Raw genomic sequence first — 906,997 nt, 5'->3', positions numbered from 1 at the left:
GCCGGCCAGTTCGACGAGGCCAAGTTGCGCTGGGTGAACGCACAGCATCTCAAGGCCATGGAAGATGCACAGTTGGCAGCACTCGTGCGGCCCTTCGTCGTGCAGGCGGGTGTTCCAGAGGCGCAGTTGGATGCTGATGACCGCTTGCCGCGCATCTGCGCGCTGTTCAAAGACCGCTGCGAAACGCTGGTGGACCTGGCACGCTGGGCGCGCGTGTTCTATGTGGACGCCATCGAGCCCGATGCAGACGACTTCGCGAAGCACGTGACCGAGACAGCCGCACCGGCGCTCGACGCGTTTGCCGCCGCCATGGAGACCGTGGCGTGGAACAAGGACGCGATCAACGCTGCGATCAAGGATGTCCTCAAGCAGCTGGGTTTGAAGATGCCGCAACTCGCAATGCCCGTGCGGGTGCTGACCATGGGTACCGCGCATACGCCGTCGGTGGATGCCGTGCTCGAACTGCTGGGTCGCGAAAAAATCCTCGCGCGATTGAAAAGTCGTTAAAAACCTGTCTATAATTCAAGGCTCAGGTGATGACGACAGATAAGAAATTAAATGTCGAAGTCGAAGGGGGTATAGCTCAGCTGGGAGAGCGCTTGCATGGCATGCAAGAGGTCAGCGGTTCGATCCCGCTTACCTCCACCACCTGATGATTTGAACGGAAGTTCTTAGGTTTTGACCCTATCGTCTAGAGGCCTAGGACATCACCCTTTCACGGTGAGTACCGGGGTTCGAATCCCCGTAGGGTCGCCAAGTTTGGCTGCACTTGATTCGCAAGAATGCAAGCAGCTACCGACGCGGAGTGGTAGTTCAGTCGGTTAGAATACCGGCCTGTCACGCCGGGGGTCGCGGGTTCGAGTCCCGTCCACTCCGCCATCTTGGGGGTATAGCTCAGCTGGGAGAGCGCTTGCATGGCATGCAAGAGGTCAGCGGTTCGATCCCGCTTACCTCCACCAAGATTTGTTGGTTTACAAGTTTCTAGGTTTTGACCCTATCGTCTAGAGGCCTAGGACATCACCCTTTCACGGTGAGTACCGGGGTTCGAATCCCCGTAGGGTCGCCAAGTTTTGTGGCACTTGGCTCGGTTGCATTAGCAGCAGGGCAAAAGTCACACCGACGCGGAGTGGTAGTTCAGTCGGTTAGAATACCGGCCTGTCACGCCGGGGGTCGCGGGTTCGAGTCCCGTCCACTCCGCCAATATCAAAAAAGCCGCTGCAAATTATTTGCAGCGGCTTTTTTTCTGTGTTTTCAGAATTTATTGCGACAGCCAAGCAGCTATGCGGACATAGGGCGTAGCTCCGCTACGTGGCTGAATGTCCATGGTTCCATTCCCGGCATGTCCAATTAGGCTACTGAGAATTTGCCCGTTCGCATCAATAAAAGCGCTAAATCCTACGTTGTTTGCACGTACTAGCGGTTTTTGTGCTTCGGCCGCGCGCACGCCGCTTTGCCAGGACACACGCTCGTGATCGTGCAACCCGATGATGATGGGCGCCGCGCGATCCTGAACCATGAACTGGACAAGGAGCGCGACGCCTTGCGGCGCCTGCAGACGCAGGAGGGGGCGGGCGGTGCGGATGCGCAGTTGGCGGTGAACCGCCACCAGAGTAACATCCGCGCCTTGGAGATTGAACTGCAGCGCTTGCCTGCGTCCGTGCGCCGCCAGCCCTAACCGCAGTTACTCACCGACTGCGTCCGCGTTGGTTTCGTTAGGAAAATATACGGAATCGGGCTCGAGCCCAATACAGACAAGCGCAAGGCGCTATCAAAAAATCACTTCGGTGCAAGGCGGATCGCGCCATCCAGACGAATCACTTCGCCATTGAGCATGTCGTTCTCGAAGATGTGGCGCACCAGCTTGGCGTAATCCTGCGGGGTGCCGAGGCGGCTGGGGAAGGGGACGCCGGCGGCCAGCGCGTCCTGTACCTCCTGGGGCATGCCGAACAGCATGGGGGTGCCGAAGATGCCGGGGGCAATGGTCATGTTGCGGATGCCGTTGCGTGCCAGGTCGCGGGCGATGGGCAGTGTCATGCCCACGATTCCGCCCTTGGAAGCAGAGTACGCCGCCTGCCCGATCTGCCCGTCATAGGCCGCCACACTGGCGGTGGAGATCATCACCCCGCGCTCGCCGGTGGCTTCGGGTTCGTTCTTGCACATGGCCTCGGCGGCCAGGCGGATCATGTTGAAGCTGCCGATCAGGTTCACCGTGATGGTCTTGCTGAACGAAGCCAGCGCGTGCGCGCCATTCTTGCCAACGGTCTTTTCCGCAGGGGCGATGCCGGCGCAGTTCACCAGGCCCATGAGCTTGCCCATCGATACCGCTGCGGCCACCACGGCTTGGCCATCGGCCTCGCTGCTCACGTCGCAGCGCACGAAGCGCCCGCCGATCTCGCGCGCGACGGCTTCGCCCTTGTCGGCCTGCATGTCGGCAATCACCACCAAGCCGCCCGCTGAAGCCAGCATGCGTGCCGTGCCTTCACCCAGGCCTGACGCGCCGCCGGTGACGATGAACACCTTGCCCTTGATTTCCATGGTCTGTCTCCAAAGTTACGTTAACGTAAACGTTAATTATCACCGAGCGATCCGGCACTCCCTAGAAAAGCAACAGCCCGGCAGGGCCGGGCTGTGCGCAAGGGGCAGAGGGCTTACCGGAAACCGACGCGGTCCAGCATCTGCTGTACCTTGACGGTGTTGGCGCCGACCGCGCCAATGGGGATGGTTTCACTCTTGAACGGTTGGCCGCCCGTCATGGCCTTGAGGGCCGGGTTGCCCGGATCCACGCCTTTGGCGGCGGGCCATTCGTTGTTGCCGTTGGCAAAGTAGTTCTGAGCCTCAGGGCTGGCCAGGTATTCCAGGAACTTGATGGCGTTGGCTTGGTTCTTGGTGTGGCGGGCCACTGCGCCGCCTGCGATGTTCATGTGCGTGCCCCACGATTGCTGGTTGGGGAACACCACCGCCACCTTGTCCACCACGGCCTTGTCTTCGGGCTTGTCCGAGCGCATCAGGCGGGCGAGGTAATAGCTGTTGGTCACGGCGATATCGCATTCGCCTGCTGCGACGGCCTTGATTTGATCGGTGTCGCCCCCCTTGGGCGCGCGGGCGAGGTTGTTCACCACGCCCTTGAGCCATGCTTCGGCTTTCTGTTCACCCACGTGTTCCATCACGGCGCCGAACAGGCTCAGGTTGTAGGGGTGGGAGCCGGAGCGGATGCAGACCTTGCCTTTGTTTTTGGGGTCGCCCAACTCTTCGTAGGTGTCCACATCGTCCTTGTTGACCTTGGTCTTGTTGTAGACAACCACACGCGCCCGCGTGGACAGGCCAAACCAGGGAATACCACCGTCGGCGACCGGTGTTGCGCGCAGGTTCGCGGGAATGGCGTCCTCCAGCACCTTCGAGCGCACGGGCAGGAACAGGCCGTCGGCCTCGCCACGGTAGAGGCGGGCGGCGTCCACCAGGAGGATCACGTCGGCAGGGGATGCGGCTCCTTCTGCCTTGAGACGGGCCATGATCCCGGCATCATCAGAATCCACGCGATTGATCTTGATGCCCGTGGCCTTGGTAAAGCCGCTGTACAGCGCTTCATCGGTGGCGTAGTGGCGGGCGGAATACAGGTTGACCACCTGGTCCTGCGCACTTGCGGCGCCTGCAGCGGCCAGAACACATGCAACAACCAAGGATTTCATAGGCATGGACATGAGGCTCAAGTCTTTCTCGGCAATAAGGTGGTGGGATGATAAAGCAAACGAGAATCGTTATTAAAAATCCATCTTTGCGCCGGGAGAATTTCCGTCGTGCACCCTCAGTAATGCGCAGGCGTTCGGTTTGAGACGAAAAAAATGCCCGCGGACGCGGGCATTTGCTTGTCGAGCAGCGGCTGGCTATTTCGCCCAACTGTCCTTCAGTCCGGTGATCTTGTTGAACACCGGGCGGCTGGCGCTGTGGTCCACCCGGTCGGCCACGAAGTAACCGAAGCGCTCGAACTGGAACTTATCGTCGGGCTGGGCGGCCGCCAGTGATGGCTCCACATAGGCAGTCACCACCTTCAGGCTGTCGGGATTGAGCAGGGCCAGAAAGTCTTTACCACCCGCGTCGGGTTGGGCGTCGGTGAACAGGCGGTCGTAGAGGCGCACCTCGGCCTGCACGCCGTCCTGCACCCCCACCCAGGTGATGGCGGCTTTTACCTTCACGCTATCGGCGCCGGGCGTGCCGCTCTTGGTGTCGGGCACCACGGTGGCGAGCACGCGGGTGACGTGGCCGCCCGCATCTTTCTCGCAGCCGGTGCATTCGATGACGTAGCCGCCCTTCAGGCGCACGGTGTTGCCTGGAAGCATTTGCCCGTCCGCCCCGAGCCGGGGAGGATAAAGACGCTTGTAGCCCTTGGGTGGCACTTCGGCGAAGTCTTCGCGTTCGATCCAGACCTCGCGGCCCAGGGTGAAGTGGCGCTCGGGAACAGCCTGGCCTTCGTGCGCGTGCGGCAGGGCGGGTAGGCTGCAGGCCTCGACGTGGCCGTCGCTGCCGAAGACTTCGGCCCAGTTGGTCAGCGTGAGCGGGAGCGGGTCGAGCACGGCCATGGCGCGGTGGGCCTTGGATTCCAGGTCCTCGCGTAGGCAACCCTCCAGCGTGCCGTAGTCGATCCAGCTGTAGTCCTTGGTCACGCCAATGCGCTCGCAGAACATCTGGATGGAGGCCGGCGTATAGCCGCGCCGGCGCAGGCCCACGATGGTGGGCATGCGCGGATCGTCCCAGCCGCTCACGATGCCGCTGTCCACCAGGTGCTTGAGCTTGCGCTTGCTGGTGATGACGTAGGTGAGGTTCAGACGCGCGAACTCATACTGGCGCGGCTGGGGGCGGGCGATCAGGCCGCCTTCCCCCAGACGGTCCAGCAGCCAGTCGTAGAAGGGGCGCTGGTCCTCGAACTCCAGCGTACAGATGCTGTGGGTGATGCACTCCAGCGCATCCTCGATCGGGTGCGCAAAGGTGTACATGGGGTAGATGCACCATTGGTTGCCGGTGTTGTGGTGCTCGGCGTGCTTGATGCGGTAGATGGCCGGGTCGCGCAGGTTGATGTTGGGGTGCCCCATGTCGATCCTGGCGCGCAGCACGGCGGCGCCATCGGGGAGCTTGCCGTCACGCATCTCGCGAAAGCGCGCCAGGTTCTCCGCAGGGGTACGGTTGCGATAGGGGCTGTCTACCCCGGGCTTGCCGAAGTCGCCGCGGTTGGCGCGCATCTCTTCGGGCGTTTGCTCGTCCACGTAGGCGTTGCCGGTCTCGATCAGGTACTCGGCCGCGCGGTACATGAAGCCAAAGTAATTGCTGGCGTAGTACAGGTTCTCGTGGCCGTCGGGGTCTTTCCAGTCGAAGCCCAGCCAGCGCACGGCATCGATGATGCTGTCTACGTACTCCTGATCTTCCTTCTCGGGGTTGGTGTCGTCAAAGCGCAGGTGGCAGACGCCGCCGTAGTCGCGCGCCAGGCCGAAATTCAGGCAGATGCTCTTGGCATGGCCCACGTGCAAGTAGCCGTTGGGTTCAGGCGGAAAGCGCGTGCGGATCTTGGCAGGGTCAACCGCTGCGGCGGCGTGGTGGGCTGCGTCGCCTGGGCTGCCCGCCCAGTGTTTTTGGGCATGCACACCGTGCGACAGGTCGGATTCGATGATCTGGCGCAGGAAGTTGCTGGGTTTTGCGGCTTCCGCAGAAGTGTCGTGATGGACGGGGGTGCTCATGCGGGGGATTTTAGGCGGCATAGATGCGTACTACCGGCGCGAGCGCTTGTTGAGCGGCCGCTGCGGTTACGCATGGAAACGGCGCGGGGTACGTTCGGAAACAACCTGAACATCTGTTCATGCCATCCTTTCACGGTGCTGGCGCGTTAGACGTCCAAACGCTTTGTGTTCAGGCACCGGGGTGCCGCGGCACCCCTATATAGGAGATTTTCATGATCCAACATCGCTCTTGGTTTGCCGCCGCCGCCTCGGCCGGCGTGGCGCTGGCCCTGTTGGTGGGCACAGGCACCGCCCAGGCACGCAGCGACGTGTACTGGTCTGTCGGCGTGGGCGTGCCCGGCGCCGTCGTGGGGGTGGGCAACGCCGCTCCTGTGTATTACTCGCCTCCACCCGTGTATTACGCCCCGCCGCCCGTGGTGTACGCACCGCCCGTATACAGGGCTCCGCGCCCGGTCTATTACGCGCCACCCGTGGTCGTGGCACCGCCCGTGGGGTATTACCGCGGATACGGGCACGGGTACCGCCACGGCCATCGGCACCATCGCGGCCATCGCGATTGGCGCTGACACGGGCACGCCAGCCGGAGTGCTGGCCGCGATAATGCGCATTCGCGGGTCCGTTGCGGCGGGTAGAACCGCGCTAGCACTCCATGACGAAAACCGTTTACGTTCTCAACGGCCCCAATCTCAACCTGCTGGGCACGCGCGAGCCGCAGGTGTATGGCTCCCAGACTCTGGCGGATGTCGAGCAGCTCTGCACGGCCGCATGTGCACGCCACGGGTTGGCGCTGGTATTTCGCCAGAGCAACCATGAAGGCGCTCTGGTGGACTGGATCCACGAGGCCGGCCGGCTGCATGCGGCGGGCCAATTGGCCGGCGTCGTGCTCAATGCCGCTGCCTACACCCATACCAGCGTGGCACTCCTGGATGCCGTGAAGGGCACGGGAGTGCCCGTGGTAGAGCTGCACATCAGCAACGTGCATGCGCGCGAGAGCTTTCGCCACCACTCCTATCTGGCCGGCGCGGCCCGCGCGGTGATGTGCGGGTTTGGAGTGCAGGGCTACGCCCTTGCCATTGATGGGCTGGCCCAATGGTGAGGGAGCCATCGCTCGCCACGCTGCCCTTGCCTCCTGAAGTCACCGCGTTGCAGCAACGCGCACGGCGCGAGTCCACCCCCTGCGGTACCGGCGACATCGTCTGGCATGTCTGGGGGGCATCCCAGGATGGTGCGTTGCCTCTGGTACTGCTGCATGGCGGCAGCGGCAGCTGGACGCATTGGGTGCGCAACATCCACGATCTGGAGGACAGTGGTCGCGAGGTCTGGGTCCCCGATCTGCCGGGATTCGGAGATTCGGCCGCACCACCCGCGGGGGGCGATGCGGACGCCCTGGTGGAGCCGCTGGCCGAAGGCTTGCGTACGCTGTTCGGGCCACGGCCGTGTGACCTGGTGGGATTTTCCTTTGGTGGATTGACGGCGGGCCTGCTGCTCGCAGCCCACCCCGAACTGGCCCGCCAGCTCGTATTGGTGGGAGCCCCGGCGATGGGGGTGGTGCCCCAACGGCAATTCGAGCTCAAGGCCTGGCGCCACCTGCCGCAGGAAGGGCAGATTGCGGCGCACCGCTACAACCTGGCGGCGCTGATGCTCCAGGACACTTCGCTCATCGACGGTTTGGGCGGCCTGGCGTTGAAAACGCACGTGGCCAATGTAGTGCGCGACCGCATGCCCCGCCGCCGCCTGGCGCACACCGATGCGTTGGCGCGCGCTCTGCCGCTGGTGCCTTGCCCCGTGCATGCGATCTATGGCCGCAGCGACGCTCTGTATAAAGAGTGGATTGGTGCATTGGAGGGCGCTTACGCGGCGGCGGCTCCGGACTTTCGCGGCATGGCGCTGATCGAGGAAGCCGGCCACTGGGTGCAGTTTGAGCGCCCGCAGCGCTTCCTGCAGGCGCTGGACGACGCCCTGCGCGCCGGGGCCGCCTGACGGACGGGCATGGCCTCCGGCAATCCTTCTTCCGGCGTGCGCGTGGACCCGGCCGAGGTCGAACTTACTGCCATGCGCGCCCAGGGGGCGGGCGGGCAGAACGTGAACAAGGTGTCCAGTGCCGTGCACCTGCGCTTCGACATCGCGGCCTCTTCATTGCCTGAAGATGTGAAACAGCGCCTGCTGGCCCTGCGCGACAGCCGCATCACCCAGCAGGGGGTATTGGTCATCAAGGCCCAGCAATACCGCACCCAGGAGGCCAACCGCCTGGATGCGTTGGCGCGCCTGCAGGCGCTGGTGGACAGCGTGGCGCGGCCGCCGCGCGTGCGACGTGCCACGCGGCCCACGCTGGGATCGCAGCAGCGGCGGCTGGAGTCCAAAAGCCGGCGCGGAGGTGTCAAGGCATTGCGCGGGCGGCCCCATCTGGGAGAGTGACGCTGCTTTCACATCGCATTGGTGTGATGGATGGGACGCTGTGATGGGGTCTATGGCGCTTGGCATCAAGCGTGTCGCTCCCACATGATTGCAACCTGGACTGAGGTTTTGCCATGAACACCCCCCATACCCCTTCTGTCACCTCTTCGACGACCGCTGCCGCGCTGCCCGTGCTGTTCGTCTCGCACGGCGCGCCGCTGTTTGCGCTGGAGCCCGGCAGTACCGGCCCGGCGCTCACCCGCTGGGGCGCTGAACTGAAGGCGCAGTACCCCCGATTGCGCGGCGTGGTCATCATGTCGCCGCACTGGGTGGCGCGCGGCGCCACCGTCATGACCGGGGCGCAGCCCGAGACCTGGCACGACTTCGGCGGTTTTCCTCGTCCGCTCTATGCGCTCCAGTACCCGGCTGCCGGAGCACCCGCCCTGGCACAGGAGGTGTTGGCCCTGCTGGTGCAGGCTGGCATTGACGCGCGAGGCGACGCGGCGCGCCCCTTCGACCATGGCGCCTGGGTGCCGCTGATGCATCTGTTCCCGCAGGCCGACGTGCCCGTGGTGCAGGTCGCGCTGCCCGTGGGTGCCGGTCCGGCAGAGGTGTATGCGATGGGTGCGGCGCTGCGCGGCCTGCGCGAGCAGGGCGTGCTGGTCGTGGGCTCCGGCAGCATGACGCACAACCTGGCCGAGTTCTTTGGCGGCGCCGACCAGCCCGCATCCTATGTGGTGGAATTCAGCCGCTGGATCGAGGCGCAGCTGGAGCAGGGCGACACCGCGGCCCTGCTGGACTACCGCGCCCGTGCGCCGCATGCCCGGCGTGCGCATCCCACGGAAGACCACTTCCTGCCCATCTTCTTTGCGCTGGGCGCTGCCGGCGAAGGCGCCGAGGCGCACTATCTGAGCCGCGAAGTCATGCATGGCATGTTGGCCATGGACGCCTTCGCGCTGCAGGCTGCCTGACACTTCCCCCATCACGACGTTGCCCATGCTCGACCTACCCCTTTCCTTCCTTCACCGCCCCGCGACGCCCGGCTCCGAGCCGTGGCTGCTGGTGCTCATGCACGGCGTGGGCAGCAACGAACAGGACCTGTTCAGCCTGGCCCCGTATGTACCCCCGCAATACCACGTGCTGAGCCTGCGCGCACCGTACCGCATGGGGCCGACGGCCAATGCCTGGTTCGAATTCACCGTGGCAGCGGATGGCGCGCGCAGCATCAACGAGCCGCAGGAGGCCGCCAGCCGCGCACTGGTGGCGCAGACCGTGGACGCCGCGGCGCGCCAGCTGGGTATTCCCGCCGCGCGCGTGGTGGCGGGCGGCTTCAGCCAGGGCGGCATCATGGCGCTGACCCTGCTGCTCACGCGGCCTGAACTGCTGCACGGCGCGATGGTCTGGCACAGCCGGCTGCTGCCGCAGGCGCTGCCCCATGCGGCGCAGCCGGCCGCGCTGGCGGGGCGCCAGCTCTGGGTGAGCCATGGCGTGCAGGACAACGTCATTCCGCTGGCCAGTGCCCAGGCAATACGCGACCATGTCCGGACGCTGCCGCTGGCGCTGAGCTACCGCGAGTACCCGGGCATGCACGAAATCCGCCCGGAGGAACTGCGCGATTCCATGGCCTGGCTGCACGGCCTGGCCGCAGGCGCCGCCGGTTGACCCCGGTGGTAAGCCTCGTAACCTCTGGTGGTTTAACGTGGTTTTATATGAAACAGGGCTGTAGCATAGGCGGATCAAGCGCTAATAGCTATCAATATTGAAGCGAAGGTGCCCCTTGCACGGTGCGAGGGGGCCTCGTGGAGAAAGGACCGCCATGCCTGTACGAGACCCCGCCGAATTCCATCCCCGGCAGGAGTCCTCGGTCTCTGTCTGGACCGTCATTGCCCTGGTGGCGATCGCCGCCGCGGGCGCCGCCTGGTGGTTCGGGTGGCGCCACACCCAGGCCCCCGAACCTGCGCCCGCGGCCCCCGCCGTCGAGGCCGCACCCCCGCCGCCGCGCCGCAGCTACCCGCGTCCGGTCCGCAGAACCCGGTGGAAGTGCTGGAACCCCTGGCCGACGCGCTGCCCGCGCTGGCCGATTCCGACGCCTACGTGGCCCGCGCGCTGGCGGAACTGCTGGGGCCGCAGGCGGCGGCGCTGCTGCAGCCCGAGGGGCTGGTGCGCCGCATGGTGGCGACCATCGACAACCTGGCACGCGCCCAGGCACCCTCGCGCATGTGGCCCGTGCAGCCCACGCCCGGCCGTTTCACGGTGGAAGGGGCGCAGGATGCGCCTGCGCAGACCATCGCACCGGCCAACGCGGCGCGTTACCAGGCCTTCGTCACGCTGGCCGAAGCCGTGCCCGTAGACGCCGCGGTGAAGCTCTATGCCCGCATGTATCCGCTGTTCCAGGCGGCCTATGAAGAATTGGGTTTTCCCGGGAGCTACTTCAACGACCGCCTGGTGGCGGTACTCGACCACCTGCGCGCCGCGCCCGAGCCGGCGGGGCCCTTGCAGGTGCGGCTGGTTCCCGTGGTGGGCGAGGTGCCCTCCACCCGGCCCTGGGTGCGCTACGAATTCGTGGACCCCCAACTGCAGGCACTCTCCAGCGGTCAGAAGATGCTGGTGCGCATGGGCCCTGAGAATGCGCGCCGCCTGAAGGCCGTGCTGGCCGAGCTGCGCCGCCGCGTGGCCACTGGAGACATGGCGGCGGGCAACGTCGCGCGCATACCGGCGCAGGCGACGCCGCCTGCCAGCCGCTGACCGCTACGGCGTTGGCAGAGGCAACGCCGTCTTGTAGCGCACCTGCTTGAGCGTGAAGCTGGTGCGGATCTTCTCGATGCCCGGGATGGGCGTGAGCTGCTCGAGAATGAAACGTTCCAGCGCCGCGATGTCGGGCAGCGCCACGCGGATCAGGTAGTCGCTGTCGCCCGTCATCAGGTAGCACTCCATCACCTGGTCATGCTCGGCGATGCGCTGTTCGAAGGCCGAGAGCGCTTCCTTGCTCTGGCTTTTCAGGCTGATGTTGATGAACACATTGAGCCCCAGCCCCAGCGCCGTGGCATTGGCCAGCGCCACATACCGGCTGATGACGCCAGCGGCCTCCAGCGCCTTGACCCGGGCGAGGCAGGGCGAAGGCGACAGGTGCACGCGCCGCGCCAGCTCCACATTGGACAGCGCGCCATCGGCCTGCAATTCGGCCAGGATGCGCAAATCGGTAGCGTCAAGCTTCATATGCTGAAAATCATTCCAGGAACGGCATATTGTGCCGATGGGGGGTGAAACATCGTGTGAATCGGCATCCTATTTCGGTATGCGGGGCCTACAGTGGCGCGATGAACGCCCCCACACCCCTCGCAACACTGGCTACCCTCGCTGCCGCGGCCAGCCCCGATACCGACCCCCAGGAAACCGCCGAATGGCGCGACGCCCTGCAGGCCCTGGTGGCCACGGCAGGGCCTGAGCGCGCGCGCTTTCTGCTGGACGAGCTGAACCGGCTGGCCGGCCAACTGCGCGTGGACTGGCGCCCCGGCCTGAACACGCCCTACGTGAACACCGTGTCCGTGCAGGAGCAGGGGGTGTTCCCCGGCGACCTGGCGATCGAGGAGCGTCTGGCGTCCATCATGCGCTGGAACGCGCTGGCCATGGTGGTGCGCGCCAACCAGGCGTACGGCGAACTGGGCGGCCACATTGCCAGCTACGCCAGTGCGGCCGACCTGTTCGAGAGCGGCTTCAACCACTTCTTCCGCGCCCGCGAGGGTCTGGGCGAAGGCCAGCACCGGGGCGACCTGGTGTTCTTCCAGCCGCACAGCGCGCCCGGCGTGTACGCGCGCGCCTTCCTCGAAGGGCGTTTGAGCGAGCAGGACCTCATGCACTACCGCCAGGAGATCACCGCCCCGGCGCAGGGCGCGCGCGGCCTCAGCAGCTACCCGCACCCCTGGCTCATGCCGGACTTCTGGCAGTTCCCCACCGGCTCCATGGGCATCGGCCCCATCAGCAGCATCTACCACGCGCGCTTCATGCGCTACCTCACGCACCGCAACCTGCTGGATTGCTCCGCACGCAAGGTGTGGGGCGTGTTCGGCGACGGCGAGATGGACGAGCCCGAGAGCATGAGCGCGCTCACGCTCGCGGCACGCGAGGGTCTGGACAACCTCGTTTGGGTGGTCAACTGCAACCTGCAGCGCCTGGACGGCCCGGTGCGCGGCAACGGCCGCATCATCGACGAGCTGGAGCGCCTGTTCGCCGGCGCGGGCTGGAACGTGGTCAAGCTCGTCTGGGGCAGCGACTGGGACGGCCTGTTCGCCCGCGACCTCACGGGCGCGCTGGTGCGCACGCTCGAAGGCACGGTGGACGGCCAGATGCAGACCTTTGCCGCCAAGGATGGGCGCTACAACCGCGACCACTTCTTCGGCCAGACCCCCGAACTGGCCGCGCTGGCCCAGGGCATGACCGACGAGCAGATCGACCGCTTGAAGCGCGGCGGGCATGACCTGGTGAAGATCCACGCGGCCTATGCTGCCGCCGCGCGCCACCGCGGCCAACCCACGGTGATCCTCGCCCACACCAAGAAGGGCTACGGCATGGGCCAGGCCGGCCAGGGCAAGATGACCACGCACAGCCAGAAGAAGCTCGACGGCGCCGACCTCATCGAATTCCGCAACCGCTTCAACCTGCCCTTGAGCGACGCTCAGGCCACGGGCCTGGCGTTCTACAAGCCGGGGGACGACAGCCCCGAGATGCAGTACCTGCGCCGCCAACGCCAGGCCCTGGGCGGCTACCTGCCCCGGCGCGAAACGGTGTGCGACGTGCTGCCGGTGCCACCGGTGGCAAGCTACGCGCAGTTCGCATTGCAAGCGGACGGCAAGGAGATGAGCACCACCATGGCCTTCGTGCGCATGCTCGGTACCCTGCTGAAGGACGCGACACTCGGCCCGCGCATCGTCCCCATCGTGGCCGACGAGGCGCGCACCTTCGGCATGGCCAACCTGTTCAAGCAGGTCGGCATCTACAGCAGCGTGGGCCAGCGCTACGCGCCCGAGGACATCGGCTCGGTGCTTTCGTACCGCGAGGCGCTGGATGGGCAGATCCTGGAGGAAGGCATCAGCGAGGCCGGTGCCATCGCCAGCTGGACGGCCGCCGCCACCAGCTACAGCGTGCACGGCCTGGCCATGCTGCCGTTCTACATCTACTACTCGATGTTCGGCTTTCAGCGCGTGGGCGACGCCATCTGGGCCGCCGCCGATCAGCGCGCCCGCGGCTTCCTGCTGGGCGCCACCTCGGGCCGCACCACGCTGGGCGGCGAGGGCCTGCAGCACCAGGACGGCTCCAGCCACCTCGTGGCCGCCACCATCCCCAACTGCAAGGCCTACGACCCGGCCTTCGCGGGCGAGTTGGCCGTGATCGTGGACGCCGGCATGCGCGAGATGGTCACCGAGCAGCGCGACGTTTTCTATTACGTCACGCTCATGAACGAAAACTATGCCCAGCCGGACCTGCCGGCCGAGGCGCATGCAGGGGTGCTGCGTGGATGCTATGTATTCAATAGCTATCAGCGCTTGCTGGACGGGCGCGATGGCTCAAATTCATCTCAAAAAAACGTGACCCTGCTGGGCTCCGGCGCCATCCTCACCGAGGTCATAAAGGCGGCGCAGCTGTTGGCCGATGAGGGCATCGCGGCCACCGTGGTCAGCGTGACGAGCTGGAGCGAGCTGGCGCGCGACGGCATGGCCTGTGAGGCCGGGCGTGACAGGGGGGATGCAGGCGATGCCAAGCCCTGGCTTACGCAGGTACTGGAGGTAACGAGCGGCCCGGTCATTGCCGCCACGGACTATGTGCGGGCCGTGCCCGAATCGGTGCGCGCCTATGTGCCCGCGGGGCGCCGCTACCGCGCGCTGGGCACGGATGGCTTTGGCCGCAGCGACACGCGGGCGGCGCTGCGTGCGTACTTTGGGGTCGATGCCGCCAGCATTGCGCAGGCGGCGCGGGCCGCGCTGACGGGCGGTTAAAGGGCGGTTGAGGGGCGGGAACGAAGCCGCCTCAGCCGGACAGTGGCCGGCCGAAGAACGCATCCAGCACGTGCAGCAGGGTGGGGAATTCCTGCCCGAAACGTTCACGGTGCACGAAGTACGCCTCGCAGGCCACGGCGAAGAACTCCGCGGGCGCGGTGGCGCCGTACGCATCCAGCCACGGCCATGCGCCGCCGAAACGCTCGGCGATGATGACCTGCTCGCGGAACTGCTCGTACGCGGGCTCCCAGGCGTCGCGCCAGGCCGCGTGCGCGGCGCGCGCGCCCCGCGTGCCCATGAATCCCGGAGGCAAGGGCGGGCAGCCGTCGGCCGGGCCGTTGCGCATGTCGATCTTGTGCACGAACTCGTGGATCACCACGCTGGTGGCGACCGGCTGCCCGTCCGATCCGCCCTGGCCAGCCCCGTCCACGGCGGGCCAGCTCAGCATGACGGGGCCGCGCTCCATGGCTTCGCCCAACAGCACCTCGTCGTAGTGGTGCACCACGCCGGCGGCATCCACGGCCTGGCGGCGCGCCACGGCCTCGGCCGGATGCACCACGATACCCACGAAGTCGTCGTACCAGGCCAGCGCACGCTCGGGAGCGCCCCAGTGCAGCAGCGGCAGGCAGGCCTGGGCCGCAATCGAGACCGCCATGGCATCGGTCACCACCAGCCCATGGGCGCCGGTGAACTCCTTGCGGTCCAGGAACAGCGCACTCAGGGCGCGCAGCTTGCCTTGGTCATGCAGTGGCAGCGCCTGCAGGAATGGGTAGCGCCGCAGGGTCTGCAACCACAGTTGCGCGGAGATGTCGGGGAGGGGGGCCACGGTGGCGCGTACGCGCAGGGCCAGTTGGCGAAGGAAGTGCAGGGGTGCGCGGGTACGTGCCATGCCGCTACGTGGGGACGAGCGGCAGGCGCTGCAAGCCCTCGGCCGTCAGGCGCAGCACGCCGGCGCGCGGCGGGTGGGCGTCCAGGTCCCAGTCCGTGAGCACGTGGCGCGCCAGGCCGGGGGCCAGTACATGGTCCGCAGGCAGATGGGTGTGGCCGTGGATGAGCGCCTGGGCCCCCGCGGCGCGCAGCCACTCGATGGCGGCCGGGCTGTCCACATCGGCATAGACCGCGGCGCCGGCCTGCTTGCGCGCCTCGCTCTCGCTGCGGGCGCTGCGGCCCTGTGCGCGGCGCTCGTGCAGCGGGCGCGCCAGCAACTGGGCCTGCCATTGCGGGTTGCGTGCCAGGATGCGAAAGCGCTGGTATTCCACATCGTTCAGGCACAGCGCATCGCCATGCGACAGCAGCCAGCGCCGGCCAGCGAACGTGAGCACCGTGGGATCGGCCAGCACGGGTATACCGGTGTGGCGCGTGAAGCCCTCACCCACGAGGAAGTCGCGGTTGCCGTGCATGAAATACAGCGGCCTCGCGTGCGTGGCCTGGGCCAGCAGGGCGCAGCAGGCGCCTTCGAAGCTGCCCGGCTCGTCGATGGCGTCGTCGCCCACCCAGACCTCGAACAGGTCGCCCAGCAGGAACACCGCGTCGGCGGGCGTGCTGTGCAGGTACTGCCGCAAGGTCTGCACCGTGGAGGGCTGGGCTGGCTCCAGGTGCAGGTCGGAGATGAAGTCCACCGTGCGCCACGCGGCTGGCGCGGCCAGCTCGTCCATCGGCGGCACGGATGGTGTCATCGCAGGGCTTACAGCGCCACAGCCTTGTCGATCACCACGGCGTCGAAGGGCACGTCGTCGTGGAAGCCCTTGCGCGTGGTGCGCACCTTCTTGATGGCGTCGACCACGTCCTCGCCCTTGACCACCTTGCCGAACACGGCGTAGCCCCAGCCCTGTGGTGTGGGGGAGGTGTGGTTCAGGAAGGCGTTATCCACCACGTTGATGAAGAACTGTGCCGTGGCGCTGTGCGGGTCGCCGGTGCGGGCCATGGCGATGGTGTACTTGTCGTTCTTCAGGCCGTTGGCGGCCTCGTTCTCGATGGGCGCGTCGGTCGGCTTTTGCTTCATGTCGGCCGTGAAGCCGCCGCCCTGGGCCATGAAGTTCTTGATCACGCGGTGAAAGATCGTGCCGTCGTAGAAGCCCTTGTTCACGTAGTTCAGGAAGTTGGCGGTGGACTTGGGGGCGTTCACGGCGTCCAGTTCCAGCGTGATGACGCCTTGGGTGGCCGTCTCGGCAACGTTGATGGTGACGTGCAGTTCGACTTGCGGGTTGCTCATGGCGGGTGTCCTTTCAGGTTACTTGACCAGGGTTGCAGATTGGATGACCACGGGGGTCGTGGGCACGTTCTGGTGCATGCCGCGGTTGCCGGTGGCTACGGCCTTGATCTTGTCCACCACCTCGGTGCCGCTCACCACCTTGCCGAATACGGCGTAGCCGTGGCCGTCGGGCTGGGGCGCGTTGAGCATGGCGTTGTTCGCCACGTTGATGAAGAACTGGCTGGTCGCCGAATTGGGGTTGGCCGTGCGGGCCATGGCGATGGTGTACTTGTCGTTCTTCAGCCCGTTGGCGGCTTCCAGCGGGATCGGGGCCTTGGTGGGCTTTTGCTGCATGTCGGCCGTGAAGCCGCCACCCTGGATCATGAAGCCATCGATCACGCGGTGAAAGACCGTGCCGTCATAGTGCTTGTCGGCCACGTAGGCCAGGAAGTTCTCCACCGTCTTGGGCGCCTTGGCCGGGTCCAGTTGCACCACGATGTCACCCAGGCTGGTGGCGAGCTTGACCTGGGGTGCTGCGGCACCGGCGGTCTGGGCATTTGCTACTGTAAAAATAGCTGCTAGCGCACATCCAGCAAGCGTTTGGGTGATATTTCTTCTGGAAATCATGGTTGCTCCTTGATCGAAAGGGATAGGGGGCCCGCGGCGCCCGGCTATGCGGGGTCGGGGCCGGCGCGCAAGACGGCGCGCCTCAGCGGCTGGCCGGGGTGGCGGCCTGGGGTGCGGCGGGTTTCGATTCGGCGGCGAACAGCTCGCGCAGCAGCTTGAGCTTGGGCGCCACCGAGGCGGCCGTGGCACGGTCCAGCTGTTGCGCCCGCAGATACGACTGGCTGGCCAGCTTGGCGTGGATGTCGCCCAGGTTCTCGTGGGCGGTGGCGTAGTCGGGCTTGGTGCGGATCGCCGTCTCCAGCGCCGCGCGGGCTTTTCCCAGTTGGTTCTGGCTGGCGTAGAGCACGGCCAGGTTGTTGTAGGGCTCGGGCAGCTCGGGGTAGTCCTCGGTCAGCTGCACGAAGGCATCGATGGCTTCGGCCAGCTTGCCGGAATCGGCCAGCGCCACGGCGCGCAAGAAGCGCAGCTGCGGATCGCGCGGGGTGGCGGCCAGGCGCTGGTCCAGCTTCACGATGGCTTCGGCGGGCTTGCCCAGCTGGAGCAGGCGGGAAATGTCGGCGTACTCGTCCGCCTGGGCCCATGAAGCTGCGAGCAGGGCCACAGTGGCGGCAAGCAGATGCAGGCAGCGGAGGGCGGGTCGGCGTGCAGGAGTCATGGAGGAGGGGCTGGAGAGACGGAGCAGCGCGGTCGGGCCGCGGTGCGGGCTTATACTGCGGCCGATTGTAGCGGAGGGGTTTTGTCATGCCGGTACGCTGTTGCCGCTCCTGATGGCGGGCCCGCCGCCCTTGCGGCAGACCGCCTGCACGCCCCGCGGCACCGCCCATCGCGCGCACTCGCTCTGAGTCGCGCGCCGCACCGGGCGCGCACCGCACCCATCCGCCCCCACCGATTCCCTGGACCCGTCATCCATGAGCTTGCGTATCTACAACACGCTGTCGCGTGCATTGGAGGAGTTTTCCCCGCTCGAACCCGGCCATGTGCGCATGTACGTGTGCGGCATGACCGTGTACGACCTGTGCCACCTGGGCCACGCGCGCTCCATGATCGCCTTTGACGTAGTGCAGCGCTGGCTGCGCGCATCCGGCCTGGCGGTGACCTACGTGCGCAACATCACCGACATCGACGACAAGATCATCAAGCGCGCGGTGGAGAACGGCGAGACCATCCGCAGCCTGACCGACCGCATGATCGACGCGCTGCACCAGGACGCCGACGCGCTGGGCATTGAGCGTCCCACGCACGAGCCCCGCGCCACCGCCTATGTGCCGCAGATGCTGGACATGATCGGCACGCTCCAGGGCAAGGGCCTGGCCTACCAGGCGGGCAACGGCGACGTGAACTATGCGGTGCGCAAGTTCCCCGGCTACGGCAAGCTGTCGGGCAAGTCGCTGGACGAGCTGAATGCCGGCGAGCGTGTGGCCGTGCAGGACGGCAAGCACGACCCGCTGGACTTCGTGCTGTGGAAGTCCGCCAAGCCCGAGGAGCCAGCCGATGTGAAGTGGCGCAGCCCCTTCGGCGAGGGGCGCCCGGGCTGGCATATCGAATGCTCCGCCATGGGCTGCGCGCTGCTGGGCGAGAGCTTCGACATCCACGGCGGTGGCGCCGATCTGCAGTTTCCGCACCACGAGAACGAGATCGCCCAGAGCGAGGGCGCCACGGGCAAACCGTTCGCGCGGCTGTGGATGCACAACGGCTTCATCAACGTGGACAACGAGAAGATGTCCAAGAGCCTGGGCAACTTCTTCACCATCCGCGACGTGCTCAAGGAATACGACGCGGAGACTGTGCGCTTCTTCGTGGTCCGCAGCCACTACCGCAGCCCGCTGAACTACAGCAACGTGCACCTGGACGATGCGCGTGCCGCGCTCAAGCGCCTGTACACCGCGCTGAGCCTGGTGGCACCGGCCCCGGTCGAGGTGGACTGGGCCGAAGGCTACGCCGCCCGCTTCAAGGCGGCCATGGACGAGGACTTCGGCACCCCCGAAGCGGTGGCCGTGCTGTTCGACCTGGCCGGTGAGGTGAACCGCAGCAAGTCGCCCGCCGCGGCGGGCTTGCTGAAGGCGCTGGGCGGCCACCTGGGGCTGCTGCAGGCGGATCCGCAGGACTTTCTGAAAGCAGGCGCCGGGCTGGACGAGGCGGCCATCCAGGCGCAGATCGCCGCGCGCGCCGCCGCCAAGGCGGCCAAGAACTTCGCCGAGGCCGACCGCATCCGCAATGATCTGCTGGCGCAGGGTATCGTGCTCAAGGACTCCGCCGCGGGCACGACCTGGGAGGCGGCTCAGTAAATGGGTTTCGATTCAAATTGGCATGTAGGGCTTGTGGGGTAAGCGGTGGCAGCTACTAAAAAAATAGCGGATGCACCTCCGTCCCTCACGCCCCCCAGCTATTGGGAAGAGGCCTGCCGGCATCTGACCAAGAAGGACCGTGTGATGCGTCGCCTGATTCCCCAGGTAGGCAACGTGGCCCTGAGCCAGCGCGGCGACGCCTTCACCACGCTGGCGCGCTCCATCGTGGGCCAGCAGGTGTCGGTGGCATCGGCGCAGCGCGTGTGGGACCAGTTCGCCGCGCTGTCGCGCAGCATGACGCCGCGCAGCGTGCTCAAGCTCAAGGTGGACGACATGCGTGCGGCCGGCCTGTCGGCACGCAAGGTGGAGTACCTGGTGGACCTGGCGCTGCACTTCGACAGCGGCCGGCTGCACGTGAAGCAGTGGGACCAGATGGACGACCAGGCCATCGTTGCCGAGCTGGTGGCGATCCGCGGCATCAGCCGCTGGACGGCGGATATGTTCCTCATCTTCCATCTGGCGCGGCCGAACGTGCTGCCGCTGGACGATGCCACGCTGATCCAGGGCATCAGCCAGCATTATTTTTCGGGCGACCCGGTCAGCCGCAGCGATGCGCGCGAAGTGGCTGATGCGTGGAAACCCTGGTGCAGCGTGGCGAGTTGGTATATTTGGCGGTCGCTCGCCCCCCTGCCGGTGGACTACTGAACAACGCAGGGCGGCCGGTACCGGGCACCGCCCCGAGGAGAAAACAAGTTGGCGAAAAAGACCTTTCTGGACTTCGAGCAGCCCATTGGCGAGCTGGAATCCAAAATCGAAGAACTGCGCTATGTGCAGAACGAGAGCGCGGTGGACATCTCCGAGGAGATTGACCAGCTCAGCAAGAAGAGCCTGCAGCTCACCAAGGACATCTACAGTGACCTGACCCCCTGGCAGATCACGAAGATCGCGCGCCATCCGGAGCGCCCGTACACCATGGACTACGTGCGCGAGATCTTCACGGATTTCGTGGAAATGCACGGCGACCGGCACTTCGCGGACGACCAGTCCATCGTGGGGGGCCTCGCGCGCTTCAACGGTCACGCCTGCATGGTGCTGGGCCACCAGAAGGGCCGCGACACCAAGGAGCGCACCGCGCGCAACTTCGGCATGAGCCGGCCCGAGGGCTACCGCAAGGCCCTGCGCCTGATGAAGACGGCCGAGAAGTTCAAGCTGCCCGTGTTCACTTTCGTCGATACGCCCGGTGCATACCCCGGCATCGACGCCGAGGAGCGCGGCCAGTCCGAAGCCATCGGCCGCAACATCTACGAGATGGCCCAGCTGGAAGTGCCGATCATCACCACGGTGATCGGCGAAGGCGGATCCGGAGGTGCGCTGGCCATCAGCGTGGCCGACCAGGTCATCATGCTGCAGTACTCGATTTACTCGGTCATCAGCCCCGAGGGCTGCGCGTCCATCCTCTGGAAGACCAGCGACCGCGCGCAGGACGCCGCCGAGGCCATGGGCATCACGGCGCACCGCCTGAAGGCCCTGGGTCTGGTGGACAAGATCGTGAACGAGCCCGTGGGGGGCGCGCACCGCGACCACAAGCAGATGGCCGCCTTCCTCAAGCGTGCCCTGGGCGATGCCTACCGCCAGCTGTCGGACCTCAAGCCCAAGGAACTGCAGGACCGCCGCTACGAGCGCCTGCAGAGCTACGGCCGCTTCACGGACACCAAGGCGGACAGCCGCTAAGGCGAGGCGCACGCGCGCTCAGCGTCGCGCCGATCCTTGAAAAAAGGTGGGGGAATCCCCGCCTTTTTTTGTGACTTACTTGTATCAAAACGTATTATCTTTCCTCGTGCGGACGCGCATCGCTGCAGGAAGAAGGGTTACGTATGTCTCTGTGGAAGTCTCTCACGATGCGGGCACCACCATGGCGGACATCGTGCAGTCGGTGCAGCGCGTCACGGACATCATGGCCGAGATCACCGCTTCCACAAACGAGCAAAGCACCAGCATTGGCGAGGTAGGCCAGGCCGTGGCGCAGTTGGATCAGATGACCCAGCAGAACGCCGCACTGGTGGAAGAAAGCGCCGCAGCGGCGGCCAGCCTCAAAGACCAGTCCGTACGCCTGTCCGACGTGGTGGGTACCTTCCGGCTGCACGACGAGGCCGCAAGCGCCGGTCGGGCGGCGCCGCTGGCACTGCAGCGCTAGCGTGGCGGGGGGGCGCTGGCGCGCGCCGATAATCGGGCCGCCATGCCTGCCCATACGCCACCGCGCCCGCACTGCCGCCGCAGGAGGGACGCTTGACCCAGTCGTTCGACGCCGCAGTCGCGGCCTTCCGGCCCCGTCTGCCCCTGGCCGTGGCCCTCAGCGGCGGCGCAGATTCGACGGCACTGCTGTTGGCCTGCGCAGCGCGCTGGCCGGGGCAGGTGGTGGCTTTCCACGTGCATCATGGATTGCAGGCGGCGGCCGACGGGTTTGAGCAGCATTGCGTGGCCTTGTGTGAGCGGCTGGGCATACCGCTGTGGGTGCGCCGCGTGGATGCGCGCCATGCTGCCGGACAAAGCCCCGAGGATGCGGCACGCCAGGTGCGTTACAAGGCTTTTGAGGCGTTGGCGCTTGACTGTCAAGCGCAAATAGCTATAAAAACAATAGCGATGGCGCAGCATGCGGACGACCAGGTCGAGACATTGCTGCTCGCCCTATCGCGGGGCGCGGGCGTAGCCGGGCTTGCCGCCATGCCGGCGCAGTGGCAGCGCGCGGGCATGGACTGGTGCAGGCCGCTGCTGCGCGTGGCAGCCGCCGACGTGCGCGCCTGGCTGGTCGCGCGTGGCGAGCGCTGGGTGGAAGACCCGACCAACGCCGACGAGCGCTTCACGCGCAACCGCATCCGCCGCCAGTTGTTGCCGGCGCTGCAGCAGGCGTTCCCGCAGTTTCGTGACACCTTTGCGCGCAGTTGCGAACACGCGGCGCAGGCCAGCGAACTGCTGCAGGAACTGGCCGCCGCCGATGCAGCGGCCATCGGCCAGCCGCCCCGCATCGCGGCGCTGCGTGCATTGGGAAGGGCGCGCCAGGCGAACGTGCTGCGCCACTGGCTGCGTGTGCACCACGCCACCACGCCTACGGCCGCACAGCTGAACGAATTGCAGGACCAGTTGGCCGCATGTGCCACGCGCGGGCACCGCATTCACCTGAAGGTGGGCGGGGGCTATGTGGTCCGCGAGGCGGAGGTGCTCGGTTGGTACAATCAACAGGTTTTGGTCCCCATTTCCGCACGGGACGGCGGCGCGCCAGAACAGCTTTTGCAATAGCGCCGCGCATCTGCGTCCCTGCCATTCCAGAAATTCCATGGCACTGATCGTTCATAAATACGGCGGCACCTCGATGGGCTCCACCGAGCGCATCCGCAATGTCGCCAAGCGCGTGGCCAAGTGGGCGCGGGCCGGCCACCAGATGGTGGTGGTACCCAGCGCCATGAGTGGCGAGACCAACCGCCTGCTGGGCCTGGCCAAGGAGCTCACGCCCTCGCGCATTACCTCCGCCTACCACCGCGAGCTCGACATGCTGGCCGCCACGGGTGAGCAGGCCTCGTCGGCCCTGCTGGCCATCGCGCTGCAGGCCGAAGGCATGGAGTCGGTGAGCTACGCCGGCTGGCAGGTGCCCGTGCGCACCGACAGCAGCTACACCAAGGCGCGCATCGAGTCCATCGACGACAAGCGCGTGCGCGCCGACCTGGACGCGGGCAAGGTCGTCATCGTCACAGGCTTCCAGGGCATCGACGAGGGCGGCAACATCACCACGCTGGGCCGCGGCGGCTCCGACACCTCGGCCGTCGCCATCGCCGCCGCGATGAAGGCGCACGAATGCCTGATCTACACCGACGTGGATGGCGTGTACACCACCGACCCGCGCGTGGTGCCCGAGGCGCGGCGCCTGACGACGCTGAGCTTCGAGGAAATGCTGGAGATGGCCAGCCTGGGCAGCAAGGTGCTGCAGATCCGTTCGGTGGAGTTTGCCGGCAAGTACAAGGTGCCGCTGCGCGTGCTTTCCAGCTTCACGTCCTGGGACATCGACATCAATGAGGAAGCCAAGTCCGGCACCCTGATCACCTTTGAGGAAGACGAACAAATGGAAAAAGCCGTCGTATCCGGCATCGCTTTCACCCGCGACGAAGCCAAGATCTCCGTGATCGGCGTGCCCGACACCCCCGGTATCGCCTACCAGATCCTGGGCGCGGTGGCCGACGCCAATATCGATGTGGATGTCATCATCCAGAACATGGGCAAGGAAGGCAAGACCGACTTCAGCTTCACGGTGAATCGGAATGACTACCAACGCACCATCGATCTGTTGAAAGACAAGGTGCTGCCCCAACTGGGCGCCGAGGAAATCGTGGGCGATGCCAAGATCGCGAAGGTCAGCATCGTTGGCATCGGCATGCGCAGCCATGTGGGCGTGGCCAGCAAGATGTTCCGCGCACTGAGCGAAGAGGGCATCAACATCAAGATGATCTCCACGTCGGAAATCAAGACCTCCGTGGTGATCGACGAGAAGTACGTGGAACTGGCCGTGCGTACGCTGCACAAGGCGTTCGAGCTGGACCAGGCTGCCGCCTGAAGTTTCGCCGAAATGGCCTTGAAATGAGGCTACAATAGCGGGATTGGAAACGTGACCGAGTGGCCGAAGGTGCTCCCCTGCTAAGGGAGTATGGGGTGTAGAGCCTCATCGAGGGTTCGAATCCCTCCGTTTCCGCCAGATACCGCTATAAGTTGTTGATTTTAAACGGCTTTTTAGCAAGTCATCAAATCGTTATACGGCTGGTTATACGGTTGCTTTCAGCCAATTCAAGGCATAGAAAGTGGCATTACCAGCATGAAGAAGTTCTAGAGCCCCCGGTCCTAGAACTTTTTTTCATTGGTGGCTTCCCTTTTTACATCACCAGCCACCAGCTCGGCAGCAGGTTCCAGCGGCTTTCCCGCCAGCGCCACCATGCCGCGCATCAGCAACCAGTGCTCGGCAGCGTTCAGCGCCGTATCTTGCGCCCAGCGCCTGACATCGGTCACCGCCATGTCGCGGGACATCCACACGGTTTCTTCCCAGTACCATGTCGCCAGCCATGTGGCGCGTTCGCCGCTGACAGCATTCACGTACCGCAGCTGCGGCGCCTGGTGCCCTGCCGCCTCAAACCGCTCGGCAATCGCCGCTTGGTGCGCAGCCGACAGCCGCCCTTCGCCCTCAATCTTCAGCCAAAGCCTCAATCCCTGCGCCCAGCTGTTTTGGCCCAGTCGCATCGCCGTGGCCATTGGCACATCGGCTCGCAGCGCCCGTGCCGTCGGCTCCAGCACCACGCCCGCTTCGGCATAGCGCAAAGCCGCAGTTGGTGACAGCTCGACGCGCCATTCATCGCTGTTGCCCTGCTCCTGGTCGATATGCGCTTGCAATGCTTCAGCCACACACTGCCACCACAACACGTGCAGGCCCGGGGCATCGTCAATGCCCATCGTTGCCCGTTCCAACTGAGCTACCTGCCGCGCCAGCACCAGTTGCGGCACTCCCATCGCCTCGGCCGCATCCCGAAACGCTAGCATGGCGTGGCCCTCGCTGACCGAGCGCCCCAGCGCCCTCCGGGCAAACCTCAGCACCCAAGCATGGTCTGTTCGCCCCGACTTGGCTTGCCACAACAGCACCACAGCCACAGCGCCCAGCGTATCGAGCGACTCGCGCAAGGCCTCCTCAAACCCTGCGGTGCCCATCCACGCATGCCACTGCACCAGCTCGGTGATGCCGTACGCCGCCATGAACCACACCAACACGCGCAGCGCACGCACAGGCTCCCGGGCTTCTACGTTCCAAAGCAGGCGAGCCAGCTCGGCATCGCCTTCGTCGCTTTGCAGGTACTGCTCCAGCAAGGCCTGCAGATCCCGCAAGGAATCCAAGCCCAGGCGGGGTCGGGCATGTTTGCAGAAATACCGCACCGCCGCCATGCGCTGCGGCCACGCTGGTGGTGTGTGCAGCGCCGTGTCGATTACCTCCAGCATCAGTTGCGCGGCACCATCACCACAGTCATGGGGCGACTGCTGCATTGGTAGCTCCAACAGCGCGGTTAGCAGCCGCTCAAAAGGCCCGGTCGTCAAGGAATCGTCGAGCATGGAAAGCACCTCCAAAGAAGCGAAATAACGCACAGAAGAAACTCCCGCCCATGCAGTAGCGGCGCCTTGCACAAAGCTCGGCGCGACCAAAGGCGGAAATCGAGAAAAGAAATGGAGAAAGAAAAACCGAAAGGAGGAACGAGCCGAACGGGGCTACTCGTCCTCTTGCGCCTGCGCCACAGGCGACAGCACCAGCACCAGCACCGCGTCAATGTTCACGCGCTCACTGAACGTGGCCACCACACGCCGTGGCTGCTTGCTCGCCCAGCCGGTCAGCATGGCATTCCACGGCACCAGCGGTATCGGTGCCATGGCGGGATCGAGCACCAGCAAATCGCTGCGCTCTCCCGCCTCGCCGCGTACCCCCACGGCCAACACCCAGTGCATGTAGCGCTCGGTAGAAAAGCACACCAAACACAAGTTGCCTTCTTCCAGCGCATCGAAAGTACGTTCGGCCACGCGCGAGCGCAGTTCCTTGCAGTGCACCCGCTCTGCATAGGGGGCCAGTTGCTGCTGAAGCTCTTCGACCTCGCAGCCATCGAAGTAGTAGCGCTGCGCCACTTTTCGCAACGCTTCGAGCCGCGCATCCTTGGTGTCCCAAATCAGCGCATTGCGCCGCACTTGGCCCAACACCATCAGCGCCATCAAAACACAGTGGTAGCCGCAAGTGGCATCCACCTCTCCCTGGCGAACATGCAGCCGCTGGTTGCCCACCATGGGGCCGTGCATGCCAGCACTGATACGTGGGTGGCAATGGTAGGAATGCTGCATTGCTCAGTATTCCTCCGGCAGTAGCAAGGTGGTCGAGCGCCGGTCGGCCTCGGTGATGATCCACAGCCGGTGGTTAGTGGGAATGTCGTAGGTGGACAGCACGCGGCTGCCATACGTGAGCGCCGCCGCATTCGCTTGCTTGTCCTCGTCGCACAAGTCACCCCAATCCCCAGCGACGTGACGCAGCACAAACGGCAGCGGTGCCAGCTGCAGTGCTTCGAGCATGTCGAGCGCACCGGGCGTGATCAGCACTTGGCCCAAGGGAAATAAGGGGCGGCGTTGTTGTTCATAGCGCGCCAATGCAGCGGCCTGACCAGGCGAAGAGGTCATGGAAATGCTCCTGAAAAGAAAAACAGAAAAGGAAGGGACGGGCGCTGCGCCCAGTGCGAAGCACCGAACCACGCAAAGCGCGACGGTGCACTCGCGCCTTCCCGCTACAGACCCTGACGCGATACATCGCCATCCCGCCACGACCACAGCGATGACCACGGCCACGGCTGCGCCAAGCGTGCTGTCATGGCGACAGCCGCGCGCAAGCGAGCCACCGTGGTGGCACGGCGTTCGGTGGAATCAAATGGGGGAAATAGGCCCGGGCATGCAGGCAGGAAGAAAGTTGATATTGCTTTTTCGACAGCTTGCCAAATCAAACCAAGCCATCAAAAATCAATATTAACTCAGTGGCATTATATCACAATGCCGGCATTATAGATTTTGGTCGTCAATATCAGCGATATTGCGAAAATATTTCCATTTGGTTTTCAATTTGTAAAATCAGGAAAATTGCCAGAAATGAAAAGCGCGCAGAAAAGCCATTCATATCAGAATGACGGAGCCCGTCGCTTTGCCAATCTAATTCACGGATATTTATTGGTTATATGTGTGAATAAAATTGAGAAGGCGCATTTTAATTGACAGGCGCAACTTAATAAATTATTTCGCCTTTGTTTCAACAAACTCCGACACCCCTCTTGTGAAAATGCTTTCTTTGGTTTTTAACCCATATTTTTTTACCAGTTCTCGATAAAGATCGGCTCTATTTCCACTGTACTTATGTCGAGCATTTTTTCTTGTGGATTTTCTAAGTCCCGCAATTTTTCCTGAATTGATTGCCTTATCTATAGCTAGTTTAATTTCTCCGAGATTTTTTCTGCCTATTACTTCGATGATGCCCTTCTTGGTTGTTTTCTTGATTGGTTGATGTGAAATTAGGGGAGCGATCAATTCAATTTGGGTATCCATTTCTTCTTTTGATGGAATGCCGCGCAGCAGAAAAATATCCATGGGAGTTGACTTTTGGTTAGTTGCTTCATTTTTGGTGATGCATAAAACTTCAAAATACTTCGATCCCTTTGATTCTCTCCAGCCGGTGTAGTGCTCAGTGAAATAATCTTTATTCAGTACGCCGCGAAGAACAAGATAAAGCCATATTCTGTACCAAACTATTTTATGAAGATTTGTTTCGGGCTTAATTGCTGGAGCTTCGTTCGCTAGTGCATTTTGAACTATTTCTCTTGTTTTGGGCTCGCCTTTTGATTTAATCGAAGTGGATCTAATTTTCTGCAGGCCCAAAAGTCCCGCTATATTATTGGGTGCTTTTTTATTTTTTGGTTCAATATCAGGATTCGCAGAGTTGCCCCTGGGTTTTTCATATTTTGAAACTAATTCAATAAAGAAATCGCAAGTCCAATTTGTGTGCAATTTTGATAATATTTCATGCTTTCTCATGGGTATGACGATTGGTTGATTTATTTGGTATTAGATAAGCTGAGCTTTTACCCGTCTGATAGCCGCCATAGGCTTCGCCTTTGAAAGGGCTCGCCAAGAGTGAGTGCCGCCACTTTCCTCGTGCCGCTTGCGTCATCAGTGGCGCCTCGTTCCTCTCCTTGTTTGTACACCAGCACGGCACCGGGTGCACCTCTTTCCTCCGAACTGGTGTCGCGTCTTCGCTTCCATTTTCCTCTTTCCTCTCGGTTTAGTCACGGCGCAAGCTGCCGTTTACCTTCTTCCTCTCGACTGCGCGCGCTGCATTGCGCACCGTCAGATCAGACGCAGCTCGGCGCACATCGCATAGTCTGCAAAGCCAGCATTGGCGCGGCTTTGCGGGGAGTTGATCACATTCCAAAAAAAGAAATGTAAAGACTTTCAGCTGGGCATGCGCATGTTGCGTTCTGCCCGTAGCACTTTGATGGAGTTCGTCCATGAACGAAAAGATGCTGGCTGTAGTGACTGATCAAGCGGCGCCGTCGCGGGGATGCATGAGGTCTGTTCCTGCCCTTCCCGATCCCCTGCGCAACTTCAGCGGCCTTCCCGATGAGGCTTTTGTTCGCCTCCCCGTGGTGCTGATGCTGCTGGGAGTATCCCGCGCGACCGTCTGGCGGCTGTGCAAATCTGGCGCTTTACCTGCTCCTAAAAAGCTGGGCAGCCGAATTTCGGTCTGGAATGTGGGCGCGTTGCGCAATGTTCTGAATTCAGGTTCGCTTTGGAAGGGTTCTGCCCCGGCATAAAACGAGGATTTATCAACTGAGCATGACGTCAATAAAAACCACATTGACGTCAAAAAAGCGCTTGTTTTTGAGCATTTATAGGGTCGGTTGACGAGATCGAGCACCACGCAAATGCACTGTTTTGTAGTAATTGAGTAGCTATGACCAACCAATAGTTGAGCAGCTAAACCTAACCAATCCTGTAAACAAATCAAGTGACCAAATGGCAAAGCAATGAAGTGTCGAGCATATGAGTGGGGCAGCACTGCACTGGTCATCATGGACGCACCCATGAGAAGCCAACTGGTCACACACCAACATTTACGAAATAATTTTTATGTCTGATTCCCAAAAGCTGATCATCCGCCTTCCAGAAGTTCTTCCAGAGCATGGGCCCATCCTGTTTCCCGCAAAGCACTTACTCATCATTGATGAGAAGCGTGCTCTTACCCTTAAGTCCGTTGAGGGTGATATTTGTGGACTGACCACTGCCAATAACAAGATTACAGCGATTACCAACGCTGTGCATGAGGTGTGTGCCTATGGTTTTTCGCAAAATCACCCAGCAACTCTGGTTGGGAGTAATGTGGTTATGCACAACCTCGTATATTATTCGGCGCCTACCTGTCTCTATACGCTGCAACGCTTATTGATTAAGAAGGGGGTAAGCCCGAGCTATGTGAAGACCATCCGGGTGGAGCACTGCAGCTTTCAGGAGATCACGCTAACCTTTTGTTTGCAGTTTGAGTCTGCAAAACAGGCTAGAACTCTTCTGAAGCGGCTCAAGCGCTACGCAGGCATTGTTTTGAAGTCGCCGCGCAGCCAATCCGAAAAGGCATCGAAGAAGATTGGCTTTGCAGGCTCTGGGGATAGCGAGTCTTGGTATATCAACAAGACAGATCATCGCTCAACGCTGTTTTATATCAAGGATCGAAATCAGGCCGGAAAATACTCTTCCTTCGAGTCTCCTGAGGTGGCGAAGAAAATCTATACGCTGGGTCAGAGCCTGCTCCGCATTGAAATCACGTTGAACTCCAACTACCTGGTTGCCAACGGTCTCGATGACCCTCAGGCCTGGCGGGGCACCAAGGGTAAGGAGATCTGCGAGCGCGAGTTCAACTGGCTGCGCAAGTTGCTGAAGGTGGATGTGGACTATCGGGTCAACAAGCCTCAAAAGCGCCATATGGAGGGGCTGGGTGAGCGCGAGCAGTCTGTCCTCGACTGGTATCTGATGGGCAAGCCCGTAAATCGGCACCCGAAATTCCAGTCAGGCGAGTGGAAGAAGTCGCCGATCAAGCGCCGCATTCAGGACCGCCTGCGCATTGACATTGACATTCCTTGGAAGGAGCACTGCCGCATGGCGATCCCTGGGCTCAGCGGGTTGTTGTCGCTTGATCGGCTCGTTGTACCCCCAGCGGAGTTGCTCGATCACTGCCATGTGTTATCGACAGTCAAGCGCAAGAATCGTGAGCTGAAAGAACTGGCGAAGGCGGAAATCGCTGCGGCCGAAGCAAAGCTTGCGATGCAAGCACGCGCCAAGGGCAAGCGTGGTATTGCCCGCCGCGCTGCGGCATCTGCCGATTCGTCTGTGCTGGAGGTGATTCTTGCAGCACTGCGGGAGAAGGGGGTGGAGCTGTGTTTTTCCATGGGAGCGGGTAACGGGGACGGCACAACGGCCGATATCTCTGACTTGATGGGGTAGTGTTTGTGGCCCCGTGGCTCTGTCTTTCCGAGCCACGGGCTCTCGCTTCGAACTCAACAAGACAGATCTGGGCGCACCGTCCGGGCAAGCCGTTCTCCGCAGCAAGCCCCTTCATACTGTGACGCCTCCCAGAAAATGAGCGTCATGGCGCCATCTGAACACTACGGCACTCTCACAATAGCGCTTTTTCAATCACCGATTCTTTGTGCCCATCTACAACGCAGAAATCTCCGCTGGATCGCTCATGCCGCTCGAAAGCAAGCGCATTGCTGCGCTGTTGCTTACGCAGCCGGACGAAACTGCCTGGCGTCACGCCATCGAGATCGACAACATTCTGCAAAAGAAGACCCCCGCCACCGCCCGGCGTCAGGCTACGTTGATTCGCAAACGCCTGATGACTCTGGATGTACAGGGTTGGAGGATGGTCGCGGAGCGCGAGAGTGAGGTGCAACTTCAGCTTCTGCTCGCGGCTGCCATCAAGCACAGTCCGTTGCTCGGTGATTTCCTGCGCAACGTTTACGCCCTGCGACAGCGACGGCTCGAACCTGCTCTGGCGCCGCAAGACTGGCCAGACTTCTTGGCCGAATGCGCCCACAACGACCCTGCGGTTGCACAGTGGACAGATTCCACGCGGGCCAAGCTGTTCCAGGTCATTGTTCGCGTGCTTGCAGAGGCCAAATACCTGGACAATGCCCGCAGCATGCGACTCACCCCCCGATCGCTGCACCCCGATGTGCGGCGCTACCTTGGTGAACGCCATGAAACCTATGTCCTCGAATGCCTGGAGCGCGCGCAATGACGCTGAGCCTTGAAGAACGCCTGAATCAGATCTTGCCGCGTGTCACTTCGCGGGACTTCCTCGACAGCAAGGGGCTCGGCAACGAAATTGGCTTCTGGATCTTTGACTACCCGCCTGACCGTGAAATGGATGTGCGGGATTTCCTCTCAGGCACGGTGGTGCCTGCCCTGGGCAAGCAGTCACCAGCCATTCGCTGCGCTGTAGTCGATCTGTTGACTCTGGTGACGGAGTTATTGGAAGAGCGCAAGTTGCTCGACAAAGCCATCGCCATGCAACAAACCAAAGGCAATGATGGCGCCCTGGCCGCTCTGCGCTCTGTGCTCAAAGAAGACAAGCTGGCCCAAAAAATTGCAGATCGGCATGACATCGCTGCACTGGATTTGCTCGTATTAACTGGCGTGGGCGCCGTCTACCCCATGCTGCGCACCCACACGCTGCTTTCCGCGTTGCACCCGATCATGGGCAAAACCCCGCTGCTGATGTTCTTTCCTGGTCGGTACGATGGCCACTCGCTGCGCCTGTTCAACACGCTGGCCGAAGACCACTACTACCGGGCCTTCCGCCTGGTCCCCGAAACCACTTGAGTTCGCGCCCCCGTCTTCGCTCACCCGCTGCACCCCATCCCATCACAGTCCCATGATCATTCGCGACCTGTTCCAAAAGCCCATCGACCGCCCCATCAACGGCGTCATCAAAGCCGACCAGATGGACGCAGCCAGCGTGTGGCAAGAGCTGGAGGAATACGTCGTCACCAAACAGATCAGCGAATACCTGCGCAGATTCTTTGACGCCTATTTGGCCGCCATCGACCGTCCGCACGACGCGGCGATCACTGACCGCATGGGCGTCTGGGTCAGCGGGTTCTTTGGCTCGGGCAAATCGCACTTCATCAAGATACTGTCGTACCTGCTGGAAAACCTGCAGGCGCAAAACCCCGAGACGGGAGAAAAGCGCAGCGCTGCCCAGTTCTTCGATCACCACAAGATCAAAGACGCCATGCTTCAGGCCGACATCCAGCGCGCCGTGGAGGGCAGCGCCGACGTCATCCTGTTCAACATTGACGCAAAGGCCGACAGCAAAACAGACCGCGACGCCATCCTGCAAGTGTTCCTGCGCGTATTCAACGAAAAGCTGGGCTACTCGGGCGACGCTCCGCATATCGCCGACATGGAGCGCCATTTGGTTTCCAAGGGAGCGTTGGATGCCTTCAAGACTGCGTTTGCAGCGTCCAACGGCAGCACCTGGGAGCAAGAGCGCGACGCCGTGGATTTCTTGCGTGACGACATCGTGGTGGCGCTTGCTCAAGCTCTCAAGATGACGTCCGAGTCTGCTGGCCAGTGGTTTGACCGTGCCCGCGATGACTTTAGCATCAACATCGAAAGCTTTGCCAAAGTCGTCAACGACTACCTTGCTACCAAACCTGCCAACCACAAGGTGATCTTTCTGGTGGATGAGGTGGGTCAGTTTATCGGTGCCAATTCGCAGCTCATGCTCAGCCTGCAAACCATCACCGAGCAGTTGGGCACGCAGTGCAAGGGCCGTGCCTGGGTTATCGTCACCAGCCAAGAAGACATCGACGCCGCCATTGGCGAGGCGAACAAGGCCAAGTCGCAAGACTTCTCCAAGATTCAGGGGCGTTTTCATACGCGGCTGTCTCTGGCAAGCAGCAACACCGACGAAGTGATTGGCGAACGCTTGCTCTCCAAGACCGAGGCGGCCCATGTATTGCTGCGCGATGCCTTTGCTGGCAAGGGCGATGTCATCAACAACCAGCTCAGCTTTGTCGGCAATGCCGTCAGCCTGCGCGGCTACAAAGACGCTGCCGAGTTTGTCGTCTGCTACCCCTTTGCGCCGTACCAGTTCACGCTGCTGCAAAAGATCTTTGAGACCATCCGCAAAGTGGGCGCCACCGGCAAGCACCTCTCGCGCGGCGAACGCTCATTGCTCGACGCCTTCCAGTCGGCTGCCGTGCGCAACGCCCCCAACGGCATCGACGTGCTGGTGCCGCTGTACGACTTCTATCCGTCCATCGAAAGCTTCATCGACGGCATGGCCAAGCGCTCCATCGACGAGGCACCGCTCAACCCAGCCCTGCAGCCTTACGACAGCCAGCTGCTCAAGGCGATGTTCCTCATTCGCTACATCCCCGACATCGTCAAGCCCAACATCGACAACCTTGCCACCCTGTGCATTGACCAGATCGACGCCGACAAGCTGGCTCTCAAGCGCCAGATTCAAGAGAGCCTGGCGCGGCTTGAACAGCAACGCCTGGTCAGCCGCAACGGCGACCAGTGGTTCTTCCTGACCAATGAAGAGCGCGACGTCGCCCGCGAGATCGGCCATGTAGACGTTTCCGCCGCAGAAAAGGCCCGCCTGCTGGCCGAAATCGTGTTCGATGAAATCCTGGGCAGCCAGACCAAGGTGCGCCACCGCGATACGAAGTCAGATTACGAATTCAACCGCCTGCTCGACGGCGCACCTTGGCGCCAGGCCAGCCATGCCCTCAGCTTTGAAGTGCTCACCCCGCTGGGCGACGACTACGACAAACTGCACAGCGCCAGATGCATCCTGCGCAGCAGCGAAGGCGCCGGGCGTGCCATCGTGCGCTTGGCTGAGGGCGACCGCCTCGACATCGAACTGGCCACCTACCAGCAAATCGAAAAATACATCGTCAGCCCCAAGGCAGACCAAGCCACGCCATCGCTCAAACGCATTCTGGCCGACCGCAAGGATGAAAACCGCGAGCGCCGTCAGCGTTTGGTGCACCAGCTGTCTGAACTCATCACCGCTGGCGACTTCTACGCCCTGGGCCAGCCGGTGCAAATCAAGGCCAGCAGCCCGGCCACCGTGCTCGATGAGCTGCTCAACTACCTCATCACCAACACCTACAGCAAGCTGCCCTACCTGAAGGTGCGCCAGGCCGACCCCATTGCAGAAATCAAAGCCGTGCTCAGCGCGGGCGACCTGGCCCAGCATGCCCTGGCACTGAACGGCGAAGCGGGCAACCCCCTGGCGGTGCAAGAACTGCGCGACTACCTGCAACTGGCCGCCAGCCAGTCCCGTGTGCTGCTGTCCGATGTGGTGGACCGCTTTGCTGGCATCCCCTGGGGCTGGAAGCCCGAGTGGGAAACGGTGCTGCTCGTGGCCCGCCTGTTCATGGCGGGCGAGATCAAACTCATGCTTGAAGGCAGTGACCTGGACCCCGCCAGCGCCGCCGACCCGCTCACCAAATCGGCCCGCTTCAAGCAAGTCTCCATCCTCAAGCGCAAAACCGCCGACGCCACCACCCTGCGCCGTGCGCGCGAGCTCTACAAAGACTTGTTCAGCCAACTGGGCCGTGAAGACGAAGACAGCCTGGTGGCCGACTACCGCACCCGCCTAGGCGACTGGCAGTCAGACCTTAAAAGTTACGCCCACACCGCTGCGACCCCCCACCATCCGGGCAGGCCCACCATTGACGCAGCCCTGACCCGCATCGGCCAACAGCTCGCCATCCGCGACAGCTTTGCCTTCATCGAGGCCTTGCTCTCCGCCAAGGACGACTGGCAAGACACAGCCGACGACATCCACGACCTGGTCAACTTCTACAAGACCCAGATCACCGCTTGGCGCAAGCTGCTAGCCGCTCTCAGTCAGTTTGCAGACAACCGCGAAGCCCTGAACAAGGTGTCCCAGGCGGCAACGGCACTGGCAGAACTGACCCAGATCCGCGACAACCCCCAGCCCTACGCCTTGGTCAACCGCATCGAACCGCTGGTGGCCGCCGTCACCACCGTCAACGAGCAACTGGCGCAGGACAAGCGAGAGAAAGCCCTCCTCTCCATCGACGACAAGCTGGCCGAGGTACAAAAACAGCTCGCTGCTTCTGCCGCTACGCCCGAGATGTCCAACAAGGCCTTGAAACCCTTGCAAGACCTCAAGGCGCGCATTGCAGGTCTAACCGGCATTGCGCAAATCCTGTACCTGCAAAGCCAAGGCGGCGACGCCATGGACGAGGCAATCACCCTCATCGAAGCCGCCGTGGCCGCAGCTGCCGTCAAGCCCACCACCCCCAGGGTAGCCAGCCCCGGCGATACCACCCAGCCCCTGCAAACCGGCCAGCCCAACGCTTTGGCAAGTCCAGCACAGGCCCCTAAAACTACCCGCGTGGTGCGCGCTGCCGAGTTCTCCAATCAGCCATATTTGGAAACCGAGGCTGAGGTGGATGCTTACCTCACCCGGCTCAAGTCCGAACTCTTGGCCGTGGTGTGGGCCGGGCAAAAAGCGCGCGTGCAGTAAACGGCGACAACGCTGAGACAGCAATTTTTAACTGATGTGGGGAGCGTCGAATGTTCAAAATCACTGGCCTCGACGAGGCAATGAAAAAGCTCAACGACTTGCAGAGGAAGGCCGAGGCGATAAACAAACAGTCAGTAGCCGTCGGTGAAGTCCTCACGCCTGATTTCATGCTGCGTCATACACCGTTTGGTTCCGCTGACGAGATGTACCAGGCAAGTGGTTTCAAGATCGAAACCCCTGAAGATTTTGCAGCCATCCCCGACGAAGATTGGGACGCTTTCATTCGTTCAATATCAAGTTTTGCGGACTGGAAGTCCATGCTAAACGAAGCCGGAAAAGAATGGGCAGCCCAAAAGCTGGGCCTGAAATGACGCAAGCCGAAGTGGCCGCGAGTTCGGCGCTTAGCCTCGCTTTTCAAGATCTGGAAGACGCAAAAGCAGACTTCCAGCAAGCCGAATTCAAGGATGCGGCACACGTACTGAACCGGCTGGTGGCCGTGTTTGACCGCGAACCATTGGCGAGCTTTTTATCCGAGGCTCTCCCAACTGTCGATTTCGACAACTGGTTGAAGCGCGCGGAAGCCTCAGCGGGGTCGTTTGTTGGCTCAGCGGCTCTTCACTGGTCTCATGACCGCGCAGAGCGCGTGTCCATGCAGATAGCACTCTGCCGCTCCATTGCCGCTAAAAAAGTCGATTTGCTGAACTTTGTACACAGCCATTTCCAAGCAGGAAATTCTGGCGCGGCCCACGTATTCGTTTTTCAATCCAAGATTCTTGCGCCGCTGCTCAGAGACATACGCAGGCTCAGCGAGCTTCGCCAAGTTCCATCCATCTTGACCCAGGCCATTGGTCGCATCCCCCAGAGCGGTGACGTCACCCTTGATAACTTGTTGCAACTGGCATGCGAACGCTTCCGAGATCCCGCACCATCCGCGCGTAACGATGCCATCGAAAAGCTGTGGGACGGGTGGGAACGCCTAAAAACCCTTGCGGGCGGCAACAAGGGAGAGTCCGCCCAAGCCATGCTTGACGCCGTCGCTTTGCCAGGCAGTCGGTTCAGAGAGCTTGTGGAAACAGAGGCCCGGGCGCTGACAAAAATCGGGAACGAGTTTCACATCAGGCACTTCGAGACAGACAAAACCCCGCTGCTGCCTGCCGAGGTGGACTACCTTTTTCATCGCATGTTTGCGCTCATCAATTTGATTCTGCAAGCCCGTAGCCACACAGCTTCAATGCAGCCTTTGCCATTTCTTCTTCATCGCAGGGCATGAGGTCATAGTCCACGTCGCTGATGATGCTGTGACCTCCCTTGACCATCAGCGTTTCCGCATCAACGGCCTGCAGCTTGATGCGTCCGTCTGGCAGCTGAATGAATTCCACCTTCGTCATGCCCCACTCTCCATTGCAACATGCTTGGACTGCAAGGCTGCGGCTTACCAGTTTGGGTTGCGCAACGAAGCCAGGCTTCATTACAAAAATACTTGTCATGAATATTTTTCCTGTTTTGAGTCAGTCAGGTCCGATAGCTCCCCAACCCGAAGGGCAAGCGCCTTGTCGGGCAGTCTCTGATAGATCTTAAACACGTTCTGACAGCAAGGCGCGCTCATCGCAGAGCTGCATCTACGGCTCCGGCGGATTGACATTGCACTTTAAATGTATATACTTTGTGTATATATTTCATGGGGAGATCCACATGACCTACGCCCGCGTCTTTCAGTCCGGCAACAGCCAGGCTGTGCGCCTGCCCAAAGAGTTCCGTTTCAACGCCGAGCAGGTGGAGATCTTTCGGCAGGGCAACGACATCGTCCTGCGCGAACGCCCCACCAGTGCCGCTGCCATCTTTGATGCCCTGGCCAGCCTGCCTGCCGACTTCATGCAAGCAGGCCGCGATGACACGGCTCCTCAAGAGCGGGAGGCCTTCTGAATGGCCGTCCGCTACCTGCTTGATACCAATATCTGCATCTACATCGCCAAACACAACCCGCCCGCCGTGAGAGCGCGGTTTGAGCAGCTCAGCGCAGACGCACTGGCTATGTCGGTCATTACCCTGGGCGAGCTGCAGCACGGCGCAGAAAAAAGCCAGGCCCGGGCCAAAGCCCTTGCAGCACTGCAGCAGCTGCAAAGCGCCATCCAGGTGATGCCCTTGACCCATGCCGTCGGCGAGAACTACGGCCAGATCCGTAGCAGCCTGGAGCGCACCGGGCAGCCCATCGGCAACAACGACCTTTGGATCGCAGCCCACGCGCGTGCCGAGGGCTGGGTGCTGGTGACCAACAACGAGCGTGAGTTTTGTCGTGTGGAAGGGCTGGCGGTAGAAAACTGGGTCACCCCAAAGCAACCGGCAAAAACACTATCAAACAAATAGCTGCTTGCGCTTGCTGCATAAGCGCTAGAGCCACTTTTGAGCATAATTTCAGGTTGTCTCTCTCTTTTTACGACGCCCAAAATATGGCAACAGGCCGTTGCCAAAACCCTGAAACCCCATTGCGATATAACGTATAAAGAAGAACAATTAACGTTAATCAAGCGCACGCTACGCCATGCAAACCCTCACCCAAACCCAATTTCAGGCCGCCTTTGCCCATGGGGCCGTGCAGTCGGTGGCACTGGAGCCTGTGGGCTCGCAGTTTGCTGTGAAGGTGACCACCCTCACCGGCGAGGCTTCACTGGTGCAGGCGCGAGGCACGCAGGCACGGCTGTTTGGCACCACCGACGCCGCCTTGAAGCTGCTGCACAAACTGGGCGTGCGCCGCATCGTGCTCGAAGGCTTGGAAAATTGGCAGCCGGATCAGGCACCCGAGCACAAACGCAGCCGCCCCGACCGTGCCCAGGCACTTGCCCACGCTGCCGAGTACGACCGCTGGGTGCGCGCCAAAGTGCAGGCCAGCCGCGACAGCACGCAGCCCGCCATCACGCCCGACGAATGGCAAAGCATCCGCGCTGAAAAACTGGCCCAACAACAAGCATTGCAGGCCCGGCAGCCGCAATGACGTGCGCCGCCTACCGCGTGGAACGGCGGCCCGAATACCGGCAAGACCTCGACGCCATTGAAGCCTGGATCGCGCAGGACAACGCCAGCGCAGCCATAGACATGTGGCTTTTGATCGACGGGCAAGCGGACCACCTGGCCGACCCCAACTTTCCCCGCCGCACCAGCACACGGGTCAACGGGGCGCATGAACTCGTCGCGCACGAAAACTACATCGTCTATTTCGACCAGAACGAAGACCAGTGCGTCGTCACAGTGCATGCCGTGGTGCATGTGGCCCGCATCACCCCACCCCGATTCCATCGGTGATGCACATCCACGCCTCGACAGCATTCAAAAATAATAGCTGCTAGCGCTTGCTAGATAAGCGCAAGAGCCACTTTTGACCATAAAAACATGAACAAGTCCAGCCTCAAGTCCTACGCCCCCCAGGCCCGTAAAGATTTCATCGCCGCAGTCACCGCCCGTGCCAACTTGCTGGGCCTGTCTGACAAGTCTGGCACGCTGGAGGTCGCCCCCGCCCAAACCCAAGGCGACGTCACCGTCATCGCGGGCCAAGCTTGGCCCGCCAAGGTCAGCGGCCAGCGCGACCAGCTGATCGTGCGCATCCGCAAAGACGGCTTTGCCCACACCATGGAAGCCGTGGCCTACACCTGGTTCAACCGCTTTGCCGCGCTGCGCTACATGGAGCTGCACGACTACCTGGGCCACGGTCACCGGGCACTGTCGAGCACTTCTGGCGGTCTGCCAGACATCCTCACCCACGCCACGGATCTGACGAGCGAGCTCCCCGGCCTGAACCCCACCAAAGTCACCGAACTCAAACTCGCTGGCAACCGCGATGGCGAGCTGTACCGCATGCTGCTGGTGGCCCAGTGCAACGCCTTGTCCCGCGCCATGCCCTTTTTGTTCGAGCGCATTGACGACGACTCCGAGCTGCTGCTGCCCGACAACCTGCTGCGCAGCGACTCCGTCATTGCCAAGCTGGTGGCAGAGATCCCGGAAGAGGACTGGGCCGAGGTTGAAATCATCGGCTGGCTGTACCAGTTCTATATCAGCGAGAAGAAGGACCAGGTCATTGGCAAGGTGGTCAAAAGCGAAGACATCCCCGCCGCCACCCAGCTTTTCACGCCCAACTGGATCGTGCAATACCTGGTGCAAAACAGCGTGGGCCGCCTGTGGCTCATGGCCAACCCGCACAGCACATTAATGTGGAAGACACCCGCCACCGGACGTGCCGACACCTGACCTGAGGCTGGCCAAGGCCGATGGTCAGCGGGCAAGCGCGTCTCAGGCGGCAGCGGGCGTGGCGATGAAGCCGTGCTTGCGCAGCATTTTGATCCAGCGCGGCGCGTTGCGCTGAACGTTCAGCGCCTCGTAATCGACCTCCTTGTCCTGGTAGTGGCTTGCGTTGCTGAGCATGGCGTAGATGGTGCGCAGCATCTTGTGGGCCAGCGCCACCACTGACTTCTTGTGGCCCTTTCGGATGGTCAGCGCGTCGAACTTGGCCTTGAGTGCGCAGCGCGTTCGTGCTGCAGCCTGGGCGAACTCGCACAGCAGCCTTCTGACCCAGGCGTTGCCCTTGCGGATGCGCCCGGTTTTGCGCTTGCCCGCGCTCTCGTTGTTGCCTGGGCAGATGCCCACCCAACTGGCCAGGCGCTCTGCACTGCCAAACACGCTCATGTCCGCACCAATCTCCACCAGCAGCATGGCCGCCCCTGCTCGTCGATGCCCGGCAGGGTCTGCAGCAGCCTGAGCTGTGGCTGCCAGGGTTGCAGGCCCTGCAGCAGGTACTGGTCCATGCGGGCGATGCGCTGCTCGATCTGCTCAATGTGCTGCACGATCTCCTGGGCCACAAAGCGGTGCACTGCGCTGAACTGCTCGGTGCTCAGGGCCTCGCACAGTTCTTGCCTGCTCGCTCGCAGCCGCCCCTTGTGGTTCAGCACCTCGTGCATGGGCTGTCCCTCGATCAGGGCTTTGACCATGGCACGCGCGCTCTGTCCGTGGATGTCGGCCACCAGCACGTTGATGCGAATGCCCGCGTCCACCAGCACCTTGTGCAGCCGGTTCTTCTCGGCGCTGCACATGCCCACCAGCTTTTGCCGCTGGCGCGCTACCAGGCGAAGCTGGCGCATCTGCACCGGTGGAATGAACGAGGCGCGCAGCAAACCCGCACGCGCCAGCGTGGCCAGCCACTGTGCATCGGCCATGTCGGTCTTGCGACCGGGCACAGCCTTGACATGCCGCGCGTTGACCACCCAAGCAATAAGGCCCACCGCCTCCAGCGCCGCAAACGGGCTTTTCCAATACACCCCTGTGCTCTCCATCACCACGACCTCAGGGGCCATCTCCAGCGCCCACTGCGCCAAGGCGCGGCGGTCGCGTTTGAAGGCGCCGAAGTCTCGCTTGGTGACCTCTACCCGGCCATCGTCATGTTCGACAACGGCGCAGGCCGTGATCTTGGCCTGGTGAACGTCCAGCGCAATGACGCGCTTGTGCATCGGGGTCAAATCCATTGCGGCTCTCCTGCAGCTTGAATGACAATCACAAGCGTGCGGACCAGCCAAGGTGCCGCCGACCAACGGCCTGCCGGGCAAGCCCGGCGGCTCTCTTTAATGTGGGCTGTCAGGCGCGCTCTGACCCGGCTGGGTCTGGGCAACGCCCGCAGGCAATCCTGGGTACGAGTGGTCGGCAGCGGGTCAAGTTAGCGATCGCGGTCGAGTGCCATCAAAGAATTGACCGACCTCTACCCGCGCTGGCCCGCACGCCCCCAGTGTCTTCCATCATCCAGGGTGAACCGCAAGGGTCATGACAGTTAGCCAAAGAATGGCCGTACTACATCACCCCTGCCGAGCAAACGCCCGAGGTGCAAGCCCAGCTTGATGCCCTCATCCTGACCCGAGTGCGAGAAGATGGCGACACGCTCAACCCCGAATCCATCACCGTGCTGGACCCCGCCTGTGGCAGCGGCCACATACTGGTAGTTGCCTATGACGTGCTCAAAGCCATCTACCTGGAGCGCGGCTACCAGCCCAGAGCCATCCCACGCCTGATCCTGGAAAAGAACCTGTACGGCCTGGACATTGACGACCGTGCCGCCCAAATGGCCGGCTTCGCCCTGCTGATGAAAGCCCGCGCGGATGACCGCCGCCTGTTGAGCGACGAAAGCAACCCGCCCCGCCTCAACGTGCTCAGCCTGCAGGAAAGCACGGGGCTGGACGCCGACGCCCTGTGCGCCGCGCTGACCCCCGTAGGTCGGGTTAGCCCGCAGGGCGTAACCCGACAAGCAGAGGCCGCTTGGGCCAGCCCCGACCTGTTCCCTGCCACCCAGCCGCAAATGACCCTGGGCGAACAGGATTTACTCCCTCTCCCCCTGAGAGAGGGCGGGGGTGAGGGCTGCCTCCGCGCCACCATCGCCGAGCTGATCACCACCTTCGCCCACGCCAAAACCTTGGGTTCTTTGATACAAATCGGCCTCCAGCGCTTACCCAGCTTGCGCGAGCAGCTGTCAATTTTGATAAACACCGAGCACACCGGCGACCTCTACGCCCAGGCCGCCGCCAAAGACCTGCTGCCCTTGGTGCGCCAGGCGCTGGTGCTGGGGATGCAGTTTGATGCGGTGGTGGCGAATCCGCCATACATGGGCGGCAAGGGCATGAACCCCGCGCTGAAGGATTACGCCCGCGCCACCTTCCCCGACAGCAAAGCCGACCTATTTGCCATGTTTATTGAGCGTGGCTTTGGCTGGTGCAAGCCCAGCGGCTTTAACAGCATGGTGACGATGCAGAGCTGGATGTTTTTGTCGTCGTATGAGGCCATGCGGGAAAAGCTGCTGACTCAGCGCACGCTGTCTTGCATGGTGCATATGGGCAACGGGGTGATGGGTATTGCCTTTGGCACCGCTGCCACAGTAATGCTGCGCCGCCATGTCTCGGATTACGCGGGCAGCTTTTCCTATTGCGAAAATGAGGATATTGGCGAAAACGAAAAGCCCAAAGCGTTCCCTGTGCAAAACGAGCGCCTAAAAAATTCGAAGCCGGATGATTGCAAGAAAATTCCGGGGAGTCCAATTGCGTATTGGATTTCAGATAAAAGTCGATCTGCATTTTCTGATTTTGGAAGAGTGTCTGACCATTCTGAAACCCGTATTGGATTGATAACAGGTGAGAATCACAAATACATCAGGTTTTGGCATGAAGTGAGCATTGTCAATATTGGATTCGGTTTAAATCGCGACGGTGCTAAACAATCTGGCAGGCGTTGGTTCCCGCAATCAAAGGGTGGGGATTTCCGTCGGTGGTATGGAAACAATGAAACTGTTGTCGACTGGAAAGATGACGGCAACGAACTTCAAACACGACTCCATTCGTCTGGCGAGCGCGTGTTAGCTCACAACTTCAATTTGGATAAGATTTTTGAGCCAGCCATCACTTGGACAAAAATTTCTTCGGGAGATTTTTCCGTCCGATTGCAGCCTCGGGGATTTCTATTCAATGATGCTTCCGCCAATGCCTTTGTTGAACAAGACGACGCAAGGCTGGCAATTTTGGGATTTTTGGGTACAAAGCTTCCAGGTGAGTTCTTGAAGGCACTGAACCCAACGCTGAATTTCTTGCCTGGCAACATATCCAGCCTCCCTGTACCCGCGAGCCTATTGCAATCCAAGGAGTTGGTTGGAACTGTCAGCCGATTGGTTAATTTAGCTAGGTCGGACTGGGATGCATTCGAAACCTCTTGGGACTTCAAGTCGCCGCCATTGACCATGCTTGGCACCGAGCGAAATCTAAAGGACTCGTGGGCAAAATGGCAAGATAGTTCTTCGCTTAAGTTAGCTGAAATGAAAGCATTGGAGGAGGAGAATAATCGTATCTTTATCACCGCCTACGGCCTTCAAGATGAACTAACCCCCGAAGTCCCCGAATCCCAAATCACCCTGGCCCGCGCCGACCGCGAAAAAGACAGCCAGCGCCTGATCTCCTACGCCATCGGCTGCATGATGGGCCGCTACAGCCTCGACGAGCCCGGTCTGATCTACGCCCACGCGGGCAACGTCGGCTTCGATCCTGGCCGCTACGCCACCTTCCCCGCAGATGCCGACGGCATCGTCCCCATCACCGACGAACTCTGGTTTGCCGACGACGCACCCAGCCGCATCCGCGAATTCCTGCGCGCCGTCTGGGGGCCTGACACCCTGGAAGAAAACATGGCCTGGCTGGCCGAGAGCGTGGGCACGAAAGCGTCTGAGACCCCAGACGAGACCATCCGCCGCTACATTGCCGACAAGTTCTTCAAAGACCACCTGCAAACCTACAAAAAGCGCCCCATCTACTGGCTCTTCAGCAGTGGCAAGCAAGGCGCCTTCCAGGCCCTGGTCTATCTGCACCGCTACCACGAGGGCACACTCGCCCGCCTGCGCGCCGAATACGTCGTACCCCTCACCGGCAAAATCCAAAGCCGTATCGAGATGCTGCAAAAAGACGCCGAGTCCGCCAGCAGCACCGCCGCCCGCAACAAGCTGGCCAAAGAAGTGGAAAAGCTCAAGAAGAAGCACGTAGAGCTACTGGCCTACGACGAACAACTCCGCCACTACGCCGACATGCGCATCACCCTGGATCTGGATGATGGGGTGAAGGTGAACTATGGGAAGTTTGGGGATTTGCTGGAGGGGGTGAAACTGGTCACGGGTGGGGCGGGGGATGACTAAGATCGACGGTTACAGGAGCACACCACATGCTTGACTCTTTATTGATCAAAAATTTTCGTTCGCTGGAGCACTTGGAGGTGCCCACGCTGGGGCGCGTCAACTTGATGGTAGGCAAGAACAACTCGGGCAAGAGCACGGTGCTGGAGGCGCTGCGCCTGTATGCGGGCAACGCACAGCGGCCATTGCTTGAAGCCATTGCGCAAGAGCACGACGAACGCTATCGAGTGCGAGAGTCGGAGGCCTTGGATGCTGAATCATTGCTGCCTTTTCAGGACTTCTTCCCGGGGCGGTCCTTTCCTATGGACGACACGGCCATCGAAATTGGCAGTGGCACGTCAGAGGATGATCGCTTGCAAATCTCTCATGCCATGATGGAAGAGAGCATCGGCGAGCCCGAGTTGCTTGAAGGCGAATTGATCAACAGGATTCGCCGTCGATACATCCAAAAGTTTGAAGCAGATTTGTTTCCTGGTGAATTGCAGCAGGTCATCCTGGTGCGCAAGGGGGAGCGGTTATTTCCTCCCGTCAAGTTGCTGAACGGTGCACGTCGATCATCTGCGTACGACGCGACTTCAGTGCCTTGTAGTTTTATCCCCACCCAATTCATTTCAATGGATGAATTGGCGGACGAGTGGGACCGGATCGTTTTCACCGAGCAGGAAGCAGTTGTCAAAAAGGCGCTTCTAGTCATCGAGCCCGACTTTGACAACCTCACTTTTGTGCGTGCTGATGGCTACTCGCCATCCGGCGTGAGGACAAGGCCTTCTCGTACTGCCATGGTGAAGCTGAAAGGGGTTGATCGACCTGTTCCGCTCAACAGCATGGGGGACGGCATGCTGCGTGTGCTGCAACTGGCATTGAAGCTCTTCGCTGCCAAGGGTGGTTTCTTGCTGATCGACGAGTTTGAAAACGGTTTGCACTACTCGGTGCAAGAGAAGGTGTGGGGTCTGTTGTTTGAAGTGGCAGAGCGGCACAACATTCAAATCTTCGCCACCACGCACAGTTGGGATTGCATTGAGAGCTTCACCAAAGTGGCCGTTGCGCGCACAGAGACCGATGGTGTGCTGTTCCGTTTGGGCCGCAGCGTGCGCACCAGTGATCAAGGCCGGGTGATTGCCACGGTGTTTGATGAGGCTGCATTGCAGAACATTACTCAGCAGGATGTGGAAGTGCGATGAGCGCCAAAAATGTTCTTTTGGTTGAGGGCGAGTCCGATCGTGGTTTTTTTGAAGATCTGTGCAAACTTTGGGGAGTGTCTGTCCAACCGATTGCAGTTCGCACGCCTCGCGACGCCGGGCACGCAAAGGACACGAAGCAAGCCGCGTTTGATGTTCTGGAAAAAACGTATTTGCCCCAATTGGCGGATGGCCAGATTGAGCGGCTGGCTATCGCTGTTGATGCAGACCAACACGCTAACGGCGGAGGCTTTGCACGCACGCGGGACCAATTGACTCAGCGCCTCACTCTTGCGGGTTATCACCTGCGGGCTGGCTCTGGAGCTGGGGGTTTTCTTTTTGGCCACAGCGATGGACTAAACGACCTTGGCGCTTGGTTGATGCCCAACAACGCCGACGATGGCATGCTGGAAGACTGGATTCAGTTGAACCTTCATCCTGGTGAAGCAGCGTTGATGCAGCACGCCAAGAGTTCGATTGATCAAATTCCGGGCGGCCCCAAGTTCAAACCGTTGCGGCGTTCAAAGGCCGAAGTGGCCACATGGCTGGCATGGCAGTCCGAACCTGACCATGGGCTGTGGCAAGCAGCCAAACCCGGCCTGCTGGATAACGCGGCGCCGCAGCTGCAAGCGTTGAAGACTTGGCTGATGAGAGTGTTTCCCGCAAATTGATCTGTCAAGTTGCTGCTATTCCAATTGGTTAACTGGCTGTTGACCAATTCGTGGGGTGAGCATGAGGTTGCCCAAAAAAAAGCGGAAACGTCGTTTCTTTTCACCCTTCGGCAGCACTGCTCTGAAGACCTGCAGTAGCTCAATTTACCTTGCGTCCATCATTTAAAGGGGCTTTGAATGGCTTGGCTTGATTCGCTTTTTGCAGGTGCAAAGGCCTTTTTAAAAGGCGCCGTGGTCGCGGTCAGGGAGACCGTGAAGGCCGTGCTGGAGGAGATTGATAACTCGTCATTTGGTAAGGCTGCCACGCAACTGGTGCGCGGGGTTGCCGAACGCCATTTCAACGTAGCGAAGGATCTTGCCGATGAAGAGCAAGAGTTGGCTGAAAAGAGACGACGTGATGGGCGCTTCACGGAGAACGATCTCGATCGCTTGCGTGAGATTGAGGCTGAGCGTGACCGTTTGCGGCGCGAACTGGATGAAGCCAAAGCGGCGCGTTCTGCCCAGGAGCTGCGAGAGGCGCAGGGCGATGTCATTGCAGCGGCAGTGACAGGCGACGAGGCAGCGGCTTCAATTGGCATCCTATCAACAAAGGTATGCCCTGAGTGTGGAGGCGCCATGCGTATCCAACTAGGTGGCTTCAATACCAAGACGGATCGGCAGACCTTTTATTGGCAATGCACTTCGCCCAACCCGCTGCCATGCCCAACGCTGAAGCTCGACCCTGAAGCTGAGCGCACATCTGTGTTGCGCCGACCCGATGCCGACTTGGATGGATCTCGCAAGCAGCGCGAGGAGATCTGGACTCGCCCGGATGTGCTGAACAAGGCGCATGGCCGATTGCGTGCGAGTCTTGATGAAGAAGACGAAGAGATCGTTTGCCCTGCCCACATGCTCCCCATGAAGCTCATGCCCAAGCCTTCTGCTGGGGGCCGCATGCTGGACAGCTACGAGTACATCTGCCTGGGCATTACGCCCGACGGCCGTGCTTGTGGCCATAAAGTGCCGGTCAAGAGCTTTCCACAAGTGTCAGCGGCGCTCAGGCGGCGTGAGGGGCGCGGCATTATTGATGGCTAAATTGCGCAAAGGGCTGTTGCACTATTGCCTCGGTTGATATCGGCTAATGCCCGCCGCTGCAGCCCCCTCGAAGAGCGCCAGTGCTCGCCAAGGCCACCGAGCGCGGCTGCCTGACCAAATAAGTGGGCCCGGATTGATCAGCATCCAGGAGCCAGACAACGGAAATTTATGAGCCAGCAACGTTTAATGGAAAGTTTAACCAGCCTGTTCAGCACACGTCCGGTGGTGTTCTGGCACGACGTGGAGGCGGAGTTCGCCTCCGTCGTAGATGGCCTGCAACTTGACGGCGTACAACTGGTGCGCCTGGACGAAACGCCCTCGCTGCAAGTGAAAATTGACATTGAGCGCGCGCCAGGCCGGCGCTGGCTGATCTACAGCACCCAGCCCGAGCCGGAGCCTGCGCAAGACTGGCTGCTGGACGTGCGCCTGCGCAGCAAGTCATTTCGGGCCGACACCACGTCCATCCTGCTGGAAGACCTGGGCCTGACCACGCAGGCACTGCGCCACCATCTGAAAGAGCGGGCCAAGTTCCTGCGCGCCAAGGATCGGGTGGAGCGCCTCAAGCGCCTGGTGCTGCCCGGCGACGGTGCGCGCGACCTGGACTGCAAGATGATGGCCGTACTGACCCGTGCCGACCAGCCAGAGCTGTTTGCCATGCTGCAGCGCTTGTTTGCAGCACTGGTGGTGGATGGCGAGGCCGACCTGGCTGCGCAGCCCAAGGCCTGGCAAGACATTGCAGCCAACGATTTGGCGCCTGCGTTCTGGGCACTGGTGCGCTCGCAACTGGGCTATGCCGACGCAGAGCCCAGCCTGCGCGACCTGCTGGTGCGTGTGTTGGTGACGGACCTGTGCCGGAACCTCGACGGTGCGCCACCGCGCCAGTTGGCGCACTTTGTGTTGCCCGACCGTGCGCTGGCAGCCAATGCCTCGGTGTTTGCGGCGCGGTGGCGCTCTGACCTGGCGTTTTTCAGCAGCTACAACGTACTGGCCTGCGCCACCGCGCAGGAGTTGAACCTGGCGCAATTGCTGGCCAGCTACACCGCAGAACAACTGGCCGAATGCATGGCTTTCGAGGAGGTGGAGCTGCGGGTCGTGCAGGACCTCAAGCAACGCATCGTGGCGGGGGCGGGTGCCAACATGGACGTGGTGCATGGTTTGATTGCACGGCGGCGTGATGGGCATTGGGCCAACCCTTTGCTGGCCAGTGCCAGCGAGCGCACCCGTGCGCTGGCGGCTTGCTACGACGCGCTCACGGCAGCGGCGGACTTTTTCAGCCTCAAGGCCAGCCATGCGGCGGGCTTCAGCTTCGCCGATGCAGCAACGGCCTTTGGCCAGTACCGCGAGCACCTGTACCGCTTTGACCAGCTGTACCGCCACTTTCACACGGCAGCGGATGCCGTCGAGCCTTCAGGGTGGGCGGTGCTGCATGAGCTGCGAACGTCCATCGAGAATGTTTATTCAGGCTGGTTTGTACCGCAGCTGGGTGCCGCCTGGGGCAAGGTGGTGGAAGGCGACCAGGGCTTGCTGCAGCATTGGGTCATCCCTGATGTAACGCCGCAGCAGGCGTTTTATGAGCGCGAGGTGCAGCCGTTGTATAGCGGCGGAGCCAAGCGCGTGTTTGTGGTGATTTCTGACGCTTTGCGCTATGAGGTGGCACACGAACTGGTGCAGTTCACCAATGGCAAAAACCGCTTCAAGGCGTCGCTGGGCGCCATGCTGGGTGTGCTGCCCAGCTACACCGCGCTGGGCATGGCGGCACTGCTGCCGCACCAGTCACTTGTATACAAGGAAAGCGCCAACCTCGATGTGCTGGCCGACGGCCACCTGGTGGCAACGCTGGAGCAGCGCAATGAGCACCTGAAGGGCGTCGGCGGCATGGCCATCAAGGCCGAAGACCTGATGGCCCTGGGCAAGGAAAGAGGCCGAGAGCTGGTTCGTGACCGCCAGCTCATCTACATCTACCACGACCGCATTGACATGACGGGCGACAAGCAGGCCTCAGAGTCCAAGACCTTTGAGGCGGCGGCGCAGACGGTGCAGGAGCTGTCGCAGTTGCTGGGCTTCATCATCAACTCGCTCAACGGATCGACCGTGCTGGTGACGGCGGACCATGGCTTCATCTACCAGGAGTCGCCCCTGGATGGCGCCGACAAATCGACGCTGGAAGACAAGCCCGCAGGCACGCTCAAGGCCAAGAAGCGCTATCTGATCGGCCGCAACTTGGGCACGACCGCCAAGGCCTGGGCGGGCAATACGGCGGTGACGGCGGGCACCACACCTGAAGGTAGCCTGGATTTCTGGGTGCCCAAAGGGGCTAGCCGCTTTCACTTTGCCGGTGGCGCTCGCTTTGTGCACGGCAGCGCCATGCCGCAAGAGGTGGTGGTACCAGTCATTACAGTGCGTGAAAGCGAGGCCGACCACGCCAAGACCCGACCAGTCAGCATCAGCGTGCTGGGCAATGTGGGCAAGATGGTGACCAGTTCGCAGCGTTTCGAGTTCATACAGACCGATGCGGTGTCCGAGCGGGTGCTGGCGCGCACGGTGGTGGTTTCGCTGCGCGAGGGCGACGCGCCGATCAGCGACGAGCAGACACTGACGTTTGACAGCACCTCTCAGCTGCTGGATGAGCGCAAACGCTCGATGTTTTTGACGGTGCTGGCCGGTGCGCATGACCCCCACCGCCGCTATGACCTGGTGATGCGTGATGCCATCACCAAGGTGGAAGTGCTGCGCCTGCCCATCAAGGTGGACTTGGCGTTTGGCAGTGACTTTTAATGCAATGCGGTTTTTTTTAGAACGCGAATGACACAAGAACTGAACACCCCCACCGCCGCGCCACCATCCGAAGCATTGGAGTCTGCTGCAGGCGCGAGCCTGGACGATCTGCTCAACACGCACTTCGCTGGAAAGGTCGTCCGCAAGGATCTGACCAAGCTCATCAAGGAAGGTGCCAATGTGCCGGTGTACGTGCTGGAGTACCTGCTGGGCATGTACTGCGCGAGCAACGACGAGGCCACCATCCAGAGGGGGCTGCAGATGGTCAAGCGCGTGCTGGCTGAAAATTATGTGCGCGCTGACGAGGCAGAAAAGGTCAAGTCGAAAGTGCGCGAGAGCGGCACCTACAAGGTGATCGACAAGATCACCGTCAAGCTCAACGAAAAGCGTGACCTGTACGAAGCGCTGCTGTCCAACCTGGGCGTGAAGAACGCCGAGATTTCTGACTCGTACGTGCGGCAGTTTGAGAAGCTGCTGGTAGGGGGCATCTGGTGCATCGTCACGCTGAAGTACCACTTTGAGGAAGACCAGCGCGGATCGCCTTTCACTGTGACGGAGCTCAAGCCCATACAGATGCCCAACATGGACATGCAGGCACTGTTTGAGGCGCGCAAGGCGTTCACCGATGCGCAGTGGATCGACGCGCTGATCCGCTCCACCGGCATGGAGCCCACCTGCTTCAAGGAGCGCGAAAAGTGGCACCTGCTGGCGCGCATGGTGCCGCTGGTGGAGAACAACTACAACTTCTGCGAGCTGGGCCCGCGTGGCACCGGCAAGAGCCACATCTACAAAGAGATTAGCCCCAACAGCATTCTGGTGTCGGGCGGGCAGACCACCGTGGCCAACCTGTTCTACAACATGAGCGCGCGCAAGGTGGGGCTGGTGGGCTTGTGGGACGTGGTGGCTTTTGATGAAGTGGCAGGCATCAACTTCAAGGACCACGATGGTGTGCAGATCATGAAGGACTACATGGCTTCGGGCTCGTTCAGCCGGGGCCGTGAGTCCATCAATGCCAGTGCAGCTATGGTATTCGTGGGCAACATCAACCAGAGTGTGGAGTCTCTGGTCAAGACCTCGCACCTGCTGGCCCCGTTCCCGGAGGCCATGATCGACTCGGCCTTTTTTGACCGCTTCCATGCCTATGTGCCGGGCTGGGAAATCCCCAAGATGCGGCCTGAGTTCTTCACCAACCAGTACGGTCTGATCGTGGACTACCTGGCGGAGTACCTGCGTGAAATGCGCAAGTACAGCTTTGCCGATGCCATCGACAAGTGGTTCAAGCTGGGCAACAACCTGAACCAGCGTGACACCATTGCCGTGCGCCGCACCACGTCGGGCTTGCTCAAGTTGGTATGTCCGAACGGCGAGTACACCAAGGATGCGGTGCGCAAGTGCCTGGAATATGCCCTGGAAACACGACGCCGCGTGAAGGAGCAGCTCAAGAAAATCGGCGGCATGGAGTTTTACGATGTGCATTTCAGCTACATCGACTTGGAAGACGGTGTGGAGCGCTTTGTGACCGTGCCGGAGCAGTCGGGCGGCGCATTGGTACCGGAGGGGCGCCTGCAACCAGGCACCTTGCACACCATCAGCATGGGCGCATCGGAAATGCCGGGCATCTACCGGCTGGAGATCCAGTCCATATCGGGCGGCGGCAAGGTCAACGTGTCCGGGGCAGCGCCACGAGAAGCCGTCAAGGTGGCCTTTGACTACTTCAAAGCCAACTCATCGCGGGTGAGTGCCTCCATCAAGCCAGGCGAGCGGGATTTTCATACCCACTTGGTGGAGCTGCAGAATAGCGGCGCCCCTCAAGCACTGACACTGGCCAGCTTCATTGCGCTGTGCTCTGCTGCCCTCGCCAAACCCGTTCAGTCGCAGTTGGCTGTGTTGGGCGACATGAGCCTGGGTGGCACCATTGTTCAGGTGCGTAATCTGGCGGAGAGCATGCAGGTGGCCTTTGATGCAGGCGCCAAACGCATCTTGCTGCCGATGTCGAGCGTGACGGACATCCCCTCCGTGCCGGGCGAGTTGTTCGCCAAGTTTCAGACCAGCTTTTACTCAGATCCGGTGGATGCTGCGTTCAAGGCCTTGGGGGTTGAATAAGCGCTCTGTATCGCCTTGTCTTTCAGCCAGTTCTTCGTGACCGCTCCTGAAAGAAGCTGTTGCGCCCAGCCTCATTTTCAATTCCCTCGAATTCGAGGGAATTGATCCAGGGTTTACTTACCGCCGTATATCCAGCGATTCGGCTAGGCAACTATGGGCTATTGATGTGGAACGGGAGTCGCGTTTGGGCCGAGCTGCGTCGGTTCGGCGTGTACCGCCCAAGCCTCCATCATCGCACGCCGCTTTTCCAACATATCACCGCGTCGATACGCCGCCTCCACCTTGTTGCCAACGGTGTGTGCCAGTGCCATTTCGGCCATTTCCTGTGGGTAGTCCGTGGTTTCCGCCGTCCAATCCCGGAAGGTAGAACGGAAGCCATGAACGGTTAGATCGTCACGTTTCATGCGTCGCAGTACAGCAGTGAGCGTCATGTCGGAGAGGGGTTTGTGGTCACGCACGCCGGGGAATACGACATCTACGTCATCGAGCCTCAGTGCTTTCATTCCCTGCAGGATGGTCATCGCGGCGTCTGACAAAGGTACGCGGTGTTAATGTGGAAGACACCCGCCACCGGACGTGCCGACACCTGACCTGAGGCTGGCCAAGGCCGATGGTCAGCGGGCAAGCGCGTCTCAGGCGGCAGCGGGCGTGGCGATGAAGCCGTGCTTGCGCAGCATTTTGATCCAGCGCGGCGCGTTGCGCTGAACGTTCAGCGCCTCGTAATCGACCTCCTTGTCCTGGTAGTGGCTTGCGTTGCTGAGCATGGCGTAGATGGTGCGCAGCATCTTGTGGGCCAGCGCCACCACTGACTTCTTGTGGCCCTTTCGGATGGTCAGCGCGTCGAACTTGGCCTTGAGTGCGCAGCGCGTTCGTGCTGCAGCCTGGGCGAACTCGCACAGCAGCCTTCTGACCCAGGCGTTGCCCTTGCGGATGCGCCCGGTTTTGCGCTTGCCCGCGCTCTCGTTGTTGCCTGGGCAGATGCCCACCCAACTGGCCAGGCGCTCTGCACTGCCAAACACGCTCATGTCCGCACCAATCTCCACCAGCAGCATGGCCGCCCCTGCTCGTCGATGCCCGGCAGGGTCTGCAGCAGCCTGAGCTGTGGCTGCCAGGGTTGCAGGCCCTGCAGCAGGTACTGGTCCATGCGGGCGATGCGCTGCTCGATCTGCTCAATGTGCTGCACGATCTCCTGGGCCACAAAGCGGTGCACTGCGCTGAACTGCTCGGTGCTCAGGGCCTCGCACAGTTCTTGCCTGCTCGCTCGCAGCCGCCCCTTGTGGTTCAGCACCTCGTGCATGGGCTGTCCCTCGATCAGGGCTTTGACCATGGCACGCGCGCTCTGTCCGTGGATGTCGGCCACCAGCACGTTGATGCGAATGCCCGCGTCCACCAGCACCTTGTGCAGCCGGTTCTTCTCGGCGCTGCACATGCCCACCAGCTTTTGCCGCTGGCGCGCTACCAGGCGAAGCTGGCGCATCTGCACCGGTGGAATGAACGAGGCGCGCAGCAAACCCGCACGCGCCAGCGTGGCCAGCCACTGTGCATCGGCCATGTCGGTCTTGCGACCGGGCACAGCCTTGACATGCCGCGCGTTGACCACCCAAGCAATAAGGCCCACCGCCTCCAGCGCCGCAAACGGGCTTTTCCAATACACCCCTGTGCTCTCCATCACCACGACCTCAGGGCCATCTCCAGCGCCCACTGCGCCAAGGCGCGGCGGTCGCGTTTGAAGGCGCCGAAGTCTCGCTTGGTGACCTCTACCCGGCCATCGTCATGTTCGACAACGGCGCAGGCCGTGATCTTGGCCTGGTGAACGTCCAGCGCAATGACGCGCTTGTGCATCGGGGTCAAATCCATTGCGGCTCTCCTGCAGCTTGAATGACAATCACAAGCGTGCGGACCAGCCAAGGTGCCGCCGACCAACGGCCTGCCGGGCAAGCCCGGCGGCTCTCTTTAACAGGCCGTTGAAAAAGTGGGCATCGAACGCATCAGGGACGCTGTTTTCGAAGAAACGAGTGGCCCAGACGCGTCTGCGCAGCGATTGCAACGGCCCATCTGGCCGGTTTGCAGGCCCTCCCGCCCATTTCGGGCGCACGTATCCCTGGGCTCACGCATGATGCGCGTCCCACCAGCCGCCGATGCTGCCCATTCGCACAAGGTTGTAGGTGGCAAAGCACAGCAGCGCCTGGCCCGTGAGCTTGGCCTGACCGATCAGCTTGGTCTTTGCCAGACCACCGACGGTCTTGATCCAGCCAAAGGCCTCTTCGATGCGCTTGCGCACCTTCAGGCTGGTCTTGTAGCCCTCGTGCCGTGTCACTCGCGCATCCACCGCCGAGTGTTTGTCCTTGGCCGCCACGTGGGGCGTGACTTTGAGCTTTCTGCAGCCTTTGATGAAGGCCTTGCTGTCGTAGCCCTTGTCGGCACCGACCGTGGCCCGTTTGTTCCTGTTGCCCCGACGCTCCAACATGGCCAGCGCCGCCTCGCGCTCGGCCGTGCCGCTGGCGTGGGTGATCTCGACATCCACGATCAGCCCGTTGCGGTTCTCCATGAGGATGTGCCCCATGTGGCACAGGCGGGATTTGTCGCCCTGGCTCTTCTTGAACAGCCGGGCATCGGCGTCCGTGGTGCTCTCGTGGGTGTCGTTGCAGCGCTCCTGCCCCTTGAAGTCCACCTCGGGGTTGCGCCCAGGCGGCGTGCCGCTGTCGTCGTCTTTGCGCTTGAAGCTCTTGTGCGAGGCCCAGGCGTCAATGAGCGTGCCGTCCACGCTGAAGTGCTCGTCGCTGGCGAGCTTGCCCCACTGGGCACTGAGCTTGACGCGCTCGAAGAAGGCGCGGGCGAGGTCTTCGTTGAACAGACGTTCGCGGTTGGCGCTGAAAGTGGAGTGGTCCCAGACCTTGTCTTCGATGTTCAGGCCCACGAACCAGCGGTACAGCAGGTTGTAGTTGATCGCTTCGACCAACTGGCGCTCGCTGCGGATGGAGAACAGGATCTGCAGCAGCAAGGCCTTGAGCAGCATCTCCGGTGGCACCGATGGGCGGCCACGGCGGGCGTACACCGCTTCGAACTCGCGGTTCATGGTTGCCAGCAGCGCATCAACCACCGCGCGCAACTTGCGCAGCGGGTGTGCCTGCGGCACGCGCTCTTCAAGGCTGATGTAGCTGAACATCGCCCCCTGGAAATCTTGACTGCCTCTCATCGTCCTCGTCTGGGTCGTTCACCGATGGCTTCAGATCGTAGCGGCCAACGCGGGCGTCGGCGGGGGATTTTTCAACGGCCTGTTAATGTGGGCTGTCAGGCGCGCTCTGACCCGGCTGGGTCTGGGCAACGCCCGCAGGCAATCCTGGGTACGAGTGGTCGGCAGCGGGTCAAGTTAGCGATCGCGGTCGAGTGCCATCAAAGAATTGACCGACCTCTACCCGCGCTGGCCCGCACGCCCCCAGTGTCTTCCATCATCCAGGGTGAACCGCAAGGGTCATGACAGTTCGCGGTGCGCTTTCATGCGCTCGGCTGGGACGATCCAAAGGCGGTTGTCCAAGTCCAGTTCGTCCCATGTCATGCCGCGCACTTCGCCCGAACGAGCAGCCGTCAGGATGGTGAATTGCACGGCCAGTGCCCCGATACCAGCTTGAGCACGTAACTCGGCCATGAATGGCTTCATTTCCTGCCAGGGCAGTGCCGGGTGGTGTTTGACCTTGGCCACCTTGGAACGGGCAGGTAAGAGGGAGTCAAGGTGGCCTTTCCAGCGAGCGGGGTTCTCCCCATTGCGATACTTGTGCACAGTGGCCCAGTCGAGGATGGATTCGACGCGGCCCCGCAGGCGAGAAGCGGTTTCTGATTTGATGTGCCAAATAGGCTCAAGCAAGCGCATGACATGCGCCGTCTCAATCAGGCCTACATCCATCTTTCCGATGACGGGACTGGCATAGGTATTCAGGGTGCTGGTCCACTGCTCTGCATGTTTGGCACTTTTCCACCCTGAGCGATGAGATTCGACGTACTGCGTGGCGCACCAGTCAAACGTGACCGCCTTAGCATCTGCCACACGTGCTGCCGCCACGGCTTCTTGCTTGACTTTCATTGGGTCAATGCCCTCGCGCACTTGCTTGCGCCATGCACTGGCTTTTTCACGGGCTTCGACTAGGGAGACATCGGGGTATGGCCCCAGCCCAGTCCAGCGCTCACGGCCATTGAATGCATAGCGCAGAATCCACGACTTGGAACCCCCTTCGGTGACCTTGAGCCACAGGCCTGCACCGTCGCCATGCATACCGGCTTCCTTGAGCTTGGTAGCTTGCAGTTGAGTGAGTTTGTTGGCTTTGACCATGGGCAGAGTTCGACGGAGGTGAGACCCGAATTTTGGTCTCGTTATACGGAAAAGTATACGGAAAAAACGCGAGATTGAGGGAAGTCATTGGAAACAACGTGAGACGATAAAACATCATAAGTTATTGTTTTTATTGGTTTTTTCGTTGATTAATGCGATTTCATGATGTGATGTGAAACGCAGATTCGACTTCCTCCGTTTCCGCCAAATAAAAAACGCGCCTTCACGGCGCGTTTTTTTATGCCGGCGGCGATGTGGTGCCGCCGCGCGTCTCACATCAGCAGCGTCAGCACCACAATCACTACGCCGATGAGCAGGTTCACGCCAACCCAGGTGCGGATGCTTGCCAGCGCCAGGCCGCCTGCCGGCCAGTCGGAGGCGGCGACGGCCTGCTCCAGGCGGCTGAGCAGCGCGAAGTAGATGTGGGCGAAGATGCCCATCATCACGATGCCGAGGGTCGCCATGATGGTCCAGTCCAGCGGCATCGAGAAGGCGCCGCCCGCGCCGATGCTCACCGCGCCGATCATGCCCAGTCCGCTCGTCAGCACGGCCACGATGGCGATGGCGACCGCGCCCAGGAAGCGCTGCAGCACGCCGTGCATCAGCGCCACGCGCTGCGGCGGCTCCAGCATCTGTACGGCGGGGCGCAGGAAGAAATGGGCGAAGACCATGCCGCCGATCCAGACGATGATCGACAGCACGTGGGTGAGCTTGAGGGCGTTATAGAGCATGGCGGCGCATTGTGCCGCCATGCCAGCCGATGCGGGTCATGCACTGACGCGGCGCAGGGTTGATGGTTGCCCGCCGTCAAGCGGAGGCCATGGCGGAGCGCAATGCCCGCGCGGCCTGCACCATGTGGCGCAGCGCGGCCTCGGTCTCGGGCCAGTTGCGGGTCTTGAGGCCGCAGTCAGGATTGACCCAGAGGTTGCGTGCGGGCACCACCTCGGCCGCCTTGCGCAGCAGGCGCGCCATCTCCTGCGGGCCGGGTATGCGTGGTGAATGGATGTCGTAGACGCCGGGGCCGATCTCGTTGGGGTATTTGAAACTGCCGAAGCCACGCAGCAGCTCCATATCGGAGCGGCTGGTCTCGATGGTGATGACGTCGGCGTCCATGGCGGCGATCTCGGGCAGGATGTCGTTGAACTCGCTGTAGCACATGTGGGTGTGGATCTGCGTCGTGTCCTGCACGCCGCAGGCGCTGATGCGGAAGGCCCGCGTGGCCCAGTCCAGGTACGGTTTCCAGCCTGTGCGGCGCAACGGCAGGCCTTCGCGGATGGCGGGCTCGTCGATCTGCACGATGGCGATCCCGGCCGCCTCCAGGTCCGCCACCTCGTCACGAATGGCCCAGGCAATCTGCTCGCAGGTGCGGCTGCGCGGCTGGTCGTCGCGCACGAAGGACCATTGCAGGATGGTCACTGGCCCCGTGAGCATGCCTTTCAGGGGTTTGTCCGTGAGGCTTTGGGCGTAGACGGTCCAGTCGACCGTCATGGCATGCGGGCGGGCCACGTCGCCGTAAAGCACCGGGGGCTTGACGCAGCGCGAGCCGTAGCTCTGCACCCAGCCATTGGCCGTGAAGGCGAAGCCGTCCAGCTGCTCGCCGAAGTACTCCACCATGTCGTTGCGCTCCGCCTCGCCGTGCACCAGCACGTCCAGGCCCAGTTCCTCCTGCTTGCGCACGGCGTGTTCGATCTCGGCGCGCATCTGTGCCTGGTATGCGGCCTCACCCAGTACGCCACGGCGGTGGGCCGCACGTGCTGCGCGGATGGCCGGGGTCTGAGGGAAGGATCCGATGGTGGTGGTGGGCAGCGGCGGCAGACGCAGGCGCGCGCGCTGCGCCTGCTGGCGTATGGGGAAGGGCGAGCGGCGCCGGTCGCAGCCCTCGGGTGCCGCCTCCAGGCGGGCGGCCACGGCGGGGCGGTGCACGCGCGGGCTGGCGCGGCGGCTGGCGATGGCGGCGCGCGCGGCGGCCAGGCGCGGGTCGCTGCCGGCCACGCGGCCGTCCAGCAGGCCGGCGATCAGGGCCACCTCGTCCAGCTTCTCGGTGGCGAAGGCGAGCCAGCCGCGCAGCTCGGGGTCCAGCGCATCCTCGCCCGCCAGGCTGACGGGCACATGCAGCAGCGAGCACGAGGGCGCCACCCACAGCGGTCCGGTGTGTTTGGCGGCCACGGGGCGCAGCAGGGCCAGGGCCGCGTCGGGGTCGGTACGCCAGATGTTGCGACCGTCCACCACGCCCACCGACAGCACCTTGTAGGCCGGCAACCAGTCGGCCACGCCCGTCAGCTCCTGCGGGGCGCGCACGGCGTCCACGTGCAGGCCGGCCACGGGCAACTGGCAGGCCAGGCGCAGATGGTTCTCCAGGGGCGAGAAGTAGGTGGCCAGCAGCACCTGTGGGCCGGCCTTGCCGAGCTGCCAGTACGCGGGCTCGAAGGCCTGCGTCCAGCTGGCAGGCAGGTCCAGGCCCAGGATGGGCTCGTCGATCTGCACCCACTCCACGCCCTCGGCCTTCAGGCGCGCGAGTATCTGCGCGTACACGGGCAGCAGGCGGTCCAGCAGGTCCAACCGGTCGAATGGGGCTTCGCCTTTCTCCTTGGACAGCCAGAGGAAAGTGAGCGGCCCCACAAGCTGCGCCTTTACGCGGTGGCCCAGCGCCTGGGCTTCGGCCACTTCGGCGAACAGGCGCTCGCTGCCCAGGCGGAACGCAGTGTCGGCGTGCAGTTCGGGCACGAGGTAGTGGTAGTTGGTGTCGAACCACTTCGTCATCTCCAGCGCGGGCTGGCCTTCGCCGGGATGCGGCGCGTGCGCACAGCCTGCGCCGCAGGTGCCACCGGGGGCGTGGTCGCCATGGCCCGACAGCGTCTGCACGCCCCGCGCCATGGCGAAGTAGCGTGCCAGCTCCGGCGTGCCGGGGGTGAAGCCAAACCGCGGGCTTTCGCAACCCAGCAGTTGGATGTGGTGGGCCATGTGGTCGTAGTAGGCGAAGTCGCCCACGGTCGCGAAGGCCAGGCCTGCGTCGCGCTGGGCCCGCCAGTGGCGTGCGCGCAGTTGGGCGCCCACGGCTTCGAGCGCGGCGGCGTCGATCTCGCCGCGCCAATGGCGCTCCAGCGCCAGTTTCAGTTCGCGCTGCGCGCCCATGCGGGGAAAGCCCAGCGTATGGGTGAGGATGGGGGAAGCGGCCATGGTGCGGAAGTCCTTGTGCAAGAGAAAACCGCGATGGTCGGCTAAGCGTGTTTATGATTCAAACGAAAGTTTTGTCTTGTCGGCTTGAATATTTCTAATGATGCAATCCATCCTGGAGATCCGCCATCTGCGCACGCTGCAGGCCCTGCGTGATAGCGGCAGCCTGGTGCGGGCGGCGCAGCTGCTCAACCTCACGCAATCGGCGCTGTCGCACCAAATCAAGCTGCTGGAGGACCGCTACGGCACGCCGCTGTTCGAGCGCAAGTCCGTGCCGCCGCAGTTCAGCGCCACCGGCGCGCGGCTGCTGCAACTGGCCGACGCCGTGCTGCCGCAGGTGGAAACGGCTGAGCGTGACGTGGCGCGCCTGTCCCAAGGGGAGGGTGGGCAGATGCGCATCGCCGTGGAATGCCATACCTGTTTCGACTGGCTGATGCCCGCCATGGACGCCTTCCGCGCACGCTGGCCCGAGGTGGAACTGGACATCGTGAGCGGCTTCCACGCCGACCCCGTGGGCCTGCTGCACCAGGGCCGGGCGGACCTGGCCATCGTCTCCGAGCTGGACGCCGGGGAGGCGGGCGCCGTGGACTACCACCCCCTGTTCGGCTTCGAGATCCGCGCGTTGCTGGCCCAGGGCCACCCGTTGCTGGACAAGCCCTTTCTGCAGGCCCAGGACTTCGCGGACCAGACCCTCATCACCTATCCGGTACCCGACGAGATGCTGGACCTCGTGCGCCAGGTGCTGGAGCCCGCCGGCGTGCGCCCGCCCCGGCGCACCACCGAGCTGACGGTGGCCATGCTGCAGCTCGTGGCCAGCGGCCGGGGCGTGGCCGCACTGCCACTGTGGGCGGTGCAAGGCTACCTGGACCGGGGCTACGTGGCCGCGCGCCCCATCGGCGCGCGGGGCCTGCGCGGCGAACTGCACGCGGCCTGCCTGCCGCAGCTCTCGCCCAGGCCCTTCCTGCAGGACTTCGTGCGGGTGACGCGCGAGACGAGTTTCGTCACGCTCAAGGGGGTGGAGTTGCTGTAGTTTTGATAGCTGCTCGCGCTTGTCAGGTAAGCGCTAGCGCCTGATTTCATGCGTATTTCTTTTCGAGCGCATCCCAGAATGGTTTGCCCACCAGCCGCTGGCGTTCGGCGAACGGGGCGACCAGCGTGGGGTCTTCGCGCACCTCGCGCGCGTCGCGCAACTGGGCCAGCACTTTTTGCATGCCGGCCACGGCGCCTTGCAGCGCGGCGTTGGCGTACAGCACGAAGCCGTAGCCCAGGCGACCCAGTTCGTCGGCACCCACGATGGGCGTCTTGCCGCCGATCACCATGTTCATGAGCTGGGGCACTTGCAGGCGCTGGGGCAGGGCGCGCACCTCGTCGGCGGTGGTGACGGCCTCGACGAAGAGGATGTCGGCGCCCGCCTCGGCGTACGCCTGCGCGCGCTCCACGGCGGCGTCGAAGCCCTGCACGGCGGCGGCGTCGGTGCGCGCCATGACCAGCAGGCCGTCGCGCCGCGCATCCACAGCGGCGCGGATCTTGCTCACCATCTCGCTGGTCTCGATCACGGCCTTGCCGCTGAAGTGGCCGCAGCGCTTGGGGCTCACCTGGTCTTCGAGCTGGATGCAGTCGGCGCCGGCGCGCTCCAGCGTGCGCACGGCGTGGTAGGTGTTGAGGGCGTTGCCGAAGCCCGTGTCCGCGTCCACGATCAGCGGCAGCTCCACCGCGTCGCGGATGCGGGCCGTGTGGTCGGCGATATCGGTCAGGCCCATGAAGCCCTGGTCGGGCAGGCCGAACCCCATGTTGGTGACGCCCGCGCCGGTGACGTAGAGGGCCTCGTAGCCCAGATCTTCGATGACCTTGGCCGACAGTGCGTTGAACGCGCCCGGCACGATGACGCCGCGCCGGGCTTCGGCCAGGGCCTTGAGTTGATGCTTGGTGGACTGCATGGCTGTTTCCTTCAGGGAGGGTGCTCTGCGCGCGCATGGAACGCATTGCTGAAATCGGGTGCGCCCCCGGCCGGGGCTAGCGGCCGCGGCGCGGGGGCCTGTGCCGGCCGCGCCGCGCTGCCGCGCTGGCGGCGTCCCCCATGCCGCGCGAAGCGTGGGAGAAGGGGGACATGACGAAGTTGCTCACGGGGTTGGCGGCACTCTCACCCAGCCTTCCATCAGGGTGCGGGCGCTGCGGCTCATGAGGGCCTTGGTGACGCGCCACTGGCCGTTCACCAGCGCGGCCTCGGCCCCCACGCGCAGCGTGCCCGAGGGGTGGCCGAACCGCACCGATCCCGGCACGGCGGTGCGCGGGCCCCCGCTGGCCGCCTGGTGGACCAACGTGCCGGGGACGGCGGCAGCGGCGCCGATGGCCACTGCCGCCGTGCCCATCATGGCGTGGTGCAGCTTGCCCATGGACAGTGCGCGCACCAGCAGGTCGATGTCGGCCGCGCGCACCGCCTTGCCGCTGGAGGCGACGTAGTCCGCCGGCGGCGCGACGAAGGCGAGTTTGGGTGTGTGCTGGCGCGTGGCGGCCTCTGCCACGTCGTGGACCAGGCCCATCTTGACTGCGCCCCAGGCGCGGATGGCCTCGAAGCGGGCCAGGGCCGCGACATCGCCATTGATCGCGTCCTGCAGCTCGGTGCCGGTGCAGCCGACGTCCCTGGCGTTCAGGAAGATGGTCGGGATGCCCGCGTTGATGAGCGTGGCCTGCAAGCGGCCCACGCCTGGCACGTCCAGCGTATCAACCAGCTGGCCGGTGGGGAACAGGGCACTGCCGCCGCCTTCGCCTCCTTCACCGCCATCGGCCGGGTCAAGGAATTCGAGCAACACCTCGGCGGCGGGGAAGGCCACGCCGTCCAGCGCAAAGTCGCCCGTCTCCTGCACCTGGCCACCTGCGACGGGTACGTGGGCGACGATGGTCTTGCCGATGTTGGCCTGCCAGATGCGCACGGTGCACACGCCGTCGTGCGGAATGCGCCCGGGCGCGACCAGGCCGCTGGCGATGGCGAACGGCCCCACGGCGGCCGACAGGTTGCCGCAGTTGCCGCTCCAGTCCACGAAGGGGCTGTCGATGGCGACCTGGCCGAACAGATAGTCCACGTCATGCCCGGGCCGGGTGGAGGGCGAGACGATCACCGCCTTGGACGTGGACGAGGTGGCGCCGCCCATGCCGTCGATCTGTTTGCCGTAGGGGTCGGGGCTGCCGATCACGCGCAGCAGCAGCGCGTCGCGCGCTGCGCCGGGCTGCTGCGCCGCCGCGGGCAAATCTTGCAGGCGAAAGAACACGCCTTTGCTGGTGCCGCCGCGCAGGTAGGTGGCGGGGATCCTGATCTGTGGTGCCATGTTTGCTCTTGTTTTAATAGCTGGTTGCGCTTTTCAGACGGGCGCTGGAAGCTGATTGGGCCAGAAAGTCCTGGGCGAAGCGCTGCAGCACGCCCCCCGCTTCGTAGACCGAGACTTCCTCGGCAGTGTCGAGCCGGCAGGTGACGGGCACCTGCTGCGTCTCGCCCTGCGCGCGGCGGATGGCAAGGATGACGGTGGCGCGCGGCGTGAGGGCGCCGGCCACGTCGTAGGTTTCGGTGCCGTCCAACTGCAGCGTGTGGCGGTTGGTGCCGGGCAGGAACTCCAGCGGCAGCACCCCCATGCCGATGAGGTTGGTGCGGTGGATGCGCTCGAAGCCCTCGGCCACCACCGCCTCCACCCCAGCCAGCCGCACGCCCTTGGCGGCCCAGTCGCGGCTCGATCCCTGGCCGTAGTCGGCCCCGGCAATGATGACCAGTGGCTGGCGGCGGTGCAGGTAGGTCTCGATGGCCTCCCACATGCGCGTCACGCGGCCCTCGGGCTCGATGCGGGCGAGCGAGCCCTTTTGCACCTGGCCGTTCACCACCGCCATCTCGTTGACGAGTTGCGGGTTGGCGAACGTGGCGCGCATGGCCGTGAGGTGGTCGCCCCGGTGCGTGGCGTAGGAGTTGAAGTCCTCCTCGGGCACGCCCATGCGGGCCAGGTATTCGCCCGCCGCGCTGGCGGGCAGGATGGCGTTGGACGGCGAGAGGTGATCGGTGGTGATGTTGTCGCCCAGCAGCGCCAGCGGGCGCATGCCCTGGAGGGTGCGCGGGTAGGCGGCCAGCGCGCCCACGCCTTCGGCGTCCCAGTAGGGCGGGCGGCGGATGTAGGTGGACTGCGGGCGCCAGTCGTACTGCGGCGCGGCGCGCTCGCCATCGCCCTTGCGCAGGGCGAACATGGGTTGGTACACGGCGCGGAACTGTGCGGGCTTCACGGCGCTGGCGACGATGGCGTCGATCTCCTCGTCGCTGGGCCACAGGTCGTTCAGGCGGATTTCGCGGCCCTCCACCACGGCCAGCACGTCGCGCTCGATGTCAAAGCGCACCGTGCCCGCGATCGCGTAGGCCACCACCAGCGGCGGCGATGCCAGGAAGGCTTGGCTCGCATAGGGGTGGATGCGCCCGTCGAAGTTGCGGTTGCCCGAGAGCACGGCGGTGGCGTAGAGCTTGCGGTCAAGGATCTCCTGCTGGATGCGCGGGTCCAGCGCGCCGCTCATGCCGTTGCAGGTGGTGCAGGCAAAGCCCACGATGCCAAAGCCCAGCGCCTGCAGATCAGAGAGCAGGCCGGCCTCCTGCAGGTACAGCTCCACCGCCTTGGAGCCGGGCGCGAGCGAGGTCTTGACCCAGGGCTTGCGCCGCAGGCCCAGGCGGCGGGCGTTGCGCGCCAGCAGGCCGGCGGCGATCACGTTGCGCGGGTTGCTGGTGTTGGTGCAACTGGTGATGGCGGCGATGACGACGGCACCGTCGGGCAGCAGGCCCCTGGCTTCCTCGGCGCGGGCCCTCTCCAGCATGCTGGCGTCGGCAATGCCGCGCTCCACCAGCGCGGTGGTGGGCAGGCGCCGGTGCGGGTTGCTGGGACCGGCCATGTTGCGCACCACGCTGGACAGGTCGAAGTGCAGCGTGCGCTCGTACCGCACCTCGCGCAGGGTATCGGCCCACAGACCGGCGGCGCGGGCGTAGGTCTCCACCAGCCGCACCTGGTCTTGCGCGCGGTCCGTCAGGCGCAGGTAATCGGTGGTCTGCGCGTCGATGTAGAACAGCGCGGCGGTGGCGCCGTATTCGGGGCACATGTTGCTGATGGTGGCGCGGTCGCCGATCGAGAGGCTGTCCGCGCCCTCGCCGAAGAATTCCACATAGGCGCCCACCACCTTTTGCTGGCGCAGGAACTCGGTCAGCGCCAGCGCGATGTCGGTCGCGGTAATTCCCGGCTGGCGTTTGCCGCGCAGTTGCACGCCTACGATGTCGGGCAGGCGCATCCAGCTGGCGCGGCCCAGCATCACGGCCTCGGCCTCCAGCCCGCCCACGCCCACGGCGATCACGCCCAGCGCGTCCACATGGGGGGTGTGGCTGTCGGTGCCCACGCAGGTGTCGGGAAAGGCGACCTTGCCCTGTCCATCGTCCTGCACGTGCACGACGGGCGACATTTTTTCCAGATTGATCTGGTGCATGATCCCGTTGCCCGCCGGGATGACCTGCACGTTGGCGAAGGCCTTCTTCGTCCACTCGATGAAGTGAAAGCGGTCCTCATTGCGGCGGTCCTCGATGGCGCGGTTCTTGGTGAACGCCTCGGGGTCGAAGCCGCCGCACTCCACGGCCAGCGAGTGGTCCACGATGAGCTGTACCGGCACCACCGGGTTCACGGCGGCGGGGTCGCCGCCCTGCTGGGCGATGGCGTCGCGCAGGCCCGCCAGATCGACCAGTGCGGTCTGGCCCAGGATGTCGTGGCACACCACGCGCACGGGGTACCAGGGAAAGTCCAGGTCGCGCCGGCGTTCGATCAACTGGCGCAGGTAGTCCGGCAACTGCGCCGGGTCGGCGCGGCGCACCAGGTTCTCGGCGTGCACGCGGGCGGTGTAGGGCAGCGTGGCCCAGGCGCCGGGGCTGAGCTGCTCGACGGCCTCGCGCGCGTCGTAGAACTGCAGCGCCGTGCCGGGCAGGGGTTTGCGGTGGGCGGTGTTCGTGGTCATCGTAGTGCTCTTGTTGTGATAGCTGCTGGCGCTTGCCTGTCAACAGATTTCATGCAAAAAGTGCTGGGAATCCAGTAACGGCAAGCGCTGCCAGCTATGGTTTTTGTCAAACGCGTTCCTCGATGGGCACGAACTTCTGGTCGTCGGGGCCGGTGTAGTGGGCGCTGGGGCGGATGATCTTGTTGTCCGCGCGCTGCTCGATCACGTGCGCCGCCCAGCCGCTGGTGCGGGCGATGACGAACAGCGGCGTGAACATGGCGGTGGGCACCTGCATCATGTGGTAGCTCACGGCGCTGAACCAGTCCAGGTTGGGGAACATCTGCTTTTCCTGCCACATCACGCGCTCCAGCCGCTCGGCGATGTCGTACATCTTGGTCGAGCCGGCGGCATCCGACAGGCGCTTGGCCACGGCCTTGATAACCCCGTTGCGCGGGTCGCTCACGGTGTAGACCGGGTGGCCGAAGCCGATCACCACCTCCTTGGCCTGCACGCGGCGGCGGATGTCGGCCTCGGCCGCGTCGGGCGTGTCGTAGCGCTTCTGGATCTCGAAGGCCACTTCGTTCGCGCCGCCGTGCTTGGGCCCGCGCAACGCCCCGATGGCGCCGGCGATGCAGGAATACAGGTCGCTGCCCGTGCCGGCGATCACGCGCGCGGCGAAGGTGCTGGCGTTGAACTCGTGCTCGGCGTACAGGTTCAGCGACGTGTGCATGGCGCGCACCCAGCCGTCCGAGGGCTTGTCGCCGTGCAGCAGGTGCAGGAAATGCCCGCCGATGGAGTCGTCCTGTGTCTCCACCGCGATGCGCCGGCCCGAGTTGCTGAAGTGGTACCAGTACAGCAGCATGCTGCCCAGCGATGCCAGCAGCCGGTCCGCGATGTCGCGGCTGCCGGCCAGGTTGTGGTCGTCTTTCTCGGGCAGGGCGCAGCCCAGGGCGGATACGCCGGTGCGCATCACGTCCATGGGGTGGCTGGCCGCGGGCAGTTGCTCCAGAGCGGCCTTCACGCAGCCGGGCAGGCCGCGCAGCGCACGCAGCCGGGCCTTGTAGGCGCGCAGTTCGGCGCGCGTGGGCAGCTTGCCGTGCACCAGCAGGTGGGCGATCTCCTCGAACTCGCAGACCTCGGCGATGTCCAGGATGTCGTAGCCGCGGTAGTGCAGATCGTTGCCGCTCCTGCCCACGGTGCACAGCGCGGTGTTGCCGGCGGCCACGCCCGAGAGGGCGACGGATTTCTTGGCCCGCGGGAGGGCGGTTGCGGTGTCGGTGGTGCTCATGGAGTCTCCTGTCGGAAGGGGTGTGGCGGGGTGTTCAGGTAGGTATGCGCGATGGCTGTGGGCCGCCCGTGGGCGTTCACGGCCACCATCTCGAAGACGCCCTGCAGGGCCAGCTCGTCGGGGCAGCCCGGTGCCTGGGCCAGGCCGTGCACGCACACGGTGAGCGAGCTGCGCCCCACGCGGCTGACCCAGGCGCGCAGCGCCAGCGCCCGCCCCACGGGCACGGGGGCGCAGAACTGCACGCCGGTGACGGCGGCCATCACCACGTCGCAGCCGGCGGCGGCGCGCGCGGCCAGGAAGGCGGCGCGCGCCATGCGCTCCAGCCCCTGGCCGGCGAACAGCGTGCCGTGGTGGTTGGCATGGGCGGGGAAGACCATGTCGCGGGTTTCGAGGGTGCCTGTGGGGCTTGTCATGCTTCGTAATCTACGCACAATGGATGCCCCCCGTAAGCCCTGAATTGGCGAACGATTGCGAAGTTTTGCGGGGTGTTTTGCAAAGTTTGCGAAAGATTGGAATGAAAAAAACCTTCATGGGTGTGCGCTTGCGCCGCCTGCGCGAGGAGAGGGGCCTGACCCAGGTGGCGCTGGCGCGGGCGCTGGAGATTTCCGCCAGCTACCTGAACCAGATCGAGCAGAACCAGCGCCCGCTGACGGTGCCGGTGCTGCTCAAGATCAACGCCGTGTTCGGCGTGGACGTGCAGCACTTTTCAGAGGGCGACGAGGCGCGCCTGATCGCCGGCCTGCGCGACGTGCTGGCCGACCTGCCGCCCGGCGCGCCGGCCGATGCCGTCTCGCTGGCCGAGGTGCGCGAGCTGGCCGCCAACATGCCCGCCGTGGCGCGCGTGCTGCTGGCGCTGCACCGCGGCCGCGCCGAGGCGCGCGAGCGCCTGGAGGCGCTGGCCGCGCACTACGGCGACGAGCGCGGCGGCGCGGCCAGCACGGCGCAGACCCCGCCCATGGCGTATGAGGAGGTGCGCGACTTCTTCTTCGCGCGCCACAACCACATCGCCGAGCTGGATGACGCTGCCGAGCACCTGGCCGCCCAGTGGCGGCTGGTGCCTGGCGCGGCCGGCGCCGCGCTGCAGGCGCGGCTGGAGCAGGCCCACGGTGTGCGTGTCGCGCTGCTGCAGGGCGGCGACGGCGACGAGGCAGGCGAGGGCGCCGCCGTGCAGCGGCGCTTCGATGCCGCCGCACGCGTGTTGTACCTGTCGCCCACGCTGCAGGGCGCGCAGCGCGCTTTCCAGATGGCGACGCAACTGGCCTTCCTGGAAGTGCCGCACCTGCTGCAGCACAGCGTGCAGGGCGCGGCGCTGTCGGGCGAGGCGGCGCGCACGCTGGCGCGCATCGGCCTGGCCAACTACTTCGCGGGCGCGCTGCTGCTGCCCTACGGCGCCTTCTTGCGGACGGCCGAGGCGCTGCACTACGACATCGAGCGCCTGGGCCAGCACTGGGGCGTGGGCTTCGAGACGGTGTGCCACCGCCTGTCCACCCTGCAGCGCCCCGGCGCGCGCGGCGTGCCGTTCTTCTTCATCCGCGTGGACCGGGCGGGCAACATCAGCAAGCGCCAGTCGGCCACGCACTTTCACTTCAGCAAGATCGGCGGCACCTGCCCGCTGTGGAACGTGTACGAGGCCTTTGCCCAGCCCGGGCGCATCGTGCGGCAGCTGGCGCGCATGCCCGACGGGCGCGTGTACCTGTGGATCGCGCGCACCGTCACGCGCAGCACCGGCGGTTGGGGCGCGCCGGGCAAGACCTTCTCGGTGGCGCTGGGCTGCGACGTGCAGCACGCGGGTCAACTGGTCTACGCGCGCGGGCTGGACCTGGCCGACCCCGAGGCGCCGGTGCCCATCGGCATGGGCTGCAAGGTGTGCGAGCGCACCGCATGCCCGCAGCGCGCGTTTCCGCCGGTGGGCCGGCCGCTGGAGGTGAACGAGGATATGGCGGGCTTTACGCCGTACCGGGTCAGCGGGGCGGCCAAGGGCGCCTGACAGCGCGGGACCAGGCGCCGGCGCAACGCCGTCAGGCCGGCTGTGTCCTACACCGTGATGCGCCCCTGGCGAACCGCCCCGCCGCAGCGGGCGTGTCTACCATGCGTGCATCTTTTTTCGGCAAACGAGGTGGGATGTGAGCCATTGGTACACGCTGCAACTGGGCAACGAACAACAGGCCTTCGAGCCCCTGCGGCAGATTCAACAGGTTTTCATGGCGAGGTTCCTCATGGCGCAGCCCGGCACGGGGCGGGCGCTGTTCTCGCACTTCGATGCGGCCGAGGACCGCGTGGTGCTGTTCTTCTCGCCCGCGGCCGCGGACATTGCCGTGCGCTTTCGCGCATCGCCGTGTGACCGGCCCGCGCAGGACCTGGTGCTGCTGGCGGGAGAGGGTGACGCATGGCATGACGCGGCGCAGGATGAACGCCTGGCGGCCTGATCTTTGGGCATAGCGCTTCGGGCATAGCGCGCACGGCCCGTGTGGGCGCGCTGTGCTTTCGCGTCGTGGGGCTTTGGCGGTTGGCTGCCACAGGCTGCGGCGCTGTGCCCAAGCCATGCCCATCTCAGTCGTCGATGGAGGCGCTCCAGCGGTCGTCCCAGTCATGGCGCAGGTGGTCCATGGAGCGGCGGTCGCGCTTGGTGGGGCGGCCCTCGCGCAGCGCGGCGGCCGGCTCGGGCGCCAGGCGGCGCGCTTCGGCGGCCTGGGCGCGCGCGGCGAGGCTTTCGGGCGTTTCCTCATAGAGCTGCTGCGCCACGGGCGCCGGGCCGCGGAAGTTGCTCAAGGCGCGCACTACGACCGTGCGGGCGACCGCGCCCTGGCGCAGCGCGACGGTGTCGCCCGCGCGCAGTTCACGCGCGGCTTTGGCCGCCTGGCCGTTGACGGTTACGCGGCCTTTGCCGATCTCTTCCACGGCGAGGCTGCGGGTCTTGTAAAAGCGCGCGCACCACAGCCATTTGTCCAGGCGCATTGCATCGGGTGGTGTCGTCATCGGCGTGATTTTGCCTGGGGCGGCGTGCGTGAAAAACGGTTCAGGCGTCGGCCAGTGGCAGCCGCACCACGGCGTCCAGGCCCAGCACGCGGCCGTCCGCCTGGCGATTGGCGAGGGTGATGCTGCCGCCCAGCGCGTGCACGATCTCCTGGCAAATCGCCAGGCCCAGGCCCGAACCCGTGCGCACGTCGCCGGCCGAAAACGGTTGGAACAGCCGCGCCGCCAGTTCGTCGTCGATGCCGGGGCCGGCGTCGGCCAGGGTAAGGACGGCCTCACCGTCCTCGCGGAGCAGCGTGACGGCGAGTTCGGTGCCGGGCGGTGCATGGCGTATGGCGTTGTGCAGCAAGTTGCGGCACAGCTCGCGCAGCATCCACTCGTGCGCGTGGATGGGCGCGGCGTCGGTGGTGATGCCGAAGTCCAGGTCGCCCTGTGCGATCAGCGGCGACAGTTCCAGCGCCATCTCGCGCAGCACTGTGTCCAGCCGCGTCACGGGCACCTCGCCCTGCTGGCGCAACTGCTCCACTTTGGCCAGCGCCAGCATCTGGTTGGCCAGCTGCGTGGCGCGGTCCACGGTGTGGCCGATTTCCTGCAGCGCCTGCGTGGGCGGCAGGTCGCCGCGCAGGGCGGACTGCACCTGCGTCTTGAGCACGGCCAGCGGCGTGCGCAACTGGTGCGACGCGTCGCGCACGAAGCGCTGCTGGTGGGCGAGCAGGCGCGACAGGCGCTGCATGACCGCGTTGGTGGCGTCGATCAGCGGCTGCAACTCGCGCGGCGCGGTGGGGGCGGCAAGGGGGGCCAGGTCGCCTTCGGTACGGGCCTGCAGGTCGCTGCTCAGTTGGCGCACCGGTTGCGTGGCGCGCTGCACCACCAGCACCACGATGCCCGCGATGAGCGCCAGCAGCAGCGCCTGGCGCGCCAGCGTGGTGTGCAGGATCTGCAGGGCCGCCGCTTCGCGCAGCTCCAGTGTTTCCGCCACCTGGATCACGGCCATGCCGCGGCCTTCGCTGCTGGCCACGGGCTGCAGCAGCACGGCCACGCGCACGGGCTGATCGCGAAAACGGTCGTCATAGAAGTCCACGAGCGCCGCATAGGGCGGGCGCTGCGGGATGGTGCCGTGCCAGGCGGGTAGTTCGGCAAAGCCGGAAATCAAGTCGCCGCGCAGGTTGGACACGCGGTAGAACATGCGGCTCTGGTTGTCGGCCTCGAAGGCCTCCAGCGCCGCGTAGGGCACGATGGCGCGCAGCTCGGCCATGTCGTCCCAGCCGCGCACGTCCAGCTGCTCGCTGATGGTCTTGGCCGAAGCCAGCAGCGTGCGGTCATAGGCAGTGTGCAGCGCGGCCAGCGCCTGGCGGTGCAGGCTGTAGGTGTTCACGCCCACGAAGAGCAGCGTGGGCAGCAGGATGCCCACGAGCAATTGGCGGCGCAGCGACTGCGGGCGCGTCATGCCGCCACCCGGCTGCGTTGCGCGTGGTGGGGAGCCTGGCGCACAGGCGCGCCCGCTCCTGTACGGTGGCGGTGGCGCAAACCATGCCAGCGCGCGCCGCGCAGCGGGCCCGGCCGGGCCTGCGGCATCGCCTGCCTGGAGGGGGAAGGCGCGCAGCGACTCACGGGCTGTTTCATGTCTCTGACTTGAGCAGATAGCCCAGGCCGCGCAGCGTCATCAGGGCCACGCCGGTGCCTGCGAGTTTTTTGCGCACGCGGTACACCACCACTTCGATGGCCTCGTACTGCACCTCGCTCTGGCCGGGGAAGACCAGTTCATACAGCCGCTCCTTGGCGACTGCGCGCCCCGGCTGGGCCAGCAGGGTGCGCAGCAGCGCCAACTCGCGCGGGGTGAGGTCCATGGGCGCATCGTGCAGATAGATGGCGCCGCTTTCTTTTTCATAGCGCAGGGCGCCCATCACCAGGGCGTTGGAGGCCTGTTTGTCATCTGCCGCATCGCCGCCGCTGCGGCGCAGCAGGGCGCGCAGCCGGGCCTCCAGCTCGTCCAGGTCAAAAGGTTTGGGCAGGTAGTCGTCGGCCCCCGCGTTCAGGCCCAGCACGCGGTCGCCCACGGTGCCGCGCGCGGTCAGCAGCAGCACAGGGGTGCGCAGGCCGCCGGCGCGTGCCTGTTGCAGTACCTGCAGACCGTCCAGGCCGGGCAGGGTGAGGTCCAGCACCACGGCGTCGGGCGGGTGCGCGCGCCATTCGGCCAGCGCGGCGCGCCCGTCCGCAAGGGCGGTGACGGCCATGCCGCGGCGCGCCAGCGAGCGCTGCAGCGTGGCCTGCATGGTGGCGTCGTCTTCGACGAGAAGCAGTTGCATCCGCGGATTAGAACGCGTTTGCGGCGGGTGGCGGTTGGCGCGCGGATCTCGGTGTTAACCCTGGTGCCGTGGACAGCCGTTTGACAGCTTGCGCGCGCATCATCGCGCCGGTCAGCGTTCCCTTTTTCTAACAAGCAAGGAGACAACATGCGTCGCGATACCTTTCTGAAGTCGCTGGCGGCACTGGCCGCCGCGGGCAGCCTGCCGCTGTCGGCCCAGGCCGCCGTGGCCGTCAAGATGATGCTGCCCGCCAACCCCGGCGGCGGTTGGGACACCACGGGCCGCGCCCTGGGCAAGGCCCTGCAGGATGCGGGCGTGGCCTCCAGCGTGACCTATGACAACAAGGGCGGCGCGGCCGGCGCCATCGGCCTGGCGCAGTTCGTGAACGGCTCCAAGGGCGACCCGAACGCGCTGATGGTGATGGGCGCCGTGATGCTGGGCGGCATCATCACCGGCAAGCCGCCGGTCAACCTGAGCCAGGCCACGCCGATCGCGCGGCTGACCAGCGAATACAACGTCTTCGTGCTGCCCGCCAACTCGCCCTTCAAGAGCATGGCCGAGGTGGTGGCGCAGCTCAAGAAGGACCCCGGCAGCGTGAAGTGGGGCGGCGGCTCGCGCGGCTCCACCGAGCACATCGCGGCGGCCATGATCGCCCGTGAAGTGGGGGTGGACCCGGCGCGCATCAACTACGTGGCTTTCCGTGGGGGCGGGGAGGCGACGGCGGCCATCCTGGGCGGCAACGTCACCGTGGGCGGCAGCGGCTACAGCGAGTTCTCCGAGTACATCGCCGCGGGCAAGATGAAGCCCATCGGCGTGACCTCGGGCCAGCGCCTGAAGGGCGTGAACGTGCCCACGCTCAAGGAGCAGGGCATCAACGTCGAGATCGGCAACTGGCGCGGTGTGTACGGCGCGCCCGGCATCACGGCCGAGCAGCGCAAGGCGCTGGTGGCAATGGTGGAGAAGGCCGTCAAGAGCAAGGCGTGGGCCGAGGCGCTGGAGAAGAACGGCTGGACGCCCGCGTGGCTGGCCGGCGACGACTTCGCCAACTTCGTGGACAGCGAGTTCGCCAGCCTGCGCGCCACCATGGTGAAGTCGGGCATGGTCTAAGCCCGGCGGCGCCGCAGTGTGCTGCGGCGCTCCTCTTTTGAGAGCTGTCAGCGCTTGATGGATAAGCGCTAGGGCCGTTTTTTGTTTGAAACCTGCGCCGCTGCGGTGCGGCGCCTTCCCGGAGGCCGCAGCCATGTCTGAGCTTTCCTCTTCCCCTCCCTCCGTTGCCCCCGCCAGCGCCGTGCCATCGCCCGGCTGGCAGGCCGCCGTGGGCGCCGGCGTCATCCTGGTGGCCGCGGCCATGGCCTGGGGCGCGCTGGAGATCCCCGGCAACGCCGGCTATGGCGGCGTGGGCCCCAACTTCCTGCCGTGGGCCTGCGCCCTGGTGTTGGCCGTGTGTGGCGGCTGGCTGATCTGGGAGGCTGCCACGGGCGGCTACCGCCAGGCGGCCGACCCGGGCGGCGCGCCGCACGCGGCGTGGGGGCCCTTTGCCTGGGTGTCGGCGGGGCTTCTGCTGAATGCGGCGCTGATCGTGGAGCTGGGCTTCATCGTGGGCTGCACGCTGTGCTATGCGCTGGCCGTGCAGGGGCTGCGCCGCGCGGGCGGGCAGACGGGCCTGCTGTCGCCGCGCGTGCTGGCCGTGGATGTGGCGACCGGGCTGGCCATCGCCGCGCCGGTGTTCTGGCTGTTCACGCAGTTCCTGGCGATCAACCTGCCGGGCCTGACCGCCACCGGGTGGCTGTAGGCCGGGCGCGGGAGAGTGCACATGCATGCTGACTTTGGCTGCTTCGATGGCGCCGGCGCAGGCCGCGTTCAAACCGGGGATTGAGTGCTATGGAAATCTTTGACGCATTGCTCGCAGGCTTTGCCACGGCGATCACGCCGGCAAACCTGCTGTGGGCCCTGGTGGGCTGCGCGCTGGGAACGGCCGTGGGTGTGCTGCCGGGCATCGGGCCGGCGGTGGCGGTGGCCATGCTGCTGCCCATCACGGCCAAGGTGGACATGACCGCCTCGATGATCTTCTTCGCGGGCATCTATTACGGCGCCATGTATGGCGGCTCCACGGCGTCCATCCTGCTGAACACGCCGGGCGAGACCGCCAGCATGGTCACGGCCATGGAAGGCAACAAGATGGCCAAGAGCGGGCGCGCGGGCGCGGCGCTGGCCACGTCGGCCATCGGCTCGTTCGTCGCCGGCACCATCGCCACGGTGGTGGTGACGCTGTTCGCGCCGGGCGTGGCCGAGTTCGCGGTCAAGCTCGGCCCGCCCGAGTACTTCATGCTGATGGTGCTGGCCTTCACCACGGTGAGCGCGGTGCTGGGCCAGAGCAGTCTGCGCGGCATGACGGCGCTGTTCCTGGGCCTGGCGCTGGGCTGCGTGGGTATGGACCAGATCTCGGGGGCCGCCCGCTACACCGTGGGCAAGATGGAGCTGCTGGACGGCATCGACATCGTGCTGGTGGCCGTGGGCCTGTTCGCCGTGGCCGAGGTGCTGTATGCGGCGCTGTACGAGGGCCGGGTGGAAGAGTCGCAGAACCAGATGGGCCGTGTGCACATGACGCGGCGCGACTGGCGCCGGTCCATTCCCGCATGGCTGCGCGGTACCGTGATCGGCACGCCCTTCGGCTGCATCCCGGCCGGGGGGACGGAGATTCCCACCTTTCTGAGCTACGCGACCGAAAAGCGTCTGGCCAAGGGCGAGGACAAGGCCGAGTTCGGCACCCGCGGCGCGATCGAGGGGGTTGCGGGCCCCGAGGCGGCCAACAACGCCACGGTGACGGCGGCGCTCATTCCGCTGCTGACACTGGGCATCCCGACCAGCAACACCACGGCTGTGCTGCTGGGGGCCTTCCAGAACTATGGGCTGAACCCCGGCCCGCAGCTGTTCACCACATCGGCCACTCTGGTGTGGGCGCTGATCGCGTCGCTGTACATCGGCAACATCATGCTGCTGGTGCTGAACCTGCCCATGGTGGGGCTGTGGGTGAAGCTGCTGAAGATTCCGCGTCCACAGCTCTACGCCGGCATCCTGATCTTTGCCACGGTGGGCGCCTACGGCATGCGCCAGAGCACGTTCGACCTGTTCCTGCTGTACGGCATCGGCTTGCTGGGCGTGCTGATGCGGCGCTTCGACTTCCCTACGGCGCCCGTGGTGGTGGGCATGATCCTCGGGCCGCTGGCCGAGGCGCAGCTGCGCAACGCGATTTCCATCGGCGAGGGCAGCTGGATGATCTTCCTGCAGCGCCCCATGGCCGTGACGCTGCTGGTGATCGTGCTGGCCGTGCTCATCGTGCCGCGCGTGTTGCGCCGCTGGGCCGAGCGCAACCTGGCCCATGCGCGCCAGAGCGTGGACGATGTGAGTTGATGGAGCGCTGCGCGTCGGCGCTACCAGCGTCGGCGCGCGCGCGGCCCTAGTGTAGTGTTGCATTCTGTTTGGAACTTAATCGGCTATTGGCGCGGATGACCTTTTGCAGGATGTCGCGAGCGTTCTTGGTCCAGATGAACGGCTTGGGGTTGGTGTTGTGATGCGCGATGTACTCATCGATGGCCGAGACGAGTTCGGGCACGCTGGTGAACACCCCGCGGCGTAGCCGGTTCTCGGAGATGTCGCGAAAGAAGCGCTCGACCATGTTCAGCCACGATGCCGAGGTCGGCGTGAAGTGCATGTTGAATCTGGGGTGCTTGGCCAGCCACTCCTGCACAGCTGGATGCTTGTGCGTGGCGTAGTTGTCGGCGATCAGATGCAGCGTCTTGTCCTTGGGCGTCTCCCGATTGATTTGACGCAGGAACTTCAGCCACTCGATGTGGGTGTGGCGCTGCTGGCACTGGCCGATGACCTGACCGTTGAGCACGTTGAGCGCAGCGAACAAGGTGGTTGTGCCGTTGCGCTTGTAGTCGTGCGTCATGGTGGCCGCGCGCCCCTTCTTGAGCGGCAGCCCGGGCTGCGTTCGGTCCAGCGCCTGCACCTGGCTCTTTTCGTCGCAGCACAGCACCAGCGCATGCTCGGGCGGCGACATGTAAAGCCCCACGATGTCTTCGAGCTTTTGCACGAACTGCGGATCGCGCGAGACCTTGAAGCCGCGCACGATGTGAGGCTTGAGACCGTGGGCCTGCCAATGGCGCATCACGGTGCTGGCGCTGACGCCCAACTCAGCGGCCATCGTGCGCGTGCTCCAGTGCGTGGCCGCCTCGGGCTTGGTCTGTGTGGTTAGCTTCACAAGCTTGGCCACATCCACCTTCACCGGCGGTGCGCCGCGCGGCAAGTCGCGCTCGATACCTTGCAGCCCCAATTGCAGGTAGCGTTCACGCCAGCGCGCCACCTGCACGCGCCCAATGCCAAGCTGCTCGGCAATATCCTTGTTTTGCAGCCCCTGCGCGGCCAGCAGCACGATCTGGGCGCGCTGGGCCAATCTGACGCTGGTGCGCTTGGAGCGCGCCAGCCGGCTCAGCTCGCTTTCCTCTTCATCCGTCAACACAATCGTCGGGGCAACTCGCAATTTTTCACTCCAATGCAAACCGTAGTAGAGCATTGGAGCGTGGTTGCTCAATTAAGTTTCATTAAGAATCAAACACTACACTAGCAGGCCGTTGAAAAATCCCCCGCCGACGCCCGCGTTGGCCGCTACGATCTGAAGCCATCGGTGAACGACCCAGACGAGGACGATGAGAGGCAGTCAAGATTTCCAGGGGGCGATGTTCAGCTACATCAGCCTTGAAGAGCGCGTGCCGCAGGCACACCCGCTGCGCAAGTTGCGCGCGGTGGTTGATGCGCTGCTGGCAACCATGAACCGCGAGTTCGAAGCGGTGTACGCCCGCCGTGGCCGCCCATCGGTGCCACCGGAGATGCTGCTCAAGGCCTTGCTGCTGCAGATCCTGTTCTCCATCCGCAGCGAGCGCCAGTTGGTCGAAGCGATCAACTACAACCTGCTGTACCGCTGGTTCGTGGGCCTGAACATCGAAGACAAGGTCTGGGACCACTCCACTTTCAGCGCCAACCGCGAACGTCTGTTCAACGAAGACCTCGCCCGCGCCTTCTTCGAGCGCGTCAAGCTCAGTGCCCAGTGGGGCAAGCTCGCCAGCGACGAGCACTTCAGCGTGGACGGCACGCTCATTGACGCCTGGGCCTCGCACAAGAGCTTCAAGCGCAAAGACGACGACAGCGGCACGCCGCCTGGGCGCAACCCCGAGGTGGACTTCAAGGGGCAGGAGCGCTGCAACGACACCCACGAGAGCACCACGGACGCCGATGCCCGGCTGTTCAAGAAGAGCCAGGGCGACAAATCCCGCCTGTGCCACATGGGGCACATCCTCATGGAGAACCGCAACGGGCTGATCGTGGATGTCGAGATCACCCACGCCAGCGGCACGGCCGAGCGCGAGGCGGCGCTGGCCATGTTGGAGCGTCGGGGCAACAGGAACAAACGGGCCACGGTCGGTGCCGACAAGGGCTACGACAGCAAGGCCTTCATCAAAGGCTGCAGAAAGCTCAAAGTCACGCCCCACGTGGCGGCCAAGGACAAACACTCGGCGGTGGATGCGCGAGTGACACGGCACGAGGGCTACAAGACCAGCCTGAAGGTGCGCAAGCGCATCGAAGAGGCCTTTGGCTGGATCAAGACCGTCGGTGGTCTGGCAAAGACCAAGCTGATCGGTCAGGCCAAGCTCACGGGCCAGGCGCTGCTGTGCTTTGCCACCTACAACCTTGTGCGAATGGGCAGCATCGGCGGCTGGTGGGACGCGCATCATGCGTGAGCCCAGGGATACGTGCGCCCGAAATGGGCGGGAGGGCCTGCAAACCGGCCAGATGGGCCGTTGCAATCGCTGCGCAGACGCGTCTGGGCCACTCGTTTCTTCGAAAACAGCGTCCCTGATGCGTTCGATGCCCACTTTTTCAACGGCCTGTTAAAGGGGCGTGCTAATGTCGCAATTCCAGCGAGGGATCAGTGCTAAGTTTGTGGAACGGCTGAACGCCGAGTACAGGAAGGGAGGATGGTGGCAGACGATTGCCGATGACCGCGATCTGTTCATCGCGATCCGCAAGGACTACATCAATGTCTATCTGAACGGCTCCAGCTTACTTAAGCTGTGGCTGGAAGGCGATGAGTTGGTTGGTGAAACGCATTACAAGTACCTTCTTGTCCCGGAAGCCAGACGCCCCTATGTCAAGGTCGTGGGCGGACAGGTGCTTATCGAATCCCACGCAGACCTCTTCCAGTCAGACCTCTCAAACTTGCAGGCACTGAAGCGGGCTGCCGATGCCTATTCTGGCGGCGAGAAATCTGGGGTACACCAGATCGTAATTGGTAACCCCAACGTTATCGACGTGGAAATCGCCTTTGGTACTGAAAATGAGGGAAAAGGCTGCATCACGGCAAACCGTATTGACTTTGCTGCGCTACGCCAACAGCCTGAAGGTGTGGAGGTCATCTTTTACGAGGCCAAACAGTTTTCAAATAAAGAGCTTAGGGCCTGGGGAGCAGATGTTCCTGTCCTGCAGCAGCTACGCCGCTACGAATCCTTCTTGCGAAGCGAGAAGCTAGCGCTTATCGATTCGTATAGGACGGTCTGCGAAAACCTTATTAACCTAGATGGGGTTAGGGAGCGCTACGCACCAATGCAGAAAGCCATGCGCGAACTGCCCAATTTTGGTATTCAGAGCGAAGTAAGACTTGTTGTCTTTGGCTTCGACAATGACCAGAAGAATGGCGCTAATTGGTCTGGGCATCGGGATAAGCTGAAGTTCGCGTTGGGCGACAAACTGCTCCTCAAAGGCGAGGCTAAAGATTTCACGAACGGCATTACATTTGCGCTTTAAGAGGCCGACTGCAGATGGCAGAGCTGGTGCGAGCATGCCATACGCCGACTGGGCTCTCGCGTGAGTTCTTCCCGTGGTGGGCCACTCTCATACCTCCCACCATTCACCGTCGCGTCGATAAACAACGTTATCGAAAAGGCTGTCGTACTTCTCGGTGGCGAAGCTGTGGATCGGCACCAGGGCTCGCGGGGCTAGTGCTGCGGCAAAGCGCTTCAAATCCTTGGGGCTGGCATGGCCCGACGTGTGGATTTGGCGAATTTCGATGCCTCGCTCTCTCAGCCATTCCTCTGTCGACGCATAGGTGCCTCTCTCAAGGTAGCCAGCCCACTGCGAATAGATGAAGCTGGCCTTGTCAAGGCAACCGGCACCGTCAAGATCAAAGCGCATCAAGGGGCGGAACAGGATGACGGCGCGCGGGCCAATCTCCCGGAGCTGCTCCTGATAGATACGGTTGGTTGAGTGCTGCTTAAGTAATGGGAACCACTCGTTCTTTTTCACCTGCTTCGCCTGGAGCTTAGGCAGGTAAAGGTGGATTCCAGGCCAGTCGGACTGGGGGATGTTTCTGTTGCCTGTGGCGGCGAGAATTGCTGCCGTATAAAGATCGATCACCAGCGGTCGACCTGTGCGCTTGCAGGCACGGTACAGTGTGACAACGCGGTCGATGTTCTGCGCCGAGGTGTGAAACATCGTCATACCTTGGCAGACCTTGAAGTGTGCGGCGATTTCCGTTTCAAGGTCGCTTTCGCTCGGAAAGATGCTGTCGTCGTCGAGCCGAGACAATGAGGAGCCTTCCATAAAAAGCACATCAAGGTTTCGGGGCGGATTCGCGACCAGTTGCTCAAACAGCTTTGCCTTGCGGCCGTGGGCACGGAAGTCTCCGCTATAAAACAGCCGCTTCCCTTCGGCCTCGATCAACAACGAATACGCATCGTAGGCCGAGTGATCCACCAGATAGGGGGTGATCCTGAAAGCCCCGATGTCGATGGGCTTGCCATGCTCCAGCTCTGGCCCGTCCAGTGGCGGCAACGGTTGGCCGGTGAAGGGCGCAGCGGCCTGCACGATGCGCCGTGCGGCTCCGCCCATTACGACCGGAGTCTTGCCCGACAAATGGTGTAGCAAGCCATAGTGGTCGATGTGCGGGTGGGTGATAACAATGGCCAGCAGATCGTCGCCGGCGATTTCAGGCACCAGGCGGCTATCAGCGGCGTCACCATCGAGTGGTAGGCCAAAGTCCAGGGCAATTCTGTCGCCGCCCGCGGCCAGCTCGATGCACGTCCCGCCAATTTCTTTTGTTCCCCGATGGATGCGGACTTTCATTCACGACTCCTTGCTTGCGACGATTGCTATTATTAGATGAGCAAGCGACAAGGTGTGTCGCTTGCATACGCAAGCGTTATTCGTGAGCCAAAGAGAGAACCTTGGATCCATTGCAGCGATAGGGGGCCGTGCTTTGCATGATTCCCGCTATCCGACAGGTATCGATACCGGAAAAATTCGGACTGACTTGGAGCAACTTGGTAAATCGGGTCAGCGCAGCCTTCCAATCCCGGATGGGCATGGTCCACTTCTGACCGATGTTGCGCAGGGCCAGATAGAACTGCCGACCTCGCCCAGCACGAACAGGTGGTAGTCGGGCTGTTGCATGGTCAGCCCGAACCGGGCCGCATCGAACGCGCGCTGCTGGCCGATCCACGGCAGGGGCTCGGCCAGCAGCGCGCGCGTGTCGTCAAAGCCCAGGCTCTCGGGGCGGATGCTCAGGCGCAGCTGGCCGGGTGCGAGTGCCGTGCAGGGCGCGCTCATGGCTGGCTCCAGCCCGCCAGGTGCTGTTGTGCGATGCGGCTCAAGGCGGTGATCCAGGCGGGGTTGTCGTTCAGGCAGGGGATGTAGCGGAAGTCCTGGCCGCCTGCGTGCAGGAAGGCCTCGCGTGCCTCCTGGTTGATCTCCTCCAGCGTTTCCAGGCAGTCACTGGTGAAGCCTGGGCACATCACGTCCACGCGGCGCGTGCCGCCCTGTGCCAGCGCCACCAGCGAGGGTTCGGTGTAGGGCTCCAGCCAGCGGGCCTTGCCAAAGCGCGACTGGAAGGTCAGCAGGTACCGGTCTTCGCCCAGCCCCAGCGCCTGCGCGAGCAGCCGGGCCGTGGTGCGGCATTGCTCCGCGTAGGGGTCGCCCAATCGCACATTGCGTTCGGGAATGCCGTGAAAGCTCATCACCAGCTTGTCCGCCGGGCCGCCCTCGCGCTGCCAGTGCGCGCGCACCGACTGGGCCAGCGCGGCAATGTAGTCCGGGTGGTCGTGGTAGTCGTTCACGAAGCGCAGCTCGGGAAAGCAACGCGAGCGGCGCACCCACGCGGCCACGTCGTCGAACACGCTGGCGGTGGTCGTGGCCGAGTACTGCGGGTACAGCGGCAGCACCAGCGCGCGGCGCACGCCGGCGTCCTGCAGCACCTGCAGTTGCGCACCAACGGCCGGCTGACCGTAGCGCATGGCGGGCAGTACCCGCACCGGCTGGCCGGCCTCGCCCAGCCAGCCGCGCAGCATCACCGCCTGCTTGGCCGTCCATACGGCGAGCGGGGAGCCTTCTTCCGTCCAGATGCTGGCGTACTTGGCGGCCGACTTGGCCGGCCGCGTGCGCAGGATGATCCCGTACAGCAGAGGCAGCCACAGCGCCCGCGGAATTTCCACCACCCGCGGGTCGCCCAGGAACTGCGCCAGATAGCGGCGCAGCTCCGGTGCGGTGGGGGCGTCTGGCGTGCCCAGGTTGCACAGCAGAATGGCGGTGCTTTCGCGTGCTGCGGCGGTCTGGATCGAAGAGGCTGAGGCCGTCTGGGCGGCATGGTGAGAAGGCGAGGCGGGCATGCGGTGATTGTGGCAAATGCCGGGCGGTATGCTCGGGCCATGCTCGATATTTCCCGCATCCGCGCCATCACTCTTGACCTGGATGACACCCTATGGCCTATCTGGCCCACCATTGCGCGGGCTGAGAAGGTGCTGATCGAGTGGCTGCTCACGGTGGCGCCCGGCGCCTCGGCGCTGCTGGCGTCGCCCGATACGTCCCGCATGCTCCGTGCGCAGGTGGCGTCCGCCCATGCGCACCTGTCGCACGACCTGACGGTGCTGCGCCGCGAGACCATCCGCGCAGCGCTGCGCCAGGCGGGCGAGGACGAGTCGCTCACGGACCAGGGGTTCGACGTGTTCTTCGCCGAGCGCCAGCGGGTGGAGCTGTTCGACGATGCGATAGCGGCGCTGGAATTCCTCTCGGCGCGCCACCCAGTGGTGGCGCTGTCCAATGGCAATGCGGACCTGCAGGCCATCGGCATCGGACGGTACTTTCGCGCCAGCATCAGCGCCCGCGAGTTCGGGATTGCCAAGCCCGACCCCCGCATCTTCCACGAGGCGGCGCGGGTGCTGGACCTGCCGCCCGCGGCCGTGCTGCACATAGGCGACGATGCCACGCTGGATGCGCATGGCGCGCTGGGCGCCGGCATGCAGGCGGCCTGGCTCAATCGGGGCGATGCAGTCTGGCCGCACGCGGTGGCGCCTCCTGCCACCGTGCGCGACCTGGCCGCGCTGTGCCGTCTGCTGGGGTAGGCGTGGTCCGTGTCAGCGATGGGCGCGGCGTGCGCGCCAGCGCCGCAGAGCCGCCTTCTCCAGTTCGGCCAGCGTGAAGACGGCCAGCCCGGCCAGCAGGACGCGCGACCATTCCTGCACAGACAGGTCCGTGGAGCCGAACACGGCCTGCATCCAGGGCAGGTGCACGAAGCCCAGTTGCAGCAGCGCACAGAGGGCGATGGTCAGCGGCACCTTGGGATTGCCCAGCAGGCCCTCGCGCGACAGCACGCTGCGCTCGATGTGCCGGCTGTTGAGCAGGTAGAACATCTCCATCACCACCACCGCGCTGACAGCCATGGTGCGCGCGGTTTCGATCGCAGCGCCGTTGGACAGCTCCCACAGGAACAGCCCGAGCGAAGCCGCCGCCATGCAAACCGCCACCATGAGCACACGCCACGCGAACAGGCCGGACAGCAGCTTTTCCTGCGGAGGCCGGGGAGGGCGGCGCATGACGTCGTCCTCCGCAGGCTCGAATGCCAGCGCCACGCCCAGCGTGCTGGACGTGACCAGATTGATCCACAGCACCTGCGCCGCGGTGAGCGGCAGCAGCAGGCCGAATGCGATGGCGGCAAACACGATCAGCGCCTCGCCCCCGTTGGTGGGCAGCATGAACAGGATGAACTTGCGCACGTTGTCGTAGATGCCCCGGCCCTCGCGCACCGCTTGGCCCAGCGTGGCGAAGTTGTCGTCGGTCAGCACCATGGCGGCCGCGTCCTTGGCGGCCTCGGTACCGTTCCTGCCCATCGCGACACCCACGTCGGCGCGCTTGAGTGCTGGCGCGTCGTTCACGCCATCGCCCGTCATGGCCACGACTTCACCGCGGGACTGCAGGGCTTGCACCAGGCGCAGCTTGTGTTCGGGACTGGCACGGGCGAACACGTCCACGCTGGCCACCACGTCGCGCAAGGCGGCGTCGTCCAGCAGCTCGATCTCGGCGCCCGTGAGTGCGGGGCGGCCCAGGCCGATGCCCAGCTGCGCGCCAATCGCACGTGCGGTTTCGCCGTGGTCGCCGGTGATCATCTTCACGCGTACGCCCGCTGCCTGGCATTCGGCCACCGCGGCCACGGCCTCGGGGCGCGGCGGGTCCATGCTGCCCAGCAGCCCGAGCAGCGTGAAGCCACCCTCCATGTCGGCGAACTGCAGCGCGTGCTGCTGCGCCGGCACGCGCTTGATGGCGATCGCCAGCACGCGCAGCGCCCGCGCCGCGCAGTCGTTGGCCGCGCGGCGCCAGTAGTCGTGCTGCAGCGGGGCATCGGTGCCCGCGCCATCGGCGGGCCACTGGCGCTGTGCGTTGCACATGTCCAGCACACGCTCGGGGGCTCCTTTCACCAGGATCACCGCATGCCCCGCGTGGTCGTGGTGCAGTGTGGCCATGAAGCGGTGCTCGGACTCGAACGGTATGGCGTCGATGCGCGGCTGGCGGGCATGCAGCGCCGTTGCGTCCAGCCCCGCCTTGAGCGCCAGGGTGACGAGCGCGCCCTCCGTCGGGTCGCCCGTCAGGCTCCAGCCCTGGGGACCGTCGTGCAGCGCGGCGTCGTTGCACAGCAGCGCCACCTGGGCCACGGACTGCAGGGCAGGGTGTTCTTGCGCAGTGATGGGCACGCCCCCGATGAGGAAGCCCCCCTGCGGCGCATAGCCGCTGCCGGTCACCTCTATGACATGGTCGGCGGTCACCACGCGCTGCACGGTCATCTCGTTGCAAGTGAGGGTGCCGGTCTTGTCGGAGCAAATCACCGTGACGGCTCCCAGCGTTTCCACTGCCGGCAGGTGGCGGATGATGGCGTTGTGCTGCGCCATGCGCCGCACGCCCATGGCCAGGGTGATGGTCATGATGGCGGGCAGCCCCTCGGGGATGGCCGAGGCCGCCAGCGCCACGGCCATCATGAACATGTCCGCGGGTGCCTGAGCGCGCCAGAGCACGCCGATGGCGAACGTGGCGAGCACGAACAGCCCGATGGCCAGCGCCAGCCAGCGGCTGAACTGCGCGATCTGCCGCAGCAGCGGCGTGGTGCTCGCCTGCACCTGGGCCAATAGCGTGCTGATGCGCCCCAGTTCACTGTTCGTGCCCGTGGCCACCACGGTGCCCAAAGCGGTGCCCGCGGCCACCAGCGTGCCGGAGTAGAGCATGCTGCGGCGGTCGCCCAAAGCGGCGTCGGCTGCCACGGCGGTTTCGTCCTTGTCGCAGGGCACGGACTCGCCCGTCAGCACGGCCTCGTCGGCGCGCAGGCTGCGGGCCGTGAGGATGCGCAGGTCCGCAGGCACCTTGTCGCCGGACGCGAGGATGACGATGTCGCCCGGCACGAGCTGGTCGGCGGCCACCAGTTGGCGCTCTCCCCCGCGCAGCACCGTGGCCTGCTGCGAGAGCATGTGGCGTATCGCGTCCAGCGCCGACTCGGCCTTGCCCTCCTGCAAGAAACCGATGATGGCGTTGACGATCACGGCCCCCAACAGCACCCCGGTGTCGATCCAGTGCGCCAGTGCCGCGGTGACCGCTGCGGCAGCGAGCATCACGTAGATCAGCACGTTGTGGAATTGCTGCAGCAGGCGCAGCCAGGCCGGTCGGCGCGGCGGCGCGGGCAGGCGGTTGGGGCCGAAGCGTGCCAGGCGCCGCGCCACCTCGGCATGCGCCAGGCCGTGGCGGTCGTCGGTTTGCAGCCGTCGCAGCGCTTCGCCAGCGGACAGCGCATGCCACGGGGTGCCGCGGGCATCGGTGGATGGAGGCAGGTGCATGCAGGGCGGGCGCCGGACGACGCGACTGGTCGGGTGAACCCAGTCTAGGTCCGCAGGCGCGGACCGTGCCAATGTCCCAGTGCCAGGCCGGGGAAAGTGGCCGCTATTGGCCTTCGATTGCTATTTAAACAATAGCTGACTGCGCTTGCTGGTTGGGCATTTGATGCTGTTTTTGATATGCATCACGTGGCCGTAAATGGTCGCCGCGGGCAAGCAGGGGCCAGTGTTTCGCATGTGGCAGGGGAAGTCATCCCCCTCTGCCGAGGCGGCGGCGCCCGTCATCCATTGGGCAGGGGAGCGCTGCAGGGGATGCCCTGCACCGCCGGCCCTGCAGTGCAACGATCTCAGGCGGGGATGCGTCTTGCCAGGAAGTCGCGGATGGCGAACAGCGTTGCGTCCGGTGCTTCGGTCATCTGGTGGTGGCCCACCGGCAGATGGACGATCTGCACGTCCTTGCCCGCGGATCGCGCGGCCTGGATCAACCCCTGCGCGGCCTTGGGCGCGGTCATCTGGTCTTGTGTGCCCAAGGCGAACAGCACGGGGCACTGCACCGCTGCGATGGCCTGCTCGCCATGGGAGTAGCTGTCGCAGGCGACGAAGCCGCGGTGGAACACATTGACCTGCGGGTTGCTGCGCAGCACCTTGCGGCCCAGCGCCATGCCCGCGCCGTACACCCAGAAGCCCGCGCCTGAGGGGGGCGAGAGGGTGCTGCGCGAGAACACGTTGACCATGCGCAGCGCCTGCTCGGGGTCGGTCTGCGATGCCTCGATGAGCGCGGGCGACACCTTCATCGGATAGGCCGTACCCACCAGCACCAGATGGCTCACGCGCCCGCCCAGGCGTGCGGCGGCCTCCAGCGCGATCAACGAGCCCCAGCTATGGCCCACCAGCGCGGCGCGCTGGATGGACAGCGCGTCGAGCAGGGCGCCCACGAAGTCGGCCGCCTGCTCCACGCTTGCAGGGGCATCGCCCGCGCTTTTGCTGTGGCCGGGCAGGTCGACGGCCAGCACGTTCCAGCCATGGTTGGCCATGTAGCGGCTTTGCAGCGCCCAGACGCTGTGGTCATTGAGTACGCCGTGGATGAACACCACGGTGGGCTTGGCGGCATCGAAGGGCTTGCCGCCGGTGTAGCAGTAGGTCTGTGCGCCGTTGACTTGCACGTACATCACGCACCTGCCTTTCCCGCTTGCTTCTCCGCAGCCTTGAGTGCCCGCTTGAGGTCGTCGATCAGGTCGTCGGCATCTTCCAGCCCGATCGACAGGCGGATCGTGCCCTGGCTGATGCCGCCCGCGGCGAGCGCTTCGTCGCTCATGCGGAAGTGCGTGGTGGAGGCGGGGTGGATCACCAGGCTGCGGCAGTCACCCACATTGGCCAGGTGGCTGAAGAGCTTGAGCGTCTCAATAAACGTCTTGCCCTGCTCGCGGTTGCCCTTGAGGTCGAAGCTGAACACCGAGCCCGCGCCGCGCGGCAGCAGGCGCTGCGCTAGCTGGTGGCTGGGGTGGGACGCGAGCAGCGGGTGGCCCACGCGCTCGACGAACGGGTGGCTGGCCAGGAACTGCACCACCTTCTCGGTATTGCGCATGTGGCGTTCCATGCGCAGCGGCAGGGTCTCGATGCCCTGCAGGATCAGCCAGGCGGTGTGCGGGCTCATGCAGGCGCCGAAGTCGCGCAGGCCCTCGCGGCGCGCGCGCAGCAGGAAGGCGCCCACGGTGCTCTCCTCGGTGAACACCATGTTGTGAAAGCCGTCGTAGGGCTGGGTCAACTCCGGGAAGCGGCCGGAGCCTTCCCAGTCGAAGCTGCCGCCATCGACCACGATGCCGCCGATCACCGTGCCGTGGCCAGAGAGGAACTTGGTGGCCGAGTGGTACACCAGGTCCGCGCCATGCTCGAAGGGCTTGATGAGCCACGGCGAGGTGAGGGTGGAGTCCACCAGCAGGGGCACGCCAGCTTCATGCGCAATGTCCGCGACCGTGGGGATGTCCAACACCTCCAGCCCGGGGTTGCCTACGGTTTCGCCAAAGAACAGCTTGGTGTTGGGGCGGATGGCGGCGCGCCAGCCGTCGATGTCGCCGGGCTTCACGAAGGTGGTGTCAATGCCGAAGCGGCGCAGCGTGTAGTGCAGCAGGTTCTGGCTGCCGCCATACAGCGCCGTGCTGGCCACGATGTGGCTGCCTGCGCCCATCAATGTGGCAATCGCCAGGTGCAGCGCGGCCTGCCCGCTGGCCACGGCAATCGCCCCCACGCCGCCCTCCAGCGCTGCCACGCGCTGCTCCAGCACCGCGTTGGTGGGGTTGCTCAGGCGGCTGTACACATGGCCCGGGCGCTCCAGGTTGAACAGGGCCGCCGCATGATCGCTCGACTCGAAGACGAACGAGGTGCTCAGGTGGATCGGCACGGCGCGCGCACCTGTGGCGGGGTCCGGCTGCGCGCCGGCGTGCAGGGCCAGCGTGTCGAAGCCGGGGTCGGAATATCCGGGCATTCATGTCTCCAAAGTGGTGAATTTGTGCGCCATTGTGGGCTATATTTATTCGCTATCGGGCTGCATGCAGCGCCTGCAGAACCCTTCGGAGACTCCCCATGAAAGTCAGCGACATCCTGCGCCTCAAAGGCAACACCCTCTACACCGTGCATCCCGACGAGCCGCTGGCCCGCGCCGTGGATGCCATGGCCGAGAAGGACATCGGCTCGCTGGTCGTGATGGAACATGGCGACCTGGTGGGCATGCTCACCTTCCGCGAGGTGATCCAGGCGCTGACGAAAAATGGTGGCGGCGTGGGCACCATGCTGGTGCGTACCGCCATGGACGACGCGCCGCTGACCTGCACGCTGGAGACCGACATGGACGAGGTGCGCCGCATGATGCTGGGCCGCCACGCGCGCTACATGCCCGTGATGGACAAGCGCATGCTGATGGGCGTGGTCAGCTTCTACGACGTGGCCAAGGCCGTGGTGGACAGCCAGAATTTCGAGAACAAGCTGCTCAAGGCCTACATCCGCGACTGGCCGCAGGAAGAATCGCGGCCGGCCAACTGATTTGGTGATCAAAATAGCTGCCAGCGCTTGTCAATCAAGCGCTGGCAGCTATTTTTTTGGTAGTAACAGTGGCTCGGGGATAATCGCACCCCTATGAGCGGCAACACACTCGGTACCCTTTTTTGCGTCACCAACTTTGGTGAATCCCATGGCCCCGCCATCGGCTGCGTGATCGACGGCTGTCCGCCCGGCATGGAACTGTCCGAGGCCGACATTCAGGCCGACCTGGACCGCCGCCGCCCCGGCACCAGCCGCCATGTGACGCAGCGCAACGAGCCGGATGCGGTGGAAATCCTCTCGGGCGTATATGAGGGCAAGACCACCGGCACGCCCATCGCGCTGCTGATCCGCAACACCGACCAGCGCAGCAAGGACTACGGCAACATCGCGCAGAGCTTCCGCCCGGGGCATGCCGACTATGCCTACTGGCACAAGTACGGCCTGCGCGACCCGCGCGGTGGCGGCCGCTCGTCTGCGCGCCTCACGGCACCCACCGTAGCCGCCGGCGCGGTGGCCAAGAAATGGCTGGCCGAGAAATACGGCACCCGCTTTCGTGCCTGCATGACCCAACTGGGCGAACTGCCCATCCCGTTCGAGAGCTGGGAGCATGTGCCGCACAACCCCTTCTTCGCACCGGTGGCCGACGTGCAGGCCTACGAGGACTACATGGACGCGCTGCGCAAGTCCGGCGACTCCTGCGGCGCGCGCATTCGTGTGCAAGCTACCGGTGTGCCCGTGGGACTGGGCGAGCCGCTGTACGACAAGCTGGACGCCGACATCGCCCATGTGATGATGGGCCTGAACGCCGTGAAGGGTGTGGAGATCGGTGCCGGCTTTGCCAGCGTGGCGCAGCGCGGTACCACGCACGGCGATTCGCTCACGCCCACGGGCTTCGCCAGCAACAACGCGGGTGGCGTGCTGGGCGGCATCAGCACCGGGCAGGACATCGAGGTGTCGCTGGCCATCAAGCCCACCAGTTCCATCATCAGCCCACGCGAGTCCATCGACATCCACGGCCAGAGTACCGAGGTGATCACGAAGGGGCGCCACGACCCCTGCGTGGGCATCCGCGCCGCGCCGATCGCCGAGGCGTTGCTCGCATTGGTCATCATGGACCATGCGCTGCGCCACCGTGCGCAATGCGGCGACGTGGTGCAGGCCGTGGCTCCGATTCCGGCAGTCCGCCAGGGGTGATGGTCAAAAACGGCTGTAGCGCCCGCCCAGTGGGCGCTGTCAGCTATCAATAGAAGAGCAATGGGAGAGCAGCGGCTTACTTGCGGACTTCGTCCACCAGCGCACGGAACTCGTCGATGTCCTCGAAGCTGCGGTACACGCTGGCGTAGCGCACATAGGCCACCTTGTCGAGCTTCTTCAACTCGCGCATGACCAGCTCGCCGATGCGGCTGGACAGAATCTCGCGCTGCCCCAGGTTGAGCAGCTTTTCCTCGATGCGCTCGATGGCCGAGTCGATCTGCACTGTGCTCACCGGTCGCTTGCGCAGCGCCAGCTTGAACGATCCCAGCAGTTTCTCGCGGTCGTATTCGACGCGGCGGCCGTCCTTCTTGACGACCGTGGGGAAGTTGACTTCCGGTCGTTCGTAGGTCGTGAAGCGCTTGTCGCAGGCGCCGCACTGGCGCCTGCGGCGGATGAAGTCCCCGTCCTCGGAGACGCGGGTCTCGACGACCTGGGTCTCCTGATGGCTGCAAAAGGGACACTTCATCGCGGCGGTCGATCAGCGATAGACCGGGAAGCGGCTGGTCAGCGCGTGCACCTTGGCGCGCACGGCTTCCAGGTTCGCCTCGTCATGCGGATTGTCCAGCACGTCGGCCAGCAGGTTGGCCGTGAGGCGCGTTTCCTCTTCCTTGAAACCCCGTGTCGTGATGGCGGGCGTGCCCACGCGAATGCCGCTGGTGACCATCGGCTTTTCGGGATCGTTGGGGATCGCGTTCTTGTTGATCGTGATATGGGCCTTGCCCAGGGCTGCCTCGGCCTCCTTGCCGGTGATGCCCTTGGCGCGAAGGTCCACCAGCATCACGTGGCTTTCGGTGCGACCGCTCACGATGCGCAGTCCGCGCTGGATCAGCGTTTCCGCGAACACCTTGGCGTTCTTGGTCACCTGCTGCTGATACTGCTTGAACTCGGGCGACAGGGCTTCCTTGAAGGCCACGGCCTTGGCGGCGATGACGTGCTCCAGCGGGCCGCCCTGCAGGCCGGGGAAGATGGCGCTGTTGATGGCCTTCTCGTGCTCGGCCTTCATCAGAATGATGCCGCCGCGTGGGCCGCGCAGGCTCTTGTGCGTGGTGGAGGTCACCACGTCCGCAAACGGCACCGGGTTGGGGTACTCGCCCGCGACGACCAGGCCGGCATAGTGGGCAATGTCCACCCAGAAGATGGCGCCGACTTCCTTGGCGATCTTCGCGAAGCGCTCGAAGTCGATGCGCAGGGCGTAGGCGGAGGCGCCGGCGATGATCAGCTTGGGCTTGTGCTCGCGGGCCTTGGCTTCCAGCGCGTCGTAGTCGATCTCTTCCTTGTCGTTCAGTCCGTAGGAGATTACGTTGAACCACTTGCCGCTCATGTTCAGCGGCATGCCGTGCGTGAGGTGGCCGCCCTCGGCCAGGCTCATGCCCAGAATGGTGTCGCCGGGCTTCAGGAAGGCCATCAGCACAGCCTGGTTGGCCTGCGAACCCGAGTTGGGCTGCACATTGGCCGCTTCGGCGCCGAAGAGTTGCTTGATGCGGTCGATGGCCAACTGCTCGATCACGTCCACGTTCTCGCAGCCGCCGTAGTAGCGCTTGCCAGGGTAGCCTTCGGCGTACTTGTTGGTGAGCTGCGAGCCCTGAGCGGCCATCACGGCGGGCGAGGCGTAGTTCTCGCTGGCGATCAGCTCGATGTGCTCTTCCTGGCGGCGGTCTTCGGCCTGGATGGCGGCCCACACCTCGGGATCGGTTTGTTCGACAAGAATATTGCGTTGGTACATGGCAGTCCGATGAACTAAGTGTCCCTTGGCAATCAAGGGCTGCCCAGGCGAACGACGGATCGCTGCGGGGCTGGTGCCTGCCGCGCGGCACGCTCCCCAGTGGTTTGCAGAAAAACGCTGTTTCCTGCCGGTGTCCACGTCAGCGGCGGTGTCCCGGAAGACCTCCGCGCCTATCGCCAGTTGCGTGCCCTGCTAGTGTAGCTGAGCACGCCCTTCATCAATGCCAGAGTAGGCCCTTCAGAGGCCGCTCAGCAGGGCCACCTTCTCGCCAGTGGCAGGGGTTGCAGGTGCGGCTTCCGGTGTGGCAGGAGCCTTGGTGGACAGGAGAGGTGGATTCACGGGGCCGGCGGGAGAAACGCCCGTGCGACCATTGGCGACCTGTCGCAGCCGGAAATGCTCCGCCAGTACCTTGGCGGCGTAGCCCCCGTCGTCAGGCAGGTTGGCTGCGCCGACGTAGTAACGCAGTCCGCCTTCCAGCGAGCCGGCGCGCGCGATGCACTCCTGCAGCACCTTCACGCCCACGCGCAGGTTGGCCACGGGATCGAATGCCGCCAGGTGCCCACCAAAGCCTTCGTACTTGTCGGTATGCACGCGCGTCATCACCTGCATCAAGCCTTGCGCACCTACCGGGCTTTGTGCAAACGGGTTGAAGCTCGATTCCACGGCCATGACGGCCAGGATCAAGGTGGGATCCAGCTTGGTCCGCGCGCCGATTTCATACGCCTCGGTGACCAGTGCCGCCAGCGGTTCGGGCGCCACGCGGTACTTCTTGCTGAGCCAGTAGGCCACGGCAGCCTGTTCCCGCGGCAACTCCTTGGGGTTGAGCGCTACTGCCCGCTCGCTTGCGGCAGGCTCCATAGGGAAGCCCACTACGGCTTCCTGGCGGGCCTGCAGCCAGCCCATGAGTTCTTCTTCTCCTGCCTGGCGCAGGTCCGGGCGTGCCGTAAGTGTGATCACGCCAAAGACGACGCCCAGCCCGAGCAGGGCGAAGCCGCTGTGTGTCACTTCCAGAAAACCGTTGATCACATCGCCCGCAAACGTGCGGACGCCGGCAATCACATTTCCTGACGCTGTCATAGCTTTCCTTTCTAAGTCGGCTCCTGAGCGAAGAGCACTGTCGTGGTTGCTCAGGAGTCCGGTCCTGCCAGACGGTGGGGTCTGGGTGGGTATGCCGTTCAGTCCGTTTAGGCGCGTTAGGCCCAGGGGAATCTGTTGACTGTCGTAGCCGAAATCTGTAGTGGCTAGGGTTTTTACTAGGCCTTGGTTGAGGGCTGGCGGATTCTAGGAGGTCTCCAAATTCAAGGTCAATACTAACATTTGAATTTTTTAGAACAAAAAGTTCTGTTATATCTGTGGGAAAGCACAGATTTTTCACGCATGTCCTTTTAAGAAGGGTCTGTGCGCAAGCAATTCGACTGATTAACGAAACAGTCAATTGCATGAAATTTTTCATTGCTAAAAGCTGTTGGAACGCGCGCTCGAATTTGCTATCGTTGAGGTGCCTGAACGACTCAGGCATTCGCCAAACGGGGCGATCAGCGCGATGAATGGCAGACAGTGCCGCATCACATGAGATCTCCTCCAAGGCAACCCCTGGAGGCAATCCCTTGCCTCCTGCGCTTGAGACGATCCTCTCCCAAGCGCAAAAAGATGGCGAAAGACCGTTGTGTCAGCCGTCAAGCCCGGTGTGCGAAGAAGTTCGACACCGGGCTTTCTTTTTTTTTGCGTTTTTTTACCTGCCTGCGTCAGCGCGGGAACGGTCCCATTGCGTTGGTAGCTCAACAGAATAGGTGCCGCGTGCTGCAAGCCATCAAGAACAACCCCTGGATTCGTCGATTTGCATGGTTGGTGCTGTGCTGGGGCGGCGCGTGGCTGCTCGGTTGGCTGGTGGTCCCTCCGCTGGCGCAGTCGCAGATTGAAAGGCATGCGAGTGAAGCGCTGGGGCGCAAGCTGACGGTCGAACGGGTGGAGTTTTTGCCCTGGACTTTGGAGGGCACTTTGCACGGCGTAGCCCTGGCGTCAAAGGATGGCAGTTCAGAGCAGGTACGGGTGGGCCGCATCTATATAGACGCTGAATTGCAATCCCTTTGGCGGGGCGCTCCAGTGATCGATGCGCTGCAGGTAGACGACCCGGTAGTTCGTGTCACGCAATTGGCCCCAGGGGTTTATGACGTGGACGACCTGCTCGCGCTCATGGCGGCAAAGCCGCAGGGCGAGAAATCAGCCACGGAGCCGGCACATTTCGCGCTCTTCAATATCGCATTGAAGGGTGGTGTCGTCGAATTCGATGACCGTACGGTGGAGGTGGTGCACACGTTGCGCCGCGTGGAACTGGACGTTCCTTTCCTGAGCAGTTTTTCTGCGGACCGCGAGGTCAAGGTGACGCCGCGCCTGGCTTTTGAGCTCAACGGCAGCACCTTTGATACCTCAGCGATGGCCACTCCCTTCATGGACGCCAGGCAAGCCGAGGTTCGCCTGCATATTGAGAATTTCGACCTGGCCCCCTTCGGTCGCTACCTGCCGCCCAGCGTGCCGGTGCGGCTCAAGGCGGGGCGATTGGACGCGGATGTTCAACTAGGGTTCGAGCAACGGGAGACCCCTCGACTGCTGATTTCCGGGGATGTGCAACTGAGCGGGGTACATGCCACCGATGCGCAGGAGCAGCCTTTGCTGCAATTCGAGGAAATGCGTGCCGTATTCAAGGAGGCGGAGCCCCTGCGGCGCAGGATCAACATTGATCTGCTGGAATGGCGTGGCGCGCGTGCACATGTACGCCGAAACGAGGCGGGTGAAGTAAAGCTTGCGGGATTGCCACGGGCCGAGAGGGACGAGCACCCAGCGCCACAGACAAAGGAGTCTGCGGAGCCCTGGCGTGTTTATATCGCCAGGGTGGGTTTGCGGGATGGCTTCATCCAATGGACCGATGCCAGCCTGCCGCGGGGGACCGCCGCGTGGGAGGTGGAAGACCTGCAGGTAGAAGCGTCGTCCATTGCCTTGCCGCTGGAACAGCCCATGCAACTGCGTGCGAGTGCTTCCCTCAGGCAGTCTACGGCCGCCGGCAGCAGCGAATCCGTGCGATTGGCTGTACTGGGCCAGGTGAGCGCCTCGCAGGCGCAGGCCGCCCTTTCCATCAAGGGCCTGCCGCTGTCCATCGCTGCGCCCTATCTGGCGGGCGTGCTGCAACCCCGCGTGGAAGGTTCCGTGGATGCGGACCTGGGAATAGCACGGCATGGCGATGTCGTGCTGGCGAAGGTGGCTGCGTTGTCCGTGGATAAGTTGGCGCTGCGTTGCGCCTCCAAGGAACAATGCGTTCCACTGCAGAGCGCAGGAATCAAGGACGCGCCTGCGGATTCACTGGCCGCGTGGAGCCGGCTGGAAGCGGGCAATGCCTGGATACGCTGGCCCCAGCGCGCCGTATCGGTAGAGCGGATTTCGTTGCAGAGGCCGCGCCTGCTGCTGTCGCGCACTCGCACGGGGGAATGGATGTTTGAACAGTGGGGCGTGTCGCACCCGGGGGTGACGGGGCCCAACGCGGACGCTCCAAAGGCTGCGGGTCTTCCCTGGTCCATGGGGCTGGCTTCCCTGGAGATCGATGGCGCAGCAGTGGCTTTGCGCGACGCGGTAGCGCAGAGCGCCGTAGCGCTGAATGTGTTCGATCTGCAACTGCACGCGCGGGATTTCGCTTATGCGGACGGGCGGGTCACTCCCACGGCATTGCGCCTGGAAGGCCGGGTGGGTGCAGGGAGGACCGAACCCGGGCGATTGCGCTACGAGGGCTCGGTGGCGATGGCGCCCGTTCTGACGGCGCAGGGCAAGGTACACGCCCAACACCTGCCGTTGCACGCGCTGGAGCCCTATGTAGGGCAGCAGCTTAACGTCGACATCCTCCGTGCCGATGGGGGCTTCGACGGAGACGTGCGCTATGTCCAGGGGAATGCCGGCGCCACTGTTTCGGTCAAGGGGGATGTGTCGCTGGACGAGGTGCGCGTGCGCGCCAAGGCTGGCTTGGACATGCCTGAGGAGACGAAGGCCGGCGAGCGGAGCGTAGGTGCGCGGGGCGTAGGCGCGCGGGGCGAGGATCTGCTGCGCTGGAAATCCCTGGCGTTGCGCGGGGTGGCGATGAATTTGCAGCCAGACCAGCCTGTGTCTCTGGATGTGAAGGAAACGGCGCTCAGCGATTTCTTCGCACGGATCATCGTGCAGGAAGACGGCCGCATCAATTTGCAGGATATTCGCAAGGCTTCGGCAGCGGAAGACGCGGTTGCGGCATCGAACGCTGCAGCCGTCGCTCCGGCAGCGGCCCCTTCGGCTCCGCAGATCCGCTTTGGTCCCGTGGCGCTGACCAATGGGTCGGTGCGTTTCACGGATTACTTCATCAAACCCAACTACTCTGCCGACCTGAGTGCGCTCACGGGCGGGTTGAGCGCATTTTCCTCGGTGTCGCCGGAGGCGGGGGCAGCGCCGCAGATGGCCGACCTGGAATTGCGCGGTCGCGCCCAGGGGACGGCGTCACTGGAAGTCACCGGCCGCATCAACCCGCTGGTCAAGCCCCTGGCGCTGGATATTCAGGGGCGCATGCGTGACCTTGAGTTGCCCCCGTTGTCGCCTTACAGCATCAAGTACGCGGGTCATGGGATAGAGAAGGGCAAGCTCAGCATGGACGTGGCGTACAAGATCTTGCCCGATGGGCAGCTCATCGCCACCAACAAGCTGGTATTGAACCAACTGGCGTTTGGGGAACCCGTGGAGGGCGCGTCCGCCAGTCTGCCCGTGCGGCTGGCGACGGCCCTGCTGGCGGACCGCAATGGGATCATCGACGTGGATCTGCCCATCAGCGGCTCCCTCAACGACCCCGAATTCCGTCTGGGAGCGGTCATCCTGAAGGTCATCGGCAACCTCATCATGAAAGCGATCACCGCCCCCTTTTCCCTGTTGGCTGGCGCTTTCAGCGACGCGGGCGAGCAGGGTGCGGTTCTCTTCGCGCTGGGCAGTGCAGAACTGGATGAGAAGGCCCGACAGCAACTGGACAAAATCGCCAACGAACTGAACAACCGCCCCGCACTGAAGGTCACGGTCGTGGGTTGGGCACAGCCCGACGCCGAGCAGCTGGCATGGAAACGCCAGCGCTTGCGAGACATGGCCGAGGCGCAAAAGCGCAGGGCAGCCATCCGTGCGGGTGAACCTGCGGACAGCATCGCACCGCTCACTGAGGAGGAATACCCTGCGCTGCTGAAGGAGTTGTATCGCCGGTCCGACATCCGCAAACCGCGCAACTTCGTCGGTCTGGCGAAGGACGTACCCGTTGCAGAGATGGAGGCCCTGCTGATGCACAACCTGACAGTTCCGGACAACGCCATGGCGGATCTGGCCTTGGCGCGAGGGGTGGCCGTGCGGGACTATCTGGCGCAACAGCAAGTCCCGCTTGAACGTTTGTTCGTAGGCGCAAGCAAGCTGCAGCCGGGGGGGAGGGCGATGCGCCATCGCGGCCGAAGGCAGAGCTTTCTTTGAATGCCCAGTGAGGGGCGCGCGGGATTTTGTAACCTCACAGGGTGCGGCTACCGGTACAGTACCGTTCGAATGCGAGCACGGTTCCCGCGCCATCCCGTCTATCCCTCAGATTCCTGATCTGGCGCAGCGGGAAGGCGGTGTAAAACCGGGCGAAAATAGCCGCTTGTCCGTGAGCGATGCCCACCTACTGCTTGCGCTGTTGGCGCAAGGTGGCTCGCTTGCACCTCAATAAAATCCATGTTCCTTTTTTCTTCACGTAGCAAAATGTCCGACGCATCTGACGCGACCCCGGTCCCTGCCAAAACCAGCGAGCCGCATCCCCTTGATGCGTTGACAGGCGGCGCTTTCTCTGCGGCCACGTCGGGTGAACGCTCGGCACGCATCCGTGAATGGTTGTCCACCCAGCCTGGCGTGGAAAAGCTCCAGGAAGTATTCAAGGAATTGAGTGCGCGGGACAAAGGCGCCGCGCGCGCAGTGCGTGAGCGACTGGACGAGATTCGGCGCGCGGAGGGCCAGGAGGCGATCGCCGCCGAATGGGCAGCCAAGGCCGAAGCGCTGCTCGCAGCCGCCAAGCTCAACATTGCCGACGCGCTCGCCTGGCAGCGCGATGCGGCCAAGGCCGGCGCGCCGCTGTCCCGTGAACCTCTGTCGGTGCTCAAACAGCGTCTTAACGAGCGCGTGAAAACCATCGAAGACCTGCAGCATCGTGTTCAGGTGCAGCGCGAAGCCGCCGTTCTGCTCGCGCAGCGCATCGAAGTGCTCTCCACCAAACCGTGGAAGGATGCGCAGTCTGCGCTGGAACTGCTGAACGCCGATGTCGGCCGCTGGCAGGAGCAGGCCCAGGCACTTGCCGACGACAGTGCCTGGCCCAGCGTAGAGGCACGTTTTCCCGCCTTGCTCGATGCTTCGCGCACCCAACTGCTGGTGGTGTGGGAAGCGTTTCAGTCGGCATTGGCGCAGGCTGTCCTTGCGGCAGAAGACCCCTCGGCTCCCCTGCCGCCCGTGCCCGTGTGGTCCGACGAACTGCGCCAGGCGCGCGGGCTACCCCCAGAAGCGGGTGCCGCCGCCAAGACGCCTGCCCCCCGCCCATCCAAGCCGCAGGCGACTCCTGAAATGCGCGAGAAGGCCCTGCAGGCCGTTCAGGAGGCCCTGGCCAAGCTGGAGCAGGAAACCGCGCAGGGCCATGGCAAGGCCAGCGCTGGCGCCGCGACTGCGCTGCGCGCCGTGCTTAAGGTACACGGCAAGTTGATCGATGCCGAACTGGAGCAGAAAGTGCACGCCGCCCTCGTGGCCGCGGGCGAGTTGGAGGGCTGGCAGCGCTGGAGCGCCGACCAGGTGCGCGAGGATCTCGTGGCCCGGGCCGAGGCACTGCTGCGCAGGCCGGAAGGACAGTCCCTCGGTGGGCGCAAGATGCAGGAAACGCTGCGCCAGCTGCGCGAGCAGTGGAAGCAGGCCGACCAGGGGGCGCCGGCCAACCACGCCCTGTGGAAGAAATTCGACGATGCGTGCAATGCCGCGCACAAGGTGGTCGAGGGCTGGCTGGAGAAGGTGCGTGCCGAAGGTGCCGAACACCGTGCGCAGCGGTTGGCGCTGATCGAAGAGGTGAATGCCTGGGCCCAATCGCAGGCCGCTGCCGCTGCGCAGGACTGGAAGTCCTTCAGTCGTGCATTGCACCAGTTTGCCGAGCGTTGGCGCACCGGTGGCCATGTGAGCGAAAAGATGTTCGCTGAACTGCAGCCACTGTGGAAGCAGGCACTGGCGGCTGCCAGCGCTCCGCTGGAGGCTGCGCAGAAGGCCAGCCTGGAGCGCCGCCACGCCATGATCGACGAGGCAGGTGCCCTGGGTGCGGCCCCAGGTCTGCGCATCGATGCCATCAAGGCCTTGCAGCAGCGTTGGCAGGCCGAGGCGCAGGCGGTGCCGCTGGATCGCAAGCATGAGCAGAAGCTCTGGGACGCGTTCCGCAAGCCCATCGACGAGGCGTTCAACCGCAAGTCGGCCGAACGTGAGCGCAGTGCCTCCGAGTTGAGCGCGCGCGACCGGGCCGTGCTGGAGGCATCCAAGGCGCTGGAGGCCGCCAATGCGTCGGGCGATGCGCAGAAGATCCGCGGTGCCATGGCCGCGCTGGAGCGCGCGCTGAAGGAGCCTGCCGGCGAATCGGGGGATTCCGAGAATTTGGATAAAAAAGCCGATCAAACCATTGATGGTCAAGCGCAAGCAGCTACTGATTCGGTAGCAGATCAAAACGATGCGCCGACTTCCAAACCCGTGCCTGCGGCGCGCCCGGTGGTGGCCGTGCGTGGCGATGACCGGCCGGGGGCGCGCAAGGCGGTGCCCGCGCAGCCCACGGTCACCGGCCGTGGTGGCGACCGGCGTGACGGCCGCGGCCCACGGGACAGCGGTATGCAGGGGCGGGGGCGGGAGCGCGATGGTGTTGCTGCTGCGCGAGGTCCGCGTCTGGGTGATGCGGCTTTCCGCGCGCAACGCGACGCCATGGAGCATGCGCAGGGCGCGCTGCGCAAGCTGGCGGCACAGGCCCATGGCGAAGCGCTCACGCAGCTGTTGTCGGCCTGGAGAAGCCGCGACGCTGCGCAATTGCCCAGCGTCCAGGAACTGGGCGGCAAGGTGCCCCCCACGGCGCGCACCGCCTGGTCGCAGGCGCTTGCGGCACCTGCGGCCGGGGGAGCCCCGGAAGCATTGCTGCGGCTGGAGATCGCGGCGGAGGTCCCGACGCCCGCAGACCAACTGGCCGCACGGCGTGCTCTGCAGCTGCAGTTGCTCACACGTCGCAACGATCCCTCGCCGGCGCAAACCTGGACGCAGGATGTGGCGCGCGTGCTGGAAGGCGCCAGCGACGAGGCGGGCGCGCGCCGCCTGCAGAGCGCATTGAAGGTCCTGCTCGGCAAATAGTCGGCGGTGTCGTCGTCCAGGGCGGGCATCCGTGTCGTTCCGGAGAAGGACGCTACGGATGCCGGAGCATCAACTCGTCCGGGTGCGCGGAACGGCAAGCCCCAAGGCAAATACGGAGTTCGGCACATCCCCTGACGGTAGCTGGGTTTTCGCTGCCCGTCGGCCTGTGGTGCTGGCGGGCGGGGCCACTACCACGGCTGCAGAATGGTCGGCATGGCAGGCGCTGGCTTCCCGTTGGGTCAGCAGGTCCGCCACCGTAATGGACTGCAGGTATTCCATGACACGCGAGTGAAAGCTGGCCCACAGCTCGGCCGTCATCTCGCCTGGTGCCGATGCGGTGCCGGTGTCCGTGCCCTTGTCATCGGCGCCGCCCATGTATTTTTCGGAGGCGATGACGATATCGGCCACGGAGAGTTCCTGTGGCGGCCGTGTCAGTGTGTACCCCCCGCCGGGCCCGCGAATGCTGTGGACCAGGCCGGCGCGGCGCAGTGCGCTGAAGATGTCTTCGAGATATGACAGGGAGATGCCTTGGCGGGCGCTGATGGAGGGAAGCGCGATCGGCCGGCCGTGGGAGCGCAAGGCCAGATCGGTGACCGCAGTGACGGCGAGTTTGCCTCGGGTGGTCAAACGCATGGTGCTGTTCCTGAGGGTGGGAAAAGGGCCTGAAGCCATCGGTCCGATGGTCAGGAGGGAAAAGAGGAAGGGGGTTGCACGCCGGAGTTGCGCGGCGCGCCTGTCTTTCGCGTTCGCAGAACGCGTCCAGCCGGGCGCAACCTTTTAGGCGCGAGTAGTCAGGGACCTGGGAGGTTTAGGCTGCTTTTTCAGCACAGGGGAGAGGGCGGCTCTCTCCCATTGCGCGGGGCAACTGAACAAGCCATGGAGGGGCTTGCCGCGAAAGGCGCGTATGTTCTGATCGTCCGGTAGATCCTGCTGCGCGTCCATCAGGCCGTGCTCGCCTTCGGATAACGCGTCGTTTGCCACGGAAGGGTCAGCAGCTATTGCCATTGCGGCCTCGCCTGCTGGTGCCAGCTGCACGGAGGCGACCGCTGGCCGCAGGTGTTCCACGGGTGGCACCTTGCCAAATGCGGAGACACCCACGCTCAGCAGGAAGTGGAGGGTGAAAACCGCAATCAACCATCTCGGCATGGTGGACAAATTATACGGTCGGGTCCTTAAAGCCCTTCTGCAATATATGAGGACAATGGTCTGACTCATTGGCCTTTGGCTACAAGCGCGTGTGTCGTTGCCGGTGCAGCAGGTGGGACGGGATCCCTTGAGCCTCAAAGATGATGCGCCATACTGCGGCCCAGGTTGCGCACTAACTGTCATGACCCTTGCGGTTCACCCTGGATGATGGAAGACACTGGGGGCGTGCGGGCCAGCGCGGGTAGAGGTCGGTCAATTCTTTGATGGCACTCGACCGCGATCGCTAACTTGACCCGCTGCCGACCACTCGTACCCAGGATTGCCTGCGGGCGTTGCCCAGACCCAGCCGGGTCAGAGCGCGCCTGACAGCCCACATTAAAGAGAGCCGCCGGGCTTGCCCGGCAGGCCGTTGGTCGGCGGCACCTTGGCTGGTCCGCACGCTTGTGATTGTCATTCAAGCTGCAGGAGAGCCGCAATGGATTTGACCCCGATGCACAAGCGCGTCATTGCGCTGGACGTTCACCAGGCCAAGATCACGGCCTGCGCCGTTGTCGAACATGACGATGGCCGGGTAGAGGTCACCAAGCGAGACTTCGGCGCCTTCAAACGCGACCGCCGCGCCTTGGCGCAGTGGGCGCTGGAGATGGCCCCTGAGGTCGTGGTGATGGAGAGCACAGGGGTGTATTGGAAAAGCCCGTTTGCGGCGCTGGAGGCGGTGGGCCTTATTGCTTGGGTGGTCAACGCGCGGCATGTCAAGGCTGTGCCCGGTCGCAAGACCGACATGGCCGATGCACAGTGGCTGGCCACGCTGGCGCGTGCGGGTTTGCTGCGCGCCTCGTTCATTCCACCGGTGCAGATGCGCCAGCTTCGCCTGGTAGCGCGCCAGCGGCAAAAGCTGGTGGGCATGTGCAGCGCCGAGAAGAACCGGCTGCACAAGGTGCTGGTGGACGCGGGCATTCGCATCAACGTGCTGGTGGCCGACATCCACGGACAGAGCGCGCGTGCCATGGTCAAAGCCCTGATCGAGGGACAGCCCATGCACGAGGTGCTGAACCACAAGGGGCGGCTGCGAGCGAGCAGGCAAGAACTGTGCGAGGCCCTGAGCACCGAGCAGTTCAGCGCAGTGCACCGCTTTGTGGCCCAGGAGATCGTGCAGCACATTGAGCAGATCGAGCAGCGCATCGCCCGCATGGACCAGTACCTGCTGCAGGGCCTGCAACCCTGGCAGCCACAGCTCAGGCTGCTGCAGACCCTGCCGGGCATCGACGAGCAGGGGGCGGCCATGCTGCTGGTGGAGATTGGTGCGGACATGAGCGTGTTTGGCAGTGCAGAGCGCCTGGCCAGTTGGGTGGGCATCTGCCCAGGCAACAACGAGAGCGCGGGCAAGCGCAAAACCGGGCGCATCCGCAAGGGCAACGCCTGGGTCAGAAGGCTGCTGTGCGAGTTCGCCCAGGCTGCAGCACGAACGCGCTGCGCACTCAAGGCCAAGTTCGACGCGCTGACCATCCGAAAGGGCCACAAGAAGTCAGTGGTGGCGCTGGCCCACAAGATGCTGCGCACCATCTACGCCATGCTCAGCAACGCAAGCCACTACCAGGACAAGGAGGTCGATTACGAGGCGCTGAACGTTCAGCGCAACGCGCCGCGCTGGATCAAAATGCTGCGCAAGCACGGCTTCATCGCCACGCCCGCTGCCGCCTGAGACGCGCTTGCCCGCTGACCATCGGCCTTGGCCAGCCTCAGGTCAGGTGTCGGCACGTCCGGTGGCGGGTGTCTTCCACATTAACGCCAACTGTTGGTTCGCCCGCTTGTCCATTGCCATGAATGTCGTGCCTTCCGATTGTCCCCCTTTCACCTTCCACAGAGGCACCGCGCCACTGCTGGTTTCCATGCCCCATGTGGGCACCCATGTGCCAGACGCCATCGCAAGGCGTCTCAACCCCGAGGCGCGTAGCGTTCCGGACACCGATTGGCATTTGGAACGGCTCTACGGTTTTGCGAAGTCGATGGGAGCTTCAGTACTGGTCGCCACGCACTCGCGCTATGTGATTGACCTCAATCGCCCTCCTGATGACTCCAGCCTCTACCCAGGCCAGAGCGTCACTGCGCTGTGCCCTGTGGACGCCTTTGACAGCACGCCGTTGTATGGAGGCGGGCTTGTGCCGGACCCAGCCGAGGTTGCCGCGCGGCGCGAGGCATTGTGGGAGCCCTACCATGCCCAGTTGCGGGAAGAGTTGAACCGTATGCGCGCCACCCATGGCGTGGCGGTGTTGTGGGATGCGCACTCGATTCGGTCGGTCCTTCCGCGCTTCTTCGACGGCACATTGCCAGACTTGAACCTGGGTACCGCCGGAGGCGCGAGCTGCGATGCAGCGCTGGCGCAGGAGCTGTTTGCCATTGCCGAAACGGCGCCCGGCCACACGGCCGTGCTCAACGGACGGTTCAAGGGAGGCTACATCACGCGCCGTTACGGCGAGCCTGCGCGCAACATCCACGCGGTCCAACTGGAGATGACACAGTGCAGCTATATGCAGGAGGCACCGCCGTTCAACTACCTGCCGGAGCGCGCCGGGCGCATTCAGCCCACGCTGCAACGCATGGTGGAGGCAGCACTCCGGTTCGCGCAGCAACGGTCATTGCGCTGACGCGCTAAGATGCGCGCATGCAGGTTTCCAGTCCCTCTCTCGTAGCGCAAGATCCGGCCGAGGCGCCTTGGGGATGGTCCAGACAATTCCGCATGCCGGTCTTCAAGCCGGGCACCCGGGTGAGGCGAGCCGGAAGTTGGGAAACTGTCAGCCATGTAGCACTGCGGCGCCAGGATCTGGCTGTGTACCTGGTGGGGCGCGCTGAACCCGTGGACCCCCTGGAGCTGGAGCTCGAACCCACCTTGTTTACCACTGCTCGGGTGCCGGAGAGGCACTGAACAGCGGGTATCAACGCACCAATAGGTGAACTAGATGCCGCAGCGGTGCGCCATGGCTTCACCCAGCCGCACGGGCCGCGCTGCTTCCCATCCCGGCATGAACTGCACTGCGCCGCGGGGAAACAGCAGCACGACCGTGGAGCCCAGCAGAAAACGCCCCATTTCATCACCCTGACGAAGCACGACTTCTCGGTCCCCATAATCCCAGCGGCGCGGTTGGCCGGTACGTGGTGGATTGACCTGGCCGTGCCATACCGTGGCCATGCTGCCGACAATGGTGGCGCCTACCAGCACGAGCGCCATGGGGCCCAGGGGCGTTTCGAACAGGCAGATCACACGTTCGTTGCGCGCAAACAGTCCGGGCACACCGCGTGCGGTGGCCGGGTTCACTGAAAACAATGCCCCAGGCACATGGTCCATACGCACCAGTCGTCCATCGCACGGCATGTGAATGCGGTGGTAGTCGCGTGGACTGAGATAGATGGTGGCGAAGCTGCCATCCTGGAACTGCGCGGCCATTTCGGCGTCGCCGCCAAGCAGAGCCGCGGTGGAGTAGAGGTGGCCCTTGGCTTGGAAGATCTGGTCCTGCTCGATAGGACCGATCTGGCTGACCGCTCCATCCACAGGGCATACCACCGCAGCATCGGCAAGCGGGCGCAGTCCAGGGCGCAACGCACGTGTGAAGAAGTCGTTGAAGGTTGCGTAGCTTGCAATGTCCGGATTGGCCGCCTCGCTCATGTCTACGCCGTAGCGCGCCACAAACCGGCGGATCACCGCGGTGGTCAATTGGCCCGCACGCGCAGACGCCATACGTCCGGCAAAGGAGGTCAGGGCTTGTTTGGGTAACAAGTACTGAGGCAGTACGGCGATACGATCAGACACGTGGCGGTAATCCTGGTGATGGAGCCGCATGATTCTAAGGGGGAGGGTGGATTGCGCCCCAGCCGTGCGTCCCGTGCGGTTGTGGATGCCCGTAATGGCACAAAAAACCACATGCCCTGCAAGTTCAGGGCTTGCCCGGATAATGCCCGGCTTCCTCGAGCCACGGCCGCCGCGCCGATTCTCTGCGCGGCTTGGCGCCTTCTCCCATTCATGTCTGCACCCCCATTCCCTCGCACAGACGCTGCGGTAGAGCCGCCGCCGTCAGTCTTGCGGCGCGTCGCTGGCTGGCTGCGACTTTTCTGGCCGGCGCCTGCAGGCGTCAATCAGCGCGAACGCTTGCGCATGGTGTCGGGTATCGCGCTTTGCGTGGCCGTGGTGGCGCTGTTTGCGCATTGGTTCGGGGCTGGCCTGCCGGTCCCGTGGATGGTGGCCTCCCTGGGCTCCAGCGCGGTGCTCATCATTGCGATGCCGTCCAGCCCCCTCGCCCAGCCGTGGCCAGTGCTGGCGGGCAGCGTGCTGTCGTACATGGTAGGCGTTGCCTGCGCCACGCTGGTTCCCAACGTCGCTGTGGCCTGCGGCGCAGCCGTGGGACTGGCCGTGGCGGTCATGCTGGCATTGCGCTGCCTGCACCCCCCAGGCGGGGCGATGGCCTTGTTCGCTGTGCTCAATCCGCAGGACGGCGCGGCTTTTGCGGTATTTCCGGTGCTGCTCAATATGCTGGCGCTGGTGTTGACGGGGATGGCCTTCAATCACTTGACCGGGCGCAGCTATCCGCATGCACAAAGAGCGCGGGGGGCCGCGCATAAGGGATCTGGCGCTTTCATCTCGGCCGATTTGGATGCCGCCTTATCGCACTACAACCAAGTGCTGGATGTCAGTCGCGCCGACCTGGAGGGGCTTTTGCACTTGGCTGGCAAGGCCGCCTTCCAGCGCACGCTTGGCGAGCTGCGATGCGGCGAGATCATGTCATCACCGGTGCATGCGGTGGTTGCCGAGACGCCCCTCAAGGATGCCTGGGCGCTCATGCGCAAGCACGCCGTCAAGGCGTTGCCGGTAGTGGACGGGGCGCGCAGGGTGGTCGGCATCGTCACGGTGGCAGACTTCATGCGCCTGGCCAATCTGGACATGCATGAAGGCATGGGCCAGCGTCTACGCTCGCTCATCATGGGGCGGCCCAAACGTCCCGAGCAAGTGCAAGGCCTGATGTCGTCCCCCGTGCAGCAGGTGCTGTCTGAGCAGCATGTGATGGATCTGGTGCCTCTGTTCTCCGAGGCGGGACACCACCACATCCCGGTGGTGAACGATGCGCAGGAACTGGTTGGCATCATCACGCAGACGGACCTCGTGAAGACCTTGGCTGCCGCGGTTGCCCGGCCATAGGGCCCGGCTTCGACATCGCAGTACAATTCCGCCGCTTATGCACAGCGCTTCGCCTGTCCATTGAAGCCGTTTCCCCGGCCTTACGGCCTCCTGCGCCTTTGGTGCAGCAACTCACCTGCCTGCATTGCACCTTGCTTCGAGCCCCTCAAGGGCCGATGCGGCCCTTGGGTTAGTGGACGCATCGGCTTTTTCCAGGCGCCGCCATAGATAATTGTTATCAAGAGACTGACCACACACATGGCCAAAGAAGAACTGATTGAAATGCAGGGTAGCGTGACCGAAGTCCTGCCGGATTCGCGCTTTCGCGTGACGCTGGACAACGGCCACCAACTCATCGCCTATACCGGCGGCAAGATGCGCAAGCACCATATCCGCATCCTGGCCGGCGACAAGGTGTCGCTGGAGATGTCGCCCTACGACCTGACCAAGGGCCGTATCACTTTCCGCCACCTTGCAGGGCGCGGCCCTGGGCCGGGCACCGGCTCGTCATCTGGCAATCGCTGAGTGTGACAAAGACGCCGATTTTTGGCGGTGAACAGAATCTGGCAGGTTAGAATGCCAGCTGTCGGAGCGTAGCGCAGCCTGGTAGCGCATCTGCTTTGGGAGCAGAGGGTCGCGAGTTCGAATCCCGCCGCTCCGACCAATTGAATCAAGGGGTTAGGTCTATTGACCTAACCCCTTTTGTTTTTGATTTTGCGGACTGTCATGTTCGCTGGCTAGGTGACAGACAATTCCCGCTGGGCTTCCCCGGGACCGTCTTACATCAGTGCCGTTCCTGTCTTCCTAGGATGATTTTTTCATTGCAGGAGCAGAAGCATGTCTGAAGAAGCAGTATTTGGTACGGCGCCTCTTTCCGAAAGGCTGGCGGCAGACCAGAAACAACGCGCACGCGACCGTGGACATTTCAACAACTACGAGGAGCCTGCTATGAATTTGGTGAACGAGCCAACGTCTGCAAAGAAACCTTAATGCGGCGGCGTCGCCGTGATACGCACCCCATAATTTGGCCCCTCCCTCTGGTTGCTGGGTTGTCCTGATCGGCCGAGTACTGGAGAGGGGGATCATTGAAGGCTGGCTTGTAGCGCCAGCCTTTTTCCTGGACTTGTGGGACGCGTTTTGCTGACGATCGCTCAAAAAACTGCCGAGAGACGCCATGACCGACTGGACGCATTGCGCGGGTTCGCCATGGTATGGATGACGGCCTTCCATTTCTGCTTCGACCTCAGCCATTTTGGCTACTGGCCCCAGGACTTCCGGGCAGATCCCTTGTGGACTGTGCAGCGAACCCTCATCGTCAGTCTGTTCCTGGGATGTGCGGGGCTGGCACAAGCGGTGGCTTGGCAACGTCAGGTTGGGTGGGCGCGTTTCGCCCGGCGCTGGAGCCAGATCACGGCCTGTGCATTGCTGGTAACGGTTGGCTCTTTTCTGATGTTCCCGCGCAGCTTCATTTACTTTGGTGTGCTGCACGGCATGGCAGTGATGCTCGTCATCACGCGGCTGACGGCGGGATGGGGCGGGTGGCTGTGGTTGGCCGGGCTGTTGGCACTGGTGTCGCCTTGGGTCGCAGGCTGGGCGCTGCAGGGGCCTCTTTCAGAATGGGCGCCGCTATTCAATGGGCGGGGCCTCAACTGGTTGGGCTGGATTTCGCGAAAGCCTTTTACCGAGGACTATGTGCCGCTCTTTCCGTGGCTGGGCGTCATGTGGTGGGGGATGGCGGCGGGGCAGTGGCTCGTTGTGCGCTCGGACGGCTGGCTGTCCCGCCCGTTGCCGCGTGTGGTAGCGCCCCTGGCTGGTTTGGGACGCTATAGCCTCAGCTATTACATGTTGCACCAGCCCGTCCTGATCGGAGGACTGTTGCTGGCAGGCTGGCTGGCGGGGCGGGCATAAAAAAACGCGGCCCGAAGGCCGCGTTGTCGTGCGCGAGGCGCCTGTAGTGGTTACTCCACCTTGGCCTTGGCGCGCAGGTCTTCCTGGAACTTCGCCAGTTTCTGCTGCTGCAGTTGCTGGGCGATCTGGGGCTTGACCTCTTCCAGCTTCGGCAGCTGGGCTTCGCGCACATCGTCCAGGCGGATGACGTGCCAGCCGAACTGGCTCTTCACGGGAGTCTGGGTCATCTTGCCCTTCTCCAGCTTCACCAGCGCTTCCGTGAACTCAGCCACGTAGCTGCTCGGGCTGGCCCAGTCCAGGTCGCCACCGCGGGCGCCGGATCCGGGGTCCTTGGATTGCTTCTTCGCAATGTCCTCGAACTTGCCACCCTTCTTGATGGCAGCAATGATGGCCTTGGCCTCGTCTTCCTTTTCGACCAGGATGTGGCTGGCCTTGTATTCCTTGCCAGCGTTGGCGGCCACGAACTTGTCGTACTCGGCCTGGATCTCGGCATCGGTCACGGCATTGTTCTTCTGGAAATCCACGAACAGTTCACGGATCAGAATGGTCTGGCGCGCCAACTCCATCTGGGCCTTGTAATCGGCAGAGCCTTCCAGGCCGCGCTTTTGCGCTTCCTGCATGAAGATCTCGCGGGCGATTACTTCTTCCTTGATCTGGTTTTCCAGTTCGGGCGTGACCGGGCGGCCCGAGCGCTCCACCTGCTGCTTCAGGACTTCGGCACGTTCCTTGGGAACCGCCTTGCCATTGACGATGGCGAGGTTTTGCGCGGCAACGGGCAATGCCATCGTGCCCAGCACGGCTGCGGCCACGAGGCCGGACAAGAGCTTTTTCTTCATTGAGAATCCACTGATTGGGAAATAGGCTGCAGACGACTGGCTGCAACGCCCTTGGATCGGGGTTGTTTCAGAGAGTTTCAATGGCAATGGCGTGGGCGCCTTGGTCAATGAAAATCTGCAGCGCATCATACACAAGGCGATGCTGTGCAACCTTGCGCTTGCCTGTAAATAACGGTGACGCGATGCGCACGCGGAAATGGGTGCCAAACCCGGTTCCATTGGCGCCGGCATGGCCTTCGTGCTGCCAGCTTTCGTCCACCACTTCCAGATGGGTGGGCGATAGTGCGGCGCGCAGGCGTTCGGCCATGGCCTCTGCCGTGATAGCGATGGAGGGCGTGGTGTTCATGGTTGCAGGTCCTTGGGCGCGGCATCGCCCTCATCCTTGACGTGGCGGCTCAGGTACAGCGCCTGGGCAATGACGAAGGCGAACATCAGGCCGATGCCACCGAACAGTTTGAAGTTCACCCAGGTGTCCGTGTCGAAGTTGTAGGCCACCCACAGATTGAGTACACCCATGGTGGCGAAAAAGCCCGTCCAGCCCCAGTTCAGGTTGCGCCAGACGGGCGCGGGCAGATCGATCTGAGCGCCCATGAGTGACTGGATGAAGTTTTTGCGGAACACCAACTGGCCGACGAGCAAGGTGCCGCCCATGAGCCAGTAGAGCACGGTGGGCTTCCATTTGATGAAGGTTTCGCTGTGTGCCAGCAGGGTGGCGCCGCCGAACAGCACGATGACGCCCAGGCTCAGCCATTGCAGGGGTTCGACCTTGCCGTGCTTGAGGCGGATGTAGCCGATCTGCACGACGGTGGCGGCAATCGCCACGGCCGTGGCCACGTAGATGCCCCAGACCTTGAATGCGGCGAAGAACAGGATGATCGGAAAGAAGTCGATGAGCAGTTTCATGGCGCCGGGGGTTCAAAATCGAGCGAGGCGGAGTTCATGCAATAGCGCAGACCCGAAGGAGCCGGGCCGTCGGGGAAGACATGGCCCAGGTGGGCCCCGCATTGTGCACACACGGTCTCGGTGCGCACCATGCCGTGGCTGCGGTCCTCGATCTCCCGAATGGCACCGGGCACGGCAAGCGAGAAGCTGGGCCAGCCGCAGCCCGCGTCGAACTTGGTGTCGGAGTCGAACAGCTTGGCGCCGCAGCAGACGCAGTGGTAACTGCCGTCGGCCCAGTGGCCTTCGTACTTGCCGCTGAAGGGCCGCTCGGTGGCCGCGTGACGCGTGACCTGGTAAGCCGCGGGCTCGGCGCCCTTGGCCTGCAGCAGCGCCTGCCATTCGTCTTCGGTTTTCTGGATGGGGTAGGTCATGAGGAACAGCTGATGGAGATGGAGGACGCCCAGTCGGGCGGAAAGCCGGCGTAGGCCTCGTGCCCCGGGTGGTCGTCGAAGGGGCGCGCCAGCAACCTTTGCAAGGTTTGGAGTTCGGAGAAGTCCCCGAGTTTCGCGGCGCGAATCGCCTGTTCGCCCAGGTGGTTGCGCAGCACGAAGCGTGGATTGGTTTTATGCATCAAATCGGCTGCTAGCGCCCATCCATCAAGCGCTAATAGCTCCTTATATTGTAGCAACCAGGCGTCCAGAGCTGCACGGTCCAGGAACAGATCGCGCACGGGTTCGAAATCCTCCGTGGCTACTGCACCGGACAGCCGACGCCAGAAGATGGGGTAGTCCACGCGGTCGGCGGCCAGCAGGCGCAACAGGCCATCGACCCATGCGGCGTCGCCTTCGCGCGCCTGCTGCAGGCCGAGCTTGGCGCGTATGCGCGCCAGGAACTGCCGGCCAAAGCTGCCTTCGTACGACTGCAGCGCGGCGCGCGCCGTGTCCACCTCGCCGATCAGCGGCAGCAGCGCCTGGGCCAGACACAACAGGTTCCAGTACGCCACGCTGGGCTGGCGGTCGAAGGCGTAGCGGCCGCGTACGTCGCTGTGATTGCAGATGTGTCCGGGGTCGAAAGCATCCAGAAACTGGAAAGGCCCGTAGTCCATCGTGAGGCCCAGGATGCTCATGTTGTCGGTGTTCATGACGCCATGGCAAAAACCCACGGCCTGCCATTGCGCCAGCAGTGCAGCGGTGCGCTCGCTCACGGCATGCAGCAGTGCGGCGTAGGCGTTGCCTTCCCATTCCTGCGAGCGGCGGCAGTCGGGGTAGTAGCGGTCGATCACGTAGTCGGCCAGGGCGCGCAGCTCGGCTTCCTGGCCGCGCGCCGCGAAGTGCTCGAAGTGGCCGAAACGGATGAAGCTGGGCGCTACGCGCGTGACCACGGCGGCGGTTTCCACCTCCTCGCGCTGCACGGGCGCGGGCGAACCGGTCACGCACAGCGCGCGCGTGGTCGGTATGCCCAGCGCATGCATGGCTTCGCTGCACAGGAATTCGCGGATCGACGATCGCAGCACGGCGCGGCCGTCGCCCATGCGCGAATAGGGCGTGCGCCCGCTACCCTTGAGCTGCACCTCTTGGCCCGTGGCGGTTTCGCCCAGCAGGATGGCACGGCCATCGCCCAACTGGCCGGCCCACACGCCGAACTGGTGGCCGCTGTACACGCTGGCCAGCGGCTGGCTGCCGGGCAGCAGGGCGTTGCCCGTGAAGGCCTGCAGTGCGTCGTCGCGCTGCTGCCAGGCTTCGGGCAGGCCCAGCAAGGCGCCCACCTCGGCGCTGGTGCCCACCCAGTGAGGCTGGGGCAGGGGAGTGGGGCGCAGCGGCGTGAAGAAGGCCGAGCCCAGCGCGGCGAAGCCCGGCTGCCAGGCGGGCACCAGTGGCGCGACCGGGGTAGCGTCAGGGGTGGGGGCAAACGTCATGCGGGGATTGTCCCCCGGGCCCCTATGCCCCGCCCTGGGCCAAGGCCTTGTGCGCGGGGGCCGGCGCGAACGTGGGATTTCTCCGGATGGCTCCGTGGCTGGAAAGCCCCATGTTCCCCGCTACGATGGCGCAGTCTTCGTACACCCACAATTCATTACCAAAGGAGCATCCATGCTGGGCCTGATGCAGAGCCAACCTCTCTTGATTTCCTCGTTGATCTCGTTCGCCGAGCGTCACCATGGCGACGGGGAAATCGTCTCGCGCCGCGTGGAGGGGGACATCCATCGCTACACCTATCGCGACCTGGCCCGGCGTTCGCGCCAACTGGCCAATGCCCTGGATGCGCTGGGCCTGCAGTTCAGCGACCGCGTGGCCTCGCTCGCCTGGAATGGCTACCGCCACATGGAGATGTACTTCGGCGTGAGCGGCTCGGGCCGCGTGCTGCACACCATCAACCCGCGCCTGCACCCTGACCAGATCGCCTGGATCGTGAACCATGCCGAGGACCAGGTGCTGTGCTTCGACATGACCTTCCTGCCGCTGGTGCAGGCCGTGCATGCCAAGTGCCCCACGGTCAAGAAATGGGTGGTGCTGTGCGACAGCGACAAGCTGCCTGCGGACTCGGGCATCCCCGGCCTTACCAGCTATGAAGACTGGATCGGCGGCGCGTCGGCCGAATACCAGTGGCCCACGTTCGACGAGAACTCAGCGTCCAGCATGTGCTACACCAGCGGCACCACGGGCAACCCCAAGGCGGCGCTGTACAGCCACCGCTCCACCACGCTGCATGCCTATGCCGCTGCGCTGCCCGATGTGATGAACCTCTCGGCGCGCGACGCGGTGCTGCCCGTGGTGCCGATGTTCCACGTCAACGCCTGGGGTATCCCGTACTCGGCGGCCCTCACGGGCTGCAAGGTGGTCTTCCCCGGCCCGGCGCTGGACGGCAAGTCGGTCCATGACCTCATCGAGGCCGAGGGCGTGACCTTTGCCGCGGGCGTGCCCACCGTGTGGCAGATGCTGCTCAACCATGTGAAGTCCGCGGGCCTGAAGTTCAGCACCCTGCGCCGCACGGTCATCGGCGGGTCGGCCTGCCCGCCCGCCATGATCACGGCCTTCCAGGACGAGTACGGCGTGTCCGTGCTGCACGCCTGGGGCATGACCGAGATGAGCCCGCTGGGCACGCTGTGCACGCTCAAGAACAAGCACCTGCAGATGGGCAAGGACGAGCAGATGCACATCCTGCAAAAGCAGGGCCGTGCCATCTATGGCGTGGACATGAAGATCGTCGGCGCCGATGGCCAGGAGCAGCCCTGGGACGGCAGAGCTATGGCGACCTGCTGGTACGCGGCCCCTGGATCCTGGACAGCTACTACAAGGGCGAGAGCCCGCTCGTCAAGGACGAGCAGGGCCGGGGCTGGTTCCCCACGGGCGACGTGGCCACCATCGACCCGGATGGCTTCATGCAGATCACCGACCGCAGCAAGGATGTGATCAAGTCCGGCGGCGAGTGGATCAGCTCCATCGACATCGAGAACATCGCCATGGCGCACCCCGCCGTGGCGATGGCGGCCTGTGTCGGCATGCCGCACCCCAAGTGGGATGAACGCCCGATCGTCGTGGTGGCCCTGCGTCCGGGCGCCCAGGTCACGCGCGAGGAACTGCTCAAGTTCTACGAGGGCAAGACCGCCAAGTGGCAGATCCCCGATGACGTGGTGTTCGTCGATGCGATCCCGCTGGGCGCCACCGGCAAGATGCTCAAGACCCGCCTGCGCGAGCAACTGGCGGGCTACCAGTTGCCCGGCCTGTGAGCGCGCCGGCCGGTGCGCAAGGGACTGTTCCTGCGCGCCGGTCACATGGGTGATAGCTGCTAGGGGCAATCCCTGAACGGCGCCTCGTTGCATCCCTTGTACGCTGCGGCGTATTCATTCTCACAAGGAGACGAGGCATGAAGTTCGCTATCAAAATGGTAGCTGCCAGCGCAGTATTTGCATGTGCTGGCGGCGCATTCGCCCAAAAAGGGGAAACCGTCAAGATCGCCTGGCTCGATCCGCTGTCGGGCCTCATGGCCGCGGTGGGCACCAACCAGCTCAAGAGCTTCCAGTTCATCTCCGAGGAGTTCAACAAGAAGAATGCGTCGGGCGTGAAGTTCGAGATCATCGGCATCGACAACAAGCTCAGCCCGCAGGAGACCACCAGCGCACTGCGCTCCGCCATGGACCAGGGCGCGCGCTACGTGGTGCAGGGCAATGGTTCGGGCCCTGCGCTGGCCATCATCGACGCACTGGAAAAGCACAACGCGCGCAACCCGGGCAAGGAAGTCGTCTACCTGAACTACGCGGCGGTGGACCCTGACCTCACCAACAGCAAGTGCAGCTACTGGCACTTCCGCCTGGATGCCGACACCTCCATGAAGATGGAGGCCATGACCACCTTCATCAAGGACCATCCTGAGGTCCAGAAGGTGTACCTGATCAACCAGAACTATTCGCACGGACATCAGGTCTCCAAGTACGCCAAGGAGAACCTCAAGCGCAAGCGCCCCGACGTGCAGATCGTGGGCGACGACCTGCACCCGCTGGCGCAGGTGCGCGACTTCGCGCCCTACATCGCCAAGATCAAGCAGTCGGGTGCGGACACGGTGATCACGGGCAACTGGGGCTCCGACCTCGCGCTGCTCATCAAGGCCGCCAATGATGCGGGCCTGAACAACGTGAACTTCTACACCTATTACGGTGGCGTGACGGGCAGCCCCACGGCCATGGGCGCAGGCGCCGCGGGCCGGGTGTACATGGTGTCGTACAACCACTTGAACCTGCCGGGCGAGATCGGTCGCATCGTGGGCGACTACAAGAAGAAGTTCAACGACGACATGTACACCGGCGCCGTGTACCACGCCTTCTCCATGCTGGATTCCGCCTTCGTGAAGGCCAAGTCCACCGACCCCGTGAAGGTGGCTGCTGCGATGGAAGGCATGAAGTTCAACAGCTTCAACGGCGAAGTGGAGATGCGCAAGTCCGACCACCAGTTGCAGCAGGGCCTGTTCGTGACCCGCTGGGAAAAGGCGGGCGACAAGTATCCCCGCGATGCCGAGAACACCGGCTACACCTTCGTGCCGGTGAAGTACTACGAGCCCTATGTGGCCAGCACGCCCACGTCGTGCCAGATGAAGCGGCCTTCCTGATGTAGTTCCTGGTGGGACGACCTTTGGGGCCCGAGTCTCCTCGGGCCTTATTTTCACCTGCTGCGCGGTCTTGCGATGAATCTTGAGTTTTTCGTGATCTCCCTGCTCAACGGCGTCAGCTACGGTCTGCTGCTGTTCATGCTGAGTTCGGGGCTGACGCTGATCTTCAGCATGATGGGCGTGCTCAACTTCGCGCACACCAGTTTCTACATGCTGGGCGCGTACTTTGCGTACACCTTGTCGGGTGCCATCGGCTTCTGGCCCGCGCTGGTGGTGGCACCGCTGCTGGTGGGGGCGCTGGGCGCGGTCTTCGAGCGCTATGCGCTGCGCCGCGTGCACAAGTTCGGCCATGTGCCCGAGCTGCTGGTCACCTTTGGCCTGTCGTACCTGATCCTGGAGGTGGTGCAGCTGGTGTGGGGGCGCTCCACCGTGCCCTATGGCCTGCCTGCGCAACTGCAGGGGCCGCTCTTCACCCTGTACGGCACGCAGTTTCCCAAGTCGCGCTCCTTCGTCATGCTGGTGGCGGTGCTGATGCTGCTGTCGGTGTGGCTGCTGCTCACGCGCACCCGCATCGGTTTGGTGATCCAGGCGGCGCTCAAGCATCCGCACATGGTGGAGGCCCTGGGCCACAACGTGCCGCGCGTGTTCATGCTGGTGTTTGGCGGCGGCTGCGCGCTGGCGGGGCTGGCCGGCGTGATCGGCGGCAATACCTACGTGACCGAGCCGGCCATGGCGGCCTCGGTGGGCTCCATCATCTTCGTGGTGGTGGTGGTAGGGGGCATGGGGTCGCTGGCGGGGGCGTTCCTGGCGTCACTCATCATTGGACTGGTGCAGACCTTTGCGGTGGCGCTGGACTATTCGCTGGTGCATGCCTTCGCCCGCCTGGGCGTCCAGGTCACCGAACAGACCTTTGGCTACCCGCTATTCAAGCTCACCATCTCGCAGGTGGCGCCGATCCTGCCGTACCTGTTCCTCGTTCTGATCCTGATCTTCCGGCCCAAGGGCCTGCTGGGCACGCGGGAGGATTGAAAGGCCATGCACACCACTTCCTCTGCACCTTCGACCGCGGCCGCCGGGGGCGCCGTGCGGTACTACCGCTTCAAGCCCTTGAATGTGGGGCGCATCGTCATCTGGAGCCTGTTTGCCCTGGCGCTCATCGTGGCGCCCCAACTGTTCACCAGCAGCCTGGCGCTGACGATGCTGTCGCAGATCGGCTACGCGATCATCATCTGCCTGTCGTACAACATCCTGCTGGGGCAGGGCGGCATGCTGAGCTTCGGCCACGCCGTGTACACCGGCCTGGGCTCGTTCCTGGCGGTGCACGCCATCAACATGGCCAGCGACGGGCGACTGCCCATCCCGCTGGTGCTGATGCCGCTGGTGGGAGGGCTGGCGGGCATGTTCTTCGCCGTGCTGCTGGGCTATGTCACCACCAAGAAGTCCGGCACCACCTTCGCGATGATCACACTGGGCATCGGCGAACTCGTGGCCTCCATGGCGCTGATGTTCCCCGAGTTCTTCGGGGGCGAAGGCGGCATCACCACGGACCGCGTGTACGGCCAGCCGGTACTGGGCATCACGTTCGGTCCGGCAATTCAGGTGTACTACTTGATCGCCGCGTACTGTTTCGTGTGCACGGCCGCCATGTTCGCCTTCACGGGCACGCCGCTGGGGCGCATCCTCAACGCCGTGCGCGACAACCCCGAGCGTGTGGAGTTCATCGGCTACAACACGCAGCGCGTACGCTACTTCGCCTTCATCATCGCCGGGTTCTTCGCGGGCATCGGCGGGGCGCTGGCGGCCATCAACTTCGAGATCGTCACGGCCGCCGACAGCGTGAGCGTGGTGCGCTCGGGCAGCTACCTGCTGTTCACCTTCCTGGGCGGGGCCACGTTCTTCTTCGGCCCCATCATCGGCGCCGTGCTGCTGGTGCTGGCGTCGGTGCTGCTGTCCGAGCTGTCCAAGGCCTGGCTGTTGTACCTGGGCCTGGTGTTCCTTTTCATGGTCATGTATGCGCCCGGCGGCATAGCCAGCCTGATCATGATGAATCTGCGCCTGGCCAAGTACGGCAAGCTGCGCGGCATCATCAGCGCCTACCTGGCGCTGGGTGGAACGGCACTGGTGGCGGTGCTGGGGGCTGCAGCGATGATCGAAATGACTTATCACCTGCAGCTGAACGAGGCGCTGGGGCCGCAGCTGGAGTTTCTGGGTGCGACGCTGAACGCCAAGAGCGTGGCGAGCTGGTTCGGCGCCGGCTTCGTGTTGGTGACCGGCGTGGGTCTGTTCGAACTCTGTCGCAGGCAGTTCATGCGGCAGTGGGGTGCGATCCAGGAAGAGATCGAGCACGAGATCAAGCGTGGGGAGGCAGGCTGATGGCGGACCAGGCAACCTATGCGCTGGAGCTGCGCGACCTGCGCAAGAGCTTCGGCAAGACCGAGATCATCCGCGGCGCCAACCTGGCGGTACGGCCCGGCGAACGCGTGGCTGTCATCGGACCCAACGGCGCGGGCAAGTCCACGCTGTTCAACCTCGTCAGCGGGCGGTTCGCGCCCACCAGCGGCGAGGTGCTGCTGCACGGCGCGCGCATCGACGGCAAGCAGCCGTTCGAGATCAACCGCATGGGGCTGTCGCGCAGCTTCCAGATCACCAACATCTTTCCCAAGCTCAGCGTGTTCGAGAACCTGCGCTGCGGCGTGCTGTGGAGCCTGGGGTACCGCTATGCTTTCTGGCGCTTCCTGTCCAGGTTGCAGGATGCCAACGACCGGGCCACGCAGCTCATGGAGATGATCAAGCTGGACAAGAAGCGTGACACCCTGGCCATGAACCTGACCTATGCCGAGCAGCGCGCTCTGGAGATCGGCATCACCATTGCCGGCGGCGCCAGCGTGATCCTGCTGGATGAGCCCACTGCGGGCATGAGCAAGAGCGAGACCACGCGCTTCATCCACCTCATCAAGGAGGTCACGCAGGGCCGCACCCTGCTGACCGTGGAGCACGACATGGGCGTGGTCTTCGGCCTGGCCGACAAGATCGCCGTGGTGGTGTATGGCGAGGTGATCGCCTTCGACACACCCGAGAACGTGCGCGCCAACCCGCGCGTGCAGGAAGCCTACCTGGGCTCCGTCATTGCCGCGCAGCAGGCCGGGGGACATTGAGACATGCTGAAAGTCGAGAACCTGCACGCCTACTACGGCAAGAGCCATGTGCTGCACGGCGTGGGATTTGACGTGCAGCCGGGCGAGATCGTCGCGCTGCTGGGCCGCAACGGCTCCGGCCGCTCCACCGCGGCCAAGGCCGTGATGGGCCTGGTGGACTGGCAGGGCACGCTGCAGTGGAAGGGCCAGGATCTCAATGGCAGGAAGGCCTACGAGATCGCCCATCTGGGCATCGGCTACGTGCCCGAAAGCCGCGACGTATTTCCCAACCTCACCGTGCACCAGAACCTGCTGCTGGGCCAGAAGGGCAGTGGCAGGGATAGCCGCTGGAGCTTTGACGACATGTACGAGATGTTCCCGCGCCTGAAGGAGCGCCGCAACATCGAGGCGGGCGTCATGTCCGGCGGCGAGCAGCAGATGCTGACCCTGTGCCGCACGCTCATGGGTGACCCCGACCTCATCATCATCGACGAGCCCACCGAGGGGCTGGCGCCCAAAATCGTCGAACTGGTGGGCGAGTACCTCACGCGGCTCAAGCAGCGGGGCATCTCCGTGCTGCTCATCGAGCAGAAGCTCACCATCGCCATGACCATCTCCGACCGCGCGCTGGTCATGGGGCACGGCAGCATCGTCTTTCAGGGCACGCCCGACGAGCTGCGTGCCAACAGCTATGTACGCAAGGAGTGGCTGGAGGTTTGAGGGCCTCATTGGCCTCTAGCCCTTTGTGGATGAGCGCTGTCAGCTATCAAAAAGATAGTTAGATGTCGGTGTGCGCTGCACGCTTGTCCCGGCTGAGACAAAAAACTGCGACCCCTGCCTCTAGACTTGCGTGCTAAAAACGCACGAGCGTACTTTTCTTTCATCCACCCGAGATTCAAGAGGAACGACAGCATGACGGCTGAATACCAGGTCCACGGCGACGTGGCCGTGATCACCCTCAACAACCCGCCCGTCAACGGGCTTGGCCTGGCCACGCGCCAGGGCATCGTCGATGGCCTCGATCGCGCCCAGGCCGACGCGGCCGTCAAGGCCATCGTCATCACCGGCGCGGGCGGCGCCTTCTCGGGCGGCGCCGACATCAAGGAGTTCGGCACCGACAAGTCGCTGCAGGAGCCCAATCTGCACTCCGTCATCAACGCTGTCGAGAGCTGCACCAAGCCCGTGGTGGCTGCCATCCACACCGTCTGCATGGGCGGCGGGCTGGAGTTGGCCCTGGGCTGCCACTACCGTGTGGCCGCGCCCGGCTGCAACGTGGCGCTGCCCGAGGTGAAGCTGGGCATCCTGCCCGGCGCGGGTGGCACGCAGCGCCTGCCGCGCGTGGTGGGGGTGGAGGCAGCGCTGAACATGATCGTCAGCGGTGAGCCGGTCAAGAGCGAGATGATCGGCGCCGTGCCCGGCCAGAAGCTGTTCGACAAGATGGCCGCTTCGCCCGAATCGCTGGCCGAGGAAGCGCTGGCCTTCGCCCGAAGCGTGGCGGACGTGCGCCCGCTGCCGCTGGTACGCAACCTGCCGTGCAAGCACCCCGAGGGCGATGCGTACTTCCAGTTCGCGCGCAACATGGTCAAGGGCATGGCCAAGAACTTCCCCGCGCCCGCCAAGTGCGTGGACGCCGTGGAGGCGGCCACCAAGCGCAAGTTTGCCGACGGCCTGGCGTACGAGCGCGAGCTGTTCATCAACCTGATGTGGACGCCCGAGTCGCGCGCGCTGCGCCACCTGTTCTTTGCGGAGCGTGCCGCGAGCAAGATCCCCGACGTCCCGTCCGAGACTCCCAAGCGGGACATCAAGAAGGTCGGCGTGATCGGTGCGGGCACCATGGGTGGCGGCATCAGCATGAACTTCCTGAACGCGGGCATCCCCGTGACCATCCTGGAGATGAAGCAGGAGGCGCTGGACCGCGGCATCGGCACGATCCAGAAGAATTACGAAGCCCAGGTCAAGAAGGGCAAGCTCAAGGAAGACAAGTACCAGCAGCGCATGGCCCTGCTGTCCACTACGCTGAACTATGCCGACCTGAAGGACTGCGACCTGATCATCGAGGCCGTGTTCGAGGAACTGGGCGTGAAGGAAGCCGTGTTCAAGCAGCTCGACGCCGTGGCCAAGCCCGGCGCCATCCTGGCGTCCAACACCTCCACGCTGGACGTGGACAAGATCGCCGCCTTCACCCAGCGTCCGCAGGACGTGGTGGGCATGCACTTCTTCAGTCCCGCCAACGTGATGAAGCTGCTGGAAGTGGTGCGCGGCAAGGCCACGGCCAAGGACGTGCTGGCCACCGTGATGGCCCTGGCCAAGAAGATCAAGAAGACGGCCGTGGTCTCCGGCGTGTGCGACGGTTTCATCGGCAACCGCATGATCGAGCGCTACAGCCAGCAGGCCGGCTTCCTGCTGGACGAAGGCTGCACGCCCGAGCAGGTGGACAAGGCCATCGAGAAGTTCGGCTTCGCCATGGGCCCGTTCCGCATGGGCGACCTGGCCGGCAACGACATCGGCTGGGCCATCCGCAAGCGCCGCGCCGTCGAGCAGCCCGACATGAAGTACAGCAAGACGGCCGACCTGCTGTGCGAGATGGGACGCTTCGGCCAGAAGACCGGGGCGGGCTGGTACGACTACCAGGCTGGCAAGCGTGACGCGATTCCCAGCGACGTGGTGAACCAGATGATCGAGGAGCACCGCAAGGCCCTGGGCATCACGCCGCGCAAGGTGAGCGACGAGGAGATCGTGCAGCGCCTGGTCTATGCGCTGGTCAACGAGGGCGCCAAGATCCTGGAAGAGGGCATCGCCAGCAAGTCGGGCGACATCGACATGGTGTACCTGACCGGCTACGGTTTCCCCATCCACCGCGGCGGTCCCATGCACTACGCCAGCGAAGTGGGCCTGTTCAACGTGGTGCAGTCCATGAAGCGCTTTGCCCGCAACCCGCTGGATGACGCACGCGCCTGGGAGCCCGCGCCGCTGCTGGCCCGGCTGGCCGCCGAAGGCAAGGCCTTTGCCTGAGCGCCCGTTCGTCCGCCTGAAGCACGCAGAACAAGGAATATTGCAATGACCTCCGCAGTGATCGTTTCCACCGCCCGCACGCCGCTCGCCAAGAGCTGGAAGGGCTCGTTCAACATGACCCACGGCGCCACGCTGGGCGGCCACGCCGTGCAGCACGCCGTGCAGCGCGCGGGCATTGACCCCGCCGCCGTCGATGATGTCATCATGGGCTGCGCCAATCCCGAAGGCGCCACCGGCATGAACATCGCGCGCCAGATCGCGCTCAAGGCTGGCCTGCCCGTCACCACGTCGGGCATGACCATCAACCGTTTCTGCTCCTCGGGCCTGCAGACCATCGCCACCGCCGCGCAGCGCATCATCGCGGGCGAGGGCGAGGTGTATGTGGCTGGTGGCGTGGAAAGCATCTCGTGCGTGCAGCAGGAAATGAACCTGCACATGATCCAGGACCTGGCCCTGGCCAAGCAAAAGCCCGAGATCTACTGGAGCATGCTGCAGACCGCCGAGCAGGTGGCCAAGCGCTACCACATCGGCCGCGACGCGATGGACGAGTACGGCGCCGCCAGCCAGCAAAAGGCCTGCGCCGCCCAGGCAGCCGGCCTGTTCGACGCCGAGATCGCGCCCATCACCGTCACCGCGGGTATCGCCGACAAGACGCTGGGCCTGATCACCAAGCAGGTCACCGTGAGCCGCGACGAGGGTACGCGCGAGGGCACCACCAAGGAAGGCATCAGCGGTATCCGCCCGGCCATGCCTGGCGGGCTGATCTCGGCGGGCAACGCCAGCCAGTTCTCGGACGGCGCGGGCGCCTGCGTGGTGGTGGGCGAGGACTACGCTGCTCGCAACAACCTCCAGCCGCTGGGCCGCTTCCTGGGCTTTGCCGTGGCCGGTTGCGAGCCTGACGAAATGGGCATCGGCCCCGTGTTCGCCGTACCCAAGGTGCTCAAGAAACTGGGCCTGACGGTGCAGGACATCGACCTGTGGGAGCTGAACGAAGCCTTCGCCGTGCAGGTACTGTACTGCCGCGACAAGCTGGGCATTCCCGCCGACCGCCTGAACGTGAACGGCGGCGCCATCGCTCTGGGCCACCCCTACGGTGTTTCGGGCCAACGCCTCACGGGCCACGCCCTCATCGAAGGCAAGCGCCGCGGTGCCAAGCGCGTGTGCGTGACCATGTGCATCGGTGGCGGCATGGGCGCGGCGGGCGTGTTTGAAGTGCTGTAAGCGCCGATCCGCTTTCGGACTGAAACAACAAGCGCCCCGCGCAGACGATGTGGTCTGCGCGGGGCGTTTGCTTTTATTTTGATAGCTGTCTGCGATTGCTGCATGGGCGGTAGCAGGAGAACCGAGCGATATTTTTGTGACACGGGTTCCTGTACAGGGAGCGACGCAGCGGGCCAGCCGCTGGAGGGGGCTGCAAGCGTCCTGAAGTTCCGCCCAGCAGGCGGCTGCGTGTGCGGACGATTAAACTCCTCTGAATTACTGGTTGTTACAACAATCCCTGCCCGTCGTCCTGGCTTGGACGACTCGCCCTAGGGTCGGCCAAGTCCCCTTTGAATATCCCCATGGTCGCAAGCGTTCTCGTTGGCATGCTCTGCGCGCATCTGCTGTGCTTTGCGGTGATGTTCTTGCTGATCAGCAAACGGCTGCATGGGCAAAAAATGGGGATGGATCTTTTCGCGCTCGGCAACTTTCTGCTGGGCTCCGCCTATGTGCTGCAGCTGCTGGAGGGCGGCCCCGCCTGGAGTCCGATGAGTGTGGTGAACCACACGCTGACGCTGGCCTCCCCGGTGGTTTACTGGCTCGGAGCCATGCGTTTCTTTGGGCACGCCGTCCCCTTGCTGTCTCCACTTCTCGTATTTGGGGCGCTCTACAGCCTTGCGCAGGTACTGGTGCAATGGAGCGTGGGGCCGGTTGCACGCTACGCCATGCTTTCAGGGGGATCGGCACTCCTGTTTTTTGTGATGGCCCTGACGGTGATCTACGGCGTTCGCACATTTGCCAAGGATCTGTATGGCGAGATGGTCTTTTTTGCCGCGCTGATCAGCGGCCTATGCGTACTCAACGCGCTCAAGTTCATGAAGCTTCTGGATGGCGGCCTGGATGCATTGCAGATGGACCGCCAGTTCCAGCTGGTGTTCTACATCTACATGTCATTCCTGGCCACGGTGCTGCCGCCATCGATTGTCTGGTTGGTACTGCGCCGCTTGACCGATCAGTTGCGCCATATCGCTGCGCGCGACCCGATGACGCAGTTGCTCAATCGGCGAGGTCTCACCGAGGCGCTGCAGCTGTCTTTCAACCAGCGCCGGGCGGAGCATGCGCACTTGCTCGTTGTCGACGTTGACCACTTCAAGCGGATCAACGACACCTACGGCCACCACGCCGGAGACACCGTCCTGTGCCGCGTGGCGGAGATACTCCAGGCCACGGCGCGCCGTGGCGATTTGGTAAGCCGTCTGGGCGGGGAAGAGTTCGCGGTGATCTGCCTGAACACCGACTTTCCCGGGGCCATGCACATGGCGGAGCGATTGCGTGCAGCCATCGAGACGCAGACCATCGACATTGCAGAGGGCGGTCATCCGCTGCAGTGCACGGTCACGGTCGGGGTTTCACAGGGCTTTGCAGATGCACACGCCTTGGAGGCGGCCCTGCAACAGGCCGACGCGGCTCTGTACCGCGGCAAAGCCGCGGGACGCAACCGCGTCGAAACGGCCGGGCCGTCTATGGCCCCCCCTTCGTACGCCTGAATCACGGGCAATACCGAGACGCCGAGACGGTGATTTGGCCAAAGCCCCGGTGTTCCAGCGCGCGATCCAATGGACCCCCGCGGTGCGCGTCACCCAGCGGACAGGCTTCATCGGCCCATCCCTTCCATAATTTCGCGCATGACCACCTCCCTGCGCTCCACGCTCGACTTCCTGCTCTACGACTGGCTCCAGGCTGAATCGCTCAATGCGCGCGAGCGCTTTGCGGACCACTCGCGCGAGACGTTTGACGCCGTGCTGGACACCTGCGAGCGCATCGCGCGCGAGAAGTACGCGCCGTTCAACCGCACGGTGGATACGCAGGAGCCCCAGTTCGACGGTGAGCGCGTCATCCTGCCCCAATGCACGCACGACGCACGCCAGGCATTTGCCGACAGCGGCATGCTCAGCGCGGCGCAGGACTACGCGCTGGGCGGCATGCAACTGCCGTATGTCGTGGAGTCGGCGGCCAACAGTTTCTTTGGCTGCGCGTCGATCAGCATTGGCTCCAACCTGCTGACCACGGGCAACGCCAACGCCATCCTGGTGCACGGCACGCCCCTGCAGCAGCAGGTGTTTGCCGCCAACGAATTCAACGGCCGCTGGGCGGGCACCATGTGTCTTTCGGAGCCGCAGGCAGGCTCGTCCTTGAGCGACATCACCACGCGCGCCGAGGCCGACGGCGCAGACTTCGAGGTCGACCCGCTGGGCCCGCGCTACCGCCTGCGTGGCAACAAGATGTGGATCAGCTCCGGCGACCATGAGCTGACCGAGAACATCGTGCACCTGGTGCTCGCCAAGATCCCCGGGCCGGACGGCAAGCTGGTGCCGGGAGTGAAGGGCATTTCGCTCTTCATCGTGCCCAAGAAGCTGGTGGATACCGATGGCCAACTGACGGGCGAGCGCAACGACGTGGCGCTGGCCGGACTGAACCACAAGCTGGGCTGGCGCGGCACCACCAACACTCTGCTGAATTTTGGCGAGGGCAGGTACCCCGTGCGCGGCGGCGCCGGCGCCATCGGCTACCTCGTGGGGCGGCCGGGCGAGGGCCTGAGGTGCATGTTCCACATGATGAACGAGGCACGCATCGCCATCGGCATGGCGGCAACCACGCTGGGCCTGGCAGGCTACTACGCCAGCCTGGACTACGCCAGGACGCGGCTGCAGGGCCGCCCGGTACAGGGCAGCACCAGCGCCGCCGGCAGTGCCGGCAAGGACGCCAGCCAGCCGCCGGTGCCGCTGATCCGGCACGCGGACATCAAGCGCATGCTGCTTGCGCAAAAGAGCTACTGCGAGGGCGCGCTGGCGCTTAACCTGTACTGCGCGCGGCTGGTGGACGAGGGCCGCACGGGCGAGCCGCAGGCGGCGCAGGACGCGAGGCTGCTGCTGGAGGTGTTGACCCCCATCGCCAAGAGCTGGCCCAGCGAGTTCTGCCTGGAGGCCAACAGCCTGGCGATCCAGATCCACGGCGGCTACGGCTACACGCGCGACTTTCCCGTGGAGCAGTACTGGCGCGACAACCGCCTGAACATGATCCACGAGGGCACGCACGGCATCCAGGCCGCCGACCTGCTGGGCCGCAAGGTGGTGATGCAGGGCGGCGCAGGCCTGCAGCTGCTGGGGCGCACCATTGGCGCCACCATTGCCCAGGCGCGCAAGCATCCGGAACTCGCCGCCTGGGCGGACCAGCTGGCCCAGGCCCTGCAGGACGTGGGCGAAGCCACGCAGGCCGCCTGGGCCACCGGCAACCCTACCGAGGCGTTGGCCAACGCCGTGCCCTATATGCAGGCCTTCGGCCATATGGTGCTGGCCTGGGTGTGGCTGGACGTGGCGTGCAGCGTGCTCGCACGGGATGCTACTCTTTCAATAGCTGTAAGCGCTGGAAGGATGGGCGCTGCACGCTATTTTTACCACTATGAATTGCCGCGCATCGGTGCCTGGCTGCAGGTGGTGCGCCAGCGGGACCTGACCTGCGCGGCACTGGATGAAGACGCGTTCTGACGCCACGCGCTCTCCGCAGGGTGGTGGTCGCCCGCATGGGCAACGGTCTATGCTTGCCGCATGGATGCGCCCCAGACCCTGCTGATCGTCTACCACTCGCTGACCGGCGGCACGCGCCAGATGGCCGAGGCCGCGCGCGCCGGCGCCGCGGCCGAGCCCGCCGTGTCGGTGCGCCTGCTCCACGCGGCGCAGGCGGGGCCGGACGATGTGCTGGCCGCGCAGGGCTACTTGTTCGCCACGCCGGAAAACCTGGCGGCCATCAGCGGCCAGCTCAAGGACCTCTTCGATCGCTGCTACTACCCGGTGCTGGACCGCATCAATGGCCGGCCTTACGCCAGCCTGGTCTGCGCCGGCAGCGACGGCCAGAACGCCGCACGCCAGATCGCCCGCATCGCCACGGGCTGGCGGCTGAAGGCCGTGGCCGAGCCGCTGATCGTCTGCACCCACGCCCAGACGCCCGAGGCGATCCTGGCCCCCAAGCAGATCGGCGCGGCGGACCTGGAGCGCTGCCGTGCGCTGGGCGAGGCGCTGGCCACCGGGCTCGCGCTGGGGGTGTTCTAGTGCTGCGACCCGAAAGTGTCGGGACATGAAAGTGCGCCTTCGCCCGCGAGGCGGCGTTGCCCATCCTCGCAATGGCCACGGTCGTTGCTGCGGTTCGCGTCTGGCCCTTGGGGCGAAGCCATCGATCGCCTTTTGTTACTCCACTCCCCGGTTGCGGTACTAGGGCCTGTTCACACTATTTTTGCCAGTGCGAATGGCGTGAAAACCGCGCCAATCTAGGCGCGTGACGACGCCAAGGCCGGGGCCTTGGCTAGGAGGGCAACGACGCGTGGCGCGGTTTTCACTCCGTTCCCTCCGGGTTGCGATCAAAAAGGGCCATTCGCGGCGTTGCCAAGCCTCGCTGGGGTAGCACCCCAGCTTCGTTTGGCGCCTTGCGCCTGGCCCTTTTTGATCGCAACGCATCTGGCAAAAATAGTGTGAACAGGCCCTAGGCCCTGCCCATCCAGCGGCGCAGCGCCGCGCTGGCCCAGTCCACCGCAACCGATAGCGCCAGCATCGCCAGGATCACCGTGCCCGCCTGCGCATGGTGGAACAGCGACAGCTCCACGTACAGCAACTGCCCCAGGCCGCCCGCGCCCACGAAGCCGAGGATGGCGGCCATGCGGATGTTCATCTCCCAGCGGTACAGCGTGTACGCCACCAATTGCGGCGCCGCCCCGGGCAGCGTGCCATACAGGAACGCCATGGCGCAGCCGCTGCCGGCCTGGCGCAGCGCACGCGCGGCCGTGGCCGGGGTGTTCTGCAGCGCCTCGGCATACAGCCGGCCCAGCACGCCGGTGGTGTGCAGGGCCAGGGCCAGTGCGCCGGCAAACGGCCCCAGGCCCACGGCCAGGGCGGTGAGCGTGGCCCATACCAGTTCGGGCACCGAGCGCAGTAGGTTCAGCAGCAGGTTCCAGCCCGCGCGCCGGCGTGGCAGGGCCAGCAGCAGGGCCAGCAGGGCGGCCAGCAGCGTGCCCACGATGGAGATGGCCAGCGTCTCCCACACGCCGCGCGCCACCTGCCGCAGCCAGGTGCCGCCCAGCTCGGGTGGGAAGAAGCCGCCGGCAAACTCCGCCATGCTGCGCGCCGCCTCGGCGGTGAAGAGCGCGGGCAAGTCCATGTCCAGCAGCCACAGGCTGGCGGCCAGGGCGGCCAGCACCGTCGCGGTCAACGCGCCGCTGCGCCAGCCCAGCGGCGCGGCGCGTGCCGCGGGGGCGCATCCAGCGCGCGGCGCAGCCCGCCCGACAGCGCATCGGCCGCCAGCACCAGCAGCATGAAGGTCACAAGGATGGTGCACGCCTCGCCGCCGTTGAGCATCTTCATGGCCTGGTCCATGAGCTGGCCCAGCCCGCCCGCGCCCACGAAGCCCATTACCACCGAGGCGCGCACCGCGCATTCCCAGCGGTACACGGTGTAGGAGGTGAGTTCGCGCGCCGCCTGCGGCAGCAGGCCGTAGAGCAGGGCGATGGGCCGGCGCGCCCCACTGCGCGCCAGCGCCTGGGCGGGTGCGGCGGGCACGGATTCGAGGATCTCGGCATACACCTTGCCCAGCATGCCGCCGTAGGCCAGCCCCAGTGCCAGCACGCCGGCCGTCGGCCCCAGGCCGAACACGCGCACGAACACCAGCGCCCACACCAGCTCGGGGATGCCGCGCAGCACCGTGAGCACGCCGCGCGCTGCCGGGTTCAGCCGGGGGCGTTCGCGTGCAGCGTTGCTGGCCCAGTAGGCCAACGGCACCGCCAGCACGAAGGCCAATGCCAGCCCCGCAGTGGCAATCGCCAGCGTTTCCAGGGTGGCGCGCGCCAGCAGGGCCAGGAAGTCGGCCCCCGTTTCAGGCGGCAGGAACTGGCGCAGGAACCCGCCCAGCACGCGCAGGTTCTCGGGCGCCAGCAGCGCGGCCAGGTCAAAGCCCGACGCCTGCAACAGCGGCCACAGCAGCACCACGGCCAGCAGCGCGCCGCCCAGCCGACCGCGTGCGGCCGGGTCGCGCAGGTGCGGGGCGGGGTGCGTCAACGGCATGATGCGTAGCTGCTGGTGGTCGGGGGCGGCGTGGGCGTTTCATCCGGCGCGAGCGCGCCGTCGCCGGGCGGGGCGTACAGCGCCTGCAGCAGATCGGGCGTGACCGCGCCGGCCGGCAGGTCGAAGGCGATGCGCCCCTCGCGCAGGCCCACCACGCGCGCAAAGCAGGCCAGCGCCAGGTCCACCGCGTGCAGGCTGGCGACCAGCGTGGCGCCACGTGCGGCCGCGTCCTGCACCAGCAGCTGCACGGTGGCCAGCGCCAGCGTGGGGTCAAGGGCAGAGACGGGCTCGTCGGCCAGCAGCAGCTCTGGCTGCTGGTACAGCACGCGGGCAATGCCCACGCGCTGCAGTTGCCCGCCCGAGAGCTGGTCGCAGCGCGCAAACAGCTTGTCCTGCAACTGCACGCGCTGCAGCGCCGCCTGCGCGCCGGGCAGGTCGGCCGGGTACAGCAGCGAGGCCAGCGCCTTCCATGTGGGCCATTGGCCCAGGCGCCCGGCCAGCACGGCGGTCACCACGCGCTGGCGCGGTGGCAGGGGCGGTGCCTGGTGGACGGTGCCGATGCGCGCGCGCAGCGCACGCGGCGGAGGCCACGAAGCATGGGGCGTGTCGGGCGACGACGCGCCCAGGGCGGAGCCCAGCACGTGCACGCGGCCGGCGCTGGCGGGCAGGGCTGTGCCCAGAAGGTTCAGCAGGGTGGTCTTGCCCGCCCCCGAGGGGCCGATCAGCGCCAGGCTCTCGCCCTGGCGCGCGGCCAGGGTGATGCCGCGCAGCGCCACATGGCCGCCGGGGTGGCATAGATCCACGCCGTCCAGCTCGAAGCTCATGGTTGCTCTTGTTTCAATAGCTGCTAGCGCTTATCCAGCAAGCGCCAGGGGCTGATTTGATCAATAACGCCAATGGTGCACGCGCGGGCTACCTGGGCCAGGCCCGCGCGCGCCGGCGCGCTTACTTCAGCAGGCCGGCCGTCTTGGCGGCGTCTTCGATGCCGTCGTAGTTGCGCGGCTCGGTGGCGATGAAGCGCGAGGCGCGCTGCAGTTCCAGGATGGCCTTGTGCTCGGGCTTGGCCGGGTCGAGCGCCAGGAAGGCGGCCTTGATCTTCTGCACCACGGCGGGATCGAGATCGCCGCGCACGGTCCAGTTGTAGTCGAAGTAGGGTGGGGTGGTGGCGAACACCCGTACCTTGGACGGGTCCACCTTCTTGGTCTCGACCAGCTTGTCCCAGACGGAGGCGTTGAGCACGCCGGCCTGCGCCTTGCCGGCGGCCACGAAGGCGACGGTGGCGTCATGCGCGCCGGAATAGGCCACGGTCTTGAAGTCCCGCTCGGGCTGGACGCCGGCCTGCTGCAGGAAGTAGCGCGGCATCAGGCTGCCCGAGGTGGACGAGGGAGCGCCAAAGGCAAAGGTCTTGCCCTTGAGGTCGGCCAGGCCCTGGATGGTGGGGTCGGCGGTGATGAAGCGCGAGGTAAAGCGTGCGTCCTCCTCCCGCTGCACCAGCGGAATGGCCGTGCCGCCCGTGCGGATGCGCGCCTGCACGTAGGTGAAGCCGCCCAGCCAGGCCAGGTCCAGCTTGCGCGTGGCCAGGGATTCGACCACGGCGGCGTAGTCGGTTACCGGGGTGAACACCACCTTCATGCCGGTGGCCTGCGACAGGTACTCGCCCAGCGGCTTGAACTTGCGTTGCAGTTCGGTAGGCGCTTCGTCGGGGATGGCGGATACGCGCAGCACCTGCGGCTCGGCGGCCTGGGTGGAAAGGAAGGGAGAGAAGCTGGCGACAGCGGCGGCGGCTGCGGCAAAGCGGCGCAGCGCCGCACGGCGTGCGGTCGTTGAAGAGGTCATGGCGGTGAGGGAAAGTTGAATCGAGCGCGCTGCAAGCCGAGGGCCTGCGGGGTGTGCGCGAGGGCCGCCATTGTCGCCCAAGGTGGCGTCGGCTGCCCGGGGGGCGCGCGGCCGGCAGTGAACGCTCAGCCCGCCGCCTGGGGCGTGGGCAGCGCCGGGCGGCGCCGCCCCGGCAGCAGCAGCGCCACCCCCGCGGCCACCATCAGCAGCGCGCCCGACAGGCCGAAGGCGATCCAGTGCGTGCCGAAATGCTCATAGCCCCAGCCGCCCAGCCAGGCGCTGATCATGGCCCCCACCTGATGCCCCAGGTAGGCCCAGCCGTAGAGCACGCCCACCAGCCGCACCCCGAACATGTCGGCCAGGATGGCGGACGACAGCGCGATGCTGCCCGCCCAGGCAATGCCGCCGATCACCGAGGTGCCGTACAGCTCCAGGGTATTTCCCGCCAGCAGCAGGGCAAAGAAGCCCACGCCGCGCACGCAATAGATGGCGGCCAGCAGTTTGCGCCGCGGCAGCCGGTCGGCCAGGCGCCCCAGCACCATGGTGCTGGGAATGGCCACCAGCCCGATCAGGCCGATGCCGAAGGCGCTGGTGGTGGCGTCAAAGCCATGGTCCATCAGCATGGGCATGCCGTGCGTGCCCAGCAGGTTCATGCTGAAGCCGCAGGCGAACAGGCCCAGCGTGATCTTGAGGAAGGTGCCGGTGCACATGGCCTGCAGCACCGTGTAGTGCTGCCCTGCGGGAGCCACCGGGTTCGCCGCACGAATGGGGCTGCCGGGCAGCGGGGCATCGCCATCGGCAGGCGCCTCGTCGCGGATCACCCACAACGCCGTGGGCACGGTGATGGCGGTGAACAGCGCTGCAAAGCCCAGCAGCGTGGCCTGCCAGCTCAGATGCTGCAGCGCCATGCCCAGCGCGGGCGTCATGATGGCGATGCCGGCCATGGAGCCCGTGGACAAGAAGAACAGCGCCATGCCCCGGCGGCGGTTGAACCAGCGGCTGATGACCGGCGTGAGCGCCACCGGGCTCGTGAATCCCGCGCCCACGGACATGAGGATGCCGAAGCTCAGCAGCAGCCCCAGCGGCGTGCGCGTGTTCACTGCCCAGAGTGTCGACGCCACCAGCAGGACCGTGCCCGCCAGCAGCACGAAGCGCGTGCCCCGGCGCGCCACCAGCCAGCCCGCCAGCGGCATGGCCGCGCCGTAGCACAGCATGCCCACGGCGACGATGGACGACAGCAGGCTGCGCGAAAAGCCCAGGTCCTCGGCCATGGGCAGGAACAGAGGGCCCAGCCCCAGGCGCAGGCCCACGGTGAGGGCGGTGAGCACGGTGGCCGCGGCCACGATGTTCCAGCCGAAGTACCAGCGGGCCGGTGAGGAATCTTGAGAGGACATGGGGGCGACGGGCGTGGGGCCGGGTGAATGCGACCCTTGGTTGTAACGGCTGCCGTGGGCCGTGTGCGCCGGCTGCGGCCGGCGGCGCATCGCGATTGGCGATGGGGGCTGCCGCGGCGCGCGAGGGGCGGTGACCCGGTAGCCCGGTGGCCCCGCGGCGCGGCAGCGACGGCGTCAGCGGCGGAACAGTCCGTCCGCGTCGATGATGGACAGCTCCACGTAGCTCAGGCCCGTGCGGTCGCCGGGGCCGTAGCCCAGCTCCAGCCCGCCCAGGTCGTAGTGGCTCATGCTGCCCAGCGCGGTGACGATCTTCTCGCGCGTGGGCTTGGGGCCGGCGCGGCGCAGGCCTTCCACCAGCACCTTGGCGGAGGTGAAGCCTTCCATCACCGAGGGCGACAGCGTCAGGTTGCCCTTGGCCTTGGCCAGAGCGGCGGCCTCGCGGTTGATGGCGTAGCCCATGGAGCGCACGTTGGGGAACACCTGCGTGACGATCACGCCGCGCACCGAGTCGCCCAGCTGGGCGACGAAGCCGCGGGATGCGTTGTTCGACACCGTGACCACCTGCATGGACGAGCCGGCCTTGCGCAGCGCTTTCACGCCGTCGCTCACCGCCACGCTGGAGCCGATCCAGATGACCGCCTGGGCCTGCGCCTGGATGAGCTGCGGCACGATGGTGGCGTAGTCCGGCTTGGCACGGTCGGCCTTGATCACGGCCACGGGCTTGCTGCCCACGTTGGCAAAGCCCTTCTGGGCACCGGCCAGGCAGTCCTCGCCAAAGCTGTCGTCCACGTGCACCACGGCGATGCGCTGGACCATGATGGTGTGCAGGTGCTCCACGGCCTTCTCGGTCTCGGCCTGGTAGCTGGAGCGCACGTTGAACACCAGCGGGTTGGCAGGCTTGTGGAAGGTCATCGCACCCGTGGAGGGCGCCACCAGCGCCACGCCGTGCTTGGCCAGGTGCGGCAGGATGGCTTCGGTGTGCGGCGTGGCGCGGCTCATGAACAGCGCGGCCACGTTGTCGTCTTCGATCAGGCGGCGTGCGTTCTCGCCAGCGAGCTTGGGCTCGAACTTGTCGTCCAGCGTGATCAGCTTGATGCGCTCGCCATGCACGCCACCCTTGGCATTGACGTGGTCCAGATACAGGTGCACGCCCGCGAGGGTCTCGCCCACGCTGGCCGCCACTGGGCCGCTGACGGCCGTGGTCTGCCCGATCAGGATGTCGGCCGAGGCGGCGCCGCCGCTCAGGGCGCCCGCCAGCAGGCAGGCGGCTTGCCAGGCGCGCAGGCGCCCATGGGGTTTCTGGTTCATGGTTCCTCCCTGTGCCCGCGTTGCACCAAATGGGTGCATGGGCTGTGGTTTCGCACTGGCAGCGGGTAGCTGCAGTCCCTCAAAAGGTGCATATTGTGACCGCGATGTGGCACGGCCGGCGTACGTGGTGCGCGTGCCGCGCCAGAAAGGTCACATACCGGAACGCACATTCCCGCCTCAAGCACCTTCCGTTGTCGAGCCAGCCCGGCCGCCGATGCTGCCAGCCGCACGGCGCGATAAACCGCGTGGCCAGGTGCAATGGGCGCGCCTGCACGGCGCCGCGCGCAGCCCGGCGACGCATGCCGGCGCGCCGGTGGCCGTGGCGCGCGCGCCCAGGCGCCGCAGCGCCGTGGGGGCCAGCCATGCCCCGCGCCCATCAGCGCCATGGGCCGCAGGGTGGGACATGCAGGCGCCGAGAATCCCCATGCCAGCCCGGCGATCCCATGGCCGTGGGGAAGGGGCCCCGGTTCAGCGTGGCCAGCGCCACCGTCGCCAGACATTCCTATACGCAGGGGCCGGCACCGGCCCCTGCGGCGCTGTGGTCGGGGGCGTCAGGGGCCGTCCGTGGGCCAGGGCGCGTCGCCGTAGAGCTGCTCCACGCCAATGCCCGTGGCCAGGCGTTGCAGCGGCAGGGGCGGCGGGTCCAGCGGCAGCCGCAGACGCTGGTAGGCGCCTTCGCTGGACAGGCCGTAGGGCGCGGCGTCGCGGTTGTCGAAGGCGTAGAACACCCTGTCCGCGCCGGCCATGACCAGCGCCGCCAGGCACATGGGGCAGGGGTGGCCGCTGGCGTAGACCGTGCAGCCCGCCAGGCTGGGGTTCGCCCGCTGGCGCGTTGCGGCGCGCAGGGCCTGCATCTCGGCGTGGGTACTGGGTCGTGGCTGTGCACGATGTCGTTCACGCCGGTGGCGATCACCTCGCCGCCGCGCGCGATCACCGCGCCGAAGGGCCGGCCGCCGCGGGCCCGGTTGTCATGGGCCAGGTGCACGGCCCGGCGCAGCAGGGCGGTATCGGTGGACATGGGAACTCCTGAAAAATGAGCGGCCCCCGCTTTCCCCGCGGGCGCCGCGGCCGGATTGTCCTTTGGACACAAAAACCCTGCCGATGAATCACGCATGTGACATGTGTGGCGCGGGCCGCTCGCCACAATAGCCGCTCAAAATCCTGCCGCCGCGCCTCCGTTGCCCACTGTGGGCGATGGCACGGCGTACCACAGACTCTTGGGGAGACACCTTCATGGCCCGTACCGCGCAACAACTCTTCGACCTCTCGGGCAAGACTGCCCTCGTCACCGGCGGCTCGCGCGGCTTGGGGCTGCAGATGGCGCACGCACTGGGCGAGGCGGGCGCGCGCATCATGCTCAGCTCGCGCAAGGCCGAAGACCTGGAGCAGGCCGCCGCCGAGTTGCAGGCCGCCGGCATCGACGCGCGCTGGGTCGCCGCCGACTGCGCGCGCGAGGAAGACATCCACCGCCTGGCCAGCGAGACGCTGCAGCGCATGGGCGACGTGGACATCCTGATCAACAACGCCGGCGCGAGCTGGGGCGCGCCGGCCGAGGACCACCCCGTGGCCGCATGGGACAAGGTCATGAACCTGAACGTGCGCGGCTACTTCCTGCTGTCGCAGGCGATCGGCAAGCACAGCATGATCCCGCGCAAGAGCGGCCGCATCATCAACGTGGCATCCATCGCAGGGCTGGCGGGCAACCCGATCGAGATGAAGACCATTGCCTACAACACCTCCAAGGGTGCGGTGATCAACTTCACGCGCGCGCTGGCCTGCGAGTGGGGCGTGCATGGCATCGGCGTGAACGCGATCTGCCCGGGTTTCTTCAAGACCAAGATGGCCACCGTGCTCATCGAGACGCTGGGCGAGGAAAAGATGGCCGCGCACGCGCCGCTGCGCCGCCTGGGCGACGACGAAGACCTCAAGGGCATCACGCTGCTGTACGCCAGCGAGGCGGGCAAGCACATCACCGGCCAGTGGCTGGCCGTGGACGGGGGCGTGAGCGCGGTCATCGGCGGCTGACGGCAAGGGCGAACCACCGCGCCAGGGGCACTATCCTTGCGGTCTTTTTTTACCTTGAGCAAGGAGCTTCCCGTGCTGGATTTTGGTGCCGACATTCCCTTCGTCAAAGAGCTGGGCTTCACCCTGCATCACATGCAGGGCGGAACGTCCGAACTGCACTTTGAGGCGCGGCCCGAGCACATGAATTCCTACGCCGTCACCCATGGCGGCGCCACCATGACGCTGCTGGACGTGACCCTGGCCACGGCCGCGCGCAGCGATACGCCGGACATGGGCGTGGTCACCATCGAGATGAAGACCAGCTTCATGCACCCGGCGCGCGGCCCGCTGGTGGCCAAGGGGCGGCTGCTGCACCGCACGCGCTCGCTGGCCTTCGTCGAAGGGGCGGTGTACGACGCCGAAGGGCGCGTCTGCAGCCATGCCACGGGCACTTTCAAATACGTGCCCAAGGCCGTGCCCGGCGGCGTGTCCACCGACTGAATTTGAAATGAAAAGTGGCTCTGGCGCTTATGTATCAAGCGCCAGAAGCTATTGAAACAATAGCAAAATTTAACCTGGAGATTTCGCATGCCACGCAACCAACAGATCCTCCTCGACAACCGCCCCCAGGGTGAAGCCACGGTGGACAACTTCCGCCTGGTCACCACCGATACGCCTGCACTGCAGGACGGCCAGGTGCTGGTGCGCCACCATTACCTGAGCCTGGACCCCTACATGCGCGGGCGCATGAACGACAGCAAGAGCTACGCCGCCAGCCAGCCGCTGGGCGAGGTGATGATCGGCGGGACGGTGGGCGAGGTCGTCGAGAGCCGCCACCCGGCCTATGCCGTGGGCGACAAGGTGGTCGGCATGGGCGGCTGGCAGGAGTACAGCGTGGCCGACGGCAACACGCCCGGCATGCTGCGCAAGGTCGATACCACCCACGTGCCGCTGTCGGCCTACCTGGGGGCCGTGGGCATGCCCGGCGTGACCGCCTGGTACGGCCTGGTGAAGATCATCGCCCCGAAGGCGGGCGAGACCGTGGTGGTGAGCGCCGCCAGCGGCGCCGTGGGCAGCGCCTTCGGCGCGCTGGCCAAGGCGCGCGGCTGCCGCGTGGTGGGCATTGCCGGCGGCCCGGACAAATGCCGCTATGTGACTGAAGAGCTGGGCTTTGACGCCTGCATCGACCACCGTGCGAACGGCGATTTGAAGAGCATGGCCCGCGCGCTCAAGGAAGCCTGCCCGGACGGCATCGACGGCTACTTCGAGAACGTGGGCGGCTACATCCTGGACGCCGTGCTGCTGCGCGCCAACGCGTTCGCCCGCGTGGCCGTGTGCGGCATGATCGCCGGCTACGACGGCCAGCCGCTGCCGCTGCAGAACCCCGCGCTCATTCTCATCAACCGCATGAGGGTCGAGGGCTTCATCGTCAGCGAACACATGGAGGTGTGGCCCGAGGCGCTCAAGGAACTGGGAGGCCTGGCGGCCAGCGGCAAGCTGCGCCCGCGCGAGACCATCGCCCAGGGCCTGGCCGCGGCGCCCGAGGCGTTCCTGGGGCTGCTCAAGGGCAAGAACTTCGGCAAGCAACTGGTGAAGCTGGTTTGATGGTGCAGTGGAGCTGGGCGCGGTTTGACGACCTGGGCGTGCACGCGCTGCACGATGCGCTGGCCCTGCGCTGCCGGGTGTTCATCCTGGAGCAGGGCCCCTACCAGGACCCGGACGGTGCGGACAAGCACGCCTGGCACCTGCTGGGCCGCGCGCAGCCGCAGGGGCCGCTGCTGGCCACGCTGCGCGTGGTGGACCCCGGCGTGAACTACGCCGAGCCCTCGATCGGCCGCGTGGTCTGCGCGCCCGAGGCGCGCGGAAGCGGCCTGGGCCGCGCGCTGGTGGCTGAAGGGCTGGCGCAGTGCCAGCGGGTATGGCCGGGGCGCCCGGTGCGCATCAGCGCGCAGGCGCACCTGCAGCGCTTGTATGGCAGCCTGGGGTTTGCTACGGTGTCCGATCCCTACCTGGAAGACGACATCCCGCATGTCCAGATGCTGTGGAGCCCGCCGCCACAGGCCTGAAAGGGCGCAAGGCAGGGGCCGTCTTTCGCACCGCACCGGAGAGCGCGCATGACCGAACTCATCCTGCACCACTATCCCGCCTCGCCGTTCGCACACAAGGTGCGCTGCGTGCTCGGCTTCAAGCAACTGGCGTGGAAGTCGGTGATCGTGCCCAGCGTCATGCCCAAACCCGACGTGGTGGCGCTCACCGGCGGCTACCGGCGCACGCCTTTCCTGCAGATCGGGGCTGACATCTATTGCGACACGGCGCTGATCTGCGATGTGCTGGAGCATCTGCAGCCCGAGCCCGTGCTGTACCCGCCGCACCTCAAAGGTGTCTCGCGCGTGTTCGCGCAGTGGGCGGACATGGTGCTGTTCGGGGCCGCCATGGCTTACTGCCTGCAGCCGCGCGGGGCACAGGCGCTGTTTGCCGGCCTGCCCGATGGTGCGGCCGAGGCCTTTCGCAACGACCGCCGCGCCATGGGCACGGCGCGCACCCACCCGGCGGACGCCACGGCGGCCTACCGCTCGTACCTGCGGCGCATCGCCAACATGGTGGAAGAGCACGACTTTCTCTTCGGCGCCGAGCCCTGCGTGGCCGACTTTGCCGCGTACCACCCGCTGTGGTTCACGCGCGAATGCGTGCCGGTGATGGCCGACATTCTCTCGGCCACGCCGGCGGTGCTGGAGTGGATGGATCGCATGGCCGCGCAGGGCCAGGGCCGCGCGGAGAAGTTCAGCGCCCAGGACGCCGTCACCGTTGCCGCAGGCGCGCTACCCCAGCCGCTGCCCGCCGAGGCCTTCCAGGACGAGCATGGCATCCCCCTGGGCAGCCGCGTGACGATCACCGCCGAGAGCTTTGGGCCCGAGCCCACCGAAGGCACGCTGATCGCTGCCACGCGCACGCGCTACACGCTGGCGCGCACCGATCCGCGCGCGGGCGACGTGCATGTGCACTTCCCACGCGTGGGCTATGTGCTGCGCCGCGCCGCATGAGATTTCCATTCATAGACCGCAGGAGACACACAGCATGATCGACAACTTCGCCGGCAAGACCGCCGTGCTCACGGGGGCGGGCTCGGGCTTTGGCCTGGAGTGCGCCCGCATCGGCGCGCGCCTGGGCATGAACCTGGTCCTGGTGGACGTGCAGCAGGACGCGCTGGAGCGCGCCGCCGTGGAGCTGGCCGCCGCTGGCGCCCCCGTGCTGGCGCGCCGGGTGGACGTGTCCAGCGCCGCGCAGATGGAGCAGCTGGCGCAGGACGTGGTGCAGCACTTCGGCGCGCCGCACCTGGTGTTCAACAACGCGGGCGTGGGTTCGGGCGGGCTGGTGTGGGAGAACTCGGCCCGCGACTGGGAATGGGTGCTGGGCGTGAACCTCATGGGCGTGGTGCACGGCGTGCGCCTGTTCACCCCGCTGATGCTGCAGGCCGCCAAGGACGACCCCGCCTGGCGCGGGCACATCGTCAACACCGCCAGCATGGCCGGCCTGCTGGCCCCGCCCAACATGGGCATCTACAACGTCAGCAAGCACGCCGTGGTGGCACTGAGCGAGACGCTGTACCAGGACCTGGCGCTGGTCACCGACCAGGTGGGCGCCAGCGTGCTGTGTCCGTATTTCGTGCCCACGGGCATCAGCCAGAGCGAGCGCAACCGCCCGCAGGTGCTGGCGGACGAGCGGCCCACCAAGAGCCAGCTCATCGGCCAGGCCATGATCGGCAAGGCCGTCACCAGCGGCAAGGTGACGGCCGCCGAGGTGGCGCAGAAGGTCTTCGACGCCGTGGCGGCGGAGCAGTTCTACATCTACAGCCACCCGCAGGCGCTGGGGGCCGTGCGCACGCGCATGGAGGACGTGGTGCAGGCACGCAACCCCACCGACCCGTTCGCGGACAAACCCGAGCTGGGGGCGCAACTGCGGGCGGCGTTGCGCGCGCAGTGACCGGCTTTTGAATTGAAATGGCTTCTGGCGCTTGCTGGATAGGCGCTAGCAGCTATTGAAAATGTAGCGTTTGCGCGTCCACCCAGGTGCAGGGTGCGCAGAGCATCCGCTCAGGGCGCCGGGCGCACCAGCCGTATGGGCAGGCGCGTGCTGCGGCCCACGTCGCCGCGGGCCTCGCCGCTGGTCATGTCCACGGCCCAGCCCTGCTGCACCGACAGGCTGCTCTCGCCCGCGCCGCCGCGCGCCACGTTGCCGTACGCGTAGGGGTTCACGCTGAGGGTGTTGACGCTGGCGGTGCCGGTCCAGTGCCATTCCAGCGGCGCATTGGGAAAGAGTTGGGGGTCGACCGAGGGCGGCTGCGCGTTGCGGTTGACCAGGCGGCGCAGCTCGGGCACGCGCGGCAGGCGCCAGCGCACGCCCTCGTCCTTCCAGCGCTGGCGCACCAGCGCCTGGGCCTCGCCGTAGGTGTAGCGCAGGGCCACGCCGGTGCAGGTGGTGCCTGTCCATTGCATGCCCTGCGCGCAGCGCGGCCAGGCCAGCCGCGCCTGCGTATCGATCACCAGCGCGCCGTCGGGCGACGGCACCAGCACCGGCTGGGCGGGCGCGACCGGAACGGGCGGGGCGTCGTCGGCCTCGTCCTCACGGTCCGTGGCGGCGAGGGCGGGCGCGGCCAGGAGCAGGGCGCCAGCGCACAGGGCCAGGGTGGCGGCCCAGCCGCGCAGGGCGGGGGCGATCGGGGGCAGGGGCATGCGGTGTCTCCGGACGAGGCAGTACAGGACGGCAGGAACAGTGCGGCCGAGCCGCGCACGCGATTGTCGGGCGGCGGCAGGGCCAGGCAACCCGTGAACAGCGGGCTGGAAGGGCGGCTTTTGCGGCCATCGAACGCACGCGGGTGCCGGCCGCGGCGCTGCATGGGAGGCGATGTGGGCCTTCGCGCAGCGCGCCAGCACGATCCGGCCAGTGTGGCGACAATCGCCCGAATGCCCTTTTCCCCGTTCTTCCGCATGGCCCTGATCCTGGGCCTGCTCTCGGCCATCGGCCCATTTGCCATCGACATGTACCTGCCGGCGCTGCCGGCCATCGGCGCGGCGCTGCGGGCCGACGTGGGGGCGGTGCAGTGGAGCCTGACGGCCTTCTTCCTCGCGCTGGGCGTGGGCCAGTTGGTCTACGGCCCGGTGTCCGACATGGTCGGGCGCAGGCCGCCGCTGTTCTTCGGGCTGGGCCTGTTCACGCTGGCCAGCGTGGGCTGCGCGCTGGCGACCGACGTGCACACGCTCGTGCTGCTGCGCTTTGTGCAGGGGCTGGGCGCGGCGGCGGGCATGGTGATTCCGCGCGCGGTGGTGCGCGACCTGCACACGGGCACCGCGGCGGCCCGGCTCATGTCGCTGCTGATGCTGGTGTTCAGCGTGTCGCCCTTGTTGGCGCCATTGGTGGGCAGCGGCGTGATCGCGCTGGCCGGCTGGCGCGGCGTGTTCTGGGTGGTGGCGGTGGCGGCGCTGGCCGGGCTGGTGTTGGTCCAGCGGGCGCTGCACGAGACACGGCCCGCCGGCCAGCGGGTGCGCAGCTCTGTGGGCAACGCGGCCGCGGCCTACACGACGCTGCTGCGCGACTGGCACTACCTGGGGCTGGTGGGCATCGGCGGCTGCTCCATGGCGGGTTTCTTCGTTTACCTGGCGGGCTCGCCTTTCGTGCTGATCAACCACTACGGGTTGTCGCCGGTGCAGTACAGCGTGGCGTTTTCGGTCAACGCGGCGGCCTTCTTCGCCAGCGCGCAGTTCACGGCGCGGCTGGGGCGGCGCTACGGCATGGCGCCGGTGGTGAAGGCGGCCGCCAGCGGCGCGGGCGCGGTCATCCTGGCCCTGCTGGCGCATTACCTGCTGGGCGGCGACCGGCTGGCCGTGCTGCTGGTGCTGTACTTCGTCGCCAGTGCGCTGATGGGGCTGGTGATCCCCACCACCTCCGTGCTGGCGCTGGAGGAGCACGGCACCATTGCGGGGACGGCGTCCGCCCTCATGGGCACGCTGCAGATGCTGATCGGCACCCTCGCCATGGCGGCGGTGGGCCTGTTTGCCAGTGACGCGCCCCTGCCCATGGTGGTGGGCATGGCCACGGGGGCGCTGACGGGGGTGGCGCTGACCTGGATCACGCTGGGGCCGGCGGGCGCGCAGCGCATCGCGCACGGCGCCGCGAAAGACATCGCCCCGGAGCGCCGGCCATGAGCGGCTTACCCGTGGGTGCGCCGCCCCTGGCCGACGGCCTGCCGCAGCCCGCACGCCGCCAGGCGATGCTGGTCATCGTTCTCGGGCTCACGCTGGCGGTGCTCGACAGCAGCATCGTCAACCTGGCGCTGCCCGACATCGCACGCCAGTTGCAGTCGGGCGCGGCGCAGAGCGTGTGGGTGGTCAACGCCTACCAGCTCGCCACGCTGGTCGTGCTGCTGCCGCTGGCCGCGCTGGGCGAGCGCGTGGGCTACCGGCGCGTGTACTTGGTGGGCATGGCGCTGTTCGCGCTGGCGTCGGTGGGCGCCATGCTGGCGGCCAGCATGCCCGCCTTGATTGCCGCGCGGGCGTTGCAGGGCCTGGGCGCCGCGGGCGTGATGGCCGTGAACGCGGCGCTGGTGCGCCTGATCTATCCGCGCGCACAGCTGGGCCACGGCATGGCCATCAATTCGCTGGTGGTGGCCACCGCGTCCATGGCGGGGCCGTCGGTGGCGGCGGCCATCCTGTCGGTGGCGTCGTGGCCCTGGCTGTTTGCCATGAACCTGCCCTTGGGCGTGGGAGTCTGGTGGCTGGGGCGGCGCGCGCTGCCGGCCAATCCTCCATCCGCCAACCATGCGCCGCGCTTTTCCGCCATCGACGTGCTACTCAACGGCGCCATGTTCACGCTGCTGTTCCTGGGCGGGGAGCAACTGGGCGTGCGCAGCGCGGCGCAGGGCGGCAGCGCGGCCACGGGTGCGATCCTGCTGGCCGTGGGTGTGGCCGTGGGGGCGGTGTTCCTGTGGCGCCAGCGCGGCCTGGCGGCGCCGCTGTTTCCGGTGGACCTGCTGCGCATTCCGGTGTTCGCCCTGTCGATGGGCTCGTCCGTGGGGGCGTTCTGCGCGCAGATGCTGGGCTTTCTGTCGCTGCCCTTCCTGCTGTTGGAGGCGCAGGGCCGCACCCACCTGGAGGCCGGGCTGCTCATCACGGCCTGGCCCCTGGCCACCGCCGCGGTGGCGCCGCTGGCGGGCCGGTTGATTGGCCGCTACCCGGACGGCCTGCTCGGCGGCATTGGCATGGCGGTGTTTGCTGCCGGCCTGGTCTCGCTGGGCCTGATGCCCGCGCAGCCCGCGGACTGGAACGTGGCCTGGCGCATGGCGCTGTGCGGTGCCGGCTTTGCGCTGTTCCAGTCGCCCAACAACCACACCATCGTCACCTCGGCCCCGCTGCACCGCAGCGGCGCGGCCAGCGGCATGCTGGGCACCGCGCGCCTGACGGGCCAGACACTGGGCGCCGTGTCGCTCGCGGCCATCTTCGCCCTGCGGCCGGGGCACGATGGAAGCGCGGAGTCGCTGGCACTGCTGGTGGCAGGGGCGTGCGCGGTGGTGGCGGGGGTGTGCAGCTCGCTGCGGGTGAGGCAGCGGTAACAGAGGCAGAGCCGTGGCGCTTGTGCGCCCCATCTGGGCGGTGTTCTTGGCCTCCTTTTGGCGCAAGAAGAACGTCGTGCGGGCGCGCAGTCCGTGATCGTCATATCGTCAGAAAAGATAGCTGCCAGCGCATGCCAGATAAGCGTTAGAGATGTTTTTGATCATAAAAAACCACCTGTTCCGCCAGCCGCTGCACTGTCAGCGGCGCACAGCCTTCCGCGTGGTTGCTGATGGTCACGAAGGCGTTTTGGCCCCGTCCGCAGATGCCCGCCACCGTGCGCGCCAGCAGCGCCAGGTTGTCGGGATCGGGGTCGTGAATGCGGTCGTAGGGCGCGTAGCCTTTTTCAGCGGCTTCATACCCCTGCGGGCCGTGCACGGGGTTCAGGTTCCACCGGCAGACCAGTGGGCCGGGCCAGAGCAGGCGCAGCAGCGGTAGTTGCTCGGCCAGGGGCGACAGGCGCGCGTGCAGGCCCAGGCAGTAGGTGGCACCGCTGCTGCGCAGTACGTCGGCGAAGTGGGGCAGGTGCGCGGGCGCCAGCCATTCGGGGTCGCGCACCTCGACGGCCAGCACGGCGTCGGGCGCCGCGGGGCGCAGCGCCGGTTGGGCCTGCAAGAGCGTGCGCAGTCGCTCCAACACCTCGGGCAGGCGGTCCAGCAGGTTCCAGGGCAGCGGGCTCAGCTGGAACACCAGCGCGCCGGTGCGCTGGCCCAGCCCCTCCAGTGCGGGCGCCACGAACTCCTGGGCGGTCAACTGCGCATCCAGGAAGGCCGGGTTGGGCTCGCGTCCACGGCCGTCCTCGCTGCGCACCAGCGCGTCGGTGACCAGGCTGGGCGCCTTGACCACGAAGCGGAAGTCCGCCGGCACCTGGGCCGCGTAGCGCGCATAGTCGCTGGCCGTGAGCGGGCGGTAGAAGCTCCGGTCGATGCTCACGGTGCGCATCAGCGGATGCTGGGCCAGCACGGGCAGGCCTTTGCGGGCCAGCAGCTGTTCGGAATGCACACCCTCCCACACCAGGCCCTGCCAGCCAGGGTAGCTCCAGGAGGATGTGCCCAGGCGCAGCGTGGGCGGCAGCCGGTTGGCGAGTGCGCGCAGATCGTCGCCCCAGGCGGCGGGATGCACACCGGTGCGGCGGGTGGGCGCCTTTTCCCGTGGGCGGGCGGGGGTGTCTTCCGGTGGTCGTGGCGGTGCTGAGGGCGATGCTGAGGGCGATGCTGAGGGCGATGCTGAGGGCGATGCTGAGGGCGATGGCGGCGCACCGCCAAACAGATCGTCCTGCATGGATCACAGGCCCTCGAACAGGCCGCCCGCGTTGAGCAGGGCGTAGACGATCTCGGGGTGCCGCTCCATGCTTTTCTTGATGGCCGCGGGGATGGCCTGGCGCGTCTTGCGGCACAGGCCCGGCTGGTCCTGGACCAGCACGGTGATGCCACGCAGGCTGCGCACCTCGTTGGGGCTGGTGCCGATGGTCAGGCGCACGCCGAGCTGCTCGAACAGGCGCTGCTCCATGTGGCGCAGGTCGGCCAGGCTGGTGAGGCTCTCCAGGCGCTGCACGAGGCGCTTTTCCTCGTCGCGCGTGAGGCGCAGGATGCGCACATCACCGCCGGGCGTGCGCATCAGCGCGTCGCGCTCGCACACGCAGGCGCCGGGCGGGCATTCGGTGCGGAGTGGGAAGGGAGGGGCGGGAGTCACTGCGGTGATGCGCCACGCGTGGCCCAGTCACGCAATTGCTCTTTCTGTGCGTCGTCCAGGGTCAGCTGCTCGGTCTGGCACAGATCGAGAATGCTGTTCACGAACCGTGTGCCCAGCGCATGCGCATCATTAGTGTGTTCTCCGAACATGTGGCCTCCGAGCAAGATGCCCTTGAGCACGAAGCTCACTGTGCTGCGGTTGATGGGCAGTCCAGCATCTCGGCAGCGGTCGCGCACACGCTTGCCGGTTTCGGTGAGGGAAAAGGGGTGGTGGGTGGCGTCGGCGGCAATCTGGGCCAGCAGGGCCTGGAAGGCGGGCGGTGGCAGAAGCGGCATGCCGGTGGCGGCGTTGACCTGCCTCAGCAGTGGCAATAGATCGCCATCGCGGCCCCACTCCACCAGCCCATTGTTCTGTTGTTGCGGGTGCAGAACGTGGCCGCCGCCATTGGTCCAGTCGACACGCAATGGTGCCAGCGAGAGCGCCTCCAGCAGCTTGCGAAACGATCCCTTGCCGCACCAGTCGGATGCAGCCACTCCATACTGGTCGATGATCGCCTGGGCCAGCCGCCCGCAGGGCACGGGCGCCTTCGCCTTGACCACTTCGGCGCGCACCAGTTGGGCGATGGCGGCCAGGGTGTTTTGGTCCGGGACGGGTAGGGCGCCCGTGGGTACAGAAGGGGTGTGGCGTGCGGGGTCGAGCACCACGCCTGATTCCCAGTCCACAACGAGTGGGGCCAGGCGCAGTGAATCCACCAGCTTACGAAAACTGCCCAGCCCAGCCCAGGTGACAGCATCCAGCCCGACCACTTGGATTGGCGCCTTGCTGGCCAGCCATGGCAGGGCGACAGGCCTGTCCGAATGGGCCACGGACTGGCTGATGAAACGGGCCGCAGCCTGGATGAGGCTGGCCTGCGATGGAGCGGGTGACATGGGTGGCGCTGATACGGCGGCGGGTGTTTCGGTCTCCTCGCGGCGCAGCGCTTCGCGCAAAAAGGCATCTTGATCGATCAGCAGGTCAGCACTGGCCTGGTATGCCGCCGAGGGAAATCCGATTGCCAGCACAGTCGTGCGCCTGTCCCAGCGGCGCAGCTTGCGCAGCACGGGCGTGAAGTCGGCGTCCGCTGACAGCACGATGAACTCGTCGTAGTGCACCTGGTGCTGCAGCAGATCCACGATATCCAGCACCATGTGGATGTCGGTGCTGGTCTTGCCGCCGCTGGTCATTGCGGGGCAGTCGATGATCTCAAAGCCGGCGCGGTTGAACGCGGGGCGAAAACGTTGGTACACCTGCGGGTTCAAGTAGCAGCGGCGCACCAGCAGGCGCCGCGCGCCTGCTGTTGCGTGTGGTGGAGGCTCTAGCGATTGGGCAATCCAGTGCATCCATGACTGTGGTTGGGAGGCGAAATGGTCGGCCGCTATGGGATCCAGCCGGCGCAGGCCGGAGAAAACATTGTCGAAATCGACGAACAGGGCGCTTTTCATGCGTGGGACAACGAGTTGGACGCGGCCATTTTGGCCCATGGCCCTGTGGCAAACTGCGCGCTTCGTGTTTTGACCCGTCTCAGAAGGCACATGCAGCAGATCGTTCGGCAGTTGGCCGCAGAAATCAAAGTCACCGAATCCCAGGTCCGCGCAGCGGTGGAGCTGCTCGATGGCGGGGCCACCGTGCCCTTCATCGCGCGCTACCGCAAGGAGGTGACCGGCGGCCTGGACGATGTGCAGCTGCGCGAGCTCGAAGCGCGCCTGGCCTACCTGCGCGAACTGGAAGACCGCCGCGTGGCGGTGCTGAAAAGCATCGACGAGCAGGGCAAGCTGACCGACGCATTGCGCGCTGCCATTGCAGCTGCTCCAACGAAGCAGGAGTTGGAGGACATCTACCTGCCCTTCAAGCAAAAGCGCCGCACCAAGGGCCAGATTGCCAAGGAGTTCGGCATCGAGCCGCTGGCCGACAAGCTGCTGGCCGATCCAACGCTGGACCCGCACGCCGAGGCCCAGGCCTTCTGCCAGCCCGCCACCACGCTCGATGACGGCAAGCCGGGGCCCGACTTCTCGACCACCTTCGCCGTGCTCGACGGCGTGCGCGACATCCTGTCCGAGCGCTGGGCCGAGGACGCCGTGCTGGTGCAGTCGCTGCGCGAATGGCTGTGGGCCGAGGGGCTGCTGCGCTCCAAGAAGGTGGAAGGCAAGAACGAGAACGACCCCGAGGTCGCCAAGTTCCGCGACTACTTCGACTACGACGAACCGATTGGCCGCGTGCCCTCGCACCGCGCGCTGGCGGTGTTCCGCGGCCGCGCGCTGGAGATTCTGGAGGCCAAGCTGGTGCTGCCTGAGCCGCAGGTGAATTCCACGTTCAAGCCCGAGCCGGGCCAGCCCAGCATTGCCGAGGGCAAGATCGCCCTGCACCTGGGCTGGAGCCACCAGGGCCGCAAGAGCGACGACCTGCTGCGCAAGTGCGTGGCCTGGACCTGGCGCGTGAAGCTCAGCCTGTCCACCGAGCGCGACCTGTTCTCGCGCCTGCGCGAGGAGGCCGAGAAGGTGGCCATCAAGGTGTTTGCCGACAACCTGCGCGACCTGCTGCTGGCCGCGCCCGCCGGCCCGCGCGCCGTGATGGGGCTGGACCCCGGCATCCGCACTGGCGTGAAGGTGGCCGTGGTGGACCGCACCGGCAAGCTGGTGGAGACCGCCACCGTCTACCCGCACGAGCCGCGCCGCGACTGGGACGGCAGCCTGGCCACGCTGGGCCGCCTGTGCATGAAGCACGGCGTGCAGCTCATCGCCATTGGCAACGGCACCGCCAGCCGCGAAACCGACAAGCTGGCGGCCGAGTTGATTAAATTAATGCAAAAACAGGCCGTAGACCAGGCGGGGCAAGCGCTGCCAGCTATTGAAAAGATAGTGGTGAGCGAGGCTGGCGCCTCGGTGTATTCGGCCAGCGAGTACGCCAGCCAGGAAATGCCCGACGTGGACGTGAGCCTGCGCGGCGCCGCCAGCATTGCGCGCCGCCTGCAGGACCCGCTGGCCGAGCTGGTGAAGATCGAGCCCAAGAGCATCGGCGTGGGCCAGTACCAGCACGACGTGAACCAGAGCGAGCTGGCGCGCACGCTGGACGCCGTGGTCGAGGACTGCGTGAACTCCGTGGGCGTCGACCTGAACACCGCCAGCGCGCCGCTGCTGGCGCGCGTGTCGGGCCTGTCGGGCAGCGTGGCCAAGGCCGTGGTGCGCTGGCGCGAGCAGCACGGCGCCTTCAGGAACCGCAAGCAGCTCATGGAAGTCAGCGGCCTGGGCGCCAAGACCTTTGAGCAGGCGGCGGGCTTCTTGCGCATCCGCGATGGCGACAACCCGCTGGACATGACCGGCGTGCACCCCGAGACCTACCCCGTTGTCGAGCAGATCATGGAAAAGACCGGTAAGCCGGTGGCCGAGCTCATGGGCCGCGCCGAGATGCTCAAGACGCTCAAGCCCGAGCTGTTCGCCAACGAGAAGTTCGGCGTGATCACCGTGCGCGACATCCTGGGCGAACTGGAAAAGCCCGGCCGCGATCCGCGCCCGGACTTCAAGGTGGCGCGCTTCAACGAGGGCGTGGAAGACATTGCCGACCTGCGCGAGGGCATGGTGCTGGAGGGCACGGTGAGCAACGTGGCCCAGTTCGGCGCCTTCATCGACCTGGGCGTGCACCAGGACGGACTGGTGCACGTGAGCCAGCTCAGCCACAAGTTCGTTCAGGATGCGCGCGAGGTGGTCAAGACCGGCGACATCGTCAAAGTGAAGGTGCTGGAGGTGGATGCGGCGCGCAAGCGCATCAGCCTCAGCATGAAGCTGGACGCCGCACCCGCGCGCCGCGACGGCCCGCGCGACAACCGCTTCGAGGGCGCGGGCCGTGGCTACGCCGCGCCGCGCCGCGCGGCCGAGCCGGCGCAGCCCTCGGCCATGGCCTCGGCCTTCGCCAAGCTGCAGCAGGGCAAGCGCTGAAGCGCTGCCCGTAAACAACCGTAAGAGTTGCATGGATAATGGCCCGACTTTCCTGTCTGGGCGATCCGATCCATGGAGTTGAACGCACTGCTGGCGCAGCCCATCACGCTGCCCAGCCTGCCACGCGCGGTGGCGCTGCTGATGAACGAGCTGAGCGCGGTCGAGCCCAACCTGCGGCGCCTGAACCAGCTCTTCGGCACCGACCCTGCACTGGCCGCACGCCTGCTGGAAGAGGCGAACACGCCTCCATTCGCCGCGCAGCGCCAGATCGGCGGTATTCCTGAGGCGCTGGCGCTTCTGGGGGTGTCCCAACTGCGCGCGCTGGTGGCGTCCGCGCCGCTGGGGACCACGTCGCGCTCGGTGCCGGGGATGAACCTGCAGCACTTCTGGCGCTACAGCCTGCACACGGCCAAAGTGGCACGCGCGCTCGCCGGGCTCGTGCACCACAACCAGATCGCCGCCTACACGGCCGGCCTGCTGCACGGGGTGGGCGAGCTGGCCATGCACCTGGCCGACGCGGGCCGCATGCAGACCCTCAACAGCCTGGTGGGCCCGCTGGACCTGCGCCGCGCCCGGCTGGAGCAGCACCTGTGCGGCTACTGCTACGCCCATGTGAGCGCGGGGCTGGCCTGGCGCTGGCAGTTGCCCGAGACCGTGGTGGACGCGCTGCGCCACCACCATGCGCCGTTCGACAACGATGTGTACGAGCCGCTGGCGGGCGTGCTGCACCTGGCCGCGTGGCGCGCCCGCGCGCGCGAGGCAGGGCTGGATGCGCGCGACCTGGCGGGGTCTTTCCCCGGCGAAGTCGGCATCCCGCTGGGGTTGGACATCGACATGGTGCTGCAGCAGGACCCGATTGACTGGAAGGTCCGCCCCGACGCGGGCGATTACGTGTGAGCCGGCGCATGCGTGAGGCGGGGGCGTGATGAAGGCGCTGTGCATCCATGCCGGTCCGCAGGCGCTGCGGCACATCGGGCGCCATGGCCTGGCGCCGAGCGACGTGGCCGTGATTCCCGCGGCCGCGGGCGGCCCGAAGGGACTCATCCTCGGCCCGCTGGACCGGTTTGTCTTTGGTGAATGGCTGGCGCAGTCGGCGCAGCCGGTGGACCTGGTGGGCGCCTCCATCGGCGCGTGGCGCATGGCCACGGCGTGCCTGGATAACAGCCTGCCGGCCTTCGAACGGTTGGAGCACGACTACATCCACCAGGAGTACGAGCTGCCCCCCGGCGCGCGCCGCCCCACGGCGGACGCGGTGAGCGCGCAGTTCGGCCAGAACCTGCAGGCCTTTTTTGGCGGCCGTGTGGAAACGGTGCTGGACCATGCGCGCTACCGGTTGCACATCGTCGCCGCGCGAGGGCGCCACCTGCTGGCGCGCGAGCACCGCTGGGCCACGCCGCTGGGCTACCTGGGCGCTTTCGCCAGCAATGCGCTGCACCGCCGCGCGCTGGCGCTGTGGCTGGACCGCGTGGTGTTCTCCACTGCTGCGCCGGGCGCGCTGCCGTTTGACGTGCGCGACTTCCGCACCCACCAGGTGGCCTTGACCCCGCAGAACTTCATGCCCGCGCTGCAGGCCAGTTGTTCCATTCCCTTCGTGCTGCGCGCCGTGCACGACATCGCCGGCGCACCGCGCGGCGCCTACTGGGACGGGGGCATCACCGACTACCACCTGCACCTGCGTTATCAGGCGCCAATTGCTATTGAAAATATAGCTGATACCGCTTTACCCGCGGGTGTTGCAGGCCAAAACGGCTTGGAAAGTGCGCCGGGGATCGTGCTGTACCCGCACTTCCAGCACCGCGTGGTGCCCGGCTGGCTGGACAAGGGTTTGCCCTGGCGCCACCGGGCCACGCCGGCGCTGGACCGCATGGTGCTGCTGTCGCCCCATCCCGACTGGGTGCGCAGCCTGCCCGGCGGCAAACTGCCGGACCGCACCGATTTCACCCGCTACGGCACCGACACGGCCGCGCGCGCCCGTGCCTGGAGCACCGCGGCGGCGGCGGCGCAGCAGCTGGCGGACGAGTGGGCGCAGTGGCTGCGGCGGCCCGATCCCGCCCGCGTCCAGCCGCTGTGAGCGTGTCCGCCGCGGCGTGCCGCGGCAACGTCACCGGGGGCGAAAGACCAGCACGTGGCCCGCGGCGGTGCCGTCGGGCGCGTGCACGGCCGCCACGGAGTAGTCCACCGTGCGCGGCGCACCCGAATGGCAGGCGAGGATCGCGGTGGCCGCGGCGCCCGCGCCGTGCGCAGCATGCCCCTGCGTTCCCGAGGCGGCGAGCACGGAGTGCGGTGGCTCCAGGCGAAAGACCTCATCGACGTGGCGGCCGACCGTCTGCCCCTGCGCGAGCCCGATGACCCGCTGGGCCGCGCCGTTGATCGTGCGCACGAGGCCCTGCGCGTCGATGGTGATGACGCCATCGGCCACGGCGTCCAGCGCGGCCTCCGCACACGCACGGTCGGCGCGCTCTGCCTGCAGTGCCTGGGTGTGCTCCGTCATGTCCACCAGCACGCCGATGGTGCCGGCGGGTACGCCGTCGGGCGCGGTGAAGGTGGCGTGGTAGCAGGCCATCTCGTGCGGCACGCCCTGCAAGGGGCGGACGGTGGCCTGCCATCCCGAGGGCCGGTCGGACAGCCGCTGGGCCAGGACGATGGAGGAGTCCACGCCGTCGGCCCAGAGCTGGTCCAGCGTGCCCGCGACGGTGGCGGGGCGGGAGGCATTGAGCAGTTCGCGCCAGGCCTTGTTGGTCTCCAGGTGCGCGCCATCCGCGCCCAGCACGAACAAAGGCAGGGGCAGGGCGTTCACCAGCTGGCGGCGAAAGTGCAGCTGCTCGTTCTGCTGCCGCTGGGTTTCCTGCAGGGACAGCACCAGGGACTGGACCTTGCCCGCCATGTCGTTGAAGGTGTCGGCGATTTCGCGCGCCTCCAGCGTGCCCGTGCGGTGTATGCGCGCGTCCAGGTGGCCTTGCTTGAAGCGCTCCGCCGCGTGCCGCATGCGGTCCAGCATGCGGTCGTTCGCGCGCAGGATCAGGGTCAGCAGGAGCAGGATGGTGAAGATGTTCAGCGCCGTGATGCGCAACTGCGTGGCCATGGCGCTCCAGGCGCGGTCCACGTAGTGCTGGGGCCACAGCGCCAGCGCCAGCTGCCCCGTGCGGCCGTCCGCCAGCCGGTGCGCCACCGTGTGGCGCGGCGTGGGCAGGTCCAGCAGCTGCACGAACCACGGCGGCGCCTTGGTGGGCGGCATCGCGTTGCGCAGGTCGACGGCCGGGCGGAAGGGCAGTTCCCAGCGGATGGACTGGATCGGTGCGTCCGCGACCTGCGCGGCCTGGCGCAGGCGCTCCTGCGCTGCGGCATTGCCGGCAGGCTCGTCCAGCACCTGTAGCACGGCGTACGAGGCTGCCTGCAGCTCCGCGCGCATGCGCAGCTGCGCCTCCTCACGCTCGGCGCCCACCAGCGCGTGGTAGCGCACCAGCGTGACCGCCACCATGATCAGCACAATGGGAACGTACAGGCGCGGGTAGGTGCCTTGCGTCAGCCATTTGGAAAGCGGGTGTGTGCGCATGCGGTACGCGGCCCCGCCGAACGGGCGGAATGCGTGTTAATAAATGTTAAGCGCACCAGTGTAGCGAGGCCGCCGGACGCCTGCTCGGCGGACGCTGCCGCGGGTCAGAGCGACTCGATCAGCATCTCCCGGTAGTCATCTGGCGTGGCCAGGCGGGGATTGGTCTTGTGGCAGTGGTCGGCCAGGGCGCCCTTGATCACGTCGTCGAACACCGCCTCGGTCACGCCCATGGCGGCCAGCCCCGTGGGCAGGCCCAGGCGTGCGCTCATGTCGCGGATGGCATCGGGGATGTCGCTGGCGGACGCCAGGCCCATGGCATGGGCCATGCGCTCCAGGCGGCGCTCCTTGCGCACCGATTCGGCTTGCGCGTTGAAACGCACCACGGCGGGCAGGAACACGGCGTTCAGCGTGCCGTGGTGCAGGCGCGGGTTCAGCCCGCCCAGGCTGTGGCTCAGGGAGTGCACGCAGCCCAGGCCCTTCTGGAAAGCCATGGCGCCCTGCATGCTGGCGCTCATCATGGCCAGGCGTGCGTCGCGGTCCTGGCCGTCGCGCGTGGCGGCCTCGATATGGTGCCAGCCGCGCTCCAGGCCATCGAGCGCAATACCGTCCGCCGGCGGGTTGAACGCGGCAGACATGAAGGTCTCCATGCAGTGCGCGATGGCGTCCATGCCCGTGGCGGCCGTCAGCAGGGGCGGCAGGCCCAGCGTGAGGCCGGGGTCGCAGATGGCGGCCTTGGGCACCAGGTGCCAGGAGTGAAAGCCCAGCTTGCGGTGGTCATCCACGATGATGATGGCGCCGCGCGCCACCTCGCTGCCCGTGCCGCTGGTGGTGGGCACGGCGATCAGCGGCGCGGCGCGCTCGGTGATGCGCGGCGAGCCCCCCTCGATGGTGGCGTAGTGCGTGAGCGGGCCGTCGTGCGTGGCGGCGATGGCAATGCCCTTGGCGCAGTCGATGGCGCTGCCACCGCCCACGGCGATCAGGCCGTCGCAGCCCTGGGCCTTGTAGATTTCCACGGCCGCGCGCACGGCCGCCTCGGTGGGGTTGGAGGGCGTCTGGTCGAACACGGCGACGTTCAGGCCGGGCAGGGCGTCCAGCGCCTGCTGCAGCACGCCGGCGGCCTTCACGCCGGGGTCGGTGACCACCAGGGGGCGGGTGATGCCGATGCGCTCGCATTCTGCTTTGAGCAGGCGCACGGCGCCGAATTCGAACTGGATCTGGGTGACGTAGTAGATGAAAGCCATGGTGTGCGAAAGAGAGGGAGTGCCAGTAGGATCGCCCGACACACTACAACCAGGAGACACGCATGACCATGAAGCAAACCCTCATCGCCCTGGGCGCGGGGGTCGCCTTGGCGACCGGCCTGGGCGCCCAGGCCGAGTGCCTCAGCGACGCTGCGGTGGGGGCGATGGCCTCGCACTACGCCGCCAAGACCCCCGCGCCCAACTTCCCGGCACTGTCAGACGCCGACGGCGCCTGCACCCGCGCCAAGTTCAATGCGCTGCTGGGCGCCCGCCTGGGCAAGGTGGTGGGCTACAAGGCCGGCCTCACCAACCCCGCGGTGCAAAAGCGCTTCAACACCGACAAGCCGGTGTGGGGCAAGCTGTACGAGGGCATGGTGCGCCCCGGCGGCAGCACCGTGCCCGCCGCGTTTGGGGCGCGCCCGCTGTACGAGGCCGACCTGCTGGTGCGCGTGAAGGATGCGGCCATCAACCACGCGCGTACGCCGGAGGAGGTGCTGCAGCACATCGACCAGGTGATCCCCTTCATCGAGCTGCCCGACCTGGTGGTGCAGGCGCCGCCCCAACTCAACGGCGCCGGCGTGGGCGCGATCAACGTGGGCGCGCGCCTGGGCATCGCCGGGCAGCCTATCGCCGTGCCGGCGACGCGCGGCGAGCGCTATGCGCTGCTGGACGCGCTGGAGCGCATGACCGTGCAGCTCACGGACCATTCCGGCGCGCTGCTCGCCAGCGGCAAGGGCAGCGATATCCTCGGGCATCCGCTCAACGCCGTGGTCTGGCTGGCCCAGGCGCTGCAGCAGGAGGAGATCACGCTGCAGCCCGGCGACCTGGTGAGCCTGGGGTCGTTTTCTCCGCTGCTGCCCCCGCGCGCCGGCCTGAGCGTCACGGCAACCTATCTGGGCCTGCCCGGCGCGCAGCCGGTGCAGGTGCACTTCCAATAACCCAAGGACTTTTCCGTTGACGACGCCCGGTTCCGCTTCCCATGTGCCTTCCCCCCACCACGCGCGGCTCACGCCGCAGATGCGCAACGTCATCGACGGCATGGCGCGCGCCGGGCGCCCCCCACTGCACACCCTGAGCCCTGCACAGGCCCGCGCTGCCTATGAACTGGGTGCCGGGGTGCTGGAGCTGCCCAAGGCGGCCTTGCCGCGCGTGGAAGACCTGCGCATCCCCGCACGCGACGGCACCCCGCTGCCCGCGCGCCTGTATGCACCCACGGCCTCTGACGCGCAGGCGCTGCCGTTGCTGCTGTACCTGCATGGTGGCGGCTTCACCATCGGCAGCATTGCCACCCACGACGTGCTGTGCCGCGAGTTGGCGCGGCTGGCCGGCTGTATGGTGGTGTCGCTGGAATACCGGCTCGCGCCCGAGCATCCGTTCCCCACGGCCAGCGACGATGCGTGGGACGCGCTGGCCTGGCTGGCGCAGCACGCCACCACGCTGGGCGCCGACCCGTCGCGCCTGGCGGTGGGCGGCGACAGCGCAGGCGGCACGTTGGCCGCGGTGTGCGCTCTGCAGGCGCGCGATGCCGGGCTGCCCCTGGCGCTGCAGTTGCTCATCTACCCCGGCACCACGGCGCACCAGGACACGCCCTCGCACACCGAGTTCGCGCACGGCCTGGTGCTGGAACGCGCAGCCATTGGCTGGTTTTTCGACCAGTACATCCCCAGCCGTGCCGAGCGCGAGGACTGGCGCTTCGCCCCCTTGCTCGCGCCCGACGCCGAGGGCGTGGCGCCGGCCTGGATCGGTCTGGCCGAGTACGACCCGCTGGTGGACGAGGGCGTGGAGTACGCGGACAAGCTGCGTGCCGCGGGCGTGCCGGTGCAACTCGAGATCTACCGCGGCGTGACGCACGAATTCATCAAGATGGGTCGCGCCCTTCCCGAGGCGCGCCAGGCCCATGCCGATGCTGCCGCCGCGCTGCGCAGCGCCTTTCAACTCGACTGATCCCTTCGACGGAAACACGCCATGCAACGCTCTGACTTCCGCTGTTTTCACCGCCTGCGCGTGCGCTGGTCAGAGGTGGACATCCAGAAGATCGTCTTCAATGCCCACTACCTCACCTACGCTGATTGCGCCATGACCGAATACTGGCGCGCGCTGGCGTTGCCGTACGAAACCGGCATGCAGGCGCTGGGCGGCGAGGTGTACCTCAAGAAAGCCAGCGTCGAGTACCACGCGTCGGCCCGGCTCGACGACCTGCTGGACGTGGGCATGCGCTGCGCGCGCGTGGGCACCACGTCGCTGGTGTTCGAGGCCAGCATGTTCGCTGGCGATCGGCTGCTGGTGACCGTGGAACTGGTCTATGTGTTTGCCGACCCCGCCACGCAGACCAAGCGCGCGGTGCCGCCCGCGCTGCGCGCGATGATCGAGCACTTCGAGGCCGGCGGCGAGATGGTGGAGCTGCGCATGGGCGACTGGGCCACGCTGGGGCGCGACGCCACGGCGCTGCGCACGGCGGTGTTCGTGCAGGAGCAGGGGATTGCGCCCGAGATCGAGCTGGACGCGCTGGACGCCACCGCCGTGCACGCCGTCGCCTACAACCGCCTGGGTCTGCCCGTGGCGACGGGCCGACTGCTGCAGGATGCGCCGGGCGAGGCGCGCATTGGCCGTATGGCAGTGGACCGCGTGTTGCGCGGCCAGCGTTGGGGCCGCATGGTGCTGGACGCATTGGTGCAGGCGGCGCGCGCGCGCGGCGACGCGCAGGTCACGCTGCATGCCCAGTGCAGCGCCGAGGCGTTCTACCGCCGCGCAGGTTTTGAGGCCGTAGGCCAACCGTATGAGGAGGCGGGCATTGCCCACATCACCATGCGGCGCAGTCTGCAGGGCTGACTGCTTCTTTATTGATAGCTGCTAGCGCTTGTCAAATAAGCGCTAGCGCCTGTTTTTGCTTAAATGTCTTCCAGCAGCGCGTAGGGCAGCGGCAGCAGCGTGAGCGCCACGCCATCCGCTGCGCCCACCTGCAGGGCACCGCTGGTGGCTGCGATCTGCAGCGACACCAGCGCATCCACGCCGCCGGTGGGTGCGGCCGCAACCTGCACCACCGTGCCCACGGGCTGTTCGGCGTCACCGTCGGCAAACACTTCAGCACCCACGGCCACGGCCGACGGAGCGTGCGCCAGGTAAGTGCGCCGCTTGAGCGTGCCGCGGAACTGGCTGCGCGCCACGACCTCCTGGCCGGGGTAGCAGCCCTTCTTGAAGTTCACGCCGCCCACGGACTCATAGTTCAGCATCTGCGGCACGAAGGCCTCGACCACGGGCGCGGTCAGGGTGGCGATACCGCTGCGCACCTCGCTCCACAGCCACAGCGCTTCGGTCAGGGCTGCGCCGGCGGGCGCAGCGCTGCCAGCGGGCGCTACCCACAGCGCGCGCGGCTGCCCTTCGGCGGGGTAGAGCTGCACCACGCTGGCATCCCCCACATCGGCCTTGGCCCAGGGCTCGCCAGCGGGTAGCACGGCGCGGGCGGCGTCGCCCAGCAGGCCGTACAGCGCAAAGTCGCCGGTGGCATCGGTCAGCTTGGCCTTGGCGCGCATCACGAACATCGACAGGCGCTTGAGCGCGGGCGCCAGCAGGTCGCGGGCGCAGACCAGTAGTACCTCGGCCTCGCTGCGCTTGAAGGCGATGAAGCTGGCCTGCATGCGGCCTTTGACGGTCAGGAACGCCGCCAGGCGGGCGTGGTGCAGATCCAGCAGCGCGAAGTCCTGCGTCAGCTGGCCGTGCAGGAACTTGGCGGCGTCTTCACCGGCCACGCGGATCACGCCAAGGTGGGACAGGGGGACTACGCCGTCCGCAGGCAGGGACGGGGGCACTGGCATGGAGTCGGTCATGGCTGAATTATGATGCCCGGCTTCTTTCATACAGGCTGCAGGGTTGTGCGTCGTTTCCTCGCATTGGTGTTGCTCATCGTGATCGCCGTGGGCGCTGTGGCCGCCTGGTGGCTGCAGGCGCCGTTGCCGGTGCGCGCGGACGTGCCCGCCGGCCAGCCGCTGGAGCTGGAGATCGAGTCTGGCACCACGCCACGCGGCGTGGCCCGCGCGGTGGTGCGGTCGGGCATGGCCACGGATGCGGACGTGCTGTTCCTGTGGTTCCGGTTGTCGGGCAAGGACCGCGAGATCAAGGCCGGCAACTACGAGATTCCCCAGGGCACCAGCCCCTACGCGCTGCTGCAGAAGCTGGTGCGCGGCGAGGAGGCATTGCGCGCCGTCACGCTGGTGGAAGGCTGGACCTTTCGCCAGGTGCGCCAGGCGCTGGCGCGGGCCGAGCAGCTCAAGCCCGACACCCAGGGCCTGAGCGACGCGGACATCATGGAGCGCCTGGGCCGCGCGGGCGTGCCGGCGGAGGGGCGCTTCTTTCCCGACACCTACACCTATGCCAAGGGCAGCAGCGACATTGCCGTGCTGCGTCGCGCGCTGCACGCCATGGACCGGCGTCTGGACGCGGCCTGGGCGCAGCGCGCGCCGGACACGCCGCTCCAATCCGCCGACCAGGCGCTGATCCTGGCGAGCATCGTCGAGAAGGAAACCGGCCGCGCCGAAGACCGCGCGCAGATCGCCGGCGTGTTCAGCAACCGCCTGCGCGTGGGCATGCTGCTGCAGACCGACCCCACGGTGATCTACGGCCTGGGTGAGAAGTTCGACGGCAATCTGCGCCGCCGTGACCTGACCGCCGACACCCCCTACAACACCTACACGCGTGCGGGCCTGCCGCCCACGCCGATTGCCATGCCCGGCAAGGCGGCGCTGTTGGCCGCGGTGCAGCCCGCGCCCACCAAGGCGCTGTACTTCGTGGCGCGCGGCGACGGTTCCAGCCACTTCAGCAGCACGCTCCAAGACCACAACCGTGCGGTGAACCGCTACCAACGCGGCCAGAAATGACCAACGGCGCATTCATCACCTTCGAGGGCATCGACGGCGCGGGCAAGTCCTCGCACATCGACGCGTTGGCCCAGGCGCTGCGCGCTGCGGGGCATACCGTGACCCTGACGCGCGAGCCCGGCGGCACGCCGCTGGCCGAGAAGCTGCGCGAGATGCTGCTGCACGACAGCATGGACGCGCTGACCGAAGCGCTGCTGGTGTTCGCCGCGCGGCGCGACCATCTGCGCTGCGTGATCGAGCCGGCGCTGGCACGCGGCGAAGTGGTGTTGTGCGATCGCTTCACCGATGCCACCTTTGCCTACCAGGGCGCAGGGCGCGGCTTCGATCTGGAGGTGCTATCGTATATGGAGCGCCTTGCGCAGACTGGTGTTGGTCTGCAGCCCGATTTGATGCGAAATCCGGACCTCACGCTGTGGTTCGACGTACCACCTGAGGTGGCCGCGCAGCGCTTGTCCGCCGCGCGCGCGCCCGACCGCTTCGAGTCGCAGCCCGTGGAGTTCTTCACCCGCGTGGCGCGCGGCTATGCCGACCGCGCCGCGGGAGCGCCGCAGCGCTTTGCGCGCATCGACTCGTCGCAGCCGCGCGAGCAGGTTGCCGCGCAGCTGCGTGCCGTAGTGGCCGCACGCGGCTGGCTGGCGCAGACGCCATGAGTGCGGTCGCCCCCTGGATCGCCGCGCAGCGCCAGGCGCTGCTGGCCCAGCGCGGCCACGCGTGGCTGCTGCAGGGCCCGTCCGGCCTGGGCCAGTACACGCTGGCGCTGGAGCTGGTGCGCGCCTGGCTGTGCGATGCGCCCACCGCGCACGGCGCCTGCGGCCAGTGCGCCAGCTGCCATGGCATCGATGTGCATACGCATGCCGACCTGTGCGTGCTCATGCCCGAAACGCAGGCGCTGGCCCTGGGCTGGCCGCTGCCCGAGAAGGCGCAGGCCGAGATCGAGGACAAGAAGCGCAAGGCCAGCCGCGAGATCCGCGTCGAGGCCATGCGCGACGCGGTGGAGTTCGCCCAGCGCACCAGCGGGCGCGGCCGCGGAAAGGCCGTGCTGGTCTACCCGGCAGAGCAGATGAACCATGTGACGGCCAACGCGCTGCTCAAGACGCTGGAGGAGCCTCCGGGCGACGTGCGCTTTGTGCTGGCCACCGAGGCCGCGCACGAACTGCTGCCCACCATCCGCAGCCGCTGCCTGGGGCACACCCTGCAGTGGCCCGATCCGGCCCAAAGCCAGCAATGGCTGGTAGAGCAGGGCGTGCCCGCTGACGCGGCCGAGGCCCTGCTGCGCGCCGCCGGCGGCCGGCCTGACGACGCACTGGCCCTGGCGCGTGCGGGCCGCAGCCCGCAGACCTGGGCGCTGCTGCCCAAGGCCGTGGCGCGCGGCGACGTGTCGGCGCTGGCCGGGCTGGAACCCGCACAGGCCGTAGATGCCTTGCAAAAGCTCTGCCACGATCTGCTGGCGCAACGCGTGGGTGCACAGCCGCGCTATTTCTCGCCCGCCGACTTGCCCGCGCCGCCCGGCGTGGGGCCGCTCACGCGCTGGTCGCGCGCCCTCGCCAAGGAGGCGCGCACGGCCGAGCACCCCTTCAACGCCGGCCTGATGCTGGAGTCGCTTGTGGCGCAGGCGCGCCACACACTAAACTCGCGCCATTGAAAGCCTTCCACGACCTATGAGCAGTCCCTCCACAGCGCCGCGCCCCAGCGTCATGCAGCTGAACATCAAGGAAAAGGCCGCGCTGTACGCGGCCTATATCCCGTTCTTTGAAGAGGGCGGCATCTTCGTGCCCACGGCGCGCGAATACAAGCTCGGCGATGATGTGTACGTGCTGCTCACGCTGCCCGACGACCCGCAGCGCTACCCCGTGGCCGGCCGCGTGGCCTGGGTGACACCCGCGCGCGCCGCGGGCAACCGCACGCAGGGCGTGGGCATCCAGTTCCCGAAGGACGAGAAGTCGCGCCAGCTCAAGTACAAGATCGAGGAAGTGCTGGGCACGGCCCTGGCGTCTGAACGGGCTACGCAGACCATCTAAGGGCAACCCTTCGCGGGCCCCGCAGGATGCCGACCGCGCCCGCCGGTCGGCATTTTTGTTTTTCGAGACCACCATGTTTGTCGATTCCCACTGCCACCTGAACTTTCCCGAACTCATCAGCCAGTTGCCGCAGATCCGCCAGGCCATGGCCGAGGCGCAGGTGGACCGCGCGCTGTGCATCTGCACCACGATGGAGGAGTTCTCCGCCGTGCACGCGCTGGCGACCGGCCATGACAACTTCTGGGCCACGGTCGGCGTGCACCCGGACAACGAAGGCGTGGCCGAGCCCTCCGTGCGGGACCTGCTGGAGCGCGCAGCGCTGCCGCGCGTGGTGGCCATCGGGGAGACGGGGCTGGACTACTACGGCATGGACGACCGCAAGGGCGGCCGCAGCATCGCCGACCTGGAGTGGCAGCGCGAGCGCTTTCGCACGCATATCCGCGCCGCGCGCGCGGCGGCCAAGCCGCTGGTGATCCACACGCGCAGCGCGTCGCAGGACACCCTGGCCATCCTGCGCGAAGAGGGCGAGGACGGTGCGGGCAACCGTGCGGGCGGCGTGTTCCACTGCTTCACCGAAACCGCCGAGGTGGCCCGCGCGGCGCTGGACCTGGGCTACTACATCTCGTTCTCGGGCATCGTCACGTTCAAGAACGCGCAGGACCTGCGCGACGTGGCCGCCTTTGTGCCCATGGACCGCCTGCTCATCGAGACCGACAGCCCGTATCTGGCGCCGGTGCCTTACCGGGGCAAGACCAACAACCCGTCTTACGTGCCCTACGTCGCCCAGCAGCTGGCACAGGTGAAGGGGCTGAGCGTCCAGCAGGTGGCCGAGGCAACCAGCCGTAACTTCGAGCAACTTTTCTTGAGCAAGGAGGCCGTATGAAGAGCCTGTTGCAGCGTCGCAGCGCCCTGGCGTGGCTCGCCGCGGTTGCCGCCGGCACCGCGGGGCTGGCGCATGCCGGCGCGTACGACGATTTCCTGCGTGCCATCGCGCGCGACGATGCCGCCACGGTGGCTTCGCTGCTGCGCCGCGGGTTTGACCCCAACGCGCGCGATCCCAAGGGGCAGCCCGCGCTGATCCTGGCCCTGCGCGAGGAAGCGCGGCAGGTGGCCGAGGTGCTGATCGCCGCCAAGGGGCTGAAGGTGGAGGAGCGCAATGCCAAGGACGAAAGCGCGCTGATGATGGCCGCGTTGCGCGGCAATCTGCCCGCTGCGCGCGGCCTGATCGCGCGCGAGGCGGACGTCAACAAGACCGGCTGGGCGCCGCTGCACTATGCCGCCGCGAGCACCACGGGCGATGCCGCGGCCATGGTGGCGCTGTTGCTGGAGCATCACGCCTACATCGACGCTGCATCGCCCAACGGCACCACGCCGCTGATGATGGCCGTGCGCTACGGCACGGCGGATGCGGCGCGCCTGCTGATCAGCGAGGGGGCCGACCCATCGCTGAAGAACCAACTGGGCCTGTCGGCCGTGGATTTCGCCATGCGCGCCGACCGGCAGGACATGGTGCAACTGGTGGCCGAGGCCGTACGCCGCCGCCAGCCGGACCGCGGGAAATGGTAGGCCCCTGGGCGCGTACGCTATGAATAACGGAGCTGCTGGCGCTTGTCAGCTGGCGGTTTCAGGCCAAAAGAGTGCCGAATCGCTTGCAGGGTAAGCGCAAGCAGCTATTGTTTTTTGGTGGTCGTCACGCGCCGCCATGTGCGCGCAGGCGCGCGTACAGGCCGCCCCGGGTCAGCAGCTCCGCGTGGGGGCCCTGCTCGACGATGCGCCCTTGCTCCATGACCACCACGCGGTCCGCGTGTTCGATGGTGGAGAGGCGGTGGGCAATCACCAGCGTGGTGCGCCCTTGCATGAGACGCTGCAGGGCCTGCTGTACCAGGCGTTCGGATTCGGTATCCAGTGCCGAGGTGGCCTCGTCGAGGATGAGCACCGGAGCGTCGCGGTAGAGCGCCCGCGCGATGGCCAGCCGCTGCCGCTGTCCGCCCGACAGCTGCGTCGCGTTGTGTCCCACCACGGTGTGCATACCCTGCGGGAGGCTGGCCACGTACTCGGCGAGGTTCGCTGCGTCCAGACAGTGCTGCACACGTTGCTCGTCCACGGCAGCGCCCAGCGCCACGTTGGCGGCGACGCTGTCGTTGAACATCACCACGTCCTGGCTCACCATCGCAAATTGCGCGCGCAGGCTGGGCAACGCCCACTGGTCGGTCGCCACGCCGTCCAGCAGCACCTGACCGCTGCTGGGGCTGAGAAAGCGCGGCAGCAAGTTCACCAGCGTGGTCTTGCCGGCACCGGAGGGGCCGACGAACGCCACCACTTCGCCCGGGCGGATGTCCAGGCTCACGGCGTCCAGTGCGGGCGCCTGGTCGGGCCGGAAGGACACGGTCACGTTGCGCAGGGCAATCGCCCCCTGGGCGCGCTGCGCGGTGTGCGTGCCGCCTGTCTCGGCCGGCGCCTCGTGCAGCAGGGCCAGGCCCCGCTCCAGCGCCGCCACGCCGCGCGTGATGGGGTTGGCGATGTCGGCCATGCGGCGGATGGGCGCTATCAACATCAGCATCGCCGCGATGAACGAGGCGAAACCGCCCACGGTCACGTCCTTGGCACCGTTGCCATGGCTTTGCCACAGGGCGATGCAGATCACGGTGGACAGCGCGCCCGCAGACAGCAACTGCGTGGTGGGCGTCATGGCGGCCGAGGCGATCGTGGATTTGATGGCCAGGCGGCGCAGGCGCTGGCTCAGCGTGTCAAAGCGCGCGGCCTGCTCGGCCTGGGCGCCGTGCAGGCGTACCACACGGTGGGCCAGTACGTTCTCTTCGACCACATAGGCCAGGTCGTCGGTGGCCTGCTGGCTGCTTTTAGTGATCTTGTACAGGCGCCGCGAGAGCGTCTTCATCACCCAGGCCACCCCCGGCACCAGCACGGCCACGATCAGCGTGAGTTGCCAGTTCAGGTAGATGAGATAACCCAGCAGGGCGACCAGCGTGAAACCGTCGCGCGACAGGCCCAGCAGCGCCTGGACCAGCGAGGTGAACCCGGTCTGCACCTCATACACCACGGTGTTGGACAGTGCGCTGGCCGACTGGCGATGGAAAAGCCCCATGTCCGCTGCCAGCAGCCGCTCGAACAGCGCCGTGCGCAGGCGCAGCATGCCCTCGTTGGCGATGCGCGTGAGGGCATACTGTCCCGTGAACTGGGCCAGCCCACGCACCAGGAAGACGCCGATGATGGCCACGGGAACCATCCACAGCTCCAGCGATCCTTCTGTAAAACCCTGGTCCAGCAATGGTTTGAGAAGCGCGGGAATCAATGGCTCGGTGGCGGCCGCGACGATCGTCGCCAACACCGCCATGGTCCATGCCAGCCGCTGGTGGCCGAAGTACGGATGGAGTCTGCGCAACCGCTCCCAGAGCGAAAGAGACTGCGGAGCTTGCTGCAAAGTGGTCTTTGGCGCGCTATGATTCGAATCTTGCATGAGGGGCGGATTCTACGTTTCGGCTATTGCAGACCGGCACAGTTTGTCACATGGCACGCTACGCTATGTGTAACATGCGAGGCTCTGTTTGCCGGCATTTGACGGTTATTCGATGGTTCCAATGACTATTGACCGCATCCCCAATACCCCTTCCCTCCGCACGGCTCTGCCGCAGCTTTCGCGGCGCCACGCCGTTGCAGCCTTGGCTGCCAGTTCCTCCCTTTCAGCGCTTGCGCAGTTCCGTGTGGAAATCACGGGCGTAGGCCTGACGCAACTGCCCATTGCGATCGCACCGTTCCGTGGCGAACCGCAGTCGCCGCAGAAAATATCCGCCATCGTCCAGGCTGACCTGGAGCGCAGCGGGCGCTTTTTGGGCGTGGACGCGTCGGGTGTCGCGCTGGATGAATCGTCCCGTCCCGATCTGTCCCTGTGGCGTCAGCGCAAGGCCGACGCACTCACCTCCGGCAGCATCACGCGCTTGGCCGACGGCCGTTTCGACGTCCGATTCCGCTTGTGGGACGTGGTCAAGGCGCAAGACCTGGGCGGGCAGAGCTTCGTGGTCACGCAGGCCGACCTGCGTCTGGTGGCGCACCGCATTGCCGACTTCGTCTACGAAAAACTCACCGGCGAGCGCGGTATCTTCTCCACCCGCATTGCGTATGTGACCAAAGCCGGCTCGCGCTACAGCCTCTGGGTGGCCGATGCGGACGGCGAGAACGCGCAGTCAGCGCTTTCCAGTCCTGAGCCGATCATTTCTCCCGCATGGGCGCCCACCGGGACCCAGCTGGCTTACGTATCGTTCGAGTCGCGCAAGCCGGTGGTGTACGTGCATGACGTGGCCACAGGCCGCCGCCGTTTGATCGCCAATTTCCGTGGCTCCAACAGTGCCCCTGCTTGGTCGCCCGATGGCCGTACCTTGGCCGTGACCCTCAGCCGCGACGGGGGCTCGCAGCTCTACACCATCGACGCTAACGGCGGTGAGCCGCGCCGCCTGATGCAAAGCAGCGGCATCGACACGGAGCCCGTGTTCTCCAGCGACGGCCGCAGCATCTACTTCGTCAGCGACCGTGGAGGTTCGCCCCAGGTGTACCGCGTGGCAGCCAGCGGGGGAGGCGCGGAGCGCGTGACCTTCAACGGGTCCTACAACATTTCACCCAGCATCAGTCCCGATGGTCAGTGGTTGGCCTACATTTCCCGCGTGGGCGGCGCCTATAAGCTGCACGTGATGGATTTGAAGTCGGGCAGCGTGACGGCGGTGACCGACACCTCCGCCGATGAAAATCCCAGCTTTGCTCCCAATAGCCGCCTGATCGTCTACGCCACGCAGCAGCAGGGTCGCGAAGCCCTGATGACCACCACGCTGGACGGCAAAATCAAAGCGCGTCTGGCGGGGCAGGGTGGAGATATTCGCGAGCCCGACTGGGGCCCGTTCCAGAACAAATAAGTTTCCGTTTTTCGAACAACTGCTCTTCAGGAGTTATTAATGAACCGTTTCCCCTTCAAGCGCGTGTCTCTGGCGCTCTCCATCGTCGCCCTCATGGCAGGCTGCAGCTCCGGCGTCAAGCTGGACGATGTGCCGGTCGAAGACCGCGGCGCTACGTCCACCGCACCGGGCGCCAACTCGGGAAGCACGGGCCAAAGCGGCGTGGCTCCTGTGGACTTGTCCCAGTCAGGGCGCGACGCCGAGGGTCCCGTTGGCGTGGCGCGCGTCATTTACTTCGACTTTGACAGCTTCATCGTCAAGCCTGAGTTCCAGTCCGTGCTGGAGGCCCATGCTCGCTTCATGAAAGCGTCTTCCGCCCGCAAGGTCGTGCTGGAGGGCCATACCGATGAGCGCGGTGGCCGCGAGTACAACCTGGCGCTGGGCCAGAAGCGCGCGGAAGCCGTGCGCCGCTCGTTGGGGCTGCTGGGCGTGCCGGACGCGCAGGTGGAGGCGGTGAGCTTTGGCAAGGAAAAGCCGGCGGTGCAGGGCCACACGGAAGACGCGCACTCGCAAAACCGCCGCGTTGAGCTGTCGTACCGTTGATGCCGCGCATGTCCTTGCTCCTGCGCCCGCGGGCGCTGGGCGCGGCGGCGCTGGCCGCCGCTGCCTGCTGGTCGACCCCCAGCTATGCATTGTTCGAGGACAGCGAGGCGCGCCGCGCCATCCTTGAGATGCGCCAGCGTGTCGATGCATTGACACAGGCCAGCCAGCGTGCGGGTGAACGGTCCGGTGATGAGGTCTCGCAACTACGGCGCAGCCTGCTCGACCTACAGATGCAAATCGAGGCATTGCGCACTGAACAGGCGACACTGCGTGGTCAGAACGAGCAGCTATTGCGCGATGTCGCAGAGCTGCAGCGCCGCCAGAAGGACATGGCGCAGGGTGTCGATGAGCGGTTGCGCCAGTTTGAGCCCGCGACGGTGACGCTGGACGGGCGCGAATTCCGGGCTGATCCTGCAGAGAAGCGTGATTTCGAGGCGGCCTTGGCGCTCTTCCGTGCAGGTAAGTTTGGTGAAGCGTCCAACGCTTTCAGCGGCTTCGTGCGCCAGTATCCACAGTCCGGTTATGTACCGTCTGCCCGTTTTTGGCTGGGCAATGCACAGTACGCCACGCGTGATTACAAAGAGGCCATCAACAACTTCAAGGCTCTGTTGTCGGCGGCGCCAGACCATGCGCGCGCTCCCGAGGCGGCCCTCTCGATTGCCAATTGCCAGATCGAATTGAAAGATACGCGGGCTGCGCGCAAGACCCTGGAAGACTTGCTGCGCGTTTATCCGCAGTCGGAAGCAGCAGCCGCTGCGAAGGAACGCCTGGCGCGCCTGAAGTGATCACATCCGTTGACGACACGCCAGACTTGGAGCGGCGCTTCGCAGGGCTGGAACGCCTGTTCGGGCAGGAGGGTGCCGCACGCATTCGGTGCGCGCATGTTGCTGTGGTCGGAATTGGCGGCGTGGGTTCTTGGACAGCAGAAGCACTCGCGCGCAGCGGCGTCGGAGCGCTCACGCTGATTGACCTGGACCATGTGGCCGAGTCGAACGTCAATCGGCAAATTCACGCTCTGACCACGACCATTGGCCAAGCCAAGGTACGCGCCATGGCCGAGCGCATTGCCCTGATCAATCCGGCATGTCGGGTGAACTGCGTTGAAGAGTTCGTGGATGCACGGAACTGGCCCACTCTGTTGCCATCTTCGGTGGATGCACTGGTGGATGCATGCGACCAGGTAAACGCCAAGGCCGTAATGGCAGCTTGGGCCGTCTCCACACGGCTGCCTTTCGTCACGGTAGGTGCTGCCGGGGGCAAGCGTCACGCATATAAAGTCGAGGTAGAAGATCTGGCGTTTACCACGCACGACCCGCTGCTGGCCCAGCTGCGCTATCGCTTGCGCAGGAACCACGGCGCGGCCCGAGAAGGCCGCAAAATCGGCGTCACCTGCGTCTATAGCAAGGAAGCGGTATCAAAGCCACACGCGTCTTGCGGCGTCGGTGAAGGCGACGGATCCCTGAATTGCCATGGTTATGGCTCATCGGTCGCCGTCACGGCCACATTTGGTCACTGTGCAGCGGGATGGATTCTCGACAAGTTGGCGGAAAGGTCGAAGACCTGAAAACCACGCTATAATCTTTAGCTTTGCTACCGAGAGGTGGCAAAGGTTGGGACGTTAGCTCAGTTGGTAGAGCAGCGGACTTTTAATCCGTTTGTCGTGGGTTCGACCCCCGCACGTCCCACCAAATTTTGGTTATGAATCAAGCACTTAGCGCAGAAATGCCTAGGTGCTTTTTTCTTGCCAGAATCCCATTGCCAGATCGTTGCCAGAATTTGGCTAGATGCAGTTGTACTTTGTTGGACAACTGACAATGAAATCTTGTCGTTCGCCTCGCAAATTGTTGGGTTCGGGCCGCATATTTGGATAGCAGCCCTGTCCTTGGCAAGCTCATACACATCCGGCATCCAAGTTTCCCTGCTGGAGAACACCACCGCCATCCAGTCGTTGTTGTAGTTCATCCACTGCGCTGACCACCCCAACCAGAAGCCTACGCGGTGCACGGCGCCGTGGGGTTTTTCGTTCGGATCAGGTAGCCATAGCCACCGAACACCCGGCCATGCTTGCGTGCTGCAGAGTTGCGGTCATTACCCATCTGTTGGCCGTTGCAGCCTTCACAAAGTTGCCGATTTTGCTTTCCATGATGGATGCGAGCGAGCGTGCGAACAAGGCGGCCATGCCGGTCAAGGCGCTGCGGCGTGTCAGCGAATGGGGTAAACAAGGGGCCTCGTGACGGAATGCGCACCTCAGTTCGTCGGCGCTTTGATCCAGTTAGTCATCAGATCGACCGCCTCGCGCTCCATGCCAATGAAGCCGTGCCAATGCAAAGCCTCGCAAACGTTGCCCGTGGGATTCTCGCCGCCGCTGACCATGATCTCCTTCTTGGTCTGCGCGTTCTTCAATCCGCGCAGGATGGCCGGCACCTCGTGCGGCTGACACAAAGGGCAGGCGTCTTTGGCGTGGTGCAGCACCAGCACGGGCACCTTGATTTGCGCCAAATCCTGTTTGGGCACGGCGCCGGGTTTCTTGTAACTGACCACGCTGGAGGTCAGCACCACTCCCGCCATCGCGTCAGGCATGTTGATGGCTGCGGCCGCTGCTGAAACTGTGCCCCGGCTGGTGCCAACCATCCAGACCGGCACATCCGCCTTGCGTTTTACGAACTCCAGCACTTTGCGCACGTCGGCCATGTGCGTCTCGCTGATGCGGTCGGCGTAGTCAAGATCCTGTGAATCGCTGGGGCGGCCGAAAATGGCAACGTTGAAGCCGTTGGCAATGAAATAGGGCTCGGAGCGAACCAGGAAGTTGAGCCCCGTAGCCTTGCCCGCTTCGACCTTGCCGAAACCTCCTGCGCCACCAGGGAACAAGAGCACCGTGGCCTTGGCATCTGGAGCAGGTTCCCAAAACAGCGTCGTGGTCACCCCATCGCGCGTTGGCACCTTGAACAGGGTACCTTCGGCATGGCTCATGAATACAAGAGCCCATAAGGCAACGGCAGTGAAAATTCTCTTCATGTAACTCATCCCAAATCGTTCTTTCGGCCGACAAACCGACGCCGAAGGTCTATGGTCGGCGTGGCACAGCCCTTCGTGCCGCCGGTCGCCCGGCATGGCAGTGAGACTCTTGCACAGGGTGTACCTCACCGGTCAATGGAGTACTGTCTACCGATTTTTCTTTTTCAGTTCGCTCTGGATCGCAGGCAACGCGTCTTCGTAGTTAAAGCCATTCTGTCCCTTGAGCGGTGGCAAACTGACTTGCTTGTTGAGCCACTCTCGCAAGCTCTGTCCTTCTCCAGGACGCACCAGCGGATCATGGCTGTTACCCGGATAACGGAACGAAGTGAGGTTCTGCGGGTTGTCCTTGAATTTCTCTTCAAAGCCCACCGCAGGAAACTGTTTGTTGCCGCCAGCCCATGGGTCTTCATCTTCATTGGAAGACCACATCGGCAACCGGGTGTCCCATTTCCACAGATGCTCATACTGCCGGTTCACGCTCTGCTTGTGGCAGATGCCGCCCTTGACCTGGGGTTCGTTGCGATTCCAGTTGTAGGTGGTTCGGCAGCCCTCGCTGTGGCCGCTCAAGAAGATCGGTAAGTCCGTGAGCGTCTTGATCCACCGGATCACTTCTTGAATATCGTCGCCCCGCGCCGCGAGTCGTGCGGGGTTCTTGGCGGTGTAAATGCCCTCTGCGGCCCGCTCGCCAGCGCGTCGAAGTTGTTCTTCCGGCGATCCGCCAGGGCAGCCCGTCTTGTTTCCATCGCGCGTCACGAACTCCGGCGAGACCACGGCAAAGCCTTCACGATAATAAAACTGCGCGATCGTGGTTTCCCAGCCCCACATGCCACCGCATCCATGGTTGTGGATGATGACGCCGCGCACGCCCGGCAGCTTCTGAACCATCACCTCGAACTTCTCACGGTAGACCGCACCGAACAGCGGCATGTACAACGTGCTGCGGTCCAGAACGTTTTTTGCCTGGGCTTTGTCGTAGGCGGGAGCATCTTTCCACTGCTGGGCTTGAGCGGGGTGCAGAGCGGCGCTCAATAAGAGAACGGCCACCCATGGCTGCATAGATTGAACACGCTGACCATTTATTGTTGGTTTCATTGCTTCTCTCCTTTATCGAGCATTGTTAGGTTTAAATACTTTAGCGAAATCTCTCGGCATGACCATGACCGAATTGATGGCTGGCTTCGAGGCACAACTGCCAAAGCAACTGCGCCGCACCTCGTCCGAAAAGCGCCGCATCAACCATCTGGTCCGCCAGCCAGCCAAGTGACGCTCATGGCGTCCACCAACGTGGGGTCTAATACCACGCCAAACACCAAACACGTCGATTGATCCACGGCGTGCCGGACCACCCTGAAGACCTCTGCGCAATGGCTGAGCCGAAAGCTCATGCCGTACCCGCTGCACACCACCACAGCGGCATTTACTTTATGGCTCGGCATCCGTGCCAATGCGTCACGGCAAGCGTCAAGAACCTCGTCCGCGTCATGGTCCGTCAAGGAAAAGATCACTGGTGAGCGACCGCAGAGATTCAGCGTGTTGCGCAAATCTTCGAGGTCGATCTGCAATATGGAGCCTTCTTCCGTTGCCGCCAGCAGCGCCGCTACCGTCTGCTGAACCCTGTCGGCTTGAGCGGCTGCCGAAGGCAGTGGCCACGGAGACAACGCCATGCCACCGACGATCTTGAGGACTTGGCGCCGCATCAAAGTGCGCTTCATGCTGTCAGCCTCAGTTGCAACCGTACAGCGGCCAGCAAGCGAACTTCTTCGGCATTCCACTCCGCTGCCTCGTAAAGCCAGTGCACCGGCTTGCGCTTGCCGTCTTCCGAGGGCTTGGGCAAATTCGGTGGTGCTCGCCGACTGCCGGGGCCGGTCAGTGGCAAGCGCAGCCTAGCGTTGTGGTGCGCAAAGCTGGGTTCGCTGGCGCTGGGGTCGAGCAAGAGAATGGTGTCCGGCGTCTGCACTTTGCCAACAGCAGCACCTTCAACGCCAACTGCCAGCGCCCAGTGTTTGGTTCTGGTGTGCTTGACCGACGCAAAAGCCAGCGCCACCAGATCGCCGCGCATCAGCCAATCCAGCGCATGACCATCCGCGTTGTCCTGTACGCCGTACTTGGCTGTCAGGGCCAGCGGCAAGTTGAGACTGTCCACCAGTTCCACCCATTCTTCGGGGTGGACACCCGCAAAGTACGTGTGCCGGAATGCATGCCAGACCAGCGCGGATACGCCAGATTTTCTGTGGCTCATCTCGTGCAGGGCAGACGGCTTGGCAAGATCGAGGATCGCCAAAATCATCGCCGCGATATGCACCCCGCATGCCCCGTCCAAGTCAGATTGCTGCATGAAAAACCGCACAGGCTCTTGACGCTTGGTCTGCACGGTCAGCACGTGCCCGGTCTGGATGCCAGGGTACACGCGCTGGAACCGATAGGTCACTGCCGGAAGATTCAATGAGACCGTCTTGGACATTTCAATACTCATCTGGACGCAAAAGCGTGGTGACGCTGCGGTCGGCTTCCGTGATGATCCAAAGGGTGGGCAGTGCACTGCGTTTGTCCAATGGCGTCTCGACCAGTCGCACTGCATCCACCAGCCGGTAGCAACTCAGAATTCGCAGGCGTCTGGACACAGCAAACTCGTTTTGTGCGCGGTCTTCTTCACATAGGTCACCCCAACTTCCGTGAACATGCCGCGAGATCAAAGCGGCGGCGCTGAAGCCGGTTTCTTGCAGCAGTTCCAAAGCTCCTGGCGTGGCCACGATCTGGCCCAGCGGGAACCGGGCGGTGTTGGAATAGATGATCGTTGGGGTGGTCGGTGCCCAGGCGTTGGTTCAGTCGGTCAGGGCGCGCCAAGTGCGCCTTGCGACCCGGGATCACCGCTAAAGTGGTGGGCTAGGCGGCGCGCTCAGCGCGAGTGCTTTCCTTCCTCCCGCATCCCGGCAAAGTTCCCATGACACTTCACCTCAGCATTGGCCCCCTGGTTTCCCTCATCGCAGGCATCCTGATTCTGATCGTGCCCAAGCTACTCAACGTGATCGTTGCGCTGTACCTGATCGTGATGGGCATCCTCGGCCTGTTGGGTATGCACACGCTGCGTTTCTAGCCGGGCTTACCGTTTGCGTTTCGACGGTGTGCCGCCCTTGCGTGCGGGCGCACCGGCCTTTGCCGAGCGGACTGTCGCCCGGCTGATGGGTTGTTTCGCGCTGGTGCGTGCCAGCGATGTCGCGGCAAGCCGCACGGGCAGGTACATCACGACCTGTTCTCCGGGCTTGAACTTGCTGGAGGTCTTCACGTCGTTCCAGTCGGCAACGTCTGCGGTGCTGACCTTGTAGCGCCGTGCGATGCTGGCCACGGTGTCGCGCTTGCCCGCGCGCACCGTGGTGCGCCGCGTCACGATTTCGGGGGTGAAGCTGACTTGGCCGTTGTCGGCGAGATGACCCGGGACGTCTGCGCGCATGGTGGCCGCGCGGGGCACCATGAGGGCCGAGCCGGCCTTGATCATCATGCGTGGTGGAATGCCATTCACCTGACGCAAATCGTTTTCGCTCATGCCCGTGCGTTGCGCCGCGGTGGAGACGCTCATCGTGTTGGGCACCGTCCATACCGTCCAACTGGCGTATTGGCCTTCGGTGTAGGCCTCCAGATTCTTGCGGAACACCTGGGCGTTGTCCCAGGGCAGCAGGATCTGCGGCATGCCCGCCGCAAGGATCACGGGCTTGTGCAGCGACGGGTTCAGGGCGCGGAAATCCTCGATGCGTACGCCGGCGAGACTGGCTACCAGGGTGACGTCCATGTCGCGCGTGATCTCCACGCTCTGAAAGTACGGGTGGTTCTCGATCAGCGGCAGCTCGGTGCTGAACTTGTCGGGATTGGCCACGATGTTCTTCACGGCCTGCAGCTTGGGCACGTACATGCGGGTTTCGGCAGGCATCGTCAACTCGGTGTAGCGCGTGCCCAGACCCTGTTTCTCGTTGCGCGCGATCGCGCGGGCCACGCTGCCTTCCCCCCAGTTGTAGGCGGCCAGGGCCAGATGCCAGTCGCCGAACATGCCGTAGAGCTTCTGCAGGTAGTCCAGCGCCGCGCGCGTGGACGCCAGCACATCGCGCCGGTCGTCGCGGAAGGCGTTCTGCTTCAAGTCGAAATAGGTTCCCGTGGCCGGCATGAACTGCCACATGCCCGCAGCCTTGGCGCTGGACACTGCCTGGGGGTTGAAGGCGCTCTCGATGTAGGGCAGCAGCGCCAGTTCTGTGGGCATGCCCCGGCGTTCCAGCTCTTCGACGATATGGAACAGGTACTTGCTGGAGCGCTCGGTCATGCGCTGCATGTAGTCGGGGCGCGTGGCATACCACTGTTCCCGGTCGCGTACCAGATCGGTGTCCAGGTCGGGCATGGAAAAGCCGCGCCGGATGCGGTCCCACAGATCGGCTGGCGCACTGACGCCAGCCACTGTGTGGCCGCTGGCGGCGCTCGCCGTGATGGGCTGCAATGGTCCCGACGGATACAGCGGCGTATGGCTGGCAGTAGTGGGGTCGGTGGTGGATGCGGCGTTGTCCGTAGGGGCAGTGGTCGCGCAACCGGTCAACCACAGCAGGCTTGCCAGCCCCAGGATGTGCAGAAGTCTCATCGAAATTCGTTTTTCCATTGGCGCAGCGCGGCCAGTACGGCTGCGGGTTCGCGCGGGTCTATGAGGGGGTCGAAGCCGTGGGCGGCTTGGGCTACCGTAGCAACGCGCGTGCGCAGAAAAGGGTTGATGTCGCGCTCGATGGCAATGCGCGACGGCAGTGTGGGCTGATCCGCGCGGCGCCGGGACTCGCATTCGATGATGTACTGGAGTAGCGCAACGTTATGGGGTTCCACCGCGCGGGCGAACTTCAGGTTGGACAGCGTGTATTCATGGGCGCAGCATACGCGGGTGTTGCCGGGCAATGCGGCCAGCGTGTCCAGCGAGGCCTGCATTTGCGTGGGCGTGCCTTCGAACAAGCGCCCGCATCCACCTGAGAACAGCGTGTCCCCGCACAACAGCAGGGGCTCGCCTTCCATGTCCGCACAGTAGTAGGCGATATGCCCCGCCGTATGCCCCGGCACGTCCAGCACGGAAAACGTGAGGCCTAGCACCTGAAGAGTGTCGCCGCCCGACAGGCGGATGAGGGGCTCGGGCATGGGCTCCGTGGCAGGGCCATACACGGTGGCGCCCGTGGCTTCGCGCAGGGCGTTCACCCCGCCCACGTGGTCGCCATGGTGGTGCGTGACTAGAATCGCTTCCAATGGCAGCCCCATGCTGCGCAGCGCCTGCAACACGGGTTCTGCATCGCCGGGATCCACAACGACCGCACGCTGCGCGTCGTACAACATCCAGATGTAGTTGTCGGCGAAGGCGGGCAATGGCAGCAAGTTCTTCATGACCGGCGAAATTATAGGTTTGCACCACTGGTTCGATACTGCCCCTGGCCGCTACCTGCTGGCCTGGGAGCAGGAGCGTTACGACGAGCTGGTGGCGGACATCTTCGGCTACCACGCGCTGCAGCTGGGCATGCCGGGCCTGCAGGCATTGCGCAGCAACCGCATGCCGCACCGCTGGCTGGCCGTAATGCCGCCGGAGTTGCTGCTAGAGCGTAGCGATGCGCAGGAGCCACCGGCGCTGCTGGCGGATGCGGTCGCGCTGCCGTTTGCCGAGGCCAGCCTGGACCTGCTGGCGCTGCCCCACACCCTGGAGCTGAGCGTGGACCCGCACACGGCGCTGCGCGAGGTGCACCGCGTGCTGGTGCCAGAGGGCAAGGTGGTCATCAGTGGACTCAACCCGCTCAGTCTGTGGGGGTTACGGCAGCGGCGATCGCGCCTGTACCAGCGCTGTGGCGCAGGGGGGCGGCTGTTCCTGCCGGACGTGGGGGAGTTCATTTCACCCGGGCGCCTGCGCGACTGGCTGCGCCTGCTTGGCTTTGAGCTGGAATCCATGAGCTTCGGCTGCTACCGGCCCGCCGTGGCCGGCGACCGCTGGCTGCAGCGCTACAGCTGGATGGACGCGCTGGGTGCGCGCTGGTGGCCGATCTTCGGGGCCGCGTATGTGATCGTCGCCGTCAAGCGCGTGCAGGGCATGCGCCTGCTGGAGCCTTCGTGGCGCAAGGCGCCGCAGGCGGCTGCCGCGCAGGTACAGGTAGCGCGGCGCCATGGCCCGGGCTGAGGCGACGGGCCATTTTTTTATTTCTGGGAGCTATTTTTGAATCAGGTGGTGATCTATACCGACGGTGCGTGCAAGGGCAATCCGGGCCCCGGCGGTTGGGGGGCAGTGCTGCGTTCAGGCACGCTGGAGAAAGAGCTGTTCGGTGGCGAATTGGGAACGACCAACAACCGCATGGAACTGATGGCCGTGATCCAGGCGCTGGGCGCGCTCAAGCGCCCCTGCCAGGTGGCGTTGTACCTGGACAGCCAGTACGTCCGCCAGGGCATCACCGAGTGGATCCATGGCTGGAAGAAAAAGGGCTGGCGTACGGCGGCCGGCCAGCCCGTGAAGAACGTGGAGCTGTGGCAGCGCCTGGACGAGCTGGCGCACCAAGCGGGCCACCGCATCGAATGGCACTGGGTGCGCGGCCATGCAGGCGACCCTGGCAACGAGCGCGCCGACATGCTGGCCAACAAGGGTGTGGAGCAGGCGCTGGGCCGCTGAGACCGGGTTCCGGGCCTTGCGGGTGATCAGCCAGTGGTGGCGGTGATGCCCTGCACCGCTTCATGGATGCTCTGTGCCGTCTGTGGGCGCACCAGCCGCGCCGTTTCTCGCCCGTCGCGCAGGAACACGAGCGTGGGCCAGAGTTTCACGCCAAAACTGCGGCCCAGGCGCTGGCCGGGGCCGTCCTCCACCTTGACGTGGCGCACATCGTCCCGGTCCTCGAGGGCCTGCTCGATGAGCGGCTGGGCGCGCTGGCAGTGGCCGCACCAGGGCGTACCGAACTCCAGCACGGTGGGGCCCAGCCACTGGTCCACCGTTTCACGCGAAGGCGGCTGAGCGAGATGGGTGGCGGCAAACGGCATGGCGGCTCCTGCAAGGATGGCGATGGGGGCAGGGTAGGGCTGCGGCGCACGCGGCCAAGCCGGCCGCCGCTGCGCGGGCGTGTCAGATCACGCCGTCAAACATCATCACATCGACCATGTCGCCAGGTGCCACGTTGCCCTGGCCGTGGTGCAGCACGATGAGGCCGTTGGCTTGCACCATGGAACTGAGCACCCCTGAGCCCTGGTTGCCCGTGGTGCGCACCTGCAACGTGCCGTCTGCGGCCGTGGTGACCAGGCCGCGCTGGTATTCGGTGCGGCCGGGTTTCTTGCGCATGGCCTCGGTGCTGACGGCGCGCAGCAGCGGCGGTGCGCCGCGCGTGCAGCCCATCATGCGCAGCAGCGCGGGGCGGACGAAAGCCAGGAAGGTGACCATCACCGCCACCGGATTGCCCGGCAGGCCGAACAGCACGCTGCTGCCGTCTGCACTCTGAATGCTTCCATCTTGATAGCTGCTAACGCTTGATGGACGAGCGTTAGGATCGGATTTGGCTTGTAATTCGGGCCGAAGGCGGCCCACCGCCATCGGCCGGCCCGGGCGCATGGCGATGCGCCAGAACGCCACGTCGCCCAGCTGCTTCATCATGGTGCGCGTGTGGTCGGCCTCGCCGACGCTCACCCCGCCGCTGGTAATGATGGCGTCGGCCTCGGCGGCCGCACGGCGGAAGGCGGCTTCCAGCAGTGTGGGCTCGTCGCGCACCACACCCAGGTCGATCACCTGGACGCCCAGACGTGTCAGCAGGCCAAAGACCGTGTAGCGGTTGCTGTCGTACACCGCGCCCTCGCGCGGTGGCTCGCCCAGGCTGAGGATCTCGTCGCCCGTGGAGAAATAGGCCACGCGCACCCGGCGGTACACCGTCACCGTTTTTAGGCCCAAACTGGCCACCAGGCCAATAGCAGCAGGCGCTAGAAGCTCTCCTTTTGATAGCGCTACGCGGCCTTGCATGAGGTCTTCCCCCAGCAGGCGGCGGTTGTCGCCGCGGCGCAGCACGTCGGGTGCGATGCGGATGTGGCCGTCGGGCTCGGCCGTGGTGAACTCCTGCGGCACCACGGTGTCCAGCCCTGCCGGCATGATGGCGCCGGTCATGATCTTCACGCACTCGCCTGCGGCCACGGTGCCGGTCCAGGCGGCGCCGGCAAAGGCTGTGGAGCCCACCGGGCGCAGCACCAGCGGTTGGCCGGGCTGCAGTTGGGCGCCGTCGAAGGCGTAGCCGTCCATGGCCGAATTGTCGTGCGGCGGCACGCTGACGGGCGAGACCACGTCCCGCGCCAGCACGCGGCCCAGGGCGTCGAAGATGCCGACTTCTTCGGTGCTGGTGACGGGCGCGACCAGGCGCTCCAGGAAGGTGTTCACATCGGCGGCACGCAGTGCCTGCGGGTCGTAGCCCTGCAACTCGGCGGCGATCTGGTCAATGGTTTTCATGCGGTACGGGCAAGGAGGGTTGCAGCTCAGCGGTGGCCCAGGCCTTCCAGGGCGTGCAGCTCGGCCAGGGTGTTGGCGTTGTAGAAAGCATACGGGTCGTCTCCCGGCTGGTCGAACGGAACCACGGCGCAGGCGTGCTGTTCGGTCCAGCGGTCGATCTTGCGCCCGCCGCCCTGCGTGAAGCGCACCAGGCTCTCCAGCAGCGTCACGCGCAGCAGGCAAAACACCGGCTGGGTGCGCACGCGCACGGTGCCATCGCGCTCGTCGGCCTCGGGTGCCGCTGCCATGGCAATGTCGGCGCCCTCGCGCATGGCGGCCTGGGCCAGGCGTGCGGCAAGGTCTGGCGGGAACAGCGGTGTGTCGCAGGGCACGGTGAGCAGCCAAGGGGTCTCGCAGCGCTCCAGCCCTGTGAGAAAGCCCGCCAGCGGGCCGGCGTAGTCGGCAAGGCCATCAGGCCACACCGGCACTCCGAATGATTCATAGGCCGCCAGGTTGCGGTTGGCGTTGATCATCACGTCGCCCACCTGCGGCTGCAGCCGCATCAGCGTGTGCAGTGCCAGGGGCAGGCCGCGGAAGTTCTGCAGGCCTTTGTCCACCCCGCCCATGCGGGAGCCGCGGCCGCCGGCGAGGATGAGGCCTGTGATGTCGTGGGTGTCGATCATGGGAAAGAAGAAGGGTGGTGAACGCCGCGCCGGGGCCGGTCCGTGCGGCGCGGCGGCGGCTCAGCCGCCGATGTAGCTCATCTCGATGCGCCGCTGGCCGCTGCCCGTCTCGGATGGCAGGCTGGCACGCAGCTCGGAATAGCGGTCGCCGCGCCCCTGCCAGATGTGGGCGATGGCGGCGCTGATCTGCACGTCGCCGGCGCTGCCGCGCAGCAGGCTGCGCAGGTCCCAGCCTTGCGAGGCAAACAGGCACAGGTACAGCCGGCCCTCCATGGACAGGCGCGCGCGGTTGCAGTCGCCGCAGAAGGCCTGCGTGACGCTGCTGATCACGCCCACTTCGCCCAAGCGCGGGTCGTGGCGACCGTCGGGGCCGGCGTAGCCCCAGCGCTTGGCGGTCTCGCCGGCGGACTGCGCGGCCAGCGGCACCAGCGGCAGCTCGGCCTGCAGCCGCGCGATGACTTCGGCGGAGGGCAGCACCTCATCCATGCGCCAGCCGTTGGTGGCGCCCACGTCCATGTATTCGATGAAGCGCAGCGTGATGCCGGTGCCGCGAAAGTGGCGCGCCATCGCCGGGATCTCGTGGTCGTTGGTGCCGCGCTTGACCACCATGTTGACCTTGATGTGCTCCAGGCCCGCCGCCTGCGCGGCCTCGATACCGGCGAGTACGTCGGCCACCGGAAAGTCCACGTCGTTCATGCGGCGGAACACGTCGTCCTGCAGGCTGTCCAGGCTCACGGTGACGCGCCGCAGGCCCGCGGCCTTGAGGGCGCGCGCCTTGCGCGCCAGCAGCGATCCATTGGTGGTCAGCGTGAGGTCGGGCATGCGGCCCTCCAGCGTGCGCAGTTCCGCCAACTGGGCAACCAGGTTCTCCAGGTCCTTGCGCAGCAGCGGCTCGCCGCCGGTGAGGCGGATCTTGCGCACGCCATGCGCCATGAACAGGCGCGCCAGCCGCGTGATCTCTTCAAAGCTCAGCAGGTCGCTGTGCGGCAGGTAGCGGTAGTGCTTGTCGAACACTTCCTTGGGCATGCAGTAGCCGCAGCGGAAGTTGCAGCGGTCCGTCACGCTGATGCGCAGGTCGCGCAAGGGACGGGAGAGCGTGTCCTGCAGCAGTCCGGTAGCGGGTGCCGCGGCCAGGAGCGCAGGGGGCTGCAGCACCTTGCTGCGCTGATCCACGAGGGGAATGACACGTTCAGCCATGGCGAAATTGTGCCCCATCGGCGTCGTAGGGGTATGGCGGCTGCCCGCTAAATTGATGTTGATCAATCTGCTGTCACGGCAGCGACATGAGGTGCCTTTGACCAGTGTCATAGGGGGCGCGGGAGGGCGATTTGAGAATACGGCGCATGCAGAACCAACGCCCAGTCCCCACCCCTTCCTCCGTCGCCGCCTGCCGGCGCGGCCGCCGCACCGCGGTGCGCGCGCTGGCCACCGTGTTGCTGGTGCCGGCCCTGCCGCTGTCGGCCCAGGCGCGCATGGCCCTGGCCACGGCCATCAACCGCACGGCGCGCTTTCGGGCGCTGTCCCAGCGCACCGCCAAGGTCTACGGCCAGCTGTACCTGAACGTGGGTGCCGCGCGCGCCCGCGATGCGCTGGAACACACCCGCCGGCAGGTACATTCCGGCTTTGAGGACATGGACCGCCAGAGCTGGCCGCCCGAGGTGGCGCGGCTGCTGGCGGACGTGCGCAGCAACGCGGACCGCCTGGACGCGCTCACGGCCCAGGCGCCGACGAAGGAGGGCTTTCAGGCCGTGTCGGCCCAGGCTGACCAGATGCTGGCTGCCGCCAACACCACCACCGAGGCCCTCGAGCGCCTGGCCCAGGCGCCCACGGCACGCCTGGTCAACACCGCCGGGCGCCAGCGCATGCTGTCGCAGCGCCTGGCCAAGAACTATGAGCTGTTGGCCGCCGGCCTTGACAGCCGCACGGTGCGCGAGCAGATGACGGGCGACGCCGATGAGTTCCAGCGTGCCCTCGCGCAGTTGAACAAGGCGCCCATCTCCACCCCGGCCATCCGCTCGGCACTGGAACTGGGCCAGGCGCAGTGGGTGTTTTTCGAGGCCGCCCTCAAGCGCCAGCCAGACCCGCGCGGCCTGGAAAACGTGGCCACCACCAGCGAGCGCCTGCTGGAGGTTACGGACAGCTTGACTTCGCTGTACGAGGTGGCCCTGCAGGACGTGCTGGGCTGACCCCTGCGGCCACAAGAGCAACTGCGTGTCTCATCGGCGCGGCGCCCGGCTGCACCGCTTTTCCGGGGGAGGGAAGGCCGACGTGGCTGGGCTGGTTGCCCTGCTGGGCAGCAGCTGTGGCGCGCGGGACACGGCCCTGGCTCGACCGCCCAGTCGCGAGTCCCCGGCGGATGTGCCACGCCACTCTCCACTCGCTCTACTAACCAGGGGCTGGCTAACCAGGGGTTGGCGCAGGCCGTCCGTCGGGCCGAGCCGTTCAAGCGCTATTCATCCTCCGCGAGTGGCCGGATGGTGAACCTGAGCCGCGCGCCAGCACATGCGGTCGATCTCAATCAGGCCTATGGGCAAAAAGTGCCTCTAGCGCCCGTGCAGCAAGCGCGGACAGCTATTGAATCGGGAGCGATTGCCGATCAGGCTGCCTTCGGCGTGCGCGGCGCGCGGCCGTAGAACTGCGGGTAGTGCTCCTTCACTCCCTGACCGCTGAAGTCCCAACCCGTGCACTGGCCCAGGTGGCGCGGCGGCTCGTCGCCTTCATTCTGGAATGCGGCGTGAATCGTCTGGAACGTGGCCGTGGCCAGGTTGAACAGCAGTTCCCGCAGATGGGTGCAACCGGCTACGCCGCCCAGGTGGGTCTGGATGGACTGGCGCCAGCCGCGCGCCATGCTGCAGCCCACCATCGCCTGCAGGGCGCGCTGCGCTTGTGTGCAGCCCGCCAGGGGATGGGCATCCATGGCGGATTCGATGGCGCGCACCACCAGGTCGCGGTCCACGGTGACGCGCAGCCACAGGTGGTGGATGGGTTCGCCCGCGCGGCGCACGCCGTCCGGGTAGCGCAGCGACGGCAGGTCCTGCGGCTTGCTGTCGTGCAGCTCGCCCTCGATGTCCCAGAGCCCGTCCTCGCGCTCGTAACCCTGGTAGGTGACGCGTCGGACATGGCGGGCAGTGCGGGGGGCAGGGGATGACAGAGGCATGGGGTCGAGATGGGAAACGTATCAGCGGCCAAGCGAGCACTGGCGGGGCACCGCAGGGCACGCGGCTCGCAGGGATCAGCCGTGGCGGATGGCCACGGTCTTGAGGGTGGTGAAGCCGTAGAGCGCCTCGAAACCCTTCTCGCGTCCGTGTCCGCTGGACTTCACGCCGCCAAACGGCAATTCGACGCCGCCGGCTGCGCCGTAGTTGTTGATGAACACCTGGCCGCTGGCAATGCGCCGCGCCATGCGGAATTGGCGCGCGCCATCGCGCGTCCACACGCCCGCCACCAGGCCAAAGGGCGTGCCGTTGGCGAGCTCCACGGCGTGGTCTTCGTCGTCGAAGGGCATGGCGGCCAGCACGGGTCCGAAGATTTCCTCCTGCGCCAGGCGGTGCTGCGCCGGTACGTCGCGCAGCAGGGTGGGGGCCTGGTAGAAGCCCGTGTCGGGCGCTTCGTCCACCACGGTGCCCTGCGCGGCCAGGGGAATGCCAGCCACCTGCGCATCGGACAGGTAATCCCACACGCGCTGCTGCTGGCTCTGGCGGATCAGCGGCCCCAGGTCCAGGTCCATGGCGGCGGGGCCCACGCGCAGCGCCTCGAAGGCCTTTGACAGGCGCTCCAGCAGCGGTTCGTAGATCAGGGAATCGATCAGCACGCGCGAGCCGGCCGAGCAGGTTTGCCCGGCGTTCTGCACGATGGCGTTCACGAGCACGGGCACGGCGGCGTCCAGGTCGGCGTCGGCAAAGACGATCTGCGGGCTCTTGCCGCCCAGCTCCAGCGTGACCGGGCAGTGGCGCTCGGCGGCGGCCTGCTGGATCAGCGTGCCCACCTTGGGGCTGCCGGTGAAGCTGATGTGCTGGATGCCGGGGTGGCGCGCCAGCGCGTCGCCGACCTCGTGGCCGTAGCCGGTCACGATGTTCAGCGCGCCGGCAGGGAAGCCCACCTCGACCGCCAACTGGGCCACGCGCAGCAGGGACAGGCAGGCGTCCTCGGCCGGCTTGACCACGCACACGTTGCCGGCCGCGAGTGCGGCGCCCACGCAGCGCCCGAAGATCTGCATGGGGTAGTTCCACGGCACGATGTGGCCGGTCACGCCATGCGGCTCACGCCAGGTCAACACGCTGAAGCCGTCGGGGTAGGGAATGGTCTCGCCGTGCAGCTTGTCGCAGGCGCCGGCGTAGAACTCGAAATAGCGCGCCAGGGCGTGTGCGTCGGCCCGTGCCTGCCGGGTGGGCTTGCCGCAGTCGCGTTGCTCGATGGCGGCCAACTCCTCGGCATGCTCGGTGATCTTGGCGGACAGCCGCATCAGCAGCCTGCCACGCTCGGCCGGGGCCAGCTTGCGCCACACGCTGTGGTAGCACTGCTGCGCCGCATGCACGGCGGCATCGATGTCCTCGGCCGTGCCGCGCTGGATTTCGTCGTACGGCTGGCCGTCGGAGGGGTCGATCACGGCAATGGTGCGGCCCGAAGTCGAGGCCACGCCGGCGTTGGCGATGTGGTGGAGCTGCATGGGCCTGATTGTGCGGCAGGCGCGCGCAGCGTGCTGGGCTACGAGCCGGAATGCCGTCCAGCGCCCAAGGGACGGGCGCTGGCAGCTTCTTTTTTGATAGTGCCGGGTCAGCCGGCGTGGAACTTCACCACCAGCGGCACGATGAGCAGCGCCACGATGTTGATGATCTTGATGAGCGGGTTGACCGCCGGGCCGGCCGTGTCCTTGTAGGGGTCGCCCACGGTGTCGCCGGTGACGGCGGCCTTGTGAGCGTCGCTGCCCTTGCCGCCGTGGTGGCCGTCCTCGATGAACTTTTTGGCGTTGTCCCAGGCGCCGCCGCCGGTGCACATGCTGATGGCCACGAACAGGCCCGTGACGATGGTGCCCATGAGCAGCCCGCCCAGCGCCTTCGGCCCCAGCGCCAGGCCCACGATGATGGGCACGGCCACGGGCAGCAGGCTGGGGATGATCATCTCCTTGATGGCGGCGCTGGTCAGCATGTCCACCGCGCGGCCGTACTCGGGCTTGGCCGTGCCTTCCATGATGCCTGGGATCTCGCTGAACTGGCGGCGCACCTCCACTACCACGCTGCCGGCGGCGCGGCCCACGGCCTCCATGGCCATGGCGGCGAACAGGTAGGGAATGAGCCCGCCGATGAACAGGCCCACGATGACCATCGGGTCGCTCAGGTCGAAGCGGATCGCCTGGCCGAAGCTCTCCAGCTTGTGCGTGTAGTCGGCGAACAGCACCAGTGCTGCCAGGCCCGCCGAGCCGATGGCGTAGCCCTTGGTCACGGCCTTGGTGGTGTTGCCCACGGCGTCCAGCGGGTCGGTGATGTCGCGCACGCTGCTGGGCAGCTCGGCCATCTCGGCAATGCCGCCGGCGTTGTCGGTGATGGGGCCGTAGGCGTCCAGCGCCACCACGATGCCCGCCATGCTGAGCATGGACATGGCGGCCACGGCCACGCCGTACAGGCCCGCCAGCGTGTACGACACGATGATGGCCGCGCACACGAAGATCACCGGCCAGGCCGTGGAGCGCATGGATACGCCCAGACCCGCAATGATGTTGGTGCCGTGGCCCGTGGTGGACGCCTGCGCGATGTGGCGCACGGGCGAATATTGCGTGCCGGTGTAGAACTCCGTGATCCACACCAGCGCCGCCGTCAGCACCAGGCCGGTGGCGCAGGCGCCGAACAGCCGCATCTGCGCGCCCGTGCCGCCCAGCGCGTTGTCGGGGATGATCCAGGCCGTGACGAACCAGAACGCGACGAGCGACAACACGCCCGCGATGGCCAGCCCCCGGTACAGCGCGGGCATCACGTTGCGCATGCCCGGGCCGGCCTGCACGAAGAAGCAGCCGATGATGGAGGCGATGATGGAGACGGCCCCCAGCGCCAGTGGGTAGGTCACGGCCGCGACGGGCGCAGCACCCACCAGCAGCGCGCCCAGCACCATCGTGGCGATGAGGGTGACGGCATAGGTCTCGAACAGGTCGGCCGCCATACCGGCGCAGTCGCCGACGTTGTCGCCCACGTTGTCGGCGATCACGGCGGGGTTGCGGGGGTCGTCCTCGGGGATGCCGGCCTCCACCTTGCCGACCAGGTCCGCGCCCACGTCGGCACCCTTGGTGAAGATGCCCCCGCCCAGGCGGGCAAAGATGGAAATCAGCGACGAGCCGAACGCAAAGCCGATCAGCGGGTTGAGCAGCGCCGGCAGGCTGGCCGTGGGGGTGAGCCGGCCATTGCCGACCAGAAACCACGCGAAGGCGGTCACGCCCAGCAGGCCCAGGCCCACCACCAGCATGCCCGTGATGGCCCCGCCGCGGAAGGCGACCTGCAGCGCCGGGCCCATGCCCTGCGTGGCGGCCTGGGCCGTGCGCACGTTGGCGCGCACCGAGACGTTCATGCCGATGAAGCCGCAGGCGCCGGAGAGTACCGCGCCGATGACGAAGCCCACGGCGGTGGTGCCGTCCAGGAACGCCGCAATGAGGATGGCCAGCACGATGCCGACGAAGGCGATGGTCTTGTATTGCCGTGCGAGGTAGGCCGCCGCGCCCATCTGGATGGCGCCGGCGATCTCCTGCATGCGGGCGTTGCCCGCGTCCTTGGAAAGGATCCAGCTGCGTGCCCACAGTCCGTAGGCCACAGCAATCAGTCCGCAAACCAGAGCCAGGATGAGAGGGGCAGTCAGCGCCGAGGTGGAACCAGCCATTCGTTATCTCCATCGGTTGTCAGTTGCACGGAGGGGGAAGCGCAACGCATGGGGAAGTGCTTCCGCTGCGTTGCTTCCTCGTGCCCCGGTGGCGGGAGACGATTGGCCAACGCAGCCATTTAACGCGAAACCCCCGGTGCAAGCAAGCTGCAAGGGGCGTGCGCCTAAAATCACGGGCCGCCTTGCGCACCGCCCCCGGGGCGAAGGCCGTGTCATTCCAACCACTCAACCCCCAAACCATGTCGCTGAACAACGTCAAGCCCGGCAAGAACATTCCCGAAACCTTCAATGTGGTGATCGAGATCCCGGCGGAATCCGATCCCATCAAGTACGAAGTGGACAAGGAGTCGGGTGCCGTCTTCGTGGACCGTTTCCTGACCACGGCCATGTACTACCCCTGCAACTACGGCTACGTGCCCCAGACCCTGTCGGGCGACGGCGACCCGGTGGACGTGCTGGTGATCACCCCGTACCCGCTGCACCCCGGCGTGGTGGTGCCCTGCCGCGCGCTGGGTATCCTGAAGATGGAAGACGAGGCCGGCGTGGACGGCAAGGTGCTGGCCGTGCCCACCACCAAGATCCTCAAGATGTACGAGCCCTGGAAGACCGTGGAGGATGTGAACCCCATGCGCCTGAAGGCCATCAGCCACTTCTTCGAGCACTACAAGGACCTGGAAGAAGGCAAGTGGGTCAAGGTGCTGGGCTGGGAAGGCATCGACGCCGCCCACAAGGAAATCCTGGACGGCGTGGAAAACTACAAGAAAGCCTGATGGTGGCGGGGTGCGGCCCGCATCGCACCCACTCCCTCATCCAGCCCGCTGGCACATGCCCGCGGGCTTTTTTCTTGCAGGAATTTCGGCTTCTGGCAAAATTGTCAGCATAAGTAACCGATGACTGCTATGCTGCCAGGGCGTGCGCGACGCTGGTGTGGCCGGCGGTGCCCGACCTGCGCGCAAGCGCGAGAACATTTCCCTAGGAGTTGCCATGTCGTCTTCCATCGCCCAGCGTCCTTCGTACGGCAACGCCAACGCCAGCGGTGCCGCGGAATACCTGACCTTCCGCCTGGGTGAGGAGGAGTACGGCATCGACATCCTGCGCGTGCAGGAAATCCGCTCCTACGAGCAACCCACCCGCATGGCGCACGCGCCGGAGTTCATCAAGGGCGTGATCGATCTGCGCGGCGTGATCGTGCCGATCGTCGACCTGCGCCTGAAGCTGCAATGCGCCAGCGCCGACTACACCGACTTCACCGTGGTCATCATCCTCAACGTGGGTGGCACGGTGTTGGGCGCTGTGGTGGATGCCGTGGCCGACGTGGTGGCTCTGCCGGCCGATGCCATCAAGCCTGCACCGCAGTTCCAGGGGCAGGTGGATTCGTCCTTTGTGCGTGGCATCGCGACCGTGGGCGAGCGCATGCTGATCGTGGTGGACATCGAATCGCTGCTCAGCAGTTCTGAGATGGGATTGGTGCAGTCGGTCGCGACGGCCTGAGGGCCTTCTCGCTGTATCTCTGCCAAGCGCGCCCATGGGCGCGCTTTTTCATGGCCGCGTCCAGCCCGTCAGCCTGCCCGACGGAAGGGGTTGCGCGCGTGCAGATCCTCCAGGTACTGCTCCACGCCTTCGCCTTCACGCGCCAGGAACCGGTCCACGGCTTCGGCAAACGCCGGGTGCGCCAGCCAGTGGGCGCTCTGCGCGCGCACGGGCAGGAGGGCGCGCGCCATCTTGTGTTCGCCCTGCGCACCGCCTTCGAAACGGTGCACGCCCTGCGCGATGCACCACTCGATGGGCTGGTAGTAGCAGGCCTCGAAATGCAGGCAGTCCACCCGTTCTAGCGCACCCCAGTAGCGGCCATAGGCCACGGATTGCATGTCATCTGGGGTGTTTACGCAGTTGGGATAAGCGCCAACAGCTATCAAACTGGTAGCGATGGGGTGGCCTGCGCGCTCCGCCACGAAAAGCACCCAGGCCTCGGGCATGTGCTGCTGCATGGCGTGGAAGAAGGCCCGCGTCAGGTAGGGCGGATTGCCGTGCTCCAGGTAGGTGCGCTCGTAGCAGCGGTAGAAGAAGTCCCAGTCTGCTGTGGTGATCTGCGTGCCCCGCAGCACGCGAAAGCACACCCCCGCCTGGGCCACGCGCCGGCGCTCCTGGCGGATCTTCTTGCGCTTGTCCTGGTTCAGGGAGGCGAGGAAGTCCTCGAAATCCGCGAACCTTGCACCGTCCATGGGCCGCCGGTTGTGCCAGTGGAACTGCACGGTGCTGCGCAGCAGCATCCCCGCCTGGTGCGCTGCAGCCAGATCCTGCTGCGCGCCGAACAGCAGGTGCAGGGACGACAGCCCCGCCTGCTCCGCCCAGTCCAGCACGGCACGCAGCAGGGCATCCCGCCCGGCATCGTCGCAGGCCATCAGCCGGGTGCCGGGCACCGGCGTGAACGGCACGGCGGCCACGGCCTTGGGGTAGTACGCCAGCCCGTGGCGGGCGTAGGCATCGGCCCAGGCCCAATCGAACACGTACTCACCGTACGAGTGCGCCTTGGCGTACACGATGCAGGCGGCCTGCAGGTCCGTGCCCGCCCACAGGGTGAACACGACGGGCGTCCAGCCCCGGGCGGGCGTGGCGCTGCCGCTGTCTTCGAGCGCGCACAGGTAGGCATGGCGCAGGAAGGGCGTGGGATGGGGCTGGTGCGCCAGCAGTGCGTCCCATGCATCGGCGCCCACGCGATGGATCGAGTCGTGCAGGTGCAATGCGTAAGCAGGCGTGCTGGCAGGGCAGGGTGTGGTCATGCAGTGGGCGGTGCCGCAATCAGGGTAGAGCGCATCATCTCCCCAAAGCCCGGACCGCGTGGCCGTGGGGATTTCTCCGCGGTGGCGCAGCCTGCTTAAAAATGAGGCGGTGCAGGGGCGGGCGTTATGAATCAACCACTTAAGCCGCATGTGCCCGCCTCGCCCGCAGCTTATCCACAGGTCTGTCCCTGGCCTGTGGGGACAAGCGTGCAGCCGGGGCGTGCCGCAGGGGCAAGGCGCGGCTCGGGGCGGCGCCAGGGCCCGGGTGACATAATCGTCCGAGACCAACCCGCCCCGCTATTCCCATGCCGTTCGTCATCAGCATCGCCCAACTCAACTTCGTGGTGGGCGACGTGCCGGGCAATGCCCAGAAGATTCTTGCGGCCGCGCGCGATGCCCATGCTGCCGGCGCCCGGCTGCTCCTCACGCCCGAGCTGGCGCTGTGCGGCTACGCGGCCGAGGATCTGTACCTGCGGCCAGCCTTCGTGCAAGCGTGCGAGCAGGCACTGGAAGGGTTGGCGGCCGCTACGGCGGATTGGCCGGGGCTGACGGTGGTCGTGGGGCACCCGCGGCGCGTGGCGCACGGGGTGGGCGAGGGGGGGCGCGGCCTGTGCCACAACGCGGCCAGCGTGCTGCGCGCGGGGCGCATCGAGCACACCTACGCCAAGCAGTACCTGCCCAACTACGAAGTCTTCGACGAACGCCGCTATTTCGTCCCCGGGGATGAGAACTGCGTGTTCGAGGTCGATGGCGTGCGCATGGGCCTGCTGATCTGCGAGGACGCGTGGTACCCCGGGCCGGCGCGCAGCGCGCGGGAGGCGGGCGCGCAGGTGCTGGTCACGCTCAATGCGTCGCCCTACCACCTGGGCAAGGCTGTCGAGCGCGAACAGGTGATGCGCGAGCGCGTGCTGGAAACCGGCCTGCCCCTGGTCTATGCGCACTTGGTCGGCGGCCAGGACGAGGTGGTTTTCGAGGGCCGGTCCTTCGCGCTGAATGCCGATGGCAACGTGGCGGCTCGTGCGCCAGGATTTGAAGAAAAAACGCTGCTGATCAAGGTGCAGCAAGCGCAAGCAGCTATTGTTTTGGAAGCGCCAGTGGCGCCACACGAGGGCTGGGAGGCGGAGCTGTGGTCCGCCCTGGTGCTGGGCGTGCGCGACTACGTGGGCAAGAACGGCTTCCCCGGCGTGCTGCTGGGCCTGTCGGGGGGCATGGACTCGGCGCTGGTGCTGGCCATTGCCGTGGACGCGCTGGGCGCCGACAAGGTGCGCACGGTGATGATGCCCTCGCCCTACACGGCCGACATCAGCTGGATCGATGCCCGCGACATGGCCGCCCGGCTGGGGGTGCGCTATGACGAAATCGCCATCGCCCCGCAGTTCGAGGCTTTCAAGACTGCGCTGGCGCCGCAGTTCGCCGGCCTGCCCGAGGACACGACGGAAGAGAATCTGCAAGCGCGCATCCGCGGCATGCTGCTGATGGCGCTGTCGAACAAGTTCGGCAGCCTGGTGCTGACCACGGGCAACAAGAGCGAGCTGGCCACGGGCTACTGCACGCTTTACGGCGACATGGCCGGCGGCTTTGCCGTGATCAAGGACGTGGTCAAGACGCGCGTGTTCGCCCTGGCCCGTTGGCGCAACGCCAATGACCCGTATGGCACCGGCGCGAATCCCATTCCCGAGCGCATCATCACCCGTCCGCCCAGTGCCGAACTGCGTCCCGACCAGAAAGACCAGGACAGTCTGCCGCCCTACGAGGTACTGGACGCCATCGTCGAGCGCTACATGGAAAATGACGAGCCTCTGGAAGACATCGTGCGCGCCGGCTTTGAACGTGCCGATGTCGAACGTGTGACCCGGCTCATCAAGCTCAACGAATACAAGCGCCGCCAGGCGCCTGTGGGCGTGCGCGTCACGCGCCGCAGCTTCGGCAAGGACTGGCGCTACCCCATCACCAACCGATTCAGGGCCTGAGCCTCTGTGGCGGCCGCTGGGTCGCCGTGCCGTGCCCGCCGCTTTTTAAATATTTGAGGAGTTCCCCATGCAAATGATCACCGCCGTCATCAAGCCCTTCAAACTGGAGGAAGTCCGCGAGGCCTTGGCCGAATGTGGGGTGACGGGGCTGACGGTGACCGAGGTGAAGGGCTTCGGCCGGCAAAAGGGCCATACCGAGCTGTACCGTGGTGCCGAGTACGTGGTGGACTTCCTGCCCAAGGTCAAGATCGAGGTGGTGGTGCGCACCGAAGACGTGGACCGCTGCGTGGACGCGATCGTAGGCGCGGCGCGCACCGGCAAGATCGGCGATGGCAAGATTTTCGTCACCGCCGTGGAGCGCGTGGTGCGCATCCGCACCGGCGACCTGGACGACGCCGCGGTGTAACGAACGGCACGTCTGCCAATCCCGCGCACGCCAGCGCGGTGGGACAGCCGTCAGATCACGCTGCGCAGGGGGATGGCGCTGGCATTCGCGCCTGCGTCCTGCACCAGCGCGGTGAGCAGGGCATCGGGCTCCGTACCCACGCGGATCAGGCCCATCTGCCATTCCCCCATGAGCCCGCCATGTACCGCATGCTGCAGGAAGCCCAGCATGCCGCCGTAGTAGCCGTCGGTGTCCAACAGGCCGATAGGCTTGTCGTGGTAGCCCAGCTGGCGCCAGGTCCAGACTTCGAACAGCTCTTCCAGTGTGCCGATGCCGCCCGGCAGGGCGACGAAGGCATCGCTGCGCTCGGCCATCATGGCCTTGCGCTCGTGCATGGTCTGCACGATGTGCAGCTCATCGCAGAAGTGGTTGGCCAGTTCCTTGTCCACGAGAGCCTGCGGAATGATGCCCACGACCCGGCCGCCTGCCACGCGCGTGGCCTCCGCCACCGTGCCCATGAGGCCGCTGCGGCCGCCGCCGTAGACCAACTGGCCGCCGTGGCGGCCTATCCAGTGGCCCACGGCCGTGGCCGCTTCTGTGAACAAGGGGTTGTTGCCCGGGCGAGAGCCCAGGTACACGCAGATCGAAAAAGCGACATCAGCCATGTAGGAACCTTTGGTAGAGCGCGGCCGCCCACACGGCTGCGCACAGCAGCAGGCTGAGCAGCACCGCTGCGCTGCCCAAGTCCTTGGCGCGCTTGGACAGCGGATGCAGTTCATGCCCGACGCGGTCGATGGCGGCCTCGATGCCAGAGTTGAGCAATTCGGTGATCAGTACCAACACCACCACCGCCGCCAGTACAGCGGTCTGCATCCAGTCCCGACCGACGTAAAAGGACGAAGGCAGCAGCAGGGCTGCCAGGCACACCTCCTGGCGAAACGCCTTTTCTTCCCAGCCTGCCCGCAGGCCCGTCAGGGAGTAGCCCGTGGCATGCCACAGCCGGCGCAAGCCGGTGCGTTGCTTGTGGGGGTGTGGTGCGGAGGACGTGGGATCAGGCATTCGGACGGTGATTGTCGCGCTATGGGAAGGCGAACTGCAGGGGTTGTGCGCATAGCTTGCGCGTCAGATGCACGCGTGCGTGGCCCAGTCCGCCCCTCAACCCTTGCGGCGGGGCGGCACTTCGTAATGCACCAGGCGGGTACCGGCGAGTGCGTCGTGCCAGAACTGGCGTTGCGGGTGAAATCGGCTGAGCAGGGCCCATACCGCGACCCAGCCCGCCACGATGACGGTGGCTTCGCCCGCGGACAGTTGAAAGGGTGCGATCACCGCCAATGGGGGCAGGAACCACAGCCAGCACAACAAGTAGCGCAGCAGCGCCCGTGGTTGCGAGAGGGAGCGCCCCTGCCGGTCTTCCACCCGGATGTGCCAGGTCTTCATGGCAAGCGTGTGTCCCTGGGACCAGAACCAGACGAAGTAGATGCCGAACACCACGAACAGAAAGGCCTGCAGCGCGTGGCGGTTGTCCAGCCCATGCCGCGTCTGTGTCAGGGTGCCGAACAGGTAGCCCGCGATGAACACCACCCCGAACATCAACATGCCCTCATACAACCAGCAGGCCATGCGGCGCCGCAGCGGAGGGGCGATCGCGCGGGATGCCGCCGGGGCGGCAGCGTCGGAAGGGTGGGGGGTCTGCGGATTGGCGCGCGAGGCAGTCATGCGGGACGGCGAACGGAGGTCATGCACCGATCATTGCGGCGGATGCAGGGGGGTCAGGTCCACTGGCGGTTCCGGAGTGGGTTCGGGAGCCGAGGCGGGCGCAAGGGGGGGGAGCGGCGCAGGCAGTGCGGACGGGATCGTGACCGGCGATGTTTCCACGACCACGGGGGGCGGCACCGGCAGGGCCTGGGGCGAATGGAATTCCGCTGGCGGCTGGATTTTCGGAGGGTTGGGGACGGCCGGTGGCGCATTGGTGGCTGCAGGGACGCGGGCCAGCTTCTTGGGGGACACCGGGCGTACCGTGGTGGCGGCGCCGGTCGGCCGCGGCGCGGCCTTGGCCGCCAGACGCTTCTTCTCTTCCGCACTCAGCGCCTGGTATGCCTCCCATCGGGCACGCCGGCTGTCGGCCGGGAGCCTGCTGGCGGCGGCATAGTTCAGTCGCGCCTGGCTGCGCTGCTGGGTGCTGAGGCTGGCCCAATCGGTAATGCGTGCGAGCATCTTCGCCTGCTCGTCCTCAGAGAGTGCGTGAAAACCCGCCGCCAGGTTGAGCCAGTTGCGCTTTTGCCCTTCGCTGAGCACGCTCCAGCGGTCTGCAAGGGGGTAGAGCGCTTCTTTCTGAGGAGTGCTCAGTTCTGTCCAGCGGGGGCCGGCCTCGGCTTGCGGAGCCTGCCGGGGCTCGCTGTAGATTTTGTGCCTGCCATCTCCCAGCGCCTCGGCCGGGACAGGGGTACTGGGCGCCACCCGCACATAGGCAGCCATCCACCACCCCGTCGTCGCCAGCGCACCCAGCAAGACAAAAGCCAGCAAGAATGCTGCTGGCAGGTGGGAGCGTGGGGCGTGCGGGGACGGCTCGTGCATGCAGGCAGTGATCCTATTGCGTCGTATTGGCTGTCTTGAGGTATTGCAGGAAGCCGGGGTCAGCATAGGCCGACGGGGGAAGATCGTCGGTCAGAAGCGCAGCGTCGACTTCGGCGATTTCGGTGGCCACCGTCTCGTCCTGCGCCATGTTGATGAAGACCAGCCCCACCACCAGCGCCGTCAGCGGCACGGCGGATACCAGGGCGCGCCACCAGTTGCCACCTTCGCTGCCCCAGCCGCTGAGCGTGGCAGTGGAGCCTTGCGAAGACACGTGCGTGGCCGCGGCTGTCTGACGGGCAGACTGTACGGCGGGGCGCTTGCGCTGCGCCAACGCCTGCATGCGGGCGGCGCGCAGGCGCTCGGTGATGTCGTAGGGAAGGCTGGCATTGCCTTCGCTCAGGCGCGCCGTAAGGCGGCGGGCGAACGCATCCGCGGCCTGGGTGATTTCCGGCGGGTATTCTGGAGGGCGGTTCATAGCACGATTCCTTTGGCCTTCAGTGCCTTGCTGAGGGTTTGGATGGCCCGAAAGCAGTGTGTCTTGACGCTGCCTTCGGAGCAACCCATGGCGGCTGCGGTTTCTGCGACATCCATTTCCTCCCAGTAACGCATCAAAAATGCCTCCCGTTGACGCGGGGGCAGTTCTTGGATCTCGGCATCGATATCGCGCAGTACCTGTGCGCGACGCACAGAATCCTCTGCACTCTGTGCCATTTCGCCATTGGCAGCGGCGTGTACCTCGAGAAAATCAAAATCTGAACCATCGTCCGACGGGCCCTCGAAGTCGCTCAGGCTGGAAAAAAGCGCATTGCGTGTCTTCTGTCGCCGGAACCAATCCAGCATGCAGTTGGTGAGGATGCGCTGGAAGAGCATGGGCAGCTCGGCCGGCGGCTTGTCGCCATAGTGCTCGGCCAGCTTGAGCATGCTGTCCTGAACGATGTCCAACGCGGCCTCCTCATTGCGCACATGGTAAAGCGTGCGCTTGAAAGCACGCTTGTCCACGCTTTTGAGGAAGTCGGAGAGCTCTTGTTCAGTAGCCAAAGGCAAAAACCCAAGGAGGGCGAAAGCGGAGTGCGCGCGCAGGTGCGTGCAGCAAGCTGCGAAAGGCGGATTATCGCATTGCCGCGTATTTTTTATGCCGTGCTGCGCCAACTGCATGTGTGCAGTGCAATAATGTGTACTGCAATTCAAAAAGGCAAACGGGTCCCGGTCCGGCGCAACACTCATGGCGCCCATGGCCGAGGCCTCAAGTCCCAAGTCGGCTTCACAAGAGTTCGTACAAGGGGCACCCAAGGTTTTTCGTTAGAGAAATTCGCAAAGGTTGATCATGGAAATCTCCAAGGCCGAACTCACGTCGGCGGCTGCGGCCTCTCGCGGCGGCAACTCCTCATCTTCTCCCGGCGCCCAGGACCTCATGGGGTCCGAGATTCTCGTCAAGGCTCTGCAGGCCGAGAACGTCCAGTACATCTGGGGTTACCCCGGCGGCGCCGTGCTGTACATCTACGACGCGCTGTACAAGCAGGACACCATTCAGCACGTGCTGGTGCGCCACGAACAGGCGGCGGTGCATGCGGCCGACGGTTATGCCCGCGCGACGGGCGAGGTCGGGGTGGCGCTGGTGACTTCCGGCCCCGGATTGACGAATGCCGTGACGGGCATCGCCACGGCGTATATGGATTCGATCCCCATGGTGATCATCTCCGGCCAGGTGCCCACGCCCGCGATCGGGCTGGATGCCTTCCAGGAGTGCGACACCGTTGGCATCACGCGCCCCATCGTCAAGCACAACTTCCTGGTCAAAGATGTGCGCGACCTGGCGGTGACGCTCAAAAAAGCCTTCCATATTGCGCGCACCGGCCGCCCCGGCCCCGTGGTGGTGGATATCCCGAAGGATGTGTCGTTCAAGAAGACGGCTTTCCATGGTTATCCGCAGAGCATGGAAATGCGCTCTTACAACCCCGTCAAGAAGGGGCATGGCGGCCAGATCCGCAAGGCGTTGCAACTGCTGCTGGCCGCGAAACGACCTTATATCTACACCGGAGGCGGCGTGCTGCTGGGCAATGCGGTGCCCGAGCTGCGCACGCTGGTCGACATGCTGGGCTATCCGGTCACCCACACGCTGATGGGTCTGGGTGCCTACCCGGCCACCGACCGCAAATTCCTGGGCATGCTGGGCATGCACGGCACGATCGAGGCCAACAATGCCATGCAGAACTGCGACGTGCTGCTGGCCGTGGGCGCGCGCTTTGATGACCGCGTGATCGGCAATCCCAAGCATTTCGCGCAGAACGAGCGCAAGATCATCCATATCGATATCGACCCGTCGAGCATTTCCAAGCGCGTGAAGGTGGACATTCCGATCGTGGGCGATGTCAAGGACGTGTTGACCGAGCTGATCTCTATGATCCGCGAGACCACGACACGCCCCGACGCTGGTGCGCTGTCGGCGTGGTGGGAGCAGATCGAGAACTGGCGCGGCCGCGACTGCCTGAAGTACGACCGCGGGAACACCGAGGTGATCAAGCCGCAGTACGTGATCGAGACGCTGTGGAACATGACCCGTGATGCGGACGCCTACGTCACCTCCGATGTGGGCCAGCATCAGATGTGGGCCGCCCAGTTCTACAAGTTCGACGAGCCGCGCCGCTGGATCAACTCCGGCGGCCTGGGCACCATGGGCGTGGGCATTCCCTATGCCATGGGCATCAAGCTGGCCAAGCCCGAGTCTGAGGTGTTCTGCGTGACGGGCGAAGGCTCGGTGCAGATGAACATCCAGGAGCTCTCCACCTGCCTGCAGTACAACACCCCTATCAAGGTGCTGTCGCTCAACAACCGCTACCTGGGCATGGTGCGCCAGTGGCAAGAAATTGAATACTCGGGCCGCTACAGCCACAGCTACATGGACGCGCTGCCCAACTTCGTGAAACTGGCCGAGGCCTATGGCCACGTGGGCATGCTCATCGAGCGCCCGCAGGACGTGGAGCCGGCGCTGCGCGAAGCGCGCAAGCTCAAGGACCGCACGGTGTTCCTGGACTTCCGGACCGACCCCACCGAGAACGTGTTCCCGATGGTGCAGGCTGGCAAGGGCATCACCGAGATGCTGCTGGGGTCGGAAGACCTTTAAGCATCAAAAGGGCCTGTAACGCTTGCCTGGCAAGCGCTAGTAGCTATTTATTTAATAGCGTTTTCTGACGAATCTATTGTCTGCCAAGCCTGGCGCTTACCGGCGCCAGGGGAGGGCAGCGAGAAGAGGAAGCTCATCCCATGAAACACATCATCGCCGTCCTGCTGGAGAACGAACCGGGTGCGCTGTCGCGCGTCGTTGGCCTGTTTTCCGCGCGGGGCTACAACATCGAATCGCTGACCGTGGCGCCCACCGAGGACGCGTCCCTGTCGCGCATGACCATCCAGACCCATGGATCGGAAGACGTGATCGAGCAGATCACCAAGCACCTGAACCGCCTCATCGAGGTGGTCAAGGTGGTTGACCTGACCGAAGGCGCCTACACCGAGCGCGAACTCATGATGGTGAAGGTGCGCGCCGTGGGCAAGGAGCGCGAAGAGATGAAGCGCATGGCCGACATCTTTCGCGGACGCATCATCGACGTGACCGAAAAGAGCTACACGATCGAGCTGACCGGCGACCAGTCCAAGAACGACGCTTTCCTGCAGGCCATCGACCGTACCGCCATTTTGGAGACGGTGCGCACGGGCGCCAGCGGCATCGGCCGTGGCGAACGCATCCTGCGTGTGTAAGTACGACAATCCCCCCGTTTTCCTTTCCCCCTGAACAGAATCCCAACCGGAGCGACCATGAAAGTTTTCTACGACAAAGACTGTGATCTGAGCCTCATCAAGGGCAAGACCGTGGCCATCATCGGCTATGGCAGCCAAGGCCACGCCCATGCCCAAAACCTCAACGACAGCGGCGTGAAGGTCGTGGTCGGCCTGCGCAAGGGCGGCGCTTCGTGGGACAAGGTCGGCAAGGCCGGCCTGACGGTCAAGGAAGTGAACGACGCCGTGAAGGAAGCCGACGTCGTCATGATCCTGCTGCCCGACGAGCAGATCGCCGAGGTCTATAAGAACAACGTCGAGCCCCACATCAAGCAGGGCGCCTCGCTGGCCTTCGCCCACGGCTTCAACGTGCACTACAACCAGGTCGTGCCCCGCGCCGATCTGGATGTGTGGATGGTGGCGCCCAAGGCCCCCGGCCACACCGTGCGCAACACCTACACCCAGGGCGGCGGCGTGCCCCACCTGGTGGCCGTGCACCAGGACAAGTCCGGCAAGGCGCGTGACCTGGCGCTGTCCTACGCCATGGCCAATGGCGGCGGCAAGGCCGGCATCATCGAGACCAACTTCAAGGAAGAGACCGAGACCGACCTGTTCGGCGAGCAGGCCGTGCTGTGCGGTGGCGCTGTCGAGCTGATCAAGATGGGCTACGAGACGCTGGTGGAAGCCGGCTACGCCCCCGAGATGGCCTACTTCGAGTGCCTGCACGAGCTCAAGCTCATCGTGGACCTGATCTACGAAGGCGGCATCGCCAACATGAACTACTCGATCTCGAACAACGCCGAGTTCGGCGAGTACGTGACCGGCCCTGAAGTGATCAACGAGCAGTCGCGCGCCGCCATGCGCAATGCCCTGAAGCGCATCCAGAACGGCGACTACGCCAAGATGTTCATCCAGGAAGGCCGCCTGAACTACCCGAGCATGACGGCCCGCCGCCGCAACACCGCCGACCACAGCATCGAAGTGGTGGGTGCCCAGCTGCGTGCGATGATGCCCTGGATCGCCAAGAACAAGCTGGTGGACCAGACGCGCAACTGATGCGTGAGCGCGGCCGGGCCGCGCTGGCGTCTTTCCCCAAGGCCACCCCGGTGGCCTTTTTTGCGTGTGGGGCAGCGGCTACACTGCGTCCTTTTCCGCACGCGTGTGCGGAACAAAAATACTATTGATTTAATAGCTGTTGGCGCTTGCTGGATGGGCGCTGGAGGTCGATTGAATGCATGATGGCAACGACGCCGCCGAAAACACGGGCGTGATGGTGCGCAAGCGCCGCAAGGGCATCTACATCCTGCCCAACCTGTTCACGCTGGCAGCGTTGTTTGGCGGGTTCTACGCCATTGTCATGGCCATGAATGGCCGCTTCGACTATGCGGCGGTGGGAGTCTTCTGCGCCATGGTGCTGGACAGCCTGGATGGTCGCGTGGCGCGCATGACCAACACGCAAAGCGCGTTCGGTGAGCAGATGGATTCGCTGTCGGACATGGTGTCCTTCGGCGTGGCGCCTGCACTGATCGCCTACGAGTGGGCCCTCAGCGGCCTGGGGCGCTGGGGCTGGATCGCGGCCTTCGTCTACTGTTCATGCGCTGCCCTGCGGCTGGCGCGCTTCAACGTCAACACCGGCACCGTGGACAAGCGCTGGTTCCAGGGGCTTCCATCTCCGGCCGCGGCGGCGCTGGTGACGGGCTTCATCTGGCTGCTGTCCGACGCGGGTGTGCAGCGCGGGCAGGACGGCCTGCTGACCTGGAGCCAGCTCACCTGGGTGATGTTCGGGCTGACGCTGTACGCCGGGCTCACCATGGTGACCAATGCGCCGTTCTACAGCTTCAAGGACCTGCACCTCAAGCGCAGCGTCCCCTTCACGGCCATCGTGCTCATCGTGCTGGGGATCGCCATCATCAACATCCATGCGCCCACGGTGCTGTTCAGCATCTTCGTGGCTTATGGATTGAGCGGCTACGGCGTGTATGCATGGCGGCGCGCCAAGGGGTATCGGGCCAGCGTGATCAGCACCTCCAAGGACGAGCCCGAGGAGCGCGGGTTGCACGAGTAGCCCTGCGTGTCGCCGTGGGTTTTTTGTGCTAGAGTCGTTCGCATGCATTTCCTGTCGCTAGCACTACTACTGAACTTGTCCCTCGGGCAGGCATAGTAGCGCGCGCGTACACACCTACTTCCCACGGCCCGTGAGCACCAGCGACGGGCCGTTTTTGTTTTTCCGGGGTCGCTGGAGCACAGGTCAGACACCTACCTTGTTCCACGAAAGAGAGAATTCCGATGCTGCAGAACCCCGCCGCCAAATACCGTCCCTTTGCCCCCGTGCGCTTGACGGACCGCACCTGGCCCGACGCGGTGATCGACCGCGCGCCCATCTGGTGCAGTGTGGACCTGCGCGACGGCAACCAGGCGTTGATCGAGCCCATGGACATCGCGCGCAAGATGCGCATGTTCGAGCAACTGGTGAAGATCGGATTCAAGGAGATCGAGGTAGGCTTCCCGTCGGCCTCCCAGGTCGAGTTCGACTTCGTGCGCAAGCTCATCGAGGAAGACCGCATTCCTGACGACGTGACCATTCAGGTGCTGACCCAGGCGCGCGACCATCTGATCCGTCGCACGTTTGAGGCTTTGGAAGGCGCGCCCCGCGCCATCGTCCACCTCTATAACGCCACCGCGCCCGTGATGCGCCGCGTGGTGCTGGACATGAGCGAGGAGGAAATCGTGGAGCTGGCGCGTGGCAACGCGCAGATGTTCAAGGACATTGCTGCCCAGTACCCCCTTACCGACTGGACGTTCCAGTATTCGCCTGAGATGTACTCGGACACCGAACTGGAGTTTTCCAAGCGTGTGATCGATGCGGTGACCGACGTGTGGCAGCCGACACCCCAGAAGAAGTGCATCATCAATCTGCCGACCACGGTGGAGCATTCCACGCCGAACATCTTCGCGGACATGGTCGAGTGGACGCACCGCCACATCCAGCGCCGCGACTGCGTGGTGCTGTCGGTGCACCCGCACAACGACCGCGGCACCGGCACGGCAACGGCGGAGCTGGCCTTGATGGCGGGCGCCGACCGCCTGGAGGGCTGCCTCTTCGGCAACGGCGAACGTACGGGTAACCTGGACGTGGTGAACGTGGCCCTCAACATGTACACGCAAGGCGTGCATCCGGGGCTGGACTTTTCGGACATCGACGGCATCCGCAGCACCGTGGAGTATTGCAACCAGTTACCCGTGCACCCGCGCCATCCGTACGTGGGCGATCTGGTCTATACCTCGTTCTCCGGTTCGCATCAGGACGCCATCAAGAAAGCATTTGCCGCCCGGCGCGAAGGCGACATCTGGGAGATGCCCTACCTGCCGATCGATCCCAAGGATCTGGGGCGCAGTTATGAAGCCATCATTCGCGTCAACAGCCAGTCCGGCAAGGGCGGCATCGCGTATCTGTTGGAGAGTGAATACGGCGTGCAACTGCCGCGGCGCTTGCAGATCGAGTTCAGCCAGGCAGTGCAGCGCGAAATGGACGCCAGCGGCAAGGAGCTCACGGCCGCCGATCTGTGGAGTTTGTTCGAGCGCGAATACCGTCTGGACGAGGCAGCAACGCCGGTATACCGTATGGAAGGCGAAAACGGCACGGTTGCATTGCGCGGACAACTGCCCTGGCAAGGCCAGACGCTGCAGATTGAAGGCGAAGGCACAGGCCCGATCGACGCATTCGTGCAGGCCGTGGCCGCTGCGCTGGACTGCGATGTGCGCGTGCTGGACTACAACGAACATGCCATCAGCGAGGGCGCCCACGCCAAGGCCGTGGCCTATGTCGAGATGCGCATCGATGATCGCCACACCGTATATGGCGTGGGCATGGATGCCAACATCGTGTCAGCCTCGATCCGTGCCATTCTTTCGGGGCTGCAGCGTGCTCCACAAGTCCAAGCCCAGGTGATGGTTGCCTGATTCCCTATCCCCACAACGACCTCAAGAGACGATCCATGACCGATAAGCTCATCATTTTCGACACCACCTTGCGCGACGGCGAGCAGTCGCCGGGAGCTTCCATGACGCGCGATGAAAAGCTGCGCATTGCCCGTCAACTGGAACGGCTGCGTGTGGATGTGATCGAGGCGGGTTTTGCCGCCAGTTCCAACGGCGACTTCGAATCGGTGCAGGCCATTGCGCGCGCAGTGAAGGATTCCACGGTCTGCTCGCTGGCACGTGCCAACGACCGAGACATCGCCCGTGCTGCCGAGGCGCTCAAAGAGGCAAACCGCGCGCGCATCCACACGTTCATCGCCACCAGCGCGCTGCACATGGAAAAGAAGCTGCGCATGACGCCCGAGCAGGTGCTGGAGCAAGCCAGGCAGGCGGTGCGTTTTGCACGCAACCTGGTGGAGGACATCGAATTCAGCCCCGAGGATGGCTACCGCAGCGACCCGGACTTCCTGTGCCGCGTGATCGAGACGGTGATCGCGGAGGGCGCCACCACGATCAACGTGCCCGACACCGTGGGTTACGCCATTCCCGAGCTGTACGGCAACTTCATCAAGAACCTTCGCGAGCGCATTCCCAACAGTGACAAGGCCATCTGGTCCGTGCACTGCCACAACGATCTGGGCATGGCGGTCGCCAACTCGCTGGCGGGTGTGAAGATCGGTGGGGCACGCCAGGTGGAGTGCACCATCAACGGCCTGGGCGAGCGTGCGGGCAATTGTTCGCTGGAGGAGGTGGTGATGGCCGTGAAGACGCGGCGCGACTACTTCGGCCTGGACGTCGGCATCGATACCCAGCACATCGTGGCCGCCAGCCGCATGGTCAGCCAGACCACCGGCTTTGTGGTGCAGCCCAACAAGGCCGTGGTGGGCGCCAATGCGTTCGCCCACGCCTCGGGCATCCACCAGGACGGCGTGCTCAAGGCGCGCGACACGTACGAGATCATGCGCGCCGAGGACGTGGGCTGGAGCGCCAACAAGATCGTGCTGGGCAAACTCAGCGGCCGCAATGCGTTCAAGCAACGTCTGCAGGAACTGGGCGTCCAGTTGGAGAGCGAAGGCGAAATCAACGTGGCGTTTGCCAAATTCAAGGAACTCGCCGACCGCAAGAGCGAGATCTTTGACGAGGACATCCTGGCACTCGTGAGCGACGAAAGCGTGACCAGCGAGAAGGAGCAGTTCGGCTTCGTGTCCCTGGCGCAGCACAGCGAGACGGGCGAACGGCCCGAGGCGACCATCGTGTTCACCGTGGACGGCAAGGAAGTCCGCAGCTCCGCGGAGGGTAATGGCCCGGTCGATGCCTCGATGAAGGCCATCGAGGCGCATGTGCGCAGCGGTGCCGAGATGGTGCTGTACTCGGTGAACGCCATCAGTGGCTCCACCGAAAGCCAGGGCGAAGTCACCGTGCGGTTGCAGAGCGCCGGCCGGGTGGTGAATGGCGTAGGGGCCGACCCCGACATCGTGGTGGCATCGGCCAAAGCCTACCTCAGTGCCCTGAATAAATTACAAAGTAAAGCTGAGCGCGTGGCAGCACAGGGCTGATACCGCGTCCTATAATTCAGGCACTTTCTAAAAGAGTCGCGCAAGGTATTGATCTTGCGCGACTTTTTTTGATTTTGTACACTGCCACACAGTTTTTGCTGCTTGGAGCATTTGATGCATATGCGCGCTCGCATCGTCTCCCGTATCTCTCAGGGATTGGCCCTTCTGGTGATGGGTATCGCATTGACCTCGCCCGGCGTGCATGCGGCCGAACGCAAGAAGGCGGTGGCAAAAAAAGCCGCGTCCACCACGGTTGCCAAACGCACCCCCGCCAAATCGTCGGCCAAGGCGCCCCGCCGGACCGTGGCCGTGAAGGCGGCGCGCGCGTCTGCGGTGAGTGCCCGTGCGCCCGTGCGCGTAGCGGCGGAGCCCGCGCGCCTCTCATTCGGGCAGTTGGCAGGGCTGCACGATGTGAGCGATCCGCTGGACCTGAAGTCGAGCGTGGCACTGGTGATCGATCAGGACACGAAGGAAGTTCTCCTCAGCAAGAATGACCATGCCGTGCTGCCCATCGCTTCGTTGACCAAGCTGATGACCGGCTTGCTGGTTTCCGAGGCGAACTTGCCCATGGACGAGCTCATCACGATCACGCAGGACGACGTGGATACGGAAAAGGGCAGCGGCTCGCGGCTTGCGGTGGGAACGACACTCTCGCGCGGTGAACTGCTGCACCTGGCACTCATGTCCAGTGAGAACCGCGCCGCCCATGCGCTGGGACGCACGTTCCCAGGCGGGCTGGATACGTTCGTGGCGCGCATGAATGCCAAGGCGAAGCTGCTGGGCATGGCGGATACGCGCTTTGTCGAGCCCACCGGCCTGTCCAGCCGCAACCAGTCCAGCGCGCACGATCTGGCGACGCTCGTGAATGTGGCGCATGGCGACGCATTGCTGCGTGAACTCTCCACGTCTCCAAGCCACGAGGTCGCCGTTGGCCGGCGCACCCTGCAATACAACAACACCAACCGGCTGGTGAAGAGCCCTTCCTGGGATATCGGCCTGCAGAAGACCGGCTACATCTCGGAAGCGGGGCGCTGCCTGGTGATGCAGGCGGAGGTGGCGGGCCGCAAGTTGATCATGGTGTTCCTCGATTCGGCAGGAAAGTTCAGCCGTCTGGGCGACGCGGAGCGCGTGCGCTCCTGGGTCGAGAAGACCCACCCCAGCGCCGGCGCCATCCTGCACGCAGGAACCAACGGTTAGCCGCGGTTGTGGCCACGGGCCGCATGCGTCTTGCGACCCGCCCGCCGGACGGCTGGCGTCAGGCCATTCAGGTCTTGAGCGGGCCGTCCAGCGCCGTGCGCTGCCCCGCCGTATAACCCAGCGCTTGGGAGATTTCATCGGCGGTGGACTGGAGCTTGGGCAGCCATCCGTCATCCAGTCGATCGGCGGGCGCTGAAATTGACAGGCCTGCCACGAGCTGGCCCTGGTCGTCAAAGACCCCCGCCGCGATGCAGCGCACCCCGAGTTCCAACTCCTCGTTGTCCCGCGCAATGCCGTATTGGCGCGCCTTGCCCAGTTCACGTTCCAGGATGGGCAACTGGGTGATGCTGTTGCGCGTGTGGCCTGGCAGGCCGGTACGCGTGGCGTACGCGCGCACGCGCTGCGGATCGTCGGCCGCAAGGAAGAGCTTGCCCGTAGAGGTGAGGTGCAGCGGGGCGTGGCCGCCAATGGCGCGCACCACCTGCATGCCCGAACGCTCGCTGTAGGCGCGTTCCACGTACACGATCTCGTCCCCCTGGCGCACGCTGAGGTTCACCGGCTGCTGGATCTGCTTGTGCAATTGCCGCATGGGTGCCATCGCGGCGTCGCGCACGTTCAGGCGCCCCTTCACCAGATTGCCCAGCTCCAACAGGCGCATGCCCAGGCGGTAGCTGCCCGACTCAGGACGGTCCACGAAACGGCCGATGGTCAGGTCATTGAGGATGCGGTGGGTGGTGGACGGATGCAGGCCCGTCTTCTCGCTGATCTCCTTCAGCGAGATGGCTTCCTCGCGCGAAGCGAGTACGTCAATCAACTGGAACATGCGCTCCAGCACCTGGACACTGGGTTTGGCGGGCGCGTCCGGCGAGTGTTTCTTCATGAGGCAGGGCAGAACCAAGGAACCGGTGATTTTATCTTGTGAAATGCCGCGCTGCTTTTACTCACTGGCTGTCTGGCCGGTCCGTGCCTTCCTCCGTGCGGCGCCAGGCCTCGTGCAGGGAGCTGCCGCAGCGAAGACTTGAACGCAGGTTGATAAAAACTTGCGGCCTAGCCACCCCAATGGGTAGGCCAGGCCGGGACCGGATCTTCAACTGCGGAGCAAGGTCCCGCTGCGCTCAAGCGCCGCGGGTGACCGGTTGGGCAGCACCACGACCGTAGGTGCCGTACTTGCCTAGTTCCCATTTGGCAATGGCGTTGCGGTGCACCTCATCCGGGCCGTCGGCGAAGCGCAGGGTGCGCGCGTTGGCATAGGCGTAGGCGAGCGGGAAATCGTCGCTCACGCCACCGCCGCCATGCACCTGCATGGCCCAGTCGATCACCTGGCAGGCCATGCTGGGGGCGACGACCTTGATCATGGCGATCTCGGTCTTGGCGACCTTATTGCCCACGGTGTCCATCATCCAGGCGGCCTTGAGCGTGAGCAGGCGCGCCATGTCGATCTTGCAGCGGGCTTCGGCAATGCGCTCCTGGGTCACGCTCTGTTGTGCCAGCGTCTTGCCGAAGGCCACCCGGTTGCTGGCGCGGCGGCACATCAGTTCCAGCGCGCGCTCGGCCTGGCCGATCAGGCGCATGCAGTGGTGGATGCGCCCGGGGCCCAGGCGTCCCTGGGCGATCTCGAACCCACGGCCTTCGCCCAGCAGGATGTTGTCCACCGGCACGCGCACGTTCTCGAAGAGGACTTCGGCGTGGCCGTGCGGCGCATCGTCATAACCGAACACGTTGAGTGCACGCACCACCGTGATGCCTGGCGTGTCGGCTGGCACCACGATCATGCTTTGTTGCGAGTGCTTGGGCGCCTCGGGGTCGGTCTTGCCCATGGTGATGAACACCTTGCAGCGCGGGTCGTTGGCGCCGCTGGTCCACCACTTGCGCCCATTGATCACGTAATGGTCGCCCTGGCGCTCGATGCGCGTTTCGATGTTGGTGGCGTCGCTGGAGGCGACATCGGGCTCGGTCATGGCAAAGGCCGAGCGCATGCGCCCTTCCAGCAGCGGCTTGAGCCACTGGGCCTTGATAGGCTCGGACCCATAACGCGCGATGGTCTCCATGTTGCCCGTGTCGGGGGCCGAGCAGTTGAACACTTCGCTCGACCACAGCACGCGGCCCATGATCTCCGCCAGCGGCGCGTACTCGGCGTTGGTCAACCCGGCGCCTTCGTAGCCCGATGCTTGGGCGGTGTCCACCGGCAGGAACAGGTTCCACAGCCCCGCGGCCTGTGCCTTGGGTTTCAGGTTTTCGATGATTTGCAGTGGTGTCCAGCGCCTGCCCGCGGCGGTGTTGGCTGCCATTTCCTCGGCATAGGCCTTCTCGGCGGGGTAGATGTGGTCGTCCATGAACTGGATCAGGCGCGCCTGCAGTTCCTTGGTCTTGGGCGAGTAATCGAAGTCCATGGGGTGCTTTCTCGTCAGTGGGGAAGGGGATCAACTCTTTTGCGCGAAGGACCACGCCAGCTGCGCCATGGGCCGTGCGGTGGCGCCTGCGGCCTTGGCCTGTGCGCTGGCGGCCGTGCCGGCCTCCACGCGCTTGGCAATGCCTTGCAGGATGGCGGCGATGCGGAACATGTTGTAGGCCAGGTAGAAGTTCCAGTCCCGGTGCAGCGCATCCACGTCGGTGATGCCGGTGCGTTCGCAGTAGCGCTGGATGTAGTCGCGCTCGCACGGGATGCCCAGCGCCGCCAGGTCCAGCCCGCCGATGCCCCGGCTTAGCGATGCGGGGATGTGCCAGCTCATGCAGTGGTAGGCAAAGTCCGCGAGCGGATGGCCCAGGGTGGACAGCTCCCAGTCCAGCACCGCGATCACACGTGGCTCGGTGGGGTGAAACACGAGGTTGTCCAGCCGATAGTCGCCATGCACGATGGACACGCGGGTTGCGTCGCGCGCGCTGTCGGGCATGTGCGCGGGCAGCCATTGCATCAGTGCGTCCATCTCGGCGATGGGCTGGGTGACCGAGGCGGTGTACTGCTTGCTCCAGCGCGAGATCTGGCGTTCGAAGTAATTGCCCGGCTTGCCGTAGTCCGCCAGGCCGCGCGCCGTGAAGTCCACCCGGTGCAGGGCAGCGATCACGCGGTTCATCTCGTCGTAGATCGCCGCGCGTTCGGCCGGCTGCATGCCAGGCAGCGACTGGTCCCACAGCACGCGGCCCTGCATGAACTCCATCAGATAAAACGCGCGCCCGATGACGGACTCGTCCTCGCACAGCGCAATCATGCGCGGCACGGGCACGTCGGTGCCGGCGAGCCCGCGCATGACCGCGTATTCGCGCTCGATGGCGTGTGCCGACGGCAGCAGCTTGGCCACGGGGCCGGGCTTGGCGCGCATCACATAGCTGCGCGTGGGAGTCACGAGCTTGTAGGTGGGGTTGGACTGGCCGCCTTTGAACATCTCCACCGTCAGCGGTCCGGCAAACCCTTCCACATGCTGCGACAGCCAGGCAGTGAGCGCGTCGGTGTCGAAGGCATGCTGCTCGGAGACGGGGCGTGTGCCGATGAAGTGCTCGAAGTTGCTCATGGGGATGGAGGGTTCTTTCAAAAAAGTGAGCTGCTTGCGCTTGTCAGCTATGGAATTCAAAGACTTTTCACATGGAAGCCATTGCGGGACAAGCGCTGGAAGCTATGGTTTTTGTAAACCTGGCTCATTGGTTGGCTTCGGAGATGCGCATCAGCGCATCCCGGTCGCGTATCACGAGGCCGCCGGGCTCGATGCGGATGGCGTCCTCGCGCTCCATGGCCTTCAGCTCCTGGTTCACGCGCTGGCGTGACGCGCCCAGCAACTGCGCCAGTTCTTCCTGGGCCAGTTGCAGGCTGATGCGCACTTCGTTGCCGTCGGACAGGCTGGGCACGCCATAGCTGCGCACCAGGTGCAGCAACTGCTTGGCCAGCCGCGAGCGCAGGGGCAGGGTGTTGAGGTCTTCCACCAGCCCGAACAGCTGCCGGATGCGCCGTGCATGCAGGCGCAGCATGGCTTCGTAGAGCTCGGTGTGCTGCGCGAGGATCTTGCGGAAGTCTGCCCGCGCCACGCAGACGATGGTGGTGTCCCCATGCGCATAGGCGTCGTGCGTGCGCCGGTCCCCGTCGAAGATCGCCACGTCGCCGAACCAGATGCCCGGCTCCACATAGGTCAGCGTGATCTGCTTGCCGGAGATCGAGGTGGAGCTCACGCGCACGGCGCCGCGCGCGCAGGCAATCCATTCCTCGGGCGGGTCGCCGCGTGCTGCGATGAGTGCGCCATCCTTGAAGCGTTTGACGTAGGAGCATCGCAGTATGTCGTGGCGCAAAGAAGGGGAGAGGGAAGAAAACCAGCGACCTGAGTTGATCGCCTCGCGTTCATCGATGGTAAGAATCGGATCGTCCATGGTCTGTCGTTTGCGTGACTGGGTTGCAGTCCATTGTCGCGTGAGGGACCGGAGCGCGGGGAGCGGGCTGTCACATGGGCGTCCGCGGGCGCGCGCGTGCTGGCGCCGCTGCCGCGGAGCCAGCAATGCCATGGATGGGTTTGAATGAGACAAGCCGCTGGCGCTTGACCGTCAAGCGCTAGCAGCTATAAAAATAGTAGCTTTAAGCGCGTGGGTCGGCAGACGCCGCCCGGGTTTCGCCCGCCGGGGCATGCTGGAGGTTGCGCACGAAGTGGCTGCGCTCCAGCGCGAGCTGTTCGGTGAAGCTGTGGTGCCGCGCCTCGCTCACCAGTTCCTTGATGCTCGCCAGCGCATGGGGCGGGCCATCGTTCAGGCGCTGGGCCAGCGCCAGCGCCTCATGCAGGGCGCGGCCGGGATCGGCCAGCCGGTTGACCATGCCCAGGGGCTGCAGTCGTGCGGCGTCGATGCGGTCGCCGCACATCAGGATCTCATGCGCCAGCGCGCGGGGCAGCATTTGCGCCAGGCTCCAGCTGGCGCCGCCATCGGGCGACAGGCCCGCGTGGATATGGTTCATGGCAAACACCGCGTTGCGCGCGGCCACCATCAGGTCGCATGCCAGCGCGAGTGAAAACCCCGCGCCCTTGGCTTCGCCCTCCACGGCGGCGATCACGGGCTTGGGATGGGTGCGTATCGCCTCGATCCAGTGGTGCAGCAGATCCAGGCCATGCACCTGCGCTGGCGCGCTCTGATGCCGCAACGCCTGCAGCCGCTGGGGGCTGCTGCCGGCGCTGAACAGGCCGTCCGCGCCCGTGATGACCACGCAGCGCACGTCGGGATTGCGCTCCGCCACGTTCAGGGCTTCGATGCCCGCCGCGCAGATGGCCGGCTCCAGGGCATTGCGCAGTTCGGGGTGGCGAAGGGTCAGGACCAGGGTCTGGCCCTGGCTGGTGCTTTGCAGTTCGGCGGGCATGGCGGCGCGGGTGGTGGCAGGGTCAGGGTTCTTCGTGCGTCAGGCTCAGGCCGATGGCGCCGCGCCGGCGCAGCCAGGGGCTGGGGCGGTAGCGCGGGTCGCCGTACACGGTCTGCATGTTGAAGAGCACTTCCAGGATGTTGGTGGGGCCCCAGCGGTCGCCCATGGCCAGCGGGCCCAGCGGGTAGCCCAGGCCCAGGGTCACGGCGGTCTCCAGGTCCTTGGGGCTGCAGATGCGCTGCTGGCAGATGTCCGCGGCGATGTTGACGATGCTGGCCACGACGCGCTGTGTGACGAAGCCGCCGCTGTCGCGGATCACGCTCACTGGCTTGCCGTCGCGCGCGAACAGCGCGTGCGCGGCGTCGCGCATGTCTTCGCGTGTGGCGGGGTTGGTCGCCAGCACGCGCCGGCGGGTGGCCGCGTCGTCGATCAGCATGTCGATGCCGATGGTGCGTGCGGGGTCCAGGCGCTCCACCACGGCCACGGTGGTCACGTCAAAGCCGAGTGGCGCGACCAGTGTGAGCGCCTGGGCCGAGGGCGAGGTGCCCGTCTCGATCGTTGCCCCCAGGTCCTTGAGCAACTGGTAAAGCTCGGCGCGGCGGGCTGCGCGCGTGGAGACCCAGACCGGCGGCAGGCCCGATACCTCGGGCACCGGCGGCTCGGCCGGCAGCTCGGGCGCACCGTCCACGTAGCGGTAAAAGCCCTCGCCGGACTTGCGGCCCAGCAGGCCGCCGCTCAAGCGCTGCGCCGTGATCACGCTGGGGCGAAAGCGCGGCTCGTCGTAGTACTGGCGGTAGATCGACTCCATGACCGGGTGCGACACATCGAGCGCGGTGAGGTCCAGCAACTCGAAGGGGCCGAGCTTGAAGCCCACCTGGTCGCGCAGGATGCGGTCCACGGTGGCGAAATCGGCCACGCCCTCGCTCACGATGCGCAGCGCCTCGGTGCCGTAGCCCCGCCCTGCGTGGTTGACGATGAAGCCCGGCGTGTCCTGCGCCATCACCGGGGTGTGGCCCATGGCGCGCGCATAGCCGGCCAAGCGGGTGCAGACATGGGGGTCCGTGCGCAGGCCGGCCACGACCTCCACCACCTTCATCAGCGGCACCGGGTTGAAGAAGTGAAAGCCTGCCATGCGCTGCGGCCGCTGCAGCGGTGCGGCCACGGCGGTGATGGACAGCGATGACGTGTTGCTGGCCAGCACGGCTTCGGGCGAGACGATGGCTTCGAGCTGTTTGAGCAGTTCCTGCTTGGCATCCAGTCGCTCGACGATGGCTTCCACCACCAATTCGCAAGCCGCGAAGTCGTGCAGCGACGTGACGGGAACCAGCCGCTGCACCAGAGCCGGCAACAGGCTCTCGTCCAGCCGACCCTTGTCCACCAGACGCTGCCACTGCTGTTGGATGTGGGTGCGGGCGGCGTCGGCGGCGCCGCCATGGGTGTCGTAGAGGTAGACCGTGCTGCCTGCCTGGGCGGCGATCTGCGCGATGCCGCGGCCCATGGCGCCAGTGCCCACGATGCCGATTGAAGTGAAGACCGTTTGCATGGCGGCAATTATCTAGCGCTATCGGATGCGACAGGGTTATGGCAAAATTTATAAACAAATTGAAACCATTGTGTTTATGCGTAACCTACTTGTCGGCGCCTGGATCTATGCCGCAGCGTTTGGGGCCAGCGCGCTTTCGCTTGGCGGCAGCCACGGCACAGTGGTTCTGGGGTCCACGATCGATCTCACCTTCGAGGTACGGCCCGATCCCGGCAAGACCGTCGCGTCTTCCTGCCTCGGGGCGCGGCTGGTCTTAGGCGCAACCACTGTCCCCGAAACGCGTGTGCATGTCACTCCCCTGGAAGGAGGCGCCATTCCGATGGTGCGCGTGCAGGCGCTCATTCCCGTGGATGAGCCGGTGCTGACTGCCACGCTCACCGCCGGCTGCGAAGGGCGTGTGTCGCGCACCTACACGTTCCTGGCAGACCCGCCCGGCACTGCACCCCCAGCGGCACGGCAGCCCATCGATCTGTCGCGCCTGGCGGTGCCCGCACCACGCGCTGCGCCGCAAGTGCGGAATGCATTGGGCGGCGAGGGGGAGGACGCACGCACGGTCCGGCGGCCTCGTGCGCAGCCGCGTGTTCCCGCGGCGTCCACGCATGCCCCGGCCGAGCGGGCGGCACGCCCATCGCGGGCAGCTAAGACCGCCACGACGCTGCGCACCAGCGCCAAAGCCTCGCCGCCCGCGGCTGCGGCGGCTCCCTCCCGCCTGGTAATGGAACCCCTGGATTTGGGTCCTGACAATGCCTCCGCGCTGCAGCTCACGCGCGAGCCGCCCCAGATGTCGCCGCGCCCCAGCGAGGCCTTGCGTGCGGAGTCGGCCGCGTGGTGGCAGGCGCTGGACACTTCGACGGCCCAAACACAGCGGTTTGAAGAGCGGCTCAAGAGGCTCGAGGCTGATGCGGCCGCGCAGGGCCAGCTGGTGGAGCGCGAGCGCGCAACGGCGACTGAGCTGCGCGAGCGCCTGGCGCAGGTGGAGTCGCAGGGGTTCCCCGCGACCGTGGTGTACATGCTCGCGGGGCTGCTGGTGCTCGCGCTGGCCTGCATTGCCTGGCTGCTGCGCCGCACGCGGCGCGAGGCGCTGCAGGCATGGCGTGACTCGGTGGCACTCAGCGGTGGCCTGCGGGACGGGGCCGTGGCCGCGGAAGGCCCTGACGGCAAGCTCCGGCTGCAGGTGGAGCCGGATGCGCGCGATGTCTGGCAGCCGACGGCGCCGCCGCCGCAGGGGCCGGACAGTGGGCCGCTTCCGCTCACGCCTACTACCGCGCCAGTGAGTCCACCCGCGGCGGCTCCAGGCCCCGCGGTGGCGGCGCCGGCTGTGGAGCCCTTGCAGGCAAGGGCCCAGTCTGGTGTGCAGCCCGAGTCGCTGTTCGATCTGCAACAGCAGGCTGAATTTTTCACCTCGGTGGGCGAGCACGAGCAGGCGATCCATGTGCTGCGCCAATACATCGCGCAGCACGGCGAAGACTCGCCGCTGGCGCATCTCGAACTGCTGCGCCTGTACCACCAACTGGGGCGAACCGACAGCTTCGACGGCCTGCGCGCGCAGGTCGAGGAGCGGTTCAATGTACGCGTGCCTCCATTTGCACAGTTCCAGCAACTGGGCCGAAGCCTGGAAGACCACCCCGAGGCGCTGGCACGGGTCGAGGCGGCATGGTCCTCGCCCGAGGTCCTGGCCGTGCTGGAGGGCCTCTTATTTCACCGGGGACAGACGCAGGGCGAGGGGCCCTTCGACCTGGCGGCGCTGGACGATCTGCTGCTGCTGCTGTCCATCGCCCAGACCACGCCCGCACATTTGCGCGGTGCGCCGCCGCCCCGCGCGCGCACCACCCCGCGTGCCACGCCAGCGCTCCACCCGATGGGCGCGCAGGATGGGACGGGCCGGTCGCTGGACTCGATGGCGGCCGGCCTGGCGCTGCTGCCGGTGGATGACGGCTCGCCAGCATCCACTTGCGCCGCCGCGGTGGACGTGGACGTGTCCGGGCCGCCTCACATCACCCTCAGCGATCTGCCGCCCGTGCCCGTCACCCCGGCGCCCGCGCAAGGGCAGGCCGTGGGTTTTGGCATGGAAAACGACAAGCTGGAGTTGCGCTTCGAACTGGAGCAGTCGCAAAAGAACCGCTTCTGAAGCGCGAACGCCCCCCGTGCGCGGACGGGGCTATCGCCTGCCGGCGTCCATGGCCCGCATGAGCTGCGCCGCAGCGGCTTCCGGCTGATCGGCCGCCACCACGGCGCGCACCACGGCGATCGACCCCACTCCGGTGGCCAGCACTTGCGGGAACTGGGCCAGGCCAATGCCGCCGATGGCAACCAGCGGATAGCCGCGCATCAGCCGGGCATAGCCCGCCAGCCGCGCCACGCCCTGGGGCACTGTGGCCATTTTCTTGAGCGTGGTGGGGAACACCGCGCCCATGGCGATGTAGCTGGGGCTGGCCGCGTCGGCGCGCACCATCTCGGCGTAGCCATGCGTGCTCACGCCCAGGCGCGCCCCGGACTCGCGCAGCGTGCGCAGCTCTTCGGGGCTCAGCGCATCCAGATCCTCCTGGCCCAGGTGCACGCCATAGGCCCCGGCCGCGATGGCCTGGCGCCAATGGTCGTTGATGAACAGCAGCGAAGCGGTGCCTTGCACGGCCTGCACTGCGGCGCGTACCTCGCGTGTGATGGCCGCAGGGTCGTCACTTTTGAAGCGCAGCTGCACCGTCGGCACGCCGGCCTGCGCCATGCGGCCCACCCATTGGGCATCGGGCAATACGGCGTAGAGACCCAGGTTCTGCGGGCAGGCTGCAAAGGGGTGCGCATGGGGGCGCGGCTGCAGTCCGAAGTCGGCGGGCTCGTCGGGCCACTGCGCCGGGTCGAAGCGGCCGGTGCGCCGCGTCTGCGCAGCCCAGGCGCGGGCCAGGCAGTCTGCGTCATGGGCGATGAAACCCAGGGCGCTGCAGGCCGCAAGGGCTGCGCGGTACACGGGGTCTTCCACGGTTGTCGCCGGCATCGGCTGGGGCGGGAAGTCCGCAAACGCCGACGCATGGTGCTGGCGGATGGCTTGCTCCATGGCGGCTGCGGAAGGCAATGGCGCGGCGGCTTGCGGCATGCTCAGCCCTGCGCGTGGTGCCAGAACGGCGTGCCCAGCACGGGCGTGCTGGGTTGCGCCGCCTCCTGCGGTGTCATCGCGCCGGCCATGCGGGCGGCGCGGCCTGCGGCCACGGCATCGGCAAAGGCGCCGGCCATTTGCACGGGGTCGGTCGCCAGGGCCACGGCCGTGTTGAGCAGTACGCCGTCGTAACCCCATTCCATCACCTGGCAGGCGTGGGACGGCAGGCCGAGGCCGGCGTCCACGAGCAGCGGCACGTCCAGGCGCTCGCGCAGCAACTGCAGGCCATAGGGATTCACCGGGCCGCGGCCCGTGCCGATGGGCGCCGCCCACGGCATGACGGCCTGGCAGCCCACGTCCACCAGGCGCTGGCACAGCACCAGGTCTTCAGTGCAGTAGGGCAGCACGTAGAAGCCTTCGCGGACCAGTTGCTCGGCTGCCTGCACCAGGTTCAGCGTATCGGGCTGCAGCGTGTAGTCGTCGCCGATCAACTCCAGCTTGATCCAGGGGGTGTCGAAGACTTCACGCGCCATATGGGCGGTGGTGATGGCTTCCTGCAGGCTATGGCAGCCGGCGGTGTTGGGTAGCACCGGCACCTGCAGGCGCTTGAGCAACTCCCAGAAGCTGCTGCCGGATTCGGCCGGGTTGCTGCCCTGGCGGCGCAGCGATGCGGTGAGCATCGCGGGCCGCGCGCGCTGCACGGCGGCCTCCAGCACGGCGGGGGACGGATAGCGCGCGGTGCCCAGCAGCAGGCGGCTCTGGAACGCCTGGCCGTAGAGCACCAGTGTGTCGGGGGAAGAGGTAGGACTGTTCATGGGTGAAAGGCTCAACCGCCGGTGACCGGCGCAATGATTTCGATCTGGTCGCCGGACTGCAGGGCGTGCGCGGCATAGCGGGCACTGGGCACGAACTGCAGGTTCACGGCCACGGCAAACGGGGGCTGGGGTGCCAGGTGGGCCACGGCGTCGGCGACGGTGGCGCCATCGGGCAGTTGCACGGCGTTTTGGTTGATGAATACGTTCATGTGTGCAGCGCAGCTTCGCGGTCGAGCTGCAGCGAGAGGTCGAATTCAGGGGCGAGCTCGGATTGTCCCGTGTTCAGCACCTGCATGACCACATCGAGCATGGCCGGCGCGATCATGAAGCCGTGGCGATACAGACCGTTGACCTCCAGCACGCGATCCTGCACCACGCGCACGGCGGGCAGGTTGTCGGGCAGGGTGGGGCGGCAGTGGGTGGAGATCTCCAGGATACGCGCCTCGGCAAAGCCCGGGTGTACGGCGTAGGCGGCGCTCAGCAGCTCCAGCGTGGAGCGCACGCTGGCGGGCGACATGTCGTCGGATTCGATCTCGGTCGCGCCGATGACGAACACGTGGTTCTCCTTCGGTGCGATGTAGATCGGGTAGCGGGGATGCACGATGCGCGTGGGGCGCTGCAGCGTCACGTCGGGCGCGTGCAGGCGTACCACCTCGCCGCGCAGCCCGCGCAGTTGCGGCCATTGCGCACGCGCGCCCAGGCCTCGGCAGTCCAGCACCCAGTCGGGCTGGCCGGCCTGGCCGGGAGTGAAGTCGGCCGGCTGGCGCGCGCTGCCCCAATGCGTGACCACGCCCAACTGGTCCATGGTGGCGGCCAGCGCGGCCAGGGCCTGGCGGTTGTCCAATTGGCCCTCGCCGGGCAGGTACAGGCCCTGGTGGAAGCGCTGTGCGGCCGTGGGCTCCAGTGCGGCCACACCAGCGCTGTCCAGCGCCTGCATGCGCGGCAGCCCGGGCACCAGGCCTTGGGTCTGCTCGAACTTCAGGCGCATGCGCGCGGCTTCGGGCGCATCCTGGCGGTGCCACAGGATCAGCGTGCCGTCATGTTGGAAGTACACCGGTGCGGCCAGCGGTGCCAGCAGCTCGGGCCAGCGCGCCAGCGAGTGCACGCCCATGCGCACCACGCCGGGCTCGGCCACGATGGATTCGGCCAGGGGGGCCACCATGGCGGCGGCCACGTAGGCTGCGGCGCCTTCGGCGGCACGGGTGCCTGCCTCGTGCACCTCAACGGCGTGGCCCTGGCGGGCGAGTTCGACGGCCAGCAGGCGGCCCATGAGGCCCGCGCCCAGGATGGTGACGCGGGAGGAGGAGCGAAGGGTGGGGAAAGTGTGCATCGTGTCCGTGATGAAAGGCCAGGCCAAACAACCAAAGGACAAAACGGGAGCGCGCGGCGCGCCGATGCTGTTGAAACTCCCCACGCCAGCATGACCTGGATCGGGTGCTTAGGGTATTTCTCAGTCGCCTGCCGCTTTCGTCAACACGTTGTTAGTGCGGCGGGGACACCCCTGTTTCGTCCGTGGCCGGCATTACAGCACAGGGGTGGTGCCCCTGTTGTTGACGTGGCGCAGGCTCTGGCGTTGCCGCGGCTGCGTTGAATGCGCTGCGGCTTGGCCGATAATTTTTGCCATGAACCAAGAGACACAGACGCCCGGCGGTGGCCGGCGCTATGCGCGCGTGTTGACCATCGCGGGCTCGGACAGCGGCGGCGGCGCGGGCATACAGGCCGACCTGAAGACCTTCAGCGCCCTGGGCTGCTACGGCATGACCGCGATCACCGCCATCACCGCGCAGAACACGCGCGGCGTGACGGGCATCCACGGCATTCCGCCCGAGATGCTGCGCGCACAGATCGACGCCGTGGTCGAGGACATCGGCGTGGACGCGGTGAAGATCGGCATGCTGCATTCGCCCGAGGTGGTGCAGGTGGTGGCCGACGCGATTCTTCGCCATGGCTTGCCCAACGTGGTGCTGGACCCGGTGATGGTCGCCACCAGCGGCGACCGGCTGATTGCCGAGGAGACCGTGGGCACGCTGGTGCGCGCGCTGTTCCCGCTGGCCGCCGTGGTCACCCCCAACCTGGACGAGGCCGGCTGGCTGCTGGGCCGCGCCATTGCCGACGAAAGCGCGCTGGACGCGGCCGCCACCGACCTGCTGGCGCTGGGCGCGCGCGCGGTGCTGCTCAAGGGCGGGCATCTGCCGGGCGACCGGGTGGTGGATGTGCTGGCCCTGCCTGGCGACGAGCGCCACCGCCTGGAAGCTGCGCGCATCGTCACGCACAACGGCCACGGCACAGGCTGCACCTTGTCGTCGGCGATCGCTGCGCACCTCGCATTGGGCCAGCCGCTGGCGCAGGCGGTGCGGTTGGCCCGCCAGTACATTCTGGGCGCGATCGCTGCGGGGGCCGATGTGCGCACCGGCCACGGCCACGGGCCGCTCAACCATGGCTATGCGCCGGTGGCGCAGCGTGTGATCGAGTAACGGGCGGCTGAGGGAGCGCCGGGCACCGCGCGCGCACAGGCCCACACCGCCGCGGCACCCGAAATATCACCAGCCCCAGGTCAGGCGCCGGGCCACCCAGCCCTTTTGCCCGTCTTCGCGCTGCACCCGGGCCCAGCTGCCCGACTGGCCCAGGCTGCGCACCACCTCATGCTGCTGCAGCTTGCCCACGGTCTTGTGCTGCTGGCCGGGGCCGGCGCGCAGGTTGGCGACGCGTGCCGTCACCACGCGGTGCGGCGTCTTGCTGGTCAGCGGCGCGTACACCCAGCCGAGCGGCTCCTCGAAGTCCCGCACTTGGAGCCACCGGCCCTTGCGCTGCTGCACCTGCAGCGGATAGCCCCGGCCCAGCTCCCACAGCGTCGCCGAGCGGGTGCTGGGCTTCTCGCGTACGTTGACCGCATTGCCCTTGATGCTGACGAAATCGCGCGCCTGCACGCCGGCGGGCATGAGCAGGGGCAGGGCCAGCGTGGCGGCGGCCAGGGCTTTGGACAGGATGCGATGCGGCAGGGGCAGTGCGAAGGGCACGGGGTGATCTCCTTGGAGTTGGAACTGAGGGATGACAACCCCCAGGTGGAGGGCCGCCCGCGTGCGAAGTTCCGGCCGTTTCAGGCGCGAACCGATGGCCGAAACGTCAATTGCTATGAAAAATATAGCTGCCAGCGCACTATACAAGCCATTCTGAGACAGTTTTCTATTTGGAAACAAGGCAGAACGCGCGCTGCAAGCTCCTGCTTCAATAGCGCCCCGCGCATGCCGCAGGGCGCGCCGCGCCGTCGCCGCAGGTCAGCGGGCCGGGGCGACCCCCAGCCGGGCCTGCAGCCGTTCGCTGCTGGTGGTGTATTCCAGGGGCAGCTTGTGGCCCGCCTGCCGTTCAGCCTCGGCGAAGGCGGCGAGGGTGGCTTCGTGGAAGCCGCACAGGATCAGCTTGCGCTTGCCGGGGTAGGTGGTGATGTCGCCGACGGCGTAGATGCCGGGGACGCTGGTGGCGAAAGTGGCCGTGTCCACGGTCAGCTGCTTGCGGTCCATCGCCAGGCCCCAGTCGGCAATGGGCCCCAGGCGGGGAGAGATGCCCAGGTAGGCCAGCAACAGGTCCAGCGGCTGGCGCTGTGGCTCGCCTTGCGGGTCCAGCAGGGCCAGCGCCTGCAGGGTGCCGTCGGGCGCGGTCTCCACGCCCGTGATCTGGCCGATCACGACCTGGATGCGGCCCGCCTCGCGCAGTGCCTGCAGTTGCGCCAGCAGCGCGGGCGCGGCCTGGAAGGCATCGCGCCGGTGCAGCAGCAGCACCTGCGCGGCAGCGTCCACGCAGTCCAGCGCCGCCTGCACGGCCGCCTCGTCGCCGCCATGTACCACCACGCGCTTGCCGGTCGCGGCACGGGTGGCCGTGGCGGCGTCAGGGTGGTAGAGCAACTGGCCGGGGGCCAGCGCCTCCACCCCCTCGGCCTTGATGGCGCGCGGCACGAAGGCGCCCACGCCCGCGGCAATGAAGATGCTGCGCGCCAGCAGCGCGGTGCCGGCGGTGGTGGTGAGCAGAATACGTCCGTCGGCCTGCGCGGCCAGCGCGTGGACCTGCTGGCCCAGGTGCAGCGTGGGGGCGAAAGGGGCGATCTGCCGCTGCAGCAGTTCCACGAGCCCCAGGCCCGTGCACACCGGGATGCCGGGAATGTCGTAGATGGGTTTGTCGGGATACAGCTCGGCGCACTGGCCACCCACAAGGGGCAGCGCATCAACCAGGTGCGCCGCGATGCCCTGCAGCCCGAGCTGGAAGACCTGGAACAGCCCCACCGGCCCGGCGCCGATCACCACGGCGTCCGCGGCCTGGGGCGTCGGGCTGCTGGGGGATGGGTGCATGCGGGGCGTGGCGGGAGCGCGGGAGTCAGCGCTCCAGCTGGTCCAGCTTGCCGGGCTTGCCGTTCCAGTCGTCAGCGTCGGGCAGCGCTGCCTTGCGCTTGGTGATGCTCTTGAACTTGGGCGTCAGCTCGGCGTTGATCTTGATGAAGGCCAGCTGGTCGCTGGGCAGGTCTTCCTCGGCAAAGATGGCGTTGGCCGGGCATTCGGGGATGCACACGGCGCAGTCGATGCACTCGTCGGGGTCGATCACGAGGAAGTTGGGGCCTTCGCGGAAGCAGTCCACGGGGCACACATCCACGCAATCGGTGTATTTGCACTTGATGCAGTTTTCGGTGACGACGTGAGTCATGAGTAGTTGTGTTCTGGTATGGGGTTAGCCCGCGATTTTAGGCCGACCGCCGCCTCAGCAGGCCAGCCAACCATGCCTGAGGCGCGGAAACCTTAACGTTGATCAAGCTTTTGGGGCCGGTGCGTTCACCAGCACGGCGCCCGCCGTCTTGTGGCTGGCGGTGTCGACCAGGATGAGCGAACCGAGCACGCGGCTGCGCGCGAACGGCGCCGCGGGCAGGGGTTCCTGCAGCAGCAGCTCCACATGGCCGATGGCATTGGGCTCCAGCTGGGTGGCGTCTTCCTCGGCCAGGGTGTTGATGTCCAGACGGTGGACCACGCGGCGCACCTTGACCTTGACCCAGCGGTGGCCGTGCAGCGCCCAGTACACGCGGCCCGCCACCAGCGGCTCGTCGTCCATCCACGCGACGGTGGCGGTGATCTCGCGCTGGCCGGGCCATGCGGGCACGGCGGCGGGGGTGTCGAAGTCGTCCTCGGCCGCGGCAGCGGGTGCGGGCGCAGCCACGATCCAGTCGCCGCGCGAGACGTCCACCTCGCGGTCGAGGGTGATGCCCGCGCTCTGGCCCGCGGCCACGCCGGTGGCGCGGCGCGCATGGTCCAAGACCTGCGCCACCTGCGCCAGCTGTCCGCTGGGGAAGATGGCGACCTGCGCACCCGGCTGCACGCGGCCCGTGCCCACCCGGCCCCAGAACACGCGGCGCCCCTGCGAGGTGTCGGACGAGGAAGAAAATTTCTCCACCCACTGCACCGGGAAGGCCAGGGGCAGGCCGGCGTCGGGCGGGGTGTTGGGCAGCCGCTCCAGGATCTGCAGCAGGCTCGGGCCCGCGTAGTCGCACCAGCCGGGCTTGGCCTCTACCACGTTCCAGCCCTTGAGCGCCGACACCGGCACCACGCCCGCCACCGCGATGCCCGCGTGCCGGGCGAACTGCTCCAGCGCGGCACGGATGTGACGGTAGGCGAGCTGTGGGTCGGCCACGGCGTCGAGCTTGTTCACGGCAAACACCAGCGAATGCACGCGCAGCAGGTGCACCAGCAGGCTGTGGCGGCGCGTTTGCGGCAGCAGCGTGAGTTGCGGGTTCTGCCAATCAAGTTTGGTGGCGTCCACCAGCACCACGGCGGCGTCGGCCTGGGAGGCGGCGGTGACCATGTTGCGCGTGTACTGCTCGTGGCCGGGCGCGTCGCCGATGATGAACTTGCGCGCCTCGGTGGCGAAGTAGCGGTAGGCCACGTCGATGGTGATGCCCTGCTCGCGCTCGGCACTGAGGCCGTCGGTCAGCAGCGCCAGGTCGGTCTCTCCGCCGCGCTGCACGCCGGCCAGGTGGTCCTGCAGCACGGCGCGGCTGTCCACCAGCAGGCGGCCGATCAGCGTGCTCTTGCCATCGTCCACGCTGCCGCAGGTGATGAAGCGCAGCGCGGAAATGTGATCATTTGTGCCGCCAGCGCTTTCTGGTTGTGCGCTGGAAGCTATTGAATTGATAGTGGCGGTGGTCATCAGAAATACCCGTCTTTCTTGCGCTTTTCCATCGAGGCGTCGCTGGTCTTGTCGTCCATGCGCGTGGCGCCGCGCTCGCTGACCTCGGCGGCCAGGGTCTCGATCACGATTTCGCCTGCCGTGGCGGCCAGGCTTTCCACCGGGCAGGTGCAGGTGATGTCGCCCACGGTGCGAAAGCGCACGGTGCGCGTCTGCACCGCTTCGCCGTCCTTCGGGGGCGTGAGCGGCGTGACGGGCACCAGCAGGCCGCGGCGCTCCACCACTTCGCGCGGGTGGGCGTAGTACAGCGATGGCAGGGCGACCTGCTCGCGCTCGATGTACTGCCACACGTCCAGCTCGGTCCAGTTGCTGATGGGGAACACGCGGAAATGCTCGCCGGCGGCCAGGCGGGTGTTGAACAGCGTCCACAGCTCGGGGCGCTGCGCCTTGGGCTGCCACTGGCCGAAGCTGTCGCGGTGGGAAAAGATGCGCTCCTTGGCGCGCGCCTTCTCCTCGTCCCGGCGCGCACCGCCGATCAAGGCATCGAAGCGGAACTCCTCAATCGCTTCGAGCAGCGTGACGGACTGGTGCACGTTGCGCGATTCGCCGGGGTGGGCCAGGCGCACGGTGCCGCGTGCCATCGAATCCTCGACGCTGCGCACGATGAGTTCGGCGCCCAGTTCCTTTGCGCGGAAGTCGCGGAAGTCGGTCACCTCGGGGAAGTTGTGGCCCGTGTCGATCATCAGCAGCGGGTAGGGAATGCGGCCCGCGCCGAAGGCCTTCTCGGCGCACTTGAGCATGACCAGCGAGTCCTTGCCGCCCGAGAACAGCAGGGCGGGGCGCTCGAAGGCCGCGGCCACCTCGCGCAGGATGAAGATGGTTTCTTCTTCCAGCGCGTCCAGGTGGCGGTTGCTGAGCTGGTTGAGCACTTGGGAGTCAACACGGACGTTCATTCGATGTTCCAGTCAAATCTGGCTCCAGCGCTTGTGGGGCAAGCGCAGGCAGCTATCGTTTTTAGTGGGCCAGGTGCAGGCCGCATTCGCGGTTGTCTTCGCCCTTGGTGGGGTCCACGTAGTCAAAGTTGTTGGGCAGGCCGTGCTGCTGGCAGTATTCGTGCAACTGTTTGGACGACCAGTGCAATAGCGGCGCGACCTTGATCAGGCCGTCGGGGTTGATGCTCACGGGCTCCATCTGCGCGCGCACGGCGGTGTCGGTGGCGCGCAGCGCGGTGAACCACACCCGGGGTGCCGTTTCGCGCAGGGCGCGGGCGAAGGGTTCGAGCTTCACCTCTTCGGTGAACGCGGCGTGGCGCGGGTCGTCCAGTGCGGGCGTCGGGCCTTCGACGGCCTCGCGGTGGGCGCGCGAGCGGCGCGGCAGGTAGATCTTCAGGTTGAGCCCCAGCTGCTTCGTCACCGCGTCGGCAAAGCGGTAGGTGGCCTCGGTGTTGTAGCCGTTGTCCATCCAGACCACGGGCACGCCCGGCTGCACGCGGGTGACCAGGTGCAGGATCACGGCCTCGAACGGGCGGAAGTTGGTGGTGACGATGGACGTCTGACCCAGGCCCAGCGCCCAGGCCACCAGGGCGGCGGCATCGTGGCCGTGCTCGGCGTTGACGCGGGCGAGTTCGGCGGCGCTGACCGCCGTGGCGGCGCTCATGCGGCCTCCCGGGCGAACAGCGGGCGCGGCTCCAGCACGTCGCCCTGGTAGAAGGCGGCATAGCGCGCGAACTGGCGTTCGGCCGCGGCCGGGTCCACGCCGGGCGCCAGCACCGCGCTGCTGAAGCCGCTGCGGTGCATGTGCACCAGCTGGTCGATCAGCACGTCGCCCGTGGCGCGGATATCGCCCGCAAAGCGGTAGCGGCGGCGCAGCAGCAGGGCCTGACTGTAGGCGCGGCCGTCGGTGAACTTGGGGAACTGCAGCTCGATGCGCTGCACGCCCTCCAGCGCGCCTTCGGCGGCCAGCGCGGCCAGGTCGGCGTCGTTGGTGATCTGCAGGGTTTTGAGGTCGTCAGCGCCCAGGGATAAAGCGCCAGCAGCTATGATTTTCATAGTATTCAAGGTCTTTTGAGTGGGGTCAGGCCACGGCCTCTTCAGCCGCCTTGGGGTGGCGCGCACCATTGGCGGCGGCCTTGAAGGGGTCCTGGCCCACGCGGCGCAGGGTGTCGATGAACAGCTCGTTGCCCTTGCGCAGCGCGCGGTAGGTGTCCAGCAGCGCTTCGATCACGTCGGGCACTTCGGCGGCCGAGAACGACGGGCCGACCACCTTGCCGCCGATGGCGGGGCCGGACAGCTGCGTACCGTCGGAGCCGCCCAGCGTGATCTGGTACCACTCCTTGCCGTCCTTGTCCACGCCCAGGATGCCGATGTGGCCGCTGTGGTGGTGGCCGCAGCTGTTGATGCAGCCGCTCATGTGCAGGTCGATGGGGCCGATGTCGAACAGCTCGTCCAGGTCCTGGTAGCGCTCGGTGATCGCCGCGGCGATGGGCAGTGAACGCGCGTTGGCCAGCGAGCAGAAGTCGCCGCCCGGGCAGGCGATCATGTCCGTCAGCAGGCCGATGTTGGGCTGCGCCAGGCCCAGCTTGCGCGCGGCCTCGTACAGCGCGGGCAGGTCGGCTTCGTGCACCCAGGGCAGCAGCAGGTTCTGCTCGTGCGTCAGGCGCGCCTCGCCGGCGCTGAACTGGTCGGCCAGCTGGGCCAGGGCGTCCAGCGTGTCGCCGTCGGCGTCGCCGGGCGCAAAGCCCACGCGCTTGAACGACAGTGTCACCGCCTTCAGGCCGGTCATGCGGTGGCCGCGCACGTTCTGCTGCAGCCAGCGCTGGTACAGCTGGCCGGAGGTGTTCACGCCATGCGGGCGGCCGGCAGGCCGCAGCGGTGGCACGACGAAATGGCCGGTCACGCGGTCCAGCTCGGCCTGGGTGATGGTGTGGGGGGCGCCGTCCTGCTCCAGGATGGCGCGGTATTCGGCCTCCACCGCGTCGATGAACTGCTGGCCTTCGCTCTTGACCAGGATCTTGATGCGCGCCTTCCACTTGTTGTCGCGGCGGCCGTAGCTGTTGTACACGCGCACGATGGCTTCGATGTAGTTCAGCAGCTGGTCCCACGGCAGAAATTCACGCACCACGGTGCCGATGACGGGCGTGCGCCCCATGCCGCCGCCCACCTTGACGGCAAAGCCCACCTCGCCGGCCGCGTTCTTCAGCGCCTGCAGGCCGATGTCATACCAGCCGGTGGCGGCACGGTCTTCCGCGGCGCCGTTGAAGGCGATCTTGAACTTGCGCGGCAGGTAGGTGAACTCGGGGTGCAGCGAACTCCACTGGCGCGTGATCTCGGCGAACGGCCGGGTGTCCACGATCTCGTCCTCGGCGATGCCGGCGTAGGCCTCGCAGGTGATGTTGCGGATGTCGTTGCCGCTGGTCTGGATGCCGTGCATGTGCACGCTGGCCAGCAGGTCCATCACGTCGGCCGCGCGGGTGATGGGAATCCAGTTGAACTGCACGTTGGTGCGCGTGGTGAAGTGGCCGTAGCCGTAGCGCAGCGGGGGCGCGGCCAGTGTCAGGCCCGGCTGGGCGGCCTGCAGCTGGTCCTGCGTGGCCTGGGCATGGGCCAGCAGCTCGGGCGTAGGGCGGTCGTATTCGCGGGCGATGTGGGCCAGCATGCGCAGCTGAGCGCTGTTGATGTCGCCATAGGGCACGGCGATGCGGGCCATGGGCGCGTAGCGCTGGATGTACCAGCCGTTTTGCAGGCGCAGGGGCAGCAGTTGCTCGTCGGTCAACTCGCCGCGCTGCCAGCGTTCGAGCTGATCGCGGAATTGCTGGGCGCGCAGGTGGACGAACTGGCGGTCGAATTCGGTGTACTGGTACATGGCAGGGCCGTGGGCGTTTCAACACAGGTGCCGCCGGGCCCCGAATGGCGCCCGCAGCATCGATGGGCGCACTTTAAAAGTCTGTCTTATAAAGACAAACTATTTTTTAATGCTTCATATATTCCGTTATTTGTATATGAAATGCGTGTCGGCTCACTGTGGCTCATATCCTAGCCAGCGCTCGCTGCTCAACGCGCGCGCCAGAGGGGCGTCCAGCGGCAGGGGCTCACTGTGCAGCCGCGCGGCGATCAGTTCGCCGCACAGCAATGACAGCGTGAGCCCGCGCGCGCCCATGGCAGTGCACAGCCACAGGCCGGGCTGGCGCACCGAGTCCACCGGCCCCACGATGGGGCGGCGGTCCAGCGCACCGCAGCGCACCGCCGCCCAGGTGCGCACGGGGCCGTCCGGCGCGGTGACGGCCTGGGTGAAGGCGGCGTCCATGGCAACGCCCAGGGGGGGCAGCAGCGCGTGCAGTTTGGCCTGATTGGTGGCCAAGCCCTTGGCGTGGTCGTCAGGGCTGGGGGGCAGGGCGGTCTTCAGGCGCTCGAACGTGGAGCCCAGCACCCAGCCTGCGCCACCCTGCAGCGGCACACGGGGCACCAGGTTGCCGTTGCCATTGACCGGCTGGGGCGGCCAGGGGGCGCCCGCGGGGGCCTGGGCATGCAGGCCCCAGGCCAACTGGCCGCGCAGCGGATTCATGGGCCAATGCGCGTGCGTGAGCGGGCCGGTGTGGTGCCCGGCGCAAACCACGGCAAGTTCCGCCTCGGCCAGGACTCGCCCTTCGGCGTCCAGTGCCTGCCAGAGGGGCTGGCCGTCGACGGTGGTGCGGCGCAACTCCGCCACCGCCGCGCTGCCGCGCCAGTGGATGGCCGGGTCGTTCAGCAGGTGGGCGATGAGCTGGGGCGGGCGTACCCAGCCCGCGTGCTCGTGCCAGCAGGCCACCGTGTCTGCCGATAAGCCGTTGGCCTGCAGTTGTGCGGGTGTTGCGGGGCGACTCCAGTCCAGGCCAGGCCCGTCGCTCCAGGCCAATCCTGTGGTGCCGTCCACACGGTGCTCCAGCGTGCCGCACGCGCTCCAGTCGGTGCCGCGCGTCTCGGCGGGAAGCTGCGCCAGCATATTCAGCGTGGTGCGTACCCCCGCGCGCGACAGGCGTGAGATCAGGTTGTCGTCCTGCGAGACATTGGGCGCGAACACCCCGCCGGCAGGCCGGATGCACCGGCGGCAGGGTGATCGGCCCGGTCCAGCACCTGGACCTGCCAGCCACGGTGCGCCAGGCTGGCCGCCACGGCGGCGCCCGCCAGTCCTGCGCCCACCACCAGGCAGCGGGCCGGGGCGGCCACCGTGGCGTCTGGCAGCACGGGCTGGCCGGCGCGTGGCTCCCAGCGGGGCGCGTAGGTGGCCTGCAGGTTGTCGCGCTTGGGGCGGACACCCGGCACCTTCTGCACCTCGAAGCCGCACTGCACCAGCCCGTCCCGCACGCCGCGCGCCACCGTCCACGTCGCCAGGCGGGTGCCGCGACGGCAGCAGCGCGCCACGGCCTTGAGGGTGTGGATGTCCCACATTTGCGGGTTGTGCTGGGGGTCGAAGCCGTCCAGGTACACCGAATCCGCCGTGGGCTGCTGCTGCCTCAGCAGGGCTTGCGCGTCACCGATGTACAGCGTGAGCAGCACCTGCCCGCCGTCGAACGAGAGCCGGTGCACGCCCGGCAGCAAGCCCCAGTACTGCGCCGCCAACTGCTGGGCCAGCGATTGCAGTGTGGAATCGATGGGCGTGGCGCGCAGCACATCGGCCGCGCTCACGGGCCAGGCCTCGCAGGAAACGAAGTGCAGCCGCTGTGGCCGGTGGGGGTCGGCGCGCCACGCGGCCCAGGTCACGAGGAAGTTCAGGCCCAGGCCGAAGCCGGTTTCCAGCACCCGCCACTGCGGCTGGTTCTGCCAGGCCTGGGGCAGGCCGCAGCCGGCGAGAAATGTGCCGCGGGCTTGTTCCAGGCCGCCGTGCTCGCTGTGGTACCGGTCTGAGAAGCGCGGGCTGTAGGGCGTGCCGTCTTCCAGCCATTCAATCGGTTCGGACATGGTGTCGGGAGGCGCGAAAAGATTACAGAAACAGTGTCATTCCCAGCGCTGCTGATACGAGAACACCGGCAGGCGCCAGTGGTAGTGCAGTGCCAGCAGCCGCAGCGCCAGGCCGGCGGCGAAACACACCAAAGTGCTGAGGTTGTTTTCCACTTCCATCGTGCGCAGTCCCAGAAACAGCAGGCACACGGCCAGGGACACGCTGGCGTACAGCTCGCGCCGAAAGACCACGGGCACCTGGTTGCACAGCACGTCGCGCAGGATGCCGCCGCTGATGCCCGTGAGCATGCCGGACATCACCACCACCACGGGCGGGTAGCCCAGCTCCAGGGCCACATTGCATCCGATCAGCGAGAACGCGATCAGCCCCATGGCGTCCAGCAGCAGGAACACGCGCTTGATCCGGTGCAGGTAGCGCGCGACCACCGTCGTCAGCAGGCCTGCGGAGATCACCAGGTACACGTATTCCGGGTGCTGTGTCCAGCCGATCGGGTAGTGGCCCAGCACCATGTCACGGATGGTGCCGCCGCCCAGCGCGGTCACAAAGGCGATCACGCTGACACCGAAGATGTCCATGTTGCGCCGGCCTGCGGCCAGCGCGCCAGACATGGCCTCGGCCGTGATGGCCACAAGGTAGATCACCAGCAGGGTGGTGAACTGTGAGAACTGGAACGAGTCCAGCAATGACACCGACGGCAACATGAATATCTCCTCAGGGAGCCGGGCCTGGGCCGCCTGCCAGGCGCAGTGGGCTACAACGGCAACGCCCCCGCCACAGTGATGCGACGGGGGCGACTGCAAAGAGGCGCTGCTTCAGCGCAGCGCTGCGTCATGCGCCGGGCGGGACGCAGCCAGCCTCAGCGTCTGCGCCGCGCCAAAGAAGCGGCTTTAGCGAAACCGCTTCTTGCAGCGCTGCAGTGCGTTACGCGCTGGGCGGCACATAACCCGCCGCAGCGTCTGCGCCGCTGCCGAAGAAGTGGTTTTCCATCTGGCGGGCGAGGTATTGGCGGGCGCGCGCGTCGGCCAGGTTCAGGCGGTTCTCGTTGACCAGCATGGTCTGGTGTTTGATCCAGTCGGCCCAGGCTTGCTTGCTCACGTTGTCATAGATGCGTTTGCCCAGATCGCCGGGGTAGGGCGCAAAGTCGAGGCCTTCGGCTTCCTTGCCGAGCTTGATGCAGTGGACGGTACGTGCCATGGAGCGATTCCTTGCTGAAACTTCAGACGTCAATGGAATAACAAACTGAAATCTTATTGGTTTGGATTTTGAAGGGCGACTTCCAGAATGCCTTGCATCGGTGAACCGCACCGACGCACCCTGCAACGAAAGCCCTTCATGAACAATCGCCGCGACTTTATCAAGTTTCCCCTGGCCACCGCCCTGACGGCGGTCATGTCCCTGACGTCTTTGCCGTCGTTCGCGCAGCCCGCGCAGTTCCTCAACGTGTCCTACGACCCCACGCGTGAACTCTATGTGGCCTACAACCAGGCCTTCGCACGCCACTGGAAGGCCAAGACGGGGCAGGAAGTGCAGTTCAAACAGTCGCACGGCGGCTCGGGCAAGCAGGCGCGTTCGATCATCGATGGCATCGACGCCGACGTGGCTACGCTGGCCCTGGGCGGAGACGTGGATGCGCTGGCCCAGCACGGCCTGCTGGCGCCCGCCTGGCAAAAGCGCCTCCCGCACAACTCGGCGCCCTATACCTCCACCATCGTGTTCTTGGTGAAGAAGGGCAACCCCAAGGGCGTGAAGGATTGGGATGACTTGGTCAAGCCCGGCGTGCAAGTCATCACACCCAACCCCAAGACCAGCGGCGGGGCCCGTTGGAACTATCTTGCCGCCTGGGAGTTCGCCAAGCGCAAGTACGGCAGCGACACTCAAGCCAAGGATTTCGTGTCCAAGCTCTACAAGAACGTGCCGGTACTCGACACGGGTGCGCGCGGCTCGACCATCACCTTCGTGCAGCGCGGTGTGGGCGACGTGCTGCTGGCCTGGGAGAACGAGGCGTTTCTTGCGCTCAAGGAGTTCGGCAAGGACAAGTTCGAGATCGTCGTGCCATCGCTGTCCATCCTGGCCGAACCCACGGTGGCGGTGGTGGACAAGGTGGTGGACAAGAAGGGCACGCGCGCGCTGGCGGAGGAGTACCTTGCCTACCTCTATTCCGACGAGGGGCAGGACATTGCTGGAAAGAACTTCTACCGTCCAACCAGCGAGAAGGCCAAGGCCCAGTACGACAAGCAATTCCCCAGGCTCACACTGGCCACCATCGACCAGGCTTTCGGTGGCTGGGCCAAGGCCAATCGGGAGCATTTTGCGGACGGCGCGCTGTTTGACCAGATCTACAGCCGGCGTTGATCCGTCTTTGGATGAAAATCGGCGCTAAGCTTTGATGAGTAAGCGCTGTAAGCTATCAAAAATATAGCTTCCAAAGCGCCCCGCACTCCTTTGGCGAAGGGAGGGACGTGGGTCCGGGCCTCGGCGCGAGGGAAAGCCCACCCATGGCGGGGCACGCCGTGCCGCGGCAGGCGCCAACCCTTCGCGCGCGACTGCACTACCATGCCGCCCATGCTGACCGTTCACCACCTGGAAACCTCGCGCTCCCAGCGCATTCTGTGGCTGCTGGAAGAACTGGGCGTGCCCTACGACATCCGCCGTTACTCGCGTGACCCCGTGACCAAGCTGGCGCCTCCAGAGCTCAAGCGGGTGCACCCGCTGGGCAAGTCGCCCGTCATCACCGAAGGCGACATGGTGGTGGCCGAATCTGGCGCCATCATCGAGTATCTGGCCGAGCGCTACGGTGCACAGGCGCCGGCGGATCTGGCCCATCTGGAACCCGCGCGCGGCACGGCAGAACATCGCCAGTGCAGGTTCTGGATGCATTACGCCGAGGGGTCCCTGATGAACTGGCTGGTGATGAAGCTGGTGTTCGACACCATTGCGCGCCAGCCCATGCCGTTTTTTGTGCGCCCCATCGCGCGCACCCTGTGCGCCAAAGTGCAGCAAAGACTCATCGGCCCGAACGTGCAAACCGCCCTGGCCTTCATGGATGCGCACCTGGCCCAGCACGACTGGTTCGCCGGGGGCCACCTGACCATGGCCGACTTTCAGATGAGCTTTGCCGTGGAGGCGGCCCTCGCGCGCGGGGGCGACGAAACGGCCTGGCCGCACCTGGTGGCCTACCGCCAGCGTATGCGGGCGCGTCCGGCCTACCAGCGGGCGCTGGAGCAGGGCGGCCCCGTGGTGATGCAGGCCTGAGGGGCACTGCCGCGCCGTCAGCCAGACCAGTCCTTCCCGTCCCATGCCAGCCAGCGCCCTTGTGTGGCTGCGGCGCGATCTGCGCTGCCATGACCACGCCGCCCTGTACCACGCACTGCGCCGTTTCGAACGCGTGTACTGCGTCTTCGTCTTTGACACCGACATCCTTGATGCGCTGCCGACCCGGTGCGACCGGCGCGTGGAGTTCATTCACGCCAGCGTGTGCGCATTGGATGAGGACCTGCGCGCGCTGGCGGCGCGCAGTGGCGCCCCCGGCGGCGGCCTGATCGTGCGCCACGGTACGGCGGTGCAGTGCATCGTGCAATTGGCTCGCAGCCTGGGCGTGCGCGAAGTGCTGGCCAATCGCGACTACGAACCTGCAGCCCTGGCCCGCGACCGACGCGTGGCAGGCGGCCTGGCGGCGTGTGGCATCGCGTTCAGCGACTACAAGGACCAGGTGCTGCTGGAGCAGGGCGAGGTGCTGAACCAGCAGGGCCAGCCCTACAGCGTCTTCACGCCATACAAACGCACTTGGCTGCAGAAGCTGGATGCCTTCCAGACCAAGCCTTATCCCGTGGAGCGCCACGCTCAGCACCTGGCCGTGCCCCCGGCGGGGGAGCGGCTGCCCACGCTGGCGGATCTGGGCTTCGTGCCCACCAACCTGGCTGACTTGCAGCTGCCTGTGGGCTCGCGCGGCGCGCAGCAGTTGCTGCAGGATTTCCTGCCGCGCATGGCGGCTTACAAGCTGGCGCGCGACTTTCCTGGGCGCAAAGGCGTGTCCTACCTGTCGGTGCATCTGCGCTTTGGCACCGTGTCCATCCGCCAGCTGGCCTCACTGGCCGCGCGGCAGGCCGCGCAAGGCTGCGAAGGCGCGCAGACCTGGCTGTCCGAACTGGCGTGGCGCGACTTCTATTTCATGATTCTGTGGCACCACCCGCACGTGGTCACCCAGGCATTTCGCCCCGAGTACGACCGCGTCCAGTGGGATGACGTGCCTGAGTACTGGCAGGCATGGTGCGCGGCGCGTACTGGCTATCCGTTGGTCGACGCCGCCATGCGCCAACTGCTGCAGACTGGCTACATGCACAACCGGCTGCGCATGGTGGTGGCGAGCTTTTTGACCAAGGATTTGGGTATCGATTGGCGCCGTGGCGAGCGCTTCTTTGCCCAGCACCTGAACGACTACGACCTGGCTGCCAACAATGGCGGCTGGCAATGGGCGGCGTCAACCGGCTGCGACGCTCAGCCCTGGTTTCGCATCTTCAATCCGGTCGCGCAGTCGCAGAAGTTTGACCCCGATGGCAGGTTCATCCGCCGCTATCTCCCAGAGCTGGCGTGTGTTCCTGATAAGCACCTCCATTTCCCTGCAGGCATGAAGCCGCTGGAATTGCAGGCCTGTGGGTTGCGTTTAGGCATCGACTATCCGCTGCCGATAGTGGACCACGCCAGAGCACGGGAGCGTACTCTGATGCGGTTCCATTTCTTGGGTCGCGGGCGAGAGGCATCCTGAAAGGCGGGGAACCGGGATGTTCCATCTTGAAACCCGTGAGGAAGCATGTTTTTTCAAGGGAACAGTCAGATCTTTGAAAAAGTGTCTGTGCAGCATCTATAATGGAGGGCTCCGGAGAGGTGGATGAGCGGTTTAAGTCGCACGCCTGGAAAGCGTGTGTGGGCTAATCCCCACCGCGGGTTCGAATCCCGCCCTCTCCGCCAGGCGTTCCAAGGGTTAGCAGGTACTCATCTGCTAACCCTTTTTCGTTGCGATTCCTCTAAGAACGAGGCCCGCAGCAGAGGCAGCCCCCCGCAAACCATATAAGGTTGGCGTGTGAACCAAGCTGGGCCGGTTATGCCTTCCTGGATGGCGAGATGACCGCCTCGCCTGCGACGGATGCGGGCCAGCCTGTGCAGGGCAAGCGGCCCACGCTGACTCCCCGGCACAGCGCGAACCTGTGGGTGACCAAGGCACTGGGGCACGGCTTTGGCCTGGGCGGCGGCCTGAACTATGTGGGAGCGCGGTTCGCCAACCCCGGCAACACGGTTACCTTGCCTGGCTACACCACGGTGGATGCCATGGCCTAACTACCGCCAGGGCGCCTGGGATGTGCAACTCAAGCTGAGCAATCTGTTTCGACCACCGCTATATCGTGGCGGGCATGGCAGTTCGCCGAACCTGAACCTGGCGGGTGCCCCGCGTTCGGCGCAGCTGGTGGCACGCTACGGATTCTGAGATTCAGGCCTCGGGGCATGCCGCAGGAGTCTTGGCGCGCCGACAAAGGCTCGATCATGGGCAACCAGCCGTCCTGAAAGTCCGCGCACAGTGACCGAAACGAACAACGGGCCTTACAGGCCCGTTGGTTCTTCAAGCAAGGGCGGTGTGGCGCACCCACCCCGCAGTCATTTCCGCAGGCTCACACCTGGTCTGCCGAAAGCCCGGCGGTTTGGCTGAAGCCGCCGTCCACATAGGTGATCTCGGCGGTCACGCCGCTGGCCAGGTCGGACAGCAGGAACGCGGCCACGTTGCCCACGTCTTCGATCGTCACGTTGCGACGCAGCGGGGCGGCATCAGCCACGCGGCCCAGCAGCTTGCCGAAGTCCTTGATGCCGCTGGCGGCCAGGGTCTTGATGGGGCCCGCGCTGATGCCGTTGGCACGGATGCAGCGGCCGTCTTCAGTGCGGCCCACGGCTTCGGCCAGGTAGCGCACGCTGGCTTCCAGGCTGGCCTTGGCCAAGCCCATGGTGTTGTAGTTGGGGATGGAGCGCAGGGCGCCCAGGTACGACAGCGTCAGCAGCGACGATTTGTCGTTCAGGTAGGGCAGGGCCGCCTTGGCCATGGCCGGGAAGCTGTAGGCGCTGATTTCGTGGGCCACCTTGAAGGCTTCGCGAGAGAGGCCTTCCAGGAAGTTGCCGGCGATGGCCTCGCGCGGAGCAAAGCCGATGGAGTGCACGAAGCCGTCGAACTTGCCCCAGGCGGCGCCGATGTCGGCAAACAATTTGTCGATCTGCGCGTCGTCGGCCACGTCGCAGTCAAAGACCAGCTTGGAGTCGAATTCGGCGGCGAACTCGGTGATGCGGTCCTTGAAGCGCTCGCCCACGTAGCTGAAGGCCAGTTCCGCGCCTTGTTGGTGGCAGGCCCTGGCGATGCCGTACGCGATCGAGCGATTGGACAGCACGCCCGTGATGAGCAGCTTCTTGCCGGCGAGAAAACCCATTGTTGTTCTCCTGAAATGCGATGTGCGAAGGGAAATGGCAAGCGTGGCGCGGGGGCTTGCGGGCCGCTTGCGTGGTGCAGAATTGTCGCATGCGGTTCTGGCGTATCTGTTTATTGATCGGTTGGCTGGGAGGGAGCAGCGTGGCGGGCGGGGCGGCCTGGGCCGCGCATGCCTACGCGATGTGGGGGGCGCCCGCGCTGGCGGCCGGCTTCGCGCACTTCCCCTACGTCAACCCACAGGCGCCCAAGGGCGGCGAACTGCGCCTGGTGAGCAATCTGCGCACCTCCACCTTCGACAAGTACAACCCATTCACGATCCGCGGCAACGCACCGGCCTACCTGTCGGCGCTGATGTTCGACTCGCTGCTCACCGGCTCGCTGGACGAGACAGCCACCGGCTATGGACTGCTGGCCGAGGATGTGGCGGTGGCGCCGGATGGCCTGTCGGCCACCTTCAGGCTGCGGCCCGAGGCGCGCTTTCACAACGGCAAGCCGGTGCTGGCCCAGGATGTAAAGCACAGTTTCGACACCCTGATGGGCCCTTACACCTCACCGGGCTACAAAACGCTCCTGATCGAGGTGGCCGGTGTGGATGTGCTGGACGACCGCACCGTGCGCTACCGCTTCAAGGCGCCCAACCGCGAACTGCCGCTCACCGTCGGGGGGCTACCCGTGTTCAGCCGCGACTGGGGACGGGGCGCCGACGGCAAGCCCAAGCCGTTCGACCAGGTGGTGATGGACATCCCCATCGGCAGCGGACCGTACAAGATTGGGCCCGTCAACTTCGGCAAGGACATCACCTATGTGCGCGACCCCCAGTATTGGGCGCGCGACCTGCCCGTGCGCAAGGGGACGGCCAACTTTGACCGTGTGCTGGTCAAGATCTACAAGGACAACACTGCGCGGCTGGAGGCGCTGAAGGCCGGCGAGTTCGATCTGATGCGGTTTTTCAGTGCGGGCGACTGGGCGCGGCGGGTCAACGGCCGCAAGTTCGACACGGGTGAGCTGGTCAAGGGCGAGTTCGCCAACAAGCTGCCCTCGGGCTTCCAGAGCTACGTATTGAACACGCGCCGCCCGCTGCTGCAGGACCGCCGCGTGCGAGAGGCCCTGGGGCTGGCGTTCGACTTTGAGTGGATGAACCGCCAGCTTTTCTATGGTGCTTATCAGCGCGTGCGCGGCATTTTCGGCAACACCATGTGCGAGACCCACGGCATGCCCACGCCGCAGGAGCTGGCGCTGCTGGAGCCCTGGCGCAAGGATCTGCCCCCCGCGGTCTTCGGCACCATGTTCGAGCCGCCCACCACCGACGGCGCCACCACGCTGCGCGACAACCTGCGCCGCGCACAGGCGCTGCTCCAGGAGGCAGGCTGGCAGGTGCAGGATGGCGTGCTGCGCAACGCCAGCGGCCAGGCCATGGTGCTGGAATACATGGACAGCAGCGAAGGCGGCGTGCGCACGTTGTCCTCGTGGATGCGTAACCTGCAAAAGCTCGGCATCACGCTCAGGTTCCGCTCGGTGGACTTCGCGCTGTACCAGCAGCGTCTGCAGAAGTTCGACTTCGACATCACCACCATTGCCTACCAGGGCACCAACAACCCGGGGCAGGAGTTTGCCGACCTGTTCGGCAGCGCGGCGGCAGACCAGGAAGACTCGGGCAATTTCCCCGGCGTAAAGAGCCCGGCCGTGGACGCAATGATCCGTGCCATGGTGTCCGCCAAGACACAGGAGCAGATGCTGCCCGCGTGCCATGCGCTGGACCGCATCATTGCGCACGGCCACTACCTCATCCCGCAGTGGTCCGCGGGCACCCATCGCATGGTCTACAACGCCTGGCGCCTGGACCGGCCCGAAGTGGTGCCGCCGTATTCGACCGGAGAGATGTGGGCGGTGGATACGTGGTGGGCCCGTTCGCCTGCGCTGACCGCCGAGACTGCGCCCAAGGCCGCGACGCCGCGCAAGGACTGAAACCGTCATGTTCGCCTACATCCTCAAGCGCATCCTGCTCATGCTGCCCACGCTGTTGGGCGTGTTGCTGTTGACCTTCGTGGTGATCCAGTTCGTGCCGGGCGGTCCGGTGGAGCAGTACCTGGCCGAGGCCAAGGCCGGCGCTGCCGGCATGGGCGGGGGCGGCGAGGGCGGCGGCATGGCCTATCGCGGCGCGCAGGGCGTGGACCCGAAGCGGCTGGAGCAGATCAAGCAGCTCTATGGCTTTGACAAGCCGGCGCATGAGCGCTTCTTCCAGATGCTGGGCCAGTTCGCGCGCTTCGACCTGGGGCGCAGCTTCTTTCAGAACAAGGACGTGTGGCAACTCGTGAAGGAGAAGCTGCCCGTGTCCGTCAGCCTGGGGTTGTGGACCTTCTTCATCAGCTACCTCGTGGCGGTGCCGCTGGGTGTGGCCAAGGCGGTGCGCGCCGGCTCGCGCTTTGACTTCGTCACCACGCTCATCATCCTGGTGGGCTACGCGATCCCGGGTTTCGTGCTCGGCGTGGCGCTGCTGGTGATCTTTGGCGGGCAATTGCAGTGGTTCCCGCTGCGCGGGCTGACCTCGGCCAACTGGGACGAGCTGGGCCTGTGGGCCAAGGTGACGGATTACCTGTGGCATATCGCGCTGCCCATCACGGCCATGGTGGCCGGCAGCTTTGCGGTGACGGCGATGCTGACCAAGAACGCCTTCCTGGAAGAGATCCGCAAGCAATATGTGCTCACCGCGCGTGCCAAGGGATTGACCGACCGGCAGGTGCTCTACAAGCACGTGTTTCGCAATGCGCTGATTCCCATCATCACGGGCTTCCCATCCGCCTTCATCGGCGCGTTCTTCGCGGGCTCGCTGCTCATCGAGACGCTGTTCTCGCTCGACGGCCTGGGCCTGCTGTCCTATGAGAGCGTGATCCGTCGCGACTACCCCGTGGTGTTGGGCACGCTGTACCTGTTCACGCTGATCGGGCTGGTGACCAAACTCATCAGCGACCTGTGCTACGTGTGGGTGGATCCCCGCGTCAAGTTTGATTGAAATATGGCTCCAACGCCCGACCATCAAGCGCTAGCAGCTATTGATTCGGTAGCTAATGGGGCGCCAGCGGCGCCCGTTGCCGCCTCGGCGTCACCCAGCCGGCGCGCCTGGCAGCGCTTTCGTGCCAACCGCCTGGGGTTCTGGAGCCTGCTGGTGTTCTGCGCGCTGGTCGTGGTCAGCCTGGGGGCAGAACTGGTCAGCAACGACCGGCCCCTGGTCGTGCGCTATGAGGGTCAGACGTATTTCCCGTTGTTCAACGATTACCCCGAGACGACTTTCGGAGGTGACTTCCAGACGCCCACCGACTACCTCGACCCCTTCATTCGCGAGCGACTGTCGCAGGGGGATAACTGGGCGCTGTACACGCTCAACCGCTACGGGCCAAACACGCTGAACTACTTCGCGAAGGAGCCCAACCCCTCGGGCCCGTCGCGCGACAACTGGCTGGGCACGGATGACCGCGGGCGTGACCTGTTGGCGCAACTGATCTACGGCTTTCGCGTGAGCGTGTTGTTCGGTATTGCCCTCACCGTGGTGGGCGTGGCGCTGGGCGTGGCGGCGGGGGCGGTACAGGGCTTCTTCGGCGGCAAGACCGACCTGGCTTTCCAGCGCTTCATCGAGATTTGGGGCTCCATGCCCGAGCTGTACCTGCTCATCATCTTCAGCGCCGTGTTCGCGCCCAGCATCGGGCTGCTGCTGGTATTGCTCAGCCTGTTCGGCTGGATGGGGCTGTCGGACTATGTGCGCGCCGAATTCCTGCGCAACCGGCAACTGGACTATGTGAAGGCCGCGCGGGCGCTGGGCGTGTCCAACGGCCAGATCATCCGCCGCCACATCCTGCCCAACAGCATGACGCCGGTGGTGACCTTTCTGCCGTTTCGCATGGGTGCGGCGATCCTGGCGCTGACGTCGCTGGACTTCCTGGGCCTGGGCGTGCCGCCCGGCACCCCCAGCCTGGGCGAGCTGCTGTCGCAGGGCAAGAACAACATCGACGCGTGGTGGATCTCCGTCTTCACCTTCGGGGTGCTGGTCACCACGCTGCTGCTGCTGACCTTCATGGGCGATGCGCTGCGCGACGCGCTGGACCCCCGCAAGAACTGAGGCATCGTGAACCCTTCTGCCATGCGCGCTGCGCCCCCCCTGTCTCCATCGTCCGCGCCGCTGTTGCAGGTGCGGGATCTGCGGGTGCGCTTCGGCGCCAAGCAGGTGGTGCATGGGGTGAGCTTCGACATGGCCCCGGGCGAAAAGCTCGCGCTGGTGGGTGAATCCGGCTCGGGCAAAACAGTGACCGCGCTGGCGCTGCTGCGCCTGACGGGCGATGCGCAACTGGAGGGGAGCGCGCTGATGCACGGGCGTGATCTGCTGCAACTGCCTGAGCGCGAACTGCGCGGCGTGCGCGGCGGCGATATCGCCATGGTGTTCCAGGAGCCCATGACGGCGCTGAACCCGCTGATGACGATTGGCGACCAGGTGGCCGAGGTCTTGGTGCTAAAACAGGCCCTGAGCAAGGCGCAGAGCGCGCAAGCAGCTATCGAACTGCTAGCGAGTACCGGCATCCCCGAGCCGGCGCGGCGCGCGGGCAGTTTTCCGCACCAGCTTTCGGGAGGGCAGCGCCAGCGCGCCATGATCGCCATGGCCCTGGCCAGCCGACCGAAGCTGCTGTTGGCCGACGAGCCCACCACCGCGCTGGACGTGACGCTGCGCGGCCAGATCCTGGACCTGCTGTCCGACCTGCAGCGCCAGACGGGCATGGCCGTGCTGCTCATCACGCACGACCTGCTGCTGGTGCGCCGCTTTGCCGATCGCGTGGCCGTCATGGAGCAGGGCGCCGTGGTGGAGCAGGGCACCGTCGCCCAGGTGTTCGACGCACCGCAGCATGCCTACACGCGCAAGCTGATCGGCAGTACGCCGCGGCGGGACGTAGTAGAAAGCGGTGCCGACGGCGACGCCGTGCCCGCCGCGCAGGCAAGCGGCCTGCGCGTGGCCTACCCCGTGCCGGTGCCGGGCATCCGCGGCTGGTTTGCCAAGGGCGAATTCGTGGCCGTGAAGGATGCGGGCTTTCGCATTGCGCGTGCGCGCACGCTGGGGGTCGTGGGCGAATCGGGCTCGGGCAAGTCCACGCTGGCCCAGGCGCTGCTGGGCCTGCTGCCGTCGCGCGGCGAGCTGCGGGTTGCCGGCCAGGCCTGGCAGCAGCCCGCCCACCGCAACACCGCGCACAACCAGCAGCTGCGCCGGCAGGTGCAGGTGGTGTTCCAGGACCCGTTCTCGTCCCTGTCGCCGCGCATGACCGTGGAGGAGATCGTGGGCGAGGGCCTGCGCGTGCACATGCCTGCGCTGGACGTGGCCGAGCGCCGCGCGCGCGTGGCCGCCATGTTGGCCGAGGTGGGCCTGACGGACGCGCAATTCCCCGGCCTGCTGGCGCGCTACCCGCATGAGTTCTCGGGCGGCCAGCGCCAGCGCCTGGCCATTGCGCGCGCGCTCATCGTCGAACCGCAGGTGCTGGTGCTGGACGAGCCCACCAGCGCGCTGGACGTCACCATCCAGCAGCAGGTGCTGAGCCTGCTGCAGCGCCTGCAGAAGGAGCGGGCGCTGTCGTACCTGCTCATCACGCACGACGTGGCGGTGGTGCGCGCCATGGCGCATGAGGTCATCGTCATGAAGGACGGCGAGGTGGTGGAAAGCGGCAGCGTGCACCAGGTGCTGGATGCCCCGCGCCACGCCTACACGCAACGGCTGGTGCAGGCCGCGCAGCCGGTCTGACCTGCCCGGCGGCGGGTCGCGCAGCAGGGTGTGCGGGGCCGTGGGCGACTACCGCGTTTGGTGTAGGACACGGGCGCGATCTGCTTGCATGTCCGTTGGCCGGTTGCTCTGCTATTCATAGCGTTGAATTTCGATTTCATGTGCCTGTCCGGTGTTTTACAGCGCAGAAGTCGGCTCCCGCTTTTCTGGCGATTCCATACATCAGGCAACACCTGACATTTGGCTGCCAGGTGCCGCGGGGTGCCGTTCTCACAATGCGCCCCGGGGCGGTAGGCTGGTCTGACGGCACCTTCCTCGGCAAGAAAAACCCCGGAGGCAATGAACATCATGCGCACGAAAACCCTCTCCTGTTGCAAGTATCTGGCTGGCGCCACCGCGCTGGCTGCCCTGGTCGCCTGTGGCGGCGGCGGTGGTGATGGCGGTGACGGTAGCGGCACCGGCACGCTGAAGCTGGCGCTGACCGATGCCCCCAGTTGCGGCTATGACGCGGTGAACGTCACCGTGCAGAAAATACGCGTGCACCAAAGCGCTGCGGCGGCGGATGACGCTTCCGGCTGGCATGAGCTCACGCTGAACCCCGCGCGCCGCGTGGACCTGCTGTCGCTGACCAACGGCGTGCTGGAGGAACTGGGCGAGCTGCCGCTGCCCACGGGCAAATACACCCAGATGCGTCTGGTGCTGGCGGGCAATGGCGGAGCGGCCCCCTTCGCCAACTCCGTCGTGCCCACAGGGTCGGGCGAAGTAGCGCTGACCACGCCCAGCGGCCAGCAAAGTGGCGTGAAGATGAACGTGAACATCGACATCGCCGCCAACCAGATGGCGGACTTCGTGCTCGACTTCGACGCCTGCAAGTCCGTCGTCACGGCCGGCGCATCGGGCCGCTACCTGCTCAAGCCGGTGGTGGCGGTGATTCCGCGCCTGGTCTCTGGTGTGCAGGGCTTCGTCGAACCCGTTGCTGGCGCCACGGTGACGCTGCAGTCCCAAGGCGAGGTGGTGCGCGCCACCGTGCCGGACGCTTCGGGCCGCTACCTGCTGCGGCCGGTGGTGCCGGGCAGCTACACGCTGGTGCTGACGGCACCCGGCCGCACCACGGCCGTGGTGACCCAGGTGCCGGTGCAGTCCGAGCTGGTCACCTCCGTCGGCACGTCCACGCAGGCCGTAGCGCTGCCGGCATCGCCCGTTGGCACCGTGAACGGCACCACCTCGGTGGATGCCTGGGTGCGGGCCCTGCAGCCGCTGGCAGCGGCTGGCACGGTGCAAGTGTCGGCCAAGCCCGTGGACGGCGTGACCGGCGCCTACAGCTTCACGCTGCCCACGGCCGCCCCGCTGGTGGCGCCGTATGCCGCGGCGCCCACTCCGCTCGTGTTCACGGCCGATGCCGGAGCCGCAGGGCGCTACACCATCCAGGCGCGTCTGGCGGGGCAGGCCGACAAGCAGCAGGCCTTGACCCTGGGCGCGGGAACGACCCAGACGGTGAACTTCACGTTCCCCTGACGCCCACCACGCGTTCCTAGAATGAAGGGCGCCAGTCCGCGACTGGCGCCCTTTTTTGTGCGAACGCCCTTCCTGTCATGCCTCGCCTTGCTGCCAACCTCTCCATGCTCTACGCCGAGCATGCCTTCCTGGACCGCTTTGCCGCTGCCGCGTGCGACGGCTTCCGGGGGGTGGAATACCTTTTTCCCTACGACCATCCTGCGGAGCAGATTGCGCAGCGCCTGGCCGAACATGGACTGACGCAGGTACTGTTCAATGCCCCGCCGGGGGACTGGGCGGCGGGCGAGCGCGGTCTGGCCTGTCTGCCGGGGCGCGAGGCGCAATTCCAGGAGGGGCTGCAACAGGCGCTGCACTATGCGCAGGCGCTGCGCTGTGAGCGCCTGCACGTGATGGCTGGCGTGGTGCCGCCCGGGCTGGCGCACGCCGACGCACGCGCCTGCTACCTGCGCAACCTGCGCTGGGCCGCCGGCCAGGCCGGGCGCCAGGGCGTGCGGCTGATGATCGAGCCCATCAACGGGCGCGACATGCCCGGCTACTTCCTGCAGCGCCAGCAGGACGCCCATGCCGTGCTGCAGGAACTGGGCGCTTCCAACGTGCAGGTGCAGTTCGACCTGTACCACTGCCAGGTCATGGAGGGCGACGTGGCCACGAAGATCCGCCACTACCTGCCCACGGGACGGGTGGGGCATTTCCAGATCGCCGGCGTACCCGCGCGGCACGAGCCCGACCAGGGAGAGTTGCAGGTCGACTACCTGCTGGGCGTGATCGACGAGGTGGCGGCCACCTGCGGTTTCGACGGCTGGGTGGGCTGTGAATACCGTCCGGCGATCGCGGGCCCGGGCGGCACCTCGCAGGGGCTGGCCTGGGCGCGGCGCTGGGGTGTCGTGCCGCGCGGCGCGGATTGAGGGCGTTCGCCCCGGCGCGGGGCGGGGGCTAGCGTAGGGACGTCACATTTCAGATAAAAAAGGCCTGCAGCGCTTATGCAGTAAGCGCTAGCAGCTATTGAATCGATAGTGAACCCGTCAGCGCAGCACCAGCACCGGCACGCTGCACAGCCGCAGCAGCGCGGTGGTGGTGCTGCCGACGATGAGCTGGCGGATGCGCGAGTGCCCGTAGGCGCCCAGCACCAGCAGTACGTTGCCGTGCGACTGCAGCAGGGCCGGCAGCGCCTCCTCCGGCACGCCCGGCACGATCTGCGTGGTGATGTCGAAGCCTGCGGCCTCCAGGTGTGACTGGGCGCTTTGCAGCGCTTCCAGCATCTCCAGCGTGGGCTCGCCGGCCAGGGCCAGCAGGCCGGGCATGCCGCGCAGCAGCGGGCTGCGGCCCACGGCCTGTACGGCACGGCGCGCGGTGGCGCTGCCGTCAAAGGCCACGACGAAGCCCTCCGGCGCCACGAACTCCGGCATGGTCACCACCATCACCGGCTGGCGCACGTTGCGCACCACGCCTTCCACACGGTAGTCCAGCCGCAGCTTGCGCGCGGCGGTGGCGCGGTGCTGGCGCCCCAGCACGAACAGGCGCGCGCTGGGTTCGTGCTCCAGCAGCACGTCGGTCAGCTCGCCCTGGCGCAGCAGCGCCTGCAGCGACGGCACGCGGGCGGTATCCACGCGCGCCTGGGCCTCGGCCAGCATGCGGCGCGCGGCCTCCTGAGCGACGTGGCTGCGCTCTTCATCGAGGGTATTCAGGCGCTGCAGCAGCAGGTCCTGCGCGCCCATGCCGATGACGCCGCTGTAGTCGCCCACGGGCGGCATGGGTTCAGGCCGCTCCAGTGCGTGCAGCAGCGCCAGGGGGGCCTGCAGGCGCTGCGCGGCCCACAGGGCCCCGTCCACCACGGCGTGGGTGGTGGCCAGCCCGTCGATGCAGGCATACACGGTGTCGTGGGTGTTCATTACTTCCTCCTGCGCACGCATGTGATGGCCCGAGTGTGGCATCGCAGAGCGTGCAGTGCCACCGGGGGTGCCCCGCAGGCCGTGGGCGCGGGTGAACGCAAGTTTCAGGGAAATCGGGCTGCGGCGCTTATCCATCAAGCGCTGCCAGCTATTGTTTTGATGGCATTTCGGCATGCATCGGCCGCTGCTGCATCACCCGTGCGTACAGCGCCTGCGCGGCCACCGACAGGCCCCGGTCGCGCCGGCGCACCAGGTAGATCTGCCGCGTGAGCCCGGGCAGGGCCAGCGGCCGGGTGGCCAGGCCCTCCTGCTGGAAGTGGAACAGCGTGAGCGTGGGCACCACGCTGATGCCCAGCCCGGCCCGCACCATGCCCATGACGGTGGCCAACTGCTCCACTTCCATCAGCGTGCGCATCGCATGGGGATGGAAGGCCGCCTCCAGGTACTGGCGCACGCTGCTGTGCCGCGCGAGATGGATGAATGGCCACTCGGCCAGGGCGCGCCATTGCGCGGCGGCGCTGCGCCGGCCGGCGGGCAAGGGCTGCCGGGCGAGCGGATGGTCCGCGCGGCAGACCAGGTGAAAGCCGTCCTCGCAGAAGGGCTCGGCCTGCAGCTCGGGCGTGTCCGCGCGGATGGCGGCCAGCGCGAAGTCGGCCTTGCCCGTGGCCACGCGCTCGATGCAAGGCTCGGACAGCACGTCGGCAATGTCCAGTTCCACGCCCGGGTGCTGTGCGCGAAAGCCGGCCAGCACACCCGGCAGCCACCCTGCGGCCAGCGAGGGCAGCAGCGCGACGGACACGCGCCCGCGCCGCAGCAGTGCGGCGTCGCGCAGCGTGGCCAGCGCGGCATCCACCTCGGCGCGAATGCGCAGCGCTGACGCATGGAAGTTCTCGCCCTCGGCCGTCAGGCTCACATGGCGCGTGCTGCGGTCGAACAGGCGCAGACCCAGGTCGTCCTCCAGCGCGCGGATGAGCGCGCTGAAGGCCGGCTGCGACAAGTGGCACTGCGCCGCGGCGCGCGTGAAGCTGCGCTGCGCCGCCAGGGCAAGGAAGGCGTCGACCTGCCGTGTGGAGATATTCATTTGATATCCAGATGAATTGATCTTGACAATCTATTTCACAGAATAACCTGCCGTGCCTACAGTGCGCCCTGGAGACATTCCCAAGGACCCCTGCAATGGCGAACCCCTTACCCCTGCTCATCGGCTGTGCGGCCGGCTTCTCGGGCGACCGCCTGGATGCTGCCGCACCCGTGGTGCAGGCGCTGGTGGACAGCGGCCGGCCCGGCGTGCTGATCTTCGAGACCCTGGCCGAGCGCACGCTGGCGCTGGCCCAACTGGCGCGCCGCGCCAATCCCGATGCGGGCTACGAGCCGCTGCTGGATGAGCTGCTGCGGCCGGTGCTCGCGCAATGCCTTCAACACGGCGTGCGCATCGTGAGCAACTTTGGCGCGGCCAATCCGCTGGGCGCTGCGCTGCGTATCCAGCAACTGGCAGCCGAGCTGGGCGCGCGCCGCCCGCGCGTGGCGGTGGTGCACGGCGACGACCTGAGCGGCGCAAAGCACCGCGCCGTGCTGGAGCGGGCGTTGGGCCCGTCCATGCCCGCGCAGCCCATCGTGAGCGCCAATGCCTACATTGGCGCGGAACCCATCGCCCAGGCGCTGCGCGCGGGGGCCGACATCGTGGTCTGCGGCCGCGTGGCCGACCCTGCGCTGGTGCTGGGCCCGGCGCTGGCGCATTACGGCTGGTGCATGGACGACTGGGACCGCCTGGCGCGCGCCACCATGGCGGGCCACCTGCTGGAATGCGGCGCGCAGGTCACGGGCGGCTACTTTGCCGACCCGGGCTACAAGGACGTGCCGGGCCTGGCCCGGCTGGGCTACCCGATCGCCGAGATCGACGCCGACGGCCATTGCACCCTCACCAAGCCGCCGGGCACGGGGGGGCGCGTGGACGAGCGCACGGTCAAGGAGCAGCTGCTGTACGAACTGCACGACCCCGCCGCCTACCTGACGCCCGACGTGGTGGCCGACATCACCCAGGCGAGCGTGGCGCAGGTCGGCAGCGACCGCGTGCACCTGCAGGGCGTGCGCGGCCATGCGCGGCCGCCGTCGCTGAAGGTGAATGTGTGCTTCGAGTCCGGCTGGTTTGCCGAGGGCGAGATTTCGTATGCCGGCGCGCGCGCCGAGGAGCGCGCCCGCCTGGCGGGCGACGTGCTGCGCGAGCGGCTTGCGAGCGTGGCACCGCTGCGCGTGGACCTGATCGGCGTGGCCAGCGTTTGGGGTGACGACGCAGGGCGGTGGCTGGCGGCGCAGGCAGGCCAGGGCGCGCAGGACGTACGCCTGCGCGTGGCGCTGCAGCACCGCGACCATGCCAGCGCGCAGCGCCTGGTGCGCGAGGTGACGGCGCTGTACTGCTGCGGCCCGGCGGGGGGCGGCGGTGTGCGCACGGCCATGCGCCCGCGCCTGGGCACCGTTTCCTGCCTCGTGCCGCGCGAGGCGGTCAATCCTGGCTACACGCTGCTGGACTGAAGGACCACGATGAACCCTACCGATCTCACGGTTCCCCTGTATCGCCTGGCGCACGGCCGCACGGGTGACAAGGGCGACCGCTCCAACATCAGCGTGATCGCCTGGCACCCGGCCCTGTGGGACGTGCTGGTGCAGCAGGTTACCGAGGAGGCCGTGGCGCGCCAGTTCGCGGCGCGCGGGCCCACGCGCGTCACGCGCTATCTGTTGCCCCAACTGCAGGCGATGAATTTCGTGCTGGATGGCGTGCTGGACGGCGGCGTGAACGACGCGCTCAACCTCGACAGCCATGGCAAGGCGCTGTCCTTTCTGTTGCTGGACCTGCCGGTGCGGATGCCGGCGGCGCTTGTACATCACCTGGCCGGAGCGCATTGACGCGCGCCGGCGGCATTTTTCATCACCACAACCAAGGAGACACCATGAACCCGTTCCCGCATCGCCGCCGTGTACTGGCTGCCTCCGCTGCGGCCGTCCTGTGTGCCGCGGCCGGCGCCGCCAACGCACAGGCTCCCGCCTATCCTGCCAAGCCCGTCACTTTCGTCGTGCCGTTTGCGGCCGGCAGTGCCACCGACCAACTGGCGCGGGCACTGGGCCAGGCCGTGAGCACCGATGCGCGGCAACCCGTGGTCGTGGAGAACAAGGCCGGCGCCAGCGGCATGATCGCCGCGCAGTCCGTCGCCAAGGCACCGGCGGATGGGTACACGGTACTCATCACCACCAACACCACGCATGCCGCGAACGAACACCTGTACAAGAAGCTGCCCTACGACCCGGTGAAGGACTTCGCTCCCGTCACCGGCCTGGGCAAGGGCGGCCAGGTGCTGGTGGTGAACGCGGGCGCTCCCTACAAGAACGTGGGCGACCTGCTGGCCGCCGCCCGCAAGAACCCCGGCAAGCTGAGCTTTGGCAGCGGCAGCTCTTCCAGCCGCATGGCCGGCGAGATGCTCAAGCAACTGGCGGGGGTGGACATCCTGCATGTGCCGTACAAGAGCAACCCGTTGGCCATCACCGATCTGCTCGGCGGGCAGATCGACCTGATGATCACCGACACGTCCACCGGCGTTCCTCAGGTCAAGGCGGGCAAGCTGCGCGCGCTGGGGTACTCCACGCAAAAACGCAGCACGCAGCTGCCCGAGGTGCCCACGCTGGATGAGGCCGGCGTGAAGGGCTATGACATGGGCTACTGGTTTGCGGCCTATGTGCCCGCCGGCACGCCCGAGCCCGTGGTGGCGCGGCTGAACGCGCTGCTGGCGCAGGCGACGAGGAGCCAGGCCGCTTGTATCTTTAAACCAGACCAGCGCGGTAGAGTCTGAACGCCGTTGAGGCGGCCAGACCGGCCCGTGCAGTTTGGTAGGCGCTGGGGTGATAGAGCCCGTGACTGAGTACAGAACGCATGGCCGCCGCGCTGGTCTTCGTGAAGCCCGAACGGTTACGCGCGCCTTGATTGAGCGCGCATGCACAAGCAAGGGATCTGAAGATCATGTCTGTTACCTCAGTGACGGTGGGCATCGACGTGGCCAAGGCGCACGTGGATGTCTGTGTGCTGGGTGCCAAGAGCAGCGCCCAGCGGTTTGACAACGATGCCGAAGGCCACTCGGCGCTGGCGGCTGCCCTGCAGCCCCTGGACGTGGGTCTGGTGGTGATGGAGGCCACCGGCGGCTACGAGGCCGCGTTAGCGTGTGCCCTGCAGGCCACAGGCCTGCCCGTGGCGGTCATCAACCCGCGCCAGGCGCGCGACTTCGCCAAATCCATGGGACGCCTGGCCAAGACCGACGCGGTGGATGCGCGCACGCTGGCCGAGCTGGCAGCGGTGCTGCTGCGCCGCGACGATCTGCAGCGCTTCTTGCGCCCCCTGGCCGATGAGCGCCAGCAGTGGCTCGCGGCCCTGGTCACGCGCAGGCGCCAGTTGCTGACCATGCTCCATTCGGAGCGCCAACGGCTGCAGATCACGCCCAAGAAGCTGCACGCCAGCATCGAGGCCATCGAGGCGGCGATCAAGGCGCAGCTCGATGAGATCGAAGAGCAGATGGTCACGCATGTGCGCGAGCACTTTGGGGAGCTCGACACGCTGCTGCAGTCGGCTGCGGGAGTCGGCCCGGTGGCCAGTGCCACGATGATTGCCGAGCTGCCAGAGCTGGGCCGGCTGAACCGGCGCGAGATCGCTGCATTGGTGGGCGTGGCGCCCATGGCCAATGACTCCGGCGGCAGCAAGGGCAGGCGGCGCGTACAAGGCGGGCGCTTCGAGATCCGCCGCGTGCTGTACATGGCAACGCTCACGGCCACCCGCTACAACCCGGCCATCAAGGCCTTCTACGAGCGTCTGAAGGCCGCTGGCAAGTTGCCCAAGGTCGCCCTGGTCGCTTGCATGCGCAAGTTGCTCACCACGCTCAACGCCATGGTGCGCACTGGAAAACCTTGGGACAAGTCGCTTCATTGCGCTTGACTTCGAAGACGGTTACTCAGTCGTTCTTCGAGACCGCAGGCTCCGAGGCCTGGACCACCACGCCCGAAGAGCTGGCGCGCTTTCAGGCCGCCGAGACCCAGAAGTGGGGCAGGGTGATCAAGGCTGCGGGTATTGAGGCGGAATGAGTGCGTCGGCGGGGTTGAAGGTGTTTTGGCCTTCAATGCCCGCCCATCAAGCGCTGGGAGCTACTATTTCAGGAGCGTTCTGCGCCGTCGTGCGGCGCGAACAGGTCCCAGGTGGCGATGAACAGCGCGGCGATCATCGGGCCGATCACAAAGCCCGTGAGCCCGAACAACGCCATGCCGCCCAAGGTGGAGATCAGCACCACGTAGTCGGGCAGCTTGGTGTCCTTGCCGACCAGTACCGGGCGCAGTACGTTGTCCACCAGCCCGATGACGAATACGCCATAGGCGGTGAGGATCACGGCCTGCCCCGGCGCGCCGGTCGCCAGGAAGTAGATGGCCACGGGCCCCCAGATCAGGCTGGCGCCCACGGCGGGCAGCAGCGACAGGAACGCCATCAGCACGCCCCACATCACCGGCCCCTGGATGTTCAACAGCCAGAAGATCAGGCCACCCAGGGCGCCCTGGACGGCGGCCACCACGATGTTGCCCTTCACGGTGGCGCGGATCACGGTGGTGAACTTGATGGCCAACTGCTCCTTGTGCCGCGCATCCAGGGGGATGGCCTCGCGGATGCGCGCCGCCAGCCGCGCGCCGTCGCGCAGCAGGAAGAACAACAGGTAGAGCATGACGCCGAAGCTCACCACGAACTGCAGCGTGTTCTGGCCCACGTCCAGCGCCTTGGTGGCCAGGAACTGGCTGGCCTGGGCGCCGATCGTGGTCAGGCGGGCTTGCAGCTCCGCGCGGGTGGTGAGGTGAAAGCGGTCCAGCAGCTCCAGCATCCAGGGGGGCAGTGCGGCCAGCACCTGCTGCAGGTAGGCGCCGAAGTTCAGCTGCCCCGAGCGGGCGCGCTCGTAGGCCACGCTGGCCTCCTGCACCAGAGAAGCGCCGATCAGCGTGACCGGCAGGATCACGATCACCAGGCACACGCCCAGGGTGGCAAGCGCGGCCAGGTTGCGCCTGCGCGGCATGCGCCGCTGCAGCCGCCGGTGCAGCGGCGTGAACAGGATGGCGAGCACCACACCCCAGAAGATGGCGCCGTTGAGCGGCCAGAGGATGGCGCCAAAGGCCAGCGTCACGACGGTGAGCAGGAGCAGCAGGGTGCGGGACTGGAGCGTGGGCGGGTTCATGGGGGCGGTGGAAGGAGCGAAGCCCAAAATGTAAGCCACACACACGCCTGTCTTGATACCCGCTCGCCGCGCGCGCAGGCGTTCAATGGCACAATAGCGGCCGCAAACGAGGCCCTTCCCCTGCCACAGTCGCATCCGCCAACCGGTTCAGCCGTGACGCGGAAGGTTTGTTAACCAGCTAACGCTTCCTTCAGGGAAGTGGAGGTCAGCGGAATATGAGCGATCCGACATCCGTCTACCAAGCCTACCAAGGCAACACCTATCTTTTCGGCGGCAACGCGCCCTACGTCGAAGAGATGTATGAGAACTACCTTGCCAACCCTGGCAGCGTGCCCGATTCGTGGCGCGAATACTTTGACGCACTGCAACATGTGCCCGCGGTAGACGGCAGCAATGCCAAGGACGTTCCCCACCTGCCCGTCATCAACGCCTTTGCCGAGCGCGCCAAGGCCGGCGGCACCAAGGTCGTGGTGGCCAGCGCCGACGCCGAGATGGGCCGCAAGCGCACCGCCGTCCAGCAACTGATCGCCGCGTACCGCAACGTGGGCCAGCGCTGGGCCGACCTGGACCCCCTCAAGCGCACCGAGCGCCCCCAGATTCCCGAACTGGAGCCTTCGTTCTACGGCTTCAGCGATGCCGACCAGGAAACGGTGTTCGACGCGAGCAACACCTTCTTCGGCAAGGACAAGATGCCCCTGCGCGAGCTGCTGAACGCGCTGCGCGAGACCTACTGCGGCACCATCGGCGTGGAGTACATGTACGCCACCGACCAGGTGCAAAAGCGCTGGTGGCAGCAAAAGCTGGAAAGCATCCGCAGCAAGCCCAACTTCTCTGCCGACAAGAAAAAGCGCATCCTGGAGCGCCTGACGGCCGCCGAAGGCCTGGAACGCTACCTGCACACCAAGTACGTGGGCCAGAAGCGCTTCTCGCTCGAGGGGGGCGAGTCCTTCATTGCCGCCATGGACGAGTTGATCAACTCCGCAGGCGCGAAGGGCGTGCAGGAAGTGGTGATCGGCATGGCCCACCGCGGCCGCCTGAACGTGCTGGTCAACACCCTGGGCAAGATGCCCAAGGACCTGTTCGCCGAGTTCGAGCACACCGCCCCCGAGGACCTGCCCGCCGGTGACGTGAAGTACCACCAGGGCTTTTCCTCCGACGTCTCCACGACCGGCGGCCCGGTGCATCTGTCGCTGGCCTTCAACCCCTCGCACCTGGAAATCGTGAACCCCGTGGTCGAGGGCTCGGTGCGCTCGCGCATGGACCGCCGCGGCGACCACGCGGGCAAGCAGGTGCTGCCCGTGCTGGTGCACGGTGACGCGGCCTTTGCCGGCCAGGGCGTGAACCAGGAAACCCTGGCGCTGTCGGAAACCCGCGGCTACACCACGGGCGGCACGGTGCACCTGGTCATCAACAACCAGATCGGCTTCACCACCTCCGACCCGCGCGACCTGCGCTCCACGCTGTACTGCACCGATATCGTGAAGATGATCGAGTCGCCCGTGCTGCACGTGAACGGCGACGATCCGGAAGCCGTGTGCCTGGCGGTGCAGCTGGCGCTGGAGTTCCGCATGGAATTCTCCAAGGACGTGGTGGTGGACATCGTGTGCTACCGCAAGCTCGGCCACAACGAGCAGGACACGCCGGCGCTGACGCAGCCGCTGATGTACAAGAAAATCTCCCAGCACCCGGGCACGCGCAAGCTCTACGCCGACAAGCTGGCGGCTCAGGGTCTGGGCGAGACGCTGGGCGACGACATGGCCAAGGCCTATCGCGCCGCGCTGGAGGAGGGCAAGCACACGGTCGATCCGGTGCTCACCAACTTCAAGAGCAAGTACGCCGTGGACTGGAGCCCCTTCCTGGGCAAGAGCTGGACCGACGCCGGCGACACCGCCATTCCGCTGGCCGAGTGGAAGCGCCTAGCCGAGCGCATCACCACCATACCCCCGACGGTGACGCCGCACCAGCTGGTCAAGAAGGTGCTGGACGACCGCGCCGCCATGGGCCGTGGCGAGATCAACGTGGACTGGGGCATGGGCGAGCACATGGCCTTCGCATCGCTGGTGGCCTCGGGCTACCCGGTGCGCCTGTCGGGCGAGGACAGCGGCCGCGGCACGTTCACGCACCGCCACGCCGTCATCCACGACCAAAAGCGCGAGAAGTGGGACGAAGGCACCTACGTGCCGCTGCAGAACGTCGCCGAGAACCAGGCTCCGTTCACTGTCATCGACTCCATCCTGTCCGAGGAGGCCGTGCTGGCCTTCGAATACGGCTACGCCTCTAACGACCCCAACACCCTGGTGATCTGGGAAGCGCAGTTCGGTGACTTCGCCAACGGCGCGCAGGTGGTGATCGACCAGTTCATCGCCTCGGGTGAGGTGAAGTGGGGCCGCTTGAACGGCATCACGCTGATGCTGCCGCACGGCTACGAAGGCCAGGGCCCGGAGCACAGCTCGGCGCGCCTGGAGCGCTTCATGCAGCTGGCCGCCGAGGCCAACATGCAGATCGTGCAGCCCACCACGGCCAGCCAGATCTTCCACGTGCTGCGCCGCCAGATGGTGCGCCCGCTGCGCAAGCCGCTGGTCATCATGACCCCGAAGTCGCTGCTGCGCAACAAGGACGCGACCTCGGTGCTGTCGGAGTTCACCGAAGGCAGCTTCCAGACCCTGCTGGGCGAGAAGGACGAGGCCGTCGCGCAGAACGCCGCCAAGGTCAAGCGCGTGATCGCCTGCTCCGGCAAGGTGTACTACGACCTGGTCAAGAAGCGCGCGGAGAAGGAAGCCACCGACGTGGCCATCATCCGCGTCGAGCAGCTCTACCCGTTCCCGCACAAGGCCTTCGCCGCCGAGCTCAAGAAGTACCCGAATGCCACCGACATCGTGTGGTGCCAGGACGAACCGCAGAACCAGGGCGCCTGGTTCTTCATCCAGCACAACATCCACGAGAACATGCTCGATGGCCAGAAGCTGGGCTATGCCGGCCGCGCCGCCTCCGCGTCGCCCGCCGTGGGCTACGCGCACCTGCACCAGGAGCAGCAGAAGGCGCTGGTCGAGGCCGCGTTCGCCAAGCTCAAGGGTTTTGTCCTGACCAAGTAAGGCCGAGAACCCCCGCTACTGAAGTACAGACAAAACCCTCTTTTGGAAAGCATTCGAAACATGTCCATCGTTGAAGTCAAGGTCCCCCAGCTGTCCGAATCCGTGGCCGAAGCCACGATGCTGCAATGGAAGAAGAAGGCCGGGGAGGCCGTCGCCCAGGACGAGATCCTGATCGAGATCGAAACCGACAAGGTGGTGCTGGAAGTGCCCGCGCCTGCGGCCGGCGTGCTCGCCGAGATCGTCGTGGGCGATGGCGGCACGGTGACCTCCGACCAGGTCATCGCCAAGATCGACACCGAAGGCAAGGCCGCTGCGGCCGCGCCGGCACCGGCGCCGGCAGCCGCCGCTGCCGCACCGGCGGCCACGGCCTCCGCGCCGGCACCGGCCGCGGGTGGCAGCAAGGGCGACGTGGCCATGCCCGCAGCCGCCAAGCTGCTGGCCGAGAACAACCTGTCGGCCTCGCAGGTGCAGGGCAGCGGCCGCGATGGCCGCGTGACCAAGGGCGACGTGCTGTCGGCCGTGGCCGGCGGGGTGAAGTCCACCGCGGCCGTCATCCCCACCGGCGTGCCCACCAAGGCCCTGCCGCAGGTGGCCGCGCCCGCGTCCAAGGAAGAGCTGGGCGAGCGCCCCGAGCAGCGCGTGCCCATGACCCGCCTGCGCGCGCGCATCGCCGAGCGCCTGCTGCAATCGCAGTCCACCAACGCCATCCTCACCACGTTCAACGAAGTGAACATGGCGCCGGTGATGGACCTGCGCAAGAAGTTCCAGGACGCATTCACCAAGGAGCACGGTGTGAAGCTGGGCTTCATGTCCTTCTTCGTGAAGGCAGCGGTGCATGCCCTCAAGAAGTACCCGGTGCTCAACGCCTCGGTGGACGGCAACGACATCGTCTACCACGGCTACTTCGACATCGGTATCGCCGTGGGCTCGCCGCGCGGCCTGGTGGTGCCCATCCTGCGCAACGCAGACCAGATGAGCTTTGCCGACATCGAAAAGAAGATCGCCGAATTCGGCAAGAAGGCGGCCGACGGCAAGCTGGGCATCGAAGAGATGACCGGTGGCACGTTCTCCATCTCCAACGGCGGCACCTTCGGCTCGATGATGTCCACCCCCATCATCAACCCGCCGCAGTCGGCCATCCTGGGCGTGCACGCCACCAAGGACCGCGCCGTGGTCGAAAACGGCCAGGTCGTGGTGCGTCCGATGAACTACCTGGCCATGTCTTATGACCACCGCATCATCGACGGCCGAGAAGCCGTGCTGGGCCTCGTGGCCATGAAGGACGCGCTGGAAGACCCGTCGCGCCTGTTGTTCGACCTGTAATTCCCACAGGGTTCGACGCATACGAAAACCCACCCCCGGCCCGGTCCAGCGGTGGGTTTTTTCTCATCACCAGATACTGTTTTTGAACCATGAGCAAGCAATTTGACGTCATCGTGATCGGCGCAGGCCCTGGCGGCTACATCGCCGCCATCCGCGCCGCCCAGTTGGGCATGAATGTGGCCTGTATCGACGAGTGGAAGAACGCCGCTGGCGGCGCCGCGCCCGGCGGTACCTGCACCAACGTGGGCTGCATTCCCTCCAAGGCGCTGCTGCAGTCGTCCGAGCATTTCGAACATGCCAACCTGCACTTTGCCGACCACGGCATCACCGCCACGGGCGTGAGGATGGACGTGGCCAAGATGATTGCCCGCAAGGACAACGTCGTGAAGCAGAACAACGACGGCATCCTGTACCTGTTCAAGAAGAACAAGGTGACCTTCTTCCACGGCCGCGGCTCCTTCGTGAAGGCGGTGGACGGCGGCTATGAAATCAAGGTCACCGGCAAGGCCGAAGAAACGCTGACCGCCAAGCAGGTCATCGTGGCCACCGGATCCAACGCACGTGCGCTGCCCGGTGCGGCCTTCGACGAAGAGCAGATCCTGTCCAACGACGGCGCGCTCGCCATCGGCAGCGTGCCGAAGAAGCTGGGCGTGATCGGCTCCGGCGTGATCGGCCTGGAAATGGGCAGCGTGTGGCGCCGCCTGGGTGCCGACGTGACCATTCTGGAAGGCCAGCCCACGTTCCTGGGCGCGGTGGACGAGCAGATCGCCAAGGAGGCCAAAAAGGCCTTTGACAAGCAAGGCCTGAAGATCGAACTGGGCGTGAAGATTGGCGAAGTCAAGGCTGGCAAGAAGGGCGTGAGCATCGCCTACACCACCGCCAAGGGCGAGGCCCAGGTGTTGGAAGTGGACAAGCTGATCGTCTCCATCGGCCGCGTGCCCAACACCACCGGCCTGAACGCCGAAGGGGTGGGCCTGAAGCTGGATGAGCGCGGCGCCGTTGTGGTTGATGGCGAGTGCAAGACCAACCTGCCCGGCGTGTGGGCGGTGGGCGACGTGGTGCGCGGCCCCATGCTGGCGCACAAGGCCGAGGAAGAGGGCGTGGCCGTGGCCGAGCGCATGGCTGGCCAGCACGGCCATGTCAACTTCAACACCATCCCCTGGGTCATCTACACCAGCCCCGAGATTGCCTGGGTCGGACGCACCGAGCAGCAGCTCAAGGCCGACGGCGTGAAGTACAAGGCGGGCACCTTCCCGTTCCTGGCCAATGGCCGCGCGCGCGCGCTGGGCGACACCACTGGCATGGTGAAGTTCCTGGCCGACGCAGCCACGGACGAAATCCTGGGCGTGCACATCGTCGGTCCGATGGCTTCCGAACTGATCGCCGAAGCCGTGGTCGCCATGGAGTTCAAGGCATCGAGCGAAGACATTGCGCGCATCTGCCATGCCCACCCCTCGCTGTCCGAAGCCACCAAGGAAGCGGCGCTGGCCGTGGACAAGCGCACCCTCAATTTCTGATAATTTGAGGCAAAAATAGCTGCCAGCGCTTGTGTGACAAGCGCTGGCAGCTATTGTTTTTGAAGCATAGGGATAACATGCGGGTGAACGTCAGGCAGGCGTACGAGGCCGAGCTGGCCGCCAAGGGCTTCAAGAGCGATCCGGCCCAGTTGCGGGCCGTGGATGCGCTGGAGCGTTGTGCCCAGGAATGGGGAGCGTACAAGCAGCGCCGCTCCAACACGCTGAAGAAGCTCATCAACCGGCCCCAGGTGCCGCGTGGCGTGTACATGTACGGCGGTGTGGGGCGGGGCAAGAGCTTCCTCATGGACTGCTTCTTCAACGCCGTACCCATCAAGCGCAAGGTGCGTCTGCACTTTCACGAATTCATGCGCGAAGTGCACCGTGAACTGGCTGGCCTGCAGGGGACGCAGAACCCCCTGGATGTGCTGGGTGCGCGCATCGCCAAGCGCTATAAGCTGATCTGTTTTGACGAGTTCCACGTCGCGGACATCACTGACGCGATGATCCTGCACCGCCTGCTGGCGGCGCTGTTCGACAACGACGTGGGCTTTGTCACCACTTCCAACTTCAAGCCCGACGAACTGTACCCCGGCGGCCTGCACCGCGACCGCATCCTGCCCGCCATCGACCTGCTCAACGAGCGCATGGAAGTGGTGAACGTGGACAACGGCACGGACTATCGGCGCCGTGCGCTGGAGCTGGTCGAGCTCTACCACACGCCCCTGGGCCCCGCGGCGGACGCGGCCATGCAGCACGCCTTCCAGCAGCTGGCCGAAGTGCGTGACGAAGACCCGGTGCTGCACATCGAGGCGCGCGAGATCAAGGCCATCCGCCGTGCGGGCGGCGTGGTGTGGTTCGACTTCCGCGAGCTGTGCATGGGCCCCCGGTCGCAGAACGACTATCTGGAAATCGCCTCGCAGTTCCACACGGTGCTGCTGTCCAACGTGCCCTACATGCCTGTCAGCATGGCGTCGCCCGCGCGCCGGTTTACCTGGCTGGTGGACGTGCTCTACGATAGGCGCGTGAAACTCGTCGTCTCCGCCGCCGTGCCGCCCGAGCAGCTCTATACGGAAGGCCCCCTGGCGCATGAATTTCCACGCACCATTTCGCGCCTCAACGAGATGCAATCCAAGGAATTCCTGGCGCTTGAGCGGCGCGTCGTCGATACCGGACTGACCTGATGCCTGCACTGCCTTCCCGCTTTCTTGCCGCAGCCCTCCTGTGCATGGGTGGGGCAGCGCTGCCTCCCCTGGCGGCGTGGGCTGCCGACGCTCCTGTGACCGATGCAGCGCAGGCGCAGCGGCAGCGCCGGACCCAGCGTGAGCACATCCAGGCGCAGCGCCGGGAGATCGAGGCGCAGCGTGAGCGCGGCGAGGCGGCGTGCTACCAGCAATTTGCCGTGGAGGATTGCCTGCGCAGGGTGCGTGTACAGGCACGTGAGGCCGACAACGTGCTGCACCGCCAGGAAGTGCAGATCAACGATGCGGAGCGCCGGGAGAAGGCGGGGCAACGCCTGCAAGCAATCGAGGAGCGCAAGCAGGAGCAACGCCAGAAACTGGAAGCCGGGGAGCGTCCCGCCCCGATGCGGGTGGCGCCCCGCAACGCGCCGCAGAAGCCCCGCGAGCAGGAGGCGCGCGACCGTGCGCAGCAGCAGAGCCGCCGCGCAGCCGAGCATTTGGCCGATGTGCAACGCCGTGAGCAAACGCAGCCCCAGCGCATCCAGGATTCCCGCGCCCGCTACGAGGCCAAGCAGCAGAAAGCGCGTGAGCGCCGCGAACGCCTTGAGCGCCAGCAAGCCGAGGCGGCCGGCCGCAAGCCGTCGCCGGCATTGCCGCCGCCGGACGCGAGCAGCGACCGTTGAGTGCCCTTTAGGGCGCGGTGGACACGCCACGGCCCATGCGGGGCCGTCTTCCACGCGCGTTTTACGTGGTGGGTGTGAGTTGCGCCAAGCGTGGAGGCTTCTTTTCCTCTACCAGCGTTTCGATCTTCACGATGGCGAGCGACAGGTTGTCGCCGCCCCCGCGTGCGCGCGAACGCGCCTTGTCGATGAGGAACTCGGTGGCCTCGCGCGGCGTCAGCGAATCCAGGACCGACGCCAGTTCCGCAGGTGAGAAGTAGTGCCACACGCCGTCGCTGCAGGCCAGCAGCACGTCGCCCGGCTGCATCTGCGGAATCAGGTGGGTGGTGATGGGAGGGTCGCTCTCGGTGCCCAGACAGCCGACGAGGATGTTGGAGTGGGGGTGGGTGTTGGCCTCGGCTTCCGTGATCTCGCCACGGTCCACGAGCGCCTGCACATACGAGTGGTCGCTGGTGCGGAACACCAGCCGCCCCCCCTGGAAGTGGTAGATGCGCGAGTCCCCTGCGTGGGCCCAGTGGCAATCGCCGCGTGGGTTGATCACGAATGCCGCGATGGTGCTGTGTGGCTCCTGTTCCGCGGAAATCGCGGTGAGGCGGATCACGATGTGCGCCTCCTCCACGATGTGCTTGAGCAGGGCGGCGGCGTCGTCCGTTTCTGGCGAATAGCGTTCAAACAACTGGCGCGCGGTGAGCATCACCTGGTCGGACGCCTTGCGTCCTCCGCTGCGCCCACCCATGCCATCGGCCACCACGCCCAGTACGCATCCATTGAAACGCGGGTGCGACAGCAGGGCGACCTGGTCTTGCTGGTACTCGCGGTCACCCTTGTGGATGCCGGTCGACGCAATGAGGCGGAACGCTTTGGTCATGGGATTGGAGCGGAGGACGAAAGGCCGCCTCGCAGTCGCGAAAGCGGGGGAGCCGCCTATTATGATCAACTCCCGGGCCTTGTCATCGCTGGTGCGTCTGCTTGTGTTTTTAGAGCATCACGGCCGGTGCAAGGCCATTCCTTTCTGACACTTCTTTTGGCCTGCGGCGCATGTCCTTGAGCGATCTCGTCCTCCCGGTGTTTGCGCCTGACGGACCCCTGGCGCGTGTGCGGCCTGATCTGCGTTCCCGCCCGGGGCAGGCGGCCATGGCCCTCGCTGTGGCGCAGGCCATCAACGCCCGGGAGTCACTGGTGGTGGAAGCGGGAACGGGGATTGGCAAGACCTTTGCCTATCTGGTTCCCGCACTGCTGAGCGGCGAGCGTGTGCTCATTTCCACGGCCACCAAGACGCTGCAGGACCAACTGTTGACGCGCGACCTGCCGCTGCTGCAGCAGGCGCTGGCGCTCCCGCTACGCGTAGCGGCCCTCAAAGGCCGGGCCAATTACCTTTGCCTTTACCGACTGGAGCAGGCGCGTCGCAACGGGGAGGGACATGACGAAGCAGTCGCCCACGATCTGGCGTGTGTTGAGCGATGGGCCCAGTCCACGCGCAGCGGAGACCTGGCGGAGGTCCCCGGTCTGGATGAATACTCAGCCGCCTGGAGGCAGGTCACTTCGACGGTGGACAACTGCCTGGGTTCCGGATGCCCGCGGTTGCGCCAATGCCATGTCTACCGCGCACGGCACGACGCGCAGGCGGCGGATGTGCTCATCATCAACCACCACCTGTTCTTTGCGGACCTCGGTGCGCAGGGGGCGGGGGCCGCGCAACTGCTACCGGACACCGGGGTCGTGGTGTTCGATGAAGCCCACCGGTTGGCCGAGACCGCGGCCCATTTCCTGGGCACGCATGTCAGCACCAGCCAGTTGCTGCAACTTGGGCAGGATGTGGTGGCGGCTGGGGCGCGGCATGCGCGCGGCGCTGCGGATTGGCAGGGGTTGCTCCAGCACCTGCGCCAGTGCGCGCACGCGCTGCGCCTGGCGGTCGCTCCGGGCGAAGATGCCGATGCAGCCGGCTCCCGCATCGCCTGGACGGGCGTCACACCCGAGGCCTTGGATCCGTCAGCCTGGGACGGTGCGCTGGAGGGAGTAGTGGCGGCACTCCGCGCGGTGCTGGCCGCACTGGACGGCGTGGCGCAGCACGCTCCCGATCTGGCCCACCTGCACAGCCGGACGGTTGCGTTGCTGGAGCGTGTACTGCATTTCTGTTCCGACGCGGACGCTGGCACGGTGCGCTGGGTTGAATCTGCAGGTGCGTTGCGCATGGTGGAAACGCCCCTGGATGTGGCCGGCGCCCTGCGCACGCTGTGGAAGGGAAAGCCCCCCACGCAGGGCGCCTGGGACGAGAGCGACGAACCGCCTGCCGCGTCCGCACCGCGTTCGTGGATCTATACCTCCGCCACGCTGGGCGATGGCAAGGACCTGCGCTGGTTTACCGATGCCTGTGGATTGGAGGGCGCTCGTACCCTGCAGGTGCCTAGCCCCTTCGACTACGCACGGCAGGCGGCGCTGTATGTGCCACCCGCACTCCCGCTGCCTTCCGACGCGGGGCACAGCGTTCAGCTTGCGCGCTGGGTGGGTGATGCCGTAGCACGGCTTGGCGGGCATACGCTGGTGTTGACCACCAGTCTGCGGGCGCTTGCGGTGATCGCGGATGAGCTATGCCGCCGGTTCGCGCCCGGCGGCGGCATCGAGGTGCTGGTGCAGGGACATGCCTCACGGTCGCGCATGGTGGAGCGCTTTCGTGCCCAGCTTGACGCGAGCGGCCGGCCGGCGGGCCATGTGCTCGTGGGGGCGGCGTCGTTCTGGGAGGGGATCGACGTGCCAGGCGAGGCCCTGCAGATGGTGGTGATCGACAAGCTGCCATTCCCCGCTCCGGGTGACCCGTGGGAGCAGGCGCAGGCACGGCGGCTGGCGGACCAGGGTGGCAACGTGTTCCGCAGACACGCCCTGCCATCGGCGGCAGTGGCGCTCAAGCAGGGGGCCGGCCGGCTGATCCGCAACGAGAACGACCACGGCATACTGGTCATCGCCGACACACGCCTGTTGCACAAGGGCTATGGCAAGCCTCTGCTGCGGGCATTGGCCCCCATGCGGAGGCTGCATACGCAGGAAGAGTTCGGCGCGGCGCTGGATGCCCTTACCAGAACTTCCACCAGGGGTTCGCCTTCGCCTTGAATCCCGTCTGCGGCAGGCTGCTCTGGGGATAGGACGCATCCATCACGCGGCGGGTGTCGTCACGCAGTTGCGTGAGCCCCAGCGCGTCGTACGACCGAACCAGGATGTACAGAGCCTCTTCCGTCGCCGGAACGTCCTTGTAGTCGGCAACCGCACTCTGCGCGCGGCTCACGGCGGCCACATACGCACCGCGCTCATAGTAGTAGCGCGCCACGTGTACTTCGTACTGCGCCAGCGAGTTGACGATGTAGGTCATGCGCTGGCGCGCGTCGGGCGTGTAGCGCGACTCGGGGAAGCGGGTCACCAGTTCGCGGAAGGACTCGAACGAGTCCTTGGCGGCCTTCTGGTCGCGCTCCGACAGATCCTGGCGCGAGAGCCACGAGAACAGGCCCAGGTTGTCGTTGAAATTCACCAAGCCTTTGAGGTACAGCGCATAGTCGTACGCGGGACTGGCGGGGTGCAGTTTCATGAAGCGGTCCAGCGTGGCAATAGCCTGCGCCTTCTCGCCGCCCTTGTATTGCGCGTAGGCCTTTTCCAACTGGGCCTGTTGTGCCAACGGCGTGCCGGCGGCGCGTCCTTCCAGCTTTTCCAGCAGCGGCACGGCTTTGTCGTAAGAGCCGCCATTGAGCTCGTCGCGTGCTTCCGAATAAATCTTGTCGGTGCTCCAGCCAGCGGTCTTGTCTTCAGGCGTGCTGGAGCAGGCAGCCAGCAGGCCGGCGGCGAGCAGGGCAGAAATCAAAGGCAGGGGAAAACGCGGCATGGCGGCAGCTCTTGGATTAAGGGTATGCGACGACGGCGGCACCTTCATGGAACTGCCGCATGGCGCCATTGTAAGGATGCTGCGCGCGGGGCCCTGAGCAAGCATGGGACATGCCCGCGTTCCTACAATGCCGCATGTTTGTCCACTTGCGCTTGCACACTGAATTTTCCGTCGTGGACGGAACCACCCGTATCGACGAGGTCGTCAAGGCGGCGGCGAAAGACGGCCAGCCCGCCCTGGCGATCACGGACCTGAACAACCTGTTCGGCGCGATCAAGTTCTACAAGGAAGGCCGGGGCAAGGGCGTCAAGCCCATCCTGGGCGCCGAAATCTACCTGGAGGGCGAAGCGGCAGGCGCACCCTCGCGCATGGTGCTGCTGGTGCAGAACCGCACCGGGTATCTGAACCTCTCCGAACTGCTGACCCGCGCGTGGACGCGCAACATCGTCAGGAACCAGGCGCTGTGCACCTGGCAGTGGCTGCAGGAATTGGGCGACGGCCTGATTGCCCTCGCTGGAGCGCAGGCCGGTCCCGTGGGGCAGGCGCTCATGAAGGGCGATGACGCCGGAGCTGCGCAGCTGGCGCTGCGTCTGGCGGGCATCTTCCCGCACCGCTTCTACCTGGAGGTTCAGCGCGCCGGACGCACTGACGACGAAGCCCATGTCACCGCCGCGGTGCAGCTTGCCGCGCGCCTGGCCCTGCCGGTGGTAGCCACCCACCCGGTGCAGTTCGCAACGCCGGACGATTACGAGGCGCACGAGGCGCGCGTGTGCATTGCCGAGGGCGAGATCTTGGCGAATCCGCGGCGCGTGCGCCGTTTCACGCGCGAGCAGTATTTCAAGAGCAGTGCCGAGATGGAAGCGCTGTTCGCCGACGTACCCAGCGCCCTCGCCAACACCGTTGAGGTGGCCAAGCGCTGTAATGTGTCGCTGGTGCTGGGCAAGCCGCAACTGCCGAACTTCCCCATTCCGGGTGGGATGACGATGGAGCAGTACTTCCGCCACGCGTCCCACGAGGGCCTGGAGGAGCGGCTGCTGCACCTGTACCCGGACACCGCCGAGCGCGACCGCCAGCGCCCCCGCTACCAGGAGCGGCTGGAGTTCGAACTGGGCACGATCCTGAAGATGGGCTTTCCAGGCTACTTCCTCATCGTGGGTGACTTCATCCAGTGGGCCAAGAAGAACGGCTGCCCGGTGGGCCCCGGGCGCGGCTCGGGTGCGGGCTCGCTCGTGGCCTATGCGCTCAAGATCACGGATCTGGATCCGCTGCAATACAACCTGCTGTTCGAGCGCTTCCTGAACCCCGAACGGGTGTCCATGCCCGACTTCGACATCGATTTTTGCCAGGCCAACCGCGACCGGGTGATCGACTATGTGAAGGACAAGTACGGCAAGGAGGCCGTGAGCCAGATCGCCACCTTCGGCACGATGGCGGCCAAGGCAGCCATCCGCGACGTGGGGCGGGTGATGGACATGAGCTACACGTTCTGTGACGGTATCTCGAAGCTGGTGCCCGGCAAACCCGGCCAGACCTATACGCTGGCCTACCCGCCAGAGCCCAAGAAGGAAGGGGACAAGAACAACTACGCCCTGGAGTTGGAACCCATCCTGTACGAGCGCGTGCGCAAGGAGGAGGACGTGCGCACCATCATCGAGATGGCGCAAAAGCTCGAAGGGATGACGCGCAATATTGGCATGCACGCCGGCGGCGTGCTGATCGCGCCGGGCAAGCTGACCGATTTCTGCCCGCTGTACCAGCAGCCTGGCAGCGAATCGGCGGTGAGCCAGTACGACAAGGACGACGTGGAGGCCATCGGCCTGGTGAAATTCGACTTCCTGGGCTTGGCGACGCTGACCATCCTGGAAATCGCGCGTGAGTTCATCATGCAGCGTCACAAAGGGCAGGAAAACTTCGCGTTCGAGAACATTCCCCTGGACGATGCTGCGACCTACAAACTGTTCTCGGACGGCAAGACAGAAGCCGTGTTCCAGTTTGAAAGCCGGGGCATGCAAGGCATGCTCAAGGAAGCGCGCCCAAGCAGGCTGGAAGACCTGATCGCCTTGAATGCCCTGTACCGGCCCGGCCCCATGGACCTGATTCCCAGCTTCGTGAACCGCAAGCACGGCAAGGAGGTGGTGGAGTACCCGCATCCGCTGGTGGAGCCCGTGCTGGCCGAGACCTACGGCATCATGGTCTACCAGGAGCAGGTGATGCAGACGGCGCAGGTGCTGGGTGGTTACTCGCTCGGCGGCGCCGACATGCTGCGCCGCGCCATGGGCAAGAAAAAGGCCGAGGAAATGGCCGAGCACCGTGCCATCTTCCGCAAGGGTGCAGCCGAAAAGGGTATCAGTCAGGACAAGGCCGACGAGGTCTTCGACCTGATGGAAAAGTTTGCGGGTTACGGCTTCAACAAGTCGCACGCCGCCGCCTATTCGCTGCTGGCCTACCACACCGGGTGGCTCAAGGTGCACTACACGGCGGAGTTTTACTGCGCCAATATGACCGTGGAAATGGACGACACCGACAAGCTCAAGGTGCTCTATGAAGATGCGGTCAAACATTTCGGCATGACCTTCGAGCCGCCGGACATCAACCGCGGCAATTACCGCTTCGAGCCGGTGACGGACAAGGTCATCCGCTATGGCCTGGGCGCCGTCAAGGGCACGGGACAGCAGGCGATCGAGGCCATCATCGCCGCCCGCGAAGGGCAGGGCGTGGGCCCACAGGGCGCAACCCGGGGGCCTTTCAAGAGCTTGTTTGACTTTTGCGTACGCGTGGACCGCACGCGCGTCAACAAGCGCACGGTGGAGGCGCTCATCAAGGCGGGCGCCTTCGATGCCCTGCAGCTCAACCGTGCCGCGCTCGTGGCATCCCTCGACCGGGCGTTCGAGTTTGCCAATGCGCAGATCGCCAACGCCAACCAAGGCGGGCTGTTCGACATGATGGGCGATGACGCCATCGGCTCCAGCACGCAGGAGCCTGATCTGGTGGATGTGATGCCCTGGGGCATCAAGGAACGGCTGATGCAGGAGAAGACCGCGGTGGGCTTCTACCTCTCGGGCCACTTGTTCGACGAAGTGCACCAGGAAGTGCGCCGCTTCGTGCGCACCGCTATCGACGAACTGGTAGACAGCCGCGAGACGCAGGTGGTCGCCGGCATCGTGAGCGACTACCGCGTCATCAACGGGCAGCGCGGCAGGCTGGCGTTGTTCAAGCTGGACGACAAGTCTGGCGTCATCGAGGCTTCCGCCGACGAAGGGCTGATCAATGCGAACGCCGGCCTGCTCAAGGACGATGAATTCGTAGTGGTGAGTGGTCGGCTGCAGTTGGACCACTTCAGCGGAGGCCTGCGCATGAAGGTGCAGCAGGTCTGGGATTTGGCGGGTGCGCGGGCACGCTATGGGCGCTATCTGCAGGTGTGCCTGGGGCAGCAGTTGCCAGACATCGGGGCGCTGGTGCGTGACTATCCTCCGCAACGGGAGGAGACCGAACACGGCGAGGTGCTTGCCCATGGCCTGCGCGTGCGCATGCAGTTGCGCTGCACAGCGGCGGCTGGCGCGGCCACGGCCGAGGTGCAGTTGGGAGAGGCCAGCCGGTTCTTTCCCAGCGATGCCGCGCTGGCCGCGTGGAGCGCTCAGGTGGGCAGCGGTGCTGTGAACGTGGTCTATGAGTAGGGCTGTGATCAGCGCTTGAAAAAAGCCCGCGCGGCACCATGTGAGGTCTGCTCAGGTGCCGCATCGGCCTCGCTAGAATGAAATTCATGGCAACCACCCCCCAATCCCCGCGCCGGTGCCGGCTCCCACCCCTCCGTCCTGGGACGAGGGTGGTTCGGTCGTGCTGGAGCGGCGTACGCAGAAGACCCAGCCGCCCCAGATGTACCAGGTGGTCATGCTCAACGACGACTACACCCCATGGAGTTCGTCGTCGTCGTGTTGCAGGAGTTCTTCAACAAGGACCGCGAGGCCGCCACGCAGATCATGCTGAAGATCCATCTGGACGGCAAAGGCGTGTGCGGTGTGTACACGCGCGATGTCGCCGCTACCAAGGTGGACCAGGTGCTGGAAGCGGCGCACAAGGCGGGCCACCCTCTGCAATGTTTGAGTGAGCCCGTTGAATAAGGGGGCATTGCTCCCGATCTACAGTCATCCCTAACACGCAAGCACAAAGGAGTTCTCACATGATTGCCCAGGAACTGGAAGTCAGCTTGCACATGGCCTTTGTCGAGGCCCGCCAGCAACGCCACGAGTTCATCACCGTGGAACACCTGCTGCTGGCACTGCTCGATAACCCCAGCGCGGCCGAGGTGCTGCGTTCATGCGCTGCCAACATCGATGATCTGCGCGCATCGCTGACCAACTTCATCAAGGACAACACCCCGCAGGTCGCCGGTACCGACGAGGTGGACACACAACCCACGCTGGGCTTCCAGCGGGTGATTCAACGCGCCATCATGCACGTGCAGTCCACGGGCAACGGCAAGAAGGAGGTCACGGGCGCCAACGTGCTTGTGGCCATCTTCGGCGAAAAGGACTCCCATGCCGTGTACTACCTGCACCAGCAGGGCGTGACGCGCCTGGACGTGGTGAACTACATCGCCCACGGCATCAAGAAGGGCGAGCCGCCGGAGCCTGCCAAGGCCGAGGGCCAGGCCGACGGGGAAGAGGGCGCGCAAGGCGAGCGCAGTGAAAAGGCGTCGCCCCTGGAGCAATACACCCAGAACCTGAACCAGGCGGCCAAGGACGGCAAGATCGACCCCCTGATCGGCCGCAACTACGAGGTCGAGCGCACGATCCAGATCCTGTGCCGCCGCCGCAAGAACAACCCGCTGCTGGTGGGTGAGGCCGGCGTGGGCAAGACCGCGATTGCCGAGGGCCTGGCCTGGCGCATCACGCAGAACGACGTGCCCGAGATCCTGGCCGAGGCCACGGTGTATTCGCTGGACATGGGCGCGCTGCTGGCGGGCACCAAATACCGCGGCGACTTCGAGCAGCGCCTCAAGGGCGTCTTGAAGAGCCTGAAAGACAAGCCCAACGCCATCCTGTTCATCGACGAGATCCACACGCTGATCGGTGCGGGCGCAGCGTCGGGCGGGACACTGGATGCGTCCAACCTGCTGAAGCCTGCGCTGTCCAGCGGGCAGCTCAAGTGCATCGGCGCGACTACCTTCACCGAATACCGCGGCATTTTCGAAAAGGACGCGGCGCTGTCGCGGCGCTTCCAGAAGGTGGACGTAGTCGAGCCAACGGTACAGGAGACCATCGACATCCTCAAGGGACTCAAGAGCCGCTTCGAGGAGCACCACAGCGTGAAGTACGCCGCCGCCGCCTTGCAGGCCGCGGCCGAGCTGAGTGCCAAGTACATCAATGACCGCCACCTGCCCGACAAGGCCATCGACGTGATCGACGAGGCTGGCGCAGCGCAGCGCATCCTCACGCCGTCCAAGCGCAAGAAGACCATCGGCAAGGCCGAGATCGAAGAGATCGTGGCAAAGATCGCCCGCATCCCGCCTGCCAACGTGTCCAATGACGACCGCGGCAAGCTGCAGACGCTTGAGCGCGACCTCAAGAGCGTGGTCTTCGGCCAGGACAAGGCGCTGGAGGTGCTCGCCGCCGCCGTCAAGATGGCACGCTCGGGACTGGGCAAGGCGGACAAGCCGATTGGCTCCTTCCTGTTCTCGGGCCCCACAGGCGTGGGCAAAACCGAGGCCGCCAAGCAGCTCGCCTACATCATGGGTGTGGACCTGATCCGCTTCGACATGTCGGAGTACATGGAGCGCCACGCCGTGAGCCGCCTCATCGGTGCGCCTCCGGGCTACGTGGGCTTCGACCAGGGTGGTTTGCTGACCGAGGCCATCACCAAGAAGCCGCACGCCGTGCTGCTGCTCGACGAAATCGAAAAGGCACACCCGGACATCTTCAACGTGCTGCTGCAGGTCATGGACCACGGTACGCTGACGGACAACAACGGGCGCAAGGCCGACTTCCGCAACGTCATCATCATCATGACGACGAACGCGGGCGCCGAGACCATGAACAAGGCCGCTATCGGCTTCACGAATCCGCGCCAGGCGGGCGACGAGATGGGCGACATCAAGCGCCTGTTCACGCCCGAGTTCCGCAACCGCCTGGATGCCATCGTGAGCTTCAAGCCGCTGGATGAGCAGATCATCCTGCGCGTGGTGGACAAGTTCCTGCTGCAGCTCGAGCAGCAACTCGCCGAGAAGAAGGTGGAAGTTACCTTTACCGACGCGCTGCGCAAGCACTTGGCCAAGAAGGGCTTTGATCCGCTCATGGGCGCGCGCCCCATGCAGCGCTTGATCCAGGACACCATCCGCAAGGCGCTGGCCGACGAGCTGCTCTTCGGTCGCCTGACCGAAGGGGGCCGCCTGACGGTGGACATCGAAGTCAAGACGGATGACAAGGGCGTGGAGACTTCCGAGGTGCTGCTGGACATCCAGCCGGTGCCCAAGAAGGAGCGCGGAGCCAAGTCCGAACCGGCCGAACCCGAAGAAGCCACCGCCGACTGATTCCGGCACCGCCGCGTTTTAACAAACCCGCAGCCCGCGCTGCGGGTTTTTTTATGGGCGCGCGCCATGCTTATGAACAAAAGCGCCTCCGGCGCCCAACCACCAAGCGAGAGCAGCTATCGATAAGAGAGCGAATTGCTGGGGTGGTCGTGCGAATGGGAGCCCCGGGGACGCTCCAGGGGGCTGCGTGCCTTGTGCCGAACGTGTTTATTGATAAGATAGTAATAAATTACTTTCTTTTGGTGATTGCATGAGTGAGCTGCCCAAGTACCTGCCCGCCGACGAACGGCGCATCGCCACGGTGGAGGCCGTGGTCGATCTGGCGGCCCAGCAGAACCCCAGCGACATCACCACCACCGCCATTGCCCAGCATATGGGCGTGACGCAGGGGGCACTGTTTCGGCATTTCGCGTCCAAGGACGCCATCCTGCAGGCGGTGATGTCGTGGGTGGCGCAGCGTCTCATGGCGCGCGTGGACGCGGCCGCGGATGGGGCAGCCTCTCCCCTGGCGGCGCTGGAGGCTGTGTTCATGGCGCACATCCATTTCGTGTGCGAGCGGCCCGGTGTGCCACGCCTCATCTTTGGGGAGCTCCAACGCCCTGGCCAAACCCTGCCCAAGCAGATGGTGCAGACCCTGATCACGGCCTACGGCGAGCGCCTGCGCGGGCTGCTGGAAACCGGCAAAGCCGCGGGAGAGCTGGACCCGCAACTGGATGCGCAGGCCGCTGCCGTGCTGTTCATCGGCACCGTGCAGGGGCTGGTGATGCAGTCGCTGCTCGCGGGCGACGTGCAGCGCATGCGCCGCGATGCGCAGGGCGTGTTTGCCATTTACCGCCGCGGCATCGGAAGAGCGCTATGAAGTTTCCCCGTCTGCAGCGCCGCACGCTGGCGCTGATCGCCGTCATTGCGCCGCTGGTGGCGCTGTTCGTCTATGTCGCTCTGCGTTCGGGGCCGCTGGCGCCCGTGGCGGTCACGCTGGGCAGCGTGCAATCGCGCGCCATTGCCCCGGCACTCTCGGGCATCGGCACGGTGCAGGCGCGTTATCTGTACAAGATCGGTCCCACCTTCGCCGGGCGCGTGCAGCGCCTGGACGTTCAGGTGGGCGACAGGGTGGAGGCCGGGCAGGTGCTGGGCGAAATGGACCCGGTGGACCTGGACGACCGCCTGCGCGCACAGCAGGCGGCCATCAAGAGCGCCGAAGCCGCGCTGCGCCAGGCAGAGGCCAGACAGAGTTATGCGCAGACCCAGCACCAGCGCTACGGGAAACTGGTGGCCGTGCGCGGCACCAGCGAGGAAAGCTACGCCACCAAGCAGCAGGAACTGGCCGTGGCAGACGCCGCGCTCGCCGCTGCCCGCGAGGATGCGAGCCGTCAGCGCGCTGACTTGCAGGCATTGCGCGCGCAGCGTCGCAACCTGCGGCTGGTGTCGCCCGTGGCAGGCATGGTGGCTGCGCGCGATGCCGACCCTGGCACGACCGTGGTGGCGGGGCAGGCGGTGGTGAAGCTCATCGACCCGGCCAGCCTGTGGATCGACACGCGCTTTGACCAGATCACCGCCCAAGGATTGGCGGCCCGGCTGCTGGCCGAGGTGGTGCTGCGCTCGCGCCGCGGGGACAACCTGGTCGGCAGCGTGCTGCGCGTCGAGCCCCTGGCGGACGCGGTGACAGAGGAGACGCTGGCCAAGATCGTCTTCGATGCACCGGTTACACCGCTGCCCCCCGTCGGTGAACTGGCCGAGGTCACCGTGCGCCTGCCGGCACTGCCCGAAGCGCCCACCATCCCCAATGCGGCCATCCGCTTCGTGGACGGGCAGCGCGGCGTGTGGAAGCTGGTCGGTGGCAAGCCGCAGTTTGCGCAGGTACGCCTGGGCCGTGCGGACCTCGACGGCCATGTGCAGGTGCTGGACGGGCTGGCCGTGGGCGACTCCATCGTGGTGTACAGCGAGAGGGCGCTCACGGCGCGCAGCCGCGTGCACGTGGTCGAGCGCATTGCCGGAGTGGCGCCTTGATCAGCCTGGCAGGGCGCGACATTCTGCATGCCTGGGGGAAGTTCGTCTTCACAGGCATTGGCCTGGGCCTGCTGATCGGCGTGACGCTGACCATGGCGGGCGTCTACCGCGGCATGGTGGACGACGGTAAGGTGCTGCTGGACAACAGCGGCGCCGACCTGTGGGTGGTGCAGAAAGACACGCTGGGCCCCTACGCGGAATCCTCCAGCGTGCCCGACGACCTGTGGCGCGGCATCCGCGCCATGCCGGGCGTGGCGCAGGCCGCCAACATCACCTACCTGACCATGCAGGTGGGCCATGGCGACAAGGATGTGCGCTCCATGGTGGTGGGCATCACCGCGAGCGGCCCAGGCGCGCCCGGCTGGCCACCGCAGTTGGTGGCGGGGCGCCAGATCACGCGCGGCCATTACGAGGCCGTCGCCGACGTGGCGGCCGGCGTGCGTCTGGGCGATGTGCTGAAGATTCGGCGCAACCACTACACGGTGGTGGGCCTCACGCGGCGCATGGTTTCATCCAGCGGCGACCCAATGGTGTTCATACCGTTGAAAGATGCGCAGGAGGCGCAGTTCCTCAAGGACAACGACGCCATCCTCATGCAGCGCCGCCGCACCGAGGCCAACCCGGCCTTCAACCGCCCCGGCGTTCCCGACCTGCTGGATGCGGTGGTGGCATCGCAAACCAGCAACAGCTATGTGAATGCCGTGCTGGTGCGCGTGCAGCCGGGCTTCACATCCCAGGAGGTGGCCGAGCCCATCCGCCGCTGGAAGCGGCTCACGGTGTATGACCGTTCTCAGATGGAAGGCATCCTCGTGGGCAAGCTCATCGCCACATCGGCCAAGCAGATCGGCATGTTCCTGGTGATCCTGGCGCTGGTCAGTGCGGCCATCGTGGCTTTTCTCATCTACACACTGACGATGGACAAGATCCGCGAGATTGCCGTGCTCAAGCTCATCGGCACGCGCAACCGCACCATCGCCTGGATGATCCTGCAGCAGGCGCTGGTGCTGGGCGTGATCGGCTTCGTCGTTGGCAAGATCACGGCCACCTTTGCCGCGCCGCTGTTTCCCAAATACGTGCTGCTGGTGCCGTTCGATACGGTGGCGGGGTTCATCGCGGTGCTGGCGATCTGCGTGCTATCCAGCGTGGTGGCCATCCGCATGGCGCTGCGGGTCGATCCGGCCGAGGCGATAGGGTGAGGACGCAGCAATGAGCAGGAAGGGGATCCACATCGAGCGCCTGACCAAGCGCTACGGCTCCGGTGACACGGCGTTCCTCGCCCTCAAGGACGTGAACATGCACGTGGCACCGGGTGAGGTGGTGGGCCTGATCGGCCCGTCCGGCTCGGGCAAGAGCACGCTGCTCAAGTGCCTGGGCGCGGTGATCGACCCCACGTCGGGCCGCATGACGCTGGGCGACACGGTGATCTATGACGACGGCTGGCGAGTACCCGACCTGCGCGCGCTGCGCCGTGACCAGATCGGCTTCGTGTTCCAGGCGCCGTACCTGATCCAGTTTCTGGATGCCACCGACAACGTGGCGCTGCTGCCCATGCTAGCCGGCGTGCCCAACGACGAGGCGCGCCGCCGCGCACTGGAGTTGCTCACGGCCCTGGACGTGCAGCACCGGGCCACGGCCATGCCATCGCAACTGTCGGGCGGGGAGCAGCAGCGTGTGGCCATCGCCCGCGGCTTGGTCAACCGCCCGCCGGTGATCCTGGCCGACGAGCCCACGGCGCCGCTGGATTCGCAACGTGCCATGGCGGTGATCCGCATCCTGAACGACATGGCGCGGCGCCTGGAGACGGCCATCATCGTCGTCACGCACGACGAGAAGATCATCCCCACCTTCAAGCGCATCTACCACATACGCGACGGCGTGACCCACGAGGAGGCGGGCGAGGGACGCGGCTTCGAGTGAAGCGCCGATCTTGATGAAATCAGTCTCTAGCGCCCATGCAGAAAGCGCTAGTAGCTATCAAAAAAGGAGTAAAACAACGCGGTGACGCCGGCTCAGGGCGTCAGCAGTCGCTGCAATAGTTCGCGCGTGGCATAGCCGTCGGCGGGCAAGCCCACACTTTGCTGGTAGCGGCGCACCCCGGCGCGCGTGGCGGGCCCTGCCACGCCGTCGGGCGTGCCGGTGTCCAGGCCGCGCGCGTTCAGCGCCTCCTGCAGCGCGCGTACTTCGCTGCGCGACAGAGGCTGCAGTTCGCGCGGCCAGGCGGATGCCAGGCCCGCGCCGCCGTCGATCTGCCGTGCCAGCAGGCCGACGGCCAGGGCGTAGTTCACCGAGTTGTTGTAGCGCAGCAGCGCGCGGAAGTTGGGCCCGACCAGGATGGCGGGTCCACGCGCGCCTGCCGGGGTAAGGACGGAGGCGTCCTGCAGCGGCGGCAGTTCTGCGCCATCCACCCCGCGCACCCCTTCAGCGGCCCAGTCGCTGCTGGCCTGGCGCACGCTCAGTTCGGCGCGTGCGTAGTCGAAGCCGGGCGGCAGCAGCACTTCGGCGCCCCACGGCTCACCGCTCTTCCAGCCCGAATGGGCCAGGAAGTTGGCCGTGGACGCCACCACGTCGGGCACGCTGCCCCAGATGTCGCGCCGCCCGTCCCCGTCGGCATCCACCGCATGGGCAAGGAACACCGAGGGCAGAAACTGCGTGTGCCCCATGGCCCCGGCCCAGGAGCCGATGAGCGCGTCGGCCGCGATGTCGCCCTGGTCCACGATGCGCAACGCGGCCAGCAGCTCCCGCTGGGCCCAGGCGCTGCGGCGCCCGTCGTAGGCGAGGGTGGCCAGCGCATCCACGGTGCGGAAGCTGCCGAAGTTGCGGCCATAGTTGCTCTCCATGCCCCAGATGGCCGTGACCACGCTGGCGGGCACGCCGTAGCGCTGCGCTGCCGCGTCCAGCGCGTCGGCGTACTGGCGGCGCTGCTCGCGTCCCTGCGCAATACGCTGGGGTGACACTGCGCTGTCCAGGTAGGCCCAGGGCGGGCGGGTGAATTCGGGCTGGGCGCGGTCCAGTTCCACCACGCGCGGTTGCCACTGCGCCTGGCCCAGGGTGGCGGCCACGGTCTGCGGGCGGATGCCGGCGGCCAGCGCCTCGCGTGCAAAGGCGCTCACCCAGGCGTGGAAGCCGGCCAGCGTGGTTGCGGTGGTGTCGGGCGCCGCCGGCGCGACCGGCGTGCTCGCAGGTTCCACGGTGGATGCTGCCGGGGCAGGCGCCGGGGTGGTGGGCGCTGCGGGCGAGGGCAGTTGGGGGATGACCGGCGCGGGCGCCGGGGCGCTGGGTGCAGCGGATGGAGCCGCTACGGCGGGGGTAGCGGGCGGAGCGGAGGCGCACCCCGCCAGTGCTGCCAGGCCCAGTGCGGAGGCGGCGGCGCGGCGCCGGGTGAGGGTGTCGGGCATGAAGAGAAAACGCATGCGGCCATTGTGCCGGCCTGCCATGCATACTTCGCCCTGGCACTGTTTCCGGCTGCAACTTCTTCCTCATGCACACTTTTCTCTGGCACGACTACGAAACCTTTGGCGCCAACACGCGCCGCGACCGCCCCGCACAGTTCGCCGCCGTTCGCACCGATGCCGAGCTCAACGAGATCGGCGAGCCGCTGATGATCTACTGTCGCCCGGCCAACGACTATCTGCCGGATCCGCAGTCGTGCCTGATCACCGGTATCACGCCCCAGCTGTGCCTGGAAAAGGGTTTGCCCGAGCGCGAATTCGCCGCCCGCATCGAGGCCGAGATGGCGCTGCCCGGCACCATTGGCGTGGGCTACAACACCATCCGTTTCGACGACGAGATCACGCGCTTCATGTTCTGGCGCAATCTCATGGACCCGTATGCGCGCGAGTGGCAGAACCAGTGCGGCCGCTGGGACCTGCTGGATGTGGTGCGCCTGACCTACGCGCTGCGCCCCGAGGGCATCGCGTGGCCCGAGGTGGACGGCAAGCCCAGCTTCCGCCTGGAGCATCTGTCCAAGGCCAACGGCCTGGCGCACGAGGCCGCGCACGACGCGCTGTCGGACGTGCGTGCGACCATCGCGCTGGCGCGGCTCATCCGTTCACGCAACCCCCGGCTGTTCGACTTCGCGCTGTCCCTGCACAAGAAGGACCGAGTGGCGGCCGAGCTGCGCCTGCCCACCACGGCGCAGGAGGCGCGGCCGTTCCTGCACGTCTCGGGCATGTTCCCCGCCGAACGCGGCTGCCTGGCCGTGATGTGGCCGCTGGCCAGCCACCCGACCAACAAGAATGAGCTGCTGGCCTGGGATCTGGCGCAAGACCCCTCCGAGCTGGCCCGGCTGTCCGCTGACGAGATCCGCACGCGCCTGTTCACGCGCGCGGCCGACCTGCCCGAGGGCGTGACACGCCTGCCGCTCAAGAGCGTGCATCTGAACAAGTCGCCGATGGTGGTGGGTAACCTCAATACACTCACGCCGGCCATGGCGCAGCGCTGGGGCATCGACCTGCCACAGGCCGCGCTGCATGCCGCCGCGGCGCGCGCGTTGCCCGACCTGACAGCCGTGTGGGCCCAGGTGTTCCAGCGCCCTGCGGAGGGGCCGCTGGATGTGGACCAGGACCTGTACGGGGGCTTCGTGGGCAATGAGGACCGCCGCCGCCTGAACCGTCTGCGCGCATTGCCCGGCGAAGAGCTGGCGCACGAGCGCCTGGGTTTTGACGACGCGCGCCTGGCCGAGCTTGTCTGGCGCTACCGTGCGCGCAACTTCCCGCACACGCTCTCGCCCGAGGAGCAGGAGCGCTGGGAGGCGCACCGCGTCGCCATGCTGGTGGAGGGCGAGGGCGGCGGGCTGACGTTCGACGCGCTGTTCGAGCGCCTGGACACGCTGGGTGCCGAGGCCGATGACGAACGCACCGAGGCCATCCTCGGCGCGGTGTACGACTACGCCGAGAGCATCGCGCCCGGCATGGACTGAGGGGCTGTGATGCAAGCTGCCGCCAACGTTGATGCGCTGCTTGACTTCGTGCGCCGCCATCCGCGCCTGTTCGTCATCACGGGCGCGGGCTGCAGTACGGAGGTGGGCATTCCCGACTACCGCGACCACAACGGTGAATGGAAGCGCCCCCAGCCCGTCACCTTCCAGGCTTTCATGGGCGATGAAGCCACGCGCCGGCGCTACTGGGCCCGCAGCCTGTTGGGCTGGCGGGTGATGGGCCGCGCCCAGCCCGGTTCTGCGCACCGTGCGCTGGCTGCGCTGGAAGCGGCGGGCCGCATCGAACTGCTGTTGACCCAGAACGTGGACGGCCTGCACAGCGCAGCGGGCAGCCAGCGCACCCTGGACCTGCACGGGCGCATCGACACCGTGCTGTGCATGGACTGCGGCATGCGTGCGCCGCGTGCGGCGTTGCAACACGAACTGGAGCGGCGCAACCCTGGATGGGTGGCGCTGCAGGCCGGCGCCGCGCCCGATGGGGACGCCGATCTGGAGGGGCTTGATTTCGGCGGCTTCGATGTGCCTTCCTGCGCACATTGCGGCAACGGCCTGCTCAAGCCCGACGTGGTGTTCTTTGGCGAGAGCGTGCCGCGCGCGCGTGTGGAGGCCGCGCGCGCGGCGCTGGCACGCTCGCACGCGGTGCTCGTCGTGGGCTCGTCGCTCATGGTGTATTCGGGCTTCCGGTTCGTGCAGGCGGCGGTCGATGCCGGCCTGCCCGTGGCAGCGGTCAACCAGGGGCGTACACGGGCCGACGGGCTGCTGGCGCTCAAGCTGGAGCAGGACGCAGGCACTGCCCTGCAGGCGTTGGCCCACGCGTGGGCGCAGCCCCATGCCAGCGTGCCCGCCGCGGTTGCTGGGCTCGTCAGCGGCCGTTGATGCTATCGTGCGGTCCCAAAGCGCCGCCTGGCCGCGTGCCGTGCAGCGCATAGCTTGCATAGGAGACACCATGCACCGCACCGCAACGCCCGGCGCGCATCCTTCCGCGGGTGCCGCGCTGGCGCTGACCACGGCAGGCGTCGTCGCCCAGGCCCACGCCCGCTCGCAGTCGTTCGGGCTGCAGCCCCATGAGCAGGCCGACCTGCACCTGCTGGACCGCCAGACCCTGGCCTGGACCGTGGCACGCAACGAGGCCCTGTGCGCCCATGCGCGCCCCGTCATGGAAACCCTGGCGCAGCAGCTGCGCGGCACGCAGAGCATGGTGATGCTGACCGACGCGCAGGGGGTGATCCTGCATGCCGAGGGCGATGATGCCTTCCTGGATCGCGCCAGCCGCGTGGCCCTGCAGCCCGGTGCGGGCTGGTCGGAGCGCAGCAAGGGCACCAACGCCATTGGTACGGCGTTGGCCCTGGGCGATGCGGTGCAGATCAACGGGCGCCAGCATTACCTGGAAGCCAACCAGTTCCTCACCTGTTCATGCGCTCCCATCCTGGATCCGCAGGGGCAGATCCTCGGCGCGCTGGACGTGAGCGGCGACCGCCGCGGCCACAGCGCCCACACGCTGGCGCTGGTGCGCATGTCCGCCGCGATGGTGGAGAACCACCTCTTCGGCAAGGTGTACGAGGATGCCGTGCGCCTGCGCTTTCATGCGCGCGCCGAGTTCCTGGGCACGCTCATGGAAGGGCTGGCGGCGTTCACCCCGCAGGGGCGCTTTCTGGCGGCCAACCGCAGCGCGCAGTTCCAGCTGGGGTTGTCGGGACCGGCGCTGGCGGCACACACCTTCACCTCGCTGTTCGGCCTGTCGATGGGCGCGCTGCTGGAGCATGCGCGCCGCTCGGTGCCCACGCTGCTTGCGCTGCAACTGCCGGCAGGCGTGTCGGTGCACGCACAGGTGGAGTTTGCGCCACGCGGCGGCGTCACGCTGCCGGTGTGCCCGGACGTCCCGGCCGAGGCCCCGCCGCGCGCGCGGCCCGCCGCGGCTCCGGGTCTGTCCAGCCTGCGCTACCTGGACACGGGCGACGCCCAGCTGGCGCAGGTGATCGAGCGCGTCACGCGGCTGCTGGGGCGTGGCGTGCCCACGATGATCCTGGGTGAGACGGGCACCGGCAAGGAGTTGCTGGCGCGTGCCATCCATAACGACGGCCCGCGCGCGCGGGGGCCCTTCGTGGCGGTGAACTGCGCGTCCATTCCCGAGTCGCTGATCGAGGCCGAGCTGTTCGGCTACGAAGAGGGCGCCTTCACCGGCGCGCGCCGCAAGGGCAGCGTGGGCAAGATCGTGCAGGCGCACGGCGGCACGCTGTTCCTGGACGAGATTGGCGACATGCCGCTCGCCATGCAGGCGCGGCTGCTGCGCGTGCTGCAGGAGCGCAGCGTGGCGCCTCTGGGCAGCACGCGGCAGATCGAGGTGGACGTGAACGTGGTCTGCGCCACGCACCGCAACCTGCGCGCCATGATGGCCGACGGCCAGTTTCGTGACGACCTGTACTACCGGCTGAACGGCCTGGTAGTGCGACTGCCTGCGCTGCGCGAGCGCACGGACCTGGCGGTGATCGTGCAGCGGTTGCTGCGCGCCCAGCATGACTCTCCCGCCGCAGACAGCCCCATACCGGTGGCGCCCGAGGTGATGGCGCTGTTCGCTGCCCACCCCTGGCCGGGCAACCTGCGCCAGCTGTCCAACGTGCTGCGCACGGCGGCGCTGTTGGCCGAGGGCGCGGACGCGATCACGTGCGCGCACCTGCCGGAGGACTTCCTGGAGGAATGCGAGGCGCTGGCGCAGCAGGGCCGCGTGGTGGCGCAGGCGTTCTCTCAGCCAGCGGTGCCGCCAGCGGACGGCGCGCGCGCCGCGGCCCCGGCTCCGGCCCCGGCCAGCGTGCGGCCGCTGGGCGATGTGGCGGCCCATGCGCTGCAGCAGGCACTGGATGCGCACGCGGGCAATGTCTCCGCCGCCGCGCGCGCGCTGGGCGTGTCGCGCAACACGGTGTACCGCTACCTGCGCGCGCAGTCGTGTCGCTCCTGAAAAAGGAGCGCTTTGCGCTGGTTGGGCGGGCGATTCAGCCGAAATTGACCTGAAAAACGCCGCCGATACAGCGCGAGTAGCTATTAAATAAAGAGCAACTCTAGAACAGCGTCACTGGCCGCCCGTTGGCGGCGGCCCCAGCGCTTCGATGGCGGCCCATTCCTCGTCGGTGTACAGCCGTGAGCGCGTGAGAAAGCGCATGCCCGTGGGCCCTTCGAGCGAGAACATGCCCCCGCCGCCCGGCACCGCATCGATGAGGAGGTGCGTGTGCTCCCAGTACGCGAACTGCGAGCGGCTCATGTAGAACGGCTGCCCGGCGATCTCGCCCAGCAGCACGTCGGCATCGCCCAGCAGGAACTCCCCGCGGGCAAAGCACATGGGCGCGCTGCCGTCGCAGCAGCCGCCCGACTGGTGGAACATCAGCGGCCCGTGCTGGGCCACCAGGCGCTTGATGAGCGCCGTGGCCTCGGGCGTGGCCGACACGCGGGTGGCGGGCGGCGCTGGCGTGGTCATGGCGTTGCCTGTGCCGCGGCGTCAGGCCGCCATGTCCAGCACCACGCGGCCCTGGATCTGGCCCTTGTGCATGCGCGCGAACACGTCGTTGATGTTCTCCAGCTTCTCGGTGCGCACCGTGGCCTTCACCTGGCCGCGCGCGGCGAAGTCCAGCGACTCCTGCAGGTCCAGACGCGTGCCGACGATGGAGCCGCGCACGGTCACGCCGCGCAGCACCATGTCGAAGATGGGCAGAGGGAAGTTGCCCGGCGGCAACCCGTTGAGCGACACCGTGCCGCCACGCCGCACCATGCCCAGCGCCTGCTCGAAGGCCTTGGGCGACACGGCCGTGACCAGCGCACCGTGCGCGCCGCCGATCTCCTTTTGCAGGAAGGCGGCCGGGTCGGTGTCGCGCGCGTTCACCGTCACGCTGGCGCCCAGCTGGCGGGCCAGCGCGAGCTTGTCGTCGTCCACGTCCACCGCAGCCACGTTCAGCCCCATGGCGCGGGCGTACTGCACGGCCATGTGGCCCAGGCCGCCAATGCCGGAAATCGCCACCCAGTCGCCGGGCTTGGTGTCGGTCACCTTCAGGCCTTTGTACACGGTCACGCCGGCGCACAGCACGGGGGCGATGTCCACGAAGCCCAGGTCTTTCGGCAGGTGGCCCACGTAGTTGGGGTCGGCCAGCGCGTAGTCGGCAAAACCGCCGTTGACCGAATACCCCGTGTTGCTCTGCGACTCGCACAGCGTCTCCCAACCGCCCAGGCAGTGCGTGCAACAGCCGCAGGCCGAGTGCAGCCAGGGCACGCCCACGCGGTCGCCTTCCTTCACATGCTTGACGTTGGCGCCCACGGCGGCGACGAAGCCCACGCCCTCATGCCCCGGGATGAAGGGCGGATTGGGCTTGACGGGCCAGTCGCCCTCGGCGGCGTGCAGGTCGGTGTGGCACACGCCCGAGGCCTCGATCTTCACCAGGATCTGGTCGGCGGCGGGGGTGGGCACGGGCACCTCTTCGATCGTCAGCGGCTTGCCGAACTCGCGGACCACGGCGGCTTTCATTGTCTTGGCTGGCATGGGATAAACCTCCTTCTCTGTGCAAATGAACGCAAGGGGAGCCCCCGTGCACCAGCCGCCCCCGCTGGGACGGCCAGTGGGGGCGCTGTATGGGCTTAGAAGAAGCCCAGCGGCTGCTGGGTGTAGCTCACCAGCAGGTTCTTGGTCTGCTGGTAGTGGTCCAGCATCATCTTGTGGTTCTCACGGCCGATGCCCGACTGCTTGTAGCCGCCAAACGCGGCGTGCGCGGGGTAGTGGTGGTAGCAGTTGGTCCACACGCGCCCGGCCTGGATACCCTTGCCCATGCGGAAGGCGCGCGCGCCATCACGGCTCCACACGCCCGCGCCCAGGCCGTAGAGCGTGTCGTTGGCGATCTCCAGCGCCTCTTCTTCGGTCTTGAATGTGGTCACCGAGACCACGGGCCCGAAGATTTCTTCCTGGAAGATGCGCATCTTGTTGTGGCCCTTGAACACCGTGGGCTGCACGTAGTAGCCGCCGGCCAGGTCGCCGCCCAGGGCGGTGTTGCGCGCGCCGCCGATGAGGCACTGGGCGCCTTCCTGCTTGCCCAGGTCCAGGTAAGAAAGGATCTTTTCCAGTTGCTCCTGCGAGGCCTGGGCGCCGATCATGGTGTTCTTGTCCAGCGGGTGGCCCTGCTGGATGGCGGCCACGCGCTTGAGCGCGCGCTCCATGAAGCGCTCGTAGATCGATTCCTGGATCAACGCGCGGCTGGGGCAGGTGCAGACCTCGCCCTGGTTCAGCGCGAACATCGCAAAGCCTTCCAGCGCCTTGTCGAAGAAGCCGTCGTCGGCGGACATCACGTCCTCGAAGAAGATGTTGGGGCTCTTGCCGCCCAGCTCCAGCGTCACGGGAATGATGTTCTGGCTGGCGTACTGCATGATGAGCCGCCCCGTGGTGGTCTCGCCGGTGAAGGCTATTTTTGCGATCCGGTTGCTGGAGGCCAGCGGCTTGCCAGCCTCCAGGCCAAAGCCGTTGACCACATTGACCACGCCCGGCGGCAGCAGGTCGCCAATGATCTCCATCAGCACCAGGATGGAGGCGGGCGTCTGCTCCGCGGGTTTCAGCACCACGCAGTTGCCCGCAGCCAGCGCGGGGGCGAGCTTCCATACCGCCATCAGGATGGGGAAGTTCCACGGAATGATCTGCCCGACCACGCCCAGCGGCTCATGGAAGTGGTAGGCGATGGTGTCGGCGTCGATCTCGCTGATGCCGCCCTCCTGCGCGCGCACCGCGCCGGCGAAGTAGCGGAAGTGGTCGATGGCCAGCGGAATGTCGGCCGCCATGGTCTCGCGCAGCGGCTTGCCGTTGTCGATGGTCTCGGCCACGGCGATCTGCAGCAGGTTGGCTTCCATGCGGTCGGCGATGCGGTTCAGGATGTTGGCGCGCTCGGTGGTCGAGGTGCGGCCCCACGCGGCCTTGGCTTTGTGCGCGGCGTCCAGTGCGGCGTCGATGTCCTTGCTGTTGGAGCGCGGCACGGCCGTGAACTTCTGGCCGTTGATGGGCGAGATGTTCTCGAAGTACTGCCCGTCCACGGGCGCCACCCACTGCCCGCCAATGTAGTTACCGTACTGCTGCTTGTAGGGGTTGGCGATGCCAAGGCTGGCGATTTCGGCCATGTTCATGTGGTGTCTCCTGAATGCTTGTGAAGGAATGCCACCGATGCGGCGGCGGCAGTGCCTCAGTGCAAGCGCCGTGCCAGCACGGCGACAGAGGGGAGGGGCGGTGGGGCGTGCCGCGGCTGTGCCGCAGCGGCGCAGCCGTGTGCCATAACGCAACAGTGCGTCGGCCCATGACGGAACACCCGTTGGGAGTGCAGCCGTACGGATGTGCTCAGATTGCTATGCTTTATATAGCTGCCAGCGCAGTATACGAGGGCGTTTCAGGCACTTTTGCCTGATCTGCTTCCGCAGATCACTCGGCACCGGGCGTAATGCTTGCCGGGCCGTTGGCGGGCGGGGTGGGTTTGAGACGCGGCAGGGCCGCCAGATGCTGCGCGGCCTTGTGGGCCTGTTCCACGGCGCGGCGCAGGTCGCCCAGCAGGCCGGTCCACTCGTGCACGGCCGTCACTTCCAGCAAGCCCTGGGCACCCGCGCGCAGCACGGCGGCCTTGGCGGCTTCATACGCCGCGTCGAACACGGTGTGTGCGGTGTTCTCCTGGTCCAGGTCGTGGGCCTTGGGATCGGCGGCGGCAAAGAAATCCAGCGCCGCGGTGAAGGCCAGGGGCAGTGCGGCCAGGGGGTGGCCTTCGGGCGTGGTGGGCGCCACCGTTGCGGGGTGTGTGACGCGCAGCGCCTGCTGGCCCACCTGGTGCATGACACGCGCCAGCGTGTCGTAGTAGCCCGCAATGCGCAGCAGCTCGGGCATCTGGTCGGCCACGTCGCGCGACAGCGGCTGGCGGCTCACGTCGCTCACAAACGCGCCCACCTGCTGCTGTAGCTGCTCCAGCGCCTGCAACTGGCGCGTGAGCTGGCTCGCGGCCTGTGCGCCGGCCGGTTGCCAGGGCAGGGCGACGGGCGCCATGCGGGTGGCATCCGACGCCAGCTGCAGTGCCAGGTGGCCTACGCGCGCCATCTCGCGGCGCAGCGCCTGCAGGGCCAGCGCGGGCACGGCGGCCACGTTGTGGTCCAGGAACTGCGCACGGGCCACGTCTTCGTCCGCCGAGCGAAAGCGTGCCAGCAGAAAGCGCGCAAGCGGCCCCGACAGCGGCCACATGAGCAGCACGCCCAGCAGGTTGAACGCGGTGTGGAAGATCACGAGCTGCGTCACTGCGTCTCCCTCACCCGTGAGCCATACGCCCAGATGATGGATGGCCGCGAGCAGGGGCGACAGCAGCGCCAGGGCCGCCGCGGCCGTCACCACGTTGAACAGCACGTGTGCCGCCGCCAGGCGCCGCGCGTTGGAAGTGGCGTGGATGGCGGCCAGGATGCCCGTGAGCGTGGTGCCCACGTTGGCGCCGATGACCACGCCCGCGCCCACTTCCACCGCCAGCGAGCCGCCCGCCACGGCCGTGAGCACCACCGCCAGCGTGGCCGACGAGGCCTGCAGCACCACCGTCATGCCCAGGCCGATGAGCACTGCCAGCGCCAGGCCCGGCAGGTCGCTGGACAGCGGTGGCAGCGCCTGCGGACCCAGCCCGGTGAAGCCCTGGCGCAGCAGTTCGATGCCCAGGAACAGCACGCCGAACCCCGCCACCGCCTGGCCCAGCGCCCCGCGCCGCGTGCCGCTGCCGGTGATTTGCAGCGCCATGCCGATGCCGATGAACGGAAGGGCGAAGGCATCGGCCTTCACCGCAAAGCCTAGCCACGCGACGAGCCAGCCGGTGACCGATGAACCCAGATTGGAGCCGAACACCACCCACAGCGCGGAGCTGAAGCCCAGCAACCCCGCGTTGACGAAACCGATGGCCGCCACCGTCATGGCGGTGGACGATTGCACCAGCGCCGTGAGCGCCACCCCGGTCACCAGCCCGTGCAGCGGCGTGCGCGTCCAGGCGGCCAGGATGCGCTCCAGCGCGCGCCCGGCCGCCAGCTTGAGCCCGTCGGTCAGCATGGTCATGCCCAGCAGGAACAGGCCGATGCCGCCCAGCAGGGTGCCGGCGGCAATCAGGGGAGTGGCGGTGGCGGTCAAGGCGGCGGCGCGGTGGTTTTGTTCGGGTAGACCGGTAGGTGCGTGCCGACGGGGCGGTGCGGCAGAGGCGCTTTTATTTTGATAGCTGGTCGCGCTTGCTACAAGCGCTCTGGGGCTATTTTAGGTCATTGATCGGTAGTGTGGAGCGCCTTACGGGCGGCGCGGTGCACGGCGTGCGCTGTCAACCGCCCGCCCGCCCGCGTGCAGTCTGTGGCGGCTGCCGCCTACAGGGGCGCGGGGCCGCGCAGCAGACAATACGCGCCGGACACGACTTCGAGAAGCGATGCAAGGGGACAACGCCATGGGCAACAGCGGGCCGCAGGAGCCGACCGATTCCAGGCCGGCCAGGGATGCGGGGGCGGCGCGCGGCGCCACCGCTTCGGGCTATCCGCCGCAGCGCACCGTGCACACCGCCACGGCCATGGACGCCACGGTGCCCAGCCTGCGGTTCATGATCGGCCTGGTGATCGCGGCGCTGGTGGTCGCGGGCCTGTATTTCGGCCGTACGCTGCTGGTGCCGCTGGCATTGGCGTTCCTGCTGAGCTTCGTGCTGGAGCCGCTGGTGGCGCAGCTCAAGCGCATGGGCCTGCCGCGCCTGCCCTCGGTCATCGCGGTGGTGATGGCCATGCTGATGGTGCTGGGCGTGGGGGCGCTGTTCGTGGGTAACGAGGCGCGCGAGCTGAGCGCGCAGCTGCCCTCCTACCAGAACACCATCCGCAAGAAGCTGCGCAGCCTGCGCCAGCAGTTGCGCGCGCCCGGCATGTTCGACGGCGCCAAGCGCACCTTCGACATCGTGCAGCGCGAGGTGGAGGCGGCCGCTCCCGCCTTGTCGGGTGTCGCGCGCGCGCCGACCGTGCAAAAGGTGCAGGTGCAGCCGCCCGTGCTGTCGCCCGCCAACCAGCTCATGGCCGCGCTCTCGGCGGTCAGTGGGCCGCTCACCCAGGCGGGCCTGGTGCTGGTGTTCGTGATCTTCATCCTGCTGGACCGTGTAGACCTGCGCGACCGCCTGCTGCGCCTGTGGGGGGGCAATCTGCACCGCGCCACCGATGCCATGGACGAGGCGGGCGACCGCATCACGCGCTACCTGACCATGCAACTGCTGGTCAACGTGACCTACGGCATTCCCATGGCGGCGGGCCTGTGGCTCATCGGCGTGCCCGGTGCCGTGCTGTGGGGGTCGCTGGCCGCGGTGATGCGCTTCGTGCCCTACCTGGGGCCGTTCATTGCCGCGGCGTTTCCGCTCACCCTCGCTTTCGCGGTGGACCCGGGCTGGGACCTGGTGCTGTGGACGCTGGGCCTCATCGTGCTGCTGGAACTGGTGAGCAACAACGTCATCGAGCCCTGGCTGTATGGCTCCAGCACTGGGCTGTCGGCGCTGTCGCTCATCGTGGCGGCCACCTTCTGGGCGGCGCTGTGGGGGCCGGTGGGGCTCATCATGTCCACGCCGCTCACCGTGTGCCTGCTGGTGATCGGCCGGTATCTGCCGCAGTTGGCCTTCCTGGAGGTGCTGCTGGGCAGCCGGCCGGTGCTGGATGAGCCCACGCGCATCTACCAGCGCCTGCTGGCGGGCGACGCTGCGGAGGCCATCGAGTTGAGCACTACCCGCATCGAAGCCCTGAAGGGCGCCGTGCCCGCTTTCTACGGCCAGGTGGGCGTGCCCGTGCTGCGCATGGCCGTGGGCGACCATGCGCAGGTGGCCACGCCCGAGCACCGCCTGCGCCTGGTCGAAGGCATGGACGCGCTGCTGGACGAGCTGGAGGAGCAGTACCCGGTGCCCGACGCCGCTGCGCAGGAGCCGGTGGTGTGCCTGGGCGGCAAGTGGGAGGTAGACCTGTTCGCGGCGCGCATGCTGGCGCATGCGCTGTCGCTGCAGCATTGCCCGGCGCTGGCGCGCGTGGAGGGCGCCATGAGCGCCGAACATCTGGATGGCCTGGACCTGGACGCCGTGCGCGTGGTTTGCGTGGTGTGGCTCGCGCCCGAGCCCACCGCCGCCGCGCGGCACCTGTGCCGCAGGCTCAAGCGCCGCTGGCCGCATGTGCACATCGTGCTGGCTCTGTGGGGTGGGGTGCAGTCCCAGCCGCAGGACGAGCTGAGTGCCCAACTGGGCGCCGACGCGCTGGCCCTGTCGCTGGAGGAAACCCTGGCCCAGGTGGCGCAGCTGCAGGGCGCCAGCGTGGAAGGCGCCTACACCCCCGCGCCCATTCCCGCGGACGACGAGGCGCGCCTGCGCGCCCTGCAGGCCAGCGGCGTGCTGGACAGCCCCGCGCTGCAGCAGCTGTGCCAGCACACGGCCCAGCGCGCGGCCGACATCTTCGACGTACCGTTGGCGATGGTGTCGTTGGTGGATCGCGAGCGGCAGGTTACGCTGTGTGCGCACGGCCCGTTGTCGGCCGGCGGGGGGCAGGCCTGCTCGGCGGGCCAGGGCCTGCCGCGCGGCCTGTCGCTGTGCGGGCATGTGGTGGCGCGGCAGCGGTCGCTGGTGGTGCCCGACATTGCGCGGGATGCGCGCTTTGCCGGCAATCCGGCGCTGCGCGAGCAGGGTCTGCGCTTTTACGCGGGCGTTCCGCTGCGCGACGCGGCGGGCCATGCGCTGGGCGCGCTGTGCCTGATGGACACCGCGCCGCGCGCGTTCGATGAGCGGGAAAAGCGGTTGCTGCAGGCCATGGCCAATGACCTCATGGCTGGCTGGCGCGACGCCCAGGCCGCGGGCGGCCCGGCGCTACCCGCGGGCCAGGCCGCGCCATCGGCCACGGTGGGTCAGGTGGTGCCGCAGTAGCCGACGTCCGAAATCGTCCGAAATGGTCTGAAGTAGGAGCGACCGGCGCGGCCAGGGCCGGGGCAGGCCCTGTCGCCAGCGCGTTACTTGGTGCCGAAGATGCGGTCGCCCGCATCGCCGAGGCCGGGCAGGATGTAGCCGTGATCGTTGAGTTCGCGGTCAATGGCGGCGGTGTAGATGGGCACGTCGGGGTGGGCCTTTTGCAGCGTGGCCACGCCCTCGGGTGCAGCCAGCAGGCACACGAACTTGATCGAGCGCGGCTGCAGTTGCTTGAGGCGCGCGACGGCCGCGGCGGCGGAGTTGCCGGTGGCCAGCATCGGGTCCACGACGATGATGTCGCGCTCGGCCATCTCCGAGGGCATCTTGAAGTAGTACTCGACCGGCTGCAGCGTGTCCGGGTCGCGGTACAGGCCGATGTGGCCGATGCGCGCGCCCGGCACCACGTTGAGCATGCCGTCCAGGAAGCCGTTGCCCGCGCGCAGGATGGACACGAGCACGAGCTTCTTGCCGTCGATGACCTTGCCGGTCATGGTCTCCAGGGGGGTTTCGATCTGGATGTCCTGCAGCGGCATGTCGCGCGTGACTTCGTAAGCCATCAGGGTGGACAGCTCGCCCAGCAGGCGGCGGAAGCTGTTGGTGCTGGCGTCCTTCTTGCGCATCAGGGTCAGCTTGTGCTGTACCAGGGGGTGGTCGATGACGTGGACGTTGCTCATGGGCTGGTGCCTCTTATTGGGATAGAAAAAAAGATCGGAGCCGGAATTTTGCACTCTGGCGCCAAGCCCCTGCGCGCGGGCAGCGCCGACGCACCGCCGGCCAGGGGCCCATCCGCCTCAGGTCAATCTGCCGACGCCGCGGTCAGCAGCTGTGCGTAGCGGGTCATGTCCACGTTGCCGCCGCTGATGACGACGCCCACGCGCTTGCCCCGCAGCCGCACGCCGCCATGGCACGCGCCCGCCAGTCCCAGCGCGCCCGTGGGCTCGACCACGATCTTCATGCGTTCGGCAAAGAAGTGCATCGCGCTCATGAGCTGCGCATCGGTGGCGGTCACGATGTCAGAAACGCCGGCGTGGATGAGGGGGAAGGTGAGCGCGCCCAGTGCCTGCGTCTGCGCACCGTCGGCAATCGTCTGCGGTGTGTCGATGCGCACCACGTGGCCTGCGTTGAGGGACTGCTGTCCGTCGTTGCCGGTCTCGGGCTCCACGCCGACCACCTTGCACTGCGGCGCCAGTTCGCGCGCTGCCAGCAGGCAGCCCGACAGCAGGCCGCCGCCGCCCAGCGGCACGAACAGGTAGTCCAGGTGCGGCACGTCCTCGAACAGCTCCTTGGCCACCGTGCCCTGGCCGGCGATCACGTGGGCGTGGTCGAAGGGCGGAATCAGCGTCATGCCGCGCTCGGTGGCCAGGCGGCGGCTGATGGCCTCGCGGTCTTCGGTGAAGCGGTTGTAGGTGACCACCTCGGCGCCGTAGCCGCGCGTGGCGGCTATCTTTGCAAGCGGCGCATCCTCCGGCATGACGATGACTGCGGGAATCTCCAGCAGCCGCGCCGACAGCGCGATGGCCTGCGCATGGTTGCCCGACGAGAACGCGATCACTCCGCGCTGGCGCTGCGCCTCGCTGAACTGCACCAGTGCGTTGAACGCGCCGCGGAACTTGAACGCGCCCATGCGCTGCAGGTTCTCGCACTTGAAGAACACCTGCGCGCCGAGCAGCGCATCCAACGTGCTGGAACTCAGCACCGGCGTGCGGTGTGCCATGCCCTTGAGGCGATGGGCCGCTTCGGCAACGTCGTCGTAGGTGGGCAGCGGAGGGCGCGGCAGGTGCATGGCTGTGGGCGAACGCTGGTGAATGGAAACGCGGCGCGGTGCCGCGCCGCAGGCGGGTTGCCGCATCATAGCCCGACACCCGGCGGTATATGCCCCGATTGGCCTGCAACGCCCTTGCAGCAAGCGCGCCCAGCTATCAACTTTGAAACCGGGGCCGCGCGGCGCGTGCGTCAGCCGAGTTCGCTGAAGCGCTTGAGCGGCGCCAGCGCCGGGAAGTCGCCCGCGCGCTTGGCCTGCATGGCGGAGACGGCCTCGCCCACGTGGCGGTTGCTCCAGATGGCGCCCTGCAGCCAGCCCATCTGGCGCAGGCTGTCGTGCACGCCGTGGTCGCGCGCATAGCGCACGGCCTGCTTGGTGCCCCAGACGGCCACCGGCGGCTTGGTGGCAATCTCGTTCGCGCAGGCCAGGGCGCCGGCCACCAGCGTTTCGTGCGAGTCGAACAGCTGCGTGACCAGTCCGCATTCCAGCGCGCGCTCGGCCGGCAGGCGGCGGCCGGTGTAGGCCAGCTCGTTCAGCAGGCCCAGCGGCATGAGCTTGGGCAGGCGCTGCAGGCTGCCCACGTCGGCCACCATGCCGATGTTGATCTCCTGGATGCAGAAGAAGGCATCGCGCGTGGCATAGCGGATGCAGGCGGCCGCCACCATGTCCAGTGCGCCACCGATGCAGCCGCCGTGGATGGCCGCGATCACGGGGATGCGCAGCTCTTCGATGCGCGTGAAGGTGGCCTGCATGTCCGTCAGCAGGTCGAACACGGCGGCGCGCCCCTCGGGGCTGCGGTCGTCCAGCGTGATCGCGCCGCCGAAGGTCTCCAGCGCCATACCCGCGCTGAAGTGCTTGCCCGTGCTGCTGATGACCAGCGCGCGCGCATCGCTGCCGCGGTGCAGATCGGCCAGCACGGCGTCCAGCTCGCGCCAGAACTGCGGGTGCATGGTGTTCATGGCCTCGGGGCGGTTCAGCACCAGGTGGGCCACGTGGTCGGTGACGGTGAGGGTGAAGCAGGTGAGGGTGTTCATGGCGCGACTGTAGGAGTGGCCGGCGGGCCGGGGCGTCGCTTGCGCGACGGTGCGGCGGTCATCGGGCACAGAGCGAAATCGGCCTGCAACGCTTGTAGGGCAAGCGCAGGCAGCTATTTGATGCATAGCAAAGAAGCGCCATCTCGCGCGGCGCCACCGGCAGGCGCCCCTTTGTCGCGGTCCAGTCGGTCTGGCGGCGAGGTATACACTTTGCCGCTGCGGCGCAGGCCGCATTTTTTGTTGGCTCCAAGCAAAGGAATCGCAGCCATGGGCGCGCAATGGAAGGCAAAGGGCAAGGCGCTGGTCGCCGATGCCAAGGGCAGGCTTTTTGGAAAGCTGGTCAAGGAAATCATCGTCGCCGCGCGCGCGGGGGCCGACCCGGCCGGCAATTCGCGCCTGCGCCTGGCCATCGAGGCGGCGCGCAAGGCGTCCATGCCCAAGGACACGCTGGAGCGTGCCATCAAGAAGGGTTCGGGCGTGGGGGGTGACGCGGTGAACTACGAGCGCGTGATCTACGAGGGCTTTGCCCCGCACCAGGTGCCGGTGATGGTGGAGTGCCTGACCGACAACGTGAACCGCACGGCGCCCGAGATGCGCGTGTGCTTTCGCAAGGGGCAGATGAGCGCCGTGGCCTGGGACTTCGACCACGTGGGCATGATCGAGGGCGAGCCCGAGCAAGCCGGCGCCGATGCGGAACTGGCCGCCATCGAGGCCGGTGCCCAGGACTTCGAGCCCGGCGAGGAAGAGGGCCAGACCCTGTTCCTGACCGACCCTTCGGACCTGGATGCGGTGGCCAAGGCATTGCCGGGCTTCGGCTTCAAGGTGCTGTCGGTCAAGCTGGGCTACAAGGCCAAGAACCCGGTGAGCATGGCCAGCCTTTCGCCCGAGGCGCAGGAGGAAGTGCAGGCCTTCCTGGCGGGCATCGAGAACAACGACGACGTGCAGAACGTGTTCGTGGGGCTCGTGGACTGATGCGCGCCATGCACCGTGCCGCCAAGGCCCCCGTCCACCCACGAAAAAGCCGCTGAACAGCGGCTTTTTTTCATGGCGCCTCGGTGCTTGGTTAGCGGCGCACGGTGCCGGCGTCCTGGCCGAAGAGGATCTTCTTGGCCGCCTCGTCCACCGTGGGCGCGGTATTGATGGTCTGTGCCAGCGCGTAGGCGCGGCCGGTGGCGGGCCGTGCCTGGATGCGCTCGAACCAGGCCCGCAGGTGCGGGAAATCCGCCAGGTCCTGGCGCTGCCTCTCATGCGGCACGATCCAGGGGTAGCAGGCCATGTCGGCAATGGAATAGTCCCCTGCAATGTAGTCGCGCCCGTCGGCCAGGTGCTTGTCCAGCACGCCGTACAGGCGCGCGGTTTCCTTCACGTAGCGGTCGATGGCGTAGGGCACGGGCTCGGGCGCGTACTGCGTGAAGTGGTGGTTCTGCCCGGCCATGGGCCCCAGGCCGCCCATCTGCCAGAACAGCCACTGCAGCGCCTCGTTGCGCCCGCGCAGGTCCTGCGGGATGAACCGGCCGGTCTTGTCGGCCAGGTACAGCAGGATGGCGCCGGACTCGAACACCGACAGCGGCGCGCCGCCATCCGCGGGCGCCTGGTCCACGATGGCGGGGATGCGGTTGTTGGGCGCGATGCGCAGAAAGTCCGGCGCGAACTGCTCGCCCCGGCCGATGTTCACCGGGTGCACGCGGTAGGGCAGGCCGCTTTCTTCCAGGAAGAGGGTGATCTTGTGGCCGTTGGGCGTGGTCCAGTAGTACAGGTCGATCATCGGATGCTCCTTAAATAATAGCTGTTAGCGCTTGATAGACGGGCGCTGGAGCTGAATTTGGCTTGGAACGCCTCAGCGCTTCCTGCCGCCGAAGATGCCGCCCAGCACGCCGCGCAGTATTTCCTTGCCCAGGCTGGTGCCCATGGTGCGTACGGCCGACTTGGCCATGGTCTGCACCAGGCCGTCGCGCTTGCCGCCGCGCGGCCCGGTGCTGCCGAACAGCACGTCGTTCAGGCCGCCCATGAGGCCGCTGTCGCTCTGCGCCGTGCCGTTGGCGGGGGCGCTGGGGGCATTGCTGGCAGCCTGCTCGGCGCGGCCGCGCAGCTTCTCGTAGGCGGATTCGCGGTCCACGGCCTGCTCGTAGGTGCCCGCGACGAGCGATCCGCCGATGAGTGCGCGGCGCTGCACGTCGGTGATGGGGCCGATCTGGCTGCCGGGCGGCAGCACGTACACGCGCTCGGTCTCGCTGGGGCGGCCCTTGGCGTCGAGGAAGCTCACCAGCGCCTCGCCCACGGCCAGCTCGGTGATGGCGGCCTCGATGTCCAGGCCCGCCTTGGGGCGCATGGTGGTGGCCGTGGCCTTCACGGCCTTCTGGTCGCGTGGGGTGAAGGCGCGCAGCGCGTGCTGCACGCGGTTGCCCAGCTGGGCCAGCACGCTGTCGGGGATGTCCAGCGGGTTCTGGGTGACGAAATACACGCCGACCCCCTTGGAACGCACCAGGCGCACCACCAGTTCGATACGCTCCACGAGCACCTTGGGCGCCTCGTTGAACAGCAGGTGGGCCTCATCGAAGAAGAACACCAGCTTGGGCTTTTCGGGGTCGCCGATCTCGGGCAGCTGTTCGAACAGCTCCGACAGCATCCACAGAAGGAACGTGGCGTACAGGCGCGGCGAATTCATGAGCTTGTCGGCCGCCAGGATGTTGACCACGCCGCGCCCGTCCACGGTCTGCATGAAGTCCTGGATGTTGAGCATGGGCTCGCCAAAGAACTGGTCGCCGCCCTGCGTCTCGATCTGCAGCAGCCCGCGCTGGATGGCGCCCACGCTGGCCGTGGAGATGTTGCCGTACTCGGTGGTGAACTCCTTGGCGTTGTCGCCCACGTAGGTGAGCATGGCGCGTAGGTCCTTCAGGTCCAGCAGCAGCAGGCCGTTGTCGTCCGCGATCTTGAACACCAGGTTGAGCACGCCCAGCTGGGTTTCGTTCAGGTTCAGCATGCGCCCCAGCAAGAGCGGCCCCATGTCCGAGATGGTCGCGCGCACGGGGTGGCCCTGCGTGCCGAAAACATCCCACAGCGTGGTGGGGCAGGCCGTGGGCTCGGGCGCGGCCAAGCCGCGGTCGGCCAGCGTCTTGCCCAGCTTCTCGCCAATGGTGCCCTTTTGGCTGATGCCGGTGAGATCGCCCTTCACGTCGGCCATGAACACCGGCACGCCGATGCGCGAGAACTGCTCGGCCAGCGTCTGCAGCGTCACGGTCTTGCCGGTGCCGGTGGCGCCGGTGATCAGGCCGTGCCGGTTGGCCAGGCCCGGCAGCAGGTGGCATTGCGTGGAATCACGCTGTGCAATCAGGAGAGGTTCGGACATGGCGGTAGTGATGGGGTGAGTCAAAAGTAAAATCGCGGCCGCAAGATTAAATCAATCAAAGGACGCTGCAGTGGCAGGACACAGTAAATGGGCCAACATCCAGCACCGCAAGGGGCGCCAGGATGAAAAGCGCGGAAAGATCTGGACCCGCATCATTCGTGAAATCACCGTCGCGGCGCGCACGGGTGGCGGCGACCCCTCGGCCAACCCGCGTCTGCGCCTGGCCATCGACAAGGCCAAGGCCGCCAACATGCCGGCCGACCGCATCAAGTACAACATCGACAAGGCCTCGGGCACGCTGGAAGGCGTGAGCTACGAGGAAATCCGCTACGAGGGCTACGGCATCGGCGGCGCCGCGATCATCGTGGACACCATGACCGACAACCGCGTGCGCACCGTGGCCGAAGTGCGCCACGCCTTCAGCAAGTACGGCGGCAACATGGGCACGGAAGGCTCCGTGGCCTTTCAGTTCAAGAACGTGGGCCAGATCATCTTCGCCCCCGGCACCAGCGAGGACAAGGTCATGGAAGTGGCCCTGGAGGCGGGCGCCGAGGACGTGATCACCGATGATGAGGGTGCCATCGAGGTGCTGACCGCGCCCGGCGATTTCGAGGCGGTGCGCGATGCGCTGGGGGCTGCGGGCCTTCAGCCGGAGGTGGCCGAGGTCACCATGCGCCCCGAGAACACCATCGCCCTGGAGGGCGACGATGTCGCGCGCATGCAAAAGCTCCTGGACATGATCGAAGACCTCGACGATGTGCAAGAGGTCTACCACAACGCAGAGCTCTAGCAGGCCGTTGAAAAAGTGCTTTTCGAACGCATCAGGGACGCTGAGTGCGAAGACACGAGCTGCCCAGACGCGTCTGCGCAGCGATTGCAACGGCCCATCTGGCCGGTTTGCAGGCCCTCCCGCCCATTTCGGGCGCACGTATCCCTGGGCTCACGCATGATGCGCGTCCCACCAGCCGCCGATGCTGCCCATTCGCACAAGGTTGTAGGTGGCAAAGCACAGCAGCGCCTGGCCCGTGAGCTTGGCCTGACCGATCAGCTTGGTCTTTGCCAGACCACCGACGGTCTTGATCCAGCCAAAGGCCTCTTCGATGCGCTTGCGCACCTTCAGGCTGGTCTTGTAGCCCTCGTGCCGTGTCACTCGCGCATCCACCGCCGAGTGTTTGTCCTTGGCCGCCACGTGGGGCGTGACTTTGAGCTTTCTGCAGCCTTTGATGAAGGCCTTGCTGTCGTAGCCCTTGTCGGCACCGACCGTGGCCCGTTTGTTCCTGTTGCCCCGACGCTCCAACATGGCCAGCGCCGCCTCGCGCTCGGCCGTGCCGCTGGCGTGGGTGATCTCGACATCCACGATCAGCCCGTTGCGGTTCTCCATGAGGATGTGCCCCATGTGGCACAGGCGGGATTTGTCGCCCTGGCTCTTCTTGAACAGCCGGGCATCGGCGTCCGTGGTGCTCTCGTGGGTGTCGTTGCAGCGCTCCTGCCCCTTGAAGTCCACCTCGGGGTTGCGCCCAGGCGGCGTGCCGCTGTCGTCGTCTTTGCGCTTGAAGCTCTTGTGCGAGGCCCAGGCGTCAATGAGCGTGCCGTCCACGCTGAAGTGCTCGTCGCTGGCGAGCTTGCCCCACTGGGCACTGAGCTTGACGCGCTCGAAGAAGGCGCGGGCGAGGTCTTCGTTGAACAGACGTTCGCGGTTGGCGCTGAAAGTGGAGTGGTCCCAGACCTTGTCTTCGATGTTCAGGCCCACGAACCAGCGGTACAGCAGGTTGTAGTTGATCGCTTCGACCAACTGGCGCTCGCTGCGGATGGAGAACAGGATCTGCAGCAGCAAGGCCTTGAGCAGCATCTCCGGTGGCACCGATGGGCGGCCACGGCGGGCGTACACCGCTTCGAACTCGCGGTTCATGGTTGCCAGCAGCGCATCAACCACCGCGCGCAACTTGCGCAGCGGGTGTGCCTGCGGCACGCGCTCTTCAAGGCTGATGTAGCTGAACATCGCCCCCTGGAAATCTTGACTGCCTCTCATCGTCCTCGTCTGGGTCGTTCACCGATGGCTTCAGATCGTAGCGGCCAACGCGGGCGTCGGCGGGGGATTTTTCAACGGCCTGCTAGGAACTTGAGCACCGACACCCTATGAAAATCCTAGTCATTGGCGGCGGCGGCCGGGAACACGCACTGGCCTGGAAGCTGAGCCAGTCCCCCAAGACCTCCAAGGTGTACGTGGCGCCCGGCAACGGCGGCACGGCGCTGTCGCCAAAGTATGAGAACGTGCCCATCAGCGACGTGACGGCCCTGCGCGAGTGGGCGCAGGCGCAGAAGATCGCGCTCACCGTGGTCGGCCCCGAGGCACCGCTGGCCGCTGGCGTGGTGGACGAGTTCCGTACCCACGGCCTGCGCATCTTCGGCCCCACGCAGGCTGCCGCGCAACTGGAAAGCTCCAAGGCCTTCTCCAAGGCTTTCATGAAGCGCCACGGCATCCCCACGGCCGAGTACGAGACCTTCACCGACCCGCAGGCCGCGCATGCCTACGTGGACCGTCTGGGCGCACCCATCGTCATCAAGGCCGACGGCCTGGCGGCGGGCAAGGGCGTGGTGGTAGCCATGACGCTGCAGGAGGCCCACGACGCCGTGGACTTCATGCTGGTGGACAACAAGTACGGCGTCGCCCACAACGAAGGCGGCGCCCGCGTGGTGATCGAGCAGTTCCTCGAAGGTGAGGAAGCCTCGTTCATCGTGCTGTGCGACGGCAAGAACGTCCTGGCGCTGGCCACCAGCCAGGACCACAAGCGCCTGAAGGATGGCGACCAAGGCCCCAACACCGGTGGCATGGGCGCGTATTCGCCTGCGCCGGTGGTCACGGCCGACGTGCATGCGCGCGCCATGCGCGAGGTGATCCTGCCCACCATCCGTGGCATGGAAAAAGACGGCATCCCCTACACGGGCTTTCTGTATGCCGGCCTGATGATCGACGCGACGGGCCATCCCAAAACGCTGGAGTTCAACTGCCGCATGGGCGACCCCGAGACACAGCCCATCCTCATGCGCCTCAAGAGCGACCTGGTGGAGGTGCTGGGGGCGGCCGTGGACGGCAAGCTCGACCAGGTGGAACTGCAGTGGGATCGCCGCACGGCGCTGGGCGTGGTGATGGCTGCCCAGGGCTACCCCGAGAACCCGCGCAAGGGCGATGCCATCACCGGCCTGCCGCAGGACGCGGACGACGCCATGGTCTTCCACGCCGGCACACAGCTCGTGGACGGCGTGGTGCGGACCAGTGGCGGGCGCGTGCTGTGCGTGACGGCGCTGGCCGACAGCGTCAAGCAGGCACAGCAGCGTGTGTATGACGTGGCGCGCGGCATTCACTTTGACGGCGCGCAGTACCGCCACGACATTGGCCACCGCGCGGTGAAGGCCAACGGATGACCACACAAAAACCCACCTTCAACACGGCGGACACCGTGGCCCGCGTGCGCGGCTATCTGGAGGGCCTGCAGGCGCGCATCACCAGCGCGCTGGAGGACATCGAGGGGCCGCAAAGCCAGGGCGGGGCGCGCTTTCGGTCCGATGCCTGGCGGCGCGAAAGCGGGTCTGCACTGCAGGGCGACGGCATCACGCGCATCCTGGAAGGTGGGCGCGTGTTCGAGCGCGCGGGCTGCGGCTTCTCGCACGTGAGCGGGCCGCGCCTGCCGCCCTCGGCCACGCAGCACCGGCCGGAGCTGGCGGGCGCGCCGTTCGAGGCCATGGGCGTGTCGCTGGTGTTTCACCCGCGCAACCCCTATGTGCCCACGGTGCACATGAACGTGCGCATGATCGCAGCCGGCACAGGTGCGGCTGGCACAGGTGCGGCTGGCACAGGTGCGGCAGGTCAGGCAGGCCAGGGTCCCATCTGCTGGTTCGGCGGCGGCATGGACCTCACGCCGTACTACGGTTTCGACGAGGATGCGGTGCACTTTCACCGTGCCTGCCGCGATGCGCTCGCACCCTTCGGCGAAGGCCTGTACCCGCGCTTCAAGACCTGGTGCGACGAGTACTTCTACCTTAAGCACCGCAATGAGCAGCGCGGCGTGGGCGGCATCTTCTTTGACGACTTCGCGGAGCCGGGCTTCGAGCAGAGCCTGGCCATGACGCAGAGCGTGGGCGATGCCTTCCTGCGCGCCTACCTGCCCATCGTGCAGCGGCGCATGCACATGGACCATGGCGAGCGCGAACGCGAGTTCCAGCTCTACCGGCGTGGCCGCTATGTGGAGTTCAACCTGGTGTGGGACCGCGGCACGCACTTCGGCCTGCAGTCGGGTGGGCGCACGGAATCCATCCTGCTGTCCATGCCGCCGCTGGCGGCCTGGTCCTACCAGCGCGAGCCGCAGCCGGGTTCGCCCGAGGCGCTGTTGACCGAGCGCTTTCTGCAGCGCCGCGACTGGATCTGAGTGTGTGAGCGCGGGTAACTATAATTTCAATAGCTGCCTGCGCTTGACTATCAAGCACCAGACCCGTTTTTGATATCTGAAACATGCCCTGACAACCGCTCCGCGCCCCCCTTGGCCGTGGCGGTGCTTGCAGGCTATATTGATTCCATTCCTTCACTGAAGACCACCTGATGACCACTTCCAGCAAATCGGAAACCGCCGCCAAGAAAGACGTCACCAAGCTCCAGCGCGCCATCGTCGATGGCCTGGAAGACGTCAAGGCGCAAGACATCCAGGTCTTCAACACCGAGCATCTCTCGCCGCTGTTCGAGCGCGTGGTCGTCGCCACCGGCAGCTCCAACCGCCAGACCAAGGCGCTGGCCGCCAGCGTGCGCGACGCCGTGCGCAAGGCCGGGTTCCCCAAGCCGCGCAGCGAGGGCGAGGACAACGGCGAATGGATCATCGTGGACTGCGGCCAGGCCGTGGTGCATGTCATGCAGCCCGCCATCCGCCAGTACTACCGGCTGGAGGAGATCTGGGGCGAGAAGCCCGTGCGCCTGAAGCTGGGCGCTGCCAAGCCGCGCAAGATCATGGCCTCGGAAGGCGACGACGAGGCGCCCGCGCGCAAGCCGGCTGCCAAGAAGGCAGCAGCCAAGCCCGCCACGAAGTCCGCAGCTGGCCAGAAGCCGGCCAAGGCGGCAGCTCCCGCAGCGGCCAAACCGACAGCGAAATCCGCAGTGAAGCCAGCATCCAAGCCCGCTGCCAAGCCCGCGAGCAAGGCACAGAAGGCACCGGTCAAGGCCGCATCCAAACCCGCAGCAAAGAAGACCACGGCAAAGCCCGTGGCGGCGAAGAAGCCAGCCATCAAGAACGCGGTGAAGACCGTCGTGGTGAACAAGCCTGTGGCCAAGAAGGCACCCGCCAAGGCCGCCGCTACCACCACGGCACGCAAGCCGGTCGCCAAATCCACCGGCAAGGCTGTCGCGAAGAAGGCCCCCGCACGCAAGAAGGCCTGAGCCTTGCGCTGACCCATGAAGCTGCTGATCGTGGCCGTGGGCCAGCGGGTTCCCGACTGGGCGCAGACGGCCTATGACGACTATGCCAAGCGATTCCCGCCCGAGCTGAAGGTCGAGCTCAAAGCCGTCAAGACCGAGCCGCGCGGCTCCAAGACGCTGGAGACGCTCTATGCTGCCGAGCGCGAGCGTATCGAAGCGGCCATCCCGCGTGGCACCCGTGTGGTGGTGCTGGACGAGCGCGGCACGGGCCTCACCACCAAGGCCCTGGCCCAGCGGCTGAAGGACTGGCAGCTCGGGGGGGACGACGTGGCCCTGGTCATCGGCGGCCCCGACGGCCTAGACCCGGCCTTTCGCCAGGCGGCGCACGAGCGCATCCGCCTGTCCGACCTGACCCTGCCGCATGCCATGGTGCGCGTGTTGCTCATCGAGCAGCTCTACCGTGCCTGGTCGGTGAATGCCGGGCACCCGTACCATCGCGAATAACTTCAGATTTGATAGCTGCTCGCGCTTTCTGGTCGGGCGCTGGAGGCCCATTTGACTCAAGAACACCGCTTCATCTACCTGGCCTCCCAGAGCCCGCGGCGCCGCCAGTTGCTGGAGCAGTTGGGGGTGCGCCATGAGCTGCTGCTGCCCAACGCGGCGGGGGACGAGGCCGAGGATGCCGAGGCCATCGAAGCCGTGCTGCCTGGTGAGGCGCCCACGACCTATGTCGAGCGGGTGACGGGGCTCAAGCTGGACGCTGCCGTGGCGCGCCATGCGCGGCGCGGGCTGTCGCCAGCGCCCATTCTGTGCTCCGACACCACCGTGGCCCTGGGTCGCACCATCTACGGCAAGCCCGAGGATGCGCACGACGCGGTGCGTATGTTGGGGGAGTTGGCGGGGCATGAACACCGCGTATTGACGGCCGTCGCGCTGCAGGTGGGTCCCCGACGCCTCACGGCGCTGTCAGTCTCGCGCGTGCGCTTTGTGCCCATGTCGCGGGCGCAGATCGAGGACTACGTGGCTACGGGCGAGCCGCTGGGCAAGGCGGGCGCCTATGCGATCCAGGGGCGCGCCGCCGCCTATGTGGAGCACCTGTCGGGCAGTTACTCCGGCATCATGGGCCTGCCCATGTATGAGACGGCGCGCCTGCTGCGCGCGGCGGGCGTGCTGGCCGTCTAGGCGCAGCCTGTCAGGCCCGGAGCCTGGTTACATCGGGTATTTGGCCAGGCGCGCCGTATCCGGGATGTGGATGTCGCGCTTGTCGATGTGGATCAGGCCGGCGGCCTCCAGGTCGTGCAGTACGCGAGAGAAATACTCGGGCGTGATCGACAGCCGCGAAGCGATGGTGGCCTTGCTCACCGGCAGCGAGATGCTGCGCGCGCTGGCTGGCGGCGCGGGAGCAACGGACTGCAGTGCCGCGCGGGCCGGGCATTGCGGAGGCACAGGCGCGGTAGGGGGATGAGGCGCGTCCTCGGGCAGGGCGTGCAGCAGGTAGCCGATCACGCGCTGCGCGCCGTTGTGCAGCGTATAGGTCTGCACGTCATGCACCAGGCCGTGCAGGCGGCGCGAGATGCCGGCGAGCATGCGCATGGCAAAGCGCGGCTCGCTCTCGATCTCGCGCACCACGGCCGCCTTGCCTACAGAGAGCAGCAGGGTATCGGTCAGGGCCTGGGCGTTCACGATATAGGGACGATCGGTAAACATCAGCGCCTCGGCGAAGCTGATGCCGGGGCCGGCAAGCTCGATCACCTTCTCCTGCCCCGCTGGCGACAGTGCAAACAGCTTCACCTGCCCCATTACGGTGACGTGGAATTCCTCGCAGGGCATGCCAACGCTGAACACCATCTCGCCGCGCGCATAGCGGCGTAGCCGGCAGCCCGTGCCCAGGCGTTCCAGCTCCTGGGGTGCCATTTCCTGGAACAGGGGCAGTGCCGCAAGGTAGCGCGGTATGTCGAAGTGCGCGATGTCCATGCGCGCATTACAGGGGATACCCCTAGGCTTTGACTTGATCTACCCCAAATCGTTCAGTGCGATGTGCCCTCACTGCGGGTGATCTTGTTCCAGACGTTGTATTTCCCCACGGGCTTTTTCATGGGCAGGCGCTTGACTTCCTTGAAGCTGGCGGCGTCGTAGACCACCAGTGCGCCGTCCATTTCCCAGACACTGGCGAGGGCGTAGCGGCCATCGCGGGTGAACTCGATGTGCGCCAGCGTCTTGCCGGGCTCGCGCACCTGGGCCACCGGCTGCAGCGTGCGCTTGTCGATGATGGTCAGAGTGTCCTTGGCCGTGGGGCTCATCATGGAGTCGGTCCAGGCGTAGGGCGTGTCCTCATGGCTGCGCATGAAGAAACCCGGGCCGGGCGTGGCGATGGTGCGTACCGTCTTCCAGGTCTGCATGTCGATGACGTCCACGGCCCCGCCGCCCAGATTTGGGCTGGCCAGCACGGTGGTGTCGCCCCAGGCGAAGGTGATGCCCGAGCCCAGGTGCGGCATGCCGGCGATGGGCAGATCGGCCACCTTGCGCCGGATGTCCAGGTTCACGACCTGTGCGCTTGCGCGTTCGTCGGCGCCACTGCGCGGGCGCGTGGCGCCGAGTACGTGGCGGTAGGACTGGTCGAAGAAGAAGTCGTCCAGCGGCTCGCTCAGGGGGGTGCGCCGCACGCCCAGGTAGCCGGGCTTGGCGATGGCCTCTCCCATCTTGTAGTCGTGCACCAGACCATCGTAGATGGGGGCCGCGTTCCGGTCGTACGAGATTTCCCAGAGCTCGGGGATGTCCTTGAGCGCCACCACGAAGCTCTTGCGCGGCGTGGCGTCGTACACGGCCGAAACGCGTGAACTCGCCTTGCCGTCGAGCGTGGCTGCGGCGTATGTCTGCACGAGGTTCAGATCGGCATCGAACAGCGCCAGCGTGTGGGGCAGGTAGTTGGCGGCCATCACCCAGCGCCCGTCGCCGCTCACGGCCACGTTGCGCATGTTCAGGCCCGCGCGTACCTCGGCCACCACGCGCAGGCGCCACAGGTCGTATTTGGTGATCCAGCCGTCGCGCGAACCGAAGAACACGTAGCGCCCGTCCGGCGTGAACTTGGGGCCGCCATGCAGCGCATAGCGGCTGGCAAAGCGCGTGATGACCTCGAAGCGGTCGCCGTCGAGCAGCGAGACATGGTGGTCGCCTCCTTCCACGACGAGGAAGAGGTTCATCGGGTCCGCATTCCACTTCGGCTTGGCGGGCTCATCGTCGGGCACGGGCGTGAACGTGCGCGACGCCCGGATATCGTCCTCGCCCCAGCGCGGCGCGGGCACCACGGGGGTACGTACCCACGCGGCCAGGGCGCGAATCTCCGCGTCGCCCAACTGCTCGGAGAACCCGGGCATCTGGGTGGCGGGGCGCCCTTGCTGGATGACGCGCAACACCTCGGCGGGGCGCACACGCTCCAGGCTCTCGGGCAGCAGTGCGGGGCCCATGATGCCGGTGCGCTGCGCGCCGTGGCATACAGCGCAGTGCTGCTGGTACAGAGCGGGGGCGTTGGGCTGGAGGGCTTCGGTGGTTTGGGCGTGCAGGCCCGTGAGCCAGAACAGACCCAAGGCCGCCAGATAACGGCTCGGTCCAGACCAGCGGCTGCCGCGCAAGGGCCGCTTCGCCGCGGCGGTATCCACCTTTTTCGCGATAGCGCAGAGAAGGGGGAAGCGGCGTAGCCGCTCAGGGAAAGGTGTTTCTAGTTTACGCATGGGCAATCTCGATCGTGCGACGGCGCTCATGCTTGGCGGGGGACTCGAAGGGCGTGCTGGAGGCGCCCACTTCGGCATCGGAGAGGTAGCAGCCGGGGTCCTCGAACCAGGGGTTGCCCGTGAGCTGCTGTGCGCGCACGCGGGTGTTGCCATTGCAGATCGTGAGGTACTGGCAACTGGCGCAGCGGCCCTGGACAGGGCGCGGGTGCTGCTTGAGCCCCGCCATGAGCGGGTCGCTGATGTCGTTCCAGATCTGCGAGAAGGGGCGTTCGCGCACGCTGCCCAGGTCGTGGTGCCACCACATGGTGTCGGGGTGCACATGGCCCAGATTGTCGATATTGGCCACCATCTGGCCGCTGGCATTGCCGCCCCAGGCCACCAGGCGCTGGCGCAAGGCGTCTTCCCATTGCGGCAGGTGCTCGCGCGCCCATTGCAGTAAATAGGGGCCGTCGGCATCGTTGTTGCCGCTCACGTAGTCGTCCAGGCTGCCGGCCTGGGCATCGGCCCAGGCGTGGTTGAACAGCAGGTCCATGGCCTGGCGTGTGGCCTGGTGGTGCGCGTCCTTGTCGCGGTGGATGTTGCCACGCCCCGCGTAGTTCAGGTGCGAGAAGTAGAACTTGTTGGCGCCCTCGTCCTTCATGAGCTGCAGCAGTGCGGGCAGATCGTGTGCATTCAGCGCTGTCATGGTGAAGCGCAGGCCCACCTTGACGTTGTGCGTGGCCAGGTGGCGGATGGCGGCCAGGCTGCGGTCGAACGCACCGTCCAGACGGCGGAACTTGTCGTGCGTGGGCTTCAGGCCATCCAGGCTGATGCCCACGTAGTCGAAGCCTGCGCCCGCGATGCGCGCGGCCATGGGCGCGTCGATCAGCGTGCCGTTGGTCGAAAGGCCGGTATAGAAGCCCAGGTCACGCGCGCGCGCCGCGATCTCGAAGAGGTCGGGGCGCAGCAGTGGCTCGCCGCCCGAGAGGATGAGCGCCGGCACGCCGAAGGCCTTGAGGTCGTCCATGACGGTGTACACCTCTTGCAACGACAGTTCTCCAGCGTAGTCGTGGTCGGCCGAGAGCGCGTAGCAGTGCTTGCAGGTGAGGTTGCAGCGCCGGATCAGGTTCCAGATGACCACGGGGCCGCGCGCGTGCCGTTCGCGCGAAGTGGGGTAGGTTCCGGTGGCTTGGGCCTGGGCGAGTTCACGCAGGTACTGGCTGATGCGAAACATGGTCAGTCTTCCTTGAGGCGCAGGCCGGTCTTCTTGAGGATGGCCGTGGAGTACAGGATGTCGTGGGCGCGGCAGGCATCGCCCAGCAGGCCGGCAATCTGCTCGGCCTGTTGCTCGACATGCGCGCGGCTGGGGCCATGCAGCATGGCAAACAGGTTGTAGGGCCAGTGGGGCAGGTGGCGCGGGCGGCGGTAGCAGTGGCTCACGCCCGGCAGCGCGGCGACTTGGCGGCCCAGCGCGGCGACCTGGGTATCGTCCACGTCCCACACGCTCATGCCGTTGGCCGTGTAGCCCAGGCGGTAATGGTTGGGCACCGCACCGATGCGGCGCACCAGGCCCTCGTCGATCATCCGGGCCAGGCGCTCGCGCACCTGCTCGCCAGGCACGCCCAGCATGGCGCCCACGGCTTCGTAGGGGCGCGCCACCAGCGGCAGCCCGCCCTGCGTGGCGGCGATCAGCGCACGGTCGAAGGCATCAAGCGCCATGGCGTTCTCCGGTGGACTGCGCTGGCAGGGGCGGCAGGCGCAACTCCACGAAATACTCTTCTTCCTTGGGAAAAGCATAGACCGGCAGGCCAGTCGCGGCTTCGATGCGTGCCAGGGTCTCGCGCGCCAGCGCGGGGGACTCGGCCGCCACCACGAACCACATGTTCAGCGCATGCTCGCGGCGGTAGTTGTGTGCCACCTCGGTGAAGGCGTTGACGGCAGCGCACACGGCGTCAAAACGATCCTCGGGCACAGCCATGGCCGCGAGGACGAATTGGCCGCCTGCGCGTTCGATCTGGAAGAGCGGGCCGAAGCGCGTGAGCACCCCCTGGGCGAGCAGGCGGTGCAGGCGTTCGATGACCTGCTCTTCGGTCCAGCCGATGTCGGCAGCGACGGCGGCGAAAGGGTGGTCCACCAGCGGAAAGCCGCCGTGCAGGTGGTCGATCAGCCGAGCGTCTTCAGGGGAGAGCATCGACGGCCTCCTGCATGGGTTCGGGAATGGCATGGGGCGCATGGTGGGCAAACCGCCGCGCACCCGTCTGTTTGAAGCGCCGTAACGAAAACAGCACGGCGCTGGGGCAAGTGGCCAGGCCCGCCTGGGCCACGGCCTGCGCCAGCTGGGTATGCACCGCTGCGCGGTCGCGCCCATGCACCATGCAGTACAGGTTGTAGCGCCAGTCCGGCGTGCGCGCACGGCGGTACGCCAGCGTTACGCCGTGCGCATGGGCCAGGGCCATGCCGTGGGTGTCCACGTGGTCGTCCGGCACGTCGAACACGGCCATGGCATTCGCTGTGTAGCCCAGTTCATGGTGACGCACCACCACGCCGAAGCGGCTGAGCAGCCCTTCGTCCTGCCAGCGGGCAATGGTGGCCAGCACGGCGGGCGTGCTGCTGTGAAGCTGGTCGGCCCATACGTCATAGGGCCGCTCGGTCAGCGGCAGGCCCTGCTCGGCCAGCGCGGCCAGGGGCCAGTCTTCGGGTGCCAGGGGGGTGCGTGCGCGGCCCGTGGGGCCCGTGGTGCCGACGCCGTCCCCCACGCCTGCGGAAGTCCTCTCCAGGTCGAAGGCGGTGTCGATGCGGTAGGGGCGCAGCATGGGCAGGCGCTGCACGGGCAGGCCGGTGGTGTGCTCGATGGACTGGAGCAGGCGCTCCACCTGGTCCGCGTCATGGCCGGTGGACACGAACCAGAGGTTGGTGGTGTGCTCGCGCTCGTAGTTGTGGTTGACGCCCGGGTGGGCCGACACCGTGGCGGCCACGTCGTCGAGCCGCTCGGGGGGCACGGCCATGGCGGCCAGCAGGGAGGCGCCCCCCGCGCCCGGCGCAAACACTGCGCCGATGCGGCTGAGCGCGCCCGCCTGCCACAACCGTGCGTAGCCGCTGAGCACGGCCTCGGCATCCATCCCCAGGCTGTGGCCGATGGCCGCGAAGGGTTCGGCGCACAAGGGAAAGCCGCGCTGCCAGTGGTTGAGCAGCGCGAGGTGGGTTGCGTTCTGGCTGCTCGGCATGGCTTAGAACCCCATGCGCTGTGCGCGGGCAGTGAAGAAGATGCCGCTGGGGGCGTCCACGTCCAGCCTGGCTTGGGACTGCAAGGTGTGCGTGTCGTAGACCTGAACGCGGTTGTCGTCACGGCAGCTGATCCAGACCGATTCGCCGCGCGGCGTGAATTCCATGTGCAGCACGGCCTTGCCGGGCTCCAGCGTCTGCACCACGCGCTGGCTCGGAGTGTCGATGACCTGCACGCGGTTGTAGTCTGGCACAGAGAAGTTGACCCACACCTGACGTCCGTCGGGCCGCGCCATCACGAACACCGGCTGGCCCGCGACCGGAATGCGGCCGACCTCGGCCCAGGTGGCGGTGTCGACAACCAGCACCTCATGGCGGCCAATGGCCGGCAGATAGGCATGGCCTCCCGCGATGGCCCAGCCGCGCAGATGGGGCATTTTGTACACCGGCAGCGGTTGCTGGCCGCGGCCGTAGCCTGCGAGGATGCGGCGCACGCGCGGCGGGTTGTCCCAGAGGTCCACCATGGCCAGGCCGTCTTCACCGAACAGGCCGGCGATGTAGTGGCGTCCGTTGGGCGAGACCAGCGCGTCGTAGGGCTGGCGGCCGATGTTGGGGATGGTGGTGACCTGCGGCTTTCGGGGGTTGGAGCAGTCGGCGATGCAGATGGCGTTCGCGTCGAACAGGCTGTAGATGAACCGGCGCTGCGGCAGGTCGGCCAGGCCGACGACGCGCGAGCGTTCGCCACTGGCCGTGTGGGCGGGAAGGTCGGCCAGCAACTCAAGGGTGGCGGCGTCGAAGACCTTGACGCCGCCGGGCGTGTAGTTCTGCGCCACGACCAGGCTGCCGTCGGCGCTGATGGCGCCACCGATGGAGTTGCCGGCCTGCATCACGCGGCCCGTGATGCGCTGGGTGAGCAGGTCTACCTGGGTCAGGCCGCCGTCGCGGCCGAAGACGTAGGCAAAGCGCTCATCACGCGAGAACACCACCGAGGCGTGCGACAGGTCGCCCAGGCCGGTAACGCGGCCCACGGCTTCGCGCCGGCTGGTGTTGATCAGGGTGAGTGCGCCCTTGGCGCGCTCGATGACCACGCCCAGATCGCCCGTGCCCTGCAGCGTGGCTGCAGGAGCGGCGGAGGTGGAGGTGGTGGAAGAGGGAGCCGCACAGCCCGTGGCAATCAGGGGTGCACTGGCGGTAAGGGAGAGCAGGGCACGCCGTTTCATGGGGCGGACCTCCTGTTTTCTTCGGGGAACCCATTGGTCAGCTGTTCGGCGATCCACAGGGCCTCGCTTCCCTGCAGCATGGCGCTCCAGGGCGGCATGGGTGTTCCGGGGATGCCGTGGGTGATGACGGCAGCCAAATACTCGGGCGGCTTGCCGGCCAGGGACTCGCGGGTGAGCGCGGGACCCAGGCCGCCCGTCAGGCGCATGCCATGGCACGAACCGCAGTCCTGCCGCACCATGCGCACGAGCTGGGCGGCTCGGTCAGGGTCGGGCGTGCCCTGTGCGCCGGCCGCCGAAGCGGCCAATGCCAGGGCCAGGGACAGGAACGCGGTGCGTGACATGGCTGGCCTTCGAAGTGCGTCAATAGACGTCGTGCTGGGTGTTGTACACGTTGAAGTGGCCGGTCGGCGTGATCAGGCGCGGGTCCTTGATCACGGACTTCAGCTTGAGCGTCTTGTCGTCCACGACGACCAGCGCACTTTGCTTGTCCTTGGCCGACCACACGGCGAACCACACTTCGTCACCTGCCTTGTTGTACTCAGGCTGGGTCACGCGCTTGGCGCCGCCGTCATCGGGCAGACCTGCCCATTCGGCGATCGGCAGCGTGACGTAGCCCTTGTCCAGGTTGTTGATGTCGAACACCACCACGGCTTGCGAAACCTTGGGATCAGGATTCAGCGGTGCGTCGGACCACAGGTGCTTGGACTTGGGATGGGTCTTGATGAACAGCGCTCCGCCGCCCGGGCCCTTGAGCTTGGCCACTTCCTTGAAGGCGTATTGCTTGTTCTTCTGCGGGTCGGTGCCGATCAGCGAGATGGTCTCGTCGCCCAGGTGACCCGTGGCCCACACCGGACCGTACTTGGGGTGCGTGAAGTTGGCGCCGCGGCCGGGGTGGGGGATCTTGCCCACTTCGGTCAGACCGGCCAGCTTGCCGTCCTTGGCGTCGATCGCAGCAATCTTGTTGCTGTTGTTGGCAGCCACCATGAAGTAGCGCTTGGATGCATCCCAGCCACCGTCATGCAGGAAGGGAGCCGAGCCGATCTCGGTGGTCTTCAGCGCATTCAGGTTGGAGTAGTCCACCATCATCGTCTTGCCGGTTTCCTTCACGTTCACCAGGAACTCGGGCTTGTAGTGCGATGCCACGATGGAAGCCACGCGCGGCTCGGGGTGGTATTCCTGCGTGCCGACGACCATGCCGCGGGTGGACACGATCTTCAGGGGCTCCAGGGTGTTGCCGTCCATGATGGTGTACTGGGGAGGCCAGTATGCACCGGCGATCGCCAGCTTGTCCTCATAGCCCTTGAACTTGGAGGTGTCCACCGAGCGTGCTTCCAGGCCCACGCGGATTTCAGCCACGTTGTCGGGCTTTTCCATCCACAGGTCGATCATGTTGATCTTGGCGTCGCGGCCGATCACGAACAGATAACGCCCCGAAGCCGACATGCGCGAGATGTGCACCGCGTAGCCGGTCTTGACGATGTTGATGATCTGCTTGGTGTCGCCATCGATCAGCGCCACTTCGCCCGTGTCGCGCAGCGTGGTGGAGAAGATGTTGTCCAAGTTGTACTTGTTCATCTTCTTCTTGGGACGCTGGTCTGGCGGCACGATGACCTTCCAGGTGTTCTTGGCGTCGGCCAGACTCCACTCGGGCGGTGTGGGAGGGTCCTGCTGAATGTAGCGGGCCATCAGGTCCACGGTCGCCTCGTCGAATTCGCCGGACGTCTGCCAGTTGGGCATGCCGGCAGGCGAGCCGTAGGCGATGAAGACCTTGAGGTAGTCCGTGCCCTTGGGCAGGGTCACGTCCGGTGTGAGCGGCTTGCCCGTGGCGCCCTTGCGCAGCACGCCGTGGCAGCCCGCGCAACGCTCGAAGTAAATCTGGCGTGCGCGGTCGAACTCGGCCTGCGTCATCTTGGGTGCCTTGGGGTTCGTGCTCTGGTACATGGGCACTTCCGCCAGCGGCGATCCGCCTGCCTGGTAGTTTTTCTCGGCCTCCGAGACTGGCTTGGCGTCCTGCGCCATAGCGGTGGCAGACACCAGGGTGGCGGCCGCTAATGCGACCAGCCTGGCGATCCTCTTTGCTGTCATTGTGGGTCCTCTGCGTCACGGATCAGCGCTTGGGTGGGCCCTGGCGGCTGCCACGGCCACTCTCGCGAGGTCGCTGTCCATCCCCTCTTCATGCGAGTGGGAGCATCGTCGCAGCGGGTGTTGCCGCTGTCCTTGAACTGGTTCAAGGACGCAAACGGTGCAGCCTTTGAACAATGGAGCCACCCCATGATCCGCAAAGGAGAGGCCCATATGAGCTTCATTGAAGATGCGCGCTGGTTCACCGTGGCACCCGCAGCAGGAGAGTCCGGACAGCCCCCGAAGCCTGGACACGTGACGCTGGTGGGCGCAGGCCCGGGCGACCCTGAGTTGCTCACGCTGCGCGCCGTCAAGGCCCTGCGCGGCGCGCGCCTGGTGCTCTACGACCACCTGGTCGGCAAGGAGGTGCTGCGCTACGTGGCCGAGGATGCCGACCTGATCTACGTGGGCAAGCAGTCCTCGCACCACACGCTGCCGCAGGAATCGATCATTGACCTCATGGTGCGCCTGGCGCGCAGCGGGCGCAGCCTGGTGCGTCTGAAAGGCGGCGATGGCTTCATCTTCGGCCGTGGCGGCGAAGAGGTGCAGGCGCTGGCCGAGGCCGGTATCGCGTTCGACGTGGTGCCGGGCATCACGGCCGCGCAGGGTGCGGGCGCCTGCGCTGGCATCCCGCTCACGCACCGTGACCACTCCGCGACCCTGGTGTTTGCCACCGGCCACCTGCGCGGCGACAACGAAGTGGCGCTGGACTGGGAGGCGCTGGCACGCCCGCGCCAAACCGTGGTGATCTACATGGGGATGGGCACGCTGCCGATCATCTGCCGCGAACTGGTGCGCCACGGCCTGCCGGACCGCACCCCCGCAGCGCTGGTGGAGCAAGCCTCGCTGCCCGGGCAGCGCTGCATCACCGGCACGCTGCAGGACCTGCCCGCGCTGGCGCAGCAGCACCGCGTGCGTCCCCCGGCGCTCATCATCGTGGGCGACGTGGTGGCGCTGCAGCCGCAACTCATGCAGGGCATGCTGGCGACGATGGTGTGACGGGCGCCGGCCGCCGGTAGGGCGGCGGGCAGCGCTGGTTCTGAGGCATCATGGGCGCCTCATCTGGCAAAAGCCCATGCAACAAGACATCCTCATCAACTGGTCGCCGCAGGAAACGCGCGTGGCCGTGGTCGAAAACGGCGCCGTGCAGGAACTGCACGTGGAGCGCACGCTGGAGCGGGGCCTGGTCGGCAACGTGTACCTGGGCAAGGTCTCGCGCGTGCTGCCGGGCATGCAATCGGCCTTCATCGACATCGGGCTGGAGCGAGCGGCCTTTCTGCATGTGGCGGACGTGTGGCACCGCCAGGAAGGCGGCGAGGCGCCGATGTTCGCGCGCAAGAACGAACCGCCCGTGCCCATCGAGAAGCAGGTCTTCGAGGGCCAGGCGCTCATGGTGCAGGTCATCAAGGACCCCATCGGCAGCAAGGGCGCACGCCTGTCCACGCAGATCAGCATCGCCGGGCGGTTGCTGGTCTTCCTGCCGCAGGACGACCATGTGGGCGTGTCGCAGAAGATTCCCCAGGCCGAGCGCGACGCCTTGCGCACGCGGTTGCAGAAGCTGGTGGATGACCAGGCATCGGGCAGCGGCGGCGGCTTCATTTTGCGCACCAATGGTGAGGACGCCAGCGACGAAGAGCTGGCCGAAGACATCGCCTACCTGCGCAAGACCTGGGCAGGCATCCGGCAGGCAGCGCTGACGCATCCGCCCACCTCACTGCTGTACCAGGACCTGAGCCTGCTGCAGCGTGTGCTGCGCGACCTGGCGGGCGAGCAAACGCAGAGCATCCGCATCGATTCGCGCGAGCAGTTCGTGGCGCTGAAGGCGTTCGGCAATGAATTCATGCCTGCGGCCGCCGCCAAGCTGCAGCTGTACAAGGGCGAGCGCCCCATATTCGATCTGTATTCCATCGACGAGGAGATCGCCCTGGCGCTGGGCCGGCGCGTGCAGCTCAAGTCGGGCGGCTACCTCATCGTGGACCAGACCGAGGCGCTGACCACCATCGACGTGAACACCGGCGGCTACGTGGGCGCGCGCAACTTCGACGACACCATCTTCAAGACCAACCTGGAGGCCGCGGGCGCCATCGCGCGGCAGTTGCGCCTGCGCAACCTGGGCGGCATCGTCATTGCCGACTTCATCGACATGCTGCGCGAGGACCACCAGGCCGCGGTGTTGGCGGAGTTCCGCAAGCAGCTCGCGCGCGACCGGGTCAAGACCATGGTGGGCGGTTTTTCGCAACTGGGCCTGGTGGAGATGACGCGCAAGCGCACGCGCGAATCGCTGGCGCACATGCTGTGCGAGCCGTGCCCCACGTGCCAGGGCGCGGGCCAGGTGAAGACCGCGCGCAGTGTGTGTTACGACATCCTGCGCGAGGTGCTGCGCGAGGCGCGCCAGTTCAATCCACGCGAGTTCCGCGTGGTGGCGTCCCCGCGCGTGGTGGAGCTGTTCCTGGACGAGGAGAGCCAGCACCTGGCGGGCCTGTCGGACTTCATTGGCAAGCCGATCTCCCTGCAGGCCGAAAGCGCCATGGGCCAGGCGCAGTACGACATCGTGCTGTTGTGAGTTGAGGTCAAATTGGCCTTTGGCGCTTGTGGGGCGGGCGCTGGCAGCTATCAAAAACATACCAACGTCGTGAGCCAGGGTGCGCCGCGTCTGTCGCCCGTGCCGGTCGACGGCGGAAAGGTCGAGGTGAATGCGGGCCCCTCTCGTGCGCCTCAGGTCTTCCGGCGTTGGCGGGCGGGCAATGGTGGCATCCGCCGTACTGCTCCACGGCTTGCTCGGCTGCGCGGCGCAGTGGCGCGACTTTCCGCGGCACCTGTGTGCCACACGGGTGTCACAGGTGCAGGCCCGCGCCATGCGCTACGTCGCTCGCCGTCGATTGCGTGCGCCAGGAGGCAACGCTCCTGGGTGCTATTGAATGATGAGCTGCTGGCGCTTGCTGGATAAGCGCGGCGGCCTGTTTTGGCTTAAAGCTTGCGCAGGCGTTCGATGGCCGCACGCAGCGTTTCGTCCTTCTTGGCGAAGCAAAAGCGCACCACGCGCTGGTCGAAGCCGTCGCCATAGAAGGCCGACAGGGGAATGGCGGCCACGCCGATCTCGCGCGTGAGCCATTGGCAGAAGTCCGCTTCGTTCAGGTCGCTCACGGCCGAGATGTCCACGCACTGGAAGTAGCTGCCGGTGCTGGGCAGCAGCTTGAGGCGCGAGCCCTCCAGCCCCTGGCGGAACAGGTCGCGCTTGGCCTGGTAGAAGGCCGGCAGCTGCAGGTAAGGCGCGGGGTTCTGCAAATAGTCCGCGAGGCCGTACTGCATGGGTGTGTTCACGGTGAACACATTGAACTGGTGCACCTTGCGGAACTCCGCCGTCATGGCGGCCGGGGCGGCCACCGTGCCCACCTTCCAACCCGTGACGTGGAAGGTTTTGCCGAAGCTGGAGACGATGAAGGCGCGTTCCGCGAGGCCCGCGAAGCGCGCGGCGCTCTGGTGCTCGGCGCCGTCGAAGACCATGTGCTCGTACACCTCGTCGCTGATCAGGAGCATGTCCGTGGGGGCCAGCAGTTCCTCCAGCGTGCGCATGTCGTCGGCCGTCCACACGGTGGCGCTGGGGTTGTGCGGCGTGTTGATGATCAAGAGGCGCGTGCGCGGCGTGATGGCCGCCGCGATCTTGGCAAAGTCAGGGCGGAAGCTGCCCGGCGTGAGCGGCACCCGGACCACGACGCCGCCGGCCAGTGCGATGTTGGGCACGTAACTGTCGTAGCAGGGCTCCAGCACGATCACCTCGTCGCCTGGCTGCACGCAGGCGAGGATGGCGGTGAGAATGGCTTGGGTCGCCCCGGCTGTGATGGTGATTTCGGCGTTGGGGCAATACGGGCGAGCGTGAAGCGCTTCAATTTTTGAAGCAACGGCCTGTCGCAGCGCGGGCACGCCGGCCATGGGAGGGTACTGGTTGTGGCCGGCCTGCATGGCGCGCGTGACGGCGTCGACCAGTTGCGGGTCGCAGTGGAAGTCAGGAAAGCCCTGGCCGAGGTTCACGGCCTGGTGTTCGGCCGCCAGCGCGGACATCACGGTGAAGATGGTGGTGCCCACGTTGGGCAGGCGGCTGGGAAAGTGGGGCGTGGTCATTGGGTGTCACTCATTCAAAACTGGCGCAACGCGTGGCGTTCCGACGGCCGCATGCTTTGCGAACACGGGTCTTGGGGCGGGCTTGCCCAGGCCGCTGGCGTCGTCCCCATGCGGGAAGCCTCAAAGCGGCTCAGGGCGCATCACAGCTCATAGTCGTTGACGTGCCCGGTCATGGCGCGGGCGATCAGGTCGCGGCTCAGGCGGTCGCTCAGCAGCTCGGCGAACTTGTAGACGAAGTTGCGCAGGTAGGCGCCGCGCTTGAAAGCCACGCGCGCCACGCTCTGACCGAACAGATGGCCGACGGGGCGCACGACGAGGTCGCCCAGCGGGTCGTCGCGCATCGCCATCTCCGCCACGATGCCGATGCCCAGCCCCAGGCGCACGTAGGTCTTGATCACGTCGGAGTCGATGGCCTCCAGCACGATGCGCGGCTGCAGCTTGCGGGTGGCGAAGGCCTGGTCGATCTTGCCGCGCCCGGTGAATGAGGGGTGGTAGGTGATGAGCGACTCGTGCGCGATGTCCTCCAGTCCCACGCGCTCCTTTTGCGCCAGCGGATGGCTGGGTGGCAGCACCAGGACGTGCTGCCACTCGTAGCAGGGCAGGGTGACGAGGTCGGGATACTCCGCCAGCGACTCCGTGGCCATGCCGATCTCGGCCACTTCGTCGATCACCATGCGCGCCACCTCGTGAGGCGTGGCCTGGTGCAGGCTGATGTTGACCTTGGGATACGCCTCGCGCAGCTTGGCCACCGGTACGGGCAGCACATAACGCGCCTGGGTGTGGGTGGTGGCAATGGCGAGGGTGCCGCTGTCCTGGGCGCTGTACTGCTCGCCGATGCGTTTGAGGTTGCCCACCTCGCGCATGATGAGTTCGATGCTCTTGAGCACGTGCTGGCCGGGCTCGGTCACGCGCTTGAGCCGCTTGCCGTGGCGCGCGAAGATGTCCACGCCCAACTCGTCCTCCAGCTCAATGATCGCCTTGGATACCCCCGGCTGCGAGGTGTGCAGTGCCTTGGCGGCCTCGGTGAGGTTGAGGTTGCGGCGCGCCGCCTCTTGAACGAAGCGAAACTGGTGCAGATTCATATTGAAATGCGGCTAAGAAGTCGCATCATTATGCTGCATCAATCTAACGGCGGGCGCGAAAGGTGCAGATATCGTTACGGCACCAATACTTCGGCGGCAATGCGCGCCATCAGGGCCGTCATGCGTTCGTCCTCGCCGATGGGAGGGCTGAGGTGCAGGCGCATCTGTGGAAACGCCTGGGACAGCTCCTCGACCATGCGGGGGAGATCTTCGCGCGCATGCCGCCCGGTGCCGAGGAACATGGGCACGATGCCCACCTGGGTGATGCCCTGCGCCGCCATCGCGGCAACCGTTGAAGGCAGGTCGGGCGCGCACAGCTCCAGGTAGGCGCAGCGCACTTCCAGCGCGGGCTGCTCGGCGCGCATGCGCGCGAGCACCGCCTCCATGGGCAGGCGCCACAGGGGGTCGCGGGAGCCGTGTGCGAACAGCACGATGCCGTTGGTACTAGGGTTCGTCATGGGTCTACTGCGGTGGGTCTAGCGCCTCAATACCAGCCATCCAAACGCTGCCAGTGAAAGCACGGAATAGATCAGGCCCGGCGCGGCCGCGGTCAGCCAAGGCGACCAGTTCTGCAGATTGCCCGCGAAGCCGAACACATTGTTCAGCAGGAAGAAGCTGATGCCCGCCATCACCCCGCCGAACACATAGCCCGCAATGCCCCCCGAGCGGAAATGCAGGTAGGCGAAGGGCAGGGAGAGCACTACCATCACCAGGCAGCTCAAGGGGTAGAAGACCTTGCGCCAGAACTCGATCTCGTAGCGCTGTGCCGACTGGCCGTTGGCCTCCAGGTGGCGTACGAAGCGGAACAGTTCGATCGTCGCCATCTTGTCCGGCTTGAGCAGCGACGCGGCCACCATGTCGGGGCTGATGCGTGTGGGCCAACGCAACGTGGGCTCTTGCAGGCGCGACACGCGCATGCCGCCATCGGCCTCGGCCTCAAAAAGGGTGCGCTCGACCTGCTGCAGATTCCACGCATCGCGGGCGTCGTCGAAGGTGGCCTGTTCCGCCTGGATGGTAGCGGCGACGCGTCCGCGCGCATCGAACTCGAACACCCGCACGCCGCGCATGGCGCCATTGGGGTCCACGGCACGCACATTCACAGCGATCGAATGGTCGCCCTGGCGCTCCTTCAGCCATGCGCCCGTGGCGCCAGTGCTGATCTGGCCCAGCCGGCGGGCTTTCACGAGAGAGGCCGCTTTTTCGCTCGCCGGGGCAATGTAGTCCCCGACGATGACTGTGACCATGACGAACGCGCAGCCGAGCATCAGCAGCGTGCTCAGCGCCCGCCAGGGTCCCAGCCCACTGGTGCGCATGATGGTGAACTCCGAACTCTGCGCCAACCGTGCCATCACGAAGATGGTGCCGATCAGCACGGTGATGGGCAGCAGTTCGTAGAGGTGCTGCGGCAGGCTCAGCGCCACGAACAGCAGCGCGTGCGAGAGCTGGTAGCCATTGGCGCCCGCGCGGCCCACCCAGCGTAGCTCGTCCACCATGTCGAAGAAGAAGAACAGCGCGAGGAAGGCGAGGGTGACGAAGGCCACACCCACGACGACTTCGCGGTAGATGAAGCGGCGGATGGTTTTCATGCCGTCCTCCTGCCCAGCAGGCTGCGCAGCGACCAGTGGTTGTGGCGCGCGGCGAGGAGCAGCAGGCCCAGGGCCAGGGTACCGCCGTGCAGCATCAGCATGAACGGTAGCAAGCCCAGCCTGCCCACGCCGATCCATGTCTGTCCAACGGTCATGAAGTTGTAGTACACGACGAAGGCGAACAGTGCGAACACCAGGCTGGTGCTGCGCCCCGCCCGCGGGTTGACGACGGCCACCGCCAGGCCCAGGACGACGAAGTTCAACGCGGCCAGCGCCATGCCGATGCGCCAGCCCAGTTCCGCCTGGTGGCGCGGCTGCGGGTCGCTAACCAGCTCCCAGGTGTCGCGGGTCTTGATGGAGGCCGCCTCGGGGTCGTTCTGCGATCCGCCACCCACAAGCGTGCCGTACTCGGCAAATTCACTGACGCGCAGGCCCGGCTTGTCCCGCAGCGTCTCCAGCCGCTGCCCGTTGCTCAACAGCGCCATGCGTTCGCCATTGCGGATCTCCAGGCGCGCGCTTTGCGCGGAGGTGACGGTTTCGCGGTTGGGTTCGTTGGTGGCAATGAAAACGTTGCTGGCCGAGTTGGCATCCGGTGCGTCCTTGTCAATGAAGAACACGCGTGAGCCATTGGAGGATTCCTGGAATTCCCCGGGCGCGATACGGTCCACGTCGCTGCGCTGCTCGTATTGCGTCTTGAGCTCCTGGATCTGCCGGTTGGCCCAGGGCCAGACCACGAGCGACAGCGCGGCGATGGTCAGCATGACGGGCCAGGAAAACCGGAACAGCGGTGCCAGCAGGCTCATCAGTCCGCGCCCTGCCGAAAACCAGATGACCATCTCGCTGTCGCGGTACATGCGCGACAGCGCCCCCACCACCGTGACGAACAGGCTCAGGCTGAGGATGGTGGGCAGTTGTCCCAGCACCGTGAAACCCATGACCAGCATCACGTCGGAAGGGTTCACGCTGCCCCGGGATGCCTGGCCCAGCGTACGGATCAGCATCATGGTCATCACGACGGTGACCAGAACCACCAGGGTCGCGCCGAAGGTGCGGGCCAGCTCCTTGCGAATGGATGAATCGAATAACATTGGCTCGAAGGAAAACGCTGATTATGAACTTCGAACTGAAGACGCTTTCGCTGGCTGCCGCTGCTGCGCACAAATGCGACCTGCTGGTGGTGTTGGTGCCTGAAGGCTTCCTGCCGGGCAGCGACGTGCTGTCGACCATGGTTGAGCATGCGCTCAAGCAAGGCGATCTGGAGGTGAAGCCGGGCAAGCTCCTGCAGTGCTACGCCCCCGCCGGTGTTGCGGCGCGCCGGGTTGTGCTGCTGGGGTGCGGTGCGGCCGATGCACATGCGGTGCGCCAGGCCATGCAAGCCTTATCCCCCTCGTTCAAGTTGCCGTCGGTCAAGCGCATGGCGCTGGTGTTTGGAACCTCGGCCCAGCGGGGCGCCATCGGCGCTGCGGTGCGTGCGGTGGCCGATGGGAGCTATGTCTATACGGCCACCAAAACCAAGGCTGAGCCGCGTGCCTTGCTGCGTGTCACCCTGGGCGTGCCCGATGCGGGTGCGGTGCAGCCGGAGTTCGCCACGGCCACGGCCGTGGCGGCCGGTGTAGAGTTTGCGCGCGAGTGGGCCAATCGCCCTGCCAACCATGCGACCCCCACGCTGGTGGCCAATGCCGCCAAGACGCTTGCGAAATACCCCGGCGTCCAGTGCCAGGTGCTGGGCCCTGCCGAGGTGGCCAAGCTGGGCATGGGGGCGTTTCTGGCGGTGGCTCAAGGGTCCGACCAGCCGCTTCGCCTGGTGGAATTGCGCTACAACGGCGCGGCCCGCACGCAGGCTCCCGTGGTGCTGGTGGGCAAGGGCATCACGTTCGACACCGGGGGGATCTCGCTGAAGCCCGCGGCGGAGATGGACGAGATGAAGTTCGACATGGGCGGGGCGGCGAGCGTCCTGGGCGTGTTCCGGGCGCTGGCGGAACTCCGGCCGGCGATCAACGTGGTGGGCCTCATTCCCGCGTGCGAAAACATGCCCGATGGCAAAGCGGTCAAGCCCGGCGATGTCGTGACGAGCATGAGCGGCCAGACCATCGAAATCCTCAACACAGACGCAGAAGGGCGTTTGGTCCTGTGCGACGCGCTGACCTACGCGGCACGCTTCAAGCCAGCCGCCGTGGTGGACATTGCCACATTGACAGGCGCTTGTGTGGTGGCGCTTGGTGGCCTGCGCAGCGGACTGTTTGCCTCCGATGACCTGTTGGCGGAACAGCTCCTATCGGCAGGCGATGCCGCGCTCGACCCCTGCTGGCGCATGCCGCTCGACGACGAATATGCCGAGGGGCTCAAGAGCAATTTTGCCGACCTGGCCAATGTGGCCGGGCGCGCAGGCGGCGCCATCACGGCGGCCAAGTTCCTCCAAAGTTTTGTGGGGGACATTCCCTGGGCCCATCTGGATATTGCCGGCACCGCCTGGAAGAGCGGGGCCGCCAAGGGAGCGACAGGCCGGCCCGTGGGGCTGTTGCTGCATTACCTGCTGGCAACGGCATCTGCGCCTGCAGCCAGGCGCAAGGCGATTTCTCCCAGGCGTACGCGGGTGGCGTGATGGGCGCGCCCGCAGGTGCCGCAGGCATGACCGAAGTGGCGTTTCATTTCAATGCGCCAGACAAGCTGGCCTATGTCTGCCGCCTGGCGCGCAAGGCGACGCGCCATGACGTGCATGTGGTGATTACGGGAGCCGCGCAGGATCTGCGGCGGCTCGACCGCATGCTATGGGCCTTGGGGCCTACCGATTTCGTTGCCCATTGCCTCGAAGATGCGGGCGCCGAGATGCTGCAGCTGTCCCCCGTCGTGCTGGCCACGGATCCGAGCGCCTGCGGCCATCGCGACCTGCTGGTGAATGTGGGAGACACGGTTCCCGAAGGGTTTGCGCAGTTCGCCAAGCTGGTGGAGGTGGTGAGCCAATCCGACCAGGAGGACCGCAGCCGGGCCCGCGATCGCTGGCGCCACTACGCGGCGCATGGCTACGACATCGTCCGCCACGACCTGGTACTACGAGAGGGGTCATGATGGCCGGACCACACAAGACACCGCCGAGATTCGTGCCTACGCTCACCGACGTGGTGCACATGCCCGCCGAGGGGCCGCCGGTGGTAGTGCAGTTGGAGCCTGCGCCTGCCCCCCCGCAGGCCCAGGCGCAAGCTTTACAGGCGTCGCCTGCATCTCCATCCTTGCCGGATCGCGTGGTGGACGATGGCCAGCCGCGGCACTTCGAGGAATACATGGTGCACCGCGTCATGCAGCGTGTGGATATGGTGCTCGATCAACATCTGCGCAAGGCGATCGCGCAGGTCGTGCAGGAGCAAACGCGATTCCTGGTGCCCCGCCTGCGCGCAGAGGTCGAAACGGTGGTGCGGCATGCTGTCTATGAGGCGCTGGCGCAAGAGTTGGCCGGCGACCACGACGCCGTTTGACCCCGTGATCGGGTATTCACGGGTGTCGTTTCGTTGGGAGACTTCTCATGTTCCCATTACGATAAGTTCCTAGCCGCTGGTTCATTGTTTCCAGCGTTTTTTCTGAAATTGGAGACCTACATGCAACTGAAATTGAAGCTGACCGTAGCCGCCGCGATCGCAGCAGTTGCCGGCATGGCTGCCGCCCAGGACGTGACGGTGGTGAAGATCGGCAACGTCGCCCCGATGTCCGGTCCGCAGGCGCACTATGGCAAGGACATCGAAAACGGCGTGCGCATGGCGATCGACGACATGAACGCCCAGGGCGTGGTCATCGGCGGCAAGAAAGTCAAGCTGGAACTGGTCAACGAGGACGATGCGTCCGACCCCAAGCAGGGCACCGCGGCCGCGCAGAAGCTGTGCGACGCCAAGGTCGCAGGCGTCGTGGGCCACCTGAATTCCGGCACCACCATTCCCGCCTCCAAGGTCTACAACGACTGCGGTATTCCCCACGTCACGGGCGCGGCCACCAACCCCAGCCTGACCAAGCCCGGCTACAAGACCACGTTCCGCATCATCGCCAACGACAACGCGCTGGGCGTGGGCCTTGCGATGTATGCGGCGGAAACGCTCAAGCTCAAGAGCGTGGCCGTGGTCGATGACCGCACGGCCTATGGCCAGGGTGTTGCCAACGTGTTCAAGCGCGCGGCGACCGAGAAGGGCATCAAGGTGGTCGACGAGCAGTTCACCACGGACAAGGCCACAGACTTCATGGCCATCCTCACGGCCATCAAGGCCAAGAACCCCGACGGCGTCTTCTTCGGCGGCATGGACCCGCAGGCAGGTCCCATGCTGCGCCAGATGGAGCAGCTTGGCATGGCCAACGTCAAGTACTTCGGCGGCGACGGCATCTGCACCACCGAGCTGCCCAGACTCGCGGCGGGCGCCAAGACGATCGGCAACGTCATCTGTGCCGAGGGCGGCGCGTCGCTCGCCAAGATGCCTGGCGGCCTGGAGTGGAAGAAGCGCTATGACGCCAAGTACCCCGGCCAGTACGTGCTCTACAGCCCCTACAAGTACGACGCCACCATGCTGCTCGTCGATGCCATGAAGCGCGCTGGCTCGTGGGACCCGAAGGTGTACATCCCCGAACTGCTCAAGTCCAACTACAAGGGCGTGACGGCCAATATCAAGTTCGAGCCGAATGGCGAGCTCGTGAACCCCGCCATCACGCTGTACGTGTACAAGGATGGCAAGAAGGCGCCGCTGAACTGACCGGCGTATCCGCCAGGCGGCACATGCGGTGCTGCCTGGATGCAAAAGGGGCTTCGATGAAGCCCCTTTTGCATGCCTGCACGCACGCTTTCAGCGGCGTACCTGCAGGGCTCCCGGATTGACGATGTTGGTGGGCGTTCCCTTAATGTAATTCACGACATTGTCGAAGGCGGAACCGAAATAAAGCTCGTAGCTGTCCTGCTCCACATAGCCGATATGGGGGGTGCAGATGCAGTTCTCCAGCCGCAGGAGGGCGTGCCCTTGCAGGATGGGCTCGCTCTCGAAGACATCCACGGCGGCCATGCCGGGGCGCCCGCGGTTGAGCCCGGCGATCAGCGCGTCGGGTTCTATGAGCTCCGCGCGCGAGGTGTTCACGAGCAGCGCCGTCGGCTTCATACACGACAGGTCGTCGAGCGTCACGAGGCCGCGCGTCTCGTCCGTGAGCCGGATGTGCAGCGACACCACGTCGCATTGCGAAAAGAACTCCGCCCGCGTCGCGGCCACCTGCAGCCCGTCGCTGAGCGCCTGTGCACGCGACGCCTCCCGGCCCCAAACGCGGACGTTCATGCCGAACGCGCGGCCGTATCCGGCGACGATCTGCCCGATGCGGCCATAGCCCCAGATGCCCAGGGTCTTACCGCGCAGTATGCAGCCCAGCCCGAAGTTGGGCGGCATCGAGGCGGTGCGCAGTCCCGATTGCTGCCAGGCGCCATGCTTGAGGTTGGCGATGTACTGGGGCAGGCGGCGCATGGCGGCCATGATGAGCGCCCAGGTCAGCTCCGCGGGCGCCACGGGCGAGCTCACGCCCTCGGCCACGGCGATGCCGTGCTCGGTGCAGGCGGCGAGGTCGATGTGCGAGCCTACCCGCCCCGTCTGCGCGATGAGCTTGAGCCGCGGCAGCTTCTCCACCAACTGCCGCGTGATCTGCGTGCGATCGCGGATCAGCACGATGATATCTGCGTCCCGCAAGCGCACCGATAGCTGCCCCAACCCCTTGACGGTGTTCGTGTAGACCTTTGCGGAGTAGGGGTCCAACCGTGCCGCGCAATGCAGCTTGCGCACGGCGTCCTGGTAATCGTCGAGTATTACGATGTTCATCTTGTCCACTTACTGCGCACACAGTGGCGCAGCTTTGTTTCTCTGCAATGGTTCCAACGGAGCGCATTGCCGGTCTCAATGGATCATTGTCGCTGATAAGAAAACCTGTGCAGCGTAGATCCACCGACAAGCACCAGGCGCATTACCGTGGCGAATACGCTATTGCTTACATCTTTCAGAGAGTATCTGCGCCTTTTTCCCATTTGTGCAGTTACAAATGGCCGTGCATTCCACCAGTTTGTTTTCGGCATCAGCAATCACCATGAAAAACCGCGAGCCTCACTCACTCTCCTCAACCCTCCAACTGGCCCGTGGTTTGGCCATGGCCTTGGCCGTGGCAGCCTTCGCCGGTGGCGTAGCAGCCCAGACCTACATCAACGCCACGGTGGGTGGGCAAATCGCTCCCGGCGTCTATGGCCGCGTGGATATCGGCAACAGCGCGCCTGCGCTGCTGTACCCGCAGCCGGTGGTGATCGCTCCTCCCGCGGTGTATGTTCCCCGTTCGCCCATCTATATGTATGTGCCGCCGGGCCATGCCAAGAACTGGTCCAAGCACTGCGCGCGCTACTCTGCTTGCGGTCAACCCGTGTATTTCGTGAAGGAGCCCCCGCGCCGGCCCGGCAAATTCCGCGATGACCGCGACCGGTTCGATGGCCGTTCGTTTGACGATGGCCGCGGCCACTGGAACGGCCGCGACCGGGATGATGACCATCGCGGCCGTGGGAATGGAAAAGGCAACGGCAACGGCCGAGGCCACGGGCGCGGTGATCGCTGAGGCAGGCGTGAAGCCTGGCATCTGATGGCCGCAGCACGATGAGGGCTCAGGCTTTTCGAGGGAGGCATTTCCCTCCCGAAGTTTTCGAGCCAACACTGCGTGTGCTCGGCGGTGTTGCCTTAAGCTTGTGTGCCTATGGCACATGTGACGTTCTCCCCTCCCTATACACCGCCCTCACAGGTCGTCGCGCAGTTGCGTGACCGGGGTTATGCGGTGCTGCAACCCCGGGACACAGCAACATGGGTGGGATGTGCCTTGAACGATTTGCAGGCCCTGGCGGCCGACTGGTCGGATCTGCCCCCGGATGACTACCTCAAGGACGGAGGCCGGTACCGCAGGCGGCGCCACTCCTGCTTCATTGTCGAGGGCCCCGCCGTGAAACAAGCACCGCACCGCGCGCACTGGCAGCCGGTGGAGTACAACGCGCTGCACGGAGGGCTGCAGCGCTGGTTTGCGCCCATGCGTGACGAAACGGTGGCTCGACCGGTGTGGCGGCAACTCATGCAGGCGGCTGCGGGCCTCTCGCAAGCGATGTGCGGGCAGCCGTCTCAACCCTGCTACATCGAAGCACATCAGTTCCGCATTGACACCGAGGGCGGCATCGGCCGTCCGACACCCGAAGGCGCGCACCGCGACGGCGTGGACCTGGTGGCGGTGTTCCTGGTAAGCCGCCAGGGCATCAAGGGTGGAGAGACCCGCATCTTCGAAGCCACGGGCCCGAATGGACAGCGGTTTACCTTGAGCGAGCCCTGGTCCGTCATGCTGCTGGACGATGCGCGCATGATCCATGAAACCACACCCATCCAGCCCACCGAAGATGGCGGCTGGCGCGATACCCTGGTGGTTACCTGCCGGGGCGGTGGCTTTCAAGGGGATGCGTCCCAATAATTGATGCGAATCAAGCCTTGAAGGCCGCGTACGCATCACACTCGTTGTTGTTGCGGGCCTTCCAGGCCTGCCACCCTAACCAAAAGGAGGTTCCATGTTCAAGCACATTCTGATTCCCGTCGATGGCTCGGAGACGTCCATGAAGGCCGTGGCCAAGGCGGCAGCGCTGGCCAAGACCTTCGGCAGCGCCGTGACGGCGCTGTACGTGATCGACCCTTATCCCTTCACGGGGGTGGGCGCCGATTTCGCCTACGGCCAGGCGCAATACCTCAGTGCCGCGACGGCCGAGGCGAACACGGCCCTGGACGCCGCCAAGGCCGCTGTCACCCAGGCAGGGGTGGCCAGCGTCAACACCATGGTAGGCGAGGGGCATGCGATCCACGACGGCATCCAGCGCGCCGTCGAGAGCACGGGCGCGGACCTCATCGTGATGGGATCGCACGGTCGCCGCGGGCTGGAAAAATTGGTGTTGGGCAGCGTCACACAGCGCGTGCTGGGCGTGGCCCACGTGCCGGTGCTGGTCGTGCGGGATTGACCCGGGGCGTACGTCGCCACACATGAAAACGGCTCGCAACGCGAGCCGTTGTCTTTTCGCGCCCCGGTCACGGAACGGGGCGCTGCGAGCACAGGTTACTCAATCCGTGCACCCGAGGCTTCCACGATACCCTTCCACTGCCCGTATTCGTTTTTGAGCAGGGTCGAGAACTGTTCCGGCGACATGGCCTGCGGCTCTGCGCCTTGCGCCTGGATGGCAGCCTTCATGTCCGCGGTGGCGAGCAGCTTGTTGACTTCCGCGTTGAGCGTGTTCACCACGGCTGGCGGCGTGCCTGCCGGCGCCAGCACGCCGTACCAGGTGCTCACGTCAAAGCCCTTGAAGCCGGACTCGGCCACCGTGGGCACGTCGGGCAGCGACGAACTGCGCTTGGCCGAGGTGACCGCCAACGGGCGCAGCTTGCCCGCCTTGATCTGACCCATGGCCGAGGGCAGCGACGAAACCAGCAGTTCCACATTGCCGGCCAAAGCATCCATGAGTGCCGGGTTGGAGCCTTTGTAGGGCACGTGGCTCAGCTTGATGCCGGCAGCTTTCTCGAACAGGTCGCCCGCCAGGTGAATGGAGGTGCCGTTGCCGGGCGAGCCATAAGTGACGGTGCCCGGCGCGGCCTTGGCGGCCGCCACCACGTCGGCCAAAGATTTGTACTTGGAGTTGACACTCGTGGCGATGACCACGGGCGTGTACGCCACGTGGGCCACGGCCGTCAGGTCCTTGGTGGGGTCCCACGGCAGGTTCTTGTACAGCCAGGGGCCGATGACCAGGTTGTCCTTCTGGCCCATGACGATGTCATAGCCTGTGGGAGCGGCCTTCACCGCCTCGGTAATGCCGATGGTGCCGCCAGCCCCCGGCTTGTTGTCGGCCACCACGGTCCATTTGTTGGCTTCCGTCAGCTTGGCGGCGACCAGGCGGGCCAGGATGTCGGTGCCGCCGCCGGGCGGGAAGGGCACGATCAAACGGATGGGCTTGGCGGGATAGGCGCCGGCAGCGGGTGCACTGGTCTGGGCATGGGCGGGCATAGCGCCCAATGCACAGGCGAGGGTGGCAAGAGAAAGGATATGTCGACGAAGCATGGGGAAAAAGTCTCCTGGAGAACCTGGTATGGAACATGGCGCATCTGGCGCGCGCCCGCCTGGATGATGGCCCAGCCATCGTGGGCCGCACCGTGCCGAAGCGCGCGCATGCCATCGCCATCGGCGATGGCGGGGCGGGGCGAGGCGTCTCAGAGGCGCTCGAAAATGGCCGCGATGCCTTGCCCACCGCCGATGCACATGGTCACCAGCGCGTACCGGCCCTGGATGCGCTGCAGTTCGTGCAGTGCCTTCACGGTGATCAGCGCACCGGTGGCGCCGATGGGATGGCCCAGCGAAATGCCCGACCCGTTGGGGTTGACCTTGGCCGGGTCCAGGCCCAGGTCGCGCGTGACGGCGCAGGCCTGCGCGGCAAAGGCCTCGTTGGCCTCGATCACGTCCAGGTCGTTGACCGTGAGGCCTGCCTTCTTGAGCGCCAACTGCGTCGCGGGCACGGGGCCGATGCCCATGTACTTCGGGTCCACGCCCGCATGGGCGTAGGCCACCAAGCGCGCCAAAGGCTTTGCGCCACGGGCCTGCGCTGCCTTGGCATCCATCAGCACCACAGCGGCAGCCGCATCGTTGATGCCCGAGGCATTGCCCGCCGTCACCGTGCCGTTGTCTTTCGCAAACACGGGCTTGAGCTTGGCCATGTCGTCCAGTGTCGCGCCGGCGCGGAAGTGCTCGTCGGTGGCGTATTGCACCTCGCCCTTCTTGCTCTTGAGGGTGACCGGGACGATCTGGTCCTTGAAGTAGCCCGCTGCCGTGGCACGCTCGGCACGGTTGTGGCTCTCCACGGCCAGGCGGTCCTGGTCTTCGCGCGTGATGCCCCACTTGGCGGCGATGTTCTCGGCAGTCACGCCCATGTGGATGTTGTGGAAGGGGTCGTGCAGGGCGCCGATCATCATGTCGATCATCTTGAAGTCGCCCATGCGCGCGCCCCAGCGGCTGGCGAGGCTCGCGTAGGGTGCGCGGCTCATCACCTCCGCGCCGCCGCCGATGGCCACGTCGGCATCGCCCAGCTGGATGGTCTGTGCGGCCGACACGATGGCCTGCAAGCCCGAGCCGCACAGGCGGTTCACGTTGAACGCGGGCGTGCCCTCGGCGCAGCCGCCCTGGATGGCCGCCACGCGCGAGAGGTACATGTCCTTGGGCTCGGTGTTCACCACGTGGCCAAACACCACATGGCCGACGTCCTTGCCGTCCACTTGCGCGCGAGCCAGCGACGCGCGCACCACAAGCGCGCCCAGCTCGGTGGGCGGAACGTCCTTCAGGCTACCGCCAAAGGTGCCAATGGCGGTGCGCACGGCACTGACTACGACGACGTCACGGGACATGGTTTTCTCCTGTAATGGTTTTGAATCAAATTAGGCTCTAGCGCTTATTGGATAAGCGCTAGCAGCTACAAAATGCATAGTAATGGTTGCACTGCGCCGGGGCACGGCATCAGGCCTCGCGCACGTCGGCCACGGGGTTGGCGCCGAAGTCTGTACGCTGCAGCCAGGCGAGCACGCGGGCAGCCGCGGCGTCTGGCGAGGTGAGCATGCCGCCCGTCTTGAGGGCGGCGAAGTTCTGCACATCCGGAAAGTCGGCCGGGTTGGCGCCGCGCAGCTGGATCTGCATGTCGGTGTCGATCACACCGGGAGCCAGCGAGCATACCTTGGCGCCGTGGGGCTTGGCGGCTTCGTCCAGCGCCAGGCACCGCGTGAAATGGTCCATGCCGGCCTTGGCCGCGCAGTAGCCCGACTGCGACGCCATGGCGCGACGCCCCAGCCCCGAAGAGATGTTCAGCACCCTGCGCGCCACGGAGTGGGGCGGTGCAGCCCAGCCTTCGGTCGCGCCCAGGAAGGCGGCCGTCAGCAGCATCGGCGCCTCCAGTCCCACGCGCAGCGCGTTGGACAGCTCGGCCATGTCCTGCGGGCTGGCGCATGCCGACAGCGGCGCGATGCGGGGGATCACGCCGGCGTTGTTGATCAGCGTGGCGCTGGCGTATCGGCTGGCAGGCTGCGTGGCCAGCCATTCGCGCAGGCGCTGAGCGGCCTGCGCAGGCTGGGCCAGGTCCACGCTCCATTGCTCCAGCGTCGCGCCCTGCGGCACGGCCGTGGACAACGGCGCAGAGGTGCTGCGCGCCAGGCTGATCAGCGTGTTGCCGGGTTTCAGCAACTGGTGTGCCATGGCCAGGCCCATGCCGCGCGAGCCGCCGGTGAGGATGTAGAGGTGTTGCGTCATGCGGGCATGGTAACGGCCACGCACGCGGCGATCAAAACGGCGGTGCCGAGGCAAACGCGCACCAGCCACCCTGCAGCGGGTGCGCGAACTCCAGCACGCAGGCGTGCAGCAACAGGCGCGGTGCGCGGGCTTGTACCGACGCATCGGCATAGAGCTGGTCGCCCAGGATGGGGTGGCCCAGTGCCGCCAGGTGCACGCGCAGCTGGTGCGTGCGACCGGTGACGGGTTCCAGCTCCACGGAGGTGGTGTCGCCGGCGGCGTCGTGCGCCAGCACGCGCCAGCGCGTGAGGCTGGGCTGGCCGTGCGTGGCATCCACCACGCGCAGCGGACGGCGTTCCCAGTCCGCCGCGATGGGCAGCGCGATCTCGCCCCAGCCGTCCGCGTGCGCAGGGTCGGGCGGCGGCATGCGGCCCGCCACCACGGCGCGGTAGCGCTTGTGCACCAGCCGCTGGGCGAAGCTGTGGCTGAGGGCCCGCTGCATCGCGGCGCCCCGCGCCATGAGCACAAGTCCCGACGTGGGCTGGTCCAGCCGGTGCACGATGAGCGCGTCGGGCCACAGCGCCTGGGCACGCGTACTCAAGGCATCCTGTTTGTCGGGCCCCCGTCCGGGCACGCACAGCAATCCCGAGGGTTTCTCCAGCACCAGCAGCGTGTCGTCCACGTGCACGCTGCGGACGCCCTCTGATGGGCCGGCCGGCATACCCTGCAAAGGTGCATGCGCCCCCGCCGTCTGTACGGCCTGCGGCGCTGTCAACTCAACCGCCATGGGCCAGCCGGTCCACGGTCGCGCACAGCTCTTCCACGTCATCGGGCTTGTGGATCAGCGCGCGTGCGCCTTCGGCCAGCGCGGCCTGTTCGATTTCCGCCGTCACATAGCCGGAGGCCAGGGCCACTGGCAGGTCGCTGCGGATGGTGCGGGCTGCGCGCACGAGATCCAGGCCCGAGTAGCCCGGCATGTTGTAGTCCGTCACCAGCAGGTCGTAGCGCTCGGGGTGGGCCTGCAGGGCGTCTGTGGCTTGGTGCGGGTCGGTGAAACCGCTGACCTCGTAGCCGCGGCGGCGCAGCAGGCGCTGCACCAGAAAGACCAGCGCCTGGTCGTCGTCCACGTACATCACGTGCAGCAGACGGTCTGTTGCCGGCGCCACCGCGGGCGGGCTGGCGGGCGCGACCGGCGCGGGAACTTCCGGCAGGGCGGCGACCATGGTGTACGACGCCACGGGAAAGTACAGCGTGAAGCGGCTGCCCTCGCCGGGTGCGCTGTGCACGTCCACGCCACCACCGTGGGTGCGCATCACGCCGTGCACCACCGCCAGTCCCAGGCCGGTGCCCTGGCCCACGGGCTTGGTGGTGAAGAAGGGTTCGAAGATGCGCGACTGGGTGGCGGCGTCCATGCCCGGGCCGTTGTCATGCACGCGCACGGCCACGTAGTCGCCCGCGCTCAGGCCCAGGCTTTCGCGCATGCGCTGGTCGGGCTGGATCAGCGCAGCATCCACGCGAATGCGGCCACGGCGGCTGCCGATGGCGTGCACGGCGTTGGTGCACAGGTTCAGCACCGCTTGCTCCACCTGCGTGGCATCCGCCAATACGGGGGGCAGGTCGGGGGGGACATGCACGGTCAGCTCGATCTCGGGGGGCAGCGTGACCCTCAGCAGCCGTTCGGTGTCGTGCACCACCTCTGCCAGGGTGACGGCGGCACGCTTGGGCGGCTCGTTGCGGCTGAAGGTGAGGATCTGGCGCACCAGGTCGCGGGCGCGCCGGCCGGCCTTGTCGATCTCCAGCAGGCTTTCGTACATCGGCGTGCCGGGCGGGCAATCGGCTTTGGCCAGCTCCACGTTGCCCAGGATCGCATGCAGGATGTTGTTGAAGTCGTGCGCGATGCCGCCGGCCATGGTGCCGACGGCCTGCATCTTGTGCGACTCGCGCAGTTGTCCCTCCAGCGCGTTGCGGCGGGCTTCTTCGCGCTTGCGGGCCGTGAGGTCGCGGGCAAACACGGTGGTGGTCTCGCCTTCCGCATGGCGCTCGAACGACACGCTGATCTCCACCGCCAGCTCCCGGCCCGATGCCGTGAGCGCCGTCATCTCCCCCAGCGCCGCCTGCGTGGTCAGTTGCGCGAACGCCAGCACCTGCTGGGCCTCGGGCAGAAAGCGGCTCAACGGGCTGCCCAGCGCGTCGCTGGTGGCGCACTGGAACAGCATCGCTGCCGTGGGATTGAACACGGTGATGCGCTCGTGCTGGTCCACGCAGATGATCGCGTCGAGCGCGGAGTTGATCACCGCTTCCAGCCGGCGCTCGCTGGTGTGCAGTTGCACGTTGCGCTCCTGCAGCTCCTGTGCGCTGCGCTGCAGGGCCTGGCGTTCGGCCAGCAGCGGCCCCTGGTCGATCACGGCGCACAGAAACTGCGTGAGCGGCGCGTCCTGCTCGGAGCGCGACTCGATGCGCGCGATGTGCAGGTCGCCAGTGATATGGCGGCCCTCGCTGATGTGGAACACAACCTCCGTGGCCTCGGCCGTGCCCACGGCCCGCGCCTGGTCGAAGGCCTCGCGCACACGCGGCGCGTGGCTGTCGCTCACGAAGAGCATCAGTGCCGTCAGGGGGCGGTCCGTCTCGCGCGGTTGGAACGAGCGCTGTGCCATGGAGTTGGCCTGGACCACCATGTCATGCTCGTCCACCACCATGAGCGACAGCGGCACGCTGGAAAACAGGGCCTCGAATCGCTCGGAAGCGCTTTCGGCCGCGGCCTGGCTGTAGCGCAGCACCTGGTTCTGCGCCTCCAGCTCGGCCTGTGAGGCGCGCAGCTGCGCAATCAGCTCGGCCACGTCGCCGCTGGCCCGTTGAGGGCCGCGGCGCTCCGGCTGCTCAGGGGGGGACGAGGCAGGCTCCGCGGCGGGAAACAGCAGGGACAGGTCGGGGCGGCTCATGGGAATCGGGCAATCCGCAGGCCTGCCAGTGTACGCGTCTGCCTGGTGCCCTACAGGCCGGTGCCGCTGCCTCGTTCAGCGGCGCACCGACAGCAGCTCGATCTCGAAATTCAGCGTGGCGTTGGGCGGAATCACGCCGCCCGCGCCGCGCGCGCCATACGCAATCGCCGGCGGGCAGGTGAGCTTGGCCTTACCGCCCGGCTTCATGCGCTGTACGCCTTCGGTCCAGCAGGGGATGACGCGGTTCAGGGGGAACTCGGTCGGCTCGCCGCGCTTGTAGGAGCTGTCGAACTCCTTGCCGTCGGGGAAGGTGCCGCGGTAGTGCACCTTGACGGTGTCGGTGGCCTTGGGTGATTCACCGCTGCCGTCCTTGAGCGACTCATAGACCAGGCCGCTGCCGGTGGTGACGGCAGGGGCCTGCGCCTGGGCTGCGGAGGCGAGGGCAAGCGATGCGAGCAGTGCGAAAAGGGGGCGCATGGGTCAAACGTTCAGAAGCAACAAAGGCCCGATGGTAGGGCCTTTGTGAATGCCTGAGCGGAGCAGGCCGTCAGCCCAGTTCGCTCACCGGAACACAGCTGCAGAACAGGTTGCGGTCGCCGTAGACGTTGTCCACACGGCCCACGGGGCTCCAGTACTTGTTCTGGCGCAGGGCGGCAACGGGATAGGCTGCCGCATCGCGCGGGTAGGGGTGCTGCCAGTCGGCAGCCAGCAGGCACTCGGCCGTGTGGGGCGCGTTCTTGAGGGGGTTGTCGTCCTGCGGCCAGGTGCCGGCCTCGATCTGGCGGATCTCGCGCCGGATGGCGATCATCGCGTCGATGAAGCGGTCCAGCTCGAACAGCGTCTCGCTCTCGGTGGGCTCCACCATCAGCGTGTTGGGCACGGGGAACGACAGCGTGGGTGCGTGAAAGCCGTAGTCGATCAGGCGTTTGGCCACGTCCTCGGCCATCACGCCGCTGGTGTCTTTCAACTGGCGCAGGTCCAGGATGCACTCGTGCGCCACATGGCCGTTGGCGGAAGCGTACAGCGTGGGATAGTGGTCCTTCAGGCGCGCGCTGATGTAGTTGGCGCTCAGGATCGCTGTCTCGGTCGCGGCCTGCAGACCGTCGGCGCCCATCATGCGGATGTACATCCAGCTGATGGGTAAAACGGCTGCATTGCCCAAGGGAGCTGCGCTGACAGCTCCTGTTTTGGAAGCAATACCGCCCGTGGCATGGCCGGGCAGGTAGGGCACGAGGTCCTCCACCACGCACACCGGGCCCACGCCGGGGCCGCCGCCGCCGTGGGGGATGCAGAAGGTCTTGTGCAGGTTCAGGTGGCTCACGTCGCCGCCGAACTCGCCCGGCGCGGCCACGCCGACCAGGGCGTTCATGTTGGCGCCGTCCACATACACGCGCCCGCCGTGGCGATGCACCAGCTCGCACAAGGCCTTCACCTGGGTCTCGAACACGCCATGCGTGCTGGGGTAGGTGATCATCACGCAGGCGAGGTTGGCACTGTGCTTCTCGCATTGGGCCTGCAGGTCCGCCATGTCCACGTTGCCGTTCTCGTCGCACTTGGTCACCACGACCTGCATGCCCACCATTTGGGCGCTGGCGGGGTTGGTGCCGTGCGCGCTGCTGGGGATCAGGCAGATGTTGCGGTGGGCGTGGCCCTGGGCCGCGTGGTAGGCCTTGATGGCCAGCAGGCCGGCGTATTCGCCCTGGCTGCCTGCGTTGGGCTGCAGGCTGACGCCCGCGTAGCCCGTGGCCTGGCACAGCCAGGCGCGCAGTTGCTCGTCGAGCAGGCGGTAGCCTTCGAGCTGGTCGGCCGGGGCGAACGGGTGCACGTTGGCAAATTCGGGCCAGGTGATCGGGATCATCTCGCTCGTGGCGTTGAGCTTCATGGTGCACGAGCCCAGCGGGATCATGGTGCGGTCCAGCGCCAGGTCTTTGTCGGACAGCTGGCGGATGTAGCGCAGCATGCCGGTTTCGGAATGGTGGGTGTTGAACACCGGGTGCGCCAAGAAGCGGCTGGTGCGCGCCAGGGTGTCGGGGAACAGCGCCGGTGCGCCGGCGGCGTCCATCGCCTCGATGGTGGGCAGTTGCTGGCCGTCCCGCGCAAAGATCTTCCACAGCAGCTCGATATCGGCGCGGGTGGTGGTCTCGTCCAGCGAGATGCACAGGTAGTCATTCCAGGCTTTTCGCAGGTTTGCGCCCATCTGGACTGCGCGAGCAGCTATTGAATCCGTAGCATCCTTGGTGTGCAGGCTGAGTGTGTCGAAGGCCGAGCCATGGTGGCGGCTGGTGAACCCCAGCTGCGCCAGGCCGCGGCTCAGGATGGCGGTGAAGCGCGCCACGCGGCGGGCGATGCGCGTGAGGCCCTCGGGGCCGTGGTACACGGCGTACATGCTGGCGATCACGGCCGGCAGCACCTGGGCCGTGCAGATGTTGCTCGTGGCCTTCTCGCGGCGGATGTGCTGCTCGCGCGTTTGCAGCGCCAGGCGGTAGGCGGGCTTGCCGTGCACGTCCACGCTCACGCCCACCAGGCGGCCGGGCAGGCTGCGCTTGAATTCGTCGCGGCAGGCCATGAAGGCGGCGTGCGGTCCGCCGGCGCCCATGGGCATGCCAAAGCGCTGGGTGGAGCCCACCACGATGTCGGCGTCCCACTCGCCGGGGGCCTTGAGCAGCGTGAGCGCCAGCAGGTCGGTAACGAAGATGGCGGCGGCCTGTTTGGCGTGGATGGCGTCCACGTCGGCCTGCCAGTCCTGCACCCAGCCGCTGCTGGCAGGGTACTGGATGAGGGCGGCGAAGAAGTCGCCGGCCAGGGCCGCCTGCCATTCCTCCTGGGAATTGGCCACCACCACGGTGATGCCGATGGGGGCGGCGCGGGTCTGGATGACTTCGATGGTCTGCGGGTGCGCATCGCCTGCCACGATGAAGACGTCGCTCTTGGACTTGACCGAGCGCTTGGCCAGCGTCATGGCCTCGGCGGCAGCGGTGGCCTCGTCGAGCATGGAGGCGTTGGCGATGGGCATGGCCGTGAGGTCGCACACCATGGTCTGGAAGTTGAGCAGCGCCTCCATGCGGCCCTGGGAGATCTCGGCCTGGTAGGGCGTGTAGGCCGTGTACCAGGCAGGGTTTTCCAGCACGTTGCGCAGGATGACGCCCGGCGTGTGCGTGCCGTAGTAGCCCTGGCCGATGAAGCTCTTGAGGATGCGGTTCTTCGACGCAATGGCCTGGAGTTCAGCCAGCGCCGCGGCCTCGGTGGCCGGCGCGGGCAGGTCCATGGGGCGCTGGCGCGCAATGGAGCGCGGCACGATGGAATCAATGAGCGCACGGCGCGAGGCCTCGCCGATCACCGACAGCATGTGTGCTTCGTCGGCGGCGTCGATGCCAATGTGGCGGGGCAGGAATTCAGCGGCGTTTTCGAGCGCCGCCAGGGGCAGGGGGGAGGGCATCTGCATGGCGAGGGACCAGTCTCAAGAGCGATGGGGCGGTGCGGCGGCGCCGTGTGCACGGCGCCGCGGGTGCATCAGGCGTTCTGGGCGAAGGCGGTATAGGCCGTTTCGTCCATCAGGCCGGCGAGCTGGCCGGCGTCGCTGAGCTTGACCTTGAAGAACCAGCCGGCGCCCAGCGGGTCGGAGTTGGCCAGGGACGGGTCGGCGCGCAAGGCCTCGTTGACCTCGACGATTTCGCCGGACACGGGCATGTAGACATCGGCAGCGGCCTTGACGGACTCGACCACACCGGCCACGTCGCCCTGGGCAAAGGTGGTGCCCACCGCGGGCAGGTCCACGAACACCACATCGCCCAACGCATCCTGCGCGTGGACGGTGATGCCGACGACGGCCGCGGCCGGGTCGGCTGCGTTGATCCATTCATGGTCTTTGGAAAACTGAATGCTCATGGGGGGCTCCGGGAAGAAGAAGTGGAAGGAAAAGGTTTGAGAGTGGTCAGCCCGCACTGTAGCCGGGCTGACCTGGGCGCGGTGGCAGTTCGCCGTGGTGAATTCAGCCGCGGTAGTAGCGTGTGGGAACAAAGGGCGTGGCAGCCACTTCCATGGGCACGGCCTTGCCGCGCACCATGGCGTTCACACGGGTGCCGGGGGCGGCATGGGCGGGCATTACGTAGGCCAGGGCGATGGGCTTGTCGGCAGTGGGGGCCAGCAGGCCGCTGGTGACTTCGCCGATGCGCTCGCCCGACTCGTTTTGCAACTCGGTGTGCTCACGCACGGGCACGCGCTCCAGCGCCACCAGGCCCACGCGCTTGCGCGTGAGAGTGGCCGGGCTGTCGATCTGGGCCAGCACCTTGTCGGCGCCTGGAAAACCGCCAGCGCGCGCGCCGCCTGTACGGCGCACCTTCTGGATGGCCCAGTTCAGGCCGGCTTCGGGCGGGGTGGTGGTGGTGTCGATGTCGTTGCCATACAGGCACAAGCCGGCTTCCAGGCGCAGCGAATTGCGTGCACCCAGACCGATGGGCTTGACCTCGGGCTGGGCCAGCAGCGTGCGCGCCAGGGCTTCGGCCTGCGTGGCGGGCACCGAGATCTCGAAGCCGTCCTCGCCGGTGTAGCCGCTGCGCGTCACGAAGCACTGCGCCCCCGCGATGTCGAAATGCCCGCCGGTCATGAACACCAGTTTGTCCACGCCTGGTGCCAGACGCGCGAGCACCGCAGCCGCCTGTGGGCCCTGCAGCGCGAGCAGGGCCTGGTCGGGCATGGGAATCACCTGGCAGCGTTGGCCGATGCGCGCCTGGATGTGGGCAATGTCGCCCACCTTGCAGGCGCCGTTGACGATCACGAAGAGCTCGTCCTGCGCCATGCGGAAGAACATGAGGTCGTCGATGATGCCGCCCTCGTCATTGAGGAGCAGGCCGTAGCGCTGCTTGCCCACGGGCAGGTCGACCACGTCCACGGGCATCAGCGTCTCGAATGCTGCTGCGGCGTCAGGGCCGACCAGCTTGAGCTGCCCCATGTGCGACACATCAAACAGGCCGGCCGCCGTGCGCGTGTGGTGGTGCTCGGCCATCAGGCCCATGGGGTATTGCACGGGCATGGAGTAGCCGGCGAAGGGCACCATGCGGGCGCCCAGTTCGATGTGCAGGGCGTTGAGGGGAGTGGTGAGCAGGTCGGACATGGCGGACATGGCAATGGGCGAAGGCAAATGGTGGAGCGATCTCTCGATCGCCGATTTGCCCCGCTGTCCGCTTTACCTGAGAGATTCACCCCGCCTGCATGGCATGTCACGGGGCTTGCTCCTTCGGTGGGCCGCATGCTGCTGCGGCCTCTCTCCAGCAAGGGAAACACCCGCATCCCTGCGGGCGTGTCGCCAGTCCTTTTGCCTGAGCGTTCGGCTGCTGCCTGCGCCTTCGGCGGCCCGGCCCTGAGGGGCGCGGACTCTCTCCTGACGGGACGGATTCTATCTATTTTGCGTACACGAGATCACGCAGGGCCAATGAAAGCGATGGCACGTAGGTGATGACCAGGAGGCACAGCAGGACCACGCCCACGAACGGCAGCAGGTGGGCGACGATGCGATCCAGAGAGATGCGCGCCACCGTGCACGCCGCGAACAGGTTCACGCCGAAGGGTGGCGTGATCATGCCGAGCGCCAGGTTCACCACCATGATCAGCCCGAAGTGCACCGGGTCCACGCCGAAGTGCTGGGCCACCGGCGCCAGGATCGGCGCCAGCACGATGATGGCGGCGCTGGTCTCGATGAACATGCCGATCACGAACAGCGCGGCATTCACGCCCAGCAGGAACAGCGCGGGCGACTGCAGCACCTCCTGCAGCCAGCGGCCGATGGCGTCCGGCACGCCAGCGCGCGTGATGAGGAAGGCAAACAGGCCCGCATTGGCAATGATGAACATGATCACCGCCGACGAGATGGCCGACTTGCGCAGGATGGCGAACAGGTCCGCGACGCGGATCTCGCGGTAGATCAGCATGCCCACCACCAGCGCGTAGAACACGGCCACGGCAGAGGCCTCGGTGGGCGTGAACACGCCGCCGTAGATGCCGCCCAGGATGATGACTGGCATCAGCAGTGCCCAGCCCGCCTGCAGCAGTGCGCGGCCGAAGGGCATGCGCCCATCGCCGTCATGCTTGCCCCAGCCCTTGTACTTGCAATACACCCAGACGAACAACATCAGCGCACCGCTGATCAGGATGCCGGGGCCGAAGCCGGCGATGAACAGCTCGCCGATCGATACCTCGGCCGCCACGCCGTACAGGATCATGGGGATCGACGGCGGGATGATCACACCCAGCTCGGCACTGGTGGCCTGCAGCGCGGCCGCGTAGCTGGTGGGGTAGCCATGCTTGATGAGCGCAGGAATCAGGATGGCGCCGATGGCGAACGTGGTCGCCACCGATGACCCTGAGACGGCCGCGAAGATCATGCAGGTGAGCACGCAGGTCATGGGCAGGCCGCCCTGCACGCCGCCCACGATGCTCTTGGCAAACTCCACGAGCCGGCGCGAAATACCGCCGGTCTCCATGAGGTTGCCCGCCAGGATGAAGAACGGAATGGCTGCGAGCGGAAACTTGTTGATGGAGGCGAACATCTCCTTCACGGAGATCAGCATGTTGGCGTTCGCCACCTGGATGCCCAGGATGGAGGCCAGCCCGATGGAGACGGCCACGGATATGGTGAGCGCGAAGCACAGCACCATGGTGGAGATCATGACCGTGGTCATAGGGCCCCCACGCGCGTCATTTCATGTACCCGCCGCCCCCCGAGGAGGCCGCTCGCTTGCTTGAGGCGGCTCTGCGCGGCGCTCATTGGGCAGTCTCCAGTTCATGGCGCTGCGGGTCGATCAGATTGCCCACGATGCCGAGGATGCTGAACAGCCCACCCACGGGCATGGCCAGATAGGCCCAGAACATGGAAACCGACTCCAGCCCTGCCATCGACTGCACGCCGCCGCGGCGCGCGTAGTCCCACCCCCACCAGATGATCACGGCGATGAGCGCCAGCGCTGCCAGGCACACCACCCAGTCCAGCACGCGGCGCAGCGGGCGCGGGCTCCAGCGGTAGAGCACGTCGACGCTGACCATGGCGCCCTGCCGGAATGCCATGGGAATCGCCAGAAACACCATCCAGATCAGGCTGAAGCGGATCAGCACCTCGGTCCACTCGGCCGGCTCTTCGAAAACGAAACGCATCAGGATCTGGAACATGCCGAGCGCCGAGGCCAGCGCCAGCATGGCGCAGGCGCCCCACATGGCGACGGCGGTGCTCCAGCGCTCGCAGGAGAGGAAGAAGGTTTTCATGCGCACTCACGAAAATATGAATAAAAACGCCCGTGGCGCATGATCCACGGGCGGTAGCAGCTACTGAAAAGTGAGCGTCACTTGTAGTTGCGGATCTTGTCGAGGTTGGCCTTGCCGAACTCTTTCTCGAACTGCGCGTTCACGGGCGCGAGCGCGGCGACAAACTTGGACTTGTCCAGATCGTCGATCACCGTCATGCCCTTGGCGCGCAGGTCGGCCACGCCCTTGGCGTCGTCCTCGTCCACGCGAGCGCGGTTGGCCTTGGTGCCCTCCTTGGCGGCGTCGATGAAGGCCTGCTTGTCCGCAGGGGAGAGCTTGTCGAACACCGCCTTGTTCATCACGAAGATGCAGGGGGAGTACACGTGACCCGTCAGCGAGAGGTGCTTTTGTACCTGGTCGAACTTGGCCGAGATGATGACGGGCAGGGGGTTTTCCTGGCCGTCCACCGTGCCTTGTTGCAGGGCGGTGAACACTTCGGGGAAGGCCATGGGCGTGGTGATGATGCCGAAACCCTTGTACGCGGCGATGTGCACCGGGTTCTCCATGGTGCGCATCTTCAGGCCCTTCAAGTCCTCGGGCGTCTTCACGTCGCGCTTGCTGTTGGTCATGTGGCGAAAGCCATTCTCCGCCCAGGCCAGCGCCTTGAAGCCCTTGGCATCGAATTTGGTCAGCAGGTCCTGGCCGATCGGGCCGTCGAGCACGGCGCGGGCGTGGGCCTTGTCACGGAACAGGAAGGGCACGTCCAGGATCTTGGTCTCGGGCACGAAGTTGGGCACGGGACCGGTGGAGCTGAAGGCCAACTCCTGCGTGCCCAACTGCACCGCTTCGATGGATTCGCGCTCGCCGCCCAGCGCGCCGTTGTAGAAGGTCTGCACCTTGTAGCGCCCGCCGGTGCGCTTTTCGACCTCCTTGGCAAACGTGTCGATGGCGACGCCCTGGTGGGAGTTCTGCGCCGTCGAGATGCTGATGCGCATTGTGGTTTGTGCCAAGGCCGTTGCGGCCATGCCCAGTGCCAAGCCCAGGCCCAGCGCAAGTTTGGTCAGCTGCATGTTGTCTCCTGTGAATCTGCGGGTGCTGCCGAAAAATTATGGCAATGCAACATGACGCAGGTCATAGGGGTTTGCGCGGGGACTTGAGAAGGCCGCCTTGGCCCGTCTTGCCAAGTCCCCGCCCAGCGGTAACCGGGCGGGGTCTCGTCAATGTCGTGCGCCCCGGTAAGAGCGCCTTGATGGAGAAGAAGTATGCGCCGCGGGTTGTGGATGAATTTGCTGAATTTCTCTATAAAAACCCACATTGAAGAAAAATTTTCTGCAGTATCTAGGTTTAACGAATAATGCAGCACATGGATCGCCTAGACAGAAAAATTCTCTCCGTCCTGCAAGGCAATGCACGCGCCAGCCTGCAAGAGATCGGCGCCGCCGTCGGCCTGAGCCCCTCGCCGTGCTGGGGCCGCATCAAGAAGATGGAGGAGGCCGGCGTGATCGAAGGCTATACCGTGCGCCTGAACCCGCTGGCGCTAGGGCTGGGCGACACGGTGCTGGTCATGGTCACGCTGGACAGCCATTCCGACAACACGCTGGAGAAGTTCGGCGAGGTGCTGGCCAGCATTCCCGAGGTGGTGGAGGCGCATCTGGTGTCGGGCGAGTACGACTACCTGCTGCGCGTGGTGGTCAAGGACACGCGCGACTATGAGCGCCTGCTGCGCGAGAAGCTCTACAAGATCAAGGGCATACGCCACAGCCAGTCGAGCTTCGTGCTGCGCACGCTGAAGAAGGCAGACCTGCCTTTGGGTGTATGAAAGAAAAAAGCTGCTCGCATCCATGAAATGGGCGCGAGCAGCTATCTTTTTCTGAGCGTGATGCAGATCAGCCGAGCAGCAGCGCGTCGTCGGCCAGCTTCTCGCCGCGCACCTTCTCGAACATCTGCAGCAGGTCGGGCACGTCCATACGCGCGCGTTCGTCGCCCGAGACGTCCAGCACCACCTGCCCCTGGTGCAGCATGACGGTGCGCTGGCCTACGTCCAGCGCCTGGCGCATGCTGTGCGTGACCATCATGGTGGTGAGCTGGTTCTCGGCCACGATGCGGGCCGTGAGCTGCAGCACGAAATCGGCCGTGCGTGGGTCCAGCGCGGCGGTGTGCTCGTCCAGCAGCAGGATGCGCGAGGGCTGCAATGCCGCCATGAGCAGGCTCACGGCCTGGCGCTGGCCGCCCGACAGCAGACCGATGCGGTCGGTGAGGCGGTTCTCCAGGCCCAGGCCCAGCGTGGCCAGGCGTTCGCGGAACATGGCGCGTTCAGACTGCTTGACGGCGCCGCGCAGGCCGCGACGCGTGCCGCGCTGCTGGGCCAGGGCCATGTTCTCCTCGATGGTGAGGTCTTCGCAGGTGCCGGCCATAGGGTCCTGGAACACGCGCGCCACGCGGCGGGCGCGCTCCCACACGGGCTGGCGCGTCACGTCCTGGTTGTCGATGGCGATACGGCCGGTGTCCACCGACAGGTCGCCCGAGATGGCATTCAGGAAGGTGGATTTGCCTGCCCCGTTGGAGCCGATGACGGTGACGAACTGACCCGCCGGGATGTCCAGCGACATGCCGCGCAGCGCGCGCGTTTCGATGGGCGTGCCGGGGTTGAAGGTGATGAAGAGGTCTTGTGCGCTCAGCATGGGGAGAGCCTTCCTTTCAGCGGCCGCCTGCGGCCAGCTTGCGCTTGAGCTGCGGAATCACGAGGGCGATGGTGACCAGCACGGCAGTCACCAGGTTGAGGTCCTGCGCCTTCAGGCCGATGAAGTCGCTGTTGAGCGCCAGCGCGATGAAGAAGCGGTACACGATGGCGCCGATGATCACGGCCAGCGTGGCCAGCACCAGGCGGCGCGAGGGCAGGATGCTCTCGCCCACGATCACGGCGGCCAGGCCGATGACGATGGTGCCGATGCCCATGGAAATGTCCGAGCCGCCCTGCGTCTGCGCGAACAGCGCGCCCGCCAGTGCCACCAGCGCGTTGGATACGGCCATGCCCAGCAGCACCATGGCGCCGGTGTTGATGCCCTGCGCGCGGGCCATGCGCGCGTTGGAGCCGGTGGCTCGGATGGCCAGGCCGCGCTCGGTGGCGAAGAACCAGTCCATGAACAGCTTGGCCGCGATCACGATCACCAGCAGGATCATCGGGCGCGACCAATAGTCGTCCAGGCCCGGCGGCTGGAGCAAGGTGAACAGCGTCTCGTCGTTGATCAGCGGCACGTTGGGGCCGCCCATGATGCGCAGGTTGATGGAGTACAGCGCGATCATCATCAGAATGGACGCCAGCAGGTCCATGATCTTCAGGCGCACGTTCAGCCAGCCCGTGACCAGGCCGGCAACAGCCCCTGCAGCGGTGGCGGCCACCGTGGCCACGTAGGGGTTATGGCCGGTGGAAATGAGGATGGCGCAGACCGCGCCGCCCAGCGGGAAGCTGCCGTCCACCGTCAGGTCGGGAAAGCGCAGCAGCCGGAACGAGATGAAGACGCCCAGCGCGACCAGGCTGAAGATCAGGCCGATCTCGACGGCACCCAGCAGGGAAAAGAGTGACATGGACAGTGGCGGATAGAAAACAAAGCAGGAGCCATGGCGCCATGGCTCCTGCGTGGGGTGCCAGTGGCCCGGGCTGCCGCGGCGGCCCGGCCTTGGCGCGAAGGTTTATTGGACCACTTGCGTGGCGGATTTCACCAGCGCGTCGGAGAGCTTCACGCCCTGCTTCTCGGCGGCGCCGGGGTTCACGAACAGTTCCATCTTGGTGCTGACTTCGGGCTTGATGTCGCCCGGCTTTTCGCCCTTGAGCAGGCGCACCACCATGCGGCCGGTCTGTTCGCCCAGGTCGCGGTAGTTGATGCCCAGGGCGGCGATGGCGCCGCGCTTGACGCTGTCGGTGTCGGATGCCACCAGCGGCACCTTGGCCTCCTGGCCGACCTTCACCAGCGACTCGTAGGCCGAGACGACGTTGTTGTCCGTGTTGGTGTAGATCACGTCCACCTTGCCCACCAGGCTGCGCGCGGCGCTGCTCACGTCCACCGAGCGCGGGGCAGAAGCCTCCACCAGCGTCATGCCCATCTTGGGCAACAGTTGCTTGAGTTCCTTGACCACGACGACGGAGTTGGCCTCGCCCGGGTTGTAGACCATGCCCACGCGCTTGGCGCCGGGCACGACCTGCTTGACCAGGTCCATCTGCTTGTCCAGCGCCAGCATGTCGGATACGCCGGTCACGTTGGTCTTGGAGGGTTCCCAGTTCTTCACCAGCTTGGCGGCCACGGGATCCGTCACGGCAGAGAACACCACAGGCACGGTCTTGGTGGCAGCCACTACGGCCTGGGCAGAGGGCGTGGCGATGGCGACGATGGCGTCAGGCTTGTCACCCACGAACTTGCGCGCGATCTGCGCGGCGGTGCCCGTGTTGCCCTGGGCGCTCTGGTATTGCCACTTGAGGTTTTTGCCCTCTTCAAAGCCGGCGGCCTGCAACTGGGCCTTCACGCCGTCGCGGATCGAGTCCAGGGCGGGGTGCTCCACGATGGCGGTCACGGCAACGGACTTTTGCTGCGCATGCGCCACGGGCGCGAGGGCGGCTGCGGCCAGGGCGATAGCGCCCAGGGGCGCCCAAGACAAACTCTTCATAACGGTTCACTCTCCAATTGAACGTGCGGTGTTTTCCTGTGTTTGTAGTACCAGGCCGGCGCAGGAACCACGCGCGGCCTTGTGGGGAGTCTACCGTTTGCCTGCCGTCCGTGGACGGAACGGGCGCTGCGGCACTTTGGGGTGGAAAGTGCCTCCACGGCTTTTCGGTCCAGCGCTAACGGCTATTAAAAATATAGCATTGCGCAGCAACCCCTTGGTTACATGCCCGAATAGTTCGGACCGCCGCCGCCTTCCGGTGTGACCCAGACGATGTTCTGCGTCGGGTCCTTGATGTCGCACGTCTTGCAGTGCACGCAGTTCTGGGCGTTGATCTGCAGGCGTTGTGCGCTGCCGCCCTTGGCTTCGTCCGGCACGAACTCATACACGCCGGCCGGGCAGTAGCGCGCCTCGGGGCCGGCGTACTTGGCCAGGTTCACATTCACCGGCACGCTGGCGTCCTTGAGCGTCAGATGCGCGGGCTGGTCCTCGGCGTGGTTGGTGTTGCTGATGAACACGCTGGACAGGCGGTCGAAGGTCAGCTTGCCGTCCGGCTTGGGATACACGATGGGCTTGCACTCGGCCGCGGGCTTCAGGTAAGCGTGGTCGGGCTTGTCGCGGTGCAGCGTCCATGGAATGTGGCCCTTGAGCACGAACTGCTCGATGCCGTTCATCACCGTGGCCGTGACCAGGCCCTTCTTGAACCAGGCCTTGAAGTTGCGTGCCTTGTTCAGTTCGGTGTAGAGCCAGCTGCCCTCGAAGGCCTTGGGATAGGCCGAGAGCTCATCGTGCTGGCGGCCGCTTTGAATGGCGTCATATGCCGCCTCGGCGGCCAGCATGCCGGTCTTGATGGCGGCATGGCTGCCCTTGATGCGACTCACGTTCAGGAAGCCCGCCTCGCAGCCCACCAGCGCGCCGCCCGGGAAGACGAACTTGGGCAGGCTCATCAGGCCGCCGGCCGTGATGGCGCGTGCGCCGTAGCCCAGGCGCTTGGCGGGCTTGATGCCCCTGGCCTCGTCGCCCTCCAGGTACCAGCGGATGTTGGGGTGGGTCTTCCAGCGCTGGAATTCCTCGAACGGGCTCAGGTAGGGGTTGCTGTAGTCCAGGCCGGTGATGAAGCCCAGCGTGACCTTGTTGTCCTCCAGGTGGTAGAGGAAGGCGCCGCCGTAGGTGCTGTTGTCCATGGGCCAGCCGGCAGTGTGCAGCACGAAGCCGGGCTGGTGGCGCTGGGGGTCGATCTCCCACAACTCCTTGATGCCGATGCCGTAGGTCTGGGGGTCGCTCTCCGCATCCAGCTTGTAGCGGGCGATGATCTGCTTGCCCAGGTGACCACGCGCACCCTCGGCAAAGATGGTGTACTTGGCATGCAATTCCATGCCCAGCTGGAATTCGCTCGTGGGCTTGCCGTCCTTGCCCACCCCCATGTTGCCGGTGGCCACGCCCTTGACGGAGCCGTCTTCGTTGTAGAGCACTTCAGCGGCGGCAAAGCCGGGGAAAATCTCCACGCCCAGTCCTTCCGCCTGTTCGGCCAGCCAGCGCACCACGTTGCCCAGGCTGACGATGTAATTGCCGTGGTTCTGAAAGCACTGAGGCAGCAGGAAATTGGGCGTGCGCAGGGAGGACTTCTCGCCCAGGAACACCATGGCGTCGTCGGTCACGGGCTGGTTCAGCGGCGCGCCCTTGGCCTTCCAGTCGGGGATCAGTTCGGTCAATGCCTTCGGGTCCATGATGGCGCCGGACAGGATGTGCGCGCCCGGCTCGGAGCCTTTTTCGAGCACGACGACAGAAACGTCCTGGCCCTTCTCGGCCGCCAGTTGCTTCAGGCGGATGGCGGTGGCAAGCCCGCCGGGGCCGCCGCCGACGATCACCACGTCATATTCCATGGCTTCCCGGGGACCGTAGGTGCTCAGAATTTCGTCGTTCGTCATGGGTGTCTCTTCTGCTTCGATAGTGGAAAAAGGCAGGGTGCCGGCCTGGGGAGCGATGGCCCTGTGTGGTGACCGATTGTATTCAGGCCGTCGCACAGGAATCGCACGGTCGTTCACTTTTCGCAATGCCGTCCAGACACTTCATTTTGTGCAGTGCACAAGCGCAAACGGGGCGTTCGCGTACCTTCGCTTTCTGGGGAACGAACTGAAAAACGGCAAGCGATGCCCGCTTTTTCGAATCCCGCATTCCGTAATTTGGCAGCGCTTTCGTTATGTGAAAGTGAAGGCCACGGCAAAACCCGAGTCTGGCACCGCGACGGCCAGCGCTGTGGTGTGGAAACCTGGCGGAAGTTGGATGGGATATGAGGGTAAACACTTGGCTCGAGCAGGGGCATTCTGCGGGAGATGCTTGTTCCGAGCCATTTCCGAATGAAGTCACACTTATTTACATTTGGCGGTTTTTCCTTCTCGTGCTTGCTTCACGGACGGTAAGTCAGCCGTTCACGTTCCGAGGTACACATGGAAAACTTTCGTGTCGGCACCCGCCTGACGGCTGGGTTTGGCCTGCTCATCCTGTTTGCGGTGCTCATGCTCACAGTGGGGGTGTGGCAGTTGCAGGGAGTGGCCGGGAGCACGCGGCAAATCCTCTCCGTGCCGCTCCAGAAGGAACGGCTGGTGACCGACTGGTACGGAGTGATTCGCGCCAGCATCCAGCGTGCCACTGCTGTCGCGCGCAGCAGCGACGACTCGCTGACGGAGTTGTTCGCTGCAGAAAACGCCGCGTCGAGCAAGGAAACCAACGAACGCCAGGCCCAGTTCGTCAAGCTCATTTCCGGCAGCGAAGAGCAAGCCCTCTTTGACACTCTCAGCGGACACCGTCAGGCATACATCCAGGCCCGTGACGCCATCATCGCCGCCAAGAAGGGCGGGCAGGCAGAGCAGGTGACCACCTTGTTCGAGCGCCAGTTCGTTCCTGCCTCCCGTGGCTATCTGGAAAGCCTGGCGGCGCTGCGCGACTTCCAGCGGGCCAGTATCGATCGCACCGGGCAAGACATCGACAGCAGCGCTACCGCAAGCTCCTGGCTGATGGGCGGCATCGGGCTGGTGGTCCTGGTGGCGGGCATCGGTGTGGCCTGGATTCTTACCCACAGCATCACCGCGCCGTTGGCCCGCGCTGTCCAAGCAACGCAGGTGGTCGCCGCAGGAGACCTCACGCATGCCGTGCACTCCAGCGGCCGGGACGAAGGTGCCCAGCTGTTGCAAGCGCTGCAAGCCATGACCGACCGTTTGCGTGCCATCGTGGGCGAAGTGCGCCAGGGCGCCGACAGCATCGCGGGCGCGTCGGCAGAGATTGCCGCAGGCAACCTGGACCTGTCCCGGCGCACGGAACAGCAAGCCAGTTCGCTGGAGGAAACGGCAGCTTCCCTGGAAGAGCTGACGTCGACGGTGCGTCAGAACGCCGACAACGCCCATCAAGCCAACCAGCTGGCGCGCACGGCGGCAGAGCAGGCCCAGCAGGGCGGCCAGGTGATGGACGATGTGATGCAGACCATGCGCGCCATCGACGCGTCGTCGCGCAAGATCGTGGACATCATTGGCGTGATCGACTCCATTGCCTTCCAGACCAACATCCTTGCGCTCAACGCGGCGGTCGAAGCGGCACGGGCCGGCGAGCAGGGGCGGGGGTTTGCCGTGGTGGCCTCCGAGGTGCGCTCGTTGGCCGGCCGTTCGTCCGAAGCGGCGAAGGAGATCAAGGACTTGATCGGGCGTTCGGTCGATACCGTCGAGGCGGGTAACCAACTCGTGGCGAAGGCCGGCACATCCATCCAGGACATCATTCGCAGCGTTGACCAGGTGAGCGCGCTGGTGGGCGAAATCAGTGCGGCAAGCCGTGAACAGAGCTCGGGCATCGAGCAGGTGAATATCGCGGTGGCGCACATGGACCAGGCGACGCAGCAGAATGCCGCGCTCGTCGAAGAGGCCACCGCTGCGACGCAATCGCTGCAGGGCCAGGCGGCGCAAGTGGCCCAGGCCGTAGGGGTCTTTCGCGTTGATTCCTCGGCAGTCGCGTTGCCGGCACCGCAGGCCTGATCCTGGATACCACCGCACACCCCGCCGGGCCCCCGGGGCCTGGCGCTGGCGTAAGGGCAACGGCTGGCTTACCTGGGCGTCAGCAACAGCCGCGCCTCGAACCCGCCAGCCTCGCCAGCCAGGGGTGACGTGAGTTGTAGCTGGGCATCGTGCTTGGCCGCAATGGTCGCGACGATGGACAGACCCAGTCCATACCCCGTGCGGTCCGCGCTCTGGCGCACATGGCGCTGCTGCAGGGTCTGCAGGCGGTCGCTGCTCACACCCGGGCCGTGGTCGCGCACGGCGATGGCGCAGCCGGGGCCCACGATGAGTTCCACCGCGCTGTCACCGGCATAGCTCAGTGCGTTCTCCAGCAGGTTGCGCAGGGCAATGGCCAGGGCGTCGAAGTCGCCCCGCGCCACGGGCGCAGGCCCTTCGTAGGCGGTCACCAGGTCCAGCCGGTCGGCGGCGCGATCATCCTGCCAAAACTCCTGCGCCACCGTGGTGGCCAGTTGGGCCAGGTCCACGGGCTCCCGGGTATAGGGAGCACTGGACTCGGCGCGCGACAGCTGCAGCAGCTTTTCGGTGCGGCGGCTCAGCGTTTGCAGCGCGGCGATGGCGGCCTGCACGTCGTCACGGTGCAGGCCATGTTCCAGCGCGGTCTGTAACCGCAGGCGGGCCGCGGTGAGCGGCGTGCGCAGTTCGTGCGCAGCGTTGGCGGCCAGGGCGCGTTCCACGTCCAACGCGCGGGACAGGCGGTCCAGCAACCGGTTTACATGGTCTTCCACGCTGCGCAGTTCACGCGGCAGGCCGGGCAGGGCGATCGGGGTGAGCTGCTGCCCGTCGCGCAGGCTGATCTCGTGCGTGAGAGCGTCCAGCACCTGCAATTCGCGCCGCGCGATGCGCCGCAGCAGCAGCGCCAGCAGGGGCAGCATGGCCACCATGACGATGCCCAGGCCGACCAGGGTGCGGTTCACCGCCTCGCGCCGCTCGTGCAGCGGGTCGGCCACCTGCATGAAGAGAGGGCGAGTGGGGTGCGACAGGGTGTAGACACGCCATCCGTGCGTGTTCTCGAAGCCCGGCGCCAGCGGTACGTCGAACTGCTCGGGCTGGGCCTCGGCCGACCGCGCCAGCACGCGCGTGTCGGGCGCGACGATCTGGTAGAGGAGGTCTGCATCGGCAAACGATCCCGGAGAGGGCAGGACCAGCGGCCCCTCGGTCGCGTCGCGCGGGCCGGCCGCGTCCAGGTGGTCCAGGGCAATATCGAAGAAACGGTGTGAGACCTCGACCAATTCGCTGTCGAAGTTGTAACTGATCTCGCGGTCCGTGTACCACACCACGCCCAGCACGCACAGCAGCCACACGCCGCCCACCCAGAGGATCAGGCTGCGCGTCAGTCGCCCCGCAAGGGTCTGCGTGCGCAATGGTCCGCGCAGGTGCGCCCTCATGCCGTTGCGCCTTTGTCAGGACGGTGCACGAGGCGGTAGCCCAACCCGCGCAGGGTCTCGATGTGTTCGCGCCCCAGCTTGCGCCGCAGCCGGCTGATGAACACCTCCAGCGTGTTGCTGTCGGCCTCGTCGTCAAAGCCATACAGCGCGTCCTGCAGGCTTTCGCGCGTGTGGATGCGCTCGGGGCGGGTTGCCATCACGCGCAGCAGCGCCCATTCCTTCTGCGTGAGCGCGATCGGCACCCCGGCGCGGCGCACCTGCTCGCGCGACAGGTCGATCTGCAGGTCGCCCAGCGCCAATACCGGTACATAGGCGGCGTTGCGGCGGCGTTCCACCGCGCGCAGGCGGGCCAGCAGTTCACCGGGGTCGTAGGGCTTGACGAGGTAGTCGTCCGCTCCCGCGTCCAGGCCGGCGATGCGGTCGCTGACCTGGTCGCGCGCCGTCAGCACGATGACGATGGGCCGGTCCTTGAGGGCACGGATCTGCGGCAGCAGGCTCAGGCCATCCCCGTCGGCCAGGTGCAGGTCCAGCAGTACCGCGGCGTACTGGGCCGCGCGCAGGGCGGTGCCGGCCTGCGCCAGGCTGGGAACGGCATCGACCACGAAGGCCTTGGCGCGCAGATAGCCGCACACGGCCTCGGACAGGGCTTCGTCGTCTTCTACCAGCAGCACGCGCATGCAGATTTCTCTAAGTGGGTGAGGCCGAAAGTGTAGGGCGCTGCGGGCGGTCTGGTATTCATGGTGCATTCAGGCCGCGGGCGTAGCCTGGCGGGGTGCCGTTTTCTGCCCATGGCGGTGTTGTGCCGCCCTCCCTTGCCATGCCCTTCTGGAATTTGCGCCGCCTGTATGCGGTGACGTTGTTGCTTTTCCTGTTGCTCGTCTTGTGGGACGCTTCGGGCCTGGACTTGCCATTGGCCCGCCTGTTTGGCGGGGCGCAGGGCTTTGCCTGGCGTGACCACCACACCTTTGGCCTGCTGACGCATGAGGGTCCGCGCTATGCCAGCGGTGCGCTGCTGGCCGCACTGGCGGTGGGGGTGTGGCGGCCCTGGGGATTCCTGCGCGTCATGGCGCCGGCGCAGCGCGCGCAACTGGTGCTGTCCGTCATCGGGGGGATGCTGGCGGTTTCGGTGTTCAAGCGCCTGAACACCACCAGTTGCCCCTGGGATCTGGCCGAGTTCGGCGGGGTGGCGCAGTACGTCTCGCACTGGGTGTGGGGCGTGCGCGACCTGGGGCCGGGGCACTGCTTCCCTGCAGGGCATGCCTCGGCCGCGTTTGGCTTTGTAGCGGGCTGGTTCGTGCTGCGCCGCGCGGCGCCGAACGTGGCGCGCCTCTGGCTGCCAGGCGCTCTGATGGCCGGGCTGGCACTGGGCTGGGCGCAGCAGATGCGCGGCGCGCATTTCATGAGCCACACTCTGTGGTCCGCCTGGACCTGCTGGACCGTGGGCCTTGCGTGGGAAAGTCTGGCGCAGCTGCACGTGCGCCTGGCAGTAGCGGCAGATACAAAGCTGAACGAAGCCTGAGCGGCGTCTTCAGCTTGGCTTCAGTGGCAGGTTCCACGATGGCGGCATGTCTTCGCGCGCCTCCATTGCCTCTGCCTCCTCGGCCTCCGTGCCGCTTGTGTCATCTGCCAGCCCTGCCGTCAAAGGCCTCTTGCGTGGTGCGTTGCGCCGGCTGGATGGCTGGATGACCACCCCGCTGTCGGCGCAGCAGGTGGTGGTGCGCCTGTCGCTGTACCTGGTACTGGCGGCCAACTGGCCGCTGTGGCTGCAGATCACGCGCATTGGCGGCGCGCCCAGCCTGTACCTGCGTTCAGCGGCTGCCTTGGCCGTGCTGACGGCGTGCGGCACGGTGGCCATTCTGGCATTCACCGCCTGGACGCGCGGCATGAAGCTGCTGTGGTGGCTGGTGGTCATGGTGGCCGCGCTGTCGCAGTACTACATGCTGACCTACAGCGTGGTCATGGACCCCAGTATGGCCGCCAACGTGCTGCAGACGGATGCGCGCGAGGTGGCCGATCTGCTGAGCCTGCGCATGCTGGTTGCGGTGCTGGCCGTCGCAGCGCTTCCCTCCTGGTGGTTGCTGCGTGTGCGTATTCCCGCCATGCGGCCGCTGCGCCAGGTGGGCCGCAACCTGGCGCTGCTGGTGCTGGCGCTGGGCCTGGCCGCCGGCACGGTGGCGGCCATGTCGCGGGACCTGGCGCCGCTGATGCGCAACCACCCGCACCTGCGCTACCTGATGAACCCCTTGGCCAGCCTGTACTCCACCTCCGTGTCGGCCTTGCGGCCGGTGTTCGCGCGCAGCCGCACGCTGGTGCCGATGACCCAGGGCGCCGCGCTGGGCGCCAGCCATGCGGCCGGGGCGCGGCCCACGCTGTTCGTGCTGGTGGTGGGCGAGACGGCGCGCGCGGACCATTTCGGCATCAACGGCTATGGCCGCGACACCACGCCGGAGCTGACCAAACGCAACGTGATGAGCTGGCGCGAAGTGCGCTCGTGCGGCACCAGCACGCTGGCGTCGCTGCCTTGCATGTTCTCGCCACTGGGCAAGAGTGCATTCGAGTCGCGTGACAACGACTACGAGAACCTGCTGGACGTGGCGCAGGCCGCGGGTATGGGCGTGCTGTGGCTGGACAACCAGTCCGGCTGCAAGGGCGTGTGCGACCGCGTGCCGCACGCATCGGCCGCCGAAGGCCTGGATGCCGAGGCGCGCAAGCAGTTGTGCGATGGCGGCGAATGCCGCGACGAGGCCATGCTGCACAACCTGGATGCGCGCCTGGCCGCCTTGCCTGCGGCGCAGCGCGAGCGCGGCGTGCTGCTGGTGCTGCACCAGATGGGCAGCCATGGGCCGGCCTACTACAAGCGCTCGGCCGATGCAGGCAAGCGCTTCATGCCCGAATGCCGCACGGAAGTGCTGGCCGACTGCACCCACGGCGAACTGGTGAACGCCTACGACAACTCCATCGCCGCAACGGACGCCTTCCTGGGCAAGACCATCGACTGGCTGCGTGGCCAGAGCGCCAAGTACGACACGGCTCTGCTGTACCTGAGCGACCATGGCGAGTCGCTGGGCGAGTACGGGTTGTTCCTGCACGGCATGCCCTACGGCGTGGCGCCCGACATGCAAAAGCACGTGCCCATGGTGGCGTGGATGGACACCTCCTTCCTGCGCCGTGACGGGTTGGCGGCCGACTGCCTGCGCGCCAGCGGCGATGCGCCGTTGACGCACGACAACCTCTACCACACCGTGCTGGGCCTGCTGGACGTGCAGTCGCCTTCCTACCAGCGCCCGCTGGATGCCTTCAGCGGCTGCCGGAGCGCCGTATTGGCATCCAAATAAAAACAGCAGCCAGCGCTTATCTATAAAGCGCGAGCAGCTATTGTTTTAAGAGCGTCTTGGCGCTCAGGCCTTCTTCTCGCGCGGCAGGCGGCCCATCAGGTAGAACTCGGGATTGGGCTGCATGCCGGCAAAGCTGGCCATGCGGTTGGACAGGCCGAAGAACGCGGTGATGGCGGCGATGTCCCAGATGTCCTCATCGTCAAAGCCGTGGGGGTACAGCGCCTCGAAGTCGGCGTCCTCGATCTCGTGCGCGCGCTGGCAGACCTTCATGGCGAAGTCGAGCATGGCCTTCTGGCGCGGCGGAATGTCGGCCTTGCGGTGGTTCACCGCTACCTGGTCGGCCACCAGCGGCTTCTTCTCGTAGATGCGCAGGATGGCCCCGTGTGCCACCACGCAGTACAGGCACTGGTTGGCGGCGCTGGTGGTGGTGACGATCATCTCGCGCTCGCCCTTGGTGAGGCTGCCTTCTTCCTTCAGCATCAGCGCATCGTGGTAGGCGAAGAACGCGCGCCATTCGGCCGGGCGGCGGGCGAACGCCAGGAACACGTTGGGGATGAACCCGGCCTTTTCCTGCACCTCCAGGATGCGGGCGCGGATGTCCTCGGGCAATGTGTTCAGGTCGGGGAAGGGATAGCGCTCGGCCATGGGTGTCTCCGATTTTTTATGAAAGGTCTGGTCCGAGCATAGCCGAGCGTGCCGCGCCATCGCGCGAGCGCAGCAGCGCCATCAATGCGTCCATGGCCTGACCCAGTGCGGCGATGTACGGGTTGGCGGGTTCCAGTTGCTGCAGTGCGCACTGCGCGGCCTCCAGCGTGCTGAGCTGGTGCGGCGCGTGCGCCTTGCGCACGGCGTAACGCGTGGACGGTACCTGCTGCAGGGCCAGGCGCGGCAGGGCCTGCAACGCAGGGTTGGCCCACAGCATCCTGCGGCTCTTGCGCCAGGTACCGTCCAGCACCACCAGGCGCAGCCGTTCGGGCGCTGCCAGCCAGTCGGTCGACAGCGGCGGTGCGGGCAGCATGGGGTGCTGCGGGTCGGGCGGCGTGGGCGGGTACAACAGCACTGCGCGGCGCGGTGCCTGCCGGTCGCCATCAACCCAGGGGGCGTTGATTTCCTGCGCCAAGGCAGCGTCGCCGAACGTTTCGCCCACCACGATGCGGCTGCCCGTCAGGCACAGGTGCAGCAGCCGTGCCGTGCTCTTGGCTTGGTGCTGCTCCAGCGGGTGCATGAGGATCAGTACTTGCACTTGGTGCGCCACGGGCCGCACGGCGGCGCAGATGCAGGCTGCGGCGGGGCGCTGGCAGCGGGGGCATACGGGCCGGCGGGGCAGGTGGGTGCAGGAGGGCATCGGGCTTGTCAAATGATGCTTGGCCCGGGTGCGGGCCAGGGCAGGGCGGCGGCGGCGCTTATGACAGCGTGCCGGCGCGCACGGCTTCGAGGGCAGCCTTCACGCCGGCGCCGTAGGCCGGGTCGGCCTGGGTGCAGTGCGCGATGTGGCGGTCAATGATGTGCTGCGACACGCCGTTGATGTTGCGCGCGGTGTTCTCGCACAGCAGGCGCTGCTTCTCCGGCGTCATCAGGCGGAACAGGTCGCCGGGCTGGGTGAAGTAGTCATCGTCGTCCTCGCGGTAGTTCCAGCGGCTGGCGTCGCCGTAGAGCTTTTCTACCGGTTCGGCGAACTCGGGCTGCTCCTGCCACGCACCCTTGGTGTTGGGTTCGTACGCAATGGTGCGGCCGGCGTTGCCGTCCACGCGCATGGCACCGTCGCGGTGGTAAATGTTGACCGGGCAGCGCGCGGCGTTCACCGGGATCTGGTGGTGGTTCACACCCAGGCGGTAGCGCGCGGCGTCGGCGTACGAGAACAGGCGCGACTGCAGCATGCGGTCGGGCGAAGGGCCGATGCCGGGCACCAGGTTGCTGGGCGCGAACGAGGCCTGCTCCACGTCGGCGTAGTAGTTGTCGGGGTTGCGGTTGAGCTCCATCACGCCGACTTCGATCAGCGGGAAGTCCTTCTTGCTCCACACCTTGGTCAGGTCGAAGGGGTGGAAGCGGTAGGTCTGCGCCTCTTCCTCGGTCATGATCTGCACGCACAGCTTCCACTTCGGAAAGTCGCCGCGGTCGATGGCTTGCAGCAGGTCGCGCTGGCTGCTTTCGCGGTCATGGGCGACCACGGCGGCGGCTTCCTGGTCGGACAGGTTCTCGATGCCCTGCTGGCAGACCCAGTGGAACTTCACGTAGTGGCGCTCGCCCGCGTGGTTAATGAGGCTGTAGGTGTGCGAGCCGAAGCCGTGCATGTGGCGGTAGCCGCGCGGAATGCCGCGGTCGCTCATCACGATGGTGATCTGGTGCAGCGCCTCAGGCAGGCCGGTCCAGAAGTCCCAGTTGCTCTCGGCGCTGCGCATGTTGGTGTAGGGGTCGCGCTTGACGGCCTTGTTCAGGTCGGGGAACTTGAGAGGGTCGCGGAAGAAGAAGACCGGCGTGTTGTTGCCCACCAGATCCCAGTTGCCTTCCTCGGTGTACATCTTCACGGCGAAGCCGCGGATGTCACGCTCGGCGTCGGCCGCGCCGCGCTCACCGGCCACGGTGGAAAAGCGCGCGAACAACTCGGTCTGCTTGCCGATCGCCGAGAACACCTTGGCGCGGGTGTAGCGGGTGATGTCGCCCGTCACGGTGAAGGTGCCGAAGGCGCCCGAGCCCTTGGCGTGCATGCGCCGCTCGGGGATCACCTCGCGGTGGAAGTGGGCGAGCTTTTCCAGGTGCCACAGGTCTTGCAGGAGCATGGGGCCGCGCGGGCCGGCGGTCAGGGAATCCTGGTTATTGGCCACGGGTGCGCCGGCGGCGGTAGTGAGGCGATGGGTCATGGGAGAGCTCCTTTCTGGACTGCTACAGGGTTAAATAGATACGAACTATTTGTTTTGAAGAATTATTGTTTTCATCTATTTAAAGGACAAGCCAAAACCCATTGAATTTCCGCAACGCGGCAATAGGCGCAGGCTTGCCTACACTGTAGAGCGGTAACCTGAAAGAAGGTTTGACATGCATTACGACATCGTGATCGTGGGGGGTGGGGCCGGCGGCCTGGAACTGGCTGCGCGCCTGGGCCGCGCGCTGGGGCCGCGCCAAGGGCGTGAGCGGGTGCTGCTGGTGGACCGCTTTGCGTTCCACATCTGGAAGCCCACGCTGCACGAAGTCGCGGCCGGGACGCTGGACGCCCATCAGGAGGGTCTGTCGTACCCCGTGCTCGCACGGCGCAACCATTTCAGCTTCACCATGGGCGAACTGGCCGGGCTGGACGCCGCGCGCAAGACCATCGCCCTGGCCCCTCAGCGCAATGCACATGGCGAGGAGGTGGTGCCCGCGCGCACGCTGAGCTTCACGCGTTTGGTGCTGGCGCTGGGCAGCGGCTCCAACGCCTTTGGCACGCCGGGCATCGAACACGCCTATCTGCTGGAAAACGTGCGCGATGCGCAGCGCTTTCATGCCGACTGGCTGAGCGCCTGCGCGCGGGCATCGTTCACGGACAAGCGCGCCCTGTCCATCGCCATCGTGGGCGCGGGCGCCACGGGCGTGGAGCTGTCCGCCGAGCTGCTGGAAGCCCATGCCGAACTGCTGGAGAGCCTGGGCAGCAGCCAGCGTTTTCGGCTGGACGTGACGCTGGTGGAGGCGGGCGACCGCATTCTGGGCGGCCTGCCCGAGCGCATCTCTGCCCAGGCCGCCGTGGCCCTGCGCCGCAAGCAGGTGCGGGTGATGACGGGCACACGTGTGCTGGAGCTGCGTCCGGGCGTGCTGGTCACCTCGGCCGGAGAGATCGCGGCCGAGATGATGGTCTGGGCCGCGGGCATCAAGGCCGCGGACGCCAACGCCGCGCTGGGCCTGGAAGTGAACCGGCTCAACCAGTTCGTGGTGGACGAGCGGCTGCGCACCTCGGCCCCTGACGTGCTGGCCCTGGGCGACTGCGCGGCCTGCGTGTGGGAGGGCGGGCGCATGGTGCCGGCACGCGCGCAGGCCGCGCACCAGCAGGCCGACTACCTGGCGCGCGTGCTGCTGGCGCTGCTGCGCGAGCGCGAGGTGACGCAGCCCTTCGTCTACCGCGACTTCGGCTCACTCGTGTCGCTGGGCGAGAACAAGGGCGTGGGCAACCTGATGGGCGGCCTGGCGGGGCGCAACTTCTTCGTGGAAGGGCTGATCGCCAAGTGGATGTACATGTCGCTGCACTTGATGCACCACCGCGCCATCCTGGGCCTGGGCAAGACGGCGGTGCTGGCGCTGGCGCGGCTGCTGCAGCAACGCGTGTCGGGGCGGCTCAAACTGCACTGACCGGCGCGACGGCGGCTTCAAAAACCATAGCTGGCAGCGCTTGCTGCGATTGGATTTCAGGCAATAAACGCCTTGAACTGCTTGAATGGCAAGCGCCAACAGCTCACTTTTTTGATGACTTATCCCGCCAACAGCTTCTGCACCAGGTCCGCGGCCGTGGACGCGCCGTACTTGCGCATGAGCCGCGCGCGGTAGATCTCCACCGTGCGGTGGCTGATGTCCAGCGCGCGGCCGATCTCCTTGGAGGTCATGCCGTCCAGCAGCCGCGCGGCCACCTCGCGTTCGCGCGCCGTCAGCTCGGCGCGCACGGGGCGCTGCGCGCTCAGGTCCTCGAAGCTCCAGATACCCGAGGCGTGCGGATCGTTGCGATCCAGCGCGCGACCGGACACGTGGCACCAGAAGGTTTCGCCGTTGGCGCGCTTCATGATGCGGTTGTCGGCATAGTGGCCGCGTGCGTTCAGGATGGGCGCCATGCGTGCGCCCAGCCGCTCATATTCGTCCGGGCTGGGGTAGAGGATCTGGAACGACTGGCCGATGAGCAGTTCGCGCGAGGCGCCGAATATCTCGCACACATGTCGGTTGCAATCCACCATGGTGCGGTTGCGCGAAATCACCAGGCCCACGGGTGCCATCTCGAAGGCCAGGCGGTAGTCGGCAACATTCATAGTGGTGCAAGTCTTTAGGGAAAACTACTTAGAAAACTACGTAGTATCGTAGCGCATCCACCCAGCAAACCAGGAGACTGTAGTGAACAAGCTTTACCCCTCGGCGGCCGAAGCGCTCAAGGGCGTCGTGGCCGATGGCCAGCTGATGGCCGTTGGCGGTTTCGGCCTGTGCGGCATTCCAGAGGCCTTGATCGATGCGCTGCAGGCCAGCGGCGTGAAGGACCTCACGGTGATTTCCAACAACGCGGGCGTTGACGGCTTCGGCCTGGGCAAGCTGCTGGAGACGCGCCAGATCAAGAAGATGATCAGCTCCTACGTGGGCGAGAACAAGGAATTCGAGCGCCAGTACCTCGCGGGCGAGCTGGAGCTGGAGTTCACCCCGCAGGGCACGCTGGCCGAGAAGCTGCGTGCCGGCGGCGCGGGCATCCCGGCCTTCTTCACCAAAACCGGCGTGGGCACCATCGTGGCCGAGGGCAAGGAGCTGCGCGAGTTCGACGGCGAGACCTACGTGATGGAGCGCTCGCTGGTGCCGCAGGTTTCGCTGGTCAAGGCGCAGCGGGCCGACAAGTCGGGCAATCTGCAGTTCCGCCTGACGGCACGCAACTTCAACCCGGCCGCCGCCATGGCGGGCAAGCTGTGCATCGTCGAGGTGGAGGAGGTGGTGGAGACCGGCGCCCTGGACCCCGACCAGATCCACCTGCCCGGCATCTACGTGCACCGCATCGTGCACAACCCGAACCCCGAGAAGCGCATCGAGAAGCGCACCATCACCGAGAAAGCAGGAGCCTGAACCATGCCGTGGACCCAAGACCAGATGGCGGCCCGCGCCGCGCAAGAACTCGAAGACGGCTTCTACGTCAACTTAGGGATAGGCATTCCCACGCTGGTGGCCAACTTCACCGGCGATAAAGAGGTGTGGCTGCAGTCGGAGAACGGCATGCTGGGCATCGGTGCCTTTCCCACCGAGGACAAGGTGGATGCCGACCTCATCAACGCCGGCAAGCAGACCGTCACCACCATCCCCGGTTCGTCCATCTTCAGTTCGGACCAGTCGTTCGCGATGATCCGCGGCGGCAAGATCAACCTGTCCATCCTGGGCGCCATGCAGGTCAGCGAGAAGGGCGACCTGGCCAACTGGATGATCCCCGGCAAGATGGTCAAGGGCATGGGCGGCGCCATGGACCTGGTGGCCGGTGTCAAGCGCGTGATCGTGCTCATGGAGCATGTGGCGCGCAAGAAGGACGGCACCACCGACCTGAAGATCCTGCCGGCCTGCACGCTGCCGCTGACGGGCGTGGGCGTAGTGGACCGCATCATCACCGACCTGGGCGTGATGGACGTCACCCCCGAAGGCCTGAAACTGGTGGAGTTGGCGCCGGGTGTGAGCTTCGAGGACATCCAGTCCAAGACCGGCGTGCCGCTGCTGCGCTGAGGGCAGGCACCCGCCAGGCCGCTATGCGCATGCACGGCGGGGGCGCGGGGCCAAAACTACGGGCCGGGTGGGATCACCCGGCTTTTTTGTCTTTTTGCGCAAGGCAAAGCGCCGTATAGTGCGCGTGACATTTTTTAACATTTCGTCTGCGCATGAACGCACCCGACCTCAGCCCCGCAGCTTTTGCCGACGGAGACAGCCATTACCTGCGCGCCATCACCGACATGGCCGATCGCCGCACCGTGGTCACGCAGGAAGCGCTCTACAACGATCGGGGCATTAAGCTGGTGGACAAGGGCGCGCGCGTGGACAGCCGGCTCTACGACCGCTTGGTCAAGCACAAGCTGCGCGGCAGCATCGACGAGCATCTGGCCATGGACGACATGGTCAACGTGCAGTCCATCGTGCAACTGGCCGCGTCGCAGTGCGAGCACGACACGCTGGCCTATCTGCTGGTGCACACGCTGGAGGGCATGACCGCCGAGAAGCTGCTCGCGCCCGTGCGCGCCTTGCTGCTGCCGCCGTCGCTGGCCTTCAAGCTCACCGTCATGCGCGAGCAGCATCCGGTGCTGTTCGAGCACAGCGTGCGCATGATGCTGGCGGCCGTGTACCTGGGCATCAAGAGCGGCTGGAGCGACCGCGAATGCGTGCCTCTGGCGACGGCGGCGCTGCTGCACGACATCGGCGTGCTGCACATGGACCCCGTCTGGCACGACCCGGCCAACAAGATGACGGCCGTCGGGCGCCAGCAGCTCATGGCGCACCCCATCACGGCCATGTTGATCATCCGGGGGCAGAACATGTTTCCGCGCTTGGTGGAGCAGGCCGTGCTGGAACACCATGAATGCATGGATGGCAGCGGCTATCCGCGCGGCCTGCAGGGGGACCAGATCTCGCTCATGGGGCAGATCCTGATGGTGGCCGAGGTGGTGGCCGCCTTCTTTGAAAAATACGCCAACGAGGCCGCGGCCCAGCGCCTGTCGCTCACGCTGCGCCTGAACCACCGCAAGTTCCCCGCAGCGCTCATCGCCTGTCTGCTGCCCGTGCTGCAGATCCGCGCCGTGCAGACCGATGTGCAGGTCACGCCGGCAGATGTGGAGCGGCTCATTGAACAGCTGTCCACGGCCTTTGGCGACTGGGACACCCGCCGCGCCGGGCTGTCGCCAGAGGCTGCGGAATCCGAGGCCTGCGCCTTCGTGGAGCAGCGGCTTTCCGCGCTGCAAAAAACCCTGTTCGAGGCCGGCTCCCATCCCCAGCAGCAGGCCGAGGCCCTGCAATACCTGCAGGGCGATGAACAAGGCTTGGCCGAACTGGCTCTGCTGGGGCGGGAAGCCCTGTGGCAACTGCAGGGCATCGTGGATGCCACCCACAGCCGCTGGCTCACGCTGGAGCACAGCCCGCAGGCGGGCGACCAGGCGGTCGTGCAGTGGCGCGATGCCTGCGCGGTGCGCTTGGCGCAGCGCTGAAATTCGCTCCCTGACGCACCGCCGGATCAGACGCTAGGCCCTGACGCCGGCCGGGTTGGAGCCGCCAACCGCCGATGATTACTGTATATTTGAAAGGGGTATCTATTTAGCTCCAGTGACGTGAGAATAGCTGGATGGAAACCCAGATGCTAACGCCAACTCCTGGAGGGGACTACCCCCGCACCTGGAACGAATTTCTTGACTGGTTTGCCACCGAAGAGGCTTGCCAGGCGTTCCTGGAGAAGCTTCGGTGGCCCCAAGGCTTCGTCTGCCCGCGTTGCGGCAACGCTGGCGATGTGTACCGCGCCAGCCGCACCCGCCTGATGTGCCGCTCATGCCAGTACCAAGGCACAGTGACATCTGGAACCATCTTTGACAAGACGCGCACACCGCTGCGTGTCTGGCTGGCTGCAGCTTGGTACCTGACCAATCAGAAACAAGGCGTGAGCGCCCTGGGGCTGCAGCGCGTATTGGGTTTGGGGAGCTACCAGACCGCCTGGACCATGCTGCACCGGTTTCGACGTGCCATGGTCCGCCCGGGCCGGGACAAGCTCAAGGGCTTGTGGAGGTGGATGAAACGTACCTGTCCATCACGGATCGCAAGAATCCCGCCACCCCTGCAGGGCGCAAGAGCAGCACCACCAAAGTGTTGATGGTCATGGCGGTGGAGATCGTGGAGCCCAAGGGGTTTGGGCGCATCCGGTTACGCCGCATTGACCGAGACGCCGCCACCCACGTAATCCCCTTTGTGCAGGAGGTGGTCGAGCCTGGAGCCCAGGTACGCACGGATGGTTCGGCGGCATACCGCGCTCTGGGAGAACTGGGTTACACCCACCAGCGCACCGTCATGCTCGGCTCAGGCGTACCTGCCCATGTCTCCATGGCGGGAGTGCACCGGGTCGCCTCACTGGTACAGCGCTGGGTGCTGGGAACACATCATGGCTCTGTACAGCCAGACCACCTGGACGCCTATCTCGATGAATTCGTGTTCCGTTTCAACCGGCGCACATCCAGCTCACGCGGGATGCTGTTTTACCGCTTGCTGCAGCAAGCGGTGGTTACGCCGCCAGTGACGTATGGGGATGTCGTGAGCAAGAACACCGGGGAGAGCCAATCGGATACCATTGCTGGATGAAATCACAGTATCAATGGGGCTGCTGGAGCTAAATAGATACCCCTTATATTTGAACAGTATTCATCGGCGGTTTGCATGGCGGCTTTTCTTTCCTCTTCCCTGAACGCGCTGCCCGGCGTCTGGCAGGGCGATGCCTGGGCGCACGCGCCGCAACCGGCGCTGGCCACGGGCCATGCGCCGCTGGATGCGCAACTGCCCGGTGGGGGGTGGCCGCTGGGGTGCATGAGCGAGTTGCTGCTGCCTCCCCAGGCCCATCCCGAGTGGGCCCTGGTGATGCCGGCCCTGGCCGCGCACCTGGCGCAAGGCCCAGGACACGCGGTACTGGTCACGCCGCCGCTGGAGCCCTTCCTGCCGGCGCTGCAACCCCTGGGGCTTGCCGCCGACCGGCTGTGCTGCATTCACCCGTCCAGCCCGCGTGCGGACATGGCCGCGGCATGGGCTTGCGAGCAGGCGCTGCGTTGCCGCGACGTGCGCGCCGTGCTGGCCTGGCTGCCGCAGGTGCCTGCCGCCGTGCTGCGGCGGCTGCAGCTGGCGGCCGCGCAGCACCGCCAGCTGCTGTGGGTGATGCGCCCCGAGCGCTCGCGCGCGCAGGCATCGCCCGCGCCGCTGCGCCTGTGGCTGCAACCGCAGGGCGAGGAGCTGCACGTCCATGTCGTCAAGCGGCGCGGCCCGCCGCTGGCGCAGCCCGTGGCACTGCCCGCACGCACGCCGGTACTGGCCGCGGCGCTGCAGGCACAGGCCCAATGGCGCCGCCAGGTGCAGGCGGCCGCCTGGGGCATGGGGGGCCGCACACCGCAGGAGGTGGAGGATGCATTGGCTTGCCTGGCACTTGCCACCCATTGAGGCCACGACCGGGCCCGCCACCGGGTCCGTGATCGGCCTGCCGCCTGCCGCGCAGGGCTGGTGGGCGCTGCGCTTCACGCCGCGCGTGGCCCTTGTGGACGAAGCGCTGCTGCTGGAGGTGAGCGGTACCGAACGCCTGTGGGGCGGGCGCGCCGCTCTGCAAAGCCTGCTGCGTGACCACGCGCCCCCCGGGCCCGAAACCCTGGAGGGCGGGTCTCTCTGGGCCAGTGCGCCCACGGCGCTGCAAGCCCTGGCCCTGCTGCGCCTGCAGCGCCAGGGCCGGCCCGTGCCGCGGCGGCTGCCGCACGATCTGCCGGTTGCCACCCTCTCGGCGCTGCGCCCGCATGCCCAGGCGCTGCAGCAGCTGGGCTGCCGCACCTGGGGCGCCGTGCGTGCGCTGCCGCGCGCCGGGGTGGCGCGGCGCTTCGGCGCCGAACCCCTGGCGGCGCTGGACCGTGCCTGGGGCGACGCACCGCATGGCCTGGACTGGATCACGCTGCCCGAGCAGTTCGCGCTGGAGCTGGAACTGCCCGCGCTGGCCGAATCGGCCCCCGCGCTGCTGTGGGCCGGCCAGCGCCTGCTGGATGCACTGCAGGGCTGGCTGCGCGCGCGCCACCAGGGCGTGCAGGCGCTGGAGCTGGCCTGGCGCCATGACCTGCGCCGCATCGACGGCGTGGACCTGGCCCCCTGGCAGAGCCTCACGCTGCGCACGGCCGAGCCGCTGCAGGGCATGGCGCACCTGCGCCGCCTGCTGGCCGAGCGCCTGGCGCACCAGCGCCTGGCCGCGCCCGTGAGCCGGCTGGCGCTGCGCAGCCTGCAAACCGCGCCCATGCCACAGGCCAGCGCGGACCTGCTGCCGCCCCAGCCAGGCGACGCGGGGGCGGGGCAGGGCGAGCCCTGGCACCAGTTCGTCGAGCGCCTCTCGGCCCGCCTGGGCGCGGACAGCCTGCGGGTGCCGCGGTCCCAGGCAGACCACCGTCCCGAATGCATGCAACAGTGGCAACCGGCCTTGGCGGCCCGCGCCGCGCCGCCGGCGCCCGCACAGAACTGCACCCTCGCGCCCTTGCTTCCGCCCTGGCTCGTGCGGCCTGCGCGGCCGCTGGCCCTGCGCGGCAGCCGGCCTTGCCTGCACGGCCAGCCGCTGCGCTTGCTGGACGGGCCGCAGCGCGTGGAAACCGGCTGGTGGGAGGCCGCAGCGGACCTGAACGACGACGAGAGCGATGTGCAAGGCAATGCACACAATGGCGCGCAGGACGGTGGCTCGGCCCTGGTGCGGCGCGACTATTTCGTTGCCCACAACCCGGCGGCGGGCACCGTCTGGATCTTCCGCGACCGGGCGACGGGCGGCTGGTTCTTGCAGGGGGTGTACGGATGATGCTGCCCGCCTACGCGGAGCTGCACGCGTTGAGCAACTTCAGCTTTCAGCGCGGCGCCTCGCATCCACAGGAACTGGTGCAGCGCGCGCACGAACTGGGCTACAGCGCCCTGGCGCTGACCGACGAATGCTCCGTCGCCGGCGTGGTGCGCGCCCATGGCGCGGCGCAGGCGCTGGGCCTGCCGCTCATCGTGGGCAGCGAGTTTTGCTGGGGCGACGTGCGCATCGTGGCGCTGGCGCGCGACGTGCAGGGCTGGGGTGACCTGTGCGAGTTCATCACCGCCGCGCGCCAGCGTGCCGGCAAGGGCGGCTACCGCGTGGATACCCAGTCGCCCTGGGCGCTGCTGCAGGGCTGCGAGGTGCTGCTGGCGCCGCGGCGCGAGGCGTTTGTGGATGCTTCTGATTTAGTAGCTGTCAGCGCTTGTCTAGAAAGCGTTAGAGGCCTATTTGGCTCTAACTGCTGGCTGGCGGTAGAGCTGCACACCGCGCCGGACGACGGCCTATGGCTGCGCACGCTCACGCAGGCCGGCGCGCAGCTGGGCCTGCCGTTGGTGGCCGCGGGTGACGTGCACATGCACTCGCGCGCGGCCAAGCCGCTGCAGGACGTACTGACCGCCGTGCGCCTGGGCCGCAGCGTGGCCGCGTGCGGCTTCGCGCTGCAGCCGCATGCCGAAAAGCGCCTGCGCCCGCGCAGCCGGCTGGCGGGCCTGTACCCGCCCGCGCTGCTGGAGGCCACGCTGCAGGTGGCGGCGCGCTGCACCTTCAGCCTGAACGAGATCAAGTACCGCTACCCGCTGGAGACCGTGCAGCCCGGCATGACGGCAAGCCAGACGCTGGCCTGCCTCACATGGGAGGGCGCGCGTGTCCGTTACCCCGATGGCGTGCCAGAAGCAGTGGCGGCGCAGGTCGAGAAGGAGCTGGCGCTGATCGCCGAGTGCGGGTACGAGATGTACTTCCTCACGGTGCACGACATCGTGCGCTATGCGCGCAGCCAGGGCATTCTGTGCCAGGGGCGGGGCTCGGCGGCCAACTCGGCGGTGTGTTATTGCCTGGGCATCACGGCGGTGGACCCGCAGAAGACGCGCCTGCTGTTCGAGCGTTTCATCAGCCGCGAACGCAGCGAGCCGCCCGACATCGACGTGGACTTCGAGCACGACCGGCGCGAGACCGTCATCCAGTACATCTACGACAAGTACGGGCGCGAGCGCTCCGCGATCACCGCGGTGGTCATCAGCTACCGCACGCGCAGCGCCCTGCGCGACGTGGGCAAGGCCCTGGGCGTGGCGCCGGCGTTGGTGGATGCGTTCGCCAAGGAGCACCACTGGTTCGACGACGTGCTGGCCACGGAGCACCTGCTGGCGCTGGCCGAGCGCCTGGGCGAGCCGCTGGGCGCGCACACGGCCGCGCTGTGGCTGCAACTGGCGCGCCAGCTGCGTGGCTTTCCGCGCCACCTGAGCCAGCACGTGGGCGGCTTCGTGCTCACCGAGGGCAAGCTCACGCGCCTGGTGCCCGTGGAGCCGGCCGCCATGGACGGGCGCTCCATCATCCAGTGGGACAAGGACGATCTGGACGCCATGGGCCTCTTGAAGGTGGACGTGCTGGCGCTGGGCATGCTCAGCGCGCTGCGCCGCTGCCTGGAAATGCGTGCCGCGCTGCGGGGCGAGTCATGGGACCTGGCCGACATCCCGCCCGAAGACCCGGCCACCTACGACATGGTCTGCCGCGCTGACACCGTGGGCGTGTTCCAGATCGAGAGCCGCGCGCAGATGAGCATGCTGCCGCGCCTGCTGCCGCGCGAGTTCTACGACCTGGTGGTGCAGGTGGCGATCGTGCGGCCCGGGCCCATCCAGGGCGGCATGGTGCACCCCTACCTGCAGGCGCGCGAGCGCCGGCGCCAGTGGCAGCGCAGGCAGCGCACGAAGCGCGAGGAGCCGTTCCCCATTGAATACCCGAGGCTCGGCAACGCCCTGCGGCGCACGCTGGGCGTGCCCATCTTCCAGGAACAGGTGATGCAGATCGCCATCGACGGCGCGGGCTTCAGCGCGGGCCAGGCCGACGAGCTGCGCCGCTCCATGGCCGCCTGGCGGCGCAAGGGCGAGGTGCACCGCTTCGAGAAGCCCTTCAAGGACGGTCTGTTGGCGAACGGCTACCCGCCGGAATTTGCCGACCGGCTGTTCCAGCAGATCCTGGGCTTTGGCGAATACGGCTTTCCCGAAAGCCATGCCTACAGCTTTGCGCTGCTGGCCTACGCCAGCAGCTGGCTCAAGCGGCACGAGCCTGCGTGCTTCCTGGCCGCGCTGCTCAATGCGCAGCCGCTGGGCTTTTACACACCGGCGCAACTGGTGCAGGACGCGCGCCGCCATGGCGTGCGCGTGCTGCCCATCGACGTGGCGACGAGCGACGTGGACTGCACGCTGGAGGAGCCCCTGGCACCCGTTGCCGGCGTGTCCTTGGCGCAGCCGGCCGTGCGCCTGGGCCTGCGGCTGGTGGCGGGGCTGGGCGCGGCGGCCGCCGAGCGGCTGGTGCAGGCGCGCGGCAGCGGCCCCTTCACCAGCACCGAAGACCTGGCCCTGCGCGCGCGGCTGGACCGGCAGGATCTGCAGGCCCTGGCCGCGGCTGATGCGCTGCGCGCGCTGGCGGGCCACCGGCGCCAGCAGATGTGGGACGCCGCGGCCCAGCTGCGCGCTCCGCCGCTGCTACAGGACGCGCCCGTGCATGAGGCCGCCCCGCAGTTGCCCGCCGCACCAGAGGGCGAAGACATCTTGTGGGACTATGCCGCCACGGGCCTGACGCTGCGGCGCCACCCCCTGGCGCTGCTGCGCGAGAAGCTGCAGCGCTGGCGGCTGGCCACGGCGCAGCAGTTGCAATCGGCGCCCCATGGGCGGCGCGTGCGTGCCTGCGGCATCGTCACCGTGCGCCAGCGGCCGGGCTCGGCCAACGGCACGATGTTCGTCACGCTGGAGGACGAGACCGGCTCGGTCAATGTGATCGTGTGGCCCGCGCGGCTGGAGCGCTGGCGCAGCGCGCTGCTGCGCTCGCGCCTGCTGGCGGTGGAGGGCGTGTGGCAGTGTGCCCGCGCACCGGGCGCGGACACGGCCGTGCGCCACCTGGTGGGCGAGCGGTTCAAGGACCTCACGCCGCTGCTGGGCCGCCTGGCGCAGGCGCTGGACGGCAGTCGCGACTTCCATTGAGTTTCAAGAGAAATAAGGCTCTGGCGCTTATTTGACAAGCGCTGGCAGCTATCAAAACGATAGTCATCGTGGCCCCACGGGCCGGCCCGAGCGCCATTCCTGTGGAATCAGCGCATACAGCGGCGTGGGGTCGCGCACGAACAGCTGCGGTGTGGGCGGCGGCTGCAGGGTGAGCACCGAACCCTCGGGCGACAGCTCCATGGTGGAGAGCTGGCGCATCCAGGCCACATCGATCGTGCCGTCGGGCGCGGGGCGCGAGTAGATCAGCTCCAGCATGCGCTTGGCGGGTCGGCTGCCGCTGGCGGCGGCGATCTGGTACAGGCGGATGGCTTCGGTGTAATTGGACGGCACGCCGTCGCCGCGGTGGTAGCGGCGCGCCTGCGCCAGCCATTCGTCGGCCGTGTGCGGGGCGGGCTGTGCGCTGATGGTCTGCTCCATGCGGCTGGCCAGCAGCCGGGCATTGGAGGCTGCCGCGGGCGAGCGCGGCGCCGCCGCGCGGAACTGTGCCAGCGCATCGGGCAGGCGCGCCGCGGCGATCTGGCGCAGGCCCAGTTCGTTGAGCGCCTGGGCACTGCCGGCCTGGGCGGCGCGCTGCAGCAGGGCTGCGTGTCCGTTCTCCTGCGGGGGGGCATCCGGCGCGCGCGGTGCGGCGGCGGAAGGCGGCAGCGGGGCCAGGCGCTCCTGCGCCCACCATTCCAGCAGCAGCGCCAGCGGCGCGTCCACCGCACGCAACTGGGCGATCCACGGGCGCGCGGCCGCAGGTTGCGGCGGGCCCACGCAGCCATCGATCTCGCACCAGGCCAGGCCGGCGCTGGCGTGGGGCTCACCCAGCACGCGGGCGCGCTCGAACCAGTACCGCGCCTGCGTGCGGTCCAGGGGCACGCGCTCGCCGTGCAGGTACAGCAGGCCCAGGACCCAGGCGCTGCGCGCGGCGGCCTTTTCCGCTGCGCTGCCCTTGCGCGCTGGCGCCAGGGCCGTGGCGCGCAACCGGCGCAACTGCGCCAGGGTGGCCTCGTCCTCGGGCTGGGGCAGGCGCAACGGTTCGGCCTGGGGTTGGCCGGAGGGCTGGATGCGCGGCACGCTGGAGGAGCCGGATGGCTCGATCAGCGGGGCCGCGGGCTGCACCGCCGGCGGCGTGAAGTCGCCGCCGCCCTGGCTGGGCTGGATGGCGGGCTGCGGCAGCGCTTCGATGCGCGCTTGGGCCGGAGCCAGCAGCGTGCACGCCAGGAGCAGCACGGCCGGCAGGGCCAGCCGTCTGCCGCCGGGCGGCAGGGCGGCACCGGCCCGGGGCGCGAAAGGGCGGAGCAGGGGCGTCATGGCGGCGTCCTGGCGAAGTGGGGCGGGCCGCGCCCTCAGCGCTTGGCGGGCTGCGGGGCGGCAGGTGCGGCCGCCACGGGCTGGGTTTTCTTGGGCTGGGTCTTCCAGTACACCTCGGACTTCACGTAGCCACTGGTGCCCACGCCCTGCTGGAAGGCCTTGTCGATGTCCTCGATGGTGCGGTAGCCGGGAATGTTGACCAGCCCTGCGCCTTGCAGTGGCGCGGGCAGCCGGGGCAGCACGTCGGTTTCGGCGGCAAAGCAGGCCACGCGCTCGGTGCCAGGGCGGCTCGCGTCCATGATGAAGGCGGGGTTGGGCACCAGCCAGTCGGGCAGTCGCAGCGCCTGGTTCGCCGCCACCAGCGAATGCGGCGTGACCTGGTTGGGCGTGAGTCGCATGACGTTGCCCGAGGGGTCGGCAAAGTAGCAGTACATGTGTGAGGTGCGCGACACGGTGGCCGACACGAACACCTGCTCGCCGACTTCGAAAGTGGGCTCCATGCCCGGAGGCAGCGCATTCTCGATCTGCATGTCGATGCGCCGTGGCGGGGGCGTGGTGGAGGTGAGCACGAGGCCCGAGGTGCGCACCGGCGTGGAATCCCCTTTGTTCTCGGCCATGCTGCCGGTGGGGCCCGACGGGCCCCAGCCCACGCGTTGCAGGGAGCCATCGGGTGCCAACGTCACGAAGTGGCGCATCGCGCGCTCGTAGGTGGAGAAGTCCAGCACGCCGGTGGGCGCCAGCAGGCTGTCGATCTGGAACTGCGTGAGCGCGGTGCGCAGCGCGGGCGAATCCAGCGCCAGCAGGTCGGTGCCCGCCTGCAGGTAGCCCTGGGCGATCAGCGAGTTCTGCACCAGCGTGGCCTGGCCTACGCCGCCGCTTTCGTCGAACCAGTCGCGCATCTGGCGCTGAAAATCGGGATGCGTTTGTTCCAGCGTCAGGCACTGCCAGTAGGGCACGCGTGCCCATTTGCCCACCAGCTCGATGGTGGCCAGGTCGATCAGCGTGCGCATGGCGCCGCCGGCGCCCAGCGCGTAGTCGCGCCCCACGTTGAAGTTGACGCCGTAGCTGCCGATGCGCCCGGCCACGTCCAGGCCCTGGCTGCCGCTGCCGATGACCACCTCATTGGCCGAGTCCAGTCCGGGAATCAGCGTGCGCGTGCGAAAGTCCCCCAGGTGCATCTCCAGCCCGATCACGGTGGCCGAGCGGTTGCGGCTGTAGCCTGTGTCCAGCCGGCTGGCGGATGTACCGGCATCAAAGCGGTTGGTAACCACGTTCTGGTCCACGAACGCAATCGCGCCCGACACGTACAGCGCGGGGCGCTGCAGCTGCATCAGGTTGTTGTTGAGCAAGATGGTGGTGAGGTTCTGCACCGTGTCCTGGCGCACGATGTCCACCTCATAGTCCACGTAGCGGAAGGCGTTGGACAGCCGCGACATCTGCGACAGAGAGGTGATGATCATGTCCTTGGCAGCAACGGGCACGCGGCTGGAATAGTCGATGACCTGCTTGCTGGTGATGAGCGTGGTGGGCACCTGCGCGGCGCGCAGCATGTGGTCCATGCACATCAGCGAATCCGAGAAGCTGGAGACCGAGCGCGTCGGGCGCACGACGGGGCGGTCCGTCGTATAAGCCGCCTGCTGCAGCGATGCGTCCTTGCGGGGGTCCAGCGGCGTTGTGCAGGCGCTGAGCAGTAGAGCGCCCGCCAGCATCAGCCAGGCAGCGCCACGGCGTGGGGCGCCGTTGCGGCCGGGACCGCGGGGAAGTGTGGTTGCGGTGTTCATGGCAAAGCCCTCTCGTCTTCGCGTTATCCAACCCTCTGGCGCGGCCGAGCAGGCGCGCGGCGCATGCCCGGCCGCGCCCGCACGCTGTTGGCCCTCACCAGCAGATATTGACCAGATCCCCTCGCAGCACCACCACCTGGTCGGTGCCGGGCTTGCCGGTGCCGCCCGAGGCCGCGGTGCCGAAATTGCTGCCCACGGATTGCGAGCACACGACCTTGGAGCCTTGCGTGTTCACCGCGTTGACGACGTCCTTTTCGGTCACGATGCCCGTGGTATCGCCAGAGAACGCCTTGGCCACGTAACGAGTCAGGCGCGCCTGCTGCCAGGCGGGCAGGCCGGTGTCGTGGTTGATGTAGCCGGAGCGCGGCGCAGAAGGCAACGGCTGCATCTGCACATTGACCTTCTTGTCCAGCACCACCGGGTCTTCTCCCGGCGCGGCCCAGGCGGGTGCCGCGGCGCAGAAGGCCAGGGCTGCCGTGGCGGGCGCCAGGAAGCGTGTTGCGCGACTGAGCATGGCGAATCTCCTCAAGCAACCTGCACAAAAAGCGCCAGGCCTTCAGTAGGCCCGGCGCTCGCGGATTCACCAGTTGGGGCGATAGCAGTTGCCGCCGGGGCAGGGATCCTCGGCGCAAGCGTCATTGGAGGAGATGTTCTGCACCGCGAACGAGTGCGAGCCCTTGGCCTGGTTGACTGCGCTGCCACCGATGAAATTGGCCGTCTGGGTAGAAGCTGCCGCTACCACCACATGCCCGTAGTTGGAGGCGACGTTCTGGGTGGCGTGTGCATCGCTGCCGTCAGCCAGGTTGCTCAGCACGGCACCCAGGCTGTTCACCGTCTGGTTGGACGCAGCGCGGATTTCCACCTTGCCGTTGTTGCTGGCGAGGTTCTGGCGGGCAAGGGCGTCGTCACCCTTGGCTTCGTTGGTCACGGCACCCAGGCCCAAATTGGCGGTCTGTGTAGACGAGCCCCCAGCAAATACCTGCACGGGGCCGGCGTTGGAGGCAATGTTTTGCAATGCCTCGTTGTGTGCGCCGGACGTATTGGAGATGGCGGTGCCGACCGAGTTGGTCATTTGCACGGACGGCCCATTCAGGGTGATGGTGCTGGGCGGTTGCACTGCCATGGCAGCAGTCGCGACGGCACTCAACGCAAAAAATGCAAGAACTTTCATGACTTTCTCTCCTATAACGTGTCAAAAAGACCGCGCCCTCCGGTGGCTTGGGTTATGACCGGTGTCACGGCTGCATCGACAAGAAGAAAGACCGCGCCCGACCCGAGGAGGAATGCCGGAGGCCGCCCGTCTTTTTGTCTGGCTCCAGTTTCCGCAGGGGGGCCTCCGGCTTCCATCTCCCATCGCGGGTAGCCGAAGAAGGGGGCGCTCTGACAGCACTGCAAATGCATGCGTCAGAGAGGAAAGAGGGCCAAGAGAGGCGCTGAAAAGGACCGGCGCAGGGGTGTTTCTCAGGTAGTGTCATTCGGTAACAACCGAATCTCTGCGGATGGGATGTGTTTATTGCCAGTGAAGGCCGGACCGGGCGGGACTGCAAAAAACGGCTGGCACGCCCTGCATATTCTTTGGCAGGGAAAATTTCCCATTAATGTGTTTGAGCGAGGTTTATCCCTTATCTGCGTTAGTTTCAAAATGTGAGTCAGGTAACTCACGAAGAAATTACGAATATCTCCGGATGTTTCGGTGTAATTTGTTTTCCTGTGAGGAAAGCACCCAAGGCGTTGGGATGATCTTTCCGTGGTTACGGTGTGCAAACGCTGAGGGGCCGCCAACAGGCGCCCCCGTCTGGAGACTTCTTTATGCTGCCCGTCAACGATCCTCCTGGTGCAATGGCCGCTCCGCGGGGGACGTCTGTCACCCCAGGCCAATTCGCCATGCACCAGAATCCGCCCTCCATCTGGCCGGACTTTCTGGCGGGACAGCTGGAAAAGCCTGTGCGCGTTTTGTTGGTGGATGACGATGCGCACATGCGGCGCGTCATCGCGCAAGAGCTGATGAGCGACCAGCGTACGCTGCTGGTGGCGCAGGCCACCAGCGTGCGCGAGGGCCGCAAGGCCATCAAGCAGCATGAGTTCGATGTGATGCTCGTGGACCTGAACCTCGGCGATGGCGAGGGCTTCATGTTGATCGACTACATGAAGTCGGTGCGCCCCACGGCCGAGGCCATCGTCATCTCCATCATGCAGAACGATGAGCAGGTGCTGCACGCCTTTGAACTGGGTGCCACGGGCTATCTCGTCAAGAACTCATGGTTCGGCAGCTATCCCCAGGCGGTACTGCAGGTAGCCAACGGCGGTGCTTCCATCACCCCCAACCTTGCGCGCCGCCTGCTGCAGCGGTTTGACCCGAGCGGCGCCGCCGCCCCTCACGCCCAGCGGCGCGTGGAGCAGGAAACCGAGCGCCTGTCCCAGCGCGAGAAAGAAGTGCTGCGCATGGTGGCCAGCGGTTACACCAGCGCCGAGATCGGCAACCGGCTGTTCATCAGCAGCCTGACCGTGAACACGCACATCAAGAACATCTACCGCAAGCTGCAGGTGCGCACGCGGGCGCAGGCCGTGCGCTTCGCGTCACTGCGCGGGCTGTTCTGAAAGAAGAGCCGCCTGGGCGCACAAACGTCCGTCGCACCTGCCGCAGGGATGAGGGAGATTTCCATGTTTCGCACCCGTCCGCCGGCCTTTGCAATCGCCTGCGTTGCTGTCTGGTTGCTTGCCATGTCCGTCGAGACCCTGCTGCTGGTCTCTGCGGAGCAACTGAGTCTGCAGGCGCAGTTGCGCTGGAAGCTGCTGGGCCTGGGGGCCCTGGTAGTGCTGGGCATCTTGCTGATCGTGCAGTTGCCGCGCGCACTGCAGTGGCGCCCACGGCGCAGCATCCGGCCCAGCCCTGATGTGAAGCGCGAGCGCGAACGCATTGCACGCAACCTGCACGACCAGGTGGGGTCCCAGCTCGTCAACGCCATCGCCCTGGTGGACGAGCGGGACCCCGAACACGGGACGTTGATGCAGTCGCTGGAGTTGTGCCTGCTGGACCTGCGCCTGTTGGTGGATTCGATGGACGGCGAGGACGATTCCCTGGCGGACCGGCTCGCGCGGCTGCGCCACCGCATCCAGCCTGCGCTGGACCGGCGCGGCATCGCGCTGCACTGGGAGATTGCGCCACACGATGAACTGGCCCTGCCAGGAGGCAAGGTGGCGCGGGAGATAGCCGCCATCGTCCAGGAAGCCGTGAGCAATGTGCTGCAGCATGCGGACGCCACGGCGCTCGTGATCCGCCTGCACTCCGTGCAAACGCTGCAGGGCAGGGCATGGCAGTTGCAGGTGGCAGACAACGGCGCAGGGCTGCCGAGCGGCGAGCCCGCGTGCCACAGTCTGGGACGCGGCATTGACAGCATGCGCTCGCGTGCGGCGGCGGTGGCGGGCTGGCTGGAGCTGCTGCCGCAAGAAGGCCGTGGTCTGTGTGTGCAACTCACGGTTCCGGCCGTGCAGTGAACACGACCAGTGCGTGCCACCCAGGCCGCACACCAAGAAAACTATTAAAACAATAGCTGCTAGCGCTTTATTGGAGCGCCTTGCAGGCTGCTTTAACGTTGAGCGCGCGAGGCGGGCTTGGCCGGCGCAGATGCCGGTGCCGCGCCGGCCTTGGCCAAAAGTGCAGCGCAGTGCGCGTCGTCCTCGGCGGCGGGCACGGTAATCGGCAGCAGTGCCAGCGCCGCGGGCGCCGTAAGGGCGGCGGCCACCGCCGCCCCCGCGCGCAGCAGCAGCGGCCCGGGTTCTACCCCCACCTGCGGATCAGCGAAGGTGCCGCGCACATACAACGGCGTGCGCAGTGAGAAGAATTTCCACTTCAGCGAATCGGGCGTGATGCGCAGGTTGAGCAGTTCGTCGCCGAGGTCCACCGTGCCCTTGGCTTCGACGATGGCCTCCTCGGTGTTGAGCTTGACGGTGCGCGTGCTGGCCACGCCACCTTGTACGTCCAGGTTGGCCACGGCGCAGCGCAGCTTGACCTCCTTGTCGTCGCCGAACAGTTTGGAGACGATGACGCTTCCCAGGTTGAGCGCCGCCAGATCCAGCAATTCCTTGCTCAGCGTGCCGTCGCGGATGTACAGCCGCACTTCGCCCCCGCTGGTGGCCAGCATGCGCGCCACCGACTGCCCCTGGCCGGTCAGCGCCAGAGCGCCGTCCAGCCGCCCCAGGCTCTTTTGCATGCGCTCCACCTTGGGAAAGAGGGCCGACAGCTGCAGGCCCTGGACCGAGCCCTGCAACTGCACCTGCAGCGGATCGGTGCGGCTGTCCAGCAGCACGTTGGAGTCGATGCGGCCGTGGGCCACGCCAAAGCGCAGCGGTGTCAGGCGCAGCTGGCGGTCTTCCAGCACCGCGCGCACGCTCAGGTTGTCCAGTGGCAGGCTGTCGGGGCGCACCACCTTCTGCCCGGCAAATGCCAGGTCCAGGTCCATGGCGCCCCAGCGGTCGGTGGCGAAGCGGGCATCGGGCAGCACCTTGCCGGGGCGGCGCGAGGTGCCTTTCTCCTGCGCGCGCACGCCGCTGGGCGCGCCCAGGACCGGGCCCAGGTCGGCCAGGCGCAGTTGTTTGGACGTCATATGGCCCTGCAGCTTGGGACGGGGCTCGCCGCCTGTGTAGGTCAGGCTGCCGTGCAGGTCGCTGCTGCCAACGGTGCCGTTGAAGTCGCGGTATTCCCACACCGCTTTGGCCGGTGCCAGGTTGCCGAGCAGGCGCCCCTCGACCTGGAACGGCGGCGTGTTGGGCAGCACCAGGCCGGTCAGTTCATACAGGTCCGCCATGCTGGGCGCCTTCACGAACACCTGCAGATCCATGCCCGAAAGCTTGGCGGGATTGTTGAGCACGCCTTCCACCCGCGTCTGCACGCTGCCCGAGCGCGCGGAAAAGCGCAGCGGATAGCGCGCGGCCTGCTGGCGCAGCGACAGCACCGGTCCTGCCAGTCCTTCTCCGGTGATGCGCGCCTTGCGGTAGGTGCCCTGCAGCGCGATCTTCATGCCGTACTTGCCTTCGGCCTGCGGTGCACCAGTGGGCAGGGTGTCGATGCGGGCACGCAGCGCCAAATCCTTCAGGCCGTCGGCATAGCCCAGCCAGCCGCCACGCACGACGAGCTGGTTCACGCGCAGATCCCAAGGATTGTCCTCAGCCGTACTCTGTGGGGCACGGGAGCGCGTGAAAGTCCAGTTGTTGCGCCCGTCCTGCCGGCGCGCAAGCACGATGTCGGGTGACGTCAGCACGACCGTGTCCAGCAGCAGCGTGCGGGACAGCAGCGGTAGCAGGCGCAATGTGGCGCTGGCGCTGGCGATGGTGCCCATGCCCGTGGGCGGGCGTGCCGGAGCATTCGCTTGGGTACCCCCCACCTCCGGCGCGACGGCCCGGGCGGCGTCGGCCGCCGCCGAACCCACGGACGCAGGCGCTGCTGCCGCCGTGGGCGCGTCGGCATCACCTGCGGGTGCGGCTGGCTCGGGGCGCGGGGGAAGGGCGGGCAGTTGGTCCGTGCCTTTGCCCGGTGCTTCCGGCACCTCAAAGCCCTCCGGATTGCTCAGGGAGAGCTGCTGGGCACGCACGGTCACACCGGGTACCCAACGGCGCCAGCCTTCTTCCAGCGGTTGGGGCCAGTGCCACTCAGCCGACAGATCGCCATCAATGGAGAAGGTGCGCCCCGTGGCCTCGCTCACCTTGTCGTTCACCCAGGGTTTGGCGCGGTTCCAGTCCCAATTCACCAGCACCACGATGAACAGCGCCAGGCCCGCCACCACTGCGCCTAACGTGCCCAGCGTCCAGCGCAGCACGCGCTGGCGCGTGGAACGGCGGGGGAGGGAGGCGGCGGTGGGCGTGTTCTCAGGGGGCATGGCAAAGGCGCCGCAAGCTGGCCAAACGGGTGTGCCTTGCCTCAGGGCGCGGAGTGGTGTTTGAAGCCATGCTAGTGCGAACATCCTCGCGCTGGGCCGTGCGTACGGCGATTGCCGGGCTTGTCCTACAGCCCACCCATAGGACGCCGCCGGGGCGTGCATGCGCCTTTGGCCTACGTTGAACCACAGCTGTTGCTTCAAGAATGGTGCCATTGCATTCACTTACACCAAGGCGCCCCTCATGCAAACGACCGACGCACTCACCCAGGAAACGATCTTCGGCGTGGCCGACAGCGTGACCTATTCCGGCATGCTGTGCCTGGCGCCGGATGGCCGCCGCTACTTTTACGCCCATGCCCAGGTGGATGGACGCACGCTGCCCCTGCCGCATGACCACTGGACCTCGCGCGATGCCGCGGTGCGCGGCCTGGCGGCCATCGCATCGGGCGAGAGCAAGCCGGCGGTCGCATGACACCGGAGCCCCCCGCGATGGATGCAACGCCTGCGCTGCCCCAGGTCCTGGAAGAGGGTTATCGCGGCTTCCTGATCCGCATTCCTATTCCTGAGGCCACGCCCGCCGCTGCCGGCACGCCGGTCCAGGTCAGCGTGGCGGCCATCTCGCAACACGCGATAGCCCATATGGACGCCATACGCTGGGCGCCCGTGGAAGGATCGGAGGGCGACCTGCACACACTCGCACGGATCAAGCAAGCCATCGACGAGGCGTTGGATGGCGTGGATCGCGCGTCGTGATCGTCGGTTTGCAACCCAAGACAAAATAGCCTCTAGCGCTTTACCATCAAGCGCTAATAGCTATCAAAACAATAGTATTGTTGCATGGAGCGGGAGCCTGGGGCCCCTACAATCGCGGCCCCATGCACAACAGCCACGATCCCCGGGTCCTGCCCATGCGCGACGGCGTCAACCCCAGTTGCGTGGTTCTGCCCTCGGCGGGGCAGGGGCTTCTGGTGGACTTCCTCGCGCAGCGCTTGCCCGCCGTGTCGCGCGAGGACTGGCTGCGCCGCCTGCGCGCGAACGAAGTGGTGGACGAGTTCGGCGCGGCCGCCACGGAGCGCAGCGCGTTCACGCCGGGCGTACGCTACTACTACTATCGCGAACTGCCGCCCGAGCCCGAGTTGCCGTTCCACGAAACCGTGCTCTACCAGGATGCGCACATCCTTGTGGCCGACAAACCCCACTTCCTGCCCGTGGTGCCCGCGGGCCGCTATCTTCAGCAAACCCTGCTGGTGCGCTTGAAGCGCCGGCTGGGCCTGAGCGAGTTGTCCCCTGTGCACCGCATCGACCGCGACACGGCAGGCCTGGTGCTGTTTTCCGTGCAGCGGGCAACGCGCGGCACGTACCAGGCCCTCTTTCGCGACAGACGGGTGCACAAGGTCTATGAGGCCGTTGCACCGTGGCGTGCCGACCTGCCGCTGCCGCGCATCCATGAAAGCCGGCTGGGGGAAAGCGGCCATTTTTTTCGCATGCACGAGGTGCCCGGCACGCCCAACGCGCGCACGCACATCGACGTGTTGGAGGTTGCGGCACCCTGGGCGCGCTACCGGCTGGAGCCCATCACTGGAAAGCGCCACCAGTTGCGCGTGCACATGGCCGCGCTGGGCCTGCCGCTGCGCGGCGATGCGTTCTACCCGGAGGTGAACGACCCGCCGGAAGGGGACTATTCCAACCCGTTGCAACTGCTGGCGCGCACGCTTGCCTTTACCGATCCCCTCAGCGGAGAGGCGCGGCGGTTTGACAGCCGGCTGAAACTGCGCCCGCTGACGGATTAGCGTGTGGGAAAGTGGGGGAGGGGAGAGCAGCCGGAAGGCCGCGTTGCAGCACGCCTTGCCGGAATGCTGGAGCGGGCGATGGGAACAGCACCCGGTCGCTAACTCGTTTATTACGAACGTTTTTTCCGATCCAAGCGTCACGGAATGGACTCGATTGTGGACTCAAGTCTTCGGCCTGGTCAACGCAGGCCGTTGCGGGTGATCCAAAGCGAGCCAAGCACATCCATCAACAGCCAGAGCATCGGATTTCATACCGAAGTCTATCTGTCCACTGGCACATCACGCCACAGGCCGCTACGGACAGGTGAGCTGCGTCCTCAAAGGATTGACTCATCATCGACAGGCGCGGTCCCGCCCGCCTTTCGCCCGCTCGATGAACCGCTTCATGGGCTCCGAGGGTTCGCCCCGGCGGCGCAGCAGGTAGGTAGAGAGCACCGGTGGGCTGCCGGCCAAGGGACGAATGGAGATGTCCGGGCGCTGTAGCGTCTGCACCTGCGAGGCGATGGCGAAGCCGATGCCGTAGCCGGCACCGACCAGGGTCAGCATCACGCCCAGGCTGGTCACTTCATCGACCAGCTTGAGCGGCGTGCCTGCGTCCTGCAGCAGCGCTTGAATCTGATGGCGGCAGCCCGATCCCGATTCGGGATGGCACAGAACCAGCGGGAACTTCAGGGCTTCGGCCAGCGGCACCTGCACGTGTGCCAGCAAGGGGTGGCGTGCGGGCACGATCACCGACAGCGGATCGGTCCACACCGGCTCGGCGACGAGGCCATCATGTACCGCGTTTGACAACGCAAAGCCGATGTCCAGCAGATCGTCGTGCAGCGTCTTGAGCTGCTGCGCGAACGGCAGCTCGAAGACGCGAATCTCCATCTCGGGCTCCTCCTCGCGGCTGCGTGCCAGCAAGGTGGCGATGCGGGGCTGCGCCAGGCCGTCGCAGATCGCGATGCGCAGATGGCCCTGGTAGCCCTGTGCCGCCGCCTTGGCACTCTTGACTGCCTGCTCCACGGTGGCCATCACGCGTCGGCATTCGCCTAGGAACACCTGGCCGGCCCAGGTCAGCCGCGTCAGGCGGGTGCTGCGGTCGAACAACTGCACGCCAAGCTGGCTTTCCAGGTCGCGCATTGCTCGCGATACGGGAGATTGCTCGATCCCGAGACGCTCGGCCGCGCGGGCGAGATGCAGCTCTTCCGCGACTGCAACGAAATAGCGTAGCAATCTAGGCTCCAAGGCAGCCTCCCATCGGCCCTTTCCACCAGGTCTTGGTACGAGCCAGCCACCAAGCGATGGGGATGTCAATCAGGATCAGGGTGACGACGCCTGCTAAACGTGCGGTCAACCGGAGGACTTGCAGATCACTATCCGTCAGCACGCAAACACCCTCGTGTCAATGCGCATGCTTCGTGTCCGAGCACCCGAGTGTGTAAAGGATGCTCTTCGGTGAACTGCCCAAGCGAATGGTCCAGACTTTCATGCCGCAGGCCCCTCGACTACTCAATACATATGCTGGCCGCCGTTCATCGCCACGTTGCTGCCGGTCATAAAGGCGGCGGCTTCGCTGGCGATGAAGGCGACAAGTGCCGCAATCTCGTCCGGCTGGCCCAGACGGCCAACCGGAATCGCATCGATGATCTTCTGGCGCATGTCCTCCCGCACCGCCATCACCATCTCGGTGGCCAGATAACCCGGCGACACGGTGTTGACCGTCACACCCTTGCGCGCGACCTCCTGCGCCAGCGCCTTCGTGAACCCGTGCACGCCGGCTTTGGCCGCCGAATAATTGGTCTGCCCGAACTGGCCCTTGCTGCCGTTGATCGACGAGATGTTGACGATGCGACCCCAGCCGCGCTCGACCATCGGATCGATGAACGGCTTGGTGACGTTGAACATGGAGTCCAGGTTGGTGCGCAGTACGGCATCCCAACCGGCCTTGTCGAGCTTGCGCAGCGTTGCATCGCGGGTGATGCCGGCGTTGTTCACCAGGATGTCGATCCGATGACCGTCGGCGTGGATGCGCCGCGCCAGTTCCTGCGTTGATTCGTAGTTCGATACATCCACCCCGTAGGCAGCAAATTTGTAGCCCTGTGTCGCTTGCGCTTGCTGCCACTGGCCAATCGTGGTGTTGCCGGGGGTATGCGTGACGATCACGCGGTGGCCGGCATCGTGCAGGGCACGGGCGATCGCAGCGCCCAACCCCCGGTTGCCTCCCGTCACCAGCGCCGTCCGTGGCGTCGTATTCATTGCCGTCCCCTCATTTCTTGGTCTTGCCCTGGGGTACGGCGCTTGGGGCGGTCCAGGGCTGCGTCCAGCGCTGGCAAAGCTGCGTGAAAGAGGCTGCGTCGCCACTCGCGCCGAATGCCTCGGAGACAGACTCCTGCCAAGTCGTGAGCGCCTGGCGCAGTCCATTGGCAAAGGCCGTCTGGCTCTTGGCTGCTACTTGCCCGACCGCTTGGGCATCGCCCATGCGGCCTTGGCACAGACGCCAGAACACTTCGGACGGCAAGGTCGCGAGCGCTTGCCAGTCGGCCGCCTGTTGGAGGCCCTGGATGCGCGAGGTGGTCTCCAGCACGCTGCCAGCGCTGAGCTGTTGCATGACCTCGAGCCAGTGATGGCTGCTCTCCTGCAGCAAGCGCGTGATCTGCAGTTGCAGCTCGGCATTGGCTTTGTAGAGATGGATTGGCAGTTCGTTGCTCATTGCAGTGCCCTTCGGTCATGGTGGGCCCCCTTCGGGGCGGGTGTAGGCCATCCTTAGCGATGTCCCTGTTGAAATGGTCTTGTCTTGTCTCGGCTTCGGCGCGTCGTATCAGCGCATTGCCACATAGGTTCCCGGTGCATCACCAAGCGGGACCTGCGTGCCGCCCATGGCAGGCGGCGATACCCGCTCGGTCGAATGTCGTGCCAGCCACTGCTGCCAGGCTGGCCACCAGGAGCCCTCGTTCAGCGGGGTTTCGGTACGCCACGTTTGCGGATCGACGTAGCGAGCGCCGACGCTGCGGGTCGCAATCTGGTAGCTGCGCCGGGGGTGCCCCGGCTCGCTGACCACGCCGGCGTTGTGCCCGCCGCTGGTCAGTACGAAGGTCAGCTCCGCATCACTGAGCAGATGCATCTTGTACACGGATGGCCAGGGGGCAACGTGGTCGCGCACCGTGCCGACGATGAGCATCGGCACTTCGATGTCGGCGATCGCCACCGGCCGTCCGCCGACCTGGTAGCGTCCCTCGGCCAGATCGTTGTTCAGATACAAACGCCGCAGGTACTCGCTGTGCATGCGATACGGCATGCGCGTCACGTCGGCATTCCATGCCATCAGGTCATTGAACTCCTGCCGTTCGCCCAGCAGGTACTCGCGCACGCGGCGCGACCAGATCAGGTCGCGCGAGTTGAGCATCTGGAAAGAGGCGGCCATCTGCTTGCCGTCGAGATAGCCCTTGTCCCACATCCCGGCTTCCAGCCAGGCGAGTTGACTGTCGTCGATGAAAAGCGCGATTTCGCCCGACTCGCGGAAGTCGGTCTCCGACGCCAGCAGCGTCAAACTGTGCAGCCGTTCGTCGCCATCGCGCGCCATCGCGGCTGCGGCGATCGTCAGCAAGGTGCCGCCCAGGCAATAGCCAACCGCCTGCACCTTGCGCTCGGGCACGATGGCCGTGACCGCGTCCAGTGCATCCATGACCCCCAGCCATCGGTAATCCTCGAAGCCGAGGTCGCGATCGGCCGCGGTCGGGTTCTTCCAGGAAAGGATGAACACCGTATGCCCCTGGTCGACCAAGTACTTCACCATCGAGTTGTGCGGTGACAGGTCGAGGATGTAGTACTTCATGATCCAGGAGGGCACGATCAGCACCGGCTCGGCATACACATCGGGGGTCGTGGGTGTGTACTGGATCAGCTCGATCAGGTGGTTGCGAAACACCACCTTTCCTGGTGTGACCGCCACGTCCTGGCCGACTTTGAAGCCTTCGACCCCGGCCGGTTCATCGTCAAGCGCAAGACGCTGTGTATCGTCGAGGAAGTTCATCGCGCCGCGCCACAGGTTGGCGCCGCCGCTGGTTCTGATGGCTTCCAGCACTTCCGGGTTGGTCCAGATGAAATTCGATGGCGACCACATGTCCAGCCACTGCCGCCCGGCGAAAGTGACCATGTTCTCGTGATGGCGCGACACGCCGCGCACGCCGGTGGTGGCGTTGTGCCACCACTGCTGCTGCAGCAAAAAGCCCTGGTGGATCACGTTGAACGGCCATTGCTGCCAGGCCGGCGCCTCGAAGCGCCGATCCTGCTCCAACGGCTCGATGCACGTGGGGCAGCCGTGGGCACTTGCAGCGTGCGCGACGTAGCGCGCCAAGCGTCGCTGCTTGTGCAATCCCTTTTCGATCAGGCTGCGCTGCTTGCCCGGTGAAAGGCTCAGGTGCAGCGCCCAGTCGTACCAAGCCAGCAAACCCGCCGCCGGTGACAACCCGCCAGTGCCGCGTGCCCGGCACGCGTTCGCAAGCGTATCCAGGACATCGGGGCGACAGACGACTTCGGACGGTGCCGGCGCGGGCTTGTCAGGTATGGCAAGGGTGTTCATCTCTGGTCTTCCGATGTTGTAAGTAACTTATTACTATCATAATGCCTACGGGAAAAGATGCAAAGCCTTGAAGAACGCCCGGGGGATTTCCGCCTTCGCTCGAACGAAACCGCTTCTCTTGCTCTGACTGGGGTGGCCGACCTGCCGACCGATTACTCATGATGTGCCAGAGGAGTGTGTTCGCTTCCTGGGTCTCGTCAGCTCACTTGGCCACGATCCATGGATGGGGCAGGAACCATCCTTTCCCATGCGATGAACCGTATTCCCGATCTTGCGACGCGGATGTTTTGCATGTTAGGATAGTAATAAGTCACTTACTTTATGGAGTCTGATCGGTGAGCGAACGTCCTCAACATCTGTCCGCTGAAGAGCGGCGTGCTGCCACAGTGCAAGCGGTGGTGGACTTGGCCGCGGAGCAAAACCCGGCCGAAATCACGACCACGGCCATCGCCGATCGAATGGGTTTGACGCAGGGCGCGCTGTTTCGCCACTTCCCCACCAAGGACGCGATCCTGGAGGCAACGATGACCTGGGTCGGTGAGCGTCTGCTGGTGCGCGTGGACAAGGCGGCCGAGGGCGCCGCGTCTCCTGCCGCAGCACTCGAAGCCATGTTCATGACGCACATCGACTTCGTGGCCAAGCATCCCGGCGTGCCGCGCATGCTGTTCGGAGAACTGCAACGCTCTGGCGAGACGCTCGCCAAGCGGATGGTGCAGACCTTGCTCCGTCAATACGAACAGCGCCTGCGCCGCCTGATGGAGGCAGGCAAGGCCCAAGGCGACCTGGATGCGGATCTGGACGTAGATGCCGCCGCCGTGTTGTTCATCGGCACGATCCAGGGACTGGTCATGCAGTCGCTGTTGGCCGGCAAGGTCAGTCGCATCCGTCGTGATGCGCCAGCCGTGTTTGCCATCTATCTCCGTGGCATCACGCACACCCGATGAAACGCCTTCCATCCTGCCGCCACGCAGTTGCCCGGTCGGCCGAGAGGCACACCACGGTCATGCGATCGCGTTGCGCCTCCAGCGCGAATCCGCGTCATTCAACACTCAGCCCGACCGCCCAGCGGAACGCACACGCACACCGCGACGACGGCGAAGGCTTGGGAGTTTCCGCGATCAAGTAAAGGCCATGAAGATGACCACTCATCCACAACGCAGCATCTGGCACTGGCTGATCTCCCTGCTCGCGATCGGCTTCGGCCTGCTCACTCTTCGGGAGGGCGGCGCCGTTCTGTTTGTCGACGGCGCGGCGCGCCAAGCCGCCGGCCACTATGTGCCCTTCGTGCTCTGGTTCAATTTTCTGGCCGGGTTCGCCTACATCGTCGCCGGCGTCGGCTTGTGGATGCGCCGGCGCTGGGCCGCGTGGTTGGCGATTGTCATCACGGTGGCGACCGCACTCGTGTTCCTCGCTTTCGGAGTGCATGTGGCTCTGGGTGGCGCCTGGGAGCGACGCACGGTGGTCGCCATGACGCTGCGCACGTTGGTGTGGGCTGGCATAGCGGCCATCGCCTGGCGCCGGTCAGCGGCGAATGCGCCGGTCGCACGCGAGCACTGAGCACCTTTATCCAGCGGAAACCCATCGATGAAAACTCCAAACCTCCTCTTCAAGAAAACCCGTTGGGTCGTGATCGCCGTCGTCGTGCTCGCTCTTGGCGGCGCACTGGCGTTCTGGTTGTCGCGCGACCATGGACAACAAGATGCATTGCGCCTCTACGGCAACGTCGACATCCGCGAGGTGCAACTGGCCTTCCGTCAGCCCGGGCGCGTGATGCAAATGGCTTTCGATGAGGGCGATGCCGTCAGCGCGGGCGCGCGCCTGGCGGCGCTTGACGCGCAACCCTATCGGGAAGCACTTGCGGCAGCACAGGCCCAGGTGCAGGTGGCGCAGGCGGAACTGGCCAAGCTGCGCCGCGGCCTGCGACCGCAGGAAATCACCCAGGCGCGCGAAGCCCTCAGGCAGGCCCAGGCGCTCGCCACCGAGACCGAGCGCAATTTCCAGCGCCAGAGTGGCCTGCTGGCATCGGGCGCCAGCAGCCAGCGCACGGTCGATGCAGCCCGCACGGCGCGCGACCAGGCAGCCGCTGGCGTCGAAGCGGCCAAGGCGGCCCTGTCGCAAGCATCCGAAGGTTTTCGCAAGGAAGACATCGCCGCGGCAGAAGCTCGCCTTGCGGCCGCACAGGCTGCCGCAGCGCAAGCCACGACAGCCTTGGCGGACACCGAGTTGATGGCGCCCAGTAGCGGCACCGTCATCGCACGAGTGCGGGAGCCCGGCAGCATGGTCGCAAGCCAGAGCGCGGTCTACAGCCTGAGCCTGGACAAGCCGGTTTACGTGCGCGCCTACGTGGGCGAGTCGGACTTGGGGCGCATCGCGCCCGGTACTGTGGTGCGCGTCAAAAGCGATTCATCAGAGAAGGTCTATCGCGGCCAGATCGGCTTCATCTCGCCGCGCGCCGAGTTCACCCCCAAGACGGTGGAGACGACGGATTTGCGCACGGATCTGGTCTACCGCCTGCGCATCGTCATCGACGAAGCCGACAGCGACAGTGCCTTGCGCCAGGGCATGCCGGTGACGATCGAGGTCGATGCGAAAGCCGGCACCCGTATCCCGGCGGGGGAGCGTTGAAATGCAGGCAAGCCCTGCTATCGCCGCCGTGCCTGCGGGTGCGGGCGAAGACGCTGCCATCGTCATCGAAGACGTGGACAAGCATTTCGGCGACGTAAAGGCGCTGCGGGGCTTGAGCGCGCGCATCCACTATGGACGGCTGACGGGTCTGGTCGGCCCCGACGGCGCCGGCAAGACGACGCTGATGCGGATTCTGACCGGCCTCCTGGTGCCGAACGCCGGCCACGTCACCTTGGCAGGCTATGACGTGGTCAAGGACAACGACGCCATTCATGTCGCCAGTGGCTACATGCCGCAACGCTTTGGCCTGTACGAAGACCTGTCGGTGATGGAGAACATGCGCCTGTATGCGCAGTTGCGCGGCATGGATGCGGACCGCAACGCCGATCTGTTTGCCGAGCTGCTGGACTTCACGCGGCTCGGACCCTTCACCAAACGCCTGGCCGGCAAGCTCTCCGGCGGCATGAAGCAGAAGCTGGGCCTTGCCTGTGCGCTCATGGCGCGGCCGAAGGTGCTGCTGCTGGACGAGCCGGGCGTGGGTGTCGACCCGGTCAGCCGCCAGGACTTGTGGCGCATGGTGCAGGCGCTGACCGATGAAGGCATGGCCGTGGTCTGGTCCACCGCCTATCTCGACGAAGCCGAGCGCTGCGAGAGCGTGCTGCTGCTGAACCAAGGGAAGCTCCTGTTCGATGGCCCGCCGCAGGAGCTGACCGCGCAGCTCGAAGGCCGCAGTTTCCGTCTGGAAGACGTCGGTGCCGAGCGCCGAGCGGTCCTGACCCAGGCACTCGACCTGCCCAGCGTGAGCGATGGCGTGATCCAGGGCGCCGGCGTGCGCGTGGTGTTGCGCGAGGGCGCTCAAGCGGAGCAGCTCCAGGCCCTGTCCGATCAGGCGCGAGTGGAGCTGGCGCAGGTGCCCGCGCGCTTCGAAGACGCCTTCATCGATCTGCTCGGTGGCGGCCCCGGCGGCACTTCGACGCTGGCCGAGCGTCTGCCGCCGGTTGAGCTGGGTTCCGACATTGCCGTGTCGTGCCGAAACCTCACCAAGCGCTTCGGCGAGTTCACCGCCACCGACAACGTCAGCTTCGAGGTGCAAAAGGGCGAAATCTTCGGCCTGCTCGGCCCTAACGGCGCCGGCAAGTCCACCACCTTCAAGATGTTGTGCGGCCTGATGAAACCAACTGCTGGCGAAGCGCATGTGGTGGGCCATGATCTGCGCCGCGCCACCGGCGCAGCCAAGAGCCGGCTCGGCTACATGGCGCAGAAGTTTTCGCTCTACGGCCTGCTCTCGGTGCAGCAGAACCTGGAATTCTCGGCCGGCGTCTACGGACTGGAAGGCAACACCCGGCGCGAGCGCATTGCCGAGATGATCGAAGCCTTCGATCTGGGCGACTGGTTGTCCGCCACGCCCGATTCCCTGCCGCTGGGCCACAAGCAGCGCCTGGCATTGGCTTGTTCGCTGATGCACCGGCCGCCCGTGCTGTTCCTAGATGAACCCACTTCGGGCGTGGACCCGATCACCCGGCGCGAATTCTGGACCCACATCAACGGACTGGCCCGCAAGGGCGTGACCATCATGGTCACCACCCACTTCATGGACGAGGCCGAATACTGCGACCGCGTGGCCATGCTCTCGCGTGCGCAACTGATTGCGCTGGATACGCCCGACGCGCTCAAACGTTCGGCGGTCAGCCCCGAACGACCCGACCCGACGATGGAGGACGCCTTCATTCACCTGGTGGAGTCGGCGGACCGCGAGCTGGAGGCCGCCACATGAACGGCACCACAAAGCACAAGGACGGGAATGGACCACAGCAGACCGACCTGCGCCATTTTGATCTGCGGCGCTTGATCGCCCTGGTCACCAAGGAAAGCTACCAGGCGCTGCGCGACCCCTCGACGCTGCTGATCGCGTTCGTGCTGCCGGTGGTGTTGCTGCTGCTGTTCGCCTATGCGGTGTCGCTGGATGCGAAGGATGTCCGCGTCGGCGTGGTGCTGGAGTCGCCCGGCGCTGCAGCGCAGGAGCTTGCGGCGGCCTTTGCCGGCACAAAGTTCCTGGATGCCCACTTCGCCCATGACCGGCGCGAAGTGGCCGACCAGCTGGTCTCAGGCGACCTGCGCGGCTACGTGGTGATCCCGCAGGATTTCGAGCAGCGGCTGGCCCAGCGTGGCAGCGAGCCGCTGGTGCAGATCGTCACCGACGGCTCCTACCCCAATACCGCCAACTACGTCGAGAACTACGCCCGCGGCGTTGTCCAGTCCTGGCGTGCCGGACTGGACGTCGGAGCACCAGCGCAGGCCGTCATGCTGGAACCGCGCTACTGGTTCAACCCCGAGCTGGAAAGCCGCCGCGCACTGATTCCCGGTGCCATCGCCATCGTCATGACCATCATCGGCACCATGCTGACTGCACTGGTGGTGGCGCGTGAATGGGAGCGCGGCACCATGGAGGCGGTGCTGTCCACGCCGGCCTCGGTGGCCGAAATCCTGATCGGCAAGCTGCTGCCGTACTTCGTGCTCGGCATGCTGTCCACGCTGGGTGCGGCGGCGCTGGCGGTGTTCGTGTTCGGGGTCCCGATGCGGGGCTCGCTGGCGGCGCTGCTGCTGCTGTCGGCGGTGTTCATGGTGCCGGCGCTGGGTCAGGGTCTGCTGATTTCCTCCTTGGCACGCAACCAGTTCCTGGCAGCGCAGATCGCGCTGTTCACGGGCTTCCTGCCGGCCTTCATGTTGTCGGGCTTTCTGTACGAGATCGACGCCATGCCGGCACCGATCCGCGCCATCACCTTGGTGGTTCCGGCGCGCTACTTCGTCGATTCGCTGAAGACGGTGTTCCTGGCCGGCGACATCTGGGCCGTGTTCCTGCCCAACCTGGCGGCCATGGCGGCGATCGGGGGGCTGTTCTTCGTGATCGCCAAGCGCGCCACGCGCAAGAACCTGGAGTGACGCGATGTTGACTTCCGCATTCTCGTTCACCCGCCTGCGCGCCCAGTTCATCAAGGAAGTGCTCAGCGTCCTGCGCGACCCGCGCAGCCGCATGGTGGTGTTCGTGCCGCCGATCCTGCAGTTGCTGGTGTTCGCCTTTGCCGCGACGCTGGAAGTGCGCAACGTCGATATCGCCGTCTACGATCAGGATGCGGGGCGCTGGTCGCACGAGTTGGTACAGCGCCTGGACAGCGCCCGCTTCATCACCCACGTCCGGCATGTCGACAGCCAACAGCAGCTCCACGAGCTGATCGACCGTGGCGAGGTGATCGCCGCGCTCGCCATCCCGGTGGATTTCTCGCGCTCCATCGCCGCCGGCGAAAGTGGCCGCGCGCAGGTACTGGTCGATGGCCGGCGCAGCAACTCCGGGCAGATCACCGTGGCCTATCTGTCCACAATCGCCGCCGATGTCGGCGCCGAGGTCGTGCCCGACGCCCAGGCACCAACGCCCGTGGTCGTGCGCCACTGGTTCAACCCGAATCTGGTCTACCGCTGGTTCATCGTGCCCGGCCTGACGGGCATCCTGGCGCTGTTCAGCTCGCTCTTGATCACCTCGTTGTCGATCGCGCGCGAGCGCGAGCTGGGCACCTTCGACCAGTTGCTGGTGTCGCCCACCTCGACGCCCGAGATCATCATCTCCAAGTCGCTGCCGGCACTCGCAATTGGCACCGGGCTGGGCCTGTTCATGATCAGCGCGGGCGTCTTCCTGTTCGGCATCCCGTTTACGGGCTCGTTTGCACTCCTGCTTGCCAGCCTGGTGCTGTTCATCGCCTCGGTGGTCGGCATCGGTCTGATGATTTCCGCGGTCAGCATGACGCAGCAGCAGGCCATCCTGGGAGCGTTCGCCATCGGCGTGCCGGCGGTGCTGATGTCCGGCTTTGCGACGCCTGTGGAAAACATGCCTGTCGTCCTGCAATGGCTGGCTCAGGCCATCCCACTGACCCATTTCCTCATCATCGTCGAAGGCAGCTTTCTCAAGGCCATGCCGCCCGGTGACATTCTCGCCAGCCTGTGGCCGCTGGCGGTCATCGCCCTCGCCACGCTGACCATGGCCACCGTATTCGTCCGAGGACGCCTGCAATGAAATCCAAGCCCCGCACTCCCTTTCTTCGCGCAACCGTCACCGGCCTGACCCCTGGGCGCGCGCGTCCGCTCGTGCTGGCCCTGTCCTGCGTGCTGCTGACTGCCTGCGCAAGCGTGGGCCCCGACTACCGCGAGCCGCCGCCGGTCGACGTCGGCAGCGGCTGGAGCTTGCCGTTGGCAAGCGAATCCCAGTCCGCAGACTTGAGCCAATGGTGGTCTGCACTGGACGATCCCATCCTCGATCGCCTGATGGCCACGGCGCTGGCACAGAACCTGGATCTGCGCCACGCTGCGGCACGCATCGATGAGGCACGCGCCCTGCGCGATCGTGTGGCCGGCGAGGCATTGCCCACCGCCGCCGCTGGCGCGAGCGTCAACCGGCGCCGTCAAAGCGAGAACGGACCCCTGCCCGTAGGTTCGATCCCCGGCCTTGACGCCACGCAGACCATCTACGACGCGGGCTTCGACGCGGCCTGGGAGGCCGACTTGTTCGGGGCCAAGCGGCGGGCGCTGGAAGGCGCCAGCGCCCGCCTGCAGGCGACCGAAGCCGAGGCGCAGGGCATACGCATGCGCATCGTGGCCGAGGTCGCGCGCACTTGGTTCACCGCCGTCGGCGCCCGCTACGAGTTGCACGCACAACAGGCCACACTGGATACGCTGCAGCAGACCTTGGAATTGGTGCGCCTGCGGCATGCGCTGGGCGACGCGTCGGCCGCCGACGTGGAGGCGGCGTACGCCCAATGGACAGCAGTCAACGCGCTCATCCCGGATATCCAGGCGCGTCAGCGCGCCGCGATACTCAGCCTGGGCGTGCTGCTGGGCGCGCCGCCGGAGCGGGAGCTGGCACTGCTGGATGGCCCCTTGACGCCGAGCACGCTGCGGGCGCTGCCGGTGGGCGAGCGCGCAGAGATGCTGCGCCGGCGCCCGGACGTGCTGGCTGCGGAACGTCGCCTGGCAGCGAGTTCCGCCGACATCGGCGTGGCCACGGCCGAGTTGTTCCCCAAACTCTCCATCGGTGTCGGCGGCGGGTTCCAAGCGCTCAGTACGGGCGATTGGTTCGATGCATCCAGCTCGCGTTTTTCCATCCTGCCGCTGATTTCCTGGCGCCTGTTCGACGGTGGCCGTGTGCGAGCCGAAATTCGGGCACGCGAGGCGGCCGAGCGACAGGCCGCGCTGGCCTATGAGCAGGCCGTGCTGGCGGCGCTGGGCGATGCCGAGCGCGCGCTTGGCGACTACCACGGCGGGCTGGACACACTGGAGCGCCGCGGTATGGCACTGGATGCCGCGCGCACCAGCTACGGCCACGCCAAGGCGCGCTACGCGGCGGGCGACATTGCGCTGGTCGAACTGCTGGCTGCCCAGCGCAGTCTGCACGAGGCCGAAACCGCAGCCGCACGCGCGCATACCAACGCCGCCGTGCAACTGGTGGCGCTGTACAAGGCCCTTGGTGGTGGCTGGGACGTATCCACGACGGCATCGACCGCAACCCATCCGCTGCGGGGCGCTGCCGCCCCCGTCGCGTTTTCAAGCCGCTGATTCAACACAAGGAGACCGTCATGCAAATCAACGTTGGAAATCTCGACCGCATTGTGCGCATCGTCATCGGACTGATTTTGCTCAGTCTCCCATTGTGGCTGGACTCATCCTGGCGTTGGCTGGGACTCATTGGAATCATGCCACTCCTCACCGGCCTGGCAGGCCGCTGTCCTGGCTATCGCCTGCTCGGCCTCAGCACTTGCCCGATGCGAAAACCCGAGTGAACGCCCTATGAAACTCAGTTTTTTGGGCGCAGCCCGAGAAGTCACCGGATCGTGCTTTCTGGTCGAAGCGGCTAATGTCCGCTTCCTGGTCGATTGCGGCATGGTTCAAGGTGGGCGTATAGCAGCAGCACGCAACCACGAGCCGTTCGCGTTCGACCCGGCGTCCATTGACTTCGTCCTGCTGACCCACGCCCACATCGACCACAGCGGGCTATTGCCCAAACTCACGCGCGCCGGGTTCAAGGGGTCCATCTACGCCACGCCAGCGACGGTTGATCTGCTCGGGGTGATGCTGCCCGATAGCGCTCACATCCAGGAAAGCGATGCCAAGCGGGTTGCCAAGCGGCTCAAAGAAAAGACCGTGCCGCCACCCCTGTATACCCTGCAGGATGCACACGAATGCCTGCAGCAAGTACGAGGTATCGAATACGACCGGGAGTTCGCACCCCGCGTCGGGGTGCGCGCCCGCTTTCGTGATGCCGGACACATCCTTGGTTCGGCCATCGTGGAAGTGTGGATTACCGAGTACGGTTACCCCACGAAGATCGTGTTCAGCGGCGATCTGGGTCAGCCGGGACGCCCCATCCTGCGCGACCCGACACCCATTGAGGAAGCCGACATCCTCGTCATCGAGTCCACCTACGGTGACCGCCGGCACAAGGATTTTTCGGCGACCGAAGCGGACATGATCGGCATCGTCGAGAAAACCCTGTTCGAGCGCGGCGGCAATGTCATCGTTCCGGCCTTTGCGGTCGGCCGAACCCAGGAGGTGCTCTACCACCTACATCGCCTCACCTGCGAAGGGCGTCTGCAGCGTCCAATGGTGTTTGTCGATTCGCCGATGGCCACCGAGGCCACACGCATCACGCGTGAACATCTCGAATTGTTCGACGAACAGGCGAAGCGGTTGGCCGGATGGCACGCGCGCGGCGAGAACCTCCCGTACCTGGATTTCACAGCGAGCGCTGAGGAGTCCATGGCGCTGAACCGGATTCGCTCCGGGGCCATCATTATTTCTGCCAGCGGCATGTGCGATGCGGGACGTATCCGGCACCACCTGCGCCACAACTTGCCACGCCGCGAATGCAGCATCTTGTTTCCCGGTTTCCAGGCGCAGGGGACGCTTGGCCGGCGCCTGATCGAGGGGGCCGAACGTGTACGCATCTTCGGCGAGGACATCCCGGTACGTGCGGCGATCCACAGCGTGGACGGCCTCTCGGCGCATGCCGACCAGAAGGCGCTGCTGGATTGGGCCCGTGCTTTCATTCAAGCACCGGCGCAAACCTTCGTGGTGCATGGGGAATCGTCGGCCGCGCAAACCTTCGCTGACCTCTTGCAGCAGCAACTCGGCTGGCAGGTCACGGTGCCCGAGTATGGCCATGCGCTGCGCTGGCCGGACTTTCTGGCGCACGAGTGATGAAGCCCGCAGAAGATCTCGATGAACGCCTGCGCGCCATCCGCGAGTCGCCAACGTACCGGCTTGCGTACGAAGACATCGAGCTGCTTGGCCAGGACGAACTGCGGCCGCTGCGACTACAGCTCGAACTGCTCAAGCCCGAGCGCATCCTGCACGAGCAAGGCATTCGCTCGACGGTAGTGGTCTTCGGCAGCGCACGCGTGAGCGATGCCGAGACGGCAGAAGCCCGTCTTGGCGTTCTGGAGCGTCAGGCGCTCGTCACTCCGGAGGATGTCGGGCTGCGGCAAGAGCTTGCGCGGGCCAATCGCCGGGTCGAACAGGCACGTCACTACGAGCAAGCGAGGCGTTTCTCGGGCCTTATTTCGGCGCGTTTCCAGCAGCAAAACCGCCGTGATTTCGTCGTCGTCACCGGGGGTGGGCCCGGCATCATGGAGGCCGCCAACCGCGGTGCTTTCGAGGTCGGCGCACGTTCGATTGGCCTCAACATCACGCTGCCCCACGAACAGGCACCCAACCCCTACATGTGCCCGGATTTGGCGTTCCGATTCCACTATTTCGCGCTGCGCAAGATGCACTTCTTGTTGCACGCCAAGGGCTTGGTGGCCTTCCCCGGTGGCTATGGAACGCTCGATGAGCTGTTCGAGGTGCTCACCTTGATCCAGACCAGAAAGATGCAGCGTGTTCCGGTGGTGCTGGTCGGCCGTGCATTCTGGCGTCGCGTAGTTGATTTCGATCTTCTGCTCGACGAAGGCTATGTCTCTTCATCCGATCTCGACTTGTTCACCTGCGTAGACGATGCGGAGGAAATCGTCAGTGCCCTCGAACGCTTTTACGTCAACAGGGCGGCAGGCGATGGGGCAACATGATTGGCATCGGCGGGTATCGCTGGAGCCTGCGCGGCACCAAGGTGCGGCAGCCGATGCAGTGCGTCATCTTGTTGATTGCGGGTGCATTGTTCAGCCCGATTTCTGCTTTTGGTTCCGAAGTCTCACTCTCTGCAAATCCTCCCTCCTGCTCGCCAGAGCAATCCCTGCGCTGGCGGGGCGGCACCCTGCGTCTGGAGAACGATTTGTTCACCGGCTCCGATCGCAACTACACCAACGGTGTCGCGCTAACAGCAGTCTCACGTGATCTGCAAGGCGGGCTCCGTCCGGAGTGCCTGCCTCAGCCGATTGGTTTGTACGCCCGCTTCATCGGCTGGGCTGATCCCGGGTTCTGGCGCGATTCCGGCGCCCAGACATCGTCGCAAAACCTCGTCGTGCGCTTTGGCCAGTCCATGTACACGCCCGAGAACAAGACGCGCACCGACGTGATTCCAGATGACCGACCGTACGCTGGTTTGCTCTACCTGGGTTTGGCGTGGAATCGCCGCATCCACCCACAAGCCGCCAGCTACGAAATGCTTGACGTGCGTGAGCTGACCCTGGGCGTGATCGGCCCCTGGTCGCTGGCCGAGCAATCTCAGGATCTGGTGCATCGGGCACGCGGCATTGAGCGATTTCGCGGCTGGGACAACCAGTTGCGCAACGAGCCGGCGTTTCAGATGGCCATGGAGCGCAAGTTCAAGCCGTACACGGAGGGTGCGGTCCGCCCTGGATGGGGCAGCGACGTGATCGGCAGCTATGCCCTGCGGGTCGGAAACATCGAAACCGCCGCCAGTACCGGCGTGGAGTTTCGCGCGGGCTGGAACATACCGAACGACTTCGGCAGCTATCCGATCCGCCCTGGCGCAGAGAACCGCCCGCCCTCTGGTGTTGCCGATCTGCGCACGAAAACGCCGCAGTCGGTCCTGGCGCCCAAACCTGGGGCACATGTCTTCCTGAATCTGGAGGGTAAAGCCGTCGCCTGGGACTTCTCACTCGACGGAAACATGTTCCGGCATAGCCATCACGTCAGCCGGCGGCCTTGGATCGCGCAAGCAGCTCTCGGCATCAGTAGCCAATGGATCGTTGCTGGACGTGGCGTACGGCTCGCCGTGATGCGCGTTTGGAGAACCCGCGAGTTCGACCAGCAGGCGGGCCATCACGCATTCGGATCGATCGCGCTGAGTCTGGAATTTTGAGGACACCTGCAACCAATCGTTAGACCCAAAGCATTCGTCACAACATCAATGGAGAAATTCGTGAACCAGCCCTTGAAATCCAGATCGTTTTTCACCGTCCCGCTGTCCGTGCTCTTGGCAACTTTCGCCACGGCACTCGGTGCGCAGTCCGTAGAGGCGGCAAAGCCAATGGCGCTTCGTACCATAATGGAAAGACTCGGTCGCGACATGCAAGCCGTCACGGGCGCGATCTCCAAAGAAGACTGGCCGCTGGTCGCCGAGCTAGTGTAGTGTTTGATTCTTAATGAAACTTAATTGAGCAACCACGCTCCAATGCTCTACTACGGTTTGCATTGGAGTGAAAAATTGCGAGTTGCCCCGACGATTGTGTTGACGGATGAAGAGGAAAGCGAGCTGAGCCGGCTGGCGCGCTCCAAGCGCACCAGCGTCAGATTGGCCCAGCGCGCCCAGATCGTGCTGCTGGCCGCGCAGGGGCTGCAAAACAAGGATATTGCCGAGCAGCTTGGCATTGGGCGCGTGCAGGTGGCGCGCTGGCGTGAACGCTACCTGCAATTGGGGCTGCAAGGTATCGAGCGCGACTTGCCGCGCGGCGCACCGCCGGTGAAGGTGGATGTGGCCAAGCTTGTGAAGCTAACCACACAGACCAAGCCCGAGGCGGCCACGCACTGGAGCACGCGCACGATGGCCGCTGAGTTGGGCGTCAGCGCCAGCACCGTGATGCGCCATTGGCAGGCCCACGGTCTCAAGCCTCACATCGTGCGCGGCTTCAAGGTCTCGCGCGATCCGCAGTTCGTGCAAAAGCTCGAAGACATCGTGGGGCTTTACATGTCGCCGCCCGAGCATGCGCTGGTGCTGTGCTGCGACGAAAAGAGCCAGGTGCAGGCGCTGGACCGAACGCAGCCCGGGCTGCCGCTCAAGAAGGGGCGCGCGGCCACCATGACGCACGACTACAAGCGCAACGGCACAACCACCTTGTTCGCTGCGCTCAACGTGCTCAACGGTCAGGTCATCGGCCAGTGCCAGCAGCGCCACACCCACATCGAGTGGCTGAAGTTCCTGCGTCAAATCAATCGGGAGACGCCCAAGGACAAGACGCTGCATCTGATCGCCGACAACTACGCCACGCACAAGCATCCAGCTGTGCAGGAGTGGCTGGCCAAGCACCCCAGATTCAACATGCACTTCACGCCGACCTCGGCATCGTGGCTGAACATGGTCGAGCGCTTCTTTCGCGACATCTCCGAGAACCGGCTACGCCGCGGGGTGTTCACCAGCGTGCCCGAACTCGTCTCGGCCATCGATGAGTACATCGCGCATCACAACACCAACCCCAAGCCGTTCATCTGGACCAAGAACGCTCGCGACATCCTGCAAAAGGTCATCCGCGCCAATAGCCGATTAAGTTCCAAACAGAATGCAACACTACACTAGCACCACGAATCGCCAAGCATGCCGAGCCGCCCATGTCGGAAAAGATGCGCATCCTTGCTTGGCTTGGGGCAGACGCTGGAAAGTTTCGGGGTCTTGATGGACAGGTCCATGACGCCGCGACCGCCATGGGCGAGGCTGCACAGCGGAATGACGGCCAAGCAGTCATCGCGGCTTTCTCCAAGACCCAGCAAAGCTGCCTAGCCTGCCACCAGAGTTACCGTCGCTCGTTCGTGGAAAAGTTCTATGGAAGCCGCTAGCAAGGGATGGCTACACCTATTGACGGAAGACTAGCTTCTGTCCAATCAACATACCTCGACGCGTTTCAGGTTCCCAGGAAGCCACCCGTGCAGCGATCACGGGTTCCTGCTTCACCCGCGGCAGCACTCGTTGGATCTGACGTTCATGACTCCCATATGCATGTGGGTCACCAGCACCAGCGGATAACGCAGCACCTCGTCCAGTGAGATACGTTTGTGCTTGAGCAGCGGATGCCATGCCGGCGCCGCGACCATGAGGGGGGGCGCTCCAAAGCGCCTTAGCCACGATGTCGTCACCCACTTCACCAGACTGGGCCCTAGGTCATACAGATCGCCATGCAGCCCCTTGATTTGCTGCGACAGTGACACCTCGAACAGGCGCAACTCGACGTCGGGCTCCTCCTGCCAGCTTAACGCCAGCAAGGTCGGCAAGCGCGACGGGGTGATGCCATCGGACAGCGTAATGCGTTGCTGACCGTGAAAGCCGTTGGCCGCTCCCCTCACGCTGTCGCGGGCTTGCTGCAAGGCAGTGAAGAGGCGCGGCACATGTTACAGGAATTGCTTGTCCGCCCGCGTCAGCCGCTTGCTGCGACTGCTCCGGCCGCAGTGCTTCAGCAGCGCGGTTACAGGTGGCGATCTCGAATTCGCCGAACATGCCCATCGACAGTTCATCCGGCGCGATGCCCGCTGGCGCGAACTTCAGACGCTGCGCCGCCGCCCGTGTCGACAGACCAAATCGCTCGCCCTCGGGGAGTGACGTAGGACGCCGCGACTGTCTTCCTCGGGTCGCTGCGGCCACAGAAGATAGCCGAGGCGCGCTGGCGCGAGTGCTCTAGCTAGTGTAGTGTTTGATTCTTAATGAAACTTAATTGAGCAACCACGCTCCAATGCTCTACTACGGTTTGCATTGGAGTGAAAAATTGCGAGTTGCCCCGACGATTGTGTTGACGGATGAAGAGGAAAGCGAGCTGAGCCGGCTGGCGCGCTCCAAGCGCACCAGCGTCAGATTGGCCCAGCGCGCCCAGATCGTGCTGCTGGCCGCGCAGGGGCTGCAAAACAAGGATATTGCCGAGCAGCTTGGCATTGGGCGCGTGCAGGTGGCGCGCTGGCGTGAACGCTACCTGCAATTGGGGCTGCAAGGTATCGAGCGCGACTTGCCGCGCGGCGCACCGCCGGTGAAGGTGGATGTGGCCAAGCTTGTGAAGCTAACCACACAGACCAAGCCCGAGGCGGCCACGCACTGGAGCACGCGCACGATGGCCGCTGAGTTGGGCGTCAGCGCCAGCACCGTGATGCGCCATTGGCAGGCCCACGGTCTCAAGCCTCACATCGTGCGCGGCTTCAAGGTCTCGCGCGATCCGCAGTTCGTGCAAAAGCTCGAAGACATCGTGGGGCTTTACATGTCGCCGCCCGAGCATGCGCTGGTGCTGTGCTGCGACGAAAAGAGCCAGGTGCAGGCGCTGGACCGAACGCAGCCCGGGCTGCCGCTCAAGAAGGGGCGCGCGGCCACCATGACGCACGACTACAAGCGCAACGGCACAACCACCTTGTTCGCTGCGCTCAACGTGCTCAACGGTCAGGTCATCGGCCAGTGCCAGCAGCGCCACACCCACATCGAGTGGCTGAAGTTCCTGCGTCAAATCAATCGGGAGACGCCCAAGGACAAGACGCTGCATCTGATCGCCGACAACTACGCCACGCACAAGCATCCAGCTGTGCAGGAGTGGCTGGCCAAGCACCCCAGATTCAACATGCACTTCACGCCGACCTCGGCATCGTGGCTGAACATGGTCGAGCGCTTCTTTCGCGACATCTCCGAGAACCGGCTACGCCGCGGGGTGTTCACCAGCGTGCCCGAACTCGTCTCGGCCATCGATGAGTACATCGCGCATCACAACACCAACCCCAAGCCGTTCATCTGGACCAAGAACGCTCGCGACATCCTGCAAAAGGTCATCCGCGCCAATAGCCGATTAAGTTCCAAACAGAATGCAACACTACACTAGCCATCCGCCATGACCGCCGCCCGCGTTCAAGCAGCGTTGCAATAACTCCGGACACCATTGCCCGCGTGCTGTGAGCCGGCGACGGCAGCCGCTGCAAGACATGCCGGCCTCTTCTCCGCACGCATGCGGCTCCCTACGATCATAAGGACTGGTCACGTCACGAGGGACTGCGCATGAACTTACGTCATCTTCGCTGTTTCATTGCTGTAGCCGAGGAACTGCACTTCGGTCGAGCCGCTAGTGTGGTGTCTCAAAAGTAATCATCAAATAATGGTACTCGCTGCCCGCGCCACAGATGCCAAGATGGTGTCCGCACTTTTATGCCACACGAACGGCTTGGGATCCTCGTTGTGACGATCAATGTATTCCCGTATGGATTGCTCCAGCTGAGCAACGCTGGTGTGGGCGCTGCGCTTGATCCACTGCTCGCTGATCTGGCTAAAGAAACGCTCGACCAGATTGAGCCAGGACGCTGAGGTGGGCGTGAAGTGAACGTGGTAGCGAGGATGGGCTGCTAGCCAGGCCCGCACTGCCTGCGTCTTGTGCGTGCCGTAGTTGTCCATGATCAGGTGGATGTCTTGTTCGCCAGGCACCGCTGCATCGATGGCTTTGAGGAACTGCAGGAATTCCACACTGCGGTGACGGCGCTTGAGCTGTCCTATGACTTTGCCAGTGGCCACATCCAGCGCTGCAAACAGCGACGTTGTGCCATGGCGCTTGTAATCGTGCGTGCGCGTGCTGGGTTTGCCAAACGTCAGTGGTAACCCTGGTTGGGTGCGATCCAGAGCCTGGATCTGGCTCTTCTCGTCCACGCACAGCACCAAGGCGCGATCGGGTGGTGCCATATACAGCCCCACCACATCCCGTACCTTGTCCACGAAATGGGGATCCGTCGATAGCTTGAAGGTTTCTTGCAGGTGCGGCTTCAGCCCAAAGGCATGCCAGATGCGCTGCACCGTCGCGGGCGATACGCCAGCGTGCCGACTCATCTGGCGCACGCTCCAGTGCGTGGCGTTGTCAGGCTTGCTCTGGCGAACCTTGTCCACAATGAGCTGAACCTGCTCGTCGCCCACACTGCGCGGGCGGCCAGCGCGCGGGGCATCGGTCAAACCCGCCAGACGATACGCCCGGTAGCGCCGCCGCCACTTGGAGACAGTTTGCACCGTCGTGCCCAAGCGTTGGGCAATCATGGTGCCCGACTCCCCATCTGCGCAGCCCAGCACGATTCGCATGCGCAGCTTCTCGTCCTCGGGCGCTTTGCGTACGCGCAGTCGCGCATGCAGCTCTGCGCGCTCGGCATCGGTGATCTGCAGCTTCGTGGCGGGGCGTCCAGGGTGGGCCATCAGCGTAGTCTCCTATAAGGAAGCTGATTCGACCAACACCGGTCAAAATAGTTCTATCTATTTTTGAGACACCACACTAGGCGGCTGCATATAGAACAATCTCCCCTATCACGCACGATCCGCAAGTTGGAGACAACTCTAGGCGTGACGTTGCTTGTATCTTTAAACCAGACCAGCGCGGTAGAGTCTGAACGCCGTTGAGGCGGCCAGACCGGCCCGTGCAGTTTGGTAGGCGCTGGGGTGATAGAGCCCGTGACTGAGTACAGAACGCATGGCCGCCGCGCTGGTCTTCGTGAAGCCCGAACGGTTACGCGCGCCTTGATTGAGCGCGCATGCACAAGCAAGGGATCTGAAGATCATGTCTGTTACCTCTGTGACGGTGGGCATCGACGTGGCCAAGGCGCACGTGGATGTCTGTGTGCTGGGTGCCAAGAGCAGCGCCCAGCGGTTTGACAACGATGCCGAAGGCCACTCGGCGCTGGCGGCTGCCCTGCAGCCCCTGGACGTGGGTCTGGTGGTGATGGAGGCCACCGGCGGCTACGAGGCCGCGTTAGCGTGTGCCCTGCAGGCCACAGGCCTGCCCGTGGCGGTCATCAACCCGCGCCAGGCGCGCGACTTCGCCAAATCCATGGGACGCCTGGCCAAGACCGACGCGGTGGATGCGCGCACGCTGGCCGAGCTGGCAGCGGTGCTGCTGCGCCGCGACGATCTGCAGCGCTTCTTGCGCCCCCTGGCCGATGAGCGCCAGCAGTGGCTCGCGGCCCTGGTCACGCGCAGGCGCCAGTTGCTGACCATGCTCCATTCGGAGCGCCAACGGCTGCAGATCACGCCCAAGAAGCTGCACGCCAGCATCGAGGCCATCGAGGCGGCGATCAAGGCGCAGCTCGATGAGATCGAAGAGCAGATGGTCACGCATGTGCGCGAGCACTTTGGGGAGCTCGACACGCTGCTGCAGTCGGCTGCGGGAGTCGGCCCGGTGGCCAGTGCCACGATGATTGCCGAGCTGCCAGAGCTGGGCCGGCTGAACCGGCGCGAGATCGCTGCATTGGTGGGCGTGGCGCCCATGGCCAATGACTCCGGCGGCAGCAAGGGCAGGCGGCGCGTACAAGGCGGGCGCTTCGAGATCCGCCGCGTGCTGTACATGGCAACGCTCACGGCCACCCGCTACAACCCGGCCATCAAGGCCTTCTACGAGCGTCTGAAGGCCGCTGGCAAGTTGCCCAAGGTCGCCCTGGTCGCTTGCATGCGCAAGTTGCTCACCACGCTCAACGCCATGGTGCGCACTGGAAAACCTTGGGACAAGTCGCTTCATTGCGCTTGACTTCGAAGACGGTTACTCAGTCGCACGCCGCGGGGCGCAACCCTGACTTGGGCAGGGCGAGTCTTCCTCGACGACGCCCGCCGCATCATGTTGAGCGTTGAGCAGGCAGTGGCCAGCGCGAAGGCTGCTGCCTCCGGTTCTCAGGGCATTTTGCGAATCGCGCTGTCGAGAGACATAGGACGGGCGAGGCTATCAGCACTGCTTGCACTGTGCCGCGAAGAGTCGCCGCAGGTAAACATCCGGCTCTCCGAAGTACCGCTGACCGAACTCGTGCAGGGGCTGAACGCAAATCTGTTCGACGCCGGCTTTGCAATGGTCAATGAAGTGGAGGACGGGATCATTGCTGAGCCGCTGTGGGCCGACCCCTTGGTAGTGATCCTGCCCGCACGGCACCCGCTTGTAGCCTTCAAGGAAGTGCCGTTGCAGGAAGTGGTGAGCTATCCGCTGGTACTTTGTGATCCACGGGCATGCCAAGGTTGCGGTCGGCAGAGCGAACGACTGTTCCGCTCTGTCGATGTCCAACCGATCGTGGCTGAGTATGCCGCTTCTCACGGGCTGATGCTGACGTTGGTGGCCGCAGGGTACGGGCTAAGTTTTTCCACTGCCGCGCACTTGGCAACTTGCCAGCCGGCGGATGTTGTTGTCCGCCCGTTGGCCGGTCAGAGCGCATCGATAACCACCTATCTGTTACGAACCGAGGGTGGCATGACGGAGCCGTTGCAGCGGTTCATCGAACGCGCCGAACGTGTATGTCATCAGGACGCAAGCACATCACGCGCGATCTGACGCAGATCTATCGAAAGGTGCGCGGCTAGTTTTCTCGGATTGCGCGATTCATCTTTGGTCTTGCGGCTGACCCGATCTGCATGGCTCATGCGCTGTACTGATTCCAGTTTCGACGCAATTGCTGCGCCCTTCCGTACTCCGGCACTCGCCTGCGGGCTCGCCGCCGCGGTCATTTCACTGACGCGGAACGCATGAGCTTTTGCTGGTTGCAAACCGGCTCATCCTGTTGACGCATTGGCACTTTACGCCGTTGGAATTCCTACGGAAAACTTTGGCCAGGTTTCGGGTAAAGCGCGGCACCCATGCTTGACTCCAGGGGAGCGCGACCACCAAGCCGCGTGCCGGTCCAAAGGCAAAGCGCCCGCATCATGGTTGAGGAGTTTCAAGCGTAGCAAGATGTAGTTCGCCCTTAGCCGGCCGTCAGCGCCGATGCAACGCTTCCTTCCACGATCCCGGCCGGTCCTGCGCTTCATCCGGATTTCTGGGCAATCGCCTCGCCCACTTGGGCGGTGCGCGTCTGCCAGAGTTCGATCCGACGATGGGACGCACGCGACATGGAGAAATCGAGTTGCCTTGCCTTTGGCGCCAGGATCTACTACCGCCCGATCGAGGCGGCCGTCCGTTGGGCGGGACTGTTGCGCTTTGAGCCGCGGATTCTGGAAACGCTCGGGCCACGTGCCATGCCTGAGCCGAACGACTTTCCGCGCTGGCCCTTGCTGCGCCTTTTCTCCGAGCGCATCTTCGACGCATTGGCACACGATGAGCTTTCTTACGGCAAGGCAGGCATGGCGCAGGAACCTCAGCGCCCCGCACTCGACGATCCTGCGTTGATCGTGCGCCACGTCGACCTGAAGGCGTGGATGTCGCATTACTACCCCGGTGAGCGGCCTCCATTCCTGTTCGACGGCATCGAGCGCGAACTGCATCCTTCGGTGAGCGTCGCCATGCTGAACGTGTTGCTGGCCGATCGCGAGGCCGCCAAGCTGCAGCTTGCCGAACTCGCACAACTACATGCGGCGCTGAAGGCACAGCACGAAGCGTTGGCGAAGGAGCATGCCAGTAGCATTCGTGAGGGCGATGCGAGTGAACCGGGCCTGCGCAGCGAATCGACTTACCTGAACATCATTGGCGGCCTGCTGACATTGCTGTTGGGCAAGTCCCCCGCGGGCTCTGCCTACTCGTCCTTCCGCAACATGGATGCGGTGATCAGTGCGCTACTGGCCCACCATGAAGGGCGGCCCGGCATCAGCGAGCGAACGCTGTGGAGCAAGCTGGCACAGGCGCGTCGCCACCTGGAGGCATCGCGCTGAGCCTGTAACAGCAGACTGCAATTGCAGTTGCGTGTTCTGCAGTTGCAGTGAATCTCGCAGCAGCAGCATATGGAATGCGAGACACTTTCTGAACAACGCCATCGAGCGTCAAGGAGTGCCTCTCATGTCTTCGCAGACCATCGCGCCGGCCTTGCCGCCCGAGCACCGCATCCTGCGCCGCGCCGAGGTCGAAGCCAAGACCGGCTTCAAGCGCGCGCACATCTACAGCCTCATGAAGGAAGGCAAGTTCCCCAAGGCGCTGCGCCTGGGCGTGCGCGCGGTGGGCTGGGACTCGGTGGAGATCGAACAGTGGATCGCCGATCGCCTCAAAGAACGCGCCTGACGCTTCTTCTCGGTTCATGCCATTCGACGAGGAGAAGCCCATGCAGGTGGTGTCCATCATTTCGACCAAGGGCGGCGTGGGCAAGACCACGACGGCGGCCAACCTGGGCGGCTTCATCGCCGATGCCGGGCTGCGCGTGCTGCTGCTGGACCTGGACGTGCAGCCCACGCTGTCGAGCTACTTCACGCTGGACGTTCGCGCGCCCGGCGGCATCTACCAGATGCTGGCCTTCAACGAGCGGCGCATCGAGCAACTGGTGTCGCGTACCGTGATCGCGGGCCTGGACCTGGTGCTCTCCAACGACGACCGCGGCGAACTGAACACGCTGCTGCTGCACGCTCCGGATGGGCGCCTGCGACTGCGCCATCTGCTTCCCGTCTTCCGCACGCACTACGACTTGCTGCTGATCGACACCCAGGGCGCGCGCAGCGTGCTGCTGGAGATGGCGGTGCTGGCGTCCGACCTGGCGCTGTCGCCGGTGACGCCGGAAATCCTCGCGGCGCGCGAGCTGCGGCGCGGCACGCTGCAACTGATCGAGGACATCGCGCCGTATCGGCACCTGGGCATCGAGCCGCCGCCGCTGCGTCTGCTCATCAACCGTGTGCATCCTGTGTCGTCGAATGCGCGGCTGGTCCAGCAGGCGCTGCGACAGGTGTTTCAGGAACAGGCCGGCGTGGAGGTGCTGGGCACCGACGTACCGGCCATCGAAGCCTATCCGCGCGCTGCGACACGAGGATTGCCGGTGCACCGGGTGGAGTACCGGCAGCCGGCTGGGCGCACGGCGCCCGCGGCGTTGGAGACCATGCGCACGCTGGCCGGCGAGCTGTTCCCCGTGTGGCGGGAGCGCTTCGCGCTGGTCACCGGTCGGGCCGATGCGGGAGGGGCCGGCCATGGCGAGCGCGCATGAACTGGCGCGCGGCCGCGAACGGCTGCGCGCGCTGATCGAGTTCGCGCTGGGCGAAGGCTGGCGCGTGGTTCGCACGTCCGGCGGGCACCTGAAATTCACGAAGCAAGGCTGCGCGTCGATCTACACCAGCTCGACGGCGAGCGACCACCGTGCCGACCGCAATGCCCGCGCACAGCTTCGCCGCGCCGACCGGCAAGCGCAGGAGAATGGCCGTGGCTGAGCTGACGCCGCAGGACATGGCTGCCAAGCTGCTGGCCACCGGCTTCGAGCGCAGCGGCCCTTCGGCCGCGACCTTGAGCGACCCCATCGCCGACACGCCGATGGTGGTGACGCTGGACCAGTTGCGGCCCTACGACCACGACCCACGCGTGACGCGCAACCCGGCCTATGCGGAGATCAAGGCGTCCATCCGCGAACGTGGGCTGGACGCGCCCCCCGCGATCACGCGCAGGCCGGGCGAGGCGCACTACATCATTCGCAACGGCGGCAACACGCGGCTGGCGATCCTGCGCGAGTTGTGGAGCGAGACCAAGGAGGAACGCTTCTTCCGCATTGCGTGCCTGTTCCGCCCGTGGCCGGCGCGCGGTGAAATCGTGGCGCTGACCGGGCATCTGGCCGAGAACGAGCTGCGCGGCGGCCTGACCTTCATCGAGCGGGCCTTGGGCATCGAGAAGGCGCGCGAGTTCTACGAGCAGGAAAGCGGCCAGGCGCTGTCGCAAAGCGAACTCGCGCGGCGACTGACGGCCGACGGCTATCCGGTGCCGCAGTCACACATCAGCCGCATGAACGATGCGGTGCGCTATCTGCTGCCGGCGATCCCGACGCTGTTGTACGGCGGATTGGGCCGGCATCAGGTGGACCGGCTCGCAGTGCTGCGCAAGGCGTGCGAGCGCACCTGGGAGCGGCGTGCGCTGGGCCGGCCGCTGACCGTGGACTTCGCTTCGCTGTTTCAGGATGTGCTGTCGCAGTTCGACACGCAGCCGGAGGGCTTCTCGCCCCAGCGCGTGCAGGACGAACTGGTGGGTCAGATGGCCGAGCTGCTGGAAGCGGACTACGACACGCTGGCATTGGAGGTCGATGACAGCGAAAGCCGTCAGCGAGTATTGACCAGCGAGCCGGCCGCGCCGAACCCGGCAACGCCTGTCGCACCTGCGGCGCCAGCCATCACGCCGCAACTGTCGCCCGCGGCGCCAACGCCACGGGACACCTCGCCCGTCGCGCCACCGGCAGAGACACCCTCGGCACCACCTGCCGCTGCACCAAACGCCCGGGACGGGCAGCGCGACGAGCGCCTGCAGGGGCACATCGTGACGCCGGCCCCAACCACCGAGCGCCTGCAGTCCATCCAGAGGATGGTCGCGGATCAGCTCGGCGACAAGCTACCCGACTTCGAGGCCGACGCGCTGCGTGCGATCCCGGTGCAGGTTGGCGGGCTCTTTCCCATCTCGGATGTCTGGTACATCGAGCCGGGCCTGGACGTGCCGGATCGCCTGCGCGTGCATATCGCGCAGTTCGCTCGCGAGATCGCGGGGGAAGCGGCGGTGGGCGACCACATCGAAGCCAGCGATGGCGGCATCGGCTTCGTCTGCGTGACGCCGGCCGTGGGCCAGGCGAAGGCGCTCCCGGCGTTCGCGCGTGCGATGCTGACCCTGCTGCACGCGCTGAGCACCGCGCCGGCACCCGCGACCGGGCTGGACAGCGCGCGGCTGGCCGATGACCTTGGGCCGCTGCTGCATGGTCACCGCGGCTTGGTCACGCGCCTGAGCGATGCCGGGCTGGTAAAGCTGTTCCGTCTGCTGCGCCTGGCGCGCCGGCTGCTGGATCTGGAAGCCGGCGTAGCGAGCCAGGATTCCTGAGCGCAGGAGGCTCCCGTATGCCGGCACCGCACCCGCTCAACCAGGCCGTGATCGCCCAGGCCCTGCATGACCTGCGCAACGGCCAGTTGCGCCGCTGCAAGGCCATGGGCTTCGGTGAGGAGGAGCTGGATGCGCTGAAGCACCCAGAACTCGTGAGTATGCTGGTGAATGCCACGGTGTCGTGGTGTTCGGTGTCGGTGAACCGGGAAGTGTTGAAGCGGCTGCTGAGCCAGGTGCACGACGTGGAGCGGGAGATCGCCACGGTGGACCGCATGCTGCGCCTGGGGGCGAGCACGGAGATGGTCAGCAAGTTCTACGGCCTCACGCATCAGGAAGTGGCGCTGCGCCGCGACATCCTCGGGCTGCCCAAGCGTAAGGGTCGGCATCCGGTGCTCGACGAGGCGCAGGACGTGGCCCTGTGGGAACGCTGGAAGGCCGGCATCACGGAGCGGCACATCGCACTGAACGACGACATGGCGATGCTGGCGCTGACCATGGACCTGGCCGAGGCCATGACCCTGCCCATGTCGGTGATCTGGTCGGCGATACGGAACTGGGTCGACCAGGGGCTGGTGTAGGTCATGACGACGGGCGACGCTCCACGGCGTGATGGCCCGGTTGCGCTGTCGGCGTTGTTCGACGAGGCGCTGCGGCACCTTGAGCCGAAGGAACCGGCGCAGGGCACGGCGCCGAGCCAGGACGGCTTTCTCTACAGCGGCAACCGGCACGAGAGCGTGCCGCGCGCGTTGTTCCTCGACCGGCGCCTGACGCCGCTGGAGCGCAATGCCTGGCAGGTGTTCCGCCTGCAGCTCAACGACGACGGCGTGACCGCCTTTCCCACCTACGACCAGCTCCGCCCATATCTGGCGTCCATGCCCTGTGCGGCGCAAGCCTCGCACGAGACCGTGGCGCGCGCCTTGACGCTGCTGCGGCTGACGCGCTGGCTCAGCCTGGTGCGGCGGCGGCGCGATCCCAAGACCGGCCGTATCCAAGGCAACCTCTACGTGCTGCACGACGAACCGCTGTCACCCTTCGAGGCGATGCAGCTCGACCCGGACTACCTGGGCCTGGTGAGCCAGGCGCTCACGCACGCGGCGAAGGCGGTGCAGGTCGTGGGCATGAACACGCTGCGGGAGATCGCCGAAGACCCGCTGCTCAGCGGGCGCACGCTGCCGACCCGTCTGCAAGTGCTGGCGCAGCGCATGGCGCGGCATGGCTGGACGACGCCAGGTTATCCACAGGAGGGTGCGGACCACGAATCCGAAGAAGGCCAGGAAGCCCTTCTTCGGAATGCTGCGCGCCCGTCTTCGGAATCCGAAGCAGGGCCGAAACCCGCGCCGGACAGCTCTCTTCGGATTCCGAAGGAGGACCGTACAGTACGTAATGATCGTATAAATGAAGTACGTACAGTACCGCGCGCGAGGGCCTTGCAGAACCTGCGACTGCCCGAGCGTTTCCTGCGCTTGAAGGACGAGCAGCAGGCCGGAGCGCTGGTGGCGCTGCAGCAGGTGGACGAGGCGCAGCGGCAGGCCGTTCTCGACGAGTGGGCGGCACGCTGCCACAACAGCGCGGTGCGCAACCCGGCCGGCTACCTGTTTGGCATCATCCAGAAGGCGATCCGCGGGGAGTTCAAGGCGTGGGCGGGCACCGACGCAGCAGCGCCGCCCGCGCCGCGAGCTGCGGGGCCCGCGTCATCGTCGTCGCCTTCGGCCTCCCGCCCAGCCGACCCCGAGGTGGCGCGCGCCTACCTCGCACGGCTGCGTTCAGCCTTGCGCGATCCCTGAGCTATCCCCAGGGGATAGACGGAACAGGTCGCCTTCCGTGGGGTGATCCAGTCAGGTCGCGGCTTCGTCTTCTTCCGTTTCCCGCCAATAGGCGTAGTTGAACAGTGCATCCAGCTCCGTGAAGTCGTCCAGGCCCAACGATCGTCTGACCGTATCGGCATGCCCGCAGTACCTTGCGTAGCTTTCCGCACTGACGTTCTGCTTGGTTGGATGCAGTGGGTAGTCCCGGATGCCGGCGAGCGCCAGTCCCGACACCGCGTTCTGGTTCATCACGGCGAACCGCTTGTTGTCCAGCGCGTGCAGAATCTCAGTCAGCAGGTTGATGCCTGCTCCGGTGATGGCGCCGAAATGTCGATGTAGAACGGTAAACGCTTCGGCAGGCGAGAGGTTGCGCCGGTCAAGGATGTCCGCCACTGCGGCCACGAACTGCCCTGGGTGGTTGGCGATCCGGCTCTTGCCGCGGTGCAGCCCGCCGGAATGGAACAGGCCGATCAGCGCGTCGTACTTACTCGGAAAGTCCCGCCTGGCATTGCTGCTCAGGGCCGCCAGCTCTGCCAGCCTGCGCCTTGCCTGGCGCAGGTTTCCCTTGCGGCCGGTCTTCTGCGCGGTGAATCCATGCGCTGAATCGTCGCTTTTCATCAGCTCCAGGAGGTCGGCCAGGATCGTGAAGTCCGGCCCCTCGGTTCGGCTCGCCTTCTGCGCACGCTTCTTGGCCACCTTCCGGCAAGTGTCGTGGATGATGTACTCCCGCTCGTAGGCATCAATCCGGGGCTTGGTCGCTGGCACGAGAATCCTGTCCGCGACCAGCGCATCGAGGTGTCGCGTGACAGATGCCATCAGCGCGCCGCTCGCGTCGTCGATGAGGGCCGATGCCTCGTAGTTTCCGTAGAAGCCTCCGTGGGTGAGGTTGGCCGAGCCGACGATCACCGAGCATTGCTTGCCATTCTGGAAGGCGTAGATCTTCGGGTGGAAGGTGTCGCTGGCGTTGCTGAGGTACAGGACGAGCGCGTGCTTCTCGGCGAGCGCAAAGAGCTGTCGGAGTGCTTCGGGTTCGGTCAGGTAGAAGTCCAGACATGCAGTGACGATCTCGTTGAGCGAGCGGGCTCCGGCCGCGTCGGCCAGACTGCTCAGCCGATACACGCGCAGGAACAGTGCATCGTTCAGGGATTCGAGCTGGTCTTCTGAGGAGATTCGGACGCTGCTCCGTTCTGCGCCCGAGAGCGACTTGACCTCGACGGCAGTGTTGCCGAAGATGAAATCCTGATGTGATCGTTCCGGACCGATCCAGGCTTCGACGGCGGCACTGCTCAACATTTGCCGATCGATCAGTGCCATCAGAAAGACGATTTCGGCGAAGAGACCGCGGACTTCGTCGATGGACAGGTGCTGACTTCGGCCTGACAGGAAGGTCTTCCAACGGCGAATGTGTGCCAGCGAGACTGCCAGAGCGCTGGCTGAATCGGTGGCAAGCTCCAGCGAGGATGCAAGGGTGCGGCACAGTCCTTCGAAGAGATCGCGGTCGACCTGCCTTTCAAGGGCGAGAACCAGATGCTGCTGCCCCTGATGTCCGGCACGAAGATCGACAGCGATGCCGTTCACCGTGACCGCGTTCTTCCGGTACTGGGCTGCGTGGTCGCCCTGAAGCTCCACGATGAACAGGCAGGCACCACCGGCATCGCGTCCCCAGAAACAGGGAACGGCAGTTCCCACCGCAACCTGGCGGACATTGAAGTCCGCTCCCGGAACGGCGATGTCATCCCACGGAGAGGACTCAGGCATCGTAGTCATCCTCCTCGTCAGGATCGTCGGCGTAACCCTGCATCTGCTGGAGCCAGACCTTGTTCACGACGACATTGATGGTCGTCGAATAGTCCCCGTAGGGAAAACTGACGCCGAAGGCGGCGATCGGTCCCGTCACGGCCTCGCCCTTGGGCTCCAGGCTGTGAATCATGAGGAGCGGCTTGTTCCGGACCATGCGGTAATGTGTGTCGGATACCGCTCCTGAGCCATCTTCGCCGCCAGCCAGCGTTCTGGCCTCATTGCGTTGTGCGTCGCTGAGCCCAAGCTTCTCGTCGCCACGCGAGGCAACCCTGTCCTTGTTCAGGCGCCACGAGGTGCCGTTCGGCTGATCCTTCCCGACGACGCGCACCTGATTCCTCAGGGTGAACGGGCTTTCACCGCCTGAGCCACCCGAAGGGGAAATCAGCAAAACATCGGCCAGCGGGCGCTTCGTCGCAATCCGTTCGAGATAGCTCACCACGTCCGACTTCTGTCCGGCAAAGGTCGAATGGCATTCGAAGCGGGTGAGGAAGTCGTCGATCACCTCGACGGGCACGTCCCTAAAGATGACGCCCTTTTCGGTGGACTCCTCCGGTCGCCCGCCGAATCCACTCCGCCAGTGATCGGCGATCAGCGCAAGGTTCCTGGCATTCACGTCGAGGTCCGTGGAGACAATGTAGCTCTCCCGCAATCGCCCACTGAAACTCTGCTCGACCGTGACCTCCTGGCCGGATCGCATCTTGTTCGCCGCCGTGATCAGCAGGCTGTCCGGATGCGAGCGGACGTACAGGCCAAAATCCTTCGGGCTGAGGCGATCGCGCCGCATGCGCTTGACCTGCTGTACAAGCTCTTCGGCGGCATCGGCGATGTGGGAGTACCAGTTGATCGAATCGCGCGAGAGATGGACGCGGCAGAGGTCCTCGAAGCCCGGCCGGTAACCGAACCAGCGGCCCATCTGCATGAGGGTGTCGTACATCTTCGTATTGCGGTACATGTAGCTGACGGTCAACCCCTCGATGGTCAGGCCTCGGGAGAGGCTCAGACCACCGACTGCGACCGCGGTCAACCCGACTCCTTCCTTCGCGTAGCGGGCGTAGTCGAGCACCTCGTCACTCTTGCTGTTGATGACATAGAGGTGGAGGTGTTCGAAGACGCCGCTGAGGGCAGCCTTCACCTCCGCCCAGGTGAACCCAGCCTCGGCATACTCGGCATCGAAGGCGTGCTTCAGGCCCTGCATGTACGTGTTTCTTGAGGAAACGTCTTCCGGCATCGCGTAGTTGGCGAGAACCGCTTCCCTGATCTTCTTCTCCCTGAGACTCAGGAAGTCACGCACGGCCTTCTGTACGGGCACGAAGCGCGACACATTGACCATCATGGAGCAATGCTTGCCGGTCTGCCCACGCAGGTTCCGGATGGCGCGGGCGACGATGAACTCGTCGAGTGCGCGATAGAGGCTGGGGGGCAACTCGTGGACGGGGTCGTCACGCTTGTGAGAATAGGGAATGAGATCCTCGCAATCATCGATCGCCCTGACGATCGATTCGCTGGTTGTCTCGTCGAGGAATACCTTCTCGGCACCGAAGTAGGTTGTTGGAGCATCCAGGCAATAGATGAAGTCGCGAGGGAACAGTTCTTCCAGAACGTCATCGTCATAGGCATCGGGATTGATGAAGATGTTGGCGAACGGTGTCGCCGTGTAGCCGACATAGCACGATTTCGCGAACAGCCCGAGGATGCGCCGGATCATCGCATTCGTCCGGGTCGGATCGAGATCCTCCTTGTTCGTGTTGATCGACGCGTTGTCGGCCTCGTCGTCGATCAGCAGCATGGGCACATCGGAGATGCGGTCTTCCCCTTCGGCGTTCAACTCCTTCAGCCATTTGTGCAACGCAGTGAGCGTCGTGACGTTCTTCTTGATGATCAGAATGATCGGCTTGCTGAAGTCGTTGATCTTCCAGCCGCTCTTTGCTGCCGTGTTCTTTTTGAAGTCCTCGTTGATGTTGGTGAGGGTGGCCGGATGCGGATAGCCCGGTGCGAGGCCGACACCGATGCTGCGACGGTCCTCGGGATCGCTTGACCGGCCGATGAAGGCCTCATCGATGCGCTGCTGCGTCTGTTTGCGTAGATTGTTGTGAATGCCGGCGATCACGATGATGAACTTGTACCCGGCGTCGGCAGCACGTGCTATCAGGCCGGTGTAGTTGGCCGTCTTGCCCGACTGCACATGACCGATGACAAGACCACGACGGTTCCAGGTTGTTCCGTCGCTCAGCGGATCCTGCAGGTGGCCGAGAATGCGGGTGGCCACATCGCTCAACGACTGGACCATCTGCGGAGGCCAGCCCTCGTTGCGAAGAAATTCCTCGTATGCCTTGGCATAGGTCCAATTGACGTCCTCACGCTTGTGGACCCATTGATCATCATGCTTCGCATTGACATCAACCAGTGAAATACCTGCTCCCATGCGGGTCACAACCGATTCCATGGCCTCTGTGACAATGTTGCGGAGATCACCCGTATAACCGAAGATCGCGGCGATCTGTCTCGCTTTCTCCTCAACCTGCTCGCGCGTTGGCGTCTCGGTCATGTTGGCAAGGCCCGAGATGAGCGCGTTGGCAATGTTCCGCTCTTCAGTGATGACTGTTAGGCTCATGCAAAGGTCTCGCTGATGAATTTTTCGGCCAGTTCGATCTGGCCATCGAAAAGGTGCGTCGAGCGCACGATCTGGAGAAAGGCATTCGGATCGCCCGGCCCGTCGCCGTAGAGCACCTTCCTGAGACTCTTCAGGCGCTCCAGAGTCTGGCTTTCATCCACCGCCCTCTGGTTGATCTCGCGCGGATGGGTCGAGTAATCGGAATAGATCATCTCCACCGGCAGGGAGGCGGCAATCGAATCCAGCAGGACACGAAGCAGATCCGTATCCTCGGGCGAAAGTCTTGTGCCTAGGGATGCGATGAGCGGGTGCTGCTCGTTGATTGCGAAACGGATGCCGCCGTGATCGGCGTAGCGCTCCCAGAACGGGGCTTGGCTCTCCTGAAAGAGCTTCTGCCCGCGCCCCCGATGCACCGTCACACTGCGGGCAGTGATCCTGTTGATGATCTGACGCAGCCGCTCCCGCACCGCATGCGGCGGGCGGGCACGCGATTTCTTGATGTCGATGGTCCAGGCTTCGTCCAGACTGTTGGGAAAGTCGATCTGTACCCGCGCCAACTTGGTGGCCTCACCCTTCGGCACTAGTCTGAACCAGTCGCCCCAGGCCATCAGGCGGCCGTTTCGATAGACGTACCCCCCCTGATTGGAGATGAAGTCACTGCGATCCTGGTAGTAGTCGTACTCGGACGCGGACAGACGACTGTGGTGAGGAAGCACGTAAGGCTGCAGGCGCACCTCGGCCTCGCCGATGCGGACGATCTCCTCCGGAAGCACCTGAGTGGCAGGATTCTTCCTGCAGAAGGGATCGAATGCCGTAATCGGACGACCATTGACGGTGAGCGAAATCCTGGCATGTCCCTTGATCTCACCCGAGAGAAACCGATGGAAAACGAGTGACAGATGTCTGCCCACCGACTCAAGCTTCTCATTGACGATCTCGTCTCGACGATCCCCGGCCTCGTCCTCCATCAATCGGTCAAGTTTTCGCCATATTACGGCCGTGCCTTGAGTGCCAATCCGTTCGACATAAGGCAACCCGTGGATATCCGCTTCGTCGAGAACAGAAAGAATCCAGTCATCGGCAGCGTCGATGCGATCCAGGTCCCATTCGGCTCCACAGACAGCTCCGTCGCGTGCGCTCACAACAGTCAGTGAGCGGCATTGGGAAAACGAGGCGGTCTTCAGGCCAAGTCCGAAGCGGCCTAGATCCTGGGGCGACCGATGCTGCCTGGGATTGCCGGTCCCATGACGCATCGCATCGAGCAGCTCGTCTTCGGTCATCCCCCTGCCGTTGTCGAGCATGACCATCACAGGATGCTCGCCGGACACTTCGCAGATGATATCGATGGTGTCCGCGCCAGCGGAAATGCTATTGTCGATCAGATCGGCAATCGCAGTTTCGAGCGAGTATCCAAGGTCCCGCATCGATTCGGAAAGGCAGGCCGCGCTCGGCGGATGATTGCGATCACGAGCCATCGGCTTCCCCTTGCGTCTTTCCGTGACTCAAGCGCATGGTAAGCTTCTGATTGCCGCGTTGGGCGTAGCTTTCATCTGTTTGCATTGCCAGGCTGGCACGCCGGGCAGCCATTTCTGCCGACATTCTGGTGGAGGATATTGAAGACCATGCGCGTTCCGACCACTTCGCAGCGCAGCCGCATGATGTCGAGCATTCGCGGAAAGAACACCCGGCCGGAACGGGTACTTCGGTCCCTTCTTTTCGCCAGGGGTTTTCGATATCGACTTCATGTGCGGGGACTGCCCGGCTCCCCTGACCTTGTGTTTTCGAAGCACAGGGCCGTGGTGTTCGTCCATGGCTGTTTCTGGCACCGGCATGAAGGCTGCCGTTACACAACCAGTCCCAAGACCAATGAAGATTTCTGGCGGCAGAAATTCCAGGGAAATGTCGCTCGCGACAGGCTCCATGCGGAGATGCTCCATGCTCTCGGCTGGCGCGTGGCGATCGTCTGGGAGTGCGCCTTGAAGCACTCGGTCGAGGCGACTGCGCAAGCGGTTGATGAGTGGCTGCATGGCGATGAGGATGTCCTGGTGATTGGTCAGACCATTGACTAGCCCGCATCGGCAAGCACCGGAAGGTGTTCCGGCAGGTTTCGCTGCACGCTTCCCGCCGGTCCTTTCTGTACGGCATCACCAGCCTGCCTCCGCCTCCTCCTGCTCATCTCGTTCAGAAGGCTGCGAACGATCCTGGCCAGCTTGTGGGCAAGCAAGGGAGGCACCGCGTTGCCCACTTGGGTGTACTGCTCCGTGCGGTTGCCCGCGAATACGTAGTTGTCGGGAAACGTCTGAAGCCGTGCTGCCTCCCTGACCGTGAGGCTTCTGCATTGGGATGGGTCGTAGTGGATGTAGTAGTGCCCGTCCTTGGCAATGTGTGCCACCACTGTGGTTGACGGTTCGTTCCTGCACTGCACGCGGAACCGATCCATGAACGGGATGGATTCGGACTCCCGCCCGACACGGACATTCATGTGATCGGGAAGCAGCCTGGGGGGGAACACATCCAGCCGTGGGCAATATCCCCATAGATGAGCGAAGCTGGCCAGGAAAAGATAGCGGGCAAGATCGGATGCCATGTGCGCACGCGCTTCATGCTGACAGACGCCACCCAGGCTTCGGTCGTGCAGCCATTGCTGAAGCTCGGTCGGCTTCTTCGGCCTTCTGTAGTCTCGTGAAATGAAGGCGCCACCGGTCGTGGTACTGGTTGCCGCAGCGGCAAAGGCACGCATTGTCCCGATTATAAGGGACTCGTTCTCTGTGTTCCATCCCTTGACGTAAGAGGGGGCAGCCTCAACAGCCTCGCGCCATGCCTCCACTGAGTCGCCACGCGACAGCTTGCTGCGGAGCCGGGGAAGATCGTCAATGGCCTGCTTGACAGTGACAGGTCTTGCCACCGGTGCGAGCAACTGGTGTTGAGGCATGTCCAGCCCCTTTCTCACTCCGAGCAGAATCACGCGATGTCTGCTTTGCGGGATCCCATGGCGCTCCGAATGGATAAGGTAGTCGGTGGGTGCCAGGGAACTGCCGTCGCCCTTCCTGGTGAAGGAGCGGATTTCATATTCGAGTCCCTCGGTCGGCATCGAAAGATCCGCAATGATCTTCTCGAACATCGGGTCGCCGGAGTGCTTCGAGGAAAGCAGACCCTTGACATTCTCCATCACGAAGATGGTGGGCTTGTGCACCTGGATGATTCTCAGGTACTCCCTGTAGAGGAAGTGCTTTTCATCCTTGTGAAAGTCCTTGTCGTTGGCGCGTCTGGAACGCCCTGCCAGGGAATACGCCTGACAGGGCGGGCCGCCGATCAGCACCCAGGTTTCCTGCCCCTTCAGTGCGGCGCGAATTTCCCTGTCGATACTGGCCTCATCGGACTTGCCTAGCTCCAGGCACCTCGCCTCGGTGGCGGCATGCTCGAAGGCGCTGGCCACGGCGGGGATCCCGCGGAAAACGGCCTCGTCGATCGCGCCCCGTATATAGCTATAGTAGTGCCTAACGTCCCTGGTGCCGCGCAAACGCCTGAACACTGCCCTGAGCGTCAGCGTGCGATGTGCGACAGCATCCTTTTCAATGGAAAGGGCGATCTCGAAGAATGGCTGCCGCTTGTGGCCCTGCAGGGAAGCAAATCCTTCCCCGAGCCCTCCTGGGCCAGCAAAAAGATCAATTACGGGAACTGGCACGCCAACAATCCTCCCCTTAGTTCTTTCCCGAATGTGATTCGGTTGCCGACTTGGCGCACGCTCACCCTGCCTCAGGCTTCTTCTTGTTGATGTTTTCCGCGATCCAGCGATCCAGCTCCGAGCTGCGAAAGCGCCAGGTTCCTCCAAGCTTGAACGCCGGAATCTCTCCTTTCTGGGCGAGGCGATAGACCGTCCGTTTCCCGGCCTTGAGGTAGGCCGCGACCTCCTCCAGCGTGAGGATCTCGCTCTCGACTTCAGTCATCCGGAAACCATCCGATCTGGGCTTTCGTGGATTTCAATTGCCAAGTTTAGCCACTTCTACCGAGCCGCGGTAGGCGGTGGCCAACTGCGCGATCCGGGGAGCCTAGGCGGTTGATGGCCGGTTCGCCCTGGGAATCCGGTCATGCCGTAGTTCCCATTCTCTGCGGCGCAAAGCGAGAGCGTGCCACAGCATCGTGCCATCAAACGGGGAAGGGCACGATGGGACAGACCAACCGCCGCACATCCGCATGGCCTTCGTTGGCCATGCTGTTGGTCGTGTTGCTCCCGGCCGTGCAACCCGCCATTGCCGACGACACCCCGGAGTGTGAGCAGCTCGCCGCCCTCGCCCGCCAGCTCGACCTGATCGACCGCCTGGCCGAGCACGCCGGCAACACAGCGCCGCAGGCGCGCGCCCGCTACCACTTCGACTACGCCCGGCTGCACGCAGACCTGAGGCGCGTTCGCGCCGGCCTGCAGGACTACCTCGTGCCCCAGCGCGCCCAGCCGCGCGATCCCGTGCCGCTGGCCGGCGACTACGTCCGCCGCGACCGCCCCGACGACGAGGAGCCATCGCCATGACGCCCTCTGCCGATCAGGTCGCCGCCTTCCAGGCCAACGGCGGCTTTGCACCTTCGGCCGTCTCTGCCGTGGTGCTGGGCTTCGTGTTCGCCGTGCTGCTCTTGTGGGGCGTGTGGGCCATGCGCACGGCCTACGTCGGCTGGGCCGAGCAGCGCCTGTCCCAACGCCAGTTCCTGGGTGTCGTCGTGCGCTTCGTCGCGATGTACCTGGTGCTGACCTTCTTCCTCCTCTCCTGACCGTCACGAAAGGCCATACGCCATGAACATGCCACCGACATTCCATCGCATTCAGTCCCGTATCGCCGCACCGCTGCTGGCGCTGGCGCTTGCGGGCCTGCCGCTGGCGACCTTCGCGCAAGGCCTGCCGACCATGGAAGACCCATCGCGCGGCCAGGGCAGCGGCATCCTTCAGACCTTGCAGAACTACGGCTACGACATCGTGCTGCTGATCGCGCTGCTCGTGGTCGCCTCGATGTTCGTCGGTGTCTGCTATCACGCCTACACGCGCTACTCGGAGATCCACACCGGCCGCGCCACCTGGGGCCAGTTCGGCCTGACGGTCGCCGTGGGCGCGATCCTCCTGGTGGTGGGCATCTGGCTGCTCACCGAGGCCACCGGCGTGCTGTAAGGGCGGCAAGCGATGGCCGTCCCTTCGGAGACCCCGCGCGACACGCTGGTGACCTTCCTGCCGCACCGGCTGAACCGCCAGCCGGTGGTCGTGCGCGGGCTGACCGCCGACGAGTTGTGGGTCTGCACCGGCCTGTCGGCCGCCGCCGGATTCGCGCTCGGCCTGCCGCTGGCCTGGCTCACGCACAGCATCGCCATGGTGCCCACGCTGATCGTCGCCGGCATCGCACTGGGCGTCTTCGTCGGCGGAGGCTTCCTGCGCGCGCAGAAGCGCGGCCGGCCCGATACCTGGCTGTACCGCCAGCTCCAGTGGCGGCTGGCCCTGCGGCATCCGGCGCTGGCGGCGTACCTGGGCGGCCAGCGCCTCATCACGCGCTCGGGCTACTGGACTACCCGGCGCAACGCCGATCGAGGTGCGCCATGAGCCGTTTCAGGAACGAGGTTGCGCGCCTGCAGGCGCACGTGAAGACGCTGCGCCTGGGGGCCGGCGCGTTGTTCGTGGTGGCGCTGCTGCTCGGCTTCGGTTGGTGGAGTGCGCCAAAGAGTCTGACCATCCATGTGCCGCCGGACCTGCGATCGGGCAGCACGCGCAAGTGGTGGGACGTGCCGCCCGAGAGCGTGTATGCCTTCTCGTTCTACATCTGGCAACAGGTGCAGCGCTGGCCGACGAACGGCGAAGAGGACTACCCACGCAACCTGCGCACGCTGTCGGCCTACCTGACGCCGAGCTGCCGGGCCTTCCTGCAACAGGACTACGAGTACCGGCGCGCCAGCGGCGAGCTGCGTCAGCGCGTGCGCGGCATCTACGAGATTCCCGGCCGCGGCTACGGCGATGATCCTGCCATGCGCGTCAAGGTGGTCTCCGACCGCGATTGGATCGTCACGCTCGACGTGAGCGCGGACGAATACTACGGCTCCGAGCAGGTCAAGCGCGCCCTGGTGCGCTACCCCATCAAGGTCGTCCGGCTGGACATCGACCCCGAGCACAACCCCTTTGGCCTGGCGCTGGACTGCTACGCCAGCGCACCCCAGCGCATCGAAACGCCGCCGACGCCGACCCAGGCCGGCGCGCCCGCCAACGCCTCCGGCCACCTGCAGGGAGACTCCCCATGAAGCCCGTTGCCTTGTCGGCCCTGGCCGGCGTCCTGCTGACCCTCGGTTTCGTGCCGGGCGGCCAGGCCGTGGAAATCCTGCGCTGGGAGCGCCTGCCCCTGCCGGTGCCGCTGGTGGTCGGCCAGGAGCGCGTGGTCTTCATCGACCGCAATGTGCGTGTCGGCGTGCCGGCCAGCGTCGGCGACCACCTGCGTGTGCAGAGTGCGGGCGGCGCGATCTACTTGCGGGCGAGCGAGCCGATTCCGCCCACGCGGCTGCAACTGCAGGACGTGGAATCCGGCGCGCTGATCCTGCTCGACATCGCCGCCGAGCCGGCGAAGGACGGCCAGGCGCCGCTGGAACCGGTGCGCATCGTGGAAGCGGAAGCCCCGGCGAAGCGCTACGGAGGCGGTGCAGCAAGCGGCGCGGACGAGCAGGCCGATGCGCCCGTAGACAAATCCGTTCCCCGGCGCGAAACGCCGGTACCGGTCGTGCTGACGCGCCATGCCGCACAGAACCTGTACGCGCCGCTGCGCACCGTCGAGCCGGTCGCCGGCATCGGGCGCGTGAACCTGCGCCGCGACCTCGCGCTGGACACTTTGCTGCCGACGCTGCCGGTGCACGCGCGGGCACTGGCCGCGTGGCGCCTGGAAGACCAGTGGGTAACGGCCGTGCGACTCACCAACACCGCCGCGCGCTGGCTCGACCTCGACCCGCGCGCCCTGCAGGGGAACTTCGTGGCGGCGACCTTCCAGCATCCGAACCTGGGGCCGGCCGGCACCCCGTCCGACACCACGGTGCTTTACCTGGTCACGCGCGGCCACGGCCTGGCCGAGTCGCTGCTGCCGGCGCTGAGCCCGATCGACGCCGCCGTGAACCTGCCGCCGGCCGCCGCGGCCGGCTCGACCGGAGGAGCGCGCGATGAAGAGTAATCCGCTGCTCAAGTGGCTGCTGATTCCGATGGCGCTGCTGCTGGTGTTCGTCGGCATCAAACTGTTCTCCGGCGCCCCCGGCGGCCAACCCGCCCCCAAGGGCGCGGCCAGTACGCTCACGCCCGAGGAGATGAAAGCCCTGGGCATCGCAGGCGACACGCCGCGCGATACCGTTGCCACGCTGGTGGCCCAGGTGAAGCAGTTGCGCACGGAGCTGCAGAGCGCGCTCGGCGACAACAAGCAGCACAAGGCCGAGAACGAGCGCCTGCGTGCGCGGGAAAGCGCGATCGACCAGCGCATCCAGAGCGCGCTGGAAGGCGAACGCAACCGCCTGGAGCAGGAACGCAACCAGGTGGCCAGCGACAGGCAGCAGACCCAGGGGCTGCTGCAGGATCTGCAGCGGCAACTGGACGGCCTTGCCGGCAAGGGTGGCCCGTCCGACCTGCCCGTCGGACTGGGGCTCGAAGAGGGTGACGGCCAGCGCTTCGACCGCGGCGCCGGTGGCACGCAGTGGGTCGAGCCCGACGATGCCAAGGTCGACGCCAAGAACGGCAGCAAGGAGCCGAGCTTTCCCCTGAGCTTCGGGCCGGCCCAGAAAAGCCTGTCGGCCGCAGTGGAATCCGTCGCCGACGTCGGCAGCCGCGCGGTGGGCGCATCCACGAAGGCTGTCTACACCGTGCCATCGAACTCGACGCTCATGGGGTCGGTTGCCATGACGGCGCTGATCGGGCGCGTGCCGATCGATGGAACCGTCAACGATCCCTATCCGTTCAAGGTGCTGATCGGCCCGGACAACCTCACGGCCAACGGCATCGACATCCCCGACGTGGCCGGCGCCGTGGTCAGCGGCACGGCCTCGGGCGACTGGACGCTCTCGTGCGTGCGCGGGCAAATCCGCTCGGTCACGTTCGTATTCCAGGACGGCACCATCCGCACGGTGCCGGAGGACAGTAGCAAGGGCGGTAGCAGCGGCGGCAACGCGGGTCACAACGGCGCCAGCATCCAAGGCGGCCTGGGCTGGATCAGCGACCCCTACGGCATTCCCTGCGTCAGCGGCGAGCGGCGCAGCAACGCCCAGCAGTACCTGGGCAGCCAGGCGCTCATCACCGCGGCCGGCGCGGGCGCCGCTTCGCTCATCAAGTCCGACAACGGCAGCGTGGCCGTGGTCGCCAACAGCAACGGCTCGCTGGGCACCGTCGGCATCAGCGGCAACGAAGCGATGGGCCGCATCCTCGCGGGCGGCGTGCGCGACATGGCCGATTGGGTCAACAAGCTCTACGGCCAGGCCTTCGCGGCGGTCTACGTGCAGCCGGGCGCCAGGGTGGCCGTGCATCTGGAGCAGCCGCTCGACATCGACTACGACGCCAAGGGGCGTCGGGTCCACCACCGCACCGGAGAAGCCCATGCCTCGGATCTGGATTGACGCGGCCGCCGTGCTGCTGGCGGCCACTCTGCTCGGCGGCTGCGCCACCAGCAAGGAGAAGCTGCTGCCGCACGGCGACAGCACCATGCTCGACATCTGGCATCAGGAGACCGGCGGCAGCGCGGGCGGCGGCCAGGCCGCGCGGCAACTGCTCGACGCGCGCCAGGGCCTGCGCCGGCCGCTGACCGAGGCCGATGTGCAGGCGGCGCCCGGCGTGCAGGCGCGCTACACCCGTACCGCGCAGAACGAGATTTACCGCAAGTTCCACCGCCTGCCGAACCCCGACCTGGTGATGTACGTATTCCCGCACCTGGCGGGCACCGACCCGGTGCCGGTGCCCGGCTACAGCACGGTGTTCCCGCTCTACCAGCGCGTGCAGTACGCGATGCCGGGCGAGCGCGTGGAGGACTACTGATGGCCTGGTCGCTGCCGTGGTCACGCAAGTCCGACGCATCGCCTGTTGACGCCGCGGATGCGACCGATGATGCCTGGGCGCGGCACGTGACGGCGCTGGCGGCACAGGGTGTCGCCGAGCCGGGCAGCGCGCTCGTCCGGGGCCGGCGCAGGCCGGCCACCCAGGACGACCACGATGCGCTCTATGGCGTCGCGCCGTCGTTCGCGGACTTGCTGCCCTGGGTTGAGTACCTGCCCGGCAGCAAGTGCATGTTGCTGGAAGACGGCCAGTCGGTGGCGGCCTTCTTCGAACTGGCGCCGGTCGGCACCGAGGGCCGCGAGATGGCCTGGCTGTGGCAGGCGCGCGATGCGCTGGAGAACGCCCTGCAGGACTCCTTTGACGAGTTGGACGACAACCCCTGGGTGGTGCAGCTCTACGCCCAGGACGAGGCCGACTGGGACAACTATCTGCGCTCCCTGGCGAACTATCTGCAGCCGCGTGCGCAGGGCAGCGCGTTCAGCGACTTCTACCTGCGCTTCTTCGCCCATCACCTGCGGGCCATCGCCAAGCCGGGCGGCCTGTTCGAGGACACCACGGTGACGCGCCTGCCGTGGCGCGGCCAGGTGCGGCGCGTGCGCATGGTGGTCTACCGCCGCACGTCCGCGGCCCCGGCCCCGCGGCGCGGCCAGTCGCCCGAGCAGGCGCTGACCACGATCTGCGACCGCCTCGCCGGCGGGCTGGCGAATGCCGGCGTGAAGGCTCGGCGTCTCGGCGCGGCGGACATCCACGCCTGGCTGCTGCGCTGGTTCAACCCGAATCCGACCCTGCTCGGCGCCACTGCCGAAGACCGGGAACGCTTCTACGCGCTGACCCGCTACCCGGAAGAGCGGGAGGAGGGCGAGATCGAACTCGCCAGCGGCACCGACTTCGCGCAGCGCCTGTTCTTCGGCGAGCCCCGTTCGGACGTGCCCAACGGCCTGTGGTTCTTCGACGGCATGCCGCATCGGGTGATCGTGATGGATCGCCTGCGCACGCCACCCGTGACGGGCCATCTGACGGGCGAGACGCGCAAAGGCGGCGATGCCATGAACGCGCTGTTCGACCAGATACCCGAGGACACGGTGATGTGCCTGACGCTGGTCGCCACGCCCCAGGACGTGCTGGAGGCGCACCTCAACCACCTCGCCAGGAAGGCCGTCGGTGAGACCCTGGCCTCGGAGCAGGCCCGCCAGGACGTGCAGCAGGCGCGCGGCCTGATCGGCAGCGCGCACAAGCTCTACCGCGGCGCGCTGGCGTTCTACCTGCGCGGCCGCGACTTGGCCCAGCTCGATGCGCGCGGCCTGCAGCTCGTCAACGTGATGCTCAACGCCGGCCTGCAACCGGTACGCGAAGAGGACGAGGTGGCGCCGCTGAACAGCTATCTGCGCTGGCTGCCGTGCGTGTTCGATCCGGCTGCCGACAAGCGCCAGTGGTACACCCAGCTCATGTTCGCGCAACATGCGGCGAACCTAGTGTAGTGTTGCATTCTGTTTGGAACTTAATCGGCTATTGGCGCGGATGACCTTTTGCAGGATGTCGCGAGCGTTCTTGGTCCAGATGAACGGCTTGGGGTTGGTGTTGTGATGCGCGATGTACTCATCGATGGCCGAGACGAGTTCGGGCACGCTGGTGAACACCCCGCGGCGTAGCCGGTTCTCGGAGATGTCGCGAAAGAAGCGCTCGACCATGTTCAGCCACGATGCCGAGGTCGGCGTGAAGTGCATGTTGAATCTGGGGTGCTTGGCCAGCCACTCCTGCACAGCTGGATGCTTGTGCGTGGCGTAGTTGTCGGCGATCAGATGCAGCGTCTTGTCCTTGGGCGTCTCCCGATTGATTTGACGCAGGAACTTCAGCCACTCGATGTGGGTGTGGCGCTGCTGGCACTGGCCGATGACCTGACCGTTGAGCACGTTGAGCGCAGCGAACAAGGTGGTTGTGCCGTTGCGCTTGTAGTCGTGCGTCATGGTGGCCGCGCGCCCCTTCTTGAGCGGCAGCCCGGGCTGCGTTCGGTCCAGCGCCTGCACCTGGCTCTTTTCGTCGCAGCACAGCACCAGCGCATGCTCGGGCGGCGACATGTAAAGCCCCACGATGTCTTCGAGCTTTTGCACGAACTGCGGATCGCGCGAGACCTTGAAGCCGCGCACGATGTGAGGCTTGAGACCGTGGGCCTGCCAATGGCGCATCACGGTGCTGGCGCTGACGCCCAACTCAGCGGCCATCGTGCGCGTGCTCCAGTGCGTGGCCGCCTCGGGCTTGGTCTGTGTGGTTAGCTTCACAAGCTTGGCCACATCCACCTTCACCGGCGGTGCGCCGCGCGGCAAGTCGCGCTCGATACCTTGCAGCCCCAATTGCAGGTAGCGTTCACGCCAGCGCGCCACCTGCACGCGCCCAATGCCAAGCTGCTCGGCAATATCCTTGTTTTGCAGCCCCTGCGCGGCCAGCAGCACGATCTGGGCGCGCTGGGCCAATCTGACGCTGGTGCGCTTGGAGCGCGCCAGCCGGCTCAGCTCGCTTTCCTCTTCATCCGTCAACACAATCGTCGGGGCAACTCGCAATTTTTCACTCCAATGCAAACCGTAGTAGAGCATTGGAGCGTGGTTGCTCAATTAAGTTTCATTAAGAATCAAACACTACACTAGCGCCGGTCTGGGGCCGCAGCCAGGGAACGGGGCATCCGGGCATCACGTTCTTCAACCGCGGCGGCGGCCCGATCACCTTCGATCCGTTGAACCGCCTCGACCGGCAGATGAACGCGCACCTGTTCCTGTTCGGCCCCACGGGTTCGGGCAAGAGCGCGACGCTCAACAACATCCTGAACCAAGTCACGGCGATCTATCGGCCGCGTCTGTTCATCGTCGAGGCTGGCAACAGCTTCGGCCTGTTCGGCGACTTCGCGGCACGATTGGGCCTCACCGTGCATCGCGTGAAGCTCGCGCCCGGCGCGGGCGTCAGTCTGGCTCCGTTCGCCGACGCCTGGCGTCTGGTCGATACGCCGAGCCAGGTACAGACGCTGGACGCCGATGCGCTCGACGAAGACCAGTCCGATGCCGGCATGGCCGTGGAAGGCGACGAGCAGCGCGACGTGCTCGGCGAGCTGGAGATCACTGCGCGGCTGATGATCACCGGCGGCGAGGACAAGGAAGAAGCGCGCATGACGCGCGCCGATCGCAGCCTGATCCGCCAGTGCATCCTCGATGCGGCCCAGCGCTGCGTAGCGGAGAAGCGCACGGTACTGACCCGCGACGTGCGCGAGGCGCTGCGCGAGCGCGCCCGCGACGCCACGCTGCCTGAGATGCGGCGCGCACGGCTGCTGGAGATGGCCGACGCCATGGACATGTTCTGCCAAGGCGTGGACGGCGAGATGTTCGACCGGTCCGGCACGCCGTGGCCCGAGGCGGACATCACCATCGTGGATCTCGCCACCTTCGCGCGCGAGGGCTACAACGCCCAACTCTCGATTGCCTACATCTCGCTCATCAACACCGTCAACAACATCGCCGAGCGCGACCAGTTCCTGGGCCGCCCGATCATCAACGTGACGGACGAAGGCCACATCATCACGAAGAACCCGCTGCTCGCGCCCTACGTGGTCAAGATCACCAAGATGTGGCGCAAGCTCGGCGCCTGGTTCTGGCTCGCCACGCAGAACCTGGACGACCTGCCGAAAGCGGCCGAGCCCATGCTCAACATGATCGAGTGGTGGATCTGCCTGTCGATGCCGCCCGATGAAGTCGAGAAGATCGCGCGCTTCCGCGAACTCAACGCTTCGCAGAAGGCGCTGATGCTCTCGGCCCGCAAGGAGGCCGGCAAGTTCAGCGAGGGCGTCATCCTGTCCAAGTCGATGGAAGTGCTGTTCCGCGCCGTGCCGCCCAGCCTCTACCTGGCGATGGCGATGACCGAGCCCGAAGAGAAGGCCGAACGCTTCCAGTTGATGCAGCAGCACGGCATCAGCGAGCTGGACGCCGCCTTCCGCGTGGCCGAGAAGATCGACCGTGCGCGGGGCATCGAACCGCTGGCGCTGGATACGTTGGCCTGACGGGAGCGACACGATGCGCCTGCCCTCATTCGCCCGCCGTCATCCCTGGATCGGTCTGCTGATCGTGGTGACGATTGCGGTTGCCTCGTGGATGCTGCTGCGCGCGCCGCATCCGGCAACCGAGTCTATGCCCCTGGCCGCCGCCGGGTCCGAGGGGCCGAAACCGGCTGGCCCGCCCTGGCTGTATGGCCGTGCCGATGCGCGCTTCACGGTGGTCGGCTACGCCGACCTGGAGTGTCCGTACTGCCGGGCCTACTTCCCCGAACTCAAGCGCTGGATCGACGGCCATCCCGATGTGAACTGGCAGTGGCACCACCTGCCGCTGTCCATGCACGAGCCGGCCGCGACTGCCGGGGCACGCCTGGCCGAGTGCGCGGGCGAGACGGGCGGACACGCCGCGCTTTGGCAGGCAGTGGCCTGGCTCTACGCAAACACCCGTGGCGACGGCCAGGGCCTGCCGGAGGGCCTGCGCTATCCCGACCTCACGCCGGCCATGCAGGGTTGTCTCGACAGCGAGCGCCCCGATGCCGTCATCCGTGCCCAGGCGGCGGAAGCAGCACAGCAGGGCATCGCGGCCACGCCGGCCCTGCAACTGCGCGACCGCGAGTCCGGCAAGACCCTCCTGCTGCACGGTCCCGTCGAAGGCGATGCCTTGCTGTCGGCCATCGACCTGCTCGCCGCCGGCAGCACGACCGCGGCCGAACCCGCCCATTCCCCAGACATGCCCGCCGGCGTCGCCGGTGACATGCCCAGGTAGCCATCGATCTTCAAGGCTGCGGCGCGGCTCGTCCGCGTTGATCGAAACCCGTTCGCATCGCATCCCTTGACGCGAACAGCCACCGCATCCGCGGTGGTGGATGCCCGCTCGTCACCTGTTCCATCCCCATCGTCCCCCGGAGGGTGTGCCCTCCTGGGGCAGGCGCCCTCCGATCTCATCCATTGGAGGTTCGCCATGTCTCTTGCCATCGCCGACTCCCGCCCGGAGTCGCTCACCCTGATCGCCGCCCAGCACGAAGACTGGATCATCCAGCAGGCCATCACCCTGCTGGAGAACCGCGTGTTCAAGGCCGGTCCGGCGCTGGGCAGTCCCGCCGCCGTGCGCGACTACCTGCGCCTGAAACTGGTCGCGGAGCCGAACGAAATCTTCGCCGTCGTGTTTCTCGACAACCAGCACCAGGTGCTCGCCTACGAGCCGCTGTTCAAGGGCACGGTCGACCAGACTTCGGTGTATCCGAGGGTGGTGGTCCAGCGTGCGCTGGCGCTCAACGCTTCGGCGCTGATCCTGGCGCATCAGCATCCCTCGGGGAACACCGAGCCCTCGGCCGCTGATCGTGTGATCACCGAGCGGCTGAAGAGCGCCCTGGCCACCGTCGATGTCCGGGTGCTGGATCACTTCATCGTCGGCAAGGGCAGCCCGTACTCGTTCGCCGAAGCCGGCTTGTTGTAGTCCGCAGGCGCCCCTTCCGGGGGCGCCTTGCGTCTTGCCCCTATCCACACGTTCGCGATGCGCTCTGATGGTCGCGACTTTCGGAAGCTTGGAAGGCTTGTGGGATAGGCGGCTGAACCGGCCTTTACCTGTTGAGAAGCACACCTTTGCATGGCAGAATCTGCATATTTTCTAGTTGCCAGCAACGCGAATGTCTGCCGTCACCGCCATCCAGTACACTCAGGACCAGATGCGCACGCTAACCGGCGTGTCCGTCGAAACGGTGCGGCATTGGCGCAAGACCGTGCCCTACTTGGCGTCCAAGACCGGGAAGGCTGCCCGATTCACCTTCGCGGATCTCCTAGGCTTGGCCGTTACCAATGAGTTGGTCAGCTCGTTGGGAGTGCACATCGCCACCGTCAGCGTCGGCGTTGACGCGCTCTTTCGGTTGCTGGGCACGAGTAGCGCATTGGCGCTGAATGGGTCCGTGGCGTTCGTGACGGCCACTTCGGCGACCCTGTGCAATATCGGCCCCGAGGGGATTGGACCGGCGCCGACGCAACCGACTCTCGTCATCCCGCTCGATCCGTTGATCATGCGGCTTCAGCAGCACATGCTGCCGATCGTCCCGACGCCGAGCCAGGCAGCGTTGCCGTTTCCACCCGAAGCTATCCGGAGTAGGGCGTGAACACTGCCACGCTGGAACAGGTGCTCGCCGCAACCGGCTACCTGCCGGACGGGCAACCCGCGCCCGGTCTTCGGTTGGGGGCCGAGGCGCAGTCCTCGCGCCACGGCCGCGTTTTTGTTCCGGACGCATTGTGGCGCAGCGCGTCGTCGTTGACCGTCTACTTCAAGTTTGAGCAAAGCGCGCCTGCAGACGATCTGGTCAGCCAGTGGCGACGAGAGGTCTGGAACGAGGGGTTCGCGCCGTTGCTGTGGGTGATCTCGCCGCAGCGTATCGACCTGTACAACGGTTTCGGCACACCCGCGAAAGAAGGCGATGCCCAGAGACATTTGATTCGGCGTTTCGAGAACATCGAAGGTTCGCTTCATGAACTGGACGAGTTGGCCGGCCGACTGGCGATCGAGACGGGCCAATTCTGGGCCCAGGTGCCGGCCATCGATCGCAAGACCAGCGTCGATCAGAAGCTCCTGTCTGACCTTGGATGTCTCGAACGCGATTTGGTCGCAGGCAATCTCGCGCGCGATGCGGCGCAGGCCTTGATTGGGCGCGTGATCTTCACCCAGTACCTGATTGACCGCGAGATCGTCAGTGCGGCGCGGTTGAAGCGGGTATGCGGCCGCACGGCGTTGCCGGCGATCCTGCGCGACCGGCCAGCGACCAGCAAGCTGTTCGCATGGCTGGCCCAGACCTTCAACGGCGATATGTTTCCGCCCTCGTCGGTGAAAACGACACCAGCAGCTCACCATTTGACGCGGGTTGCGGAGTTCCTGGAGGCTGTCGATCCTGAAAGCGGGCAACTCAGCTTCTTCCCGTACCAGTTCGACGTGATTCCGGTCGAGCTCATCAGCTCGATCTACGAGCAGTTTGCACATGCTGAGCCGCAGACTGGAGGAAAGCGCACAGAAGCGTTGCGAAACGGCGTGCACTACACGCGACTGTCCGTCGTCTCGCTGGTCCTCGATGAGGTCATGGATGGTCTATCTGGACGGGAGTCGGTGCTGGATTTGACGTGCGGCTCCGGTGTCTTCCTGGTCGAAGCGCTGCGGCGCTTGGTTCATCTTCGCTCGCAAGGTCAGCCGCCCACGAGGGAGCTGATCCGCTCGACGCTCTACGGGCAGGTGTATGGCGTAGACATTAGCGAAGCCGCGATTCGCGTCGCTGCGTTCAGCCTGTACCTGGCTGCGCTTGAGCTGGACCCTGACCCGCAACCACCGCAGTCCCTGAAGTTCCAGCCATTGATCGGCAGGACATTGCTCGTCGGTGACGCTCGTACTGTCGAACGTGATGGAGATGGCAAGGCCGTGCTGGCGACGCCGACAGGGCTGAAGCAGTTCGACCTTATCGTGGGCAATCCCCCTTGGAGCTTTAGCAGGCCGTTGAAAAAGTGCTTTTCGAACGCATCAGGGACGCTGAGTGCGAAGACACGAGCTGCCCAGACGCGTCTGCGCAGCGATTGCAACGGCCCATCTGGCCGGTTTGCAGGCCCTCCCGCCCATTTCGGGCGCACGTATCCCTGGGCTCACGCATGATGCGCGTCCCACCAGCCGCCGATGCTGCCCATTCGCACAAGGTTGTAGGTGGCAAAGCACAGCAGCGCCTGGCCCGTGAGCTTGGCCTGACCGATCAGCTTGGTCTTTGCCAGACCACCGACGGTCTTGATCCAGCCAAAGGCCTCTTCGATGCGCTTGCGCACCTTCAGGCTGGTCTTGTAGCCCTCGTGCCGTGTCACTCGCGCATCCACCGCCGAGTGTTTGTCCTTGGCCGCCACGTGGGGCGTGACTTTGAGCTTTCTGCAGCCTTTGATGAAGGCCTTGCTGTCGTAGCCCTTGTCGGCACCGACCGTGGCCCGTTTGTTCCTGTTGCCCCGACGCTCCAACATGGCCAGCGCCGCCTCGCGCTCGGCCGTGCCGCTGGCGTGGGTGATCTCGACATCCACGATCAGCCCGTTGCGGTTCTCCATGAGGATGTGCCCCATGTGGCACAGGCGGGATTTGTCGCCCTGGCTCTTCTTGAACAGCCGGGCATCGGCGTCCGTGGTGCTCTCGTGGGTGTCGTTGCAGCGCTCCTGCCCCTTGAAGTCCACCTCGGGGTTGCGCCCAGGCGGCGTGCCGCTGTCGTCGTCTTTGCGCTTGAAGCTCTTGTGCGAGGCCCAGGCGTCAATGAGCGTGCCGTCCACGCTGAAGTGCTCGTCGCTGGCGAGCTTGCCCCACTGGGCACTGAGCTTGACGCGCTCGAAGAAGGCGCGGGCGAGGTCTTCGTTGAACAGACGTTCGCGGTTGGCGCTGAAAGTGGAGTGGTCCCAGACCTTGTCTTCGATGTTCAGGCCCACGAACCAGCGGTACAGCAGGTTGTAGTTGATCGCTTCGACCAACTGGCGCTCGCTGCGGATGGAGAACAGGATCTGCAGCAGCAAGGCCTTGAGCAGCATCTCCGGTGGCACCGATGGGCGGCCACGGCGGGCGTACACCGCTTCGAACTCGCGGTTCATGGTTGCCAGCAGCGCATCAACCACCGCGCGCAACTTGCGCAGCGGGTGTGCCTGCGGCACGCGCTCTTCAAGGCTGATGTAGCTGAACATCGCCCCCTGGAAATCTTGACTGCCTCTCATCGTCCTCGTCTGGGTCGTTCACCGATGGCTTCAGATCGTAGCGGCCAACGCGGGCGTCGGCGGGGGATTTTTCAACGGCCTGTTAAGGGGCAGACAGGAACCGAAGCGCGGCGCAAGACCAGGGTTGCGGGCGTACCTGCGCAACCGCGCGGTGAAGGCTTGGATTTCGTGTTGCGAGCGGCGGAGTTCTCACATGAGAAGACCCGTTTCGGCATCATTCTTAGCGCGATGCCGTTCTTCAGCCGCAGCGGCACCGGCATGGCAGCAGCTCAGCATGTGATGCGAGCCGTGGCTCCGATCACCTTGGTAAATCTGTCCAATTTGTGCAGTTGGCTCTTCGCGACAGCGGCCATGCCCGCAGTGGTTCTCTTTGCCCGTCATCGACCGAAGCAGCGAACGGATCAGGTCACGGTCGTTCAGATCCCGTGGACGCCCAGCGGTGCAAGGACTCATTCGTTCGAGGTGGCGCCGAGTGACGTCATCACTTTGACACTCGACGAAATCCAAGAACAGCCGTTGAAGCTCAAGGCAGCAGCCGTTGGCCGGCGCCGTGACCTCCTATTGCTGGATGACTTGACTTCGGCCCACAGAAATCTGGGCGAGCAACTCTCATTACTCGACACTACCTTCCAGGTTGGATTGATTCGCGGGGCCCCAGAGAATCAGACGCGCGATGCTCGCCCGCTAAAAGGATTGGATGTACTGCAAGTCAAAGACATGCAGCACTTCAACATTCCCGATGATTTGCCGACTTTCAGCCAATCGAAGGCACAATGGCCACGATCGCGGGAGATATATCAAGCCCCGCTTCTCATCGTGAAGGAAATGCTTCTGGGGAGTCCACGCGTCTTGGCGGCCGTCTCCGAGCGGGATCTCGTCTTCACGAACTCATACTTCGCAGTGTCTCTTCCGAGAGGGCACACGCGGACGGCACATTTGCTTGCCACCGTGTTGAGTTCTGCTTTTGCGACATGGTTCTTCTATCTGACCGCTGCAGAGTTTGGAATCTACAAGAGGAAGCTGCTGGCTCGCGACCTCAGCTTCCTACCGGTGCCTAATTTCACGAGCGCAGTGAAATCTGAGGCTGGCCAGCGCCTGCTGCAGATTGAGAAGAATCTGCGCGCCAACGGCACCGACGAGAGGGGATGGGCTGAACTGGACGAAGCTGTCTTCGATCTGTACGAACTGAACGATGCCGACCGAACTGTCATTCGAGACGGCCTCCTTCGCGCCGGGTGGCAATGGGAAACCGGCCGCGAATCATCCGTGGAGCCATCGGACAGTCGTACTGAGGTCACGGCGTATGCCAAGACGTTCCTGTCCGTTATCGAGGATTGGCTTTCCGTTCGCAATAAGCGGCACATGCGCGCCGAAGTGCTCGACTTGCCAAGCAGTTCGGCCTTGCGCGTCGTGCGCTTTGTCTTGGAAGAAGGGCCGGGTAATGCGAGCGTGAGCGTCGTGGCACCACAAGGCGAATTGGGTGAAGTACTGGCACGTATCGGCAGGCGCCTGAAAGTCAAGATTGCGACCGCGCTCAGTGCAGAGCGGGAATTGCGAGTACACGGACGCAACGAAGTCGTGATCATCAAGCCAGCAGCGCGGCGCTACTGGATGGGCATAGCGGCACTGGAAGATGCCGATGCAGTGGTCGCGGAGAGCTTTTCAGGGGGCAAAGTTTGAGGATCCCCTATGAGGCACCTCCTGCACTGGGCAGAGAGTTCATTGAACTTGAGCCCGAGGTTGTGGCGGTCATTCTGCTGACACTGGCCGCAGGTTGGCAGCGAGCATGCGCAGCCGAGGACGTGAATGCCAACGCTGGAGAGGTAATCATGACCGAGCGCCTGCGGGACGGGATGCGCATTGCGCTGAAGAACTCCCCGTGGAAGCAGATCATGGTGCTGCCTGGCACGGAATCGCGATCCAAAAGCAACGTGATGCTGCCAGACGGACGTACCGACATCCCGCTGGCGTTCGTCGAAATTTTCTTGCGCACGCAGGAGCATGATCCGCACGCGATCATCGAATGCAAACGAATCGCCGGGTCGGACACTCACTTGTGTCGAGAGTACGTCGTCGAGGGCATGGATCGATTCATCCAGGAGAAGTACGGCGAGAACCATGCTATCGGCTTCATGGTGGGGTACGTTCTTGCCGGCGCTCCTTCGGAATCCGCGGATGGCGTCAACGCTTACTTGAGAAGAGTTTCGCGCTCGGTAGATCGCCTCGCCCCGAGCGACATCAGTGACGGGACTTGGCAGAGCCTACATGCACGCTCCAAGCCGTCGATGCCGATTCGCTTACAGCATGCGTTTCTTGGGTTCGCGGGCACCTCAGCGTCCCGCACCTGATCTCCGCCTCCGACAGGAGGCAATCACAACGCTCACAACGGCATAGGGTATGAAACCGGCAGGGGCCGGATGCGGTTTCTTTGTCGCGCTAGATCGGCACTTGAAGTCGACTGTGACTTTGATCGACTCCAAGGACGCCCGATATGCCGGCCCCCGTCTTCAAGGCTTCGCCCCGGCTGCCGACCATCAGCATTGCGCCCGGACTGTGGGCAGTGCTGTTCATGTTTACCCAGACTGCAGCAGCCGACGTGCTCGTCGTCACCGACAGCCGTCATCCGGTGCAGGCCCCGGCCGGCGTGCGGATCATCGAGCTGGACCAGGCCACGCGCATCGAGGTCGAACTCGCCGCGCACCTGCCGGCCGACCCGCAACAGGCCGCAGCCGTGGTGCGGCAGCGGTTGCATGACGGCGGCGAGGCCCTTCAACGCCGCATCGGCCACGCCTACCAAGGTGTTGCGGATGCCTGGGGACTGGGCATCGCCAAGATTCCCGCCGTGGTGGTCGATCGACGCTACGTGGTCTACGGCGAGCCCGACGTGGCACGCGCTGTCGCGCGCATCAACGCCTACCGGAGCACGCAGCCATGAGTCTCCTGCTGGCATCCCGGCGCCTGCGCGCCACCGTCGCCTCGCTGCTGCTGAGCACGGCCACGTCGACGTTCGCCCTGGACACCGCCACCATCGTCTCGTCGGCGCTGTCCCCCGACTGCCTCGAATACCGCGTGGTCGGTATCTGCTACTGGCTGTACTGCACGCCCTTCGGCTGCTCGGTTCGCACTTCCGTCAAGGTGCGCCACTACGTCCCCGATGCGGTGGTGTCGAGCTACTCGAACACCGGCGAAAACCCGTGGCTGGAGGTCAGGGCGATGAGCATGCCCAACCCGACCGCCAAGGCGGGCGGTGACGGCACGACCAACCACGACAACGAGAACAACCTCGCCAAGTTCAAGAACGCCGATGTCATCGGCCATCCGGCCGGGCTGGTGTTCAGCCAGTTCGCCAGCGCCTCCGGCTACACCTGCGAAGGCGCTGGCACGGCCTTCATGCCGTATCTGCTGAGCACGCTCGACACGATCGCCTGGCGCTACAACATCCCGGAAGCGTTCTACCCCGAAGCGCTCATCCCCGGCCGGCGCGAAATCGGTACGCGCACCGGCCTGAACCTCTGGGGCAACGTGTATCCCCGCGGTGGCTTCCTGCACCAGACCGACGACCACAAGAGCGGCGCCGTGGTCGCGCAGCGCGCGGGCGACATTGTGACGCGCCGCAACCAGATTCACGTGTACCAGCCTCTGCTGGCCAACGCCCGCGACGGCTACTGGCCGGCCGGCGCGTTGATGGAGACCGACGCCTCGACGGGCAAGTGGCAGGAGCTGACGCCCACGCTCTCGAACAGTTGCGTGGTTTTCCCGCACAGCCGCACCCGCGTGCAGGCCCAGCAAGGCGACTACGCCTGGGCCCTGTGGCGGCCGTACTCCTGCTGCCGGCGCCGTGGCCAGGTCTTCCTCGGCAGCGTCGATTTCATGTGAGGAACCCACGATGAACGCCTCCCTCCCTGACTTCCTGCGCCGCGCGAAATCGCCCCTGCGGGCCACGCTGCTCGTGGCGGCCATCACGCTGGCCGTCGGCGTCGCCTGGGCGCAGACCCGCATCGATCCCAATGGCGTGAACGTCAGCGGCAGCGTGATCGGCGACGACGTGCTCTACAGCATCGGCGGCGGCCGGGCCGTGTCGATGGGGGGTGCCGGCAACATGCAGAGCATCGGCGTCGGCGTCGGCTGGAACAGCAACCTGATCTGCGGCGACATGAGCATCACCACGACGCTGCAGAACCAGCTCAACGGCATCACCAACGGCTTCCAGACGATCATGAGCAACGTGATCCAGAATGCCACCAGCGCCGTGGCCTCGCTGCCGGCCCTGATCATCCAGCGCGCCGACCCGGGCCTGTACAACCTGCTCACCAACGGCATCCTGCAGGCGCGCCTGGATTTCGACCGCTCGAAGATGACCTGCCGCGCCATCGCCAATCGTATGGCGGACATGGCCGGCGGCCAGGCCGGCTGGGACCAGCTCGCCGAAGGGATGGCGCTGCGGGATGCGGTCAGCAGCACCGATGCCGTCTCCGCCATCGAGCAGGCCGAGTCCAACAAAGGGAACAACGGCGTGCCCTGGGTCGGCGGCGGCAACGCGGGCGGCTCCGGCCAGAGTTCGATCAAGGTGGTCGGCGACGTGACGCGCGCGGGCTACAACCTGCTCAACGGGCGCAGCGCCACCGATACCTCGTCGATCGCGCGCAGCGCCTGCGGCAACCGCCTGACCTGCCAGACCTGGTCGTCGCCTGGCGCGGCCGCGGCCTTTGCGAACCGCGTGCTGGGCGAACGCGAGCAACGCACCTGCGAAAACTGCACGAAGACCCAGACCACGCCTGGCGTCGGGCTCACGCCAGTGATCCAGGAAGAGTACGAGACCAAGCTGCAGGTGTTGCAGGAACTGGTGACGGGCGCCCGGCCGACGACACTGGCCAATCTCGACGCGGCCGGCAGCAGCTCGCTGCCGATCACCCGCGGCGTGATCGAGGCCCTGCGTGACGAGCCCGACCAGGACGTGCTGGGCCGGCGCCTCGCGTCCGAGGCTGCGCTGTCCAGCGTGCTGGAGAAGGCCTTGCTGCTGCAACGCACGTTGCTGACCGGCAAGAAGGAGCCGAACGTCGCCGCCAACGAGCTCGCCGTGCAGGCGGTGGACCAGGAGAACAGCGCGCTGGAGCAGGAGATCAACAACCTCAAGACCGAGCTGGAGCTGCGCCGCACGCTGGCCGGCAACTCGGCGATGGCGATCATCCAGCGCCACAGTACCCGCGCTGCCGGCTCGCGCGGCGTCTTCGAGGGCGACACCACGCGCGACCGTCTGCGGGAAGTCCAGAAGCCGCGGAGCGGTACGCCATGAGCCGGCTCGCCTGGCTGCGGCTGCCATGGCTGTTCAACCGCCGCGTCGGCGTGGCGCTGCTGTGGACCTTGCTGGTGGTCGCCGCCGCGGTGGCGGTGAACATCGCCGGCATCCACGTGGTCGGCGGCGTCGAGGGCTGGCAGCACTGGCTGCAGGCGCACGCCGGCCACTTCTTCGTGTGGCGTCTGTGCCTCTACGGAGCGACGGCTTACGGCTGGTGGTGGATGCGTCGGCGCCTGTTGCGGCGGGAGCCGTCCCGCGAGACGCATCAGCGCCTGCTGCGCACGGAGATCGCGGCCGTCATCGCCGTGGTCGCGCTGGAAGCCAGCCAGCTGCTGCGGCACGGCTGAGACCGGGAGGCAGGCATGACGCTCTACACCACGGACTACTTGGAGTATTACCTGACCCTGGTGGCTTGGGTGGTCAACAACGGCATCTGGAGCATCCTCGTGGCCAGCGGCGTGTTCGCGCTGCCGTTCGTGGCCATCGTGATCCAGGAGTGGCTCAAGGCCCGCAGCGAAGGTGCGGACGAAGGCAACAAGGGCGTGCTGTCGTCGATGCGCATCGAGAACCGGGTGTGGGTGGCGATCGTGGTCATCATGTTCGCCGGCATCCCGTTCATCCCGGTGGATCTCGCCACGATCAGGTTCGACACCACGCGCTCCGCGCAATGCCAGGTCAGTGTCCCGCTGCCCAACGACACGGGCTGGTCCAACGTCTACACGGCGCTCAACGACCAGAGCGCGCTGGTGCCGGTGTGGTGGTTCTTCATGCACGCGCTGTCGAAAGCCGTGACGGGCTCCGCGGTGGCGGCGATTCCCTGCGGCACGGACCTGCGTCAGATTCGCATGGATGTGGATGCCACGCGCATCGACGATCCGGTGCTGGCACAGGAGGTCGCCGACTTCACGCACGACTGCTACGGGCCGTCGCGCGCCAAGCTGTTCATGAACCGGCCGACGCTCTCCGACGAGCAGATGAACGACGTCACCTGGATCGGATCGAGTTACTTCCTCGACACGCCCGGCTTCTATGACACCTATCGCGCCAAGACCCCACGCACGGCCTGGCCCTACGACGCGACCCGCGATGCGGGGCTGGCACAGGTGGGCAGCGGCGGCGGCTATCCATCCTGCCGGCAGTGGTGGGCCGATGGCGGCCAGGGACTGCGCAGCCGGCTGCTGGCACAGGTCGACCCGGACCTGCTGACCCGCATCGGGCGCTGGGTGGGATTCCTGTCGCAGAGCGAGGTCAATGACTCGGTGATCCGCGCCGTGGTCTCACCGAGGCAGCAGAAGATGAACCAGGGCGCCGTCTACACCGACTACGGCGGCCAGATCGACAAGACGCTGCCGAACGTCGTCACGCGCGGCGCGAGCGACCTGGGGTTGACCGTCGGCTCGCTGGGCTTTTTTCCGGCAATGGACGTGGTGCGCCAGGCGCTGCCGATGGTGCTGACCATGCTCAAGATGGCGCTCGTCATCTGCATCCCACTGGTGCTGCTGATCGGCACCTACGACCTGAAGACGGTGGTGACGGTGAGCTGCGTCCAGTTCGCGCTGTTCTTCGTGGACTTCTGGTTCCAGCTCGCGCGCTGGATCGACAGCACGATCCTGGATGCGCTCTACGGCTGGGGGTTTGGCGCGGACAGGCCGCACGCCAACTTCGACCCATTGATCGGCCTGAACAATGCGTTCGGTGACATGCTGCTGAACTTCGTCATGGCAACGATGTTCATCGTGTTGCCGACGTTCTGGGTCATGGCACTCGGATGGGCAGGCGTTCGCGCCGGAAACTTCCTGGGCGGTCTTATCACTGGCACGTCCGATGCGAAGTCGGCTGGGGGTAGTGGCTCTCGCCTTGCGATGACGGCTGTATCGAAAGGTGCTGCGAAGTAAGGAGCACTCTCTCGCGTTGATGCGGCAGCTACGGCTCGTCGGGATCGCCCATGTCGATCCGCCAGTCATCTTTGTCGTACAGGCCGACGCCCGAGTGTCCGTCTCTAAGTTCCGGCTGCTTCTCGTCGTCCTCGTCGGCGTTCCGCGCGAGCCATGCGGCGACCACCGCAAAGGCCAGCAGCAGGACGAGCCAGGATACGGTGTATAGCAGCATGCCAAGTACGGCCAGCTTGACGATCCAGAGCACCGCCGTCGCCGCGCCCGCGGGTACCCCGCGCGTCACCAGCCAGCCGGCGACACGCTGCTCGCGGCGGAGGTATCCACGCCAGGCACGGCCAGCCCCCCGGCCCAGCCGGTGGCTCCAGCGCCCGTTGTGCGTGTTGGTGCTCATGCTCATATGCCTCGGCTTCAGTGGTGCCTCACCTCGCGGAGCGGCCGGTCGTGGCCTGCCCTCCAGCATAGACCGCGATCAGGAGGGCGGGTTGCGGCCGGCAGAGCCGGGTTGGCTCGGGCCGCAGGTCGATTAGATTCTGAGCGATAAATCAAACCTTATGCTACTTTCCCTGCACGTTCTTGCAATGGCTCTAGGGTCGATTGGATTCTGTGTTATTTTTATAGCATGAATGGAAATTCTCGGCACCAGGTAATCAAGCGACTGCAGGCGGGACTCCCCCGTGGGGCGCCGTTCGACCTTGCCACCCTGAGCCAGTTCGGGGTGTCGCCCCAGCTCGCCGCCCACTATGCCGACGGCGGGTGGCTCGTGCGCCTGGCCCATGGCGTCTATGCCTTCCCGAACGATGAGTTCGGGGTCTACGGTGCGCTGAAGTTCCTGCAACAGCGCGTGCCCGGCCTGCACGTCGGCGGCAAGAGCGCCCTGGCCCTGCAGGGGGTGCGGCACAACCTGGGCAGCCGGGAGGCGCTGGTGCTGTGGGGCGACGGTCGCTTCGCGTTGCCGGCCTGGTTCACTTCGCGCTTTCCGGCCCGCTACGTCCACGCCCGCCTGTTCGACTGGCCGGACACGGCGCTGGCCGGCAAGACCCTGACCACGCCGCCTGGCCTGCCCGAGGATCTGCGGGTGGCAGCCCCCGAGCGTGCCGTGCTGGAGCTGCTGTACGAAGCCGGCGTCAAGCAGAGCCTCGAAGAGGCCCGCAACCTCTTCGATGGACTGCGTTCCCCCCGCAAGGACTTGCTCGGGCAACTGCTGTCCTGCTGCGCCAGCGTGAAGGCCGTGCGCCTGTTCCTTACCTGGGCGCGCGAGACCAGCCTCGTGGATGTCGATGCCCTGCTGGAGCAGTACCCGGTTCGCACCGGCAGCAACACGCGTTGGATGAGCCGGCTCGATGACGGCACCTTGCTGAGCCTGAGACCTCATGGATAAGACCTACGCGGACACCGTTCGCCTGCTGCTGGCCGTCGCGCCCGACGTGTTCGCCAACGACATCTTCGCCATGAAGGGTGGCACGGCCATCAACCTCTTCGTGCGGGACATGCCGCGCCTGTCGGTGGACATCGACGTGGTGTACCTCCCGTGGCAGACGCCGCGCGACGAAGCGCTGCAAGCCATCAACCAGGAGCTGGCCGCCATCGCCACGCGCGTTGCGCCACTGGGCGTGCAGACACGCCTGGTTCGCGCCAAGGACCTGGGCGACACCAAGCTGATCGTCGAGAACGACGCCAGCCAGGTGAAGATCGAGGTCAATGTCGTGTTCCGCGGCAGCGTGCTGCCCGTCGAGCGGCGGCCGCTGAGCGCCAGGACCAGCGATCTGTTCGGCGTCGAGTTCGATCTGCCGGTTCTGGCACCGGACGAGCTGTACGCGAGCAAGCTGGTGGCCGCGCTGGATCGGCAGCACCCCCGCGACCTGTTCGACGTGTGGCAGCTCTTTGAGTCGGGCGACATCAGCGACGGCATGGTCGAGTGCTTCGTGATCTATCTGGCGGGCCACAACCGGCCGCCTCACGAAGTGCTGTTCGGCAACGACAAGGACATCGCCGGCGAGTACGAGCGGGCCTTTGTCGGCATGACCGAAGTGGACTGTTCCCTGGAGACACTGCTCGACGCTCGCGGCAGGCTGCGGCGCGAGCTGCCACAGCGACTGAGTAACCGTCTTCGAAGTCAAGCGCAATGAAGCGACTTGTCCCAAGGTTTTCCAGTGCGCACCATGGCGTTGAGCGTGGTGAGCAACTTGCGCATGCAAGCGACCAGGGCGACCTTGGGCAACTTGCCAGCGGCCTTCAGACGCTCGTAGAAGGCCTTGATGGCCGGGTTGTAGCGGGTGGCCGTGAGCGTTGCCATGTACAGCACGCGGCGGATCTCGAAGCGCCCGCCTTGTACGCGCCGCCTGCCCTTGCTGCCGCCGGAGTCATTGGCCATGGGCGCCACGCCCACCAATGCAGCGATCTCGCGCCGGTTCAGCCGGCCCAGCTCTGGCAGCTCGGCAATCATCGTGGCACTGGCCACCGGGCCGACTCCCGCAGCCGACTGCAGCAGCGTGTCGAGCTCCCCAAAGTGCTCGCGCACATGCGTGACCATCTGCTCTTCGATCTCATCGAGCTGCGCCTTGATCGCCGCCTCGATGGCCTCGATGCTGGCGTGCAGCTTCTTGGGCGTGATCTGCAGCCGTTGGCGCTCCGAATGGAGCATGGTCAGCAACTGGCGCCTGCGCGTGACCAGGGCCGCGAGCCACTGCTGGCGCTCATCGGCCAGGGGGCGCAAGAAGCGCTGCAGATCGTCGCGGCGCAGCAGCACCGCTGCCAGCTCGGCCAGCGTGCGCGCATCCACCGCGTCGGTCTTGGCCAGGCGTCCCATGGATTTGGCGAAGTCGCGCGCCTGGCGCGGGTTGATGACCGCCACGGGCAGGCCTGTGGCCTGCAGGGCACACGCTAACGCGGCCTCGTAGCCGCCGGTGGCCTCCATCACCACCAGACCCACGTCCAGGGGCTGCAGGGCAGCCGCCAGCGCCGAGTGGCCTTCGGCATCGTTGTCAAACCGCTGGGCGCTGCTCTTGGCACCCAGCACACAGACATCCACGTGCGCCTTGGCCACGTCGATGCCCACCGTCACAGAGGTAACAGACATGATCTTCAGATCCCTTGCTTGTGCATGCGCGCTCAATCAAGGCGCGCGTAACCGTTCGGGCTTCACGAAGACCAGCGCGGCGGCCATGCGTTCTGTACTCAGTCACGGGCTCTATCACCCCAGCGCCTACCAAACTGCACGGGCCGGTCTGGCCGCCTCAACGGCGTTCAGACTCTACCGCGCTGGTCTGGTTTAAAGATACAAGCACCGCGCACAAGCAGTTTCTGAGCGGGCTGGCGCGCGCAGAACCGGACTGGTCGCTGGTGCAATGCCCGCACGCCGCGCAACTGCCGGCACTGCGCTGGAAGCTCGCCAATCTCGAAACCTTCCGCAAGCGCCGTCCCGACGACTTCGCAGCGCAATCCGCCGCCCTCGACACCGGCTTGGGCCAGAGCTGACGAACATCCCGCAGCGCCCCACTTGCCGGGATTGCCCCATGCCGCATTCATCGTGGCACCCGCGCAGCAGCGGCCCTATACCCAAAGGCTTCCGACAAAGGCCAAAGGGTTGGGAAGGGGCAAAGGAAGGGCGCCAAGGGGAAAGGCCCTATCCTGAAAAGGCCAAAAGGCGCCCCCGAGCAGCCCGTCATCCGGGGTTCGCCATGCTCTCGCTGTTCCAGCGCAAACGGGTGCCACCCACCGCCGGCACACCGCCCACATCCGCCATCGAAACTCCGAAAGGGTTGATGCGGCCGGAGTCGGCCGCATCGCTGCTGGCCACGCCGCGTCGGCAGAAGCTGCTGGAACACATCTGGCAGCGCACATCGCTCTCGCGCCGACAGTTCGCCACGCTCTACCTCGCCCCACTGGAGCGCTACGCCGAGCTGGTCCAGCAGTTCCCGGCCTCCGAGAACCACCACCACGCCTATCCGGGCGGCATGCTGGACCACGGCCTGGAGATCGTCGCCTATGCGCTGAAACTGCGGCAGTCATACCTGCTGCCTGCGGGCGTCACGCCGGAGGCACAGGCGGCCCAGGCCGAAGCCTGGACCGCAGGCACGGCCTACGCGGCCCTGCTGCACGACATCGGCAAGATTGCGGTCGATCTGCACGTCGAGCATGCCGACGGCAGCGTCTGGCATCCCTGGCACGGCCCGCTGCGAAAGCCCTACCGCTTTCGTTACCGTAAGGAGCGTGAGTACCGCCTGCACAGCGCCGCCACCGGGCTGCTCTACACGCGCCTTCTCGATCGCGACATCTTCGACTGGCTCAGTGGCTATCCCGACCTCTGGGCCGCGCTGCTCTACGTGCTGGCCGGCCAGTACGAGCACGCCGGCACGCTCGGCGAGTTGGTCGTGCAGGCCGACCAGGCATCGGTCGCCCAGGAACTCGGCGGCGATCCCAGCAAGGCGCTGGCGGCGCCCAAGCATGCGCTGCAACGCAAATTGCTCGACGGCTTGCGCTACCTGCTCAAGGAAGCGTTCAAGTTGAACCAGGCCGGCCCGGCGGACGGTTGGCTGACCCAAGACGCCTTGTGGCTGGTGAGCAAGACCGTCTCCGACAAGCTGCGCGCACATCTGCTGTCGCAGGGCATCGACGGCATCCCGGCAAACAATACGGCGGTGTTCAACGTGCTGCAGGATCACGGCATCGTGCAACCGACGCCGGATGGCAAGGCGATCTGGAAGGCTACCGTCACCAGCGACGCCGGCTGGTCGCACGCCTTCACCTTCCTGAAGCTCTCGCCGGCGATGATCTGGGATGCCGCCGACCGGCCGGCGCCGTTCGCAGGCCGTGTGCAGGTCGAAGAGGAACAGGCGGAGCCGCAGGCGCCGGCGGTGGCCGATGGGCCGCGCGTGAAAGGCACCGAAGCTGCACCCGCGAGCGCGGCGCCGATCGCATCCGCAGCCATGGACACCGGCGTGGCCGCGCTGCTCGACCTGCTGGGCGACACCGCTCCACCCACCGCGCCGGAGACCCCGAGTTGCCCTGTTGCCGAGTCCGAGCCGGCCCCATCGACCGTGCCCCCGTCGCAGATGAGCCTCGCGCCTGCCCAGGATCGCGCGCAGCCCTCCGGGGCGCACTTCATGGCCTGGCTGCGTCAGAGCATCCAGACGCGCAAGCTCATCATCAACGACGCCAAGGCCCTGGTGCACACCGTCGCCGGTACGACCTACCTCGTCAGCCCCGGCGTGTTCCAGCGCTACGCGCAGGAGTACCTTCAAGTCGCCGCGCTGGCCAAGCAGGAGAAGCTGGAGGGGTGGCAGTGGGTACAGAAGCGCTTCGAGAAGCTGGGACAGCACCGCAAGCAGCCGAGCGGGCTGAACATCTGGACCTGCGAAGTCACGGGGCCGCGCAAGTCGCGCCGGCTGCACGGCTACCTGCTCGTCAGCCCGGATGCGCTGTTCCAGGAGACGCCGCCAGACAACCCATACCTGCGGCTCCTCAACGAGGCCGCAAAGCGCGAAGATTCAGCCCTTGGGGGCAAGGACGACGATCAGGCGTAGGCATGCGGCCGCTGTGCGGGCCGGCTTCAATCCGCGGATGGGGCCGACTCTGCCAGCTTGGCTTCGGTCAGAGTCATCAAGTGGGCGGAACTGCATTTCAGCGCACGGGCAATCTTGAGGATGAGAGGGAGCGTGGGGACATGCTCGCCGCGCTCGATCTTGCCCATGTGCGACCGTTCGATGCCGGCCATGTGGGCCAGCGTTTCCTGAGCGATGCCCTGGTTGGTTCTTTCTTCCCGCACGGCAGCCCCAAACGCGATGGCTGGTTCCGCTTCGTAGGTAGTGGTGCCGGTGGGGCGGCCCCTTTGGATCGAACGCTTTGGCATTGCCAAGAGCGTCGAACACGGTCACGATTTAAACCACGTTAAACTTAACTCATCCAACGGCTTCGAGATCAGTTGCCACGAGTTCACCGCCTGGGGGAGCTGGACGTGGAATCGAGTGACATCACCGCCGAAATTCGCATGGCCGTCCTCGGCGAATGGGTGCCTCCCCAGCTCGCCGACGTGCTCGCCCTGCAGCGTGCCGAAGAGCCGGAGACTCATGCCGTCCTGGCCGGCTGGACAGATCCCGGTCGAGGCGCGGAGCTGCCGGACGACGGCTTCGACTTCGCCTTGTCTGCGGTTTCCCGGCAGTGGCCTGGCTGGGTATGCGAACCGCTGTGGCATGACACGCTGGCGGTCGCCGTGGCCAAGCGCTCCCACCTGCTGGCCTACCGTGAAGTGCCGTGCGGTGAAGTGCTCAAGCAGCCCTTGATCTGCTCGCAGTCCACGGCCGATGAACCATGGCGCATGACCGTGCAGCGTGTGTTCGAGAACGCGCTGCAGGAGCGAGAGCAAGCGGTGGAGACATTCGATGTGGCGATGACGTTGGTTGCCGCCGGGTACGGGATCGCCATTGCGCCTGCCGCGAGACTGGCGAGCTACCTACGCCGAGGCGTCGCCGTGCGGCCGCTGGCCGGCGCACCAACGATCGTGATGGCTTACCTGCTCCGCCGCGATGCTTCCTTGTCGGACACCCAGGCAAGATTCGCCCGCCGCGCGCGCTTGGTGTCCTGACAGACGCGCGGGGATCGCGGTTCCGCCACGATCCCGCATTCCTGCTGCTAGGCGACTCCGACTCGCAGCGGGGTCCATTCGCTTTCCTTCACGGCTGTGCTCACTGCCATGACGAGCTTGTCGAGATTGCTGGCCGTCACGCCCTCCAGTGCCGAACACCCCCGCAGCATCGAGCGCGGTTGCAGTAGTGCATGGTAGATCTGCCAAGGGTCCGCACCCCTGGTCAGCTTCAGGACGGACTGGATCAGCTCGTGCTTGAGTGGGTCGAGGTGCCAGTCCGGCACGCGCTGGCCGCGGTTGCCTACGTTCAACGCCAGCAAGTTGCCCGCCTTGATCTCGTAGCTGATCCACCTGCGGGATTTGCCCGCCATCTTGGCAAACGCAGCGACGGGAAGGTTGTGCGGCGCTTCGAAGACATCGAACAGCTCCATCCTCTCGCGCTGAATGTCCGAGGGCACCAGCGGCGCGGCTGATCGAGGGGGCGGAACCGCCGGCAGCCGATGTGTGGCGGCAGAAACCAACGGCATGGCGTCACCCGGCTTCGTCACGAGCAGGATTGGCGAAGCGGCAACCGGCGTGGAGGGTACGCTTGCGGTTTGCCCATTCGGGAACGCGGGCACGCCTTCCAGATGCACGGTGAGCGGCATGCTGGCCGCCTCGACCTGGTTCTGCTCGAAGAGGTCGAGCCGATCGGCCCAGTCCTGCATCATGCGGCGACGCTGCTCCACGTACTCGGCATGGTTGTAGGTCGCGCTGACCTTGTTGGGATCGACATGCGAGAGCTGTGCATCCACCCAGACCTTCGGGTAGCCAATCTCGTTGAGCGCAGTGGACATCGTGCCGCGGATGCCGTGTCCCGTCAGGCGTTCCTGATAGCCCATGCGCTTGAGGGCACCATTGAGCGTGTTCTCGCTGATGCGCTTCTTCAAGTCGCTGTCGTGCCGGAACAGGTGACGCTGGGCCGGCTTGAACTCATCGAGCAGGTGCCGGACGATCTCCATGGCCTGAACCGACAGCGGCACGATGTAGGGCGGGATGTCCTTCGCCTGCTGCCGCTTCTTGCGCATATCCAATTGGAGTTGCTTCACGACGTCGGGCGGGATGATCCACAGCCCACGGTCCAGATCGAATTGATCCGGCATCGCCTGTCGCAGCTCGCCGGTTCGCACGCCGGTCAGCAGCAATAGCCGCAGCCCGAGCTGGGTCTGCCGCCTGCCGCGATAGCTGCGCAGCCGCTGCAACAGCTTCGGCAGCTCGGCCATGCGCAGGAACGGGTTGTGGTTGACGGGTGGCAGCGGCAGCGCTACCACATCGAGATCGGAGGCGGGGTTCTGCTCCAGGCCCGGCACGATCACCAGCGCGTAGCGGAACAGTTGGTTGAACCACGTCCTGACTTTCTCGGCAACGGAGAGCGCCTTGCGCTTCTCGATCTTGGCGATCACCTCCAAAAGGTCGGGACGCTTGATCTCATAGACCGACCGCTTGCCCAAGGCGGGCAGCACATCCTTGTCGAAAATGCGCGGAAGTATCGAGAGGGTCGTCTGCCGGCCTTCCTTGAGGCTGAGCCCGCGATGCTTGAGCCACTTGCGATACACCGCCTCGAAGGTGTTTTCGTCGGCGAGCCGGACAGCGGTGCGCTTCTGCTTGCGGTGAACGCGAGGATTGGTGCCTTTGGCCAGCAGGGCGCGCGCTTCGTCGCGCAGGCTGCGGGCCTCGCGAAGCGTCACCTCTGGGTAGGTGCCGAGCGACATCCGCTTCTGCTTGCCCGCCCAGTAGTAGCGGAAGTGCCAAGTCCGGCCCCCTGCAGCCGTGACGGCCAGGGAGAGGCCATCCAAGTCAGGGAGGGTGTATGCCTTGCCAGTTGCCTTGGCCTGTCGAACGGCCAGGTCTGAGAGTGCCATGCTCTTGCTCCTGAACATGAGTCAGGAACCAGATGCTGGTCACGTCGACCTCGCCCCTCCATCAACAATCCGGAATCAGCCGCGCCCGCAAAAATGGACTTGTTTGTGGACTTAAAAGTCCCGGCTGTAGGCGGATCGCAGTGGACCGCGGCAGAACGTCAAAGAGAGGAAAAGTCCTTGTGTGGCAACGACTTGCAGACTCTCTTGGACTTCTGCGGAAGTCCGCAGAATGATGCAGTGGAGCGGGCGATGGGAACTACTCTAAGCATCCAACCCATTGATTAACAACAGGTTTTTCGGGTTCAGTTGCCAGATTAGGGCCAGCAATTGTACCATTTGCCCGCCCTCGATGACATAGCAGCGTCTACTGTGGCCCACTGACAAGCACGGAAAGCCAGTGAGATGATTTCTTAAGCGGCTGACGGTCCATTCGCTCGCGCTGAGACCTTTTCGCTGTCATACCTATCCATTGCAGCACGGTAGCCGAGCAGACGTACGTCAGCTGACTCCCATCTTCAAGACCGAGCTGAACATGACGCCGGCCGCCTACATCGAATCGGTGCGCGTGGAGATGGCGCGCAACCGGCTGGAGACCACCGATGAGCCGCTCGACCGCATCGCCACGGCCTGCGGCTTCAACACCACCGACACGCTCAACCGCGCCATTCGCAGGAAGCTGAACACCACGCCGGCCGAATACCGCAGTAGGTTCCGCACCGCCTGCTGAGCCCGGGCACTTCGCCTGTGCGGCCGCTGGGGTTTGTGTGACGCGGGCGCACCATGCGTCAGCCAACAAGCCAGGAGAGACTAGCCTGCGGCAGTGGCTGCAATCTGTAGCGCTCTGCGCTCGAACCGCTCAGCCACCGGGTCTGCTCGTCCGCTGGGCCGCTGCAGGTGCGTCACGATTTCGTAGGGGCCGTCAGCAAGCGGTCGCATAGTGATCCCCCATCCATGACCATGTTCGATGCGCGATTGGGCGGATACCCCGACGCCGTAGCCGGCCGCAACCCATAGCGCCATCATCTCGAATGAAGTCACCCGCTGGATGTTCTCTTGGTCCAGAGGCATGAGGGAGGCCAACCTCTCATCCAGCAGGGGGCAAGCCTCGGCCTGCCAGCGATAAATGGGGTAATCCTGGAGATCGGCGATGGTGAGCTTCGCCTTGTCAAGTAAGTGAGACCGCGGCGGCATGGCAACGGCCATGTTCTCGGTCCACAAGGGTTGCGTTCTGAGGGTCGGATCGCTGAACCGCTGAAGCGAAATCCCTACGTCGTAGCAGCCTTCACGAAGTCCCTCAAGCAGATCGTCGCCTGCAACCTCAAAAAACGTGAGTGTGACGTCTGGTTCTTCCGCGCGTTGCCGTGCGAGAAGCGCCGAAAGTTGTGATGACGGTACGCCCGGCGCTACCGCAAGCCTGAGACGGGGAGGCGGGCTGGTGGCGTCGTGCATAAGAGCCCCCAAGAAGAGAATTTATCGTTTTCTGTTAAAAGCCGGAATGGCGAAGCACGTAAAGCCGCGCCAATCCTTGCTTTCGCTGATTTCCCAATTTCCGTTAAATCCCGGAATGGGGTCGAAATTTCCGTTAAAGCTGAACTGACCGGAGGGCCAGTTGGGTGGCTTACCTGGGCGCATCGCATCAGCTTTCACACCTCCAAGGGCTGGGCAACCCCTTCTCATCAAAGCGAAAATCCTAGCTCGACACTCATCTGGCATCCCCGGCTCCTCACCTTCTCATTCCAGAATTCAACGGGCGATTCCGCCTTCAACGGGAAGATTCCGGTCTTTAACGGAAAACGACATTAGATCGGAAAGGTGAGCCAACATCATAAGTCAAGAGTGAACTTTAACGTGGTTAATCTTGATGGATTGAAGGACGCTTCTATTGATGCAGAAGCGTACTGTTCAACCCGGCCGACCTCCTGGCACGACTACCTATGAAGCCGAGCCGGCCTTGGCGTTCGGGCGGGCTGTGCGCGACGCACGCATGGCTCAAGGCATCGCTCAGGACGAGTTCGCGGCCATGGCGGATATCTCGCGCTCACATATGGGCAAGATCGAGCGTGGAGAGCATGTGCCCACGCTCCCCCTGATACTGAGAATTTCCGTGGCGCTCAGGCTCAGTGCGGCCGAACTGATGGCAGCAACAGAGCAAAACCTCCGTACTAAAATCGATACGTGAGCTGACCCTCCTGGAGGGCCTCAGCAGCAGTCGCCTGAGTGCGCGCGCAGGCGAACGATAAATCGCTCCAGCGACTCCGACAAGTCGTCGCTGTCGGGCCGAAGCAGGTAGGTGGTGATAACCGCTGAATCAACGGCCAAGGGACGGATTACCACGTCTGGACGCTGGCTGACCGCGATCCTGGCCGCCGTGGTGAAGCCGACACCATAGCCTGCGCCAACCAGGGTGAGCATCATGTCCAGCGAAGTCACATGCTCGGCGACATTGGGCTCGCGCTCCAGCGGCCGCAACAGCCGGGCCAGCTCGCGGCAGTAGCCTTCGCATACCTGCGGGTCACATAGCACCAGAGGATGGCACGCGAGTTCATGCAGAGGAACCTTCTTGTGCGACAGCAGCGGGTGCCGGGGAGGCATGGCGACCACCAGTGGGTCCTGCCAGATCGGTTCGGACACTATGCCTTCGCCCACGTCGGCGGCGTGTGAGAATCCGATGGTGAAGTCGCCTGATCGCAGTCCGCGCACCTGCTCGGCCAACGGCACTTCAGACAGGCGTATCTCGATTTCTGGTTCTTCCTCGCGGCAACGGGCAAGGAACGCCGACAGCCGAGGATCAATCGCGCCGTCGGATACGGCGATGCGCAGCCTCCCTTGCGAGCCTGCTGCTACCGCTTTGACATTCTCCCGCGCTTGCTCCAAGACAGTGAACAATCTGCGAACGTCCTGCAGGAAGGCGACACCCGCGGAGGTCAGCAGGGTTCCTCTTCGATTTCGATCGAAGAGCACCACCCCCAATTCATCCTCAAGTTCTTTAATGGCTCGGGACAGCGGAGGCTGCTCGATATGCAGGCGCTCGGCGGCCCGCGTGAAATGCAACTCTTCCGCCAAGGCTACAAAGTAACGAAGGTGTCGCAATTCCATGGATCAATCCCTCGAAGTCGATTGCATGTATTGCTTATTCATTATTCGTTTCATTCCTGACAAGGAGATGATCAGAGGATTATTTTTTTGTCAGGATCATGTCTATGGTGCCTTTCGCAATCCTTGGCGCAGGTCCGCGACCAGATTCCTGACGGTAACGTACATGGTGTACTTAGGCGCGCCGCCATAGTCCGCGCGCCAGAGGATTGTTCCGTCCTTATCGAGCAGGATGAACGTGTGGCCGTCGTGGCTTTTGCCCATCATGCCGTAGCTGTTCGCGTCGTAGGCGCGCGACACGCTCAGATCGGGATCCGAAAGCACGGGAGTGGCCAACCGCTCGTTGCTTACCTTCTCCTTCAGGGCGTCGATCGGGTCGGTGCTGATGCTTACCAGAGAATCGACACCGAGAGCCCGGAATTCATCGATGTGCGACTCGATGTCCTTGAGCTGGTCCCAGCAGGGCTGGTGGCCAGTCGATTCAAGTGGGCGACACACACAGCCTCTACGCCTGGACGAGGTAGTTGCGCATCAGACCGGAGTCCTCATGCTCCAGCATGTGACAGTGGTAGAGGAACAGCCCCGGGTAGTCCTTGAAGCCGAGCAGAATGCGCACGCGCTCTCCGGGCATCACCAGCACCGTGTCTTTCCAGCCTTCGTCGAGCAGGCCGGCCTTGACCGTGCCTTGCTGGCGCGAGAACGCGGCAGCCACGGAGCGCCCGATCACCCGGAACTGCAGCCCGTGCACGTGCATCGCGTGCGCCATCGCCATGCCCATCATTCCAGTTTGCCCGTCATTGCGAAACTCCCAGACCTCGTGGGTGCCGAGCTTGACGGTCTCCAGCGGGCTCACGCCGAGCATGTCGAAGCTGTGGCCGTTGATGCCCCAGGTCATCATGCCCATGGTGAGGTTGAACACCTTGGGGTGGTTGAAGTTGACGGCAACGCGCGGCTCTGGCCGCGGCAGCTGGGACAGGCGCTGCGGCGGCAACGTCGGCTTGTCATACCTGCCATGCTGGATCTGCAGCTTGAGAACAGGGAACGGTGCGCCATCGGGCAACGCCGATTCGTCCATCATGCCGCCCATCATTCCATTCATGGCCATCCCACCCTCGAAGGCGAGACTCTGCAGCGTCAGTTCGGTGCCGGCCAGCCAGCGGCCGAAATCCACCCACAGGTCGACGCGCTCGGCCGGCGCCAGCATGACGTAGTCGCGCTGCAGCGGCGCGGCCAGCAAGCCGCCATCGGTCCCGATAACCGTCAGCGGCGAGCCGTCATGCCAGGCCAGCTTGTAGATGCGCGCGTTCGAGGCATTGAACAAGCGCAGGCGATAGGCGTCGCGCTCGACCGCCATGCTCGCATCGGGGCGGCCATTGACGAGGATCTGGTCTCCGAACACGCCCATCATGCGGGCCATCATTTGCCCCATGCCGCCCATCATGCCGCGGTCCGTCATGCCGCCCATGCCGCCGCCACCCATCATCCCGTGGTCTTGCGAGCTCTCCGCGGCCGCGCCGGCCGGGCTCTGCGACAGGTAGACAAATTGGTTGTCGTCGTCGAATGTCCGGTCCTGCAGGACCAGCGGGAGGTCATAAGAACCCGTGGGAAGTTCCAGGGCCGCTTCCTCGTCATCGCTGACCAGGAACAGGCCTGCCAGGCCGAAGTAGACCTGCTTGCCCGTCCGGCCATGGGGGTGCGGGTGAAACCAGTAGCTGCCGGCCCGGTTCACGACCGTGAACTCGTAGACGTAGCGCGCGCCCGGCGCGATCGCGTAGCGCGGATGGCCATCCATGGGTTCCGGCACGTGCAGCCCGTGCCAATGAATGATGGTCGACTCCGGCAACTCGTTGATCAAGTCGATGCGCACGCGCTGACCCCGGTGCACGCGGATGATGGGCCCCAGGTAAGTGCCGGCCGATGCGTCAAGCGTGTTCGCATCGCCGCGCAGCAGCTTGCCCTGGTAACGCCACACCTGCGTCTGTGCCCCCGGGCGGATGGCGACACTGTCCTGCATCGCGTGCAGTTCGATGTGGACGTCGATGTTGGCCGCGGCGGGCTCCTCGCCGCCGGCTCTTGCGCTGACCTCTGGCAGGCCGAGCGCGGCGACAGCCACAGCTGTCGCGGAATGCATCAGGATGCGGCGTCTTTGTTGATTCATGCGGGAAGTCTCCGATCGGGTTCAAGTGCGGCGGCTGCGCCTACCAACCGCCCATCCGACCCATCATGCCGAAATGCATCACGACCATGCCGATCACACCCAGGATGGCAATGCCTCCGATGACCGCGAGCACGATCACAACGATCTTAAGTACGCCGCCGCTCGAGTCACTCATGGGTCACTCCTTCCTTCGCGATCTGCGTCCAGGTGCGCCCCTGGTCCTTGCTGACAAAAACACTCCGCTTGAAGGTCGCGATGGCGATCTCGGCCCGTCGGGCAGGGTTCTGCGCGATGTATGCCACAGCATCCTGCGTCAGTGCCGGGATCGGGACCTCTTCGGCTTTGGAGCCGGCCTTCAATGTGATCCTCGCCAGCGCCGCCTTGCCTGCATAGCTGCCAAACCACAGATGCTGCCCGTCCAGATCGAAGCTCGCGGCGAGTACCTGCTTGTCGCCGACCAACCGCTCGAAGCTCTCGGCCGAGTTCCGGGACAGATACAGCCCGTCGTCCATGCCGGCCGCAACGACTTTGGCGTCCGTGGGATGCACAGCCAGGCTGTTGAGCTTGGACCCTAACCCCTTGGCAGCGGCGCGCGTCCACTTCAGGCCGTCGTTTAGCGTGTAGTAGATGCCCGCCTGACTCATGCGGGAGTTCGGCTGGTGGTTGAGCACGTACACCGCGTTGGTTGCATAGCTGGTCGCCAGCGTATGGAAATCCGACTCACCCGTAAGCCCAAGCTGCTGCCAAGTCTTTCCGCCGTCCCGGCTCTTGATCAGGCCAAAGGGATTGGTCAGTCCGGAACCTGGTGCCGGGTGCCCGCTGCTGTACAACGCGTCGCGCGTGGCAGAGTACCCCATGTAGTCGTGCGTCGGCCCCGCAGCCTTGGACCAGCGTCCATCCTCGAAGACGGCCAAGCCATGGTGACTGGGGATCAGAAGCTGTTTGCCGTCAGCGCTGTAGGACAGCCCGTGGACATGCATCAGTGTGACAGGCTCGCCAGCGTGAACCGGGGACGCCGCGAGGATGCCAAGCGCCAATGCGAGCGTCAAGGCATGGAGAGGTCGTTGTTTGTGGCGCATGGCTATCCCTCGTGATGGTTGGGAAAGTGCATGAACGTATGGGCGTCACCTGGTTGAGAATCAGGCCCTGGGTCCCACGCCGATGTGCAGTGCCGATTCTCCAGAATAGTGGTGCGGGGGCACTTCGAGGTTGCTGGGAGCGGGTACGTTCTTGAAAACCCGGCCCGCGAGATCGAACTTCGATCCATGGCATGGGCAATAGAAGCCGCCCGGCCATGACGCCCCTATGTCGGCGGTACCCGGTTCTGGCCTGAAGGACGGGATACAACCCAGGTGGGTGCAGATCGCCACCAGCACGGCGATGTCCGGCTTGACCGAACGCAGATCGTTGCGGGCGTAGTCAGGCTGCTGCCCACGACGGCTCGAATGCGGGTCACTGAGCAAGTCGTCGTGGCTGCGCAAGGACTCGAGCATGCCCGTAGTACGGCGCAGCACCCACACCGGCTTGCCGCGCCACTCCACGGTCCGTAGTTCGCCGGGCTTGATGGACCCAACGTCGGCCTCTACAGGCGCACCGAATGCGCGCGCTCGTTCGCTTGGGGCCATGGAGGCCACGAAGGGCACGCTTGTCGCGACGATACCCGCACCGCCAGCCGCAGTCGCCGCCGTGAGCCACAGGCGACGTGCGGGGTCTGGAAGGATTGCTGTGCATGACATTTGCAGGCCTCGCCTGGAACAAGGGTGGATGGAGTGTGCTGCAGACTGCTGGTGAATGCAGGGCGTTCTGGCATTGCTCGCTAGGCCTTGTCCGGATCGCCATCGCGGACCCCGGATTCCGCCTTGCTTTCGCCGGGCTTGGCGCTCTCATTCTTCTGGTTGCCATTCATGCCCTTCATCATGAAGAGCATCGCCACCGGGCAGATGAGTGCCACCAAGAAAGGGGCGCTGGCCAGAATGAACGCGTGGGCCGCTGGTATTGCGAAGTAGGCGACCGCCAGGCCAAGGCCTAGCCAGACAGCCATCTTCACCAACATTTTTGAATCGCATTTCATGTTGCTCTCCTTTGAAATTAGGGGTCTCGCAGAGGTATCGTTAGACCGATGGGTCAGGTAAAACTTCTGCTCCGGTACGAAGATGGAGTAACTTTTCCACGGGCATAACCACTGCGATTCCCGCCCCAGGAACATCGGAACGAGCGGTCTCCATCAAGGCCTTGAGAAGCACCTCCACTTTCGATTCCTCCGTGAAGATCTCAATCTTGGTGTGTTCGCTGAGCCAGTCACTGGTAAAGAAATTCTTGTATTCGCCAAAGCCCTTGACTCTGGTAAGCGTGATACCTCCAACACCCATGCTCCTGAGTTGCCTTTCCAGGGACTCCACAGCCTCTGACGGGACAATTGCAACGACATACTTGAAGTTCATGATTTCCTCGCTGTCTTTCATAGTTCGGCATTCGATAGATCAAATGACTGAAGGCTGAGGTCGCCATCATGGCAATTTGATGCATCGGCACGATGAACAGTTTCCCGTCGCGCAAGCCAACATAGGCACCCTGGAAAGACCAAGTACGACCAGACCGCAGAAAGCACTGGCGCGACTGGCTTCCGATCACTCAGGTCTTGGCACCGACTCCGCAAGCCGGGACATCGTGCACGCGTTTGTCTCGACCACCGCGCCAGCAGCGCCTTGTGATTGGGCAAATCCACCTCGACCTTGGCACCTGGATCGGCTGAATTGAGGGCCGTGGTCACCGCGTTGACGCAGCGGCTGCAGGTCATAGGCCGAAGACCGAACGCCTTCATGATGGCGGCTCCTTGAAAGTAGGATCAACGCCTTCACTGTGAGGCATCCAACCGTGGCAATGTCAAGCGATTCGAAGGATCCCCACTTTTAAATCATGGAATTTTGGTCGACACCTTTGACTTTTCCATCGTGACAAGGTGGAGACTGCAATCAACGCTGTGACGTGGTGGCGACTCCCTTGACGCCAAGAGCGGCCGCTGAGCTTGGTCGTCGCCAGAGCGGCCATGGCGTTCAGCAGTGTCAGCGTGGTCGCCAACGCCTTGACGCTGCGCCGCAGGAAAGGAGACCGACCATGATGTACAACACCGCACCACGGCAAGAACAGGCTGCCGGCAAGTCGACGGGAGCCCGCCATCACCATATGCCCGCGCCGGTGATTGCGCAGCGGTTCAACATAGGACAGGCGGCCACACGCTCTGGCGTGACGGCCAAGATGATCCGTTATTACGAGTCCATGGGGTTGCTGCCCCCAGTGGCACGCACAGAGGCCGGCTACCGACTGTACGGGGACAACGAAGTCCATACGCTGCGCTTCATTGGCCGTGCGCGAAACCTCGGCTTTGGCATGAATGAGATCACCGAGTTGCTCAAGCTCTGGCAGAACCGTCACCGGGCGAACGCCGATGTCAGGCGCATCGCTCTAGCCCACATTGCCAACCTGGAGCATCGCGTGAGCCAGATGGTTTCGATGAAGCACACGATCGAGGTCTTGGTCACGTCCTGTCATGGAAATGAACGGCCAGTTTGTCCGATCCTCGATGAGCTCGCCAAGTGAGCGAGCGCCATTCGGATGTGGGTCCACGACCGATAAAAAAGGCATCACCCGTGCCCGCCCATCCAAGGCAAGAAGCGTCCATCGGTCAAGCACAAGCTCAGGTAGAGCAGGCCAACGCATTGCAGGCAGACCTGCTACGCATTGCGCCTTCGGCGCTGAAAGAGGACGATTCCGATCGGCCCTAACATCAAGGGGAATTTTTCATGGGATTGCTCCGCCGCCAATTTTTGTTGACCTCCGCTGCCGCCGCCACTGCGGTATTCGCCGGTTGTACATCAACATCTTTCAGTGATTCGAAACCAAGCTCCAACGGAAAGGGGAGTGGCACACCTAGCCGTCTTCTGGTCGAAAAGCGCTCGATTGAAGTTAACGGTCGTGCGGCCATGATGTTCCGACTTCAACAGCCAAACGGTACGCGCGGCCTCTTTCTCAATCCGGGAGAACGCTTCCTGGTCAATCTGGAGAACCGCATGGACGAAGCAACCATCGTCCACTGGCATGGGCAGACGCCCCCGCCCGACCAGGACGGTGTAAGTCAGTTCGGTATTCCGCTACTTCAGCCCGGCGAGCAGCGCGCCTATGATTTCGGCGCACGTCCTGGTACGTACTGGATGCATTCGCATCAAGGTTTTCAGCACCAGAAAATGTTGTCAGCTCCATTGGTAGTGCGCACAGCCGATGACGTGCGTGCTGACGCCCAAGAAGTAACGATATTTCTGGAAGATTTCTTGTTTCGTGACCCAGCCGAAATATTCACTGACTTGCAAGGCGGCAAATCAGAACATCACGATGCCATGGCAGGCATGGCAGGCATGGCAGGCATGGCAGGCATGATGCCGAGTAAAACTATGCCCGGCGCTCAAGAAATGCCAGGCATGAGTGGGATGAATGGCATGTCAGGCATGCAAATGGATTTGAATGATATCGAGTTCGACGCTTATCTCGCGAACGACCGCACGCTCGATGATCCAGAAATTATCCGAGTAGCCCAGGGTGGAAAAATCCGCTTGCGCGTTATCAATGGATCCGCTTCGACCAATTTCCATATTGATCTAGGGTCATTGCAAGGCACGATTGCGGCGGTCGACGGCGAGTTGGTCAAGCCATTGACGGGCCGTCGCTTCGGCTTGGCCATGGCCCAGCGGATCGACATTCTGGTCGACCTGCCGAAAAACGTTGGCGCTTGGCCAATCCTGGCGATGCGGGAAGGCGCCAGGCAGCAAACTGGCGTCATTCTTGCTACCGTCGGCGCAAACGTCGGCAAGCTGGCAAGCATGGCTGACACCATGGCCGGCCCCCTGACCTTCGACCTGGAAATGCAATTATCCGCGCTCACCCCATTGGAACTTCGTCCCGACACTACCCATTCCACGTTGAAGCTGACTGGTTCTATGGCGCCATATAGCTGGGGTATCAACGAAAAAGGCTGGAACAACCGGGATACCGTGAAGATCAGAAAAGGGCAACGCGTACTGATCACTTTTCAGAATACGACGATGATGGCACACCCCATGCACTTGCATGGTCACGCTTTCCAGGTTGTCGCGTTCAACGGCAAAGCATTTGCGGGAGCGATGCGCGATACGGTCCATGTACCGCCAATGGCAAAGGTAACTATCGCGTTTGATGCGGACAGCGCTGGCCAATGGTTATTGCATTGCCACAACACGTATCACATGGCGGCGGGCATGATTACTGAAGTAGCCTACGTCTAAAAATGTACGCTAGCTCAACCTGATAACGACAAGCATGGTGCTTCATGAGTGCGAATGAACGTTTATCTGAAGGCGTTGCCACGCCTGCGCCGTCGGCCCAGTATCTGGATGCCAAACGGACCATTCAGGAGATGGCAATGTCCAGCGGGCGCCACTTGCTGGATGCTCCCGTCATGCGCCTCTGCGTGATGGCTGTGTACGCTGGAATGCTGATCGCCGCCGGTGCATTGTTCTCTGTGCTGCTCTCCGCGGGGGTGGAGACGCAAGGTCCACGCCGGCTGCTCGAAGGTCTCGGCTTCACAGCCGGGTTCTGTTTCGTGATTCTGTCTCAGGCCGAGCTATTCACCGAAATCAATGTCGTCATGCCGGTGACCCTGCTTCACTACTCGAAATGGAGCCTTGTGGGGAAGGCGACGCGATTTTGGGCACTGGCTTTTGTCGGCAATCTTGTCGGCGCAATGGTGATTGGTTATCTCGTGGCTACTGTGCAGCACTATCCGCCGGAAATCGCTTCGCGCCTCGCGGAAATTGTCTCGACCAAGATGGCCTATCGCGAAATCGGTGGCGTCACCGGATGGCTTCAAGTCGTCCTGTCCGGAATGCTGGCGAACTGGCTGGTAGGCCTGGCAGCGTTCTTCGCCACCATGGGGCGCACCATCCTCGACAAGTTCATCCCGTTGTTCCTGGCGGTGTCACTCTTTGTCGCCGCGGGCTTTCAGCACAGTCCGGCGAACATGGCGTACTTTTCATTGGCTGCGGGGGCGGGTATGGGACCGACATGGAGCGCCGCACTGGGCTGGAGCATTGTCCCGGCGGCCATCGGAAATCTCCTCGGTGGCCTATTGTTTGTTGTCCTGCCGCTATGGATTGCTTTTGGCTCGAAACACAGCGCCATGATTGAAGGCGATAATTCTGGGGCCAAGTCATGAGCGCGGATGCCCACAAGCCACAAACCGTTGATGCAGTTGGAAGCGGCGTCAGGGAACGTAGACTGTTCAGGGCGAAGGTATCGCTGCGGCCCATTTGGAGCGCATTTTCGGCCACCTCTGCCGCGCCCAAGGCCAGCCCGGCGGAAACCAGGACCAACATCACATCAACGGTCGCCACGTACTGCGCGATCAGTGGCTCCTGCCCACACGTGCGAAGGAAGCGATCGATCTGGCACGCATGACCTTCGCAGATGGCGGGGTCGCCCAGCGTCAGGGGATAGCGCAGCACTTCCTTCGTCGGAACCTGCTTGAAGGCGAGCACGGGATGGCGGGCAGGCACCGCCATCATCAATTCATCCTCCCAAGCAGGAGTGACCACGATGCCATCGCCTGCATCTTCGGCCCTCGAAAACCCGGCGTCGTACAGGTCGTCGTGCAGTCCCTTGTCCAGTTCCTTGATGGTGCGGGACAGAAGCGACTGGTCGATGTGCAGCCGCTCGGCAATGCGGGCGAAGTGGAGTTCTTCGGCGACGGCCAGAAAACATCGGAGGTGACGCAATTCCATGAGTCAATGTCCTTATGAGACTCGATCGTGCTCGCTGTGGGGCCGCGGCAGCGCCAACCGCTGTTTCTTTCAAGTGGCGGCGTTCTCATGCACTGGCTCTGCAGTGACGTCCTCTTCTTGCTCATCTGGGCGATGAGCCAGCCGATACAGAATTGGCAACACGAGCAGCGTCAGTACGGTGGACGACAAGATGCCGCCGATAACCACGGTGGCCAGAGGCCGTTGGACTTCCGCGCCCGTTCCCGTGGCGATGGCCATCGGGATGAAGCCCAGCGACGCCACCAAGGCCGTCATCAACACGGGGCGCAAGCGGGTCAGCGCGCCCTCGCGGATGGCTGCGTCCAGCGGCGTTCCGCCCTCTCGCAGGCTGCGGATGTAGGAAATCATCACCAGGCCATTGAGCACGGCAACGCCCGATAGCGCGATGAAGCCCACGGCGGCCGAGATGGACATGGGAATGTCGCGCAGCCACAGCGCCAGGATGCCGCCGGTCAGTGCGAACGGAATGCCGGTAAAAACCAGCAAGCCATCCTTGACATTGCCGAACATGGCAAACAGCAGCACGAAGACCAGCAGCAGCGACACCGGAACGACGATCTGCAAGCGCTGGGTGGCGGATTGCAGGTTCTCGAAAGTGCCGCCCCAGCTCGTCCAGTAGCCTGTGGGAATCTTGACCTGCGCCAGCGCAGCCTCGGCGTCGGCCACGAAGGAGCCGACGTCGCGGCCACGCACGTTGGCGCTCACCACGATGCGGCGCTTGCCGTTTTCCCGGCTGACCTGGTTGGGGCCGGGTGCCAGCTCGAAGCTCGCCACCTCGGCCAGTTGGATGAAGTTGGTTCGTCCTTCGCCGCCACCTGTGCCGCGTGGCAACGGAATCGGCAGGCGCTTCATGCTTTCCAGGTCGTTGCGCAGGGACTCCGGCAGCCGAACCAGGATGTCAAATCGACGGTCCCCTTCAAACAGCGTACCGGCCTCGCGCCCGCCGATGGCCGTGGCCACTGCATCTTGGATGTCGGCCACGTTCAGCCCGTAGCGCGCGGACTTCTGACGATCAATGTTGACCGTGAGCATCGGCAATCCTGTGGTCTGTTCAACTTTGACCTCAGACGCACCGGGGATCTTCTGCAACATGGACGAGACTTCTTCGGCTGTCTTGTTCAATACGTCCATGTCGTCGCCGAAGATCTTCACCGCCACATCGCTGCGAACCCCTGATATGAGTTCGTTGAACCGCAGTTGGATCGGCTGGGAGAACTCGTAGTTGTTGCCCGGTATCTTGCCCACCACCTCCTGCACGGCGGCCAGCAATTCGTCGCGTGACTTGCGCGGCTCGGGCCATTCAGACATGGGCTTGAGCATGATGTAGCCGTCGGAAATGTTCGGCGGCATGGGGTCGGAGGCGATTTCCGCCGTGCCGGTGCGCGCGAAAACGCGGTCGATCTCGGGGAACTGGGCCTTCAGCGTGGCTTCCAGTTGCTGCTGCATTGCCACCGATTGCGTCAGACTGGTACCTGGAATGCGCAACGCCTGGATGGCGAAGTCGCCTTCGTTCAGACTGGGCACGAACTCGCTGCCCATGCGGGTGGCGATCAAACCGCACAGCACCACCGCCACGGCGGCTGCCGCCAGCATCACTGCTTTGGCCGCCATCACGCGATCCAGCAGCGGGCCATACCAGCGCTTGGCCTGCACGACCAGGAAGTTTTCCGTCTCGCTGACCCGATTGCCAATGAACAGGGCGACCGCCGCCGGAATGAAGGTCACCGACAGGATCATGGCCCCCACCAGCGCGGCCACCACCGTGAACGCCATCGGGTGGAACATCTTCCCTTCCACACCCGTCAGGGCAAAGATGGGCAGGTAGACCACCATGATGATGAGCTGCCCGAACAGCAGCGCGCGGCGCGATTCCTTGGACGCCAGGAACACCTCGTGAAAGCGCTCCGCCCGCGTCAAGGGCCTGCCCTGGTGCGCCTGCGCATGGGCCAGTCGGCGCACGCAGTTCTCGACGATCACCACCGCCCCGTCGATGATGATGCCGAAGTCCAGCGCCCCCAGGCTCATCAGGTTGGCGCTCACCTTGTAATGCACCATGCCGGTGAAGGTGAACAGCATCGACAAGGGAATCACCGTCGCCGTGATGATGGCGGCACGGATGTTGCCCAGGAACAGAAACAGGATCACGATCACCAGAATCGCGCCTTCCAACAAGTTCTTCTTGACCGTGCTGATGGCTTTGTCCACCAAAACAGTACGGTCGTAGACGGTCACCGCATGGACCCCCTCAGGCAGGCTGCGGTTGATCTCCACCATCTTCTTGTCGACGGCTTGCGAAACCGTTCGGCTGTTTTGGCCAATCAGCATGAAGACCGTGCCCAGCACCACTTCGCGGCCGTTGTCTGTGGCTGCGCCGGTGCGCAGTTCGCGCCCCAGCCCCACGTCAGCCACGTCGCGCACCCGGATTGGCACGCCGCCCGCGCTGCTGAGGATGACATTGCCAATGTCCTCCAGCGTCTTGACTTGCCCAGGTGCCCGGACCAGGTACTGTTCGCCGCGCTTTTCGATGTAACCCGCACCCACGTTGCCGTTGTTTCGATCCAGCGCCGTCACGATGTCCTGTAGGGTGACGCCCAGCGAGGCCAGTCGCTCGGGTATCGGCGAGATTTGGTATTCCTTGGCATAGCCGCCAATCGAGTTGATCTCCGTCACGCCGGGCACGTTGCGCAACTGCGGCTTGATGATCCAGTCCTGAATCTCGCGCAGGTCGGTGGCCGTGTAGGGCATCCCATCAGGTTTCTTGGCGCCGTCCTTGGCCTCGACCGTCCACAGGTAAATCTCGCCCAGGCCGGTGGAGATTGGCCCCAGCGCAGGCGTGATGCCGGAAGGCAGTTTTTCCCGCGCCTCCTGGATGCGTTCATTGACCAACTGGCGCGCGAAGTAGATGTCGGTGCCGTCCTTGAAGATCACGGTCACTTGCGACAGTCCATAGCGCGACAGGGAACGGGTCTGCTCCAGGTTGGGCAGGCCCGCCATCACGGTTTCAATCGGGTAGGTCACCCGTTGCTCGGTCTCCAGCGGTGAATATCCTGGCGCTTGGGTATTGATCTGTACCTGGACGTTGGTGATGTCCGGTACGGCATCGATGGGGAGCTTTTGGTAGTTGAACACGCCGACGGCAGCCATACCGATGACTGCCAGCAACACCAACCATCGGTGCTCGATGGCTGCGCGAATGAGTTTTTCAAACATGTGCGTTGCTCCGGCATCAATGGGTGTGTTCGGCAGAGGCTTTGCCAAGCTCTGACTTCACGACAAAACTGCCAGCCGACGCATACGGAGCCCCCGCCTTCAGCCCTTGAACCACCTCGACGCGCTTGCCATCACTACGGCCCAACTGCACGGGCTGGGCAATGAAGCCACCATTCACTTTCAAAAACACGACGGGCTTGTCGCCCACGGTCTGAATGGCATCACCGGCCACCGTCACGGGCACGTCGGCCTCAGATGAGGTCACTTCCACGTTGACAAACAGTCCGGGACGCCAAGCGCCTTGGGGGTTGGACAAGACCACGCGGGCCTTGGCCATGCGGGTTTGTTCGCCAATCAGCGCGCCAACAAAGGTGATGGTGCCTTGCGCGCTGGCATCGAATGCCGTTGCCTTGATGGTGACCTTTTCGCCGACCCTGACCAGTGGCAAGTCCTTGGCGGGTATGTTGATTTCAGCCCAGACCTGTCCCAGATCGGACACGGTGAACACGGCGGCGTCTTCCTTGACGGCCTCACCCAGGCTGAGATGCTTTTCAATCACCAGGCCATCGAACGGGGCGCGCAACTCAAAGCGATTCAGCCCTCCCGAAGATCCCGCGCTCAACCCCAAGGCCGACAGCTTCTGCTGAGCATTGGCCACAGCGACTTGCGCCTCGTTTAACGCCTGCCCTGCTTGTAGGTAGTCCTGCTCGGCGGAAATTTTCTGCTCCCAGAGCCGCTTTTCACGCTCGAACGTGGTCTTAGCCAAGGCCAGACGCTTTTGTGCTGTCTGCAACTCGCTGCGCTGCTCAGACGCAGCCGGGCTGGCAATGACTGCGAGAACCTGTCCCTTCTTGACTGCTTGACCCAGACTGGCCTGAACGCTCTCGACCACTCCTGCAATGCGTGGGACAACGTGCGACGTCCGGTCTTCGTTCAAGCGAATTTCCCCGGGCAATTGCAAGGCTGACTTGATTCGTGCCGCGCCAGCCGTGTCGATGCTAATGGATGCCGCTTTGATTTGTGCATCACTGAGTTCGACTTTCCCCTCCTCTTGGTTGAGGACAAACATGAAGGGTTCGTTGGCTGTCTGGGCAACGATGCTGATCTCGAACGCGTGCGGCTCCGGCACGACCTCGCGGCTCAGCAGGCTGTCCTTGTCAGGCGCGAAGTTGAGCGCCTGCTTCTCGCCGGTCAAGCGCGTGACGGTGGCGCTGACCTTTGCAGTGTTGCTGGCAAGTGGTTTGCCCTTGTCATAGAGCCAGATTCGCAAACGAGGCTCACCGCCTTCCTCCGCGAGCAACGCCTCCAATCCGAAATCCCCTTCATTGAACAGTTTGCCGCCATGCACCCCCTTGCTCGGCCCTTCGTGGTGCTCACCGTCCGCATGGCCCTTGTCGTGGTCGTGCTGGTCACCACTTGCCTTGTCGTGATGCTCACCATCACTGTGCGCCTTGGACTCAACGTGGCTGCCGTGACCGTGGCCATCACCTTCGGCTGTCTTGGTTGCTTTGCCGCCGAGAATGGCGCTGCCCAGTACGACGCCCGTCGCAGCGATCACGGCGATGGCGATCAACTGCTTCTTGCTGACGCTCAGTTTGTTCGTGTCGATTTTCATGTTTATTCCTTGTTCGCTGGCGGGGTGGCACTTGCGGCGGATTCGCCGAGCACTCGGTCAATGTCCGCCGCTGCGCGATGCGCTTCAGCCAGTGCTTTGAGGTATTGGGATTGGGCGGCGAAGTAGGTGCGCTGTGCGTCCAGCACTTCCAGGAAGTTGAACTTGCCGTTTTCAAACCCGACGGTGGCCGCGTCGTAGGCGCTCTTGGCCCCAGGCAACACCTCCCGCTGCAACACGTCGATTTCTCCGCGAACCGACGCCAGCCGCTCGCGGGCTTGCAGAACCTCCGTGTCAAGGCGCACATTCAACGCTTGGAGTTCGTCCCGCGCCTTGTCTTCACGCTTCAACGCCTCCAGCAAGTTGCCCTGATTGCGATCAAACAAAGGCAGCGGCACGGAAACGCCGAGCATCAATTGATTGCGCTGAAGCTCGTTCGGGCGTTTCACGCCCAGGCTGACCGTGATGTCGGGGGTTTGCTTGCTGCGCTCCACATCGGCCAGCGACCTACGGCGTTCGACCTCCAATTGCGCCCGGCGCAGTGCCGACGAGGCCGACAGGCGCTGCTGAATGTCATCCAAAGAAGGGATAACCGGAAGATCGTCCACGCTGCCTGCCACCTGGGTAAATCGCGGTGGATTGGCTCCCAGTAAGCTCGCCAAACGCGCCCGCGCACTGCGTTGCTCGCTCTGGGCCTGCGCCAGTTCAACCCGTACTCCCGCCTCGGCCACCCGAGCCTTGGTTTCTTCGACTGGAGAAACCTTGCCCGCCGCCACGCGTTTGGCAACAGCATCGGTGGCTCGTCTTGCCAGATCGGCGCTGGCTTGGGCCAGTGCTGCGCGTTCCTGTGCCGCCAAAGTCTCGAAGAAGGCCGCGACTACGGCGGCGCGAACTTCGACGCGGCGCACGTTCAGTTCTTCGGCTGCAATGTCGCGTCCTCGCTCTGCCGCCGTGATACGGGCAGCGCGCTTGCCACCCATTTCGATGGGCAGATTGATCTGCACGCTTTGTGTGCGGGTCTGCGCCCGCTGGTCTTCCAGTAAGTACGCCAGTTCTGGATTTGGGCGAGCTTGCCCCTGGATCACCTGACCTTGCGTCGCCTCGATTTCCCGCCTTGCGATAGCCAGATCTAGATTGCCATCCAGGGCTAGCGCGATGGCCTTTTGCAGCGTCAGGAGTGCCGCCGCCTCGGCTTGCAAGCCGCTGTTGACGGTGTCTTGTGCTGCTGGCAGCGCCTGAGCGAAAGCCGCCCCTGCGGTGAGCGCAATGAGCAAGCCTGTCGCAGCCGCAACTTTTGAGGCGCAGTGGACGGAGACTGACTCCCGTCGTTTGTGATTGTGATGACCCTTTAACATCCGATTCTCCAGTGATATTCAAATACACGAGGGAATCGGCGGAGAGCGATCGAAACGATCGCCTGCTACGTCGTCACGTCAGCCGCACGAAGTCGGCTGGATACGGTCACGCGCCATGCATGACCGTATTGGTGGCGACGAAGGGAAAGGAACGCGCTCCCCGCCGATCAGGCGAGGGCACGCCATCGAGGGCGGTCGAGGCGTTCGAAAGGGGGCGATGTGAGATGCGTCCCGTGATCTGCTGTATGCAGAGACGATTCGGCCAGCGACGCAACCGTGACTACCCCAGGCAAGGCCGACAAGCATCCGGCGTGGCAGGAGGCGCAATCAGGATCGCCGCCAATGGTCTTGGTTGGATCGGGGGATGCGTCCTTGCCGTCCGCAGTTTTATGCTGATGGTCATGGTGACCGATGTGCTTGGCTGCGGCACCGGTTTCGTGTCGGCAATAGCCTGCTACCGCCGCCCAGCTGAGCTGCAGCGGCATGAACACCAACAGAAAAATTACCAGCCATTTACGCACAGGGCAAACAGTGTAGCAGCTACGGGCTTTAATCTGCCACTCCTTCACCACTTGGGTTTGTCTCAGAGCCCTGTGTGCGTAGCGTGCCTCCACACGGGTTCATCCGGAATCAAATCAGGGCCGCTTCTGTATTCGACGAGGTGTGGCCGCTTTGACGAACCGAGGCGGCACGGGGGCACGGCAGCGCAGGGTACTGGCGGCAGCAGTGTCAACCGCCGGAATACAGTTCCAGTCGCGCACGCTGTGCTTCCGGTGCTTCGCTACGCATCTCATCGACAACCTGCTGGCGCGTCTTCGGCGCTTCGGAACTCTTGATGGGCACCGGCAGTCCACGCTGCATCAACGCAAGCGTACCGTCCTTGCGAGCTGTCTGGACCTCGGCCATCACCTGTTCGCGGGTCTTGGTGCTCTTGAAGTGATCGGGGTGGTACGTGAAGCCCTGTTCCGTGGGTGCGGCATGCCAGAGCGAATTGGCCTGGGCCGCCATCGGCAGGGCCGTAGCCAGGACGACAATCTTCAGGGTGACAAGATGGGTCAGTTTCATTGCATAGTCCTTTCCAGTGTGATTTGCAAAAAATCGATATACCCGAAGGCATGAGCACAATGTAAGAACCAGCACCGAACAGGAGTAAAACGTGCAGATGACAATTTGGACAGGTTGCGAGAGGCCGTGGAAGGAACGGTACGCATGAAGCTGCTGATCGTGGAAGACGAAGCCAAGATCGCGGACTATCTTCGCAAGGGGCTCGCTGAAGAAGGCTACGTGATCGACGTGGCGGCCAACGGCATCGATGGCCTCCACATGGCCTCGCACGGCAATCACGACCTGATCGTTCTCGACGCCATGCTGCCGGGCATCGATGGCTTCGGCTTGCTGGCTGCGCTGCGGCAGAGCAAGCAGACGCCGGTGATCATGTTGACGGCCCGCCACCGCATCGAAGACCGGGTGCGCGGACTGAAGACGGGAGCGGACGATTACCTCGTCAAGCCATTTGCCTTTTCCGAACTGGTGGCCCGCATCGAGGTGCTGCTGCGCCGCGCTGCTGGTACTGCACCCGCACCCGATGCGCTGGTGCTGGGTCTGGGGGACTTGCAAATGGACCTGGCGAGGCGGCGCGCCACTCGGGCCGGCCAGCGCATCGACCTGTCGGCCAAGGAGTTCCAGTTGCTGACGCTGCTTCTGCGTCGCAAGGGCGAGGTTCTGTCGCGCACCGAGATCGCCGAGCAGGTGTGGGACGTGAACTTCGACCACGGCACAAACGTGATCGACGTCGCTGTGCGTCGGCTGCGGAACAAGCTCGACCTGCCCTTCGAGCGTCCGCTGCTGCACACGGTCCGTGGCATGGGCTACGTGCTCGAAGATCGTCAGCCGTGAGACCGAGGCTTGCCGGATCGCTGGGACGGCGGCTGGCCCGCTGGCTCGCCCTTCTCACGCTAGTGGGGCTCGCCTTGACCTGCCTGGGGGTCTATACCGTCACCGCGCTGAGCTTCAAGGACCGGCAGATGGACACGCTGCGGCAGAAGCAGATCCAGGTGAACCATCTCATTACCGAGTCGGGAGAACTGGACGGCGGCACGCTTGCACACAAGCTCGACGACGGCATGGTCGGCCGGCAGGACATGAAGGTGATCCTGACCAGCGCCGACGGCAACATTCTCTATGCCAGTTCGGCAATTCCAATTGATTCCCGCACGATCGACCTGCGATTCGAGGCCACGACCGGCACCACCCCCGTCCAGGCGGTGCTGAGCCTTGACGTCAGCGAGGACGATCGTGTGCTCGAACGCTTGGCCCGCACTCTGGTCGCGGCTGCGCTCGCCGGAGCGGTGGTGATTGCTGCTGGCGGATTCACGCTGGTGCAAATCGGGCTGCGTCCCGTACGCGATCTCTCGGCACAAATCCAGGCACTGGAGGCCGATACCCTGCATCGGCTTTTGGATGGCTCCGCCCAACCCGACGAACTGGTTCCGCTGGTGGCCCATGTCAACGAGCTGCTGAAACGTCTGCACAAAGCCTATGAACAACTGGAAGCATTCAATGCCGATGTTGCGCACGAACTGTTCACGCCGTTGGCGACCCTGATGGTGAGCACCGAGGTCGCTTTGCGCAAGGCACGCGATGCCGACGCGCTACGGGATGTGTTGGGTTCGCATCTCGAAGACCTCCAGCGCATGTCGATGATCGTGCAGGACATGCTCTTCCTGTCGCAAGCCGACCGTGGAGCTGAAGCCCGCCGCGAGCACGTCGGCAGCCTGGCCGGCGTTGTGCGCGCGGTGGTGGATCTGCACGAGGCGGCCATCGAGGAAGCCGGTCTTCAGGTCCGTATCGACGGCGATGCCACATGCACGGCCGACGTGCGCTTGCTACAGCGCGCGCTATCCAACCTAATCGGCAACGCAACCCGGCACGCACATTTGCACAGCACCGTCTTCGTGCAGATCCATCGGCTGGACGGCGAGGTAGCCCTGCGGGTGTTGAACCAAGGCCACACCATTGCTGCCGAACATCTGCCACATCTATTCAACCGCTTCTATCGGGCGGATGCAGCGCGGTCGGACGCCGCCCGCAATCATGGACTGGGCTTGGCCATCGTGGCCGCCATCGCCCGCATGCACGGAGGGCGGATCATGGCCGAGTCGAGCGATGGCGTCACGTCCATCGGGCTCGCGGTGCCTGACTTCCACACACAATAGTTACAACTGATTGAGCACCACCAACAGGCTGGCCTCCACTAACCAATTGCTTCCTCCAGCAGGAGAAGCGCCAGAAAGCCGGCAAAGAATATCGCCGTCACCCATGGGCGATCTGGCGTCTCGTGCGCTTCAATCAACAGTTCTTCGGTCACGAGGTAGAGCAGTGCTATCAGACCAAACGCGAAGAAGCCGGTCAGAGCGGGACTGGGTAACAAGGCCACCGGCGCTCCGAGCAAAGCCCCGATCGGTAGCAAAAACACGAGGGCGGCCGTGATTCCAACGACCTTGGCACGGGAGCGAACGCTCTCGCCGAGTTCCGTCGCCACCGTCAAGCCAAGGAACAGCACTTCGATGGTCAGGGCGATGGTCAGCAGCAGGCCGACTTTCGGGCCAGCCGCAAACCCAATGCCGAGTACCAAGCCATCTATCAGGATGTCGACGCCGATCGCTGTCAAGAGACCGGCTGGCCCTTTCGCCCACGTTTTCAACTGCTTCACCAGTAGCATGGTGGCGACGCCGATCGCACCGCCGATCAGCGTTGCCCAAGGCGAACCCTGGTGCATGATGTCGGGCAGGATTTCGCCAGCCGCCGCTGCGAACACGACGCCAGCGGCAAAGTGCTGAATCGCGCTGACAAGTGTTGGCCCTGGGCGCGCGTTCACCGCGACCGTGGCGCCGATGATGGCGGCCGCTGCCGGGATCAAGGTGTAAAGCCAGGCCGAGATCGCCATGCCTCAGATCACCGCGTTGCCACACTGAGCACAGAATTTCGCGCCGGTCGGAATGACGCTACTGCACTTCGTGCATGAAGCCGGCACCAGCGATGTCCCGCACTGGCTGCAAAAGCGAGAGCCTTGCGGATTGATCGCTTTACATTGCGAGCATGGGATGCCGCTGACCGAAGGCGCTGGATTGCGTCCCCAGTCGTGACCGCTCGGACTGCCGTGGCCGTGGCTATTTCCATGCCCGTGAGAGCTGCCATGCCCCCCGCCGTGATCGCCGCCATGCCCGCCAAGAATTCGATCCCAGATTCCCATTTTCAATACTCCAGACTTCGGTTTACTGGTCCGCCCGCTTCCCGAGCAGCCGCAATCCGTTGAACACCACCAGCAAACTCGCCCCCATGTCGGCGAACACGGCCATCCACATAGTGGCATTGTCGAAGATGGCCAGCAGCAGGAATACCAGCTTGATGCCCAGCGCGAGACTGATGTTTTGCCAAAGTACGGCGTGGGTGCGCTTGGAGAGTCGTATCGTTTCCGGCAGACGACGCAGGTCATCGTTCATGACGACGACATCGGCGGCCTCCATCGCAATGTGGGTCCCTGCAGCGCCCATGGCAAAGCCAATGTCAGCCTTGGCAAGAGCGGGCGCGTCATTGATGCCGTCGCCAGTCATCGCCGTGATGCCCACGCGCTGCTGAAGTTCGCCGATGGCCTGCAACTTGTCTTCGGGTAGCAGGTTGCCACGCACCTCGGCTATGCCCGCCTGGGAGCCAACCGTGCGCGCGGTTGCGACGTTGTCCCCTGTGAGCATGACTGGTGTCACGCCCAGCGACTTCAGGTCGGCTACGGCCTGCGCGGAGGATGGCTTGATGGTGTCCGCCACCGCACAGATCGCCATGACACGCTCGCTGTTGGCAAGAAGCGTGACGGTGCGGCCAGCTTGTTCATGCACTGCAAGGCGGGCTTCGAGTTCAGCCGAGCATTGCCCCCGCTCTTCGATCCAACGGTGGTTGGCCAGCGCGTAGGGGTGATCGCCGATCACCCCTTGCACGCCGCGCCCTGCAACGGCTTGAAACTCTCCCACCTCTTGATCGGCGGTTGACAGCCCCTCTGCGATGGCTTTGGAAACCGGGTGATCCGAGCGACCGGCAAGACTTTTCGCAAGCCCCTCCAGAGCCCATTGATCGAGACTTGAGTCCACAGGCTCGAAGGCCACCAGTTTTGGCTTGCCTTCGGTGATGGTGCCGGTCTTGTCCAATGCCACAGCTTTGATCTTGCGCGCATCCTCCAGGTAAACGCCGCCTTTGATCAAGATCCCCCGCCTTGCCCCAGCCGCCAAGCCGCTGACGACCGTGACAGGTGTGGAAATGACCAAGGCGCAGGGGCAGGCGATGACCAGCAGCACCAGGGCCTTGTAGACGGCCTGCATCCAGCTCAAGTCCGCGATCCACGGCGCTAACAACGCAACTGCCACTGCCAAAATGAAAACTGCGGGTGTGTAGATGGCGGCGAACCGATCCACGAAACGCTGGGTTGGCGCACGGGATGACTGCGCCTGCTCGACGGCGTGGATGATGCGCGCCAGGGTGCTGTCCGAAGCGGGCGCGGTGACTCGGATTTCCAGTGCTGCAGACTGGTTGATGGTGCCTGCATAGACTTCGTCGCCTGGGGCCTTGTCTACCGGCAGGCTTTCCCCTGTCACAGCAGACTGGTCGATGGCACTCTGGCCGAGCGCCACGATGCCATCCAGAGGAACGCGCTCTCCTGGGCGGATGCGCACTATCGCGTCGACAGCGACCGCTTTGACGCCGAAGCGCATCCAGCTGCCATCCCCTTGGCGCACCTCGGCTTGCTCCGGTGCGAGAGCCAGCAAGCTCTTGATGGCGTTCCGCGCCCGATCTACAGCCCGCGCCTCGATGGCTTCTGCGATGGCATACAAGGCCATCACCATGGCGGCTTCTGGCCACTGGCCTATCAAGAAGGCGCCTGTCACGGCCACAGTCATCAGGGCATTGATGTTCAAGCGGCCCTGTCGCAGCGCGGAAAGACCTTTGCCGTAGACCGAGAAGCCCGCCAGTGCGATGGCCACTGCGGCCAGCGCCATCCCCAGCGCTCTTGCTGGCCAACTATCCGGAAAGGCGAATGCCAAGCTTTCAGCCGCCAATGCCAAGCCTAAGGCACCAATCAATTTGCCCCATGCAATCCAGAAGCCTGTTGGCGAGGCAGCGGTAGCTCCCTCCGATTGATCTTCCACGCCGAGTGGCTCCGGTTTGAAGCCCGCCTTGCGAATCGCATCCAGTGCCTGCAGCAAAGCGCGGTCATCGGCTGCGATGGCCAACTCGCGATCTCCCAAGTTGAACTGCAAGCCACGAATGCCTGCCAGGCCGTCCAGCGCTTGACGGATTTCTGACTCTTCCGAAGCGCAGTCCATGTTCGCGATCCGAAATCGCTGTGGCGCGGCAGTCGCCGCACTAGACGCCGCCGGCTCACTCACGACTGGCGGTGCAGCGCAGCCACTTCCACAGCCAGTGTCAACTTTTTGGCGTTGGCGAGCAGGGTTCATGATCTTCTCCTTGTCGGATGGATTAGAAACCCTGTAGCCACTGCAGTGTCAAGTGCCTACAATAACTAGTGTAGTGTTGCATTCTGTTTGGAACTTAATCGGCTATTGGCGCGGATGACCTTTTGCAGGATGTCGCGAGCGTTCTTGGTCCAGATGAACGGCTTGGGGTTGGTGTTGTGATGCGCGATGTACTCATCGATGGCCGAGACGAGTTCGGGCACGCTGGTGAACACCCCGCGGCGTAGCCGGTTCTCGGAGATGTCGCGAAAGAAGCGCTCGACCATGTTCAGCCACGATGCCGAGGTCGGCGTGAAGTGCATGTTGAATCTGGGGTGCTTGGCCAGCCACTCCTGCACAGCTGGATGCTTGTGCGTGGCGTAGTTGTCGGCGATCAGATGCAGCGTCTTGTCCTTGGGCGTCTCCCGATTGATTTGACGCAGGAACTTCAGCCACTCGATGTGGGTGTGGCGCTGCTGGCACTGGCCGATGACCTGACCGTTGAGCACGTTGAGCGCAGCGAACAAGGTGGTTGTGCCGTTGCGCTTGTAGTCGTGCGTCATGGTGGCCGCGCGCCCCTTCTTGAGCGGCAGCCCGGGCTGCGTTCGGTCCAGCGCCTGCACCTGGCTCTTTTCGTCGCAGCACAGCACCAGCGCATGCTCGGGCGGCGACATGTAAAGCCCCACGATGTCTTCGAGCTTTTGCACGAACTGCGGATCGCGCGAGACCTTGAAGCCGCGCACGATGTGAGGCTTGAGACCGTGGGCCTGCCAATGGCGCATCACGGTGCTGGCGCTGACGCCCAACTCAGCGGCCATCGTGCGCGTGCTCCAGTGCGTGGCCGCCTCGGGCTTGGTCTGTGTGGTTAGCTTCACAAGCTTGGCCACATCCACCTTCACCGGCGGTGCGCCGCGCGGCAAGTCGCGCTCGATACCTTGCAGCCCCAATTGCAGGTAGCGTTCACGCCAGCGCGCCACCTGCACGCGCCCAATGCCAAGCTGCTCGGCAATATCCTTGTTTTGCAGCCCCTGCGCGGCCAGCAGCACGATCTGGGCGCGCTGGGCCAATCTGACGCTGGTGCGCTTGGAGCGCGCCAGCCGGCTCAGCTCGCTTTCCTCTTCATCCGTCAACACAATCGTCGGGGCAACTCGCAATTTTTCACTCCAATGCAAACCGTAGTAGAGCATTGGAGCGTGGTTGCTCAATTAAGTTTCATTAAGAATCAAACACTACACTAGGAAATAACCCGCCACCGCTAAAGGTGAAGATATGAAAATCGGCGAACTGGCCAAGGCCACTCACACCCAGGTCGAGACGATCCGGTATTACGAACGCGAAGGATTGTTGCCAGAAACGCCACGTACAGAAGGTAATTACCGCGTGTACGGCAGCGAACATGTTGAGCGACTGTCCTTCATTCGGCACTGCCGAGGGCTGGACATGACGCTGGGCGAAATCCGAATGTTGCTTCTCTTCAAGGACTCGCCTCACGAGAACTGCGCCCAGGTGAACGACCTGCTCGACGAGCACATCGGCCATGTGGCCACCCGCATCAAGGAGTTGAAGGCGCTGGAACGACAGCTCAAAACCTTGCGGGAAAACTGCCGTGAATCCCAGCAGGCCAGCCAATGCGGCATCCTGACTGAGTTGTCCACGGCGTCGCGCCATGCTCACGGGTCAACGGCTCGACGCGGCCATGTTCATGGGGCACACGGCCTCAAGTGACTGCGCCAAGAGCACTTCAAATTGGCGCTTAAAGTAAGCATTTACCAAGGGTGGTGCGCCAGCTATAGGTCACTTCGATTTCATCAATTCAGACAGACTCATGCTTGCCGCGATCACGCTTTTCGCCGATACAACCAGTTCCTCCGAAAAATCCAACTCTCATTGGTATCCAGGGTCTGACGCAACAGGCTTGCCTTGATGCATCGCAGCAGCAAGCAAGCAGGCCACGCCAAATGAGATCGCAACGTCAGCCAAATTGAAAGCCGGCCAATGCGCTCCCCGCCAATGGAAATCTATGAAGTCGACTACAGCCCCTCGCAACAGTCGGTCCACTGCATTACCCAACGCCCCACCCAAGATCAGGCAATAACCAACGCCTTCCCATTTCGAAACTCCCTGACGCAACAGGCGGATCAGCCAGAGCGAGACTCCCAGTGCTAGCGCGGAAAAACCGAAGCGTGCCCAGTCGCCAGCACCAGCCAGCAGGCTGAAAGCAGCCCCGTTGTTCCTGAAATGGACGAGATTGAAGAAAGGGGTTACAGCGACTTGATCGCCGTAACCGAAAAGGAGCGAGACGACGGCCTTTGTGAATTGATCGCCAAGTAGCACTGCTGCAGCCAAGCTGTACCAGATGCCGGGTGCATGGAGCCCCGCCAACCTCCTGGTACCTGGCAGCATCGTCAACAGCGAGCCCGCAAACACTAGGCTACCGGAGGCAATCACCCAGCCGGCCAGCACATCAGCGGGAAAGTGCATGCCTGCAGCAATGCGCGACCAGCCGACGAGAACGACATAGGCGCCTAACGCCAGGCGCAGGCGAATACTGGCCAGCGGCCACAATGCCCCGGCTACGAGTGCGGCGTAGGTGGAATGACCGCTCGGCAGGCTATAGTGCTTCTCCACTGTGCCAAGCACGTGATCCAACTGGCCAAATACCGCCGCCGGTCGCGGAAAATCGAGCCAGAGCTTCAAGATGGAGGCGATCGCAAACGCGATGCCGAAGCCGATCACGAATTGGAGAAGCTGCCGCCGAATCGCCAAGGCGCGCCCCGCCACCACCGTTGATCTTGACCATGCCCACAGTGCGAACATAACCAAGGGCGCAGTCCAGTAGTTGCCCAGGACGTTGCTGAAGAGCCAAGCCAGCGGCATCAAAATCAGCGGCGTGCCCTCGTTGATGAACTGAAACAGGGCGCCATTCAAGCCACCCCAATCGTAGAGAACGAACTTCCAGCTCATCGGCGCAGGAGCCTCAAACCGTTGCCGACCACCAGTAGGCTGGCCCCCATGTCGGCAAACACCGCCATCCACATCGTGGCCTGCCCTGTGAAAGTCAGGATGAGGAATACCGCCTTGATGCCCAGCGCGAGGGCGATGTTCTGCTTCAAGATGCTGGCTGTTGCACGGGACAGCCGCACAAACGTTGGCAGCTTGCGCAGGTCGTCATCCATCAGCGCAACGTCGGCGGTTTCGATGGCGGTATCGGTTCCCGCCGCCCCCATTGCAAAGCCGATGTCCGCACGCGCGAGCGCCGGCGCGTCGTTGATGCCGTCGCCCACCATGCCGGTTTTCCCGTCTGCCGACAGTTGCTCCACCTCGCGCAGCTTGTCCTCGGGCAGCAGGTTGCCCCGGCTGCGGTCAATGCCGACCTGGCTGGCAATGGCCGTGGCGGTGTGCGGGTTGTCACCGGTCAGCATGATCGCTTTGATTCCAAGGCTGTGCAGTTCTGCAATGGCTTGGCGGCTGCTGTCCTTCACGGTGTCAGCCACTGCGAACAGCGCCCGCACCCCGTCCTGACCGATCAACATCACCACGGTCTTGCCTTCGGATTCAAGCGCGGACACCCGCGATTCCAGCGTAGGCGAACACATGCCCAGTTCCTCGACCAGGCGGTGGTTGCCCAGGTGATAGGTCTGACCGTCGATGCTGCCACGGACTCCGCGCCCAGGTAGTGCCGCAAAATCGGCTACATCGCGCGGTGCCAATCCATCGTTCACTGCTGCACGTGCCACCGCCAAGGACACTGGGTGATCCGAACGGGCGGCGAGGCTTGCGGCCAGCAATCTGGAAGCATCTGGATCGGTGTTGCCCCATGCCGCGAAATCAGTCTGCGCTGGCTTGCCGTGCGTGATCGTGCCCGTTTTGTCCAGGGCCAGCCATTTGAGATTGCGACCCTCTTCCAGATAGACGCCACCTTTGATCAGGATGCCGCGCCGTGCGGTCGCAGCTAGACCGCTGACAATGGTCACCGGGGTGGAGATCACCAGAGCGCAAGGACAAGCGATGACCAGCAGAACCAGTGCCTTGTAGATCCAGTCCAGCCACGGCTGGCCGAACACCAGCGGGGGCAGGAACGCTATTACGAGGGCGACGGCAAATACGATTGGCGTGTACAACCGCGCAAATTGATCGACGAAGCGCTGTGTCGGCGCGCGGCTTCCCTGGGCCGCTTCGACGGCATGGATGATGCGGGCCAATGTCGAGGCGCTGGCGGCCGCGGTGACGCGGAACTCCAACGAACCCTCCCCATTGATCGTGCCAGCGAACACGGGATCGCCTTCAGCCTTGTCGACCGGAAGGCTCTCGCCAGTGATCGGTGCTTGGTTGACGGTGGAGCGGCCCTCGACGACCTTACCGTCGAGGGCGATGCGTTCACCAGGTTTGACGCGAACACGGCTGCAGACGGGCACGGTCTTGGCGTTCATTTCAGCCCAACTACCGTCTGCTTGCTGGACTAGTGCCGTATCCGGGGCGAGATCCATCAAACCACGGATGGCGTTGCGGGCCCGATCCAGGGACTTGGCCTCGATCACTTCGGCCAGTGCAAACAGCACCATCACCATGGCCGCCTCGGGCCAATGGCCTATGAGCATGGCGCCGGTGACCGCAATGGACATCAGCGCGTTCATGTTCAGGTTCCGGTTCCTGAGCGCAATCCAGCCCTTTTTATAAGTCGTGAGGCCGCCAGTGAGGATGGCCACCAAGGCCAGCGCGACCACGGCCCAGTGGTTGCCGCCGTTGAGCCAGTACACGACCTCGGCCAGCATTGCGGCTACGCCTGACACCACGAGCGGCCACCAGTTTGTGCGTGCGGGCGCTTGTGCCTCGCCCGCCAAAGGGGCTGAGGCCGTGAGCACCTCGGCATCGAAGCCGAGTGATTTCAGAGCCGCAAGCACATGGGGAAATGCGTCGGGTGTGTGCCCGACTTGCAGGCTTCGCTGGACGAGGTTGAACTCAAGATTCGCAACGCCCGGCACGCCGGCGAGCTTGCCGCGAATCAGCGCCTCCTCGGTGGGGCAGTCCATTTGCTGGATGGACAACACGGTACTTTGCTGGGCTGCCTCCTCGTCCATCCGAACCGCTCGCATCCCAATGGCCGACAGCGCCTCTTCAATAGGGCGCAGCGAGGCAAGTTGGTAGCTGACGCCCAGCGTTCTCTGCACCAGGTTGAATTCGAGGCTGCCCACGCCCGGCACTTTCCCGAGCTTGTCGCGGATCAGCGCTTCCTCGGTCGGGCAATCCATGTTCTCGATGCGGTAGCGCACCTGCGGCAACGCTGCATCGACCGCACTCGGTTTCGGGCTGGGCATTGCAACGGCAGCGCAGCCGCATCCCTTGGAGCCACATTCGCTCATGGCAATTCCTCTTGCATAGATCTGAAGTTGATGATTTAACACTCTATAGTTACTATAGAGTCAAGTCATTTACCCCAATCCGCGCCATGAACCTCCAGATCGGCGAACTTGCCAAGCGCACTGCCTGCCCGGTGGTGACGATCCGCTATTACGAGCGAGAGGGGCTGCTGCCGCAGGCTCGCCGCAGCCAGGGGAACTTCCGCTTGTACGGAGAGGCGCATGTGGAACGCTTGCAGTTCATACTTCGCTGCCGCTCGCTCGACATGCCATTGAGCGACGTGCGGACTTTGTTGAGCTACCGGGACCGACCTGCGCAGGATTGCGGTGAGGTCAACCTGCTTCTGGATGAGCGCATCCGGGAGGTGAAATCACGGATCGATGCGCTGCGCGAACTGGAACACCAGTTGGCCGACTTGCGCGATGCGTGCTCCGGCGCCAGACCTGTCGAAGCGTGCGGAATTCTGCAAGGACTATCGGGATGCGCGTGTGATGCGCGGGGAGCCATCGCTCCCGTCGAGTGACAAATGGGTGGGCTGATCAAGCCATGACAGACCCCCTCCAGCCCCTGATGCTCTTCCGGTTGTGGTGCCGCGCATAGATAATGAATTATAATCATTCGCATTTATAAGCGAATTCTCCGCCGGTAAGGCCCCCATGCAAGCCCTGCGCATACTCTTAGCCGTTCTGTTCTCTTGGCTCGTGGCCGTCTCCGGCGCGCATGCTGATCCCTTGGCTACGCAAGACAAGGCCAAGCAAACCTGGCAATTGCTGGACTACCTTGCGGTCGATTACGGCGGCGCTGTGCGGGATGGCAAGGTTCAAAGTGCCAGCGAATATGAAGAAATGAAGGAGTTTGCTGCGACGGCAGTGCAGCAACTTGCTGCACTGCCGAGCACGCCGGCACTCCCTGAACTGAAACGCCAAGCCACGGCACTTAGCGAACTCATCGCAGCCAAGGCCGACGCGAAGGCCGTGGCCGACAGTGCCCATTCACTGGCGGCGGCGCTGGTCAAGGCGTACCCGTTCCCGCTTTCGCCCTCCACGCCGCCGGATCTCGCGCGCGCCAAGGTGCTTTTTGAAGCCAACTGCGCGGCATGCCACGGGGCGACTGGCCGGGGCGATGGCCCGCTCGGCGCAAAGCTGACCCCACCGCCGATCGCATTCACCGATCGCGACCGGGCACGCTCGCGCAGCGTGCTCGCGCTCTATCAGGTCATCTCTCAAGGCGTTGCTGGCACGTCGATGCCCAGTTTCGCCACGCTCTCCGACGAAGATCGGTGGGCGTTGGCATTTTTCGCCGGAACGCTGTCGCACGACGACGCCATGCGCGCGCGCGGTGAACAATCCTGGGGCCGAGATGCCACCGCCAAAGCCGTCTTTCCCGACTTGGCGGCCGCTGCCACATTGACCGAGGCCGCCTTGTCCGAACGGATGCCGCCAGACACGGCACGCGATCTGACCGCCTACGTCCGCAGCCATCCAGAAGTGACCATCACCGCCAACGGCACGGGCGGGGTGGGCTTGGCCCGCGCACGGCTTCAGGAGAGCCTTGCCGCAGCGCGCGCAGGCGACCAGGCCAACGCGACGCGCTTGGCTTTGTCCGCCTATCTGGATGGCTTTGAGCCACTGGAGCCGGCATTGCGCGCACGCAACCAGGCGCTGCTCACCGAAGTGGAAAATTCCATGCTGGCCTACCGCGGCGCACTTGCCAGCGGCAAGCTGGAGCAAGCGGACGCTACAGCGCAGAAGCTGGACTACCTTTTTGCCCAAGTCGATACCGAATTGGGGGCGAATAAAGCCGAGCCGCTGACCACCTTCATTGCCTCGATCACCATCTTGCTGCGCGAAGGCGTGGAAGCGCTGTTGATCGTCGTCGGCATGCTCGCTTTCCTGAAGAAGGCCGAACGGCGCGATGTTCTGGCCTACGTCCACGGCGGTTGGATCGTGGCGCTCGCCTGCGGCGGCTTGACTTGGGCCGTGGCAACCTACTTCGTTAGCATCAGCGGTGCCAGCCGGGAGGTGACCGAAGGGGTGTCGTCGCTCTTTGCGGCCATTGTTCTGTTGAGTGTCGGCCTCTGGATGCACCAGAAGAGCACCGCCGGCAAATGGCAGGCATATCTGAAGGAAAAACTCTCCGCAGCCATGACGCGCCGCTCGGCATGGGCATTATTCGCGCTGTCGTTCATCGCCGTCTACCGCGAGGTTTTCGAGACGGTGCTCTTCTACTCGGCCTTGGCCGGTGACGGCAACAACGGTGCATTGCTCGGTGGACTGCTGAGCGGGATGGCCGCCCTCGCCATCCTCGCATGGCTCATGCTGCGCACCAGCGCCCGCATGCCGATTGGCAAGTTCTTCAGCCTCAGCTCGATTCTGGTGGCTGTCCTCGCGGTCGTGCTCGCGGGCAAGGGAGTCGCGGGTCTTCAAGAAGCCGGTTGGCTGAGCGCCAGTCCGATCCATTGGCCACGCATCGAAGTGCTTGGGATCTATCCGTCGGCAGAGACCACCGTAGCGCAAGCCGTGATCCTCATCATTGCCTTGGCCGGTTTTGCGCTGAATGCCCAGACTGCTCGCCGGTCGCAGCCGGCGTGATGCTTGGTGCTCCTGAATCGTTGGGCTGGGAGCCATCGCACTGATTACCCCAAAGATGCTCCGCGTTGACGCCCAACTTCCCATGACGCAATTCCGCCGCGCATCTTTACGGCGAGCTGCTGCCCCAGCCGCTGCTTGATCACCGGCTTCCACGGCACCAGGCTGAACCTAGCTGAACCCCATGCCGTCATCGAGCTATCGCATAGCGCCCGCTGGCCAGCATGACGCTACGGCGGTAGATAAGGATGGTCAAGTTAGCGCGGCCTGCGCATCAACACATAAGCAGCGGGAATCACGAACAGCGACAGTAGTGGCGCTGTCACCATGCCCCCGAGCATCGGCGCCGCGATGCGGCTCATGACCTCCGAACCCGTGCCACTGCTCCAGACGATGGGCACCAAGCCGGCCAAGATGACCGCTACCGTCATGGCCTTGGGTCGCACGCGCAGCACGGCGCCTTCCCGGATCGCATCCAGCAGTTCTTCGCGCGTCGGCCTGCGTCCGTCTGGGCAGCGCTCACCCAGGGCCTGCTTCAGGTAGATGAGCATGACCACGCCGAACTCAGCCGCAACGCCCGCCAGGGCGATGAAGCCCACCCCCGTCGCGATGGAGAGGTTGTAGTTCATCAAATACAGGAACCAGATACCGCCCGTGAGGGCGAACGGCAAGGTGGCCATGATCAGGCCTGCCTCGTCGACGCGCCCAAAGGTCAGGTACAGCAAGACGAAGATGATCAACAAGGTGGCCGGCACCACGACCTTCAGCCGCGCATTGGCCCTCTCCATGTACTCGAACTGCCCTGAGTAGGCAATGCTCACCCCCGGCTCCAGCTTCACCTGACGGCCGACCGCATCGCGCAACTCGTTGGCTACCGAAGCGAGATCGCGCCCACGCACATCGACATATACCCAGCCGGACGGCCGGGCGTTCTCGCTCTTGAGCATGGGCGGCCCATCGGTGATGGCGATGCGTGCCACCGTGCCCAGCGTGATCTGCTGCCCCATGGGAGTGAAAATAGGCAGTTGCTTCAGCCTTTGCGGTGAATCCCTCCATTCACGCGCATATCGCAGATTGATTGGGAAGCGCGCCAGCCCTTCGACCGTTTCCGACACGTTTTCACCGCCGATGGCGCCGGCGACAACAGCCTGGACATCGGCCACGTTCAGCCCATAGCGTCCCGCCGCCACGCGGTCGATCTGCACATCCACATAGCGGCCGCCGGTCAGCCGTTCCGCCAACGATGACGACACGCCTGGAATGCCCTTGGCGACCTGCTCCACCTCTGCCGCGATGCGGTCGATCACGTGCAGGTCGTTGCCCGTCACCTTGACCCCGATCGGACTCTTGATGCCAGTGGCCAGCATGTCGATGCGGTTGCGGATGGGCGGAATCCAGATGTTGGACAGTCCGGGGATCTTCACGGCCCGATCCAATTCCTCGACGAGCTTCTCGGGCGTCATGCCGGCACGCCATTGCTCCCTGGGCTTGAGTTTCACCGTGGTCTCGAACATTTCCAGCGGCGCGGGGTCGGTGGCGGTTTCCGCGCGTCCGGCCTTGCCGAACACGCGTTCGACCTCGGGCACCGTCTTGATCATGCGGTTGCTGATCTGCAGCAGCTCCGTGGCGCGTTGCGCCGACAGCCCCGGCAGGGCCGAGGGCATATAAAGCAAATCCCCCTCATCCAGCCGGGGCAGGAATTCACCGCCAAGCCGGGCCAGCGGCCAGGCCGTGGTCGCCAGCGCCAGCACCGCGATCAACAAGGTCGCCTTGGGCCGGCGCAGCACCCATTCCAAGCTGGGCCGGTAGACTGCGATCAGCATGCGGGTGATGGGGTTCTTCTGCTCGTCGGGAATGCGGCCGCGAATCCAGTAGCCCATGAGCACCGGGATCAGCGTCACGGACAGGCCGGCCGCCGCCGCCATGGCGTAGGTCTTGGTGAACGCCAGCGGCCCGAACATGCGTCCCTCCTGGGCTTCGAGGGTAAAGACGGGAATGAACGACAGCGTGATGATCAGCAGCGAGAAGAACAGCGCCGGCCCGACTTCCTCTGCGGCCCGCGTGATCACCTCCCAGCGCTCCTTGCCTTGCAGCCGCTGGTCCGGATGCGCGTGCTGCCAGGCCTCAAGTTTCTTGTGCGCGTTCTCTATCATCACCACGGCCGCATCCACCATCGCGCCCACGGCGATGGCAATGCCGCCCAGCGACATGATGTTGGCATTGATCCCCTGGTAGCGCATGACGAGGAACGCCGTCATCACCCCCAGCGGCAGGGAAATGATGGCCACCAGCGCGGAGCGCAGATGCCACAGGAACAGCACGCAGACCAGAGCCACGACCAGGAACTCCTCGCCCAGCTTGGTCGTGAGGTTGCGGATGGCGCGCTCGATCAGTGCGCTGCGGTCGTAGGTGGTGACGATCTCGACCCCCTGGGGCAGGCTGGCCTGCAGCTCACTCAGCTTGGCCTTGACGGCGGCAATCGTCTCCTGGGCATTCTTGCCCGAACGCAGGATGACCACGCCGCCGGCGACCTCGCCCTCGCCATCGAGTTCGGCGATGCCGCGCCGCATCTCCGGTCCGATCTGCAGCGTGGCCACGTCGCCCAGGCGCACCGGCACGCCGCCGCGCGCCACCAGCGGCACGGCGCGGAAATCGTCCAGGCTTTTCAGGTAGCCGCTGGCGCGCACCATGTATTCGGCCCCCGACAGCTCCAGCACTGAGCCGCCGGTTTCCTGATTGGCGGCCACCAGCGCCGCGCGCACCTGCTCCTGGCTGAGCCCATGGGATGCCAGCTTGATCGGATCGAGCACGACCTGGTACTGCTTGACCATGCCGCCCACCGAGGCCACCTCCGCAACATTGGGCAGGCTCTTGAGCTCGAACTTCAGGAACCAGTCCTGCAGCGCGCGCAGCTGCGCCAGGTCGTTCTTGCCCGTGCGGTCCACTAGCGCGTACTGGAAGATCCAGCCCACCCCCGTGGCATCGGGCCCGAGGGCCGGCTTGGCCGTGGCCGGCAGGCGGCCCTGGACCTGGTTCAGGTACTCCAGCACACGCGAGCGCGCCCAGTACAGATCGGTGCCATCCTCGAACAGCACATAGACGAACGAGTCCCCGAAGAACGAGAAAGCACGCACCGTCTTGGCGCCCGGCACCGACAGCATGGTGGTGGCCAATGGATAGGTCACCTGGTTTTCGACAATCTGCGGTGCCTGGCCGGGGTAGCTGGTGCGGATGATGACCTGCACGTCGGACAGGTCCGGCAAGGCATCCACGGGCGTGCTGCGTACACCCCACACCCCCCACGCCGTGAGCATGGCCGTGGCCAGCAGCACCAGAAAGCGGTTCGCCACCGACCAGCGGATCAACTTGGCAATCATGGCTTGGCCCTTTCGATTGCGGTGATCACGTAGTCCTCGCCCTGCTTGGAGAATGTGAAGCGCACTTGTTGCTTCGGTGCCAGGCCCGCGGCGAGGCGGGGATCGGCCAGCTTGAAGCCCATGGTCATGGCGGGCCACTTGAGGGCCGGCACGGCGTCGTGGGCCAGCGTCAGCTCGGTAGGAGAAACCTCCTCGATCACGCCGCGGACCGTGAAGGCGTTGGCAGCGCCGGCCGAGGGGGCGGAGGCGCCATGCTCGCCGTGCCCCTGCGCCGGTGTGGAGGCACCGGATTGTGCGGGCAACACCCCGCGCAGGCTGGCCTCCGAGTCGATCAGGAACTGCGCCGAGGCTACCACTTGCTGCCCCGCCTCCAGCCCGCTTTGCACCACGAGTTGGTCACCGATCTCTGCACCCAACTGCACGTCCACGGGATGGAACCTGCCGGGGCCATCGACCACATATGCCAGGGCGCGCTTACCGGTACGGATGACGGCCTCGCTGGGCACCAGCAGGGCGGGCTGCTCGCGGCCCTTGAGCGTGATCTGGCCGGACATGCCGGCCTTCAGGCGCTGGCCGGGATTGGCCAGCTCCAGCCGCACGCGCACCGTGCGGGTGTCGCTGTTGGCCTGCGGCAGGATGCTCACGATGCGCGCCTTCAGGACTTCGCCGGGAAACGCCGCCAGGCGCACCTGGGCCTCATGGCCCGGTTGCAGCGGGCCGCTTTGCGCCTCGGGTACGGCGGCCTCGATCCAGACGGTGGCCAGGCCATTCACGCGCGCCAGGCTGGCGCCAGCGGAAACGGTCATGCCCTGGCGCACCATGAGTTCGGCCACCAGGCCGCCCTGGGGCGCGCTTACGGTGTAGATGCCCCTGGGCTCGCCCGTGCGCTCCACCTGGGCCACCAGGGCCTGCGGCATGCCCAGCAGCAGCAGCCTTTGCCGGGCGGCCGTCGTCAGCGACTCGTCCTTGAGCGCACGCACCGCCAGGAACTCGCGCTGCGCCGCCACCCATTCGGGCAGCAGCAGGTCCGCCAGCGGCGCGCCGGCACCGATCACGTCGCCCGGCGCGCGCGCATAGACCCGCTCCACGAAGCCCGCTGAGCGCACCTGCACAATGCTCACATCCCGGTCATTAAGCAGGACGTTGCCCACGACGTCCACGTCGGAGCCGATGGCCCGTTGCACCACCACGGCCGTGCGCAGGCCCAGCGCCTGCACGGTCTGGGCGGAAATGCTGATGCCTGTGCTGCCCTGGGCGTCCTCGTCCGCGTACTTGGGCACCAGATCCATGTCCATAAAGGGGGACTTGCCAGGCTTGTCGAACTTCTGCGTCGGCGACATGGGGTCGTACCAGTACAGCACCTTGCGCTCGGCCGCCGCGGCGGCATGGGGTGCCGCGCTGTCGACGGCGTGCGTGCTGCTGGCGCGCCATTGGGCCAGGCCCCAGCCCGCAGCCACGCCCATGGCGATCAGCGTCAGGCCCGCGAGGGATTTCTTCAAAGAATTGTTCATGTTCGTGGGCTCCGTTCAATCGGCGATCAGGCTGTTCAGGCGCGCGGTCACGCCATCGCGCTGGGCTTGCAGGTCGATCAGGCGCAGGCGCGTCTCCAGCACCTGGGCGCGTGCGCCGAGCACGGCGCTCAGGTCGCCCTTGGCGGCCCGGTAGTTGCTCAGAGCAAGCTCCGCTCGCCCCTGCGCCAACTGCAGCCCGGTGGACTTGAGGCGCTCGATCTGGCTGTCCAGGGCCTGCAGTTCGGCCGCGCTGTCGTCAAGCTCCTGCAAATGCCGCCGGGACACGTCTTCCTGCTCAGCTTCCAGGCGCTCCAGCTCGCGCTGCTTGGCCTGGATCATCGGGGTCTGGCGTCTATCCTTTTGCCATGGCAGATCGAACGTCACCTGGAACGACACCATGTCGCCCCATCGTCGATCGCGCCGGCTGTAGGCGAGCTCCCAGGACCAGTCGCCACGCGATTCCGACTGCGCCTCGTGGGACTCTGCCCGTGCGATGCTTTGCATGGCCGGGTACAGCGCCAGCTCGGCGTGGCTGGAGAGCTCGGTGCGCAGTTGTGCCACGGGCCGCACCAAGGCGCCGGTGTCGCCCTGCAGCGCCTCGTCGGCGCGTGGCCCCACCCACCGCCGCAACATGGCACGTGCCTTGGCCCGGTCGCGCTGCAGGTCGTCGCGCCGGTCCGACAGCGCCAGCGCCTCCTGCTGTGCGGCCAGCAGGTCGCCCGCCTGGGCCGACCCGCCAGCCACCCGCGCGGGCAGGCTGTCTTGCAGGCGCTGGTTCTCGGCCAGCAGTTCGGCGAGCAGTTGATCGCGCTGTTCCACGGCCTGCGCGGCAATCCAGGCCAGGCCGAGCTCCTGCCGTATCTGCAGGCGCTGCAAAACCAGCGCCGCGCGTTCGCGTTCCACGCGCGCCTGGGCGCTGGCAACCTTGGCATCGCGCTTGGCCTGGTTCGGCACCTCCTGCATGAGGGCGAGGCGCTGCATGGTCATGGGCTCGCGCGTCAGGCTCCAGCGGTCCATGCCGCTGATGGGGAAGTTTTCGAGGCCAACGGAAAGCTTGGGGTCGGGCAGCGTGCCGGCGGCCTTCTGCGCGGACTCGACCGCATCGATCTGCAATCGCTGCGCGGAAACGCGCGGGCTTTGCTGTTCAGCGATTTCCCGCGCTTCGGCAAAGCTGAGCGCGTAGGCCCCGCTGGAAGCGAGCATGCTGCCAGCCAGGGCGATGCTCACGATGCTCAGCCGATGTATCGGTGTGCGGCACGAGATCGCACACATGACGCCACGGCCAGGCGCGGCGCAACGCTCGCCGGGAGCGCCGGAGGAAGAAACAAGCATGATGGTCCTCGAAATTGATAGCCACGAAGTCACGTGTTCTGCCGTGCCAATGCACGGCGGGCACGACCTGGTGTGTCAATTGCGCAGGACCTGGAAAGTGAGATAGAGGGGGAGAGAGCCCGTTCGGTGGTCGAGCCACGCTGGGTCAAACCTGGCGCCGGTCGATGATTGCGGGTCGGGCACCACGGGAAGCAGGTAGGCTATCCAGACCGTATGGGCCGCCGCAATGGATGGAACGTCCAGCCCTTGCGGAGACGGCGCGGGCTTGCCATCACCGCCGCAATGGGCGCGGCACAACTGCGGAGACTCGTCGTCCATCGTCCCGGGCATGGCATGGCAGTCCGGCATCGCGGACATGCCGGTGGCTTCGTCCATGGCCATACCCGCCATCTGCATCGATGCCGCGTGCGTATCCGCATCCAGCCTGGGGCAGGCATACATCGCCAGCGCCATCTGCGAGAACAGCAAGGTCACGATGAGGCCGCCGACGATTCGGCGGCCCCATTGTGTGACGATGCGTCGGATGGAAACCATGGTGGGATGTTCGCTGTGCTGGATGTGTGACAACTTGCCGCGGATCAGAGAGCCGTCCCAGGAAAGAAGTGCCACCATGGCTCATCTACCCGCGTGACAGCCCAGTCACCGCGCATGCGAGGTCACCGAGACCCTGGATTCATTTCACCGGAATCCAACTTGTCGGCGCGTTTCGATCTCGGCCACTCCGAGAACGCAAGCACGTACAGTGCGATCAGGTTGACCATGGGGACGATCATCAGCAGGCCCAGCCAGCCGGAAAAGCCCGCCTTGGCAAAGATCTTCCAAAACGGCAGCACGATCACCACCGCACCCAGCAGCATCATCAGCCAGTGGGCGCCAAACCACCACACCATGTCGTTCATATACATTCCGTTCATCATGATCGATATCCTTTCTTTGATTGTCTCGATGCGGGTTAGCCTCGTGCGCGCCGCAGCCGCAGCGCGTTGAAGATGACAGAGGCCGAGCTCAGGCTCATGGCCAGCGCTGCAATCAATGGAGACAGCAACCAGCCCGTGATGGGATAAAGCACGCCGGCGGCGATGGGCACGCCGATACCGTTGTAGATGAAGGCGAACAACAGGTTCTGGCGCATGTTGCGCACCGTGTCGATGGATATCTCGCGCGCCGCCGCGATGCCGCGCAGGTCGCCTTTAACCAAGGTGACCTGGCCGCTATTCATCGCCACGTCGGTGCCCGTTCCCATGGCCACGCCCACGTCGGCCCGTGCCAGCGCCGGCGCATCGTTGATGCCGTCGCCGGCCATCGCGACCACATGGCCCTCGCGCTGCAATTTCTCGACCAGGGCCAGCTTGTCGGCGGGCTTGACCTCGCCGTGCACCTCGTCGATGCCCAGCCGGGTGGCCACGGCCCTGGCTGTGGTGAGGCCGTCGCCCGTGGCCATGACGATGCGCAGGCCGCTGGCGTGCAGGGTGTGGATGGCCTCGGGCGTGCTGGATTTGATGGGGTCGGTCACGGCCAGCAGGCCGGCCAGCTGGCCATCGACGGCCAGGTGCATGACGCTGGCGCCTTCGCCGCGCAGGCGCTCAGCATCGGTTTTCAGGGCGTCCACTTTGATGCCTTCCTGCTCCATGAGCGTGGTGTTGCCCAGCGCCAAGCGCCGGCCGTCGACAGCGCCGCGCACGCCGATGCCGCTGCCGGACTCGAAATCGTCGGCCTTGGTCAGGTTCAGCCCCTTGTCCCGAGCGGCGCGGACGATGGCATCCGCCAGCGGGTGCTCGCTGCCCTGATCCAGACTGGCGGCCAGGCGCAGCACCTCGTCCGGCGTGTAGCCGGGGGCGGCGACGGCGGTGTCGAAGGCCGGCTTGCCTTCGGTCAGGGTGCCGGTCTTGTCGACGATCAGCGTATCCACCTCGCGCATTTTTTCAATGGCGCCAGCGTCGCGGAACAGAATCCCCTGTGTGGCCGCACGGCCGGTGGCGACCATCACGGACATCGGGGTGGCCAGGCCTAGCGCGCACGGGCAGGCGATGATCAGCACCGCCACGGCGTTGATCAGGCCAAACACCCAGCTCGGCTCGGGGCCGAAGAATCCCCAAACGAAGAAGGTCGCGATTGCGATCAGCACCACCACGACCACAAACTTGCCGGCCACCACGTCGGCCATGCGCTGCATCGGCGCCTTGGAGCGCTGGGCATTGGCCACCATCTGCACGATCTGCGACAGCATGGTGGCGGCGCCGACCTTGTCTGCGCGCATGACCAGCGCGCCGCTGGTGTTCATCGTGGCGCCAATCAGGCCGTCGCCGGCGCGCTTGGTCACCGGCACGGGCTCGCCGGTGAGCATGGATTCATCGACGGCACTGCTGCCCTCGGTCACCACGCCATCGACGGGCACTTTCTCGCCGGGCCGCACGCGCAGCAGGTCGCCGACGTGAACATGGTTCAAAGGCACGTCCTCCTCGCTGCCGTCGGCATTGATGCGGCGCGCCGTCTTGGGGGCCAGGCCCAGCAGAGCTTTGATGGCCGCCGAAGTCTGCGAGCGCGCCTTCAATTCGATGATCTGACCCAGCATGGTCAGCGAGATGATGACGACCGCCGCCTCGAAATAGACGGCGACGCGGCCGTGGGCGATGAACGAGTCTGGAAACACGCCGGGCGCGAGGGTGGCGACCACGCTGTAGACAAAGGCGGCGCCGGTGCCCAGGCCGATCAGCGTCCACATATTGGGGCTGCGGTTGACGATGGACTGCCAGCAGCGGACGAAAAATGGCCACCCCGTCCACAACACCACCGGAAGCGACAGCACCAGCTCGACCCAGGTCTGGGTCTTCATGTCGAACCAGCCGAGGCGGTGGCCGAACATCGCCAGGATGGTGACCACCACGGTCAGCGGCAGGGTCCACCAGAAGCGGCGCTGAAAATCGATCAGTTCGCTGTTGTCCTCCTCATCCAGCGGAATCACCGGTTCGAGCGACATGCCGCATTTCGGGCAATTGCCGGGATGATCCTGCTGCACTTCCGGGTGCATGGGGCAGGTGTAGATGGTCCCCGCCGGGACCTCCATGGGCGCCGCTGCAGAAGCTGCCGGGGTCTGTTCGCCAGCGGCATGGCCGTGGTGATGGCGGCCATGTGCCGCTTCGCCCTCGGGCACCAGATGCATCTGGCACTTGGGGCAGCGACCCGGTTGCTTCTGCCGCACTTCTGAATGCATGGGGCAGACATAGAACATGTCGGAATGCGCTGCCTCAGAGGCCGTGTCATTGGCTGCACGGAGAGCATCTGTTGCTGGAGCACCACTCAAGGCAGCCGAATCTCCCTTGCCGTGCTGATGTATGTGATTGCTCATGTCAATGTCCTTGTGGAGTTTGGCTCGACCCTTGACCTGTTCAGCATGGCAAGGTCGAGGCTGTTTTTATTGGACGAATCTGGCTTGTTCTACTTTTTGTATGCTTGCCCGGCGGCTGCACGCGACGGCTAAACCGTCAAGGCGTAACGCTGATGCCGTTGGGCGTCTTACCCACCGGAACGGTTTTCACGACCTGATCCTCTTTCACATCGAGCACAGAAACTGAATTGGGGCGCCCTAGTGTAGTGTTTGATTCTTAATGAAACTTAATTGAGCAACCACGCTCCAATGCTCTACTACGGTTTGCATTGGAGTGAAAAATTGCGAGTTGCCCCGACGATTGTGTTGACGGATGAAGAGGAAAGCGAGCTGAGCCGGCTGGCGCGCTCCAAGCGCACCAGCGTCAGATTGGCCCAGCGCGCCCAGATCGTGCTGCTGGCCGCGCAGGGGCTGCAAAACAAGGATATTGCCGAGCAGCTTGGCATTGGGCGCGTGCAGGTGGCGCGCTGGCGTGAACGCTACCTGCAATTGGGGCTGCAAGGTATCGAGCGCGACTTGCCGCGCGGCGCACCGCCGGTGAAGGTGGATGTGGCCAAGCTTGTGAAGCTAACCACACAGACCAAGCCCGAGGCGGCCACGCACTGGAGCACGCGCACGATGGCCGCTGAGTTGGGCGTCAGCGCCAGCACCGTGATGCGCCATTGGCAGGCCCACGGTCTCAAGCCTCACATCGTGCGCGGCTTCAAGGTCTCGCGCGATCCGCAGTTCGTGCAAAAGCTCGAAGACATCGTGGGGCTTTACATGTCGCCGCCCGAGCATGCGCTGGTGCTGTGCTGCGACGAAAAGAGCCAGGTGCAGGCGCTGGACCGAACGCAGCCCGGGCTGCCGCTCAAGAAGGGGCGCGCGGCCACCATGACGCACGACTACAAGCGCAACGGCACAACCACCTTGTTCGCTGCGCTCAACGTGCTCAACGGTCAGGTCATCGGCCAGTGCCAGCAGCGCCACACCCACATCGAGTGGCTGAAGTTCCTGCGTCAAATCAATCGGGAGACGCCCAAGGACAAGACGCTGCATCTGATCGCCGACAACTACGCCACGCACAAGCATCCAGCTGTGCAGGAGTGGCTGGCCAAGCACCCCAGATTCAACATGCACTTCACGCCGACCTCGGCATCGTGGCTGAACATGGTCGAGCGCTTCTTTCGCGACATCTCCGAGAACCGGCTACGCCGCGGGGTGTTCACCAGCGTGCCCGAACTCGTCTCGGCCATCGATGAGTACATCGCGCATCACAACACCAACCCCAAGCCGTTCATCTGGACCAAGAACGCTCGCGACATCCTGCAAAAGGTCATCCGCGCCAATAGCCGATTAAGTTCCAAACAGAATGCAACACTACACTAGGACTCGTTCAGCGAGAGTCCCGGCAACACCAGCGCGTCGGCGTCGAGGATGAGGATGCGCACATCGGCCTGACCGGCCAGTTCAAGGATCTGCGCCAGGTCGTCCGGCATGCCTTTGGTCCGGTGCTCCTGTCGAAGCTGCTCGGCAGTGATGCCTGCAGCCTGTCCCAGGTTCTCGTCCGTCCACGGCGTGGAGATCAGCTTGACGCCGATCGCCGGGCTGTACGGAACACGGAAGGCGATGAACAGGAACGCCTCGGGCGTGGCGAGGTCCGCCAGATCGGCCAGATACCGGCCGGCTTCCGCAGTGATGTGGGCGCTGCTGATTTCCCAGCACCGGCTGTAAAAGCCGGTCTCGAAGCTCAGGCGCTGGATCACCTCACGGGCTGCTTCCTCCGAATAGGTGTCGCCCACGTGCATGGGCCGTCCGTCGAAGTCGTCACCTTCGATGGCATGGATCACCGAACGCACGATGCCGTCGGCCTGGCACTGCGCTTCCAACTCCTCGGGTACTTCCTGACCTTCGGTGATCAGTGCGAACTCCTTGCCGACCAGGCAGGGAAACTGCGCCACCTGATCGTCCGGCAGATGTGCCTGGCTGGAATGCAGCGGCCGCCAGACCGGCGGACTATCGTCCTCGCAGGTGATGAGCAGTGTGCGGATGATGCGCAGATTCCGATAACCGCGAATGAAGGGGTTGTTTGACTGTGCCATGGGATTGCTCCTTTATAGAGAATACCGAGGCCAATCCCCGCCGGGGATAAACCCCGGTGGGTGGAAAAAGGAATAAACGTCAAGCGGCGTGGCATCCATATGGAAAAGACCGAGGCCGGATGGCGCTGGGCAAGGGAAAAAACGAGAGGGACACGGCCTCGACAGAGGCGCATGTCCCTCATGGGGTGGAATGAACGCGAACGCAGCGATGTGCCGGGAACCGGCTCACCAGCCGCAGTAGTTCACCAGAAGGTCGGCGATGACCCTGCGGCGTTGCAGATCGAGCCCGTCGAAGTCCGACAGCCCGTGGAAGTGGCAGCGCTTGAGCATGGCTCCGCCCTCGCGCGCGTTGTAGAAGCTGAACATCGCGGACAGGAACATGCGTTCGCCGCTGCTCAGGACGCCGAGGGCGTCATTGGCATGGAGCAGATTGGGACGCAAATCCCACTTGCTCTTGGCCTGGTTCAGTCCTTCGCGGGTGCCGTCGCCAAACCATTGCGGGCCGGCGATCTCGATACCACGCTTCCAGGCCTCGAAGAAGGCTTGGGGCGCGGCGCTGAAATGCCGTTCTTCCTGAACGATTTGATCGACTACTTCCTGTGGCAGTTGCTGGTTCATGACGTGAATTCCTCACAGTTGGATCAGGGAATGGCGAGCTGGGACCAGCCGCCTCTTTCGAGGGCACGTTGAGCCGCGGCATAGCTGCGGAAGTACTCGCGGGATTCCCGCGAAACAGGACCTTCGGTATCGCGCGTGCCGATGTAATGGCCGGCGGCGCTTTGCAAGACTTCGAGCGACAGGAACTTGCCGCAGTAGGTCAGGGCCAATTGGCCAAAAGAGGCTTGCTGGGACATGGACGGGCTCCTTGGAAAAGCGGGGCCTTGTCCCTCACGGGATGGCAGCTCCCGCACGCGGTTGATAAAAAGCATCAGCGTCACGGGGACGCTCGTCCGCAGAATTGATGCGATGCGGACTGGTGGGTAACGCGGGAGAGACCCGCGGCAGCCTGGAACCCTGGCTGCTGGCATGTGCTGACGAATCAGCGAACATGCGGGCAGCTTCCTGCGAGGGCCGTGCTGCGTCAGTTGGAAAACGGCATCCGGCCCAGCCCCGATTGATGGGCGCAGAGAAAAGAAAAGCCCCGCATCGAGTGCGGGGCTGTCAGGAGGGTGCGGTGGCGCTGGGTCAGTCGGGCTTGTCGCCCAGGGCATGCTGCTTCCACAGGGCGAATGCCTCGTCCGGTGCCAGTTCGGCAAGGATGACGATGGGCTGGGCCTGCCGGGCGCGCAGCGAAGCGAAGTACGCCTTGCGGTCGGCGATGGCCTTGAGCTTGATGCCCTTGAGAAACTTCAGCTTGCCGTCCTTCAGGAACAGCACCTTGTCACCGATGTCACGCTTGAACGCGGCTCGCACCTTGCGATCCGCGTGCAGGGCATCGGCCAGTTCGTCGACCAGGAAGTCGAGCGTGATGTCGATGAGATGAGGGGCTTCACTCTCCTGGCCGAGATCGATCGGCGCAGGCGGCAGGCCCTTGGCGAAGGCTTCGGCCTGCCGTGTGTTGGGGGACAAGGATGGGGGTTCATGTCGGGTCTCCTGTTCGTGTGGCCCAAGGCCAATGGCCGGGCCGGGACGTTGATAGGCAGGAGAAAGGCGTCGAAGGCCCAACGGCCTTCGACTCGGGAGGAAAGAGGAACCACCCGTGGGCTGATTGGCAGGCCCGGTCGTCGCTAAAACCGTCTGCTTATCAAGCAATCACACCCGGCCCATGTCGTGGCTGGGGCCGGCATCGTCTGGCGCACATCCGCGCACAAAGGGAGCCCGTTTTTGCGCCGGCGGGCACCGGCACCGAATACCGTTGACCACGAAGGGTCTCCCGGTGGCTCGCGCAGCCTGGCAAGCCATCGGGGGACCCTTCGCAGGGGCGGAAGAAATGCAGATCAGCAGAACGCGCGGGAGGCGGTTCGCGGAGAAGCTACCTTCAGGTCCCGCGGCCGGGGACGGCTGGGCGGGACGCGCACACGGATCAAGAAGGCGTTGCACGCTGGGCGTCCCGCAGGGCGTGCGGGACACGGACCACGCCGCCGACGGCGGGCACGGCTCACGGGGAAACGGGGTCGGTCAGGAGCCTTTGCGGCCGCTACTGCTACGGCGTGCGGTGCGCGAGGCCCCACGCTTGGACGTGCCGGATTCGACCGGCAGCGTGCCTTTGCAGTCTGGATACCTGCTGCACGACCAGAATGGGCCGCTCTTTCCGGTGCGCTGGCGCGTGGGTGCGCCGCACTGCGGACAAGCCGGTCCTTGGGGAACCTTGATGGACAGAGACGTGCTGCCGTACTGCGCGATCAACTGCGAAATCCACGCGGCTTGCTTGCCGATGAACACGTCCAGGGTGAGTTGTCCCGCCTCGATCATGTCGAGCGCCTGCTCCCACACTGCCGTCGTGCCGGGGTCTGCAATCGCCGCGGGCACGGCGTCGATCAGCGTGAACGCCGCATCCGATGCGCGAATGGAGCGTCCCTTCTTTACGATGTAGCCACGGGCGATCAGCCCGCTGATGATGTTGGCCCGCGTTGCCTCGGTGCCGATGCCCGTTGTGTCTTTCAGCTTCTGCTTCAGGCGCGGGTCGGTCACGAAGCGCGCAACGCCCTTCATCGACTTGACCAGTTCGCCCTGGGTATAGGGCTTGGGTGGCATCGTCTTGAGCGCCTTGAGTTCGGCCTCGGCCACCTGGCATGCCAGGCCCTCGCGCAGCGCGGGCAGCACCTGGCTGCGCGCCGCGAAGTCGCCGTCCTCGTCGGCACCACCTTCGCGTTCTGGCTCGGCCAGCACCAGACGCCAGCCCTTGACGACTACCTGCTTTCCGGTGGCCACCAGCTTCTGCTGGCCGCAGGCGAGATCCGCCACGGTGCGGTCGAACTCGTGGTGAGGGAGGAACTGCGCCAGGTAGTGCGCCCGGATCAGCCGGTACACCGCCAGTTCCTTCTCACTCATGGCAGAGAGGTTCGCCGGTTCGAGCGTCGGGATGATGCCGTGGTGCGCCGTCACTTTTCCGTCGTTCCAGGCGCGCGAGCGCTGGGAGCGGTCAAGCTGGCCCATGATCGTGCGCAGCGAAGGGTCGGTCTTGAGCAGGCTGTCCAGGACCATGGGCACCTCGGCGAACATGCTTTCGGGCAGATAGCCGGAATCCGAGCGCGGGTACGTCGTGGCCTTGTGCGTCTCGTACAGGGCCTGAGCGATTTCCAGTGTTTCCTGCACATCCAGCCCGAGTTGCTTGGAACACACCTCCTGCAAGGTGCCCAGGTCGAACAGCAGCGGTGGGCCTTCCCGCACACGCTCGATCTCAACCGACACCACCTGGGCGCTGCCCGCCGCGCGGATCTGCTGCACGGCTTGCTGTGCTACCGGCTGCTGCAAGCAGCGGCCGGCGTCGTCGGTGCGGGTGTCGGGCGCAACCCATTGCGCGGTGAAGGCCTGGCCACCTGAAGACAGGGACACGTCGATGGCCCAGTACGGCACGGACACGAAAGCCGCGATCTCGCGGTCGCGGTCCACGACCAGTTTGAGCGTCGGCGTCTGGACGCGCCCAACGGACAGCACGCCGTCATAGCCCGCCTTCCGCCCCAGCAACGTGAACAACCGGCTGAGGTTCATGCCCACAAGCCAATCGGCGCGCGAACGCGCCAGCGCCGAGTAATACATCGGCAGCGTCTCGGACGAGGGCCGCAGCTTGGCGAGCGCCGCGCGGATGGACGCATCGTTGAGCGCCGACAGCCACAAGCGTTCGATGGGGCCGCGGTAGCCGCACAGGTCGATGATCTCGCGGGCGATCATTTCGCCCTCGCGATCGGCGTCGGTAGCGATGACCAGTTGGGTCGCCTTCGCCAGAAGCGCCTTGACGACCTTGAATTGCGTGGCGGTTTTCGGTTTGACCTCGACCCGCCAATGCTGAGGAATGATGGGCAACTGCTCGATGGACCAACGCTTCAACTGCTCGTCGTAGGCTTCGGGCGCTGCGGCTTCTACGAGATGACCGATGCACCAGGTGACCGTGACGCCGGAACCGTTGAGACAGCCTTCACCGCGCTGCGTGGTGCCGAGAATCCGGCCGATGTCTTTGCCCTGGGAGGGCTTCTCGCACAAGAACAGCCGCATGTCCGTCCATCCCGATTCCCGTTGTTCATGGAGTTGCTGGCATCGAGAATGCCGAGCTCCGGCAAGGACGGCAGCAAACAAGCCGCATGCGGCGGCGACCGCTTTCACGGGATGGAATGGCTTGTGCGGGGATGGCGCGTGGTCGCAGGTGTGCGGACCGGGAGCCGCGATTTGCGGGAGCGCGTGGAAGTCGGTAGACGTCGATGGAGCTATCCCCAGGGGATAGCTTGCGGGTACATGGAGGGCGGCGAAGATTTGTTGCCGCCGCCCGCCATGCCGAGTCACTTCCTGCGCTTCGCCTCTTTCGGCGCGGTTGATTCCTGGGCGGCTTGGGACTTCGGTTCTGCCTCCTGCGGCTTGGGGCTGAGGACCACGGACTCGATGCGGTACGGCAGGATGCCGACGCTGCGCGCGTTGATCTGCCAGGTCTCGCGCGGCTGATCTTCGTTGTCCGTCCAGGGGTCGCGCTCCATGCGGCCGATGACCAGGACACGCATGCCTTTCTGGTAGAGGCGCTGCCAGCGTTCGGCATCGTGGTGCCAGATTTCCACCGGCGCCCAGAAGCCGCCGCGATCCTCGAAGGTGCCATCCTTCTTGGGCACGGGATTGTCGAAATAGACGTTCAGGCGCAGCAGGCGGCTGGGTTCGTCGTTGCCGTTGGGGAATTCGCGGTACTCGGGCGGCGAGCCGATGTTGCCTTCGCCCCAAAAATGCGTGCTCATGGTGTGATCTCCGTGGTGGTTGAAATACCCGTGCCTCGTCGGCTCCGGGCGCGTGCTGGAATGCCCGGCGCAATCACCGATCGCGCATCGCAGCGGGGATGGATGCGATCCGGCGCAGGTAGGCGTCTTCCGCTTCGGCCGCCTTGCTGGCGCATTCCTGTGCCTGCCTGCCCAGGGTGTGCAGCAGGCTGATCTGCATGTTCAGCGTGATCCGCTGCATCTCGATCGCGTGCAGATCAGCGAGCAGGTTGACTGGCGTGCTGGTGCTGGCGATCTGCTCCTGCCACAGCGCCACGCCCATGGCCGACCTGTCGTGCCTGCGCCAGCGCAGAAAGACAGTCCCTGCGCCAGTGGTCTGCTGGGCCAGTTCGACGGGCAGCAGGTGGAAGGGATGCCCACACGCCTGCGCCAGCACCTGTCGCTGCGCCATGTCAATCAACTCGTCGCGCATGGCAAAGCACTGGCTGGCCCAGGCCTCAAGATCCCCCTTACCCTTAAAAGGCTTTAAAAGGCCTTTTAGAGAGGCCGAGTGTTCCAGCTTCATGAAGGCCCCCTGTTGCAGGCCCCGGAAGTAACGGGTCGGTTGGTTCAAATCGCTCATGCCGACTCATCCTCTCCGGCAGCCTCGACTGGCGCGGCGCTGGCGGCCTCGTCGCTGATGGGAGCGGCTGCGGCAGAACCCTCACCGCGCTGCTGCAGGCCACGGCGCACGATGGGCGGCGCAAACTTCGAGCGGCGCGTGCCTTCGTACATGTCCTGCGGCAACTCGCCGAACTTCTCCAGCGCGGCCCGCGCTGCGGCATTCTTGGAGGCGAAGTCATCGCGCGTGCAGCCCGAGTAGCGGTACTGCTGCGCCAGGCTGAACAGGCTGCGCAGCGCATGCGCGCCGTCGTTGAGCCAGCGCTCCAAGGTGCTGCGATCGATGAGCGCAGTGTGGTGGGCAAGGATGAGCTTGCGGGCGATGTCGTCGTAGTCGGCCAGAAGATAGACCGCCGCGAAGCCGAGCTGGGCGTTCACGAACAGGGGGAGCTTGACGGGTTGCACGTTGAGGTTCTCGCCCAGGCTCAACGCTGCGGGCACGCCGGCCAGCGCCTGGTCCACCTGCTCGCGCAGCGCTTGCAGCGTGGCCTTGGTCTGGTCGAGCTTGTCCTCGATGCGCAGCATCCACCAGTCCGAATACGGGTCGTCTTGTTCCGAGCCGCGCTTCATCTTGTTCATGACGGCGATGTAGCCGTTCAGGCCGACGATGCCCGGCCGCCCCTCGGCGGCAGCGCGACCATGCCAGATGCGGGAAGCGTGGTGGGTGTGCAGCGTCAGCGACATCGCGCTGCGCAGGGAGCCCAGATTCAGTTGCAAAGGTTCGTTGGTTGCCATGGTGACCGCTCGCTGTTGGACAAGGAGTGGCCAGCTTGGGGCAGGAACCGGAAGGCAGTCAGTCAACAAACCGAAACCAGCCAGCCCCCGGTTCAGGGCGTGGTGGCCGCCTGCGGCGCGAGCTATCCCCAGGGGATAGCTCCGCCAAACGCCACGGAGCGCTGCTCACGCGGATGGCGACGGGCATGCGCTGGGGAAGGCGTCGTGCTGAACCAGCATGCGGGCGTTACACCTTGCATCACAGCTATCCCCTGGGGATAGCTTCAAGGAGCGCCAAGGAAAGCTGTTCGCCGAGGCCGGCTCGGACAGCCCCGGTCAACGGCAATCACTCGATGCGTGGTCTGCGCGCACGTCCGAGATCCATCATTGCCAACCAGCTATCCCCAGGGGATAGCTCCACTGAAATCCATGGACGCCCGCTTCAGGGTCTGATCGCCCCAAGCGGTCAGCCTTTGCGCAGAAGGTCGCGCAGCCGTTCGATGTGCTGCCGGGCCACCTCGGATGGAACCACATTGCGCGGTGGCTGAGGCGGCGTTTCTCGCGCGGCGGCAGGTGGCGGTGCTGGTCCAGCCTGCCTGGTCCACGCATTGAACTCGCCCCGGATGGCCCGCTGGATGATGCCGAACAGGTAGCCAGCCGGATTGCGGATGGTGCTGCCGCGACAACGCTCCACCCATTCGTCCAGCACCGCCTGGCGCAGTGAGGCATCGACCTGCTGCAAGGCCACCATGGCGCCTGCCTGCTGCTCTTCTTTCAAACCGAAGAAGCGATCGGGCAGGCGGACACCCTGCATCGCGCGCGCCTGCCCACGCTCCCGCGCAGTAGTACGTACTTCATTAATACGACTACTACGTACAGTACGGTCCTGCTTCGGATTCCGAAGAGAACCGTCTGGCGCGGGTTTCAGGCCTGCTTCGGATTCCGAAGAGGGGCGTTCGCCATTCCGAAGAAGGCCTGCAAGCCCTTCTTCGGAATCGTGCATCGCGCCCTCCTGTGGATAACTCTCGGTGGCGGTGATGCCCTGGCGGGCCAGGCGCTCGGCCAGGACCTGCAGCCGCGACGGCAGCGTGCGACCGGACAGCAGCGGGTCGCCGGCGATCTCCTTCAGGGTGTTGAGCCCCACCATCTGGACGGCCTTGGCCGAATGGCCCAGGGACTGGCTGACCAGGGCCAGGTAGTCCGCGTCGAGCTGCATCGCCTCGAATGGCGTCAAGGGCTCGTCGTGCAGGACGTAGAGGTTGCCGAGGATCCGGCCGGTCTTGGGGTCGCGCCGTCGTCGCACCAAGCTCAGCCACCGCGTCAGGCGCAGCAGCGTCAGCGCTCGCGCGACGGTCTCGTGGGAGGCTTGGCCCGCGCAGGGCATGGACGCCAGCCAGGGGCGCAACTGCTCATAGGTGGGGAACGCCGTCACGCCGTCGTCGTTGAGCAAAAGCCGGAACACCTGCCAGGCATTGCGCTCCAGCGGTGTCAGCCGGCGATCCAGGAACAGGCGCCGCGGCACGCTCTCGTGCCGGTTACCACTGAACAGAAAGCCGTCGCCGGGCGCGGGTGCGCCGGGACTGGGCGCGAGTTCCTTCAGGGCGTCCTCTAACAGATCGGCAAGGGCGACGGGGCCTTGGCGCGCTGCTCGTGGTGCAGTGTCGTCCACGGCCATCGCTTATCCCAATCCCTGATCGACCCAATTCTTGATCGCGGCCCAGACCACCGATAGCGGCAGCGACATGCCTTCGGCCAGGTCCATTGCCGCATCGAGAATCGAGGTCTCGTCCTCCAGATCGACGTTCCTGCTGCTGGTCACAGCCTTCCATTGCCGCCACAGCTCCGTGTCCTGGGTCTCGTCCAAGACAGGGTGGCGCCCCTTGCGCTTGGGCAGGCCGAGGATTTCCCGCCGCAGGGCGACTTCCTGATGGGTCAACCCATAGAAGCGGCTCACCATTTCCGTGCTCGCGCCCAGCCTGAGCATGCGATCGACCGTGGCGATCTCCTTTTCCACGTCCTGCGCCTGATTGAGCAAGCGCCGCAGCACTTCACGGTTGACCGTGACCGAGCACCACGAGACATTGGCGTTGGCCAGCACGCTGATCAGCGCAGGGTGCTTGAGCGCATCCAGCTCGGCCTCACCGAAGCCCATGGCCTTGCAGCGGCGCAGTTGACCATTGCGCAGGTCATACAGCGCCTGGGCGATCACGGCCTGGTTGAGGGGATGCGATGCGGACATGCAGGCCTCCCTCGCTCACGTCCCGGGCGCCGCAGCGCCGGCTTCCAGGTCCAGCAGGCGCCGGGCCAGGCGCAGCAGGCGAAAGAGCTTGACCAATGCGGTGTCGCTCAAGCGCCTGGCCCCGTCACCGTGGCCTGGGCCCTGGCCGTGCAAGAGCGCCGGCAGGTCGGTGGCGAGCTGTGCGCCGTCCATGCCGGCCTCGACGGCAGGCTGACCAGCCAGGGAAACAAGTAGCGTCAGCACCGCGCGCCCCGGTGACGAAGGGGCCTGGGCGCGGGCGCGGCAAGCGAACCCGATGCCACCGGTGCGATCTTCAATGCACTCGTCCAGGCCCGCCTCGCCGGCGATCTCGCGCGCGAACTGCGCGATGTGGATGCGCAGCCGGTCGGGAGTGTCCAGGCCAGCGTCGATGTACCAGACGTCGGAGATCGGATAGAGGCCCCCGGCCTGCACTGGGATGGACTGCAGTACGTTGGCCGAGAAATCGGGCGGCAGTGCATCGCCCAGCTGCTCGGCCACCATCCGCTGGATCGACTGGAGCCGTTCTGTCGTCGGTGCGGGCGAGACGATGTGCTCTCGAAGCAGATCGTCGGCCCCGGCCGCAGGGCTTCCGGTGGCCGTCTCGCCAGCCGTTGCGTTGTCCTGACGCGAGGCGCGCGCGGCCGCTGGCGGACTGGCCGGTGGTGCAGGCGGTGCGATAGACGATGCCGTGCCCGGGGGTGGCGGCCTACTGTCCGTTGGCTGAGGCAATGCGGGCGGTGTCGCGGGCGGGGCCGGGTCGCTGACCAGCGCCCGGTGGCGGCTCTCCGATTCGGTCAGGTCCAGTGCCAGCACGTCGTAGTCGATGCCCAGTAGTTCGGACATCTGGCCGATCAGCTCGTCCTGCACGCGCTGCGGGGCAAACTCGTCGCCCTGCGTGTCGAACTGCGACAGCACTTCTTGAAAGAAGCTGTCGAAGTCCAGCGGTAGTGGGTCGCCCTTGTGGCCCTTGGCGTAGTGCTCCCAGGTGCGCTCGCAGGCCTTGCGCATGACCGACAGCCGTTCGACCTGGTGGCGGCCCAGGCCGCCATAGAGCACGGTCGGGATCGCGGGCAGCAGGTAGCGCACCGCATCGGCCATGCGGCTGATGTGCGACTGCTGAACGGGGTAGCCATCGGCTGCCAGGCGGCGGGCCAGTTCGGATTGGCTCAGTGCGGCGCCGCTCTCCTGTTCATAGAACCCGCGCGCTTTCTCGATGCCCAGGGCACGCTCGATGAACGTCAGACCGCCGCGCAGTTCGTTCTCCGCGAGGTGTCCTGTCAGCGCGATGATCTCTCCGCAGACCAAGGCCGGAACAGGCACGATATGCGGAAGAACCGTTCGTCCTTGGTCTCCGACCAGAGTTCGCGCAGGATCGCCAGTCGCGTGTTGCCACCGTTGCGGATGATGTAGTGCTCGTCACCCGGGCGCCGCGTGATGGCCGGTGCCGCATCCAGGCCGCGCTCGCGGACGGAGGCCTTGATCTCCTCGTAGGCGGGATTGCGCTTCATGCGCGGGTCATGGTCGTAGGGACGCAGTTGATCCAGCGTCACCAACATCGGCGTGTCAGCGATCGGGTCGCTCAAAGCCGTGGCCGACGGGCCAACGCGCTCGAACCCAGCCGCGAGCAGCTTGCCCGCCATGTCCTGAGAGGTCATGTCAGCCATGGCAGCATCCCCGAGGGCCGCCGGCCTGCGCGATGCGAGCCTCCCGTTCGGCACGGCGGATCTGCGCACGGGCGTTCAACTCGGCCCGGTGATCGCTCGCCGTCGAACTGGTGTAGATCGCAGCGCAGCCGGTCTTGGTGAATTTGAGATGCCCGCCCAGCGTGCGCTTGACGTGCCAGCCTTCGCTTACCGCGAACTCGATCAGGGCGCGCAGTCGCTTGTGGCCGCGGGCCAGGTCATGTGCGTTCGCCATGGGGCCTCCCGGTTTCCAGAGGACGCTGCGGGCGGCCGGACACATGCGCCAGTCGGTCCTGCCACTGGGGGAACAACTCGTTGGCGAGCGCGCGCATCGTGTCGAGCGCGGCGGGCGCAACTCTGCCCGGGGGCTGGCGATGCTCGACCCGATGCACCGGCAGGCCACGGGTCGCGGCGCGTGGATAGGCTTCGATGGCCGGCACGTCGGTGCCCAGCACTCGGATGCCGGCATGGCCCTGGAACAGATCGCGCAGTGCCTGCTGGATCATCCGTGCGTTGGCGGACACGGGGTGGACGCGGTTGATGAGCAGGTGCAGCGGTGGCGGTTCGATGCCCAGGTGCCGGTATGGTGTGATGTCCTCCAGCAACTGCATGGTGCCGCGCCGCAACTCGCGCGCCGCGAGGATTTCCGGTGTCACGGGCGACAGCGCGAGGTCGGAGGCGAGTACCGCCATCTCCAGCAGCACCGAGCGCGCGCCCTGGGTATCGATCAGCACCAGGTCGTAGAGCGGCGCCAATACCGGCAACAGGTGGCGCAACCGCAGGCGTCCATCGGGCGCGTGCAGCAGCAAGGTGTTCAATTCGCCCCGGTGGTCGTTGGAGAGCACCAGGTCCAGGCCCGCGATGATCGTGCGAGACACGAGCCGGCCAAGGTCGCGCTCGTTGAAGGCCAGCAACTCGTAGATGCCGCCCGGCGCACGATGAGCTAGCTCGTAGTAGGAGGACAGCGTGGGCTGCACGTCGAGATCAAGCAGCAGCACGCGCAGGCCAGCGTCGGCGGCGATTCCGCCGAGGTTGGCGGCCGTGGTCGTCTTGCCAACGCCGCCCTTGGTCGAGATGATGGATACAACCTGCATGGCGCTCTCCGGTAGAGGATGGGAAGTCCGTGGAGAGCAGCTCAAGTCCGGTTGTTGAGGCGTTCGGCGATCCACTGGTCGATCTCGAACGAATCCCAGCCAACCGCACGCACGCCCAGGCGCAGCGCCTTGGGGAACTGGCCTTTCCTCATCAAGTTGTAGATGTGGGCGCGCTTGAAACCAGATTTGGTTTCGACTTCATCGAGCCGCAGGATGCGGCGCTCACTTGCGGGCAGTGCAGGTGTCTGCGACATGTCGGTCACTCCTGAACGCTCAGCGGCGTTTGTTGGCGTGACCCCTATTCAATAGACTTGGCTGCGGAAAGACATTGCAAATGCAATCTCCGCGACTGCACATACAAGCTCGCAAACCTTATGCGGTTCCGCTACGGACATTCTTCCTGGCGTTGGCGAACTTGCCGTTCAAGGTTCGCTCCGTGATACCCATGGTGCCGCCGTAGTTGGCGACCAATGCCGAGACAAGGGCCTCCTGCGTTTTGAAGCTGGAGTAAGGAATGCCCGAAGGGGACTGGCCCAGCATCAGCGTCAGCATCCCGCCAATGATGTTCAGGTAGGTGGCCTCTGCCCGGTCGCTGATCGGGCACTGGGCGCAGGCGAGAATCACCGTTGCCTGTTTGCGCAGCGCGTCGTGCTTTTCCTGCAGTTCGCGGAGTTGGCGCCTGGACTGCTCCAGAGCGGATTTCAGTGCCAGCCGTTCGACCAGCATGGCTTGGCCGGTTTCCAGCGTGATGACCGGGTGTGCGATGCGCTCGCTGCGACAGAAAAGGAAGCTGGGCCGATGCTCGGGATAGTGCGAGAGCATCCAGCACTTCAGATCGGTGTGGCGAACGGTGAGGTCCGGGGCCTCCAACAGCGCGAGGTCGTTCAGCGTGATGCCGTTCCGACCGAAGGGTAGCTCTCGGTTGAGGATGCCGTCATAGATGCGTTCCGTGTACAGACGCAGTTCGTTCCAACGAGGGCACTCCATCGTTTGCGGTAGATCCCTCGGCGACGATATCGAGGCCAAGATCAGATGTTTGTACTGCAGCAGACCAGCCCAACGGATGGAGGCTTCGATCGGGCGGTAGAACACCTTCGATGTTGGTGCATTCTTGTGCATGCTCCCATCTCCTTCCAGGAGAACCACATGGCGCGCTCCTTTACGACCAACTCCCAAACAGCCTGTTGTCCTTACCCGAAGACGAGCTTCAGGCGCAGCGGTTGTAGAGGGACGGGACACGCTCTCACCAGCCACCCCCACTGGTGGTCGTCACGTGCTCGATGTGCAAAAATTCACCCGTCGCCAAGATGTCGAGCAACGGATTTGCAGGCTCGATAGTGACGCTCACAGTACCAGCGTCATGGGTTGCGGCGTTCTCGGCAAAACCGATTCGGTATGGTCTGATACGCCCACGGTTTCAAAAGCTGCGAGCAGCGACACCAGTTGCTCGGTGCCTAGGATTAGCAGAGGAAATCCGGCGGCGTCATATCTGTACGGGATGCTGATATAGCGATACAGCATCACGCACGAGTAGCCCATGGTGACTGCTAACCACAGATTCGGCGCTCAACAAAGTCTGGCTACATCAGGCAATTGCAGGCGGGCCGCCTAGAAAGCGGAGAGCTGGAAATGCGAAGCGACTGGCCTACTGGCTCCCTGCATTGGCCTTGACTGGACGGCGCTGCCGCCCAGTCCAAGTTCAATGGGCGGCCAGGTCCTCGGGCGCATCGACCAACATCGCGGTTTTTACCAGCCGCTGCACCGTCTGCCTGGCCTGCATCGGCAGTTCCTCCGATTGCGCTGCAAGTTCATCTGCTTCCATGGCTTGTGTGGCCACCAGCCGAGCGGCAAGATGCAGGTTCGTCGGGCCGGCCGCCTCGATGGCTGGGCGCTTGCCCAGGGCATCGTATGGCCGTAGGAGCGCATGGTAGATGTACCAGGTGTCGATGCCGCGCGGCACCTGCTTCAGGATGGCCTGAATCAGCTTGCGCCTGATGGGGTCGAGCTGCCAGTCCGGAACGCGCTGCCCACGGTGGCCCATTTGGATCGACAGGAGATTGCCGGCCTGAATCTCGTAGGTGATCCAGCGGCGGGACTTGCCAACCAGCTTGGCGTAATCGGCCACCGACAGGTTGTGAGGCGCCTCGAACATCTCCAGCAATTGCAACCGCTCGCGCTGCACCTCAGACAGCCTGGGCCGCGCGTACTCAGGCAGATGCACCGCAGAAAGCCGGTGCACGGAAGCCGGAACCGCTTGCGCATCCGGTGTGGGAGCAACGATCAACTGGGGGGTGTTGGGGTTCAGGACAGGGGGATGCGCGGCCGCCTGCCCGGCAATCGTGGGCAGGCCCTGCAGCGTGATGGTCAGGTGCGTGCTGGCAACTTCGACCTGATTCTGCTCGAACAAATCCAGACGATCCGCCCAGTCCTGCATCATGACGCGGCGCTGCTCGACGTACTCGGCGTGGTTGTATGTCGCGCTGGTTTTGTCCGGGTCGGCATGCGAGAGTTGGGCATCCACCCACTTGGGCGGATACCCCAATTCATTGAGCGCAGTCGAGATGGTGGCGCGAATACCGTGCCCAGTGAGCTGGTCTTCATATCCCATACGCTTGAGCGCGCCATTGAGCGTGTTTTCGCTGAGAGGGCTTTTGAGGCACCAATCACCGGGGATAAGATAGACCTGCGCTGGCTTGAAATTTCTCAGCAGATGCCGAGCGATTTCCTGCGCCTGCAACGACAGCGGCACGATGTACGGCGGGATATCGCTGAAACGCTGGCGCTTCTTCTTGGTGAGCTGCTTGCGTTGCTTGAGCCTGACTACCGGGACGATCCACAGGCCGCGGTCGAGATCGAACTGGTCAGGGGTGGCGTAGCGCAGTTCACCGGTCCGCACGCCCGTAAGCAGCAGCAGCCGCAGGCCCAGTTGCGTGTTGAGGCGACCGCGGTACTTGCGCAGCGTCTGCAACATTGTCGGCAGCTCGGGCATGCGCAGGAAGGGATTGTTCTCCACCGGCGGCAGCGGCATCGCCACCACATCCAGATCCTTCGATGGGTTCTCGCCCATGTTGGGCACCACCACCGTGGCGTAGGTGAAAAGCTGGGTGAACCAGGTGCGCAGCTTCTCGGCGACCGACAGCGAACCGCGCTTTTCCACTCTGCCGATGATGTCCAGTAAATGGGCGCGAGTGACGTCGTAGATGGTCAGGTGGCGCAGCATGGGAAACACGTCCTTCGCAAAGACGCGCCCGATCTGCTTCGGGGTGCTCTGCCGGCCTTCATCCTCCAGGGAGAGGCTACGGTGGGCCAGCCATTTGTCATATACAGCTTTGAAGGTGTGCTCGCCCGCCAGGACGATCACATGGCGCTTGCGTTTGCGTTCAGAGTGCGGATTGATGTCTTTTGCCAACAGCGCCCGGGCCTCGTCACGCAAGTCACGGGCCTGTTTCAGGGATATTGCGGGGTAGCCGCCAAAGGTGATGCGCTCGCGCTTACCTAGCCAGGAATAGCGGTAGTGCCACACCTTGCTGCCGATGGCGGAAACGTAAAGGTAGAGGCCGTCGAAATCGGCAAGCGAATACGGCTTACCGGTGGCCTTGGCTTGCCGAGCCATGAGATCAGAAAGCATGTGTCCAACTCCAGAAAGCGAGTTGGATGCCATGGTTCCCGTCTAACCCCGGCTCCTCCAGCAACAATGCGGATTGGGAACCCCGCACATTGTTTTGGGCCACTTTTTGTACCAGTTTGGGCTGGCAGTGAGTGGATTTCGCTGGATGTCAGTGGATCGAGGTCGGCTAAAAATCCTCAATCCTGACAATGACTTACGACGTTCCTTGGAGTCCCGTGGAAGTCCCTGGAAAGTCGAAGTGGAGCGGGCGATGGGAATCGAACCCACGTCTTGAGCTTGGGAAGCTCAGGTCCTACCATTGAACGACGCCCGCAAAGTCGGTGGATTCTAGCGCACTGCCGCGTGCTTTCCGGGCAACCGTGCGATCTGCGCCGGCCGACGTCCAGCCTGTCCTGCCGGTACATAGGTTCGTGGGCATTTCTGGCCATCGGGCAATAGGAGCAAGCGCTGGCAGCTACGAAAAAAGAAGCAAAAGTGCTCTCTACTTCTGGATATCGCCCACGCAGAGGTATTTGATCTCCACATAGTCGTCCATGCCGTAGTGGGAGCCCTCGCGCCCCAGGCCCGACTGCTTGACGCCACCGAAGGGCACATGCTCGGTCGCGAGAATGCCGACGTTCACACCCACCATGCCATATTCCAGCGCCTCGCCCACTCGGAAGATGCGGCCCACGTCGCGGCTGTAGAAGTAGCTGGCCAGGCCGAACTCGGTGGCGTTGGCGGCAGCGATGGCTTCCTGCTCGGTCTCGAACCTGAAGACCGGCGCCAGCGGGCCGAAGGTTTCCTCGCGCGCGCACAGCATTCCAGCGGTGGCGTTGGCCAGCACCGTGGGCTCAAAGAACTGGCCCGCGCCCAGTTCCGCCAGGTGCTTTCCGCCCGTCACGACGCTGGCGCCCTTGGCGATGGCGTCGTCCAGGTGGCGCTGTACCTTGTCCACCGCGGCGGGTTCGATCAACGGGCCCTGGTTCACGCCGTCCTCGAAGCCATTGCCGACCTTCGCGGTTTTTACGCGGGCGGCAAACTTGGCGACGAAGGCGTCGTACACCCCCGCCTGCACGTAGAAGCGGTTGGTGCACACGCAGGTCTGCCCGGCATTGCGGTATTTGCTGGCAAAGGCGCCTTCCACGGCGGAGTCGAGGTCGGCATCGTCGAACACGATGAACGGCGCATTGCCGCCCAGCTCCAGGCTCAGCTTCTTCACCGTGGGCGCGCACTGGGCCATGAGGATGCGCCCGACCTCCGTCGAGCCGGTGAACGACAGGTGGCGCACGACGTCGCTTGCGCACAGCACCTTGCCGATGGCGATGGAGTTCTCCGCATCGGCCGTCAGCACGCTCAGCACGCCGGGGGGAATGCCCGCGCGCAACGCCAGCTCGGCCGCGGCAAGGGCGGTGAGGGGCGTGAGCTCGGCCGGCTTGATCACCACCGGACAGCCCGCCGCGAGCGCCGGCGCCACCTTGCGCGTGATCATCGCCAAGGGGAAGTTCCACGGCGTGATCGCCGCGCACACGCCGATGGGCTGCTTGAGCACCAACAGGCGGCGGTTGTTGTCGAACTGTGGCAGGGTCTCGCCGTTCACGCGCTTGGCCTCCTCGGCAAACCACTCGACGAAGCTGGCGCCATAGGCCACCTCGCCCTTGGCCTCGGGCAAGGGCTTGCCTTGTTCCGCCGTCATGAGCCGGCCCAGGTCGTCCTGGTGCTGCATGAGCAGGTCAAACCACTGGCGCAGGATGGTGCTGCGCTCCTTGGCGGTCTTGGCCTTCCATGCGGGCCATGCTTCGTTGGCGGCGGCGATAGCCAGCTCGGCTTCCTTGGCCCCCAGGTTGGCCACATCGGCCAACTTCAGGCCGGTGGCCGGGTCGTGCACGGCAAAGCGTGCGCCGCCTGCGAACCACTGGCCTCCCAGCAGGGCGTCGGTCTTGAGCAGGCTCGGATCCTTGAGCAGGGAAAGGGGTGATGTCTTCATGTCCATGGGGTGGCTCCTGGAAGGCCGCGGCGGGCAGGGCAAAGGGGCAGGATAGCGCCGTGTGTGCGCAAGGGTGAAATCTATAATGGCAGGTTGGTCACGACGGGATGCCTTGCGCTGCCATACCCGCCCACGAACCCCATACACACCATGAGCACACCCACTTTCTCCGTTGCAGACATTCGCAAGACCTTCCTGGACTTCTTCGCCGCCAAGGGGCATACCGTGGTGGCGTCCAGTCCGCTGGTGCCGGGCAACGACCCCACGCTGATGTTCACCAACTCGGGCATGGTGCAGTTCAAGGATGTGTTCCTGGGTACGGACAAGCGCCCCTATGTGCGCGCCACATCGGTGCAGACTTGCCTGCGCGCCGGCGGCAAGCACAACGATCTGGAGAACGTGGGCTACACCGCGCGCCACCACACGTTCTTCGAGATGCTGGGCAACTGGAGCTTTGGCGACTACTTCAAGCGCGAGTCGCTCAAGTGGGCCTGGGAGCTGCTGACCGAGGTCTACAAGCTGCCTCCCGAGCGCTTGCTGGCCACGGTCTACGCCGAGGACGACGAGGCCTACGACATCTGGACCAAAGAAATCGGCCTGCCGCCCGAGCGGGTGATCCGCATCGGTGACAACAAGGGCGGCCGCTACAAGAGCGACAACTTCTGGATGATGGCCGACACCGGCCCCTGCGGCCCGTGCTCGGAGATCTTCTACGACCACGGCGAGCACATTGCCGGCGGCCCCCCCGGCAGCCCGGATGAGGACGGCGACCGCTTCATCGAAATCTGGAACAACGTGTTCATGCAGTTCGACATGGACGAGCAAGGCAACGTCAAGCCGCTGCCCGCACCCTGCGTGGACACCGGCATGGGCCTGGAGCGCCTGGCCGCCATCCTGCAGCACGTGCACAGCAACTACGAGATCGACCTGTTCGACGCGCTGATCAAGGCCGCGGCGCGCGAAACCGGCACAAGCGACCTGACCAACCCGTCGCTCAAGGTCATCGCCGACCACATCCGCGCCACCGCCTTCCTGGTCGCCGACGGTGTCATCCCCAGCAACGAGGGCCGCGGCTACGTGCAGCGCCGCATCGTGCGCCGCGCCATTCGCCACGGCTACAAGCTGGGTCGCAAGACGCCGTTCTTCCACAAGCTGGTGCAAGACCTGGTGCAGCAGATGGGCGATGCCTACCCCAAGATCCGCGAGCAACAGGCGCGCATCACGGATGTGCTGCGGGTGGAAGAGGAACGCTTCTTCGAGACCCTGGCGCACGGCATGGAGATTCTGGACAGCGCTTTGGCTGGCGGTGCCAAGACGCTGCCGGGCGACGTGGCGTTCAAGCTGCACGACACCTATGGCTTCCCGCTGGACCTGACGAACGACGTGTGCCGCGAACGGGGCGTCAATGTGGACGAAGCGGGCTTTGCCACCGCCATGGAACACCAGAAGAGCACTGCCCGCGCCGCAGGCAAGTTCAAGATGGACCGCGCGCTGGAATACACCGGCGCGGCCAACCAGTTCACGGGCTACGAGCAACTGGCCGAAAGTGCCAAGATCGTCGCGCTGTACGTGGACGGCACCAGCACCGCGGCCCTGCACGCGGGCCAGAGCGGCGTGGTGGTGCTGGACCGCACGCCGTTCTATGCCGAAAGCGGCGGCCAGGTGGGCGACCAAGGCACCATCGGCGCTGGCTCGGCGTGCTTCACCGTGGCCGACACGCAGAAAATCAAGGCCGACGTCTACGGCCACCACGGCACCCTGGAAGCCGGCACGCTGAATGTGGGCGACACGGTGCAGGCGCAGGTGGACCTGCAACTGCGCGCGGCCACCATGCGCAACCACTCGGTCACCCACCTCATGCACAAGGCACTGCGCGAGGTACTGGGCGACCATGTGCAGCAAAAGGGCAGCCTGGTGAACGCCGAGCGCACGCGCTTTGACTTCGCGCACAACGCGCCGTTGACGGCCGCGCAGATTCGCGAGATCGAACGCCTGGTGAATGCCGAAGTGCTGGCCAATACCGACACCAACGCGCGCCTGATGGACATCGAAAGCGCGCAGAAAACGGGCGCCATGATGTTGTTCGGCGAGAAGTACGGCGAGACCGTGCGTGTGCTGGACATCGGCACCAGCCGCGAGCTGTGCGGCGGCACGCACGTGCGCCGCACGGGCGACATCGGCCTGTTCAAGGTGGTGGCTGAGGGCGGCGTGGCCGCAGGCGTGCGCCGCATCGAGGCGGTGACCGGCGAGAACGCGCTGGCCTACCTGCAGTCGCTGGAGTCCACGGTGGACCAGGCTGCAGCCGCCCTGAAGGCGCCCCCTGCGGAGCTGAACGCCCGCATTGGCGGTGCGCTCGATCAGATCAAGACGCTCGAGAAGGAACTGGCTGCACTCAAGGGCAAGCTGGCTTCCAGCCAAGGCGACGAGCTGGCCGGCCAGGCCGTGGACGTCAAGGGCCTCAAGGTGCTGGCGGCCCGGCTGGAAGGCGCGGACGCCAAGACCCTGCGCGAGACCATGGACAAGCTCAAGGACAAGCTCAAGACGGCGGCCATCGTGCTGGCGGCCGTCGATGGCGACAAGGTGCAGCTGGCGGCTGGCGTGACGGCCGACAGCATCGGCCGTGTCAAGGCCGGGGATCTGGTGAACTTCGTGGCGGCCCAGGTGGGTGGCAAAGGGGGCGGCAAACCCGACATGGCCATGGCCGGCGGCACCAACGCGGCGGCGCTGCCGCAGGCGCTGGCAGCCGTGCAGGGCTGGGTGGGCGAGCGCATCTGACGGCGGCCTGGGCCCCCAGACGGGGGCCGGGCGCAATTGCGGACATGTTGCACCCGCGTGGGCGGTGGTGGCCTGCGCCGCGGTCGCACCGGACCCAGGGGGCTAGGCAAAAGACGGCAGGCACAGCGCCGTCTGCCGGCAAATGGGCTAGAACAGCTCCACTTCGTCGTGCGCCACCTTGATCTGCAAGGCGCCACTGTTGACCAGATCTTCATAGAAGCAGACCTGGTTGCGTCCATGTTCCTTGGCATAGTAGAGCGCCTGGTCCGCGCGCCCCAGGATCTCCACCGGCGAGCCCTGTTGCGTGGCCGCGAAGCCGATGCTCACGGTGATGTGTCCGATCTGCGGGAACACATGCGTCTGCACGGCCGCGCGCAACCGCTCCAGCGCCTGGCGCGCCTGCGCCAGCGTGAGGGAACGCAGCAGCACCACGAACTCCTCTCCGCCGAAGCGGAAGATGCTGTCCTGGCTCTGGAACAGGGTGCGCAGGCGGTTGGCCACCAGGATCAGCACCTCATCGCCATAGAGGTGTCCAAAGCGGTCATTGACCGACTTGAAATGGTCGATGTCGATCACCGCCAGCCATTGGCGCACAGTGTCTTCGCCCTCGCCTGGGCTGGCGGGTGCGCCGGTCTGTCGTGAGAACTGCTCCTCGAAGGTCTTGCGGTTCAGCAGCCCGGTGAGCGCGTCCCGCTCGCTGTAATCCAGCAGGCTCTGGTAGTTTTGGTAGACCAGAAACACGCCCATGATCACGTCGCGCTGGTGCCGCGTGAAGCGGCGGGACTGGGTGATTTCCAGGCACGCCGTGGGGCGCCCGCCCAGCCACATGGGCAGCCAGAGCGTGTGGCGCTGCTCGGAGGCACGCGCGGCGCTCTCGCCCTGGGTGGCGATGCAGTGGGCCAGTTCAGGCTCTTGCGCCAGCGGAATGCGCTGGGGATCCGAAGCAGCGTCGTACTCACTGGAGACTAGGGCCTGTTCACACTATTTTTGCCAGTGCGAATGGCGTGAAAACCGCGCCAATCTAGGCGCGTGACGACGCCAAGGCCGGGGCCTTGGCTAGGAGGGCAACGACGAATGGCGCGGTTTTCACTCCGTTCCCTCCGGGTTGCGATCAAAAAGGGCCATTCGCGGCGTTGCCAAGCCTCGCTGGGGTAGCACCCCAGCTTCGTTTGGCGCCTTGCGCCTGGCCCTTTTTGATCGCAACGCATCTGGCAAAAATAGTGTGAACAGGCCCTAACTGCCCTTCGTGGCTCCAGCTGCGCGGGCGCAGCATCAGGACTTCGTCCTGCGTGAACAGCTCCAGCGCCCGCACCTGCACGATATGGCCCAGCTTGAGCAGCGTGGACAGCACCGAGACCTCCAGGCGCAGGTGGTCCCGGTGTGCGGTCATTTCGGCCAGGTTCTGGAGGATGGGCTTCATCGGGAAACGGGAATAGACGCTCAGCGGCGCGTGAACACCAGGTCCCACACGCCATGGCCGAGCCGCATGCCGCGGTTCTCGAACTTGGTCAGGGGGCGATAGTCCGGCTGCGGAGCATAGCCCTCGGCGGTGTTGGACAGCAAGGGTTCGGCCGACAACACCTCCAGCATCTGCTCCGCATACGGCTGCCAGTCGGTCGCACAGTGGATGTAGCCCCCCGGCTTCAGGCGTGCCGCCAGCTGCGCCACCAGCGGCGGCTGGATCAGGCGGCGCTTGTTGTGGCGCTTCTTGTGCCAGGGGTCGGGAAAGAAGATATGCACGCCGTCGAGCGATCCGGGCGCCAACATGTGCTCCAGCACCTCGACGGCGTCGTGCTGCAGGATGCGGATGTTGTGGATGTCCTGCTCGCCGATGCGCTTGAGCAGCGCGCCCACGCCGGGTTCATGCACCTCGCAGCACAGAAAGTTGTCTTGCGGGCGCACGCGCGCGATGTGTGCCGTGGCCTCGCCCATGCCGAAGCCGATCTCCAGCACCAGCGGCGCGCTGCGGCCGAAGGCCGCAGTGGCGTCCAGCAGGGCGGGCGCATAGTCCAGCACGTAGCGCGGGCCCAGCTCTTCCAGCGCCTTGGCCTGGCCGGTGGTGGTGCGGCCGGCGCGGCGCACATAGCTTTTGATGCCCTTGGGATGGGCGACGTCTGCCGGGGCGCTGCCTGCGGCACCGGGCATGGGGGAGGCCGCGGGGGCCTGCAGGTCTTGCGAAGAAAGCGTTTGAGTCACAGCGGCGAATTGTAGGTTCCAGGCCATGCCTTGACCCAGAATGCGAGCGCATCGGCGATGCCTGCTATGCCTGTAGGTGACGGCAATCCCAGTACCTGGGCTGCATTTGTCAAAGCCTGCAGCGGCTGGCTGTCGTCGATGGGGGGGGCGCCATGTTGTTTGGAGAGCTTCTCGCCATCCGCCGCACGTACCAGGGGCGTATGCAGGTACTGCGGCGTGGGCACGCCCAATGCGGACTGCAGCAGGATCTGGCGCGGCGTGTTGTCGGCCAGGTCTTCGCCGCGTACCACATGGGTGACGCCCTGGTCGGCGTCGTCGACCACGACCGCAAGCTGGTAGGCCCACAGGCCATCTGCGCGCCGCAGCACGAAGTCGCCCACTTGCCGCGCCACATCCTGAAACTGCGGGCCCAGGCGCCGATCGGTCCAGGAGACGCCGGAACTTGCTATTGAATAAATAGCTGGTTGCACTTGCTGGATGGGCGCTGGAGGCATTTTTGATTGATACCTCTGGGTATGGAAGCGCCAGGCGCGCGGCGTGCGTCCACCCAGGCCGTGGCGGCAGGTGCCAGGGTAGGGGCGTTCCACATGGCGTTCATGTACCAGGCCCTGCGCCTGCAAGGCGGCTTCGATGTCGCGGCGCGTGCATGCGCATGGGTAGGCCAGGCCGGCGTGGAGCAGCCCATCCAGCGCCTGCTGGTAGCGGGGGCCGCGGGTGGATTGGTACAGCGGCTGCTCGTCGGGCAGCAGGCCGCAGCGGGCCAGCTGCGCCAGAATGCGCTCGTCGGCGCCGGGCACGCAGCGCGGCGGGTCCACGTCTTCGATGCGCACCAGCCAGCGCCCGCCGCGTCCTCCAAGGGCCGCGCGCGCGTCCAGCCAGCTGGCCAAGGCGGCGACGAGCGAGCCCGCGTGCAGCGGGCCGGTCGGGGAGGGGGCAAAGCGGCCGACGTAGCCCGCGGCCGCCGTCATGCAGCGGTGAGCGCGAGCTCCAGGCCCGAGACGAAAGCGTCTTCCAGCCGGTGCCCCAGGCACCAATCGCCGCAAACGCCCAGGCCCAGGGAGGCGTCCCACAGAAAGCTCTGGCCCAAGGGCTTTTGCGTCTGCGCGTGGCGCCAGCGCCGCATCTCGGCATGCGTCGGCGTGGCGCGTATGCCGGTGACTTCGGCAAACGCCTTGATGAGCTTGGCCTGCACGCGGGGGGCCTCGTCGTTCAGGTGCTCCAGCGACCAGGCGGGACTGGCCTGCACCGTCCAGCGCTCGATCTGTGTCCGGCCGGGCTTGCTGGACTCTCGGGCCAGCCAGGCAATGCGGTGGTGCGTACTGCGTGCGGCGTTCCACTGCGGACCGAGCGTGGTCAGCCCGGGGCGCACGGCCTGCGCAAAGGCCAGCATCAAGGTCCAGCAGGGCGCGATGTCCACGCCGGCCAGGGCATCGTCCCACGGCGTGGAAACGCCGGACTGCTGCAGCAGCGCCCGCGACAGCGGTGCGGGCTGGGCCAGTACCACGCCATCGAAACCCGCATACACCTGCGATCCCCCATCGAGCGTCTCGGTGCGCAGCTGCCAGGCCGTGGGCCGCATGGCGTCGCGCTCGATGCGCGTGACGGCCGTGCGCGTGTGCAGGTGGCCTTCGCGCGCCAGCGGTGCGGCCCAGGCCTGGACCAGCGCATCCATGGCGGGGGCCGCCACCCAGTGCGCTTCACCGGGCGGTGGCGCGGCGGTGGCGACGCGCCCGGCGGCGTCCAGCACGCGGATGGTGGTGGCGCTCCAGGCGCGGCACAGGCCGGAAACGGTGTCCAGCGCCCGCTGAAAGCGTGCGTCGCGTACCGTGAAGTACTGCGCGCCCGAATCAAAACTGCCAAAGGGCGACGCCAGCGCCGCCGTGCGCCCGCCGGGCTGCGGCGCCTTCTCGAAGACGGTGACCATGTGGCCCGCCTGGGCCAGGGTGCGGGCGCAGGCCACGCCGGCCATGCCGGCACCCACCACGGCAAAGCGCCGCGCGGCGCCCAGGGGCGCGACCTGCTGGCCTTGTTTCAGTCGATCGCTGGAGCGGGAGGAAAAGCGGGTCATGGCAGGCCTTCGATGACGTCGGAAATGGGCTGGTGCAGTGCTGGTAATTAGCGCAGCGCTAGTGTTGACTCTACACGCGCCGCGCGGCCCACGCATTCAGAACTGGTGGTGGTTTTCCAGCAACGCACGGCGTGTGGCGTCACTTTGCAGTTGCGACAGCCACCACTGCAGCGCGCGGCCCGGCGCAGCGTGCCCGGGGCCACCCCATTGGTAGCTCAGACGCACGTTGCGCGCGGGGCGCGCCACCTGCCGCTCGACCAGATGGCCGGCTTCGAGGTACGGACGCACCATGGGCTCGGGCAGAAAGCCCCCGCCCAGGCCGCGCAACTGTGCGTGGATCTTGGCACGCATGTTGTCCACGGTGAGGACGTCCTGCCCCGCGAGGATGCCCATGGTCACGTTGCTGCGCCGTGCCGAGTCGGCCACGGCGATCGCGCGGTGTTCGCGCAGCGTGGTGTCGCTGATGGGCTCGGGCACCTTGGCCAGTGGGTGGTGGGGCGCCACGACGAAGATGAAACGCACCTCGCCCAGCGGGGCGGATTGCAGCCCGGCGACGTTGGAGGCACCCACGGCCACGCCGATGGCCAGGTCTGCTTGGCCCGACGTCAGCGCTTCGGCCGTGCCGCCGAGGATGCCGTCGCGCCACTTCACGCGCGTGGGTGGACCGAGGGCGTAGAACGCCTCCACCAGCTCCAGCATGGTGGTGGGCGAGATGACGCCGTCCACCGACAGCGTGAGCTGCGGCTCCCAGCCCGTGGCCACGCGGCGCACGCGGTTGGCGATGGCGTCCACGTCCTCCAGCAAGCGCTTGCCTTCGCGCAGCAGCTCCATGCCCGCATCGGTGGGCCGTGCGTGGCGGGCGCTGCGGTCGAATAGCAGCACGTCCAGCGCATCCTCGATCTGGCGCACACGGTAGGTCAGTGCGCTGGGCACCACGCCGAGCTGGCGTGCCGCCGCGGCAAAGCTGCCCGTCTCCGCAATGCTCTGCAGCATGGCCAAGTTTTCAGGGGTCAGGGCATCGCGGGTGTTTTGCATGATCGACGGCCTATTCGTTCAATGAGTTTGAATGATGCCTTCAAGCCCGCTGTCCCTGCAAGGGCGCTGCGCCACCTACAGTTCTCTCCAACGCAACGCATTTCCAGGAGCGACCCCATGCTGACCCTTCGCAAATCGCAAGATCGCGGCCACGCAGACCACGGCTGGCTCCATTCGTACCACAGCTTCTCGTTCGCGGGCTACTACGACCCGCGCCACATGGGCTGGGGCAACCTGCGCGTCATCAACGAGGACCGCATCGCGCCGGGCACGGGCTTCGGCACCCATGGCCACCGCGACATGGAGATCATCAGCTACGTGCTGTCCGGCGAACTGGCGCACCAGGACAGCATGGGCAACGTCAAGGGCATTCCGCCCGGCGACGTGCAGCGCATGAGCGCCGGCACGGGCGTGATGCACAGCGAGTTCAACCACGCCGAGGGCCAGCAGACGCACTTTCTGCAGATCTGGATCGAGCCCAATGTGCGCGGCATCGCGCCGAGCTATGAGCAAAAGCGCTTTCCCGATGCCGACAAGCGCGGCCAGTTGCGTCGCGTGGCCTCGCCCGACGGCGCGCAAGGTTCGGTCACGATCCATGCCGACGCCACGCTGTACGCGGGCCTGTTCGACGGTGCTGAGGCGGCGCAACTGCCCATTGCCGCAGGGCGCAAAGCCTACGTCCACCTGATCCGCGGTACGCTGCAGGTCAACGGACAGCATCTGAGCGGGGGCGACGCGGCCCTGCTGGATAACGAAAGCAGCGTGACCCTGTCCGGGGGAAGCGATGCCGAAGTTCTGGTTTTTGATCTCGCCGCGTGAAGTCTGCCCATCCACTTCAACCCTAGGAGTTCCGCCATGTTTGCTACCCTGCAAAACCCTCTGGCCCTGGTGGGCCGCATCCTCATCGCCCTGTTGTTCATCCCTGCGGGGTTCGGCAAGATCAGCGGCTTTGCCGGCACCGTGGGCTACGCCACGTCCGTGGGCATGCCCATGCCCACCGTGGCCGTTGCCGTCGGTCTGTTGATTGAACTACTGGGCGGCCTGGCACTGCTCTTCGGATTCGGAACACGCATCGCTGCGCTGGCGCTGGCCGTGTTCACGCTGGCGGCCAGTTTCTTCTTCCACGCCTACTGGGCTCTGCCGGCGGACCAGCAGATGATGCAGCAGCTGTTGTTCTTCAAGAACGTTGCCGTGACGGGCGGCCTGCTGGCATTCGCCGCCTTCGGTGCCGGGGCATGGAGCGTGGACGGCGCACGGTTCGGGCGCTGATTGCTATCGAAAAAGAAGCTGCTTGCGCTTGATGGATGGGCCTTGGAGGTCGATATGACCTGCAAGGCCCATCAACTTTTGGAACGCTGCCAACGGCCGTCGATGCGCAGCTCATGCGGCATGAAGCGCGCCTTGTAGTTCATCTTCGGGCTCTGCTCGATCCAGTAACCCAGGTAGACATACGGCAGGCCCAGCGTGCGCGCCTGCTGTACCTGCCACAGCACGTTGTAGGTGCCGTAGCTTGCGCCCGGCTCGGGCTCGTAAAAGGTGTAGACGGCGGAGAGGCCGTCCTCCAGCACGTCCAGGATGGACACCATCTTCAGTGTCCCCGGCTGGCCGTCGGCCCCGGTCTCACGGAACTCCACCAGCCGCGAATTGACCCGGCTTTGCAGCAGGAACTGCGTGTACTGGTCGATGCTGTCCTGGTCCATGCCGCCCCCGGCGTGGCGTGCGTTCTGGTAGCGCAGGTATAGCTGGTAATGCTCGGGCAGGTAGCACAGGCGCAGCACCCGCGCCTGCAGGCCGGCGTGGCGCTTCCAGGCACGGCGCTGGCTGCGGTCGGGCTTGAATGGATCAACCACCACGCGCAGCGGCGTGCAGGCCTGGCAGCCGTCGCAGTAGGGGCGGTAGGTGAACATGCCGCTGCGCCGAAAGCCCCGCGCCACGAGGCCCGAATACACATCGTTCTGAATCAGGTGACTGGGCGTCGCCACCTGCGAGCGCGCCTGCCGCTCGGGCAGGTAGCTGCACGGGTAGGGTGCCGTGGCGTAGAACTGCAGGCTTTGCAGCGGAAGATCGTTGAGTTGGGTCACGCCGCTGAGGGGTTGGGCAAAAGCTCGGTCCAGTATACGGGCTCGAATTTCCAGGTGCAGGCAGGGTCTTGCCGCGCTCGCGCCACGTGATTCAGAAACTGCGAACGTTCCATCTCCCGGGCGCCCAGCGAGGCCAGATGGCCCGTGTTCTGCTGGCAGTCGATCAACCGGACCCCCTCGCGCCGGCACAGGCATACCAGCGCCGCCAGGGCGACCTTGGAAGCATCGGTCGCGTGCGCGAACATCGATTCGCCAAACACGGCCCGTCCTAGCGCCACGCAATAAAGCCCCCCCACCAGTTGCCCGTTCACCCAGGTTTCCACGCTATGGGCATGCCCAGCGGCATGCAGCGCCTCATACGCGGCAACCATGGAGGGCACGATCCAGGTGCCGGACTGCCCGGCCCGTGGCTTGTTGGCGCAGGCGTGGATCACGGCGGAAAAGTCGCTGTCGATGCGCACCTCGCAACCGGGCGTGGCGCGAAAGCGCTGCAGCACGCGGCGCAGCGAGCGGTGCAGGCGGAATTCCTGCACATGCAGCACCATGCGCGGGTCCGGGCTCCACCACAGGATGGGCTGGCCGGTGCTGAACCACGGAAAGACACCCTGGGCATAGGCCTGCACCAGGCGGGGCACCCCCAGCGTGCCGCCCGCGGCCAGCAGGCCGGGCGCGGGAGAGTCCGTGCCCCAGGCACCGTCGGTGGGTGGAAAAGGATCGTCGGGTTCCAGCCAGGGAAGCGATGTGGTCATGCAGGCAATCAAGGGCGCGCGTGGAGCGCGATTGTCGCCCGCCCGCGTGCTCAGAACGTGATCAGGACGGAGGACGCGCTGCGCTGGTGTGCGCCATGGAATACCGCCTCGATGTTGTTGCCGTCCAGGTCCAGCGCAAAGGCGGCGTAGTAGCCCGGGTGGTAGGACCGCTCGCCCGGGGCGCCGTTGTCGCGCCCGCCATGCGCCAGCGCCGCGCGGTGGAAGGCATCCACCATCTCGCGGTCCTTCGCCTGGAAGGCGAGGTGGTGCCGCCCCGTGAGGTGGCCATTGGCGGCGGGGCGGCGGTACCCATCCGCACGCTGCGCAACATCAGCCTCAACCCCAACTTCGGCGGCGAGGTGATGGTGGTCAGCCTGGGCTGCGAGAAGCTGCAGCCCGAGCGCCTCATGCCGCCTGGCGCCATTGCTCTGGTGGACCAGCGTACCCTGCAGGAGGCACCGCTGGACGTGGTGTGTCTGCAGGACGAAGCCCATGTGGGCTTTATGTCCATGGTCGACTCCATCCTGCGCCAGGCCGACGAGCACCTGAAGCGCCTGAACGCACGTCGGCGCGAGACGGTGCCTGCCAGCGAACTGGTGGTGGGCATGCAGTGCGGCGGCAGCGATGCCTTCAGCGGCGTGACCGCCAACCCGGCCGTGGGCTTTTGCACCGATTTGCTGGTGCGCGCCGGCGCCACGGTGATGTTCAGCGAGGTGACCGAGGTGCGTGACGGCATCGACCAGCTCACCGCGCGCGCGGCCACGCCCGAGGTGGCGCAGGCCCTGATCGATCAGATGGCCTGGTACGACGCCTACCTGGCACGCGGCCGCGTGGACCGCAGTGCCAACACCACGCCGGGCAACAAGAAGGGGGGGCTGTCGAACATCGTCGAGAAGGCCATGGGCTCCATCGTCAAGAGCGGTAGCGCGCCCATCGCCGGCGTAGTGGCTCCGGGCGAAAAGGCGGTGCAAAAAGGTTTGCTCTACGCGGCTACCCCCGCCAGCGACTTCATCTGCGGCACGCTGCAACTGGCGGCGGGCATGAACCTGCACGTGTTCACCACGGGGCGCGGCACGCCTTATGGGCTTGCGCAGGTGCCGGTGATCAAGGTGGCCACGCGCAGCGATTTGGCCCGGCGTTGGCACGACCTGATGGATGTGAACGCCGGCCGCATCGCAGACGGGCAGGCCACCATCGAAGACGTGGGCTGGGAGTTGTTCCACCTCATGCTCGACGTGGCCAGCGGCCGCAAAAAGACCTGGGCCGAGCACTGGAAGCTGGCCAACCAGCTCGTGCTGTTCAACCCGGCGCCGGTGACCTGACCTGCTTGTTCGTCCCAACCCGGGCACAACCCACAACGGAGATCCCGAAATGCCTCACGAGAAGAATGCGGCGCCCGGCGTTGCCACGCGGCGCCATTTCCTGGCCGTCGCGGTGGCCGCCACGGCCGCAGGTGCTGCCACGGCGCAGAGTTTTGAATTCAAGCCCCAGCAGCGTTACCCCGACCCATCGGTGCAGGTGCTGGACCCGCAGTTCGCCAAGTACCGCATCTACAGCAGCAGCGTGGAGCAGATTGCCACCGGCATGCGTTGGGCCGAAGGGCCCGTGTGGTTCGGAGACGGGCGCTACCTGCTGGTATCCGACATTCCGAACAACCGCATCATGCGCTGGGATGAGGCCAGCGGTGCGTGGGGCGTATTCCGCCAGCCCTCCAACTTTTCCAACGGCCTCGCGCGCGACCGCCAGGGCCGGCTGCTGACCTGCGAGCACCTGACGCGCCGTATCACGCGCACCGAGTACGACGGAAGCATCACCGTGCTGGCCGATGGCTACAACGGCAAGCGCTTCAACTCACCCAACGACATCATTTGCAGCAAGGACGGCGCGGTGTGGTTCACCGACCCGCCGTTCGGCATCGCCGGTCATTGGGAGGGCGAAAAGGCCGCGCCAGAGCTGCCGCACGGCGTCTACCGCATCGACCCGGGCGGCGCAAAGGTCAGCCAGGTACTGGGCGACCTGGCGGGTGCCAATGGCCTGTGCTTTTCGCCCGATGAGAAGGTGCTCTACATCGTCGAGGGCCGCCACCAGCCGCATCGCGTGGTGTGGGCCTACGACGTGGGCCCGGGCGGGCGGCTGTCCGGCAAGCGTCTGCACATCGACGCGGGCGGCCCGGGTGCCCTGGACGGCATCAAGTGCGACGAGTTCGGCAACCTCTGGTGCGGGTGGGGCAGCAACGGCGCCGTGGGCGCCAACCCGGCGGACCTGGATGGCGTGATGGTCTTCAACCCCGAAGGCAAAGCCATTGGTCACATCCGGCTGCCTGAGCGTTGTGCCAACCTGTGTTTTGGGGGTGCCAAGAACAACCGCCTGTTCATGGCCAGCAGCCATTCGATCTACGCGCTTTATGTGGAGGCGCGCGGCGCTGTCTGAGTGCGAAGGTCCCCGTGGCGGCCGCCCGCCAGAGGGCAGGGGCCGCCCCGTGCGGCCCAGGTCATCAGGGCCGCAGGGATCACGGAAGGCTGAGCCAACCGCCCCGTTCGCACAAACGCACCGCATCAACGGCAACAGCCGCCACCCCCGTGGGGGTTGGCGGCTGTTTCGCTTCTGTTTTGATAGCTGCTTGCGCTTGTTGGTCAAAGGCCAGAGGCCAAAAAGGCTTAAAACCTACTGGCTGACGCCAGCCCAGCGCTGCGCGGCTAACCTGTGGTGCGCGGCTCAGTCTTGCACGTACCAGGCGTCCTTCAGCTCGCTCACGGTGGCCTCGGCCACCTCGGGCTGTGCAGCCAGCCAGGCCTGCGTGGCTTGGCGGTCGTCCTCGGTGGCGGAGCCGCGCACGAAGGCCGTCACGAAGCCTTCGCGCACCCAGCCGGCGGCCGCCAGATTGCGGGGCACCAGCAGGTCCCGCACGAAGCGGTCCATCAGCGCCTCCTCTTGCTCGGGCGTCAGCTCCTGCTTGACCTTCAGCTCGTACTCGAAGCCGAATTCCTGAAACTCGGCCACGCGCATCTTCTTGCGAAGGCGGCGGCTGCGTTGCTTGTTGGGTGGCAGTGCCATGGTCAGGTTCTCTCAGTTCAGTGAATCAAGGGCGCCATGATGGCAGAACACGCGCCGCGCCCGCCCGTCAAAGCCCCAGCACCTTGGCGACGTAATCCGCATCCTTGTCGCCGCGGCCCGACAGGTTGACCAGGATGTGCTGGTCCTGGGGCAGCGTGGGCGCCACGCGGATGGCCCAGGCCACGGCATGGGCGCTCTCCAGCGCGGGGATGATCCCTTCCACGCGCGACAGCTGCATGAACGCGTCCAGGCATTCCTTGTCGGTCACGGCTTCGTACTGCACGCGGCCAATGTCCTTCAGATAGCTGTGCTGCGGGCCCACGCCGGGGTAGTCCAGGCCCGAGGCAATGCTGTGCACGGCGGCGGGCACGCCCGGCGCATCCTCCAGCACATAGCACTTCATGCCGTGGATCTCACCGGGCTGGCCCATGCTCAGCGTGGCCGCGTGCCGGCCGGGCTTGTCGGTGCCTTCGCCCGAGGGCTCCACGCCCACCAGCTTCACGTCGGTATCGCCCAGGAAGGCGGTGAACATGCCCATGGCATTGCTGCCGCCGCCCACGCAGGCGGTCACGTAGTCGGGCAGGCGGCCGTGTCTGGCCTGGAACTGCTCGCGCGCCTCGCGGCCGATGATGCTCTGGAAGTCGCGCACCATCATCGGGAACGGGTGCGGCCCCACCACCGAGCCGATGGCGTACAGGTAGTCGGTGGGGTTGGTCAGGTACTCCTCGAAGGCGCTGTCCACCGCCTCCTTCAGCGTGGCCGCGCCGCGCGTCACCGCCACCAGCTTGCAGCCCAGGATGCGCATCTTGGTGACGTTGGGGTGCTCCTTCTCGATGTCCACCTGGCCCATGTGGATCTCGCACGGAATGCCCACCAGCGCACAGGCCGTGGCCAACGCCACGCCGTGCTGGCCGGCGCCCGTCTCGGCAATCACCTTCTTCTTGCCCATGAACTTGGCCAGCAGCGCCTCGCCCAGACAGTGGTTGATCTTGTGCGCGCCGGTGTGGTTCAGGTCCTCGCGCTTGAGGTGGATCTGCGCGCCGCCCAGCAGGCCCGAAAGCCGCTTGGCATGAAAGATCGGGCTGGGCCGGCCCACGTAATCGGCAAACAGCTGTGCCAGCTCGTCCTGGAAGTCCTTGCGCTGCGTGATCTCGGCATAGGCCGCGGCGATGTCGTCCATGGCGGCTTTCAGGTGCGGCGGCACAAGCTGCCCGCCGTAGGGGCCAAAGAAGCCGGCGGCATCGGGCATGGGGGCGAAGTCGGTGGAGGCTGTCATCGCAGTCAAGGGAGGAGGGTGGTTGAAAGAACTTCGATTTTGATAGCTGCCCGCGCTTTTCAGACGGGTGCTGGGCGGCATTTTCATGCTGATCCATTGCGGGGTGCTTACGGCCCGCCAACGGCAACACGGGGCAATATACGCGCGTGTTGCGCCTCACGGTTCGATACACGCCCCCGGTTGCCGCGCGCCGCCGCGCCGCCGCGCCGCCACAGAATCGCCCATGCACCTGCAACCCTACGAAAGCGTGAACGGCGTGCCCCTCACCGCCACGCGCGGCGACATCATCCGCGCCCACGGCCAGCCACGCAGCGAGTCGCGCAACAGCGTCGGCCTGACCTCGCTGGACTATGGCGACGTGGTCTACCGCTTCCAGGACAGTGGCCGCCTGGAAGAGGTGACTGCCCGCGCGGAAGCGCTGCACCTGGGCACCGTGGCCGTGCCGTTCCGTGACCTGGCTGCATTCGTGCAATCGAGCGACAGCAGGGCGTTCGACCGCGCGGGGTTTCTGGTCAGCCCACGGTACGGGATTGCCTTCGTGCCGGGGGAGCCCTGCTGGGTGACGGCGCTCGCGCGGCATTGCGTGGAGGAATGGAAATCGATTGGACGATGTCAATCTAGATGATTGTTTTATAAAGAATTTCGGTATAAAAACTAGAAAAAGGAAAAAATGCCGAAATGCAAGAAATCAGCCCCGCCGTTGCCCGCCAATACATCGACGCCATAGCCGCCTTCGAAGCCTGGGAAGAGGCGCAGCTGGAAGCCACCCAAGTACGCGGCGGCATGTACTGGCACGCGGGCCCGCCATCGGCGCCCGAGGCGCGCTACCTCGTGCGCACCACGCCCACCGGTGCGGAAACCAGCCTGGGCCCCCAAACCCCCGAGAACCAGGCCATCTACGAGCGGTTCATGCAGCGCAAGCGGAACAGCGTGGAGCGCATGGCGGGCTTGAAAGCCGCGCTGGACCAGCACCGGCGCCTGAACCGCGCACTGCGCGTGGGGCGCGTGGAGCCGCTGGTGGTGAGCCTGCTCGCCCGCTTGGCCGACACGCAGCTCAGCCCGCACTTTCGCGTGGTGGGCACGCACGCCCTGTATGCCTATGAGGCCGCAGCCGGCGTGCGCCTGGATGCCGATGCCCTCGCCACGCGGGACATTGACCTGCTGTGGGACACACGCAAACGCATCCAGTTCGCCACCCAGCTCGCGCGGGTGGGCAGCTCCATGCTGGGGGTGCTCAAGAAAGTGGACAGCACCTTCCGCATCCGCAAAAGCCAGCAGTACACCGCGGTGAACAAGGAAGGCTTCGAAGTGGACATCATCCGCCGCGAACGCGTGGAAGACGATCCGCACCCGATCAAGCTGAGCGACGACGAAGACGACTTCTGGGTCGCCCAGGCCCGCCGCGCCAATGTGCTGCTGGACGCGCCAGAGTTTTCTGCCGTGATCGTGGCCACCAACGGCACCATGGCACGCATGACCACCGTGGCGCCGGCCACGTTTGTGGCGTTCAAACGCTGGCTGGCGGCGCAGCGCGACAGAGAGGCGCTGAAGCGGCGGCGTGATGAACTTCAGGCCGATGCGGTTCAGAGACTGATGGATGAATATCTGCCCTGAATGGTGCTTTTAAGCAGCCATCGGCGCGCCGGGCATTTGTGAGATGCCTTGATACCGTGTACGTGAAAAGGCTTGATTTAGCCGAGGACCGGTGACAGCCAAACGCAGACGCTCAATTCTGGACGTGATGTTTTCAGTTGATGCGGTGAGGTTAGTATGCATGCATCACAATTTGACCAACTAACTCCCGTGCCGCAGTCGAAACCATCATCTTGCCATTACGGCGTCATGTTCAAAGAAGCGCTTTCGTATGGACGCTCGATTGGCCTTACTCGTGCTCCTTTGGTTGACGAACGGCCTATCGAGACTCCATTTCTCGAGAAAGCGAACGAGCTTATTCATAAAAAGGCGGCTCTTTGGCGAGAGGGACTGCCTGACTACTACGGCGATCAATGTATGGAAGTCGCATCGAAGTTGTATGCCTTGTTGAACCACCATGGCATAGCTGCAGACATCGTGATCGGCTCAGTCACGGTGCATGGAGACAAACTATATGCCATCACACCTGAAGCAATAGCGCAGGAGGTGATAAATCCTGGCGGTGATGTCGGATTGAATCTGCATGCATGGTTGACTATTGGCGGCGATTCGGTCATCGACTACGCATTGCCTTCAATGCTTGTTCAAAATAAAGGGGCGCCGCCTTACTTTTTGCAAGCCGGGTTTGTAGAGAATGCAGCCGATTTGTGCAGTCAATCGATTGAGTATGAACCGATGTTGGTTGGATCCCAGTTTCTAGGGTGTGTAAATACATACGATCCTGATGACCTGCTAGAACACCTTAGGTCCTTGAGCATTGAATATCAATAGCCGTGATTTGTTGAACGCAAAGGGGTTTTTGCGACGGTCGCACAACGGCCATTAGCTGCGGCTAGGAAGCGTCCGCTTAAGAGCGGTGTGTCGTATGCTCAAATATTGGACAGAAATCGTTAACTATCTGCACACGACACGTTTGGTCGCTAAGGAGGGAAGAGTGGGAACCAGAAAAACATCCGTGCAGCCGCAGCCAAAGGCGCTACTTGAGCTGTTGATCTCGCGCGAAGACGCAAAATCTAAGCTGCAAGCCCGCATTGAGAAGGGTCTTGAACTAAAGCAGAGAGGGGTCGATACCCGAGAAGCTTTCGAGTCTCTATCGAATGATTACAGCAAGTGGGATTCCTTTAACTCCGAGTTGCTGAAGCGCACCTTCACGACTGATGAGCTTGCCAAGGAGTACGACTTTTGGGGGGCAATGGCAATTTCAATGCGAGAACCGTCTCTCGGGGAGAGGATCGCCCAGGTCTACAGAGACGTTGACAAGAAGATCCACCGCCTGGATTCCGTAATCGAGCGACTCGAGCTAATTCCGCTTAGTTCCGCCCCCGAAAGTGCTGTCATCCCAGTAGCAGAAGCGCCTCTTGCTCAAGTTCGAACCAACCGAGTGTTTGTGGTTCATGGCCGGGACGAAGTAGCGAAGACTAGCCTCGAGGTCTTTCTACACGAGATTGGGCTTGAACCCGTCGTCCTGCACCGTCAAGCCGACGAAGGCATGACAATCATCGAGAAGTTTGAAAAGCACAGTGATGTCGGGTACGCCTTTATTCTTCTAACGCCTGATGAAGTTGCCTACTTGGCTGCTGAAGAGGGTAAGGCAGACGGTGAGCGAAGCAAGGAGTTTCGTGCACGACCGAACGTAATTTTCGAGTTCGGCTATTTCGTTGGAAAGCTTGGCCGTTCTCGTGTGTGTTGTCTGTACACAGGAAATGTTTCGCTACCAAGCGATGTCAGTGGAATGATCTACAAGCGCTATGAACGAAGCATCGAAGAGGTGGCATACAGCGTGATCAAGGATCTAAAGGCATCTGGCTACATAGTGTCCTAACCCATCCATCACGCGGTCGTTTTAGAGTTGGCTGCGCCAGCCCTCAGCCGCCGCTCATGTTGAACGTTGAGCGACAGCTTTCGGGCGAGCTATTGAACATAGTCGGCCGGCCGTTCAGGGTCGAAAGAGGCCATAGATGCATGAGCACCTGCCTGCTACCTGCCTAGTGTCCTGAGTTAGAAATTCGCAGACAAAATCTTTCAACGCTTGCAAGGATGTCTTGGGCAGACTTGGCCCAGACGAATGGTTTTGGATCAGCGTTGTTGAGTTTGAGGTATTGGCGGATTGCTTGTTCGAGCTGTCTTGTTGATCTGTGCGTGCCGCGACGGATGTACTTCTCAGTGAGGGTAGCGAACCAACGCTCTACCTGGTTCAGCCAGGATGCCGAGGTGGGAGTGAAGTGCACGTGAAACCTGGGGTGTCTGGCGAACCATGCCCTGATTGAGGCGGTCTTGTGCGTGCCGTAGTTGTCCATCACCAGATGCACGTCCAGCCCCGCAGGCACGTTGGCTTCGATGGTACGCAGAAATTGCAGGAACTCCGCGCTGCGATGGCGCCGATGCAACTCCCCGATCACTTCGCCCGTGGCAATGTCCAGCGCCGCAAACAGCGTCGTCGTGCCGTGGCGCATGTAATCGTGGGTGCGCCGCTCGGCAATGCCCGGTGCCAGCGGTAGTATCGGCTGTGTGCGGTCCAGCGCCTGGATCTGGCTCTTCTCATCCACGCACAACACCATCGCCTTGAGCGGCGGATCCAGGTACAGGCCGACAATGTCGCGCACCTTCTCGACGAACAGCGGATCACTGGAGAGTTTGAATGTTTCCTGGCGGTGCGGCTGCAAGCCAAAAGCCCGCCAGATTCGGCTCACAGCCGTCTGTGACACATCCATGGCGCGCGCCATGCTGCGCGTGCTCCAGTGCGTGGCACCGGCGGGCACACACTCCAGCGTCTTGGCAATGACGGCATCGACTCGGGCATCGTCAATCGTACGCGGCGCACCCGGGCGCGGCGCATCAAACAGACCGTCCAGGCGCAGCTGGACAAACCGACCGCGCCACTTCGATACCGTTTGCTGAGTGACCCGTTGACGCGCTGCCACCACCTTGTTTTCCAGGCCCTCGGCACAGGCCAGCACAATGCGTGCTCGCAAGGCCAGGGCCTGCGCTGTCTTGCGACGCTTGGTCAGCGCGATCAGTTGTTCGCGCTCCGTCGCGCTCAACACCAATGGAGTCTTTGGTCTTCCGCTCATGGGCACCTCGTCGTGCAACACACTACACGACTGACTGCATTGGCAGAAAATAATTCAATGAATTTTTAACTCACGACACTAGTTTGAGATCGCAGCAAGGCACTCTGCTCAAAATAAAAAAGGCGCTGCAACGCAAGTCACAGCGCCTTTTTGCAGAAGGCATGCCGAAAAGCCCGCCCGCTTCAGCCCTTCTTCTGCACCATCTTGATCACGCTGGAGAAATCCTCCCCCCCGTGCCCCGCAATGCTGTGCGCCGCGTAGATTGCGCGCGCCATGCCGCCCAGCGGGGTGCTGGCCTTGGTGGCGATGGCGTTTTCCTGGGCCAGGCCCAAATCTTTCAGCATCAGGTCGGTGCCGAAGCCTCCCGCGTAGCCCTTGCTGGCGGGGGCGTTCTCGTGCACGCCGGGGAAGGGGTTGTACTTTTCCAGCGCCCAGTTGCCGCCGGAACTGCGGCGCATGATCTCAGACAGCACCTTGGGGTCCAAGCCGTTGGCGACGCCCAGCGCGATGGCCTCGCTGGTGCCGACCATCAGGATGCCCAGCAGCATGTTGTTGCAGATCTTGGCCGTCTGGCCCGCGCCCACGGCGCCGGCGTGGAAGATGTTGGCGCCCATTTTTTCCAGCAGGGGGCGTGCGCGCTGCAGTTGCGCGTCGGTGCCGCCCACCATGAAGGTGAGGGTGCCGGCGATGGCGCCGCCCGTGCCACCCGATACGGGTGCGTCGATGAAGTCGATGCCCAGGGCTTCAGCGGCCTTGGCGACCTTCTGGCTGGTGGCGGCGGCTATTGTTGAGCTGTCGATCACCAGCGTGCCCTTGGCAATGCTGGCCAGCAGGTTGCCGTTGCCCAGGAACAGGCCTTCCACGTGCTGGCTGGCGGGCAGCATGGTGACGACGGCCTCGGCGCCCTGCACGGCGTCCTGCGCGCTGGTGGCGACCTGCAGGCCTTCGGCCTGGACCTTGGCAAGCGCGTCAGCGCTCAGGTCGAAGGCCTTCACGCTGTGGCCGGCCTTGTGCAGGTTGATGGCCATGGGGGCGCCCATGTTGCCCAGCCCGATGAATGCGATTTGCATGGTGGTTGTCTCCTGTGGTGTGTGATGGGAACTATTATTTTGATAGCTGCCAGCGCTTGATGGACGGGCGCTACAGGCCAAAATGCCTTCAATCATGATCGCGTGCCCTTGCTGCGGCTTGTGGCTGCCTTCGCCCGTCGGGGCGAGGCCTTGGCAAGCGGGTTGAAGGCGAGGGCGGTGTCGATCCAGTGCTCCCACTGGGCGCGCGTGGCGTAGGCAGCGGGCTCCAGCCAGAAGTAGCCGGCCATGCCGCCGCGCGGGTCCAGTTCGCGCACGCCGGGGGTTTCGGCGGTTGCGTCGTGCTGCTGCGGCGGCAGGCGCACCAACAGCTCTTCGCCCTTCACGCCCAGGCAGAGCTTGCCGTCCACCATGAAGGCGTGGCAGCCAAAGAGCGTGCGCTCCTCTACCTCCACCTGCGCGTTCAGCCGCTCGCCCAGCGCGTCGCGCACGGCGGCGATCAGGTGCAGCGCTTCGTCGGACAGGGGGCGGGCAGGCATGGTGGTTTTGGAGTCAAATAGGCCTCTAGCGCTTATCCATCCGCCGCGAGCAGCTATGGTTTTTGAATGTCAACGGATCACCTCCGGCGCGTCGCCGTCCAGCATGCGCCGGCCGATGATGACGCGCATGATCTCGTTGGTGCCTTCCAGAATCTGGTGCACGCGCGCGTCGCGCAGCAGGCGCTCCAGCGGGTATTCGCGGATGTAGCCGTAGCCGCCGTGCAGTTGCAGCGCCTCGTTCACCACGTTGAAGCCCACGTCGGTGGCAAAGCGCTTGGCCATGGCGCAGTAGGTGGAGGCGTCGCGCGCGCCGGCGTCGAGTTTGCTGGCGGCCAGCCGCACCATCTGGCGCGCAGCCACCAGCTCGGTGGCCATGTCGGCCAGCTTGAATTGCAGCGCCTGAAAGCTGGCGATCGGCTTGCCGAACTGCTTGCGGTCCTGCATGTAGCGCTGGGCGTGCTGCAGTGCGCCTTGCGCGGCGCCGACCGAGCAGGTGGCGATGTTGATGCGCCCGCCGTCCAGCCCCTTCATGGCGATCTTGAAGCCTTCGCCCTCCTGGCCCAGCAGGTGGTTGGCGGGGATGCGCACGTTGTCAAAGCTGATCTGGCGCGTGGGCTGGCTGTTCCAGCCCATCTTTTCTTCCTTCTTGCCGTAGTGGATGCCGGGCAGGTTCGCGGGTACGGCAAAGGCGCTGATGCCGCCCGCGCCGGATTGCGCGTCGCCCGTGCGTGCCATGAGCACCAGCACGTCGGTGCTACCTGCACCGCTGATGAAGGCCTTGCTGCCGTTGATGACGTACTCGTTGCCGACCAGCTCCGCGCGCGTCTTGATGGAGGCGGCGTCGGACCCCGCGCCGGGTTCGGTCAGGCAGTAGCTGGCGAGCTTTTGCCCGCTGGTGAGTGCCTCGCCCCATTCGGCGCGCACGGCATCCGTGGCCCAGGTGCCCAGCATCCAGGTGGCCATGTTGTGGATGGTGATGAAGGCGGTGGTGCTGGGGTCCACGGCCGCCAGTTCCTCGAACACCAGCGTGGCGTCCAGGCGCGGCAGGGCCAGGCCACCGGCGCTCTCGGGCGCGTACAGGCCGCAAAAACCCAGCTCGCCAGCACGGCAAATAGCCTCGCGGGGGAAGATGCCCTGCGCATCCCACTCGGCGGCGTGGGGCGCCAGCTCCGCCTGGGCGAATTGGCGCGCGGTGTCGGCAAAGGCGCGCTGGTCTTCGCTGAGTTCAAAGTCCATGGCGGGTGTCTCCTTCTCTTATGTGTCTTATGGCTTGTTCGTCGTGGACTGCGGCGCCTCGCCATGGTGCAGCCAGTGCATCAGGGCGTCGCGCCGCGCCTGGGTATGGACCGTCAGGCAGTCGTGGTACAGCCGCGGCCATTCGGGGCGGGACTCCGCCGCGCGCTGCGCCTGCTTGCACTGCGCGGCGCGCGTGCGCTGCCAGGCGGCGTGGTCCTGGCGCAGGGCAGGGCGTTCATGGGCCGACAAGGCACGCATCACATCGCCATACAGAATCTGAGTGGCGGTGTCCGCCTCCTGGTAGCGCTGCACGGCGCAGGCGTTGGTCTCATCCACCGTGCCGCCGGGGCGGCAGGCAGCGCCGGCCTGCGCCTGTGCCTGGGTGGCAGCCAACAGGGCGCACGCAGCGGCCAGGGTGCGCAGGCGGGCGGCATGGGGTCTCAAGCATCGGGTCATGCCTGTGATTTCACCATGCGCGCACCGCGCGGCGCCGCTTACTTCAGGCTGATGGTGGTGTTCACGCCGTGGCTGGTGGTGCTGTCGTCAAACCAGCGCGCCGTGACGGTCTTGGTCTGCGTGTAGAACAGCACCACCTGCTTGCCGTAGGGGCCCAGGTCGCCCAGCTTGGAAGCGCGGCTGCCGGTGAACGAGAACAGCGGCACGGGCACGGGGATCGGCACGTTGATACCCACCTGGCCCACGTCGATGTCTTCCTGGAACTTGCGCGCGGCAGCGCCGGACTGCGTGAAGATGGCCGTGCCGTTGCCGTTGGGGTTGGCGTTGATGAACTCGATGGCCTCGTCGATGTCCTCGGCGCCGGCCAGGCACAGCACGGGGCCGAAGATTTCCTGGTCGTACACGCTCATGCCGGGCTTCACGCCGCTGAAGATCGTGGGGCCGACGAAGTTGCCCTTGTCGTAGCCCGCCACCTGGGGCTTGCGGCCGTCCAGTTCCAGCGTGGCACCGTCGGCAATGCCGCGCTCGATCAGGCCCTCGACGCGCGACAGCGCGGCGCAGCTCACCAGCGGGCCCACGTCGGTGCCGGGCTCGGTGCCGGCGGACACCTTCAGCGTCTTGGCCTTCTCGACCAGCTCGGGGATCCAGTTGCGCGCCTCGCCCACCAGCACGGCGACCGACAGGGCCATGCAGCGCTGGCCGGCCGCACCGAAGGCGGCGCCGGCCAGGGCGTTCAGCGTCCGCTCCTTGTTGGCGTCAGGCATGACGATGGCGTGGTTCTTCGCACCCATCATGCATTGCACGCGCTTGCCGTTGAGGCTGGCGCGGTTGTACACATGGGTGCCCACCTTGGTGGAGCCCACGAAGCTGATGGCCTTGATGTCGGGGTGGTCGCAGATGGCGTTCACCGCGTCTTCACCGCCGTGGATCACGTTCAGCACGCCGGGGGGCACGCCGGCTTCCAGTGCCAGCTCGCACAGGCGCATGGTGACCATGGGGTCCTGCTCGGAGGGCTTGAGCACGAAGGTGTTGCCGGTGGCGATGGCCATGGGGAACATCCACAGCGGGATCATGGCGGGGAAGTTGAACGGCGTGATGCCGGCGCACACGCCCAGCGGCTGCATGATGGAATAGGTGTCCACGCCGTTGGCCACGTTGTTGGCCAGCTCGCCCAGCTGCAGCGTGCCGATGTTGGCCGCGTGCTCCACCACTTCCAGGCCGCGGAACACGTCGCCTTCGGCGTCGGGCAAGGTCTTGCCTTGCTCGGCCGTCAGCAGGGCGGCCAGTTCCTTCATGTTCTCGCGGATGAGCTGCTGCAGCTTCAGGAAGATGCGTGCGCGCGTGCCGATGGGGGTCTTCTTCCAGGTCTTGAAGGCTTCCTTGGCGGAGGCCACGGCGGCGTTGATCTCGTCGGGCGTGGCGAAGGGCACGCGCGCCAGCACCTGCTGCGTGGCGGGGTTCACCACGTCGCGCCACTGGGTGGTCTTGGACTCGACGAACTGGCCGCCGATCAGCAGCTTGACGGTGGGGGCCTTCACGGCCTGGGAGGTGGATGCGTCCATGGTTGTCTCCTGGGGTCCTGGGGTGGTCTGCAATGAAGCCGGCACGGCAAGTGCCGACTTGGCATGGGCTGCATCGTAGTTGTGCGAAATTGCGTAGGCAATAGACAATCACGCACCTTGGCTTTGCAAATTTGCACATCACCGCAGAGGAGCCGTATGGACTGGGACAATTTGCGCTACTTCCTGGAGCTGGCGCGCACCGGCACGCTGGCGGGGGCCGCGCGCCGCACGGGCGTGGAACACACAACAGTGGCGCGGCGCATCCAGGCGCTGGAAAAGCAGATGGGTGCGCCGCTGTTCGCGCGCGAGGCAGCGGGACACCGGCTGACGGAAACCGGCCGCCACCTGCTGCCCGCCGTCGAGGCCATGGAGGCCGCCGTGCTGGGGGTGGAGCGCGCATCGCCCGCCAACTCCCCGGGCGCGGGCCCCTCCGGACTGGTGCGCGTGGGCGCCACCGAGGGTTTTGGCACGGTGGTGCTGGCACCGCACCTGGCGCGGCTCACGCAGAAGCACCCGCACTTGTCCATCGACCTGCTGGCCCTGCCGCGCATGCTGCACCTGAGCCGGCGCGAGGCGGACATCGTGATCTCCCTGGAGCGGCCCAAGCGCGGCTCGGTGATCGTCACCAAACTCGCCGACTACACCCTGCGTCTCTACGGGCAGCGCGAGTACCTGGCGCGCAGACCGCTGGTGGCCAAGCGTGAAGACCTGCGCCACCACGCCTTCATCAGCTACGTGGACGACTTGCTGTTCACGAAAGAGCTGCAGTTCATCGACCAGCTCTACCCGCCCGAGCGTTTTGCGCTGCGCAGCACCAGCATCACCGCGCAGTACGAGGCCGTGCGCGCCGGCGCGGGCCTGGCCGTGCTGCCCGCGTTCCTGGCCGACCGTGACCCCGTACTTGCGCGCGTGCTGCCGCACGAGGCCGAGTTCACACGCACCTTCTGGATGAGCATGCCGGCCGAGTCCAAGCACTTGGCGCGCATGCAGGCGGTGTGGGCCTTCCTGAAAGACGTGGGCCAGCGCGAGGCGGCATCGCTGGTCCCAGGTAAACCAGCGGCAGGCTAGGGCACGCTGCGGCATACAGAAAAAGGCCCCCGCATGCGGGGGCCTTGCGGACCAGGGGATCAGCAAGGATCAACCTTGCTCCTTGTTCTTGCCCGACGTGCCCTGGCTGGAGGAGATAGCGCTATTGCTGCCGCTGCTCTTTTGCCCGCTGCCGCCGCGCGAGGTGCGCCAGGTGTTGAAGTCATCGGCAAACTTCTCATAGCGCTCCTTGCGCCAGGAGTCGTAGTCGTCATCCAACTGGCGCAATTGGTCCTGGCGCCACTGGTGGTAGTCGGGGTCGTTCTGAAAGCGCCCGCGCTGCTCTCCGCCGGTGCCGGAGTACTGCGAACCAAAGTCCGCGTCGCGATGGCCTTCATAACCTTGGCCTTGGGAGCCGTACCCCTGCGAACCGTACCCCCCGTAGCCGCTCTGGCCCACGGGTGTTCAAGTCCTGCGCGATCGCGCCTGACCCTTGTCTTTCATGAATGGAGTGAGCTATGCAGAACGTTTCTGATGTGATGACCCGCGGGATCCGCACCATGGCACCCGACGACACCCTGACCACCGCCGCGCAGGCCATGCGCGAGTTGAATGTGGGAGCCTTGCCGGTGTGCAATGGCGAGCGCCTGGTGGGCATGGTGACGGACCGCGACATGGTGCTGCGCGGCCTGGCCGAAGAGCGCACCCACTCGCGCCTGAACGAGGTCATGTTCCGCGAGGTGTACTACTGCTACGAAGACCAGCCCGTGGACGAAGCCATCGCGTCCATGCGCGACATGCAGGTGCGCCGGCTGCCCGCGGTGGATCGTGACCAGCGGCTGGTGGGTATCGTGTCGCTAGGCGATGTGGCCACCAACGTGGACGAGCGCCAGTCCGGCACGGCGATCCGCGACATCTCCAGTCCTTCAGAGCCGACCGGCGCAGCCAATCGGCCGCCAGTGGCGCCGCAGGCGGCGGCCAGACCTCGTGACGACACACGGCCGCGCCCACGGCGGCCCTCGCCACAGCGGGGCGCAGGCCCCCCGTTTTTTTATATGCGCCCCATCAGCAGCAGGATGAGCACGATCACCACCACCAGCCCGACACCACCGCCCGGACCGTAGCCCCAGGAACGGCTGTACCCCCAGGTCGGCAGCACTCCGATCAGGATCAGCACCAGGATGATGAGCAGCAGGAGGGAAATCGACATGGTTTTCCTTTCGTTGGCAACGCGGGCATCGCGTGGCCTCATCGTGCGGGCGCTGGAGGCGCCCGCAGCTAGGCAGGCGGTGCATGGCGTGGTCAGGCAGCATGCCGAGCGGGCTGTAGGCCAAGGCCCCGCTCTTGCCTGGACAGTGGCCGGCGCTTCGCTGCCGGCTGCGCGGGCCGCCGCGTGCAGGTTCGCTGAAGGATGGGTTTGCCTGTGCGGCCCGGCCGCGCACAATGCACATGCCATGGTGTCAACGCGGCGCCATGGCCCTCCGCGTAGCCTCGCGTGCCGCATGCAGAGCCCGCTGGCGCAGCACCATGACAGCACCCACGGTTGATCCCAGGAATCCTTCCCATGAACTCTGTGTCAAAAGTGCCTGCAAGCCATACCGGAAGAGCGCTATCAGCTATTATTAACATAGCATTGACCGCCGCCGCCATGCTGGCGGGCGGCGAGGCGCTTTCCCAGGAGGTCGCACCCGTACACCCCGTGCCCGCGCGCGGTGAGGCGTCGGCGGAGGTAGTGGCTTCGGGCCTGAGCCATCCGTGGGGTCTGGCCTTCTTGCCGGGCGGGCGCTTCCTCGTCACCGAGCGGCCCGGCCGCCTGCGCGTGGTAGAGGCCGACGGGCGCCTGGGGCCGCCGCTGGCCGGGTTGCCGCAAGTGGCAGCGGGCGGGCAGGGCGGCCTGTTGGATGTGATCACCGATGCGGACTTCACTCGCAACCGGCGCATCTTCTTTTGCTACTCCGAACCCGCACCGAAGGGCGGCGGCAACAGCACGGCCCTGGCCAGCGCCACGCTGGCGCCGGACGCGGCGGCGCTGCAGGACATGAAAGTGCTCTTCAGCCAGCGTCCCAAGGTGGCGAGCCAGTTGCACTTTGGCTGCCGCATCGTGCAGGCGCCGGACGGCCATCTGTTTCTCACGCTGGGCGAGCGCTACGGCCGCAAGGAGGACGCCCAGCGCCTGGACAACCACCTAGGAAAGGTCGTGCGCATAGCGCCCACGGGCGGCGCGGCGCCCGGCAACCCGCTGGCGGGCCGCGCGGGCGCGCTGCCGGAGATCTGGAGCTGGGGCCACCGCAACCCCCAGGGAGCGGCCTGGGGGCCAGACGGCCGGCTGTGGATCCATGAGCACGGCGCGCAAGGGGGCGACGAGATCAACCGCCCCGAAGCAGGCCGCAACTACGGCTGGCCGGTGATCACCTATGGCGAAAACTATGGCGGCGGCAAGATCGGCGAGGGCACGGCCAAGGACGGCATGGAGCAGCCGCTGCATTACTGGGTGCCGTCGATCGCGCCGTCGGGGATGGCCTTTCTCACCAGCGACCGGTACGGCGCGGCCTGGAAGGGGCGCCTGTTCGTGGGTTCTCTCAAGTTCGCACGGCTGCACCGGCTGGAGTTGCAGGGCGCGCAGGTGGTGCGCGACGAGTACCTGCTGGACGGCCTGGGCGCGCGCATCCGCGACGTGCGCCAGGGGCCGGACGGTTGGTTGTACTTGCTCACCGACAGCCCGGACGGGCAGTTGCTGCGCCTGAGGCAACGTTGAACACGCCAGCGCGAGGGCGAGCCGCGGTGCGGGACCCGCTGCGAGGGGGGCGTCCCCTTGCCCGAATCGGGACACGCGGCGCACGGGGAACTTGCGCGCCGTTGCCCCGCTGCTACCCGTAGCGCCTGCGACAATGACCGCCCGACTGAACAACGATGACCGCCATGCTGCTTGACGCCTCCGAATCCCAACTCGTTCTCGTGGATTACCAGGAACGCCTGATGCCCGCCATCTTCGAGGCAGAAGCCATACTGGCCAACGCGCGCAGGCTGGCGCAGATTGCCAGGCTGATGGACGTGCCGGTGTGGGGCACGGAGCAGAACCCTTCGCGCCTGGGACCCAACGACGCCGCGTTGCGCGCGCTGTGCCAGCGCACCTTGTCCAAGATGCACTTCAGCGCCACCGAGGAGGGCCTGGGCGAGTGGTTGCGCCCGCCCGCCAAGCCCCAGGGCGGCAATGCGCGCAGCCTGCCCAAGCATCTGCAAAAGGGCCGCGAGCCCCAGGCGCCGGAGCGCGCCACCATCGTGGTGGCCGGCTGCGAGGCCCATGTCTGCCTGCTGCAGACGGCGCTCGATCTGCTGGAGGATGAATTCGAGGTGTGGGTGGTGACGGACGCCTGCAGCTCGCGCACGGAGCGCAACCGCGACGCCGCCTTCGACCGACTGGCCGGCGCCGGCGCCGAGCTGGTAACCACCGAGATGGTGGCCTTCGAGTGGCTGCGCAGCTGCGAGCACCCGGCATTCAAGGAGATGCTGGCCTTGGTCAAATAGGCCTCTCGGGCACACCCACCAAGCGCTAACAGCTATGAATAGTGAAGCGCAAAGGTGGGCTGGGCGCAGAGGGGTGCGGCGAGCGCCGCGTCAAGGACCGTGTCTGGGACCGCGTCGGCGACCGCGTCTGCGACCGCGTCAGCTTCCCGCAAGCGCGGCATGAATAATTATGAATTTTGGATAACCACCGACCCGCGCCACGTCGACGCGGAGGATTCCAAGGAGACAGCACCATGGCCGCCGACTATGCCGAGTTCTACCGCCGCTCCATCGACGAGCGCGACGCCTTCTGGGCCGAGCAGGCTCGCCTGATCGACTGGCAGCAGCCGCCGCAGCAGATCTGCGACTGGAGCAACCCGCCGTTCGCCAAGTGGTTCGTGGGCGGCACCACCAACCTGTGCCACAACGCGGTGGACCGCCACCTGACAGAGCGCCCGCTGCAAAACGCGCTGGTGGCCATCTCCACCGAAACCAATACCGAGCGCGCCTACACCTACGCCGAGCTGCACCAGGAAGTGCAGCGCATGGCCGCCAGCCTGCAGACGCTGGGCGTGCGCCAGGGCGACCGCGTGCTGATCTACATGCCCATGATTGCCGAGGCGGCGTTCGCCATGCTGGCGTGCGCACGCATCGGGGCCATCCATTCGGTGGTGTTCGGTGGGTTCGCGTCGTCGTCGCTGGCTTCGCGCATCGAGGACGCCGAGCCCACGGTGATCGTGAGCGCCGATGCGGGCTCGCGCGGCGGCAAGGTGGTGCCCTACAAGCCGCTGCTGGACGAGGCCATCGAACTGTCGGCCCACAAGCCCGCGGCCGTGCTGCTGGTGGACCGGGGCCTCGCGCCCGCCGCCATGCGCGCGGGCCGCGACCACGACTGGGCGGCACTGCGCGCGCGGCACATGGATGCGCAGGTGCCCTGCATCTGGGTGGACGCCACGCAGCCCAGCTACACCCTGTACACCAGCGGCACCACCGGCAAGCCCAAGGGCGTGCAGCGCGACACGGGCGGCTACACCGTGGCGCTGGCGTCCAGCATGCGCCACATCTTCGAGGCACAGCCGGGCGACACCTATTTCTGCACCAGCGACATCGGCTGGGTGGTGGGCCATAGCTACATCATCTACGGCCCGCTGATTGCCGGCATGACCACCATCCTGTACGAAGGCCTGCCGGTGCGGCCCGACGCGGGCATCTGGTGGAGCATCGTCGAGAAATACCGGGTCACGCACATGTTCTCGGCCCCCACGGCGGTGCGCGTGCTCAAGAAGCAGGACCCGGCCTACCTGAAGAAATACGACATCCGCAGCCTGAAGGCGCTGTGGCTGGCGGGCGAGCCCCTGGACGAGCCCACGGCGCAGTGGATCAGCGACGCGCTGCAGGTGCCCATCATCGACAACTACTGGCAGACCGAGACCGGCTGGCCCATCCTCACGCTGTGCAACGGCGTGCAGAAGCAAACCTCGCGCTTCGGCAGCCCGGGCAAGGCCGTGTACGGCTACAACGTCCAGCTGATCGACGAGGCCACGGGCGAGGAGCTGACCCAGCCCAACCAGAAGGGCGTGGTGGCCATCGAGGGGCCGTTGCCCCCTGGCTGCCTGCAGACCGTGTGGCGCAACGATGATCGCTTCGTCAACACCTACTGGAAGAGCATTCCCGGCCGGCTGGTCTACAGCACGTTTGACTGGGGCATCCGCGATGCCGACGGCTACTACTTCATCCTGGGCCGCACCGACGACGTGATCAACGTGGCCGGCCACCGCCTGGGCACGCGCGAGATCGAGGAATGCATCGCCGGCCACCCCAATGTGGCCGAGGTGGCCGTGGTGGGCGTGGCCGACGCGCTGAAAGGCCAGGTCGCGATGGCCTTCGCGGTGCCGCGCGATGCCTCGGGCCTCACCGACGAGGCCGCGCGCCTGAAGCTGGAAGGCGAGGTGATGAAGCAGGTCGATACCCAACTGGGCGCCGTGGCCCGCCCGGCGCGCGTGCTGTTCGTGACGATGCTGCCCAAGACCCGCAGCGGCAAGCTGCTGCGCCGCGCCCTGCAGGCCGTGGCCGAGCGCCGCGACACGGGCGACCTGACCACCATGGAAGACCCCGTGGCACTGCAGCAAATCAAGGAACTGCTGGGCTGACGCGCGGCAATTTGCTCTCTATTTGATAGCTTCCAGCGCTTGTTGGACGGGCGCTGGAAGCTTTTTTATTGCTTGATTCGATACGCCATCAAGCGGCTATCGCCGCCGCCGGTGGTACGGGCGCGGCGGCCTGGCCTGTGGCGCGCCATGGTGCGGGGGCCTGCCAGGCCTTCGCCCAGTCCATGAATTGCTCCACGGGCATGGGCATGGCGATGCAGTAGCCCTGCGCGTGGTGGCAGCCCATCTGCAGCACTGCCAGGCCTTGCTCCACCGTTTCCACCCCTTCGGCCACGATGCCGCAGCCAAAGGAATGCGCCAGGCCGATCACGCCCTGCACGATGGCCCGGTCGCCCGCATCGGCCAGCATGCCGGCGACGAAGCTGCGGTCCAGCTTGAGGTGGTCCATGGGCAGGCGGCGCAGGTACGCCAGCGACGAGTAGCCCGTGCCGAAGTCGTCGAACGAGATCTGCATGCCCAGCGCGCGCAGTCTGGTCAGCTCCCGCGCCACGTGGTCGATGTCGTAGAGCGCGGCGCTTTCGGTGAGCTCGATGGCCAGCAGCCGCGCCGGCACCGCGGGGTGCTGCGCCAGGCGCAACGCCATCCAGTCCGCAAAGCCCCGGCGGTGCAGGTGCTCGGGCGTGATGTTGATGCTGACGGGCAGTTCCAGACCCTGTGCCATCAGGCGGGCGATCTGCTGCAGCGCGGTGTCCACCACCCATTCGCCAAAACGCATCTGCAGCTCGGTGTGCCCTTCGATGAGGTGCAGGAAATGCACGGGCGACAGCAGGCCGCGCTCGGGGTGCTGCCAGCGGGCCAGGGCCTCGGCCCCCACCACGGTGCCCAGCCGCATGTCCACTTTGGGCTGCAGGAACAGTGTCAGTTCGCCACGCTGCAGCGCGCGCAGCAGTTCGCCGCACTGCTCGCGCCGCAGTTGCCGGGCGCGCTCCTCGGCGGCGTCAAAGCCATGGAAGTGGTTGCGCCCCGCCTGCTTGGCCGCATACATGGCCTGGTCGGCGTGGCGCAACAGGGTGTCGGCGTCGGCCTCATCGTCGGGGTAGAGGGTGTAGCCGATGCTGGCGGTGACCAGCACGCGCTCGCCGTCCAGCGTGTAGGGGGCCGCGACGCTCTCCATCACCGTGTGCAGGCGCCGCTCGCATTCCTCGGCATGGGCCAAGCCCGACAGCAGGATCACGAACTCGTCCCCGCCCAGCCGCGCCACTGAGTCGGTCAGGCGCAGGGCGCGCTTGAGCCGCTCGGCCACCACCACCAGCAGCCGGTCGCCCGCCGCGTGGCCCAGGCGGTCGTTGACGGGCTTGAAGCCGTCCAGGTCCAGGTAGGCCACGCCCAATTGCTGGCCGCGCGCACGGCTGTGCTCCATGCCTGCGCGCAGCCGCCGCTCCAGCATCACCCGGTTGGGCAGGCCGGTGAGTGCGTCGTAATGGGCCATGCGCTCCAGTTGCCGCTCCTGCTGGCGCTGGCTGCTCACGTCGATGGACATGCCCACCATGCGCGCGGGCTGCCCGGCGGCGTCGTACGCCACCACCTTGCCCACGCTGCGGATCCAGCGGCCGTCGCCCTGGGGAGCAAGCACCTCGCAGGTCACGTCGAACGGCTTGTGCGGCTCCTGCAGGTGGCGCTGCAGCTCCTGGGTAACCACGTCGATGTCTTCCGGCGTGATACCCGACGCCCAGTGCACGGCAGCGCTGGCCCCGGGCTCCACGGGCGCCAGCCCGTACATGGCGCGCCAGCGCGCGTCGCCCGTGACTTCGCAGCTGGGTAGGTTCCAGTCCCACAGGCCCAGCGCCGCCGCCGCGATGGTGAGCGACAGCAGTTCCTCGCGCTCGCGTACGCGCTGTTCGGTCTGCTTGCGCTCGGTGATGTCGTGCAGGCCGAACAGCCAGCAGGCCTCGCCGTTCACTTCGATGGGGCTCATGGACTGCAGCACGGTGCGCTTGTCGCCGCCGCGCGTGGTCAGTTCCAGCTCGTAGCCCACAAGCTGCCCTTCGGCCGTCGCCGCCTCCAGCAGCGCCGCGCGGGTGGGGGCGGAATAGATGCCCAGTTCCACCACCGTGCGCCCAACGGCTTCCTGGCGGGTGTAGCCCAGGGCCTGCTCCCACGCCGGATTCACGTCGAGGTAGGTGCCGTCCTCGCGGCGCGAGAACCCCAGCGGGTAGGGCAGCAGCTGGAAGATGCGCGCCAGCCGTTCTTCGGAAGAGCGCAGCCGCTGCGCCGCGCGGCGCGGCTCGTCGATGTCCTGCAGGATGCCGCGCACGCGCACCACGCGGTCGCCCTCGATGATGGGCTCCCCGCGCACGCGCACCCAGACCAGGCGCCCATCGGCGCGCACGATCTCGATTTCCTGGCTCCACACAGTGCGCTTGCGCAGGCAGTCGCGCAGGGCTGCGTGCATGGCTTCCCGCCAGACGGGTGCGACGAACTGCTGCACATAGTCGCGCGGCAGCGGCGTGCCCGGGTCCAGCCCGTGGATGTCGAAGCACACGTCGGACCAATAGGTGATGCCTTTGCCCGGCTCTTCCTCCCACACGCCCAGCCGCGCCATCCAGCCCGCCTGGCGCAGCAGGCGGTTGGCGGCGAGCAATTCATCGCGCACACGGCGCTCCTGCGTCATGTCGTGGAACACGAAGACCAGGCAGTCCTCGCCCTCAATGCGCGACACCCGTCCCGACATGAGGCCCGGCACTTCGGCGCCGTCGCGCAGCGCCGTCATTGGCAGGCCGCGGACCTCGCCCTGGTTGCGCAGCGCCTCGGTGAGGCGGGCGCGCTCCTGCGTGTCGCCCCACACGCCCAGTTCCATGGACGAACGTCCCAAAATCTGGTCGCGCGGCTTGCCCAGCAACCGCTCGAACGCAGGGTTCACGTCCAGGTAGCACCCGTCGGACAGGCGGGTGATGCCCGCGGCGTCGGGCAGAGTCTGGTAGACGGTGGTGTATTTGGCTTCGGACACGCGCAGCGCGTCGCGCATCTCGTGGTGCTCGGTGATGTCCAGGTCAATGCCGGCCATGCGCAGCACGCGTCCGGCGGAGTCGCGCTCCACCGCGTGCCCGCGCGAGACCACCCAGCGCCAGTGGCCCTCGTCATCGCGCATGCGCGACTCGGCATGGAAGCTCTCTTCCTGTCCGTCCTGCACGCGCTGCAGGTACGCGCCCAGGCGCTCGCGGTCGTCGGGGTGGCGCCGGGCGTTCCAGCGTTGCCATGACTCGCGCACATCGAAGGCGCGCAGCGGTGTGAAGTCCTCGTCGTCGGGGCTGTTGGCCAGGCCGAAAGCCCGGTAAAAGCGCCCGTGGTAGGTAAAGCGGCTGTTGCGCAGATCCCATTCCCAGCGCCCGCCGCCCGAGGCCTTGAGCACGCGCAGCAGCTCGTCCTCGTGCTGTCCCAGCGTCTGCAGCGACCGGGCCCGCGCACGCAACAGCTCGACGGCGCCGCACAGCGCCACCACGCCGAAGGCGTAGCGCCAGGGAATGCCCTGCCACGGGGCCGATCCCTCCTGCGCGGCGAGGGCGCTGGCCGTCTCGGTCCAGGGCAGCAGCGCGGGCGGCACCAGCACGGTGAGCGCGACCACCAGCGATATCGCCGTCAAGCGTGTCGCGCGCCCCAGCAGCCACGCCAGGCAGCCCATCACCCAGCAGGCCGCGGACAGGCTGATCATGGCGCCCCAGTGGGCCGGCGCGTCCAGCCAGCCGCTGGCCAGCGCAGCCACTGCGGCCACGCCACCGCACAACGGCCCGAACAGGAACGCGGCGGAAACGATGATGGGCGGGTGGATGTACGCCACTCCGGGCGCGTCTAGGGCCTGTTCACACTATTTTTGCCAGTGCGAATGGCGTGAAAACCGCGCCAATCTAGGCGCGTGACGACGCCAAGGCCGGGGCCTTGGCTAGGAGGGCAACGACGAATGGCGCGGTTTTCACTCCGTTCCCTCCGGGTTGCGATCAAAAAGGGCCATTCGCGGCGTTGCCAAGCCTCGCTGGGGTAGCATCCCAGCTTCGTTTGGCGCCTTGCGCCTGGCCCTTTTTGATCGCAACGCATCTGGCAAAAATAGTGTGAACAGGCCCTAGCGGCATGCCCTGCAAGGCCACCAGCGTCGACGCCGCCCCGGCCACCAGGCCCAGCGCGATGCGCACGCCGCGCGAGGGTTGCAGCAGAACGGGTTGCGGCAGCGCGGTCGCCCCGGCGATCAGCAGCAGGTGCACGATGCCGGAGAGGAACACCTCAGTGGGCATATCCCTCCTGTGCATCCGCGCGCTGGTCGCCCCCGCGGTCCCCGCCATCCTGGCGCAATGGCGCAGCGCCCGCGGGCCGCGGCCCGGGGATGCGTGCAACAGCAGGGAATACGGCAAAGGCGCAAAGCGACATGTTTCAGAGTGTATTGCGCCCGGCGGCCCGGCGGTCCATGTGCGTGCCGCGCGTCGCGCAGCGGACCCGCGGGCGTCGGGTGAAACCCTGCCGCGGCGCGTCAGGGCGCCTTTGTACCCGGCCGCACCGCGCCGCCCACCAACCCCGTGGAGAGCGCCGTGCCGCACGCAATGACCACGCCGCAGCCCAGCATCCACGGCGTCACCGCTTCGCCCAGAAACACCGCGCCGTAGAACACTGCGAACACGGGCGCCAGGAAAGTCACGGCCAGCGCCCGGCTGGGGCCGGCATTCGCAATCAGGCGAAAGTAGAGGATGTACGCAATGCCCGTGCACAGCACGGCAATGGCGGCGATGGCCGCCCAGGCGCGCAGGCTCGGCGTCTGCGCGGGCCAGGCCCACCACATGGGCAGGGCCAGCCCGAGCGCCGCGCCCACCTGGCTGCCCGTGGCCGTGGCCAGTGGCGGAATGCCCACCAGGTAGCGCCGTGCGTAACTGGCGGCCACCGCATAGCAGGTGGACGCCAGCAGGCACGCCGCAATGGCCCAGCCCGCCTGACTGCCGCTGGCGCCCACGCCAGCCGGTGCGCGCCAGGCCAGCAGCGCCACGCCGACGAAGCCCAGCGCCAGCCCCGCCCAGCGCAGCCGGCTGATGCGGTCGCCCAGCCACAGCCAGGCCACCAGCGCGCCGAACAGCGGCACCGTGGCATTGAGAATCGATGTCAGCCCGGTGGCGATGTGCATCACCGCCCAGGCGAACAGCGCGAACGGGATCGCCGAGTTGATGAGCCCGGCGAACAGCACGGGCTGCCAGTGGCGCCGCAGCGCGGGCCATTCGCCCCGGTGCAGCAGGAAGGGCCAGAGGAACAGGGCGGCCATCAGCACGCGCAGCCCGGCCATGGGCAGCGGGCCGAACTCGGCCGCGCCCAGGCGCATGAAGAGGAACGACGCCCCCCACAAGCTGGACAGCAACACGAACTCGCCCACCCAGGCGGGCGCTTGGGGGGAGAGGGCCTCAGCGCTCGTGTGTGGTGCTGTCATGCGAAATTCAATAGAGGGGTGAAGGGAATAGCGCGGGCTTGCGGGCCCGACTCCAGCGCCAGCAGTGCCTTCTTGCGCGGCAGCCCCCCCGCGTAGCCGGTGAGGGCGCCCGCACTGCCGACGGCGCGGTGGCAGGGCACGACGACGCTGAGGGGGTTGCGCCCCACGGCCGCGCCCACGGCACGCACCGCGGTAGGCCGGCCGATCTGGCGTGCCAGCGCGCCATAGCTGGTGGTGGCGCCGTGCGGAACGGCCAGCAACGCCTGCCACACGGCCTGCTGGAAGGGTGTGCCGCCCGACAGGTCCAGCGGCAGATCGAACCGCGTGCGTTCGCCCCGCAGAAACTGCTGCAGTTGCTGGGCCGCCGCGCGCAGCACGGGATGCGCATCGTCTGTGGGCCACGCGGGCGCGGCATCCAGTTGCGCGGGCTGGTGGCGCTGGCCGTCGAACCAGAGCCCGACCAGGCCTTTCGCGCTGGCGGCCAGGCGCACTTCGCCCAGGGCCGTTGCGATGCGGCTTTGCACGGTGTCGCGGGGGTATTGCATGGTGAATCCTTCATTAAACGCGAAATTTGCCTTTTGCGCAGGCGCACCCAGCGCCGGCAGCTATTGGTCTGATAGCGCCAGAGCCAAACCACTCCACGAGCGCAGCACGCCATAGCTGCGCCAGGGGCGCCAGGCGCGGGCTGCTTCGGTGGCGGCGCGCGCGGGTTGCGGCTGGCCCTGCACGCCCAGCGCCTTGTGCAGCGCCACGTCTCCGGCCGGAAAGGCGTCGGGCCAGCGCAGGGCGCGCATGGCGATGTACTGCGCCGTCCAGTCGCCAATACCGGGCAGCGCACGCAGCGCGTCCAGCGTGGCGGGTACGTCGGCGCTGGCGTCCAGCAGCAGCGTGCCCGCGTCCACGGCCTGCGCAAGCGCCACGATGGCGGCCTGCCGCTGGCGCACGATGCCCAGGCTGCCCAGTGCGTCCCCCTGCGCCGCGGCCAGAGCGGCCGGTGTGGGAAACAGCCGATGCAGGTCCGGCCATGGCGTGGCGATGGGCTCGCCAAAGCGTTCCACCAGCCGCTGCGCCAGCGTGCGCGCGGCGGCCACCGTGATCTGCTGGCCCAGCACGGCGCGCACCGCCAGCTCGAAGCCGTCGAACGCGCCCGGCACACGCAGGCCGTCGCCCTCCGGGAAGGAGGGGTGCAGCACCGCGTTGATGGCCTGCGGGTCCGCGTCCAGGTCGAACAATGCGCGCACCCGCGCGATGAGCTGCGGCAGCACGGGCTGCAGGCCGTCGCTGACGCGCAGCCACAGCTGGGGGCGCCCGTCATCGAAGCCGGCTTCCAGCCAGCCGGTGAAAACGGTGCCCGCGCTTGCCAGCCGCACCGTTCTGCGCAGAACCTGCGCCCCCGGCCCGGTGCGGATGCTCTCCATGCCGTGAATCTGCCGCGCCGCCAGAAAGCCCATCAGCGCGGCCGTGTCGTAGGGCGGGCGCAGGCCCAGACGCACCGCACGGGCGCCTGCCTGTACCCCATCGGGTGCGGCGCCTTGCCGGCGCAACTGGGTGGGATTGAGTCCGTAGTGGGTATTGAAGGCCGCGTTGAAGCGGCGCACGCTGGCAAAGCCGCTGGCCAGCGCCACCTGGGTGACGGGCAGATCGGTATCGGTCAGCAACTGCTTGGCCGCCAGCAGCCGGCGCGTCTGCAGGTACTGCAGCGGCGAGATGCCCAGCGCGGCCTCGAAGATGCGGCGCAGGTGCCGGTCGCTCACGCCCAGGCGCGCAGCCAGCTGCGCGACCACGGCGCCGCCTTCGCACGCGCCCCAGGACTGCGGCGCATCCAGCATCCGCAGCGCCTGGCGCACGAGGATGCCCGATGCGTCCTGCACCGACCAGGCCAGCGCCTGCGGCGCCAGCTCGGGCCGGCAGCGCAGGCAGGGGCGAAAGCCGGCACTCTCGGCCTGCGCCGCCAGCGTAAAAAAACGGCAGTTTTCGCGCCGGGGCGTGCGTACGGCACAGACGGGGCGGCAATAGATGCCGGTGGAGGTCACGCCGGTGAAGAACCGTCCGTCAAAACGCGCATCCCGGGCCCGCAGGGCCAGGTAGCGGGCCTGGTCGTCGTCGGCCGCAGAGGCGGCGCTGGCGGGTGGAGCAGGGGAATGAAGAACGTCGGGCATGGGGCCATGATAGGCACGCGCAGCCGTTCCACTGGCCGTTTTCGGACATGCGCCTGGCCGGCCTCAGGGGGGTCCCCGGCTGACAGGGGCGCGCCTGGACCGGGCCTACAATTCCGGCCTTTCTGCCGGCCTTCCTGCCGGCCTTGCCTGGACGGCGGACCTCCCGGTCCCGCCCCTTATCTCCAAGGAATCCCCTGTGCAGCTTTCTCCCGCGATCTTCAAGGCCTACGACATCCGCGGCATCGTGCCCAGCACGCTCAACGACGACGTGGCCCGTGCCCTCGGCCGGGCCTTTGGCACCGCCGCACTCGCGCAGGGCGAGCGTACGGTGGCTGTGGGACGCGACGGGCGCCTGTCGGGCCCGGCGCTCTCGGCCGCGCTGATCCAGGGCCTGGTGGACGCAGGCATCGAGGTCATCGACATCGGCATGAGCACCACGCCCCTGCTGTACTTCGCGGCCAGCACGCTGTGCGCCAGCGGCATCCAGGTCACGGGCAGCCACAACCCCAAGGACTACAACGGCTTCAAGATGGTGCTGGCCGGCCGCGCGATCTACGGAGAGGAAATCCAGCAGCTACGCCGCACCATGGAGCAGCAGAGCTGGCAGCTGCGCGAAGGCGGCCACGTGCGCCACGAGGACGTGCTGCCCGCCTACGTGCAACGCATCGTGGGCGACGTGAAGCTCGCGCGGCCCATGAAGATCGTGGTGGACAGCGGCAACGGCATCGCCGGCGCGTCGGCGCCCGGCATCTTCCGTGCACTGGGCTGTGAGGTGATCGAGCTGTTTTCGGAGGTGGACGGCAACTTCCCCAACCACCACCCCGACCCCAGCAAGCCCGACAACCTGCGCGACGTGATCGAGGCCTTGAAGACCAGCGACGCCGAACTGGGCCTGGCCTTCGACGGCGACGGCGACCGCCTGGGCATCGTGACCAAGGACGGCCAGAACATCTTCCCCGACCGGCAGATGATGCTGTTCGCCCAGGATGTGCTCTCGCGCGTGCCGGGCGCACCCATCCTGTTCGACGTGAAGTGCACGCAGCGCCTGGCGCCCGCCATCGAGGCCGCGGGCGGCCAGCCGCAGATGTACAAGACCGGCCATTCGCTCATCAAGGCACGCATGAAGGAGCTGGACGCGCCCCTGGGCGGCGAGATGAGCGGCCACATCTTCTTCAAGGAACGCTGGTTCGGTTTTGACGACGGCACGTATGCAGGCTGCCGCCTGCTGGAAATCCTGAGCCGCCATGCCGACCCCAGCGCCGTGCTGAACGCCCTGCCCACGAGCCATTCCACGCCCGAACTCAACGTGCATTGCGAGGAGGGCGAGCCCCATCGCCTGACGGCCGAGTTGCAGGCGCTGGCGGCCGACGCGTTTGCGCCACCGGCCCGCATCAGCACCATCGACGGCCTGCGCGTGGACTGGCCCGATGGCTTTGGCCTGATCCGCGCCAGCAACACCACGCCGGTGCTGGTGCTGCGCTTCGAGGGCCACACCGACGCCGCGCTGCAGCGCATCGAAGCCGCCATGCTGGCGCTGCTGGAACGCGTGAAGCCCGGCGCCCAGGTGGGCGGCGCCGCACACTGATTGCGGGCAGCGCGGGCGGCATGCACCAGCTCATCCTGTGGCTCTACAGCCTGGCCGTGTGGCTGGCCACGCCGCTGCTGCTGCGCAAGCTGCGCCGCCGCGCGCTCACCGAGCCCGGCTACGCCGTGGCCGTGCCCGAGCGCCTCGGCCACTACCCGCCGCCCATGGACAGCCTCTCGCCGTCATCGGAGACCGAAGCCGACGAGCAGTTCATCTGGATCCACGCCGTCTCCCTGGGGGAGACACGCGCGGCGGCCATCCTGCTGAAGGAACTGCGCCCGCTGCTGCCCGGCATGCGCCTGCTGCTCACCCACGGCACGGCCACGGGCCGGGCCGAGGGCGAAAAGCTGCTGCTGCCCGGCGACGTGCAGGTGTGGCAGCCCTGGGACACGCCCGGGGCCGTGCGGCGCTTTCTGCGGCAGTTCCGCCCGTCCATCGGCATCCTCATGGAGACGGAGATCTGGCCCAACCTCGTCGCGGCCTGCCGCCGGCGGCGCATCCCGCTGGTGCTGGCCAACGCGCGGCTCAACGAAAAGTCGCGCGCCGGCGCGCGCCGGCTGGGCTGGCTGTCGCGCCCGGCCTACGCCGGCCTGGCGGCCGTGTGGGCGCAGACCGAGGACGACGCCGCCCGCCTGCGCGACGTGGGCGCGCACGTGGCGGGGGTCTTCGGCAACCTGAAGTTCGACGTGGTGCCGTCACCCGCCCTGCAGGCGCAGGGCCGCGCGTGGCGCGCCGCCAGCGCCCGACCGGTGGTGCTGCTGGCCAGCAGCCGCGAGGGCGAAGAGGCCATGTGGCTGGAGGTTTTGAAGCAAAAAACGCCTCTAGCGCCCGCCAGTCAAGCGCCAGCAGCTATTGATTCAGGAGTGAATCAATCCGTGCAGTGGTTGGTGGTCCCGCGCCACCCCCAGCGTTTTGACGAGGTGCAGCGCCTGTGCGAGGCCGCCGGCCTGCGCGTGTCGCGGCGCAGCCAGTGGACCGCGCAGCCGGACAGCGCCGATGTGTGGCTGGGCGACTCGCTGGGCGAGATGGCGCTGTATTACGGCCTGGCCCACGTGGCGCTGCTGGGAGGCAGCTTTGCGCCGCTGGGCGGGCAGAACCTCATCGAGGCCGCGGCAGGCGGCTGCCCCGTGGTCATGGGCCCGCACACCTTCAACTTTGCCGAGGCCGCGCGCCTGGCCATCGACGCTGGCGCCGCGCTGCGCGTGGCCGACATGGCCGAGGGCGTGGCCGCCGCGGCCGCCCTGGCGCAGGACCCGCAGCGGCGGAGGGCGCTGTCCGAGCGCTGCGTGGCATTCACCGAGGAGCACCGCGGCGCGGCCCTGGACACGGCCCTGGCCGTCCTGCAGCGCCTGCGCGAGGCCGTGGACGACCGTCCCGACTGAGCGGCCCGCCCGCGTTTCCTGCAACCACGACTGCAACCACGACTGCGAGGGCGCTGACACAGCGCAAGCCGCTGGCGTTGCCTGTCTCGCCAAGCAATGCCGGGATGGCAGAGAATCGCTCCATCATGATGGACAAGCACTACCTCACGCCCCTGTTCACGCCCAGCTCCATCGTCGTGCTGGCCGGCAACGCCGATGCGCCCGATACGCACACGCCCCAGGCCAAGGTGCTGCGCGAGGCGCTGGCCGCCCAGCGCTTCACGGGCACGCTCACCTACCTGGACATCCATACCAGCGGCACGCTGGCCGACCTGGCGCAGACGCGTGCGGACCTGGCCATCATCGCCCAGCCGCCGCAGGACCTTCCCGCCGCGCTGGAGGTAGCGGGGCGCATCAACTGCCGCTCGGCACTGGTGCTGTCCAACGGCGTGGATGCGCAACTGGCCGAGCAGCTGCGCAAGATCGCGCGTCGCGAGGGCATCCACCTGCTGGGGCCCAATTCGCTGGGCATGCAGCGGCCGTCGCTGCAATTGAATGCCAGCGCCGCGGGGCCGCTGGCGCGCGAGGGGTCGCTGGCCCTGGTGTGCCAGTCGGGCGCGCTCACCTCGTCCATCCTGGATTGGGCCAGCAACAACGCGGTGGGCTTTTCCAGCGTGATCTCGCTGGGCCCGCACACCGACGTGGGGCTGAGCGAGGCGCTGGACTTCCTGGCCAACGATGCGCGCACGCAGAGCATCGTGGTCTACATGGAGGGCATCCAGAATGCGCGCCGCTTCATGAGCGCCCTGCGATCGGCGGCCTATGCCAAGCCGGTGGTGGTGCTCAAGGCGGGGCGCAAGCCTGCAGGCAACGAGGCGGCGCAGACGCACAGCGCCGCCATCGTGGGCAGCGACGATGTGTTCGACGCCGCGCTGCGCCGCGCGGGCGCCGTGCGCGTGCGCTCGTTCGTGGAGCTGTTCTCGGCCGCGAAGTGCCTGGCCTCGCGCTACCGCCCCGTGGGCAAGCGCCTGGCGATCATCACCAACGGCGGCGGCCCCGGCGTGCTGGCGGCCGACTGGGAGAACGAGATCGGCCTGGACCTGGGCCGCTTTTCGCCCGAGACCTGCGCTGCGTTGGCGCCCAAGCTGCCGCCGCTGGCCTCGCTGGCCGACCTGATCGATCTGTCGGAAGAAGCGGGGCCGGAGCACTATCGCCTGGCGCTGGAGGCGGCGTTCCGTGACAAGCAGATCGATGGCCTGCTGGCCATCTTCTCGCCCAAGGCCGGCGCCGACGCCGAAGCCGTGGCCACCGTGCTGGCCGATGCCAAGCGCCTGGCCTCCAAGCCCTTGCTGTCGTGCTGGATGGGCGACGCCTCGGTGGTGCCGGCGCGCCGCATCCTGCGGGCCGCGCAGATTCCCACCTTCCGAACGCCCGAGGCCGCGGTGGGCGCCTTCGGCAACATCGCCTCGTTCTACCAGAACCAGCAGCTTTTGCAGCAGACACCGCCGCCGCTCACGACGCTGTCCAAGCCCGACATCGAGGGCGCGCGCCTGGTGATCGAGAGCGTGCTGGCCGAGCGGCGCAACGTGCTGACCGAGATGGAGTCCAAGACGCTGCTGGCGGCCTTCCACATCCCGGTGACCAAGACGCTGCTGGCGCGCAGCAGCCACGAGGCGATGATGATCGCCACGCAGCTCGGCTTCCCCGTGGCGCTCAAGATCGATTCGCCCGACATCGCGCACAAGTCCGACGTAGGCGGCGTGGCGCTGAATGTGCACAACGGATCGGCCGCGCGCGATGCCTACACCGACATGGTGCAGCGTGTGGCGCGGGTACAGCCCGGCGCGCGCATCAACGGCGTAACGGTGCAGAAGATGGCACGCGGGCGCCGCGGGCGCGAGACCTGCATCGGCCTGGTCAGCGACGAGCCCTTCGGCCCGGTGATCACCTTTGGCGCCGGCGGCACGATGATCGAGCTCATCAACGATCGCGCGATGGAGTTGCCGCCGCTCAACCAGTTCCTGGCGCGGCGGCTCATCGACCGCTCGCGCGTGGCCGAGACGCTGGGCGAATGGCGCGGCGCCACCGCCGTGGACCTGGAAGGGCTGGAGCAGGTGCTGCTGCGCGTGTCCGAGATGGTCTGCGCGCTGCCCCAGCTGCGCGAGATGGACATCAACCCCCTGATCGTGGACGAGCAGGGCGCCGTGGCCGTGGACGCGCGCATCGTCATCCATGAAACCGCCCAGGGCGGCTCGCGCGGCGAGGTGGCCGGCTACGGGCACTACGGCCACCTCTCCATCCTGCCGTATCCGGCGCGCTATGAAGCAGTCTGGCCTCTGCGCGGCGGGGGTGAGTATCTGGTGCGCCCGATCCGTCCGGACGATGCGCAGATGGTGCAGCGCCTGGTCAAGGAACTGTCGCCCGAGAGCCGCTACTTCCGCTTCGTGTCGCAGTTGGCCGAGCTGCCGCCTTCGATGCTGGCGCGCTTCACCCTCATCGACTACGACCGCGAGATGGCCCTGGTGGCCGTGCACCGCGAGCGCGTGGTGGACGAGGAAGGCGAGGTGAGCCACAAGGAGCGCATCGTGGGCGTGTCGCGCTACGTGACCAACCCCGACCAGACGAGCTGCGAGTTCGCGTTGCTGGTGGCCGACGACTTCGCCGGCAAAGGGTTGGGCTCGCGCCTGATGCTCAGCATCATGGACGTGGCGCGCGATCGCGGCCTGGCCGAGATCCAGGGCCTGGTGCTGGCCAACAACCCGACCATGCTCAAGCTGATGCGGCGCCTGGGCTTCGAGGTGCGCACCTTCGAGGACGACCCAGAATTCCGCCTGGTGGTACACCAACTGTAAAAGCCGATGGGCTGGCTCGTCACCAAATACCTGATCACCGCGGCGGTGGTGGTCGCCGTGTCCGAAGCAGCCAAGCGCAGCGACAGGCTGGGCGCATTGCTGGCGGCGCTGCCGCTGGTGACGTTCCTCGCGCTGGTCTGGCTGTACGTGGAAAAGCAGCCGCAGGAAAAGATCGCCAACCACGCCTGGTACACGTTCTGGTACGTGGTCCCCACGCTGCCCATGTTTCTGGCCTTTCCCTGGCTGCTGCCGCGCATCGGGTTCGGCCTGACCCTGCTGGCCAGCGCAGCCATCACCGTGGTCTGCTTCGGCCTGTTCGCGCTCGCCGTGCGGCCGCTGGGCGTCGAGTTGCTGCCCTGACCCTGCAGAGCTTTGCGGGACGGCCCACGCGCTATAAACCGTCCATGAAAACCCAGTATTTCACCGCCACCAGCCTGGACGGCTTCCTCGCCACGGAAGACGACTCGCTGGATTGGCTTTTCACCCTGGGCAGCCTGGAGGAATCCAGCTATCCCGCCTTCATCGCGCAGGTGGGTGCCCTGGCCATGGGGTCATCCACCTACGAATGGATGCTGCGCAACGCGGACGCCGTGCGCGCCGAAACGGGCTCCGCCTGGCCCTACACGCAGCCCGCCTGGGTTTTCTCCTCGCGCCGCCTGCCGGGCATCGACGGGGCGGACATCCGCTTCGTGCAGGGCGACGTGCGGCCGGTGCACGCGGCCATGCGCTTGGCGGCGGGGACGAAGAACCTCTGGATAGTAGGCGGCGGGGACCTTGCCGGCCAGTTCTACGACGCTGGCTTGCTGGACGAGCTGATCCTGCAGGTGGGCTCGGTCACGCTGGGACGGGGCAAGCCGCTGTTTCCGCGCCGGCTGCCCAGCACCGCGTTGCGCCTGCTTGACGCACAGCCCCTGGGGACGGGCATGGTGGAGCTGCGTTATGCCGTGAACCGGACGAGTGACCCGGCGGACCTTGACCGCGAATGATGGTCTTTTAGACCTCTAGCGCTTATCCACCAAGCGCAAGCAGCTATTGTTTATATAGCAACAGCGGTGGGTATCGCAGGGTGTCAGCGACTCAGCAGGCTGTCCACCGCCACCACGTCGTCCATGGACAAGGTGCCGGCGGCCTGCTTGAGTCGCAGCGTGCCCATGAGCACGTTGTAGCGCGCCACGGCCAGGTCGCGCTTGGTCTGGTAGAGCTGGCTCTGGGCGTTGAGCACGTCGATGTTGATGCGCACGCCCACCTCGTAGCCCAGCTGGTTGGCTTCCAGCGCGCTCTGGGTGGACGCCTCGGCCGCCTGCAGCGCCCGCACCTGGCTCTGGCCCGACTGCACGCCGAAGAACGCGGCGCGCGTGGCCTGGGCCACGCTGCGGCGCGCATGGTCCAAGTCGGCGCGCGCCTTGTCTTCCAGCGACAGGGTTTCCTTCACCCGGTTTTGCACCGCGAAGCCCGCGAACAGCGGCAGGTTGAGCGCCACCCCCACGCTGGCGACGTTGGCACGGGAGTGCACGCCCGGCATGGTGACGGTGCCGTTGGGTGTGCGCTGCACGCTGTAGCCCGCCTGCAGGTCCACCGTGGGCAGGTGGCCGGTCTCGGCCTTGGCGGTCTCCAGGCGCGCCACGTCCAGCGCAATGGCCGCCTGGCGCACCTGGGGTTGCTGATCTTCCGCGACGTGCACCCAGCTGTTCACATCGGCCGGCTGCACCGCGGGCAGCTGCACCGGCTGGGCCAGGGGCAGCGGGGTCAGGCCCGAGCGGCCCACGGTCTGCTCCAGTGCCAGGCGCTTGACGTGCAGGTCGTTCTCGGCCGCGATCTCCTGGGCCGACATCAGGTCGTGCCGCGCCTGGGCCTCGCGCTCGTCGGTCACCGTGGCGGTGCCGACCTCGAAATTGCGCTTGGCCGCGGCCAGTTGCTCAGCCACGGCGGCCTTTTGGGCCTGCACGAAGGTCAGGGTGTCCTGGGCGGCCAGCACATCGAAATACGCCTGGCTCACGCGCACCAGCAGGTCCTGCTCGGCCCCGTCACGCTGCGCGCGGGCAATGTCGATCCCGCGCTGCCCCTGCTCGAAGCCGATGCGGTTGGCCGGCCGGTACAGCGGCTGCGAGGCCACCACGCCCACGGTCTGGGTAGGGGCGTGCAGGTCCAGCGGGGGCAGGGGGCCACGGGTCAGGTCGGTGCGGGCGTAGGTCACGCCCCCGTTCAGCGCGGCGCTGGGCAACAGTCCTGCGCGCGCCTGCTCGGCGCGGCTGTCGGCGGCCTGCAACTGTGCCTGCGCGGCCTGCCACGGGGCGTCATAGCTGCGCGCCCATTCCACCAGCGTGGACAGGCTCTGCGCCTGCGCGGGCAGGGCGCCCAGCGCGCAGGCGCCACGGCCAGGGAAACGGAGAGCAGCCGTTGCAGTGATGTCATGGCGTTCTTCAGGAAGGTCTGCGGTGATCAATGGGAAGGCTGCAGCACGCCGGGCGACGTCCGTGGTGGCTCAATACCGGGGCACCGCCGGGTCGCGCTCATGCGACCAGGCCTCGATGCCGCCCGTGATATTGGCCACCTGGTCGAAGCCCTGGTGCGCCAGGAAGCCCGCCACCCGCAGGCTGCGCATGCCGTGGTGGCACAAGCAGGCCACAGGGCGGGCGGGGTCCAGTTCATCCAGCCGTGCGGCCAGCTCCCCCATGGGGATGGCCACGAGCTCAAACCCCTGGGGCGTCACGCTGGCGGTCTGCAGCTCCCATGGCTCACGCACGTCCAGCACCAGCGGGCGGCTGCCGGCGTTAGCGGTCAGCCAGTCGGCCAGTTGGGCAGGGCGCACGTGGTCGATCATGCAAAGGTTCCTGAAGGACGCTGAAGGGGTGTCAGAACTTGAAGCGGGTCGGCTCCGGGAAGTGGCGCAGGCGCGGCACCACCACATCCCAGGGTTGAGTGGTCTCGTACCGGTCACCTTGGCGGCGCACGAACGTGGCGCGCATCATCGGCATGTGGCCCACGAAGGCGCCCAGGCGGCCGCCGTCGCGCAGCAGGCCCAGCAGGCGCTGGGGAATCTCGGCCACCGAGCCGCTGAGCACGATCACATCGAACGGACCATCGGGGATGGGGTCCAGCGCGCCGTCGGACTGGCGCACCTCGGCGTTGTCCACGCCGGCACTGCGCAGGTTCTCGCGGGCGAACTCGGCCAGCTCCGGGACGATCTCCAGCGACACCACGCGCTCGGCGCGCGCGGCCAGCAGCGCGGCCATGTAGCCCGAGCCCGCGCCGATCTCCAGCACGCGGTCGGAGGATTGCACCTGCAGATCCTGCAGCATGCGCGCATCCACGCGCGGCGCCAGCATCACCTGGCCCAGGCGCTCGGCTTCTTCCACCGAGGGGTTCAGCGGGATCTGCGTGTCGATGAAGGCGGCCCCCTGGTAGGCCGGAGGCACGAACTCCTCGCGGCGCACGGTGAACAGCAACTCCAGCACCGCCTCGTCCAGCACGTTCCACGGGCGGATCTGCTGCTCGACCATGTTGTAGCGGGCCTGCTCGGTAGGATCGCAAATGTCAGCGGACGTGTTCAGAGGCATGTTCATGGGGTACTCCGGAGGCGGGTCACTGTGGTTCAGACAAACCCCTGATTCTAGGTCGGCCGCACGCACAGCCCCTGCAAGACGTTCTCGGCCTGCAGGCGGATGTACTCCTGCGCGGAGAACGTGTCAGGGTTCGGGATGCACAGCGACAGCGAAGGCTGCGAGAACATCAGGAACATCAAGGGCGCCAGCACCAGGTAGACGGCATGGTCCAGATCCAGCGGGCGGAACTCGCCACGGTCCATGCCGCGCTGCAGGATGCGGCGGAACAGGCGGTGGCCGGGTTCCACGACCTCCCGGCGGTAGAACTCAGCGATCTCCGGGAAGTTGTTGGCCTCGCTCAGCATGAGCTTGCCCAGGCCCGATGCCTTGGTGGAGCCCACGCGCTCCCACCACGTCTGAAAGCAGTACTGCACCAGTTCGCTGCTCGTGCCCTCGAAGGTTTCCATCTCCAGGTCCCATTCAGGGAAGCGGCCCGCAATGTTCTTGCGGACCACGGCCTTGAAAAGGTCTTCCTTGCTGGGGAAGTAGAGGAACAGCGTGCCCTTGGACACGCCCGCGCGCGCGGCGACCTCGTCCACCCGGGTGGCGGCAAACCCTTTTTCCACGAACAGGTCCAGGGCAGCGTCCATCAATTCACCGGGCCGGGCTTCCTTGCGGCGGCCGCGGCGCGGGGGTTCGGACGATTCGGGGACTGGGGGGAGGGAGATCATAAATTACTGACTGACTGGTTAGTAATATAGCAACCCGCCTTGCCCCCGTCAACGCAAGGGCAGACGCGGGACGGCGCCTTCGCTTCATTTCTATGATGAGGCTTTCATCCCCTTCACGAGGCGCAATCCCATGTCCGATCTGCAATCCATCACCCTCGGCGGCGGGTGCTTCTGGTGCACCGAAGCCGTGTTCGACCGCGTGCGCGGCGTGACCGACGTGCAAAGCGGCTATGCCAATGGCGACGTAGCCGAGCCCACCTACGAGCAGGTGTGCAGCGGCACGACCGGCCACGCCGAGGTGGTGCGCGTGACCTTCGACCCCGCGCAGATCGGCGTGCGCGAGATTCTGGAGATCTTCTTCGCCACGCACGACCCCACCACCCTCAACCGCCAGGGCAACGACGTGGGCACGCAGTACCGCAGCGCCATCTACTTCACCGACCCCGCGCACCAGGACGTGGCCGAAGAGCTGTTGCGCCAGATGGGGCAGGACAAGCTCTTTGGCGCGCCCGTGGTGACCGAGGTGGCACCCCTGGTGAACTACTGGCCCGCGGAGGACTACCACCAGGACTACTACCGCAACCACCCCAACCAGGGCTATTGCGCCTTCGTCGTGGGGCCAAAGGTGGAGAAGTTCCGCAAGACCTTCGCACGGCACCTCAAACCCGGCGCCTGACCGCTGCGCGGCCCAGGTCGCCGCCGGCGGTCCTCCGCCTTCCCACAGCGGCGCATCCGCGCAGCCTTTTGTGAATCCCCGCGGGTTCCTGCGCTATCCTCCCGGGCCCGCGCCGCAACAGCGGCGCGGTGTGTTACTTTGGAGGAAGCAACCCATGAAACCCTGGCTCGCCACCCTGCTGCTGGCCTGCGCCGCCGTCGCGCACGCGCAGGAGCACACCGCGCAGCAGACCAAGGTCGACATCGAGCGCCACCGCGCCATGGCAGCAGCGCACGAGGCCGCTGCCAAGTGCCTGGAATCCGGCAAGGGCGAAGAAACCTGCCGCAAGGAACTGCAGGCCGCCTGCAAGAACCTGGCGATCGGCAAGTACTGCGGCATGAAGCACGCCCACTGACGACTGCACCTTTCACCCAGCCCGCATGTCCCTGACACCCGCGCTCTTGCCGCAACTGCGCCGCCGCCTGGCCCTGACCTGGCTGCTGCTGGCGCTGGTGCTCGCGCCCGCACTCGGGCGCATGCACCAGGTGTTGCACCTGCCCGCGGGGCAGGGGCTGGCGCATGCCTTGCACGGCGACGGGCATGCACGGGATGCGGCAAGCGCCGGGCAACAGGCCCTGGACACCCTGCATGCGCTGTTTGCCGGGCACGGGGCCGCCGACTGCCAGGTGCTGGACGAGCAGACGCTGGTGGGCGCCGCGCTGGGCCAGGCTCCCGCGCAGGTCCAGGCACAGCCGCAGCTGCCCCCTGTCAGGTCCCCCGCGCCGGTGCCGCGCGCGGGCCGGGCGGCGCCTTTCCATGCCCGCGCTCCGCCCCTGAGCGCCTGAGGCTCCCCGCCTCGCGCCGCCGCCTTTGCATGTCGGCGTCGCAAAAACTCCTCTTTTTATAGCTGCTCGCGCTTGATACATAAGCGCTAGAGGCAGTTTTGAATCAATTTTCAAGCGCGGCCGCGTGCGGCCCGAGCGCTCGCGCGCGCCTGCCGCCTTTTGACGGAAATCGTTGTATGAACGCCTTCACCCCTTTCGCCCGCATGCCGGGCGCAATGCACCCGCTGGCCTGGGCCGCGCTGCTGTGCCTGACCAGCGCAGCACCCGCGTGGGCGCAGGCGGATGCCCGCCTGCCCGAGGTCACCGTGTCCTCCAGCGGTTTGCAGCTGGGCGTGTCCGAAATGACGCAGCCCGTGTCTGTGCTGGAGGGCGACGCCCTCGTGCGCCAGCGCGAAGCCACGCTGGGCGAAACCCTGGACGGCGAGCCGGGCATCACCGGCAGCCATTTCGGCGCGGGCGCCAGCCGCCCCGTGATCCGCGGCATGGACGGTCCGCGCGTGCGCGTGCTCTCTGACGGGTCCGAGCTGCACGACGCCTCCACCGTCAGCCCCGACCACGCCGTGGCGGCCGAGCCACTGCTGGCCACACAGGTCGAAGTGTTGCGCGGGCCGTCGGCACTGGTCTACGGCGGCGGTGCCGTGGGTGGCGTGGTCAACGTGCTGGACGGCAAGGTGCCCACGGCCGTGCCCGACAAAGGCTACGAAGGCAGCGCCGAGCTGCGCGCCGGCAGTGCGGCGCGCGAAAAGGCCGGCGCTGTCGCGCTGACCGGCGGCGCGGGCAACCTGGCCGTGCACGTGGAGGCCGCCGGTCGAGACGCCGACGATTACCGCGTGGGCAGCGGCTGGGCCGAGGGGCGCCGCGTGCCCGGCAGCTTCAACCGCACGGGTACCGGCAGCGTGGGGCTGTCCTGGGTTGGCAGCCGCGGCTACCTGGGCCTGGCCTTCACACGCCAGAACGCCAAATACGGCCTGCCGGGCCACAGCCACAGTTTCGAAGGCTGCCACACCCATGGCAACCACCTGCACTGCGGCAGCCATGACGAGCACGACCACGAGGACGACGGGCATGACCACGACCACGACCACGGTCACGAAGCCGTTCCTGTGGTGGATCTGCGCAGCGAGCGCGTGGACATCCGCGGCGAGCTGCGCGACCCATTCACCGGCTTCTCCGCGCTGCGCCTGCGCGCGGGCGTGACCGACTACGTACACGACGAGGTGGAGGAGGGCACCGTCGCCACCACCTTCAAGAACAAGGCCCACGACTTGCGCGTGGAACTGCAGCACGAGCCCGTGGCCGGCTGGCGCGGCGTGCTGGGCCTGCAGACCGGGCAGCGCAAGTTCAGCGCCGCGGGAGAAGAGGCCTACGTGCAACCCACCCTCACGCGCCAGTGGGGCGTGTTTCTGCTGGAGGAATACCGCCTGGGCGACTGGCATGGCGACTGGCGCATCGAGACCGCACTGCGTCACGACCGCCAAAGCGCCGAAGCGCAGGACAGCGGTGTAGAGCGGCGCCACCACGGCACCTCCGCATCGCTGGGCGCGGTGTGGCGCTTTGCGCCTGGCTACGCCGCGGGTGCGAGCATCACCCGCGCCCACCGTGCGCCCACCGCCGAGGAGCTGTACGCACGCGGCCTGCACATGGCCACGTCCACCTACGAGCGTGGCGACGCCAGTCTGCGTGCGGAAACCTCGCGCAACATCGACCTGAGCCTGCGCAAGACCAGCGGGGACACCACATTTGACGTGAGCGTGTTCCACAACCGCATCCGCAATTACATCTACGGCCGCACGCTCGACGAACTGGACGGCCTGCAGCTGCTGCAGTACAGCCAGGCGGGCGCCACCTTTACCGGCATGGAGGGCCGGGTGCGCCAGCGCATCACGCAGCGCCTGGGGGTCACCCTGTTCGGGGACAGCGTGCGTGCCCGCCTGGACGGTGGCGAGCGGCTGCCGCGCATCGCCCCCGCACGCGTGGGCCTGCGCCTGGATGCCAACTGGCGCGACTGGGACGGCGCGGTGGAATGGGTGCAGGTGGCGCGGCAAAACCGCGTGGCCGCGTTCGAGACCGCCACGCCTGGCTACGGCATGCTGAACCTGGGCCTGGCCTACAACGGCCGCACGGGCAGTGGCACGCCGTGGCAGGTGTACCTGAAGGCGCGCAACCTCACGGACCGCCTGGCCTACGCCCACACCTCGTTCATCAAGGACGCGGCCCCGCTGGCAGGGCGCAACGTGACGGTGGGCGTGCGCGTGTCGTTCTGACACCGCCATCCCCGGGCCGCGGCGGATGCGCATGCACATCCGCCGCGCAGCACGCACGGCGGTGCGCAAAAGACCGCGCGCCGCCGTGCGACAAGGTTGTCCCGCGGACTGCGCACTGCTAGCATGCGCGCCCATGTTCCCGACCACACCCGCCCACCGCACCCGTGCGCGCAACCGCGTGGGTGTCGTGGCGCGTGTGCTCTGGCCATACCAGCCGGTCGCACATTCCTCCGCCCGGCGATAAAGCACCCATCCTCTTTCCAACGCGCAGAACCACCATCGCCGGGCACCCGCCCTGCGCAACGGTGGACAACGCCTTCCCACGCCCGCTCGCGCGGGCCCTTCGTCCGCCGGGTCACCCCGGGTCCCCGCAGCAGCACCGCACGGGCGCCTTGCAAGGATTGGAGCGTCGCATGGAATTCACCAAGCAGTTTCTCCGGGCCAAGAGCCCCTGCGCCAACGGCTTTCGCTGGTTCGTGCGCCATGTCGAGGACGGTGTGGGCTACCAGCAGGCGCTGGACCAGCTGGTGGCCGCCGGCCGCGTGGACGACGCGCTGTGGCTGCTGGGCCAGTTCGGCCCCACGAACGCAGTGCTGCACCTGGACAGCCTGGAGGCCGAGGCCTTCGTGTTTGCGGGCACCGTGCAGGTGCGCGGCGGCATCGAGGTGGACGGCGTGATCCACGTCGGCCGCTCCCTCCATGCGGGGGGCGGCATCCGCGCCGGCAGGGCCATCGTGGCGGGCGAGGACATCCGCGCCGGCGCGCACATCCACAGCGATGGGCGGCTGCACTGCGGCGGCCACCTGCGCACCGACTGGGGCGTGCAGGTGCAGGAATCGCTGCACTGCGGCGGCGACCTGCGCGCGGCGTGGGACGTGGTCTGCCACGGCGCGCTCAGCGTGGGCGCCAGCGCCTTCGTGGGGCAGGACCTGCTGGTGCACGGCGGCATCGACTGCGGCAAAAGCCTGCGCGTGGGCGGGCATGTGAGCGGCGAAGGCAGCCTGCGCGCGGGGCAGGGCATCGTGGTCGGCGGAGCCATCAGCGGCCTGACGCATCTGGAGGCCGGCTGGGGCATCAAGGCGGGCGAGTGCATCCACACGCAGGGCGCCATCAAGGCCGGCGAGAGCCTGAGCGCGGGTGAGGACATCCGCGCGGGCGAAGGCTACGGCATTTTCGCGGGCCTGAACGTGCAGGAGCCTGCCTGGGAGGTGTGTGCCCAGGTCTGGGCGCAGCAGCCGCCGGCCGGCCTGCGCAGCGGGGTGTGGATGGGGCCCTGCGCCATCTGATGCCCCACAGCGGCTGCGGCTGCAAAAATCAGGAGGTCTGCTTGCGCGCGCACGCGCCGCGCTCCGCTGCTGGCACGCGGCGCCAGTCATCCGCGCGCCACGCGCAATAGCGATACTCGGGGTTTCTCGCCCGCTGCATGCCACCCATTTCTCCTTTCGCCGCCACCCGCCACCACGCCAGCGCCCGGCGGGTGTTCCTCATCTTCCTGCGCCTGGGCCTGACGTCGTTCGGCGGGCCGGTGGCCCATCTGGGCTACTTCCGCGAGGAATTCGTCGCGCGCCGCCGTTGGCTGACGGAAGACGCCTATGCCGACCTGGTGGCGCTGTGCCAGTTCCTGCCCGGCCCCGCCAGCAGCCAGGTGGGTCTGGCGCTGGGCCTGCGCCAAGCGGGGTGGGGCGGCGCACTGGCGGCCTGGCTGGGTTTCACGCTGCCATCCGCGCTGGTGATGGCGCTGCTGGGCCTGGGCCTGGTGGCGGGGCAGGGCCTCATGCCCGCGGGCGTGCTGCACGGCCTGAAGGTGGCGGCCGTGGCCGTGGTGGCGCAAGCCGTGTGGGGCATGGCGCGCAGCCTGTGCCGCGGGCCCACACGGCTGCTGCTGATGGCGCTGGCCTGTGCGCTTGCGCTGCTGTGGCCGGGCGTGGTGGGGCAGGTGGGCGCCATGCTGGTGGCGGCGCTGGCCGGCTTGGCCCTGTGGGGGCGCGCGGGCGCCATGCCGGCTCCACCATCGCAGGGCGGGCTGGCGGCCGGGGTGCGACCGCGTACCGGAGCGCTGCTGCTGGCCGCATGTGCGGCGCTGCTGGTGCTGCTGCCGCTGGCTGCGCGCGCCTGGCCTCAAGGATGGCTGGTGCTGGCCGATGCGTTCTACCGCGCCGGCGCCCTGGTGTTCGGCGGCGGCCACGTCGTGCTGCCGCTGCTGCAGGCCGAAGTGGTGGCCACCGGCTGGGTGGCGGCCGACGATTTCCTGGCGGGCTATGGATTGGCGCAGGCGGTGCCGGGGCCGCTGTTCACCTTTGCGGCCTTTCTGGGCGCTGCGGCAGGCCACGGCGCGGGCGGCTGGCTGGGCGCGGCCGTATGCCTGGTGGCGATCTTCGTGCCAGCATTCCTGCTGGTGGCGGGCGCGCTACCGTTCTGGGATCGGCTGCGGCACAACGCACGTGCCCGGGCGGCCTTGGCGGGCGTGAATGCCGCCGTGGTGGGCCTGCTGCTGGCGGCGCTCTACCACCCGGTGTGGACCAGCGCCATCCATGCGCCAGCCGACCTGGCGTTGGCACTGGCGGCCTTTGCCGCGCTGGTATGGGCGCGCGTGCCACCGTGGCTGGTGGTGCCGTTGTGCGGCGCAGCAGGTTGGCTGCTGGGCTGATGACAGAAGGAAAACGGCCTCAGCGCTTATCCATCAAGCGCTAGCAGCTCTCATTAATAGAGCATCAACCGCCCACGCTGCGGCGGTCGATCTTGCGGCTGAGCACGATGCTGGTCTGCGTGTTCTGCACGCCGTCCAGCTGGCCGATGCGGTCCAGCAGGCCGTCGAGCTGCTCGTGGCTGGTGCAGCGCAGGAACACCAGGTAGTCGAACGGCCCGCTCACCGCCGAAACCTCTTCCACCTGGGGCAGGGCCTGCAACGTTTGCAGCACCGCCGGCCCGGCCTTGGGCAGCACGCGCAGTGCGCACCACGCGCGCACGGCGCTGCCTGCCAGCCGCTGGCCCAGGCGCACGCCGTAGCCGGCGACCACCCCTTCACGCTCCAGCCGCGCGATGCGCGCCACCACCGTGGTGCGCGCCAGGCCCAGGCGGCGCGCCAGCTCGGCCGTGCCCTCGCGCGCGTTGGCCTGCAGCAGGCTGAGCAGTTGTTGGTCCAGTGCGTCCAGTTCCACGGGCATCTCCAATGCTGCCGATAAGTCGTGCAATGCCGTCGATATGACGATCGTTGATGCTTTTATCGACATTTGTAATGCTACACACTGACAACGATCCGGCCTAGCATGGCTCTACCGAACGACAACGGAAGGAGACCGCCATGACCCGCCTGCATCCCGTCAATGCTTCCCACCCGCACCGCGTACTGATCCTGGGCGCGGGCCATATCGGCCGTGCCATTGCGCTGCTGTTGGAGGACGCGGGCAGCTACACGCTCACCGTGGCCGACCGCGACGCCGCCGCACTGAAGCGCCTGCAGGTCCACAGCGCCGCCCCCTTGCAGGTGACGGACGACGCCATGCTGGAGGCTGCCATTGCCGGGCACCATGCGGTGCTCAACGCACTGCCGTTCCACCAGGCCGTGCCGGTGGCCACGCTGTGTGCACGCCATGGCGTGCACTACTTCGACCTGACGGAGGACGTGGCCAGCACCCGTGCCATCCAGGCGCTGGCCGAAGGCGCGCGCAGCGCGCTCATGCCGCAGTGCGGGCTGGCGCCCGGCTTCATCGGCGTGGTGGGCAACGCCCTGGCGCAGCGCCTGGACCGCGTGGAAGCGCTGCAACTGCGCGTGGGGGCGCTGCCGCGCTACCCCCAGGGCGCCCTGCGTTACGCCATGACCTGGAGCACCGAGGGCCTGATCAACGAATACTGCAACCCGTGCGACGCCATCGTGCAGGGCCGGCGCACCAGCGTGCCTGCGCTCGACGGGTTGGAAACGCTGCTGATCGACGGCGTGGAATACGAGGCCTTCAATACCTCGGGCGGCCTGGGCACGTTGCCCCAGACCTGGGAGGGGCGCGTGGGGCAGCTCGACTACAAGTCGGTGCGCTACCCCGGCCACCATGCCATCCTGCAGCTGCTGCTGCACGAGCTGCGCCTGCGCGACCGGCGCGACCTGCTCAAGGAACTGCTGGACGGCGCCGTCCCGACCACGCAGCAAGACGTGATCGTGATCCTGGCCAGCGCGCGCGGCCAGCGGGACGGCCGGTTGGTGCAGGAAAGCTATGCCGCCCACATCCTGGGCGCATCGGTGCGCGGGCAGATGCTCAGCGCCATCCAACGCACCACGGCCGCGGGCATCTGCGCGGCGCTGGACCTGGTCATCGCGGGCCAGCTTCCGCAGGCCGGTTTCATCGGGCAAGAGCAGATCGCGCTGGAGGACTTCCTGGCCAATCGGTTCGGGCGCATCTACCGCGTGCCGGGAAGCGAGGGGGACGCCGGGTCGGCCCAGGCCCCGCTTGCGCGGTCATTGCAAGCGGTGGGGGCCTGATCAGCGCTTTTGGTACATGGCCTCGATGGCGGCCGCGTAGTGCGCCATGAGGTTGGTGCGCTTGAGCTTGAGCGTGGGTGTCATGAACGCGTTCTCGATCGTCCATGGCTCGCGCACCAGATGCACGGCGCGCGGCACCGCATAGCGCGGGAAGCCGGCCGCCAGCTTCTCGATGCGCGCCAGTGCCGCCCGTTGGGCGCTGGGGTGCGCAAGGCTGGCAGGGTCGTTGGCGTCCAGTCCCAGTTGCCCGGCCAGTTGGCGCCACTCTTCGGCATGCACCACGGCCACGCAGGCGATGAAGGGGCGCTGCTCGCCCACCACAAAGGCCTGCTCGAACAGCGCATCGGCGGTGATGGCCAGCTCCAGGTCGGCCGGCGGCACCTTCTCGCCCGTGGAGGTGACGATGATTTCCTTGATGCGTCCCAGGATGCGGATGCGGCCGTCGACGATCTCGGCCTGGTCGCCCGTGCCCAGCCAGCCGTCGGCGGAGACGGTGCGGGCCGTATCCTCGGGGCGCTTCCAGTAGCCCTTCATGACGATGGGGCCGCGCACCTGCAGTTCGCGGTTCTCGCCGATGCGCACCTCCACGCCCGGCAAGGCGCGGCCGACGGTGGACGGGTCGTTGTCCTCCAGCGTGTTCACGCTGACCACGGGCGAGGTTTCGGTCATGCCGTAACCCTGCACCAGTTGCAGGCCCAGGCCCAGGAAGCAGTGCGCGATGGTGGGCGACAGCGGCGCGCCCCCGCTCACGGCCACGCGCACGCGGCCACCGAACTGCGCCAGCAGCGGCTTGGCCACCAGGGCACGCAACAGCGGCCAGGGCAGGGCGCGCATCCAGCCGCCCGCGCCGTCGTCCTGGGGTGCTGGCAGGCGCTGCGCGGCGCAAAACCGCTTCCAGCCCACGGCCTGCGCGGCCTGGAACAGCTGCATCTTCAAGGGCGAGGGCGACAGCGTCTCGATGAGCTTGGCATGCACGCGTTCATAAATGCGCGGCACCGACACCAGCACCGTGGGGCGCACATTCTTCAAATCCTCCGCCAGTTGCGCCACCGAGCGCGCATAGACCACGCAACTGCCCGAGGCCATGGGCAGGTAGTAGCCGCCCGTGCGCTCGAAGGTGTGCGACAGCGGCAGGAAGGACAGGAACACATCCTGTGGCGTGGGGGCGATGCGCTCCAGCACCGCCTTCACGTCGGCCACCACGTTGGCATGGCTGAGCATCACCCCCTTGGGCTTGCCGGTAGTGCCGCTGGTGTAGACGATCGCCGCCAGATCCTCAGGGCCGGGCGGCGAGGGCAGCGGCGTATCTGCCGCGGCATGCTGCAGCCAGGCAGCCAGCGGTGCGACCGGTACGTCCTGCTCGGCGGCGGTGGGCAGGCCGGTGCTGGCGTTGGTCGTCACCACGCCCATCAGGTGCGGCAGCGGCATGCCCACGTCGCGGATGCGCCGCCATTGCTCTGGCTCTTCCACGACGAGCAGCGACACCTCGGCATCCGCCAGGATGTAGGCAATGCTGCCCGGATTGTCGATGGCATGCAGAGGCACGGGCACACAGCCCGTGGCCATCACGGCCTGGTCGATGCTCATGGCATCCAGCCCGTTGGGCAGCAGGATGGCGATGCGCGCCCCCTGTGGCAGGCCCGATGCGGCAATGGCGCGGCTGCACTGCTGCACGCGCTCCTGGGTCTGTGCCCAGGTCAGGCTGATCCACTGGCCGGTGCCGGGGTCGCAGGCGCGGTACGCCTCTCTGTGGGGAGTGAGGGCGGCGCGGAACGCCAGCAGTTCGGGCAGCGTCTGCACGCCGCGCAGGTCGGGGGTGGGGGAATTCATGCGTGCAATACGTGCAGTGCGTGCCGGCAGGGCGGGGCGCCATTGCGGAGCCAAGCCGCCGGGCAAAAAGCGGAATCATAGGCCGGGCACGCGCGTTTTCGCACGATCGTTCGCAAACTTGTCGCTCGCGCGACGGAAAAAGAACGGCGGATGGGGGGCGGGCCCGGTCAGCCCGCTGCCTCCAGCCCATGCGCGAAATGCGCGGACATGGCGGCCACTGTGGCCTGCGGGTCGCGCGCGCGCAGCGCGGCCAGGATGGTTTCGTGCTCGGCCAGCGAATCCTCGATGCGTCCCTGCTTGAGCAGCGAGTTGTGACGGTTGAGCTTCATGACCTTGCGCAGGTCGGCCACCATCTGGCTGCGCCAGCGGTTGTCGGCCATCTCCAGCAGGCGCATGTGGATGCGCTCATTGATGGTGAAGAAGCGGTCGCGGTCCTGCACGGCGGCGGCCAGGTCGGCATGCAGCTGCTCCAGTTCGCGCAGTTGCTCCGGCGTGGCACGGGCGGCCACCACGCCTGCCGCGTCGCTCTCCAGCAGGCTGAGCAGGTGGTAGACATCGTGCAGGTCCTTGTCGGACATCTCGGTCACGTAGGCGCCGCGGCGCACCTTCATGGTGACCAGGCCTTCCGCCGCCAGTACTTTGAGTGCTTCGCGCAAAGGCGTGCGGCTGATGCCGAACTCCTCGGCGATCTTCAGCTCGTCGATCCAGCTGCCAGGCTCCAGCTCGCGCCGGAAGATGCGCTGGCGCAGTTGCTCCGCCACTTGTTCATAGAGTGCGCGGGGAGTGAGGGTGACGGCTGACATGGGCGGACTGTACCTGAAAAAAACTAAGAATTAATAATTACAGATCAGGTAAACTCCGCAAAATTGCGAAAACGCAGCACGCATAACCACATCTCTTTGCCATCTTTGCGAAAGCGCCCCCGCCATGAGCAGCCATCCTGATCCCATCTTCCAGTCCGCCGACCTTGCCGCCTGGGCCAAGGCCGCGGCCAAGTCCGCGCCCGGCGGCGACGTGAATGCCCTGAACTGGGTGACGCCCGACGGCATCAGCGTGAAGCCCCTGTACACGGCGCAAGACACGCAGGACCTGCCCTACGCCAACACGCTGCCGGGCTTCGAGCCCTACCTGCGCGGCCCGCAGGCCACCATGTACGCCGTGCGCCCCTGGACCATCCGCCAGTACGCGGGCTTTTCCACGGCCGAAGAATCCAACGCCTTCTACCGCAAAGCGCTGGCCGCGGGCGGGCAGGGTGTGTCGGTGGCCTTTGACCTGGCCACGCACCGCGGCTACGACTCCGACCACCCGCGCGTGACGGGCGACGTGGGCAAGGCGGGCGTCGCCATCGACAGCGTGGAGGACATGAAGATCCTGTTCGACGGCATTCCGCTGGACAAGGTGTCTGTTTCCATGACCATGAACGGCGCCGTGCTGCCGGTGCTGGCGGGCTACGTGGTGGCAGCGGAGGAGCAGGGCGTGAGCCAGGACAAGCTGGCCGGGACCATCCAGAACGACATCCTCAAGGAGTTCATGGTCCGCAACACCTACATCTATCCGCCCAAGCCGTCGATGCGCATCATCGGCGACATCATCGAGTACACGAGCAAGAACATGCCCAAGTTCAACTCGATCTCGATCTCGGGCTACCACATGCAGGAAGCCGGCGCCAACCAGGCGCTGGAACTGGCCTTCACCCTGGCCGACGGCAAGGAATACGTGAAGACGGCCATCGCCAAGGGCATGGACGTGGACGATTTCGCCGGGCGCCTGTCGTTCTTCTGGGCGATCGGCATGAACTTCTACCTGGAGATCGCCAAGATGCGCGCCGCGCGCCTGCTGTGGTGCCGCATCATGAAGGGTTTCAACGCCAAAAACCCCAAGAGCCTGATGCTGCGCACCCACTGCCAGACTTCGGGGTGGTCGCTCACCGAGCAGGACCCCTACAACAACGTGGTGCGCACCACCATCGAGGCCATGGCGGCCGTGTTCGGCGGCACGCAAAGCCTGCACACCAACGCGCTGGACGAAGCCATCGCGCTGCCCACCGAATTCAGCGCACGCATCGCGCGCAACACGCAGCTCATCATCCAGGAAGAGACCCACATCACCAACGTGATCGACCCCTGGGCCGGCTCCTACATGATGGAAAAGCTCACCCAGGACATGGCCGACGCCGCCTGGAAGATCATCGAAGAGGTCGAGGCGATGGGCGGCATGACCGCCGCCGTGGACTCCGGCTGGGCCAAGCTCAAGATCGAGGCCGCGGCTGCGGAAAAGCAGGCGCGCATCGATTCGGGCAAGGAAGTCATCGTGGGCGTGAACAAGTACAAGCTTGCCAAGGAAGACCCGGTGGACATCCTGGAGGTGGACAACGTCAAGGTGCGCGAGAACCAGATCGCGCGCCTCAACGCCATCAAGACAAAACGCGATCAAACCCAGGTCCAACAAGCGCTGGCTGCTCTTACTTCTGCAGCAGCAAGCGGCCAGGGCAACCTGCTGGATCTGTCGATCCAGGCGATTCGCGCACGCGCCACGGTGGGCGAGGTGTCCGACGCGCTGGAAAAAATCTTCGGGCGCCACCGCGCCGATACGCAAAAGGTGACCGGTGTGTACGCTGCTGCCTACGACTCGGCCGAAGGCTGGGAAAAGCTCAAGGGTGAAATCGATCAGGCAGCCGAACAGCTCGGTCGCCGCCCGCGCGTGATGATCGCCAAGCTCGGCCAAGACGGCCACGACCGCGGTGCCAAGGTGGTGGCCACGGCCTTTGCCGACCTGGGGTTCGATGTCGACATGGGCCCGCTGTTCCAGACCCCCGAGGAGTGCGCGCGCCAGGCCATCGAGAACGACGTGCACGCGGTGGGCGTCTCCACCCTGGCCGCGGGCCACAAGACGCTGGTGCCCGCCATCATCGAAGAACTGAAAAAGCAGGGCGCCGACGACATCATCGTCTTCGTGGGCGGCGTGGTGCCCGCGCAGGACTACGACTTCCTCTACGGTGCAGGCGTCAAGGGCGTCTATGGCCCCGGCACGCCGATCCCGGCCAGCGCCAAGGACGTGCTGGAGCAAATCAAGAAGGCGCAGGCGCAGTGACCCCCCAGCAGCTGCAAGAAGGCATCCTGCACGGCACGCCCGCCGTGCGGCGCCGCGCCATGGCCAAGGCCATCACGCTGCTGGAATCCACGCGGGCCGACCATCGCACGCAGGGCGACGAACTGCTCACCGCGCTGCTGCCGCACACGGGCCGGGCGTTTCGCCTGGGCATCAGCGGCGTGCCTGGCGTGGGCAAGAGCACCTTCATCGAAGCCTTGGGCCTGCACCTGATCGCACAAGGCCTCAAGGTGGCGGTGCTGGCCATCGACCCGTCATCCACCGTCTCGGGCGGCTCCATCCTCGGTGACAAGACGCGCATGGAGCACCTGTCGGTCCAACCCGATGCCTACATCCGCCCCAGCCCGTCCAGCGGCACGCTGGGCGGCGTGGCCGAGAAGACGCGCGAGGCCATGCTGGTGTGCGAGGCTGCGGGCTATGACGTGGTCATCATCGAGACCGTGGGCGTGGGCCAGAGCGAGATCGCCGTGCAGGGCATGACCGACATGTTCTGCGTGCTGCAGTTGCCCAACGCGGGCGACGACCTGCAGGCCATCAAGAAGGGCGTGATGGAGCTGGCCGACCTGGTGGTCATCAACAAGGCCGACATCGACCCGCACGCCGCCACACGCGCGCAGGCGCAGATCACTTCCAGCCTGCGCCTGCTGTCCATGCATGGCAACCCCGAGCATGCGCACCACGACGAATCCCTGTGGACGCCGAAGGTCATCACGCTCAGCGCGCTGAAAGGCGAGGGGGTGGATCGCTTCTGGGCCGCGGTGCAGGAGTTCCGCCGCCTGCAGACGGCCAACGGCCGCCTGGCCGCGCGGCGCGAGCGGCAATCCCTGGCGTGGATGTGGGAGCGCATCGACGCGGGCTTGAAGCAGGCCTTCCGCCAGCACCCGCAGGTGCGCGAGCTGCTGCCCCGCCTGCAGCAGGACGTGGCCGCGGGGCGCGTAGCGGCCTCCACTGCAGCACGAAATCTGCTCGCAGCGCAATCTGGACAAGCGCTGCAAGCTACTATTTAAATAGCACTTCACTGAAAGAGCGACCATGCAAGACATCCTGGATCAACTGGAGAAAAAGCGCGAACTCGCCCGCCTGGGCGGTGGCCAGAAGCGCATCGACGCCCAGCACAAGAAGGGCAAGCTCACCGCGCGCGAGCGCATCGAGCTGCTGCTGGACGACGGCACCTTCGAGGAATGGGACATGTTCGTGGAGCACCGCTGCACGGACTTCGGCATGGAGAACACCAAGATCCCCGGTGACGGCGTGGTCACCGGCTACGGCATGATCAATGGCCGCCTGGTGTTCGTGTTCAGCCAGGACTTCACGGTGTTCGGCGGCGCGCTGTCCGAGACCCACGCCGAGAAGATCTGCAAGGTCATGGATCAGGCCATGAAGGTCGGTGCGCCGGTGATCGGCCTGAACGACTCGGGCGGCGCGCGCATCCAGGAGGGTGTGGCTTCCCTGGGTGGCTATGCCGACGTGTTCCAGAAGAATGTGCTGGCGTCCGGCGTGATCCCGCAGATCAGCATGATCATGGGCCCCTGCGCGGGCGGAGCGGTATACAGCCCGGCCATGACCGACTTCATCTTCATGGTCAAGGACAGCTCGTACATGTTCGTGACCGGCCCCGAAGTGGTCAAGACCGTGACGCACGAAGAAGTCACGGCCGAAGAACTGGGCGGCGCCATCACCCACACCACCAAGAGCGGTGTGGCCGACATGGCCTTCGAGAACGACGTGGAGGCGCTGATGATGCTGCGCCGCCTGTACAACTACCTGCCGCTCAACAACCGCGAAAAAGCCCCGGTGCGCCCCAGCAACGACCCGGCCGACCGCATGGACCTGAGCCTGGACACCCTGGTGCCCGACAACCCGAACAAACCGTACGACATGAAGGAGCTGATCCTCAAGACGGTGGACGACGGGGACTTCTTTGAGCTGCAGCCCGAGTACGCCAAGAACATCATCATCGGCTTTGCCCGCATGGAAGGCCAGACCGTAGGCATCGTGGCCAACCAGCCGCTGGTGCTGGCGGGCTGCCTGGACATCAAGTCCAGCATCAAGGCCGCGCGCTTTGTGCGCTTTTGCGATGCGTTCAACATCCCCGTGGTCACGTTTGTGGACGTGCCCGGCTTCATGCCAGGCACTTCTCAAGAGTACGGCGGCATCATCAAGCACGGCGCCAAGCTGCTTTACGCATACGCCGAATGCACGGTGCCGAAGATCACCGTCATCACACGCAAGGCTTATGGCGGCGCGTATGACGTGATGGCCTCCAAGCACTTGCGCGGCGACGTGAACCTGGCCTGGCCCAACGCCGAGATTGCGGTGATGGGTGCCAAGGGCGCGGTGGAAATCATCTTCCGCGAGGACAAGAACGACCCCGCCAAGCTGGCCGCCCGCGAGGCTGAGTACAAGGCGCGCTTTGCCAACCCGTTCGTCGCCGGCGCACGCGGCTTCATCGACGACGTGATCCTGCCGCATGAGACACGCAAGCGCATCTGCCGCAGCCTGGCCATGCTCAAGAACAAGCAGCTCGATAACCCGTGGCGCAAGCACGGGAACATTCCGCTGTAAGCAGGCCAGGCCGGCAATGACGCACACCCGCCCCGTATTTTTCTCCCGGGTCGATGCCTGGATCCCGGCCATCGGTCCCGTGACCGGTCTTGCCGCGGTCGGCATGGCGCTGCCGCCGGCCCTGCGCTCGGGCGCTACGGCCGAGGTGGCCGTGCTCGGGATCGTGCTCGCGTCCACGCTGATTCTGCCGATCTGGCTGCTGCTCGATACCCACTACACGTTCACGGCGGACACGCTGCGCGTGCAGTGCGGCCCATTTTGCTGGCGCATCGCGCTGGCCGAGGTGTCCGAGGTGTCGCCCTCGCGCAGCTGGGTGTCTTCGCCCGCGCTTTCGCTGGACCGCCTGCGCATCCGCTATGGAAGAGGGCGCAGCATTTTGCTATCGCCGCGCGAGAAGCAGCGGTTTGTGGAGCAGCTGCGTCAGCAGTGCCCCCACGTTTTAGTTACCGGTTTTTGAATTCCCTCCTGAGGAACTCGTCATGTTCACCAAAATTCTGATTGCCAACCGAGGCGAAATCGCCTGCCGCGTGATAGCCACGGCCAAGAAGATGGGCATTGCCACCGTGGCCGTCTACTCCGACGCCGACAAGGACGCGCGCCATGTCAAGCTGGCCGACGAGGCCGTGCACATCGGCGCCGCGCCCAGCCGCGAGTCGTATCTGCTGGCCGACAAGATCATTGCCGCCTGCAAGCAGACCGGCGCGCAGGCGGTGCATCCGGGCTACGGCTTCCTGTCCGAGAACGAAGCCTTCGCCAAGCGGGTGGAGGAGGAGGGCATCGTCTTCATTGGCCCCAAGCATGCGGCGATCGCCGCCATGGGCGACAAGATCGCTTCCAAGAAGCTGGCCAACCAGGCGGGTGTGAACACCATCCCCGGATACAACGACCCCATCGCCGGGCCCGAGGCCGCGGTGGAGATCGCCAAGGGCATCGGCTACCCGGTGATGATCAAGGCCTCGGCCGGTGGCGGCGGCAAGGGCCTGCGCGTGGCGTTCAATGACAAGGAAGCCTTTGAAGGCTTTGCCAGTTGCCAGAACGAGGCGCGCAACAGCTTTGGCGACGACCGCATCTTCATCGAGAAGTTCGTGCAGGAGCCGCGCCACATCGAGATCCAGGTGCTGGGCGACGCCCACGGCAACGTGATCTACCTGAACGAGCGCGAATGCTCCATCCAGCGTCGCCACCAAAAGGTGATCGAGGAGGCGCCATCCCCCTTCATCAGCGACGCCACCCGCAAGGCCATGGGCGAGCAGGCCGTGGCCCTGGCCAAGGCCGTGGGCTACCAAAGCGCCGGCACGGTGGAGTTCGTGGTCGGCAAGGACCAGGACTTCTACTTCCTGGAGATGAACACCCGCCTGCAGGTGGAGCACCCGGTGACCGAGTGCATCACCGGTCTGGATCTGGTGGAACTCATGATCCGCGTGGCCGCCGGCGAAAAGCTCGCCATCCGCCAGGAAGACGTGAAGCGCGACGGCTGGGCCATCGAGTGCCGCATCAACGCCGAGGACCCGTTCCGCAACTTCCTGCCCTCCACCGGACGGCTGGTGCGTTTCCAGGCGCCGGAAGAGTCCATGTTCCAGGGCGACACGACCAAGAAGTATGGCGTGCGCGTGGACACGGGTGTGTTCGAAGGCGGTGAGATCCCGATGTACTACGACTCGATGATCGCCAAGCTCATCGTGCACGGCCAGGACCGCAACGACGCCATCGAAAAGATGCGCGCTGCGCTCAACGGCTTCGTGATCCGCGGCATCAGCAGCAACATCCCTTTCCAGGCGGCGCTGCTGGCGCACCCGAAATTCGTGGCCGGCCAGTTCAACACCGGCTTCATTGCGGAGCACTACGGCAAGGGCTTCGCCGCCGAAGACGTGCCACACGACGACCCGCTGTTCCTGGTGGCGCTGGCGGCGTACATGAACCGCCGCTACCGCGCGCGTGCATCGGGCATCAGCGGCCAGCTCACGGGTCATGAGGTGCAGGTGGGCGCGCAGTTCACCGTGGTGGTGCTGGGCGCACAGGGCAACAACATCCACCATGAAGTGACGGTCACCGACTATGAGCCAGAGAGCCGCTCCAGCGCCGTGACCATCGGCAACACCACCTACCGCATCAGCAGTACGGCCGGCCTGGGCGACATCCGCGTGCAGGGCCAGTGCAACGGCAAGGGCTTCACGGCGCAGGTGGAGCGCGGTACGGCCAAGAACCCGCTGGCGCTGCGCATCAGCCACAACGGTACGCAGATCGACGCGCTGGTGCTGTCGCCGCTGGGCGCAAGGTTGCACCAGCTCATGCCCTTCAAGGCACCACCGGACCTGTCCAAGTTCCTGCTGTCGCCCATGCCGGGCCTGCTGGTGGACGTCGCGGTGCAGCCGGGCCAGAAGGTGCAGGCCGGCGAGAAGCTGGCCGTGATTGAGGCCATGAAGATGGAGAACATCCTCTTCGCGGCGCAGGACGGCGTGGTGGGCAAGATCGTCGCGGGCAAGGGCGAGTCGCTGGCGGTGGATCAGGTCATCCTGGAATTTCAATGAAAACAGCATCTAACGCTTGCCCTGCAAGCGCTAGCAGCTATCAATAAAGGAGTAAATGGATGACACGCCCCTTCAAAGTGCTGGGCATTCAGCAGGTGGCCATCGGCGGCACCGACAAGCAGCGCATGAAGACCTTGTGGGTGGACATGCTCGGCCTCACGCAGACGGGTACCTTCCAGAGCGAGCGAGAGAACGTGGACGAGGACATCCTTGCCATGGGGCAGGGCGCCTTCAAGGTGGAGGTGGACATCATGCAGCCCCTGGACATCGAGAAAAAGCCTGCCGTGCACGCCACGCCGCTGAACCACATCGGCCTGTGGATCGATGACCTGCCCAAGGCGGTGGAATGGCTGACCGCACAGGGTGTGCGCTTTGCGCCCGGGGGCATCCGCAAAGGCGCGGCGGGCTACGACATCACCTTCCTGCATCCCAAGAGCAATGACGAGTTCCCGATCGCCGGGGAGGGTGTCCTGATCGAACTGGTGCAGGCGCCGCCCGAGGTGATCGCGGCGTTGGGTTGAAAAGGACAAGCTTCGACGAAGCACCTGACTGCTGAAAAGCAAGAGAGCCCTGGTCCATGCGACCAGGGCTTTTTTTATGGTCATGCCGCATCTTCAGCAAAAACAGCAGGATGTTTCTGGTAATTAAGTGGCATTACAGGAGATTTGATGGCAGATGAACAACACGACTTGCTTCCTCCATCTTCATTCCCGTTTTTTCACTTATATGCATTCAAGATGCATTAAAAATAACGCAAATACGCCTCTTTTAGGAGCATCTTTTTCCATCCTGCTTTTTTGAACGCGAAGGCTTCACAGACCACTCAAGCCTTTACACAATCAGGAGCAGCGCCCAGCAGTGGCGACCGCAGAACCGGAGAAATTTGATGACCTCAGCCACGACAGCCCCGCATACAACCCAGACCCTGCAGTTTCATCCTCGCGTTGCCGAGAGTGTTGCGACGCAGCGAGGGGAGGGCTGGAGCATTCAAGCGGTACAGGAGCTCCTCGATCTTCCATTCATGGAACTGCTCTGGCGCGCGCAGGCCACGCACCGCGCACATTGGCCCCAGGGCGACATCGAATTGGCCACGCTGCTGTCCGTGAAAACAGGCGGCTGTCCGGAAAACTGCGGCTACTGCCCCCAGTCGGCGGAGTTCGATACCGGCGTGAAGGCCGAAAAACTCATGAGCGTGCAGGAGGTAACCCAGGCAGCGCAAGCCGCCAAGGACGCCGGCGCGACGCGCTTTTGCATGGGCGCCGCCTGGCGAGCTCCGAAGGACCGCGACATCGAAAAGATAAGCGAGCTGATCACCGCCGTGAAAGACCTAGGCTTGCAGACCTGCGCCACGCTGGGCATGTTGCAGTCGCACCAGGCCCAGGCGCTGAAGGATGCGGGACTGGACTACTACAACCACAACCTGGACACGGCCCCCGAGTACTACAGCGACGTGGTCAGCACGCGCCAGTACCAGGACCGGCTGGATACGCTGCGCCATGTGCGCGACGCAGGCATCAACGTGTGCTGCGGCGGCATCGTTGGCATGGGCGAAGCGCCGGTGCACCGCGCGGGTCTCATCGCGCAGTTGGCCAACCTAAACCCGTATCCGGAGTCGGTGCCCATCAACAGCCTGGTGCGCGTTCCCGGAACACCGTTGGCCGACAGCGAGCCGGTGGACCCGCTGGACTTCGTGCGCGTGATCGCGGTGGCCCGCATCACCATGCCCAAGGCTCGCGTACGCCTGTCCGCCGGCCGCCAGCAGCTTGGCGACGCGGTGCAGGCTTTGTGCTTCTTGGCGGGTGCCAATTCCATCTTCTATGGCGACAAGCTGCTCGTGACGGGTAACCCGGATGTAGAGGCCGACACCCAACTGCTGGCCAAACTGGGGTTGAAGGGTACGCCCAACCAAACCACCACAGAAACTGCTTGCGGTGCTTAATCTGCATGCGCTGTTTTGTACAGAGGATGCGCGCCCTGAATAATCGGGGTGTCACCAGAGCCGGGTACGGTTTTCGGTACGCCATCGAGTAAGCGGCAGGATTAGTCAGTTCAATTATTTAACATAATATACATCGTATCTAGTACACTAGCGGCCGGGCCTGAGGCACCACAACCCCGACATCCGCGCCCAGCTCAGGGAACGATCCCACCCTCCGCGTAAACGTTCAGTGACCAGCCCTTTTCAATTGACTACGATGGCTGGCATGTCCCAAACACTCGCCACGTCAACTATCTCCTTCGGCCATCACGGTCGCGTGTGTATTGTCACGGGCGGTGCCCAGGGCATTGGCGAGGCCTGCGTGCGCAGGCTGGCGCGCGACGGTGCCAAGGTGGTGATCGCAGACATGGATGATGCCCGCGGACGTGCGCTTGCCGATGCGGTGCCGCAAGCCGCCTACATTCATTGCGATGTAGGCAACAAGTCCGAAGTGGATGCCATGGTAGGTCAAACCATGGCGCTGCACGGGCGCATCGACGTATTGGTCAACAACGCGGGCATCTTCCGCGCTGCGGACTTTCTGGAGGTGACCGAGGAAGACTTCGACGCGGTACTGCGCGTGAACCTCAAGGGTGCCTTTCTCATGGGCCAGGCCGTGGCACGCGAAATGGTGCGCTCGGGCGGCGGCAGCATCGTGAACATGAGTTCCGTCAACGGCGTTTTGGCCATTCCGAACATCGCCAGCTACAACGTGAGCAAGGGTGGCATCAATCAGCTCACCCGCGTGATGGCGCTGGCGCTGGCGGACCGTGGCATCCGCGTGAACGCGGTGGCGCCCGGCACCATTGCCACGGAACTCGCCGCAAAGGCCGTGCTGACGAGCGACGAGGCCCGGCTCAAGATCCTGAGCCGCACGCCGATGAAGCGCCTGGGTGAGCCTTCGGAGGTCGCTGATGTGGTGGCATGGCTCGCCAGCGACGCCGCCAGTTATGTGACCGGCGAGATCGTCACCGTGGACGGCGGCCGCATGACGCTCAACTACACCGTGCCGGTCTAGCCCAGCCCATCACTCTGCGCAACAGGCCGCAGGGTCTTTGGGTTGACGGCACAATCCATGCCATGAGACTTCTGCACACCATGCTGCGCGTTGGCAATCTCCAGCGCTCCATCGATTTCTACACCCAGGTGCTGGGCATGCAGTTGCTGCGCACCTCCGAAAACCCTGAATACAAATACTCTCTGGCCTTCCTGGGCTTCGAGGGCGGCAACCCCGGCCAGGCCGAGATCGAGCTGACGTACAACTGGGGGGTGGAAAGCTATGAGATGGGCACAGCCTACGGCCACATTGCCCTGGGCGTGCCCGACGCCTACGCCGCCTGCGAGAAGATCAAGGCCGCCGGCGGCACCGTGACACGCGAGGCCGGGCCGGTCAAGGGTGGCACCACGGTGATCGCCTTTGTGACCGATCCTGACGGCTACAAGATTGAATTGATCGAGCGCAGGAGCGATGCCGGCGCAGGCACCGGTCTGCGCTAGTTTGCTCCTTATTTAATAGCTGCTAGCGCTTATCCACAAAGCGCTACAGCCCATTTTTACTTGTATTCATCAAACCCGCTGCAACGCGCTGGCTTCGCGCGCTAGACGGGTGATGCGGGACCAGTCGCCCTGCTCCAGCGCATCCGCGGGCACCAGCCACGACCCGCCCACGCAGGCCACGTTCTTGAGCGCCAGAAACTCCGCCGCATTGCCGGGCTGGATTCCGCCCGTCGGACAGAACGCCACGTCGCCAAACGGCCCCTGCCACGCTTTCAGCATGGCCGTACCGCCCGCCTGCACCGCAGGGAAGAACTTGAGCGCAGAGAAGCCCTCTTCCTGCGCCGTCATGATCTCGCTGCCCGTGTCCACGCCCGGCAGCAGCGGCAAGCCCGCATCGCGGCAGGCGCGGCCTACGGCGGGCGTAAAACCCGGACTGACGGCAAACCGCGCCCCGGCGCGCGCGGCAGCAGCCGCATCAGCACTGGTGCGTACGGTGCCTGCGCCGACCACGGCATCGGGCACCTCCGCGGCGATGGCCCGCATGCATTCGAGGGCTTGCGGCGTGCGCAACGTCACCTCCAGCATGCGGATACCACCGGCGACCAGCGCGCGCGCCATCGGCACGGCATGCCGCACGTCGTGCAGAACGATGACCGGGATCACGGGCGCATCGCGCATCACATCGAGCGCCGTGATGGTGTGTTGCGTCACAGCCATGTACAGGCCCCCTCTTCCGCGCTGAGCGCATTGCGCCGCATGCCGGCGAACAGTTCGCGCCCCCAACCGCGTGCGTTGTCCTGCAGCAAGCCGGGCGGCACGGTGGCAGGCGTGCGCGCCTGCCATTCGGCCGCATCGACCAGCACATCGAGCGTGCCCGCCACGGCATCCAGCCGGATGACGTCACCGTCGCGCACCAGCGCCAGCGGGCCGCCGGCATGCGCCTCGGGCGATGCGTGGATGGCCGCAGGCACCTTGCCCGAGGCGCCGCTCATGCGGCCGTCGGTGACCAGCGCCACCTTGTAGCCCTTGCCCTGCAGCACGGCCAGCGGCGGGGTGAGCTTGTGCAGTTCTGGCATGCCATTGGCCTGGGGCCCCTGCCAGCGCACCACGCAGACCACGTCGCGGTCCAGTTCGCCGGCCTGGAAGGCCTGCTGCAGTTCGCCCTGCGAGGCAAACACGCGTGCGGGCGCCTGCACCACATGCCGGTCGGGCGGCACGGCGGAGACCTTGATCACGCTGCGCCCCAGGTTGCCCGACAGCAGCTTGAGGCCGCCCGTGGCGCTGAAAGGGTCGGCCGCAGGGCGCAGCACGCTGTCGTCACGCGAGGCGCCGATGTCGGCCCAGTGCAGTTGCTGATCGGCGGTTCCCTGCGGCTCGCGCGTGTATTCGCGGATACCTCCAGGGCGAACGGTGAGCACGTCCTCATGCATCAGCCCGGCATCGAGCAGCTCGCGGATCACATAGCCGGGGCCGCCGGCGGCCTGGAATTGGTTCACGTCCGCGCTGCCGTTGGGGTACACGCGCGCCAGCAACGGCACGACGGCGGACAGGGCGGAAAAGTCGTCCCAGTCGATCACGAGGCCCGCCGCGCGCGCCACGGCCACCCAGTGGATCAGGTGGTTGGTGGATCCTCCCGTGGCCAGCAGCGTCACCATGGCGTTGACGATAGCGCGCTCGTCTACCACGCGCCCGATAGGTGGGCATGACGCCCCCTTGTCGCCCAGCACCGTGCGTGCGGCCTCACGCGTAAGTTCCTGGCGCAGCGCCTGACCCGGGTTCACGAAGGCCGTGCCCGGCACATGCAGGCCCATGGCCTCCAGCATCATCTGATTGCTGTTGGCCGTGCCGTAGAAGGTGCACGTGCCCGGCGAGTGGTAAGCGGCCATCTCGGCCTCCAGCAGTTCACCGCGGCCCACCAGGCCTTGCGCGGCCTGCTCGCGCACCTTGGCCTTGGCGCTGTTGGACAGGCCCGAAGTCATCGGCCCCGCCGGCACGAACACCGTGGGCAGATGGCCGAACTGCAGCGCCCCCACCAGCAGGCCAGGCACGATCTTGTCGCACACACCGAGCATGAGCGCGCCATCGAACACGTCGTGGCTCAGCGCCACGGCCGTGGCCATGGCGATCACGTCGCGGCTGAACAGGCTTAACTCCATGCCGGGTGTGCCCTGCGTCACGCCATCGCACATGGCGGGTACGCCGCCCGCCACCTGGGCCGTGGCTCCGCGCTTGCGCACCTCGTCCTTGATCAGGTCCGGGTAATGCTGCAGCGGCGCATGGGCCGACAGCATGTCGTTGTACGCCGTGACGATGCCGATGTTGGGTGCCTTCTGGACCACCACACGCAGCTTGTCGTTGCCAGGCATGCCGGCGAAGGCGTGGGCCACATTGGCGCAACCCAGGCGGTCTGCACCGCGGTCGCGGCGCGCCTGGAACTCAAGCTGCTGCAGATAGGCGCCGCGCGTAGGGGCGCTGCGCTGGCGGATGCGCTCGGTGACGGTGTGGACGGTGTCGTGCAGGGGCATGCTGGGTGGCGCGAGGGCGGCTGTGGGAGGGTTGCAGAAAACGACTGCGGGCAAGCATTGCCCCGGATCCTACGCGCCAGTGGGCGACACAGGTGTAGGCCGAGGGCACATGGCAGGGAACCGAGGGCAGGCGCCGCCGCCTGCCCCACCCTGCGCTTACTTGGCGTTGCGCGCCTGCTGGACGGCGGCGTTCACCTCGTCCCAGGTCTGCTGGCCCACCGACTTGGCGATGCCCGCGTTCACGCTGACCAGCTTCTCGCGCATGCGGTTGGCCTCGGCGGCCGACAGCTCGTTAACCTGCATGCCCTTGCCCTTCAGGTCGGCCAGGGCCTTGGCGGCCTCTTCACGCGTGTCCTTGCGCTCGAAATCGCGGCTCTTGATGGCGGCGTCCTGCAGCACCTTCTTCTCGGCTGCGGACAGGCCGTCCCACCATTTCTTGCTCACCGTGACGATCCAGGGGCTGTACACGTGGTTGGTCACCGTGAGGTACTTCTGCACCTCGTAGAACTTGCTGGAGACGATGGTGTTGTAGGGGTTCTCCTGACCGTCCACGGCGCGCGTTTCCAACGCGGTGAACAGCTCGGAGAACGGCAGCGGCACGGCGTTGGCGCCCAGGGCCTTGAAGCTGTCGAGGAACACGTTGTTCTGCATCACGCGCAGCTTGATGTCGTTCAGGTCTTCCAGCTTGGCGACGGGGCGCTTGCTGTTGGTGAGGTTACGGAAACCGTTCTCCCAGTACACCAGGCCCACCATACCCTTGGCTTCCAGCTTGGCCTTGATCTTGTCGCCCACGGGGCCGTCCAGCACCACATCGGCTTCCTTGGCGTTGCTGAAGAGGAACGGCGTGTCCCACACGGCCATCTCCGGCACCAGGCCCACCAGCGTGGCGGTGGAGCCCACCATCATCTCCTGCGCGCCGCCGATCAGCGCCTGCTGCATCTGCGTGTCGGAGCCCAGCGAGGCGTTGCCAATGGCACGCACCTTCATCTTGCCGCCGGTGGCCTTTTCCACTTCTTGCGCAAACATGCGAGCCGCGCGGCCCTGGTTGGAGTTGTCCACCAGGCCATAGCCGAAACGCACGATGCGCGGCTTGAAGTCCTGCGCCTGTGCAGCGCCGGTGGCAACGAGTGCGGCCACGAGGCCGGCAAGAGCAAAGCGGATACGCATGGGAAGTCTCCTTTGGACAGTCAGGGTGAAAAGGGATGAAAAGCTCAGTGCATCCAGCGCAGCGGCGCGGTGATGAGGGCCGGGAACAGCGTGAACAGGACCGCCAGCAGCACATACACGGCCAGGAACGGCGTGGTGCCGCGGATCACGGTCTCCATGCGCAGGCGGCCCACGCCCGCCACCACGTTCTGCACCGTGCCCACGGGTGGGGTGATGAGGCCAATACAGCCCACGTAGATGAACATGAAGCCGAAGTACACGGGGTCGATGCCCGCCTTGGCGGCCAGCGGCGCGCAGACGGGGCCGAAGATCAGGATGGTGGGCGTGAGGTCCATGGCCGTGCCCACCACCAACAGGAAGGTCATCATCAGCGCCATGAACAGCACGGGATTGCCCATCACGCCGGCGAAGCTGTCGGCCAGCATGTTGGGCAGGTCGGCCAGGGTGATCATGTAGGCCGTGACGGTGGCGGCGCCGCACAGGAACATGACCACCGCCGTGGTCTTGCCCGCGGCCAGGAACACGTCGTACAGCTGCGACCAGTTCAGTTCGCGGTACACGAACATGGACACCAGCAGCGCATACACGGCGGCGACCACGGCGGCCTCGGTGGGCGTGAAAATGCCGCCGCGCAGGCCGCCCAGGATGATGACCGGCATCATCATGGCCCAGAAGCTCTTGGTCAGCGCCTTCATGCGCGGGCCCCACGCCACACGCTCCATCGAGGGCAGGTCGTGGCGGCGCGCAATCCAGGCCCAGGCGCCGATCAGGAAGATGCCCATCATCAGGCCCGGTGCCACGCCCGAGAGGAACAGCTTGCTGATCGAGGTATTCGTCGTCACCCCGTAGATCACGAACGGCATGGACGGCGGGATGATCGGCGCGATGATGCCGCCGGACGCCAGCAGGCCCGCGCTGTAGCTCATCGGGTATTTCTGCTCGCGCATCATCGGCAGCAGGATGGTGGCCAGCGCCGCCGTGTCGGCAATGGCCGAGCCGCTCATGGACGCCAACAGCACGGCCGCGCCAATCACCACGAAGCCCAGCCCGCCGCGGATATGCCCCACGAAGGCGCGCGCCAGGTCGATGATGCGCCGCGACAGGCCGCCCGCGTTCATCAGCTCGCCCGCCAGGATGAAGAACGGCACGGCCAGCAGCGGAAAGTTGTCAAAGCCGGCCTGCAGGTTTTGCGCCAGCAGCTGCGAATCGAAGAAGTCCAGGTGCCACATCAGGGCGACACCCGTCAGCACCAGGGCGTGGGCGATGGGCATGCCGATCACCATGCCGCCGATGAGCACCAAAAGAAAGATGGCGGTAACGATCATGGTGCGCCCTACTCCACCGACGTTTCCGCGTCGCTGCCATGCGGCAACGGCTCGCCGCGGCGCAGATCCACCACCACGCCCACCAGCAGGCCCACGGCCAGTACCAGCGTCGCCGCGGCGCCCAGCGCCAGCGGATAACCCAGCACGGTGCTGTAGCTGTCCATGCCGGCGATCACCTGTTCCCACGAACCCTTGAGCAGCAGCAGCATGCCGCCCGCCACCAGAGCCTGGCTGGCCCAGAACAGCAGCTTGCGCGAGCGGCCCTTCAGGCGCGAAGTGAGCATGTCAAAGCCCAGGTGCTTGCCCTCAAAGGCCGCGACGATGGTGCCCACCGCCACCAGCCACACGAACAGCAGGCGCGAGATCTCCTCGTACGAGACGATGCTCGTGGAGAACACGTAGCGCAACACCACGTTGACGAACACGGCCACGACCATGCCGGCCAGTGCGAGCACCATGAAATGCTCGGCCAGGCGCTGCACCAGGGGCTTGCGCGGCCGTTCCTGCGGGGAGGGGGAAGAAGCGCTCATGCACTGTCTCCGGAAGACGACGAAAGGGAAGCAGCTGCGTTGCCGCGCAGCCATTGGACGACGGACCGGGCCAGCTCGTCCACGGGGCGTGTGGCATCCAGCGTCAACACGCGCGGCTCGCCCTCGGGCGACTCCAGCGTGGCGAACTGATCGGCCACCAGAGCGGGCGAAAAGAAATGCCCCGCGCGCGTCTGCACGCGCTGCAATGCCTGCTCATAGTCCAGCGCCAGAAACACGAATCCCACGCGCGGGTTGCCCGCACGCAGGCGGTCGCGGTATTTGCGGCGCAGCGCCGAGCAGGTCAGCACTACGCCCGCCGTGCCCGCAGGCGCCGCCAGCAATGCGGCCAACCGGTCCAGCCAGCCCGCGCGGTCGGCATCGGTCAAGGGCACGCCGGCGCGCATTTTGGCAATGCTCTCGGGAGCATGGTGGGCATCGCCCTCATGCAGCACCCAGCCCAGCGTTTTTGCGCAGGCCTCGCCCACGCTGGACTTGCCGCAGCCGGAAACGCCCATCACCACGATGGCATCGATGTCACAGGTCAAGATAGCGCTATCTCTAAAGATTCAAAAAAACGGCTGCCTCCCAGGACGCAAGCCGTTCACCCGAAGTTCACGGCTTCACGCCGCGGCTTCTCATGGAGAAATTTCGCTGCATCGCATGGGGAGAAGCTACTCCTCCCCACAAACCCGCGAAAACCCCATGAAAGATAGCGCTATCTTAAGGGACAATTTTGGCCAGAATTCCTAGGAATAACCCTTGACCGCCAACCGACGACCGCGCCGCTCCAGCGGCCGCATCACCCTGAACGACGTGGCAGGCGCCGCCGGCGTGAGTCCCATCACCGTGTCGCGTGCCCTGCGCGGCGAACGCACCGTGGACCCTGCGTTGGCCGAACGCGTGCGCGAGGCGGCCGATCGGCTGGGCTACGTACCCGACCCGGCCGCGCGCGCGCTGGCGTCGCAGCGCAGCACGCAGGTGCTGGTGCTGGTGCCGCTGCTGTCCAACGCGCTGTTCGTGGATCTGCTGGAGGCGGTGCACCGCACGCTGTTCCCCAAGGGCTTTCAGCCGCTCATCGGCGTGACCCACTACGACAGCGCCGAGGAAGAGTTGCTGCTGCGCACCTACCTGCCCCACCGCCCCGCCGGCCTGCTGGTGACGGGGTTCGACCGCAGCGAGGCCGCACGCCAGCTCATCGTGCACAGCGGCGTGCCGTGCGTGCACCTCATGGAGACCAGCGCCGCGCCTGGTGTGGCCTGCGTGGGCTTTTCGCAGCAGGACGCGGGCGCCACCATCACGCGCCACCTCCTGGAACGCGGGCGCAAGCGCATCGCCTTTTGCGCCGCGCAACTGGACCCGCGCGTGCTGCAGCGCGCCGAAGGGTACCGGCGCACTCTGCGCGAAGCGGGCCTGTACGACCCGCGCCTGGAGTTGCTAAGCCCCGAGCGCTCTTCCATCGCCCTGGGCGCCCGGCTGTTCGAGGACCTGGTGCAACGCATGCCCGACGTGGACGCCATCTTCTTTTGCAACGACGACATTGCCCAGGGCGGGCTGCTGGCGGCCAACCGCATGCGCATCGACGTGCCGGGGCGCATCGCCGTCGCGGGATTCAACGACTTGGCCGGCAGCGCGCAGATGGTGCCGCCGCTGACCACCATCCGCACACCGCGCAGCGAAGTCGGCCGCGCCGGCGCCGACATGCTGCTGGGCCTGATGCGCGGCACGCTGGCCCAGCCGCAGTGCGTGCAGCTGGACTACGAGCTGATCGTGCGCGAGAGTACGTGAACAAGGATGCAGCGCAGTGCGCTACAGCTTTGGTAGCTTTTCGCGCTTGCAAATCAAGCACTCAAGGCAAAAAAGTACCTGAATCCTTCTTCAAACAAGCGCGACCAGCTATTGAATATGTAGCACGCCAGACACAAAAAAGCCCGGCATTACCGGGCTTTCGCAGGCTTGGCGCATCCAGGCTCAGGGAGCCAGAATCACCTCCACGCGGCGCGCCTCGGCATTGCTGCCGCTGCCCTGCGTGGCTTCGGGCTTCTTCAGCTCCACCTTCTCTTCGGCCACACCCAGGGCCTTCAGGGCGTCGCGCACGGCCAGCGCGCGCTGCTTGGCCAGCTCGGCGTTCACGGCCGCGTCGCCCGTGGCGTCATGGAAGCCCGACACCACGGCGGTCTTGCCGCCGTCCACCACGCCCTTGACCACGTCGCCCAGCGCTTCGTTGGCGCCCGGGGCCAGCTCGGCCTTGCCGGTGGCGAAGAAGAACTTCACCACACCGCCCTCCACCACCACGCTGGCGGCGTCCTCGGTGATCATGATCACCACGCCGGGCGCGGCTGCCTCAGCCGCAGGGACCACAGCGGCGGCCGGCGCCTTGGGGGCGTGGGCAATGCCACGCTTGTAGACCACCACGCCCACGACGGTGGAGACCACCAGCGCGATCAGCGCGAAGAGGAACCCGAGTGCGAAGCGTTGCTGGCTGTCGTCGTCGGAGCTGTTGAAGGACATGTTGAGAACTCCCGTGAATAATCGGTGCGTTGGACAAAACCCATCGATTGTAGAGTCTCGCCATGCCGCCGCTTGCCGCTCCCCTGCGTGACCCCGCCCCCATGCTCGACCGCGCGCTGCATGAATGGGGCGGGCGCGACGACCTGTGGGTCTTTGGCTATGGCTCGCTGATCTGGCGGCCCGACTTTGCCTACGCCGAGCGGCGCGCGGCCACGGTGCACGGCTGGCACCGGGCTTTGAAGATGTGGAGCCGCGTGAATCGCGGCACGCCCGAATGCCCGGGCCTGGTGTTCGGCATGCTGTCGGGCGGCAGTTGCCGCGGCATGGTGTTCCGCGTGGACCACAGCCACGCGCGCCAGGTCATGGTCAACCTGTGGCAGCGCGAGATGGTCCTGGGCGTATACGACCCGCGCTGGCTCAACTGCCGCACGCCCCAGGGTGCGGTGCGCGCGCTGGCTTTCACGCTGTCGCGCAAGAGCCCCAGCCACACGGGTGTGTTGGCGGACGAGGAATATCGCCGCATCTTCGCGCAGGCCAGCGGCATCTACGGCACCACGCGCGACTACGCCGAGGCCACGCACGCCGAACTGCAACGCATGGGCATCCACGACCGGGCGCTCTCGCGTCTGATTGCGTTGGCGCGCGAACCGCGTTAGTTTGGCGGTTTTCAACCCTCCTGGAGAAATCGCATGTCCCTTCGCTACCTCCCCACGGGCGCGGCCCTGGCGGCTGCTGTCGCACTCGCCGGCTGCGCATCCATGTCCAGCGCGCCCTCGGCCACCGCCCGGCTGGAGCCTACGCGCGGCAACAGCACCCAGGGCACGGTGCGCTTCGTGCAAAGCGGTGATGCGGTGCGCGTCAGCGGCACGGTCAGCGGGCTCAAGCCGGGGGCGGAGCACGGCTTTCACATCCATGAGAAAGGCGACTGCTCCAGCGGGGACGGCAACAGCGCGGGCGGCCACTTCAATCCCACGGGCACACCGCATGGCCAACACGGCAAGGGACCGCACCACACCGGCGACCTGCCCAGCCTGCGCGCGGACGGCAACGGCGTGGCCACCTTCAACTTCGAGTCGCGCAGCATTCGCGTGGGCTCCGGCGCCACCGACATCGTGGGTCGCGGCCTGATCGTGCATGCCAACCCCGACGATTACGTCACCCAACCCACCGGCAACGCGGGCGCGCGCCTGGCGTGCGCGGTGATCGCCGGTCGCTGATCGTGCAGGGCTGGGCGCCCTGCGGGCACAATCCCCGCATGAGCCACAGCCCTCTCTCCTCCTCCATCGCCGACCTGCGCAAGAGCTACGAGCGCGCCGAGCTCAGCGAGGACGCCTCCCACGCCGATCCCTTGCAGCAGTTCGACCAATGGCTGCGCGAAGCCATCGCTGCCCAGGTGCCCGAGCCCAACGCCATGACCGTGGCCACCGTGGGCAGCGACCTGCGTCCCAGCACCCGGGTGGTGCTCATCAAGGGCTATGACGCGCAGGGCATCGTCTGGTACACCAACTACGACAGCCGCAAGGGCCGCCAGCTGGCCGGCAACCCCTATGCCGCGCTGCAATTCCACTGGGTGGAGCTGGAGCGCGTGGTGCGCATCGAGGGCGTCGTGGAAAAGGTGAGCGACGAGGAAAGCGACACCTATTTCCACAGCCGCCCGCTGGACTCGCGCATCGGCGCCTGGGCAAGTCCGCAAAGCCAGGTCATCCCCAGCCGGGGTGTGCTGGTGGCCAACGCCGCCAAGTATGGCGCGCAGTTCCTGCTCAAGCCGCCCCGCCCGCCGCACTGGGGGGGCTTTCGCCTGCGGCCGGATCAGTGGGAGTTCTGGCAGGGCCGCAAGAGCCGCCTGCACGACCGGTTGCGCTACCGCCTGGAGGACGGCGCGTGGGAGCGCGAGCGGCTGGCGCCGTAAGCGCCCGGAAGACGCCCTGCTCCACGCGCGTCTTCGACGCATGTTCAATGCATGAAGAACTGCGCCAACACCAGCACCACCGGCAGCGTGATCAGCGCCAGCGCGGTGGACAGCGCGATGGCCGAGGACACCTCCTCCTGCATCACGCCATAGCGCTGCGTGAACAACAGCACATTCGCGCCCACCGGCATGGCCGCGGCGGTGAACATCACCGCGATCGCCGGGCCTGACAGCCCCAGCGCCCACGCCAGCGTCCCCAGCGTGGCGGGCAGCGCCAGGTTCTTGATCACCGCCACCCGCAACGCGCCGCGCCAGTGGTTGCCAATGCGTGTGTGCGCCAGCGCAATACCCACCAGCAGCAGCGCCATGGGCCCCAGCGCCGCCGCCAGCACCTGCAGTGGGCGGTCCAGCATCTCGGGCAGCTGCCAGCCTGTCTGCGCGAACAGCAGGCCCGCCAGGATCGGTAGCGGCACCGGGTGCACGATGCTGTTGCGCACGGCCTGCCACACGGTGTGCGCCATGGGGCGCGGCGCGGCGCTGCCGGTGCGCTGCTGCTCGCGCGCCTCGGCCAGCTCGAACACCATGGTGGCCGCCGTCAGCAGCACCAGCGAATGCAGGGACACCAGCGTGAACAGCGTCACCAGGCCCTGCGGCCCATACACCAGGCCCATGAGCGGCGCGCCGATCATCACCAGGTTGCTGAAGGTGTGCGCCAGCGCCCGCGCCGCCGCGGCCGTGGAGAACCGGCTGAACGCCAGCGTCAGCCCGAACAGCAGCGCCGCCGCGCTGAAGTACAGCAGCACGGGCTGAAAGTCCAGCTCTTGGAGCCGCACATGGCCCATGGTGCGAAACAGCAGCGCGGGCGTGAGCACCAGGAACACGATATTGGACAGATCTGGCACCGCCGTGGCGCGCACCCAGCCCACGCGGGCGGTGAGGTAGCCGATGCCGATGCACAGAATGACGGGAACCAGGGGAACAAGGATCGAGGACAGCAAGGTGGGCAGAGGGTCGAAGTGCCGGCGCGGCGCCGGGCGGCAAGTGTAGGGCCTGGGGATGCGGCGCGCTTGCACTCATGAATTAATAGCTGCCAGCGCTTGATGGACAAGCGCTGGAGGCCGAAAATACCCAAAACCCCTTGCCACCGCGGCGCAAAACCGGACCTGGGACAATATCGGCCCCCGCCCCGCTCCTTTATCTCGTCAGACCGCCCCGTCCTTCACCGTGCACGCTACGCCCTCCTCCATCGCCCACAGTCCCTGGCGCATGTCCGTCGCGCCGATGATGGACTGGACCGACAGGCACTGCCGCTACCTGCACCGCCTGCTGTCGCGCCACACGCTGCTCTACACCGAGATGGTGACCACCGGTGCGCTGGTGCACGGCGACGTGCAGCGCCATCTGCGCTTTGACGCGGCCGAGCACCCCGTGGCGCTGCAGTTGGGCGGCAGCGAGCCGGCCGACCTCGCGCACTGCGCCCGTCTGGGCGAGCAGTGGGGCTATGACGAGATCAATCTCAACTGCGGCTGTCCCAGCGAGCGTGTGCAGCGCGGCGCTTTCGGCGCCTGCCTGATGAACGAGCCGCAACTGGTCGCCGACTGCGTGAAAGCCATGGTGGACGTGGTCCAGGTCCCGGTCACCGTCAAGCACCGCATCGGGATCGACCAGAACGAAGACTACGGCTTCGTGCGCGACTTCGTGGGCATGGTGGCCGACGCGGGCTGCCGCGTGTTCATCGTGCATGCGCGCAATGCGTGGCTGAAGGGCCTGTCGCCCAAAGAGAACCGCGAGATTCCCCCGCTGCGCTACGACGTCGCGGCCCGGCTGAAAGCCGACTTCCCGCAACTGACCATCGCCATCAACGGGGGCTTTCAGACCGACGCCGCGGTGCTGGAGGAGCTGGCCCGGGTGGATGGCGTGATGGTGGGCCGCGAGGCCTACCACAACCCCTGGTGGCTGGCGCGCTGGGACGAGCAGTTCTTTGGCGCCGCGCCCGCCGCGCTCACGCGCGAGCAGGTCGAGGAAGACATGGTGGCCTACATGGAGCGCGAAGCCACCGCGCACGGCACGCACTGGTATGCGGTGGCGCGCCACATGCTGGGCCTGCGCAACGGACTGCCCGGCGCGCGACGCTGGCGCCAGGCGTGGAGCGACCACCGCTTGAAACACCTGCCCGCGCGCGAAGTGATGGCCCTGGCGCGCACCAAGCCGGGCGCCACCGCGCCCGATGCACTGCGCGCAAGCGCCGTGCAAGCCGGCGCCCTGCCAACGGAGCCGCTCAGCCTTTGAGGCCCGCCAGCCAGTCCCGCAACGGCTGCGGCAGCCCGAACAGATAGCCCTGCAGGCCATGGCAGTGGTGGGCGATGAGGAAGTCCGCCTGCTGCCGCGTCTCTACCCCCTCGGCCACCACGCGCAGGCGCAAGTGGCGCGCGACCGAAAGAATGGCCTGCACGATCGCCGCGTCGTTCGCGTCGGAGGGCGCGTCCTGCACGAAGCTGCGGTCGATCTTGAGTTCGTACAGCGGCAGGCGCTTCAGATACGCCAGGCTGGAGTAGCCGGTGCCGAAGTCATCGATGGAAAAGCGCACGCCCAGCGCCACCAGCTCATGCATGCGCCGGGCGGTGTCCTGCCAGTTCTCCACCAGCAGGCTTTCCGTGACCTCCAGCGTGAGCAGCGCCGCGGGCGCGCCCGTGCTGTGCAGCGCCGCGCGCACCTGCTCCACGAAGTCCGCCTGACGGAACTGGCGGGGGCTGACATTGACCGAGATCGACAGCGCCCGGCCCTGCTGGTGCAGTTCGGCCAGCGTGGCGCAGGCCCGCTGGATGACACGCGCACCCATGCGCACGATCAACCCCGCCTGTTCCGCCACCGGGATGAACTGCGCCGGCGGCACGAAGCCGCGCTGCGGATGCGGCCACCGCAGCAGCAGCTCCGCGCCGATGAGCTGGCCTGCGGCATCCACCTGCGGCTGCGCATAGGTCAGCAGCGCGTCGTTGTCGACCGCGCTCTTGAGGTCCTGCAGGAGCGCCAGGCGCTCCTGCGCTGCGGCGTGCATGTCCTGCTCAAAGAAGCACACCTGGTTGCGCCCCCGGTCCTTGGCACAGAACATGGCCGTGTCGGCCTCGCGCAGCAGGTCTTCCACGGCCTCACCGTTCTTGGGAAACAGCGTCACGCCGATGCTGCCGGTGCTGCCATAGTGCACCCCGCCCAGGTCATAGGGCGCATCCAGGCATTCGCGCAGCTGCTGGGCGCGCCGGCAGGCCTGCTCACGCGCAACGGAGGGGGTGTCGCCCAGCCGCGGCACCAGCAGGACGAATTCGTCGCTCCCCAGCCGTGCCACGGTCTCCTGCGGCCCGGCCGCGTCCTGCAGGCGCGCGGCGACCTGCACCAGCAGCCCGTCGCCCACACCGTGGCCGCGCGCGTCGTTGATCTCCTTGAAGTTGTCCAGGTCGATGTAGAACAGCGCGCCCATGCCCCCCTGCTGCTGGGCCGTGACCAGTGCATCCTGCAGGCGCTGCAGCAGCAGGCGGCGGTTGGGCAGGCCGGTGAGCGCGTCGAAATACGCGAGCCGGTACATGGCGGCCTCGGCCTCGTGGCGCCGCGTGACGTCGCGCGACAGCGCGATGAAGTGGCGCTGGCCCGGGCCGCCCCCGGTCTGCGGCGCACCGCCCTGCTTGCAGGCCACGGACAGCTCGAACCAATGCTGGCTGCCCCCGATGTCCAGGCTGTACTGCCGCCCTTCGGAATAACCGTACTCGGCCGCCTCGTCCAGCGCAGCCATGCATTCGGCGGCGGCAGCGGGCGGCAACACATCCCCCAGCGTGCGCCCCACCAGCGCCTGGGCGCGCGTGCCGATCAGGTCCGCGCGGGCGGACCGGTAGTGGTGGATGCCTCCCTGTGCGTCCACCTCGAACAGTAGATCGGGCACGGCATTGAGTGTGGCTTCCAGCTCATCGCGCGTGCGGCGCAACTCGCGCGTCATCTCGCGGGCCAGCGCCATGGCCCGCTGTCGCGCGTTCACCTGCTGCCCCACGAACCATCCCGCCAGCAGGCTGAAGGCGGCGCCCAGCAGGGCAACCAGATGGTGTGTGGATCCTCCGAAGCGCTGCTCGAATGAGGGCAGCGGGTACAGCACCAGCGTCCAGCGCCTGCCGCCTACGTCGTAGCTGCGCACGGCCTCCAGCCCGCCATTGACCGCGTGGGGTGCATAGTCCGTGCGCGACGCAAACACCAGCACCCCACCTGCCACCGAGGGGCCGTCATGGATGGCCAGCGCAAGGTCGCTGTCCAGCTCGCGCGCCAGGCCCTGGATTACGTCGTCCATGCGAAATGGCGCGGCCACCCAGCCTGCAATGTTCTGGCGGCGCTGGGCCAGAGTGTCCACGGCAGCGTGTCTGGCATACAGCGGCAGGTACATGACCAGGGAGCTGCCGGCATTCCCTTCGCGGCTGCCCAGCGGGCCCGACAGCGCCAGCGTCCCGGAGTCGCGCGCGCGCAGCAGCGCCTCGCGCCGCGCCGGCTGCAGCATGGCATCCTGTCCCAATTCCTGCTGGTTTTCCGGCGTTTGGGGTGCGATGTGCGTGATCAACGCCTGCCCCGTGCGCGCCCCGGTGGATTCCGCCACGCGCGACAGCAGCGCCACCCCCTGCAGGCCCGGGCGCGTCTGCGGCAGGTGCAAGGCCTCCACGTAGGCCTGGAATTCCTGCTGGTCGATGCTGTCGGAGCCTTCGTAGTAGCCCTTGGCGCCACGCAACACCATTTCGTAGGCGGCGATGCGGTCCGACAGGTTGGAAACCACGCGGTCCACGGACAAGGCGAAAGCCTGCAGCCGGCGCTCGTCCCGTGCGCGCTCCACACCCTGCCAGACCAGATAGGTGACGGCGAGCAGCAGCAGTGAAAGCACCACTGCTGCGATCATGCCCGGATGCCATGGGGCCCAGTGCTGTGCGAACCCCCTCGGGGCAGCCACCTCTTTATTCATGCGTTTCCAAGCGTCGCATAGCGACCGCCGCAACACAATAGGGAAGCGCCAGATTGCCGCGCCGCGCGGCCCGTCTGTGGGACGCGGCCTTGTCCTACCCCGCCGAGGGCCACCGCAGGCCCTTCCCTGCCCTACCATCCGTGGCTGTCCCTTGACCCCTGCGTCTGCCGTGCCCCTCCCCTCACCCACGACCCATCTCACCCCTGAGGAGTCCGCGTTCCACGCGTTCTATGCGCAGGAGCGCCCGGCGCTGGACCACGCCTGCGCGTTTTACATGGCGCTGCTGCAGTCGCTGCTGTCGCAGGCGCGCCACATCGACATTGCCAAGATCGAAGGGCGCGTGAAGGACCGCGATGAATGCCTGCGCAAGTTTTCGCGCAAGTACCGCGCGGCGCTGGAGGAAAGCGGGGCACCCTATGAAATCCGCCCCTACATCACCGACCTGATCGGCGTGCGCGTGGTCTGCCTGTACGAGGACGAGCTGGAGAAGGTGGCGCAGATCGTCCAGTCGCACTTCGACGTGATCGACGTGACCGACAAGGTCAGCGCCCTGGAGGGCACCGAGGCCTCTTTCGGCTACAAGGGCCTGCACCTGGACCTGCGGCTCAACGCCGTGCAGGCCGCCCTGCCCGAGAACGCCGCCTACGCGGCGCAGCCGTTCGAGCTACAGGTGCGCACCATCATCCAGGACGCGTGGAGCGTGCTGGACCACAAGATCAAGTACAAGAAGTCGATTCCGGCCGAACTCAAGCGCCGCATCAACGTGCTGTCCGCCCTGTTCGAACTGGCGGACCGCGAGTTCCGCCAGATCCGCGATGCCACCGATGCCGAACTGCTCTACGCACCCGACGAGACCACCGAGGCCGAGACCGAAGCCAGCCGAACGCCGGCGCCCGGCAGCGAGCTCAACGCCTTCACGTTCCTGAAGATTGCCCGCCATTTCTTCAAAGACGTGGAGTTCGACGCGCAGAAGGTGGACCTGTTCGTGGACGACATGCGCGCATGGTCACCGGGCATCACGCGTGCCCGCTTCAACACGCTGATGCGTGAAACGATTGCCACCGTCAAGCGCTACAAGCAGTTCTACGAGGCGCAGAACCCCGAGGGCAGCTTCAACCCCTTCACCGTGATCCGCCACTGCCTGTACCTGGGCGACCGGCAGGCGTTTCGCCGCGCGCTGCGCAACAGCTCGCGCGAAGCCTTCGAAGCGTGGTTGCAGGAAAATCCCACCCTGATATAAGTCAAATCGACCTCCAGCGCTTGTCCATCAAGCGCTGACAGCTATCAAAAGCATTGCATCAAGCCCGCCCGCCAATGTCGCGCGCGGGACACTGAATGCGTAGTTGCACGACACGCAAGCAAATGCAACTGCTGATATATTGCACTGCAACATAACTTGGTCCTGCCCCATGCTGTACACCCTCTACGAGACCCAGCGCTCCCTCATGGAGCCCTTCGCCGACCTGGCGCAGGCCGCCGCCAAGTTCTACAGCAACCCGCTGTGGCCGTTCAGCGAGACGCAACTGGCCCATCGCATCTCGGCGGGCTATGAACTGTTGTACCGCCTGGGCAAGGACTACGAGAAACCCGAGTTCGGCATCAGCACCGTGGACGTGGATGGCATGAGCGTGGCCATCCATGAGCGCGTGGACGTCGACAAGCCTTTCTGCGAACTGCGCCGCTTCAAGCGGTTTTCGGACGACCCGGCCACCTTGCTCAAGCTCAAGGGCCAGCCCGTGGTGCTGATCGTGGCGCCGTTGTCGGGCCACTACGCCACGCTGCTGCGCGACACCGTGCGCTCCATGCTGGAGAGCCACAAGGTCTACATCACCGACTGGAAGAACGCGCGCATGGTGCCGCTGCAGGAGGGCGAGTTCCACCTGGACGACTATGTGAACTACGTGCAGGAGTTCATCCGCTACCTGCAGGGCCAATACGGTAACTGCCATGTGATGAGCGTCTGCCAGCCCACCGTGCCGGTACTGGCCGCCGTCTCGCTGATGGCCAGCCGCGGTGAGACCACGCCACTGTCCATGACCATGATGGGCGGCCCCATCGATGCGCGCCGCTCACCCACGGCGGTGAACAACCTGGCCACCCAACACAGCTTGGAGTGGTTCGAGAACAACGTCATCTACCGCGTACCCAGCAAATTCCCCGGCGCCGGCCGCCGCGTGTACCCGGGCTTTCTGCAGCACATGGGCTTCGTGGCCATGAACCCGCACCGGCACGCCAGCAGCCACTACGATTACTTCAAGAACCTCATCAAGGGCGATGACGCCAGCGCCGAGGCCCACCGCAAGTTCTACGACGAATACAACGCCGTGCTCGACATGGATGCCGACTATTACCTGGAGACCATCAAGACCGTCTTCCAGGACTACAGCCTGGTCAACGGCACCTGGGACGTGCGCTCGCCGGACGGCGCGGTGGAGCGCGTGCGCCCCCAGGACATCACCCAGACCGCGCTGCTGACCATCGAAGGCGAGCTCGACGACATCTCCGGCTCCGGCCAGACCGAGGCGGCGCAGGATCTGTGCACCGGCATCGCCGCGGACCGGCGCAACCACCTCGAGGTGAAGGGCGCCGGCCACTACGGCATTTTCAGCGGCCGCCGCTGGCGCGAGCTGGTCTACCCGCAGGTGCGCGACTTCATCCGTGCCAACCAGTCCGCCCAGCCCACGTCACGCCCCCGCCGCGCACGCAGCGCCGCCTGACGCCGGCCATGACCTCCCCCGCAGCGCAGCAGGCGCTCGTCGAGCGCATTGACGCGGCCCTGCCCCAGACCCAGTGCACGCGCTGCGGCTACCCTGACTGCCAGTCCTATGCCCTTGCCATCGCACGGGGCGAGGCCGAGATCAACCAGTGCCCGCCCGGTGGGGCCCAGGGCGTTGCACGCCTGGCCGCCATCACTGGCCGGCCCGAGCTGCCGCTGAGCGCGGCCCATGGAACGGAGGTCCCGCGCGCCGTGGCGGTGATCGACGAGAACTGGTGCATCGGCTGCACGCTGTGCCTCAAGGCCTGCCCCACAGACGCCATCCTGGGCATCAACAAGCGCATGCACACCGTGATCGCGCCGCACTGCACGGGCTGCGAACTGTGCCTGCCCGCGTGCCCGGTGGATTGCATCCGCATGGAAAATGCCAGCGGCCAGGCCACTGGCTGGGCCGCATGGTCCGCCCCGCAGGCCGAGCAGGCGCGCGTGCGCTACCAGGCGCGGCAAGAGCGGCTGCAGCGCGAGGAGGCGCAGGCCGCCGCCACCGAACCCGTTCCTCCGGCGCCGGACAACGCGCCCGATCCCAAGCGCGCAGCCATTGCCGCGGCCCTGGCGCGCGCCCGCGCGCAGCGCGCCGACCGCGGCTGACGCCGCTGCGCCGGCAGCCCTACCGCTCACGACCGCAGCGGGCTATGGCAATACGGCGCGATAGGGCGACAGGCCTGCCGCATCAGGCCGCGAGCGACTTGTAGACGCCGCAGCCCAGATAGACATCTCCCGCGCGCTGCACGTAGGACATCTTGGTTTGCACCGCGCCCGTGGCCGGATTGGTGATGTCGTATTCCACCCAGCCCGGCGCGCGTTCGGCCTGGGCCACGATGGCGCTGACCAGCGCATCCCCGGCAATACCGGGAATGTCCTGCACCCGCGTTCCCACCTTGGCGGGATTGCCGCCAAAGGCCAGGTAGGTGCCGCCCGCATCGAGCGCAAACACGTACATGTCGCGGTCGTGGTAGGGCTGTGCGGGGTCGGTCAACGTGCGCAGAAAGGCGTCGCGCGGCAGGCCGCGCTGCACGGCCGCGGCGCGCTGCACCAGGGCCACGGCCTCCTCGGCCGTACCCTGCTGCAGACGAAACGCCAGCACCGCCCGGGACAGGGTGGACGCCCGGCTCTCCAGCGCCTGCGCCTCGCGCAGGGCATCGCTCACCATCTGGGCATTGCGCTGCGTGATCTGGTCCAGTTGCTGCACCGCGGTGCTGATCTCGCGCAGACCCGTGCCCTGTTCATTGACCGAGTGGGAGATTTCGCTCACATGCCCGGCCACGCCACGGATGCCTTGCGCCATGGCCGCAATGCCCTCACCGGCGGTGCGGATCAGCCCCGCGCTGCCCTCCACCTGCCGCACGGACGTGCCAATGAGGTCGCGGATCTCGCGCGCCGCCTCGGCCGAGCGGCCCGCCAGCGTGCGCACCTCGGCCGCCACCACGGCAAAACCCCGGCCCTGCTCGCCCGCGCGTGCCGCTTCCACGGCGGCATTCAGCGCCAGGATGTTGGTTTGGAAGGCGATGCCGTCGATCACCTGGATGATCTCGCCCATGCGACGGGCATCGTTCTGGATGCCCTGCACCGCCTCCACCGCCCGCGCCATCGCCTGGGTGCCCGCCTCAGCGGCTTGGCGCACCTCGCCGGCGCGCTGATCGGCCACGCTAGCCGCCTGCGCGTTGTTGTTCACGGCGGAAGACAGCTCCTCCACGCTGGCCGCGGTCTGCTCCAGGCTGGCGGCCTGTTGCTCGGTGCGGTCGGCCAGTTCGCGGTTGTCCGCCGCCAGGCTTTGACCCGCGTGCGCCACCAGCGCCGCGTTGCTGCGAATGTCGGCCACCATCGACGAGAGCGTGTACACCATGCGGTTGAGTTGCTCGCCCATGTGCGCCAGTTCATCGCGGCCGCGCACTTCGGCCCGGCTGCACAGGTCGCCCTGCGCCGTGCGCTCCATTACGCCGCCCAGCCGCCGCAGGTCGCCCGCCACACTGGCCTGGAAAGCCGTGGCCAGATAGGCGGTGGCCAGCACCGCCACGCCACACACGGCCCACGTGGCGCGCGGCCCCCACCCCTGCACCCCCGCCACGGCCAGCAGTGCCAACACGGCCACGCCTCCCAACAGGGCCAGCTTGGCCGAGAAACGCAGGCGCCGCATGAGCCCTACGCCAGGTCGCAGAATGAATGAAACCGTCATCGCTTTTGTCCCCCTCGATGGCTGAAATGTGCGCCCTGGCGCGTCGCACTGATGAATTGATGCCGTTTGTAACCAAATTTGACGGCTGTGTAGAGCGATCAAACCCTGTAGTTGTTTTTGGGAACGGGTGGCGGGGCCGCGCCCTGTGGCGCCCGGCCGCATCCCTGATAATCGCCCCCCTATGAATCCCCTGCTCTCCCTACTGCAGCCCTATCCGTTCGAGCGGCTGCGACAGCTTTTTGCGGGGGTGACGCCCTCGGCCGCACACCGCGCCATCAGCCTGGGCATCGGCGAGCCACGCCATGCAACGCCGCCGTTCATCCAGGAGGCCCTGGCCGCCAACCTGGCAGGCCTGGCCAGCTACCCCTCCACCGCCGGTGACCCCAGCCTGCGCGAAGCCTGTGCCGGCTGGATGCAGCGGCGCTACCGTATTCCCGTCGACCCCGCCACGCAGGTGCTGCCGGTGAACGGTTCGCGCGAGGCGTTGTTCGCATTCGCGCAAACCGTGGTGGACCCCACCCGCGCAGGCGCCACCGTGGTGTGCCCCAACCCGTTCTACCAAATCTATGAAGGCGCCACGCTGCTGGCCGGCGCCACGCCGTACTACGCCCCGAGCGATCCAGCGCGCAACTTTGCCGTGGACTGGGACAGCGTGCCCGAGGAGGTATGGCAGCGCACGCAACTGCTCTTCGTGTGCTCGCCCGGCAACCCCACGGGCGCCGTGATGCCCCTGCCCGAGTGGGAGAAGCTCTTCGCGCTGAGCGACCGTTACGGTTTCGTGATCGCCTCGGATGAGTGCTACAGCGAAATCTACTTCCGCGACGAGCCACCATTGGGCGGCATGGAGGCTGCAGCCAAGCTCGGACGCAGCGACTACCGCAACCTGATCGCCTTCACCAGCCTGTCCAAGCGCAGCAACGTGCCGGGCCTGCGCAGCGGCTTCGTGGCGGGCGACGCGGCACTCATCAAGGCGTTTTTGCTGTACCGCACCTACCACGGCAGTGCCATGGGGCCCGCCGTGCAGGCCGCCAGCGTGGCTGCCTGGAACGATGAGGTGCACGTGGAAGAAAACCGCGCCCTCTACCGCCAGAAGTTTGCCCAGGTCACGCCCATGCTCGCCGAGGTGATGGACGTGCGCCTGCCCGACGCGGGTTTCTACCTCTGGGCCAAGGTGCCTGACGCCCTGGGCATGAGCGATGCGGAGTTCGCCCAGGCCCTGCTGGCTCAATACAATGTCACGGTATTGCCGGGCAGCTATCTCGCCCGCGATTCCGGTGGCGCCAATCCCGGCGCCCAGCGCTTGCGCATGGCCCTTGTGGCCGAGACCGCGGAATGCGCCGAAGCGGCCTCGCGCATCGTGCAATTCATCCAATCCCGTACGTGATTCCATCCATGACCCAACAATTGCAGACCCTGATCGACAACGCCTGGGACAACCGCGCCAGCCTCTCGCCCTCCGCCGCGCCCAAGGAAGTGGTGGATGCCGTCGAGCATGTGATCGCCGAACTCAACAACGGCAGGCTGCGCGTGGCCACGCGCGAGGGCGTGGGCCAGTGGACCGTGCACCAGTGGATCAAGAAGGCCGTGCTGCTGTCGTTCCGCCTGAAGGACAACGAGCTCATGAAGGCCGGCGACCTGGGCTTCTTCGACAAGGTGCCCACCAAGTTCGCCCACCTGTCCGCCGACGAGATGGCCGCCACCGGCGTGCGCGTGGTGCCGCCGGCCGTGGCGCGCCGCGGCAGCTTCATCGCCAAGGGCGCGATCCTGATGCCCAGCTACGTGAACATCGGCGCCTATGTGGACGAAGGCACCATGGTGGACACCTGGGCCACCGTGGGCTCGTGCGCGCAGGTCGGAAAGAACGTGCACCTGTCCGGCGGCGTGGGGCTGGGCGGCGTGCTCGAGCCCCTGCAGGCCAACCCGACCATCATCGAGGACAACTGCTTCATCGGCGCGCGCTCCGAAGTCGTCGAGGGCGTGATCGTCGAAGAGAACTCGGTCATCAGCATGGGCGTGTACATCGGTCAGAGCACGCCGATCTACGACCGCACCACGGGCGAGACCACCTACGGCCGCGTGCCCGCAGGCTCCGTGGTGGTCAGCGGCAACCTGCCCAAGGACGGCGGCCGCTACAGCATGTACGCGGCCATCATCGTCAAGAAGGTGGACGCCAAGACCCGCTCCACCACCAGCCTGAACGACCTGCTGCGCGACTGAAGCTACGCCGCACCGGCACTGCACGCATACATAACCAGCACTGAGAGGGAACCAGCATGAGCACGATGGAGCGGATTCTGCGCCTGATGGCCGACAAGAAGGCATCCGATGTCTACCTGTCGGCCAACGCACCGGCGCTGATCAAGATCAACGGCGAATGCGTGCCGATCAACAGCCAGATCCTGCCGCCCGACGCGCCCAAGAACCTGCTGTCCGAGATCGTCCCCCCCGACCGCATCGAAGAGCTGGAAGAGACCGGTGAGCTCAACATGGGTGTGCCGCTCACCGGCGTGGGGCGCTTTCGCGTCAGCGCGATGCGCCAGCGCGGCACCTATGCGGTGGTGATCCGCTTCATCACGCAGAACATCCCGCAGTTGTCCACGCTGCACCTGCCGCCGGTGCTCAGCGAGCTGATCATGGAAAAGCGCGGCCTGATCCTGCTCGTGGGCGCCACGGGCTCGGGCAAGAGCACGACGCTGGCGGCGATGCTGGACGCGCGCAACGAGTCCATGACCGGCCACATCCTCACGGTGGAGGACCCGGTCGAATACCAGTTCAAGAACAAGAAGTCCATCGTCAACCAGCGGGAGATCGGCAGCGACACCCAGTCGCTGCAGACCGCGCTCAAGAACGCGCTGCGACAGGCGCCCGACGTGATCCTGATCGGCGAAATCCGTGACCGCGAGACCATGTCCGCCGCCATCGCCTACGCCCAGTCGGGCCACCTGTGCCTGGCCACGCTGCACGGCAACAACAGCTACCACGCCCTCAACCGCATCCTGTCGTTCTATCCCGTGGAGGTGCGCCCCACGATGCTGGGCGACCTGGCGTCCGCGCTCAAGGCCATCATCTCGCAGCGCCTGGTACGCACCACGACCGGCGAGCGCGTGCCCGCGGCGGAGGTCATGCTCAACACCAAGCTGGTGGCCGAGCTGGTGGAAAAGGGCGACTTCTCGGGGATCCGCGAGGCCATGGAAAAATCCATGGCCGAAGGCTCGCAGACCTTCGAGGAAGCGCTGGCCCACCTGATCCTGGAGGGCAAGATCGACCGCAAGGAAGGCCTGGCCTACGCCGATTCCCCCACCAACCTCATGTGGCGCCTGCAAAACGACTTCTCGGCTGCCGCGAAGTCGGCGCGCGCCGTCAACGACGCCGGCCAGCAGTCCGAGGACGATGCCCCCTCGTTCACCGAGATCGTGCTGGACGTCAAGCCCGCCTGAGCCCGTTTCGCGGCCGCTGCACGGCAGTGCGCCGCCTGTACCCATGTCCCCCACCCTGCTACTGACCGAACAGCTCATCGCCCGCCCCTCCGTCACGCCCGACGACGCGGGCTGCCTGGACTTGCTGGCCCGGCGCCTCGCTCCCTTGGGCTTTGCCTGCGAGCGACTGGACAGCGGGCCCGAGAACTTCCGCGTCAGCAATTTGTGGTCAAAACGCAGTGCAGCGCTCTCTGGACAAGCGCAAGCAGCTACCAAAACAGTAGTATTCGCCGGCCACACCGACGTGGTGCCCACGGGCCCCGTGGAGCAGTGGAGCAGCCCGCCGTTCACCCCCACACACCGGGACGGCCGCCTGTACGGCCGCGGCGCGAGTGACATGAAGGCCTCGATCGCCGCATTCGTTGTCGCGGTCGAGGAGTTCCTGGCCGCCACGCCCGACCCGCGCCTGGATATCGCGCTGCTGCTGACCAGCGACGAGGAAGGCCCCTCGGTGGACGGCACCAAGGTGGTCATTGAGCAGTTGCGCGCGCGCGGGGAGCGGCTGGACTGGTGCATCGTGGGCGAGCCTACCTCGGTCGAGCAGACCGGCGACATGATCAAGAACGGCCGCCGCGGCACGCTGTCCGGGCGGCTCACCGTGCGGGGGGTGCAGGGCCACATCGCCTACCCGCAGCTGGCGCGCAACCCCATCCATCAGGCCGTGCCCGCGCTCACCGAGCTCGCCGCCACCGTGTGGGATGAGGGCAACGCCTTCTTTCCGCCGACCAGCTGGCAGATGAGCAACATCCACGGCGGCACCGGTGCGACCAACGTGATCCCCGGCCAGGTGGTGATCGACTTCAACTTCCGCTTCAGCACCGAATCGACCGCCGAAGGGCTGCAGCAGCGCGTGCATGCGGTACTGGACCGCCACGGACTGGAATACGACCTGACCTGGACGCTGGGCGGCCAGCCCTTCCTGACCACGCCGGGCGAACTGGTGCAGGCGGTGCAGCAAGCCATCCGCGCGGAGACCGGCCTGGAAACCGAGCTGTCCACCACCGGCGGCACCAGCGACGGGCGCTTCATTGCCCAGATTTGCCCCCAGGTGATCGAGCTGGGCCCGCCCAACGCCAGCATCCACAAGATCGACGAGAACGTGCGCTTGGTCGACATCGAGCCGCTCAAGAACATCTACCGCCGCACGCTCGACCACCTCAACGCACTGGCGGGCGCATGACCGCGCAAGTGCACGGTGACACCGTCGGTGCGCTGGTCGCCAGCGGCGCCGCGCGCCTCACACAGGCCGGCGTGGCCTTCGGCCACGGCACCGCCAACGCACAGGACGAGGCCGCCTGGCTGGTGCTGTGGCGCCTGGGGCTGCCGCTGGACAGCGTGCTCGACGAGGGTGCTGAAGGTTCAGTGGCAAATCGGCCCGTAACGCCCGCCCATCAAGCGCTGGTAGCTACGCTTTTTGAAGAACGCATCGCCACGCGCAAGCCGGCTGCCTACCTCACGCGCGAGGCCTGGTTGCAGGGTGTGCCGTTCTACGTGGACGAGCGCGCCATCGTGCCGCGCAGCTTCATTGCCGAACTGCTGGCCGACGGCAGCATCGACGACTGGCTCAGCGACCAGACGCGCCACGTGCTCGACCTGTGCACCGGCAACGGCAGCCTGGCCGTGCTGGCGGCCATGGCATATCCCGACGTGCAGGTGACGGGCGCCGACCTCTCGCCCGACGCGTTGGCCGTAGCCCGCATCAACGTGGACCGGCACGGGCTGCAGGAGCGCATCACGCTGGTCGAGTCCGACGGCCTGGCCGCCCTGCCCGGCCCCTGGGACCTGATCCTGTGCAACCCGCCCTACGTCAACGCCGCCAGCATGGCCCAGCTGCCGCCCGAATACCGGGCCGAGCCCGAGCTGGCCCTGTCCGGCAATATCCGGGGCGGCAGCGACGGCATGGACTTCATTCGCCAGCTGTTGGCCGACGCCCCCGCGCGCATGAGCGAAGACGCCGTGCTGGTGCTGGAGATCGGCAACGAACGCGAACACTTCGAGGCCGCCTTTCCCGACCTGCCCGTGTTCTGGCTGGAGACCAGCGCCGGCAGCGACCAGGTGCTGCTGCTCACGCGCCAGGCCCTGCTCCCACTCGCTTCCGCAAAGTGACGGCGCCGGCCCGTCCGGCCCCCGCCCCGTCCATTGGTTTTGACCCATGATCACCCTGAAGAACGTCACGCTGCGCCGCAGCGCCAAGGTATTGCTCGACGGTGTCTCCGTCACCATCAACCCCGGGGAGCATGTCGGCCTGGTCGGGCGTAACGGCGCTGGCAAGTCCACGCTGTTCGCGCTGCTCAATGGTTCGCTGCACGAAGACGGCGGTGACTTCTTCCTGCCCGCGGCCTGGCGCATGGCCCAGGTGGCGCAGAACATGCCAGAGACGGACGAGTCTGCCACCGCCTTCGTGCTGGAGGGCGACACCCGCCTGACGGAGCTGCGCCAGGCGCTGCACACGGCCGAGCAGGCGGGTGATGGCATGGCCATCGCCCAGGCGCATTCCGACCTGGCAGACGCCGGTGCGCACGACGCGACCGCACGCGCGCAGGCGCTCATCCTGGGGCTGGGTTTTCAGGTGGCGGAGCTGGAGCGCCCGGTCAACAGCTTCTCCGGCGGCTGGCGCATGCGCCTGCAACTGGCGCGCGCGCTGATGTGCCCCAGCGACCTGCTGCTGCTGGACGAGCCCACCAACCACTTGGACCTGGACGCGCTGGTATGGCTGGAAGCGTGGCTGCAGCGCTACAACGGTACCTTGGTCGTCATCAGCCACGACCGCGAATTCCTCGACGCCGTGACCCAGGTCACGCTGCACATCGATAACGCGCGCCTGACCCGCTACGGCGGCAACTACAGCAAGTTCGAGGAGCTGCGCGCCCAGCAGCTGGAACTGCAGCAGTCGGCCTACGAGCGCCAGCAGGACAAGATCGCGCACCTGCAGAAATTCATCGATCGGTTCAAGGCCAAGGCCACCAAGGCCAAACAGGCACAAAGCCGCGTGAAGGCGCTGGAGCGCATGGAGAAGATCGCCCCCGTGCTGGCCTCGGCCGACTTCACCTTCGAGTTCAAGGAGCCGGCCAACCTGCCCAACCCGATGCTGGCCATCACCGACGCGTCCTTCGGTTATCGCGCCGAGGATGGCAGCGAGACCACCATCCTGCGCCACGTGAACCGCTCGGTACTGGCCGGCCAGCGCATCGGCATTTTGGGCGCCAACGGCCAGGGCAAGTCCACGCTGGTCAAGACCATCGCCCGCACCATGGCGCCGCTCTCCGGCACCCTGACCGAGGGCAAGGGCCTGTCGATCGGCTACTTCGCGCAGCAGGAGCTGGACGTGCTGCGCCCCGGCGATAACCCGCTGGAGCACATGGTGCGCCTGGCGCGCGAACTGGGTGCCCAGGCCCAGGAACCCAGCCGCGAGCAGGACCTGCGCAACTTCCTGGGCAGCTTCAACTTCAGCGGCGACATGGTGCACCAGGCCGTGGGCACCATGAGCGGCGGGGAGAAGGCCCGCCTGGTACTGGCCATGATCGTCTGGCAGCGTCCCAACCTGTTGCTGCTGGACGAGCCCACCAATCACCTGGACCTGGCCACGCGTGAGGCGCTGTCCATGGCGCTCAACGAGTTCGAGGGCACGGTGATGCTGGTCAGCCACGACCGGGCGCTGCTGCGCGCCGTGTGCGATGAGTTCTGGCTGGTGGGCCGGGGTGCCGTGGCGCCCTTCGACGGCGATCTGGACGATTACCAGCGCTACCTGCTTGAGGAGTCCAAACGCCTGCGCGAACTGGCCCGCGCAGCCGAGCAGGTGGTCGTTGCCGAGGCCGCGTCCCCAACCGCCACTGCCGCCCCTCCCCTGCGCGACGCCCGCGAACAGCGCCGCCAGGAAGCCCAGGCCCGCCAACAACTGGCCGAGAAAACCCGCCCCCTCAAGCGAGAGCTGGAAAAAATCGACCAGCGCCTGGAAGCCCTGAACCGGGAAAAAGCGCAGTTGGAAGAACGGCTCATGCAGCCGTTGCCCCCCGCGGAGATCGCGGAATGCGGACGGAGGCTCAAGGACTGCACCGAAGAGGTGACAGCCCTTGAGGAAAAGTGGCTGGATGTTTCCTCAGCGCTGGAGGAACTGGCGCGCTAAGGGCTACAGGTATTTTTGGTATATGTATAAAAACAGCCTCCAAGCCTTACGCATAAAGCGCAGACAGCTCCTTTTTCAGGAGTAAATTCCGGGGATATCCCGGGGTTGCATTTTTTTGCAGCGCACTGTCAACGCCCTCCCAGGGGGCCGCGTTGTGGGTACATCTAAGGAGTTTTCCCTATGACCATGACTGCAATCCTCTCTGCCTGGCCCGAAGACGAACGTGACCGCAAGCGCGCCCCGGCCCGCCTGTAAGCGTCCACTCGGCCTGTTCTGAAGGCCGTTCGTTGGAGGAATCGCCGCACTGCGCAATTCCAAGCCACTGCCAGGGCCCGCCGGGAGCTACCGGCCCCGATTCACACCGCCCACTTCAGGGTGGAGACAAAAAAGGAACGTGCTGCCACGTTCCTTTTGCATTTCAAGGCAGCCTTTTCCAGCTGCCGCTAGGTCAGCCCATGTGCAGGCCGCCGTTGACCGAGAAATCCGCCCCGGTGGCATAGCCGCCCTCTTCGGAGGCCAGCCACGAAATGATGGACGCGATCTCGCTGGGTTCGCCCAGGCGCTTCACGGGCACAGTGGCGACGATCTTTTCCAGCACATCTGGGCGGATCGCCTTGACCATGTCGGTGCCGATATAGCCGGGGCTCACGGTATTCACCGTCACGCCCTTGGTGGCCAGCTCCTGCGCCAGCGCCATCGAAAAACCGTGCATGCCCGCCTTCGCCGCCGAGTAGTTGGTCTGGCCGGCCTGGCCTTTCTCGCCGTTCACGCTGCTGATGTTGATGATGCGGCCCCAGCCCTTGTCCACCATGTCTGCTACGACCTGCTTGGTCACGTTGAACATGCTGTTGAGGTTGGTTTCGATGACAGCGTCCCAGTCCTCGCGCGACATCTTGAGGAACATGCGGTCGCGCGTGATGCCGGCGTTGTTCACCAACACATCCACGCTGCCATGCTCGGCCTTGGCCTGGGTGAAGGCCTCCACCGTGGACTCCCAGTTGCCCACGTTCCCGACCGACGCGTAAAACGTATAGCCCAGCGCCTTTTGCTCGCCCAGCCACTTGTTGTAGTCGCGCGTGGGGCCGCACCCGGCGATGACCTTGAACCCGTCCCGGTGCAGACGCTGACAGATGGCCGTGCCGATGCCCCCCATACCCCCGGTGACGTACGCAACTTTCTGGCTCATGTGTGCTCCTTGGATGTGTCAAAAGTGAATCAGATCAGTGACCACTCTACCCAAGAATTACGACAATACCGAGGAGGAAAACACTGCGCCCCAGCATTATTGTTGCGGCGCAAAAAACCGGGCATCATCGCGTTTTTGCACTCCGTAGCCAGCCGTTGCCGCCTGCGCCGACAAAAAAGGCCGTACGGGCTTCCCCGTGCGGCCTTTTTGCATGCAGGGCACCCGTCCCAAAGGGTGCCGCGCCTTCAACGCTCCAGCGCCATGGACACGCCCATGCCTCCACCAATGCACAGGGCGGCCAGGCCCTTCCTGGCATCGCGGCGCTGCATTTCGTGCAGCAGGGTCACCAACACGCGGCAGCCAGAGGCACCGATGGGGTGACCGATGGCGATGGCACCGCCATTCACGTTGACCTTGGCGGGATCGATGCCGAGCTCCTTGTTCACCGCGCACGCCTGGGCAGCGAAGGCCTCGTTGAGTTCGAACAGGTCCACATCGCCCACGCTCCAGCCCGCGCGCTGCAGTGCCTTGCGGGATGCAGGCACCGGGCCCATGCCCATGGTGGCGGGGTCCAGTCCACTGGTGCCGTAGGCCGCAATGCGGGCCAGCGGTTGCAGGCCCAGGGCCGCAGCCTTGGTGGCACTCATCACCACCACGGCGGCCGCACCGTCATTGATGCCCGAGGCATTGCCCGCCGTGACCGAGCCGGCCTTGTCGAAGGCGGGGCGCAGGCCAGCCAGAGCTTCGGCACTGGTTTTGCGGTTGAGATATTCGTCTGCCGCGAATATGACGGGGCCGCCCTTCTTCTGCGCAAGTGTCACCGGCACGATCTCGTCCGTGAAGCGCCCTGCGTCCTGGGCGGCGGCGGCCTTTTGCTGGCTGGCCAGGGCCAGCGCATCCTGCATCTCGCGCGTGATGCCGTGCTGCCTGGCCACGTTCTCGGCCGTGATGCCCATGTGGTACTGGTTGTACACGTCCCACAGGCCGTCGACGATCATGGTGTCGACCAGCTTCCAGTCGCCCATGCGCTGGCCTTCGCGCGAGCCATTGAGCACGTGCGGTGCCAGGCTCATGTTCTCCTGGCCGCCAGCCACGACGATCTCGCTGTCGCCCGTCGCCACGGCCTGGGCGGCCAGCATCACGGCCTTGAGACCCGAGCCGCACACGGCGTTGATGGTGAGCGCGGGCGTCTCCTGGGCCAGCCCCGCCTTCATCATGGCCTGGCGGGCCGGGTTCTGGCCGCAGCCGGCCGCAAGCACCTGGCCCATGATGACCTCGCCCACCTGATCGGGAGCGACGCGGGCGCGTGCCAGCGCCTCGCGGATGACGATGGCGCCCAGATCGGTCGCGGGGGTCTTGGCCAGTGCGCCGCCAAACTTGCCCACGGGCGTGCGCACGGCGGAAACGATGACGATGTCTTCCATGGTGTGTCCTTTCGGGAGTGGCACCTGCCGGCTGCACGGCCGCAGGCCAGTAGCCATTGTCTGTCGGCCCGGTGTCAGGACTATTGCGTAGTCACCCCGCAGCCCGCCGCAACGCCGCCCCGGGAGCGTGCGGCGCCGGCCTCAGGCCTTTTGCTGCACGTAGCGCCCTGGCGCGGGTTCGATGGCCTTGAACTTCGGCGCCTTTCCATAGGCCTTGGGTGCGGCGATCTGCCGACCGGCATGGCCCTGCAGCCATGCGCACCAGTCGTCCCACCAACTGCCGGGCAGTTCGGTGGCCCCAGCCAGCCACGCATCCAGCGTGGCGGGCAGTTGCCCATCCTCGCGCAGCCAGTGGCTGCGCTTTTTCTTGGCGGGCGGGTTGATGACCCCCGCGATATGGCCCGACGCGCCCATCACGAAACGCTTGTCCCCCGGCAATACCTGCGTGGAGGCGTAGGCCGCGCCGATCGGCACGATGTGATCCTCGCGCGAGCCGTAGATGTACACAGGCAGTTGGACCTGGGTCAGGTCGAGTGACTCGCCGCACACGGTGAGCCGCCCCGGCCGGATGAGGTTGTTCTCCAGGTAGAAGTTGCGCAGGTACCAGGCGTAGTACGGCCCAGGCAGGTTGGTGCTGTCGCTGTTCCAGTACAGCAGGTCGAAGGGCGGCGGCGTCTCGCCCTTGAGGTAGTTGCCCACCACGTAGTTCCACACCAGGTCGTTCGGGCGCAGAAAGCTGAAGGTGGATGCCAGGTCCTGGCCCTTCATGAGCCCGCCCTGCCCCATCTGCAGTTCGCGCATGCGCACGAAGCCTTCGTCGATGAACACGTCGAGGATCCCGGTGTCGGCAAAATCGATCAGCGTGGTCAGGAAAGTGCAGCTGGCCACAGGCTCCTCGCCACGCGCCGCCAGCACCGCGAGCGCCGTGGCCAGCATGGTGCCGCCCACGCAAAAGCCCAGGGCGTTGATCTGCTTGGCGCCAGCGATCTGCTGCACGGTGGCGATGGCCGTGAGCACGGCCTCGTCGATGTAGTCGTCCCAGGTCTTGTGCGCCAGCGACGCATCGGGGTTGCGCCAGCTCACCACGAAGGTGCGGTGGCCCTGGGCCACGGCATGGCGGATCAGCGAGTTGTCGGGCTGCAGGTCCAGGATGTAGTACTTGTTGATGCACGGAGGCACCATAAGCAAGGGCCGCTCGTACACCTTGGGGGTGAGCGGCTTGTATTCCAGCAGCTGGAACAGCTCGTTCTCGAACACCACGGCACCCTCGGTGGTCGCCACGTTGCGGCCCACTTCGAAACGGCTCTCGTCGGTCATTGAGATATGCCCCTGGCCCAGGTCGTGCAGCAGGTTGGCCACGCCCTTGGCGATGCTCTCGCCGTGCGTTTCCAGGGCCTTTTGCTGCGCATCCGCGTTGAACACCAGGAAGTTGCTGGGCGCCATGGCGGCCAGCCACTGCTCCACGCTGAAGCGGATGCGTGCGCGGGTCTTGTCGTCAGCCTGCACCGCGTCGACCAGTCCCATGAGCGCGTGCGCCTGCAACTGGTAGGCCGCGACCGAGAACGCCGACAACGGGTTGTGCGCCCAATTCTCGCCCGCGAACCGGCGGTCGTTGCTGAGGGGTGCCTCGTCGTGATGCAGCGCATGGCTCCACAGCGCCTGCACCTCTTGCAGGTACCGCTGCTGCACCGCAGCCAGCTTGTCGGGTGCGAAGCTCACCGGGCCGGCAGCAGGCATGGACAGCGCGGCGCCCATTTCCTTGGGCTGCAGGACCTGCAACATCTGGCTCCAGCCCTCGCCCACCATCTGCTGAAACTGCCGGGCGCTGTCGGCCCAGCTGGCGTCGAAATTCGTGCTCATGCAGCCTCCATCGCGGCCCAGGCGCGGGCCCCATGTGTCATTGTTGCCCAGCAGGCGGTGCCGCAGAAAACTGCAGCGCATTCGCAGGGCTTTGGGTTTCCGCCGCCGTGGCAAGCCGGCCACAATCGCCGCTTTGCCCCTTCGGAATCGATCATGTACCTGGTGGTTATCGCATGGCTGTATGTCACCGTGTTGATGGCCTTGGCCGAGGCCACGTCCGCCAACGGCACGGTGCTGGGCGCCAGCGTCACCTTCGTGCTGTACGGGCTGCTGCCCATGTCCATCGTGCTCTACATCCTGGGCACGCCCGGGCGCAAGCGCGCGCTGCGCGCCCGGCAGCAGGCCGAGGTGGAAGCCGCCTCAGGCGGCCAGCCAGATGCAGGCGGCCATGCGCCCGCTGCTGCCGAGCCGGGCGGTGTCCCGCCGGTGCGAAAAGAACCGTAACGGATTGGCCACCGTGCACCAGGCGCTGGTGCTGTCGTTGCCGTACTGCGCCGTAACGCCGCACGCGCGCAGGCGGTGGCGTGCCAGCCCGGCCAGGTCCGCCAGCCACTTGCCATCGCTGGCATGCGGGCGGAAGTACGCGGCCGCCCGCGGATCCTGCGCACAGAAGACCTCGCGCACCTCCGCGCCCACCTCGAAGGCCTCGGGGCCGATGCAGGGCCCCAGCCAGGCCATTACGTCATCCGCATCCGCCGTCGCTCCGTTTTCAATAGCTGCCCGCGCTTGCTCTGCCTGCGCTACGGGCCTGAAACACTCCAAGGTCGATTCCAACACCCCCGCGGCCAGACCGCGCCAGCCCGCATGCGCCGCGGCCACGCGCGTACCCGCGCGGTTGGTGAACAGTACCGGCAGACAATCCGCCGCCATCACGATGCAGGCCACGCCTGCGGCCTGCGTGGTGCAGCCATCGGCGTCCATCCCGTCGGGCGTGTGCGCGTCCAGCGGCTGCACTGCCGTGCCATGCACCTGGCGCAGGTACACCGCCCGTACCGCGGAGCCGCCAGCACCCAGCGCATCCTGCAGCGCAGCCCAGTTGGCCTGCACGGCGGCGGGGTCGTCGCCCACGAAGCGGCCCAGGTTGAAGCTGTCCCGGGGCGGCGCGCTCACGCCGCCGTTGCGCGTGGTGCACAGCGCACGTACCCGGGCGGGTACGGGCCAGTCCGGAACCAGCCAGTCGTGCGGCACTGCGGAGGGAGCGGTCTGTGCCACGGGCTTCAGGCCTCGTGGTCCGAGCAGGCAGACGGCTGCGCGCGCTGGAAGGCCGGCAGCGCCATGCATGCGTCGAACGCGGCCATCGTGCGCGGCAGACCGTCCATGTCCACATGGAAGCGCCGGCCGTTGAAGATCTGCGGCACCAGGCAGCAGTCGGCCAGCGTGGGCGTATCGCCCCAGCACAGGCGCGAGGGTGCCAGCCCGGCGGCCTGGCGTTCACCGTCCAGCAGCACCAGCTGCCGCTCGAACGCCTCCAGGCCCTTGCGCACCCAGTGGCGGTACCAGGCGTCCTTGGCGGCGTCTTCCACCTGCAGCTGGTGCTTGAGGTACTTGAGCACACGCAGGTTGTTCAGGGGGTGGATCTCGCAGGCCACCATCTGCGCCAGCGCCCGCACGCGCGCGCGCGCCAGCGCGTCGCCGGGCAGCAGCGCAGGCTCGCGGTGGGTCTCGTCCAGATATTCGATGATCGCCATCGACTGCGTGAGCAGGTGGCCGTCATCGGTCTGCAACGCCGGCACCAGCGCGTCACCCACGCGGTCGGCATAGCCGGGCGCCAAATGCTCTGCCTTGACCAGGTGGACCGGCAGGTAGTCATAGGGCAGGCCCTTGACTTCCAGCGCGATGCGCACGCGAAACGATGCCGAGGAGCGGAAGTAGTTGTAGAGCTTCATGCGGCCGCAGCATAAGCCAAGCCGGCGCCGGGCGTAATGCGGGCCACAGCCCATGCGCGGCGCCGCGCCGTGGCACACTGCTTCATCCCTTCACACCGCCGCTACCACCGAGAGAACCATGAGCTATGTGATCCCTCCCGCACCGCAGGCCAGCGTGCCCGTCGTGGGCACAACCCAGCGCTTTCCCGTGCACCGCATCTACTGCGTGGGCCGCAACTATGCCGAGCACGCCAAGGAAATGGGCTTCACCGGCCGCGAGCCGCCGTTCTTCTTCATGAAGCCCGCCGACGCCGTGCTGCCCGTGAACCCGGGCGAGACCGGCCAGATGCCCTACCCCACGCTGACCAAGGACCTGCACCACGAGATCGAGCTGGTGGTGGCCATCGGCAAGGGCGGCAAGCACATCGCCGCGGCCGACGCGCTGTCGCACATCTGGGGTTACGCCGTGGGCCTGGACATGACGCGTCGCGACCTGCAGGGCGAGATGAAGAAGCAGGGCCGCCCCTGGTGCATCGGCAAGGGCTTCGAGGCCAGCGCGCCCATCGGCCCGATCACGCCCGCGGCGCAGGCGGGCGACGTGCAGCAGGCAGCCATCTGGCTGCAGGTCAACGGCACGGACCGCCAGCGCAGCAGCGTGGGCCAGCTGATCTGGAACATCGCCGAGACCATCGAACACCTGTCCGCCGCGTGGGAGCTGCAGCCCGGCGACCTGATCTTCACCGGCACCCCCGAGGGGGTGGGCGCGGTGGTGCGCGGCGACGTGCTGGAAGGCGGCATCGACGGCCTGGGCACGCTGCGCGTGGCCGTGGCCTGATTCACTATCATAAAAATAGCTGCTAGCGCTTTCCCCATAAGCGCTGCAGCCGTTTTTTATTCATACAACGAATGAACTTCCGCCGCCCCATCAAGCATTGCCGCGCCTGCGGAACGGCCGTGGCCTACCGCGTGCCCGACGACGGTGACACGCGCGAGCGCGCCGTCTGCCCCAGTTGCAACGTAATCCACTACGAAAACCCGCTGATGGTGGTGGGAACGGTGCCGGTACTGGGGGACCACGTGCTGCTGTGCAAACGCAACATCGAGCCGCGCCGAGGCAAGTGGACCCTGCCGGCCGGCTTCATGGAACTGGACGAGACCACCGTCGAGGGCGCTGCGCGCGAAACCGACGAGGAAGCGGGTGCGCAAATCCAGATGGGCCCGCTGTTTTCGCTGCTGAATGTGCCGCAGGCGGGTCAGGTGCACCTCTTTTACCTGGCCACGCTGCTCAGCGACCGCTTCGATCCCGGCCACGAGACCATCGAGGCACGCCTGTTCAGCGAGGACGAGATCCCCTGGGACGAGATCGCGTTTCGCACCGTCAAGCACACGCTGGAGCAGTTCTTTGCCGACCGTCGCGCGGGGCACTTCGGCATGCACTGCATCGACATCACCTGAGCAAGCGGCCAGCCCCTGCGCTGCGCCAACCGAGACCCGCAAGGCACAGCACCGCAAACACACCGCCCGCCCAGAACGTGGCCGCCGGCCCCACGGCATCCCAGAGCAACCCAGCCACCGCGCTGGCCACCAGCATGGCCAAGCCGCTGGCCAGGTGGAACACGCCGTAGGCCGTGCCGCGCAGGTCGGCCGGAGTCGCATCCGCCACCATGGCCGACAGCAGGCCCTGCGTCATGCCCATGTGAATGCCCCATACGGCCACGCCGGCAATCACCAGGGTCCAGTGCTGGGCCGTTGCGAGCAGCACGTCCGACAGAATCAGCACCACCAGGCCCCAGGCCAGCAGCCGCGTGTGGCTCACGCGGTCCGACAGCTTGCCAAATGGATAGGCCGCCGCCGCATACACCAGGTTCATGGCCACCATCACCAGGGGCACGAGTGCCATGGGTATGCCGATGTTCTGGGCGCGCAGCACCAGGAAGGCTTCGCTGAAACGTGCCAGCGTGAACACCGCACCCACGGCCACCACCCACCAATAGGCGGGCCCCAGGCGGCGGATGTTCTCGCGCCGGATGGGGTTGGTGCGGCGCACGCCCCCTTGGGACGCAGGCTCGCGCACGCCCCAGGCCAGCATGGCCACCGACAGCACGCCCGGCACCACCGCCACCCAGAACACGGCGCGAAAGTCGTTGGCCCACAACAGCATCAGGCCCACGGCCAGCAGCGGCCCGACGAAGGCGCCCACCGTGTCCAGTGACTGGCGCAGGCCGAACGCGGCACCGCGAATCTCCGGCGGGGTCACGTCGGCCACCAGCGCATCGCGCGGTGCGCCGCGGATGCCTTTGCCCACCCGATCGATCAGGCGCGCCGTCACGATCAAGCCGGCGCCCGAAGCCAGCGCAAAGAGCGGCTTGGTGACCGCCCCCAGCCCATAGCCCAGCAACGCCAGCCCCTTGCGCCTGCCAAGATAGTCGCTGAGCGTGCCCGAGAACACCTTGACGATCAGCGCCGTGGCTTCTGCCAGACCTTCGATGAGGCCCACCGCGAAGGCCGACATGCCCAGCGCGCCCACCATGAACATCGGCAACAGGCTGTGGATCATCTCGGACGAGATGTCCATCAGCATGCTCACCAGGCCCAGCGCCCATACGGCGGCGGGGACGCGCGCTGGCGAGGGTTGGCGCGGCGTCTGCATGCCAAGGGCCGTGGTCAGCGGGTTTCGACGAAGAACGGCGCGTTGTCCTGCGGCCGGGGTACGACCACGCCACGCTGCACGGGATCGACCACCACGCCAGGAACGACCTGCGGCGCGGCGGGGCCGGCACCGGGTGGCGCCGGGGCGCCGCCGGAGCAGCGGCTGGCGGACCCGGCAACGGTGCATCCGGCTCGGTCACCCACACCGGCGGCTCGGCCGGCGCGGGGCGGGGCGTGACCTCCTGCAGCGGCACAAGGGGCGCATCCGTGATCTCGGGGCGCTCTTCCGGCGGCGGGGCGCTGGCGGCCGGCGCCGGCGTCTGCGGCAGTTCGGGCTGCGGCGCCGGAGCGCCCGCCGGGCCGGCCTGCTCACCCGTGGGTCGGCCGAACAGGTCATAGACCCAGTTGCGCAGCGTGCCCGCGGCCGAGCCGATCCAGGAGCTTTCCTCCTCATCCACGAAGCGCTCGCGCGCATCGATGACCTTGGCGCGCAGGGCCTGGCGGAACACGTCGCCCACCATGGGCAGCGCGCTGTGCGCGCCCTGCCCCCAGTAGTCGCTGCGCAGGGTGATGCGCCCGTCGTTGAAGCCCGCCCAGGCCCCCGCGACGAGTTGCGGATGCATCAGGATGAACCAGCCGTCGGTGTTGTCCTGCGTGGTGCCGGTCTTGCCCGCCACGTCCGCCGTGATGCCGTAGCGGCTGCGGATGGCCGCGCCCGTGCCTTTGTCCACCACGCCCCGCAGCGCGTCGCGCAGCTGCTGCGCGGCGGTGACGTCCAGCGCGCGCTCGGGCGATGCAGGCTTGAATTCCTCCAGCAGCTTGCCGTGCTTGTCCTCGATGCGCGTGATGACCCGGGGCGCCAGGTAACGCCCGCCGTTGGCGATGGTGCCGTAGGCGGCGACCATCTCCTTGAGCGTGACCGAGCTCGTGCCCAACGCCAGCGCGGGCACGGCCTCCAGTTCGGACTCGCGCACGCCCATGGCGCGGGCCAGCTGCACCACGCGCGCCGGCCCCACCTTCTGCATGAGCTGTGCGGTGATGGTGTTCTTGGAGTACGCCAGCCCGTCGCGCAGCGTCATGGGCTCCTCGCTGGGTGGCGTGCGGCCGTCCGTGGGGCGCCAGACCCGCTTGCCACCCAGGGGGATCTCCACCGCGGTGTCCAGCAGCGTGTCGGTCGGCTGCAGTCCCATCGCAAAGGCCGCGCCATACACGAAGGGCTTGAAGGTGGAGCCCGGCTGGCGGCGTGCGGCCTGCACGTGGTCGAACGGATCGGTCGCGTAGTCGCGGCTGCCCACCCAGGCCAGCACCGCACCGCTGCGCGGGTCCATGGCCATGAAGCCGGCCTGAACGCGGGTCTTGGACTGACGCAGCGTGCGCAGGAAGCTGCCGTCGTCCAGCAGCTCGCGCAGTGCCTCCTCGGGTGCGGCCCCCGCGGCCACCGCCTTTTCGTACTGGGGCGACTCGCGCACCAGCTGTTGCACCAGCGCGCTCTTGGGGCCCCAGGCGCTGCGCGGCGCCCACGCACTGTCGGCCACACCCTGCAGCGCCCGGCCCTGCTGCTGCACGGCCCGGTTGGCCATCTCCTGCAGCCGCCCGTCGATGGTGGTGCGGATCACCAGCCCATCGGAATACAGGCTGTAGCCGTTGCGGTCGGCCCAGTCGATGAGCTGGCGGCGCAGCTGCTGCGCCAGGTGCGGCGCTAAACCCGCCACCTCGGCCTGCCGCTCGAAGCGGATGCGCAGCGGGCGCTTGATCAGCCGCTCGTATTCCGCCTGCGAGAGCTTGCCCCGCTTGGCCATCTGCGCCAGCACGGTGTTGCGCCGGGCCTGCGCGCGCTCGGGGTTGAGCACCGGGTTGTAGTAGGCCGTGCCCTTGAGCATGCCGATCAGCGTGGCACTTTCCAGCACGTTGAGCTTGTCGGCCGACTTGTCGAAGTACGTGCGCGCCGCCATCTCGATGCCGTAGGCGTTGTAGAGGAAGGGCACGGTGTTCAGGTAGGTCTCCAGGATCTCGTCCTTGGAGTACAGCCACTCGATCTTCAGCGCGGTGATCGCCTCCTTGATCTTGCGCGTGAGCGTGGGCGCGCGGCCGATGTCCTCGGGGTAGAGATTGCGCGCAAGCTGCTGGGTGATGGTGGAGCCGCCCTGCTTGTCACCGCCCACGGTGCGCACAACGGCCGACAGCGTGCGCCGCCAGTCCAGGCCGAAGTGGTCGTAGAAACGGTGGTCCTCGGTGGCGATGAGCGCATCGACCACGGGCTTGGCGATGGTCTCCAGCGGCACCCATTCGCGGTTCACCCACCGGTACTCGGCGAGCAGCCGCCCGTCGGCAGACACCAGTTGCGCAGGCTGGTCGCTCTTGGCCTTGCGGATGTCGCTGATCCCCGGCGTGAACGGGATCAGCGCCAGCACATACAGCACGCCGGCCAGCGCCAGCGCCGCCAGCAGCCACACCAGGCCATGCGCGGACAGCCAGCGCTCGGGCCGATGCAACAGTTGCGCCAGCGCGGGCCGCAGGCGGGCCCAGCGGGCTCGCAGGGTCGTGGAAAGATCCATGTAATTTATGGGCAAAAATGGCCTGTAGCGCTTGATCAGCAAGCGCTAGCAGCTATGAATTCAGAAGCAATGCGTAGACAGGGGTGCCCGGCCATGCGCGGCAGGCAGAACACGCGCCGGTCGCCGCACCAGCCGCGGCGCCTGGCGACGGGCCGGGCCTGCTTTATACCGCCAATCCCGCGCAAGGCTGGGCCGCTGTACGGATGCCACTGACCGCCCGGTGGCCCGCGCCACCACCTCAGCCCATGAACTGGCGCAACTGCGGCAGGCTGGCATGGGCGGCGCGCCGGCCCTCGGCAATGGCGTCGCTGGCACGGTGAAAGTCCAGCAGGCCCAAATGCGCCAGGCGCGGGGCGATCACCACCTCGGGCGGGTCACCCGCCATGCGGCTGCGGGTGATGCGCATCTGCATGATGTTCACGCTGGTCATGATCACGTCCAGCGCCGATGGCTTGGGAGGCGGCGCCTCGCCGCTGGCGGGCGCCCAGAACTTCAGGCGGCGCATCCAGTCGGCGCTGACCAGCGGTTCGGGTACCGGCTCCGGCCCGGGGACCGGCGCCGCATCCGTGGGCACGGAGGCCTGCGGCTCGCGCACCACCGCCAGCGGATGCATGTGGCGGTGCAGGATGTCGGAATTCAGGTCCACGGCGATGACGATGTCCGCACCCATGGCACGGGCCAGCGATGCGGGCACGGGGTTGACGAGTCCGCCATCCACCAGCAGCCGCCCGTCGGTGTGGTTCACGGGGGTGAACAGGCCCGGCAGCGCGATGGAAGCGCGCACCGCGTCGGCGATGGAGCCGTGGCGCAGCCAGACTTCGGCACCCGAGTGCAGGTCGGTCGCCACCGCGCCGAAGGGCAGCGGCGACGCGTCGATGTCGAAATCGGCGAAGTTGCGGCGCCAGAAGGCGATGAGCTTTTCGCCCTTGAGCATGCCGCCCGACAGATTGAAGTCCATGAAGCCGAACACATCGCGCAGGCCCAGGCCCTGCACCCAGTCGGCAAAGCGCTCCAGTTCGCCCCCCGCGTAGGCCGCGCCCACCAGCGCACCGATGGAGGAGCCGCAGATCACGTCCAGGCGCACGCCCTCCTCCCGCAGCGCCTGCAGCACGCCGATGTGCGCCCAGCCGCGCGCCGAGCCGCTGCCCAGCGCAAGGCCCAGCCGTGGGGCGCGGCGGGTCAGTGCCATCTAGGCCCCACCTGCGTTGGGCGGTGTGCCCCGCAGCAACGCATGCAACCCGTCCTCGTCCAGCACGGGGATGCCCAGTTCCTGCGCCTTGGCGAGCTTGCTGCCCGCGTCGGCGCCGGCCACCACGTAGTGCGTCTTCTTGCTGACCGAACCTGCCACCTTGGCACCGGCGGACTCCAGCAGGTCCTTGGCCGCGTCGCGGCCCAGGGTGGGCAGCGTGCCGGTCAGCACCACGGTCATGCCCGCCAGGGGCAGCGTGGCGGCGGCAGCGGGCTCGCTCTCGTCCCAGGTGACGCCGCAGGCGCGCAGCTGCTCCACCACCTCGCGGTTGTGCGGTTGCGCGAAGAAGGTGTGGATGGCCTCGGCCACCACGGGCCCCACGTCGTTCACCTGCAGCAACTGCTCCACGCCCGCATCCATGATGGCGTCGAGCCGGCCGAAGTGGCGTGCCAGGTCCTTGGCCGTGGCCTCGCCCACATGGCGGATGCCCAGGCCGAAGAGAAAGCGCGCCAGCGTGGTGCGCTTGGATTTGTCGAGCGCATCCAGCACGTTCTGCGCGGACTTCTCGGCCATGCGGTCGAGCTGCGCAAGGCTGGACAGCCCGAGCCGGTACAGGTCGGGCAGCGTGCGGATCACGTGGCCGTCCACGAGCTGGTCCACCAGCTTCTCGCCCAGGCCCTCGATGTCCATGGCGCGGCGCTGGGCGAAGTGCAGCACCGCCTGTTTGCGCTGCGCGGGGCAGAACAGCCCGCCGGAGCAGCGGTGGTTGACCTCGCCCGGCTCGCGCACCACGGCGCTGCCGCAGATGGGGCACTGGCGTGGCATGCGGAAGTTGGGCACGTAGGGCTGGCGCGGCCCCGCCAGCGGCTGCGCGGGTGCGGTGCCGTCCGCGCTGCTGGCGGCGTCCACCAGCGCGTCGGAGCCCGCCAGCACTGCCAGGCCTGCGCCCGCAGGCACCACGCCCACCACCTCGGGAATCACGTCGCCCGCGCGGCGCACGATCACCTGGTCGCCCACGCGCACTTTCTTGCGGCGCAGCTCGAACAGGTTGTGCAGCGTGGCATTGGTCACCGTGACGCCGCCCACGAACACCGGCGCGAGTCGCGCCACGGGCGTCAGCTTGCCCGTGCGGCCCACCTGCACGTCGATGCCTTCCACGCGCGTGACCATCTCCTGGGCCGGGTACTTGTGGGCCACGGCCCAGCGCGGCTCGCGCGTCACAAAGCCCAGCTGGCGCTGCAGTGCCAGGCTGTTGACCTTGTAGACCACGCCGTCGATGTCGTAGGGCAGCGCGTCCCGTTCGGCCCCCACACGCTCATGGAACGCTATGAGTTCAGAAGCGCCTTGCGCAATCTGCACCTGGGCTGCAACCGGAAAGCCCCATTCCTTGAGCTGCTGCAGCATGCCGAAGTGCGTGCCGAAGTCGGGCCCGCCCTCGGCGGCCGGCGTGACCTCGCCCAGGCCGTAGGCGAAGAAGGACAGCGGCCGCTGCGCGGTGATGCCTGAGTCCAACTGGCGCACCGCGCCGGCGGCGGCGTTGCGCGGGTTGACGAAGGTCTTGTCGCCCTTCTCGCGCTGGCGCTCGTTGAGTGCGTCGAAGTCCGCGCGGCGCATGTAGACCTCCCCGCGCACCTCCAGCACCGGCGGCACACCGGCGGGCAGGCTCAGGGGGATCTGGCGGATGGTGCGCACGTTGTGCGTCACATCCTCGCCCACCTCGCCGTCACCGCGCGTGGCGGCCTGCACCAGGCGCCCGCCCTCGTAGCGCAGGCTCATCGCCAGGCCGTCGAACTTGGGTTCGGCCACGTATTCCACCGGCGGCGCATCGGGCGGCAGCTTCAGTTCACGGCGCACGCGCGCGTCGAAGGCTTGGGCGCCGCTGGCCTCGGTGTCGGTTTCGGTGCGGATGCTGAGCATGGGCACGCGGTGGCGCACCGGTGTCAGCCCGTCCAGCACCGCGCCCAGCACGCGCTGCGTGGGCGAGTCGGGCGTCACCAGGTCGGGGTAAGCGCCCTCCAGCGCCTGCAACTGCTGGAACGCGCGGTCATACTCGGCATCGGGCACGCTCGGCGTGTCCTGGACGTAGTACTCGTGCGCCCAGCGGTTCAGCTGCTCGCGAAGCGCTTTGATTTTTGTAGCTACCAGCGCAGACCCCTTGGGCGCGGGAGCCGGAAAAAGGCTGGATTGTTCAGTCATGCCGGAAAGGGTCAGGCCCGGTCCCATTGGGCGAGGTGCAGCAGCACGCCCGACGGGTCCCAGACGTAGGTCACGCACGCGCCGTACGGTTCCTGCTTCGGCGCGGACACGCGGGCACCAGGAAAGCGGCCCGTGCCGATGAGCTGCGAAACGTCTGCAAAACACTGGGCCGCGTCCTGCACGGAAATGTGCAGCATGCAGTTGTCCGCCCATTCCTTCACGTAGTAGCGCTGCAGGTAGAACCCCACCCCGCCCAGATGGAACAGGGCCAAGTCTTCGTCCGACCATTCCAGGGTGCAGCCCAGGGCCGCGTAGAACGCCTTGGACAGCGCGAAGTCCTGGGCCGGGAGGAAAGAGCGCACATCATGGGCGCGCAGGTCGATCATGCCGGTTCCTAGCTGAACAGGCGCCGCGCCAGCGCGGAGCCGGCCGAGAGTTCGCGGCTGTCCAGCTTGTCGTACAGCTGCTCAAGATCGGCGGCGATGGGCTCCATGGTCATGGCAGGCAGCGGCGTACCGTTCTGGTCGCACAGCACCCCGTCCATGGCCTCACCGAGCGCGGCCGCCACCTCGCGCAGGCGCGCGAACGGCTGTTGCGAGCGGTGGACCTGGGCCACGTCCAGGCTCAGCACGATGTCGCGCACGGCGGACTGCTCGGGGTCGCCGGACATGGCCGCCTGCGCATCGTAGGTCAGCGTGAGCACGGGCGGCAGGCCCGGCCCCTGCGCCGGCAGCACCAGCCGGCCCGGAATGGCGCCGGCGACGAGACCCAGGCGTGCGGCGTTCTGCTGCACGTAGCCGGGGCTCCAGGCCGCGTGGCGCGCCCGCAGCACGAAGGTGAGCTGCGCGTCGTGCTCGCTGGCGAACTGGTCCAGCTCGCGCGCGCGGGCCACCTCGTGCAGCATGTCGGGAAAGTCGGGCGCGGCATTGATCGCGTCGGCAAAGCCCTGGGCCTTCATGACGAATTCGGAGAACTCGATCTCGTTGAGCGCACCCAGGCGGTTGGCCAGTTGCACGCCCGCCTGGAACTGCAGGTAGCGCTGGCCGGGCTGGGGGGTTTCCCACTGCTGCGCGGCGTCGTTGAAGCCCTCCACCGCGAACGGCTTGCTGCCCGCGCGGCGCGTGGGCGGCAGCGCGGCCAGGGCCGCATCGCCCGAAACCTGCTGCTCGGCCACGATGGGGGCGATGGCGTCGATCAGCGGATCCAGCCCGCCGCGGCGCTCGGCCGTGGGCACGGGCAGGTCCAGCGCATCACGCAGATCCACGGCGTGGCCGTCAAAGCCGGGCTCGGCCTCGCCTTCGGCGCCGCTCCCGGCAAGCACCGCGCCGGTGAGCCCCGCGCCGGTAAGCACCGCGCCGGTAAGCACCGCGCCATCAAAGGCGGGCTCATGGCGCGCCACCGGCTCCTGCGCGGGATCGGCCTCGGCCGGCCGCGGGCGCTTGGGCGCGTTGCGGTGGGTTGTCCAGGCGTTGTAGGCGACGACGACGATCAGCACGAGCGCGCCGGCGATGATGAGACCAAGTTGGAAGTTGCTCATGGTGAATACGGGGTCAGGCCTCGGCCATGGACAGCGCGGACTCCATGTCCACGGCCACGATGCGCGACACGCCCTGCTCCTGCATGGTGACGCCGATCAGTTGCTCGGCCATCTCCATGGCGATCTTGTTGTGGCTGATGAAGAGGAACTGCGTTCCCTTGGACATGCTGGACACCAGCTTGGCATACCGCTCGGTGTTGGCATCATCCAGCGGTGCGTCCACTTCGTCCAGCAGGCAGAACGGAGCGGGGTTGAGCTGGAAGATGGCGAACACCAGCGCGATCGCGGTGAGTGCTTTCTCGCCGCCCGACAGCAGGTGGATGGTCTGGTTCTTCTTGCCCGGCGGCTGGGCCATGACCTGCACGCCGGAGTCGAGGATCTCGTCACCCGTCATGATGAGCTTGGCCTGGCCGCCGCCGAACAGTTCGGGGAACATGCGGCCGAAGTGCCCGTTGACGGTCTCGAAGGTGCCCGACAGCAGGGTGCGCGTCTCGCCGTCGATCTTGCGGATGGCGTCCTCCAGCGTGGTCATGGCCAGCGTCAGGTCTTCGGTCTGCGCGTCCAGGAAGCCCTTGCGCTCGCGCGCGAGCTGCAGCTCCTCCAGCGCGGCCAGGTTCACCGCGCCCAGCGCCGTGATCTCGCGGTGCAGGCGGTCGATCTCGCCCTGCAACCCCGCCATGCGCACGCCACCGTCCTGGATGGAGCGCTCCACCGCCGCCAGGTCGGCCTGCGCGTCCGCCAGCAGCGTGCTGTACTGCTCCAGGCCCAGGCGCGCCGCCTGCTCCTTGAGCTGGAACTCCGTGATGCGTGCGCGCAGGGGCTCCAGCGTGCGCTCGTTCTGCATGCGCAGTTCGTCGCTGGCGCGCAGCCGCGCCGTCAGGTCGTCGTACTGGCTGCGCTGGGCGGCCAGGTCTTTTTCGCGCTCGATCTTCAGGTCCAGCGCCTGCTGCAGGCCGCCCTGGGCGGCGGCATCGGACAGGCGCGAAAGCTCGTCCTGCGCGCGCTGGCGCTCATCGTGCAACGCGCGTGCCTGGGTGGCCGCGGTGTCGATGGTGCGCGCCAGCTCGGCACGCCGGGCCTGCAGGCTGCGCTGGGAGAACTGGGCCTCCTGCGCCTGGCGCTCCAGCGCGCGCTGCTGCTCACGGCATTCGGCCAGGCGGCGCTCGGCCTCGATCACACGGTCGCCCAGCTGGGCGTGGCGCTCCTGGCTGTCGGCCAGTTGCATGTCCAGTTCTTCAAAACGCGCCTCCGCGGTGACGCGGCGCTCCTGCAGGTCGCCCAACTGCGCCTCGACCTCGGACAGATCGGCGCCAATCTGCTCGCTGCGCGCCCGGGTCTGCTCGGCCAATTGCGACAGGCGCAGGGTCTCGACCTGCAGCTCGTGCGCGCGGCCTTGGGCCTCGCTGGCCTCGCGGCGCGCGGCCACCAGGCGCTGCGCCGCGTCGGCGTACAGGCTCTCGGCACGCACCAGCGCCGTGCGCGCCTCCTCGGCGATCAATGCCTGGGCACGCAGCTCCTTCTCCAGGTGTTCGATCTCCTGCGCCCGGGCCAGCAGGCCGGACTGCTCGGAGTCCTGCGCATAAAAACTCACGCTGTGCGCGCCCACGGCATGGCCCGCTGCCACATAGATGGCCTCGCCCGGCTGCAACTGCGCGCGGCGGTTCAGCGCATCGTCCAGCGTCTGCGCGGTGTAGCAGCCCTGCAGCCAGTCCACGAGCACGGCGTGCAGCCCGGCGTCGTGCACGCGCAGCAGATCCGACAAGCGTGATGAACCAGCGGGGGTTTCGGGCGCGGGCGCAGACGGCGCGCTGTAGAAAGCCAGCCGCGCCGGAGGCGCATCCTGCCCGCCCGCGCCCAGGAAGCCGCGCACCATGTCCAGCCGGCCCACGGGCAGCGCGGCCAGGCGCTCGCGCAGCGCGGCCTCCAGCGCGTTCTCCCAGCCGGGTTCGATGTGGATGCGGCTCCACAGTCCCTGCAGCCCTTCCAACCCGTGCTTGGCCAGCCAGGGCTGGAGCTTGGCCGATACCTTGACCTTTTCCTGCAAGGCCTTGAGTGCCTCCAGCCGCGCGGACAGGTCGGCCTGCCGGGCCGTTTCCTGGTTCACGACCTGCTGGCGCGCGCGGCGGTCCTCGTCGAGCTGGGGCACGCTGTCCTGCAGCTCGGCCAGGCGCGCCTCGGCCATCTCGGCGCCCTCCTCGGCCTGCTGCAACTGCTGGCGCAGGTTGGCCAGGCGCGCCTCGTCGGGAGCAGCCAGGGCATTGCGGTCGGTGCGCAGGCGCTCCAGGCGCGCCTCCAACTGGCGGCTTTGCTCGTCCAGGCTGCGCTGCTCGGCCGCCAGCACCTGGATCTGCTGCTGCACCTGCGCCACGGCGGCGCGCTGCTCGTCGCTGCGCTGCTGGCTCTGGCGCAGGGCGTCTTCCAGCTCGGGCAGGCGTGTCGCCTGCTCCTCGACCTGTGCGGCCAGGATCTCGGCCTGCTCCTCGGCATTCATGCCGGCGCCTTCGATGCCCTCGACTTCGGCTTCAGCCTCTTCCTTGCGCGCGGACCACTGGGCGATCTGCTCTGCCAGTTGCACCAGGCGCTGCTCCACGCGCTGGCGGCCCTCGACCACGTAGCGGATCTCGGCTTCCAGCTTGCCGACCTCGGCCGTGGCCTCATAGAGGCGCCCCTGTGCCTGGTTGACCTTGTCGCCCGCCTCGTAGTGCGCCTGGCGGATGGTCTCCAGGTCGGCCTCCACATGGCGCAGGTCGGCCATGCGCGACTCCAGGTCGTTCACGGCGGCCAGGCCCTCGGTGCGCACGCGGGCCTGTTCGCTTTCCGCCTCGGCGCGCTTCAGGAACCACAGCTGGTGCTGCTTGAGGGTCACGTCCTGCTGCAGCGCGTTGTAGCGCGCGGCCACCTCGGCCTGCTTTTCGAGCTTGTCGAGGTTGGCATTAAGTTCGCGCAGGATGTCCTCCACCCGCGTGAGGTTCTCCCGCGTGTCGGACAGGCGATTCTCGGTCTCGCGCCGGCGCTCCTTGTACTTGGACACGCCCGCAGCTTCTTCAAGGAACAGGCGCAGTTCCTCGGGGCGACTTTCGATGATGCGGCTGATCGTGCCCTGGCCGATGATGGCGTAGGCGCGCGGGCCCAGGCCCGTGCCCAGGAACACGTCCTGCACGTCGCGGCGACGCACCGGCTGGTTGTTGATGAAGTAGCTGCTGGTGCCGTCGCGCGTGAGTACGCGCTTGACGGCAATCTCGGTGAACTGGTTCCACTGCCCGCCCGCGCGGTGGTCGCTGTTGTCGAACGTCAGCTCCACGCTGGAACGGCTGGCCGGCTTGCGGCTGGTGGTGCCGTTGAAGATCACGTCCTGCATGCTCTCGCCGCGCAGCTCGCTGGCCTTGCTCTCGCCCAGCACCCAGCGCACGGCGTCCATGATGTTGGACTTGCCGCAACCGTTGGGGCCCACCACGCCCACGAGTTGCCCCGGCAGCATGAAGTTGGTGGGCTCGGCAAACGACTTGAAGCCGGCGAGTTTGATCGAGTTAAGACGCACGGGTCAGGCGTTGGACAGGGCGGTTCGCAGGTGCAGGAAAGACCGGAATCATACCGTGGCGCTCGTGTCGGCCCCATGCCCAGCCGGGCATCCTTCGATTGCAAGCAAAAATGGCCTCCAGCGCTTATCCAGCAAGCGCCAGCAGCTATTCTTACGAGAGCATCCTACGGCAGCTCAGCCCCCACGCGGGGCGAAGGCAATGATGGCCATGCCGCACAGCGTGACGGCCACGCCCAGCCAGTCCCATGGGCCGGGGCGCACGCCGTCCACCGTCCACAGCCAGACCAGCGCCACGGCCACATACACGCCGCCGTAGGCCGCGTACACACGCCCTGTGGCCGCCGGATGCAGCGTGAGCAGCCAGGCAAACAGCGCCAGGCTGGCGGCCGCCGGCACCAGCAGCCAGGCGCTGCGCCCCTGGCGCAACCACAACCAGGGCAGATAGCAACCGACGATTTCCGCCACGGCAGTGAGCAGGAACAGGGCCAGGGTCTTGAAGGGCAGCATGCGTGAATGCGTGATGGAAAAGAAGGCCGCAGCGATCAGACGCCGGCCCGCTTCAGCACCAAGGCCTCGAACGCCGCGGCCTGCAGCGGTGGGCTGAGCAGATAGCCCTGCCAGGCGTGGCAGCCGTTGCGCTCCAGAAAGGCGCGCTGCGCCTCGGTCTCAACGCCCTCGGCCACCACCCGCAGGCCCAGGCTGGTGCCCAGGGCGACGATCGTGCGTGCGATCACGGCATCGTTGGGGTCGGTGAGCACGTCGCGCACGAAGCTCTTGTCGATCTTCAGCTCGTGCAGGGGCAGGCGCTTGAGGTAGGCCAGCGACGAGTAGCCCGTGCCGAAGTCGTCCAGCGAGAAGCCCACGCCGTAGCCACGCAACTGCACCATCTTGGCGATGGTGTCCTCCACGTCCTGCAGCAGCATGCCCTCGGTCAGTTCCAGCCGCAGGCGGCGCGCGTCGGCGCCCGAGGCGGCCAGCGCCTCCAGCACCTGGGGCACGAAGCTACCCTCGTGGAACTGGCGCGGGCTCACGTTCACCGCGACGGTGAGCTCACCCAGCACGGGGTGCGCGCTCCACTGCGCCAGCTGTGCGCAGGCGCTGCGCATCACCCACTCGCCCACGCGCAGGATCAATCCGCTTTCTTCCGCCAAGGGAATGAATTCCGCTGGCGAGATGAAGCCCCTGTCCGGGTGGCGCCAGCGTACCAGCGCCTCGGCGCCCGTGATGCGGCCCTGGTCCACCTTGGGCTGGTAGAACAGTTCTAACTGTCCCGCATCCAGTCCGGCGCGCAGGTCCGCCTCCAGCGCCGCGCGTTCGGACACCGCAGCCTGCATCTGTGGATCGAAAAAGCGCAGCGTATCGCGCCCGGCGGCCTTGGCCTCGTACATGGCAAGGTCGCTGCGCTTGAGCAGCTCGTCCGCCGATTCGCGCACCCCGCGGAAGATGGCGATGCCCACGCTGAGCGCCGTGTGGTGCTGCTGACCGTCGATGTCGAAGGGCGCGCGAATGGCCGCCAGGATTGTCTGGCCCATCTCCTCGGCGCGGTTGGCGGCCTCCTGCGGGTCGGCGCCCAGGTCCTTGAGCACCACGACGAACTCGTCGCCGCCGTGGCGCGCCAGGGTTTCGTCCTCGGGCACGCAGTCGCGCAGCCGCCGGGCCACCTCGCGCAGCAGGCGGTCACCCATGTCGGGGCCTTGCGTCTCGTTGATGGTCTTGAAGTTGTCCAGATCCAGCATCATCACCGCGCCGCACAGCTGGTGGCGGGCGCTCATGGCCAGCGCCTGCTCCAGGCGGTCCAGCAGCAGGCGGCGGTTGGGCAGGCCGGTGAGCGGATCGTTGTAGGCCAGGTAGCGCACCTCTTCCTCGGCCGCCTTGCGCTGGCTCTGGTCCACCATGGTGACGATGTGCGAATCGCCCAGGATCATGCCGGACAGCTCGACCGCGCGGCGCACGCCCGACTTGGCGGTGATCACGCATTCCACGGTACGGATGGCACCGTCGGGGTTCTTCACCGCCGCCGTGCACGCAGCGAGCCATGCCTCGCGCGCATGCTCGCGTTGGTGTGCATCGGGCATTACCAGGCGCCACCAGGTGTCCACGTCGGGCGCCTCGCGTATGTCGTAGCCGCAGATCTGGACGTGCCGGTCGTTGCGGAACACGATCTTGCCGTCCTGCACCTGGTTCACGCCCACGGGCATGTGGTTCAGGATGTTGCGCAGGTGCTCCTCGCTCTGGCGCAGCACCTGCTCCATGTGCTTGCGCTTGCTGATGTCCTGCACCACCGCAAGGTGGTGTTCGGGCTGGCCTTCCAGGCGCAGCGGGGAGACCATGAGGTCCACCCACACCTCGCTGCCGTCCTTGCGGCGGTAGCGCTTTTCCATGCGGTATTCGCTCAGCTCACCGGCCAGCATCCGCTGCAGTTGCTCCAGGTCCGCGGCCAGGTCGCTGGGCTCGCTGAAGTCCTGAAAGCGCATCTGCTGCAGTTCCTGCGCGCTGTAGCCCAGCAGGTCGCAGAACTTCTGGTTCATGCGCACCAGGCGGCCGGTGCGCGAGTCGGTCTGGGCGATGCCTACCGCGGCCTGGTTGAACACGGCGCGCAGGCGCGCCTCGCTTTCGCGCAAGGCCGTATCGGTCTCCTTGGCATGGTCCAGTGCCTGCGACCGCCGCAGCACCAGCATCGATACCAGCGCGGTGAGCAGTGCGGTCACCAACAGGCCGCCGGAGCCCAGCAGCCAGGGCAGGCGCGACTCCTGCGGCGAGAGGAACGGCACGACGGGCTGGAACTGCAGGCTCCAGCGCCTTCCGCCCACGCGCACGCTTTGCTCATATTCCATGGCAGAGGTGCCGACGCGCGTCTCCGATTCAAAGAGGGATTGCGGCGGAGCAGGCTCCTCGCTGTTGAAGGGGCCCACGTCCGCCATGCGCAGCGCCAGGCCCTGCATGTTGCCCGCGGTGCGCACGGCATGCACGATGTCGTAGATGCGCAGGCTCACGCCCACCGCCCCCAGAAAGCGCGCCGGCCCCGCCTGTCCGGCCGCCGGCTCGGCAAACACCGGCATGCGGATGATGACGCCCGTGCGGTGCTCGGTTTCCTGGTGCAGCTCGAACGGCGCGGAGGCGACCAGCCCGCCGGTGTCGCGCGCACGGCGCATGGCTTCGAGGTTGGCTGGCTGGGAATGGATCTCCAACCCTTGCAAGCCGCTGTTGCCCCCCTGGGGCCAGAGGTAGTCCACCACGAAATAGTCGGGCAATACGGCCTGCGGATGGATGGCGAAATCCCGCGGCAGGTCGCCGTCCAGATGCGGGTCGGAGCGCGCCTGCTCTTCGAAGGCCGCCCGCCGGGGGCCGGGCACGTACCGCGTAAAGTTGATGTTCTTCACGCCGGGGTGGTAATGCTGCAGATCCAGCTCACGCGCCACGCGCTCGAAGTCGGCGCGCCGCAGCTGCGGATTCACCGTCAGCAGGCCGCGCATGCCCTGCAGCAAAACCGCGTGGGACTCCATGCGCCGCTGCAGCGTCTCGACAAACAGCCGGGCCTCCTGCTCGAAACGCACCCGCGCGATGGCCTGCATGGAGGATTGCTGCTGGTGGTACAGCGCGTAGCTTGCCGCGCAACCGGCCAGCGCCACGGCCGCTCCGGGGAGCCAGTGCCAGGGGAACGAGCGCTGTGCGTGGGATGTCGGCATGCGGGGCAGATGGACAAGGAGGACAACGGCTGATAGGCAGCCGCCGCGCCGCAGAGCATAGCGGCATTTACCCGTGCGGGGGCAACAGACACCGCCAACGTCTACTGCGACCGCGCGGCTGCGGCGCCTGCGCAATTCCCCACGCCGGCGTCGCCAGCCGCCGGCCCGTACCATGGCCGCATCAGGAGTGCCCGCCATCGTGTTGTTTCGGTTGTTCGAAAATCGTGTCCCCCCGTACCCTGCGGCCGAGCCGACCGTGCCGCCCGCCGGGTTCCTCGCCTTCGTGTGGGCCAGCACGCGCGGCCTGCGCGGCTATGTCGGGGCCATGGCCGCCCTGTCTGCCGTGGTGGCCATCTACGAGGCGCTGCTGTTTGCCGTGCTGGGGCGGGTGGTGGACTGGATCGCCGCCACTGCGCCCGAGCGCTTCTGGGCCGAGCGCGGCACGCTGCTCGCCGGGGTGGCTGCGGTGCTGGTCGCCAGCATTGGCATAGTGGCGCTGCAGACCACCGTGCGCCACCAGGTCTTGGCCATCAACTTCCCGCTGCGCCTGCGCTGGAACTTCCACCGGCTGATGCTGGGCCAAAGCATGGCGTTCTATGCAGACGAGTTCGCGGGCCGCATCACCACCAAGATCATGCAGACCGCGCTGGCCGTGCGCGACATGATCTTTACCACCTGCGACGTGGTGATCGGCATGGGTGTCTACCTGGTCACCATCCTGGCACTGGCGGGCGGCTTTGAATGGCGGCTGCTGCTGCCCTTTCTTGCGTGGGCGCTGTGCTACGCGGCCGCGTGCTGGTACTTCGTGCCACGCCTGGGCCAGGTGAGCAAGGCCCAGGCCGACGCGCGCTCCGTCATGACCGGCCGCGTGACGGACGCTTACACCAACATCGCCACGGTGAAGCTGTTCTCGCACACGCGGCGCGAGGCCGAGTTTGCCCGCGCGGCGATGGACGCGTTCAAGACCACGGGCTACGCACAGATGCGGCTGGTCAGCCGCTTCGAGATCGTGAACCACGCCCTGGTGGTGGGCATGATCCTCGGTGCCTGCGGCACGGCGCTATGGCTGTGGTCACGGGGCGAGGTAGGCGCCGGCGCGGTGGCCGCGGTGACCGCCATGGCACTGCGCGTTTCGGGCCACGCCCACTGGGTGATGTGGGAGATGACCACGCTGTTCGAGAGCGTGGGCACCATCCAGGACGGCATCAACACCCTCACCCGCCCGCGCACGGTGGTGGATGCGCCCGATGCCCGCCCGCTGCAGGTCACGCGTGGCGAGGTGCAGTTTGAGAACGTGCGCTTCGGCTACCGCGACGGCGCGGCAGTGATCGACGGGCTGAACCTCACCATCCGCCCAGGCGAGCGCATCGGGCTGATCGGCCGCTCGGGCGCGGGCAAGTCCACGCTGGTCAACCTGCTGCTGCGCTTTCATGACGTGCAGGGCGGACGCATTCTGGTGGACGGGCAGGACATCGCCCACGTCACGCAGGACAGCCTGCGCCAGGCGATCGGCATGGTCACGCAGGACACTTCGCTGCTGCACCGATCGATGCGCGACAACATCCTGTACGGCCGCCCCGATGCCTCCGAGGAAGACATGCGCCTGGCTGCCGAACGCGCCGAGGCCGTGCAATTCATCGACGAGCTGACCGACCTGCAGGGCCGCAGCGGCTACGACGCCCAGGTGGGCGAGCGCGGCGTCAAGCTCTCGGGCGGGCAGCGCCAGCGCGTGGCGATCGCGCGCGTGATGCTCAAGGACGCCCCGATCCTGCTGCTGGACGAGGCCACCAGCGCGCTGGACTCCGAGGTGGAGGCCGCCATCCAGCAGAGCCTGGACGGACTGATGCGGGGCAAGACGGTGATCGCCATCGCGCACCGCCTGTCCACCATCGCCGCCATGGACCGGCTCATCGTGCTGGACGCCGGCCGCATCGTCGAGGAAGGCACGCACGCACAGCTGCTGGCGCAAGGGGGTGTCTATGCGCGGCTGTGGACGCACCAGAGCGGCGGCTTCATGGGACAGGACCCGGACGAGGCCTGAGCGATACAGGATCGGCCGCGCACGATCATGGCAATCGGGATAGAAATAGGCCTCCAAGGCAATACTGGCAAGCGCCAACAGCTCTTATAACAATAGCACAAGAGACTGAAGACTCCCAGTTCAGCTCTGCTCCTCGGGGCCCAGGGGATGGGGGCGCGGCGGCTCGTGCGGCGGCAACTGCAGGAACAGCGCCGTGGCCGCCAGCGTCAGCACCCCCATGCAGGCAAACGTGGCGCGAAACGCGTGGAGCGTGTCCTGCGCATCTGCGGCGCCAAAGTAGCCCTGGAAGCTCGCCAGCACCGCCCCGGCAGCCGCCACCCCCATGCCCATGGCCAGCATCTGCACCATGGACAGCAGGCTGTTGCCGCTGCTGGCATGACCCGTGTCCAGGTCCTTGAGCGTGACCGTGTTCATGGCCGAGAACTGCATGGAGTTCACGCCGCCAAACGCCGCCAGCTGCACCATCAGCAGCCACGGGGGCTGGCCGGGCGTGATCAGGCAGAAGCTGGCGATGAGCAACGCCAGCGCGCAGGTATTGACCACCAGCACCTCGCGATAGCCCCAGCGCCGCACCATGAAGGTGACCGCAGGTTTCACGGCCATGCTGCCCAGCACCGTGGGCAGCATCATCATGCCCGCCTGCATGGGTGCGTAGCCCAGGCTGACCTGCAGCACCAGCGGGATCATGAAGGGCATGCACGAGCTGCCCAGCCGCGAAAACAGGTTGCCCAGCAGCCCCACGCGCAGCGTGCGCACCGAGAACAACCCCGGCACAAACAGCGGCGCATCGCTGCGCAGCGCGTGCAGCCAGTAGGCCGCCAGACTGGCCAGGCCAAAGATCATCATCACCAGCGACGACGCGCTGCGCGCACCACCGCCGGCCATGCCCTCCACCGCCAGCGACACGGCCGCCATGCCAAAGGCCAGCAGGCCATAGCCAACGAAGTCGAATCCACGCACGGCCAGCACCTCTCCCGCCGCCATGAAGCGCCGCGCGGCCATCAAGCCCACCAGCCCCACGGGCACATTGACCCAGAAGATCCAATGCCAGGAGGCGTACTCCACCATCCAGCCGCCCAGGGTCGGCCCGATCAGCGGCCCCACCAGCCCGGGAATCGCCACGAAGCTCATGGCGCGGATGAACTCGTCGCGCGGAAACGCCCGCAGCACCGCCAGCCGCCCCACGGGCAGCAGCAGCGCACCGCCCAGCCCCTGGACCACGCGCGCGCCCACCAGCAGCGGCAGCGTGGACGACAGCGCGCACAACACCGAGCCGAGCACGAACAACGCGATCGCCGACATGAACACCCGCCGCGTGCCGAAACGGTCCGCCAGCCAGCCCGACGCCGGAATCAGCACCGCCATGGCCAGCGAATACGCCACGATCACCGAGTGCATCTGCAGCGGGCTCTCGCCCAGGTCGCGCGCCATGGCCGGCAAGGCCGTGTTGACGATGGTGGCGTCCAGCGTCTGCATGAAAAATCCCAGGGCGACCAGCCACAGCAGCGGCTGGCGCGAAGTGGGCGAAACAGGTCCACGCGTCATGAAATCGCCCAGGGCGGGCTCAAAAAAGGAGGCCAAAGTGTGCCATTGGGACCCGTTTGCGGATTGACGCGCGGTTCATGTCCGTCGAAACGGTGTGGGGCCCTGTCCACCAAACACGAACCGCTATCAAAGTAGAAGCGTTTTCCCGAGATGGTGAGTGGCCGGCATGCGAAAGGCAGTGCACCCCATCACCGGGCAAAACCCAGCAAGACGTTGCCTATCACCGCGGGCACGTTCATGAAAATCCATGTAAATCAACTATTTACTATCACTTGTCGGCAGATTTCCCGCCATGCCGTGGTACCCTCGCGCCCCATGTTTCGTCGGTTGTGCCTGCTGCTGCTGCTTTGCTCGAATGCCTACGCCGCTCCCTCCCCCGAGGTAGAGCGGGCAGCCGCCACCCCTGCAGCCAGCATTGACCGCAGCCTGCTCGTCCAGTTGCAGGACGTTCAGCACAACGTGGCAGACCGCACCTCCTCCCTGATTTCCACCGCCATGGGCTTCATCGGCGTGCCATACCGCCGGGGTGGCAGCAGTGCCGAGACGGGTTTTGATTGCAGCGGCTTCGTGCGCGCCATCTATGAGCAGGCCAAGGGCATGGTGCTTCCACGCCGCGCCAACGAGCAGGCCGCCGCCACCGAAGTCATCGACAAAAAAGACCTGCAGCCCGGCGACCTGGTGTTCTTCAACACCATGCGCCGCGCGTTCAGCCACGTAGGCATCTACGTGGGTGACGGCAAGTTCATCCATGCCCCGCGCTCCGGTGCGCAGGTGCGCGTGGAAGACATGGGCGCTTCCTACTGGCAGCGGCGCTTCAACGGTGCACGGCGTGTGACCACGGACGAAGACGCCGCCGCCATGGCCATGTCCGCTCGCGCTCCGGCCGCCAACTGAGACCGGGGCCGGCACCCTGTCCGGCACTGCTGTAGTAATTGCGGTAAGTAGCTACGCACCGGGCCAGCGTTTTCAGTGCCTGCACATGGGGTGACGGTGTGCAAGCCACACAGGTGTCCTGAGTCCTTCCAGCCATGACCACACCCACTACGCGCTTTTGGCTCATGAAATCGGAGCCCGACGAGTGTTCCATTGACGATGCATTGGGCGCTCCGGGCGCCACCGTGCCCTGGACCGGCGTGCGCAATTACCAGGCGCGCAACTTCATGCGCGACGAGATGCAGGTGGGGGATGGCGTGCTCTTCTACCACTCAAGCTGCCCTGCACCCGGTATCGCCGGCATTGCACGCATAGCCTCGGGCGTACGCCCCGACCCCACGCAGTTCGACCCTGAATCCCCTTACTACGACCCCAAGTCACCCCTTGAGAAACCCCGGTGGCTGCTGCGGGACGTGCAAGCCGTGCGCAAGACACGGCTCATTGGCCTGGCGGAACTGCGCGCCCATCCCGAATTAGCGTCGATGCGCGTACTGCAGCGAGGCAACCGGTTGTCGATCACGCCGCTGCAGCCGCAGGAGTGGACCTTCATCACGCAGGTGCTCGCGGCAGACTAGCGGGCCGCGCGGGTGTCCCCGTCACGCATCGACAGGCTGGAGGCGGGAGGACTGGAGGCGGGAAAAGGGAATCCCGCCAAAAATCCAACCTTCATCAACCCGCCCCCTTGGCGCGCAGCAGCGCTACCAGCTCCGGCACCAGCGCCTGCGGCCCACCCTCGGCAACGGCGGCGGCAAAGGTGTCGTGCACGGCCTGGGCAATGCCATCGGCCGCGCCGCCTTCGTGCGCCATGGCGGTGTAGTAGCCCATGTCCTTGAGCGCGTTGGACATGAAGAAGCGCAGCCCGGAGGGGTCCTGCTGCAGCAGGTAGGGCCGCAGGCGCTCCAGCGCCACGCCGCCGCCGCCGCCCTTGGCGAGAACATCCAGGAACACCTGCGGCGCCACGTCGGCCGCCAACGCGCACGCGGCAGCCTCCGCGATCAGAGCCACGCTGCCCAGCGACACATAGTTGTGCAGCAGCTTCATGCGGTGGCCGCTGCCCACGGCACCGGTATGCGTGATGTTCTCGGCAAAGCACTGCAGCACCGGGCGCACTTCGTCGAGCAGTGCGGCCTCGCCGCCCACCAGCAGGTTCAGCCGGCCCTCGGCGGCCTCCTTGGGGGTGCGGGTCATCGGCGCATCCAGAAACCGCCCGCCGGCCGCCGCCACGGCGCGGGCGACGGATTCGGTGGACGAGGGAATGGCCGTGGAGCAGTCGATCACCACGGTGCCGGGCTGCAGGGCGGCCAGGGCGCCCTCCTCGCCCAGCAGCACCGCCTCTACCTGGGGCGATCCCGTCACGCACAGGATGAGCACCTGCACCTGTCGCATCAGTTCATGCACCGATGCGGCGCAGGCCACGCCCTGGGCGCGCAATGCATCCAGGGGCTGGTTGCCAGGGTGCTCCAGCACCGTCAGCGCATAGCCCTTGCGGGCGATATTCATGGCAATGCCGTGGCCCATCAGGCCTACGCCGATCAGTCCGATGCGAGGGGTGTTCATGTGCTGCGTTTCAACCGGTGGGTGGGAAGCGGTGTCCACCGCATTGTGGCGCGCGGAGCCCCTTCAACCCACCGCCGCCGTATCCCGGAAAACCAGTACCTTCAGCGACCGCTCCTCGTCCACATCGGCGAACACCGCCGGGTTGGGAACGCGTTCCACGAACGCCAGCGAAGGCGCCTGGGTTCGCATCTGCTCGCAGAGAAACTCCATCCCCAGCTCCGGCGCGTTCAGGCACAGCAGGGCGTGGCCGCCCGGCATCAGCAGTTCCGGCAGGCGCCGCATGAGCCGCGCATAGTCCTTGGTCGCGACGAAGCTGCCCTTCTGGTAGGACGGCGGATCCACGATCACCAGGTCGTACGGCCCGCTGCGCGTGATCTTGCCCCACGAGCTGAAGATGTCATGCGCCAGAAAGCGGGCACCGGCGCCCAACCCGTTGAGCTGGTGGTTCTGCTGCCCGGTGGCTATGGCACCCCGGCTCATGTCCACATTCACCACCTCCGCCGCGCCCGCCTGCAGCGCGGCAACCGAGAACGCACAGGTATAGGCGAACAGGTTGAGCACCCGAGCGCCGCACCCGGTGCGTGCGCGGTGGTTCGCCACATGCGCGCGCACCCAGCGACGCCCTTCGGCCATGTCCAGGAACAACCCGTGGTTCTGCCCGCGCAGCACCTGGACGCGCAGGCGTGCGCCATCCTCGGTGACCACATGCAGCTCGGGCACCTCGCCCGCCATCAGCCGCGTATCGCTGCGGCCCTCGATGCGCAGCGCCTCGCCGCGGTGCTGGAACACCCAGTTCAGCGGCTGCCCTGGCGCCACCTGCTGCCATCGTGCGCGCAGGGCGCCGTCGACGGTGGCGAGTGCGTCGTCCGTCACCGGGGCGAAGCTGGTGAGCACCAGCACGGGTGGATAGGCATCCAGCGTCCACTGCTCGCTGCCGGGAAACCGCCCGCCACGCCCATGGAAGATGCGGCAGGCCTCAACGGGCGGAGTGAGGGTGGCGATGGCGTCGAGCAGGGCTTGCATGAGTGGGGTCGGGCGCAAAGAAAAACAGGCATCAAAATGCCCGCTAACGCAGATTGTGCCAGCGCTAACAGCTATGGTTTTTACGTTATCGTCACGGTTTCATCCGCTCCGTTCAAGGCTTTTGCATGACCTTCGCTGACAACCTGCGCCAATTGCCCTCCATTGCCCACCTGGCAGCCCTGCAACTGCTGGACGACGCCGGCCAGGTGGTGGCCACCATTCCCAACCAGCCGGGCAAGACGGGCTCGCTGACCGTGTACGCCGCGCTGGCCGCCAAGCACGGCGGCATCACCGTCGCCGCGGCGCAGGAAGGCCTGGAACTGTTCGCCGAACACACCGCCGATGCCCGCCAGCATCCCGGCAGCCATCCCAACATCGACCGGCTGCTGCAGGTGATCGCGACGGGCCAGGGCTACCGCGTGGCACTGGTGCAGGCCTGAACTGCCACGCACACTCGCCAACCCAGCACCTCATACTCAAAAACGCCTCCAGCCCTTGCACAGCAAGCGCCAGGCGCTATCAAAAGCATAAAAAAGGCAGCCAGAGGCTGCCTTTTTTGCTACGGCCGTGGCCTTTACCTGCGCTGCGGCGGCACGTCCGTGCAACTGCCGTGGGCAATCTCCGCCGCCATGCCGATGCTCTCGCCCAGCGTGGGGTGCGGGTGGATGGTCTTGCCGATGTCCACCGCGTCGGCGCCCATCTCGATGGCCAGGGCGATCTCGCCGATCATGTCGCCGGCGTGCGTGCCGACGATGCCGCCGCCCAGGATCTTGCCGTGGCCCCGGCCAGCATGGCCGTCTCCTGATCCTGCTTCGGGGCTGTCGTCGAACAGCAGCTTGGTAAAGCCTTCGTCGCGCCCGTTGGCGATGGCGCGGCCGCTGGCCGCCCAGGGGAACAGGCCTTTCTTGACCTTGATGCCCTGCGCCTTGGCCTGGTCCTCGGTCAGGCCCACCCAGGCCACTTCGGGGTCGGTATAGGCCACGCTCGGGATCACGCGGGCGTTGAAGGCGGCGCTTGCCAGTTCCTTGTTGCCCTGCAGTTCGCCGGCGATGACCTCGGCCGCCACGTGCGCCTCGTGCACCGCCTTGTGCGCCAGCATGGGCTGGCCCACGATGTCGCCGATGGCGAAGATGTGCGGCACGTTGGTGCGCATCTGGATGTCGACGTTGATGAAGCCGCGGTCCGTCACGGCGACACCGGCCTTGTCGGCGGCGATCTTCTTGCCGTTGGGCGTGCGGCCCACGGCCTGCAGCACCAGGTCGTACACCTGGGGCTCGGGCACCGTGACGCCGTCCTTGGCGGGCGCGAAGCTCACCTTGATGCCCTCGGGCGTGGCCTCGGCGGCCACGGTCTTGGTATTCAGCATCACGTTGTCGAAACGGTGCTGGTTCATCTTCTGCCATACCTTGACCAGGTCGCGATCAGCGCCCTGCATCAGGCCGTCCAGCATCTCCACCACGTCCAGGCGCGCGCCCAGCGTGCTGTACACCGTGCCCATTTCCAGGCCGATGATGCCGCCGCCCAGGATCAGCATGCGTTTGGGCACGTCCTTGAGCGCCAGCGCACCGGTGGAATCCACCACGCGCGGATCGTCGGGCATGAACGGCAGGCGCACGGCCTGGCTGCCGGCGGCGATGATGGCGCGCTTGAACGCCACCACCTTCTTGGCGCCGGTCTTGTCCTGGCTGGTGCCGGTGGTTTCCTCCACCTCCAGATGGTTGGCGCCGACAAAGTGGCCGTAGCCGCGCAGCACGGTCACCTTGCGCATCTTGGCCATCTGCGCCAGCCCGCCGGTCAGCTTGCCGATGACCTTTTCCTTGTGGCCGCGCAGGGTGTCGATGTTGACCTGCGGCGCGCCGAAGTCGATGCCGGCGCTCTTCAGGTGGCTCACCTCGTCCATCACCGCGGCCACGTGCAGCAGCGCCTTGGAGGGAATGCAGCCCACGTTCAGGCACACGCCGCCCAGGGTGGCGTAGCGCTCGACCAGCACCACGTTCAGGCCCAGGTCGGCCGCGCGGAAGGCGGCGCTGTAACCGCCGGGGCCGCCACCCAGCACCAGCACATCGCACTCCACGTCGGCACTGCCGCCGAAGCTGGCCGCTTCGGTTTTAGGAGCTGCTGGCGCTTGAACAGCGGGCGCTGGAGCCGGTTTTGACTCAGATGGCGGTGCGCTGGGCGTGCTCGCCGCGGCAGGGGCCGCAGCCGGCGCCGCCGCACCCTGCGCCACTTCCAGTGTCAGCAGCACGGAGCCCTCGGCCACCTTGTCGCCCAACTTGACCTTGAGCTCCTTGACCACGCCGGCGTGGCTGCTGGGAATCTCCATGGAGGCCTTGTCGGACTCCACGGTGACCAGGCTCTGCTCGGCCCGGATGGTGTCGCCCGGCTGCACCAGCACTTCGATCACGCCCACCTCGGCGAAGTCGCCGATGTCGGGCACCTTGATGTCGATGATTGCCATATGTTGTGCTCCGTCCTTACAGCAGGATGCGGCGGTAGTCCGCCAACACCTGGCCCAGGTAGGCGTTGAAGCGCGCGGCAGAGGCGCCGTCGATCACGCGGTGGTCGTACGACAGGCTCAGCGGCAGCGTAAGGCGCGGCACGAACTGCTGGCCGTCCCACACGGGCTTCATCTGGCTCTTGGACAGGCCGAGGATGGCCACCTCGGGCGCATTGATGATGGGGGTGAAATGCGTGCCGCCAATGCCGCCCAGCGAGCTGATCGACATGCTGCCGCCCTGCATGTCGGCCGCACCCAGCTTGCCGTCGCGGGCCTTCTTGGCCAGCTCGGCCATCTCGGCGCTGATTTGCAGGATGCCCTTCTTGTCGGCATCTTTCAGCACGGGCACCACCAGGCCGTTGGGCGTGTCGGCCGCAAAGCCGATGTGGCCAGCCGGTATTCATCGAGAACAGGCGCGAGAAGCCGAAGCGCGTCATGTCGCAATTGGCGGAAATCCTGTCGAGCGTCAGTTCCCTGTCCAGTTTGGTTTCGATAAACCAGAGTGCTTGTCCAATCGGATTCATGGCGTGCCATTGAGGGTGTCGAGCGGACTATATGGTATCGGCGGCGGGGGCATTTGATCGTTCTTGCAGGGCTGGCGAATGCAAGCAATCATCGCTGCCGAAAACGGGACGGATGGCGCGACGGGTGACATTGTCGCCGCACTGCGCTACGCTCCCAACTCCGATACCCCGAGTCGCAATAGCATGTCGTTCATCAGCACCGGCGTCGAGTATGGCCTGCATTGCCTGCTCTATCTCGCCGACACTTCCACGGGCGTGCGCGACGCGAGCGTGCGCGACCTGGCCGAGATGCAGGGCGTCTCCGTCGATTACGCGGCCAAGCTTTTCACGCGTCTCGCGAAGGCCGGGATCGTCGTGTCCAGCGAAGGCATTCGCGGCGGCTTCGCGTTGGCGAGGCCCGCGCGGGACATCTCCGTGCAGGACGTCGTCGAAGCGATCGACGGCGACAAGCGGCTGTTCGACTGCCGTGAAGTGCGCGGCCAGTGCGCGGTGTTCGAAGGCGAGCCGCCCGCGTGGGCCACGCGCGGCACCTGTTCGATTCACGCGGTGATGCAGGCGGCGGAACGGGCGATGCGGGAGGAACTCAGGAAGCAGTCGCTCGCCGATCTCGCCGGGCAGGCCTGGTCGAAAGCGCCTGCGGGCTACGGCCCCAAGGTGGTCGGCTGGTTCGCCGATCGCGCGGCCAGCCGCGGCGGCGAGCGCTGATTCGCGCCGCGCCGCGGCGGCGTCGCACGACGACACGCGGGATGCAGCCACTGCCCCCCGCGCATCGTGCGGGCAAACGCGTTGCTCAGGCCACGACGATCCGCAACGGATCCGCGGCCGCCAGCGCTTCCGCGCGATCCGCGCGCGGCGGATAGATCCATTCGGAATTGATCTGGTGCTTGAGCTTCTTCGCCTCCGCACCCGTCAGCTTCACTTCACGATCCCAACCTTCCGTATAGACCGCACCCCACGGGCCGAGATCCAGGCACGTCACGTACTTCGGCTGGCTGTACGGGATATGTTCCAGCCCCAGCAGATCGGCTGCCACGTTGTGCCCTGCCGAACGGCCCAGGTTCATCGCGTGCTGGCATGACATCATCGTGTGGTTGCCTTCGTCGTCGGTGGCCGCATACGCGACGTCGCCCGTCGCGTAGACACCCGGCACGCCTTCGACCGCCAGGTTGCGATCGACGTGCAGGCGCCCCGTCACGTCGCGGCGGCCCGGAATCTGTTCCGTCAGCGTGCTGGCCCGCAGGCCGGCCGTCCAGATCACCGTGCTCGACTCGATCCGCTCGCCGTCCGCCGTCGTGATACCGGCCGCGTCGACCGATGCGACACCGGACCCGAGCTTCCACGTCACGCCGAGCGTGCGCAGCGCCTCCTCGATGACGGGGCGCGGGCCCTCGCCCAGGTCGGGGCCGATTGCGTCGTTGCGCTCGACGATCACGACCCGCACGTTTGCGTGTTCGCCCAGCGCGGCGCGCAGGCGGGCCGGCATTTCCGCTGCCGTCTCGATGCCGGTGAAGCCGCCGCCTGCCACCACGACCGTATCGCGGGCCGTGGAGGCCGGCTGCAACGCCAGATCGCGAATGTGCGCTTCGAGTTCGACGGCTTCGTCGGTTTGATCGACGCTGAACGTATGCTCGGCCAGGCCGGGAATCGCGGGGCGGAACAGGCGGCTGCCGGTCGCCAGCACGAGGCGGTCGTAGTCGAGCGTCGTCGCTTCACCGTTCGTGCGCAGCACGTCGGCGGCCCGGCGCGCGACGTCGATGCGCTCGACCGTGCCTTGCACGAACGTCACGCCCACCGCGTCGAAGATCTCGCCGAGCGGCGCCCGGAAGTTTGCCGGGCCTTCTTCGTAGAGGCGAGGACGGACGTGCAGATGGGCATCCGGCGCCACCACGGTGATTTCCACGTCGGTTCGACCGTGCGCGTCCAGCACGCGCGCCGCGCTCAGCGCGCTCCACATGCCGGCGAAACCGGCCCCGATAACAAGAATTTGCTTTGCCACTGATTGACTCCGGTTGATTGATGCATGAGGTCGGTAGAACACCGACGTTGCCTGCCGCATCGATGCGCTCCATAACTACGATTCTATGAGTCGTAGTTATGGAGCGCAAGTCCTGTGTGCGGAATGGCGCGTGGATCAATCAGGGAGCGACCCGACGAAAGACGGTGTCGGGAACGGGAAATCGCTTCGATGCAAAGGCGATCGATGCGTGGTCGCATCAGTACCGCGACCTTGCGCGATCGATCCGGACAGGCCGATTGGTCAGGGAGGCGGGACGTATTCGCAGCGTCAGATCTGGTGTGCCGAAGCAGATCGCCACGCCGGGCGGCGTGGCGATGAGGGCCAGGATTGCGCGGCTTAGCCGAGCGGCCAGTTCAGGATGGCGATACCGTCGTTGTAGTCACCGTCCGTCCCGTCTTCCGATCCGACCAGGCCGAAGTAGGTCTTCTTGAAGAGGTCGACCTGGCGCGAGCCGATCTTCGACGGCTTGCCGTTCGCCGTCACGACCACGCGCACCTTCCCCTTGCCGGAGTTCACGATCTGCGTGTTCAGGTTCGTGTCCTGCGTGCCGGCGCCCTGGAACGTCGCGGCCGGTTTCGCGTTGTCGTCGACGAAGACCTCGATCGTCTGCTGCGCCGACGAATTGACCAGCGCGGTCACGCCGAACGCGATGTTCGGCGGCAGGTTGAAGATGCCGTCGCGTTCGCCACCGCCGGTCGTCGTGGTATCCGGCTGCGTGGGCTGCGGAACGGATAGGAAATTCAACCGCATGAGGCCAAGTATGGCACGCGTTTTGGGCCTCGAAACACGTTCGGCCAAGGAAGGTTGAGCGCTCGCTTGCCGCTCAATGGCAAGAGCTTGGGAGGCAGTATGCATTTGGGTCTGGCGCGCACGCAGCTACTCACCGCAGCGATGGATACCGCCGCTTCACTGGGTCACCAATTGACGCGCTGGTCCACCTCGTCGGGTTGAGCTGCCAGATCCCAATCCGGCTCGCCTTGCACCCCGTCATCCACCGGCGCGTCGCAGTCCTCCCACAGCGGTGGCCCGCGTGCCGGGGTTATGTGCGGTGGCTGCGAGTCCACCCCGATGTGGTTCAGGATGTGGCGGATTTCGGCGCTGTGCGTGATGAAGGCAATGATGCGCATTTGCCCCCCGCAGTTCGGACACAGCAGTGGGAAGACCTCGTAGATGCGGGCAATCAGCACCGCCCATAGGTAGTGCGCTGGGCGTTTGGGAGGTGCTGCAGGTTCTGGTGTGGGTGTGGCCGCGTTGCCCGGCGCCGCCACCCCAGGTACGCCCACGCCCACGCCCGCGCCAGATTGTGCAGTCTCGACCGTGGCTGGTTGCGCCGCAGCAGGCTGGGCCAGAGCCGTCACCGCCTCCCTCAGCGGCGAGTTCGGTGCCAGCACGCCAAAGTAGCGGTGCCGGTGGGTGCGTGGTGGGGGTACCAGGGCGGCAATGCGGTCGATGAGCTCCAGCGGTGTGAGGTGCAGTTCGTCTGCCTTGGCACCGCGCTGGTCACTGGTGGGCTCGCTGCGCTGTTTGGCACAGCGGTACACCAGTTCGCTTCCCTCTTTGCGTAGGCGCTCCATGGAAAACGGTGGACGCGCGCAATAGCGCAGCAGCCGCTCCAGCGCAGCGCGGTCGTGGGCTTCGATGCAGACACCGGCGTCCACCGAGAAGCCGCTGTGTTTGTAGCCCAGCAGGTCTTTGGCGTCACAGTTCTCCAGCAGGCCCGAGCAACGAAGGCGCGCAGGATGCGTTTTTGCAGTGTGGTCTGCACTGGGGCCACGGTAGCCGCATCGATGCCGGTGGCCGCGTGAAAGATGACACCCGGCGATGAGATTCGAGGGGTCGCATCAGCATCGCCCTCGCCCTCCACTTCCTCAAACACCCCGTCCACCACACAAACGTGGAAGTGGACGTGTTCATTGAGGCTGGAGCCGAATCGGTGAATGAAGGCGATGGCACCGATGTGCAGGCCTGCCTTGTCCATATGGGCCGCACCGGGGCTGTGGGTCTGCAGAGTTTGTGCGATCACCCGCAGAAAGATGCGCAGCACCATGCTCAGCACCGCTCCGTCGCGCTGCATGAAGTAACGAAGCCGCTTGGGAACCGACAGCACCCACTGGCGCACCGGCAGGCGGGGGAATACGTGATCGTTCAGGTGCGCTGCTGTCTCCACCATGCGCCGGGTGGTGCACGAGGGGCAGACTCCCCGGCCTTTGCAGGAGAAGGCTACAAAGTAGTCGTGCCCACAGTCGCCGCAGCGAGCGCGGGCAAAGCCATGGGCAAAGATGCCGCACTCAAGATACTTGGCAAACGCTTTGCGCACGAAGGGCTTGGGGGTGTGGTGGTCGCCCTGGCCGTCGAACTGACCCGCGCTGGCCAACTCTAGCCAGGTCTCGTAGTGCTCGGCTACCGTTTGGTACAGCAGCGTGCGTTCGGGGTGGCGTGGGTTGTAGAGCTTGGGCTTGGAAGTGGCTGACATGAATACTGTACAAATGCACAGTATTCTGCGGCGATTGTTTGGGTACGCAAAGCACAAGGCCCGAACCGTCGCCAGTTCGGGCCTTGGCAGGGTAGCTTGGCTGCGGACTTACTTGCGCGCAGGCGGCACATCCGTGCAACTGCCGTGGGCAATCTCCGCCGCCATGCCGATGCTCTCGCCCAGCGTCGGATGCGGGTGGATGGTCTTGCCGATGTCCACCGCGTCGGCGCCCATCTCGATGGCCAGGGCGATCTCGCCGATCATGTCGCCGGCGTGCGTGCCGACGATGCCGCCGCCCAGGATCTTGCCGTGGCCCCGGCCAGCATGGCCGTCTCCTGATCCTGCTTCGGGGCTGTCGTCGAACAGCAGCTTGGTGACGCCTTCGTCGCGGCCGTTGGCAATGGCGCGGCCCGAGGCCGCCCAGGGGAACAGGCCCTTCTTGACCTTGATGCCCTGCGCCTTGGCCTGGTCCTCGGTCAGACCCACCCAGGCCACTTCGGGGTCGGTATAGGCCACGCTCGGGATCACGCGGGCGTTGAAGGCGGCGCTGCTTCCGCCTGGCTACTGAAATCACCTCTGCTGCGAATCCACGTCACGACAGAGATGATGTCGTCATGATTTCCAACCTCAAACTGTAGAGGCTTGCGATCGGTGGGAACGCCATGTGAATCAGTCAATTGCTCCAGAGTTACGCGATAACGGTATTGCCTCATTTGCATGGGTCCTCACGTTGGGCTAACTGTCATGACCCTTGCGGTTCACCCTGGATGATGGAAGACACTGGGGGCGTGCGGGCCAGCGCGGGTAGAGGTCGGTCAATTCTTTGATGGCACTCGACCGCGATCGCTAACTTGACCCGCTGCCGACCACTCGTACCCAGGATTGCCTGCGGGCGTTGCCCAGACCCAGCCGGGTCAGAGCGCGCCTGACAGCCCACATTAAAGAGAGCCGCCGGGCTTGCCCGGCAGGCCGTTGGTCGGCGGCACCTTGGCTGGTCCGCACGCTTGTGATTGTCATTCAAGCTGCAGGAGAGCCGCAATGGATTTGACCCCGATGCACAAGCGCGTCATTGCGCTGGACGTTCACCAGGCCAAGATCACGGCCTGCGCCGTTGTCGAACATGACGATGGCCGGGTAGAGGTCACCAAGCGAGACTTCGGCGCCTTCAAACGCGACCGCCGCGCCTTGGCGCAGTGGGCGCTGGAGATGGCCCCTGAGGTCGTGGTGATGGAGAGCACAGGGGTGTATTGGAAAAGCCCGTTTGCGGCGCTGGAGGCGGTGGGCCTTATTGCTTGGGTGGTCAACGCGCGGCATGTCAAGGCTGTGCCCGGTCGCAAGACCGACATGGCCGATGCACAGTGGCTGGCCACGCTGGCGCGTGCGGGTTTGCTGCGCGCCTCGTTCATTCCACCGGTGCAGATGCGCCAGCTTCGCCTGGTAGCGCGCCAGCGGCAAAAGCTGGTGGGCATGTGCAGCGCCGAGAAGAACCGGCTGCACAAGGTGCTGGTGGACGCGGGCATTCGCATCAACGTGCTGGTGGCCGACATCCACGGACAGAGCGCGCGTGCCATGGTCAAAGCCCTGATCGAGGGACAGCCCATGCACGAGGTGCTGAACCACAAGGGGCGGCTGCGAGCGAGCAGGCAAGAACTGTGCGAGGCCCTGAGCACCGAGCAGTTCAGCGCAGTGCACCGCTTTGTGGCCCAGGAGATCGTGCAGCACATTGAGCAGATCGAGCAGCGCATCGCCCGCATGGACCAGTACCTGCTGCAGGGCCTGCAACCCTGGCAGCCACAGCTCAGGCTGCTGCAGACCCTGCCGGGCATCGACGAGCAGGGGGCGGCCATGCTGCTGGTGGAGATTGGTGCGGACATGAGCGTGTTTGGCAGTGCAGAGCGCCTGGCCAGTTGGGTGGGCATCTGCCCAGGCAACAACGAGAGCGCGGGCAAGCGCAAAACCGGGCGCATCCGCAAGGGCAACGCCTGGGTCAGAAGGCTGCTGTGCGAGTTCGCCCAGGCTGCAGCACGAACGCGCTGCGCACTCAAGGCCAAGTTCGACGCGCTGACCATCCGAAAGGGCCACAAGAAGTCAGTGGTGGCGCTGGCCCACAAGATGCTGCGCACCATCTACGCCATGCTCAGCAACGCAAGCCACTACCAGGACAAGGAGGTCGATTACGAGGCGCTGAACGTTCAGCGCAACGCGCCGCGCTGGATCAAAATGCTGCGCAAGCACGGCTTCATCGCCACGCCCGCTGCCGCCTGAGACGCGCTTGCCCGCTGACCATCGGCCTTGGCCAGCCTCAGGTCAGGTGTCGGCACGTCCGGTGGCGGGTGTCTTCCACATTAATGACGCTATTCACCGATGCGGATCTTCGGCGTCACGGACATGCCGACGCGCAGGTTTGCAGCGTCAAGCTGGTCGGGGTCGATGCGAATGCGCACAGGCAGGCGCTGGACGATCTTGGTGAAGTTGCCCGTGGCGTTGTGTGGCGCGACAGCCGAATAGCTGACGCCACTGGCCGGCCCCAGGCTTTCCACGGTTCCCTTCAGTACGGCACCCGGCAAGGCGTCCACCTTGATGTCCACCGATTGTCCGGCCCGTACACGCGCCAACTGCGTCTCGCGGAAGTTGGCCGTGATATAGAGGGCATCGAGTGGAATCACCGCCAGCAACGGCTTGCCAGCATTCACGAATGCGCCGACACGTACCGACTTCTGGCCGATCATGCCGTTGATGGGCGCGGTGATTTGGGTATAGGAAAGCTTCAACTCCGCAGCCGCCTGTGCGGCCTGCGCTTGAGAAAGCGCAGCCTTGGCCTTTTCAAGATCGGCTTTCAGGATGTCCGTTTGCTGCCGCGCCGCTTGCAGGCCCGCGCGGTTCTTGTCCCGGCTGGCCAGCCGAATGGCCAACTGCGCTTCGGCCTGTTGTTGTGCCTGGATCGAACCAGATCCATCGGCTGCCAAGTTGCGATAGCGTTTTTGGTTGGCCTCTGCCAGTTTGAGTTCGGCATCGTCCACCGCAACGGCTGCCTGCGCTTGGCGGATCGCGGTTTCTTGCTGCGCCACACGCGCGGCAAGCCCCGCGACGCTGGCCTCGGCGGCGGCGACTTGTGCCTTTGCCGCATCCACCGCAACGATGAAATCCCGGTCGTCGATGGCTGCGAGCAAATCCCCTGCCTTCACTGGCTGGTTTTCTTCGACCAGTACCTTGCCGATCACTCCCGACACCTGGGGCGCGACGAGGGTGAAATCAGCCTGTACATAGGCGTCGTCCGTGGATTGGGTCGATGCGCTGGACTCGGGACGATTCAGATAAATGACACAGCCCGCTGCGACTGCGAGCAGCAGCACGGCACTGGTGATCTTGGCTTTCTTCGGCATCGCCATGGTGGAACTATCCTTGGGACGACGATGTGGATTGAGGGGCAGCGGGCTGCAAATCGGGGGCGGGAATGTAGGTCAGCCGCAATACGAAGGGGACCATCACCAGTGCCAGAACGCCCAGCACGCGGTAAGCATCCGCGACCGACAGCACCAGTGCCTGCTGGCCGATGATTCCCATCAGTTGAGTGGGCTCGGGGACAAGCGGAACGGAGTTGCCTACGGACGCGGCGTGATCCAGCAGCATCTCGGCGTGGAACCGCTGCCTTACGGTCACGAGCTGCCCGACCATCGCGCCGCCGAATACCGAGCCCAGGGCGCGCAGCGTGTTGATGTTCCCCGACACATACGGGCCTTCGCTGGGGTGCACGACGCTGGTACACAGGAACAGCAGCGAGACAACGGCCATGGGCTGGCCGAAGGCTTGCAGCGTCTGCGTCAGCACGAACTGGTCGCGGTTCCAGTCGGAAGTCAGTTGCGCACCAAAGAAGCACGCCAAGGCGATCAGCAGCAGGCCGCCCGCAAACACGAATCGGGCATCGACCCATTTCCGGTACAGGAACAGCGCCACCACGAAACCCAGGATAAGTTGAGGCAGCGCGACGATCAGGCCGATCGGTGCCATCTGAAGCGGCCGGTAGCTCTGGAGCGGCCCAAGATAGGTCATCGGCAACATCACGCTAGAGTTCAGCACGACAAGAAGGCAGAAGAACAAGGTGAAGCCCAACGCCAGGTTGCGGCGACTGAGCATCTGCAATTTGATGAACGGCGCCGGGTGATACCACTCCGTCAGCAGATAGGCCGCCAGCAGCGTCAGCCCGGCCACCAATGAGACGACGATGAGGGGGGAGTTGAACCAGTCCAGCCGCACGCCCTGATCCAGGGCGACGGTAATCAGGGCAAATGCCGGTATGCCGAAAGCCAGGCCGGGCCAGTTGGCCTGCGGGAAGCGGTCTGTCTGGATCGGGTCTTTCGGCAGGCCCCATCCGATCAACAAGGCGGCAATGGCCGCGAGCGGAAGAATCTGCCAGTACACCCAGCGCCAATCGAACAGGCCATCGGTCCATTGCCCCGCCAGCCAGATCGAAAGGTTCGGCGCGAAGGTGGCCGTCAGTGCATACAGCGCCAGTCCGTGCAGCCGGATGTGAGGCGGCAGGAATTTCAACGCCGCCATCATCAGCACGGGAATCATCGTGCCGCTGGCGATGCCTTGCAGGAAACGCATGACCAGCAGCAGATCGAGGTCATGGATGAAGGGGATGCACACCGCCAGCAAGGTGCATACACCGATCATCCACAGCTCGAATCGGCGCAGCGAGAGGGTGATGGCGAACCATGCCGAGAACGGCAGGGCGATCATTTCACCCGCGCTATAGACGGTGGTGAGCCAGGAGGCATCGTCCAGGCCGAAGCCCAGCGCGCCGCGAACGTCTGCCAGGGCCAATGCACCCACGCGATTGTTCAGTCCGGCCATCATGGCGGCGATGAGGATGCCGACCAGCCCGGCAATCGCCCGCTTCGGCGCTGCTGCCGCAGCAGCGGGTGCGGGCGGCGCCGCTGTCGGCTGCAACTCTACGGCACTCATTGCTCAACCTTGGGCTGCGAGGTAGCCGACGACGCGGTGGCCGTCAGGGGCGCATCGCCGCCGGCCTGCCGCTCGGATGTGAGTGCGTCGGGGTTCCAGCCACCGCCCAGCGACTTGTAGAGATTGACCAGGGTGAGCGCGGCGTTGGTGGCGCTGGTATTGAGACTGGTCTGGCTGGCAAGAACGCCACGTTGCGCAGCCAGGACATTCAGGTAGTCGGCAGCGCCTTCCTGATAGCCGCGCTCGGCAACATGCAGCGCCTGCTTGTTCTGCTCATACGAAACCAGCAGTTCGGTATGGCGGTTCTGCTGGGCTGCCCAGGCGTCCAGGGCGTTGTCCACTTCATGCCAGGCTTGCAGCACCGTCTGCCGGTAGGCGATGGCGGCAGTTCTTTGCCGTGCCTCGTTCAGCGCAAGGCGCTGCTTCAGACGCCCGCCCTGGAAGATGGGAAGATAGACCGTGGGGCCGACGGAGAAGAACCGGGAATCCCAACTGTCGAGGTCGTTGAACTCGAAGGCTTCGACGCCGACTCTTCCCCGCAGGCCGATCCGCGGGTAGAAATCGGCTTTGGCGACGCCGATGGCCGCCGTTGCAGCATGGAGTTGGGCTTCGGCGCGCTGTATGTCCGGCCGCCTGTGCGCCAATTCGGAGGGCAAGCCCACCGGCACATTGGAAGGAAGCGAAGGTAAGGGCATCGCTTCAAGCAACTGCGCATCGAGGGCGCGCGGCTCCTCACCCAGCAGCAGTGCCAAGGCGTTCATCAGCGTGTTGCTGCGCTGGACCAGTTCGGGCACCAGCGCCTCGACCGTTGCCAATTGCGCGCGCGCCGAAGAGGTTTCAAAGCGCGTGGCGACACCATTGCGCTCACGGCTTTCTGCAAGGCGGAGAGTGCGATCGGCGACCTCCAGGTTCTGCCGGGTGATGTCCAGTTGCGCTTGCGCACCGCGCAACTGGAGATAGGCGCGGGCCACCTCGGCGGACAAGGCCACCCGTGCCGCCTCGCGCTCATACACCGTGGCCTCGAAGGCAGCCGCGGCGTCTTCACGCGATCGCCGCGCACGGCCCCATAGATCGAGTTCCCAACTGGCTTCGAATCCCAACTGCCAGAAATCGCTCGCGCTCGTCGGTGCGCCCAGCGCGGCAAACTTGCCGTGCTCGCTGATCGCCTCGCGGGAATAGCCCGCCGAGACGCCCACGCTGGGCAGCAGCAGCGAGGAGGCAATCCCCAACTGCGCTCGGCTTTGCTCGATGCGTTCGGAGGCGATCTGCAAGTTGAGGTTGCCCGCCTGCGCACGGGATTGCAGACCCGCTAGCACGGGGTCGTTGAACAAGGTCCACCACGAAGATGGGAAGTTCGCAGCGGATGTTTCATTCGGTTGCGCGTAGTCCGCCCTGGGCGACAGTTGAACGGTCGCAAGCCTGTCGTCGGGTTTCACGAAGTCAGGACCAACCGCGCAGCCGACCAGTGAGATCGTGCAGAGCGCCGTGCCTGCTTGTCGCAGCAGTTGTGAGAGCAGCGGTTGTGACGTCATGAAGGTTCACCAAGTATATGAGTTGTACCGAACCGCTCGGACGGATAGGAAATTCAACCGCATGAGGCCAAGTATGGCACGAGTTTTGGGCCTCGAAACACGTTCGGCCAAGGAAGGTTGAGCGCTCGCTTGCCGCTCAATGGCAAGAGCTTGGGAGGCAGTATGCATTTGGGCCTGGCGCGCGCGCAGCTGCTTCCCCGCAGCGATGGATACCGCCGCTTCACTGGGTCACCAATTGACGCGCTGGTCTACCTCGTCGGGTTGAGCTGCCAGATCCCAATCCGGCTCGCCTTGCGCACCATCATCCACCGGCGCGTCGCAGCCCTCCCACAGCGGTGGCCCGCGTGCCGGGGTGATGTGCGGGGGGGCAGACTCCACCCCGATGTGGTTCAGGATGTGGCGGATTTCGGCGCTGTGGGTGATGAAGGCAATGATGCGCATCTGCCCACCGCACATGGGGCACAGCAGCGGAAATGCCTCGTAGATGCGGGCAATCAGCACCGCCCACAAGTAATGCGCCGCTCGCTTCGGGCGTGCTTCAGGTTCGGGTGTGGGTGTGGCCGCGTTGCCCGGCGCCGCCACCCCTGGTACGCCCGCGCCAGGTTGTGCAGTCTCCACCGTGGCTGGTTGCGACGCAGCAGGCTGAGCCAGCGCCGTTACCGCCGCTCTCAGCGGCGAGTTCGGTGCCAGCACGCCAAAGTAGCGGTGCCGGTGGGTGCGTGGCGGTGGCACCAGCGCGGCGATGCGGTCGATCAGTTCCAGCGGTGTGAGGTGCAGTTCGTCTGCCTTGGCACCGCGCTGGTCACTGGTGGGCTCGCTGCGCTGTTTGGCACAGCGGTACACCAGTTTGCTTCCCTCTTTGCGTAGGCGCTCCATGGAAAACGGTGGACGCGCGCAATAGCGCAGCAGCCGCTCCAGCGCAGCGCGGTCGTGGGCTTCGATGCAGACACCGGCGTCCACCGAGAAGCCGCTGTGTTTGTAGCCCAGCAGGTCTTTGGCGTCACAGTTCTCCAGCAGGCCCCGAGCAACGAAGGCGCGCAGGATGCGTTTTTGCAGTGTGGTCTGCACTGGGGCCACGGTAGCCGCATCGATGCCGGTGGCCGCGTGAAAGATGACACCCGGCGATGAGATTCGAGGGGTCGCATCAGCATCGCCCTCGCCCTCCACTTCCTCAAACACCCCGTCCACCACACAAACGTGGAAGTGGACGTGTTCATTGAGGCTGGAGCCGAATCGGTGAATGAAGGCGATGGCACCGATGTGCAGGCCTGCCTTGTCCATATGGGCCGCACCGGGGCTGTGGGTCTGCAGAGTTTGTGCGATCACCCGCAGAAAGATGCGCAGCACCATGCTCAGCACCGCTCCGTCGCGCTGCATGAAGTAACGAAGCCGCTTGGGAACCGACAGCACCCACTGGCGCACCGGCAGGCGGGGGAATACGTGATCGTTCAGGTGCGCTGCTGTCTCCACCATGCGCCGGGTGGTGCACGAGGGGCAGACTCCCCGGCCTTTGCAGGAGAAGGCTACAAAGTAGTCGTGCCCACAGTCGCCGCAGCGAGCGCGGGCAAAGCCATGGGCAAAGATGCCGCACTCAAGATACTTGGCAAACGCTTTGCGCACGAAGGGCTTGGGGGTGTGGTGGTCGCCCTGGCCGTCGAACTGACCCGCGCTGGCCAACTCTAGCCAGGTCTCGTAGTGCTCGGCTACCGTTTGGTACAGCAGCGTGCGTTCGGGGTGGCGTGGGTTGTAGAGCTTGGGCTTGGAAGTGGCTGACATGAATACTGTACAAATGCACAGTATTCTGCGGCGATTGTTTGGGTACGCAAAGCACAAGGCCCGAACCGTCGCCAGTTCGGGCCTTGGCAGGGTAGCTTGGCTGCGGACTTACTTGCGCGCAGGCGGCACATCCGTGCAACTGCCGTGGGCAATCTCCGCCGCCATGCCGATGCTCTCGCCCAGCGTCGGATGCGGGTGGATGGTCTTGCCGATGTCCACCGCGTCGGCGCCCATCTCGATGGCCAGGGCGATCTCGCCGATCATGTCGCCGGCGTGCGTGCCGACGATGCCGCCGCCCAGGATCTTGCCGTGGCCCCGGCCAGCATGGCCGTCTCCTGATCCTGCCTCGGGGCTGTCGTCGAACAGCAGCTTGGTAAAGCCCTCGTCACGGCCGTTGGCGATGGCGCGGCCGCTGGCCGCCCAGGGGAACAGGCCCTTCTTGACCTTGATGCCCTGCTGCTTGGCCTGGTCCTCGGTCAGACCCACCCAGGCCACTTCGGGGTCGGTATAGGCCACGCTCGGGATCACGCGGGCGTTGAAGGCGGCGCTTGCCAGTTCCTTGTTGCCCTGCAGTTCGCCGGCGATGACCTCGGCCGCCACGTGCGCCTCGTGCACCGCCTTGTGCGCCAGCATGGGCTGGCCCACGATGTCGCCGATGGCGAAGATGTGCGGCACGTTGGTGCGCATCTGGATGTCGACGTTGATGAAGCCGCGGTCCGTCACGGCGACGCCGGCCTTGTCGGCGGCGATCTTCTTGCCGTTGGGGGTGCGGCCCACGGCCTGCAGCACCAGGTCGTACACCTGGGGCTCGGGCACCGTGACGCCGTCCTTGGCGGGCGCGAAGCTCACCTTGATACCTTCGGGCGTGGCCTCGGCGGCCACGGTCTTGGTATTCAGCATCACGTTGTCGAAACGGTGCTGGTTCATCTTCTGCCATACCTTGACCAGGTCGCGATCAGCGCCCTGCATCAGGCCGTCCAGCATCTCCACCACGTCCAGGCGCGCGCCCAGCGTGCTGTACACCGTGCCCATTTCCAGGCCGATGATGCCGCCGCCCAGAATCAGCATGCGTTTGGGCACGCCCTGCAGCGCCAGCGCGCCGGTGGAATCCACCACGCGCGGATCGTCGGGCATGAACGGCAGGCGCACGGCCTGGCTGCCGGCGGCGATGATGGCGCGCTTGAACGCCACCACCTTCTTGGCGCCGGTCTTGTCCTGGCTGGTGCCGGTGGTTTCCTCCACCTCCAGGTGGTTGGCGCCGACGAAGTGGCCGTAGCCGCGCAGCACGGTCACCTTGCGCATCTTGGCCATCTGCGCCAGCCCGCCGGTCAGCTTGCCGATGACCTTTTCCTTGTGGCCGCGCAGGGTGTCGATGTTGACCTGCGGCGCGCCGAAGTCGATGCCGGCGCTCTTCAGGTGGCTCACCTCGTCCATCACCGCGGCCACGTGCAGCAGCGCCTTGGAGGGAATGCAGCCCACGTTCAGGCACACGCCGCCCAGGGTGGCGTAGCGCTCGACCAGCACCACGTTCAGGCCCAGGTCGGCCGCGCGGAAGGCGGCGCTGTAACCGCCGGGGCCGCCACCCAGCACCAGCACATCGCACTCCACGTCGGCACTGCCGCCGAAGCTGGCCGCTTCGGTTTTAGGAGCTGCTGGCGCTTGAACAGCGGGCGCTGGAGCCGGTTTTGACTCAGATGGCGGTGCGCTGGGCGTGCTCGCCGCGGCAGGGGCCGCAGCCGGCGCCGCCGCTCCCTGCGCCACTTCCAGCGTCAGCAGCACGGAACCCTCGGCCACCTTGTCGCCCAGCTTGACCTTGAGCTCCTTGACCACGCCGGCGTGGCTGCTGGGAATCTCCATGGAGGCCTTGTCGGACTCCACGGTGACCAGGCTCTGCTCGGCCCGGATGGTGTCGCCCGGCTGCACCAGCACTTCGATCACGCCCACCTCGGCGAAGTCGCCGATGTCGGGCACCTTGATGTCGATGATTGCCATATGTTGTGCTACCATTGGCGTGTTCGTTTATTGCGCCGCTGATAAATTGCCTTCTTGAATGCGTCGAGGAAGGGAAATAATACTATTACTACAAGTACCGCGCCACTGTAAGCAATTACCAGTCGATACCAAAAGATGCTCCATTCCCACCCACCGCTCTCGTAAAAAATACTTACTGCCAATCCTCCTGCACAAGTGAGAAAGCATCCTAGGATGCCAATCGGGATTACTCTTGCATTCTCGAACCACACTGCGAACGCTTTTTGTATCATCAAAATGCTACTGGCGATTTTCGCTAGAACTACAAAGGGGCAGAGCCATTTCGTCCGGATCTCCACTGATCAACATTTGAGCTCTCGTTCCGCAGGAAATCACAGCGAGCGAGTTCAACTTTCCCGATCCGACGAATGACGGCAGGCGTCGTTGACGCATGCGGCACTTCCGAACAGGGGGCTTCGACTTTACTGCCAAGCTGACCTTTAGGTGCTACGCGCCCTAGTCATCGCTTATTACGATTGAGGAACGCAAGAGATGCTTCAAATGATTGCTTCGCAGCAGTTGAAGCGTAGCCAAATGCGCGCACAGAGTTAAAAAAGCCGTGGCCGGCACCCTCATAGAGATGAAACTCCAATTGGCCAGGAGCGTCGAGTGCCCCCTTTAGGAGGTTCTGGACTTCTATAGGGATATGCGCATCTTGATCTCCGACGTGAACTTGGGTCGGACACTTCAGCGCGTGGAGGGTGTCCGCGTAATCCTGCACCCGAACTGGGTAGAACGAAATACACGCGTCGATGCCACCTGCGGCAGCCATGTGGAGTGCAAATTTTCCACCGAGACAGAAACCAAGAACACTTAAGCGTCCATCGCAGTTTGGATGCGCCTTCAGCGCATCGACGGCAGCGTAGCAGTCTGCGAGGCCTACGCCTTCGTCCATCTTCTGCCAAAGTCCAATCGCTCTTGTGCGCTCGGCGTCAGAGTACCCCAACTCGATTCGAGGCTCCAGCTGATTAAAGAGATCTGGCACAAGGACGACGAAACCCGCGTCAGCGAACTGGTCCGCTGCCATGCGCATGGCGTTATTAGCTCCAAAAATCTCGGGTAACAGTACTATTCCCGGTCGCGCCGGACCATCTTTCGACGTCAAATATCCGTCGAAAAAACCGTGGCCAGAAGGGATTTCAAAGTTGAAGTTAGTCATTTTTCGCGGCTATAGTGCTCGATTTTTTCATGGTCTAGTTCGACCCCGAGGCCGCAGCCGTTCGGAACGACTACCTCGTATTCGCAATATGAGATGGGAACTGTTGTCAGATCATCCGCCAACAGCAACGGACCGATCATCTCGCAGCCCCACGGCATTTCAGGCAATGCGCTGAATAATTGCAGGCCTGCAGCGGTGCCGATCGAGCTCTCGAGCGCCATACTGCCGTAGATAGGCACCCCCGCTGCCTCTGCAACCGCGGCAGCCTTGTAGGCACGCCGAATCCCACCGCCCTTACCGACCTTCACACCGTACAAATCGGTTGAGCAAGCCTTAAATGACGTGTAAGCATCGTGAAAATCCCAAAGTCCCTCGTCCGCTGAAATCGGGATATCCATGCGCGCGGCCACCCGCGCCATGCCCTCATGGTTCCATCTTGGCAGCGGCTGTTCGATCATCGCGAAGCCGGCACTCTCCAGACGCGGGAGGAAGCGCATGCACGTTGGTTCATCCCATGCCTGATTGAGGTCCACCGTGAACACTGCGGTTGGCTCGACCTTCCAAACGGCCTCGGCTGTCTGGATCGCACGAGCGGTCTCCTTTGACGCATCCCCCATGCCAATTTTCATCTTGAACGTTCGATGCCGCCGCGCTTCAAGTTGACGTTTCGCATCTTCGACGTCGCTGTCCAAATCGCCCGACGCTAAGGCCCATAGAACCGGGATGGAAGTTCGAACGCGCCCTCCATAGAGCGCGCTCACCGGAAGCCCATGCAGTTTTCCAACCGCGTCATGCACGGCGACATCCACGGCCGCTTTAGCAAAGTTGTTGGCTGCCGAAGCTCGATCCATCGCCTTAAGAATCGATTCATGCGCGAAAATATCGATTCCGCACACTGCTGGTGCCAGGTAGCAATCAATGACCTGTTTGATCGTTTCGCTACATTCCCCGCCCCAAAAGGACGTGCCAGCCGGCGTGGCACCCTCGCCATATCCAGTGGCGCCATGCTTGGTCCTTAGCGTCACCAATACGAGGGACTGGGTTAAATGTGTTCCAGTGGAGTGGTTGTGAACTTTCTTCAGCGGAAGATCAACAATGCGCGTTTCGATCGACTCAATCGGGTCGGCCGCTACACAACTTTCGTTGCTAAATCTACTTTTGTCGGTGTGCATGTTACGCAGGCGCATAGGTTGATTGATCGGGACGCACTCCAGCCCAAGCGTTTGCGATCAACCTCTTGATCATGCTCGCATCTAGCGGCCGGGGATTGGCATACGGCTTCGACATCACCGCCGCGACTGCGACGTCGATGTCGGCCTCGGTCATCCCAAGGTCCTTCAGAGCTACCGTAGCGCCACTCCTGCTTGCAACGTCGTAGATTCGACCGGAGACGTCACCACCATCCAGCGCTCGACTAATTACGTCAACGGCCTCGCGCACCGCAGAAGCGTTGTACGCAAGAGCGTGGGGGAGAATGGCAGTGTGTGTCTCCGCGTGTGGGAGGTTGAGCGTTCCACCCAGCGTATGACAGAGCTTGTGGTGCAATCCCATGGACGTTGATGCGAGGCAGATTGCGCACAACCAAGAGCCATATAGGGCCTCGGTGCGCGCATCGATATCGTGCGGCCGTTCCTTAAGCTTTGGGAGGCTCTTGTAGAGCGAGGCAATCCCCGTTTCCGCCATCAGAGACACAACCGGGTTAGTGTCCACGGCGTATAGCGCCTCGACAGCGTGCGCCATTGCGTTAATTCCGCTCGCCACTGACATTACTGGCGGAAGCGTCAATGTCATATCGACGTCGTAGATTACGGTTTCTGGCAGCACCCTTAAGGTGCGCTGCGTCGTCTTCACCCCGTCTTCGGTTTGGCCTAGGATCGGCGTCATTTCTGATCCTGCATATGTGGTCGGCACAACCAGTTGCGGCAAGTCAGTGTGCAAAGCGATAGCCTTGGAAAGTCCGATCGACGAACCGCCCCCGATGGCGATAACTCCGTCGACCGACCAATCGCGAACAAGTTTCAGCGCGTTGAGGGTGACGTCCGTAGGAGTGTGCATCGCCGCTCCATCAAATGTGGCCACGTGCAGTTCACCCAGGAGATTCTTCGTGCGATCGGCATCTGCCGTCTGCTGCGAAGTGGACACGACAAGAAGCCGCTTGCAACCCAATGCCTCCGCCTCGCGTTTGATCAACGATATAGTGCCCCGCCCGAAGATCACTCGGCTGGCTAAGCCTTGAAATGTGAAATCTCGCATATATTCGAAGAGCTATATTGACTTTTAAGCGACTGAATCGGCATAGAGCGGACTGTCATCGGTCGGGATGTTGAATTTTCCATCAAAGACAGCCCGGATCCAAGGCTGAATGAACACAACTGAACGCAATCCGGCTTTGGTAAAGGGGTCTTCGTCTACAAACTTGCGCGCCTCCTCCAGATCAGCAACTTGCACGACGTAGCTCCCCCCCTTTACCGCCTTTCCATCGTCGGTAAAGGTAGCGCCTGCGGCGAGCACCTTCGATGCGTTGGCTTCCATGTATTTCCGGTGCTCAGACACGACGGCTTGGCGTTTATTTGCCGTCCCCGGCAAATCTTGAAAAAATATTGCAACGTACATCTAATTCTCCATTTTTAAAAATTTGAAGGCACATCGACCCCTCGGCGCCTTGCTGAATTCTGCTCTGGCAGATCCGGAATCGAGCTCGCCAGTAGCTTGAGCAAGGCACGTAAAGCGCCCATCTCAACAACGCCCATTCGTTCTGCCCACTCCGCCTCAATACGTTTGCCAATTTCGATAGCAAACTGCTGCATCTTGATTCCCTTCGCGGACATTCGAACCACGTTGGCACGCTTGTCCACAGGATCCTTTCGGATCTGCAAATATCCCAGCGACACCAGCGAATCAACCAAGTAGCCCATACTTTGCTTAACCATCCCGGCGCGCCGCGCGAGGTCAGAAACAGAAGCGCCTGCTAGTGGTAGATGCCTGAACACTGCACCGTGCGCTTCGCGAATCTCGGGATATCCGGAAGTCGCAAGCGCGCGGTAGACGCGCGATGCCTGGGCTTCAAACGGAATACGAAGCAGCGTACTAAGCGTTCCCGTCAGTGAGCCCATCGTGGCATCAGGATCGGCGGGCCTCCAAGCGGACTGCTCATCAATCTGGAATGTGGCTTTAACTTCAGTATTTTTCATATTCGTCCTATTGTATGTCGATATAGTCGAATTAGCTCGCCACTTTTACCGTACGCGTGCAGCCGCTCTTCTCGCGAGCGCAGGCGCACCCGTAGCAGCGCTTTAGAGCGGAACGCCCGGGTCTACAAAAGTCACACTTCGCGGCTGGCAATGACCGGCGAAGATAGGGCCAGATTCTGTCCATCAAGCTATAGCTCATACATGCAACTAGTGCGAGCGACTTGAAATAGCGCCACATAGATCGCCGAAATAAGTTCACCCTTTCTGCTGGACAATCACGACACTTGGGCGCCGGATTGGCGAACTGCATCACCCCACTTAGCACGCTCACTTACCATAAATGATGAAAAATCACTCGCTCCCCGCCAGGTAATTTCATTTCCCGTTGTCTTGGCAAAATCCTTCATTTTGCTGGACCGGAGTATGCTTTGCAGTTGCGACTCGATGAGACTAACCACGGCGTCTGGAGTTCGTATGGGTGCAACGTATCCGTACCACGCAACCGCATCGAAGCCCTTGAGCCCGGATTCACTCACTGTCGGAATCTCTCTAGCAATGCTGATTCGGTCGATAGACGTCACTGCAATTGCCTTTAGGCTTCCAGCACGCACCAACGGCAGCGTTGCCGTTGGCGTCACGATGGCCAATTCAACATGCTCCCCCACAGCCAGGGATAGAGGATCCTTTGCGGCAACATGCAAAAGGTCGATGCCTGCCTGTACATTCAACATCGCCCCCGCGAGGTGACCAGTACTTCCATTCGCATACGTTGAATACGACAGTTTGCGCGGGTGGGACTTCGCATACGCCACCATTCCCGCAAAATCATGGAACGGGACTTTATTTCCCGCCACGATCAAATTCGGAGCGGACATAGCCAGCCCCACGGCCCGCAACGTGTTCTGCGGATCTATTGCGATATGGGTGTAAAGCGTTGGGTTAATGGCAATGTTCGGCGTCGAGGCCATTAACAACGTGTAACCATCAGCCGGGCTTCGTGCCACGAACTCGGTCCCGATATTGCCGCCCGCACCAGGCCTGTTTTCTATTAAAAACGGTTGCTTCAGACGCTCACTCAGCTCCTCCGCTATTACCCGGGTAAGAGAATCACTTGAAGTCCCGGCCGCGAAGGGAACAACGATTCGCACCGGCTTAGACGGATATGCTGAATGCTGCGCACTCGACATCAAGGGCAGCATGCTCGCCGCAGCTCCTAGCACCAAGCCGCGGCGCCGGAAGCCAGGACGCGCGGCAATCGCATTATCGTTATGGTTCACAGATTCTCCGTTCTCATTTGCACAACCTCGAAAGCTCCATTCGCCTCACAACGCCGAGTCGCTTGAACCGCCTGCGGGACAAGCAGAGGGAGGCAAGGAGTCGCGGACAACAAGCCCTGACAACCCACGGAGCCACACAACATGAACTGCAGCCATGCATAACGACGGAACACTTGACCGCTTGGCGCCGCCACGCTTGCGCGTGGTTGATTCATGGCCGGCAGCATCTAGACAGGCGATTGGTCTATTATCGGCTTGTCAATCAGTTACTGTATTAGGGTTTAGCCTGGGGTGATGGCTTGCTAGGGCTGCATGTGAGGGCAAGATTTCTCCCTGCGCTTTCCTACCTGATTGCTCGCATGTCGACCCCGTCTGCATAGTCCGCGGCCTCCTGTATATCGAGCGCTACCCTATCGCATTCGACATATGTCTTGTCTAGTTGATCTTCCTCGACTGCTTTCGCATCCTTGGTGGCACCCTCTCGGGGCGATCTCTCGCAAGCGCACGGTGAATTCATCTTGATTGCTTGAGAGTCGGTAGACACCGTGGATGTGGACGTAATAGATGGTGCGGTTAGCAGGCGACTCGTCGCAAGCACAGCGCGGTTCAAGGCTGAGGTTCTTGAGGCGTGCCGGCAGCGGGATGCTTCTGCCGCGGCGATCGCGAGGCTGCGTCGCCGAAGGCGACTGATGTTCCAACCTTGCCGATGCCCGACTTCATCGCGCTCGATGTGCAGCCCGAAGCCGAGACGCCAGCCCGTGACATCCGCATCGAACTGAAGCGAGGTAGCGCCACCGCAGTAGTGCACTGGCCGGTGGAATCAGCGTAAGCGTGGCCTCAATACCCTCTGGCGAGACCACGCGAGCATGAGCAGGATCGCCTGATCATGCTCACGCTTGGATGTGTGCATTTAACCGGTACGTGCACACATGGACAAGCGAGTCACTTCGGGCAAGGACACCCGGCGCAAGCACAGCGAAGAGCTCAAGCAGGCATTGGTCGAACGCAGCCTGGAACCTGGCGCATCGGTCGCCGCCATCGCGCAGGAGCATGGCATCAACGCGAACCTCCTGTTCAACTGGCGCCGGCTTCACCTGCGCGCGCAGGCTCCAGCAGTTGAGGCCGCAGCGTCGCCGACGCTCCTGCCGGTGACGGTGCAGATGGAGCCCGCGGTCAAGACCCCCAAGGTCATAGCGCCGCGTCCTTCGAGCGGCGTGATCGAGATCGACGTGGGTGCCACGCGAGTTCGTCTGCGCGGAGCCGTCGACGAGACCAGCGTGCGTTGTGTGCTGCGCCTGCTGGGTGCCATCGCGTGATTGGTCTTCCCTCGAACACGCGCGTGTGGATCGTGGCCGGCCACACCGACATGAGGAAGGCTTCGGCGGCTTGGCGGCCATGCTCCGGACGGCGCTCGCGGCGAATCCCTTCTGCGGCAACGTCTTCGTCTTCCTCGGCAATCGCGGCGACATCCTGAAGGTGCTCTGGTTCGATGGCCAGTGCGTATTCCGGCGAACGTGACCGACGATTCCGCTCTATCGTGACCGGTCGTCATGCGTGTCGAGTTGCGCGTTCAGATTGTAGAAGTGGCGGTCACGATGGGTCTTTGTTCTTCTCCTTTTGGGGCGTTTTCGCGGTCTGGCGCAATGACTCGCCCGTGAGGGTGAGTCGGTGGTTCTGCTGCATCAGGCGATCAAGGATCGCGTCAGCGATCGTGGCGTCACCAACCCATGCGTGCCAGTGCTCGATCGGCAGCTGGCTGGTGATGATGGTGGCCTTGCTGGCCGCCCGGTCGTCGATGATCTCCAGCAGATCGCCGCGGGCTTGAACGTCCAGCGCGGCCATGCCCCAGTCGTCGAGCAGCAGCACATCGGTCTTGGCCAGTTGGATCAGCCATTTGCCGAAGGTCCCGTTGCCGTGGCGGATGCGCAGTTCCTCGCCAAGCCTCGGCATGCGCTGGTAGTAGGCGGAGCGACCGCGTCGGCACGCGTACTGCGCCAGCGCGCATGCAAGCCACGACTTGCCCGCACCCGTCGGTCCCGTGATCAGCACGCTGTGGCCCGAATCGATCCAGTCGCCCAGCGCCAAGCTCATCACGGCCTTGCGGTCAATGCCGCGACCGGCGCGAGCATCCATGTCCTCGATGGCCGCCTGTGGGTACTTCAGGCGCGCGTCCTTCAAGAGGCGCTCTCGGCGTTTGTCACTGCGCCAGTGCACTTCGCGCTCCACCAGCAAGGCCGTGCGCTCTTCGAAGCTCATGGTCGTCATGCCGGCGCTGGTGAGCTGGTCTTGCAGTCCCGCCGCCATGCCCAGCAACTTCAGGCTGCGCAGTTGATCGAGGGTCGTGTTCATCATCATTGGAGTTCCTTCTTGTTCAAGTGCCGGATGCAGTCCGGTGGTTACTGGTAATACGCCGGGCCCCGCACATGCTCGTGAGGCGGACTGGTCCAGCTAGGCGCCGTGCTCGCGGCCGCCTTGTCGCGCTCATTGACCAGGATGGCCTTCACGTGCACGTACTTGGCCGTTCCCAGCTCCAGGGCGATCAGGCTGGCCGCCTCCAAGCGCTCCTTGCCGTAGCGACGCGCCAGCGACAGCAACCCCAGACATCCCCGATATCCGTGCTCGGGATGGCGCCGCTCCTCGATCAGACGTGTCACCAGGCGCCCCGTAGCCACGCCGATGCTTTGCCCCCAATGGACCAGGCGCTCGGGCGTCCACTCGAGATGCGCGCGGTGCGCTGCAGGCAGGTGGGCGACGACGGTCGTGAAGCCCCCCTTGTGTGCACTGCGCTGATGCGCGGCCACGCGCTGTCCACGGTGCAGCAATTCGACCGCGTGGGCTGTGATGCGCGCCTCCAGCAGCAGGCCCACGAGGTTCTGGGGCACGCTGTAGCGGTGGCCTTCGATCTCCACATGATGGTCACGGATAGGAAATTCAACCGCATGAGGCCAAGTATGGCACGAGTTTTGGGCCTCGAAACACGTTCGGCCAAGGAAGGTTGAGCGCTCGCTTGCCGCTCAATGGCAAGAGCTTGGGAGGCAGTATGCATTTGGGTCTGGCGCGCACGCAGCTACTCACCGCAGCGATTGATACCGCCGCTTCACTGGGTCACCAATTGACGCGCTGGTCCACCTCGTAATCGGGTGCGGGTTGAGCTGCCAGATCCCAATCGGGCTCGCCTTGCACCCCGTCATCCACCGGCGCGTCGCAGTCCTCCCACAGCGGTGGCCCGCGTGCCGGGGTGATGTGCGGTGGCTGCGAGTCCACCCCGATGTGGTTCAGGATGTGGCGGATTTCGGCGCTGTGGGTGATGAAGGCAATGATGCGCATCTGCCCACCGCACATGGGGCACAGCAGCGGAAATGCCTCGTAGATGCGGGCAATCAGCACCGCCCACAAGTAATGCGCCGCTCGCTTCGGGCGTGCTTCAGGTTCGGGTGTGGGTGTGGCCGCGTTGCCCGGCGCCGCCACCCCTGGTACGCCCGCGCCAGGTTGTGCAGTCTCCACCGTGGCTGGTTGCGACGCAGCAGGCTGAGCCAGCGCCGTTACCGCCGCTCTCAGCGGCGAGTTCGGTGCCAGCACGCCAAAGTAGCGGTGCCGGTGGGTGCGTGGCGGTGGCACCAGCGCGGCGATGCGGTCGATCAGTTCCAGCGGTGTGAGGTGCAGCTCATCTGCCTTGGCACCGCGCTGGTCACTGGTGGGCTCGCTGCGCTGTTTGGCACAGCGGTACACCAGTTTGCTTCCCTCTTTGCGTAGGCGCTCCATGGAAAACGGTGGACGCGCGCAATAGCGCAGCAGCCGCTCCAGCGCAGCGCGGTCGTGGGCTTCGATGCAGACACCGGCGTCCACCGAGAAGCCGCTGTGTTTGTAGCCCAGCAGGTCTTTGGCGTCACAGTTCTCCAGCAGGCCCCGAGCAACGAAGGCGCGCAGGATGCGTTTTTGCAGTGTGGTCTGCACTGGGGCCACGGTAGCCGCATCGATGCCGGTGGCCGCGTGAAAGATGACACCCGGCGATGAGATTCGAGGGGTCGCATCAGCATCGCCCTCGCCCTCCACTTCCTCAAACACCCCGTCCACCACACAAACGTGGAAGTGGACGTGTTCATTGAGGCTGGAGCCGAATCGGTGAATGAAGGCGATGGCACCGATGTGCAGGCCTGCCTTGTCCATATGGGCCGCACCGGGGCTGTGGGTCTGCAGAGTTTGTGCGATCACCCGCAGAAAGATGCGCAGCACCATGCTCAGCACCGCTCCGTCGCGCTGCATGAAGTAACGAAGCCGCTTGGGAACCGACAGCACCCACTGGCGCACCGGCAGGCGGGGGAATACGTGATCGTTCAGGTGCGCTGCTGTCTCCACCATGCGCCGGGTGGTGCACGAGGGGCAGACTCCCCGGCCTTTGCAGGAGAAGGCTACAAAGTAGTCGTGCCCACAGTCGCCGCAGCGAGCGCGGGCAAAGCCATGGGCAAAGATGCCGCACTCAAGATACTTGGCAAACGCTTTGCGCACGAAGGGCTTGGGGGTGTGGTGGTCGCCCTGGCCGTCGAACTGACCCGCGCTGGCCAACTCTAGCCAGGTCTCGTAGTGCTCGGCTACCGTTTGGTAGAGCAGCGTGCGTTCGGGTGGCGTGGGTTGTAGAGCTTGGGCTTGGAAGTGGCTGACATGAATACTGTACAAATGCACAGTATTCTGCGGCGATTGTTTGGGTACGCAAAGCACAAGGCCCGAACCGTCGCCAGTTCGGGCCTTGTCAGGGTAGCTTGGCTGCGGACTTACTTGCGCGCAGGCGGCACATCCGTGCAACTGCCGTGGGCAATCTCCGCCGCCATGCCGATGCTCTCGCCCAGCGTCGGATGCGGGTGGATGGTCTTGCCGATGTCCACCGCGTCGGCGCCCATCTCGATGGCCAGGGCGATCTCGCCGATCATGTCGCCGGCGTGCGTGCCGACGATGCCGCCGCCCAGGATCTTGCCGTGGCCCCGGCCAGCATGGCCGTCTCCTGATCCTGCCTCGGGGCTGTCGTCGAACAGCAGCTTGGTAAAGCCCTCGTCACGGCCGTTGGCGATGGCGCGGCCGCTGGCCGCCCAGGGGAACAGGCCCTTCTTGACCTTGATGCCCTGCTGCTTGGCCTGGTCCTCGGTCAGACCCACCCAGGCCACTTCGGGGTCGGTATAGGCCACGCTCGGGATCACGCGGGCGTTGAAGGCGGCGCTTGCCAGTTCCTTGTTGCCCTGCAGTTCGCCGGCGATGACCTCGGCCGCCACGTGCGCCTCGTGCACCGCCTTGTGCGCCAGCATGGGCTGGCCCACGATGTCGCCGATGGCGAAGATGTGCGGCACGTTGGTGCGCATCTGGATGTCGACGTTGATGAAGCCGCGGTCCGTCACGGCGACGCCGGCCTTGTCGGCGGCGATCTTCTTGCCGTTGGGGGTGCGGCCCACGGCCTGCAGCACCAGGTCGTACACCTGGGGCTCGGGCACCGTGACGCCGTCCTTGGCGGGCGCGAAGCTCACCTTGATACCTTCGGGCGTGGCCTCGGCGGCCACGGTCTTGGTATTCAGCATCACGTTGTCGAAACGGTGCTGGTTCATCTTCTGCCATACCTTGACCAGGTCGCGATCAGCGCCCTGCATCAGGCCGTCCAGCATCTCCACCACGTCCAGGCGCGCGCCCAGCGTGCTGTACACCGTGCCCATTTCCAGGCCGATGATGCCGCCGCCCAGAATCAGCATGCGTTTGGGCACGCCCTGCAGCGCCAGCGCGCCGGTGGAATCCACCACGCGCGGATCGTCGGGCATGAACGGCAGGCGCACGGCCTGGCTGCCGGCAGCGATGATGGCGCGCTTGAACGCCACCACCTTCTTGGCGCCGGTCTTGTCCTGGCTGGTGCCGGTGGTTTCCTCCACCTCCAGGTGGTTGGCGCCGACGAAGTGGCCGTAGCCGCGCAGCACGGTCACCTTGCGCATCTTGGCCATCTGCGCCAGCCCGCCGGTCAGCTTGCCGATGACCTTTTCCTTGTGGCCGCGCAGGGTGTCGATGTTGACCTGCGGCGCGCCGAAGTCGATGCCGGCGCTCTTCAGGTGGCTCACCTCGTCCATCACCGCGGCCACGTGCAGCAGCGCCTTGGAGGGAATGCAGCCCACGTTCAGGCACACGCCGCCCAGGGTGGCGTAGCGCTCGACCAGCACCACGTTCAGGCCCAGGTCGGCCGCGCGGAAGGCGGCGCTGTAACCGCCGGGGCCGCCGCCCAGCACCAGCACATCGCACTCCACGTCGGCACTGCCGCCGAAGCTGGCCGCTTCGGTTTTAGGAGCTGCTGGCGCTTGAGCAGCGGGCGCTGTAGCCGGTTTTGACTCAGATGGCGGTGCGCTGGGCGTGCTCGCCGCGGCAGGGGCCGCAGCCGGCGCCGCCGCTCCCTGCGCCACTTCCAGCGTCAGCAGCACGGAGCCCTCGGCCACCTTGTCGCCCAGCTTGACCTTGAGCTCCTTGACCACGCCGGCGTGGCTGCTGGGAATCTCCATGGAGGCCTTGTCGGACTCCACGGTGACCAGGCTCTGCTCGGCCCGGATGGTGTCGCCCGGCTGCACCAGCACTTCGATCACGCCCACCTCGGCGAAGTCGCCGATGTCGGGCACCTTGATGTCGATGATTGCCATATGTTGTGCTCCGTCCTTACAGCAGGATGCGGCGGTAGTCCGCCAACACCTGGCCCAGGTAGGCGTTGAAGCGCGCGGCAGAGGCGCCGTCGATCACGCGGTGGTCGTACGACAGGCTCAGCGGCAGCGTGAGGCGCGGCACGAACTGCTGGCCGTCCCACACGGGCTTCATCTGGCTCTTGGACAGGCCGAGGATGGCCACCTCGGGCGCATTGATGATGGGGGTGAAATGCGTGCCGCCAATGCCGCCCAGCGAGCTGATCGACATGCTGCCGCCCTGCATGTCGGCCGCACCCAGCTTGCCGTCGCGGGCCTTCTTGGCCAGCTCGGCCATCTCGGCGCTGATTTGCAGGATGCCCTTCTTGTCGGCATCTTTCAGCACGGGCACCACCAGGCCGTTGGGCGTGTCGGCCGCAAAGCCGATGTGGAAGTACTGCTTGTAGACCAGGGCGTCGCCGTCCAGGCTGGCGTTGAACTCGGGGAACTTCTTCAGCGCCGCGACCACGGCCTTGATGACGAAGGCCAGCATGGTGACCTTGACGCCGCTCTTCTCGTTCTCCTTGTTGGTGGAGACGCGGAAGGCTTCCAGCTCGGTGATGTCGGCCTCGTCGTTGTTGGTGACATGGGGAATCATCACCCAGTTGCGCGACAGGTTGGCGCCGCTGATCTTCTTGATGCGCGACAGCTCCTTGCGCTCGATGGGGCCGAACTTGGCGAAGTCCACCTTGGGCCACGGCAGCAGGTCCAGGCCCACCCCAGAGCCACCCGCAGCGGGCGCCTTGCTGCCCTGCGCCTGGGTCTGCAGCGCACCGCTCATCACCTGGCGCGTGAAGGCCGCCACGTCATCCTGCGTGATGCGGCCCTTGATGCCCGTGCCCTTGACCTCCGCCAGCGGCACACCCAGTTCACGGGCGAACTTGCGCACCGAGGGGCTGGCGTGCGGCAGGCCCGGCGTGGGCGTCGAGGGCTGGTGGGCCGGCACGGGCGCCGTTGCCGTTGCCGTTGCCGTTGCCGCAGCCGGTGCGGAGGCCTGAGCCGCCACGGGCGCGGCAGCGACCGGAGCGGAAGCGGCCGCTGGTGTAGATGCCTGCGCCGGGGCGGCGGCAGGTGCAGCGGCGGCACCTTCAAGCACCGCCACGAGATCGCCCACATTGATCTTGTCGCCGATCTTGACCTTGAGCTCCTTGAGAACGCCGGCGGCGGGCGAAGGGATCTCCATCGAGGCCTTGTCGGACTCCACGGTGAACAGCGACTGCTCCACCTTGACCGCATCGCCGGGCCGGACCAGCAATTCGATCACGGCGACGTCCTTGAAGTCACCGATGTCGGGCACACGCACCTCAACCGCGCCACCACCCGCAGCAGGGGCGGCGGGTGCAGCAGGCGCGACCGGCGCTTGCGTTTCGATAGCTGCCGGCGCTTGTGCGGCGGGCGCTGGAGCCGGTTTTTCATCAGAAGCAGCGGCTTCGCCCGCAGCCTCCAGCACGGCGATCACGCTGCCCTGCTTGACCTTGTCGCCCAGCTGGACCTTGAGTTCCTTGACCACACCCGCGTGGCTCGACGGGATTTCCATTGAGGCCTTGTCGGACTCCACGGTGATCAGCGACTGCTCCGCCTTCACCGTGTCGCCCACCTTGACCAGCAGCTCGATCACGCCGACTTCGTCGAAGTCGCCGATGTCGGGAACCTGGATGTTTACCAATGCCATGTCGTGTCTCCCGGTCTTCAGGCGTGCAGGGGGTTGATCTTCTCGGTCTGGATGCCGTACTTGGCAATCGCCTCGGCCACCTTCGCCTTGGGCAGCTTGCCCTCGTCGGCCAGTGCGCTCAGCGCGGCCACGGTGATGTAGTGGCGGTTGACCTCGAAGTGCTCGCGCAGGCGGTAGCGGAAGTCGCTGCGGCCAAAGCCGTCGGTACCCAGCACGGTGTAGGAGCGCCCATCGGGAATGAAGGCGCGGATCTGCTCGGCGTAGTTCTTCATGTAGTCGGTCGAGGCGACCACGGGGCCGGTGCTCTTGCCCAGCTGCTGCGCCACGAAGGACACGCGCGGTGTCTCCAGCGGATGCAGCAGGTTCCAGCGCGCCACGTCCTGGCCCTCGCGGGTCAGCTCGTTGAAGCTGGTGCAGCTCCACACGTCGGCCTGCACGCCCCAGTCGGCGGCGAGCAGCTTCTGCGCCTCGATCGACTCGCGCAGGATCGAGCCCGAACCCAGCAGCTGCACGCGCTTGTCGCCGTCCGCGCCGGCCTTGCACAGGTACATGCCCTTGATGATCTGCTCTTCCGTGCCCGGCTGCAGGCCCGGCATGGCGTAGTTCTCGTTGAGCAGCGTGATGTAGTAGTAGACGTTTTCCTGCTTCTCCACCATGCGCTTCAGGCCGTCCTGCATGATGACCGCCACCTCGTGCGCGAAGGTCGGGTCGTAGCTCACGCAGTTGGGAATGGTGTTGGCCAGGATGTGGCTGTGGCCATCCTCGTGCTGCAGGCCTTCGCCGTTGAGCGTGGTGCGGCCCGACGTGCCCCCCAGGATGAAGCCGCGCGCCTGCATGTCGCCCGCGGCCCAGGCGAAGTCGCCAAAGCGCTGGAAGCCGAACATCGAGTAGTACACGTAGAACGGGATCATGATGCGGTTGTTCGTCGAATACGACGTCGCCGCAGCGATCCATGAACACATGCCGCCCGCCTCGTTGATGCCTTCCTGAAGAATCTGACCGGCCTTGTCTTCCTTGTAGTACATCACCTGGTCGCGGTCGACCGGGGTGTAGAGCTGGCCCTTGGGGTTGTAGATGCCAATCTGGCGGAACAATCCCTCCATGCCGAAGGTACGCGCCTCATCCACCAGGATGGGCACCACGCGCGGACCCAGGGCCTTGTCGCGCAGCAGCTGCGTGAGAAAGCGCACGTAGGCCTGGGTGGTGGAGATCTCGCGGCCCTCGGCGGTGGGCTCCAGCACGGCCTTGAACGTCTCCAGCGCCGGCACGGTGAAACTCTCGTCGGCGTGCGTGCGACGCTGCGGCAGGTAGCCGCCCAGGGCCTTGCGACGCTCGTGCAGGTACTTCATTTCCGGCGTGTCGTCGGCCGGCTTGTAGTAGGGCAGCTTGTCCAGCTCGCTGTCGGGGATCGGGATGTTGAAGCGGTCGCGGATGTACTTGATGTCCTCGTCCGACAGCTTCTTGGTCTGGTGCACGGTGTTCTTGCCCTCACCGGCCTTGCCCATGCCGTAACCCTTGACGGTCTTGACCAGCAACACCGTGGGCTGACCCTGGTGTTCATTGGCCGCATGGAAGGCGGCGTACACCTTCTCGGGGTCGTGGCCGCCGCGGCGCAGTTCCCAGATCTCGTCGTCGCTCAGGTGCTCCACGAGCTTGGCCGTCTCGGGGTACCTGCCGAAGAAATGCTTGCGGATATACGCGCCGTCCATGACGCGGTAGGTCTGGTAGTCGCCGTCCAGCGTCTCCATCATCAGCTGCTTGAGCTTGCCGCTCTTGTCGCGCGCCAGCAGTTCGTCCCAGCCCTTGCCCCAGATCAGCTTGATGACGTTCCAGCCCGAGCCGCGGAAGGCACCCTCCAGTTCCTGGATGATCTTGCCGTTGCCACGCACCGGGCCATCCAGGCGCTGCAGGTTGCAGTTGATGACGAAGATCAGGTTGTCGAGCCCTTCGCGCGCCGCCAGCCCGATGGCGCCCAGGCTCTCCGGCTCGTCCATCTCGCCGTCGCCCAGGAAGATCCAGACCTTGCGGTTCTCGGTGTTGGCGATGCCGCGGGCATGCAGGTACTTGAGAAAGCGCGCCTGGTAGATGGCCATCATCGGCCCCAGGCCCATGGACACCGTGGGGAACTGCCAGAAGCCCGGCATCAGCTTGGGGTGCGGGTAGCTGGACAGGCCCTTGCCGCCCACTTCCTGGCGGAAGTTTTCGAGTTGGTCCTCGGTGATGCGGCCTTCCAGGTAGGCGCGGGCGTAGATGCCGGGCGCGCTGTGGCCCTGGAAATAGATGCAATCGCCGCCGTGGCTCTCGCTCTCGGCATGCCAGAAATGGTTGAAGCCCGCGCCCCACATGGAGGCCAGCGAAGCGAAGGAGCCGATGTGGCCGCCCAGGTCGCCGCCGTCATGCGGATGCAGGCGGTTGGCGCGCACCACCATGGCCATGGCATTCCAGCGCATGTAGGCGCGCAGGCGCTTCTCGATGGCGATATTGCCGGGGCAGCGGGCCTCCTGGTCCGGCTCGATGGTGTTCACGTATCCCGTATTGGCGGAGAACGGCAGGTCAATACTGCTCTGGCGGGCCTGCTCCAGCAATTGCTCCAGCAGGAAGTGGGCACGCTCCGGCCCCTCCTTGTCGATCACTGCCGACAGCGCGTCCAGCCATTCGCGGGTTTCCTGTTGGTCGATGTCGGTAGCGGTCAGGACTTTGGTCGGATCAGACATACCTGTCTCCTTGATTCAGTGGCAATAACGGTAATACGGGCGCGAGTTTCGCACAAATTTTCATCATTTCAAATGATGCTTTTTCATCTCTTAATATGAAAAATTGCTGCGATTGCACATTATTTCTTCAGATGAAATCGCTCCCGCGAAGCCTTTAAACTCCGCGCCCATGGAGTCCCCTGTCGCGCCCTCTTCCACCGTGTCTGCCGTTAAAACCCCGGCGCGCTGGTGGCGTGCCTGGTGGCGCAGCCTCTCGCCCACGCGCCAGGACCGGTTCGCGGCGCTGGCGCCCGTGGCATCGGTGCTGATGTTCCTCGCTGCCATCGTGGCCTCGTTCTGGTATTTGCGCACGGAAGAGGTGGAACGCGAGAAGGAAGCCCTCAGGCGCGACGTGGAATACGCCCAGCAGCGCGTGCGTTTGCGCTTGCTGGAGCGGCAAGAGCAGATCATGCGCATCGCGCGCGATCTATCCAACCAGGATGTGGAGCGCGCGGACTTCGGCAGCCGCGCCGAGCCGCTCATCAGCCAGTACCCCGAGCTGCAGGCCATCACCTGGATCGACGAGCGCCGGCGCATCCGCGCCAGCCACGCCGCGCCTGCCGTGACCAGCAGCCAGCTGCGCGTGGGCGGGGAGGTGCTCAAGCCCGGCGAGACCACCAACCTCTTTAACGCCGTCCGCGACCTGCAACAGCCGCTGTATTCGCAACCCACGGCCACCGAGGGCGAGAGCGCGCCCCTGCTGCAACTGCAGGTGCCCCTGTCGCCCCAGGGCAAGTTCGGCGGCGTGGTGCTGGCGGAATACTCCATCGACAGCCTGCTGCGCTACGGCACTCCCACGGAGGTGCTGGCGCGCTACGCCGTCACGTTGCTGGACGGCAATGGCCGCACCTTGGCGGGCACGCCCCTGCCCCCGCGCACCAATGCACTGCTGCCCTGGACCACCAAGGCCAACCAGTACGAGATCCCCGTCTCCCCGGTGGGCAACGGCCTCGTGATGCGGGCGCAGGCGTACCGTACGTCGCTGGGCGTGGTGGGCAGCGGGCTGTTCTGGCTCGTGGGCACGCTCAGCGTGATGACGGCATGGATGCTCATCGCCACCTGGCGGCACACGCGCAGGCGGCTGCAGGCCCAGGAAGCACTGGTGGCAGAAACCAACTTCCGCCGGGCGATGGAGAACTCCATCCTCACCGGCATGCGCGCGCTGGACCTGGAGGGCCGCATCACCTATGTGAACGCCGCGTTCTGCCAGATGACAGGCTGGACCGAGGCCGAGCTGGTCGGGCAGACCCCGCCCTACAGCTACTGGCCCGAGGGCGAATATGAGTCGCTGCACGCCAATCTGCGCGACGAACTCTCGGGCAAGACCGTGCCCGGTGGATTCCAGGTACGCGTGCGGCGCAAGAGCGGCACGCTGTTCGATGCGCGCCTGTACGTCTCGCCGCTGATCGACGCACGCGGTCACCAGACAGGCTGGATGACCTCGATGACCGATATCACCGAGCCCAACCGCGTGCGCGAGCAACTCACCGCCTCGCATGAGCGCTTCACCATCGTGCTGGAGGCGCTGGACGCCTCCGTCTCCGTGGCGCCGCTGGGGAGCGAGGAGCTGCTGTTTGCCAACCGCCTGTACCGCCAATGGTTCGGCTCGCAGACCAGCGGCCACCTGCAACTGGTGGCGCAGGCAGGCGTGCTGCCCACCTCCTACAGTTCCGGCGGCATGGACGACGAAGATGGCCTGATGGGCCTGCCCACCGACTCGCTGACCAGCGCCCGTTCGGAGAACGCCGAGATCTACCTGCCCGATCTGGGCAAGTGGCTGGAGGTGCGCTCGCGCTACCTGAACTGGGTGGACGGCCGGTTGGCGCAAATGGTCATTGCCACCGACATCACGCCGCGCCGCCAGGCCGAGGAGCAGGCCGCGCGCCAGGCCGAACGCGCCCAGTCGGTCAGCCGCCTCATCACCATGGGCGAGATGGCCTCCAGCGTAGCCCACGAACTCAACCAGCCGCTCACCGCCATCAGCAACTATTGCAGCGGCATGGTCTCGCGCATCCAGGGCGGCCAGATCAGCGAGGAGGCACTGCTCACGGCGCTGCAAAAGACCGCCCACCAGGCGCAGCGCGCCGGCCAGATCATCCAGCGCATCCGCGCCTTCGTGAAAAAAAGCGAACCCAACCGCACGCTGGCCGACGTGCACGAGATGGTGAGCGAAGCGGTGGAACTGGCCGACATCGAGCTGCGGCGCCACAACGTCCACCTGACGCACTACGTCGCCGCCCGGCTGCCCCAGGTGATGGCCGACACGATCCTGATCGAGCAGGTGCTCATCAACCTGATGAAGAACGGCGCCGAGTCCATCGCCCAGGCCCACCGCCCCCCATCCGGACGCAGCGTGGAGCTGCGCGTGGTGCCGCGCCATGTGGATGGCCGCGGGGTGATCGAGTTTTCGGTGCAGGACACGGGCAAGGGCCTGGCCCCGGAAGTGCTGGCGCACCTGTTCGAGGCATTCTTCTCCACCAAGAGCGAAGGCATGGGCATGGGCCTGAACCTGTGCCGCAGCATCGTCGAGTCGCACCAGGGCCGGATGCACGCGGAGAACCTCTACAATGGATCGGAGGTCACCGGCTGCCGGTTCTCCTTCTGGCTTCCGCTCGCCACTGCTGCGGATGCCACTATCAATTCCGCAGCAACGTCAACCCCAAGGACTATTGCATGAGTTTGATTCCGAAAAAAGGCACCGTCTATGTCGTCGACGACGACGAAGCCGTCCGCGACTCGCTCCAGTGGCTGCTGGAGGGCAAGGACTACCGTGTACGCTGCTTTGATTCGGCGGAATCGTTCCTCGCACGCTATGACCCGCGTGAAGTCGCCTGCCTGATCGTGGACATCCGCATGGGCGGCATGACGGGCCTGGAGCTGCAGGACCGCCTGGTCGAACGCAAGTCGCCCCTGCCCATCGTCTTCATCACCGGCCACGGCGACGTCCCCATGGCCGTGAACACCATGAAGAAAGGCGCGCTGGACTTCATCCAGAAACCTTTCAACGAAGAAGAGTTGCTGGGCCTGGTTGAGCGCATGCTGGACCATGCACGCGAAGCCTTTGCCGACTACCAACAGGCCGCCAGCCGCGACGCGCTGCTGTCCAAGCTCACCAGCCGCGAGGCGCAGGTGCTGGAGCGCATCGTTGCCGGCCGCCTGAACAAGCAGATCGCTGACGACCTGGGCATCAGCATCAAGACGGTGGAGGCGCACCGCGCCAACATCATGGAAAAGCTCAACGCCAACACCGTGGCCGACCTACTCAAGATTGCCCTGGGGCCAGGTAGCGCCAAGGCCTAATTGCTCCGTTTTTAATAGCTGCCTGCGCATACCAGACAAGCGCCAGGCAGCTTTTTCATTTGTATCGTGGATTCATCAATGACAGCCCAACTGATCGACGGCAACGCCCTCTCCCGCCAACTGCGCACTGAAGTCGCCGCGCGCACGGCCGCGCTGAAAGACCGCGGCATCAGCCCTGGCCTCGCAGTGGTGCTGGTGGGCGACAACCCTGCCAGCCAGGTGTACGTGCGCAACAAGGTCAAGGCTTGCGAGGACGTGGGCTTTCACTCGGTGCTGGAAAAGTACGACGCCAGCATGACCGAAGAACAGCTGCTGGCGCGCGTGCAGGCGCTGAACAACGACCCCAGCATCCACGGCATCCTGGTGCAACTGCCGCTGCCCAAGCACATCGACGACCACAAGGTCATCGAAGCGATCTCGCCCCTCAAGGATGTGGACGGCTTTCACGTCGCCAGCGCCGGGGCACTGATGGTGGGCGAGGTGGGCTTCAAGGCCTGCACGCCTTACGGCTGCATGAAGATGCTCGAATCCATCGGTATGAAGGACCTGCGCGGCAAGCACGCCGTGGTCATCGGTCGCTCCAACATCGTGGGAAAACCCATGGCCATGATGCTGCTGGCAGCCAACGCCACCGTCACGGTCTGCCACAGCGGCACAGCGGATCTTGCCGCCATGACGCGCCAGGCCGATGTGGTGGTGGCTGCCGTGGGCAAGCGCAACGTGCTCACGGCCGACATGGTCAAACCCGGCGCCGTGGTGATCGACGTGGGCATGAACCGCAATGACGAAGGCAAGCTCTGCGGCGACGTGGACTTCGAGGGCGTCAAGCAGGTGGCGGGTTACATCACGCCAGTGCCCGGCGGCGTGGGCCCGATGACAATTACCATGCTCCTGGTGAACACCCTGGAAGCGGCTGAGCGCCTCTGACGCGAGGCACCCCTGACCCGAGTGCCGGTGGGCGCGCGTTTGCGCCAACGGCTTGAACCCACTCACGGCAACGCCATCTAAGCCAGCATGAGCAATCCCCTCCTCGACTTCTCGGGCCACATTCCCTTCGACCGCATCACCCCCGCCGACGTAGCCCCTGCGGTGGATGTGCTGCTGCAACGCGCAGACGGCGCACTGGAAACCGTCACCCAGCCGGACTTCCCGGCCCGCTGGGATGCGATTGCGCAGGTACTGGATGTCGCCACCGAGGAACTGGGCCGCGCATGGGGCGCCGTCAGCCACCTCAACAGCGTGGCGGACACGCCCGAGCTGCGCGCCGCCTACAACGAGGCGCTGCCCAAGGTCACCGAGTTCTGGACCCGCCTGGGCGCCGACGAGCGCCTGTACGCCAAATACAAGGCGATCGACCCCGCCACGCTCAACCCGGAACAGCGGCAGGCGCACAGCAATGCGATCCGCAACTTCGTGCTGTCGGGCGCCGAGCTGCAGGGCGCAGCCAAGGAGCGCTTTGCCGCCATCCAGGAACGCCAGGCCGAGTTGCAGCAAAAGTTCAGCGAGAACGCGCTGGACGCCACCGACGCCTACGCCTACTACGCCACGGCCGAGGAGCTGGACGGCGTGCCGGCCGACGTGCAGAACGCCGCCCGCGCCGCGGCCCAGGCCGAGGGCAAGGACGGTTACAAGCTCACGCTGAAGATGCCGTGCTACCTGCCGGTGATGCAGTTCGCCACCAGCAGTGCCCTGCGCGAGAAGCTCTACCACGCCTACGTCACACGCGCATCGGACCAGGCCAGCGGCGACGCCGCGCGTTTCGACAACACCGCCGTGATGGCCGAGATCCTCGCGCTGCGCAAGGAAGAGGCGCAGCTGCTGGGGTATGGCAACTTCGGCCAGGTGTCGCTGGTGCCCAAGATGGCGCAGTCGCCCGAACAAGTCATCCACTTCCTGCGGGACCTGGCGCACCGCGCCCGGCCCTTTGCGGAGAAGGACGTAGCCGACCTGCGCGCCTTTGCCGCTGAGCATTTGGGCCTGGCCAACCCCCAGTCCTGGGACTGGCCCTACATCTCCGAGAAACTCAAGGAAGCGCGCTACGCCTTCAGTGAGCAGGAGGTCAAGCAGTACTTCACGGCGCCCAAGGTGCTGGCCGGGCTGTTCAAGATCGTCGAGACGCTGTTCGAGGTGGCCATCCGCCGCGACGTCGCGCCCGTATGGAACAGCGCCGTGGAGTTCTACCGCATCGAGCGCGGCGGCGAGCTGGTGGGTCAGTTCTACCTGGACCAGCCTGCCCGCCAGGGCAAGCGCGGCGGGGCCTGGATGGACGATGCGCGCGCCCGCTGGCTGCGCCCGGACACGGGCCTGCTGCAGACACCGGTGGCGCATCTGGTGTGCAACTTCGCCGACGGGGTGGACGGCCGCCCACCCCTGCTCACGCACGACGACGTGATCACCCTGTTCCATGAATTCGGCCATGGCCTGCACCACATGCTCACCCAGGTGAACGAGCGCGACGTGTCAGGCATCAGCGGCGTGGAATGGGACGCCGTGGAACTGCCCAGCCAGTTCATGGAGAACTTCTGCTGGGAATGGGAAGTGCTGCGCCACATGACCGCCCATGTGGACACGGGCGAGCCGCTGCCGCGCCCGCTGTACGACAAGATGATCGCGGCCAAGAACTTCCAGGCCGGCATGGCCACGCTGCGCCAGATCGAGTTCGCGTTGTTCGACATGCTGCTGCACACCGAGCACGACCCCCAAGGCGACGTGCTGGCGCTGCTGGACCGCGTGCGCGACGAGGTGGCCGTGCTCAAGCCTCCCGCCTTCAGCCGCTCGGCCCACACGTTCAGCCATATCTTCGCGGGCGGCTACGCGGCGGGGTATTACAGCTACAAATGGGCCGAAGTACTCAGCGCCGACGCGTATGCCGCGTTCGAGGAAACTGCCGGCGCGGGCGGGGAGCCCAGCGCGGAGACCGGCCGGCGCTACCGCCAGGCCATCCTGGAAGCGGGCGGCAGCCGCCCCGCCATGGACTCCTTCAAGGCCTTCCGCGGCCGCGAACCCACACTGGACGCGCTGCTGCGCCACCAGGGCATGGCAGCATAAAAGTGAGCGGTTCGCGCTTGTCTGCCGGGCGTTTGCGCCTGCTTTCTACTGAAAAATGGCTTGCAGCAAGCGCGACCAGCTATTATTTTTAAGAAACCAAGAGGAGAGGAACCCATGTCCATCATTCGCAACGCTGCCGTGTTGGCCACCACATGCACCACGGCCGCCCTGCTGTCCACGGCCGCGCTGGCCCAGCAGGTGTACCGCATCGTCGGGCCGGATGGCAAGGTGACCTTCTCCGACCGCGCTCCTGCCGCAAACGCCGAGGGCACAGCGGTCGGCGCCGGACCACGCAGCGGCGGCGGCGGCGCCGAGGCCCTGCCCTACGCTCTGCGCCAGGTGGCCACGCGCTTTCCCGTGACGCTGTACACCAGCAGCGACTGTGTGCCCTGCAACAGCGCGCGCAATCTGCTGATCAACCGTGGCATTCCTTTCACCGAGCGCACCGTCAGCACCAACGAGGACATCGACGCGCTCAAGCGCATGAGCGGTGAATCCAGCCTGCCCTTCGGCACCATTGGCGCACAGCAGCTGCGGGGCTTTTCCGACACCGAGTGGACGCAGTACCTGGACGCCGCCGGCTACCCCAAGCAGTCGCAATTGCCGCCGAACTACCGCCGTCCTGCGGCAGCCCCGCTCGTTGCGGTGCCTGCGCAGCCTGCAGCACCGGCTGCGGACAAGGCGTCCGCTGCTCCCGCACGACGCCCCTCAGCGCCACCGGCAGCGCCCACGGGGCCGTCTCCCTCCAATCCGGCCGGCATCATTTTCTAAAAGCGAGGGGATGCTCGGCGCGGCATTGCCGCGCCACTGCCGTCCACCGTCTTACAGGGACAGCGTACGCACGCCCTGTGCCGTGCCCAGCAGGCAGACGTTGGCCTTCTGCAGCGCAAACACGCCCACCGTCACCACCCCCGGCCATTGATTCACCTCGGTCTCGAACGCCAGCGGATCGCTGATGGTGAGGCCGCGCACATCCAGTATGTGTTGGCCGTTGTCGGTCACGAGCGGTTGGCCATCCTTGAGACGCAGCGTCGCCTGCCCCCCCAGCGACTCGAAGCGCCGCGCGATGTACGCGGCGGCCATGGGAATGACCTCCACCGGCAGCGGGAACGCGCCCAGCACGGTCACCAGCTTGGACTCGTCCGCTATGCACACAAAGCGCCGTGCCAGCGCGGCGACGATCTTCTCGCGCGTGAGGGCCGCCCCTCCGCCCTTGACCATGTAGCCGTTGCCGTCGATCTCGTCGGCGCCATCGATGTACACCGACAGCGAGCGCACGTCGTTGGCGTCCAGCACGGGGATGCCCAGCGCCTTCAGCCGCGCCGTGCTGGCTTCGGAGCTGGAAACCGCGCCGCGGATGGTGTCCTTGATAGATGCCAGCGCGTCAATGAACTTGTTGACGGTAGAGCCGGTCCCCACGCCCAGCAGTTCGCCCGGCACCACATATTGCAGTGCAGCTTGGCCGACCAGGGTCTTGAGTTCGTCTTGGGAAAGGGATGTGGGTGCAGTCATGGGGGAAAATCCGGAAAGATCATTGAATTATCCCCATGTCTCTGCTGCCCTACGCCCTCGCCCGCTCCTTTCTCTTCGGCATGGACGCCGAAGCCGCCCACGAACTCACCATGGACATGCTGGCGCGCGGCCAGCGCACGCCGCTGCAATGGGCCTGGTGCAACGAAACCGTGAGCGACCCCATCGAACTGGCAGGCCTGCGCTTTCCCAACCGCGTGGGCCTCGCGGCGGGGCTCGACAAGAACGCCCGCTGTATCGACGCGCTGGCCGCCATGGGCTTCGGCTTCGTGGAGGTTGGCACCGTCACGCCCCGTGCGCAGCCCGGCAACCCCAAGCCGCGCATGTTCCGCCTGCCCGAGGCGCGTGCGCTCATCAATCGCCTGGGCTTCAACAATGAAGGGCTGGATGCCTTCGTGGCCAACGTGCAGCGCTCGCAGGTCCGCACACAGGGCCGCGGCCAGAGCAAACTGCTGCTGGGTCTGAACATCGGCAAGAACGCCACCACGCCCATCGAAGACGCCACGCGCGACTACCTCACCTGCCTGGAGGGCGTGTACCCGCATGCCGACTACGTTACGGTGAATATCAGTTCGCCCAACACGCAGAACCTGCGCGCTCTGCAGAGCGATGCGGCGCTTGACGGCCTGCTGGGCGCCATTGCCGAGCACCGCGAACAGCTCGCCGCCGCCCAGGGCCGCCGCGTGCCCATCTTCGTGAAAATTGCGCCGGATTTGGACGAGGCCCAAGTGGCCGTGATTGCCACCACACTTCAGCGCCACGGCATGGATGGCGTGGTTGCCACCAACACCACCATCCGCCGGGACGCCGTGCAGGGCCTGCGCCATGCCGGCGAGACTGGAGGCCTGAGCGGTGCACCCGTGCTGGAAGCCAGCAACGCCGTGATCCGCCAGTTGCGTGCCGCGCTGGGCCCGGCTTTCCCGATCATCGGCGTGGGCGGCATTCTGAGCGCCGAAGATGCTGTGAGCAAAATCCGCGCAGGCGCCGATGTCGTGCAGATCTACACCGGCCTGATCTATGAAGGCCCTGCCCTCGTGGGCCGTGCGGCCAAGGCGATCCGCGATCTGCGTTAAAAACGGGCCAAGAAAAAAGGCCGCGATGCGGCCTGATAGAGACTGTGGAACAAGGCCTTAGCCGCGCCGCATGCGCATGACCAGCGGCATCACCAGGGTGGCCCAGCGCACCAGCCGTTGAGGCCCCGCCAGCACCGCAGCGCCCACCACCGCTGCCACCGCAACGGGATGCAGGCGCGCAAACGCCACCAGCCGTGCCGCCAGCGGCGCATCGGGTTCCACCCGAACTTCCGCGCCTGCGGCCACGGCGCGCGCCTGGCGCAGGGCCGCGCGCCGAGCACGCAGCCGCTCGCGCTGCACCAGAATGCGGTCCAGCACCTTCTGCTGCTGCGGGGTGGGCACGCGCGCCGGCTGCCCAGAGTTCAGGGAAGAGGGGCTCATAACTGCTCCTTGATGGTGCGCCAGTCCTGCTGCAACTCCCGCCGCGTAAGGGCAAAGGCATTACCCGCCTGTCGGCCGATGGACACCAGGGCCACCGCCACTGCCACCCAGGCCAGCAACCAGCCGCCTGCCAGCAACCATGCCACCAGCACGCGCTGCGGTGAATCCCAGAACTGGACCAGCACAGCCAGTGACAACAGCAGCAGGGCGATCACGGCCACGCACCCAAAGAGAACCAGCAGCACCACCAGCTGGGCCATGCGGCGCTTCTGGTCGGCCCATTCGAGCCGTGCGAGTTCGATACGGTCTTCCGCCGCGATCACGCCTTCGATGATGGCGGCCCGCCAGCGTGCAACCCAGCCTTCCAGGCCGAGCAGGGACAACCAGTTCATGCAAGCCCCTCCCTGGCGCTGGAGCGCGCCGCAGCGTTGACGATTCGCCCTGCCATTGCGCTACCGGTCAGCGGCGGGCCAGCATGAAGCCCACCAGCGCCCCTACGGCCAGCGCAGCGCCGGCAACGCGCCAGGGCTCATCGTGGGCATAACGGTCGGCGGCGCGCGCGGCATCTTTGGCCTGCAGGGCTGCCTCCTGAGCGGCACGCACGGCGGAATCGCGCACCGAATGGATGCCGTCATCCAGACGCTGGCGCAGTTGCTTGATCTCGGGAATACCGTCCAGATCCTTGCTGGCCAGCAGACCGCGCAGGTCGCCTACCAGCTTTTCGAGTTCTGCCTGGGTGGAGGAAATGGTTTCGGATACGGTGGTCATACGGGAGCCTTTCATAGCAGGAAACAATGGTAATACGCCGTGCATGGCAAACCATGTAGGCGGGTATCTCATCTTAGCCCAGTGCTCGCGCCGCAGGGCATGGCCGCTATCACAAAATGACCGCGTTGCATCATGACACGGCGTCTTGGTGCAGCAGACCGGCCACGTGCGCACCGATTGCCAACGCGCTGGTCAGCCCAGGTGATTCGATGCCAAACAGGTTGACCAGCCCCGAGACTCCGTGATCGCGCGGCCCCTGGATCAGGAAGTCCGCCGCGGGCTCATGGGGGCCGTGGATCTTCGGGCGTATGCCGGCGTAGCCCGCCGCCAGTGCACCGTCGCGCAGGCCAGGCCAGTACTTGCGCACCTCGGCGTAAAAGGCCTCGGAGCGGCTCGCATCCACCACCAGGTCCTCGGGGCCTTCCACCCATTGCACGTCGGGGCCGAACTTGGCCTGCCCCCCCAGGTCGAGCGTCAGGTGCACGCCCAGCCCCGCCGCCTCCGGTACGGGATAGATGAGATGGCTGAAGGGTGCCCGGCCGGACAACGTGAAATAGTTGCCTTTGGCATAGGCCGCCTGCGGTACATGCACCGCGGACAACCCCTCGAACTGGCGCGCGAGGACTGGCGCATGCAAACCGGCCGCGTTGACCACGGTGCGCGCACTGATGCACGTGCCATCCATTGCTTCCAAATGGATAGCTTGTGGCGTGCAACGGGCCTTGGCCAGAGGCGAATTCAATGCCAGAACACCACCCGCGTTCTCCAGGTCGCCCAGCAACGCCAGCATGAGGGCATGGCTGTCCACGATGCCGGTACTGGGCGAGAGCAGCGCTGCCACACATTCCAGTTCGGGCTCCAGCGCACGCGCTTCCTCCCGCGAGAGCCATTGCAGGTCATCCACGCCATTGGCCTGCGCGCGCGCCCTGATGCCCGTCAGCGCGTTCTGCTGTTCGGTCGACGTGGCGACGATGAGCTTGCCGCAGCGACTGTGAGGCACGCCGCGCTCGCTGCAGTAGTCGTACAGCATGGCCTTGCCTTGTACGCACAAGCGCGCCTTGAGCGAACCCTGCGGGTAATAGATACCGGCGTGGATCACCTCGCTGTTGCGCGAACTCGTCTCGGTGCCAATGGCATTGGCCGCTTCCAGCAGCCAGACCTCGCGCCCTTGCAGCGCCAATGCGCGCGCCACCGCCAGCCCCACCACCCCCGCGCCCACCACGACGCAATCGACCGTCTCACTCATCGCTCATGCCTCCGTTGTCATGCCTGCTCGAAACCCTCGAGCACATTCACCGCATTCGTTCCCAACTCCGCCGCTGCGTAGCCGCCTTCCAGCACCAGCACAGTGGGCAGTCCCACACCACGCAGCCGCGCACCCAGCCGCAGAAAATCCGTCGTCGCCAGCCGAAAGCGCGAGATCGGATCGCCCTCATAGGTATCCAGTCCCAGCGAGACCACCAGGGCATCCGCTCCAAAAGCGGCGATGCGCGCGCAGGCCTGCTCCAGGGCCGCAAACCAAGTGGCAGCATCGGTGCCGGCCGGCAGAGGCAGGTTCAGGTTGCCGCCCGCACCGAGGCCTGCGCCGGTTTCATCGGCATGTCCCAGATAGAAGGGGTATTCGGTGCGGGGATCGCCATGGATGCTGACGAAGAGCACGTCCGCACGGTCATAGAAGATGCTCTGCGTGCCATTGCCGTGGTGGTAATCCACGTCCAACACGGCCACACGGGCTGCGCCGTGGTCGCGCAGCCATTGGGCCGCCACGGCCGCGTTGTTCAAGAAGCAGTACCCGCCCATGAAATCGGGGCCTGCATGGTGCCCCGGCGGGCGTGTGCTGCAGAACGCGGCGCGCTCGCCAGCCGCCAGGCGCGCCGCGGCACTGGCCGCCGCGTCGGCGCCTGCTTTGGCTGCCGTCCAGGTGCCCGCTGCAAGCGGCGAGCCGTTGTCCATGGAGTACAGCCCCAGCTTGGCAATGAAATTGTCGGGCTCTATATCCGAGCGCAATGTGCGTACCGGCCATACCGACGGAAACGGCTGCACACGGTCCTGCCCTTCACCCAGCGACACCCATTGCTGCCACGCCGAAGCCAGAAAAGCCAGGTAGCGCGGCGCATGGATCTTTGCCAGTACCTCCGTGCAATCCACATCCGGGGGGTGCAGTACATGACCCCGCGCAGTCAAAGCGGCTTCCACATAGGCCGCGCGCGTCGGGTTCTCGAAACAGGGTATACGCTCGCCGCGGAAAAATTCGTGCTCGGGAGCGTGGGTGTGCTGCAGCGGGTTATGGAAGGTGATCATCGACGGCGGCCAAGTCAATCGCGACTGCCGGATTGTCATCGACGCCGGCAGTCCCTCACGACCTCAGCGCCAAGAAAAAACCCCTTGCGGCCATACCGGCTGCAAGGGGTTCGGATTGGTGGGTGATACATGGATCGAACATGTGACCCCTGCCGTGTGAAGGCAGTGCTCTACCGCTGAGCTAATCACCCGTGTCGTTGCTGCGACAGCCCGCGATTATGGCATAGCTTTCTTACGCCTCAGACAAAGTCCGCCAAATTGTTTTACCGCTGCTGGACTTGTCGATCTGCACGAGTACTTCCTCATGCTCGGCAAGCTCCTGCGCACTGGCGGTCAGCACCGTCAGTGCAATGCGGCTCAGATCTACCGCGGCCACGGTGGTGCCTCCTGCCCCGGCGGTGGCCTCATCCATGATCAGCAGGGCATCCTGCCCGCGGGTCATGTTGATGTAGACATCCGCCAGCAACTCCGCGTCCAGCAAGGCGCCGTGCAGCGTACGACTGGAATTGTCAACGCCCAGCCGGTCGCACAGCGAGTCCAGCGAGTTGCGCTTGCCCGGGAACATCTCCTTGGCCATGGCCAGGGTGTCGATCACGCCCCCGACATGCGCGGACAGCGGCGCCAGGCCGACCAGTTCCAGCTCCTTGTCCAGGAAGCCCACGTCGAAGCTCGCGTTGTGGATGATGAGTTCCGCGCCCTGCAGGTATTGCAGGATGTCTTGCACCCGCTCGGCAAACTTGGGCTTGTCGCGCAGGAATTCATTGCTGATGCCGTGCACCTTCAGCGCGTCCTCATGGCTGTCGCGCTCGGGGTTCAGATACAGATGCAGATTGTTGCCGGTGAGCTTGCGGTTGACGAGTTCCACGCAGCCCAGCTCGATGATGCGGTCGCCCCCTTCCGCCGACAGGCCGGTGGTCTCCGTGTCCAGAACAATCTGTCGGGACATCAGTGGTTCTCCTTGGCGTGGTTGATCGAGTACTTGGGAATCTCCACCGTCACATCGCTCTGCGCCAGGATGGCCTGGCACGACAGGCGCGATTGCGGCTCCAGGCCCCACGCGCGGTCCAGCAGGTCTTCCTCCTCCTCTTCCGCATCATTGAGCGATTCGAATCCTTTGCGCACGACCACATGGCAGGTCGTGCAGGCGCAGCTCATATCGCAGGCGTGCTCGATCTTGATGCCGTTGTCCAGCAATGCCTCACAAATTGAGGTGCCGGCCGGCGCGGTGATTTCCGCGCCCTCGGGACAGTATTCGTGATGAGGCAGGATCTTGATGACGGGCATGGGTGTTTGAATCAATGGATGAGGTTTGTGCGGTCAGAGGGCACTGACGTTCTTGCCTGCCAGGGCTTGGCGGATACCGCGGTTCATGCGCTGCGCTGCAAACGCCTCGGTGCCCTTGGCCAGGGCCTGCGCTGCGGCCTCGACAGCCGCCGCGTCGGTGCTGGTCTCCAGCGTGGCGCGCAGTGCATGCATCAGGTCGTCGATCGCCGTGCGCTCCGCGGCCGCTAGTACATCGCCGTCCACGTCCAGTGCGCTCTGCGTGGCGATCAGCAGGCGGTCGGCATCCACACGGGCTTCAACCAATGCGCGCGTCTGCATGTCCTGCTGCGCGGTCGCAAAGCCCTCTTGCAGCATGCGCGCGATCTGCTCGTCGCTGAGCCCGTAGGATGGTTTGACGTCAATACGCGCCTCCACACCGCTGCCCTGCTCGCGCGCAGCCACGCTGAGCAGACCATCCGCATCGACCGTGAACGTGACGCGGATGCGCGCCGCGCCCGCTGCCATGGGCGGAATGCCCCGCAGCTCAAAGCGCGCTAGGCTGCGGCAGTCCTGCACCAGGTCGCGCTCGCCCTGCACCACGTGGATGGCAAGAGCGGTTTGGCCGTCCTTGTAGGTGGTGAAGTCCTGCGCCTTGGCCGTGGGAATGGTCTCGTTGCGGCCGATGATGCGTTCGACCAGCCCACCCATGGTTTCGATGCCCAGCGACAGCGGAATCACGTCCAGCAGCAGCAGATCGCCGGCCGCATCGTTGCCGGCCAGTTGGTTGGCCTGGATGGCCGCGCCGATGGCCACCACTTCGTCCGGGTTGAGGTTGGTCAGCGGTTCACGGCCGAAGAATTCGGCCACCGCGGTGCGCACGACCGGCATGCGCGTGGAGCCGCCGACCAGCACCACGCCCTTGACCTCATCGCGCTCGATCTGCGCATCGCGCAGGGTGCGGCGCACCGCCGCCAGGGAGCGCTGGGTGAGATCCGCTGTCACTGCCGCAAAATCTTCACGCTTAACATCAAATTGCACTGTAGCGCCCGCCACATCTGCGGTAAAAGCTACATTATCAGTAGCAGTCAGCGCTTCCTTGCAGGCGCGCGCGGCCAAGCGCACCGCCGTCTTGTCCTCGGGCGTACTCGCCCGAACACCTGTCTGCTGCATCACCCACTCGGCCAGAGCCGCGTCGTAATCGTCGCCGCCCAGGGCCGAGTCCCCCCCGGTGGCAATGACTTCGAACACCCCTTGCGCCAGGCGCAACACGGAGATATCGAACGTGCCACCGCCCAGGTCGTACACGGCATAGACGCCTTCGGCTCCGTTGTCCAGCCCGTAGGCAATCGCGGCGGCCGTCGGCTCGTTGATCAGGCGCAGCAGATTCAGGCCCGCGAGGTGGGCGGCATCCTTGGTCGCCTGGCGCTGCGCGTCGTCGAAATATGCGGGCACCGTGATCACGGCGCCGTAAAGGTCACTGTCGAAACTGTCTTCGGCACGGTAGCGCAGCGTGGCAAGGATCTCGGCACTGACTTCCACCGGCGATTTCACGCCTGCCGCGGTGGACAGCGAGAGCATTCCGCCACTGTCGGTCGCTGCAATGAAGTTGTAAGGCAGCTTCTCGCGCCCCGTGATGTCGCCCAGGCCCCGGCCCATGAATCGCTTGACGGATGACACCGTGTTGGCCGGGTCCTGCATCTGCGCTGCAGCGGCCTCGTAGCCGATCTGCCGCCCGCCCCCGCCCAGGTAGCGAACGACGGAAGGCAAAAGCACCCTGCCCTGCGCATCGGGCAAGCACTCGGCGACCCCGTTGCGCACCGCCGCCACCAGCGAATGCGTGGTGCCCAGATCAATGCCGATGGCAACGCGCCGCTGGTGAGGATCGGGCGATTGCCCTGGTTCAGAAATCTGCAGAAGCGCCATGAAATGAGTGTGGAAAAGCCGGGGCCCGCGAGCGCACGCCCAGGCAGGAGTGACCGAATAAAGCGCCTATTGTCCCAGTTGCTCTCGGCGCAAATCGATGTCGTGCGCAAATCGCGCAATGAACATGAGGGCTCTGACCTCGCGGGCTGCGCCGGCATAGTCCTGCTGCTGGTCCAGCAGTTCCGCACAACGGGCCAACGCCACTTGCCGCGCCATATGGGTGGTGTCGTCCAGCGCGTCAAGCTCCGCAGCACTGCGGGCCTCATCCAGGGCTTCGCGCCACTCCATCTGCTGCATCAGGAAGGCCGCGGGCATGGCGGTGTTGTCCTCGGCGCGGATGGGCGAGCCGCCCAGTTCGCAAAGGTAAGCCGCCCGCTTCAAAGGATCCTTCAGGCGTTGGTATGCCTCGTTGATGCGCACCGACCATTGCATCGCCACACGCTGGGCGGCGGCGCCCTGCGCCGCAAACCGGTCGGGATGGGCTTCGCGCTGCAGGTCCTTCCACCGCGCGTCCAGAGCGTCGCGGTCCTGCGCAAAGCGGCGTGGCACGCCAAAAAGTTCGAAATCGTCGGATTGGAGGTTCATGGCAATAAAAAAAACCGCCAGCGCGGCGGGCGATGGCGGTCCTGTGCAATAAGCGGCCTACGGCGTGCTCACACGCGGAAGCTCTCTCCACAACCACAGCGGTCGCGCTCATTCGGGTTATTGAAGCGAAAGCCTTCATTGAGGCCCTCGCGCACAAAATCCAACTCGGTCCCGTCGATATAAGCAAGGCTCTTGGGATCGATCAGCACCTTGACGCCGTGATTTTCAAACACAACGTCTTCGGGTGCCTGCTCATCGACATATTCAAGCTTGTAAGCCAGGCCTGAGCACCCGGTGGTCTTGACACCCAGGCGCACGCCCACGCCCTTTCCCCGCCGGGCGAGGTAGCGCGTCACATGGCGCGCGGCAGCTTCGGTCAGCGTGATCGCCATGGTCTTCAGGCGGCCTCGACAGCCGCTCCGTGCTTGGCCTTGTAATCGTTGACGGCGGCCTTGATGGCGTCTTCCGCCAGGATGGAGCAGTGGATCTTCACCGGCGGCAGCGCCAGCTCTTCGGCGATCTGGCTGTTCTTGAGCGAGGCAGCCTCATCCAGCGTCTTGCCCTTGACCCATTCCGTCACCAGCGACGAGGACGCAATGGCGGAGCCGCAGCCGTAGGTCTTGAAGCGCGCATCCTCAATCACGCCCGTATCGGGGTTCACCTTGATCTGCAGCTTCATCACGTCGCCGCAAGCCGGCGCACCGACCATGCCGGTGCCCACCGAGTCGTCACCCTTGTCGAAGGAACCCACATTGCGGGGGTTCTCGTAATGGTCAATCACTTTGTCCGAGTAAGCCATGGTGTGTTTCTCCTGTATTCCGTCGTTCCGCGTGTGGTCAGTGAGCCGCCCATTGGATGGTGCTCAGGTCCACCCCATCCTGGTACATCTCCCAGAGGGGGCTCAACTCACGCAGCTTGGCGACGTTGTGCCGGATGGTGCTGATCGCGTAGTCAATTTCTTCTTCCGTCGTGAAGCGGCCAATGGTCATGCGCAGGCTGCTGTGTGCCAGCTCATCGCTGCGGCCCAGGGCGCGCAGCACATAGCTGGGTTCCAGGCTCGCCGAAGTGCAAGCCGACCCGGAAGACACCGCCAGTCCCTTGATGCCCATGATCAGGGATTCGCCTTCCACGAAGTTGAAGCTCATGTTCAGGTTGTGGGGTACGCGCCGCTCCAGGTCGCCGTTGATAAAGACCTGCTCCACATCCTTCAGACCGTCCAGCAGACGCTTTTGCAGCGCTTGGACCTTGTCCAAATCCTGGGCCATTTCCAGCTTGGCCAGGCGGAAGGCCTCGCCCATGCCCACAATCTGGTGGGTGGGCAACGTGCCCGAACGCATGCCGCGCTCGTGGCCGCCACCATGCATCTGCGCTTCCAGGCGCACGCGCGGCTTGCGGCGCACGTAGAGGGCTCCGATGCCCTTGGGTCCGTAAGTCTTGTGCGAAGCCAGGCTCATCAAATCCACGGGCAATTGGGTCAGGTCGATTTCGACCTTGCCGGTGGCCTGCGCGGCATCCACGTGAAAAATGATGCCCTTCTCGCGGCAAAGCGCACCCAGCTGGGGAATGTCCTGGATCACGCCGATTTCGTTGTTCACGAACATGACACTGGCCAGGATCGTGTCAGGGCGGATGGCGGCCTTGAACTTCTCGATGTCAAGCAGGCCGTTCTCCTGCACATCGAGGTAGGTCACCTCGAAGCCCTGGCGCTCCAGTTCACGCATCACGTCAAGGACGGCCTTGTGCTCCGTCTTCACGGTGATGAGATGCTTGCCCTTGCCTTGGTAGAAATGGGCAGCGCCCTTGATGGCGAGGTTGTTGGATTCAGTGGCGCCCGAGGTCCACACGATCTCGCGCGGGTCGGCGCCGATCAGATCGGCCACATGGCCGCGGGCTTGCTCCACGGCCTCTTCGGCCTCCCAGCCCCAGGCGTGGCTGCGCGACGCCGGGTTGCCGAAGTGTTCGCGCAACCAGGGAATCATCGCGTCGACGACCCGGCCGTCCACGGGGGTCGTGGCGCCGTAGTCAAGATAGATAGGGAAATGCGGAGTCATGTCCATGGCTGGCTCAGTGAAAGGTTCTGGCTGGCATCAGAAAGCAATAGGGTCGACGTGGCGAGCCCGCCCCGCGCGCAGCCCGTGGCCGGCGCAGGTCAGCCTGCAGCTCAAGATTTGGCGAACGCGTTGCCGAGGGCAAACACCGAATTGGGTGCGTTCACACGGATTGGTTTGACCACCGGCGTGGTGGAGATCGCGCGGCGCGTGACCGGCTTGTCTTCGATTTGCACGCCCTTGGCGAGCTGGTCGTCCACCAGTTTCTGCAACGTGACGGAATCCAGGAATTCCACCATGCGCTGGTTCAGAGAGGCCCACAGCTCGTGCGTCATGCAACGCCCCGCCTCGCCCAGGCAGTTTTCCTTGCCACCGCACTGCGTGGCATCAATGGGCTCGTCCACGGAGACGATGATGTCTGCCACGGTAATATCGCCCGCCTTGCGGGCGAGCGTATAACCGCCGCCAGGGCCGCGCGTGGATTCCACCAGTTCGTGGCGGCGCAGCTTTCCGAACAATTGTTCCAGATAGGACAGCGAAATCTGTTGGCGCTGGCTGATGGCCGCCAAGGTGACGGGCCCGTTGTTCTGGCGCAGGGCCAGATCGATCATGGCGGTGACCGCAAAACGGCCTTTGGTTGTGAGACGCATCGCAAGCTCCTTGTCTAGGCTTGATCGTTATAGAAACGCCGCGGCATGCGTATAGCCAACCGGGCACCGTCTCCACCCTTTCCCTGAAGCGCTACGGCTGCAGCCTCCAAGGCCCTTGTTTGTTGTGGGGCTCTTTCTTGAGTATTTGAGACAAGTATAGCACAAATCCCTATTAATTTTGTCGGGTAACTAGACTAAACAGTCGCGTTTTCTCCTGCAGGGTCGCAAAGCCTGGTCATGCGGCAGGGATTTGGTCGCCGCCATGCGCTCCAAACACCCGGTCCTTGAGACGGGTCAATTGATCGCGCACCCGAGCAGCCTGCTCAAACTCCAGGTTGCGGGCGTGTTCCAGCATGAGCTTTTCCAGCCGCTTGATTTCGCGGGCAATGTCCTTTTCGGACATCTCCTCCAATTCGGCCTGCCGCGCCGCATCTTCGCGGAGTCGCTGGGCTTCCTGGCCGGCCTTCTCGCTATAAACGCCGTCAATCAGGTCTCGCACCTGCTTGACGATGCTGCGCGGCGTAATACCCCGGGCCTCGTTGTATGCGATCTGTTTGGCGCGGCGGCGTTCCGTTTCGCTGATCGCCTTGCGCATTGAGTCGGTGATCCGGTCGGCATACAGGATGGCCTTGCCGTGCAGGTTGCGCGCCGCCCGGCCGATGGTCTGGATCAGGCTGCGTTCGGCGCGCAGGAATCCCTCCTTGTCGGCATCCAGGATGGCCACCAGGGAGACCTCAGGAATGTCCAGCCCCTCACGCAGCAGGTTGATCCCCACCAGGACATCGAAGGCTCCCAGGCGCAGGTCGCGAATGATTTCCACGCGCTCCACAGTGTCGATATCGGAGTGCAGATAGCGCACCTTGACCCCGTTGTCGCTCAGGTAATCGGTCAGTTGCTCCGCCATGCGCTTCGTCAGCGTCGTAATGAGTACGCGTTGATTCTTTTTCGTGCAAATGCGTATTTCCTGCAGCACATCATCCACCTGATGGGTAGCGGGACGCACCTCCACCTCCGGGTCCACCAAGCCGGTGGGCCGCACCACCTGGTCCACCACCTGGCCCGAGTGCTCCTTCTCGTAATCAGCCGGAGTGGCCGATACAAACACCACCTGCCGCATGCGCTGCTCGAATTCCTCGAACTTGAGCGGCCGGTTGTCCAATGCCGACGGCAGGCGAAAGCCGTACTCGACCAGCGTGGTCTTGCGCGCGCGGTCGCCGTTGTACATGGCGTTGAGTTGCCCGATCATCTGGTGGCTCTCATCCAGGAACATCAGCGCATCGGGCGGGAGGTAGTCGGTCAGCGTGCTCGGCGGCTCGCCAGGCGCAGAACCCGACAGGTGGCGCGTGTAGTTCTCGATGCCCTTGCAGTGCCCCACTTCGCTGAGCATTTCCAGGTCGAAGCGCGTGCGCTGCTCCAGCCGTTGCGCCTCCACCAACTTGCCCTCGGCCACGAAGAACTTGAGCCGCTCGTCCAGTTCCTGCTTGATGGTCTCCACGGCCGCCAGCACCTTGTCGCGCGGCGTCACGTAATGGCTGCTGGGGTACACCGTGAAGCGCGGGATCTTTTGCTGGATACGCCCCGTGAGCGGGTCGAACAGCTGCAGGCTTTCCACCTCGTCGTCGAACAGTTCGATGCGCACCGCCAGCTCGGAATGCTCGGCAGGGAACACATCGATGGTGTCGCCACGCACGCGGAACTTGCCCCGGCTGAAGTCCTGCTCGTTGCGCTGGTACTGCATGCGGATCAGCTGCGCGATCGCGTCACGCTGGCTCAGCTGGTCACCCACGCGCAGCGTCATGATCATGCGGTGGTAGCTCTCGGGCTCGCCAATGCCGTAGATGGCCGACACCGTGGCCACGATGACCACATCGCGCCGCTCCAGCAAGCTCTTGGTGCACGACAGGCGCATCTGCTCGATGTGCTCGTTGATGGCGCTGTCCTTCTCGATGAACAGGTCGCGCTGAGGCACGTAGGCCTCGGGCTGGTAGTAGTCGTAATAGCTCACGAAGTACTCCACGGCGTTCTTGGGGAAGAACTCGCGGAACTCGCTGTACAGCTGTGCGGCCAGCGTCTTGTTGGGCGCGAAGATGATGGCCGGCCGTCCCAGGCGGGCGATCACGTTCGCCATGGTGAAGGTCTTGCCCGAGCCCGTCACCCCCAGCAGGGTCTGGAACACCTCGCCGTCCTGCACGCCCTCCACCAGCTTGGCGATGGCCTCGGGCTGATCACCGGCGGGCGGGTATGGCTGGTACAACGAAAAGGGCGAACCTGGAAACTGGACGAACTGCCCGTCCGCCGCGCCAGCGGCCGGCTCAGAGGTGACTTCATGCATGGCGGAGGTAAACGGCGCGCGGGGGCGGCCGTTAAAATCAAGAGTGGACCGAAAGCCTACCGTAGGTGAGGTCCCGTCGTCAGATTTCCATCCCCTCAAGGACTTTTCATGTCTCTGTTCACCGCCGTCGAAATGGCTCCCCGCGACCCGATCCTGGGTCTCAACGAACAATACGCCGCCGACCCCAATCCAGCCAAGGTCAACCTGGGCGTGGGCGTGTACTTCGACGACAACGGCAAGCTGCCCCTGCTGCAGTGCGTGCAGGCAGCCGAAAAGGCCATGATGGACAAGCCCGCTGCGCGCGGCTACCTGCCCATCGACGGCATCGCCGCCTATGACAACGCGGTCAAGGCCCTGGTGTTCGGCGCGGAGTCCGACGTCGTCAAGGCCGGCCGCGTGGCCACGGTGCAGGCCATTGGCGGCACGGGCGGCCTGAAGATCGGCGCAGACTTCCTCAAGAAGATCAGCCCGAACGCGAAGGTGCTGATCTCCGACCCGAGCTGGGAAAACCACCGCGCCATCTTCACCAACGCCGGCTTCGAGGTGGGCAGCTACCGCTACTACGACGCCGCCAACCGCAAGGTGGACTTCGACGGCATGCTGGCCGACCTGAACGCCGCCGCGCCCGGCACCATCGTGGTGCTGCATGCCTGCTGCCACAACCCCACGGGCTACGACATCACCGCCGCGCAGTGGGAGCAGGTGATCGCCGCCGTGAAGGCCAAGGGCCTGGTGGCCTTCCTCGACATGGCCTACCAGGGCTTCGGCCACGGTATTGCCGAGGACGGCGCCGTGATCGGCAAGTTCGTCGCGGCCGGCCTGAACATCTTCGTGTCCACCTCGTTCTCCAAGAGCTTCAGCCTGTACGGCGAGCGCGTGGGCGCGCTGTCCGTGGTGGCCAACGACAAGGACGAGGCCGCGCGCGTGCTCTCGCAGCTCAAGATCGTGATCCGCACCAACTACAGCAACCCGCCCACGCACGGCGGCGCCGTGGTGGCGGCGGTACTGAACAACCCCGAGCTGCGCGCCCTGTGGGAAAAGGAGCTGGGCGAAATGCGCGTGCGCATCAAGGAAATGCGCCAGAAGCTGGTGGACGGCCTGAAGGCCGCCGGTGTGAAGCAGGACATGGGCTTCATCACCACGCAGATCGGCATGTTCAGCTACTCCGGCCTGTCCAAAGACCAGATGGTGCGCCTGCGCAATGAGTTCGGCGTGTACGGCACCGACACCGGCCGCATGTGCGTGGCCGCGCTCAACAGCAAGAACATCGACTACGTCTGCCAGGCCATCGCCAAGGTGATCTGAGCCACGGCGACGCCCCAAAAAAGCAACCGCCTTCGGGCGGTTTTTTCATGTGTTTTCGGGCTCTAACACCCATCCAGCAAGCGCTAGCAGCTATCAATTTAGATAGATCAACCCCAAAGCATGGAGCGCATGGAGATCGAGGCCGACTGAAAACCCGTGTTGAAAAAGCGCGGCATCTCCGTGGGCAGCGCAGCGCCTGCGGCATACAGCAGTGGCAGGTAATGCTCATGCGTGGGATGCGCCAGCGGCGCCATCGGGCCCCACTGCTGGAAGGCCACCAGCGCGTCGAGGCGGCCCGCCTTCACCAGTTCCTGCACCTTGAAGTCGAATTCGTTCGCCCACTCGTAGGCTGCATTGATACCTGTGCCGCGCCGTGCGGCGCGCAGGTTGTGCACCACGTTGCCGCTGCCCACGATGAGCACTCCACGCTCGCGCAGCGCGCGCAGCTGCTGGCCCAGGGCGTAATGCTCGGCCGCCGGGCGCGCGTAGTCCATGCTCAGCTGCAGCACCGGAATGTCCGCCGCCGGGAACATGGGCTTGAGCACGGACCACGTGCCGTGGTCCAGGCCCCACGCCCCCGCGTCCACCTCCAGGGCGCGCGCCGTCGCGGGTGAGCGCAGCTCCTGCGCCAGGCTGCGCGCCACCTGCGGCGCGCCCGGCGCCGGGTACTGCTGCTCGAACAGCTCGCGCGGGAAACCGCCAAAGTCGTGGATGGTGCGGGGCGCAGCCATGCCCGTCAGCTGCCAGCCGCCGCGCGTGAGCCAATGGGCCGACACGCACAGGATGAGCTGCGGCCGCTGCCCGCGCGCCAGCAGTTCCGCCCCCATGTCCTGCCAAGTGCGGCGCCAGGCGTTGTCTTCGATGGCGTTCATGGGGCTGCCATGGCCCACGAACAGCACCGGCATGCGCGGCGAGGGGCGCAGCGCCTCCAGCAACGGGGCGGCTTCGGACAGGGGGCTCATGAAGACTCCGGGGAGGGTGGCGAGGCCCGCCAGCGCGGCCATGGTGCGGCGGCGCTGCGGCAAGAGGAAGGCGTGAGAGGGCACGATATGATTTTGGCGGTCAGCCGGGATCGGGGCGCGCACGGGCGCCGAAGTTCCAGCCGCGGCCCTCCGTTCACCGCTTCCGCTTTCCGCCCATGCCTCTCGCGCTCGATCCCCCTGCCCCGCTGGCATGCCGCCGGCTCAGTGCCCGCGCATGTCCTGGACCACAGGCCGCCACCCTGCCCCCTGATGGCCAGCCCATGGCCACACTTCCGCCGTCCAGCGCGGCGGATGTTTGAACATGCGCACACACGGCATCGTCCGGCAATGGAATGCGGACAAAGGCTTCGGCTTCATCCAGGGCGCTGCCAGCACCCAGGTGTTCTTTCATGTACGGGACTTCCGGGGCACGGCGCCGCCCGCCCACGGGATGCCGGTGGAGTATGAAGAGATCCACGTGGGCGGCAAGGGACCACGCGCGATGGATGTGCGTCCACGCAGCCAACCGAGCGGCTCCCCTTCCGCCCACCGGTCTCCGGCCCGCGCAGCATCCGCCCTCCATCCACGCGACCCACCGCCCGCCCCACGCCGGCCACCGCCAGGCACACGCGCCCGCGCTGCGCACCGCAGGCACCCGCAGGCGCGGGCCTCGCCCTGGCGCTGATGCTGCTCTGGCTGGGCCTGTGGGCCTGGGGCGCCTGGGCGCAGCGGTTGCCGCTGTGGTGGCTGGGCGCGGCGGCGGCCCTGAACCTGCTGACCTTCTTCACCTACGCGCTGGACAAGAGCGCCGCCCAACGCGGCACGTGGCGCACCCGGGAGAGCCACCTGCACCTGCTCGCCCTGCTGGGCGGCTGGCCTGCCGCATGGTGGGCCCAGCAGTGGCTGCGGCACAAATCGCGCAAACAGGACTTCCGCGCGGTGTATTGGGGCACGGTGGTGTTGAACTGCGTCGCACTGGCGGTGTGGACGCTGCGGCCGCAGACGCTGCGCGAAGTGCTTTCTTTTTTATAGCTGCTAGCGCTTTCCAGCATTGCGGCGGGGCCGGTTTTTATCGGGATCTGCGGCATGCCTTGCGGCCACGTCCGACAGCGCGGCCTTCCATCGCCCGACAGCCAGGCGACGCTGCGGCACCTCCAATGGGTCCAGTTTCTTGCCGCATTGGAGAACGACGCCATGAAGCCTTTCGCCCTCGACCCGAGCATGACCACGGCGACCGGGACTTTCTACCCCACGGGCCATGTGTTCGCGCTGTTTGCGAACGAGGAGGCGGCGCGCTCCGCAGGCCAGGCGCTGCAGGCCCAGGGTCGCGACGACGTGGCGCACGCCACGCCGCCGATGATCCTGGAACATGTGGTGCGCACGCTGGGCAATGCCGATGCACCCCTGCCCTCGGTCGGTGCGGAGGGCGTGATCGTGCGCCGCATCGCGCAACTGGCCAGCGACGGCGCCCACGGCCTGTTGCTGCGTGCTGCGGATTCCGACGCTCCGGAGACGCTGCGCGACCTGCTGCAGCCGCTGGGCCCGCTGGCGGCGTTCTACTACCGCCGCCTGGTCATTGAGGAACTGGTGCCTGCCCCGCCGGTCCCGCGCGCTGACGGCCGGGTGCCGCCCCGTCAGCGCCGCCGGCCCGTACCCTTGCCCGACGCCGGGGTGCCGGCCCCGCCCTGGCGGCGCCCCGCGGCGCCCGCCGCGTTGCCGCCGGCATTGCCACGGCTGCCAGTGCGGGCACCGGTGCCGGCACGTGGCGGCAGGCCGGTGTTCTGCGTGAGCATGCGGCCCGGCTGCGGCGCGCTGCTACGAAAACGCACGTCTCCCTGCGGCTCCTCCGGCTCCTGCGGGCGGCGGCGCAGCGCCACGGCCTTGCCGTCCTTGTTGATGGTGTAGCCCACGCCGGCCCCGCCACCCTTGGGCCCGGTGCTGTTCTTCTTGCGGGCACTTTGGTAGCTGCCGTCGACCAGCGGCTGGAAGGTGGGGATCAGGTGGTGCTTGCCGTTACCGATCAGGTCGGCCCGGCCCATGCTTTTCAGCGCCTCGCGCAGCAGCGGCCAGTTGTTGGGGTCGTGGTAGCGCAGGAAGGCCTTGTGCAGGCGGCGGCGCTTTTCGCCACGCACCACGTCCACCTGTTCCACGGCCACGTCGCGCATCTGCCGTCGCACGCGCGTGAGCGGGTTGCGGCCCGAGTGGTACATGGCCGTGGCGCTGGCCATGGGGCTGGGGTAGAAGGCCTGCACCTGGTCGGCGCGAAAGCCGTTCTTCTTGAGCCAGATGGCCAGGTTCAGCATGTCCTCGTCGGTGGTGCCGGGGTGGGCGGCGATGAAGTACGGGATCAGGAACTGTTTCTTGCCCGCCTCTTCGGTGTACTGCTCGAACATCTGCTTGAAGCGGTCATAGTTGCCGATGCCTGGCTTCATCATCTTGGACAGCGGCCCCGCCTCGGTGTGCTCGGGCGCGATCTTGAGGTACCCGCCCACGTGGTGCTGCACCAGCTCCTTCACGTACTCGGGGGACTTCACCGCCAGGTCGTAGCGCAGGCCGGAGCCGATGAGGATCTTCTTGATGCCCGGCAGCTTGCGCGCGCGGCGGTAGATGTTGACCAGCGGCGCATGGTCCGTGTGCAGGTTCTGGCAGATGCCGGGAAACACGCAGCTCGGCTTGCGGCAGGCGGCCTCGATCTCTGGGCTCTTGCAGCCCAGGCGGTACATGTTGGCCGTGGGGCCGCCCAGGTCGGAGATGGTGCCGGTGAAGCCCTTGACCTTGTCCCGGATGTCCTCCACCTCGGCAATGATGGAATCCTCCGAGCGGCTCTGGATGATGCGTCCCTCGTGCTCGGTGATGGAGCAGAAGGTGCAGCCGCCAAAGCAGCCGCGCATGATGTTGATCGACGCGCGGATCATCTCCCATGCCGGGATCTTGGTGGGCCCCTCGTAGCTGCCCTGCGCGTCCAGGTACTGCGGATGCGGGTTGCGCGCATACGGCAGGCCGAACACCCAGTCCATCTCGGCCGTGGTGAGCGGGACGGGCGGCGGGTTCAGCCACACGTCGCGCGCCGTCGCGCCCTCGCCATGCGCCTGCACCAGCGCGCGGGCGTTGCCGGGGTTGGTCTCCAGGTGCAGCACGCGGTTGGCGTGGGCGTAGAGCACCGGGTCGGCCTTCACCTGCTCGTAGCTGGGCAGGCGGATCACGGTGCGCTCGCGCGGCGGCAGCGCCCGACCGCTGCGCCCCTTGGAGGGCAGCGCCGGGTTGGGCACGATCTGCACGGTCTGCAAGGGTTTTTGGCCTGCAGCGCTTTGTGGGTCAGCGCTGGCAGCTATTGAATTTGCAGCATCTTCCTGCGAACACGTCTGGCCCTGGGCCGCAGCCTGCTCGCTGGTGGTCATGTAGGGATTGATCAGCTCATCCACGCGGCCGGGCTCGTCCACCTCGGTGGAGTCGATCTCGAACCATCCGGGCTCGGACGCGCGCCGCACAAAGGCCGTGCCGCGCACGTCGGTGATGGTCTCCACCGGGTCGCGCCGCGCGATGCGGTGGGCCACTTCGACCAGGGCACGCTCGGCGTTGCCGAACAGCAGAATGTCGCACTTGCTGTCCACCACGATGGAGCGGCGCACCTTGTCGCTCCAGTAGTCATAGTGGGCGATGCGGCGCAGAGAGCCTTCGATGCCGCCCAGCACGATGGGCACGTCCTTGTACGCCTCGCGGCAGCGCTGGCTGTAGACCACGGCGGCGCGGTCGGGCCGCTTGCCGCCCACGTCGCCCGGCGTATAAGCGTCGTCGCTGCGGATCTTGCGGTCCGCCGTGTAGCGGTTGATCATCGAATCCATGTTGCCCGCGGTCACGCCCCAGAACAGGTTGGGCTTGCCCAGCACCTTGAACGCGTCGGCGCTCTGCCAGTCCGGCTGCGCGATGATCCCCACGCGAAAGCCCTGCGCCTCCAGCACCCGCCCGATCACCGCCATGCCGAAGCTCGGGTGGTCCACATAGGCATCGCCCGTCACCAGCACCACGTCGCAGCTGTCCCAGCCCAGCTGCTCCATCTCGGCACGGCTCATGGGCAGGTACGGCGCCACGCCAAAGCGCTTGGCCCAGTAGGGGCGGTAGCTGGTCAACGGCTTGGCGTTGCGCGGGAAGAAGGAAACATCGATCGGGGCGTTCATGGGCGGGCCTGCAGGGGGGGCCGGGCATTTTAGAAGCCATGCCCCCTTTGCGCCTAACCGCCCCCGCATGGCCCTTGTCGCCGTCGGCCCATGGGGTAAGCTCGGCCGCCCCCATGCCCTACACCCTCAGCGCCCCCGTTCACAGCGAACTCATCATCAAGAAAAGCCGCTTCATCGGCTGCGTGCAGCCCATGGCCGACCGCGCGAGCGCGCAGGCCGTGGTGGATGCGCTGTGGCGCGAACACCCGGGCGCGGTCCATGTGTGCTGGGCGCTGCTGGCGGGCGGCCAGTCCGCCGCGGTAGACAACGGCGAGCCCAGCGGCACCGCCGGGCGGCCCATGCTGGATGTGCTGCGCCACCAGGACCTGGAGGGCGTGCTGGCCACCGTGGTGCGCTATTTCGGCGGGGTGAAGCTGGGCGCGGGTGGCCTGGTGCGCGCCTATACCGATACCGTGGCCCAGGCGCTGCTGCAGGCCGACAAGGTGCCGCTGCAGCGCATGCGCACCCTGGAATGCAGCGTGCCCTACGCCCTGGAAGGACTGCTGCGCCGCATGATCGACGGTGCTGGCGTGCAGCTGCTGCAGGTGCAGCATGCCACGCTGGTCACGCTGCAACTGCGCCTGCCCGAGGCCGAGGCCGAGGCCTTCGTCCACCAGGTGAACGAAGCAGGCCAGGGCCGCGTGGCCTGGGGCGAATCCACGGACTGAAGACCGGGGGCGGGCCGCGCCCACGCAAGCCCAACAATGCCTGCGCGCCTACATGCCGCGCCGGCGCGCGCGGCGACACTGGCGGCCCGCATTGACAAGGAACCCCCTCCATGAGCCAGCCGCTGGACGTGATCATCCTGGGCGCCGGGTCCGCCGGACTGGCGGCGCTGCGCGAGGTGCGCAAGCGCACCGACCACTGGCGCATCGTGAACGACGGCCCCTGGGGCACCACCTGCGCGCGCGTGGGGTGCATGCCGTCCAAGATGCTCATCGAGGCCGCCAACGCCTACCATGCGCGGCGCGCGCTGCACACCTTCGGCATCGAGGGCGCGGATGCGCTGCGGGTGGACCTGCCCGCCGTGCTGCGCCGCGTGCGCGCGCTGCGCGATGACTTCGTGGCCGGCACGCTGGCCGCCACCGACGCGGGCGAGCGCGCCATCAGCGGCCACGCCCGGCTGCTGGACGCGCAGCGCGTGGAAGTGAACGGCCAGGTGCACACCGCGCGGCGCATCATCATCGCCACGGGCTCGCGCCCCATCGTGCCGGAGGACTGGCTGGCTTTTGGCGACCGCATCCTGACCACCGACACGCTGTTCGAGCAACCCACGCTCGGCCCGCGCGTGGCCGTCATCGGGCTGGGGCCGCTGGGGGTGGAAATCGCGCAGGCGCTCGCGCGGCTGGGGGTGGAGGTGATGGCCTTCGCGACGGGCAAGACCGTGGCCGGCCTGAGCGACCCCGCCATCAACGACGCGCTGCTGGCGCGGCTGAAGGACGAATTCATCGTCAACGTGGGCGACAAGGCCGAGTTGCGCGAGGTGGCCGGCGGCATACAGGTCACCAACGGCAGCGCGACCGTGGTGGTGGACCAGGTGGTGGCCGCCATGGGCCGGCGCCCGAATCTGGAGCACCTGGGGCTGGACACGCTGGGCGTGGCGCTGGACGACAAGGGCCGCCCGCCCATCGATCCGTGCACCCTGCAGGTGGGCGATCTGCCCGTCTTCATCGCGGGCGATGCCGATGGCGACCGCCCCCTGCTGCATGAGGCCGCGGATGAGGGCCACATTGCGGGGTTGAACGCCCTGGCGCCCACGCCGCGCGGCTTCGCCCGGCGCACGCCGCTGGCCATCACCTTCAGCCAGCCTCAGGCCGCCGTGGTGGGGCAGCGCCATGCCGATCTGCCCGAGGGGCAATGGGTGGGGGGCACGGTGGACTTTGCGCGCCAGGGCCGCGCGCGCGTGGCGCAGTGCAACCACGGGCGCCTGAACGTGTACGCCGAACACGGCAGCGGCCGCCTGCTGGGCGCCGAGCTGTGCGCGCCAGCGGGCGAACACATGGCCCACCTGCTGGCGCTGGCCGTCGAGCAGCGGCTGACGGTGCACGACCTGCTGCGCATGCCCTTCTACCATCCGGTGCTGGAGGAAGGCCTGCGCACGGCGCTGCGCGATGCGGCCTCGCGCCTGCCCAAGGCCAGCGATTCCGACCTCGCCGCCTGCGAGGCCTACGGCGCGAGCGCGCTGGACTGATACAAAAACAATAGCTGGCTGCGCTTGCCAGGATGGATTTTCAGCACCAAAACAGCTTGAAATTCTTACGTATCAAGCGCCAACAGCTATGTTTATAGAAGCACCCTTGAATCCGCGGTGAACTGGCCGATAACAAGAGGTACACCGGAGATCACCATGGACGTCGCCCTCACCCAATCCATCGTCAGCACCGCCAGCGCCCTCGCCAGCCGCGAGACGGCCGATGCCGTCCAGGTCACCGTGCTGAAGAAGGCCCTGGATACGCAGGAAACGGCCGCCGCCACCCTGCTCGCCGCCCTGCCCCAGCCACCGCTGGCGACCGAAGGCCCGCTGGGCACGCAGCTCAACACCTACGCCTGACGCGCACGGCGCGCTGGCTTTTTTTCGCCGGCTCAGGCCGGCTTCAGCCCTGGCCTTGCTCAGCGCAGCCGCGCAGGCGACAGGCCCGCCACGTCCACACCCTCGCGCGCCAGCTCGGGGGCCAGCGGCTCGCCCAGTGCCAACTGCCGCGTCAGCAGCGCCGCGCCCGCCGCGCTCTGGATGCCATAGCCGCCTTGCGCGGCCAGCCAGAAGAAGCCGGGCACATGGTTGTCCCAGCCAATGACCAGGTCGCCATCGGCCACGAACGAGCGCAACCCCGCCCAGGTGTGCGAGGGGCGGCGGATCTGAAAGCACGTCACCTGCTCGATGCGGTGGATGCCCATGGCCACGTCCAGTTCCTCAGGCACCACGTCGTGCGGCGCCACGGCGTCGGCATTGGCGGGGGAGCCCAGCATCTGCCCCGCGTCGGGCTTGAAATAGTAGTCCTCCGCAATGCCGATGACGGCTGGCCAGTGGGCCGCTTGCATGCCGGCCGGCACGGGGAAGGTGAAGGCCGTGCGCCGCCGCGGCTCCAGCCCGATGGGCGGCACGCCCGCCTGGGCTGCCACCACATCGGCCCAGGCGCCTGCGGCATTGACCACGGCGCGCGCGTGCAGCACCTCGCCATCGGCCAGGGTGATGTGCCAGCCCTCCTCGCCCCGTTGCAGGGCCGTCACCTCGGCATGGGTGCGGATCTCGCCACCACGCTGGCGCAAGCCGCGCAGGTAGCCCTGGTGCAGCGCATGCACGTCGATGTCGGCGGCGCCGGGCTCGCTCATGCCCGCGGCCACGGCCTGGGGGCGCAGGCACGGGGCCTGCTCCAGCAGCTCCTCGCGCGTCAGGCGGCGCACCTGCGGGTTGCGCGGCAGCGCCTCGGCGTAGGCGGCCTCCAGCAGGTCGAGCTGGTCGGGCCCCGCCAGGTACACCACGCCGCGCGGCGTGAGGATGGGGGCGCTGCCGAATTCGGGCGGCGGCGCATCGTAGAACGCGCGGCTGGCCCGTGTGAGTGCGCAGATGTTGGGCGTGCCATAGGTGGCCGAGTACAGCGCAGCCGACCGGCCGGTGGTGTGGTAGCCGGGCTGGGCCTCCCGCTCCAGCAGCAGCACGCGGCGGTGCGCGGCCAGTTCCCAACCGGCGGAGGCGCCGGCAATGCCCGCGCCGATGATCACGAAGTCATAGGGTTGCATGGGTTCCCTCGCCAATCACTGTCAGACCGCCGATGCCTGCGCCGCGGCACCGCGTGCGCCCAGCCGCGGCACGCCGCGCGCGTCATCGGGGTCCGGCGCGTGGGTGACGATGGAGGTGAGCGCGGGTTGCACCGGCCCCAGCCGGGCCAGGTCGGGCCGCGGGCGCTGCAGGCCATCGATGCGGGCGAAGGCCTGCTCCAGCCCCAGGCCGATGGACAGCAGGCGATGGTCGTCGCGAAAGCGCCCCACCACCTGCAGGCCGAACGGCATGCCGGCCGTGTCGCGCCCGCAGGGCACGCTGAGCGCGGGGTGCGTGGTCAGCGTGGTCACATAGGTCAGTGCCAGCCAGCGGTAGTAGTTGGCCTGGGGTTCACCGTTGATGTGACTCGCGTACAGCGCGGTCCACGGGAAGGGCGAGACCGGCGTGGTGGGTGCCAGGATCACGTCGAAGTTGGCAAACGCCTCCTGGAAGCGCGCCAGGATGCGCGTCTGCTCGGCCTGTGCCCAGGCGCTGTCCAGCAGCGACATGGCCGCACCCATCTCGTAGTTGGCGCGCGTGTTGGGCCCCAGGCTGGCGGGGTCGCGCTCGTAGGCCTCGCGCATGCCGGCCACGAAGCTCTCGGCCCGCAGCACGTCGAAGCAGCGGTGCACGTCGCCCAGTTCCAGCCGGACTTCCTCGCAGGAGCGGAACAGGTGGCGCATGGCGCCGATCTTGGCGCGGAACACCGCGCGGATGCCGTCGTCCACCGCGCAGGCGCCGAAGTCTTCGGTGTAGCCCACGCGCAGGCCGCCCAGGTCGGCCGGCTCCAGGTGCAGGAAGCTATGGGGGTCCAGCGGGTAGGTGAGCGGGTCGCCCGCCGACAGGCCGGCCGATGCGGCCAGCTGCAGGCAGGCCTCGGCCATCGTGCGGCCCATGGGGCCGACCACGGAGATCGGCGTCCAGCCCAGCAGCTTGCGCGAGCTGGGCACCACGCCGGGCGACGGCCGAAAGCCCACCACGCCGCACTTGGCCGCGGGGATGCGCAGCGAGCCACCCGTGTCCGAGCCCGTGCACACCGGCAACATGTCGCAGGCCAGCGCCGCGGCCGACCCGCCGGACGAGCCGCCCGCGTTCAGGCGCGGATCGAACGGGTTGCCCGTAGCGCCCCAGACCACGTTGCGCGAATTGGCGCCCGCGCCCATCTCGGGAATATTGGTCTTGCCCGTGACGATGGCGCCGGCCGCGCGCAGGCGCGCCACCAGCACGTTGTCCTGCGCAGGGATGTTCTCGCGGTAGATGGGCGAGCCGTAGGTGGTCAGCAGGCCGGCGGTGGCCTCCAGATCCTTCACGCCCATGGGCAGCCCGTGCAGCAGGCCGAGGGGCTCGCCGGCGCGTACCGCCCGCTCGGCGGCCTGCGCCTCGGCGCGGGCGCGGTCGTAGCAGGTGGCGGTGACGGCGTTCACATAGGGGTTCACCGCCTCGATGCGGTCGATGCAGGCTTGCAGCAGCTCGACGGGCGAGATTTCGCCCGTGCCGATGCGGTGGCGCAGTTCATTGGCGGACAGTTCCACCAGCGTGGGATCAGCAGTCATGGTCGTGAAGAAGGTCCAGGGGCCATTGTGGATGAGCCGCGCCTCAGTCGGCGGTGATGCCCGCGCGCTGCGCAATGGCACGCATCAGCGGCAGCTCCCGCTCGATCAGCGCGGCCAGCTCGGCCGACGAGGCGAATGCCGGCTCGAAGCCCAGCGCGAGCAGGCGCTCGCGCGTGTCCGGGTCGGCCACGACCTCGGCCAGCGTCTTCTCCAGCCGCGTCTTTACCGCGGCAGGCAGGCCTGCGGGCGCCACCAGGGCCAGCCAGGTGTCCATGTTCAGGCCGGGGTAACCGCTCTCGGCCAGCGAGGGTACCTGGGGCAGCAGGGTCGAGCGCTTCTCGGTGGTGACGGCAATCGCCTTGACTTTGCCCTCCTTGAGCTGGGGCAGCGCGGCCGACACCGTGTCCACGGTGAACGGAATCTGCCCGCCGATCAGGTCCACCATGGCCGGCGCGCTGCCTTTGTAGGGCACGTGCTGGATCTTCAGGCCCGCGGCATGAAAGAACATCTCGCCCGCGAACTGCGAGGTCGTGCCCGCACCGAATGAGCCGTAGGAATACTTGTCGGGCGCGGCCTTCACGGCGCTGACGAACTGCTTCACGTCGTTGACCGGCACGCTCTTGCTGGCCAGCAGGATCAGCCCCGTGCGCCCGGTGATGCCGATGGGATCGAAGCTCTTGACGGGGTCATACGGCAGCCGGGGCCGCACCGCCGGGTTCACCGTGAAGGTGGTGCCTGAGCTCAGCAGCAGCGTGTAGCCGTCCGGCGCGGCCTTGGCCACGTAGCTCGCGCCGATCACCGTGCCCGCGCCAGCGCGGTTGTCGATGACCACGCTTTGCCCCAGCTTGTCGCCCAGCTTCTTGCCGATCAAGCGGCCCAGCACGTCGGTGGCTCCACCCGCGGGGAACGGAATCACCAGCGTGATGGGCCGGGAGGGAAACGCCTCCTGCGCATGCGCGGGGGCGAAAGCGGCGGCACCCAGGGCGCAGGCCAGCATGGACAACATCGTCTTGCGGTTCATGGCGTTCTCTCCAGTCAAGCCAGTCAAAAAAAAGATCCTTTCGCGGGGCCAGGACTCGGCGAAGGCGCGTCAACCCAGGGCCCGGCCACGTTCCTCGAAGCGCGCGTAGGCCTCGGGCGGCACGTACAGCCCGCCGGTGGTCCACACCAGGTGCGTGGCATGTGCCAGGTGGGGCCACAGCCCTTGCGCGTGCAGCCAGGTGCGGCCCGTCTCGGTGCCCGTCAGGAAACCGGGGCCGCTCAGGCCCGCCGCCGCGGACGGCTCGATGCGCTCGCCCGTGGCATCCAGCACCTGTACCAGTTGGCGAAACAGGGTGTCGTCGCACACGGTGAAGCAGCCCGACAGCAGCGGCTCCATCAGCTCGGCCGCGGGCAGGGACGCGCGTGGCACGGCCAGGCCGTCGGCTTCCGTCCGGTTGGTGAGGCCCCAGTCGTACACCGAGGGGTGTGCGCCCTGTCCGGCCATCATTTGCACCATGAAACACGGCGACTGCACGGGCTCCGCGAAGAAGCAGTGCACATGCGCCCCCAGCACCTGCCGCAGGCCGAAGGTGATGCCCGCCGGCGCCCCCCCCACCCCGCAGGGCAGGTAGACGAACAGGGGGTGCTGCGCGTCCACGGCGATGCCCGCGTCCTGCAACTGCTGGCGCAGGTGCAGCGCCGCGGCGCTGTAACCCAGCAGCAGCGACAGCGAGCGTTCGTCGTCCACGAAATGGCTGAACGGGTCCTGCGCCGCCTGCGCACGCCCCGCGGACACGGCGCCCTCGTAGTCACCCGCGTGCTCCACCACCTGCACGCCGCGCTGGCGCAGACGCTGCTTCTTCCATTCCTTGGCATCGGCCGACATGTGCACCACGGCACGAAAGCCCAGCGCCGATGCCGCCACGCCGATGCTCAGGCCCAGGTTGCCCGTGGAGCCTACGGCCACGGTGTGGCGCGCAAACACGGCGCGCGCAGCGGGGTTTGCCAGGGCGCGGTAGTCGTCGGCATCGGACTGCGGCGTCAGCAGGCCGTGCTGCAGTGCCAGGCGCTCGGCCAGCTCCAGCACTTCATGGATGCCTCCGCGTGCCTTGATGGACCCGGCCACGGGCAACCGGTGGTCCGCCTTGATCCACAGCGCGCCCTGGCCCGCGACGAGCCCCGCCGCGGCATGCAGGCTGGATGCGGGTAACAGGGGCGACTCGATCACGCCACCCGTCGCCTGCAACTCGGGGAACACGCCCTCCAGCAGCGGCGCAAAGCGCGCGAAGCGTGCCGCCGCCTCCTTTGTATCATCCAGACTAATGCCATCACCGGCCACGGCCTGCCGTGCGGCGGGTATGGACTGCCTGTGCGGGTTGAGCCATAGGCAGGGCTCGGCGCGGCGCAGCTGTGCGGCCGGGGCGTCGTCCTGCAAGTGGTCCTGTGTGGAAACAACGGAGGGCATGGGCTGCGGTCGGTGGAAGGTGGGTATAGACGGCATTCTTGGCATGCCCCGGCACCGATACAACTCATTTATATTGACGAGTGCATTAGTTTGAATAATGAATTCACGGCTTTTTCCTTCCCTGCTCGCGTGGCTGCGCTGCTTTGAAGCAGCCGCACGCCACGGCAGCTTCACGCGCGCGGCGGCGGAGTTGTGCATTACCCAGGGCGCGGTGAGCCAGCAGGTCAAGCAACTGGAAACCTGGCTGGGGCGCCCCCTCTTCGTGCGCACGCCCCGCACCCTCATGCCCACGCCCGAGGGCAAATGGCTGGCCGTGGTGCTGCGTGAGAGCTTCGGCGCCATCGAGGACGCCCTGTCGCAGATGCGTGTGACCGGCGATACGCCGGTGGCCACGCTGAGCTGCTCCCCCTCGTTTGCCATGCAATGGCTCACGCCGCGGCTGGGGGATTTCTTTCGTGAGCACCCGGACGTGGGCCTGCGCGTGTTTGGCGAGTTCCACCGGCTGGACCGCACCCGCATGGTGCGCGACGGGGTCGAGGCGGCAGTGCGCTTCGACCTGGGCGGCTACACCGACCTGCGCGCCAGCGTGTTCCTGGATGAGTGGCTGATTCCCGTGGCCAGCCCCGCCTTCCTGGCCGCCCATCCTGACCTGCAGTCAACCTCGCAATTGCGCGGTGAATGGCTGCTGCACGACAGCAGTGCCTGGGAGGGTGCCGACCCATTCGAGGAATGGCAACACTGGTGCGCCTGCACGGACACAGCGCCGCCCGCCTGGGGCGCCGGGCAGCAGTTCAACCTGTCGCAATTGGCGCTGAGCGCCGCCCTGGCGGGCCAAGGCATTGCCATGGGGCGCGCGGCCCTCGTGCTGGAAGACGTACGGCACGGGCGGCTGGTGCCGCTGTTCGGGTGCAGCGTGCGCTCGCGGGCGTCGTACTCTTTCGTCACCACGGCGCATCCCAGCCCGCCGATGCTGCTGGTCAAGGAATGGCTGGCGCTGCAGGCACAGCGCTTTGCGGAGTTGCGCGGGGCTCTGCTGCCGTGTCCCGCTTGAAAAAAGAAACTTATAAAGCGCTTTTTACTAAAAAAGCGTATAAAGGATGACATGACGCATTCGTTGATCACCACATTGGCAGAAGTGCGCAAAGCCCGGCGCATCACACAAGCCGACCTGGCCGCGCAAGCCGGCCTGTCGCGCATGGCCGTGCAGCGCACCGAGACGGGGGACGTGGACCCGCGCTTTTCCACCCTGGCCGAGATGGCCCGCGTGCTCGGCATGGAGCTGATCGCCGTGCCGGCCGAGTTGAGCCCCGCGCTGCAGGCCTTCATCCAGTCGGGGGGCAAGTTCCTGGGCCAGCCCTCGGGGGCGGATGCGCCCCCCTCGGTGGTGGAGAGCCTGGGTCGCTGATCAAGACGCACGACAAGACGCACGATGAGTACCGCCATCCGCTACCTGCGCCTGTACCTGCACCGCCCTGCAGCGCAGGGGGGCGGGCGGCGCGGCATCGGCTACCTGTCCCAGTACGGCGACATCCTGCGCGTGTCCTTCGATGAGGACTACATCGCCGACCCGCAGCGCCCCACCCTGTCGCTGAGCTACCGCGGCGCGAACGAGGCGGACACGCAGCAGATCCTGCGCTCGGCGCGTGACGCCCGCTTGGTGCGCACCGACGGACGTTGGCCGGCGTACTTCCAGAATCTGCTGCCCGAGGGCCACAACCGCGACCGCCTGGCGCGCGAACGCGGCTGCGCGCCCGACGACGAATTCGAGCTGCTGGCCGCCGCCGGCCACGACCTGATGGGCGCGCTGGAGGTCGAACCCGTGCCCGCCCAGGAGGGCGTGCCCGACGTGGTGCGCTACTGGCACACCACGCAGGGCCTGGACGTGCTGGAGCCCGGGTTTGTCGAATACCCGGTGGAAGACGCCGCCTCGCTGCCCGGTGTGGTCACCAAGTTCAGCGCCGTGCAGGACGGGCGCCGCTACCTCGTCAAGCGCCGCGGCGCCGCCGGCAGCGTGATCCTCAAGCTGCCCACCACCGCCCACCCGGACCTGGTGGCCAACGAGTTCACCTGCTACCAGCTGGCCGGTAGCCTGGGCCTGCATTGCGCCCAGGCGCGCATCATCACCCGCGCCGAGGCCGAGCTGCCCGAGGCCGTGCCGTTCGACGACATCCTGGCCGTGCAACGCTTCGACCATCTGGCCGACGGCACCCGCGTGCACATGGAGGAGTTCAACCAGGCCCTGGGCTACGCGCCGCGCCAGAAGTACGGCAAGGGCCTGTTGCAGGACTGGGCCACCATGCTGCGCGTGGTCGATCGCCTGAGCGACCAGCCGGTGCAAGACACCCGCGAGTTCCTGGCGCGCATGGTGGCGTTCATCCTCATGGGCAACACCGACGCTCACCTGAAGAACTGGGCACTGGTCTACCCCGACGGGCACACGCCGCGCCTGGCGCCGCTGTACGACCCGGTGTGCGTGGCTGCGTTCTTCGAGGGAGCGACCGAGCACCAGTACGCGGTGAATCGCGCCATCGACCGCAGCATGCGCGCGCTGGACTGGGACGCACTGCAGGCCCTCATCAAGACCGCCGGCCTGTTGCGCATACCGCGCCACCTGGCACTGCTGCGGGACCTGGTACGCCGCGCGCAGGCCGACTGGCCCGCACTGCTGGCTGACGCCCCCTCCACGCTGCAGCGCACCGTGCAGGCGCGGCTGGCGGGTGGCGTCGCACTCACGCACCCATAACAGTCGGGCCCGGTCCAGCCGGGTGCGGCAGCCGCCCCCGTCGGTGAAAAGCCTGTGGGGCCACGCCCCGCAGCAGCTCGGTGCCCGACAGCCTTTGCCACAGGGTGCTGCCTAGATGGACGTGCAAACCGGTGCCTGCCCCGAGTCCGGCCACCATCGTCAGTCACAGCCATGAGGCGGCGGCGACCGCGCCTTCATTGGCCAAGGGATAAGCCGCGCGCCGCCGCAGCCCTCAGCGGCTCTGCATCCATCCAGCAGCCTCATCCATCAAATGCCCGCGAAACACTTCGGCAATGGGCGACAGCCGCTTGCCCTTGGGCCAGACCAGGTGCCACTGCGATTGGATGGGAAAACCCTGCACGTTCAGAATGGCCAGGCCATCGAGGTGCGGACCCAGCGCGTGCCGCGAAACGATGGAAACGCCCAGTTGCCCTTGCACCGACTCCTTGATGGCCTCGTTGCTGCCCAGCTCCAGTACCGCAGCGGGCGCAAAGCCCAACTGGCGCAGATGGGCGTCCGTCGCCATTCGTGTGCCTGAGCCTTTCTCGCGCAGGATGAACCGCTCGCTCTGCAGCTGCGGCAAGGCCACCCGTTTCTTGGCGGCCAGCCGGTGCCCCGCGGGAGCGATGACCACCAGCGGGTTGGGCATGAGCACATGGTCCTCCAGCGGCAGATCGCCCGGCGGCATGGACATCACGTAAAGGTCGTCCTGGTTGGCACGCAGACGGGTGATGACATGGTCGCGGTTGAGCACTTCCAGCGAAATGTCGATCTGGGGGTGCAGCTTGCAAAAGCTGCCCAGCAGGCGGGGAACGAAGTACTTGGCGGTGCTCACCACCGCCACCTTGAGCCGGCCGCTGGTCAGGCCCTTGGCGCCCGAAATGCCCTGTTCAAACGCATCCCACTCGCTGGCGATCGCGCGGGCCGTGCGGGCCAGGGCCTGGCCCGCCTCGGTCAGGTACACGCGGCGCGACACCACCTCGTACAGCGGCACGCCCACCGCTTGCGCTACCTCGCGCAACTGCATCGAAGCCGTGGGCTGGGTCACGTGCATGAGCTTGGCGGCGGCGCTCACGCTGCCGGTCTCGGCCAGCGCAAGAAACAGGCGCAGTTGGCGAAAAGTGATATTCATAGATTTTTATCTATAGATAACCGCATTCGAATCGATTTTACTTTGCCCCCTGCCCTCTCTAGCATCGCCTCCCATCACCCATGTGGAGTTGAAGAATGCAAAGCTTGCTGGACCCTGCGGTCCTTTTTTTTGCGCTGGGCGCTTTTGCGGGCCTGGTGCGGTCCAACCTGGAGATGCCTGCAGCCATCTCGAAGTTCTTGTCGATTTACCTGCTCACGGCGCTGGGCCTGAAGGGCGGCTTTGCGCTGGCGGCCTCGGGCTTCACGGCCAGCGTGGCCAGCAGCCTGGGGCTGGCGGTGCTGCTGGCCGTGGTGGTGCCCCTGGTGGGTTACGCGCTGCTGCGACGGGTGCTGTCGGGCTTCAACGCGGCGGCCGTGGCGGCCACGTACGGATCGGTCAGCGCAGTGACATTCGTGACCGCCACGCAGTACCTGGAATCGCAATCCATCTCCTACGGCGGCTACATGGCCGCGGCCATGGCGCTGATGGAGTCGCCCGCCATCCTCCTGGCCGTGATGCTGGCCAATGCGCTGCGCCAGCGCCAGGCCGCGCCCGCAGCCCATGCTGCGCCCGTGATGGCCGTTTCTCCTTCAGGCGCCGCCCTGGCCTGCCCCGGCGGGGTGGGTGCCGCGGGCCCCACCCCAGCGGGCAAGGGCGGTCCGGCCTTGTCGGTGGGGACGATCCTGCGCGAATCGTTCACCGATGGCACCCAACTGCTGTTGCTCGGCGCCATGCTCATCGGCCTCATCACGGGCGACGCAGGCAAGGCCGCCATGCAGCCGTTTTCGGGTGACCTGTTCAAGGGCATGCTCTGCCTGTTCCTGCTGGACATGGGCCTGTCTGCCGCGCGCAATCTGCCCGCCGTGCGCAAACAGTCGCCCTGGCTGTTGGCCTACGCAGTGTGGGGTCCGCTGGTGCATGCCAGCGTGGCGGTCGGCCTGGCGTGGCTCGCCCAGGTGCCCGCGGGCGACGCCGTGCTGTTGATAGTGCTGGCCGCCAGTGCGTCGTATATCGCCGTGCCCGCGGTGGTGCGCTATGCGATACCCGAGGCAGATCCTTCGCTGTACGTCAGCCTGTCGCTGGGTGTGACGTTTCCGCTCAACATCCTGCTGGGCATCCCGCTGTATACGCAGGTGGTGTTGCAGTTGTGGGGTGGTTAACGGCTTGGGCACCAAAGCGCATTGCCCCGGCGGTGGCATCCGCTGCCGGGCATACGCCACCCATCTTGCTATCAATAAAATAGCTTCAACCGCTTATCCAACCCGCGCCAGCTCGTCTTTTTACTCAAAAAATTTCGGCACCTGCCGAGCGCAGCAGGGCGGCTGCCGCGTCGGCTTTCATCGCGAGGGCGCAGCCCAGGGCGGTGTTGCCTTGCAGGTCGGCCGCGCGCGGGTTGGCGCCGCGTGACAGCAGCAGTTCCACCACGGCCGGGTGGTTGAACAGGGCGGCGAACATCAGCGGCGTACGGCCATCGGGCGAAGGCCCGTCCACGGCCGCACCACCGTCCAGCAGCAGGCGCACCATGTCCACGTCGCCCTTGAAGGCGGCGCCGGCCAACGGCGTCTGCCCGCGGCCGTTCACCAGCCCCGCATCGGCTCCGCGCGCCAGCAACAGCCGCGCGGCCTCGGCATGGCCGTGGTAGCTGGCCAGCATCAGCAGGCTGTCGCCCTGGGCATTGCGCAGGTCGGGCGGCAGGCCGTTGTCCAGCCACAGCGCCAGACGCGCGGCGTCGCCCTGGCGCGCGGCGTCGAACACCTTCTCGGCAAAGGCCAGGGTGGCTTCGTCCAGGGCGGGGCGTTCGGGCGTGGCGGTCATGGGGTTCTCCAGCGTCAAGGTGTGAGCCATTGTAGGAACGGGCGCCCTGCCCCGCCGCGCATTTGCGCTATGGCTTCGATAGCTTGACAGGCCGCACGGGTCAATGCCCCGTGACCTTGGAGAGCAGCTGGATCACCAGCACGCCGCCCACGATCATGGCCATGCCGACGACGGCCGGCAGGTCCAGCTTCTGCCCATAGAGCAGCCAGCCGACCAGCGAGATCAGCACGATGCCCAGCCCCGACCACACGGCGTACACCACGCCCGTGGCCATGTGGTTCATCACCTTGGAGACGAGGTAGAACGCCACGCAGTAGCCCAGCACCGCCAGCGCGCTGGGCCCCAGCCGCGTGAGCCCCTGCGAGGACTTGAGCGCCGAGGTGGCCACCACCTCCGCCATGATGGAGATGCCGAGCAGAAGGTACGGATGCATGGGTAAGAAAGTGCGGTGCGTGCGAGATTTATCAAAATGATAGCTGCTCGCGCTTGATGGGAAAGCGCTCCAGGCATATTTGGCTTGAAATTCCCACGCTACACCCTACCCGCCCGTGCAGACCAGCCGCTGCTCGCCCAGCCCCGTCGCGCCCAGCCGCATCACGTCGCCCGCGCGCAAGAAACGCGGCGTGGGCTTCTGTCCCAGGCCCACGCCGGCGGGCGTGCCGGTGAGCACCAGATCGCCCGGCTCCAGCGTCATGAACTGGCTGATGTAGGCCAGCACCCGGGGCACGCCGAAGATGAAATTGCGCGTGTGGCCGTCCTGCATGCGCTGGCCGTTCACCTCCAGCCACAGCCCGATGGCGTGCGGGTCGGGAATCTCGTCGGTGGTCACCAGCCAGGGGCCCACGGGCGCGAAGGTGTCGCAGCCTTTGCCCTTGTCCCACTGCCCGCCACGCTCCATCTGGTAGCTGCGCTCGGACACGTCGTTGGCCAGCACGTAGCCGGCCACATGGGCCAGCGCATCGGCCTCGGCCACCTGCTGCATGCGCGTGCCGATGACGATGCCCAGCTCCACCTCCCAGTCGGTCTTGAGCGCGCCGGGCGGGATGCGCACGGCGTCCGTGGGGCCGCTGAGCGCGCTGGTCGCCTTCATGAACAGCACGGGCTCTGCCGGCGCGGGCAAGCCGGCCTCGGCCGCATGGTCGGCGTAGTTCAGGCCCACGCAGACGATCTTGCCGACACCGCCCACGGGGCAGCCCAGGCGTGTGCCGGGTACCACCGCGGGCAGGCGCGCGGCGTCGATGGCGGCCAGCGCGGCCAACGTGCGTGGCGCCAACTGCGTGGGGCCGATGTCCGGCAGCAGCATGGACAGGTCGCGCAGCACGCCCTGGGCGTCGATCAGGCCGGCGCGCTCCGCGCCGGGTTGTCCGTGGCGGACGAGTTTCATGGGTGTCTCCGTGGGTTTGATCGGGACGATCTTATGCATGCCATCCCGTTCATCCATCGCATCGACTGATGGCCGCATCGCGTTTGGCGATGGCGAGGCCGGCACGGCCGCCCCGCGCCACGCGTACGATGCGCAGCTTCGCCGCCCCGCCATGCACACCCACATCCCCGAATCGCCCGCCAGAACCGCCGAGGACGACCATCCACGCCCGCACAGCCTGCGGGAGCTGTTCTGGGCCTTCACCTGGCTGGCGCTGCAGGGCTTTGGCGGCGTGCTGGCCGTGGTGCAGCGCGAGCTGGTGGAACGCCGCCGCTGGATGAGCAACGAGCAGTTCGTCGAGGACTGGGCCGCCGCGCAGATCCTGCCGGGCCCGAATGTGGTGAACCTGTCCATCATGGTGGGCGACCGCTACTTCGGCCTGCGCGGCGCGCTGGTGGCCGTGGCGGGCATGCTGTTGCTGCCCATGCTGCTGGTGGTGGTGCTGGCCGTGGTCTACGCCGGCTTTGCCGACCAGCCCATGGTGGCCGGCGCTCTGCGCGGCATGGGCGCCGTGGCCGCAGGCCTGGTGGCGGGCGTGGGCTGCCGTCTGGCTGCATCGCTGCGCAAGCACCCGCTGGGGCCCTGGGCCTGCGGCGCGATCGCAGCCGCCACCTTCGTCGCCATGAGCGTGCTGCGCCTGCCGCTGGCCTGGGTGCTGCCCGTGGTGGGCGGCGCGGCCTGCGCCCTCACCTGGCGCAAGCTCGCTCCCGCGGGGCACTGACGCAGCCATGGCCGCACCGCTGACCTTGCACCTGCAGCCGCTGGACTGGCTGAACCTGTTCCTGTACTACCTGTCGCTGTCGCTGCTGGCCGTGGGCGGCGCCATCGCCACCGCACCGGACATGCACCGCTTCCTGGTGGAGCGCCAGGGTTGGCTGACCGAGGTGCAGTTCAACACCTCCATCGTCATCGCACAGTCGGCTCCCGGGCCCAACGTACTGTTCATCGCCCTGCTGGGCTGGAACGTGGGCCTGAACGCGGCCGGCACCGGCACGCATGCGGCCTGGGCCTTCGGCGCGCTGGGCGTGGCGGTCTGCATGCTGGGGGTGCTGCTGCCCAGCAGCCTGCTGACCTGGGCCGCCACGCGCTGGGCACACCGCAACCGCGAGCGCCGCTCGGTGCGCGCCTTCAAGCAAGGCATGGCACCACTGGTGATCGGCCTGCTGCTGGCCACGGCCTGGGTGCTGGGCAGCGCCCATGGCGAGCCCGCGCAAGACTGGCCACTGTGGCTGCTGAGCGCGGCCACCACCCTGCTGGTGTGGCGCACGCGCATCCACCTGTTGTGGCTGCTGGGCGCGGGGGCGTTGCTGGGCGCGTTCGGCTGGGTCTAGCGCGGTATCAGGGCCGCAGCGCGCGACGGTAGTCCGCCAGCGCCTGCACCGTGGTGCACAGCAAGCCATGCGCACGGGCAAAGCGGGCCACCTGTGCGCCGCGCGCCATGCTGCCGTCGGGGTTCATGAGCTCGCACAGCACGCCCGCAGGCGGCAGGCCGGCCAGCACGGCCAGGTCCACGGCCGACTCGGTATGGCCGTCACGCTCCAGCACCCCGCCCGCGCGTGCCACCAGTGGGAACACGTGGCCCGGGCTTACGACCTCGGGTGCACACCCCGGCGCCGGAATGCGCAGGGCGCATCGCACGGTCTGCAGGCGGTCGGCCGCCGACACGCCGGTACTCACGCCATGCGCGGCCTCGATGGACTGGGTGAACGCGGTGGAGAACGCCGAGCGGTTCACCTCCACCATGGGCCGCAGCCCCAGCGCCTTGGCATGCGCGGGCGTCAGGCACAGGCAAACGATGCCGCTGCCCTCACGGATCATGAGTGCCATGGTGGCCTCGGTCATGTTGGCGGCAGCGCAGACCAGGTCGGCCTCGTTTTCGCGGTCGGCGTCATCGAGCACCAGCACCGGGCGGCCGGCCGCGATCGCGGCGATCACCGCGGGCAGGGGCGCGAGCGTGACCTCCCGTGGGAGATCGCCAGGGGCGGACAAGAAAGTGGCGGGAAAAGACATGAAACGCTCCTCGGTTGAAATGAAGAAACGCCTCAAGGCATGCAAGAAGCACCCACGCGCGCCATGGGCCCGGGGCCCGGCACGCGCGAAGCACACGGCCGCGCCCAGGGCACTGGGCCCCGGTCGCGGCACGTCTTCTTTCATCCGGACTATGACCGTCGGCCCCGGACTGGGAGTGGCCTGCGCCGCCCCGCACCGGGTCTGCTGACCCCCGGTTGCACTGATGACAACCGGGGCGCTCGCGGGCTCGCGGTGCAAGAAAACCTCCATGCGCCGCCTACCGCCGGTGGGGAATTCCACCCCGCCCTGAAGACCTGCCGATTATGGCGCCCCAACCATCGGCGGCCCGTCCAGCAGCAACGGCAACAGCCGCGCCGCCGGGCCGCGCAGCACGGCGTGGGCGATACCGTCCAGTTCGCTGGCCACGGTGTTGACCACCACCACGCGCGCACCGGCATGGCGCGCCTGGTGCGCCAGCCCTGCGGCCGGGTACACGGCGCCCGCGGTGCCCACCACCAGCATCAGCTCGCAGGACTGCGCCGCCTGCTGCGCCGCGGCCAGCACCGGCAGCGGCAAGGCCTCGCCGAACCAGACCACGCCAGGGCGTACCAGGTTGCCGCAGGTGGGACAGCGCGGCGGGTGGCCGGGCGCAGCGTGGGCCAGATCGCAGCAGGCACGCGGACGGTCGAGCCAGCGGTCGGCCGTCAGGTCACCATGCAGGCACAGCACATCCGGGCTGCCGGCGCGCTGGTGCAGGCCGTCCACGTTCTGGGTGATGAGCGTCAGCCGCCCGCGCCCGTGCTGCGCAAACGCCGCCAGCGCCCGGTGGCCCGCGTTGGGCTGCACGCCCGCGAGCAAGCCGCGGCGGTGGGCGTACCAGTCCCACACCCGCGCGGGCTGGGCCCTGAAGCCGGTCTCGCTGGCCATCTCCATGGGGTTGAACTGCGCCCAATAGCCCGTCTGCGCATCCCGGAACGTGGGGACGCCCGACTCGGCGCTGATGCCTGCGCCTGTCAGCACCGCGATGCGGCGCGCATCGCGCACCCACGCTCGCACCTCGTCCAGCGGGGTGCAGGGGCCGGACGTTCCGGCATCGTCCGTCATGCCGCAGCCCCGGCCAACAGGCCCTGCTCGACCATGGCGACCAGCCGCTCGGCCAGCGCCTGGCAGCCGGCCTCGTCCAGGCCGCGCAAGGGGCCGTCCAGCATCAGCATCGCCATGCCATGCACGGCGGACCAGGCCATGAACTCGGCGCCCGGGCGGCGTGCGGGTGGCAGCAGACCGGCCTGCACCATGCCGTCGAGTGTGTGCCCCAGCAGTTCGAACGGATCCATGCCGCTGGCCCCGCGCGCCGCACCATCGTCCGGCGCGCGCTCGTCCACATCAAAGGGCCGCGCCACGAAAGCGGTGCGGAACAGGCCCGGCTCGTGCCGCGCAAAGCGCAGATAGCCCAGGCCCACGCCGCGGAACGCGGCGCGTGCACGCTGGCGCGGATCGCGCAGCCGGCGCGTGGCATGGATCTCGGCCTCGATCGCGCGCGCCAGTTCCGACAGCGCCTCCGCGCGCACGGCTTCCAGCAGCGCCTGGTGGTTCTGAAAGTGCCGGTACGCCGCATTGGGCACGACACCGGCACGGCGCGTGGCTTCGCGCAGCACCACCGCGGCAGGGCCGCCTTCGCGCGCCAGCGCCACACCGGCGTCCAGCAGCGCGCGCTTCAAATCCCCATGGCGGTACGTGGCACGCGCGGGGCTCAGGTCTTCATTCGGCATTTACGAGTTTTTACAGATACACCGTCCACATTTATCGACGCAGCCCGAATACACTGCAAGTGTACATTGTCCACAAAGGAGTGCGCCATGGAACCCGACAGCTACATCGACGGCTTCGTGCTTGCCGTCCCCACTGCCAACAAGGAAACCTTTCGCCAGCACGCCAGCGAGGCCGCGCAGATCTTCAAGAAGCACGGCGCCCTGGAGATCGTGGAATGCTGGGGCGACGACGTGCCCGAGGGCAAGCTCACCTCCATGCCCCTGGCCGTGCAGCGCAAGGACGACGAGACCGTGGTCTTTTCCTGGGTCGTGTGGCCCTCGCGCGCGGTGCGCGATGCCGGCATGCAGGCCGTCATGGACGACCCGCTCTGCCCCAAGGACATGCCTTTCGACGGCCAGCGTGTGATTTACGGCGGTTTTCGCGTGCTGGTACACGCGTAAACGGCGCGCACCTCTTCCCCTCTTCTACTCCACTCAAACCACCCCCAAGGAGACACCATGCAGTTCACACCCTACCTCAACTTCGACGGCAACTGTGCCGAGGCCTTTGCCTTCTACGCCAAGCTGTTCGGCGGCACCATCGTCCACCAGAGCACCTTTGGAGAGATACCTCCCTCCGAAAACATGCCCCCGCTGCCCGAGGCCGCCAAGAGCCGCATCATGCATGTGCAGCTGCAGATCAAGGACCAGTCGTTGATGGGATCGGACGCCATGCCGGCCATTCCCGGGCAGGACCCGAATGCCTGTGGTGGCGGCTACCAACTGCCGCAGGGCCTGTGGGTGTCGATCCAGGCCGCCGACGCGGCCGAGGGGCGCCGCCTGTTCGATGCGCTCAGCGCCGGCGGCGAGACCGTCATGCCATTTGCCGCGACCTTCTGGTCGCCCGGCTTCGGCATGGCGCGCGACCGCTTCGGCACGCCGTGGATGGTCAACGTGACGGCACAGGCCTGATGCTCCACACCCAAGGAGGCCATATGTCCGACCGCACCGTTCGTTTGCACCGGGCGCTGCGCACCACGCCGCACAAGCTGTATCGCGCCTTCCTGGAGGGCGACGCCATGGCCAAATGGCTGCCACCCCACGGCTTTACCTGCAGGGTGCAAGAACTCGACGCCCGCGTGGGAGGTACCTTCCGCATGTCGTTCCACAACTTCGGCTCGGGCCAGTCGCACGCCTTCGGCGGCGAATACCTGGAGCTGGTGCCGGGGGAGCTCATCCGCTACACCGACCGGTTCGACGACCCGCACCTGCCCGGCACGCTGGAGGTCACCGTCCGGCTCACGCCCGTGAGCTGCGGCACCGAGCTGAGCATCACCCAGGCCGGCATTCCGCAGGCCATTCCGCTGGAAATGTGCTACCTGGGCTGGCAGGAATCTCTCACCCAGCTGGCCGCACTGGTGGAGCCCGACATCCCGGGTTAAAGGCCCAGCAGTCCCGACTCAGCAGGAGCACTCCATGACGCAACCCGCCAAAAACACCGTCTGCCTGTGGTTCGACGGCACTGCCGAAGAAGCCGCGCGGTTCTACGCGAAAACCTTTCCCGACTCATCCGTGAGCGCGCTGCACCGCGCGCCGGGGGACTTTCCGTCAGGCCACGAGGGCGATGTGCTTGTGGTCGAGTTCACGGTGCTGGGCATCCCCTGCCTGGGGCTCAACGGCGGCCCGGCCTTCAAGCACAGCGAGGCTTTCTCGTTCCAGGTGGCGACCGCCGACCAGGCAGAAACCGACCGCTACTGGAATGCCATCGTGAACAACGGCGGCCAGGAAAGCGACTGCGGCTGGTGCAAGGACCGATGGGGCCTGTCCTGGCAGATCACGCCCGTGGCCCTGACCCGCGCGGTGACCGACCCCGACCGCGCCGCCGCCAAGCGCGCGTTCGACGCGATGATGCAGATGCGCAAGATCGACATTGCCGCCATCGAGGCGGCGCGCCGCGGCTAGGGGCCGGGCGCCTTCGGCGTTCAGGCGCGCTGGCGCAGCGCCTCGTAGAGGCACACCGCGCTGGCCACCGAGACGTTCAGGCTCTCGACAGCGCCCTGCATGGGGATGCCCACCAGTTCGTCGCAGGTCTTGCGCGTGAGTTGGCGCATGCCCGGGCCCTCGGCGCCCAGCACCAGGGCGACCGGGCCTTTCAGGTCCACCTGGTACAGCGTCTTGTCGGCATCGCCACTGGTGCCGATGACCCAGATGTTGCGCTCCTTGAGCTCGTTCAGCGTGCGCGCCAGGTTCGTGACCATGAAGTACGGCACCGTCTCGGCCGCGCCGCTGGCCACCTTGGCCACGGTGGCGTTGATGCCCACCGCATGGTCCTTGGGGGCGATCACCGCATGCGCGCCCGCGCCATCGGCCACGCGCAGGCAGGCGCCCAGGTTGTGCGGGTCGGTCACGCCGTCCAGCACCAGCAGCAGCGGATTTTTCACGCCACGGGCCTCCAGCTCGTCCAGCAGCTCGTCCAGCGTGCGCACCTGCGCCACGGCCTCGACCCGCGCAGCCACGCCCTGGTGGCCATGGCTGCCGGCCAGCTTGGCCAGGCGCAGGCCGTCGGCTTCGATCAGGCGCGCCCCCGCCTCGCGTGCGCGCTCCAGGAACTGGCGCATGCGCGCGTCGCGGCGCGTGGGCTCGTAATAGATCTCGATGATGCTTTGCGGCGCGGTCTTCAGGCGCACGCCCACGGCGTGAAAGCCGAAGAGGACTTTGGGGGAGGACATGGGTAGCGATTATCCCGCCGGCGACCCCACTGGCACCGTGGCGCGGCGCAGGCCACCGCCGGACAGCCGCTAAAATCCGCGTTTCTTCCCTTGACAAACGGGCCGCTGCCACAAGCGGCGCCGCTTGCCTGACCGCCTTCATGGCCGTCCCTGTGGCGGCCGCGCCTGCCACAAGGCGCCGCGCTGCGCGGCCTGCGCAGCGGCTCAGGCCCTCCTTCTGTTCAGATCATGATCCTCTCTCCCCTGTTGCGCTGGGTGCAGCGCACCAGTCTGGTCACCCAGATCGCCATCGCCGTGGTCATCGGCATTGTGCTGGCGGCTGTATGGCCCGCCGCCACGCCCCACCTGTCCATTCTGGGCGCGTTGTTCATCTCGGCCCTGAAGGCGGTGGCGCCGGTGCTGGTGTTCGTGCTGGTGATGGCCGCCATCAGCAACCACACACCGGGCGAGACGACGCACATCCGCCCGGTGCTGGTGCTGTACGCGGTGGGCACGCTGGCCGCGGCCACCGTGGGTGTGGTGGCCAGCATGTGGTTTCCCAGCACGCTCACGCTGCAGGCGCCCGCACAGGCCGCCGCGGGGCCGGGGTCGGTGTCCGAGGTGCTGATGAACGTGCTCAAGAGCGTGGTGGAAAACCCGGTCAAGGCGCTGCTGGAGGCCAACTACATCGGCATCCTGGCCTGGGCCATTGCGCTGGGCCTGGCGCTGCGCCACGCCAGCGCGGGCACGCGCGCCATGCTGCAGGACGGCGCCGCGGCCGTGACGCAGGTGATCCAGTTGGTGATCCGCCTGGCGCCCCTGGGCATCCTGGGCCTGGTGGCCAGCACGTTCGCCGAAGCCGGTGCCCAGGCGCTGTGGGGTTATGCCCAACTGCTGGCCGTGCTGCTGGGCTGCATGCTGTTCGTGGCGCTGGTGGTCAACCCGCTGATCGTGTACGTGGCGATCCGCCGCAACCCCTATCCGCTGGTGCTGATGTGCCTGCGCGAGAGCGGCGTGACGGCGTTCTTCACGCGCAGCTCTGCCGCCAACATCCCGATCAACCTGGCCCTGGCCAAGCGCCTGCGCCTGAACGAGGACACCTACAGCATTGCCATTCCGCTGGGCGCCACCATCAACATGGCCGGCGCGGCCATCACCATCAGCGTGCTGTCGCTCGCCGCGGCCAACACCCTGGGCATCCAGGTGGATCTGCCTACCGCGCTGCTGCTGTGCGTGGTTGCGTCGCTGTGCGCCTGCGGCGCATCGGGCGTGGCAGGCGGCTCGCTGCTCCTGATTCCGCTGGCGTGCAGCCTGTTCGGCATCGGCAACGACGTGGCGATGCAGGTGGTGGCCATCGGCTTCATCATTGGCATCCTGCAGGATTCGGCCGAGACGGCGCTGAATTCCTCCACCGACGTGATCTTCACCGCCGCCGCCTGCCTGGCACAGGAGCGCAAGGCGCAGGTCTGATTCACCACCAGCTCGCTATCGATACGAGAGCTGTCAGCGCATGCTATGCAAGGGTTTCAATATGAAATTCATTGAAAACCAGCTACCATCAAGCGCTGGCAGCTATTCTTTCAGGAGTTATCGACCAGCCGTCCGGCCTCAATGGTGATGCGCCGGTCGCAGCGCGCGGCAATGCCGCGGTCGTGCGTGACCAGCACCAGCGTGGTGCCCTGCTCGCGGTTGAGGGCCAGCATCAGTTCCATGATGGTCTCGCCCGTGGCGAAGTCCAGGCTGCCAGTGGGCTCGTCGGCCAGCAGCACGGCGGGCTCCACCACGAAGGCGCGCGCCAGCGCCACGCGCTGCTGCTCGCCGCCCGACAGCACCTTGGGATAGTGCGTCAGGCGCTGGCCCAGGCCGACGCGCTCCAGCATGTCGGTCGCGCGGCGGCGTGCATCGCGAATGCCCGCCAACTCGAGCGGCAGCATCACGTTCTCCAGCGCCGTGAGGTTGCCCATGAGCTGAAAGCTCTGGAACACGAAGCCCACCTGCCGGGCGCGCAGTGCGGCGCGGTCGTCCTCGTCCAGTGCGAACAGGTCCTGCCCGCCCAGGCGCACCGTGCCGCGCGTGGGCGTGTCCAGCCCGGCGATGATGGACAGCAGCGTGCTCTTGCCCGATCCCGAGGCGCCCACGATGGCCGCAGTCTCCCGCGGCGCCAGGCGGAAATCGATATCCCGCAAAATCTCCAGCGTACCCGTGGAGTCCGTGACGGACTTGGACACATGCTCCACCGCGATGATGGATTCGGGCGGCATGCGGTCGTTGGAGGCGGCAGGGGCCGTGGCGGCGGAGGTTTCGGACATGAAAGGTTCTCGGCAGTGAAGCATATGGTTCGGCGTGACTTTATCGTGGCGGGCGCCCTGGCCCTGTGGGGCGCGGCGCCCGCCCTTGCGCAATCCGGTGGCAAGAAGCCCACCCGCGCGCCCGTGATCCTGGTGGTGGGCGACTCGCTCAGCGCCGAATACGGCCTTCCGCGCGGCACCGGCTGGGTGGCGCTGCTGGACAAGCGGCTGGCGCAGGAGAAGATCCCCGCCACGGTGGTCAACGCCAGCGTGAGCGGCGACACCACCGCCGGCGGCCGTGCGCGGCTGGCCGCACTGCTCCAGCAGCACCGGCCCACGCATGTGGTGATCGAACTCGGCGGCAACGACGCCTTGCGCGGCCTGCCGCTGGCCAGCACCCAGGGCAACCTGGCGTGGATGACCGAACAGGCCCAGGCCGCGGGCGCGCGCGTGCTGCTGGTGGGTGTGCAGGTGCCGCCCAACTACGGCGCCAACTACACCCGGCAGTTCGCCGAGGTCTTCGAGAACGTGGCCCAGGAGCGCAAGGCAGCGCTCGTGCCCTTCTTGCTCAAGGGCGTGGCCGATGGGCCCGATCCCACGGCGCTGTTCCAGCCCGACCGCATCCACCCCACGGCCCAGGCGCACCCGCGCATGCTGGACAACGTGTGGCCCGCGCTGCGCGCCTTGCTGTAAACCATCGTCAAAGAATCAGCCGGCGCTCTGCGGCGCCTGCGCGGACGCAGGGGTCGCAGGGGGCGCCGCCACCGCCGCGCGGTAGGCATGCCAACTGGCATGCCCCAGCACCGGCCCCACCACCAGCAAGCCCGCGCCCCAGGCGAACAGCGACAACGCCACCAGCGCCGTGATGAGCAGGCCCCACAGCAGCATCACGCCGGGGTTTTCCACCACCACCCGCATGCTCGCAATGCCGGCCGTGAGCGCATCGGTGTCGCGGTCCAGAATCATCGGAATGGACACCACCATGCTGGAGAACACCAGGGCCGCGAACACACTGCCTACCAGCAGGTACACGGCGACGAACTGCCAGTTGGCCGGGTTGAACACCGCCTGCACCACCCCCGTGGTGGACGGCATGCCGGTGTTGAAGAACACGGCAAACACCACGAGCGACGCGCGGCCCCACAGCAGCTCCAGCACCACAAGTACGAGTACCAGCATGCCCATGCTGCCCAGGTGGCGGTCCCAACAGGTCAGCGATTCACCCAGATCGGGTGCCAATCCCTGTTCGCGCCGGCGGCTGGTGTCGTACAGCCCCATGGCCAGGAATGGGCCCACCAGCAGGCAGCCGCTGGCAAACGACATGGTGTATTCCGGCCGCGCCTGGAACACCCAGCCCAGCAGGAGTGCCATGCCCCAGAACCACGTACCGTAGAACAGCGCCACGCCGGGCGCGGCCATCATGTCGCGCGCCCCCAGCACGAGCCAACGCAGCGGGTCCGGCCAGCGCAAGGGGTTGAGAGTCACCGGTGCGGACACCGGCGCGGAGGTGACTGGCGCGGAAGAATCAGACATGGCGGTCGGCATCGCTGCGGCAGTGGCGTTGCTGCCACCTTAACCACCTGACTGCCTGACCACCATCAAGGAAACTACCACCCTCGCCGCGCCAGCCGCCAACGCATCAGGCAGCTCCAAAGGCCTGGTGCATCGCCTGCGCCAGGTCGGCACGCAGGTCGTCCACGGCCTCCAGCCCCACGGAGAAGCGCACCACGGTGCCGGGCCGCAGATGCGCGGTGGCGCCCGTGCGCATACTGGGCAGGTCGTAGGGCACCACCAGGCTCATCGGTCCGCCCCAGCTGTAGCCCAGCTTGAACAGGCGCAGGCCGTCGCAAAAGGCATCCACCTGCGCCTGGCTGTGGCGTGCGTCAATGACCACGCTGAACAGGCCGGCGGCAGCGCCCTGCCCGCCATTGGCTGCGCCGCACAGCGCCTTCCACTGCGCATGGCCGGGCGATCCGGGCAGCGCCGGGTGCAGCACCTGGGCCACCGCGGGCTGCAAGCCCATCCACTGCGCCAGGTCGCGCGCGGCCGCATCGTGCGCGTGGTAGCGCAGCGCCATGCTGGGCAGCGCCCGCAAGACCGCTTCCACGTCGTTCGCCCCCACTCCGAGCCCGAGCCGCATATGCGTGAGTTTGATGCGCAGATGCAAGCCTTCGTCGCGGGTGGTGATGCTGCCCATCAGCACATCGCCCCCGCCGCTGGGGTACTTGGTGAGCGCATGCACGGATACGTCCACGCCCAGCGCGCCCTCGGCACCCGCGCCACGGCCCAGCAGGTCGAAGGGTGCGAAAGCCAGGCCCGCGCCCCAGGTGTTGTCCAGCACCGTAGCCACGCCGCGTGCGCGGCAGATGCGCACCTGCTCCACCAGGTCGGGGAACTCCAACGTGACGGAGCCCGGCGCCTCCAGCCACACCAGCCGCGTGGCGTCGGTGATCTTGGATGCGAGGTCCGCCGGGTCCAAGGGGTCATAGATACGGTGGCGGATGCCGTAGTGGCGCAGCTCTACCTCGGCCAGTGCCTTGTTGGGACCATAGGCGTTGTCCGGGATCAGCACCTCGTCGCCCTGGCGCAGCAGCGCCAGCGATACGGTGGAAATGGCGGCCAATCCGCTGGGCACCAGCAGACACTGCAACCCGCCTTCCAGCGTGGCCAGGCGCTCTTCCAGCTGATAGGTCGTGGGCGTGCCGTGCAGCCCGTAGGTGTAGCTGCTCTTGTCCTTCCACTCGCGCGCGCGCATTGCGGCGACGTTGGGGAAGATGACGGTGGACGCCTTGTGCACCGCTGGCTGCGGGGCATGGAAACCCTGCGGCGGTGTGTACTCGTGGTGAATGAGGCGGGTGGACAGGTCGGGTGTGGAGGGCTGCTTCATGCGCCGATGGTAGAGCCTGTCCCCCGCCCAGGCTCAGCCGCCGCTGGAGATGGTGAGGTTGTTGACCACCGAGGTCACGCCCGGTACGGCCTGCGCGATCTGGCTGGCGCGGTCACGGGCCTGCTCGCTTTTCACGGGGCCATTGAGCGTGACGACGCCCGCGCGGGTGTCCACGTCGATCTTGATGGCGCTGAGGTCCGGGTCTTGCGCCAGGCCCGCGTTCACCTTGGCGGTGATGCCGGCATCGTCCACTAGGGCGGCTGCGTCGGCCGTGGCGTTGCGTGAAGCCTGCCCGGCTTCCTGCGCCGCGGATTCCATTTTTTGCTTGGCATCCTGGGCCGCCTGCTCGGTCTTGTTGATGGCGGAATCCAGGCGTTGACCGGCCGTGGGTTCCTCGGCCTTGTTGCAAGCACTCAGCCCGGCGGCCAGGGCAGCGGCAGCGGCGAAAGTGGTCCAGCGCGACGCTCGAAAAAGAGGGGTTGTCATGGGCATATCTCCTTCCAGTGGGTACGGGGTCCACTGTAGAAAGCACTGGCTGCCGAGCCGGTCGGACAGGGCCGAAACCGCAGTAGGACAACAGCGGCTCTCAGGCAACAGCGGCTCTCAGGCACGTGCCGACGCAAGCCTGGACAATCGGCCCATGTCCTCATCCTTGCTGCATCGCTGGTTTCCCTTTCTCTCCTGGCCCCGCCCGACATCCGCGCTGCTGCAGGGCGAGTTCTGGGCCGGCATGACCGTCGGGCTGATGCTGGTGCCGCAGGGCGTGGCGTACGCCGCGCTGGCCGGCATGCCGCTGGTGACGGGGATCTACGCATCGCTGGTGCCGGCACTGGTGGCCGTGCTGTGGAGCTCATCCACCCGCCTCGGCGTCGGGCCCACGGCGCTCACCAGCCTGCTCATCGGCGCGTCGATCACCGGGCTGGCCGAGCCCGGCAGCGCCCATTGGGTCACGCTGGCGGTGTGGATGGCCCTGCTGTCGGGCCTGCTGCAGCTGCTGCTGGGCGTGGTGCGTTTCGGCTGGCTGCTCAACCTGGTGACCTCGCCGGTGCTGGGCGGCTTCACGCAGGCTGCGGCGTTGCTGATCCTGGCCTCGCAACTGCCCGACCTGTTGGGCCTTCGCACCAGCTGGAGCGCCCTGGCGGTCAGCCCGTCGCTGCACCACTTCGACCTGCGCGCGCTGGCGTTCGGCCTGGGCAGCCTGGGCTGCCTGGTGCTGGCGCGGCGCTGGCGCTCCAGCTTCCCGGCCGCCATCGTGGTGATCGCGCTGGCGGCGCTCATCAGCTGGGCCATGGGCTATGCCGATGCCGACGGCGCCGTGATCGGCCACTTGCCCTCTGGCCTGCCGACGCTGTACTGGCCGGGATGGCTCTCGTGGGAAGAAATGGGCGCGCTGGTGATGCCGGTGATGGTCGTCACGCTGGTCAGCTTCCTGGAGACCGCCTCCAGCGCCAAGGTGGAGCACCACCAGGGCGGCACCCGCTGGAACGAGAACCAGGACCTGATCGCCCATGGCATGGCCAAGATCAGTTCGGGCCTGTGCGGCAGCTTTGCCACCAGCGCGTCGTTCTCGCGCTCCGCCATCAACCTGTATGCGGGCGCCAAGAGCGGCTGGGCGACGCTGTTCGCGCTGGTGCTGGTGCTGGCAACGCTGCTGTGGCTCACGCCGGCCCTGTACCACGTACCACAGCCGGTGCTGGCCGCCGTGGTGGTGACAGCGGTCACCAGCCTCATCAAGCCCGTCGGCATGTTCCGCCTGTGGCGCGTCTCGCGCGTGGAGACGGCCATCGGCCTCGTCACCTTCGGCCTCACGCTGGCCACGGCACCACGCATGTATTGGGGCGTGCTGGTGGGCCTGCTGATGAACCTGAGCCACTTTCTCTACCAGCGGCTGCACCCGCGCATCATCGAGGTGGGCCTGCACCCCGACGGCAGCCTGCGCGACCGCCACCTGTGGCAGCTGCCCCCGCTGGCGCCAGAGCTGCTGGCCCTGCGCATGGATGCCGAGCTGGACTTCGCCTCCGCCAATGCGCTGGAGCGCCGTGTGACCGACGAGCTGGCCCAGCGCCCGTCCATCCGCCACCTGTGCCTGTTCGCGCTGCCCATCAACCGCATCGACGTGACGGGCGTGGAGGCCTTCATCCGCCTGCGCGCGCTGCTGCAAAGCCACGGCGGCACGCTGCATGTGACCGGCATCAAGCTGCCGGTACAGCACACGCTGGACAATGCAGGCGCGCTGGCGCCGGGACCCAACTTCGCGCTGTACCGCACCGACGCCGAGGCCATCGCGGCACTGCAGAGGCTGGCTCCTCCCGACGCCGGGAAGCCTGCCTCGGCCCCGCAGTCCGACACAAGTGGCCCAGCTCAGCCGCTACCGAAGCTATAGCTGCTACACTGCCGATAGATATTTGTTTCTGGTTGTGACAAACACCGCGTCCCCCGCTTCCGTCTCTCTGCGCGACCTGCGTCTGGCCACGGCCCATGCCCTGGTGGCGCAGTCGTTGGGTTCCGAAGTGTCCCTGCAGGGCCAGACGCCGCTGCTGTACCTGCAGAACCTCATTGACGGCCTGTGCGAACTCTCGCTGAAGGACCCGCTCACCGGGCTGGCCAACCGCCGCCACGTGCGTGCGGTGCTGGAGCGCGAGATCGACCGGGTCGCGCGCTCGGGCGAAGCCGCGCTGCTGCTGATGCTGGACATCGACCATTTCAAGCAGGTCAACGACCGCCATGGCCACCTGGCCGGCGACATCGTGCTGCAGTCCGTCGCGCGTACGCTGGAGAGCTGCGTACGCCCCATGGACACCGTGGCCCGCTACGGCGGCGAGGAATTCGCCATCGTGCTGCCCGCCTGCCAGTTCGGCTTTGGCCGGGTGATCGCCGAACGCGTGCGCCTCGCGATCGAAGCCACGCCCGTGCGCATCTCGCCATCGCTCACGTTGAACGTCACCGTGAGCATCGGCGGCGCCTTCGCGCTGCAATGGATCCGCAGCACCACCGCCCTGTGGGCCGACCGGGCCGATGCCGAGCTGTACAAGGCCAAGCTCGGCGGCCGCAACTGCATCAGCATCGAAGAACAACCCGACAGCACGGTCACTGCGGAAGAAAAGAGTCTGCTGTTCGGCCCGCTATACACTCCGTCGGGATGTGGCGAGCTGCCCCCGCCTTTGGATCCATCCACAGGCAGCGCCTATTGAAAGCCCAGTAGTGATGAACGACGCGCTGTCCCCCAACCCGACGACTCCACCGGCCGGCGCCGCTGCGCCGGCTTCTGCTTCCGTGCCCTCCACCACACCTGCCAACGCACGCATCATCGCCATCACCAGCGGCAAGGGCGGCGTGGGCAAGACCTTCGTGTCCGCCAACCTGGCGGCCGCCCTCACCCGCCGCGGGCACCGCGTGCTGGTGCTGGACGCCGACCTGGGCCTGGCCAACCTGGACGTGGTGCTGAACCTGCCCCCCAAGGTCACGCTGCACGACGTCTTTACCGGCAAGGCCCAATTGGAAGACGCCGTGATCAAGGCGCCCGGCGGCTTTTCGGTCCTGCTGGCCGGCTCCGGCATGGTCGAGTACTCGCGCCTCACGCCCGAGGTGCGCAACGAATTCCTCAACGTCATCCACACGCTGGCACCCCGCTTTGACGTGGTGCTGCTGGACACCGGCGCGGGCATCTCCGACGTGGTGCTGTTTTCCGTCTCGCTGGCGCACGAGGTGCTCATCGTCGCGACGCCCGAGCCCACGTCGCTCACCGACGCCTACGCCGCCATCAAGGTGCTGGCCACCCAGCAAAAGCGCCAGCACGTGCGCATGGTGGTGAACCAGGCCGCACGTCCGGGGGACGGACGCGCCATCACCGGGCAGTTGCAGCAGGTGCTGGACCGCTTCGTGACCACCGACACCGGCCGCCCCATGCGGCTGATCCACGTGGGGGACATTCCCGCCGACACCTCGGTGCGCGACGCCGTGATGCGCCGCCAGTTGCTGATGCTGCAGATGCCCGGCTGCCCCGCCGCGCTGGCCGTGGCCCAGTTGGCGAACAAGGTGGAGTCCACGATGCTCACGCCATCCCCCGAAGGACCGGGCGCAAATCGCTCCTGAAAAAATAGCTGCTAGCGCTTACCCAACAAGCGCTACAGCCAATTTTTCTCTCAACAACTTACCCCAGGAACCTCCGCGGCGGCAGGGGAATGCGTTCGCTCTCGCCCGGGATGTGGCCCATGGCGTCGCGCTCCCAGTCATCGGCGGCCTGCACGATGCGCTCCTTGCGGCTGGAAACGAAGTTCCACCAGATATGGCGCGGGCCGTCCAGCGCGGCGCCGCCGATCACCACACACCGCGCCCCCGACTTACCCGCGCGCACGCTGGTGGAGCGGCCGGGCTCCAGCAGCGCCAGCGTCTGCGCGGGCAACGCCCCGGCGTCCAGCCACAGCCCCTCGCTCACGGTGTAGAGCGCCATCTCGTCGGCCAGCGCGGGCAGGTCCAGCGCAGAACCCGGCTTCAGCCGCACATCCAGCAGCAGCGTGGGCGCAAACGTGGCCACGGGCGACTGGCAGCCGAAGGCCGCGCCGATCAGCACCCGCACCGCTGCGCCGCCATGCTGGTAGGCCGGGATCTGGTCCGCAGGGGTATGGGCGAAATGCGGCGCCGCTTCCTCATGCGCCTGCGGCAGCGCCGCCCAGAGCTGGATGCCGTGGTTCACATAAGTGCTGTGCGCCAGCGCGGGCGGGCGCCGCTCGGAATGCACGATGCCGCGCCCCGCCGTCATCCAGTTGATGGCGCCGGGCTCGATCTGCTGCAGCGAACCCACACTGTCGCGGTGCAGGATCGCGCCCTCGATCAGGTAGGTGACCGTGGCCAGCCCGATGTGCGGGTGGGGCCGTACGTCATAGGCGGATGCAGGCGCCACCGTCGCGGGGCCGAAATGGTCGAAGAACACAAAGGGCCCCACCGACCGGCGCTGCAGCGCCGGCAGCAGGCGGCGCACGGTGAAGCCGCCGCCCAGGTCCTTGAAGTGCCCGCTCAGGCGCAGAGGGCCCTGCGCAGGAATGGCGCCGGCGCTCATGCGCGCTCCACCACGGTGGTGATCTCGGTGGTCACCTGGGTCATGAGCTTGTGCACGGGGCATTTGCCGATCGCGGCCTGCAGCTCGGCGATCTGCGCATCGCTCAAGTCGCCCTGCACTTGCAGCCGTGTGGCCAGGCGATAGGTACCGCTGCGCTCCTGCGAGGCATCACGCTCCACCACGGTGCGCACGTCCTGCACGTCCCAGCCCTTGCGCCGCGCGTACCACAGCAGCGTGAGCGCCTTGCAGCCGCCCAGCGCGGCGTCGTACAGGTCGTGCGGGTTGGGGCCGGTGTCGTCGCCGCCTTCGGCGGCCGTGCCGTCCACCGCCCATTCGTGGCTGCGGATGGTGAGGCGCTGGGCCATGGGGGTGCCCTCGATGCGCTGCAACTGGATGGTCATGGACGGCTCTCCTTCAGGGTTGTCCGTGCCACTGTAATGCGACAGGCGTGACAAGCGTGACAAGCGGCACCGCGGCGTGCGCCCGCCCGGTGTCTAGGGCCTGTTCACACTATTTTTGCCAGATGCGTTGCGATCAAAAAGGGCCAGGCGCAAGGCGCCAAACGAAGCTGGGGTGCTACCCCAGCGAGGCTTGGCAACGCCGCGAATGGCCCTTTTTGATCGCAACCCGGAGGGAACGGAGTGAAAACCGCGCCATTCGTCGTTGCCCTCCTAGCCAAGGCCCCGGCCTTGGCGTCGTCACGCGCCTAGATTGGCGCGGTTTTCACGCCATTCGCACTGGCAAAAATAGTGTGAACAGGCCCTAGTGTGGTGTCTCAAAAGTAATCATCAAATAATGGTACTCGCTGCCCGCGCCACAGATGCCAAGATGGTGTCCGCACTTTTATGCCACACGAACGGCTTGGGATCCTCGTTGTGACGATCAATGTATTCCCGTATGGATTGCTCCAGCTGAGCAACGCTGGTGTGGGCGCTGCGCTTGATCCACTGCTCGCTGATCTGGCTAAAGAAACGCTCGACCAGATTGAGCCAGGACGCTGAGGTGGGCGTGAAGTGAACGTGGTAGCGAGGATGGGCTGCTAGCCAGGCCCGCACTGCCTGCGTCTTGTGCGTGCCGTAGTTGTCCATGATCAGGTGGATGTCTTGTTCGCCTGGCACCGCTGCATCGATGGCTTTGAGGAACTGCAGGAATTCCACACTGCGGTGACGGCGCTTGAGCTGTCCTATGACTTTGCCAGTGGCCACATCCAGCGCTGCAAACAGCGACGTTGTGCCATGGCGCTTGTAATCGTGCGTGCGCGTGCTGGGTTTGCCAAACGTCAGTGGTAACCCTGGTTGGGTGCGATCCAGAGCCTGGATCTGGCTCTTCTCGTCCACGCACAGCACCAAGGCGCGATCGGGTGGTGCCATATACAGCCCCACCACATCCCGTACCTTGTCCACGAAATGGGGATCCGTCGATAGCTTGAAGGTTTCTTGCAGGTGCGGCTTCAGCCCAAAGGCATGCCAGATGCGCTGCACCGTCGCGGGCGATACGCCAGCGTGCCGACTCATCTGGCGCACGCTCCAGTGCGTGGCGTTGTCAGGCTTGCTCTGGCGAACCTTGTCCACAATGAGCTGAACCTGCTCGTCGCCCACACTGCGCGGGCGGCCAGCGCGCGGGCATCGGTCAAACCCGCCAGACGATACGCCCGGTAGCGCCGCCGCCACTTGGAGACAGTTTGCACCGTCGTGCCCAAGCGTTGGGCAATCATGGTGCCCGACTCCCCATCTGCGCAGCCCAGCACGATTCGCATGCGCAGCTTCTCGTCCTCGGGCGCTTTGCGTACGCGCAGTCGCGCATGCAGCTCTGCGCGCTCGGCATCGGTGATCTGCAGCTTCGTGGCGGGGCGTCCAGGGTGGGCCATCAGCGTAGTCTCCTATAAGGAAGCTGATTCGACCAACACCGGTCAAAATAGTTCTATCTATTTTTGAGACACCACACTAGGGGCGCAGCTGCAACTGGTGCACGTAGCGGCGCGGCCGGCGCTGCAGGGGGCGGTAGCCGCCGCCGGCCCAGGCCTGGGCCATGTCGGCGTAGCGCGGCGAGAACACCAGCCCGCTCTGACCCGTCTGGTAAATGAACAGCGAACGCTCCGGGTCCTGCAGGTCGTACAGCGCGCGCAGCGAGGGCGCGTGCCGGCTGGCGAAGGGCTCCACGGGCTGCGCAGCGTTGTACTGGCCCACGTTGACGCTGTACGCATCGCCCCCCGAGGGCACGCCCACGTTGAACCAGCGCGACAGCACGGGCACGCTGCCCAGCGGCTTGTGCACGGAAAGCGCCGGATGCGCCGCGCCCCACGCCCAGCGCTCGGGCTGGTTGCCATAGCGCGCGGCCAGGCGCTGCACGGTACGCTCCAGCGCCGCGCCGGCATGTGCGGCGCAGCCGTGGGGCGGGCACCACCAGGTGTCGCCGCGCTCCAGCATGCCTTCCAGGCCCGAACGGAAGTCCCGCCGGCCGTAGGTGGCGGCAAAGCGCTCCTCACCCACGCGGGGCACGACCAGTGCGCACGTGAGCTCGTCGGCCCACACCGACAGGATGAGCGGCGCCGCGCGGTCGGCGCGCATGTCGCCGTCAAAGCCGCGCAGCAGCGCCTGGGCCTGCCGCGCCAGCGGCTGCGAAACCGGAGCCGCCAGCAAATGGGGCAACAGGCGCAGCGCGGCGGGGGACACCGTGTCGCCCTGCAGCGCGCGCAGGGACGGCAGGTCGTGCAGGCGCCGTGCCTCCAGCTGCTGCTCTATGCGCTGGTAGCGGTAGGGCAAGGCCCAGTCCTGCGTCAGGAAGTGCGGATAGCCCGGCGCCGTGATGCGCTGGTTGGCCGTGGCGATCCAGCCGCGCGCGCCGCCGTCGTCCTGCGGCGTCTGCGCCAGGGGCAGCCAGCCCTGCCAGTCGTAGCGCGCCTCCCAGCCCGGCGCGGGGGCCACGCCGCGCAGGTCGTTGTCGGCCGCACGCAGGGGCACGCGCCCAAAGGCCTGGAAGCGGATCGCGCCATGCACGTCCGCCGCCACCACGCTTTGCATGGGCGAGTGGTAGTGCGCCATGCCTGCGAAGAGCTCCTCCACCGAGCGCGCCTGGTTGCTCAGCAGGCCCGCCAGCACGGTGTGGTTGTCGGCATCCAGTGCGCTCCAGCGCAGCGCGATCACATGCCGGCGCAGGTCCAGCACGCTGCCGTGCAGCGCGGGCTGCGCATCGCTGATCACCGGCCCATGGCGCGTGCTGCGCACGGTGTGGCGCACGTCGGGGCGGCCCTTCAGGCGGATCACGTGCTCGCGCTGCTCGAAGCCCTGCCAGCCCTCGGGCGTGCGGTAGCGCGTGGGGTCGTCGGGGTGGATGGCCTCGATGTACAGGTCTTGCACATCGGGCGCGGTGTTGGTGAAGCCCCAGGCCACCTCGGCCGTGCGGCCCAGCACCACGAAGGGCAGGCCCGGCAAGGTGGCGCCGATCACGTCAATGGCCGCGACGGGCGTGCCGTCGGACGCCCTGCCCTGCGGCGCCTTCAGGTGCGCGAAGTACCACAGCGCCGGCGCGCCCAGGCCCAGGTGCGGGTCGTTGGCCAGCAGCGGCCGGCCGCTGGCCGTGCGCGTGCCGTCCAGCACCCAGTTGTTGCTGCCGCGCCCGCCGGGCGTGCCCAGTCCCGCCACGAAGTCCTGCGACCAGGCCTGCAGCGCCTGCGCCGCGCCTGCGCCTGCGGGCTCGGCATCGGCCTGCGGGGCCGGTGCAGACGCCTGCGGCGTGCGGTACACGCCCAGCGACCGGTACAGCGCCTGCAGGTCCACCGCCGTCGCGGGCGCCTCGCCAGGATAGGGCGGCATGAGCTGCCACAGCCGCTCGGTGGGCAGCGTGGCCGCCAGCGACAGGCGCGCGAACTCGTTGCCCCAGTTGCCGCCCAGGTCCAGCGCCATCATCAGCGCCCAGGCCACACTGTCCTCAGGCGCCCAGGCCACACCCTGCGCACCGCCGGGCCGCGCACCCAGCAGCAAAAACTCCGGCGGCAGCGCCTGGGTCCGCGCCGTGTGGAAGGACTGGATGCCACGGCTGTAGGCCTGCAGCGCCTCGCGCGCGAACGCGGGCAGCGCGGCGTACTGGCGGCGCGCCGCACCCATGATGTCCAGCGTGCGCATGAGCTTGTCGGTGTCCAGCGTGGCGGGGCCGAGGATCTCGGACAGCTCGCCGTGCATCAGCCGGCAGTTGAACTCCAGTTGCCAGGTGCGCTCCTGCGCATGCACGTAGCCCATGGCGAACCACGCGTCCCAGGGCGTCTGCGCCTCGATGTGCGTCACGTCGGCTTCGTCGCGGCGCACCGCCACGGCGTGCTGCAGCCCGGCGGCGCGCAGTGTCCCGTCCAGTTGCGGGAAGCTGCGCAGCGCATACACCGCGGCCACGCTGCCGGCCAGCAGCAGCGCTGCCACCAGCGCCACCACGGCGCCCGCGCCGATGCGTTGCAATCTGCCCATGCCGCCCCCCCGCCGTCGCGGCGTTTCAAGCCAGAACCTGCCATCGCGCCCACCCTTCAAGCGCTGGCAGCCCTTAAATCAATAGCATCTCAGTGGGCATGGCCCCAGTAGATGAGCGCGTCGCGCCCTTCGACCGACAGCGACACCTCCGCGCCCACGGGCAGCAGCACCTTGGTGGGCACATGGCCGAACGGCAGGTTGGTGAGCACGGGCGCCTTGATCTGCGTGCGCAGCCAGTCCATCACGCTCTGCAGCTTGAAGCCCTTGTCGTGCGGCGTGAGCTTGTATTCATTGAACTGGCCCAACACCACGGCCTTTTGCTGACCCAGCACGCCGGCGTGCAGCAGCTGGGTGAGCAGGCGTTCGACGCGGTAAGGGTGCTCGCCCACGTCCTCCAGGAACAGCACGCCCCCCTTGATCTGCGGGAAATACGGCGTGCCCACCAGCGAGCACAGCACGGCCAGGTTGCCGCCCCACAGGGTGGCCTTCTTCACGTAGATGTCGCGCACGGCGGGCTGGCCGTCGGCGCGGGGTTTCTCGGCGTTCATGCGCCAGCCGCTGCCCTCGCCGTGGCCGGTGAGCAGATCGTCCAGGCAGGCCAGCATGATGTCGTCGGGCTCGCCCGGCACGCCCAGGTCTCCCACCAGCGCCGGGCCGGCCCAGGTGGTGGCGCCGGTCTTGGCCAGCAGCGCGGACTGGAAGGCCGTGAAGTCGCTCACGCCCACGAACTGGGTTCCGCGCTCCACCGCCTTGGCCACGGCCTTGTACTGGATGCCCGGCAGGATGCGCGTGAGACCGTAGCCGCCGCGGCTGATCAACGCCACGTCGGCGCCGCTGGCGGCCGCGCGGTGGATGGCGGCCAGGCGCGTGGCATCGTCGCCGGCAAACCGCGTGTGGGACGCAAGCGCGTCGGGGTCCACCTCCACCTCGTGGCCCATGGCCTGCAGGCGGGCAATGCCGCGCTTGAACGCGGCCTTGTCGCGCACCGCGCCGGAAGGGGAGTAGATGTAGATGTGCCGGGGGCCGTGAGGGTGATCGCAGTGATCGTGGCCGCAGTCGTGGGGGTGGTTAGGCATAGCGGGTGAAGTATTCCATAGCGCGCAGCGCCGAGGCGGCGCTGGCGTCCGGCACGGTGAGGAGCGGCGCGGCATCGGCATCGGCAAAACGGGCGAAGGCGCGCGGCCCGGCGCGATGGCCGGCATCGGGGAACGGCGCGGCGTCGCAGGGCGCGCCACCCCGCACATGCAGCACGCGCACCAGGGGCGCCGACGCCGCATCGGGCAGCAGCGGCGCACCGGGCTGCGCCACCTGCACCACGCCGCGCAAGGCCAGGCGCTGCACCAGCTCGGCCAGCACCTGTCGATGCCAGTCGAGGCGGTGGGCGGCTTCTTTCTTGGGTTTGTCGCTGCGGCCGAAGCCGATCAGGTCCGGCGCTACCACGCGGTGGCCGGCCTGCGCGAAGGCCGCCAGCATGGGCTGCCAGCCATGGCTCCAGCCAGGGCTGGCATGCAGCAGCAGCCAGGTGCGGGCGGCGTCGCGCGGGCCTTCGTCCAGGTAGTGCAGGCGCAGGCCGGCCAACGCGGGCAGATCGCTCACGTAATGCGGCGCGGGGCCGCCCAGATGGGCGAAGGCGGCGTCGGGCGTGCGCAGCGCGTCCTGGCGCAGCGGGTGGGCGGCCAGTTGCTGCGCCCGCTGGAAGCGGCGGCGGTCGCGGAAGAAGTCGCTCAGCAGTGCACCGCATTCATCGGCCAGCACGCCGCCTTGCACTGCGGTCTGGTGGTTGAGACGCGGCTCGGCGAACAGGTTGACCACCGAGCCCGCCGCGCCGGTCTTGGCGTCCGCCGCGCCGTAGACCACGCGCGGCAGGCGCGCGTGCAGCATGGCGCCGCTGCACATGGCGCACGGCTCCAGCGTGACGTAGAGCGTGCAGCCGTCGAGCCGGTAGTTGGAGAGCTGCGCCGCGCCGGCGCGCAGCGCGGCCATCTCGGCATGCGCCGTGGGGTCGTGCCCGGCGATGGGGGCATTGCGCCCGGTGGCGATCACCTGCCCATCGCGCACCAGCACGGCGCCCACGGGCACCTCGCCCGCCTGCTGCGCGGCGCGCGCCTGGGCGATGGCCTCGCGCATCCAGTGGGCGTCGTCGGATTCGCTCATCTTTCAATAGCTGCTCGCGCTTGATGGGTAAGCGCTAGAGGCCATTTTGGCCATCAATCTTCGGGCAGGGTGCGTGGCTGCTGCATCAGTGCGTCCATCTGCTGCTTCACCTGCTGCTGCACCTGCTGGCTTTGCGCGCGCACCGTGGAAGCGGCGCCCTCCGCCGGCGCCGGCAGCCCCTGCACGGCGGGCGGCACGGCGACGCGCGTGGCGCCCATCTGCTTCTTGACCAGCACGGCCACGAGGGCCAGGGCCAGCAGCAGCCCGATCAGTCCGAATCCTGTACGCACCGCCTGCCCTCCGCGCCGTGGTGGGCGCTTAGCCGAACACGTTGATGAAGACCTGGATGGCCACGGCATTGACCAGGTCGATGAAGAACGCGCCCACCATGGGCACGATCAGGAAAGCCTTGTGCGACGCGCCGTACTGGTTGGTAATGGCCTGCATGTTGGCCACCGCCGTGGGCGTGGCGCCCATGCCGAAGCCGCAATGCCCCGCACAGAGCACGGCCGCATCGTAGTTGCTTCCCATCAGGCGGAAGGTGACGAAGCCCGCGTAGGCCGCCATGACCAGCGTCTGCACGCCCAGGATGATGACCAGCGGACCCGCCAGCCCTGCCAGCTCCCACAGCTTGAGCGACAGCAGCGCGATCGCCAGGTAGACGGACAGCCCGGTGTTGCCGAACACGTCGATGGCGCGGTCGAACACCTCGAAGTTGAAGACGTAGTCCAGCACGTTGCGGATCAGCACGCCCCCGCCCAGCGCCCACACGAAGGTGGGCAGTTGCAGCGCCGTGCCCTTCGTCAACTGGCTCATGAACTCGGCAAAGGCCAGGCAGCCGGCAAACAGGGCCATGGTCTCGATGGCCGCGTCCGCCGTGATCAGGCGTGTCTTGTGCGGGAACTCGAAGTTGGGCGTGCCCGCCTCCAGCGCGCCGGCATCGCCCGTGCCCTGCGGGTGCTTCAGCCCGTGGCGCTGGATCAGCCATTTGGCCAGCGGCCCGCCGATCAGCCCGCCGATGACCAGGCCGAAGGTGGCGCAGGCAATGCCCAAGGTGATGGCGCCAGGGATGCCGTGGTCGTTTTCCAGCACCGAGCCCCAGGCCCCGGCCGTGCCGTGCCCGCCCACCAATGTGATGGAGCCCGCGATCAGGCCGATCAGCGGGTCCAGCCCCAGCGCGGTGGCCAGCGCCACACCCACGCTGTTCTGCACGCCGATGAACACCACCACGACCAGCAGGAAGACGATCAGCCCCATGCCGCCCTCGCGCAGCTTGAGGAAGTTGGCGCTCAGCCCGATGGAGGAGAAGAACACCAGCATGAAGGCGGTCTGCAGGCCGGTGTCGAACGACGCACGCACATCGAACGCGGCGTTCAGCCCCCAGGAGATGAGCGCCGCCACCAGGCCGCCCGCCACGGGTTCCGGAATGTTGAATTCGCGCAGCCAGCGGATGCGCTGCACGAGGAACTTGCCCACCAGTAGCACGATGGCCGCGAAGATCAGGGTGTAGTAGGTGCTGAACTGTATATCCATGTGATCTCAAAGGAAGAACCACGCCGGCGGACGCAACCCAGCCGTGCCGCTGGCGGTGGAAGCGGCAGGCGCACAAACCACACGCGCGCTAAGCGCCCTGTCCATGAACCATCCGGGAAAACCCGCAATTTTGCCAGACACGTACCTGCCGCCGGGTACCCCCGCCCCGGCACGGCCGGGCGCAGACCGGGATAATTCACGCCCTATGTCCCTCCTGCCCCACCAGCTCGAACTGCTCTCCCCCGCGCGCGACGCCGACATCGGCATCGAGGCCGTGAACCACGGCGCCGACGCCGTCTACATCGGCGGCCCCGCCTTTGGCGCGCGGGCCACGGCGGGCAACGACATCCGCGACCTGGAGCGGCTCATTCAGCATGCGCACCGTTTCAACAGCCGCATCTTCATCACGCTGAACACCATCCTGCGCGACGACGAGCTGGAGGGCGCCCGCCAGATGGCCTGGCAGGTGTACGAGGCCGGCGCCGACGCGCTCATCATCCAGGACATGGGCCTGCTGGAGCTGGACCTGCCGCCGATTCAGCTGCACGCCAGCACGCAGACCGATATCCGCACGCCCGAGAAGGCGCGCTTTCTGCAGGACGCAGGCCTGTCGCAGATCGTGATTGCGCGCGAGCTGGATCTGCAGCAGATCCAGGCCATTCGCGAAGCCACCGACCCCAGCCGCACCACCATTGAATTCTTCGTGCACGGCGCGCTGTGCGTGGCCTATTCGGGGCAGTGCTTCATCAGCCATGCCCACACCGGGCGCAGCGCCAACCGGGGCGACTGCAACCAGGCCTGCCGCCTGCCCTACGAGGTGCTGGACGGCGCCGGCCGCATCATCGCGCACGAGAAGCACGTGCTGTCGATGAAGGACAACAACCAGAGCGACAACCTGCGCGCGCTGATCGACGCTGGCGTGCGCAGCTTCAAGATCGAGGGCCGCTACAAGGACATGGGTTACGTGAAGAACATCACCGCCCACTACCGCAAGCTGCTGGACGAAATCATCGAGGAGCGCGAGTTCACGGGCGAGCCGCTGGCGCGCTCGTCCAGCGGCCGCACCACCTTCACGTTCGAGCCCGATCCCGACCAGAACTTCAACCGCGAGTTCACCGACTACTTCGTCAACGGCCGCAAGGAGGACATCGGCGCCTTCGACACCCCGAAGACGCCGGGCCGCGCCATCGCCTGGGTGACGCAGATCGGCGACAACTGGTTCGAGCTGGAGGTGAGCGACAAAGCCACCGCACTGCACAACGGCGACGGCCTGTGCTACTACGACCTGCAAAAGGAACTGGTGGGCGTGCACATCAACCGCGCCGAATGCGTGGCGCCCAAGAAGGGCATCTGGCGCGTGTTCCCCAAGAACGAGATCACCGAGTTCAAGGACCTGCGCAAGGGCTTGGAGATCAACCGCAACCGCGACATGGACTGGGTGCGCACGCTGGAGAAGAAATCCAGCGACCGTCGCATCGGCCTGTGGGCCCATCTGGCCGAGACCGCCGACGGCTTTGCGCTCACGCTCACCGACGAAGACGGCTTCGTGGGCAGTGCGTCGGTCATCCAGCCCCACCAGCCAGCCACCGATGCGGTCAAGGCGGAGGCCACGCTGCGCGATCAGCTCGGGCGCTTTGGCGCCACCCGCTTTGCCGTGCACGCCATTGCGCTGCAGCTCTCGCAGCCGTGGTTCGTGCCCGCATCGGCACTGAATCAGTTGCGCCGTGACGCCGTGGTCGCGCTGGAGGACGCGCGCACCGCCGGCTTCGTGCGCCTGCCGCGCGCCGTGCCGGTGCAGCCACCCGTGCCCTTCCCCGAAGACACGCTGAGCTACCTGGCCAATGTGTTCAACCACAAGGCGCACGACTTCTACGTGAAGCATGGCGTGAAGGTGATCGACGCCGCCTACGAATCGAAAGAGGAAGAAGGTGAAGTCAGCCTGATGATCACCAAGCACTGCGTGCGCTTCTCCATGAGCCTGTGCCCCAAGCAGGCCAAGGGTGTGATCGGCGTAAAGGGCACCATCAAGGCCGAGCCGCTGCAGCTCATCAACGGCAAGGAAAAACTCACCCTGCGCTTTGACTGCAAGCCCTGCGAGATGCACGTGGTGGGCAAGATGAAGAAGTCGGTGATGAACCAGCACATCAAGGACATGCAGGCCCAGCCGCTGCAGTTCTACCGCACGCGACCGGCGCCCACCTCCGCCTGATCCTGGCCTGCTGCCCAAAACATGGGCATCGGGTGCCAGGCCATGACTGGCGCGGCTTCGCGCAGTTGCCCACGGGGTTTTCCACAGCACAGCCCACAGGCTGCGGGGATAACGTGGCGCGCCGCCCGCCCGACGCCGCGCGGGCGCATATCGACATTGCCAATGCATCGTTGGCCTGTGGAGGGTGGACCGCCATAATCGCGCGGCTATCTCCGCCCCAGGGCGCCCAGGGGCTCGCACTAGGAAGCGCCCCAGGACGCCGGGCCCCGCCCTCCCCTTCACCCGTAAAGGAAGCACATGCGCATCGAGACATTGGCCGTCCACGCCGGCTATTCGCCCGACCCCACCACCAAGTCCGTGACCGTGCCCATCTACCAGACGGTGGCCTACGCCTTCGACAGCGCCCAGCACGGCGCGGACCTGTTCGACCTGAAGGTGCCCGGCAACATCTACACGCGCATCATGAACCCCACCACCGACGTGCTGGAAAAGCGCGTCGCGGCGCTGGAGGGCGGCATTGCCGCCGTGGCCGTGGCCTCGGGCATGGCGGCCATCACCTACGCCATCCAGGCCATCGCCGAGGCGGGCGACAACATCGTCAGCGCCAGCACGCTCTATGGCGGCACCTACAACCTGTTTGCCCACACCTTTCCCCAGCAGGGCATCGAGGTGCGTTTTGCCGACGCACGCGATCCCGCCAGCTTCGGCCAGCTGATCGACGCGCGCACCAAGGCCATCTTTGTCGAATCCATCGGCAACCCGCTGGGCAACGTGACCGACATCCGCGCCCTCGCCGACGTGGCCCACGCCCACGGCGTGCCGCTGATCGTGGACAACACCGTGCCCAGCCCCTACCTGCTGCGCCCCATCGAGCACGGCGCCGACATCGTGGTGCACGCCCTGACCAAATACCTGGCCGGCCACGGCAACAGCATGGGTGGCACCATCGTGGACAGCGGCAAGTTCCCCTGGGCTGAGCACAAGGCACGCTTCAAGCGCCTGAACGAGCCCGACGTGAGCTACCACGGCGTGGTCTACACCGAGGCCCTGGGCCCGGCCGCCTATATCGGCCGCGTACGCGTGGTGCCGCTGCGCAACACGGGCGCTGCCATCTCGCCGCACAACGCCTTTCTGATCCTGCAAGGCATCGAGACGCTGGCGCTGCGCATGGACCGCATCTGCGAGAACACGCAGAAGATCGCCGAGGCGCTGCAGGGCCACCCCAAGGTGGAGTGGGTGCGCTACGCGGGCCTGCCGGACCACCCGGACCATGCCCTGGTGCAGCGCCAGATGAAGGGCCGCGCCTCGGGCATCCTGTCGTTCAGCCTGAAGGCCAGCGGCGACCCACGCGCCGCCGGTGCGCGCTTCCTGGACGCGCTGCAGCTGTTCACACGCCTGGTGAACATCGGCGACGCCAAGTCGCTGGCCACGCACCCGGCCTCCACCACGCACCGCCAGCTCAATCCCGAAGAACTGGCCCAGGCGGGCGTGACCGAGGGCATGGTGCGCCTGTCCATCGGCATCGAGCATATCGACGACCTGCTGGCCGACCTGCACCAGGCGCTGGACGCGGTTTAAGCGATTTTCGGCTCTAGCGCTTTCCTGGCAAGCGCTAGTAGCTCCTGATTCAGGAGCATACCCACTGCTCAGCGGGCATCGCGTGCCAGCCGCAGGCCCGTGAACTGCCAGCGCGCCGTGGCGGGAAAGAAGTTGCGGTAGCTCGCGCGCACATGGCCAGGCGGCGTGGCGCAGGAGCCGCCGCGCAGCACGTACTGGTTCACCATGAACTTGCCGTTGTACTCGCCCACGGCGCCGGGCGCGGGCGCGTAGCCGGGGTACGGGGCGTAGCTGGACTGCGTCCATTCCCAGACCTCGCCGCCCATCGGCTGGAAGGGATCAGCGCCGACCGCCGGCGCCGCGGGGCGGGGATGCAGCCGGCCGCCGTCGTCCAAGACATCGGCATCAGCGGGATGGCCCACGCAGCCCGCGGGCCCGGCACAGGCCGCCGCGGCCACCTCCCACTCGGCTTCCGTGGGCAGGCGCGCGCCGGCCCAGCGGGCAAAGGCATCGGCCTCGTAGTAGGACAGGTGCACCACCGGTTGCGCAGGATGCAGCGGGCGCTCGCCTGTCAGCGTGAATTCGCTCCAGCCGCCCGGCCCGCCACCTTGGCCGCACTCCCCATCACCGCACCAGTAGATGGGGTGCTCCAGCCCTTGCGCACGCCGCCAGTCCCAGCCCTCGGCCAACCAGTGGGCCGGCTCGCGGTAGCCGCCGGCCTGCACGAAAGCCAGGTACTGCGCGTTGGTCACCGGTCGGGTGGCGATCTCGAAGGGTTGCAGGAAGACGGTGTGGCGCGGCGTCTCGTTGTCGAAGGCGAAGCCCTCGCCATCGTGGCCGATCTGCGCCAGGCCGCCTTCCAGGCGCCGCCACGCGGTGTCTTGTGCCGCAATGGCTTCCGCCACCACGGCCGCGGCTGTGCCCTGGTAGGCCGGCCACAGCGGGTTGCACCAGAGCAGGTGCTTGACGTCGGTGAGGATCAGCTCCTGGTGCTGCTGCTCATGCTGCAGGCCCAGTTCCACCAGCGCCAGCACGTCACCCGGAACTTCGGGCTGCGACAGGAGCTGCTGCATGCGCGCATCCACGTCGGCGCGGTAGGCCCGCACGGTGGCCAGGTCGGGCCGCGTGATCAAGCCACGCTGCGGGCGCGGGTGCTGCCGCCCCACGCCGTGGTAGTACGAGTTGAACAGCACGCGGAACGCCGGATCGAATGCTCGGAAGCCGCTCTCGTGCGCCTCCAGGACGAAGGTCTCGAAGAACCAGCTCGTGTGTGCCAGGTGCCATTTGACGGGGCTGGCGTCGGGCATGGACTGGGCGCAGCAGTCCTCGGCCGAGAGGGGCCGCGCCAGCGCCTCGGTGGCCGCGCGCACCACGGCGTAGCGCAGCGCCATCGAGGGCTGCGACTGCTGCGGCGACGACGGCAGCGTGGGAGTCGAGGGTGGCAAGCGCATGTGGTATCCCCTGGCGGCATCACGCCTGGGCATGCACCATGGCGAACCAGCCGCGATCGTCCGTCCAGGCCTGCGTGCGCGTGAAACCCGCTTCATGCAGCAACGCGGTGAAATCCGGCAGCGGGTACTTGTAGCTGTTCTCGGTATGGATGCGCTCGTCCGCCGCAAAGTCGCGCCCGCCGCCCGGCCAGCGCACGCGCTGCGGCCCCGCGGCCTCCAGGTGCATTTCGATGCGCGAGGCATGGGGGTTGAAGAAGGCGCGGTGGCGCCACTGCGCGGGCACGAAGTCGCTGCCGACCAGGCGGTTCACGTGGGCCAGCGCGTTGCGGTTGAAGGCCGCGGTCACGCCGGCGGCGTCGTCGTACGCGGCCTCCAGCACGGCCACGTCCTTGGGCAGGTCGAACCCGATCAGCAGGCCGCCATCGTCCAGCGCCAGTTCGCGCATGTGCCGCAGCAGGGCCAGTGCCTGGGGTGGGTCGAAGTTGCCGATGGACGAGCCGGGGTAGAAGACGAGGCGGCGCGCGCCGGGAACGTCCGGCGGCAGGTGCACACCCCGGGTGATGTCCGCGCCCACGGCGCGGGCATGCAGGCCCGGCAGTGCCACGCGCAGGCGCGCGATGGCATCCCGCAGGTAGTCGGCGGAGATGTCCACGCCCACGAAGTGCGTGGCCCGCACCAGCGCGCAGAGCTCGCGCGCCTTGTCGCAATTGCCCGCCCCGGGCTCGATCACCACACGCGCCGGGCCTACGGCCTGGGCAATGGCGTGCCCGTGGCGCCGCAGCAAGGCACGCTCGGTACGCGTGGGGTAGTACTCGGGCAGTCGGGTGATGGCCTCGAAGAGTTCCGAGCCCCGCTGGTCGTAGAAATACTTGGGTGAGAGCGCCGCCTGCGGCTGCAACAGGCCGGCCAGGATCTCGTCGCGTTCGTCGCCCACATCCGCGGGCGGCTGCGGCGGTGCCAGGCCGAGGTGGTGAAGGACGCCGTCAAGCCGAGCAAGGGGAGAAACTGCAGACATAGCGCTGCAGCGTAGGCCACCTGCCAACGCGCCCCTGCAATCCAACGACACCTCTTCAGGTAGGACGCACGCGCGATCTGCAGGGCAATCCACAGTGCACCTCTTGTGCCGGATTGCCCGCTGTGGTTGGCTTTTTCGCCGCCCTGCCAATAAAGGATCAAATCGGGCGGAAGCGCTTGCCCATCAAGCGCAAATAGCTCCTTCAATGAGAGCATCGATTTACCGTCCGCCGAGGATAAAAAAAGGGCCGGCGCATGCGCCGGCCCACCCCACCATGAAGAACGGAACTTGCGTGCTTAGAAGCGGTAGCCCACGCCCACGCCGAACAGCACCGGGTCGACCTTGAAAGTGCCCACGCCGCGCACGTCGGTGTCGATGTACACCTTCTTCACGTCCACGTTCAGGGACCAGTTCTTGTCCAGCGCATAGTCGAAGCCCACTTGCAGGGCACCGCCCCAGCTGTTGCGCTTCACGTCCAGGCCCGCGGGCAGCTTCACGCTGGAAAAGCGCGTGTAGTTGACACCAGCGCCCACGTACGGCTTGAACGCGCCGAAGTTCGTGAAGTGGTACTGCAGCAGCAGCGAGGGCGGCAGGTGCTTGAGCGAGCCGATCTTGTCGCCGTTCAGGCGCACGTCGTGCTTTTGCGGGTAGGTCAGGACCAGTTCGGCAGCGAGGTTGGGCGTGAAGAAGTACGAGACGTCGACTTCAGGAATCCACTTGTCGTTGATGCTCACGCCCGCGTCGCCGGCGGCACCGTTGTTGGCGCTGTCCAGATGCACCGCGCGTGCACGCACCAGCCAGGAACCTTCCGCAACCTGCTGCGCGAAGGCAGCGCCGGAGGTCATCGCACACAGAACGGCCAGGGCCAGAAGATTCTTTTTCATGTTGACTCGATACGTTGGGTTGACCGGGGACGACCCCCGTGCACGTATTAAGCCCACGAGTAATATGGTCAATATTGCCGCAGATCAAACCCAGAATCTGTGTGTATATTCGTATGTGTCTATTCCGTCACAAACGGCGGCATATGGCCTCACTCAATGCGTGCCATTGGCAGCCGCCTTGCCGCGCAGCCGTCCCACCAGCGTCCACCCCGCCAGCACCACGGCGCCCGCCACCAAGCCCACCATGGCATTGAGCAGGTTGGTCACCAGCACCGACCACAGTCCGCCCAGCGGCCAACCCTGCACCGCCGCGCCCACGCCCTCGACGGCATGGTGCAGCGCCGGCACGCCATGCACCAGGATGCCCCCGCCGACGAGGAACATGGCTGCGGTGCCGACCACCGACAGCGTCTTCATGAGCCAGGGAGCGGCCGCGACGATGCCGCGGCCCAGGGCCTGTGCCGCGTTGCTGGCCTGGCGGCTGAGCCACAGGCCCAGGTCGTCCAGCTTCACGATGCCCGCCACGAGGCCATAGACCCCCACCGTCATCAGGACGGCAATGCCCGCCAGTACCGCCACTTGCTGCGCAAAAGGCGCGCCCGCGACGGCGCCCAGGGTGATGGCGATGATTTCGGCAGAGAGGATGAAGTCGGTGCGCACGGCCGCCTTGATCTTGTCCTTCTCCACCCGCGCCAGGTCCACATTGGGATTGGCGTTGGCCTGCGCATGGATCGCGTGTTGCACGGCATCTTCCTCGGGCGTGTGCAAAAGCTTGTGCGCGAGCTTTTCGCAGCCTTCGAAGCACAGGAAGGCCCCGCCCACCATGAGCAGCGGCGTCACGGCCCACGGCGCGAACGCGCTGATGAGCAGCGCCGCCGGCACGAGGATGGCCTTGTTCACCAGGGATCCGCGGGCCACGCCCCACACGACGGGGATCTCGCGCTCTGCCCGCACGCCCGTGACCTGCTGGGCATTGAGCGCCAGGTCGTCGCCCAGCACCCCTGCGGTCTTTTGCGCCGCCACTTTGGTCATGACGGACACGTCGTCGGCCATGGCGGCGCTTTTCTTGGCGGCCACCTTGGTCATGAGGGCCACGTCGTCCAGGATGGTGGCGATGTCGTCAAGCAGGGTCAGAAGGCTGGCGCCGGCCATGGGTGAGTTCCTTTCAAGAAGCCGCCATTCTGAATGAAAACACCCCTAACGCATGTGGGACAAGCGCTGACAGCTATTGTTTTTGCAATACGGTGGGCAGGCGTACCATGGCGGCATGCCCTCTCGCACTGCGTCCTCGCGCCCCGTGCGCACCGCCGCCGCGCTGGCCGCGCTGGTGCTGTCCGCCTGCGCCGGCCCGTCGGCGCGCCTGGGCGTGGGTGTGCCGGTGGGGCCGTTCAGCGTGGGCGTCGGCGTGGGTTCGGGCGGCGTATCGGCCGGGGTGGGCACCGGCGTGGGGCCGGTGGGCGTCGGAGTGGGAGTGCACCCAAGCGGCCAGGTGACTGGCGGCGTGGGCGTGGGTGCCTCGGTTCCCATGGGCGGCGCACACGTCGGAGCCGGCGTGGGCTCATCCACCGTGCTGCACGATCCGTACCGGCCGCCGCAGCCACCCGCGCCGGCGGCGCCGTCTTCCGGCGGCCCGACCCTGCAGTGGCGCGACTCGCACGGGCGCATCGTGCCCGAGTGCCAGGCGCGCGGCGGCTGCTAGCCGCGCGCCGCGGCGCCGATCACCCCACCCACTTGCGTGCGTTGCGCCACACGCGCATCCAGGGGCTGAACGCGTCCTTGCCCCCCGTGGCGGCCAGATCGGTCCAGCTCATCTGGATGTTGCGGAACACACGCTCGGGGTGCGGCATCATGGCCGTGAAGCGTCCGTCCGCCGTCGTCACGGCCGTGAGCCCGCCGGCGCTGCCATTGGGATTGAACGGGTAGCGCTCGGTCGGCTGGCCATGGTTGTCCACGAAGCGCATGGCACGCACCACCTTGTCGGCATTGCCACGGTACTGGAAGTTGGCATAGCCCTCGCCGTGCGCGACGGCGATCGGCAGGCGGCTGCCGGCCATGCCCTGAAGGAAGATGCTGGGCGATTCCAGCACTTCGACCATCGACAGGCGCGCCTCGAAGCGGTGGCTCTGGTTGGTGGTGAAGCGCGGCCAGTCCTGCGCGCCAGGGATGATGTCGGCCAGTTCGGCAAACATCTGGCAGCCGTTGCACACGCCCAGGGCGAAGGTATCGCCACGCGCGAAGAACTGCTGGAACTGGGCCGACAGGCGCTCGTTGAACGTGATGGAGCGCGCCCAGCCGATGCCCGCGCCCAGCGTGTCGCCGTAGCTGAAGCCGCCGCAGGCCACCACGCCAGCAAACTGCGCCAGGTCGGCACGGCCGGTCTGCAGGTCGGTCATGTGCACGTCGAACGCCTCGAAGCCCGCCTCGGTGAAGGTGTAGGCCATTTCCACGTGCGAGTTCACGCCCTGCTCGCGCAGCACCGCCACACGCGGGCGCGCGCCAGTGGCGATGTACGGCGCGGCCACGTTGTCCAATGGGTCGAACGTGAGCTGCACGTGCATGCCGGGGTCTGCGGGATCGCCGGCCGCGGCGTGCTCGCTGTCAGCGCAGGCGGGATTGTCACGCTGCTGGCAGATCTTCCAGCTCACCGCGTCCCATACCTGGTGCAGGTCCGGCAGGCTGGCGCTGAACACGGCCTTGGCATCGCGCCACACCTGCAACTCGCCCTTGCCCGCATCGATGGGCGAGGACAGCGGGCGCGTCTTGCCCACGAAGTGGCTGCAGGTGGACAGGCCGTGCGCGCGCAGCGTCTGCATGACCTCGTTGCGCTCGCTGGTCCTCACCTGCAGCACCACGCCCAGTTCCTCGTTGAACAGCGCGCGCAGCGTGCGCTCCTCGCGCCGGCCGCTGATCTGGGCGCCCCAGTTCTTGCCCTCGCCGCTGTCCATGCGGCCGTCGGTGATGCCGTCGCCCTCGGTGATGAGCATGTCCACGTTCAGCGCCACGCCCACCTGACCGGCAAAGGCCATCTCGGCCACGGTAGCCAGCAGGCCGCCGTCGCCCCGGTCGTGGTAGGCGAGGATCGCTCCTTTAGCGCGCAGCGCGTTCACGGCGTCCACCAGGGCGATCAGGTCCTTGGCGTCGTCCAGGTCGGGCGTCTCGTCGCCGGTCTGGTTCAGCACCTGCCCGAGGATGGAGCCGCCCATGCGCATCTTGCCGCGGCCCAGGTCGATCAGCACGAGGGTCGTGTCCTCTTCCTTGGCGTCGAGCTGCGGCGTGAGCGTGCCGCGCACGTCGGCCAGCGTGGCGAACGCGGTGATGATGAGGCTGACGGGCGAGGTGACCTTCTTGGTCTCGCCGCCCTCGCTCCACTGGGTGCGCATGGACAGGCTGTCCTTGCCCACGGGGATGGAGATGCCCAGCTGCGGGCACAGCTCCATGCCCACGGCCTTCACGGTCTCGTACAGCGCGGCGTCTTCTCCGGGCTCGCCGCAGGCCGCCATCCAGTTGGCCGACAGCTTCACGCGCGGCAGTTCGATGGGTGCCGCCAACAGGTTGGTGATGCTCTCCGCCACCGCCATGCGGCCCGACGCAGGCGCATTGAGCGCCGCCAGCGGCGTGCGTTCGCCCATGGCCATGGCCTCGCCGGCAAAGCCACGGAAGTCGGCCAGCGTCACGGCCGCGTCGGCCACGGGCACCTGCCAGGGGCCCACCATCTGGTCGCGGTGGGTCAGGCCGCCCACGGCGCGGTCGCCGATGGTGATGAGAAAGCGCTTGGAGGCCACCGTGGGGTGGGCCAGCACCTCGATCACGGCCTTCTCCAGCGGCAGGCCGTCCACGTTCAGCGGCGCGAAGCTGCGCTGCACGCTGGTCACATCGCGGTGCATCTTGGGCGGCTTGCCCAGCAGCACGTCCATGGGCATGTCCACAGGAAATTTCTGGTCGCCCGACGTGACCGCCGTGTCTTCCAGCACCAGTTGGCGCTCCTCGGTGGCCGTGCCGATCACGGCAAACGGGCAGCGCTCGCGCTCGCAGAAGGCCGTGAACTGCGCCAGCGACTCGGGCGCGATGGCCAGCACATAGCGCTCCTGGCTCTCGTTGGACCAGATTTCCTTGGGCGCCAGGCCGGACTCCTCCAGCGGCACGGCGCGCAGGTCGAAGCGCGCGCCGCGGCCCGCGTCATTCGTCAGCTCGGGGAAGGCGTTCGACAGGCCGCCCGCGCCCACGTCATGGATGGCCAGGATGGGGTTGTCCGCCCCCTGCGCCCAGCAGTGGTTGATGACCTCCTGCGCACGACGCTCGATCTCGGGGTTGCCGCGCTGCACGGAGTCGAAGTCCAGCTCCGCCGCGTTGGTGCCCGTGGCCATGGAGCTGGCGGCGCCGCCGCCCATGCCGATGCGCATGCCGGGGCCGCCCAGCTGGATCAGCAGCGTGCCGGCGGGGAACAGGATTTTTTGGGTGAGCCGCGCGTCGATCGTGCCCAGGCCGCCCGCGATCATGATGGGCTTGTGGTAGCCGCGGATGATGGCGCCCTCGCCCGTTCCGACCACCTGCTCGTATTCGCGGAAGTAGCCCGTCAGGTTGGGCCGGCCGAACTCGTTGTTGAACGCGGCGCCGCCCAGCGGCCCCTCGGTCATGATCTGCAGGGGGCTGGCGATGTGCTCGGGCTTGCCCACCTCGCTGCCCCAGAGCTTGGACACGGTGAAGCCCGTCAGGCCCGCCTTGGGCTTGGAGCCGCGGCCGGTAGCGCCCTCGTCGCGGATCTCGCCCCCCGCACCGGTGGCGGCACCGGGGAACGGCGAGATGGCCGTCGGGTGGTTGTGCGTTTCCACCTTCATCAGAACATGGTGGGTTGCACTACGCTTTTGATAGCTTGGAGCGCTTACCTGTTGGGCGAAAGACTCGAATTTGGCGATGAATTGCTCGACCTGACTGCCTTCCATGATGGAGGCGTTGTCGGCATAGGCCACCACGGTATGCTGGGGCGACACGGCTTCGGTGTTGCGGATCATGCCGAACAGGCTCTTGTCCTGCGCCACGCCGTCGATGGTGAACTGCGCGTTGAAGATCTTGTGGCGGCAGTGCTCGCTGTTGGCCTGGGCGAACATCATCAACTCCACGTCGGTGGGGTTGCGCGCCAGGCCCGTGAAGGCGTTGACCAGGTAGTCGATCTCGTCGTCGGCCAGGGCCAGGCCCCAGGCCTTGTTCGCAGCCTCCAGCGCCGCACGCCCGCCCTGCAGCACGTCCACGAAGGCCATGGGCTCGGCCTGCAGCTCGGTGAACAGGCGCTGCGCCTCGTCCAGCGTGGTGACCACCGATTCCGTCATGCGGTCGTGCAAGAGCGCTGCAACCTGCTGCAGCTGCTCGGTGCTCAACTCGGGCTTGCCACCCAGCAGCCCCCCCTTGAGGCTGATGCGGTATTCGGTGATGCGCTCGATGCGGCGCACCGCCAGGCCGCAGTTGTGGGCGATGTCCGTGGCCTTGGACGCCCAGGGCGACACCGTGCCCAGGCGCGGAGTGACATACAGCACCATGCCGTCCCGCGGGCCGGCGTATGGGTCGCCGTAGGTCAGCAGCGCGGCCAGGCGCTCGCGCGCGGCGGCATCGGGTGCGGCGTCGCCGGCCACCAGGTGCACGAAGCGCGCCGCAATGCCGTCGATCTTGGGATGAATGGCCGCCAGGGCGGGTTGCAGTTGCTGGGCGCGGAAGGTGCTGAGGGCATTGCCGCCCTCCAGCGGGGTGATGTGCAAGGTCACGGTAGCGGCCTGTGTGGTGGCAGAAAGAGGCGTTTCGCCCGCTGGTTGAGGCAGCCGCTGAATGGGGCCGCCGCGCCGGCAGCGCGTGTTGGTGGGAGCCCGCTATTTTAGCCCGCGGCACCCGCCCTTGCCCGCCCCTCGCCCACAGGGGGCAAAGGCCGATGGGATAATTTGCGCCATGAGCATCACCATCAAAGACGCGCAGGGCATCGCCGGCATGCGCGAGGCCTGCCGCCTGGCGTCCGAAGTGCTGGACTACATTGCCCCACACATCAAGCCCGGCATCACCACCGCAGAGATCGACCGCCTGGGCGCGGAATGCATGGCCGCCCAGGGCACCGTGTCCGCCACCATCGGCTACCAGCCTCCGGGCTACCCGCCCTACCCCGGCCACCTGTGCACCTCGGTCAACCATGTGGTCTGTCACGGCATTCCCAACGACAAGCCGCTCAAGAAGGGCGACATCGTCAATGTGGACGTCACCGTGATCACCAAGGACGGTTGGTATGGCGACAACAGTCGCATGTACCTCATCGGCGAATGCTCCATTGCGGCCAAGCGGCTGTCGCAGCTCACGTTCGAATCCATGTGGCTGGGCATCCAGCAGGTCAAGCCGGGCGCGCGCCTGGGCGACATCGGCCACGCCATCCAGAAGTTCGCCGAGGGCCACGGCCTGTCGGTGGTGCGCGAGTTTTGCGGCCACGGCATCGGCCAGAAATTCCATGAGGACCCGCAGGTGCTGCACTATGGCCGCCCCGGCACGGGCGAGGAGCTGGTGCCCGGCATGACCTTCACCATCGAGCCCATGCTCAACCTGGGCAAGCGCGACATCAAGGAGCTGGGCAAGGACGGCTGGACCATCATCACCAAAGACCACAGCCTGTCGGCGCAGTGGGAACACACCGTGCTCGTGACCGAGACCGGCTACGACGTGCTGACCCTCTCCGCCGGCTCCCCCGCACTGCCGGCCTTCGTCACCGCCACCACGACCTGAGCCAGGCCACCGCGCCCAGAGCGCCGCAAGGCATGCACGGTTCTTGCTAAACGTCCTCCATGCCTTCCATCCCCCCCTGCCCCCCCGCCACTGCACCGGATCTCGCGCAGCTGCATGCGCTGCGCGACGCCTACCGCCAGGACAAGGCCGCCCTGCTGGCGACCCTGCGCGCGCCCGGAGCGTCCACGCGCGGCGTGCGCAGCCTGCTGCATCGCCTCTCGTCGCTGACCGACGGCCTGCTGTGCCGGCTGTGGGACCGCGCGCAGTTGCCTGAAGGCATGGCGCTGGTCGCCGTGGGGGGCTACGGACGCGCACAGCTGTTCCCTTATTCCGACGTGGACGTGCTGCTGCTGCTGCCGGACGGCATGAGCGTGGCCGCGGGCCATGCAGGTGCGGCGCCCTGCACGCCGATCGAGACCTTCATCGGCAGCTGCTGGGACGCGGGGCTGGAGGTTGGGTCCAGCGTGCGCAGCGTGGCCGAATGCCTGAGCGAGGCCGCCGCCGATGTGACGGTGCAGACATCGCTGCTGGAAGCGCGCCTGCTGTGCGGCAACGCCGCACTGTTCGATGCGTTCCGCCAGCGCTACGACGCGCAGATGGACCCGCGCGCCTTTCTGGTCGCCAAGACGCTGGAGATGCGCCAGCGCCATACGAAATACGAAAACACCCCCTACGCGCTGGAGCCCAACTGCAAGGAGTCGCCTGGCGGCCTGCGCGACCTGCAGCTCATCCAGTGGGTGGCGCGCGCCGCGGGCCTGGGGCGCAATTGGCGCGAGCTGGCGGCCAGTGGCCTGGCCACACCGTTCGAGGTGCGGCAGATCGAGCGCAACGAGGCGTTGCTGTTCCTGATCCGCGCACGCCTGCATGCGCTGGCCGGCCGGCGCGAAGACCGCCTGGTGTTCGATCTGCAGACCGCCGTGGCCGAGACCTTCGGCTACCGCTCCACCGCACCGGACGGCCAGCGCCTGGCGATGCGTGCCAGCGAGACGCTGATGCGCCGCTACTACTGGGCCGCCAAGGCCGTGTCGCAGCTGTGCCAGATCCTGCTGCTGGGCATCGAGGAGCGACTGAACCCCTCCACGCATGAACTGCGTCCGATCAACCCGCGCTTCTTCGAGAAGGCCGGCATGATCGAAGTGGCCAGCGACGACCTGTACGAAAGAGAACCCCACGCCGTCCTGGAAACCTTCCTGCTCTACGAGACCACCGTAGGGCTCAAGGATCTGTCGGCACGCACGCTGCGAGCGCTCTACAACGCGCGTGGCGTGATGGACAGCGAATTCCGGCGCGACCCCGCGAACCGCGCGCTGTTCATGCAGATCCTGCAGCAGCCCGCAGGCATCACGCATGCCATGCGGCTCATGAACCAGACCTCCGTGCTGGGCCGCTACCTGTGGCCCTTCCGGCGCATCGTGGGGCAGATGCAGCATGACCTGTTCCATGTCTACACGGTGGACCAGCACATCCTGATGGTGTTGCGCAACGTGCGGCGCTTTTTCATGGCCGAACACGCGCATGAATACCCGTCGTGCTCGCAGCTCGCCGCAGGCTGGGACAAACCGTGGATTCTCTACATCGCTGCGCTGTTCCACGACATCGGCAAGGGGCGCGGCGGCGACCATTCACAGATCGGCGCGCAGGAAGTGCGGCGCTTTTGCCGCCAGCACGCGGCGCACGGCATCACGCGCGAGGACGCGCGGCTCATTGAATTCCTGGTGGCCGAGCACCTCACCATGAGCCAGGTGGCGCAAAAGCAGGATCTGTCCGACCCCGACGTGATCGCCGCCTTCGCGCGCCGCGTGGGCAACGAGCGCTACCTCACCGCCCTGTACCTGCTCACCGTGGCCGACATCCGCGGCACCAGCCCCAAGGTGTGGAACGCCTGGAAGGGCAAGCTGCTGGAAGACCTGTACCACGCGACGCTGCGCACCCTGGGCGGGCGCGCACCCGACGCCGCCGCCGAGATCGAGGCGCGCAAACGCGAGGCGCTGGTGCTGCTGGCATTGGCCTCCCAGCCCCACGAGGCGCACAAGAAGCTGTGGGATACGCTGGACGTGAGCTATTTCATGCGCCACGAGGCGGCGGACATCGCCTGGCACACCCGCCACCTCTCGCGCCACGTGGGCGTCGGCAAGCCGGTGGTGCGCGCACGCCAGTCGCTGGCGGGCGAAGGCCTGCAGGTGCTGGTGTATGCGCCCGACCAGAGCGACCTGTTCATGCGCATCTGCGGCTACTTCGACCGTGCGGGCTTTTCCATCCTGGATGCGCGCGTGCACACCGCCAACAACGGCCATGCGCTGGACACCTTCCAGGTCGTTGCCTCCAGCCAGCCAGGCGCCTACCGCGAGCTCATTCACATGGTCGAGAACGACCTGCTGCGCGCCATCGAAGACCCGCGGCCGCTGCCCGAGCCTACGCGCAAGCGCGTGTCGCGTCGCGTCAAGAGCTTCCCCATCGCGCCGCGCGTCACGCTGCGCCCTGACGAAAAGGCCCAGCGCTGGCTCATCAGCATTTCCGCCAGCGACCGTGCCGGCCTGCTGTACCTGGTGGCGCGCGTGCTCTCGCGCCACGGCCTCAGCGTGCAGTTGGCCAAGGTGAGCACGCTGGGCGAACGGGTGGAGGACGTGTTCCTGGTGCAGGGCCCGGAGATGCAGAACAACGCGCGACAGATCCAGATCGAGACCGAGCTACTGCAGGCGCTGGCCGATCAATAACTATGATTTTGATAGCTGCTTGCGCTTGCCACAAGGGCGCTACAGCCTGATTGAGCCCTCAATCGTCTTCTACCGCACCAATCTCCGGAAACAACACCTCCGTGTAACCGAACTGCGTGAAATCGCGCACGCGCATTGGGTAGAGCTTGCCGATCAGGTGGTCGCACTCGTGCTGCACTACCCGCGCGTGGAAACCTTCCGCCACACGGTCGATAGGCGCGCCCAGCAGGTCGACGCCGCGGTAGTGGATGCGCGCAAAGCGCGGCACCTTGCCGCGCAGGCCCGGCACGGACAGGCAGCCCTCCCAGTCGTCCTCCTCTTCGGCGCCCAGCGGCGTGATCACGGGATTGATGAGCACCGTGGGCGGCACGATGGGGCGGTCGGGATAGCGCGGGTTGCGCTCGCCGGAGCCGAAGATCACCACCTGCCAATCCTCCCCGATCTGCGGTGCTGCCAGGCCCGCGCCGTTCACGGCCTGCATCGTCTCGCGCATGTCGTTCACCAGTTGGTGCAGCGCGGGCGTATCGAATGCGGTAACGGGTTGGGCGACCCGCAACAGTCGCGGGTCGCCCATCTTCAGGATGGTGCGGATGGTCATGGTGGGTCTGCGGGCTGCAGCCGCCAAGCGCAGGGCATGGCGAAAGGCATGGCGGCGTCCCTGCCTTGGAGCATAACGCCCGGCAACACCTGCACAATGGCGGGCATGTCCCCGCCGCCCGAGCCACTGCCGCCCGTCCCTGAGCAAGCGCCCCTGCCAGCGCTGGCGCGCTGGCTCTTGCTGGTGTTTGCCGCACTCTGCCTGGCGCTGGGGGTGATCGGCATCGTCGTGCCGGGCCTGCCCAGTACGGTGTTCATCCTCATGGCGGGCTGGGCGGCCGCGCGCAGTTCGCCGCGCCTGTACCGCTGGCTGTGGTTCCACCCGCTGTTCGGCTCCATGCTGCGCAACTGGGCCAACGGCGGGCGCGTGAGCCGCCATGCGAAGTGGAGCGCCACCTTCCTGATGGCCCTGTGCGCGCTGGTGCTGTGGGTGGTGCATATCCCGCGCTGGGCGTCCATCAGCGCGGTGGTCAGCATGGCCTGCGTACTGGTGTGGCTGTGGCTTCGCCCTGAGCCGCAGCGCTGACATTGCCCTTCGCATCCCTTGCACAGCACAGCGTCAAGGCAGCACTTTTTTATGTATATAATCTAAGTCTTGTTCCTCGATAGCTCAGTCGGTAGAGCGACGGACTGTTAATCCGCAGGTCCCTGGTTCGAGCCCAGGTCGAGGAGCCAAATTCCAAGCCTTGCAATTGCACAAGGCCTGCCAAAAACAAGCACCGATCATTCCTCAATAGCTTGTATCTTTAAACCAGACCAGCGCGGTAGAGTCTGAACGCCGTTGAGGCGGCCAGACCGGCCCGTGCAGTTTGGTAGGCGCTGGGGTGATAGAGCCCGTGACTGAGTACAGAACGCATGGCCGCCGCGCTGGTCTTCGTGAAGCCCGAACGGTTACGCGCGCCTTGATTGAGCGCGCATGCACAAGCAAGGGATCTGAAGATCATGTCTGTTACCTCTGTGACGGTGGGCATCGACGTGGCCAAGGCGCACGTGGATGTCTGTGTGCTGGGTGCCAAGAGCAGCGCCCAGCGGTTTGACAACGATGCCGAAGGCCACTCGGCGCTGGCGGCTGCCCTGCAGCCCCTGGACGTGGGTCTGGTGGTGATGGAGGCCACCGGCGGCTACGAGGCCGCGTTAGCGTGTGCCCTGCAGGCCACAGGCCTGCCCGTGGCGGTCATCAACCCGCGCCAGGCGCGCGACTTCGCCAAATCCATGGGACGCCTGGCCAAGACCGACGCGGTGGATGCGCGCACGCTGGCCGAGCTGGCAGCGGTGCTGCTGCGCCGCGACGATCTGCAGCGCTTCTTGCGCCCCCTGGCCGATGAGCGCCAGCAGTGGCTCGCGGCCCTGGTCACGCGCAGGCGCCAGTTGCTGACCATGCTCCATTCGGAGCGCCAACGGCTGCAGATCACGCCCAAGAAGCTGCACGCCAGCATCGAGGCCATCGAGGCGGCGATCAAGGCGCAGCTCGATGAGATCGAAGAGCAGATGGTCACGCATGTGCGCGAGCACTTTGGGGAGCTCGACACGCTGCTGCAGTCGGCTGCGGGAGTCGGCCCGGTGGCCAGTGCCACGATGATTGCCGAGCTGCCAGAGCTGGGCCGGCTGAACCGGCGCGAGATCGCTGCATTGGTGGGCGTGGCGCCCATGGCCAATGACTCCGGCGGCAGCAAGGGCAGGCGGCGCGTACAAGGCGGGCGCTTCGAGATCCGCCGCGTGCTGTACATGGCAACGCTCACGGCCACCCGCTACAACCCGGCCATCAAGGCCTTCTACGAGCGTCTGAAGGCCGCTGGCAAGTTGCCCAAGGTCGCCCTGGTCGCTTGCATGCGCAAGTTGCTCACCACGCTCAACGCCATTGTGCGCACTGGAAAACCTTGGGACAAGTCGCTTCATTGCGCTTGACTTCGAAGACGGTTACTCAGTCGGTAGAGCGCCGGACTGTTAATCCGTAGGTCCCTGGTTCGAGCCCAGGTTGAGGAGCCATTCAAGGCCATTCCAGCATCTGTTGGGATGGCCTTTTTGCTGGGCGCTGACCTTGCGCTAGGGCAAAAAAACCCGCCGACCAGCGGCGGGCCCAGTCACGCACCCGTGGTTGGCGGGGCGCTTACATGTGGTCGATCATCACCTGCCCGAAGCCCGAGCAGCTCACCTGCGTGGCCCCGTCCATGAGGCGCGCAAAGTCATAGGTCACCTTCTTGCTCTGGATGGCCTTCTCCATGGAACTGATGATCAGGTCGGCCGCCTCGGTCCAGCCCATGTGGCGCAACATCATCTCGGCCGAGAGGATCTCGGAGCCCGGGTTGACATAGTCCTTTCCCGCGTACTTGGGGGCCGTGCCATGGGTGGCCTCGAACATCGCCACGCTGTCGGACAGGTTGGCACCCGGGGCGATGCCGATGCCGCCCACCTGCGCCGCCAATGCGTCGGAGATGTAGTCGCCATTCAGGTTCAGCGTGGCGATCACGCTGTACTCGGCCGGGCGCAGCAGGATCTGCTGCAGGAAGGCGTCGGCGATGCTGTCCTTGATGGTGATGTCCTTGCCGGTGCGGGGATTCTTGATGCGCATCCACGGGCCGCCGTCGATCAGCTGCGCGCCAAATTCCTGGGCTGCCAGTTCATAGCCCCAGTCACGAAAGCCCCCTTCGGTGAACTTCATGATGTTGCCCTTGTGCACCAGGGTCACGCTGGGCCGGTCATTGTCGATGGCGTACTGGATGGCTTTGCGCACCAGGCGCTGCGTGCCCTCGCGCGACACCGGCTTGACCCCGATGCCCGACGTCTCAGGAAAGCGGATCTTCTTGACGCCGAACTCCTCCTGCAAGAACTTGATGAGCTTCTTGGCCTTGTCCGACTCGGCCTCGAACTCGATGCCGGCATAGATGTCTTCGGAGTTCTCGCGAAAGATGACCATGTTGGTCTTCTCGGGCTCACGCACCGGCGAAGGCACGCCCTTGAAGTAGCGCACTGGGCGCAGGCAGACGTACAGGTCCAGCTCCTGGCGCAGCGCCACGTTCAGCGAACGGATGCCGCCGCCCACGGGCGTGGTGAGCGGCCCCTTGATGGAAACCACGTAGTCGCGCACGGCGTGCAGCGTCTCTTCGGGCAGCCACACGTCGGGGCCATAGACCTTGGTGGACTTCTCGCCGGCATACACCTCCATCCAATGGATCTTGCGCTGCCCGCCATAAGACTTTGCCACAGCCGCATCCACCACCTTGAGCATCACGGGCGTGATGTCCATGCCCGTGCCATCGCCCTCGATGAACGGGATGATGGGCTGGTGGGGCACGTTCAGCGACATGTCGGCGTTGACGGTGATCTTCTGGCCCTGGGGCGGAATCTGGATGTGCTGGTAGCTGGTCATGAAGAAGGTCTCCTGTAGGTGCGTGCGCAAGGCGGCGGGCTGCTCGCGCAGGAACGGCGCCCAAAGATTCTAGGGCAAGGCTGCAGGGTGGCCCGCCCCGCAGCGCATGTCGGCCCGGCATGATGCCCCGCGAAGGGTCGCTGTCAACGCGCGCTCCGGGAAGCCGTTGAGACAGGGCGTGCAACAGGCTCCGCGGCCGACGCACGCATCCGTGCCATGCGGCCTGGCCGCCTGGCGTATACCGGTATACCGACCCTTCCAAGGAATTGGCACATATGAAAAAACTCCTCGCTATCCTGGCCGGCGGTCTGCTCGCAACGGGGGCCTTCGCGCAATCGACCCCTGCCACGCCAGCAGTTCCCGCCACCCCGGCCGTTGTGGCCGCCCCCGACACGGCCGCCCCTGCGGCCGCCGCACCGGCTCCGGCCGCCGCCACCAAACCCGCCAAGCTGCGCAACCACCACGCCATGGCGCCCGCCAAGCACAAGAGCGCCAAGGTCGCCAAGAAGACCGCCAAGCGAAGCAAGACGGCCGCCTGATCGCCGCGGCCACTGCTGAACAGCCCGCTTCGGCGGGCTTTTTGTTGCCTGCTACGCTCAGGGTTCCGCATTGCCCCTGCCAACCCATGTCTTCCATGCCCATGTTTTCGCTCACCGCACCTGCCATGCCCATCGCGCGCTTGCTGCGCAGCTTTCTGTCTCCCCTGCTGGCATACGGCGTGGCCTTAGGCCTGTGCGCAGCCGCAGCGGCGCAGGGTGTTCCGCAAATGAACCTGCCGCGCGTGGAGTTGCAGGCCGGCATGCACCGCATCGACGCCCAGGTCGCCACCGCGCCGCAGGAGCGCCAAGTCGGCCTGATGCACCGCCGCGACATGCCCATGCACGAGGGCATGCTGTTCGTCTTCGAGCAGCCGGCCACGCAATGCTTCTGGATGCGCAATACGCTGCTGCCGCTCACCGCGGCCTTCGTGGCCGACGACGGCACCATCGTGAACCTGGTGGACATGCAGCCGCTGTCCGAAGAATCGCACTGCTCCAAGCGGCCGGTGCGCTTCGTGCTGGAGATGAACCAGGGCTGGTTCGCCAAGCGCGGACTGAAGGCGGGCAGCAGGCTCAGCGGAAGACCGTTCACGCAGCGGTAGCGCGCTATTTATTCAGGAGCTGGCAGCGCTTTTCCCGCAAGGATTTCATGAGATATTTACCTTGAAACCATTGCGTATCAAGCGCGAAGAGCTTCATTTTTCATAGCATCCCTGTCCGCGATTGCGAGGGTCCACCCCACCCAAAGGCCGTGCAAAAAGAAACCGGCCTCCCCTTGCGGGAAGGCCGGTGACGGCCAGGATGACACCCGGCCGGTGCTCCGTCAGGCGAGCGCTGCGATGGCCGCGTTGAACGTGGCGCTGGGGCGCATCACGGCGTCCAGCTTGGACAGATCGGGCAGGTAGTAGCCACCGATGTCGGCGGGCTTGCCCTGCACCACGCGCAGTTCCTCGACGATCTTGGCCTCGTTATCGGCCAGGGTCTTGGCCAACGGAGCGAACTTGGCGGCCAGCGCGGCGTCCTCGGACTGCGCGGCCAGGGCCTGGGCCCAGTACAGCGACAGATAGAACTGGCTGCCGCGGTTGTCGATCTCGCCCACCTTGCGCGAGGGCGACTTGTTCTCGTCCAGCAGCTTGCCGGTAGCCTGGTCCAGCGTCTTGGCCAGCAGCTTGGCGCGGGGGTTGTTTTCCTTCAGGCCCAGGTCTTCCAGCGACACGGCCAGCGCCAGGAATTCCCCCAGCGAGTCCCAGCGCAGGTAGTTCTCTTCGAGCAGCTGCTGCACGTGCTTGGGAGCGGAGCCGCCCGCGCCCGTCTCGTACATGCCGCCGCCGGCCATCAGGGGCACGATGGACAGCATCTTGGCGGAAGTGCCCAGTTCCATGATCGGGAACAGGTCGGTCAGGTAGTCGCGCAGGATGTTGCCGGTCACCGAGATGGTGTCCAGGCCGCGCGCCACGCGCTCCAGCGTGAAGCGCATCGCTCGCACCTGGCTCATGATCTGGATGTTGAGGCCGGTAGTGTCGTGGTCCTTCAGGTACTTCTCGACCTTCTTGATCAGCTCGTTCTCGTGCGGGCGATAGGGGTCCAGCCAGAACACGGCGGGCATGCCGGAGTTGCGCGCGCGGGTCACGGCCAGCTTCACCCAGTCGCGGATCGCAGCGTCCTTGACCTGGCACATACGCCAGATGTCGCCGGTTTCCACGTTCTGCGACAGCAGCACTTCACCCGTGGCGATGTCCACGATGTTGGCCACGCCGTCTTCGGCGATCTCGAAGGTCTTGTCGTGGGAGCCGTATTCCTCGGCCTTCTGCGCCATCAGGCCCACGTTGGGCACGGTGCCCATGGTGCGCGGGTCGAAGTTGCCGTGCCACTTGCAGAAGTTGATCATCTCCTGGTAGATACGGGCGAAGGTCGACTCGGGCATCACGGCCTTGCAGTCGTAAGGCTTGCCGTCGGCGCCCCACATCTTGCCGCCCTGGCGGATCATGGCGGGCATGGAGGCGTCCACGATGATGTCGTTGGGCGAGTGGAAGTTGGTGATGCCCTTGGCGGAGTCCACCATGGCCAGCGCCGGACGGTGCTCCTGGCAGGCGTGCAGGTCGCGGATGATCTCTTCGCGCTTGGAGGCCGGCAGCGTCTCGATCTTCTCGTACAACGTGGCCATGCCGTTGTTGACGTTGATGCCCAGCTCGTCAAACAGCGCGCCGTGCTTCTCGAAGGCTTCCTTGTAGTAGATCTTCACGCAGTGACCGAACACGATCGGGTGCGAGACCTTCATCATCGTGGCCTTCACGTGCAGCGAGAACAGGATGCCGGCTTCCTTGCAGTCGGCCAGTTCCTTCTCGTAGAAGGCGCACAGGGCCTTCTTGCTCATGAACATGGAGTCGATGATCTCGCCGTCCTTGAGCGCGACCTTTTCCTTCAGCACGACGGTCTTGCCGGACTTCGTCTCCAGCACCATCTTTACGTCGCGGGCCTTGTCCAGGGTCAGGGACTTTTCGCCATGATAGAAGTCGCCCTCGTGCATGTGGGACACATGCGTCTGGGACCACTGCTTCCACTCGCCCATGGAGTGCGGGTGCTTCTTGGCGTAGTTCTTCACCGCGGCAGGCGCGCGGCGGTCGGAGTTGCCCTCGCGCAGCACCGGGTTCACGGACGAGCCCAGGCATTTGCCATAGCGGGCCTTGATGGCCTTTTCCTCGTCGGTGGTGGGGTTCTCGGGGTAGTCGGGCAGGTTGTAGCCCTTGCCTTGCAGTTCCTTGATGGCGGCGATCAACTGCGCCACGGACGCGCTGATATTGGGCAGCTTGATGATGTTGACGTCGGGCTCGAGCGTCTTCTTGCCCAGTTCAGCCAGCGTATTGGGTACGCGCTGCTCGGGCGTCAGGAAGTCAGGGAACTCACCCAGGACGCGCGCCGCCAGGGAAATGTCGCTCTCGGCCACTTCGATACCGGCCACCGACGCGAAGCTGCGCACGATGGGCAGGAAGGAGGCCGTGGCCAGGCGGGGAGCCTCGTCGGTCAGGGTATAGATGATGGTGGGTTTCTGGGTGCTCATCTCGTCTCTCAGGTAAACAAAACAGAGGTCTTGCGCCGCCGGTCCGCGGCCTCGCGCGCAGTCATCCGATGTGACAGTCCGGATTGTGCGCGAGTCGTTGCGCGGAAATCGTGTAATTTGCAATCGAATATCGCATTGCAAAAAATTGACAGGGGAACTGGCACTTTTTTTTGCAAGTCTTCTACAAGACTGTCGTCCCGCTGCCAAATTACCCAGGGAGGCCGTACCCAATGAGGCCGCCGCCCGGGCCGTCAAGCCAGACGAAAAAACGGCCCGCAGATTCCTCTGCGGGCCGTTTGTCTTTGGGTCGCTCAACGCCGCAGGGCGCGGCGTGCGCTTTCGGCTCAGGCGAAGTTGGCTTCGGCGAACTTCCAGTTCACCAGCTTGTCCAGGAAGGTCTCGACGAACTTGGGACGCAGGTTGCGGTAGTCGATGTAATAGGCGTGTTCCCACACGTCCACCGTCAGCAGCGCCTTGTCGGCCGTGGTCAGCGGCGTGCCGGCGGCGCCGGTGTTCACGATGTCCACCGTACCGTCGGCCTTCTTGACCAGCCAGGTCCAGCCGGAGCCGAAGTTGCCCACGGCGCTCTTCACGAACGCTTCCTTGAACGCGGCGTAGCTGCCCCACTTGGCATGGATCGCCTGGGCCAGGGCGCCGCTGGGCTCGCCACCGCCGTTGGGGGCCATGCAGTTCCAGAAGAAGGTGTGGTTCCAGATCTGCGCGGCGTTGTTGTAGATACCGCCGGACGACTTCTTGACGATCTCCTCCAGCGTCATGTTCTCGAACTCGGTGCCCTTTTGCAGGTTGTTCAGGTTCACCACGTAGGCGTTGTGGTGCTTGCCGTGGTGGTATTCCAGCGTTTCCTGGCTGTAGTGCGGGGCCAGGGCATCAATCGCGTAGGGCAGCGGAGGCAGGGTATGTTCCATGGTCAAGTCCTTCGTGGGTTGGGATGGGGGAGATCGCGGCCACCAGGGCGCGGCGAAGCAACGGGCATTGTAGGAAAGTAATAGCACTCGCCGCTGTAGGCGGGCGGCGACTCCTGCCCTCTGGTACGGGATTGACCCACGCCGTTCACAGCAAGCGGCGCTGCGATACCGTCAGGTCCAGTTCACCCTCGGCCAACTGGGCATGCACGGCGTCGCCCAGGCGCACCTGGGCGGGGCGCGTCACGGGTTGCCCCTGCGCATCGGTCAGCAAGGCATAGCCGCGCTGCAGCACCAGGCGCGGATCCAGCAGTTGCAACCGCAGCGCCGCGCGCTCCAGGCGCTCTCTGCGCTGCACCAGGCTGCGCTGCACGATTTGAGGAAAATGACCCTGCAGCGCTTGCCCCGCATGCGCAAGCCGCTGCGTTTTCAATAGCAATCCGTGGCGCAGGCGCTGTTCCAGGCCGCTCAGCCGCAATTGCTGCCGCCCCACGAAACCCGAAGGCCGGCCCAGCCGCTGGGCCGTCTGGTCCAGCCGTTGGTGCCGCAGGTCCACCTGGCGCTGTACGCCGTCGGCCAGCCGTTGCGCCAGCAGGTCGAGTGCCCCCAGCCACACGGCACGCGGCTGTGCCACCAACTCGGCGGCGGCCGTGGGCGTGGGCGCACGCAGGTCGGCGCAGAAGTCGGCGATGGTGAAGTCGGTCTCATGCCCGACGCCGCTGACCAGCGGCACCGGGCTCTGCACGATGGCGCGGGCCACGCGCTCGTCATTGAACGCCCACAGGTCTTCGATGGAGCCACCGCCGCGCACCAGCAGGATCACATCGATGGCTGGCGGCGCCCCGGCATTCATAGCCAAATCACCGCCCAGCGCCCGCCCCTCCTGCGCAAGCAGATACATTTTTGATAGCGCTTCGGCAATCGATGCCGGCGCCTGCGCCCCCTGTACCAGGGCCGGCACCAGCACCACGGGAATGTGCGGCACGCGCCGGCGCAGTGCCGTCACCACGTCATGCAGTGCTGCAGCGCCCGGCGACGTGACCACGCCGATGCCGCGCGGCATGGCCGGCAGCGCGCGCTTGCGCGCCGCGTCGAACAGGCCTTCGGCCTCCAGTTGCGCCTTGAGGCGCATGAACTGCTCGAACAGCGCCCCCTGCCCCGCGCGCTGCAGGCTGTCGACGATGAGCTGCAGGTCGCCGCGTGCCTCGTACACGCCCAGCCGGCCGCGCACTTCGACCAGTTCGCCGTCGCGCGGGGTGAAATCCAGCACGCCCGCCGCACGGCGGAACATGGCGCAGCGGATCTGACCATTTCCATCCTTCAGCGTGAAGTAGCAGTGCCCGCTGGACGCGCGCGAGAAGCCCGTGATCTCCCCGCGCACCGCGACAGGATTGAACCGCGCCTCCAGCGCATCAGCAATGGCGCGGCATAACGCGCCAACCTCCCAGATTCGCGGCGCCACGCCTGTATCTGCACGCTCAAACACAGGCCGCTCCACGCTTGTACGCGCACCGGGCCGGTGCACTAGTCCACAGATCCGGGCATCCGGCGCCACGGCGGAAGGCCATGCGCCAACCCGGCCCCATACCACAAGAGTACGTGCAACCCATTGATTTCAAAGGTTTTTTTGATGCGCAGTTTTTCATCAAACTAAGCAAACCACGTAACGGCGCCGCTTCGCGACGGGTATGCACGTGGTTTCCCACAAAGTTATCCACAGAAAATGTGAGTCTCCCCGGCGACTCTACGTGCCCCGGCCCTGTGCTCCGAACAGGGGTGGCGTAAAGCAGACGATGCGCCCAAAGGCCGGGTTGGAAGGTGCGCCATAATCCCCGCTGCTTTTTACGTGAGCGGAGTGAGAATTGCTGTCGATCATACAAGCCGCGGGCTGGCCGATCTGGCCCCTGATTGCCTGTTCCATCCTGGCGCTGGCGCTGGTTTTTGAGCGCTTCGTCGCACTGAAGACCGCCCGTGTGGCCCCCCCGAAGCTGCTGGACGAGGCTATCTCGGTCTCCTCCAAGTCCATTCCCTCGCCCGACGTGGTGAACCAGCTGGCGCAGAACTCGGCCCTGGGCGAAGTGCTGGCCAGCGGCCTGCGCACGCTCAACAGCAACCCCCAGAGCACCGAGGCCGACGTGCGCGCCGCCATGGAGGGTGCCGGCCGCGCCGTCGCCCACCGGCTGGAGAAGTACCTCAACGCCCTGGCCACCATCGCCTCGGCCGCACCGCTGCTGGGCCTGCTGGGCACGGTGATCGGCATGATCGAGATCTTCGGCTCCCAGGCCGGCACGGGCGCCGTGGGCGCGACCGGCGGCGGCAACCCCGCGCAACTGGCGCACGGCATCTCCATTGCGCTGTACAACACCGCCTTCGGCCTGATCGTGGCCATCCCGGCGCTGATCTTCTGGCGCTACTTCCGCAGCCGCGTGGACGCCTACCTGTTGACGCTGGAACTGGCGTCCGAACAATTCGTGCGGCACATCAACCGCCTGCGCAAGTGAGCGGCGCCAGCGCACAGAGGCACGTTTCGCCATGAACTTTCGCCCCCGCCAAAAGGAAGAACCGGAGATCAACCTGATCCCCTTCATCGACGTGCTGTTGGTGATCCTCATCTTCCTGATGCTGACCACCACCTACAGCAAGTTCACCGAGCTGCAGCTCACCCTGCCCGTAGCGGACGCTCAGCAGTTGCGCGACCACCCCAAGGAAGTCATCGTGGCCGTGGCCGCCGACGGACGCTACGCCATCAACAAGACCACGCTGGAGGGCCGGCAGGTCGACCAGGTGGCGCGGGCGCTGGCCGATGCCGCCACTGCGGGGCCGAACAGCGTGGTCATCATCAGCGCCGACGCATCGGCCCCCCACCAGTCCGTGGTCACGGTGATGGAGGCCGCGCGCCGCGTGGGCCTGTCGCAGATCACCTTTGCCACCCAGTCGTCGGCCACGGCCGGCAAGTAAGCCTGCGCCGATGGCCGCGCCCGGCCGCCCGTCCCCCTGGCCGAGCGGCTGCGCGGCGCCTGGCAGCACCGTGGCGCGCTGGCCCTGGCGCTGTGGCCGCTGTCGCTGCTGTACGGCGTGCTCACGGCGCTGCGCCGCGCGCTCTATCGCACGGGTCTGCTGCGCAGCGAGCGACTGCCCGTGCCCGTCATCGTGGTCGGCAACGTGATCGCCGGCGGCGCCGGCAAAACGCCCGTGACCCTGGCCATGGTGCGCCACCTGCAGGCCCGCGGCTGGCGGCCGGGCGTCATCTCGCGGGGATACGGCCGCGCCACCGCAGACTGCCGCGAAGTGCTGCCCGCCAGCAGCGCGGCCGAGGTGGGCGACGAGCCGCTGCTCATCGCCCGCGCCAGCGGCGTCCCGGTCTTCGTGGCGCGCAGGCGTGCCCAGGCAGGGCGCGCGCTGCTGGCCGCCCACCCCGCCACCAACATCCTGGTTTGTGACGACGGCCTGCAGCACCTGGCCCTGGCGCGCGACCTGGAAGTCTGCGTCTTCAACGACGAAGGCGCCGGCAACGGCTGGCTGCTGCCCGCCGGCCCGCTGCGCGAGCCCTGGCCGCGCGCGGTGGACCTGGTGCTCCACGCCGGCTCCCCGCCCGGTGGGGGCGCGCCGCAATTCGCGCTGTCACGTGAACTCGCCGCCCATGCCGTGAATGCCAGCGGGCAGCACCTGCCGCTGGAGCAATTGCAGGGCGAACCGTCGCACGCACTCGCGGCGATCGCCCGGCCGCACGACTTTTTTGCGATGCTGCACGCGAGGGGCCTTCAGCCCGAGAGCGAGGAAGCACTGCCCGATCACTATGATTTTTGTAGCTGGCAGCGCCCGCCAGATAAGCGCTTACGGCTGATTTGTACCGAAAAAGACGCCGTCAAGCTCTGGCCCGCGCACCCGGACGCGCTGGCCGTGCCGCTGGCCGTGCGGATCCCGCCGGCCTTCTTCGACGCGCTCGACGCCCGCCTGGCGTCGCTATCATCGTCCGGCCATTGAGGAACACCATGGATCCCAAACTGCTTGAACTGCTGGTCTGCCCCGTCACCAAGGGCCCGCTGACCTACGACCGCGAACGCCAGGAACTCATCTCGCGCAGCGCGCGGCTGGCCTATCCCGTGCGCGACGGCATTCCCGTGCTGCTGGAAAACGAGGCCCGCCCCTTGAGCGACGAGGAGCTGGAACAGTGAGTCGCGCCGCACCGTTCACGGTGCTGATACCGGCGCGCCTGGCCTCCACCCGCCTGCCCAACAAGCCCTTGGCCGATATCGCCGGGCTGCCCATGGTGGTGCATGTGGCCCGCCGCGCCAGCCAGAGCGGCGCCCAGCGCTGCGTGGTCGCGGCGGACGACGCGCGCATCGTCCAGGCCTGCCAGGCGCACGGGGTGCAGGCTCTGCTGACGCGCGCCGACCACGCCAGCGGCAGCGATCGCCTGGCCGAGGCCTGCGAGCTGCTGGGCCTGGCGGGCGAAGACATTGTGGTGAACGTACAGGGTGATGAGCCCCTCATCGACCCACGGCTGATCGACGCCGTGGCCGCACTGCTGCATGCGCGCGGCGATGCCAGCATGGGCACCGCCGCGCACGCCATCGACAGCGCGGAGGACTTTGCGAACCCCAACGTGGTGAAGGTGGTGCTGGACGCGCAGGGCCTCGCGCACTACTTCAGCCGCGCCCCCATCCCCCATGCACGCGACCACGCGCCGGGCAGCCTCTGGTGGCAGCCGGGCCAATCGGGGGTGCCCGTGGGTTTCGCACCGCTGCGGCACATCGGCATCTACAGCTACCGGGCAGGCTTTCTGCGCCGGTTTCCACAGCTGCCAGCGGCGCCGACCGAGCAACTGGAAGCGCTGGAGCAGCTGCGCGCCCTCTGGCACGGCCACCGCATCGCCGTGCACGTGACCGGCAGCGCACCCGGTGCGGGCGTGGACACGCCAGCCGACCTGGAGCGCGTGCGCACCCTCCTGGGCGGCTAGCGCGGTCGTCAGCTTGGCGCATGGCCCGCGTGCTATCCTTGTTCGCAACAAGAGCACCTGTCCCGCGCTGGCGCGCCGACGGCAAGCGTGCCCGCTGATTTCAAAACACTAGAGGACATCCATGAGACTGATTCTGCTCGGCGCTCCCGGCGCCGGAAAGGGTACGCAGGCCGCGTTCATCTGCCAGAAATTCGGCATCCCACAGATCTCCACCGGCGACATGCTGCGCGCCGCCGTCAAGGCCGGCACGCCCCTGGGCCTGCAGGCCAAGGCCGTCATGGATGCGGGCCAGCTCGTCAGCGACGACCTGATCATCAACCTGGTGAAGGAGCGCATCGCCGAGCCCGACTGCGCCCAGGGTTTCCTGTTCGACGGATTCCCACGCACCATCCCCCAGGCAGACGCCATGAAAGCCGCGGGCGTGAAGCTCGACTATGTGCTGGAGATCGACGTGCCGTTCGACGCCATCATCGAGCGCATGAGCGGCCGCCGCTCCCACCCGGCTTCGGGCCGCACCTACCACGTGAAGTTCAACCCGCCCAAGGTCGAAGGCAAGGACGACGTGACGGGCGAGCCCCTGGTACAGCGCGAGGACGACAAGGAAGAAACCGTCAAGAAGCGCCTGCAGGTCTACAGCGACCAGACCCGCCCGCTGGTGGACTATTACTCCAGCTGGGCCAAGACCGATCCCGCCAACGCGCCCAAGTACCGTGCCATTCAAGGCACCGGCAGCGTCGAGGAAATCACCCAGCGCGCCCTGACGGCGCTGTCGAGCTGACGAACCCGCCGCCGGCTCCCGCCAACGCCCCGCAACGCGGGGCGTTGTGCTGTGTGCCCAGGCAAGCGCCTCGGCCCATGACGGTGCTTATGAATTAGCGGACTGCATCAACTCCAGCACCAGGCTGACCCGCGCCTTCACGGGGCTCAGCCCATCCGCATCGCGCCAGGGCGTGCCCGTCAGGTCCATCATCCGCCCCTGCGGGCAGCGCGAAGCCACGCGCACCTGCACCCCGGCCTCCACGGCACGCGCGAGCGCGGCCTCCAGCGCATGGTGCAGCGTGCCATTGCCGGTGGCGGCCACCACGAGGCCGTGCACGCCCTTCTCCACCAGCCAGTCCACCAACGCGCCATCCGCGCCGGCGTGGCTGAGAACAATTTCCACGCGTGGCCAGGCGGCATCTGGCAGGATCGGCACCAGCGCGCCATGCGCGGGCTGTTCCACCTGCGGCGCAAGGCCGCGGGCCCAGCGCACGCGCCCCGCTTCCATCCAGCCCAGAGGCCCGGCATCGCCGGAGTCGAACGCGTCCAGCCGCAGCGGGTGCACCTTGCTCACCTCGCGTGCCCCATGCACCACGCCAGCGGCCGCCATCAGAACCCCCCGCGCTGAGGGATCGGCCGCCAGCGTGACGGCATCCAGCAGGTTCTGCGGCCCGTCCGGCGCGAGCGCCGTGGCCGGACGCATGGCACAGGTCAGTACCGCCGGCTTGGCGGTGGTATCGAGCAGGTTGTGCAGCAGCCAGGCGGTTTCCTCCAGCGTATCCGTGCCGTGGGTGATGACGACGCCGGCCACGGCCGGGTCGGCCAGGTGTGCGGCGCAACGACCGGCCAGGCGCGCCCACGCGTCAAAGCCCATGTCCTTGCTGTCCAGCTGCACCACCTGTTCGGCCACCAGCGCGCCGCCCGCGGCCTGCACCAGCCCGGGCACCGCGGCCAGCAATTGCTCCACGCCGATCTGCCCGGCCGTGTAGCCCACGTTCGCGCCTTGCACCGCGGAAGAGCCCGCAATCGTGCCGCCGGTGCCCATAACGACGATTTTTCTTGCAGCTGCCACTTGCATCCCTCCAAAAACTGTTCAAAAATACAGATACTGGATTAAAAAACAGTAACCCACTCAACCACCGACCGCATTGGATCGCACCATGCTCGACAGTCCCAAGCTCACCGCCCGCCAGCAGCAGATCCTGGACCTCATCCAGACCGCCATCGCGCGCACCGGCGCCCCGCCCACCCGCGCCGAGATCGCGGCAGAGCTGGGTTTCAAGTCCGCCAACGCGGCCGAGGAGCACCTGCAGGCGCTGGCCCGCAAGGGCGTGATCGAACTGGTCAGCGGCACCTCGCGCGGCATCCGGCTGCGCGGCGAAACCGTGCGCAACATCAATGCGGCGCGCGGCGCCCAGTTCAACCTGCCGATACCCGGCCTGTCGCAGCTCACGCTGCCGCTGGTGGGCCGCGTGGCGGCAGGCTCGCCCATTCTCGCCCAGGAGCATGTGGACCAGACCTATACGGTGGAAGGCAGCCTGTTTGCGCACAAGCCCGACTACCTGCTCAAGGTGCGCGGCATGTCCATGCGCGACGCGGGCATCATGGACGGCGACCTGCTTGCCGTACAGGCAACGCGCGAGGCGCGCAACGGGCAAATCATCGTGGCGCGCCTGGGCGATGACGTCACGGTCAAGCGCCTGCGCCGCACAGGCAGCGCCATCGAGCTGCTGCCCGAGAACCCCGACTACCCGGTGATCCGCGTCGAGCCGGGCGAACCTTTCGAGATCGAAGGGCTGGCCGTGGGCCTGATACGCAACACCATGCTCATGTAGTCCGTTGAATGCAGCGCCGCCGCAGGTGGCGGGCGTCTGGCAGGCGGTAGCCCGGGCATGCCCCGTGGCTGCGGCATGCCAACCCTGCGGATGCGCGCTTGACGTCCTTGGCAATCCTGCCTGTGTTCCACCTTCATGCCCTGGCATGCCGGAGTCTTCACATGGGATTTGCCCTCTTTGCCTTTGCCTCCCTTTCCCGCCCCTTGCGCCGCCTGCGCCGATGGGGACGGGCCGCACGCCATATGTCGCGCGGCGCTGCACCCTCTGCCTGCACCACGCACGGACGCGCCGATGCACACCAGCGAGCGACGCCCAACGCCGGCCCTCCCGATAGCCCCGCCGTGGCGGGCATGGCGCAAGAAAATCCGGCCCGCCACCGCGCCTTTGCCATGCCTGCCGCGGATGCGGCCATGCAGCACACAGGTCTGCGGCCTGCGATCTCCACCCGTTCGCTCCCCCTGCGCGTGATCCTGCGCCATGACACCGACGACGCGTGCAAGCTCGTGATTTCCGGCCGCATGGCCGATGTGTGCGCGGAACTGGAGCGCCTGGCCCTGCGCTGACCGCGGGGCACTGCTGCGACCGCTTCTGACACTTTTCGAAGGCGTCGCGGCCGCAGCGCGTTCATCGCAGGCCCGTTTCTACAATGCACGGCATTTGCAACTGTCCGCCCCCAAGCACGCCATGACCCACGAGTCCCGCCTGGACCGCTTGCTGCGGCAACTGCTGTGGGGCCGGCGCACGGCCGCGCTGGCAACGCTGCAAACCCTGCCCGGCGCGGAAACGGTTCCATTCACAACGCCGGCGGTGTCGTTCGTTCCGTATGCCATCGACTCCACGGCCCAGGTGCTGGTATTGCATGTCAGCGCCCTCGCCGCCCATACCCGCAACCTGCGGCAATCGCCCGCGGTTTCTCTCCTGATCACGGCGCCCGAGGACGCGGCCCAGCCCGTGCATGCGCTGGAGCGCGTCGCCATCCAAGGGCAAGCCGTGCTGCTTGCGCCCGAGGCAGCCGCCAGCGCGCGCGCCGCCTACCTGCAGCGCTTCCCTGAGGCAGCGCCCATGACGGCGCTGGGCGACTTCCAGTTCGTGCAGATCATCCCTTCGGTGGGCCGCCACGTGGCAGGGTTTGGCGCGGCGCGGGATTTATCTGCCGAGGAGCTGAAGGCGCTGCTCACGTCTTGACGCTGGGGCGATCGGCGCCGCCAGCAGTTGGATGGCAAGGGCCGTTCCGCCCAGGCGAGCGCTGGCGGCCGCAAGCCCGGTGCCCGGGAAGGCCATACGGGCCGCTGCCAGGGCCGGTTTGGTGATTGGTTGGCGGACGCGCGCCGTGCGCGCAAGCATGAACGGCCCCGCCCACGGCGGCCGGTGGCGGCACACCTGCCCTGAAAGCCTGCCCCGCGCGAGAGCCTCTCAAGACACCAGTTGCGACCAGACCTTGTCCAGCCGCTTGCCGCTGACCGGATACGGCGTGCGCAACTCCTGCGCGAAGAAGCTCACGCGCAGTTCCTCCAGCATCCAGCGGTACTCCTGCATGCGGGCATCCACCTGGCCCTTGCGCTCGGCGACCATGCGCCAATAGCGCTGCTCCAGCGGCTGCAGTTCCTTGAGCTTGGCGGCATCGCGTGCCGGGTCGGCGCGGTACTTGTCCAGGCGCGTGGCGATGGCCTTGAGGTAGCGCGCGTAGTGCTGCAGCTGCGCCCAGGGCGCGGCGGCGATGAACTGCTTGGGCATCAGGCGCTGCAGCTGCTGTGACGCGTCGGCCGTGGCCTCGGGAGCGTTCTTGGTGTCCTTGATCTTGCGCTGCGTGGCGGCGTATTCGATGAGGATGGCCGCCGCCATGCGCGCCACCTCGTTGGCGATCAGCGTGAGGCGCCCGCGCCCGTCCTGCACGCGCTGCTTGAACTGTGCCTCGTTGCTGGGCAGCGGCTCTTGGAGGAAGGCGCGGTCGATGGCCACGTCGATGATTTGTGCGCGCAGCTCCTCCTGCGTGCCCAGCGGCACGAAGGCCACAGCCATCTTCTGCAGATCGGGGATGTTCTTTTCCAGGTACTTGAGCGCGTCCTTGATCTGCAGCGCAAACAGCCGGCGCAGGCCCACGCGGTGGCGCGCGGCGGCGACTTCGGGTTCGTCGAACACCTCGATGCCCACCGCATCGCCATGGTCGATGAGCGCGGGGAAACCGATCAGCGTCTGGCTACCCTTGGCGATTTCCATCAGCTCGGGCAGTTCGCCAAAGCTCCAATCCTCGTAGCGGGCATCGGCCTTGCGTGCCGCGGGCGCGCCGACGAGTGGTTCTTTTTTGATAGCTGCTGGCGCTCTATTTTCCTTGGTTTCAGATGGTTTTCCACCGGAATCTGGCTTCTGGTGAGCGCCACCAGCTATCTTTAATGAAGCAAGCGCCTGGAACGCCCCACGAGCCTTGCTCCCCCACTCCGCCTTGAGCGCGCCCAGGTTGCGTCCCTGGCCGAGCTGGCGGCCGTGCTCATCCGTCACGCGAAAGTTCATGAACAGGTGCGGGCTGAGCATGTCCAGCTTGAAGTCCGCGCGCTTCACGTCGAGCGAGGTTTCATCGCGCACTTGCTTGAGCAGCGTGTCGATCAAGCTGCCCTGGGCCCAACGCTCTTCCTCGGTGAACAGCGACGCCAGCCGCGCAGCACTTTCCGGCAGCGGCACGAAACGACTGCGCGGGCGCTGCGGCAGGCTCTTGAGCAGCGCCTGGATCTTGTCCTTGAGCATGCCGGGCACCAGCCATTCCGCACGCTCCTCGCTCACCTGGTTCAGCACGAACAGCGGCACCGTGACGGTGACCCCATCGCGCGCGTCACCGGGGCTGTGCAGGTAGCTGGCCGTGCAGTCCACGCCGCCCAGCTTCACCGTCTTGGGAAAGTTGTCGGTGGTGATGCCCGCGGCCTCATGGCGCATCAGCTCGTCGCGCTTGAGAAACAGCAGGCCGGCGTTCTCCTTGCCGGCACTGCGGAACCACTTGTCGAACGTGGCGCCGCTGTACACGTCTTTGGGAATCTGCTGGTCGTAGAAGGCGAAGATGAGCTCGTCGTCCACCAGCACGTCCTGGCGGCGGCTCTTGTGCTCCAGCTCCTGCACCTTGCGCACCAGCTTGAGGTTGGCGCCCAGGAACGGCCAATGCGTCTCCCACTCGCCCTCGACCAGCGCCTGGCGAATGAACAGGTTGCGCGCCTCGTACGGATCCACGCGGCCATAGCTCACGCGGCGGCCGTTGTAGACCACCAGGCCGTAGAGCGTGGCGCGCTCGAGCGCGACCACGTCGGCCTGTTTCTTGGACCAATGCGGGTCCAGCAGCTGCTTCTTGAGCAGATGGCCGCCCACCTCTTCCAGCCATTGCGGTTCGATCGCCGCGATACCGCGGCCGTACAGGCGCGAGGTCTCGACCTGCTCGGCTGCGACGATCCAGCGGCCGGGCTTCTTGGACAGGTGCGCGCCCGGGTGCGGGTGGAACTTGATGCCGTGCGCGCCCAGGTAGGCCTCGCTCTCCTCGGCCTTGTAACCAATGTTGCCCAGCAGGCCCGACAGCATGGACAGGTGCACGGCCTCGTAGCCCGCGGGCTCGGTGTTCACCTGCCACTGGTGCTCCCGCACCACGGTGAGCAGCTGCGAATGGATGTCGCGCCACTCGCGCACGCGGCGGATGTTGATGTAGTTCTGGCGCAGCAACTGCTCCCACTGCCGGTTGCTGAGCTTGTGGGTGGCCTCCTCCGCATCGGCGGGGTGGAACTGCGCCAGGCGCTCCTCGCCTGCGGCCTCCGCTTGCGCGCCGCTGCTGCGCTGTGCGACGGGCAGGAAGGCCGTGTTGCGCGCTTGGGCCGCGGGGGCGGTCTGGGCCGCCATCTCCTTGCGCGTCTTGGCGACGATCTTGCCGCCGCGCGCATCCTGCAGCCACTTCCACAGGCGCAGGTAGCCGGTGAACTCGCTTTTCTCGTCATCGAACTTGGCATGCTGCTGGTCGGCCTGCTGCTGCGCCTCCAGCGGCCGGTCGCGCACGTCCTGCACGCTGAGGGCCGAGGCAATGACCAGCACCTCGGCCACGGCGCCGCGGGTGCGGGCCTCCAGGATCATGCGGCCCACGCGCGGGTCCAAGGGCAGGCGCGACAGTTCGCGGCCCATGGGCAGCAAATTGCCGCGCTCGTCCACGGCGCCCAACTCCTGCAGCAGTTGATAGCCGTCGGCGATCGCACGGCCCGAGGGCGCCTCGAGAAACGGGAAGTTCACCACGTCGCCCAGGCCCAGCGACTTCATGCGCAGGATGACGCCCGCCAGGGACGAGCGCAGGATTTCGGGGTCGGTGAAGCGGTCGCGCTGGTGGAAGTCCGCCTCGTCGTACAGGCGGATGCAGATGCCGTTGGCCACGCGGCCGCAGCGCCCGGCGCGCTGGTTGGCCGCCGCCTGGCTGATGGGCTCCACCAGCAACTGCTCCACCTTGCTACGGAAGGAATAGCGCTTCACGCGCGCCGTACCTGCGTCAATGACGTAACGGATGCCCGGCACGGTGAGCGAGGTCTCGGCCACGTTGGTGGCCAGCACGATGCGCCGTCCGGTGTGGCCGTCGAAGATGCGGTCTTGCTCGGCCTGCGACAGGCGCGAGAACAGGGGGAGTACCTCGGCGTTCCGCAGCACTGGCGAGTGCTGCAGGTGCTTGCGCAAGTGGTCCGCCGCCTCGCGGATCTCGCGCTCGCCGGGCAGGAAGACGAGGATGTCTCCGCCCTTGCCGCCCGCCCACAACTCGTCCACGCCGTCGGCAATGGCATCGTTGAGGTCAAAGTCCTTCTTTTCTTCAAAGGGCTTGTAGCGCATCTCCACGGGATAGGTGCGCCCCGACACCATGATGACCGGCGCCGGACCGGCCTTGCCCTCGAAGTGCTTGGCGAAGCGCTCCGCGTCGATGGTGGCCGAGGTCACGACCACCTTCAAATCGGGCCGCTGCGGCAGGATCTGCTTGAGGTAGCCCAGCAGGAAGTCGATGTTCAGGCTGCGCTCGTGCGCCTCGTCGATGATGAGCGTGTCGTAGGCCTTGAGCAGCGGATCGGTCTGCGTCTCGGCCAGCAGGATGCCGTCGGTCATCAGCTTGACCGAAGCGCCCTTTTGCAGCGTGTCCTGAAAGCGCACCTTGTAACCCACCACCTCGCCCAAGGGGGTGTTCAGCTCCTCGGCAATGCGCTTGGCCACGCTGCTGGCGGCAATGCGCCGCGGCTGGGTGTGGCCGATCAGGCGCCCGCGCGTGCCCTCGGGGGCGTTGCACTTGCCGCGTCCCAGGGCCAGCGCTATTTTTGGCAGCTGCGTGGTCTTGCCCGAGCCCGTCTCGCCGCAGACGATGATGACCTGGTGCTCGGCCATGGCCGCCATGATCTCGTCACGGCGGCTGGAAACGGGGAGTTGCTCGGGAAAGGTGATCGTGAGGGGCATAGGGGCGGGAATTATCCCAGCCCCCAGGCACCCGTGCCGCACCAGGGTCAGGCGGGGAACATGGCCTCCATCTCCCGGCGCACCCGATAGGCGTGGGTGGTGGTGTCCATCTCCACATCGTCCCAGGACAATGCCTGGCCTTTTGCCACCGGGCGCACCACGCGCGCGCTGTGCGCCAGGCCCAGCGGCAGGCCCCTGAGGCTGCGCGACGTCGCAGCCGGCAGCAGCTTGCCCCAGACGGTGTAGCCGCCCTCGCCATCCAGCAGGTCGCCCGGGCGCAGGTCACGCTTGGCCGTGGCCACCACATCGGCGTTCCAGCCCTGGGGCACGCCGGTGGGCTCGCCGCGCAGCGCCACGCTGGCCACCGACATGCCCACCTCCAGCCCGATGAGGTGCCAGCGCTTGTACAGCGTGAAGTAGCGGCCCGTGGGGTCGGTGTGGGCGTTGTATTCCTCGAAACAGTGGCGGATGTAGTCAGTCTCGCCTTCCACCGTGACCCACACGCCCATGCGGATGTCGTAGGGGATCCGGCGGCCGTCCTTCTCCAGCGACGAGATCACTTCCACCATGCCTTTTTTCTCTAGCACTCCGCCCTCGCCCACCGGGCGCGTGACGTAGGGAATGTCCTCCACACTGGCGGGCGGGTACTGCAGGCCGTTGCTCGGCACGGCCAGGCCCGTGGCGTTGGAGACGGCCGTGCTCTCGATGCTGGGCTTGGACCCGTCCAGGAAGCTGTTGAACATCTTGGGGTTCAGGCCGCCACGCTGCGCCTGCTCGGGCGTCAGGCCGTAGTAGCCCCACACCGTCTCGGGCGTGGATTCGCAGAAATGCGGCAGCCACTTGTGCCCGCGCCCGGCCGCCACCACCGGAAAGCCGCAGGTGCGGGCCCAGTCCACCAGCTCGCAGATCATGGCGGGCTGGTCGCCATAGGCCAGCGAATAGACCACGCCCGCGGCCTGGGCCTTGCGCGCCAGCAGCGGGCCGCAGAAAGCGTCGGCCTCCACGGTCACGTTCACCACATGCTTGCCGTGGGCGAAGGCGTCGAGAATGTGGTCCACCGCCGCCAGCGGGTTGCCCGTGCATTCGACGATCAGCTCGATCTGCGGGTGGCGCACCAGGGCCTGCCAGTCCTCGGTGATCCAGGTCGTGCCCTGCTCCAGCGCCTGCTGGGCAGACGCGGCCTCCGACTGCTCGGGCGCCCATCCCACGCGCGCCAGGCTGGCGCGGGCGTTGGCCGGCGACAGATCGGCAATGCCCACCAGGTGCACGCCCGGCATGCGCGGCACCTGCGCCAGGTACATGGCGCCGAACTTGCCCGCGCCGATCAGCCCAATGCGGATGGGACGCCCTTGCCGGGCACGCTGCAGCAGTTTCTGGTGAAGGTTCATGGGTATGGCAAATGATGAAGTGCGCCGCTGCGGCGCGAAACCCCGGCGCCTGCTGGCGCGCGGGCCGGTGGGAATCCCACAGCCACCGTAGCGCAGGGTACGCCCCACGTCTCTTGGGATACGCCCTAGGCCGGGACACCGCCCAGTACCCCACCGCCTGCAAGGCATTGAAAAGGACCGTTATCCTGCGCACGCTCTCGGCCGGCGGGGCGCAACCCCTGTCGCCGCGACCACCCCCACGCCGGCCCCGTACGCCGGTGCTGCTTTCTTCTTTGCATCCCGGCTTCCCATGGTGTCTCTTGCTGCGTTGGTGATTCCGCTGCTGGCGGTCTGGCTCTGGGGGCCCGTGCGCGGCATGTCGCGCCAGGCGCGCCTGGTGGCCATTGCGCTGACCGCCCTGCTGGGCGTGACACCGGCCCTGCTGCTCAAGCTCTTGCAGGCCGGCGCGATGGATTACGCCACGCTGGCCTATCTGCAGGTGCCCGGCGGCTGGGTGTTGGGCACGCTGGTGCTGATCATTGCCTTTCTTCTGGCGCGTGATGCCGCATGGCTCGCGGCGCGGGCCGCCGCGCTCATGGGCGGGGGCGACACATGGCACCTGCGACTGCGCGGCAGGCGGTTGACCGGCACCGCCGTGGCGCTGGCGCTGGGCGCGGCGGGCTTTGGCACGGCGCAGGGCCTGCAGCCGCCCACGGTGCGTGAACAGTTGGTGCACCTGCCGCAATTGCCCGAGGCCCTGGATGGCCTGCGTGTGGCCGTGCTGGCGGATATCCACGCGAGCCCCATCAACCATACCGCCTACGTGCAGAGCGTGGTGGAGCGCACCCACGCGGCGCGGCCCGACCTGATCGTGCTGCCCGGTGACCTGGTGGATGGCGACGTAGGCAGCAGCGCCGCCTTCGTGGCTCCACTGGCGCAACTGCGCGCACCGCACGGCGTATGGGCCGCGCCCGGCAACCATGAGTACTACGGCGGCTACAACGCCTGGATGGCGGAATTTCGCCGCCTGGGCCTGGGCGTCTTGGCCAACCAGACCCAGGTGCTGCAGGTGAATGGCGCGCATCTGGCACTGTCCGGCGTGGGCGACCCGGTCTACGGCCGCACCTCTCACCACAATGCCGACCCGCGCGTGCCCGAGGGCGTGCCCCCCGATGTAGCCGCGGTGGCCCGGCAGGCGCGCGCGGCGCAGGCCGACTTCCACCTGCTGCTGGCGCACCAGCCCAAGCTCGCGCGCGACAACGCCGCGCACGGCGTGGACCTGCAGGTCTCGGGCCACACGCACGGCGGGCTGATCAGCGGCATGGACCGCTGGCTGGTCGCTCCGTTCAACAACGGTTTCGTGCGCGGGCAATACGACGTGGACGGCATGCGCCTGTTCGTGAGCGCGGGCGCGGGCCTGTGGGCCGGCTTCGCAGTGCGGCTGGGCGTTCAGCCCCATATCGACCTGTTGGTGCTGCGCCGTGGCACAGCGTCGTAAGACCGCGCGACGGCCCGGCGCCGTCAAATACTGAATAAGTCGGCACGAGGGTACTGCCTGGGCTGCGAGGGGACGCACCTCGCACGCAAAGCCCCGCCATCACCATCGCGACCGTTATGCAACGCAGCAGGCCGCAGAAAAGGTGGGGCTCACGACACGCGAGGGAACGTGTTCCGCATTGCCTCAGCGCAGCACGGTGAAGTAGCGCTCCAGCGCCTCGCGCTCGGTGCGCATGCGGTTGACGGGTGCGCCCGCATCTTCCCAGCCCAGCGCCATGCCACAGACGACCACCTCGCTGGCCGGCAGGTCCAGCGCGTCGCGCACGATCTGCGGGTAGCTCGCCAGCGCACCAATGGCACAGCTGGCCAGCCCCTGGGACTGCGCGGCCAGCATCAGTCCGTGCAGGCACATGCCCAGGTCCATGAAGCCACCTGCGCCGAAACCGCGGTCGATGGTGACGATCAGCGCCACGGGTGCATCAAAGAAGCGGTAGTTGCGCTCGAACTGTGCGGCCCGACCCGCGCCGTCGCCGCGCGCCACACCCAGCGCCCCGTACAGCGCGTGCGCGGCTGCCACCTGGCGTTTGCGCAATGCCAGCGGCATGGGGCGGGGGAAATAGCCATAGTCCTCGGCCTCAGGCACCTGGTCGCGCCACGCCTGGCACAGCGCGGCACTCAGGCGTTCGCGCACCGCGCCCTCCACGGCCCAGAAGCGGCCCGGCTGCAGATTGGCCCCGCTGGGCGCCAGCCGCGCCGCAGCCAGCAACCGCTCCAGCAGCGCGAGGGGCACGGGCCGCGGCAGGAAGGCGCGCACGGAATGGCGCGCCTGCGCCAGCGTCTCGAAGGCGTCCTGCGCCACAGGCATCACCAGGGGTTCGGTCATTCTCACTCCGGTATTTCCACCCAGGTGGCCGCACCCAGGCCGCCCGCACCCGCAATGCACGCCATGCCGCGCAGCGTGCGGCCGGTGCGGTCGGCACCCTGCCGCTGCGCCATCTGCGCCAGCACGCGCACCAGCGCAATGGCGCCCGATGCACCGATGGGGTGCCCGCGCGCCAGGCCACCCCCGCCCCGGTTGATGGCACCGAGCGGCAAGCCCAGCGCATTGCAGAACGCCAGGCCCTGCGCCGCAAAGGCGTCGTGCAGTTCCAGCGCCTCCAGCGCCGCCCAATCCCAGCCACAGCGTTGCTGCGCGGCGCGTGCCACGTCGACGGCGCAGAGCATGGGCGACTCGGGCGCACCGCCCACGCTGACGCTGCCGCGCCACTGCGCACGCGGCCGCACGCCCCAGCGCGCGCAGGCCGTGGCCGTGGCCAACAGCAGCAGGGCCGCGCCGTCCGCCTTGGGCGACACGGCGACGGTGCTGAGGCTGCAATCCTGGTCGTCCACCGACTGACCGCTGGCCACCGCAGGCATGCGCGCCACACGCGCGGCGCTCAACAGGCGCGGGTAGGCGTCGTGCGCCAACCCCCGCAGCGGCACGATTTCATGGGCCATGGCAGCGCGCGCCGCCACGCTGCGCGCGTGGCTGGCCATGGCGTACGCATCCTGCGCGTGGCGCGTGAGCCCCAGGCGCCGCGCGCCGTCCAGCGCGGCCAGCAGCATGTCGGGGTCGCGCGCGGGCCAGGGCGTGAAGGGTGGCCGGTCATAGGGCACCGGTGCCTCCTCCGCCTGCAGAGGCCGGTGCATGCGCAGGGGTGCGCGGCTCCACGCCTCGGCCCCGCCGGCAACCACGACATCGGCCTGGCCCAGCGCCAGCAGACCGCAGGCATGGGTGACGGCATCCAGCCCCGCGCAGCACTGGCTGTCCAGCGTCACGGCGGGAATGCCCTCGGGGAGGCCGGCCGCCAGCGCCAGCATGCGGGCGGGGTTGCCCCCGGCGCCCAGGGCGTTGCCCAGCACCACGGCATCGACGGCCTCGGGCGGCAACCCGGCATCCGCCAGCATGCGCGCCACCAGCGGCGCCGCCAGATCGTGCGGCTGGCAGGCCGCGAGCGGCCCGCCGACCGGCGCCACCGGCGTGCGCGCCCAGGCCAATATGGGAATAGCGTTCACCGCCAGCGCTCCAGCGAGGGCGACGGTGCCTGCAGCGCGCGGGCGATGGCTGTGTGGTCGGTCTTGCCGCTGGGCGTCTGCGGCCAGTCGCCCACCCACACCCACCAGTGGCGCGGCGCCTTGTAAGGCTCCAACACCGCGCGGCACCAGGCCGCCAGCTCCAGTGCGCCGGGTGGCGGCGCGTCGCCCTGCCACTGCAGCACCGCCTGCACACGCAGGCCGCGCAGGCCGTCGGCCACACCCTGCAGGCTGGCCTGCGCCACCTGTGGGTGGGCCAGCAGGCGCGCCTCCACTTCCTCGGGGAACAGGTTCTTGCCTTGGGTGACGAGCATGCGGTTCTCGCGACCGCACAGGTGCAGCAAACCGCTGTCGTCCACGTAACCCATGTCGCGCACCGAGAGCCAGTCGCCCTCGCGCAGGGCGGCGGTGCCGTCGGCGGCGTTCACGTAATCCATGAACAGCATGGGACTGCGCACCCAGATCAGCCCCGGCACGCCCTGCGGCAGCGCGGCACTGCGGGGATCGGGGCCGATGTGCAGGTCCACGTTGCTGAACGGCCGGCCCACGGCCTGGGCCGGTGCGCCCGGCTCAGCATCCATCCAGGCGACGTAGCTGGCCTCGGATGCACCGTAGAACTCCACGATGCGTGCGCGCGGGAACAACCGGCGCAGCGCGGGTGTGCGCTCGCGCAGCCAGCGCGCGCCGCTGATCAGCACCAGCTCCACCCCTTCGATAGGTGCCAGCTGCCGCCGCTCGGCCCACTGCAGCATCAGCACAAGCTGGCTGGGCACCGCCACCAGCAAGGGCGCGCCGCCCGCGCGCAGGGTGTCCAGCGCGCGCGGCGCGGAAAAGCGCTCCTGCAGCACCGCGCCAGCGCCCGTCCACAGGCCCAGCAGCGCGCCGAACAGGAACAGCGAATGCGACATGCGGCCCGGCGCCAGCACGCGCGTGGCCGCCGCGACACCAAAGTCCTGCAGGCTGACGCGAAAGCTCTCCACCCAGGAGCGGTGGTGGCGCATGAAGCCCTTGGGCAGGCCCGTGCTGCCCGAGGTGAAGCCCACGTAGAACGGCGACTGCGGCGTGGCCGCTGCCGGGGCTCCGGAGCCCAGAGGCAGCCGCCCGGCAACCGCCCGGGCCACACCCGCCGGCCACTGGGGATCTCCCATCGCCGCGCAGCGCCCGCTGGCGATCACGCCCAGGAATTCCACCACCCCCTCCAGCGTGCCGGCATCACCGGGCAGCAGCACGGTGGCCGGCGCGCCTTGCGCATCCCAGTAGCGCGCCCGCGTCTGCACACGGTCGTGCAGCGTCGCGAAGTCCCACTGGGTGGTTTCATTGGCCAGCGCCAGGGAGTGCGGCCGCGTGCGGGCCCAGTGCGCCAGGGGGCCATGTACCCACTCGAACAGCTCAGGCAGCGCATCGCCCGTCAGCAGTTGCGGCAGGGGCGCCAGCGCCTGCCGCTTGCAAGGGTGGGTGTTCAACGTTCGCGCCCACCAAACGGCCAGTCTGGCAGCGCCTTGGCCACGGTATGCACCACCACCGCACAGAGCGCGCACTTGACCAGGTCACCGGGCACGAAGACCAGGTCCGCCAGAAAGGCCTTGTCCAGCGGCATCTGCGCCAGCAGCACGAGGCCGGCAATGCCCATGGCATGCAGGAAGACCAACCCGCCAAGCACGGAAGCGATGAACGCGCTCGCGGCCGTGCGCAGCGCCGTGCCCTGCGGCAGTGTGCGCATCAGCGCGCCTGTCACCCCTGCGGCCGGCGCGTAACCCACCAGGTAGCCGGCCGACGGCGCCATGAACACCCCCAGGCCGCCCCGCCCGCCCGACAGCAGCGGCAGGCCGGCCGCCACGGCCGCCAGGAACAGCAGCATGGACTGAAAGCCCCGGCGCGCGCCCAGCAGGCAGCCGGCCAGCATCACGCCCAGCGACTGCAGTGTGATCGGCACGCCCAGCGGTAGGTCGATCTTGGGAATGAGCCCCATCACGGCCATGAGCGCGGCGAACAGCGCCACCAGCGCCATGGAGTGAGAGGCTTTGCGGGATAGGGCAGCAGTCATACAACTCCTTGGGTCGACAAGAAAAAACAGGAATAGTCAGCCGCCCAAACGGGCGTAGAGGGCATCGGCCACACGCTGCGCCCCCTGCAGCATCTGCACGGTGAGCGGCGCGATCAGCCGCAGGCCGCCGGCGCGGCCGGTGCGCAGGCGGTGGGCTTCGTCCAGCTTCTTCCACTGCACGAAGAAATGTTCGGTGAACCGCAGCATCAGCGCCAGTTGCAGCGACACGCGCTCCGGCCGCAGGCCAAGGTGCGCCAGGGGCCGCAGCAGCGCATCCAGCACCTGCAGCAAGTCCGTGGGACGCGTGCTCACGGTGAGCGCCACCCCCAGTGTGGAGGCGCAGGCCAGGCGCAGCGCGCTCACCGCCGCCACCTCGGGCCGGCCCATCCACAGGTGAAAGCCCGCCACCAGCGCCGCAGCGATGAACACCGACACGATGAGCCGGCGCGCCACGCGCGTGGCCGGCCCCAGGCTCCACCACAACAGTGCGCACGCCACGCCCGCCGCCGCCAACGCCCCCGGCGCCGACAGCACGAACAGCAACGTGCCCAGCACCGCCATGCCGGCCAGCTTGCACCCCGCGGGCCAGCGGTGCAGCCAGGTGAGGTGTTCGCTGTAGAGGCTACCCATGGCATTGCATCCTTCGCTCAGGCCGCGGCGCGCATATGGGCATGTGGCATGCCCGCCGCGGCGCGGGCCCGCGCCACCTGTTGGGCAACGGCGGCTTCATACGCCGCGCACACATCGTGGCCGCGGCCGTCCGCCTGCACCCGGCCTTCATGCAGCCAGACCACGCGCGGGTAGTCGCGCACATGCTCCAGCACATGGGTGGACACCACCACCTGCCGCCCGCAGGCGGCAATGTCATCGGCCAGCCGTGCCTGCCCCGGCAGGTCCAGGCTGGCGAAGGGTTCGTCCAGCAACAGCGTTCGCGGCCCGGCGAGCAGCAATGCAAGCCAACAAACGTGCTGGCGCTGGCCCTGGCTCAACGCCCCGACCGCGCGCGCGGCCCAGTCGGCAAGGCCCCGTTCGGCCAGGAAGGCGCGGGCGCGCGCCAGCGCATCACGCCGGGACAGGCCCTGCGGTTGCAGGCCCAGGGCGAGTTCCTCTTCCACCGTGGGGAAGATGATTTGATCGTCGGGGTTCTGGAACATCATGCCAACGCGCTGGGCCCGCAATTGCCCTTGCGGCAGTGCCTGCAAATCTTGCCCGTGCGACAGCACCTGGCCGTCGTCGGGCACCTCCAGCGCGCACAACAGCCGCAGCAGGCTGGTCTTGCCTGCGCCGTTGTGGCCGATCAGTCCAATGCGCGGCTCGGCCAGCGTGAGATCAAGCCCGTCAAAGACCTGCGTGACACCGCGGCGCAGGCGCACCTGCCGCACTTGCAGCACGGGAGCGTCAGAGGGGTGAGAGGAACAGGAGGGGGGCATGCCAAAAAGCCAAGCAAATTCGCCGCGGATTCTACGCCCCTTAAAAATCCTTTTCTTTCAGCAAAAAGCATCTATCGCCAATCAATTTCCACTAATAAGCAGGCAAATCACACCCGCAACCTTCAGCAAAAGAGCACAAAAATCCGGCCCTTTCAACGCAGTTATCTTCAACTGGGCTCATTTGCGACAACCCACCCTCTTCATGCCACCATCTGCATCCTTTATCGCGTCATCTACCGCGAAAAATGATGCATGGTCTATCCCGGAACCGTACGTCCAGCGAAGACAATAGGCGTCCTGTTCGCCGCCTCCCGCCCATGAAGACCTCTTCCACCGCTCTTGAACGCCGCAATCTTGGCCTGCTGGTCGCCGCCCAGTCATTGGGTGGCGCCTCGCCCCCCATCATCATTTCGCTCGGGGGCTTGGTGGGCCAGATGCTGTCGAGCACGCCTACCGCCAGCACGCTGCCCGTGAGCCTGTACCAGCTGGGCCTGGCCCTCTCTACCCTGCCCGCGGCATGGCTCATGCACCGCGCGGGCCGCCGCACGGCCTATCTGCTGGGCGCGGTGCTGGGCGTGCTGTCGGGCTTGATCGCGGCCTGGGGCATCAGCCAGTCGGACTTCCTGCTGTTCTGCCTGGGCACGACGCTGGCGGGCTTCTACGGCGCCTGCGTGCAGAGCTACCGTTTCGCCGCGATCGACGCGGTAGGCGACACCACGCGCCACGCCAGCGCCATATCGCGGGTCATGGTGGGCGGGCTGATCGCGGCCATCATTGGCCCGCAGGTGGTGATCTGGACGCGCGACAGCCTGCCCGCCACGCCGTTCGCCGGCAGTTTCTACAGCCAGGCCGCGCTTGCGCTGCTGGCGTTGCCGCTGCTGCTGGCTCTGCGCCTGCCGCCCGCGCCGCCGCGTGCCGAGTCGCATGGCGCGCGGCCGCTGTCGCAGATCGCGCGCACGCCGCAGTTCATCGTGGCGGCCATCGCGGGCGTGGTGAGCTATGGGCTGATGGCCTTTCTGATGACGGCCGCTCCCATGGCCATGGTGGGCTGCGGCCACAGCGTGGGCGAAGCCGCCCTGGGCATCCAGTGGCATGTGCTCGCCATGTTCGCACCCAGCTTCTTCACCGGCCGTCTGATCGCCCGTTGGGGCAAGCGCGCCGTAACGGGCCTGGGGCTGGTGCTGATTGCCGCGTCGGGCCTGCTGGCCCTGATGGGACTGGCGCTCACCCATTTCTGGGGCGCTCTGGTGCTGCTGGGCGTGGGCTGGAACTTCGGCTTCATCGGCGCCACGGCCCTGCTGGCCGACTGCCACCGCCCGTCCGAGCGCGCCAAGGTGCAGGCGCTGAACGACTTCCTGGTCTTCGGCACCGTGGCCGTGGCGTCCTTCGGCTCGGGCCAGTTGCTGCACAGCGTCGGCTGGGGCGGCATCAACGCCGGCATGCTGCCCATGGTGGCGGTGGTGCTGGCGCTGCTGGGCTGGCAGAGCCTGCGCCAGCGCTGAGGGGCTGCTACCCAAGGCTGATTACTCCTTTTTTTATAGCTGCCAGCGCTTTATCAGTAAGCGCTACAGCACAATAACGCCTTAGCGCTACGCCCCGCGCGCTACAACGGCAGCCAGCGCCGCCACGCTGCCACGCGCCTGGGCGGCGGCACGTCGCGCGCACCCCGGCTGCGCAGCAGTGCGGCCAGCTCACCGCGGCCATGGCGCAGCGCAGCCTGCAGCGGCGTGAGCCCGTCGAACTCCGACAGCAGGTGCGGGTCCGCCCCGTGCTCCAGCAGGTAGCGCGCCACCGCATCGTGGCCCTGCACCAGGCTGGCGACGAGCGGCGTGCACAGCACCTCGGGGTGCTGGTAGTTGGGATCCACGCCCGCGCTGATGTGATAGCGCACCCGGGCCAGATCCCCCGTGGAGGCGGCGGCGTACAGGTCTTTCCAGTCTCCGGCGGACATGGGCGCTCCTTTCATCGGGTTCTCATACGGCACTGCCGCGCAATATAGACGCCGCAGTACGCGTGGCACACCGGGGGGCCCCCCATGGCAACCGCCCGCCATCGCGATGGACTGGTCCATACTCCCGGAGAGCGGTACCAGCCCGGCGCCGCCTTCTTCAGGAGCATGCGTGCAATCGGCGTGTGAGCAGTGGTTTGACGAGGCGTACTACCAGCGCTACTACTTCGACAAGAAAACCAGCGTGGTGGACCCCGGCCATGCGCAGCGGCTGGGCAGCTTCGTCTGCAGCTATCTGCACTACCTGCGCGTGCCCGTGGCACGGGTGCTGGACGTGGGCTGCGGCATCGGTCTGTGGCGGGACATGGTGCAGCACCACCTGCCCGGCGCGCTCTACCAGGGCGTGGAGTACAGCCCCTACCTGTGCGAGCGTTTCGGGTGGGAGCGCGGCTCGGTGGTGGACTACACGGCGCGCGAGCCTTTCGACTTCGTCATCTGCCAGGGCGTGCTGCCTTACCTGGGCACGCAGGACCTGGCGCGGGCGCTGGACAACCTGGGGCGCCTGTGCCGCGGCGCGCTGTACCTGGAGGCCGTCACGCGCGAGGACTACGAGCGCGACATCATCGACGAAGACCTGACCGACCCGCGCCTGTACCGCCACCGCGCGTCGCTGTACCGCCGCGGCCTTGCGCGGCACTTCATCGACATGGGCGGGGGCCTGTGGCTCAGCCGCCAGGCGCAGGTGCCGCTGTTCGCCCTGGAGGCTCCGGGACAGTAGCAGCACTCATTGATTGATAGCTGCCCGCGCTTGACCGGTGGGCGTCAGACGCAAAAAAGGCCGTGAATCCTCACGGCCTTTTTTGTCACCTATTGCATGCGTTTAGTCCGCCGTAGCGCCCGATGCCTTGACCGCAGCGCCCCACTTCTGAATGTCGGCGGCGATCAGCTTGGCAAAGTCGGCCGTGCTCAGGCCATAGGCCTCGGCGCCCAGGTCGGAGATTTTCTGCTTCACGTTCTCCTGGGCCAGGATCTCACGCACGTATTTGTTCATGCGCTCGGCCAGGTCCTGGGGCAGGCCCTTGGAGCCGATCATGCCGTACCAGGGCTCGGCCTCGAAGCCGGGAAAGCCCTGCTCCGCCAGCGGCTTCACGCCCGGGAACTTGGGCGAGGCGGTCTTGCTGGTGATGGCCAGCGCCTTGATCTTGCCGGCCTCGATCTGCGGCTTGAGCGGCACGGGGTTGTCGATGGCGTACTGCACTTCGTTGGACATCACGGCCAGCACCAGCGGCGCGGAGCCCTTGTAGGGCACGTGCATGGTCTTGGCCTTGGCCTGCATGTGGAACATCTCCACGATCATGTGCTGGGGCGAGCCCGCGCCGGCCGAGCCGAAGTTGATCTTGTCGGCCTTGATGAGCTTGAGCAGCTCGTCCACCGAGTTGATGCCCGAGTTGGCGCCCGTGACCAGCAGGAACGGCGCCTTGGCCAGCGGGGTGATGGGCGTGAGGTCCTTCACCGGGTCGTAGGGCACGTTCTTGTACAGCGTGGGCGAAATCACCACCGGGCTGCTGGAGCCCACCAGGAAGGTGCCGCCGTCGGGCTTGGCGCGGCTCACGTAGGCGGTGGCGATGTTGCCGTTGGCACCGGCCTTGCTTTCCACGATCACGCTGGCAGTGATGCGCTTTTCCAGCTCGTTGGCGATGATGCGCGCCAGCATGTCGCTGGTGCCGCCGGGTGCGTAGGGCTGCACCAGCGTGATGGTCTTGACCGGCCAGGCATCCTTGGCCAGCGCCATCGTGGGTGCGCCTGCGGCCAGGGCCAGGACTGCGCCAGCGGCAAGAACGGTCCTGCGGAACATAAGCTCTCCTTCAGTGAGGGCCCTTGTGGGGCCGGTGTACGAGGCCCGCGAAGGGCCGCTTGCAGAAAAGAAAAAGCGTCCGCTGGGGCGAACGCATCATCAGGGTTAACCCTTTGATGGTAACCGGAAAGACAATTTCACCGCCTCCGCCATGGGCCCCGCGTGCCCGCGGTCACGCCACGGTGGCTTGCAGCGGAACTTCGCACTCACCCGAAAGTCATCACCCTGAATTGGTAGCGACATTTGGTAACCCGCCGCCTATGGACGGCCCCTAGAATCCGACGGCCGGGCGCAGATCCGGCGCGGCACGCAGCGCGTGCCCACGACCGCAGGACCGCTTTCACGGCCTGCCTTACCGACACAGGAGCGAAGGGTGCCGCGCCGTCCTCAGGGACGGCTGGCAGTGTCGACCACTCCCAGCCAGCGCAATGCGGCCAGGCACGGCCTGGGCAGCGCATTGGACTGGCGACAAGCCCATTCCGGGTCGGGATGTGATTGGTGATGAACACGGCGGGCGCCAGGCCTGCCCAGCAATGGAGGTGCCGCGTTTTGGCAGACAAAATGGACAACCCCCGGGTGAACCCCCTCAGCCATGACGGCCGCGCGCCGAGCCTGGCCTACAACAGCGCACTGGACGGACTGCGCGGCGTGGCGATCCTGCTGGTGATCCTGTCGCACGCCCATGCGCCACTGTTCGACGGCGCGTTCTACGGGGTGGACCTGTTCTTCGTGCTCAGCGGTTTCCTGATCACCTCGTTGCTGCTGCAGGAACTGCAAAGCAACGGCCGGCTGGACTACTGGCGTTTTTACCGCCGCCGCTTCTTCCGCCTGATGCCCGCGCTGGCGCTGTTCCTGGGGGCGTACTGCGTGTTCGCGCCGCTGCTGTGGCCGGACCTCACGGACGTGTATTCCGACGCGCTGGTGTCCCTGTTGTACCTGGCCGACTACGGCATCGCCTTCTTCGACAGCCCCGACACGCTGCTGCACATGTGGTCGCTGTCGGTGGAAGAGCACTTCTATCTGGTCTGGCCACCGCTCCTGGTGGTGTTGGCGCGCTTCACGCCGCGCGGCGCGCTGTGGCGCCCGGTGCTGGGCCTGCTGGTGCTGGCGTGGGCCTGGCGCGTGCTGTGGGTGGCGCAGGGCCAGCAGTTCTACGAGATTTTCTTCCGCTTCGACACCCGCGCCACGGGCCTGCTGGCCGGCAGCCTGCTGGCTACGCTGCTGCACGAGCAACCCGCCTGGTTCCAGGCGCTGCGCCAGCGGCTGCACCATTTCATGTGGGTGGTGCTGGCCGTGCCGCTGCTGATGGCCCAGTCCTGGGACGACATGAACGCCATGCTCTGGGGCATGACGGTGGTGGAATGCGCCGCCCTGGTGGTGCTGCTGGCGGTGCAGCAGCACCGCGGCGCACTGCACCAGATGCTGAGCGCACCGGCCCTGATGCTGGTGGGCAAGCTGTCGTACGGCATCTACCTGTGGCACTACCCCGTGGTGCGCTACCTGCGCGCCGACCTGCCGTGGCCGGCCGTGGTCGTGCTGGGCTTCCTGATCTCGGCGGCACTGGCGGCGCTGTCGTACTACACCGTGGAACGCTGGGCCATGCGCTGGCGCGATGCCCGCCCCGCCCAGCGCAAGCCGGCCCCCGTGCGGACGGCGCGGCCGGCTGCCGCACGTGGTTCGCTGGCGCTGTCGGCGCGCGGCGAGCGCTGATGGCCGCGTGGGCAGCTATTATTTGAATAGCTGTCTGCGCTTGTCCTGCGGTGGATTCCAAAAGAAAACCCTTCGGAAACCATCACAATCAAGCGCTGGCAGCTATTATTTGAGGAGCATTCCTCCTCCCTCCCCGCGCTGCCCGCGGCACGGCGCGCAGCCCGCTACACTGCGGCCTGCGCTTGCTGACGCCCCTGCCCTGGTACAGGCGCACGGGAAGCCGCGAGCGCTTTTCGTCTCCGCCCCTCTTTTCACCGCTCCACCGCCAACCCTTTGACGCACCGCCCATGTCCACGGTCTTCAACTTCACCTTCGTTCCCTGGTTCCGGTCCGTGGCGCCGTACATCCACAAGTTCCGGCACCAGACCTTCGTGGTGGGCCTGACGGGTGAGGCCATCGCCGCGGGCAAGCTGCAGAGCATCGTGCAGGACCTGGCGATGATCCAGGCCATGGGCGTGAAGATCGTGTTGGTGCATGGCTTTCGCCCGCAGGTCAACGAACAGCTGCACGCCAAGGGGCACGCCCCGCGCTACTCGCACGGCATGCGCGTGACCGATTCCGTGGCGCTGGACTGCGCCCAGGAGGCCGCGGGCCAGCTGCGCTATGAGATCGAGGCCGCCTTCAGCCAGGGCCTGCCCAACACGCCCATGGCGGGCTCGCGCGTGCGCGTGATCTCCGGCAACTTCCTTACGGCGCGGCCCGTGGGCATCGTGGACGGCGTGGACTTCAAGCACTCGGGCCTGGTGCGCAAGGTGGACGTGGAAGGCATCCGACGCACGCTGGAGTCCGACGCCATGGTGCTCATCTCGCCCTTCGGCTTCTCGCCCACGGGCGAGGCTTTCAACCTGGCCATGGAGGAAGTCGCCACACGCGTGGCCACCGAGCTCAAGGCAGACAAGCTGCTGTTCCTGACCGAAGTGCCGGGCATCCGCATCCAGCCGCTGGAACCCGACGCCGAGGACAACCCCATCGACACCGAACTGCCCCTGGCCGCAGCGCGCCAGCTGCTGGCCCAGTTGCCGCCCGCGCAGCAGCCGACCGATGTGGGTTTTTACCTGCAGCATTGCGTGAGGGCCTGCGAGCACGGCGTGGAGCGCAGCCATATCCTGCCGTTCGCGGTGGACGGCGCGCTGCTGCTGGAGATCTACGTGCACGACGGCATCGGCACCATGGTCATCGACGAAAAGCTGGAAGAGCTGCGCGAAGCCACCATCGACGATGTTGGCGGCATCATCCAGCTCATCGAGCCGTTCGAGCGCGACGGCACGCTGGTCAAGCGCGACCGCACCGAGATCGAGCGCGACATCGCCGCCTACACCGTGATCGAGCACGACGGCGTGATCTTCGGCTGCGCCGCGCTCTACCCCTACCCGGAGGCCGGCACGGCCGAGATGGCCGCCGTCACCGTGTCCCCGCAAAGCCAGGGCACCGGCGACGGCGAGAAGCTGCTCAAGCGCATCGAGCAGCGCGCGCGCATGCTGGGCCTGTCCAGCATCTTCGTGCTGACCACGCGCACCATGCACTGGTTCATCAAGCGGGGCTTTTCGCCCGTGGACCCAGACTGGCTGCCCGACGCACGCAAGCGCAAGTACAACTGGGACCGCAAGAGCCAGGTGCTGGTCAAGAAGCTCTGAGCCTCACCCCGCGGCCGCCAGCCATGCGGCCGCCAGCGACCCCACCTCGGCAATCGCCGCGTCGCGCTGCGCGGGCGCAGCGGGGCACTGCGTGAGATAGCACGCCACCACGGCCGGCGCCCCGCCCTCCGGCCACACCACGCCCACGTCGTTGCTGGTGCCGTTGGCGGTGCCGGTCTTCTCGCCGATGCGCCAGCCCGCCGGCATGCCCGCGCGCAGCCGCTTGTCGCCCGTGAGGTTGCCCAGCAACCAGCCCTGCAACCGCGCCCGTGCCTCGCAAGACAGCGCATCGCCCAGCACCAGTTTCTGCACGGTGTGCACCATGGCGCGCGGCGTGGTGGTGTCGCGCAGTTCGCCCGCAGGCACATCGTTGAGCGCGGGCTCGATGCGGTCCAGCCGTGTGTGCGCATCGCCCAGCGTGCGCAGCCAGGCCGTCAGGCCGGCGGGCCCGCCCTGGCGGCGCAGCAGCAGGTTGGCGGCGCTGTTGTCGCTGAGCACCATGGTGGCCTCGCACAGCTCGGCCACGGTCATGCCGGCGCCGCCCGCGTGCGGCTCGGTGCGCGGGGAATATTCCACCAGATCCTCCCGGCCATAACGCACGCGTGCATCCAGCCGCTCCAGCCCCTGGTCCGCACGCTGCAGCACCTGGCCGGCCAGCAGCAGCTTGAAGGTGCTGCACAGCGCAAAGCGCTCGTCGCCGCGGTAGGTCGCAAGGGCGTCCGAGCCCGTGTCCAGCACGGCCACGCCTAGCCGCCCGCCCACGCGCCGCTCCACCCGGCCCAGCGCGGCCTGCAACTGCTGTGTGGCCTGAGCCCTGTTTTTCTCGACCCCCGTTTGGGCACAACCTACCAGGGGCAGCAGCGCGGCGCCCAGTAACCAGCTTCTTCGGTCCATTGTTTTACCTCGTTATGTGTGGAAAGAAGGCGCCACGATAAGGCGGCACATAGGGCTTGACCATCGACAATAATCGCCACCAGCCCTTAGAAAAACTTCACCCATGCATCTGCCCCTGAATGCGCTGCGGGCCTTCGAGGCGGCGGCCCGCCACCTGAACCTGACACGCGCCGCGGAGGAACTGCACGTCACCCAGACCGCGGTGAGCCAGCACATCCGCAACCTGGAGGAACGCGTGGGCAAGCCGCTGTTTCGCCGCCTGCCGCGCGGCCTGGCATTGACCGATGAGGGCCGCCAGTTGGTGCCCGTGCTGTCCGACAGCTTTGCGCGCATCGGCCAGGCCCTGCAGCGCCTGGCCGACACCCGCCCGCGCGAGGTGCTGACCGTGGGCGTGGTGGGTACGTTCGCCGTGGGGTGGCTGCTGCCGCGCCTGCGCGCCTTCCATGAAAGCCACCCCTTCGTCGACCTGCGCCTGCTCACGCACAACAACCGCGTGGACCTTGCGGGCGAAGGGCTGGACTGCGCCATCCGCTTCGGCGACGGCGCCTGGCACGGCACAGACGCCGAGCGGCTCATGCCCGCGCCGCTGGCGCCCCTGTGCGCGCCAGAAGTGGCTGCGCGCCTGCGCGAACCTGCTGACCTGGGCGCGGAGGCCCTGCTGCGCAGCTACCGTGCCGATGAGTGGCCCGCATGGTTCACCGCCGCGGGCGCGCCCTGCCCCGTGCTGCGCGGCGCGGTGTTCGACTCGTCGCTGACCCTGGCCGAGGCCGCAGCCCAAGGCGCGGGCGTGGCGTTGCTGCCCGTGCGCATGTTCGAGCGCGAACTGCGCCAGGGGCGGTTGGTCCAGCCCTTCGCGTGCACGGCAGCGCTGGGCGACTACTGGCTGTGTCGTCTCAAGTCACGCGCCCCGACCGATGCCCTGCAGGCGTTCCGCGATTGGCTGCTGCGCGAGTCCGCGCCGCCGCAGTGATGCCACCCCGCCAGCAAAACCGCATCAAAAAAGCCTTTCAGGCTTATAGATCAAGCGCCGGCAGCTATAAAACTGGAAGCACCCTGGTTGAAAAATGCCTGCGCGGCGCAGCCCCGCAATGGGCATAATCGCCGCCATGAACTGGCCCCGCCTCTCGCTCACACTGCGCACCTGGATGCTGGGCTGGTTCATGGCTTCACTGGGCGTGGCCGTGGCCTCGCCGCTGGTGCACCCACAGTCCCTGCAGCTGGTGTGCTCGGCCTCGGGCGCGGTGATGCTGATGGTCCAGGCGGACGACGGCAGTGTGGGCGCCATGGGCGCGTCCGGTATGGACTGCCCCTTGTGCGCGCCCGCAGGCGCACCGCCCGCCCCCGAAACCGCGGTGGTCGAGCCGCCTCCACCTTTGGCCCATGCGCTGCAGCCCATCGAGGCGGCGCGCATTGCCGCGGCCACCGCCGCGCCGCTGCCGGCGCGCGGCCCTCCCTCGACTCTCTGACCCTGCCGGGCCGCAAGGAGCCTGCTGGCTCCCCAGGCGGCCCTTGCCACGCCCACGCACTGGGTGTGCCTTGCCGCACGAGACAGCACCACCCCCCGCACACCACTGGGGCGGCGCGCTGCACTCGTCGGCCGTTCTTCCGCAGAGACCGAGAGAGTTTTCACGCATGTTCCGTATCGACATACGCCAGAGCGCCGGCGCGTTCACCTTGGCCGCGCTGGCCGGTGCCGCCTCCGCCCAATCCGCCGACCCGCTGACGCCCACCCTGCCCACCGTGGAGGTAAGCGACGCCACCCAGGCCCCCCGGCCTGCTGCCGCTGGACACCCCGGTGGAGACCGGCAGCCGCCTGGGCCTGACCCCGCGCGAGACGCCCGCCAGCGTCACCGTGGTGGACCGCAGCACCATCGAAGCGCGCGGCGCCCAGGACACCCAGGAAATCCTGCGCGCCATCCCCGGCGTTTCTGCCCACAACGCCCCAGGCTCCATGTCGGCCAGCTACCGTGGCTTCACCGGCAACTCGGTCACCCAGCTCTACAACGGCATCACCGTCCACTACGGCAGCGCGACGCGCGCCGTGGACAGCTGGATTTCGGCAGCGCGACGCGCGCCGTGGACAGCTGGATTTACGACCGCGTGGAGGCCGTGGGCGGTGCATCGAGCTTTCTGTATGGTTCAGGCGCCGTGGGTGGCTCCCTCAACTACATCACCAAGACGGCCGAACGCTACGATTTCAGCGAAGGCCAGCTGCGGCTGGGCCAGAACAACCTCAAGGAAATCTCGCTGGGCCTGAACCGCCGTCTGGGAAGCAGCGATGGCACGGCGGGCACGCAGCATTTCGCGCGCATCGATCTGAACCACCGCAATGCCGGCAGCTGGGTCGAAGGAATGCACACACAATCCACCCAACTGGCTACCTCGCTGCTGTCCGACTTCGGGGGCGGCTTCACGCACACCCTCGCCTACGAACTGCAAAAAGATAACGTGGACCGCCCTTACTGGGGCACACCCACACTCAATCCGACGGCCGGGGAAACCCGAATCGACCGAGCCACCCGGTTCAAGAATTACAACAGCGCCGACGGCATCTACGCTCACCAGGTGCAATGGCTGCGCTCGATTGCCCAATGGCGCACCTCCGATGCGCTGCAGTTCAAGAACACGCTCTATGCCTATGACGCGCTGCGGGACTACCGCAACGTGGAAACCTACCGTTTCAATGCCAGCAACACCCAGGTGATCCGCACGGGCACCTACCTGCAACGCCATGACCAGAAAGTGCTGGGCAACCGTTTCGAAGGCACCTACAAAGGCAGCCTGGCTGGCCGCAAGAGCGACTGGGCCTTCGGCCTGGATGTGAGCGTGAACCGGCAAACGCGCTTCCCCAACGGACTCTCCAGCATCGTGAGCACGGTGGACCCCTACCAGTTCACGACTGAGAACTTCTTCGACATTCCCGACATGCAACCGGGCTTCAACCCGGACCGCGACAACAAAACCACGTCCACGGCCTTGTATCTAGAGAACCGCACTGCGGTGCTCCCCGCCCTCCACCTCGTCACCGCCCTGCGCCACGAGCGCATCGAGCTGGACCTGACCAACCGACGCGCCGTCACGACCGCCAACCCCGCGACCTTCAGCCGCGGCTACCGCCCCACCACGGGACGCATCGGTATGGTCTGGGACATAGCTCCCGACGCGAATCTCTACGCACAGTACGCCACCGCCGGCGATCCGCCCTCCGGCTCGCTCTCCACCGCGACCTTCGGGGATGTGCGCAACAACAGCGAACTGACGACCGGGCGCCAGTTCGAGCTGGGCAGTAAATTCGATTTCTGGGACCGCAAGGGCTCCGCAACCCTGGCCGCTTTCCAGATCACACGCAACAACATCGCCTCGCAGGACCCCAACAACCCCGGCCTGACCATCCTGGTCGGCGAGCAGTCCTCCCGTGGCATTGAACTCGCGGTGGGCCTGCGCCCTTCCGTCCAATGGCAAGTGCAGGCCAACCTGATGGCAACCCGTGCCCGGTACGAGAACTTCATGCAGGGCGGGGTTTCGCTGGCCGGCAAGACCCCACGTTCACGCCCGAACGCGTCGCCAACCTGTGGGTGACCTACGCCATCACCCCCATCCTCCATGCCAGCGCGGGACTGCGCCATGTGGGCAAGACCTATGCCGACGCAGCCAACACCATTTACTGGCCGTCATACACGCTGCTCGATCTGGGGCTGTCCTGGAAGATCAGCAAGACAGCCTCGCTAACCGGGCGCCTGCGCAATGCCACCGACCGGATCTACGCCGCCGAAGGACGCCCGGGCCAGGCCTACCTGGGCGCGCCGCGCACGGCCGACGTGACGCTGCACGTCGCCTTCTGAGCAACCGGAGGCCATGATGGTGCATGCCAAACGCTGGCTGTTTCTGGTCCACCGCTGGCTGGGCGTGCTGCTGTGCGCCTTCTTCGCCATGTGGTTCGTCTCCGGCGTGGTGATGATGTACGTGGGCTATCCCAAGCTCACGCCCGCCGAGCGGCTGATGCACCTGCCGCCGCTGCGCGGCGCCGCCGTGGCGCTGGAGCCCGACCAGGCCCTGGCCGCCGCCGGGCTGCAGGGCCCGCTGCGCGACCTGCGGCTGGCCGTGGCCAGCGGCGGGCGGGCGGTGTACCTGGCCACGCCCCAGCCGTCCAAGGCCGCCCCGCCCGGCGACGCACGCCCGCGCGGCGCCCCGGTGGTGATCGACGCCCGCACCGGCGCCGTGCTCACGGCCGTCGACGCGCCACGGGCATTGGCCAGCGCTGCAGCCTACGCGCAGGGTCCGGCCCATGCCGTTCACGAAGGCAGGCTGCAGGAAGACGCCTTCACCCACTCCCGCGCGCTGGACATGCACCGGCCCCTGCACCGCGTGCGCCTGGGCGATGCACACGACACGGTGCTCTACATCTCCGGCACGACCGGCGAGGTGGTGCGCGATGCCACACGCACCGAGCGCCAATGGAACTACGCGGGCGCGTGGCTGCACTGGCTGTACCCGCTGCGCGGCGGCCTGGTGGACCGCTACTGGGCGGACATCGTCAATGCGCTGTCGCTGCTGGGTATCGCCGCAGTGGTCACAGGCGGCGTGATCGGCATCCTTCGCTGGCGCTTCGCGGGCACCTACCGCAGCGGCCGGCGTACGCCGTTCCCGTCCGCATGGGCGCGCTGGCATCACGTGGCGGGCCTGCTGTTCATGGTCGTCACGCTCGCGTGGATCTTCAGCGGCCTGATGTCCATGAACCCCTGGCGCATCTTCGACAGCGGCGCACCCGCTCTACGCACCAACGCCATGCACGGCGGGCCCCTGCAGCTGCCGCACGCAGGCGCACCCGTGACCGCCCTGCTGCAGGCTGCGCCCACCGACACGCGCGAACTACGCTGGACACGCACCGCCGGCCATGCGCTGGTGCAGGCGCTGCCAGCCTCTGGCCCGCCCACGGTGCTGGACGCGCATACCGCCCTGCCCCACGCATGGCAGCCGGGCGAGCTGGAAGCCACCGCAGCCCGGCTGGTCGATGCGCCGCTGCAGCGCGTCGAGACCCTGCGCGCGTACGACGCTTATTACTACACGCGGGACGCCCACACCATGACCGGCGGCACCGACAAACCGTTGCCCGTGCTGCGGCTGGTGTTCGGCGACCCGCACGCCAGTTGGGTGCACCTGGACCCACACACGGGCGCAGTGCTGGGTCGGCTGGACCGGCACCGCCGCACCTCGCGCTGGCTGTTCGGCCTGCTGCACAGCTGGGACTGGCTGCCGCTGCTGCAGCGCCGGCCGTTGTGGGACGTGCTGCTGGTGGCGCTGAGTGTGGGCGGCACGGTGATCAGCCTGAGCGGCATCGTGCTGGGCTGGCGGCGCGTACGGCGCAAGCTGGGCTGGCACACACCTGCCGCAACCCGTGCCCCGATGCGGTGATGGACAGCGCTGCATACTCGGGCGCATGCCCGCCACGTCTGCCCTGCCCGTTCTGTATTCGTTTCGCCGCTGCCCCTATGCCATCCGCGCGCGCATGGCGCTGGCGGTGAGCGGCCAGCGCTGCGAACTGCGCGAAGTGGTGCTGCGCGACAAGCCGGCGGCGCTGCTGGCCGTATCGCCCCAGGCCACGGTGCCCGTGCTGGTGCTGCCGGGGCAGGTGCTGGAGCACAGCCTGGACATCATGCGATGGGCCTTGGCGGCCCATGACCCGCACGGCTGGCTCAACCCCGGCCGGGGTGACCTGGGCGCCATGCTGGAGCTCATCGCGCAGTGCGATGGTCCGTTCAAGCGGGCGCTGGACCGTTGCAAGTACCCCAACCGCTACCCCGACGCCAGCCCGGCGGACGAACGGGCCGCCGCCCATGCCTGGCTGCGGGTGCTGGAACAGCGCCTGGCCTTGGAGCCGGGCGGGCACCTCTTCGGACCGCGCGCCGCCCTGGCCGACATGGCCATCGCGCCCTTCGTGCGCCAGTTCGCCGGCATCGACGACGCGCAGTGGCAGGCCGCACCCTGGCCACATCTGCGCGCATGGCTGGTGCGCTGGCAGCAGTCGCCGCTGTTCCTGGGCGTCATGCACAAGTACGAGGCCTGGAAGCCCGGCGCGCCGCCCGTGGTCTTCCCACCCACAACCGCGTGAGATGGGTTGGAGACGGGGTGAAGACGAGGTGAAGCGCCGCGGGGCGCCCGAAGGCGCCCCGCGAGAGGTCAAAAAAAGACGCGTAGTTATGCCCGGGCCAGCGTGTCCGGCGCGCCGCGCCCGCCGCGCACCAACAGCACCAGCAGCAGCACGGCAAACACCAAGAACCAGACAAACGACCAGTTGGCGATGGAGCCGCCGAGGAACGTCCAGTCCACCGCCGTGCAGTCGCCCGAGCCGCGGAAGATCATGGGGATGGCGCGGCTGATGGGGTAGTTCTCGATCATTCCGTAGAAGTCGCGCCCGCAAGTGGCGATCTCTGGCGGGTACCACTGCAGCCAGCTCTGGCGCGCCGCCACGAAGGCGCCGAATCCAGCCGCTACCAGGGCCAGCACGCTCCATGTCATCCACCAGCCTTTTTGGCCTCTAGCGCTTGCCAGTCCTGCGAAGACCGCTACACCTATGAGAGCATAGCGCTGCACGATGCACATCGGGCAAGGCTCCAGTCCCACCACATGCTGCAGGTACATGCCAAAGGCCAGCATGGCCACGCAGGCGGCACTGATCAGCGCCAGGATGCGGCGCGGGGCGGTATCAATCCAGTTCAACAACACTTTTTGTTTTCCTTGCAGGGAGCGGCCTCCGCATCCGCTCCCTTGGCAGGCAGCGGCTCTCAGATGCCGGCGGCTTCGTCCAGAAACACCTTGGCGCGCCGCGGTGTCACCACCAGCGTCTCGCCCTCACGCAGCCCCATCTCGTGGAATTGCTGCGCCGGAATCTGCGCTTCGATCAACGCGTCCGAGGGCGCATTGTCCGCCGATTGGGTATCGCCCTCGGGGATTAGTTCCAGCCGCGCGATCGGCCCCACCACAATGGCGCGCGCCAACTGCACCACGATGCCGCGCGGGCGCCCGTGCGCGTCCAGCGCCTGGCCGGGGGAATAGCGCTCCACGTCCAGGTCGTGCGGGCGCACGTAGGCGAACGCGCGCGCATCGTCGGCGTGCTGGGCCTCGGGGCTCTCCAGCTGCATGCCGTCGTCCAGGTACACCCGGCCGTCGTTGGCGCGGCCCTTGAACAGGTTCACGTCGCCCAAAAAGCCATAGACGAAGGGGCTGGCAGGGTTGTCCCACACCTGCTGGGGCGTGCCCTGCTGCTCGATGCGTCCCTGGTTGATGACGACCACGCGGTCGGCCACTTCCAGCGCTTCTTCCTGGTCATGGGTCACGAAGATGCTGGTCACATGCAGCTCGTCGTGCAGGCGGCGCAGCCAGCGGCGCAGCTCCTTGCGCACCTTGGCATCCAGCGCGCCGAAGGGCTCGTCCAGCAGCAGCACCTTGGGCTCCACGGCCAGCGCGCGCGCCAGGGCGATACGCTGGCGCTGCCCGCCCGAAAGCTGGGAGGGATAGCGGTCGGCGATCCAGTCCAGCTGCACGAGTTTGAGCAGGCTCATCACCTTCTCCTTGATCTGCGCTTCGGACGGCCGCTCCTTGCGCGGCTTCATGCGCAGGCCGAAGGCCACGTTGTCGAACACCGTCATGTGCCGAAACAGCGCGTAGTGCTGGAACACGAAGCCTACGCCGCGCTCGCGCACGTGCACGTCGGTCGTGTCCTCGCCGCTGAAGTGGATGCTGCCCACGTCGGGGGTCTCCAGCCCCGCGATGATGCGCAAGAGCGTGGTCTTGCCGCAGCCCGAGGGGCCCAGGAGCGCGATGAGTTCGCCCGACTGGATGTCCAGGCTGACGTCGCGCAGCGCCTGGAAGTCGCCGAACTGCTTGCTGACGTTGCGGATTTCAATGCTCATGTGTTCGTCCTTCAGCGCGGCGCGCCGGGCGCGGGCGCAGGCCGCTCGGGCGGCAGCGCGGCCGCGGCCTTCATTTCCTGTTCGCTCTTCCACTCGGCCACCGACTTGATGACCAGTGTGACCAATGCCAGCAGCGCCAGCAGCGAGGCGGCTGCGAACGCGGCCACCGATTGGTATTCGTTGTAGAGGATCTCCACGTGCAGCGGGATGGTGTTGGTCTGGCCGCGGATGTGGCCCGACACCACCGACACCGCGCCGAACTCGCCCATCGCCCGGGCGTTGCACAGGATCACGCCGTACAGCAGGCCCCACTTGATGTTGGGCAGCGTCACGTGCCAGAAGGTCTGCCAGCCGCTCGCGCCCAGCACCACCGCCGCCTGCTCCTCGTCGTTGCCTTGCGCCTGCATCAGCGGGATCAGTTCACGCGCGATGAACGGGAACGTGACGAACACGGTGGCCAGCACGATGCCCGGCACGGCGAAGATGATCTTGATGTCGTGCGCCGCCAGCCAGGGCCCCAGCCAGCCGTTGGCGCCGAACACCAGCACGTACATCAGGCCCGCCACCACGGGCGAGATGGAGAACGGCAGATCGATCAGCGTGGTCAAGAAGGCCTTGCCCTTGAACTCGTACTTGGCGATGCACCACGCCGCGGCGATGCCGAACACCAGGTTCAGCGGCACGGCGATCACGGCCGTGAGCAGCGTGAGCTGGATGGCGGACCAGGCGTCGGGCTCGCGCAGGCCCTCCAGGTAGGCATTCACACCCTTGCGCAGCGCCTCGGTGAACACGGCGGCCAACGGCAACACCAGGAACAGCAGCAGGAACACCATGGCAAGGCCAATCAGCGCCCACTGGATCCAGCGCGCCTCGGTCGTTCCGGCCTGCGCGCGCCGCACGGTATGGGTGTTCGCGGCGCTCATGCGGGTGCTCCTGCGTGGCGGCGCTGCCAGGCCTGCAAGGCGTTGATGACCAGCAGAAGGACGAAAGAGATCACCAGCATCACCACCGCCACGGCAGTGGCGCCTGCGTAGTCGTACTGCTCCAGCTTGCCGATGATGATCAGCGGCGTGATTTCAGACACCATGGGCATGTTGCCGGCGATGAAGATGACGGAGCCGTACTCGCCCACGGCACGCGCGAACGCCATGGCAAAGCCGGTGAGCAGCGCGGGCATGATGGCCGGCAGGATCACATGGCGAAAGATCTGCCAACGCGTGGCGCCCAGGCTGGTGGCCGCTTCTTCCAACTCTTTCTCGCTGTCTTCCAGCACCGGCTGCACCGTGCGCACCACGAACGGCAGGCCGATGAAAATCAGCGCAATCACAATGCCGTTGGGGTTGAATGCGAGCTGGATGCCCAGCGGCTCCAGGTACTGCCCCACCCACCCATTGCCCGCGAGCAGTGCGGTGAGCGAAATACCGGCGACCGCCGTGGGCAGCGCGAACGGCAGGTCCACCAGCGCATCCACGATCTTCTTGCCCGGGAACTTGTAGCGCACCAGCACCCAGGCGATGAGCAGGCCGAACACCAAGTTCACGCAGGCGGCGATGAACGAGGCACCGAACGTGAGGCGGTACGACGCCAGCACGCGCGGCGACGCCACCGCTTCCCAGAACTGCGGCCAGGTCATGGTGAACGTCTTGAGCAGCAGCGCCAGCAGCGGGATCAGCACGATGATGCTCAGGTAAAACAGCGTGTAGCCCAGCGTGAGGCCAAAGCCGGGCAATACCCTCTTGGCTCGCCTGGGGGCGCTTTTCTTGCCACTCATATGGAGTTATCCGTTATTCGCCGCCAGTCAAAAGCCGGTGCGGCCCACGCCCGCAGGCACCGCGCTTGCATGCGCGGGCACCGCCACCCTACCCGGGCAGTCAGGCCGGGGTGAAGGCGCCAGGCGGCTCAGGGGCGTGTTCACTGCTTACTTGCCAGGCGTGTAGAGCTTGTCGAACTGACCGCCGTCGTTGAAGTGCACCTTCTGCGCTTCGGTCAGCGAGCCAAAGTACTTGGCCACCGTGAACTGCTGGATGGGCTTGAACAGGTCGGCATGCTTCTTGAGCACCGCCTCGGAGCGCGGGCGGATCGCGTGCTTGGCGGCGATCTCCTGCGCTTCATCCGAGTACAGGTAGTCGAGGTAGGCCTTGGCCAGCTCGCCCGTGCCCTTCTTGGCGACCGTGCGCTCCACGATGGCCACGGGGTTCTCGGCCGTCACGCTCACCGAGGGATAGACCGCATCCACCTTGCCCTTGCCGAACTCACGCTCCACCGACACCACCTCCGACTCGAACGTGATCAGCACGTCCCCAATGTTGCGCTGCAGGAAGGTGGCCGTGGCATCACGCCCACCCTTGGCCAGCACGGGCACGTTCTTGTAGAGCTTGCCCACGAACTCCGCCGCCTGCGCGTCGCTGCCGCCCCTCTCGCGCACCGAGCCCCAGGCGCCCAGGTAGGCGTAACGGCCGTTGCCACCGGTCTTGGGGTTCACCACCACCACCTTCACATCGGGGCGGATCAGGTCGTTCCAGTCCTTGATGTTCTTGGGATTGCCGTGGCGCACCAGGAACAGCATGGTGGAGGTGGTGGGCGATGCGTCATGCGGGAATTTCTTGGCCCAGTCCTTCGCCACCACGCCGTTGTCCGCGAGGAACTGCACGTCGGTGGTGGTGTTGAAGGTGACCACGTCGGCGGCCAGGCCATCGTTCACGGCGCGCGCCTGGGCGCTGGAGCCGCCATGGGCCTGGTCTACCTTGATGTCCACGCCCTTGGTTTTCTTGTAGTGGGCGATGAAGGCCTGGTTGTAGTCCTTGTAGAACTCGCGCGCCACGTCATAGGAGACGTTCAGCAGCGCATTGGCCTGGGCCGAGGCCAGCCCGCTGGCCGCCAGGGCCAGCGTGGCGAGAAGGGTCTTGAGCTTGGTTGCCGGGGTCATGGGAGCGCCTCCACGTTGCAGGAAATCATGCATTGTGGAGAGCGCAGGTTAAAACTCAAAAGAATATATTTTTGTAAATTTATCCACGGATGAGCATATGCAATGCCATCTGGCACACAGGCTCCCGGCACCGCCATGGAAAGTCAAATGGGTCTCTAGCCCTTATGCGATAAGCGCTAACAGCTATCAAAAGCAAAGCGCCCTTACATCGCCCCCCCACTGGGGATCAAGCCGCACCGCCCATGCATCCCGCGCTCTTGCGTACACCACGCGCCGCCGCATCAGCGGGGCAGTGCCGCGCCGGCCGTGACCGTGTCGCCCCGCTCACAGACCGCGGCGGAATGGCCGGGCACGGTTTCACCCAGAAAGTCCAGGAAGCTGCGCACCGCCGGCGACAAGCCGCGCCGCGACGCAAACACCGCATGCACCACGCTGCGCGGCTGCGTCCACTGGGGCAGCAGGTGCACCAGCCGGCCCTCCTGCAATTCGGACATGCACATGTAGTCCGGCATCCAGCACAGGCCCGTGCCCGCCAACGCGGCGAATTTGAGCGTCAGAAGGTCGTCGGCCACGTAGCGCGGCGTGAAGTGCACGGTTTCCTCGCGCCCCTCGGGGCCGATCAGGCGCAGGCTGGCGCGCCCGTCGGCCGCGGACATGGCCAGTGTGTCCAGCAGCGCCAGGTCGCGCAGCGAGGTGGGCGTGCCCTGGCGCCGCAGTTGCTCGGGGCTGGCCACCAGCAGCAGGCGCACCTCGTCCAGGCGCTTGACCACCATGCTGCCGCTGTCCTCCAGCGTGGGGCGCACGCGCAGCGCCACGTCCACCCCCTCTTCCACCACGTTCACCACGCGGTTGGTGACCTGCATCTCCAGGCGCACCTGGGGGTGGCGCTGCAGGAACTGCGGCATCAGCTCGGCCACCACCGTCTGCGCCAGCGTCACCGGGCAGGTCACGCGCACGGTGCCGCGCGGTTCGGTCTGTACCTGGTCCACCGTGTCCTGCGCTGCCTGGGCCGAATCGCGCATGGCCTGGCAATGGCGCAGGTAGGCCTCGCCCACCTCGGTGAGCGACAGCGTGCGCGTGGTGCGCTGCAGCAGGCGCACGCCCAGGCGCGCTTCCAACTCGGCCACGCGGCGCGACAGGCGCGACTTCGGGATCCCCAGCGCCCGGCCCGCCGCGGCGAAGCCGCCGCGCTCGGCCACCTCGGCGAAATAAAGCATGTCGTTCAGATCCTGCATCGTGCGCCTTTCGTTCCAAATTCAGAACAATCTATCGCATCACCGCCTGCTTATCAAACATTCGTTCCAAAACGACAATCTATCCATCGCCCCATTGCGGGTTTGTCCCTATCTCCAGGAGATTTCCATGCAACTGCTGCACATCGATTCCGCCATCACCGGTGACCAGTCCGTCTCGCGCCAGCTCACGGCGCAGACCGTCGAGGCCTGGAAGGCCAGCCATCCCGCCACCCAGGTGAGCTACCTGGACCTGGTGGCCGACGCGCCTGCGCACTTCACGATGGATGCGATGGCACCGCGTACCGGCCAGACCGACGGCCTGAGCGAGGCGCAGCAGCGCGAGAACGCCGTGTCCGAGCGGCTGGTGAGCCAGTTCCTGGCGGCCGACGTGGTGGTGATCGGCGCACCGTTCTACAACTTCACCATCCCCACGCAGCTCAAGGCCTGGATCGACCGTATCGCCCAGCCCGGCCGCACCTTCCAGTACACCGCCAACGGCCCCGAGGGCCTGGCCAAGGGCAAGACGGTGATCGTGGCGTCGAGCCGCGGCGGCGTGTATTCCACCAGCGAAGGCGGCCGCGCCATGGAGCACCAGGAAAGCTACCTGCAGACCGTGCTGGGCTTCTTCGGTGTGACCGACGTGCGCTTCGTGCGCGCCGAGGGCGTGGCCATGGGTGGCGATGCCAGGGCCCAGGCCCTGGCCGCCGCCGCCCAGGCGATCGAGGCCCACGTAAAGGCCCATGCCGCCAACCAGGACCGCGTCAGCCAGGCCGCCTGACCAGCCCCGGCGCCTCGCCAAACAAAACCCGCCTCCGGCCATGCCGGGGCGGGTTTTTTCATATCAAAATGGGATTTAACCCTTGATAGTCAAGCGCAAACAGCTATCTAATCGATAGCAACTGTCAGCCGTTGTGGCGCTTGACCCAGGCGATGTACCGGTCCATCCAGCGCTGCAAGAAGTCCTTGCTGCCCTCGCCGATGGTGCCGTCTTCGTTGAACAGGCCGTCCTTGGCATGGATGAAGGCCTCGGGCTGGCCCAGCGTGGGCATGTCCAGGTAGGCCAGCACATTGCGCAGGTGCTGCTGCGCCATCGCCGTGCCCATGGCGCCGATGGACACGCCGATCACACCCGCGGGCTTGCCCGCCCAGGCGCTCTGGCCATAGGGGCGCGATGCGTTGTCGAGGGCGTTCTTGAGCACGCCGGGGATGGAACGGTTGTATTCCGCCGTGACGAACAGCACGCCCTGCGACCCGGCGATCTCCTTCTTGAGCCGTTGCACGGACTCGGCCTGCTGGCCGTCGTCATCCTGGTTGTACAGCGGCAGGTCGTCGATGCGCACCTGGTGGAATTCGCAGTCCGCGGGCGCCATGCGCGCCAGCGCGTGGGCCAGCTTGCGGTTGAACGAATCCTTGCGAAGGCTGCCGACGACGACGGCAATGCGGTAGTGGCTCATACGGACCCTTTCTGGCAGAGGTAGGCGCCGCACAGCGCCATCGCGATGGCGGGCGGCCGGACCATCTTACGGGCCGCCGTGGAACGCCGCTGTCAGACAAGCGGCGGTCACGGCACCGGGGCCGGGGGCCGGTCGAGGCCCCCCGCCGCGCGCCATCACCAGCCTGCCAGCACCGAGCCCTTGAACTGCGTCTCGATGAAGCGGCGGATCTCCTCGCTCTGGTAGGCCTTGACCAGTTGCGCCACCCAGGGCTTGTTCTTGTCGGCCTCACGCACCACGAGCAGGTTGACGTAGGGGCCGTCCGGGCTTTCCTGCGCGATGGAATCGGTCTTGGGGTTCAGGCCGGCGGAGATGGCGAAGTTGGTGTTGATGGCCGAGGCGTCCAGGTCGTCCAGCGAGCGCGGCAGCTGCGCGGCGTCCAGCTCCACGAACTTGAGCTTCTTCGGGTTGCCCACCACGTCCAGCGGCGTGGCCTTCAGGCCTGCGCCGTCCTTGAGCTTGATGAGGCCCTGCGCCTGCAGCAGCAGCAGCACGCGGCCGCCGTTGGTGGGGTCGTTGGGAATGCCGAAGCGCGCGCCTTCCTTCAGGTCGGCCAGCTTCTTGACCTTCTTGGAATACAGGCCGATGGGGAAGTTGACGGTGTTGGCCGCCACGGCGAACTTGTAGCCACGGTCCTTGATCTGCGCATCCAGGTAGGGCTTGTGCTGGTAGCTGTTGGCGTCCAGGTCGCCGGCGGCCAGGGCCGCGTTGGGCTGCACATAGTCGCTGAACTCCACCACCTGGATCTTCAGGCCCTGCTGTTCGGCCACTTTTTTGACCTGCTCGAAGATCTGCGCGTGCGGGCCCGCCGTCACGCCGATCTTCAGCGGCTTGTCCTGCGCCAGGGCGTGGCCCGAGAGGCCGGCGGCCATTGCCAGGGCCAGGGTCGATTGGAGCAGGGAGCGCTTGGAAATCACGGGAAACCTTTCATACCGTTACAGGGAGAGCCGGCATCGTAGCCCCTGCGGCACGCCCTCCGAACGAATACTTTTCCATATCCAAAGAACCCGCACACATGAAGAGCACCCGAGCGACAGAGCACCTGAGGGGGTGAAAGGCCGCGCATTCTCCACTCCCCGGGAAGGCCGCAGCGCCGCCCCGTCAGCCCTTGAGCGCCACGTTGTTGAGCTTGTCCAGCCGCGCGGGCCAGCCGCCCTCCTCGGCCGACTGCAGCAGGATGCGCGTCCAGGCGATCCAGGCGTCCCACTGCACGCGCTTGTCCCAGGCATTGCCCCAGGCGCTGAAGGCCTGCAGCGCCCCGCGTGCGGCGCACGCCGCGTCCTGCGTGCGGCCGGCAGACAGGTACAGCTGTGCCAGCACCATCTGCGGCTCGCCCACCCAGGGGTTCAGGCGCACGGCCTGCTCCAGCGTGGCCGTGGCGCCGTCCAGGTCCACCAGCGGCTGCGCCAACTGGATCACCGACCAATACAGGGCCGTGGCGGCCGCCTCGTCCTGCGCCGTCAGGCCCTGGCTGCAGTGGTCGAACACGGGCGGCAGCGGCAACTGCCCGCGCAGCCCGGGGTGCTGCAACGCCAGGCCCAGCGCCGCGATCTGGCTGACCATGCGGGCCGTGGGGCGCATGGGTCCGGGCCACAGCGACGCGGCCCAGTGCACGGCCTGTGGGCGCGAAGGATCGACGGCGGGAAAGCGCGAGTAGATGTCGTCCTGCCAGCTGAACCACTGCTCGATCGTGTCGGCCATGCTGACGATGGTGAAAGCCGCCACCTCGTAGGGTGCGAGGTGCACGGTCTGGCGCGGCGCGGGGCCGTTCTTCTCCACGACCAGCGAGCCGTCGGCCTGCAGCTCGCCGGCCAGCACCTTTTGCACGAACTGCGCGCGGCTCATGGTGCAGAACAGGTACACCAGGTGCTCGGCGCTCTCGCCCACCAGCGCCTGCAGGCGGCCGCGCTCGCTGGCCGCGTCGAACTTCACCAGGTCGACGAAGGCATTGCCGTACACGCTGTGCAGCAGCCCGAGCAGACGCACGTCCCGGGGCTGGCCCCACAGCGCCAGCGACCGGGCCACGCCCACCAGGTGATGGCGGAAGGTTCCGGCCTTGTGCCAGTCCTGCCCCACGCCGCGCGCCAGCACCATGGGCAGCACGGGAGCCAGATCGGCATCGTGGGCCAGCCATTCATCGTCCAGCAGGGACTGGGCGCGCTGGAACAGCGCGTCATCCGGTGGCGCAAAGGCGGGCAGTGCGGACATGGCGGGGTCTCCTTCGTGGTAGTGGCTTTGCCATCGAGTATCGGCCAAGCCGCCCGCACACGCAGGTCTTCTGTCAAAACAGCCCGCAGCGCCCGCTGCACAAGCGCCAGAAGCTATCAAATCAGGAGCATACACATCCCGTGTGCGCCCTCCTGTCCTGCATCAGCGGTGTGACAGGCGGCGCACGGCCCAGTCACCCAGGCTCTGGATGGCTTGCACGAAGAAGATCAGGATGACCACCACGGCCAGCATGATGTCGGGCAGGAAGCGCTGGTAGCCGTAGCGGATGCCCAGGTCGCCCAGCCCGCCGCCGCCGATGGCGCCGGCCATGGCCGAGTAGCCCGTGAGGCTCACGAAGCTGATGGTCAGGCCCGCCACGATGCCGGGCAGCGCCTCGGGCAGCAGCACCTTCCACACGATCTGGCCGGTGGTGGCGCCCATGGACTGCGCGGCCTCCACCAGGCCGTTGTCGACCTCGCGCAGCGCCGTCTCCACCAGCCGCGCCACGAACGGCGCGGCGGCGATGGTCAGCGGCACCACGGCCGCCCAGGTGCCGATGGACGATCCGGTGATGAAGCGCGTGAACGGGATGATGGCCACCAGCAGGATGATGAACGGCGTGGAGCGCACGGCATTCACGATCCAGCCCACGATCTTGTTGGCCGGGCCGTTCTCCAGCACGCCGCCCGCGTCCGTGAGGCGCAGGAACACACCCAGCGGAATGCCCACCAGGCCGCCGACGATGCCGGACACGCCGACCATGATGATCGTCTCCCACAGCGAGGTGACGAACAGCTCCAGCATCATTTCAGAAAAGTTCTCGAACATCGCCCGCCCCTCAGCCTGTCACTTCCACGGTGCGCACCACCACGCCGTTGGCACGCAGATAGTCGATGGCCGCGCCGATGCGCGCCATGTTGCCGCTGGCATACACCGCCAGCGAACCGAAGGTCTGATCCTGGATCTCGTCGATCTGGCCATGCAGGATGGACAGGTCCAGTCCCAGCTCGCGGATCAGGTGCGACAGGATCGGCTCGTAGGCATGCTCGCCCGCATACGACAGGCGCAGCAACTGGCCGCTCGCGCCCGGCTCCAGCCGCGCGGCCAGGCTGCGCACGCGCGCCAGCACCCCGGCGGGCAGCTCCTGGGGCACGATCTCGTCGATCAGGCTCTTGGTGATGTCCTGCTGCGGGCGGGTGAACACGTCGACCACCGGGCCCATCTCCACGATGCGGCCCGCGTCGATCACGGCCACACGGTCGGCAATCTGCTTGATGACCTGCATCTGGTGCGTGATCAGCACCACCGTCACGCCCATTTCGCGGTTCACCTGGCGCAGCAGGTCCAGGATGGAACGGGTTGTCTCGGGGTCCAGCGCGCTGGTGGCCTCGTCGGACAGCAGCACCTTCGGGTTGCTGGCCAGCGCGCGCGCAATGCCCACGCGCTGCTTCTGCCCGCCCGAGATCTGCGCCGGGTAGCGGTCGGCCAGGTGCGCCAGGCCCACCAGGTCCAGCAGCGGGTCGATGCGCTTCTTGATCTCGGCCCGCGGCATGCCCGCCAGCTCCAGCGGCAGCGCGGCGTTGTCGAACACCGTGCGCGACGACAGCAGGTTGAAGTGCTGGAACACCATGCCGATCTCGCGGCGCGCGGCGCGCAGGTCGGCGTCGGACAGTTGTGTCATGTCGCGCCCCGCCACCATCACCTGTCCCGACGTGGGGCGGTTGAGCAGGTTGATGACGCGGACCAGCGAACTCTTGCCCGCGCCCGAACGGCCGATGATGCCGAACACCTCGCCCGGCGTGACATGCAGGTCGATGCCGCGCAGGGCTTCGACGGGGCCCTGCGGGCCCGGGTAGATCTGGGTGATACCCCGAAGGTCAATCATGAAATGCAATGCAAAGCGCGCGCAGGCTGCCCCCTCAGGGATGGCCAGCCGCGGCGGGTGAAGATCAGAACAGCGGGTGAATGTAATTGTTCGTTATGAAAAACCCAACGAACAAAAAGTAGGCACATAAGACGGCCCCGTTATGAGGCGTGCTTCAGCGAGCCGGGCGCTGCCCCTGCCGGGCGGCAGTGCCACGCAGTAGCGGAGCACAGGGGCGATTTTAGGTGACGGGGCACATCCCCGGGCCGGCGTGCGCCTGCGCCTGGGGCAGGAACACGCGCAACTGCAGCCGTCCTGCCAGGGCGAGTGGCGAAACGGCGCCCGCCCGCCCAGCGATGCGCAAGACTCGCCTACCACCGACAGCACAGGCGTATGGCGCACCACCTATCCACGGCTGCGTGGCGCGTGGGGTCTAGCGCCGGCGGCCTCCATGGGGGCCCTCGCCCACCGTACCATTCACCATTCACCGTTCCCGACACGCCCCGCTGCCGGCTCCCCGTCGCCGCCGCTCCCCACCGCGCGGGCTTTCTCCCTCCACCTATGCAAGAACGCTCCTGGTCTCCCGTTGTTTGGATTGGCTATGCCATGTGCGTCGGCGTCATGGGCACGGCGCTGGCCAGCCCGCTGTACCCGCTCTACCAGCAGGCCTGGGGGCTCAAGCCCAGCGACATCACGCATCTCTTCGTGGTGTACATGTTCGGCGCGCTCACCAGCCTGCTGTTTCTGGGGCGGCTCACGCAGCGCCACGGCTTCCTGGCCATCCTGCGCACGGGCCTCGCGCTGATGACCGCGGGCGTGGTCCTGTCAGCCCTGGCGTGGAATGTGCCCGTCTTCATGCTGGCGCGGCTCATGATCGGGCTGGCGTCGGGAATGATCACCACCTCGGCCTCCATCGGCATGGTGCAGGCCCGCCCCGGGCGTGATCCACGGCGCACGGCCGCACTGACCACCGTGGCGATGACGCTGGGCTTCGGCCTGGGGCCGCTCGTGGGCGGCTTGATGGCCCAGTGGATGCCCCAACCGCTCGTCACCGCCTACGTGCCCACGGCGGCCATGGGCCTGCTGGCGGTGTATGCGCTGCACCAACTGCGCGGGCTGCCCACAGGGGGAACGCGGGACGACGCCCTGCCGCCCGGCACTTGGCGCGGCGTGATCGCGCAGTGGATGCCGCGGCTCACACCGCCGCCGCGCCTGCGCCGGCGCCAGTTCTGGCTGGCGAGCATGGGCGCCTTCAGCGCCTTCGGCATGTTCAGCCTGTACTCATCGCTGGCGCCCAGCTTCATGCAGGAGATCGTGCCCTGGCATGGGCCGGCCGTGAGCGGACTGTCGATCGCGATGATCCTGTTCCTGTCGTCCGCGTTCCAGTTCATGGTGCGCAACTGGCGCACCAAGCGCGTGGCCCTGGCCAGCGGCTGCGCGCTGGTGCTGTGCAACCTGCTGCTCATGGCGACCACGCTCACCGGCGCCACGCTGGTGTTTGGCGCGGCGGTGATCGCCACGGCCTTCGGCCATGGGCTGGCCAATGTGGCGGGCATGGGCGTGGTGGCCAAGCTCACCACGCCCGAAGAGCGCGGCGGCCTGCTGTCGTCCTACCTGATCGTGGGATACCTGGGCACCATCGTGCCCATCCTGGGTATGGGCTGGCTGTCGGACCACGTGGGCCTGAACCGCGGCTTGCTGGTGTTCTGCGGCGCCATGGCGCTGCTGAGCGCCGTGGTCACCGCGCTGGGCATGCGCACCGCGGAGATCCCCGTGCCGCAGCAGCACCTTTAACCGCTGGTGTCAGCGCCAGCCGATCAGCAGGATGGCGATGTTGACCAGCAGCCCCGCGCCCCACACCAGGCTGCGCGCCGTGGGCATGTCGCCCACGTACATGGTGATGTAGGACACGCGCAGCATCACGAACAGGAAGGCCAGCAGGTCCAGCATCATCTGCGGCGCACCCAGCTGGTGGGCAATGATGACCGCGCCGATGAAGAACGGCAGCGCCTCGAAACTGTTGGCCTGCGCCGCATTGGCACGGGCGCGCCAGCCGGTCTGGCGCGCCAGCCACGCACGCGGGTCGTGGTTGTCGCTGCCGCGAAAGCCCCCCCGCTTGGCCAGCAGCGCGCAAGCCATGGGCAGCAGCGCCGCAATCAGCACGCACCAGTAGGCCACGGTGAAGCGGGCCACATGCATTGTTGTGTTCATTTTTGCAGTGTTTTTGGCCTCCAGCGCTTATCCAACAAGCGCTAGCAGCTATTGTTTTTGATATTCAGCGCCGATCCGCCAGCGCATGAGCGATGGTGCCCAGGTCCACGTATTCCAGCTCGCTGCCCACGGGCACGCCCCGCGCCAGGCGCGTGACGTGCACGCCGCGGCGCTTGAGCGCCTCGCCGATCGCGTGGGCCGTGGCCTCTCCCTCGGCCGTGAAGCTGGTGGCCAGGATCACCTCCTGCACCACGCCGTCGCTGGCGCGCTCCAGCAGGTTGTGCACACCGATGTCGCGCGGCCCCACCCCATCCAGCGGCGACAGCCGCCCCATGAGCACGAAGTACAGCCCCTTGAACGCCGCGGTGCGCTCCATCGCGGCCTGGTCGGCGGGCGTCTCCACCACGCACAGGCGGGAGGCGTCGCGCGCCGGGTCCAGGCAGGTCTCGCACACCGCGCCCTCGGTGAAGGTGTGGCAGCGCTCGCAATGGCGCACCTGCGTTGCCGCCTGCGCCAGCGCCTGCGACAGCACCTGCGCGCCGGCGCGGTCATGCTGCAGCAGATGAAACGCCATGCGCTGCGCCGACTTCACGCCCACACCGGGCAGGCGCCGCAGGGCCTGGATCAGTGCGTCAAGGGAGCTGGTGTCGGACATGAAGAATGGATTTCGGAGTGCAAACGCCGCCCCAAAGGGCGTAGCGAGCGCCTGCCAGGCGAGGCGGACGGAGCACGGCAACCGGAACGTACTTGCCTAGTACGTGAGGATTGCGAGCACCGCCCCACGACGCATGGCCGGCGCGCAGTAGCCTGCCCTCAGAAGGGGAATTTCATGCCGCCGGGAAGGCCTGGCATGCCGGCCGTGATCTTGGCCATCTTCTCCGCCGAGGTTTCCTCGGCCTTGCGCACCGCGGCGTTGAAAGCGGCGGCCACCAGGTCTTCCAGCATGTCCTTGTCGTCGGCCAGCAGGCTGGGGTCGATGGTCACGCGCTTGACGTCGTGCTTGCAGGTCATCAGCACCTTCACCAGGCCGGCGCCGGATTCGCCTTCGACCTCGATGTTGGCCAGGTCATCCTGGGCCTTCTTCAGGTTGTCCTGCATGGCCTGGGCCTGCTTCATGAGGCCGGCGAGCTGTCCCTTGTTGAACATGGATGGTTTCCTTTGCGTTTCAAAAATGGTTATGCAGGCTTGATGCTGCCCGGCACGATTTTCGCCCCGAAATCACGCATCAGTTGCTGCACGTAGGGGTCGTTGTGGACGATCTCCTCGGCCACGCGCTGGCGTTCGGCCGCGGCGTGCGCGTTGCGGCGCGCGGGGCTGTCGATCACCACACCCACCTCCACGCTGATCTGGCGCGCATGACCCGCGGCCTCCAGCGCCGCGCGCAGGCGCTCGCGCGCCGTGGGCTGGTTGAGCGACTCCCGCTCCACGCGCAGCAGCCAATGGTCCGGGTCACGCGCCACCAGTTGCGACTGCAGCGCCAGTTCGCGCACCAGGGCGGTGATGGCCTCCTGGGCAATGAGCTGCTGCACGGTGGCATGCCAGACATCGCCCTCCTCCGTGCGCACCAGCCGCGCGGGTGCCGGGGCTGCCGATGGCAGGGGCTGCAGGCGCGCGCCGGGTTCCGGCGCGGTACGCACGGGGATTGCTACCGTTTCAGGAGCTGCTTGCGCTGTATGGGCGGGCGCTGGAGGTGTTTTTTGCCTTAAATCCTCAGGGGAGCGTACGGGCAGACGCACAGGCGCTGCGGCCCGTACGGGCGCCTGGGCCGCGTCGCCGGCTTCCCACGGGGGAGATTCGCGGTCGCCCGCGTCCAACGCGTCCTGCACGGCCTGGTTCACATCGTCCGGCGTGGCTTGCGCCCGCGTAGGCGCTGCCGATGCGGCGGGCCGGGCGGGCGCGGCAGTCGCGCAGTCCATCGCGGGCGCCTCGACCGGAGCCGGGTGCACCGACACCGGCGGCGGTGCAGGAGCCCGGTCCGCGGCGGCCGGCACAGCCTGCGGTGCCTGAACTACCGGCGTATCGGCCGGCGCATGGGCCGACGGCGCTGCGGCTTCAGGCCGCGTCAGAGTTTTTTTTTCAGCCGAGGCAGCCGCGCCGCCTTCCGAAGCCGCCGGCTTGAACGCCAACAGGCGCAGCAGCACCATGGTCAGCGCGGCATATTCGTCGGGCGCCAGACCCAGATCGGCGCGGCCGTGCAGGCAGATGGTGTACAGCAGCTGCGTCTCGTCGGCCGGCAGGGCGGCAGACAGGCGCGCAACCTCTGCCGCCTCAGGGTCGCTGGCGTCCGCGGCCGCAGCCATCTGCGGAACGGCCTGCAGCACGGCCATGCGCTGCAGCACGGCGCTCATGTCCTCCAGCGTGGAGGCGGCGGACAGGCCGTTGATGCGCAGGGTGTCCGCCGTCTCGACCACCGTGCGGCCATCGCCCTGCGCCAGCGCGTCGATCAGACGGAACACATGGCTGCGGTCCACGCTGCCCAGCATCTGGCGCACAGCGGCTTCCTGCAATTGGCCGCTGCCGAAGGCAATCGCCTGGTCGGTCAGGCTGAGCGCGTCGCGCATGGAACCGCGCGCGGCGCGGGCCAGCAGCCGCAGGGCCTGCGGCTCGGCGGGCACGTTCTCGGCGGCCAACACGCGGGTGAGGTGCTCCAGCACCGTCTCGGGCGCCATGGGCCGCAGGTTGAACTGCAGGCAGCGCGAGAGCACCGTGACTGGCACCTTCTGTGGATCGGTGGTGGCCAGCACGAACTTGAGGTATTCCGGCGGCTCCTCCAGCGTCTTGAGCATGGCGTTGAACGCCGTGTTCGTGAGCATGTGCACTTCGTCGATCATGAAGACCTTGAAGCGCCCCTGCACCGGCTTGTAGACGGCCTGCTCCAGCAGCCCCTGCACCTCGTCCACGCCGCGGTTGGAGGCGGCATCCAGCTCGGTGTAGTCAGGAAACCGGCCGCTGTCGATGTCGGTACAGGCCGGGCACACGCCGCAGGGCGTGGCAGTGATGCCGCCTTGGCCGTCCGGCCCCTGGCAATTGAGCGACTTGGCCAGGATGCGCGAGACCGTGGTTTTGCCCACGCCGCGCGTGCCGGTGAACAGGTAGGCGTGGTGCAGCCGCTGCTGCGTGAGCGCGTTGGAGAGCGCCTGCACCACGTGCTCCTGCCCCACCATCTCAGAGAAGGTCTTGGGACGGTATTTGCGGGCGAGCACAAGATAGGACATGGGGCGTGATTCTATGTGCGGGCCAGACACGCAGCGCGCCAAGGCTTCTAGCTGGTGCGTGCCTACGCAGGCCACCGCGCCGACCGAGGGTGATCTGTTCTCTGCCAGGTTTCATACTCCCCGGGAACGACTGCAAACTGCCAGTCCCACCGCACCGCCATGTTGCCCGCCCTGCTTCCATCCCTTGCGGCCCGCAGGCGGCTATCGCGACAAGGGTTGCCGACCCGGTCGGCTGGGGTGCGTCTCGCCTGCTGGCTACTGTGTCTGTGCCTGCAGCCGCCGACGCAGGCCCAGGATGGTTCTAAAGACACCTCCGCCGTCGATCCACCGACGCAGCACCAGGCATTACCTGCGGACCTGGATCTGCGTGCGCGGGACTACCCCGAGCCAGACGGTTACTCGCTGCCCAGCACGCCCGAGTTTGGCGCCATCGGCGTGCAGCTGCAGGGCGACTCACGTTTGCTGCTGCGCGTCCGGCGCGGTGGCCCCATGCTGTACTACCGGGCAAAGTTCTGACAGGCCACGGGCAGAGCGTGGTTCGTCGTACAATCACAGGCGACGGGCCTCCCCGCATGGTGAAGCGGCCAACCGGGTCAGGTGGGGAACCAAGCAGCCCTAACTGTGGAGCCAGTGCCGGGGGTAAGGCTCGTCACCTTCTTCTTTTCTTCCCCCTTCTTTTTTTGCGTCGCCTGAGCGCTTTGCGTTTCATCGGGCGGTTGCGGCGTTCCCGCACATGAACGCGATGCGTCAGCTCCGTCCTACAGTGGAACAAGCACGGCGATCGCGACAAGCACGTGCCCGCGGTCCATACTGCGCCCCAGGAGTTCTCGCCACCGATCCACTTTCTTGCTGTCCCGTGCCGCCATGCTGTCTGCCATGTCCGCGCTGCTTGCAAGTCATCTGCTCCGGCCGCTGCCACGGCCGGCCATGGATTGGGGCATTGTGTGCCTGCTGTGCCTGTGCGCGGCATTTCCCGCCCGGGGCGATGAGAGCCTGCCAGACGGTGCTGCGGCCGCATTGCGACAGGCTCAGGATGAGCCTTCTTCCGCCGCCTTCACGCAGGACACCGCCACCTACCCCGACCTGAACGGCAGCGATCTTCCGCGCGCAGCATTCGGCAACAGCGTTCAGTACACGGACATCACCCGTTGGCTTACACCGCTGCAAGCCTCTCGCCTGGGGCTGACGCTGGGCGTGGTGGTTCCGTCGGACGGCGCGGCCCGCGCAGGAGCCGTCAGCCCGGCCTACCCGTCAGGCACCCCGCTGGCCTACGACCTGGGTCTGCGCTGGCGATCACAGTTGCAGCCGCGCGTACGGCTGGACCTGCAGGCCTGGGCCCGCACCCACCCGCACACGGGCCTGCACGACGCCATGGGCATGATCTGGGGTCGCGACCAAGGCAGCAACTTTGGCACCCGTCTGGAGGTGCAATGGTCCGCATCGCGCACGCGCGGTCTGGTCCCCGAGCTGGGTGCCATCGGCGTGCAGTTGCAAGGCGATGCGCGGCTGGTGCTGCGCGCCCGCCGCGGCGGGCCCATGGTGTATTACCGCGCGAAGTTTTGACCGCGCGCTCAGCAACGCTCTGGGTTGACGCCGACCTTCCCGCAATGACCGCAGAGCATGGCCCAAGGCGGCGCCCCTGCTGTACTACGCCTGCGTTGCCAGCCAGTGCGCGGCACCCGCTCCTGCCGCACGCCCGGTGGCATAGCACGCAGTCAACAGATACCCCCCGGTGGGCGCCTCCCAGTCCAGCATCTCGCCCGCGCAGAAAACCCCGGGCATGGTGCGCAGCATGAGGCGCGTATCCAGCGCTTCGAAGGCCACGCCGCCGGCCGTGCTGATGGCCTCATCCAATGGGCGTGCTGCCACCACGGTGATGGGCAAGGCCTTGATGGCATGGGCCAGCGCCACCGGGTCGGACATACCGTCCTTGCCCAGTTGTTCGTAGAGGACGGCGGTTTTGATGCCGTCCAGGCCCAGCCGGCTCTTGAGGTGGGTGGAAAGGCTGCGCGAGCCGCGCGGGTGGCGCACCTCGGCCAGCACGCGCTCGGGCGTGTGGTCGGGCAGCAGGTCCAGGTGGAAGGTGGCGTGACCGTGTGCCACGATCTCGTCGCGCAGCAGGCTGGACACCGCATAGACCAGGCTGCCTTCCACGCCCGTGGCCGTGGCCACGAATTCCCCGCGCCGCTCAAAGCGCCGGCCCTGGCTGTCGGTGAAGGACAGCACCACCGACTTGAAGGGCTGGCCCGCGAAGCGCTCGACGAAATGCGGCGTCCAGCCGACGGCGGGCGCGCCTCGGCCGATGAGCTCCAGAAAGAACTCTCGCCGCGTCTCGCCCACGGGCGCATCCACGCGCGGTACGTCGAAACCGCAGTTGGACGGCGCCAGCGGCGCTACAGGCACGCCGCGCTGCGCCAGCAGCGGCGCCCAGGTACCGTCCGAGCCCAGGCGGCCCCAGCTGCCGCCGCCCAGGGCCAGCACGACAGCGCGCGCCCTTACCCGCACCTCTCCCGCCGGCGCGGCAAAGCGCAGCACAGGCGGCGTGATGCCATTCAATGCGTCGGCCCAGCCCATCCAGCGATGGCGCATGTGCAGCTGCACCCCCTGCCCGCGCAAGCGGTGCAGCCAGGCACGCAGAAGCGGCGCGGCTTTCATGTCCTTGGGGAACACCCGGCCCGACGTACCGACGAAGGTCTGCGCGCCCAAGGCATCAGCCCACGCGCGCAAGTCCTCGGGGCCAAAGTCTCGCAGCCAGGGCGTCAGCGCCTGCTGGCGATCGCCATAGCGCGCCATGAAGGCCGCCAGCGGTTCGGAATGCGTGAGGTTCAGCCCGCCCCTGCCCGCCAGCAGGAACTTGCGTCCCACCGAAGGCATGGCGTCGAACACCTGCACGCTCAGGCCCGCCGCTGCGGCGGTCTCGGCGGCCATCAGGCCAGCCGGGCCCGCGCCAATCACGGCGATCTCGCAGGATCGCAGATCCGTATCCATCATGGTGTTGCTTTCATCAACCCACACGCCGCAGCAGGCGCACGTGCATGGGCCGCACGAAGTGCGCTCCCTCCATCGTGCAATGCGGCGCGAAGGCCGCCGCCACGCGCTCGCGCAAGCGCGCGTCGATGCGGTGGTCGGCAAAGGTGGGGTTCATCATCCGCCGCTCAAACTGAGCGAAGTCCTCGAAATTCACAGGCATGTCGAATCGCCGTTGCGCCACCTGCTCCCAGGTGCCGCGGACGGCCAGGGCGCGATCCAGCGCCGCCTGCGCAGCGGCACGCACGATGCCTTCGTCGTTGTACAGGCGCACGATCTCGTTGAGCGCGCCTTCGTAGACCGGCTCCGAAACGTACAGATGCCCGCCGGGACGCAGCACGCGCGCCACTTCGGTCAGCGCCTGGTCCATCGCATCCAGCGGCACGTGGTGCAGGGACTTGAGCATCAGCGCCAGGTCGAACTGCGCGTCATCGCCTGCAATGGCCTGCGCACCACCCACGGCAAAGCGCATGCGCGGCGGCGTGTCCTGCAAGTTGATTGCGTGCTGCCGGAGGTCCACTTCCAGCCCCAGATACCGCATGTCCGGCCAACGCTGCAGCATCTGCCGCGCCATGCGCGCACCGCCGCATCCGAGTTCGATGACGCGCGTGCCGGGGGTTGGCAGCAACTCGACCAGGACATCCAGTTCATCAGGGACGAGGGTGTGGTTCATGGGTCATCGATCAATCGGCAGAATCAACCGATGGTACCTACCCCTGCGCACGACGCGGGGTATTCCCGTACGCCAGCCACAGGCCCGGCGCCTGCCCACCCGGTCAGAACAGCACGCCCTGCCCTGGCGCGTCCACGACCACCAGCCTCCCATCGCCCGTCAAGAAAGCCGCGCCCACCCGCTCGCCCGGAAACTGCGCTCCCACCGCTTCGCGGTACAGGCGCAGTTGGGCCATCAGCTGCGGCTGGCGCTCGGGCGCGGTGGCACTTTTGTAGTCAAGCACCCACCAGCGCGCACCCTCGCGCGGCTGGCGCAGCCGCACCAGGCGGTCCAGACGCAGACCCTGGCCCTGGTAGACCAGCGGCGCTTCGTTGAGGGCCTGCTCCACGTGATCGGGGTTCCACGCCCAGGCACCCTCGCCCTGCAGAATGCTCCGCGCCATCGCTGCGGCCTGTGCGGCAGCCTCCGTCGTGATATCGAAATCGCGCGCCAGCTGCGCCAGCCGCCGCGCGGGCCACACGCCGCCCGCCCGCAGGGCGCCGACCACGCCCGCCTGCTCCAGCAACTGGTGCATGGCCTCGCCCTGGCGCGACTGCGGGGTGGAGGCGGGAGCACCCGCCGCAGCGGCTTGTGCCCCCGGCGCAGCCCCCGCATACGGCGGAAGCTGCGGCAACGCGACGGCGGCATCGTCAGCCACATCGCCCAATGGCGCGGCGGGCGGCACTGGCGCGTCCTGCAGGGACTCGGCCAGCCGGTTCCACCAACTGCCGGGCGCGGCCGTGCTGGACTGCACCGCCGACAAGGCCAGGCAATGCTTGGCGCGTGTCATGGCCACATAGAGGGTGTTGAGCTCCTCGCGCTGGCGCTCCGCCAGTTCCGCCGCCAGCAGGTCCACCGCACTGGGCGGCGGGTTGGATTCGCTGGCCAGAAAGACAAAGCGCAGCGGAGCGGCCTGCTCGCCCGGCCAGTCGACCAGCGCGCCCATGGTCTCGGCCTTCTGCGCGCGCGCATCGGTGTCCAGCAGCAGCACGCTGTGCGCCTCCAGCCCTTTGGCGCCGTGGATGGTGAGCAGGCGCACGGCCTGCGCCTCCACGCGGCCGGGTGCGCGCATGCCCGGGCGCTTCATGGCGCGCACGAAGGCATAGGCCGTGAGGTAGCGCCCCCCGTCCTGCTGCAGCGCCGCGGCCAGCAAAGCGCGCAGGTTGGCCAGCACGCCCGCACGCTGCGAGGCGGGAGCCGCGGCGGCAAAGCGCGCGGGCACGTCGCCGTGTTCGTAGATGGCATGCAGCGCATCGTGGGGGGGGCGTGTTTCCACCCATCGCTTGTATTGAGCCAAAACAGGCGCCAGCGCTTGCAGGTCGGGCGGAAGCAGCTCACTTTTTTGAAGTACGTCGAACCAGCTGCACGGGGATCCTTCTGCGGCCGTCTGGCGTACCCGCAGCGCAATCTGCACCAGCGCGTCATCCGTCAGGCCGAACAGCGGCGAGCGCAGCGCACGCGCCAGCGAAAGGTCATGCCCCGGTGAGACCAGGGCATCCAGCAGCGCGACGATGTCCTGCACCTCGGGCGCCTCGCCCAGCTCGGCCTTCTCGGGCTGCACGCAGGGCACGTGCAGCGCGCGCAGGGCCTCCTGCAGGGAGGCCAGCCGGTCGCGCTTGCGCGCGAGCACCATGATCTCCTGCGGCTGCACGCCCGCGGCGATCTGCGCCGCCACCCATTGCGCAGCCTGCGCGCATTCGCGCATGCGCAGGGTTTCCTCGGCTTCATGGCGCGGCTGGGTCAGAGTGTCGCGCCACTCGGGGGCAGTGGCCGCGGCGGCATCACCCCCGTCAGGCGCCGTGATCGGGGGCAGGCGCAGCAGTTGCCCCGGGTCGCGCGATTCGGTGGTGTGGTCGCGAAAGCCCGCGTACTCGCCCTGCGCCTGCGCCGCCTGCATGGCCTGGTTCACCGCTGCGATCACGCCGATGGCGTTGCGCCGCGTGTGGTCGCAGGCCAGCAGGTCGCCCCCCAGCCCCTCGCGTACGAAGGCCTGGGCGGCCTTGAAGACCTGCGGCTCGGCGCGGCGAAAGCGGTAGATGCTCTGCTTGGGGTCACCCACGATGAACACGCTGGGCGGCTGCTGGCCGCCGCCCGCGCCCGCGTAACCGGCCAGCCAGGCATGCAGCGCCTGCCACTGCAGCGGGTTGGTGTCCTGGAACTCATCCACCAGCAGGTGGCGCACGCGCGCGTCCAGGCGCTCCTGCACCCAGCCCGAAAGGATGGGGTCGGACAGCATGACCAGCGCCGTGCGCTCCACGTCGTTCATGTCCACCCAGCCGCGCTCGCGCTTGAGCTGGGCGAACTGCGCGATGAGCGCGCGCGCCAGCCGCGCCATGCGCTGCTGGTGCAGCCAGGCCTCGTGCTGGCGGCGCGCGGCGCACAGGCGCTGCAGTTCGCCCTCGGCCTCCTGCGCGGCGGCGAACTTCTCCAGATTCTTGGACAGGCGATCCTCGCTGGCCACGAAGAAGGCCTTGCGCAGCGTGTCCAGACGCTGGCCCAGGTCGTCGCACAGCCAGGCGTCGATCACCGCGTTGGCGGCCTTCTGCGGCGTCTTGTTCGCCTGCGCCCCCAGCACCTGGGCCCAGGCATGCCAGCGCTGGCGCGCTGCGTCGCTGGCCAGCGCATCGGCCGGATGGTGCAAGCCGGCAAGGTCCGCGAACTGCGTGCCGAAATGCGGGATCGATGCGTCCACCACGCCCGCCTCGTCGGCCAGCGCGAACTCCACGCGCTTGGCCAGCGCGCCTTCAAGCGCCTTGTGCGTCTGCGAGCGGCCGTGATGCGCCACGCAGGCTTCGTAATCCGCGCGCAGCGCGGCGTCCTGCGCCACGGCGGCGAGGTAGGGGCGCCAGACCTCGCGCACTGCCTCGGCGTCATCCTCCAGCAAGTCGTAATGGGCGGGCAGGCCCTGCTGCTCCAGCACCGCCAGCGGCGCCGTGCCCAGCAGCGCCGCAAACCAGCTGTGAAAGGTGCGTATCTGCACGGGGCGGCCCGCGTCCAGCGTCTGCCGGTATAGTTTTTGTAGCTGCTCGCGCTTGTCCAGAGCGCGCTGCGGCCCGATTCCTCTTGCAATCAGCTCCTTTTCCAGATCAGGCAGCGGCTTGGCCGCAAACTCCTGCAGCCATTCCTGCAGGCGCTGGCGCATTTCGCCCGCGGCCTTCTTGGTGAAGGTGATGGCCAGGATCTCGTGCGGCGCACAGCCGTCCAGCAGCGCGCGCAGCATGCGCGAGACCAGCATCCAGGTCTTGCCGGCGCCGGCGCAGGCCTCCACGGCCACGCTGCGCTGCGGGTCGCAGGCGATGGCATAGAAGGCCTCCCGCGTGACCGGTTGGCCGTTGTGTTCGTAGGCGGCTTGCGCGGCAGCTTCACTCATTCCAGAAATCCTTGCGGCACAGACCGCGCGCGGCGCACCATGCGCACACGCTGCCCTCGCCCAACGCGGGCAGCGGCGCGCCGGCGGCAATGCGCTGCATGTCGTGCGTGATGCCGTCCAGCAGCAGGTCGCGCAGGTGCACCACGTCTTCCTGCTCGTGCAGCCGGGTTTCGCCGCGCTCACCCACATTCACGTACGCGGCCCGCAGGGTGTCGTCCTGCAGCAATGCGGCGTAGAAGGCGAGCTGTGTGTCCTCGGCCCCGGCCTTGATGCGCCCGCGCGTGAGGGCGTCGCTTTCGGTCTTGTAGTCGATCACCAGCGCCAGGGGTTCGCCGCCGCCCTGCGGACGCACGGCGTCCACACGGTCCAGTGTGCCGACCAGTTCCAGCGCGCCCAGCGGCTGGCGCGCGCGCAGCTCGGCCTGGCGAAAGCAGGCGCCAGCGGCTTCGTGCTTGCCCAGCCATTCCAGATAGCCGGCGCGCAGCGCGGGCCAGCCCGAGGCGTAGGGCAGGAAGTCGCCCTCCTGCAGCCCCAGCTCGCGCGTGGCGCGCGCAGCCGCCTCGTCCATGAGCGCCGTGCGCGCCGCGGCGTCGCCCGTGGGCGCGTCCTGCAACGCCTCATGGAAGTGCTGCAGCACGGCATGCAGCCAGGTGCCGAAGTCACGTTTGTCCAGCCCGGCGTCCAGTTCGTCGTCTTCCTGCAGCTGCAGTTGGCGCAGCGCGAAGAAGCGGTAAGGACAGTGGCGCAGGTCGGAATATGCCGAGGACGACAACCGCTGCACCGGCAGCTGCGCGCCCACCGGCAGCGGACGCGCCGTGGGCGCCGCGGGCACGCTGCGCGTCACCCGGGGATCGGCACCGTCCATGCCGGTTCCATCCAGCCGAAGCGCCTGGACCAGCGGGCTCGGCAGGAGGGGTTCGCCCCCCTCGTCACCCACGCGCCACAGGAGGTCGACACGCGCAATACGCAGGGCCTGCCGCCAGGCGGCGCGCTGCGCGGCGGCCAACAGGTCGCGCGTAGGCAGCCCCAGTCCCTCGCGCTGCGCCTGCGTCCAGGGGCCGGGCGGTTCAGGCGCGGCCTGCAGGCGTTTCTCATCGCAGCCGGGCAGCACCAGCGCAGCGAACGGGCGCGCCAGCAGCTGCGGCAGGGGCAGAACCACCACGGGTGCATCGTCCACATAGGCCGGTCGATAGCGCGCGCATTCCAGCACCTCCCCCACCCAGCGTGTGAAGTCCGCCAGCGCCATGCGCGCACCGGCCCCGTCCATGTCCTGCAGATCGTCCTGCAGGCCCTCGGGCAGGCGCAGTTCGGCCAGCACGCGCACACCGGCCTCGTCCTGCTGCAGCCCGTCCCACAGGCCGCAGTCCTGCAGCAGCACGCGCAGCGACTGCAACCACTGGGCCAGCGGCCGCGCGGCCCGCAGCTGCGCGCGCCAGGCCTGTACCTGGTCCGCCAACGCGGCCTCGGCCGGGCGCCGCTCAGCCAACACCTGCAGTTGCGTCGCCGCGCCGCTCCAATGCCGGGCGCCCGCACGGCGCAGCCAGTGCTCCAGCGCGCGCAGTGCGGCCCCATCCACCGCGGGCGACTGCTTGAGCCAGTCGAGCACGGCATCGGCGGTGGCGTCCCAGGCACAGGCCTGCAACACCGCCATCAGCCGCGCCGCGGCGTGGGTGATGGAGAGCAGCCAGCCGTTTTCGTCGTGCACAGCCACGCCTGCGCCGCCGAGCAAGGCGCTGATGCGGCGGGTGAGCGCGCGGTCGTTGGCCACCAGCGCCACGGGCGCCTGTCCCTGCGCCAGGTGCTGCAACACACAGGCGGCGGCGCGCTGGGCCTCGTCCTCGGCATCGGGCACGGCATGCAAGGTTGGCACGCCGGCCTTCCCGCCGTCCATCACCTGCGGCAGGTCCACGACAAGGCCCGCCTCTGCCCAGTGCCGCGCCAATGTGCGGGCCAGGGGGTCGGGTTGGAAGCCCTGCACCACCACCAGCAGCGGCACGGCCGCACGCACGCCAGACTCGAACAGCACATCCCCCACGTGGCGCGAGGCCAGCACCCATTCCAGGGCGATGCGCGCTGCGGCGGCCTCCAGCCGGAGCGCGCCACCGTCGCCCGCCGCCGGCAGCAGGGCGCGCGCCGCCTCGCCCCAGTCCGGGCGCCGGTCAGGAGCCACGGCCGCTGCCACCACCGCCAACTGCGCGGCCATCTCCAGCAGCGGACCGCTGAGGACTTCGCGGTGCGCGGCAAGACCGGCGCGGTCGAGCAATGCACGTGCGGTGACCGCATCGCGTGCCATATCGCCCGCGTACTCGCTGCCCTCCGCCAGAGGCGCGCCCAGCTGGGAAGCCCAGTTGCGCGTGGTCTCGAAGCGCGGCGCGAAACCCTGCGGGTAGGCGCGCTGCCATTGCCGGCGCGCCTCGCCCATGAGCTGGGCATACGGCACCAGCACCACGGTGGCCGCCAGGTGCGCGCCGCGCTGCGCTGCCGCCGAGCGCACCTGCTCGAAAACCGCGCGCCACCCCGCGCTGCACGCTGCGGCGTGATCGTCTTTTGCTATGGGTGTCATAGCGTTACAAGCACCGGCCATATGAGGATGCGGGGATTCGGTTTCTGTCACAATGACTGGACTTTATACGTACCGGCATCGCCCACTGCTCACACAAGGAACCAAGGAACGCGCCATGGCCAGCGAACTCATCAAACATCTCTCCGACGCCAGCTTTGAAGCCGACGTGCTGAAAGCCGGCACTCCGGTGCTGGTGGACTACTGGGCCGAGTGGTGCGGCCCCTGCAAGATGATCGCCCCCATCCTGGACGAGGTGGCTGGCGCCTACCAGGGCAAGCTCACCATCGCCAAGATGAACGTGGACGAGAACCGCGAGATTCCCGCCAAGTTCGGCATCCGCGGCATTCCCACGCTGATGCTGTTCAAGAACGGTGAACTCGCCGCCACCAAGGTAGGCGCCATGAGCAAGGCCCAGCTCACCGCCTTCATCGACCAGCAATTGGCCTGATTCCCTTCTTGCCGGCCGCCCTCCGCGGCCGGCAGTCTTCCGAGGTGCGCAGCACCCGGGCAACCTGCGAATAGCGCAGAACTTTTCCTGTCATAATTCGCGCTGATCGCCTCGCCGCACGTGCACCCAGCGGCCGGCTCCGGATCACAGGCTCGCCAAGTCCGCCATCACCCATGGCCCGCACGAAACGCACCCCTTCCCCTCACACAGACATTTCCACTCCGTCCAGGAGTCACTCCATGCACCTTAACGAACTCAAGGCACTGCACGTGTCTGAAGTCCTCAAGCAGGCCGAAGACCTGGAAATCGAAAACGGCGGCCGCATGCGCAAGCAGGAGCTGATGTTCGCCATCATCAAGAAGCGTGCAAAAGCCGGCGAGCAGATTTTTGCCGACGGCGTGCTTGAGATCCTGCCCGACGGCTTCGGCTTCCTGCGCAGCCCCGACACCAGCTACACCGCGAGCACCGACGACATCTATATCAGTCCGAGCCAGGTGCGCCGCTTCAACCTGCACACCGGCGACATGATCGAAGGCGAGGTGCGCACGCCCAAGGATGGCGAGCGTTACTTCGCGCTGACCAAGCTTGACTCCGTCAACGGCGGCCCGCCCGAGCAGAACAAGCACAAGGTGATGTTCGAGAACCTCACGCCGCTGTTCCCCAAGGAGCAGATGCGGCTGGAGCGCGAGATCAAGGGCGAGGAGAACATCACCGGCCGCATCATCGACATCATTGCCCCCATCGGCCGCGGCCAGCGCGCGCTGATCGTCGCGCCTCCGAAGAGCGGCAAGACGGTGATGATGCAGCACATCGCCCATGCCATCACGGCCAACAACCCCGATGTGCACCTGATGGTGCTGCTGGTGGACGAGCGCCCCGAGGAAGTGACCGAGATGCAGCGCTCGGTCAAGGGCGAAATCATTGCGTCGACCTTCGACGAGCCCGCCGCACGCCACGTGCATGTGGCCGAGATGGTGATCGAGCGCGCCAAGCGCCTCGTGGAACTGAAAAAGGACGTGGTGATCCTGTTGGATTCCATCACCCGCCTGGCCCGCGCCTACAACAACGTGGTGCCCTCCAGCGGGAAGGTGCTCTCCGGCGGCGTGGACTCCAACGCCCTGCAACGCCCCAAGCGCTTCTTCGGCGCGGCGCGCAAGGTCGAGGAAGGCGGCTCGCTGACCATCATTGCCACGGCGCTGGTCGATACCGGCAGCCGCATGGACGAAGTGATCTTTGAAGAATTCAAGGGCACAGGCAACTGCGAAATCCACCTGAGCCGCCGCCTCTACGAAAAGCGCGTGTTCCCGGCCATCGAGCTCAACAAGAGCGGCACACGCCGCGAGGAACTGCTACTGGCACCCGAGATCCTGCAGAAGACGCGCATCCTGCGCCAGTTCATGTACAACATGGACGAGATCGAGTCCATGGAACTCATGATCAAGAAGATGAAGGAAACAAAGAACAACGTGGAGTTCTTCGAGGCCATGCGCCGCGGCGGCTGACCTGCTCCACCGCTTTTGCCCAGCCCCGCCTTCGTGCGGGGCTTTTTCATGGCCGCCCATTGCCCCTCGCTGTGCGCAGGCGTGACTCCCCGCCCACCGCTCACTTGATTCGCCTCAAGACACGGCGCGACGCGCCGGCCCATACTGGCTGTCATCTCATTTCGATATCATGGTGGCCCGCAATGGGGCGCCCAACGGACCGGGCGCTGCGAACGAAATTGCGGATTACCATCGCCGGCCTGCGTATGCCCTTCGCCCTCCCCGCCCTCGTGTCGCTCCTTGACAGCCCAGCGCTGCGCACGGGCCTGCTCGGGATCTGCGTCACAGTCGCCGGATGCATGGCAGGGGTGCGAACGGACGTGCCCTCCCCTGCGCTGCTGCCCGCCGCATGGCCCGTGCCACCCGTCGCCTTCGATGACGGCACCGTCAGCGTTGACGACCAGGCCGAGTGGGGGATGTTCTACCGCGACCCCACACTGCAAGGCCTGGTGCGCCAGGCGCTCGAGAACAACCGCGACCTGCGCCTGGCAATGCTGCGCGTGGACGAGGCGCGCGCCGCCCTGGGCCTGCAGTCCGCCGAACGCTGGCCGACCCTGGCCGTGGGCAGCAGCCACACCCGCGCACGCGTGCCGGGGGACCTGAACGTGAGCGGCCGCGCCGTCACCACCGGCGAGCACCGCGTGGGCCTTGCCATCAGCAACTGGGAGCTGGATCTGTGGGGCCGCGTGCGCAGCCTGGAGGCGGCAGCGCAGCAGGCCTACTTCGCCTCCGCCGAAGGCAGCCGCGCCGCCCAGGCCGCACTGGTGAACCAGGTGGCACGCAACTACCTCGCATGGCGCGAAACGCAGGAACGCATCGCGCTGACAGAAGACACCATCGCCACGCGCCGCGAGAGCCTGCGCATCTTCGGGCGCCGCCACGCGGCCGGCGCCATCTCGCGCCTGGCGCTGACGCAGGTGGAATCTCTGCTGTACCAGGCCGAATCCATCGGCACCCAGCTCGCGCAGCAGCAGGCACTGCAGGCCCATGCGCTGGCGCAGCTCGTGGGCGTACCGTGGGATGCGCTGGCCCTGGCGCCGCCCCAGGCTGCCGTCGCCCTTCCCACCGTGCCCGCGGGATTGCCTTCCGACCTGCTGCTGCGCCGCCCCGACATTGCCGCCGCCGAGCACACCCTGCACGCCGCCAACGCCCGCGTGCAAGCCGCGCGCGCAGCGTTCTTTCCGCGCATCGCCCTGACCACGAGTGCGGGCACCGCCAGCGCGCACCTGGACGGCCTGTTCGACAGCGGCAGCCGCGCCTGGACGTTCGCTCCCAGCGTCTCTCTGCCGCTCTTCGACGGGGGGCGGCTGCAGTCCAACCTGGATCTGAGCGCCGCACGCCAGAACATCGCTGTGGCCGACTACGAAAAGACCGTGCAGACGGCCTTCCGCGAAGTGTCAGACGCATTGGCCACGCGCGCCACGGCAGCGCGCCAGATCACGCTGCAGCAGGCCCAGCGCGACGCCTTGCATGAACGCGCACGTTTGGCGCAACTGCGCTACGACCACGGTGCCACGCCCTACTTCGAAGTGCTGGATGCCCAGCGCGACCTGCTGGCCGCCGAGCAGCAACTCGTGCAGGCACGCTATGCGCTGCAGGCCGCACACATCGCCGTCTATGCCGCGCTGGGCGGCGGCGCGCCCGCGCGCTGACAACCCAACGGGACCCTCGCATGACCATTCCCAAGAAAATCCTCATCGCCGCAGCCGCAATCGCTGCCATCGCCGCACTGGGCGGCTACGCCTGGCTGCAGTGGAAGGAAACGCAGCAGAACGCCGGCCTTGTGGGCGGCAACGGGCGCATCGAGGCCACCGAGGTGGACGTGGCCACCAAGTACGCCGGCCGCGTGGCCGAGATCCTGGTGCAGGAAGGCGACTTCGTGCAGGCCGGCCAGCCACTGGCACGCATGCAGGTGGACAGCCTGCTGGCCCAGCAGCGCGAGGCCGAGGCCAGCCGCGACCGCGCCCTGCAGGCCGTGGCCTCCGCGCGCGCCCAGGTGGCACTGCGCGAGAGCGAGCACACGGCCGCCCAGGCCCTGATCGCCCAGCGCGAGGCCGACCTGGACGCCGCTCAGCGCCGCGCGGCACGGTCGGAGACGCTGGCGCGCGAGGGCGCATCCTCCGAGCAGGAACTGGACGATGACCGGGCCCGCGTGCGCAGCGCACAGGCCGCGCTGAAGGCCACGCAGGCACAGGCGCAGGCCGCGGGCGCGGCCATCGTTGCCGCGCGCACCCAGGTGGCCGGTGCCGAATCGGCGGTAAAAGCCGCCGATGCGACCGTGCAGCGCATCAACGCCGACCTGGCCGACAGCGAACTCGCCGCCCCGCGCGATGGCCGCGTGCAGCTGCGCCTGGCCCAGCCCGGTGAAGTGCTGGGCGGCGGCGGCAAGCTGCTGAACCTGGTGGACCTGACCGACGTGTACATGAGCTTCTTCCTGCCCGAGACCGTGGCCGGCCGCGTGGCGCTGGGAACCGAGGTGCGCATCGTGCTCGACGCCGCACCGCAGTATGTGATCCCGGCCAAGGTGTCGTTCGTCGCCAGCACGGCGCAGTTCACGCCCAAGACCGTGGAGACGGCCAGCGAGCGGCAAAAGCTCATGTTCCGCGTGCGCGCGCGCATCGCCCCCGAGCTGCTGCGCAAGCACATCACGCAGGTGAAGACCGGCCTGCCCGGCCAGGCCTGGATCAAGCTGGACGAGGGCCGCGACTGGCCGGCGCACCTGCACAACGTCGTGGCCCCCTGACGGACCGTAACGCCCGGCTGCTCCATGCCCCAGCACCTTGAGACCGCCACCCCCGTGGCCCGGCTGCGGGACGTGCAACTGCGCTACGGCGCGGCCCAGGCCCTGCGCGGCATCACGCTGGACATACCGACCGGCCGCATGGTGGGCCTGATCGGGCCGGACGGCGTGGGCAAGTCCAGCCTGCTGGCGTTGATGGCCGGCGCGCGCGCACTGCAGCAGGGCAGCGTGCAGGTGCTGGGCGGCGACATGGCGCGCAAGGCGCACCGCGACGCGATCTGCCCGCGCATCGCCTACATGCCGCAGGGCCTGGGCAAGAACCTCTACCCCACGCTGTCGGTCGAGGAGAACCTGCAGTTCTTCGCGCGCCTGTTCGGCCACGGTGCGGCCGAACGGCGCAGGCGCATTGACGACCTCACGCGCAGCACAGGCCTGTATCCCTTCCTCGCGCGGCCCGCGGGCAAGCTCTCGGGCGGCATGAAGCAAAAGCTGGGGCTGTGCTGCGCGCTGATCCATGACCCTGACCTGCTGATCCTGGACGAGCCCACCACCGGCGTGGACCCCCTTGCACGCGCGCAGTTCTGGGAACTGATCGCCCGCATCCGCACCGAGCGCGCGCACATGAGCGTGATCGTCGCCACCGCCTACATGGACGAGGCGCAGCGCTTCGACTGGCTGGTGGCCATGGACGATGGCGCCGTTCTTGCCACGGGCACACCGCAAGAGCTGCTCCAGCGTGCTGGCGTCGACACCCTGGAGGAAGCCTTCATCGCCCTGCTGCCCGAAGCCAGAAAGCGCGGCCACAGCCCGGTGGTGATTCCACCGCTGCCGACCAACGGCGAGGACGACATTGCCATCGAGGCGCAGGGCCTGACCATGCGCTTTGGCGACTTCGTGGCCGTGGACCAGGTGAGCTTTCGCATCCGACGCGGCGAGATCTTCGGCTTTCTGGGCTCCAACGGCTGCGGCAAGTCCACCACCATGAAGATGCTCACCGGACTGCTGCCTGCGTCCGAGGGCCGTGCCTGGCTGTTCGGGCAGGCGGTGGACCCGCACGACATGGCCACGCGCCGGCGCGTGGGCTACATGTCGCAGGCGTTCTCGTTGTATGGCGAGCTGACGGTGGAGCAGAACCTGGTGCTGCACGCGCGCCTGTTCCATGTGCCGGAAGAACAGGTGACAGCGCGCGTGGACGAGATGCTGCAGCGCTTTGCCCTGCAGGACGAGCGTGCCACCCTGCCCGCCAACCTGCCGCTGGGCATGCGCCAGCGCCTGTCGCTGGCCGTGGCCATGGTGCACCGGCCCGAGTTGCTGATCCTGGACGAGCCCACCTCCGGCGTGGACCCGGTGGCGCGCGACGCCTTCTGGCGCCTGCTGGTCGAACTGTCGCGCCGCGACCGTGTGACGATCTTCATCTCCACCCACTTCATGAACGAGGCCGAGCGCTGCGACCGCATGTCCATGATGCACGCGGGCCGGGTGCTGGACAGCGACACGCCGGCCGCGCTGATGGCCCGGCGCGGCGCCCAGACGCTGGAGCAGGCGTTCATCGGCTACCTGCTGGAGGCCGCTGGCGAGCCCGCGGCCGATGACGGCGCTACAAAAACAGGAGCTTTCAGCGCTCAATCGACGGTCGTATCAAACGCAAAAGAGTTTGAAACACCCGCAGATCAAGCGGCAGCAGCTCCTGAAATAGAAGCACCCCGGCACCGCGCCTTCAGCCTGCAGCGCATGCTGAGCTACATGTGGCGCGAGTCGCTGGAGCTGCGCCGCGACCCGGTGCGCGCCACGCTGGCGCTGGCGGGCTCGTTGATCCTGATGTTCGTGATCGGCTACGGCATCAACATGGATGTGGAGAACCTGCGCTACGCCGTGCTCGACCGCGACCAGACCACGCTGAGCCAGAGCTATGCCAACGCGCTCTCGGGATCGCGCTATTTCATCGAGCAACCGCCGCTGTCGGACCATGCCGAGCTGGACCGGCGCATGCGCAGCGGCGAGCTCTCGCTGGCCATCGAGATCCCCAGCGGCTTTGCCCGCGACGTGCTGCGCGGCAAGAACGTGGAGATCGGCGCCTGGGTGGACGGCGCCATGCCCATGCGCGCGGAAACCGTGCGCGGCTATGTGCAAGGCATGCACCAGCATTGGCTGGCCGCGCAACTGCACGAGCGCACGGGGCAGCGCCTGGCCAGCAGCGTGACCGTGCAATCGCGCTACCGCTACAACCCCGACGTGCGCAGCCTGCCCGCCATGGTGCCGGCGGTGATTCAGCTCTTGATGCTCATGCTGCCGGCGATGCTCACGGCGCTGGCCGTGGTGCGCGAGAAGGAGATGGGCTCCATCCTCAACCTGTACGTGACGCCCGTCACACGCACCGAATTCCTGCTGGGCAAGCAACTGCCCTACGTGTTGCTGGCCATGCTGAACTTCCTGCTCATGTGCCTGCTGGCGGTGACCGTGTTCGGCGTGCCCATCACCGGCAGCTTTGCCACGCTGGCGCTGGCAGCGCTGGTGTTCTCGGTCACCTCCACCGGCATGGGCCTGCTGGCCAGCAGCGTCACGCGCAGCCAGATTGCAGCCATGTTCTTCGCACTCATCGGCACGCTGATACCGGCGGTGCAGTTCTCGGGCCTGATCGATCCCGTCTCGTCGCTGGAGGGCAGCGGCCGCCTCATCGGCTCGGTCTACCCGGCCACGTACATGTTCATGATCAGCCGCGGCGTCTTCAGCAAGGGACTGGGACTGGCCGACCTGCAGGGCGCGCTGCTGCCGCTGCTGGCGTCGGTGCCCGTGGTCATGCTGGGCGCGATTGCGCTGCTGAAGAAGCAGGAGCGCTGACCAATGCCCGGCTCCTCCTCATCCGTGCGCCTGCACCTGCTCAACATCTACCGCCTGGGCGTGAAGGAGTTGTGGAGCCTGCTGCGCGACCCCACCATGCTGGTGCTGATCGTGTATGTGTTCACGCTGTTGGTGTACGCCGCCGCCACGGCCATGCCCGAAATCCTGCACAAGGCGCCGATCGCGATCGTGGACGAGGACCAGTCGCAACTGTCGCAGCGCATCGTTTCGGCCTTTTACCCGCCGCAGTTCAACACGCCGGCGCTCATCACCGCGCGCGAGATGGATGCTGGCATGGACGCGGGGCACTACACCTTCGTGCTCAACATCCCGCCCGACTTCCAGCGCGACGTGCTCGCGGGCCGGGCAGCGGAAGTACAGCTGAACGTGGACGCCACGCGCATGAGCCAGGCCTTCAGCGGCAATGCCTACGTGCAGCAGATCGTGCTGAGCGAGGTCAGCGAGTTCGTGCAACGCTACCGCGGCACCGCAGCCCCACCCGTGGATCTGGCGCTGCGCATGCGCTTCAATCCGTCGCTGGACAAGGCATGGTTCGGCAGCCTGATGCAGATCATCAACAGCGTGACCATGCTGTCCATCATCCTCACGGGCGCGGCGCTGATCCGCGAGCGCGAGCACGGCACCATCGAGCACCTGCTGGTCATGCCCGTCACGCCCACCGAGATCATGCTGGCCAAGGTCTGGTCCATGGCGCTGGTGGTGCTGCTGGCGGCCACGACGTCGCTGGTCCTGGTGGTGCAGGGGCTGCTGCGCGTGCCCATTGGCGGCTCACTGGGGCTCTTCCTGGCCGGGGCGGCGCTGCACCTGTTCGCCACCACCTCCATGGGCATCTTCATGGCCACGGTGGCGCGCAGCATGCCGCAGTTCGGGCTGCTCATGGTGCTCACGCTCATCCCGCTGGAGATGCTGTCGGGCGGCACCACGCCGCGCGAGAGCATGCCGGCGCTGGTGCAGGACCTGATGCTGGCGGCCCCCACCACGCACTTCGTGGAGCTGGGCCAGGCCATCTTGTACCGCGGCGCAGGCATGGACGTGGTGTGGCCGCAGTTCCTGGCGTTGGCGGGCATCGGCTCGGTCCTGTTCGCCCTGTCGCTGGCGCGCTTTCGCCGCACCATCAGCAGCATGGCCTAGCACCGCTGAATCAGCTTGTGCGATAATTGCAGGCTTTTTTGCGGAAAGTACACTGGAATAGGCTGGTGCGGCTCCCGCTGACTTGAGGAAGAAGATCATGAAAGAAGGCATCCACCCCAATTACCGCGAAGTGCTGTTCGTTGACCTGTCCAACGGCTTCAAGTTCGTGACCCGTTCCTGCGTGAACACGAAGGAAACCGAAACCTTCGAAGGCAAGGAATACCCCCTGTACAAGCTGGACACGTCCTCCGAATCGCACCCCTTCTACACCGGCACGCAAAAGTCGGTGGACAACATGGGCGGCCGCGTGGAGCGTTTCCGCAACCGCTTCGGCAAGACCGCAGCGAAGTAAGCAGCAAGGCCTGCCCCGTGCAGGCCCGTGCAGGCAGGTGGCGAACCCATTCGCCGCACCTGCACACACCAGGCAGCCCGGCTTCTCCGCGCTGCCTTTTTTATTGCGCACTCCGCTATCCTCGGCCCAACGCCATTTCCCCCCGTCCGCGTGATACACCCGACCCCCGCCATCGTTGCCCAGAGCGCCGTGCGCCCGCTGCCGCGTTGGGCCTTGCTGCTGCTGTGCCTGGCCTATGCCGTTCCCGGCTTCGTGGGGCGCGACCCGTGGCGCAATGCGGACATCGCCTCGTTCGGCTACATGCGCGAACTGGCCCTCGGGCGCACCTCCTGGATGGACCCGCTGCTGGTGGGCGTGCCGCCGGATGGCGACGGACTGCTGCCCTACTGGCTGGGCGCGTGGGCCATCCAGGCGCTGGACGGCTGGCTGCCGGCGGAGCTTGCCGCGCGCCTGCCGTTCGTCGCTCTGCTGCTGCTGACCCTGGCGGCCACCTGGTACAGCGTGTACTACCTGGCGCGCAGCCCCGGCGCACAGCCCGTGGCCTTTGCCTTCGGCGGCGAGGCGCAGCCCGCCGACTATGCCCGCGCCATGGCCGACGCCGGCCTGCTGGCCTTCATCGCCTGCCTGGGACTGGCCCAGCTGTCGCATGAAACCACGAGCTACCTCACCCAGCTGTGCTGCACCGCGCTGCTGTTTTACGCTGGCTCCGCAATGCCTTGGCGCACGGCGTGGCCCACCTTCACCGCCATTGCCGGTCTGCTGGGGCTGGTGCTCAGCGGCGCCCCCACGCTCGCAGTGCTGCTGGGCCTGGGCTGTGCCTGGCTGGTGGCCTGCACGCGCGGCGCGACACTGCGAAGCCGCGCAGTGGCAGGGGGCGTGCTGCTGGCCGCCACGGTGGCCGCTGCCGCGCTGGCGCTGCAGTTGGACCTATGGCGCTGGCGCATCGTGCGCTTCGAAGATCTGAAACAGTGGCAAAGCCTGGTGCGCCTGTTCATCTGGTTCAGCTGGCCCGCCTGGCCCCTCACGCTGTGGACGCTGTGGCGCTGGCGGCAGCAGATCCTCAGCCGCGAATGGCACCGGCACCTGTTGCTGCCGCTGTGGTTTGCCCTCGTGGCCGTGACAGCCACACTGACCACCCAGCCGGCCGACCGCGCACTGCTGCTGGGCCTGCCCGCCCTGGCGGCGCTGGCCGCCTTTGCGCTGCCGACGCTGCGGCGCAGCATCGCAGCGCTGATCGACTGGTTCACCCTGCTGTTCTTCAGCGCCTCGGCCATCGGTATCTGGGTGGTGTGGCTGGCGGTGCAGACAGGGGTGCCGGCCAAGCCCGCGGCCAACGTGGCCAAGCTGGCGCCCGGCTACGTGCCGTCGTTCTCGCTGTTGGCCTTCGGCGTGGCGCTGGCCGCCACGGCTGCGTGGTGCCTGCTGGTGGTCTGGCGCGCGGCACGCAACCGCCCCGTCATCTGGCGCAGCCTGGTGTTGCCCGCAGGCGGCGCCACGCTGGGCTGGCTGCTCATGATGACCTTGTGGCTGCCGCTGCTGAACTATGGCCGCAGCTTCGCACCCCAGGTGGCCGGCGTGGCTGCCGCCATCACCGACCGCGACAGCTGCGTGGTCGGCTACGGGCTGAACCGTGCGCAGTTGGCCGCGCTGCTGCACCATGGGCAGCTGCACATGGTGCCCACCGAACAGCTGGCGCAGTGCGACTGGGTCATCGCAGACGCCTCCGCCGCACCGCTGGTGAGCGCGTTGCTGCCCCCGGCGCAGTGGCAGGAGATGGCGAGCGTCAGCCGCCCCACGGACCGCGGCGACCGCATGCTGGTGCTGCGCCGCGCGGCCCGCAAGCGCTGATGTCCGAGCTGTCCACCATTGCACGGCACGCACTCACCGTGCTGGCCGGGCAGCTTGCGGTGATGGCCTTCGGGGTCACCGACACCATCGTTGCCGGACGCCATTCGCAGGAGTCCCTGGCCGCCCTCTCCATCGGCTCAGCCGTGTTCGTGAGCGTGTACGTGGCGCTCATGGGTGTGTTGCAGGCCTTGCTGCCCATCTGGGCCGAGCAGCGCGGCGCGAACGCACAGGCCGGCATGGGCGCCAGCGTGCGCCAGTCGCTGTACCTGTGGGCGGGTGCCGCGGTGCTGGGCATGGCCGTGCTGCTGTCGCCAGGCCCACTCCTGCAATGGACCGAGGTGCCGCCGGCGCTGCGCGGCGAGGTGCAGGCCTACCTGGCCATCCTCGCGTTCGGCCTGCCGCCTGCATTGCTGTTTCGCATCTACAGCACCCTCAACCAGGCTTTGGGGCACCCGCAGCTCGTCACCTGGCTGCAGGTCGGCTCGCTGGCGGTCAAAGTGCCGCTCTCGGTCTGGTTCACCTTCGGCGGTGCCGGTCTGGCGCCGCAGGGTGCTGCAGGCTGCGCGTGGGCCACGCTGGCCGTGAACTACGGCCTGATGCTGCTGGGCTGGTGGATGCTGCGTCGCCACACGATGTACGGCCCGCTGCGGCTGTGGCGCCCGTTGGAGCGGCCCGACCCCGCGCAGATTGCGCGCTTTCTGCGGCTGGGCCTGCCAGCGGGCTTGTCCATCCTGGTGGAGGTGACTTCCTTCACGCTGATGGCGCTGTTCATCGCACGCCAGGGGGCGTTGGCCTCGGCTGCGCACCAGATCGCTTCCAACCTCGCCGCCGTGCTCTACATGGTGCCTTTGTCGCTGGCCATTGCCGCAAGCGCCCGCGTGAGCTTCTGGCGTGGCGCGGGGAACGAGCACCAGGCCGCTGCCGTCGCCTTGAAGGGTTTTTGGCTTGCAGCGCTTATGGGATGTGCGCTAGCAGCTATATTATTAATAGCAAAAGACACGATCACGGCCTTGTACTCCACCAGCGCGGAAGTCGTCGCCATGGCTGGCGCGCTGGCAGTATGGGTGGCCGCCTACCATGTGGCGGATGCCCTGCAGACGCTGTGCATCTTCGTGCTGCGCAGCTACCGCATCACGCTGGCGCCATTGGCGGTCTATTGCGTGCTGCTGTGGGGCGTGGGACTGTATGGAGGCTACGTGTTGGCCTACCGCGGCCTGGCGGGTTGGGGGCCGATGCATTCCCCTTCGCCTTTTTGGGCCGCCAGCGCTGCCGCTCTAGGCGCGACGGCGTTGATTTTCACGGCCCTGCTGCTGGGCGTGCTCAGGCTGCAGACACGCCGGGCGGCTCCGCCGCTACGGCAGGACCCCCACCGCTGAGGCCGCGCGGCGGCGTCCGCAGGCGCGACGGCGGAAACACCACCGTGAACGTCGAGCCCTGCCCCACCACGCTGGCCACCTGCAGCGCTGCGCCATGGCGCTGCACCACATGCTTCACGATGGCCAGTCCGAGGCCCGTGCCGCCCGTGTCGCGCGAGCGGCTGCGGTCCACGCGGTAAAAACGCTCGGTGATGCGCGGCAGGTGTTGCGGCTCAATGCCAGGCCCTGAGTCGCGCACCATGAAACGGGCGCTGCCATCAGGCTCCACGTCCCACGCCACGGTGATGCTGCCCCCGGGTGGCGTGTAGCGCACGGCGTTGTTGACCAGGTTGGCCAGGGCGCTTTGCAGCTCGGCCGCATTGCCGGCCACCTGCCCGGCCGCCTGCGCTGCTTCGGCCGTGGGGAACGTGATCTGGTGAAGCTTGCCGGGCTGGTTCTGCGTCAGCAGGGCCGAGAGCGCGCGCCCCTCGTCCTCGCAGCGGCGCAGCAGCGTCGAGACCGCGACCCATTCGTGCATGCTGGGCGGAGGGCTTCCCTCCAGGCGCGACAGCGTCAACAGGTCTTGCACCAGGTTCTGCATGCGCACGGCCTGCTGCGACATCATGCGCAGGTAGCGCGCACGCTCCTCGTTGCTGAGCTGCAGGGTCTGCAGGGTTTCGACAAAGCCCATCAGCACGGTGAGCGGGGTGCGGATCTCATGCGACACGTTGGCGACGAAGTCGCGCCGCATGGCCTCGGCCTGCTCCAGCGCCGTCACGTCGCGTGACAGCAGCAGCTTGCGGCCATCGCCATACGGGTGCAGGTGCACCGATACGCGCACCGGCCGCGAGGGCGTGCTGGCGCGTCCGGGCAGCACCACGTCGCGCGTGTAGTCCTTGGACGCGTAGTAGGTACTGAAGTCCGGGTCCCGCACGAGGTTGCCGATGGATTGCTGCGCATCACGCTCCGCATCCAGGCCAAAGTGTTCCTCGGCCATCTGGTTGCACCATTCGATATGGCCTTCGGCATCCAGCAGCATCACGCCATTGGGCGATGCCTGCAGCGCCTGGAGGATTTCCTGCAGGCGCGCATCGCCAGCCTGCGCCTTCAACTGGCCCTGGCGCACCAGGCGCCGTGCGCGGTCCGCTGCTTCTCCCCACAGGCCGCTCAGGCGTGGCGTTTGCGTGGGGTCTCCTTGGCGCAACCAGTTCAGCACGCGCGCGCCGCGCCACAGATCCCAGGCAAACCACAACCATGCGGCGAAACAGGCGCCGATGCCGGCACCCCAGGGGCCCGCCTGCCACCAGCCCAGCGCACCGCCGATCAGTTGGCACAGCAGAAAGAAAAAGAAGCGCAGGAGCATGGCCGCAGGGCTCAGGTCAGGAACAAAAAAGGCGCCCGCACATGATACGGACGCCTGAAAAAACACGGGAGCGAGGCACGCTCTCCGTTACGCCCGCATGAGTGCCTGCGGCTGCGCGGTGAGCCGGTATCCCGCTCCACGCACGGTCTCCACCATGGCGCCGCCCACACCCAATGCTTCGCGAAGGCGCTTCACGTGAACGTCCACCGTGCGCTCCTCGATGAAGACGTGGTCCCCCCAAATCTTGTCGAGCAGTTGCGCGCGGCTGTGCACGCGCTCCGGGTGCTTCATCAGGTAGTGCAGCAGCTTGAACTCTGTCGGCCCGACCTTGAGCTGCTGGCCCTGGTAGCTGACGCGATGCGTGGCCGCATCCAGCACCAGTTCACCAATAGAGACGCTGTCGCTGACCTGCTCGGGCGCACGCCGGCGCAGCACGGCGCGGATGCGCGCCAGCAGTTCCTGCGTGGAAAACGGCTTGGTGATGTAGTCGTCGGCGCCGGCATCCAGCCCGGCCACCTTGTCGGGCTCGTCACCGCGCGCCGTCAGCATGAGGATCGGGATCTGCTTGGTGCGGCTGTCGGCACGCCACTTGCGTGCCAGTTGCAGGCCACTTTGGCCCGGCAGCATCCAGTCCAGCAAGATGACATCGGGCAGCACCGCGTCCAGCTCGCGCTGCGCCGACTCGCCGTCTTCCGCCCAGATGGGCTGAAAGCCGTTGTGGCGCAGGTTCACGGCCACCAATTCTGCGATGGGGGACTCGTCCTCGACGATGAGTACCCGGGGAAGCTTCTTCATCGGTTCACCGCCTTTCTCAGGCCACGGCCGACTCGATCTCGTCCAGCGCCGTGTGGCGCACGTCCTTGCCCTTGACGAGATAGATGATCAGCTCGGCCACGTTCTTGGAATGGTCGCCGATGCGCTCGATGGCCTTGGCCAGGAACAGCAGGTCCAGGCTGGCGGAGATGGTGCGCGGGTCTTCCATCATGTAGGTGATGAGCTTGCGCACGAAACCGTCGAACTCCCGGTCGATGAGATCGTCTTCCTTCAGGATGGCAACAGCGGCCTTGGTGTCCAGGCGGGCAAACGCATCCAGCGCCTTGCGCAGGAGCCCCGAAGCCAGGTCGGCCGCCACACGCAGGTCGCTGGACGGTAGCGAACGGGCGGCCCCGCTTTCGATGATGGACTTGACCATGCGCGCCATGCGCGTGGCCTCGTCACCCATGCGCTCCAGATTGGCGATGGCCTTGGAGAAGGCCATCAGCAGGCGCAGGTCGCGTGCGGTGGGCTGGCGGCGCGCGATGACGGAAGCCAGCTCATGGTCGATCTCGACCTCCATGGCGTTCACGCGGCGCTCCAACTGCTCCACCTGTTCGACGGCTTCCAGGTTGAAGTGGGAAAGCGCATAGATGGCCTGGCGAATCTGCGACTCCACCAGGCCGCCCAGTTCCATGACGCGGGAGGAAATGTTGTTCAGTTCGCTGTCGAACTGTGAAGAAAGATGTTTGTCTGCCATGTCCCGTACCTCCATCAGCCGAAGCGGCCCGTGATGTAGTCCTCTGTCTCCTTGCGCTGCGGCTTGAAGAACATCTGCTCTGTGTCCCCGAACTCCACCAGGTCGCCCAAATACATATAGGCGGTGTAGTCACTGCAGCGCGCCGCCTGCTGCATGTTGTGCGTGACGATGACCACGGTGTAGTCGTCCTTCAGTTCAGCGATCAATTCCTCGATCTTGGCGGTCGAGATGGGGTCCAGCGCCGAGCAGGGCTCGTCGAGCAACAACACTTCCGGCTTGATGGCGATGCCGCGTGCGATGCACAGGCGCTGCTGCTGGCCGCCGGACAGGCCCGCGCCGCTCTGGTCCAGCTTGTCCTTGACCTCATTCCACAAGGCCGCCTTGCGCAGCGCCCATTCCACGCGGTCGTCCATGTCGCTCGCGCTCAGGCTCTCGAAAAGCTTCACGCCAAAGGCGATGTTGTCGTAGATCGACATGGGAAACGGCGTGGGCTTCTGGAACACCATGCCCACCTTGGCGCGGATCAGCGCCACGTCCTGCTTGCTGGTGAGCAGGTTCTCGCCGTCGAGGATGATCTGCCCCTCGGCGCGCTGCTCGGGATACAACTCGAACATGCGGTTGAAGGTGCGCAGCAGCGTGGATTTGCCGCAGCCCGACGGCCCGATGAAGGCGGTGACCTTCTTCTCGGGAATGTCGAGGTTGATGCTCTTGAGGGCATGGAACTTCCCGTAATAGAAGTTCAGGTCACGGACCGTGATCTTGGATTGCACGGGCGCGGAGGTCTTGGTGGAGGGCATGAATGTCTTCCGGAGGCAATAGTTACTTTTGGCGCGTGACCACGCGGGCCAGGATGTTCAGGCCCAGCACCGCAAGGGTGATGAGGAACACGCCAGCCCAGGCGAGCTGCTGCCAGTTCTCATAGGGGCTCATGGCGAACTTGAAGATGGTCACCGGCAAACTGGCCATGGGCTTGGACAGGTCGCCATTCCAGAACTGGTTGTTCAGTGCAGTGAACAGCAGGGGCGCCGTCTCGCCTGCGATGCGTGCCACCGCCAGCAATATGCCGGTGATCACGCCGGCGCGGGCCGCGCGCAGCGTCACCATGGTGATGACCTTCCATTTGGGCGTGCCCAACGCGTAGGCCGCCTCGCGCAGACTGGCCGGAACGAGGATCAGCATGTTTTCGGTGGTGCGGATCACCACGGGGATGACGATGAGCGCCAAGGCCATGATCCCGGCGTAGGCCGAGAAGCTCTTGAACTGGGCGACCACCACGGCATAAACAAACAAGCCGATCACGATGCTGGGTGCGGACAGGAGGATGTCGTTCACAAAGCGCGTCGTGGATGCCAGCCAGCCGCGTGCGTCGTATTCCGCAAGGTAGACGCCCGCCATGATGCCGATGGGCGTGCCCACGAACGTCGCCAGCAGCACCATGACGAAGGAACCGAAGATCGCGTTCGCGATACCACCGGCTTCGTTGGGCGGGGGCGTCATCTGCGTGAACAGCGCCACGCTCAGCCCGCCCACGCCCAGCCGGATGGTTTCCCACAGGATCCAGACCAGCCAGAACACGCCAAACGCCATGGCCAGAAGCGACAGCGTCAATGCGATCTGGTTCAGGCGCTTGCGCGACGCATAGCGCGCCTGGCGCACCTGGGCCAGCTCGGCCGCGGAGATGAGTTTCTGCGACGTGCTCATGCGCGGGCCCCTTCGTTCTTCTTGAGGCGCGCCAGCAGCAGCTTGGACAAGGCCAGCACCACGAAGGTGATGAAGAAGAGCACCAGTCCCAGATAAATCAACGACGCCTGGTGCAGGCCCTCGCCGGCTTCGGCAAATTCGTTGGCCAGCGCGGAGGTGATGCTGTTGGCCGCCTCGAACACGGACAGTGAATTCAGCTGGTTCATATTGCCGATCACGAAGGTGACGGCCATGGTCTCGCCCAGCGCACGGCCCAGCCCCAGCATGATGCCGCCCAGGACACCGGACTTGGTATAGGGCAGCACCACCTTCCACACCACCTCCCAGGTGGTGGAACCCAGGCCGTAGGCGGACTCCTTGAGCAGCGCGGGAGTGACCTCAAACACATCGCGCATGACCGACGCGATGAAGGGGATGATCATGATGGCCAGGATGATGCCGGCCGACAGAATGCCGATACCCACGGGCGGCCCCGACACCAGCGCGCCAAGGTAAGGCACGCCGTGGAACAGCGACTGCAGCGGCTGCTGCACATAAGTGGCAAGAATGGGGCCAAACACCATCAGGCCCCACATGCCGTAGACGATCGAAGGCACAGCCGCCAGCAGTTCGATGGCCGTTCCCAGAGGACGCTTGAGCCATGCAGGGGAAAGCTCCGTCAGAAACAGCGCAATGCCGAAACTGACCGGCACGGCGATCAACAGCGCGATGATGGAGGTCGTCAGGGTGCCATAGACCATCACCAGGCCGCCGTACTCGTTCTGCACGGGATCCCAGACGCTGCTCGTCAGGAAGCCCAGGCCGTACTGCTGGATCGATGGCCAGGCACCGTGCACGAGCGACGCCATGATGCCCAGCAAAAGCGCCAGGGTCAGCACGGCCGCGCCGCGCGCCAACCAGCCGAAGATGCGATCGGCAATCACGCCGGAAAACAGGGTGGTACGGGGCGGGGGTGAACCCCTGGATGCGCCAACAGCCGCATCAAGCGGCGGGGCCTCGTGGACGGGCATGGTACTGGACACGTCTGATTGCCTTGTAAAACAGGGGAACCGGTGGCCCACCCGGGAGGGCGGACCACCGTCTCAGCTTACTTCAGGGCGATGGATTTGCCCGAAGTGTCCTTGATCTCGCCCCACGACTTCATGATCACGGCCTTCACATTTTCCGGCATGGGCACATAGTCCAGATCGGATGCGGTCTTGTCGCCCGACTTGTATGCCCACTCGAAGAACTTCAGTACCGTAGCAGCCTGCACCGGCTTGTCCTGCGACTTCTGCATCAGGATGAAGGTGGCGGAGGTGAGCGGCCATGCATCCTTGCCGGGCTGGTTCGTCAGGATCTGGTAGAAGCTCTTGGTCCACTCCGCACCCGCGGCGGCGGCCTTGAAGGTGGCCTCATCAGGCGACACGAAGTTGCCAGCGCTGTTCTGCATCTGCGCGAACGTCAGCTTGTTTTGCTTCACGTAGGCGTACTCCACGTAGCCGATGGAGTTGGGCAGGCGTCCCACGAACGCGGCCACGCCTTCGTTGCCCTTGCCGCCCGCGCCGGTGGGCCAGTTCACGGCAGTGCCTTCGCCCACCTTGGCCTTCCACTCGGCGTTCACCTTGCTCAGGTAGTTGGTGAAACCGAAGGTGGTGCCGGAGCCATCGGCACGGCGCACCGGGGCGATGGCGGCATCAGGCAGGTTCAGGCCCGGGTTCAAGGCCTTGATGGCTTCGTCGTTCCACTTGGTGATCTTGCCCAGATAGATGTCGCCGAGCAGTTGACCGTTGAGCTTGAGTTGGCCGGGCTGAATACCCTTGATGTTCACCACGGGAACGATACCGCCGATCACGGTAGGGAACTGCACGAGCCCCTTCTTGGCCAGTTCTTCGTCTTTCAGGGGCGCATCGGAAGCGCCGAAATCAACCGTCTTGGCCTCGATCTGACGCAGACCGGCGCCCGAGCCGACAGACTGGTAGTTGATCTTGACGCCCGTGGCCTTGTTGTAGTCGGCCGCCCACTTGGAATACAGGGGTGCAGGGAAGCTGGCGCCAGCGCCCGTTGCTTCCTGCTGTGCCCAGGCGCCAGAAAACGCGCCCATTGCCACAACACCAGACACCAGAACGCGAATCGCGGAGAGTTTCATGGAAGAGACCTCTTGGTTGAAAAAACTCAATGCCGCGACTCTAGAAGCCGTTTGTGACATCACCGTGACATTCATTCTTGACCGTCATACACCGTCCGCAGCGCTGCCCCACTTCCTTGTCACGGAACTGTCGCACGGGGAACGTACGCTCCCGCCACCGACAACAGTCGGTAACAAACACACCTCTTCGGGAGAACCACATGTTCCGTCGCCTGACTCTTCAAACCACCCTGGCCCTCGCGATCGTCGCGACCCTGGGCGCCTGCTCTACCCCCGCGTCTGCCCCTAACACGGTGGGCGGCGTGGTTGCCAAGACCAAGAACCTCAGCACCTTCAACCAATTGGTCGCCGACGCAGGCATGGCAGCCACGCTGAACGGCTCCGGCCCCTACACGGTTTTCGCCCCCAGCGATGCAGCCTTCCAGGCGCTTCCTGCGAAGACGCGCGACGCCCTCAAGAACGACAAGGAACAGCTGAAGGCCGTGCTGAGCTATCACATCGTGCCGGCACACGTCACCGCAAGCGCCAAGGCCGGCAAGCTGAAGACCCTGCAGGGCTCGGACATTGCTCTGGCACGCGCCGCAGACTTTGTGACCGTGGAGGACGCCCTGGTGGAACAGGCCGACCTGAAGGCGGGCAACGGTGTCGTGCACGTGATTGATCGCGTGCTGGTGCCTCCCCGCAAGAAGTAAGCCGCTCCACGCCAACCTGTCCTTCCAGACCATGCATCCTCCCCTTTCTTGCAGCCTGCGATTGCAGCGGCGCGCCCTGTTGAAGGCGGCGGGCGCTGCCTGCGCCATCGGCGCAGCGGCATATGCGCCCGTGGCGCGGGCGCAGGAGCCACGCGCTCTCGCAGTCACACAGATCGTGGATCTGTCGCCACAGAACCAGGACGTCAGCCGTGACTTCCTGATCGGGTCCCGGGCTGCATGGACGGACCTGAACGCTCGTGGCGGCGGCATTCGCGGCCGCTCCGTCCAGCATGTGGTGGTGGAGACCGACGGGTCGGCTGCCGCAGTTCGCACGGCCTGGAAGGCGGCATACGACAACGCCGCGTGTGTGGCATTGTCCGGGTGCGTGGGGGACAGCACGGCGGCCGCCATCGCCACCCTTCAGACGGGCGAGGCCGCACTGGCCCACCTGGCACCCTGGCTCCTGCGGCAATGGAAGGACGACAGCGACACCGTCTTTCCCATCTTTCCCAATTACCGTGCCCAGATGACCCATGCCATTCGCTCTCTCGCGGTCATGGGAGTGCAACAGGCAGGTGCGGTCTACGCCAATGCGACACTCCAGCAGCAGTTGCAGGGTCTGGTCACCGAAGTGGGCAAGGCCATGGGGTTGCGCATCCAGCCCCTCTCGCCCCAGGAGCAACGCGGAATTCCCCCTGCCATCGTGCTGTTCATCGGGGGCACTCCGGAGCTTCACGAATATGTAAGACACCTGACCCTGCCCCAGGGCCGGCAATGCTATGTAGTGGCCCTTGCCGATGCGAATCTGCAGGTGCTGGCGCAGTTGGGTGGCATTCCGCGCGGCATTTCCGTCATCGCCACGCAGCCGGTTCCCTTGGTGTCGCACGGCATGTCCATCGTGCGCAACTACCGCGAGGTCATGGCCAAGCTCTACGACGAGCCCCCCTCGCCCCAGGGGCTGGCGGGCTTCATCGCCGCACGGTATACCGCAGAGGTGCTGCAGTCGGTGGCCGGGCCGGTCACACGCGCCAGCGTTCTCGCCGCGTTGCGTAAACGCGTGGAAATCCAGGTCGGCGGCTACCTGGTGGCCTACGAAGACAGACGCCTGGCCAATGCCCACGTCACACAAAGCATGCTCACGGCCGACGGACGCATCGTGGGATGAGACGTGGCCGCCCTGCAGTCGTTTTCTCCCCGGCGCCGATGCTATGCTGCACCGCTGGAAAACCTGCGCACAGCGTGCATCCCCATGCAAGATGGAATACTGCTGGCAGCCGTGGATCTGGGCTCCAATAGCTTTCGCCTGGAAATCGGCTGCCTCGAACACGGGCAGATCCGCCGTGTCGAATACCTGAAAGAAACCGTTCGCCAGGGCGGCGGTCTCGATGAGGACCGCAACCTCACGCAGGACGCCATGCAGCGTGGCTGGGATTGCCTTGCCCGGTTTGCAGAGCGGCTTGCGGGTTTTCCAGCCGCTCATGTCCGTGCGGTGGCGACGCAAACCTTGCGCGAGGCACGCAACCGGGAAGAATTCATTACCCGAGGAAGCCGGATTCTGGGCTTTCCCATCGACGTCGTATCCGGGCCTGAAGAGGCGCGGCTCATCTACCAGGGCGTGGCAAGACTGCTGCCGCAATCCGACGAAAAGCGCCTGGTCGTGGACATCGGCGGTCGCTCGACGGAATTGATTCTGGGGCAGCAGTTCACGCCAGGTACCGTGGCGTCCTACCGCGTGGGCAGCGTGGCTTGGTCTGCCCGCTACTTCGCTGACGGTTCCTTCACGCGCCACGCTTTCGAAGCCGCTGAGATCGCCGCCAAGGCCGTGCTGGACGAGGCGATGGACAGTTACCGGCGCCAGACGTGGGATGTGGCCTATGGCTCATCAGGCACCGTCGGGGCCGTTGGCTCCATCCTTGCTGCCGCTGGCGGTGAGGAGGGTGTGATCCGCCGGGAGGGCCTCGACTGGCTGCAGGACCAGCTGATGCGTGCGCGCCATGTAGACCGCCTGCGACTGGACGGCCTCAAGGACGACCGCAAGGCGGTGATTGGAGGGGGCGTCAGCATCGTGCGTGCGATCTTTGATCTGCTGGATATCGAACGCATGACCGTGGCCCAAGGCGCCCTGCGCCAAGGTGCCCTCTACGATCTTCTGGACCGCGACCAGCCCGAAACGGATTTGCGCTCAGCTACCGTGCGCTCGCTCATGCATCGTTTTACAGTGGACCACGCCCATGCCGAGCGCGTTGCCGAACTGGCCTGCCGCCTGTTCCGCGAGGCTTCCCCGCAAGGCAGCGAACGTGCCGCCCGCAAGCTCGGCTGGGCCGCCTGCCTGCACGAGATCGGATGCCGCATTTCACACAGCGACTACCACCATCACGGCGCCTACATCCTGGACCATACGGATGCAGCCGGCTTTGCCTTGCCCGAACTGCACCATCTGGGGCTCCTGGTGCTGGGCCACCGGGGGAAGGTGCGCAAGCTGGAAGCCGCGAATCTCGCCGATCCGGTCTTTGCCTTGCAGCTCATGTGCCTGCGCGCAGCAGTGGCCCTCTGCCACGCGCGGCGCCCTCCAGACGTAGAAGGTATCCATCTGCAGGTGGAAGGCCGCCGCTGTACCGTGCAGTCGCGCACCGGCTGGGCAGCGGCCTATCCGCAGTCTGCGCACCTGCTGCGGGAAGAATCCGATGCATGGCAAAAAACGCCATGGGAATTCGTGACCGAGCTTTCTTGATCTGATGGCGCCGCAACATAAAACGATATAAACTGTTTATATCGTTTTTCAGTCAGGCAAGGTATATGGCACGAACTCCCGCTACCGACACAGCGGCCCCGGCCGCGCAGGCCCCAGCTCCAGCTCCGGCAAAAGATCTGGCAACAGAAGCGCCAGCGGCTTCGCCGAAGAGGTCGCCGGCAAAGCCTTCCAGGGCACACGTAAAAGCGCCCCTCAAGGCGGCCACCAAGGCAGCACCATCTGTGGCCGACAAAGAAAAAGACATGAAGGCCAAGAAGCCCAAGCTGGTGCGCGATAGCTTCACCATCCCGAAGGACGAGTACGCCGTCATCGAAACGCTGAAGGAACGCACGGCCCGCTTGTCGACGCCTGCCAAGAAGAGCGAGTTACTGCGGGCCGGCCTCAAGGTATTGTCGCAACTGGACGATGCCACCCTGCAAAAGGCAATGCAGTCCATACCCGCCATCAAGACCGGGCGCCCTAAGTCGGACAAGAAATAGTCTGCTTTGCAAGGCAGGTTGGAAGATCGCCTGCCCTGTCCTGCGCTCCAGCTACAGGAATTCGGGCGATTGCACCGCAAGCAGGATGGTCTCGCTGGCATCCTGTCGTTGCCGATGGCGCAGCCACCATACGGCTCCCTTGCGGATGGAACATTCATCGGCACGCAAGCCCAGGAGCCGCGCCACCGTTTGCCCCAGCATCGGCTGATGGCCCACTACCAGCACGGCCCCCCGCGAACGCGGCCACTGGGCCAGTTCGAGTAGCTCATCGGGTTGTCCGCCGGGCAACAGTTCTGCACGCAGCTTGTATTTGCGGCCCAGTGCTTTTGCGGTCTGCTCAGTGCGCCGTGCGGGGCTGGCAAGCACGCGCAATCCGTCGGGCAGTTGGCGATCGAGCCACACCGCCATGCGTGCCGCCTGTTTTTCGCCACGCTGCGTCAGCGGCCGGTCCAGGTCGTCTTCGTTCTCACCGGCATTTTCCGCCTCGGCATGGCGCCAAAGTATGAGATCCGTCATGCGCTTTCTTTCCGGGGCATGGGCGCAGCTACGGGGGCGTAGCGCGCCATCAGGGCATTTTGGGCTCCCGCGCCATCCAGCACATGCGGCGCGCGGGAATAACTGCCATCGCTCTCCAGGCTCCACGCATCACGGTTGTCGTGCAGGTAGGCCACAAGGCATTCGTCAATGATGCGCTGGCGCAGCTTCTTGTCCGTCACCGGCCACGCCAGTTCCACGCGGCGCAGCATGTTGCGGTTCATCCAATCGGCGCTGGACAGGTAAAGGTCTTCCCGCGTACCGCTCTTGGCGACGATGCGGCCGCCCTCGCCGCGCTCAGCCGCCAGCCCTGCCTGCTCGATTTGCTCCAACAGAAACGAGTGCAGGTCGAAGGGCGCCATGACCAACTGCTTCAGCGGTGGCAGCCGGTTCTGATTGGCCAGATGGTCAAAGACGAGATCCATGTCCGCCGTCAGGTCCGCATCCGCCGTCAGATAGCTTAGATCGGTATAGAGCCGGGCCGTGCGTGGGTTGTAATTGCCAGTGGACAGGTGCCCGTAGCGCCGCAGGCGCCCTCCTTCGCGGCGCGTCACCAAGAGCATCTTGGCATGGGTCTTCAAGCCCACGACGCCATACACCACCTGCGCGCCGATGGACTCCAGCGCTTCGGCCCAGTTGATGTTGGCCTCCTCGTCAAAGCGTGCCTTCAGTTCCACGACTGCCGTCACTTCCTTGCCGCGACGCACCGCCTCACGCAGGAGCTCCATGAGTTCCGAATCCGAGCCCGTGCGATAGATGGTCTGCTTGATGGCCAGCACCTGCGGATCGTTGACCGCTTCGCGCAGGAATGCCAGCACTCCGTCAAAACTCTCGAAAGGCTGGTGGATGAGCAGGTCTCTGCGGCGCAGCTCCGCCATGATGGAGCTGGAGCGCGGCAACTGCACTGGCCATGCCGGGCGCCACGGAGGGAACAGCAAGGCTGGCACATTAATCAGTTCCACCATCTGCACCAACCGCACCAGGTTGACAGGGCCATGCACCCGGTACAGCGCCGCGGCAGGCAGAGCGAACTGGGATTGCAGGAATTCGGCCAGGAATCGCGAGCAACCGGAAGACACCTCCAGGCGCACCGCTTGACCGAAGTGCCGCTGCTGCAGTCCCTGCCGCAGGGCGGTGCGCAGGTTGCGCACGTCTTCCTCATCCACAGCGAGGTCCGAGTGACGGGTGACGCGGAACTGCGAAAATTCGTACACCTCGCGGCCCGGAAACAGGTCCACCAGGTGCGTGCGGATGATGCTGGAGAGGCTGACGAACTGCATGCCCGTGGGCGCCACATGTGCGGGCAGGCGCATGATGCGCGGCAATACGCGCGGCACCTTGACAATGGCGATCTCGTTTTCACGCCCGAAGGCATCGCTGCCGCGCAGGCGCACGATGAAGTTCAGGGATTTGTTCGCCACTTGGGGAAATGGGTGCGCCGGATCCAACCCCACCGGAATGAGCAGCGGGCGCACATCGCGCTGGAAATACTCACGCACCCACCGCCGCTGCGCCGCCGTGCGCTCGCCATGCGAGACCATGCGTATGCCCTGCGCGGCAAACGCGGGAATCAGCGAATGGTTGTACAGGGCGTATTGCCGCTCGACCAGATCGTGGGCTTTGCGTGCCAGCGCCTCAAACGAATGCAGGCTGTAGCCTTGCTTGGCTTCACCACCGTCCGCCGCGGCAAGATGGGCAGCGGCACGTACTTCGAAGAACTCGTCAAGGTTGGAAGAAACGATGCACAGGTAGCGCAGCCGCTCCAGCAGCGGCACGTCTTCCCGCATCGCCCAGTCCAGCACCCGTTCATTGAAAGCAAGAATGCTGTGGTCACGGTCCAGCAACGGCACGCCACCCACGGGAACCGGCAGAGCGGCGGCGGCCCCCTTCTTTTCCACGCCGGTATCCGGTTCCTCGTCGATCTGGCGAGAGACAGCGGACGGAGTCACGGAAGAGGACATGGGAGCACACAGAAGAAGAAGTGACTGCCAGTATTCGCCATGCCAATGACAAATTCATGACATTGACTTGTTTCTGTCATGCGTTGCTCGGGATACCTTTCCGAAGGCGTACTCGTCAATGTCCCAGGAAGTGCTTCCGGTAGCGAGGGGGCAGATCCACCAGGCGCATCAGCATGGGCAGGTCGGCCGTGTTGAAATCCGGGTCCCAGGCAGGCGCTCCCAGAATCTTGGCACCCAGGCGCAAATAGCCCTTGATCAACGCTGGCGGCTCCACATCCATGCTGCTGTCCAGGTGCTCGACAGGCAGCGGCAAGCGGGGCAAGACATGGTATTCGATGGGCGCGAGATGCGTCTGGCGCAATTGGTGCCAGATGCTGGCGGCCACGTCGCCCGTGACAATGCCGCCGTGCAGCATCGGGATGCTGGCGCAGCCGATCATCGTGTCCAGCCGGTTGCGGGCCATGAAGTCCGCCAGTGCGCCCCACAGCGCAAGAATGACGCCGCCATGGCGATGGTCGGGGTGAACGCAACTGCGGCCCAGTTCCACCATGCGCTCACGCAGGCCGCGCAGGCGCGTCAGGTCGAACTCGGTATCGCTATACGTGCTGCCCACGCGCTGGGCCTGCGCAGGCGTCAAGACCCGGTAGGTGCCGATCACTTGCCGCGACTGCGTGTCGCGCACCAGCAGATGCTCACAGTAGTCGTCAAAGAGGTCCACATCATGGCCGGGCAGCGCGGTCTGCAGACGTGCGCCCATTTCCGAAGCGAAGACATCGAATCTCAACCGCTGCGCTTCACGGACTTCATCGAGATGCCGCGCCCAGGCCACCTCCACACCGCCGTGCGACGCTGCACCGTGGCCCACACCTTCCGTGCTGCGTGGGCGGTGAAGTGACCCCCTGGGAAGGGTCACGGGGCTCAAGGGCATGGTGGGGTTCGGCAAGTCGCTCATTGGCACTCCTGATGTCGCAAGGACCACGCGTGCCTGCCCGAAGAGGCCGGAGCACCGCATTCCTTGGACATGACTGTGCATACGGCCCGTGACGGCGCGGTGTCGCCTTCGTGGCGACTTTGTGTCATGGGACGAACCCTGCCAAAAAGAGATGGCCGAAAACGTCCCGCCGCTAATACAATTTGCTACAAATCAGGATTTCCAACGTCACCATCTTCGGACTGCTGGTCCATGTCGCACCCGTCCACCGCCCTGGCGCAGGACCCAGGGCAGGTTTCTCCCGGGGCGATGCAGCGCGTCCTGCGGGAACAGCAGACCTTGCTGGACAGCGCGGGTGTCGGGATCGTGTTCATTCGCAACCGCGCTTTGGTGCGGTGCAACCAGCGCTGCGCCGAGATCTTCGGGCTACCCTCGCCCGAAGACGCGATTGGCCGAAGCAGCGAAGCCCTGCATCCAAGCCGGGGAGCGTTCCGCGAACTCGGCCGCGCCGCTTATCCGACCCTCGCGCGCGGTCAGGCGTATCGCACGGAGCGCCAGCTGAAACGCTGCGACGGCCAACTGTTCTGGGCGCACCTCACCGGGCGATTGATCAACCCCCGGGACAGCCGCGAAGGGTCCATCTGGATCATCGACGACATCGACGAGCAAAAGCGTGCTCAGGCGCAGTTGCAGGCGGCCTTGTGGGAAAAGCAGGTGCTGTTCGACAGTGCCATGGTGGGCATCGTCTTCCTGCAAGAGCGGCGCATGACACGGTGCAACCGCCATTTCGAGCAGATCCTGGGGTACGGCCCGGGCGAACTGGCAGGGTCCTCGTCGCGGCGGTGGTATTTGAGCGACGAAGACTGGCACGAGGCCGGGGTGCGCTGCTATGCGCCGCTGGTGCAGGGACAGGCCTTCGAAGGCCAGATGGTCTTGCGCACCCGCGATGGGCGCGCCATTGAATGTGAGGTACGCAGCAAGGCCGTCGATCCGTCGAATGTCGCGCAGGGCTCCATCTGGATCGTGATGGATGTGAGCGAGCGATTGCGCATTCAGAGGCAGCTCGCGGGCATGCATGGCGCACTGGAGCAGCAAGTGCGCGACCGCACGCGCGAGTTGCAGGAGACAGTGGGCAACCTGCACCGCGAGATCCAGGACCGTCAACGCGACCAGGAACGTATCTACTGGATGGCGCACTACGACGCGCTCACCGAACTGCCCAACCGCGTCCTTCTGGCCGAGCGCGGCCAGGACGCGATCCGCCACGCGCAAGAGTCCGGTGCGCCCCTGGCCGTGATGTTCCTGGACTTGGACAACTTCAAGCACGTGAACGACTCGCTGGGCCATCGCATCGGCGATGCACTGTTGGTGGAAATCGCACAGCGCCTGCGCACCACGGTGCGGCAAAGGGACACCGTGGCGCGCCTAGGGGGTGACGAGTTCGTGCTCCTGCTACCCGGCGCCAACGCGCAAGGCGCCGCCCGGGTTGCGGCCAAGATGCAGGAAGCAGCCCTGCAGCCGGTGCATATCCAGCACCATGAATTGTCGCTGGCCCTGTCCATGGGGATTGCGCTCTTTCCTGAGCATGGGAGCGATTTCGAGACCCTGATCCAGTCGGCCGATACCGCGATGTACCGCGCCAAGGCGGACGGACGCAACAGCTTCCGGTTCTTCACGCCCACGATGCAGGCGCAGTCGGCCCGAGCGCTGCAGTTGACCAACGCGCTGCGGCGGGCTCTGGAGCGCAACCAGTTGTCGCTGCATTACCAACCCCAGGTGTCCATCGCGACGGGCCGAGTCTGCGGCGTGGAGGCGCTGCTGCGCTGGCATCACCCAGAGCTGGGTGCGGTATCGCCGGCAGAATTCATTCCGGTGGCAGAAGACACTGGGCAAATCCTGCCCATTGGCGAGTGGGTGCTGCGCACGGCGCTGGCGCAGTTGCGCACCTGGCATAGCCAGGGACTTCCGGCCCTGACGATGGCAGTGAATCTGTCCGCCGTGCAGTTCCGCCAGCCGCAGTTGCTGGAGCTGGTGGACCGGCTCCTCGCCGAGTACGGAGTGCAGCCCCACCTGCTGGAGCTGGAACTGACCGAGAACGTGGCCGTCGCGGACCCCCACGCCGCGATCGCGACGATGGACCAGCTCCACGCCAAAGGCGTGCGCCTGTCGATGGATGACTTTGGTACCGGCTATTCGTCGCTGAGCCATCTCAAGCGATTCCAGATCTACCGGCTGAAGATCGACCAGTCCTTCGTGCGCGACCTGGACCATGACGGCAACGACCGCGCCATCGTCAGCGCCATCATCCGCATGGCGCAGGCGCTGGGCATGCGCACCACGGCCGAGGGGGTAGAAACCGCCCATCAGCTGACGTTCCTGCGCGAACAGGGCTGTGATGAAGCCCAGGGTTTCTATTTCAGCCGGCCCCTGGGGGCCCCGCATCTGCAACAGTATCTGCTGCAGCGCCCTGCCTGATTGAACACTCAAAAGTGCCTGTAGCGCCCGTCTATCAAGCGCAAGCAGCTACACTAACAATAGCAAATCAGCCCGCACGCGCCGCGTCTGCCATGCGTTGTGCGCAGCGGTTCGCCTGCTCGGCCTCACGTGCCTCCACCATCACGCGCAACAGTGGCTCCGTGCCGCTGGCGCGTACCAGCACGCGGCCATGGGCGCCCAATTCGGCCTCTGCGTCGCGGATGGCATCCGCGAGCACAGGGTTGGTTTTCCAGTCCTGTCCCGGGTTCAAGCGCACATTGAGCAACACCTGAGGAAACAACGGTACGTCCGCGAGCAGCTGTGCCAGCGTTTTGCCGCTGCGCACGCACGCCTGCAACACCTGCAACGCGCTGATCAGGCCATCGCCCGTGGTGTGCCGGTCCAGCGCGAGCAGGTGGCCCGAGCCCTCCCCGCCCAACAGCCAATGCTGGCGCTGGAGTTCTTCCAGCACATAGCGGTCCCCTACCTTGGCGCGCATGAATTTCACGCCGCGCCGCTGCAGGGCTTCTTCCACGGCCATGTTGGTCATCAAGGTGCCGACTACGCCGGGCACATGCTCGTCGCGCGCCAGCCGGGCGGCGACCATCACGTAGAGCAGTTCGTCACCGTTGAAAAGCCGCCCCGCCGCATCCACCATTTGCACGCGGTCCGCGTCGCCGTCCAGCGCAATGCCGTAGTCAGCATGGTTGGCACGCACGGCTCGCACCAGCGCGTCCGGATGCGTGGCGCCCACCTGATGGTTGATGTTGAGCCCATCGGGCGCGCACCCGATCGCCAGGACCTCGGCCCCCAGTTCATGGAACACCTTGGGCGCGATGTGATAAGCCGCGCCATGTGCGGCATCCACGACGATCTTCAGGCCCCGCAGGGTGAGGTCGTTGGCAAAAGTGCTCTTGCAGAATTCGATGTAACGGCCGGCGGCGTCATCCAGCCGTCGCGTCTTGCCCAGCGATGCGGAATCGGCCCACACGGGCGGTTGCTCCAGGGCGGCTTCCACCTCTTCTTCCCATGCGTCGGGCAGCTTGGTGCCTTGCGCACTGAAGAACTTGATGCCGTTGTCGGGGTATGGATTGTGGCTGGCGCTGATGACCACGCCCAGGCTCGCACGCTGGGCACGCGTGAGGTAGGCCACGCCCGGCGTGGGCAGCGGCCCCAGCAGCACGACATCCACACCCGCCGAGTTGAAGCCCGATTCCAGCGCGCTTTCCAGCATGTAGCCGGAGATGCGCGTGTCCTTGCCGATGAGCACCGTGGGACGCTCCTGCGTGCGGCGCAGCACGCGCCCTACCGCATGTGCCAAGCGCAGCGCGAAGTCGGGGGTGATGGGCGACTGCCCCACCGTGCCGCGGATGCCATCGGTGCCGAAATACTTGCGGGTCATGAAATTCCTTGATTACTGGGAAATGGCGGCGCCGGTGTCCTGCTGCCGCATCGCGCTCCACACCGCCAGCGCCGCCACGGTCTCGCGTACGTCATGCACACGCACCACCCGCGCACCGCGCTCCACGGCAAGCACGGCCGCGGCAACGCTTGGTGCCATGCGTTCGTGCACAGGCAGGCCAGTGACGGAACCGATGGACGATTTGCGCGACCAGCCGGCCAGCAACGGGTAGCCCAAGGCCAGGAGCTCGGGCTGGCGGGCCAGCAGGGCGAAATTTTGCTCGACTGTCTTGCCGAACCCAATGCCATAGTCGAGTACGATGCGGGCCTTTTCCACGCCCAGCGCTTGCAGTTCCTGCGCTGAGCGCTCCAAAAAATAGAGCACTGACGGCACCACATCTTCCTCCATGGGCGTGGCCTGCATGGTCTGCGGGTCCCGGTGCATATGCATCAGGCACACGCCGCAGCGCGGATGGGCGGCGACGATCCCGGCCGCCCCTGGCTGGCGCAACGCCCAGATGTCGTTGACGATGTCCGCCCCCAGGTCCAGCACCGCCTGCATGACCTGGGGCTTGTAGGTGTCGACCGAGACTGGCACCCCCAGGCGCACCGCCTCCACCACCAGCGGCACGACGCGCGCCAGCTCTTGCTCCAGCGGCACCGCCGGGCTACCCGGGCGCGTGGATTCACCGCCGATGTCCAGGATATCCGCGCCATCCTTGATCAGCTGCTCGCAGTGCCGCAACGCTCCCCGGGTATCGACATGCCGGCCGCCGTCTGAGAAGGAATCTGGGGTGACGTTGACGATCCCCATGACCTGGGGACGCGTGAGGTCCACGTCGAAACGTGTGGTTTGCCAGCGCATGCGTGAGTGAGTGAGAGCCGTGAAATACAGAAAACGGGGCGCGAGGCCCCGTTCTTCATGCCAAACCGCTGTCAGGCGGCGGAGGGCGCCGGGTCCGGCTTGACGGCCGGAGTGCCCCCGCTGGAACCATCACCACCCGAAGGAGGGGTGCGCGGCGTCCAGTCCTTGGGCGGGCGAGGTGCCCGGCCGGCCATGATGTCGTCCAGCTGTTCGGCATCGATGGTTTCCCACTCCAGCATGGCCTTCGCCATGGCGTGCATCTTGTCCTGGTTCTCTTCGATCAGGCGGCGTGCCAATCCGTACTGCTCGTCGATGATGCGACGCACCTCGGCATCCACCTTCTGCATGGTTTCTTCGGAGATATTGGTGGTCTTGGTCACCGAACGGCCCAGGAACACTTCGCCTTCGTTCTCCGCGTACACCATGGGCCCCAGGGCCTCGCTCATGCCGTAGCGCATCACCATGTCGCGCGCGATGGACGTGGCGCGTTCGAAGTCATTGCTGGCTCCCGTGGTCATCTGGTTCATGAACACTTCTTCGGCAATGCGCCCGCCGAACAGCATGGCGATCTGGTTCAGCATGTACTCCTTGTCGTAGGAGTAGCGGTCCTTCTCGGGCAGGCTCATGGTCACGCCCAGCGCGCGGCCGCGCGGAATGATGGTGACCTTATGTACCGGGTCGCACTTCGGCAACAACTTGCCGATCAGCGCATGGCCTGCTTCGTGGTAGGCCGTGTTGCGGCGCTCTTCCTCGGGCATGACCATGGTCTTGCGCTCGGGGCCCATGATGATCTTGTCCTTGGCCTTCTCGAAGTCCTGCATCTCCACGGTGCGCGCATTGCGCCGTGCAGCCATCAACGCTGCTTCGTTGCACAGGTTGGCCAAGTCTGCGCCGGACATGCCGGGCGTTCCGCGCGCGATGATGGCGGGGTTCACATCCTGCCCCACCGGGATCTTGCGCATGTGCACGCCCAGGATCTGCTCGCGGCCGCGAATGTCGGGCAGCGTCACATACACCTGGCGGTCGAAACGGCCGGGACGCAGCAATGCAGCGTCCAGGATGTCGGGACGGTTGGTCGCAGCCACGACGATCACGCCCAGGTTGGTCTCGAAGCCATCCATCTCGACCAGCATCTGGTTCAGCGTCTGCTCGCGTTCGTCATTGCCACCCCCCAGGCCCGCGCCACGCTGGCGGCCCACGGCGTCGATTTCATCGATGAAGATGATGCAGGGGGCGTTTTTCTTGGCGTTTTCGAACATGTCGCGTACACGCGCCGCACCCACGCCAACGAACATTTCCACGAAGTCGGAGCCCGAGATGCTGAAGAAAGGCACCTTGGCTTCGCCAGCAATGGACTTGGCCAACAGCGTCTTGCCGGTGCCCGGAGGGCCGACCAGCAACAGGCCACGCGGGATGCGGCCACCGAGCTTCTGGAATTTCTGCGGGTCTTTCAGGAAGTCGACCACTTCCTTCACCTCTTCCTTGGCCTCGTCGCAGCCCGCCACGTCCGCGAAGGTGACGGTGTTGTTGTTTTCGTCCAGCATGCGCGCCTTCGATTTTCCGAAGCTGAAGGCACCACCCTTGCCGCCGCCCTGCATCTGGCGCATGAAGTACACCCACACGCCGATCAGCAGCAGCATGGGGCCCCAGCTGACCAGCAGGGTCATGAGCAGCGAGCCTTCTTCGCGCGGCTTGACGTCGAACTTGACGTTGTTGTTGATCAGGTCGCCCACGAGGCCGCGGTCGAGGTAGGTGGCCGTGGTGCGGATGCGGCGGTCATCATTGGTGACCGCCACGATCTCGGTGCCGCCCTGCCCTTCCTGGATGGTCGCGCTCTTGATGCGGTTGCTGCGCACCTCTTCCAGGAATTCCGAATAGCCGATGGTTCCGGCGCCCGCGCCCGCACGGGTGTCAAATTGTTTGAACACCGTAAAGAGCACCATGGCAATGACCAGCCAGACGGCGACTTTTGAAAACCACTGATTGTTCAAGCGGAACTCCAGATTCAGAAGTGGGAGGCCGGCCACGACACTGTCATGGAAACGTCCTAACGCAATTGGGGTTCATTTTAGGCGTTTCAACCCGCCAGCACCGCCCATTAACCCCGGCACAGGCCATGGTCAAGGCGCTGCGGTCAACCTTGACGCTTGAGCCCCATGCCCACCAGAAAGGTCTCCGATGATTTGTCGCGCGAGGCCTTGGGCTTCATCGGCTTGACCACGCGAAAGGTGTCCTTGAAGAGTTGCACCAGCTGGGAGTAACCGCTGCCGTGGAACAGCTTCACAACCAGTGCCCCCTCAGGCTTCAGATGGTGCACGGCAAAGTCCACCGCCAGCTCGATCAGGTGCGCGATACGCACGGCATCCACCGACTCCACGCCCGACAGATTGGGCGCCATATCCGACACCACCACATCCACGGGCCGCCCTTGCACGGCCTCCTGCAAGCCTGCCAGCACCTCTTCCTCCCGAAAATCCCCCTGTAAAAAGGTGACGCCTTCAATCGGCTCCATCGGCAGGATGTCCAGCGCGATGATGACGCCGTTGAGTTGCCCCACGGCAGCCCCGTCCGGCGACAGCCGCCGGCGCACATACTGGCTCCAGGCCCCCGGAGACGACCCGAGATCCACCACCACATGGCCGGGCTTGATCAGCCCGAGCTGTTCGTCGATCTCCTTGAGTTTGTAGGCGGCGCGTGCGCGGTAGCCCTCCTTCTGGGCGAGCTTGACGTAGGTGTCGTTGACATGGTCGTGAAGCCATGCCTTGTTCACCTTCTTGCTTTTGGTCTGGGCTTTCATGGATAGATCGGTGCGCCGCCCCGGATCGGGGGACAGCAGTATGCCGGCCATTGCCGGGGCGTTGAGATAATACGGGTATGCCTCAAATTCAACTGACTCCCGCCGAGCGCCGGGAACACCGCGCCAATGCCCACCATCTGGACCCCGTGGTCCTGATCGGTGGCGACGGACTTACGGCCGCCGTTCAAAAGGAGATCGATGCCGCACTCAAGGCCCATGGCCTCATCAAGGTGCGCGTCTTCAACGACGACCGCGCCGCACGCGAGGAGATGTATCAGCAACTGGCCGATGCGCTGAACGCCGCACCCATCCAGCATATCGGCAAGCTGCTGGTGCTGTGGCGGCCCATTCCTGCGAAAGAGAAAGCCATCGACGAAGACCGCATGCCCGGTCCCCGCGATGTGAAGGTACTCAAGTTCAGCAAGCGCGGCGGCCAGCGCCCCGAGGTCAAGCAACTGCGTGTGCTGGGTAACCAGCGTCTGACGCCTGGCGGGCAGATCAAGCGTGCCAAGCCCAAGCAGAAGTCGGTGAAAAAACGCCAGGCCGATTGACCCTAGATCCCATGAACGCACCGCAGCAGCACCAGCGCCACATCCTTTGCATGAAGTGGGGCACGAAATATGGCCCCGAGTACGTCAACCGTCTTTACGCCATGGTGCGCCGCCACCTGAGTGGCGAGTTCAACTTCGTCTGCCTCACGGACGACGATGCAGGCATACGCCCCGAGGTGCAGTGCCTGCCCATCCCGCCGCTGAATCTGCAGCTGGCCCCCGGCCAGCGGGACGGCGCCTGGAAAAAGCTCACGACCTTTGAGGCCGACCTGCACGGCCTGCGCGGCACAGCGCTGTTCCTCGACCTCGACGTGGTGATCGTGGGCGGGCTGGATCCCTTCTTCGAGCAGCCGGGTGAATTTCTCATCATCCACGACTACCCCCGTTTCTGGCGCTTTGGCCAGCGGATCACGGGCAACTCCTCGGTCTACCGCTTTGAACTGGGCGCGCATGCCGATGTGCTGGCGTACTTTCGCACGCACATGGACGAGGTGCAGGCCAGCTATCGCAACGAGCAGGCCTTTCTGTCACGCTTCCTGCATGCCCAGGGCAAGCTGTCGTACTGGCCTGAAGGCTGGTGCCCGAGCTTCAAGTACGACGGCATTCCCGCGTGGCCGAGCAACTACTGGCGCGAGCCCTTCGTGCCCGAAGGCGCACGCATCATGATCTTCCACGGCGAATGCAATCCGCCGGATGCGCTGGAGGGACGGCGCAACAAGCGCTTTCACCACATCCAGCCCGCACGCTGGGTGGCGCGCCACTGGCGCGAATGACGAGGTCACCCCGCCATGAAGCGGGGCGGACAGGAACCGTCAGCGCCAAGGCGCCGGTTAGGCCGTCGGAACGCCGTGCAACGGCCGGCCCGTCAATCGCGTGAGGATCGCCAAGGGGCTCGCTTCCCGGTCATACCCATGCGACGCGGGCAGGTGCAATGTCTGCTCCAGCATGTATTGGCCGGACATGACCGCATGCGTGGCTTGGTCCGAAAAGCACATCCATACCGAACCCGCCGGAAACGGCACCGTTTCCTGCGGACTGGTGCGCTGGTACTCCAGGTCGCCCTTCATGCCGTCGTGCAGTTGCAGCATCAGGTGGTCGTACTCGCTGCGAAAGGACTTGGTCACACGCAGCGCCTGCAGCACCTTGGCCTGCCACGCCGAATACGGCTTGGCGCGTGGCAGGAACTTACGCGCCATGGCTTCGAAGGGCTCACCCACGCGCCACACACGGGGCGCCCCGTCGGGGTTGACGTTGGCAAACACGCGCAGGATGCGTTCGCCATAGTTGGGACGCGAGGGGAACGCATCCACGTGCAGCCGCCGGTCGTCGGCCCGCCAGGATTGCTGGCGGCTTTCCACCTGCATCGGCCGGTAGCTGGTGGGGGCCAGTCGCAGCGCAGAGGTGTAATGCGGCAGCAGTGCCTCGATCAAGCCCAGCGCCTGCGCCCGAAAGCGCGTGATCATGGCCGTCAACTGCGCCTGGGTGGCGGCGTCGCCCACCGCGCCCTTCAGGCTGCCGTCGACATTCAGGCTGATGTTGCGCGCACCAGGGTCGCGGATGTCAGGCCGCAGCAGGGCGCGCTCGTCAGGCTGCACCTCGAAGGCGAGGTTGGGAAAGAACAGCACCTTGCCGCCCTCCAGCGCAGCGCGCCAGGCGTCGGTCCCCGGTACCGACCAATCACGGGATTCGATGCGTACGACCTGGGATTCCATGCTCGCTCACCCTCCTTGCCTGGCAGTTTTCCACAACGTGATGCCCGCGCAGAGCCATTGCACCAGATACATGGCACTGCCCACGCTGTGCCACAGCCGCAGGTTCTGGCGCGCCACGATGCGCGGCGCCACGCCATATTGCACCAGCAAGGCCAGCAGCAGGCCGAGGATCACAAAAACCATAGCTGCTCGCGCCCACTGCTCCTCGGTTTCCGCGTGTTTTCTTTTGGAAAGCACCAACAGACAAGCGCAACACGCTATCGAAATATAAGTCTGCGCCTCGAACAAACGGGCTGCCATCTGCCCCGCCACACTCGGCGTGGGCAGGTGGACGAACAGCATCGGCACGGCCACGAAGCCCATGGCCGAGAGGCTACCCCACCACAGGGCCGCAGCCAGCACGGGCAGGCGTTCGCGCATGGCGTGCACCCTCAGATGTAGCTGACGGCCACCACTTCGTAGCGCCGCACGCCCCCAGGCGCCTGCACCTCGGCCGTGTCGCCCTCTTCCTTGCCGATGAGCGCGCGCGCGATCGGGCTGGAAACATTGATCAGGCCGTGCTTCAAGTCGGCTTCGTCCTCGCCCACGATCTGGTACTTCACGGCGTCGCCCGTATCCTCGTCCTCCAGCTCCACCGTGGCGCCGAAGACCACGCGACCGCCGGCGTCCAGCGCCGAGGGGTCGATGATCTGGGCCGCCGACAGCTTGCCTTCGATCTCCATGATGCGGCCTTCGATGAAGCCCTGGCGGTCCTTGGCGGCTTCGTACTCGGCGTTTTCGCTCAGATCGCCCTGCGCGCGCGCCTCCGCAATGGCGCTGATCACGGCGGGCCGCTCGACGGTCTTGAGGCGGTGCAGTTCCTCCTTGAGTTTCTCTGCGCCGCGCTTGGTGATGGGAATGGTGGCCATGGGTCAGTCTCCAGATTCCAGATGCAAAAAGCAAACCGCCGCGCGTTGCCGCGCGGCGGTCTCACAAATCAAGGGCGATTATGCCGCGTTTGCCGCGGCGGTCATCCCCTAAAACCCGGTGCCGCGCTCAGGCTGCAGCCGCCAGGCGGGCGTGCAGTTCCTGCACCGAATACACGTCCAGATTGTCGAGGTGCTTCATGCCTTCCACGGCCGCCTCGGCGCCGAAAATGGTCGTGAAGGTGGTCACGCGCGCCAGCAGCGAGCTGGTGCGGATCGCGCGCGAATCGGCAATCGCGTTGCGGCGCTCCTCCACCGTGTTGATGACCATGGCGATCTCGTCGTTCTTGATCATGTCCACGATGTGCGGGCGGCCTTCGGTCACCTTGTTGACCACCTGCACCGGCACGCCGGCGGCCTCGATGGCCGCGGCCGTTCCCTTGGTGGCCAGCAGCTCGAAGCCCATGGCCTCCAGGTCGCGGGCAATCGCCACCGCGCGCTGCTTGTCGGCGTTCTTCACGGTGAGGAACACCTTGCCCGAGCGCGGCAGGCGCGTACCGGCACCCAGTTGGCTCTTGACGAAGGCCTCGCCAAAGGTCTTGCCCACGCCCATGACTTCGCCGGTGGACTTCATCTCGGGGCCCAGAATGGTGTCCACGCCCGGGAACTTGACGAAGGGGAACACGGCCTCCTTCACGCTGAAGTACGGCGGCGTGACCTCCTTGGTGATGCCCTGGCTGGCCAGGGTCTGGCCGGCCATGCAGCGCGCCGCCACCTTGGCCAACTGGATGCCCGTGGCCTTGCTGACGAACGGCACCGTGCGCGAGGCGCGCGGGTTCACTTCCAGCACGTAGATCACATCACCGTCGTCGGTTTCCTGAATTGCGAACTGCACGTTCATCAGGCCCACCACATTCAGGCCATGGGCCATGGCCGTGGTCTGGCGCTTGATCTCGTCCACCGTCTCGGCCTTGAGGTAGTACGGCGGCAGCGAACAGGCGGAGTCGCCCGAGTGCACGCCAGCCTGTTCGATGTGCTCCATCACGCCGCCGATGAACACGGCACCGGAGGCATCGCGCACACAATCCACATCGCATTCGATGGCATTGGAGAGGAAGCGATCCAGCAGCACGGGCGAATCGTTGCTTACCTTGACGGCTTCGCGCATGTAGCGTTCCAGGTCGCGCTGCTCATGCACGATCTCCATGGCACGGCCGCCCAGCACATAGCTGGGGCGCACCACCAGCGGGTAGCCCAGGGCAGCGGCCTTCTCCAGCGCCTCGGGTTCGGTACGCGCGGTGGCATTGGGCGGCTGGCGCAGGCCCAGGTCGCCCAGCAGCTTCTGGAAACGCTCGCGGTCCTCGGCGGCGTCGATCATGTCGGGGGTGGTGCCAATGATCGGCACGCCAGCGGCCTCCAGGCCCAGCGCCAGCTTCAGTGGCGTCTGGCCGCCGTACTGCACGATCACGCCCTCGGGCTTTTCCTTGTCCACGATCTCCAGCACGTCTTCCAGCGTCAGAGGTTCGAAGTACAGGCGATCCGACGTGTCATAGTCGGTCGAGACAGTCTCGGGGTTGCAGTTGACCATGATGGTCTCGTACCCGTCCTCACGCATGGCGAGGGCCGCATGCACGCAGCAGTAGTCGAACTCGATGCCCTGGCCGATGCGGTTGGGGCCGCCACCCAGCACCATGATCTTCTTCTTGTTGGTGGGCTCGGCTTCGCATTCGTCCTCATAGGTCGAATACATGTAGGCGGTATTGGTGGCGAATTCGGCGGCGCAGGTATCCACGCGCTTGTACACCGGGCGCACATTCAGCGCATGGCGCGCTTCGCGCACAGCCTTCTCGTTGGTTTTGAGCAGCTTGGCCAGGCGGCGGTCGGAGAAACCCTTCTTCTTGAGAGCGCGCAACGTGTCCGCATCCAGCGAGGCCAGCGCGCCATCGCCCTTCTCGGCCGTGAGTTGGTCCAGGTCGAGTTCGATCTTCACGATCTCCTCGATCTGCACGAGGAACCACTTGTCGATTTTGGTGAGGTCATGCACCTCGTCCACCGACAGGCCCATGGCGAACGCGTCACCCACGTACCAGATACGCTCAGGTCCCGGCTCGCCCAGTTCCTTCTCGAGCAACTCGCGGTCCTGGGTCTTCTCATTCATGCCATCCACGCCCACCTCCAGGCCGCGCAACGCCTTCTGGAAGGACTCCTGGAAAGTGCGGCCCATGGCCATCACCTCGCCTACGGACTTCATCTGCGTGGTCAGGCGGCTGTCGGCCGCTGGGAATTTCTCGAACGCAAAACGCGGGATCTTGGTGACGACGTAGTCGATGGAGGGCTCGAACGACGCGGGTGTGGCGCCGCCGGTGATCTCGTTCTTCAGTTCATCGAGCGTATAGCCCACGGCCAGCTTGGCAGCGACCTTGGCGATCGGGAAGCCCGTGGCCTTGGAGGCCAGCGCCGACGAACGCGACACGCGAGGGTTCATCTCGATCACGATCATGCGGCCGTCCTTCGGGTTCACCGAGAACTGCACGTTGGAGCCGCCCGTGTCGACACCGATCTCGCGCAGCACTGCCAGGCTGGCGTTGCGCATGATCTGGTATTCCTTGTCGGTCAGCGTCTGCGCGGGTGCCACGGTGATCGAGTCGCCCGTGTGCACGCCCATCGGGTCCAGGTTCTCGATCGAGCACACGATGATGCAGTTGTCCGCCTTGTCACGCACGACCTCCATCTCGTACTCCTTCCAGCCGAGCAGCGACTCTTCGATCAGCAGCTCGTTGGTCGGCGAGGCTTCCAGGCCGCGCTTGCAGATGGTTTCGAATTCTTCCGGGTTGTAGGCGATCCCGCCGCCCGTGCCGCCCAGCGTAAAGCTGGGACGGATGACGGTGGGGAAGCCCACGTTCTTCTGCACGGCCCAGGCCTCGTCCATGCTGTGGGCGATGCCGGAGCGCGCCGACCCAAGGCCGATGCGGGTCATCGCATCCTTGAACTTCAGGCGGTCTTCGGCCTTGTCGATGGCCTCGGGCGTCGCGCCGATCAGTTCGACCTTGTACTTGTGCAGCACGCCGTTGCGCCACAGGTCCAGCGCGCAGTTCAGCGCGGTCTGGCCGCCCATGGTGGGCAGGATGGCGTCGGGGCGCTCCTTGGCGATGATCTTCTCGACCGTCTGCCAGGTGATGGGCTCGATGTAGGTGACGTCGGCCGTGGCCGGGTCGGTCATGATCGTCGCGGGGTTGCTGTTGATCAGGATGACCTTGTAGCCCTCCTCGCGCAGCGCCTTGCAGGCCTGCACGCCCGAGTAGTCGAACTCGCAGGCCTGGCCGATGATGATCGGGCCGGCGCCGATGATGAGGATGCTTTTGATGTCTGTGCGTTTTGGCATGGTATGTCTATCAATCGGTCGCTGGGGCTGAGGCTGGGGCGGCAGACACCGCTGCGGGGCGCCGCGTATTCAGCCTGTCCAGCAGCGCCTGGGCCCGCTCGGCGGGGAGGTTCTTTTGCATCAGCTGCAGCAGGCCGTCGCCCTGAACCAGGGGTCGCAACACTTCGGCTTCTGCCTCGTAGAACGTCACGTCCCACTCCTGCATGGCCTCTGCGAAGGTCGCATCGTCCCAGGTCTTGCCCTTGGCGATCAGCGTGACCAGGGGCATGGCCTTGTTCTCGACGAAAGACTTCTTGTAGGGCTTTTGCTGCCAGCGTTCGGTGAACCACTCGCGGTGCATTGGAGGCAATGTCAGCACGCGCTTGTGAATGGCTTTCTCAAGCGCTGCAGCCGGGAAGCTGAAGAGTTTCATGGCGCCGGTTTCCTTTTGGGCTTACTGGGCCTTGGCGGCCTGCATCAGAGTGGTGAAGCGGTCGAACAGGTAGGCAATGTCGTGCGGACCGGGTGACGCCTCGGGGTGCCCCTGGAAGCAGAAGGCCGGCTTGTCCTTGTGTTCCAGGCCCTGCAGAGTGCCGTCGAACAGGCTGATGTGCGTGGCGCGCAAGGTGGCCGGCAGCGATGCCATGTCCACCGCGAAACCGTGGTTCTGGCTGGTGATGCTTACCCGGCCGCTGTCCAAGTCCTTCACAGGGTGGTTTGCGCCATGGTGGCTGTTGTCCATCTTGAAAGTCCTGGCGCCACTGGCCAGCGCCATGATCTGGTGGCCCAGGCAGATGCCGAAGGTAGGCACGCCGCTGTCGATGATCTGCTTGACTGCCGTGATCGCGTAGTCGCAGGCCGCCGGGTCGCCCGGGCCGTTGGACAGGAACACGCCATCGGGATTCATGGCCAGCACCTCTGCCGCCGGGGTCTGCGCGGACACCACGGTGAGCCTGCAGCCGCGTTCGGCCAGCATGCGCAGGATGTTCAGCTTCACGCCATAGTCATAGGCCACGACGTGAAAGCGCGGGGCCGTCTGCGTGCCGTAGCCTTCGCCCAGCTTCCACTCAGTCTGGTCCCAGGCGTACGCGGCACGCGTGGTCACGACCTTGGCCAGATCCAGCCCGTTCATGTTGGGCGCCGCCTTCGCCGCGGCCACGGCTTCGTCGATGCGCGCCTGGGTCACGGCCTCGCCAGCCGCCAAGCCGACGATGGCGCCATTCTGCGCGCCCCGGGTGCGCAGCAGGCGGGTCAGTTTGCGGGTGTCGATGTTGGCGATGGCCACCGTCTTGGCACGCACGAGGTACTCGGGCAGCGTCTCGGTCATGCGGAAGTTGCTGGCCAGCAGCGGCAGGTCCTTGATGATGAGGCCTGCGGCGTGGACTTTTTCAGCCTCGATATCCTCTGCGTTGACGCCGTAGTTGCCGATGTGCGGATACGTCAGGGTGACGATCTGCTGGCAGTAGCTGGGGTCCGTGAGAATTTCCTGGTAGCCGGTGATGGCGGTATTGAAGACCACTTCGCCGACCGTGGTGCCGGCGGCACCGATCGAGTTACCGATAAAGACCGTGCCGTCTGCGAGCGCCAGGATGGCGGGCGGGAAGGTTCCCTTGAGAGACAAAAGCACTGGGTTCTCCGATGGTTTACGGGTCGCCCGGGAGCCGCAGGAACGGCGATGCTCCTGAAGGCTACTGCTTGTTGAAAATTGCTTTGGATGCGGCCGGGCGACTTGTTTGCGGGAAAGCCTCTCATTGTAGCGCGAGAGGCGCATGCCCACTGCGCACAGGACATTGGTCCCGCCAAGGATCCAAACGCGCCCAAGAAGAAAGGGACCACCGTTTTCACGGTGGTCCCTTTGGCATAAATGGTCGGCGTGGCGGGATTCGAACTCGCGACCCCTTGCACCCCATGCAAGTGCGCTACCAGGCTGCGCTACACGCCGACAAGACTTGAATTCTATACCGAAAAATCAGACCGTAAGAAGAAGTGCGCGAATTTCTTCCAATTCTTTTCGCAGGGTCGCCGCATTCAAAGGAACCGCCTGCGCGACGCTCATCCCCTCGTTCGCACCCTGTGCGGGTACAGCCGCTTCCAGGCCGTCCACATGCGGCGCACCACCATCGCGCAGGGCCTTGTCCGCATGGGCCAGCTCTTGCAGCCGGTTGCGCGCACCGCTGATGGTGAAGCCTTGGTCATACAGCAGGTCGCGAATGCGGCGGATCATCAGCACCTCATGGTGCTGGTAATAGCGCCGGTTGCCGCGCCGCTTCATGGGGCGCAACTGCGTGAATTCCTGTTCCCAGTAGCGCAGGACATGGGGTTTGACGCCACAGAGCTCCGCCACTTCACCAATCGTGAAATAGCGCTTGGCCGGAATGGGTGGCAGCAAGGTGCTCATGGGAATGGCGCAAAAAACGGGCAGGACTGTGGAGCGTACTGCAGCCCCTTACCGGCGGCCAGGATCTCTGGGCCAAAAACACCGGTTCGGGTCAACTACTTCAAGCTTTGTCCTGCCCCTGGATCTGTTCCTTGAGTTTGGTGCTGGCATGAAAGGTCACCACGCGTCGCGCCTTGATGGGAATGGCTTCGCCGGTGCGCGGGTTACGCCCCGGGCGCGGCGCCTTGGTGCGGATCTGGAAATTGCCAAACCCTGACAGCTTCACGTCCTGGCCGTCGACCAGGCTTTGCACGATCAGGTCGAAGAAGGCGTCCACCATGTCCTTGGACTCGCGCTTGTTCAGGCCGATGTGCTCGAACAGCAGATCCGCCAGCTGCGCTTTGGTCAGCGCAGGCGATTCCAGGCTTTCCACGGCGAACTCCACCGGTCCTGGCTCCATCCCCCGAGTCATCGCAACCTCGCTCCTGTGTGGGTACCCAGCGCCTGCAGCACCGATTGCACTGCGGCTTCGATCTCAGCGTCCGTCAACGCGGCGGCGTCGCTGCCCAGCGTCAGGCGAATGGCCAGGCTCTTCTCGCCCTGCGCCAGAGCACCCGCCGGCACGGCCTCGCCCGCACGCTGCGGCTGGGGCCGGAAGACATCGAACAGCACCGCGGAGCGCAGCAGATCGCCCGCCAGCGCACCGCCAATGGCACGCATCACCTCATCGTGCGAGACCCGCTCGGCCACAACCACGGCAATGTCCCGCTCCACCAACTGGCGCTTGGCCACGGGGCGAAAGCCCGGCACCTTGCGCTGCAGCACGGCGTCCAGCTCCAGTTCAAACATCATCGGCGCAGCCGGCAGGTCCCAGGACTGGCGCCATTGCGGATGCAATTCGCCCATAAAGCCGATGGGCTGGCCCTCCAGCAGCACGCGCGCGCAGCGGCCCGGGTGCAGTGCCGGATGCGCTGCTGGCTCGAACGTGGGGCGCAGCGGCGCGAGCAGCGCTTCCACATCACCCTTGGCATCGTAGAAGTCCACCGCCTTGTCCTTGCGGCCCCACTGCAGCGCATCGGCCGCACCATATGCCAGGCCCGCGACCCGCATCGGCTGCGCGAAGCCTTCCACCGTGCGGTCGGTGTTCTGCACGCTCGCATCACGCAGGAACACCCGCCCCAGCTCGAACACGCGCACGCGGCCGGCCTTGCGGTCCAGGTTGAACTTGAGCACCTGCAGCAAAGAGCCCAGCAGCGACGAGCGCATGACGCTCAGGTGGCTGGCGATGGGGTTGAGCAGCTTGATCGGCGCGGCGTTGCCGGCCAGTTCCTTTTCCCAATGCTCTTCGACAAAGCTGAAGTTGATGGTCTCCTGGTAGCCCAATGCCGCCAGTTCACGGCGCACCGCGAAGCTGCTGCGGCGCGATTCGGCGCGCAGCTTGGGCGTGATCGGCGCCAGCGGCGGGGTGGTGGGCAGGTTGTTGTAGCCCACCACGCGCGCCACTTCCTCGATCAGGTCTTCCTCCAGGCGCAGGTCGAAGCGGAACGACGGTGGTGTGACCGTCACGGCACCCTCTTCCCCCTGCAGCGGCAGGCCCAGGCGCCGCAGCGCATCCACGCACTGCGCCTGCGTGAGCGGCATGCCGATCACCTTGGCCGCACGCGCGATGCGCATGCGCACCGGTGTTTGCACGGGCATGTTGACGCGCTGATCATCAATGGGAGCGCATGCCGTCTCTGGCGTACCGCAAATGTCGACGATCAGCTGCGTGATGCGCTCGATGTGCTCCACGGTCAGCTCGGGATCCACGCCGCGCTCGAAGCGATGGCCGGCGTCGGTGGAGAAGTTGTAGCGGCGCGAGCGGCCGGCTACGGCCTCTGGCCACCAGAAGGCCGCCTCGACGTAGATGTTGCGCGTGTCATCCGACACAGCCGTGGCGTCACCACCCATGATGCCGGCGAGCGACTCCACCTCGCGCTCGTCGGCGATCACACCCACCTTCTCATCGACGGTGACGGTGTTGCCGTTGAGCAGCTTGAGTTGTTCGCCGGCCTTGCCCCAGCGCACTTCCAGGCCGCCATGGATCTTGTCCAGGTCGAAGATGTGCGACGGGCGGCCGAACTCGAACATCACGTAGTTGGAGATGTCCACCAGCGGCGAGACACTGCGCTGGCCGCAGCGCGCCAGGCGGTCCACCATCCACTGCGGCGTGGCGGCCTGGGTATTGACGTTGCGCACGACGCGGCCGGAGAAGCGCCCGCACAGGTCAGGCGCGCTCACGCGCACGGGCAAGCGGTCATCGATCGCGGTGGCCATGGTGGGGAACTGCGGCGCCTTCAGCGGCGCGCCCGTCAGCGCGGACACCTCGCGCGCGATGCCGTAGACACTCAGGCAATGCGCCAGGTTGGGTGTGAGCTTGAGCGTGAACAGCGTGTCGTCCAGGTTCAGGTACTGGCGGATGTTCTGGCCCAGCGGCGCGTCGGCCGGTAGTTCCAGCAGGCCGCCATGGTCCTCCGACAGTTTCAGCTCGCGCGCCGAGCACAGCATGCCAAAGCTCTCCACACCGCGCAGCTTGCCCACCTTGATGAGGAACGGCTTGCCATCCTCGCCGGGCGGCAGCTCCGCGCCCACCATGGCGCACGGCACCTTGATGCCCACGCGGGCATTGGGCGCGCCGCAGACGATGGTCAGCGGCTCGCCCTGCCCCACATCCACCTGGCACACGCGCAGGCGGTCAGCATTGGGGTGCTGCTGGGCATCCTTGATCTCGCCGACGACGATCTTCGTGAACGGCGGCGCGACGGGCTGCAGCTCTTCGACCTCCAGCCCTGCCATCGTCAGGGTGTCGGCCAGTTCTTGGGTGTTGAGCGGAGGGTTGCAGAACTCGCGCAACCAGGATTCAGGGAATTGCATATTCAGACTTCTTTGGCGTGCTCTTGAAAAGAGAGCTGCTAGCGCTTGCTACCTATTGTTTTCCATATGAAAACATATTGAAAATTAGGTTTAACAAGCGCTGGCAGCTCACTTTTTTGCATTACTGGAACTGCGACAGGAAACGGATGTCGCCGTCGAAGAACAGGCGCAGGTCGTTCACGCCGTAGCGCAGCATGGTCAGCCGGTCCGGCCCCATGCCGAAGGCAAAGCCGATGAAGCGTTCGGGGTCCAGCCCCATGTTGCGCACCACGTTGGGGTGCACCTGGCCGGAGCCCGCCACCTCCAGCCACTTGCCGGCCAACGGGCCCGACTGGAACTGGATATCGATCTCGGCGCTGGGCTCGGTGAAAGGGAAGAAGCTGGGGCGAAAGCGCAGCACCAGGTCGTCGCTTTCAAAGAAGGTCTTGCAGAAGTCCGTGAACACGACCTTCAGGTCCTTGAAGCTCACGTTCTCGCCGATCCACAGGCCTTCACATTGGTGGAACATGGGCGAGTGCGTGGCGTCGGAGTCCACGCGGTAGGTGCGGCCCGGAGCGATCACGCGGATCTCGGGCATGGCCTGGCCGGCGTCGATCAGGCCACGGTGTTTCTTCACATGCTGCACGGCGTAGCGCACCTGCATCGGGCTGGTGTGCGTGCGCAGCAGGTTGGGGGCTTCGGGTGTGCCGCCTTCCACGTAGAAGGTGTCGTGCATGGACCGGGCGGGGTGGTCCTCGGGCGTGTTCAGCGCCGTGAAGTTGAACCAGTCGGTCTCGATCTCGGGGCCGTCCGCCACCTCGAAGCCCATCGAACCGAAGATCCGCTCGATGCGCTCCAGCGTCAGCGACACGGGATGCAGGCCGCCGCGGCCGCGCTGGCGGCCCGGCAGCGTCACATCCAGCGCCTCGGCCTTGAGCTGTGCCTGCAGCTCGGCGTCCGCCAGCTCCTGGCGGCGTGCGGCGAGCGCTGCCTCCACGGCCTGCTTGGCCACGTTGATGGCGGCGCCGCGGGTTTTCTTCTCCTCGGGCGAGAGCTGCGCCATGCCCTTCATGAGCTCTGTCAGGCGGCCTGACTTGCCCAGGAACTGCGCCTTGGCGTTCTCCAGTTCGGCAGGGGTTGCGGAACGCGCGAACGACTCGCGCGCGCTCGTCACCAAGGAATCCAACTCGTTCATATCGACTCTTGAAAAAGAAACAAGGGCTAGTGCCTTTTCAAGCCCTAGCCCTTGTTGTTTGCGCGCTAGTAGCTATAAAATTTATAGCTACCAATCGTGAACTCAAGCAGCCAGCTTGGCCTTGACTTGCTCCACGATGCTGCCAAAGGCAGCCTTGTCATGCACCGCGAGGTCGGCCAGCATCTTGCGGTCGATCTCGATGGATGCCTTCTTCAGGCCGTTGGCGAACTGGCTGTAGGTCAGGCCCAGTTCACGGGCAGCGGCGTTGATACGGGCGATCCACAACTGGCGGAACACGCGCTTCTTGGTGCGGCGGTCACGGTAGGCATATTGCCCCGCCTTCATCACCGCCTGCTTGGCGATGCGGAAGACGTTACCGCGGCGACCACGGAAGCCCTTGGCAAGGGCGAGGACCTTCTTGTGACGGGCGCGGGCCGTTACACCACGTTTGACGCGAGGCATGTGTTTTCTCCTTGTTCGTCAGTTGATTACAGGCCAGCGGAGGGCAGCATCTTTGCGATGGAACCCATATCGCCTTCGTGCACGTTCACAATGCCACGCAGGTGGCGCTTGTTCTTCGTGGTCTTCTTGGTCAGGATGTGGCGCTTGAAAGCTTGGCCACGCTTGACCGTACCGCCTGGACGAACGCGAAAACGCTTCTTCGCGCTGCTCTTGGTCTTCATCTTGGGCATGTGAATGCTCCTGTTGGTTGTGCTCGTGAGGCGTTTGCACACCGCTGTGCAACCTTGTTGGCCCCGAGCCACTTTTTCAAACGACGCGCCTTGCGGCGCGCCGTGCGGCGGCACTTGCATGCCGCCTATCGGCCGGCACCCTTTTTTAGGGGGCGCCCGCCAAATCTCCTTGCTTACGCAGCGTTGTCGCCAGCGGCGGGAGCGCTTTCGGCGGCAGGTTTACCTGCCGGCTTCTTGCGGGCCGGCGCGATCATCATGATCATTTGGCGACCTTCCAGCTTGGGAAACTGCTCCACCAAAATGGTGTCGCCCAGGTCATCCCTCAAGCGGTTGAGCAATGCCAGGCCCAGCTCCTGGTGCGTGATCTCGCGGCCACGGAAGCGCAGCGTGATCTTGCACTTATCGCCCTCCGCCAGAAAACGGCGGATGTTGCGCAGCTTGATGTTGTAGTCGCCATCGTCCGTACCAGGGCGGAACTTGACTTCCTTGATCTCGATGACCGTCTGCTTGGCCTTGGCCTCGGCCGCCTTCTTCTGCTCCTGATACTTGAACTTGCCGTAGTCCATCAGGCGGCAGACCGGGGGATTAGCCGTGGCTGCAATTTCAACCAAGTCCACATCCAGCTCGCCCGCCATGCGCAGGGCCTCTTGCAGGCTGACGATGCCCAGGGGCTCGTTGTCCGGACCGGACAGGCGCACTTCAGGCGCCATGATTTCACGGTTCAGTCGATGCTTGCGCTCCTCGCGCTGGCGACGGTCACGAAATTCGGTAGCGATGGCTCTCACCTTCAATTAAAAAGCTACGAAAAGCGTAGCAGCTTACGCACCAGGGATGCGCTTCAAGCGATGATTCAGACTTTGGAGGCAATGTCCTGCGCGATCAGATCGACGAATGCGTCGAGGGACATCACGCCGAGGTCTTTGTTACCCCGGGCACGCACTGCCACAGCCCCTGCAGCCTTTTCCTTGTCGCCGGCGACAAGGATGTAGGGCAGCTTTTGCAGCGAATGCTCCCGTATTTTATACGTAATCTTCTCGTTACGCAGATCAGTCACCACCCTAAGGCCTTGATTCGGCAACGCTTTTTGCAGCTTTGCGGCGATTTCACGACAGTAATCGGACTGTGCATCGGTGATATTGAGCACCGCCACCTGTACGGGCGCAAGCCATACGGGCAAGGCCCCGGCGTGTTCTTCGATCAGGATGCCGATGAAGCGCTCCAGGCTGCCCACGATGGCGCGGTGCAGCATCACCGGCCCATGGCGCCCGCCATCCTCGCCCACGTACTCTGCATCCAGCCGCTCGGGCATCGAGAAGTCCACCTGCATGGTGCCGCACTGCCACTGCCGTCCGATCGCGTCCTTGAGCGTGTATTCGATCTTCGGGCCGTAGAAGGCGCCATCGCCGGGAGCGATCTCGAATTCGCAACCCGACGCGCGCAGGCTTTCCATCAGCGCATGCTCGGCCTTGTCCCAGCTCTCGTCGGAGCCGATGCGGGCCTCGGGGCGCGTGGCCACCTTGTAGATGATGTTGTGGAAGCCGAAGTCCTTGTAGACCTTTTGCAGCAACGCTGTGTAAGCCGTGCATTCGGCCAGGATGTGGTCTTCCGTGCAGAAGATGTGACCATCGTCCTGCGTGAAACCGCGCACGCGCATGATGCCGTGCAGGCCACCCGTGGGCTCGTTGCGGTGGCACTGGCCGAACTCGCCGTAGCGCAGCGGCAGGTCGCGGTAGCTCTTGATGCCCTGCTTGAAGATCAGGATATGGCCCGGGCAGTTCATCGGCTTGAGAGCGTAGTCGCGCTTCTCGCTCTCAGTGGTGAACATGTTGTCGCGGTACTTGTCCCAGTGTCCCGTTTTCTCCCACAGCGTCTTGTCCAGGATCTGCGGGCCCTTGACCTCCTGGTAGCCGTTGTCGCGGTACACGCGGCGCATGTACTGCTCCACTTCCTGCCACAGCGTCCAGCCCTTGGGGTGCCAGAACACGGTACCAGGCGAATGTTCGTCGATGTGGAACAGGTCAAGCTCACGGCCCAGCTTGCGGTGGTCGCGCTTCTCGGCCTCTTCCAGCATGTGCAGGTACTGCTGCAGTTCTTCCTTCGTGGCCCATGCCGTGCCATAGACGCGCTGGAGCATCTCGTTGCGGTGGTCGCCGCGCCAATAGGCGCCCGCCACCTTCATGAGCTTGAAGAACTTGAGCTTGCCGGTGCTGGGCACGTGGGGACCACGGCACAGGTCTTCAAAGCCGCCCTCGCGGTACAGGCTCACGTCTTCATTCGTCGGGATGCTGGCAATGATCTCGGCCTTGTAGTGTTCGCCCAGGCCCTTGAAGTACGCCACCGCCTCGTCCCGAGGCAATACACGGCGCACCACTGGTTCATCCTTCGCAGCCAGTTCCGCCATGCGCTTTTCAATGGCGGCCAAGTCTTCCGGCGTAAACGGACGCTTGTACGAGAAGTCGTAGTAGAAGCCGTTTTCGATCACCGGCCCGATGGTCACCTGCGCATCGGGAAACAGTTCCTTGACCGCATAGGCCAGCAAGTGGGCCGTGGAGTGGCGGATCACCTCCAGGCCGTCGGCATCCTTGGCCGTCACGATGGACAGCGGGCTGTCTTGCGTGATCCGGTAGCTGGTATCCACCACCTTGTCCCCGATCTTGCCGGCGAGCGCCGCTTTGGCCAGGCCCGAACCGATGGAGGCAGCCACCTCCGCCACAGTCACGGGACCAGCAAACTCTCGCTGGGAACCGTCGGGAAGCGTAATGTGAATCATGGAAATCCTTATCGAGTCTTTTTCGGTAGGTGAGCTGCGCTTGACTGGGGTTCAGAAAGCAAAAAGCGCGGTACAGGTCCGCGCTTTTATGGGGGCGAGAGAAATCTCGTGCAGGCGCGAACGGCCAGCCTCAGCGGCTGGAGCAGATCTCCGTCGTAGTTCGCGGTGTCATAACCAGATTGCCTTTCTCGCCCTTGTTGGTGAACAGATGTGGCATTTTACCCTGCAGCAATAGAAAAGCCCGAGGCGGGGGCCCCGGGCTTCTCGCATCAACCAAGAAGATCAGTGGAACTGCTCTTCTTCGGTGGAGCCGGTCAGCGCCTTCACGCTCGAAGAACCACCCTGGATCACGGTGGTCACGTCGTCGAAATAGCCTGCGCCCACCTCCTGCTGGTGCGACACGAAGGTGTAGCCCTGCTCACGTGCGGCGAACTCGGGCTCCTGCACCATGTTCACATAGTGCTTCATGCCTTCGCCGCGGGCATAAGCATGGGCGAACTGGAACGTGTTGTACCAGTTGATGTGGATGCCGGCCAGCGTGATGAACTGGTACTTGTAGCCGAGTGCCGACAGCTCGTCCTGGAACTTGGCGATGGTCTTCTCGTCCAGGTTCTTCTTCCAGTTGAAGGACGGCGAGCAGTTGTACGACAGCAGCTTGCCGGGGCACTTCGCATGCACGGCCTGGGCGAACTCGCGGGCAAAACCCAGGTCGGGCGTGCCGGTCTCGCACCACACCAGGTCGGCGTAGGGGGCGTAGGCCACACCGCGGCTGATGGCTTGCTCCAGACCATTCTTCACGCGATAGAAGCCTTCCTGCGTACGCTCGCCCGTCAAGAACGGCTTGTCGTTGGCGTCGTGGTCGCTGGTGATCAGGTTGGCGGCCTCGGCATCGGTGCGGGCCAGCACGATGGTGGGCACGCCCATCACGTCGGCAGCGAAGCGGGCAGCGATCAGCTTTTCGATGGCTTCCTGTGTAGGCACGAGGACCTTGCCGCCCATGTGCCCGCACTTCTTCACGGCAGCCAGTTGGTCTTCGAAGTGCACGCCGGCCGCGCCAGCGGCAATCATGTTCTTCATCAGTTCGAAGGCGTTCAGCACACCGCCGAAGCCGGCTTCGGCGTCGGCCACGATGGGCAGGAAGTAGTCGATGAATTCCTTGTCGCCGGGATTGATACCGCGGCCCCACTGGATCTCGTCGGCACGCTTGAAGGTGTTGTTGATGCGGCGCACCATCGTGGGCACCGAGTCATAGGCATACAGCGACTGGTCGGGGTACATGGTCTCGCTGGTGTTGCCGTCAGCGGCCACCTGCCAGCCCGACAGGTACACGGCTTCCAGGCCCGCCTTGGCTTGCTGCATGGCTTGGCCGGCGGTGATGGCACCGAAGGCATTCACATAGCCCTTCTTGGCGCCGCCATTGATCTTGTCCCACAGCTTCTCTGCGCCACGCTTGGCCAGCGTGTATTCGGGCTGGAGGCTGCCACGCAGACGCACCACGTCAGCTGCTGTGTAGCCGCGCTTCACGCTCTTCCAGCGGGGATTCTGGGCCCAGTCCTTTTCCAGGGCTGCGATTTGCTGCTCACGGCTCAGTTGTGCGTTCAGGGAATCTGGCATGTTGCTCTCCAAGAGATGAAGGAATGGGCGGGTACCGCTCCCGGGACCCTTGGACACAACTTTAAGTCTTCTATAAGACCACATCAATCTCTTATGTCTTATATAAGAGATAAATTTAAGCCATAAAAATCAATGGCTTATGCTCTATATATCTCTATATGAAAACTCATTTCTCGTATCGAGAAATTTTTCCGCAACGCAACAAACAAAATTTTCGCAATGAGAAATTAGACTTTCTCCATGCGAAATAGCAGGTCTGGTGAGTTCCTTTCCATGGGCTGCCCCGCGCTCATGCATGATGGAGCCTCCGTTCGGAATCTTCATCAGATGCCAAACCGCCCCACCGCATACCTTTGCCTGGCGCTCAGCATGATGCTGGTGGGTGCCTACGTGGCGCTCTCCAAGCCGCTGGCCGCGGCGTTCCCCGTGCTTTTGCTGGCGTGGTTGCGTTTCGGTATCGGCGCAATGGCCATGCTCGGATGGTTGAAGAAGCCGCACCAGGAGCCACCTCTGACGCGGCAGACCCAAGGCCTGCTTTTTCTGCAGTCGCTGCTGGGCAACTTTCTGTTCACCGTTTGCATGATCTACGGCGTGAGCCTGACCAGCGCCACCTCTGCCGGGGTGATCATGGCGACCATCCCCGCATGTGTGGCGGTCATGAGCTGGCTGTTCCTGCGTGAACAGGTGGCGACCCGCACCTGGGTGGCGGTGGCCTGCGCAGTGGCGGGTATTGTGCTGTTTGCGCTATCCAAACCAGAGCACTCCGCACACGCCAGCAATGCCCTACAGCCCGAAAATGCCCAAAACTTGCAATGGCTGGGCTATGCCCTGCTGCTGGCCGCATCGCTGTGCGAGGCCGCCTATTCCGTCATCGGCAAGAAGCTCACCGGCGCGCTGGGGCCACGGCGCATCACGGCGCTGATCAACCTGTGGGGCTTCATGCTCTCGATGCCTTTCGGGCTGTATTTCGCCCTGTACTTCGACTTCACGGCCGTACGCTGGCCCACTTGGTTGCTGCTGGTGTTCTACGCCATGGCAGCATGCATGTGGAGCGTGTGGCTGTGGATGACCGGCCTGAAGACCGTCCCCGCCGCGCAGAGCGGCGTATTCACCGTGCTGCTGCCGGTGAGCGCGGCGCTCGTGGGCGTGCTGGCGCTGGGCGAGCGCTTCACGACCATGCAGTTCATGGCCTTTGGCATCGCACTGGCCAGCGTCGTACTGGCCACGATGCCCGCACGGCTGCCGTGGCGCACCGACCGCGATATGCGTGCCTGACCGGCGGCGTTACAGCGCGTGGTCGCTGATCACGATGCCGTCGGCATCCGCATACAGCCAGTCGCCCGGCCGCACCCACACGCCCTGTACCTGCACCGCCACGTCAGAAAGCCCTTCGCCCCGCTTTTCGGTGGGCAACGGCATGAGTGCGAGTGCGCGGATACCCACGCGCTCGGCATTCAGTTCTGCCACGTCGCGCACGCAGCCATTCACAACGATACCGGCCCAGCCATTGCGCGCCGCGCTGGCTGCCAGATTGCCCCCCACCAGCGCGCGACGCAGCGAAGCTCCACCGTCCACCACCAACACGCGCCCGTTGCCCGGCGAATCCACGGCCGCCTTGACCAGCGTGTTGTCCTCGAAGCATTTCACCGTGCTCACGGGACCGCTGAAAGCGGGGAGCGCTCCGTAGCTCTGGAACACGGGCGGCAGCACGCGGAACGCGCCACTGTCGTCACCCTTGTGGGCGTCGCAGAGATCGCAGGTGCTGATGGCCGGGGTCGGGTGTGCAGACATGGAAGGGAAGCCTTTCTGTGCATAAAGGGGGATGGTGCGCCGCAGCAAGCTGCGGTGGCGCATTCTCGCGCGTGACGGCGGTTGGCCGCCAGAGCAACAAATCGAGGCAAAAAAGAGGCAGCTCGCCTTGGAAACCGGTTTTTTTCCCAGTAGCATCACCGCTGCCAGTGGAGCTGCGGCGTTCGCTGGTGACATATTTCATTTCCAACAAGGAACAACCCAACATGGCAACTGCAAAGACCGCGTCCGCAGCACCCGCAAAGAAGCGCACCCCCAACGCCGCTTTCATGAAGCCCCTGACCCCCAGCCCCGCTCTGGCGGCCGTGGTCGGCGCCACCCCGCTGCCGCGCACGGAGATCATCAGCAAGCTGTGGGTGTACATCAAGGCGCACAACCTGCAGGACGCCTCCAACAAGCGCATGATCAACGCGGATGCCAAGCTCAAGGAAGTGTTCGGCAAGCCCCAGGTCTCGATGTTCGAAATGGCCGGGCTGATTGGCAAGCACGTCAAGTAATCTGCCCTGCCAGGCTCTCTGCGAGAGCCAGGCGAACAAAAACCGGCATGCGCATGCCGGTTTTTTTTTCGCCTGCAAGGCACTCGGCAATGGTTTCTTACACGGCAGTGGGGTCAAGGACTGCAAATGCGATGAATTCGCATTTATAATCAGTTCATCGTCCATAGCCAGCCACGACTGCCTGCACCATGATCGTCTGTGTTTGCCACCGCGTTTCCGACCGGGAGATTGCACGCCACGCGCGCGCAGGTATGAGCTTCGATGAGATTCAGTTCGAGTTGGGCGTCGCCACCCAGTGCGGCCGCTGCGAAGACTGTGCCCGCGATGTCGTGGCGCAGTGCTGCGCATCGCAGCCGGTGGCCGCCCTGTACAAGGACACCGATCCCACAGCCGTCCAGCTTGCCACCCTCATCCCGGAAGGCAAGGCATGCAACTGTTCTACGCACTCGCAGGAAGTCTGATCATCGTCATATGCTCGGTCTGGTGGATCCTGCATAAATAGACCGCCTATTCAAGGCTTTTTGGCCTTTCGACCAAGCTGGACAAGCGCCAGCAGCTATCATTTTTATGTCCTCTGACCGATACGGCTCCCCCGGGGGCTTGAGCCGCAATGCCGTGATCGCAGGCTCCGTGGTGGTGCTGCACGTGGCCGGCCTGTGGGCCCTGCAATCGGGTCTGGTGCGCAAGACGGCGGAGATCATCATCCCTGCTGAGGTGTTGAGCGAATTCATCGCGCCGCCCGCGCCTCCGGCCCCACCAGTCCCCCCCGCTCCGCCGCCGCCCAAACCAGCCCCGGCGCCGCCCAAACCCGTGGCGCCCAAGCCGCGCCCCGCTCCCATGCCCGTGGCGGTCCCCGACCCGACACCCGCCCCGCCGCGCCCACGGGCGTCGTAGAGCCTCAGCCCCCGGCCCCGCCGGTTGCGGCCGCGCCCGTCACCGCACCGGCGGCCCCCGCGGCTCCACCGGCGCCGGCCGCACCCAGCATCGAGTTGCCCTCCAGCGACGCGAGCTACCTGAACAACCCCAAGCCCGTCTACCCCGCCGTGAGCAAGCGGCTGGGAGAACAAGGCAAAGTGATGCTGCGCGTGCTCATCGGCACCGACGGACTGCCGCAGAAAGTGGAGGTCAAGCAGTCCAGCGGTTTCGAGCGCCTGGACCGCCAGGCCATCGACGCCGTCATGCGCTGGCGCTTCGTACCCGGCAAGCGCAACGGCGTGCCAGAAGCCATGTGGAATCTGGTCCCGATCAATTTCGTTCTCCAACAATAAGTCTCGCAGGAGTTTTCATGGAATCGCATTTCGGCATTGCCAATGTCTGGGTACAGGGCGACTTCGTCACCCGTGCCGTCGCTGTGCTGCTCATCGGCATGTCGCTGGCATCGTGGATCGTCATCATCATCAAGGCGCTGGACATCCTGAAGTTCAAGAAACACGCCCGCCAGGCACGCGACTTCTGGCACAGCGAAGACTTCGCCGCCGGCCTGACCAAGCTGGGCTCCGACCCGAGCAACCCCTTTCGCCACCTTGCATTGGAAGGCCGCGAAGCCACGCAGCACCACCGCAACACGCAGGCCCATCTGCACGACAGCCTGGATGTGAGCGACTGGGTCACGCGCTGCCTGCGCAATTGCATCGACGAGTTCACGGCGCGCGTGCAGTCGGGCCTGGCCATCCTGGCCTCCGTGGGCTCCACGGCGCCATTCATCGGCCTCTTCGGCACCGTGTGGGGTATCTACCATGCGCTGGTGGCCATCGGCGCCTCGGGCCAGTCGACCATCGACAAGGTGGCCGGCCCGATCGGCGAGGCGCTGATCATGACCGCGCTGGGCCTGGCCGTGGCCATTCCCGCCGTGCTGGGATACAACGCCCTGGTGCGGGGCAACAAATCCATCCTGCACAGCCTCAACAGCTTTGCGCACGATCTGCACGCCTACTTCGTCACCGGCGCGCGCGTTTCGGTACACGGCGAGGCGGCCAAGGTGCTGCCCATCAAGAAAGGCTGATGCGCCATGGCTTTCGGAACCCAGGACGATGCCGACGAGGTGATGAACGAAATCAACATGACGCCGCTGGTGGACGTCATGCTGGTGCTGCTCATCATCTTCATCATCACCGTGCCGGTGATGAAGCACGCGGTGCCGGTGGACCTGCCGCGTGCGTCCAACGAGCGCGAAATCATCAAGCCCGAAACCATCCGCCTGTCGGTGACGGCCGACGGCAAGTACCACTGGAACGAGACCACGATCGGCGACGACGAGCTGGAGCCGCGCCTGCAGGCCGAGGCCCGCAAGGACCCGCAGCCGGACCTGCACATCCGCGGCGACAAGGACGTGCGCTACGAGCGCGTGGCGCAGGCGATGTCGGCGGCGCAACGCGCGGGCGTGCGCAAGATCGGCTTCGTGACCGACCCGGCGCCCTGACGCACCACGGCCGCGCCGGCGCGCCGGCCTTCACAGCAGCAGCCCCACGGGCGGCGCAGCAGCGTCGCCAGCGCCACCTGCGGGGGCTGCCTCTTGCATCTGGATACGAATCGACAGGAAATTTTCAGCCCCGGATGCTTGATCTTTAATTGAGAATGGTTATCATTTGATCACCGTAACGCACCGAGACTTCACCATGCATGCCAGCCTGACCGCACCGTCCGCACTGACCGCACCCCGCATGTTCGCAGTGCCCGCCGATTCCAGCCCGGCGTCCCACGCCGAAGGCCGCGCGGTCGACAGCAGCACCCTGCTGCGCGGCCAGAAGGCCGTGGCCATCGTGCACAACGGCGCCGTCTACCGGCTGCAGGCCACCAAACTCGGCAAGCTGATCCTGACCAAATAAGTTTCATCGTGGGGCGACTCCAGGACCTCGGTCCGAAGGGTCGTATTGGCCAGCCAACGGGCATGCCCGCGTAGCCAGGCTTTTTTTCCCTGCACACCCATGCAAAAAACCGGAGCACGCGCCGGTTTTTCTGTTGGAACCCAATATGTTTTTGGCCTCCAGCGCCCTTCCAACAAGCGCTAGCAGCTATCAAAACAATAGCAATCCAGTCCCGATGAGTGCTTACAGCCCGATCGCCGCAATCCCCGCGCGCGCAATCTGCGCGTCCTCATGGGACTTCACGCCGCTCACGCCCACGGCGCCCAGGCACTGGCCGTTCTTCATGATGGGTACGCCGCCTTCCAGCATGCCCTGCAGCGCAGGCGCGCTCAGGAAGGCCGTGCGGCCGCCGTTGATCACGTCTTCATAGCCCTTGCTCTCGCGGCGGCCCAAGGCGGCCGTGTGGGCCTTGGCCGGCGCGATGTGCGCGGACACCGCTGCCGCCCCGTCCAGGCGCTGCAGCCACAGCAGATGTCCGCCGTCGTCCACGATGGCGATGGTCACGGCCCACTGGTTCTTCAGGGCCTCGGCCTCGGCGGCGGCGGCGATCAGCTTGACGTCGGAGAGTTCAAGTTCGGGTTTGGTCTTCATGAGGCAGTCCTGCAGGAGGTGGGTGGATGCGCCCGGCCAGCCGGCAGGGCGCGCAACGGGAAAACGAAAAGCATAGTGCCAGCGGGCCCGCCCAATGCCCCGCCGCAGGGCAAAAGAATGCAACCCATAAAGTACGGGATGGTGCGCGGGTATTGCATTCGGCGCCAAAAGCCACCACCTAGAATCATTCGGGTCTGCGCTGTGCAGGCCAATCAGGAGAGAAACCAGATGAACCCAGAAATCACCAGTGTCGGCTCCGCGGGCTATGGCATCTCGCAGGAGCAGCGCCACCGCGTGCTGCGCAACACGTACTGGCTGCTGGCGCTCAGCCTGCTGCCCACCGTGTTGGGCGCCTGGATCGGCGTGGCCACGGGCATCACGCAGTCGCTGCGCGGCGGCCTGGGGCTGATCGTGTTCCTCGGCGGCGCCTTCGGCTTCATGTTCGCTATCGAGAAAACCAAGCGCTCGGCCGCGGGCGTGCCGGTGCTGCTGGCCTTCACCTTCTTCATGGGCCTGATGCTGTCGCGCCTGATCGGCATGGTGCTGGGCTTCAAGAACGGCAGCGACCTCGTCATGACGGCCTTCGCCGGCACGGCGGGCGTGTTCTTCGTCATGGCCAGCCTGGCCAGCGTCATCAAGCGCGACCTGTCGGGCATGGGCAAGTGGCTGTTCGTGGGCGCGCTGGTGCTCATGGTGGGCGCCATCATCAACGTGTTCGTCGGCTCGTCGGCGGGCATGATGGCCATCTCGGTGGCAGCGATCGGCATCTTCAGCGCCTACATGCTGTACGACCTGAAGCAGATCCTGGACGGCGGCGAGACCAACTACATCAGCGCCACACTGGCGCTGTACCTGGACATCTTCAACGTGTTCCAGAGCCTGCTGGCCCTGCTGGGCATCATGGGCGGCGAGCGCGACTGAACGGCCTTCCCACCGCACAAGCGTCGCAAGGCCCCGATTTCCGGGGCCTTTTTCACGTCCGCCCTTGGCTGACAGCCTCAACTTGACGGCACGCCTGCCGATAACACCTGTACATGCTGCCTCGCCACCCCCCCCTCCTTGCCGCCGGCGCTCGCGCCGCCCTGATCGCTGCCGCGCTGCTGCCGCTGGCGGGTTGTGAGATTCCCGGCATGGGGCCGGACCCGCGCGTGGCCCAGCGTGAGGCCGAGGCCAAGGCCATCGGTGGCGCCTGCCGGCATGCGCTGCGCGGGCTGGAGGACTGCTTCACGCTGAACCCCAAGGCCCCCAAGGCCCAGGTGTTCGCGGGCTGGAAGGACATGGATCTGTACATGCGCGAGAACAAGATCGAGGGCACGGCCTCGGTGCTCACGCAGTTGGAGAAAAAGCCCGCCAGTCGCCGCGCAAGCGACGAAGAGGCGGACCTGCAGACCGAGGGTCGCACCTCCCGCAACCGCAGCTGATGCTATCCAAACGATAGCTGCTGGCGCTTGCTAGGCAAGCGCCCCTGGCCAAAAACGTCTTGAGCCACCGCGGGCGTCAGCCCCGCTCGAACACTGCCATGCTCTCCACATGGGCCGTGTGCGGAAACATGTTGACCACCCCCGCCGCCACACAGCGGTAGCCCGCCTGGTGCACCAGCAGGCCCGCGTCCCGCGCCAGCGTGGCGGGGTTGCAGCTCACGTAGACGATGCGCCGGGGCGGCTGCCAGCCTTCGTGCCCAGCGGGCAGCGGCGGCGCGTCCTCGGCACCGATGCGCGCCTGGTGGATGTCCGCCAGCGCCTTGGACAAGGCGAACGCCCCCTCGCGCGGCGGGTCCACCAGCCATTTGTCGGAGGCGCCATCGGCAATGAGCATCTCAGGCGTCATCTCGAACAGGTTGCGCGCTACAAAGCTGGTAGCTGCCAGCGCAGATCCATCTTGCCTTTGGGCCTGATTTGACTGGTAATTCTCGCGCGAACGCGCCACCAGCGCCTCGCTGCCCTCGATGCCCAGCACCTCGCGCGCCTGGGTGGCGATGGGCAGCGTGAAGTTGCCCAGGCCACAGAACCAGTCGATCACGCGCTCGTCCTTGCGCGCGTCCAGCAGGCGCAGCGCGCGCGTGACCAGCACGCGGTTGATGTGCGGGTTGACCTGCGTGAAGTCGGTGGGTTTGAAGGGCATGGTGATGCCGAAGTCGGGCAGCCCATAGGCAAGCGGCTCGCCGCCCTCGTCCAGCAGATGCACCGTGTCCGGCCCCTTGGGCTGCAACCACCATTGCACGCCATGCACGGCGGCAAAGGCGCGCAACTTGTCTTTGTCCTCCGGGGACAGCGGCTCCAGGTGGCGCAGCACCAGCGCCGTGACCGTATCGCCGCAGGCCAGCTCGATCTGCGGGCAGGTGTCGCGTGCGGCCATGCTGCCGATCAGGGCGCGCAGCGGCATCAGCATGGCGTCCACATGCGGCGGCAGGATCTTGCAGGTCTCCATGTCGGCGATGTAGCGGCTCTTGCGCTCGTGAAAGCCCACGAGCACCTTGTCCTTCTTGGGCACGTAGCGCACGGACAGGCGCGCGCGGTAGCGGTAGCCCCAGGCAGGGCCTTCAATGGGGCGCAGGATGGTCTCGGCCTTCACTTTCCCCAGGTGCCAGAGGTTGTCTTCCAGCACGCGCTGTTTCACGGCCACCTGGGCCGCCACGTGCAGATGCTGCATCTTGCAGCCGCCGCAGGCGCCCGCGTGCAGGCCGAAGTGCGGGCAGCCGGGCTGTACGCGCTGGCTGGACTGGCGGTGGACTTCCGTGAGGCTGGCCTGCTCCCAGTTGTTCTTCTTGCGGTGGGTGTTGGCGCTGACCAGCTCGGTGGGCAGTGCGCCGTCGATGAACACCACCTTGCCATCGGGCTTGCGCGCGACGCCTTGGGCGTCCATGTCCATGGCGGTGACTTCGAGCCAGCCGGGGGGAAGATCCGTGGAGGTGGGCGGTGGTGGGCTGAATTCTGTGGGGTCGCTCATGCCCCGATTGTCTCAGGCCGGCCCACCCCTGCCGCCGCGCGGGCGGCTTTCAGCTGCGGCTGGCGCGCGGCGCACGGGGCGCGGTGGGGGCGCCTGCAGCCGCATCCTTGCGGACCGCAGCCACATTGGAAGGCAGGCGGTTGACTTCCACCTCGCAGCCATAGTTGTCCAAGGAAAACACCAGCGTGCCGCCGGGCGCGACCAGGGGCAGGGTTTCGTGCAGGTTGCGCGACAGGTCCACAGGGGGGGTCTGCGAGCGGTAGATGACCTGCTGGTCTGCGCCATAGATCACGTAGCAAGTAGCCCACGCGCCCGGTGCAAACAGTCCGGCAATCATGGCGGCGGAGGCCGTGGCAAAGCGAATGGCTCGCATGAGGGTTCCCTTCCTTCTTGTGCTGTGAATGCGGCGCATTATTGCGGAGTTTGCGCCCGCCCCGGTAAGCGGCTGTTCCCGGCCCCGTGTCGACGGTTTCATGGAACTTTTGCTGCGGCCCTGCGTTGAAAGAGGCAATGCGCCCCCTGAGCCACCTTGAAGAGAGCGACTGCATCGCCCGCGCCCAGCGCGGCGAGGTCGCGGCGTTCTCCGAACTGGTGGCCCGCTACCAGGACCGCATCTACCGTTTTTTGTTCCGCATGACGCGCTCGCAGGAGGATGCGCGCGAACTCGCCCAGGAGACTTTCTTGAACGCCTACCAGGCACTGCCCCGCTGGCAGCCGGACGCACAACTGTCCACCTGGCTGTTTCGCATCGCGCGCAACCAGGCGTTGGACCTGTTGCGCCGCGCGCAGCGTGTCGCGTTCGTGGAACTGGACGAGACCCTGTCCGAGCAGGTGCCGGCGGCCACGCCCACGCCCGAGGCTGCACTGCAGGCCCGCCAGCGCATCAAAGCGCTGGAAGGCGCGCTGCAGCGGCTCTCGGTGGAGCACCGCGAGATCCTGCTGCTGCGCGACATCGAAGACATGGCCTACGAGGACATCGCCGAGGTGCTGGGCATCAGCCTGGGCACCGTCAAATCCCGCATTGCCCGCGCACGCGCCGGGCTGCTGCAACTCATGCCACGCTGAACGCAAGGAGCCGCCATGAACTGCCCTCGCACCGAAGACCTTTCCGCTTTGATCGACCATGCGCTGCCCGCGCATGCGCAGGTCGCGCTGCAGCAGCACCTGCACGCCTGCCCCCAGTGCAGCCAGCACCTTGCCGCATTGCAGACGCAGCGCCAGCAACTGCTGGCCCTGCCCTCGCCCGCGCTGGGTTTCGACCTGGCGGCGCAACTGCAGGACCGCCTGGCACACGACCTGGCGCAACGCCCCACCCGGTCCCGGCGCACCGGCTGGAACCTGCTGGGCTGGATGCCCACGGGCATCGCCGCGGGGGCCGCGCTGGTGTCCGGCGTCTGGCTGGGTGGGTTGCTGCTGGGCACGGGCGCGGCCCTTCCGGCTGCCAGCCCTGCCATGGCGCGCGTGTTCGACCCTGTGCCGCCAGGCGGGCTGTGCGCCGCCGCCGAAATCTGCCGTTTGCCGAGAACCCTGCCATGAAAAACCCTGTCTGGATTCGCACCCTGCTGGCCATCTCGCTGGCGCTCAACCTGGGCGTGGTTGCCGCACTGGTGCTGCGCCCTGCGCCGGACACGGTGCCCGAGGGGGGCGCGCCTCCCGTGGTCCACCTGCCCGAGTATCTGAAGCTCACCCCCGAACAGCGCGCGCGCTGGGAAGGAATGGAAACCCCCTTCCTCCATGACCTGTCGTCCAACTGGAGTGACATACGCCGCCACCGCGAAGCCCTGGTGCGCCACATCTTTGCTGACGCACCAGAGCGCACCGCCATTGACGCCGAGCAGGCCGCCATCGCCCGCCTGCAGGCCACGCAGCAACAGCGCGTGATTGACCAACTCTTGGCCGAGCGCGCCATGCTGAACGACGCCCAGCGCACGCGGCTGCTGCAATTGCTGCTGACCCGCTATGCAGAAGAAGCCACCGAGGAGGAAATGCTGCACCGCAAGTGAACGCCGAGATGAGAGAAGGAAAAAGGTGCAAATCAGATGGAACATTGAGGCACCCCCTTCGTTGAAGTAGGCAAGGCAGCCACACATTCCCTTGAGCGGCTGCCTTGATGGTTCAACTTTTCAACGGAGCATTCTCATGAACACCTTCACCGCACTGCTGCTGTCCGCCGCCCTGGCATCCCCGCTGGCCGTTTACGCCGCCGACGCACACAACCATGGCGGCAGTGCCGAAACCCACCAACTGCAGCTCAACGCCGGCAAGAAGTGGGAAACCGACGCGCCGCTACGCAAGGCCATGACGGCCGTGCGCGGATCGGTCACGCAGATCCTGCCCACCGCCCACTCGGGCAAGGCCACTCCGGCCGATTACGACGCCTTCGCCAACACCGTCAACCAGCAGGTCGCCTACATGGTGGAGAACTGCAAGCTGCCGCCCGCCGCCGATGCACAGCTGCACATCATCGTGGCCGACCTGATGACCGGTGCCGAGGCCGCGCAAGGCAAGCACGGCGAGGACAAGCGCGCCGAGGGCGTGGTCAAGGTGGCCCAGGCCTCCAATACCTACGGCAAGTACTTCAGCCACAGCGGCTGGAAGGCCATCCCGCTGTCCCACTAAGGGGCAGACCGCAAGTACAGGAGGGGCGGCTGCACACCCCGGTGCATGCCAGCCCCCTTCCAAGCATTCATCTGCTGTGAGCGCCCCCTTGCGCCCCCCTGCGCAAGGGCGGGATATGCACGCTCCGGCAAACCAACACAGGATATTGAACATGACGGGTCGCCGTCTTCCCCTTTTCTCCGTGATCGCAAGCGTGGCTGCCGTCGCAGCACTCGGTCTGCCAACGATGGCATCTGCCGGCTACTGGCACCCTGCCAACAACGAAGCGGGCGTGGTCGTTCACCCCGAGCACTTCAAGAGTGATCGGACCCGTGAGCAAGTCAGGGCAGAAACCGAGACCGCAGTGCGACAGGACCGCCTGTCCTATGGGGAAAGCAGCGTTCCGGAACCGGCACCCTCAACGACTTCGACCAGGACCCGCCAGCAGGTGATCGATGAGATGCGCAACGAAACATCGGCACAACACAGGCAACGCCCATCGCTGTACCCGGCGGGCTGATGGGAAACACAACGCCCGCACGACGCGGGCGTTGCGTCTTCCGTACCGAAGGGCTTCAACCCAGGTACAGGTGGTTGGAGTGCTTGACCTCTTCCATCACCGCGTAGGTGCGCGTCTCGCGCACGCCGGGCAACTGCCACAACACGGCGCCGGCGAACTGGCGGTAGGCATTCATGTCGGCGCAGCGCGTCTTGAGCAGGTAGTCGAAACCGCCGGCCACCATGTGGCATTCCATGACCTCGGGATGCACCTGCACCGCGGCCTTGAACTGGTCGAACACGTTGGGCGTGGTGCGGTCCAGCAGCACCTCCACGAACACCAGCATGCCCGCGCCCAGCTTGAGGGGATTGAGCCGCGCCTCATACCCCAGGATGTAGCCTTCGCGCGTGAGCCGCTGCACCCGCGCGAGCACGGCAGTGGGCGACAGCGCCACGGTCTCTGCCAGCTTGAGGTTGGAGATGCGCCCATCGTCTTGCAGGATCTTCAATATCCTGCGATCGATGCGATCCAGATCAGTGGGAAATTGGCCGGTCATTGAGCAAAAATTCGGTGGTGCTTGCCGATTTTAGTGATTCATTCGCCATTCACCCAAGGATGATGCGACCCCATGACAAACGCCGCCCCCCACGCCGCCCACTTTTCCCCTCGCCCCCGCGACACCGACCCGCTGCGCCTGGCGGTCACCCAGGCTTGCCGTCCGCCCGAGCCTGAGGCACTGGCGCCGCTGCTGGCGCAGGCGCGCCTGCCCGCTGCCATGGCGCAGGACATCCAGGCGCGCGCCCTGCGCCTGGCGCAAGGGCTGCGCCAGCGCGAACATGCCAGCGGGCGGTCCGGCCTGGTACAGGGGCTGCTGCAGCAGTTCGCGCTGTCCTCGCAAGAAGGCGTGGCGCTGATGTGCCTGGCCGAAGCGCTGCTGCGCATTCCCGACGCGGCCACGCGCGACGCGCTGATCCGCGACAAGATCGGTACGGGCGACTGGGCCGCGCACCTGGGCAAGAGCCCGTCGCTGTTCGTCAATGCGGCCACCTGGGGCCTGCTGCTCACCGGACGGCTGGTGACCACGCACAGCGAAGGGGGCTTGAAGGATGCGCTGCGCCGCATCACGGCACGCGGGGGAGAGCCGCTGATCCGCAAGGGCGTGGACGTCGCCATGCGCATGATGGGCGAGCAGTTCGTCACCGGCGAGACCATCGAACAGGCGCTGGGCAAGGCGCGCACCCTGGAGGCACGGGGCTTTCGCTATTCCTACGACATGCTGGGCGAGGCCGCGCTCACGGGACACGACGCCGACCGCTACATGCAGTCCTATGTGGATGCCATCCACGCCATCGGCCGCGCCAGCGCGGGCCGCGGCGTGTACGAAGGGCCCGGCATCTCCATCAAGCTCAGCGCGCTGCACCCGCGCTACGCACGCGCGCAGTGGCAGCGCGTGATGGACGAGCTGTACCCGCGCGTGCTGCAACTGGCGGAACTGGCGCACGGCTACGACATCGGCCTGAATATCGACGCCGAAGAGGCCGACCGGCTGGAACTGTCGCTGGACCTGCTGGAGCGCCTGTGCCATGCGCCGTCCCTCGCGGGTTTCAAGGGCATCGGCTTCGTGATCCAGGCCTACCAAAAGCGCTGCCCGCGCGTGATCGACTACTGCATCGATCTGGCGCGCCGCAGCGGCCACCGCCTGATGATCCGGCTGGTCAAGGGCGCGTACTGGGACAGCGAGATCAAGCGCGCCCAGGTCGATGGCCTGGCGGACTACCCCGTGTACACGCGCAAGGCGCACACCGATATTTCCTACATCGCCTGCGCACGCAAGCTGCTGGGCGCACCCGACGCGGTGTACCCCCAGTTCGCCACGCACAACGCGCAGACGCTGGCCACCATCTATGAGCTGGCGGGCCCCGCGGACTATCGCCCCGGCCAGTACGAGTTCCAGTGCCTGCACGGCATGGGCGAGCCGCTGTACGAGCAGGTGGTGCCCGAGCGCCCCTGCCGCATCTACGCCCCGGTGGGTACGCATGAAACGCTGCTGGCGTACCTGGTGCGCCGCCTGCTGGAAAACGGCGCCAACACCTCGTTCGTGAACCGCGTGGCCGACGCCACGCTGCCGCTGGAGGCGCTGATCGACAACCCCGTGGACACGGTGGATGCCGAGGCCCGCGCCGAAGGTGCCACCGGCCTGCCGCACCCGCGCATCGCGCTGCCCCCGCAGCTCTACGGCCCGGCGCGTGCCAATTCGCAGGGCCTGGACCTGGCGGCCGAGCCCACGCTGCAGTGCGTGGCCGACGCGCTGGCCGCCAGCGCCGCCACGCCGCTGGAAGCCACACCCCTCATCGCCGCCGGCGCTCCCGCCGGCCCGCGCGTCCCCGTGCGCAACCCTGCCGATGCCACCGATGTGGTCGGGCAGGTGCAGGAAGCCACCACCGCCGATGTGGACGCCGCGCTGCGGGCTGCCGCCGCGGCGCAGCCCGCCTGGGCTGCCACGCCACCCGCAGAACGTGCACGGCTGCTGCGCGCTGCGGCCGATGGGCTGGAACGCGATATGCCTGCCCTGCTGGCCCTGCTGATGCGCGAAGCCGGCAAGACCTGCGCCAACGCCGTGGCCGAGGTGCGCGAGGCGGTGGACTTCCTGCGCTATTACGCGGCGCAGGTGGATGGGCACTTCGACAACGCCACCCACCCGCCGCTGGGGCCGGTCACCTGCATCAGCCCCTGGAACTTCCCGCTGGCCATCTTCATGGGGCAGGTGGCCGCCGCACTGGCCGCGGGCAACGTGGTGCTGGCCAAGCCGGCAGAGCAGACGCCCCTCATTGCCTGCCAGGCCGTGCGCCTGCTGCACCAGGCCGGCGTGCCTGCCGCCGCCGTGCAGCTGCTGCCCGGCCGCGGCGAGACGGTGGGCGCGGCGCTGGTGGGCGACGCGCGCGTGATGGGCGTGATGTTCACCGGCTCCACCGAGGTGGCGCGGCTGCTGCAGCGCAGCCTGGCCGCACGGCTGGACGCCAGCGGCCGGCCCATTCCGCTGATTGCGGAGACAGGCGGGCAAAACGCCATGGTCGTGGACTCCTCCGCCCTGCTGGAGCAGGTGGTCGCGGACGTGCTCACCTCGGCCTTCGACAGCGCGGGCCAGCGCTGCTCCGCCCTGCGCGTGCTGTGCGTGCAGCGCGACTGCGCGGACCGGCTGCTGGAGATGCTGCGCGGCGCCATGCAGGAACTGCACATGGGCAACCCCACGCAACTGGCGGTGGACGTAGGCCCGGTGATCGACGAGGAGGCGCGCGCCACGATCGCGCGCCACATCGAGCGCCTGCGCGCCAGCGGCCGGCCGGTGTTCCAAAGCCATGCCGGTGGGCAGGGCACGGCGCATGGCACCTTCGTGCCGCCCACGCTGATCGAGCTGAACAGCATCACCGAGCTGGAGCGCGAGGTCTTCGGCCCCGTGCTGCACGTGGTGCGCTACGAGCGCGGCGAGCTGGACGCGCTGCTCGCGCAGATCAGCGCCACGGGCTACGGCCTCACCCAGGGTCTGCACACCCGCATCGACGAAACCGTGGCCCAGGTGCTGGCCCACAGCACGGCCGGCAACGTCTATGTGAACCGCAACATGGTGGGCGCCGTGGTCGGCGTGCAGCCTTTCGGCGGCGAGGGCCTGTCGGGCACGGGCCCCAAGGCAGGCGGCCCGCTGTATCTGCTGCGCCTGCTGTCGCGCCACCCGGCCAACGCCACGCACGGCGCGCTGGCGGCGACGGCCGTGCAGGTGCCCGACGCCAGCGCACAGCCCGCGCTGCTCGCCCCGCTGTCGGCGCTGGAGCACTGGGCCCATGCGCAAGGCAACGCAGCGCTGGCACAGGCCTGCGCGGCCCAGGCGCAGGCCAGTTGCGCGGGCCTGGCCTGCACCCTGCCCGGCCCCACCGGCGAGCGCAACACCTATCGGCTGCTGCCGCGCGAACGCGTGCTGTGCCTGGCCGACACGGACGAGGCGCTGCTGCTGCAGTTGAGCGCGGTGCTGGCCGCGGGCGCGCTTGCGCTCTGGCCGCAGGACGCTCAGGCCCTGTGCGCCACGCTGCCGAGCGAGGTGCGGGCGCGCATCGCCCTGGTGTCCGACTGGCGCGGCGATGGCCTGGGCTACGACGCCGTGCTGCATAGCGGCAGCCCGGACACGCGCCGCGTGGAATGCCAGCGCGTGGCCCTGCGCCCCGGCCCCATCGTGGGCGTGACGGCGGTGGACGGCCCCGCCGACGCACTGCAGGCGCCCCTGCGCCTGTTGCTGGAGCGCGCGGTCAGCATCAACACCACGGCGGCAGGCGGCAATGCCAGCCTGATGACCATGGCGTGATGCCAGGGTAAATTGGCCTCTAGCGCTTATCCATCAAGCGCCAACAGCTATATAAACGATAGCAATCAATCCGCCAGCGGCCATTCGCCCAACACCTCGTAAGGGCCGGGCGAGCCGCGCAGGTTGTGCAACAGCACGAAGCGGCGCACCGTCCATTCCAGCGGCGGCACGGGTTGCTCGGGCGCGGCCTGGCGGCTGTAGCACAGCGTCATGTGCGGGGTGATGTGCGGCGCATGGGGCACGCCGTCCAGCCCCCGCACCTGCGACCACAGCGCCGTGTGCAGCGCCTCGTACAACGCGATGAAGCCCTGCTGCCCGTCGGCGGGGCCGCAGAGCACGCAGGGCCGCTTGGCCTGCGGCGCGCGGCGAAAGCTCAACACCCGATCGAACCGCAGCGAGAACGCCCTCGCCCGCACCTGCTGCGCCGCGTCGCGCGCCCACTGCAGATGCCGGGGCGACAGCGCAGGCTCCCACCCCAGCGACAGCAGCGTGGCGTGCAGGCGCTGCGCGCGCACCTGCGCCTGCAGGTCGTGCCGCGCAATCAGCGTCTGCGCCAGATCGGCCGCAGCCTGCGCCGCTCCGGGCTCGGGCAGCACGGCAAAGAAAAGATGGTGGTTGGGGCGTGGCGCATCGGGCTCCACGCCGGCGAGCGGCAGTTGGTGAGCGTCCATGCGCCCCACTGTAGCGCCGCCCCTGGCCCTTGTGGGTAACAGGCACTCCGCCGGCGCGGGCAATAACCGATATTTTTAATCGGAATGGCGGCAATTGAGGCATATCGCCTCACCGCCCATTCATCGGCAATTTTCGGATTTTGGTACCCAGGATGGCATTCGTATCCCCAAGCCCAGAAGGCTGACTTCCCGCGGGGCCCGGAACCCGCACGTATGGCCGTTTGCGGCCGCTCCACATTCCATACGCAATTGCTCGGGATTATTTAATATTTCATTAATTTTCAATTAATAAACTAAAAAAGTTTAACCAAAACAATCCAAGAAGAATATCAACAAAGTCATTTGACGTTAATCAAACGGATAATCAGGATGCGAGGAGAATAATGCATCTACGCAGTAAATATTCAAAGTATTTATGTCAAAAAGTCCCCCCTCCCCCACCGCCTGCGCCGCGCCGCAACCCGGCAAGCGCACCTTCCTGCAAGAACTCGTCGGCCTGGCCACCGCCTTTGGCCTGGCCGGCGCCAGCCAGGCCGCCACACCCTTCGCGCCGGGCCAGCCGCCGCGCCGCCCCGGCATGGAGGGCAAGCGCTTCGGCATGCTGGTGGATCTGCGCAAGTGCATCGGCTGCCAAGCCTGCACGGTGAGCTGCTCGGTGGAGAACCAGCCGCCCATCGGCCAGTTCCGCACCACGGTGCTGCAGTACGAGATCAACAAGGATGACGGCAGCGCGCCCGCCATGGTCAGCCTGCCGCGCCTGTGCAACCACTGCGACGAGCCGCCCTGCGTGCCCGTGTGCCCGGTGCAGGCCACCTTCCAGCGCACCGACGGCATCGTGCTGGTGGACAACGAGCGCTGCGTGGGCTGCGGCTACTGCGTGCAGGCCTGCCCGTACGACGCGCGCTTCATCAACCACGAGACGCAGACGGCCGACAAGTGCACCTTCTGCGAGCACCGCCTGGAGGCCGGCCTGCTGCCCGCCTGCGTGGAAAGCTGCGTGGGCGGCGCGCGCGTGATCGGCGACCTGAACGACCAGGGCAGCGAGATCAACCGCCGCATGGCCGAACACAAGGAAGACCTCAAGGTGCTCAAGCCCGGCATGAACACTTCGCCGCGCGTGTACTACATCGGCCTGCCCGATGCGTTCGTCAACGGCGTGGACGGCCAGGCCAGCGTGCGCCTGCTGTCCGACCACTGAACCCCAAGGAGCGCACCATGCAAATCATCGAACTCCTGACCCCGCACTACGAGGCGGCCTGGCTGCCCTGGGCCGTGCAGTACTTCTTCCTGGTCGGCGTGGCCACCGGCGCCGCCATCCTGGCCGCGCTGTGCGCCTGGGGCAAAGACGGCGGCACGCTGCAGCGCCTGCTGCCCGCGGCCGTGCTGACGCTGGCCGTCAGCGCCATTGCCGCCCCCGTGTCGCTGCTGGCCGACCTCCACCAGCCCGCGCGCTTCTGGCACTTCTATGCGCACTTCACGCCCTGGTCGTGGATGTCGGTCGGCGCGCTGCTGCTGCCGGTGTTCGTCACGCTCAGCGTGGCCATGTGCGCCGCCTGGTGGCTGGGCAAGACTGGCTGGATGCGCCTGCTGGCGCCGCTGCTCGTGCTCTCGGCGCTCACCATTTCGGTCTATACCGGCGCCGAGATGATGGTGGTGCGCTCGCGCCCGCTGTGGAACACGCTGTGGGTGCCCGTCAACCTGGCGCTGACCGGCTGGCTGGCCACCGTGGGCGCGGCCTTCGTGCTGGAGCGCTTCCTGCCCGCCGCGCTGCGCCCCGGCGCTGAAGCGCTGCAGACGCTGCGCGGCATGGGCCTGGCGCTGGCCGGCGCGCTGCTGGTGGTGGCGCTGGCCTGGGCCGCGAGCGGCTTGGGCGGCGACAGCCCCTCGTTCAACGCCGCGCTGCGCCTGTGGAACGACTTCCCCGTGTGGCGCCTGACGATGATCGGCTCGGCCGTCGGTGGCGCCGCCGTGCTGGGCGCGCTGCTGCGCGGGCGCCACCGCCTGCATGCCAAGGGCTACACGCTGGTGCTGGGCCTGGGGCTGGCCGCCGCCTGGGCCTTCCGTTGGGCGCTGTTCATGGGCGTGCAGGGCGTGCCGAAGTTCGGCGCGGGCCTGTACCTGTACCACATGCCCCTGGGCGGCGACGGGCTGCTGGGCATGGTGGGTGTGGCAGGCCTGTGCGTGGCACTGGTCGGGCTGGCGAGCTGGGCGCTGGAGCTGTTCCCGGCCCGCAAGGCACCCACGGCCACCGCCGCCTGAAATTCATAGACAAATCGGCCTTTAGCGCAATATCAGCAAGCGCGAGCAGCTATCAATACTGAAGTGATACCCGCTGGCGCTGCCCTTGAAGGTACAGACCATGACTGACAAGAAACCGCATTCCTCTCCCGAGACCGAGGCCCACCCCGACGCCAACCGCCGCCGCCTGCTGCTGCGCGGCGGCGCGGTGGCCGGTGGCCTGGCGGCCTTTGCCGCCGGCTACGGCGAAACCGTGGCCAAGGGCGCCAAGGGGCTGGTGACCGGCACCTCGGGCACTGCCACCAAGAGCGCCACGCGTGGCAACTCGCTCACGCCCGAGTTCCGCATCGACCCCGTGACCGGCCAGCTCACCACCCAGCCGGGCCAGGTGGTCAGCCCCAGCAGCTGCCTGGGCTGCTGGACGCAGTGCGGCGTGCGCGTGCGCGTGGATACCGAGCACAACAAGATCATCCGCATTGCCGGCAACCCCTACCACCCGCTGGCCACCACGCACCACGCGCCCATGGAAACGCCCGTGCGCGAGGTGTACGCCCTGCTGGGCGGCGACAACGGCCTGGAAGGCCGCGCCACCAGCTGCGCGCGCGGCTCGGCCATGCTGGAGCACCAGACTGCGGCCCACCGTGTGCTCACCCCGCTCAAGCGCGTGGGCCCGCGCGGCTCCGGCCAGTGGAAGAGCATCTCGCTGGAGCAGCTGGTCAAGGAAATCTGCGAGGGCGGCGACCTGTTCGGCGAAGGCCATGTGGACGGCCTGGCCGCCATCCGCGACGTGCAAACGCTGATCGACCCCGAGAACCCCGAGTACGGCCCCAAGGCCAACCAGCTGCTGGTGACCGACGCCTCCAACGAAGGCCGCACCCCGCTCATCAACCGCTTTGCGCGCCAGTCCTTCGGCACGGTGAACGTGGCCAACCACGGCGCCTACTGCGGCCAGACCTACCGCGTGGGCACGGCGGCGGCCCTGGGCAACATCCCCGGCATGCCGCACGGCAAGCCGGACTGGAAGAACTCGCGCTTCGGCCTGTTCCTGGGCACGGCACCCGCACAGGCGGGCAACCCCTTCCAACGCCAGGGCCGCGAGCTGGCCGAGGCCCGCTCGCGCGACGACAACACCTACCGCTACGTGGTGGTGTCGCCCGTGCTGCCCATGTCGTCCAGCCACGCGGCCGGCGACAACAACCGCTGGCTGCCCATCAAGCCCGCCACCGACCTGGCGCTGGCCATGGCGCTGATCCGCTGGATCATCGACAACGAGCGCTACGACGCCAAGTACCTCACCCAGCCCGGCCCGGCCGCCATGGCCGCCGCCGGTGAGGCCAGCTGGAGCAACGCCACCCACCTGCTCATCAACGACCCCAAGCACCCGCGCTACGGCCAGTTCCTGCGCGGCGCCGACCTCGGCCTGCCCATGCCCGAGCCGGTGGACGAGAAGACCCCGGCCGAAGACGTGTACGTGGTGCAGGTGGCCGATGGCAACGGCGGCGTCAAGCTGGTGCCCCACACCGTGGCCGAGCCGGCCGAGCTGGTGGTGGAACGCGAGTTCACGCCCCTGAAGGCCGCGGGCGCCACCGAGGAGCCCGCGCCGATCGCCGTGTGCACATCGTTCGTCAAGCTGCGCGAGGAAGCGCGCCGCAAGACGCTGCAGGAATACTCCGACCTGTGCGGCGTGCCGGTGAAAGACATCGAAGACCTGGCGCGCGAATTCACCAGCCATGGCAAGCAGGCTGTGGCCAACTCGCACGGCGGCACCATGAGCGGCGCGGGCTTCTACACCGCCTACGCCATCGCCATGCTGAACAACCTGATCGGCAACCTGAACGTCAAGGGCGGCTGGGTGCTGGACGCTGGCCCGTTCGGCCCCTTCGGCCCCGGCCCGCGCTACAACTTCGCGCAGTTCGAGGGTGCGGTCAAGGCCACGGGCGTGGCGCTGTCGCGCACGCGCTTTCCGTACGAGAAGACCAGCGAGTTCAAGCGCAAGAAGGAAGCCGGCCAGAACCCCTACCCCGCCAAGGCGCCGTGGTACCCGGCGCCCGGGGGCCTGAGCAGCGAAATGCTGGCCGCCGGCCTGCTCGGCTACCCCTACCCGGTGAAGGCGTGGATCAACCACATGAGCAACCCGGTGTATGCCATCTGCGGCTTTGAGAACACGCTGGTCAGTGCCCTCAAGGACCCGAAGAAGCTGCCGCTGTTCGTGTCGGTGGACCCCTTCATCAACGAGACCTCGGCCCTGGCCGACTACATCGTGCCCGACACCGTCACGTACGAAAGCTGGGGCATCGGCGCCCCCTGGGCCGATGTGATTGCCAAGAGCAGCACCGTGCGCTGGCCCACCGTGGAGCCCGCCACCGCCAAGACGGCCGATGGCAAGCCGGTGAGCTTCGAGAGCTTCGTCTTTGCCGTGGCCAAGCAGCTGCAGCTGCCCGGCTTTGGCAAGGGCGCGATGAGCACCAAGGACGGCGAGCCGCTCGACCTGGAAAGTGCCGAAGACTTCTACCTGCGCGGCATGTGCAACATCGCCTACCAGGCCGGCAAGCCCGTGCCCGAAGCCAGCGACGACGACATCGCCCTCACCGGCGTCACCCGCTGGATGCCCGAAGTGGAAAAGCGCCTCAAGCCCGAGGAGGTGCGCCGCGTGGCCATGGTGATGAGCCGTGGCGGGCGCTTCGACAAGATCGAAGACGCCTGGAAGGGCGAGCAGATCAAGGCCGCCTACAAGTTCCCGGTGCAACTGTGGCACGAGGGCCTGGCCAAGATGCGCCACTCCATGACCGGCGAGCGCTACGTGGGCTGCCCCACCTGGTTCCCCACCCGCTTTGCCGACGGCAGCAGCATGCGCGAGCGCTTCACCGAGCAGGACTGGCCGCTGACCATGAGCAGCTACAAGTCCAACCTGATGAGCAGCATGTCGATCGCCGCCTCGCGCCTGCGCCAGGTGCACCCGCACAACCCCATCAGCCTGAACAAGGAGGATGCGGCCAAGCTCGGCATCGCCAACGGCGACCGCATCGAGGTCAGCACCCCCGGCGCCAAGCTGCAGGGCGTGGCCCTGGTGCGCAGCGGCATCGCCCAGGGCGCCCTGGCCATCGAATACGGCTACGGCCACAAGCAGCTGGGCGCCGCCATCCACACCGTGGACGGCAAGCCAATGGCCCACAACCCGCAGCACGGCAACGGCGTGAATCTGAACGCGCTGGGCTTTGCCGACCCCACCCGTCCCGCCAAGGACAACGTTTGGATCGACTGGGTGTCGGGGGCCGTGGTGCGGCAGGGGTTGCCGGTGAAGGTGCGGAAGGTGTGATGCCTGCCGGGTGCTGAGCACCGGGCGCTTGCGGGCGCAGGTGCTCTTGAATGTAAAAGCTCATCGCAACTGCGATGGGCTTTTTTTATCAGCGGCGGCTTTCGACCCTGAGCCGCCGTCCGATCTGTAACGAGCAACGGCTGCTTTGCAGCGGTTGCTGTCGGTCGCGGCCGTGACCTGAGTTCACGGTGCCTGGCACAAAGCTGTCATTGGCTCACCCAGCAGCGCGGCAGCATCGATGACCGGTATCGAGGGAGCTGCAGTCATGGTCTAGCACACGTCTCCCCATGAACGGGCACGACCCTACGCCTACCTGCGCGATGTCATGGCACGCCTGCCCATGCAGCCCGCCACCCAGATCGGCGAGCTGCTGCCATACCGCTGGCAGTCAGCCTGACAGCGCATATTCAGATACACGACCGCGCCCCGCAGTCAAGATGGGATCGCCGCGCGATTACGGGCGTCCTACAACCCTTAACTTAAGTCGGCCTACAGGCGAACAGTTGCCCCTCGGTCCCATGCCCCACGGCTGCATGGAATCCAAGTTCCATACCTAGGCAATTTTCTGACTTACGCTATGCGCCAAACCCAGGAAGGTCGAGATCAGAGGAGCTTGATGCCGCTCCTTTCTACAGATGAAGTGCACCTGTGTCGCCATGCTGGTGTCTGAAATAGTTAACTTAACAAGGCGAGGATCTGGCCTGTAGGCTGTTTCCGCCACGACGCCTAGGCCCAGCCCCTCCGCCACCGCCTCTCGAACGGACTCGCGGCTGCCCATCTCCAGAGCCACCTGCACCTCGACGCCTCGCTCCTTTAGTTCTTGTTCAAACACGCGTCTGGTCGTCGATCCTTCCTCTCGGATGACGAACCTCTGACCCTGCAGATCACGCAGTTTGAGAGTGGCCCGTTGCGCGAGTGGGTGTTGGGTGTTGCCGAATATCACCAATCGCTGGGTACGGTAAGCCGCGCCAAATAGATCTGGGTGAGCGACGTGATTGAGCACCATGCCCACGTCTCCCTGGTAGTCAAGAATCTTTTCGGTGATGGTTCGCGAGTCGCCTACGCCAACAGCCACGTTGACCTGGGGGAACTGTTTCATGAACAGCTTCAACACGGGCAGCACGTTGTGCGGCCCGATGGCATGGATGACCAGTCGCCCTACGTATTGATTTTTCGCAGCAGCGAGCAGTGCGTGCGCATCTTCCTCGCCACTGAAGGTACGCCGGGTGTAGTCCAACAGAGTGCGTCCAAAGGACGTGAGTTCAAGCCGCCGCCCGCGCCGATGAAAAAGCTCCACGCCGAAGTCGACCTCCAGGCGCTGTATGTGTGAAGAAACAGTCGGTTGTTGAATAGCGAGCACTCTCGCGGCAGCGGTCATGCTGCCGGCTCGGGCCGTTGCGTCAAAGGCCTTCAAGGCTGCGAGGAGGCTGAGTCCAGACATTGATGTGATCTATGGGTGCCCTCATTTTTAGGGATGAAAGTTTCATATTCATGACACCTTGGTCACCCAGACTTGAGCTGTGCTTCCACTGAAGCTGTTTCTTCCAGAACCTCCTCTTTCCCGAGAGATACCTCTGACCACTTGAGTCCTGGTGTGCGTCTAGCGCACCACAACAAATGAAACCGAGCTATGAAAACTGCAATTCGCGAGAGCCATCTGAGCTTGCGGGGTATCACGGTGACCTATGCCGATGGTCACACAGCGCTTGCGCCCACCTCGCTGGAGGTACAGCATGGCGGGTTCCTTGTGCTGCTGGGCGCGTCGGGCGCGGGAAAGTCAACGCTGCTGCGCAGCATCAATGGCTTGGTTAGCCCCACAGACGGAGAGGTGTCGGTGGCCGATCTGCCGGGCGGCACCGTCTCAAAACGCAACCTTCTTGAGCATCGGCGCCACTGCGGCATGGTGTTCCAGCAGCACCACCTGATCGGGCGGCAAAGCGTGCTGGCCAATGTGTTGATGGGCAAGCTCGCCACCCGCGGATCTCTGGCGTCGTTGTGGCCTTGGAGCAAGGCTGACAAGCTGGAGGCGCTGGCGGCCATTGACCGCGTAGGCCTGCTTGAGAAAGCCCTAGCACGGGCAGACACCTTGTCTGGTGGGCAACAACAACGCATTGGCATTGCGCGTGCCTTGGTGCAAAAGCCCCGCCTGCTGCTGGCCGATGAGCCGGTGGCCAGCCTCGACCCGGCGACCGCGCAGAGTGTGTTGACCCTGCTTCACGACATCTGCAAGAAAGACCGACTCACGGCCATCGTGAGTCTGCATCAAGTCAACCTCGCGCGCATGTTCGCCGACCGCATTGTGGGCCTTCGCCAGGGCCAGGTGGTGTTCGACGGGACAGCAGCGCAGTTGACGGAAGAAGCCCAGTCTGCCCTGTACGCGAAGTCGTCACCTGCCAACATGGGCAGTCAATTTGATTCCCCCTCTCAATCCAAGGAGTTTTTACCGTGCTGAATCGTCGCCGTTTCCAATTTATCGCTGCCGTCACTTTGGCCGCCCTGTTGCCACTTGGCGCCCATGCCGAGGGCAAAAATCCTTCCAAGCTTCGCGTTGCACTGTTGCCGGACGAAAACGCCGCCACCATCATTCAGAACGCACAGCCTCTGAAGCGGTATCTGGAGCAGACCCTGAAGAAGGAAATAGAGATTACGGTGACTACGGACTACTCGTCGATGATTGAAGCCATGCGCTTTGGCCGCATCGAGGTGGCCTACTTTGGACCGTTCTCTTACGTACTGGCCAAGTCCAAGGCGCCCAACATTGAGCCTTTTGCCGTTGGCGTGGAGCGCGGCTCTCCGACCTACCAGTCGGTTCTCATTGCCACGGCGGGCGGCCCGGTCAAGACCCTGGCTGACGTTCGTGGAAAGCCTTTTGGCTTTGGCGATCAGGCTTCGACGTCCGGTCACCTTGTACCGCGCGCGCACTTGCTTAAAAACCACCAACTGAACGGCGAGACTGACTACCGCCCCGTTCACCTGGGCACGCACGATGCCGTGGCCCGAGCTGTTCAGGCAGGGCAGGTTCCCGCCGGCGCTCTGTCAAAAACCATTCTGGACAACCTCATCGCAAAGGGCATGGTGGATGCCAACAAGATTGTGCAACTTGAACTGTCGGCACCCATTCCGAACTATCCCATTGCGATGCAAGGTAATCTCACGCCGGAGCTCAAGGAAGCCATCCGAGCCGCCTTTCTTCAGATGAAGGACGCCGAGATTCTCAAATCATTCCGTATCGAGGCCTTTGCCGCGACCGATGACAAGGCCTACGACATTCTTCGCGACACAGCACAGATTCTCAAGCTTGATCTGGGACGCATGAAATGACATCGGTAGCCTTGGAATCCATCATTGCCATTGACGGACAGCGGCGACTCAGACGGCTGGGCGCAGCCTGCGTAGTCCTGCTCGTTTGCACGCTGGCATTGTTTGTCACCGGTTTCTTTGACGCGCAGCGTTTCATCGAAGGGGCTCCTGCCATTCAGCAGTTGGCCTCTGAGATGGTGCCGCCGAATTTCGAGCGCTGGGAGCACTGGGTCATTCCATTGCGTGACACCTTAGCCATGTCGATCGCAGGCACGGCGCTGACCGTTCTGGCGTCGTTGCCGCTGGCCCTGGTGGCGGCGCCCAACACCGCGCCGAATGCGGTGGTTGGGCGAATCGTCAGAACCATCTTGGCTGCATTTCGGTCTGTGCCTGAAATCATCCTGGGCATTCTGTTCGTCGCGGCCGTGGGCTTTGGGGCATTGCCTGGTGTGCTGGCGTTGGCCCTGCATTCCACGGGCATGGTGGCCAAGTTCTACGCCGAAGCCATAGAGCACGTGGACCCGAAACCTCTGGAGGCCGCTAAGGCCGCGGGCGCAAGCCGGTTTCAGGTCATCACCCATGCTGTGTTACCGCAGGTTTTGCCCCAGTTGGCGGACATCACCATCTACCGATGGGAATATCACTTTCGCGCATCGGCAGTGATGGGCATCGTGGGTGCGGGCGGCATTGGCTTTGAACTCATGGCGGCTCTGCGCCTGACCAAGTACGACGAAGTCTCCGCCATTTTGCTGTCCATCCTCATATGCGTGCTCGTGGTCGACGGCATTGGGTCGGCGCTTCGCAAACATCTGAAATAGAAAGAGAGAGGAAGGTAATGATGCCGAAAATTGTGGTGACGCAGCCCATTCATGAAGAGGTACTGGCGCGTCTTATGCAGGTTGGTGAAGTGGTGATGAATCCCGGTCCTGAGCCGTGGAGCGAGGCCGAGCTCCACCGTCATCTGAAGGATGCCGACGCAATGATGGCTTTCATGCCTGACCGGGTAGATCAGCGAACCCTGTTGCACGCTCCCAGGCTCAAGACCATCGCTTGCGCCCTGAAGGGGTATGACAACTTTGACCTCAAGGCATGTGCGCAAGCCGGTGTCAGCGTGAGCTTCGTTCCTGACCTGCTCACAGAACCCACGGCAGAACTCGCCATTGGGCTGGCCATCGCCGCCGCGCGCCATGTGCTGGCAGGTGACGTCAGTGTTCGCAAGAGCTACGCAGGATGGCGTCCCCAGCTGTACGGAATGGGGTTGCACGGCTCGATAGTGGCGGTCGTCGGACTTGGCGCCGTTGGGCGGGCCATTGTGGACCGTCTCTGTGGCTTCGGGTGCGCTCAACTGCTGGGCGTGGACCCGCATGGTGATGACGAACGCCTGACCATGGTGAGCCTGGGTGAGGCCCTGTCGCAATCCGACTATGTCATTCTGGCCGTTCCGCTGCTGGACGTAACGCGTCACCTCGTCAATGACACCATGCTTGAAGGTGTTCGGCGGGGGCAGATCCTGGTCAACATTGGGCGAGGCTCGGTTGTGGACGAGGCTGCCGTGGCACGGGCGCTCAAGGACGAGCGCCTGGGTGCATACGCCGCCGATGTCTATGAGATGGAGGACTGGCTGCTTGCAGATCGCCCTCGCCAGATTCATCCGGAACTCTTGCAACACCCCTCCACCGTCTTCACTCCCCACATCGGATCGGCTGTGAAGAAGGTCCGTCTCGCTATCGAGTTGCGCGCTGCTGAAAATTTGCTCGTTGCGTTAAATGGTAATGAGCTGCTTGCACACTACGAGGCATCGCACCGAGCGGCTCATGTGGCAGCTTCGCACTGCTCGGTGCAGCCATGAGGTCACCACACCAGAGAATGCTTTTGGACGTTCTATGGTTCTGGCCGATCTAATTCTTTGAGAAGACCTTGGCTACGTGTTTCGGACCCGCGGGCCAACTGCGGATGCTCTTCGCAATGGTTCCGATAAGCCGTGCCGCCAAGTATCCGGGGTGGGATTCCCCCGGTTTCTCGGACGGTTTTCTGGGATCGTTGCCTACATCAACACCGACCGCAGCGGGTCGGGAGAACCAATTCATCCTTGGTGTGATCAGTTGCTCCTGCTACCTTGCCCGGCTCGCATCAATAGAGTGACCGGTCTGAGCAACAAAGCGGTCGCTTGAGACCCTGCTCGGCCAATGACCAGTTGCGCAACACGCGAACTTTCAGGCGTTAGGTTCGAGTGTCGGAGATCAGCCTGAAGCAGCCAGCCCAGCAGGCGTTGCGACCGGCCCCTTCTGGCCGCAAGCTGCCCCACAGCCTTTGAAGCGCGGTCTTTGCTCAGCGCCTTCTGAGCATTTCACTGAAAAATCAGCTTTCCCTTCAAGCCGATTCGGGGAATTAAATCCTGCCGGCCTATCAGTTAAATAGGCCGCTAAGGCGCTTTAGATAAGCGCTAGCAGCTACCAAATTCATAGCATCCAGCGCCTTTCGGTATCACGGGCACGCGTGCTGCCCCACATCCGAACCAAGCCCCTCACCCCACCTGCCACCACCGTGGCAACAACGCGCGCACCTCTGCACGCTGAAAGCGGTCGTCCATCAGCACCACCACGCCCTGGTCCTGTTCGGTGCGGATCACACGGCCTGCGGCCTGCACCACCTTGCGCAGGCCGGGGTAGAGGTAGGTGCAGGCATAGCCCTGACCAGGGCCCATCACCTCATCCAGCGCATATTGCATGGCGTCGTTCACCGCGTTCACTTGCGGCAGGCCCAACGTGGCGATGAACGCGCCGATCAGGCGGGTGCCCGGCAGGTCCACGCCTTCGGCAAAGGCGCCGCCCAGCACGGCCAGGCCCACGCCCTGGCCGCCCTCGGTAAAGCGGGCGAGGAAGGCGGCGCGGCTGGCGTCGTCCATCTCGCGCGTTTGCTGCCATTGGGGCACCTGCGGGTGGCGCTGGGCCAGGGTGGCAGCCACGCGCTGCAGGTAGTCGAAGCTGCTGGCAAAGCACAGGTAGTTGCCGGGCTGGTGCGCGTACTGCGCGGCCACCAGATCGGCGATGGGGGCGAGCGAGGCCTCGCGGTCGCGCCAGCGGGTGGAGATGTGCGGGGCCACGCGCACCTGCAGCTGGTGGGCGGCAAAGGGGGCGGCCACGTCCAGCCAGGCGGTGTCGGGCGGCAGGCCCAGCAGGTCGCGGTAGAACTGCGGCGGGCTGAGCGTGCCCGAGAACAGCACCGTGGCCTGCGCCGCCGCGTGGCGCGCGGCCAGGTGCGGCGCGGGCATGACGTTGCGGATGCACAGCGTGGTGGCGGGTGCGCGGGCCCGCCCGCTGCGGCTGCGCGGTGGCGTGGCGGTGCGCTGCAGGTCGAACAGCGCATGCGGGCCGAACTGCTCGGCCAGGGCCTGGAAGTGCAGCAGCGACCAGTAGAACACCAGCACCGCGTCGCCCGGCGGCAGGGGCTGGTCGGCCTGGGCCTCGGCCATGGCGCCCACGGCACGCTGCACCGCGCCCAGCAGCGCGGGCGGTACGGTGGCGTGGGCCTGGTAGGTGGGCGTGGCGGCGAGGGGGTGCGCGGGTGCGGTGGCGCCGGTGTGCAGTGCGCCGGGTGCGCCCGGCGTGCCAGCGTCTTCTGCGGCCTGGCCCACGGTCTTGTTCAGCGCGTTCCACTGGCGGTGCAGCGCGTCGAGTGCCTTCTTCACAGTGCCGGTGGCGGCCTGGCGTGCGGCGGCCAGCTCGAAGGGGGACAGCGGCGCGGTGTACATGCTGCGCGCGCGCTCCAGCAGGTTGTGGGCTTCGTCCACCAGCACGGCCACGCGCCAGCCCTGCTGCTGCGTGAGGGCGTACAGCATGGCGGCGCTGTCGTAGTAGTAGTGGTAGTCGGCCACCACCACGTCGGCCCAGCGCACCAGCTCTTGCGACAGGTAGTAGGGGCAGATACCGTGCTGCAGCGCCACGCTGCGCACGGCGGGCGCATCCCACGGCGCGGGTTGCTGCACGGCGGCGGCGCGGGCGGCGGGCAGCCGGTCAAAGAAGCCGCGCGCCAGCGGGCAGGCATCGCCATGGCAGGCGCTGCCGGGGTGTTCGCAGGTCTTGTCGCGCGCGTGCAGGTCCAGCACGCGCAGCGGCGTGCCGGGCGCGTGGGGTGCCAGTGCCCCTGCAACTGGGCCAGCGCGTGCAGCGCCAGGCCGTGGCCCGTGCCCTTGGCCGTGAGGAAAAACAGCTTTTCCAGCCCGCTGGGTGCGCGGGGCGCGCTCTCTTTTTTGATGACTTCCGTATCCCCGTTGGGCACCGCATCGGCGGCGGCGCCGGATGCGGCAGCGGCCGGCGCCGGCCCGCCCTGCCCTGGCGTGGTGATCGCCGGGGCACCGTGGCCGGGGGCACCGTGGCCGGGGCACCGTGGCCGGGGCGCCATAGCCTTGAGCAGCGGAAACAGCGTGCCCAGGGTCTTGCCGATGCCGGTGGGCGCCTGGGCCAGCAGGCAACGCCCGGCGGGGGCGCTGGCACCTTCCGCGTTGGGGTGTGCGGTGCGGTACACGGCCACGGCCAGCTCGCGCTGCCCGGCGCGAAACGCGGGCAGCGGAAAGCGCAGCCGCGCCAGGGCGGCGTTGCGCTGCTGGCGGTGCGCGGCCTCGCTGTGCGCCCAGGCCAGGTAATGCTGGCACTGCGTGGCAAAGAACACCTGCAGCGCGGCGGCGGTGTGTTCCTGCACCAGCACGGTCTCGGCATGGGTGGTGGCGTGCACATAGACCAGCGCAAGCTTGAGCCCCGCCAGCCCGCGCGCCTGGCACAGCAGGTGGCCGTACACCTGGGCCTGGGCCCAGTGCAGCGCGCGGTGGTGGGGGCGCACGCTGTCCAGCGTGCCGCGGTAGGTCTTGATTTCTTCGAGCTGGCCCAGCGCCGCGTTCCACCCATCGGCACGGCCGCGCACCGTCAGGTGGTCGTACGTGCCGGTCAGCGGCACTTCGGCCTCGTAGCCGGCGCCCCGGCGCTGCTGCACGGCGCGGTGGCCTTCCATGCCCTCAAGGGCGCTGGGAGCGGGGGTGAAGCGCAGGTCCAGGTCGCCCGTGCGGGCCGTGAACTCGCACAGCGCGCGCACGGCCACCACGTGGGGGCGCGGGGCGGCCGTCATGCCGCGCCGCACCACTGCACGTGGCACACCTGCACCGGAATGCCCTGCGCCACGCAGTAATCCAGCCAGCGGATCTGGTTGTCCTGCAGCTTGTCGCCGGGGGCCTTCACCTCCACCAGCGCATAGCGCTCGGCCCCGGGCGGGCGGCCGGGCCAGAAGCGCACCAGGTCGGGCAGGCCGGTGCGGTTGGCCTGCACGTCGCGCAGCAGCCGGGCGAACAGCCGCTCCAGGTGCGCCGGCGGAATGCAGTCCAGCGCCAGCGCCAGCAGTTCGGCGCTCAACGCGCCCCAAGCCACGAAGGGCGACTGGGTGCCGTGCTTCTCTTCAAAGCGCTGCACGATGGTGGCGCGGTAGCGACCGTCGTGCAGCTCGGCCAGGCAGGCGTCGAACAGGGCCTGGCGGCGCGCCACGAAGTCGGGCGCGCCCAGGTCGGCCGGGCCACTCTGGAACGGGTGGAAGAACGCGCCCGGCAACGGCGCAAAGATGGCCGGCCAGCACAGCAGGCCGAACAGCGCGTTGACGAGCGTGTTCTCCACATAGAACACCGGTGCCTCGGCGCAGTGCCAGTGCGCGCGCAGCGCGTGCTCCACCGACTGGGGCGGCGTGGGCGCGGGCAGTTCCACGTCCATGCGCAGCGCAGCCACGGCCGGGGCCAGCGCGGGCCGGCGCGGCCCGCCGCCCTGCCCCAGGCTGCGGCGCAGGCGCGGCAGCATGCGCGCCACGCGCTGGTGTTCTTCTTCACTTTCAGGAGCAGCCAGCGCTTGATGGGCAAGGGCTAGGGCCTGATCGGAGCATTGCATGCGCTCCAGCACGCGGATCTGGCGGTGGCGCGCACCGGGGGCGCGGCTGGCGGCGTAGGCCTGGGCGGCCAGCGGCCAGTCGCGCGCGCGCTCGCAGGCCTGGCCCACGCGCAGCAGGACCCGCGCGCGGCGCTGCTCCAGCCACGGCGTGGCGCTGTGCGCGGCGGCCAGGGCCTGCAGCAGCGCAGCGGCGTCGAAGCCCTCCGCGTCCAGCGCCTGGCGGCAGGCGCTGAGGGCGAGGTAGGTGTCCACATCGGCCTGATGCTGGAAGGCGCGCGAGGCAGCGTCCAGCGGCACGGCCTCGTAGCGGAACACGCCCAGGTCGGCCAGCACGAACTCCGCCCAGCTCTGGTGCAGGTTGCCGAAGAACATGAGCCGCAGGCGCTCGCAGCGCGCGCCCACCGTCACGTGCCAAACGGGCTCGTCGGCGTGCGGGTGCCACGCGGCGTAGGGCTGCCGCAGGTCAGCGCGGTCGACCAGGGCCTGCAGCATCTCGGCCTTGCGCATGGTGGGGTGCAGCGCAGTGCCCTGCAAAATCTGTAGCAGCTCGCGCTTGGTGTGCAAAGCGAACAGCTCCGATAGACCCAGGGGCGCATCGGCGCACAGCCAGCCCCGCGACAGCAACGGCGCGGCAGCGTCGCGCGTGTCGGGAATCTCGTCATAGGCCAGCTTGCTCGCGCGAAACCACGGCCTGCGCCGCATCACCATGCGCACCAGCAGGGCCTGTGCGGCCTGGGGCAGTTGCCGAAAGTCGGTGAGGAACTGCAGGTCGTCCACACCGAGCAGGTCGCCATAGCGCGTGTGCAGCCAGTCCAGCGCACGCTGGAAGTTGTGCAGGTAGTAAAAGCGGTGCGGTGCAGGCGCAGGGCCGGGCTGCGGCATACAAAAGACTGTGCGTTTATACAGTCAATGATACCGGCGCAGCGGGTGCGCCGTTAATGTGGGGATAACGCGCCGTTCCTAGAATGCGGGCTTTTGCCAAGCGGGCCGCATGCACATCCTGATCGTCGAAGACAACGCGCTGGTGGCCAGCGGCATCCAGGCCGGGCTGGAGCTGCACGGCTTCACCAGCGACACCGCGGGCAGCGTGGCGCAGGCGCAGGCCCACATGACCAGCCGCCAGTTCGATGCCTGCGTGCTGGACTTGGGCCTGCCCGATGGCGACGGCATCAGCCTGCTGCGCCAGTGGCGCGCCAAGGGGTTGGCGCTGCCGGTGCTGATCCTTACCGCGCGCAGCACCATCGAGGACAAGGTGGCCGGCTTTCAGACCGGCACCGACGACTACCTGACCAAACCCTTCGACCTGCAGGAGCTGGTGCTGCGCCTGCGCGCCCTGCTGCGCCGCGCGGGCGGGCGCACCAGCGACCTGCTGGCGCTGGGCGACTGCCAGGTCAACATGGCCACCGGCGAAGTCACGCGCAACGGCGTGGCGATAGACATCTCGCGTCGCGAATGGGCGCTGCTGCAGGCCCTGCTACAGGCGCATGGGCGCGTGCTGAGCGCGGCGCAGCTGCATGACAGCCTGTACGGCCTGGACCAGGACGTGGACAGCAACACCGTGAACGTGCACGTGCACCATCTGCGCAAGAAGCTCGGCGCCGATGTGATCGACACCGTGCGGGGCCTGGGCTTTCGGCTGGGCGCGCGGTACTGCGGCGGTGCGGCATGACGGCACGACCTATGCAAAGCCTGCGGGTTCGGCTGGTGCTGGGCCTGAGCCTGACCATTTGCCTGGTCTGGAGCGGCGTGGCGATCTGGCAGTTCACCAACATGCAGCGCGAGCTGCGCACGCTGCTGGACGACCGCCTCATCGCATCGGCCCGGATGGTGGTGGGCATCGTGCAGCAGTTCCAGCAGGCCGAGCTGGCGGCAGCGCCGCGCGCCAGCAACGATGCGCTGCTGTCGGTCATTGGCCGCGATGGCGTGGCCTGCGAGGTGAGCCTGGTGCGCAGCGAAGTGGACATCCTGCCCATCGCGCGCACCAACAACATCCCGGACATGGCCTCTGCCGGCAGCGCGGGCTTTGGCCAGATCACCAAGGGCGGCAAGCAGTGGCGCACCTATGTGCTGGAGGACAAGGGCGTGCGCGTGGCCACCGCCGACCGGCTGGATGTGCGCGACCAATTGGTGCAGACCTTCGTGCGCACGCTGGTGCTGCCCTTCGTGCTGGCGCTTGCCGTCATCCTGCTGCTGACCTGGTGGATGGGCACGCGCAGCCTGCGCCCGCTGCAGCGCCTGCGCGAGGAGCTGGTGCAGCGCCCACCCCACGACCCCACGCCCGTGCAGTCGGGCCGCGACGTCAAGGAACTGGCCCCGCTGGTGGACAGCCTGAACCAGTTGCTGGCGCGCATGGACGCCAGCATGGAACACGAGCGCCGCTGGACCGCCGACGCGGCGCATGAGCTGCGCACGCCGCTCACCGCCATCAAGACCCATGTGCAGGTGGCGCAGCTGACACTTGCCGCGGGCAACAACAACGCCAGCCCCGACAAGGCCGCCAACGCACTGCGCCAAGCGGGCGAAGGCATCGACCACATGCACGCCACGCTGGAGCAACTGCTGCAGCTTGCACGCGTGGAAAGCGCCAGCGCGGGAGAGGCGCGCGCCACCGTGGGCACCGGCATCGCGCAGGCCTTCCGCCTGGCCTGCAGCCAGTCCCTGCAGCGTGCCGAGAACGAGGGCATTCAGTTGCCCTCCCCACCGCTGGACGCGGCAGAAATACCCGCCGACCCGGCAGCCTGGCAGGCAATACAGCTACCGCTGCCCCCCGCGCTGCTGGCCTGCGCCATCACCAACCTGATCGACAACGCGCTGCGCCATCACCAGGGCCCCGCCCCTGTGAGTGCCACGCTGCGCTGGCAAGCCGATGATGCCGGCCCGGGCACGGTGGAAGTCTGTGTGCGCGACGAAGGCCCCGGCCTGACCCCTGCGGAGTGCGAGCAAGCGCTGCGGCGTTTCTGGCGCAAGTCCAGCACCTCGCCCGGCAGCGGCCTGGGCCTGACGATCGTGCGCCGCATCGCCGAAAGCGCCCATGGCACGCTGACGCTGGAACCGGCCGAGCCCGGCCTGCGGGCGCGGCTGTGCCTTCCGGCGCTGGCAGTGACCTCTTCGGCGGCAAGGGACTGACGCCGCCGTGGACCGCGTACTGCACCTGGGCCCACTGGTCCTGCCGTGGATGTTGCTGGTGCTCCTGGGCGCCTGGCAGTTGGGCACGATGGTGCATGAGCGACTGGCCGCACGGCGTGGCCTGACGGGCGGCCCGCATGGCTGGCGGCTGCCCCTGGTCGCACTGATCGCGGCGCGGCTGGGCTTTGTGCTGCGCTATGCGGATCTGTATGCCAGCGCGCCGGTGGCTGTGCTCGACATCCGCGACGGCGGGTGGTCGCCCTGGGCGGGCCTGGGCGCCGCGCTGCTCTATGTCGCGCTGCTGTGGCTGCGCCGCAGCCCATGGCGGCAGAGCGCCACGGCAGGGCTGGCCACATTCGCCGGAGTATGGCTGCTGGGTTGGGGCGTGCTGCAGGCTACGGCACCGCGCGAGCAGGCCGCCCTGCCCTCATGGCAAGGCGTGGCGCTGGATGCGCGCACGGTCGCCCTGCCAGAACTGAAGGGGCAGCCCGTGGTGGTGAACCTGTGGGCCAGTTGGTGCCCACCCTGCCGGCGCGAGATGCCCGTCATGCTGCAGGCGCGCGAGGCCCAGTCGCCCCAGTCACAGGTGCGTTTTCTGTGGGTGAACCAGGGGGAGCCTCCCGAGACAGTCGCCCGGTTTGCTGCGCAGCAGCGCCTGCCGGCCGCCGATGTGCTGCTGGACTCAGCGGGCCAGCTGGGTAGCGCGCTGGGCCACAAAGCCCTGCCCACCACCCTGTTCTATGACCGCCTCGGCCGTCTGGCCGCGGTGCGCGTGGGCGAGCTGTCGGCTGCCACGCTGGCCCAACACCTCGCGCTCATCAGCGGCCACTCCGCCCCTTAGCAACGCGGCCGCTGGCGCAAAGAGGTGCGCCGCCGGCATCACGACATGCCCTGCGGCGCGCCAGCCCCTTTCAGGAACGCATTGATGGGCAGCTGGATATAGGTACGCCCGTCGTCCTGCGCGGGCGGCAGCTTGCCGGCGCGCACATTGACCTGCACCGAAGGCAGGATGAGCGTGGGCATCGCCAGTGTGGCGTCCCGCGCGGTGCGCATCTGCACGAACGCGGCCTCGGTCACGCCCTCGTGCACATGGATGTTGCCGCTGCGTTGCTCTGCCACGGTGCTGACCCAGGCGGGTGCGCGGTTCTCGGGCGGATAGTCGTGGCACATGTGCAGTCGGGTGTGCGCGGGCAGCGCCAGCAGGCGCTGGATGGAGCGGTACAGCGTGGCGGCGTCACCGCCCGGGAAGTCCGCGCGGGCCGTACCCACGTCGGGCATGAACAGCGTGTCGCCCACGAACACGTCGTCGCCCACGCGGTAGGCCATGTCGGCAGGC

At 66.1% G+C, this 906,997-nt stretch carries 785 protein-coding genes, 14 tRNA genes, 1 other RNA gene, 41 pseudogenes and 5 riboswitches (2 of these 846 cut by a window edge); of the genes and pseudogenes, 411 read left to right on the top strand and 430 right to left on the bottom strand.

Going from position 1 to position 906,997, the window contains the following annotated elements; genetic code table 11:
• From gltX to HND92_RS12045, 8 genes are all read left to right on the top strand, one after another.
• Nucleotides 1-507, top strand: partial view of a glutamate--tRNA ligase gene (gene gltX, locus HND92_RS12080; RefSeq protein ID WP_088886466.1) — the 3' portion only. It extends 903 nt beyond the left edge of the window; only the last 507 of its 1,410 coding nucleotides appear in the window; its start codon lies beyond the left edge, outside the window; it ends in the stop codon at nucleotides 505-507.
• Nucleotides 508-572: 65 nt separating this feature from the next.
• Nucleotides 573-648: transfer RNA gene (locus HND92_RS12075), tRNA-Ala, on the top strand.
• A 32-nt stretch (nucleotides 649-680) separates the two neighbouring features.
• Nucleotides 681-756 (top strand) — tRNA-Glu (locus HND92_RS12070).
• 46 nt (nucleotides 757-802) lie between these two features.
• Nucleotides 803-879, top strand: a tRNA-Asp gene (locus HND92_RS12065).
• A 4-nt stretch (nucleotides 880-883) separates the two neighbouring features.
• A tRNA-Ala gene (locus HND92_RS12060) sits at nucleotides 884-959 on the top strand.
• A 31-nt stretch (nucleotides 960-990) separates the two neighbouring features.
• Nucleotides 991-1,066: transfer RNA gene (locus HND92_RS12055), tRNA-Glu, on the top strand.
• A gap of 57 nt (nucleotides 1,067-1,123) precedes the next feature.
• Nucleotides 1,124-1,200, top strand: a tRNA-Asp gene (locus HND92_RS12050).
• Nucleotides 1,201-1,468: 268 nt separating this feature from the next.
• Nucleotides 1,469-1,675 (top strand): hypothetical protein, encoded by a 207-nt coding sequence (locus HND92_RS12045; RefSeq protein WP_172207210.1) that lies wholly within the window; start codon nucleotides 1,469-1,471, stop codon nucleotides 1,673-1,675.
• Nucleotides 1,676-1,776: 101 nt separating this feature from the next.
• Here HND92_RS12045 and HND92_RS12040 read toward each other — a convergent pair whose 3' ends face one another.
• The 3 genes from HND92_RS12040 to HND92_RS12030 form a co-directional block, all read right to left on the bottom strand.
• The gene (locus tag HND92_RS12040; RefSeq protein ID WP_088886481.1) at nucleotides 1,777-2,535 is read right to left on the bottom strand and encodes a 3-hydroxyacyl-CoA dehydrogenase; all 759 of its coding nucleotides are present in this window, start codon (nucleotides 2,533-2,535) and stop codon (nucleotides 1,777-1,779) included.
• A 113-nt stretch (nucleotides 2,536-2,648) separates the two neighbouring features.
• The gene (locus HND92_RS12035; RefSeq protein ID WP_172207208.1) at nucleotides 2,649-3,698 is read right to left on the bottom strand and encodes an extracellular solute-binding protein; all 1,050 of its coding nucleotides are present in this window, start codon (nucleotides 3,696-3,698) and stop codon (nucleotides 2,649-2,651) included.
• Between the two features lie 183 nt (nucleotides 3,699-3,881).
• A complete protein-coding gene (locus HND92_RS12030) occupies nucleotides 3,882-5,723 on the bottom strand; it encodes a glutamine--tRNA ligase/YqeY domain fusion protein (RefSeq protein ID WP_011804881.1) in 1,842 nt (613 codons plus the stop codon).
• Nucleotides 5,724-5,935: 212 nt separating this feature from the next.
• Here HND92_RS12030 and HND92_RS12025 point away from each other — a divergent pair, with 212 nt between their 5' ends.
• From HND92_RS12025 to HND92_RS11995, 7 genes and pseudogenes are all read left to right on the top strand, one after another.
• The gene (locus HND92_RS12025; RefSeq protein ID WP_011804882.1) at nucleotides 5,936-6,289 is read left to right on the top strand and encodes a hypothetical protein; all 354 of its coding nucleotides are present in this window, start codon (nucleotides 5,936-5,938) and stop codon (nucleotides 6,287-6,289) included.
• Nucleotides 6,290-6,372: 83 nt separating this feature from the next.
• Entirely contained in the window at nucleotides 6,373-6,819 is a 447-nt protein-coding gene (gene aroQ / locus HND92_RS12020) for a type II 3-dehydroquinate dehydratase (RefSeq protein ID WP_011804883.1), read from the top strand.
• On the top strand, nucleotides 6,813-7,703 hold the full coding sequence (locus HND92_RS12015) for an alpha/beta fold hydrolase (RefSeq protein ID WP_172207206.1): 891 nt from the start codon (nucleotides 6,813-6,815) through the stop codon (nucleotides 7,701-7,703). The genes aroQ and HND92_RS12015 overlap by 7 nt, the downstream gene beginning before the upstream one ends.
• A 9-nt stretch (nucleotides 7,704-7,712) precedes the next feature.
• The gene (gene arfB, locus HND92_RS12010) at nucleotides 7,713-8,138 is read left to right on the top strand and encodes an alternative ribosome rescue aminoacyl-tRNA hydrolase ArfB (RefSeq protein ID WP_011804885.1); all 426 of its coding nucleotides are present in this window, start codon (nucleotides 7,713-7,715) and stop codon (nucleotides 8,136-8,138) included.
• 113 nt (nucleotides 8,139-8,251) lie between these two features.
• Nucleotides 8,252-9,088: a class III extradiol ring-cleavage dioxygenase gene (locus HND92_RS12005; protein WP_172207205.1), complete on the top strand. Its 837-nt coding sequence runs from the start codon at nucleotides 8,252-8,254 to the stop codon at nucleotides 9,086-9,088.
• A gap of 25 nt (nucleotides 9,089-9,113) precedes the next feature.
• On the top strand, nucleotides 9,114-9,779 hold the full coding sequence (locus HND92_RS12000) for an alpha/beta hydrolase (protein WP_172207203.1): 666 nt from the start codon (nucleotides 9,114-9,116) through the stop codon (nucleotides 9,777-9,779).
• A gap of 154 nt (nucleotides 9,780-9,933) precedes the next feature.
• Nucleotides 9,934-10,862, top strand: a pseudogene (locus tag HND92_RS11995) (DUF3014 domain-containing protein).
• Between the two features lie 3 nt (nucleotides 10,863-10,865).
• Here the strand turns inward: HND92_RS11995 and HND92_RS11990 are convergent.
• Nucleotides 10,866-11,333 (bottom strand): Lrp/AsnC family transcriptional regulator, encoded by a 468-nt coding sequence (locus HND92_RS11990; protein ID WP_011804889.1) that lies wholly within the window; start codon nucleotides 11,331-11,333, stop codon nucleotides 10,866-10,868.
• Nucleotides 11,334-11,434: 101 nt separating this feature from the next.
• Between HND92_RS11990 and mdeB the strand changes: the two genes are divergently transcribed.
• Nucleotides 11,435-14,107 carry an alpha-ketoglutarate dehydrogenase gene (gene mdeB / locus HND92_RS11985; protein ID WP_172207201.1) on the top strand — a complete coding sequence of 891 codons (2,673 nt, stop codon included), beginning with the start codon at nucleotides 11,435-11,437 and terminating at the stop codon, nucleotides 14,105-14,107.
• Nucleotides 14,108-14,138: 31 nt separating this feature from the next.
• On the opposite strand, the gene HND92_RS11980 is transcribed toward mdeB, so the two are convergent.
• From HND92_RS11980 to HND92_RS11960, 5 genes are all read right to left on the bottom strand, one after another.
• The gene (locus HND92_RS11980; RefSeq protein ID WP_172207199.1) at nucleotides 14,139-14,996 is read right to left on the bottom strand and encodes a zinc-dependent peptidase; all 858 of its coding nucleotides are present in this window, start codon (nucleotides 14,994-14,996) and stop codon (nucleotides 14,139-14,141) included.
• A gap of 4 nt (nucleotides 14,997-15,000) precedes the next feature.
• Nucleotides 15,001-15,783, bottom strand: coding sequence for a UDP-2,3-diacylglucosamine diphosphatase (locus HND92_RS11975; RefSeq protein WP_172207197.1), 783 nt, complete (start codon nucleotides 15,781-15,783; stop codon nucleotides 15,001-15,003).
• Nucleotides 15,784-15,791: 8 nt separating this feature from the next.
• Nucleotides 15,792-16,319, bottom strand: coding sequence for a peptidylprolyl isomerase (locus HND92_RS11970; protein ID WP_015913573.1), 528 nt, complete (start codon nucleotides 16,317-16,319; stop codon nucleotides 15,792-15,794).
• Between the two features lie 18 nt (nucleotides 16,320-16,337).
• The gene (locus HND92_RS11965; RefSeq protein ID WP_015913572.1) at nucleotides 16,338-16,925 is read right to left on the bottom strand and encodes a peptidylprolyl isomerase; all 588 of its coding nucleotides are present in this window, start codon (nucleotides 16,923-16,925) and stop codon (nucleotides 16,338-16,340) included.
• 82 nt (nucleotides 16,926-17,007) lie between these two features.
• Complete coding sequence (locus HND92_RS11960) at nucleotides 17,008-17,580, bottom strand: tetratricopeptide repeat protein (RefSeq protein ID WP_172207195.1); 573 nt, start codon at nucleotides 17,578-17,580, stop codon at nucleotides 17,008-17,010.
• 253 nt (nucleotides 17,581-17,833) lie between these two features.
• On the opposite strand from HND92_RS11960, the gene cysS reads away from it, so the two are divergent.
• The 7 genes and pseudogenes from cysS to HND92_RS11925 all read left to right on the top strand — a co-directional run bounded on the left by cysS (nucleotide 17,834) and on the right by HND92_RS11925 (nucleotide 23,948).
• On the top strand, nucleotides 17,834-19,210 hold the full coding sequence (gene cysS, locus HND92_RS11955; RefSeq protein WP_172207193.1) for a cysteine--tRNA ligase: 1,377 nt from the start codon (nucleotides 17,834-17,836) through the stop codon (nucleotides 19,208-19,210).
• 45 nt (nucleotides 19,211-19,255) lie between these two features.
• Nucleotides 19,256-19,915 carry a DNA-3-methyladenine glycosylase gene (locus HND92_RS11950; RefSeq protein ID WP_047351447.1) on the top strand — a complete coding sequence of 220 codons (660 nt, stop codon included), beginning with the start codon at nucleotides 19,256-19,258 and terminating at the stop codon, nucleotides 19,913-19,915.
• 48 nt (nucleotides 19,916-19,963) lie between these two features.
• Entirely contained in the window at nucleotides 19,964-20,941 is a 978-nt protein-coding gene (locus tag HND92_RS11945; protein WP_011804898.1) for an acetyl-CoA carboxylase carboxyltransferase subunit alpha, read from the top strand.
• Between the two features lie 163 nt (nucleotides 20,942-21,104).
• Nucleotides 21,105-21,404: pseudogene (locus HND92_RS11940) on the top strand (chemotaxis protein); the annotation flags it as partial.
• Nucleotides 21,405-21,496: 92 nt separating this feature from the next.
• On the top strand, nucleotides 21,497-22,504 hold the full coding sequence (tilS, locus tag HND92_RS11935; protein WP_047351421.1) for a tRNA lysidine(34) synthetase TilS: 1,008 nt from the start codon (nucleotides 21,497-21,499) through the stop codon (nucleotides 22,502-22,504).
• 37 nt (nucleotides 22,505-22,541) lie between these two features.
• On the top strand, nucleotides 22,542-23,810 hold the full coding sequence (locus tag HND92_RS11930) for an aspartate kinase (protein WP_011804900.1): 1,269 nt from the start codon (nucleotides 22,542-22,544) through the stop codon (nucleotides 23,808-23,810).
• 45 nt (nucleotides 23,811-23,855) lie between these two features.
• Nucleotides 23,856-23,948 (top strand) — tRNA-Ser (locus tag HND92_RS11925).
• Nucleotides 23,949-24,091: 143 nt separating this feature from the next.
• On the opposite strand, the gene HND92_RS11920 is transcribed toward HND92_RS11925, so the two are convergent.
• From HND92_RS11920 to HND92_RS11910, 3 genes are all read right to left on the bottom strand, one after another.
• Nucleotides 24,092-25,342 (bottom strand): hypothetical protein, encoded by a 1,251-nt coding sequence (locus HND92_RS11920; RefSeq protein ID WP_172207191.1) that lies wholly within the window; start codon nucleotides 25,340-25,342, stop codon nucleotides 24,092-24,094.
• A 153-nt stretch (nucleotides 25,343-25,495) separates the two neighbouring features.
• Nucleotides 25,496-26,113: a hypothetical protein gene (locus HND92_RS11915; protein WP_172207189.1), complete on the bottom strand. Its 618-nt coding sequence runs from the start codon at nucleotides 26,111-26,113 to the stop codon at nucleotides 25,496-25,498.
• 3 nt (nucleotides 26,114-26,116) lie between these two features.
• Nucleotides 26,117-26,443 carry a type I restriction endonuclease subunit M gene (locus tag HND92_RS11910; protein WP_172207187.1) on the bottom strand — a complete coding sequence of 109 codons (327 nt, stop codon included), beginning with the start codon at nucleotides 26,441-26,443 and terminating at the stop codon, nucleotides 26,117-26,119.
• On the opposite strand from HND92_RS11910, the gene HND92_RS11905 reads away from it, so the two are divergent.
• Nucleotides 26,442-26,786, top strand: a complete 345-nt coding sequence (locus HND92_RS11905) for a hypothetical protein (RefSeq protein WP_172207185.1) — start codon at nucleotides 26,442-26,444, stop codon at nucleotides 26,784-26,786. The genes HND92_RS11910 and HND92_RS11905 overlap by 2 nt on opposite strands.
• A 257-nt stretch (nucleotides 26,787-27,043) precedes the next feature.
• Here HND92_RS11905 and HND92_RS11900 read toward each other — a convergent pair whose 3' ends face one another.
• Nucleotides 27,044-27,838, bottom strand: coding sequence for a hypothetical protein (locus tag HND92_RS11900; protein ID WP_157896442.1), 795 nt, complete (start codon nucleotides 27,836-27,838; stop codon nucleotides 27,044-27,046).
• Between the two features lie 473 nt (nucleotides 27,839-28,311).
• On the opposite strand from HND92_RS11900, the gene HND92_RS11895 reads away from it, so the two are divergent.
• The 7 genes from HND92_RS11895 (at nucleotide 28,312) to HND92_RS11865 (ending at nucleotide 36,645) form a co-directional block, all read left to right on the top strand.
• The gene (locus HND92_RS11895; RefSeq protein ID WP_236748531.1) at nucleotides 28,312-28,617 is read left to right on the top strand and encodes an AlpA family transcriptional regulator; all 306 of its coding nucleotides are present in this window, start codon (nucleotides 28,312-28,314) and stop codon (nucleotides 28,615-28,617) included.
• A 316-nt stretch (nucleotides 28,618-28,933) separates the two neighbouring features.
• Nucleotides 28,934-30,298, top strand: a complete 1,365-nt coding sequence (locus HND92_RS11890; RefSeq protein ID WP_172207184.1) for a hypothetical protein — start codon at nucleotides 28,934-28,936, stop codon at nucleotides 30,296-30,298.
• 205 nt (nucleotides 30,299-30,503) lie between these two features.
• On the top strand, nucleotides 30,504-31,097 hold the full coding sequence (locus tag HND92_RS11885) for a DUF1819 family protein (RefSeq protein WP_172207182.1): 594 nt from the start codon (nucleotides 30,504-30,506) through the stop codon (nucleotides 31,095-31,097).
• Complete coding sequence (locus HND92_RS11880) at nucleotides 31,094-31,681, top strand: DUF1788 domain-containing protein (RefSeq protein ID WP_172207180.1); 588 nt, start codon at nucleotides 31,094-31,096, stop codon at nucleotides 31,679-31,681. Before HND92_RS11885 ends, HND92_RS11880 begins: the two co-directional genes overlap by 4 nt.
• 52 nt (nucleotides 31,682-31,733) lie before the next feature.
• Nucleotides 31,734-35,375: a BREX system P-loop protein BrxC gene (gene brxC, locus HND92_RS11875; RefSeq protein ID WP_172207178.1), complete on the top strand. Its 3,642-nt coding sequence runs from the start codon at nucleotides 31,734-31,736 to the stop codon at nucleotides 35,373-35,375.
• Between the two features lie 50 nt (nucleotides 35,376-35,425).
• Entirely contained in the window at nucleotides 35,426-35,746 is a 321-nt protein-coding gene (locus tag HND92_RS11870) for a hypothetical protein (protein ID WP_172207176.1), read from the top strand.
• Nucleotides 35,743-36,645: a hypothetical protein gene (locus HND92_RS11865; protein ID WP_172207174.1), complete on the top strand. Its 903-nt coding sequence runs from the start codon at nucleotides 35,743-35,745 to the stop codon at nucleotides 36,643-36,645. Before HND92_RS11870 ends, HND92_RS11865 begins: the two co-directional genes overlap by 4 nt.
• Here HND92_RS11865 and HND92_RS11860 read toward each other — a convergent pair.
• The gene (locus tag HND92_RS11860) at nucleotides 36,569-36,763 is read right to left on the bottom strand and encodes a hypothetical protein (RefSeq protein WP_172207172.1); all 195 of its coding nucleotides are present in this window, start codon (nucleotides 36,761-36,763) and stop codon (nucleotides 36,569-36,571) included. The two genes, HND92_RS11865 and HND92_RS11860, sit on opposite strands and share 77 nt — an antisense overlap.
• A 304-nt stretch (nucleotides 36,764-37,067) precedes the next feature.
• Between HND92_RS11860 and HND92_RS11855 the strand changes: the two genes are divergently transcribed.
• The 5 genes from HND92_RS11855 to HND92_RS11835 all read left to right on the top strand — a co-directional run bounded on the left by HND92_RS11855 (nucleotide 37,068) and on the right by HND92_RS11835 (nucleotide 39,611).
• Nucleotides 37,068-37,298, top strand: a complete 231-nt coding sequence (locus HND92_RS11855; RefSeq protein WP_172207170.1) for an antitoxin — start codon at nucleotides 37,068-37,070, stop codon at nucleotides 37,296-37,298.
• Nucleotides 37,299-37,739, top strand: coding sequence for a type II toxin-antitoxin system VapC family toxin (locus tag HND92_RS11850; RefSeq protein ID WP_172207168.1), 441 nt, complete (start codon nucleotides 37,299-37,301; stop codon nucleotides 37,737-37,739). It begins immediately after the preceding gene.
• A gap of 175 nt (nucleotides 37,740-37,914) precedes the next feature.
• On the top strand, nucleotides 37,915-38,364 hold the full coding sequence (locus HND92_RS11845) for a hypothetical protein (RefSeq protein WP_172207166.1): 450 nt from the start codon (nucleotides 37,915-37,917) through the stop codon (nucleotides 38,362-38,364).
• Entirely contained in the window at nucleotides 38,361-38,672 is a 312-nt protein-coding gene (locus HND92_RS11840) for a type II toxin-antitoxin system RelE/ParE family toxin (RefSeq protein ID WP_172207164.1), read from the top strand. Before HND92_RS11845 ends, HND92_RS11840 begins: the two co-directional genes overlap by 4 nt.
• Nucleotides 38,673-38,759: 87 nt before the next feature.
• Entirely contained in the window at nucleotides 38,760-39,611 is an 852-nt protein-coding gene (locus HND92_RS11835; RefSeq protein WP_253940019.1) for a BREX-1 system adenine-specific DNA-methyltransferase PglX, read from the top strand.
• A 42-nt stretch (nucleotides 39,612-39,653) separates the two neighbouring features.
• Here the strand turns inward: HND92_RS11835 and HND92_RS11830 are convergent.
• Nucleotides 39,654-40,879: pseudogene (locus HND92_RS11830) on the bottom strand (IS110-like element ISAisp4 family transposase).
• Between the two features lie 308 nt (nucleotides 40,880-41,187).
• Between HND92_RS11830 and pglX the strand changes: the two are divergent.
• The 6 genes and pseudogenes from pglX to brxL form a co-directional block, all read left to right on the top strand.
• Nucleotides 41,188-44,067 (top strand): annotated as a pseudogene (gene pglX, locus HND92_RS11825) (BREX-1 system adenine-specific DNA-methyltransferase PglX); the annotation flags it as partial.
• A gap of 26 nt (nucleotides 44,068-44,093) precedes the next feature.
• Nucleotides 44,094-45,245 (top strand): ATP/GTP-binding protein, encoded by a 1,152-nt coding sequence (locus HND92_RS11820; protein WP_172207163.1) that lies wholly within the window; start codon nucleotides 44,094-44,096, stop codon nucleotides 45,243-45,245.
• Complete coding sequence (locus HND92_RS11815) at nucleotides 45,242-45,913, top strand: DUF3226 domain-containing protein (RefSeq protein ID WP_172207161.1); 672 nt, start codon at nucleotides 45,242-45,244, stop codon at nucleotides 45,911-45,913. Before HND92_RS11820 ends, HND92_RS11815 begins: the two co-directional genes overlap by 4 nt.
• 177 nt (nucleotides 45,914-46,090) lie before the next feature.
• Entirely contained in the window at nucleotides 46,091-46,987 is an 897-nt protein-coding gene (locus tag HND92_RS11810; RefSeq protein WP_172207159.1) for a hypothetical protein, read from the top strand.
• Between the two features lie 186 nt (nucleotides 46,988-47,173).
• Nucleotides 47,174-49,762, top strand: coding sequence for a BREX-1 system phosphatase PglZ type A (gene pglZ, locus HND92_RS11805; protein ID WP_253940017.1), 2,589 nt, complete (start codon nucleotides 47,174-47,176; stop codon nucleotides 49,760-49,762).
• A 27-nt stretch (nucleotides 49,763-49,789) separates the two neighbouring features.
• Nucleotides 49,790-51,865, top strand: a complete 2,076-nt coding sequence (gene brxL, locus HND92_RS11800; RefSeq protein WP_253940016.1) for a protease Lon-related BREX system protein BrxL — start codon at nucleotides 49,790-49,792, stop codon at nucleotides 51,863-51,865.
• A gap of 158 nt (nucleotides 51,866-52,023) precedes the next feature.
• Here brxL and HND92_RS11795 read toward each other — a convergent pair whose 3' ends face one another.
• The 6 genes and pseudogenes from HND92_RS11795 to metE form a co-directional block, all read right to left on the bottom strand.
• A complete protein-coding gene (locus HND92_RS11795) occupies nucleotides 52,024-52,386 on the bottom strand; it encodes a tyrosine-type recombinase/integrase (RefSeq protein WP_371814762.1) in 363 nt (120 codons plus the stop codon).
• A 111-nt stretch (nucleotides 52,387-52,497) separates the two neighbouring features.
• Nucleotides 52,498-53,722, bottom strand: a pseudogene (locus HND92_RS11790) (IS110-like element ISAisp4 family transposase).
• A 250-nt stretch (nucleotides 53,723-53,972) separates the two neighbouring features.
• Nucleotides 53,973-55,061, bottom strand: a complete 1,089-nt coding sequence (locus HND92_RS11785; RefSeq protein WP_011803559.1) for an IS5-like element ISDisp1 family transposase — start codon at nucleotides 55,059-55,061, stop codon at nucleotides 53,973-53,975.
• A gap of 276 nt (nucleotides 55,062-55,337) precedes the next feature.
• Nucleotides 55,338-56,189, bottom strand: a complete 852-nt coding sequence (locus HND92_RS11780) for an integrase arm-type DNA-binding domain-containing protein (protein WP_172207155.1) — start codon at nucleotides 56,187-56,189, stop codon at nucleotides 55,338-55,340.
• Between the two features lie 272 nt (nucleotides 56,190-56,461).
• Complete coding sequence (locus HND92_RS11775) at nucleotides 56,462-56,920, bottom strand: CopD family protein (protein WP_172207153.1); 459 nt, start codon at nucleotides 56,918-56,920, stop codon at nucleotides 56,462-56,464.
• Between the two features lie 76 nt (nucleotides 56,921-56,996).
• A complete protein-coding gene (gene metE, locus HND92_RS11770) occupies nucleotides 56,997-59,366 on the bottom strand; it encodes a 5-methyltetrahydropteroyltriglutamate--homocysteine S-methyltransferase (protein WP_172207151.1) in 2,370 nt (789 codons plus the stop codon).
• Between the two features lie 97 nt (nucleotides 59,367-59,463).
• On the opposite strand from metE, the gene HND92_RS11765 reads away from it, so the two are divergent.
• The gene (locus HND92_RS11765) at nucleotides 59,464-60,393 is read left to right on the top strand and encodes a LysR family transcriptional regulator (RefSeq protein WP_172207149.1); all 930 of its coding nucleotides are present in this window, start codon (nucleotides 59,464-59,466) and stop codon (nucleotides 60,391-60,393) included.
• A 46-nt stretch (nucleotides 60,394-60,439) separates the two neighbouring features.
• On the opposite strand, the gene HND92_RS11760 is transcribed toward HND92_RS11765, so the two are convergent.
• From HND92_RS11760 to HND92_RS11740, 5 genes are all read right to left on the bottom strand, one after another.
• A complete protein-coding gene (locus HND92_RS11760; protein ID WP_172207147.1) occupies nucleotides 60,440-61,300 on the bottom strand; it encodes an oxaloacetate decarboxylase in 861 nt (286 codons plus the stop codon).
• A 183-nt stretch (nucleotides 61,301-61,483) separates the two neighbouring features.
• On the bottom strand, nucleotides 61,484-62,686 hold the full coding sequence (prpF, locus tag HND92_RS11755; RefSeq protein ID WP_172207145.1) for a 2-methylaconitate cis-trans isomerase PrpF: 1,203 nt from the start codon (nucleotides 62,684-62,686) through the stop codon (nucleotides 61,484-61,486).
• A gap of 13 nt (nucleotides 62,687-62,699) precedes the next feature.
• Nucleotides 62,700-65,372: a Fe/S-dependent 2-methylisocitrate dehydratase AcnD gene (gene acnD / locus HND92_RS11750; protein ID WP_172207143.1), complete on the bottom strand. Its 2,673-nt coding sequence runs from the start codon at nucleotides 65,370-65,372 to the stop codon at nucleotides 62,700-62,702.
• Between the two features lie 106 nt (nucleotides 65,373-65,478).
• On the bottom strand, nucleotides 65,479-66,639 hold the full coding sequence (prpC, locus tag HND92_RS11745; RefSeq protein ID WP_172207141.1) for a 2-methylcitrate synthase: 1,161 nt from the start codon (nucleotides 66,637-66,639) through the stop codon (nucleotides 65,479-65,481).
• The gene (locus tag HND92_RS11740; protein ID WP_172207139.1) at nucleotides 66,636-67,052 is read right to left on the bottom strand and encodes an acyl-CoA thioesterase; all 417 of its coding nucleotides are present in this window, start codon (nucleotides 67,050-67,052) and stop codon (nucleotides 66,636-66,638) included. The genes prpC and HND92_RS11740 overlap by 4 nt, the downstream gene beginning before the upstream one ends.
• A gap of 101 nt (nucleotides 67,053-67,153) precedes the next feature.
• Between HND92_RS11740 and HND92_RS11735 the strand changes: the two genes are divergently transcribed.
• A complete protein-coding gene (locus HND92_RS11735; RefSeq protein WP_172207137.1) occupies nucleotides 67,154-68,626 on the top strand; it encodes a short-chain fatty acyl-CoA regulator family protein in 1,473 nt (490 codons plus the stop codon).
• Nucleotides 68,627-68,762: 136 nt separating this feature from the next.
• Nucleotides 68,763-69,065 (top strand): hypothetical protein, encoded by a 303-nt coding sequence (locus tag HND92_RS11730; protein ID WP_011804910.1) that lies wholly within the window; start codon nucleotides 68,763-68,765, stop codon nucleotides 69,063-69,065.
• A gap of 124 nt (nucleotides 69,066-69,189) precedes the next feature.
• Here the strand turns inward: HND92_RS11730 and HND92_RS11725 are convergent, their stop codons facing one another.
• From HND92_RS11725 to HND92_RS11715, 3 genes are all read right to left on the bottom strand, one after another.
• Nucleotides 69,190-69,615 (bottom strand): RNA-binding S4 domain-containing protein, encoded by a 426-nt coding sequence (locus HND92_RS11725; RefSeq protein ID WP_047351412.1) that lies wholly within the window; start codon nucleotides 69,613-69,615, stop codon nucleotides 69,190-69,192.
• 40 nt (nucleotides 69,616-69,655) lie between these two features.
• Nucleotides 69,656-71,059 (bottom strand): sensor histidine kinase, encoded by a 1,404-nt coding sequence (locus tag HND92_RS11720; RefSeq protein ID WP_172207135.1) that lies wholly within the window; start codon nucleotides 71,057-71,059, stop codon nucleotides 69,656-69,658.
• 172 nt (nucleotides 71,060-71,231) lie between these two features.
• Nucleotides 71,232-71,918: a response regulator gene (locus HND92_RS11715; RefSeq protein WP_047351410.1), complete on the bottom strand. Its 687-nt coding sequence runs from the start codon at nucleotides 71,916-71,918 to the stop codon at nucleotides 71,232-71,234.
• 147 nt (nucleotides 71,919-72,065) lie between these two features.
• Here HND92_RS11715 and HND92_RS11710 point away from each other — a divergent pair, with 147 nt between their 5' ends.
• The 3 genes from HND92_RS11710 to HND92_RS11700 all read left to right on the top strand — a co-directional run bounded on the left by HND92_RS11710 (nucleotide 72,066) and on the right by HND92_RS11700 (nucleotide 75,329).
• Nucleotides 72,066-73,025 (top strand): tripartite tricarboxylate transporter substrate binding protein, encoded by a 960-nt coding sequence (locus HND92_RS11710; RefSeq protein WP_011804914.1) that lies wholly within the window; start codon nucleotides 72,066-72,068, stop codon nucleotides 73,023-73,025.
• 133 nt (nucleotides 73,026-73,158) lie between these two features.
• On the top strand, nucleotides 73,159-73,710 hold the full coding sequence (locus HND92_RS11705) for a tripartite tricarboxylate transporter TctB family protein (RefSeq protein WP_172207133.1): 552 nt from the start codon (nucleotides 73,159-73,161) through the stop codon (nucleotides 73,708-73,710).
• Between the two features lie 89 nt (nucleotides 73,711-73,799).
• On the top strand, nucleotides 73,800-75,329 hold the full coding sequence (locus HND92_RS11700; RefSeq protein WP_011804916.1) for a tripartite tricarboxylate transporter permease: 1,530 nt from the start codon (nucleotides 73,800-73,802) through the stop codon (nucleotides 75,327-75,329).
• Nucleotides 75,330-75,375: 46 nt separating this feature from the next.
• Here HND92_RS11700 and HND92_RS11695 read toward each other — a convergent pair whose 3' ends face one another.
• Nucleotides 75,376-76,494 (bottom strand): IS630 family transposase, encoded by a 1,119-nt coding sequence (locus HND92_RS11695; protein WP_231403305.1) that lies wholly within the window; start codon nucleotides 76,492-76,494, stop codon nucleotides 75,376-75,378.
• A 133-nt stretch (nucleotides 76,495-76,627) separates the two neighbouring features.
• Here HND92_RS11695 and HND92_RS11690 point away from each other — a divergent pair, with 133 nt between their 5' ends.
• Nucleotides 76,628-77,716 (top strand): IS5-like element ISDisp1 family transposase, encoded by a 1,089-nt coding sequence (locus HND92_RS11690; protein ID WP_011803559.1) that lies wholly within the window; start codon nucleotides 76,628-76,630, stop codon nucleotides 77,714-77,716.
• A 166-nt stretch (nucleotides 77,717-77,882) separates the two neighbouring features.
• Nucleotides 77,883-78,779 carry a hypothetical protein gene (locus HND92_RS11685; protein WP_172207131.1) on the top strand — a complete coding sequence of 299 codons (897 nt, stop codon included), beginning with the start codon at nucleotides 77,883-77,885 and terminating at the stop codon, nucleotides 78,777-78,779.
• Nucleotides 78,780-78,866: 87 nt separating this feature from the next.
• Here the strand turns inward: HND92_RS11685 and HND92_RS11680 are convergent, their stop codons facing one another.
• The 3 genes from HND92_RS11680 to hemH all read right to left on the bottom strand — a co-directional run bounded on the left by HND92_RS11680 (nucleotide 78,867) and on the right by hemH (nucleotide 81,634).
• Nucleotides 78,867-80,096, bottom strand: coding sequence for an MBL fold metallo-hydrolase (locus HND92_RS11680; RefSeq protein WP_172207129.1), 1,230 nt, complete (start codon nucleotides 80,094-80,096; stop codon nucleotides 78,867-78,869).
• 210 nt (nucleotides 80,097-80,306) lie between these two features.
• The gene (locus HND92_RS19600; RefSeq protein WP_371814905.1) at nucleotides 80,307-80,579 is read right to left on the bottom strand and encodes a hypothetical protein; all 273 of its coding nucleotides are present in this window, start codon (nucleotides 80,577-80,579) and stop codon (nucleotides 80,307-80,309) included.
• A complete protein-coding gene (gene hemH, locus HND92_RS11670) occupies nucleotides 80,576-81,634 on the bottom strand; it encodes a ferrochelatase (protein WP_253940015.1) in 1,059 nt (352 codons plus the stop codon). Before hemH ends, HND92_RS19600 begins: the two co-directional genes overlap by 4 nt.
• A gap of 39 nt (nucleotides 81,635-81,673) precedes the next feature.
• On the opposite strand from hemH, the gene HND92_RS11665 reads away from it, so the two are divergent.
• Complete coding sequence (locus HND92_RS11665) at nucleotides 81,674-82,366, top strand: HAD family hydrolase (protein ID WP_172207127.1); 693 nt, start codon at nucleotides 81,674-81,676, stop codon at nucleotides 82,364-82,366.
• A gap of 12 nt (nucleotides 82,367-82,378) precedes the next feature.
• Here the strand turns inward: HND92_RS11665 and HND92_RS11660 are convergent, their stop codons facing one another.
• From HND92_RS11660 to HND92_RS11650, 3 genes are all read right to left on the bottom strand, one after another.
• Entirely contained in the window at nucleotides 82,379-85,117 is a 2,739-nt protein-coding gene (locus HND92_RS11660) for a cation-transporting P-type ATPase (RefSeq protein WP_172207125.1), read from the bottom strand.
• Between the two features lie 344 nt (nucleotides 85,118-85,461).
• Nucleotides 85,462-86,283 (bottom strand): alpha/beta fold hydrolase, encoded by an 822-nt coding sequence (locus HND92_RS11655; RefSeq protein ID WP_011804926.1) that lies wholly within the window; start codon nucleotides 86,281-86,283, stop codon nucleotides 85,462-85,464.
• On the bottom strand, nucleotides 86,283-87,596 hold the full coding sequence (locus HND92_RS11650) for an O-acetylhomoserine aminocarboxypropyltransferase (protein ID WP_011804927.1): 1,314 nt from the start codon (nucleotides 87,594-87,596) through the stop codon (nucleotides 86,283-86,285). The genes HND92_RS11655 and HND92_RS11650 overlap by 1 nt, the downstream gene beginning before the upstream one ends.
• 98 nt (nucleotides 87,597-87,694) lie before the next feature.
• Here HND92_RS11650 and HND92_RS11645 point away from each other — a divergent pair, with 98 nt between their 5' ends.
• Together HND92_RS11645 and aroC are read left to right on the top strand one after the other, a co-directional pair.
• Nucleotides 87,695-88,150, top strand: a complete 456-nt coding sequence (locus HND92_RS11645) for a CBS domain-containing protein (RefSeq protein WP_047351400.1) — start codon at nucleotides 87,695-87,697, stop codon at nucleotides 88,148-88,150.
• 93 nt (nucleotides 88,151-88,243) lie between these two features.
• On the top strand, nucleotides 88,244-89,344 hold the full coding sequence (aroC, locus tag HND92_RS11640) for a chorismate synthase (protein WP_172207123.1): 1,101 nt from the start codon (nucleotides 88,244-88,246) through the stop codon (nucleotides 89,342-89,344).
• 76 nt (nucleotides 89,345-89,420) lie between these two features.
• On the opposite strand, the gene nrdR is transcribed toward aroC, so the two are convergent.
• From nrdR to HND92_RS11625, 3 genes are all read right to left on the bottom strand, one after another.
• Nucleotides 89,421-89,870: a transcriptional regulator NrdR gene (nrdR, locus tag HND92_RS11635; protein ID WP_011804930.1), complete on the bottom strand. Its 450-nt coding sequence runs from the start codon at nucleotides 89,868-89,870 to the stop codon at nucleotides 89,421-89,423.
• Between the two features lie 12 nt (nucleotides 89,871-89,882).
• Nucleotides 89,883-91,127 carry a serine hydroxymethyltransferase gene (glyA, locus tag HND92_RS11630; protein ID WP_172207121.1) on the bottom strand — a complete coding sequence of 415 codons (1,245 nt, stop codon included), beginning with the start codon at nucleotides 91,125-91,127 and terminating at the stop codon, nucleotides 89,883-89,885.
• A 34-nt stretch (nucleotides 91,128-91,161) separates the two neighbouring features.
• A riboswitch (ZMP/ZTP riboswitch) is annotated at nucleotides 91,162-91,321 on the bottom strand.
• A 43-nt stretch (nucleotides 91,322-91,364) separates the two neighbouring features.
• Nucleotides 91,365-92,204: a lytic transglycosylase domain-containing protein gene (locus tag HND92_RS11625; protein ID WP_011804932.1), complete on the bottom strand. Its 840-nt coding sequence runs from the start codon at nucleotides 92,202-92,204 to the stop codon at nucleotides 91,365-91,367.
• A gap of 573 nt (nucleotides 92,205-92,777) precedes the next feature.
• On the opposite strand from HND92_RS11625, the gene HND92_RS11620 reads away from it, so the two are divergent.
• Both HND92_RS11620 and HND92_RS11615 read left to right on the top strand, forming a co-directional pair.
• Nucleotides 92,778-96,635, top strand: a complete 3,858-nt coding sequence (locus HND92_RS11620) for a DUF748 domain-containing protein (RefSeq protein ID WP_253940014.1) — start codon at nucleotides 92,778-92,780, stop codon at nucleotides 96,633-96,635.
• 264 nt (nucleotides 96,636-96,899) lie between these two features.
• Nucleotides 96,900-99,542, top strand: a complete 2,643-nt coding sequence (locus HND92_RS11615; RefSeq protein WP_253940013.1) for a DUF349 domain-containing protein — start codon at nucleotides 96,900-96,902, stop codon at nucleotides 99,540-99,542.
• A gap of 69 nt (nucleotides 99,543-99,611) precedes the next feature.
• Here HND92_RS11615 and HND92_RS11610 read toward each other — a convergent pair whose 3' ends face one another.
• A complete protein-coding gene (locus HND92_RS11610) occupies nucleotides 99,612-100,175 on the bottom strand; it encodes an Rrf2 family transcriptional regulator (protein WP_011804935.1) in 564 nt (187 codons plus the stop codon).
• 988 nt (nucleotides 100,176-101,163) lie between these two features.
• On the opposite strand from HND92_RS11610, the gene HND92_RS11605 reads away from it, so the two are divergent.
• Nucleotides 101,164-102,390, top strand: a complete 1,227-nt coding sequence (locus HND92_RS11605; protein ID WP_011803789.1) for an IS110-like element ISAisp4 family transposase — start codon at nucleotides 101,164-101,166, stop codon at nucleotides 102,388-102,390.
• A gap of 118 nt (nucleotides 102,391-102,508) precedes the next feature.
• Entirely contained in the window at nucleotides 102,509-103,333 is an 825-nt protein-coding gene (gene hutG / locus HND92_RS11600; RefSeq protein WP_172209282.1) for an N-formylglutamate deformylase, read from the top strand.
• Between the two features lie 308 nt (nucleotides 103,334-103,641).
• Here hutG and asd read toward each other — a convergent pair whose 3' ends face one another.
• Nucleotides 103,642-104,493 carry an archaetidylserine decarboxylase gene (asd, locus tag HND92_RS11595; protein WP_172207117.1) on the bottom strand — a complete coding sequence of 284 codons (852 nt, stop codon included), beginning with the start codon at nucleotides 104,491-104,493 and terminating at the stop codon, nucleotides 103,642-103,644.
• A gap of 210 nt (nucleotides 104,494-104,703) precedes the next feature.
• Between asd and HND92_RS11590 the strand changes: the two genes are divergently transcribed.
• From HND92_RS11590 to HND92_RS11570, 5 genes are all read left to right on the top strand, one after another.
• Nucleotides 104,704-105,873, top strand: a complete 1,170-nt coding sequence (locus HND92_RS11590) for an HPP family protein (RefSeq protein ID WP_172209280.1) — start codon at nucleotides 104,704-104,706, stop codon at nucleotides 105,871-105,873.
• A 237-nt stretch (nucleotides 105,874-106,110) separates the two neighbouring features.
• Nucleotides 106,111-106,377 (top strand): translation initiation factor IF-1, encoded by a 267-nt coding sequence (gene infA / locus HND92_RS11585; RefSeq protein WP_011804941.1) that lies wholly within the window; start codon nucleotides 106,111-106,113, stop codon nucleotides 106,375-106,377.
• 62 nt (nucleotides 106,378-106,439) lie between these two features.
• Nucleotides 106,440-106,516 (top strand) — tRNA-Pro (locus HND92_RS11580).
• Between the two features lie 173 nt (nucleotides 106,517-106,689).
• Nucleotides 106,690-106,842: a hypothetical protein gene (locus HND92_RS11575; RefSeq protein ID WP_172207115.1), complete on the top strand. Its 153-nt coding sequence runs from the start codon at nucleotides 106,690-106,692 to the stop codon at nucleotides 106,840-106,842.
• A gap of 147 nt (nucleotides 106,843-106,989) precedes the next feature.
• Nucleotides 106,990-107,760 (top strand): heparan-alpha-glucosaminide N-acetyltransferase, encoded by a 771-nt coding sequence (locus HND92_RS11570; protein WP_172207113.1) that lies wholly within the window; start codon nucleotides 106,990-106,992, stop codon nucleotides 107,758-107,760.
• A gap of 50 nt (nucleotides 107,761-107,810) precedes the next feature.
• Here HND92_RS11570 and HND92_RS11565 read toward each other — a convergent pair whose 3' ends face one another.
• From HND92_RS11565 to HND92_RS11545, 5 genes are all read right to left on the bottom strand, one after another.
• Entirely contained in the window at nucleotides 107,811-108,596 is a 786-nt protein-coding gene (locus tag HND92_RS11565; RefSeq protein ID WP_172207111.1) for a peptidylprolyl isomerase, read from the bottom strand.
• Between the two features lie 67 nt (nucleotides 108,597-108,663).
• Nucleotides 108,664-108,942 (bottom strand): BolA family transcriptional regulator, encoded by a 279-nt coding sequence (locus tag HND92_RS11560; protein WP_011804945.1) that lies wholly within the window; start codon nucleotides 108,940-108,942, stop codon nucleotides 108,664-108,666.
• Nucleotides 108,939-109,499 (bottom strand): septation protein A, encoded by a 561-nt coding sequence (locus tag HND92_RS11555; protein WP_011804946.1) that lies wholly within the window; start codon nucleotides 109,497-109,499, stop codon nucleotides 108,939-108,941. The genes HND92_RS11560 and HND92_RS11555 overlap by 4 nt, the downstream gene beginning before the upstream one ends.
• On the bottom strand, nucleotides 109,496-109,909 hold the full coding sequence (msrB, locus tag HND92_RS11550) for a peptide-methionine (R)-S-oxide reductase MsrB (protein WP_011804947.1): 414 nt from the start codon (nucleotides 109,907-109,909) through the stop codon (nucleotides 109,496-109,498). The genes HND92_RS11555 and msrB overlap by 4 nt, the downstream gene beginning before the upstream one ends.
• On the bottom strand, nucleotides 109,906-111,393 hold the full coding sequence (locus HND92_RS11545; protein ID WP_047351387.1) for a YdiU family protein: 1,488 nt from the start codon (nucleotides 111,391-111,393) through the stop codon (nucleotides 109,906-109,908). The genes msrB and HND92_RS11545 overlap by 4 nt, the downstream gene beginning before the upstream one ends.
• Before the next feature lie 172 nt (nucleotides 111,394-111,565).
• Between HND92_RS11545 and HND92_RS11540 the strand changes: the two are divergent.
• The 11 genes and pseudogenes from HND92_RS11540 to HND92_RS11490 all read left to right on the top strand — a co-directional run bounded on the left by HND92_RS11540 (nucleotide 111,566) and on the right by HND92_RS11490 (nucleotide 126,027).
• A pseudogene (locus HND92_RS11540) lies at nucleotides 111,566-113,202 on the top strand (3-(methylthio)propionyl-CoA ligase).
• Between the two features lie 137 nt (nucleotides 113,203-113,339).
• A complete protein-coding gene (locus HND92_RS11535; RefSeq protein WP_103737959.1) occupies nucleotides 113,340-114,575 on the top strand; it encodes a branched-chain amino acid ABC transporter substrate-binding protein in 1,236 nt (411 codons plus the stop codon).
• Nucleotides 114,576-114,650: 75 nt separating this feature from the next.
• Nucleotides 114,651-115,604 carry a branched-chain amino acid ABC transporter permease gene (locus HND92_RS11530; RefSeq protein ID WP_011804951.1) on the top strand — a complete coding sequence of 318 codons (954 nt, stop codon included), beginning with the start codon at nucleotides 114,651-114,653 and terminating at the stop codon, nucleotides 115,602-115,604.
• 6 nt (nucleotides 115,605-115,610) lie between these two features.
• A complete protein-coding gene (locus HND92_RS11525) occupies nucleotides 115,611-116,948 on the top strand; it encodes a branched-chain amino acid ABC transporter permease (RefSeq protein ID WP_103737958.1) in 1,338 nt (445 codons plus the stop codon).
• Nucleotides 116,948-117,730 (top strand): ABC transporter ATP-binding protein, encoded by a 783-nt coding sequence (locus HND92_RS11520; protein ID WP_011804953.1) that lies wholly within the window; start codon nucleotides 116,948-116,950, stop codon nucleotides 117,728-117,730. The genes HND92_RS11525 and HND92_RS11520 overlap by 1 nt, the downstream gene beginning before the upstream one ends.
• A 3-nt stretch (nucleotides 117,731-117,733) precedes the next feature.
• Complete coding sequence (locus HND92_RS11515) at nucleotides 117,734-118,429, top strand: ABC transporter ATP-binding protein (RefSeq protein ID WP_015913514.1); 696 nt, start codon at nucleotides 117,734-117,736, stop codon at nucleotides 118,427-118,429.
• Nucleotides 118,430-118,621: 192 nt separating this feature from the next.
• On the top strand, nucleotides 118,622-120,721 hold the full coding sequence (locus tag HND92_RS11510) for a 3-hydroxyacyl-CoA dehydrogenase NAD-binding domain-containing protein (RefSeq protein WP_172207109.1): 2,100 nt from the start codon (nucleotides 118,622-118,624) through the stop codon (nucleotides 120,719-120,721).
• A gap of 45 nt (nucleotides 120,722-120,766) precedes the next feature.
• Nucleotides 120,767-121,942: an acetyl-CoA C-acyltransferase gene (locus HND92_RS11505; protein WP_011804956.1), complete on the top strand. Its 1,176-nt coding sequence runs from the start codon at nucleotides 120,767-120,769 to the stop codon at nucleotides 121,940-121,942.
• A gap of 341 nt (nucleotides 121,943-122,283) precedes the next feature.
• A complete protein-coding gene (locus tag HND92_RS11500; RefSeq protein WP_172207107.1) occupies nucleotides 122,284-123,468 on the top strand; it encodes a GGDEF domain-containing protein in 1,185 nt (394 codons plus the stop codon).
• Between the two features lie 138 nt (nucleotides 123,469-123,606).
• A complete protein-coding gene (locus HND92_RS11495; protein ID WP_172207105.1) occupies nucleotides 123,607-125,466 on the top strand; it encodes an acyl-CoA dehydrogenase in 1,860 nt (619 codons plus the stop codon).
• Between the two features lie 60 nt (nucleotides 125,467-125,526).
• Nucleotides 125,527-126,027 carry a flavodoxin family protein gene (locus HND92_RS11490; protein ID WP_172207103.1) on the top strand — a complete coding sequence of 167 codons (501 nt, stop codon included), beginning with the start codon at nucleotides 125,527-125,529 and terminating at the stop codon, nucleotides 126,025-126,027.
• 427 nt (nucleotides 126,028-126,454) lie between these two features.
• Here HND92_RS11490 and HND92_RS19595 read toward each other — a convergent pair.
• The 6 genes and pseudogenes from HND92_RS19595 to HND92_RS11460 all read right to left on the bottom strand — a co-directional run bounded on the left by HND92_RS19595 (nucleotide 126,455) and on the right by HND92_RS11460 (nucleotide 133,581).
• Nucleotides 126,455-128,025, bottom strand: a pseudogene (locus HND92_RS19595) (PhnE/PtxC family ABC transporter permease).
• Entirely contained in the window at nucleotides 128,016-128,849 is an 834-nt protein-coding gene (locus tag HND92_RS11480) for a phosphonate ABC transporter ATP-binding protein (protein ID WP_172207101.1), read from the bottom strand. Before HND92_RS11480 ends, HND92_RS19595 begins: the two are co-directional and overlap by 10 nt.
• Nucleotides 128,850-128,970: 121 nt before the next feature.
• Nucleotides 128,971-129,861, bottom strand: a complete 891-nt coding sequence (locus tag HND92_RS11475; protein ID WP_103737952.1) for a putative selenate ABC transporter substrate-binding protein — start codon at nucleotides 129,859-129,861, stop codon at nucleotides 128,971-128,973.
• A 125-nt stretch (nucleotides 129,862-129,986) separates the two neighbouring features.
• The gene (locus HND92_RS11470) at nucleotides 129,987-131,255 is read right to left on the bottom strand and encodes an MFS transporter (protein WP_172207099.1); all 1,269 of its coding nucleotides are present in this window, start codon (nucleotides 131,253-131,255) and stop codon (nucleotides 129,987-129,989) included.
• A gap of 174 nt (nucleotides 131,256-131,429) precedes the next feature.
• Nucleotides 131,430-132,563, bottom strand: a complete 1,134-nt coding sequence (locus HND92_RS11465) for an ABC transporter substrate-binding protein (protein WP_172207097.1) — start codon at nucleotides 132,561-132,563, stop codon at nucleotides 131,430-131,432.
• Nucleotides 132,564-133,114: 551 nt separating this feature from the next.
• A pseudogene (locus HND92_RS11460) lies at nucleotides 133,115-133,581 on the bottom strand (nucleoside deaminase).
• 215 nt (nucleotides 133,582-133,796) lie between these two features.
• On the opposite strand from HND92_RS11460, the gene HND92_RS11455 reads away from it, so the two are divergent.
• The 6 genes from HND92_RS11455 to HND92_RS11430 all read left to right on the top strand — a co-directional run bounded on the left by HND92_RS11455 (nucleotide 133,797) and on the right by HND92_RS11430 (nucleotide 138,548).
• A complete protein-coding gene (locus HND92_RS11455) occupies nucleotides 133,797-134,588 on the top strand; it encodes an SDR family oxidoreductase (protein WP_011804965.1) in 792 nt (263 codons plus the stop codon).
• 72 nt (nucleotides 134,589-134,660) lie between these two features.
• Nucleotides 134,661-135,068, top strand: a complete 408-nt coding sequence (locus HND92_RS11450) for a PaaI family thioesterase (RefSeq protein WP_015913503.1) — start codon at nucleotides 134,661-134,663, stop codon at nucleotides 135,066-135,068.
• Nucleotides 135,069-135,155: 87 nt separating this feature from the next.
• Nucleotides 135,156-136,172, top strand: coding sequence for an NADP-dependent oxidoreductase (locus HND92_RS11445; RefSeq protein WP_088886546.1), 1,017 nt, complete (start codon nucleotides 135,156-135,158; stop codon nucleotides 136,170-136,172).
• Nucleotides 136,172-136,633 carry a GNAT family N-acetyltransferase gene (locus tag HND92_RS11440; RefSeq protein ID WP_371814757.1) on the top strand — a complete coding sequence of 154 codons (462 nt, stop codon included), beginning with the start codon at nucleotides 136,172-136,174 and terminating at the stop codon, nucleotides 136,631-136,633. The genes HND92_RS11445 and HND92_RS11440 overlap by 1 nt, the downstream gene beginning before the upstream one ends.
• A gap of 48 nt (nucleotides 136,634-136,681) precedes the next feature.
• Nucleotides 136,682-137,608, top strand: coding sequence for a glutathione S-transferase family protein (locus HND92_RS11435; protein ID WP_011804969.1), 927 nt, complete (start codon nucleotides 136,682-136,684; stop codon nucleotides 137,606-137,608).
• 34 nt (nucleotides 137,609-137,642) lie between these two features.
• Complete coding sequence (locus HND92_RS11430; RefSeq protein WP_172207093.1) at nucleotides 137,643-138,548, top strand: SDR family oxidoreductase; 906 nt, start codon at nucleotides 137,643-137,645, stop codon at nucleotides 138,546-138,548.
• A 110-nt stretch (nucleotides 138,549-138,658) separates the two neighbouring features.
• On the opposite strand, the gene HND92_RS11425 is transcribed toward HND92_RS11430, so the two are convergent.
• Nucleotides 138,659-139,297, bottom strand: a complete 639-nt coding sequence (locus HND92_RS11425; protein ID WP_172207091.1) for a DUF1566 domain-containing protein — start codon at nucleotides 139,295-139,297, stop codon at nucleotides 138,659-138,661.
• A 231-nt stretch (nucleotides 139,298-139,528) separates the two neighbouring features.
• Here HND92_RS11425 and HND92_RS11420 point away from each other — a divergent pair, with 231 nt between their 5' ends.
• Entirely contained in the window at nucleotides 139,529-140,767 is a 1,239-nt protein-coding gene (locus tag HND92_RS11420) for a multidrug effflux MFS transporter (RefSeq protein WP_172207089.1), read from the top strand.
• Nucleotides 140,764-142,170 (top strand): MFS transporter, encoded by a 1,407-nt coding sequence (locus HND92_RS11415; protein WP_172207087.1) that lies wholly within the window; start codon nucleotides 140,764-140,766, stop codon nucleotides 142,168-142,170. The genes HND92_RS11420 and HND92_RS11415 overlap by 4 nt, the downstream gene beginning before the upstream one ends.
• Nucleotides 142,171-142,315: 145 nt before the next feature.
• On the opposite strand, the gene HND92_RS11410 is transcribed toward HND92_RS11415, so the two are convergent.
• The 3 genes from HND92_RS11410 to HND92_RS11400 are packed head-to-tail and all read right to left on the bottom strand — an operon-like array spanning nucleotide 142,316 to nucleotide 145,341.
• Nucleotides 142,316-143,449 (bottom strand): DUF72 domain-containing protein, encoded by a 1,134-nt coding sequence (locus tag HND92_RS11410; protein WP_172207085.1) that lies wholly within the window; start codon nucleotides 143,447-143,449, stop codon nucleotides 142,316-142,318.
• A gap of 3 nt (nucleotides 143,450-143,452) precedes the next feature.
• Nucleotides 143,453-143,860: a hypothetical protein gene (locus HND92_RS11405; RefSeq protein ID WP_172207084.1), complete on the bottom strand. Its 408-nt coding sequence runs from the start codon at nucleotides 143,858-143,860 to the stop codon at nucleotides 143,453-143,455.
• Entirely contained in the window at nucleotides 143,857-145,341 is a 1,485-nt protein-coding gene (locus tag HND92_RS11400) for an NYN domain-containing protein (protein ID WP_049756464.1), read from the bottom strand. The genes HND92_RS11405 and HND92_RS11400 overlap by 4 nt, the downstream gene beginning before the upstream one ends.
• A 90-nt stretch (nucleotides 145,342-145,431) precedes the next feature.
• Between HND92_RS11400 and HND92_RS11395 the strand changes: the two genes are divergently transcribed.
• The 3 genes from HND92_RS11395 to HND92_RS11385 all read left to right on the top strand — a co-directional run bounded on the left by HND92_RS11395 (nucleotide 145,432) and on the right by HND92_RS11385 (nucleotide 149,899).
• Nucleotides 145,432-147,828 carry a Tex family protein gene (locus HND92_RS11395; protein ID WP_172207082.1) on the top strand — a complete coding sequence of 799 codons (2,397 nt, stop codon included), beginning with the start codon at nucleotides 145,432-145,434 and terminating at the stop codon, nucleotides 147,826-147,828.
• 72 nt (nucleotides 147,829-147,900) lie between these two features.
• The gene (locus HND92_RS11390) at nucleotides 147,901-148,725 is read left to right on the top strand and encodes an HDOD domain-containing protein (RefSeq protein ID WP_172207080.1); all 825 of its coding nucleotides are present in this window, start codon (nucleotides 147,901-147,903) and stop codon (nucleotides 148,723-148,725) included.
• 28 nt (nucleotides 148,726-148,753) lie between these two features.
• Complete coding sequence (locus HND92_RS11385; protein ID WP_172207078.1) at nucleotides 148,754-149,899, top strand: phospholipase; 1,146 nt, start codon at nucleotides 148,754-148,756, stop codon at nucleotides 149,897-149,899.
• Nucleotides 149,900-149,929: 30 nt separating this feature from the next.
• Here the strand turns inward: HND92_RS11385 and HND92_RS11380 are convergent, their stop codons facing one another.
• Both HND92_RS11380 and HND92_RS11375 read right to left on the bottom strand, forming a co-directional pair.
• On the bottom strand, nucleotides 149,930-151,381 hold the full coding sequence (locus HND92_RS11380; protein ID WP_172207076.1) for a PAS domain-containing protein: 1,452 nt from the start codon (nucleotides 151,379-151,381) through the stop codon (nucleotides 149,930-149,932).
• A 104-nt stretch (nucleotides 151,382-151,485) separates the two neighbouring features.
• Nucleotides 151,486-152,622 carry an iron-containing alcohol dehydrogenase gene (locus tag HND92_RS11375; RefSeq protein WP_172207074.1) on the bottom strand — a complete coding sequence of 379 codons (1,137 nt, stop codon included), beginning with the start codon at nucleotides 152,620-152,622 and terminating at the stop codon, nucleotides 151,486-151,488.
• Between the two features lie 62 nt (nucleotides 152,623-152,684).
• On the opposite strand from HND92_RS11375, the gene HND92_RS11370 reads away from it, so the two are divergent.
• The 3 genes from HND92_RS11370 (at nucleotide 152,685) to HND92_RS11360 (ending at nucleotide 155,451) form a co-directional block, all read left to right on the top strand.
• Nucleotides 152,685-153,560 (top strand): 2-keto-4-pentenoate hydratase, encoded by an 876-nt coding sequence (locus HND92_RS11370; protein ID WP_103737939.1) that lies wholly within the window; start codon nucleotides 152,685-152,687, stop codon nucleotides 153,558-153,560.
• A gap of 79 nt (nucleotides 153,561-153,639) precedes the next feature.
• Nucleotides 153,640-154,566, top strand: coding sequence for an alpha/beta hydrolase (locus HND92_RS11365; RefSeq protein ID WP_172209278.1), 927 nt, complete (start codon nucleotides 153,640-153,642; stop codon nucleotides 154,564-154,566).
• 21 nt (nucleotides 154,567-154,587) lie between these two features.
• Entirely contained in the window at nucleotides 154,588-155,451 is an 864-nt protein-coding gene (locus tag HND92_RS11360; RefSeq protein WP_103737937.1) for a YbgC/FadM family acyl-CoA thioesterase, read from the top strand.
• 59 nt (nucleotides 155,452-155,510) lie between these two features.
• Here HND92_RS11360 and HND92_RS11355 read toward each other — a convergent pair whose 3' ends face one another.
• Complete coding sequence (locus tag HND92_RS11355; RefSeq protein ID WP_172207072.1) at nucleotides 155,511-156,446, bottom strand: folate-binding protein YgfZ; 936 nt, start codon at nucleotides 156,444-156,446, stop codon at nucleotides 155,511-155,513.
• A gap of 45 nt (nucleotides 156,447-156,491) precedes the next feature.
• On the opposite strand from HND92_RS11355, the gene mltG reads away from it, so the two are divergent.
• The 6 genes from mltG (at nucleotide 156,492) to HND92_RS11325 (ending at nucleotide 161,077) form a co-directional block, all read left to right on the top strand.
• Complete coding sequence (gene mltG / locus HND92_RS11350) at nucleotides 156,492-157,493, top strand: endolytic transglycosylase MltG (protein WP_253940011.1); 1,002 nt, start codon at nucleotides 156,492-156,494, stop codon at nucleotides 157,491-157,493.
• A complete protein-coding gene (gene tmk / locus HND92_RS11345) occupies nucleotides 157,490-158,143 on the top strand; it encodes a dTMP kinase (protein ID WP_172207068.1) in 654 nt (217 codons plus the stop codon). Before mltG ends, tmk begins: the two co-directional genes overlap by 4 nt.
• Nucleotides 158,140-159,135, top strand: coding sequence for a DNA polymerase III subunit delta' (locus HND92_RS11340; protein WP_088886563.1), 996 nt, complete (start codon nucleotides 158,140-158,142; stop codon nucleotides 159,133-159,135). Before tmk ends, HND92_RS11340 begins: the two co-directional genes overlap by 4 nt.
• A 16-nt stretch (nucleotides 159,136-159,151) precedes the next feature.
• Nucleotides 159,152-159,511: a PilZ domain-containing protein gene (locus HND92_RS11335; protein ID WP_172207066.1), complete on the top strand. Its 360-nt coding sequence runs from the start codon at nucleotides 159,152-159,154 to the stop codon at nucleotides 159,509-159,511.
• Nucleotides 159,512-159,584: 73 nt separating this feature from the next.
• Nucleotides 159,585-160,394 carry a TatD family hydrolase gene (locus tag HND92_RS11330; RefSeq protein WP_172207057.1) on the top strand — a complete coding sequence of 270 codons (810 nt, stop codon included), beginning with the start codon at nucleotides 159,585-159,587 and terminating at the stop codon, nucleotides 160,392-160,394.
• On the top strand, nucleotides 160,391-161,077 hold the full coding sequence (locus tag HND92_RS11325; RefSeq protein ID WP_047351356.1) for an ankyrin repeat domain-containing protein: 687 nt from the start codon (nucleotides 160,391-160,393) through the stop codon (nucleotides 161,075-161,077). Before HND92_RS11330 ends, HND92_RS11325 begins: the two co-directional genes overlap by 4 nt.
• A 124-nt stretch (nucleotides 161,078-161,201) precedes the next feature.
• Here the strand turns inward: HND92_RS11325 and msbA are convergent, their stop codons facing one another.
• Nucleotides 161,202-162,986 (bottom strand): lipid A export permease/ATP-binding protein MsbA, encoded by a 1,785-nt coding sequence (gene msbA, locus HND92_RS11320; RefSeq protein ID WP_172207055.1) that lies wholly within the window; start codon nucleotides 162,984-162,986, stop codon nucleotides 161,202-161,204.
• Nucleotides 162,987-163,107: 121 nt separating this feature from the next.
• Between msbA and tolB the strand changes: the two genes are divergently transcribed.
• The 5 genes from tolB (at nucleotide 163,108) to HND92_RS11295 (ending at nucleotide 166,700) form a co-directional block, all read left to right on the top strand.
• The gene (tolB, locus tag HND92_RS11315) at nucleotides 163,108-164,430 is read left to right on the top strand and encodes a Tol-Pal system beta propeller repeat protein TolB (protein WP_103738949.1); all 1,323 of its coding nucleotides are present in this window, start codon (nucleotides 163,108-163,110) and stop codon (nucleotides 164,428-164,430) included.
• A gap of 39 nt (nucleotides 164,431-164,469) precedes the next feature.
• Complete coding sequence (pal, locus tag HND92_RS11310) at nucleotides 164,470-165,012, top strand: peptidoglycan-associated lipoprotein Pal (protein WP_047351353.1); 543 nt, start codon at nucleotides 164,470-164,472, stop codon at nucleotides 165,010-165,012.
• Nucleotides 165,012-165,797, top strand: coding sequence for a tol-pal system protein YbgF (ybgF, locus tag HND92_RS11305; protein ID WP_011804995.1), 786 nt, complete (start codon nucleotides 165,012-165,014; stop codon nucleotides 165,795-165,797). The genes pal and ybgF overlap by 1 nt, the downstream gene beginning before the upstream one ends.
• A complete protein-coding gene (locus tag HND92_RS11300; RefSeq protein WP_172207053.1) occupies nucleotides 165,794-166,576 on the top strand; it encodes a ThiF family adenylyltransferase in 783 nt (260 codons plus the stop codon). Before ybgF ends, HND92_RS11300 begins: the two co-directional genes overlap by 4 nt.
• 48 nt (nucleotides 166,577-166,624) lie before the next feature.
• Nucleotides 166,625-166,700 (top strand) — tRNA-Lys (locus HND92_RS11295).
• 559 nt (nucleotides 166,701-167,259) lie between these two features.
• On the opposite strand, the gene HND92_RS11290 is transcribed toward HND92_RS11295, so the two are convergent.
• The 5 genes from HND92_RS11290 to HND92_RS11270 form a co-directional block, all read right to left on the bottom strand.
• Nucleotides 167,260-168,027, bottom strand: coding sequence for an alpha/beta hydrolase (locus HND92_RS11290; RefSeq protein WP_253940010.1), 768 nt, complete (start codon nucleotides 168,025-168,027; stop codon nucleotides 167,260-167,262).
• 147 nt (nucleotides 168,028-168,174) lie between these two features.
• Nucleotides 168,175-169,119 (bottom strand): hypothetical protein, encoded by a 945-nt coding sequence (locus tag HND92_RS11285; RefSeq protein WP_172207049.1) that lies wholly within the window; start codon nucleotides 169,117-169,119, stop codon nucleotides 168,175-168,177.
• A gap of 140 nt (nucleotides 169,120-169,259) precedes the next feature.
• Nucleotides 169,260-169,739, bottom strand: coding sequence for a hypothetical protein (locus tag HND92_RS11280; RefSeq protein ID WP_253940009.1), 480 nt, complete (start codon nucleotides 169,737-169,739; stop codon nucleotides 169,260-169,262).
• A complete protein-coding gene (locus HND92_RS11275) occupies nucleotides 169,736-170,488 on the bottom strand; it encodes a hypothetical protein (RefSeq protein WP_253940008.1) in 753 nt (250 codons plus the stop codon). The genes HND92_RS11280 and HND92_RS11275 overlap by 4 nt, the downstream gene beginning before the upstream one ends.
• Nucleotide 170,489: 1 nt before the next feature.
• On the bottom strand, nucleotides 170,490-170,759 hold the full coding sequence (locus tag HND92_RS11270) for a type I restriction endonuclease subunit M (protein WP_253940007.1): 270 nt from the start codon (nucleotides 170,757-170,759) through the stop codon (nucleotides 170,490-170,492).
• Between the two features lie 209 nt (nucleotides 170,760-170,968).
• On the opposite strand from HND92_RS11270, the gene HND92_RS11265 reads away from it, so the two are divergent.
• Complete coding sequence (locus HND92_RS11265) at nucleotides 170,969-171,121, top strand: DUF3096 domain-containing protein (protein WP_172207047.1); 153 nt, start codon at nucleotides 170,969-170,971, stop codon at nucleotides 171,119-171,121.
• Between the two features lie 6 nt (nucleotides 171,122-171,127).
• Here the strand turns inward: HND92_RS11265 and HND92_RS11260 are convergent, their stop codons facing one another.
• On the bottom strand, nucleotides 171,128-172,642 hold the full coding sequence (locus tag HND92_RS11260) for a transglycosylase SLT domain-containing protein (protein WP_172207045.1): 1,515 nt from the start codon (nucleotides 172,640-172,642) through the stop codon (nucleotides 171,128-171,130).
• Entirely contained in the window at nucleotides 172,639-173,418 is a 780-nt protein-coding gene (gloB, locus tag HND92_RS11255; RefSeq protein ID WP_172207043.1) for a hydroxyacylglutathione hydrolase, read from the bottom strand. The genes HND92_RS11260 and gloB overlap by 4 nt, the downstream gene beginning before the upstream one ends.
• Between gloB and HND92_RS11250 the strand changes: the two genes are divergently transcribed.
• Both HND92_RS11250 and rnhA read left to right on the top strand, forming a co-directional pair.
• Nucleotides 173,417-174,196, top strand: a complete 780-nt coding sequence (locus tag HND92_RS11250) for a class I SAM-dependent methyltransferase (RefSeq protein ID WP_172207041.1) — start codon at nucleotides 173,417-173,419, stop codon at nucleotides 174,194-174,196. The genes gloB and HND92_RS11250 overlap by 2 nt on opposite strands.
• Nucleotides 174,197-174,232: 36 nt before the next feature.
• Complete coding sequence (gene rnhA / locus HND92_RS11245) at nucleotides 174,233-174,679, top strand: ribonuclease HI (protein WP_015913473.1); 447 nt, start codon at nucleotides 174,233-174,235, stop codon at nucleotides 174,677-174,679.
• Nucleotides 174,680-174,705: 26 nt separating this feature from the next.
• On the opposite strand, the gene HND92_RS11240 is transcribed toward rnhA, so the two are convergent.
• The 4 genes from HND92_RS11240 to moaA all read right to left on the bottom strand — a co-directional run bounded on the left by HND92_RS11240 (nucleotide 174,706) and on the right by moaA (nucleotide 178,341).
• Nucleotides 174,706-175,041 (bottom strand): thioredoxin family protein, encoded by a 336-nt coding sequence (locus HND92_RS11240; RefSeq protein ID WP_011805012.1) that lies wholly within the window; start codon nucleotides 175,039-175,041, stop codon nucleotides 174,706-174,708.
• An 82-nt stretch (nucleotides 175,042-175,123) separates the two neighbouring features.
• On the bottom strand, nucleotides 175,124-176,482 hold the full coding sequence (gene glp / locus HND92_RS11235; protein WP_172207040.1) for a gephyrin-like molybdotransferase Glp: 1,359 nt from the start codon (nucleotides 176,480-176,482) through the stop codon (nucleotides 175,124-175,126).
• A 26-nt stretch (nucleotides 176,483-176,508) separates the two neighbouring features.
• Complete coding sequence (gene mobA, locus HND92_RS11230; protein ID WP_172207038.1) at nucleotides 176,509-177,144, bottom strand: molybdenum cofactor guanylyltransferase MobA; 636 nt, start codon at nucleotides 177,142-177,144, stop codon at nucleotides 176,509-176,511.
• Between the two features lie 60 nt (nucleotides 177,145-177,204).
• Complete coding sequence (gene moaA / locus HND92_RS11225) at nucleotides 177,205-178,341, bottom strand: GTP 3',8-cyclase MoaA (protein ID WP_172207036.1); 1,137 nt, start codon at nucleotides 178,339-178,341, stop codon at nucleotides 177,205-177,207.
• Between the two features lie 146 nt (nucleotides 178,342-178,487).
• Between moaA and HND92_RS11220 the strand changes: the two genes are divergently transcribed.
• A complete protein-coding gene (locus tag HND92_RS11220) occupies nucleotides 178,488-179,330 on the top strand; it encodes a type IV pili methyl-accepting chemotaxis transducer N-terminal domain-containing protein (protein ID WP_172207034.1) in 843 nt (280 codons plus the stop codon).
• Nucleotides 179,331-179,740: 410 nt separating this feature from the next.
• Here HND92_RS11220 and HND92_RS11215 read toward each other — a convergent pair whose 3' ends face one another.
• The 3 genes from HND92_RS11215 to HND92_RS11205 form a co-directional block, all read right to left on the bottom strand.
• On the bottom strand, nucleotides 179,741-180,301 hold the full coding sequence (locus HND92_RS11215; protein WP_015913468.1) for a DUF2889 domain-containing protein: 561 nt from the start codon (nucleotides 180,299-180,301) through the stop codon (nucleotides 179,741-179,743).
• Nucleotides 180,302-180,376: 75 nt separating this feature from the next.
• Complete coding sequence (locus tag HND92_RS11210; protein ID WP_015913467.1) at nucleotides 180,377-181,810, bottom strand: aldehyde dehydrogenase family protein; 1,434 nt, start codon at nucleotides 181,808-181,810, stop codon at nucleotides 180,377-180,379.
• Between the two features lie 107 nt (nucleotides 181,811-181,917).
• Nucleotides 181,918-184,002 carry a sodium-translocating pyrophosphatase gene (locus tag HND92_RS11205; RefSeq protein ID WP_172207032.1) on the bottom strand — a complete coding sequence of 695 codons (2,085 nt, stop codon included), beginning with the start codon at nucleotides 184,000-184,002 and terminating at the stop codon, nucleotides 181,918-181,920.
• 239 nt (nucleotides 184,003-184,241) lie between these two features.
• Between HND92_RS11205 and ppa the strand changes: the two genes are divergently transcribed.
• Both ppa and HND92_RS11195 read left to right on the top strand, forming a co-directional pair.
• The gene (ppa, locus tag HND92_RS11200) at nucleotides 184,242-184,772 is read left to right on the top strand and encodes an inorganic diphosphatase (RefSeq protein ID WP_015913465.1); all 531 of its coding nucleotides are present in this window, start codon (nucleotides 184,242-184,244) and stop codon (nucleotides 184,770-184,772) included.
• A 214-nt stretch (nucleotides 184,773-184,986) separates the two neighbouring features.
• Nucleotides 184,987-185,493, top strand: coding sequence for a chemotaxis protein CheW (locus tag HND92_RS11195; RefSeq protein ID WP_047351342.1), 507 nt, complete (start codon nucleotides 184,987-184,989; stop codon nucleotides 185,491-185,493).
• A gap of 68 nt (nucleotides 185,494-185,561) precedes the next feature.
• Here the strand turns inward: HND92_RS11195 and HND92_RS11190 are convergent, their stop codons facing one another.
• Nucleotides 185,562-186,782: a GNAT family N-acetyltransferase gene (locus HND92_RS11190; RefSeq protein WP_172207030.1), complete on the bottom strand. Its 1,221-nt coding sequence runs from the start codon at nucleotides 186,780-186,782 to the stop codon at nucleotides 185,562-185,564.
• 305 nt (nucleotides 186,783-187,087) lie between these two features.
• Between HND92_RS11190 and HND92_RS11185 the strand changes: the two genes are divergently transcribed.
• Nucleotides 187,088-188,752 carry an NAD+ synthase gene (locus HND92_RS11185; protein WP_172207028.1) on the top strand — a complete coding sequence of 555 codons (1,665 nt, stop codon included), beginning with the start codon at nucleotides 187,088-187,090 and terminating at the stop codon, nucleotides 188,750-188,752.
• 67 nt (nucleotides 188,753-188,819) lie between these two features.
• Nucleotides 188,820-189,158, top strand: a complete 339-nt coding sequence (locus tag HND92_RS11180; RefSeq protein ID WP_011805026.1) for a P-II family nitrogen regulator — start codon at nucleotides 188,820-188,822, stop codon at nucleotides 189,156-189,158.
• Nucleotides 189,159-189,208: 50 nt separating this feature from the next.
• Here HND92_RS11180 and HND92_RS11175 read toward each other — a convergent pair whose 3' ends face one another.
• The 6 genes from HND92_RS11175 to HND92_RS11150 all read right to left on the bottom strand — a co-directional run bounded on the left by HND92_RS11175 (nucleotide 189,209) and on the right by HND92_RS11150 (nucleotide 192,749).
• Entirely contained in the window at nucleotides 189,209-189,802 is a 594-nt protein-coding gene (locus HND92_RS11175) for a TIGR00730 family Rossman fold protein (protein ID WP_011805027.1), read from the bottom strand.
• Complete coding sequence (locus tag HND92_RS11170; protein ID WP_011805028.1) at nucleotides 189,795-190,196, bottom strand: diacylglycerol kinase; 402 nt, start codon at nucleotides 190,194-190,196, stop codon at nucleotides 189,795-189,797. The genes HND92_RS11175 and HND92_RS11170 overlap by 8 nt, the downstream gene beginning before the upstream one ends.
• A 96-nt stretch (nucleotides 190,197-190,292) precedes the next feature.
• Entirely contained in the window at nucleotides 190,293-190,853 is a 561-nt protein-coding gene (locus tag HND92_RS11165) for an RDD family protein (protein WP_172207026.1), read from the bottom strand.
• Nucleotides 190,854-190,883: 30 nt separating this feature from the next.
• Nucleotides 190,884-191,711: a DUF3106 domain-containing protein gene (locus HND92_RS11160; RefSeq protein WP_172207024.1), complete on the bottom strand. Its 828-nt coding sequence runs from the start codon at nucleotides 191,709-191,711 to the stop codon at nucleotides 190,884-190,886.
• A gap of 13 nt (nucleotides 191,712-191,724) precedes the next feature.
• Nucleotides 191,725-192,186 carry a DUF3619 family protein gene (locus HND92_RS11155; protein WP_011805031.1) on the bottom strand — a complete coding sequence of 154 codons (462 nt, stop codon included), beginning with the start codon at nucleotides 192,184-192,186 and terminating at the stop codon, nucleotides 191,725-191,727.
• Nucleotides 192,183-192,749 (bottom strand): RNA polymerase sigma factor, encoded by a 567-nt coding sequence (locus tag HND92_RS11150; RefSeq protein ID WP_011805032.1) that lies wholly within the window; start codon nucleotides 192,747-192,749, stop codon nucleotides 192,183-192,185. Before HND92_RS11150 ends, HND92_RS11155 begins: the two co-directional genes overlap by 4 nt.
• Nucleotides 192,750-193,035: 286 nt before the next feature.
• Between HND92_RS11150 and HND92_RS11145 the strand changes: the two genes are divergently transcribed.
• The 7 genes from HND92_RS11145 to HND92_RS11115 all read left to right on the top strand — a co-directional run bounded on the left by HND92_RS11145 (nucleotide 193,036) and on the right by HND92_RS11115 (nucleotide 202,213).
• Complete coding sequence (locus HND92_RS11145; RefSeq protein ID WP_172207022.1) at nucleotides 193,036-194,832, top strand: acetolactate synthase 3 catalytic subunit; 1,797 nt, start codon at nucleotides 193,036-193,038, stop codon at nucleotides 194,830-194,832.
• 140 nt (nucleotides 194,833-194,972) lie between these two features.
• Nucleotides 194,973-195,464, top strand: a complete 492-nt coding sequence (gene ilvN, locus HND92_RS11140) for an acetolactate synthase small subunit (protein WP_011805034.1) — start codon at nucleotides 194,973-194,975, stop codon at nucleotides 195,462-195,464.
• 57 nt (nucleotides 195,465-195,521) lie between these two features.
• Nucleotides 195,522-196,538 (top strand): ketol-acid reductoisomerase, encoded by a 1,017-nt coding sequence (gene ilvC / locus HND92_RS11135; protein ID WP_011805035.1) that lies wholly within the window; start codon nucleotides 195,522-195,524, stop codon nucleotides 196,536-196,538.
• A 175-nt stretch (nucleotides 196,539-196,713) separates the two neighbouring features.
• Complete coding sequence (gene pssA, locus HND92_RS11130; RefSeq protein WP_011805036.1) at nucleotides 196,714-197,547, top strand: CDP-diacylglycerol--serine O-phosphatidyltransferase; 834 nt, start codon at nucleotides 196,714-196,716, stop codon at nucleotides 197,545-197,547.
• A gap of 221 nt (nucleotides 197,548-197,768) precedes the next feature.
• Entirely contained in the window at nucleotides 197,769-199,442 is a 1,674-nt protein-coding gene (leuA, locus tag HND92_RS11125) for a 2-isopropylmalate synthase (protein WP_172207020.1), read from the top strand.
• A gap of 35 nt (nucleotides 199,443-199,477) precedes the next feature.
• Entirely contained in the window at nucleotides 199,478-201,016 is a 1,539-nt protein-coding gene (locus tag HND92_RS11120) for a 2-isopropylmalate synthase (protein ID WP_015913456.1), read from the top strand.
• A gap of 114 nt (nucleotides 201,017-201,130) precedes the next feature.
• On the top strand, nucleotides 201,131-202,213 hold the full coding sequence (locus tag HND92_RS11115; RefSeq protein WP_172207018.1) for a serine hydrolase: 1,083 nt from the start codon (nucleotides 201,131-201,133) through the stop codon (nucleotides 202,211-202,213).
• Nucleotides 202,214-202,280: 67 nt separating this feature from the next.
• Here the strand turns inward: HND92_RS11115 and HND92_RS11110 are convergent, their stop codons facing one another.
• From HND92_RS11110 to HND92_RS11085, 6 genes are all read right to left on the bottom strand, one after another.
• The gene (locus HND92_RS11110) at nucleotides 202,281-203,093 is read right to left on the bottom strand and encodes an IclR family transcriptional regulator (RefSeq protein WP_172207016.1); all 813 of its coding nucleotides are present in this window, start codon (nucleotides 203,091-203,093) and stop codon (nucleotides 202,281-202,283) included.
• A gap of 235 nt (nucleotides 203,094-203,328) precedes the next feature.
• Entirely contained in the window at nucleotides 203,329-204,603 is a 1,275-nt protein-coding gene (locus HND92_RS11105) for an acyl-CoA dehydrogenase family protein (protein ID WP_172207014.1), read from the bottom strand.
• A 30-nt stretch (nucleotides 204,604-204,633) separates the two neighbouring features.
• Complete coding sequence (locus HND92_RS11100) at nucleotides 204,634-205,719, bottom strand: phosphotransferase (RefSeq protein ID WP_123675750.1); 1,086 nt, start codon at nucleotides 205,717-205,719, stop codon at nucleotides 204,634-204,636.
• Nucleotides 205,720-205,843: 124 nt separating this feature from the next.
• On the bottom strand, nucleotides 205,844-206,563 hold the full coding sequence (locus HND92_RS11095; RefSeq protein WP_011805043.1) for a Crp/Fnr family transcriptional regulator: 720 nt from the start codon (nucleotides 206,561-206,563) through the stop codon (nucleotides 205,844-205,846).
• A 202-nt stretch (nucleotides 206,564-206,765) separates the two neighbouring features.
• Nucleotides 206,766-207,533 (bottom strand): oxepin-CoA hydrolase, alternative type, encoded by a 768-nt coding sequence (locus HND92_RS11090; protein ID WP_172207012.1) that lies wholly within the window; start codon nucleotides 207,531-207,533, stop codon nucleotides 206,766-206,768.
• A 22-nt stretch (nucleotides 207,534-207,555) separates the two neighbouring features.
• Nucleotides 207,556-209,076: a 3-hydroxyacyl-CoA dehydrogenase gene (locus HND92_RS11085; RefSeq protein WP_047351329.1), complete on the bottom strand. Its 1,521-nt coding sequence runs from the start codon at nucleotides 209,074-209,076 to the stop codon at nucleotides 207,556-207,558.
• 283 nt (nucleotides 209,077-209,359) lie between these two features.
• Here HND92_RS11085 and HND92_RS11080 point away from each other — a divergent pair, with 283 nt between their 5' ends.
• The gene (locus HND92_RS11080) at nucleotides 209,360-211,204 is read left to right on the top strand and encodes a FimV family protein (RefSeq protein ID WP_371814753.1); all 1,845 of its coding nucleotides are present in this window, start codon (nucleotides 209,360-209,362) and stop codon (nucleotides 211,202-211,204) included.
• 30 nt (nucleotides 211,205-211,234) lie between these two features.
• On the opposite strand, the gene HND92_RS11075 is transcribed toward HND92_RS11080, so the two are convergent.
• From HND92_RS11075 to HND92_RS11060, 4 genes are read right to left on the bottom strand one after another with little or no spacing between them, the layout of a single operon-like run.
• Nucleotides 211,235-212,164 (bottom strand): thiamine phosphate synthase, encoded by a 930-nt coding sequence (locus HND92_RS11075; RefSeq protein WP_172207008.1) that lies wholly within the window; start codon nucleotides 212,162-212,164, stop codon nucleotides 211,235-211,237.
• A gap of 2 nt (nucleotides 212,165-212,166) precedes the next feature.
• Complete coding sequence (locus HND92_RS11070) at nucleotides 212,167-212,979, bottom strand: thiazole synthase (protein WP_172207006.1); 813 nt, start codon at nucleotides 212,977-212,979, stop codon at nucleotides 212,167-212,169.
• 11 nt (nucleotides 212,980-212,990) lie between these two features.
• Nucleotides 212,991-213,188, bottom strand: a complete 198-nt coding sequence (gene thiS, locus HND92_RS11065) for a sulfur carrier protein ThiS (RefSeq protein ID WP_011805049.1) — start codon at nucleotides 213,186-213,188, stop codon at nucleotides 212,991-212,993.
• Nucleotides 213,185-214,309 (bottom strand): FAD-dependent oxidoreductase, encoded by a 1,125-nt coding sequence (locus HND92_RS11060; RefSeq protein ID WP_172207004.1) that lies wholly within the window; start codon nucleotides 214,307-214,309, stop codon nucleotides 213,185-213,187. The genes thiS and HND92_RS11060 overlap by 4 nt, the downstream gene beginning before the upstream one ends.
• A 60-nt stretch (nucleotides 214,310-214,369) precedes the next feature.
• A riboswitch (TPP riboswitch) is annotated at nucleotides 214,370-214,492 on the bottom strand.
• Nucleotides 214,493-214,601: 109 nt separating this feature from the next.
• Between HND92_RS11060 and thiD the strand changes: the two genes are divergently transcribed.
• Complete coding sequence (thiD, locus tag HND92_RS11055; protein ID WP_047351324.1) at nucleotides 214,602-215,453, top strand: bifunctional hydroxymethylpyrimidine kinase/phosphomethylpyrimidine kinase; 852 nt, start codon at nucleotides 214,602-214,604, stop codon at nucleotides 215,451-215,453.
• A gap of 66 nt (nucleotides 215,454-215,519) precedes the next feature.
• Here thiD and HND92_RS11050 read toward each other — a convergent pair whose 3' ends face one another.
• The 11 genes and pseudogenes from HND92_RS11050 to HND92_RS11000 all read right to left on the bottom strand — a co-directional run bounded on the left by HND92_RS11050 (nucleotide 215,520) and on the right by HND92_RS11000 (nucleotide 226,266).
• Nucleotides 215,520-215,918 carry an SH3 domain-containing protein gene (locus tag HND92_RS11050; RefSeq protein WP_253940149.1) on the bottom strand — a complete coding sequence of 133 codons (399 nt, stop codon included), beginning with the start codon at nucleotides 215,916-215,918 and terminating at the stop codon, nucleotides 215,520-215,522.
• A gap of 336 nt (nucleotides 215,919-216,254) precedes the next feature.
• Complete coding sequence (locus HND92_RS11045) at nucleotides 216,255-217,319, bottom strand: NAD(P)/FAD-dependent oxidoreductase (protein WP_172207002.1); 1,065 nt, start codon at nucleotides 217,317-217,319, stop codon at nucleotides 216,255-216,257.
• A 25-nt stretch (nucleotides 217,320-217,344) separates the two neighbouring features.
• Nucleotides 217,345-217,668: a ferredoxin FdxA gene (gene fdxA, locus HND92_RS11040; RefSeq protein WP_011805054.1), complete on the bottom strand. Its 324-nt coding sequence runs from the start codon at nucleotides 217,666-217,668 to the stop codon at nucleotides 217,345-217,347.
• Nucleotides 217,669-217,770: 102 nt separating this feature from the next.
• The gene (locus HND92_RS11035; RefSeq protein ID WP_172207001.1) at nucleotides 217,771-219,159 is read right to left on the bottom strand and encodes a sulfate adenylyltransferase subunit 1; all 1,389 of its coding nucleotides are present in this window, start codon (nucleotides 219,157-219,159) and stop codon (nucleotides 217,771-217,773) included.
• Nucleotides 219,159-220,091 (bottom strand): sulfate adenylyltransferase subunit CysD, encoded by a 933-nt coding sequence (cysD, locus tag HND92_RS11030; protein WP_172207000.1) that lies wholly within the window; start codon nucleotides 220,089-220,091, stop codon nucleotides 219,159-219,161. The genes HND92_RS11035 and cysD overlap by 1 nt, the downstream gene beginning before the upstream one ends.
• Before the next feature lie 61 nt (nucleotides 220,092-220,152).
• Nucleotides 220,153-220,794, bottom strand: a complete 642-nt coding sequence (locus tag HND92_RS11025) for a phosphoadenosine phosphosulfate reductase family protein (protein ID WP_172206999.1) — start codon at nucleotides 220,792-220,794, stop codon at nucleotides 220,153-220,155.
• Nucleotides 220,791-221,186, bottom strand: a complete 396-nt coding sequence (locus tag HND92_RS11020; RefSeq protein ID WP_088886600.1) for a DUF934 domain-containing protein — start codon at nucleotides 221,184-221,186, stop codon at nucleotides 220,791-220,793. The genes HND92_RS11025 and HND92_RS11020 overlap by 4 nt, the downstream gene beginning before the upstream one ends.
• Nucleotides 221,187-221,211: 25 nt before the next feature.
• Entirely contained in the window at nucleotides 221,212-222,999 is a 1,788-nt protein-coding gene (locus HND92_RS11015) for a nitrite/sulfite reductase (RefSeq protein WP_172206998.1), read from the bottom strand.
• Nucleotides 223,000-223,152: 153 nt separating this feature from the next.
• Nucleotides 223,153-225,071, bottom strand: a pseudogene (mnmC, locus tag HND92_RS11010) (FAD-dependent 5-carboxymethylaminomethyl-2-thiouridine(34) oxidoreductase MnmC).
• Between the two features lie 36 nt (nucleotides 225,072-225,107).
• A complete protein-coding gene (locus HND92_RS11005; protein WP_011805061.1) occupies nucleotides 225,108-225,773 on the bottom strand; it encodes a trimeric intracellular cation channel family protein in 666 nt (221 codons plus the stop codon).
• Nucleotides 225,774-225,993: 220 nt separating this feature from the next.
• On the bottom strand, nucleotides 225,994-226,266 hold the full coding sequence (locus tag HND92_RS11000) for an oxidative damage protection protein (protein ID WP_011805062.1): 273 nt from the start codon (nucleotides 226,264-226,266) through the stop codon (nucleotides 225,994-225,996).
• 138 nt (nucleotides 226,267-226,404) lie between these two features.
• Between HND92_RS11000 and HND92_RS10995 the strand changes: the two genes are divergently transcribed.
• The 5 genes and pseudogenes from HND92_RS10995 to HND92_RS10975 form a co-directional block, all read left to right on the top strand.
• Nucleotides 226,405-227,424: a sulfate ABC transporter substrate-binding protein gene (locus tag HND92_RS10995; protein WP_172206997.1), complete on the top strand. Its 1,020-nt coding sequence runs from the start codon at nucleotides 226,405-226,407 to the stop codon at nucleotides 227,422-227,424.
• Nucleotides 227,425-227,634: 210 nt separating this feature from the next.
• Complete coding sequence (locus tag HND92_RS10990; protein ID WP_172206996.1) at nucleotides 227,635-228,324, top strand: glutathione S-transferase family protein; 690 nt, start codon at nucleotides 227,635-227,637, stop codon at nucleotides 228,322-228,324.
• 43 nt (nucleotides 228,325-228,367) lie between these two features.
• Nucleotides 228,368-229,834 carry a deoxyribodipyrimidine photo-lyase gene (locus tag HND92_RS10985; protein WP_172206994.1) on the top strand — a complete coding sequence of 489 codons (1,467 nt, stop codon included), beginning with the start codon at nucleotides 228,368-228,370 and terminating at the stop codon, nucleotides 229,832-229,834.
• Nucleotides 229,835-229,947: 113 nt separating this feature from the next.
• A tRNA-Ser gene (locus tag HND92_RS10980) sits at nucleotides 229,948-230,037 on the top strand.
• 126 nt (nucleotides 230,038-230,163) lie between these two features.
• Nucleotides 230,164-230,551 (top strand): annotated as a pseudogene (locus tag HND92_RS10975) (TonB-dependent receptor domain-containing protein); the annotation flags it as partial.
• A gap of 181 nt (nucleotides 230,552-230,732) precedes the next feature.
• On the opposite strand, the gene fabI reads toward HND92_RS10975, so the two are convergent.
• Nucleotides 230,733-231,533 (bottom strand): enoyl-ACP reductase FabI, encoded by an 801-nt coding sequence (gene fabI / locus HND92_RS10970; RefSeq protein WP_011805072.1) that lies wholly within the window; start codon nucleotides 231,531-231,533, stop codon nucleotides 230,733-230,735.
• A gap of 89 nt (nucleotides 231,534-231,622) precedes the next feature.
• Here fabI and HND92_RS10965 point away from each other — a divergent pair, with 89 nt between their 5' ends.
• The 6 genes from HND92_RS10965 (at nucleotide 231,623) to otnI (ending at nucleotide 239,701) form a co-directional block, all read left to right on the top strand.
• Complete coding sequence (locus HND92_RS10965; RefSeq protein ID WP_172206992.1) at nucleotides 231,623-233,497, top strand: extracellular solute-binding protein; 1,875 nt, start codon at nucleotides 231,623-231,625, stop codon at nucleotides 233,495-233,497.
• Nucleotides 233,498-233,504: 7 nt separating this feature from the next.
• A complete protein-coding gene (locus HND92_RS10960; protein ID WP_011805074.1) occupies nucleotides 233,505-234,542 on the top strand; it encodes a microcin C ABC transporter permease YejB in 1,038 nt (345 codons plus the stop codon).
• Nucleotides 234,543-234,545: 3 nt separating this feature from the next.
• A complete protein-coding gene (locus HND92_RS10955) occupies nucleotides 234,546-235,643 on the top strand; it encodes an ABC transporter permease (RefSeq protein WP_135148672.1) in 1,098 nt (365 codons plus the stop codon).
• A 21-nt stretch (nucleotides 235,644-235,664) separates the two neighbouring features.
• The gene (locus HND92_RS10950) at nucleotides 235,665-237,302 is read left to right on the top strand and encodes an ABC transporter ATP-binding protein (RefSeq protein WP_047351312.1); all 1,638 of its coding nucleotides are present in this window, start codon (nucleotides 235,665-235,667) and stop codon (nucleotides 237,300-237,302) included.
• Between the two features lie 327 nt (nucleotides 237,303-237,629).
• Nucleotides 237,630-238,796, top strand: a complete 1,167-nt coding sequence (locus tag HND92_RS10945; protein ID WP_047351441.1) for a DUF4382 domain-containing protein — start codon at nucleotides 237,630-237,632, stop codon at nucleotides 238,794-238,796.
• 77 nt (nucleotides 238,797-238,873) lie between these two features.
• Nucleotides 238,874-239,701, top strand: a complete 828-nt coding sequence (gene otnI, locus HND92_RS10940; protein ID WP_047351311.1) for a 2-oxo-tetronate isomerase — start codon at nucleotides 238,874-238,876, stop codon at nucleotides 239,699-239,701.
• 117 nt (nucleotides 239,702-239,818) lie between these two features.
• On the opposite strand, the gene HND92_RS10935 is transcribed toward otnI, so the two are convergent.
• Nucleotides 239,819-240,685 carry a universal stress protein gene (locus tag HND92_RS10935; RefSeq protein WP_172206990.1) on the bottom strand — a complete coding sequence of 289 codons (867 nt, stop codon included), beginning with the start codon at nucleotides 240,683-240,685 and terminating at the stop codon, nucleotides 239,819-239,821.
• Between the two features lie 148 nt (nucleotides 240,686-240,833).
• Nucleotides 240,834-241,766 carry a LysR family transcriptional regulator gene (locus tag HND92_RS10930; RefSeq protein ID WP_123675767.1) on the bottom strand — a complete coding sequence of 311 codons (933 nt, stop codon included), beginning with the start codon at nucleotides 241,764-241,766 and terminating at the stop codon, nucleotides 240,834-240,836.
• A 95-nt stretch (nucleotides 241,767-241,861) separates the two neighbouring features.
• On the opposite strand from HND92_RS10930, the gene HND92_RS10925 reads away from it, so the two are divergent.
• From HND92_RS10925 to HND92_RS10905, 5 genes and pseudogenes are all read left to right on the top strand, one after another.
• Nucleotides 241,862-243,214, top strand: coding sequence for an acyclic terpene utilization AtuA family protein (locus HND92_RS10925; RefSeq protein ID WP_172206988.1), 1,353 nt, complete (start codon nucleotides 241,862-241,864; stop codon nucleotides 243,212-243,214).
• A gap of 9 nt (nucleotides 243,215-243,223) precedes the next feature.
• A complete protein-coding gene (locus HND92_RS10920) occupies nucleotides 243,224-243,586 on the top strand; it encodes a hypothetical protein (RefSeq protein WP_011805082.1) in 363 nt (120 codons plus the stop codon).
• Between the two features lie 44 nt (nucleotides 243,587-243,630).
• Nucleotides 243,631-244,524 (top strand): tripartite tricarboxylate transporter substrate binding protein, encoded by an 894-nt coding sequence (locus HND92_RS10915; protein WP_253940006.1) that lies wholly within the window; start codon nucleotides 243,631-243,633, stop codon nucleotides 244,522-244,524.
• 167 nt (nucleotides 244,525-244,691) lie between these two features.
• Entirely contained in the window at nucleotides 244,692-245,654 is a 963-nt protein-coding gene (locus tag HND92_RS10910) for an IS110 family transposase (RefSeq protein ID WP_011804582.1), read from the top strand.
• A 20-nt stretch (nucleotides 245,655-245,674) separates the two neighbouring features.
• Nucleotides 245,675-245,800, top strand: a pseudogene (locus HND92_RS10905) (tripartite tricarboxylate transporter substrate binding protein); the annotation flags it as partial.
• 68 nt (nucleotides 245,801-245,868) lie between these two features.
• On the opposite strand, the gene HND92_RS10900 reads toward HND92_RS10905, so the two are convergent.
• Nucleotides 245,869-246,927 carry an AI-2E family transporter gene (locus tag HND92_RS10900; protein WP_047351228.1) on the bottom strand — a complete coding sequence of 353 codons (1,059 nt, stop codon included), beginning with the start codon at nucleotides 246,925-246,927 and terminating at the stop codon, nucleotides 245,869-245,871.
• A 215-nt stretch (nucleotides 246,928-247,142) separates the two neighbouring features.
• Between HND92_RS10900 and HND92_RS10895 the strand changes: the two genes are divergently transcribed.
• From HND92_RS10895 to HND92_RS10875, 5 genes are all read left to right on the top strand, one after another.
• Nucleotides 247,143-250,019: a 2-oxoglutarate dehydrogenase E1 component gene (locus tag HND92_RS10895; RefSeq protein ID WP_172206986.1), complete on the top strand. Its 2,877-nt coding sequence runs from the start codon at nucleotides 247,143-247,145 to the stop codon at nucleotides 250,017-250,019.
• A gap of 60 nt (nucleotides 250,020-250,079) precedes the next feature.
• A complete protein-coding gene (gene odhB, locus HND92_RS10890) occupies nucleotides 250,080-251,342 on the top strand; it encodes a 2-oxoglutarate dehydrogenase complex dihydrolipoyllysine-residue succinyltransferase (protein WP_172206984.1) in 1,263 nt (420 codons plus the stop codon).
• An 89-nt stretch (nucleotides 251,343-251,431) separates the two neighbouring features.
• Nucleotides 251,432-252,859, top strand: a complete 1,428-nt coding sequence (lpdA, locus tag HND92_RS10885) for a dihydrolipoyl dehydrogenase (protein WP_047351225.1) — start codon at nucleotides 251,432-251,434, stop codon at nucleotides 252,857-252,859.
• An 83-nt stretch (nucleotides 252,860-252,942) separates the two neighbouring features.
• On the top strand, nucleotides 252,943-254,040 hold the full coding sequence (gene zapE / locus HND92_RS10880; protein ID WP_172209269.1) for a cell division protein ZapE: 1,098 nt from the start codon (nucleotides 252,943-252,945) through the stop codon (nucleotides 254,038-254,040).
• Entirely contained in the window at nucleotides 254,040-254,720 is a 681-nt protein-coding gene (locus tag HND92_RS10875) for a hypothetical protein (protein WP_172206982.1), read from the top strand. The genes zapE and HND92_RS10875 overlap by 1 nt, the downstream gene beginning before the upstream one ends.
• Nucleotides 254,721-254,781: 61 nt before the next feature.
• Here HND92_RS10875 and HND92_RS10870 read toward each other — a convergent pair whose 3' ends face one another.
• Nucleotides 254,782-255,585 (bottom strand): PP2C family serine/threonine-protein phosphatase, encoded by an 804-nt coding sequence (locus HND92_RS10870; RefSeq protein WP_103737703.1) that lies wholly within the window; start codon nucleotides 255,583-255,585, stop codon nucleotides 254,782-254,784.
• Nucleotides 255,586-255,755: 170 nt separating this feature from the next.
• On the opposite strand from HND92_RS10870, the gene HND92_RS10865 reads away from it, so the two are divergent.
• On the top strand, nucleotides 255,756-257,822 hold the full coding sequence (locus HND92_RS10865; protein WP_172206980.1) for an ATP-dependent DNA helicase: 2,067 nt from the start codon (nucleotides 255,756-255,758) through the stop codon (nucleotides 257,820-257,822).
• On the opposite strand, the gene HND92_RS10860 is transcribed toward HND92_RS10865, so the two are convergent.
• Nucleotides 257,785-258,582: an outer membrane protein assembly factor BamD gene (locus tag HND92_RS10860; RefSeq protein ID WP_015913419.1), complete on the bottom strand. Its 798-nt coding sequence runs from the start codon at nucleotides 258,580-258,582 to the stop codon at nucleotides 257,785-257,787. The genes HND92_RS10865 and HND92_RS10860 overlap by 38 nt on opposite strands.
• Before the next feature lie 134 nt (nucleotides 258,583-258,716).
• Here HND92_RS10860 and dnaE point away from each other — a divergent pair, with 134 nt between their 5' ends.
• The 7 genes and pseudogenes from dnaE (at nucleotide 258,717) to HND92_RS10825 (ending at nucleotide 269,032) form a co-directional block, all read left to right on the top strand.
• Nucleotides 258,717-262,256: a DNA polymerase III subunit alpha gene (gene dnaE, locus HND92_RS10855; protein ID WP_172206978.1), complete on the top strand. Its 3,540-nt coding sequence runs from the start codon at nucleotides 258,717-258,719 to the stop codon at nucleotides 262,254-262,256.
• 77 nt (nucleotides 262,257-262,333) lie between these two features.
• A pseudogene (gene clpS, locus HND92_RS10850) lies at nucleotides 262,334-262,700 on the top strand (ATP-dependent Clp protease adapter ClpS).
• 59 nt (nucleotides 262,701-262,759) lie between these two features.
• Nucleotides 262,760-265,108 (top strand): ATP-dependent Clp protease ATP-binding subunit ClpA, encoded by a 2,349-nt coding sequence (clpA, locus tag HND92_RS10845; RefSeq protein WP_088886618.1) that lies wholly within the window; start codon nucleotides 262,760-262,762, stop codon nucleotides 265,106-265,108.
• Between the two features lie 250 nt (nucleotides 265,109-265,358).
• Nucleotides 265,359-265,967: a TetR/AcrR family transcriptional regulator gene (locus HND92_RS10840; RefSeq protein WP_011805096.1), complete on the top strand. Its 609-nt coding sequence runs from the start codon at nucleotides 265,359-265,361 to the stop codon at nucleotides 265,965-265,967.
• Nucleotides 265,964-267,115 carry an efflux RND transporter periplasmic adaptor subunit gene (locus HND92_RS10835; protein ID WP_172206976.1) on the top strand — a complete coding sequence of 384 codons (1,152 nt, stop codon included), beginning with the start codon at nucleotides 265,964-265,966 and terminating at the stop codon, nucleotides 267,113-267,115. Before HND92_RS10840 ends, HND92_RS10835 begins: the two co-directional genes overlap by 4 nt.
• Entirely contained in the window at nucleotides 267,112-268,311 is a 1,200-nt protein-coding gene (locus HND92_RS10830) for an ABC transporter permease (RefSeq protein ID WP_011805098.1), read from the top strand. Before HND92_RS10835 ends, HND92_RS10830 begins: the two co-directional genes overlap by 4 nt.
• 10 nt (nucleotides 268,312-268,321) lie before the next feature.
• Nucleotides 268,322-269,032: an ABC transporter ATP-binding protein gene (locus tag HND92_RS10825; protein WP_011805099.1), complete on the top strand. Its 711-nt coding sequence runs from the start codon at nucleotides 268,322-268,324 to the stop codon at nucleotides 269,030-269,032.
• A gap of 92 nt (nucleotides 269,033-269,124) precedes the next feature.
• Here the strand turns inward: HND92_RS10825 and HND92_RS10820 are convergent, their stop codons facing one another.
• Entirely contained in the window at nucleotides 269,125-270,525 is a 1,401-nt protein-coding gene (locus HND92_RS10820; protein ID WP_041836258.1) for a lytic murein transglycosylase, read from the bottom strand.
• 68 nt (nucleotides 270,526-270,593) lie between these two features.
• Here HND92_RS10820 and sbcB point away from each other — a divergent pair, with 68 nt between their 5' ends.
• The 3 genes from sbcB (at nucleotide 270,594) to HND92_RS10805 (ending at nucleotide 275,004) form a co-directional block, all read left to right on the top strand.
• Nucleotides 270,594-272,033: an exodeoxyribonuclease I gene (sbcB, locus tag HND92_RS10815; protein WP_172206974.1), complete on the top strand. Its 1,440-nt coding sequence runs from the start codon at nucleotides 270,594-270,596 to the stop codon at nucleotides 272,031-272,033.
• A 9-nt stretch (nucleotides 272,034-272,042) separates the two neighbouring features.
• Nucleotides 272,043-272,927 (top strand): NAD-dependent protein deacetylase, encoded by an 885-nt coding sequence (locus HND92_RS10810; protein ID WP_172206972.1) that lies wholly within the window; start codon nucleotides 272,043-272,045, stop codon nucleotides 272,925-272,927.
• Between the two features lie 70 nt (nucleotides 272,928-272,997).
• Nucleotides 272,998-275,004, top strand: a complete 2,007-nt coding sequence (locus HND92_RS10805; protein WP_172206970.1) for a sigma-54-dependent Fis family transcriptional regulator — start codon at nucleotides 272,998-273,000, stop codon at nucleotides 275,002-275,004.
• 111 nt (nucleotides 275,005-275,115) lie between these two features.
• On the opposite strand, the gene HND92_RS10800 is transcribed toward HND92_RS10805, so the two are convergent.
• From HND92_RS10800 to HND92_RS10785, 4 genes are all read right to left on the bottom strand, one after another.
• Nucleotides 275,116-275,517: a DUF779 domain-containing protein gene (locus HND92_RS10800; protein ID WP_047351214.1), complete on the bottom strand. Its 402-nt coding sequence runs from the start codon at nucleotides 275,515-275,517 to the stop codon at nucleotides 275,116-275,118.
• A gap of 21 nt (nucleotides 275,518-275,538) precedes the next feature.
• Entirely contained in the window at nucleotides 275,539-276,570 is a 1,032-nt protein-coding gene (gene adhP / locus HND92_RS10795; protein ID WP_172206968.1) for an alcohol dehydrogenase AdhP, read from the bottom strand.
• Nucleotides 276,571-276,665: 95 nt separating this feature from the next.
• Nucleotides 276,666-278,189, bottom strand: coding sequence for an aldehyde dehydrogenase (gene adh / locus HND92_RS10790; RefSeq protein ID WP_011805141.1), 1,524 nt, complete (start codon nucleotides 278,187-278,189; stop codon nucleotides 276,666-276,668).
• Between the two features lie 289 nt (nucleotides 278,190-278,478).
• Nucleotides 278,479-280,194, bottom strand: a complete 1,716-nt coding sequence (locus HND92_RS10785) for a Na/Pi cotransporter family protein (RefSeq protein ID WP_172206966.1) — start codon at nucleotides 280,192-280,194, stop codon at nucleotides 278,479-278,481.
• Between the two features lie 283 nt (nucleotides 280,195-280,477).
• Here HND92_RS10785 and HND92_RS10780 point away from each other — a divergent pair, with 283 nt between their 5' ends.
• A complete protein-coding gene (locus tag HND92_RS10780) occupies nucleotides 280,478-282,970 on the top strand; it encodes an AI-2E family transporter (RefSeq protein WP_172206964.1) in 2,493 nt (830 codons plus the stop codon).
• Nucleotides 282,971-283,053: 83 nt separating this feature from the next.
• On the opposite strand, the gene upp is transcribed toward HND92_RS10780, so the two are convergent.
• From upp to HND92_RS10765, 3 genes are all read right to left on the bottom strand, one after another.
• Nucleotides 283,054-283,683, bottom strand: a complete 630-nt coding sequence (upp, locus tag HND92_RS10775) for a uracil phosphoribosyltransferase (protein WP_015913242.1) — start codon at nucleotides 283,681-283,683, stop codon at nucleotides 283,054-283,056.
• Between the two features lie 122 nt (nucleotides 283,684-283,805).
• Nucleotides 283,806-284,792: a threo-3-hydroxy-L-aspartate ammonia-lyase gene (locus HND92_RS10770; RefSeq protein WP_047351211.1), complete on the bottom strand. Its 987-nt coding sequence runs from the start codon at nucleotides 284,790-284,792 to the stop codon at nucleotides 283,806-283,808.
• A 170-nt stretch (nucleotides 284,793-284,962) separates the two neighbouring features.
• Nucleotides 284,963-285,805 carry an enoyl-CoA hydratase-related protein gene (locus HND92_RS10765; protein ID WP_172206962.1) on the bottom strand — a complete coding sequence of 281 codons (843 nt, stop codon included), beginning with the start codon at nucleotides 285,803-285,805 and terminating at the stop codon, nucleotides 284,963-284,965.
• A 267-nt stretch (nucleotides 285,806-286,072) separates the two neighbouring features.
• Here HND92_RS10765 and HND92_RS10760 point away from each other — a divergent pair, with 267 nt between their 5' ends.
• Nucleotides 286,073-286,777 carry a YebC/PmpR family DNA-binding transcriptional regulator gene (locus HND92_RS10760; RefSeq protein ID WP_015913245.1) on the top strand — a complete coding sequence of 235 codons (705 nt, stop codon included), beginning with the start codon at nucleotides 286,073-286,075 and terminating at the stop codon, nucleotides 286,775-286,777.
• 91 nt (nucleotides 286,778-286,868) lie between these two features.
• On the opposite strand, the gene HND92_RS10755 is transcribed toward HND92_RS10760, so the two are convergent.
• Nucleotides 286,869-287,570: a glutathione binding-like protein gene (locus HND92_RS10755; RefSeq protein WP_088886844.1), complete on the bottom strand. Its 702-nt coding sequence runs from the start codon at nucleotides 287,568-287,570 to the stop codon at nucleotides 286,869-286,871.
• Nucleotides 287,571-287,642: 72 nt separating this feature from the next.
• Entirely contained in the window at nucleotides 287,643-289,151 is a 1,509-nt protein-coding gene (locus HND92_RS10750) for a helicase HerA-like domain-containing protein (RefSeq protein WP_172206960.1), read from the bottom strand.
• 70 nt (nucleotides 289,152-289,221) lie between these two features.
• On the opposite strand from HND92_RS10750, the gene HND92_RS10745 reads away from it, so the two are divergent.
• The gene (locus HND92_RS10745) at nucleotides 289,222-289,941 is read left to right on the top strand and encodes a YebC/PmpR family DNA-binding transcriptional regulator (RefSeq protein ID WP_011805149.1); all 720 of its coding nucleotides are present in this window, start codon (nucleotides 289,222-289,224) and stop codon (nucleotides 289,939-289,941) included.
• 150 nt (nucleotides 289,942-290,091) lie between these two features.
• Here the strand turns inward: HND92_RS10745 and HND92_RS10740 are convergent, their stop codons facing one another.
• Entirely contained in the window at nucleotides 290,092-291,180 is a 1,089-nt protein-coding gene (locus tag HND92_RS10740; protein WP_011803559.1) for an IS5-like element ISDisp1 family transposase, read from the bottom strand.
• Nucleotides 291,181-291,287: 107 nt separating this feature from the next.
• Here HND92_RS10740 and purD point away from each other — a divergent pair, with 107 nt between their 5' ends.
• The 5 genes from purD to HND92_RS10715 all read left to right on the top strand — a co-directional run bounded on the left by purD (nucleotide 291,288) and on the right by HND92_RS10715 (nucleotide 295,731).
• Nucleotides 291,288-292,574, top strand: a complete 1,287-nt coding sequence (purD, locus tag HND92_RS10735; RefSeq protein ID WP_011805150.1) for a phosphoribosylamine--glycine ligase — start codon at nucleotides 291,288-291,290, stop codon at nucleotides 292,572-292,574.
• Nucleotides 292,571-293,575, top strand: coding sequence for an oxygen-dependent coproporphyrinogen oxidase (hemF, locus tag HND92_RS10730; RefSeq protein WP_172206958.1), 1,005 nt, complete (start codon nucleotides 292,571-292,573; stop codon nucleotides 293,573-293,575). The genes purD and hemF overlap by 4 nt, the downstream gene beginning before the upstream one ends.
• Before the next feature lie 170 nt (nucleotides 293,576-293,745).
• Nucleotides 293,746-294,570, top strand: coding sequence for a ribosome silencing factor (rsfS, locus tag HND92_RS10725; protein ID WP_172206956.1), 825 nt, complete (start codon nucleotides 293,746-293,748; stop codon nucleotides 294,568-294,570).
• Nucleotides 294,571-294,585: 15 nt separating this feature from the next.
• Complete coding sequence (gene rlmH / locus HND92_RS10720) at nucleotides 294,586-295,053, top strand: 23S rRNA (pseudouridine(1915)-N(3))-methyltransferase RlmH (protein ID WP_011805153.1); 468 nt, start codon at nucleotides 294,586-294,588, stop codon at nucleotides 295,051-295,053.
• 51 nt (nucleotides 295,054-295,104) lie between these two features.
• Entirely contained in the window at nucleotides 295,105-295,731 is a 627-nt protein-coding gene (locus HND92_RS10715) for a nucleoside triphosphate pyrophosphatase (protein WP_172206954.1), read from the top strand.
• A 27-nt stretch (nucleotides 295,732-295,758) separates the two neighbouring features.
• On the opposite strand, the gene HND92_RS10710 is transcribed toward HND92_RS10715, so the two are convergent.
• From HND92_RS10710 to HND92_RS10670, 9 genes are read right to left on the bottom strand one after another with little or no spacing between them, the layout of a single operon-like run.
• A complete protein-coding gene (locus HND92_RS10710) occupies nucleotides 295,759-296,523 on the bottom strand; it encodes a Crp/Fnr family transcriptional regulator (RefSeq protein WP_172206952.1) in 765 nt (254 codons plus the stop codon).
• A 53-nt stretch (nucleotides 296,524-296,576) separates the two neighbouring features.
• On the bottom strand, nucleotides 296,577-298,277 hold the full coding sequence (locus HND92_RS10705; RefSeq protein ID WP_231403411.1) for a cytochrome D1 domain-containing protein: 1,701 nt from the start codon (nucleotides 298,275-298,277) through the stop codon (nucleotides 296,577-296,579).
• Entirely contained in the window at nucleotides 298,270-299,490 is a 1,221-nt protein-coding gene (gene nirJ / locus HND92_RS10700) for a heme d1 biosynthesis radical SAM protein NirJ (RefSeq protein WP_172206950.1), read from the bottom strand. Before nirJ ends, HND92_RS10705 begins: the two co-directional genes overlap by 8 nt.
• 2 nt (nucleotides 299,491-299,492) lie before the next feature.
• Complete coding sequence (locus HND92_RS10695; protein ID WP_011805158.1) at nucleotides 299,493-299,975, bottom strand: AsnC family transcriptional regulator; 483 nt, start codon at nucleotides 299,973-299,975, stop codon at nucleotides 299,493-299,495.
• Complete coding sequence (locus tag HND92_RS10690; protein WP_047351201.1) at nucleotides 299,965-300,447, bottom strand: Lrp/AsnC family transcriptional regulator; 483 nt, start codon at nucleotides 300,445-300,447, stop codon at nucleotides 299,965-299,967. Before HND92_RS10690 ends, HND92_RS10695 begins: the two co-directional genes overlap by 11 nt.
• Nucleotides 300,434-301,480, bottom strand: a complete 1,047-nt coding sequence (locus HND92_RS10685; protein ID WP_172206948.1) for an Lrp/AsnC family transcriptional regulator — start codon at nucleotides 301,478-301,480, stop codon at nucleotides 300,434-300,436. The genes HND92_RS10690 and HND92_RS10685 overlap by 14 nt, the downstream gene beginning before the upstream one ends.
• Nucleotides 301,481-301,483: 3 nt before the next feature.
• Nucleotides 301,484-302,698 carry a cytochrome D1 domain-containing protein gene (locus HND92_RS10680; RefSeq protein WP_011805161.1) on the bottom strand — a complete coding sequence of 405 codons (1,215 nt, stop codon included), beginning with the start codon at nucleotides 302,696-302,698 and terminating at the stop codon, nucleotides 301,484-301,486.
• Nucleotides 302,695-303,039, bottom strand: coding sequence for a cytochrome c (locus HND92_RS10675; RefSeq protein ID WP_172206946.1), 345 nt, complete (start codon nucleotides 303,037-303,039; stop codon nucleotides 302,695-302,697). Before HND92_RS10675 ends, HND92_RS10680 begins: the two co-directional genes overlap by 4 nt.
• Before the next feature lie 19 nt (nucleotides 303,040-303,058).
• Nucleotides 303,059-304,783, bottom strand: coding sequence for a nitrite reductase (locus HND92_RS10670; protein WP_011805163.1), 1,725 nt, complete (start codon nucleotides 304,781-304,783; stop codon nucleotides 303,059-303,061).
• A 210-nt stretch (nucleotides 304,784-304,993) separates the two neighbouring features.
• Here HND92_RS10670 and cobA point away from each other — a divergent pair, with 210 nt between their 5' ends.
• Both cobA and rng read left to right on the top strand, forming a co-directional pair.
• Entirely contained in the window at nucleotides 304,994-305,818 is an 825-nt protein-coding gene (cobA, locus tag HND92_RS10665) for a uroporphyrinogen-III C-methyltransferase (protein WP_172209267.1), read from the top strand.
• A 76-nt stretch (nucleotides 305,819-305,894) separates the two neighbouring features.
• Nucleotides 305,895-307,382 (top strand): ribonuclease G, encoded by a 1,488-nt coding sequence (gene rng / locus HND92_RS10660; protein ID WP_172206944.1) that lies wholly within the window; start codon nucleotides 305,895-305,897, stop codon nucleotides 307,380-307,382.
• 404 nt (nucleotides 307,383-307,786) lie between these two features.
• Here rng and HND92_RS10655 read toward each other — a convergent pair whose 3' ends face one another.
• The 5 genes from HND92_RS10655 to lptF all read right to left on the bottom strand — a co-directional run bounded on the left by HND92_RS10655 (nucleotide 307,787) and on the right by lptF (nucleotide 312,694).
• Entirely contained in the window at nucleotides 307,787-308,938 is a 1,152-nt protein-coding gene (locus HND92_RS10655) for a pyridoxal phosphate-dependent aminotransferase (protein WP_172206943.1), read from the bottom strand.
• Nucleotides 308,939-309,078: 140 nt separating this feature from the next.
• A complete protein-coding gene (locus tag HND92_RS10650; RefSeq protein WP_047351197.1) occupies nucleotides 309,079-310,020 on the bottom strand; it encodes a CysB family HTH-type transcriptional regulator in 942 nt (313 codons plus the stop codon).
• Nucleotides 310,021-310,094: 74 nt separating this feature from the next.
• The gene (locus tag HND92_RS10645) at nucleotides 310,095-310,478 is read right to left on the bottom strand and encodes a sirohydrochlorin chelatase (protein ID WP_011805168.1); all 384 of its coding nucleotides are present in this window, start codon (nucleotides 310,476-310,478) and stop codon (nucleotides 310,095-310,097) included.
• A gap of 18 nt (nucleotides 310,479-310,496) precedes the next feature.
• Nucleotides 310,497-311,606: an LPS export ABC transporter permease LptG gene (gene lptG / locus HND92_RS10640; RefSeq protein ID WP_015913265.1), complete on the bottom strand. Its 1,110-nt coding sequence runs from the start codon at nucleotides 311,604-311,606 to the stop codon at nucleotides 310,497-310,499.
• Nucleotides 311,603-312,694, bottom strand: coding sequence for an LPS export ABC transporter permease LptF (gene lptF, locus HND92_RS10635; RefSeq protein WP_172206942.1), 1,092 nt, complete (start codon nucleotides 312,692-312,694; stop codon nucleotides 311,603-311,605). The genes lptG and lptF overlap by 4 nt, the downstream gene beginning before the upstream one ends.
• Before the next feature lie 23 nt (nucleotides 312,695-312,717).
• On the opposite strand from lptF, the gene HND92_RS10630 reads away from it, so the two are divergent.
• The 4 genes from HND92_RS10630 (at nucleotide 312,718) to HND92_RS10615 (ending at nucleotide 316,330) form a co-directional block, all read left to right on the top strand.
• A complete protein-coding gene (locus HND92_RS10630) occupies nucleotides 312,718-314,208 on the top strand; it encodes a leucyl aminopeptidase (protein WP_172209265.1) in 1,491 nt (496 codons plus the stop codon).
• A gap of 26 nt (nucleotides 314,209-314,234) precedes the next feature.
• A complete protein-coding gene (locus HND92_RS10625; protein WP_172206941.1) occupies nucleotides 314,235-314,672 on the top strand; it encodes a DNA polymerase III subunit chi in 438 nt (145 codons plus the stop codon).
• Complete coding sequence (locus tag HND92_RS10620; RefSeq protein ID WP_172209263.1) at nucleotides 314,672-315,076, top strand: hypothetical protein; 405 nt, start codon at nucleotides 314,672-314,674, stop codon at nucleotides 315,074-315,076. Before HND92_RS10625 ends, HND92_RS10620 begins: the two co-directional genes overlap by 1 nt.
• Before the next feature lie 120 nt (nucleotides 315,077-315,196).
• Entirely contained in the window at nucleotides 315,197-316,330 is a 1,134-nt protein-coding gene (locus HND92_RS10615) for a branched-chain amino acid ABC transporter substrate-binding protein (RefSeq protein WP_172206940.1), read from the top strand.
• 90 nt (nucleotides 316,331-316,420) lie between these two features.
• On the opposite strand, the gene HND92_RS10610 is transcribed toward HND92_RS10615, so the two are convergent.
• Nucleotides 316,421-317,428: a D-2-hydroxyacid dehydrogenase family protein gene (locus HND92_RS10610; RefSeq protein WP_172206939.1), complete on the bottom strand. Its 1,008-nt coding sequence runs from the start codon at nucleotides 317,426-317,428 to the stop codon at nucleotides 316,421-316,423.
• A 262-nt stretch (nucleotides 317,429-317,690) separates the two neighbouring features.
• Here HND92_RS10610 and HND92_RS10605 point away from each other — a divergent pair, with 262 nt between their 5' ends.
• From HND92_RS10605 to HND92_RS10595, 3 genes are all read left to right on the top strand, one after another.
• Complete coding sequence (locus tag HND92_RS10605) at nucleotides 317,691-318,203, top strand: hypothetical protein (RefSeq protein WP_172209261.1); 513 nt, start codon at nucleotides 317,691-317,693, stop codon at nucleotides 318,201-318,203.
• 135 nt (nucleotides 318,204-318,338) lie between these two features.
• Nucleotides 318,339-319,091, top strand: a complete 753-nt coding sequence (locus HND92_RS10600; RefSeq protein WP_123675797.1) for a 2OG-Fe dioxygenase family protein — start codon at nucleotides 318,339-318,341, stop codon at nucleotides 319,089-319,091.
• 94 nt (nucleotides 319,092-319,185) lie between these two features.
• The gene (locus HND92_RS10595; protein ID WP_015913273.1) at nucleotides 319,186-319,626 is read left to right on the top strand and encodes a universal stress protein; all 441 of its coding nucleotides are present in this window, start codon (nucleotides 319,186-319,188) and stop codon (nucleotides 319,624-319,626) included.
• A gap of 95 nt (nucleotides 319,627-319,721) precedes the next feature.
• On the opposite strand, the gene HND92_RS10590 is transcribed toward HND92_RS10595, so the two are convergent.
• The 12 genes from HND92_RS10590 to HND92_RS10535 all read right to left on the bottom strand — a co-directional run bounded on the left by HND92_RS10590 (nucleotide 319,722) and on the right by HND92_RS10535 (nucleotide 334,158).
• A complete protein-coding gene (locus HND92_RS10590; RefSeq protein WP_011805179.1) occupies nucleotides 319,722-320,714 on the bottom strand; it encodes a tripartite tricarboxylate transporter substrate binding protein in 993 nt (330 codons plus the stop codon).
• Between the two features lie 149 nt (nucleotides 320,715-320,863).
• The gene (gene bktB, locus HND92_RS10585) at nucleotides 320,864-322,048 is read right to left on the bottom strand and encodes a beta-ketothiolase BktB (RefSeq protein ID WP_011805180.1); all 1,185 of its coding nucleotides are present in this window, start codon (nucleotides 322,046-322,048) and stop codon (nucleotides 320,864-320,866) included.
• A 109-nt stretch (nucleotides 322,049-322,157) separates the two neighbouring features.
• Nucleotides 322,158-322,940, bottom strand: a complete 783-nt coding sequence (locus HND92_RS10580; RefSeq protein WP_172206938.1) for an SDR family NAD(P)-dependent oxidoreductase — start codon at nucleotides 322,938-322,940, stop codon at nucleotides 322,158-322,160.
• 31 nt (nucleotides 322,941-322,971) lie between these two features.
• A complete protein-coding gene (locus HND92_RS10575) occupies nucleotides 322,972-323,640 on the bottom strand; it encodes an RluA family pseudouridine synthase (protein WP_172209259.1) in 669 nt (222 codons plus the stop codon).
• A 55-nt stretch (nucleotides 323,641-323,695) separates the two neighbouring features.
• Entirely contained in the window at nucleotides 323,696-325,858 is a 2,163-nt protein-coding gene (locus HND92_RS10570; protein ID WP_172206937.1) for an ATP-binding protein, read from the bottom strand.
• A 75-nt stretch (nucleotides 325,859-325,933) separates the two neighbouring features.
• Nucleotides 325,934-326,335, bottom strand: coding sequence for an FKBP-type peptidyl-prolyl cis-trans isomerase (locus HND92_RS10565; protein ID WP_172206936.1), 402 nt, complete (start codon nucleotides 326,333-326,335; stop codon nucleotides 325,934-325,936).
• Nucleotides 326,336-326,405: 70 nt separating this feature from the next.
• The gene (gcvP, locus tag HND92_RS10560; RefSeq protein ID WP_172206935.1) at nucleotides 326,406-329,300 is read right to left on the bottom strand and encodes an aminomethyl-transferring glycine dehydrogenase; all 2,895 of its coding nucleotides are present in this window, start codon (nucleotides 329,298-329,300) and stop codon (nucleotides 326,406-326,408) included.
• A 68-nt stretch (nucleotides 329,301-329,368) separates the two neighbouring features.
• Nucleotides 329,369-329,743, bottom strand: coding sequence for a glycine cleavage system protein GcvH (gene gcvH / locus HND92_RS10555; protein ID WP_011805186.1), 375 nt, complete (start codon nucleotides 329,741-329,743; stop codon nucleotides 329,369-329,371).
• Between the two features lie 103 nt (nucleotides 329,744-329,846).
• Nucleotides 329,847-330,977: a glycine cleavage system aminomethyltransferase GcvT gene (gene gcvT, locus HND92_RS10550; RefSeq protein ID WP_088888521.1), complete on the bottom strand. Its 1,131-nt coding sequence runs from the start codon at nucleotides 330,975-330,977 to the stop codon at nucleotides 329,847-329,849.
• A 44-nt stretch (nucleotides 330,978-331,021) separates the two neighbouring features.
• Nucleotides 331,022-331,136, bottom strand: a riboswitch (glycine riboswitch).
• A 19-nt stretch (nucleotides 331,137-331,155) separates the two neighbouring features.
• Nucleotides 331,156-331,248, bottom strand: a riboswitch (glycine riboswitch).
• A 6-nt stretch (nucleotides 331,249-331,254) separates the two neighbouring features.
• Nucleotides 331,255-332,532, bottom strand: coding sequence for a TRAP transporter large permease (locus HND92_RS10545; RefSeq protein WP_011805188.1), 1,278 nt, complete (start codon nucleotides 332,530-332,532; stop codon nucleotides 331,255-331,257).
• Between the two features lie 82 nt (nucleotides 332,533-332,614).
• A complete protein-coding gene (locus HND92_RS10540) occupies nucleotides 332,615-333,109 on the bottom strand; it encodes a TRAP transporter small permease (RefSeq protein WP_015913282.1) in 495 nt (164 codons plus the stop codon).
• A 77-nt stretch (nucleotides 333,110-333,186) separates the two neighbouring features.
• On the bottom strand, nucleotides 333,187-334,158 hold the full coding sequence (locus HND92_RS10535; RefSeq protein WP_088886820.1) for a TRAP transporter substrate-binding protein: 972 nt from the start codon (nucleotides 334,156-334,158) through the stop codon (nucleotides 333,187-333,189).
• Nucleotides 334,159-334,451: 293 nt separating this feature from the next.
• On the opposite strand from HND92_RS10535, the gene HND92_RS10530 reads away from it, so the two are divergent.
• Entirely contained in the window at nucleotides 334,452-334,907 is a 456-nt protein-coding gene (locus HND92_RS10530) for an Lrp/AsnC family transcriptional regulator (protein ID WP_103738988.1), read from the top strand.
• A gap of 67 nt (nucleotides 334,908-334,974) precedes the next feature.
• Here the strand turns inward: HND92_RS10530 and HND92_RS10525 are convergent, their stop codons facing one another.
• The 4 genes from HND92_RS10525 to HND92_RS10510 form a co-directional block, all read right to left on the bottom strand.
• Nucleotides 334,975-335,769 carry an ABC transporter ATP-binding protein gene (locus tag HND92_RS10525; RefSeq protein ID WP_011805195.1) on the bottom strand — a complete coding sequence of 265 codons (795 nt, stop codon included), beginning with the start codon at nucleotides 335,767-335,769 and terminating at the stop codon, nucleotides 334,975-334,977.
• A gap of 16 nt (nucleotides 335,770-335,785) precedes the next feature.
• A complete protein-coding gene (locus tag HND92_RS10520) occupies nucleotides 335,786-336,673 on the bottom strand; it encodes an ABC transporter permease (protein WP_011805196.1) in 888 nt (295 codons plus the stop codon).
• 105 nt (nucleotides 336,674-336,778) lie between these two features.
• Nucleotides 336,779-337,747 (bottom strand): ABC transporter substrate-binding protein, encoded by a 969-nt coding sequence (locus HND92_RS10515; protein ID WP_088886817.1) that lies wholly within the window; start codon nucleotides 337,745-337,747, stop codon nucleotides 336,779-336,781.
• A gap of 218 nt (nucleotides 337,748-337,965) precedes the next feature.
• Nucleotides 337,966-339,672: an electron transfer flavoprotein-ubiquinone oxidoreductase gene (locus HND92_RS10510; protein ID WP_172206934.1), complete on the bottom strand. Its 1,707-nt coding sequence runs from the start codon at nucleotides 339,670-339,672 to the stop codon at nucleotides 337,966-337,968.
• Between the two features lie 519 nt (nucleotides 339,673-340,191).
• On the opposite strand from HND92_RS10510, the pseudogene HND92_RS19590 reads away from it, so the two are divergent.
• Nucleotides 340,192-340,956 (top strand): annotated as a pseudogene (locus HND92_RS19590) (MCP four helix bundle domain-containing protein); the annotation flags it as partial.
• On the top strand, nucleotides 340,948-341,763 hold the full coding sequence (locus HND92_RS19585; protein ID WP_371814892.1) for a methyl-accepting chemotaxis protein: 816 nt from the start codon (nucleotides 340,948-340,950) through the stop codon (nucleotides 341,761-341,763). The pseudogene HND92_RS19590 and the gene HND92_RS19585, both read left to right, overlap by 9 nt.
• A 68-nt stretch (nucleotides 341,764-341,831) precedes the next feature.
• Here the strand turns inward: HND92_RS19585 and HND92_RS10500 are convergent, their stop codons facing one another.
• On the bottom strand, nucleotides 341,832-343,190 hold the full coding sequence (locus HND92_RS10500; protein ID WP_172206932.1) for a HAMP domain-containing sensor histidine kinase: 1,359 nt from the start codon (nucleotides 343,188-343,190) through the stop codon (nucleotides 341,832-341,834).
• Nucleotides 343,187-343,867: a response regulator transcription factor gene (locus HND92_RS10495; protein ID WP_172206931.1), complete on the bottom strand. Its 681-nt coding sequence runs from the start codon at nucleotides 343,865-343,867 to the stop codon at nucleotides 343,187-343,189. Before HND92_RS10495 ends, HND92_RS10500 begins: the two co-directional genes overlap by 4 nt.
• Nucleotides 343,868-344,007: 140 nt before the next feature.
• On the opposite strand from HND92_RS10495, the gene HND92_RS10490 reads away from it, so the two are divergent.
• Together HND92_RS10490 and HND92_RS10485 are read left to right on the top strand one after the other, a co-directional pair.
• Entirely contained in the window at nucleotides 344,008-344,709 is a 702-nt protein-coding gene (locus HND92_RS10490) for a phosphatase PAP2 family protein (RefSeq protein WP_172206930.1), read from the top strand.
• 163 nt (nucleotides 344,710-344,872) lie between these two features.
• Nucleotides 344,873-346,525, top strand: a complete 1,653-nt coding sequence (locus HND92_RS10485; RefSeq protein ID WP_172206929.1) for a phosphoethanolamine transferase — start codon at nucleotides 344,873-344,875, stop codon at nucleotides 346,523-346,525.
• Nucleotides 346,526-346,588: 63 nt separating this feature from the next.
• Here HND92_RS10485 and HND92_RS10480 read toward each other — a convergent pair whose 3' ends face one another.
• The 3 genes from HND92_RS10480 to HND92_RS10470 are packed head-to-tail and all read right to left on the bottom strand — an operon-like array spanning nucleotide 346,589 to nucleotide 349,383.
• Complete coding sequence (locus HND92_RS10480; protein ID WP_015913292.1) at nucleotides 346,589-347,170, bottom strand: peroxidase-related enzyme; 582 nt, start codon at nucleotides 347,168-347,170, stop codon at nucleotides 346,589-346,591.
• Between the two features lie 16 nt (nucleotides 347,171-347,186).
• Entirely contained in the window at nucleotides 347,187-347,870 is a 684-nt protein-coding gene (locus HND92_RS10475; RefSeq protein ID WP_172206928.1) for a tRNA-uridine aminocarboxypropyltransferase, read from the bottom strand.
• Nucleotides 347,871-347,928: 58 nt separating this feature from the next.
• Nucleotides 347,929-349,383: a catalase gene (locus HND92_RS10470; protein ID WP_172206927.1), complete on the bottom strand. Its 1,455-nt coding sequence runs from the start codon at nucleotides 349,381-349,383 to the stop codon at nucleotides 347,929-347,931.
• A 175-nt stretch (nucleotides 349,384-349,558) separates the two neighbouring features.
• Here HND92_RS10470 and HND92_RS10465 point away from each other — a divergent pair, with 175 nt between their 5' ends.
• Nucleotides 349,559-350,839: an NAD(P)/FAD-dependent oxidoreductase gene (locus tag HND92_RS10465; RefSeq protein WP_015913295.1), complete on the top strand. Its 1,281-nt coding sequence runs from the start codon at nucleotides 349,559-349,561 to the stop codon at nucleotides 350,837-350,839.
• Between the two features lie 119 nt (nucleotides 350,840-350,958).
• Here the strand turns inward: HND92_RS10465 and HND92_RS10460 are convergent, their stop codons facing one another.
• Nucleotides 350,959-351,504 (bottom strand): PAS and helix-turn-helix domain-containing protein, encoded by a 546-nt coding sequence (locus HND92_RS10460; protein ID WP_011805208.1) that lies wholly within the window; start codon nucleotides 351,502-351,504, stop codon nucleotides 350,959-350,961.
• Nucleotides 351,505-351,586: 82 nt separating this feature from the next.
• Between HND92_RS10460 and HND92_RS10455 the strand changes: the two genes are divergently transcribed.
• From HND92_RS10455 to HND92_RS10425, 7 genes and pseudogenes are all read left to right on the top strand, one after another.
• Entirely contained in the window at nucleotides 351,587-352,294 is a 708-nt protein-coding gene (locus HND92_RS10455) for a CoA transferase subunit A (RefSeq protein ID WP_011805209.1), read from the top strand.
• Nucleotides 352,295-352,297: 3 nt separating this feature from the next.
• Nucleotides 352,298-352,936, top strand: coding sequence for a 3-oxoacid CoA-transferase subunit B (locus HND92_RS10450; RefSeq protein WP_011805210.1), 639 nt, complete (start codon nucleotides 352,298-352,300; stop codon nucleotides 352,934-352,936).
• 152 nt (nucleotides 352,937-353,088) lie between these two features.
• A complete protein-coding gene (locus tag HND92_RS10445; RefSeq protein WP_172206926.1) occupies nucleotides 353,089-354,402 on the top strand; it encodes an HD-GYP domain-containing protein in 1,314 nt (437 codons plus the stop codon).
• A gap of 134 nt (nucleotides 354,403-354,536) precedes the next feature.
• Nucleotides 354,537-355,537 (top strand): annotated as a pseudogene (locus HND92_RS10440) (IS1595-like element ISCsp2 family transposase).
• A gap of 75 nt (nucleotides 355,538-355,612) precedes the next feature.
• On the top strand, nucleotides 355,613-356,380 hold the full coding sequence (imuA, locus tag HND92_RS10435) for a translesion DNA synthesis-associated protein ImuA (protein ID WP_172206925.1): 768 nt from the start codon (nucleotides 355,613-355,615) through the stop codon (nucleotides 356,378-356,380).
• The gene (locus tag HND92_RS10430; RefSeq protein ID WP_172206924.1) at nucleotides 356,346-357,755 is read left to right on the top strand and encodes a DNA polymerase Y family protein; all 1,410 of its coding nucleotides are present in this window, start codon (nucleotides 356,346-356,348) and stop codon (nucleotides 357,753-357,755) included. Before imuA ends, HND92_RS10430 begins: the two co-directional genes overlap by 35 nt.
• Complete coding sequence (locus HND92_RS10425; protein ID WP_172206923.1) at nucleotides 357,752-360,946, top strand: error-prone DNA polymerase; 3,195 nt, start codon at nucleotides 357,752-357,754, stop codon at nucleotides 360,944-360,946. The genes HND92_RS10430 and HND92_RS10425 overlap by 4 nt, the downstream gene beginning before the upstream one ends.
• A gap of 63 nt (nucleotides 360,947-361,009) precedes the next feature.
• Here the strand turns inward: HND92_RS10425 and HND92_RS10420 are convergent, their stop codons facing one another.
• From HND92_RS10420 to HND92_RS10405, 4 genes are all read right to left on the bottom strand, one after another.
• Nucleotides 361,010-362,263 (bottom strand): SEL1-like repeat protein, encoded by a 1,254-nt coding sequence (locus HND92_RS10420; RefSeq protein ID WP_172206922.1) that lies wholly within the window; start codon nucleotides 362,261-362,263, stop codon nucleotides 361,010-361,012.
• A gap of 35 nt (nucleotides 362,264-362,298) precedes the next feature.
• A complete protein-coding gene (locus tag HND92_RS10415) occupies nucleotides 362,299-364,044 on the bottom strand; it encodes a DUF4384 domain-containing protein (protein ID WP_172206921.1) in 1,746 nt (581 codons plus the stop codon).
• A gap of 94 nt (nucleotides 364,045-364,138) precedes the next feature.
• Nucleotides 364,139-364,558 carry a hypothetical protein gene (locus HND92_RS10410; protein ID WP_172206920.1) on the bottom strand — a complete coding sequence of 140 codons (420 nt, stop codon included), beginning with the start codon at nucleotides 364,556-364,558 and terminating at the stop codon, nucleotides 364,139-364,141.
• Nucleotides 364,559-364,624: 66 nt separating this feature from the next.
• Entirely contained in the window at nucleotides 364,625-365,167 is a 543-nt protein-coding gene (locus HND92_RS10405) for a hypothetical protein (protein WP_253940004.1), read from the bottom strand.
• A gap of 761 nt (nucleotides 365,168-365,928) precedes the next feature.
• Between HND92_RS10405 and HND92_RS10400 the strand changes: the two genes are divergently transcribed.
• Nucleotides 365,929-366,642 carry a response regulator transcription factor gene (locus tag HND92_RS10400; RefSeq protein WP_162844542.1) on the top strand — a complete coding sequence of 238 codons (714 nt, stop codon included), beginning with the start codon at nucleotides 365,929-365,931 and terminating at the stop codon, nucleotides 366,640-366,642.
• A 123-nt stretch (nucleotides 366,643-366,765) separates the two neighbouring features.
• Complete coding sequence (locus HND92_RS10395) at nucleotides 366,766-367,539, top strand: sensor histidine kinase (protein WP_253940003.1); 774 nt, start codon at nucleotides 366,766-366,768, stop codon at nucleotides 367,537-367,539.
• A 92-nt stretch (nucleotides 367,540-367,631) separates the two neighbouring features.
• On the opposite strand, the gene HND92_RS10390 is transcribed toward HND92_RS10395, so the two are convergent.
• Nucleotides 367,632-369,917 carry an AsmA family protein gene (locus HND92_RS10390; RefSeq protein ID WP_172206918.1) on the bottom strand — a complete coding sequence of 762 codons (2,286 nt, stop codon included), beginning with the start codon at nucleotides 369,915-369,917 and terminating at the stop codon, nucleotides 367,632-367,634.
• Between the two features lie 241 nt (nucleotides 369,918-370,158).
• Here HND92_RS10390 and HND92_RS10385 point away from each other — a divergent pair, with 241 nt between their 5' ends.
• The 3 genes from HND92_RS10385 (at nucleotide 370,159) to HND92_RS10375 (ending at nucleotide 371,707) form a co-directional block, all read left to right on the top strand.
• Complete coding sequence (locus tag HND92_RS10385) at nucleotides 370,159-370,389, top strand: hypothetical protein (RefSeq protein WP_041839010.1); 231 nt, start codon at nucleotides 370,159-370,161, stop codon at nucleotides 370,387-370,389.
• Between the two features lie 17 nt (nucleotides 370,390-370,406).
• The gene (locus HND92_RS10380) at nucleotides 370,407-370,670 is read left to right on the top strand and encodes a hypothetical protein (RefSeq protein ID WP_015913306.1); all 264 of its coding nucleotides are present in this window, start codon (nucleotides 370,407-370,409) and stop codon (nucleotides 370,668-370,670) included.
• Nucleotides 370,671-370,792: 122 nt separating this feature from the next.
• A complete protein-coding gene (locus tag HND92_RS10375; protein WP_172206917.1) occupies nucleotides 370,793-371,707 on the top strand; it encodes a pseudouridine synthase in 915 nt (304 codons plus the stop codon).
• A gap of 333 nt (nucleotides 371,708-372,040) precedes the next feature.
• Here HND92_RS10375 and HND92_RS10370 read toward each other — a convergent pair whose 3' ends face one another.
• The 4 genes from HND92_RS10370 to HND92_RS10355 all read right to left on the bottom strand — a co-directional run bounded on the left by HND92_RS10370 (nucleotide 372,041) and on the right by HND92_RS10355 (nucleotide 376,271).
• The gene (locus HND92_RS10370) at nucleotides 372,041-372,937 is read right to left on the bottom strand and encodes a LysR family transcriptional regulator (RefSeq protein WP_013721833.1); all 897 of its coding nucleotides are present in this window, start codon (nucleotides 372,935-372,937) and stop codon (nucleotides 372,041-372,043) included.
• Nucleotides 372,938-373,201: 264 nt separating this feature from the next.
• The gene (gene phbB, locus HND92_RS10365) at nucleotides 373,202-373,948 is read right to left on the bottom strand and encodes an acetoacetyl-CoA reductase (RefSeq protein WP_172206916.1); all 747 of its coding nucleotides are present in this window, start codon (nucleotides 373,946-373,948) and stop codon (nucleotides 373,202-373,204) included.
• 10 nt (nucleotides 373,949-373,958) lie between these two features.
• Entirely contained in the window at nucleotides 373,959-374,402 is a 444-nt protein-coding gene (locus tag HND92_RS10360; protein WP_013721835.1) for a phasin family protein, read from the bottom strand.
• 108 nt (nucleotides 374,403-374,510) lie between these two features.
• Entirely contained in the window at nucleotides 374,511-376,271 is a 1,761-nt protein-coding gene (locus HND92_RS10355; protein WP_172206915.1) for an alpha/beta hydrolase, read from the bottom strand.
• Between the two features lie 335 nt (nucleotides 376,272-376,606).
• On the opposite strand from HND92_RS10355, the gene HND92_RS10350 reads away from it, so the two are divergent.
• The 14 genes and pseudogenes from HND92_RS10350 to HND92_RS19580 form a co-directional block, all read left to right on the top strand.
• On the top strand, nucleotides 376,607-377,215 hold the full coding sequence (locus HND92_RS10350) for a TetR/AcrR family transcriptional regulator (RefSeq protein WP_004255154.1): 609 nt from the start codon (nucleotides 376,607-376,609) through the stop codon (nucleotides 377,213-377,215).
• 193 nt (nucleotides 377,216-377,408) lie between these two features.
• Complete coding sequence (locus HND92_RS10345) at nucleotides 377,409-377,828, top strand: hypothetical protein (protein WP_010792194.1); 420 nt, start codon at nucleotides 377,409-377,411, stop codon at nucleotides 377,826-377,828.
• Nucleotides 377,829-377,855: 27 nt separating this feature from the next.
• Nucleotides 377,856-378,896 (top strand): secretion protein HlyD, encoded by a 1,041-nt coding sequence (gene hlyD, locus HND92_RS10340; protein WP_010792193.1) that lies wholly within the window; start codon nucleotides 377,856-377,858, stop codon nucleotides 378,894-378,896.
• Between the two features lies 1 nt (nucleotide 378,897).
• On the top strand, nucleotides 378,898-380,670 hold the full coding sequence (locus tag HND92_RS10335; protein ID WP_172206914.1) for an ATP-binding cassette domain-containing protein: 1,773 nt from the start codon (nucleotides 378,898-378,900) through the stop codon (nucleotides 380,668-380,670).
• Nucleotides 380,667-381,836 (top strand): ABC transporter permease, encoded by a 1,170-nt coding sequence (locus HND92_RS10330; protein ID WP_010792191.1) that lies wholly within the window; start codon nucleotides 380,667-380,669, stop codon nucleotides 381,834-381,836. Before HND92_RS10335 ends, HND92_RS10330 begins: the two co-directional genes overlap by 4 nt.
• 4 nt (nucleotides 381,837-381,840) lie before the next feature.
• On the top strand, nucleotides 381,841-382,959 hold the full coding sequence (locus HND92_RS10325) for an ABC transporter permease (protein ID WP_010792190.1): 1,119 nt from the start codon (nucleotides 381,841-381,843) through the stop codon (nucleotides 382,957-382,959).
• Nucleotides 382,956-384,494: an efflux transporter outer membrane subunit gene (locus HND92_RS10320; RefSeq protein ID WP_010792189.1), complete on the top strand. Its 1,539-nt coding sequence runs from the start codon at nucleotides 382,956-382,958 to the stop codon at nucleotides 384,492-384,494. Before HND92_RS10325 ends, HND92_RS10320 begins: the two co-directional genes overlap by 4 nt.
• Nucleotides 384,495-384,514: 20 nt before the next feature.
• Complete coding sequence (locus HND92_RS10315) at nucleotides 384,515-384,718, top strand: DUF2892 domain-containing protein (RefSeq protein ID WP_010792188.1); 204 nt, start codon at nucleotides 384,515-384,517, stop codon at nucleotides 384,716-384,718.
• Nucleotides 384,719-384,725: 7 nt separating this feature from the next.
• On the top strand, nucleotides 384,726-386,135 hold the full coding sequence (locus tag HND92_RS10310) for an MBL fold metallo-hydrolase RNA specificity domain-containing protein (protein WP_013721838.1): 1,410 nt from the start codon (nucleotides 384,726-384,728) through the stop codon (nucleotides 386,133-386,135).
• A complete protein-coding gene (locus tag HND92_RS10305) occupies nucleotides 386,135-387,001 on the top strand; it encodes a TIGR00730 family Rossman fold protein (RefSeq protein WP_013721839.1) in 867 nt (288 codons plus the stop codon). Before HND92_RS10310 ends, HND92_RS10305 begins: the two co-directional genes overlap by 1 nt.
• Nucleotides 386,998-388,197, top strand: a complete 1,200-nt coding sequence (locus tag HND92_RS10300; RefSeq protein WP_172206913.1) for a lipid A deacylase LpxR family protein — start codon at nucleotides 386,998-387,000, stop codon at nucleotides 388,195-388,197. The genes HND92_RS10305 and HND92_RS10300 overlap by 4 nt, the downstream gene beginning before the upstream one ends.
• Before the next feature lie 48 nt (nucleotides 388,198-388,245).
• Nucleotides 388,246-388,461 (top strand): annotated as a pseudogene (locus HND92_RS10295) (cytochrome C); the annotation flags it as partial.
• A 48-nt stretch (nucleotides 388,462-388,509) separates the two neighbouring features.
• Nucleotides 388,510-389,628: an IS630 family transposase gene (locus HND92_RS10290; protein WP_231403305.1), complete on the top strand. Its 1,119-nt coding sequence runs from the start codon at nucleotides 388,510-388,512 to the stop codon at nucleotides 389,626-389,628.
• Nucleotides 389,625-389,885 (top strand): annotated as a pseudogene (locus HND92_RS19580) (cytochrome c); the annotation flags it as partial. The gene HND92_RS10290 and the pseudogene HND92_RS19580, both read left to right, overlap by 4 nt.
• Before the next feature lie 111 nt (nucleotides 389,886-389,996).
• Here HND92_RS19580 and HND92_RS19340 read toward each other — a convergent pair.
• The gene (locus tag HND92_RS19340) at nucleotides 389,997-390,410 is read right to left on the bottom strand and encodes a LysR substrate-binding domain-containing protein (RefSeq protein WP_253940001.1); all 414 of its coding nucleotides are present in this window, start codon (nucleotides 390,408-390,410) and stop codon (nucleotides 389,997-389,999) included.
• 362 nt (nucleotides 390,411-390,772) lie between these two features.
• Here HND92_RS19340 and HND92_RS10275 point away from each other — a divergent pair, with 362 nt between their 5' ends.
• A complete protein-coding gene (locus HND92_RS10275) occupies nucleotides 390,773-391,891 on the top strand; it encodes an IS630 family transposase (protein WP_231403305.1) in 1,119 nt (372 codons plus the stop codon).
• A gap of 263 nt (nucleotides 391,892-392,154) precedes the next feature.
• Here HND92_RS10275 and HND92_RS10270 read toward each other — a convergent pair whose 3' ends face one another.
• A complete protein-coding gene (locus HND92_RS10270) occupies nucleotides 392,155-393,234 on the bottom strand; it encodes an IS630 family transposase (RefSeq protein WP_005801445.1) in 1,080 nt (359 codons plus the stop codon).
• Between the two features lie 63 nt (nucleotides 393,235-393,297).
• Between HND92_RS10270 and HND92_RS10265 the strand changes: the two are divergent.
• From HND92_RS10265 to HND92_RS10220, 10 genes and pseudogenes are all read left to right on the top strand, one after another.
• Nucleotides 393,298-393,390, top strand: a pseudogene (locus HND92_RS10265) (LysR family transcriptional regulator); the annotation flags it as partial.
• A 202-nt stretch (nucleotides 393,391-393,592) separates the two neighbouring features.
• Complete coding sequence (locus HND92_RS10260; protein ID WP_011804582.1) at nucleotides 393,593-394,555, top strand: IS110 family transposase; 963 nt, start codon at nucleotides 393,593-393,595, stop codon at nucleotides 394,553-394,555.
• Nucleotides 394,556-394,642: 87 nt separating this feature from the next.
• Nucleotides 394,643-395,341 carry a LysR family substrate-binding domain-containing protein gene (locus HND92_RS10255; protein ID WP_252100646.1) on the top strand — a complete coding sequence of 233 codons (699 nt, stop codon included), beginning with the start codon at nucleotides 394,643-394,645 and terminating at the stop codon, nucleotides 395,339-395,341.
• A 554-nt stretch (nucleotides 395,342-395,895) separates the two neighbouring features.
• Nucleotides 395,896-396,651, top strand: a complete 756-nt coding sequence (locus tag HND92_RS10250; RefSeq protein WP_010792182.1) for a hypothetical protein — start codon at nucleotides 395,896-395,898, stop codon at nucleotides 396,649-396,651.
• A 124-nt stretch (nucleotides 396,652-396,775) separates the two neighbouring features.
• Entirely contained in the window at nucleotides 396,776-396,994 is a 219-nt protein-coding gene (locus tag HND92_RS10245) for an AlpA family transcriptional regulator (RefSeq protein ID WP_004255100.1), read from the top strand.
• Nucleotides 396,995-397,034: 40 nt separating this feature from the next.
• Nucleotides 397,035-397,901 (top strand): ParA family protein, encoded by an 867-nt coding sequence (locus HND92_RS10240; RefSeq protein WP_172209255.1) that lies wholly within the window; start codon nucleotides 397,035-397,037, stop codon nucleotides 397,899-397,901.
• Nucleotides 397,885-398,121: a hypothetical protein gene (locus HND92_RS10235; protein WP_012584779.1), complete on the top strand. Its 237-nt coding sequence runs from the start codon at nucleotides 397,885-397,887 to the stop codon at nucleotides 398,119-398,121. Before HND92_RS10240 ends, HND92_RS10235 begins: the two co-directional genes overlap by 17 nt.
• Nucleotides 398,114-399,757, top strand: coding sequence for a ParB family protein (locus tag HND92_RS10230; RefSeq protein ID WP_041701356.1), 1,644 nt, complete (start codon nucleotides 398,114-398,116; stop codon nucleotides 399,755-399,757). Before HND92_RS10235 ends, HND92_RS10230 begins: the two co-directional genes overlap by 8 nt.
• Before the next feature lie 17 nt (nucleotides 399,758-399,774).
• Entirely contained in the window at nucleotides 399,775-400,335 is a 561-nt protein-coding gene (locus tag HND92_RS10225; RefSeq protein WP_172206912.1) for a DUF2857 domain-containing protein, read from the top strand.
• Between the two features lie 3 nt (nucleotides 400,336-400,338).
• On the top strand, nucleotides 400,339-401,541 hold the full coding sequence (locus HND92_RS10220; RefSeq protein WP_013721845.1) for an STY4528 family pathogenicity island replication protein: 1,203 nt from the start codon (nucleotides 400,339-400,341) through the stop codon (nucleotides 401,539-401,541).
• Nucleotides 401,542-401,592: 51 nt separating this feature from the next.
• Here HND92_RS10220 and HND92_RS19335 read toward each other — a convergent pair whose 3' ends face one another.
• From HND92_RS19335 to HND92_RS10205, 3 genes are read right to left on the bottom strand one after another with little or no spacing between them, the layout of a single operon-like run.
• Entirely contained in the window at nucleotides 401,593-403,320 is a 1,728-nt protein-coding gene (locus HND92_RS19335) for a PD-(D/E)XK motif protein (protein WP_172206911.1), read from the bottom strand.
• Nucleotides 403,313-405,973, bottom strand: coding sequence for a Z1 domain-containing protein (locus HND92_RS10210; RefSeq protein ID WP_172206910.1), 2,661 nt, complete (start codon nucleotides 405,971-405,973; stop codon nucleotides 403,313-403,315). The genes HND92_RS19335 and HND92_RS10210 overlap by 8 nt, the downstream gene beginning before the upstream one ends.
• Nucleotides 405,970-407,448: an ATP-binding protein gene (locus tag HND92_RS10205; protein WP_172206909.1), complete on the bottom strand. Its 1,479-nt coding sequence runs from the start codon at nucleotides 407,446-407,448 to the stop codon at nucleotides 405,970-405,972. The genes HND92_RS10210 and HND92_RS10205 overlap by 4 nt, the downstream gene beginning before the upstream one ends.
• 147 nt (nucleotides 407,449-407,595) lie before the next feature.
• Here HND92_RS10205 and HND92_RS10200 point away from each other — a divergent pair, with 147 nt between their 5' ends.
• Nucleotides 407,596-408,042, top strand: coding sequence for a very short patch repair endonuclease (locus HND92_RS10200; RefSeq protein ID WP_253939999.1), 447 nt, complete (start codon nucleotides 407,596-407,598; stop codon nucleotides 408,040-408,042).
• Here HND92_RS10200 and HND92_RS10195 read toward each other — a convergent pair.
• Entirely contained in the window at nucleotides 408,039-409,658 is a 1,620-nt protein-coding gene (locus tag HND92_RS10195) for a DNA cytosine methyltransferase (RefSeq protein ID WP_172206908.1), read from the bottom strand. The genes HND92_RS10200 and HND92_RS10195 overlap by 4 nt on opposite strands.
• A gap of 61 nt (nucleotides 409,659-409,719) precedes the next feature.
• Nucleotides 409,720-409,920, bottom strand: a complete 201-nt coding sequence (locus HND92_RS10190) for a helix-turn-helix domain-containing protein (RefSeq protein ID WP_172206907.1) — start codon at nucleotides 409,918-409,920, stop codon at nucleotides 409,720-409,722.
• 218 nt (nucleotides 409,921-410,138) lie between these two features.
• Here HND92_RS10190 and HND92_RS10185 point away from each other — a divergent pair, with 218 nt between their 5' ends.
• The 9 genes and pseudogenes from HND92_RS10185 to HND92_RS10145 form a co-directional block, all read left to right on the top strand.
• Nucleotides 410,139-410,498 carry an RAQPRD family integrative conjugative element protein gene (locus tag HND92_RS10185; RefSeq protein WP_172206906.1) on the top strand — a complete coding sequence of 120 codons (360 nt, stop codon included), beginning with the start codon at nucleotides 410,139-410,141 and terminating at the stop codon, nucleotides 410,496-410,498.
• On the top strand, nucleotides 410,495-410,734 hold the full coding sequence (locus HND92_RS10180; protein ID WP_172206905.1) for a TIGR03758 family integrating conjugative element protein: 240 nt from the start codon (nucleotides 410,495-410,497) through the stop codon (nucleotides 410,732-410,734). Before HND92_RS10185 ends, HND92_RS10180 begins: the two co-directional genes overlap by 4 nt.
• 22 nt (nucleotides 410,735-410,756) lie before the next feature.
• Nucleotides 410,757-411,125, top strand: a complete 369-nt coding sequence (locus tag HND92_RS10175; RefSeq protein WP_172206904.1) for a TIGR03745 family integrating conjugative element membrane protein — start codon at nucleotides 410,757-410,759, stop codon at nucleotides 411,123-411,125.
• A 12-nt stretch (nucleotides 411,126-411,137) separates the two neighbouring features.
• Nucleotides 411,138-411,548, top strand: coding sequence for a TIGR03750 family conjugal transfer protein (locus HND92_RS10170; RefSeq protein WP_172206903.1), 411 nt, complete (start codon nucleotides 411,138-411,140; stop codon nucleotides 411,546-411,548).
• Nucleotides 411,545-412,237 (top strand): PFL_4703 family integrating conjugative element protein, encoded by a 693-nt coding sequence (locus HND92_RS10165; RefSeq protein ID WP_172206902.1) that lies wholly within the window; start codon nucleotides 411,545-411,547, stop codon nucleotides 412,235-412,237. The genes HND92_RS10170 and HND92_RS10165 overlap by 4 nt, the downstream gene beginning before the upstream one ends.
• On the top strand, nucleotides 412,234-413,148 hold the full coding sequence (locus tag HND92_RS10160; RefSeq protein ID WP_172206901.1) for a TIGR03749 family integrating conjugative element protein: 915 nt from the start codon (nucleotides 412,234-412,236) through the stop codon (nucleotides 413,146-413,148). Before HND92_RS10165 ends, HND92_RS10160 begins: the two co-directional genes overlap by 4 nt.
• On the top strand, nucleotides 413,138-414,571 hold the full coding sequence (locus HND92_RS10155) for a TIGR03752 family integrating conjugative element protein (RefSeq protein WP_172206900.1): 1,434 nt from the start codon (nucleotides 413,138-413,140) through the stop codon (nucleotides 414,569-414,571). The genes HND92_RS10160 and HND92_RS10155 overlap by 11 nt, the downstream gene beginning before the upstream one ends.
• Nucleotides 414,552-414,986, top strand: a complete 435-nt coding sequence (locus HND92_RS10150) for a TIGR03751 family conjugal transfer lipoprotein (protein ID WP_034005108.1) — start codon at nucleotides 414,552-414,554, stop codon at nucleotides 414,984-414,986. The genes HND92_RS10155 and HND92_RS10150 overlap by 20 nt, the downstream gene beginning before the upstream one ends.
• Nucleotides 414,986-416,476: pseudogene (locus HND92_RS10145) on the top strand (conjugative transfer ATPase); the annotation flags it as partial. The gene HND92_RS10150 and the pseudogene HND92_RS10145, both read left to right, overlap by 1 nt.
• Here HND92_RS10145 and HND92_RS10140 read toward each other — a convergent pair.
• Entirely contained in the window at nucleotides 416,474-417,592 is a 1,119-nt protein-coding gene (locus tag HND92_RS10140) for an IS630 family transposase (protein WP_231403305.1), read from the bottom strand. The pseudogene HND92_RS10145 and the gene HND92_RS10140 sit on opposite strands and share 3 nt — an antisense overlap.
• 47 nt (nucleotides 417,593-417,639) lie before the next feature.
• Here HND92_RS10140 and HND92_RS10135 point away from each other — a divergent pair.
• From HND92_RS10135 to HND92_RS10115, 5 genes and pseudogenes are all read left to right on the top strand, one after another.
• Nucleotides 417,640-419,040: pseudogene (locus HND92_RS10135) on the top strand (conjugative transfer ATPase); the annotation flags it as partial.
• A 13-nt stretch (nucleotides 419,041-419,053) separates the two neighbouring features.
• The gene (locus HND92_RS10130) at nucleotides 419,054-419,797 is read left to right on the top strand and encodes a DsbA family protein (protein ID WP_172206899.1); all 744 of its coding nucleotides are present in this window, start codon (nucleotides 419,054-419,056) and stop codon (nucleotides 419,795-419,797) included.
• Between the two features lie 195 nt (nucleotides 419,798-419,992).
• Complete coding sequence (radC, locus tag HND92_RS10125) at nucleotides 419,993-420,487, top strand: DNA repair protein RadC (protein ID WP_003140985.1); 495 nt, start codon at nucleotides 419,993-419,995, stop codon at nucleotides 420,485-420,487.
• A 190-nt stretch (nucleotides 420,488-420,677) separates the two neighbouring features.
• Nucleotides 420,678-421,154 carry a MerR family transcriptional regulator gene (locus tag HND92_RS10120; protein ID WP_172206898.1) on the top strand — a complete coding sequence of 159 codons (477 nt, stop codon included), beginning with the start codon at nucleotides 420,678-420,680 and terminating at the stop codon, nucleotides 421,152-421,154.
• A complete protein-coding gene (locus tag HND92_RS10115; RefSeq protein ID WP_253939998.1) occupies nucleotides 421,151-422,680 on the top strand; it encodes an N-6 DNA methylase in 1,530 nt (509 codons plus the stop codon). Before HND92_RS10120 ends, HND92_RS10115 begins: the two co-directional genes overlap by 4 nt.
• On the opposite strand, the gene HND92_RS10110 is transcribed toward HND92_RS10115, so the two are convergent.
• Nucleotides 422,671-423,759 carry an IS5-like element ISDisp1 family transposase gene (locus HND92_RS10110; RefSeq protein WP_011803559.1) on the bottom strand — a complete coding sequence of 363 codons (1,089 nt, stop codon included), beginning with the start codon at nucleotides 423,757-423,759 and terminating at the stop codon, nucleotides 422,671-422,673. The genes HND92_RS10115 and HND92_RS10110 overlap by 10 nt on opposite strands.
• Before the next feature lie 159 nt (nucleotides 423,760-423,918).
• On the opposite strand from HND92_RS10110, the gene HND92_RS10105 reads away from it, so the two are divergent.
• The 7 genes from HND92_RS10105 (at nucleotide 423,919) to HND92_RS10075 (ending at nucleotide 430,950) form a co-directional block, all read left to right on the top strand.
• Nucleotides 423,919-425,439: a hypothetical protein gene (locus HND92_RS10105; protein ID WP_253939997.1), complete on the top strand. Its 1,521-nt coding sequence runs from the start codon at nucleotides 423,919-423,921 to the stop codon at nucleotides 425,437-425,439.
• A gap of 149 nt (nucleotides 425,440-425,588) precedes the next feature.
• Nucleotides 425,589-426,107 carry a hypothetical protein gene (locus tag HND92_RS10100; protein WP_017462901.1) on the top strand — a complete coding sequence of 173 codons (519 nt, stop codon included), beginning with the start codon at nucleotides 425,589-425,591 and terminating at the stop codon, nucleotides 426,105-426,107.
• Nucleotides 426,108-426,250: 143 nt separating this feature from the next.
• Nucleotides 426,251-426,694, top strand: coding sequence for a TIGR03757 family integrating conjugative element protein (locus HND92_RS10095; protein ID WP_172206897.1), 444 nt, complete (start codon nucleotides 426,251-426,253; stop codon nucleotides 426,692-426,694).
• Nucleotides 426,691-427,635: a TIGR03756 family integrating conjugative element protein gene (locus HND92_RS10090; protein WP_016851975.1), complete on the top strand. Its 945-nt coding sequence runs from the start codon at nucleotides 426,691-426,693 to the stop codon at nucleotides 427,633-427,635. The genes HND92_RS10095 and HND92_RS10090 overlap by 4 nt, the downstream gene beginning before the upstream one ends.
• A gap of 10 nt (nucleotides 427,636-427,645) precedes the next feature.
• Entirely contained in the window at nucleotides 427,646-429,052 is a 1,407-nt protein-coding gene (locus HND92_RS10085; protein ID WP_172206896.1) for an integrating conjugative element protein, read from the top strand.
• A complete protein-coding gene (locus HND92_RS10080; protein ID WP_003292115.1) occupies nucleotides 429,049-429,402 on the top strand; it encodes a hypothetical protein in 354 nt (117 codons plus the stop codon). Before HND92_RS10085 ends, HND92_RS10080 begins: the two co-directional genes overlap by 4 nt.
• Nucleotides 429,403-429,417: 15 nt before the next feature.
• Nucleotides 429,418-430,950: a conjugal transfer protein TraG N-terminal domain-containing protein gene (locus HND92_RS10075; protein WP_017462897.1), complete on the top strand. Its 1,533-nt coding sequence runs from the start codon at nucleotides 429,418-429,420 to the stop codon at nucleotides 430,948-430,950.
• Nucleotides 430,951-430,978: 28 nt separating this feature from the next.
• On the opposite strand, the gene HND92_RS10070 is transcribed toward HND92_RS10075, so the two are convergent.
• Nucleotides 430,979-431,347 (bottom strand): DUF3742 family protein, encoded by a 369-nt coding sequence (locus HND92_RS10070; RefSeq protein WP_017462896.1) that lies wholly within the window; start codon nucleotides 431,345-431,347, stop codon nucleotides 430,979-430,981.
• Nucleotides 431,348-431,569: 222 nt separating this feature from the next.
• Between HND92_RS10070 and HND92_RS10065 the strand changes: the two genes are divergently transcribed.
• A complete protein-coding gene (locus tag HND92_RS10065) occupies nucleotides 431,570-432,328 on the top strand; it encodes a type IV toxin-antitoxin system AbiEi family antitoxin domain-containing protein (protein WP_017462895.1) in 759 nt (252 codons plus the stop codon).
• Nucleotides 432,321-433,061: pseudogene (locus tag HND92_RS10060) on the top strand (nucleotidyl transferase AbiEii/AbiGii toxin family protein); the annotation flags it as partial. The gene HND92_RS10065 and the pseudogene HND92_RS10060, both read left to right, overlap by 8 nt.
• Before the next feature lie 2 nt (nucleotides 433,062-433,063).
• Here HND92_RS10060 and HND92_RS10055 read toward each other — a convergent pair.
• Nucleotides 433,064-434,026, bottom strand: coding sequence for an IS110 family transposase (locus tag HND92_RS10055; RefSeq protein ID WP_011804582.1), 963 nt, complete (start codon nucleotides 434,024-434,026; stop codon nucleotides 433,064-433,066).
• Nucleotides 434,027-434,229: 203 nt separating this feature from the next.
• On the opposite strand from HND92_RS10055, the pseudogene HND92_RS10050 reads away from it, so the two are divergent.
• Nucleotides 434,230-434,424 (top strand): annotated as a pseudogene (locus HND92_RS10050) (nucleotidyl transferase AbiEii/AbiGii toxin family protein); the annotation flags it as partial.
• Nucleotides 434,425-434,627: 203 nt separating this feature from the next.
• A complete protein-coding gene (gene mobH, locus HND92_RS10045) occupies nucleotides 434,628-436,472 on the top strand; it encodes a MobH family relaxase (protein ID WP_172206894.1) in 1,845 nt (614 codons plus the stop codon).
• A gap of 26 nt (nucleotides 436,473-436,498) precedes the next feature.
• On the opposite strand, the gene HND92_RS10040 is transcribed toward mobH, so the two are convergent.
• Nucleotides 436,499-436,798 carry a helix-turn-helix domain-containing protein gene (locus HND92_RS10040; protein WP_003282197.1) on the bottom strand — a complete coding sequence of 100 codons (300 nt, stop codon included), beginning with the start codon at nucleotides 436,796-436,798 and terminating at the stop codon, nucleotides 436,499-436,501.
• Between the two features lie 105 nt (nucleotides 436,799-436,903).
• Between HND92_RS10040 and HND92_RS10035 the strand changes: the two genes are divergently transcribed.
• Nucleotides 436,904-437,530 carry a LysR substrate-binding domain-containing protein gene (locus HND92_RS10035; protein WP_018076253.1) on the top strand — a complete coding sequence of 209 codons (627 nt, stop codon included), beginning with the start codon at nucleotides 436,904-436,906 and terminating at the stop codon, nucleotides 437,528-437,530.
• Nucleotides 437,531-437,577: 47 nt separating this feature from the next.
• Here the strand turns inward: HND92_RS10035 and HND92_RS10030 are convergent, their stop codons facing one another.
• Nucleotides 437,578-439,431, bottom strand: a complete 1,854-nt coding sequence (locus HND92_RS10030; protein WP_172206893.1) for an integrase arm-type DNA-binding domain-containing protein — start codon at nucleotides 439,429-439,431, stop codon at nucleotides 437,578-437,580.
• A gap of 469 nt (nucleotides 439,432-439,900) precedes the next feature.
• Here HND92_RS10030 and HND92_RS10025 point away from each other — a divergent pair, with 469 nt between their 5' ends.
• Nucleotides 439,901-440,158 (top strand): helix-turn-helix domain-containing protein, encoded by a 258-nt coding sequence (locus HND92_RS10025; protein ID WP_256376569.1) that lies wholly within the window; start codon nucleotides 439,901-439,903, stop codon nucleotides 440,156-440,158.
• Between the two features lie 80 nt (nucleotides 440,159-440,238).
• Here HND92_RS10025 and HND92_RS10020 read toward each other — a convergent pair whose 3' ends face one another.
• Complete coding sequence (locus HND92_RS10020; protein ID WP_172206892.1) at nucleotides 440,239-440,880, bottom strand: substrate-binding domain-containing protein; 642 nt, start codon at nucleotides 440,878-440,880, stop codon at nucleotides 440,239-440,241.
• 436 nt (nucleotides 440,881-441,316) lie between these two features.
• Between HND92_RS10020 and HND92_RS10015 the strand changes: the two genes are divergently transcribed.
• Complete coding sequence (locus HND92_RS10015) at nucleotides 441,317-441,610, top strand: helix-turn-helix domain-containing protein (RefSeq protein ID WP_172206891.1); 294 nt, start codon at nucleotides 441,317-441,319, stop codon at nucleotides 441,608-441,610.
• A gap of 20 nt (nucleotides 441,611-441,630) precedes the next feature.
• Here HND92_RS10015 and HND92_RS10010 read toward each other — a convergent pair whose 3' ends face one another.
• From HND92_RS10010 to HND92_RS09980, 8 genes are all read right to left on the bottom strand, one after another.
• Nucleotides 441,631-442,527 (bottom strand): LysR family transcriptional regulator, encoded by an 897-nt coding sequence (locus HND92_RS10010; protein WP_172206890.1) that lies wholly within the window; start codon nucleotides 442,525-442,527, stop codon nucleotides 441,631-441,633.
• 102 nt (nucleotides 442,528-442,629) lie between these two features.
• On the bottom strand, nucleotides 442,630-443,022 hold the full coding sequence (locus HND92_RS10005) for a peroxiredoxin (RefSeq protein WP_172206889.1): 393 nt from the start codon (nucleotides 443,020-443,022) through the stop codon (nucleotides 442,630-442,632).
• 7 nt (nucleotides 443,023-443,029) lie between these two features.
• Nucleotides 443,030-444,682 carry a multicopper oxidase family protein gene (locus HND92_RS10000; protein ID WP_172206888.1) on the bottom strand — a complete coding sequence of 551 codons (1,653 nt, stop codon included), beginning with the start codon at nucleotides 444,680-444,682 and terminating at the stop codon, nucleotides 443,030-443,032.
• Between the two features lie 40 nt (nucleotides 444,683-444,722).
• Complete coding sequence (locus HND92_RS19500) at nucleotides 444,723-444,857, bottom strand: hypothetical protein (RefSeq protein ID WP_256376568.1); 135 nt, start codon at nucleotides 444,855-444,857, stop codon at nucleotides 444,723-444,725.
• Nucleotides 444,850-445,761 carry a F510_1955 family glycosylhydrolase gene (locus tag HND92_RS09995; RefSeq protein ID WP_172206887.1) on the bottom strand — a complete coding sequence of 304 codons (912 nt, stop codon included), beginning with the start codon at nucleotides 445,759-445,761 and terminating at the stop codon, nucleotides 444,850-444,852. Before HND92_RS09995 ends, HND92_RS19500 begins: the two co-directional genes overlap by 8 nt.
• Before the next feature lie 60 nt (nucleotides 445,762-445,821).
• A complete protein-coding gene (petA, locus tag HND92_RS09990; RefSeq protein WP_172206886.1) occupies nucleotides 445,822-446,418 on the bottom strand; it encodes a ubiquinol-cytochrome c reductase iron-sulfur subunit in 597 nt (198 codons plus the stop codon).
• 80 nt (nucleotides 446,419-446,498) lie between these two features.
• The gene (locus tag HND92_RS09985; protein ID WP_172206885.1) at nucleotides 446,499-446,753 is read right to left on the bottom strand and encodes a DUF2933 domain-containing protein; all 255 of its coding nucleotides are present in this window, start codon (nucleotides 446,751-446,753) and stop codon (nucleotides 446,499-446,501) included.
• A gap of 40 nt (nucleotides 446,754-446,793) precedes the next feature.
• On the bottom strand, nucleotides 446,794-447,123 hold the full coding sequence (locus HND92_RS09980) for a P-II family nitrogen regulator (RefSeq protein WP_172206884.1): 330 nt from the start codon (nucleotides 447,121-447,123) through the stop codon (nucleotides 446,794-446,796).
• A 593-nt stretch (nucleotides 447,124-447,716) separates the two neighbouring features.
• Between HND92_RS09980 and HND92_RS19575 the strand changes: the two are divergent.
• From HND92_RS19575 to HND92_RS09965, 4 genes and pseudogenes are all read left to right on the top strand, one after another.
• Nucleotides 447,717-447,800, top strand: a pseudogene (locus HND92_RS19575) (cation-transporting P-type ATPase); the annotation flags it as partial.
• Nucleotides 447,801-447,865: 65 nt separating this feature from the next.
• The gene (gene cueR, locus HND92_RS09975) at nucleotides 447,866-448,279 is read left to right on the top strand and encodes a Cu(I)-responsive transcriptional regulator (protein ID WP_172209251.1); all 414 of its coding nucleotides are present in this window, start codon (nucleotides 447,866-447,868) and stop codon (nucleotides 448,277-448,279) included.
• 203 nt (nucleotides 448,280-448,482) lie between these two features.
• Nucleotides 448,483-449,994 carry a multicopper oxidase family protein gene (locus HND92_RS09970; protein WP_172206883.1) on the top strand — a complete coding sequence of 504 codons (1,512 nt, stop codon included), beginning with the start codon at nucleotides 448,483-448,485 and terminating at the stop codon, nucleotides 449,992-449,994.
• Between the two features lie 44 nt (nucleotides 449,995-450,038).
• On the top strand, nucleotides 450,039-450,923 hold the full coding sequence (locus tag HND92_RS09965; protein WP_172206882.1) for a formate/nitrite transporter family protein: 885 nt from the start codon (nucleotides 450,039-450,041) through the stop codon (nucleotides 450,921-450,923).
• 109 nt (nucleotides 450,924-451,032) lie between these two features.
• Here HND92_RS09965 and HND92_RS09960 read toward each other — a convergent pair.
• From HND92_RS09960 to HND92_RS09940, 5 genes and pseudogenes are all read right to left on the bottom strand, one after another.
• A pseudogene (locus tag HND92_RS09960) lies at nucleotides 451,033-451,488 on the bottom strand (LysR substrate-binding domain-containing protein); the annotation flags it as partial.
• Between the two features lie 69 nt (nucleotides 451,489-451,557).
• Entirely contained in the window at nucleotides 451,558-454,737 is a 3,180-nt protein-coding gene (locus HND92_RS09955; protein ID WP_172206881.1) for a CusA/CzcA family heavy metal efflux RND transporter, read from the bottom strand.
• 16 nt (nucleotides 454,738-454,753) lie between these two features.
• A complete protein-coding gene (locus HND92_RS09950; protein ID WP_305792970.1) occupies nucleotides 454,754-456,352 on the bottom strand; it encodes an efflux RND transporter periplasmic adaptor subunit in 1,599 nt (532 codons plus the stop codon).
• Between the two features lie 2 nt (nucleotides 456,353-456,354).
• The gene (locus HND92_RS09945; RefSeq protein WP_172206880.1) at nucleotides 456,355-457,704 is read right to left on the bottom strand and encodes a TolC family protein; all 1,350 of its coding nucleotides are present in this window, start codon (nucleotides 457,702-457,704) and stop codon (nucleotides 456,355-456,357) included.
• 729 nt (nucleotides 457,705-458,433) lie between these two features.
• Nucleotides 458,434-458,769, bottom strand: coding sequence for a DUF4148 domain-containing protein (locus tag HND92_RS09940; protein ID WP_172206879.1), 336 nt, complete (start codon nucleotides 458,767-458,769; stop codon nucleotides 458,434-458,436).
• Between the two features lie 144 nt (nucleotides 458,770-458,913).
• On the opposite strand from HND92_RS09940, the gene HND92_RS09935 reads away from it, so the two are divergent.
• Nucleotides 458,914-459,600, top strand: coding sequence for a heavy metal response regulator transcription factor (locus tag HND92_RS09935; RefSeq protein WP_172206878.1), 687 nt, complete (start codon nucleotides 458,914-458,916; stop codon nucleotides 459,598-459,600).
• A 128-nt stretch (nucleotides 459,601-459,728) separates the two neighbouring features.
• A complete protein-coding gene (locus HND92_RS09930; protein WP_172209247.1) occupies nucleotides 459,729-460,919 on the top strand; it encodes a heavy metal sensor histidine kinase in 1,191 nt (396 codons plus the stop codon).
• A 38-nt stretch (nucleotides 460,920-460,957) separates the two neighbouring features.
• On the opposite strand, the gene HND92_RS09925 is transcribed toward HND92_RS09930, so the two are convergent.
• The 4 genes from HND92_RS09925 to HND92_RS09910 all read right to left on the bottom strand — a co-directional run bounded on the left by HND92_RS09925 (nucleotide 460,958) and on the right by HND92_RS09910 (nucleotide 465,391).
• Nucleotides 460,958-461,650 (bottom strand): ZIP family metal transporter, encoded by a 693-nt coding sequence (locus HND92_RS09925; RefSeq protein ID WP_172206877.1) that lies wholly within the window; start codon nucleotides 461,648-461,650, stop codon nucleotides 460,958-460,960.
• Between the two features lie 3 nt (nucleotides 461,651-461,653).
• Nucleotides 461,654-461,956 (bottom strand): zinc ribbon domain-containing protein, encoded by a 303-nt coding sequence (locus tag HND92_RS09920; protein WP_172206876.1) that lies wholly within the window; start codon nucleotides 461,954-461,956, stop codon nucleotides 461,654-461,656.
• A 22-nt stretch (nucleotides 461,957-461,978) separates the two neighbouring features.
• Nucleotides 461,979-464,207 (bottom strand): cation-translocating P-type ATPase, encoded by a 2,229-nt coding sequence (locus HND92_RS09915; RefSeq protein WP_172206875.1) that lies wholly within the window; start codon nucleotides 464,205-464,207, stop codon nucleotides 461,979-461,981.
• A 65-nt stretch (nucleotides 464,208-464,272) separates the two neighbouring features.
• On the bottom strand, nucleotides 464,273-465,391 hold the full coding sequence (locus HND92_RS09910) for an IS630 family transposase (protein WP_231403305.1): 1,119 nt from the start codon (nucleotides 465,389-465,391) through the stop codon (nucleotides 464,273-464,275).
• 82 nt (nucleotides 465,392-465,473) lie between these two features.
• Here HND92_RS09910 and cadR (HND92_RS09905) point away from each other — a divergent pair, with 82 nt between their 5' ends.
• Entirely contained in the window at nucleotides 465,474-465,929 is a 456-nt protein-coding gene (gene cadR, locus HND92_RS09905) for a Cd(II)/Pb(II)-responsive transcriptional regulator (RefSeq protein WP_172206874.1), read from the top strand.
• 159 nt (nucleotides 465,930-466,088) lie between these two features.
• Here cadR (HND92_RS09905) and lspA read toward each other — a convergent pair whose 3' ends face one another.
• On the bottom strand, nucleotides 466,089-467,168 hold the full coding sequence (gene lspA, locus HND92_RS09900) for a signal peptidase II (protein ID WP_172206873.1): 1,080 nt from the start codon (nucleotides 467,166-467,168) through the stop codon (nucleotides 466,089-466,091).
• Entirely contained in the window at nucleotides 467,165-469,564 is a 2,400-nt protein-coding gene (locus HND92_RS09895; protein WP_172206872.1) for a heavy metal translocating P-type ATPase, read from the bottom strand. Before HND92_RS09895 ends, lspA begins: the two co-directional genes overlap by 4 nt.
• An 86-nt stretch (nucleotides 469,565-469,650) precedes the next feature.
• Between HND92_RS09895 and cadR (HND92_RS09890) the strand changes: the two genes are divergently transcribed.
• Both cadR (HND92_RS09890) and HND92_RS09885 read left to right on the top strand, forming a co-directional pair.
• Nucleotides 469,651-470,085 carry a Cd(II)/Pb(II)-responsive transcriptional regulator gene (gene cadR / locus HND92_RS09890; protein ID WP_172206871.1) on the top strand — a complete coding sequence of 145 codons (435 nt, stop codon included), beginning with the start codon at nucleotides 469,651-469,653 and terminating at the stop codon, nucleotides 470,083-470,085.
• Nucleotides 470,086-470,218: 133 nt separating this feature from the next.
• The gene (locus tag HND92_RS09885) at nucleotides 470,219-472,153 is read left to right on the top strand and encodes a cytochrome c/FTR1 family iron permease (RefSeq protein WP_172206870.1); all 1,935 of its coding nucleotides are present in this window, start codon (nucleotides 470,219-470,221) and stop codon (nucleotides 472,151-472,153) included.
• Nucleotides 472,154-472,197: 44 nt separating this feature from the next.
• Here HND92_RS09885 and HND92_RS09880 read toward each other — a convergent pair.
• The 8 genes and pseudogenes from HND92_RS09880 to HND92_RS19330 all read right to left on the bottom strand — a co-directional run.
• A pseudogene (locus HND92_RS09880) lies at nucleotides 472,198-472,394 on the bottom strand (DUF3363 domain-containing protein); the annotation flags it as partial.
• A gap of 13 nt (nucleotides 472,395-472,407) precedes the next feature.
• The gene (locus HND92_RS09875) at nucleotides 472,408-475,527 is read right to left on the bottom strand and encodes an efflux RND transporter permease subunit (RefSeq protein WP_172206869.1); all 3,120 of its coding nucleotides are present in this window, start codon (nucleotides 475,525-475,527) and stop codon (nucleotides 472,408-472,410) included.
• On the bottom strand, nucleotides 475,524-477,038 hold the full coding sequence (locus tag HND92_RS09870) for an efflux RND transporter periplasmic adaptor subunit (protein ID WP_172206868.1): 1,515 nt from the start codon (nucleotides 477,036-477,038) through the stop codon (nucleotides 475,524-475,526). The genes HND92_RS09875 and HND92_RS09870 overlap by 4 nt, the downstream gene beginning before the upstream one ends.
• A 15-nt stretch (nucleotides 477,039-477,053) precedes the next feature.
• Nucleotides 477,054-478,370, bottom strand: coding sequence for a TolC family protein (locus tag HND92_RS09865; RefSeq protein WP_330847376.1), 1,317 nt, complete (start codon nucleotides 478,368-478,370; stop codon nucleotides 477,054-477,056).
• 75 nt (nucleotides 478,371-478,445) lie between these two features.
• On the bottom strand, nucleotides 478,446-478,982 hold the full coding sequence (locus HND92_RS09860) for a hypothetical protein (RefSeq protein ID WP_236598192.1): 537 nt from the start codon (nucleotides 478,980-478,982) through the stop codon (nucleotides 478,446-478,448).
• Nucleotides 478,983-479,026: 44 nt separating this feature from the next.
• Nucleotides 479,027-479,287, bottom strand: coding sequence for a hypothetical protein (locus HND92_RS09855; protein WP_236598191.1), 261 nt, complete (start codon nucleotides 479,285-479,287; stop codon nucleotides 479,027-479,029).
• A gap of 35 nt (nucleotides 479,288-479,322) precedes the next feature.
• Nucleotides 479,323-481,716, bottom strand: coding sequence for a copper-translocating P-type ATPase (locus HND92_RS09850; RefSeq protein ID WP_172206867.1), 2,394 nt, complete (start codon nucleotides 481,714-481,716; stop codon nucleotides 479,323-479,325).
• Between the two features lie 136 nt (nucleotides 481,717-481,852).
• Nucleotides 481,853-481,933, bottom strand: a complete 81-nt coding sequence (locus HND92_RS19330) for a hypothetical protein (protein WP_256376609.1) — start codon at nucleotides 481,931-481,933, stop codon at nucleotides 481,853-481,855.
• A 71-nt stretch (nucleotides 481,934-482,004) separates the two neighbouring features.
• Between HND92_RS19330 and HND92_RS09840 the strand changes: the two genes are divergently transcribed.
• Nucleotides 482,005-483,123, top strand: coding sequence for an IS630 family transposase (locus HND92_RS09840; RefSeq protein WP_231403305.1), 1,119 nt, complete (start codon nucleotides 482,005-482,007; stop codon nucleotides 483,121-483,123).
• On the opposite strand, the gene HND92_RS09835 is transcribed toward HND92_RS09840, so the two are convergent.
• From HND92_RS09835 to HND92_RS09745, 19 genes and pseudogenes are all read right to left on the bottom strand, one after another.
• Entirely contained in the window at nucleotides 483,120-483,836 is a 717-nt protein-coding gene (locus tag HND92_RS09835) for an ABC transporter substrate-binding protein (RefSeq protein WP_172206866.1), read from the bottom strand. The genes HND92_RS09840 and HND92_RS09835 overlap by 4 nt on opposite strands.
• Before the next feature lie 225 nt (nucleotides 483,837-484,061).
• Nucleotides 484,062-484,454, bottom strand: coding sequence for a hypothetical protein (locus tag HND92_RS09830; protein ID WP_172206865.1), 393 nt, complete (start codon nucleotides 484,452-484,454; stop codon nucleotides 484,062-484,064).
• 23 nt (nucleotides 484,455-484,477) lie between these two features.
• The gene (locus HND92_RS09825; RefSeq protein ID WP_172206864.1) at nucleotides 484,478-484,690 is read right to left on the bottom strand and encodes a hypothetical protein; all 213 of its coding nucleotides are present in this window, start codon (nucleotides 484,688-484,690) and stop codon (nucleotides 484,478-484,480) included.
• Between the two features lie 331 nt (nucleotides 484,691-485,021).
• Nucleotides 485,022-485,387 (bottom strand): annotated as a pseudogene (locus HND92_RS09820) (hypothetical protein); the annotation flags it as partial.
• Nucleotides 485,388-485,954: 567 nt separating this feature from the next.
• A complete protein-coding gene (locus HND92_RS09815; RefSeq protein ID WP_172209239.1) occupies nucleotides 485,955-487,988 on the bottom strand; it encodes a DNA topoisomerase III in 2,034 nt (677 codons plus the stop codon).
• Between the two features lie 281 nt (nucleotides 487,989-488,269).
• Nucleotides 488,270-488,710: a single-stranded DNA-binding protein gene (locus tag HND92_RS09810; protein ID WP_172206863.1), complete on the bottom strand. Its 441-nt coding sequence runs from the start codon at nucleotides 488,708-488,710 to the stop codon at nucleotides 488,270-488,272.
• A gap of 73 nt (nucleotides 488,711-488,783) precedes the next feature.
• Complete coding sequence (locus HND92_RS09805; RefSeq protein ID WP_172206862.1) at nucleotides 488,784-489,311, bottom strand: DUF3158 family protein; 528 nt, start codon at nucleotides 489,309-489,311, stop codon at nucleotides 488,784-488,786.
• On the bottom strand, nucleotides 489,308-490,084 hold the full coding sequence (locus HND92_RS09800; protein WP_172206861.1) for a PFL_4669 family integrating conjugative element protein: 777 nt from the start codon (nucleotides 490,082-490,084) through the stop codon (nucleotides 489,308-489,310). The genes HND92_RS09805 and HND92_RS09800 overlap by 4 nt, the downstream gene beginning before the upstream one ends.
• 445 nt (nucleotides 490,085-490,529) lie before the next feature.
• Nucleotides 490,530-491,738 carry an STY4528 family pathogenicity island replication protein gene (locus HND92_RS09795; protein WP_172206860.1) on the bottom strand — a complete coding sequence of 403 codons (1,209 nt, stop codon included), beginning with the start codon at nucleotides 491,736-491,738 and terminating at the stop codon, nucleotides 490,530-490,532.
• A 3-nt stretch (nucleotides 491,739-491,741) separates the two neighbouring features.
• Complete coding sequence (locus HND92_RS09790; protein ID WP_172206859.1) at nucleotides 491,742-492,302, bottom strand: DUF2857 domain-containing protein; 561 nt, start codon at nucleotides 492,300-492,302, stop codon at nucleotides 491,742-491,744.
• Between the two features lie 15 nt (nucleotides 492,303-492,317).
• Nucleotides 492,318-493,987 (bottom strand): annotated as a pseudogene (locus tag HND92_RS09785) (ParB family protein).
• Nucleotides 493,980-494,240: a hypothetical protein gene (locus tag HND92_RS09780; protein ID WP_172206858.1), complete on the bottom strand. Its 261-nt coding sequence runs from the start codon at nucleotides 494,238-494,240 to the stop codon at nucleotides 493,980-493,982. Before HND92_RS09780 ends, HND92_RS09785 begins: the two are co-directional and overlap by 8 nt.
• Nucleotides 494,224-495,099 (bottom strand): ParA family protein, encoded by an 876-nt coding sequence (locus tag HND92_RS09775; protein ID WP_172206857.1) that lies wholly within the window; start codon nucleotides 495,097-495,099, stop codon nucleotides 494,224-494,226. Before HND92_RS09775 ends, HND92_RS09780 begins: the two co-directional genes overlap by 17 nt.
• A 41-nt stretch (nucleotides 495,100-495,140) precedes the next feature.
• Nucleotides 495,141-495,353 carry an AlpA family transcriptional regulator gene (locus HND92_RS09770; RefSeq protein ID WP_172206856.1) on the bottom strand — a complete coding sequence of 71 codons (213 nt, stop codon included), beginning with the start codon at nucleotides 495,351-495,353 and terminating at the stop codon, nucleotides 495,141-495,143.
• 118 nt (nucleotides 495,354-495,471) lie between these two features.
• Entirely contained in the window at nucleotides 495,472-496,218 is a 747-nt protein-coding gene (locus HND92_RS09765; protein WP_172206855.1) for a hypothetical protein, read from the bottom strand.
• 225 nt (nucleotides 496,219-496,443) lie between these two features.
• Nucleotides 496,444-496,638, bottom strand: a complete 195-nt coding sequence (locus HND92_RS09760) for a hypothetical protein (protein WP_172206854.1) — start codon at nucleotides 496,636-496,638, stop codon at nucleotides 496,444-496,446.
• Nucleotides 496,639-496,798: 160 nt separating this feature from the next.
• A complete protein-coding gene (locus HND92_RS09755; protein ID WP_172206853.1) occupies nucleotides 496,799-498,727 on the bottom strand; it encodes an integrase arm-type DNA-binding domain-containing protein in 1,929 nt (642 codons plus the stop codon).
• Nucleotides 498,728-498,966: 239 nt separating this feature from the next.
• Nucleotides 498,967-499,040, bottom strand: a tRNA-Gly gene (locus HND92_RS09750).
• Nucleotides 499,041-499,208: 168 nt separating this feature from the next.
• Nucleotides 499,209-500,699 carry an NAD-dependent succinate-semialdehyde dehydrogenase gene (locus tag HND92_RS09745; protein WP_172206852.1) on the bottom strand — a complete coding sequence of 497 codons (1,491 nt, stop codon included), beginning with the start codon at nucleotides 500,697-500,699 and terminating at the stop codon, nucleotides 499,209-499,211.
• A 144-nt stretch (nucleotides 500,700-500,843) separates the two neighbouring features.
• Between HND92_RS09745 and alaS the strand changes: the two genes are divergently transcribed.
• The gene (gene alaS / locus HND92_RS09740; RefSeq protein WP_172206851.1) at nucleotides 500,844-503,468 is read left to right on the top strand and encodes an alanine--tRNA ligase; all 2,625 of its coding nucleotides are present in this window, start codon (nucleotides 500,844-500,846) and stop codon (nucleotides 503,466-503,468) included.
• Nucleotides 503,469-503,615: 147 nt separating this feature from the next.
• Here the strand turns inward: alaS and HND92_RS09735 are convergent.
• The 6 genes and pseudogenes from HND92_RS09735 to HND92_RS09710 all read right to left on the bottom strand — a co-directional run.
• Nucleotides 503,616-504,437: pseudogene (locus HND92_RS09735) on the bottom strand (GGDEF domain-containing protein); the annotation flags it as partial.
• Nucleotides 504,438-504,579: 142 nt separating this feature from the next.
• On the bottom strand, nucleotides 504,580-504,888 hold the full coding sequence (locus tag HND92_RS19570; protein WP_370567779.1) for a hypothetical protein: 309 nt from the start codon (nucleotides 504,886-504,888) through the stop codon (nucleotides 504,580-504,582).
• Nucleotides 504,889-504,908: 20 nt separating this feature from the next.
• Entirely contained in the window at nucleotides 504,909-505,691 is a 783-nt protein-coding gene (gene trmB / locus HND92_RS09725; RefSeq protein WP_172206850.1) for a tRNA (guanosine(46)-N7)-methyltransferase TrmB, read from the bottom strand.
• Nucleotides 505,661-506,632: a tRNA glutamyl-Q(34) synthetase GluQRS gene (gene gluQRS, locus HND92_RS09720; protein WP_047349550.1), complete on the bottom strand. Its 972-nt coding sequence runs from the start codon at nucleotides 506,630-506,632 to the stop codon at nucleotides 505,661-505,663. Before gluQRS ends, trmB begins: the two co-directional genes overlap by 31 nt.
• Nucleotides 506,629-507,732 carry an NAD(P)/FAD-dependent oxidoreductase gene (locus tag HND92_RS09715; RefSeq protein WP_011805227.1) on the bottom strand — a complete coding sequence of 368 codons (1,104 nt, stop codon included), beginning with the start codon at nucleotides 507,730-507,732 and terminating at the stop codon, nucleotides 506,629-506,631. Before HND92_RS09715 ends, gluQRS begins: the two co-directional genes overlap by 4 nt.
• Before the next feature lie 96 nt (nucleotides 507,733-507,828).
• Nucleotides 507,829-508,767: a LysR family transcriptional regulator gene (locus HND92_RS09710; protein ID WP_015913314.1), complete on the bottom strand. Its 939-nt coding sequence runs from the start codon at nucleotides 508,765-508,767 to the stop codon at nucleotides 507,829-507,831.
• A 117-nt stretch (nucleotides 508,768-508,884) separates the two neighbouring features.
• On the opposite strand from HND92_RS09710, the gene HND92_RS09705 reads away from it, so the two are divergent.
• Nucleotides 508,885-509,586: a pirin family protein gene (locus tag HND92_RS09705; protein WP_011805229.1), complete on the top strand. Its 702-nt coding sequence runs from the start codon at nucleotides 508,885-508,887 to the stop codon at nucleotides 509,584-509,586.
• A 36-nt stretch (nucleotides 509,587-509,622) separates the two neighbouring features.
• Entirely contained in the window at nucleotides 509,623-510,036 is a 414-nt protein-coding gene (locus HND92_RS09700; RefSeq protein ID WP_135149166.1) for a DoxX family protein, read from the top strand.
• Between the two features lie 71 nt (nucleotides 510,037-510,107).
• Here the strand turns inward: HND92_RS09700 and HND92_RS09695 are convergent, their stop codons facing one another.
• From HND92_RS09695 to HND92_RS19170, 3 genes and pseudogenes are all read right to left on the bottom strand, one after another.
• Nucleotides 510,108-510,848, bottom strand: coding sequence for an arginyltransferase (locus HND92_RS09695; RefSeq protein ID WP_011805231.1), 741 nt, complete (start codon nucleotides 510,846-510,848; stop codon nucleotides 510,108-510,110).
• Nucleotides 510,845-511,597 carry a leucyl/phenylalanyl-tRNA--protein transferase gene (gene aat, locus HND92_RS09690; protein WP_172206849.1) on the bottom strand — a complete coding sequence of 251 codons (753 nt, stop codon included), beginning with the start codon at nucleotides 511,595-511,597 and terminating at the stop codon, nucleotides 510,845-510,847. The genes HND92_RS09695 and aat overlap by 4 nt, the downstream gene beginning before the upstream one ends.
• 50 nt (nucleotides 511,598-511,647) lie before the next feature.
• Nucleotides 511,648-512,004: pseudogene (locus tag HND92_RS19170) on the bottom strand (VOC family protein); the annotation flags it as partial.
• Between HND92_RS19170 and HND92_RS09680 the strand changes: the two are divergent.
• Both HND92_RS09680 and HND92_RS09675 read left to right on the top strand, forming a co-directional pair.
• Complete coding sequence (locus HND92_RS09680; RefSeq protein WP_370633110.1) at nucleotides 511,885-512,919, top strand: UxaA family hydrolase; 1,035 nt, start codon at nucleotides 511,885-511,887, stop codon at nucleotides 512,917-512,919. The pseudogene HND92_RS19170 and the gene HND92_RS09680 overlap by 120 nt on opposite strands.
• 49 nt (nucleotides 512,920-512,968) lie before the next feature.
• Nucleotides 512,969-514,027: an SMP-30/gluconolactonase/LRE family protein gene (locus HND92_RS09675; RefSeq protein WP_172206846.1), complete on the top strand. Its 1,059-nt coding sequence runs from the start codon at nucleotides 512,969-512,971 to the stop codon at nucleotides 514,025-514,027.
• Between the two features lie 285 nt (nucleotides 514,028-514,312).
• On the opposite strand, the gene HND92_RS09670 is transcribed toward HND92_RS09675, so the two are convergent.
• Both HND92_RS09670 and trpB read right to left on the bottom strand, forming a co-directional pair.
• Complete coding sequence (locus HND92_RS09670) at nucleotides 514,313-514,651, bottom strand: YggL family protein (protein WP_011805244.1); 339 nt, start codon at nucleotides 514,649-514,651, stop codon at nucleotides 514,313-514,315.
• Between the two features lie 67 nt (nucleotides 514,652-514,718).
• A complete protein-coding gene (gene trpB / locus HND92_RS09665) occupies nucleotides 514,719-515,927 on the bottom strand; it encodes a tryptophan synthase subunit beta (RefSeq protein WP_015913327.1) in 1,209 nt (402 codons plus the stop codon).
• 223 nt (nucleotides 515,928-516,150) lie between these two features.
• Here trpB and HND92_RS09660 point away from each other — a divergent pair, with 223 nt between their 5' ends.
• The 4 genes from HND92_RS09660 (at nucleotide 516,151) to HND92_RS09645 (ending at nucleotide 519,402) form a co-directional block, all read left to right on the top strand.
• Nucleotides 516,151-516,552, top strand: coding sequence for a hypothetical protein (locus HND92_RS09660; RefSeq protein ID WP_172206845.1), 402 nt, complete (start codon nucleotides 516,151-516,153; stop codon nucleotides 516,550-516,552).
• A 53-nt stretch (nucleotides 516,553-516,605) separates the two neighbouring features.
• Nucleotides 516,606-517,541 (top strand): GSU2403 family nucleotidyltransferase fold protein, encoded by a 936-nt coding sequence (locus HND92_RS09655; protein ID WP_103738233.1) that lies wholly within the window; start codon nucleotides 516,606-516,608, stop codon nucleotides 517,539-517,541.
• Nucleotides 517,542-517,697: 156 nt separating this feature from the next.
• Nucleotides 517,698-518,351 (top strand): hypothetical protein, encoded by a 654-nt coding sequence (locus HND92_RS09650; protein ID WP_146052204.1) that lies wholly within the window; start codon nucleotides 517,698-517,700, stop codon nucleotides 518,349-518,351.
• Between the two features lie 94 nt (nucleotides 518,352-518,445).
• The gene (locus HND92_RS09645) at nucleotides 518,446-519,402 is read left to right on the top strand and encodes a TIR domain-containing protein (RefSeq protein WP_103737653.1); all 957 of its coding nucleotides are present in this window, start codon (nucleotides 518,446-518,448) and stop codon (nucleotides 519,400-519,402) included.
• A gap of 163 nt (nucleotides 519,403-519,565) precedes the next feature.
• Here the strand turns inward: HND92_RS09645 and HND92_RS09640 are convergent, their stop codons facing one another.
• From HND92_RS09640 to HND92_RS09615, 6 genes are all read right to left on the bottom strand, one after another.
• A complete protein-coding gene (locus tag HND92_RS09640) occupies nucleotides 519,566-520,651 on the bottom strand; it encodes an IS630 family transposase (RefSeq protein WP_011805018.1) in 1,086 nt (361 codons plus the stop codon).
• Nucleotides 520,652-520,833: 182 nt separating this feature from the next.
• Entirely contained in the window at nucleotides 520,834-521,817 is a 984-nt protein-coding gene (gene mmsB / locus HND92_RS09635; RefSeq protein WP_256376567.1) for a 3-hydroxyisobutyrate dehydrogenase, read from the bottom strand.
• The gene (locus HND92_RS09630; protein ID WP_015913337.1) at nucleotides 521,814-522,218 is read right to left on the bottom strand and encodes a TfoX/Sxy family protein; all 405 of its coding nucleotides are present in this window, start codon (nucleotides 522,216-522,218) and stop codon (nucleotides 521,814-521,816) included. The genes mmsB and HND92_RS09630 overlap by 4 nt, the downstream gene beginning before the upstream one ends.
• 69 nt (nucleotides 522,219-522,287) lie before the next feature.
• Complete coding sequence (locus HND92_RS09625; RefSeq protein ID WP_088886776.1) at nucleotides 522,288-523,454, bottom strand: acyl-CoA dehydrogenase family protein; 1,167 nt, start codon at nucleotides 523,452-523,454, stop codon at nucleotides 522,288-522,290.
• A gap of 27 nt (nucleotides 523,455-523,481) precedes the next feature.
• Nucleotides 523,482-523,910, bottom strand: coding sequence for a lysozyme inhibitor LprI family protein (locus HND92_RS09620; protein WP_172206842.1), 429 nt, complete (start codon nucleotides 523,908-523,910; stop codon nucleotides 523,482-523,484).
• Nucleotides 523,911-523,948: 38 nt separating this feature from the next.
• Nucleotides 523,949-525,472, bottom strand: coding sequence for a CoA-acylating methylmalonate-semialdehyde dehydrogenase (locus HND92_RS09615; RefSeq protein ID WP_172206841.1), 1,524 nt, complete (start codon nucleotides 525,470-525,472; stop codon nucleotides 523,949-523,951).
• 156 nt (nucleotides 525,473-525,628) lie between these two features.
• Between HND92_RS09615 and HND92_RS09610 the strand changes: the two genes are divergently transcribed.
• A complete protein-coding gene (locus tag HND92_RS09610) occupies nucleotides 525,629-526,540 on the top strand; it encodes a LysR family transcriptional regulator (protein ID WP_047349563.1) in 912 nt (303 codons plus the stop codon).
• 69 nt (nucleotides 526,541-526,609) lie between these two features.
• On the opposite strand, the gene HND92_RS09605 is transcribed toward HND92_RS09610, so the two are convergent.
• Nucleotides 526,610-526,957: a hypothetical protein gene (locus HND92_RS09605; protein ID WP_172206840.1), complete on the bottom strand. Its 348-nt coding sequence runs from the start codon at nucleotides 526,955-526,957 to the stop codon at nucleotides 526,610-526,612.
• 59 nt (nucleotides 526,958-527,016) lie between these two features.
• Between HND92_RS09605 and HND92_RS09600 the strand changes: the two genes are divergently transcribed.
• Nucleotides 527,017-527,622: a CBS domain-containing protein gene (locus tag HND92_RS09600; protein ID WP_103737658.1), complete on the top strand. Its 606-nt coding sequence runs from the start codon at nucleotides 527,017-527,019 to the stop codon at nucleotides 527,620-527,622.
• Here HND92_RS09600 and HND92_RS09595 read toward each other — a convergent pair.
• On the bottom strand, nucleotides 527,550-527,708 hold the full coding sequence (locus HND92_RS09595; protein ID WP_011805256.1) for a DUF3309 family protein: 159 nt from the start codon (nucleotides 527,706-527,708) through the stop codon (nucleotides 527,550-527,552). The genes HND92_RS09600 and HND92_RS09595 overlap by 73 nt on opposite strands.
• A gap of 354 nt (nucleotides 527,709-528,062) precedes the next feature.
• On the opposite strand from HND92_RS09595, the gene HND92_RS09590 reads away from it, so the two are divergent.
• The 3 genes from HND92_RS09590 (at nucleotide 528,063) to HND92_RS09580 (ending at nucleotide 532,152) form a co-directional block, all read left to right on the top strand.
• Nucleotides 528,063-529,253: a PQQ-dependent sugar dehydrogenase gene (locus HND92_RS09590; protein WP_371814883.1), complete on the top strand. Its 1,191-nt coding sequence runs from the start codon at nucleotides 528,063-528,065 to the stop codon at nucleotides 529,251-529,253.
• 164 nt (nucleotides 529,254-529,417) lie between these two features.
• Entirely contained in the window at nucleotides 529,418-530,023 is a 606-nt protein-coding gene (locus HND92_RS09585; RefSeq protein ID WP_172206839.1) for an isochorismatase family protein, read from the top strand.
• Between the two features lie 233 nt (nucleotides 530,024-530,256).
• Complete coding sequence (locus HND92_RS09580) at nucleotides 530,257-532,152, top strand: propionate--CoA ligase (protein ID WP_172206838.1); 1,896 nt, start codon at nucleotides 530,257-530,259, stop codon at nucleotides 532,150-532,152.
• Nucleotides 532,153-532,240: 88 nt separating this feature from the next.
• Here the strand turns inward: HND92_RS09580 and HND92_RS09575 are convergent, their stop codons facing one another.
• From HND92_RS09575 to HND92_RS09555, 5 genes are all read right to left on the bottom strand, one after another.
• A complete protein-coding gene (locus HND92_RS09575; protein ID WP_253940133.1) occupies nucleotides 532,241-535,945 on the bottom strand; it encodes an EAL domain-containing protein in 3,705 nt (1,234 codons plus the stop codon).
• Nucleotides 535,946-536,102: 157 nt separating this feature from the next.
• A complete protein-coding gene (locus HND92_RS09570; protein WP_172206837.1) occupies nucleotides 536,103-536,393 on the bottom strand; it encodes a hypothetical protein in 291 nt (96 codons plus the stop codon).
• A 233-nt stretch (nucleotides 536,394-536,626) separates the two neighbouring features.
• On the bottom strand, nucleotides 536,627-537,565 hold the full coding sequence (locus HND92_RS09565) for a DMT family transporter (protein ID WP_047349566.1): 939 nt from the start codon (nucleotides 537,563-537,565) through the stop codon (nucleotides 536,627-536,629).
• Entirely contained in the window at nucleotides 537,562-538,110 is a 549-nt protein-coding gene (locus tag HND92_RS09560) for a methylated-DNA--[protein]-cysteine S-methyltransferase (RefSeq protein ID WP_172206836.1), read from the bottom strand. The genes HND92_RS09565 and HND92_RS09560 overlap by 4 nt, the downstream gene beginning before the upstream one ends.
• Before the next feature lie 60 nt (nucleotides 538,111-538,170).
• Nucleotides 538,171-539,724 (bottom strand): DNA-3-methyladenine glycosylase 2 family protein, encoded by a 1,554-nt coding sequence (locus tag HND92_RS09555; protein WP_172206835.1) that lies wholly within the window; start codon nucleotides 539,722-539,724, stop codon nucleotides 538,171-538,173.
• A 196-nt stretch (nucleotides 539,725-539,920) separates the two neighbouring features.
• Here HND92_RS09555 and HND92_RS09550 point away from each other — a divergent pair, with 196 nt between their 5' ends.
• From HND92_RS09550 to HND92_RS09530, 5 genes are all read left to right on the top strand, one after another.
• The gene (locus tag HND92_RS09550) at nucleotides 539,921-541,309 is read left to right on the top strand and encodes a phosphomannomutase/phosphoglucomutase (RefSeq protein WP_172206834.1); all 1,389 of its coding nucleotides are present in this window, start codon (nucleotides 539,921-539,923) and stop codon (nucleotides 541,307-541,309) included.
• A 20-nt stretch (nucleotides 541,310-541,329) separates the two neighbouring features.
• Nucleotides 541,330-542,691 (top strand): 3-deoxy-D-manno-octulosonic acid transferase, encoded by a 1,362-nt coding sequence (locus HND92_RS09545; protein ID WP_172206833.1) that lies wholly within the window; start codon nucleotides 541,330-541,332, stop codon nucleotides 542,689-542,691.
• Nucleotides 542,692-542,816: 125 nt separating this feature from the next.
• Complete coding sequence (locus tag HND92_RS09540; RefSeq protein WP_015913357.1) at nucleotides 542,817-545,522, top strand: bifunctional acetate--CoA ligase family protein/GNAT family N-acetyltransferase; 2,706 nt, start codon at nucleotides 542,817-542,819, stop codon at nucleotides 545,520-545,522.
• Nucleotides 545,523-545,528: 6 nt separating this feature from the next.
• Complete coding sequence (locus HND92_RS09535; RefSeq protein ID WP_015913358.1) at nucleotides 545,529-545,882, top strand: DUF3147 family protein; 354 nt, start codon at nucleotides 545,529-545,531, stop codon at nucleotides 545,880-545,882.
• 44 nt (nucleotides 545,883-545,926) lie between these two features.
• A complete protein-coding gene (locus tag HND92_RS09530; RefSeq protein WP_172206832.1) occupies nucleotides 545,927-546,508 on the top strand; it encodes a dihydrofolate reductase family protein in 582 nt (193 codons plus the stop codon).
• An 83-nt stretch (nucleotides 546,509-546,591) separates the two neighbouring features.
• Here HND92_RS09530 and HND92_RS09525 read toward each other — a convergent pair whose 3' ends face one another.
• The 4 genes from HND92_RS09525 to HND92_RS09510 form a co-directional block, all read right to left on the bottom strand.
• Nucleotides 546,592-547,929: a TolC family outer membrane protein gene (locus tag HND92_RS09525; protein WP_371814890.1), complete on the bottom strand. Its 1,338-nt coding sequence runs from the start codon at nucleotides 547,927-547,929 to the stop codon at nucleotides 546,592-546,594.
• Between the two features lie 75 nt (nucleotides 547,930-548,004).
• Nucleotides 548,005-548,343, bottom strand: a complete 339-nt coding sequence (locus HND92_RS09520; protein WP_011805270.1) for a rhodanese-like domain-containing protein — start codon at nucleotides 548,341-548,343, stop codon at nucleotides 548,005-548,007.
• Between the two features lie 31 nt (nucleotides 548,344-548,374).
• Entirely contained in the window at nucleotides 548,375-549,085 is a 711-nt protein-coding gene (locus tag HND92_RS09515; RefSeq protein ID WP_172206831.1) for a protein-L-isoaspartate O-methyltransferase, read from the bottom strand.
• Nucleotides 549,086-549,132: 47 nt separating this feature from the next.
• The gene (locus HND92_RS09510) at nucleotides 549,133-549,795 is read right to left on the bottom strand and encodes a TetR/AcrR family transcriptional regulator (RefSeq protein ID WP_172206830.1); all 663 of its coding nucleotides are present in this window, start codon (nucleotides 549,793-549,795) and stop codon (nucleotides 549,133-549,135) included.
• A 130-nt stretch (nucleotides 549,796-549,925) separates the two neighbouring features.
• Here HND92_RS09510 and msrA point away from each other — a divergent pair, with 130 nt between their 5' ends.
• The 6 genes from msrA to chrA all read left to right on the top strand — a co-directional run bounded on the left by msrA (nucleotide 549,926) and on the right by chrA (nucleotide 556,206).
• Nucleotides 549,926-550,471, top strand: coding sequence for a peptide-methionine (S)-S-oxide reductase MsrA (gene msrA / locus HND92_RS09505; protein WP_011805273.1), 546 nt, complete (start codon nucleotides 549,926-549,928; stop codon nucleotides 550,469-550,471).
• Nucleotides 550,472-550,625: 154 nt separating this feature from the next.
• The gene (locus HND92_RS09500; protein ID WP_135147687.1) at nucleotides 550,626-550,865 is read left to right on the top strand and encodes a hypothetical protein; all 240 of its coding nucleotides are present in this window, start codon (nucleotides 550,626-550,628) and stop codon (nucleotides 550,863-550,865) included.
• A gap of 25 nt (nucleotides 550,866-550,890) precedes the next feature.
• On the top strand, nucleotides 550,891-551,295 hold the full coding sequence (locus tag HND92_RS09495; RefSeq protein WP_011805275.1) for a hypothetical protein: 405 nt from the start codon (nucleotides 550,891-550,893) through the stop codon (nucleotides 551,293-551,295).
• Between the two features lie 176 nt (nucleotides 551,296-551,471).
• Nucleotides 551,472-553,559 carry a TonB-dependent receptor domain-containing protein gene (locus tag HND92_RS09490; protein WP_172206829.1) on the top strand — a complete coding sequence of 696 codons (2,088 nt, stop codon included), beginning with the start codon at nucleotides 551,472-551,474 and terminating at the stop codon, nucleotides 553,557-553,559.
• Between the two features lie 413 nt (nucleotides 553,560-553,972).
• Nucleotides 553,973-554,845 (top strand): hypothetical protein, encoded by an 873-nt coding sequence (locus HND92_RS09485; RefSeq protein ID WP_172206828.1) that lies wholly within the window; start codon nucleotides 553,973-553,975, stop codon nucleotides 554,843-554,845.
• Nucleotides 554,846-554,982: 137 nt separating this feature from the next.
• Nucleotides 554,983-556,206, top strand: coding sequence for a chromate efflux transporter (chrA, locus tag HND92_RS09480; protein ID WP_172206827.1), 1,224 nt, complete (start codon nucleotides 554,983-554,985; stop codon nucleotides 556,204-556,206).
• A 64-nt stretch (nucleotides 556,207-556,270) separates the two neighbouring features.
• On the opposite strand, the gene HND92_RS09475 is transcribed toward chrA, so the two are convergent.
• Nucleotides 556,271-556,723: an Lrp/AsnC family transcriptional regulator gene (locus tag HND92_RS09475; protein ID WP_011805279.1), complete on the bottom strand. Its 453-nt coding sequence runs from the start codon at nucleotides 556,721-556,723 to the stop codon at nucleotides 556,271-556,273.
• A 137-nt stretch (nucleotides 556,724-556,860) separates the two neighbouring features.
• Here HND92_RS09475 and HND92_RS09470 point away from each other — a divergent pair, with 137 nt between their 5' ends.
• Nucleotides 556,861-558,030, top strand: coding sequence for a saccharopine dehydrogenase NADP-binding domain-containing protein (locus HND92_RS09470; protein ID WP_172206826.1), 1,170 nt, complete (start codon nucleotides 556,861-556,863; stop codon nucleotides 558,028-558,030).
• Here the strand turns inward: HND92_RS09470 and HND92_RS09465 are convergent, their stop codons facing one another.
• Nucleotides 558,031-559,860 carry a long-chain fatty acid--CoA ligase gene (locus HND92_RS09465; protein ID WP_172206825.1) on the bottom strand — a complete coding sequence of 610 codons (1,830 nt, stop codon included), beginning with the start codon at nucleotides 559,858-559,860 and terminating at the stop codon, nucleotides 558,031-558,033.
• A gap of 167 nt (nucleotides 559,861-560,027) precedes the next feature.
• The gene (locus HND92_RS09460; RefSeq protein WP_015913371.1) at nucleotides 560,028-560,663 is read right to left on the bottom strand and encodes a GntR family transcriptional regulator; all 636 of its coding nucleotides are present in this window, start codon (nucleotides 560,661-560,663) and stop codon (nucleotides 560,028-560,030) included.
• A gap of 124 nt (nucleotides 560,664-560,787) precedes the next feature.
• Here HND92_RS09460 and scpA point away from each other — a divergent pair, with 124 nt between their 5' ends.
• The 9 genes from scpA to gloA all read left to right on the top strand — a co-directional run bounded on the left by scpA (nucleotide 560,788) and on the right by gloA (nucleotide 571,536).
• Complete coding sequence (scpA, locus tag HND92_RS09455) at nucleotides 560,788-562,950, top strand: methylmalonyl-CoA mutase (RefSeq protein WP_172206824.1); 2,163 nt, start codon at nucleotides 560,788-560,790, stop codon at nucleotides 562,948-562,950.
• On the top strand, nucleotides 562,947-563,975 hold the full coding sequence (gene meaB / locus HND92_RS09450; RefSeq protein WP_172206823.1) for a methylmalonyl Co-A mutase-associated GTPase MeaB: 1,029 nt from the start codon (nucleotides 562,947-562,949) through the stop codon (nucleotides 563,973-563,975). Before scpA ends, meaB begins: the two co-directional genes overlap by 4 nt.
• 25 nt (nucleotides 563,976-564,000) lie before the next feature.
• Entirely contained in the window at nucleotides 564,001-565,533 is a 1,533-nt protein-coding gene (locus HND92_RS09445) for an acyl-CoA carboxylase subunit beta (RefSeq protein ID WP_135149239.1), read from the top strand.
• A gap of 16 nt (nucleotides 565,534-565,549) precedes the next feature.
• Nucleotides 565,550-565,990, top strand: a complete 441-nt coding sequence (locus HND92_RS09440; RefSeq protein ID WP_103737677.1) for a PH domain-containing protein — start codon at nucleotides 565,550-565,552, stop codon at nucleotides 565,988-565,990.
• Nucleotides 565,991-566,012: 22 nt separating this feature from the next.
• Nucleotides 566,013-568,061: an acetyl/propionyl/methylcrotonyl-CoA carboxylase subunit alpha gene (locus HND92_RS09435; protein WP_172206822.1), complete on the top strand. Its 2,049-nt coding sequence runs from the start codon at nucleotides 566,013-566,015 to the stop codon at nucleotides 568,059-568,061.
• Between the two features lie 59 nt (nucleotides 568,062-568,120).
• Complete coding sequence (locus tag HND92_RS09430; RefSeq protein WP_015913377.1) at nucleotides 568,121-568,582, top strand: VOC family protein; 462 nt, start codon at nucleotides 568,121-568,123, stop codon at nucleotides 568,580-568,582.
• A gap of 365 nt (nucleotides 568,583-568,947) precedes the next feature.
• Nucleotides 568,948-570,000 (top strand): biotin synthase BioB, encoded by a 1,053-nt coding sequence (gene bioB / locus HND92_RS09425; protein WP_103737679.1) that lies wholly within the window; start codon nucleotides 568,948-568,950, stop codon nucleotides 569,998-570,000.
• A 265-nt stretch (nucleotides 570,001-570,265) separates the two neighbouring features.
• Nucleotides 570,266-571,057, top strand: a complete 792-nt coding sequence (locus HND92_RS09420) for an SDR family NAD(P)-dependent oxidoreductase (RefSeq protein WP_172206821.1) — start codon at nucleotides 570,266-570,268, stop codon at nucleotides 571,055-571,057.
• Between the two features lie 62 nt (nucleotides 571,058-571,119).
• Nucleotides 571,120-571,536 carry a lactoylglutathione lyase gene (gene gloA, locus HND92_RS09415; RefSeq protein WP_172206820.1) on the top strand — a complete coding sequence of 139 codons (417 nt, stop codon included), beginning with the start codon at nucleotides 571,120-571,122 and terminating at the stop codon, nucleotides 571,534-571,536.
• A 69-nt stretch (nucleotides 571,537-571,605) separates the two neighbouring features.
• On the opposite strand, the gene eda is transcribed toward gloA, so the two are convergent.
• The 6 genes from eda to HND92_RS09385 all read right to left on the bottom strand — a co-directional run bounded on the left by eda (nucleotide 571,606) and on the right by HND92_RS09385 (nucleotide 577,598).
• The gene (eda, locus tag HND92_RS09410; RefSeq protein WP_172206819.1) at nucleotides 571,606-572,253 is read right to left on the bottom strand and encodes a bifunctional 4-hydroxy-2-oxoglutarate aldolase/2-dehydro-3-deoxy-phosphogluconate aldolase; all 648 of its coding nucleotides are present in this window, start codon (nucleotides 572,251-572,253) and stop codon (nucleotides 571,606-571,608) included.
• The gene (gene edd, locus HND92_RS09405; protein ID WP_011805292.1) at nucleotides 572,244-574,061 is read right to left on the bottom strand and encodes a phosphogluconate dehydratase; all 1,818 of its coding nucleotides are present in this window, start codon (nucleotides 574,059-574,061) and stop codon (nucleotides 572,244-572,246) included. Before edd ends, eda begins: the two co-directional genes overlap by 10 nt.
• Nucleotides 574,062-574,217: 156 nt before the next feature.
• Nucleotides 574,218-575,228 carry a TRAP transporter substrate-binding protein gene (locus HND92_RS09400; RefSeq protein WP_047351486.1) on the bottom strand — a complete coding sequence of 337 codons (1,011 nt, stop codon included), beginning with the start codon at nucleotides 575,226-575,228 and terminating at the stop codon, nucleotides 574,218-574,220.
• A 44-nt stretch (nucleotides 575,229-575,272) separates the two neighbouring features.
• Nucleotides 575,273-576,553, bottom strand: coding sequence for a TRAP transporter large permease (locus HND92_RS09395; RefSeq protein ID WP_135149235.1), 1,281 nt, complete (start codon nucleotides 576,551-576,553; stop codon nucleotides 575,273-575,275).
• A gap of 8 nt (nucleotides 576,554-576,561) precedes the next feature.
• Nucleotides 576,562-577,083: a TRAP transporter small permease gene (locus HND92_RS09390; RefSeq protein WP_123676600.1), complete on the bottom strand. Its 522-nt coding sequence runs from the start codon at nucleotides 577,081-577,083 to the stop codon at nucleotides 576,562-576,564.
• A complete protein-coding gene (locus tag HND92_RS09385) occupies nucleotides 577,080-577,598 on the bottom strand; it encodes a gluconokinase (RefSeq protein ID WP_047351512.1) in 519 nt (172 codons plus the stop codon). The genes HND92_RS09390 and HND92_RS09385 overlap by 4 nt, the downstream gene beginning before the upstream one ends.
• Nucleotides 577,599-577,842: 244 nt before the next feature.
• Between HND92_RS09385 and HND92_RS09380 the strand changes: the two genes are divergently transcribed.
• The gene (locus HND92_RS09380; RefSeq protein ID WP_015913399.1) at nucleotides 577,843-578,868 is read left to right on the top strand and encodes a LacI family DNA-binding transcriptional regulator; all 1,026 of its coding nucleotides are present in this window, start codon (nucleotides 577,843-577,845) and stop codon (nucleotides 578,866-578,868) included.
• Nucleotides 578,869-579,051: 183 nt separating this feature from the next.
• Here HND92_RS09380 and HND92_RS09375 read toward each other — a convergent pair whose 3' ends face one another.
• Nucleotides 579,052-579,591, bottom strand: coding sequence for an OmpA family protein (locus HND92_RS09375; protein WP_103737687.1), 540 nt, complete (start codon nucleotides 579,589-579,591; stop codon nucleotides 579,052-579,054).
• Between the two features lie 62 nt (nucleotides 579,592-579,653).
• Between HND92_RS09375 and HND92_RS09370 the strand changes: the two genes are divergently transcribed.
• Genes HND92_RS09370 through pdxH form a run of 3 tightly spaced genes read left to right on the top strand, consistent with a single transcriptional unit; the run spans nucleotide 579,654 to nucleotide 581,500 of the window.
• The gene (locus HND92_RS09370) at nucleotides 579,654-580,247 is read left to right on the top strand and encodes a gamma-glutamylcyclotransferase (RefSeq protein ID WP_172206818.1); all 594 of its coding nucleotides are present in this window, start codon (nucleotides 579,654-579,656) and stop codon (nucleotides 580,245-580,247) included.
• A gap of 33 nt (nucleotides 580,248-580,280) precedes the next feature.
• The gene (locus HND92_RS09365; RefSeq protein WP_103737688.1) at nucleotides 580,281-580,808 is read left to right on the top strand and encodes a superoxide dismutase family protein; all 528 of its coding nucleotides are present in this window, start codon (nucleotides 580,281-580,283) and stop codon (nucleotides 580,806-580,808) included.
• 38 nt (nucleotides 580,809-580,846) lie between these two features.
• Entirely contained in the window at nucleotides 580,847-581,500 is a 654-nt protein-coding gene (gene pdxH, locus HND92_RS09360) for a pyridoxamine 5'-phosphate oxidase (RefSeq protein WP_172206817.1), read from the top strand.
• Between the two features lie 44 nt (nucleotides 581,501-581,544).
• Here the strand turns inward: pdxH and HND92_RS09355 are convergent, their stop codons facing one another.
• Nucleotides 581,545-582,498 carry an AEC family transporter gene (locus HND92_RS09355; RefSeq protein ID WP_123676284.1) on the bottom strand — a complete coding sequence of 318 codons (954 nt, stop codon included), beginning with the start codon at nucleotides 582,496-582,498 and terminating at the stop codon, nucleotides 581,545-581,547.
• Between the two features lie 226 nt (nucleotides 582,499-582,724).
• Between HND92_RS09355 and dusA the strand changes: the two genes are divergently transcribed.
• Nucleotides 582,725-583,789 carry a tRNA dihydrouridine(20/20a) synthase DusA gene (gene dusA / locus HND92_RS09350; RefSeq protein ID WP_172206816.1) on the top strand — a complete coding sequence of 355 codons (1,065 nt, stop codon included), beginning with the start codon at nucleotides 582,725-582,727 and terminating at the stop codon, nucleotides 583,787-583,789.
• Here the strand turns inward: dusA and HND92_RS09345 are convergent.
• Nucleotides 583,779-586,418 (bottom strand): EAL domain-containing protein, encoded by a 2,640-nt coding sequence (locus HND92_RS09345; protein ID WP_253940132.1) that lies wholly within the window; start codon nucleotides 586,416-586,418, stop codon nucleotides 583,779-583,781. The genes dusA and HND92_RS09345 overlap by 11 nt on opposite strands.
• A 232-nt stretch (nucleotides 586,419-586,650) precedes the next feature.
• Here HND92_RS09345 and HND92_RS09340 point away from each other — a divergent pair, with 232 nt between their 5' ends.
• The 3 genes from HND92_RS09340 to HND92_RS09330 all read left to right on the top strand — a co-directional run bounded on the left by HND92_RS09340 (nucleotide 586,651) and on the right by HND92_RS09330 (nucleotide 589,845).
• A complete protein-coding gene (locus tag HND92_RS09340; RefSeq protein ID WP_172206814.1) occupies nucleotides 586,651-587,721 on the top strand; it encodes a GTP pyrophosphokinase family protein in 1,071 nt (356 codons plus the stop codon).
• Nucleotides 587,722-587,890: 169 nt separating this feature from the next.
• A complete protein-coding gene (locus tag HND92_RS09335) occupies nucleotides 587,891-589,198 on the top strand; it encodes a polyhydroxyalkanoate depolymerase (RefSeq protein ID WP_172206813.1) in 1,308 nt (435 codons plus the stop codon).
• Nucleotides 589,199-589,206: 8 nt separating this feature from the next.
• Nucleotides 589,207-589,845 carry an RnfABCDGE type electron transport complex subunit B gene (locus HND92_RS09330; protein WP_172206812.1) on the top strand — a complete coding sequence of 213 codons (639 nt, stop codon included), beginning with the start codon at nucleotides 589,207-589,209 and terminating at the stop codon, nucleotides 589,843-589,845.
• Between the two features lie 82 nt (nucleotides 589,846-589,927).
• On the opposite strand, the gene HND92_RS09325 is transcribed toward HND92_RS09330, so the two are convergent.
• Nucleotides 589,928-591,391 (bottom strand): methyl-accepting chemotaxis protein, encoded by a 1,464-nt coding sequence (locus tag HND92_RS09325; protein WP_015913410.1) that lies wholly within the window; start codon nucleotides 591,389-591,391, stop codon nucleotides 589,928-589,930.
• A 220-nt stretch (nucleotides 591,392-591,611) separates the two neighbouring features.
• Here HND92_RS09325 and dapC point away from each other — a divergent pair, with 220 nt between their 5' ends.
• From dapC to HND92_RS09295, 6 genes are read left to right on the top strand one after another with little or no spacing between them, the layout of a single operon-like run.
• On the top strand, nucleotides 591,612-592,814 hold the full coding sequence (gene dapC, locus HND92_RS09320) for a succinyldiaminopimelate transaminase (RefSeq protein WP_172206811.1): 1,203 nt from the start codon (nucleotides 591,612-591,614) through the stop codon (nucleotides 592,812-592,814).
• Between the two features lie 8 nt (nucleotides 592,815-592,822).
• The gene (gene dapD, locus HND92_RS09315) at nucleotides 592,823-593,647 is read left to right on the top strand and encodes a 2,3,4,5-tetrahydropyridine-2,6-dicarboxylate N-succinyltransferase (protein ID WP_015913412.1); all 825 of its coding nucleotides are present in this window, start codon (nucleotides 592,823-592,825) and stop codon (nucleotides 593,645-593,647) included.
• A gap of 56 nt (nucleotides 593,648-593,703) precedes the next feature.
• Nucleotides 593,704-594,867, top strand: coding sequence for a PilT/PilU family type 4a pilus ATPase (locus HND92_RS09310; RefSeq protein WP_011805311.1), 1,164 nt, complete (start codon nucleotides 593,704-593,706; stop codon nucleotides 594,865-594,867).
• A 43-nt stretch (nucleotides 594,868-594,910) separates the two neighbouring features.
• Complete coding sequence (dapE, locus tag HND92_RS09305; protein ID WP_172206810.1) at nucleotides 594,911-596,086, top strand: succinyl-diaminopimelate desuccinylase; 1,176 nt, start codon at nucleotides 594,911-594,913, stop codon at nucleotides 596,084-596,086.
• The gene (prmB, locus tag HND92_RS09300) at nucleotides 596,083-597,012 is read left to right on the top strand and encodes a 50S ribosomal protein L3 N(5)-glutamine methyltransferase (RefSeq protein WP_172206809.1); all 930 of its coding nucleotides are present in this window, start codon (nucleotides 596,083-596,085) and stop codon (nucleotides 597,010-597,012) included. Before dapE ends, prmB begins: the two co-directional genes overlap by 4 nt.
• A gap of 46 nt (nucleotides 597,013-597,058) precedes the next feature.
• The gene (locus HND92_RS09295) at nucleotides 597,059-599,029 is read left to right on the top strand and encodes an ABC-F family ATP-binding cassette domain-containing protein (RefSeq protein ID WP_172206808.1); all 1,971 of its coding nucleotides are present in this window, start codon (nucleotides 597,059-597,061) and stop codon (nucleotides 599,027-599,029) included.
• A 448-nt stretch (nucleotides 599,030-599,477) separates the two neighbouring features.
• Here HND92_RS09295 and phbB (HND92_RS09290) read toward each other — a convergent pair whose 3' ends face one another.
• The 3 genes from phbB (HND92_RS09290) to HND92_RS09280 form a co-directional block, all read right to left on the bottom strand.
• Complete coding sequence (gene phbB / locus HND92_RS09290; RefSeq protein ID WP_015913416.1) at nucleotides 599,478-600,215, bottom strand: acetoacetyl-CoA reductase; 738 nt, start codon at nucleotides 600,213-600,215, stop codon at nucleotides 599,478-599,480.
• A gap of 245 nt (nucleotides 600,216-600,460) precedes the next feature.
• A complete protein-coding gene (locus HND92_RS09285; RefSeq protein WP_172206807.1) occupies nucleotides 600,461-601,639 on the bottom strand; it encodes an acetyl-CoA C-acetyltransferase in 1,179 nt (392 codons plus the stop codon).
• 141 nt (nucleotides 601,640-601,780) lie between these two features.
• The gene (locus tag HND92_RS09280; protein WP_135148828.1) at nucleotides 601,781-603,499 is read right to left on the bottom strand and encodes an alpha/beta hydrolase; all 1,719 of its coding nucleotides are present in this window, start codon (nucleotides 603,497-603,499) and stop codon (nucleotides 601,781-601,783) included.
• Nucleotides 603,500-603,652: 153 nt separating this feature from the next.
• Between HND92_RS09280 and HND92_RS09275 the strand changes: the two genes are divergently transcribed.
• Complete coding sequence (locus HND92_RS09275) at nucleotides 603,653-603,943, top strand: hypothetical protein (RefSeq protein WP_172206806.1); 291 nt, start codon at nucleotides 603,653-603,655, stop codon at nucleotides 603,941-603,943.
• On the opposite strand, the gene pgeF is transcribed toward HND92_RS09275, so the two are convergent.
• Nucleotides 603,860-604,711 carry a peptidoglycan editing factor PgeF gene (gene pgeF, locus HND92_RS09270; RefSeq protein WP_253940131.1) on the bottom strand — a complete coding sequence of 284 codons (852 nt, stop codon included), beginning with the start codon at nucleotides 604,709-604,711 and terminating at the stop codon, nucleotides 603,860-603,862. The two genes, HND92_RS09275 and pgeF, sit on opposite strands and share 84 nt — an antisense overlap.
• A 5-nt stretch (nucleotides 604,712-604,716) precedes the next feature.
• Nucleotides 604,717-605,385 (bottom strand): maleylacetoacetate isomerase, encoded by a 669-nt coding sequence (gene maiA, locus HND92_RS09265; protein WP_011805320.1) that lies wholly within the window; start codon nucleotides 605,383-605,385, stop codon nucleotides 604,717-604,719.
• Nucleotides 605,386-605,503: 118 nt separating this feature from the next.
• On the opposite strand from maiA, the gene HND92_RS09260 reads away from it, so the two are divergent.
• Nucleotides 605,504-606,199, top strand: a complete 696-nt coding sequence (locus HND92_RS09260; protein WP_011805321.1) for a fumarylacetoacetate hydrolase family protein — start codon at nucleotides 605,504-605,506, stop codon at nucleotides 606,197-606,199.
• A 71-nt stretch (nucleotides 606,200-606,270) separates the two neighbouring features.
• Nucleotides 606,271-606,819 carry an NUDIX hydrolase gene (locus tag HND92_RS09255; RefSeq protein WP_172206805.1) on the top strand — a complete coding sequence of 183 codons (549 nt, stop codon included), beginning with the start codon at nucleotides 606,271-606,273 and terminating at the stop codon, nucleotides 606,817-606,819.
• Here the strand turns inward: HND92_RS09255 and HND92_RS09250 are convergent.
• The 9 genes and pseudogenes from HND92_RS09250 to HND92_RS09210 all read right to left on the bottom strand — a co-directional run bounded on the left by HND92_RS09250 (nucleotide 606,812) and on the right by HND92_RS09210 (nucleotide 622,714).
• Nucleotides 606,812-608,014 (bottom strand): MFS transporter, encoded by a 1,203-nt coding sequence (locus HND92_RS09250; RefSeq protein WP_172209233.1) that lies wholly within the window; start codon nucleotides 608,012-608,014, stop codon nucleotides 606,812-606,814. The two genes, HND92_RS09255 and HND92_RS09250, sit on opposite strands and share 8 nt — an antisense overlap.
• 136 nt (nucleotides 608,015-608,150) lie before the next feature.
• Nucleotides 608,151-610,568 (bottom strand): annotated as a pseudogene (locus HND92_RS09245) (penicillin-binding protein 1A); the annotation flags it as partial.
• A 238-nt stretch (nucleotides 610,569-610,806) separates the two neighbouring features.
• Nucleotides 610,807-611,757, bottom strand: a complete 951-nt coding sequence (locus HND92_RS09240) for a patatin-like phospholipase family protein (protein WP_172206804.1) — start codon at nucleotides 611,755-611,757, stop codon at nucleotides 610,807-610,809.
• A complete protein-coding gene (gene ligA, locus HND92_RS09235) occupies nucleotides 611,758-613,953 on the bottom strand; it encodes an NAD-dependent DNA ligase LigA (protein ID WP_172206803.1) in 2,196 nt (731 codons plus the stop codon).
• Nucleotides 613,954-613,964: 11 nt separating this feature from the next.
• A complete protein-coding gene (locus HND92_RS09230) occupies nucleotides 613,965-614,339 on the bottom strand; it encodes a hypothetical protein (protein ID WP_047351464.1) in 375 nt (124 codons plus the stop codon).
• 8 nt (nucleotides 614,340-614,347) lie between these two features.
• A complete protein-coding gene (locus HND92_RS09225; protein WP_172206802.1) occupies nucleotides 614,348-615,490 on the bottom strand; it encodes a cell division protein FtsZ in 1,143 nt (380 codons plus the stop codon).
• Nucleotides 615,491-615,503: 13 nt separating this feature from the next.
• The gene (gene smc, locus HND92_RS09220; RefSeq protein ID WP_172206801.1) at nucleotides 615,504-619,028 is read right to left on the bottom strand and encodes a chromosome segregation protein SMC; all 3,525 of its coding nucleotides are present in this window, start codon (nucleotides 619,026-619,028) and stop codon (nucleotides 615,504-615,506) included.
• A 174-nt stretch (nucleotides 619,029-619,202) separates the two neighbouring features.
• Nucleotides 619,203-619,535 (bottom strand): YnfA family protein, encoded by a 333-nt coding sequence (locus HND92_RS09215; RefSeq protein ID WP_011805330.1) that lies wholly within the window; start codon nucleotides 619,533-619,535, stop codon nucleotides 619,203-619,205.
• A 35-nt stretch (nucleotides 619,536-619,570) separates the two neighbouring features.
• A complete protein-coding gene (locus HND92_RS09210; protein ID WP_172206800.1) occupies nucleotides 619,571-622,714 on the bottom strand; it encodes an EAL domain-containing protein in 3,144 nt (1,047 codons plus the stop codon).
• Between the two features lie 172 nt (nucleotides 622,715-622,886).
• Here HND92_RS09210 and HND92_RS09205 point away from each other — a divergent pair, with 172 nt between their 5' ends.
• Complete coding sequence (locus HND92_RS09205) at nucleotides 622,887-624,755, top strand: ABC transporter ATP-binding protein (protein ID WP_253940130.1); 1,869 nt, start codon at nucleotides 622,887-622,889, stop codon at nucleotides 624,753-624,755.
• A gap of 120 nt (nucleotides 624,756-624,875) precedes the next feature.
• On the opposite strand, the gene mdtD is transcribed toward HND92_RS09205, so the two are convergent.
• Nucleotides 624,876-626,300, bottom strand: a complete 1,425-nt coding sequence (mdtD, locus tag HND92_RS09200; RefSeq protein WP_172206799.1) for a multidrug transporter subunit MdtD — start codon at nucleotides 626,298-626,300, stop codon at nucleotides 624,876-624,878.
• 315 nt (nucleotides 626,301-626,615) lie between these two features.
• On the opposite strand from mdtD, the gene HND92_RS09195 reads away from it, so the two are divergent.
• Nucleotides 626,616-627,194 carry a C40 family peptidase gene (locus HND92_RS09195; RefSeq protein ID WP_172206798.1) on the top strand — a complete coding sequence of 193 codons (579 nt, stop codon included), beginning with the start codon at nucleotides 626,616-626,618 and terminating at the stop codon, nucleotides 627,192-627,194.
• A 134-nt stretch (nucleotides 627,195-627,328) separates the two neighbouring features.
• The gene (locus tag HND92_RS09190; RefSeq protein WP_015913211.1) at nucleotides 627,329-627,808 is read left to right on the top strand and encodes an EVE domain-containing protein; all 480 of its coding nucleotides are present in this window, start codon (nucleotides 627,329-627,331) and stop codon (nucleotides 627,806-627,808) included.
• Between the two features lie 94 nt (nucleotides 627,809-627,902).
• Here HND92_RS09190 and HND92_RS09185 read toward each other — a convergent pair whose 3' ends face one another.
• Nucleotides 627,903-628,790, bottom strand: coding sequence for an NAD(P)-dependent oxidoreductase (locus HND92_RS09185; RefSeq protein WP_172206797.1), 888 nt, complete (start codon nucleotides 628,788-628,790; stop codon nucleotides 627,903-627,905).
• 63 nt (nucleotides 628,791-628,853) lie between these two features.
• Nucleotides 628,854-629,813, bottom strand: coding sequence for a class I SAM-dependent methyltransferase (locus HND92_RS09180; RefSeq protein ID WP_172206796.1), 960 nt, complete (start codon nucleotides 629,811-629,813; stop codon nucleotides 628,854-628,856).
• Nucleotides 629,814-629,938: 125 nt separating this feature from the next.
• Here HND92_RS09180 and HND92_RS09175 point away from each other — a divergent pair, with 125 nt between their 5' ends.
• Nucleotides 629,939-630,253 (top strand): DUF2322 family protein, encoded by a 315-nt coding sequence (locus HND92_RS09175; RefSeq protein ID WP_172206795.1) that lies wholly within the window; start codon nucleotides 629,939-629,941, stop codon nucleotides 630,251-630,253.
• A 134-nt stretch (nucleotides 630,254-630,387) separates the two neighbouring features.
• Here the strand turns inward: HND92_RS09175 and lpdA (HND92_RS09170) are convergent, their stop codons facing one another.
• Complete coding sequence (lpdA, locus tag HND92_RS09170) at nucleotides 630,388-632,271, bottom strand: dihydrolipoyl dehydrogenase (protein WP_172206794.1); 1,884 nt, start codon at nucleotides 632,269-632,271, stop codon at nucleotides 630,388-630,390.
• Nucleotides 632,272-632,287: 16 nt separating this feature from the next.
• Nucleotides 632,288-632,698: pseudogene (locus HND92_RS09165) on the bottom strand (2-oxo acid dehydrogenase subunit E2); the annotation flags it as partial.
• A gap of 319 nt (nucleotides 632,699-633,017) precedes the next feature.
• Between HND92_RS09165 and HND92_RS09160 the strand changes: the two are divergent.
• Nucleotides 633,018-633,539 (top strand): Rrf2 family transcriptional regulator, encoded by a 522-nt coding sequence (locus HND92_RS09160; protein ID WP_172209230.1) that lies wholly within the window; start codon nucleotides 633,018-633,020, stop codon nucleotides 633,537-633,539.
• Between the two features lie 85 nt (nucleotides 633,540-633,624).
• Here the strand turns inward: HND92_RS09160 and HND92_RS09155 are convergent, their stop codons facing one another.
• The 5 genes and pseudogenes from HND92_RS09155 to HND92_RS09135 form a co-directional block, all read right to left on the bottom strand.
• The gene (locus HND92_RS09155) at nucleotides 633,625-634,830 is read right to left on the bottom strand and encodes an NAD(P)/FAD-dependent oxidoreductase (RefSeq protein ID WP_172206793.1); all 1,206 of its coding nucleotides are present in this window, start codon (nucleotides 634,828-634,830) and stop codon (nucleotides 633,625-633,627) included.
• Between the two features lie 357 nt (nucleotides 634,831-635,187).
• Nucleotides 635,188-635,577, bottom strand: a pseudogene (locus HND92_RS19165) (fucose-binding lectin II); the annotation flags it as partial.
• A gap of 188 nt (nucleotides 635,578-635,765) precedes the next feature.
• Nucleotides 635,766-637,324 (bottom strand): annotated as a pseudogene (locus HND92_RS09145) (IS91 family transposase).
• Between the two features lie 108 nt (nucleotides 637,325-637,432).
• A pseudogene (locus HND92_RS09140) lies at nucleotides 637,433-637,876 on the bottom strand (dihydrolipoyl dehydrogenase); the annotation flags it as partial.
• Nucleotides 637,849-638,037, bottom strand: a complete 189-nt coding sequence (locus tag HND92_RS09135; RefSeq protein WP_253940128.1) for a DUF3861 family protein — start codon at nucleotides 638,035-638,037, stop codon at nucleotides 637,849-637,851. The gene HND92_RS09135 and the pseudogene HND92_RS09140, both read right to left, overlap by 28 nt.
• Before the next feature lie 325 nt (nucleotides 638,038-638,362).
• Between HND92_RS09135 and HND92_RS09130 the strand changes: the two genes are divergently transcribed.
• Nucleotides 638,363-639,589, top strand: coding sequence for an IS110-like element ISAisp4 family transposase (locus tag HND92_RS09130; protein ID WP_011803789.1), 1,227 nt, complete (start codon nucleotides 638,363-638,365; stop codon nucleotides 639,587-639,589).
• A gap of 89 nt (nucleotides 639,590-639,678) precedes the next feature.
• Here the strand turns inward: HND92_RS09130 and HND92_RS09125 are convergent, their stop codons facing one another.
• The 11 genes from HND92_RS09125 to HND92_RS09075 all read right to left on the bottom strand — a co-directional run bounded on the left by HND92_RS09125 (nucleotide 639,679) and on the right by HND92_RS09075 (nucleotide 653,180).
• Nucleotides 639,679-640,713: an HlyD family secretion protein gene (locus tag HND92_RS09125; protein WP_011806069.1), complete on the bottom strand. Its 1,035-nt coding sequence runs from the start codon at nucleotides 640,711-640,713 to the stop codon at nucleotides 639,679-639,681.
• Between the two features lie 7 nt (nucleotides 640,714-640,720).
• Entirely contained in the window at nucleotides 640,721-642,292 is a 1,572-nt protein-coding gene (locus HND92_RS09120) for an MFS transporter (RefSeq protein ID WP_216662917.1), read from the bottom strand.
• Nucleotides 642,289-643,824 carry an efflux transporter outer membrane subunit gene (locus tag HND92_RS09115; protein WP_172206791.1) on the bottom strand — a complete coding sequence of 512 codons (1,536 nt, stop codon included), beginning with the start codon at nucleotides 643,822-643,824 and terminating at the stop codon, nucleotides 642,289-642,291. The genes HND92_RS09120 and HND92_RS09115 overlap by 4 nt, the downstream gene beginning before the upstream one ends.
• A gap of 228 nt (nucleotides 643,825-644,052) precedes the next feature.
• A complete protein-coding gene (locus tag HND92_RS09110) occupies nucleotides 644,053-645,600 on the bottom strand; it encodes an IS91-like element ISPps1 family transposase (RefSeq protein ID WP_172206790.1) in 1,548 nt (515 codons plus the stop codon).
• Nucleotides 645,601-645,708: 108 nt separating this feature from the next.
• Nucleotides 645,709-647,592 (bottom strand): dihydrolipoyl dehydrogenase, encoded by a 1,884-nt coding sequence (gene lpdA / locus HND92_RS09105; protein ID WP_172206789.1) that lies wholly within the window; start codon nucleotides 647,590-647,592, stop codon nucleotides 645,709-645,711.
• Between the two features lie 499 nt (nucleotides 647,593-648,091).
• Nucleotides 648,092-648,790, bottom strand: coding sequence for a dienelactone hydrolase family protein (locus HND92_RS09100; protein WP_172206788.1), 699 nt, complete (start codon nucleotides 648,788-648,790; stop codon nucleotides 648,092-648,094).
• On the bottom strand, nucleotides 648,787-649,977 hold the full coding sequence (locus tag HND92_RS09095) for a muconate/chloromuconate family cycloisomerase (protein ID WP_216662916.1): 1,191 nt from the start codon (nucleotides 649,975-649,977) through the stop codon (nucleotides 648,787-648,789). Before HND92_RS09095 ends, HND92_RS09100 begins: the two co-directional genes overlap by 4 nt.
• Nucleotides 649,964-651,043, bottom strand: coding sequence for a maleylacetate reductase (locus HND92_RS09090; protein ID WP_172206787.1), 1,080 nt, complete (start codon nucleotides 651,041-651,043; stop codon nucleotides 649,964-649,966). The genes HND92_RS09095 and HND92_RS09090 overlap by 14 nt, the downstream gene beginning before the upstream one ends.
• A 24-nt stretch (nucleotides 651,044-651,067) precedes the next feature.
• A complete protein-coding gene (locus tag HND92_RS09085) occupies nucleotides 651,068-651,403 on the bottom strand; it encodes a YciI family protein (protein ID WP_172206786.1) in 336 nt (111 codons plus the stop codon).
• Between the two features lie 14 nt (nucleotides 651,404-651,417).
• Nucleotides 651,418-651,981, bottom strand: coding sequence for a MarR family winged helix-turn-helix transcriptional regulator (locus tag HND92_RS09080; RefSeq protein WP_172206785.1), 564 nt, complete (start codon nucleotides 651,979-651,981; stop codon nucleotides 651,418-651,420).
• Between the two features lie 275 nt (nucleotides 651,982-652,256).
• A complete protein-coding gene (locus HND92_RS09075; protein WP_172206784.1) occupies nucleotides 652,257-653,180 on the bottom strand; it encodes a tripartite tricarboxylate transporter substrate binding protein in 924 nt (307 codons plus the stop codon).
• Between the two features lie 784 nt (nucleotides 653,181-653,964).
• Between HND92_RS09075 and HND92_RS19495 the strand changes: the two genes are divergently transcribed.
• The 3 genes from HND92_RS19495 (at nucleotide 653,965) to tnpB (ending at nucleotide 654,776) form a co-directional block, all read left to right on the top strand.
• Complete coding sequence (locus HND92_RS19495; protein ID WP_256376606.1) at nucleotides 653,965-654,087, top strand: hypothetical protein; 123 nt, start codon at nucleotides 653,965-653,967, stop codon at nucleotides 654,085-654,087.
• A 100-nt stretch (nucleotides 654,088-654,187) separates the two neighbouring features.
• On the top strand, nucleotides 654,188-654,574 hold the full coding sequence (locus HND92_RS09070; RefSeq protein ID WP_172206783.1) for a transposase: 387 nt from the start codon (nucleotides 654,188-654,190) through the stop codon (nucleotides 654,572-654,574).
• Complete coding sequence (gene tnpB / locus HND92_RS19565) at nucleotides 654,492-654,776, top strand: IS66 family insertion sequence element accessory protein TnpB (RefSeq protein WP_371814881.1); 285 nt, start codon at nucleotides 654,492-654,494, stop codon at nucleotides 654,774-654,776. The genes HND92_RS09070 and tnpB overlap by 83 nt, the downstream gene beginning before the upstream one ends.
• 72 nt (nucleotides 654,777-654,848) lie before the next feature.
• Here tnpB and istB read toward each other — a convergent pair whose 3' ends face one another.
• The 6 genes and pseudogenes from istB to aceE all read right to left on the bottom strand — a co-directional run bounded on the left by istB (nucleotide 654,849) and on the right by aceE (nucleotide 664,333).
• On the bottom strand, nucleotides 654,849-655,613 hold the full coding sequence (gene istB / locus HND92_RS09060) for an IS21-like element helper ATPase IstB (protein WP_172206782.1): 765 nt from the start codon (nucleotides 655,611-655,613) through the stop codon (nucleotides 654,849-654,851).
• Nucleotides 655,614-655,654: 41 nt separating this feature from the next.
• Nucleotides 655,655-656,176: pseudogene (locus HND92_RS09055) on the bottom strand (IS21 family transposase); the annotation flags it as partial.
• Nucleotides 656,177-656,363: 187 nt separating this feature from the next.
• Nucleotides 656,364-657,919: pseudogene (locus HND92_RS09050) on the bottom strand (IS91 family transposase).
• Nucleotides 657,920-658,027: 108 nt separating this feature from the next.
• Nucleotides 658,028-659,911, bottom strand: a complete 1,884-nt coding sequence (lpdA, locus tag HND92_RS09045; RefSeq protein WP_172206781.1) for a dihydrolipoyl dehydrogenase — start codon at nucleotides 659,909-659,911, stop codon at nucleotides 658,028-658,030.
• Between the two features lie 16 nt (nucleotides 659,912-659,927).
• Complete coding sequence (gene aceF / locus HND92_RS09040; protein ID WP_172206780.1) at nucleotides 659,928-661,619, bottom strand: dihydrolipoyllysine-residue acetyltransferase; 1,692 nt, start codon at nucleotides 661,617-661,619, stop codon at nucleotides 659,928-659,930.
• A 17-nt stretch (nucleotides 661,620-661,636) separates the two neighbouring features.
• A complete protein-coding gene (gene aceE, locus HND92_RS09035; RefSeq protein WP_172206779.1) occupies nucleotides 661,637-664,333 on the bottom strand; it encodes a pyruvate dehydrogenase (acetyl-transferring), homodimeric type in 2,697 nt (898 codons plus the stop codon).
• 169 nt (nucleotides 664,334-664,502) lie between these two features.
• Here aceE and HND92_RS09030 point away from each other — a divergent pair, with 169 nt between their 5' ends.
• The 5 genes from HND92_RS09030 to HND92_RS09010 all read left to right on the top strand — a co-directional run bounded on the left by HND92_RS09030 (nucleotide 664,503) and on the right by HND92_RS09010 (nucleotide 671,491).
• On the top strand, nucleotides 664,503-667,049 hold the full coding sequence (locus tag HND92_RS09030) for a PAS domain S-box protein (protein ID WP_015913204.1): 2,547 nt from the start codon (nucleotides 664,503-664,505) through the stop codon (nucleotides 667,047-667,049).
• The gene (locus HND92_RS09025; protein ID WP_011805358.1) at nucleotides 667,046-667,672 is read left to right on the top strand and encodes a response regulator transcription factor; all 627 of its coding nucleotides are present in this window, start codon (nucleotides 667,046-667,048) and stop codon (nucleotides 667,670-667,672) included. Before HND92_RS09030 ends, HND92_RS09025 begins: the two co-directional genes overlap by 4 nt.
• 78 nt (nucleotides 667,673-667,750) lie before the next feature.
• Nucleotides 667,751-668,599 (top strand): bifunctional methylenetetrahydrofolate dehydrogenase/methenyltetrahydrofolate cyclohydrolase FolD, encoded by an 849-nt coding sequence (gene folD, locus HND92_RS09020; RefSeq protein WP_172206778.1) that lies wholly within the window; start codon nucleotides 667,751-667,753, stop codon nucleotides 668,597-668,599.
• Nucleotides 668,600-668,686: 87 nt separating this feature from the next.
• Nucleotides 668,687-670,720 (top strand): M3 family metallopeptidase, encoded by a 2,034-nt coding sequence (locus tag HND92_RS09015; RefSeq protein ID WP_047350347.1) that lies wholly within the window; start codon nucleotides 668,687-668,689, stop codon nucleotides 670,718-670,720.
• A 114-nt stretch (nucleotides 670,721-670,834) separates the two neighbouring features.
• Complete coding sequence (locus HND92_RS09010; protein WP_172206777.1) at nucleotides 670,835-671,491, top strand: glutaredoxin family protein; 657 nt, start codon at nucleotides 670,835-670,837, stop codon at nucleotides 671,489-671,491.
• A gap of 51 nt (nucleotides 671,492-671,542) precedes the next feature.
• Here the strand turns inward: HND92_RS09010 and rpiA are convergent, their stop codons facing one another.
• Nucleotides 671,543-672,232 (bottom strand): ribose-5-phosphate isomerase RpiA, encoded by a 690-nt coding sequence (rpiA, locus tag HND92_RS09005; RefSeq protein ID WP_172206776.1) that lies wholly within the window; start codon nucleotides 672,230-672,232, stop codon nucleotides 671,543-671,545.
• 35 nt (nucleotides 672,233-672,267) lie between these two features.
• Between rpiA and HND92_RS09000 the strand changes: the two genes are divergently transcribed.
• Entirely contained in the window at nucleotides 672,268-673,323 is a 1,056-nt protein-coding gene (locus tag HND92_RS09000; protein ID WP_103738707.1) for a quinone-dependent dihydroorotate dehydrogenase, read from the top strand.
• A 57-nt stretch (nucleotides 673,324-673,380) separates the two neighbouring features.
• Here HND92_RS09000 and HND92_RS08995 read toward each other — a convergent pair whose 3' ends face one another.
• The 15 genes from HND92_RS08995 to uvrB form a co-directional block, all read right to left on the bottom strand.
• A complete protein-coding gene (locus HND92_RS08995; protein ID WP_103738706.1) occupies nucleotides 673,381-673,704 on the bottom strand; it encodes a hypothetical protein in 324 nt (107 codons plus the stop codon).
• Complete coding sequence (locus HND92_RS08990; protein ID WP_172206775.1) at nucleotides 673,701-674,096, bottom strand: phage holin family protein; 396 nt, start codon at nucleotides 674,094-674,096, stop codon at nucleotides 673,701-673,703. Before HND92_RS08990 ends, HND92_RS08995 begins: the two co-directional genes overlap by 4 nt.
• A gap of 67 nt (nucleotides 674,097-674,163) precedes the next feature.
• The gene (locus HND92_RS08985) at nucleotides 674,164-674,472 is read right to left on the bottom strand and encodes a DUF883 domain-containing protein (protein ID WP_015913196.1); all 309 of its coding nucleotides are present in this window, start codon (nucleotides 674,470-674,472) and stop codon (nucleotides 674,164-674,166) included.
• Nucleotides 674,473-674,602: 130 nt separating this feature from the next.
• Nucleotides 674,603-675,718 carry an NAD(P)/FAD-dependent oxidoreductase gene (locus HND92_RS08980; protein WP_011805367.1) on the bottom strand — a complete coding sequence of 372 codons (1,116 nt, stop codon included), beginning with the start codon at nucleotides 675,716-675,718 and terminating at the stop codon, nucleotides 674,603-674,605.
• A gap of 17 nt (nucleotides 675,719-675,735) precedes the next feature.
• On the bottom strand, nucleotides 675,736-676,773 hold the full coding sequence (locus HND92_RS08975; protein WP_172206774.1) for a histone deacetylase family protein: 1,038 nt from the start codon (nucleotides 676,771-676,773) through the stop codon (nucleotides 675,736-675,738).
• A gap of 116 nt (nucleotides 676,774-676,889) precedes the next feature.
• Nucleotides 676,890-676,964: transfer RNA gene (locus HND92_RS08970), tRNA-Val, on the bottom strand.
• A 41-nt stretch (nucleotides 676,965-677,005) separates the two neighbouring features.
• Nucleotides 677,006-677,719 (bottom strand): DNA polymerase III subunit epsilon, encoded by a 714-nt coding sequence (dnaQ, locus tag HND92_RS08965; RefSeq protein ID WP_011805369.1) that lies wholly within the window; start codon nucleotides 677,717-677,719, stop codon nucleotides 677,006-677,008.
• Complete coding sequence (gene fdx, locus HND92_RS08960; protein WP_011805370.1) at nucleotides 677,719-678,057, bottom strand: ISC system 2Fe-2S type ferredoxin; 339 nt, start codon at nucleotides 678,055-678,057, stop codon at nucleotides 677,719-677,721. Before fdx ends, dnaQ begins: the two co-directional genes overlap by 1 nt.
• A 33-nt stretch (nucleotides 678,058-678,090) precedes the next feature.
• On the bottom strand, nucleotides 678,091-679,959 hold the full coding sequence (gene hscA, locus HND92_RS08955; protein WP_172206773.1) for a Fe-S protein assembly chaperone HscA: 1,869 nt from the start codon (nucleotides 679,957-679,959) through the stop codon (nucleotides 678,091-678,093).
• Between the two features lie 66 nt (nucleotides 679,960-680,025).
• Nucleotides 680,026-680,544 (bottom strand): Fe-S protein assembly co-chaperone HscB, encoded by a 519-nt coding sequence (gene hscB, locus HND92_RS08950; protein ID WP_011805372.1) that lies wholly within the window; start codon nucleotides 680,542-680,544, stop codon nucleotides 680,026-680,028.
• 68 nt (nucleotides 680,545-680,612) lie between these two features.
• Nucleotides 680,613-680,936, bottom strand: a complete 324-nt coding sequence (iscA, locus tag HND92_RS08945) for an iron-sulfur cluster assembly protein IscA (RefSeq protein ID WP_011805373.1) — start codon at nucleotides 680,934-680,936, stop codon at nucleotides 680,613-680,615.
• 5 nt (nucleotides 680,937-680,941) lie between these two features.
• Nucleotides 680,942-681,343, bottom strand: a complete 402-nt coding sequence (gene iscU, locus HND92_RS08940; RefSeq protein WP_011805374.1) for a Fe-S cluster assembly scaffold IscU — start codon at nucleotides 681,341-681,343, stop codon at nucleotides 680,942-680,944.
• A gap of 37 nt (nucleotides 681,344-681,380) precedes the next feature.
• Nucleotides 681,381-682,601: an IscS subfamily cysteine desulfurase gene (locus HND92_RS08935; RefSeq protein WP_172206772.1), complete on the bottom strand. Its 1,221-nt coding sequence runs from the start codon at nucleotides 682,599-682,601 to the stop codon at nucleotides 681,381-681,383.
• 104 nt (nucleotides 682,602-682,705) lie between these two features.
• On the bottom strand, nucleotides 682,706-683,242 hold the full coding sequence (gene iscR / locus HND92_RS08930) for a Fe-S cluster assembly transcriptional regulator IscR (protein ID WP_011805376.1): 537 nt from the start codon (nucleotides 683,240-683,242) through the stop codon (nucleotides 682,706-682,708).
• A gap of 235 nt (nucleotides 683,243-683,477) precedes the next feature.
• Nucleotides 683,478-685,574, bottom strand: a complete 2,097-nt coding sequence (gene uvrB, locus HND92_RS08925) for an excinuclease ABC subunit UvrB (RefSeq protein WP_047350338.1) — start codon at nucleotides 685,572-685,574, stop codon at nucleotides 683,478-683,480.
• Between the two features lie 108 nt (nucleotides 685,575-685,682).
• Here uvrB and HND92_RS08920 point away from each other — a divergent pair, with 108 nt between their 5' ends.
• Complete coding sequence (locus tag HND92_RS08920) at nucleotides 685,683-686,879, top strand: amino acid aminotransferase (RefSeq protein ID WP_123676324.1); 1,197 nt, start codon at nucleotides 685,683-685,685, stop codon at nucleotides 686,877-686,879.
• Nucleotides 686,880-686,986: 107 nt separating this feature from the next.
• Here HND92_RS08920 and ygiD read toward each other — a convergent pair whose 3' ends face one another.
• Nucleotides 686,987-687,883, bottom strand: a complete 897-nt coding sequence (gene ygiD, locus HND92_RS08915; RefSeq protein ID WP_172209220.1) for a 4,5-DOPA dioxygenase extradiol — start codon at nucleotides 687,881-687,883, stop codon at nucleotides 686,987-686,989.
• A 280-nt stretch (nucleotides 687,884-688,163) separates the two neighbouring features.
• On the opposite strand from ygiD, the gene HND92_RS08910 reads away from it, so the two are divergent.
• The 3 genes and pseudogenes from HND92_RS08910 to HND92_RS19560 form a co-directional block, all read left to right on the top strand.
• Nucleotides 688,164-688,526 (top strand): cold-shock protein, encoded by a 363-nt coding sequence (locus tag HND92_RS08910; RefSeq protein WP_172206771.1) that lies wholly within the window; start codon nucleotides 688,164-688,166, stop codon nucleotides 688,524-688,526.
• Nucleotides 688,526-688,873 (top strand): DUF1294 domain-containing protein, encoded by a 348-nt coding sequence (locus HND92_RS08905; RefSeq protein WP_172206770.1) that lies wholly within the window; start codon nucleotides 688,526-688,528, stop codon nucleotides 688,871-688,873. The genes HND92_RS08910 and HND92_RS08905 overlap by 1 nt, the downstream gene beginning before the upstream one ends.
• Nucleotides 688,874-689,035: 162 nt before the next feature.
• Nucleotides 689,036-689,449, top strand: a pseudogene (locus tag HND92_RS19560) (hypothetical protein); the annotation flags it as partial.
• Nucleotides 689,450-689,475: 26 nt separating this feature from the next.
• Here the strand turns inward: HND92_RS19560 and HND92_RS08895 are convergent.
• Nucleotides 689,476-692,016 carry a YgiQ family radical SAM protein gene (locus HND92_RS08895; protein WP_172206769.1) on the bottom strand — a complete coding sequence of 847 codons (2,541 nt, stop codon included), beginning with the start codon at nucleotides 692,014-692,016 and terminating at the stop codon, nucleotides 689,476-689,478.
• Between the two features lie 113 nt (nucleotides 692,017-692,129).
• Between HND92_RS08895 and HND92_RS08890 the strand changes: the two genes are divergently transcribed.
• The 3 genes from HND92_RS08890 to HND92_RS08880 all read left to right on the top strand — a co-directional run bounded on the left by HND92_RS08890 (nucleotide 692,130) and on the right by HND92_RS08880 (nucleotide 694,606).
• The gene (locus HND92_RS08890) at nucleotides 692,130-692,723 is read left to right on the top strand and encodes a YigZ family protein (protein WP_172206768.1); all 594 of its coding nucleotides are present in this window, start codon (nucleotides 692,130-692,132) and stop codon (nucleotides 692,721-692,723) included.
• A gap of 110 nt (nucleotides 692,724-692,833) precedes the next feature.
• Nucleotides 692,834-694,246 (top strand): dihydrolipoyl dehydrogenase, encoded by a 1,413-nt coding sequence (locus tag HND92_RS08885; protein WP_172206767.1) that lies wholly within the window; start codon nucleotides 692,834-692,836, stop codon nucleotides 694,244-694,246.
• A gap of 156 nt (nucleotides 694,247-694,402) precedes the next feature.
• A complete protein-coding gene (locus HND92_RS08880) occupies nucleotides 694,403-694,606 on the top strand; it encodes a YjfB family protein (protein WP_047350331.1) in 204 nt (67 codons plus the stop codon).
• A 59-nt stretch (nucleotides 694,607-694,665) separates the two neighbouring features.
• Here the strand turns inward: HND92_RS08880 and HND92_RS08875 are convergent, their stop codons facing one another.
• The 4 genes from HND92_RS08875 to HND92_RS08860 form a co-directional block, all read right to left on the bottom strand.
• Nucleotides 694,666-695,793 (bottom strand): FAD-binding oxidoreductase, encoded by a 1,128-nt coding sequence (locus HND92_RS08875; protein WP_172206766.1) that lies wholly within the window; start codon nucleotides 695,791-695,793, stop codon nucleotides 694,666-694,668.
• A gap of 21 nt (nucleotides 695,794-695,814) precedes the next feature.
• Nucleotides 695,815-697,365 carry an amidase gene (locus HND92_RS08870; protein WP_172206765.1) on the bottom strand — a complete coding sequence of 517 codons (1,551 nt, stop codon included), beginning with the start codon at nucleotides 697,363-697,365 and terminating at the stop codon, nucleotides 695,815-695,817.
• A 43-nt stretch (nucleotides 697,366-697,408) separates the two neighbouring features.
• Nucleotides 697,409-698,386 carry a tripartite tricarboxylate transporter substrate binding protein gene (locus tag HND92_RS08865; RefSeq protein ID WP_015913179.1) on the bottom strand — a complete coding sequence of 326 codons (978 nt, stop codon included), beginning with the start codon at nucleotides 698,384-698,386 and terminating at the stop codon, nucleotides 697,409-697,411.
• 69 nt (nucleotides 698,387-698,455) lie between these two features.
• Nucleotides 698,456-699,811 carry a D-serine ammonia-lyase gene (locus HND92_RS08860; protein ID WP_172206764.1) on the bottom strand — a complete coding sequence of 452 codons (1,356 nt, stop codon included), beginning with the start codon at nucleotides 699,809-699,811 and terminating at the stop codon, nucleotides 698,456-698,458.
• 97 nt (nucleotides 699,812-699,908) lie between these two features.
• On the opposite strand from HND92_RS08860, the gene HND92_RS08855 reads away from it, so the two are divergent.
• The 3 genes from HND92_RS08855 to HND92_RS08845 are packed head-to-tail and all read left to right on the top strand — an operon-like array spanning nucleotide 699,909 to nucleotide 702,554.
• The gene (locus HND92_RS08855; RefSeq protein WP_172206763.1) at nucleotides 699,909-700,862 is read left to right on the top strand and encodes a LysR family transcriptional regulator; all 954 of its coding nucleotides are present in this window, start codon (nucleotides 699,909-699,911) and stop codon (nucleotides 700,860-700,862) included.
• A 39-nt stretch (nucleotides 700,863-700,901) separates the two neighbouring features.
• On the top strand, nucleotides 700,902-701,216 hold the full coding sequence (locus HND92_RS08850) for a helix-turn-helix transcriptional regulator (RefSeq protein ID WP_371814889.1): 315 nt from the start codon (nucleotides 700,902-700,904) through the stop codon (nucleotides 701,214-701,216).
• A 24-nt stretch (nucleotides 701,217-701,240) separates the two neighbouring features.
• A complete protein-coding gene (locus HND92_RS08845; RefSeq protein ID WP_047350327.1) occupies nucleotides 701,241-702,554 on the top strand; it encodes a type II toxin-antitoxin system HipA family toxin in 1,314 nt (437 codons plus the stop codon).
• Nucleotides 702,555-702,786: 232 nt separating this feature from the next.
• Here the strand turns inward: HND92_RS08845 and HND92_RS08840 are convergent, their stop codons facing one another.
• Nucleotides 702,787-703,686: a LysR family transcriptional regulator gene (locus tag HND92_RS08840; RefSeq protein ID WP_015913175.1), complete on the bottom strand. Its 900-nt coding sequence runs from the start codon at nucleotides 703,684-703,686 to the stop codon at nucleotides 702,787-702,789.
• A gap of 95 nt (nucleotides 703,687-703,781) precedes the next feature.
• On the opposite strand from HND92_RS08840, the gene HND92_RS08835 reads away from it, so the two are divergent.
• Nucleotides 703,782-704,846 (top strand): sodium-dependent bicarbonate transport family permease, encoded by a 1,065-nt coding sequence (locus HND92_RS08835; RefSeq protein ID WP_172206762.1) that lies wholly within the window; start codon nucleotides 703,782-703,784, stop codon nucleotides 704,844-704,846.
• A gap of 124 nt (nucleotides 704,847-704,970) precedes the next feature.
• On the opposite strand, the gene HND92_RS08830 is transcribed toward HND92_RS08835, so the two are convergent.
• The 3 genes from HND92_RS08830 to HND92_RS08820 form a co-directional block, all read right to left on the bottom strand.
• The gene (locus tag HND92_RS08830; protein WP_172206761.1) at nucleotides 704,971-705,531 is read right to left on the bottom strand and encodes an ankyrin repeat domain-containing protein; all 561 of its coding nucleotides are present in this window, start codon (nucleotides 705,529-705,531) and stop codon (nucleotides 704,971-704,973) included.
• Nucleotides 705,532-705,601: 70 nt separating this feature from the next.
• Nucleotides 705,602-705,934 carry an SMR family transporter gene (locus HND92_RS08825; RefSeq protein WP_172206760.1) on the bottom strand — a complete coding sequence of 111 codons (333 nt, stop codon included), beginning with the start codon at nucleotides 705,932-705,934 and terminating at the stop codon, nucleotides 705,602-705,604.
• Nucleotides 705,935-706,039: 105 nt separating this feature from the next.
• Nucleotides 706,040-706,885: a fumarylacetoacetate hydrolase family protein gene (locus tag HND92_RS08820; protein WP_011805466.1), complete on the bottom strand. Its 846-nt coding sequence runs from the start codon at nucleotides 706,883-706,885 to the stop codon at nucleotides 706,040-706,042.
• 151 nt (nucleotides 706,886-707,036) lie between these two features.
• Between HND92_RS08820 and HND92_RS08815 the strand changes: the two genes are divergently transcribed.
• Both HND92_RS08815 and HND92_RS08810 read left to right on the top strand, forming a co-directional pair.
• Entirely contained in the window at nucleotides 707,037-707,645 is a 609-nt protein-coding gene (locus HND92_RS08815) for a chromate transporter (RefSeq protein ID WP_172209218.1), read from the top strand.
• A 7-nt stretch (nucleotides 707,646-707,652) separates the two neighbouring features.
• On the top strand, nucleotides 707,653-708,255 hold the full coding sequence (locus HND92_RS08810; protein WP_015913169.1) for a chromate transporter: 603 nt from the start codon (nucleotides 707,653-707,655) through the stop codon (nucleotides 708,253-708,255).
• A 7-nt stretch (nucleotides 708,256-708,262) separates the two neighbouring features.
• Here the strand turns inward: HND92_RS08810 and ribB are convergent, their stop codons facing one another.
• The 3 genes from ribB to HND92_RS08795 all read right to left on the bottom strand — a co-directional run bounded on the left by ribB (nucleotide 708,263) and on the right by HND92_RS08795 (nucleotide 710,703).
• Nucleotides 708,263-708,934 carry a 3,4-dihydroxy-2-butanone-4-phosphate synthase gene (gene ribB, locus HND92_RS08805; protein ID WP_172206759.1) on the bottom strand — a complete coding sequence of 224 codons (672 nt, stop codon included), beginning with the start codon at nucleotides 708,932-708,934 and terminating at the stop codon, nucleotides 708,263-708,265.
• Nucleotides 708,935-709,062: 128 nt separating this feature from the next.
• Nucleotides 709,063-709,252, bottom strand: a riboswitch (FMN riboswitch).
• A 3-nt stretch (nucleotides 709,253-709,255) separates the two neighbouring features.
• A complete protein-coding gene (locus HND92_RS08800; protein WP_253940126.1) occupies nucleotides 709,256-710,038 on the bottom strand; it encodes an NAD-dependent protein deacylase in 783 nt (260 codons plus the stop codon).
• On the bottom strand, nucleotides 710,035-710,703 hold the full coding sequence (locus HND92_RS08795) for a TetR/AcrR family transcriptional regulator (protein WP_011805471.1): 669 nt from the start codon (nucleotides 710,701-710,703) through the stop codon (nucleotides 710,035-710,037). Before HND92_RS08795 ends, HND92_RS08800 begins: the two co-directional genes overlap by 4 nt.
• Nucleotides 710,704-710,790: 87 nt before the next feature.
• On the opposite strand from HND92_RS08795, the gene HND92_RS08790 reads away from it, so the two are divergent.
• The 4 genes from HND92_RS08790 to HND92_RS08775 are packed head-to-tail and all read left to right on the top strand — an operon-like array spanning nucleotide 710,791 to nucleotide 712,644.
• The gene (locus HND92_RS08790) at nucleotides 710,791-711,144 is read left to right on the top strand and encodes a DUF1428 domain-containing protein (protein WP_011805472.1); all 354 of its coding nucleotides are present in this window, start codon (nucleotides 710,791-710,793) and stop codon (nucleotides 711,142-711,144) included.
• Between the two features lie 57 nt (nucleotides 711,145-711,201).
• Complete coding sequence (locus tag HND92_RS08785; RefSeq protein ID WP_011805473.1) at nucleotides 711,202-711,654, top strand: VOC family protein; 453 nt, start codon at nucleotides 711,202-711,204, stop codon at nucleotides 711,652-711,654.
• A gap of 23 nt (nucleotides 711,655-711,677) precedes the next feature.
• The gene (locus tag HND92_RS08780; RefSeq protein WP_041836000.1) at nucleotides 711,678-712,124 is read left to right on the top strand and encodes an SRPBCC family protein; all 447 of its coding nucleotides are present in this window, start codon (nucleotides 711,678-711,680) and stop codon (nucleotides 712,122-712,124) included.
• A 34-nt stretch (nucleotides 712,125-712,158) separates the two neighbouring features.
• Nucleotides 712,159-712,644 (top strand): VOC family protein, encoded by a 486-nt coding sequence (locus tag HND92_RS08775; RefSeq protein ID WP_135147823.1) that lies wholly within the window; start codon nucleotides 712,159-712,161, stop codon nucleotides 712,642-712,644.
• Nucleotides 712,645-712,664: 20 nt separating this feature from the next.
• Here HND92_RS08775 and rlmB read toward each other — a convergent pair whose 3' ends face one another.
• Complete coding sequence (gene rlmB / locus HND92_RS08770; RefSeq protein ID WP_015913162.1) at nucleotides 712,665-713,411, bottom strand: 23S rRNA (guanosine(2251)-2'-O)-methyltransferase RlmB; 747 nt, start codon at nucleotides 713,409-713,411, stop codon at nucleotides 712,665-712,667.
• Between the two features lie 228 nt (nucleotides 713,412-713,639).
• On the opposite strand from rlmB, the gene sstT reads away from it, so the two are divergent.
• A complete protein-coding gene (sstT, locus tag HND92_RS08765) occupies nucleotides 713,640-714,860 on the top strand; it encodes a serine/threonine transporter SstT (protein WP_015913161.1) in 1,221 nt (406 codons plus the stop codon).
• 110 nt (nucleotides 714,861-714,970) lie between these two features.
• Here sstT and HND92_RS08760 read toward each other — a convergent pair whose 3' ends face one another.
• Entirely contained in the window at nucleotides 714,971-715,699 is a 729-nt protein-coding gene (locus tag HND92_RS08760; protein ID WP_047350314.1) for an ABC transporter ATP-binding protein, read from the bottom strand.
• A 24-nt stretch (nucleotides 715,700-715,723) separates the two neighbouring features.
• On the opposite strand from HND92_RS08760, the gene HND92_RS08755 reads away from it, so the two are divergent.
• Nucleotides 715,724-716,371 carry an arylesterase gene (locus HND92_RS08755; RefSeq protein WP_011805479.1) on the top strand — a complete coding sequence of 216 codons (648 nt, stop codon included), beginning with the start codon at nucleotides 715,724-715,726 and terminating at the stop codon, nucleotides 716,369-716,371.
• A 15-nt stretch (nucleotides 716,372-716,386) separates the two neighbouring features.
• Here HND92_RS08755 and HND92_RS08750 read toward each other — a convergent pair whose 3' ends face one another.
• From HND92_RS08750 to HND92_RS08740, 3 genes are all read right to left on the bottom strand, one after another.
• Entirely contained in the window at nucleotides 716,387-717,223 is an 837-nt protein-coding gene (locus HND92_RS08750; protein ID WP_172206758.1) for a DUF2189 domain-containing protein, read from the bottom strand.
• A 94-nt stretch (nucleotides 717,224-717,317) separates the two neighbouring features.
• Nucleotides 717,318-718,565, bottom strand: coding sequence for a PLP-dependent transferase (locus HND92_RS08745; protein ID WP_172206757.1), 1,248 nt, complete (start codon nucleotides 718,563-718,565; stop codon nucleotides 717,318-717,320).
• A 33-nt stretch (nucleotides 718,566-718,598) separates the two neighbouring features.
• Nucleotides 718,599-719,051 carry a BON domain-containing protein gene (locus HND92_RS08740; protein WP_172206756.1) on the bottom strand — a complete coding sequence of 151 codons (453 nt, stop codon included), beginning with the start codon at nucleotides 719,049-719,051 and terminating at the stop codon, nucleotides 718,599-718,601.
• 154 nt (nucleotides 719,052-719,205) lie between these two features.
• On the opposite strand from HND92_RS08740, the gene HND92_RS08735 reads away from it, so the two are divergent.
• Genes HND92_RS08735 through HND92_RS08725 form a run of 3 tightly spaced genes read left to right on the top strand, consistent with a single transcriptional unit; the run spans nucleotide 719,206 to nucleotide 722,657 of the window.
• The gene (locus HND92_RS08735; RefSeq protein ID WP_172206755.1) at nucleotides 719,206-720,948 is read left to right on the top strand and encodes a SulP family inorganic anion transporter; all 1,743 of its coding nucleotides are present in this window, start codon (nucleotides 719,206-719,208) and stop codon (nucleotides 720,946-720,948) included.
• A gap of 34 nt (nucleotides 720,949-720,982) precedes the next feature.
• Nucleotides 720,983-721,756, top strand: coding sequence for a GGDEF domain-containing protein (locus tag HND92_RS08730; RefSeq protein ID WP_172206754.1), 774 nt, complete (start codon nucleotides 720,983-720,985; stop codon nucleotides 721,754-721,756).
• Nucleotides 721,757-721,769: 13 nt separating this feature from the next.
• Nucleotides 721,770-722,657 carry a MinD/ParA family protein gene (locus HND92_RS08725; RefSeq protein ID WP_047350309.1) on the top strand — a complete coding sequence of 296 codons (888 nt, stop codon included), beginning with the start codon at nucleotides 721,770-721,772 and terminating at the stop codon, nucleotides 722,655-722,657.
• 58 nt (nucleotides 722,658-722,715) lie between these two features.
• Here the strand turns inward: HND92_RS08725 and HND92_RS08720 are convergent, their stop codons facing one another.
• The 8 genes and pseudogenes from HND92_RS08720 to gltS form a co-directional block, all read right to left on the bottom strand.
• The gene (locus tag HND92_RS08720; RefSeq protein ID WP_172206753.1) at nucleotides 722,716-723,621 is read right to left on the bottom strand and encodes a pirin family protein; all 906 of its coding nucleotides are present in this window, start codon (nucleotides 723,619-723,621) and stop codon (nucleotides 722,716-722,718) included.
• Nucleotides 723,618-724,022 carry an OsmC family protein gene (locus HND92_RS08715; protein ID WP_041836002.1) on the bottom strand — a complete coding sequence of 135 codons (405 nt, stop codon included), beginning with the start codon at nucleotides 724,020-724,022 and terminating at the stop codon, nucleotides 723,618-723,620. Before HND92_RS08715 ends, HND92_RS08720 begins: the two co-directional genes overlap by 4 nt.
• Nucleotides 724,023-724,409: 387 nt before the next feature.
• Nucleotides 724,410-725,488 (bottom strand): annotated as a pseudogene (locus HND92_RS08710) (IS630 family transposase).
• 76 nt (nucleotides 725,489-725,564) lie between these two features.
• Nucleotides 725,565-728,075 (bottom strand): penicillin acylase family protein, encoded by a 2,511-nt coding sequence (locus HND92_RS08705; RefSeq protein ID WP_172206752.1) that lies wholly within the window; start codon nucleotides 728,073-728,075, stop codon nucleotides 725,565-725,567.
• Between the two features lie 89 nt (nucleotides 728,076-728,164).
• Nucleotides 728,165-729,151, bottom strand: coding sequence for an LD-carboxypeptidase (locus HND92_RS08700; RefSeq protein WP_172206751.1), 987 nt, complete (start codon nucleotides 729,149-729,151; stop codon nucleotides 728,165-728,167).
• The gene (tadA, locus tag HND92_RS08695; protein ID WP_172206750.1) at nucleotides 729,144-730,229 is read right to left on the bottom strand and encodes a tRNA adenosine(34) deaminase TadA; all 1,086 of its coding nucleotides are present in this window, start codon (nucleotides 730,227-730,229) and stop codon (nucleotides 729,144-729,146) included. Before tadA ends, HND92_RS08700 begins: the two co-directional genes overlap by 8 nt.
• 53 nt (nucleotides 730,230-730,282) lie before the next feature.
• Nucleotides 730,283-730,519, bottom strand: coding sequence for a hypothetical protein (locus HND92_RS08690; RefSeq protein ID WP_015913150.1), 237 nt, complete (start codon nucleotides 730,517-730,519; stop codon nucleotides 730,283-730,285).
• Between the two features lie 28 nt (nucleotides 730,520-730,547).
• Entirely contained in the window at nucleotides 730,548-731,762 is a 1,215-nt protein-coding gene (gene gltS, locus HND92_RS08685; RefSeq protein ID WP_011805491.1) for a sodium/glutamate symporter, read from the bottom strand.
• 205 nt (nucleotides 731,763-731,967) lie between these two features.
• Between gltS and HND92_RS08680 the strand changes: the two genes are divergently transcribed.
• Both HND92_RS08680 and HND92_RS08675 read left to right on the top strand, forming a co-directional pair.
• Entirely contained in the window at nucleotides 731,968-733,971 is a 2,004-nt protein-coding gene (locus tag HND92_RS08680) for a U32 family peptidase (protein WP_172206749.1), read from the top strand.
• 297 nt (nucleotides 733,972-734,268) lie between these two features.
• On the top strand, nucleotides 734,269-735,549 hold the full coding sequence (locus tag HND92_RS08675) for an O-acetylhomoserine aminocarboxypropyltransferase/cysteine synthase family protein (RefSeq protein WP_172206748.1): 1,281 nt from the start codon (nucleotides 734,269-734,271) through the stop codon (nucleotides 735,547-735,549).
• Between the two features lie 68 nt (nucleotides 735,550-735,617).
• Here the strand turns inward: HND92_RS08675 and egtB are convergent, their stop codons facing one another.
• From egtB to HND92_RS08655, 4 genes are all read right to left on the bottom strand, one after another.
• Nucleotides 735,618-736,979 carry an ergothioneine biosynthesis protein EgtB gene (gene egtB, locus HND92_RS08670; protein WP_172206747.1) on the bottom strand — a complete coding sequence of 454 codons (1,362 nt, stop codon included), beginning with the start codon at nucleotides 736,977-736,979 and terminating at the stop codon, nucleotides 735,618-735,620.
• 19 nt (nucleotides 736,980-736,998) lie between these two features.
• Nucleotides 736,999-737,994: an L-histidine N(alpha)-methyltransferase gene (gene egtD / locus HND92_RS08665; protein ID WP_172206746.1), complete on the bottom strand. Its 996-nt coding sequence runs from the start codon at nucleotides 737,992-737,994 to the stop codon at nucleotides 736,999-737,001.
• 296 nt (nucleotides 737,995-738,290) lie between these two features.
• Nucleotides 738,291-738,878, bottom strand: coding sequence for an OmpW family protein (locus tag HND92_RS08660; RefSeq protein WP_011805496.1), 588 nt, complete (start codon nucleotides 738,876-738,878; stop codon nucleotides 738,291-738,293).
• 153 nt (nucleotides 738,879-739,031) lie between these two features.
• The gene (locus HND92_RS08655; protein ID WP_172206745.1) at nucleotides 739,032-740,030 is read right to left on the bottom strand and encodes a DUF808 domain-containing protein; all 999 of its coding nucleotides are present in this window, start codon (nucleotides 740,028-740,030) and stop codon (nucleotides 739,032-739,034) included.
• A 115-nt stretch (nucleotides 740,031-740,145) separates the two neighbouring features.
• Between HND92_RS08655 and HND92_RS08650 the strand changes: the two genes are divergently transcribed.
• Entirely contained in the window at nucleotides 740,146-740,577 is a 432-nt protein-coding gene (locus HND92_RS08650) for a hypothetical protein (protein WP_172206744.1), read from the top strand.
• A 19-nt stretch (nucleotides 740,578-740,596) separates the two neighbouring features.
• Here the strand turns inward: HND92_RS08650 and purL are convergent, their stop codons facing one another.
• Complete coding sequence (purL, locus tag HND92_RS08645) at nucleotides 740,597-744,631, bottom strand: phosphoribosylformylglycinamidine synthase (RefSeq protein WP_172206743.1); 4,035 nt, start codon at nucleotides 744,629-744,631, stop codon at nucleotides 740,597-740,599.
• 178 nt (nucleotides 744,632-744,809) lie between these two features.
• Here purL and map point away from each other — a divergent pair, with 178 nt between their 5' ends.
• Both map and HND92_RS08635 read left to right on the top strand, forming a co-directional pair.
• Nucleotides 744,810-745,625 carry a type I methionyl aminopeptidase gene (gene map / locus HND92_RS08640; RefSeq protein WP_011805500.1) on the top strand — a complete coding sequence of 272 codons (816 nt, stop codon included), beginning with the start codon at nucleotides 744,810-744,812 and terminating at the stop codon, nucleotides 745,623-745,625.
• Nucleotides 745,626-745,684: 59 nt separating this feature from the next.
• Nucleotides 745,685-748,339, top strand: coding sequence for a [protein-PII] uridylyltransferase (locus HND92_RS08635; protein ID WP_172206742.1), 2,655 nt, complete (start codon nucleotides 745,685-745,687; stop codon nucleotides 748,337-748,339).
• Between the two features lie 58 nt (nucleotides 748,340-748,397).
• Here the strand turns inward: HND92_RS08635 and def are convergent, their stop codons facing one another.
• Entirely contained in the window at nucleotides 748,398-748,937 is a 540-nt protein-coding gene (gene def / locus HND92_RS08630) for a peptide deformylase (protein WP_088886934.1), read from the bottom strand.
• Between the two features lie 105 nt (nucleotides 748,938-749,042).
• Between def and HND92_RS08625 the strand changes: the two genes are divergently transcribed.
• From HND92_RS08625 to HND92_RS08615, 3 genes are all read left to right on the top strand, one after another.
• Complete coding sequence (locus tag HND92_RS08625) at nucleotides 749,043-749,462, top strand: YbaN family protein (RefSeq protein WP_015913141.1); 420 nt, start codon at nucleotides 749,043-749,045, stop codon at nucleotides 749,460-749,462.
• Nucleotides 749,463-749,535: 73 nt separating this feature from the next.
• Nucleotides 749,536-749,611, top strand: a tRNA-Asn gene (locus HND92_RS08620).
• Nucleotides 749,612-749,878: 267 nt separating this feature from the next.
• On the top strand, nucleotides 749,879-750,841 hold the full coding sequence (locus HND92_RS08615; RefSeq protein WP_371814822.1) for an IS110 family transposase: 963 nt from the start codon (nucleotides 749,879-749,881) through the stop codon (nucleotides 750,839-750,841).
• A gap of 202 nt (nucleotides 750,842-751,043) precedes the next feature.
• Here the strand turns inward: HND92_RS08615 and icd are convergent, their stop codons facing one another.
• Entirely contained in the window at nucleotides 751,044-752,303 is a 1,260-nt protein-coding gene (gene icd / locus HND92_RS08610; protein WP_011805504.1) for an NADP-dependent isocitrate dehydrogenase, read from the bottom strand.
• A gap of 275 nt (nucleotides 752,304-752,578) precedes the next feature.
• Between icd and HND92_RS08605 the strand changes: the two genes are divergently transcribed.
• Both HND92_RS08605 and HND92_RS08600 read left to right on the top strand, forming a co-directional pair.
• A complete protein-coding gene (locus tag HND92_RS08605) occupies nucleotides 752,579-752,842 on the top strand; it encodes a hypothetical protein (RefSeq protein WP_172206741.1) in 264 nt (87 codons plus the stop codon).
• A gap of 86 nt (nucleotides 752,843-752,928) precedes the next feature.
• Entirely contained in the window at nucleotides 752,929-753,444 is a 516-nt protein-coding gene (locus tag HND92_RS08600) for a DUF192 domain-containing protein (protein ID WP_370567783.1), read from the top strand.
• A gap of 221 nt (nucleotides 753,445-753,665) precedes the next feature.
• Here HND92_RS08600 and HND92_RS08595 read toward each other — a convergent pair whose 3' ends face one another.
• The 3 genes from HND92_RS08595 to xseA all read right to left on the bottom strand — a co-directional run bounded on the left by HND92_RS08595 (nucleotide 753,666) and on the right by xseA (nucleotide 758,309).
• On the bottom strand, nucleotides 753,666-755,900 hold the full coding sequence (locus tag HND92_RS08595) for an NADP-dependent isocitrate dehydrogenase (RefSeq protein WP_172206740.1): 2,235 nt from the start codon (nucleotides 755,898-755,900) through the stop codon (nucleotides 753,666-753,668).
• 344 nt (nucleotides 755,901-756,244) lie between these two features.
• Complete coding sequence (locus HND92_RS08590; protein WP_135147742.1) at nucleotides 756,245-756,826, bottom strand: superoxide dismutase; 582 nt, start codon at nucleotides 756,824-756,826, stop codon at nucleotides 756,245-756,247.
• 145 nt (nucleotides 756,827-756,971) lie between these two features.
• On the bottom strand, nucleotides 756,972-758,309 hold the full coding sequence (gene xseA / locus HND92_RS08585; RefSeq protein ID WP_172206739.1) for an exodeoxyribonuclease VII large subunit: 1,338 nt from the start codon (nucleotides 758,307-758,309) through the stop codon (nucleotides 756,972-756,974).
• 376 nt (nucleotides 758,310-758,685) lie between these two features.
• Here xseA and HND92_RS08580 point away from each other — a divergent pair, with 376 nt between their 5' ends.
• The 6 genes from HND92_RS08580 to adk all read left to right on the top strand — a co-directional run bounded on the left by HND92_RS08580 (nucleotide 758,686) and on the right by adk (nucleotide 762,561).
• Nucleotides 758,686-759,324 carry a MotA/TolQ/ExbB proton channel family protein gene (locus HND92_RS08580; RefSeq protein ID WP_011805510.1) on the top strand — a complete coding sequence of 213 codons (639 nt, stop codon included), beginning with the start codon at nucleotides 758,686-758,688 and terminating at the stop codon, nucleotides 759,322-759,324.
• Nucleotides 759,325-759,355: 31 nt separating this feature from the next.
• Nucleotides 759,356-759,781, top strand: coding sequence for a biopolymer transporter ExbD (locus HND92_RS08575; protein ID WP_011805511.1), 426 nt, complete (start codon nucleotides 759,356-759,358; stop codon nucleotides 759,779-759,781).
• A 36-nt stretch (nucleotides 759,782-759,817) separates the two neighbouring features.
• Nucleotides 759,818-760,807 (top strand): tetraacyldisaccharide 4'-kinase, encoded by a 990-nt coding sequence (gene lpxK, locus HND92_RS08570; protein WP_172209212.1) that lies wholly within the window; start codon nucleotides 759,818-759,820, stop codon nucleotides 760,805-760,807.
• An 8-nt stretch (nucleotides 760,808-760,815) separates the two neighbouring features.
• Entirely contained in the window at nucleotides 760,816-760,998 is a 183-nt protein-coding gene (locus tag HND92_RS08565; RefSeq protein ID WP_011805513.1) for a Trm112 family protein, read from the top strand.
• Entirely contained in the window at nucleotides 760,995-761,783 is a 789-nt protein-coding gene (gene kdsB / locus HND92_RS08560; protein WP_172206738.1) for a 3-deoxy-manno-octulosonate cytidylyltransferase, read from the top strand. Before HND92_RS08565 ends, kdsB begins: the two co-directional genes overlap by 4 nt.
• Before the next feature lie 121 nt (nucleotides 761,784-761,904).
• Complete coding sequence (gene adk / locus HND92_RS08555; protein WP_011805515.1) at nucleotides 761,905-762,561, top strand: adenylate kinase; 657 nt, start codon at nucleotides 761,905-761,907, stop codon at nucleotides 762,559-762,561.
• Nucleotides 762,562-762,648: 87 nt separating this feature from the next.
• On the opposite strand, the gene HND92_RS08550 is transcribed toward adk, so the two are convergent.
• Entirely contained in the window at nucleotides 762,649-763,620 is a 972-nt protein-coding gene (locus HND92_RS08550; protein ID WP_011805516.1) for an asparaginase, read from the bottom strand.
• An 82-nt stretch (nucleotides 763,621-763,702) separates the two neighbouring features.
• On the opposite strand from HND92_RS08550, the gene lexA reads away from it, so the two are divergent.
• The 3 genes from lexA (at nucleotide 763,703) to HND92_RS08535 (ending at nucleotide 765,562) form a co-directional block, all read left to right on the top strand.
• Nucleotides 763,703-764,377 (top strand): transcriptional repressor LexA, encoded by a 675-nt coding sequence (gene lexA / locus HND92_RS08545; protein ID WP_011805517.1) that lies wholly within the window; start codon nucleotides 763,703-763,705, stop codon nucleotides 764,375-764,377.
• A 161-nt stretch (nucleotides 764,378-764,538) separates the two neighbouring features.
• The gene (locus HND92_RS08540; RefSeq protein WP_172206737.1) at nucleotides 764,539-764,940 is read left to right on the top strand and encodes a hypothetical protein; all 402 of its coding nucleotides are present in this window, start codon (nucleotides 764,539-764,541) and stop codon (nucleotides 764,938-764,940) included.
• Between the two features lie 121 nt (nucleotides 764,941-765,061).
• Nucleotides 765,062-765,562, top strand: a complete 501-nt coding sequence (locus HND92_RS08535) for a pyridoxamine 5'-phosphate oxidase family protein (RefSeq protein ID WP_172206736.1) — start codon at nucleotides 765,062-765,064, stop codon at nucleotides 765,560-765,562.
• 228 nt (nucleotides 765,563-765,790) lie between these two features.
• On the opposite strand, the gene hrpA is transcribed toward HND92_RS08535, so the two are convergent.
• Nucleotides 765,791-769,816 (bottom strand): ATP-dependent RNA helicase HrpA, encoded by a 4,026-nt coding sequence (gene hrpA / locus HND92_RS08530; RefSeq protein WP_172206735.1) that lies wholly within the window; start codon nucleotides 769,814-769,816, stop codon nucleotides 765,791-765,793.
• A gap of 47 nt (nucleotides 769,817-769,863) precedes the next feature.
• Complete coding sequence (locus tag HND92_RS08525; protein ID WP_135147813.1) at nucleotides 769,864-771,204, bottom strand: NAD(P)H-dependent oxidoreductase; 1,341 nt, start codon at nucleotides 771,202-771,204, stop codon at nucleotides 769,864-769,866.
• Nucleotides 771,205-771,493: 289 nt separating this feature from the next.
• On the opposite strand from HND92_RS08525, the gene HND92_RS08520 reads away from it, so the two are divergent.
• Entirely contained in the window at nucleotides 771,494-772,681 is a 1,188-nt protein-coding gene (locus HND92_RS08520) for a metallophosphoesterase (RefSeq protein ID WP_172206734.1), read from the top strand.
• A 183-nt stretch (nucleotides 772,682-772,864) separates the two neighbouring features.
• Here the strand turns inward: HND92_RS08520 and HND92_RS08515 are convergent, their stop codons facing one another.
• Genes HND92_RS08515 through HND92_RS08490 form a run of 6 tightly spaced genes read right to left on the bottom strand, consistent with a single transcriptional unit; the run spans nucleotide 772,865 to nucleotide 778,227 of the window.
• Nucleotides 772,865-773,563, bottom strand: a complete 699-nt coding sequence (locus HND92_RS08515) for a nitroreductase (protein WP_172206733.1) — start codon at nucleotides 773,561-773,563, stop codon at nucleotides 772,865-772,867.
• Between the two features lie 2 nt (nucleotides 773,564-773,565).
• Entirely contained in the window at nucleotides 773,566-774,735 is a 1,170-nt protein-coding gene (locus tag HND92_RS08510; protein ID WP_172206732.1) for a thiolase family protein, read from the bottom strand.
• Nucleotides 774,732-776,216, bottom strand: coding sequence for an AMP-binding protein (locus tag HND92_RS08505; RefSeq protein ID WP_172206731.1), 1,485 nt, complete (start codon nucleotides 776,214-776,216; stop codon nucleotides 774,732-774,734). Before HND92_RS08505 ends, HND92_RS08510 begins: the two co-directional genes overlap by 4 nt.
• Nucleotides 776,213-776,797: a biotin transporter BioY gene (locus tag HND92_RS08500; RefSeq protein WP_172206730.1), complete on the bottom strand. Its 585-nt coding sequence runs from the start codon at nucleotides 776,795-776,797 to the stop codon at nucleotides 776,213-776,215. The genes HND92_RS08505 and HND92_RS08500 overlap by 4 nt, the downstream gene beginning before the upstream one ends.
• A 36-nt stretch (nucleotides 776,798-776,833) precedes the next feature.
• Complete coding sequence (locus HND92_RS08495) at nucleotides 776,834-777,427, bottom strand: energy-coupling factor transporter transmembrane protein EcfT (protein WP_172206729.1); 594 nt, start codon at nucleotides 777,425-777,427, stop codon at nucleotides 776,834-776,836.
• Nucleotides 777,428-777,444: 17 nt separating this feature from the next.
• A complete protein-coding gene (locus HND92_RS08490) occupies nucleotides 777,445-778,227 on the bottom strand; it encodes an energy-coupling factor ABC transporter ATP-binding protein (RefSeq protein ID WP_172206728.1) in 783 nt (260 codons plus the stop codon).
• A gap of 317 nt (nucleotides 778,228-778,544) precedes the next feature.
• Here HND92_RS08490 and HND92_RS08485 point away from each other — a divergent pair, with 317 nt between their 5' ends.
• Nucleotides 778,545-779,729 (top strand): MFS transporter, encoded by a 1,185-nt coding sequence (locus HND92_RS08485; protein WP_172206727.1) that lies wholly within the window; start codon nucleotides 778,545-778,547, stop codon nucleotides 779,727-779,729.
• A gap of 101 nt (nucleotides 779,730-779,830) precedes the next feature.
• Here the strand turns inward: HND92_RS08485 and HND92_RS08480 are convergent, their stop codons facing one another.
• The gene (locus HND92_RS08480) at nucleotides 779,831-780,178 is read right to left on the bottom strand and encodes an ankyrin repeat domain-containing protein (protein ID WP_103738341.1); all 348 of its coding nucleotides are present in this window, start codon (nucleotides 780,176-780,178) and stop codon (nucleotides 779,831-779,833) included.
• A 169-nt stretch (nucleotides 780,179-780,347) separates the two neighbouring features.
• Between HND92_RS08480 and HND92_RS08475 the strand changes: the two genes are divergently transcribed.
• The gene (locus tag HND92_RS08475; protein WP_172206726.1) at nucleotides 780,348-780,953 is read left to right on the top strand and encodes a trans-aconitate 2-methyltransferase; all 606 of its coding nucleotides are present in this window, start codon (nucleotides 780,348-780,350) and stop codon (nucleotides 780,951-780,953) included.
• A gap of 102 nt (nucleotides 780,954-781,055) precedes the next feature.
• Here HND92_RS08475 and HND92_RS08470 read toward each other — a convergent pair whose 3' ends face one another.
• On the bottom strand, nucleotides 781,056-782,030 hold the full coding sequence (locus HND92_RS08470) for a tripartite tricarboxylate transporter substrate binding protein (RefSeq protein WP_103738335.1): 975 nt from the start codon (nucleotides 782,028-782,030) through the stop codon (nucleotides 781,056-781,058).
• 561 nt (nucleotides 782,031-782,591) lie between these two features.
• On the opposite strand from HND92_RS08470, the gene HND92_RS08465 reads away from it, so the two are divergent.
• Both HND92_RS08465 and argA read left to right on the top strand, forming a co-directional pair.
• A complete protein-coding gene (locus tag HND92_RS08465; RefSeq protein WP_172206725.1) occupies nucleotides 782,592-783,740 on the top strand; it encodes an acyltransferase in 1,149 nt (382 codons plus the stop codon).
• Between the two features lie 287 nt (nucleotides 783,741-784,027).
• Nucleotides 784,028-785,374 (top strand): amino-acid N-acetyltransferase, encoded by a 1,347-nt coding sequence (gene argA / locus HND92_RS08460; protein WP_015913105.1) that lies wholly within the window; start codon nucleotides 784,028-784,030, stop codon nucleotides 785,372-785,374.
• 3 nt (nucleotides 785,375-785,377) lie between these two features.
• Here the strand turns inward: argA and bla are convergent, their stop codons facing one another.
• Nucleotides 785,378-786,268: a class A beta-lactamase gene (bla, locus tag HND92_RS08455; protein ID WP_172206724.1), complete on the bottom strand. Its 891-nt coding sequence runs from the start codon at nucleotides 786,266-786,268 to the stop codon at nucleotides 785,378-785,380.
• Nucleotides 786,269-786,371: 103 nt separating this feature from the next.
• Here bla and HND92_RS08450 point away from each other — a divergent pair, with 103 nt between their 5' ends.
• The 5 genes and pseudogenes from HND92_RS08450 (at nucleotide 786,372) to HND92_RS08430 (ending at nucleotide 792,377) form a co-directional block, all read left to right on the top strand.
• Entirely contained in the window at nucleotides 786,372-787,238 is an 867-nt protein-coding gene (locus tag HND92_RS08450; RefSeq protein ID WP_011805536.1) for a LysR family transcriptional regulator, read from the top strand.
• Nucleotides 787,239-787,374: 136 nt separating this feature from the next.
• Nucleotides 787,375-787,734, top strand: coding sequence for a DUF2946 family protein (locus HND92_RS08445; RefSeq protein WP_253940124.1), 360 nt, complete (start codon nucleotides 787,375-787,377; stop codon nucleotides 787,732-787,734).
• A 166-nt stretch (nucleotides 787,735-787,900) separates the two neighbouring features.
• Nucleotides 787,901-790,110 (top strand): annotated as a pseudogene (locus tag HND92_RS08440) (TonB-dependent receptor).
• A gap of 16 nt (nucleotides 790,111-790,126) precedes the next feature.
• A complete protein-coding gene (locus HND92_RS08435) occupies nucleotides 790,127-791,680 on the top strand; it encodes a PepSY-associated TM helix domain-containing protein (protein ID WP_172209210.1) in 1,554 nt (517 codons plus the stop codon).
• A gap of 25 nt (nucleotides 791,681-791,705) precedes the next feature.
• On the top strand, nucleotides 791,706-792,377 hold the full coding sequence (locus HND92_RS08430; protein ID WP_103738328.1) for a glutathione S-transferase: 672 nt from the start codon (nucleotides 791,706-791,708) through the stop codon (nucleotides 792,375-792,377).
• Nucleotides 792,378-792,463: 86 nt separating this feature from the next.
• Here the strand turns inward: HND92_RS08430 and HND92_RS08425 are convergent, their stop codons facing one another.
• The 6 genes from HND92_RS08425 to HND92_RS08400 form a co-directional block, all read right to left on the bottom strand.
• Nucleotides 792,464-792,991, bottom strand: coding sequence for a disulfide bond formation protein B (locus tag HND92_RS08425; protein ID WP_172206722.1), 528 nt, complete (start codon nucleotides 792,989-792,991; stop codon nucleotides 792,464-792,466).
• A 59-nt stretch (nucleotides 792,992-793,050) separates the two neighbouring features.
• Nucleotides 793,051-794,178, bottom strand: coding sequence for a sulfate/molybdate ABC transporter ATP-binding protein (locus tag HND92_RS08420; RefSeq protein WP_011805541.1), 1,128 nt, complete (start codon nucleotides 794,176-794,178; stop codon nucleotides 793,051-793,053).
• 11 nt (nucleotides 794,179-794,189) lie between these two features.
• The gene (gene cysW / locus HND92_RS08415) at nucleotides 794,190-795,101 is read right to left on the bottom strand and encodes a sulfate ABC transporter permease subunit CysW (protein ID WP_088886958.1); all 912 of its coding nucleotides are present in this window, start codon (nucleotides 795,099-795,101) and stop codon (nucleotides 794,190-794,192) included.
• Nucleotides 795,098-795,949 carry a sulfate ABC transporter permease subunit CysT gene (gene cysT / locus HND92_RS08410; RefSeq protein WP_011805543.1) on the bottom strand — a complete coding sequence of 284 codons (852 nt, stop codon included), beginning with the start codon at nucleotides 795,947-795,949 and terminating at the stop codon, nucleotides 795,098-795,100. The genes cysW and cysT overlap by 4 nt, the downstream gene beginning before the upstream one ends.
• Before the next feature lie 147 nt (nucleotides 795,950-796,096).
• Nucleotides 796,097-797,104 carry a sulfate ABC transporter substrate-binding protein gene (locus tag HND92_RS08405; protein ID WP_011805544.1) on the bottom strand — a complete coding sequence of 336 codons (1,008 nt, stop codon included), beginning with the start codon at nucleotides 797,102-797,104 and terminating at the stop codon, nucleotides 796,097-796,099.
• A gap of 281 nt (nucleotides 797,105-797,385) precedes the next feature.
• Nucleotides 797,386-798,339 (bottom strand): LysR family transcriptional regulator, encoded by a 954-nt coding sequence (locus HND92_RS08400; protein WP_172206721.1) that lies wholly within the window; start codon nucleotides 798,337-798,339, stop codon nucleotides 797,386-797,388.
• Between the two features lie 127 nt (nucleotides 798,340-798,466).
• Between HND92_RS08400 and HND92_RS08395 the strand changes: the two genes are divergently transcribed.
• Entirely contained in the window at nucleotides 798,467-799,117 is a 651-nt protein-coding gene (locus tag HND92_RS08395) for an FMN-dependent NADH-azoreductase (RefSeq protein ID WP_172206720.1), read from the top strand.
• 124 nt (nucleotides 799,118-799,241) lie between these two features.
• Here the strand turns inward: HND92_RS08395 and HND92_RS08390 are convergent, their stop codons facing one another.
• From HND92_RS08390 to HND92_RS08370, 5 genes are all read right to left on the bottom strand, one after another.
• Nucleotides 799,242-799,793, bottom strand: a complete 552-nt coding sequence (locus HND92_RS08390; RefSeq protein WP_011805547.1) for an NADPH-dependent FMN reductase — start codon at nucleotides 799,791-799,793, stop codon at nucleotides 799,242-799,244.
• A gap of 155 nt (nucleotides 799,794-799,948) precedes the next feature.
• On the bottom strand, nucleotides 799,949-800,749 hold the full coding sequence (locus HND92_RS08385) for a MetQ/NlpA family ABC transporter substrate-binding protein (protein WP_011805548.1): 801 nt from the start codon (nucleotides 800,747-800,749) through the stop codon (nucleotides 799,949-799,951).
• 184 nt (nucleotides 800,750-800,933) lie between these two features.
• Nucleotides 800,934-802,040, bottom strand: a complete 1,107-nt coding sequence (locus tag HND92_RS08380; RefSeq protein ID WP_172206719.1) for a DUF6817 domain-containing protein — start codon at nucleotides 802,038-802,040, stop codon at nucleotides 800,934-800,936.
• A 162-nt stretch (nucleotides 802,041-802,202) separates the two neighbouring features.
• Entirely contained in the window at nucleotides 802,203-802,868 is a 666-nt protein-coding gene (locus HND92_RS08375; protein WP_011805550.1) for a methionine ABC transporter permease, read from the bottom strand.
• Nucleotides 802,869-802,878: 10 nt separating this feature from the next.
• Entirely contained in the window at nucleotides 802,879-803,925 is a 1,047-nt protein-coding gene (locus HND92_RS08370; RefSeq protein ID WP_088886961.1) for a methionine ABC transporter ATP-binding protein, read from the bottom strand.
• A gap of 585 nt (nucleotides 803,926-804,510) precedes the next feature.
• Between HND92_RS08370 and HND92_RS08365 the strand changes: the two genes are divergently transcribed.
• Complete coding sequence (locus HND92_RS08365; protein WP_172206718.1) at nucleotides 804,511-805,698, top strand: MFS transporter; 1,188 nt, start codon at nucleotides 804,511-804,513, stop codon at nucleotides 805,696-805,698.
• A 9-nt stretch (nucleotides 805,699-805,707) separates the two neighbouring features.
• Here the strand turns inward: HND92_RS08365 and HND92_RS08360 are convergent, their stop codons facing one another.
• From HND92_RS08360 to dnaX, 4 genes are all read right to left on the bottom strand, one after another.
• A complete protein-coding gene (locus tag HND92_RS08360; RefSeq protein WP_011805553.1) occupies nucleotides 805,708-806,115 on the bottom strand; it encodes an MAPEG family protein in 408 nt (135 codons plus the stop codon).
• Between the two features lie 64 nt (nucleotides 806,116-806,179).
• On the bottom strand, nucleotides 806,180-806,770 hold the full coding sequence (recR, locus tag HND92_RS08355) for a recombination mediator RecR (protein ID WP_172206717.1): 591 nt from the start codon (nucleotides 806,768-806,770) through the stop codon (nucleotides 806,180-806,182).
• Nucleotides 806,771-806,928: 158 nt separating this feature from the next.
• Nucleotides 806,929-807,261: a YbaB/EbfC family nucleoid-associated protein gene (locus tag HND92_RS08350; protein WP_011805555.1), complete on the bottom strand. Its 333-nt coding sequence runs from the start codon at nucleotides 807,259-807,261 to the stop codon at nucleotides 806,929-806,931.
• A 29-nt stretch (nucleotides 807,262-807,290) separates the two neighbouring features.
• A complete protein-coding gene (gene dnaX / locus HND92_RS08345; RefSeq protein ID WP_172206716.1) occupies nucleotides 807,291-809,330 on the bottom strand; it encodes a DNA polymerase III subunit gamma/tau in 2,040 nt (679 codons plus the stop codon).
• A gap of 237 nt (nucleotides 809,331-809,567) precedes the next feature.
• Here dnaX and HND92_RS08340 point away from each other — a divergent pair, with 237 nt between their 5' ends.
• The 3 genes from HND92_RS08340 to HND92_RS08330 all read left to right on the top strand — a co-directional run bounded on the left by HND92_RS08340 (nucleotide 809,568) and on the right by HND92_RS08330 (nucleotide 810,893).
• The gene (locus tag HND92_RS08340; RefSeq protein ID WP_172204913.1) at nucleotides 809,568-809,846 is read left to right on the top strand and encodes a hypothetical protein; all 279 of its coding nucleotides are present in this window, start codon (nucleotides 809,568-809,570) and stop codon (nucleotides 809,844-809,846) included.
• 41 nt (nucleotides 809,847-809,887) lie between these two features.
• Nucleotides 809,888-809,984, top strand: an RNA gene (gene ffs, locus HND92_RS08335) — signal recognition particle sRNA small type.
• A 273-nt stretch (nucleotides 809,985-810,257) separates the two neighbouring features.
• Nucleotides 810,258-810,893, top strand: a complete 636-nt coding sequence (locus HND92_RS08330) for a hypothetical protein (RefSeq protein WP_015913088.1) — start codon at nucleotides 810,258-810,260, stop codon at nucleotides 810,891-810,893.
• Between the two features lie 84 nt (nucleotides 810,894-810,977).
• Here the strand turns inward: HND92_RS08330 and HND92_RS08325 are convergent, their stop codons facing one another.
• The 4 genes from HND92_RS08325 to HND92_RS08310 form a co-directional block, all read right to left on the bottom strand.
• The gene (locus tag HND92_RS08325) at nucleotides 810,978-812,321 is read right to left on the bottom strand and encodes a TIGR03862 family flavoprotein (protein ID WP_172206715.1); all 1,344 of its coding nucleotides are present in this window, start codon (nucleotides 812,319-812,321) and stop codon (nucleotides 810,978-810,980) included.
• A gap of 13 nt (nucleotides 812,322-812,334) precedes the next feature.
• Nucleotides 812,335-813,030 carry a class I SAM-dependent methyltransferase gene (locus HND92_RS08320; protein WP_172206714.1) on the bottom strand — a complete coding sequence of 232 codons (696 nt, stop codon included), beginning with the start codon at nucleotides 813,028-813,030 and terminating at the stop codon, nucleotides 812,335-812,337.
• A 103-nt stretch (nucleotides 813,031-813,133) separates the two neighbouring features.
• The gene (locus tag HND92_RS08315) at nucleotides 813,134-816,439 is read right to left on the bottom strand and encodes an exodeoxyribonuclease V subunit beta (protein ID WP_172206713.1); all 3,306 of its coding nucleotides are present in this window, start codon (nucleotides 816,437-816,439) and stop codon (nucleotides 813,134-813,136) included.
• Nucleotides 816,432-819,002 (bottom strand): PD-(D/E)XK nuclease family protein, encoded by a 2,571-nt coding sequence (locus HND92_RS08310; protein ID WP_172206712.1) that lies wholly within the window; start codon nucleotides 819,000-819,002, stop codon nucleotides 816,432-816,434. The genes HND92_RS08315 and HND92_RS08310 overlap by 8 nt, the downstream gene beginning before the upstream one ends.
• Nucleotides 819,003-819,117: 115 nt before the next feature.
• Between HND92_RS08310 and trxA the strand changes: the two genes are divergently transcribed.
• From trxA to HND92_RS08265, 9 genes are all read left to right on the top strand, one after another.
• The gene (gene trxA, locus HND92_RS08305) at nucleotides 819,118-819,450 is read left to right on the top strand and encodes a thioredoxin TrxA (RefSeq protein WP_011805563.1); all 333 of its coding nucleotides are present in this window, start codon (nucleotides 819,118-819,120) and stop codon (nucleotides 819,448-819,450) included.
• Between the two features lie 239 nt (nucleotides 819,451-819,689).
• The gene (gene rho / locus HND92_RS08300) at nucleotides 819,690-820,952 is read left to right on the top strand and encodes a transcription termination factor Rho (protein WP_015913083.1); all 1,263 of its coding nucleotides are present in this window, start codon (nucleotides 819,690-819,692) and stop codon (nucleotides 820,950-820,952) included.
• A gap of 245 nt (nucleotides 820,953-821,197) precedes the next feature.
• Nucleotides 821,198-822,643, top strand: coding sequence for an efflux transporter outer membrane subunit (locus HND92_RS08295; RefSeq protein WP_371814876.1), 1,446 nt, complete (start codon nucleotides 821,198-821,200; stop codon nucleotides 822,641-822,643).
• A 20-nt stretch (nucleotides 822,644-822,663) separates the two neighbouring features.
• Nucleotides 822,664-823,734: an HlyD family secretion protein gene (locus HND92_RS08290; protein ID WP_172206710.1), complete on the top strand. Its 1,071-nt coding sequence runs from the start codon at nucleotides 822,664-822,666 to the stop codon at nucleotides 823,732-823,734.
• A gap of 24 nt (nucleotides 823,735-823,758) precedes the next feature.
• Nucleotides 823,759-826,569 (top strand): ribosome-associated ATPase/putative transporter RbbA, encoded by a 2,811-nt coding sequence (gene rbbA / locus HND92_RS08285; RefSeq protein WP_172206709.1) that lies wholly within the window; start codon nucleotides 823,759-823,761, stop codon nucleotides 826,567-826,569.
• 3 nt (nucleotides 826,570-826,572) lie between these two features.
• The gene (locus HND92_RS08280) at nucleotides 826,573-827,721 is read left to right on the top strand and encodes an ABC transporter permease (protein ID WP_172206708.1); all 1,149 of its coding nucleotides are present in this window, start codon (nucleotides 826,573-826,575) and stop codon (nucleotides 827,719-827,721) included.
• A gap of 97 nt (nucleotides 827,722-827,818) precedes the next feature.
• Complete coding sequence (locus tag HND92_RS08275) at nucleotides 827,819-828,073, top strand: type B 50S ribosomal protein L31 (protein WP_011805569.1); 255 nt, start codon at nucleotides 827,819-827,821, stop codon at nucleotides 828,071-828,073.
• 150 nt (nucleotides 828,074-828,223) lie between these two features.
• Entirely contained in the window at nucleotides 828,224-829,921 is a 1,698-nt protein-coding gene (locus HND92_RS08270) for a hypothetical protein (protein WP_011805570.1), read from the top strand.
• Nucleotides 829,921-831,297, top strand: coding sequence for an MATE family efflux transporter (locus HND92_RS08265; RefSeq protein ID WP_172206707.1), 1,377 nt, complete (start codon nucleotides 829,921-829,923; stop codon nucleotides 831,295-831,297). Before HND92_RS08270 ends, HND92_RS08265 begins: the two co-directional genes overlap by 1 nt.
• Here the strand turns inward: HND92_RS08265 and phoR are convergent.
• From phoR to pstS, 7 genes are all read right to left on the bottom strand, one after another.
• Nucleotides 831,242-832,639, bottom strand: coding sequence for a phosphate regulon sensor histidine kinase PhoR (gene phoR / locus HND92_RS08260; RefSeq protein WP_172206706.1), 1,398 nt, complete (start codon nucleotides 832,637-832,639; stop codon nucleotides 831,242-831,244). The two genes, HND92_RS08265 and phoR, sit on opposite strands and share 56 nt — an antisense overlap.
• An 87-nt stretch (nucleotides 832,640-832,726) precedes the next feature.
• Nucleotides 832,727-833,434 carry a phosphate regulon transcriptional regulator PhoB gene (gene phoB, locus HND92_RS08255; RefSeq protein WP_103737599.1) on the bottom strand — a complete coding sequence of 236 codons (708 nt, stop codon included), beginning with the start codon at nucleotides 833,432-833,434 and terminating at the stop codon, nucleotides 832,727-832,729.
• A gap of 16 nt (nucleotides 833,435-833,450) precedes the next feature.
• A complete protein-coding gene (gene phoU / locus HND92_RS08250; RefSeq protein ID WP_011805574.1) occupies nucleotides 833,451-834,152 on the bottom strand; it encodes a phosphate signaling complex protein PhoU in 702 nt (233 codons plus the stop codon).
• Between the two features lie 14 nt (nucleotides 834,153-834,166).
• Nucleotides 834,167-834,949 (bottom strand): phosphate ABC transporter ATP-binding protein PstB, encoded by a 783-nt coding sequence (pstB, locus tag HND92_RS08245; protein ID WP_011805575.1) that lies wholly within the window; start codon nucleotides 834,947-834,949, stop codon nucleotides 834,167-834,169.
• A gap of 22 nt (nucleotides 834,950-834,971) precedes the next feature.
• Nucleotides 834,972-835,853: a phosphate ABC transporter permease PstA gene (pstA, locus tag HND92_RS08240; RefSeq protein WP_011805576.1), complete on the bottom strand. Its 882-nt coding sequence runs from the start codon at nucleotides 835,851-835,853 to the stop codon at nucleotides 834,972-834,974.
• Nucleotides 835,850-836,863, bottom strand: coding sequence for a phosphate ABC transporter permease subunit PstC (pstC, locus tag HND92_RS08235; RefSeq protein ID WP_011805577.1), 1,014 nt, complete (start codon nucleotides 836,861-836,863; stop codon nucleotides 835,850-835,852). The genes pstA and pstC overlap by 4 nt, the downstream gene beginning before the upstream one ends.
• 77 nt (nucleotides 836,864-836,940) lie before the next feature.
• Nucleotides 836,941-837,981 (bottom strand): phosphate ABC transporter substrate-binding protein PstS, encoded by a 1,041-nt coding sequence (pstS, locus tag HND92_RS08230; protein WP_011805578.1) that lies wholly within the window; start codon nucleotides 837,979-837,981, stop codon nucleotides 836,941-836,943.
• A gap of 200 nt (nucleotides 837,982-838,181) precedes the next feature.
• Here pstS and HND92_RS08225 point away from each other — a divergent pair, with 200 nt between their 5' ends.
• The 4 genes from HND92_RS08225 (at nucleotide 838,182) to HND92_RS19325 (ending at nucleotide 841,904) form a co-directional block, all read left to right on the top strand.
• Nucleotides 838,182-838,673: a fasciclin domain-containing protein gene (locus tag HND92_RS08225; protein ID WP_015913072.1), complete on the top strand. Its 492-nt coding sequence runs from the start codon at nucleotides 838,182-838,184 to the stop codon at nucleotides 838,671-838,673.
• Nucleotides 838,674-838,704: 31 nt separating this feature from the next.
• Nucleotides 838,705-839,838: an ABC transporter substrate-binding protein gene (locus HND92_RS08220; protein WP_172206705.1), complete on the top strand. Its 1,134-nt coding sequence runs from the start codon at nucleotides 838,705-838,707 to the stop codon at nucleotides 839,836-839,838.
• Between the two features lie 84 nt (nucleotides 839,839-839,922).
• Nucleotides 839,923-841,404, top strand: a complete 1,482-nt coding sequence (locus HND92_RS08215; protein WP_172209208.1) for an exopolyphosphatase — start codon at nucleotides 839,923-839,925, stop codon at nucleotides 841,402-841,404.
• A gap of 242 nt (nucleotides 841,405-841,646) precedes the next feature.
• Nucleotides 841,647-841,904, top strand: a complete 258-nt coding sequence (locus HND92_RS19325) for a hypothetical protein (RefSeq protein ID WP_253940122.1) — start codon at nucleotides 841,647-841,649, stop codon at nucleotides 841,902-841,904.
• Nucleotides 841,905-841,955: 51 nt separating this feature from the next.
• Here HND92_RS19325 and HND92_RS08205 read toward each other — a convergent pair whose 3' ends face one another.
• The 3 genes from HND92_RS08205 to HND92_RS08195 all read right to left on the bottom strand — a co-directional run bounded on the left by HND92_RS08205 (nucleotide 841,956) and on the right by HND92_RS08195 (nucleotide 845,351).
• On the bottom strand, nucleotides 841,956-842,420 hold the full coding sequence (locus HND92_RS08205; RefSeq protein ID WP_011805583.1) for a histidine phosphatase family protein: 465 nt from the start codon (nucleotides 842,418-842,420) through the stop codon (nucleotides 841,956-841,958).
• Complete coding sequence (gene ppk1 / locus HND92_RS08200) at nucleotides 842,417-844,399, bottom strand: polyphosphate kinase 1 (RefSeq protein WP_172206703.1); 1,983 nt, start codon at nucleotides 844,397-844,399, stop codon at nucleotides 842,417-842,419. Before ppk1 ends, HND92_RS08205 begins: the two co-directional genes overlap by 4 nt.
• A 115-nt stretch (nucleotides 844,400-844,514) precedes the next feature.
• Entirely contained in the window at nucleotides 844,515-845,351 is an 837-nt protein-coding gene (locus HND92_RS08195; RefSeq protein ID WP_172206702.1) for a GNAT family N-acetyltransferase, read from the bottom strand.
• A gap of 231 nt (nucleotides 845,352-845,582) precedes the next feature.
• On the opposite strand from HND92_RS08195, the gene HND92_RS08190 reads away from it, so the two are divergent.
• The gene (locus HND92_RS08190) at nucleotides 845,583-847,805 is read left to right on the top strand and encodes an EAL domain-containing protein (protein ID WP_172206701.1); all 2,223 of its coding nucleotides are present in this window, start codon (nucleotides 845,583-845,585) and stop codon (nucleotides 847,803-847,805) included.
• 67 nt (nucleotides 847,806-847,872) lie between these two features.
• Here HND92_RS08190 and glmM read toward each other — a convergent pair whose 3' ends face one another.
• The 4 genes from glmM to HND92_RS08170 form a co-directional block, all read right to left on the bottom strand.
• On the bottom strand, nucleotides 847,873-849,207 hold the full coding sequence (gene glmM, locus HND92_RS08185; RefSeq protein ID WP_123676411.1) for a phosphoglucosamine mutase: 1,335 nt from the start codon (nucleotides 849,205-849,207) through the stop codon (nucleotides 847,873-847,875).
• A 12-nt stretch (nucleotides 849,208-849,219) separates the two neighbouring features.
• Complete coding sequence (gene folP / locus HND92_RS08180) at nucleotides 849,220-850,071, bottom strand: dihydropteroate synthase (protein ID WP_011805588.1); 852 nt, start codon at nucleotides 850,069-850,071, stop codon at nucleotides 849,220-849,222.
• Between the two features lie 71 nt (nucleotides 850,072-850,142).
• Nucleotides 850,143-852,062 carry an ATP-dependent zinc metalloprotease FtsH gene (gene ftsH, locus HND92_RS08175; protein WP_011805589.1) on the bottom strand — a complete coding sequence of 640 codons (1,920 nt, stop codon included), beginning with the start codon at nucleotides 852,060-852,062 and terminating at the stop codon, nucleotides 850,143-850,145.
• 143 nt (nucleotides 852,063-852,205) lie between these two features.
• The gene (locus HND92_RS08170) at nucleotides 852,206-852,868 is read right to left on the bottom strand and encodes an RlmE family RNA methyltransferase (RefSeq protein ID WP_172206700.1); all 663 of its coding nucleotides are present in this window, start codon (nucleotides 852,866-852,868) and stop codon (nucleotides 852,206-852,208) included.
• Between the two features lie 77 nt (nucleotides 852,869-852,945).
• On the opposite strand from HND92_RS08170, the gene HND92_RS08165 reads away from it, so the two are divergent.
• Together HND92_RS08165 and HND92_RS08160 are read left to right on the top strand one after the other, a co-directional pair.
• A complete protein-coding gene (locus HND92_RS08165; RefSeq protein WP_011805591.1) occupies nucleotides 852,946-853,419 on the top strand; it encodes a YhbY family RNA-binding protein in 474 nt (157 codons plus the stop codon).
• Between the two features lie 11 nt (nucleotides 853,420-853,430).
• Nucleotides 853,431-854,192 (top strand): glycosyltransferase, encoded by a 762-nt coding sequence (locus tag HND92_RS08160; RefSeq protein WP_103737594.1) that lies wholly within the window; start codon nucleotides 853,431-853,433, stop codon nucleotides 854,190-854,192.
• A 57-nt stretch (nucleotides 854,193-854,249) separates the two neighbouring features.
• On the opposite strand, the gene HND92_RS08155 is transcribed toward HND92_RS08160, so the two are convergent.
• The 16 genes from HND92_RS08155 to aceA form a co-directional block, all read right to left on the bottom strand.
• Nucleotides 854,250-855,131 (bottom strand): Kdo hydroxylase family protein, encoded by an 882-nt coding sequence (locus tag HND92_RS08155; RefSeq protein WP_172206699.1) that lies wholly within the window; start codon nucleotides 855,129-855,131, stop codon nucleotides 854,250-854,252.
• Between the two features lie 6 nt (nucleotides 855,132-855,137).
• Entirely contained in the window at nucleotides 855,138-855,551 is a 414-nt protein-coding gene (locus tag HND92_RS08150; protein ID WP_172206698.1) for a DUF4149 domain-containing protein, read from the bottom strand.
• A gap of 11 nt (nucleotides 855,552-855,562) precedes the next feature.
• Nucleotides 855,563-856,039: a transcription elongation factor GreA gene (gene greA, locus HND92_RS08145; protein WP_011805595.1), complete on the bottom strand. Its 477-nt coding sequence runs from the start codon at nucleotides 856,037-856,039 to the stop codon at nucleotides 855,563-855,565.
• Between the two features lie 127 nt (nucleotides 856,040-856,166).
• Nucleotides 856,167-859,418, bottom strand: coding sequence for a carbamoyl-phosphate synthase large subunit (gene carB, locus HND92_RS08140; RefSeq protein WP_172206697.1), 3,252 nt, complete (start codon nucleotides 859,416-859,418; stop codon nucleotides 856,167-856,169).
• Nucleotides 859,419-859,428: 10 nt separating this feature from the next.
• Nucleotides 859,429-859,830, bottom strand: coding sequence for a hypothetical protein (locus HND92_RS08135; RefSeq protein WP_011805597.1), 402 nt, complete (start codon nucleotides 859,828-859,830; stop codon nucleotides 859,429-859,431).
• Between the two features lie 21 nt (nucleotides 859,831-859,851).
• On the bottom strand, nucleotides 859,852-861,024 hold the full coding sequence (carA, locus tag HND92_RS08130) for a glutamine-hydrolyzing carbamoyl-phosphate synthase small subunit (RefSeq protein WP_172206696.1): 1,173 nt from the start codon (nucleotides 861,022-861,024) through the stop codon (nucleotides 859,852-859,854).
• 238 nt (nucleotides 861,025-861,262) lie between these two features.
• Nucleotides 861,263-861,339, bottom strand: a tRNA-Pro gene (locus HND92_RS08125).
• A gap of 27 nt (nucleotides 861,340-861,366) precedes the next feature.
• On the bottom strand, nucleotides 861,367-861,795 hold the full coding sequence (locus HND92_RS08120) for a MerR family transcriptional regulator (RefSeq protein ID WP_172206695.1): 429 nt from the start codon (nucleotides 861,793-861,795) through the stop codon (nucleotides 861,367-861,369).
• A 100-nt stretch (nucleotides 861,796-861,895) separates the two neighbouring features.
• Nucleotides 861,896-862,246: an integration host factor subunit alpha gene (locus HND92_RS08115; RefSeq protein WP_103737589.1), complete on the bottom strand. Its 351-nt coding sequence runs from the start codon at nucleotides 862,244-862,246 to the stop codon at nucleotides 861,896-861,898.
• Nucleotides 862,243-864,687 carry a phenylalanine--tRNA ligase subunit beta gene (pheT, locus tag HND92_RS08110; protein WP_172206694.1) on the bottom strand — a complete coding sequence of 815 codons (2,445 nt, stop codon included), beginning with the start codon at nucleotides 864,685-864,687 and terminating at the stop codon, nucleotides 862,243-862,245. Before pheT ends, HND92_RS08115 begins: the two co-directional genes overlap by 4 nt.
• 121 nt (nucleotides 864,688-864,808) lie before the next feature.
• A complete protein-coding gene (pheS, locus tag HND92_RS08105) occupies nucleotides 864,809-865,861 on the bottom strand; it encodes a phenylalanine--tRNA ligase subunit alpha (protein ID WP_011805602.1) in 1,053 nt (350 codons plus the stop codon).
• 102 nt (nucleotides 865,862-865,963) lie between these two features.
• Complete coding sequence (gene rplT, locus HND92_RS08100; protein WP_005795139.1) at nucleotides 865,964-866,323, bottom strand: 50S ribosomal protein L20; 360 nt, start codon at nucleotides 866,321-866,323, stop codon at nucleotides 865,964-865,966.
• Between the two features lie 26 nt (nucleotides 866,324-866,349).
• Nucleotides 866,350-866,553 carry a 50S ribosomal protein L35 gene (gene rpmI, locus HND92_RS08095; protein ID WP_011805603.1) on the bottom strand — a complete coding sequence of 68 codons (204 nt, stop codon included), beginning with the start codon at nucleotides 866,551-866,553 and terminating at the stop codon, nucleotides 866,350-866,352.
• Nucleotides 866,554-866,726: 173 nt separating this feature from the next.
• Nucleotides 866,727-867,338, bottom strand: a complete 612-nt coding sequence (gene infC, locus HND92_RS08090) for a translation initiation factor IF-3 (protein WP_083766753.1) — start codon at nucleotides 867,336-867,338, stop codon at nucleotides 866,727-866,729.
• Nucleotides 867,339-867,403: 65 nt separating this feature from the next.
• A complete protein-coding gene (gene thrS, locus HND92_RS08085) occupies nucleotides 867,404-869,323 on the bottom strand; it encodes a threonine--tRNA ligase (RefSeq protein ID WP_172206693.1) in 1,920 nt (639 codons plus the stop codon).
• A 282-nt stretch (nucleotides 869,324-869,605) separates the two neighbouring features.
• Nucleotides 869,606-870,937, bottom strand: coding sequence for an isocitrate lyase (aceA, locus tag HND92_RS08080; protein WP_103737648.1), 1,332 nt, complete (start codon nucleotides 870,935-870,937; stop codon nucleotides 869,606-869,608).
• Between the two features lie 327 nt (nucleotides 870,938-871,264).
• On the opposite strand from aceA, the gene HND92_RS08075 reads away from it, so the two are divergent.
• On the top strand, nucleotides 871,265-872,212 hold the full coding sequence (locus HND92_RS08075; protein ID WP_172206692.1) for a DMT family transporter: 948 nt from the start codon (nucleotides 871,265-871,267) through the stop codon (nucleotides 872,210-872,212).
• Nucleotides 872,213-872,221: 9 nt separating this feature from the next.
• On the opposite strand, the gene rraA is transcribed toward HND92_RS08075, so the two are convergent.
• Nucleotides 872,222-872,728 (bottom strand): ribonuclease E activity regulator RraA, encoded by a 507-nt coding sequence (rraA, locus tag HND92_RS08070; RefSeq protein ID WP_103737647.1) that lies wholly within the window; start codon nucleotides 872,726-872,728, stop codon nucleotides 872,222-872,224.
• A 224-nt stretch (nucleotides 872,729-872,952) separates the two neighbouring features.
• On the opposite strand from rraA, the gene HND92_RS08065 reads away from it, so the two are divergent.
• From HND92_RS08065 to hemP, 6 genes and pseudogenes are all read left to right on the top strand, one after another.
• The gene (locus HND92_RS08065) at nucleotides 872,953-873,243 is read left to right on the top strand and encodes an SWIB/MDM2 domain-containing protein (protein WP_011805609.1); all 291 of its coding nucleotides are present in this window, start codon (nucleotides 872,953-872,955) and stop codon (nucleotides 873,241-873,243) included.
• A 188-nt stretch (nucleotides 873,244-873,431) separates the two neighbouring features.
• On the top strand, nucleotides 873,432-873,704 hold the full coding sequence (locus tag HND92_RS08060) for a bacterioferritin-associated ferredoxin (RefSeq protein ID WP_015913041.1): 273 nt from the start codon (nucleotides 873,432-873,434) through the stop codon (nucleotides 873,702-873,704).
• Between the two features lie 106 nt (nucleotides 873,705-873,810).
• Nucleotides 873,811-874,511 (top strand): annotated as a pseudogene (locus HND92_RS08055) (energy transducer TonB).
• Nucleotides 874,512-874,528: 17 nt separating this feature from the next.
• A complete protein-coding gene (locus HND92_RS08050) occupies nucleotides 874,529-875,245 on the top strand; it encodes a MotA/TolQ/ExbB proton channel family protein (RefSeq protein WP_011805612.1) in 717 nt (238 codons plus the stop codon).
• Nucleotides 875,246-875,251: 6 nt separating this feature from the next.
• On the top strand, nucleotides 875,252-875,662 hold the full coding sequence (locus tag HND92_RS08045; RefSeq protein ID WP_011805613.1) for a biopolymer transporter ExbD: 411 nt from the start codon (nucleotides 875,252-875,254) through the stop codon (nucleotides 875,660-875,662).
• Between the two features lie 196 nt (nucleotides 875,663-875,858).
• On the top strand, nucleotides 875,859-876,068 hold the full coding sequence (gene hemP / locus HND92_RS08040) for a hemin uptake protein HemP (RefSeq protein ID WP_011805614.1): 210 nt from the start codon (nucleotides 875,859-875,861) through the stop codon (nucleotides 876,066-876,068).
• A gap of 222 nt (nucleotides 876,069-876,290) precedes the next feature.
• Here hemP and HND92_RS08035 read toward each other — a convergent pair whose 3' ends face one another.
• The gene (locus HND92_RS08035; RefSeq protein ID WP_011805615.1) at nucleotides 876,291-876,698 is read right to left on the bottom strand and encodes a heme-binding protein; all 408 of its coding nucleotides are present in this window, start codon (nucleotides 876,696-876,698) and stop codon (nucleotides 876,291-876,293) included.
• 228 nt (nucleotides 876,699-876,926) lie between these two features.
• Between HND92_RS08035 and HND92_RS08030 the strand changes: the two genes are divergently transcribed.
• Nucleotides 876,927-877,619 carry a Bax inhibitor-1/YccA family protein gene (locus HND92_RS08030; protein ID WP_172206691.1) on the top strand — a complete coding sequence of 231 codons (693 nt, stop codon included), beginning with the start codon at nucleotides 876,927-876,929 and terminating at the stop codon, nucleotides 877,617-877,619.
• Nucleotides 877,620-877,732: 113 nt separating this feature from the next.
• Nucleotides 877,733-878,119, top strand: coding sequence for a hypothetical protein (locus HND92_RS08025; RefSeq protein WP_011805617.1), 387 nt, complete (start codon nucleotides 877,733-877,735; stop codon nucleotides 878,117-878,119).
• A 76-nt stretch (nucleotides 878,120-878,195) separates the two neighbouring features.
• Here HND92_RS08025 and rlmD read toward each other — a convergent pair whose 3' ends face one another.
• Together rlmD and HND92_RS08015 are read right to left on the bottom strand one after the other, a co-directional pair.
• Nucleotides 878,196-879,644: a 23S rRNA (uracil(1939)-C(5))-methyltransferase RlmD gene (gene rlmD / locus HND92_RS08020; RefSeq protein WP_172206690.1), complete on the bottom strand. Its 1,449-nt coding sequence runs from the start codon at nucleotides 879,642-879,644 to the stop codon at nucleotides 878,196-878,198.
• A 49-nt stretch (nucleotides 879,645-879,693) separates the two neighbouring features.
• Complete coding sequence (locus HND92_RS08015) at nucleotides 879,694-880,017, bottom strand: hypothetical protein (RefSeq protein WP_172206689.1); 324 nt, start codon at nucleotides 880,015-880,017, stop codon at nucleotides 879,694-879,696.
• A 137-nt stretch (nucleotides 880,018-880,154) separates the two neighbouring features.
• On the opposite strand from HND92_RS08015, the gene HND92_RS08010 reads away from it, so the two are divergent.
• The 5 genes from HND92_RS08010 to HND92_RS07990 all read left to right on the top strand — a co-directional run bounded on the left by HND92_RS08010 (nucleotide 880,155) and on the right by HND92_RS07990 (nucleotide 882,762).
• Nucleotides 880,155-880,709 carry a sigma-70 family RNA polymerase sigma factor gene (locus tag HND92_RS08010; protein ID WP_172206688.1) on the top strand — a complete coding sequence of 185 codons (555 nt, stop codon included), beginning with the start codon at nucleotides 880,155-880,157 and terminating at the stop codon, nucleotides 880,707-880,709.
• A gap of 15 nt (nucleotides 880,710-880,724) precedes the next feature.
• Nucleotides 880,725-881,180, top strand: a complete 456-nt coding sequence (locus tag HND92_RS08005; protein ID WP_172206687.1) for an anti-sigma factor — start codon at nucleotides 880,725-880,727, stop codon at nucleotides 881,178-881,180.
• A complete protein-coding gene (locus HND92_RS08000; RefSeq protein WP_172206686.1) occupies nucleotides 881,177-881,647 on the top strand; it encodes a Spy/CpxP family protein refolding chaperone in 471 nt (156 codons plus the stop codon). The genes HND92_RS08005 and HND92_RS08000 overlap by 4 nt, the downstream gene beginning before the upstream one ends.
• Nucleotides 881,648-881,783: 136 nt before the next feature.
• Complete coding sequence (locus HND92_RS07995; RefSeq protein ID WP_172206685.1) at nucleotides 881,784-882,263, top strand: hypothetical protein; 480 nt, start codon at nucleotides 881,784-881,786, stop codon at nucleotides 882,261-882,263.
• A gap of 151 nt (nucleotides 882,264-882,414) precedes the next feature.
• The gene (locus HND92_RS07990; protein WP_172206684.1) at nucleotides 882,415-882,762 is read left to right on the top strand and encodes a DUF4148 domain-containing protein; all 348 of its coding nucleotides are present in this window, start codon (nucleotides 882,415-882,417) and stop codon (nucleotides 882,760-882,762) included.
• 55 nt (nucleotides 882,763-882,817) lie between these two features.
• Here the strand turns inward: HND92_RS07990 and HND92_RS07985 are convergent, their stop codons facing one another.
• Nucleotides 882,818-883,297 (bottom strand): Lrp/AsnC ligand binding domain-containing protein, encoded by a 480-nt coding sequence (locus HND92_RS07985; protein WP_011805624.1) that lies wholly within the window; start codon nucleotides 883,295-883,297, stop codon nucleotides 882,818-882,820.
• A gap of 72 nt (nucleotides 883,298-883,369) precedes the next feature.
• On the opposite strand from HND92_RS07985, the gene putA reads away from it, so the two are divergent.
• Nucleotides 883,370-887,092 (top strand): trifunctional transcriptional regulator/proline dehydrogenase/L-glutamate gamma-semialdehyde dehydrogenase, encoded by a 3,723-nt coding sequence (gene putA / locus HND92_RS07980; RefSeq protein ID WP_172206683.1) that lies wholly within the window; start codon nucleotides 883,370-883,372, stop codon nucleotides 887,090-887,092.
• A 65-nt stretch (nucleotides 887,093-887,157) separates the two neighbouring features.
• Here putA and HND92_RS07975 read toward each other — a convergent pair whose 3' ends face one another.
• Nucleotides 887,158-887,763 carry a 2'-5' RNA ligase family protein gene (locus tag HND92_RS07975; protein WP_172206682.1) on the bottom strand — a complete coding sequence of 202 codons (606 nt, stop codon included), beginning with the start codon at nucleotides 887,761-887,763 and terminating at the stop codon, nucleotides 887,158-887,160.
• 415 nt (nucleotides 887,764-888,178) lie between these two features.
• Here HND92_RS07975 and dsrO point away from each other — a divergent pair, with 415 nt between their 5' ends.
• From dsrO to HND92_RS07955, 4 genes and pseudogenes are all read left to right on the top strand, one after another.
• A complete protein-coding gene (gene dsrO, locus HND92_RS07970; RefSeq protein ID WP_172206681.1) occupies nucleotides 888,179-888,961 on the top strand; it encodes a sulfate reduction electron transfer complex DsrMKJOP subunit DsrO in 783 nt (260 codons plus the stop codon).
• A gap of 17 nt (nucleotides 888,962-888,978) precedes the next feature.
• Nucleotides 888,979-890,022: an NrfD/PsrC family molybdoenzyme membrane anchor subunit gene (nrfD, locus tag HND92_RS07965; RefSeq protein ID WP_172206680.1), complete on the top strand. Its 1,044-nt coding sequence runs from the start codon at nucleotides 888,979-888,981 to the stop codon at nucleotides 890,020-890,022.
• A 100-nt stretch (nucleotides 890,023-890,122) separates the two neighbouring features.
• Complete coding sequence (locus tag HND92_RS07960) at nucleotides 890,123-893,317, top strand: tetrathionate reductase subunit A (RefSeq protein ID WP_172206679.1); 3,195 nt, start codon at nucleotides 890,123-890,125, stop codon at nucleotides 893,315-893,317.
• 287 nt (nucleotides 893,318-893,604) lie between these two features.
• Nucleotides 893,605-893,714, top strand: a pseudogene (locus HND92_RS07955) (transposase domain-containing protein); the annotation flags it as partial.
• A 156-nt stretch (nucleotides 893,715-893,870) separates the two neighbouring features.
• Here the strand turns inward: HND92_RS07955 and HND92_RS07950 are convergent.
• Nucleotides 893,871-894,758, bottom strand: a complete 888-nt coding sequence (locus HND92_RS07950) for a LysR substrate-binding domain-containing protein (protein WP_015913025.1) — start codon at nucleotides 894,756-894,758, stop codon at nucleotides 893,871-893,873.
• Nucleotides 894,759-894,947: 189 nt separating this feature from the next.
• On the opposite strand from HND92_RS07950, the gene phnC reads away from it, so the two are divergent.
• The 4 genes from phnC to HND92_RS07930 are packed head-to-tail and all read left to right on the top strand — an operon-like array spanning nucleotide 894,948 to nucleotide 898,466.
• Nucleotides 894,948-895,769 (top strand): phosphonate ABC transporter ATP-binding protein, encoded by an 822-nt coding sequence (phnC, locus tag HND92_RS07945; RefSeq protein ID WP_035242057.1) that lies wholly within the window; start codon nucleotides 894,948-894,950, stop codon nucleotides 895,767-895,769.
• Nucleotides 895,763-896,638 (top strand): phosphate/phosphite/phosphonate ABC transporter substrate-binding protein, encoded by an 876-nt coding sequence (gene phnD, locus HND92_RS07940; RefSeq protein WP_172206678.1) that lies wholly within the window; start codon nucleotides 895,763-895,765, stop codon nucleotides 896,636-896,638. Before phnC ends, phnD begins: the two co-directional genes overlap by 7 nt.
• The gene (phnE, locus tag HND92_RS07935; RefSeq protein WP_066698153.1) at nucleotides 896,635-897,435 is read left to right on the top strand and encodes a phosphonate ABC transporter, permease protein PhnE; all 801 of its coding nucleotides are present in this window, start codon (nucleotides 896,635-896,637) and stop codon (nucleotides 897,433-897,435) included. The genes phnD and phnE overlap by 4 nt, the downstream gene beginning before the upstream one ends.
• A 17-nt stretch (nucleotides 897,436-897,452) precedes the next feature.
• On the top strand, nucleotides 897,453-898,466 hold the full coding sequence (locus tag HND92_RS07930) for a phosphonate dehydrogenase (RefSeq protein ID WP_172206677.1): 1,014 nt from the start codon (nucleotides 897,453-897,455) through the stop codon (nucleotides 898,464-898,466).
• 675 nt (nucleotides 898,467-899,141) lie between these two features.
• Here the strand turns inward: HND92_RS07930 and HND92_RS07925 are convergent.
• Together HND92_RS07925 and HND92_RS07920 are read right to left on the bottom strand one after the other, a co-directional pair.
• A pseudogene (locus HND92_RS07925) lies at nucleotides 899,142-901,735 on the bottom strand (ATP-dependent DNA helicase).
• Nucleotides 901,732-903,417, bottom strand: a complete 1,686-nt coding sequence (locus tag HND92_RS07920) for a VRR-NUC domain-containing protein (RefSeq protein WP_172206676.1) — start codon at nucleotides 903,415-903,417, stop codon at nucleotides 901,732-901,734. The pseudogene HND92_RS07925 and the gene HND92_RS07920 overlap by 4 nt, the downstream one beginning before the upstream one ends.
• A 109-nt stretch (nucleotides 903,418-903,526) precedes the next feature.
• On the opposite strand from HND92_RS07920, the gene HND92_RS07915 reads away from it, so the two are divergent.
• From HND92_RS07915 to HND92_RS07905, 3 genes are read left to right on the top strand one after another with little or no spacing between them, the layout of a single operon-like run.
• Complete coding sequence (locus HND92_RS07915) at nucleotides 903,527-904,204, top strand: response regulator transcription factor (protein WP_172206675.1); 678 nt, start codon at nucleotides 903,527-903,529, stop codon at nucleotides 904,202-904,204.
• Complete coding sequence (locus HND92_RS07910; protein WP_172206674.1) at nucleotides 904,201-905,661, top strand: ATP-binding protein; 1,461 nt, start codon at nucleotides 904,201-904,203, stop codon at nucleotides 905,659-905,661. The genes HND92_RS07915 and HND92_RS07910 overlap by 4 nt, the downstream gene beginning before the upstream one ends.
• A 7-nt stretch (nucleotides 905,662-905,668) precedes the next feature.
• The gene (locus HND92_RS07905; RefSeq protein ID WP_172206673.1) at nucleotides 905,669-906,502 is read left to right on the top strand and encodes a TlpA disulfide reductase family protein; all 834 of its coding nucleotides are present in this window, start codon (nucleotides 905,669-905,671) and stop codon (nucleotides 906,500-906,502) included.
• Nucleotides 906,503-906,540: 38 nt separating this feature from the next.
• On the opposite strand, the gene HND92_RS07900 is transcribed toward HND92_RS07905, so the two are convergent.
• Nucleotides 906,541-906,997: the 3' portion of an MBL fold metallo-hydrolase gene (locus HND92_RS07900; RefSeq protein WP_172206672.1), read on the bottom strand. The gene runs 446 nt beyond the window's last position; only the last 457 of its 903 coding nucleotides appear in the window; the start codon falls outside the window, past its right edge; it ends in the stop codon at nucleotides 906,541-906,543.

Origin of the sequence: Diaphorobacter sp. JS3050, from assembly GCF_013154915.1 — a bacterium.
In the GTDB taxonomy this organism is placed as follows: Bacteria; Pseudomonadota; Gammaproteobacteria; order Burkholderiales; family Burkholderiaceae_C; genus Diaphorobacter; species Diaphorobacter nitroreducens.
The sequence above is the reverse complement of the archived record's forward strand: the minus strand, read 5'-3'. Positions and strand labels throughout refer to the sequence as shown.

Bases quoted from the DNA above. Each gene is read 5' to 3' on its own strand.
- HND92_RS12040 (WP_088886481.1), bottom strand. From the start codon at position 2,535: ATGGAAATCAAGGGCAAGGTGTTCATCGTCACCGGCGGCGCGTCAGGC.
- HND92_RS12035 (WP_172207208.1), bottom strand. From the start codon at position 3,698: ATGTCCATGCCTATGAAATCCTTGGTTGTTGCATGTGTTCTGGCCGCT.
- HND92_RS12030 (WP_011804881.1), bottom strand. From the start codon at position 5,723: ATGAGCACCCCCGTCCATCACGACACTTCTGCGGAAGCCGCAAAACCC.
- HND92_RS12025 (WP_011804882.1), top strand. From the start codon at position 5,936: ATGATCCAACATCGCTCTTGGTTTGCCGCCGCCGCCTCGGCCGGCGTG.
- aroQ (WP_011804883.1), top strand. From the start codon at position 6,373: ATGACGAAAACCGTTTACGTTCTCAACGGCCCCAATCTCAACCTGCTG.
- HND92_RS12015 (WP_172207206.1), top strand. From the start codon at position 6,813: ATGGTGAGGGAGCCATCGCTCGCCACGCTGCCCTTGCCTCCTGAAGTC.
- arfB (WP_011804885.1), top strand. From the start codon at position 7,713: ATGGCCTCCGGCAATCCTTCTTCCGGCGTGCGCGTGGACCCGGCCGAG.
- HND92_RS12005 (WP_172207205.1), top strand. From the start codon at position 8,252: ATGAACACCCCCCATACCCCTTCTGTCACCTCTTCGACGACCGCTGCC.
- HND92_RS12000 (WP_172207203.1), top strand. From the start codon at position 9,114: ATGCTCGACCTACCCCTTTCCTTCCTTCACCGCCCCGCGACGCCCGGC.
- HND92_RS11990 (WP_011804889.1), bottom strand. From the start codon at position 11,333: ATGAAGCTTGACGCTACCGATTTGCGCATCCTGGCCGAATTGCAGGCC.
- mdeB (WP_172207201.1), top strand. From the start codon at position 11,435: ATGAACGCCCCCACACCCCTCGCAACACTGGCTACCCTCGCTGCCGCG.
- HND92_RS11980 (WP_172207199.1), bottom strand. From the start codon at position 14,996: ATGGCACGTACCCGCGCACCCCTGCACTTCCTTCGCCAACTGGCCCTG.
- HND92_RS11975 (WP_172207197.1), bottom strand. From the start codon at position 15,783: ATGACACCATCCGTGCCGCCGATGGACGAGCTGGCCGCGCCAGCCGCG.
- HND92_RS11970 (WP_015913573.1), bottom strand. From the start codon at position 16,319: ATGAGCAACCCGCAAGTCGAACTGCACGTCACCATCAACGTTGCCGAG.
- HND92_RS11965 (WP_015913572.1), bottom strand. From the start codon at position 16,925: ATGATTTCCAGAAGAAATATCACCCAAACGCTTGCTGGATGTGCGCTA.
- HND92_RS11960 (WP_172207195.1), bottom strand. From the start codon at position 17,580: ATGACTCCTGCACGCCGACCCGCCCTCCGCTGCCTGCATCTGCTTGCC.
- cysS (WP_172207193.1), top strand. From the start codon at position 17,834: ATGAGCTTGCGTATCTACAACACGCTGTCGCGTGCATTGGAGGAGTTT.
- HND92_RS11930 (WP_011804900.1), top strand. From the start codon at position 22,542: ATGGCACTGATCGTTCATAAATACGGCGGCACCTCGATGGGCTCCACC.
- HND92_RS11920 (WP_172207191.1), bottom strand. From the start codon at position 25,342: ATGCTCGACGATTCCTTGACGACCGGGCCTTTTGAGCGGCTGCTAACC.
- HND92_RS11915 (WP_172207189.1), bottom strand. From the start codon at position 26,113: ATGCAGCATTCCTACCATTGCCACCCACGTATCAGTGCTGGCATGCAC.
- HND92_RS11905 (WP_172207185.1), top strand. From the start codon at position 26,442: ATGGAAATGCTCCTGAAAAGAAAAACAGAAAAGGAAGGGACGGGCGCT.
- HND92_RS11910 (WP_172207187.1), bottom strand. From the start codon at position 26,443: ATGACCTCTTCGCCTGGTCAGGCCGCTGCATTGGCGCGCTATGAACAA.
- HND92_RS11900 (WP_157896442.1), bottom strand. From the start codon at position 27,838: ATGAGAAAGCATGAAATATTATCAAAATTGCACACAAATTGGACTTGC.
- HND92_RS11895 (WP_236748531.1), top strand. From the start codon at position 28,312: ATGAACGAAAAGATGCTGGCTGTAGTGACTGATCAAGCGGCGCCGTCG.
- HND92_RS11890 (WP_172207184.1), top strand. From the start codon at position 28,934: ATGTCTGATTCCCAAAAGCTGATCATCCGCCTTCCAGAAGTTCTTCCA.
- HND92_RS11880 (WP_172207180.1), top strand. From the start codon at position 31,094: ATGACGCTGAGCCTTGAAGAACGCCTGAATCAGATCTTGCCGCGTGTC.
- brxC (WP_172207178.1), top strand. From the start codon at position 31,734: ATGATCATTCGCGACCTGTTCCAAAAGCCCATCGACCGCCCCATCAAC.
- HND92_RS11870 (WP_172207176.1), top strand. From the start codon at position 35,426: ATGTTCAAAATCACTGGCCTCGACGAGGCAATGAAAAAGCTCAACGAC.
- HND92_RS11865 (WP_172207174.1), top strand. From the start codon at position 35,743: ATGACGCAAGCCGAAGTGGCCGCGAGTTCGGCGCTTAGCCTCGCTTTT.
- HND92_RS11860 (WP_172207172.1), bottom strand. From the start codon at position 36,763: ATGACGAAGGTGGAATTCATTCAGCTGCCAGACGGACGCATCAAGCTG.
- HND92_RS11855 (WP_172207170.1), top strand. From the start codon at position 37,068: ATGACCTACGCCCGCGTCTTTCAGTCCGGCAACAGCCAGGCTGTGCGC.
- HND92_RS11850 (WP_172207168.1), top strand. From the start codon at position 37,299: ATGGCCGTCCGCTACCTGCTTGATACCAATATCTGCATCTACATCGCC.
- HND92_RS11845 (WP_172207166.1), top strand. From the start codon at position 37,915: ATGCAAACCCTCACCCAAACCCAATTTCAGGCCGCCTTTGCCCATGGG.
- HND92_RS11840 (WP_172207164.1), top strand. From the start codon at position 38,361: ATGACGTGCGCCGCCTACCGCGTGGAACGGCGGCCCGAATACCGGCAA.
- HND92_RS11835 (WP_253940019.1), top strand. From the start codon at position 38,760: ATGAACAAGTCCAGCCTCAAGTCCTACGCCCCCCAGGCCCGTAAAGAT.
- HND92_RS11820 (WP_172207163.1), top strand. From the start codon at position 44,094: ATGCTTGACTCTTTATTGATCAAAAATTTTCGTTCGCTGGAGCACTTG.
- HND92_RS11815 (WP_172207161.1), top strand. From the start codon at position 45,242: ATGAGCGCCAAAAATGTTCTTTTGGTTGAGGGCGAGTCCGATCGTGGT.
- HND92_RS11810 (WP_172207159.1), top strand. From the start codon at position 46,091: ATGGCTTGGCTTGATTCGCTTTTTGCAGGTGCAAAGGCCTTTTTAAAA.
- pglZ (WP_253940017.1), top strand. From the start codon at position 47,174: ATGGAAAGTTTAACCAGCCTGTTCAGCACACGTCCGGTGGTGTTCTGG.
- brxL (WP_253940016.1), top strand. From the start codon at position 49,790: ATGACACAAGAACTGAACACCCCCACCGCCGCGCCACCATCCGAAGCA.
- HND92_RS11795 (WP_371814762.1), bottom strand. From the start codon at position 52,386: ATGACCATCCTGCAGGGAATGAAAGCACTGAGGCTCGATGACGTAGAT.
- HND92_RS11785 (WP_011803559.1), bottom strand. From the start codon at position 55,061: ATGAGAGGCAGTCAAGATTTCCAGGGGGCGATGTTCAGCTACATCAGC.
- HND92_RS11780 (WP_172207155.1), bottom strand. From the start codon at position 56,189: ATGGTCAAAGCCAACAAACTCACTCAACTGCAAGCTACCAAGCTCAAG.
- HND92_RS11775 (WP_172207153.1), bottom strand. From the start codon at position 56,920: ATGCTCTATAACGCCCTCAAGCTCACCCACGTGCTGTCGATCATCGTC.
- metE (WP_172207151.1), bottom strand. From the start codon at position 59,366: ATGGCCGCTTCCCCCATCCTCACCCATACGCTGGGCTTTCCCCGCATG.
- HND92_RS11765 (WP_172207149.1), top strand. From the start codon at position 59,464: ATGATGCAATCCATCCTGGAGATCCGCCATCTGCGCACGCTGCAGGCC.
- HND92_RS11760 (WP_172207147.1), bottom strand. From the start codon at position 61,300: ATGCAGTCCACCAAGCATCAACTCAAGGCCCTGGCCGAAGCCCGGCGC.
- prpF (WP_172207145.1), bottom strand. From the start codon at position 62,686: ATGGCACCACAGATCAGGATCCCCGCCACCTACCTGCGCGGCGGCACC.
- acnD (WP_172207143.1), bottom strand. From the start codon at position 65,372: ATGACCACGAACACCGCCCACCGCAAACCCCTGCCCGGCACGGCGCTG.
- prpC (WP_172207141.1), bottom strand. From the start codon at position 66,639: ATGAGCACCACCGACACCGCAACCGCCCTCCCGCGGGCCAAGAAATCC.
- HND92_RS11740 (WP_172207139.1), bottom strand. From the start codon at position 67,052: ATGACAAGCCCCACAGGCACCCTCGAAACCCGCGACATGGTCTTCCCC.
- HND92_RS11735 (WP_172207137.1), top strand. From the start codon at position 67,154: ATGAAAAAAACCTTCATGGGTGTGCGCTTGCGCCGCCTGCGCGAGGAG.
- HND92_RS11725 (WP_047351412.1), bottom strand. From the start codon at position 69,615: ATGACGACACCACCCGATGCAATGCGCCTGGACAAATGGCTGTGGTGC.
- HND92_RS11720 (WP_172207135.1), bottom strand. From the start codon at position 71,059: ATGACGCGCCCGCAGTCGCTGCGCCGCCAATTGCTCGTGGGCATCCTG.
- HND92_RS11715 (WP_047351410.1), bottom strand. From the start codon at position 71,918: ATGCAACTGCTTCTCGTCGAAGACGACGCCACCATGCAGGCCACGCTG.
- HND92_RS11710 (WP_011804914.1), top strand. From the start codon at position 72,066: ATGCGTCGCGATACCTTTCTGAAGTCGCTGGCGGCACTGGCCGCCGCG.
- HND92_RS11705 (WP_172207133.1), top strand. From the start codon at position 73,159: ATGTCTGAGCTTTCCTCTTCCCCTCCCTCCGTTGCCCCCGCCAGCGCC.
- HND92_RS11700 (WP_011804916.1), top strand. From the start codon at position 73,800: ATGGAAATCTTTGACGCATTGCTCGCAGGCTTTGCCACGGCGATCACG.
- HND92_RS11695 (WP_231403305.1), bottom strand. From the start codon at position 76,494: ATGCTCTACTACGGTTTGCATTGGAGTGAAAAATTGCGAGTTGCCCCG.
- HND92_RS11690 (WP_011803559.1), top strand. From the start codon at position 76,628: ATGAGAGGCAGTCAAGATTTCCAGGGGGCGATGTTCAGCTACATCAGC.
- HND92_RS11685 (WP_172207131.1), top strand. From the start codon at position 77,883: ATGTCGCAATTCCAGCGAGGGATCAGTGCTAAGTTTGTGGAACGGCTG.
- HND92_RS11680 (WP_172207129.1), bottom strand. From the start codon at position 80,096: ATGAAAGTCCGCATCCATCGGGGAACAAAAGAAATTGGCGGGACGTGC.
- HND92_RS19600 (WP_371814905.1), bottom strand. From the start codon at position 80,579: ATGAGCGCGCCCTGCACGGCACTCGCACCCGGCCAGCTGCGCCTGAGC.
- hemH (WP_253940015.1), bottom strand. From the start codon at position 81,634: ATGCCCGCCTCGCCTTCTCACCATGCCGCCCAGACGGCCTCAGCCTCT.
- HND92_RS11665 (WP_172207127.1), top strand. From the start codon at position 81,674: ATGCTCGATATTTCCCGCATCCGCGCCATCACTCTTGACCTGGATGAC.
- HND92_RS11660 (WP_172207125.1), bottom strand. From the start codon at position 85,117: ATGCACCTGCCTCCATCCACCGATGCCCGCGGCACCCCGTGGCATGCG.
- HND92_RS11655 (WP_011804926.1), bottom strand. From the start codon at position 86,283: ATGTACGTGCAAGTCAACGGCGCACAGACCTACTGCTACACCGGCGGC.
- HND92_RS11650 (WP_011804927.1), bottom strand. From the start codon at position 87,596: ATGCCCGGATATTCCGACCCCGGCTTCGACACGCTGGCCCTGCACGCC.
- HND92_RS11645 (WP_047351400.1), top strand. From the start codon at position 87,695: ATGAAAGTCAGCGACATCCTGCGCCTCAAAGGCAACACCCTCTACACC.
- aroC (WP_172207123.1), top strand. From the start codon at position 88,244: ATGAGCGGCAACACACTCGGTACCCTTTTTTGCGTCACCAACTTTGGT.
- nrdR (WP_011804930.1), bottom strand. From the start codon at position 89,870: ATGAAGTGTCCCTTTTGCAGCCATCAGGAGACCCAGGTCGTCGAGACC.
- glyA (WP_172207121.1), bottom strand. From the start codon at position 91,127: ATGTACCAACGCAATATTCTTGTCGAACAAACCGATCCCGAGGTGTGG.
- HND92_RS11625 (WP_011804932.1), bottom strand. From the start codon at position 92,204: ATGACAGCGTCAGGAAATGTGATTGCCGGCGTCCGCACGTTTGCGGGC.
- HND92_RS11620 (WP_253940014.1), top strand. From the start codon at position 92,778: ATGGCGAAAGACCGTTGTGTCAGCCGTCAAGCCCGGTGTGCGAAGAAG.
- HND92_RS11615 (WP_253940013.1), top strand. From the start codon at position 96,900: ATGTCCGACGCATCTGACGCGACCCCGGTCCCTGCCAAAACCAGCGAG.
- HND92_RS11610 (WP_011804935.1), bottom strand. From the start codon at position 100,175: ATGCGTTTGACCACCCGAGGCAAACTCGCCGTCACTGCGGTCACCGAT.
- HND92_RS11605 (WP_011803789.1), top strand. From the start codon at position 101,164: ATGGATTTGACCCCGATGCACAAGCGCGTCATTGCGCTGGACGTTCAC.
- hutG (WP_172209282.1), top strand. From the start codon at position 102,509: ATGAATGTCGTGCCTTCCGATTGTCCCCCTTTCACCTTCCACAGAGGC.
- HND92_RS11590 (WP_172209280.1), top strand. From the start codon at position 104,704: ATGTCTGCACCCCCATTCCCTCGCACAGACGCTGCGGTAGAGCCGCCG.
- infA (WP_011804941.1), top strand. From the start codon at position 106,111: ATGGCCAAAGAAGAACTGATTGAAATGCAGGGTAGCGTGACCGAAGTC.
- HND92_RS11575 (WP_172207115.1), top strand. From the start codon at position 106,690: ATGTCTGAAGAAGCAGTATTTGGTACGGCGCCTCTTTCCGAAAGGCTG.
- HND92_RS11565 (WP_172207111.1), bottom strand. From the start codon at position 108,596: ATGAAGAAAAAGCTCTTGTCCGGCCTCGTGGCCGCAGCCGTGCTGGGC.
- HND92_RS11560 (WP_011804945.1), bottom strand. From the start codon at position 108,942: ATGAACACCACGCCCTCCATCGCTATCACGGCAGAGGCCATGGCCGAA.
- HND92_RS11555 (WP_011804946.1), bottom strand. From the start codon at position 109,499: ATGAAACTGCTCATCGACTTCTTTCCGATCATCCTGTTCTTCGCCGCA.
- msrB (WP_011804947.1), bottom strand. From the start codon at position 109,909: ATGACCTACCCCATCCAGAAAACCGAAGACGAATGGCAGGCGCTGCTG.
- HND92_RS11545 (WP_047351387.1), bottom strand. From the start codon at position 111,393: ATGACGTTTGCCCCCACCCCTGACGCTACCCCGGTCGCGCCACTGGTG.
- HND92_RS11535 (WP_103737959.1), top strand. From the start codon at position 113,340: ATGAAGTTCGCTATCAAAATGGTAGCTGCCAGCGCAGTATTTGCATGT.
- HND92_RS11530 (WP_011804951.1), top strand. From the start codon at position 114,651: ATGAATCTTGAGTTTTTCGTGATCTCCCTGCTCAACGGCGTCAGCTAC.
- HND92_RS11525 (WP_103737958.1), top strand. From the start codon at position 115,611: ATGCACACCACTTCCTCTGCACCTTCGACCGCGGCCGCCGGGGGCGCC.
- HND92_RS11520 (WP_011804953.1), top strand. From the start codon at position 116,948: ATGGCGGACCAGGCAACCTATGCGCTGGAGCTGCGCGACCTGCGCAAG.
- HND92_RS11515 (WP_015913514.1), top strand. From the start codon at position 117,734: ATGCTGAAAGTCGAGAACCTGCACGCCTACTACGGCAAGAGCCATGTG.
- HND92_RS11510 (WP_172207109.1), top strand. From the start codon at position 118,622: ATGACGGCTGAATACCAGGTCCACGGCGACGTGGCCGTGATCACCCTC.
- HND92_RS11505 (WP_011804956.1), top strand. From the start codon at position 120,767: ATGACCTCCGCAGTGATCGTTTCCACCGCCCGCACGCCGCTCGCCAAG.
- HND92_RS11500 (WP_172207107.1), top strand. From the start codon at position 122,284: ATGGTCGCAAGCGTTCTCGTTGGCATGCTCTGCGCGCATCTGCTGTGC.
- HND92_RS11495 (WP_172207105.1), top strand. From the start codon at position 123,607: ATGACCACCTCCCTGCGCTCCACGCTCGACTTCCTGCTCTACGACTGG.
- HND92_RS11490 (WP_172207103.1), top strand. From the start codon at position 125,527: ATGGATGCGCCCCAGACCCTGCTGATCGTCTACCACTCGCTGACCGGC.
- HND92_RS11480 (WP_172207101.1), bottom strand. From the start codon at position 128,849: ATGAGCTTCGAGCTGGACGGCGTGGATCTATGCCACCCCGGCGGCCAT.
- HND92_RS11475 (WP_103737952.1), bottom strand. From the start codon at position 129,861: ATGACCTCTTCAACGACCGCACGCCGTGCGGCGCTGCGCCGCTTTGCC.
- HND92_RS11470 (WP_172207099.1), bottom strand. From the start codon at position 131,255: ATGTCCTCTCAAGATTCCTCACCGGCCCGCTGGTACTTCGGCTGGAAC.
- HND92_RS11465 (WP_172207097.1), bottom strand. From the start codon at position 132,563: ATGAACCAGAAACCCCATGGGCGCCTGCGCGCCTGGCAAGCCGCCTGC.
- HND92_RS11455 (WP_011804965.1), top strand. From the start codon at position 133,797: ATGGCCCGTACCGCGCAACAACTCTTCGACCTCTCGGGCAAGACTGCC.
- HND92_RS11445 (WP_088886546.1), top strand. From the start codon at position 135,156: ATGCCACGCAACCAACAGATCCTCCTCGACAACCGCCCCCAGGGTGAA.
- HND92_RS11440 (WP_371814757.1), top strand. From the start codon at position 136,172: ATGGTGCAGTGGAGCTGGGCGCGGTTTGACGACCTGGGCGTGCACGCG.
- HND92_RS11435 (WP_011804969.1), top strand. From the start codon at position 136,682: ATGACCGAACTCATCCTGCACCACTATCCCGCCTCGCCGTTCGCACAC.
- HND92_RS11430 (WP_172207093.1), top strand. From the start codon at position 137,643: ATGATCGACAACTTCGCCGGCAAGACCGCCGTGCTCACGGGGGCGGGC.
- HND92_RS11425 (WP_172207091.1), bottom strand. From the start codon at position 139,297: ATGCCCCTGCCCCCGATCGCCCCCGCCCTGCGCGGCTGGGCCGCCACC.
- HND92_RS11420 (WP_172207089.1), top strand. From the start codon at position 139,529: ATGCCCTTTTCCCCGTTCTTCCGCATGGCCCTGATCCTGGGCCTGCTC.
- HND92_RS11415 (WP_172207087.1), top strand. From the start codon at position 140,764: ATGAGCGGCTTACCCGTGGGTGCGCCGCCCCTGGCCGACGGCCTGCCG.
- HND92_RS11410 (WP_172207085.1), bottom strand. From the start codon at position 143,449: ATGCAGGACGATCTGTTTGGCGGTGCGCCGCCATCGCCCTCAGCATCG.
- HND92_RS11400 (WP_049756464.1), bottom strand. From the start codon at position 145,341: ATGAAAAGCGCCCTGTTCGTCGATTTCGACAATGTTTTCTCCGGCCTG.
- HND92_RS11395 (WP_172207082.1), top strand. From the start codon at position 145,432: ATGCAGCAGATCGTTCGGCAGTTGGCCGCAGAAATCAAAGTCACCGAA.
- HND92_RS11390 (WP_172207080.1), top strand. From the start codon at position 147,901: ATGGAGTTGAACGCACTGCTGGCGCAGCCCATCACGCTGCCCAGCCTG.
- HND92_RS11385 (WP_172207078.1), top strand. From the start codon at position 148,754: ATGAAGGCGCTGTGCATCCATGCCGGTCCGCAGGCGCTGCGGCACATC.
- HND92_RS11380 (WP_172207076.1), bottom strand. From the start codon at position 151,381: ATGCGCACACACCCGCTTTCCAAATGGCTGACGCAAGGCACCTACCCG.
- HND92_RS11375 (WP_172207074.1), bottom strand. From the start codon at position 152,622: ATGGCTTTCATCTACTACGTCACCCAGATCCAGTTCGAATTCGGCGCC.
- HND92_RS11370 (WP_103737939.1), top strand. From the start codon at position 152,685: ATGACCATGAAGCAAACCCTCATCGCCCTGGGCGCGGGGGTCGCCTTG.
- HND92_RS11365 (WP_172209278.1), top strand. From the start codon at position 153,640: ATGCGCAACGTCATCGACGGCATGGCGCGCGCCGGGCGCCCCCCACTG.
- HND92_RS11360 (WP_103737937.1), top strand. From the start codon at position 154,588: ATGCAACGCTCTGACTTCCGCTGTTTTCACCGCCTGCGCGTGCGCTGG.
- HND92_RS11355 (WP_172207072.1), bottom strand. From the start codon at position 156,446: ATGACCGACTCCATGCCAGTGCCCCCGTCCCTGCCTGCGGACGGCGTA.
- tmk (WP_172207068.1), top strand. From the start codon at position 157,490: ATGACCAACGGCGCATTCATCACCTTCGAGGGCATCGACGGCGCGGGC.
- HND92_RS11340 (WP_088886563.1), top strand. From the start codon at position 158,140: ATGAGTGCGGTCGCCCCCTGGATCGCCGCGCAGCGCCAGGCGCTGCTG.
- HND92_RS11335 (WP_172207066.1), top strand. From the start codon at position 159,152: ATGAGCAGTCCCTCCACAGCGCCGCGCCCCAGCGTCATGCAGCTGAAC.
- HND92_RS11330 (WP_172207057.1), top strand. From the start codon at position 159,585: ATGTTTGTCGATTCCCACTGCCACCTGAACTTTCCCGAACTCATCAGC.
- HND92_RS11325 (WP_047351356.1), top strand. From the start codon at position 160,391: ATGAAGAGCCTGTTGCAGCGTCGCAGCGCCCTGGCGTGGCTCGCCGCG.
- msbA (WP_172207055.1), bottom strand. From the start codon at position 162,986: ATGCAAGATTCGAATCATAGCGCGCCAAAGACCACTTTGCAGCAAGCT.
- tolB (WP_103738949.1), top strand. From the start codon at position 163,108: ATGACTATTGACCGCATCCCCAATACCCCTTCCCTCCGCACGGCTCTG.
- pal (WP_047351353.1), top strand. From the start codon at position 164,470: ATGAACCGTTTCCCCTTCAAGCGCGTGTCTCTGGCGCTCTCCATCGTC.
- ybgF (WP_011804995.1), top strand. From the start codon at position 165,012: ATGCCGCGCATGTCCTTGCTCCTGCGCCCGCGGGCGCTGGGCGCGGCG.
- HND92_RS11290 (WP_253940010.1), bottom strand. From the start codon at position 168,027: ATGAAGAGAATTTTCACTGCCGTTGCCTTATGGGCTCTTGTATTCATG.
- HND92_RS11285 (WP_172207049.1), bottom strand. From the start codon at position 169,119: ATGAAACCAACAATAAATGGTCAGCGTGTTCAATCTATGCAGCCATGG.
- HND92_RS11280 (WP_253940009.1), bottom strand. From the start codon at position 169,739: ATGAAGCGCACTTTGATGCGGCGCCAAGTCCTCAAGATCGTCGGTGGC.
- HND92_RS11275 (WP_253940008.1), bottom strand. From the start codon at position 170,488: ATGTCCAAGACGGTCTCATTGAATCTTCCGGCAGTGACCTATCGGTTC.
- HND92_RS11265 (WP_172207047.1), top strand. From the start codon at position 170,969: ATGACACTTCACCTCAGCATTGGCCCCCTGGTTTCCCTCATCGCAGGC.
- HND92_RS11260 (WP_172207045.1), bottom strand. From the start codon at position 172,642: ATGAGACTTCTGCACATCCTGGGGCTGGCAAGCCTGCTGTGGTTGACC.
- HND92_RS11250 (WP_172207041.1), top strand. From the start codon at position 173,417: ATGACCGGCGAAATTATAGGTTTGCACCACTGGTTCGATACTGCCCCT.
- gloB (WP_172207043.1), bottom strand. From the start codon at position 173,418: ATGAAGAACTTGCTGCCATTGCCCGCCTTCGCCGACAACTACATCTGG.
- HND92_RS11240 (WP_011805012.1), bottom strand. From the start codon at position 175,041: ATGCCGTTTGCCGCCACCCATCTCGCTCAGCCGCCTTCGCGTGAAACG.
- glp (WP_172207040.1), bottom strand. From the start codon at position 176,482: ATGAAAACCATTGACCAGATCGCCGCCGAGTTGCAGGGCTACGACCCG.
- mobA (WP_172207038.1), bottom strand. From the start codon at position 177,144: ATGATCGACACCCACGACATCACAGGCCTCATCCTCGCCGGCGGCCGC.
- moaA (WP_172207036.1), bottom strand. From the start codon at position 178,341: ATGGCTGAACGTGTCATTCCCCTCGTGGATCAGCGCAGCAAGGTGCTG.
- HND92_RS11220 (WP_172207034.1), top strand. From the start codon at position 178,488: ATGCAGAACCAACGCCCAGTCCCCACCCCTTCCTCCGTCGCCGCCTGC.
- HND92_RS11215 (WP_015913468.1), bottom strand. From the start codon at position 180,301: ATGCCTCTGTCATCCCCTGCCCCCCGCACTGCCCGCCATGTCCGACGC.
- HND92_RS11210 (WP_015913467.1), bottom strand. From the start codon at position 181,810: ATGCAGCTCCACCACATCGCCAACGCCGGCGTGGCCTCGACTTCGGGC.
- HND92_RS11205 (WP_172207032.1), bottom strand. From the start codon at position 184,002: ATGGCTGGTTCCACCTCGGCGCTGACTGCCCCTCTCATCCTGGCTCTG.
- ppa (WP_015913465.1), top strand. From the start codon at position 184,242: ATGTCGCTGAACAACGTCAAGCCCGGCAAGAACATTCCCGAAACCTTC.
- HND92_RS11195 (WP_047351342.1), top strand. From the start codon at position 184,987: ATGTCGTCTTCCATCGCCCAGCGTCCTTCGTACGGCAACGCCAACGCC.
- HND92_RS11190 (WP_172207030.1), bottom strand. From the start codon at position 186,782: ATGACCACACCCTGCCCTGCCAGCACGCCTGCTTACGCATTGCACCTG.
- HND92_RS11185 (WP_172207028.1), top strand. From the start codon at position 187,088: ATGCCGTTCGTCATCAGCATCGCCCAACTCAACTTCGTGGTGGGCGAC.
- HND92_RS11180 (WP_011805026.1), top strand. From the start codon at position 188,820: ATGCAAATGATCACCGCCGTCATCAAGCCCTTCAAACTGGAGGAAGTC.
- HND92_RS11175 (WP_011805027.1), bottom strand. From the start codon at position 189,802: ATGGCTGATGTCGCTTTTTCGATCTGCGTGTACCTGGGCTCTCGCCCG.
- HND92_RS11170 (WP_011805028.1), bottom strand. From the start codon at position 190,196: ATGCCTGATCCCACGTCCTCCGCACCACACCCCCACAAGCAACGCACC.
- HND92_RS11165 (WP_172207026.1), bottom strand. From the start codon at position 190,853: ATGACTGCCTCGCGCGCCAATCCGCAGACCCCCCACCCTTCCGACGCT.
- HND92_RS11160 (WP_172207024.1), bottom strand. From the start codon at position 191,711: ATGCACGAGCCGTCCCCGCACGCCCCACGCTCCCACCTGCCAGCAGCA.
- HND92_RS11155 (WP_011805031.1), bottom strand. From the start codon at position 192,186: ATGAACCGCCCTCCAGAATACCCGCCGGAAATCACCCAGGCCGCGGAT.
- HND92_RS11145 (WP_172207022.1), top strand. From the start codon at position 193,036: ATGGAAATCTCCAAGGCCGAACTCACGTCGGCGGCTGCGGCCTCTCGC.
- ilvN (WP_011805034.1), top strand. From the start codon at position 194,973: ATGAAACACATCATCGCCGTCCTGCTGGAGAACGAACCGGGTGCGCTG.
- ilvC (WP_011805035.1), top strand. From the start codon at position 195,522: ATGAAAGTTTTCTACGACAAAGACTGTGATCTGAGCCTCATCAAGGGC.
- pssA (WP_011805036.1), top strand. From the start codon at position 196,714: ATGCATGATGGCAACGACGCCGCCGAAAACACGGGCGTGATGGTGCGC.
- leuA (WP_172207020.1), top strand. From the start codon at position 197,769: ATGCTGCAGAACCCCGCCGCCAAATACCGTCCCTTTGCCCCCGTGCGC.
- HND92_RS11120 (WP_015913456.1), top strand. From the start codon at position 199,478: ATGACCGATAAGCTCATCATTTTCGACACCACCTTGCGCGACGGCGAG.
- HND92_RS11115 (WP_172207018.1), top strand. From the start codon at position 201,131: ATGCATATGCGCGCTCGCATCGTCTCCCGTATCTCTCAGGGATTGGCC.
- HND92_RS11110 (WP_172207016.1), bottom strand. From the start codon at position 203,093: ATGAAGAAACACTCGCCGGACGCGCCCGCCAAACCCAGTGTCCAGGTG.
- HND92_RS11105 (WP_172207014.1), bottom strand. From the start codon at position 204,603: ATGGACTTCGATTACTCGCCCAAGACCAAGGAACTGCAGGCGCGCCTG.
- HND92_RS11100 (WP_123675750.1), bottom strand. From the start codon at position 205,719: ATGAGCAACTTCGAGCACTTCATCGGCACACGCCCCGTCTCCGAGCAG.
- HND92_RS11095 (WP_011805043.1), bottom strand. From the start codon at position 206,563: ATGGACGATCCGATTCTTACCATCGATGAACGCGAGGCGATCAACTCA.
- HND92_RS11090 (WP_172207012.1), bottom strand. From the start codon at position 207,533: ATGCCCGCCGAACTGCAAAGCACCAGCCAGGGCCAGACCCTGGTCCTG.
- HND92_RS11085 (WP_047351329.1), bottom strand. From the start codon at position 209,076: ATGCAAACGGTCTTCACTTCAATCGGCATCGTGGGCACTGGCGCCATG.
- HND92_RS11075 (WP_172207008.1), bottom strand. From the start codon at position 212,164: ATGCCGCAAGCCGCCGCGCCATTGCCTTCCGCAGCCGCCATGGAGCAA.
- HND92_RS11070 (WP_172207006.1), bottom strand. From the start codon at position 212,979: ATGAACAGTCCTACCTCTTCCCCCGACACACTGGTGCTCTACGGCCAG.
- thiS (WP_011805049.1), bottom strand. From the start codon at position 213,188: ATGAACGTATTCATCAACCAAAACGCCGTGCAACTGCCCGATGGCGCC.
- HND92_RS11060 (WP_172207004.1), bottom strand. From the start codon at position 214,309: ATGCACACTTTCCCCACCCTTCGCTCCTCCTCCCGCGTCACCATCCTG.
- thiD (WP_047351324.1), top strand. From the start codon at position 214,602: ATGAACCAAGAGACACAGACGCCCGGCGGTGGCCGGCGCTATGCGCGC.
- HND92_RS11050 (WP_253940149.1), bottom strand. From the start codon at position 215,918: ATGCCCGCCGGCGTGCAGGCGCGCGATTTCGTCAGCATCAAGGGCAAT.
- HND92_RS11045 (WP_172207002.1), bottom strand. From the start codon at position 217,319: ATGCACCCATCCCCCAGCAGCCCGACGCCCCAGGCCGCGGACGCCGTG.
- fdxA (WP_011805054.1), bottom strand. From the start codon at position 217,668: ATGACTCACGTCGTCACCGAAAACTGCATCAAGTGCAAATACACCGAT.
- HND92_RS11035 (WP_172207001.1), bottom strand. From the start codon at position 219,159: ATGACCACCGCCACTATCAATTCAATAGCTTCCAGCGCACAACCAGAA.
- cysD (WP_172207000.1), bottom strand. From the start codon at position 220,091: ATGAACGTCCGTGTTGACTCCCAAGTGCTCAACCAGCTCAGCAACCGC.
- HND92_RS11025 (WP_172206999.1), bottom strand. From the start codon at position 220,794: ATGAGCGCCGCCACGGCGGTCAGCGCCGCCGAACTCGCCCGCGTCAAC.
- HND92_RS11020 (WP_088886600.1), bottom strand. From the start codon at position 221,186: ATGAAAATCATAGCTGCTGGCGCTTTATCCCTGGGCGCTGACGACCTC.
- HND92_RS11015 (WP_172206998.1), bottom strand. From the start codon at position 222,999: ATGTACCAGTACACCGAATTCGACCGCCAGTTCGTCCACCTGCGCGCC.
- HND92_RS11005 (WP_011805061.1), bottom strand. From the start codon at position 225,773: ATGTTGCCGTCGGTGTCATTGCTGGACTCGTTCCAGTTCTCACAGTTC.
- HND92_RS11000 (WP_011805062.1), bottom strand. From the start codon at position 226,266: ATGGCACGTACCGTCCACTGCATCAAGCTCGGCAAGGAAGCCGAAGGC.
- HND92_RS10995 (WP_172206997.1), top strand. From the start codon at position 226,405: ATGAACAATCGCCGCGACTTTATCAAGTTTCCCCTGGCCACCGCCCTG.
- HND92_RS10990 (WP_172206996.1), top strand. From the start codon at position 227,635: ATGCTGACCGTTCACCACCTGGAAACCTCGCGCTCCCAGCGCATTCTG.
- HND92_RS10985 (WP_172206994.1), top strand. From the start codon at position 228,368: ATGCCAGCCAGCGCCCTTGTGTGGCTGCGGCGCGATCTGCGCTGCCAT.
- fabI (WP_011805072.1), bottom strand. From the start codon at position 231,533: ATGGGTTTTCTCGCCGGCAAGAAGCTGCTCATCACGGGCGTGCTGTCC.
- HND92_RS10965 (WP_172206992.1), top strand. From the start codon at position 231,623: ATGCGGTTCTGGCGTATCTGTTTATTGATCGGTTGGCTGGGAGGGAGC.
- HND92_RS10960 (WP_011805074.1), top strand. From the start codon at position 233,505: ATGTTCGCCTACATCCTCAAGCGCATCCTGCTCATGCTGCCCACGCTG.
- HND92_RS10955 (WP_135148672.1), top strand. From the start codon at position 234,546: ATGGCTCCAACGCCCGACCATCAAGCGCTAGCAGCTATTGATTCGGTA.
- HND92_RS10950 (WP_047351312.1), top strand. From the start codon at position 235,665: ATGCGCGCTGCGCCCCCCCTGTCTCCATCGTCCGCGCCGCTGTTGCAG.
- HND92_RS10945 (WP_047351441.1), top strand. From the start codon at position 237,630: ATGCGCACGAAAACCCTCTCCTGTTGCAAGTATCTGGCTGGCGCCACC.
- otnI (WP_047351311.1), top strand. From the start codon at position 238,874: ATGCCTCGCCTTGCTGCCAACCTCTCCATGCTCTACGCCGAGCATGCC.
- HND92_RS10935 (WP_172206990.1), bottom strand. From the start codon at position 240,685: ATGAACACCCACGACACCGTGTATGCCTGCATCGACGGGCTGGCCACC.
- HND92_RS10930 (WP_123675767.1), bottom strand. From the start codon at position 241,766: ATGAATATCTCCACACGGCAGGTCGACGCCTTCCTTGCCCTGGCGGCG.
- HND92_RS10925 (WP_172206988.1), top strand. From the start codon at position 241,862: ATGGCGAACCCCTTACCCCTGCTCATCGGCTGTGCGGCCGGCTTCTCG.
- HND92_RS10920 (WP_011805082.1), top strand. From the start codon at position 243,224: ATGAACCCTACCGATCTCACGGTTCCCCTGTATCGCCTGGCGCACGGC.
- HND92_RS10915 (WP_253940006.1), top strand. From the start codon at position 243,631: ATGAACCCGTTCCCGCATCGCCGCCGTGTACTGGCTGCCTCCGCTGCG.
- HND92_RS10910 (WP_011804582.1), top strand. From the start codon at position 244,692: ATGTCTGTTACCTCAGTGACGGTGGGCATCGACGTGGCCAAGGCGCAC.
- HND92_RS10900 (WP_047351228.1), bottom strand. From the start codon at position 246,927: ATGAACCCGCCCACGCTCCAGTCCCGCACCCTGCTGCTCCTGCTCACC.
- HND92_RS10895 (WP_172206986.1), top strand. From the start codon at position 247,143: ATGAGCGATCCGACATCCGTCTACCAAGCCTACCAAGGCAACACCTAT.
- odhB (WP_172206984.1), top strand. From the start codon at position 250,080: ATGTCCATCGTTGAAGTCAAGGTCCCCCAGCTGTCCGAATCCGTGGCC.
- lpdA (WP_047351225.1), top strand. From the start codon at position 251,432: ATGAGCAAGCAATTTGACGTCATCGTGATCGGCGCAGGCCCTGGCGGC.
- HND92_RS10875 (WP_172206982.1), top strand. From the start codon at position 254,040: ATGCCTGCACTGCCTTCCCGCTTTCTTGCCGCAGCCCTCCTGTGCATG.
- HND92_RS10870 (WP_103737703.1), bottom strand. From the start codon at position 255,585: ATGACCAAAGCGTTCCGCCTCATTGCGTCGACCGGCATCCACAAGGGT.
- HND92_RS10865 (WP_172206980.1), top strand. From the start codon at position 255,756: ATGTCCTTGAGCGATCTCGTCCTCCCGGTGTTTGCGCCTGACGGACCC.
- HND92_RS10860 (WP_015913419.1), bottom strand. From the start codon at position 258,582: ATGCCGCGTTTTCCCCTGCCTTTGATTTCTGCCCTGCTCGCCGCCGGC.
- dnaE (WP_172206978.1), top strand. From the start codon at position 258,717: ATGTTTGTCCACTTGCGCTTGCACACTGAATTTTCCGTCGTGGACGGA.
- clpA (WP_088886618.1), top strand. From the start codon at position 262,760: ATGATTGCCCAGGAACTGGAAGTCAGCTTGCACATGGCCTTTGTCGAG.
- HND92_RS10840 (WP_011805096.1), top strand. From the start codon at position 265,359: ATGAGTGAGCTGCCCAAGTACCTGCCCGCCGACGAACGGCGCATCGCC.
- HND92_RS10835 (WP_172206976.1), top strand. From the start codon at position 265,964: ATGAAGTTTCCCCGTCTGCAGCGCCGCACGCTGGCGCTGATCGCCGTC.
- HND92_RS10825 (WP_011805099.1), top strand. From the start codon at position 268,322: ATGAGCAGGAAGGGGATCCACATCGAGCGCCTGACCAAGCGCTACGGC.
- HND92_RS10820 (WP_041836258.1), bottom strand. From the start codon at position 270,525: ATGCGTTTTCTCTTCATGCCCGACACCCTCACCCGGCGCCGCGCCGCC.
- sbcB (WP_172206974.1), top strand. From the start codon at position 270,594: ATGCACACTTTTCTCTGGCACGACTACGAAACCTTTGGCGCCAACACG.
- HND92_RS10810 (WP_172206972.1), top strand. From the start codon at position 272,043: ATGCAAGCTGCCGCCAACGTTGATGCGCTGCTTGACTTCGTGCGCCGC.
- HND92_RS10805 (WP_172206970.1), top strand. From the start codon at position 272,998: ATGCACCGCACCGCAACGCCCGGCGCGCATCCTTCCGCGGGTGCCGCG.
- HND92_RS10800 (WP_047351214.1), bottom strand. From the start codon at position 275,517: ATGACCACGCCAGCGCCGCCCGCCACCCGCGTGTCGGCCACGCCCGAG.
- adhP (WP_172206968.1), bottom strand. From the start codon at position 276,570: ATGCCAGCCAAGACAATGAAAGCCGCCGTGGTCCGCGAGTTCGGCAAG.
- adh (WP_011805141.1), bottom strand. From the start codon at position 278,189: ATGAACATGGCCGAAATCGCCAGCCTTGGCATCGCCAACCCCTACAAG.
- HND92_RS10780 (WP_172206964.1), top strand. From the start codon at position 280,478: ATGCAAGGGGACAACGCCATGGGCAACAGCGGGCCGCAGGAGCCGACC.
- upp (WP_015913242.1), bottom strand. From the start codon at position 283,683: ATGAGCAACGTCCACGTCATCGACCACCCCCTGGTACAGCACAAGCTG.
- HND92_RS10770 (WP_047351211.1), bottom strand. From the start codon at position 284,792: ATGCACCTGCCGCGCCCTCCGCTGCCCACCTACGACGACGTTGCCGAA.
- HND92_RS10765 (WP_172206962.1), bottom strand. From the start codon at position 285,805: ATGAACACCCTCACCTGCTTCACCCTCACCGTCACCGACCACGTGGCC.
- HND92_RS10760 (WP_015913245.1), top strand. From the start codon at position 286,073: ATGGGCGCGCAATGGAAGGCAAAGGGCAAGGCGCTGGTCGCCGATGCC.
- HND92_RS10755 (WP_088886844.1), bottom strand. From the start codon at position 287,570: ATGATCGACCTGTACTACTGGACCACGCCCAACGGCCACAAGATCACC.
- HND92_RS10750 (WP_172206960.1), bottom strand. From the start codon at position 289,151: ATGTCCGAACCTCTCCTGATTGCACAGCGTGATTCCACGCAATGCCAC.
- HND92_RS10740 (WP_011803559.1), bottom strand. From the start codon at position 291,180: ATGAGAGGCAGTCAAGATTTCCAGGGGGCGATGTTCAGCTACATCAGC.
- purD (WP_011805150.1), top strand. From the start codon at position 291,288: ATGAAAATCCTAGTCATTGGCGGCGGCGGCCGGGAACACGCACTGGCC.
- hemF (WP_172206958.1), top strand. From the start codon at position 292,571: ATGACCACACAAAAACCCACCTTCAACACGGCGGACACCGTGGCCCGC.
- rsfS (WP_172206956.1), top strand. From the start codon at position 293,746: ATGACCACTTCCAGCAAATCGGAAACCGCCGCCAAGAAAGACGTCACC.
- rlmH (WP_011805153.1), top strand. From the start codon at position 294,586: ATGAAGCTGCTGATCGTGGCCGTGGGCCAGCGGGTTCCCGACTGGGCG.
- HND92_RS10710 (WP_172206952.1), bottom strand. From the start codon at position 296,523: ATGGACATCGCGCACTTCGACATACCGCGCTACCTTGCGGCACTGCCC.
- HND92_RS10705 (WP_231403411.1), bottom strand. From the start codon at position 298,277: ATGCGTAAACTAGAAACACCTTTCCCTGAGCGGCTACGCCGCTTCCCC.
- nirJ (WP_172206950.1), bottom strand. From the start codon at position 299,490: ATGTTTCGCATCAGCCAGTACCTGCGTGAACTCGCCCAGGCCCAAGCC.
- HND92_RS10695 (WP_011805158.1), bottom strand. From the start codon at position 299,975: ATGGCGCTTGATGCCTTCGACCGTGCGCTGATCGCCGCCACGCAGGGC.
- HND92_RS10690 (WP_047351201.1), bottom strand. From the start codon at position 300,447: ATGCTCTCCCCTGAAGACGCTCGGCTGATCGACCACCTGCACGGCGGC.
- HND92_RS10685 (WP_172206948.1), bottom strand. From the start codon at position 301,480: ATGCCGAGCAGCCAGAACGCAACCCACCTCGCGCTGCTCAACCACTGG.
- HND92_RS10680 (WP_011805161.1), bottom strand. From the start codon at position 302,698: ATGAAACGGCGTGCCCTGCTCTCCCTTACCGCCAGTGCACCCCTGATT.
- HND92_RS10675 (WP_172206946.1), bottom strand. From the start codon at position 303,039: ATGTCACGCACCGCGTTCCTGTCCCTGGCCCTGGCATTGGCCGCTTCG.
- HND92_RS10670 (WP_011805163.1), bottom strand. From the start codon at position 304,783: ATGACAGCAAAGAGGATCGCCAGGCTGGTCGCATTAGCGGCCGCCACC.
- cobA (WP_172209267.1), top strand. From the start codon at position 304,994: ATGAGCTTCATTGAAGATGCGCGCTGGTTCACCGTGGCACCCGCAGCA.
- rng (WP_172206944.1), top strand. From the start codon at position 305,895: ATGCAACAAGACATCCTCATCAACTGGTCGCCGCAGGAAACGCGCGTG.
- HND92_RS10655 (WP_172206943.1), bottom strand. From the start codon at position 308,938: ATGACCACGCCCCACTTTCCCAGCCGCCTGCCCAACGTGGGCACCACC.
- HND92_RS10650 (WP_047351197.1), bottom strand. From the start codon at position 310,020: ATGAATCTGCACCAGTTTCGCTTCGTTCAAGAGGCGGCGCGCCGCAAC.
- HND92_RS10645 (WP_011805168.1), bottom strand. From the start codon at position 310,478: ATGACGAACCCTAGTACCAACGGCATCGTGCTGTTCGCACACGGCTCC.
- lptG (WP_015913265.1), bottom strand. From the start codon at position 311,606: ATGAAAACCATCCGCCGCTTCATCTACCGCGAAGTCGTCGTGGGTGTG.
- lptF (WP_172206942.1), bottom strand. From the start codon at position 312,694: ATGTTATTCGATTCATCCATTCGCAAGGAGCTGGCCCGCACCTTCGGC.
- HND92_RS10630 (WP_172209265.1), top strand. From the start codon at position 312,718: ATGAACTTCGAACTGAAGACGCTTTCGCTGGCTGCCGCTGCTGCGCAC.
- HND92_RS10625 (WP_172206941.1), top strand. From the start codon at position 314,235: ATGACCGAAGTGGCGTTTCATTTCAATGCGCCAGACAAGCTGGCCTAT.
- HND92_RS10620 (WP_172209263.1), top strand. From the start codon at position 314,672: ATGGCCGGACCACACAAGACACCGCCGAGATTCGTGCCTACGCTCACC.
- HND92_RS10615 (WP_172206940.1), top strand. From the start codon at position 315,197: ATGCAACTGAAATTGAAGCTGACCGTAGCCGCCGCGATCGCAGCAGTT.
- HND92_RS10610 (WP_172206939.1), bottom strand. From the start codon at position 317,428: ATGAACATCGTAATACTCGACGATTACCAGGACGCCGTGCGCAAGCTG.
- HND92_RS10605 (WP_172209261.1), top strand. From the start codon at position 317,691: ATGAAAAACCGCGAGCCTCACTCACTCTCCTCAACCCTCCAACTGGCC.
- HND92_RS10600 (WP_123675797.1), top strand. From the start codon at position 318,339: ATGGCACATGTGACGTTCTCCCCTCCCTATACACCGCCCTCACAGGTC.
- HND92_RS10595 (WP_015913273.1), top strand. From the start codon at position 319,186: ATGTTCAAGCACATTCTGATTCCCGTCGATGGCTCGGAGACGTCCATG.
- HND92_RS10590 (WP_011805179.1), bottom strand. From the start codon at position 320,714: ATGCTTCGTCGACATATCCTTTCTCTTGCCACCCTCGCCTGTGCATTG.
- bktB (WP_011805180.1), bottom strand. From the start codon at position 322,048: ATGTCCCGTGACGTCGTCGTAGTCAGTGCCGTGCGCACCGCCATTGGC.
- HND92_RS10580 (WP_172206938.1), bottom strand. From the start codon at position 322,940: ATGACGCAACACCTCTACATCCTCACCGGCGGCTCGCGCGGCATGGGC.
- HND92_RS10575 (WP_172209259.1), bottom strand. From the start codon at position 323,640: ATGCCGGCCGGCCCATCAGAGGGCGTCCGCAGCGTGCACGTGGACGAC.
- HND92_RS10570 (WP_172206937.1), bottom strand. From the start codon at position 325,858: ATGAGCCGCCCCGACCTGTCCCTGCTGTTTCCCGCCGCGGAGCCTGCC.
- HND92_RS10565 (WP_172206936.1), bottom strand. From the start codon at position 326,335: ATGCGCCCCCTTTTCGCACTGCTCGCATCGCTTGCCCTCGCCTCCGCA.
- gcvP (WP_172206935.1), bottom strand. From the start codon at position 329,300: ATGCAGATGCCCTCCCCCCTGCCCCTGGCGGCGCTCGAAAACGCCGCT.
- gcvH (WP_011805186.1), bottom strand. From the start codon at position 329,743: ATGAGCATTCAGTTTTCCAAAGACCATGAATGGATCAACGCAGCCGAC.
- gcvT (WP_088888521.1), bottom strand. From the start codon at position 330,977: ATGTCCGCCATGTCCGACCTGCTCACCACTCCCCTCAACGCCCTGCAC.
- HND92_RS10545 (WP_011805188.1), bottom strand. From the start codon at position 332,532: ATGACCACGGTCATGATCTCCACCATGGTGCTGTGCTTCGCGCTCACC.
- HND92_RS10540 (WP_015913282.1), bottom strand. From the start codon at position 333,109: ATGAAAACCTTCTTCCTCTCCTGCGAGCGCTGGAGCACCGCCGTCGCC.
- HND92_RS10535 (WP_088886820.1), bottom strand. From the start codon at position 334,158: ATGCAGCTGACCAAACTTGCGCTGGGCCTGGGCTTGGCACTGGGCATG.
- HND92_RS10530 (WP_103738988.1), top strand. From the start codon at position 334,452: ATGGATCGCCTAGACAGAAAAATTCTCTCCGTCCTGCAAGGCAATGCA.
- HND92_RS10525 (WP_011805195.1), bottom strand. From the start codon at position 335,769: ATGCTGAGCGCACAAGACCTCTTCATCACCTTCAACCCCGGCACGCCC.
- HND92_RS10520 (WP_011805196.1), bottom strand. From the start codon at position 336,673: ATGTCACTCTTTTCCCTGCTGGGTGCCGTCGAGATCGGCCTGATCTTC.
- HND92_RS10515 (WP_088886817.1), bottom strand. From the start codon at position 337,747: ATGAAGAGTTTGTCTTGGGCGCCCCTGGGCGCTATCGCCCTGGCCGCA.
- HND92_RS10510 (WP_172206934.1), bottom strand. From the start codon at position 339,672: ATGACGAACGACGAAATTCTGAGCACCTACGGTCCCCGGGAAGCCATG.
- HND92_RS19585 (WP_371814892.1), top strand. From the start codon at position 340,948: ATGACCGACCGTTTGCGTGCCATCGTGGGCGAAGTGCGCCAGGGCGCC.
- HND92_RS10500 (WP_172206932.1), bottom strand. From the start codon at position 343,190: ATGAGGGCGCACCTGCGCGGACCATTGCGCACGCAGACCCTTGCGGGG.
- HND92_RS10495 (WP_172206931.1), bottom strand. From the start codon at position 343,867: ATGCGCGTGCTGCTGGTAGAAGACGACGAAGCCCTGTCCGAGGCCGTG.
- HND92_RS10490 (WP_172206930.1), top strand. From the start codon at position 344,008: ATGCCCTTCTGGAATTTGCGCCGCCTGTATGCGGTGACGTTGTTGCTT.
- HND92_RS10485 (WP_172206929.1), top strand. From the start codon at position 344,873: ATGACCACCCCGCTGTCGGCGCAGCAGGTGGTGGTGCGCCTGTCGCTG.
- HND92_RS10480 (WP_015913292.1), bottom strand. From the start codon at position 347,170: ATGGCCGAGCGCTATCCCTTCCCCGACCTGAACACATTGCCCGAGGAC.
- HND92_RS10475 (WP_172206928.1), bottom strand. From the start codon at position 347,870: ATGCCCTCCTGCACCCACCTGCCCCGCCGGCCCGTATGCCCCCGCTGC.
- HND92_RS10470 (WP_172206927.1), bottom strand. From the start codon at position 349,383: ATGACCCATCGCCTCACTACCGCCGCCGGCGCACCCGTGGCCAATAAC.
- HND92_RS10465 (WP_015913295.1), top strand. From the start codon at position 349,559: ATGCATTACGACATCGTGATCGTGGGGGGTGGGGCCGGCGGCCTGGAA.
- HND92_RS10460 (WP_011805208.1), bottom strand. From the start codon at position 351,504: ATGAATGTTGCCGACTACCGCCTGGCCTTCGAGATGGCACCCGTGGGC.
- HND92_RS10450 (WP_011805210.1), top strand. From the start codon at position 352,298: ATGCCGTGGACCCAAGACCAGATGGCGGCCCGCGCCGCGCAAGAACTC.
- HND92_RS10445 (WP_172206926.1), top strand. From the start codon at position 353,089: ATGAACGCACCCGACCTCAGCCCCGCAGCTTTTGCCGACGGAGACAGC.
- imuA (WP_172206925.1), top strand. From the start codon at position 355,613: ATGGCGGCTTTTCTTTCCTCTTCCCTGAACGCGCTGCCCGGCGTCTGG.
- HND92_RS10430 (WP_172206924.1), top strand. From the start codon at position 356,346: ATGCATTGGCTTGCCTGGCACTTGCCACCCATTGAGGCCACGACCGGG.
- HND92_RS10425 (WP_172206923.1), top strand. From the start codon at position 357,752: ATGATGCTGCCCGCCTACGCGGAGCTGCACGCGTTGAGCAACTTCAGC.
- HND92_RS10420 (WP_172206922.1), bottom strand. From the start codon at position 362,263: ATGACGCCCCTGCTCCGCCCTTTCGCGCCCCGGGCCGGTGCCGCCCTG.
- HND92_RS10415 (WP_172206921.1), bottom strand. From the start codon at position 364,044: ATGAACACCGCAACCACACTTCCCCGCGGTCCCGGCCGCAACGGCGCC.
- HND92_RS10410 (WP_172206920.1), bottom strand. From the start codon at position 364,558: ATGCTCAGTCGCGCAACACGCTTCCTGGCGCCCGCCACGGCAGCCCTG.
- HND92_RS10405 (WP_253940004.1), bottom strand. From the start codon at position 365,167: ATGGCAGTGCAACCGCCCAGCACCATCACCCTGAATGGGCCGTCCGTG.
- HND92_RS10400 (WP_162844542.1), top strand. From the start codon at position 365,929: ATGCACCAGAATCCGCCCTCCATCTGGCCGGACTTTCTGGCGGGACAG.
- HND92_RS10395 (WP_253940003.1), top strand. From the start codon at position 366,766: ATGTCCGTCGAGACCCTGCTGCTGGTCTCTGCGGAGCAACTGAGTCTG.
- HND92_RS10390 (WP_172206918.1), bottom strand. From the start codon at position 369,917: ATGCCCCCTGAGAACACGCCCACCGCCGCCTCCCTCCCCCGCCGTTCC.
- HND92_RS10385 (WP_041839010.1), top strand. From the start codon at position 370,159: ATGCAAACGACCGACGCACTCACCCAGGAAACGATCTTCGGCGTGGCC.
- HND92_RS10380 (WP_015913306.1), top strand. From the start codon at position 370,407: ATGGATGCAACGCCTGCGCTGCCCCAGGTCCTGGAAGAGGGTTATCGC.
- HND92_RS10375 (WP_172206917.1), top strand. From the start codon at position 370,793: ATGCACAACAGCCACGATCCCCGGGTCCTGCCCATGCGCGACGGCGTC.
- phbB (WP_172206916.1), bottom strand. From the start codon at position 373,948: ATGAATACGACGCCACGGACGGCGCTGGTGACGGGAGGCAACCGGGGG.
- HND92_RS10360 (WP_013721835.1), bottom strand. From the start codon at position 374,402: ATGAGCAACGAACTGCCAATCCATCTCTACAAAGCCAATGCCGAGCTG.
- HND92_RS10355 (WP_172206915.1), bottom strand. From the start codon at position 376,271: ATGAACACCCTTGCCATACCTGACAAGCCCGCGCCGGCACCGTCCGAA.
- HND92_RS10345 (WP_010792194.1), top strand. From the start codon at position 377,409: ATGACCACTCATCCACAACGCAGCATCTGGCACTGGCTGATCTCCCTG.
- hlyD (WP_010792193.1), top strand. From the start codon at position 377,856: ATGAAAACTCCAAACCTCCTCTTCAAGAAAACCCGTTGGGTCGTGATC.
- HND92_RS10335 (WP_172206914.1), top strand. From the start codon at position 378,898: ATGCAGGCAAGCCCTGCTATCGCCGCCGTGCCTGCGGGTGCGGGCGAA.
- HND92_RS10330 (WP_010792191.1), top strand. From the start codon at position 380,667: ATGAACGGCACCACAAAGCACAAGGACGGGAATGGACCACAGCAGACC.
- HND92_RS10325 (WP_010792190.1), top strand. From the start codon at position 381,841: ATGTTGACTTCCGCATTCTCGTTCACCCGCCTGCGCGCCCAGTTCATC.
- HND92_RS10320 (WP_010792189.1), top strand. From the start codon at position 382,956: ATGAAATCCAAGCCCCGCACTCCCTTTCTTCGCGCAACCGTCACCGGC.
- HND92_RS10315 (WP_010792188.1), top strand. From the start codon at position 384,515: ATGCAAATCAACGTTGGAAATCTCGACCGCATTGTGCGCATCGTCATC.
- HND92_RS10310 (WP_013721838.1), top strand. From the start codon at position 384,726: ATGAAACTCAGTTTTTTGGGCGCAGCCCGAGAAGTCACCGGATCGTGC.
- HND92_RS10305 (WP_013721839.1), top strand. From the start codon at position 386,135: ATGAAGCCCGCAGAAGATCTCGATGAACGCCTGCGCGCCATCCGCGAG.
- HND92_RS10300 (WP_172206913.1), top strand. From the start codon at position 386,998: ATGATTGGCATCGGCGGGTATCGCTGGAGCCTGCGCGGCACCAAGGTG.
- HND92_RS10290 (WP_231403305.1), top strand. From the start codon at position 388,510: ATGCTCTACTACGGTTTGCATTGGAGTGAAAAATTGCGAGTTGCCCCG.
- HND92_RS10275 (WP_231403305.1), top strand. From the start codon at position 390,773: ATGCTCTACTACGGTTTGCATTGGAGTGAAAAATTGCGAGTTGCCCCG.
- HND92_RS10270 (WP_005801445.1), bottom strand. From the start codon at position 393,234: ATGGCCCACCCTGGACGCCCCGCCACGAAGCTGCAGATCACCGATGCC.
- HND92_RS10260 (WP_011804582.1), top strand. From the start codon at position 393,593: ATGTCTGTTACCTCTGTGACGGTGGGCATCGACGTGGCCAAGGCGCAC.
- HND92_RS10255 (WP_252100646.1), top strand. From the start codon at position 394,643: ATGTTGAGCGTTGAGCAGGCAGTGGCCAGCGCGAAGGCTGCTGCCTCC.
- HND92_RS10250 (WP_010792182.1), top strand. From the start codon at position 395,896: ATGGAGAAATCGAGTTGCCTTGCCTTTGGCGCCAGGATCTACTACCGC.
- HND92_RS10245 (WP_004255100.1), top strand. From the start codon at position 396,776: ATGTCTTCGCAGACCATCGCGCCGGCCTTGCCGCCCGAGCACCGCATC.
- HND92_RS10240 (WP_172209255.1), top strand. From the start codon at position 397,035: ATGCAGGTGGTGTCCATCATTTCGACCAAGGGCGGCGTGGGCAAGACC.
- HND92_RS10235 (WP_012584779.1), top strand. From the start codon at position 397,885: ATGGCGAGCGCGCATGAACTGGCGCGCGGCCGCGAACGGCTGCGCGCG.
- HND92_RS10225 (WP_172206912.1), top strand. From the start codon at position 399,775: ATGCCGGCACCGCACCCGCTCAACCAGGCCGTGATCGCCCAGGCCCTG.
- HND92_RS10220 (WP_013721845.1), top strand. From the start codon at position 400,339: ATGACGACGGGCGACGCTCCACGGCGTGATGGCCCGGTTGCGCTGTCG.
- HND92_RS19335 (WP_172206911.1), bottom strand. From the start codon at position 403,320: ATGCCTGAGTCCTCTCCGTGGGATGACATCGCCGTTCCGGGAGCGGAC.
- HND92_RS10210 (WP_172206910.1), bottom strand. From the start codon at position 405,973: ATGAGCCTAACAGTCATCACTGAAGAGCGGAACATTGCCAACGCGCTC.
- HND92_RS10205 (WP_172206909.1), bottom strand. From the start codon at position 407,448: ATGGCTCGTGATCGCAATCATCCGCCGAGCGCGGCCTGCCTTTCCGAA.
- HND92_RS10200 (WP_253939999.1), top strand. From the start codon at position 407,596: ATGCGCGTTCCGACCACTTCGCAGCGCAGCCGCATGATGTCGAGCATT.
- HND92_RS10190 (WP_172206907.1), bottom strand. From the start codon at position 409,920: ATGACTGAAGTCGAGAGCGAGATCCTCACGCTGGAGGAGGTCGCGGCC.
- HND92_RS10185 (WP_172206906.1), top strand. From the start codon at position 410,139: ATGGGACAGACCAACCGCCGCACATCCGCATGGCCTTCGTTGGCCATG.
- HND92_RS10180 (WP_172206905.1), top strand. From the start codon at position 410,495: ATGACGCCCTCTGCCGATCAGGTCGCCGCCTTCCAGGCCAACGGCGGC.
- HND92_RS10175 (WP_172206904.1), top strand. From the start codon at position 410,757: ATGAACATGCCACCGACATTCCATCGCATTCAGTCCCGTATCGCCGCA.
- HND92_RS10170 (WP_172206903.1), top strand. From the start codon at position 411,138: ATGGCCGTCCCTTCGGAGACCCCGCGCGACACGCTGGTGACCTTCCTG.
- HND92_RS10165 (WP_172206902.1), top strand. From the start codon at position 411,545: ATGAGCCGTTTCAGGAACGAGGTTGCGCGCCTGCAGGCGCACGTGAAG.
- HND92_RS10160 (WP_172206901.1), top strand. From the start codon at position 412,234: ATGAAGCCCGTTGCCTTGTCGGCCCTGGCCGGCGTCCTGCTGACCCTC.
- HND92_RS10155 (WP_172206900.1), top strand. From the start codon at position 413,138: ATGAAGAGTAATCCGCTGCTCAAGTGGCTGCTGATTCCGATGGCGCTG.
- HND92_RS10150 (WP_034005108.1), top strand. From the start codon at position 414,552: ATGCCTCGGATCTGGATTGACGCGGCCGCCGTGCTGCTGGCGGCCACT.
- HND92_RS10140 (WP_231403305.1), bottom strand. From the start codon at position 417,592: ATGCTCTACTACGGTTTGCATTGGAGTGAAAAATTGCGAGTTGCCCCG.
- HND92_RS10130 (WP_172206899.1), top strand. From the start codon at position 419,054: ATGCGCCTGCCCTCATTCGCCCGCCGTCATCCCTGGATCGGTCTGCTG.
- radC (WP_003140985.1), top strand. From the start codon at position 419,993: ATGTCTCTTGCCATCGCCGACTCCCGCCCGGAGTCGCTCACCCTGATC.
- HND92_RS10120 (WP_172206898.1), top strand. From the start codon at position 420,678: ATGTCTGCCGTCACCGCCATCCAGTACACTCAGGACCAGATGCGCACG.
- HND92_RS10110 (WP_011803559.1), bottom strand. From the start codon at position 423,759: ATGAGAGGCAGTCAAGATTTCCAGGGGGCGATGTTCAGCTACATCAGC.
- HND92_RS10100 (WP_017462901.1), top strand. From the start codon at position 425,589: ATGACCGAGCGCCTGCGGGACGGGATGCGCATTGCGCTGAAGAACTCC.
- HND92_RS10095 (WP_172206897.1), top strand. From the start codon at position 426,251: ATGCCGGCCCCCGTCTTCAAGGCTTCGCCCCGGCTGCCGACCATCAGC.
- HND92_RS10090 (WP_016851975.1), top strand. From the start codon at position 426,691: ATGAGTCTCCTGCTGGCATCCCGGCGCCTGCGCGCCACCGTCGCCTCG.
- HND92_RS10085 (WP_172206896.1), top strand. From the start codon at position 427,646: ATGAACGCCTCCCTCCCTGACTTCCTGCGCCGCGCGAAATCGCCCCTG.
- HND92_RS10080 (WP_003292115.1), top strand. From the start codon at position 429,049: ATGAGCCGGCTCGCCTGGCTGCGGCTGCCATGGCTGTTCAACCGCCGC.
- HND92_RS10075 (WP_017462897.1), top strand. From the start codon at position 429,418: ATGACGCTCTACACCACGGACTACTTGGAGTATTACCTGACCCTGGTG.
- HND92_RS10070 (WP_017462896.1), bottom strand. From the start codon at position 431,347: ATGAGCATGAGCACCAACACGCACAACGGGCGCTGGAGCCACCGGCTG.
- HND92_RS10065 (WP_017462895.1), top strand. From the start codon at position 431,570: ATGAATGGAAATTCTCGGCACCAGGTAATCAAGCGACTGCAGGCGGGA.
- HND92_RS10055 (WP_011804582.1), bottom strand. From the start codon at position 434,026: ATGTCTGTTACCTCTGTGACGGTGGGCATCGACGTGGCCAAGGCGCAC.
- mobH (WP_172206894.1), top strand. From the start codon at position 434,628: ATGCTCTCGCTGTTCCAGCGCAAACGGGTGCCACCCACCGCCGGCACA.
- HND92_RS10040 (WP_003282197.1), bottom strand. From the start codon at position 436,798: ATGCCAAAGCGTTCGATCCAAAGGGGCCGCCCCACCGGCACCACTACC.
- HND92_RS10030 (WP_172206893.1), bottom strand. From the start codon at position 439,431: ATGGCACTCTCAGACCTGGCCGTTCGACAGGCCAAGGCAACTGGCAAG.
- HND92_RS10020 (WP_172206892.1), bottom strand. From the start codon at position 440,880: ATGCACGACGCCACCAGCCCGCCTCCCCGTCTCAGGCTTGCGGTAGCG.
- HND92_RS10015 (WP_172206891.1), top strand. From the start codon at position 441,317: ATGCAGAAGCGTACTGTTCAACCCGGCCGACCTCCTGGCACGACTACC.
- HND92_RS10010 (WP_172206890.1), bottom strand. From the start codon at position 442,527: ATGGAATTGCGACACCTTCGTTACTTTGTAGCCTTGGCGGAAGAGTTG.
- HND92_RS10000 (WP_172206888.1), bottom strand. From the start codon at position 444,682: ATGAATCAACAAAGACGCCGCATCCTGATGCATTCCGCGACAGCTGTG.
- HND92_RS19500 (WP_256376568.1), bottom strand. From the start codon at position 444,857: ATGAGTGACTCGAGCGGCGGCGTACTTAAGATCGTTGTGATCGTGCTC.
- HND92_RS09995 (WP_172206887.1), bottom strand. From the start codon at position 445,761: ATGCGCCACAAACAACGACCTCTCCATGCCTTGACGCTCGCATTGGCG.
- petA (WP_172206886.1), bottom strand. From the start codon at position 446,418: ATGTCATGCACAGCAATCCTTCCAGACCCCGCACGTCGCCTGTGGCTC.
- HND92_RS09985 (WP_172206885.1), bottom strand. From the start codon at position 446,753: ATGAAATGCGATTCAAAAATGTTGGTGAAGATGGCTGTCTGGCTAGGC.
- HND92_RS09980 (WP_172206884.1), bottom strand. From the start codon at position 447,123: ATGAACTTCAAGTATGTCGTTGCAATTGTCCCGTCAGAGGCTGTGGAG.
- cueR (WP_172209251.1), top strand. From the start codon at position 447,866: ATGCCCGCGCCGGTGATTGCGCAGCGGTTCAACATAGGACAGGCGGCC.
- HND92_RS09970 (WP_172206883.1), top strand. From the start codon at position 448,483: ATGGGATTGCTCCGCCGCCAATTTTTGTTGACCTCCGCTGCCGCCGCC.
- HND92_RS09965 (WP_172206882.1), top strand. From the start codon at position 450,039: ATGAGTGCGAATGAACGTTTATCTGAAGGCGTTGCCACGCCTGCGCCG.
- HND92_RS09955 (WP_172206881.1), bottom strand. From the start codon at position 454,737: ATGTTTGAAAAACTCATTCGCGCAGCCATCGAGCACCGATGGTTGGTG.
- HND92_RS09950 (WP_305792970.1), bottom strand. From the start codon at position 456,352: ATGAAAATCGACACGAACAAACTGAGCGTCAGCAAGAAGCAGTTGATC.
- HND92_RS09945 (WP_172206880.1), bottom strand. From the start codon at position 457,704: ATGTTAAAGGGTCATCACAATCACAAACGACGGGAGTCAGTCTCCGTC.
- HND92_RS09940 (WP_172206879.1), bottom strand. From the start codon at position 458,769: ATGAAACTGACCCATCTTGTCACCCTGAAGATTGTCGTCCTGGCTACG.
- HND92_RS09935 (WP_172206878.1), top strand. From the start codon at position 458,914: ATGAAGCTGCTGATCGTGGAAGACGAAGCCAAGATCGCGGACTATCTT.
- HND92_RS09930 (WP_172209247.1), top strand. From the start codon at position 459,729: ATGGACACGCTGCGGCAGAAGCAGATCCAGGTGAACCATCTCATTACC.
- HND92_RS09925 (WP_172206877.1), bottom strand. From the start codon at position 461,650: ATGGCGATCTCGGCCTGGCTTTACACCTTGATCCCGGCAGCGGCCGCC.
- HND92_RS09920 (WP_172206876.1), bottom strand. From the start codon at position 461,956: ATGGGAATCTGGGATCGAATTCTTGGCGGGCATGGCGGCGATCACGGC.
- HND92_RS09915 (WP_172206875.1), bottom strand. From the start codon at position 464,207: ATGAACCCTGCTCGCCAACGCCAAAAAGTTGACACTGGCTGTGGAAGT.
- HND92_RS09910 (WP_231403305.1), bottom strand. From the start codon at position 465,391: ATGCTCTACTACGGTTTGCATTGGAGTGAAAAATTGCGAGTTGCCCCG.
- cadR (WP_172206874.1), top strand. From the start codon at position 465,474: ATGAAAATCGGCGAACTGGCCAAGGCCACTCACACCCAGGTCGAGACG.
- lspA (WP_172206873.1), bottom strand. From the start codon at position 467,168: ATGAGCTGGAAGTTCGTTCTCTACGATTGGGGTGGCTTGAATGGCGCC.
- HND92_RS09895 (WP_172206872.1), bottom strand. From the start codon at position 469,564: ATGAGCGAATGTGGCTCCAAGGGATGCGGCTGCGCTGCCGTTGCAATG.
- cadR (WP_172206871.1), top strand. From the start codon at position 469,651: ATGAACCTCCAGATCGGCGAACTTGCCAAGCGCACTGCCTGCCCGGTG.
- HND92_RS09885 (WP_172206870.1), top strand. From the start codon at position 470,219: ATGCAAGCCCTGCGCATACTCTTAGCCGTTCTGTTCTCTTGGCTCGTG.
- HND92_RS09875 (WP_172206869.1), bottom strand. From the start codon at position 475,527: ATGATTGCCAAGTTGATCCGCTGGTCGGTGGCGAACCGCTTTCTGGTG.
- HND92_RS09870 (WP_172206868.1), bottom strand. From the start codon at position 477,038: ATGAACAATTCTTTGAAGAAATCCCTCGCGGGCCTGACGCTGATCGCC.
- HND92_RS09865 (WP_330847376.1), bottom strand. From the start codon at position 478,370: ATGCTTGTTTCTTCCTCCGGCGCTCCCGGCGAGCGTTGCGCCGCGCCT.
- HND92_RS09860 (WP_236598192.1), bottom strand. From the start codon at position 478,982: ATGGTGGCACTTCTTTCCTGGGACGGCTCTCTGATCCGCGGCAAGTTG.
- HND92_RS09855 (WP_236598191.1), bottom strand. From the start codon at position 479,287: ATGATGAACGGAATGTATATGAACGACATGGTGTGGTGGTTTGGCGCC.
- HND92_RS09850 (WP_172206867.1), bottom strand. From the start codon at position 481,716: ATGAGCAATCACATACATCAGCACGGCAAGGGAGATTCGGCTGCCTTG.
- HND92_RS09840 (WP_231403305.1), top strand. From the start codon at position 482,005: ATGCTCTACTACGGTTTGCATTGGAGTGAAAAATTGCGAGTTGCCCCG.
- HND92_RS09835 (WP_172206866.1), bottom strand. From the start codon at position 483,836: ATGGCACAGTCAAACAACCCCTTCATTCGCGGTTATCGGAATCTGCGC.
- HND92_RS09830 (WP_172206865.1), bottom strand. From the start codon at position 484,454: ATGAACCAGCAACTGCCACAGGAAGTAGTCGATCAAATCGTTCAGGAA.
- HND92_RS09825 (WP_172206864.1), bottom strand. From the start codon at position 484,690: ATGTCCCAGCAAGCCTCTTTTGGCCAATTGGCCCTGACCTACTGCGGC.
- HND92_RS09815 (WP_172209239.1), bottom strand. From the start codon at position 487,988: ATGCGGCTGTTCTTGTGCGAGAAGCCCTCCCAGGGCAAAGACATCGGC.
- HND92_RS09810 (WP_172206863.1), bottom strand. From the start codon at position 488,710: ATGAGCACGCATTTTTGGGGCGAAGGCAACATCGGCTCGCCGCCCGAG.
- HND92_RS09805 (WP_172206862.1), bottom strand. From the start codon at position 489,311: ATGAGCGATTTGAACCAACCGACCCGTTACTTCCGGGGCCTGCAACAG.
- HND92_RS09800 (WP_172206861.1), bottom strand. From the start codon at position 490,084: ATGGCAACCAACGAACCTTTGCAACTGAATCTGGGCTCCCTGCGCAGC.
- HND92_RS09795 (WP_172206860.1), bottom strand. From the start codon at position 491,738: ATGGCCGTGGACGACACTGCACCACGAGCAGCGCGCCAAGGCCCCGTC.
- HND92_RS09790 (WP_172206859.1), bottom strand. From the start codon at position 492,302: ATGTCCGCATCGCATCCCCTCAACCAGGCCGTGATCGCCCAGGCGCTG.
- HND92_RS09780 (WP_172206858.1), bottom strand. From the start codon at position 494,240: ATGGCGAACGCACATGACCTGGCCCGCGGCCACAAGCGACTGCGCGCC.
- HND92_RS09775 (WP_172206857.1), bottom strand. From the start codon at position 495,099: ATGCAGGTTGTATCCATCATCTCGACCAAGGGCGGCGTTGGCAAGACG.
- HND92_RS09770 (WP_172206856.1), bottom strand. From the start codon at position 495,353: ATGTCGCAGACACCTGCACTGCCCGCAAGTGAGCGCCGCATCCTGCGG.
- HND92_RS09765 (WP_172206855.1), bottom strand. From the start codon at position 496,218: ATGCACAAGAATGCACCAACATCGAAGGTGTTCTACCGCCCGATCGAA.
- HND92_RS09760 (WP_172206854.1), bottom strand. From the start codon at position 496,638: ATGGGCTACTCGTGCGTGATGCTGTATCGCTATATCAGCATCCCGTAC.
- HND92_RS09755 (WP_172206853.1), bottom strand. From the start codon at position 498,727: ATGCTTTCTGATCTCATGGCTCGGCAAGCCAAGGCCACCGGTAAGCCG.
- HND92_RS09745 (WP_172206852.1), bottom strand. From the start codon at position 500,699: ATGGACATGAAGACATCACCCCTTTCCCTGCTCAAGGATCCGAGCCTG.
- alaS (WP_172206851.1), top strand. From the start codon at position 500,844: ATGAGCACACCCACTTTCTCCGTTGCAGACATTCGCAAGACCTTCCTG.
- HND92_RS19570 (WP_370567779.1), bottom strand. From the start codon at position 504,888: ATGAAGCCCATCCTCCAGAACCTGGCCGAAATGACCGCACACCGGGAC.
- trmB (WP_172206850.1), bottom strand. From the start codon at position 505,691: ATGGCCTGGAACCTACAATTCGCCGCTGTGACTCAAACGCTTTCTTCG.
- gluQRS (WP_047349550.1), bottom strand. From the start codon at position 506,632: ATGACGGCGGCCGCGGGCTACGTCGGCCGCTTTGCCCCCTCCCCGACC.
- HND92_RS09715 (WP_011805227.1), bottom strand. From the start codon at position 507,732: ATGACCCGCTTTTCCTCCCGCTCCAGCGATCGACTGAAACAAGGCCAG.
- HND92_RS09710 (WP_015913314.1), bottom strand. From the start codon at position 508,767: ATGCAAAACACCCGCGATGCCCTGACCCCTGAAAACTTGGCCATGCTG.
- HND92_RS09705 (WP_011805229.1), top strand. From the start codon at position 508,885: ATGCTGACCCTTCGCAAATCGCAAGATCGCGGCCACGCAGACCACGGC.
- HND92_RS09700 (WP_135149166.1), top strand. From the start codon at position 509,623: ATGTTTGCTACCCTGCAAAACCCTCTGGCCCTGGTGGGCCGCATCCTC.
- aat (WP_172206849.1), bottom strand. From the start codon at position 511,597: ATGACCACATCGCTTCCCTGGCTGGAACCCGACGATCCTTTTCCACCC.
- HND92_RS09675 (WP_172206846.1), top strand. From the start codon at position 512,969: ATGCCTCACGAGAAGAATGCGGCGCCCGGCGTTGCCACGCGGCGCCAT.
- HND92_RS09670 (WP_011805244.1), bottom strand. From the start codon at position 514,651: ATGGCACTGCCACCCAACAAGCAACGCAGCCGCCGCCTTCGCAAGAAG.
- trpB (WP_015913327.1), bottom strand. From the start codon at position 515,927: ATGACAGCCTCCACCGACTTCGCCCCCATGCCCGATGCCGCCGGCTTC.
- HND92_RS09660 (WP_172206845.1), top strand. From the start codon at position 516,151: ATGCACCTGCAACCCTACGAAAGCGTGAACGGCGTGCCCCTCACCGCC.
- HND92_RS09655 (WP_103738233.1), top strand. From the start codon at position 516,606: ATGCAAGAAATCAGCCCCGCCGTTGCCCGCCAATACATCGACGCCATA.
- HND92_RS09650 (WP_146052204.1), top strand. From the start codon at position 517,698: ATGCATGCATCACAATTTGACCAACTAACTCCCGTGCCGCAGTCGAAA.
- HND92_RS09645 (WP_103737653.1), top strand. From the start codon at position 518,446: ATGCTCAAATATTGGACAGAAATCGTTAACTATCTGCACACGACACGT.
- HND92_RS09640 (WP_011805018.1), bottom strand. From the start codon at position 520,651: ATGAGCGGAAGACCAAAGACTCCATTGGTGTTGAGCGCGACGGAGCGC.
- mmsB (WP_256376567.1), bottom strand. From the start codon at position 521,817: ATGATTGAAGGCATTTTGGCCTGTAGCGCCCGTCCATCAAGCGCTGGC.
- HND92_RS09630 (WP_015913337.1), bottom strand. From the start codon at position 522,218: ATGCCTGCCCGCCCCCTGTCCGACGAAGCGCTGCACCTGATCGCCGCC.
- HND92_RS09625 (WP_088886776.1), bottom strand. From the start codon at position 523,454: ATGGACTTTGAACTCAGCGAAGACCAGCGCGCCTTTGCCGACACCGCG.
- HND92_RS09620 (WP_172206842.1), bottom strand. From the start codon at position 523,910: ATGACCCGATGCTTGAGACCCCATGCCGCCCGCCTGCGCACCCTGGCC.
- HND92_RS09615 (WP_172206841.1), bottom strand. From the start codon at position 525,472: ATGGACGCATCCACCTCCCAGGCCGTGAAGGCCCCCACCGTCAAGCTG.
- HND92_RS09610 (WP_047349563.1), top strand. From the start codon at position 525,629: ATGGACTGGGACAATTTGCGCTACTTCCTGGAGCTGGCGCGCACCGGC.
- HND92_RS09600 (WP_103737658.1), top strand. From the start codon at position 527,017: ATGCAGAACGTTTCTGATGTGATGACCCGCGGGATCCGCACCATGGCA.
- HND92_RS09595 (WP_011805256.1), bottom strand. From the start codon at position 527,708: ATGTCGATTTCCCTCCTGCTGCTCATCATCCTGGTGCTGATCCTGATC.
- HND92_RS09590 (WP_371814883.1), top strand. From the start codon at position 528,063: ATGAACTCTGTGTCAAAAGTGCCTGCAAGCCATACCGGAAGAGCGCTA.
- HND92_RS09585 (WP_172206839.1), top strand. From the start codon at position 529,418: ATGCTGCTTGACGCCTCCGAATCCCAACTCGTTCTCGTGGATTACCAG.
- HND92_RS09580 (WP_172206838.1), top strand. From the start codon at position 530,257: ATGGCCGCCGACTATGCCGAGTTCTACCGCCGCTCCATCGACGAGCGC.
- HND92_RS09570 (WP_172206837.1), bottom strand. From the start codon at position 536,393: ATGCCCACTGAGGTGTTCCTCTCCGGCATCGTGCACCTGCTGCTGATC.
- HND92_RS09565 (WP_047349566.1), bottom strand. From the start codon at position 537,565: ATGACAGCACCACACACGAGCGCTGAGGCCCTCTCCCCCCAAGCGCCC.
- HND92_RS09560 (WP_172206836.1), bottom strand. From the start codon at position 538,110: ATGCAATACCCCCGCGACACCGTGCAAAGCCGCATCGCAACGGCCCTG.
- HND92_RS09555 (WP_172206835.1), bottom strand. From the start codon at position 539,724: ATGCCCGACGTTCTTCATTCCCCTGCTCCACCCGCCAGCGCCGCCTCT.
- HND92_RS09545 (WP_172206833.1), top strand. From the start codon at position 541,330: ATGCACCAGCTCATCCTGTGGCTCTACAGCCTGGCCGTGTGGCTGGCC.
- HND92_RS09540 (WP_015913357.1), top strand. From the start codon at position 542,817: ATGATGGACAAGCACTACCTCACGCCCCTGTTCACGCCCAGCTCCATC.
- HND92_RS09535 (WP_015913358.1), top strand. From the start codon at position 545,529: ATGGGCTGGCTCGTCACCAAATACCTGATCACCGCGGCGGTGGTGGTC.
- HND92_RS09530 (WP_172206832.1), top strand. From the start codon at position 545,927: ATGAAAACCCAGTATTTCACCGCCACCAGCCTGGACGGCTTCCTCGCC.
- HND92_RS09520 (WP_011805270.1), bottom strand. From the start codon at position 548,343: ATGATCGACCACGTGCGCCCTGCCCAACTGGCCGACTGGCTGACCGCT.
- HND92_RS09515 (WP_172206831.1), bottom strand. From the start codon at position 549,085: ATGAACATGCCTCTGAACACGTCCGCTGACATTTGCGATCCTACCGAG.
- HND92_RS09510 (WP_172206830.1), bottom strand. From the start codon at position 549,795: ATGATCTCCCTCCCCCCAGTCCCCGAATCGTCCGAACCCCCGCGCCGC.
- msrA (WP_011805273.1), top strand. From the start codon at position 549,926: ATGTCCGATCTGCAATCCATCACCCTCGGCGGCGGGTGCTTCTGGTGC.
- HND92_RS09500 (WP_135147687.1), top strand. From the start codon at position 550,626: ATGAAACCCTGGCTCGCCACCCTGCTGCTGGCCTGCGCCGCCGTCGCG.
- HND92_RS09495 (WP_011805275.1), top strand. From the start codon at position 550,891: ATGTCCCTGACACCCGCGCTCTTGCCGCAACTGCGCCGCCGCCTGGCC.
- HND92_RS09490 (WP_172206829.1), top strand. From the start codon at position 551,472: ATGAACGCCTTCACCCCTTTCGCCCGCATGCCGGGCGCAATGCACCCG.
- HND92_RS09485 (WP_172206828.1), top strand. From the start codon at position 553,973: ATGGAATTCACCAAGCAGTTTCTCCGGGCCAAGAGCCCCTGCGCCAAC.
- chrA (WP_172206827.1), top strand. From the start codon at position 554,983: ATGCCACCCATTTCTCCTTTCGCCGCCACCCGCCACCACGCCAGCGCC.
- HND92_RS09475 (WP_011805279.1), bottom strand. From the start codon at position 556,723: ATGCCCGTGGAACTGGACGCACTGGACCAACAACTGCTCAGCCTGCTG.
- HND92_RS09470 (WP_172206826.1), top strand. From the start codon at position 556,861: ATGACCCGCCTGCATCCCGTCAATGCTTCCCACCCGCACCGCGTACTG.
- HND92_RS09465 (WP_172206825.1), bottom strand. From the start codon at position 559,860: ATGAATTCCCCCACCCCCGACCTGCGCGGCGTGCAGACGCTGCCCGAA.
- HND92_RS09460 (WP_015913371.1), bottom strand. From the start codon at position 560,663: ATGTCAGCCGTCACCCTCACTCCCCGCGCACTCTATGAACAAGTGGCG.
- scpA (WP_172206824.1), top strand. From the start codon at position 560,788: ATGAGCAGCCATCCTGATCCCATCTTCCAGTCCGCCGACCTTGCCGCC.
- HND92_RS09445 (WP_135149239.1), top strand. From the start codon at position 564,001: ATGCAAGACATCCTGGATCAACTGGAGAAAAAGCGCGAACTCGCCCGC.
- HND92_RS09440 (WP_103737677.1), top strand. From the start codon at position 565,550: ATGACGCACACCCGCCCCGTATTTTTCTCCCGGGTCGATGCCTGGATC.
- HND92_RS09435 (WP_172206822.1), top strand. From the start codon at position 566,013: ATGTTCACCAAAATTCTGATTGCCAACCGAGGCGAAATCGCCTGCCGC.
- HND92_RS09430 (WP_015913377.1), top strand. From the start codon at position 568,121: ATGACACGCCCCTTCAAAGTGCTGGGCATTCAGCAGGTGGCCATCGGC.
- bioB (WP_103737679.1), top strand. From the start codon at position 568,948: ATGACCTCAGCCACGACAGCCCCGCATACAACCCAGACCCTGCAGTTT.
- HND92_RS09420 (WP_172206821.1), top strand. From the start codon at position 570,266: ATGTCCCAAACACTCGCCACGTCAACTATCTCCTTCGGCCATCACGGT.
- gloA (WP_172206820.1), top strand. From the start codon at position 571,120: ATGAGACTTCTGCACACCATGCTGCGCGTTGGCAATCTCCAGCGCTCC.
- eda (WP_172206819.1), bottom strand. From the start codon at position 572,253: ATGGCTGTGACGCAACACACCATCACGGCGCTCGATGTGATGCGCGAT.
- edd (WP_011805292.1), bottom strand. From the start codon at position 574,061: ATGCCCCTGCACGACACCGTCCACACCGTCACCGAGCGCATCCGCCAG.
- HND92_RS09400 (WP_047351486.1), bottom strand. From the start codon at position 575,228: ATGCGTATCCGCTTTGCTCTTGCCGGCCTCGTGGCCGCACTCGTTGCC.
- HND92_RS09395 (WP_135149235.1), bottom strand. From the start codon at position 576,553: ATGATCGTTACCGCCATCTTTCTTTTGGTGCTCATCGGCGGCATGGTG.
- HND92_RS09390 (WP_123676600.1), bottom strand. From the start codon at position 577,083: ATGAGCGCTTCTTCCCCCTCCCCGCAGGAACGGCCGCGCAAGCCCCTG.
- HND92_RS09385 (WP_047351512.1), bottom strand. From the start codon at position 577,598: ATGGGCGTTTCCGGCTGCGGCAAGTCCAGCGTGGGCGAGGCCTGCGCA.
- HND92_RS09375 (WP_103737687.1), bottom strand. From the start codon at position 579,591: ATGTCCTTCAACAGCTCCGACGACGACAGCCAGCAACGCTTCGCACTC.
- HND92_RS09370 (WP_172206818.1), top strand. From the start codon at position 579,654: ATGCCGCCGCTTGCCGCTCCCCTGCGTGACCCCGCCCCCATGCTCGAC.
- HND92_RS09365 (WP_103737688.1), top strand. From the start codon at position 580,281: ATGTCCCTTCGCTACCTCCCCACGGGCGCGGCCCTGGCGGCTGCTGTC.
- pdxH (WP_172206817.1), top strand. From the start codon at position 580,847: ATGAGCCACAGCCCTCTCTCCTCCTCCATCGCCGACCTGCGCAAGAGC.
- HND92_RS09345 (WP_253940132.1), bottom strand. From the start codon at position 586,418: ATGATCGCAGCAGTGGTGCTTTCACTGCTGCTGCTCGCCGTCACCTAT.
- HND92_RS09335 (WP_172206813.1), top strand. From the start codon at position 587,891: ATGCTGTACACCCTCTACGAGACCCAGCGCTCCCTCATGGAGCCCTTC.
- HND92_RS09330 (WP_172206812.1), top strand. From the start codon at position 589,207: ATGACCTCCCCCGCAGCGCAGCAGGCGCTCGTCGAGCGCATTGACGCG.
- HND92_RS09325 (WP_015913410.1), bottom strand. From the start codon at position 591,391: ATGCGGCGCCTGCGTTTCTCGGCCAAGCTGGCCCTGTTGGGAGGCGTG.
- dapC (WP_172206811.1), top strand. From the start codon at position 591,612: ATGAATCCCCTGCTCTCCCTACTGCAGCCCTATCCGTTCGAGCGGCTG.
- dapD (WP_015913412.1), top strand. From the start codon at position 592,823: ATGACCCAACAATTGCAGACCCTGATCGACAACGCCTGGGACAACCGC.
- HND92_RS09310 (WP_011805311.1), top strand. From the start codon at position 593,704: ATGAGCACGATGGAGCGGATTCTGCGCCTGATGGCCGACAAGAAGGCA.
- dapE (WP_172206810.1), top strand. From the start codon at position 594,911: ATGTCCCCCACCCTGCTACTGACCGAACAGCTCATCGCCCGCCCCTCC.
- prmB (WP_172206809.1), top strand. From the start codon at position 596,083: ATGACCGCGCAAGTGCACGGTGACACCGTCGGTGCGCTGGTCGCCAGC.
- HND92_RS09295 (WP_172206808.1), top strand. From the start codon at position 597,059: ATGATCACCCTGAAGAACGTCACGCTGCGCCGCAGCGCCAAGGTATTG.
- phbB (WP_015913416.1), bottom strand. From the start codon at position 600,215: ATGAGCCAGAAAGTTGCGTACGTCACCGGGGGTATGGGGGGCATCGGC.
- HND92_RS09285 (WP_172206807.1), bottom strand. From the start codon at position 601,639: ATGGAAGACATCGTCATCGTTTCCGCCGTGCGCACGCCCGTGGGCAAG.
- HND92_RS09280 (WP_135148828.1), bottom strand. From the start codon at position 603,499: ATGAGCACGAATTTCGACGCCAGCTGGGCCGACAGCGCCCGGCAGTTT.
- HND92_RS09275 (WP_172206806.1), top strand. From the start codon at position 603,653: ATGTACCTGGTGGTTATCGCATGGCTGTATGTCACCGTGTTGATGGCC.
- maiA (WP_011805320.1), bottom strand. From the start codon at position 605,385: ATGAAGCTCTACAACTACTTCCGCTCCTCGGCATCGTTTCGCGTGCGC.
- HND92_RS09260 (WP_011805321.1), top strand. From the start codon at position 605,504: ATGAGCTATGTGATCCCTCCCGCACCGCAGGCCAGCGTGCCCGTCGTG.
- HND92_RS09255 (WP_172206805.1), top strand. From the start codon at position 606,271: ATGAACTTCCGCCGCCCCATCAAGCATTGCCGCGCCTGCGGAACGGCC.
- HND92_RS09250 (WP_172209233.1), bottom strand. From the start codon at position 608,014: ATGCAGACGCCGCGCCAACCCTCGCCAGCGCGCGTCCCCGCCGCCGTA.
- HND92_RS09240 (WP_172206804.1), bottom strand. From the start codon at position 611,757: ATGGCACTGACCCGCCGCGCCCCACGGCTGGGCCTTGCGCTGGGCAGC.
- ligA (WP_172206803.1), bottom strand. From the start codon at position 613,953: ATGACTGAACAATCCAGCCTTTTTCCGGCTCCCGCGCCCAAGGGGTCT.
- HND92_RS09230 (WP_047351464.1), bottom strand. From the start codon at position 614,339: ATGATCGACCTGCGCGCCCATGATGTGCGCTCTTTCCTCCCGGCCCAG.
- HND92_RS09225 (WP_172206802.1), bottom strand. From the start codon at position 615,490: ATGAGCAACTTCCAACTTGGTCTCATCATCGCCGGCGCGCTCGTGCTG.
- HND92_RS09215 (WP_011805330.1), bottom strand. From the start codon at position 619,535: ATGCTGCCCTTCAAGACCCTGGCCCTGTTCCTGCTCACTGCCGTGGCG.
- HND92_RS09210 (WP_172206800.1), bottom strand. From the start codon at position 622,714: ATGCCGACATCCCACGCACAGCGCTCGTTCCCCTGGCACTGGCTCCCC.
- HND92_RS09205 (WP_253940130.1), top strand. From the start codon at position 622,887: ATGGCCGCATCAGGAGTGCCCGCCATCGTGTTGTTTCGGTTGTTCGAA.
- mdtD (WP_172206799.1), bottom strand. From the start codon at position 626,300: ATGACGCGTGGACCTGTTTCGCCCACTTCGCGCCAGCCGCTGCTGTGG.
- HND92_RS09195 (WP_172206798.1), top strand. From the start codon at position 626,616: ATGTTTCGTCGGTTGTGCCTGCTGCTGCTGCTTTGCTCGAATGCCTAC.
- HND92_RS09190 (WP_015913211.1), top strand. From the start codon at position 627,329: ATGACCACACCCACTACGCGCTTTTGGCTCATGAAATCGGAGCCCGAC.
- HND92_RS09185 (WP_172206797.1), bottom strand. From the start codon at position 628,790: ATGAACACCCCTCGCATCGGACTGATCGGCGTAGGCCTGATGGGCCAC.
- HND92_RS09180 (WP_172206796.1), bottom strand. From the start codon at position 629,813: ATGCAAGCCCTGCTCGACGCCATCGCCACCCTCACTCCGCCCGTTGAG.
- HND92_RS09175 (WP_172206795.1), top strand. From the start codon at position 629,939: ATGACCTTCGCTGACAACCTGCGCCAATTGCCCTCCATTGCCCACCTG.
- lpdA (WP_172206794.1), bottom strand. From the start codon at position 632,271: ATGGCAATCATCGACATCAAGGTGCCCGACATCGGCGACTTCGCCGAG.
- HND92_RS09160 (WP_172209230.1), top strand. From the start codon at position 633,018: ATGTCGTTCATCAGCACCGGCGTCGAGTATGGCCTGCATTGCCTGCTC.
- HND92_RS09135 (WP_253940128.1), bottom strand. From the start codon at position 638,037: ATGAGGCAATACCGTTATCGCGTAACTCTGGAGCAATTGACTGATTCA.
- HND92_RS09130 (WP_011803789.1), top strand. From the start codon at position 638,363: ATGGATTTGACCCCGATGCACAAGCGCGTCATTGCGCTGGACGTTCAC.
- HND92_RS09125 (WP_011806069.1), bottom strand. From the start codon at position 640,713: ATGGCGATGCCGAAGAAAGCCAAGATCACCAGTGCCGTGCTGCTGCTC.
- HND92_RS09120 (WP_216662917.1), bottom strand. From the start codon at position 642,292: ATGAGTGCCGTAGAGTTGCAGCCGACAGCGGCGCCGCCCGCACCCGCT.
- HND92_RS09115 (WP_172206791.1), bottom strand. From the start codon at position 643,824: ATGACGTCACAACCGCTGCTCTCACAACTGCTGCGACAAGCAGGCACG.
- HND92_RS09110 (WP_172206790.1), bottom strand. From the start codon at position 645,600: ATGTCAGCCACTTCCAAGCCCAAGCTCTACAACCCACGCCACCCCGAA.
- lpdA (WP_172206789.1), bottom strand. From the start codon at position 647,592: ATGGCAATCATCGACATCAAGGTGCCCGACATCGGCGACTTCGCCGAG.
- HND92_RS09100 (WP_172206788.1), bottom strand. From the start codon at position 648,790: ATGACTAACTTCAACTTTGAAATCCCTTCTGGCCACGGTTTTTTCGAC.
- HND92_RS09095 (WP_216662916.1), bottom strand. From the start codon at position 649,977: ATGCGCCTGCGTAACATGCACACCGACAAAAGTAGATTTAGCAACGAA.
- HND92_RS09090 (WP_172206787.1), bottom strand. From the start codon at position 651,043: ATGCGAGATTTCACATTTCAAGGCTTAGCCAGCCGAGTGATCTTCGGG.
- HND92_RS09085 (WP_172206786.1), bottom strand. From the start codon at position 651,403: ATGTACGTTGCAATATTTTTTCAAGATTTGCCGGGGACGGCAAATAAA.
- HND92_RS09080 (WP_172206785.1), bottom strand. From the start codon at position 651,981: ATGAAAAATACTGAAGTTAAAGCCACATTCCAGATTGATGAGCAGTCC.
- HND92_RS09075 (WP_172206784.1), bottom strand. From the start codon at position 653,180: ATGCTGCCCTTGATGTCGAGTGCGCAGCATTCAGCATATCCGTCTAAG.
- HND92_RS19495 (WP_256376606.1), top strand. From the start codon at position 653,965: ATGCCCGACTTCATCGCGCTCGATGTGCAGCCCGAAGCCGAGACGCCA.
- HND92_RS09070 (WP_172206783.1), top strand. From the start codon at position 654,188: ATGGACAAGCGAGTCACTTCGGGCAAGGACACCCGGCGCAAGCACAGC.
- istB (WP_172206782.1), bottom strand. From the start codon at position 655,613: ATGATGATGAACACGACCCTCGATCAACTGCGCAGCCTGAAGTTGCTG.
- lpdA (WP_172206781.1), bottom strand. From the start codon at position 659,911: ATGGCAATCATCGACATCAAGGTGCCCGACATCGGCGACTTCGCCGAG.
- aceF (WP_172206780.1), bottom strand. From the start codon at position 661,619: ATGGCATTGGTAAACATCCAGGTTCCCGACATCGGCGACTTCGACGAA.
- aceE (WP_172206779.1), bottom strand. From the start codon at position 664,333: ATGTCTGATCCGACCAAAGTCCTGACCGCTACCGACATCGACCAACAG.
- HND92_RS09030 (WP_015913204.1), top strand. From the start codon at position 664,503: ATGGAGTCCCCTGTCGCGCCCTCTTCCACCGTGTCTGCCGTTAAAACC.
- HND92_RS09025 (WP_011805358.1), top strand. From the start codon at position 667,046: ATGAGTTTGATTCCGAAAAAAGGCACCGTCTATGTCGTCGACGACGAC.
- folD (WP_172206778.1), top strand. From the start codon at position 667,751: ATGACAGCCCAACTGATCGACGGCAACGCCCTCTCCCGCCAACTGCGC.
- HND92_RS09015 (WP_047350347.1), top strand. From the start codon at position 668,687: ATGAGCAATCCCCTCCTCGACTTCTCGGGCCACATTCCCTTCGACCGC.
- HND92_RS09010 (WP_172206777.1), top strand. From the start codon at position 670,835: ATGTCCATCATTCGCAACGCTGCCGTGTTGGCCACCACATGCACCACG.
- rpiA (WP_172206776.1), bottom strand. From the start codon at position 672,232: ATGACTGCACCCACATCCCTTTCCCAAGACGAACTCAAGACCCTGGTC.
- HND92_RS09000 (WP_103738707.1), top strand. From the start codon at position 672,268: ATGTCTCTGCTGCCCTACGCCCTCGCCCGCTCCTTTCTCTTCGGCATG.
- HND92_RS08995 (WP_103738706.1), bottom strand. From the start codon at position 673,704: ATGAGCCCCTCTTCCCTGAACTCTGGGCAGCCGGCGCGCGTGCCCACC.
- HND92_RS08990 (WP_172206775.1), bottom strand. From the start codon at position 674,096: ATGAACTGGTTGTCCCTGCTCGGCCTGGAAGGCTGGGTTGCACGCTGG.
- HND92_RS08985 (WP_015913196.1), bottom strand. From the start codon at position 674,472: ATGACCACCGTATCCGAAACCATTTCCTCCACCCAGGCAGAACTCGAA.
- HND92_RS08980 (WP_011805367.1), bottom strand. From the start codon at position 675,718: ATGAGTGAGACGGTCGATTGCGTCGTGGTGGGCGCGGGGGTGGTGGGG.
- HND92_RS08975 (WP_172206774.1), bottom strand. From the start codon at position 676,773: ATGATCACCTTCCATAACCCGCTGCAGCACACCCACGCTCCCGAGCAC.
- dnaQ (WP_011805369.1), bottom strand. From the start codon at position 677,719: ATGTCCCGACAGATTGTTCTGGACACGGAGACCACCGGCCTGTCGGCG.
- fdx (WP_011805370.1), bottom strand. From the start codon at position 678,057: ATGCCCGTCATCAAGATCCTGCCTCATCACGAATACTGTCCCGAGGGC.
- hscA (WP_172206773.1), bottom strand. From the start codon at position 679,959: ATGGCGCTTCTGCAGATTTCTGAACCAGGGCAATCGCCCGATCCTCAC.
- hscB (WP_011805372.1), bottom strand. From the start codon at position 680,544: ATGAACCTCCAATCCGACGATTTCGAACTTTTTGGCGTGCCACGCCGC.
- iscA (WP_011805373.1), bottom strand. From the start codon at position 680,936: ATGGCGATCACGCTGACCGAAGCTGCCGCGCGCCATGTGACGCGCTAC.
- iscU (WP_011805374.1), bottom strand. From the start codon at position 681,343: ATGGCTTACTCGGACAAAGTGATTGACCATTACGAGAACCCCCGCAAT.
- HND92_RS08935 (WP_172206772.1), bottom strand. From the start codon at position 682,601: ATGGACATGACTCCGCATTTCCCTATCTATCTTGACTACGGCGCCACG.
- iscR (WP_011805376.1), bottom strand. From the start codon at position 683,242: ATGCGTCTCACAACCAAAGGCCGTTTTGCGGTCACCGCCATGATCGAT.
- uvrB (WP_047350338.1), bottom strand. From the start codon at position 685,574: ATGCATGAAGTCACCTCTGAGCCGGCCGCTGGCGCGGCGGACGGGCAG.
- HND92_RS08920 (WP_123676324.1), top strand. From the start codon at position 685,683: ATGTCTCTGTTCACCGCCGTCGAAATGGCTCCCCGCGACCCGATCCTG.
- ygiD (WP_172209220.1), bottom strand. From the start codon at position 687,883: ATGGCCGCGCTGGCGGGCCTCGCCACCCTCCCCGGAGTCTTCATGAGC.
- HND92_RS08910 (WP_172206771.1), top strand. From the start codon at position 688,164: ATGCGCACACACGGCATCGTCCGGCAATGGAATGCGGACAAAGGCTTC.
- HND92_RS08905 (WP_172206770.1), top strand. From the start codon at position 688,526: ATGCTGCTCTGGCTGGGCCTGTGGGCCTGGGGCGCCTGGGCGCAGCGG.
- HND92_RS08895 (WP_172206769.1), bottom strand. From the start codon at position 692,016: ATGAACGCCCCGATCGATGTTTCCTTCTTCCCGCGCAACGCCAAGCCG.
- HND92_RS08890 (WP_172206768.1), top strand. From the start codon at position 692,130: ATGCCCTACACCCTCAGCGCCCCCGTTCACAGCGAACTCATCATCAAG.
- HND92_RS08885 (WP_172206767.1), top strand. From the start codon at position 692,834: ATGAGCCAGCCGCTGGACGTGATCATCCTGGGCGCCGGGTCCGCCGGA.
- HND92_RS08880 (WP_047350331.1), top strand. From the start codon at position 694,403: ATGGACGTCGCCCTCACCCAATCCATCGTCAGCACCGCCAGCGCCCTC.
- HND92_RS08875 (WP_172206766.1), bottom strand. From the start codon at position 695,793: ATGCAACCCTATGACTTCGTGATCATCGGCGCGGGCATTGCCGGCGCC.
- HND92_RS08870 (WP_172206765.1), bottom strand. From the start codon at position 697,365: ATGACTGCTGATCCCACGCTGGTGGAACTGTCCGCCAATGAACTGCGC.
- HND92_RS08865 (WP_015913179.1), bottom strand. From the start codon at position 698,386: ATGAACCGCAAGACGATGTTGTCCATGCTGGCCTGCGCCCTGGGTGCC.
- HND92_RS08860 (WP_172206764.1), bottom strand. From the start codon at position 699,811: ATGCCCTCCGTTGTTTCCACACAGGACCACTTGCAGGACGACGCCCCG.
- HND92_RS08855 (WP_172206763.1), top strand. From the start codon at position 699,909: ATGAATTCACGGCTTTTTCCTTCCCTGCTCGCGTGGCTGCGCTGCTTT.
- HND92_RS08845 (WP_047350327.1), top strand. From the start codon at position 701,241: ATGAGTACCGCCATCCGCTACCTGCGCCTGTACCTGCACCGCCCTGCA.
- HND92_RS08840 (WP_015913175.1), bottom strand. From the start codon at position 703,686: ATGAATATCACTTTTCGCCAACTGCGCCTGTTTCTTGCGCTGGCCGAG.
- HND92_RS08835 (WP_172206762.1), top strand. From the start codon at position 703,782: ATGCAAAGCTTGCTGGACCCTGCGGTCCTTTTTTTTGCGCTGGGCGCT.
- HND92_RS08830 (WP_172206761.1), bottom strand. From the start codon at position 705,531: ATGGCTCACACCTTGACGCTGGAGAACCCCATGACCGCCACGCCCGAA.
- HND92_RS08825 (WP_172206760.1), bottom strand. From the start codon at position 705,934: ATGCATCCGTACCTTCTGCTCGGCATCTCCATCATGGCGGAGGTGGTG.
- HND92_RS08820 (WP_011805466.1), bottom strand. From the start codon at position 706,885: ATGAAACTCGTCCGCCACGGACAACCCGGCGCGGAGCGCGCCGGCCTG.
- HND92_RS08815 (WP_172209218.1), top strand. From the start codon at position 707,037: ATGCACACCCACATCCCCGAATCGCCCGCCAGAACCGCCGAGGACGAC.
- HND92_RS08810 (WP_015913169.1), top strand. From the start codon at position 707,653: ATGGCCGCACCGCTGACCTTGCACCTGCAGCCGCTGGACTGGCTGAAC.
- ribB (WP_172206759.1), bottom strand. From the start codon at position 708,934: ATGTCTTTTCCCGCCACTTTCTTGTCCGCCCCTGGCGATCTCCCACGG.
- HND92_RS08800 (WP_253940126.1), bottom strand. From the start codon at position 710,038: ATGACGGACGATGCCGGAACGTCCGGCCCCTGCACCCCGCTGGACGAG.
- HND92_RS08795 (WP_011805471.1), bottom strand. From the start codon at position 710,703: ATGCCGAATGAAGACCTGAGCCCCGCGCGTGCCACGTACCGCCATGGG.
- HND92_RS08790 (WP_011805472.1), top strand. From the start codon at position 710,791: ATGGAACCCGACAGCTACATCGACGGCTTCGTGCTTGCCGTCCCCACT.
- HND92_RS08785 (WP_011805473.1), top strand. From the start codon at position 711,202: ATGCAGTTCACACCCTACCTCAACTTCGACGGCAACTGTGCCGAGGCC.
- HND92_RS08780 (WP_041836000.1), top strand. From the start codon at position 711,678: ATGTCCGACCGCACCGTTCGTTTGCACCGGGCGCTGCGCACCACGCCG.
- HND92_RS08775 (WP_135147823.1), top strand. From the start codon at position 712,159: ATGACGCAACCCGCCAAAAACACCGTCTGCCTGTGGTTCGACGGCACT.
- rlmB (WP_015913162.1), bottom strand. From the start codon at position 713,411: ATGTCCTCCCCCAAAGTCCTCTTCGGCTTTCACGCCGTGGGCGTGCGC.
- sstT (WP_015913161.1), top strand. From the start codon at position 713,640: ATGATCCTCTCTCCCCTGTTGCGCTGGGTGCAGCGCACCAGTCTGGTC.
- HND92_RS08760 (WP_047350314.1), bottom strand. From the start codon at position 715,699: ATGTCCGAAACCTCCGCCGCCACGGCCCCTGCCGCCTCCAACGACCGC.
- HND92_RS08755 (WP_011805479.1), top strand. From the start codon at position 715,724: ATGGTTCGGCGTGACTTTATCGTGGCGGGCGCCCTGGCCCTGTGGGGC.
- HND92_RS08750 (WP_172206758.1), bottom strand. From the start codon at position 717,223: ATGCCGACCGCCATGTCTGATTCTTCCGCGCCAGTCACCTCCGCGCCG.
- HND92_RS08745 (WP_172206757.1), bottom strand. From the start codon at position 718,565: ATGAAGCAGCCCTCCACACCCGACCTGTCCACCCGCCTCATTCACCAC.
- HND92_RS08740 (WP_172206756.1), bottom strand. From the start codon at position 719,051: ATGACAACCCCTCTTTTTCGAGCGTCGCGCTGGACCACTTTCGCCGCT.
- HND92_RS08735 (WP_172206755.1), top strand. From the start codon at position 719,206: ATGTCCTCATCCTTGCTGCATCGCTGGTTTCCCTTTCTCTCCTGGCCC.
- HND92_RS08725 (WP_047350309.1), top strand. From the start codon at position 721,770: ATGAACGACGCGCTGTCCCCCAACCCGACGACTCCACCGGCCGGCGCC.
- HND92_RS08720 (WP_172206753.1), bottom strand. From the start codon at position 723,621: ATGAGCGCCGGCGCCATTCCTGCGCAGGGCCCTCTGCGCCTGAGCGGG.
- HND92_RS08715 (WP_041836002.1), bottom strand. From the start codon at position 724,022: ATGACCATCCAGTTGCAGCGCATCGAGGGCACCCCCATGGCCCAGCGC.
- HND92_RS08705 (WP_172206752.1), bottom strand. From the start codon at position 728,075: ATGGGCAGATTGCAACGCATCGGCGCGGGCGCCGTGGTGGCGCTGGTG.
- HND92_RS08700 (WP_172206751.1), bottom strand. From the start codon at position 729,151: ATGCCTAACCACCCCCACGACTGCGGCCACGATCACTGCGATCACCCT.
- tadA (WP_172206750.1), bottom strand. From the start codon at position 730,229: ATGAGCGAATCCGACGACGCCCACTGGATGCGCGAGGCCATCGCCCAG.
- gltS (WP_011805491.1), bottom strand. From the start codon at position 731,762: ATGGATATACAGTTCAGCACCTACTACACCCTGATCTTCGCGGCCATC.
- HND92_RS08680 (WP_172206749.1), top strand. From the start codon at position 731,968: ATGTCCCTCCTGCCCCACCAGCTCGAACTGCTCTCCCCCGCGCGCGAC.
- HND92_RS08675 (WP_172206748.1), top strand. From the start codon at position 734,269: ATGCGCATCGAGACATTGGCCGTCCACGCCGGCTATTCGCCCGACCCC.
- egtB (WP_172206747.1), bottom strand. From the start codon at position 736,979: ATGCGCTTGCCACCCTCGACTCCCACGCTGCCGTCGTCGCCGCAGCAG.
- egtD (WP_172206746.1), bottom strand. From the start codon at position 737,994: ATGTCTGCAGTTTCTCCCCTTGCTCGGCTTGACGGCGTCCTTCACCAC.
- HND92_RS08660 (WP_011805496.1), bottom strand. From the start codon at position 738,878: ATGAAAAAGAATCTTCTGGCCCTGGCCGTTCTGTGTGCGATGACCTCC.
- HND92_RS08655 (WP_172206745.1), bottom strand. From the start codon at position 740,030: ATGGCCGGCGCCAGCCTTCTGACCCTGCTTGACGACATCGCCACCATC.
- HND92_RS08650 (WP_172206744.1), top strand. From the start codon at position 740,146: ATGCCCTCTCGCACTGCGTCCTCGCGCCCCGTGCGCACCGCCGCCGCG.
- map (WP_011805500.1), top strand. From the start codon at position 744,810: ATGAGCATCACCATCAAAGACGCGCAGGGCATCGCCGGCATGCGCGAG.
- HND92_RS08635 (WP_172206742.1), top strand. From the start codon at position 745,685: ATGCCTTCCATCCCCCCCTGCCCCCCCGCCACTGCACCGGATCTCGCG.
- def (WP_088886934.1), bottom strand. From the start codon at position 748,937: ATGACCATCCGCACCATCCTGAAGATGGGCGACCCGCGACTGTTGCGG.
- HND92_RS08625 (WP_015913141.1), top strand. From the start codon at position 749,043: ATGTCCCCGCCGCCCGAGCCACTGCCGCCCGTCCCTGAGCAAGCGCCC.
- HND92_RS08615 (WP_371814822.1), top strand. From the start codon at position 749,879: ATGTCTGTTACCTCTGTGACGGTGGGCATCGACGTGGCCAAGGCGCAC.
- icd (WP_011805504.1), bottom strand. From the start codon at position 752,303: ATGACCAGCTACCAGCACATCCAGATTCCGCCCCAGGGCCAGAAGATC.
- HND92_RS08605 (WP_172206741.1), top strand. From the start codon at position 752,579: ATGAAAAAACTCCTCGCTATCCTGGCCGGCGGTCTGCTCGCAACGGGG.
- HND92_RS08600 (WP_370567783.1), top strand. From the start codon at position 752,929: ATGTCTTCCATGCCCATGTTTTCGCTCACCGCACCTGCCATGCCCATC.
- HND92_RS08595 (WP_172206740.1), bottom strand. From the start codon at position 755,900: ATGAGCACCCAGAAACCCACCATCATCTATACCCTGACCGACGAGGCT.
- HND92_RS08590 (WP_135147742.1), bottom strand. From the start codon at position 756,826: ATGGAACATACCCTGCCTCCGCTGCCCTACGCGATTGATGCCCTGGCC.
- HND92_RS08575 (WP_011805511.1), top strand. From the start codon at position 759,356: ATGAACTTTCGCCCCCGCCAAAAGGAAGAACCGGAGATCAACCTGATC.
- HND92_RS08565 (WP_011805513.1), top strand. From the start codon at position 760,816: ATGGATCCCAAACTGCTTGAACTGCTGGTCTGCCCCGTCACCAAGGGC.
- adk (WP_011805515.1), top strand. From the start codon at position 761,905: ATGAGACTGATTCTGCTCGGCGCTCCCGGCGCCGGAAAGGGTACGCAG.
- HND92_RS08550 (WP_011805516.1), bottom strand. From the start codon at position 763,620: ATGCAAGTGGCAGCTGCAAGAAAAATCGTCGTTATGGGCACCGGCGGC.
- lexA (WP_011805517.1), top strand. From the start codon at position 763,703: ATGCTCGACAGTCCCAAGCTCACCGCCCGCCAGCAGCAGATCCTGGAC.
- HND92_RS08540 (WP_172206737.1), top strand. From the start codon at position 764,539: ATGGGATTTGCCCTCTTTGCCTTTGCCTCCCTTTCCCGCCCCTTGCGC.
- HND92_RS08535 (WP_172206736.1), top strand. From the start codon at position 765,062: ATGACCCACGAGTCCCGCCTGGACCGCTTGCTGCGGCAACTGCTGTGG.
- hrpA (WP_172206735.1), bottom strand. From the start codon at position 769,816: ATGCCCCTCACGATCACCTTTCCCGAGCAACTCCCCGTTTCCAGCCGC.
- HND92_RS08525 (WP_135147813.1), bottom strand. From the start codon at position 771,204: ATGAACCTTCACCAGAAACTGCTGCAGCGTGCCCGGCAAGGGCGTCCC.
- HND92_RS08520 (WP_172206734.1), top strand. From the start codon at position 771,494: ATGGTGTCTCTTGCTGCGTTGGTGATTCCGCTGCTGGCGGTCTGGCTC.
- HND92_RS08515 (WP_172206733.1), bottom strand. From the start codon at position 773,563: ATGACCGAACCCCTGGTGATGCCTGTGGCGCAGGACGCCTTCGAGACG.
- HND92_RS08500 (WP_172206730.1), bottom strand. From the start codon at position 776,797: ATGACTGCTGCCCTATCCCGCAAAGCCTCTCACTCCATGGCGCTGGTG.
- HND92_RS08495 (WP_172206729.1), bottom strand. From the start codon at position 777,427: ATGGGTAGCCTCTACAGCGAACACCTCACCTGGCTGCACCGCTGGCCC.
- HND92_RS08490 (WP_172206728.1), bottom strand. From the start codon at position 778,227: ATGCCCCCCTCCTGTTCCTCTCACCCCTCTGACGCTCCCGTGCTGCAA.
- HND92_RS08485 (WP_172206727.1), top strand. From the start codon at position 778,545: ATGAAGACCTCTTCCACCGCTCTTGAACGCCGCAATCTTGGCCTGCTG.
- HND92_RS08480 (WP_103738341.1), bottom strand. From the start codon at position 780,178: ATGTCCGCCGGAGACTGGAAAGACCTGTACGCCGCCGCCTCCACGGGG.
- HND92_RS08470 (WP_103738335.1), bottom strand. From the start codon at position 782,030: ATGTTCCGCAGGACCGTTCTTGCCGCTGGCGCAGTCCTGGCCCTGGCC.
- HND92_RS08465 (WP_172206725.1), top strand. From the start codon at position 782,592: ATGGACAACCCCCGGGTGAACCCCCTCAGCCATGACGGCCGCGCGCCG.
- argA (WP_015913105.1), top strand. From the start codon at position 784,028: ATGTCCACGGTCTTCAACTTCACCTTCGTTCCCTGGTTCCGGTCCGTG.
- bla (WP_172206724.1), bottom strand. From the start codon at position 786,268: ATGGACCGAAGAAGCTGGTTACTGGGCGCCGCGCTGCTGCCCCTGGTA.
- HND92_RS08450 (WP_011805536.1), top strand. From the start codon at position 786,372: ATGCATCTGCCCCTGAATGCGCTGCGGGCCTTCGAGGCGGCGGCCCGC.
- HND92_RS08445 (WP_253940124.1), top strand. From the start codon at position 787,375: ATGAACTGGCCCCGCCTCTCGCTCACACTGCGCACCTGGATGCTGGGC.
- HND92_RS08435 (WP_172209210.1), top strand. From the start codon at position 790,127: ATGGTGCATGCCAAACGCTGGCTGTTTCTGGTCCACCGCTGGCTGGGC.
- HND92_RS08430 (WP_103738328.1), top strand. From the start codon at position 791,706: ATGCCCGCCACGTCTGCCCTGCCCGTTCTGTATTCGTTTCGCCGCTGC.
- HND92_RS08420 (WP_011805541.1), bottom strand. From the start codon at position 794,178: ATGAGCATTGAAATCCGCAACGTCAGCAAGCAGTTCGGCGACTTCCAG.
- cysW (WP_088886958.1), bottom strand. From the start codon at position 795,101: ATGAGCGCCGCGAACACCCATACCGTGCGGCGCGCGCAGGCCGGAACG.
- cysT (WP_011805543.1), bottom strand. From the start codon at position 795,949: ATGAGTGGCAAGAAAAGCGCCCCCAGGCGAGCCAAGAGGGTATTGCCC.
- HND92_RS08405 (WP_011805544.1), bottom strand. From the start codon at position 797,104: ATGACCCCGGCAACCAAGCTCAAGACCCTTCTCGCCACGCTGGCCCTG.
- HND92_RS08400 (WP_172206721.1), bottom strand. From the start codon at position 798,339: ATGCAGGATCTGAACGACATGCTTTATTTCGCCGAGGTGGCCGAGCGC.
- HND92_RS08395 (WP_172206720.1), top strand. From the start codon at position 798,467: ATGCAACTGCTGCACATCGATTCCGCCATCACCGGTGACCAGTCCGTC.
- HND92_RS08390 (WP_011805547.1), bottom strand. From the start codon at position 799,793: ATGAGCCACTACCGCATTGCCGTCGTCGTCGGCAGCCTTCGCAAGGAT.
- HND92_RS08380 (WP_172206719.1), bottom strand. From the start codon at position 802,040: ATGTCCGCACTGCCCGCCTTTGCGCCACCGGATGACGCGCTGTTCCAG.
- HND92_RS08375 (WP_011805550.1), bottom strand. From the start codon at position 802,868: ATGTTCGAGAACTTTTCTGAAATGATGCTGGAGCTGTTCGTCACCTCG.
- HND92_RS08370 (WP_088886961.1), bottom strand. From the start codon at position 803,925: ATGATTGACCTTCGGGGTATCACCCAGATCTACCCGGGCCCGCAGGGC.
- HND92_RS08365 (WP_172206718.1), top strand. From the start codon at position 804,511: ATGTGCGTCGGCGTCATGGGCACGGCGCTGGCCAGCCCGCTGTACCCG.
- HND92_RS08360 (WP_011805553.1), bottom strand. From the start codon at position 806,115: ATGAACACAACAATGCATGTGGCCCGCTTCACCGTGGCCTACTGGTGC.
- recR (WP_172206717.1), bottom strand. From the start codon at position 806,770: ATGTCCGACACCAGCTCCCTTGACGCACTGATCCAGGCCCTGCGGCGC.
- HND92_RS08350 (WP_011805555.1), bottom strand. From the start codon at position 807,261: ATGTTCAACAAGGGACAGCTCGCCGGCCTCATGAAGCAGGCCCAGGCC.
- dnaX (WP_172206716.1), bottom strand. From the start codon at position 809,330: ATGTCCTATCTTGTGCTCGCCCGCAAATACCGTCCCAAGACCTTCTCT.
- HND92_RS08330 (WP_015913088.1), top strand. From the start codon at position 810,258: ATGGATTGGGGCATTGTGTGCCTGCTGTGCCTGTGCGCGGCATTTCCC.
- HND92_RS08325 (WP_172206715.1), bottom strand. From the start codon at position 812,321: ATGATGGATACGGATCTGCGATCCTGCGAGATCGCCGTGATTGGCGCG.
- HND92_RS08320 (WP_172206714.1), bottom strand. From the start codon at position 813,030: ATGAACCACACCCTCGTCCCTGATGAACTGGATGTCCTGGTCGAGTTG.
- HND92_RS08315 (WP_172206713.1), bottom strand. From the start codon at position 816,439: ATGAGTGAAGCTGCCGCGCAAGCCGCCTACGAACACAACGGCCAACCG.
- HND92_RS08310 (WP_172206712.1), bottom strand. From the start codon at position 819,002: ATGACACCCATAGCAAAAGACGATCACGCCGCAGCGTGCAGCGCGGGG.
- trxA (WP_011805563.1), top strand. From the start codon at position 819,118: ATGGCCAGCGAACTCATCAAACATCTCTCCGACGCCAGCTTTGAAGCC.
- rho (WP_015913083.1), top strand. From the start codon at position 819,690: ATGCACCTTAACGAACTCAAGGCACTGCACGTGTCTGAAGTCCTCAAG.
- HND92_RS08295 (WP_371814876.1), top strand. From the start codon at position 821,198: ATGCCCTTCGCCCTCCCCGCCCTCGTGTCGCTCCTTGACAGCCCAGCG.
- HND92_RS08290 (WP_172206710.1), top strand. From the start codon at position 822,664: ATGACCATTCCCAAGAAAATCCTCATCGCCGCAGCCGCAATCGCTGCC.
- rbbA (WP_172206709.1), top strand. From the start codon at position 823,759: ATGCCCCAGCACCTTGAGACCGCCACCCCCGTGGCCCGGCTGCGGGAC.
- HND92_RS08280 (WP_172206708.1), top strand. From the start codon at position 826,573: ATGCCCGGCTCCTCCTCATCCGTGCGCCTGCACCTGCTCAACATCTAC.
- HND92_RS08275 (WP_011805569.1), top strand. From the start codon at position 827,819: ATGAAAGAAGGCATCCACCCCAATTACCGCGAAGTGCTGTTCGTTGAC.
- HND92_RS08265 (WP_172206707.1), top strand. From the start codon at position 829,921: ATGTCCGAGCTGTCCACCATTGCACGGCACGCACTCACCGTGCTGGCC.
- phoR (WP_172206706.1), bottom strand. From the start codon at position 832,639: ATGCTCCTGCGCTTCTTTTTCTTTCTGCTGTGCCAACTGATCGGCGGT.
- phoB (WP_103737599.1), bottom strand. From the start codon at position 833,434: ATGAAGAAGCTTCCCCGGGTACTCATCGTCGAGGACGAGTCCCCCATC.
- phoU (WP_011805574.1), bottom strand. From the start codon at position 834,152: ATGGCAGACAAACATCTTTCTTCACAGTTCGACAGCGAACTGAACAAC.
- pstB (WP_011805575.1), bottom strand. From the start codon at position 834,949: ATGCCCTCCACCAAGACCTCCGCGCCCGTGCAATCCAAGATCACGGTC.
- pstA (WP_011805576.1), bottom strand. From the start codon at position 835,853: ATGAGCACGTCGCAGAAACTCATCTCCGCGGCCGAGCTGGCCCAGGTG.
- pstC (WP_011805577.1), bottom strand. From the start codon at position 836,863: ATGCCCGTCCACGAGGCCCCGCCGCTTGATGCGGCTGTTGGCGCATCC.
- pstS (WP_011805578.1), bottom strand. From the start codon at position 837,981: ATGAAACTCTCCGCGATTCGCGTTCTGGTGTCTGGTGTTGTGGCAATG.
- HND92_RS08225 (WP_015913072.1), top strand. From the start codon at position 838,182: ATGTTCCGTCGCCTGACTCTTCAAACCACCCTGGCCCTCGCGATCGTC.
- HND92_RS08220 (WP_172206705.1), top strand. From the start codon at position 838,705: ATGCATCCTCCCCTTTCTTGCAGCCTGCGATTGCAGCGGCGCGCCCTG.
- HND92_RS08215 (WP_172209208.1), top strand. From the start codon at position 839,923: ATGCAAGATGGAATACTGCTGGCAGCCGTGGATCTGGGCTCCAATAGC.
- HND92_RS08205 (WP_011805583.1), bottom strand. From the start codon at position 842,420: ATGACGGATCTCATACTTTGGCGCCATGCCGAGGCGGAAAATGCCGGT.
- ppk1 (WP_172206703.1), bottom strand. From the start codon at position 844,399: ATGTCCTCTTCCGTGACTCCGTCCGCTGTCTCTCGCCAGATCGACGAG.
- HND92_RS08195 (WP_172206702.1), bottom strand. From the start codon at position 845,351: ATGAGCGACTTGCCGAACCCCACCATGCCCTTGAGCCCCGTGACCCTT.
- HND92_RS08190 (WP_172206701.1), top strand. From the start codon at position 845,583: ATGTCGCACCCGTCCACCGCCCTGGCGCAGGACCCAGGGCAGGTTTCT.
- glmM (WP_123676411.1), bottom strand. From the start codon at position 849,207: ATGACCCGCAAGTATTTCGGCACCGATGGCATCCGCGGCACGGTGGGG.
- folP (WP_011805588.1), bottom strand. From the start codon at position 850,071: ATGCGCTGGCAAACCACACGTTTCGACGTGGACCTCACGCGTCCCCAG.
- HND92_RS08170 (WP_172206700.1), bottom strand. From the start codon at position 852,868: ATGAAAGCCCAGACCAAAAGCAAGAAGGTGAACAAGGCATGGCTTCAC.
- HND92_RS08165 (WP_011805591.1), top strand. From the start codon at position 852,946: ATGCCTCAAATTCAACTGACTCCCGCCGAGCGCCGGGAACACCGCGCC.
- HND92_RS08160 (WP_103737594.1), top strand. From the start codon at position 853,431: ATGAACGCACCGCAGCAGCACCAGCGCCACATCCTTTGCATGAAGTGG.
- HND92_RS08155 (WP_172206699.1), bottom strand. From the start codon at position 855,131: ATGGAATCCCAGGTCGTACGCATCGAATCCCGTGATTGGTCGGTACCG.
- HND92_RS08150 (WP_172206698.1), bottom strand. From the start codon at position 855,551: ATGCGCGAACGCCTGCCCGTGCTGGCTGCGGCCCTGTGGTGGGGTAGC.
- greA (WP_011805595.1), bottom strand. From the start codon at position 856,039: ATGGCCACCATTCCCATCACCAAGCGCGGCGCAGAGAAACTCAAGGAG.
- carB (WP_172206697.1), bottom strand. From the start codon at position 859,418: ATGCCAAAACGCACAGACATCAAAAGCATCCTCATCATCGGCGCCGGC.
- HND92_RS08135 (WP_011805597.1), bottom strand. From the start codon at position 859,830: ATGAAACTCTTCAGCTTCCCGGCTGCAGCGCTTGAGAAAGCCATTCAC.
- HND92_RS08120 (WP_172206695.1), bottom strand. From the start codon at position 861,795: ATGAGCACCTTGCTGCCACCCATTCCGGCCAAGCGCTATTTCACGATT.
- HND92_RS08115 (WP_103737589.1), bottom strand. From the start codon at position 862,246: ATGACTCGGGGGATGGAGCCAGGACCGGTGGAGTTCGCCGTGGAAAGC.
- pheT (WP_172206694.1), bottom strand. From the start codon at position 864,687: ATGCAATTCCCTGAATCCTGGTTGCGCGAGTTCTGCAACCCTCCGCTC.
- pheS (WP_011805602.1), bottom strand. From the start codon at position 865,861: ATGAACGAGTTGGATTCCTTGGTGACGAGCGCGCGCGAGTCGTTCGCG.
- rplT (WP_005795139.1), bottom strand. From the start codon at position 866,323: ATGCCTCGCGTCAAACGTGGTGTAACGGCCCGCGCCCGTCACAAGAAG.
- rpmI (WP_011805603.1), bottom strand. From the start codon at position 866,553: ATGCCCAAGATGAAGACCAAGAGCAGCGCGAAGAAGCGTTTTCGCGTT.
- thrS (WP_172206693.1), bottom strand. From the start codon at position 869,323: ATGATTCACATTACGCTTCCCGACGGTTCCCAGCGAGAGTTTGCTGGT.
- aceA (WP_103737648.1), bottom strand. From the start codon at position 870,937: ATGCCAGATTCCCTGAACGCACAACTGAGCCGTGAGCAGCAAATCGCA.
- HND92_RS08075 (WP_172206692.1), top strand. From the start codon at position 871,265: ATGCCAAACCGCCCCACCGCATACCTTTGCCTGGCGCTCAGCATGATG.
- rraA (WP_103737647.1), bottom strand. From the start codon at position 872,728: ATGTCTGCACACCCGACCCCGGCCATCAGCACCTGCGATCTCTGCGAC.
- HND92_RS08065 (WP_011805609.1), top strand. From the start codon at position 872,953: ATGGCAACTGCAAAGACCGCGTCCGCAGCACCCGCAAAGAAGCGCACC.
- HND92_RS08060 (WP_015913041.1), top strand. From the start codon at position 873,432: ATGATCGTCTGTGTTTGCCACCGCGTTTCCGACCGGGAGATTGCACGC.
- HND92_RS08050 (WP_011805612.1), top strand. From the start codon at position 874,529: ATGGAATCGCATTTCGGCATTGCCAATGTCTGGGTACAGGGCGACTTC.
- HND92_RS08045 (WP_011805613.1), top strand. From the start codon at position 875,252: ATGGCTTTCGGAACCCAGGACGATGCCGACGAGGTGATGAACGAAATC.
- hemP (WP_011805614.1), top strand. From the start codon at position 875,859: ATGCATGCCAGCCTGACCGCACCGTCCGCACTGACCGCACCCCGCATG.
- HND92_RS08035 (WP_011805615.1), bottom strand. From the start codon at position 876,698: ATGAAGACCAAACCCGAACTTGAACTCTCCGACGTCAAGCTGATCGCC.
- HND92_RS08030 (WP_172206691.1), top strand. From the start codon at position 876,927: ATGAACCCAGAAATCACCAGTGTCGGCTCCGCGGGCTATGGCATCTCG.
- HND92_RS08025 (WP_011805617.1), top strand. From the start codon at position 877,733: ATGCTGCCTCGCCACCCCCCCCTCCTTGCCGCCGGCGCTCGCGCCGCC.
- rlmD (WP_172206690.1), bottom strand. From the start codon at position 879,644: ATGAGCGACCCCACAGAATTCAGCCCACCACCGCCCACCTCCACGGAT.
- HND92_RS08015 (WP_172206689.1), bottom strand. From the start codon at position 880,017: ATGCGAGCCATTCGCTTTGCCACGGCCTCCGCCGCCATGATTGCCGGA.
- HND92_RS08010 (WP_172206688.1), top strand. From the start codon at position 880,155: ATGCGCCCCCTGAGCCACCTTGAAGAGAGCGACTGCATCGCCCGCGCC.
- HND92_RS08005 (WP_172206687.1), top strand. From the start codon at position 880,725: ATGAACTGCCCTCGCACCGAAGACCTTTCCGCTTTGATCGACCATGCG.
- HND92_RS08000 (WP_172206686.1), top strand. From the start codon at position 881,177: ATGAAAAACCCTGTCTGGATTCGCACCCTGCTGGCCATCTCGCTGGCG.
- HND92_RS07995 (WP_172206685.1), top strand. From the start codon at position 881,784: ATGAACACCTTCACCGCACTGCTGCTGTCCGCCGCCCTGGCATCCCCG.
- HND92_RS07990 (WP_172206684.1), top strand. From the start codon at position 882,415: ATGACGGGTCGCCGTCTTCCCCTTTTCTCCGTGATCGCAAGCGTGGCT.
- HND92_RS07985 (WP_011805624.1), bottom strand. From the start codon at position 883,297: ATGACCGGCCAATTTCCCACTGATCTGGATCGCATCGATCGCAGGATA.
- putA (WP_172206683.1), top strand. From the start codon at position 883,370: ATGACAAACGCCGCCCCCCACGCCGCCCACTTTTCCCCTCGCCCCCGC.
- HND92_RS07975 (WP_172206682.1), bottom strand. From the start codon at position 887,763: ATGGACGCTCACCAACTGCCGCTCGCCGGCGTGGAGCCCGATGCGCCA.
- dsrO (WP_172206681.1), top strand. From the start codon at position 888,179: ATGTCAAAAAGTCCCCCCTCCCCCACCGCCTGCGCCGCGCCGCAACCC.
- nrfD (WP_172206680.1), top strand. From the start codon at position 888,979: ATGCAAATCATCGAACTCCTGACCCCGCACTACGAGGCGGCCTGGCTG.
- HND92_RS07960 (WP_172206679.1), top strand. From the start codon at position 890,123: ATGACTGACAAGAAACCGCATTCCTCTCCCGAGACCGAGGCCCACCCC.
- HND92_RS07950 (WP_015913025.1), bottom strand. From the start codon at position 894,758: ATGTCTGGACTCAGCCTCCTCGCAGCCTTGAAGGCCTTTGACGCAACG.
- phnC (WP_035242057.1), top strand. From the start codon at position 894,948: ATGAAAACTGCAATTCGCGAGAGCCATCTGAGCTTGCGGGGTATCACG.
- phnE (WP_066698153.1), top strand. From the start codon at position 896,635: ATGACATCGGTAGCCTTGGAATCCATCATTGCCATTGACGGACAGCGG.
- HND92_RS07930 (WP_172206677.1), top strand. From the start codon at position 897,453: ATGATGCCGAAAATTGTGGTGACGCAGCCCATTCATGAAGAGGTACTG.
- HND92_RS07920 (WP_172206676.1), bottom strand. From the start codon at position 903,417: ATGCCGCAGCCCGGCCCTGCGCCTGCACCGCACCGCTTTTACTACCTG.
- HND92_RS07915 (WP_172206675.1), top strand. From the start codon at position 903,527: ATGCACATCCTGATCGTCGAAGACAACGCGCTGGTGGCCAGCGGCATC.
- HND92_RS07910 (WP_172206674.1), top strand. From the start codon at position 904,201: ATGACGGCACGACCTATGCAAAGCCTGCGGGTTCGGCTGGTGCTGGGC.